Origin of the sequence: Sphingobium sp. S6 (genome assembly GCF_905120495.1) — a bacterium.
GTDB classification, from domain to species: Bacteria; Pseudomonadota; Alphaproteobacteria; order Sphingomonadales; family Sphingomonadaceae; genus Sphingobium; species Sphingobium agri.
Map to the genome: position 1 here is coordinate 646,875 of NZ_CAJHOG010000001.1, position 653,295 is coordinate 1,300,169.

676 protein-coding genes, 17 tRNA genes, 2 other RNA genes and 5 pseudogenes (1 of these 700 cut by a window edge) are annotated in these 653,295 nt (G+C 62.6%); 329 read left to right on the plus strand and 371 right to left on the minus strand.

The genetic code is table 11. From position 1 onward, the window contains the following. Positions 1-784 carry the 5' portion of a two-component system sensor histidine kinase NtrB gene (locus SPHS8_RS03245; protein ID WP_201513993.1) on the minus strand. It extends 329 nt beyond the left edge of the window, so only the first 784 of its 1,113 coding nucleotides appear in the window; it begins with the start codon at positions 782-784; its stop codon lies beyond the left edge, outside the window. Beyond that, complete coding sequence (gene dusB / locus SPHS8_RS03250; protein WP_201514850.1) at positions 781-1,800, minus strand: tRNA dihydrouridine synthase DusB; 1,020 nt, start codon at positions 1,798-1,800, stop codon at positions 781-783. Before dusB ends, SPHS8_RS03245 begins: the two co-directional genes overlap by 4 nt. Before the next feature lie 102 nt (positions 1,801-1,902). On the opposite strand from dusB, the gene SPHS8_RS03255 reads away from it, so the two are divergent. Both SPHS8_RS03255 and SPHS8_RS03260 read left to right on the plus strand, forming a co-directional pair. Beyond that, a complete protein-coding gene (locus SPHS8_RS03255) occupies positions 1,903-3,078 on the plus strand; it encodes a bifunctional 2-C-methyl-D-erythritol 4-phosphate cytidylyltransferase/2-C-methyl-D-erythritol 2,4-cyclodiphosphate synthase (protein ID WP_201513995.1) in 1,176 nt (391 codons plus the stop codon). Positions 3,079-3,081: 3 nt separating this feature from the next. Beyond that, positions 3,082-3,594 carry a CinA family protein gene (locus SPHS8_RS03260; protein ID WP_097091567.1) on the plus strand — a complete coding sequence of 171 codons (513 nt, stop codon included), beginning with the start codon at positions 3,082-3,084 and terminating at the stop codon, positions 3,592-3,594. On the opposite strand, the gene SPHS8_RS03265 is transcribed toward SPHS8_RS03260, so the two are convergent. Both SPHS8_RS03265 and lipA read right to left on the minus strand, forming a co-directional pair. Continuing rightward, positions 3,546-4,016, minus strand: a complete 471-nt coding sequence (locus SPHS8_RS03265) for a type II toxin-antitoxin system RatA family toxin (protein WP_097091568.1) — start codon at positions 4,014-4,016, stop codon at positions 3,546-3,548. The genes SPHS8_RS03260 and SPHS8_RS03265 overlap by 49 nt on opposite strands. A gap of 4 nt (positions 4,017-4,020) precedes the next feature. Continuing rightward, a pseudogene (lipA, locus tag SPHS8_RS03270) lies at positions 4,021-4,978 on the minus strand (lipoyl synthase). Between the two features lie 44 nt (positions 4,979-5,022). Here lipA and SPHS8_RS03275 point away from each other — a divergent pair. Genes SPHS8_RS03275 through SPHS8_RS03285 form a run of 3 tightly spaced genes read left to right on the plus strand, consistent with a single transcriptional unit; the run spans position 5,023 to position 6,727 of the window. Beyond that, complete coding sequence (locus SPHS8_RS03275) at positions 5,023-5,676, plus strand: carbonic anhydrase (RefSeq protein ID WP_097092774.1); 654 nt, start codon at positions 5,023-5,025, stop codon at positions 5,674-5,676. Next, the gene (locus SPHS8_RS03280) at positions 5,676-6,446 is read left to right on the plus strand and encodes an NYN domain-containing protein (protein WP_201513996.1); all 771 of its coding nucleotides are present in this window, start codon (positions 5,676-5,678) and stop codon (positions 6,444-6,446) included. Before SPHS8_RS03275 ends, SPHS8_RS03280 begins: the two co-directional genes overlap by 1 nt. Continuing rightward, a complete protein-coding gene (locus SPHS8_RS03285; RefSeq protein ID WP_201513998.1) occupies positions 6,446-6,727 on the plus strand; it encodes an acylphosphatase in 282 nt (93 codons plus the stop codon). Before SPHS8_RS03280 ends, SPHS8_RS03285 begins: the two co-directional genes overlap by 1 nt. Before the next feature lie 355 nt (positions 6,728-7,082). Here the strand turns inward: SPHS8_RS03285 and ettA are convergent, their stop codons facing one another. Then, positions 7,083-8,768 (minus strand): energy-dependent translational throttle protein EttA, encoded by a 1,686-nt coding sequence (ettA, locus tag SPHS8_RS03290; RefSeq protein WP_097091572.1) that lies wholly within the window; start codon positions 8,766-8,768, stop codon positions 7,083-7,085. A gap of 101 nt (positions 8,769-8,869) precedes the next feature. Here ettA and SPHS8_RS03295 point away from each other — a divergent pair, with 101 nt between their 5' ends. Beyond that, positions 8,870-10,243 (plus strand): M28 family peptidase, encoded by a 1,374-nt coding sequence (locus SPHS8_RS03295; RefSeq protein WP_201514000.1) that lies wholly within the window; start codon positions 8,870-8,872, stop codon positions 10,241-10,243. 155 nt (positions 10,244-10,398) lie between these two features. Next, the gene (locus tag SPHS8_RS03300) at positions 10,399-10,611 is read left to right on the plus strand and encodes a hypothetical protein (RefSeq protein ID WP_066523849.1); all 213 of its coding nucleotides are present in this window, start codon (positions 10,399-10,401) and stop codon (positions 10,609-10,611) included. A gap of 132 nt (positions 10,612-10,743) precedes the next feature. On the opposite strand, the gene SPHS8_RS03305 is transcribed toward SPHS8_RS03300, so the two are convergent. From SPHS8_RS03305 to SPHS8_RS03320, 4 genes are all read right to left on the minus strand, one after another. After that, positions 10,744-10,820: transfer RNA gene (locus SPHS8_RS03305), tRNA-Pro, on the minus strand. A gap of 95 nt (positions 10,821-10,915) precedes the next feature. Further along, positions 10,916-10,991: transfer RNA gene (locus tag SPHS8_RS03310), tRNA-Ile, on the minus strand. Between the two features lie 25 nt (positions 10,992-11,016). Continuing rightward, complete coding sequence (locus SPHS8_RS03315; RefSeq protein ID WP_201514002.1) at positions 11,017-12,054, minus strand: polysaccharide deacetylase family protein; 1,038 nt, start codon at positions 12,052-12,054, stop codon at positions 11,017-11,019. 49 nt (positions 12,055-12,103) lie between these two features. Further along, entirely contained in the window at positions 12,104-13,861 is a 1,758-nt protein-coding gene (locus SPHS8_RS03320; protein WP_236574942.1) for a sensor histidine kinase, read from the minus strand. Positions 13,862-14,061: 200 nt separating this feature from the next. Here SPHS8_RS03320 and SPHS8_RS03325 point away from each other — a divergent pair, with 200 nt between their 5' ends. After that, positions 14,062-14,535 (plus strand): Lrp/AsnC family transcriptional regulator, encoded by a 474-nt coding sequence (locus tag SPHS8_RS03325; protein WP_097091581.1) that lies wholly within the window; start codon positions 14,062-14,064, stop codon positions 14,533-14,535. 76 nt (positions 14,536-14,611) lie between these two features. On the opposite strand, the gene SPHS8_RS03330 is transcribed toward SPHS8_RS03325, so the two are convergent. Both SPHS8_RS03330 and SPHS8_RS03335 read right to left on the minus strand, forming a co-directional pair. Beyond that, on the minus strand, positions 14,612-15,865 hold the full coding sequence (locus SPHS8_RS03330; protein ID WP_443018563.1) for a tetratricopeptide repeat protein: 1,254 nt from the start codon (positions 15,863-15,865) through the stop codon (positions 14,612-14,614). A 128-nt stretch (positions 15,866-15,993) separates the two neighbouring features. Then, positions 15,994-17,268 (minus strand): hypothetical protein, encoded by a 1,275-nt coding sequence (locus SPHS8_RS03335; protein ID WP_236574943.1) that lies wholly within the window; start codon positions 17,266-17,268, stop codon positions 15,994-15,996. A gap of 232 nt (positions 17,269-17,500) precedes the next feature. On the opposite strand from SPHS8_RS03335, the gene gyrA reads away from it, so the two are divergent. From gyrA to SPHS8_RS03350, 3 genes are all read left to right on the plus strand, one after another. After that, the gene (gyrA, locus tag SPHS8_RS03340; protein WP_201514010.1) at positions 17,501-20,233 is read left to right on the plus strand and encodes a DNA gyrase subunit A; all 2,733 of its coding nucleotides are present in this window, start codon (positions 17,501-17,503) and stop codon (positions 20,231-20,233) included. Beyond that, on the plus strand, positions 20,230-20,577 hold the full coding sequence (locus SPHS8_RS03345; RefSeq protein WP_201514012.1) for a DUF952 domain-containing protein: 348 nt from the start codon (positions 20,230-20,232) through the stop codon (positions 20,575-20,577). Before gyrA ends, SPHS8_RS03345 begins: the two co-directional genes overlap by 4 nt. Before the next feature lie 283 nt (positions 20,578-20,860). Beyond that, on the plus strand, positions 20,861-22,060 hold the full coding sequence (locus SPHS8_RS03350) for a family 43 glycosylhydrolase (protein ID WP_201514014.1): 1,200 nt from the start codon (positions 20,861-20,863) through the stop codon (positions 22,058-22,060). A gap of 30 nt (positions 22,061-22,090) precedes the next feature. Here SPHS8_RS03350 and SPHS8_RS03355 read toward each other — a convergent pair whose 3' ends face one another. Beyond that, the gene (locus SPHS8_RS03355) at positions 22,091-23,209 is read right to left on the minus strand and encodes a glycosyltransferase (RefSeq protein WP_201514025.1); all 1,119 of its coding nucleotides are present in this window, start codon (positions 23,207-23,209) and stop codon (positions 22,091-22,093) included. A gap of 53 nt (positions 23,210-23,262) precedes the next feature. Here SPHS8_RS03355 and SPHS8_RS03360 point away from each other — a divergent pair, with 53 nt between their 5' ends. The 7 genes from SPHS8_RS03360 to SPHS8_RS03390 all read left to right on the plus strand — a co-directional run bounded on the left by SPHS8_RS03360 (position 23,263) and on the right by SPHS8_RS03390 (position 29,693). Then, a complete protein-coding gene (locus SPHS8_RS03360; RefSeq protein WP_201514852.1) occupies positions 23,263-24,108 on the plus strand; it encodes a lysophospholipid acyltransferase family protein in 846 nt (281 codons plus the stop codon). A gap of 73 nt (positions 24,109-24,181) precedes the next feature. Continuing rightward, complete coding sequence (locus SPHS8_RS03365) at positions 24,182-24,826, plus strand: phosphoribosylanthranilate isomerase (RefSeq protein ID WP_201514028.1); 645 nt, start codon at positions 24,182-24,184, stop codon at positions 24,824-24,826. After that, the gene (trpB, locus tag SPHS8_RS03370; RefSeq protein WP_201514030.1) at positions 24,823-26,052 is read left to right on the plus strand and encodes a tryptophan synthase subunit beta; all 1,230 of its coding nucleotides are present in this window, start codon (positions 24,823-24,825) and stop codon (positions 26,050-26,052) included. Before SPHS8_RS03365 ends, trpB begins: the two co-directional genes overlap by 4 nt. 103 nt (positions 26,053-26,155) lie before the next feature. Then, a complete protein-coding gene (trpA, locus tag SPHS8_RS03375; protein ID WP_201514031.1) occupies positions 26,156-26,983 on the plus strand; it encodes a tryptophan synthase subunit alpha in 828 nt (275 codons plus the stop codon). Continuing rightward, positions 26,980-27,831: an acetyl-CoA carboxylase, carboxyltransferase subunit beta gene (gene accD / locus SPHS8_RS03380; protein ID WP_097091588.1), complete on the plus strand. Its 852-nt coding sequence runs from the start codon at positions 26,980-26,982 to the stop codon at positions 27,829-27,831. The genes trpA and accD overlap by 4 nt, the downstream gene beginning before the upstream one ends. 26 nt (positions 27,832-27,857) lie before the next feature. Next, on the plus strand, positions 27,858-29,183 hold the full coding sequence (locus tag SPHS8_RS03385; RefSeq protein ID WP_201514034.1) for a bifunctional folylpolyglutamate synthase/dihydrofolate synthase: 1,326 nt from the start codon (positions 27,858-27,860) through the stop codon (positions 29,181-29,183). A gap of 69 nt (positions 29,184-29,252) precedes the next feature. Next, complete coding sequence (locus tag SPHS8_RS03390; RefSeq protein ID WP_201514036.1) at positions 29,253-29,693, plus strand: DUF6628 family protein; 441 nt, start codon at positions 29,253-29,255, stop codon at positions 29,691-29,693. Here SPHS8_RS03390 and SPHS8_RS03395 read toward each other — a convergent pair. Next, positions 29,678-31,003, minus strand: a complete 1,326-nt coding sequence (locus SPHS8_RS03395) for an AmpG family muropeptide MFS transporter (protein ID WP_201514038.1) — start codon at positions 31,001-31,003, stop codon at positions 29,678-29,680. The genes SPHS8_RS03390 and SPHS8_RS03395 overlap by 16 nt on opposite strands. 161 nt (positions 31,004-31,164) lie before the next feature. Next, positions 31,165-31,542, minus strand: a complete 378-nt coding sequence (locus SPHS8_RS03400; RefSeq protein ID WP_201514039.1) for a YkvA family protein — start codon at positions 31,540-31,542, stop codon at positions 31,165-31,167. Between the two features lie 230 nt (positions 31,543-31,772). On the opposite strand from SPHS8_RS03400, the gene SPHS8_RS20320 reads away from it, so the two are divergent. Further along, positions 31,773-31,976 (plus strand): hypothetical protein, encoded by a 204-nt coding sequence (locus SPHS8_RS20320; RefSeq protein WP_236574944.1) that lies wholly within the window; start codon positions 31,773-31,775, stop codon positions 31,974-31,976. A gap of 142 nt (positions 31,977-32,118) precedes the next feature. On the opposite strand, the gene SPHS8_RS03405 is transcribed toward SPHS8_RS20320, so the two are convergent. Both SPHS8_RS03405 and SPHS8_RS20580 read right to left on the minus strand, forming a co-directional pair. Continuing rightward, entirely contained in the window at positions 32,119-32,577 is a 459-nt protein-coding gene (locus SPHS8_RS03405) for a response regulator (protein WP_201514042.1), read from the minus strand. Then, positions 32,562-32,684, minus strand: coding sequence for a hypothetical protein (locus tag SPHS8_RS20580; protein ID WP_268933187.1), 123 nt, complete (start codon positions 32,682-32,684; stop codon positions 32,562-32,564). The genes SPHS8_RS03405 and SPHS8_RS20580 overlap by 16 nt, the downstream gene beginning before the upstream one ends. Positions 32,685-32,737: 53 nt before the next feature. Here SPHS8_RS20580 and SPHS8_RS03410 point away from each other — a divergent pair, with 53 nt between their 5' ends. Together SPHS8_RS03410 and rsmD are read left to right on the plus strand one after the other, a co-directional pair. Then, positions 32,738-33,652 (plus strand): pseudouridine synthase, encoded by a 915-nt coding sequence (locus SPHS8_RS03410; RefSeq protein ID WP_201514044.1) that lies wholly within the window; start codon positions 32,738-32,740, stop codon positions 33,650-33,652. 57 nt (positions 33,653-33,709) lie between these two features. Continuing rightward, the gene (gene rsmD / locus SPHS8_RS03415; protein ID WP_201514048.1) at positions 33,710-34,246 is read left to right on the plus strand and encodes a 16S rRNA (guanine(966)-N(2))-methyltransferase RsmD; all 537 of its coding nucleotides are present in this window, start codon (positions 33,710-33,712) and stop codon (positions 34,244-34,246) included. Between the two features lie 93 nt (positions 34,247-34,339). On the opposite strand, the gene SPHS8_RS03420 is transcribed toward rsmD, so the two are convergent. Continuing rightward, a complete protein-coding gene (locus SPHS8_RS03420; protein ID WP_443018545.1) occupies positions 34,340-34,789 on the minus strand; it encodes a globin domain-containing protein in 450 nt (149 codons plus the stop codon). Positions 34,790-34,899: 110 nt separating this feature from the next. Between SPHS8_RS03420 and SPHS8_RS03425 the strand changes: the two genes are divergently transcribed. Then, complete coding sequence (locus tag SPHS8_RS03425; RefSeq protein WP_201514049.1) at positions 34,900-35,361, plus strand: RrF2 family transcriptional regulator; 462 nt, start codon at positions 34,900-34,902, stop codon at positions 35,359-35,361. A gap of 498 nt (positions 35,362-35,859) precedes the next feature. Here SPHS8_RS03425 and SPHS8_RS03430 read toward each other — a convergent pair whose 3' ends face one another. Then, on the minus strand, positions 35,860-36,255 hold the full coding sequence (locus SPHS8_RS03430) for a GFA family protein (RefSeq protein ID WP_201514050.1): 396 nt from the start codon (positions 36,253-36,255) through the stop codon (positions 35,860-35,862). A gap of 101 nt (positions 36,256-36,356) precedes the next feature. On the opposite strand from SPHS8_RS03430, the gene SPHS8_RS03435 reads away from it, so the two are divergent. Continuing rightward, positions 36,357-38,633, plus strand: coding sequence for an ATP-dependent helicase (locus SPHS8_RS03435; RefSeq protein WP_201514051.1), 2,277 nt, complete (start codon positions 36,357-36,359; stop codon positions 38,631-38,633). A gap of 93 nt (positions 38,634-38,726) precedes the next feature. Here the strand turns inward: SPHS8_RS03435 and SPHS8_RS03440 are convergent. The 3 genes from SPHS8_RS03440 to SPHS8_RS03450 form a co-directional block, all read right to left on the minus strand. Continuing rightward, positions 38,727-38,802: transfer RNA gene (locus tag SPHS8_RS03440), tRNA-Ala, on the minus strand. A gap of 128 nt (positions 38,803-38,930) precedes the next feature. Continuing rightward, positions 38,931-39,006: transfer RNA gene (locus SPHS8_RS03445), tRNA-Ala, on the minus strand. Positions 39,007-39,093: 87 nt separating this feature from the next. After that, a complete protein-coding gene (locus SPHS8_RS03450; protein WP_201514052.1) occupies positions 39,094-39,429 on the minus strand; it encodes a TIGR02300 family protein in 336 nt (111 codons plus the stop codon). A gap of 179 nt (positions 39,430-39,608) precedes the next feature. Between SPHS8_RS03450 and aroA the strand changes: the two genes are divergently transcribed. The 7 genes from aroA (at position 39,609) to SPHS8_RS03485 (ending at position 46,127) form a co-directional block, all read left to right on the plus strand. Continuing rightward, entirely contained in the window at positions 39,609-40,919 is a 1,311-nt protein-coding gene (aroA, locus tag SPHS8_RS03455) for a 3-phosphoshikimate 1-carboxyvinyltransferase (RefSeq protein ID WP_201514854.1), read from the plus strand. Continuing rightward, positions 40,916-41,167 carry a CBU_0592 family membrane protein gene (locus tag SPHS8_RS03460; RefSeq protein WP_201514053.1) on the plus strand — a complete coding sequence of 84 codons (252 nt, stop codon included), beginning with the start codon at positions 40,916-40,918 and terminating at the stop codon, positions 41,165-41,167. The genes aroA and SPHS8_RS03460 overlap by 4 nt, the downstream gene beginning before the upstream one ends. Further along, positions 41,164-41,799 carry a (d)CMP kinase gene (cmk, locus tag SPHS8_RS03465; protein WP_201514054.1) on the plus strand — a complete coding sequence of 212 codons (636 nt, stop codon included), beginning with the start codon at positions 41,164-41,166 and terminating at the stop codon, positions 41,797-41,799. Before SPHS8_RS03460 ends, cmk begins: the two co-directional genes overlap by 4 nt. A 170-nt stretch (positions 41,800-41,969) precedes the next feature. Further along, positions 41,970-43,682: a 30S ribosomal protein S1 gene (rpsA, locus tag SPHS8_RS03470; RefSeq protein WP_097091605.1), complete on the plus strand. Its 1,713-nt coding sequence runs from the start codon at positions 41,970-41,972 to the stop codon at positions 43,680-43,682. A gap of 161 nt (positions 43,683-43,843) precedes the next feature. Then, positions 43,844-44,131: an integration host factor subunit beta gene (locus tag SPHS8_RS03475; protein WP_097091606.1), complete on the plus strand. Its 288-nt coding sequence runs from the start codon at positions 43,844-43,846 to the stop codon at positions 44,129-44,131. Between the two features lie 51 nt (positions 44,132-44,182). After that, positions 44,183-44,268: transfer RNA gene (locus SPHS8_RS03480), tRNA-Leu, on the plus strand. A gap of 74 nt (positions 44,269-44,342) precedes the next feature. Further along, positions 44,343-46,127 carry a cation:proton antiporter domain-containing protein gene (locus SPHS8_RS03485; protein WP_201514057.1) on the plus strand — a complete coding sequence of 595 codons (1,785 nt, stop codon included), beginning with the start codon at positions 44,343-44,345 and terminating at the stop codon, positions 46,125-46,127. On the opposite strand, the gene SPHS8_RS03490 is transcribed toward SPHS8_RS03485, so the two are convergent. Beyond that, the gene (locus tag SPHS8_RS03490; protein ID WP_201514058.1) at positions 46,124-47,653 is read right to left on the minus strand and encodes a hypothetical protein; all 1,530 of its coding nucleotides are present in this window, start codon (positions 47,651-47,653) and stop codon (positions 46,124-46,126) included. The two genes, SPHS8_RS03485 and SPHS8_RS03490, sit on opposite strands and share 4 nt — an antisense overlap. Before the next feature lie 111 nt (positions 47,654-47,764). Beyond that, positions 47,765-50,419, minus strand: coding sequence for an alanine--tRNA ligase (gene alaS / locus SPHS8_RS03495; protein WP_201514059.1), 2,655 nt, complete (start codon positions 50,417-50,419; stop codon positions 47,765-47,767). A gap of 152 nt (positions 50,420-50,571) precedes the next feature. Here alaS and SPHS8_RS03500 point away from each other — a divergent pair, with 152 nt between their 5' ends. Both SPHS8_RS03500 and SPHS8_RS03505 read left to right on the plus strand, forming a co-directional pair. Next, positions 50,572-52,839, plus strand: coding sequence for an NADP-dependent malic enzyme (locus SPHS8_RS03500; RefSeq protein WP_201514060.1), 2,268 nt, complete (start codon positions 50,572-50,574; stop codon positions 52,837-52,839). 30 nt (positions 52,840-52,869) lie between these two features. Beyond that, positions 52,870-53,547 (plus strand): L,D-transpeptidase family protein, encoded by a 678-nt coding sequence (locus tag SPHS8_RS03505; protein ID WP_201514061.1) that lies wholly within the window; start codon positions 52,870-52,872, stop codon positions 53,545-53,547. 6 nt (positions 53,548-53,553) lie between these two features. Here SPHS8_RS03505 and SPHS8_RS20325 read toward each other — a convergent pair whose 3' ends face one another. The 12 genes from SPHS8_RS20325 to SPHS8_RS03560 form a co-directional block, all read right to left on the minus strand. After that, entirely contained in the window at positions 53,554-54,000 is a 447-nt protein-coding gene (locus SPHS8_RS20325) for a hypothetical protein (RefSeq protein WP_236574945.1), read from the minus strand. Between the two features lie 70 nt (positions 54,001-54,070). After that, positions 54,071-54,442 carry a phosphoribosyl-AMP cyclohydrolase gene (gene hisI / locus SPHS8_RS03510; protein ID WP_201514062.1) on the minus strand — a complete coding sequence of 124 codons (372 nt, stop codon included), beginning with the start codon at positions 54,440-54,442 and terminating at the stop codon, positions 54,071-54,073. Positions 54,443-54,505: 63 nt separating this feature from the next. Continuing rightward, a tRNA-His gene (locus SPHS8_RS03515) sits at positions 54,506-54,582 on the minus strand. Between the two features lie 256 nt (positions 54,583-54,838). Then, complete coding sequence (locus tag SPHS8_RS03520) at positions 54,839-55,111, minus strand: HU family DNA-binding protein (RefSeq protein ID WP_201514063.1); 273 nt, start codon at positions 55,109-55,111, stop codon at positions 54,839-54,841. Between the two features lie 182 nt (positions 55,112-55,293). Next, positions 55,294-57,690, minus strand: coding sequence for an endopeptidase La (lon, locus tag SPHS8_RS03525; protein WP_201514064.1), 2,397 nt, complete (start codon positions 57,688-57,690; stop codon positions 55,294-55,296). Positions 57,691-57,823: 133 nt separating this feature from the next. Next, positions 57,824-58,147 (minus strand): YbaB/EbfC family nucleoid-associated protein, encoded by a 324-nt coding sequence (locus SPHS8_RS03530; protein ID WP_201514855.1) that lies wholly within the window; start codon positions 58,145-58,147, stop codon positions 57,824-57,826. Next, positions 58,144-59,745, minus strand: coding sequence for a DNA polymerase III subunit gamma/tau (locus SPHS8_RS03535; protein WP_201514066.1), 1,602 nt, complete (start codon positions 59,743-59,745; stop codon positions 58,144-58,146). Before SPHS8_RS03535 ends, SPHS8_RS03530 begins: the two co-directional genes overlap by 4 nt. A 50-nt stretch (positions 59,746-59,795) precedes the next feature. Continuing rightward, an RNA gene (ffs, locus tag SPHS8_RS03540) (signal recognition particle sRNA small type) lies at positions 59,796-59,893 on the minus strand. A 41-nt stretch (positions 59,894-59,934) separates the two neighbouring features. Beyond that, entirely contained in the window at positions 59,935-60,873 is a 939-nt protein-coding gene (gene blaSGM, locus SPHS8_RS03545) for an SGM family class A beta-lactamase (protein WP_201514067.1), read from the minus strand. A gap of 3 nt (positions 60,874-60,876) precedes the next feature. Then, the gene (locus SPHS8_RS03550) at positions 60,877-61,212 is read right to left on the minus strand and encodes a 2Fe-2S iron-sulfur cluster-binding protein (protein ID WP_097091619.1); all 336 of its coding nucleotides are present in this window, start codon (positions 61,210-61,212) and stop codon (positions 60,877-60,879) included. 18 nt (positions 61,213-61,230) lie between these two features. Further along, positions 61,231-62,322: a cysteine desulfurase family protein gene (locus SPHS8_RS03555; protein WP_201514856.1), complete on the minus strand. Its 1,092-nt coding sequence runs from the start codon at positions 62,320-62,322 to the stop codon at positions 61,231-61,233. Continuing rightward, positions 62,319-63,356, minus strand: a complete 1,038-nt coding sequence (locus SPHS8_RS03560; RefSeq protein ID WP_201514068.1) for a cysteine desulfurase family protein — start codon at positions 63,354-63,356, stop codon at positions 62,319-62,321. The genes SPHS8_RS03555 and SPHS8_RS03560 overlap by 4 nt, the downstream gene beginning before the upstream one ends. Before the next feature lie 146 nt (positions 63,357-63,502). On the opposite strand from SPHS8_RS03560, the gene SPHS8_RS03565 reads away from it, so the two are divergent. Next, the gene (locus tag SPHS8_RS03565; RefSeq protein WP_037463024.1) at positions 63,503-64,159 is read left to right on the plus strand and encodes an alpha/beta hydrolase; all 657 of its coding nucleotides are present in this window, start codon (positions 63,503-63,505) and stop codon (positions 64,157-64,159) included. A 138-nt stretch (positions 64,160-64,297) separates the two neighbouring features. After that, positions 64,298-65,389: an HPP family protein gene (locus SPHS8_RS03570; RefSeq protein WP_201514069.1), complete on the plus strand. Its 1,092-nt coding sequence runs from the start codon at positions 64,298-64,300 to the stop codon at positions 65,387-65,389. On the opposite strand, the gene SPHS8_RS03575 is transcribed toward SPHS8_RS03570, so the two are convergent. After that, positions 65,390-65,587, minus strand: a complete 198-nt coding sequence (locus tag SPHS8_RS03575; protein ID WP_201514070.1) for a hypothetical protein — start codon at positions 65,585-65,587, stop codon at positions 65,390-65,392. It lies immediately after the preceding gene. Positions 65,588-65,690: 103 nt separating this feature from the next. Here SPHS8_RS03575 and rpiB point away from each other — a divergent pair, with 103 nt between their 5' ends. The 4 genes from rpiB (at position 65,691) to SPHS8_RS03595 (ending at position 68,767) form a co-directional block, all read left to right on the plus strand. Further along, the gene (gene rpiB / locus SPHS8_RS03580) at positions 65,691-66,128 is read left to right on the plus strand and encodes a ribose 5-phosphate isomerase B (protein ID WP_201514071.1); all 438 of its coding nucleotides are present in this window, start codon (positions 65,691-65,693) and stop codon (positions 66,126-66,128) included. Positions 66,129-66,140: 12 nt separating this feature from the next. After that, on the plus strand, positions 66,141-67,460 hold the full coding sequence (gene glyA, locus SPHS8_RS03585) for a serine hydroxymethyltransferase (RefSeq protein ID WP_097091623.1): 1,320 nt from the start codon (positions 66,141-66,143) through the stop codon (positions 67,458-67,460). A 92-nt stretch (positions 67,461-67,552) separates the two neighbouring features. Beyond that, positions 67,553-68,014, plus strand: a complete 462-nt coding sequence (nrdR, locus tag SPHS8_RS03590) for a transcriptional regulator NrdR (protein ID WP_097091624.1) — start codon at positions 67,553-67,555, stop codon at positions 68,012-68,014. 21 nt (positions 68,015-68,035) lie between these two features. Next, positions 68,036-68,767 (plus strand): RNA methyltransferase, encoded by a 732-nt coding sequence (locus tag SPHS8_RS03595; RefSeq protein WP_201514072.1) that lies wholly within the window; start codon positions 68,036-68,038, stop codon positions 68,765-68,767. Here the strand turns inward: SPHS8_RS03595 and SPHS8_RS03600 are convergent. Then, complete coding sequence (locus tag SPHS8_RS03600) at positions 68,764-69,060, minus strand: chorismate mutase (RefSeq protein ID WP_201514857.1); 297 nt, start codon at positions 69,058-69,060, stop codon at positions 68,764-68,766. The two genes, SPHS8_RS03595 and SPHS8_RS03600, sit on opposite strands and share 4 nt — an antisense overlap. Before the next feature lie 177 nt (positions 69,061-69,237). On the opposite strand from SPHS8_RS03600, the gene rpsD reads away from it, so the two are divergent. The 6 genes from rpsD to SPHS8_RS03630 all read left to right on the plus strand — a co-directional run bounded on the left by rpsD (position 69,238) and on the right by SPHS8_RS03630 (position 74,707). Beyond that, positions 69,238-69,852, plus strand: coding sequence for a 30S ribosomal protein S4 (rpsD, locus tag SPHS8_RS03605; RefSeq protein WP_097091626.1), 615 nt, complete (start codon positions 69,238-69,240; stop codon positions 69,850-69,852). A gap of 130 nt (positions 69,853-69,982) precedes the next feature. Next, positions 69,983-71,629, plus strand: a complete 1,647-nt coding sequence (locus SPHS8_RS03610) for a M28 family peptidase (RefSeq protein WP_201514074.1) — start codon at positions 69,983-69,985, stop codon at positions 71,627-71,629. Positions 71,630-71,853: 224 nt separating this feature from the next. Beyond that, entirely contained in the window at positions 71,854-72,366 is a 513-nt protein-coding gene (locus tag SPHS8_RS03615) for a PilZ domain-containing protein (protein WP_201530842.1), read from the plus strand. An 82-nt stretch (positions 72,367-72,448) separates the two neighbouring features. Beyond that, positions 72,449-73,438 carry an agmatine deiminase family protein gene (locus SPHS8_RS03620; RefSeq protein WP_201514076.1) on the plus strand — a complete coding sequence of 330 codons (990 nt, stop codon included), beginning with the start codon at positions 72,449-72,451 and terminating at the stop codon, positions 73,436-73,438. Positions 73,439-73,549: 111 nt separating this feature from the next. Continuing rightward, positions 73,550-74,398, plus strand: a complete 849-nt coding sequence (aguB, locus tag SPHS8_RS03625) for an N-carbamoylputrescine amidase (protein WP_201514077.1) — start codon at positions 73,550-73,552, stop codon at positions 74,396-74,398. An 18-nt stretch (positions 74,399-74,416) separates the two neighbouring features. After that, positions 74,417-74,707, plus strand: a complete 291-nt coding sequence (locus SPHS8_RS03630; protein WP_201514078.1) for a putative quinol monooxygenase — start codon at positions 74,417-74,419, stop codon at positions 74,705-74,707. Positions 74,708-74,718: 11 nt separating this feature from the next. Here the strand turns inward: SPHS8_RS03630 and SPHS8_RS03635 are convergent, their stop codons facing one another. Next, on the minus strand, positions 74,719-75,375 hold the full coding sequence (locus SPHS8_RS03635) for a uracil-DNA glycosylase (RefSeq protein ID WP_201514079.1): 657 nt from the start codon (positions 75,373-75,375) through the stop codon (positions 74,719-74,721). A gap of 23 nt (positions 75,376-75,398) precedes the next feature. Here SPHS8_RS03635 and folK point away from each other — a divergent pair, with 23 nt between their 5' ends. Together folK and SPHS8_RS03645 are read left to right on the plus strand one after the other, a co-directional pair. After that, positions 75,399-75,911 (plus strand): 2-amino-4-hydroxy-6-hydroxymethyldihydropteridine diphosphokinase, encoded by a 513-nt coding sequence (folK, locus tag SPHS8_RS03640; RefSeq protein ID WP_201514080.1) that lies wholly within the window; start codon positions 75,399-75,401, stop codon positions 75,909-75,911. Positions 75,912-75,955: 44 nt separating this feature from the next. Beyond that, positions 75,956-76,031 (plus strand) — tRNA-Lys (locus SPHS8_RS03645). Between the two features lie 65 nt (positions 76,032-76,096). Here the strand turns inward: SPHS8_RS03645 and npdG are convergent. The 7 genes from npdG to gatC form a co-directional block, all read right to left on the minus strand. Beyond that, the gene (gene npdG / locus SPHS8_RS03650) at positions 76,097-76,762 is read right to left on the minus strand and encodes an NADPH-dependent F420 reductase (protein WP_201514081.1); all 666 of its coding nucleotides are present in this window, start codon (positions 76,760-76,762) and stop codon (positions 76,097-76,099) included. Positions 76,763-76,920: 158 nt separating this feature from the next. Continuing rightward, entirely contained in the window at positions 76,921-77,634 is a 714-nt protein-coding gene (locus SPHS8_RS03655; protein ID WP_201514082.1) for a TetR/AcrR family transcriptional regulator, read from the minus strand. 103 nt (positions 77,635-77,737) lie between these two features. Then, a complete protein-coding gene (locus SPHS8_RS03660; protein WP_201514084.1) occupies positions 77,738-78,937 on the minus strand; it encodes a serine hydrolase domain-containing protein in 1,200 nt (399 codons plus the stop codon). Between the two features lie 75 nt (positions 78,938-79,012). Continuing rightward, the gene (locus tag SPHS8_RS03665) at positions 79,013-79,885 is read right to left on the minus strand and encodes a hypothetical protein (protein WP_201514085.1); all 873 of its coding nucleotides are present in this window, start codon (positions 79,883-79,885) and stop codon (positions 79,013-79,015) included. A gap of 73 nt (positions 79,886-79,958) precedes the next feature. Next, positions 79,959-81,461, minus strand: coding sequence for an Asp-tRNA(Asn)/Glu-tRNA(Gln) amidotransferase subunit GatB (gene gatB / locus SPHS8_RS03670; RefSeq protein WP_201514087.1), 1,503 nt, complete (start codon positions 81,459-81,461; stop codon positions 79,959-79,961). 123 nt (positions 81,462-81,584) lie between these two features. Next, positions 81,585-83,069 carry an Asp-tRNA(Asn)/Glu-tRNA(Gln) amidotransferase subunit GatA gene (gene gatA / locus SPHS8_RS03675; protein WP_201514089.1) on the minus strand — a complete coding sequence of 495 codons (1,485 nt, stop codon included), beginning with the start codon at positions 83,067-83,069 and terminating at the stop codon, positions 81,585-81,587. Then, positions 83,069-83,356, minus strand: coding sequence for an Asp-tRNA(Asn)/Glu-tRNA(Gln) amidotransferase subunit GatC (gene gatC, locus SPHS8_RS03680; RefSeq protein WP_201514091.1), 288 nt, complete (start codon positions 83,354-83,356; stop codon positions 83,069-83,071). The genes gatA and gatC overlap by 1 nt, the downstream gene beginning before the upstream one ends. Positions 83,357-83,482: 126 nt before the next feature. On the opposite strand from gatC, the gene SPHS8_RS03685 reads away from it, so the two are divergent. Beyond that, positions 83,483-84,601 (plus strand): DUF3089 domain-containing protein, encoded by a 1,119-nt coding sequence (locus SPHS8_RS03685; protein ID WP_201514093.1) that lies wholly within the window; start codon positions 83,483-83,485, stop codon positions 84,599-84,601. A 5-nt stretch (positions 84,602-84,606) separates the two neighbouring features. Further along, positions 84,607-85,071 carry a Holliday junction resolvase RuvX gene (gene ruvX, locus SPHS8_RS03690; protein ID WP_097092785.1) on the plus strand — a complete coding sequence of 155 codons (465 nt, stop codon included), beginning with the start codon at positions 84,607-84,609 and terminating at the stop codon, positions 85,069-85,071. Here the strand turns inward: ruvX and SPHS8_RS03695 are convergent. Then, complete coding sequence (locus SPHS8_RS03695; RefSeq protein WP_201514095.1) at positions 85,068-85,472, minus strand: MerR family transcriptional regulator; 405 nt, start codon at positions 85,470-85,472, stop codon at positions 85,068-85,070. The two genes, ruvX and SPHS8_RS03695, sit on opposite strands and share 4 nt — an antisense overlap. Positions 85,473-85,543: 71 nt before the next feature. Between SPHS8_RS03695 and SPHS8_RS03700 the strand changes: the two genes are divergently transcribed. Continuing rightward, positions 85,544-86,305, plus strand: coding sequence for a MauE/DoxX family redox-associated membrane protein (locus tag SPHS8_RS03700; protein ID WP_201514097.1), 762 nt, complete (start codon positions 85,544-85,546; stop codon positions 86,303-86,305). Positions 86,306-86,332: 27 nt separating this feature from the next. Here SPHS8_RS03700 and serB read toward each other — a convergent pair whose 3' ends face one another. Further along, positions 86,333-87,211: a phosphoserine phosphatase SerB gene (gene serB / locus SPHS8_RS03705; protein ID WP_201514098.1), complete on the minus strand. Its 879-nt coding sequence runs from the start codon at positions 87,209-87,211 to the stop codon at positions 86,333-86,335. Here serB and miaA point away from each other — a divergent pair. The 6 genes from miaA (at position 87,210) to SPHS8_RS03735 (ending at position 92,912) form a co-directional block, all read left to right on the plus strand. After that, the gene (gene miaA / locus SPHS8_RS03710; protein WP_201514099.1) at positions 87,210-88,154 is read left to right on the plus strand and encodes a tRNA (adenosine(37)-N6)-dimethylallyltransferase MiaA; all 945 of its coding nucleotides are present in this window, start codon (positions 87,210-87,212) and stop codon (positions 88,152-88,154) included. The two genes, serB and miaA, sit on opposite strands and share 2 nt — an antisense overlap. A 101-nt stretch (positions 88,155-88,255) precedes the next feature. After that, positions 88,256-90,004 carry an acetolactate synthase 3 large subunit gene (locus tag SPHS8_RS03715; RefSeq protein WP_201514100.1) on the plus strand — a complete coding sequence of 583 codons (1,749 nt, stop codon included), beginning with the start codon at positions 88,256-88,258 and terminating at the stop codon, positions 90,002-90,004. Continuing rightward, a complete protein-coding gene (locus SPHS8_RS03720; protein ID WP_201514101.1) occupies positions 90,001-90,351 on the plus strand; it encodes a hypothetical protein in 351 nt (116 codons plus the stop codon). The genes SPHS8_RS03715 and SPHS8_RS03720 overlap by 4 nt, the downstream gene beginning before the upstream one ends. Continuing rightward, positions 90,351-90,866: an acetolactate synthase small subunit gene (gene ilvN / locus SPHS8_RS03725; RefSeq protein ID WP_066523989.1), complete on the plus strand. Its 516-nt coding sequence runs from the start codon at positions 90,351-90,353 to the stop codon at positions 90,864-90,866. Before SPHS8_RS03720 ends, ilvN begins: the two co-directional genes overlap by 1 nt. Before the next feature lie 208 nt (positions 90,867-91,074). Next, a complete protein-coding gene (gene ilvC, locus SPHS8_RS03730; protein ID WP_201514102.1) occupies positions 91,075-92,094 on the plus strand; it encodes a ketol-acid reductoisomerase in 1,020 nt (339 codons plus the stop codon). 194 nt (positions 92,095-92,288) lie between these two features. After that, a complete protein-coding gene (locus SPHS8_RS03735; protein ID WP_201514104.1) occupies positions 92,289-92,912 on the plus strand; it encodes a YceI family protein in 624 nt (207 codons plus the stop codon). A gap of 77 nt (positions 92,913-92,989) precedes the next feature. Here the strand turns inward: SPHS8_RS03735 and SPHS8_RS03740 are convergent, their stop codons facing one another. Continuing rightward, the gene (locus SPHS8_RS03740) at positions 92,990-93,553 is read right to left on the minus strand and encodes a DUF1993 domain-containing protein (protein ID WP_201514105.1); all 564 of its coding nucleotides are present in this window, start codon (positions 93,551-93,553) and stop codon (positions 92,990-92,992) included. Between the two features lie 265 nt (positions 93,554-93,818). On the opposite strand from SPHS8_RS03740, the gene leuA reads away from it, so the two are divergent. Further along, entirely contained in the window at positions 93,819-95,489 is a 1,671-nt protein-coding gene (leuA, locus tag SPHS8_RS03745; protein ID WP_201514106.1) for a 2-isopropylmalate synthase, read from the plus strand. A gap of 39 nt (positions 95,490-95,528) precedes the next feature. On the opposite strand, the gene SPHS8_RS03750 is transcribed toward leuA, so the two are convergent. Then, positions 95,529-95,945, minus strand: coding sequence for a VOC family protein (locus SPHS8_RS03750; protein WP_201514107.1), 417 nt, complete (start codon positions 95,943-95,945; stop codon positions 95,529-95,531). 62 nt (positions 95,946-96,007) lie between these two features. On the opposite strand from SPHS8_RS03750, the gene trmFO reads away from it, so the two are divergent. Then, positions 96,008-97,360, plus strand: a complete 1,353-nt coding sequence (gene trmFO, locus SPHS8_RS03755) for a methylenetetrahydrofolate--tRNA-(uracil(54)-C(5))-methyltransferase (FADH(2)-oxidizing) TrmFO (protein ID WP_201514108.1) — start codon at positions 96,008-96,010, stop codon at positions 97,358-97,360. 11 nt (positions 97,361-97,371) lie between these two features. On the opposite strand, the gene SPHS8_RS03760 is transcribed toward trmFO, so the two are convergent. Beyond that, positions 97,372-97,836, minus strand: coding sequence for an EF-hand domain-containing protein (locus tag SPHS8_RS03760; RefSeq protein ID WP_201514109.1), 465 nt, complete (start codon positions 97,834-97,836; stop codon positions 97,372-97,374). A gap of 791 nt (positions 97,837-98,627) precedes the next feature. On the opposite strand from SPHS8_RS03760, the gene SPHS8_RS03765 reads away from it, so the two are divergent. From SPHS8_RS03765 to SPHS8_RS03775, 3 genes are read left to right on the plus strand one after another with little or no spacing between them, the layout of a single operon-like run. Next, positions 98,628-100,715, plus strand: a complete 2,088-nt coding sequence (locus SPHS8_RS03765; protein WP_201514110.1) for a pilus assembly protein — start codon at positions 98,628-98,630, stop codon at positions 100,713-100,715. Beyond that, positions 100,712-101,332: a TadE/TadG family type IV pilus assembly protein gene (locus SPHS8_RS03770; protein ID WP_201514111.1), complete on the plus strand. Its 621-nt coding sequence runs from the start codon at positions 100,712-100,714 to the stop codon at positions 101,330-101,332. Before SPHS8_RS03765 ends, SPHS8_RS03770 begins: the two co-directional genes overlap by 4 nt. 10 nt (positions 101,333-101,342) lie before the next feature. Continuing rightward, positions 101,343-102,023 (plus strand): TadE/TadG family type IV pilus assembly protein, encoded by a 681-nt coding sequence (locus SPHS8_RS03775; RefSeq protein ID WP_236574948.1) that lies wholly within the window; start codon positions 101,343-101,345, stop codon positions 102,021-102,023. 57 nt (positions 102,024-102,080) lie between these two features. Here the strand turns inward: SPHS8_RS03775 and SPHS8_RS03780 are convergent, their stop codons facing one another. The 4 genes from SPHS8_RS03780 to eno form a co-directional block, all read right to left on the minus strand. Then, positions 102,081-103,466, minus strand: coding sequence for a pyruvate dehydrogenase complex E1 component subunit beta (locus SPHS8_RS03780; RefSeq protein WP_201514113.1), 1,386 nt, complete (start codon positions 103,464-103,466; stop codon positions 102,081-102,083). Continuing rightward, entirely contained in the window at positions 103,466-104,539 is a 1,074-nt protein-coding gene (gene pdhA / locus SPHS8_RS03785) for a pyruvate dehydrogenase (acetyl-transferring) E1 component subunit alpha (protein WP_201514115.1), read from the minus strand. The genes SPHS8_RS03780 and pdhA overlap by 1 nt, the downstream gene beginning before the upstream one ends. Positions 104,540-104,649: 110 nt before the next feature. Continuing rightward, entirely contained in the window at positions 104,650-104,961 is a 312-nt protein-coding gene (locus tag SPHS8_RS03790) for an FtsB family cell division protein (protein WP_097091656.1), read from the minus strand. Between the two features lie 76 nt (positions 104,962-105,037). Continuing rightward, a complete protein-coding gene (eno, locus tag SPHS8_RS03795; RefSeq protein ID WP_201514117.1) occupies positions 105,038-106,312 on the minus strand; it encodes a phosphopyruvate hydratase in 1,275 nt (424 codons plus the stop codon). A gap of 207 nt (positions 106,313-106,519) precedes the next feature. Here eno and SPHS8_RS03800 point away from each other — a divergent pair, with 207 nt between their 5' ends. From SPHS8_RS03800 to SPHS8_RS03820, 5 genes are all read left to right on the plus strand, one after another. Further along, entirely contained in the window at positions 106,520-107,110 is a 591-nt protein-coding gene (locus tag SPHS8_RS03800; RefSeq protein ID WP_201514119.1) for a hypothetical protein, read from the plus strand. A 53-nt stretch (positions 107,111-107,163) separates the two neighbouring features. Further along, a complete protein-coding gene (locus SPHS8_RS03805) occupies positions 107,164-107,544 on the plus strand; it encodes a phage holin family protein (protein ID WP_201514121.1) in 381 nt (126 codons plus the stop codon). Continuing rightward, on the plus strand, positions 107,541-107,864 hold the full coding sequence (locus SPHS8_RS03810) for a hypothetical protein (RefSeq protein ID WP_201514123.1): 324 nt from the start codon (positions 107,541-107,543) through the stop codon (positions 107,862-107,864). The genes SPHS8_RS03805 and SPHS8_RS03810 overlap by 4 nt, the downstream gene beginning before the upstream one ends. Further along, on the plus strand, positions 107,857-108,444 hold the full coding sequence (locus tag SPHS8_RS03815; RefSeq protein WP_201514125.1) for a DUF883 family protein: 588 nt from the start codon (positions 107,857-107,859) through the stop codon (positions 108,442-108,444). Before SPHS8_RS03810 ends, SPHS8_RS03815 begins: the two co-directional genes overlap by 8 nt. Before the next feature lie 102 nt (positions 108,445-108,546). Beyond that, on the plus strand, positions 108,547-108,768 hold the full coding sequence (locus SPHS8_RS03820) for a DUF4170 domain-containing protein (protein WP_097091661.1): 222 nt from the start codon (positions 108,547-108,549) through the stop codon (positions 108,766-108,768). A gap of 4 nt (positions 108,769-108,772) precedes the next feature. On the opposite strand, the gene SPHS8_RS03825 is transcribed toward SPHS8_RS03820, so the two are convergent. The 6 genes from SPHS8_RS03825 to carA all read right to left on the minus strand — a co-directional run bounded on the left by SPHS8_RS03825 (position 108,773) and on the right by carA (position 115,172). Beyond that, positions 108,773-109,414, minus strand: a complete 642-nt coding sequence (locus SPHS8_RS03825; protein ID WP_201514127.1) for a rhomboid family intramembrane serine protease — start codon at positions 109,412-109,414, stop codon at positions 108,773-108,775. Positions 109,415-109,440: 26 nt separating this feature from the next. Further along, positions 109,441-109,917: a transcription elongation factor GreA gene (greA, locus tag SPHS8_RS03830; protein ID WP_097091663.1), complete on the minus strand. Its 477-nt coding sequence runs from the start codon at positions 109,915-109,917 to the stop codon at positions 109,441-109,443. 80 nt (positions 109,918-109,997) lie between these two features. Continuing rightward, complete coding sequence (gene carB, locus SPHS8_RS03835) at positions 109,998-113,333, minus strand: carbamoyl-phosphate synthase large subunit (protein ID WP_201514129.1); 3,336 nt, start codon at positions 113,331-113,333, stop codon at positions 109,998-110,000. Further along, positions 113,333-113,644, minus strand: a complete 312-nt coding sequence (locus tag SPHS8_RS03840; RefSeq protein ID WP_201514130.1) for a hypothetical protein — start codon at positions 113,642-113,644, stop codon at positions 113,333-113,335. Before SPHS8_RS03840 ends, carB begins: the two co-directional genes overlap by 1 nt. Then, on the minus strand, positions 113,644-114,012 hold the full coding sequence (locus SPHS8_RS03845) for a ribonuclease E inhibitor RraB (RefSeq protein ID WP_201514131.1): 369 nt from the start codon (positions 114,010-114,012) through the stop codon (positions 113,644-113,646). The genes SPHS8_RS03840 and SPHS8_RS03845 overlap by 1 nt, the downstream gene beginning before the upstream one ends. After that, the gene (gene carA, locus SPHS8_RS03850; RefSeq protein WP_201514133.1) at positions 114,009-115,172 is read right to left on the minus strand and encodes a glutamine-hydrolyzing carbamoyl-phosphate synthase small subunit; all 1,164 of its coding nucleotides are present in this window, start codon (positions 115,170-115,172) and stop codon (positions 114,009-114,011) included. Before carA ends, SPHS8_RS03845 begins: the two co-directional genes overlap by 4 nt. 155 nt (positions 115,173-115,327) lie before the next feature. Here carA and SPHS8_RS03855 point away from each other — a divergent pair, with 155 nt between their 5' ends. From SPHS8_RS03855 to SPHS8_RS03885, 7 genes are all read left to right on the plus strand, one after another. Further along, positions 115,328-115,780, plus strand: coding sequence for a GatB/YqeY domain-containing protein (locus SPHS8_RS03855; RefSeq protein ID WP_201514134.1), 453 nt, complete (start codon positions 115,328-115,330; stop codon positions 115,778-115,780). 12 nt (positions 115,781-115,792) lie between these two features. Then, positions 115,793-117,670: a DNA primase gene (gene dnaG / locus SPHS8_RS03860; protein WP_201514135.1), complete on the plus strand. Its 1,878-nt coding sequence runs from the start codon at positions 115,793-115,795 to the stop codon at positions 117,668-117,670. Between the two features lie 41 nt (positions 117,671-117,711). Beyond that, positions 117,712-119,760, plus strand: coding sequence for an RNA polymerase sigma factor RpoD (gene rpoD, locus SPHS8_RS03865; RefSeq protein ID WP_201514136.1), 2,049 nt, complete (start codon positions 117,712-117,714; stop codon positions 119,758-119,760). 137 nt (positions 119,761-119,897) lie between these two features. Then, positions 119,898-120,578, plus strand: coding sequence for a DUF6975 family protein (locus SPHS8_RS03870; protein ID WP_201514137.1), 681 nt, complete (start codon positions 119,898-119,900; stop codon positions 120,576-120,578). A gap of 60 nt (positions 120,579-120,638) precedes the next feature. Beyond that, positions 120,639-121,484, plus strand: coding sequence for an AAA family ATPase (locus tag SPHS8_RS03875; RefSeq protein WP_201514139.1), 846 nt, complete (start codon positions 120,639-120,641; stop codon positions 121,482-121,484). A 62-nt stretch (positions 121,485-121,546) separates the two neighbouring features. After that, positions 121,547-121,960, plus strand: a complete 414-nt coding sequence (locus SPHS8_RS03880; RefSeq protein WP_201514140.1) for a GFA family protein — start codon at positions 121,547-121,549, stop codon at positions 121,958-121,960. A gap of 92 nt (positions 121,961-122,052) precedes the next feature. Continuing rightward, positions 122,053-123,075: a hypothetical protein gene (locus SPHS8_RS03885; RefSeq protein WP_201514141.1), complete on the plus strand. Its 1,023-nt coding sequence runs from the start codon at positions 122,053-122,055 to the stop codon at positions 123,073-123,075. 5 nt (positions 123,076-123,080) lie between these two features. Here SPHS8_RS03885 and SPHS8_RS03890 read toward each other — a convergent pair whose 3' ends face one another. Beyond that, positions 123,081-124,460: a methyl-accepting chemotaxis protein gene (locus tag SPHS8_RS03890; RefSeq protein WP_201514142.1), complete on the minus strand. Its 1,380-nt coding sequence runs from the start codon at positions 124,458-124,460 to the stop codon at positions 123,081-123,083. 127 nt (positions 124,461-124,587) lie between these two features. On the opposite strand from SPHS8_RS03890, the gene SPHS8_RS03895 reads away from it, so the two are divergent. After that, positions 124,588-125,763, plus strand: coding sequence for a vWA domain-containing protein (locus SPHS8_RS03895; protein WP_097091673.1), 1,176 nt, complete (start codon positions 124,588-124,590; stop codon positions 125,761-125,763). A 6-nt stretch (positions 125,764-125,769) separates the two neighbouring features. Here the strand turns inward: SPHS8_RS03895 and SPHS8_RS03900 are convergent, their stop codons facing one another. Continuing rightward, the gene (locus tag SPHS8_RS03900; protein WP_268933188.1) at positions 125,770-126,876 is read right to left on the minus strand and encodes an anhydro-N-acetylmuramic acid kinase; all 1,107 of its coding nucleotides are present in this window, start codon (positions 126,874-126,876) and stop codon (positions 125,770-125,772) included. Positions 126,877-126,988: 112 nt separating this feature from the next. On the opposite strand from SPHS8_RS03900, the gene tyrS reads away from it, so the two are divergent. Then, positions 126,989-128,206: a tyrosine--tRNA ligase gene (gene tyrS, locus SPHS8_RS03905; protein ID WP_201514144.1), complete on the plus strand. Its 1,218-nt coding sequence runs from the start codon at positions 126,989-126,991 to the stop codon at positions 128,204-128,206. A 75-nt stretch (positions 128,207-128,281) separates the two neighbouring features. After that, positions 128,282-128,635, plus strand: a complete 354-nt coding sequence (locus SPHS8_RS03910; RefSeq protein ID WP_097091676.1) for a PilZ domain-containing protein — start codon at positions 128,282-128,284, stop codon at positions 128,633-128,635. Here SPHS8_RS03910 and SPHS8_RS03915 read toward each other — a convergent pair. Then, positions 128,607-129,698: a mechanosensitive ion channel family protein gene (locus SPHS8_RS03915; protein ID WP_201514145.1), complete on the minus strand. Its 1,092-nt coding sequence runs from the start codon at positions 129,696-129,698 to the stop codon at positions 128,607-128,609. The genes SPHS8_RS03910 and SPHS8_RS03915 overlap by 29 nt on opposite strands. Before the next feature lie 61 nt (positions 129,699-129,759). After that, a complete protein-coding gene (gene recG, locus SPHS8_RS03920; RefSeq protein WP_201514146.1) occupies positions 129,760-131,823 on the minus strand; it encodes an ATP-dependent DNA helicase RecG in 2,064 nt (687 codons plus the stop codon). A gap of 100 nt (positions 131,824-131,923) precedes the next feature. On the opposite strand from recG, the gene SPHS8_RS03925 reads away from it, so the two are divergent. The 4 genes from SPHS8_RS03925 to SPHS8_RS03940 all read left to right on the plus strand — a co-directional run bounded on the left by SPHS8_RS03925 (position 131,924) and on the right by SPHS8_RS03940 (position 137,061). Further along, positions 131,924-132,193, plus strand: coding sequence for an FAD assembly factor SdhE (locus SPHS8_RS03925; protein ID WP_097092794.1), 270 nt, complete (start codon positions 131,924-131,926; stop codon positions 132,191-132,193). A 148-nt stretch (positions 132,194-132,341) separates the two neighbouring features. After that, on the plus strand, positions 132,342-135,803 hold the full coding sequence (mfd, locus tag SPHS8_RS03930) for a transcription-repair coupling factor (protein ID WP_201514148.1): 3,462 nt from the start codon (positions 132,342-132,344) through the stop codon (positions 135,801-135,803). A 135-nt stretch (positions 135,804-135,938) separates the two neighbouring features. Further along, positions 135,939-136,349 carry a hypothetical protein gene (locus SPHS8_RS03935; RefSeq protein WP_201514150.1) on the plus strand — a complete coding sequence of 137 codons (411 nt, stop codon included), beginning with the start codon at positions 135,939-135,941 and terminating at the stop codon, positions 136,347-136,349. A gap of 1 nt (position 136,350) precedes the next feature. Beyond that, entirely contained in the window at positions 136,351-137,061 is a 711-nt protein-coding gene (locus SPHS8_RS03940) for a TorF family putative porin (protein WP_236574949.1), read from the plus strand. 7 nt (positions 137,062-137,068) lie between these two features. On the opposite strand, the gene SPHS8_RS03945 is transcribed toward SPHS8_RS03940, so the two are convergent. Further along, positions 137,069-139,087 (minus strand): putative bifunctional diguanylate cyclase/phosphodiesterase, encoded by a 2,019-nt coding sequence (locus SPHS8_RS03945; RefSeq protein WP_201514154.1) that lies wholly within the window; start codon positions 139,085-139,087, stop codon positions 137,069-137,071. Positions 139,088-139,209: 122 nt separating this feature from the next. Between SPHS8_RS03945 and moaA the strand changes: the two genes are divergently transcribed. The 5 genes from moaA (at position 139,210) to SPHS8_RS03970 (ending at position 143,262) form a co-directional block, all read left to right on the plus strand. Then, positions 139,210-140,223: a GTP 3',8-cyclase MoaA gene (gene moaA, locus SPHS8_RS03950; RefSeq protein WP_201514156.1), complete on the plus strand. Its 1,014-nt coding sequence runs from the start codon at positions 139,210-139,212 to the stop codon at positions 140,221-140,223. Continuing rightward, positions 140,220-140,996, plus strand: coding sequence for an NAD kinase (locus SPHS8_RS03955; RefSeq protein WP_201514157.1), 777 nt, complete (start codon positions 140,220-140,222; stop codon positions 140,994-140,996). The genes moaA and SPHS8_RS03955 overlap by 4 nt, the downstream gene beginning before the upstream one ends. 79 nt (positions 140,997-141,075) lie before the next feature. After that, a tRNA-Asn gene (locus SPHS8_RS03960) sits at positions 141,076-141,150 on the plus strand. A 146-nt stretch (positions 141,151-141,296) separates the two neighbouring features. Then, entirely contained in the window at positions 141,297-142,547 is a 1,251-nt protein-coding gene (locus SPHS8_RS03965) for a tyrosine-type recombinase/integrase (RefSeq protein WP_201514158.1), read from the plus strand. A 25-nt stretch (positions 142,548-142,572) separates the two neighbouring features. Further along, positions 142,573-143,262 carry a hypothetical protein gene (locus tag SPHS8_RS03970; protein ID WP_201514159.1) on the plus strand — a complete coding sequence of 230 codons (690 nt, stop codon included), beginning with the start codon at positions 142,573-142,575 and terminating at the stop codon, positions 143,260-143,262. A gap of 244 nt (positions 143,263-143,506) precedes the next feature. Here SPHS8_RS03970 and SPHS8_RS03975 read toward each other — a convergent pair whose 3' ends face one another. The 3 genes from SPHS8_RS03975 to SPHS8_RS03985 all read right to left on the minus strand — a co-directional run bounded on the left by SPHS8_RS03975 (position 143,507) and on the right by SPHS8_RS03985 (position 146,338). Then, positions 143,507-144,322, minus strand: coding sequence for a DNA adenine methylase (locus SPHS8_RS03975; RefSeq protein WP_201514160.1), 816 nt, complete (start codon positions 144,320-144,322; stop codon positions 143,507-143,509). Continuing rightward, a complete protein-coding gene (locus SPHS8_RS20645) occupies positions 144,213-144,512 on the minus strand; it encodes a Com family DNA-binding transcriptional regulator (protein ID WP_201514161.1) in 300 nt (99 codons plus the stop codon). The genes SPHS8_RS03975 and SPHS8_RS20645 overlap by 110 nt, the downstream gene beginning before the upstream one ends. 626 nt (positions 144,513-145,138) lie before the next feature. Further along, complete coding sequence (locus SPHS8_RS03985; protein ID WP_201514162.1) at positions 145,139-146,338, minus strand: tyrosine-type recombinase/integrase; 1,200 nt, start codon at positions 146,336-146,338, stop codon at positions 145,139-145,141. Positions 146,339-146,434: 96 nt separating this feature from the next. Between SPHS8_RS03985 and SPHS8_RS03990 the strand changes: the two genes are divergently transcribed. Together SPHS8_RS03990 and SPHS8_RS03995 are read left to right on the plus strand one after the other, a co-directional pair. Further along, complete coding sequence (locus tag SPHS8_RS03990; protein ID WP_201514163.1) at positions 146,435-146,746, plus strand: PadR family transcriptional regulator; 312 nt, start codon at positions 146,435-146,437, stop codon at positions 146,744-146,746. After that, complete coding sequence (locus SPHS8_RS03995) at positions 146,739-147,248, plus strand: hypothetical protein (RefSeq protein ID WP_201514165.1); 510 nt, start codon at positions 146,739-146,741, stop codon at positions 147,246-147,248. The genes SPHS8_RS03990 and SPHS8_RS03995 overlap by 8 nt, the downstream gene beginning before the upstream one ends. Before the next feature lie 116 nt (positions 147,249-147,364). On the opposite strand, the gene SPHS8_RS20585 is transcribed toward SPHS8_RS03995, so the two are convergent. The 36 genes from SPHS8_RS20585 to SPHS8_RS04170 form a co-directional block, all read right to left on the minus strand. Next, positions 147,365-147,493: a hypothetical protein gene (locus SPHS8_RS20585; protein WP_268933189.1), complete on the minus strand. Its 129-nt coding sequence runs from the start codon at positions 147,491-147,493 to the stop codon at positions 147,365-147,367. After that, positions 147,490-148,065: a glycoside hydrolase family 108 protein gene (locus SPHS8_RS04000; protein WP_201514166.1), complete on the minus strand. Its 576-nt coding sequence runs from the start codon at positions 148,063-148,065 to the stop codon at positions 147,490-147,492. Before SPHS8_RS04000 ends, SPHS8_RS20585 begins: the two co-directional genes overlap by 4 nt. 6 nt (positions 148,066-148,071) lie before the next feature. Further along, a complete protein-coding gene (locus SPHS8_RS04005; protein ID WP_201514903.1) occupies positions 148,072-148,251 on the minus strand; it encodes a hypothetical protein in 180 nt (59 codons plus the stop codon). A gap of 171 nt (positions 148,252-148,422) precedes the next feature. Further along, on the minus strand, positions 148,423-149,118 hold the full coding sequence (locus SPHS8_RS04010) for a DUF4376 domain-containing protein (protein ID WP_201514167.1): 696 nt from the start codon (positions 149,116-149,118) through the stop codon (positions 148,423-148,425). 15 nt (positions 149,119-149,133) lie between these two features. Beyond that, positions 149,134-149,847: a hypothetical protein gene (locus SPHS8_RS04015; RefSeq protein WP_201514168.1), complete on the minus strand. Its 714-nt coding sequence runs from the start codon at positions 149,845-149,847 to the stop codon at positions 149,134-149,136. Positions 149,848-150,146: 299 nt separating this feature from the next. Then, positions 150,147-154,178, minus strand: coding sequence for a phage tail protein (locus SPHS8_RS04020; RefSeq protein ID WP_201514169.1), 4,032 nt, complete (start codon positions 154,176-154,178; stop codon positions 150,147-150,149). After that, entirely contained in the window at positions 154,175-154,594 is a 420-nt protein-coding gene (locus SPHS8_RS04025; RefSeq protein WP_201514170.1) for a DUF6950 family protein, read from the minus strand. Before SPHS8_RS04025 ends, SPHS8_RS04020 begins: the two co-directional genes overlap by 4 nt. Further along, the gene (locus SPHS8_RS04030) at positions 154,591-155,238 is read right to left on the minus strand and encodes a hypothetical protein (protein WP_201514171.1); all 648 of its coding nucleotides are present in this window, start codon (positions 155,236-155,238) and stop codon (positions 154,591-154,593) included. Before SPHS8_RS04030 ends, SPHS8_RS04025 begins: the two co-directional genes overlap by 4 nt. Before the next feature lie 9 nt (positions 155,239-155,247). Then, positions 155,248-155,841, minus strand: coding sequence for a hypothetical protein (locus tag SPHS8_RS04035; RefSeq protein WP_201514172.1), 594 nt, complete (start codon positions 155,839-155,841; stop codon positions 155,248-155,250). Continuing rightward, positions 155,838-158,573 (minus strand): D-Ala-D-Ala carboxypeptidase family metallohydrolase, encoded by a 2,736-nt coding sequence (locus SPHS8_RS04040; RefSeq protein ID WP_201514174.1) that lies wholly within the window; start codon positions 158,571-158,573, stop codon positions 155,838-155,840. The genes SPHS8_RS04035 and SPHS8_RS04040 overlap by 4 nt, the downstream gene beginning before the upstream one ends. Positions 158,574-158,926: 353 nt before the next feature. Next, positions 158,927-159,040 (minus strand): phage tail assembly chaperone, encoded by a 114-nt coding sequence (locus SPHS8_RS04045; RefSeq protein ID WP_201514176.1) that lies wholly within the window; start codon positions 159,038-159,040, stop codon positions 158,927-158,929. Next, a complete protein-coding gene (locus SPHS8_RS04050; protein WP_201514178.1) occupies positions 159,040-159,468 on the minus strand; it encodes a GTA-gp10 family protein in 429 nt (142 codons plus the stop codon). Before SPHS8_RS04050 ends, SPHS8_RS04045 begins: the two co-directional genes overlap by 1 nt. Then, positions 159,468-159,893 carry a phage tail tube protein gene (locus tag SPHS8_RS04055; protein WP_201514180.1) on the minus strand — a complete coding sequence of 142 codons (426 nt, stop codon included), beginning with the start codon at positions 159,891-159,893 and terminating at the stop codon, positions 159,468-159,470. The genes SPHS8_RS04050 and SPHS8_RS04055 overlap by 1 nt, the downstream gene beginning before the upstream one ends. A gap of 18 nt (positions 159,894-159,911) precedes the next feature. After that, positions 159,912-160,316: a tail completion protein gp17 gene (gene gp17 / locus SPHS8_RS04060; protein WP_201514182.1), complete on the minus strand. Its 405-nt coding sequence runs from the start codon at positions 160,314-160,316 to the stop codon at positions 159,912-159,914. A 3-nt stretch (positions 160,317-160,319) separates the two neighbouring features. Next, complete coding sequence (locus tag SPHS8_RS04065) at positions 160,320-160,883, minus strand: hypothetical protein (RefSeq protein WP_201514184.1); 564 nt, start codon at positions 160,881-160,883, stop codon at positions 160,320-160,322. Next, entirely contained in the window at positions 160,880-161,233 is a 354-nt protein-coding gene (locus SPHS8_RS04070; protein WP_201514186.1) for a phage head closure protein, read from the minus strand. The genes SPHS8_RS04065 and SPHS8_RS04070 overlap by 4 nt, the downstream gene beginning before the upstream one ends. After that, the gene (locus tag SPHS8_RS04075; RefSeq protein ID WP_201514188.1) at positions 161,230-161,766 is read right to left on the minus strand and encodes a head-tail connector protein; all 537 of its coding nucleotides are present in this window, start codon (positions 161,764-161,766) and stop codon (positions 161,230-161,232) included. The genes SPHS8_RS04070 and SPHS8_RS04075 overlap by 4 nt, the downstream gene beginning before the upstream one ends. 3 nt (positions 161,767-161,769) lie before the next feature. After that, positions 161,770-162,189, minus strand: a complete 420-nt coding sequence (locus tag SPHS8_RS04080) for a hypothetical protein (protein WP_236574951.1) — start codon at positions 162,187-162,189, stop codon at positions 161,770-161,772. Positions 162,190-162,259: 70 nt separating this feature from the next. Continuing rightward, a complete protein-coding gene (locus SPHS8_RS04085; protein ID WP_030540562.1) occupies positions 162,260-163,537 on the minus strand; it encodes a phage major capsid protein in 1,278 nt (425 codons plus the stop codon). A 92-nt stretch (positions 163,538-163,629) separates the two neighbouring features. Next, entirely contained in the window at positions 163,630-164,250 is a 621-nt protein-coding gene (locus tag SPHS8_RS04090) for an HK97 family phage prohead protease (RefSeq protein WP_201514192.1), read from the minus strand. Next, positions 164,225-165,514: a phage portal protein gene (locus SPHS8_RS04095; RefSeq protein WP_201514194.1), complete on the minus strand. Its 1,290-nt coding sequence runs from the start codon at positions 165,512-165,514 to the stop codon at positions 164,225-164,227. The genes SPHS8_RS04090 and SPHS8_RS04095 overlap by 26 nt, the downstream gene beginning before the upstream one ends. Next, a complete protein-coding gene (locus SPHS8_RS04100) occupies positions 165,514-167,295 on the minus strand; it encodes a terminase large subunit (protein ID WP_201514195.1) in 1,782 nt (593 codons plus the stop codon). The genes SPHS8_RS04095 and SPHS8_RS04100 overlap by 1 nt, the downstream gene beginning before the upstream one ends. 1 nt (position 167,296) lies before the next feature. Further along, positions 167,297-167,740, minus strand: a complete 444-nt coding sequence (locus SPHS8_RS04105; RefSeq protein WP_236575007.1) for a P27 family phage terminase small subunit — start codon at positions 167,738-167,740, stop codon at positions 167,297-167,299. Between the two features lie 226 nt (positions 167,741-167,966). Further along, entirely contained in the window at positions 167,967-168,293 is a 327-nt protein-coding gene (locus tag SPHS8_RS04110) for an HNH endonuclease (protein ID WP_201514197.1), read from the minus strand. Next, entirely contained in the window at positions 168,294-168,605 is a 312-nt protein-coding gene (locus SPHS8_RS04115) for a hypothetical protein (RefSeq protein WP_201514198.1), read from the minus strand. After that, positions 168,602-169,258, minus strand: a complete 657-nt coding sequence (locus SPHS8_RS04120) for a DUF3164 family protein (RefSeq protein ID WP_201514199.1) — start codon at positions 169,256-169,258, stop codon at positions 168,602-168,604. The genes SPHS8_RS04115 and SPHS8_RS04120 overlap by 4 nt, the downstream gene beginning before the upstream one ends. 79 nt (positions 169,259-169,337) lie before the next feature. Further along, the gene (locus SPHS8_RS04125) at positions 169,338-169,499 is read right to left on the minus strand and encodes a hypothetical protein (protein ID WP_201514200.1); all 162 of its coding nucleotides are present in this window, start codon (positions 169,497-169,499) and stop codon (positions 169,338-169,340) included. Positions 169,500-169,512: 13 nt separating this feature from the next. Then, entirely contained in the window at positions 169,513-169,749 is a 237-nt protein-coding gene (locus tag SPHS8_RS04130) for a hypothetical protein (RefSeq protein WP_201514202.1), read from the minus strand. 527 nt (positions 169,750-170,276) lie between these two features. Continuing rightward, positions 170,277-170,912, minus strand: coding sequence for a hypothetical protein (locus tag SPHS8_RS04135; RefSeq protein WP_236574952.1), 636 nt, complete (start codon positions 170,910-170,912; stop codon positions 170,277-170,279). A 72-nt stretch (positions 170,913-170,984) separates the two neighbouring features. Beyond that, complete coding sequence (locus tag SPHS8_RS04140) at positions 170,985-171,491, minus strand: hypothetical protein (RefSeq protein WP_201514204.1); 507 nt, start codon at positions 171,489-171,491, stop codon at positions 170,985-170,987. Further along, positions 171,478-171,879, minus strand: coding sequence for a LexA family protein (locus SPHS8_RS04145; RefSeq protein WP_201514206.1), 402 nt, complete (start codon positions 171,877-171,879; stop codon positions 171,478-171,480). Before SPHS8_RS04145 ends, SPHS8_RS04140 begins: the two co-directional genes overlap by 14 nt. Positions 171,880-171,941: 62 nt before the next feature. Next, positions 171,942-172,820 (minus strand): hypothetical protein, encoded by an 879-nt coding sequence (locus SPHS8_RS04150; RefSeq protein ID WP_201514208.1) that lies wholly within the window; start codon positions 172,818-172,820, stop codon positions 171,942-171,944. A gap of 5 nt (positions 172,821-172,825) precedes the next feature. Next, positions 172,826-173,740 carry a hypothetical protein gene (locus SPHS8_RS04155; RefSeq protein WP_236574953.1) on the minus strand — a complete coding sequence of 305 codons (915 nt, stop codon included), beginning with the start codon at positions 173,738-173,740 and terminating at the stop codon, positions 172,826-172,828. Positions 173,741-173,751: 11 nt separating this feature from the next. Then, the gene (locus SPHS8_RS04160; protein WP_201514210.1) at positions 173,752-174,255 is read right to left on the minus strand and encodes a hypothetical protein; all 504 of its coding nucleotides are present in this window, start codon (positions 174,253-174,255) and stop codon (positions 173,752-173,754) included. Further along, positions 174,252-174,986 (minus strand): tellurite resistance TerB family protein, encoded by a 735-nt coding sequence (locus tag SPHS8_RS04165; protein WP_201514211.1) that lies wholly within the window; start codon positions 174,984-174,986, stop codon positions 174,252-174,254. Before SPHS8_RS04165 ends, SPHS8_RS04160 begins: the two co-directional genes overlap by 4 nt. Before the next feature lie 84 nt (positions 174,987-175,070). Then, the gene (locus SPHS8_RS04170; protein WP_201514212.1) at positions 175,071-175,502 is read right to left on the minus strand and encodes a helix-turn-helix domain-containing protein; all 432 of its coding nucleotides are present in this window, start codon (positions 175,500-175,502) and stop codon (positions 175,071-175,073) included. Here SPHS8_RS04170 and SPHS8_RS04175 point away from each other — a divergent pair. The 12 genes from SPHS8_RS04175 (at position 175,501) to SPHS8_RS20650 (ending at position 181,780) form a co-directional block, all read left to right on the plus strand. Next, on the plus strand, positions 175,501-175,773 hold the full coding sequence (locus tag SPHS8_RS04175) for a DNA-binding protein (protein WP_201514214.1): 273 nt from the start codon (positions 175,501-175,503) through the stop codon (positions 175,771-175,773). The genes SPHS8_RS04170 and SPHS8_RS04175 overlap by 2 nt on opposite strands. 265 nt (positions 175,774-176,038) lie before the next feature. Next, positions 176,039-176,497, plus strand: a complete 459-nt coding sequence (locus SPHS8_RS04180) for a hypothetical protein (RefSeq protein ID WP_201514216.1) — start codon at positions 176,039-176,041, stop codon at positions 176,495-176,497. Between the two features lie 109 nt (positions 176,498-176,606). Continuing rightward, on the plus strand, positions 176,607-177,002 hold the full coding sequence (locus SPHS8_RS04185; RefSeq protein ID WP_236574954.1) for a helix-turn-helix domain-containing protein: 396 nt from the start codon (positions 176,607-176,609) through the stop codon (positions 177,000-177,002). Beyond that, positions 176,992-177,201 (plus strand): hypothetical protein, encoded by a 210-nt coding sequence (locus SPHS8_RS04190; RefSeq protein ID WP_201514219.1) that lies wholly within the window; start codon positions 176,992-176,994, stop codon positions 177,199-177,201. The genes SPHS8_RS04185 and SPHS8_RS04190 overlap by 11 nt, the downstream gene beginning before the upstream one ends. Further along, complete coding sequence (locus SPHS8_RS04195) at positions 177,198-177,482, plus strand: hypothetical protein (RefSeq protein ID WP_201514221.1); 285 nt, start codon at positions 177,198-177,200, stop codon at positions 177,480-177,482. Before SPHS8_RS04190 ends, SPHS8_RS04195 begins: the two co-directional genes overlap by 4 nt. A 115-nt stretch (positions 177,483-177,597) precedes the next feature. Beyond that, positions 177,598-177,810: a hypothetical protein gene (locus tag SPHS8_RS20335; RefSeq protein ID WP_236574955.1), complete on the plus strand. Its 213-nt coding sequence runs from the start codon at positions 177,598-177,600 to the stop codon at positions 177,808-177,810. Further along, positions 177,810-178,205 carry a hypothetical protein gene (locus tag SPHS8_RS04205; RefSeq protein WP_201514225.1) on the plus strand — a complete coding sequence of 132 codons (396 nt, stop codon included), beginning with the start codon at positions 177,810-177,812 and terminating at the stop codon, positions 178,203-178,205. The genes SPHS8_RS20335 and SPHS8_RS04205 overlap by 1 nt, the downstream gene beginning before the upstream one ends. Next, on the plus strand, positions 178,199-178,369 hold the full coding sequence (locus SPHS8_RS04210; RefSeq protein WP_201514226.1) for a hypothetical protein: 171 nt from the start codon (positions 178,199-178,201) through the stop codon (positions 178,367-178,369). The genes SPHS8_RS04205 and SPHS8_RS04210 overlap by 7 nt, the downstream gene beginning before the upstream one ends. Continuing rightward, positions 178,362-178,625 carry a hypothetical protein gene (locus SPHS8_RS04215; protein ID WP_201514227.1) on the plus strand — a complete coding sequence of 88 codons (264 nt, stop codon included), beginning with the start codon at positions 178,362-178,364 and terminating at the stop codon, positions 178,623-178,625. The genes SPHS8_RS04210 and SPHS8_RS04215 overlap by 8 nt, the downstream gene beginning before the upstream one ends. A gap of 260 nt (positions 178,626-178,885) precedes the next feature. Then, positions 178,886-180,985, plus strand: a complete 2,100-nt coding sequence (locus SPHS8_RS04220) for a ParB/RepB/Spo0J family partition protein (RefSeq protein WP_201514228.1) — start codon at positions 178,886-178,888, stop codon at positions 180,983-180,985. Beyond that, positions 180,985-181,302 carry a hypothetical protein gene (locus tag SPHS8_RS04225; RefSeq protein WP_201514230.1) on the plus strand — a complete coding sequence of 106 codons (318 nt, stop codon included), beginning with the start codon at positions 180,985-180,987 and terminating at the stop codon, positions 181,300-181,302. Before SPHS8_RS04220 ends, SPHS8_RS04225 begins: the two co-directional genes overlap by 1 nt. A 259-nt stretch (positions 181,303-181,561) precedes the next feature. Further along, entirely contained in the window at positions 181,562-181,780 is a 219-nt protein-coding gene (locus tag SPHS8_RS20650; protein WP_201514231.1) for a helix-turn-helix transcriptional regulator, read from the plus strand. A gap of 287 nt (positions 181,781-182,067) precedes the next feature. On the opposite strand, the gene SPHS8_RS04235 is transcribed toward SPHS8_RS20650, so the two are convergent. Genes SPHS8_RS04235 through SPHS8_RS04245 form a run of 3 tightly spaced genes read right to left on the minus strand, consistent with a single transcriptional unit; the run spans position 182,068 to position 184,634 of the window. Next, positions 182,068-183,369: an SPOR domain-containing protein gene (locus tag SPHS8_RS04235; protein ID WP_201514235.1), complete on the minus strand. Its 1,302-nt coding sequence runs from the start codon at positions 183,367-183,369 to the stop codon at positions 182,068-182,070. A 10-nt stretch (positions 183,370-183,379) separates the two neighbouring features. Next, positions 183,380-183,898, minus strand: a complete 519-nt coding sequence (locus tag SPHS8_RS04240) for a hypothetical protein (RefSeq protein ID WP_201514238.1) — start codon at positions 183,896-183,898, stop codon at positions 183,380-183,382. 13 nt (positions 183,899-183,911) lie between these two features. Continuing rightward, positions 183,912-184,634, minus strand: coding sequence for a ParA family protein (locus SPHS8_RS04245; protein ID WP_097092796.1), 723 nt, complete (start codon positions 184,632-184,634; stop codon positions 183,912-183,914). 191 nt (positions 184,635-184,825) lie between these two features. Between SPHS8_RS04245 and SPHS8_RS04250 the strand changes: the two genes are divergently transcribed. Beyond that, on the plus strand, positions 184,826-185,836 hold the full coding sequence (locus SPHS8_RS04250; protein ID WP_201514241.1) for an SPOR domain-containing protein: 1,011 nt from the start codon (positions 184,826-184,828) through the stop codon (positions 185,834-185,836). 122 nt (positions 185,837-185,958) lie between these two features. Next, on the plus strand, positions 185,959-186,798 hold the full coding sequence (purU, locus tag SPHS8_RS04255) for a formyltetrahydrofolate deformylase (protein WP_380800659.1): 840 nt from the start codon (positions 185,959-185,961) through the stop codon (positions 186,796-186,798). Positions 186,799-187,337: 539 nt separating this feature from the next. Here the strand turns inward: purU and SPHS8_RS04260 are convergent. The 4 genes from SPHS8_RS04260 to SPHS8_RS04275 all read right to left on the minus strand — a co-directional run bounded on the left by SPHS8_RS04260 (position 187,338) and on the right by SPHS8_RS04275 (position 191,048). Next, positions 187,338-187,550: a DUF2093 domain-containing protein gene (locus SPHS8_RS04260; RefSeq protein WP_201514253.1), complete on the minus strand. Its 213-nt coding sequence runs from the start codon at positions 187,548-187,550 to the stop codon at positions 187,338-187,340. Beyond that, the gene (locus SPHS8_RS04265) at positions 187,550-188,953 is read right to left on the minus strand and encodes an NAD(P)H-dependent flavin oxidoreductase (protein ID WP_201514254.1); all 1,404 of its coding nucleotides are present in this window, start codon (positions 188,951-188,953) and stop codon (positions 187,550-187,552) included. Before SPHS8_RS04265 ends, SPHS8_RS04260 begins: the two co-directional genes overlap by 1 nt. Positions 188,954-189,046: 93 nt before the next feature. Next, a complete protein-coding gene (locus tag SPHS8_RS04270; RefSeq protein ID WP_201514255.1) occupies positions 189,047-190,186 on the minus strand; it encodes a glycosyltransferase in 1,140 nt (379 codons plus the stop codon). Beyond that, a complete protein-coding gene (locus tag SPHS8_RS04275; protein WP_201514256.1) occupies positions 190,179-191,048 on the minus strand; it encodes an alpha/beta fold hydrolase in 870 nt (289 codons plus the stop codon). Before SPHS8_RS04275 ends, SPHS8_RS04270 begins: the two co-directional genes overlap by 8 nt. 67 nt (positions 191,049-191,115) lie before the next feature. Between SPHS8_RS04275 and SPHS8_RS04280 the strand changes: the two genes are divergently transcribed. From SPHS8_RS04280 to SPHS8_RS04290, 3 genes are read left to right on the plus strand one after another with little or no spacing between them, the layout of a single operon-like run. Next, positions 191,116-192,510, plus strand: a complete 1,395-nt coding sequence (locus tag SPHS8_RS04280) for a protein adenylyltransferase SelO (protein WP_201514861.1) — start codon at positions 191,116-191,118, stop codon at positions 192,508-192,510. Next, positions 192,507-193,034, plus strand: a complete 528-nt coding sequence (locus SPHS8_RS04285) for a DNA-deoxyinosine glycosylase (RefSeq protein WP_201514259.1) — start codon at positions 192,507-192,509, stop codon at positions 193,032-193,034. The genes SPHS8_RS04280 and SPHS8_RS04285 overlap by 4 nt, the downstream gene beginning before the upstream one ends. Before the next feature lie 50 nt (positions 193,035-193,084). After that, positions 193,085-193,546 carry a MaoC family dehydratase gene (locus SPHS8_RS04290; protein ID WP_201514261.1) on the plus strand — a complete coding sequence of 154 codons (462 nt, stop codon included), beginning with the start codon at positions 193,085-193,087 and terminating at the stop codon, positions 193,544-193,546. Positions 193,547-193,558: 12 nt separating this feature from the next. On the opposite strand, the gene SPHS8_RS04295 is transcribed toward SPHS8_RS04290, so the two are convergent. Both SPHS8_RS04295 and mutL read right to left on the minus strand, forming a co-directional pair. Continuing rightward, complete coding sequence (locus SPHS8_RS04295) at positions 193,559-194,083, minus strand: hypothetical protein (RefSeq protein WP_201514262.1); 525 nt, start codon at positions 194,081-194,083, stop codon at positions 193,559-193,561. Positions 194,084-194,085: 2 nt separating this feature from the next. Then, positions 194,086-195,864: a DNA mismatch repair endonuclease MutL gene (gene mutL, locus SPHS8_RS04300; protein ID WP_201514265.1), complete on the minus strand. Its 1,779-nt coding sequence runs from the start codon at positions 195,862-195,864 to the stop codon at positions 194,086-194,088. Positions 195,865-196,023: 159 nt separating this feature from the next. Between mutL and SPHS8_RS04305 the strand changes: the two genes are divergently transcribed. From SPHS8_RS04305 to SPHS8_RS04330, 6 genes are all read left to right on the plus strand, one after another. Then, positions 196,024-197,070, plus strand: coding sequence for a rod shape-determining protein (locus SPHS8_RS04305; protein WP_007685698.1), 1,047 nt, complete (start codon positions 196,024-196,026; stop codon positions 197,068-197,070). Between the two features lie 18 nt (positions 197,071-197,088). Beyond that, entirely contained in the window at positions 197,089-198,003 is a 915-nt protein-coding gene (gene mreC, locus SPHS8_RS04310; RefSeq protein ID WP_201514267.1) for a rod shape-determining protein MreC, read from the plus strand. Further along, on the plus strand, positions 198,000-198,527 hold the full coding sequence (gene mreD, locus SPHS8_RS04315) for a rod shape-determining protein MreD (RefSeq protein ID WP_201514268.1): 528 nt from the start codon (positions 198,000-198,002) through the stop codon (positions 198,525-198,527). Before mreC ends, mreD begins: the two co-directional genes overlap by 4 nt. Then, positions 198,524-200,557 carry a penicillin-binding protein 2 gene (mrdA, locus tag SPHS8_RS04320; RefSeq protein ID WP_201514270.1) on the plus strand — a complete coding sequence of 678 codons (2,034 nt, stop codon included), beginning with the start codon at positions 198,524-198,526 and terminating at the stop codon, positions 200,555-200,557. Before mreD ends, mrdA begins: the two co-directional genes overlap by 4 nt. After that, positions 200,554-201,669 (plus strand): rod shape-determining protein RodA, encoded by a 1,116-nt coding sequence (gene rodA / locus SPHS8_RS04325; protein ID WP_201514271.1) that lies wholly within the window; start codon positions 200,554-200,556, stop codon positions 201,667-201,669. The genes mrdA and rodA overlap by 4 nt, the downstream gene beginning before the upstream one ends. Before the next feature lie 124 nt (positions 201,670-201,793). Continuing rightward, positions 201,794-201,869: transfer RNA gene (locus tag SPHS8_RS04330), tRNA-Lys, on the plus strand. Positions 201,870-201,956: 87 nt separating this feature from the next. Here SPHS8_RS04330 and SPHS8_RS04335 read toward each other — a convergent pair. Genes SPHS8_RS04335 through SPHS8_RS04365 form a run of 7 tightly spaced genes read right to left on the minus strand, consistent with a single transcriptional unit; the run spans position 201,957 to position 209,602 of the window. Beyond that, on the minus strand, positions 201,957-203,003 hold the full coding sequence (locus tag SPHS8_RS04335) for a UDP-glucuronic acid decarboxylase family protein (RefSeq protein WP_201514274.1): 1,047 nt from the start codon (positions 203,001-203,003) through the stop codon (positions 201,957-201,959). 31 nt (positions 203,004-203,034) lie between these two features. After that, positions 203,035-204,114: a CgeB family protein gene (locus tag SPHS8_RS04340; RefSeq protein ID WP_201514275.1), complete on the minus strand. Its 1,080-nt coding sequence runs from the start codon at positions 204,112-204,114 to the stop codon at positions 203,035-203,037. After that, positions 204,111-205,214, minus strand: a complete 1,104-nt coding sequence (locus tag SPHS8_RS04345; RefSeq protein WP_201514276.1) for a CgeB family protein — start codon at positions 205,212-205,214, stop codon at positions 204,111-204,113. Before SPHS8_RS04345 ends, SPHS8_RS04340 begins: the two co-directional genes overlap by 4 nt. Beyond that, positions 205,211-206,335, minus strand: a complete 1,125-nt coding sequence (locus SPHS8_RS04350; protein WP_201514277.1) for a CgeB family protein — start codon at positions 206,333-206,335, stop codon at positions 205,211-205,213. The genes SPHS8_RS04345 and SPHS8_RS04350 overlap by 4 nt, the downstream gene beginning before the upstream one ends. After that, a complete protein-coding gene (locus SPHS8_RS04355; RefSeq protein WP_236574956.1) occupies positions 206,332-207,414 on the minus strand; it encodes a glycosyltransferase family 4 protein in 1,083 nt (360 codons plus the stop codon). The genes SPHS8_RS04350 and SPHS8_RS04355 overlap by 4 nt, the downstream gene beginning before the upstream one ends. Continuing rightward, on the minus strand, positions 207,414-208,493 hold the full coding sequence (locus tag SPHS8_RS04360; RefSeq protein WP_201514281.1) for an SDR family NAD(P)-dependent oxidoreductase: 1,080 nt from the start codon (positions 208,491-208,493) through the stop codon (positions 207,414-207,416). The genes SPHS8_RS04355 and SPHS8_RS04360 overlap by 1 nt, the downstream gene beginning before the upstream one ends. Further along, positions 208,490-209,602, minus strand: coding sequence for an SDR family NAD(P)-dependent oxidoreductase (locus SPHS8_RS04365; RefSeq protein WP_201514863.1), 1,113 nt, complete (start codon positions 209,600-209,602; stop codon positions 208,490-208,492). Before SPHS8_RS04365 ends, SPHS8_RS04360 begins: the two co-directional genes overlap by 4 nt. Positions 209,603-209,875: 273 nt before the next feature. On the opposite strand from SPHS8_RS04365, the gene SPHS8_RS04370 reads away from it, so the two are divergent. Genes SPHS8_RS04370 through SPHS8_RS04395 form a run of 6 tightly spaced genes read left to right on the plus strand, consistent with a single transcriptional unit; the run spans position 209,876 to position 215,457 of the window. Further along, positions 209,876-210,496 (plus strand): histidine phosphatase family protein, encoded by a 621-nt coding sequence (locus SPHS8_RS04370; protein ID WP_236575008.1) that lies wholly within the window; start codon positions 209,876-209,878, stop codon positions 210,494-210,496. Next, positions 210,493-211,320, plus strand: coding sequence for a TIGR04290 family methyltransferase (locus SPHS8_RS04375; RefSeq protein WP_201514284.1), 828 nt, complete (start codon positions 210,493-210,495; stop codon positions 211,318-211,320). Before SPHS8_RS04370 ends, SPHS8_RS04375 begins: the two co-directional genes overlap by 4 nt. Continuing rightward, positions 211,317-212,240, plus strand: a complete 924-nt coding sequence (locus SPHS8_RS04380) for a glycosyl hydrolase (RefSeq protein WP_201514287.1) — start codon at positions 211,317-211,319, stop codon at positions 212,238-212,240. The genes SPHS8_RS04375 and SPHS8_RS04380 overlap by 4 nt, the downstream gene beginning before the upstream one ends. A gap of 12 nt (positions 212,241-212,252) precedes the next feature. Beyond that, the gene (locus tag SPHS8_RS04385) at positions 212,253-213,398 is read left to right on the plus strand and encodes an inositol-3-phosphate synthase (protein WP_201514289.1); all 1,146 of its coding nucleotides are present in this window, start codon (positions 212,253-212,255) and stop codon (positions 213,396-213,398) included. Next, positions 213,395-214,423, plus strand: coding sequence for an MDR/zinc-dependent alcohol dehydrogenase-like family protein (locus SPHS8_RS04390; RefSeq protein ID WP_236574958.1), 1,029 nt, complete (start codon positions 213,395-213,397; stop codon positions 214,421-214,423). Before SPHS8_RS04385 ends, SPHS8_RS04390 begins: the two co-directional genes overlap by 4 nt. After that, positions 214,420-215,457 (plus strand): Gfo/Idh/MocA family protein, encoded by a 1,038-nt coding sequence (locus SPHS8_RS04395; RefSeq protein WP_201514294.1) that lies wholly within the window; start codon positions 214,420-214,422, stop codon positions 215,455-215,457. Before SPHS8_RS04390 ends, SPHS8_RS04395 begins: the two co-directional genes overlap by 4 nt. Here SPHS8_RS04395 and SPHS8_RS04400 read toward each other — a convergent pair. The 5 genes from SPHS8_RS04400 to SPHS8_RS04420 all read right to left on the minus strand — a co-directional run bounded on the left by SPHS8_RS04400 (position 215,454) and on the right by SPHS8_RS04420 (position 220,767). Next, entirely contained in the window at positions 215,454-216,740 is a 1,287-nt protein-coding gene (locus SPHS8_RS04400) for a Coenzyme F420 hydrogenase/dehydrogenase, beta subunit C-terminal domain (protein ID WP_236574959.1), read from the minus strand. The genes SPHS8_RS04395 and SPHS8_RS04400 overlap by 4 nt on opposite strands. A gap of 106 nt (positions 216,741-216,846) precedes the next feature. Beyond that, the gene (locus tag SPHS8_RS04405; RefSeq protein WP_201514300.1) at positions 216,847-217,932 is read right to left on the minus strand and encodes a polysaccharide pyruvyl transferase family protein; all 1,086 of its coding nucleotides are present in this window, start codon (positions 217,930-217,932) and stop codon (positions 216,847-216,849) included. Continuing rightward, positions 217,933-218,394: a DUF6165 family protein gene (locus SPHS8_RS04410; protein WP_236574960.1), complete on the minus strand. Its 462-nt coding sequence runs from the start codon at positions 218,392-218,394 to the stop codon at positions 217,933-217,935. It abuts the gene before it with no gap. A 4-nt stretch (positions 218,395-218,398) separates the two neighbouring features. Further along, complete coding sequence (locus SPHS8_RS04415; protein ID WP_201514301.1) at positions 218,399-219,304, minus strand: glycosyltransferase family 9 protein; 906 nt, start codon at positions 219,302-219,304, stop codon at positions 218,399-218,401. A gap of 425 nt (positions 219,305-219,729) precedes the next feature. Beyond that, positions 219,730-220,767, minus strand: coding sequence for a rod shape-determining protein (locus SPHS8_RS04420; RefSeq protein ID WP_097091709.1), 1,038 nt, complete (start codon positions 220,765-220,767; stop codon positions 219,730-219,732). Positions 220,768-221,425: 658 nt separating this feature from the next. On the opposite strand from SPHS8_RS04420, the gene SPHS8_RS04425 reads away from it, so the two are divergent. The 16 genes from SPHS8_RS04425 (at position 221,426) to SPHS8_RS04500 (ending at position 239,201) form a co-directional block, all read left to right on the plus strand. After that, the gene (locus tag SPHS8_RS04425) at positions 221,426-221,650 is read left to right on the plus strand and encodes a hypothetical protein (RefSeq protein WP_201514302.1); all 225 of its coding nucleotides are present in this window, start codon (positions 221,426-221,428) and stop codon (positions 221,648-221,650) included. A gap of 290 nt (positions 221,651-221,940) precedes the next feature. Beyond that, a complete protein-coding gene (locus SPHS8_RS04430) occupies positions 221,941-223,332 on the plus strand; it encodes a sugar transferase (protein WP_201514305.1) in 1,392 nt (463 codons plus the stop codon). A 753-nt stretch (positions 223,333-224,085) separates the two neighbouring features. Next, positions 224,086-225,159 carry a hypothetical protein gene (locus SPHS8_RS04435; protein WP_236574961.1) on the plus strand — a complete coding sequence of 358 codons (1,074 nt, stop codon included), beginning with the start codon at positions 224,086-224,088 and terminating at the stop codon, positions 225,157-225,159. Positions 225,160-225,185: 26 nt separating this feature from the next. Then, entirely contained in the window at positions 225,186-226,004 is an 819-nt protein-coding gene (locus SPHS8_RS04440) for a polysaccharide biosynthesis/export family protein (protein ID WP_201514309.1), read from the plus strand. Beyond that, positions 226,001-227,428: an ATP-binding protein gene (locus tag SPHS8_RS04445; RefSeq protein ID WP_236574962.1), complete on the plus strand. Its 1,428-nt coding sequence runs from the start codon at positions 226,001-226,003 to the stop codon at positions 227,426-227,428. The genes SPHS8_RS04440 and SPHS8_RS04445 overlap by 4 nt, the downstream gene beginning before the upstream one ends. Next, entirely contained in the window at positions 227,425-228,783 is a 1,359-nt protein-coding gene (locus SPHS8_RS04450; RefSeq protein WP_201514312.1) for a GNVR domain-containing protein, read from the plus strand. Before SPHS8_RS04445 ends, SPHS8_RS04450 begins: the two co-directional genes overlap by 4 nt. Further along, complete coding sequence (locus tag SPHS8_RS04455) at positions 228,780-229,688, plus strand: capsular biosynthesis protein (RefSeq protein ID WP_097091714.1); 909 nt, start codon at positions 228,780-228,782, stop codon at positions 229,686-229,688. The genes SPHS8_RS04450 and SPHS8_RS04455 overlap by 4 nt, the downstream gene beginning before the upstream one ends. After that, positions 229,685-230,485: a WecB/TagA/CpsF family glycosyltransferase gene (locus tag SPHS8_RS04460; protein ID WP_201514314.1), complete on the plus strand. Its 801-nt coding sequence runs from the start codon at positions 229,685-229,687 to the stop codon at positions 230,483-230,485. Before SPHS8_RS04455 ends, SPHS8_RS04460 begins: the two co-directional genes overlap by 4 nt. Before the next feature lie 136 nt (positions 230,486-230,621). Next, positions 230,622-231,869 (plus strand): polysaccharide biosynthesis protein, encoded by a 1,248-nt coding sequence (locus tag SPHS8_RS04465; RefSeq protein ID WP_236574964.1) that lies wholly within the window; start codon positions 230,622-230,624, stop codon positions 231,867-231,869. 4 nt (positions 231,870-231,873) lie between these two features. Continuing rightward, entirely contained in the window at positions 231,874-233,238 is a 1,365-nt protein-coding gene (locus SPHS8_RS04470; protein ID WP_201514315.1) for an O-antigen ligase family protein, read from the plus strand. Continuing rightward, a complete protein-coding gene (locus SPHS8_RS04475; RefSeq protein ID WP_201514316.1) occupies positions 233,231-234,160 on the plus strand; it encodes a glycosyltransferase family 2 protein in 930 nt (309 codons plus the stop codon). Before SPHS8_RS04470 ends, SPHS8_RS04475 begins: the two co-directional genes overlap by 8 nt. After that, on the plus strand, positions 234,157-235,101 hold the full coding sequence (locus SPHS8_RS04480; protein WP_201514317.1) for a glycosyltransferase family 2 protein: 945 nt from the start codon (positions 234,157-234,159) through the stop codon (positions 235,099-235,101). Before SPHS8_RS04475 ends, SPHS8_RS04480 begins: the two co-directional genes overlap by 4 nt. Beyond that, on the plus strand, positions 235,101-236,069 hold the full coding sequence (locus SPHS8_RS04485; RefSeq protein WP_201514868.1) for a glycosyltransferase family 2 protein: 969 nt from the start codon (positions 235,101-235,103) through the stop codon (positions 236,067-236,069). The genes SPHS8_RS04480 and SPHS8_RS04485 overlap by 1 nt, the downstream gene beginning before the upstream one ends. Next, positions 236,069-237,196: an endo-1,4-beta-xylanase gene (locus SPHS8_RS04490; protein ID WP_236574965.1), complete on the plus strand. Its 1,128-nt coding sequence runs from the start codon at positions 236,069-236,071 to the stop codon at positions 237,194-237,196. The genes SPHS8_RS04485 and SPHS8_RS04490 overlap by 1 nt, the downstream gene beginning before the upstream one ends. After that, entirely contained in the window at positions 237,193-238,278 is a 1,086-nt protein-coding gene (locus SPHS8_RS04495) for an acyltransferase family protein (RefSeq protein ID WP_201514322.1), read from the plus strand. The genes SPHS8_RS04490 and SPHS8_RS04495 overlap by 4 nt, the downstream gene beginning before the upstream one ends. Beyond that, positions 238,275-239,201, plus strand: a complete 927-nt coding sequence (locus tag SPHS8_RS04500) for a glycosyltransferase family 2 protein (RefSeq protein WP_201514325.1) — start codon at positions 238,275-238,277, stop codon at positions 239,199-239,201. The genes SPHS8_RS04495 and SPHS8_RS04500 overlap by 4 nt, the downstream gene beginning before the upstream one ends. On the opposite strand, the gene SPHS8_RS04505 is transcribed toward SPHS8_RS04500, so the two are convergent. After that, positions 239,186-240,376, minus strand: a complete 1,191-nt coding sequence (locus SPHS8_RS04505) for a family 16 glycosylhydrolase (protein ID WP_236574966.1) — start codon at positions 240,374-240,376, stop codon at positions 239,186-239,188. The two genes, SPHS8_RS04500 and SPHS8_RS04505, sit on opposite strands and share 16 nt — an antisense overlap. On the opposite strand from SPHS8_RS04505, the gene SPHS8_RS20340 reads away from it, so the two are divergent. Beyond that, positions 240,357-240,596, plus strand: coding sequence for a hypothetical protein (locus SPHS8_RS20340; RefSeq protein ID WP_097091722.1), 240 nt, complete (start codon positions 240,357-240,359; stop codon positions 240,594-240,596). The two genes, SPHS8_RS04505 and SPHS8_RS20340, sit on opposite strands and share 20 nt — an antisense overlap. A gap of 91 nt (positions 240,597-240,687) precedes the next feature. Here SPHS8_RS20340 and SPHS8_RS04510 read toward each other — a convergent pair whose 3' ends face one another. Both SPHS8_RS04510 and SPHS8_RS04515 read right to left on the minus strand, forming a co-directional pair. Then, on the minus strand, positions 240,688-242,031 hold the full coding sequence (locus SPHS8_RS04510; RefSeq protein ID WP_097092810.1) for a UDP-glucose dehydrogenase family protein: 1,344 nt from the start codon (positions 242,029-242,031) through the stop codon (positions 240,688-240,690). 271 nt (positions 242,032-242,302) lie between these two features. Then, a complete protein-coding gene (locus SPHS8_RS04515) occupies positions 242,303-243,064 on the minus strand; it encodes a competence/damage-inducible protein A (protein ID WP_097092811.1) in 762 nt (253 codons plus the stop codon). Between the two features lie 90 nt (positions 243,065-243,154). On the opposite strand from SPHS8_RS04515, the gene map reads away from it, so the two are divergent. Then, complete coding sequence (map, locus tag SPHS8_RS04520; protein ID WP_097091723.1) at positions 243,155-243,985, plus strand: type I methionyl aminopeptidase; 831 nt, start codon at positions 243,155-243,157, stop codon at positions 243,983-243,985. A gap of 29 nt (positions 243,986-244,014) precedes the next feature. Here the strand turns inward: map and SPHS8_RS04525 are convergent, their stop codons facing one another. Then, positions 244,015-244,194, minus strand: a complete 180-nt coding sequence (locus tag SPHS8_RS04525; RefSeq protein WP_141397822.1) for a hypothetical protein — start codon at positions 244,192-244,194, stop codon at positions 244,015-244,017. Positions 244,195-244,224: 30 nt separating this feature from the next. On the opposite strand from SPHS8_RS04525, the gene SPHS8_RS04530 reads away from it, so the two are divergent. Both SPHS8_RS04530 and glnA read left to right on the plus strand, forming a co-directional pair. Continuing rightward, positions 244,225-244,563, plus strand: coding sequence for a P-II family nitrogen regulator (locus SPHS8_RS04530; protein WP_097091724.1), 339 nt, complete (start codon positions 244,225-244,227; stop codon positions 244,561-244,563). Positions 244,564-244,666: 103 nt separating this feature from the next. After that, positions 244,667-246,079: a type I glutamate--ammonia ligase gene (glnA, locus tag SPHS8_RS04535; protein WP_097091725.1), complete on the plus strand. Its 1,413-nt coding sequence runs from the start codon at positions 244,667-244,669 to the stop codon at positions 246,077-246,079. Between the two features lie 230 nt (positions 246,080-246,309). Here glnA and SPHS8_RS04540 read toward each other — a convergent pair whose 3' ends face one another. Together SPHS8_RS04540 and SPHS8_RS04545 are read right to left on the minus strand one after the other, a co-directional pair. After that, positions 246,310-246,963 carry a histidine phosphotransferase family protein gene (locus SPHS8_RS04540; protein WP_201514328.1) on the minus strand — a complete coding sequence of 218 codons (654 nt, stop codon included), beginning with the start codon at positions 246,961-246,963 and terminating at the stop codon, positions 246,310-246,312. A gap of 90 nt (positions 246,964-247,053) precedes the next feature. Beyond that, positions 247,054-247,455, minus strand: coding sequence for a Mov34/MPN/PAD-1 family protein (locus SPHS8_RS04545; RefSeq protein ID WP_201514330.1), 402 nt, complete (start codon positions 247,453-247,455; stop codon positions 247,054-247,056). Between the two features lie 17 nt (positions 247,456-247,472). On the opposite strand from SPHS8_RS04545, the gene SPHS8_RS04550 reads away from it, so the two are divergent. Beyond that, complete coding sequence (locus SPHS8_RS04550) at positions 247,473-248,423, plus strand: RluA family pseudouridine synthase (RefSeq protein WP_201514340.1); 951 nt, start codon at positions 247,473-247,475, stop codon at positions 248,421-248,423. 77 nt (positions 248,424-248,500) lie between these two features. Beyond that, positions 248,501-249,412 carry an RNA polymerase sigma factor RpoH gene (gene rpoH, locus SPHS8_RS04555; protein ID WP_097091729.1) on the plus strand — a complete coding sequence of 304 codons (912 nt, stop codon included), beginning with the start codon at positions 248,501-248,503 and terminating at the stop codon, positions 249,410-249,412. A 55-nt stretch (positions 249,413-249,467) separates the two neighbouring features. Here rpoH and SPHS8_RS04560 read toward each other — a convergent pair whose 3' ends face one another. Beyond that, the gene (locus SPHS8_RS04560) at positions 249,468-250,493 is read right to left on the minus strand and encodes an acetylserotonin O-methyltransferase (RefSeq protein WP_236574967.1); all 1,026 of its coding nucleotides are present in this window, start codon (positions 250,491-250,493) and stop codon (positions 249,468-249,470) included. Positions 250,494-250,650: 157 nt separating this feature from the next. On the opposite strand from SPHS8_RS04560, the gene mtgA reads away from it, so the two are divergent. Continuing rightward, the gene (gene mtgA, locus SPHS8_RS04565) at positions 250,651-251,349 is read left to right on the plus strand and encodes a monofunctional biosynthetic peptidoglycan transglycosylase (protein ID WP_201514350.1); all 699 of its coding nucleotides are present in this window, start codon (positions 250,651-250,653) and stop codon (positions 251,347-251,349) included. A gap of 47 nt (positions 251,350-251,396) precedes the next feature. Here mtgA and SPHS8_RS04570 read toward each other — a convergent pair whose 3' ends face one another. From SPHS8_RS04570 to SPHS8_RS04595, 6 genes are all read right to left on the minus strand, one after another. Next, positions 251,397-251,894 (minus strand): GNAT family N-acetyltransferase, encoded by a 498-nt coding sequence (locus SPHS8_RS04570; RefSeq protein ID WP_201514353.1) that lies wholly within the window; start codon positions 251,892-251,894, stop codon positions 251,397-251,399. A gap of 185 nt (positions 251,895-252,079) precedes the next feature. Beyond that, positions 252,080-253,348 (minus strand): ATP-dependent Clp protease ATP-binding subunit ClpX, encoded by a 1,269-nt coding sequence (gene clpX / locus SPHS8_RS04575; protein WP_201514356.1) that lies wholly within the window; start codon positions 253,346-253,348, stop codon positions 252,080-252,082. 132 nt (positions 253,349-253,480) lie between these two features. Then, complete coding sequence (gene clpP / locus SPHS8_RS04580; protein WP_097091734.1) at positions 253,481-254,116, minus strand: ATP-dependent Clp endopeptidase proteolytic subunit ClpP; 636 nt, start codon at positions 254,114-254,116, stop codon at positions 253,481-253,483. Positions 254,117-254,205: 89 nt separating this feature from the next. After that, positions 254,206-255,183, minus strand: a complete 978-nt coding sequence (locus tag SPHS8_RS04585; RefSeq protein ID WP_201514359.1) for a glycosyltransferase family 2 protein — start codon at positions 255,181-255,183, stop codon at positions 254,206-254,208. A 134-nt stretch (positions 255,184-255,317) separates the two neighbouring features. Then, positions 255,318-256,919, minus strand: coding sequence for a trigger factor (gene tig / locus SPHS8_RS04590; RefSeq protein WP_201514363.1), 1,602 nt, complete (start codon positions 256,917-256,919; stop codon positions 255,318-255,320). Positions 256,920-256,986: 67 nt separating this feature from the next. After that, a tRNA-Leu gene (locus SPHS8_RS04595) sits at positions 256,987-257,071 on the minus strand. 117 nt (positions 257,072-257,188) lie between these two features. Here SPHS8_RS04595 and SPHS8_RS04600 point away from each other — a divergent pair. The 3 genes from SPHS8_RS04600 to SPHS8_RS04610 all read left to right on the plus strand — a co-directional run bounded on the left by SPHS8_RS04600 (position 257,189) and on the right by SPHS8_RS04610 (position 259,072). Further along, positions 257,189-257,380 (plus strand): hypothetical protein, encoded by a 192-nt coding sequence (locus SPHS8_RS04600; RefSeq protein ID WP_097092813.1) that lies wholly within the window; start codon positions 257,189-257,191, stop codon positions 257,378-257,380. Positions 257,381-257,535: 155 nt separating this feature from the next. Continuing rightward, a complete protein-coding gene (locus tag SPHS8_RS04605) occupies positions 257,536-258,135 on the plus strand; it encodes an RNA polymerase sigma factor (protein ID WP_201514364.1) in 600 nt (199 codons plus the stop codon). Next, a complete protein-coding gene (locus SPHS8_RS04610) occupies positions 258,059-259,072 on the plus strand; it encodes a FecR family protein (RefSeq protein ID WP_201514367.1) in 1,014 nt (337 codons plus the stop codon). Before SPHS8_RS04605 ends, SPHS8_RS04610 begins: the two co-directional genes overlap by 77 nt. On the opposite strand, the gene SPHS8_RS04615 is transcribed toward SPHS8_RS04610, so the two are convergent. Beyond that, positions 259,069-259,767, minus strand: coding sequence for an NAD-dependent deacylase (locus SPHS8_RS04615; protein WP_201514368.1), 699 nt, complete (start codon positions 259,765-259,767; stop codon positions 259,069-259,071). The genes SPHS8_RS04610 and SPHS8_RS04615 overlap by 4 nt on opposite strands. Positions 259,768-259,872: 105 nt before the next feature. Here SPHS8_RS04615 and dapB point away from each other — a divergent pair, with 105 nt between their 5' ends. The 4 genes from dapB to SPHS8_RS04635 all read left to right on the plus strand — a co-directional run bounded on the left by dapB (position 259,873) and on the right by SPHS8_RS04635 (position 261,944). Then, positions 259,873-260,637, plus strand: a complete 765-nt coding sequence (gene dapB / locus SPHS8_RS04620) for a 4-hydroxy-tetrahydrodipicolinate reductase (RefSeq protein ID WP_201514369.1) — start codon at positions 259,873-259,875, stop codon at positions 260,635-260,637. 7 nt (positions 260,638-260,644) lie between these two features. Continuing rightward, positions 260,645-261,304, plus strand: coding sequence for an endonuclease III (nth, locus tag SPHS8_RS04625; protein WP_201514370.1), 660 nt, complete (start codon positions 260,645-260,647; stop codon positions 261,302-261,304). Positions 261,305-261,407: 103 nt separating this feature from the next. Next, positions 261,408-261,794, plus strand: a complete 387-nt coding sequence (locus SPHS8_RS04630; RefSeq protein ID WP_097091739.1) for a hypothetical protein — start codon at positions 261,408-261,410, stop codon at positions 261,792-261,794. A 73-nt stretch (positions 261,795-261,867) separates the two neighbouring features. After that, a tRNA-Arg gene (locus SPHS8_RS04635) sits at positions 261,868-261,944 on the plus strand. A gap of 24 nt (positions 261,945-261,968) precedes the next feature. On the opposite strand, the pseudogene SPHS8_RS04640 reads toward SPHS8_RS04635, so the two are convergent. The 4 genes and pseudogenes from SPHS8_RS04640 to SPHS8_RS04655 form a co-directional block, all read right to left on the minus strand. Continuing rightward, positions 261,969-262,442 (minus strand): annotated as a pseudogene (locus SPHS8_RS04640) (methylated-DNA--[protein]-cysteine S-methyltransferase); the annotation flags it as partial. Positions 262,443-262,534: 92 nt separating this feature from the next. Beyond that, the gene (locus SPHS8_RS04645; RefSeq protein WP_201514371.1) at positions 262,535-265,432 is read right to left on the minus strand and encodes a M16 family metallopeptidase; all 2,898 of its coding nucleotides are present in this window, start codon (positions 265,430-265,432) and stop codon (positions 262,535-262,537) included. Positions 265,433-265,536: 104 nt separating this feature from the next. Continuing rightward, positions 265,537-266,916 carry a DEAD/DEAH box helicase gene (locus SPHS8_RS04650; protein ID WP_201514373.1) on the minus strand — a complete coding sequence of 460 codons (1,380 nt, stop codon included), beginning with the start codon at positions 266,914-266,916 and terminating at the stop codon, positions 265,537-265,539. Between the two features lie 293 nt (positions 266,917-267,209). Continuing rightward, entirely contained in the window at positions 267,210-267,680 is a 471-nt protein-coding gene (locus SPHS8_RS04655; RefSeq protein WP_201514380.1) for a pyridoxamine 5'-phosphate oxidase family protein, read from the minus strand. 113 nt (positions 267,681-267,793) lie between these two features. Here SPHS8_RS04655 and SPHS8_RS04660 point away from each other — a divergent pair, with 113 nt between their 5' ends. The 11 genes from SPHS8_RS04660 to SPHS8_RS04710 all read left to right on the plus strand — a co-directional run bounded on the left by SPHS8_RS04660 (position 267,794) and on the right by SPHS8_RS04710 (position 277,102). Beyond that, complete coding sequence (locus tag SPHS8_RS04660) at positions 267,794-268,369, plus strand: NifU family protein (RefSeq protein ID WP_097091812.1); 576 nt, start codon at positions 267,794-267,796, stop codon at positions 268,367-268,369. A 94-nt stretch (positions 268,370-268,463) separates the two neighbouring features. Then, positions 268,464-269,096: a tRNA (adenosine(37)-N6)-threonylcarbamoyltransferase complex dimerization subunit type 1 TsaB gene (tsaB, locus tag SPHS8_RS04665; RefSeq protein WP_201514382.1), complete on the plus strand. Its 633-nt coding sequence runs from the start codon at positions 268,464-268,466 to the stop codon at positions 269,094-269,096. Next, a complete protein-coding gene (gene rimI / locus SPHS8_RS04670; protein WP_201514386.1) occupies positions 269,093-269,572 on the plus strand; it encodes a ribosomal protein S18-alanine N-acetyltransferase in 480 nt (159 codons plus the stop codon). The genes tsaB and rimI overlap by 4 nt, the downstream gene beginning before the upstream one ends. A 111-nt stretch (positions 269,573-269,683) precedes the next feature. Beyond that, positions 269,684-270,106, plus strand: a complete 423-nt coding sequence (locus SPHS8_RS04675) for a MucR family transcriptional regulator (RefSeq protein WP_097091816.1) — start codon at positions 269,684-269,686, stop codon at positions 270,104-270,106. Positions 270,107-270,226: 120 nt separating this feature from the next. Further along, positions 270,227-270,649 carry a Fur family transcriptional regulator gene (locus SPHS8_RS04680; RefSeq protein ID WP_097091818.1) on the plus strand — a complete coding sequence of 141 codons (423 nt, stop codon included), beginning with the start codon at positions 270,227-270,229 and terminating at the stop codon, positions 270,647-270,649. A 131-nt stretch (positions 270,650-270,780) separates the two neighbouring features. Continuing rightward, the gene (locus SPHS8_RS04685) at positions 270,781-271,413 is read left to right on the plus strand and encodes a lysophospholipid acyltransferase family protein (RefSeq protein ID WP_443018564.1); all 633 of its coding nucleotides are present in this window, start codon (positions 270,781-270,783) and stop codon (positions 271,411-271,413) included. Between the two features lie 9 nt (positions 271,414-271,422). Continuing rightward, positions 271,423-272,772 carry a tRNA (N6-isopentenyl adenosine(37)-C2)-methylthiotransferase MiaB gene (gene miaB, locus SPHS8_RS04690; protein ID WP_201514388.1) on the plus strand — a complete coding sequence of 450 codons (1,350 nt, stop codon included), beginning with the start codon at positions 271,423-271,425 and terminating at the stop codon, positions 272,770-272,772. A 122-nt stretch (positions 272,773-272,894) separates the two neighbouring features. Continuing rightward, on the plus strand, positions 272,895-273,899 hold the full coding sequence (locus SPHS8_RS04695) for a PhoH family protein (protein WP_201514391.1): 1,005 nt from the start codon (positions 272,895-272,897) through the stop codon (positions 273,897-273,899). Positions 273,900-273,948: 49 nt separating this feature from the next. Beyond that, a complete protein-coding gene (ybeY, locus tag SPHS8_RS04700; protein ID WP_201514400.1) occupies positions 273,949-274,458 on the plus strand; it encodes an rRNA maturation RNase YbeY in 510 nt (169 codons plus the stop codon). An 11-nt stretch (positions 274,459-274,469) separates the two neighbouring features. Continuing rightward, positions 274,470-275,417: a hemolysin family protein gene (locus SPHS8_RS04705; protein ID WP_201514403.1), complete on the plus strand. Its 948-nt coding sequence runs from the start codon at positions 274,470-274,472 to the stop codon at positions 275,415-275,417. Between the two features lie 254 nt (positions 275,418-275,671). Further along, entirely contained in the window at positions 275,672-277,102 is a 1,431-nt protein-coding gene (locus tag SPHS8_RS04710) for a DUF2142 domain-containing protein (protein ID WP_201514870.1), read from the plus strand. Here the strand turns inward: SPHS8_RS04710 and SPHS8_RS04715 are convergent. From SPHS8_RS04715 to SPHS8_RS04730, 4 genes are read right to left on the minus strand one after another with little or no spacing between them, the layout of a single operon-like run. After that, a complete protein-coding gene (locus SPHS8_RS04715; protein WP_201514406.1) occupies positions 277,064-277,804 on the minus strand; it encodes a phosphatase PAP2 family protein in 741 nt (246 codons plus the stop codon). The genes SPHS8_RS04710 and SPHS8_RS04715 overlap by 39 nt on opposite strands. Beyond that, positions 277,782-279,191: a dihydrolipoyl dehydrogenase gene (gene lpdA, locus SPHS8_RS04720; RefSeq protein ID WP_201514409.1), complete on the minus strand. Its 1,410-nt coding sequence runs from the start codon at positions 279,189-279,191 to the stop codon at positions 277,782-277,784. The genes SPHS8_RS04715 and lpdA overlap by 23 nt, the downstream gene beginning before the upstream one ends. A gap of 17 nt (positions 279,192-279,208) precedes the next feature. Continuing rightward, a complete protein-coding gene (locus SPHS8_RS04725; RefSeq protein WP_097091838.1) occupies positions 279,209-279,610 on the minus strand; it encodes an acyl-CoA thioesterase in 402 nt (133 codons plus the stop codon). Next, positions 279,610-280,902, minus strand: coding sequence for a pyruvate dehydrogenase complex dihydrolipoamide acetyltransferase (locus SPHS8_RS04730; RefSeq protein WP_201514412.1), 1,293 nt, complete (start codon positions 280,900-280,902; stop codon positions 279,610-279,612). Before SPHS8_RS04730 ends, SPHS8_RS04725 begins: the two co-directional genes overlap by 1 nt. 206 nt (positions 280,903-281,108) lie before the next feature. Between SPHS8_RS04730 and SPHS8_RS04735 the strand changes: the two genes are divergently transcribed. Next, the gene (locus tag SPHS8_RS04735; protein ID WP_097092817.1) at positions 281,109-281,564 is read left to right on the plus strand and encodes a universal stress protein; all 456 of its coding nucleotides are present in this window, start codon (positions 281,109-281,111) and stop codon (positions 281,562-281,564) included. A gap of 119 nt (positions 281,565-281,683) precedes the next feature. Here the strand turns inward: SPHS8_RS04735 and rnr are convergent, their stop codons facing one another. The 3 genes from rnr to SPHS8_RS04750 form a co-directional block, all read right to left on the minus strand. Next, positions 281,684-284,035: a ribonuclease R gene (gene rnr, locus SPHS8_RS04740; RefSeq protein WP_201514416.1), complete on the minus strand. Its 2,352-nt coding sequence runs from the start codon at positions 284,033-284,035 to the stop codon at positions 281,684-281,686. Positions 284,036-284,213: 178 nt separating this feature from the next. Beyond that, complete coding sequence (locus tag SPHS8_RS04745; protein WP_201514419.1) at positions 284,214-284,864, minus strand: MOSC domain-containing protein; 651 nt, start codon at positions 284,862-284,864, stop codon at positions 284,214-284,216. Positions 284,865-284,906: 42 nt separating this feature from the next. Beyond that, positions 284,907-285,125, minus strand: a complete 219-nt coding sequence (locus SPHS8_RS04750) for a DUF2945 domain-containing protein (RefSeq protein ID WP_097091841.1) — start codon at positions 285,123-285,125, stop codon at positions 284,907-284,909. A gap of 119 nt (positions 285,126-285,244) precedes the next feature. Between SPHS8_RS04750 and SPHS8_RS04755 the strand changes: the two genes are divergently transcribed. The 4 genes from SPHS8_RS04755 (at position 285,245) to SPHS8_RS04770 (ending at position 288,753) form a co-directional block, all read left to right on the plus strand. Further along, positions 285,245-286,423 carry a glycosyltransferase family 4 protein gene (locus tag SPHS8_RS04755; RefSeq protein ID WP_201514871.1) on the plus strand — a complete coding sequence of 393 codons (1,179 nt, stop codon included), beginning with the start codon at positions 285,245-285,247 and terminating at the stop codon, positions 286,421-286,423. A gap of 27 nt (positions 286,424-286,450) precedes the next feature. Continuing rightward, entirely contained in the window at positions 286,451-287,770 is a 1,320-nt protein-coding gene (locus SPHS8_RS04760) for a replication-associated recombination protein A (protein WP_201514421.1), read from the plus strand. 16 nt (positions 287,771-287,786) lie between these two features. Beyond that, positions 287,787-288,647: a hypothetical protein gene (locus SPHS8_RS04765; RefSeq protein WP_201514425.1), complete on the plus strand. Its 861-nt coding sequence runs from the start codon at positions 287,787-287,789 to the stop codon at positions 288,645-288,647. 30 nt (positions 288,648-288,677) lie between these two features. Then, a tRNA-Thr gene (locus SPHS8_RS04770) sits at positions 288,678-288,753 on the plus strand. Between the two features lie 47 nt (positions 288,754-288,800). On the opposite strand, the gene SPHS8_RS04775 is transcribed toward SPHS8_RS04770, so the two are convergent. Continuing rightward, complete coding sequence (locus SPHS8_RS04775) at positions 288,801-289,097, minus strand: hypothetical protein (RefSeq protein ID WP_236574968.1); 297 nt, start codon at positions 289,095-289,097, stop codon at positions 288,801-288,803. Between the two features lie 93 nt (positions 289,098-289,190). Between SPHS8_RS04775 and SPHS8_RS04780 the strand changes: the two genes are divergently transcribed. Next, positions 289,191-289,460, plus strand: a complete 270-nt coding sequence (locus SPHS8_RS04780) for a hypothetical protein (protein WP_201514428.1) — start codon at positions 289,191-289,193, stop codon at positions 289,458-289,460. 186 nt (positions 289,461-289,646) lie between these two features. Here SPHS8_RS04780 and SPHS8_RS04785 read toward each other — a convergent pair whose 3' ends face one another. Genes SPHS8_RS04785 through folE form a run of 3 tightly spaced genes read right to left on the minus strand, consistent with a single transcriptional unit; the run spans position 289,647 to position 291,916 of the window. Continuing rightward, a complete protein-coding gene (locus SPHS8_RS04785; protein ID WP_201514430.1) occupies positions 289,647-290,423 on the minus strand; it encodes an enoyl-CoA hydratase-related protein in 777 nt (258 codons plus the stop codon). A 51-nt stretch (positions 290,424-290,474) separates the two neighbouring features. Next, positions 290,475-291,311 carry an SDR family oxidoreductase gene (locus tag SPHS8_RS04790; RefSeq protein ID WP_097091845.1) on the minus strand — a complete coding sequence of 279 codons (837 nt, stop codon included), beginning with the start codon at positions 291,309-291,311 and terminating at the stop codon, positions 290,475-290,477. After that, positions 291,308-291,916: a GTP cyclohydrolase I FolE gene (folE, locus tag SPHS8_RS04795; protein ID WP_097091846.1), complete on the minus strand. Its 609-nt coding sequence runs from the start codon at positions 291,914-291,916 to the stop codon at positions 291,308-291,310. The genes SPHS8_RS04790 and folE overlap by 4 nt, the downstream gene beginning before the upstream one ends. A gap of 197 nt (positions 291,917-292,113) precedes the next feature. Between folE and SPHS8_RS04800 the strand changes: the two genes are divergently transcribed. After that, positions 292,114-292,695 (plus strand): nucleotidyltransferase family protein, encoded by a 582-nt coding sequence (locus SPHS8_RS04800; RefSeq protein WP_201514433.1) that lies wholly within the window; start codon positions 292,114-292,116, stop codon positions 292,693-292,695. Here the strand turns inward: SPHS8_RS04800 and SPHS8_RS04805 are convergent. After that, positions 292,692-294,353, minus strand: a complete 1,662-nt coding sequence (locus tag SPHS8_RS04805; protein ID WP_201514436.1) for an MFS transporter — start codon at positions 294,351-294,353, stop codon at positions 292,692-292,694. The genes SPHS8_RS04800 and SPHS8_RS04805 overlap by 4 nt on opposite strands. Positions 294,354-294,535: 182 nt before the next feature. Between SPHS8_RS04805 and SPHS8_RS04810 the strand changes: the two genes are divergently transcribed. From SPHS8_RS04810 to SPHS8_RS04830, 5 genes are all read left to right on the plus strand, one after another. After that, positions 294,536-295,744, plus strand: a complete 1,209-nt coding sequence (locus SPHS8_RS04810) for an acetyl-CoA C-acetyltransferase (protein ID WP_201514438.1) — start codon at positions 294,536-294,538, stop codon at positions 295,742-295,744. Positions 295,745-295,843: 99 nt separating this feature from the next. Further along, positions 295,844-298,018, plus strand: coding sequence for a 3-hydroxyacyl-CoA dehydrogenase NAD-binding domain-containing protein (locus SPHS8_RS04815; RefSeq protein WP_201514448.1), 2,175 nt, complete (start codon positions 295,844-295,846; stop codon positions 298,016-298,018). Positions 298,019-298,416: 398 nt separating this feature from the next. Continuing rightward, positions 298,417-299,433 carry a UDP-glucose 4-epimerase GalE gene (gene galE, locus SPHS8_RS04820; RefSeq protein ID WP_201514450.1) on the plus strand — a complete coding sequence of 339 codons (1,017 nt, stop codon included), beginning with the start codon at positions 298,417-298,419 and terminating at the stop codon, positions 299,431-299,433. Then, complete coding sequence (pgl, locus tag SPHS8_RS04825) at positions 299,423-300,112, plus strand: 6-phosphogluconolactonase (RefSeq protein WP_201514453.1); 690 nt, start codon at positions 299,423-299,425, stop codon at positions 300,110-300,112. Before galE ends, pgl begins: the two co-directional genes overlap by 11 nt. A gap of 8 nt (positions 300,113-300,120) precedes the next feature. Continuing rightward, complete coding sequence (locus SPHS8_RS04830; protein WP_201514872.1) at positions 300,121-301,260, plus strand: aminotransferase class I/II-fold pyridoxal phosphate-dependent enzyme; 1,140 nt, start codon at positions 300,121-300,123, stop codon at positions 301,258-301,260. 348 nt (positions 301,261-301,608) lie between these two features. Here the strand turns inward: SPHS8_RS04830 and SPHS8_RS04835 are convergent. Further along, a tRNA-Leu gene (locus SPHS8_RS04835) sits at positions 301,609-301,693 on the minus strand. A 197-nt stretch (positions 301,694-301,890) separates the two neighbouring features. Here SPHS8_RS04835 and zwf point away from each other — a divergent pair. The 5 genes from zwf (at position 301,891) to SPHS8_RS04860 (ending at position 307,419) form a co-directional block, all read left to right on the plus strand. Then, complete coding sequence (zwf, locus tag SPHS8_RS04840) at positions 301,891-303,345, plus strand: glucose-6-phosphate dehydrogenase (protein WP_097091854.1); 1,455 nt, start codon at positions 301,891-301,893, stop codon at positions 303,343-303,345. Continuing rightward, positions 303,338-305,164, plus strand: a complete 1,827-nt coding sequence (gene edd / locus SPHS8_RS04845; RefSeq protein WP_201514456.1) for a phosphogluconate dehydratase — start codon at positions 303,338-303,340, stop codon at positions 305,162-305,164. The genes zwf and edd overlap by 8 nt, the downstream gene beginning before the upstream one ends. Positions 305,165-305,270: 106 nt before the next feature. Then, a complete protein-coding gene (glk, locus tag SPHS8_RS04850) occupies positions 305,271-306,236 on the plus strand; it encodes a glucokinase (RefSeq protein ID WP_097091856.1) in 966 nt (321 codons plus the stop codon). Continuing rightward, positions 306,236-306,853: a bifunctional 4-hydroxy-2-oxoglutarate aldolase/2-dehydro-3-deoxy-phosphogluconate aldolase gene (gene eda / locus SPHS8_RS04855; RefSeq protein ID WP_097091857.1), complete on the plus strand. Its 618-nt coding sequence runs from the start codon at positions 306,236-306,238 to the stop codon at positions 306,851-306,853. The genes glk and eda overlap by 1 nt, the downstream gene beginning before the upstream one ends. A 53-nt stretch (positions 306,854-306,906) precedes the next feature. Continuing rightward, on the plus strand, positions 306,907-307,419 hold the full coding sequence (locus SPHS8_RS04860) for a hypothetical protein (RefSeq protein ID WP_201514459.1): 513 nt from the start codon (positions 306,907-306,909) through the stop codon (positions 307,417-307,419). Between the two features lie 22 nt (positions 307,420-307,441). Here SPHS8_RS04860 and SPHS8_RS04865 read toward each other — a convergent pair whose 3' ends face one another. Together SPHS8_RS04865 and hemB are read right to left on the minus strand one after the other, a co-directional pair. Continuing rightward, complete coding sequence (locus SPHS8_RS04865) at positions 307,442-308,029, minus strand: gamma carbonic anhydrase family protein (RefSeq protein ID WP_201514461.1); 588 nt, start codon at positions 308,027-308,029, stop codon at positions 307,442-307,444. 4 nt (positions 308,030-308,033) lie between these two features. Then, positions 308,034-309,029, minus strand: a complete 996-nt coding sequence (hemB, locus tag SPHS8_RS04870) for a porphobilinogen synthase (RefSeq protein WP_201514463.1) — start codon at positions 309,027-309,029, stop codon at positions 308,034-308,036. 73 nt (positions 309,030-309,102) lie between these two features. Between hemB and gloA2 the strand changes: the two genes are divergently transcribed. After that, complete coding sequence (gloA2, locus tag SPHS8_RS04875) at positions 309,103-309,486, plus strand: SMU1112c/YaeR family gloxylase I-like metalloprotein (RefSeq protein ID WP_201514466.1); 384 nt, start codon at positions 309,103-309,105, stop codon at positions 309,484-309,486. On the opposite strand, the gene SPHS8_RS04880 is transcribed toward gloA2, so the two are convergent. Together SPHS8_RS04880 and SPHS8_RS04885 are read right to left on the minus strand one after the other, a co-directional pair. Further along, positions 309,466-309,957 (minus strand): 2'-5' RNA ligase family protein, encoded by a 492-nt coding sequence (locus tag SPHS8_RS04880; RefSeq protein ID WP_201514873.1) that lies wholly within the window; start codon positions 309,955-309,957, stop codon positions 309,466-309,468. The two genes, gloA2 and SPHS8_RS04880, sit on opposite strands and share 21 nt — an antisense overlap. Positions 309,958-309,994: 37 nt before the next feature. Beyond that, positions 309,995-310,534: a peroxiredoxin gene (locus SPHS8_RS04885; protein ID WP_201514468.1), complete on the minus strand. Its 540-nt coding sequence runs from the start codon at positions 310,532-310,534 to the stop codon at positions 309,995-309,997. A gap of 95 nt (positions 310,535-310,629) precedes the next feature. Between SPHS8_RS04885 and SPHS8_RS04890 the strand changes: the two genes are divergently transcribed. After that, positions 310,630-311,049, plus strand: coding sequence for a sugar transporter (locus tag SPHS8_RS04890; RefSeq protein ID WP_201514470.1), 420 nt, complete (start codon positions 310,630-310,632; stop codon positions 311,047-311,049). A 127-nt stretch (positions 311,050-311,176) separates the two neighbouring features. Here SPHS8_RS04890 and mltG read toward each other — a convergent pair whose 3' ends face one another. From mltG to fabD, 6 genes are all read right to left on the minus strand, one after another. Further along, complete coding sequence (gene mltG / locus SPHS8_RS04895) at positions 311,177-312,148, minus strand: endolytic transglycosylase MltG (RefSeq protein WP_201514472.1); 972 nt, start codon at positions 312,146-312,148, stop codon at positions 311,177-311,179. 9 nt (positions 312,149-312,157) lie between these two features. After that, complete coding sequence (gene fabF / locus SPHS8_RS04900) at positions 312,158-313,417, minus strand: beta-ketoacyl-ACP synthase II (protein WP_097091865.1); 1,260 nt, start codon at positions 313,415-313,417, stop codon at positions 312,158-312,160. A gap of 176 nt (positions 313,418-313,593) precedes the next feature. Beyond that, on the minus strand, positions 313,594-313,827 hold the full coding sequence (locus SPHS8_RS04905) for an acyl carrier protein (protein ID WP_006950224.1): 234 nt from the start codon (positions 313,825-313,827) through the stop codon (positions 313,594-313,596). Positions 313,828-314,021: 194 nt separating this feature from the next. Further along, a complete protein-coding gene (gene fabG / locus SPHS8_RS04910; RefSeq protein WP_097092821.1) occupies positions 314,022-314,762 on the minus strand; it encodes a 3-oxoacyl-[acyl-carrier-protein] reductase in 741 nt (246 codons plus the stop codon). Position 314,763: 1 nt separating this feature from the next. Then, positions 314,764-315,189 carry a GxxExxY protein gene (locus SPHS8_RS04915; RefSeq protein ID WP_201514473.1) on the minus strand — a complete coding sequence of 142 codons (426 nt, stop codon included), beginning with the start codon at positions 315,187-315,189 and terminating at the stop codon, positions 314,764-314,766. Between the two features lie 32 nt (positions 315,190-315,221). Continuing rightward, entirely contained in the window at positions 315,222-316,157 is a 936-nt protein-coding gene (gene fabD / locus SPHS8_RS04920; RefSeq protein WP_201514874.1) for an ACP S-malonyltransferase, read from the minus strand. A 171-nt stretch (positions 316,158-316,328) separates the two neighbouring features. Here fabD and SPHS8_RS04925 point away from each other — a divergent pair, with 171 nt between their 5' ends. The 9 genes from SPHS8_RS04925 (at position 316,329) to rplI (ending at position 323,728) form a co-directional block, all read left to right on the plus strand. After that, a complete protein-coding gene (locus SPHS8_RS04925) occupies positions 316,329-317,777 on the plus strand; it encodes an efflux transporter outer membrane subunit (RefSeq protein WP_201514474.1) in 1,449 nt (482 codons plus the stop codon). Further along, the gene (locus SPHS8_RS04930; protein ID WP_201514476.1) at positions 317,770-319,203 is read left to right on the plus strand and encodes an efflux RND transporter periplasmic adaptor subunit; all 1,434 of its coding nucleotides are present in this window, start codon (positions 317,770-317,772) and stop codon (positions 319,201-319,203) included. The genes SPHS8_RS04925 and SPHS8_RS04930 overlap by 8 nt, the downstream gene beginning before the upstream one ends. Next, positions 319,193-319,906, plus strand: a complete 714-nt coding sequence (locus SPHS8_RS04935) for an ABC transporter ATP-binding protein (protein WP_097091868.1) — start codon at positions 319,193-319,195, stop codon at positions 319,904-319,906. The genes SPHS8_RS04930 and SPHS8_RS04935 overlap by 11 nt, the downstream gene beginning before the upstream one ends. A gap of 181 nt (positions 319,907-320,087) precedes the next feature. Next, on the plus strand, positions 320,088-321,293 hold the full coding sequence (locus SPHS8_RS04940) for an ABC transporter permease (RefSeq protein WP_097091869.1): 1,206 nt from the start codon (positions 320,088-320,090) through the stop codon (positions 321,291-321,293). A gap of 117 nt (positions 321,294-321,410) precedes the next feature. Then, a complete protein-coding gene (locus tag SPHS8_RS04945; RefSeq protein WP_201514477.1) occupies positions 321,411-321,773 on the plus strand; it encodes an RcnB family protein in 363 nt (120 codons plus the stop codon). 138 nt (positions 321,774-321,911) lie between these two features. Then, positions 321,912-322,313 (plus strand): BLUF domain-containing protein, encoded by a 402-nt coding sequence (locus SPHS8_RS04950; protein ID WP_236574969.1) that lies wholly within the window; start codon positions 321,912-321,914, stop codon positions 322,311-322,313. Between the two features lie 162 nt (positions 322,314-322,475). Then, positions 322,476-322,880, plus strand: a complete 405-nt coding sequence (gene rpsF, locus SPHS8_RS04955) for a 30S ribosomal protein S6 (RefSeq protein ID WP_097091872.1) — start codon at positions 322,476-322,478, stop codon at positions 322,878-322,880. Positions 322,881-322,893: 13 nt separating this feature from the next. Then, complete coding sequence (gene rpsR / locus SPHS8_RS04960) at positions 322,894-323,118, plus strand: 30S ribosomal protein S18 (protein ID WP_004212076.1); 225 nt, start codon at positions 322,894-322,896, stop codon at positions 323,116-323,118. A 13-nt stretch (positions 323,119-323,131) separates the two neighbouring features. Next, positions 323,132-323,728 carry a 50S ribosomal protein L9 gene (gene rplI / locus SPHS8_RS04965; RefSeq protein WP_201514480.1) on the plus strand — a complete coding sequence of 199 codons (597 nt, stop codon included), beginning with the start codon at positions 323,132-323,134 and terminating at the stop codon, positions 323,726-323,728. Between the two features lie 438 nt (positions 323,729-324,166). Here the strand turns inward: rplI and SPHS8_RS04970 are convergent, their stop codons facing one another. Continuing rightward, entirely contained in the window at positions 324,167-324,877 is a 711-nt protein-coding gene (locus tag SPHS8_RS04970; RefSeq protein ID WP_201514483.1) for a PilZ domain-containing protein, read from the minus strand. A 159-nt stretch (positions 324,878-325,036) separates the two neighbouring features. On the opposite strand from SPHS8_RS04970, the gene lgt reads away from it, so the two are divergent. Both lgt and SPHS8_RS04980 read left to right on the plus strand, forming a co-directional pair. Then, positions 325,037-325,939: a prolipoprotein diacylglyceryl transferase gene (lgt, locus tag SPHS8_RS04975; protein ID WP_201514484.1), complete on the plus strand. Its 903-nt coding sequence runs from the start codon at positions 325,037-325,039 to the stop codon at positions 325,937-325,939. After that, the gene (locus SPHS8_RS04980; protein ID WP_201514488.1) at positions 325,929-326,999 is read left to right on the plus strand and encodes a class I SAM-dependent methyltransferase; all 1,071 of its coding nucleotides are present in this window, start codon (positions 325,929-325,931) and stop codon (positions 326,997-326,999) included. The genes lgt and SPHS8_RS04980 overlap by 11 nt, the downstream gene beginning before the upstream one ends. A gap of 48 nt (positions 327,000-327,047) precedes the next feature. On the opposite strand, the gene gmk is transcribed toward SPHS8_RS04980, so the two are convergent. Continuing rightward, the gene (gene gmk / locus SPHS8_RS04985) at positions 327,048-327,713 is read right to left on the minus strand and encodes a guanylate kinase (protein WP_097091875.1); all 666 of its coding nucleotides are present in this window, start codon (positions 327,711-327,713) and stop codon (positions 327,048-327,050) included. Positions 327,714-327,772: 59 nt separating this feature from the next. Here gmk and SPHS8_RS04990 point away from each other — a divergent pair, with 59 nt between their 5' ends. Further along, a complete protein-coding gene (locus SPHS8_RS04990) occupies positions 327,773-328,342 on the plus strand; it encodes a DUF2585 domain-containing protein (RefSeq protein ID WP_201514491.1) in 570 nt (189 codons plus the stop codon). On the opposite strand, the gene SPHS8_RS04995 is transcribed toward SPHS8_RS04990, so the two are convergent. The 3 genes from SPHS8_RS04995 to SPHS8_RS05005 form a co-directional block, all read right to left on the minus strand. Next, complete coding sequence (locus tag SPHS8_RS04995) at positions 328,339-328,686, minus strand: hypothetical protein (protein WP_097091877.1); 348 nt, start codon at positions 328,684-328,686, stop codon at positions 328,339-328,341. The two genes, SPHS8_RS04990 and SPHS8_RS04995, sit on opposite strands and share 4 nt — an antisense overlap. Before the next feature lie 40 nt (positions 328,687-328,726). Then, complete coding sequence (fumC, locus tag SPHS8_RS05000; protein WP_201514499.1) at positions 328,727-330,109, minus strand: class II fumarate hydratase; 1,383 nt, start codon at positions 330,107-330,109, stop codon at positions 328,727-328,729. Positions 330,110-330,175: 66 nt separating this feature from the next. Further along, positions 330,176-330,652: an SspB family protein gene (locus tag SPHS8_RS05005; protein ID WP_201514502.1), complete on the minus strand. Its 477-nt coding sequence runs from the start codon at positions 330,650-330,652 to the stop codon at positions 330,176-330,178. Between the two features lie 98 nt (positions 330,653-330,750). Here SPHS8_RS05005 and hisB point away from each other — a divergent pair, with 98 nt between their 5' ends. The 6 genes from hisB to SPHS8_RS05035 all read left to right on the plus strand — a co-directional run bounded on the left by hisB (position 330,751) and on the right by SPHS8_RS05035 (position 334,489). Next, positions 330,751-331,338, plus strand: coding sequence for an imidazoleglycerol-phosphate dehydratase HisB (hisB, locus tag SPHS8_RS05010; RefSeq protein ID WP_201514503.1), 588 nt, complete (start codon positions 330,751-330,753; stop codon positions 331,336-331,338). Next, complete coding sequence (gene hisH, locus SPHS8_RS05015; protein WP_201514504.1) at positions 331,335-331,952, plus strand: imidazole glycerol phosphate synthase subunit HisH; 618 nt, start codon at positions 331,335-331,337, stop codon at positions 331,950-331,952. Before hisB ends, hisH begins: the two co-directional genes overlap by 4 nt. A gap of 27 nt (positions 331,953-331,979) precedes the next feature. Further along, complete coding sequence (hisA, locus tag SPHS8_RS05020) at positions 331,980-332,717, plus strand: 1-(5-phosphoribosyl)-5-[(5-phosphoribosylamino)methylideneamino]imidazole-4-carboxamide isomerase (protein WP_201514509.1); 738 nt, start codon at positions 331,980-331,982, stop codon at positions 332,715-332,717. Next, complete coding sequence (gene hisF / locus SPHS8_RS05025) at positions 332,714-333,478, plus strand: imidazole glycerol phosphate synthase subunit HisF (protein WP_201514515.1); 765 nt, start codon at positions 332,714-332,716, stop codon at positions 333,476-333,478. The genes hisA and hisF overlap by 4 nt, the downstream gene beginning before the upstream one ends. Before the next feature lie 46 nt (positions 333,479-333,524). Next, positions 333,525-333,845, plus strand: a complete 321-nt coding sequence (locus tag SPHS8_RS05030) for a phosphoribosyl-ATP diphosphatase (RefSeq protein WP_201514875.1) — start codon at positions 333,525-333,527, stop codon at positions 333,843-333,845. Between the two features lie 71 nt (positions 333,846-333,916). Then, positions 333,917-334,489: a hypothetical protein gene (locus tag SPHS8_RS05035; RefSeq protein WP_201514516.1), complete on the plus strand. Its 573-nt coding sequence runs from the start codon at positions 333,917-333,919 to the stop codon at positions 334,487-334,489. Here the strand turns inward: SPHS8_RS05035 and SPHS8_RS05040 are convergent. Then, positions 334,473-335,390: a histone deacetylase family protein gene (locus SPHS8_RS05040; RefSeq protein WP_201514876.1), complete on the minus strand. Its 918-nt coding sequence runs from the start codon at positions 335,388-335,390 to the stop codon at positions 334,473-334,475. The genes SPHS8_RS05035 and SPHS8_RS05040 overlap by 17 nt on opposite strands. A gap of 59 nt (positions 335,391-335,449) precedes the next feature. Between SPHS8_RS05040 and SPHS8_RS05045 the strand changes: the two genes are divergently transcribed. The 3 genes from SPHS8_RS05045 (at position 335,450) to SPHS8_RS05055 (ending at position 337,969) form a co-directional block, all read left to right on the plus strand. Further along, positions 335,450-336,901, plus strand: coding sequence for a L,D-transpeptidase family protein (locus tag SPHS8_RS05045; protein WP_201514519.1), 1,452 nt, complete (start codon positions 335,450-335,452; stop codon positions 336,899-336,901). 6 nt (positions 336,902-336,907) lie between these two features. Beyond that, positions 336,908-337,198: a hypothetical protein gene (locus SPHS8_RS05050; RefSeq protein ID WP_097091886.1), complete on the plus strand. Its 291-nt coding sequence runs from the start codon at positions 336,908-336,910 to the stop codon at positions 337,196-337,198. A 90-nt stretch (positions 337,199-337,288) separates the two neighbouring features. Further along, entirely contained in the window at positions 337,289-337,969 is a 681-nt protein-coding gene (locus SPHS8_RS05055; protein ID WP_201514520.1) for a murein L,D-transpeptidase catalytic domain-containing protein, read from the plus strand. Positions 337,970-338,096: 127 nt separating this feature from the next. On the opposite strand, the gene SPHS8_RS05060 is transcribed toward SPHS8_RS05055, so the two are convergent. From SPHS8_RS05060 to SPHS8_RS05085, 6 genes are all read right to left on the minus strand, one after another. Continuing rightward, positions 338,097-338,792: an ATP12 family chaperone protein gene (locus tag SPHS8_RS05060; protein ID WP_201514521.1), complete on the minus strand. Its 696-nt coding sequence runs from the start codon at positions 338,790-338,792 to the stop codon at positions 338,097-338,099. Continuing rightward, positions 338,789-339,043 carry a hypothetical protein gene (locus SPHS8_RS05065; RefSeq protein ID WP_201514522.1) on the minus strand — a complete coding sequence of 85 codons (255 nt, stop codon included), beginning with the start codon at positions 339,041-339,043 and terminating at the stop codon, positions 338,789-338,791. The genes SPHS8_RS05060 and SPHS8_RS05065 overlap by 4 nt, the downstream gene beginning before the upstream one ends. Further along, complete coding sequence (locus SPHS8_RS05070; RefSeq protein WP_201514523.1) at positions 339,040-339,699, minus strand: HAD-IA family hydrolase; 660 nt, start codon at positions 339,697-339,699, stop codon at positions 339,040-339,042. Before SPHS8_RS05070 ends, SPHS8_RS05065 begins: the two co-directional genes overlap by 4 nt. Continuing rightward, positions 339,696-341,015: an RluA family pseudouridine synthase gene (locus SPHS8_RS05075; RefSeq protein WP_201514524.1), complete on the minus strand. Its 1,320-nt coding sequence runs from the start codon at positions 341,013-341,015 to the stop codon at positions 339,696-339,698. The genes SPHS8_RS05070 and SPHS8_RS05075 overlap by 4 nt, the downstream gene beginning before the upstream one ends. Continuing rightward, positions 341,012-341,395 (minus strand): fluoride efflux transporter CrcB, encoded by a 384-nt coding sequence (crcB, locus tag SPHS8_RS05080; RefSeq protein WP_201514526.1) that lies wholly within the window; start codon positions 341,393-341,395, stop codon positions 341,012-341,014. The genes SPHS8_RS05075 and crcB overlap by 4 nt, the downstream gene beginning before the upstream one ends. Before the next feature lie 61 nt (positions 341,396-341,456). Further along, complete coding sequence (locus SPHS8_RS05085) at positions 341,457-342,179, minus strand: hypothetical protein (RefSeq protein ID WP_097091893.1); 723 nt, start codon at positions 342,177-342,179, stop codon at positions 341,457-341,459. A 152-nt stretch (positions 342,180-342,331) separates the two neighbouring features. Between SPHS8_RS05085 and SPHS8_RS20345 the strand changes: the two genes are divergently transcribed. Further along, on the plus strand, positions 342,332-342,553 hold the full coding sequence (locus SPHS8_RS20345; RefSeq protein WP_236574970.1) for a hypothetical protein: 222 nt from the start codon (positions 342,332-342,334) through the stop codon (positions 342,551-342,553). After that, positions 342,550-343,452, plus strand: coding sequence for an EamA family transporter RarD (gene rarD, locus SPHS8_RS05090; protein WP_236575010.1), 903 nt, complete (start codon positions 342,550-342,552; stop codon positions 343,450-343,452). Before SPHS8_RS20345 ends, rarD begins: the two co-directional genes overlap by 4 nt. Positions 343,453-343,463: 11 nt before the next feature. Here the strand turns inward: rarD and SPHS8_RS05095 are convergent, their stop codons facing one another. Beyond that, a complete protein-coding gene (locus SPHS8_RS05095) occupies positions 343,464-344,795 on the minus strand; it encodes a dihydroorotase (protein ID WP_201514529.1) in 1,332 nt (443 codons plus the stop codon). A gap of 48 nt (positions 344,796-344,843) precedes the next feature. Here SPHS8_RS05095 and ygfZ point away from each other — a divergent pair, with 48 nt between their 5' ends. Both ygfZ and SPHS8_RS05105 read left to right on the plus strand, forming a co-directional pair. Then, positions 344,844-345,581, plus strand: coding sequence for a CAF17-like 4Fe-4S cluster assembly/insertion protein YgfZ (ygfZ, locus tag SPHS8_RS05100; protein ID WP_201514530.1), 738 nt, complete (start codon positions 344,844-344,846; stop codon positions 345,579-345,581). After that, positions 345,578-346,348: a glutaminyl-peptide cyclotransferase gene (locus SPHS8_RS05105; protein WP_201514531.1), complete on the plus strand. Its 771-nt coding sequence runs from the start codon at positions 345,578-345,580 to the stop codon at positions 346,346-346,348. Before ygfZ ends, SPHS8_RS05105 begins: the two co-directional genes overlap by 4 nt. 12 nt (positions 346,349-346,360) lie before the next feature. Here the strand turns inward: SPHS8_RS05105 and SPHS8_RS05110 are convergent, their stop codons facing one another. Beyond that, the gene (locus SPHS8_RS05110; RefSeq protein WP_201514533.1) at positions 346,361-346,666 is read right to left on the minus strand and encodes a plasmid stabilization protein; all 306 of its coding nucleotides are present in this window, start codon (positions 346,664-346,666) and stop codon (positions 346,361-346,363) included. 113 nt (positions 346,667-346,779) lie between these two features. On the opposite strand from SPHS8_RS05110, the gene SPHS8_RS05115 reads away from it, so the two are divergent. The 5 genes from SPHS8_RS05115 (at position 346,780) to SPHS8_RS05135 (ending at position 350,290) form a co-directional block, all read left to right on the plus strand. Then, positions 346,780-347,112 carry a hypothetical protein gene (locus SPHS8_RS05115; RefSeq protein ID WP_097092829.1) on the plus strand — a complete coding sequence of 111 codons (333 nt, stop codon included), beginning with the start codon at positions 346,780-346,782 and terminating at the stop codon, positions 347,110-347,112. Next, positions 347,109-347,342, plus strand: a complete 234-nt coding sequence (locus SPHS8_RS05120) for a hypothetical protein (RefSeq protein ID WP_097091899.1) — start codon at positions 347,109-347,111, stop codon at positions 347,340-347,342. Before SPHS8_RS05115 ends, SPHS8_RS05120 begins: the two co-directional genes overlap by 4 nt. 120 nt (positions 347,343-347,462) lie before the next feature. Then, positions 347,463-348,392: a DUF808 domain-containing protein gene (locus SPHS8_RS05125; RefSeq protein ID WP_201514535.1), complete on the plus strand. Its 930-nt coding sequence runs from the start codon at positions 347,463-347,465 to the stop codon at positions 348,390-348,392. 117 nt (positions 348,393-348,509) lie between these two features. Continuing rightward, positions 348,510-349,886: an MATE family efflux transporter gene (locus SPHS8_RS05130; protein WP_201514877.1), complete on the plus strand. Its 1,377-nt coding sequence runs from the start codon at positions 348,510-348,512 to the stop codon at positions 349,884-349,886. An 83-nt stretch (positions 349,887-349,969) separates the two neighbouring features. Further along, a complete protein-coding gene (locus SPHS8_RS05135; protein ID WP_097092831.1) occupies positions 349,970-350,290 on the plus strand; it encodes a hypothetical protein in 321 nt (106 codons plus the stop codon). A 34-nt stretch (positions 350,291-350,324) separates the two neighbouring features. Here SPHS8_RS05135 and SPHS8_RS05140 read toward each other — a convergent pair whose 3' ends face one another. The 3 genes from SPHS8_RS05140 to SPHS8_RS05150 all read right to left on the minus strand — a co-directional run bounded on the left by SPHS8_RS05140 (position 350,325) and on the right by SPHS8_RS05150 (position 352,718). After that, entirely contained in the window at positions 350,325-351,095 is a 771-nt protein-coding gene (locus tag SPHS8_RS05140; RefSeq protein WP_097091901.1) for an ABC transporter permease, read from the minus strand. After that, a complete protein-coding gene (locus SPHS8_RS05145) occupies positions 351,092-352,024 on the minus strand; it encodes an ABC transporter ATP-binding protein (protein ID WP_201514537.1) in 933 nt (310 codons plus the stop codon). The genes SPHS8_RS05140 and SPHS8_RS05145 overlap by 4 nt, the downstream gene beginning before the upstream one ends. A gap of 64 nt (positions 352,025-352,088) precedes the next feature. Further along, positions 352,089-352,718 (minus strand): class I SAM-dependent methyltransferase, encoded by a 630-nt coding sequence (locus SPHS8_RS05150; RefSeq protein WP_201514538.1) that lies wholly within the window; start codon positions 352,716-352,718, stop codon positions 352,089-352,091. Between the two features lie 360 nt (positions 352,719-353,078). Between SPHS8_RS05150 and SPHS8_RS05155 the strand changes: the two genes are divergently transcribed. Beyond that, complete coding sequence (locus SPHS8_RS05155; RefSeq protein ID WP_097091904.1) at positions 353,079-353,381, plus strand: glycine zipper 2TM domain-containing protein; 303 nt, start codon at positions 353,079-353,081, stop codon at positions 353,379-353,381. A gap of 72 nt (positions 353,382-353,453) precedes the next feature. Here the strand turns inward: SPHS8_RS05155 and SPHS8_RS05160 are convergent, their stop codons facing one another. Together SPHS8_RS05160 and SPHS8_RS05165 are read right to left on the minus strand one after the other, a co-directional pair. Continuing rightward, positions 353,454-353,738: a hypothetical protein gene (locus SPHS8_RS05160; RefSeq protein WP_236574971.1), complete on the minus strand. Its 285-nt coding sequence runs from the start codon at positions 353,736-353,738 to the stop codon at positions 353,454-353,456. Between the two features lie 136 nt (positions 353,739-353,874). After that, entirely contained in the window at positions 353,875-354,282 is a 408-nt protein-coding gene (locus SPHS8_RS05165) for an EVE domain-containing protein (RefSeq protein WP_201514539.1), read from the minus strand. Positions 354,283-354,391: 109 nt separating this feature from the next. Between SPHS8_RS05165 and SPHS8_RS05170 the strand changes: the two genes are divergently transcribed. Continuing rightward, entirely contained in the window at positions 354,392-355,297 is a 906-nt protein-coding gene (locus tag SPHS8_RS05170) for an isopenicillin N synthase family dioxygenase (protein ID WP_443018566.1), read from the plus strand. Between the two features lie 12 nt (positions 355,298-355,309). Here the strand turns inward: SPHS8_RS05170 and SPHS8_RS05175 are convergent, their stop codons facing one another. Next, positions 355,310-355,693, minus strand: a complete 384-nt coding sequence (locus tag SPHS8_RS05175; protein WP_201514541.1) for a dihydroneopterin aldolase — start codon at positions 355,691-355,693, stop codon at positions 355,310-355,312. A gap of 93 nt (positions 355,694-355,786) precedes the next feature. On the opposite strand from SPHS8_RS05175, the gene SPHS8_RS05180 reads away from it, so the two are divergent. The 4 genes from SPHS8_RS05180 to SPHS8_RS05195 are packed head-to-tail and all read left to right on the plus strand — an operon-like array spanning position 355,787 to position 358,733. Further along, the gene (locus SPHS8_RS05180) at positions 355,787-356,323 is read left to right on the plus strand and encodes a GNAT family N-acetyltransferase (RefSeq protein ID WP_201514542.1); all 537 of its coding nucleotides are present in this window, start codon (positions 355,787-355,789) and stop codon (positions 356,321-356,323) included. 43 nt (positions 356,324-356,366) lie between these two features. Further along, the gene (locus SPHS8_RS05185) at positions 356,367-356,933 is read left to right on the plus strand and encodes a DUF1285 domain-containing protein (protein WP_097091908.1); all 567 of its coding nucleotides are present in this window, start codon (positions 356,367-356,369) and stop codon (positions 356,931-356,933) included. Then, entirely contained in the window at positions 356,930-357,541 is a 612-nt protein-coding gene (locus SPHS8_RS05190; RefSeq protein ID WP_201514543.1) for a CoA pyrophosphatase, read from the plus strand. Before SPHS8_RS05185 ends, SPHS8_RS05190 begins: the two co-directional genes overlap by 4 nt. Then, the gene (locus SPHS8_RS05195) at positions 357,522-358,733 is read left to right on the plus strand and encodes a CCA tRNA nucleotidyltransferase (protein WP_201514544.1); all 1,212 of its coding nucleotides are present in this window, start codon (positions 357,522-357,524) and stop codon (positions 358,731-358,733) included. Before SPHS8_RS05190 ends, SPHS8_RS05195 begins: the two co-directional genes overlap by 20 nt. Here SPHS8_RS05195 and SPHS8_RS05200 read toward each other — a convergent pair. Then, positions 358,697-360,448, minus strand: a complete 1,752-nt coding sequence (locus SPHS8_RS05200) for a putative bifunctional diguanylate cyclase/phosphodiesterase (protein ID WP_201514552.1) — start codon at positions 360,446-360,448, stop codon at positions 358,697-358,699. The two genes, SPHS8_RS05195 and SPHS8_RS05200, sit on opposite strands and share 37 nt — an antisense overlap. An 84-nt stretch (positions 360,449-360,532) precedes the next feature. Then, the gene (gene parC, locus SPHS8_RS05205) at positions 360,533-362,821 is read right to left on the minus strand and encodes a DNA topoisomerase IV subunit A (protein ID WP_201514555.1); all 2,289 of its coding nucleotides are present in this window, start codon (positions 362,819-362,821) and stop codon (positions 360,533-360,535) included. A gap of 144 nt (positions 362,822-362,965) precedes the next feature. Between parC and otsB the strand changes: the two genes are divergently transcribed. From otsB to purC, 4 genes are all read left to right on the plus strand, one after another. Next, on the plus strand, positions 362,966-363,727 hold the full coding sequence (gene otsB / locus SPHS8_RS05210) for a trehalose-phosphatase (protein ID WP_201514556.1): 762 nt from the start codon (positions 362,966-362,968) through the stop codon (positions 363,725-363,727). 105 nt (positions 363,728-363,832) lie between these two features. Further along, complete coding sequence (locus SPHS8_RS05215) at positions 363,833-365,602, plus strand: glycoside hydrolase family 15 protein (protein ID WP_268933194.1); 1,770 nt, start codon at positions 363,833-363,835, stop codon at positions 365,600-365,602. Beyond that, positions 365,599-367,059, plus strand: a complete 1,461-nt coding sequence (gene otsA, locus SPHS8_RS05220; protein WP_201514558.1) for an alpha,alpha-trehalose-phosphate synthase (UDP-forming) — start codon at positions 365,599-365,601, stop codon at positions 367,057-367,059. Before SPHS8_RS05215 ends, otsA begins: the two co-directional genes overlap by 4 nt. Positions 367,060-367,174: 115 nt before the next feature. Further along, positions 367,175-367,957 (plus strand): phosphoribosylaminoimidazolesuccinocarboxamide synthase, encoded by a 783-nt coding sequence (gene purC, locus SPHS8_RS05225; protein ID WP_097091915.1) that lies wholly within the window; start codon positions 367,175-367,177, stop codon positions 367,955-367,957. Positions 367,958-367,987: 30 nt separating this feature from the next. Here purC and SPHS8_RS05230 read toward each other — a convergent pair whose 3' ends face one another. Next, entirely contained in the window at positions 367,988-368,740 is a 753-nt protein-coding gene (locus tag SPHS8_RS05230) for a sulfite exporter TauE/SafE family protein (RefSeq protein WP_201514559.1), read from the minus strand. 55 nt (positions 368,741-368,795) lie between these two features. After that, positions 368,796-368,945, minus strand: a complete 150-nt coding sequence (locus SPHS8_RS05235; RefSeq protein ID WP_176502204.1) for a hypothetical protein — start codon at positions 368,943-368,945, stop codon at positions 368,796-368,798. A 124-nt stretch (positions 368,946-369,069) separates the two neighbouring features. On the opposite strand from SPHS8_RS05235, the gene purS reads away from it, so the two are divergent. From purS to SPHS8_RS05250, 3 genes are all read left to right on the plus strand, one after another. Continuing rightward, entirely contained in the window at positions 369,070-369,303 is a 234-nt protein-coding gene (purS, locus tag SPHS8_RS05240; RefSeq protein WP_097091917.1) for a phosphoribosylformylglycinamidine synthase subunit PurS, read from the plus strand. Between the two features lie 3 nt (positions 369,304-369,306). Next, complete coding sequence (gene purQ, locus SPHS8_RS05245; protein WP_201514560.1) at positions 369,307-369,981, plus strand: phosphoribosylformylglycinamidine synthase subunit PurQ; 675 nt, start codon at positions 369,307-369,309, stop codon at positions 369,979-369,981. Positions 369,982-370,184: 203 nt separating this feature from the next. Next, positions 370,185-370,607 carry a YunG family protein gene (locus SPHS8_RS05250; RefSeq protein ID WP_201514561.1) on the plus strand — a complete coding sequence of 141 codons (423 nt, stop codon included), beginning with the start codon at positions 370,185-370,187 and terminating at the stop codon, positions 370,605-370,607. 33 nt (positions 370,608-370,640) lie between these two features. On the opposite strand, the gene SPHS8_RS05255 is transcribed toward SPHS8_RS05250, so the two are convergent. The 18 genes from SPHS8_RS05255 to uvrC all read right to left on the minus strand — a co-directional run bounded on the left by SPHS8_RS05255 (position 370,641) and on the right by uvrC (position 388,912). Beyond that, entirely contained in the window at positions 370,641-371,165 is a 525-nt protein-coding gene (locus SPHS8_RS05255; protein WP_201514562.1) for an A24 family peptidase, read from the minus strand. Beyond that, positions 371,162-371,992, minus strand: a complete 831-nt coding sequence (locus SPHS8_RS05260) for a hypothetical protein (RefSeq protein ID WP_201514563.1) — start codon at positions 371,990-371,992, stop codon at positions 371,162-371,164. Before SPHS8_RS05260 ends, SPHS8_RS05255 begins: the two co-directional genes overlap by 4 nt. After that, positions 371,989-372,792: a tetratricopeptide repeat protein gene (locus SPHS8_RS05265; protein ID WP_201514564.1), complete on the minus strand. Its 804-nt coding sequence runs from the start codon at positions 372,790-372,792 to the stop codon at positions 371,989-371,991. The genes SPHS8_RS05260 and SPHS8_RS05265 overlap by 4 nt, the downstream gene beginning before the upstream one ends. Positions 372,793-372,812: 20 nt before the next feature. Continuing rightward, positions 372,813-373,784: a type II secretion system F family protein gene (locus tag SPHS8_RS05270; protein WP_201514565.1), complete on the minus strand. Its 972-nt coding sequence runs from the start codon at positions 373,782-373,784 to the stop codon at positions 372,813-372,815. Positions 373,785-373,788: 4 nt separating this feature from the next. Then, positions 373,789-374,793: a type II secretion system F family protein gene (locus SPHS8_RS05275; protein WP_236574972.1), complete on the minus strand. Its 1,005-nt coding sequence runs from the start codon at positions 374,791-374,793 to the stop codon at positions 373,789-373,791. Then, positions 374,790-376,148, minus strand: coding sequence for a CpaF family protein (locus SPHS8_RS05280; RefSeq protein ID WP_201514566.1), 1,359 nt, complete (start codon positions 376,146-376,148; stop codon positions 374,790-374,792). Before SPHS8_RS05280 ends, SPHS8_RS05275 begins: the two co-directional genes overlap by 4 nt. Then, positions 376,148-377,380 carry an AAA family ATPase gene (locus SPHS8_RS05285; protein ID WP_201514567.1) on the minus strand — a complete coding sequence of 411 codons (1,233 nt, stop codon included), beginning with the start codon at positions 377,378-377,380 and terminating at the stop codon, positions 376,148-376,150. The genes SPHS8_RS05280 and SPHS8_RS05285 overlap by 1 nt, the downstream gene beginning before the upstream one ends. Next, the gene (locus SPHS8_RS05290; protein WP_201514568.1) at positions 377,377-378,015 is read right to left on the minus strand and encodes a TadE/TadG family type IV pilus assembly protein; all 639 of its coding nucleotides are present in this window, start codon (positions 378,013-378,015) and stop codon (positions 377,377-377,379) included. Before SPHS8_RS05290 ends, SPHS8_RS05285 begins: the two co-directional genes overlap by 4 nt. Continuing rightward, a complete protein-coding gene (locus SPHS8_RS05295; RefSeq protein WP_201514569.1) occupies positions 378,012-378,533 on the minus strand; it encodes a TadE/TadG family type IV pilus assembly protein in 522 nt (173 codons plus the stop codon). The genes SPHS8_RS05290 and SPHS8_RS05295 overlap by 4 nt, the downstream gene beginning before the upstream one ends. Next, positions 378,530-380,167, minus strand: coding sequence for a pilus assembly protein TadG-related protein (locus SPHS8_RS05300; RefSeq protein ID WP_201514570.1), 1,638 nt, complete (start codon positions 380,165-380,167; stop codon positions 378,530-378,532). The genes SPHS8_RS05295 and SPHS8_RS05300 overlap by 4 nt, the downstream gene beginning before the upstream one ends. A 14-nt stretch (positions 380,168-380,181) precedes the next feature. Then, positions 380,182-380,463 (minus strand): hypothetical protein, encoded by a 282-nt coding sequence (locus SPHS8_RS05305; RefSeq protein WP_201514571.1) that lies wholly within the window; start codon positions 380,461-380,463, stop codon positions 380,182-380,184. 14 nt (positions 380,464-380,477) lie between these two features. Beyond that, positions 380,478-381,974 (minus strand): type II and III secretion system protein family protein, encoded by a 1,497-nt coding sequence (locus tag SPHS8_RS05310; RefSeq protein ID WP_201514572.1) that lies wholly within the window; start codon positions 381,972-381,974, stop codon positions 380,478-380,480. Beyond that, on the minus strand, positions 381,961-382,890 hold the full coding sequence (cpaB, locus tag SPHS8_RS05315) for a Flp pilus assembly protein CpaB (RefSeq protein ID WP_201514573.1): 930 nt from the start codon (positions 382,888-382,890) through the stop codon (positions 381,961-381,963). The genes SPHS8_RS05310 and cpaB overlap by 14 nt, the downstream gene beginning before the upstream one ends. A gap of 66 nt (positions 382,891-382,956) precedes the next feature. Further along, positions 382,957-383,142, minus strand: a complete 186-nt coding sequence (locus SPHS8_RS05320) for a Flp family type IVb pilin (protein WP_201514574.1) — start codon at positions 383,140-383,142, stop codon at positions 382,957-382,959. 22 nt (positions 383,143-383,164) lie between these two features. Further along, a complete protein-coding gene (locus SPHS8_RS05325) occupies positions 383,165-383,356 on the minus strand; it encodes a Flp family type IVb pilin (protein WP_201514575.1) in 192 nt (63 codons plus the stop codon). 652 nt (positions 383,357-384,008) lie between these two features. Further along, positions 384,009-384,752 carry a DUF2569 domain-containing protein gene (locus SPHS8_RS05330; RefSeq protein WP_236574973.1) on the minus strand — a complete coding sequence of 248 codons (744 nt, stop codon included), beginning with the start codon at positions 384,750-384,752 and terminating at the stop codon, positions 384,009-384,011. 212 nt (positions 384,753-384,964) lie between these two features. Then, a complete protein-coding gene (locus tag SPHS8_RS05335) occupies positions 384,965-386,623 on the minus strand; it encodes a sensor histidine kinase (RefSeq protein WP_201514577.1) in 1,659 nt (552 codons plus the stop codon). A gap of 372 nt (positions 386,624-386,995) precedes the next feature. Continuing rightward, positions 386,996-388,912 carry an excinuclease ABC subunit UvrC gene (uvrC, locus tag SPHS8_RS05340; RefSeq protein WP_201514578.1) on the minus strand — a complete coding sequence of 639 codons (1,917 nt, stop codon included), beginning with the start codon at positions 388,910-388,912 and terminating at the stop codon, positions 386,996-386,998. Positions 388,913-389,079: 167 nt separating this feature from the next. Here uvrC and SPHS8_RS05345 point away from each other — a divergent pair, with 167 nt between their 5' ends. After that, positions 389,080-390,132: an NAD(P)-dependent alcohol dehydrogenase gene (locus tag SPHS8_RS05345; protein ID WP_201514880.1), complete on the plus strand. Its 1,053-nt coding sequence runs from the start codon at positions 389,080-389,082 to the stop codon at positions 390,130-390,132. 116 nt (positions 390,133-390,248) lie between these two features. Here the strand turns inward: SPHS8_RS05345 and SPHS8_RS05350 are convergent, their stop codons facing one another. The 8 genes from SPHS8_RS05350 to SPHS8_RS05385 form a co-directional block, all read right to left on the minus strand. Beyond that, positions 390,249-390,863 (minus strand): F0F1 ATP synthase subunit B family protein, encoded by a 615-nt coding sequence (locus SPHS8_RS05350; RefSeq protein ID WP_097091936.1) that lies wholly within the window; start codon positions 390,861-390,863, stop codon positions 390,249-390,251. Then, positions 390,856-391,350, minus strand: a complete 495-nt coding sequence (locus SPHS8_RS05355) for a F0F1 ATP synthase subunit B family protein (protein ID WP_201514579.1) — start codon at positions 391,348-391,350, stop codon at positions 390,856-390,858. The genes SPHS8_RS05350 and SPHS8_RS05355 overlap by 8 nt, the downstream gene beginning before the upstream one ends. Positions 391,351-391,436: 86 nt before the next feature. Beyond that, a complete protein-coding gene (locus tag SPHS8_RS05360; RefSeq protein ID WP_021240110.1) occupies positions 391,437-391,664 on the minus strand; it encodes a F0F1 ATP synthase subunit C in 228 nt (75 codons plus the stop codon). Between the two features lie 54 nt (positions 391,665-391,718). Continuing rightward, on the minus strand, positions 391,719-392,504 hold the full coding sequence (locus SPHS8_RS05365; protein ID WP_201514580.1) for a F0F1 ATP synthase subunit A: 786 nt from the start codon (positions 392,502-392,504) through the stop codon (positions 391,719-391,721). Between the two features lie 46 nt (positions 392,505-392,550). Further along, on the minus strand, positions 392,551-392,874 hold the full coding sequence (locus SPHS8_RS05370; protein WP_097092837.1) for an AtpZ/AtpI family protein: 324 nt from the start codon (positions 392,872-392,874) through the stop codon (positions 392,551-392,553). Positions 392,875-393,049: 175 nt separating this feature from the next. Then, positions 393,050-393,451, minus strand: a complete 402-nt coding sequence (locus SPHS8_RS05375; protein WP_097091939.1) for a DUF1318 domain-containing protein — start codon at positions 393,449-393,451, stop codon at positions 393,050-393,052. After that, positions 393,448-393,636, minus strand: a complete 189-nt coding sequence (locus SPHS8_RS05380; protein WP_097091940.1) for a YnbE family lipoprotein — start codon at positions 393,634-393,636, stop codon at positions 393,448-393,450. Before SPHS8_RS05380 ends, SPHS8_RS05375 begins: the two co-directional genes overlap by 4 nt. Continuing rightward, complete coding sequence (locus tag SPHS8_RS05385) at positions 393,633-396,854, minus strand: intermembrane phospholipid transport protein YdbH family protein (RefSeq protein WP_201514881.1); 3,222 nt, start codon at positions 396,852-396,854, stop codon at positions 393,633-393,635. Before SPHS8_RS05385 ends, SPHS8_RS05380 begins: the two co-directional genes overlap by 4 nt. Before the next feature lie 131 nt (positions 396,855-396,985). Here SPHS8_RS05385 and radC point away from each other — a divergent pair, with 131 nt between their 5' ends. Beyond that, complete coding sequence (gene radC, locus SPHS8_RS05390; protein WP_201514581.1) at positions 396,986-397,681, plus strand: RadC family protein; 696 nt, start codon at positions 396,986-396,988, stop codon at positions 397,679-397,681. Positions 397,682-397,690: 9 nt separating this feature from the next. On the opposite strand, the gene SPHS8_RS05395 is transcribed toward radC, so the two are convergent. After that, positions 397,691-399,031, minus strand: a complete 1,341-nt coding sequence (locus tag SPHS8_RS05395; protein ID WP_201514582.1) for a DEAD/DEAH box helicase — start codon at positions 399,029-399,031, stop codon at positions 397,691-397,693. Positions 399,032-399,153: 122 nt separating this feature from the next. Further along, entirely contained in the window at positions 399,154-399,588 is a 435-nt protein-coding gene (locus SPHS8_RS05400) for a hypothetical protein (protein WP_201514583.1), read from the minus strand. Between the two features lie 77 nt (positions 399,589-399,665). Here SPHS8_RS05400 and SPHS8_RS05405 point away from each other — a divergent pair, with 77 nt between their 5' ends. The 5 genes from SPHS8_RS05405 (at position 399,666) to SPHS8_RS05425 (ending at position 403,656) form a co-directional block, all read left to right on the plus strand. Next, the gene (locus SPHS8_RS05405) at positions 399,666-401,105 is read left to right on the plus strand and encodes an FAD-binding oxidoreductase (protein WP_201514584.1); all 1,440 of its coding nucleotides are present in this window, start codon (positions 399,666-399,668) and stop codon (positions 401,103-401,105) included. Between the two features lie 117 nt (positions 401,106-401,222). Next, positions 401,223-402,011 carry a SapC family protein gene (locus SPHS8_RS05410; RefSeq protein WP_201514585.1) on the plus strand — a complete coding sequence of 263 codons (789 nt, stop codon included), beginning with the start codon at positions 401,223-401,225 and terminating at the stop codon, positions 402,009-402,011. A 304-nt stretch (positions 402,012-402,315) separates the two neighbouring features. Beyond that, positions 402,316-402,390, plus strand: a tRNA-Glu gene (locus SPHS8_RS05415). Positions 402,391-402,575: 185 nt separating this feature from the next. After that, the gene (locus SPHS8_RS05420) at positions 402,576-402,866 is read left to right on the plus strand and encodes a hypothetical protein (protein WP_141397829.1); all 291 of its coding nucleotides are present in this window, start codon (positions 402,576-402,578) and stop codon (positions 402,864-402,866) included. Positions 402,867-402,906: 40 nt separating this feature from the next. Beyond that, positions 402,907-403,656, plus strand: coding sequence for an energy transducer TonB (locus SPHS8_RS05425; protein ID WP_201514586.1), 750 nt, complete (start codon positions 402,907-402,909; stop codon positions 403,654-403,656). 12 nt (positions 403,657-403,668) lie between these two features. On the opposite strand, the gene SPHS8_RS05430 is transcribed toward SPHS8_RS05425, so the two are convergent. From SPHS8_RS05430 to SPHS8_RS05490, 13 genes and pseudogenes are all read right to left on the minus strand, one after another. Continuing rightward, a complete protein-coding gene (locus SPHS8_RS05430; RefSeq protein ID WP_201514587.1) occupies positions 403,669-404,418 on the minus strand; it encodes a prepilin peptidase in 750 nt (249 codons plus the stop codon). Beyond that, on the minus strand, positions 404,415-405,137 hold the full coding sequence (gene gspN / locus SPHS8_RS05435; RefSeq protein WP_201514588.1) for a type II secretion system protein N: 723 nt from the start codon (positions 405,135-405,137) through the stop codon (positions 404,415-404,417). Before gspN ends, SPHS8_RS05430 begins: the two co-directional genes overlap by 4 nt. Next, the gene (gene gspM, locus SPHS8_RS05440; protein ID WP_201514589.1) at positions 405,134-405,622 is read right to left on the minus strand and encodes a type II secretion system protein GspM; all 489 of its coding nucleotides are present in this window, start codon (positions 405,620-405,622) and stop codon (positions 405,134-405,136) included. Before gspM ends, gspN begins: the two co-directional genes overlap by 4 nt. Further along, on the minus strand, positions 405,619-406,728 hold the full coding sequence (gspL, locus tag SPHS8_RS05445) for a type II secretion system protein GspL (protein WP_201514590.1): 1,110 nt from the start codon (positions 406,726-406,728) through the stop codon (positions 405,619-405,621). Before gspL ends, gspM begins: the two co-directional genes overlap by 4 nt. Beyond that, positions 406,725-407,714, minus strand: a complete 990-nt coding sequence (gene gspK, locus SPHS8_RS05450; protein WP_201514591.1) for a type II secretion system minor pseudopilin GspK — start codon at positions 407,712-407,714, stop codon at positions 406,725-406,727. The genes gspL and gspK overlap by 4 nt, the downstream gene beginning before the upstream one ends. Next, a complete protein-coding gene (gene gspJ, locus SPHS8_RS05455; protein WP_201514592.1) occupies positions 407,707-408,408 on the minus strand; it encodes a type II secretion system minor pseudopilin GspJ in 702 nt (233 codons plus the stop codon). The genes gspK and gspJ overlap by 8 nt, the downstream gene beginning before the upstream one ends. Next, positions 408,408-408,761: pseudogene (gene gspI / locus SPHS8_RS05460) on the minus strand (type II secretion system minor pseudopilin GspI); the annotation flags it as partial. The pseudogene gspI and the gene gspJ, both read right to left, overlap by 1 nt. 145 nt (positions 408,762-408,906) lie before the next feature. Continuing rightward, the gene (locus tag SPHS8_RS05465) at positions 408,907-409,392 is read right to left on the minus strand and encodes a GspH/FimT family pseudopilin (protein ID WP_201514594.1); all 486 of its coding nucleotides are present in this window, start codon (positions 409,390-409,392) and stop codon (positions 408,907-408,909) included. Continuing rightward, complete coding sequence (gene gspG / locus SPHS8_RS05470) at positions 409,364-409,879, minus strand: type II secretion system major pseudopilin GspG (protein WP_441339499.1); 516 nt, start codon at positions 409,877-409,879, stop codon at positions 409,364-409,366. Before gspG ends, SPHS8_RS05465 begins: the two co-directional genes overlap by 29 nt. 27 nt (positions 409,880-409,906) lie before the next feature. Continuing rightward, positions 409,907-411,124: a type II secretion system inner membrane protein GspF gene (gene gspF, locus SPHS8_RS05475; RefSeq protein ID WP_097091954.1), complete on the minus strand. Its 1,218-nt coding sequence runs from the start codon at positions 411,122-411,124 to the stop codon at positions 409,907-409,909. Next, complete coding sequence (gspE, locus tag SPHS8_RS05480; RefSeq protein WP_315862419.1) at positions 411,117-412,658, minus strand: type II secretion system ATPase GspE; 1,542 nt, start codon at positions 412,656-412,658, stop codon at positions 411,117-411,119. The genes gspF and gspE overlap by 8 nt, the downstream gene beginning before the upstream one ends. Continuing rightward, positions 412,655-414,859 (minus strand): type II secretion system secretin GspD, encoded by a 2,205-nt coding sequence (gene gspD, locus SPHS8_RS05485; RefSeq protein ID WP_201514595.1) that lies wholly within the window; start codon positions 414,857-414,859, stop codon positions 412,655-412,657. The genes gspE and gspD overlap by 4 nt, the downstream gene beginning before the upstream one ends. Then, complete coding sequence (locus SPHS8_RS05490; RefSeq protein WP_201514596.1) at positions 414,856-415,680, minus strand: type II secretion system protein N; 825 nt, start codon at positions 415,678-415,680, stop codon at positions 414,856-414,858. Before SPHS8_RS05490 ends, gspD begins: the two co-directional genes overlap by 4 nt. A gap of 170 nt (positions 415,681-415,850) precedes the next feature. Between SPHS8_RS05490 and SPHS8_RS05495 the strand changes: the two genes are divergently transcribed. After that, entirely contained in the window at positions 415,851-416,504 is a 654-nt protein-coding gene (locus SPHS8_RS05495; protein WP_236574974.1) for a prolyl hydroxylase family protein, read from the plus strand. Here the strand turns inward: SPHS8_RS05495 and SPHS8_RS05500 are convergent. The 7 genes from SPHS8_RS05500 to SPHS8_RS05530 all read right to left on the minus strand — a co-directional run bounded on the left by SPHS8_RS05500 (position 416,501) and on the right by SPHS8_RS05530 (position 424,716). Further along, on the minus strand, positions 416,501-417,937 hold the full coding sequence (locus SPHS8_RS05500; protein WP_201514598.1) for a CYTH and CHAD domain-containing protein: 1,437 nt from the start codon (positions 417,935-417,937) through the stop codon (positions 416,501-416,503). The genes SPHS8_RS05495 and SPHS8_RS05500 overlap by 4 nt on opposite strands. A gap of 123 nt (positions 417,938-418,060) precedes the next feature. Further along, positions 418,061-420,763, minus strand: coding sequence for a TonB-dependent receptor domain-containing protein (locus SPHS8_RS05505; RefSeq protein WP_201514599.1), 2,703 nt, complete (start codon positions 420,761-420,763; stop codon positions 418,061-418,063). Between the two features lie 91 nt (positions 420,764-420,854). Continuing rightward, positions 420,855-422,441: a hypothetical protein gene (locus SPHS8_RS05510; protein WP_201514600.1), complete on the minus strand. Its 1,587-nt coding sequence runs from the start codon at positions 422,439-422,441 to the stop codon at positions 420,855-420,857. Between the two features lie 258 nt (positions 422,442-422,699). Further along, the gene (locus SPHS8_RS05515) at positions 422,700-423,074 is read right to left on the minus strand and encodes a tetratricopeptide repeat protein (RefSeq protein ID WP_443018554.1); all 375 of its coding nucleotides are present in this window, start codon (positions 423,072-423,074) and stop codon (positions 422,700-422,702) included. A gap of 313 nt (positions 423,075-423,387) precedes the next feature. Then, positions 423,388-423,731: a transfer-messenger RNA gene (gene ssrA, locus SPHS8_RS05520) on the minus strand. A gap of 4 nt (positions 423,732-423,735) precedes the next feature. Next, positions 423,736-424,248, minus strand: a complete 513-nt coding sequence (locus SPHS8_RS05525; RefSeq protein WP_201514602.1) for a hemerythrin domain-containing protein — start codon at positions 424,246-424,248, stop codon at positions 423,736-423,738. 66 nt (positions 424,249-424,314) lie between these two features. After that, positions 424,315-424,716 (minus strand): DUF6766 family protein, encoded by a 402-nt coding sequence (locus SPHS8_RS05530; protein ID WP_201514603.1) that lies wholly within the window; start codon positions 424,714-424,716, stop codon positions 424,315-424,317. 119 nt (positions 424,717-424,835) lie between these two features. Between SPHS8_RS05530 and SPHS8_RS05535 the strand changes: the two genes are divergently transcribed. The 5 genes from SPHS8_RS05535 to SPHS8_RS05555 all read left to right on the plus strand — a co-directional run bounded on the left by SPHS8_RS05535 (position 424,836) and on the right by SPHS8_RS05555 (position 428,935). Next, positions 424,836-425,426 (plus strand): anthranilate synthase component II, encoded by a 591-nt coding sequence (locus tag SPHS8_RS05535; protein WP_201514604.1) that lies wholly within the window; start codon positions 424,836-424,838, stop codon positions 425,424-425,426. A gap of 86 nt (positions 425,427-425,512) precedes the next feature. Beyond that, the gene (trpD, locus tag SPHS8_RS05540; protein ID WP_201514605.1) at positions 425,513-426,505 is read left to right on the plus strand and encodes an anthranilate phosphoribosyltransferase; all 993 of its coding nucleotides are present in this window, start codon (positions 425,513-425,515) and stop codon (positions 426,503-426,505) included. Further along, positions 426,502-427,293 (plus strand): indole-3-glycerol phosphate synthase TrpC, encoded by a 792-nt coding sequence (trpC, locus tag SPHS8_RS05545; protein ID WP_201514606.1) that lies wholly within the window; start codon positions 426,502-426,504, stop codon positions 427,291-427,293. Before trpD ends, trpC begins: the two co-directional genes overlap by 4 nt. Then, positions 427,290-427,760, plus strand: a complete 471-nt coding sequence (moaC, locus tag SPHS8_RS05550) for a cyclic pyranopterin monophosphate synthase MoaC (RefSeq protein WP_201514607.1) — start codon at positions 427,290-427,292, stop codon at positions 427,758-427,760. The genes trpC and moaC overlap by 4 nt, the downstream gene beginning before the upstream one ends. Further along, entirely contained in the window at positions 427,757-428,935 is a 1,179-nt protein-coding gene (locus tag SPHS8_RS05555; protein ID WP_201514608.1) for a molybdopterin molybdotransferase MoeA, read from the plus strand. Before moaC ends, SPHS8_RS05555 begins: the two co-directional genes overlap by 4 nt. Before the next feature lie 55 nt (positions 428,936-428,990). On the opposite strand, the gene SPHS8_RS05560 is transcribed toward SPHS8_RS05555, so the two are convergent. Next, complete coding sequence (locus tag SPHS8_RS05560; protein ID WP_201530892.1) at positions 428,991-429,149, minus strand: hypothetical protein; 159 nt, start codon at positions 429,147-429,149, stop codon at positions 428,991-428,993. A gap of 148 nt (positions 429,150-429,297) precedes the next feature. Here SPHS8_RS05560 and lexA point away from each other — a divergent pair, with 148 nt between their 5' ends. Then, a complete protein-coding gene (gene lexA / locus SPHS8_RS05565) occupies positions 429,298-429,969 on the plus strand; it encodes a transcriptional repressor LexA (RefSeq protein WP_097091969.1) in 672 nt (223 codons plus the stop codon). On the opposite strand, the gene SPHS8_RS05570 is transcribed toward lexA, so the two are convergent. Further along, the gene (locus SPHS8_RS05570; protein ID WP_236574975.1) at positions 429,930-432,065 is read right to left on the minus strand and encodes a ComEC/Rec2 family competence protein; all 2,136 of its coding nucleotides are present in this window, start codon (positions 432,063-432,065) and stop codon (positions 429,930-429,932) included. The genes lexA and SPHS8_RS05570 overlap by 40 nt on opposite strands. 75 nt (positions 432,066-432,140) lie before the next feature. Here SPHS8_RS05570 and gltX point away from each other — a divergent pair, with 75 nt between their 5' ends. Both gltX and SPHS8_RS05580 read left to right on the plus strand, forming a co-directional pair. Further along, the gene (gene gltX, locus SPHS8_RS05575; protein ID WP_201514610.1) at positions 432,141-433,604 is read left to right on the plus strand and encodes a glutamate--tRNA ligase; all 1,464 of its coding nucleotides are present in this window, start codon (positions 432,141-432,143) and stop codon (positions 433,602-433,604) included. Positions 433,605-433,614: 10 nt separating this feature from the next. Further along, positions 433,615-434,901: a citrate synthase gene (locus tag SPHS8_RS05580; protein WP_097092843.1), complete on the plus strand. Its 1,287-nt coding sequence runs from the start codon at positions 433,615-433,617 to the stop codon at positions 434,899-434,901. Positions 434,902-434,962: 61 nt separating this feature from the next. Here SPHS8_RS05580 and SPHS8_RS05585 read toward each other — a convergent pair whose 3' ends face one another. From SPHS8_RS05585 to SPHS8_RS05600, 4 genes are all read right to left on the minus strand, one after another. Continuing rightward, positions 434,963-436,345 (minus strand): sensor histidine kinase, encoded by a 1,383-nt coding sequence (locus tag SPHS8_RS05585; protein ID WP_201514611.1) that lies wholly within the window; start codon positions 436,343-436,345, stop codon positions 434,963-434,965. Further along, positions 436,345-437,436 (minus strand): DUF2336 domain-containing protein, encoded by a 1,092-nt coding sequence (locus SPHS8_RS05590; RefSeq protein ID WP_201514612.1) that lies wholly within the window; start codon positions 437,434-437,436, stop codon positions 436,345-436,347. The genes SPHS8_RS05585 and SPHS8_RS05590 overlap by 1 nt, the downstream gene beginning before the upstream one ends. Positions 437,437-437,482: 46 nt before the next feature. Continuing rightward, on the minus strand, positions 437,483-438,649 hold the full coding sequence (locus SPHS8_RS05595; RefSeq protein WP_201514613.1) for a hypothetical protein: 1,167 nt from the start codon (positions 438,647-438,649) through the stop codon (positions 437,483-437,485). A 78-nt stretch (positions 438,650-438,727) separates the two neighbouring features. Next, positions 438,728-439,030 (minus strand): Hpt domain-containing protein, encoded by a 303-nt coding sequence (locus SPHS8_RS05600; RefSeq protein ID WP_201514614.1) that lies wholly within the window; start codon positions 439,028-439,030, stop codon positions 438,728-438,730. 79 nt (positions 439,031-439,109) lie between these two features. Between SPHS8_RS05600 and SPHS8_RS05605 the strand changes: the two genes are divergently transcribed. After that, positions 439,110-441,782: a hypothetical protein gene (locus tag SPHS8_RS05605; protein ID WP_201514615.1), complete on the plus strand. Its 2,673-nt coding sequence runs from the start codon at positions 439,110-439,112 to the stop codon at positions 441,780-441,782. A 239-nt stretch (positions 441,783-442,021) separates the two neighbouring features. On the opposite strand, the gene SPHS8_RS05610 is transcribed toward SPHS8_RS05605, so the two are convergent. The 9 genes from SPHS8_RS05610 to SPHS8_RS05650 all read right to left on the minus strand — a co-directional run bounded on the left by SPHS8_RS05610 (position 442,022) and on the right by SPHS8_RS05650 (position 452,354). Continuing rightward, positions 442,022-444,133, minus strand: coding sequence for a GumC family protein (locus SPHS8_RS05610; RefSeq protein WP_201514616.1), 2,112 nt, complete (start codon positions 444,131-444,133; stop codon positions 442,022-442,024). Next, positions 444,133-444,843 (minus strand): polysaccharide biosynthesis/export family protein, encoded by a 711-nt coding sequence (locus SPHS8_RS05615; protein ID WP_201514617.1) that lies wholly within the window; start codon positions 444,841-444,843, stop codon positions 444,133-444,135. The genes SPHS8_RS05610 and SPHS8_RS05615 overlap by 1 nt, the downstream gene beginning before the upstream one ends. Positions 444,844-444,966: 123 nt before the next feature. Next, complete coding sequence (gene wecC, locus SPHS8_RS05620; RefSeq protein ID WP_201514618.1) at positions 444,967-446,262, minus strand: UDP-N-acetyl-D-mannosamine dehydrogenase; 1,296 nt, start codon at positions 446,260-446,262, stop codon at positions 444,967-444,969. A 90-nt stretch (positions 446,263-446,352) separates the two neighbouring features. After that, entirely contained in the window at positions 446,353-447,126 is a 774-nt protein-coding gene (gene xth / locus SPHS8_RS05625; RefSeq protein WP_201514619.1) for an exodeoxyribonuclease III, read from the minus strand. Positions 447,127-447,192: 66 nt separating this feature from the next. Continuing rightward, positions 447,193-447,519, minus strand: coding sequence for an iron-sulfur cluster insertion protein ErpA (gene erpA / locus SPHS8_RS05630; protein ID WP_097092845.1), 327 nt, complete (start codon positions 447,517-447,519; stop codon positions 447,193-447,195). Between the two features lie 76 nt (positions 447,520-447,595). Next, entirely contained in the window at positions 447,596-448,321 is a 726-nt protein-coding gene (locus tag SPHS8_RS05635; protein WP_201514620.1) for a M23 family metallopeptidase, read from the minus strand. 109 nt (positions 448,322-448,430) lie between these two features. Beyond that, positions 448,431-449,186, minus strand: coding sequence for a ferritin-like domain-containing protein (locus tag SPHS8_RS05640; protein WP_236574977.1), 756 nt, complete (start codon positions 449,184-449,186; stop codon positions 448,431-448,433). Between the two features lie 50 nt (positions 449,187-449,236). After that, positions 449,237-449,698, minus strand: a complete 462-nt coding sequence (gene bcp / locus SPHS8_RS05645) for a thioredoxin-dependent thiol peroxidase (RefSeq protein ID WP_201514622.1) — start codon at positions 449,696-449,698, stop codon at positions 449,237-449,239. Then, positions 449,682-452,354 (minus strand): bifunctional [glutamine synthetase] adenylyltransferase/[glutamine synthetase]-adenylyl-L-tyrosine phosphorylase, encoded by a 2,673-nt coding sequence (locus SPHS8_RS05650; protein ID WP_201514883.1) that lies wholly within the window; start codon positions 452,352-452,354, stop codon positions 449,682-449,684. Before SPHS8_RS05650 ends, bcp begins: the two co-directional genes overlap by 17 nt. A 121-nt stretch (positions 452,355-452,475) precedes the next feature. Between SPHS8_RS05650 and SPHS8_RS05655 the strand changes: the two genes are divergently transcribed. Both SPHS8_RS05655 and SPHS8_RS20350 read left to right on the plus strand, forming a co-directional pair. Next, positions 452,476-452,661 carry a hypothetical protein gene (locus SPHS8_RS05655; protein ID WP_328805322.1) on the plus strand — a complete coding sequence of 62 codons (186 nt, stop codon included), beginning with the start codon at positions 452,476-452,478 and terminating at the stop codon, positions 452,659-452,661. Between the two features lie 70 nt (positions 452,662-452,731). Then, a complete protein-coding gene (locus SPHS8_RS20350; protein ID WP_236574978.1) occupies positions 452,732-453,061 on the plus strand; it encodes a hypothetical protein in 330 nt (109 codons plus the stop codon). 16 nt (positions 453,062-453,077) lie between these two features. On the opposite strand, the gene ypfJ is transcribed toward SPHS8_RS20350, so the two are convergent. Beyond that, positions 453,078-453,953: a KPN_02809 family neutral zinc metallopeptidase gene (ypfJ, locus tag SPHS8_RS05660; RefSeq protein ID WP_201514623.1), complete on the minus strand. Its 876-nt coding sequence runs from the start codon at positions 453,951-453,953 to the stop codon at positions 453,078-453,080. 144 nt (positions 453,954-454,097) lie between these two features. On the opposite strand from ypfJ, the gene SPHS8_RS05665 reads away from it, so the two are divergent. From SPHS8_RS05665 to SPHS8_RS05685, 5 genes are all read left to right on the plus strand, one after another. Then, on the plus strand, positions 454,098-455,276 hold the full coding sequence (locus tag SPHS8_RS05665) for a DUF3734 domain-containing protein (RefSeq protein WP_201514624.1): 1,179 nt from the start codon (positions 454,098-454,100) through the stop codon (positions 455,274-455,276). Continuing rightward, positions 455,273-456,064 carry a 3-hydroxybutyrate dehydrogenase gene (locus tag SPHS8_RS05670; RefSeq protein WP_201514625.1) on the plus strand — a complete coding sequence of 264 codons (792 nt, stop codon included), beginning with the start codon at positions 455,273-455,275 and terminating at the stop codon, positions 456,062-456,064. Before SPHS8_RS05665 ends, SPHS8_RS05670 begins: the two co-directional genes overlap by 4 nt. 117 nt (positions 456,065-456,181) lie before the next feature. Next, complete coding sequence (locus SPHS8_RS05675; RefSeq protein WP_097091987.1) at positions 456,182-456,736, plus strand: opacity protein; 555 nt, start codon at positions 456,182-456,184, stop codon at positions 456,734-456,736. 122 nt (positions 456,737-456,858) lie between these two features. After that, positions 456,859-458,214, plus strand: coding sequence for an amidohydrolase (locus tag SPHS8_RS05680; protein WP_201514626.1), 1,356 nt, complete (start codon positions 456,859-456,861; stop codon positions 458,212-458,214). Positions 458,215-458,239: 25 nt separating this feature from the next. After that, positions 458,240-458,827 carry an arsinothricin resistance N-acetyltransferase ArsN1 family B gene (locus tag SPHS8_RS05685; RefSeq protein WP_201514627.1) on the plus strand — a complete coding sequence of 196 codons (588 nt, stop codon included), beginning with the start codon at positions 458,240-458,242 and terminating at the stop codon, positions 458,825-458,827. On the opposite strand, the gene SPHS8_RS05690 is transcribed toward SPHS8_RS05685, so the two are convergent. From SPHS8_RS05690 to SPHS8_RS05705, 4 genes are read right to left on the minus strand one after another with little or no spacing between them, the layout of a single operon-like run. Then, complete coding sequence (locus SPHS8_RS05690; protein ID WP_201514628.1) at positions 458,824-459,855, minus strand: nucleotidyltransferase domain-containing protein; 1,032 nt, start codon at positions 459,853-459,855, stop codon at positions 458,824-458,826. The two genes, SPHS8_RS05685 and SPHS8_RS05690, sit on opposite strands and share 4 nt — an antisense overlap. Then, positions 459,852-460,715 carry an HprK-related kinase A gene (locus SPHS8_RS05695; protein WP_201514629.1) on the minus strand — a complete coding sequence of 288 codons (864 nt, stop codon included), beginning with the start codon at positions 460,713-460,715 and terminating at the stop codon, positions 459,852-459,854. The genes SPHS8_RS05690 and SPHS8_RS05695 overlap by 4 nt, the downstream gene beginning before the upstream one ends. Next, the gene (locus tag SPHS8_RS05700) at positions 460,712-460,993 is read right to left on the minus strand and encodes an HPr-rel-A system PqqD family peptide chaperone (protein ID WP_201514630.1); all 282 of its coding nucleotides are present in this window, start codon (positions 460,991-460,993) and stop codon (positions 460,712-460,714) included. The genes SPHS8_RS05695 and SPHS8_RS05700 overlap by 4 nt, the downstream gene beginning before the upstream one ends. 58 nt (positions 460,994-461,051) lie before the next feature. Continuing rightward, positions 461,052-461,417, minus strand: coding sequence for a hypothetical protein (locus SPHS8_RS05705; protein WP_236575014.1), 366 nt, complete (start codon positions 461,415-461,417; stop codon positions 461,052-461,054). A 173-nt stretch (positions 461,418-461,590) separates the two neighbouring features. Here SPHS8_RS05705 and SPHS8_RS05710 point away from each other — a divergent pair, with 173 nt between their 5' ends. From SPHS8_RS05710 to phoB, 7 genes are all read left to right on the plus strand, one after another. After that, a complete protein-coding gene (locus SPHS8_RS05710) occupies positions 461,591-462,844 on the plus strand; it encodes an ATP-binding protein (protein WP_201514632.1) in 1,254 nt (417 codons plus the stop codon). A 145-nt stretch (positions 462,845-462,989) separates the two neighbouring features. Then, positions 462,990-464,042, plus strand: a complete 1,053-nt coding sequence (locus SPHS8_RS05715; RefSeq protein WP_201514633.1) for a substrate-binding domain-containing protein — start codon at positions 462,990-462,992, stop codon at positions 464,040-464,042. A gap of 9 nt (positions 464,043-464,051) precedes the next feature. Then, positions 464,052-465,446, plus strand: a complete 1,395-nt coding sequence (gene pstC / locus SPHS8_RS05720; RefSeq protein ID WP_201514634.1) for a phosphate ABC transporter permease subunit PstC — start codon at positions 464,052-464,054, stop codon at positions 465,444-465,446. Between the two features lie 106 nt (positions 465,447-465,552). After that, positions 465,553-466,797 (plus strand): phosphate ABC transporter permease PstA, encoded by a 1,245-nt coding sequence (gene pstA / locus SPHS8_RS05725; protein ID WP_097091995.1) that lies wholly within the window; start codon positions 465,553-465,555, stop codon positions 466,795-466,797. 5 nt (positions 466,798-466,802) lie between these two features. After that, positions 466,803-467,591 (plus strand): phosphate ABC transporter ATP-binding protein PstB, encoded by a 789-nt coding sequence (gene pstB, locus SPHS8_RS05730; RefSeq protein ID WP_028055672.1) that lies wholly within the window; start codon positions 466,803-466,805, stop codon positions 467,589-467,591. Positions 467,592-467,608: 17 nt separating this feature from the next. Continuing rightward, entirely contained in the window at positions 467,609-468,304 is a 696-nt protein-coding gene (gene phoU / locus SPHS8_RS05735; RefSeq protein WP_201514635.1) for a phosphate signaling complex protein PhoU, read from the plus strand. Positions 468,305-468,306: 2 nt separating this feature from the next. Then, on the plus strand, positions 468,307-469,008 hold the full coding sequence (phoB, locus tag SPHS8_RS05740; protein WP_097091997.1) for a phosphate regulon transcriptional regulator PhoB: 702 nt from the start codon (positions 468,307-468,309) through the stop codon (positions 469,006-469,008). Between the two features lie 247 nt (positions 469,009-469,255). On the opposite strand, the gene def is transcribed toward phoB, so the two are convergent. After that, on the minus strand, positions 469,256-469,786 hold the full coding sequence (def, locus tag SPHS8_RS05745) for a peptide deformylase (RefSeq protein ID WP_097091998.1): 531 nt from the start codon (positions 469,784-469,786) through the stop codon (positions 469,256-469,258). A 48-nt stretch (positions 469,787-469,834) separates the two neighbouring features. Beyond that, the gene (recR, locus tag SPHS8_RS05750; protein WP_201514636.1) at positions 469,835-470,431 is read right to left on the minus strand and encodes a recombination mediator RecR; all 597 of its coding nucleotides are present in this window, start codon (positions 470,429-470,431) and stop codon (positions 469,835-469,837) included. A gap of 53 nt (positions 470,432-470,484) precedes the next feature. Between recR and fmt the strand changes: the two genes are divergently transcribed. Further along, on the plus strand, positions 470,485-471,393 hold the full coding sequence (fmt, locus tag SPHS8_RS05755) for a methionyl-tRNA formyltransferase (RefSeq protein WP_201514637.1): 909 nt from the start codon (positions 470,485-470,487) through the stop codon (positions 471,391-471,393). Between the two features lie 129 nt (positions 471,394-471,522). Beyond that, positions 471,523-472,260, plus strand: coding sequence for a tRNA pseudouridine(38-40) synthase TruA (gene truA / locus SPHS8_RS05760; protein WP_201514638.1), 738 nt, complete (start codon positions 471,523-471,525; stop codon positions 472,258-472,260). Positions 472,261-472,299: 39 nt separating this feature from the next. Here truA and SPHS8_RS05765 read toward each other — a convergent pair whose 3' ends face one another. Beyond that, entirely contained in the window at positions 472,300-473,019 is a 720-nt protein-coding gene (locus SPHS8_RS05765) for a queuosine precursor transporter (protein ID WP_201514639.1), read from the minus strand. Between the two features lie 88 nt (positions 473,020-473,107). Between SPHS8_RS05765 and SPHS8_RS05770 the strand changes: the two genes are divergently transcribed. Next, positions 473,108-473,184, plus strand: a tRNA-Arg gene (locus SPHS8_RS05770). 93 nt (positions 473,185-473,277) lie between these two features. On the opposite strand, the gene SPHS8_RS05775 is transcribed toward SPHS8_RS05770, so the two are convergent. Then, on the minus strand, positions 473,278-473,628 hold the full coding sequence (locus SPHS8_RS05775; protein ID WP_201514640.1) for an antibiotic biosynthesis monooxygenase family protein: 351 nt from the start codon (positions 473,626-473,628) through the stop codon (positions 473,278-473,280). A gap of 69 nt (positions 473,629-473,697) precedes the next feature. Next, positions 473,698-474,351: a fructose-6-phosphate aldolase gene (gene fsa, locus SPHS8_RS05780; protein ID WP_097092004.1), complete on the minus strand. Its 654-nt coding sequence runs from the start codon at positions 474,349-474,351 to the stop codon at positions 473,698-473,700. A gap of 152 nt (positions 474,352-474,503) precedes the next feature. On the opposite strand from fsa, the pseudogene SPHS8_RS05785 reads away from it, so the two are divergent. The 4 genes and pseudogenes from SPHS8_RS05785 to SPHS8_RS05800 all read left to right on the plus strand — a co-directional run bounded on the left by SPHS8_RS05785 (position 474,504) and on the right by SPHS8_RS05800 (position 478,115). Further along, positions 474,504-475,157: pseudogene (locus SPHS8_RS05785) on the plus strand (DUF2490 domain-containing protein). A 45-nt stretch (positions 475,158-475,202) separates the two neighbouring features. Then, complete coding sequence (locus SPHS8_RS05790; protein ID WP_201514641.1) at positions 475,203-477,374, plus strand: primosomal protein N'; 2,172 nt, start codon at positions 475,203-475,205, stop codon at positions 477,372-477,374. Continuing rightward, entirely contained in the window at positions 477,374-477,544 is a 171-nt protein-coding gene (locus tag SPHS8_RS05795) for a DUF1289 domain-containing protein (protein ID WP_201514885.1), read from the plus strand. Before SPHS8_RS05790 ends, SPHS8_RS05795 begins: the two co-directional genes overlap by 1 nt. 118 nt (positions 477,545-477,662) lie before the next feature. Further along, on the plus strand, positions 477,663-478,115 hold the full coding sequence (locus SPHS8_RS05800) for a hypothetical protein (RefSeq protein ID WP_201514642.1): 453 nt from the start codon (positions 477,663-477,665) through the stop codon (positions 478,113-478,115). 83 nt (positions 478,116-478,198) lie between these two features. Here the strand turns inward: SPHS8_RS05800 and ada are convergent, their stop codons facing one another. Beyond that, a complete protein-coding gene (ada, locus tag SPHS8_RS05805) occupies positions 478,199-479,263 on the minus strand; it encodes a bifunctional DNA-binding transcriptional regulator/O6-methylguanine-DNA methyltransferase Ada (RefSeq protein WP_201514643.1) in 1,065 nt (354 codons plus the stop codon). A 105-nt stretch (positions 479,264-479,368) separates the two neighbouring features. Between ada and SPHS8_RS05810 the strand changes: the two genes are divergently transcribed. The 8 genes from SPHS8_RS05810 (at position 479,369) to SPHS8_RS05845 (ending at position 488,831) form a co-directional block, all read left to right on the plus strand. Next, a complete protein-coding gene (locus SPHS8_RS05810; RefSeq protein ID WP_201514644.1) occupies positions 479,369-480,916 on the plus strand; it encodes a S1C family serine protease in 1,548 nt (515 codons plus the stop codon). A gap of 185 nt (positions 480,917-481,101) precedes the next feature. Next, on the plus strand, positions 481,102-481,656 hold the full coding sequence (locus tag SPHS8_RS05815) for a F0F1 ATP synthase subunit delta (RefSeq protein WP_097092851.1): 555 nt from the start codon (positions 481,102-481,104) through the stop codon (positions 481,654-481,656). A gap of 2 nt (positions 481,657-481,658) precedes the next feature. After that, positions 481,659-483,188, plus strand: coding sequence for a F0F1 ATP synthase subunit alpha (gene atpA, locus SPHS8_RS05820; protein ID WP_201514645.1), 1,530 nt, complete (start codon positions 481,659-481,661; stop codon positions 483,186-483,188). Positions 483,189-483,294: 106 nt separating this feature from the next. After that, positions 483,295-484,179, plus strand: coding sequence for a F0F1 ATP synthase subunit gamma (locus tag SPHS8_RS05825; protein WP_097092010.1), 885 nt, complete (start codon positions 483,295-483,297; stop codon positions 484,177-484,179). 24 nt (positions 484,180-484,203) lie between these two features. Then, positions 484,204-485,649 carry a F0F1 ATP synthase subunit beta gene (atpD, locus tag SPHS8_RS05830; RefSeq protein WP_097092011.1) on the plus strand — a complete coding sequence of 482 codons (1,446 nt, stop codon included), beginning with the start codon at positions 484,204-484,206 and terminating at the stop codon, positions 485,647-485,649. A gap of 152 nt (positions 485,650-485,801) precedes the next feature. After that, positions 485,802-486,056: an ATP synthase F1 subunit epsilon gene (locus SPHS8_RS05835; protein ID WP_066524624.1), complete on the plus strand. Its 255-nt coding sequence runs from the start codon at positions 485,802-485,804 to the stop codon at positions 486,054-486,056. Between the two features lie 202 nt (positions 486,057-486,258). Next, a complete protein-coding gene (locus SPHS8_RS05840; protein ID WP_201514646.1) occupies positions 486,259-487,788 on the plus strand; it encodes a CpaF family protein in 1,530 nt (509 codons plus the stop codon). A gap of 206 nt (positions 487,789-487,994) precedes the next feature. After that, positions 487,995-488,831, plus strand: a complete 837-nt coding sequence (locus SPHS8_RS05845; RefSeq protein ID WP_201514886.1) for a DMT family transporter — start codon at positions 487,995-487,997, stop codon at positions 488,829-488,831. On the opposite strand, the gene SPHS8_RS05850 is transcribed toward SPHS8_RS05845, so the two are convergent. After that, positions 488,823-489,254, minus strand: a complete 432-nt coding sequence (locus SPHS8_RS05850; protein ID WP_201514647.1) for an OsmC family protein — start codon at positions 489,252-489,254, stop codon at positions 488,823-488,825. The genes SPHS8_RS05845 and SPHS8_RS05850 overlap by 9 nt on opposite strands. A gap of 86 nt (positions 489,255-489,340) precedes the next feature. Between SPHS8_RS05850 and SPHS8_RS05855 the strand changes: the two genes are divergently transcribed. From SPHS8_RS05855 to SPHS8_RS05905, 11 genes are all read left to right on the plus strand, one after another. Further along, positions 489,341-489,706, plus strand: a complete 366-nt coding sequence (locus tag SPHS8_RS05855) for a PRC-barrel domain-containing protein (RefSeq protein WP_201514648.1) — start codon at positions 489,341-489,343, stop codon at positions 489,704-489,706. A 148-nt stretch (positions 489,707-489,854) separates the two neighbouring features. After that, positions 489,855-490,523 carry an RBBP9/YdeN family alpha/beta hydrolase gene (locus SPHS8_RS05860; protein ID WP_201514649.1) on the plus strand — a complete coding sequence of 223 codons (669 nt, stop codon included), beginning with the start codon at positions 489,855-489,857 and terminating at the stop codon, positions 490,521-490,523. A gap of 98 nt (positions 490,524-490,621) precedes the next feature. Further along, positions 490,622-490,813 (plus strand): YezD family protein, encoded by a 192-nt coding sequence (locus tag SPHS8_RS05865; RefSeq protein ID WP_097092016.1) that lies wholly within the window; start codon positions 490,622-490,624, stop codon positions 490,811-490,813. Between the two features lie 174 nt (positions 490,814-490,987). Next, on the plus strand, positions 490,988-493,456 hold the full coding sequence (locus SPHS8_RS05870) for a TonB-dependent receptor (protein WP_201514650.1): 2,469 nt from the start codon (positions 490,988-490,990) through the stop codon (positions 493,454-493,456). Positions 493,457-493,606: 150 nt separating this feature from the next. After that, the gene (panB, locus tag SPHS8_RS05875; protein ID WP_201514651.1) at positions 493,607-494,479 is read left to right on the plus strand and encodes a 3-methyl-2-oxobutanoate hydroxymethyltransferase; all 873 of its coding nucleotides are present in this window, start codon (positions 493,607-493,609) and stop codon (positions 494,477-494,479) included. Positions 494,480-494,553: 74 nt separating this feature from the next. Further along, entirely contained in the window at positions 494,554-495,252 is a 699-nt protein-coding gene (locus tag SPHS8_RS05880) for a tetratricopeptide repeat protein (RefSeq protein WP_201514652.1), read from the plus strand. Between the two features lie 10 nt (positions 495,253-495,262). Beyond that, positions 495,263-496,612: a PQQ-like beta-propeller repeat protein gene (locus tag SPHS8_RS05885; protein WP_201514653.1), complete on the plus strand. Its 1,350-nt coding sequence runs from the start codon at positions 495,263-495,265 to the stop codon at positions 496,610-496,612. A 33-nt stretch (positions 496,613-496,645) separates the two neighbouring features. Then, positions 496,646-498,028 (plus strand): ribosome biogenesis GTPase Der, encoded by a 1,383-nt coding sequence (der, locus tag SPHS8_RS05890; RefSeq protein ID WP_097092021.1) that lies wholly within the window; start codon positions 496,646-496,648, stop codon positions 498,026-498,028. Further along, positions 498,015-498,230: a sulfurtransferase TusA family protein gene (locus SPHS8_RS05895; protein ID WP_201514654.1), complete on the plus strand. Its 216-nt coding sequence runs from the start codon at positions 498,015-498,017 to the stop codon at positions 498,228-498,230. Before der ends, SPHS8_RS05895 begins: the two co-directional genes overlap by 14 nt. A gap of 82 nt (positions 498,231-498,312) precedes the next feature. Further along, on the plus strand, positions 498,313-498,753 hold the full coding sequence (locus SPHS8_RS05900) for an Hpt domain-containing protein (protein WP_201514655.1): 441 nt from the start codon (positions 498,313-498,315) through the stop codon (positions 498,751-498,753). Between the two features lie 54 nt (positions 498,754-498,807). After that, positions 498,808-499,797 carry an LLM class flavin-dependent oxidoreductase gene (locus tag SPHS8_RS05905; RefSeq protein ID WP_201514887.1) on the plus strand — a complete coding sequence of 330 codons (990 nt, stop codon included), beginning with the start codon at positions 498,808-498,810 and terminating at the stop codon, positions 499,795-499,797. On the opposite strand, the gene SPHS8_RS05910 is transcribed toward SPHS8_RS05905, so the two are convergent. Then, the gene (locus SPHS8_RS05910) at positions 499,790-500,869 is read right to left on the minus strand and encodes an acyltransferase family protein (RefSeq protein ID WP_201514888.1); all 1,080 of its coding nucleotides are present in this window, start codon (positions 500,867-500,869) and stop codon (positions 499,790-499,792) included. The two genes, SPHS8_RS05905 and SPHS8_RS05910, sit on opposite strands and share 8 nt — an antisense overlap. A gap of 239 nt (positions 500,870-501,108) precedes the next feature. On the opposite strand from SPHS8_RS05910, the gene SPHS8_RS05915 reads away from it, so the two are divergent. Then, on the plus strand, positions 501,109-502,761 hold the full coding sequence (locus tag SPHS8_RS05915; protein WP_201514656.1) for an ATP-binding protein: 1,653 nt from the start codon (positions 501,109-501,111) through the stop codon (positions 502,759-502,761). Positions 502,762-502,764: 3 nt separating this feature from the next. Here SPHS8_RS05915 and SPHS8_RS05920 read toward each other — a convergent pair whose 3' ends face one another. From SPHS8_RS05920 to SPHS8_RS05940, 5 genes are all read right to left on the minus strand, one after another. Next, entirely contained in the window at positions 502,765-504,216 is a 1,452-nt protein-coding gene (locus SPHS8_RS05920) for an MATE family efflux transporter (RefSeq protein WP_201514657.1), read from the minus strand. 39 nt (positions 504,217-504,255) lie between these two features. Continuing rightward, positions 504,256-506,955, minus strand: coding sequence for a valine--tRNA ligase (locus SPHS8_RS05925; RefSeq protein WP_201514658.1), 2,700 nt, complete (start codon positions 506,953-506,955; stop codon positions 504,256-504,258). 108 nt (positions 506,956-507,063) lie between these two features. Further along, complete coding sequence (locus SPHS8_RS05930) at positions 507,064-507,540, minus strand: DUF2497 domain-containing protein (protein WP_201514659.1); 477 nt, start codon at positions 507,538-507,540, stop codon at positions 507,064-507,066. Positions 507,541-507,557: 17 nt separating this feature from the next. Continuing rightward, positions 507,558-509,027: a TolC family outer membrane protein gene (locus SPHS8_RS05935; protein ID WP_201514660.1), complete on the minus strand. Its 1,470-nt coding sequence runs from the start codon at positions 509,025-509,027 to the stop codon at positions 507,558-507,560. 16 nt (positions 509,028-509,043) lie between these two features. After that, entirely contained in the window at positions 509,044-509,676 is a 633-nt protein-coding gene (locus SPHS8_RS05940) for a protein-L-isoaspartate O-methyltransferase family protein (protein ID WP_097092030.1), read from the minus strand. Between the two features lie 189 nt (positions 509,677-509,865). On the opposite strand from SPHS8_RS05940, the gene SPHS8_RS05945 reads away from it, so the two are divergent. Then, a tRNA-Cys gene (locus tag SPHS8_RS05945) sits at positions 509,866-509,939 on the plus strand. A 17-nt stretch (positions 509,940-509,956) separates the two neighbouring features. On the opposite strand, the gene SPHS8_RS05950 is transcribed toward SPHS8_RS05945, so the two are convergent. Beyond that, the gene (locus tag SPHS8_RS05950; RefSeq protein ID WP_097092031.1) at positions 509,957-510,748 is read right to left on the minus strand and encodes a sulfite exporter TauE/SafE family protein; all 792 of its coding nucleotides are present in this window, start codon (positions 510,746-510,748) and stop codon (positions 509,957-509,959) included. A gap of 164 nt (positions 510,749-510,912) precedes the next feature. On the opposite strand from SPHS8_RS05950, the gene SPHS8_RS05955 reads away from it, so the two are divergent. Continuing rightward, the gene (locus SPHS8_RS05955) at positions 510,913-511,587 is read left to right on the plus strand and encodes a glutathione S-transferase family protein (protein ID WP_097092032.1); all 675 of its coding nucleotides are present in this window, start codon (positions 510,913-510,915) and stop codon (positions 511,585-511,587) included. Positions 511,588-511,670: 83 nt separating this feature from the next. On the opposite strand, the gene ndk is transcribed toward SPHS8_RS05955, so the two are convergent. The 3 genes from ndk to SPHS8_RS05970 all read right to left on the minus strand — a co-directional run bounded on the left by ndk (position 511,671) and on the right by SPHS8_RS05970 (position 514,067). Further along, complete coding sequence (ndk, locus tag SPHS8_RS05960) at positions 511,671-512,093, minus strand: nucleoside-diphosphate kinase (protein WP_037461517.1); 423 nt, start codon at positions 512,091-512,093, stop codon at positions 511,671-511,673. Between the two features lie 91 nt (positions 512,094-512,184). Then, positions 512,185-512,622: a DNA polymerase III subunit chi gene (locus SPHS8_RS05965; RefSeq protein ID WP_201514661.1), complete on the minus strand. Its 438-nt coding sequence runs from the start codon at positions 512,620-512,622 to the stop codon at positions 512,185-512,187. After that, on the minus strand, positions 512,622-514,067 hold the full coding sequence (locus SPHS8_RS05970; protein WP_201514662.1) for a leucyl aminopeptidase: 1,446 nt from the start codon (positions 514,065-514,067) through the stop codon (positions 512,622-512,624). Before SPHS8_RS05970 ends, SPHS8_RS05965 begins: the two co-directional genes overlap by 1 nt. A gap of 226 nt (positions 514,068-514,293) precedes the next feature. Here SPHS8_RS05970 and SPHS8_RS05975 point away from each other — a divergent pair, with 226 nt between their 5' ends. The 4 genes from SPHS8_RS05975 to rsmA all read left to right on the plus strand — a co-directional run bounded on the left by SPHS8_RS05975 (position 514,294) and on the right by rsmA (position 519,853). Continuing rightward, positions 514,294-516,528, plus strand: coding sequence for an LPS-assembly protein LptD (locus SPHS8_RS05975; RefSeq protein WP_201514889.1), 2,235 nt, complete (start codon positions 514,294-514,296; stop codon positions 516,526-516,528). An 86-nt stretch (positions 516,529-516,614) separates the two neighbouring features. Continuing rightward, positions 516,615-518,003, plus strand: coding sequence for a peptidylprolyl isomerase (locus SPHS8_RS05980; protein ID WP_201514663.1), 1,389 nt, complete (start codon positions 516,615-516,617; stop codon positions 518,001-518,003). Continuing rightward, positions 517,981-519,018 carry a 4-hydroxythreonine-4-phosphate dehydrogenase PdxA gene (gene pdxA / locus SPHS8_RS05985; RefSeq protein WP_201514890.1) on the plus strand — a complete coding sequence of 346 codons (1,038 nt, stop codon included), beginning with the start codon at positions 517,981-517,983 and terminating at the stop codon, positions 519,016-519,018. Before SPHS8_RS05980 ends, pdxA begins: the two co-directional genes overlap by 23 nt. Continuing rightward, on the plus strand, positions 519,008-519,853 hold the full coding sequence (gene rsmA, locus SPHS8_RS05990) for a 16S rRNA (adenine(1518)-N(6)/adenine(1519)-N(6))-dimethyltransferase RsmA (RefSeq protein ID WP_201514664.1): 846 nt from the start codon (positions 519,008-519,010) through the stop codon (positions 519,851-519,853). The genes pdxA and rsmA overlap by 11 nt, the downstream gene beginning before the upstream one ends. 86 nt (positions 519,854-519,939) lie before the next feature. Here the strand turns inward: rsmA and SPHS8_RS05995 are convergent, their stop codons facing one another. The 10 genes from SPHS8_RS05995 to ptsP all read right to left on the minus strand — a co-directional run bounded on the left by SPHS8_RS05995 (position 519,940) and on the right by ptsP (position 531,561). Beyond that, positions 519,940-520,461 (minus strand): tetratricopeptide repeat protein, encoded by a 522-nt coding sequence (locus SPHS8_RS05995; RefSeq protein ID WP_097092855.1) that lies wholly within the window; start codon positions 520,459-520,461, stop codon positions 519,940-519,942. A gap of 77 nt (positions 520,462-520,538) precedes the next feature. Continuing rightward, complete coding sequence (locus tag SPHS8_RS06000) at positions 520,539-521,714, minus strand: RsmB/NOP family class I SAM-dependent RNA methyltransferase (RefSeq protein ID WP_201514665.1); 1,176 nt, start codon at positions 521,712-521,714, stop codon at positions 520,539-520,541. 137 nt (positions 521,715-521,851) lie between these two features. Continuing rightward, the gene (gene guaB, locus SPHS8_RS06005; RefSeq protein ID WP_201514666.1) at positions 521,852-523,309 is read right to left on the minus strand and encodes an IMP dehydrogenase; all 1,458 of its coding nucleotides are present in this window, start codon (positions 523,307-523,309) and stop codon (positions 521,852-521,854) included. Between the two features lie 152 nt (positions 523,310-523,461). Then, on the minus strand, positions 523,462-523,812 hold the full coding sequence (locus SPHS8_RS06010; protein WP_201514667.1) for a hypothetical protein: 351 nt from the start codon (positions 523,810-523,812) through the stop codon (positions 523,462-523,464). 88 nt (positions 523,813-523,900) lie between these two features. Next, complete coding sequence (ftsH, locus tag SPHS8_RS06015; RefSeq protein ID WP_097092856.1) at positions 523,901-525,850, minus strand: ATP-dependent zinc metalloprotease FtsH; 1,950 nt, start codon at positions 525,848-525,850, stop codon at positions 523,901-523,903. A gap of 74 nt (positions 525,851-525,924) precedes the next feature. After that, the gene (locus SPHS8_RS06020; protein ID WP_097092041.1) at positions 525,925-526,116 is read right to left on the minus strand and encodes a hypothetical protein; all 192 of its coding nucleotides are present in this window, start codon (positions 526,114-526,116) and stop codon (positions 525,925-525,927) included. A gap of 151 nt (positions 526,117-526,267) precedes the next feature. Then, complete coding sequence (tilS, locus tag SPHS8_RS06025; protein ID WP_201514668.1) at positions 526,268-527,218, minus strand: tRNA lysidine(34) synthetase TilS; 951 nt, start codon at positions 527,216-527,218, stop codon at positions 526,268-526,270. 9 nt (positions 527,219-527,227) lie between these two features. Then, entirely contained in the window at positions 527,228-528,139 is a 912-nt protein-coding gene (locus SPHS8_RS06030) for a hypothetical protein (RefSeq protein WP_097092043.1), read from the minus strand. Between the two features lie 130 nt (positions 528,140-528,269). Then, the gene (locus SPHS8_RS06035) at positions 528,270-529,193 is read right to left on the minus strand and encodes a helix-turn-helix domain-containing protein (protein ID WP_201514669.1); all 924 of its coding nucleotides are present in this window, start codon (positions 529,191-529,193) and stop codon (positions 528,270-528,272) included. A gap of 91 nt (positions 529,194-529,284) precedes the next feature. Continuing rightward, positions 529,285-531,561: a phosphoenolpyruvate--protein phosphotransferase gene (gene ptsP, locus SPHS8_RS06040; protein ID WP_201514670.1), complete on the minus strand. Its 2,277-nt coding sequence runs from the start codon at positions 531,559-531,561 to the stop codon at positions 529,285-529,287. 173 nt (positions 531,562-531,734) lie between these two features. Between ptsP and SPHS8_RS06045 the strand changes: the two genes are divergently transcribed. Further along, positions 531,735-532,901: a pyridoxal phosphate-dependent aminotransferase gene (locus SPHS8_RS06045; RefSeq protein WP_201514671.1), complete on the plus strand. Its 1,167-nt coding sequence runs from the start codon at positions 531,735-531,737 to the stop codon at positions 532,899-532,901. Between the two features lie 40 nt (positions 532,902-532,941). On the opposite strand, the gene SPHS8_RS06050 is transcribed toward SPHS8_RS06045, so the two are convergent. From SPHS8_RS06050 to SPHS8_RS06070, 5 genes are read right to left on the minus strand one after another with little or no spacing between them, the layout of a single operon-like run. After that, positions 532,942-533,409 carry an SRPBCC family protein gene (locus SPHS8_RS06050; protein ID WP_201514672.1) on the minus strand — a complete coding sequence of 156 codons (468 nt, stop codon included), beginning with the start codon at positions 533,407-533,409 and terminating at the stop codon, positions 532,942-532,944. Next, entirely contained in the window at positions 533,406-533,894 is a 489-nt protein-coding gene (locus SPHS8_RS06055; RefSeq protein WP_097092048.1) for a VOC family protein, read from the minus strand. Before SPHS8_RS06055 ends, SPHS8_RS06050 begins: the two co-directional genes overlap by 4 nt. A 13-nt stretch (positions 533,895-533,907) precedes the next feature. Continuing rightward, complete coding sequence (locus SPHS8_RS06060; protein WP_201514673.1) at positions 533,908-534,711, minus strand: VOC family protein; 804 nt, start codon at positions 534,709-534,711, stop codon at positions 533,908-533,910. Positions 534,712-534,739: 28 nt separating this feature from the next. Next, entirely contained in the window at positions 534,740-535,096 is a 357-nt protein-coding gene (locus tag SPHS8_RS06065; protein ID WP_201514674.1) for a DUF1428 domain-containing protein, read from the minus strand. A 24-nt stretch (positions 535,097-535,120) separates the two neighbouring features. Then, the gene (locus tag SPHS8_RS06070; RefSeq protein ID WP_201514675.1) at positions 535,121-535,564 is read right to left on the minus strand and encodes a VOC family protein; all 444 of its coding nucleotides are present in this window, start codon (positions 535,562-535,564) and stop codon (positions 535,121-535,123) included. 112 nt (positions 535,565-535,676) lie between these two features. Here SPHS8_RS06070 and SPHS8_RS06075 point away from each other — a divergent pair, with 112 nt between their 5' ends. Further along, a complete protein-coding gene (locus SPHS8_RS06075) occupies positions 535,677-536,363 on the plus strand; it encodes a winged helix-turn-helix transcriptional regulator (protein WP_201514676.1) in 687 nt (228 codons plus the stop codon). Positions 536,364-536,370: 7 nt separating this feature from the next. Here SPHS8_RS06075 and SPHS8_RS06080 read toward each other — a convergent pair whose 3' ends face one another. The 3 genes from SPHS8_RS06080 to SPHS8_RS06090 all read right to left on the minus strand — a co-directional run bounded on the left by SPHS8_RS06080 (position 536,371) and on the right by SPHS8_RS06090 (position 539,746). After that, positions 536,371-537,153 carry a hypothetical protein gene (locus SPHS8_RS06080; protein ID WP_236574979.1) on the minus strand — a complete coding sequence of 261 codons (783 nt, stop codon included), beginning with the start codon at positions 537,151-537,153 and terminating at the stop codon, positions 536,371-536,373. A gap of 184 nt (positions 537,154-537,337) precedes the next feature. After that, positions 537,338-538,351: an NAD(P)H-dependent flavin oxidoreductase gene (locus tag SPHS8_RS06085; protein ID WP_201514678.1), complete on the minus strand. Its 1,014-nt coding sequence runs from the start codon at positions 538,349-538,351 to the stop codon at positions 537,338-537,340. 129 nt (positions 538,352-538,480) lie between these two features. Beyond that, positions 538,481-539,746, minus strand: a complete 1,266-nt coding sequence (locus tag SPHS8_RS06090) for an aspartate kinase (protein WP_097092053.1) — start codon at positions 539,744-539,746, stop codon at positions 538,481-538,483. Positions 539,747-539,905: 159 nt separating this feature from the next. Between SPHS8_RS06090 and SPHS8_RS06095 the strand changes: the two genes are divergently transcribed. The 3 genes from SPHS8_RS06095 (at position 539,906) to SPHS8_RS06105 (ending at position 542,002) form a co-directional block, all read left to right on the plus strand. Further along, positions 539,906-540,112 carry a hypothetical protein gene (locus SPHS8_RS06095; RefSeq protein ID WP_097092054.1) on the plus strand — a complete coding sequence of 69 codons (207 nt, stop codon included), beginning with the start codon at positions 539,906-539,908 and terminating at the stop codon, positions 540,110-540,112. A gap of 42 nt (positions 540,113-540,154) precedes the next feature. Further along, complete coding sequence (ubiG, locus tag SPHS8_RS06100; RefSeq protein WP_201514679.1) at positions 540,155-540,892, plus strand: bifunctional 2-polyprenyl-6-hydroxyphenol methylase/3-demethylubiquinol 3-O-methyltransferase UbiG; 738 nt, start codon at positions 540,155-540,157, stop codon at positions 540,890-540,892. Between the two features lie 198 nt (positions 540,893-541,090). Further along, the gene (locus tag SPHS8_RS06105; RefSeq protein WP_236574980.1) at positions 541,091-542,002 is read left to right on the plus strand and encodes an alpha/beta hydrolase; all 912 of its coding nucleotides are present in this window, start codon (positions 541,091-541,093) and stop codon (positions 542,000-542,002) included. A gap of 67 nt (positions 542,003-542,069) precedes the next feature. Here SPHS8_RS06105 and ahpF read toward each other — a convergent pair whose 3' ends face one another. The 4 genes from ahpF to SPHS8_RS06125 form a co-directional block, all read right to left on the minus strand. Then, positions 542,070-543,650: an alkyl hydroperoxide reductase subunit F gene (ahpF, locus tag SPHS8_RS06110; RefSeq protein WP_201514681.1), complete on the minus strand. Its 1,581-nt coding sequence runs from the start codon at positions 543,648-543,650 to the stop codon at positions 542,070-542,072. A gap of 163 nt (positions 543,651-543,813) precedes the next feature. Continuing rightward, a complete protein-coding gene (gene ahpC, locus SPHS8_RS06115) occupies positions 543,814-544,377 on the minus strand; it encodes an alkyl hydroperoxide reductase subunit C (protein ID WP_097092057.1) in 564 nt (187 codons plus the stop codon). Between the two features lie 118 nt (positions 544,378-544,495). Next, complete coding sequence (gene betI / locus SPHS8_RS06120) at positions 544,496-545,158, minus strand: transcriptional regulator BetI (protein ID WP_443018567.1); 663 nt, start codon at positions 545,156-545,158, stop codon at positions 544,496-544,498. 133 nt (positions 545,159-545,291) lie between these two features. After that, positions 545,292-545,636, minus strand: coding sequence for an ArsR/SmtB family transcription factor (locus SPHS8_RS06125; RefSeq protein ID WP_201514683.1), 345 nt, complete (start codon positions 545,634-545,636; stop codon positions 545,292-545,294). A gap of 287 nt (positions 545,637-545,923) precedes the next feature. Here SPHS8_RS06125 and SPHS8_RS06130 point away from each other — a divergent pair, with 287 nt between their 5' ends. Together SPHS8_RS06130 and folP are read left to right on the plus strand one after the other, a co-directional pair. Beyond that, a complete protein-coding gene (locus tag SPHS8_RS06130; RefSeq protein ID WP_281494301.1) occupies positions 545,924-547,063 on the plus strand; it encodes a site-specific DNA-methyltransferase in 1,140 nt (379 codons plus the stop codon). 102 nt (positions 547,064-547,165) lie between these two features. Then, complete coding sequence (gene folP / locus SPHS8_RS06135; RefSeq protein ID WP_097092060.1) at positions 547,166-548,290, plus strand: dihydropteroate synthase; 1,125 nt, start codon at positions 547,166-547,168, stop codon at positions 548,288-548,290. Positions 548,291-548,579: 289 nt separating this feature from the next. Here the strand turns inward: folP and SPHS8_RS06140 are convergent, their stop codons facing one another. The 5 genes from SPHS8_RS06140 to glmM form a co-directional block, all read right to left on the minus strand. Further along, a complete protein-coding gene (locus SPHS8_RS06140) occupies positions 548,580-549,242 on the minus strand; it encodes a L,D-transpeptidase family protein (protein ID WP_201514892.1) in 663 nt (220 codons plus the stop codon). 586 nt (positions 549,243-549,828) lie between these two features. Continuing rightward, entirely contained in the window at positions 549,829-550,428 is a 600-nt protein-coding gene (locus tag SPHS8_RS06145) for a ribonuclease HII (RefSeq protein WP_097092061.1), read from the minus strand. Further along, on the minus strand, positions 550,421-551,182 hold the full coding sequence (thiD, locus tag SPHS8_RS06150) for a bifunctional hydroxymethylpyrimidine kinase/phosphomethylpyrimidine kinase (protein WP_201514684.1): 762 nt from the start codon (positions 551,180-551,182) through the stop codon (positions 550,421-550,423). Before thiD ends, SPHS8_RS06145 begins: the two co-directional genes overlap by 8 nt. Continuing rightward, on the minus strand, positions 551,179-551,403 hold the full coding sequence (locus tag SPHS8_RS06155; protein WP_201514685.1) for a DUF1272 domain-containing protein: 225 nt from the start codon (positions 551,401-551,403) through the stop codon (positions 551,179-551,181). The genes thiD and SPHS8_RS06155 overlap by 4 nt, the downstream gene beginning before the upstream one ends. Next, on the minus strand, positions 551,403-552,743 hold the full coding sequence (glmM, locus tag SPHS8_RS06160; protein ID WP_201514686.1) for a phosphoglucosamine mutase: 1,341 nt from the start codon (positions 552,741-552,743) through the stop codon (positions 551,403-551,405). Before glmM ends, SPHS8_RS06155 begins: the two co-directional genes overlap by 1 nt. Positions 552,744-552,830: 87 nt before the next feature. Here glmM and SPHS8_RS06165 point away from each other — a divergent pair, with 87 nt between their 5' ends. Next, on the plus strand, positions 552,831-554,228 hold the full coding sequence (locus tag SPHS8_RS06165; RefSeq protein ID WP_201514687.1) for an alanine/glycine:cation symporter family protein: 1,398 nt from the start codon (positions 552,831-552,833) through the stop codon (positions 554,226-554,228). 51 nt (positions 554,229-554,279) lie between these two features. Here SPHS8_RS06165 and SPHS8_RS06170 read toward each other — a convergent pair whose 3' ends face one another. The 5 genes from SPHS8_RS06170 to SPHS8_RS06190 form a co-directional block, all read right to left on the minus strand. Further along, positions 554,280-554,462 (minus strand): CsbD family protein, encoded by a 183-nt coding sequence (locus tag SPHS8_RS06170; RefSeq protein ID WP_097092066.1) that lies wholly within the window; start codon positions 554,460-554,462, stop codon positions 554,280-554,282. A gap of 140 nt (positions 554,463-554,602) precedes the next feature. Beyond that, on the minus strand, positions 554,603-555,145 hold the full coding sequence (rpsI, locus tag SPHS8_RS06175; RefSeq protein ID WP_097092067.1) for a 30S ribosomal protein S9: 543 nt from the start codon (positions 555,143-555,145) through the stop codon (positions 554,603-554,605). Next, positions 555,145-555,624, minus strand: coding sequence for a 50S ribosomal protein L13 (gene rplM / locus SPHS8_RS06180; protein WP_097092068.1), 480 nt, complete (start codon positions 555,622-555,624; stop codon positions 555,145-555,147). The genes rpsI and rplM overlap by 1 nt, the downstream gene beginning before the upstream one ends. Positions 555,625-555,754: 130 nt before the next feature. Then, positions 555,755-556,075: a divalent-cation tolerance protein CutA gene (gene cutA / locus SPHS8_RS06185; protein ID WP_201514688.1), complete on the minus strand. Its 321-nt coding sequence runs from the start codon at positions 556,073-556,075 to the stop codon at positions 555,755-555,757. Further along, positions 556,072-557,115 carry a COX15/CtaA family protein gene (locus SPHS8_RS06190; protein ID WP_201514689.1) on the minus strand — a complete coding sequence of 348 codons (1,044 nt, stop codon included), beginning with the start codon at positions 557,113-557,115 and terminating at the stop codon, positions 556,072-556,074. The genes cutA and SPHS8_RS06190 overlap by 4 nt, the downstream gene beginning before the upstream one ends. Before the next feature lie 140 nt (positions 557,116-557,255). Here SPHS8_RS06190 and SPHS8_RS06195 point away from each other — a divergent pair, with 140 nt between their 5' ends. After that, entirely contained in the window at positions 557,256-559,292 is a 2,037-nt protein-coding gene (locus tag SPHS8_RS06195) for a hybrid sensor histidine kinase/response regulator (RefSeq protein ID WP_201514690.1), read from the plus strand. A 200-nt stretch (positions 559,293-559,492) separates the two neighbouring features. Here the strand turns inward: SPHS8_RS06195 and SPHS8_RS06200 are convergent, their stop codons facing one another. Next, positions 559,493-560,122 carry a 2-dehydro-3-deoxy-6-phosphogalactonate aldolase gene (locus SPHS8_RS06200; RefSeq protein WP_201514691.1) on the minus strand — a complete coding sequence of 210 codons (630 nt, stop codon included), beginning with the start codon at positions 560,120-560,122 and terminating at the stop codon, positions 559,493-559,495. Further along, positions 560,119-561,021 carry a 2-dehydro-3-deoxygalactonokinase gene (locus tag SPHS8_RS06205; protein ID WP_201514692.1) on the minus strand — a complete coding sequence of 301 codons (903 nt, stop codon included), beginning with the start codon at positions 561,019-561,021 and terminating at the stop codon, positions 560,119-560,121. Before SPHS8_RS06205 ends, SPHS8_RS06200 begins: the two co-directional genes overlap by 4 nt. Positions 561,022-561,120: 99 nt before the next feature. Here SPHS8_RS06205 and SPHS8_RS06210 point away from each other — a divergent pair, with 99 nt between their 5' ends. The 5 genes from SPHS8_RS06210 (at position 561,121) to SPHS8_RS06230 (ending at position 567,073) form a co-directional block, all read left to right on the plus strand. Continuing rightward, a complete protein-coding gene (locus SPHS8_RS06210; RefSeq protein WP_201514693.1) occupies positions 561,121-562,923 on the plus strand; it encodes an IlvD/Edd family dehydratase in 1,803 nt (600 codons plus the stop codon). Between the two features lie 16 nt (positions 562,924-562,939). Then, a complete protein-coding gene (locus SPHS8_RS06215) occupies positions 562,940-563,869 on the plus strand; it encodes a Gfo/Idh/MocA family protein (protein ID WP_201514694.1) in 930 nt (309 codons plus the stop codon). A gap of 17 nt (positions 563,870-563,886) precedes the next feature. Beyond that, a complete protein-coding gene (locus SPHS8_RS06220) occupies positions 563,887-564,645 on the plus strand; it encodes a FadR/GntR family transcriptional regulator (RefSeq protein WP_201514695.1) in 759 nt (252 codons plus the stop codon). Positions 564,646-565,178: 533 nt separating this feature from the next. Continuing rightward, complete coding sequence (locus tag SPHS8_RS06225; protein ID WP_236574981.1) at positions 565,179-565,841, plus strand: protein-L-isoaspartate(D-aspartate) O-methyltransferase; 663 nt, start codon at positions 565,179-565,181, stop codon at positions 565,839-565,841. Positions 565,842-566,083: 242 nt separating this feature from the next. After that, entirely contained in the window at positions 566,084-567,073 is a 990-nt protein-coding gene (locus SPHS8_RS06230) for a LacI family DNA-binding transcriptional regulator (protein WP_201514696.1), read from the plus strand. Here the strand turns inward: SPHS8_RS06230 and SPHS8_RS06235 are convergent. Together SPHS8_RS06235 and SPHS8_RS06240 are read right to left on the minus strand one after the other, a co-directional pair. After that, positions 567,070-567,927 (minus strand): SMP-30/gluconolactonase/LRE family protein, encoded by an 858-nt coding sequence (locus SPHS8_RS06235; protein WP_201514697.1) that lies wholly within the window; start codon positions 567,925-567,927, stop codon positions 567,070-567,072. The two genes, SPHS8_RS06230 and SPHS8_RS06235, sit on opposite strands and share 4 nt — an antisense overlap. Positions 567,928-567,930: 3 nt before the next feature. Further along, the gene (locus SPHS8_RS06240) at positions 567,931-569,025 is read right to left on the minus strand and encodes an aldose epimerase family protein (RefSeq protein WP_201514698.1); all 1,095 of its coding nucleotides are present in this window, start codon (positions 569,023-569,025) and stop codon (positions 567,931-567,933) included. 165 nt (positions 569,026-569,190) lie between these two features. Here SPHS8_RS06240 and SPHS8_RS06245 point away from each other — a divergent pair, with 165 nt between their 5' ends. Beyond that, on the plus strand, positions 569,191-570,495 hold the full coding sequence (locus tag SPHS8_RS06245) for a sugar MFS transporter (protein WP_097092081.1): 1,305 nt from the start codon (positions 569,191-569,193) through the stop codon (positions 570,493-570,495). A gap of 70 nt (positions 570,496-570,565) precedes the next feature. Here the strand turns inward: SPHS8_RS06245 and SPHS8_RS06250 are convergent, their stop codons facing one another. After that, entirely contained in the window at positions 570,566-571,459 is an 894-nt protein-coding gene (locus SPHS8_RS06250; RefSeq protein ID WP_201514699.1) for an N-formylglutamate amidohydrolase, read from the minus strand. A 147-nt stretch (positions 571,460-571,606) separates the two neighbouring features. On the opposite strand from SPHS8_RS06250, the gene cpdR reads away from it, so the two are divergent. Further along, complete coding sequence (gene cpdR, locus SPHS8_RS06255) at positions 571,607-571,984, plus strand: cell cycle two-component system response regulator CpdR (RefSeq protein WP_097092082.1); 378 nt, start codon at positions 571,607-571,609, stop codon at positions 571,982-571,984. Positions 571,985-571,991: 7 nt separating this feature from the next. Here cpdR and SPHS8_RS06260 read toward each other — a convergent pair whose 3' ends face one another. Next, the gene (locus tag SPHS8_RS06260) at positions 571,992-573,326 is read right to left on the minus strand and encodes a dicarboxylate/amino acid:cation symporter (RefSeq protein ID WP_201514700.1); all 1,335 of its coding nucleotides are present in this window, start codon (positions 573,324-573,326) and stop codon (positions 571,992-571,994) included. Positions 573,327-573,453: 127 nt separating this feature from the next. Here SPHS8_RS06260 and SPHS8_RS06265 point away from each other — a divergent pair. After that, positions 573,454-573,528 (plus strand) — tRNA-Val (locus tag SPHS8_RS06265). A 60-nt stretch (positions 573,529-573,588) separates the two neighbouring features. Here SPHS8_RS06265 and SPHS8_RS06270 read toward each other — a convergent pair. Both SPHS8_RS06270 and SPHS8_RS06275 read right to left on the minus strand, forming a co-directional pair. After that, positions 573,589-574,080 (minus strand): DUF1003 domain-containing protein, encoded by a 492-nt coding sequence (locus tag SPHS8_RS06270; RefSeq protein WP_236574983.1) that lies wholly within the window; start codon positions 574,078-574,080, stop codon positions 573,589-573,591. A gap of 111 nt (positions 574,081-574,191) precedes the next feature. Continuing rightward, complete coding sequence (locus SPHS8_RS06275; protein ID WP_097092122.1) at positions 574,192-575,310, minus strand: DNA topoisomerase IB; 1,119 nt, start codon at positions 575,308-575,310, stop codon at positions 574,192-574,194. Positions 575,311-575,428: 118 nt separating this feature from the next. On the opposite strand from SPHS8_RS06275, the gene SPHS8_RS06280 reads away from it, so the two are divergent. Continuing rightward, complete coding sequence (locus SPHS8_RS06280) at positions 575,429-575,998, plus strand: type 1 glutamine amidotransferase domain-containing protein (protein WP_201514702.1); 570 nt, start codon at positions 575,429-575,431, stop codon at positions 575,996-575,998. A gap of 94 nt (positions 575,999-576,092) precedes the next feature. Here SPHS8_RS06280 and SPHS8_RS06285 read toward each other — a convergent pair whose 3' ends face one another. The 3 genes from SPHS8_RS06285 to SPHS8_RS06295 all read right to left on the minus strand — a co-directional run bounded on the left by SPHS8_RS06285 (position 576,093) and on the right by SPHS8_RS06295 (position 579,881). After that, positions 576,093-576,863 (minus strand): SDR family NAD(P)-dependent oxidoreductase, encoded by a 771-nt coding sequence (locus SPHS8_RS06285; protein WP_201514703.1) that lies wholly within the window; start codon positions 576,861-576,863, stop codon positions 576,093-576,095. Positions 576,864-577,047: 184 nt separating this feature from the next. Then, positions 577,048-577,797 carry an energy transducer TonB gene (locus tag SPHS8_RS06290; protein ID WP_236574985.1) on the minus strand — a complete coding sequence of 250 codons (750 nt, stop codon included), beginning with the start codon at positions 577,795-577,797 and terminating at the stop codon, positions 577,048-577,050. Between the two features lie 2 nt (positions 577,798-577,799). Next, the gene (locus tag SPHS8_RS06295; protein WP_201514704.1) at positions 577,800-579,881 is read right to left on the minus strand and encodes a TonB-dependent receptor domain-containing protein; all 2,082 of its coding nucleotides are present in this window, start codon (positions 579,879-579,881) and stop codon (positions 577,800-577,802) included. Between the two features lie 194 nt (positions 579,882-580,075). On the opposite strand from SPHS8_RS06295, the gene SPHS8_RS06300 reads away from it, so the two are divergent. Both SPHS8_RS06300 and SPHS8_RS06305 read left to right on the plus strand, forming a co-directional pair. Continuing rightward, positions 580,076-580,792 carry a DUF4198 domain-containing protein gene (locus SPHS8_RS06300; RefSeq protein WP_236574986.1) on the plus strand — a complete coding sequence of 239 codons (717 nt, stop codon included), beginning with the start codon at positions 580,076-580,078 and terminating at the stop codon, positions 580,790-580,792. Between the two features lie 25 nt (positions 580,793-580,817). Next, complete coding sequence (locus SPHS8_RS06305) at positions 580,818-581,300, plus strand: hypothetical protein (protein WP_201514705.1); 483 nt, start codon at positions 580,818-580,820, stop codon at positions 581,298-581,300. Between the two features lie 72 nt (positions 581,301-581,372). Here the strand turns inward: SPHS8_RS06305 and SPHS8_RS06310 are convergent, their stop codons facing one another. From SPHS8_RS06310 to petA, 5 genes are all read right to left on the minus strand, one after another. After that, positions 581,373-582,023, minus strand: a complete 651-nt coding sequence (locus SPHS8_RS06310) for a 5'-methylthioadenosine/S-adenosylhomocysteine nucleosidase (protein WP_201514706.1) — start codon at positions 582,021-582,023, stop codon at positions 581,373-581,375. 11 nt (positions 582,024-582,034) lie between these two features. Further along, complete coding sequence (locus SPHS8_RS06315; protein ID WP_201514707.1) at positions 582,035-582,571, minus strand: adenine phosphoribosyltransferase; 537 nt, start codon at positions 582,569-582,571, stop codon at positions 582,035-582,037. 80 nt (positions 582,572-582,651) lie between these two features. Next, complete coding sequence (locus tag SPHS8_RS06320; protein WP_201514708.1) at positions 582,652-583,500, minus strand: cytochrome c1; 849 nt, start codon at positions 583,498-583,500, stop codon at positions 582,652-582,654. A 17-nt stretch (positions 583,501-583,517) separates the two neighbouring features. Then, the gene (locus SPHS8_RS06325) at positions 583,518-584,837 is read right to left on the minus strand and encodes a cytochrome b (RefSeq protein WP_097092130.1); all 1,320 of its coding nucleotides are present in this window, start codon (positions 584,835-584,837) and stop codon (positions 583,518-583,520) included. Positions 584,838-584,848: 11 nt separating this feature from the next. Beyond that, a complete protein-coding gene (gene petA, locus SPHS8_RS06330; RefSeq protein ID WP_201514709.1) occupies positions 584,849-585,415 on the minus strand; it encodes a ubiquinol-cytochrome c reductase iron-sulfur subunit in 567 nt (188 codons plus the stop codon). Positions 585,416-585,626: 211 nt separating this feature from the next. Between petA and SPHS8_RS06335 the strand changes: the two genes are divergently transcribed. From SPHS8_RS06335 to SPHS8_RS06345, 3 genes are read left to right on the plus strand one after another with little or no spacing between them, the layout of a single operon-like run. Further along, positions 585,627-586,085: a tRNA (cytidine(34)-2'-O)-methyltransferase gene (locus tag SPHS8_RS06335; RefSeq protein ID WP_201514710.1), complete on the plus strand. Its 459-nt coding sequence runs from the start codon at positions 585,627-585,629 to the stop codon at positions 586,083-586,085. A 13-nt stretch (positions 586,086-586,098) separates the two neighbouring features. After that, positions 586,099-586,962 carry an oxygen-dependent coproporphyrinogen oxidase gene (gene hemF, locus SPHS8_RS06340; RefSeq protein WP_201514711.1) on the plus strand — a complete coding sequence of 288 codons (864 nt, stop codon included), beginning with the start codon at positions 586,099-586,101 and terminating at the stop codon, positions 586,960-586,962. A 5-nt stretch (positions 586,963-586,967) separates the two neighbouring features. Continuing rightward, positions 586,968-587,567 (plus strand): GNAT family N-acetyltransferase, encoded by a 600-nt coding sequence (locus SPHS8_RS06345; protein WP_201514712.1) that lies wholly within the window; start codon positions 586,968-586,970, stop codon positions 587,565-587,567. Here the strand turns inward: SPHS8_RS06345 and SPHS8_RS06350 are convergent. Next, entirely contained in the window at positions 587,549-588,337 is a 789-nt protein-coding gene (locus SPHS8_RS06350; protein ID WP_201514713.1) for a glycerophosphoryl diester phosphodiesterase membrane domain-containing protein, read from the minus strand. The two genes, SPHS8_RS06345 and SPHS8_RS06350, sit on opposite strands and share 19 nt — an antisense overlap. 73 nt (positions 588,338-588,410) lie before the next feature. Here SPHS8_RS06350 and lipB point away from each other — a divergent pair, with 73 nt between their 5' ends. The 3 genes from lipB (at position 588,411) to SPHS8_RS06365 (ending at position 590,278) form a co-directional block, all read left to right on the plus strand. Further along, on the plus strand, positions 588,411-589,115 hold the full coding sequence (gene lipB / locus SPHS8_RS06355; RefSeq protein ID WP_201514714.1) for a lipoyl(octanoyl) transferase LipB: 705 nt from the start codon (positions 588,411-588,413) through the stop codon (positions 589,113-589,115). Positions 589,116-589,189: 74 nt separating this feature from the next. Further along, positions 589,190-589,465 carry a hypothetical protein gene (locus SPHS8_RS06360; RefSeq protein ID WP_236574989.1) on the plus strand — a complete coding sequence of 92 codons (276 nt, stop codon included), beginning with the start codon at positions 589,190-589,192 and terminating at the stop codon, positions 589,463-589,465. A 123-nt stretch (positions 589,466-589,588) separates the two neighbouring features. After that, positions 589,589-590,278 (plus strand): hypothetical protein, encoded by a 690-nt coding sequence (locus SPHS8_RS06365; RefSeq protein ID WP_097092138.1) that lies wholly within the window; start codon positions 589,589-589,591, stop codon positions 590,276-590,278. Between the two features lie 191 nt (positions 590,279-590,469). On the opposite strand, the gene queE is transcribed toward SPHS8_RS06365, so the two are convergent. The 25 genes from queE to SPHS8_RS06490 form a co-directional block, all read right to left on the minus strand. Beyond that, on the minus strand, positions 590,470-591,117 hold the full coding sequence (gene queE, locus SPHS8_RS06370; RefSeq protein ID WP_201514716.1) for a 7-carboxy-7-deazaguanine synthase: 648 nt from the start codon (positions 591,115-591,117) through the stop codon (positions 590,470-590,472). Positions 591,118-591,128: 11 nt separating this feature from the next. Continuing rightward, positions 591,129-591,821, minus strand: a complete 693-nt coding sequence (queC, locus tag SPHS8_RS06375; RefSeq protein ID WP_201514717.1) for a 7-cyano-7-deazaguanine synthase QueC — start codon at positions 591,819-591,821, stop codon at positions 591,129-591,131. Positions 591,822-591,865: 44 nt separating this feature from the next. Beyond that, positions 591,866-592,276, minus strand: a complete 411-nt coding sequence (locus SPHS8_RS06380) for a DUF3617 domain-containing protein (protein WP_201514718.1) — start codon at positions 592,274-592,276, stop codon at positions 591,866-591,868. A 149-nt stretch (positions 592,277-592,425) separates the two neighbouring features. After that, the gene (gene hslO, locus SPHS8_RS06385) at positions 592,426-593,382 is read right to left on the minus strand and encodes an Hsp33 family molecular chaperone HslO (RefSeq protein ID WP_097092141.1); all 957 of its coding nucleotides are present in this window, start codon (positions 593,380-593,382) and stop codon (positions 592,426-592,428) included. Between the two features lie 140 nt (positions 593,383-593,522). Beyond that, positions 593,523-594,452 carry an ornithine carbamoyltransferase gene (gene argF, locus SPHS8_RS06390; RefSeq protein WP_201514719.1) on the minus strand — a complete coding sequence of 310 codons (930 nt, stop codon included), beginning with the start codon at positions 594,450-594,452 and terminating at the stop codon, positions 593,523-593,525. Positions 594,453-594,552: 100 nt separating this feature from the next. Further along, positions 594,553-595,746: an aspartate aminotransferase family protein gene (locus SPHS8_RS06395; RefSeq protein WP_201514720.1), complete on the minus strand. Its 1,194-nt coding sequence runs from the start codon at positions 595,744-595,746 to the stop codon at positions 594,553-594,555. A gap of 158 nt (positions 595,747-595,904) precedes the next feature. Beyond that, the gene (locus tag SPHS8_RS06400) at positions 595,905-596,300 is read right to left on the minus strand and encodes a flagellar export chaperone FliS (RefSeq protein ID WP_201514721.1); all 396 of its coding nucleotides are present in this window, start codon (positions 596,298-596,300) and stop codon (positions 595,905-595,907) included. A gap of 18 nt (positions 596,301-596,318) precedes the next feature. Next, positions 596,319-597,725, minus strand: a complete 1,407-nt coding sequence (gene fliD, locus SPHS8_RS06405; protein WP_201514722.1) for a flagellar filament capping protein FliD — start codon at positions 597,723-597,725, stop codon at positions 596,319-596,321. A gap of 95 nt (positions 597,726-597,820) precedes the next feature. Next, complete coding sequence (locus SPHS8_RS06410; RefSeq protein ID WP_201514723.1) at positions 597,821-598,276, minus strand: hypothetical protein; 456 nt, start codon at positions 598,274-598,276, stop codon at positions 597,821-597,823. A 78-nt stretch (positions 598,277-598,354) separates the two neighbouring features. Next, positions 598,355-599,491 carry a flagellar type III secretion system protein FlhB gene (flhB, locus tag SPHS8_RS06415; RefSeq protein WP_201514724.1) on the minus strand — a complete coding sequence of 379 codons (1,137 nt, stop codon included), beginning with the start codon at positions 599,489-599,491 and terminating at the stop codon, positions 598,355-598,357. Position 599,492: 1 nt separating this feature from the next. Then, complete coding sequence (gene fliR, locus SPHS8_RS06420) at positions 599,493-600,275, minus strand: flagellar biosynthetic protein FliR (protein ID WP_201514725.1); 783 nt, start codon at positions 600,273-600,275, stop codon at positions 599,493-599,495. Beyond that, positions 600,272-600,544: a flagellar biosynthesis protein FliQ gene (fliQ, locus tag SPHS8_RS06425; RefSeq protein WP_097092149.1), complete on the minus strand. Its 273-nt coding sequence runs from the start codon at positions 600,542-600,544 to the stop codon at positions 600,272-600,274. Before fliQ ends, fliR begins: the two co-directional genes overlap by 4 nt. A gap of 39 nt (positions 600,545-600,583) precedes the next feature. Continuing rightward, the gene (gene fliP / locus SPHS8_RS06430) at positions 600,584-601,378 is read right to left on the minus strand and encodes a flagellar type III secretion system pore protein FliP (protein WP_201514726.1); all 795 of its coding nucleotides are present in this window, start codon (positions 601,376-601,378) and stop codon (positions 600,584-600,586) included. Then, positions 601,368-601,631 (minus strand): FliO/MopB family protein, encoded by a 264-nt coding sequence (locus SPHS8_RS06435; RefSeq protein WP_097092151.1) that lies wholly within the window; start codon positions 601,629-601,631, stop codon positions 601,368-601,370. The genes fliP and SPHS8_RS06435 overlap by 11 nt, the downstream gene beginning before the upstream one ends. Before the next feature lie 84 nt (positions 601,632-601,715). Next, the gene (fliN, locus tag SPHS8_RS06440; RefSeq protein WP_097092152.1) at positions 601,716-602,054 is read right to left on the minus strand and encodes a flagellar motor switch protein FliN; all 339 of its coding nucleotides are present in this window, start codon (positions 602,052-602,054) and stop codon (positions 601,716-601,718) included. Continuing rightward, positions 602,051-602,935: a flagellar motor switch protein FliM gene (locus SPHS8_RS06445; RefSeq protein ID WP_201514727.1), complete on the minus strand. Its 885-nt coding sequence runs from the start codon at positions 602,933-602,935 to the stop codon at positions 602,051-602,053. Before SPHS8_RS06445 ends, fliN begins: the two co-directional genes overlap by 4 nt. A gap of 52 nt (positions 602,936-602,987) precedes the next feature. Further along, on the minus strand, positions 602,988-603,623 hold the full coding sequence (locus tag SPHS8_RS06450; RefSeq protein WP_097092153.1) for a flagellar basal body-associated FliL family protein: 636 nt from the start codon (positions 603,621-603,623) through the stop codon (positions 602,988-602,990). Positions 603,624-603,650: 27 nt separating this feature from the next. Then, on the minus strand, positions 603,651-605,528 hold the full coding sequence (locus SPHS8_RS06455; protein WP_236574992.1) for a flagellar hook-length control protein FliK: 1,878 nt from the start codon (positions 605,526-605,528) through the stop codon (positions 603,651-603,653). Position 605,529: 1 nt separating this feature from the next. Continuing rightward, entirely contained in the window at positions 605,530-605,955 is a 426-nt protein-coding gene (locus SPHS8_RS06460) for a flagellar FliJ family protein (protein ID WP_201514728.1), read from the minus strand. After that, complete coding sequence (locus SPHS8_RS06465; RefSeq protein WP_097092155.1) at positions 605,952-607,280, minus strand: FliI/YscN family ATPase; 1,329 nt, start codon at positions 607,278-607,280, stop codon at positions 605,952-605,954. Before SPHS8_RS06465 ends, SPHS8_RS06460 begins: the two co-directional genes overlap by 4 nt. Positions 607,281-607,293: 13 nt before the next feature. Beyond that, positions 607,294-607,872, minus strand: a complete 579-nt coding sequence (locus SPHS8_RS06470; protein WP_097092871.1) for a FliH/SctL family protein — start codon at positions 607,870-607,872, stop codon at positions 607,294-607,296. Positions 607,873-607,924: 52 nt separating this feature from the next. Continuing rightward, the gene (fliG, locus tag SPHS8_RS06475; RefSeq protein ID WP_097092156.1) at positions 607,925-608,941 is read right to left on the minus strand and encodes a flagellar motor switch protein FliG; all 1,017 of its coding nucleotides are present in this window, start codon (positions 608,939-608,941) and stop codon (positions 607,925-607,927) included. Beyond that, on the minus strand, positions 608,934-610,670 hold the full coding sequence (gene fliF, locus SPHS8_RS06480) for a flagellar basal-body MS-ring/collar protein FliF (protein WP_201514729.1): 1,737 nt from the start codon (positions 610,668-610,670) through the stop codon (positions 608,934-608,936). Before fliF ends, fliG begins: the two co-directional genes overlap by 8 nt. Before the next feature lie 3 nt (positions 610,671-610,673). Beyond that, positions 610,674-611,030, minus strand: coding sequence for a flagellar hook-basal body complex protein FliE (gene fliE, locus SPHS8_RS06485; RefSeq protein WP_201514730.1), 357 nt, complete (start codon positions 611,028-611,030; stop codon positions 610,674-610,676). A gap of 12 nt (positions 611,031-611,042) precedes the next feature. Then, the gene (locus tag SPHS8_RS06490; RefSeq protein WP_201514731.1) at positions 611,043-612,284 is read right to left on the minus strand and encodes a sigma-54 interaction domain-containing protein; all 1,242 of its coding nucleotides are present in this window, start codon (positions 612,282-612,284) and stop codon (positions 611,043-611,045) included. A gap of 178 nt (positions 612,285-612,462) precedes the next feature. Here SPHS8_RS06490 and SPHS8_RS20590 point away from each other — a divergent pair, with 178 nt between their 5' ends. From SPHS8_RS20590 to SPHS8_RS06510, 5 genes are all read left to right on the plus strand, one after another. Then, entirely contained in the window at positions 612,463-612,591 is a 129-nt protein-coding gene (locus SPHS8_RS20590; protein WP_268933191.1) for a hypothetical protein, read from the plus strand. A gap of 22 nt (positions 612,592-612,613) precedes the next feature. Then, entirely contained in the window at positions 612,614-613,450 is an 837-nt protein-coding gene (locus SPHS8_RS06495) for a flagellin N-terminal helical domain-containing protein (protein WP_201514732.1), read from the plus strand. A 213-nt stretch (positions 613,451-613,663) separates the two neighbouring features. After that, entirely contained in the window at positions 613,664-615,148 is a 1,485-nt protein-coding gene (locus tag SPHS8_RS06500) for a glucan biosynthesis protein (protein WP_201514733.1), read from the plus strand. A gap of 71 nt (positions 615,149-615,219) precedes the next feature. Continuing rightward, complete coding sequence (gene mdoH, locus SPHS8_RS06505) at positions 615,220-617,100, plus strand: glucans biosynthesis glucosyltransferase MdoH (protein ID WP_201514897.1); 1,881 nt, start codon at positions 615,220-615,222, stop codon at positions 617,098-617,100. A gap of 86 nt (positions 617,101-617,186) precedes the next feature. Next, entirely contained in the window at positions 617,187-617,480 is a 294-nt protein-coding gene (locus SPHS8_RS06510) for a GIY-YIG nuclease family protein (RefSeq protein ID WP_201514734.1), read from the plus strand. 83 nt (positions 617,481-617,563) lie between these two features. On the opposite strand, the gene SPHS8_RS06515 is transcribed toward SPHS8_RS06510, so the two are convergent. The 8 genes from SPHS8_RS06515 to SPHS8_RS06550 all read right to left on the minus strand — a co-directional run bounded on the left by SPHS8_RS06515 (position 617,564) and on the right by SPHS8_RS06550 (position 623,855). Continuing rightward, entirely contained in the window at positions 617,564-618,295 is a 732-nt protein-coding gene (locus SPHS8_RS06515; RefSeq protein ID WP_201514735.1) for a sigma-70 family RNA polymerase sigma factor, read from the minus strand. Between the two features lie 13 nt (positions 618,296-618,308). Beyond that, positions 618,309-620,429, minus strand: a complete 2,121-nt coding sequence (flhA, locus tag SPHS8_RS06520) for a flagellar biosynthesis protein FlhA (RefSeq protein ID WP_201514736.1) — start codon at positions 620,427-620,429, stop codon at positions 618,309-618,311. Positions 620,430-620,438: 9 nt separating this feature from the next. Then, positions 620,439-621,260: a lytic transglycosylase domain-containing protein gene (locus tag SPHS8_RS06525; RefSeq protein ID WP_201514737.1), complete on the minus strand. Its 822-nt coding sequence runs from the start codon at positions 621,258-621,260 to the stop codon at positions 620,439-620,441. 182 nt (positions 621,261-621,442) lie between these two features. Next, positions 621,443-621,751 carry a hypothetical protein gene (locus SPHS8_RS06530; RefSeq protein WP_097092164.1) on the minus strand — a complete coding sequence of 103 codons (309 nt, stop codon included), beginning with the start codon at positions 621,749-621,751 and terminating at the stop codon, positions 621,443-621,445. Between the two features lie 8 nt (positions 621,752-621,759). Continuing rightward, the gene (gene flgM, locus SPHS8_RS06535; protein WP_201514738.1) at positions 621,760-622,038 is read right to left on the minus strand and encodes a flagellar biosynthesis anti-sigma factor FlgM; all 279 of its coding nucleotides are present in this window, start codon (positions 622,036-622,038) and stop codon (positions 621,760-621,762) included. A 46-nt stretch (positions 622,039-622,084) separates the two neighbouring features. Then, positions 622,085-622,603 (minus strand): flagella basal body P-ring formation protein FlgA, encoded by a 519-nt coding sequence (locus SPHS8_RS06540; protein ID WP_201514898.1) that lies wholly within the window; start codon positions 622,601-622,603, stop codon positions 622,085-622,087. Between the two features lie 92 nt (positions 622,604-622,695). Then, positions 622,696-623,187: a flagellar motor protein MotB gene (locus SPHS8_RS06545; protein ID WP_201514739.1), complete on the minus strand. Its 492-nt coding sequence runs from the start codon at positions 623,185-623,187 to the stop codon at positions 622,696-622,698. Beyond that, positions 623,187-623,855, minus strand: coding sequence for a MotA/TolQ/ExbB proton channel family protein (locus SPHS8_RS06550; protein WP_201514740.1), 669 nt, complete (start codon positions 623,853-623,855; stop codon positions 623,187-623,189). The genes SPHS8_RS06545 and SPHS8_RS06550 overlap by 1 nt, the downstream gene beginning before the upstream one ends. A 262-nt stretch (positions 623,856-624,117) precedes the next feature. Between SPHS8_RS06550 and flgB the strand changes: the two genes are divergently transcribed. The 13 genes from flgB (at position 624,118) to SPHS8_RS06615 (ending at position 634,644) form a co-directional block, all read left to right on the plus strand. After that, on the plus strand, positions 624,118-624,489 hold the full coding sequence (gene flgB, locus SPHS8_RS06555) for a flagellar basal body rod protein FlgB (protein ID WP_097092167.1): 372 nt from the start codon (positions 624,118-624,120) through the stop codon (positions 624,487-624,489). Between the two features lie 2 nt (positions 624,490-624,491). Further along, positions 624,492-624,902 carry a flagellar basal body rod protein FlgC gene (gene flgC / locus SPHS8_RS06560; RefSeq protein WP_097092168.1) on the plus strand — a complete coding sequence of 137 codons (411 nt, stop codon included), beginning with the start codon at positions 624,492-624,494 and terminating at the stop codon, positions 624,900-624,902. Further along, a complete protein-coding gene (locus SPHS8_RS06565; RefSeq protein ID WP_201514741.1) occupies positions 624,899-625,558 on the plus strand; it encodes a flagellar hook assembly protein FlgD in 660 nt (219 codons plus the stop codon). Before flgC ends, SPHS8_RS06565 begins: the two co-directional genes overlap by 4 nt. A 50-nt stretch (positions 625,559-625,608) precedes the next feature. Further along, positions 625,609-626,472, plus strand: coding sequence for a flagellar hook-basal body complex protein (locus tag SPHS8_RS06570; RefSeq protein ID WP_097092170.1), 864 nt, complete (start codon positions 625,609-625,611; stop codon positions 626,470-626,472). A 117-nt stretch (positions 626,473-626,589) separates the two neighbouring features. Beyond that, positions 626,590-627,333 (plus strand): flagellar basal body rod protein FlgF, encoded by a 744-nt coding sequence (locus tag SPHS8_RS06575; protein WP_097092171.1) that lies wholly within the window; start codon positions 626,590-626,592, stop codon positions 627,331-627,333. Positions 627,334-627,394: 61 nt separating this feature from the next. Beyond that, positions 627,395-628,183, plus strand: coding sequence for a flagellar basal-body rod protein FlgG (gene flgG / locus SPHS8_RS06580; RefSeq protein ID WP_097092172.1), 789 nt, complete (start codon positions 627,395-627,397; stop codon positions 628,181-628,183). A gap of 8 nt (positions 628,184-628,191) precedes the next feature. Continuing rightward, on the plus strand, positions 628,192-628,869 hold the full coding sequence (locus tag SPHS8_RS06585) for a flagellar basal body L-ring protein FlgH (RefSeq protein ID WP_201514899.1): 678 nt from the start codon (positions 628,192-628,194) through the stop codon (positions 628,867-628,869). Positions 628,870-628,883: 14 nt separating this feature from the next. Then, positions 628,884-629,984 carry a flagellar basal body P-ring protein FlgI gene (locus SPHS8_RS06590; protein ID WP_201514742.1) on the plus strand — a complete coding sequence of 367 codons (1,101 nt, stop codon included), beginning with the start codon at positions 628,884-628,886 and terminating at the stop codon, positions 629,982-629,984. Next, positions 629,984-630,295, plus strand: coding sequence for a rod-binding protein (locus SPHS8_RS06595; RefSeq protein WP_097092174.1), 312 nt, complete (start codon positions 629,984-629,986; stop codon positions 630,293-630,295). The genes SPHS8_RS06590 and SPHS8_RS06595 overlap by 1 nt, the downstream gene beginning before the upstream one ends. Then, positions 630,292-631,626 (plus strand): flagellar hook-associated protein FlgK, encoded by a 1,335-nt coding sequence (gene flgK / locus SPHS8_RS06600; protein ID WP_201514743.1) that lies wholly within the window; start codon positions 630,292-630,294, stop codon positions 631,624-631,626. Before SPHS8_RS06595 ends, flgK begins: the two co-directional genes overlap by 4 nt. A 12-nt stretch (positions 631,627-631,638) precedes the next feature. Further along, a complete protein-coding gene (locus SPHS8_RS06605) occupies positions 631,639-632,484 on the plus strand; it encodes a flagellin (protein ID WP_201514744.1) in 846 nt (281 codons plus the stop codon). 234 nt (positions 632,485-632,718) lie between these two features. Next, on the plus strand, positions 632,719-633,582 hold the full coding sequence (motA, locus tag SPHS8_RS06610; RefSeq protein ID WP_201514745.1) for a flagellar motor stator protein MotA: 864 nt from the start codon (positions 632,719-632,721) through the stop codon (positions 633,580-633,582). 3 nt (positions 633,583-633,585) lie between these two features. After that, positions 633,586-634,644: a flagellar motor protein MotB gene (locus tag SPHS8_RS06615; protein WP_201514746.1), complete on the plus strand. Its 1,059-nt coding sequence runs from the start codon at positions 633,586-633,588 to the stop codon at positions 634,642-634,644. 204 nt (positions 634,645-634,848) lie between these two features. Here SPHS8_RS06615 and SPHS8_RS06620 read toward each other — a convergent pair whose 3' ends face one another. From SPHS8_RS06620 to SPHS8_RS06655, 8 genes are all read right to left on the minus strand, one after another. Further along, a complete protein-coding gene (locus tag SPHS8_RS06620) occupies positions 634,849-636,195 on the minus strand; it encodes a sensor histidine kinase (protein WP_201514747.1) in 1,347 nt (448 codons plus the stop codon). After that, positions 636,192-636,911, minus strand: coding sequence for a response regulator (locus SPHS8_RS06625; RefSeq protein WP_201514748.1), 720 nt, complete (start codon positions 636,909-636,911; stop codon positions 636,192-636,194). Before SPHS8_RS06625 ends, SPHS8_RS06620 begins: the two co-directional genes overlap by 4 nt. Positions 636,912-636,982: 71 nt before the next feature. Continuing rightward, a complete protein-coding gene (locus SPHS8_RS06630) occupies positions 636,983-637,621 on the minus strand; it encodes an EF-hand domain-containing protein (RefSeq protein ID WP_201514749.1) in 639 nt (212 codons plus the stop codon). Between the two features lie 139 nt (positions 637,622-637,760). Beyond that, a complete protein-coding gene (locus SPHS8_RS20620) occupies positions 637,761-638,414 on the minus strand; it encodes a methyl-accepting chemotaxis protein (RefSeq protein WP_328805323.1) in 654 nt (217 codons plus the stop codon). Positions 638,415-638,489: 75 nt separating this feature from the next. Beyond that, positions 638,490-639,707, minus strand: a complete 1,218-nt coding sequence (locus SPHS8_RS06640) for an argininosuccinate synthase (RefSeq protein ID WP_097092182.1) — start codon at positions 639,705-639,707, stop codon at positions 638,490-638,492. 165 nt (positions 639,708-639,872) lie between these two features. Beyond that, positions 639,873-640,811, minus strand: a complete 939-nt coding sequence (locus SPHS8_RS06645; protein WP_201514750.1) for a hypothetical protein — start codon at positions 640,809-640,811, stop codon at positions 639,873-639,875. A 167-nt stretch (positions 640,812-640,978) separates the two neighbouring features. Further along, positions 640,979-641,173, minus strand: a complete 195-nt coding sequence (locus tag SPHS8_RS06650; protein WP_097092184.1) for a DUF4169 family protein — start codon at positions 641,171-641,173, stop codon at positions 640,979-640,981. Positions 641,174-641,199: 26 nt separating this feature from the next. Then, on the minus strand, positions 641,200-642,321 hold the full coding sequence (locus SPHS8_RS06655) for an acyltransferase family protein (protein ID WP_201530876.1): 1,122 nt from the start codon (positions 642,319-642,321) through the stop codon (positions 641,200-641,202). Positions 642,322-642,558: 237 nt separating this feature from the next. Here SPHS8_RS06655 and SPHS8_RS06660 point away from each other — a divergent pair, with 237 nt between their 5' ends. Beyond that, positions 642,559-643,776 carry a hypothetical protein gene (locus SPHS8_RS06660; RefSeq protein WP_201514752.1) on the plus strand — a complete coding sequence of 406 codons (1,218 nt, stop codon included), beginning with the start codon at positions 642,559-642,561 and terminating at the stop codon, positions 643,774-643,776. Here the strand turns inward: SPHS8_RS06660 and SPHS8_RS06665 are convergent. The 4 genes from SPHS8_RS06665 to SPHS8_RS06680 are packed head-to-tail and all read right to left on the minus strand — an operon-like array spanning position 643,749 to position 648,959. Beyond that, positions 643,749-645,440 carry a hypothetical protein gene (locus tag SPHS8_RS06665; RefSeq protein WP_201514753.1) on the minus strand — a complete coding sequence of 564 codons (1,692 nt, stop codon included), beginning with the start codon at positions 645,438-645,440 and terminating at the stop codon, positions 643,749-643,751. The two genes, SPHS8_RS06660 and SPHS8_RS06665, sit on opposite strands and share 28 nt — an antisense overlap. Then, positions 645,437-646,378, minus strand: a complete 942-nt coding sequence (locus SPHS8_RS06670; protein ID WP_201514754.1) for a lysylphosphatidylglycerol synthase transmembrane domain-containing protein — start codon at positions 646,376-646,378, stop codon at positions 645,437-645,439. Before SPHS8_RS06670 ends, SPHS8_RS06665 begins: the two co-directional genes overlap by 4 nt. Further along, positions 646,378-647,994 carry a hypothetical protein gene (locus SPHS8_RS06675; protein ID WP_201514755.1) on the minus strand — a complete coding sequence of 539 codons (1,617 nt, stop codon included), beginning with the start codon at positions 647,992-647,994 and terminating at the stop codon, positions 646,378-646,380. Before SPHS8_RS06675 ends, SPHS8_RS06670 begins: the two co-directional genes overlap by 1 nt. Then, complete coding sequence (locus SPHS8_RS06680) at positions 647,991-648,959, minus strand: glycosyltransferase family 2 protein (protein WP_201514756.1); 969 nt, start codon at positions 648,957-648,959, stop codon at positions 647,991-647,993. Before SPHS8_RS06680 ends, SPHS8_RS06675 begins: the two co-directional genes overlap by 4 nt. Positions 648,960-649,102: 143 nt before the next feature. On the opposite strand from SPHS8_RS06680, the gene SPHS8_RS06685 reads away from it, so the two are divergent. Continuing rightward, positions 649,103-650,221 carry a glycosyltransferase gene (locus SPHS8_RS06685; RefSeq protein WP_201514757.1) on the plus strand — a complete coding sequence of 373 codons (1,119 nt, stop codon included), beginning with the start codon at positions 649,103-649,105 and terminating at the stop codon, positions 650,219-650,221. Positions 650,222-650,352: 131 nt separating this feature from the next. On the opposite strand, the gene SPHS8_RS06690 is transcribed toward SPHS8_RS06685, so the two are convergent. Then, positions 650,353-651,651 carry a lipopolysaccharide biosynthesis protein gene (locus SPHS8_RS06690; protein WP_201514758.1) on the minus strand — a complete coding sequence of 433 codons (1,299 nt, stop codon included), beginning with the start codon at positions 651,649-651,651 and terminating at the stop codon, positions 650,353-650,355. A gap of 184 nt (positions 651,652-651,835) precedes the next feature. On the opposite strand from SPHS8_RS06690, the gene SPHS8_RS06695 reads away from it, so the two are divergent. Beyond that, positions 651,836-652,780 (plus strand): LysR family transcriptional regulator, encoded by a 945-nt coding sequence (locus tag SPHS8_RS06695; protein ID WP_201514759.1) that lies wholly within the window; start codon positions 651,836-651,838, stop codon positions 652,778-652,780. A 70-nt stretch (positions 652,781-652,850) separates the two neighbouring features. Here SPHS8_RS06695 and SPHS8_RS20365 read toward each other — a convergent pair. Further along, positions 652,851-653,070 (minus strand): annotated as a pseudogene (locus tag SPHS8_RS20365) (hypothetical protein); the annotation flags it as partial. Positions 653,071-653,295: the final 225 nt, after the last annotated feature.

The window sequence follows — 653,295 nt, forward strand, 5'->3', positions numbered from 1 at the left end:
CCGCATTTTTGAGGAGGTTGATCATGACCTGCACAAGCGCATCGTCATTGATCACTGCAAATGGCAGAGACGGATCGTAACGTTTTATAATCCTGATATTTCTTGCAAAACCGGCCACTGCAATGTTGGCCGCTTGGTCGATCATCGGGTAGATGTTGCCGGGGCGGCATTCCAGCCTGCGATCGGTCGTGAAATCCTGCATCCGGTCGATCAAGGCAGCTATCCGGTCCACCTCATTGCAGATCAACTGCGTCAACACGGTATCACGCCCGCCGTTGCCGGACTCCAGCAGCTGCGCCGCGCCCCGTATGCCGGAGAGCGGGTTCTTGATCTCGTGGGCCAGGATCGCCGCTGCGCCCATGGCTGATCGAGCGCCGCCCGCAGTGCCGCGATGACCGATCTTGCGCGCGTGACTTTGGGCGTGAATGGAAACCACCCGCCACCCTTCATGGTCGATCACGGGGGCGATCATCAGATCGACCTCCATCTCGGCCGTCCGTCCCGCGTGAACCTTGACGTCATAGACGGCGATTGGCTTGTTGCTATGCCAGATGTCGAAACGCCCGCCCATCTCCGCCATGCGGATCGTGCGCGTGACGTCGCTGCCCACGATCGCCGATCGCGCCATGTTGAGCAATGTTTCCGCCCGCACGTTGGCGTCCGAGATGCTGTTGTCCGGAGCAATGACCAGCGTAGCGACCGGCAGCGCCGTCATCAGTTCCGGAAGCGATGGCCCGTCCTGCTGCATTCTAGGCGGCGGGACGGTCGTCAACGGCATCGTCATGCAGCCTTGCGCGTCTCGACCGCCTCATCCTGTGCAATCAGCGGCTCGTAGAAGCGCGCGAGCATATCCAGAACGACGTCGCCGTCGGGCTCCTGATTGACGGCGTTGCGAAACTCCGCCGATCCGGTGAGGCCTTTGGTGTACCAACCGATGTGCTTGCGGGCCATGTTGACGCCGGTCAAGCCATCATAATGATCCAGCATCGCCCGATAATGTTCTGTAATCAGGCGATATTGCTCTTCCAGGGACGGATCGGCAAGCCGCGTCCCCGTCCGGAACCAATGCATCACCTGCCCAATAAGCCAAGGCCTGCCATAAGCACCCCGGCCGATCATGACGCCATCCGCCCCACTTTGCTCCAGCGCAGTCTCCGCGTCCTCGATCGAGCAAATGTCGCCATTCACGATCACTGGAAGCGACACGGCTTCCTTCACGCTGCGCACGAATGCCCAATCGGCACTACCCTTGTACATCTGACAGCGAGTGCGCCCATGGACCGTGATCAGTTTCGCGCCGAGATCCTCGGCAATCCTCGCAAGTTCCGGCGCGTTCAGGCTGGAATGGTCCCATCCCATGCGCATCTTTACGGTCACGGGCACATCGACCGCCTTCACCGTCGCTTCGATAAGCGCGGCGGCCAAGGGAAGATCACGCATGAGCGCGCTGCCCGCGTCACCATTGACCACTTTCTTGACCGGGCAGCCCATATTGATATCGATGATGGCCGCACCACGATCGGCGTTCAGCTTCGCCGCTTCACCCATCTCCTGCGGCGAACAGCCCGCAAGCTGCATCGAAACCGGCTCTTCCACCGGGTGCCATGCCGCTTTCTGCAACGACTGCCGGGTCTCGCGGATCATCGCTGCGGTCGCGATCATCTCCGTCACGTTCAATCCTGACCCATAGCGGCGGACCAGAGTACGGAACGGCATGTCCGTGACGCCAGTCATTGGCGCCAGGATCACCGGCATGTCGATCGTCACCGGACCAACGGAAATGGGAGATAAAGTGCGCATCACCAGCTTTGCCTAAAAAACAGGCAGCCCTTAGCTGAAAAGCGATCGCGCGGCAAGCAAGTGGTCTGGCGGAGCGATCCGCCGTTCGCTACACGCGCTGCGATGACAGGGCATAATCACAAGGTCGCAGCACTGGTCCTCGCCGCAGGCCAGGGAAGCCGCGCGGGCGGCGATACGCCCAAGCAGTTCCGCCAAGTCGGCGGCAAGGCAGTCATCGCACATGCCGTCGGCGCTTTTGCAGCACATCCGGCCATTGAATCGGTTTACCTTGTCATAGGCGCTGGGCAGGAGGACGCGGTGCGAGCATTGATCGACGGCGGCCAGGTGACCTCGATCATCGAAGGCGCGGATAGCAGGCGAGGCTCCGTTCGCGCGGGATTGGAAGCCATCGCCGCAGGCGGTGGCGCCGACCGGGTGCTCATCCATGATGCCGCACGGCCCTTTCTCTCGTCCGCGATGATCGGCCAGTTGCTGAGCGCCCTTGATCGAGCGCCCGGAGCCTTTCCCGCTCTCCCCGTCGCGGACACGTTGGTAAGGTCGGCGGATGATTTCGCTGGCGATACCGTCGACCGATCCGGGCTCTACCGGGTGCAAACACCGCAAGCCTTTCACTTCGACGCTATCCTCAGCGCACATCGCAACTGGGACAGCAGCCGTGAAGCTACGGACGACGCGCAGATGCTGCGCCTTGCGGGCCATGACGTCATATTGGTGCCCGGAGATGAGAGGTTGGAGAAGTTGACCTATCCGCAGGATTTCGCCCGAGCTGAAGCCCTGCTTGCGTCGCGACGCACGACTCGGGTAGGCATGGGATATGACGTCCACCGCCTTGCTGCTGACGAGGAGCTTTGGCTTTGCGGCGTGCAGGTGCCTCATGACAGGGGGCTTGCGGGCCACAGCGATGCGGACGTGGCGATTCACGCCCTTGTCGACGCCTTGCTCGGCGCTCTTTCCGAAGGCGACATCGGCAGCCACTTCCCTCCGTCCGACCCGCAATGGCGCGGCGCTGCGTCCTCGCGCTTTCTGGAATATGCCGGGGCGCGCGTCATCGCCCGCGGTGGGCGCATCGACCATGTTGACGTCACGATTATCTGCGAAGCGCCGAAAATCGGACCGCATAGGGACGCCATGCGACAGCGGATCAGTGAAATACTCGCCATCCCGCTCGACAGCGTGAGTATCAAAGCGACGACGACGGAAAAACTGGGCTTCGCCGGACGCCGCGAAGGCATCGCTGCGCAAGCCGTTGCAACCATCTCCCTCCCCGCGCTATTCTAAGCCATGCCTGATCGCATTCTCCCCGCGCCGCTGGTAGACCTTGCCGAACGCGTCATCATCGCCAATCGCCGCGCTGGCCGCACTATCGCCGTTGCGGAAAGCTGCACGGGCGGCCTCGTCTCTGCAGCGCTAACCGAGATCGCCGGATCCTCCGAGGTCTTCGAAGCTGGATTTATCACTTATTCCAACGACATGAAGAATGAGTTGCTGAAGGTATCGCAAGACGTGCTGGAAACCTTCGGCGCCGTCTCCATTGCGACCGCATGGGCGATGGCCCAAGGGGCCCTGATAAAAAGCCACGCCAATGTCGCGGTAGCGATTACCGGGATCGCCGGCCCCGGCGGCGGGTCCGAGCAAAAGCCGGTCGGCACCGTCGTTTTCGCGCGCGCCGAACGTGGCGGCAATCCGGACAAGGTCGTCGCGGACATGCGTTATTTCGAGGATAGTGGCCGGGGCGGCGTCCGCCTTCAGGCGGCGCTCTGCGCACTCGAACTGTTGCTGCCCGAATCACCATAGAGTTCCGCCGCGCGCGTTTCGAACGCACCGATCATCTTGCGCAGCGCCTTGTCGAACATCTGGCCAGCCAGCATCTCGAAAAGCCGGTTCTTGAACTCGAACTCGACTTCAAAATCGACCAGCACCCCGCCCTTGCCGTCATCGCGGAAGCGCCATTCATTGTGGAGATGCTTCAGCGGTCCTTCCAGATAATCGACCCGTACATAATCCGGCCGATGCTTGTGAACGCGCGAGGTGAAGCTTTCCTTGATCCCTTTGAAGCCGACGATCATGTCAGCCACCATCTCTGAATCGCTGTCCTGGCGCACGCGAATGGCGCTTACCCAAGGCAGGAATTCAGGATAGGCAGCGACGTTGGAAACCAGATTGAACATCTGGTCCGGCGTATAGGGAAGCGGCCTTGTTTCATGATGCTTGGGCATGTGTTCAGCGTACCGCCCGTGCCAATTGAGCTTCACGCGCGGCCCGCATCTCAGCGAAATCCTTCCCCGCATGATAGCTGGAACGTGTCAGCGGGCTCGATGCCACCTGCAAAAAGCCCTTGGCCCGCGCGATGGCCGCATAAGCGTTAAAGGCAGCAGGCGTGACAAACTCCATCACCTTGGCATGCTTCGGCGTGGGTTGCAGATATTGCCCCATCGTCAGGAAGTCGATGTCGGCCGAACGCATGTCGTCCATCACCTGGTGCACCTCCAGGCGCTCTTCACCCAGGCCAAGCATGATTCCGGATTTCGTAAAGATTGACGGGTCTAGCTTCTTCACCGACTCCAGCAGTCGCAACGATGCATAATAGCGCGCGCCGGGCCGGATAGTCGGGTACAGGCGGGGTACTGTCTCCAGGTTATGATTATAGACGTCCGGCCGCGCGGCCACGATCATCTGCACGGCGCGTTCATGCTTGTTCCGGAAATCCGGCGTCAATATCTCGATCGTCGTATCGGGCGTCGTGCGGCGCAGCGCTTCGATCACCTTCACGAATTGCGAAGCCCCGCCGTCCGGCAAGTCATCGCGATCCACCGATGTGATGACGATGTGCTCCAGCCCCATCTCCGCACAGGCATCGGCCAAATTCTGCGGTTCATTGGTATCGACCTTGCGCGGCATGCCGGTCTTGACGTTGCAGAAGGCACAGGCCCGGGTGCACACGTCGCCCAGGATCATCACCGTCGCATGCTTCTTCGTCCAGCATTCGCCGATGTTGGGACAAGCCGCTTCTTCGCAAACGGTGGCCAGTCCCTTTTCGCGCATCAGCTTTCGGGTTTCATGATAGCCGGGGCTCGTCGGCGCCTTCACCCTGATCCAGTCGGGCTTGCGTGTGCGCTGGGGCGTGGCCTGCACAGGTAGCGGAGCGGTGTCTGTCATGCGCCCTCAAATAGCGATGCATGCCCGCTCTTGCCAGCCCCCAGATTGTTGGGCAGAGACATGGCCATGACCGACTTTTCCGACATGCTCGAAGGCTATCGCCGCTTCCGCAACACTGGCTGGACGCAACAGCGTGAACGATGGGATGAACTGAGTGAAGGGCAAAGCCCTCGCGTCATGGTCATCGCCTGCTCCGACAGCCGGGTCGATCCTGCCCAGATATTCGACACCAGCCCGGGCGAGATCTTCGTGGTCCGTAACGTGGCGGCACTGGTGCCTCCCTTCGAAACCAATCCCGGTCACCACGGTGTTTCAGCAGCGCTCGAGTTCGCCGTTCAGGTACTCAAGGTGGGGGAGATCGTCGTCATGGGTCATGGCAAGTGCGGCGGCTGCAAGGCGGCGCTGAGCCAGGAACTGAAAGACGCCCCTCCCGGCGAAGGTGGCTTCATTCATAACTGGATCGACATGCTTGATGACGCCCGCGACAAGGTCGTTGCACGCTTTGGCGATGATCGCGGCCGTGACGCGCACCGCGCGATGGAGCAGGAGGGCGTCAAGGTCAGCCTCGCCAATTTACGGACCTTCCCCTGCGTCCGCACAAAGGAAAGGGATGGCGAGTTGAAACTGGTGGGTGCCTTCTTCGCGATTGCCGATGGCCAGCTTCATCTGCTTGACGAAGCGAGTGGCGAATTCCATCCTGCGTCGCTGGAAACGGCCTGATGGCGTCGGCGATCCCCAGCGGCAATGTCGCCCTGCTGATCGACGCTGATAACGCCTCCGCCGACCATTTTGACCCCGTATTGACCGTTCTGGCCGAGCTTGGAACGGTCAACATCCGCCGCGCCTATGGCAATTGGAGCAAGCCTTCGCTCAAGGGCTGGGCGCGGCAGGCCGTGACGCAAGCCATCGAAACGCAGCAGCAATTCGACCTCACCAAGGGGAAGAATGCGACCGACATGAAGATGACGATCGACGCCATGGACCTGATGGCTGGCGGCCGCGTCACCGGTTTTGGGCTCATGTCCAGCGATAGCGACTTCACGCCCCTGGTAACCCGCCTCCGCCAGGAAGGCATAGACGTTTATGGATTTGGCTCCGACAAGACGCCGGAGGGATTTCGCCGCGCATGCACGCGCTTCATCGACGTGGCGGCGCTGGCGGCATCGCTTGCACCAGCAAGCCCCGAGCCTGGTGTCGCTGTCGCAGCGCCGGACGAAGCCGCCGCAAAGTCTGCGGACCCAACCAAAGCCGATATAAACAAAGTCGATGATGAGGTCGTCCGCCTGCTCATAGAAGCCTATGATGCGGCAAAGCGCGATCAGAATGGTTTCGCTGCCTTAGGCCCGGTCGGTCAGCGCGTCGCAAACCGTTCGAGCTTCGACGTCCGCAACTATGGCTTTAAACGCCTCTCGGATCTGGTGCAGGCGATCCCCAACTTCATCACGGAAACGCGTGAAAACGGGCAGACCTGGATCAAGCGGGTGCGTTGATGCCTGTTGTCGCCCGCCGCCTCATGATCTTTGGCCGGGTACAGGGCGTCTTCTATCGTAATTGGACAATGCAAACGGCGCGTAATCTAGGATTGGCGGGATGGGTTCGCAATCGGCTCGACGGCAGTGTTGAGGCGCTGATCGAGGGGTCCGAAGACGCGGTGAAACGCTTCATAGCCTTGGCTCATGAGGGACCACCAGCAGCGCAGGTCGCGCGCATTGAAGTGACGGAGCAGGCCGTGCAAGACCTGACTTCTTTCGAGAAACGATCGACCGGCTAGAGCAAACTATGCCCAGCTCGAACGTTCAGGCCGTGGCTGAGCTTGTCAAAGCTTCTTGTTCGTAAAATATTGCCCTTAAACGGGCGGAGCGCAAACAGCATTAGCAGCCGACCTAGCCTCGCAGCCCGACCCGGATCGTACCAGCCTACTTAGAGCTTCACCTGCATCAGTCCAGCCACCAATCGCCAGCCCAAAAAAATGGCCGACCCAAATGGGCCGGCCTGAAAGTTTTAGGAGAGGATGCCTGAAAGGCCCCTCCGATATGTGATCAAGCGACCTATTGTGCAAGTGCGAAGGGCGCCGTGCTGGTTGCGCTGATTGCAACCACTTGCACATCCTGCCCCTCAACACCTCATCAGCGCGTCAGCTTCTTGTAAGCGAGGCTGGTCGGCCGGTCAGCGGCATCACCCAACCGACGGCGCTTATCCTCTTCATACATTTCGAAGTTGCCCTCGAACCATTCGACATGGCTGTTGCCTTCGAAGGCGAGGATGTGCGTGGCAAGGCGATCAAGGAAGAAGCGGTCGTGGCTGATAACCACCGCGCAACCGGCGAAGTTCTCGATCGCCTCTTCCAGCGCGGCCAGCGTCTCGACGTCAAGATCGTTTGTCGGTTCGTCGAGCAGCAGGACGTTGCCGCCCTTCTTCAGCATCTTGGCCATGTGGACGCGATTGCGTTCACCGCCGGACAGCTTGCCGACATTCTTCTGCTGGTCCTGCCCCTTGAAGTTAAAGGCGCCGACATAGGCCCGCGTGGACATGTCATGGCCGTTGACCTTCACATAATCGAGGCCATCCGATACCTCTTCCCAGACATTCTTTGACGGGTCGAGGTGGTCGCGGCTCTGGTCGACATAGCCGAGGCGTACGGTGGAGCCGAAATCCACTTCGCCGGAGTCAGGTGTCTCCTGGCCAGTGATGATGCGGAACAGCGTCGACTTGCCCGCGCCGTTCGGCCCGATCACGCCGACGATGCCGCCTGGCGGCAGCGTGAAAGACAGATTCTCGAACAGCAGCTTGTCGCCATAGGCCTTCGAAATATTCTTCGCTTCGATGACCTTGCCGCCCAGCCGTTCCGGCACCTGGATGACGATTTGCGCCTTGCCCGGCGTACGGTTTTCCTGGCTGGCGACCAGCTGCTCGAACTTGGCGATACGCGCCTTCGATTTGGTCTGGCGTCCCTTCGGCCCCTGCCGGATCCACTCCAACTCGTCCTTGATCGCCTTCTGGCGGCCCGACTCTTCGCGCGACTCCTGCTCCAGGCGCTTCGACTTCTTCTCGAGATAGGTAGAATAATTGCCTTCGTAGGGGAAATATTTACCGCGATCGAGCTCCAGGATCCAACCCACCACATTGTCGAGGAAGTAGCGATCGTGGGTGATCATCAGCACCGCGCCCGCATATTCCTTCAAGTGGTTTTCCAGCCACTCCACGCTCTCAGCGTCGAGGTGGTTGGTCGGTTCGTCGAGCAGCAGGATGTCCGGCTTCTGGATGAGCAGTCGGGTCAGCGCGATACGGCGCTTCTCACCACCCGACAGGCTTTCAACCGACCAGTCCGACGGCGGGCAGCGCAGGGCCTCCATCGCGATCTCAAGCTGATTATCGAGCGTCCAGCCATCGACAGCGTCGATCTGCTCCTGCAACTCGCCCATCTCGGTCATCAGGGCGTCGAAGTCGGCATCTTCCGGCGGATCGGCCATGATCATGCTGATCTCGTTGAACCGGTCCAGCTTGTCCGCGATTTCCCGCGCGCCGTCTTTCACGTTTTCCAGGACATTCTTGGCCGGATCGAGCTGCGGCTCCTGCGCCAGATAGCCGACGCTGACATTCTCGCCAGGCCAGGCTTCACCGCTATAATCTGTATCGATGCCCGCCATGATCTTGATCAGCGTCGATTTACCGACGCCGTTCGGGCCGACGATGCCGATCTTGGCGCCGCGATAAAATTGCAGGTTGATACCATTGAGCACCGGCTTTGGGGCGCCGGGGAAGCTCTTGGTCATGTTCTTCATGACGAAGGCATATTGCGATGACGCGGACATGGCTTGAAACAGCTCCGAAAGACGAATGACTAAATTTGGGCCGGAGTTAGCGAAGCCCGGCGCCATTGGCAAATGCCGGATCGCTGGCTAAGCCTTCATTCATGCAGAAAATCCGATCGGGCACCATCGCCGCGCTCCTTCTCGGCAGCATCGGCTCTCCCCTCCCCGTCGCAGCTGCTCCTCCAGTCGCCGCCGCGATTCGAGAAGCGGCCTTGCAGGACAGCATTGCCTGGGATTTCACCGAAAGCCTTACGACGGAGGTCGGCCCTCGTCCGGCTGGCACACCTCAGGAAGCGCGGGCGCGCGATTGGGCGGTTGCGAAGCTCAAGTCACTCGGCTTTTCCAATGTCCGCGCGGAACCATATAGCATGCCAGTCTGGGTACGCGGCCATGACGAAGCACGGATCGTATCGCCCTTCCCTCAGCACCTGGCATTGGCCGCGCTCGGGAACAGCGCATCGACGCCCGCGAAGGGGATTGAGGGCGAAGTCGTCTATTTCCCTACGCTGGCTGATCTTCAGGCGGCGCCCGACGGCAGCTTGAAGGGCAAGATCGCCTTCGTCAGTCATGCCATGACAGCGACTCAAGATGGCAGCTCCTACAGCCATTTCGGCGCGACCCGGCGCCAGGGGCCAAGTGTCGCATCACGCAAAGGCGCAGCGGCGATTCTGATACGGTCGATCGGCACCGATCAGCACCGTCTGCCGCATAGCGGCGTTCAGATGTGGGCCGATGGCGTGAAGCCGATCCCGGCAGCCGCACTCAGTACCGTGGATGCCGACCAGCTGATCCGCGTAATGTCACGGGGCCAGCCCGTCCGCCTTCACCTGACCCTTACGTCCAAGATGCTCAAGGATCAGCCTTCGGGCAACGTCATCGCGGAATTGCCCGGCGCTGATCCGGCCGCGGGCATCGTCCTTGCCGCCTGCCACCTCGATAGTTGGGACCAGGGCACCGGTGCCATAGACGATGCCTCAGGGTGCGGGATCATCACGGCTGCTGCGCTCCACGCTGCCAAGGCAGGCCCCCTCCGCCGCACCATCCGCATCCTTATGGCGGGGGCGGAGGAGGTCGGCGGCGATGGAGGGCGCGCCTACTTCGCCACGCATGGCAGCGAACGTCATGTCGTTGCTATGGAATCGGACTTCGGCGCAGACCGCGTCTGGCGCGTCGACTTCAAGCTGCCCGCAAGCTACGCAGCGGTATCCAACCGAATTTCGAACGCCCTCGCTCCACTTGGCATCGCGCCCAGCCGCACCGCTGCCGGAGGCGGATCGGATATCGAGCCGCTGGTGAAGGCAGGGGTGCCGGTAGTCGATCTGCAGCAGGACGGCACCCGCTATTTCGACATCCACCACACAGCGGACGACACCCTGGACAAGGTGGATCGCGCGCAACTGCAACAGAATGTGGCAGCCTGGGCCGTCACCCTGCATGAATTCGCCACCACCATAGAATCGCTGGCGAATAAGTGAACTTTTGTAGTAGACAACGTTCCGTCGCGTGATTCCGTCGCTTCACCGACGCAGAAAAGCATTGATTTGTGCAGCGCACACGTTAATGCGGGTCGCTCGCGTCGGGCGTGTTAACAATATGCCGACGCGGCAATATGCTATGGGAGCCGTACACAATGAAGAAGATCGCTGTTGTTTTCGCTTCGGCCGGCCTGATGGCCCTCGCCGCTTGCGGTGAGAAGCCGGCCAACGAGACCGCGAACGCTTCGAACGCTGTTGTCGAAAACGTTGTCGAAAACGCTGCTAACGCTGCCGACAACGCTGCGAATGCTGCTAACGCCGCCGACAACGCTGCGAACGCTGCTTCGAACGCTGCGAACGCCGAATAATCTTCGCGTCAGCAAGATTTTTAAGAGGGCGGGCCGTGTCACGGTCCGCCCTTTTTCTATATGCGCGAGATACGCGCCGCAGCTGTGCAAGAAGCTCCTGCTTGAGCAGCGCCGATCATCGATGTTTGAAGGTGGTCGGGGAGACAGGATTCGAACCTGCGACCCTCTGCTCCCAAAGCAGATGCGCTACCAGGCTGCGCTACTCCCCGACGTAAGGCGCCTTAGCGGCGAAGAATGCGTCCCGTCAATGAGCCATCGCGGAACAGTGGCATTCTATTCTCTTTAGATTGGCCGATGCGGGAAATGGTGGGCCCGGCAGGACTCGAACCCGCAACCTAGCCGTTATGAGCGGCCAGCTCTAACCATTGAGCTACAGGCCCCACCTGATCGACCGGATAGGAGGCATCAGGCCGCTTGGCAAGCCTGTCTCCGCACCGGCACTGCTTCCAGAAACTGATCCAGCGAAGCCGCTTTGACATCCCGCTTGGCGAGGTGGTCGAAAATCTTGTCCCACCACATGAAAAAGGCCGCTTGGTCCTTCGCGCTGCGCACATAGGGCGTGTGCCCCGGCTCCAGCGTCGGCGAGTGGAAGCTGAAGTTCAGGACTGCGGCGCCTTCTTCGACCAACGCATCGATCGCGCTTATAGCATCACGGACCGGCACGCCCTCCGGCGTCAATGGCACCCGGCTGAACAAACCGGTACGCGCCAAGCCCCCCGCGATCCTGCTAACCGACTGCGCCTTTTGATAAAGCCGCTCGCCCCCGCTTCGCAGCATTCCTACAAAGGCCGTCGAAAGCGGCAGTTCGACCAGAGCACGCTCCGGCCCCGCCCAATAGGGATTGAATGGCAAGCCCCGGAAGTCTGGTCCGTGCTGCGCGCTATAATCGAACCTGCTGCGTACCGAACTGTCGAGCCGAAACCCTGCCTCCTCCAGCAAGCGCGCGCTATTATGCCCAACGCCATAGCGCCCAGCGCGATAGGCGGCCGGGCGTCGGCCGAACCGCTCCGTGATCCGGTGACATAATGCTTCCAGCTTCGCGCGCTCAACCGCCTCGGGAAGAAACCCTGCATAGCTGTTCGCCTCAGTCACCTCTTCAACGTGCGGAGGATTGACCCAGGGGTGAAGGTGCGCGCCGACATCCGCCGTGCCGTCAGCCACCCACTGCGCCATCATCCCGGCGGCGGCGTCATCGTCTACCACTGGATAATCAGCAACATAAATGGGCTTCACGCCCGCTGACGTGAAATAGGCCTGACCGCGCGCCATGCCATCCAGTGCCGTCACGCCATGGCCATGGCGGTTGAATGGAGCGCTCCAGTCGAACTCTTCCTCGGTATCGACGAACAGCATGAACCGCGTCCCGAAATCGGGGGCAAGCGTGACCATGTCCTGCGCCAAGGGCCTGCGCAGCAGACTGCCGTCATGATCAGATGAATTCATAGCCCCGCTCTACCGCCGCAAAGGTTGCGATAGAGTTTCCCTCAAAGTGTCAGAAGCTGCCTGCGGCATCCTCAGCCAAGGTGATCGCTGGCATCGACAGCAGGAAGCGATCCGGCTCGATCTGCAAGGCGCCGCCGCAACCGGCCGCAAGGCTCCGTATCAGGCGCAGCGAAAAGCCGAGGCCCAGCAACGGGCCATCCGCCCAATCGCCATCGGCTGTATAGCCCGGGTCGAGCAGCCGCTCCTCGTCCATCCCCTCCAGGCTTGCAGGCCTGTCGACCGCCAGCATCACCGATCCATGTCCGCCATCCGGCTGATACCAGCAAGCGCCGCTCAGCGCCTCGCCCGGCGTCGCGATTGAAACGACCGTACGGATCAGATGCTGTACCATGCGTTCGCCCTGAACCGGATCGATCCGCACCATCGGCAGCGATCGCGCCAGATTGATGTCGATCTGAGCGCCATTGCCCTCACCCTGCTCCCGGAACCGAGCGGACACTTGCGCGATCAGCAACGCCGGGTCGATCGCAACCGGAGCCTCTGCCCCTTCTCCGCGCGACACGCGGGCCGCAAGGTCAAGGTCATCGAAAGCAGCCAGCAGATGCCGGGCGTCCAGAGCAATCTTTCCCGCCATCTCCCGATATTCGGGGCCGCTGGGACCGAACAGCTCCTGCTCGATGATATCGGCGAACCCCAAGATAGCGTTCAGCGGCGTGCGCAGCTCATGCACCAATTGCCGCAGCGAGTCGGCGGAAAGTCCGGCGACTGACACAGGTTCAGCCTGCGGCGGAGCCGCGACCTCATGCAGATAGGGGCGGCGGGCCTGGCCGCGATATCCCTGAAACCTGCCCGATCGCGGATCGAAGAAGGGCGTTGCCGATAGCCGCCATTCGCCGGCCATCGCTCCGCCGACGATAGTGTAGCGTCCATTCTGGAATCCGCTGCGCCGCATGAAAGCGCCCGCAACGCTGCCGTCGGGGCCGCTCGCACCGGCAACAGCCACCTCACCAAGCGACAGTCCGATCAGCGCGGCGCGCGGGCCCTGATCGACCCAGACCATCATGCCCGTGGCATCCGTTTCGAATGCGAAGGAACCGACGGCGCCAGACTGCCCAACGTCGGCACGGGGCGTGACCACATCGGGTATCCGCCGCCCGCTCGTAAAGCGTTCGATCCTGTCGACGAGGTTCCGGATCTGGTCGTCGCCTGCCGGAACGTCATCCGCCGGCTCGGCCGAAGCGTCTTCGACCAGTGCTTCCTGCACATCCGCAGATGGCTCCGCGCTGTCATCTGGCGCCATCATGGCGGGCGTCAGCAGCATGTCGCTCATATCGTCGACAGGTTCCGCCGCACGGTCGCTTGTCAGGACGAGGTCGGCCGCGCCGAACGCCTCCAGCGCCTGCTGTGTCGCCGCGCCCAGATCCCGCCGTCCCCGCAGAACGCCACGCGCTGTTGGCGTGAGGCTAGGTAGCAGGGCAACCCAGGCGTCATCAGGCAGGCGCGCGCGCGACATGGCGGCGGCTACAATCGCGGGCCTGTCATTGGCGAAAAACTCGACGAGCGCAGGCGACCGCAAACGTCCGCCGAGCTCGACCACCGACGCAATCCGCTGGGTTTCCGACAATTGAGGTTGCAGTCCCGCGAGCCGGTCCAGCAACACGGCGCGTTCTTCATCCGGCAAGGTGCGCCGGTCCGCACGATCATTCTGCGCCAGCAGATCGACGCACTGACGCCACAGCGTCACCGCGCCCAGGCCGCTCCTGTTTTCTGCGGCGAGAACCGTCTGCATCAAATCGTTGAAGCGCACCTTATTCCCCTTGAGGACTTCCGCCGACGTGCAGAACTTCGCCGCGAAAGGAAATCATGACGCACGAATAGGCCTTCCTGTGCCTGAGGAAAAGAGCCAGCGGATGGCAATTCGGAGAGCGTCGCATAGTGGGACAATTGCATTGCCCTGAAATATTATTATGATATGGCGTAAGGATTAGAAAGGAAATAAGCAGAAGAATGGCTGGGCCCGCTATTGATGACATCGATCTCCACATCCTGGGCGAGTTGCAGCAGGATGGCCGGATGACCAATGTGGAGCTCGCGCGAAAGGTCGGCTTGACCGCTCCTCCTTGCCTGCGCCGCGTGCGCGCCTTGGAAGAAAGCGGCGCGATCACTTCCTATCATGCTGTCGTCAACCCGGCCATGCTGGGCTACACCATCACCGTATTCGCGATGGTCAGCCTGAAGAGCCAGGCGGAATCCGACCTAAAGGCTTTCGAGGATCATGTCGCGACGCTGCCGGAGGTTCGCGAATGCTATATGCTGAACGGAGAGATTGATTTCATCCTGAAGGTCGTGGCCAAGGATCTTCAGAGCTTCCAGCAGTTCCTCACGTCGAAGCTGACGCCTGCCCCCAATGTGGTGAGCGTAAAGACGTCCCTCACCATCCGCATGTCGAAAAATCTGCCGGGTGTACCCCTGCCACTCTGACCGGAACCCAGCGGCGCGCGGTTTTTGCCAAAGGGCCAGCGCACAACCAACCTGCGCGCTGGCCCTTCCCTAACACTTAGCTTGCAGGCGGCACTGCTACGGGCTGGAACGCCGTCTTGCGGCTTTGCTGGTCAACCCACACGCTCCAGAAACCGGCGACGTTCGCCCAACTGCCCGTAACCTGGGCAAGCGCCGTCTTCGCCGACGCCAGATCGCCTGACCGCGCCAGCGCTATGCCAAGGCGCGCATTAGCCTTCCCTTGGTCAACGCCGCCCTTCGACAAGGCGAGCCGGTACATCTCGACCGCCTGCGGGAACTGGCTGAGCGAGAAATAACTGTCTGCCACAGACATCGCCGCCGACCCGTCCTTCGCGGCCGCAGCCTTCTTTGCGGCCGCTGGCAAAGCGGCGATCTCCTTCGCCGCCTTGGGCGTCACGCTCTTCATCAGGCTTGCCGTCACCGCCTGCGTCGGCGTCAGCTTGCCTGCAGAGCGGCCAGCCTCGATGATGGCCTTGGCCTCCGCATAATTGCCAGCCTTCTCAGCAAGCTGCGCATAGGCCTGATAGTCACGCTCGCTCGCCATCGCTCCATTGGCCGCCTGCAAGCGGTAAAGGTCAAGCTGCGGCTGCGCGTCGGTCCCCGGCGCCGTCATGTAATTGGAAAGCGCGGATCGCCATTCCCCGGCCGATCCATAACGGGCCAGGCGCTCGCGATAGAGCGATCCCACCTCGGCCCAGTCACCCGCTGCATAAGCGAGCGAGATGGCACGGTCATACCAGGCAGCCGGGATCGCCTGCCCCGACGCGCGCTGCCGCGCCAGCGCTTCCTGTACGAAGGGCCGCGCGTCCTTAACCTTGTTCTTGCGCAGGTAGATGTCCGCACGCAGCATCGTCGCGTCGATGCCGTCATACCCCAGCGTCTTGGCATAATCGAGCTGCGCCAGCGCGTCGTCATAATTGCCCACCACATAGGACAGGTAGCCGGCGGTGTAGCGCAGGCGCGGCGCATCCTTCTTGGGCACGGAATTCGTCTTGAACATGTCGGTCAATGCCACGCGCTGGCCCTGGAAATTGCGCTTGAGCACCGCCAGTTCGAACCGCAAGGCTGCGGCAACATAGGCCTCATAGTCGCTGACCGGCATCAACCCGCTGATCTGCGCCTGGGCATTGTTCGTGTCTCCTGCCTTGATCGCGCTGTCCGCCGCCTGTGCAGCTGCCCGGAACCCTTCGGACATGGTGATAACCGGCCCGCTGGTTGACGCCTTTTTGGCTGTCGCCGGCACCGATACGGCCGTAAGAGCCGTGATCGCAAGAAGCCCAGATTTCAGCATGGATTGTCGCAGCCCGATCATGTCGGCCGTCCCCTTTTATGTCAGGCGCCCGATTTCAGGCGCCGGTCCCTGTTCATGTCGATATGAAGAAGGTGCGCCACCCGGATGAGCAGCGCACCTTCCTGAGCTTAGGCCTTGGTCGCGAGATAGCTCAGCCAGAGGTCGGCGATCTTCTTGCGCGTGCCGGTCTGCACCGACTGCAACGCCGCCTTCGCCGATGCCACATCACCGCCCAGGGCCTTGGCGATGCCGAGACGCGTATTCACCTCGTCCGCATCGACGCCGCCCTTCTGCTTGGCGAGTTCGAACATGGCCGCCGCCTTGGCATAGTCGCCATAGCCGAGATAAGCGTCAGCGGTGGCCGCTGCGATCTTGCCATTGGCCGCCTTGCGGGCATCGGCTTCGGCCGAAGCGAGCGAGGCCCTGTCGCCGGCGATCTTCGGTGCCGCCGTCTGATAGAGATCGGCACCTGAAGTGCCCTTCAGCACACCCTTGGCCCGGCCCTGGTCGATCGCGGATTTCACCTCGCCATAGATGCCGGTCTTGGACGCCATTTCCCCATATTCAAGGAAGTCGCCAGCAACCACCAGGCCGCCCGAGGCCGCCATCAGACGCAGAACGTCCAGATTTTCGCGGTTGGTGATATTCGGGTTCGCCTGCTGGAAGAGGCGGACGAGGGTGCGGAGGTTTTCCCCGTTGGGAGCCGCCTGATATGCCAATGTCGCCCATTCGGTCACTTCGGGCAGGCGCGATGCGGCCGCCCGGCTCACACCGATCTGATACCACTGCGCGGGCACCTGGCCGCCAGCAGCCTTCGTCGCGTCGGCAGCAGCTTTCAGCGCGGCAAGGCCCTTCTGATTGAGGCCGCGCGCAGGTTCAGCTCCGGCATTGGCCGTTCCCGCCTTACCGAAATAGGCCTGCGCCAGCGTCGCATTGATGGACTCGGGCTTGTAGTTTGCCTGGATGGCCGCCTGCGCCCGCTGAATCGCCAGATCGTAATTCTTTGCCTGAAGCGCCTGATCGGCGGCAACCGCGTTGAACTGGCCGACCTGTTCTGCTGGGGTAAGGCCGCTGTCGAGCATCTGTGCCAGCGCCTCGCCCTGCATCGCGCTGTCCTTGGCCGCGATCGAGGTGTTCAGCTTGATGGCGCCGATCTGATATTTGTCGTCGTTCGACTTGGCCTTGCTGTCCGCATCCGCCAGCGCCGCCTTGGCTCCTGCGAAGTCGTTCTTCTGCGCTGCGGCCTGCGCCGTCTGCAGAGCCTTGATGACGTCGGGAGAAACATTCAGCTTGGGCGCGCCGCCCTTCTTGTCTTCCTTCTTCGCGGCCATCGCGGGCGCGGAAATGGCGCCTCCGGTCACCGCAAGGGCCAGCGCGAGCGCCACGGGGGATACAAAACGCATGATCATCTTCTCCTCTGTGCGCCTGGGGGAAAGGCGCCGCTTGATTGAGCGCCGTTTAGGGGACGGCGCGTGAATGACGTTTGAACATCGTATATGCAGCAGTTTTCCGCCTGTCAGCCCTTTCTTGCAGCTTGATCTGACGCGAGCGCGCGTGCGCGCGAGGGGTGACAGATTTGTTTCGCTCCGCTAGTGCATGAGCAACGAAACAGTTCCATCCAAAAAGAGAATCGCATTGACCGACGAGACTGCCCTCGCCGACCCTTCGGACATCAGCCCCATCTCCATCGTGGAGGAGATGAAGGCAAGCTATCTCGACTATGCCATGTCGGTCATCGTCGCCCGCGCCCTGCCGGACGTGCGCGACGGGTTGAAGCCGGTGCACCGCCGCATCCTCTTTTCGGCCCATGAATCGGGATTCACCTACAACAAGCCCTATCGCAAGTCGGCGCGCATCGTCGGTGACGTGATCGGTAAATATCACCCCCATGGCGACAGCCCGATTTACGACGCCTTGGCGCGCATGACCCAGGATTGGGCGATGCGGGTCCCTTTGATCGATGGTCAAGGGAACTTCGGTTCAATGGATCCCGATCCGCCGGCGGCGATGCGCTACACCGAAGCGCGCCTGGCCAAGGTCACCAACGCTCTGCTGGAGGATCTCGACAAGGACACCGTCGATTTCCAACCCAACTATGACGCTTCGGAAAGCGAGCCGCAGGTTCTGCCCGCGCGCTTTCCCAACCTGCTGGTCAACGGCTCGGGCGGCATCGCGGTCGGCATGGCGACCAATATCCCGCCGCACAATCTGGGCGAAGTGGTCCGCGCCTGCCTTGCCTATATCGACAACCCCGCGATCACCATCGACGAACTGATCCAGATCGTCCCCGGCCCCGATTTCCCGACCGCGCCGCTGATCCTCGGCCAGTCGGGTGCCCGCAGCGCCTATCACACCGGGCGCGGATCCATCATGATGCGCTCGCGCCATGTGATCGAGGAAGGACGCGGCGACCGGCGCTCCATCGTCCTTACCGCCATCCCTTACCAGGTCGGCAAGAATGGCCTGGTTGAAAAGATCGCCGAAGCCGCCAAGGACAAGCGGATCGAGGGTATCAGCGACATTCGCGATGAATCCAACCGCGAAGGCGTGCGCATCGTCATGGATCTGAAGCGGGATGCGACGCCAGAGGTCGTGCTCAACCAGCTGTGGCGCAACACTCCCGCGCAGTCGAGCTTCCCGGCCAACATGCTCGCCATTCGCGGCGGCCGTCCCGAACTTCTCAACATCCGCGATATCATCGAAGCCTTCGTCAAGTTTCGCGAAGAGGTCATCACCCGCCGCACCAAATACGAACTCAACAAGGCCCGCGACCGCGCGCATATCTTGTTGGGCCTCGTCATCGCGGTCACCAATCTCGATGAAGTCGTTCGCACCATCCGTGGCTCGGCCAGTCCGGCCGAGGCGCGCGAAACGCTGCTGGCCCGCGAATGGCCCGTCGCTGAAATCGCGCCCTATCTGCGCCTCGTCGAAGCGATCGAGACAGAGGCGACCGGCGACACCTACCGACTGTCCGACGTTCAGGTCCGTGCCATCCTGGATCTGCGCCTCCACCGCCTGACCGCGCTTGGCCGCGACGAGATCGGCAACGAACTGGCCGAACTGGCCGCTGCCATCGCTGAATATCTCGAAATCCTGGGCAACCGGCAGAAACTCTACGCGGTTATGCGCGAGGAGTTCGAGGCGATCGAGCGCGACTTCGCCACGCCCCGCATCTCCGAAATCACCGCCGCTGCCGACGGCATCGAGGATGAAGACCTGATCGAGCGCGAGGAGATGGTCGTCACCGTCACCGTGCAGGGCTATATCAAGCGCACCCCGCTCGAAAGCTTCCGCGCCCAGGCGCGCGGCGGCAAGGGCCGGTCCGGCATGGCGACCAAGGATGAGGACGCGATCACCGAACTGTTCGTGACCTCAACGCACACACCGGTCCTCTTCTTCTCCACCGCAGGCAAGGTCTATCGCCTCAAGGTCTGGCGCCTTCCAGAAGGTGGCCCCGCGACGCGCGGCCGGCCGATGGTGAACCTCCTGCCGCTCGGTCCGGGCGAAACGATCCAGACCGTGCTGCCGCTGCCCGAGGATGAGGATAGCTGGAAGGACCTGCACGTCATGTTCGCCACCGCGAACGGCACGGTCCGCCGCAACAGCATGGACGCCTTCGCCAACGTGCCGAGCAACGGCAAGATCGCGATGCGCTTCGATGAGGGCAGCGACGATTGCCTGATCGGCGTCGCCCTGCTGAGCGAAGAGGATGACGTCTTGCTCGCCACCCGCCAGGGCAAGGCGATCCGCTTCAAGGCGACCGATGTGCGCGAGTTCCAGAGCCGTACGTCCACCGGCGTACGCGGCATGACGCTGAAGGGCGATGATGAAGTCATCTCGCTCTCCATCCTCCACCGCGCCGGGACGACGCAGGAGGAGCGCGAAGACTATCTGCGTTTTGCCCCGTGGAAGCCGGAGAAGGAAGGCTCCCCCCAGATGAGCGAGGAGCGCTTTGCCGAGCTACAGGGCAAGGAGCAGTTCATCCTCACCGTCTGCTCCAACGGCTACGGCAAGCTGTCGTCGGCCTATGACTATCGTCGCACCGGACGTGGCGGCCAGGGCATCACAAACATCGACAATATCGGCCGCAACGGCCCGGTGGTGGCGAGCTTCCCCGCGCGTCATGGCGATCATCTGATGCTGGTAACCGACCAGGCCAAGCTGATTCGCATGGGCCTCGACACCCTGCGCGTCATCGGCCGCAATTCGGCAGGCGTGCGCCTCTTCAACGTCTCGGACGACGAACATGTCGTCAGCGCCGCGAAGATCGAGGAAAGCGACGAGGAAACGGAAATCAGCACCCCGGCTGGCATGGAAGTCTCACCCGAAGTCAGCCCCGAAGCCGACCCGGACCTCACCGAAGAGTGACGGAGCTCTTCGCCTACAAGATCCTGACCAGGGATCAGTATGACCAGCTAAAGACCGACGGCGTGTTCAAGGGCGCGCCCGTCGATCTCGCTGACGGCTACATCCACCTGTCCACCCGCGAACAGGCGGCTGAAACCGCCGCCAAGCATTTCGCGGGCCAGGATCATCTGGTGATGCTGATGATTGACCTCGCCCCCTTCGGCGATGCGCTCAACTGGGAAGAATCACGCGGCGGCGCGCTCTTCCCCCACCTCTACGCCGACCTGCCCGTCAGCGCGGTCGCGGGAAAGGTCGTCCTGCGCCTGGATGAACAGGGCAAGCATCTCTTTCCTGCAGGGTTCTGATCGCCGTTTTTCCTCATCATCCTGTCCATACGGAGCCCGTTCCGTAAAAGGGCAATGGGCGCAAAATTAGAAGGCGGCCTTACGCGTTCGAGCGCAAGGCCAAGTTGGGATGCTTGGGTGTTCATCCAACAACATCAAGTGGAACGCACGGGTGCGCGTGGGCAAATCAGGCAGTGCCAACAATCAAACGATTGCGTTCTTTTAAAACTCAGCTAAATTTCCATTCCTGTAGCGGAAAGACGGGGAAGACATTGGCCGACCACCGCCAGCGGGGAGAGATTGGGTGACATTATCGAGACGGAAGCTCGTCGCGGGCAGCCTATCGGGTCTTGCGCTGACTTGGGTCGCGGCAAACTCACTGGTCGCAAAAACAAGGGGCAAAGCTCCGCGTCGCAAAAGTTTCAGGCCCGGCGAGCTATGGACTGATACGGCGGGCAAGCCCATCCAGGCGCACGCTGGCGGCGTCATTCATGTCGACGGCGTATTCTACTGGTATGGCGAGAACAAGGAGTTCACCACCGGCAATGGCAAGCCCGAAAGCTGGGGCATCCGCCTATATCGTTCCACGGACCTATACAATTGGGACGACGCCGGTATCCTGATTCCACCCGACACCTCAGGCGCGAAAACGGCGCTCAGCCCTAGCGTCTTGCCGGAACGACCGCACATTCTCCATAATCCCAGGACCGGCAAGTTCGTCTGCTGGATCAAAGTGCGCGGCTTGGGCCCGGAACATCGTATCGTGCTGACGGCCGACAAGATCACTGGTCCCTATGCCATGGTCAACGACCACCTGATGCCTGCGGGGATGATGGCGGGCGATTTCGACATGGTCGCCGATCCGGATACCGGGCGCGCCTACATGTATTTCGAGCATGAGCATAAGGAACTTGTCTGCATCGAACTCACAGATGATTGGTGCGGAGTGACGGACCGTTTATCGCGCCACTTCCCGTCTGCGGCGCCAGATACCAAGGAAGGGATCGCCTGCTTCCGGCGTAACGGCAAGCTGTATCTGACCGCTTCGGGGATGACGGGCTATTTCCCCAACCCTTCAACCGTCGTCGTCGCGCGCGATTATCATGGTCCTTTTGAAAATCTCGGCGACTTGCACCCCACTGACCGCAGCCGCACCTCCTTCAACTCTCAGATAAGCTGCATCTTCAAGCATCCGCACAAGAAGGATCTCTACATCGCCATGGCGGATCGCTGGTTTCCGCACCTTGGCGAGCTTGGCGGGGAAGAGTTCGACAATGGTAATATTTCGGAAAATCTCAGGTCGGCAATCCGGAAGATCACGTCAAAGCCATCGTCCCCGCCCACCCCTGCGGAGGTAAAGGCGCTGCAATTCTTCACCAAAAGTGGCGGGTCCGCGCTGACCGCCGTGAACACCTCCATCTCAAGCTATGTCTGGCTGCCAATCCGTTTCTTGGGCGATCGGCCCACCATCGAATGGCAAGACGAGTGGCGGCTCAACGACTAGAGGTCGAAAGCCGCGCGAGGCGGGAGGTGGTCACTCGACCCTCTTCATGCGCATCACCTTCCCGCCGCTCACCCAATAATCAAATCCGCCCCACCTGATCCGCCGTGATCCAGCCGCCGCGAGTTGCATCCCCCAATGCGCCCAGCACACGGCAAAAGGCGCCAGCACATCCCACCAGAGTGAACGCCGCGCCGCCCGCGCCTGGTCCGGCTCCAATACTCCCGCGATGATCCGCCGCCGCCCCAGCGCGCGACTAAAAGCCGCCGCATAGCCAATGGCCAGAGCGCCCCAACCACCCCAGCACATCGCCCAAACCCAGCCCAAAGCTTGCGCGCCGACCACCAGAGCAGCGATGCCCCACATCCCCACGCTGTTTGTCACGATATGCCGGTACTGCCGCACGCCGAACGCAATCCCCCCGCCCCCCTCCAGCGGCGATGCCACCAGCAAATCCCGCACCGGCCGCAACCGCAGCTTCGCGCGCCATCCCGCAAGGCCGATCGCCATATCATCCGACAACCGCCCCGCCAGCGCCGCGTCTAGGTCGAGCCGCTCCGCCACCTCACGCGTCAACGCCATCGCTCCGCCCCAGGGCATGGTCGCACTCGCAGCCCGTGGCAATGTCGCCAACTGCATCTCCACAGCCCCAACCAGCGCCGCCACAGGCCGCGCCTCAGGCAACAGCAGCCGATAGCCGGTCACGATGTCCGCCTTCCCCCGCACCAAGGGAAAGAGCAGCCGCCCCACCAACCGGGCAGGCGGCTCGATATCCGCATCCACGAACACCAAATAGCGGTCCTCCGGCCGCAAAGCCCGCAAAGCCGCCCGCAATTTATGAACCTTCTGCCCCTCATCGATTGCCATGCCCGCGTGGACAAGCTGCACCCAATCCCCCTCCCGCGCTGCCAAAGCTTCCGCCGCTGGGCACCCTCCGCTTGAGGCAATCACCAGCCGGAACCGCGCCGTCTGCGCCTTCAACCGGGCGATTAGTTCCGCCCCGCCATCCCAATCATCGCGAACCGACAGCAGGACAACCACGCCCTCAGGCGCTTCCTCCCTCCGGTCCACTGGAAGATGCCGCCAATAGTTCAGCACGCCCAGCAGCGTCAGCCCCTGCAGCACCGCCCACGCCCAAAAGGCCCAACCCATCGTAAATCCAAGCCCTTTACCGCCCTGATTGCTGCTGTATGACGCTTGGCAAGATGCTCTCCAACCCTTTTCTCTTCACCCTCCTGCGCATTCTCCCGGCGTCGGTCGCCTCATGGCTCGGCGGCTGGCTGTCCGCGAATGTCGCGCGGAGGAACATGAAGCTGCGCGATCAGCGCGCCCGCGCCAACCTCGCTATCCTGCGCCTCGATCTGAATGAAGCCACGCGTGAGGAAATGCTCACCCGCCGCTGGATCAATCTCGGCCGCACCATGGCCGAACTCACCAACATCGACCGGCTGATCGAAAACGATCATATCACGGTCGAAGACGCCAAAGGCTATGAAGAGGTCCTCGCCGGTCCCGGCCCCATGATCGCGCTCGCGGTGCACATCGGCAATTGGGACCTGCTCGCCGCCCATATCAAGGCGTCGACCGACCGCCCCGGTCTCGGCGTCTATGACCCGCCGCAAGATCCGGGGCAGGCCGCCATGCTGAAACGCGCCCGCAGCTCCTATATGGGGGAGGCGATCACCGGCGACGGCGCGGCTCGCGGTATCCTGAAGCATTTGACGACCAAGGACCGCGCCACCCTCTACATCCTGCTGGACGAGCGCCGCGATCGTCAGGTCTGGTTCCCCCGCTTCGGCCGCGACTTGCCGCCGTCCGGCAATCTTTCCGTCGCGCTGCGCCTCGGCCGCAAAGTCGGCGCGAAGTTCCTCCCCTTCTACCTGATCCGAACCACCGGGCCCGATTTCCGCGTCCACTGGCACCCGCCGCTCGACCCCGCGCAACTCACCGACGACCAGATCATGGATCAGGTCGACGCGTTCCTCGGCAAAGCCTGTATCGACCATGCCGACCAATGGCTGGCGCTCCACGATATGGATTTGACGGTCTGATCCTCCCGTTCGGGCTGATCGCATGAGGATCAAACCGGTTCTCTCCCAACCCAACAGCCGCTAAAGCCCCCAAATGCCCCGACTCGCCATCAAGATTTGCGGCCTTTCCACGCCCGACACGATCGGCGCAGCCGTTCGGGCAGGCGCGACCCATCTGGGCTTCGTCCATTTCGCCAAGAGCCCCCGCCATGTCGAGGCCGACCAGTTGCGCGCTTTGGCCTCAACCATCCCCGCCCATGTCGAGCGCGTAGCTGTCCTGGTCGATCCTACAGACGAAACGCTTGCTGAACTCGCCGCAACCAAAACGCTCACCACCCTGCAACTCCATGGCAAGGAAAGCCCGGAACGCGCCGCCGCCATCGCCAAGCGCTTCGAACTCCCCGTCTGGAAAGCCATTTCCGTCAAGACCCGCGCGGACATCGACGCAGCGAGAGCCTATGCCGGTGCGGCCGACTTCCTCCTGTTTGATGCGAAAACGCCCGACGGCGCGGCGCTCCCAGGTGGAATGGGGCTGCGCTTCGATTGGACCCTGCTGCGCGGCGTCCCCATATCCATGCCCTGGGGCCTTTCAGGAGGTCTCGGCATCGACAATGTCGCCGAAGCGATCCGCATCACCGGCGCACCGATGATCGACGTTTCTTCGGGCGTGGAAAGCGCGCCAGGCATCAAGAGTGTGGACAAGATCATGGCCTTCTGCAAAGCGGCACAGCAATCATGACCATCAGCAACTCCCTCCGCTCGCAACCGGACGCATCCGGTCATTTCGGGTCTTTCGGCGGCCGCTATGTCGCCGAAACGCTGATGCCGCTCATTCTGGAGCTGGAAAAGGTCTACAAGGAAGCAAAGCAGGACCCGACTTTCGAAGCCGAGTTCGAAGAGTTGCTGCGAAGCTATGTCGGCCGGCCCAACCCGCTTTACTATGCAGGCCGCCTCACCGAAGCGCTACGCGCCGATGCCCCAGATGGTAAGGGCGCAAAAATCTATCTGAAGCGCGAGGAATTGAACCACACCGGCGCGCACAAGATCAACAATTGCATCGGCCAGGCGCTGCTTGCCCGCCGCATGGGCAAGAAGAAGGTCATCGCCGAAACGGGCGCGGGCCAGCATGGCGTCGCTACCGCCACCGTCGCCGCCTTGTTCGGCATGGAATGCAAAATCTTCATGGGCGCGAAGGATGTCGAGCGGCAAAAGCCCAACGTCTTCCGCATGAAGCTGCTGGGCGCGGAAGTCATTCCCGTCGTGTCAGGCTCGCAAACGCTGAAAGATGCGATGAACGACGCCTTGCGTCATTGGGTTTCAAACGTCCACGACACCTTCTACATCATCGGCACTGCTGCCGGGCCGCACCCCTATCCGGAACTGGTTCGCGACTTTCAGTCGGTGATCGGCAAGGAAGCGCGCCAGCAGATCGTCGAAATCGAAGGCCGCCTGCCTGACCTGCTGATCGCCCCGGTCGGCGGCGGCTCCAACGCCATTGGTCTTTTCCACCCCTTCCTTGACGATGTGGACGTCAAGATGATCGGCGTGGAAGCAGCGGGCGAGGGCCTCACCGGCAAGCATGCTGCCTCGCTCGCGGGCGGCGCGTCCGGCATCCTCCACGGCAACCGGACCTATCTGCTTCAGGACGAAGACGGCCAGATCACTGAAGCACACAGCATTTCGGCCGGGCTCGACTATCCCGGCATCGGCCCTGAACATAGCTGGCTGCATGAGATCGGCCGCGTTCAATATATGCCGATCACCGATGACGAAGCGCTCGCCAGCTTCCAGAAGCTTGCGGCTCTGGAAGGCATCATCCCGGCGCTGGAATCCGCCCACGCCATCGCCAGCGCGGAAAAGGTTGCCCCCACGATGGACGCGGACCAGATCATCGTCGTCAATCTCTCCGGACGGGGCGACAAGGACATCTTCACCGTCGCCGACGCGCTGGGAGTGGAGATGTGATGCCCTTCCGCGCACTCCGTGCTCCTGCGAAGGCAGGAGCCCAGTCCCGCCGTCCGATCTGGATTCCTGCCTGCGCAGGAACACGCCCGCGCAGGGATTACTGATGACTGACCGCCTCGCCACCCGCTTCGCCGCCTGCAAGGAAGCAGGGCGCGCCGCCCTCGTCACCTTCGTGACCGCGGGCGACCCGACGGTTACTGCCACTCCGGCGATCCTCGACGCCCTTGTCGCTGGCGGCGCCGACATCATCGAACTCGGCATGCCCTTCACCGATCCGATGGCGGACGGCCCCGCGATCGAATTGGCAAATCTGCGCAGCCTTGGCTCGGGTACGAAGACCAAGGACATCTTCCATCTCGCCACCACCTTCCGCGCGCGGCACCCCCATACCCCGCTGGTGCTGATGGGCTATGCCAATCCGATGCTGATCCGTGGCTCCGAATGGTTTGCGAACCAGTGCCGTGAAGCAGGCGTCGATGGCGTCATCTGTGTCGATACGCCCCCCGAAGAGGACGCCGAAATCGGCCCTGCTCTGCGCGCGGCAGGCGTTCACCTCATACGCCTCGCGACACCCACGACCGATGCCGCGCGCCTTCCGACCGTGCTCGATGGCGCCAGCGGCTTCCTCTACCATGTCGCCGTTGCGGGCGTGACCGGCAAACAGCAGGCAGCCCAAACCGCCGTCGAACAGGCCGTGGAAAAGCTGAAGGCCGCGACGGACCTTCCCATCGCCGTCGGCTTCGGCGTCCGCTCCGCCGAGCAGGCCGCCGCGATCGGCCGTGTCGCTGACGGCGTGGTCGTCGGATCGGCCATTGTGGACATCATCGGCTCGCATGGCGACGCCGCCGCCCCCTTCGTTCAGGAGTTAGTCGCCACCTTGAGCGGCGCTCTCAAAGCCAACAGCCCCCATTTTCGGGAGACCGCCGCATGAGTTGGATCAACCGCGTCCGCAACGCCGTCCCCTTCCTTGCTAAAAAGGAAAGCACGGCCGAGACGCTGTGGCACAAATGCCCGTCCTGCACGGAAATGATCTTCATCAAGGAGTGGGAAGACAATCTGTCCGTCTGCCCGCGCTGCGACCATCATGGCCGCATCGGCCCGTCCGAGCGGTTCGAGCAAATCCTAGACGCGGGCTTCATCCTGCTACCGACCCCGCCGGTTCAGGAAGACCCGCTCAAGTTCCGCGATTCCAAGCGCTATCCCGACCGCATGAAGGCCGCCCGTGCCCAGACCGGGGATCAGGACGCCCTCATCAACGCGCGCGGCGCGATCGACGACGTTCCGCTGGTCATGGGTGTGCAGAATTTCGCCTTCATGGGTGGCTCCATGGGCATGGGCGTGGGCGCGGCATTCATCCAGGGCGTGAACGAAGCCATTGGCCATAAATGCCCTTATGTCATCTTCACCGCAGCAGGCGGCGCGCGCATGCAGGAAGGGATACTATCCCTCATGCAGATGCCGCGATCGACCGTCGCGATCCAGAAACTGCACGCGGCGGGCCTCCCCTATATCGTCGTCCTCACCGATCCGACGACGGGTGGCGTCACCGCCAGCTATGCGATGCTGGGCGATGTCCAGATCGCCGAGCCTAACGCCCTTATCGGCTTCGCAGGCCAGCGCGTCATCGAAAGCACGATCCGCGAAAAGCTGCCCGATGGCTTCCAACGCGCTGAATATCTTCTGGAACATGGCATGCTCGACATGGTTGTTCACCGTAGCGAATTGCGCGACACGCTCGCACGGGTGATCGGCTACCTCGCTCCCCGCGCGGCTGCCTGACGCCACCGCGCGAGGGATTTAGGGCCATGCCCGACCACGCCATTTCCGATGATCCGGGCGTTCAGGCTCAACTGGACCGGCTAGCCACGCTCTCGCCCGGCGCCGACACGCTTGGCCTCGACCGCATCACTCGCTTGCTTGACCGCCTGCGCGATCCGCATCGGGCGCTGCCGCCGGTGTTCCATGTCGCGGGAACCAACGGCAAAGGCTCGACCTGTGCTTTTCTGCGCGCGGCTCTGGAAGCGGACGGCAGGAGCGTCCACGTCTTCACCTCGCCCCACCTGGTCCGCTTCAACGAACGCATCCGGCTCAATGGCCAGCTGATCAGCGACGAAGCGCTCGCCCACTATCTTTCTCGCGTGCTGGACGTTGCGGAGGGTATCAACGCGAGCTTCTTCGAAGTCACGACCGCTGCCGCCTTCCTCGCCTTCGCCGAACATCCCGCCGATGCCTGCATCATCGAAGTGGGGCTTGGCGGACGGCTCGACGCCACCAACATCATCGAGAATCCCGCCGTCTGCGGCATCGCCCAGCTCGGCCTCGATCATCAGGCCTTCCTCGGCGACAATCTTCGCGCGATCGCCACGGAAAAGGCAGGCATCGCCAAGCCCCGCGCGCCCCTAGTCACGCAGCGCTACCCCGAATCGCTCGCTTCCGTAATGCGCGAAGCCGCCAACCGCGCCCGCACCGTTTGGCTCCCCATGGGCCAAAGCTGGGACGCCGCAAGCTACCGCGACCGGCTCCATTACCGCGACGAGCAGGGCCGCCTCGACACCCCGCTCCCCCGCCTCCCCGGCGCGCATCAGGTACAGAACGCCGCGCTCGCCTTCGCCATGCTCCGCCATCAAAGCGCCCTGCCCGTCAGCGAGGCCGCCCTGAAGGCCGCGCCCCTCTGGGCGCATTGGCCCGCGCGCCTCCAGCGCCTGGACCACGGACCCCTGCTCGCCCCCCTCCCGCCTGGCAGCGAAGCCTGGCTCGACGGCGGCCATAACGCCGGAGCAGGCGAAGCAATCAGCGCCTTCTTCACCGCCGACAGGCTTGGCGGCCGCCAACTGCATCTCGTCATCGGCATGCTCGCCAACAAGGATGTGGACGCCTTCCTCGCTCCCTTCGCCGGGCGCATCGCGCACATCCACGCGTTGCCCGTACCGGGCCATGATCATCACCCCGCAAGCCGCTTCGCCGCGATCGCGGAGCAATGGGGCATAGGCTGCACGGCCCATGCAAGCCCCGCCGAAGCGATCCAGGCCGTCGCCACCACCAGCGGAGATCAAGCCCCGCTCCTCCTCATCGCCGGGTCGCTTTACCTAGCAGGCGAAATTTTGCGCCTGAACGAGCAGTTTCCTGACTGAATAGACTTGAGATTGACTCGCAATAGCGTAACCTGCAGTCCGTCACACAACGGATAAAGGTGCTCGCACATGGCCCATGGAGAGATCAGCCCTCTAGACCTGCCCCGCTCGATGCCGCACGGCTACGGCAACCGCCTCTTCCTCTACACCATGCGCCGCATGGCCAGCGCCGGGGTCAACGACGCTCATGCCGCGAACGCCATGCTCGGCGCTTTCGGGCGCAGCTATCGCCGTCCGCTCGTCCTGATGCGCGCCATGATGCTGGAGGTCGCCCGCTGCGCCACCCGCCGGATATTGGTCGCGCCCTGTTGCTGCGCCCGGATGACCGCCGACGAAGCAACGCTCATGCACGCGATCAGCACGGCGCTGCAGGACCCTCCTTCATCCTACGACCAGCTCGCCACGCTGCTCGGAACCGACGATGTGCTGGGCGCGCTCACCTGCCTGCAAGCCGTCGCCCAGGCGCACGGCGATCTCGGCCGCCCGCTGGACCTTTACGCAGGCGCCTGAGCGCCCTCCTCCGTCGCCGCGCTGCCGACGCTCGCATCCACCAGCCCGCTGCGCATCATCAACCAAAAAAGGATGATGCCCGGCAGCGCCAGCACGGTCGTTAACAGGTAGAAGTCCACATAGCCAAACCGCTCGATCAGCGCCCCCGCCGTCGTCCCGGTCAGGAAGCGCCCAACGATGCTCGCCGCTGCCGAAATCATCGCATATTGGGCAGCGGTGAAGCGCAGGTCGCACAGCGCTGAGAAGTAAGCGACCACCGCCACGCCGCCGATCCCGCTCGCGAAATTCTCGAAGCCGATCGCGCCCGCCATGCCCAGATTGCTCTTGCCGGTCCCCGCCAGCAGCGCAAAGCTGAAGTTCGACACCGCCATAAGCACCAGGCTGATCAGCACCGACCGCTTCAACCCCAGCCGCGCATATAGCACGCCACCCACGAAAATCCCCGCCAGCAACGCCCAGAAGCCCACGCCCACATCGTAGATCGCGATCTCCTCATTGCTGTAGCCCAGATCGTTGAACAGCAGCCGGAACGTCAGGTTCGCCAGCGTGTCCCCGATCTTGTGCACGATGATGAAGAGCAGGACGAGCAGCGCGCCCTTGCGCTTGAAGAAGTCGACGAAAGGCCCGACGATCGCCTGCACCAGCTCCCCGCCCGTCTTGCGCGAAGCAATCTCCCGATGCCGCTCGGGCTCGCCGACGACCAGCGCCGCCAGCATCGCGGGCAGCGCGAACAGGGAACAGACCAGATAAGCCAGCGTCCAGTCCCAATATTGCGCCACCACCAGCGCCAGCGCACCCGCCGCTGCCGCGCCGATCCGCCAGCCATATTGCGACATGCCCGCACCGATGCCCAATTGCTCGGGCCGCAATATCTCGATCCGATAGCCATCGATGATGATGTCGAACGTCGCCCCCGCAATCCCCAACAGGATCGCCGCCCGCACCGTGCCCATCAGGTCGTTCGCCGGATCGACAAAGGCGAGATTGACCACCGCTGCCATCACCAGCAGCCCGGCCACCAGCATCCAGGATACGCGCTGCCCCAGCCGATGCAGCAGGGGCAGCTTCACCCCTTCGATCACCCAGGCCCATAGCCATTTGAGGTTATAGGCGAGCAGCACCAGGCTGAACGCCGTGACGCTTTTCTTATCGATCCCGTCCTGCGCCAACCGTGACGCCAGGTTTGCGCCGATCATCGCAAAGGGAAAGCCCGACGAAATTCCCAGGAAAAGCGCAGCGAGCGGCGCCTTCTCCACATAGGGCTTCACAGCATCCAGCCAACTTCTGGTGCCCACGGCAATGTCATTCATGAAAAGCTGCGCCCCCGAAGATGCCTATTCCGCCACCATATGACCAATCATCGAAGAAACAAGCACAACGGCCCTCCCTATCTCCCCTCCCGCAGGCGGGAGGGCTGGGGGTGGGCCAGCGCAACGTCGATCGCGTGCGAAAAGTTGCCGCTTCAACGCAATTAACCCACCAACATCCACCCCACAAACCCGACCGCCACAATCCACACCATCACAACGAAGATCAAACCTGCCACAGACACGGGCTTGCGCCGCTCCACGGCCTTCATCCGAAGCTCAGCCATCACATCCGGAGGAACGAGCCTGACCGCAGCCATGATGCCCAACGGCACGATCACCAGATCATCAAGATAGCCAAGGACAGGAATGAAATCCGGAATGAGGTCGACCGGCGACAGGGCGTAAGCCGCGACAGCAGCCGCCAAAGCCTTCGCATACCAGGCAACCCGCGGATCGCGCGCAGCGAGCCAGAGGGCGATGATATCACGCTTGGTATTCCTCGCCCACGCCTTGAGCCTTGTCATCGCTGTCCGGGTCATCAGTGTAGAATGAGATAGCGTCACGATGCCCGCAACTGATCATTGCTCTAGTATCTATCCGTCATGCCAGCGAACGCTGGCATCTTTCGGGCGAGAGCCGAACCTAGCGTCACAAAAATCTCAACACACGCCCATACATAAAGGGTGGATTGGGGACGGTCTGCTAAACCCGACGGCGTTGATGATAGCTGACATTGCCGACCTGCCCAGCAACCCACTAAGCTGAGCGCATGAACCTATTCTTTGCTGCTGTAGCCATCGCTCAAATCTTCGTCGTGGCAGCTATGCTGTTGCGCGGTCAGACTATCCGCGTGCCCATTGCGGGAGGAAAGGCGACGCAAATCAGTAGATCAGAAAGCGTCCTCGGTTTCTATGCTTTGGTGCTAGTCTGGGTAGCCCTATTTGCCTTTGTGGACTTTCTTATCTGGGCATAAGGCGCGGACGGCAGAATGTCCAAAAGTGGTCGTTAGCCGCCGTTGACACGCTGTTATGCGAGCGAAAGCTAGCATCTCCCTCAACAGCACTTACTCAGCCGCCGATCCCGAGCACAACGAAACCCGCTGCCCCACCCCCAACTCACCCCACATCATCAAACAAATGCAACCTCCGAGGCACCCGGGGACGATCCGCCCCTACCATCAACGCCTCGATCACGCCGATGGAAGCCAGCAGTTCGCGCGGCAAATAGGGCTTGGCCAAGCATCCGACCGCCATCTCATGCGCGTCCACCGGGCAACTTCCACTGACGAACAGTACCGCCAAACCCTTGGCATAGGCATGCCGAGCGACGTCGATGCCGGTCTTGTCCCCGTGCAGGGTGATGTCGGCGATGACCAGATCGACCTCATCCTGCTCGATCACGCGGATGGCATGATCATAATCATCGACGGTCGCTGCAACGCGATATCCCGCTTGCTCCAGCACATGCTCATTGTCGAACGCGACCAGCGGCTCGTCTTCAACGACCAGCACGCTGCGGATCGCCTGTCCCTGCTGCCGTGGCTTTGAGTCCCCTTTGACTAGCCCGAAAAACATTTGCCGATCCGCCCCATATGCGCCATGCAACCGATCAAACGCGCAGCATCCCAAGGGAGTTGCGGCCGTTCCTCCGCATTGGGCGATGGCACGGCACCTTTCGTCATTTTCCGGTGCTTTCCATATGGGAAGTGCCGCCGCTTCGTTAAAGGAACCGAGCGTGGAGCCGCCGAAAAAATCAGGACCGCCGCGCAGGGCAGGACCGGGCGGACCCCGGCGCCCTTCGCAGGACAAGCCAGCTGGTACGCGTCCGGCTCGCCCCCCTTTCCGCAAGGCAAAGGCCGCTCCGGCCAAGCCTGCCAATCCTCATCCGGCTCGCACGGCTGCGGCCGCCAGCGGCAAGAATGAACCGCAACGCATCGCCAAGCTGCTTGCCCGCGCCGGCATAGCCTCGCGCCGCGAAGTCGAACGGATGATCGAGGAAGGCCGCGTCACCTTGGACGGCGAAGCGGTATCTACGCCTGCGACCTTGCTGACCTCGCTCAACGGAGTCGCGGTGGACGGAACGCCAGTCGCTCAGCCTGCTCCGGCACGTCTCTTCCTCTTTCACAAACCTTCAGGCTATCTGACCACGGAACGTGATCCCCGCGGCCGCCCGACCATTTACGACCGCTTGCCCGCCGATCTGCCGCGCGTGATGCCGATCGGCCGCCTCGACATGACGACCGAAGGGCTGCTGCTCCTCACCACCGATGGCGAATTCAAGCGGCAGATGGAATTGCCCGCAACGGGCGTTCCCCGCACCTACCGCGCCCGCGCCTTCGGCGACATCAGCCAGGCCCAGCTTGAAGATCTGTTCGAAGGCATAGAAATTGACGGCATCCGCTACGGACAGATCGAGGCCAATCTGGAACGCCGCACCGGGCGCAACCAGTGGATTGAAATGACGCTGACGGAGGGCAAGAACCGCGAAGTCCGCCGCGTTCTGGAACATCTCGGGCTTCAGGTAAGCCGCCTCATCCGCACCAGCTATGGCCCCTTCCACCTAGGCGAACTGGCTTCCGGCGCGGTAGAGGAGGTACGGCAGCATGACCTCATCGTCTTCCGCAAAAGCCTGAAGACGCCCAAATCCTGATTTTCATCCCTTCGGGCTGAATTTGCCGAAGCCCGCCCTTCTTCTGGAACGCCACCCATGAGAATCATCGCAGGCCGATGGAGAGGCCGCCCCCTCACCGCTCCCAAGGGCGATGCCACCCGCCCCACCGCCGATCGCACCCGCGAAACGCTCTTCTCCATGCTGCTGAGCCGGATCGGCTCCTTCGAAGGCCTGAATGTCGGTGATTTCTTCGCAGGCTCGGGAGCCCTGGGCTTTGAAGCCATGTCGCGGGGCGCAGCCACTTGTCTCTTCGTCGAACAGGATCGTGCAGCCTTGGAGGCGATCCGCGCCAATGGCGAACGGCTCGGCGTCCGGCCGGATATCCGCCAGAGCAGCGTCCTGTCCCTCGGCCCAGCCCCCAAGCCGCTCGACCTCATCTTCATGGACCCGCCCTACAATAGCGGCGCGGGCGCGGTAGCGCTCGACAAGCTCAGCCGTCTCGGATGGACCGGCCCCGCAACCTGGGTCAGCATCGAAACCGACCGTCGCGAGGATGTGGAAGTGAAGGGCTTCGTCGCGGACGCAATAAGGGACGTAGGGAAGGCGCGCCTGACCCTGTTAAGAGCAGCCTGAGTCCTTCTCCCCTTCAGGGGTCGATGAGAGGCAGGTGACTCTCATCGAGGTTAGGGAGAGGGGAACGCCCCAAGCGCCCCCCGCTCCTCTCAATCAAGCAGCCTCAGCATCCTCATAAGCCTGCGCTTCCTTCCCAATCAGAATATCCGCCAGGAACCAGTAAGCCTTACCCCAAGCTTCCAGGACCGCGTCGGTGGCTACCTCAGCCCCCAGCACATCACGGATCGCGGGCAGCAGCGCCTCGGCGACCTTCGGATAATGCTCGGCCTTCACGCCGGTTTCGACATGCCGCTGCACCATGCGCTCCACCGCGCCGGTCAGTGCCTGCAACTTGTCGATATTCTCCGCATATCCCAGGATAGCGGCTGCCAAACGCTTCGGCTGCTCGCCACTTTCCTGCGCCGCCTGGTCGAACATGTCCTTGATCGACGCATCCTGAAACAGCCGCTTATACATGGCTGTGGTGATCTCCACGCCATGGCTCCGAAGCGCGGGAGCGGTTGCCTTGACGATCGCGATGGTTTCAGCGCTGAGCTGGTTCATGATGCACCCCTTTATGAGACTCGATAAAGGTGCATTTACGTGACATGTTTAAACATGTAAACTAGCTACATGTTTGATCCCCAAATCTCTTTCAATTAACGCATTCCCTCATGCAATTGACTCGCCACACCGACTACGCCCTGCGCGTCCTCATCCATCTGGCAGTCACGCCCACCGGCCGCGCGACAATCCCCGAAGTCGCCGACGCCTACGCGTTGTCACGCAATCATTTGATGAAAGTCGTCCATCATCTCGGCCTCGGCGGCTTCATCATCACCCAGAGAGGAAGAGGCGGCGGCTTCACGCTCGCCCGCCCTCCCGAATTGATCAGTTTAGGCGAAGTCATCCGCCATACCGAAACCGACATGAATCTAGCGGACTGTGCCGGTTGCGGGCTGCGCTCCGCCTGCGGCCTCTCCGGCATATTAAAGGCCGCGACAGCCGCCTTCCTCGCCGTGCTCGATCAGCACAGCTTGGCCGACGCCGCTAAAGACAAGGCCGGGCTGGCGGCGCTCATTGCCGCCCTGCCCGCGCCCCTGTCCCAAGTCAGCGATTCCTGCGCGCCTTCTTAGAACGCGGCGCTTCACCTGGATTGATGCAGCTATCCTGTACGGTTCGGCTGCACAGCGGATAGTCCTTACCGCCAGCAGGCGGCGGCGTCATGTTCCCGCCCACCGTCACGGGATTTGCTGAGCTTCCTACAGGAGCCGCGGGATCTCTAGGCACTGCGGGCGAAGCTGGCGCCATACCTGTAGCAGGCGGAACCTCTCCGGTAGGCTGACCCGCGTTCGGATCGGCAGTCGTTGCGGGTGTCGCCGGATCCGCCGGCATTGTGTCAGTTGCTGGAGGCTGAGCCGTATTGTCCGGCGCACCCTGGGCGATCGCAATGCCATTAGCGCCGGTTGAAAAAGCCAGCAATGCCGCACCTGCAAGCATGATCGATTTCATCGGGTCATCCTTTCCTGTTCTTCACCCCATTCTGCCTCTTGGCTGATGAAAAACCAGATCGGTGACGCCAGCGTTCCATATCCGCGACGAACTGTTGTCCTGCTGCCACCAAATGAATGTAATCAATCCTCCGGGTAGCGCTCAACATGGGGAAGTTCATGTGCAGCGCCCATCCACGGCAATGCCTCTGCCCATTGCACGTGGATGACGGGAGGAAATAGAGAGGGGTCATCCAAAGTCGAAGTTTGGATATCGACCATCCCGGGAAAATTTTTCGAATTCCGGTAGAAAAGGCCGGTGCCGCAACTGGCGCAGAAGTGCCGTGTCGCGTCTTCAGAAGATCGGTACAGCCTCGGCTCGCCCACAACCTTCAGATTTGCCTCTGCAAAGAGCGCCCAACCAACCATGGGCGCTCCGGCACTGCGGCGGCAGTCGCTGCAATGGCAAATAGCGCTGTAGAATGGTTCTCCCTCTACCTCGTAATGGATCGATCCACACCGGCATCGTCCCCTGGCCACGGCATTTCCCCTTGCATGATTCGCCTTTTGTTCTCATAGATCGATGGCCGCTGCAAGGGGCTGCCCTTGCTCACCCTTCCCATGCTCCCTAGTTGTTGAACATGACCGTCCCCGCTCCCTCGCCCGATGATCCATCTTATCTTCAGGGCCTCAATGAACCTCAGCGGGAGGCTGTGCTTACGACCGAGGGGCCGGTCCTCGTGCTGGCAGGTGCAGGAACGGGCAAGACCGCCGCACTGACCGCGCGGCTTGCTCATCTTGTCGCTACGCGTCGTGCTTACCCGTCCGAGATTCTGGCGGTGACGTTCACCAACAAGGCCGCGAGAGAGATGCGCGAGCGCGTCGGACGCATGATAGGTCCTGCGGTCGAGGGGATGCCGTGGCTCGGGACCTTCCATGCAATCGCGGCGAAGATGCTGCGCCGGCGTGCGGAATTGGTGGGGCTTCAGTCCAATTTCACCATCCTTGATACCGACGATCAACTCCGCCTGATGAAGCAATTGATCCAAGCAGAAGGCGTCGATGAAAAGCGATGGCCCGCGCGGCAGTTGGGCGGCCTGATCGACCAATGGAAGAATAAGGGACTAACGCCGGAAGAAATTGGTGCCAGCGATAGCGAAACTTATGCGAATGGACGCGGCCAGAAGCTTTACGCAGCTTACCAGGCCCGGCTTCGTGAGGTGAATGCCTGCGATTTCGGCGACCTGCTGCTCCACGTGCTGACGATTCTGAAGCGCCATCGTGATGTGCTGGAAAGCTATCAGCAACGGTTCCGCTACATCATGGTCGATGAATATCAGGACACTAACAGCAGCCAATATCTGTGGCTCCGCCTGCTCGCTCAACAGCGCAAGAATATTTGCTGCGTGGGCGACGACGACCAGTCCATCTATTCGTGGCGAGGTGCCGAAGTCGCCAACATCCTGCGGTTCGAGAAAGATTTTCCCGGCGCCAAGATCGTTCGTCTGGAGCAGAATTACCGATCGACGCCTCATATTCTCGGCGCCGCTTCCGGAGTGATTGCCGAAAATGGCAACCGGTTGGGGAAGACGCTTTGGACCGATATCGACGTCGGAGAAAAGGTCCGTGTCATCGGCGTCTGGGACGGCCCAGAGGAAGCTCGCCGCGTAGGCGACGAGATCGAATCGCTGGAGCGTTCCGGGCAGTCGCTCGATGATGTGGCTATCCTGGTTCGCGCACAGCATCAGACTCGCGAGTTTGAAGACCGCTTCATCCAGATCGGCCTCGCCTATCGTATCGTGGGCGGATTCCGTTTCTACGAGCGTGCCGAAATCCGGGATGCGCTTGCCTATCTGCGTCTTGTTAATCAACCGGCTGACGATTTGGCATTCGAGCGGATCGTCAACGTTCCCAAAAGAGGCCTTGGCGACAAGGCGGTGGAGAAGCTTCACCGACTGGCAAGGGCGGAAGGCATTCCTTTGGCGCTAGCGGCTGCGCGCATCCTAGACACCGATGAATTGACACCTCAGGCGCGCCGAGGCCTGGGATCGTTCATAGGAGACCTTGCACGTTGGCGTGACAGGGCGGCTCAGCTGCCCCATGCCGAACTGGCGCGCCAGATACTCGATGAAAGCGGCTATACCGCGATGCTTCAAGCGGAGCGTACAGCCGAAAGTGCGGGCCGCCTTGAAAACCTGAACGAGCTTACCCGCGCGATGGAGGAGTATGAAACGCTTGGCGCGTTTCTAGAGCACGTATCACTGGTCATGGACAATGATGCGCAAGCCGAAGAACGCAAGGTCACGATCATGACCATACACGCGGCAAAGGGGCTCGAGTTCGACACCGTATTTCTGGCAGGCTGGGAAGAAGGAATTTTCCCGTCCCAGCGCGCGCTCGACGAAGGCGGGCTCAACAGCCTCGAAGAGGAACGCCGGCTCGCCTATGTCGCGATCACGCGCTCTCGAAAGATGTGCATCATTCTGCATGCTGCCAACCGGCGTATATATGGCCAGTGGACCAGTTCTATCCCGTCCCGCTTTGTCGGCGAACTGCCGCCTGAGCATGTCGAGGAAGAAAGCAGCATGACTGGCGGAGCGTCATTATGGCGCGCCAACTGGTCTGAGCGTGCCGACCCCTTCTCCAATGTCCAACGTGGCAACGGCCGCGGCCCGGGTTGGCAACGTGCGCAACAAGGCGGTCAATTCAATCGCGAACCTGTTCGGATCGTGGAAGCCCGAGCATCTGCCATCTCACTCGGCAACAAGGGTCGGGATGACATGCAGCTGGGTTTACGCGTTTTTCATCAGAAATTCGGTTACGGAACCGTTGCCGAAATCGAGGGCAATAAGCTGGAAATCGACTTTGAGACAGCGGGCCGCAAGCGCGTCATGGACAGCTTTGTACAGCCCGCCTGACGTTGAGGGTTAGAGGCCCGGCACAGCAAATGCGGCCGCACGCACAGTCAATCGCCTGATCCCTGCCATCGGCTTACGAAATAGATGGGGATTTGGTGGAGCCTAGCGGGATCGAACCGCTGACCTCCTGCATGCCATGCAGGCGCTCTCCCAGCTGAGCTAAGGCCCCATCTCAATGCAGAATAGGCTGCATCCGTGAAAAAGGCTATGCCGCTTTCCGGACAGCCATCATTCTTCGACCCCAAACCCAAGCTTCAGCATATCAAACTAGGCCGATAAACGCCGCTGCTCGGAAATTGGTGGAGCCTAGCGGGATCGAACCGCTGACCTCCTGCATGCCATGCAGGCGCTCTCCCAGCTGAGCTAAGGCCCCTTTCCAATGTCGGCGCTGTTTGGGTCCAGCGCCTCGGAGGTCGCTGCCATTAGGAGGCAGCAACTTCCTTGGCAAGCAGAAAATTACTTAATTGTCGTCGTCGCCGTCGTCACCCGCGGCATCGACACCGAGGTCGTCGTCACCGCCGAGATCAACGTCATTGTCCGGTGAGTCGCCGTCATCATCGACGTCGAGATCCAGATCCAGATCGTCATCCGCCGACTCCAGTTCGCCATCGGCAGTCTCGATGACCTTCTTGGGTGCTTCCTCATAAGGCAGCGGCTGCTTCGACTTAAGAACGGGCTCGGGTTCCCAGGCAGTGTTACAGTTGATGCAGATGACCGGGTCGTCCTTGCCCAGGTCATAGAAGCGCGTGGCGCATTTCGGGCAGATACGCTTCGTGCCCCATTCAGCCTTGACCATGTCCGGCCTTGTCCTTCTTACGAGTGCTTCAACGAATATCACGCGGCACGACCATGTCGCCCGCGAAGCGACGGGCGCCTTGCCATAGCAGAACCGCGCTGTCAAAAGCCGGGCGCGATTTTTCAGTTCCCTGCCAAACGGATTGACCCTTGACCTCTTCTTCCGATGATCCGCTCCCGATGACCTTCAATGGCGCGCCGCCCCTCTCCGGAAGCGTGACCGTACCGGGTGACAAGAGCATCTCGCATCGCTCGCTCATGCTTTCCGCCTTGTCGGTTGGAGAAAGCCGGGTCGAGGGACTGTTGGAGGGTGAAGATGTACTGGCCACCGCTGCCGCAATGCGTGCCATGGGTGCGCAGATCAACCGGGATAGCGATGGCATCTGGCACATCAAGGGCGTAGGGGTCGGCGGGTTGCTGCAACCCCAGACAGCCCTGGACATGGGCAACAGCGGCACATCGACCCGGCTGCTGATGGGCTTGATAGCAAGTCATGCCATCACCGCGACCTTCACAGGTGATGCATCGCTCAGCAAGCGTCCGATGGGGCGTGTAACTGAACCTCTGTCCCGCATGGGTGCCAGCTTCACGTCAAGCCCCGGAGACCGGCTGCCTCTGACGATGCGCGGCGCCTGCCCGGCCGTCCCGCTGGACTATCGCCTTCCGGTCGCATCCGCGCAGGTCAAGTCTGCCATCCTGCTCGCGGGCTTGAACACCCCCGGCGTGACGCGCGTGATCGAGCCGATCCCGACTCGCGATCACAGCGAACGCATGCTGAGAGGCTTTGGCGCGGAGCTGGAGGTCGAGGTCGAGGCCGATGGCACGCGTATCATCACCTTGAGGGGCGAAGCTGAACTGCGCCCGCAGACGATCGCCGTGCCGGGCGACCCCTCTTCTGCAGCCTTCCCGATCGTTGCCGCCTTACTCGTCCCCGGCTCAAAGGTCACGATCGGCAATGTGGGCCTCAATGCCACACGGGCAGGATTGATCGATCTGCTGCGGGAGATGGGCGGCAATATCGTCATCGACAATCCACGAGAGGTCGGCGGCGAACCTGTCGGCGATGTCGTCGTGACAGCGTCTGACCTGAAAGGCGTTGAGCCGGATCCAGCTCGCGCGCCTTCCATGATCGATGAATATCCCGTTGCCTTTATCGCAGCAGCCTTTGCCGAGGGACGCAGCATATTCCGCGGCCTTGAAGAACTCCGCGTCAAGGAGTCCGATCGCATCACCACCATGGCCGAGGGCCTTCGCGCCATCGGCGTGACCGTTGAAGAGCTGGAAGATGGCATCATCATCGAAGGCACGGGTGGCGCACTCCTTCCCGGCGGCGGTCCGATCGCCACCAAGCTCGATCACCGTATCGCGATGAGCTTTGCCGTTGCGGGACTGATATCGAAAAGCGGCGTCACCATTGACGACATGCGGCCTGTCGCCACTAGCTTTCCCGATTTCACCGCACTACTGCAAAAGCTGGGCGCGATGCCATGACCTTTGATCTCGCCAATGTCATCGGATTGATCGGCAGTGCACTGATGGTCATCGCCTATGCTTATAGCAACATGGCGAAGATATTGAATTTTATCCTGTTCAACCTGCTCAATCTGATCGGATCGCTGCTGCTGCTTTATTCGCTGACGGTGCATTTCAACATGGCCTCGTTGGCGTTGGAGGTCGTATGGGCGCTCATCGCACTCATCGGCCTCGCCAAGGCATTGCGGAAAGGCGAAACATCATGATCATCGCCGTCGACGGCCCGGCAGCTTCGGGCAAGGGCACCATCGCCAAGGCGCTCGGGCGCCATTATCGCTTGCCGGTACTGGATACTGGCCTGTTGTATCGAGCTGTAGGCCTTGCCGTGGTAAAGACCGGCGGGGACCCCGACCATGAAGCCGATGCGCTGGCGGCCTGCTCGTTCAATGATGGCGTTCTCGCTGATCCAGCATTGCGTAGCGAAGCGATCGGCTCCCTTGCATCCCGTGTATCCGTCCATCAGAGCGTCCGCCAGGCGCTAGTGAAGCGCCAGCGTGATTTCGCTACCCAGCCCGGCGGCGCGATCCTCGACGGCCGCGACATCGGGACGGTCATTGCACCAGACGCCGATGCCAAGATCTTTGTAACAGCCAGCGTCCATGTTCGCGCGCAGCGGCGCTATGATGACGCGCTGTCGCACGGCGGGCGGCCGGACATGGACAGCCTGATTGCGGACATTCAGGCACGCGACACGCGCGACATGAGCAGGGACCATGCTCCGCTGCGAATGGCCGATGGAGCGGACTTGCTCGACACCAGCAATTTGACTATAGACGCCGCCGTCCAGCAAGCCATTGCACTGGTGGACGCCCAGTTGGAACGTCGGCGAAAGGCCTGACGCGATGACGGGTGCTTGGGAATCCCAGGCGCCCTTTTCGCTTATCTACGGGGCGTCACTTGTCATGGCCGAATGGATGTTCACGCGGCAATCCGGCTGCGCGGGCTGTTTGGCCTGAAAGACCACCGGACACAACCGGTAGGCCAGCAATGACGAGTGAAGGAACTACCATGGCCTCTACGGCACTCCCCTCGCGCGACGATTTCGCCGCGCTTCTCAATGAATCACTTGGCGGTGAAGACGGCGGCTTCGAAGGCCGCGTCGTCAAGGGCACCGTGACCGGCATCGAAAACGACATGGCGCTGATCGACGTCGGCCTGAAGTCGGAAGGCCGCGTGCCGCTGCGCGAATTCGCCGCGCCCGGTCAGAAGGCTGACCTGAAGGTCGGCGACGAAGTCGAAGTCTATGTCGACCGCGTCGAAAACGCTCATGGCGAAGCCATGCTGTCCCGCGACCGCGCTCGCCGCGAAGCCGCCTGGGACAAGCTGGAATCCGAGTTCACCGAAAATGCCCGCGTCGAAGGCGTCATCTTCGGCCGCGTCAAGGGTGGCTTCACCGTCGACCTCGACGGCGCCGTGGCGTTCCTGCCCGGCTCGCAGGTCGATATCCGTCCCGTCCGCGACGTCACCCCGCTGATGGACATTCCGCAGCCCTTCCAAATCCTGAAGATGGATCGCCGCCGCGGCAACATCGTCGTATCGCGTCGCGCCATCCTGGAAGAAACCCGCGCCGAACAGCGCTCGGGCCTCATCCAGACGCTGGCCGAAGGTCAGATCATCGAGGGCGTTGTCAAGAACATCACCGACTATGGTGCGTTCGTTGACCTTGGCGGCATCGACGGTCTGCTGCACGTCACCGACCTGTCGTACAAGCGCATCAACCACCCGAACGAGATGATCAACATCGGCGACACCGTCCGTGTCCAGATCATCCGCATCAACCGCGACACCCAGCGCATCAGCCTTGGCATGAAGCAGCTGGAAAGCGATCCGTGGGAAGGCGCAGCCGCCAAGTATCCGGTCGGTGCGAAGCTGTCGGGCCGCGTCACGAACATCACCGAATATGGTGCGTTCGTCGAACTGGAGCCGGGCATCGAAGGCCTCGTCCACGTGTCGGAAATGTCCTGGACCAAGAAGAACGTCCACCCCGGCAAGATCGTTTCGACCAGCCAGGAAGTCGATGTCATCGTCCTGGAAGTCGATCCCGAGAAGCGCCGCATCTCGCTCGGTCTCAAGCAGGCCCAGAACAACCCTTGGGACAGCTTTGCCGAACGTCACCCGATCGGTTCGACGGTCGAAGGCGAAGTCAAGAATGCAACCGAGTTCGGCCTGTTCATCGGCCTGGACGGCGACGTCGACGGCATGGTCCACATGTCGGATATCGCCTGGGGCATTTCGGGCGAAGACGCGCTGGCTCTGCACCGCAAGGGCGAGACGGTTCAGGCCGTCGTTCTCGACATCGACGTCGAGAAGGAGCGCATCAGCCTCGGCATGAAGCAGCTTGAACGTGGCGGCCCGGCCGCTGGCGGTACGACTGCTGCTGCTGCTGGTCTCAACAAGAACCAGACGGTTACCGTCACGGTTCTGGAAGTCCGCGACGGCGGCCTGGAAGTCCAGGCTGGCGAAGATGGCGCCACCGGCTTCATCAAGCGCAGCGACCTTGGCCGTGATCGCGATGAGCAGCGCTCGGAGCGTTTCCAGATCGGTCAGAAGTTCGACGCCCTGGTGACCGGTTTTGATCGCGCCAAGAAGCCAACCTTCTCGATCAAGGCGCTGCAGATCGCAGAAGAGAAGCAGGCCGTTGCTCAATATGGTTCGTCCGACAGCGGTGCATCGCTCGGCGACATCTTGGGTGAGGCACTCAAGGCCAAGAACGAAGGCTAATCCCTTCGGCATCTAACTAAAGTAATAGGCCCGCCGGAAACTGCTTCCGGCGGGCTTTTCTATCCCAAAATGAGAAAACAACTACCGACATTGGATAATTGCATGTGAGAGGGGACTCACTATAACTAAACTGGGAACCAGAAGGGGGAGCTGGAGGACCAATGATACGTTCGGAATTAATTCAGACGCTGGCAGAAGAAAATCCAGATCTTGGCCTTCAGGAGGTCGAGAGGATTGTCGATCTCTTCTTCAAAGAGATTGTTGATCGCCTCTCCAGTGGAGGGCGGGTAGAGTTGCGAGGCTTTGGCGCCTTCACCACCCGTGCGCGCGACGCGCGGACCGGGCGCAATCCCCGTACCGGAGAGCAGGTGCCGGTCTCGGCCAAACGTGTACCCTATTTCAAACCTGGCAAGGAAATGCGCGAGCGGCTCAACAGCAAAGCTCAGTGATCATCAGCACATCTTGACCTGCGCGTCTGGACCGGTCAGGGAAAGCGCCATGCGGACGTGGCGAAATCGGTAGACGCAGCGGACTTAAAATCCGCCTCCCCCTGGGAATGCGGGTTCAAGTCCCGCCGTCCGCACCAAGGACATCATCCGGCAGCATGTGAATTTTGCCGCAAGGCTGGATATTCTGCCGCGCATCCCGCAATGATAGAGCATGGCCGGCGCGATCAATCCTCAAAGTTTCAGCGACTCCCTTGTCGTTTTGGGGGCGGCGGGACTGGTAATCCCCGGCTTTGCTCGCTTCAGGATCAGTCCCGTCATTGGGTTTATTCTGGTCGGCCTGGCAGTGGGGCCGTCTGGCCTCGGCGCGTTAGTCGCCGAATATCCATGGCTATATCATGTCACCATATCGAACAGGGAGGCCATAGAGCCGTTCGCGGAACTCGGCGTCATATTATTGCTCTTCTCGATAGGTCTGGAACTGAGTTTTCGCCGTCTCTGGACCATGCGAGCTCAAGTCTTTGGCGTGGGCGCAGCTGAACTTATCGGTGGCGCATCGCTGATAGCGATGGGACTTTACTTGCTCGGCCAGCCTCCCGCAGGCGCGATCGGGCTTGGCCTTGCGCTCGCGCTTTCCTCGACTGCCGTGGTGCTGCCGATGGTCGGTACACAAAGTGCGGTAGGGCGCGCGGCCTTTGCGATGCTCCTCTTTGAAGATCTGGCACTTGTTCCCATCATCTTCATGCTGGGCGCTCTTGCTCCCTCGGCAGCGGCAAGCGTGGACGGAGCTTGGGGCGAACTGGCGAATACACTTTTGAAGGGCGGCATCACGATCGCAGTGATGCTCATTCTCGGCCGCATCGTCCTCCCACATATTTTCAGTCAGGCTGCACGGACGAAAAGTCCCGAGGTGTTCCTCGCCGCGAGCCTGCTGGTGGTCATCGTTTCCAGCATCGCCACTTCTCTCGCAGGTCTATCACCGATTGTGGGTGCGTTACTTGCAGGCCTGTTGATCGCTGAGACCGAATATCATGGCGAAGTCGAAGTGATGACGGCACCGTTCAAGGGGCTCGCGCTTGGCGTGTTCCTGATCACCGTTGGCATGAGCCTGGATGTCAGGGTGATACTCGCGAACTGGCCCAGCCTGATTCTGGCGGTGGTCGGGGTGGTCATCACCAAGACGTTGGTCACGGCAGCTCTGCTCTATTTCTCGGGTGCTCGAAAGGGCGTTTCCCTGGAAGTAGGGCTGCTGATGGCCAGCCCTTCCGAAACTACTCTTATCGTCCTCTCGACCGCGGCTGCAGCCAAGCTGATTTTGCCCTCCACCGCTGCTTTTTGGCAGATCGTTACGGCGATCGGCTTGACTATCACGCCGCTCCTCGCCCGTATCGGCCATGACATCGCGCGCAGGCTCGAAATGGCATTAGGCGAAGATACGCCTGAATTGCAGCAGGAAAGCACGGAGGCGGCGGCCGTCGTTATCGGCTTTGGCCGTGTGGGACGGATGGTGTGCGACCTCCTGCGGGTTCACAATCAGCGTTTTACAGTCGTGGAATCGGACCCTGACGTAGTCGCTGAAGGGCGACGGGGCGGATATCCGATCCTTTTTGGCGACGTGGCGCGTGCCGAAATGTTGGACAAACTTCGTCTTGGTCACGCTCGAGCACTGATCCTCACCATGGACGATCCGGTGCTATCGGTACGAGTGACGAAGAGGGTCCGGGGATGGGTGCCGGATTTGCCCATCATCGCTCGAGCGCGCGATACAGATCATGCCGCGCAACTTTATCAAGCGGGCGCCAGCGATGCTGTGCCTGAAACGCTGGAAAGCTCGCTTCAGCTGGCTGAAACTGCGCTGGTCGACCTGGGCGTGGCGATGGGGCCTGTTATCGCGTCCATTCATCAGACACGGGAAGATCTACGCATGGGCATCAAAGATGCGGCGCAACTGGAGACGCCCCCCAAATTGAGGCGGCTCCGTTCTGACGAGGTTGCCTAAGGCCCAGCTGCTATGGCGTTATCGGATGCGGGAACGGGCATGCCACTCCCGTCCCAGTTCGGCTCCTTGTCCATCCGCTCCAACGTCTTGCTGGCGAACTCTGCCATGTTGCCGCCGTGCGGGTTGTAAGCCACCGGCAGTAAATTACGCCGCGCCTGTTTGCGATCACCGACACGCAGTTGCTGCATTGCCAAGGTCATGCGCAGCCCAAGGTCGAACGGTGCCAGTTCCGACGCCCGTTCCAGCGCTTGAATTGCCAAGGAAGATGGCGTTTTCCCCTGACGGACAAAGCTGTCATAATAATAGAAGAGCGGCAGCGGGTGGTCATTTTCGATGCGATTGAGCGCCGTGAAAGGAGCGCGTGCTTCCTTATAGCTCTCGTCGCGATCCGGTGCATCTTGCGCGATGCGATAGAGGGAAAGCCCCTTCTGGACATAGGCGTTGACCTGCCTCGGGTCCACGGCAAGGGCAGCATCGGCGGCGGCGACCGCTTCCTTATCGTTGCCAGCGTCATGCTCTGCCTCCGCCAACGCAGAGAGGACTGCGGCATCCTTCGGGAAGCGCGAAGCTATGGCGCGCGCGTCGGCCAGAACGGCCTTGGCCATTTCACGATCGACACCGCGCCTCGAACGAATGATGACCGGCATCACGGCGCTTGCCCCTGCCGTCATCCCTTGCACGACGACGGGGCCGGTTTTGATCATGCCGGCGGGCAGCTTGATCATCGTCATCCGAGATTTGAGCAGATAGCGATCCAGCTCATGTTCGAGCTGGCCGAAATCTCCAAATGCTTCGATAGCAGCAGACCGCGGGTCTTTACCCTGAGACATAAGGGTGAGGTAGCGTGTAAGCTGGCCTTTCCTTTCGGCGCTGAAGGTCAGATAATGATAAAGCAGCCAGCTCTTGCCATAGAAAGCGTCGTACCTCTTGCTGCGGCGCTTTTCATAGGCGGCAGGGTCAAGCAAATCACCCGCAGTCACATCGGCTGCCATGTAGAGCTCATAGGCGCGATGCTGCGCCGGCCGTCCGAGTTCGACGCCGCCGTCCTTCGGAAATGCGGCTGACGAAAAAAACTCCGCAGCACCTTCCGACATCCAGCGGGGCAAAGGAAAGCTGCTCGATCCAATCAGAAAATGATGCGCATATTCATGGAGCAGCGTGATCATTGACGTGTCGATTTGACCGCGCGTAGCCCTGACCTGCGGAACGATTGCGACCGATCCACCAGCGCGGGGCACATAAAATCCGCCTATATATTGCGAATTGGCCCCATACAGCTTTCGAACCTGCGCTTCACTACTCACAACATAAATAGTGAGGCGGTTGGACGGACTGGGACGCAGGTTCGGCGATCCCGTGACCGCTGCCATGGCCGCATGGTAGCTTTCGAGCTGCTGCGAGAATAGGCGAGCCTCTGTCGCCCGGGTTTCCGCATAGACCACAAAATGGTCGCTCGAGGCTTCCAACCATTCGGCACGTGCAGCAGCGGGCGTCAGCAACAGACCGAGAGCAATAAGAAGCCGCATGATCCCCCCGAACCGGTTAGCTTGCCAGATTAGCGATGACTTGGACAGAAACAAGGTGGCGAAAGCTGAGCCAGAGCTTCGCCGTTGTTTGAGCTTCCGAAGGTCCGTGCGTTACGCTTGGCAGTTAGTCAGAGCCGCCTTTACTGCCTCGACTGCCGCAACAGCCTTGTCACCGTCGGGGCCGCCACCCTGCGCCATGTCCGGGCGGCCGCCGCCGCCTTTCCCGCCAAGTGCTTCAACGCCTGCGCGAACGAGGTCGACGGCGTTGATGGAGCCGACCAGATCGTCCGTGACTCCTACAGCGATGCTGGCGCGGCCATCCATCACAGCAAGAACTGCGGAGACGCCGCTGCCGAGTGTCGCCTTGTTCTGATCGACTATGCCGCGGAGTTCCTTGGGATCGAGCCCCTCAATCACCTGACCGATGAAATTCACGCCGCCGACCTTTTCCGGCCCTGCCGCCTGCGCGCCGCTACCGCCGCCCAGAGCAAGCGCCTTCTTCGCTTCCGCCAGTTCGCGTTCCAGCTTGCGGCTCTGTTCCACGAGCGCCGCTATGCGCGCCGGAACCTCTTCGGGGGTGGTCTTGAGCGCGGCGGCCGATTGGCGCAGGCGATCTTCGCGGTCGGTGAGCCACAAGCGCGCGGCCTCACCAGTCAGGGCTTCGATACGGCGGACGCCAGAGGAAACAGCGCTTTCCGAAATGATCTTGAAGATCGCGATGTCACCGGTCGCATTGACGTGCGTGCCGCCGCAGAGCTCGACCGAATAGCTGTTCGCATCACCCTTCCCCATCGAAAGGACGCGGACTTCGTCTCCATATTTTTCGCCAAACAGAGCCATCGCTCCCGCCGATATGGCGTCATCGGGCGTCATCAGGCGTGTGGTCACCGCTTCATTGTGACGCACCTGCTCGTTCACCAGGCTTTCGATCGCGGCGATCTGGCTGTGCGTCAGCGCTTCCGGATGCGAATAGTCGAAGCGCAGGCGATCGGGCGCAACCAGGCTGCCCTTCTGCGTCACGTGCGCGCCCAGCGTGTTACGCAGCGCGGCGTGGAGCAAATGGGTGGCGCTATGATTAGCGCGGATACGATCGCGGCGGTTCACGTCGACCGAGAGGTGAACGGTATCGCCTACCTTGATGCTGCCTTGGCCGATCTTGGCCCGGTGAGCATGCAGGCGCCCCAATGGCTTGGCAGTATCTTCGACATCGGCAACCAGGCCCGACAAGGACGTGATCGTGCCCGCGTCGCCCATTTGACCGCCGCTTTCACCATAAAAAGGCGTCTGGTTGGTGACGATCGTGACCGTCTCGCCAGCGGTTGCGCTGTCGAAGTTCACACCGTCCTTCACGATCGCCAGCACCTCGCCCTCACCCTCGGTGGAGCTGTAGCCGATGAACTCGGTATTCCCCGCTTTTTCGGCGATATCGAACCAGATTTCGTCGGAGGCTTTTTCGCCCGAGCCCTTCCAGGCAGCGCGAGCCGCGGCCTTTTGTTCGGCCATGGCGGCGTCAAAACCTTCGCGATCGACGGTCAGGCCGCGCGAACGCAGCGCGTCTTCGGTCAGGTCATAGGGGAAGCCATAGGTGTCATAGAGCTTGAACGCAGTTTCGCCCGGCAGCGTGCCGCCTTCGGACAGGTCCAGGGTCGCTTCGTCCAGCAGCTTCAGGCCCTTTTCCAGGGTCTGGCGGAAGCGGGTTTCCTCACGCAGCAGCGTTTCCTCGATCAAGGGCTGCGCGCGAACCAGTTCCTGATAAGCGCCACCCATTTCGGACACGAGGCTGCCCACAAGGCGATGCATCAACGGCTCTTTGGCGCCGATGATGTGCGCATGGCGCATGGCGCGGCGCATGATGCGACGCAGGACATAGCCTCGGCCCTCATTGGCTGGCAGCACGCCGTCTGCGACCAGGAAGCTGGTCGAGCGGAGATGGTCCGCAATGACGCGATGGCTGGCCTTGAACTCGCCATCGATCGCGGTCTTGGTCAGCGCGCCCGATTCTTCGATCAACGCCTTGAAGGTGTCCGTATCATAATTGTCGTGGACGCCCTGCAAAACAGCCGCGATACGCTCCAGCCCCATGCCGGTGTCGATGCTGGGCTTGGGCAGTTCGCCGACGATCTCGTTTGCTTCCTGCTCATATTGCATGAAGACGAGGTTCCAGACTTCGACGAAACGGTCGCCATCTTCTTCCGGTGATCCGGGAGGACCGCCCCAGATATGCTCGCCATGGTCGTAGAAAATTTCCGAGCAGGGGCCGCAAGGTCCGCTGTCACCCATGGCCCAGAAGTTATCCTTGGTCGGAATGCGGATGATGCGGTCTTCCGGCAGGCCCGCAATCTTCTTCCAGAGGTCAAAGGCTTCATCGTCGGTGTGATAGACGGTGGCGGTGAGCTTTTCCGCCGGAAGCCCCCACTCCTTCGTCAGCAGGGTCCAGGCATGGGTGATCGCCTGTTCCTTGAAATAGTCGCCGAAGCTGAAATTCCCCAGCATTTCGAAGAAGGTGTGATGCCGCGCCGTGTAGCCGACATTGTCCAGATCGTTGTGCTTGCCCCCTGCACGAACCGATTTCTGGCTGCTGGTCGCGGTCGTATAAGGCCGGGTTTCCAGGCCCGTGAAGACATTCTTGAACGGCACCATCCCCGCATTGACGAACATCAGTGTGGGGTCGTTGTGCGGCACCAGAGGCGCTGAAGGAACGATGGTGTGGCCGTTCGCCCCGAAATAGTCGAGGAAGGAGCGGCGAATGTCGTTGGTCGATGTCATGCGCGCGATTTAGTGGGAAGCGCCCCGGCGCACAAGCGGGGCTTTTCATCGCAGCGGTCAAGCGGGGTCTCTTATCCGACAAGACACGCGAATCCGCCGTTTAGCGGCCCAGCGGCATTGCCCCTATCCTCAATCAAGAATAAGGCCGCGTCATGGATGACAATACCCGCCGCGCAGCTTTGGATTATCATCGGCTTCCTCAGCCTGGAAAGCTGAGGATTGAACCTACCAAGCGCATGGTCAATCAGCGCGACTTGGCGCTGGCCTATTCACCGGGCGTAGCGGCTCCCTGCCTTGAGATCGCCGAAGATGCCGACAAGGCGATGGACTATACCGCGCGTGGCAATCTGGTCGCGGTAATCTCCAATGGCACCGCCGTATTGGGGCTAGGTTCGATCGGTGCCCTTGCGTCCAAGCCGGTGATGGAGGGAAAGGCGGTCCTTTTCAAGAAATTCGCCGACATCGACGTGTTCGACATAGAAGTGGACACGACCGATCCGGAGAAGTTCATCGAGGCGGTCGCGCTGCTGGAGCCGACCTTCGGCGGCATCAATCTGGAGGATATCAAGGCGCCGGAATGTTTCGCCATCGAGGCGGAACTGAAGAAGCGGATGAATATTCCCGTCTTCCATGACGACCAGCATGGCACGGCGATCGTCGTGGCCGCCGCCGTGCGCAACGCGCTGGTGCTGCAGGGCAAGTCTTTGGCAGAAGCGCGATTGGTGACGTCCGGTGCGGGCGCAGCGGCGCTGGCTTGTGTCGATTTGTTGGTTTCGATGGGCCTGCCAGTCGAGCATGTGACGCTGACCGACAAGGACGGGGTCATCCATGCGGGACGCGAGGGCATGCTGCCCAACATGGCACGCTATGCGCGGACCACGAATGCGCGGACTTTGCCCGAGGTGCTACCGGGCGCGAACATATTCCTGGGCCTGTCCGCGCCCGGCGTGCTGAAGCCTGAATGGCTTCCCCTGCTCGCTCCCAATCCGCTGATCTTCGCATTGGCGAATCCGGAGCCCGAGATCAGGCCTGAGGTCGCGCGCGAGGCGCGGCCCGACGCAATCGTTGCCACGGGCCGCTCGGATTATCCCAATCAGGTCAATAACGTCCTTTGCTTCCCCTATATGTTCCGGGGCGCGCTCGACGCGCGCGCGACCGAGATAAACGAGGCCATGAAGGCTGCCGCCGCCGAAGCGATCGCAGCGCTGGCCCGCCTTCCGGCGCATGACAGTGTTGCGCAGGCCTATGGCGGGCGGCGGCTGGTTTTCGGGCCGGACTATATCATCCCGACGCCCTTTGACCCCAGACTGATTGCCGAGATCGCGCCTGCGGTCGCCAAGGCTGCGATGGAGAGCGGAGTCGCGAAACGTTCGCTCGACATCGAAGCCTATCGCCGGTCATTGGCGCAGCAGAACACGCGTTCGGCGCAGCTGATGTTGCCGGTGTTCGAAGCCGCGCGAGGAACCTGCCGCCGTATCGCCTATGGCGAGGGCGAGGATGAACGCGTGCTGCGCGCGATCCAGGACGGGCTGGATGAGGGGATCGTCCGTCCGGTCATCATCGCCCGGCGGCGAATATTGGAGCAGAAGCTGCCAGGCCTTGGTTTGCGCTTCGAACTTGACCGCGATGTGGAGGTTGTGGACCCCGAAACCGACCACGAACTGCTGGCAGAGTTGGTCGAGGCATATCGTGCCATCGCTGCGCGCAAGGGTGTCCCGACGGCCGAGCTGCTGCGCCATGTCTATCGGCGACCCACCGTCACAGCCGCGATGTTGCTTCGCACCGGGCGTGTGGATGCGGCGCTGGTCGGCGGTAACAGCGAATATTGGGGCCAGGTCGAGCATGTGCTGCGGATCATCGATCGCCGGGCGGGACATAGCCGGGTCTACGCCCTGTCAGGACTGATCCTGGACGCCGGCGCGTTGTTCATTTCCGACACCCATATGGTGCCCGATCCTACGCCTGAACAGGTTGCCGAAATGGCCATCGCCGGGGCGACCGAGCTTCGGCATTTTGGCCTGACGCCCCGCGTCGCCCTGCTCTCGCACTCCAACTTCGGAGCGTCGCACAGTCCCAGCGCGCGGAAGATGCGGACGGCGCTACAACTGGTGCGCTCGCAGGCACCCGACCTGCTGGTGGATGGCGAAATGCATGCCGATGCCGCGCTCAGTCAGTCTTTGCGAGAGCGGCTGGTTCCCGATGCGCGGTTCGAAGGCCCGGCCAATCTGCTGATCATGCCCAACCTAGATTCGGCGAACATCACGCTGACGGCGCTGTCAGCTTCCTCCAGTTCGCCTACGGTCGGGCCGATGTTGATGGGGCTGGCGCAGCCGATTCATGTACTGACACCTGGCGTAACCGCGCGCGGCATCCTGAACCTCACTGCGATTGCAGCGGCGGAGGTAGATCGGGAAGGCTGAGCTTAACCTTTTTCGTCCAACAAGGCGAACATGGCAGGATTGTTCAGGAACGTTGCGAAGCTGGCTGGGCCGAAGCTGTTGATCGGCGGCGCGCTCGGCGCTGTTGGGTTGCTGGTGGGAAGCTATGTGGATCGCGGGCGCGATCTGCAATCGCCGCGGCAGGATGCTCCCGCCCAGAAGAGGGTCGCTAGCCCGGCGCTGGTAGAGCGTAGCCGCTCGCAACCGTTGCCGGTCGATCCCCATGCTCTGGTGGTCAAGAGCGTGTTGCCGATAGAGACACCGTTTCGCCACGGCGACTATGTCTGGGATGAGAGCCGTGCCCCGGCAGCGGGTCCAGTCATCATCACAGTGGACCTGAAGGCGCAGACCTTGTCCGCTTTCCGGGACGGTCATGAGATCGGCGCGGCGGTGATCATCTATGGTGCGGACGACAAGCCAAGCCCGCTTGGAGCGTTCCCGATCACGCAGAAGGACGCAGACCATGTATCCAATCTCTACGACGCGCCCATGCCCTACATGCTGCGGCTGACGAATGACGGCGTCGCGATCCATGGCAGCGATGTCCAATGGGGCAATGCCACCCATGGCTGCATCGGCGTGCCGACAGCCTTTGCCCGCAAGCTGTTCGCGGCAGTCAAGCTGGGCGATCTGGTAATCATCACGCAGGGCAAAATGCTGGATACCGGCCATGTCGGCAAAGCGGGCTGAACGCGCCTAACCCTGTCGACAGAGCGCGTTCCCGTTACGATCTTCCGCGCGTAGGGCAGCACCGGCTTCGCTGGCTGATCGAGGAAAGCTGACGCCCTCCAACGATCCACGGCCTTCGCACAAGGCGGTGCATTTCATGTCGAGGACCCCGGGGAAAGCGATCTGATCGCCATCATATTGGGCCACGATGATACAGCGACTGCCACGGTCCAAACTGAAGATCAGCTTGTCCCCGGCGCGTCTTGCACTTCCCTGCCCTCGGCAGCTCTGATCTTCTCCGAATACCGCTTCTACGCCGAAGCGGAACTCACCGGCTTGAGCGGGGATGATGCAGAGACTGTCGCTGCCCGCCTCATGGCGCCTGCGGAAAAGGCCGACGGGAGACGATCTGGAGTTATCTGCGATGACGCCGCTTTCGATCGCTGCGCGCTCCAGCCCCGATGCGGAAGCCATGTTGCCCGAAACGGTGCCTGAACGCTCGCCACTACCTTGGCAGGCAGCGAGCAGTGGCAGGAGGGCGAGGCTATTCCACCGTGTCGACAGCCGACAGTCCTTCCGCGCCAACGCGCCGGAAAAAGCAGGAACGCGCACCAGTATGACAGGTGGGACCCGCCGGAACTGCCTTCACCCACACCGCGTCCTGATCGCAGTCGATCCGAATGTCGCGCACCTCCAGCATGTTGCCGGAAGTTTCGCCCTTTTTCCACAAGGACTGGCGGCTGCGTGACCAGAAATGGGCCAAACCCGTCTCTATCGTCAGTGCCAGCGCCTGATCATTCATATGGGCGAGCATCAACACCTCGCCGGTGGCAGCGTCAGTGACGACCGCTGTGATCAGCCCGTCGCGGTCATATTTCGGATTGAGGGTCAGCCCCTTGTCGCGTGGTTCGTCCATAGCCCGGCTATAAGACGGTCGAAGGCCGATGCGAAGCCTATGCAATGAGAAAAAGGGAGAAGATGGGGCGATCGACGGGATCCGAACCCGCGACCTCTGGTACCACAAACCAGCGCTCTAACCAACTGAGCTACGATCGCCACAGGGCCGTTTGGCCCAGGAGAGATGCGGCACATATGCGGCCATTGGATGGCCGTCAAGCTGACAAATGCGACTATGAGACTGAAAAAGAAACGGGGCGCGAAACCGACGGTCCGCGCCCCTCTTCCCTCTGTTCAGTACATCAGCGCAACGGAGCGTTTTCCCCCTGCTGCAGCTACTCTCCCAACCATCTGGCCGCGATGCCAAACGGTCCTATTATGCAAGTGGGCGCCGATGACGACGCCAGTTCCGATCTTAGTTGACCGAGTCTTTAAGGCCCTTGCCAGCCTTGAACTTAGGCTGAGCAGACGCCTTGATCGTCATGGTTTCGCCAGTGCGCGGATTACGGCCCGTCGATGCCTTGCGCTGGGAAACGGAAAATGTGCCGAAGCCGACGAGGCGAACTTCATCGCCCTTCTTGAGCGCGGAGGAGATAGAATCGAACACGCTTTCAACAGCCTTGGTCGCGTCGCTCTTGCTGAGGCCGCTGCTTTCAGCAACAGCACTGATCAAATCCTGCTTGTTCATACCTTTGGAACCCCCTTCTAACTGTGTGAATACCTAAGGAATCGCGGCATAGGCGGCGCAATAAGGCGCAGCTTTGAACGGCTGTCAAAGGGAAAGCGACGAAGCCGCCACCTCCAATGAGATTTTCAGCCATGGGCTGAAATCTCACTGAACGTAGCGGTTAATCAGTGTCGCACTTGCAATCAGTGACGAAGCGTTGCGTCACCATCCCGCCCGGCGGCCGGACTCGGCTGAGCGGCGAGGTCGTCCTCTTCCGTCCAGGCGATCGCTTCGGGCACGGACACCAGTGCGCGGGCAAGCACCTCGTCGACATGGGATACGGGTACGATCTCCAGCCCTTCCCGGATATTAGCGGGGATCTCTGCCAGATCCTTCTCATTCTCCGCCGGGATCAGCACGGTCTTTATGCCACCACGTAGGGCCGCCAGCAGCTTTTCCTTGAGGCCGCCGATCGGGAGCACCCGGCCACGCAGCGTGACTTCGCCCGTCATCGCCACATCCTTGTGGACTGGGATGCCGGTCAGCGTCGAAACGATGCTGGTCACCATGCCTATGCCCGCCGACGGTCCGTCCTTCGGCACCGCGCCTTCGGGCAAGTGGATATGGATATCTTTGCGCGTGAAGATGCTGGGCTTGATGCCGTAGCCGGGCGAGCGCGCCTTCACATAAGAGAAGGCCGCCTGAACGGATTCGTTCATCACCTCGCCAAGCTTACCCGTCGTGCGGATCGCGCCCTTGCCCGGCACAGTGACCGCTTCGATGGTCAGAAGCTCGCCGCCGACTTCGGTCCAGGCCAAGCCAGTCACGGCGCCGATCTGGTTCTCTTCTTCACCCACGCCATGGCGGAACTTCCGGACGCCAGCATATTCGGCAAGATTTTCAGGCGTGATCGTGACCTTGTCATAGACGCCTTCCAGTATCTTGCGGAGCGCCTTACGGGCCAGCCTTGCCACCTCACGTTCGAGCGTGCGGACGCCCGCTTCGCGCGTATAATGGCGGATCAGGTCGCGGATGGCCGCTTCGGTGACTTCCAGCTCACCTTCCTTGAGGCCATGCGCGTCGATCTGCTTTTGCAGCAGGTGGCGTTGCGCGATCTCGACCTTCTCATCCTCGGTATATCCTTCGAGCCGGATGATCTCCATCCGGTCCAGCAGCGGCTGCGGCAGGTTCAGTGAGTTGGCAGTTGTCACGAACATTACGTCCGACAGATCGACGTCGATCTCCAGATAATGATCCTGGAACTTGCTGTTCTGTTCGGGATCAAGCACCTCCAGCAGCGCCGAGGCCGGATCGCCGCGGAAATCCTGACCCAGCTTGTCGATCTCATCAAGAAGGAATAGCGGGTTCATCGTCCCGGCCTTCTTGAGGTTAGTCACGATCTTGCCGGGCAGCGACCCGATATAGGTACGGCGGTGGCCGCGAATCTCGGCTTCGTCACGGACGCCGCCCAATGATTGGCGCACGAATTCCCGCCCCGTCGCCTTCGCGATCGAGCGGCCAAGCGAAGTCTTGCCGACGCCCGGAGGGCCGACGAGGCAGAGGATCGGCCCCTTAAGCTTGTTGGTACGCGCCTGAACGGCGAGATATTCGATGATCCGGTCCTTGACCTTCTCCAGCGCGAAATGATCCTCATCCAGGATCCCCTGCGCGCGCTTGAGGTCAGTCTTAACCTTGCCCTTCTTGCCCCAAGGCAAGCCGAGCAGGACGTCAAGATAATTGCGCACGACGGTCGCTTCCGCCGACATGGGCTGCATGCCCTTCAGCTTCTTGAACTCGGCGGTAGCCTTTGCCCGGGCTTCCTTGCTCAGCTTCGTCTTGGCGATCTTGTCCGCGAGTTCGGCGAGCTCGTCGCCCTCCTCGCCTTCGCCATTACCTAGCTCCCGCTGGATCGCCTTCAGCTGCTCGTTCAAATAATATTCGCGCTGGGTCTTTTCCATTTGCCGCTTTACGCGGCCCCGGATCTTCTTTTCGACCTGCAGTACGCCAAGCTCGCCCTCCATGAAGGCGAAGACCATCTCGAGGCGCTTGACCGGATCAGCTTCGACCAGCAGAGACTGCTTGTCGGACACCTTAACATTGATGTTGGCTGCGACCGCGTCGGCGAGCCGGCCTGCATCCTCAATCTCGCGCAGCTGCACCGGCGTTTCGGCGGGCAGCTTCTTGTTGAGCTTCGCGTAATTTTCGAACTGCTCCGCGACAGAGCGCATCAGCGCGGAAGCCTCTGGCCCTTCAGCCGCAATCTCATCGATCGGATCGACTTCTGCCACAAGATGGCTGTCCGTGGTGCTGATTGATTGCAATTGCGCGCGGCTTTTCCCTTCAACCAGTACCCGAACGGTGCCGTCAGGCAGTTTCAGGAGCTGGAGCACGACAGCGATCACGCCCGTATCATAAAGCGCGTCCCGATTGGGATCGTCTTCAGCCGGGTCGAGCTGGGAAACGAGAAAGATTTCCTTGTCGCCCTCCATCGCGGATTCAAGAGCGGCGACGCTCTTGTCGCGGCCAACGAAGAGGGGAACGATCATCTGCGGAAACACCACAATGTCGCGCAGCGGAAGAAGAGGATATTGCGTAGTCATTCAATCTCCGGAGGGCCGCTCCATGCTTGGCTCTGCCATGCGGTTCACCGCTTTATGGGGGCAGTCAGGGCCTCATTCAATTGGGGCCGTTCTTTTAACGTATAGCAGGAACGGTCTGCTTCCTGCCCTTGGCTCAGAAGGGCAGCTTGAATCCGGGAGGCAAAGGCAGGCCGCTCGTCATCTTGGACATTTCGCTTGAGCTGGCCTCATCAGCCTTTTTGCGGGCATCATTGAAGGCCGCGGTGACCAAATCTTCCAGCATTTGCTTTTCGCTGGGTGCAAGCAGACTGTCTTCGATCGACACGCCCAGGATCCGGCCTTTGGCCGACGCGCGAACCTTTACCAGGCCGCCCCCGGCAGAACCCTCGACCTCGATCTTGTCCAGATTCTCCTGGGCACGCTGCAACTCTTCTTGCACGCGGCTGGCCATGCCCAATATTTCGTTTAGATCTTTCATCGCTCTGCGCTCCATGGTTCGGTCCGATCGAGATCGGCATCGGGGAAAGCTGCAAGCACGGCTTTCACCACTGGGGTATCGAATATCTCGGCGCGTTCCCGCACCTCCGTCTGCTGCTGCTCCTCCAATAAGGAGGGAGCAGCACTGCCTTCGCTTCGCCTGATCTGCCATGGCGAGCCTGTCGCCTTCTGCAACTCGATGGCGAGAGTCCGGCAGAAATCTCCGTCAGTCCAATCCTGCGTCAGCTGCAATTCCATCTCTGGCGGATCGAAGCGGACGATGCGCACACAATCATGAAGGAAGTCAGCGAGCCGCCCCTTTTTTTGTTCCCAAAGAAGGTCCACGACAGCCTTTACGTCGGTGGGCAGTGATGCGGCGGACGTGGTTGATGGGGTCGCTGCCGCTCCCTGGACCGACGGAACCCCGCCGTCACGCAGGAGCCGGGCGATCTCCCCCGGATCAGGCATGGTCGCGGCGTGCATGACGCGGAGCAAAGCCATTTCGCAGGATTCAATCGGGAATGCGGCGCTCGAGACTTCATCATGACCCTTGAGCAGCAACTGCCACAGACGATGGAGCGGCGCGAAGCCGATTTGCGACGCCCAATCAGCAAGCGCCTCACGTTCCTCCGCTGATTGTCCGGGTGTCGCGAGGTCACGGCCGGCCTTCATCAATGTGACGGCGTGCACCAGTTCAAGGAGGCCGCGAAGAAGAGCAAGAGGCTCGACCCCCAAAGCATATTGCTCACGCACGGCGGAGAGAAGCGCGCCGGTATCTCCCTCCAGCAGAAGCCCGAGCAGGCGACGAACAGCGCCGCGATCCGACAGGCCGAGCATCTCGCGCACCTGAGCGGCGGTGACGAGCGGGGCACCCTCCCCCATCTCGGCATGGGCGATCGCCTGGTCGAGAATCGACAGGCCGTCACGAGCGGAGCCTTCGGCTGCCTGGGCTATGAGCGCCAGGGCATCTTCTTCGGCGGCAACCTGCTCCGCCTCAACCACATGCGCGAAGTGGGCGGCGAGCAGTTCGGCCGGGATGCGGCGGAGATCGAAGCGCTGGCAGCGGGAAAGGACGGTGATCGGAACCTTGTTCACCTCTGTCGTGGCGAACAGGAATTTCACGTGGGCGGGCGGCTCTTCCAGTGTCTTGAGGAGCGCGTTGAACGCGTTCTTCGAGAGCATGTGGACTTCGTCGATGATGTAGATCTTGTAGCGGGCTGACACGGCGGCATAGCGCACCGCCTCGATGATCTCGCGCACATCGTCGACGCCGGTATGGCTTGCCGCGTCCATTTCGACCACGTCGATGTGACGGCCTTCCGCAATCGCCAGACAGGGTTCGCAGACGCCGCAAGGGTCGATAGTCGGGCCGCCCTGCCCATCGGCGCCGACGCAATTCAGCGCCTTGGCAATGAGGCGGGCGGTCGATGTCTTACCGACGCCTCGTACCCCGGTCATGAGGAAGGCATGCGCCAGCCTGCCTCGCCGGATCGCATTACCCAGCGTCTGAACCATGGCATCCTGCCCGATCAGTTCGCGAAAGCTGCGCGGCCGGTATTTGCGCGCGAGCACGCGATAGGGCTGAGGTGAATCGGACATGGTAACAATCTAGCGGCTTGAGGAGCGGCTGTCGAAGCCGGAAGCCGAATAAAGGTGGGAGCCGGAACGACCCGCGGCGAAATCGTTGTGGCTGCTTCCGTCAGGACCTGACCAGGTTGGCGACGACCACGTCCGCCCGACTCCCGGCGCGGCATATGGCGAAAGCCCATCGCGATGGCAAGGGCTGGGTTATTCCAACCCGGTCCGCTGTGCCTTTGATACGAATTCCAGTGCGGCGCGGGCCGTTTCCGCAATGGCCGCATCTGCCGCCTTGCCGTCCACCTTCGGACGATCGAGATAGATGGCGAGCAGATATTCCTCACCGGATGGGGTCTTCACCAACGCCACGTCATTATAGGCTGTGCCGCAACTTCCCGTCTTGCTGCCCGAAGTCCAGCCCTTGGGCAGACCGGCCTTGATCCGCTTGTCGCCAGTCGTGCTGCCGTTCAGCCAGGTTCGAAGACGCTCCGCGCTTTCGGGCTTCATGTCCCGGAAGATCAGACGCGCGATCAAACCAGCCATAGCGGCTGGACTTGTAGTGTCGCGAACGTCACCCTCCATATTCTCGTTGAGCAAGGGCTCTGTACGATCCAGACGCGTGACCGTGTCTCCATGTGCGTGGACGAAGGCGGTGAGGCCTTCCGGCCCGCCGATCATCGGCAGCAGCAGATTCGCCGCGCTGTTGTCGCTGACTTCCACCGCGGCTTTGGCCAGCTCCGCCATGGAGAGGCGACCGCGCTTGCGGTTGGCTTTCACGACTGGCGCGTGATCCAGGATGTCCGCGTCGGTGAAGGCGACTTGTCCCTCCAGCCCAAACCGTCCAGCATCGGCGCCCATCAACACGGCCGCTGCCAGTGGCGCCTTGAACGTCGAACACATGGCGAAGCGTTCATCCCGGTTGAAGCCGAGGAGCAGGGCGCCCTTGCTATCGACCAGCGCTACACCGAGACGCCCCCCGGTCTCCTTTTCGATCTCTCGCGGGTTGCGCACGGACTTCACGACCGATTCGCTGACCGTGTAGCGCGGAGCGGCAGGGAGCAGCGACTGGCGAGCGCCATCCTGTTGCGCGCTGGCTGATCCGGAGAGCGAGATGACCGCCAATATGGCGGCACTGACGCAGCCGCGCATCCGTTACATGCCCTGCATATTGTAGGATTCGCCTGGAATGCGGACAGTCAGCCCATCGAGCTTGTCCTCCAATATGATCTGGCAAGACAGACGGCTGGTCCGCGTGGCGGCGGCTGCGAGATCCAGCATATCTTCTTCCGCTTCGCTTGCAGGGGTCAGCTTGGGAAAGTCTGCCGCCTCCACGATCACATGGCAGGTTGAGCAGGCCATCTGCCCTTCGCAGGTTCCTTCCAGCGGCTGGCCTGCCGCCTGGGCCACTTCCAGCAAAACCGAACCGGCGGCGGCATCAACCTCCCGCCGATCTTCACCGTCCGCGCTGACGAATGTGACCCTGACCATGATTGCGGCTTCCCTTGTCTACGGCGCCGCTTGTACGGCTACCGCCTCGTTCATCATCTTTGCGGCACTCTCCAGCTCGGCCAGCGTCGTGTATCGGCCAAAACCGATCCGCACCGATCCGCGCGCCTCCCGGTCCGACAATCCGATGGCGCGCAAGACATGGCTTGGCCGTCCGGAGCCGCTCGCGCAAGCACTTCCCAATGAAAATGCGACATTGCGGCAGTCCGACAACAGGCGCGCGCCATCGATGCCATCGCGGCGGATGTTGAGGTTGCCGTGATAGCGGGCTTCAGCGCTGCCGTTCAGGGTCCAGTCGTCGAACAGCACGCGCGCTTTATCCCAAAGCGCGTCGATATGAACTCGGTCTTGCGCGGCTCTTTCGCGCATCAGCCCGGCAGCGACGCCAAACCCGGCGCATAGGGCAGGCGACAGCGTACCGGAGCGCAAGCCCGCTTCTTGCCCACCGCCATATATTATGGGGTCCAGCCTGATGCCTTCCCGCAACCAGAGCGCTCCCACGCCCTTGGGCCCGTGGATCTTGTGCGCGCTGATGGCGACCATGTCGCAATTGCCGGGGATGGGAACGCGGCCATAGCCTTGCACGGCATCGCACAGGAAAAGCGCGCCCGCGCGATGGGCAAGATCGGCCAGCTGTTCGACGGGCTGCACCACGCCGATTTCATTGTTCACCAGCATGGCGGCTACCAGGGACACGCCGGGCCTGATGGCGGCCCGCGCGGCATCCAGGTCTACAAGGCCGTCGCTGCCAACCGGTAGCAGCTTGATAGAGCGGCCCTTCGCCCCGAGGGCAGCAACCGTGTCGAGAACCGCAGCATGTTCCGTGGCCAAGGTCACGATCTCCCCAGACGATATGCCGGAGATCGCGATGTTGAGCGCTTCTGTAGCACCCGACGTGAAGATCAGTCTTCCACCTTCGGGCAACAGGCTGACGATCTGCTCGCGGGCGAGTTCCACTTGCGCCGCCGCAGCCCTGCCTAGACGATGAGCGCTGTGCGGATTGGCGAACTGGTCCCGCAGAAGCGGCACCATGGCATCGAAGACCTCGGGTGCCAGAGGCGTAGTCGCCTGATAGTCGAGATAGATGGTCACGCCCGCCTGCTCGCGGTCTTCAGCCACTGCTCCAGGAAGCGATCGATATCGGAGTCGCTTGTGGCCGGGCCGAAGCTAACCCTTATGACTTCACCGGCCGCGCCCTCATCCCAGCCCATGGCATCGAGGACGTGGCTGGTTTTAAGCGATCCGGAAGAGCAAGCGCTGCCCGCCGAGACGGAGATTCCGGCGAGGTCGAACTGGATGAGTTGAGCGCGAGCGGACACGCCGGGCATGCGGTAACTGGCGATCGCCGGACTGCGCCGAGCGGCTCGCGCGACGATTTCGCCGCCTGCTTCTTCGATCGCATGGTCCAGTCGCTGCCGGAGTGAGGCAGCAGCAGGAAGCCAGTTCGGCTGATGCTCCAAAGCCGCCGTCATGGCGAGGACAGCGGGAACGTTCTCCGTACCCGCCCGGTAGCCCTGCTCCTGCCCTCCGCTGGGTTGAAGGAGCGCCAAGTCACGCACTAGCAGCGCGCCTATGCCCGGAGGCCCACCGAATTTATGCGCACTGATGGCCATCATGTCGGCGTTGGGGAGCGGAAGCTTGCCCGCACTTTGCGCGCAGTCGGCGAACAGGATTGCTCCATCGCGGTTTAATTCATCGAGCGGCTGGACGACGCCTGTTTCGTTGTTGACGTGCTGGATGGCAAGGATCGTGTCCTTTCCATGAGATGCCGAAGCCAAAGCAATCAAGCCGTCTGGCTCAACTTTCAGCCGTTCCGCGCCAGATGTGGTGCGTAGAACCGAATCATGTTCTACCGGCGACGTGATGATGTGGGACGCCTTCGACCTCTTCAGGCCTATGGCGATCGCCTCGCTCGCTCCGGAAGTGAACAAAATGTGGCCATTCCAGTCCAGAGCGGCAGCGATACGCGACCTGGCCCCCTCAAGCGCCGCGCGGGCTGCGCGTCCTTCGGCATGGGGGCTGGACGGATTGGCCCATCGCTCCATCGCCTCGGCCATGGCGGCTTTCGCCTGCGGCAACATGGGCGTCGTCGCTGCGTGGTCCAGATAAAGGCGAGCGAGGGCCACGAGGCGATGATACTCATTGATTGCGGAAATGGCGACGACTTCTATATAGGCGGTCTGCCGCGCAACGCCAGCATTGGCTGTCGCGCGCCCGCATCCAACCGCCGGCCTCCTTCATTCGGGTGGCGGCCAGAACCATAACAGGTGCCATGCCCGACGTTATTTTCCCCGGACCCGAAGGCCGTCTCGAAGGCCGTTTCAGCCCCCCGCCGCGCCCGCGCGCACCGGTCGCGATGATCCTGCATCCGCATCCGCAGGGTGGCGGCACGATGAACGACCGCATTACGCAAGCTCTTTACAAGACGTTCGTGAAGCGCGGATTCGCGGTGCTCCGCTTCAATTTCCGTGGCGTCGGCCGAAGCCAGGGGACGTTTGACAATGGGATCGGTGAACTGAGCGACGCCGCCGCAGCGCTTGATTGGGTACAGAGCTTCCACCCCGAAGCGCAGACGACCTGGATCGCCGGCTTCTCCTTCGGCGCATGGATCGGCATGCAGCTGTTGATGCGCCGTCCGGAAATCCGGGGCTTCATCTCAGTCGCTCCGCCCGCGAACATGTATGACTTCTCGTTCCTTGCTCCCTGCCCCGCTTCGGGCATCATCGTGCAGGGAACGGCGGATGAGGTGGTGACGGCAAGCGCCGTGCAAAAGCTGGTCGACAAGCTGCGCACGCAAAAGGGCATCACCATCCATCATGACGAAATCCGTGGCGCAAACCACTTTTTCGAGCATGAGCTGGATCAGCTGATGAAGTCCGTTGACAATTATCTCGACATGCGGCTGGCGCCCGACTCGCCGATCCGCTGAGCCAGCTATGATGTTTGTGAAGGGCCGCGGTTGTAACGCGGCCCTTTGCTGATTCTGGAGACGGTCGACATCGATCGATGTGGCATCAAGAAAATATGTCTTGGCCTGCATCCCGGCCGCGACTAGCGGCGGCGGGCGATGAGTGAAGCGAAGAACAACGACGTTCGTCTGATCTGGAGCCGCTATTACAGCGCCTTCATCCCTGCGCCCGCAGGCCCCGGGTTCTTCGACCGGTTGAAGGCTGCGAGCGGAGCGATCGGGGGGATCGCGATTACAGGCTTGTTGTGCGGCTTGATGCTGGGCAACGGCATCGCCCATCCCTTGCTAGTGGCGCCCATGGGCGCATCGGCGGTGTTGCTGTTTGCAGTTCCGGCCAGCCCTCTTGCCCAGCCATGGTCAGTGTTTGGCGGCAACGTCATATCCGCGCTGGTTGGCATTACGGTGGCAAAGTTGATCCCCGACCCAACCGTCGCCGCCGCTCTCGCAGTCGGTTGCGCCATTGGTGGCATGTCCCTGCTCCGCTGCCTCCATCCCCCGGGCGGCGCCGTGGCGCTCTCGGCCGTATTGGGCGCGGTGAATGGCGCCCCAAGCTATATGTTTGCTGTCGTGCCGGTGGGGCTGAACACCGCCTTGCTCGTGGCGATCGCAATCCTCTTCCACCGTGTCGCGGGTCACAGCTACCCCCATGTTCCGCCCAAGGCTCCGAGCGCACATGGAACCAGTGACCCGGCGCCTTTGCTGAGAACGCCGCCTTCCGAGCAGGATGTCGAGGAAGCATTGCAAGCCTATGGCGATGTGCTCGACGTCGATGCAGCTGACTTGCAGGTCGTTCTGCACGATGCGGAGGTCCGGGCAGCTGAACGCAGCCATGCCTCGCTGACTTGCGGCGAGATCATGTCGCGGGACATTGTTTCGGTTCGTGCTGGGCAGCCCATCGCCGAAGCGGCCGCACTGCTCCAGGAGCGGCGGCTACTGTCCATGCCCGTGCTGGACGACGAGGCGCGCGTTCAAGGCGTGCTTGGTCTGCTTGATCTGGCGCGCGCAGGACAAACCGCTGGCGACATAGCATCCGATCCATTGCTGGTGTCAGAGCAGACGCCCATATCGCAATTGCTCCGTCCGCTGACGAGCGGATTGACGCATGAAGCCATTGTTGTCGGCCATGACGGCGAGCTGCGCGGGATGGTGACCCAAACGGACCTTCTCGCCGCAATGGCGCTCCGCGCCTGATCAGTTGGCCTGACGTTTCAGCATTGGCACGTCAGGCCCCGGAATTGCAGAGATGGCGACATTGGCGAACATCACCAGCCCGGCTATGATCATCAGAATTCCGCGCTTGCGGTCGCCCTTCTTCACCACGGCGTAGATGCCGCCGCCCGTGAGGAGCAATCCCGCGAGCATGAGTATGGATAATATCGTCGCTGCCATGAAGCAGGCCATAAGCGGCCAGCTGGACTGTGGCAATTGGGCGGCTCTGCCCCTAAGAGGCGCGGGAAACGAATCACCCTTTGCGTGACAGGACCAGTTGACCGTGAAAATCGCTCTCGCTTCCGATCATGCCGCCGTTGATCTGAAGGCGGAACTTGCCGATTGGCTGCGCGCTGAGGGTCATGAGGTTGACGACCTGGGCCCCGCGACGGCCGACCGGGTCGACTATCCCGACTTCGGCTACAAGCTCGCCAATGCTGTTGCATCCGGCGCGGCAGAGCGGGGTATTGCGCTGTGTGGCTCCGGCATCGGCATTTCGATCGCGGTGAATCGTAATCCTGCCTGCCGCTGCGCGCTGGTGTCCGAACCGCTGTCCGCTGCCTTGTCGCGTGAACATAATGACGCGAACGTCCTTGCATTGGGCGCTCGCCTGACCGGCGTCGATATGGCCAAAGCCTGCGTCACGGCCTTTCTTTCCACCGAATTCGGCGGTGGCCGCCATAGTGGCCGTGTCGAAAAACTCTCCCAGCCCGCGCTTTAAGGAGCCAGCCCTATGAGCACCGCCCCCCTCGCCCAGCCCGACCTGTCCGACATCCGTGCGGAAGGCTATTTCACGCGCAGCCTGGCCGATGCCGATCCAGCGGTTTTTGCTGGCGTCACCAGCGAACTGAAGCGCGAGCAGAACCAGATCGAGCTGATCGCTTCGGAAAACATCGTTTCGAAGGCGGTGCTGGAAGCGCAGGGTTCGGTCTTCACCAACAAGTACGCCGAAGGCTATCCGGGCAAGCGCTATTATCAAGGCTGCGCGCCGTCCGACGAAGTCGAGCAGCTGGCAATCGATCGTGCAAAGCAGATCTTCAACTGCGGCTTCGTCAATGTGCAACCCCATTCGGGCGCGCAGGCGAACGGCGCGGTGATGCTGGCGCTGACCAAGCCGGGTGACACGATCATGGGCCTGTCGCTCGACGCCGGCGGTCACCTGACCCATGGAGCGAAGCCCGCGCTGTCGGGCAAATGGTATAACGCCGTGCAGTACGGCGTGCGCGAAGACACGCACCTCATCGATTATGACGCGCTCGAAGCGCAGGCGATCGAGGCCAAGCCGACACTGATCATCGCAGGCGGATCGGCCTATCCGCGTCACCTGGACTTCGCGCGCTTTCGTGCGATTGCTGACAAGGTCGGCGCGCTGCTGATGGTCGACATGGCGCACTTTGCGGGCCTCGTCGCCGGTGGCGCGCACCCGACGCCCTTCGGTTTCGCCGACGTCGTAACCACCACCACGCACAAGACCCTGCGTGGTCCGCGCGGCGGCATGATCCTGACCAATGACGAAGCCATTGCGAAGAAGATCAACTCGGCGGTTTTCCCAGGCCTGCAGGGTGGGCCGCTGATGCATGTCATCGCGGCGAAGGCGGTCGCTTTCGGCGAAGCGCTGCGCCCCGAGTTCAAGACCTATGCGCAGGCGATCGTCACAAATGCGAAGGCGCTCGCTGCCAAGCTGGAACAGCGCGGGCTCGCCGTCATTTCGGGCGGCACCGACACGCACCTCGCGCTCATTGACCTGCGCCCCTATGGCATTTCGGGCAAGGATGCCGATGAGGCGCTGGAGCGCAGCTTCATCACCTGCAACAAGAATGGCGTGCCGGGCGACCCCCTGCCGCCGACCAAGACCAGCGGCATTCGCGTGGGTTCGCCAGCGGGCACGACGCGCGGCTTTGGCGTTGCCGAGTTCGAGGCGATCGGCGACATGATCGCCGATGTTCTGGAAGGGCTGCGCGACCATGGCGAGCATGGCGACGCGGCGGTGGAAGCCAATGTGCGGGATCGCGTCTCGGCGCTCTGCGCACGCTTCCCGATCTACGAAGGCTGATAGCTTCCGTCGCTATCAGGGGTGGTCGAGGCGCAGCGGCTGTGCCATCTCGTGTCTCGACTCATCCGGAAACGAACGGAGCTTATTGCTGAATGCGTTGCCCCTTCTGTGCTCATGACGACAGTCAGGTAAAGGACAGCCGCCCCACCGAAGATGGCGCAGCCATTCGCCGCAGACGACAGTGCGAAACTTGTGGAGCCCGTTTCACCACGTTCGAACGCATCCAGTTGCGCGACATCTGGGTGGTGAAGAGCGAAGGCCGCAAGGAAGCGTTCGATCGCGACAAGCTGGCGCGGTCGATCGATATCGCTTGCCGCAAACGGCAAATCGATCCGAGCAGGCTGGAAAAACTGATCTCCGGTATTCAGCGGCAGCTGGAAACCAGCGGGGAAGGCGAAGTCCCCGCGCGCGCGATTGGCGAGATGGTGATGGAAGGCCTCAAGCGGCTCGACAGCGTTGCCTATATCCGCTTCGCCAGCGTGTATAAGGATTTCACCGACGCGCGGGATTTCGAAGATTTTGCGGGGTCGGTGAAGGAGGTTGGCAGTGAGTGAGGACCGTCTAGGGCAACCGGAATGAATGCTGCTCCTCCCTCCACACGCCCGATCATAGTCCTTGTCCGTCCGCAGCTAGGCGAGAATATCGGCAAGGCCGCGCGGGCCATGCTCAATTTCGGGCTGACCGACATGCGTCTGGTCAGCCCCCGCGATGGCTGGCCCAATCCGGATGCTGGCCCCTCGGCTGCGGGCGCGGATGTCGTGCTCGACAAGGCGGAAGTGTTTGAGACGCTTGCCGATGCGGTGGCTGATTGCGCGCATGTCTATGCAACAACTGTGCGCAAGCGCGGCGTGACCAAGCCGGTCGTCACGCCGGAAGAAGCAGCGCGCGAAGTGCATCAGGCGAGCGGACGATGCGCCTTCGTCTTTGGGCCGGAGCGGTCTGGCCTGGAAACGGAGGATGTTGCGCTTGCTCGCAAGATCCTGACGGTGCCCATTAATCCCGAATTCGGGTCGCTGAACCTTGCCCAGGCAGTGATATTATGCGCCTATGAATGGTCGAAGCAGGCCGCGCTGGAGCAGCCGACTGTGACCGATCTGGGCGAACCTGCTCCGCAGGTAGAGCTTGAAGGCATGATCGGGCAGTTCGAAACCTTGCTGGAGAATGCGGGCTATTTCTTCCCGCCAGATCGCGCTCCTGCGACCAAGCGTACTCTTCGCAATCTGTTGACCAAGCCGGGCTGGAACCATCTGGAGGTACGGACGCTGCGTGGCGTGCTGTCGGCACTGGCCAACCCGCGCGCGCGTTAGGCCTTGATGCGGTCGAATTCTTCCATTTCGTACGCGATCGACGCTTCGACCAAGTGATCCCAAAAATTGGCGATCATCTCGCCGGGCAGGCCCAGCTGTTCTGCCTCCTCCCTGGCGTTGGCGATAACCTCGGCCTTGCGCGCTTCGTCACGGACGGCCCCTCGATCCTGTTTGATGCGGGCGGCGGCGCGCATGTGGGCGAAGCGTTGGGCAAGCAGTGCGACGATCTGGCGGTCGAGATTGTCGACGCCCGCGCGAACCTGCTCCATGGTCGAATAGCTTTCCGGGTTCATGGCGCTACCGATTAGGCCGCCGTCCCGCCCCTGTCGAGGGTTGACATGATCCCGCCCCTTCTCCATAGGCGCGCCTTCGCGATTGGCCCTGCATCCCGGTGAAGCAGTGGCCCTGCCCCTTCATGGCAAGCAGGCGAGGACCGGGAATAACGTTGTTAGCAGTTGTAAGGAATTATCATGTCGAAGCGTTCCAGCGCGAAGTATAAACTCGACCGCCGCATGGGCGAGAACATCTGGGGCCGGCCGAAGAGCCCGGTCAACAAGCGCGAATATGGTCCCGGCCAGCACGGTCAGCGCCGCAAGGGCAAGATGTCCGATTATGGCATCCAGCTCAAGGCGAAGCAGAAGCTGAAGGGCTATTATGGCGACATCACGGAAAAGCAGTTCAAGAAGAACTATACCGAAGCCGCACGGATGAAGGGTGACACCGGCCAGAACCTGATCGGTCTGCTGGAACGTCGCCTGGACGCAGTGGTTTATCGCGCAAAGTTCACGCCCACCATCTGGTCGGCCCGTCAGCTGGTGTCGCACGGTCACGTTTATGTGAACGGCGTCAAGTGCAACATCGCGAGCCGTCTGGTGAAGCCGGGCGACGAAATCACCCTGGGCAAGAAGGCGCAGGAAATGGCGCTGGTTCTGGAAGCGCAGAGCCTGCCCGAGCGCGACATCCCTGACTATGTGTCGCCCGATGGCGCTGCCAAGGTCACCTATGTCCGCGTTCCGACGCTGGACGAAGTGCCCTATCCGGTGAAGATGGAACCCAATCTGGTTGTCGAATTCTATTCGCGCTGATCAGTCTACGAGCTTTTCGTACGGAAAGGCGGTCCTTCGGGGCCGCCTTTTTTGTTTGTCCAACAAGCCTTGCCGGACTGAGGGGGTACTGGCAGAACCACGGCATTCCTTATCCTTCAAGGCTATTGCCATGCGCCTGCTTCCCTCGACTTTGCTGATCGCTCTCCTCACCAGCAGTGCTGCGATGGCAGCACCTTCCGGCATCAGCCCGTCGATCGAAACCATGAAGGAGGTGGTGAAAGAAATTTCCTCGGACGCTTATGAAGGGCGCGCGCCCGGGACGGTGGGTGAGGAGAAGACGCTCTCCTATCTGGTGCAGCGCTTTGCGGCGTTGGGACTGAAGCCCGGCAATAAAGGCAGCTGGTTCCAGGACGTCCCCCTGGTAGAGATCGCCGCCAAGGATGTTTCGCCTTTGCGCTTCACGGGCGGCAAGGTGCCGGTATCCGCCGAATATGGCTCCCAGATGGTGATCGCGACCTACCGCACCGCTCAGCCACATATCGAGGTGAAGGATAGTCCGGTTGTCTTCGTGGGCTATGGGATCAACGCGCCCGAGAAGAAGTGGAATGATTATGCCGGCGTGGACGTGCGCGGCAAGACGGTCATCATCCTGGTCAATGATCCCGATTACCAGACCCCTGGCCTGAGCGGCCCATTCAACGGGCGCGCCATGACCTATTATGGCCGCTGGACTTACAAGTTCGAAGAAGCCGCGCGCCAGGGTGCGGCGGCGGCGATCATCGTCCATGACACGGTGCCCGCCGCCTATGGCTGGAACGTGGTTCAGTCGAGCTGGACCGGCGCACAGCATGTGGCCGACAATGGGGATGGCAATGCGAAGCAATCGGCCGCCATCGGATGGATGCAGAAAGACACGGCTGCGGCGCTGCTGGCAAGCGCGGGCCTTAACCTGAATAGCCTGAGCGCGGCGGCGAAGAAGCGCGGGTTCAAGGCGGTGCCGCTGAAAGGCGTCAAGGCGAATGTCTCGTTCGACAACATCGTCCGCAAACATCAGTCGAAGAATGTCGTCGCGTTGCTGCCCGGCAAAACGAGGCCGGACGAATATGTGCTTTACGCGGCGCACTGGGACCATCTGGGCCGCTGCGAAGCCGCGCCGGATGGAGACGATATCTGCAACGGCGCGATCGACAATGCCACTGGCACGGCGGCCCTGGTCGCGCTGGCGGAAGCCAATGTGAAAGCGGGCCCGGCGGCACGCAGCCAGGTGTTCCTTGCGGTAACAGCAGAAGAGTCCGGGCTTTTGGGATCAGCCTATTATGGCAATCATCCGGTCTTCCCGCTTGGCCAAACCGTTGGCGGCGTCAACATGGACGCCTTGGGCATGGCAGGGCGGGCGAAGAACGTCGTCGTGATCGGCAAGGGCAAGTCGCAGCTGGACGCATATCTGGATCGCGCCTTGGCCGCGCAGAAGCGCGTTGCGAGCCTGGAGCCCACGCCGGAAAAAGGCTTTTATTACCGATCAGACCATTTCAGCTTCGCGAAACATGGCGTGCCCATGCTCTATTTCGAAGGCGGGCAGGATCTGGTGAGGGGCGGCCCCGCGGCCGGGGCGGCAGCCGCGAGGGAATATGAAGAACATCGATACCATGGCCCGAAGGACGAATATGATCCCAAATGGGATTGGAGCGGCGTGAAGGACGACCTGAAGCTCTATTATGACGTCGGCAGAGCGCTGGCCGACACGACCGCCTGGCCGAACTGGACGCCCGGTGATGAATTCCGCGCGATCCGCGACAAGAGCCGGGCGGGCCGGTAGAAACCCTTCGTACCTGTTGCGCAGAAGCATGCCATGAGGACCGTCATGGCATGCTCGACGCCGTCCCATCATTGGACAGGCGTCCGTTAAGTTAATCATTTCCCTTACGGAAACTTGGCCTCTATCCCTGACCTGCCGACGATTCGGCAACGTAACGATAATAAGATTGGGGATGGGTCGTGGAAGTTAACAAGGCTGTTACAATCTTGCATGTTGGCAAGTTGGTGACGGCGCGGAGAGAATGCCTCTGCGTCGTCCATTCTCTGTCGCCGCGTGAGGCACTGGTGCGGACCAGTGTGCCAATGACGGCGGGCGAGAGCGTCACCCTTGGCCTGCGCAACGGATTTTCCGTTCCGGCGGTCGTGGGCATGAATATAGGTGAACATGTTTCGCTGCTGTTCGAAGAGCATATCGCCATTTCGACCATAATCGCGGAACAGAGGAACGGCCGTAGCGAACGCGAAGCTGTCCGGCTGAACATCTTCACCCCTGTCACGGTTGCTACGGGAACCGGCATGCAGGCATGCATGATGCAGGACATATCCCTGTTCGGCGTAAAGCTATTGGACGAGTCCGGCGAACTGCGCGAAAATATGCAGGTCCAATTGATCATCGAAGGTCTGGGCAAGCGGGACGCCACGGTGCGCTGGCGTGAGGACGCTTATGCCGGATTGAGTTTCGAAGTGGCGCTGGGATTCAAGTTGCTCGACGAGTGGACGGCGCAGATAACGACCTGAGGGTGCGGCGAATTGGCGCTGTAACGCAAGCCGCAATGCTGTAGAGCGCGGCAAGCAACGCCGTACCAGCAGGAGAAAGCCGATGACATTCCAGATGCCTGCCGAATGGGCGCCGCATGAATGGACCTGGATCGGCTTTCCCACCTTTCCCGAAGAGTGGCCTGGCGCGTTCGACGCGGCACGCGAGCAGGTCGCCGCCTTTGCCAAGGCGCTCCGCGCGGAGGGGAAAGGTGAAGAGGTCCGGCTGGTCTGCGCCAATGATGGTGATGCGGAGATAGCGCGCTCGCTCGCTGGCCCGGACGTGACCATCGTCACGCAGAAGCTGGGTGACGTCTGGCTGCGGGATACCGCCCCGATCGCGGTCATGCGTGGGCATGAACGCGCCTTGGTGGATTTCGGGTTCAATGGCTGGGGCGGTAAATATCAGATGCCGGGCGATGAGGATATCGGGGCGCGATTGGCCGCGACGACGGGATTGCCGACCTCCTCGCAACATTGGATTTTCGAAGGCGGCGCGATCGATACCGATGGCACCGGATTATTCGTCACGACCGAGCAATGCCTGCTCAATCCCAACCGCAATCCGGATCTTGATCGTGGCAAGATCGAAACGCTGCTGGCTGGGTCATTGGGTCTGTCCGAAATGCTGTGGCTGGGCGATGGTCTGCTCAACGACCATACGGACGGCCATGTGGATAATCTTGCGCGCTTTGTTGCGCCAGGCCTGCTGGCGCTGCCGGAAGCAAGCACGGATGATGACCCCAATGCGGCCATCTATGCAGACGCGCGCGCAAGGGCCAAGGCGTTCGGCCTGGAAGTGGCTTCAATCCCCTCCCCCGGCCGTGTACTGGTGGATGGCGAGGTGATCCCTGCAAGCTACATGAACTTCTACATCGGCAACGCTGCGGTCATCGTGCCCATCTATGGCCAGCCCAATGACCAGGCGGCGCTCGATGCGCTCAAGCCCTTTTTCCCGGGGCGCGAGATAATAGGTCTCCGGAGCGATGCGATATTGTCGGGCGGCGGCAGTTTCCATTGTTGCAGCCAGCAAATGCCCTTGCCGGGACAATAAAATCGAAGGGAGCTTCCTTGACCGGTGCGGAGGTTGCACTCCGCCAATCCTGCTCTATCTCCCAACCTCATACCGCCCGGTTGGGCATTCGCCTCTAGGACTTTCGAGGATATGACCAAAGTCACCGTTGCCGCGCTTCAGCTCGCCTTTTCAGACGATGTGGACGACAATGTCGCCATGGTGGCCGACCATGTGGTGAAGGCGGCGGCTCGAGGCGCCAAGATCGTCCTGCCGCCCGAACTGTTCGAAGGTCACTATTTCTGCAGGGTCGAGGACGAGGCTCTGTTCGCCAACGCCAGGACGATCGACGAACATCCCGCCGTTTCCGAGATGCGCAAGGTGGCGAAGGCGGAGCGCGTCTACATTCCCACCAGTTTTTTCGAGAGGGATGGCCAGCATCATTACAATTCCCTCGCCATGATCGATGATGAGGGAGAGATCATGGGCCTGTATCGCAAGAGCCATATTCCGGATGGGCCGGGATATGAGGAAAAATATTATTTCCGTCCCGGCAATAGCGGGTTCAAGGTCTGGGAGACGCGTTACGGCACGATCGGCGTGGGCATCTGCTGGGACCAATGGTATCCGGAGGCAGCCCGGGTAATGGCACTGATGGGAGCGGAACTGCTCTTCTATCCTACCGCGATCGGATCGGAACCCTATGACGCGGATCTCGATACGAGCCGCATGTGGCGCCGCGCTATGATCGGCCATGCGGTGAGCAATTGCATGCCGGTGATCGCCGCCAACCGGATCGGCGAGGAAGACGGCCAGAAATTCTATGGCCACAGCTTCATCAGCGATGAATGGGGCGATTTCGCAGCCGAGGCCGATGCGCGCGACAATGGCGCGCTGGTGGCCACGCTTGACCTGGCGCAGGCGCGGAAGCATCGCGCGGGCATGGGCTTCTTCCGGGACCGGCGGCCGGAATTATACGGCCGGATCGCGCAGGATATCTAAGCTAGGGAGAATGATGCCATGACGGTCGCGCGCCATTATCTGATGCATGCCAGAGAAGGATCGGAGGCAGCATTGGAGAGCGCCCTTCGCGCACTGGCAGCAGCGGTCCAGCCGCTGCCCGGATGTGAGGGCGTCGAGATGCTTCGCGACCTTGGCAATGAGCGCCGCTTTGTCTTCATCGAGCGCTGGGCTGATGTCGATGCGCACAAGGCCGCTGGTCCGATGCTGGACAAGCGGCTGTTCGAACCGATGATGGCGGCGCTGGATGGGCCGCCGGAGGGGGCATATCTCGACTATCTGATAGGCTGAGGTCTGCGGCGTCAGGTTGAAAGTAACGCGATAGCCTTTTCGAAGACCGCTTCGAACATCTCGCTTGTCAGGCGGCCAGTCATGACGTTTCTCTTGGAACAATGATAGCTGTCGATGACTATCTTGCCGCTCGGCATGCGGTGTTCCGCCATGTGAGCAAAGCGCGCCTTGGGAAGTTTGCCGCCCAGCACTTTCACGACGGACTGATGTGCGACCTCACCCAGCGCGATGAATATCCGCGCATTGGGTGAGGCGTCGGCAGCCGACTTCAAGAATAGGCGGCAGTTATGTGCCTCTTGCGGCAGGGGTTTGTTCTGCGGCGGAAGGCATTTTACGGCATTGAGGATGATGACGTCGCGCAGCGTCAGCTGATCATCGGGCCGGGCCTCATAAGACCCTTCGGCAAGACCCGTTTTCAGCAATATGTTGAAAAGAAGGTCGCCCGCAAAATCGCCGGTAAATGCCCGCCCGGTTCTGTTAGCCCCCTGCTTGCCCGGCGCCAGTCCCACCACTGCGATGCGGCCAAGCGGATCGCCAAATGCAGGGACAGGCGCATTCCACCAGTCGGGATGCTCGGCCCGGCATTCCTGACGCAAGGCGGCCAGGCGGGGGCAGAGCGGACAATCCAGCGGCGCTTCCGCATCGGCTATGGGGCTTTGCAGCGTCATGTGCAGCGGTTAGGCGCAGTCACATGGTCAAGACAAGCACTCTTCATCGCTATGCGCTTGCGCTCGGTTCGAACCGGCCATTGTCGGCAAAGCGGACACCAAGAGCGATCGTGCAGGAGGCGGCCGGCAGATTGGGCGAGATCGGCCGAATTGTGGCGACGGGACCGATATTGACGACCGAGCCGATCGGCCCCTCCTTACGGGAATATGCGAACAGCGCGCTGCTGATCGAAAGCAGGCTGACCCCGCCAGAAATGTTGCGGGCACTCAAGGCGATCGAAGCTGACCTGGGCAGGCGGAGGCACCGCCGCTGGGGCGCCCGCACCATCGATATCGACATCATCCTCTGGTCAGGGGGACGCTGGTCGAACAGGTGGCTTCACATTCCGCACCGGGCTTTCCGCACGCGCGATTTCGTATTGTCGCCGCTCATGGCCATCGCGCCGCAATGGTCCGATCCGCTTTCGGGCCTTTCCATCCGGCATCTTCATGCACGCTTGCGAAAAGCTGCGCCTTTGCCGCGTCCTAGAGGTTGACCAGCCGCATCACCGCCTCTAGTGCGTGCGGACCTCGTGACGGAGGGCCCTTAGCTCAGTCGGTAGAGCAACTGACTTTTAATCAGTAGGTCGCTGGTTCGAATCCAGCAGGGCTCACCACCTTCCACCGGCAGCTGAATGCTACATGGTCGGTGGAAAGCAGTGAACCGCGCATATCCGCTGTTTCAGACGCCCGTGATGCGTATGCCCGAGCCCGGCACCTTATATTTGCGATTGAGTGCGATGAGGACGGAGGTAAGCCCCTCCGCGACCACCGAATTGCAGAGCGGGCCAGCGTTCCAGGCGCGCAGGCCGATTTCCTGCGCCAATGCCACCACCTGATCGGCAGCGTCCGTGTCGTCGGCGCAAACCAGGACGTCGCATTCGACATCTTCGTCCAGCTTGGTCAGGTGATGGGCACTGATATTCTGGAAGGCAGATACGACGCGAACGCCCTCGCCCAGCATCTTCTGCACCGCTTCCACAGCTGATCCACCATTGGGAAGCTGGACCCGGCTGACCTTTGGCGGCACGAGTGGCACGGTCACGTCGATCAGGATCTTGCCTTCAAGCGCGCCAGCGACTTCTTGCACGGTGGACTGCTGCGCGGCGTAGGGTACGGCGAGGACGATGATCTCACCCTGTGCAGCGGCTTCGGCGTTGGCTGCGCCTGTCACGCTGTTGCCCCCGAGCAGTTCGTTCATTTGCGCGGCGGCTTCCCTGGCACGTTCGGCTGTACGGCTGCCGATAACGACCTTGTGTCCCTTATGCGCCCAGCGGAGCGCGAGCCCGCCACCTTCCTTGCCCGTTCCGCCTAGGACGGCGATCGTCGCCGGTTGCTCATTCTGCATCAGCTATACTCTCCTGTTCATAACGATGCGGGGGTGCATCTTGTGATCTTCGCCGGCGCTCGCCTGCGGTCGGTTTGGAGTTGCCGTAGCGTGGAGAAGGTGCAGAGAAAAGCCTGGTTAGGGCTAGGCGCGCTGCGAACGGCAGGTCGGTCAAGCGCTTACGCCGCCATAGCCTTGTCCGCATGAGGCACGGGTATCGCCTGAGCGCCGCGCTCGGCAATCGCCTTGAGCAACGCCTCAACTTCCTTGCGCGCATTGCCTTTCAGGGCACCGGCGACGCAGCCCAGATAGCTGCTGACGAGCCGGACCGTCACCTCATCATCGGCGATGCGGGCTTGGGCCCATTCGTTGATCGTCGCGAACTCGAACCGCACCAGATCATCGACCAGCTGATCCACATCGACCCATGGCTGGAGCTGCTTTTTCGCGGCGAGAAGCTCGATCCACCGGCGATTATGGTGGACGGCAGGCGCATGGATGGCGCTCCATATGTCCGGATCGACGTCGGAGCTGAAATAGAGCGACATGACGGCCTTGACGTAATTCCGCAGTTTACGGTTACGCTGAAGGATGGAGATCATGCGCTCGATATTATGTTCCATCGTGCCGGGCGGGCTGATGTAGGAGAGCTTGCTGACATATTCGTCAAAATATTCCTGGATCGCCGCCGCGATCATCCGTTCGCGGGTCTGAAAAGCATTGTAGAGGGTCCGTTTGGCGACCCCGGCGCGGTGGCCGATCTCATTCATGCTGAAGGCCGTGATGCCCTGCTCAGCGATCAGCTTTCGCGTCTCCGCCAAGATCCGCTTGCGTCGTTCGATGATGGCTGGGCTCGAATAAATTTGTGGCCGGTCGCCTACATCATTCAACATCGGCTCTCCTTGCCGCTCAACAGCTTGTCGGTTCTGCACCTTAGCCGCAATGCATGCGAGTGCAAATTTCAAACTGGGACTAAAGTTGATTTTGAGATTTGTATCAGCCGAAAGGAGTGACGATCGTCCCCCGCACTGCGTCACGCAACTGTCGGCGGATCGGATAGACGTTGGAAGGCAAATGCTGCGTCATGAGCAATCCGATGATCTTCTCGCGCGGATCGATGAAGAAGAAGGTCGAGAACACCCCGCCCCAGAAATATTCTCCGGTGGTGAGATCAGTGGCGAAGCCAAGCCCGAAACCTATCCCCGCATAGTCCGCCTCGCTGAACATGGAAGAAGAGTGGTGAGCGAGATCGCCTGCGCCCGGAAGATGATTGGCGTGCATGGCAGCGACCGTCTCAGCCTTTAGCAAGCGGACTCCGTCCAACTCACCACCGCGCAAAAGCATGCGTGCAAACCGGTGATAATCATGCGCGGTCGAGATCAGACCTCCGCCGCCGGATCGGAACCTCAGATTTCGCCGCCATCCGCTTCGAGCGCCTCTATCATAGAGCGACAACCGCTCATCTGGTCCCAACTGCCAGGCGTCGGTCATCCGACCCACCTTGTCTTCGGGCAATTCGAAGAATGTGTCGCTCATCCCCAGCGGTCGGAAGATGTGCCGATCGAAGAAACTGGCCAGGTCGAGACTGCTCAACCTTTCGACGATCACGCCCAAGACGTCCGTTGCCACCGAATAATTCCAGCGTTCACCCGGAGAAAATTCCAGTGGCAGCTGCGAGAGGGCGGCGACGAAGTCTGCGGAACTCCGCTTCTGCTGAAATTCGTCCAGGCCAAGCCGGCGATATTCCGCATCGATCGCCGTCTGCCGTTGGAGGCCATAGGTAAGCCCCGAGGTATGACGCAGCAGATCGATCATGCGCATCGGCTGTTTCAGCGCCTGCCGATCCAAGCCGACGGAGAGATTTTCAAATTCGGGGAGGATATCGGTTACCGGATCGTCCAGCGCGACCAATCCCTGCTCCACCAACATCATGAAGGCGACCGAAGTGACAGGCTTCGTCATCGATGCGATGCGGAACAGCGAGTCGGGCTGGAGGGGTTCTCCACCGGCGCGGGCGATGCCGCTGATGTGGGACAGCAAAACCCGTTCTTCACGCGACACAAGCAGGCGCAAGTGCGGCAGCTTGCCCGTGGTCACATATTGAAGGTGCAGCGAGTTGGCGAGCTGTTCCAATCGGCTGGGGTCCATGCCCGCCGCTTTTGCTGCCGCCGCGTCAATCTGCGTCGTCGCCTGCATTCCGCCTCCAATGTCCTGCCCCCTCCTGCCGCTAAAGCAGCTACAGGCCCAGGACAATGGCGGGAACCCTGTTCGTCAGGGATGGATGGCGAAGTCGAAAATGCGCGCAGAGCCCGTGCCGTTACCCCACATGCCAGGGCCAGCACCCGCGCTGACCGAATAGATGAAGCCATATTCGCCCGTGGGAAGATCGGCCGACGGCGTTACCTTGAACACGCCCGGCGTCACTTGTTCATAGTCGAACGGGATGCGGTCCTTGTCCATCACCCCTGCCTTTGCTCCGGCCAGGTTCATGCTGCCAACACGTGTCTCGCGCCGATCCTTCTTCACATCGAAGCGGATGAGGCTGAATTCATTGGGAGAGGTGATGGCGCTGGCAGGGCCCGATAGCCATAGTGACGCGCCACCGGCCTGAGACAGACCGCGGGTCGCCTCATCGAAATAGAAATAGAAGGTCGGCCGCGCTCGGCCCGTGCGGACCCGCGCCGTAATGTTCGGAATGACTGCCTTGATGCTGAGAGAAGCGATACCGCCGGTGAAGGCGTAGCCCAATATACCGCCGGTCTTGCTCTGATTCGAGGTGGTCGGATCGATCCGCACCAAGCGGGCATCATTCGCCAGGTAAACGCCGGACGGATGCGGCACCAGGGGATCGGGTGAGTCCGCCGAGAATGCCGCCTTGGAAGATACCGCGCCTTGCGAGCCTGCGTCGATCATCGCCGCGATGACCGGACCGGACACGCCACGCTTTTTCAATGTGATCAGATCGTCCGTAGATAAGGCGTAATGGGCAGCCGATGCCTTGATCTTCGCGATCACGGCATCATCACCCAACCCCGCCTGGACAAGGGACACGACCATGTCATTGGTCAATGTTTCCGCCCGAACGGCCGACGGCGCGCCAGCGGCGAGCAGCACCAATCCCGCGAGGAAGCCGCCAGTCTTCATATGTCACCCCCTGTGGAGGGAAAGCGCCCCCGCTTTCACCTACCAGCAAGAGGTTTAGACAGCGGGCACCGCTTTAGGCAAGCGCCTTGCGGACCAGTTCATTGACGACCTGAGGATTTGCCTTGCCCTGCATGGCCTTCATCGTCTGGCCGACGAAGAAGCCGAACAGCGCTTCCTTGCCCGCCCTGTACTGCTCGACCTTGTCACCATTATCAGCCAGCACCTTGGCGACCGCTGCTTCGATCGCGCCGGTGTCGCTGGTCTGCTTCAGGCCCTTTTCCTCGACGATCCGGGGCGCACGCTCGCCGGTTTCGAGCATGATTTCGAACACCTGCTTGGCGATTGTTCCGCTGATCGTACCGTCGGCGACGAGGGCGAGCAGCTCCGCGCCCTCTTCCGGGCCGACGGGGCTATCTTCGAGGCTCTTGCCCAGACGATTGAGCGCACCATAAAGCTCCGACAGCAGCCAGTTGGCGGAAGCCTTGGCGACTTCGCCCTCGCTCTTCTTCTGGATGCGCGCGCCTTCGGCCAGCAGTGCTTCGAACCAGCGCGCCGTGTCGGCGTCAGCGGTCAGGGTTGCGGCATTATAGGCGGAAAGGCCCAGTTGCTCCTCATAGCGGCGGCGCTTCGCGTCGGGCAGTTCGGGTAGCGACTGGCGGCATTCCTCCAGGAAGGCGTCGTCCAGCTCCAGCGGCAGCAAGTCGGGGTCCGGGAAATAGCGATAGTCATGCGCGTCTTCCTTCGACCGCATGGACCGCGTTTCATTCTTGTCCGGATCGTAGAGGCGCGTTTCCTGCACCACCTTGCCACCGGCCTCCAGCACATCGACCTGACGATTGGCCTCATGCTCAACCACCGCCATGACAAAGCGGACCGAGTTCACATTCTTCGTCTCGGTACGGGTGCCGAATTCATGCCCCGGCTTGCGTACGGAGACATTGACGTCCGCACGCATCGAACCCTGATCCATATTGCCATCACAGGACCCGACATAGCGCAGGATCGTCCGCAGCTTCGACAGATAGGCTCCAGCCTCGGCAGGCGAGCGCATGTCGGGTTTCGACACGATCTCCATCAGCGCCACGCCTGAGCGGTTGAGGTCGACATAGGAGCGGGTCGGATGCTGATCATGCATCAACTTGCCCGCATCCTGCTCGACATGGATGCGTTCGATGCCGATCGTCTTCGTGCTGCTGTCGGGGTTCTTCTCGTCCAGCGTGATCTCGATCTGCCCCTCACCTACCAGCGGGTGATAAAGCTGGCTGATCTGATAGCCCTGCGGCAAGTCGGCGTAGAAATAGTTCTTGCGGTCGAAGCGCGACCATTTGTTGATTTTCGCGTCAATGGCCATGCCGGTGCGTACCGCCTGACGGATACACTCCCGATTGGGTACGGGAAGCATGCCCGGCATCGCCGCGTCGACCAGGCTTACCTGCGTATTCGGTTCCGCACCGAAAGCGGTCGCCGCGCCGGAAAAGAGCTTCGCCTGGCTCGTCACCTGCGCATGGACTTCGAGGCCGATCACGACCTCCCACTCGCCGGTTGCGCCCTGAATGCGATAGGTTGATTCAGTCATTTTCTACACCGCCATCCCAGCGAATTTTTCATGTCGTCGTCCCAGCGGAGGCTGGGATCTTTCCAACTGTCGTGCCACGCCGCCTGAGATCCCAGCTTGCGCTGGGATGACGACGACATGAGCTTACCACCATTTCTCCGGCCGGGCGGTGAAGCCCGCGCGCTCTTCGATAGCCAGGCCTGCGTTCAGCACGGTTTGTTCGTCGAGCGCTTTGCCGATGATCTGGAGCCCAAGCGGCAGCCCCTGCGCGTCCAGCCCGCCCGGAACTGCCATCGCCGGCAGCCCGGCCAAAGAAGCCGGCACGGTGAAGACGTCGTTCAAATACATGGCCAGCGGATCAGCCTGCTTCTCACCCAAGGCGAAGGAGGCGCTCGGTGCGGTCGGCGTCAGCAGCAGATCGCACTTTTCAAAAGCCTGCTCGAAGTCGCGCGCGATCAGCGCCCGAACCTTCTGCGCCTGCGTGTAATAGGCATCGTAGAAGCCCGCCGACAGCACATAGGTGCCGATCATGATGCGGCGCTTAACCTCTGGACCGAACCCGGCAGCGCGAGTGGCCGCATACATGTCCTGCAGCCCCGCGCCATCGGGCAGGTCGCGCTGGCCATAACGCACGCCGTCATAGCGGGCGAGGTTGGAGGAAGCCTCGGCAGGCGCGATGATATAGTAAGTCGGCAGCGCATATTTGCTATGCGGCAGCGACACTTCCACTATCTCGGCGCCCGCGTCCTTCAGCCATTCGATGCCGCGATCCCAAAGCGCCGCGATCTCTTCATTCAGGCCATCGGGGCGATATTCCTTGGGGATGCCGACCTTCTTGCCCTTGAGATCGCTCGAAAGATTAGCCTCCCACTGCGGCACGGCCAGATCGAGCGAGGTCGAATCCTTAGGATCGAAGCCCGCCATCGTTTCGAGCAGGATCGCATTGTCGCGCACCGTCCGCGCCATCGGCCCGGCCTGATCGAGCGAGCTTGCGAATGCCACGATGCCCCAGCGAGAGCAGCGGCCATAGGTCGGCTTGATGCCGCTGATGCCGGTGAAGGCGGCAGGCTGACGGATCGAGCCGCCCGTATCGGTGCCCGTCGCCGCGGGGCAAAGCCGGGCCGCGACGGCGGAAGACGAGCCGCCCGAAGAGCCACCTGGCGCCAGCGCGGCATTGTCGCCGCCGCCGCGCCGCCAGGGCGAGATCACATTGCCGAAATAGCTGGTTTCGTTGGACGATCCCATCGCGAACTGGTCAAGGTTGAGCTTGCCCAGCATGCCCGCGCCCGCATCCCACAGCTTCTTCGAAACGGTGGACTCATAGGTCGGCTTGAAGCCTTCAAGCATGTGGCTCGCGGCCGTCGTCTGCACGCCTTCGGTGCAGAACAGGTCCTTCATGCCGATCGGTACGCCTGACAGCGGCTTCAGCGCCTCGCCCGCCGCTTTAGCCTTGTCGGCCACGTCGGCTGCTTCCAGTGCCTTTTCCGGGGTTTCCACGATGAAGGCATTCAGCGCCTTCGCGGCGGCGACATTGGCGTTGAATGCTACCGCGACTTCACGCGCGGAAAAGTCACCAGAGCGAAAGCCGTCGCGGATTTCGGCCACTGTAAGATCAGTGAGATTGCTCATTATTCAATCACCTTCGGCACCGCGAAAAAGCCATGTTCAGCCTGTGGCGCGTTCGCCAGCACCCTGTCACGAACATCGCCATCGGTAACGGCATCGTCCCGCAGGCGCAGCTTGTTGGGGATGACGGCAGTCATCGGCTCCACGCCGGTCACGTCCACCTCGCCCAATTGCTCCACCCAGCCGAGGATGTTGTTGAGTTCAGGCACCATGGCTTCGGCTTCGGCGTCAGTCACCGAAATGCGCGACAGGCTGGCGATCTTCTTTACGGTCTGAAGGTCTATCGACATGGCGCCGCCGCTACCACCCGCTCACGTCCGCTTCAAGTCCGCACTTGCGCGTGAGGATCGGCTGCGCCAGACAGGCGCCGCCCGACGCAGCCTATGGAGCCCTGCCGGCCGAAGGAGAGCAAAGCATTGGCCCGCAAGTTCCTCTATGTCGTCGCCAGCCTGATCGTGCTGGTTCTCGCGGCGCTGCTGGTCTATCGCATCTGGGGCATGGAGCTGATCCGCGCGGTGATGGTGCCGCGCGAGGCCTTCACTCCCATCGCTCCGCTACCGGCGAACGCCTATGACGATGCGAAGATGTGGATATCCCGCCCGGATATCCGGCATGACAATCCCGCGTTGTGGAAACCGGCCGGGCAAAAGGATGAACCGGTGCCGCAAAAGGCGGCGGTCTTTTTCATTCACCCCACGTCCTACATAACTGCTTTTGGTAGCGCGCACTGGAACATGCGGCTGGACGACAAGGATGCGTTGGCGACCGCCCGCCGGTTCGTGCAAGCGCAGGCGAGCGCCTTCAATGCGGTCGGCAATGTCTGGGTGCCGCGCTACCGGCAGGCGAATTACGGCGCATTCCTCACCGGCAAGCCCGCAGGTGAGCAGGCTTTGGCCGCCGCATACAGGGATGTTTCCCAAGCTTTTGCCGCTTTCCTGAAGGCAAATCCGGCTGGTCCGATCATCCTCGCCGGACATAGCCAGGGTTCGCGCCATTTGCTCCAGCTGCTCCATGACCAAGTGGCAGGCAAGCCGGTGGCTTCCCGTGTCGCTGCGGTCTACGCAGTGGGCTGGCCCGTCTCTGTGGAGGCTGACTTGCCCGCCCTCGGTCTGCCCGCATGTGCGCGGAGCGATCAGGCGCGCTGCATCCTCAGCTGGCAAAGCTATGCGGAGCCCGCTGATCCTTCGCCGATGATCGAGAGTTTCGAGGGCAAGGCGGGGTTCAATGGAAGGCCGCGCAAGGACACCCATATGCTCTGCACCAATCCGATAACAGGCACCTTCAACGGGGCTGCCCCGGCCAGCGCCAATCAGGGAACGCTAGACAGCCGAGAAGAAGGAAAGCCAGCCCGCTTGCTCAAGGGCGTCGTACCGGCGCGGTGCGAGAGCAGCGGCATATTGATGATCGGTGAGCCGATCGACATGGGGCCTTTCACCCTTCCGGGCAATAATTACCATGTCTACGACTATAGCCTCTTCTGGGGCGACGTGCGCGAAGACGCCCGCCGCCGCCTGGCGAATTTCGCAAAGTCGTGAGTGTGCTGCTTACCACCGATCGCGCGGCATTTCGTGAGGCCCTGCCCCAAGGCGGGCGATTGCTCGGCATGGATGTCGGCACGAAGACGATCGGCCTCGCGCTTTGCGACGCTGGCTGGTCGATCGCCAGTCCGGCACACACCGTTTCGCGCGGCAAATTCAGCAAGGACAAGATAGCGCTGGCTGCGTTCATCGACCAGCAGCAGGTGAAGGGTGTCGTCATCGGCCTTCCCCTCAACCTCGACGGCAGCGAAAGCCCGCGCAGTCAGGCCAGCCGCGCCTTTGCGCGCAACATCGCCGACTTGAGGCTGCCGATACTGCTGTGGGACGAGCGATGGTCGACCCAGGCCGTCACCCGGACGCTGCTGGAGGCAGATGCAAGCCGGGCGCGGCGCGGCGAACTGGTCGACAAGCTGGCTGCAAGCTACATCCTGCAAGGCGCGATCGATGGATTGATGGCGGGCTTTTAACCGGGTCCGTCAAACACGGAGATGATCGGGCATGGCCCATGGTCAGAGGCGTTGCATGCGCTCGACAGCCTGCGGAGCGAGTCTCGTGCAGCTTGAAGTTCGGCTATCTTGCGGTCAAGCGCCGCCAGCCTCTCGGCCGCCAATTCCCTCGCCCGCTTTCGGTCCTGCCCCGCATCCAGCTGCAAAAGCTCGCCGATCTGCTCCAATGTGAAGCCTGCCGCCTGCGCTGACCTGATGAACTTCAATCGGCGCACATCCTCATCTTCATAGCGCCTTATGCCGGACGTCGGACCGCGCGCGCCGCGCTCCGGCATCTCCAGCAAACCGCGCCGTTGGTAAAAGCGCACCGTCTCGACGCCAACGCCGCCTGCGCGCGCCAGACCAGAAATCGTCATCGACATGCTTGACTCCGGACCATGGTACGGAACCCATATGGGGTGGAGAGTAAAACTCTCCAAGTGAAAGAGATGTCATGAGCCCCAATGCCGCCACGGCCACCCACCCCCGAAAAGCAGTCCTCTATCGCATGGTGATGCCGGGCCACACCTGTCCCTACGGCCTGAAGGCGCGTTGGCTGCTGCGGCACAAGGGATATGAGGTGGAGGATCACTGGCTCACGAGCCGGGAGCAGACCGACGCCTTCAAACGCGAGCATGACGTCAAGACGACGCCCCAGATCTTCATCGAAGGCAAGCGGATTGGCGGCCATGACGACCTCCGGCGCTTTTTCGGCATGAAAGTCGCCAACCCGTCAGATACCAGCTATGTGCCCGTGATCGCCGTCTTTGCTGTGGGCGCCTTGCTGGCGCTCGCGGTAAGTTGGTTAACCGCGATGCCGCTGGTCAGCGTCATGACGGTGGAGAGCTTCATCGCAATCACCATGATGCTTCTCGCCATGCTGAAGCTTCAGGATGTCGACCGGTTCGCGACCATGTTCTTGAACTACGACCTGCTGGCCCGCCGCTATGTGCCATATGGCAAGGCCTATCCCTTCCTGGAGCTGGGTGCGGGCGTGCTGATGTTGACCGGCCTGTTCCATTGGCTTTCGATACCGGTAGCGCTGTTCATCGGCGGCATCGGCACGGTATCGGTTTTCAAGGCCGTCTATATCGACAAGCGCGAATTGAAATGCGCCTGCGTCGGCGGCAGCAGCAATGTCCCATTGGGTTTCGTGTCGCTCACCGAAAATCTGATGATGGTGGCGATGGCGTTGTGGATGCTGGCGCGCCTTTGAAGCTGGCGGCAAGCGGCGCGCGGATGGTCAGGCTTCCACCCAATGGGCTGACGCAATGCCCTGAGCATAGAGCAGCACGGACAGGTCCCCATGGACGATTTCGGCATGCGCCGCCTCGCGGGTCTTGGGCTTGGCATGATAGGCGACGCCCAGTCCTGCTCCCTGGATCATCGGTATGTCGTTAGCACCATCACCTACCGCGAGCGTCAGCGTCCGGTCGATGCCTGCTGCTATCGCCGCCTCCAGTTCCTGCAGCTTCCGGGAAGCGTCGACGATCGGCAACGTCACCGTTCCGGCCAACGCGCCGTCGGCGATCTCGAGAACATTGGCTACCGCGCGATCAAAGCCGATTTCCTCGGCAACGGGACCCGTGAAGCGGGTGAAGCCGCCAGAAACAAGCAGGGTTTCAGCCCCCCTCGCCTTCATGGTGCGGACAAGGGCGCGCGCGCCGGGCATGATCTTGACCCGCTCCGCACGGCATCGATCGATCGCCTCATCCGCCAGCCCCTTTAGAAGCGCGACGCGCTCATGCAACGCGCCAGCAAAGTCCAGTTCGCCCCGCATCGCACGTTCGGTGATTTCGGCGATCTGCGGCTTGATCCCGGCATAGTCTGCGAGTTCATCGATACATTCCACAGTGATCATGGTGGAATCCATGTCGGCGATCAGCAGCTTCTTCTCACGCCCTTCGGCAGGCTGAACGATCACGTCCACCTTGTCGCCAATTCCGGTCAAGGCCGCGCGCGCGGCCACGGGATCGCTGCCGAAGAAGATGTCGGCAGCCTTGTCCTCGTCCAGCCACTTGCTATCCACCGGCGCGCAACCCGCCGTGGCGAGCCGGGCGACGGCTTCCGCAATATCCTCCTGACTCAAGGCAGCACTTGCCACTAAGGTCGCGACGAACATGGACACTCCTGAAACATCGAAGGGCGAATCCCGCCCGCGCGTCGCGCTTATTGCCGGACCCACCGCCAGCGGCAAGAGCGCGCTGGCGGTTCGGCTGGCTCAATCCGCCAATGGGATCGTCATCAATGCCGACGCCAGCCAGGTCTACGCCGATCTGCACATCCTGTCGGCGAGGCCAAGCGCCGAAGACATAGGGGGTGTGCCGCATCGCCTTTTTGGGCATATCGACGGAGCGGAAGCGTGCACCGCGGCCCGCTGGGCGGCTGAAGCCAGCACCGAGATTGACAAAGCGCATGCGGGAGGGCGCCTGCCGATCCTTGTGGGCGGCACCGGTCTTTATCTGCGCACGTTGCTCGACGGGATTGCGCCGGTCCCGGAAATCGATCCGGACATTCGCTCCTTCGTTCGCTCCATGGCCGTCGCCGATGCTCACGCCGCGCTCACGATCGAAGATCCGGTGGCCGCCGCACGGCTGGCACCGGCGGACAGCACAAGGATCGCCCGGGCACTGGAAGTAGTGCGTTCGACGGGGAAACCGCTTGGCTTCTGGCAGCAGCACAAGAGAGGAGGAATTGGGGAGCGCATTGATCTTGCCCCCCTTATCCTGCTGCCCCCGCGCGACTGGCTGATCGCGCGCTGCGACCGCAGGTTCGAGCAGATGGTGCATATGGGCGCGGTGCAGGAAGTCGAGGCCCTGCTTGCCCGCGACCTGTCCCCCGACCTGCCGGTGATGCGCGCCATCGGAGTTCCTGAGATCAGGGGCTGGTTGCAGGGCGAGATGGACCGCGAGACCATGCTGGAGAAGGGGCGTATCGCCACTCGCCAATACGCCAAACGCCAATATACCTGGTTTTCTCGCCAACCTCCGCCGACTTGGGCGATCGAACAGCGGAAGATTGATGATAAGATCGCCAAAGAAATTGTAATAAAGTTGCTGATATAGGTATTGACTTGCCATTTTATGTCGAATAGAGGCACCCACCTTGCCAATGCTCCTCTTGCAGGGCAGAGGGCGCAACCTGCATCCAGTGGAAGGATTTCATCGTGGCCGAAAAGAGCGGCGCGGACATTTTGGTTGAGTGCCTGATCGACCTGGGGGTCGAAGTCGTGTTCGGTTATCCGGGCGGCGCGGTGCTGCCCATTTATGACGCACTTTTTGACCATCCCAAGATCCGCCACGTCCTTGTTCGCCATGAACAGGGCGCGACGCATATGGCGGAAGGTTACGCCCGTTCCACCGGCAAGCCCGGCGTCGTGCTCGTCACCTCCGGCCCCGGCGCGACCAATGCCGTCACCGGCATCACCGACGCGCTGATGGACTCCATCCCGATGATCGTCATCACCGGGCAGGTGCCGACTCAGTTGATCGGCACCGATGCGTTCCAGGAAGCGGATACGGTCGGCATCACGCGCCATTGTTCCAAGCACAATTATCTGGTCAAGGACCCGGCCAAGCTGGCCAGCGTCGTCCATGAGGCGTTCCATATCGCCACCACCGGTCGACCCGGCCCTGTCGTCGTGGACATCCCCAAGAACGTCCAGATCGCGACCGCGCCCTATGCCAAGCCGCTGGGTTTCGAACATGCGAGCTACAAGCCGCAGACGCAGGCTGATCCTTCGGCGATCGCACAAGCTGTCGAGATGCTGGCGAGGGCCGAGCGCCCGATCTTCTACACCGGCGGCGGCGTCATCAACTCCGGCACCAAAGCGTCCGCCCTGCTTCGTGAACTGGCGGAACTGACCGGCGCGCCGGTTACCTCGACCCTCATGGGCCTGGGCGCTTTCCCTGCTTCCTCGCCCCAATGGTTGGGGATGCTGGGCATGCACGGCACCTATGAAGCCAATTGGGCGATGAACAAGGCGGACCTGATCGTCTGCGTCGGCGCGCGCTTTGACGATCGCGTGACGGGCCGCCTCGACGCCTTCGCGCCGAACAGCAAGAAAATCCACATCGACATCGATCGCAGTTCGATCAACAAGACGGTCGAGGTCGATCTGCCCATCGTCGCGGATGTGGGCAATGCGCTGACGGACATGATCACCGGCTGGAAGACGCATGGCCACAAGGCGGCGGACCTTTCCGAATGGTGGGCCCGGATCGAAGGGTGGCGCGCCCGCAACAGTCTGGCCTATCCCGAAAGCCGCGAAGAGATCATGCCGCAGGAGGCGATCGCCGAACTCTACCGCGCTTCCAAGTCGGCCAAGGACGTCATCATCACGACCGAAGTCGGCCAGCACCAGATGTGGGCGGCCCAGCATTTCGGCTTTGAAGCGCCCAACAAGTGGCTGACCTCTGGCGGCCTTGGCACCATGGGTTACGGCTTCCCGGCCGCCATCGGCGCGCAGGTTGGCAATCCCGACAGCCTGGTGGTCTGCGTGGCGGGCGATGCCTCGATCCAGATGAACATTCAGGAAATGGGGACAGCCAGCCAGTATCGCCTGCCGGTCAAGATCTTCATCCTAAACAATGAATATATGGGCATGGTCCGCCAGTGGCAGGAACTGACCTATGAAAGCCGCTATTCCAACAGCTATTCGGACAGCCTGCCCGACTTCGTGAAGCTGGCCGAAGCCTATGGCTGGACCGGCATCCGCATCGAGGGGCCGCAGGAACTGGCGGCGGGCATCCGTCAGATGATCGACACGCCCGGCCCGGTGATCGTGGATTGCCGCGTGGCGAAGCTTTCCAACTGCTTCCCGATGATTCCGTCGGGCGCGGCGCATACCGACATGCTGCTCGATCCCAACCAGATCGCGGGCATCATGTCGGACGAGGCAAAGGCGCTGGTGTGACGCAGCATCTGAAGCTCCGCATCCATGTGAGCGAACCCTTCGACTTTGAACGAATCAGCGGCACGGCTGAGCTGAAAGGCTGGACCGTGGATCACGCAGATCCGGAAAATGAATCGTGGGAAGTGCATCTGGACGAGGGCTTCGATTTTCACGAACGCCATATCGGTCGCCTGTTGGTCAGTCCTCGCTATGTCGGTGAGCATCTGACTCGCATGTTCGACGCGATCGCGGGCTTCCCCGTCCGCCTCGCCCATCGGGATGACGGCAGCTGGCACTATGCCTTCACGGGAATGATCTCCCAGCGCCACGAGCGCAAAGAAGAACCGGATAACGGAACGAGCATCTGATGCACATTCAGGAAGAATATAGCGAACGGCACGTCCTGTCGCTCACGGTCACCAACGAAGCGGGCATCCTCGCGCGCATCGCCGGGCTGTTCACCGCGCGCGGCTATAATATCGACAGCCTGACCGTGGCGGACATCACGCCCGATCATGCGATCAGCCGCATCACGATCGTCACCAACGGCCCGCCCAAGGTGATCGACCAGATCATCGCGCAGCTCGACCGGCTGGTGCCGGTTCACAAGGTGACGGACCTTACCGCCAACGGCCCCTTCGTCGAGCGCGAACTGGCGCTGGTCAAGGTTTCGGGCACTGGCGAAGACCGGATCGAAGCGCTGCGCCTGGCCGATGTCTTCCGCGCCAAGGTGGTGGACACGACGATCGAAAGCTTCATCTTCGAGATCACCGGAACGACCGACAAGATCGACAATTTCGTCGGCCTGATGCGCCAGATCGGCCTTGTTGAAGTCGGTCGCACCGGCGTAGTCGGCCTGATCCGCGGCAAGGAGCCGAACTGACCGAATTTCCCTCTCCCCTGCAGGGGAGAGGGCAGCGAGACTTGGCGGCCCGCCGCCTAGTCGCAGCGGGAGAGGGGCCAGCGCCCTCACGGGAGCAAGGCCCCCTCTCCAACTCTATCTAGGCCCGGCTGCGCCGAGCCAAGATTTCGTATCCTCTCCCCGTGCCGGAGAGAGGAAAAGTGGCGACGGTATTGAGGGAATAGGAAACATGAAGGTTTATTACGATCGCGACGCCGACATCGGCCTCATCAAGGGCAAGAAGGTCGCCATCCTGGGCTACGGCTCGCAGGGCCACGCCCACGCCCAGAACCTGCGCGACAGCGGCGTGGCGGAAGTCGCCATCGCTCTGCGCCCCGGCTCGGCATCGGCCAAGAAGGCCGAAGGCGCAGGCTTCAAGGTCCTGCCCAACGCCGAAGCCGCCGCATGGGCCGACGTCCTCATGATCCTCGCCCCCGACGAGCATCAGGCCGCGATCTATGCCGACGACATTCACGAGAACCTGAAGCCCGGCGCGGCGCTCGCCTTCGCCCATGGTCTGAACGTCCATTTCGGCCTGATCGAACCGCGCAAGGACGTGGACGTGATCATGATCGCGCCCAAGGGCCCCGGTCACACCGTCCGCAGTGAATATCAGCGCGGCGGCGGCGTCCCCTGCCTGATCGCCATCGCGCAGGATGCGACCGGCAATGCGCATGACATCGCCCTGTCCTACGCTTCAGGCGTCGGCGGCGGCCGCTCGGGCATCATCGAAACCAACTTCCGCGAGGAATGCGAAACCGACCTGTTCGGTGAGCAGGCCGTGCTGTGCGGTGGCGCGACCGCGCTCGTCCAGGCTGGTTTCGAAACGCTGGTCGAGGCTGGCTACGCGCCGGAAATGGCCTATTTCGAATGCCTCCACGAACTGAAGCTGATCGTCGACCTGATGTATGAAGGCGGCATCGCCAACATGCGCTACTCGATCTCGAACACCGCCGAATATGGCGACATCAAGACCGGCCCACGCATCATCACCGAAGAAACGAAGAAGGAAATGAAGCGCGTCCTCGCCGACATCCAGTCGGGCCGCTTCGTCAAGGACTTCGTGCTCGACAACCGCGCTGGCCAGCCCGAACTGAAGGCGAGCCGCATCGCCGCCCAGCGTCACCAGATCGAGGAAACCGGCGCCAAGCTGCGCGCGATGATGCCCTGGATCGGCGCGAACAAGCTGGTCGACAAGGAAAAGAACTAAGCTTTTCAGCTTCTTCACGGCGCAAGCTGGGATCTCTGAGCTATTTTGGAGATTTCAGCCTGCGCTGGAATGAAGGAAGAAGCAGACAGCGCGGAATTCATATCGGTAACGCTCCGTTTCCGATTACGGCTCTGGAACAATCAAGGGACGCCGCTATGGTAGTGCGTCCCTTGAACGCTTCTGGAGACCTGTCCATGCGCAAGTTCGTGATTTCAGCCGTTGCCCTGGCCGCCCTGACCGGCACGGCCCTCATCGCCCAGCAGATGCCCCCGGCCCCTGGCGCCAAAGACCCGTCTCGCGTCAGCGGAGGCACCTATCAGGTTGATCCAGGCCACACTCAGGTGGCGTTCGCCTATGACCATATGGGCTTTTCGAACAATTTCGGTCTGATCGCGCAGCCGACCGGTACGCTGACGCTAGATCCGAAAAATGTCGCGGCATCGAAGGTGTCGATCGACGTGCCCATCGCCAATCTGCGCACGGGCGTGGCCGCGTTGGACGAGCATTTGATGAAGGCGGACTTTTTCGACGCCGCTAGATTTCCAAAAGCGACCTTCGTTTCGACGAGCGTGAAGCCGGACGGCACCACCAGTGCCGAGATCACCGGCAACCTTACCATCAAGGGCGTGACGAAGCCTGTGACGCTGAACGCCGACTTCTACGGGGCAGGCAAAGCCCCAGCCATGGCTGGCGGTAAGGAAAATGTCGGCTTTGTGGCGACGACCACCGTCAAGCGCAGTGATTTCAACATGGGGTATGGCGTTCCCATGGTCGGCGACAGCGTCGAACTGAAGATCGTCGCAGCGTTCCAGAAATAGTAGCTGATCGGGGTGTCGAGTTGCCACACTCGCCACCCCGATCGCTTGCCGAAAGGTGCGAGGATTGTCGCCGGGTTTCAATCCGTAGGCAGCGTACCCGGCCGCGCATAAGCGAACATGTGGGTGACATAATCCGCTTTGCCGATGTCGACGCCCTGATTGCGCAGGATCGCATAGGCAATCACCAAGTGAAAGTAGAATTGAGGCAAGGCCCAGTCGCGGGCATATTGCTCCGCCGTCAGGCCGAAGGTCAGCCCTATCGGCAGGGCATGTTCGATCGGCCTCTGCTCATCGCCGTCAAGGGCCCCTGCCGGCAAAGCTTCAAGCAGCGCGATCGTCTCATCGATCCTCGCCTTTGCATCCGCGATCGAGCCAGGGTTGTCCCCGGCATTGCGGCCCTCGTCCAACAAAGCTTGTAGTGATGGAGTAAACTGCTCGCCCATGAGGCGGCAGACCCCTTCCCGTGCCTGCACGCAGGCAAAGCGGACTTGCGTGGACAATGGAAACATGTCGGACGCCAGCTTGGCAGACAGCAGCCGTTCCGCCTCCTCCCCCATCTGCTCCTGGGCCTTGGAAAGCCAAGCGGACAAAGTGGCAAGCATCTGTTTATAGGTAGGAACGAGTAAGCTGTTGAGTGACATGGCGATCCCTTGATTGCATTCGAGGCGTGTTACAGGATCTCATACGACAACAAAAGCTGGACGAGCGCCATCGAAAAGGGTTAAGGCCGACCCATCATGCAGCGCGCGCTTCTTCCCCTGCTACGACTTACACGCCCTTAGGCGTGGTTTTTGTGCTGCTCTTCGCTTGAATGACGCAGCGATACGCCTAAGGGCATAATCAAGCAGATAGTCGTTTCACCGGGCCCGCATCGCGCCGCCCGTTTGCATAAAGAAGTAGCTTCCCATGATGCTGACCGACCCTTCGCAGAAATACCGCCCCTTCCCTCAGGTGGATCTGCCCAACCGCCAGTGGCCCAGCGCCGTCATCACCTCACCGCCGCGCTGGCTGTCGACCGACATGCGCGACGGCAACCAGTCGCTGATCGACCCCATGAACGCGGAGAAGAAGCGCCGTTTCTTCGACCTTCTGATCAAGGTCGGCGTCAAGGAGATCGAGGTCGGTTTCCCCAGCGCGGGCGCGACCGAGTTCGACTTCATTTCCGGCCTGGTCCGCGAAGGCGCTATCCCGGACGATGTGTTCCCGCAGGTTCTGACCCAAGCGCGCGAAGACCTGATCGCCACCACTTTTGAAAGCCTGCGCGGCGCGAAGAAGGCGATCGTACACGTCTATAACGCCGTGTCTCCGGCGTGGCGCAACATCGTATTCCAGATGGACCGTCCGCAGATCAAGGACATCGCGATCAACGCGGCCAAGCTGCTGCGCGACAATGCGGCCAAGCAACCGGACACAGATTGGCATTTCGAATATTCGCCGGAAACCTTTTCCACCGCCGAACTGGATTTCAGCCTGGAATGCTGTGAAGCGGTGATGGAAATCCTGCAGCCGACGCCGGAGCGTCCGCTGATCCTGAACTTGCCCGCGACGGTTGAGGCCGCGACGCCCAACATCTATGCCGACCAGATCGAATGGATGTGCCGAAACATTTCCAAGCGCGACAGCGTCGTCATTTCGCTCCACACCCATAATGACCGGGGAACCGGCGTCGCTGCGGCCGAGCTCGGCCTGATGGCGGGCGCGGACCGTGTTGAAGGCTGTCTGTTCGGCAATGGCGAGCGCACCGGCAATTGCGACCTGGTGACGGTCGCGCTCAACATGTACACGCAGGGTGTCAACCCGGGGCTGGACTTCTCCGACATCGATGAGGTCATCCAGACCGTCGAATATTGCAACCAGCTGCCGGTCCACCCGCGTCACCCCTATGCGGGCGAGTTGGTCTTCACCGCCTTCTCCGGCTCTCACCAGGACGCGATCAAGAAGGGCTTTGCCGTTCAGGAAACGCGCAACGACCAGATTTGGGACGTGCCCTATCTGCCCATCGACCCCAAGGATCTGGGCCGCGACTATGAAGCCGTGATCCGCGTCAACTCGCAGTCCGGCAAGGGCGGCGTCGCCTGGGTGCTGCAGCAGGACAAGGGACTGAAGCTGCCCAAGCGCATGCAGGCGGATTTCTCGAAGGTCGTGCAAGCGCTGGCCGACCAGAGCAGCCGCGAACTGAACGCGTCCGACATCTGGACCGCGTTCGAGGATCATTACCGCCTCTCCGGCGACCAGCCCTACAGGCTGATCGACTATAATGAGACCGGCCATGCGGGCGACCGCATCTTTACCGGCAAGATCGCGCACAAAGGCGGCGAACGGTCCATTTCCGGGCGCGGGAATGGCCTGATCTCTTCGGTGCTGGCGGCTCTGCGTGACGATCTGGGCGTCGATCTGGAGGTCGCAGATTACAGCGAACATGCGATCGGCGCGGGAACGGACGTTGCCGCGGCAGCCTATGTCGAATGCCGCACGCCGGATGGCCGCACGATATTCGGCATCGGCACCGATACCGACGTGGCGACCGCATCGGTTCAGGCGGTGCTTTCCGCCGCGAACAGCGTGGCTGCGTACTGATACACAAGGGCAGGCAGCAGCTGATAAGCGCTGCCTGCCTTAGGACAGTTCGCCGGACGCGCTGAGATCGACCTCAGCATGACATATGGCTTCCACATTGATGCCGTCTGGATCGAGAATGAAAGCCGCATAATAGCTCGGGCCATAATGGGGCCTGAGGCCGGGGCCGCCATGATCTCGCCCGCCGGCCCTGAGCCCCGCTGCGTGGAAGGCGTGCACCTGCGCCCGGTTTTCGACGCGGAACGCGATGTGCGTACCCTCCCCCACCGCCTCGTTGTCGCCGATCCAGAAGAAGGGATCATCGTCCCGGCCGTAGCCATGCGCCTCGCCGCCGCTCGGATTGTCCGCAGCCGGGATGGCCATCAAATGCTGCAAGCCTATCGCCCCAAGAAGTTGGTCGTAAAACTCGCGGGATCGTCCAGCGTCACTGACCGCGATACCGATATGATCGATCATTTTACGCTCTCCTTTTGTTGCTGATTGACCTACAGGCCGTGCATCAACGCATGGACGGGAAAATGGACGAAGCGACGGGCCATCAAGTACATATTATCGGCGGCGGATTGGCGGGGTCGGAAGCGGCCTGGCAACTGGCGCGGGCGGGCGTGAAGGTGCGCCTGTCCGAAATGCGAGGCACTGGCGACATGACCCCGGCGCATCAGACCGATGGCCTTGCGGAGCTGGTCTGCTCCAACAGCTTCCGTTCCGACGATGCGGACAAGAATGCGGTAGGCCTGTTGCATCAGGAAATGCGGCGGCTTGGCTCCCTCATCATGGCGCAGGCGGAACCCGCGAAGGTCCCCGCCGGGTCGGCTCTGGCCGTCGACAGGCATGTCTTTTCCGAAGGCGTGACTCGCGCGCTTGCCGACCATCCCAATGTCGAAATCGTGCGTGAACGGATCGACAAGCTGCCAATCGAGGGCATGACGATCGTCGCGACAGGGCCGCTCACCGCCCCGACGCTGGCCGCCAGTATCGGCGAGGCGGCAGGCATGGATCATCTCGCCTTTTTCGATGCGATTGCGCCGGTGGTGCATTTCGACAGCATCGACATGGATAAATGCTGGATGGCGAACCGCTGGGACAAGATCGGCCCCGGCGGTGGAGAGGGCAAGGACTATATCAACTGCCCAATGAACAAGGATCAATATCAGGCCTTCGTCCAGGGACTGCTCGACGGGGAGAAGACCGAGTTCAAGGAGTGGGAGACGAACACGCCCTATTTCGAAGGCTGCATGCCTATCGAGGTCATGGCGTCCCGTGGCCCGGAGACTTTGCGACACGGCCCGATGAAGCCAATGGGGTTGGACGATCCACGTACAGGCCGCTGGCCCTATGCTGTCGTTCAACTGCGGCAGGACAACGCGTCCGGCACGTTGTGGAACATGGTCGGCTTTCAGACGAAGCTCAAACATGGTGCCCAGGTTGAATTGTTCCGCACAATTCCGGGGCTGGAAAAGGCGGAATTCGCTCGGCTTGGAGGTCTGCACCGCAATACTTTCATCCAGAGTCCCAAGCTGCTCGACACGACCCTGCGATTGAAAAGTGCGCCGCACATCCGGTTTGCTGGACAGATGACCGGGTGTGAAGGCTATGTCGAAAGCGCCGCGATCGGGCTGCTTGCCGGACGCTTCGCTGCCGCTGAATTACTGAACCAGCGCATCGCACCGCCGCCTGCCGACACGGCGCTCGGCGCGCTGCTGGGGCATGTCACCGGCAATGTGGCGACGGCCGATTATCAGCCGATGAACGTGAATTTCGGCCTGTTCCCGCCGCTTGAGGACGTGAAGAAGAAGCAGCGCAAGGAGGCTTATACCGCCCGCGCGCGATCGTCCTTATCGCAATGGGTCGACGCGTTTGAGATGAACTGACGCCGCGCCGATCAGCATCGGCACTTTGTTGGCGCCTTCCGCTTGGGCGCCGTCGTCGCGAACTCTGCTGGCGTCAGCTTGCCGTCCGCATTCGCATCCGCTCCGGCAAAGCGATCTGACGTGGCGACGGCCCATTCCTCGAAGGAAAGCAGGTTATCCTTGTCCTTGTCGAGCGCTTTGAAGGCTTTGACCCGGCTGCCCAGCATCTCGCCGCGAGTGATAAAGCCGTCCCGGTTGCGGTCATACCGGGCAAAACGCTTCTGCTCCCGGCTCTGCGGGCTCGCCTCTCCCGGCGAAGGGAGCGCCTTGCCCACGGCATCGGGATCCCCTTCCGGCAATGCTTCCAATGCAGGAGGAGGCGGTGGCGCCATCACGGCTTCCGGGACAGGCCGAGTGGTTGCGCGCCCCTGCCACCAAAAAAGTCCCCCCGCCACCAGGAGCAACGCCGCCGCAGCGCCCGCCATTATACGTGCCACGCAAAATCCCCCTCAACGCACGCCAAGTGCAGTCCGCAATAGCCGGAAATAGAGGCGGGGTGTCAATCGGTTAGGGGCAGCCTTCCCTCGCACAATGTCCGTACGAGCCAATTCATATGCGATCCTCATCGGCCGCCAGGCAGCAGGCCAAACTCGATCTCCAATCAGAAGCATATCCCGTGCGATATCGAGTGCCTGGGTTCCAAGTTCCGAGTCCTTCACATGACCCGTGAAATCCCAAAGCGCCCAGACCGCACCCGCCTGCTGCAACCAGGCAGGCACCTTGGCTTCGCCTGCAAGAGAGTGGAACAGCCCCCCTCCTCTTCCGGTTGCGTAGTTTTCAAGGTCAGCATCAGCTATGATAGCCTCCCAACCATCGAGCCACGCCGTCAAGCCCGCCGGAGGAGCCTCGCCAGCAGCGCGCAAGGCGTCAACGAGAGGGTCGCCCCTACCCATGACGCCCGCGGCATCGCTCAAAGCTTCCTGCCACCATGCCAATCGCAGTTGGCCAATCATCGGTTCGGTCGTCGTGGCCACCACCCGGGCAAGACGCGCATCCAAAGTCCAAAGCAGACGATGGCGGGAAATTTCGCGACCAGCATAAGCGCTAAGTACGGCCGCTAACATTGTGGGCCGATCGCCGACTTGATCATTCATGAGTCATATAACTGCAGCCATGGAATTATCGCTATCTTAATCAGTTCGCGGATATTGATCCTGCCAACTGCATCATATCAGCAGTGCGTCACCCTGGTTTGACGGGGGCGGGATGAGCACGGGTGAGAGCAAATATGAGCGACAGGATCAAGCGCGCGCTGTTCATTTTAATGCGGCTTTACCACAATCAGGCGGGCAATACGCTAGCGATCGTGGCTGCATCAATTTTCCCACTCGTTGCCATGATTGGCGGCGGGGTCGATATGAGCCGTCTCTACATCACCAAAACCCGTCTTCAGCAAGCATGTGACGCTGGCGCACTCGCTGGGCGGCGCGCGATGACTGGACTCACTTGGACGACAGACGGCGACACGAGCTCGCGGAGTACCGCCGAAAAGTTTTTCAATATCAACTTTCCGGCGAACAAATATGGGACGAATTCCGCAGGCGTAGCGTATTCTGCGAGCAATACAGGAGCGGTGACCGGAAATGCTTCTGCTGTCGTCCCGATGACTCTGATGTCGCTGTTCAACATGCCGAACAGAACGGTAACTGCGATCTGTACTGCGGACCTTCAGCTTCCAAACACGGACATCATGTTCGTTTTGGATACGACATTGTCGATGAACGACATCAATCCAGGCGACAGCACAAGCAAGATCGTGGCACTCAAGAACGCGGTTACAAGCTTCTACAATGAACTTCAGCGCGTGAAGCCCGAAGGCGCGCATATACGCTATGGCTTCGTCCCTTATTCGGGAACTGTGAACGTCGGAACGCTGCTGAAGCCTTCATGGCTTCAGGACAATCCCAGTTACGACTCCCGTGAGGGAGATGGCACATCGACCCAAACAATCACCAAAACATCGGGAGGGGGGGTAGAGCCTGACACGCTGCAGTACTACACGGATTGGGAACGTGTTAGCGGATCATATGGTGCTGGTACTTCCTATCCAGGATCATCGGAAAATTGCGTCGCTCCAGCCAACAACATTTCAGATAACACAGTTCCGTCGGCCTGGACTTCCCCGCCCCCTGCCGTACCGCGCTCTCGCGATCATATCCGGACAAGACATGGCACGACTTACGGCACAAGCTTTATAGGAGGCGTGTGCACGATCACGTCGACCGTATATAATAATTTCGTGGAAAAGCGGACGGAAAATATTGTCAAGAACGACAAAGCCGGACAGCCGATCCCAATAACGGAAACGACCACCATCAACACATATTATCACTGGATTTATAGACCGATCAACTATGACATCTCCGACTTGAAAGTCACTGACAGCTACGGATACGTCAAGGGCGGCTTTATTAATGCGCTGGTTGAGAATGCGAACGCAAGCGCCACCCCTAGTCACCCTAGGACGCGCAAGATAACCTGGAACTCTTCTAATGCATGCATTGAGGAGCGTGGAAGCCCTCATGACATGAACATCGATCTAATTCCGGATCCCACGCGACCCGAAACACAGTGGAAGCCTTATCTTCCAGGCTTAGTCTATGGCCGCGACCAGACGACTACAGGATATCAGAAGCCAGCGCTAAATGGTCAGCGATACCCCACGGCCTGGCTCAACAGATGGGCGTTCAGCGGCTCCCCTCTTCAAACCAAAACGCGCGATTTTAACATTAATGCCACCACGAACTTTTTCACCCCCTCTAGCGACACAACACAGGCCGCAGCTTGCCCCTCGCCTGCCCGCAAAATGTCCGAAATTGACGCCACCACCTTTGGCACATATCTCAGCAACCTCAAGCCTGCGGGCTTTACCTATCACGACATTGGGATGTTGTGGGGATTGCGCCTGATGTCGCGGGAAGGGCTGTTTGCGACCGAACACGCAGCAGCCGAAGCGTCGGGCCGCTACGCCCGCAATCTGATATTCATGACCGATGGGCAGACTGACACACGCATCGGAGCATATGATGCATGGGGTTTGTCCGCCATGACGCGACGGCGCACGCCAACCAATCGGATGCCTACTGATGAAGAACAGAACGCCGCGACAGAAACGCGGCTCACGCAGCTTTGCAATATAGCGAAGAACGAAAAAAACATTACGGTGTGGGTGATCGCCTTCGGTACCGATCTTACTTCGCTATTGTCGAACTGTGCCTCACCTGGTCGCGCTTATCAAGCTGACAACGCTGATCAGTTGACTGCGACTTTCTCGCAGATTGCATCGCAAATCGCGCAGTTGCGGGTGACGCGGTGAGGAGAACTCTTGCCCTGCGCTGGACACCTCGGTGTATCCAAGCATTACGTGGAAACACTCGCGGCGCAACTATAGTAGAGTTCGCCATAGTCGCTCCTGTCCTCGTCCTCATTCTCATGTTCCTGTTCGACACAGGTTATTACTTCTATGCTCGAGCTATTTTGGGCGGAGAGGTTCAGGCGGCGGGGCGTTCATCGGCGCTGGAGACGGCGACGGACGCTAATCGTGCGCTTCTCGACGCATCGGTCGAAACAGCGGTAAAGCGGCTTGTCAGCGGCGGTACGTTCACTTTTGATCGACTGTCCTTCAAGTCCTACGGTCGGGCGCAATCGCGTGCAGAGGCTTTCGTCGATTCCAATGGCGATAACATCTGTAACAACAATGAAAGCTTTGACGACGCAAATCGAAATGGAGTCAGAGACACAGATTCTGGAGTTGCCGGCCAAGGCGGCGCCAAGGACGTGACGATCTACTCAGTTACGCTGCGATATAACCGGCTTTTCCCCATGGCATCTCTTTTGGGCTGGAGCCAACAGGTGACCATGACCGCACACACGATCCTGCGCAACCAGCCGTTCGACAAACAGGCTGAGGCTTTGATCGGCAAATGCAGTTGAGGACTGACTGATGAGCGACTCTTCCATCACCTCTGCCAACCCGACCGTTCCTGCTTATGTAAGGTATGGGCGCGGCACGCTCCAATGCCAAAGCGGCGTCGCCTTGATCGAGTTCGCTTTATCCCTTCCTATTCTGTTGATCCTGGCGTCCTCCGGAATAGAGCTTATCAACTATGCGCTAACTGTAAAAAGAGTTGGTGAACTTGCCGCGATGGTGGCGGATAATGCTTCACGCATGGGTGCCCAGAGCGTCATCAACAACAAGCCTATTAGCGAAGCGGAAATCAATGACGTTTTCATAGGCGCAGATCTTCAGGGGGCCGGATTAAACTTAAGCCAAAACGGAAAGATCGTTCTTTCCAGTTTGCAGCAGAATGGCAGTGGCGGGCAGATGATCAAATGGCAGCGCTGCTATGGGGGGAATGCCTATCATTCGGCTTACGGTCCGGAAAATACCGGCTCGACCGGGAACAGTTTCGCAGGGATGGGGCCGACCGGGCAAGAGATCAAAGCTGCTTCAGGCACAGCGGTGATGGTTGTCGAAATCAACTATACCTATAAACGCCTGATGCCCATCATTTCTTTGCCGCTGAGAGATATCACTGATTTTTCCGCATTTAACGTGAGAGACAGCCGCGATCTCGGCAATCCGCAAAACACCGAAAATGTCACGCGCTCGATCTGTACTTAAATTGCAGTGAGAAGAACAAGAAGAGGGAGGTAACCACCCTCCCCCCCTTATAGACTTTCACCGATAACACACTTTCTTAACCGCAGTGACGACGCGCGCGGCATCAATCAGCGCGGCTTTTTCCAGATTGGCGGCATAGGGCAGCGGTACGTCTTCGTTGGTGACGCGCAGCACTGGAGCATCGAGATCGTCGAAGCCTTTTTCCATCACGACCGCAGCAATCTCCGACGCGATTGAGCAGACCGGCCAGCCTTCTTCGACCACCACGAGGCGATTTGTCTTTTTCAAGCTTTCGAGCACAGTCGCCGTGTCGAGCGGCCGGAGGGTGCGCAGGTCGATGACCTCCGCTTCGATGCCCTCTCCTGCAAGTTGCTCGGCTGCTTCGAGCGCGACACCGACGCCGATCGAATAGCTGACCAGCGTTACATCCTTGCCCTCGCGCATGATGCGGGCCTTGCCGATGGGGAGGACATAGTCGTCCACCTTGGGCACGTCGAAGCTGCGCCCGTAGACCAACTCGTTTTCGAGGAAAACTACCGGGTCCTCCGAGCGGATCGCCGCCTTCAGCAATCCCTTGGCGTCAGCAGCGTCATAAGGGGCAATCACGATCAGGCCGGGGACTGACGCGTACCAGGGACCGTAATTCTGACTATGCTGGGCCGCTACGCGGCTGGCGGCGCCGTTGGGACCGCGAAACACGATCGGACAACGCATCTGCCCGCCGGACATGTAATTGGTCTTTGCCGCCGAGTTGATGATATGGTCGATGGCCTGCATGGCGAAGTTGAACGTCATGAACTCGATCACGGGACGCAGGCCGCCCATGGCTGCGCCGGTGCCGACGCCTGCAAAGCCATATTCCGTGATCGGCGTATCGATGACGCGCCTGTCGCCGAATTCCTCGAGAAGGCCTTGAGTGACTTTATATGCGCCCTGATATTCGGCGACTTCCTCACCCATGACGAACACGCGGTCATCGCGGCGCATTTCTTCGGCCATGGCATCGCGGAGCGCTTCGCGAACAGTCGTCTTCACAAATTCCGTGCCTTCGGGAAGGTCGGGATCAGCAACACTGGCCTTCGCTTCCGACGCGAGCTTGGAAGTTCCGCTCTCAGCCTTTTTCGGGGCTTCGGGAGCCACTTCCGGTTTTGCCGGAGGGGCGCTTTCTTCTGCCCTGGGTGCCGCTGTGACACTATCGCCACCCTCGCCGGCCATCGTCGCGATGACGGTGCCTACCTTCACGCCTTCCGTCCCTTCAGGAATGACGATCGCGCCGATCTTTCCTTCATCGACCGCTTCAAATTCCATCGTCGCCTTGTCCGTTTCAATCTCGGCAAGAATGTCGCCGGAACGGACTTCGTCGCCTTCCTTGACGAGCCACTTGGCCAGCGTGCCTTCCTCCATGGTGGGGGACAGTGCCGGCATCTTGATTTCAATACCCATCAATATTGCTCCACCAGCACGTCGGTATAGAGTTCGGCCATGTCCGGCTCGGGCGAGGTTTCAGCGAAGTCCGCCGCCTCGCTCACGACCTTCCGAATGTCCTGATCGATCTTCTTGAGTTCGTCTTCACTCACACCGGCGTCGGCCAGATATTTCTTCACGCCCTCGATCGGGTCCGATTTGTCACGCATCGCCTGCACTTCCTCGCGCGAGCGGTACTTGGCAGGATCGGACATGGAATGGCCGCGATAGCGATAGGTTTTCATCTCGAGCAGGATCGGGCCATTGCCGCCCTGCACCCACTTAAGCGCTTCCTCCGTGGCGCCGCGGACCGCCAGCACATCCATGCCGTTGACCTGAATGCCCGGAATGCGGAAACTCTCACCGCGACGATAGAGCTGATCTTCGGCCGAAGAGCGATTGACGCTCGTGCCCATGGCGTACTGGTTGTTCTCGATCACGAAGATGATCGGCAGCTTCCATAGCTCGGCCATGTTGAAGCTTTCGTAGACCTGGCCCTGGTTGGCGGCGCCGTCGCCGAAATAGGCGACGCAGACGCCGCCATCTCCATTATATTTATGCGCAAAGCCAAGGCCTGCGCCGAGCGAAACCTGAGCGCCGACGATGCCGTGGCCGCCAAAGAATTTATGTTCGACGCTGAACATGTGCATCGAACCGCCCTTGCCCCGGGAAATGCCAGCTTCCCGACCCGTCAATTCAGCCATGATGACATTGGGATCAATCCCATAGGCGAGCATATGGCCATGATCGCGATAGCCGGTGATAACGCTGTCTTTGCCAGGCTGAAGCGCGGATTGGATGCCCACCGCGACAGCTTCCTGACCGATATAGAGGTGGCAAAAACCGCCAATCAGGCCGAGACCATAGAGTTGGCCTGCCTTTTCCTCGAAACGGCGAATGAGGACCATCTGCCGATAGAATTCCAGCAACTCTTCCTTCGTGGCCTTGTAATCCGAAGGAGTTTCGGGGCGAGGCCGGTTGTGATCCGCGCTGGCAGGGCTTTGCGCCTTTGCGTTTGCGCGCGAAGGACGCGGCGTCGTTGGTTTCGCCAAGGCTCTTATCCTTTTGCCTGGTGATGGATGGAAGGAAGCCCGATATAGCGACAGACATGCCCGGATTGCAACGCCGCAGCCCGCCTAATAACGCCCTGAAGCGGCGCGAATCAGTTGAGCGGCACGATCACTTCGTCATGGTGGATCACGCCGAGCTGCCGACGGATCAATTCATCGCTAAGATCAGGATCTACACGGCGCGGGTTGAGCAGGTCGACGCGGTTGCGAAGCTCATGCCGCTGCGCTTCGACAGATCGAAGTTCGCCTTGGGCGCGATGAAGCTGCCGGGAGTAATCGCCCCAGGCAAGAACACCGTTTGAACCAAGCACGACATATCCGGCAAAGAAAAGCAGCAGCAGGACAGCGATAGCAGGCCCGAACGCCGAAAATAACAACATGCGGAGCTTCGCGATGTGCGCCATGGAACAGTTGAATCACAGGCCGGAGCCGGCCGCAAGAAAAAACTCGTTAACTTGCGGCCGGGAGTTGAAATAAAGGTCAGCGAAAGATGGAGCGCCCGGCGTAAACCGCGACGTCGCCCAGTTCCTCTTCGATGCGGATCAGCTGATTATATTTGGCGAGCCGGTCCGACCGGGCGAGCGATCCCGTCTTGATCTGACCACAGTTGGTGGCAACAGCGAGGTCGGCGATGGTGGCATCCTCGGTTTCGCCGGAGCGGTGTGACATGACGGCGGTGTAGCGCGCGCGATGCGCCATATCGACCGCTGCCAGGGTTTCGGTAAGCGAACCGATCTGGTTCACCTTCACCAGAAGCGAGTTCGCAAGACCCTTGCCGATACCCATTTCCAGGCGCTTGGGATTGGTCACGAAGAGGTCGTCACCGACCAGCTGAACCTTGCCGCCGATCTTGTCGGTCAGCGCCTTCCAGCCTTCGAAATCATCCTCGCTCATGCCGTCTTCGATCGACTTGATCGGATAGTCAGCGCAGAGCGCTGCCAGATAATCCGCCATTTCGACGGGGCTCAGCGACAAGCCTTCGCCGGAAATTTCATATCTGCCGTTCTTGAAGAACTCCGTCGCAGCGCAGTCCAGGGCAAGGACGACGTCATCACCCGGCTTGTAACCGGCCTTCTCGACCGACAGCATGATGAAATCGAGCGCGTCACGCGTCGAGGCGATGTTGGGAGCAAAGCCACCTTCGTCGCCTACCGAAGTGGCAAGGCCTTTGTCGTGAAGCCCCTTCTTCAGCGTGTGGAAGATTTCCGCGCCGATGCGAACCGCGTCGGCGATGCTTTCCGCGCCGACTGGCATGATCATGAATTCCTGGAAGTCGATCGGATTGTCGGCATGCTCGCCGCCGTTGATGATGTTCATCATCGGCACCGGCAGGACATGGGCCGATACGCCGCCGACATAGCGGTAGAGGGGCAGACCCCGAGCATCCGCAGCAGCCTTGGCCGTCGCAAGGCTGACGCCCAGGATAGCGTTCGCGCCCAAGCGGCCCTTATTTTCAGTGCCGTCGAGCGCGATCATGGCTGCGTCGACTTCCGCCTGGTCTTCCGCATCGAGGCCGATCAACTGCTCGGCAATCTCGTCATTGACCGCGGCCACCGCCGCCAGAACGCCCTTGCCGAGATATTTGCTTTGGTCGCCGTCGCGTTTTTCCACCGCTTCATAGGCGCCCGTCGAAGCGCCAGAGGGAACGGCCGCGCGCCCGAAGCTGCCATCTTCCAGCATGACATCGACTTCGACCGTGGGATTGCCCCGGCTGTCGAGTATCTGACGAGCGTGGATATCGAGAATGGCGGTCATGGTCGCTCCCTGAATGCTGCAATGCGCCTGAAATCGCGCTCCGCTTAGCCAGCGCCTTCCACCTTGGCAATGCGGGGCTTGCATGGACTCGAAAAATGCCGATGCTCAAATTAGTAACGGCAACGGAACTGTGTGCCGCCGCGAGCATTGAGGACGCATATCCGATCGCCCGCAACGCGACCCATAATATCTGAGGAGACTAGGACGATGGCCGACACCCCGGAAACCCCGCCCACCAAGCGTACGAAGAAGGCCGCACCTGCCGAGCCGGCCAAGGGCGCACCGGTCGCGACCCGTGAAGTGACACCGACCGCGCCGATCAAAACGGCAGCCACGAAGCCGGGAAATGGCGCTGCGTCCCAGGGCTGGTCCGCGCAGATCGCTCCGCTGAAGGAGCAGGCGGAAAAGGCCGCTCGTACAGCAGCCGACAAACTTAACAGCGTCGATTGGAAAACGCATATCGACCCGTTGAAAGACCAGGCCACGAAGACTGCGCTCTCGGCGGCGGGCGTTGCCAAGGACAAGACCGGCACGGCTATGCAAAGCCTGGCGAAGCTGATCACGGACACTGCCGGGACCGTCGATGCCAAGCTTGGCCCCCAATATGGCGACTATGCCCGACAGGCGGCCGAAGCGGTGGCTGGGGCAGCCGACACGCTGGATAGCAAGGACGTCGACCAGCTGATGGCCGAAGCCAAGGATTTCGTGCGCAAGAGCCCTGCGGTTGCGATCGGCGCGGCGGCAGTCGTCGGCTTTGTGTTGATGCGGCTCGCCAAAGGGTCTGACGACAAGGCTTGAGCATAGCATATCGACAATCACGCCAGAGCCCCGACGCTGGGGCGGAGGGGCTTTTGACTGAAGAACCAAGCCTGGTAGCCGCGCCTCCCGACGCCGAATATGAGCAGCAGCAGGACAGCGTCCGCGCGGCTTTCACCAAATTATACGCCGACGGGCGCGCTTATGCCGACGCGGAAATCGAGCGGCAAAAGCTGCGGGCGGGCATCGCGGGGGCTGGCATCCGCGACGCCACGATCTTTGCGGTAGCCGGTTTCATGCTCAGCTTTGCAGGATTGATCGCCTTTCTGGTGGGGATGGTTCTGATGTTGAGCCCCCGTCTTGGCCCCGGCTGGGCGGCAGTGGTAGTGCTGGGATCAACCTTGCTCTTGACGCTCCTGCTGCTGCTGCTTGCCAAAGCCCGGATTTCGCGCATGCGGAGGGCCATCAAGCCATGAATGGAACGGAACAATATCGCCTGGCTACCGCGAGAGCCGAGCAGAAAAAGGCGCGGTTCCTGGCCAGCGTTTCAGCGGCGAAGGAACGCGTGAAACCTCGCCGGCTGAAGCGGGATATCAAGGAGAAGGCTGTAAGCGGCATCCACAATGGACGCGCTTATGTCACCGACAAGGTGAAGCAGCAGCCGGTTGCAGTTGGAGCGACGGCCACTGCTATTCTGATTTACCTCTTCCGCCGCCCCATTTCGGCACTTTTCAAACGGACATACGTTCGGATTACTAATCGTAACCCGGAGAGAGCGGAGACTGACGATGGCTGACATTCAAGCTCAGATTGCGCGCGTGCGCGACGCAGCGAACGACATTGCCGGAACGGCGACTGACAAGTTCCGGGACACGACAGGAAAGGCGAGAGACAATGCTGCGGAGTTGATCCAGACCGGCCGTGATCGCGCTGGCGACGCCTACAGTGACGTGCGCGACCGGACTCAACGCGTCGCAGCTCGTGCAAATGAGATCGTTCAGGAACATCCTGTTGCGGCGGTCGCTGGCGCGGTAGCCGCCGGGGCAATCGTCGCATGGATGTTCCCGAAGAGCCGCACGGTCATGAAGGCGCTTCCGGGCCTTGCTGTTACGGCGGGAAGCCGTGTCGTGGAAGCAGCTCTTGCTGCGAGCGCCGCAGCTGCACAAGGTGCGGAGAACATCAAATCGAGTGCGAGCGAAGCGCTTCACAGCGCGCAAGACAGCGCGAGCAAGGCCGCCGCATCGGCTCGCGATGCCGCTGCTTCAGCCGACATCAGCGGCACGGCATCTCGGGTGGCCGATGACTTCGTGGCGCTGGTTACCAGCAAGATCGATGCGGTCAGCGACGCATTGAAGGCGCGCTTGCCGAAACGGTAATTGCCTGGCCCTAGAAAGCACGCCGACCTATGTGACGAAGCCTTGGACAGGAGTGGCGCCGTTGCTAAAGTGCCGCTCCTTCCTTGGGAGACACGAAACATCATGAGCAAACTCCACCTCGTTATGGGCGGGCGCGTCAAAGATCCTCAGACGCTGGAATTTGAAGATTTAGGCTCGATCGACGTAGTTGGAGTCTTCCCGGATTATGCATCGGCTGAAAATGCATGGCGTGGCGCCGCGCAGCGCACGGTGGATGACGCAGAGATGCGTTATGTGATCGTTCACCTGCACCGGCTGCTCGAACCGGAACTGCCGCAGGCCTGAGCGTTCAAATCAGAGGCTTGGGGCCCTTGCGAAATCGCCAGAGGAGCAAGGGCCGCGTCAGAACGAGGCCTGCGAGGAACCCCCCGATATGAGCGGCGATCGCGATCTGTCCCAGATCGCCCAATCCGCCACGCGCGGACGCTAGGCCAATCATAAGCTGGAGAATGATCCAGCCTGCGGCGAGCCACATGATGCGCAGGAAATTGGCGGAAAATGGACCGATGCGCCGAACAGCGCGCTGGCCGTAGAGCAGTGCATAGGTTGCGAGAATTGCCGATATGGCGCCGCTCGCCCCCACCATAGGGTTGGGAGAAGCAGGACCGAAGACCCATTGCAGCAAAGCCGCGCCATAGGCTCCTGCAACATAGAGGATCAGAACCGCTCTCTTTTGCAACACCTGCTCAACCTGCCGCCCGCAAAAGACCAGCATCAGCAAATTGAAACCGATGTGCAGCCAACCGGCATGTATCAGAGTGCAACTGAGTGGCGTCAGCCAAGCGGGCACCGCATCCGCGCCTGCAAGAAGCTGAGGATCACCGATGCGAGCGGGAATGAATCCCCCAAGGATGGCGGCCGTGTCTACCTGACCTGTGAACAGCAGCAACAGAAACGCGGCGAACGTTATCGCCGCGATCCCATCAGTCATACGGCCAGATGGCAGCTTCACTGGCTTTAGATGAATTCGATCTTGTCGATGAGGTAGAATTTGTCGCCGGAGGGAACCGACACTTCAACCTCTTCGCCGACCTGGCGGCTGATGAGCGCGCGGCCAAGCGGGCTGTTATAGCTGATCATGCCAAGCTTTGCGTCTGCCTCCGCCTGGCCGACGATCTGATATTTGACCGGCTTGTCGTCCTCATCAAGCAGCGTCACGGTGGCACCGAACACGACCTTGTCCCCGGACAGCGTCTTGGGATCGATGATCTGGGCACGCGACAGCTTGTCCTCTAGGTCCGCGATCGTCGCTTCGACCTGACCCTGCCGCTCCTTCGCCGCGTGATATTCGGCGTTTTCGGACAAATCGCCATGCGCGCGAGCTTCCTCGATGGCGTCCACGATCAAAGGCCGCTCGGCCTTAAGTTCGCGGAGCTGCTCATTGAGCTTGTCATAGCCCATCTGCAGCATCGGCATCTTCTCGACGGTCGCCATTCTTGCAAATCCTTCGTCAAAACTTCCCTTTGGCGGCTCCAACTCGGAGCCACCCGCAGCGTGCTTCCTTGTGCAGGGGATCAGGCTTGCGACATGGGATAATAGGACTGGAGCGATCGCACTTCAAGGGCATGGCCCCGAAGCGCCTCGATCGCATCCGCTGCCGCGAGGCTTGCGGCGGCCGTGGTGAAGCTTGCTACCTTGGCGCGGAGAGCGCTGGTGCGGATCGCCTTGCTGTCCTTCAGAGACTGCCAGCCTTCGGTCGTGTTGAAGATCAGGTCGATGTCGCCATCGGTGATCTTGTCGACGATGTGTGGACGGCCCTCCGCCACCTTGTTGACCGGCTGAACGGCGATGCCCTGCTCTTCCAGATAGCGCGCTGTGCCGCCAGTTGCGACGATGGTGAAGCCCAGGTTTGAGAGCTTCTGCACGGCAGGCAGGATGACGGGTTTGTCGCTGTCCTTCACCGACACGAAAGCCGTGCCGTTTTTCGGCAGGACAGTGCCCGCGCCGAGCTGGGCCTTGGCGAAGGCGGTCGCGAAATTGCTGTCGATGCCCATGACTTCGCCGGTGCTCTTCATTTCTGGCGAGAGGACCGGATCTACGCCGGGGAAGCGAGCGAAGGGGAAGACGGCTTCCTTAACTGCAATATGATTTATAGAATTGCGGTCGATTTTTGGGAGGGCCTTGAGCTTCTCTCCGGCCATGACGCGGCTGGCGATCTTGGCGATGGGGGTGCCGATTGCCTTGGCGACGAAGGGGACGGTGCGGCTGGCGCGGGGGTTTACCTCAATTAGGTAAACAATGTTGTCCTTTACGGCATATTGTATGTTCATGAGGCCGCGGACCGACAAAGCGCGCGCGAGAACGTCGGTTTGACGCTCAATTTCAGCGATAACGTCGCTGGAAAGGCTGTAGGGCGGCAAGGAACAAGCGGAATCGCCCGAATGGACGCCCGCTTCCTCGATATGCTGGAGGACGCCCGCGACCACCACATCTTCGCCGTCGCAGAGCGCGTCGACGTCCACTTCGGTCGCGTCGCGCAGATATTGGTCGATCAACACCGGAGAGTCGCCCGACACCTGAACGGCGGTGGCGATATATTCCTCAAGCTGGGCCTGGCCGTCGACGATCTCCATGGCGCGACCACCGAGGACGTAGGACGGACGCATCAGGACCGGGTAGCCGATGCGGTTGGCGACCGCGATCGCCTCCTCGCGGCTGCGGGCGATGCCGTTGGCGGGCTGCTTCAGCTTCAGCTTGTCGATGAGGGCGGCGAAACGCTCGCGGTCTTCGGCAAGGTCAATGGCGTCCGGCGAGGTGCCGAGGATGGGAACCCCTGCGTCCTCCAGAGCCTGCGCCAGCTTGAGCGGAGTCTGGCCGCCGAACTGGACGATGACGCCCGCAAGCGTGCCGTTCGACATCTCGACGCTCATGATTTCGAGCACATCCTCGGCCGTCAGCGGCTCGAAATAGAGACGGTCGGATGTGTCATAGTCGGTCGACACGGTTTCCGGGTTGCAGTTGACCATGATCGTCTCATAGCCCGCATCCGCCAGCGCAAAGCAGGCGTGGACGCAGCAATAATCGAACTCGATCCCCTGCCCGATCCGGTTTGGACCGCCGCCAAGGATTACGACCTTCTTACGATCGCTGGGCTGCGCCTCATTCTCCGCCTCACCGAACAGCGGCGCTTCATAGGTCGAGTACATGTAGGGCGTCTTGGCCTCGAACTCGGCGGCGCAAGTGTCGATGCGCTTGAAGACGGGACGCACGCCGAGCTTGTGGCGGAGGCTCCGCACTTCCGCTTCGGTGACGCCGCCGGTCATGGCCTTGACCGCTTCGTGGATCAGGCCCGAACCGCGCGCGATGCCGCGTTCCATGCCGCGCAGATTGGCGGACTTGAGCGCCAGATGAGCAAGACGCTGGTCGGAAAAGCCCATCGCCTTCAGGCGGCGCATGCCGTCCGCATCCTGCGGCAGGCCGTTTGCCAGCACTTCCGCTTCTGCGTCGATGATTTCCTTGATCCGCTCCAGGAACCAGGGATCGAACTTGGCGATGCTGTGGATTTCGGCGACGCTGAGCCCTTCGCGGAGGGCCTGGGCAGCGACCAGCAGACGGTCGGGCGTCGGCTGCGCGAGAGCGGCGACGATGTCGTCCTTGGGCGCGCCTACCAGATGCGCCACCTCGTCGAAGCCGCAGAGGCCGGTTTCGAGGCCGCGCAGCGCCTTCTGCATCGATTCATGGATGTTGCGGCCGATCGCCATCACCTCACCCACCGACTTCATGGCGGTGCCGAGCAGCGGCTCGCTGCCCTTGAACTTTTCGAAGGCGAAGCGCGGGATCTTGGTTACGACATAGTCGATGGTCGGTTCGAACGAAGCCGGGGTCGCACCGGTAATGTCGTTCTCGATCTCATCGAGCGTATAGCCGACAGCGAGCTTTGCCGCGACCTTGGCGATTGGGAAGCCGGTTGCCTTCGACGCGAGCGCCGAAGAGCGGCTGACGCGCGGGTTCATTTCGATGACGATCAGGCGGCCGTCCTTCGGATTGACCGCGAACTGTACGTTGGAACCACCTGTTTCCACACCGATTTCACGCAGCACCGCGATGCTCGCGTTGCGCATGATCTGATATTCCTTGTCAGTCAGCGTCAGCGCTGGCGCGACGGTGATGGAGTCACCGGTGTGGACGCCCATCGGATCGACATTTTCGATCGAGCAGATGATGATGGCGTTGTCGTTGCGATCGCGCACGACCTCCATCTCATATTCTTTCCAGCCGAGCAGCGATTCCTCGATCAGCACCTCGGTTGTGGGGGACGCGTCGAGACCTTCGGCGACGATCCGCTTGAACTCTTCCTTGTTATAGGCAACGCCGCCGCCGGTGCCGCCGAGCGTGAAGCTGGGGCGGATGATGGACGGCAGGCCAGTGAATTCCAGCGCCTCCATCGCCTCTTCCATCGTGTGGGCGATGCGCGAGCGGGCGGATTCCAGACCGATCTTGTCCATCGCGTCGCGGAATTTCAGGCGATCTTCTGCCTTGTCGATAGCTTGCGCGTCGGCGCCGATCATCTTGACGCCGAACTTGTCCAGCGTGCCGTCATTAAAGAGCGCGAGCGCGGTGTTGAGCGCCGTTTGGCCGCCCATGGTCGGCAGCACAGCGTCCGGGCGTTCCTTCTCGATGATCTTCGCCACGATTTCGGGCGTGATCGGCTCGACATAGGTCGCGTCGGCAAATTCCGGGTCGGTCATGATGGTGGCCGGGTTGGAATTCACCAGGATGATGCGATAGCCCTCCTCCTTAAGCGCCTTCACCGCCTGCGTGCCCGAATAGTCGAACTCGCAAGCCTGGCCGATGATGATCGGGCCAGCGCCGATGATGAGGATGGAGGAGATGTCGGTGCGTTTGGGCATTAGTTTATAATCACCGTGATAGGATAATCGATTTCAATACCTTCGGCTTTCGCCCGAGGTATCAGGCAACCGTGGATACGCGACTGCCGCGCAACAAGTTTTCCATGGCCGGGCGGCTCAGCGCCAAAATAAAGCCCTGTCTCATGGTATTCTCGCAAACGAATGGCGGCTAACCAGTGACTGCTTGTGAAGCGTAGATTTTTGATCCCGCACTGCTCAGCAATCTCAACAATACGTTCTGAAGAGGGCTGACAAGCCGCGAGGCATCCTACGGCAGCCAATGAAACGGGCTTGTAGATTTTCCGTCCCATCAATGCACGCCCCCCGTCCGGGCCTCGCAACCCCAGCCGTCATATTCGACGCCGCATAGGATTTCGATCTGGAGGCATTTCTTGGTCAGGGCGCGGATCGACTGCTCATCGACCGGCTGCTCGCATTCGAGGAAGAGGAACAGGTCGCCATCCTCATCCTCTTCGCGGTCCAGTTCGACAAAGCCGAACTGGCTGGCGATGGTGAGAACACGCTCGAAATCCTTTTCGCTGCCCTTGAAGCTGACATCGACCGGACGCGACAAACGCGCCACGTCGCCATTCGCGGCGAGATTGGCGAGGACTTGACTATCCGCCTCCCACTCTGCCGCGAGGCGGGCTTCGTCAACAGGGGGCAGGTTTTGGCTCACTTAAGCCCCTCAACGAAGCGCTGGAACAGGTAGAAGCTGTCCTGTGGGCCGGGCGAGGCTTCGGGGTGATACTGGACCGAGAAAGCTTTCTTGTCGGTCAGTTCGATGCCGCAATTGCTGCCGTCGAAGAGCGACACATGGGTCGGCTTGACGTTCGCGGGCAGCGTGTCGCTATCGACTGCAAAGCCGTGGTTCATCGAGGTGATCTCGACCAGCCCATCCCCAAGGCGCTTGACGGGGTGGTTCGCGCCACGATGGCCCTGGTGCATCTTGACCGTCTTGGCACCAGCCGCGAGCGCCAGCATCTGGTGGCCGAGGCAGATGCCGAAGACCGGCTTGTCGGCTTCCAGCACTTGTCTGATGACAGGCACGGCATATTCGCCAGTCGCGGCCGGATCGCCGGGGCCGTTGGAGAGGAACACGCCGTCGGGCTTCTGCTCCATCACCTGCTCGTAAGTGGCGGTGGCGGGGAGAACGGTGACACGGGCGCCGGCCTTTACCAGGTTGCGGAAGATGTTGTTCTTCGCGCCATAGTCGATGGCTACGACATGGGGGCGATCGTCCGCCGCCTCATCCTTGCCGTAGCCATGCCCAAGTTTCCACACGCCGTCTTTCCAGAGGCGGCTTTCCTTGCCAGTGACTTCGATGGCGAGGTCCATGCCTTCAAGGCCGGGCCAGTTAGCGGCCTTTTCCGCGAGGGCAGCGAGGTCGAAAGTGCCTTCCGGGTCATGGGCGATGACGACGTTGGGCGCGCCCTTCAGGCGGATCATGCGGGTGAGCGCGCGGGTGTCCACGCCGGAAAGACCGATGCGGCCATTTTCACGCATCCACTGGTCGAAGGGTTCGACGTTGCGGAAATTGCTGGGCTCCGTCACGTCCTGGCGCACGACGCAGCCGAGGGCGAAGGGGTTGTCCGCTTCGACGTCATCCAGGTTCGTGCCGACGTTGCCGATATGCGGGAAGGTGAAGGTGACGATCTGCCCGGCATAGCTGGGGTCGGTCATCACTTCCTGATAGCCGGTCATGGCGGTGTTGAAGCAGAGTTCGCCCACCGCTTCGCCGACCGCGCCGAAGCCGCGGCCGAAAACCGCGCTGCCATCGGCGAAAACCAATACCCCTGTCGCTCCTTTGGGCACGGTGAGGGTCTTGGCATCAGCCATGGTCTTAGCGTCCTTCATGCTTTTTGCGGGAACCCGTCTGCAGCGGGTTAAACGGCCGGTCACCTATGCTTGTGAGGCCCCGCGGTCAACCACTGTAAAAAATCTCTTTTGGCGTTATATCTGGTCTTTTCCAGCAGAACAGGATTCGTATCGCCATGATTCGCGAGCAGGTTAAGAGCGCCCAGGTCGAAGCCATGAAGGCGGGGGACAAGGAACGCCTGGCCGCTGTGCGTTTGATCCTGGCGAAGCTGAAGGATCGGGATATCGAGCTGCGGACGGCTTCGAGCGTGCCGGATGACGATACGGTCGTCGTCGAGGTGCTGCAGAAGATGGTGAAGCAGCGGCGCGAATCGATCGAGATGTTCAAGAATGGCGGGCGCGATGAGCTGGCGGCGAAGGAGCAGGCCGAGCTGGGCGTGATCGAGAGCTTCCTGCCGCAGCAACTGAGCGAGGATGAGACGCGCGCTGCGATCGAAGGGATCAAGGCGGAAGTGGGCGCGGAAAGCGTCAAGGACATGGGAAAGGTCATGGCCGTACTGAAGGAGCGGCATGGGGCGGTGATCGATATGAGCAAGGCCAGTGGGCTGGTGAAGGCGGCGCTTAGCTGACATTTAGAGGCCATGAGCCTCTCCCCTGCCTTCCTTGACGAACTGCGCATGCGGACTTCGCTGTCGACGCTGATCGGGCGGACTGTGAAGGTGCAGAAGGCTGGGCGCGAGTATAAGGCGTGCTGTCCTTTTCATAATGAGAAGACGCCGAGCTTCACCATCAATGATGAGAAGGGCTTTTACCACTGCTTTGGCTGTGGGGCGCATGGGGACGCGATCCGGTGGATGACGGATCAGCGCGGCCTGCCCTTCATGGAGGCGGTGAAGGAGCTGGCAGCGGCGGCGGGCATGGATGTGCCTGCGCCCGACCCTCGCGCGGCGAAGCGGGCCGAGCAGGCAAAGGGGCTGCATGACGTCATGGCGGCGGCGCAGGCTTTGTTCGAGGAGCAGCTTGGCGGGATCGAAGGGGCCGAGGCTCGGGAGTATCTGAAGCGGCGCGGGATTAGCGAGGCGACGCGGCGGGCTTTTGGTTTTGGCTTTTCGGCGGATTCGAAGGGGAAGCTGAAGGGCGCGCTGAACGAGTTTGGCGAGCCTATGCTGATCGAGGCGGGGTTGCTGATCGATCCGGATGGTGAGCGCGACTCTTACGACCGGTTCCGGGGGCGGCTGATGTTGCCGATCCGGGACATTCGCGGGCGAGTGATTGCCTTTGGCGGGCGGATTTTGGGTGCGGGTGAACCCAAATATCTGAACTCTCCCGATACGCCGCTCTTCGACAAGGGGCGGACGCTCTACAATATCGATCGGGCTTCTCCGGCGAGCCGCCAGAGTGGGCGGGTGATCGTGGTCGAAGGCTATATGGACGTGATCGCGCTGGCGCAGGCGGGCTTTGGCGAGGCGGTGGCGCCACTGGGCACGGCGTTGACCGAACATCAGATCGAGCGGCTGTGGAAGATGGTCGATGTGCCGCTGCTTTGCTTCGATGGCGATGCGGCGGGGCAGAAGGCGGCGATCCGGGCGGCTACGCGGGCTTTGCCACTGTTGAGGCCGGGGATGAGCCTGGCCTTTGCTACGTTGCCATCGGGGCAGGATCCTGACGACCTGATCCGGGCGGAGGGACCGGGCGCGATGGAGCGGGTGCTGGAGGCGGCGGAACCGCTGGTGGAGCGGCTCTGGGCTTATGAGCAGAGGGCGGCGCCCCTTGATACGCCGGAGCAGCGGGCGGCGCTGAAGCAACGGCTGCGGGCGATCACCGACGCGATCGCGCATCCGGACGTACGGGCGCATTACGTGCAGATATTCCGCGAGCGTTACGACACGATGTTCTTCGCGCGGGCGGCGCAGGCTGGCGCACCCCGGCATCAGCGTGGGACAGGTACGCGGCAAGGGTGGCAGCGCGATCGGCGCGGGAACTGGAAGCCTCCCCTGCCCCCGGTCGGGAACGAAGCGCGGGCTATCGGCGTCAGCGGCATGGAGCAGCGGCTGCTGCGCGCGGTTCTGGCGAGTTTGCTTCGGCACCCCGAGCAAATCGTGCTGCACCGGGAGATGCTTTCCGCGCTCCATATCGGCGATTCGGCACTGGGCGAACTGATGCGCGCAATGATTGCCGCATCGTTCCGGCAAGAAACAGTTGAAACAGAGGGCCTCCTTACCATATTGGGCCAAGGTGAAGTGTATAATATGGCGAAGGGGATGCTCCGGGCCGACACGTTCACATTCACCCCCAGCAGGATGAAGACCGATCCCGGTCGCGTTTCGCGCGACCTGGAGGAAGCTATTCGGGTGATGGCGCAAGGACCGGAGTTGGAGACGGCGCTGGCGGAAGCCACGAGGCGGGCGAAGGAAGACCTTAATGAGGAAACCTTTGCCGAGCAGCAGCGGATCCAACGGTTGAAAATGGATCATGACCAGCGCCTGGCGGAACTGGCGCAGTCCGAAGATATTGTTTGATAGATCGTCCCCGGGCGGGACGATGGAGCTAAGGCGAATAAATGGCGAGCAAGGCGACAGGCAAGGGTGCGGGCGAGGATGTGGATAGCGGCGATGCGCCGCTCCTTGATCTGAACGAGGCTTCGGTCAAGAAGCTGATCGCGCGTGCCAAGAAGCGCGGCTACATCACCTATGACGAACTGAACGATGCCCTGCCGCAGGACCAGATGTCCTCCGAGCAGATCGAGGACATCATGGCCGCGCTCAACGAAATGGGCGTGAACATCGTCGAGAACGAAGAAGCCAGCGAAGACGGCGACGAGCAGCGCGAACGCGAGGATGCCGAAGACGCCGAGGATGATTCGGGCGATGACGATGGCGCGCCCAAGCTCGTCACCGAAAAGAAGAAGGAGACGGTCGATCGCACCGACGACCCGGTGCGCATGTATCTGCGCGAAATGGGTGCCGTCGAGTTGCTCAGCCGCGAGGGCGAAATCGCCATCGCGAAGCGTATCGAGGCTGGCCGGGATACGATGATCCTGGGGTTGTGCGAAAGCCCGACGACCTTCAACGCGATCATCGAATGGTCGACCGCCCTCAACAATGGCGAGATGCAGCTGCGCGAGATTCTGGACCTCGATGCGATGCTTTCGAAGGACCCTGCTCCGGAAAATCTGGAGGAAGGCGCCGAGGATGATGATGGCGAGATCAGCGAGAAGACCGCTGGCCCGAGCTTCAAGGAAGAAGAAGAGCCCGAGGAGGAATCGGCCGATTCGGACGAGGACGAAGACGGCCTGACCGAACGCCGCGCCCGCCGGGTGGAAGAGGAAGAGGAGGAAGACAACACCCTCTCCCTAGCCCAGATGGAAGAGACGCTGAAGCCGATGGCGCTGGAGAAATTCGCGACCATCACCGAAATCTTCCGCGCCTTCTCCAAGGCACAGGAATCGCGCATGGCTGCCATGGCCAATGGCGAGACACTGAGCCAGAAGGCGGAGGACGATTATCAGGAATTGCGCGAGCAGCTGACCGCCGAGGTCGAAAGCGTCCAGTTCCACCAGCAGAAGATCGAATATCTGGTCGATCAGCTTTATGCCTATAACCGGCGCCTGACCGCGCTCGGCGGGCAGATGCTGCGCCTCGCCGAACGGCACAAGGTGAGCCGCAAGGACTTCCTCGATCGCTATGTGAACCATGAACTGGATGATGCCTGGCTCGACAAGGTGCAGGGCCTCGACAAGAAGTGGGCGGCCTTCGCTGCGGCGGAGGGCCGTGCGGTCGAGCGCATCCGTAACGAGGTGAGCGAAATCGCGCAGGCGACCGGCATGTCGCTGGGCGAGTTCCGCCGCATCGTCAACATGGTCCAGAAGGGCGAACGCGAAGCACGTATTGCGAAGAAGGAAATGGTGGAGGCGAACCTGCGCCTCGTCATCTCCATCGCTAAAAAATATACGAACCGTGGCCTGCAATTCCTTGATCTCATTCAGGAAGGCAATATCGGCCTGATGAAGGCGGTCGACAAGTTCGAGTATCGGCGCGGCTACAAGTTCAGCACCTATGCGACCTGGTGGATTCGTCAGGCTATCACCCGGTCGATCGCGGATCAGGCGCGGACCATCCGTATTCCGGTCCACATGATCGAGACGATCAACAAGCTGGTGCGTACGTCCCGCCAGTTCCTGCACGAGCAGGGCCGCGAGCCGACTCCGGAGGAAATGGCCGAGCGCCTATCCATGCCGCTGGAGAAGGTGCGCAAGGTGATGAAGATCGCCAAGGAGCCGATCTCCCTCGAAACGCCGATCGGCGACGAGGAGGATTCGCACCTCGGCGATTTCATCGAGGACAAGAACGCCATCATTCCGGTGGATGCCGCGATCCAGGCGAACCTCAAGGAAACGGTGACGCGCGTTCTGGCTTCGCTGACGCCGCGTGAGGAGCGCGTGCTGCGCATGCGCTTTGGCATCGGCATGAATACCGATCATACGCTGGAAGAAGTGGGCCAGCAGTTCAGCGTGACCCGCGAACGTATTCGCCAGATCGAGGCAAAGGCGCTGCGCAAGCTCAAGCATCCGAGCCGCAGCCGCAAGATGCGCAGCTTCCTCGACCAATAGAGGTCGTTGCACGGCGAAACGAACAGAAAGGGCGGCTTCGGGCCGCCCTTTTTTTCGTCCCATAAACCCCTCTTTTACCTGAGCTTCCTATGGTGGCGGCTGACGGACATACTGGCGCGGCGGTCGCAGGGGTTATCATGAACGAAGCAGCAGTACGCCTGGTGACAGGCGACATTTCCCAGGTGATCGAAGCGCTGGTGGCGGCTGACGGCACGGCCGGTCATGCGCATGCGAGCAGCGCCCGCGCTGCGACGGGACGGGACGCGGCATTGAGCCTGCCAGACCTTGCGGATGCCGCACATTATCTCTGCCTGCTGCACGGGCGTCATCCTGGAGTGATCGATCATGCGGCAAATCGGTCTGCGGACGGCGCAGCGCGGAACTGGCTGGTCCAGGCTGGCGCGGCCTTTGCGCGGGAGCGGGCCTACCTGACGCAGGTGGCGGTCGCCCTGGGGCCGGTTCCCAGCACGGCGGGCCAGAGCGATTGCGAGGCGATCGTGAGCCAGCAGCGCCATGCGCTTGATATGCTGGCTCAGTCGGACAGGCGCGGCTGTGCCATGGGCGCGGCGATGGCGCTCGTGCTGGATTGGCAGGCGGTTCGCGGCGTGCTCGACATGGCTGCTATCCGCGTCGGGCTGGAACCCTATCCGACCGATTTGCCGAGCCGGGCCGAGACTTTCGCGATGGCGCGCGCGATCGGCGGAGACAGCGCGGCAGACCGCGCGATCCAGTTCGGCGCGCGGCAACTTCTCAGCCAGCAGCGCGGCCTTTGGCACTTGTTGAAAGCTCGGGCCGAGGTCCGGCGGCAGAAACAATAAGCGATTGCGGCCTGTGATCGCTTTCCCTACTCGGGTGCCAGTAGAGGAAAGCGAAGATTCATGCGGTTTGAAGGTACGGAAGATTATGTCGCCACCGACGACCTGAAGGTGGCGGTGAACGCAGCGGTGCTACTGCGCCGCCCCCTGCTGGTGAAGGGTGAGCCGGGTACTGGCAAGACGGTGCTGGCGCAGGAAATCGCCAAGGCGCTGGACGCGCCACTGATCGAATGGAACGTCAAATCGACAACCAAAGCCCATCAGGGCCTGTATGAATATGATGCGGTGGCTCGCCTTCGCGACGGCCAGCTGGGCGATCCACGCGTCCATGACATCAGCAATTATATCCGCAAGGGGAAGCTGTGGGAGGCGTTCACCTCCCCCACCCTGCCCGTCCTGCTGATCGACGAGATCGACAAGGCCGACATCGAATTTCCCAACGATCTGTTGCAGGAACTCGATCGCATGGCTTTCCACGTCTATGAGACGGGAGAGACGGTCGCCGCGAAAGAGCGGCCGGTGGTGGTCATTACCTCCAACAATGAGAAGGAGTTACCCGACGCTTTCCTGCGGCGCTGCTTCTTCCATTATATCAAGTTCCCCGACCGCGAGACGATGCAGGCCATTGTCGACGTGCACTTTCCCGGCATTCAGAAGATCCTGGTCAGCCGGGCGCTCGACCTCTTCTACGAAATTCGGGAGGTGCCGGGCCTGAAGAAGAAGCCTTCGACCAGCGAGTTGCTCGACTGGTTGAAGCTGCTGCTGAACGAGGACATGCCGCTGGACGTGTTGCAGGATCGCGACCCGACGAAGGCCATTCCGCCGCTCCATGGCGCGCTGCTCAAGAATGAGCAGGATATCATGATGTTCGAGCGTCTGGCATTCATGGCGAGGCGGCAGGGACGCTAAGGGCTAATTCGCGTTCCTATGACCCCTACCGCTTTCGGGAAGGGGCAATGAGGGAGAGGCGTATGACACATGAAGCCGGGTGCCTGTGCGGGACGGTTCGCGTCGAGATCGATGCGGAACCTCTGGCGGCGCGTATGTGCTGGTGCAGGCTGTGCCAATATCTTGGCGGTGGGACCGCAACGGTCAATGTCTGCTTTCCGGCCGAGAAGGTGCAGATCAAGGGCGAGGTCCGTTGGCATGAGAGCATCGCCGACAGCGGCAACAGGATGCGCCGCGGCTTTTGCCCTCAATGCGGCACGCCCTTGTTCAGCATGGCCGAATCGCGGCCCCATCTGATCTTCATCAGGGCTGGCGCCCTGGATGATCCAGGCCTGTTGGCACCACAGGCGGTCATCTGGACGGAGGCGGCACCACATTGGGCGCATCTGGACCCAGAACTGCCACATTATCCGGCGCAGATTCCACCGGTCGCATAAAAGGGCGCTTGCCTTCGCCCTGCGGTTCGGCTCAACCTTCCTTTCTGTATTTCATAGCCGCGATAAGACGGCGTGAAACGGGAAGGATGCCTATGCCGAAGCTCGCCCTGTCGCTGTTGCCACTCCTCCTGCTTCTGCCGGCGCCCGCATTGTCGCAGGATGCCGATGTGCAGGAGGCCTGGGCCACCAGCGATGGCAGCCTTCGCGCACGGGCTGCGGGGATTAGCCTGCCTCAGACGGTCGCCGGACTGTCCTTGTCCAAGAGTGGCGAGGTCACCAACGGCGGCAAGGGAATCGACAATTACGCCCAATATCTGTCGGATGATGGCGCGGTTCAGGCGACCTTGTACGTTTATCTGCCAAGCTATGCGGACGCGTCGATCGCCGCTTACATGACTGATCGCGCGGTGACGGATCGTTTTGGGCCAAAGACCCGCCGTACTGCTTATGAAGGCGTTGCGCTTCACGTCAAAGCCGGGCGTGCCATCCGGGCGGTTTATGATGATGCGGCGAACGGGGCGCTGACCACGGCAGCGGCTTTCGTCCAGTCTGGCCGCTGGCTGGTGAAGCTGCGTGTCACTGGTCCGAGCGAACGGCGCAGGGAGGTGCTGGCGGGCCTGGATGGGATGCTGGGCGGATTGCGCTTTGATGATGCTTCTGCCGTCCGGTCAATCTCTCCCGCGCCATTTGTGGACTGTCCGAAGGAAGACGACGGGGACGCGCGGCTTACCGCTTCGGGTGCTGCCACGGGGGCTGACGTGCAGCCTGTTTGGGAGGGCGCTGCGTCCTTCTGCATTCGTGGCCATGTGCAGACCAGTGAGGGCAGCTATGATGTTCTGGAGCAGCAGCGAGCGCACGGGGCTTCCGTGATCGTGCCGATCGACGATGCGGGCACGGTGATGGCCTTTGATCCAGCGAGAGGCGGACGCGGCTATCAGCTGTCGATGCATTCGGTGGGCGAGACGAAGCTTTACGGCGTTTATGACCGGGTCCCGAGTGCCCGGCAGATCGCCCAAATCCTCGACGGCAAGGACCCTCAAACGGCTGAGGCGCGGGCGACTGCGGCCTATGCTGCCAGTGGCCAAGTCATAGTGCGCGAGGGCGCGACGAACTGAGGAAATCAGATGAGGTAGCCGACCTCGTACAGGCCCCAGCGGCGGCCTTCGAACGTCAGCGGCACGAACACGCTGCGAAGCGCGCGGTAGCGGCCTTCTCCAAGGTCCTGACGGTAAGTGAAGAGGAAGAAGTCGCCGTCGCCATCGAGCGCACGGCGGGTCTGGCTGTCCATGAAAATCTGCCGGTTGCGCGCATATTCCATGTTCCACGCTGCCTGCCCCGGCCGCTGGGGCTGGCTGCGCGATGAGATGTGCGTCGGCAGATAGCCGTTCATGTCGATCAGGCAGCAGCCGACGATCGCTTTATCCTGCGCTGTATGGCGGTCCAGAACTGGCCGGATGATGCTGTCTGTAAAGGCGGTGAAGCCATTTTCATATTGCGGCGGATCCGATCCCAGGATCGGACGGTAATTCTCGTCGAATAGAGCAGATGGGGTGAGCTCACCCGAAGCCAGGACCTGCTCGATCATGCGCGACACCTCCGCCGCGCCATCTTCGGCATAGGCGATGTAGCGGCTGTCGCGGGTCCGGTGCCCGCCATGGGCGGCGGTGTTGAGCATGCCGTTCGCCATGCCCTCAAGCTGCTCAAGCTGGACCCTCGCCATTTCGACGCGCTGGGCGCTTTCGGCAGCGGACTCGCTGAAGTTGGTGAGGCCCTGACGCAGCGCGCCCACGTCAGCGTCGGCTTCATTGGTGCAGGTCACGATGGCGTGAGAGCGTTCGCCGAACTGCGTCACGAGCGAGGCTATCTCCGCCATGGTGACGCTCAGCGTGTCGATATGCGCGCTGACGTCCCGGCCACGGCCGATATTTGCCTCGACGCCGCTGATCAGGTGTCGCGCGTCACGGTCCAACTGGCCGAGCTTGTCGCCGACCGATGCCGCGGACTCGCCTGCCTGTCCGGCGAGGCGGCGGATTTCATCTGCCACGACGGCAAAGCCTTGGGTCGCTTCGCCGCCACGTGCGGCTTCAATGGCGGCGTTGACGCCAAGGAGCCGGGTCTGGCGAGCGATCGCGCCGAGTTGGTCAGATATACCGCCGACCGTTTCAATCACTCCGAGGAACTGGCGCAGGCGTCCTTCCAAACCAGTGACATGATCAACGAGGCTGGCGACCTGGGCCAGGGATTGGGTGATCGCCTCGTGACCCTCCGCGATGATGCGGGCAGCGCGGCGCGAGGTGAGGCTGAGTTCCTCCGCCGCGACAACGCTTTCATTCTGGCTCCCGGCCAGAGCCTCCATGTTCGATTGCAGCTGCGTGAGCCGCTGCGAGTCGGCCTGAATGCGACGGGTAAGTTCGCCGAGGAAACCCGCCGTCTCGCTGCATTGCAGCGCAACGTCGCCTGACCGCTCGCCAAGGTCCGTCAATAAATGCTCATTTTCCAATGAGTGTCACCCCAACCGCCCGCTCTTGGATACTGCCCAGTTAACGATGCGATGCAACACTTAACATTTTCCCAACCATGCGCTGCCCCTTGCATCCGTAACGTGGGTGAAGGACAAGGCCACCATCATGATGCTGAATTTTCTCGACGCGCTCAGGGCCGCGGGCATTCCTGCCGGCATCAAGGAGCATCTGCTTCTGCTGGAGGCGCTGGATCGTGATGTGATCGGGCAGAGGCCGGAGGAATTCTATTATCTCGCGCGGGCGACTTATGTGAAGGACGAGGGGCTGATCGACCGGTTCGATCAGGTCTTTGCCAAGGTCTTCAAGGGCGTGTTGGACGCGAGCGGCGTCGAGGCGGACATTCCCGAGGAGTGGCTGCGCCTGGTCGCGGAGAAATATCTGAGCGCCGAGGAAATGGAGAAGATCAAGTCGCTGGGCAGCTGGGACGAGATCATGGAGACGCTGAAGAAGCGGCTGGAGGAGCAGAAGGGACGCCATCAGGGCGGCAACAAATGGATCGGCACGGGCGGAACATCGCCTTTCGGCCATGGCGGCTATAATCCCGAAGGCATCCGGATCGGCGGAGAAAGCAGGCACAAGCGCGCGATCAAGGTGTGGGAAAAACGCGAGTTTCAAAATCTCGATAGCAGCAAGGAACTGGGCACGCGCAACATCAAGGTGGCGCTGCGACGGCTGAGGCGCTTTGCGCGTGAGGGTGCGGCGAGCGAACTCGACTTGGAAGGAACCATCCGGGGGACGGCCCGGCAGGGATGGCTGGACATAAGGATGCGGCCCGAGCGGCATAATGCGGTCAAGCTGCTGCTGTTCCTGGACGTTGGCGGATCGATGGACCCGTTCATCCGGCTTTGCGAGGAACTGTTTTCCGCCGCGACGACCGAGTTCAAGAACATGGAGTTCTTCTACTTTCACAACTGCCTTTATGAGGGCGTGTGGAAGGACAATCGCCGCCGCTTTTCAGAACGTATCCCGACCTGGGATATCCTGCACAAATATGGCCATGACTATAAGGTCATCTTTGTCGGCGATGCAGCGATGAGCCCTTATGAGATCAGCTATCCCGGCGGTTCGGTAGAACATATGAACGAAGAACCGGGCGCGGTGTGGATGAGCCGATTGCTGCATACCTATCCGGCCGCCGTGTGGCTGAACCCGACGCCTCGCGACCATTGGGACTATAGCCAATCGACGCGGATGATCCGGGAGATCATGAGCCAGCGCATGTATCCGCTGACGCTGGAGGGCATCGATGAAGGCATGCGGGAGCTGACCCGCAAGCGGTGAACGGCCTCACGCCGGATCGAAGAGAACGCCGCCCGTCATCGGGACAGGCACGCCGGTGGTGCCGGGAAAGCTGATCGGCAGGGATTTGAGACGGCGCACAGCCATGTAGGCAAAGCCCTGCGCTTCAAGGGCGTCGCCGTCCCAGCCGAGATCATCGACCGGGCGCACATCTGCCTGGGTAAATGCCGACAGCATTGCCATCAGCGTCGCATTATGGCGGCCGCCTCCCCCGACATAGATGGCGGAAGGCGGGGATGGGAGGTGATCAAGCGCGCGTGCGACCGCTTTAGCAGTGAAGGCTGTGAGCGTTGCGGCTCCATCCTCGAGTGAAAGGCCGCGCACCGTGTCGAGGGTGAAAGCTTCCCGGTCGATGCTCTTGGGAGGTGGCAGATCGAACCAGGAGTCGGCCATCAAGCTGGCAAGCCGGGGCTCATCGATCTGCCCCTTGGCCGCCGTGACGCCATTTTCGTCGAAGGGCTTGCCGCTATGGGTCTGCATCCAATTGTCGATCAGGCCACTTGCCATGCCAGTGTCGAACGCGAGGAGGCCGCCTGCCTCTCCGATCGCGGTGATGTTGGCCACGCCGCCAAGGTTCAGGATTGCCACAGGCTTGGGGAGGCCGCTTGCCAAGGCGCGGTGATAGACGGGCATCAGCGGTGCCCCCTGCCCTCCCGCTGCAACATCGGCGCTGCGGAGGTCGCCAACGACGGGGATGCCAAAAGCGCCTGCCAAGGCGGCGCCATCGCCGATTTGCCACGTCCAGCGCCATTCCGGCCTATGGGCGACCGTGTGGCCATGAAAACCGATAACGGCGATATCCTGAGCGACATGACCGCTGCGCGCGAGAAGGTCCGAAACGGCCTCCACATGAAGCTCGGTGAGTTCTCCTTCCACGGACTGGATGAGAGGCTCGAAACCCGGCTTGTCCATCGCCATGGCGCGCTGGCACGCTTCGGCGAGGCGGATGCGGAAGCCATCGAGGTAGGGCATGGCGTGGAACGCGACAGGTTTGCTGACACCCTCTCCGTCGGTTTCGATGAGCGCGGCGTCGATGCCGTCGCGCGACGTGCCCGACATGAGGCCAATCGCCAGCGTGGGTTGGGTCTGGGTCACTGCTTCCTTCCTTCCGCTCTCTCCTGCTCTGTGTAGCCGAATGGATCGGGACACAAGATCAGGATGACGGGGGATGACGTTGTTGTGTCGCGATGCTAGAGGGCGGCGCATTATGACCAGCTACTCGTCCGATCTGCTCCGCCTCCTGGAGGCACGTGGTTACATCCATCAGCTGACCGATGCGGAAGGGCTCGATGCCCTTGCCGCCAAGCAGATTGTTCCGGGCTATATCGGCTTCGACCCGACCGCACCGTCCCTGCATGTCGGGCACCTCGTTTCGATCATGATGCTGCGGCAATTGCAGAAGGCGGGGCACAAGCCCATCGTCCTGATGGGCGGCGGCACGGGCAAGATCGGGGACCCGAGCTTCAAGGACGAAGCGCGCAAGCTGCTAACCACCGACACGATCGCGGAGAATGTCGCGAGCATCAAGCGCGTGTTCGAACGCTTCCTGACCTTTGGTGACGGGCCAAGCGACGCAATCATGCTCGACAATGCCGAATGGCTCGATCGGCTGGAATATATCCCCTTCCTGCGGGAAATCGGCCAGCATTTCTCCATCAACCGCATGCTGAGCTTTGATTCGGTGAAGCTGCGGCTGGACCGTGAGCAGTCGCTGTCCTTCCTCGAATTCAACTATATGATCCTCCAGGCCTATGACTTTCTGGAGCTTTCGCGGCGGTCGGGATGCCGGTTGCAGATGGGCGGATCGGACCAGTGGGGGAACATCGTCAACGGCGTCGAACTCGCGCGCCGGGTCGATGGTACGCAGGTGTTCGGGCTGACGACACCGCTGCTCACCAACGCCGATGGCACGAAGATGGGCAAGACGGTCGGCGGCGCCGTGTGGTTGAACGAAGATCAGCTTTCGACCTATGATTATTGGCAGTTCTGGCGCAACACGGCCGACGCGGACGTGGCCAACCGGCTGCGGCTGTTCACCGATCTGCCGATGGACGAGGTAGCGCGCCTGGCAGCGCTTCAGGGCTCCGAAATCAACGAAGCGAAGAAGATCCTGGCCAATGAGGCGACCGCGCTTTGCCGAGGTTTCGACGCAGCGGCGGCGGCGGCGGAGACGGCGCGCAAGACGTTCGAGGAAGGCACTTCGGACGCCAACCTGCCGACGATCAGCGTCGGCGCGGAAGGGCTGACAATCGTACAGGGCACCGCTGCGCTAGGCTTTGCCACCTCCAACAAGGAGGTGCGGCGCAAGCTGGCTGAAGGCGCGATCCGTGTGAATGGCGAAGTCGTGAGCGACCCGATGCTGACGTTGAAGCCCGGCGACAAGGTCAGCTTCGGTGCTAAGAAACATGGGTTAGTAACTGCTTGAAACTTTAGAGAGTTAAAGGCGGATTAAGTAAAGCTGGTAAGGAAAGGGCGAGGTTCGTCGCCTTAAGCTTTCCTCATGTCTTCGGTGCTCGCCAGCCTCGCTCAGGTCGCCCGTTCACGGGACCCTTCGGTTAATCAGCGCCGCACGCCCCGCGTGCTGGTGGATATGGTCAGCCATATCGCCGCACGGGGGCGAACGCATGGCGTCCGGGTCATCAATATCTCCGAACTCGGGTTGATGTGCCGCACCGATGCGGAGGTCACGATTGGCGAGCGGATTTCAGTCTGGCTGCCGGTCGTCAAGGATGTGCAGGCCGATGTTCGGTGGGCCGAGGACGGCCGGGTCGGGGTTGAGTTTTGCCAAGCCATCGACCCGCAGGTCTATGAGGCGATGCTGTCGCTCATCCCGCCACGGCAGACGGCTTGGTAAAGAGCTGTTCAAAGCTCTGATCGGCTTCGACCCGCTGACGTGATCGGACAAGCGCCTCCGGCATTTCGGTGCGCAGGAAGGTCATCATCGCCTCTCGCACTTCGCAGCGCAGGTCGAAGGCGATCCCGGCATTGCGCGCGCTGAGCAGGCCCCGCAGTTCCAGCGCATCGGCCTTGTGATCGGTGACCTGAAGGATGGCGACGCGCCCATCCCAGCGGCTGTTGGCCTTCACCGCTTCGATGAAACGCGCGCGGATGCGTTCGACATCGGCCGCAGGGTCGACATAGAGGAAGACGGTGCCAAGCAGGTCGGAGGTCTTGGTCGTCCAGTTCTGGAACGGCTTTTCGAGGAAATAGGATACTGGCACGACCATCCGCCGGTCGTCCCAGATGCGCACCACGACATAGGTGAGCTTTATATCTTCGATGCGGCCCCATTCTCCTTCGATGATCACCACATCGTCCAGCCGGATCGGTTCGGAAAAGGCCATCTGGATGCCCGCGATCAGGTTCTTTAGCGCTGGCTGCGCCGCTGCGCCGACTGCAAGGCCCGCCAGACCGGCCGAGGCCATCAAGGTGACGCCGACGGTGCGAACACCGGGAATCATGATCAGCATCAGGGATATGATCAGGAAGCCGATGATGAACTGCGCCACGCGGTAAAGGATGCGGATGCGGGTGTGCTGGCGGCGAGCCTTCAGATTATCTTCGACGGTGATGTCGCTGCGCCGCTCAAGAATGGTGCGGAAGGCCCGCATGGACGCGAAGATCAGCCAGCCGACGAGCAAGGTGAAGAGCATCTTTGATCCGATCGCCCACATGGCCTCTATGCGGTCACTGAAGGTCAGTGGCTGAATGCCTGCCGCGAGTGCCATCAAGACCACGATCCAGCGGGTGGGATGATAGATGGCGGGCAGGATGACGGGGTCGAGCTTCATCCGGCGCGCGATGCGGTTGGCTATCCAATAGGCGAGCCAGTGGAGCAGAAAGGCGACAGCCACGGAAATCGCGATGAAGATCGCTGCGATCGGCGTGACGTGATGCAGGCTGATGTCGGATTGCATGCTCTTGGCAACGACAGCGGGCGCGGGATGGTTTCGCTGTCGCAGCATTTCGTCGCGCGGATCAGCCGCTTCGGAGCAATCCCACCGCGGCGTCCCGTTCGAACAGGTAAAGACAGGTTCTGGCTGCCTGGCCGCGCGCCTCGTTCAGCCCCCCGTCCCGATCGATGAGGAGATGGGCGTCGTCGCGGGCGCTGTCGAGGAGCGCGGACAGATGTTCGGGAGTGGCGATCTTCAGCTGCGCCTCGCCCGACTGGCGCGTGCCGAGGATTTCGCCTGCACCACGGAGGCGGAGGTCTTCTTCGGCAATGCGGAAGCCGTCATTGGTTTCACGCATGAGCGCCAACCGCGCGCGGCTGGTTTCACTGAGGGTACCGCCGCGCAGGAGGATGCAGACGCTGTGGTTCTGGCCCCGGCCTACCCGGCCCCGGAGCTGGTGGAGTTGTGCAAGGCCGAAGCGATCCGCGCCCTCGATGATGATGAGGTTCGAGTTGGGGACATCGACGCCGACTTCGATGACGGTGGTGGCGACGAGGATCTTTGTGCGGGCGGAGGCGAAAGCCTCCATCGCCGCGTCCTTTTCTGGCCCTTTCATCCGGCCATGAACCAAACCGACGAGGTCGCCGAATCGTGTCTTCAGTAGTTCCGCGCGGGCTTCGGCGGCGGCCTGATCGCTGGTTTCGCTTTCTTCGACCAGGGGGCAGACCCAATAGGCTTGGCCGCCGCCTTCGACATGGCGGGCGAGCGCTTCGACCACTTCATCGAGGCGGTTGGGGGCCATTACGACGGTCTGGATCGGTTGGCGGCCGGGCGGCATTTCATCCAGCCGGGAAACGTCCATTTCGCCATAATAGGTGAGCGTCAGCGTGCGAGGGATCGGCGTGGCGGTCATCACCAGCAGATGCGGCGTGCGCTCTGCCTTGGCGGCGAGCATCATGCGCTGGGCGACGCCGAAGCGATGCTGTTCGTCGATCACCGCGAGGGCGAGATTCTTGTAGCGGACGGCTTCCTGGAAGATGGCGTGGGTGCCGACGAGGACGTCGATGCTGCCGTCGGCGAGGCCTATGAGGGTGGATTCGCGCACCCTCCCCTTTTCGCGGCCAGTGAGGATCGCAATGGTGACGGGGAGGCCCGACGCCATCTTGCGCAGCGTTTCATGATGCTGGCGAGCGAGGATTTCCGTCGGGGCGAGGAGCGCGCCCTGCGCACCGGCCTCCACGGTGTTGAGGAGGGCCATGAGAGCGACGAGGGTCTTGCCCGAGCCGACATCGCCCTGAAGGAGGCGGAGCATGGGCACGGGTTGGGCCATGTCGCCGTCAATTTCCCCCATCGCGCGGCGCTGAGCACCTGTTGGGGCGAACGGCAGCTTGAGCATGGCGCGCAGGCGTCCGTCGCCTTCGATCGGCACGCCCCGGCGTTTGCGGGAAGATTGACGGACCAGCATCAGGGCGAGCTGGCCAGCGAAGATTTCGTCATAGGCGAGCCGCTCGCGAGCCTTGGCGTCGCTGGGGTCCGCGTGGATTCGGGCCAAGGCCTCGCGCCATGTTGGCCAATCCTTGCGCGCAAGCAAGCTGGGTTCGATCCATTCAGGAAGGTCCGGGGCGCGGCTGAGCGACTGGGCAACAAGGTCACGCAGACGGTTGTTGGTGAGGCCTTCGGACAGGCCATAGACCGGCTCCCGCGCGGGGATGGTGGCGGCTTCCTCTGGCGGGAGGACATAATCAGGATGAACGATCTGGAGGTTGTCCCCGTACGCCTCCAGCTTGCCGGAAATGAATTTGGGTTCGTTCAAGGGCAGCAGCTTGCGGGGCCACGCGCTGTTGCGGCCGAAATAGACGAGCGCGACCGTGTTGCCGTGCTTGTCCTGCGCGATCACACGAAAAGGTGCGCGGGCACTGCCGGATGCGCGGTAGTCGGTTGGCGTGAGCGTGATACCGATCACCCGGCCCGAGTCGGACAGGATCAGCTCATCCACCATATGGCGATCAATGAAGCTGACCGGCAGGTGAAACGCCACGTCCACCACGCGGGCCAGCCCCAGACGCTCAAGCGGCTTGGCGAGCGCAGGGCCGACGCCCTTCAAGGCTTCGATCTCAGCGAAGAGTGGGTTGAGGATATCCGGGCGCATGTCTATCTGACGCCATCTAGCCCAGCCGGGACGATGCGCAAACATCCGTCAGGCATTTTGGCGATCGGTAATGTCGCCGTGCTCGCGCAAGGAACAAATTGTGAACGAAGATCCCCGCATCCGCCGCCTGCAGTTCCGGGCCTGGCACCGTGGCATCAAGGAAGCGGACCTGGCGGTCGGCGGTTTCTTCGACCGCTATCATGCCGAGTGGGGCGCGGAGGAGATCGACTGGTTCGAGCGGTTTATCGAGGAACAGGATGCCGACATCATGGCTTGGGCCTTGGGCACCTTGCCGCTGCCGGAGCAATGGCGCGGACCGATGTGGGACAAGTTCGTGAAGATGGATTTTGTCGAGATTGGGAAGAAGTGACGAGATACTCCCCTCCCGCAAGCGGGAGGGGCAGCGAGACTTGCCGAGCCGGAGGCGAGGCTAGTCGCAGCGGGGTGGGCCTGCACCACCTCTGCTGGAATGCCCACCCCTATCCCCTCCCGCCAGCGGGAGGGGGACCGAGTAGCGAATGACCGACCTTCTCAAGATTCTCAAAGCCCCCTCCCCCATAACGCTGGCGGGAGTGCCAGCCGGCTTTCAACCCTGGCTGCTGGCGGACATCGCGCGAGCGGCGCCTTCACGCGCCTTGTTTGTCGCACCCGACGAGCAACTGATGCGGGCGGTGGCGGATACGGCCCATTATTTCGCGCCAGAAATCGAGATCGTGGAGATTCCGGCATGGGACTGTCTGCCCTACGACCGGGCCAGTCCGTCGCTGCGCTCGGCTTCGGCGCGGCTGGCGGGGCTTTATGCATTGCAGGGCAAGCCCAAGGGGCCGCAGCTGGTGCTGACGACGCTGAATGCCCTGACGCAACGCACGTTGACGCCTTTCCGCGTACGGCAACTGGTGGCCAAGCTTGCGCCCAAGGAGCGCATCGCGATTTCCCGGCTGGCCGAGATGTTGCAGGCCAATGGCTATGTGCGCACCGACACCGTGCACGACCGGGGCGAGTTCGCCATTCGCGGCGGCATTGTCGACCTGTTCCCCGGGGGTGAGGAACAGCCGCTGCGGCTCGATTTCTTTGGCGATGAGATCGAGACGGTGCGGCGGTTCGACCCTGCCGATCAGCGGACGAGCGGAAGCGTGGAGGGCTTTACCCTCCTCCCCGCCTCCGAAGCTCTGCTGGACGAGGAGACGATCAAGCGCTTTCGTGGACGCTATCGCGAAACGTTCGGCGCGACTGCGACAGGCGATCCGCTCTATCAGGCGGTGAGCGACGGGCGGCGGCTGGCGGGGATGGAGCATTGGCTGCCGCTGTTCGAAGAACGGCTGGTGCCGATGACCGAGCATCTGGGCGATGACACATTGGTCGTGCTGGACCATGGCGTGGCGGGCGCGGCGGAGGCTCGCTTCGAAGCGATCCGGGATTATCATGCCAATCGCGTGCAGGCGAAATCATCCGACCCGGGGGCGTACAGGCCTTTGGAACCGAAGGCGCTTTATCTGGACGCGGATGAGTGGGACGGCATCGTCAGGGAATGGCCGATGCATGCGACGACGCCCTTCCATGAGCCGGAAAGCGCGACCGTCCTCGACTTCGAAGTCGATGGGCCGCGCGACTTTGCTCCGGAGCGGGCACAGAACGCCAACGTCTATGAAGCCGTGGGCAAACATATCGCTTCGCTGCAACAGGCGAAGAAGAAGGTTGTCATCGCCAGCTATTCCGGCGGCGCGCGGGAGCGGCTTTCAGGGTTGTTGGTCGATCATGGACTGAAGCGGGTCGCGGCGGCGGACAGTTGGCAGGAGGCGCTGGGGATCGCTGCTGGTGGGAGCACGGTGCTGACCGTATTGCCCTTGGATCATGGCTTCACCGCGCCTGATGTAGCGGTGCTGACCGAGCAGGACATGCTGGGCGACCGGCTGGTGCGGCGGGCCAAGCGGAAGAAGAATGCCGACGCCTTCTTGCAGGAATTGGCGACGCTCTCGCCGGGCGATCTGGTGGTGCATATGGACCATGGGATCGGGCGCTATGAGGGCCTGACGCAAATCCCGGTCGCCAAGGCGGCGCATGATTGCGTGGCGTTGGAATATGCGGGCGGCGACAAGCTCTATGTGCCGGTGGAGAATCTGGAGGTTCTTTCCCGCTACGGGTCCGACAGCGAGGGCGTGAGCCTCGACAGGCTGGGCGGCGAGGCCTGGCAGCGGCGCAAGGCCAAGATGAAGGAGCGCATCCGCGAGATTGCGGGTGAGTTGCTCAAGACAGCGGCGGAGCGCGCGCTGCGGGCGGCGACGGTGGCCGAGCCGGACAGCGCCGGTTATCCCGCGTTCGTCGATCGCTTCCCCTATCAGGAGACCGAGGATCAGGATCGCGCCATCATGGACGTGGTCGAGGACCTGGGCGCGGGACGGCCGATGGATCGGCTGGTGTGCGGCGACGTGGGTTTCGGCAAGACCGAGGTCGCCTTGCGCGCCGCGTTCGTGGCGGCCATGGCGGGCATGCAGGTGGTGGTGATCTGTCCGACGACCCTGCTTGCCCGGCAGCATCATATGAATTTCGAAGAGCGGTTCCGGGGCTTTCCGGTGAATATCGGGCGGCTGTCGCGGCTGGTGCCGGACAAGGAGGCCAAGGCCGTGAAGGCTGGGCTGGCGGACGGGACGATCGACATCGTTGTCGGCACCCATGCGCTGCTGGCCAAGGGGCTGGAGTTCAAGCGGCTGGGATTGGTGATCGTCGACGAGGAACAGCGATTCGGCGTCACCCACAAGGAGCGGCTGAAGTCGCTCAAAACTGATGTCCATGTGCTGACGCTGACTGCGACTCCCATCCCGCGCACCTTGCAGATGGCGATGTCGGGCCTGCGCGAACTATCGGTGATCCAGACTCCGCCAGTCGATCGCCTGGCGGTGCGGACCTACATCATGCCATGGGATGGCGTAGTGATACGGGAGGCGCTGCTGCGTGAACATTATCGCGGCGGTCAGAGCTTCTTCGTGGTGCCGCGCATTTCGGACCTGACCGAGGTGGAGGAGTATCTGCGGACCGAAGTGCCGGAGGTTAAGCCGATCGTCGCCCATGGGCAAATGGCGGCGGGCGAAGTCGAGGAGCGGATGTCGGCCTTTTACGACAAGCGATATGACGTGCTGCTGTCGACCACGATCGTGGAAAGCGGCCTGGATATCCCTTCCGCCAATACCTTGATCATCCATCGCGCAGACCGCTTCGGGCTGGCACAGCTGTACCAGCTTCGGGGGCGCGTCGGACGGTCGAAGACGCGGGCCTATGCCTATTTCACGACGCCTGCCAACCGCGTGATCACCGAGACGGCGGAGAAGCGGCTGAAGGTGCTGTCCGATCTGGATACGCTCGGGGCCGGGTTCCAGCTGGCGAGCCATGACCTCGACATTCGTGGTGCAGGGAATCTGGTGGGTGACGAGCAATCGGGCCACATCAAGGAGGTCGGGTTCGAGCTGTACCAGTCGATGCTGGAGGACGCGATCCTGGAGGCCAAGGCTGGCGGCGCAGGGATCGAGAAGCGGGAGAGCTTCTCGCCGCAGATCACCGTCGATGCACCGATCCTGATACCCGAGGACTATGTGCCAGACCTGGACCTGCGCATGGGTCTGTATCGCCGCCTGAATGAGGTGGAGGACCGGCAGGGGCTGGAGGCTTTCGCGGCGGAATTGATCGACCGTTTCGGCAAGCTGCCTGCGCCCACGCAGAACCTGTTCAAGATCATCGAGATCAAACAGAATTGCGTGACGGCCAATATCTCGAAGATCGATGTGGGTCCGAAGGGCGCGCTGGTCAGCTTTTTCGAGGATCGCTTCCCCAAGCCGGAGGGCTTGGTTGCCTATATTCAGCGCCTGAACGGCGTGGCGCGGCTGCGGCCGGATAGCAAGGTCGTCGTCAACCGGGCATGGGCCGACCCGGCGGCCCGGCTGAACGGCGCGTTGCAATTGTCGAAAGGGTTGGCGAAGGCGGCTTCCTGATGGTGGAGAGCGCCGCCGTCGAGCCTCTTGCCAGCACCGCTTTGTCGTGCCCCAGCAAAGTATCAGCAACATGGTCCAACTAAATCCCGCTTCGATGACTGGGCAGCAAAGTCCGGCGTCAAGCAGGAGATTGACATGATTTCGACACTCGTAGCGATGGCGGCGGCTGCTGCCACGCACAGCGTACAGATCGACCATGGCGGAACGCCGGTGCAAGCGACCTATTCCGCACGCGTTGATATTTCGACGAAGACCGTTGGGGCTAAGACGCCCAATCGCATGGACATGCAGCGGTGCCAGTGGACCGCAACTGTCGTGGTTGACCGCGCGCTTAACCACGGCCCGGCGCTTACGCGCACCGTTTCTGCCGACAAGCGAATTTCCGGAAGCGAGCATGGCGCCTGCACGCCTGATCGTAAGTCCGGTGAACGCAACCTGGCCCGGCATGAAGCGGCCATTCGCGAACATCTGATATCAGTTGCCGAACGGGATCGTGCGCCGCTAATGGCTGAGCTCGATGCTGTCCGTAACCTTGCTTCAAACTGACATGCGCGTGACGTTGGCGGCTGGGCTTTTGCTGGCCGCCAGCGCCTCGCCCGCTCTAGCACAATATGCCGACACGATTTCGGGAACCGTCGAGGTTGCAAGCGATGAGCGTAGACGAGGCCTCAGTTGGAGCGACGGCGAGCCCGTCGTTCGCGGTGCCGTCGCCCTGCAGGCGACCGACGAACTGAGTTTCGACGCTGCGGCAACATCCTTATGGGGCAGCGATCGCCATGGCGGCGCTGACGCTGTGGTGGATCTCGGCGCGTCCTATGCGCGGCAGTTGGACGGATGGCGGCTTTCGGCCAGGGGCACATATCATCTTTTCCCGGGCGCATCGGGGCAAGGATATGGGGAATTTGGCGCGGGCGCGGCTTTTATGATCGGCCCCGCCAATATCGATCTCAACGCCAGCTACGCGCCGAGGCAAGGATCAATTGGTGGCGACAATCTCTATCTGTCGGCAGCAGCCTCGACGGGCATTCCAGGAACGCCGCTTACCGTTTCAGCCCATGTCGGGCGTTCAAGCGGCAGCGTGCGCGACGAGGGCAATGCGGCCCGTTTGCGGCCCGGCGGCACTTATTGGGATCATGGGATCAGCGTGGATTACCTGCAACGGCGATGGTTTGCAGGCGTGCGCTATGCCAACAGCAGCATCGATGATGCACGCCACTCAGGTGCAACGCTGATCGGCCGGGCGGGGATTACCTTTTAGGCTAGGTTCAACCCTTCAGGGCCATGGCAGCCAACTCGGCGGATGATACGCCCGCTGACCGCAAAAAGCCTTGGTAGAAGTCGCATCCTTCGCGCGCGAGAAGATCGAGTTGCTGTTGCGTTTCGACGCCCTCCGCAATGACGGACAGCCCCAGTGACTTGGCCATGTGGATGACGCCCCGGACCACGATCCTGTCCCGCGCCGTGCCAGCGATATCCTGAGCCAATCCACTGTCGATCTTGAGATAGTCGAGCGGCAGGCTCTTGAGATAGGCGAGGCTTGAGTAGCCGGTGCCGAAGTCATCGACCGCCACGGCAAGGCCCTCTGCACGAAGAGCCGTCAGCAGCGCCGATGCGGCAGCGACATTCTCGATAAGGCCGCTTTCGGTAATCTCGACCGTTAGCCGCGAACGCGGGAAGCCGCTGCCGTCAACCAGGCCAAGGAACTGCGGCATGAAGCCAGGCTGTGCGATGTCGGCGGCGGTCACGTTGATCGACAACCGCAAATGCGAAAGCGCCTGTGGCCAGGCAGCCGCCTGACGCAGGGCTTCCGCCTGAATGTGGGCGGACAGCGGCAGCATATAGTCCGATCGTTCGGCAGTGGCGAACAACATGCCCGCGCCGAGCGAGCCATATTGTGGATGGTTCCACCGCGCGAGCGCCTCCACGCCCGTCATATGATCACCACCGATCGGATATTGCGGCTGGAACACGATGCCGATCTCTTCCCGATCAAGGGCGAGGCGCAGGTCGGTTTCAAGTTGGTCGGCATCAACCTGGCGGCTGCGCTTTTCGGCTGAGAAAATGCGAATGCCCTCCCCGCCGCCCGCCCGCGCGTCGGCCAGCGCCGTACCCGCGCGGCGGAGCAGGCGTGTGGCATCATCGTCGGCGCGTGACTGCGCGATGCCGCACCGGGCGGTGAGGCGGATAAGGTGATCGCCTGCACTGAACGGGCGGCCGACCGCGCCGATCAGCTGGCGCGCGAGGAAGGTGGCGCGCTCGCTCGCGGCGGCGGCACCGGTAAGGCCGACGAGGAACTCCGTTCCGGCGATGCGGGCCACGACGGCACCGGGCGCTGCGTCAGCCGCCATGCGCTCGATACGCCGGGCGATGCGGCCAAGCAAGGCATCGCCGACTAGCTGACCATAAGCGGCGTTCATCCGATCGAACTGGCTGATGGAAAGGAGGAGGATGGTCGTGGCGAGACCCGATCGCTTCTCCAGCCATTCAAGGGCTGCTTGCCGGGAGCGAAGGCCGGTCAGGTCATCGCGGCCGGTTGCGTCGTCGCCATGCGTGTCAGAGAGCCATTCGACGTCGGCGGCGACCACCCCATCAATAAGGCGGAGGTGATGAACGAGACGATCGCCCGGCCGCCCAGGGGCAGCGTGCGCGAAGGATTCGGTCCGGCCCGACCGCATCATGCCGCGCAGGCCCGCAATCACCGACCGGCGTTCCGCACGGGGCAAGCAGCGGGCAAAACGCCCGGGGCTGATAACCTGCCGATCAAGGTTAAGATGTCGCGCAAGATTGTCGCTCAGTCGGACGACACGTCCACCCTTGTCCAATTCCCAAAATAGGGCATCGCCCCGCCTTATCCGCTGAGCGCGCTGGCTGGATGCCGTGCCGCCCCCCAGGCGATCGATCAGGCGCTGCGCCGACGCGAGTGTCGCGCGCATCTGGTCAGGCGCGTAGGGAGCCGTGAGGAAATGAGTGGCCCCCGCGTCCAGCAAAGCTGTGACAGACCCGAGCGCGCTTTCATCGATCAGCACGATAATCGCGCCGCCACCAGCCTCGACAGCGGGCGCCAGTGCTTCAATCAACGTTTCACCATCTTCTGCGGAGCCACGGGCATCAATGAGGGCAATCTGCGCGTCGCTGTGCAGGAAACGCTGGGCTGCGTCCTTCAATCGCCGCGCCGCAATGGCGCGCCAACCCGCCAGCGCCGCCGCGCGAGACAATCCGTCCCTGTCGCCTGGCGACAGGATGAAAAGGCTGCGCTGGCCATGCAGTGCGGTTTCACCGCTCACATCGAAACTCCCGGACTACAGCGCATGTCGAGGCATGTAGCAGACAGGCGTTAGCGACCTGTTCATGACCCTGCAACCGGCAGTGCTTGCACCGGACTTTGCCATGGCTTAGCTAGTTGAGCATGAACAAGCCCGATCTTCGGCGCACGGGCCTGACCGATGCGTTGGGCCGCCGGATCAGCTATTTGCGGATTTCGGTCACGGATAGATGCGACCTGCGCTGCCGATATTGCATGGCGGAGCGCATGACCTTCCTGCCCAAGGACCAGGTGCTGACGCTGGAAGAGATCGCGCTGCTTGCCGACCTCTTCATAGCGCGCGGCGTGCGCAAGATAAGGCTGACCGGCGGCGAGCCGCTGGTACGGCGGGACATTGTCGATCTGGTGCGGCGGATTGGCCGCCACCTTGGCGAAGACCTGGACGAACTGACGCTGACGACCAACGGCACACGGCTGGCGCAGCATGCCGAAGCGCTTTTCGATGCGGGCGTCCGGCGGATCAACGTCAGCCTCGACAGCCGCGATCCGGAGCGGTTCGCTCATGTCACCCGCAATGGCGACATTCGGCCGGTGATCGAGGGGCTGGCCGCGGCGAAGGCGGCGGGTCTCGCGGTCAAGATCAACATGGTCGCCTTGAAGGGCATCAACGAAGACGAAATCCTGCCGATGCTCCAATGGTGCGATCGCGAGGGGTTCGACCTGACATTGATCGAGACGATGCCGTTGGGCGAAACAGGCGAGGATCGCACGGATCATTACCTGCCCCTGACCCAAGTGGTCGAGCAATTGAGACTGCATCATGAACTGGTGCCGATCGCGCATCGCACGGGCGGGCCTTCCCGTTATCACGCGGTCGAAGGGATGGGCGTGAGACTGGGGCTGATAACGCCGCTCACCAACAACTTTTGTGCGGATTGCAACCGCATGCGCATGACCTGCGAAGGAAAGATATTCATGTGCCTGGGGCATGAGGATCATGTGGATCTCAAGACCGCATTCCGCGAGGGCGGCGTCGATGCGGTTCAGCCGCTGATCGACCGCGCCCTGCGGCTGAAGCCTGCCAGCCATGATTTCCGGATCGGCGGCAACGCGCCTGCCGCCGCAGTCAATCGCCATATGAGTGTGACCGGCGGATGAGCGAGGAGCCACGGCGCGCTCTGCTCGCCTCCCCTACCCAGTCCGCCAAGGCAGCCGAGGAGCGGCTTCGCGCAGCGTATGACTTCGTGCCTGTCGAGCAAGCGAATATGATCATCGCGCTGGGTGGCGACGGGTTCATGCTGCAAACCCTGCACTCCATGTTGGAAAGCCGCCGGATCATGCCCGTGTTCGGGATGAATTTGGGAACAGTCGGATTCCTGATGAACGAGTGGCGGCTGGAACGGCTGGAGCAGCGGATCGAGGCGGCCAAGCTCTTCAAGGTGAACCCGCTACGCATGACTGTCGATACGGTCGATGGAGAGCGTTTTTCGATCCCCGCCATCAACGAAGTGTCTCTGCTGCGCGAGACGCGCCAGACGGCGAAGCTGGAAGTCCATGTGAATGGGCGGACGGCGCTTACCGAACTGGTGTGCGATGGTGTGCTGGTGGCGACGCCCGCCGGATCGACGGCCTATAATCTCTCTGCCCATGGCCCTATCCTTCCGTTGGGATCGGGTCTGGTGGCATTGACGCCGATCAGCCCCTTTCGTCCCCGCCGCTGGCGTGGCGCCATCCTGCCGGAAAGCACGGCAATCCGCTTTACGGTGCTTGATCCGGTCAAGCGTCCAGTGAGCGCCGTGGCGGATCAGCGGGAAGTCCGTGACGTTGCGGAGGTCGAGGTGCAGATCGATCGGGGCACGCCGCTGACCCTGCTTTTCGACCCTGAACATACGCTGGATGACCGGATCGCGGCAGAACAATTCATTGCCTGAAAAAATTCGCAAATCTGCCCTTGCCATCTCAAGAATCTCGCTGCTATAGGCGCGGCCTGCCCAGCGAGAGCCGGGCTGCTCCCCGATAGCTCAGCGGTAGAGCATTCGACTGTTAATCGAATGGCCGTAGGTTCGAATCCTACTCGGGGAGCCAACTCTTCCTCTCTGGCAAGATCAGCCAGGATCAAAACCCTTGCAATCACTGGCCTTTCTGCTCACGCATCGTCTCATGCGAGATCAAAGAAGGTCATCTAAGCGCCCCCATTTCGGGGGCACCTGCGGGGGCAGCGGGGGCATCGGGTGTTAACGGACGTTCGCTGTCGCACAGCCAAGCCAAAGGAGAAGCCCTACAAGCTCTCCGACGCTCATGGTCTCTATCTCTACGTCATGCCATCGGGCGCGCGCTCCTGGCGACTGAAATATCGATTCGGGGGCAAGGAGCATCGGCTCACCTTCGGAACGTATCCGGACATGACGCTGGTCGAAGCGCGCGAGGCACGCGAGGCTGCGCGCAAGCTGCTGCGCGACGGAACCAATCCCAAGGTCGATCGAAAGCAGAAGGCTGCCGTAGCAGCGATCGCGAATGGCAACACCTTCGAGGCGATCGCGCGGGAATGGCACGCGCAGCAGGAGAAGATCCGCGCGCAACGCTATGCCGGGCAGATCCTCGACAGGTTGGAGGCGGACGTGTTCCCGGCGATCGGGACGCTTCCCATCACGGCGATCACGCCGGCGCTGGTGTTGACGGTCATTCGGGCCGTGGAAGCGCGGGGCGCGATCGAAATGGCGCACCGAGTGCGGCAGCACATTTCCTCGATCTTCGTCTTCGCGATCGGAGCGGGCTGGGCGGAAACCAATCCAGCCGGCACCATCCAGCCGGTGCTGGAGCCGCGGCGCAAGACACTTCGGCCCGCAGTCCTCAAGATAGATCCGGCGCGGAAGGTGTTGAGGGACGTGGAGGCGCAGGAAGAAGCCTACGTCGTGACGAAGCTGGCATCGCGGCTCCTCGCCCTCACCGTCGTTCGGCCTGGCGTGCTGCGCGTCGCGGCGCCGAAGGAATTCGAGGACTTGGATGGCAAAAACCCGGTCTGGCGGATACCGGCCGCGAAGATGAAGCTGACGCGGGAGCGGAAGCAGGACGCCAGCTACGAGTTCGTCGTTCCGCTCAGCTCGCAGGCCGTGGACACGGTCAAAGCGGCTATGAAACTGGCCGGTGCGAAACCCCTGCTCTTCCCGAGCGTACGATATGTCGATCGGCCGATCACGGACAGCACACTGAGCAAGCTCTATCGAGCAGCCGGCTATGCAGGTCGACACGTTCCGCATGGCTGGCGCGCCACCTTCTCGACGGTCATGAACGAACTGGCTGGTCGAGAGAATCGTGTTGGCGATCGCGAGATCATCGACCTCATGCTCGCGCACATCCAGGACGGGGTGGAAGCAGCCTACAATCGCGCCGCCTACATGCCGCGCCGGCGCGAGCTGGCGCAGGAATGGGCGGACATGCTCATGAAGGGAATGCCTCCCGCCGAAGCGCTGCTAGCCGACTAGCCGCCCTCACGCGGGAGGTGCGCGCATGACGGCTCGCAGCTTTGGCACGATCGCCGGCAACTTCGCATCCCGCCGCGACCCCGACCGCAAGCGGACGCCACGCCGCAATAGCTACGACATCGACGACCAACGGTCGCAGGTGTTCAAGCCGGTCCGCGATGGCTGGGATTGGGTCGGGTCCGTCATGCAGGCGTTCGACGAGCTGCTGCATCACCAGCGTACGACACGGTACAAAGAGAACGATCGGCTCCAGGACGGCGATCGCCGCATCCTCTGGAATTTCCTGAAGCTGATCGATTTCAGGACCGGGCAGCTGGATCCCAGCTACCAGGAGATCGCAGACAGATCCGGCTGCCATCGTGCGACGGCCGTCGAGGCGTGCAAGCGCTTCGCCAAGTGGCTGGGCCTCCGCTGGGTCCGGCGCACCATCAAAGCAGAGACCGCCGGCCGGGCCGGACCGCAGCGCGAGCAGATCAGCAATGCCTTCTACTTCGACCTCGCCTCTGCGCCCCGTAAGGTGTGGCAGGCGTTCAAGGCCGCAGTGAAGCGACGCGCCGTCAAAAAGCACGGCAAGGCGCCCCAACAGCTTCAGAAGGCCCGCAAAAGGCCCGATTCCCCTGAACTTCTAGCCAGTCTCGACGCTCTCGAAGAGGGGGTGTCTCGAAGGGAGAGCGCTAGTCGGAAGTCCCGACACTATCCCGGTGTAGAAGTTTAAGAGGGAAAGGACTGGCTACGCCAGGCGTCGATTAGCGGGACATTTCACCAACATAGCGGCCGCATGGCACCGTCACTCTCCCGACGCACCGTCGGGGGCCGGAGCCGCTTGCGCGTCTCCGGGGGCTTCCCAGGCGGAGCCCCAGGTGAGGATCGCCCTCCCCTCCCAGCTGGTGCGTGGGGATATGCAGCAGGGCGGCGTTTTATGCATAGAGCGCCCGCGATAATGCGGGCGCTCCATCCGATCAGGCGAGCGGCACGTTGCTGATGATAAGTTCGCCCGCCTTCTTCCCCCGGCCGCGCGCGGCCGTCGCCACCGAATAGGTGGTCTCCACTTCAGACATGGCGAAGCCCGCAAAACATTCGCGTACCCCCGGCGTGTCATTGATCGAGAGAATGAATTTCCCCGCGAGCCCTTGCAGCTGGGCGGCCAGGCGGTCGAAATCCTCCCGGCAAAAAACGCCGCGGCCGTAATCCTCTTCGCAGTCCCAATAAGGCGGGTCGAGATAGAAGAGCATGCCCGGGCGATCGTAGCGCCGAAGGAAATCACCGTACGGCAGTCGCTCGATGACGACCGGCTGAAGCCGGTCGCGGATCGCCATCAGCGTGGCGCGGAGCTGCGCCAGATTGAACCGCGCCGATGTGCTGGTGCTCACGCCGAAATTACGGCCGACGATCTTGCCGCCGAACGCCAGGCGCTGGAGATAGAGGAAGCGGGCCGCGCGCTCGATGTCGGTCAGCGTCGCCGGATCCACCGCGCGCAACCGCTCGAACTCTTCGCGGCCGGCCAGCAGCCATTCCATCTCATCGACGAAAGCCTGGTAGTGCCGGCGCACGACCCGGAACAGCGTGGTCACATCGCCCGAGATGTCGTTGATCGCCTCAAACCTCGGCCGGGCGGCGCGCCGGAAGAATATGCCGCCCATGCCGACGAATGGCTCGCCATAGCCGTCATGCTCGGTCGCTTCGATGATGGCGCAGATCCGGCGCGCCAGGTTGCGCTTGCCGCCCAGGTAGCCGGCTGCCGGAGAAACAGGAGAAACTTTGTCGAGGGACATCATGCTTGCCTTCTTCAGCCGCTCGATCGGCGGTCGGGTTCGGGCTCGCTGGCCTCAGACAATTGAAGGTGCCGCATCGGCGGCACTTGATCTCGATGATGCCGGCGATCGCTGCCGGCTCGGCCTTGAAAAGGAGGGCGCTGCAGGACGCGCAGCAAATCGAAACGGGGACAGAATGAGTTGACGAACGCACGAAATTTCGCTCCTAGACCCCCGCCCGTTGCGCGGGTGCGGGGCGGCCAGTCGGCCAGCTGTGTCGTGGCGAGGTAGTGCTCGTCGGTTTCCCGGGTGGCAGCCCGGTAACCCCCGCTCCCGGCGCTGTACGAGGAGGAGCGAAGCAGTTCGAATGTGTATGATAGATTGGTGTGGATTTACTTGGCAGGCGTTTGCCACTCTGAGTACCGGTGCAATGGCCGTCGGATCAGCGATCTACGTAGGGATGAGGCAGATCAAGATCGCACGAACTCAGGCTGAAACTGCTCAGATGACGTTGAGAGAGAAGCTCTTCGATAGGCGGTTCGAACTGTATGCCGATATGGACAAGGCGTTTTCGGCTGAGTTGAAGGGTGAGGCTAACGCATTTGCTGTCACACCTGAACGGAGCAGGATCGTGCTGTCGTCGAAATTCTTGTTTCCGTTTAGCGTACGCACCACGCTGGGGCCGGCATTGGATCAGGTCAGGGCCCTCCGTGCCGCAAGGAACGAAACAATACCTGGCGAGACAGATCAGGCTCGCCAGGAGCGCATAACGGCGGCGAGAGACATATTGAGCGAACGCTATGAGACATTCGCGTCAAGGATGGGCGAGTATATGAAGCTCTACGATGCGGCTGCCGATGAAGAGGCCGATAGCAGCCCCGCCCAGTCCAAGAATATCTGGCGTCGTTTGTGGAGCAAAGTGGCTCGGTTATAGGCGCTCTCGCTGTCGCTTTCGCCCTTCAGCGTGTGCGCTAAAGCCATGTCGATTATTGCCCGTTGCTCGGGGAATCTCTCGTTAAGGATTGTCGAGAAGGTGGCGCGCCATCCATGCGGAACATGGCGACCGGCATAGCCGGCGCGAGAGTAGAGCGCGCCGATCGCCGCGGGCCGGATCGGAAACACCGTGGAAGAACGGGTATTATTCCCGATCTCGCGCACCTGGCGCAGGACGGCCACCGCCTCGGCCGAGAGCGGCACAATGTGATCGTTGGCCGCATCCGCCTTGCGGGCCTTCTTCAGCTTCATGCGGGCGGCCGGGATCCGCCAGAGCGGCGCGCTGCCGTCCAGCTGCTCGAACTCGTCCCAGGTCGCGCCGATTAGCGCCCCCATCCGGACAGCCGTCAGCGCCAGGAAGCGCGACGCCAGGCGCACGATCGGCGGACCGCCCGCGCGGTCGCAAGCGGCCAGCAGCTCGCGCGCCTCGGCAAGGTCGATCAGCGCCGGTTGTCGGCGTGCCGGCGGCGCGGGCCGCAAGGCCTTCCCGACGATCGCGGCTGGATCCTGATCAACGATTCCCTCTGCGATCGCAAAGGCGAACACCGCAGAGATCCGCTGCCGGATCCGGCGCGCGGTTTCCATTGAGCCGCGGCGCTCCACATCCCGGAGCACCTGAAGGACTGCCGGCGCAGTGATCGCGCCGATCGGCAGCGGACCGATATCCGAAAACACGTCGCGCACCAGGCTGTCCAGGACGTCGGCGGCGTGCCGCTCGGTCCAGCGCTCCAGCTGGAGGGCGTGCCACTGCCGGGCGACCGCTTCGAAGGTGTGCACCTGGCGCGCCGTGCGCGCCGTTCCCGAAGGATCGAAGCCTTGTGAAATCAGCGCTCTAGCCTCTTCCGCTCGATCGCGTGCCTCGAGCAGCTGCAGATCGGGCCACTGGCCCAGGCAGAGCAGCTTTTCCCTTCCTTCGATCCGATATTTCAGGCGCCAGCTGCGCAATCCACCTGGAGTGACGAACAGGAAGAGGCCCCGCTCGTCGAACATCTTATAGGCACGCGATCGCGGCCGCGCGGCTTTCACCGCAGCGTTGCTGAGAGGCATAACTCATCCTTGGATTATCGAAGAAATTGTCTGCGGCTGATCACTTTGACATCTACAATGTAGACGTCTACATCGTATAGTGATAGGAGCACTGGCATGATTGGCAAATTCGAGGAATCCGTGCTGCTCGCTGTGATGCAGGCGGGAGAGCAAGCTCTTCCGAGCGAAATTCATGCCCGGCTCGAAGGGGTAAGTGGCGGTAAGCCGCCGGCGTTCGGTGCAGTTTATACCACCTTGGGAAGAATGGCTGCGAAGGGGTTGGTGGAAGAGGCGACTAAGCTTGACGAAGCACAGCGCAAGCGCCGGTGCTTCACCATCAGCGGTGCGGGTCGCCGCGCACTGACAGAGTCGATGCAGCAGATTCGCGCTTTGGGAGGCTTTGCATTGGCGGGAGGTGGATATGCCTGATGATGCGGAAAAGCTGGCCCGCTCCCATCAGGCGCCAGGAGACGGTACTTCATGGGCGCAGGCTAGGTCATTCGCCAGCCGCCAGATTCATGTTGAAGTTTCTGAGTTTGCTCGCTTCCAGGACTTTGTCAGTGAGACCCATACCGAGATCGAACAGGCACTGGAACGAAGCCTGGGCGAGATGAATGCGAAACAGCTGCGGGTCATCTACCGCGAGGCACTTCTCAAAGCCTGGTATCTTAACCGGGGTGTGACGCAAAATCCGCCCGTTCAGTACCGGGCGTCCCTTTTGCTAGATATGCTTGTTCCGGCGAACCGGGCAGAGGACATGCAAGCAAATCTCTCCGAACTATTCCCCCGCTGGGTGGAGAGGCATGGCACCAGGCGGGCTCGCTGGATCTGCAGGATTCAGGTTGTGCTCCTGATCGGCGGGACGTGGTGGGAGAAAGCAATCGTGACTGCAGAAAGATTGCTGAAGGTTTTCCGTCTGATCGGGTCATAACCACCGGGCTTGGGGATAGGTGACGGACAACCCCTCCGTTGCGCGCGTCTAACAAATGGCGGTTTCGCGCCATTTTCCCGGTGTCGGGAAAATGGGCGATACCCCACCCGATACCCCTACTCTGCGGGCCCTGCGGATGCCTTTTCGGGCTTCCCCTTAGTCAGCCTCTCCACAGCCTTTTGGGCAAGGGCAGCGCCGATGACACGGCCCAGCCAGGACGCGATTTTGCCGATGCGGATCTTCATAGACACTTCTCCTTTGAAACATTGCTAATGCGGTGATTGACCCAGCCCCGGTGGAAGACCTTCAGCTTGGGATTGACGCGGACCAGACGGTCATATTCTGCTCGCTGGAGGCCATCCATGCGGGGCAGCATCGCCTGACACAGCAGCGTCCGCTGGCACCGGGCGTAGCCCGCCACAGTGGCTGGGCCGACCTGCCCATCCACCTTCAGCTTCAGCGCAGGGCAAAGCTCGTTGAGCGACTGCTGCAACCACCGGGACGGTCGCGCTGGCCCCATGTTGACCGTCGTATCGAAGAGCTCCTCGGTGACGGCCGCATCGAGCGAGATCAGCGGTTCGTAGCCAGGCTTCACCAGATAGCTCTGGTAGTAGATGTTCTCCGCCACATTGCGCGGCAGGGCCCGCATGTGTCCTGTATAGCCATTCTCCACAGCGACGCGCTTGGTGATCCCCATATTGGTCTCGCCACCCGGGTCGTTGGGATGGTTGACGTAGCCGCCTTCCACCTGGATCACGGCCGCAATCATCCCCAGCGCCGCGCTGCCGAGCGCGGCAACGATCTTGCCCTTGCTCATGATGTGTCAGTCCTTCCGGCCGGTCAGACGCTTGCAGGTTTCCGTTTCCCAGATCCGGATCAGCGTCCAGATGATGGTCATCAGCGCCGCGATCGACGGCAGCACATTGGCAAGGGTGCCGACCATCACGCCGATGGAGAGCCCATCGGCCGCATGCTTCAGCCCTTCATTTTCGATGATGTTCATGGGATCTCCGTTCCCGCTCCACAGCCCGGCGGATGGGCAAAGAAAAAGCGGCCCTGGAGCCGCTGTAGTGTCGCTGTCGAACCTGCCGTCCGACGTCAGGTCATGGTCAAAAAGCGGGTTAGGACTTCATCCCCTGGCGCTCTGTTGTACGATTGGCGCGCAGAGCATGGATTATGCCTGAATTTCTTCCGCGGCTTCTGGTCCGCCCACGGCGGGCCACTCCTCATCGACAGGAATCACGGCAAGATCGGCGAGCGTCGATGCCGCCATCACCATGGCGTCCAAGTCGTTCTTACGTCGCTGGCAGGCATCCACTCGGGCGACGATAGCCATGCCCACCGCGATCATCTGCGCAGCGTTGAGCGTAGCAATGCTGTTGTCTGCAAGCCGCCAATCCACGGAGAAATCTTCGCCCTGCACGAAGGCGGCCATCGCCGCCCCAGCTATCAGTCGCTGGCTGTCAGGCCCGCTATCGAAAAAGCCGATACCGTCGACATACTGCCCAGCATTCTGCGCTCGATCCCGCGCCGCCTTGATCAGCATCGATGTGACCGCCGACGACACCTGAAGCTCCGTCTGCGCGGGCGTCAGCACGGTCCCGCCGGCAAAGGGACCACCTTCCGCGACAAGGGCGCTTGCCGCCGCCTGCATCGGGTCCGCCGGGTCGAAGATCGCGCCGGTCGGGATCGGATAGCGGTCCTGCCAGTGGATCGCCTTGCTGGTCGGATCGCGGTAGCTGTTGATCAGCATGACCGGGCCTCCCGCCTTGTCCACCTCGATCGCCATGATGGAGTGGAAGGTCAGCGCCGCGCCGTTCGGAGCGGTGACCTCAGACAGGATTGAATAGGGGGTGGATGGGAAATCCATTTGGAGCGACCTTTTTCAGAAGTTGGTGACGTCACAAACGATCAGATTATATTCTCGCCGGTCTATGTGCGCGGTGGTGATGTAGTTTGATCCATAGCCCGAGCTATGCAGCAGGTTCGCGCTGCTAAGGACATTGCTGGCGATGTTGACGCCCATGCAGAACAATTCATATCCCTGTCCGGAACCTTCGTTCCAAACATAATTGGCCGTCATTGAGCAGAGGACGCAATATGCCCTTCCCGATGTCAGGGTTGCGCCAGGAAGGTTAGCGTTGCCGTAGCTTGCGCCACCCGGATCGCCGGGGCCGATAGTCGGTGTCCCATACTTTCCGGCGAGAACGGAGGCGACCTTGAGGTATTTGTTGCCGCCCGCAAATGTCAGGCCCGAAGATGCGTTAAGAACCTTGATCCCGTAACCGCTCGCACCCGTGGTCGCCCTGCCGAAAACGTATATCGTGATGCTGCGGTTCGCGCCTCCGATCACCCCGACACGGAAAGTCCATGTGGAGCCGCTCTTTGAAACCCCGTCGAAATAGGCGAAGTCTGAGCTGCACGAAAAGCCCACCACAGGCGTATCGCTGGACGTTACATCGAATGTTGCAACGCGCTGCCCGAAGCCGTTGTCGGCAGTCGTTACCGTCTGCTTGGATATAAGGACGAGATTGTAATAGGTTTCGTCGATCTGGGTCGATCCGGTCGCGCTGTTGAGCGCCTTGAGGCCAAAGGCCATTCACTTGACCCCATACATGATCGTGACGGACATTCGGTTTCCGGACAAAATTCCAGATTCGAATGACCATGACAGGGTATTGCCCGACCTTGTAACGATCGGCGGGGCCAATGAGCTGAATTGATACGCCAGAGGGACGATTTCGAAGAACGGCGCGCCCTGGTCGCTCCAACCGCTTACATTCGTGCTGCCATTGCTCGTCCCGGTCGTCACCTGACCGAGATAGCGCCCCGCGTTGTCCGTGCTGTCCAACTGCAAAGCGCCCGAGGCGTCCCATACTCTGGTTCCGAATGCCATAGCTACAGGTCCAGATTGCCGACTTGCGTCCGCAGCACGTTGCTCGTGTCAAACACCTTTATGGCGTTATCCCGTATCTCCATCCGCGCGCCTGTCGTCGCCGTGCGCAGAACGCCAATGGTCGCCGTGATCGCCGAAAGCTGGGTGACACTGACCTTCGCTGCTGTGACGGCGCCTGCACCCAGCTTGTCGGTTATGACCGAACCTGCTCCGAGGTGCTGGGCAAGAACATTGCCATCAATGATCAGCTCGCCAGCCGCCATGCGGGTGACAGACATATTGGAGACGATGACATTGCCGCCAGCGCTGTCGGCGTGAGAGCCGTAGTAAATCTGGAACTGGATGCCGACCGCATTGGCTGGGATCGTGTAGGTTCCGCTAACGTCATAGGCTATAGCCTGTGCCGGGTTGGCTACGATGCCTCCGATCTGGGTGCCGGCCGAAGTGCCGTCCTGAAGCAGAATGCGGCCATACAGGCCAACATTGCCTGCTGGATTGCCTGCGGACCGCCAAACGGTGCATTTGACGCGGTATGTTTCACCCGGATTGACCGGCAGATAATATTTAGAGTCTGCGGATCCCCAGCCCGCCATCCGCACGCCAGCTTCGCCGGTTCCACTGCCTTTGATGATCCTGATGCCGTAACCTACGGAACCGCGATACAGCTGGACGGAGTAACCTGTGGGCCCGTAGTCGCCCCATCCGTCCAGCGTATCGAAGTTGCTGTTCGGGATTATGTTCGACCCGGAGCCGATCGCGAGCTTCTCGATCGTGGCGGCCTTCGCCACAAGCTCGCGCGTACCGATCGCTGCGGCGGCGACTTTGCCAGCGATCACGCTGTCCGCGCCCAAATGCTCCGCAAGCACCGCGCCCTCTACGATCAGGCTTGCGTCCGCCGCCTTCTGCAAACGAATTGCGGAGATCGACAGGTTTCCGGTCGCAGCCCAAGCGTCGCCGTTATAGATCGCGATGCGATAATAGATGCAATTGGCCGGGAAGGTGAACTTGGTAGATTTTATCTCGCCAGCATTGGGCGTGCCCGGTGCAAAATCGACCTGAGCTTGGCCGATAATCGTCAGGGGATCGCCGCCATAAAACCAGACGGCGCATCTGAGGATCGTTCCCGTGCCGTTCGTCGGCGTGGAGTTCCGACCATGAGCGCGAAGCCAGAAGGTCTCACCCTGGCTGTCGCATTTCTGAAGGCTCGTGCCTATGTGGATGCGTTCGGTCTGCGGCCCCGCCATGTTGATCGACCGGGGAACTGACATCGCAACAGACGCCCAACCTGTCTCATTCAGGTAGGCCCACGCGCTCTGCTGATCGACCCGGTAATTCCAATAGGACAAGTCCTCGAAAAACGGGTCAGCACACATGTTGTTGGGAATGATCGACATCTTCGATGCGATGACCGCGCCGGCAGCCAGATGCGGCGTCTGGATCGAGTTGTCGTCGATCTGCGTGCTGGTGATTTTGCCCGTGACTTCATCGGCTTGAACGGTCGCGACATAGGCCGAGCCGTTCCACCGATAGAGCTTGCCGGAATAGAAGATCGTGTTTGTGGATTTGGTGATCGGTAGGCTGCCGCCCGTCACGATGGTGACAGGTTCAATGCCAGCGGCGAACTTCGCGGTCGTCAGCGTCGCATTGTCGATGTCCGCGCCGCTGATCGCTGCCGTCCAAGCGCCGCCCTTGTAGCGGTAGAGCTTCCCATCGCTTTCCCGATAGACCAACCGGCCTTCGAACAGATCGATCGTTGGCAGGGTTGAGGCGACAATCTGGTAGCCCGCCCTGATCTTTGTCAGCTGAAACTCGGCCGTCACTGTCTTGCCGCCATAGACGGCCGTCAGCGTCAGTTTCGCCGTGTCCCCGGGCATGGCGGTGACGCGGTAATAGCCCTTGGGCTGACCGGCGACGGGGCTGGCTGTTGTGGTGTTGACCGTGCCAGTGCAGCCCGTTGCCGTGGCCGATAATGCGGCCGATGCAGTGACGTCGACACCGCCTGACACAACCTTGACCATGCCGCTAGCATTGGAGAAGTCGGTGACGACGCCGTTCTCATAAGCCCAGAGAGTCACGGTGGGACGCGATAGGGTAATGCCAGGGGCAGCGGCTCCGGCTGCCACGTCGCCTAGCTGATCTTCGAGTTCAGTGATCTTACCTGCGCCCGTCGAGACGTTTGCAAAGATCGTGAAGTTGCCGAGTGTGGGTCCTACCCGATAGCCGATACGGACATCATAGGCCGTCGCGCTTTCAAGCGGTGCGATCGTATGGCTGACGGGCCCAACGGCGGACAAGATGGCCGAGCTGACCCATGGCTCTGTCCCAGATTTGCGGTAGTCGATGACGACCGCATCGGCAGAAGGCATCTCGCTCGCGCCGGTCACCAGCAGGGCCGGCAAACCTTCACCCGAGGTTGCGCCCGACACGTTCCAGTTCAACGCCAGTGGCGCGGCAGGCTTCAGGTCCGGCGCGGTCAGGCTGAACGGTGCTGGCGGTGTGGTGGTCTGCCCCAGCGCATAGGCATGCTTGGAATAGGTTTCCGTCTCGCCTGCGAACGACACCTTGCCGGTCGCCGGATCTGGCGCGCGCCGGGTGATGAGCACCGGCTGATTGACCAGTCCTTCCTCGGGCACATTGAGATAGACGACATCGCCCGTCTTCAGCCCAATCCATTCGGGCCCGGTCGTCCAGGTGAAGGGTCCAGCCTCACGGCTGTTGACGATCGCATAGGCGGCGAGCTGGCCGGGCTGCGTAGCTTCCTCTCCGGAGAACACCTGCACCAGCGGGAAGTCGATTTCTTTGGTCCGCTGGCCACCGTCAGCCGTGACATAGACTGGCTCGCTAACTGCGGTACCGCTGATGACGGCCCAATCGCTATCCTCATCGACGAAACGCGGAATGACGGTGTTGTATCGATCGCGACGGCTCTTGGTCGCAGAGATGCTCAGACCGTCCAGCAGGTGTCTGCTCTCGATCGTCGCGATAGCGGTCCGGGGCGTTGATACCAGGCAACCGATCATCGCGCCGGTTTGCGTCGGGATGGCGCCGCCAGCCTGAAGGATGCGCTTCAGCGTGTTCCATTTGGTGTCGGTGGTCCATTCGACGCCGCCGACCTTCCAGCCGTTCGCATCGCAGACATTGGCGCACTCGACGAATTCCGCCACCCGGATGTTGGCGATCGGCGCACCGACGCCGCAGATGCGCTTGCCGTTCTGCCAGCGGCCGAGGGCCCAGGTAAGCGCGTGCAGGCCGGGATTGTCGGACCACTCATAGGTAGCCTCGTTCAGCGCCCGGTGAGAACCGGAACCGCCGGGATAGGTGCTGTCCTTGCGTGGGTCGTAGACTTTGACCCATTTCCCCGTCCAGGCCGGTTCCGGGGCGCCAGCGCCATACAGCTCGCCGTCCGTATCAAAACGCAGCGCCCATTGCGCATGCGCGATACCGCTCAGCTTGTGGTTCGCGCCCCATTCCGGGAAAGGCTTGCCGCCAAATTGCAGCGCCAGCGCCGTACTGGGCGAATTGCCGAGCGAAAGATCCTGCGCCATGTAGCGGTAGAAGCGACCATTGGCGTCGCCATTCGGAGCGAACGTCACAAGCTCGTTGTCGGCCGTGAACTTCTCGATCGAATGGATCGGGCCGGCGATCGATAGCAGCGCGACGAACGCGAGGATGTCATCCTTCGACTGCTGCTTGAACCCGTCATAGGTGCGCGCATAGGCACGAAGGCCAGACATGCGCGTGCGACCAATTGCGTAAGGCAGGCCGCTCTGCGGATTGGTCTGAAAGGTTGTGGGGCTCCCCTCGGCGGAGAAGCCGGGAGCTGTCGCCTGCGCTGCGACGGACAGCACCCCTGCGGCAAGGCTGCCATAGGTGCCGATCGCCGTCAGGGTGGCCGCTGAAATGCCCGCGATGCCGCCGGCGCTGGCTGCTGTCGTTGCCGTTGCCGCCACAGCAGGTGCCGCCATGCCAGCAGTGGCAGCGATCAGCGCGACCGCACCCACAACCATACCAACGGTACGGAGCGCCTTGCTCATAGGACACTCCAGGCGCGCAGGATCTTGTTCGGTGCCATCGTCACCAGGCCTGGGTGATCCTCATGGAAGCAAAAGATGTTGCCGTTGCCCGCGTAGAGGCCGATCGCGCCGATCGCGCTGTCGCCCTCGATCTCCGCGAGATCGCCTAGCAGCATGCGAGAATAGGGAATCGGGGTGAGGCCAATGCCGTCCGCCATTTCCGAAAGCGCGGAATAACCCAGGCGCTTCAGCGCTCGAGTAGCGCCGAGTGGCGTTGAGTACGCCCCCGCCTTGCTGATGCTGATCTTGTGCCCCAGCTTCTTCAGGTGGAACGCTGCGACCTTTGCGCAGTCCACCTTGCCCCATTGGAACGGCTTGTCGCGGTAGCGAGCCATGGTCGCCTCGATCGCGGTGTGGCGGCGCTCGAGCGGGGTCATATGCGAAGCCCCGATTGTGCCTTCTGCGCGGCACCAAACCATCCAGCAAGGCCGCTCTTCTGACCGTTCCCCTGTGGCGGCCGCGCGCCCCAGTAGAGGTTCACGTCCGTTCCGTTCATGTGCTCGAGCCCAAGATCGCCAGGCCAAATTGACTGATGCCAGCCGTTGCTGGCGCGCTGGCCCTCCTCCACCTCGAACATGCGCTCGAAGACGCTGACGATAGTATATTCGACCTTCCGCGCGCCCTGCTGATCCAGGACGATCGTCGGCACGTCGATCTCGCCCAGGAACAGGATCTCGGGGATGCCGATCACAAGTCCGGAGATTGGATCGACCGCGCCCACCATCAGCGTGGCGCGGCTGCCCTGCATGTTGGGATGCGACAGCGTAGCGGCGGCGGTCACGTCCGGCGGATACAATCCCACTGTGACTTCGGGCGCGCTATCCCCGATCTCTTCGCCCAGCTCGGACATTTCGGCGATCGTGCCGAACGTCGGATCCTTGCCGACATAGGTCTCGCCGCCGATGACGAGGTTGGCCGAGCCATCAACCAGGCGCAGCGTGTAGCCGGGCAGTTCGATCTTGAGCGCGCCAAAGAGCAGCACCGCCGGCTGCGCCAGCGCTGCTTTTAATGCTGGATCCACGGAATGTTCCTATGCGGCTTCGCTGATGGTGAAGTCTGGGAGTTGCACCCAGGGGCCGAGCAGGACGTCCCACTCGAAACTGGCATCGAGCCAGCCTTCGATTTTGGGTGCGGCGATCTCAACCACGTCATCGGTCGCCAGGGCTACACGCAGCATGGGCCAGATCGCGGCGGTCATCGTGCCAGAGCCGCTTGCGACCGCGTCGGCCGAGAAAATGTGGACATGCCGGCGTCCGCCTCGGATGATCGAGAGGAACTGGCCTGCCCTGACAGCATACGCGGCGGTCAGCCCCTTTAGCGGCAACGCTGTGCCCGCGCTCACAGCCGCCGAAACCTTGGGCGCTCCGGGATTGCCGATCGCTATGTCCTGCGGGATCGGCATGATGACGCCGTCTTCCGAACCGCGCGACAGCGCGCTCGTCCAGGTTCGCGCCACTTCCGCGCGCATCAGGGGCATTGAAACCTGCAAGGCCCACCGCGTGCCGAGGCGGTTGATGCGCTGGCTTGGGCCACCCAGGAAGGGCCGCAATATGGATCCAAAGGATTGCACCATCGGCCGCGCACTGCGCACGGCGGGGCTGCTTGGCAGGAGGATGGAGCTCATCGCAGTTGCCGCCTTGCCCGCTGGCTCATGGTAGAAGTGGCTTTGCCGGTGGCGAGGCCGACGATCGCCGGTGCCGAGCTGGCGGCAACCTGCGCAGCCACATTGCCGGAGATCTGCGTCACGATCGCCTGGAACATCTCATTGCTGGCCACCTCGACCCGGACGATGCCGGGCTGGGCAGCAGCTGCGCGCTCCGCGGAAAGCACGCTCGGTACGCTGGCTGCAGCAGCCGATGTCAGCCTGCCCGCACGAAGTGCTTCCAGCGTATCGACGCCGATCCGGGCGGTCGCGTCCGCATCGAACACGAACTCATTTCCGTGAACGAAACCGGCAATCGACTTGCGTCCAATGTTGCCTGTCCAGCCACCGCTCGAGAAGCCCCTAAGGTTCTGATAGTCGATCTGGGATTCGAGAGCGGCGACGTTGTTGCTGGCGGTGGTCAGCGAACTGGACAGCGGATTGCCGAATGCGACGCCCGCGAAACGCAGGACCGATCCCAGGATGCCACCAGAGCCGCCACCTAACATGGCCTGCTTGATCTGCAGGCGGATCATGTCCGCAATCATCTGATTAAAGAAGTCTCCGGCGACCCCCTTCAGCTTGATGAAGCGGGTGGCGCTTTCCGCGAGTTCGTCGTTCATGTTCTCAAAGAACCGGACCTGCGCGCTCTGGAGCTCATCGTCGAAGTCGAAGTCGGCGAGCTCCTGCCGGTATCGGTCCATCGGACTGGCGTTCTGCTGCTCGACCAGCTGGCGCTTGATCGCCGTGTTGCGATCCTGGCGGCTGAGTTCGTCGGCAAGCATGGCCCGCCTCGATGGATCCTGTTCGCCGGCAAGTTGCCGCTCCAGCGCTACTCTGGCCTGTCGGCTCTCGATCTCCAACAGCTCGAGCGCAATGCGCCGGCGCTCCTTTGTGGTGCCGGCAAGCTGGCCCTGCAGTTGCAGCAGCTCGGCCTGGCCGTCCAGCTGCGCGAGCTCCGCGTCCATCGCCTGCTGTCGGAGCGCGATCTGCTCCTTTTCGGTGATCGCCGCCTTCTCGGCGTCGGCATTCTGCTGCGCCTGCAGCTTGACCGCGTCCGCCAGCTCCTGCGACCACTTGCCGAGCGCGACACCCTTCTCGGCCGCGCGCACGATATCGGCCTGCGCCAGGTCAACCTGCTGCCGCTCGTTGGCAGCGATATCGCTGATTGTGACGAGGCGGCGCTGTTCGATGTTGAGCCGGTCATTCTGGACGCGGCTCAGCAGCGACGCATATTCGTCCTGATTCCGGGTTTGGGTGTTCTCGGCGCTCTGCTGCGACCGAGCAATTTGCTCAGAATTTCGACGGGTTTTGCTGAAGCCGACGTGGAAATGGTTGTCGTGCTTCTTGTCGCCTGGACCGAGCAGCTCCTCGATCCTGATGCCCTGCTCTGCAAGGTATGCGCGGATTTCGTCTTTCGAAACCGCTCCCATGCCGCCCGCAGGCACAAAGTCCACCGCCTGGTCACGAAGGTGGCGGGAATTGGCGACACCGCCCACTTTTGCGTTGCGGGCAGCCGATCGACTGCCGCTGTACGAGCCGCCGAAACGGCGCTGCAGCATTTCACCCACCTCAGTGGGCGTAACGCGGCCATTGCGTACGTCAGTTTCGCTGCGCCGCTCAGCTGCCTGCCGGTCCTGCTCGGATTTGAAGGCACTGGTGCGTTGACGCTCGATCCCAGCAAGGGTTTTGCCGATGCTGGCAGTCAGTTCGTCATTGCCGCGGGCTGCGGCGCGCGCCGCATCAGCCATCTTGTCGTACTGAAGGTTTATGGCGGCGATAGGATCGACCGCAGCCTTGGCTTCGTCGTTAGCGATGGTGATGCGGGCATCACGCACGCCCTGTTGAGCTTCCGACACGGATCGCTTGAGATTGGCAACCTTCGCCTCGGCAGCGCGAACGCGGTCCTCTGCCACCTGGGCCGCCACGACATTCGCTTGCGCGCCTTCGGGCGTGTCCAGGGCGCTGGGCTTGAGCACGCGCTCCTGCGCCTTTGCTGCGGCAGTGCGCGCGTTCGCCAGCTCCCGCTCAGCTTTCGTCAGATCCTGGAGGCGTTTCGCTTGGTTATCGAGTGACGTCTGGAGATTGTTCTGATTGATCTGGCGCTGGCTCTGCAGGCCGCGCTCCATCTCCTCGTTCAGCTTGCGCTGCGCTTCGATCTGGCCTTCCAACGTCCGGGTGAACGCGTCATGGGCTTGGCGCGCGAGCTCCGCTTCCGAAGCGTCCTTCTTGAGCTTTTCGATCGCGTCGCCAAGAGCGTCATTGCCCTCGAGCAATTTGGCAACCCACGGGGTGAGCGCGACCAGGCCAGCGGTGAAGGCGATGCCCCAGGGGCCGCCCAGCAAACCGATCAGGCCCTTGGACTCGCCGCTGATCATGCTGATGGCCTGGATGACCTGACCGGACTGCTGCGCAAAGATGATGGAGGCGGAAGTGCCCGCCGCATATTGCGTTGCCACGTCGCCAAGCTGGAAAGACAGCTGCTGATACCCGGCCCTCGCCTCGCCGCTGACGGCGACGGTCCGGCGCTGGGCAGCGCCTGCAGTGCCGAGCTGGCGCTCGACCAGGCCGAGAACCTGCGCCTGCTCGCGCAAGGCCGAAGCCTCTTTCTCGGCATTGACTGCGGCGGTAGCGGCGGCGACGGCATAGGCGCGCGTCGCGGCGGTACCGCCTTCGGTCGACGCGTCCGCGCGCTGAGCCGCCTCGGCGAGCAACCGAAGCGATGTAGCCTTTGCGGTCGCTGCAGCAGCTGCATCCCGCGTGGCGTTCGCATCGAGGATCTGTGCGGCCGCTGCGCCGGTCGGCGCGTTGGCAACTTCCCGGGCAGCGTCGGCGATGCGGCGGAATGTATCCTGATAGGCACGCTCCGCCTGCTTCAGCGCCGGAAGACCGGAACTGCCGAGCTTGGCCATCTCCTTCTCGACTTCTTCGATCACATTGATCGCCGCGCCGCTGAAGTCGTTGATGATGGTCTTGCCGGCGGTCATGGCGGTGCGCAGGCCACCAACGTCGCCCGACACCTGGAGATAGAGGTCGCGCCGGTTTCCCCTTGCCATCCGCTATCCCCTTATTGTTGCTGGTTGGCCGCGATGCGCGCGTCCACCATCGACCAGAATTCATGCGGTGTGGCCGACCAGAACTGGTCGGCGCTCCACCCGAAGCCATTGAGCGCGACGCCCATCAGGCGGCGCCAGCGGTCCTTTTCGATTCCGCTGGAGCCGCCTTCGCTTCCCCCGACGCCTTGCGCCCGCCCGACGCCGCATCAATGAGGCAGAGCGTTAAACGCGCCATCGCGCGATGGACGCCCTCCTCGTAGATCAGTTCGCCGATTCGGTCGTCATCGACCTGGGCGGTAAGTTCGTCGCCGTCAGGCGCGCCGGTGCGGATCAACTCCCCGGCGATCATGCCCATCTGCTGAAGAGAAAGGCTGCCGGTGTTCCCCGCACGAAACAGGTCCATGATGCTGAGGCCTGTCGTCCGCTCGATCGCGACGATCGCGCTGTGCGATGGGCGCATGCGATAGGCAACGCCGGCGAGCACAAGCTCATGCTCGCCTCGTTCCGGATTGGCCGGCGACCGGGTCGCCGCGCCCTGCTTCGGTGCCGCCATTAGACGGTGGCCGTCAGATCATCGATGATCGGCGCGCCAATGTTGGCCATGTCACAGCTGAAGGTGACGGCTCCGGTCTGCGGATGTTCGGACGAGAAGTTGCCGACGCCCACCAGGCCGTGGAACTTGATTACGCTGCCCTTCTTGATCTGGACGTTAATCTCCGGCGGCGAAGCCTTCGAGGCAGCGAACAGGGCGCTGAACGCAGCGTCCGGAAGCTTCAGGTTGCCCGACACGCTGATCGTCAGCTTCTGCTGACCGTAGCCGGTGCTGCCATAAGAGCCGGAGCTCTTGTCGGACAGGTCGATTTCGGCCGATGCGCGGCGGAAGCTGAAGCCGGTTTCACCGCCCAGTGCCGTGAAAACTTCCGGATCCTCGCCGTCGCCCATGCAGACGCGCCAGTCCTTGCCATACTCATTTGCCATAAGGTCTCCTTCCGGCGATCAGGCCGGCTCTGCGTAAAATTCGAAGGTGCTGATGCCCGCGTAAGTGACGCCGTCGGGCCCGGCGTTGCTGACGGTCGAGCCCATGAAATTGGGCGTTTCGAACTGGACCCCGTCTGCTTCCAGTTCACGTCCTTCCAGCGCGGCGCGAGCGGCATGCATCAGCGCCAGCAACGGCGCGCGGCTCGACCCGCGGGTCACGAAGTGCAGTTCGACGCTGACCAGTTCGGTCTGGCTGCCCTTGCTGCCCTCGTTGGAAATGTCGATTGAGCCGACCATCACGAATGGCGGCGAGGTGTCCTGCTTCACATGCTGGTGCACGCTGCCCAGCTCGGGCGATACGTCCGCCTTCAGCCGCGCGACCACCGCGTCCTGCGACGGAGTGACCAGGTCGATGATGTCCATGAACTATGCTCCGGCCCGGGCCAGCGTATCGCTCCAGAAATTCGCCAACCTTTGGGTGGCGATCTCTTGAGCGTTGGGAATGAAGATGAAGGGATGCGCCGGTAGCGCTTTCACCTTCATCGAATAGGTACTCGCTATGTCGGCCGCGAGCTTCCGCCCCCGCGACGTGCGCAGGATCCTTTTCTTGTTGCCATCGCCAATGTCGGCCAGGACGCGCCTGCGCCGCTGAACGATGACCGTCTGCGCCTTGCGGCCGAATTCAATGATGCGCCCGTAGAACAAATCGCCGTAGTTCCGGCCGTTCACCTTCTTGCGCCGGCGCTTGGACTGCCCGCTTCGCTGCCCCATCAGGCCGACACGCACGCGCAACTGCTCGAGCATCAGCCACACGGACAGGCCGGCGCGCAGCGCGCCAGTGTCTTCCGGCGCGGCTGCGCGCTGCTGGTCACGATATTCCCGACCGATGATCGCCAGCTCGACGCCCAGCTGCTCGCGCGCAGCTTCCGTGAGCGTGTCGAAGCGGCGAAGGATTACCTCGGTCCCCTCGAGCCGGGAATATTGCATCATACGACGTCGCTCCGCGCTCCTGCGGTATCGGCAATGATGACCAGGTCACGGCGGAGGCCGTCTGGATCCTGGGCGGAGGTGATGTTGAGGTTGATCGAGCCGAATTTGACCTGATCAGCCGTCAGGATGTCCCCCCGCCAGCGGATCCGAAACCGATAGACGGCGATTCCCTGGTGCACCTTGTCCAGCGTGGCTTCACGGCCAGAAAGCCCCTCCGCCTCTGCCCACGGATTGGCGATCGTCGCCCACTCGCTGGTGTATGCGCCCTTGCCGTCGTCAACCTCGACCAGGCGCCGGATCGTGATCTTGTGCCGCCGGCGCGGGTAGTTGACGTAGCTGCGCCTGGTCACAGCCAGATCCGGTCGTTGGTGGTCGCTGCGAACAGATCGAACGGCACGCCATCAAAGCGGGCGCGTACATCCATTTTCAGCGCCAGAGAGATGGATGGAGGAATGGCGTCGCCGTATCCTACATTGAGGCGGAGGCCGATCGCGCCGGAAGCTCTCTGCGCGGCACCGCGCGGCCAGCTGCGCCCCGGCTTGGGTCGGATGCCCTTCTCAAGCCCGGCGCCGAACAACTCATAGTCGGCCTGGTCGATCGTCACATCGCTGCCGGCGGCGTCACGATAGGTGATTTCCGCCACGGCGTTGACCGGGCCGATCGTGAGATGCTCCAGATCGTCGAAATGGTCGGCGCGGAGCTCGACCAACTGCTCGCTAATCCGGGTGGACGTAAGGCGCTCAATCTCACCGATCGACGCGTTGACGTAGGCGCGAATCTCTTCGTCCAGATCATCGCCATCGATGCGAAGAAAGGTTTTTACCGGCGCGAGCTCGACGACGTCGCCCTCGGGCCCGGTGATGACGATCGGCGCGCTCAGCATCGGTCAGCCTTCAACCGGCGGATCGCAATCAACTGCGAAGCCTGCATTGACCAAGCGCTGCGCTTCCGACGGCGCGTCATCATCGCCGGGAACGTCGCAGAACGGGTGCTTGTCGCCGGGAGCAAGGCTGATGGCAGGGCCGGAAATACCGGTGATCATGCGCAGCCAGCGGATCTCGCCTGACTTCGCGGGGGCTGCAGCAGGCGTCTTCGCCTCGGCAGGTTCAAGTGCGGGCACAGGCGGCGCAGGCGGTGTTTCATCGTCGAGAGGCGGACCGCCATTGTGACCGATGCCCGCGAGCGGTGTGGATGCCTCCTCGATGGGAGCAGCCTGCGCGGGAGATGCGGCAGCGGCGGGCGCGGCGGACGAAGTCGACGCGGCGGCAGTGCGGCGCGACGCGCCTCGGGGGGCTTTCGCCATCATGTTGTCTCCCGATGGAGTGAGAAAAGCGGGGTGACCATCGGCCACCCCGCCAGCTCATGCTCTGCCTAGATCAGGCGAGCTTCAGGTGCTTGACCGCGTTCGAGTCCAGAAGGTCGCCGTCGTAGCGGATGAGACCCGCCATCCCGACCTTCGGCCAGAAGCGCTCGCGGACCGTCCCGATCAGCGGCGAGCCGACCTTGCGAACGGTGTAGCGGCTGAAGTCGCCGAAGATGATGGCGCGGTTGCCGGTGGCGATCGCGGGCACATCGTCGTTGACCGAATAGGGCTTGCCCAGGATCAAGTCGGGCGCGCCGACGCGCACGTCGCCCATCTGCCAGAGGAAATTGCCCTGGCCGTCCTTCAGCTTGCGGATCGATCCCAGCGTGGTGTCTGCGAACATCCAGCGGCAGAAGGGGCTGCGACGATAAGCAGCGTTCACCGAATGCTGCAGGTCGATCAGCTCGTCGGCTGCGATCGCGGTCGCCGAGACCGCCGTCTTGCCTAGCGCCGAGGCAACGACGACGCCGCGAGCCTCATCGACACCGGTGCCGACCGTCAGCTTGGCGTTCGCGCCACGGCCGAGGCGTTCACCGAGCTTGCGCGCTACGAACTGCTCGATGTTGAAAGCGGAGTCCTGGAGCAGCTCGAAGCTGATCTTCAGCCAAGGGGTTGCATAGACGAAGGCAGCCAACGACGCCTGGCCGAACACCAGATCTCCGCTGTTGTCATCCGTCAGATCGTCGCCCTCTTCGAGAAGCGCCGACGACTTGCCCGTGTCATCGTTGGTGGGAATGTCGAACGGGTTGCCCGAACTGGTGATCATCTCATCGGTGATGGTGCCGTCATACATCGGACCCCAGTCCTTCATGACTTCCACGATGCGGTTCGCCAGCGTGGTCGGGACGGTATAGCCCCCGCCCGCGGCAGTGCCCGCGGTCTGCGTCCGATTTTCCACATAGCCGCGGCGCAGCAGCGATCGCTGCTCCGTATCCAAGGCGCTGATGTCGCCGCCTTCGCTCAGCATGGCATAGAAGGCGTCCCGATATTCAGCCTGCAGCTGCTCGGCGTCCTTCTCCTCATCGCCGCCTTCCTGGCCGCGATGCTCGACGTCACGGCCGCGCGGGCGATTGCGCGAGCGGCGTTCTTCCTCCGCGCGCTCGGCGGCGGCGGTGCGCTCTTCGCGGGCGATCTTCTGATCGAGGGCGTCCACCTTCGACATGACCTGGTCGTGGCGCTGTTCGAGCTCCGCAGCCTTCGTGGTGTCGGTTTCCTTCTCGGCCTGCGTCAGCAGGTCGCGGGCCTCGGTAACGAGCTGGCCCCGCTCCTCATAATACTGGGTGAGAATCATCTCATGCTCCTGGTAAAGAAAAACCCCGCACGAGCGGGGCGATCAGGGCGAGAAGCGGGCTGCTTTCGCCACCTCCGGCTTTCGCCGGGAACTCAGATTTTCCGCTCTGACTGAGCGAGCCGCATGCGCTTGGCGGCAATGCGGCCGAGTGCACCGGTTTTGTTGTGGCTGCGCCGCTCCTGGCGAGCACCTTCCAGCGATCGGAGCCCTACCTCCGTCTGATGCCACACCGGCATGGGCGTGTAGGTGATCTCATAGAGCTCGCCCTCCAGGATGGTTCGCCGGGGCGGCTCCGTGGTGTCGTCCCATTCCTGCTTCGTCGCTCGAAACCCGAAAGACATGCCAGCGATGTCGCCGCGCTCGATCTGCACAGCAAGATCGCGGCCGTCAGACGTGTCGGGCAGCGGGTTTTCAAACGACAGGCCCTTGGCATCGGACCGGAGTGTCAGCGTGCCAGCATTCTTCCGGCCGACCACACGCCCGGTGTCGTGGCTGTGAACAGCGAGGACGTCCCGCTCCTGGAGCGACTTGTCAAACGCACCAGGTGCAATCGTCTCGATCCAAAGATCGTGGACGTTGGCCTCCTGGTCATAAAGCACGGCATAGCCGCTGGCTCTCCGGGCATCTTTGGCGCCATCAGCCGCGCGGATTTCCAGGCCCTCGGTGAGCGCGCGAAACTCACGCTGATCAGTCGTCGGTTTGGGTGCCGGCATCGTCGCCGTCCTCCTTGTTGTCGTTGATGGGCGGCTCGCCGTTGTTACCGACCGGCGGTGTCGTCCCGAGCGGCACCGTCGCGCCCTGAATGTAGAGCTTGGATCCGGCGCCGCTGGGATCGGCCGGTCGATCCTCGAGCGCCCTGCCCTCGTCCGGCGTCATCTGGCCCGTCATGATAGCGCGCGCGATGCCCTCGATCCGATCCTTGAACGCGCCACGCTGCATGCCGTCCAGATTGTGCTTCACCTTGCGGCTGCGCCGGCGCTGCCCGAACAGTTTGAGGTTGAGCTCGTCCTCGAACGCCTTGGCCCATTGGCCGAGCGTGTGCTTCACCAGCTGCAAATCCTGCTGCTCGGTGTTGGAAAAGGTGCCTTTGGACAGATCCTGCACAAAGACCGGGGGCAGGCCCCATATCCGGGCGACTTCCTGGATCTGGAAGAGCCGCGCTTCCGTCATCTGACCTTTGGCCGGCTCGATGCCAATCGGATTCAACTTATGGCCCGGGGGCATGCCGAAAAATGGCGCTCCTGCCTTTTTCGCCAGATCGATCGCGCGATTGATGTCCGCCTGCGCGCGCTTGAACGCCTCCGCGCCTTGGGGAAGTGGACCCTCCAGCGCGAGCGGCGGGACGCCGCCACTGGCGAAGAAGCTGCCGGCGAAGTCGTTCATGGCCAACGCAAGCGCGATCGCCTTTCGGCCGAGGAAAATCGGGCTGTAATGGCCGACCAGATCCGACTTCGGCATGAACGTGACGTCGATCACGTCCCGCGCCGGATATTCACGCCCGCCGTTGCGGTAATATTTCCGGCCATCACGGCGGATGATCGTCGTTTCGCGCGGATCGAGCGGCCAGAGCGCGACTGGCTTCACGCCCGCGCGTTCAATCCAACTCATCCCGCGGCCGCCAGTGAACACCTGCTGCCATTTGTGCCGCCGCCACTCGAAGCTGGAAACCTCCTCATTGGGCGCTTCGTTCAGCAACATGGCAAGATTGCCGTCGATCTTCTCCCCGCCCTCTCCACCGCGGAACGCCTGCAGGGGCAAGCTGGCAAGCGCGCGGGACAGGAAGCCGACCGCGCACATAACGGCGGGAACGCCCAGCGCCGCGTCGATCGAAACTGGCGGCAGAGCGCCGCGGCTGTCGAGCACGCCGAGCATGGCCAGCAGGGCCTCGGGGTTTTCGCTCAGACGATACGTGGGATCTTCGATCGACCGCGCCTCGATGCGAGCGCGGGACTGGCGGACATAATCATCGGGCGACATCAGGCTTCGTCCGCTCCGCTCATGCTGAATTCTGGGTCATCCCAGGGCGATGCAGGCATTTCTTCCTTCTCCTCGCCCATGTGGACGCCAAGCGCGCTCATCAGCGCGACCGGGTTGTCGATCTTGAGATGCGCCTGTCCCTCTGGTTTGTTGGGATAGACGTTGTCCTTTTTGTCGGGTGCGCCCACGACGTTGGAGATTTCCCACTCCATTACCGGGTCACCGCCGTGGATGATCCGACGCGATCGCATCAGCGCGTCCAATTCCTTCATCGGCTCGCTGAAGTTCAGTACCGTTGGACGATATTCGATCACGGGCACGCCGGTCTTTGCCAGGCGGGTGGATAGCTGCGTTGCCTGGAAAGGATCGTAAGGTACGTGCTCTACCTGGAACCGCTCGGCCGCTTCACTGATCGCGGCTTCAATCTCATCATAGTCGACGATGTTGCCGGTTGTGACGTCAAGAAGCCCGAGCGCGTCCCACCCCAGATAAGCGGGAACATCAGCTACCGTGTCCGCAGGGAGGAAATACCGCCCTATGCGGATGAATGGGTCCTCCTGTGTCGCTCTCTCACCCAAAGGCAAGAACAGATATTCCAGCGCAGCGATGTCGATCTTCGACGCCAGGTCGAGGCCGAGAATGACGCGTCGGCCGCGCAGCCAATCAAGAGCCAGTGCTTCCTGCGGGTTGGCAGGGATCTCCGGGTCCTTGCATTTGCGCCATGCTTCGACGTCGTAATAGGCAGCCTTCGCGGACACCCATAGATTGAGGTGCTTCGTCTTTGTGACGCCGGCCTTGCGGGGCGTCGCGACTGCATCGCGGATCCGCGCACGGAGGAAATCTCCCGAGACAGAAACGTCGATGTTAGGATTGGCCTTGCGAACCGCGAGCTCGGACTTCCAATCGTCGCTGTCGTCGATCGTATATTCGACGAACAGCGTTTCATGATCGAGCGGCACTCCGTCAGCCTGCCCGACCCCGGCCAGGATTTTCCGCTCCTCCTGGATCAGCGCGTAACAGGGGCCAGCCAGGTTATCGCCCGCCGTCGTGATCAGCAGCTGCAGGGGCTGGTCGCGTGCCCCCATGCCGGTGATCATCGTGTCGACCTGCCCGTCGTCGGCATGCTCATGATATTCGTCGTGGATCGAGCAGCTGGGGCTCTGTCCGTCGCCGGGGTCGCCGACGATCGTCTCGAACTTTGATCCGTCCGCGATCCTGACGATCGACTTCGCCGGCACCTCGAGGCCAAAATGCTTCTTCAGCGCTGGCGTTCGCTCGACCATCAGCCGGGCAGGCTTGAAGACTTCCCACGCCTGCTTTTCGTTGGTGGCACCGGAGTAAACTTCGGCGCCGAATTCTCCATCGGCACAGAGCATGTACAGCCCAATGCCCGCCGCGATCGCGGACTTGCCGTTCTTCCGAGGGACAACCAGGAAGAGGCGGCGGAATCGCCGGAGCCCCTTTCGCTCGCCTGCCCTGTAGATCCACCCGAATGTGAGGCAGATGATCCAGACCTGCCAAGGCTGCAGAACCAGGCGCTCCTTCGATCGCGCCCACTTCCCCTTGCTGTGCGGCAGCTTCTCGATGAAGCGACACGGCCGCGCCGCCTTCTCCTCGTCGAAGGCGAAGGGAAATTTGCTCCCCCTGATCTTGCTGAGCTTCAGCTCGTCCAGGAAGCGGCGGCATTGCAGCCGGATTTGCAACCCTGCCGGGATCTTCCCGGAACAGACATCTGCGGCATATTTCCGGGCTATCGCCGGATGATCACGCTCTCCCTGCACATTAGAAGCCGTTGAACTCGTTGTCCTGCTGCTGCTTGTGGCCGGTAGCCAGCTTCAGCGCGGCGGACGGATTGAGCATCAACTCGCCAAGAAGCGATTGAGCGTGGCGCAGTGCCTCTGACAGCATGGCCACTTCTGGTCGGGCGCGGATCATCTCAAAGACGACCTCCTTACCCTCGATCTTCTTGCTGGTTTTGCTCTTGAAGGTGTCGCCTTCCACCTCGAGCACAGCCTGATAGCGGGCGATCTGAGACAGGCGCAGCGCCAGCAGCCCGACATGATCCGCGTAGTGCGGACTTGCGCGCTTCTGCGCTTCAAGAATTTGCGCGATCGCTGCGAAATGCTGCCGCTCGATATCCGAAAGATGCAGTGGTGCGATCATTGGACCGAGCGGCACGTCCTCATTGACTTTCGCGTCGCGATCGGCGCGATATGTGCCCTGCACTTCCTTCAACGCAGGATCTTTACGCTTGCGACCGGCACCGGACCGGGATCCACCTCTTGCCATCCCGGGCCCTCACTTTTTACCCTTTGATTTTGACCGCGTAAGAAAATGCCTGACGTGCGGTCCTGGCAGGGGGTTTGCCCCCAAAACCATCCCTCCCCCTCCCCGGCCGGGCCTCGCCGCCCTCGGCGGGCGACCCGCAGGCACCACCCCGGGCTGGCGGGGGTCAGCCGCCGCGCCGCCTGCCTCGCGCAGATTCGCGCGCGGTCTTGGCCTTGCTGTGCGGCCAGCACAGGCCCTGATAGTTCGACCGCACCGTCTTGCCGCCTTCCGCCTGGTTGGCGATGTGATCGGCGACGGCAGTCGGCCGAGGAGGCACCACGCCGTCAGCGACGCACTGCCTGCAGTAAGGCTCTTCGATCAGCACCTGCTTGCGGATGGCGTCGTGCTCGGCGCCATAGCCGCGCTGCTGCCGGCTCTTGCCCTTGCTGGTCGCCCAAGGTTCCGGCGGACGCCAACCAGCTGGGCGGAAGCGCGGCGCTTGCGTCGGCATTCAAGCCTCGCGAACTGTCGTCACAGAGAGATCAGCGATCACGCCGCTGCCAGACGCCTCGATATTGTAGACGTCCAGGTCGACCAGAACGAAGCCTGGAACATAGAGAGCATCATCGTCCAGCGTATCCAGCCAAGCATTATTGGCCGGGCCTTCGACCTGCATGGAGAAACTGTGGTCGACCCGGTCATAGCGTGGATGATTGACCGGGCCGGAGCCCTCGCCAATGAAGTCGATCGTGCAACCAGCCGCCTCGGCCGAGCGCTCCAACTCGCGCTTCAGTCGATCGACGGCCATATCGACGAAACTCATGCCGCCGACACGTCAATAGCGATGGGTTGCCACACCGCCTGCGCGTTGGGGCGCTGATACATGCGGATGTATCGCTTCGATCCAACGATCCTGATGCTGTCGCGGATGGCGGTCATCGCCTTCTCCCAGCGCGGGTCGGAGATCTCGAGGCGGAGCAGCGAGAACAGCGCGGAGCGGTTGATGCGCCCTTGGCTGTCCACGTCAAAGGCGCGGGTGATCAGCGTGCGGATCTCGGCGCGGCTTTCGGCGGACCATTCGCGCAGACATTCGTCCACGATGCCCTTCGCCACCTGCAGCTCCGGACCGAACAGGATCGCATCAGCGACGGCGACCTTGATCATCATCAGGCCGTCATAGGAGGTGAAGGTCAGGTTGCCCTTCGATCCGCCGCGCTTCGCCTGATATTCCTGTTCGAGGAGGGCGACGAAGCCGTCAACGTCATCAAAGCTGTGCTGCCGGAAGCGCGCCACCTGCGCCGATAGCGGAAGGGCGAAGCCGACGATCTTGCGGACCAGCTCATCCTGGAGCTTGTCGATCGACTTCACGGCGACGTCGGGGATCAGCCCGCCATCGGCGTTGGTCCAGTAGACCGAGCCATCAATCTCGCGACGACCGGCGGGCGGCGTTGCCGAGCCTTCAGCACCGGTGCTCATGCGCGCACCAGACTGATTTGACACAGCGCCGTCGCCTGGTCGCTCTGGGGCGCTCGCTGTGTCGCCCTTGTAACGCGCTTCATCGTGTCGGGCGCCCCGACATGATGGACGGATCGACGTCCAGAACGACTTTCGCGTCGAGCTGATTGACCAGCGCGGCAAGGAACCGGCGAGTGACAAGCACCCGCTCTTCTCCTGGCCCGCCCGCCTCGCGGCGGAGCGCATCCAAATTTACCGTCATGGCACGTCTCCGATCAGAACAGGGCACTGGACTTGTCACCGCGCGTCTCGATCCAAAGCGGCGGCGCTGATGGCGCCCAGCTTCCGCGAAACGGTGCGACGATGGAGGCGGCGATGGCTTGGGCCCGCTCCTCCAGCGCGTCATAGTCACGCGCATGGCGAATGTTGCGGGCATCGCGGATCAGCAGGTCGAACTCAAAGCTGGCTCGCTCGAGCTGATCAGGGATCGACGGCCGGGTAGGCTTGGCCATGGCAGCGCCTCCATCGACGCAGAAAAGCCCACCGACCGGGGTCGACGGGCTCAAGACGCAATTCATGCGGGGTCGGATTTGCCGCTAACATGACCGTTTGGGGAGGCTCGATTTTGTAACGGTCCCAATCTTTCTTCCAGAGAGGGATAGGTAGTCAGCCCTCGCGCCCTACGCAGTGCGTCGTGGAACGCCACTGTCGGCTCAAAGCCGACCGAACGAGCAATGCTGGAGAAACTGGCTCGCACCTCATTGAACCGCGCTATGTCTTCAACATGATCGCTGCGTCCGCCTCGTTCCTTTCCCACCGCAGACCGCCAGAAGCTCACGAAACTGCGCTGATCGGAAGAGCGGCTGACTGACCAGAGATATGCCAGGGCAAATCGAAGGCCCGGGGCGGGCTGGACCGGCGCCTGCTGCGCCTGGTCCACCGCGTCATCCAGAACGCAGAGCGCTTTGAAGATGAGATGTTCCTGAGCGAGTCGCATAATGTGAACATAAAGAGAACGACTAGCGAGATGACAAGCCGTTTAGAGGATCCCGGCCTGTGCGGCGGCAAGCGTGGCTGCGTCGATCTCCTTGTATGCCTGCTGGATCAGCCGCCCCCAAAGGCCGAGCGCCTCCTCCAGAAACGCACCCGCCTTCCTCGCCGAAACCCGGTACCGCCGGGCGACGTCGGTCACCGCGGCATCGGCCACAATAATGTCCAGCGCGATCGCGGCGCGGCCGCCCAGCTGCGCCCGCCACCGGGAGTAGGCGACCTCGGCGCGCACCGCGCCGAGCGCCTCCCAGAACACGTCGCCATGTCGGCTTGTATCGACGCGGGTTTCGAGGCTTGCGGTGCTCACCGCCACGTCGGCGCCGATGCGCTCCGCCACCGTGCGGATCTCCTGCGCCCAGGCAACCTCTTCGATCGCCAGTCTGCCGCTGTTGTAGAGTCGCGCGATCGCGCCCTGGCGAACCTTGCTGGCATGATGGTGCGTTTCGGGCGTGCCGTGGCGCTTGTGCGCAAAGTCGCGTTGCAGATCAGCCCGCTCCTTCCGCAAGGCGCGCTCTTCCGCTGCTTTGCGTGGGTGGCGTTGCGCCCAGGCCGTCCGACGTTGCGTCTGCGCCCGGCTGCGTTGCGCTTCAATGCTGTTGGACTTCGCGCCCCTGGCCTTCGCCATGTCCGATATCTCCCTGCTCGCGCGCATCATGCGCGTGCGCGGGGATCAGCGGCAGGCTCGCATTTGTAACGGCTAGCGCGGGAGCAACCCGAACAAGGCCGATCCGCACCCGACGACGAAGAAGAGGATGCTGAAGAAGGCAAGTCCGAGCCCGGTCATATAGTGTCGGCCGCCACTCCGGTTATGCGCCTCCTCCTTAGAGCGATCCGCCTCAGGCTCGTCAGTCATAAGCCCACGCTCAAACCGCTCAGCCTCGGCGATCGCCTGATAGTAGAACATCTGCTGCGACAGGAACGCGAACAGGTGCGCGGCCAGCGTCAAGCCAAGGCCCAGCACGAACAAGGCGAACGCCACCCATAGCGGCGTGACGGAGAAGACGATCGGCGACCCCTTCTTCCCGACCAGGTTGCCGATGAAGGTGAACAGCCCGACGATCGCCCCGCCATTGGCAACCATCAGCGCATTGAGCATCTTCTCCGCAAAGCTGGCCTGGAAGCGCACGCGTTGCTCGGCGTCGGCATAGGCATTGTCGCGCGCCTTCGCCATGTTCGCACGGCGAACGTCCTTAATGTCGTGCACCGATTGCCCCTCTCGTTTCCGGTTCGCTTGCCCCCTCCGCATTCTCCTCAATGTCGAGGAGCGGCAGCGCATCCGGATGGATAATCTCCAACCGGCCGGGATTGACGACATAGCCCAGCGCCTGCAGCTGGCGCAGCGCTTCCTCATGGCTGCCGATCGGCGTCACGCCGCGGGTCTTCCCTGGAACGCGATGGAGCCGCTGCTCTCGCTCGAGCTTGCGGATCGCATCCTGGACGCGCGACCGGTTCGTGCCCACGGCAGCTGCGATTTCGCTTAGGGATGGGCCGACGCCATGCTCTTCATGATATCGACGGATGAACGCCAGCACTTGCAGCTTCCTGCTCGCCATAACCGGCGACAGGCGGGGTATGTCTTCCATGATCCCCATTGAGGGTGCCTCCCTGTGAGGGAAGAACATATGGGGAAAAGCATTAAAAATCCAGAAGATGCCTATGTGGCGTCGTTTCCGAACGGCGCCAGAGCCCAAGCCATCGGCCGCGGCTCCCCAGGGCTTTTTGCGGCCGCTGCTTCTCCTCGCTTGAACTCGTCGGCATCGAGCACATAGCAGAACTTCGTCCTCCGCTTCGTTCGGAATGTGTCGCGGTAAAGAATGACGCCGAAGATGTAGAGCTCGGCCTGGCCGCTGCGAAGCGCCTTCAGCTGATCCGTCGTGATCGCGTTGGGAGGATCGATCTCGCCTTCAGCTTCCTCTCCACCATGCACGACCATTGCGTTGGGTCGCCCGATCTTTGGCAAGTCTTCCCAAGAACGTGTGGCATGCTGCTCCGCTTCGGCCTCGGTCAGGACAGCGCCCGACCCCATGTGCACCAGTCCATATGCCGGTGTGGATCCGCCGTTGCGCAGCATGAAGGTGAAGCGGACGCGCTCGCTCCCGTCAGGAAATCGGAAATGCTGCAGCGTCCCCGGCTTGGCGGAGACATAGGCGCGCAGCTCTCGGCGACTAGTGAGACGGGTCTCCAACAATGTCCACACCAGCAGAAGGGTGCTAATGAAGCCAACGGCAGCCGCGATGATGTTGGAGAGAAACGCGTAATGCAGACTTTCGCGAGCGGCATCGACAGCCTTCCACTGAGCGCACAGCTCACTGCGGCGATCGTCGTTCTTCTCGTCGCAATTCACCTTCTCGGGAACGCCTACTGTACGATCGGGGACCGGAGCGACAGCCGCTGGGACATGGCTCGCCTTTGGGGCGTGAGCATCCTTCTGCTGTGGCTGGGCATTCACCTGCTGGTGACGACGATCGCCGATCTGTTGCCCAGCCGCTACTAGGCTGAATGCGAAGATCAGCAGAGTGACAAGACGTACCATGCTGATCAGGTCATCCTAATGGTGTCGCGGCATTGCGGCACGAGCTCAACCTTTCCGGCGATGAAGTCATCGTATGAAAACGGTTGAAGCGATCCCAGGAAGATCCTTTGACCGAAATGCCACAGTTGGGCGAGCTGATGCTCCTCCTCCCGCTCCGGCGAACGGTAGCGAAGGAGAAACCCGGCTGCGATGAGGCCGCTCTTCCTCTCAACCATTTGATCGATGTCCTGGAACACGATGATCCGCACGCTCTTAACCTCTCCGGGCGCGAAATCCCCGGTTCTTTGGCGACCCGCCCCGCCTTCTTCACCGCGAAGAAACTGGATCACAGTTGGCTGATCCGAGAGCCTGGCAGTTTTGCAATCTAGGCAGCCGCTGAGGACGGGCGTGGTGCCATAATTTGTCAGTTGAACGTCCATCAGGAGAACGCACTGACCATTCACGAAGTTGATGACATCGAATTTGATGTCAGTGATCTTTAGCCAGGGACGCCGATCAGCATAAGCATTATCCCGAGCGATATCGTTCGCTTCTCTGGCTGCAATCAACGCCCCCTGAGTATCCCTCATCGCTCGTCGAGTTAGATAGAGCTGGTAGGCAAGAAATATCGTTGCGACGAAGGTGATCAGCAGACCGAACGCAGCTATGATCATGGAGCCGAACGCCCATTTTGCGGACTCCTGTTGTGACTGGACTTCTGTCCGCCGCCGCTCATCCTCCCTGGCCTTGTCTGCCTTGGTGGTGGCATCGTTGAGAAGCGTGAAATCCGCCGCCTCGTTTCCTCCATGGCCGCGTTCGCTCGGGGCACCCGCTATGGGCCCGCTGGCACCATGGCGAATACCCTTCCCCGGCCGACCTGACGAGGCCGCGCCGTTCGCGGCTGCCATTAGACCCAGCGCAACGACAGGCAGGAACGACAAGCGAAGATTGTTCACTTCGGCCCGTACAGTTGCGTCAAGCCGAACACGAGCATGCTAACGACGAGGATCGTGCCAAAGACCCAGGCCATCATTTCCTTGTTGCGCAGCGCTTCCGCCTCGAGTGCCTCGTCGGATATCGGCGGCAGAACAGCCGGCGATGAGCTCGGCCGCGCCATTGGAACTGGATCTTCCGACGTGCTGGAACTGTCACCTGACACTTCCGCAAGTGGGCGCATCCCAGTTCCGACCGCCGTCTTGAACAGCTCCTCCAGCGCGCCTCCGACGAACAGTAGAACGCCCGCGAGGAACACGAAGCCGCCGCTATGGAAGACGAGCTCTCGCAACTGCGCGCGCGGCATGTTGTACGTTTCGGTGTAGCGACCTGAACCGATGACCGATCCCGTGTACGGCAAGGTGGTCATTTCTTCGGTGCTCACAGTCGAAGGCATCAAGGTAAGCGCCACCAGCGCAACGATCGCGCCCAGGGCGATCAACGAAATTCCCCAGATCTTCACGACTGCACCTGCGCCTTTAGCGCGTCACTCAACTCCAACGCCCAACCGATTTCGCTGCTGTGATGCTGACCATCAGCGTCCATGATGAGGCTGCTATGATCTAGGATCAGCCGCGAAACCTGCTTGCCGATCGGCGACGACTTTAGCCGCTTCACTGCCAGCAATACGTCACGGCCGTCTGGGGCGATCGCCCGGCTGCGACGTAATGTGGTTTCGATCATGGCATCGTCGCCGCCGAACCGCATGACGTACGCGGTTATCGCCGCTTCGAAGGCATCGGCTTCCATTGGATGAAAGCTCCCGTCGCACTTGGCCATGAACAGCGCGATCTGCGTGAAGGCAGTGAAGCCTTTGTCCTCGAATGGCAGGACGCCGGTAGCGGCAAGCATGTCGAAATGGCTCAACGCATCTACGACTTCGCCGGTGGACAGGTCCATCAACTCGCGAATGCTGGCGATCTTGAAGGTTCGGGGCCGCTCCCGCGAATGGCAGTAAGCTCGGATGTGTGTGGCTGCACCATACCCGTCCAGCTTGCTGCAAGTGATCTGGCGCTCGCTTTCAACACCTTTCGTGTCGACATAGACGATCTGGCACGCCCAAGAAGAGACCTCATCGCGGTCGGACAGATCGGCAGCGTCTAACTCATCATCATCGTCATTGATGATGGATATGGTGCGGAAAGCCATCGGCTGCGGCGTTACCCGCAGCTGCAGAAACTCGTTCGTGAACATCTATTCCCCCCTGTATTCGCTCTCTGCCCTTAACAGCAGCGCCCTCCCCGCCCGTATGTGTGCGTGTTGGTCAGCACGTGCCCCTCACACGTAAGAACGGTACTGTCCTGGCGGAAAAGGCGGACGTTCAGCGATGGTCTCGATCAACCGAACGACTGAGGCACGCGCTTCCGGCGTCATCCGCGCTAAGAGCGCAGCGACCGAGGCAATGTCAGGCGGAAGTGATTCGGCGGAACGCTCACCTGTGAGCACAAAAGAGATGTCCACTCCGGCCTCCGCCAACTGCGCAAAATAAGCTGCACTCGGCTCGGTTTCGCCTTTTTCGTAACGACTCTGTGTTTGCAAGCCTACGCCCCCCAACGCACCAAAATCAGCCTGATTAAGGCCGCGCGCCTTCCGTTCGCTTCTGAGCCGCTTCGTCATTTCCTCAAGGTTGAACAATTTGCGCTTGACCTTTGCACACTTCTGTTGAATTTTTGCACCGTAATTCCACAGTTCAGGTGCATCGCACATCATGACCGAGTCTCCAACAGGCTCCGCAACGCGGAGCGATAGCGGGCGCGGGTTCTCCGCGGAGGCTGTCGCGCAGGCCAAAGCGCGTCTCATCGCGCAGGGGACAACCTATGCAGAATGGGCGGACCAGCACGGCTTCAGCCGCAGGCTCGTCTACGAAATCCTCGCTGGCCGCAGGGCCTGCCGCCGGGGAATTTCTCATCGCGTCGCCGTAGCCTTGGGCCTGAAAAATCCCCCGATTTCGATCGAGAAGCTGCACGGGGTACGCGGATGATCGGGGCACTCTTCGCCGCTATTGGTCCTGCGGCCGCTCGTCGCGCCCAATCAGCCTATAGTTTTGGGGACAACCAAACCCCGACCCCTGGCTCCCATTGCCATCTGCACAAAGGGGTCTTCACTGCCACCGTCAGCCCTTCCCTAGTCAGGCTGGCGGTGGCCCTTCTATTCGGGCGCGCCGGCCGCTCGGGATCTGCCGCTGCCTGGCCGGGCGCGAGGTCCAACTCATCCCTTTGGGTCGCACCGGGGAAGGGAGCCGGCAAATGACAAAGCGCCGCGCCCCACTCTCGATCGACACCGCCCTTGCGCGCATCGCTGGTCAGCTTGCTGGTGGCTGGGCCGAAATGGCGGAGGTCGCCGGTTATGCCGAGCGCACCGTCCGCGCGTGGGGCGATGTCGATCGAGAGGAGCAGATCAACCTGCCCTCGGCAATCAAGCTCGACGTGGCCTTCCAAGCCGCTGGCGGCATCGGCGCGCCGATCTACGAAGCCTATGGCGACATGGTCGAAGAAGCACATGCCAAGGCCTTTGGCGATCGCCAGGAGCTGCAGCGCGCCACGATCGAGTTCATGCGCGAAAATAACGAGGCCGAGCTGGCCTTGCTCGAGGCATCCCAGCCCGACGCCGGTCCCATCGAGGAGGCGAAGGCGCAGAAGGAATTGCTCGATGTCCGTACCAAGGCGGACGAGCTGCTGCTCCGCATGGGGCGCAAGCCTCCATGAGGGGCCGGTCATCCCCCGACCCTGATTTCTTGACCCGCTCTTGATCCACCCGCCCGCCCGTTGGCGCCGATGCGCTTCCGGGAAGGCTTTTGTGCTGCCCGGAAACCTGATGATGATGAGCCCCGGCACATATCTCACCAAACGCCGCCAGGCCGCTGGCCTGTCGGTTGACGACGTTGCTGCATTGGTGAGCACGTCGCCTCGCCTGGGCGAGGTCGATCGACGCGCATGGATCGAACGCATCGAAAAGGACATCGCGGCGATCAGCCCCGATGTTGCCGCCACGCTGGCGGATGTATTCCCGATTTCCCGCCTGGTGCTGCAGCAGCTGATCGACCTGCGCAGCTACGGCGTCTGCTCTCAGCCTGCACCGCGCCTTTGCGTCACTTGCGGCTGCTCCGATCGCGACCCCTGCATCGACCCCGCCAGCCATGATGGCTGCGCCTGGGCGTCAGAGGATCTCTGCACCTCCTGCACAGGAAAGGACTCGCCCCATGCGGCATGAAGTCATCCCTACCAAACTTCACCCGCTCGACTGTCGGTGCCATCTGCACCGTACTTCGTTGGGTCACCGCTTTGCCCGCGCCGCTGATCCGGGCGACATTGACGCTATTCGCAAAGGCCTCATCGCAGGCACTTGGGCCGCCGGGGTACTGGCTGGTGCGAAATATGCGCCCACCGTCATCGATTGGCTCTGCTCATGACGCCGCTGCAGCTGACCGAGCAGGACAAAGCGTCGATCGCCTATGTCGCCGACACGCTCGGCATGGCTTTCATCACCTCAGGCAATGCCGTCCTGACGCCGATCTGTTCCAATCCGGCAATCAGCCCGATCGCGCTGTCGCTTGGCCTCATCCAGGCGCACACGAACGGCCTCGCCTCTGCTCTTGCGCAGCTCGACGATCCACCCCGCAACCGGCTCATAGCGGGCGTCCCTGCCCAGCTCGAACGCATCATCGCGGGGACGGTCGATGTCCGTGGGTGAGCTGACTTATCGCTTCGGCAACGGCGAATTCGCGAACCGATCGGAGCCATCCGCTCCTTTCGCAGGCCCCATCCTGATTGACGATTTTGGCAACGGCTACTTCCCACATGCCTTCATGCCAGGAACCGCGACGGCGCTGCCTATTTGCCGTGGCTTGGCCAAAGGCTGGGCGCCAGCACCAGAGGTCGGCGGCGTTCTGCTTGCGATTTTCGCGGGCAACCCGGACGAGCCGACTGACGAGGCGGTCGCCACGCTCCTGTCCCGCGACGGGTTGCGCGCCCTGATCGCCGATCTCCAGTCCATCGACCAGCAGCTGGGCAAGGATTGATGGGCGGGCGTCGCATCCTCTCTGACGAGCAGCTGGCTGAGATGGCCGAGCTGCGCGAGCGCGGTTGGGGCCTCGGCCGCATAGCCGAGCACTTCACGAAGGCGGGAACGCCCATCAGTAAATCGTCCATCAACTGGCAGTGCATGCGCGTTGGCGCCGACGCCCCTCCCCACTTGCGTGGGCATCAGCGCGCGCCGCGCGAGATCTACTGGCGCAACGGCACGCCCTGCCGCCCCTGGACCGAGGCCGACGATCGCCAGCTGCTCGAGCTCGAAATGACCGGCATCAGCGTCATGGAAATCACCCGCCGCCTCGGCCGCTCCAACAGCAGCGTGCGCGGTCGTCTCCTCACTCTCTCACGCCACGATGCGCGCCGGGAGGAGGCAACATGCTGAAGCGCGAGCGCGGCACCGCCCCCTACACGGCCGACGAACTGCGCGCGATGTTTGCCCAAGGCGACAGCGTCGCCAGCATCCATGCGCGCGCGTACCGCATCGACCGCTCGGTCACGAAGGCTCAGGTCCGCGCCATCCTGTTCCAGGAGGCCGCCCATGGCTGATGCGATCGCTTATCGCCCGTCGAACGGCTCAGAAGGCGCCGACTTCATGGCGCGCTGGTGTAGCCGCTGCACGCACGATGATGGTGGCCGCTGCTGGATCGCTCTCGACACGATGATCTACCAGGTCACAGACCCGGAATATCCGGCAGAGTGGCGCACCGATCACATTCACGGCCCGCGCTGCACGGCTTTCGATGCGACGGACGCCTACGAGCAGCCCTTCGATCCCGGCGCGGCGATCGGGCTTCTGCTGTGAGCCGCGTCGGCCGCAACTTCCCGGCAATCGCCAGCCCTTGCAGCTGCGCCGAATGCCATCGCCTCGATCGTGAATTTCCGAATGAGGGCCGCCAGCTCGCGCTGGTCGCGTCCGAACCCTTCGCCAGTCTGCCGGCATCCCCCCTTAATATCGTCCGGCAGACGAAGCGGCCCCGCGCCGGTGCCATGCCCTGTGCCGGCGCGGGGAAAGCCCCTTCCCAAAACCTCCCTGCCAAGGAGTCGAGATCCAGGAGAAGCTCCATGTCCGTTACCACGATGACGATCGGCGATCTATGCGTGTCGCCTTACAACTGCCGCACCAATGAGCACGACGCCAACGCCGTGGTTGGTATGGCGGAATCGCTGCTGAAACGCGGCCAGCTTTATCCGCTGGTGGTTCACCCCATGCCGAGCAGCAAGGGGAAGAAGCGGCAGTACGGCGCGCTTGCTGGTGGACGCCGCCTGCGCGCCTTCACCATGCTTGTGACCGAAGGCAAGTTGCCCGCCGACCATTCGATTGACGTCATCGTGCGCGACATCACCGATGAAGGCGAACTTCGCGAACTGAGCCTAGCGGAGAACCTCGTCCGCGTCGATCTGCGGCCGTACGAAGTCTATGCCGCCGTGGCGCGCGCCCACACGAAGGGGCGCTCGCTTCAGGAGATCGCCGAAACGAACGGCCAGACGATCGAGACGGTGCGGGGCTGGGCGCGGCTCGGAGGCTTGCACCCGACGATCTTCGCCGCGCTCGAGGCCGGACAGATCAGCCAGGAACAGGCGCGCGCCTTTGGCGCGACGGAGCATCAGGATCTTCAGCTGAAGGTGTTTGAGCAGCTGTCATCGACGACGAGCAGCTCGCCGACGATGATCCGCAAGCTCCTGAAGGTCGGCGACAGCGAATTGACCAAGCTGCTCCGCTTCGTGGGCGAGAAAGCCTATGCCGATGCGGGCGGCCGATACGAGCTCGATCTGTTCGCCGACCAGGCCGACGAGCGCGGTCGGGTTGAGGACGAGGCTCTGCTGATGCAGCTGGCCGAAGCGAAACTGGAAAAGACCCGCACACTGCTGCGCAACCAGGTCGCCAATCACACACCCGGTCGGGTGCTGCGCTTCGAGGCGCGCCCGCCACGCGACGCGGAGTTCGGCGGATCCGCACGCAGCCTGGAAATCAGCGTCGAGCCCGCCGTCGTCTCGGCCGAGGATGCCGAGCGCGCAGACTACATCCAGAACGAAATCCGCGAGCTGGTCAGCCGGGCCGAGCATCTGCTGGCAGATGAGACGCTCGATCAGGCCGCGAAGGCCGACGGCATCGCCGCGCTCGATTGCGTGTTCGAGCCGCTCGAGGCCGAAGAAGCGGCGATCGACTTGCGCCGTTCGCTCGCGCTACCAGCCGGCGACATTTTCGCCACCTTGGAGATCGAGCAGGACGGCTCGCTCGAGCAGCGCTTCTGGTGGGCAAGCCGTAAAGCGAAGCGCGAGGCGGAGAAACCGGCCGTGCCCGCCAAGCCGGTGTCAGCCGGTCCGATCGCGAAGCCGGAGGCGAATGCAGCCGCCCGCGCACTGATGCCGAAGCCTGGGCCAGGTGGCCTGGCTCTGGACAATAGCTATGGCTACGGCGAGCGACAAAAGGCCGACGCCGCGATCAAGGATCAGTACGGCCTCACGGCCGACGGTGTCCAGGTCATGCGCACGCTACGCCGGGAGGTGCTGCGCTGCGGCCTCCTCGATGACGCGGAACAGGGTGGCACCTTTGGGCGGGACTATGCCGTTTGGTGCCTGCTGCGGTTCGAACTCACAGATGGCTACGGCTTTCAGCTGGGGGCCCGGCGTCTGGCCGGCGGCTATGATGCTCAAGTAGGGCCGTTGGCCGAGCCGTATGTAAAGCGCTCGATCGCCGGCATGCGTTGGGAGAAGGAGCGCACCCAGCTGCGCGACCACACCAGCATGATCCTCAAGGATCTGCCGGTCGCCTTCACCGCCTTCCACAACGAGACATCCGTGTGGAAGGACAAGGCCGCTGCTTTCCTCGCCGGGCTCATGCTCGAGCGCAGCCTCAATGCGCCCGGCTACCAAGTGCCGCTGCACGATCTCCTCGCCGCCGGCGTCCAGCTGCGGGACGCGGATCTCCGCACCTATGCTGAGCCCACTGAAGAGCTGATCGACCTGCTGCCGAAAGCGCAGCGCTTGGCGCTGGCCGAGCCACATGTCGACGAGATGGCGTTCGGCACCTGGAGCAAGCTGAAGGCCAGCGAACTGACGGCTCCGGTCACCCGTGCCCTGCGCAAGGCGAAGCATTGGGTCCACCCGCTGATGCGGTTCGAGCCCCGCCAGAAAACACCGGCAAAAGAAGAGGTTGCTTGATGAGCTTGGGCAATTTTCTCGCCGCGATCATCCTCTCGGCGCTCGCGCGATCTGACGAGGATTGGAAACACGGTGATCTGGCCGTCTGCGTAAAAGCGGACGGCTCTATGCCAGATAGCATCTCGCCGAAGGAAGGCGACTATCTGCGCGTCACCAATGTCTGCGGCGGTGGCCTGTTCCTGCACTTCGAGGGCAAGCCCGGCGATCGTCACTGGCTGGCGGCTCACTTCCGCAAAGTGAAGCCAGACGCTGATCCCGCTGCCGACGAGGAATGGGTCGAACAGATCAAGCGCATGCGGCCGAAGGTGCACGCCTGATGCCTTGCGACGTCGTCAACTTGCCGTCGGGCGGCAGAGCGATCGTCTGCTCTTCAAGCCGGCGCGCGCGCTGTTCATGTGGCCAGCGCGCTCCGTTCCTCTGCGATTGGAAGGTGCCGGGTAAGAAGAGCGGAACGTGCGACGCGCCGATCTGCGGAGGCTGCGCCAGCTCTCCAGCTCCCGAGAAGCATCTGTGCGTCTCGCACCAGGTCGAGTTTGAGCGGTGGAAAGCAGAACGAGCACCGAGGGGGGCAATTCAGTGACCCGAGCCGATACCATTACGCCTACGCGCGATACCTATCTGCGGCTGCCCGACGTGATCGCGGCCACCGGCCTGAGCCGGCCGACAATCTACCGGCGAATCAGATCCGGGGAATTCCCGCCGAACTATTCGCTTGGGGGGCACAGCGTCGCCTGGAAGCGGTCCGAAATTGAAGACTGGATCGATAGCCGACCGCAAAGAAGTGCCCCCAGCTGACATGAAGATTGGGGGCACTAGCGGGGGCACCAACTCTCCCACGACTTCACAGAAACGCAGCAATTACAGGTCGCAAACGATGTCGAATAAGTCCTACTCGGGGAGCCACTTTCGCCTACTAGGGCGGCTCCGGAAATCAGCAACAATCTAGGGTGTACGCGCTCTGAGCTTGCGCCTTCATCGCGCTTGATCCGGCTGCTTCAGTCTACCGCTGCCAGCAGAGCCGGTGATACAAAAAACCTCGCCCCCTAGGGGAGGCGAGGTGATCCGATCAGAAAGGTGTTTGTTCAGCGCGAAGCGAACTGGCGTGGCTTGGATGCGAGCGCCCAACGCTGCGGTGCTGCGCCGGGCGCCTTTTCCCGCACGAAACATTGACCCCGGCGAGTGCGGATGGCGCGGCAGAGTGCGTCCGCCTCCACGCGATCATCGAAGCCGCTGACGGCAAGGCGAGCATAGCTGACGCCATTGACGGTAATCTGGCTGGTCAGCACCGGCAAAGCGGAGATCGCGCTGTTGCGGCGCGCCATCTCATACCATTTTTCCTTCGCGATCGCGGTATTTGCATAAGCACCGAGTTGGACCACCCACGCGCTGTTGCCCTTTCCGTCGAAACGGACCGACTGACGAACCGCCTGCGCCGCGCGAATGGGTGTAGAGAGGCTGGCCGAGGCGCTCTTCTCCCCTAGTCGTGACGCTTTATTGACCGGCGCGGGAGCCGCATAAGGCGTGAAATCAACCGGCTGTCGGACGGCTTCCGCTTGGGCCATTTCGGTAGCGGTAGCCTGCTCGGCAACGGGAGCGGCAGGCATTTCCGGCGAAGCTGCCTCAGCTATTTGAGCAGGCGCAGCCTCGGGCGCGAGAGCCAGAGCGACGGGCTGGCCGGCATCATTGCCGTCGAAAGTGACGCCCATCAGGCCAGCGATCCGTTGCTGTGCGAAGTCAGGAGCCGCCGTCTGCGCCCACTGGGCGATGCGCTGATTGGCGGCGAGCGGATCGAGATCGAGGCCCGCCATGACGCGCGCATCTTTCCAACGGCCCGCCAGCGCATAGGCATAGGCGAGGTTCTGGCGTGTCCGCGCTGTCGCCGACGGATCATGAATGGCTTCAGACAGGATGCGGACGCCTTCTCCCGGATCCCCCGCCATCGCCATGGCGAGACCATAGTCACTGGCAGGTACGACGTCCGCGTTTGTCGCGAGCAGTTCGCGAGCCGCGTCATTCTTGCCCAACGCCACCTTGACCAATGCCAGGCTGATGATGGTGCGCGGGTCCCGGTTGCCGAGCGTCATTGCGTCGCTGAGGGCAGCTTCCGCCGAGACGAAGCGGCCGCTCGCGATATAGGCTCGGCCAAGCAATTGCCGATAGTTCGCATCCTGGGGAGCAGCCTGGACCGCTAGTTCGGCCGCTGCGACAGCGCGCGCCCCGTCCCGGCCGGCGAGCGCTTTTTCGATCGCAGCGGTGGCGCGAACCGGATCCTGCTTAGGCGCGGCAATAGCGGAGGGACGGAACGCTGCCCCCGTGCAGCCGACCATGGTTGTTCCGACGATCAGCGACGAAAGTGCCGCCTTGGAGAGAGCGCTGCGCTTCATGGCTGATCCTTTACTTCGCTTCGTCGCGCGGCAACTGCTGCGCGAGCTTGTCGATTTCGGGCAAAGCGGCGAGAAAATTGTCCAAAGCCTCGGTCACCATCTGCTGGGCGGAACGGCCGACGACCGCGCTTGCAAGGCGAAGCTTCAGATGACGGTCCGCGTCCAGACGGAGGGTGAAGGCGGCTTTGCGGCCTTTTGCGACTGCGCGCTTGGCAGGAGCGATCGTCTTGACCGCTGCTTCCATGCGCTCCGCCAGTTCTTCCCGTTCGACCATCACCGTGGGCACCGGCGCTGCGGCGGGCGGCTGCGTCATCGGGGTCAAGCCGACTACGGCGCGAGGCTCGGCAGGAACAGGCTCGGGCTCGGTAACGTCGAAGCCCATGTCATTCCAGCCAAGATCGTCCTGCAACAGCGCCGCTGTCGCCTGTTGGCCGAAGCCCATGACGGGGCGGCGCATGGCAGGCTGGGCAGCGCCCTTCCGGGCGAGCAGTCCGGAAGTCAGCGAAGCGAGAGGCTTGGGTTCGGCCATTGTCATCCCTCCCTTACTGGCCCACGACGCGGCGGCCGAAGCCACCCGTCGCCGGACGAACTGCGCCGCTGGTGCCCGCGGTCCCATTGGGGACCGAGAAGACCGTTCGGCGGAAATTCTTTTCAAGGCGATCGGAGACATAGCTCCACAATTGCGTGACTTCGCCAGCCGATCGACCGTTTGGATCGACCTCCATGACTGTACGGCCGTCGATCATCGATGCGGCAAAGTCCGTGCGATGGTGCAGCGTCACGGGCGCGACGGTGCCATGCTGGGAAAGCGCAACGGCGGCTTCCGACGTGATGCGCGCCTTGGGCGTGGCAGCGTTGACAACGAAAATCAGGGGCTTGCCCGCCCGATCGCACAGGTCGACCGTGGCACCGACGGCGCGGAGGTCATGAGGACTGGGACGGGTCGGCACCACGATCAGTTCGGCGACGGAAATGACGCTCTGGATCGCCATGGTAATGGCGGGAGGCGTGTCGATGACGGCAAGCTTGAAACCCTGCTGCCGCAGGATTTCAAGATCGGCCGCGAGACGGGCGACCGTCGTCTGAGCAAATGCAGGAAACTCGGCTTCGCGCTCGTTCCACCAGTCGGCCAGCGAACCCTGGGGATCGATGTCGATAAGAACCACCGGACCAGCGCCGGCCCTCTGCGCCTGTACAGCCAGATGACCAGACAAGGTGGTCTTCCCCGATCCGCCCTTTTGCGATGCCAATGCGAGTATGCGCACGCGCGTTTCCCCCAGAAAATCCAATTGCGCATTGGACTGCCATGGCTGCGCCTAAAATTTGGTTAAGATGCCCGCATCCTTCGACATCGGTGGCAGCGGGAGCCTACTATCAAGAATGGCATCCTCAATGCTAAGTGTGCATTAACCTTGTTCAATCATAGGCTGCGGTGACGCTGTTGTTTCAGGAGCATATGGACATGAAGCACATCTGGGGCACCTTGGCCGCAGCAACCATGCTGAGCTTGGCGCCGCCCGCCCTTGCCGATGTGAAGGCTGGCGTCGATGCCTGGCAGCAAGGCGACTATGACAAGGCAGTGAGCCTCTGGCGGCCACTCGCCCAGGCAGGCGATCCCGATGCGCAGTTCAACATGGGTCAGGCAAGCAAACTCGGCCGGGGTGTCAAAGTTGATATGGCGGCGGCCCTCGATTGGTATCGCAAAGCCGCAGCGCAGGGCCATGTACGGGCCGAGGATAATCTGGGGCTGCTGATGTTCCAGCAGGGAGAGCGGGCGAGCGCCCTGCCCTATCTTGAGCGATCAGCGATGCGGGGAGAACCGCGCGCCCAATATATAGTGGGCACAGCGCTGTTCAACGGCGACCTGACGGCGAAGAACTGGCCGCGCGCCTATGCGCTGATGAGCCGCGCATCCGCAGCAGGGCTGGCGCAGGCGACGTCGAGCCTCAAACAGATGGACAAATATATCCCCGTTGAACAGCGGCAGCAGGGGCTCGCCATGGCGCGGGACATGGGGCAAAAGGAAGTGGCGGCGCTGTCGGAGGCCAATGGCCGCCAATCGAGCGCGCCGATTCCGCGTGAGGAAACGCCTTCTCTTGCAAGCGCTACCTTGCCGCCTGTCCGGGATGCCAAGAAGCCCTCACCAGCCAAGACGAAAGCTGAGCCTTCCAAACTCAGCACAGCAGTTCCGCCGCCCAAGCCTGTCGTCGAGAAGGAAGCGAAGGTGGCCGCTAGCGGACCTTGGCGAGTGCAACTGGGTGCCTTCAGCGAGGAAGGACGCGCCCGGGCACTTTGGAGCAGTCTGCGCGGCAAGGTAGCCGGTCTTTCCGTCTATCAGCTGTATCTGGTCAAGGGTGGCGCCATGACGCGATTGCAGGCCGGGCCTTTGGCGAGCAATGCCGAAGCGGCAAAGCTATGCGGCGCGATAAAGGCTGCGGGGGCGGATTGCATGCCGAGGAAGATGTAGTCTGCGCTGTCGCGGCTAGGTCTTGTGGCTTTAACCGCTTGATCATGGGTGCGGCATAAGGCAACGGCGTTGCCGACCATTTGCGGAGGCCCCTTTTGAACAATTCGGTTGTCCCTTCCTGGGTGCTGACGCTGGTGTGCGCCGACCGCGTCGGCATTGTTGCAGCCGTCAGCCAGTTCCTGGCGGAACGGGGCGGCTTTATCACAGATAGCCAGCAATATGCCGACAGGGAGGCTGGACGCTTCTTCATGCGCGTGGCGTTCGAAGCGACGGATGCCCGCATGTCGGACACGCAAGAGCTACAGGCCGCATTCGCTGCCACAGGCGCCGAATTCGACATGGACTGGCGGATCAGTGGAGCGCAGGAAAAGCCGCGCATGCTGCTTGCGGTTTCGAAAGGCTCGCACTGCCTCGCCGATCTGCTGCACCGGTGGCAGACGGGAACATTGGCCGTCGATATCATGGGCGTGGTATCGAACCATCCCGACATGCGCCGCATCACCGAATGGCACGGCATCCCCTATCATGAATTGCCTGCCAATGGGGATAAGGCCGGGCAGGAAGCGGCGATCCTGGATGTCTTTGGACGAACGCGATCGGACTATCTGATCCTCGCGCGCTACATGCAGGTCCTGTCAGAAGATCTGGTCGGGCGGCTGGAAGGGCGATGCGTCAATATCCACCACAGCTTCCTGCCGGGTTTCAAGGGTGCCCGCCCCTATCACCGCGCCCATGAGCGAGGCGTGAAATTGATCGGCGCGACGGCACATTTCGTGACCGCCGATCTGGATGAGGGGCCGATCATCGAGCAGGCCGTGGAACGGGTCGATCATCGCGCCACCGCAGAGGATATGATCCGCATCGGCCGCGATATAGAGGCGCAGGTGCTGGCCCGGGCGGTCGGATGGATCGCCGACCGCCGGGTGCTGCTGAACGGCAGCAAGACCGTCGTTTTCCGCTGATCAGAGCCCGAGGCGCGCCCAAAAATCTTCAGGCGCGAGTGCTGCGCTGGCTGCGGCTCGTGGCTGGCGGGACCAGGAAGAGTGCGGGATATAGACATCCCTGGCTGTTTCGTGCTGCCGCTTACGACGTGCAATAAGGGTACGGGGTTTCATCGTCTTCTCCTTGTCCGGAGGAACACGAAACCTTGCGTAGTCGCATAGGGCCGTGCGCTTTAGCCGTTGTTGACGCGGAGCAAGCTGTCATCCTTCAAAAGCCGCGGAGCGTTAAGCTCCACACCTCTCTACAGATAAGGTTGAGAAAGGGAACATAGCTTTGCTTTAGCAGACGCGAAGTGCGCTTTGTGCAAAAGCCTCAGCCGAAGAAAATATCGTAGATGAACCAACCTACGATGAGGAAACTGGTGACGACGCAAACCCGATCGCCATAGACATCCAAACGCGACATCCTAGACATCCTTCCAAATGCGGCGATCTTTGTCGCCTGCATGAAGAGGATAACGCACCGCGCCGTCAAAAGGAACAAAAAGTGCGGGCGCCGTTCAGGCCGACGCTATACCGCGATGACGGAGGAAGGACTGTGTCGCCTCAAGCGGGCCGCGATATGCTTCCTGGAACTCGGCGCTCCAATATTTGAGGTCGTCCAAATCGATCCGTGCACCCGAAACCGCACAAAAAACGAACTGTCCCGGGCGCACTATGTCGAAATAGGGCGTGTGGTATTCCAGCACCGCCAATCCCTGGATTTCCGCCATCAGTCGCCCGTCAATATGCGGTCTACAAGCTGCTTCACCGTCGGCACGAAACCGTTGGAATAGAAGGGGTCCTGCTTGAACTTGTACGCGCCATGGCCCGCGAAGAGGAGGTTCTTGTCCAGATCACCACCATGCACCGCCTCTTGCAGGGACTTCTGAATGCAGAAGCTCCGAGGATCGGCAAGACGGCCAGTCGAGTTCGTCTCACTGTCCATCCAGCTTGAAAAGGCGCACTGGCTGAGGCAGCCCATGCAGTCGGTCTGATCCTTGCGGATTTCCGCCTTTTCTTCTTCGGTGACGAATACAAGCGTGTTGTCAGGCGTCTTGAGCGCGGACGTGAAACCCTGTCCCACCCATTCGCGCGCGCGCAGCAGGTCGCCGCGGGTCACCCAGAAATTCTTGCCCTTGACCCCCGCATCCAGCTGGTGCGTGTGATCGCCCGCCTGTTCCGTGCTGAACGGTATCTGGCGTTCCGAGCGCGCTTCCAGCTGACGCAGGAAGGGATTGCGGACAGCCGAGCTGTAGAAACCCGTCGGTGAGAAGCGATGCAGCAGCACGTCGCCGGGTTCCAGCTGAGTGAGGCGCTGCTTCCACTCATCGGGAATGGGGCTTTCCTGCGTCAATAGCGGACGGGTGCCGAACTGGAAGGCGATCGCGCCTAGCTCCGGATTGTCGATCCAGTCGTTCCAATCCTTTAGGTGCCATACGCCGCCCGCCATGACGATCGGCACATCGTCGGAAATGCCCCCTTCACGCATCGTCGAGCGCAGATCGCGAACGCGGGGATAGGGGTCCTGCGGCTGGCGCGGGTCTTCCGCGTTGGAAAGGCCGTTATGGCCGCCCGCCAGCCACGGATCTTCATAGACCACCGCTGCCAGCCATTCCGAGGCCTTGGAATAGGCACGTTTCCACAGCGCGCGGAAGGCGCGGCCGGAGCTGACGATGGGAAGATAGCTGACGCCATAGGACGCGGCGATTTCGCTCAGCTTATACGGCATTCCCGCGCCGCAGGTGACACCGGCGACCATGCCCTTGGTCTTTTCCAGGACGCCGTGCAGCACCCGCTGAGCGCCGCCCATTTCCCAAAGCACGTTAATGTTGATCGCGCCCTTGCCCCCGGCAATTTCGAAGGCGCGCTTTACCTGTTCGACGGCGCCATCGATAGCGTAGGCGACCAGTTCTTCATGACGGTCGCGGCGGGTGCGGCCGTGATAGATTTGCGGGATGATGTTGCCCATGCTGTCATAGCTGTCGGCATTGACGGCGGACACGGTGCCGATCCCCCCTGCCGCAGCCCATGCGCCGGAGCTTGCGTGATTGGACACAGCCACGCCCTTCCCGCCTTCGACCAGCGGCCAGACTTCACGACCACCATAGATGATGGGCTTCAAACCCTTGAACAACATAATCTCCCGCGCAACAGCTGCTGGGTCATCCGTCGACTGAACGCCGCTCTATAGCAGCTTTCGCGACCGATGACGAATAACGGGCGCGCCCTACCGCAAAATATGAGGGCTGGATAGTGCCTGTCCATAAAGCCCCGCATAGGCATCGACCATCGCAGCTTCTTCGAAGTCGCGCTGCGCCCGGCGCAGATTTGCCTCGCCAAGACGGATGCGAAGATCGGCACTGGCGGCCAGTTGACCGAGCGCCGCCGAAAGTCCAGCCTCGTCCTGCGCGATAAATGGCTGATTTTCCGGGGCAACCATTTGCGCCACGTCCCCTACGTCGGTGGACGCGACAGGCAGCCGCGCGGCCATGGCCTCCACCAGCGAAATCGGGAACTGTTCGCTATTGGACGACAGCGCGAAAATATCGAACAGCCCGAGAAAACGCGCGGGGTCGGGAAGGAAGCCGGGCAGGCAGATATCGTCGATGCCATGCTTGGCTGCCTCTGCGAGGATCGCCGCCCGCTCAGGGCCTTCGCCCACGATCACCAGTTGCAACTTATCACGATGCGGCGCGACTGCCCGTACCAGGCGAGGAATATTCTTGACCGGGCGCAATCCGGCTAATGTCCCGACGAGCAGCTTGCTAGGCGAGCGAACGAGGCCGGGAATGGCGCCGGGAGCGGCGCCAGCATAGCGCGCCACATCAATCCCGTTGCGGATCAGATGAACCTTTGACGCGGGCTGACGCCATGTTCTTCGCGCAATCTCGTCCAGGCGGATGGACGGCACGACTATGGCCTGGGCGCGTTGGAGCGCCAGTCGGCGATAGAGGTTGCGCTTCGTTTTGAGCCGCTCTGCCTCCTCAATATTGAAGCCGTCCTCATGATGGATGAGCGGCGGCAGGCGCAGGAAAGGCGCGCAGACGCGATGCGCCATGACGGCGTCCATAGCTCCCCAATTATAGGTGAGTACAAGATCAAAGCCCGACAGGAAGCGTCCCAACGCCCGAAAGCGGCTTGCGCCGGGGCGGCCGGTCAACGGTGGCGCGTCGGGGAAGCTGACCTCTACCCCCGGCGCGATCGCGGACCGGGCGCCCATGGCGTCAGGAGCGGCGCTGACAATCGTATGGCTGGCGCGATCGCCCCACAGGTTCATAAGACGGACAGCGCGTGCTTCCTTGCCGCCGAGGGAAAAGCTGCCGTGAACATGCAGCAGGCGCAGCGGCCCGCTTCGGGTGTCAGCCATGCAGGACTCGTGCGAGCAGGCGGTCGATCCCGGCAGCGGCTTCCGGTTCGTCGAGCAGCGGAGCGTGGCCGACATCGGGAACTGTCACAAGCTCCGCACTGGGCCCCATTTCCGAAAGCATGCGCTGCGCAGTGGCCGCGCTGAGCAGATCCGATCTTTCGCCCCGTAGGATGAGAGAGGGGATGCCATTAAAAGACGCCATGACAGGCCAGAGATCGACCCCCGCCTCGCCTCCGGACAGGCGGAGGGGTTCGGCGACGCGCATGTCATAGTCCAACACGACGCGTCCGCCGCTGTTGAGCCGGTAGAGGCGCTTCGCCATGGCAAGCCATTGTTCAAGATCGTAGCGGGGGTAGATGTCGCGATTGGCTTCTTCCAGCGCGCGGGCGGCCTGAACCCAGCTTTGATGCGACTGGCCGACCCCGACATAGGTCCGGATGCGGTCGAGCCCCGCCTGTTCGAGCTTTGGCCCCACGTCGTTCAACAGCGCGCCTGCTAGCCATTCGCGGTGAGTCGCGGCAATCAACATGGTGATCAAGCCGCCGAGCGAGGTGCCGATCGCGACGAAACGGGTAATGGCGAGATCGGCTAAAAGGCGGCTGATGTCCTGCAAGTAGGTTAGCGGGACATAGGTCATCGGGTCCTTCGCCTGCGCGCTTTCGGAACGGCCGCGCATGTCGGGACAGATGATGCGCCATTCGCCCGCGAGGCGATCGGCCAAGGGTTCGAAATCGCGGGCATTACGCGTCAGACCGGGAAGGCACAGCAGCGGCGGGCGGCCGTCCTCACCGCCAGCATAGTCACGATAGTGGAGCCTGAGGCCGTCGGGAGACCACCAATAGCCGTCAGTGAAGCTGGTCAACGGTCATACGTCCTCAAATTACAGCGAAGCGGTTGTAACTGCCCGCCTTGTCCCCCCATATCGCCGCATGGACAAATCCTCGCAAGCCAGCAGATACAATCCGGCAAAGGAAATCTTCGCGTTGCAGCCCGACTTCGCCGATGAAGTCGCAGCGGCGAACTTCCCGCAGACAATATTGCGATATCGGAACGATAGGGCCGCAGCGAGCGTGGGGCTGGACCGGCTGAGCGATGAGGAGTGGCTTCGTCACTTCGGCCGATTCGAACCATTGTCAGGTAGCCTGCCGCAGCCGCTCGCATTGCGTTATCATGGCCATCAGTTCCGGGTCTATAATCCTGACATTGGCGATGGCCGGGGATTCCTGTTCGCGCAGTTGCGCGACGAAGCCGGACGGTTGCTGGACCTTGGGACGAAAGGGTCGGGCCAGACGCCCTACAGCCGCTTCGGCGATGGGCGGTTGACGCTGAAAGGCGGGGTGCGCGAGATATTGGCGACCGAGATGCTGGAGGCGCTGGGCGTCAACACGTCGAAAACCTTTTCATTGATCGAGACGGGCGAGGCGCTGGAGCGGCATGACGAGCCCTCCCCCACCCGCTCTGCGGTCATGGTGCGATTGAGCCATTCCCATATCCGCATCGGGTCCTTCCAGCGCGCCGCCTATTTCGATGACAAGCCTCTGCTGGAGCGGCTCACCGATTATGTGCTGCGCAACCTCTACAATGAAGAGCCGGGAAATAATGCGCCCGCGCAGTTGCTGGGCCGCGTCGTCGAGCGGACGGCTGACCTGGCGGCGAGCTATATGGTCGCGGGTTTCGTGCATGGCGTGCTGAACAGCGACAACATCAATGTGACTGGCGAAAGCTTCGATTATGGCCCATGGCGGTTTACACCTTGTTGGGAGCCGGGTTTCACAGCCGCCTATTTCGACCATGCCGGGCTTTATGCCTTCGGACGGCAGGCTGAAGCGATTCACTGGGATGTGGCGCAATTGGCTGTTTCGCTGAGATCCTTGGTCGAAGCCGAACCGCTGATCGAGCAACTGGAGCGGTTTCCCGAATTGTTCGGAGGGGCAATGACGCGGCGCTTTTGCTGGCGGCTAGGCGTCGTCCCCTCGGGAGATGTGAACGCAATGATCGAGGCAGCCGTCAAGGGAATGGCCGCGAGCACGACACAGATCGATCGTTTCTTTCATGATTGGCGAGGCGGCGAACCGCGCGAGGGAACGGACTATTCGGGCGAGGTTTGGGCACAGTTCCGCGAAGCTGTTGCCGGGATAGAACCAAGCGGCAGGAAAGAGCATGCTTATTGGAGCGATGCCGCGCCCTGTTCGATGCATATAGACGAAGTCGAGTCCATCTGGAGCGCGATCGCCGAACGGGATGATTGGTCACCGTTGCAGGAGAAAGTCGCGGCGATCCGGCGGATGGGTGAGGCTTTGGGGCGTGGGCCGGAAGTGCCTTGAAAACCGGCCAGACCCCGGCCCAGCGCAAGGCCGCCTTTCCGCCCAGCGCGGACGAACGCACGACACTGCTGATCCTTGGCAGCCTGCCGGGCGATGCCTCTATCAGGCAGGGTGAATATTATGCTCATCGCGGGAACGCTTTCTGGTCGCTGATGAGCGATGTGCTGGGTGATGATCTGCGCGCACTGCCCTATGCCATGCGGCTGAAGCGATTGCGCACGCGGGGCGTCGGCTTGTGGGACGTGATCGAGAGTGCGGACCGCGAAGGCAGTCTCGACAGCGCTATCCGGGGTGCGGAGTTTCGGGATTTGAGGGCCTTTATCGCGCGGCTGCCTGCGCTGCGGGCGATCGCGTTCAACGGCAAGACAGCGTCAGTGCAGGGCCGACGTCAGATCGGTACTGCCACGGAGTTGACGATGATCGATTTGCCATCCAGCAGCGGCGCCTATGCCATGCTTTCCAGAGACAAGAAGGCAGAGGCGTGGCGGACGTTGCGTCAATGGATTGCACCGTCCCAACATTGACGTAAGCGTAAGGCGGACTTAGACCATCTGCAACAAGAGGGTGCCGGCCGGTGAGCAAGAGTGTCTATTTCGAGGATTTGGAAATCGGCGACAGGCTGGATTTCGGTCCGGTAAGTGTCAGCCGCGACGAAATCATGGCCTTTGCCGCAGAATTCGATGCCCAGCCTTTCCACCTGTCGGATGAAGCGGCCGCAGGGACGCATTTCGGGAGCCTGTCGGCGAGCGGCTGGCACACAACTGCGCTGTTCATGAAGATGTTCGTCGCGAAGATGCAGGCCGCCGGGCATCAGGATGCGAGCCTGGGCGCCATGGGCATCGATGAACTGCGATGGCTGCGGCCGGTGAGGCCTGGCGATACGCTGAGGGGCACATCCGAGGTCGTAGAAAAGAAGGCGTCCCGGAGCAGACCGGAGATGGGCATCGTCAAGAGCAGGGTCACTGTGCTGAACCAGCGGGATGAGCCGGTATTGACGATGATGCCGATCACGATGTTCCGCACCCGTCCGAACTGACGCGGAAAATCTTTATCGGTCCTGGACTGGCGGCAGCGGCTGATTGGCGCGCGCGTCCGCAGCCATGATGCGGACTTGGCTGGATGCCGCACCCGACAGTTGAATGAGATGCACGCCTGGCGTCAGGTCGAACCAGACGATCTTCCGGATGCCCGAACATCCCGGGCCATGACTGTGCGCGGTGGACGCGATAGGGCTATTCCTGAAGACGATATCGACCCAGGCGGGACCCGACAGGCCTATCCCTATCCGTGCCGGCGTTTTGACGGCCAGGCTGAAGAGGCCGCCATAGCTTTTAGGCGCCTGATGGTGAGGTTTGACGGCATATTGAACTTGAGGCGAAGGGCGCAGCGTCGCCACAAGGGGCTTACCCAGGATGAGCCGTGGCGCAGAAGCCGCTTCGCCCGCGGCGGACTCCGTTCCGCTCTGGTTCCAACTGGTCCAGGGTTCAGGGGGCAGCGGAGCGTCAAGGCATGGGTCGGCGGCAAGTGCGGGCGCGGAAAGGCTCAGGGCAGCGAGGCAAGCGATCAGGCGCATCGTCATTTCCTTCCGAACAGCTTTTCTATGTCTCCATGGCCGAGCTTCACCCAGGTCGGACGACCGTGATTGCACTGACCGCTGCGTGGCGTGATCTCCATCTCGCGCAGGAGCGCGTTCATTTCCGCCACGCTCAGCACCCGGCCCGCGCGGACCGAGCCGTGGCACGCCATCGTTGCCGCGACCAGATCGAGCCGCTCCTTCAGGGATAGCGTTTCGTCGTAAGCAGCGAGATCGTCAGCGAGGTCGGTGACGATCCCCTGCACGTCCCCTTGGCCGAGCATCGCGGGCACCGCGCGCACAAGCATGGCGGAGGGGCCGAACCGCTCCAGCTCAAGGCCGAAGTCGCGCAACTCATCGATGCGCGTTTCCAGGCGATCGCAAGCGGGCTCATCCAGTTCGACCACTTCGGGCAGCAGCAGCGCCTGCGCGGCGACGCCCTGCCCTTCCATGGCGCGGCGCATGCGTTCGAGCGTCAGGCGCTCGTGGGCGGCATGCTGATCGACGATCACCAGCCCATCCTCCGCCTCCGCGACGATATAGGTGCGCGCCACCTGTCCGCGCGCGACGCCGAGCGGGAAGCTGGTCCCTTCCGGCGCGGGTGCGGCGGCGGGCTCGGCGCGCGCCAGTGGCGGGGGCGCGGTGAAGGAGGGGCGACGATCAGCGAATGTGGCGGCTGGCGGCGCATAGTTTAGCGAGCCAGCTTCGAAGATGGGAAGCGCGCTGATCGGCGTGGGCGTAACCGGCTCGGTTTTCCAGGCGGAAAGGCTCGCCGGATCGGCCTGCTGCACGGATCGGAAGCCCTCTGCGTCGAGCGCGCGACGGACGCCGGACACGATCATGCCCCGGATCATCGCAGGGTCCCGAAAACGCACTTCCGTCTTCGCCGGGTGGACGTTGACGTCCACCTCCAGCGGCGGAACGTCCAGGAACAGGGCCACCACCGGGTGCCTGTCCCGCGCGAGCATGTCGGCATAAGCGCCACGCACCGCACCGATCAGCAATCGGTCGCGAACAGGGCGGCCGTTGACGAACAGGAACTGATGATCGCCGACGCCGCGATTATAGGTCGGTAGCGACGCCACGCCCGACAGGCGCACGCCTTCGCGTTCCAGCGAGACGATGACATGGTTTTCCGCGAGCGCCCGGTCGGTGAGAGCAGCGACGCGATCCTCCCGCGCCTCTCCCCCCTGAACGGCGATCGCCCGGCGGCCGTCATGCTCCAGCGTGAAAGCGACCGAAGGGTGCGCCATTGCGAGCCTTCGCACGACATCGAGGCAGGCTGCATATTCCGCCTTGGCAGAACGCAGGAATTTGCGGCGAGCGGGCACCCTTGCGAACAGCTGTTCCACGGTGATCCGCGTGCCCGGCGGCAAGGCAGCAGGGCCTTCGGACAGCAGCACGCCATTGTCGACCGTGCGGTTCCAGCCATCCTGCCCTTTGGGTCTGCTGTCGATCGACAAGCGCGCAACGCTGGCGATGGATGGGAGCGCTTCACCACGGAAGCCCAGGGTGGACACATTCTCGATCGCATCGTCAGGCAGCTTCGACGTCGCATGCCGCTCCAGCGCCAGCGCGATTTCGTGCGCGGCCATGCCGCAGCCGTCGTCGCTCACTTCGATCCGGTCCAGCCCGCCGCCGCTCAACCTGATGGAAATCCGGGTTGATTTAGCATCCAGCGCGTTTTCAATGACTTCCTTGAGCGCGCTGGCGGGTCTTTCGACCACTTCACCGGCAGCGATACGGTTGACCAGATGTTCGGGCAGGCGGCGTATTGACATTGATTAGTGACTAGCCCAAGCGAGCGCTTTCCGCGAGCCGTTGCCCCCGAAAATTTTGCCTCATCACAGGGAATGATGACAGGGACGGCGGAACGTGGCAGGGACCTCCGAACGCCCCGGTTCGCGTCGCCGGGACGGGCGGGCTGAACAGGAACAAGCATGTCGATCTTTTCGCGACTTTTCAAACTCTCCTCCCAGGATATGGCTATCGATCTCGGCACGGCGAATACCGTCGTCTATGTGCGGGGCCGCGGGATCGTGTTGAATGAGCCATCGGTCGTGGCGGTGGAGACGCTGAACGGCGTGAAACGGGTCAAGGCCGTGGGCGACGACGCCAAGCTGATGATGGGCAAGACGCCCGATTCGATCGAGGCGATCCGACCGCTGCGCGACGGCGTTATCGCGGACATCGATGTCGCCGAGCAGATGATCAAGCACTTCATCACGAAGGTGCATGGCGGCAAGTCGCGTCCGTGGCGCTTTCCCGAGATCGTGATCTGCGTTCCGTCGGGCTCCACCAGTGTCGAACGCCGCGCGATTCGCGACGCGGCCAGCAATGCGGGTGCTTCTCAGGTGTTCCTGATCGAAGAACCGATGGCAGCGGCGATCGGCGCCGACATGCCCGTGACCGAGCCGATCGGTTCGATGGTCGTGGACATCGGGGGCGGCACCACTGAAGTCGCGGTGCTCTCGCTGCGTGGGCTCGCTTACACCACCTCGGTTCGCGTCGGCGGTGACAAGATGGACGAAGCGATCGTTTCTTTCGTGCGGCGCCACCATAACCTCCTCATCGGTGAAGCGACCGCCGAGCGCATCAAGAAGCAGTTCGGCGTGGCCCAGCCTCCCGAAGACGGCGTGGGGGAAACCATCCATATCAAGGGCCGTGACCTGGTGAACGGCGTGCCCAAGGAAATCTCGATCAATCAGGGGCAGATTGCCGATGCGTTGGCGGAACCCATCAGCACCATCGTCGAAGGTGTCCGGATCGCCCTGGAAAATACCGCGCCGGAGCTGGCGGCGGACATTGTCGACCAGGGCATCGTGCTGACCGGCGGCGGCGCCCTGCTGAAGGGGCTGGACGATGAACTACGCGACGAGACCGGGCTGCCCGTCACGATCGCCGAGGATCCGCTGACATGCGTCGCCATCGGTACTGGCCGCGCGATGGAGGATCCGATCTTCCGAGGCGTGCTGCAGACCGCTTAAGGTCAGGGGGACCACTGCATGGCGCGGCCATCCAGCCGACGTCCCGGCCATAACCGCAAGGCGCAGTACAGCCTGTTTGCCAGCTATGTTGTGGCGATAACGGGTGCGGCTGTCGGCTTGCTGCTGGTCGCTGTGGCGATATTCGATCCCACCGGGTTCGCCGCGATCCGTGCGGCTACCGCGGAACTTTCGCGCCCTGCGTCGCTTGGCCTGCGCAACATGGTCAGTGGCGCAAGTTCGCTGGACGATGTGCTGACCGCATATTGGCGCGCAGGGTCGCAGAATATCTCGCTTCGCCGCCAAGTGGAGGCTGACCGTAACCGCATCATCGAGGCGAAGGCGGTCGCGCAGGAAAATCAGCGCCTCAAGCGGCTGTTGAAGCTGGTCGACGAGGATCATAGCGATCTGCTGACGGCTCGGCTCATTTCCTCCTCTTCGTCCAGCGCCCGCCGTTTTGCGCGATTGAATGCGGGCCGCTGGCAGGGCGTCCGGACCGGCATGCCGGTCCGTGCTTCGGAAGGCCTTGTCGGCCGCATTCACAGTGTCACCCCCAACACCGCCGAAGTCCTGCTACTGACCGACAGCAGCAACATCGTGCCGGTTCGCCGCGCGACCGACAGTGTTCCGGCCATCTCGACGGGACTAGGCGACGGGACTGTCGAAATCCGATCACTTGCTGCTGGCCGCAATCCTTTCAACGCCGGTGACATTCTCGTCACATCCGGCGTCGGCGGCATCTATCAGCCCAATATACCGGTGGCTGTGGTCGTTCGGATCGCGGGCGAGATCGCCTATGGAGTGCCACTGGCCAACCCGTCGAAAGTCGATGCGGTGGTGGTCGAACGCTCATTTGAGGAAGCAGTTACGCGCAACGAACCTGCTTCGCCCGACAGCGCGCAGCCAGAGACGGCAGCCAACGCCAGCGTTCCATGATCGACCCGCATCTTCAGCATGTGCCCCGGCTCGGCCGCCATCCTTCCCGTTTTCGCCTGGCCGGGACGCCGGTCATCACGGTCATGCTGGGATCATCCGTCACGATCCTGCCGATTGTCGCCCAAGCCCCTGTCATGCCGCCCTTTGGCTTGTTGTTGCTGCTGTCCTGGCGCTTGCTGCGGCCGGAGCTTTGGCGCGCCTGGATCGGTGTGCCCCTTGGTCTGTTCGACGACATGATGAGCGGGCAACCCATTGGTTCGGCAATGTTCCTGTGGACCGTGATGCTGATCGGCATCGATGCGGTGGAACATCGCATGGTGTGGCGCAGCTACCGGCAGGACTGGTTAATCGCTGCTGCCGCGATTATCTTCTGCATCGCCGGTGGGCTATTCCTTGCGCGGATAACCGGCGGAGGAGACATCAAGCTGGAACTGGTCGCGCCGCAAATGCTCTGGACAATCTTGCTTTTTCCCTTCGTCGTGCGGCAATGCGCGCGGATCGATCGCTGGCGCGTGATGGCATGAAGCTGCCCAGGCTCAAGCGGAAGACCGTTACCGAAGCATCGCTGTCCTTCACCTTCACCCGCCGGGCAATGGTGGTCGGCGGATTGCAGGCCGGGATCGGCGCGATGCTGATCGGCCGGATGGCGTGGATCAGCGTTGCCGAAAATGAGAAATATAATCTTCTTTCGGAAAGCAACCGCGTCAACCTGACGCTCATTCCTCCACGTCGCGGATGGATATTGGACAGGAACGGGCGTGCGCTGGCTAACAACCGCACGGACTTCCGCGTCGACCTGATCCCCGAGCGTGTCACTGATCCCGAAGGGACGTTGCGCAGCCTGGCTCATCTTCTGGCACTGGCTCCGGACGAGGTAGAGCGGATCAGGACGGAACTGGACAAGGCGCCCGGTTTCCGGCCGGTCCAGGTTGCTGAAAAGCTGACCTATGATCAGTTCGCGGCTGTCAGCGTTCGCTTGCCCGACCTTCCCGGCGTCGCCCCTAGCCAGGGGTTTTCACGATACTATCCCACGGGATCAACGGTCGGGCATTTGCTGGGCTATGTCGGCGCCGCCTCGGCGAAAGACTATGAGAAGCGGAAGGACCCCCTACTGATTACCCCCGGCTTCAAGGTAGGCAAAGAGGGGCTGGAGAAATGGTTCGACCTTGAACTGACGGGGAAGCCCGGGGCCAAGCGCGTCGAGGTGACGGCGCGCGGCAAGATCGTGCGCGAACTGACGACGCGGCCGGACGCGCCCGGAAATGCAGTGAAGCTGACCATCGACGCAGGGCTTCAGGATTATGCAGGGCGCAGGCTCGGTGCTGAATCCGGTTCCTGCATCGTGCTCGATTGCCTGACAGGAGAAATCCTCTGCATGGCGTCGATGCCCTCCTATGATCCAAACAACTTTTCCGACGGCATCAGCCATGATGAATGGGACATGTTGTCGAGCGACGAGCGCCATCCGCTGATCAACAAGTCACTGAACGCCCTTTATCCGCCGGGATCGACCTTCAAGCCGATGGTTGCGATGGCGTTGCAAAGCGCCGGGATTGACCCGAAGGAGCGCGTGCATTGTCCCGGTGGGTATCGGCTGGGGAACCGCTTCTTCCGATGCCTCGGCCGTCATGGTTCGGTCGACATGCACCGTGCTCTCGCCAAAAGCTGCAACACCTATTTCTACACCATGGGCAACCGCGTGGGCATCGACGTCATAGCGCGGATGGGCCATGCCATGGGGTTCGGTGAAAAGTTCGACCTCCCTGTCAGTTCGCAAAGTTACGGCACCATGCCCGACACCGCGTGGAAGATGCGGCGCTATGACCAGAAATGGACCGCATCGGACACGCTCAACGCATCCATCGGCCAGGGCTACGTCGTCGTAAATCCATTACAGCTCGCCGTCATGGCGGGGCGGATCGCGTCAGGCCGCAACATTCAGCCCCGTCTGGTGAAAGGCCGCTATCCCGAGGCGCCGTTCATGCCTTTTCCCAAGGAACATTTCGACGCTGTGCGGGGAGGCATGTGGGAAGTGGTGAACGGTGACGGCACTGCAGGACGTAGCCGCCTGGACCTGCCCGGGATACAGATGGGCGGAAAGACCGGCACGGCGCAGGTGCGAAAAATCGCGGGCAGCCAGCGCGGGCAGAGCGGCGCATGGAAATATCGCGACCATGGCCTGTTCGTCTGCTTCGCGCCCACGAGCAATCCCCGTTATGCGGCATCCGTCGTGATTGAACATGGCATGGGGGGCTCCCGCGCTGCCGCCCCGGTGGCGAAGGATGTGCTGACATATTTGTTCGATCCAGCAAAGGCGATGGCCAGGTTGGAAGAATTGGAGAAAGGCTGGGGCGGTCCTCCCGCTGAGCGGATGGAACGTCAAATGGCGGCCTACCGTCTCGCCAAGGCGATCAAAAAGGGGGAAGTCGTTCCCAAGCCAGCCGATCCTTCAGAGGCGGAGAATAGCGCCAACGCCGCTGCGTCGGCCAATGTGTCTGAGACTGCGGATAACCGTCCGCCTCAGCGAGATCCGAACAGGGAAGCAGATCGATGAGCATCATTCCCCAGCCGCTCGCTGAATTTCCCTGGAGGGTATTGGGCATTCTGCTCGCGATCGCGGGCTTTGGAACGCTCGTACTTTATAGCGCCGCCAGCGGCAGCATCACGCCCTGGGCCATCAACCAGGCCGTCAGGTTCGTCATCTTTACGGGAATGGCGTTCGTCATCAGCCGGGTGCCGCTAGAACTTTTCGCGCGGTTCGCTTTCCCTGCCTATGGGGCCGTTCTCATATCGCTGGTGCTTGTGGAACTGATCGGCGGCGTCGCGGGCGGTAGTCAGAGGTGGATCAACCTCGGCTTCATGCAATTGCAGCCATCGGAATTCATGAAGCCGATCATCGTACTGGCGGTGGCCCGCTTCTACGCCTTGCTGCCGGTGGGAGAGATTCGACGGTGGACGGCCATATGGCCCGCGCTGGTCCTGATCGGTGTACCATGGGCGCTGGTGCTGGTGCAGCCGGACCTTGGCACGGCGACGATGATTGCTGCGGGTGGCGTAACTGTAATGTTCCTTGCCGGATTGCCGCTGCGGTTGTTCGTCGGGTCGGGACTGGCGATCGCAGCCATTATCCCCATCGCCTTCAGCTTCCTGCATGATTATCAGCAGAAACGGGTCCTGATCTTTATGGACCCGGAAAGCGATCCGCTGGGGGCCGGATACCATATCAGCCAATCGAAGATCGCAATCGGCTCCGGCGGTATCTGGGGCAAAGGATTCCTCAAGGGCACCCAGAGCCACCTCGACTATCTTCCCGAAGGACATACCGACTTCGTTTTCGCCACCATGGCTGAGGAATGGGGACTGGTTGGGGGGGTATTTCTGATCGGCGCCTTCCTGTTGCTGTTCCGCTGGGGGATCGGCGTATCGCTGCGTACACAAGATAAATACGCGCGGCTGGTCGCGTCGGGGCTGACGACGACCATCTTCTTTTATGTGGCGATCAACCTCATGATGGTCATGGGATTAGCCCCGGTCGTCGGTATCCCCCTACCCTTCATGTCCTATGGTGGCTCGTCCATGCTGACCGTCATGCTGTGCATCGGCATCATAATGGCCATCGAGCGTTCGACCCGCCGCAGTGGACGCAAGCCGGGAAATTGGGGCTGAAACCGGCACTGGCGCAAAATTTTTTGCAGCGCCGCGATTTACTGTTTGCAAAGCCGAAGGATAATGCTAACCGCCCGGCCACGCCAAGGCGAGGCTCCGAACGGAGCAATCCGAAAGCGAGTGTGGACGCATAGCTCAGTTGGTAGAGCAGCTGACTCTTAATCAGCGGGTCCTAGGTTCGAGCCCTAGTGCGTCCACCACCTTCCCTCTATCTTCAAATAGTTAGCAACGGAAACTCGCAAAATCCGAGAGTTACGGAGATCACCTGAATTGGTGGACCGCCTCCACTACTCCGCTGCGAGACCGGCGCTGGCTGTCGAGGCCGCTCCCGCGATGGCGCCATCAAAGGCGTAGTCGGGCATCTGCGAAAACAGCTCCTTCTCGAAGAAGGCGCAGGTAATCGCGAGCCCCTCGGCCAACGAGACGCGGGGTTCCCAGTCCAACAGTGTCCGCGCGCGCTTGATATCGGGGCGGCGGCGCCGGGGATCGTCGATGGGCAAGGGCTTGCGGACGACACGTGACCTGGTGCCGGTCTGCGCCCTGACCAGTTCCAGCACCTCCATCATGCTATATTCTTCCGGATTGCCCAAGTTGATGGGTTGGAGGTCGGCCACGTCCGATTCCATCAGACGCATGAGCCCATCGACCATGTCAGACACATAGCAGAAGCTGCGCGTCTGCGATCCGTCGCCGTAGATGGTGATGTCTTTCCCCGACAACGCCTGGCAGACGAAGTTGGAGATGACCCGTCCATCGTCCGGATGCATGTTGGGGCCATAGGTATTGAAGATGCGCGCGACCCTGACGTCAGCGCGGCCCAGGCGGGCGAAGTCGAAGGCAATGGCTTCGGCGGCTCGCTTGCCCTCGTCATAGCATGCACGGGGGCCGGTGCAGTTCACCCAGCCACGATAATCCTCACGCTGGGGATGTGCTTCCGGATCGCCATAAACCTCACTGGTGGAGGTGAGGAGGAAACGGGCGCCATTCTGTTCCGCGAGCCTCAGCAGCCGATCCGTGCCCACGACGCTGGTCAGCATCGTATGTTCAGGGTCTGCCTGATATTGCGGAGGCGACGCTGCGCAGGCGAGATTGTAGATGCGCGTGATATCCCGGCGGCGTGTCACGGCATCGGGCAACGGATCGACGATGTCGGCACGGATGAAGCTGAAGGCGCGATGGCCCTCCAGCATTTCAACATTCACTTCGCGCGCAGTCTGGAGATTGTCGAGGCAGATGACGTCATGCCCCTGCTCCAGAAGAGCGCGGCAAAGATGGGAACCGATAAAGCCAGCTCCGCCTGCGACCAGCGACACATTTTTCTTCATGCTTATCATCCGTTGTTATCCTTCTCCCTTTGCCGGGACGTCATCCTGCGAGTGCGACCTTATGCTGCGCCTGCATCGCCGAAGCTTCGTGGAGGTAGGTTTCGAGCTGCTGCGCTCGATGGTCGGCGGTATGTTCGGCGAGGATGCGGGCGCGCCCCGCTTCGCCGACAGCCGCGCGCTCCTCATCCAGCGCGACGATCACCTGCTCGGCATTCCAGGCGAACAATATCTCCTTGTTTGGTGTCAGCAGGTCGCCAAGGCCTGGCCAAACGTCCGAGATGATCGTGGTCCCGCAAGCCCCCGCCTCGAACAGCCGGACGGAGGGTGACCATCCCGCCTCAATCATGTCGGCGCGCGTCACGTTGAGGGTGAAGCGTGAGGCCGAATAGAATTCGGCATGGTCTTGCGGGGGCAGATGCTCGATCCGCTCCACATTGGCTGGCCAATCGATGTCCGCCGGATATTGCGGACCGGCCACGACGAAGCGCCGATCAGGCATCAGCCGCGCGGGTTCGATCAGCAACCGTTCCAAGGTGGGCTGGCGATCTGGACTATAAGTGCCGAGATAGGACAGTTCCCAGCGGTTCGGCACATCTATCGGCCGGTAGGCGGCCGGATCGACCGAACAATAAAGTGCCCTCGCCATGGGCGAGCCATATTCACGCTCCAGCAGATCAAGCGTCGGGCCGCCAGTGAAAGAGCAATAAATGTCATATCCAGAGATGAGGTCCGGCGACAGATAATCACATTTTCCCGCACGCACATTGGCCAAGGTGATCGGCGTGTCGATGTCGTAGAAAAGCGTGGTGCCGCGGGCATGGCGCTGCACATATTGGCCGACCGCGATACCTTCCGGCACATAAGAACCGACCATGACCGCGTCGGCACTTTCGATTTCCCCGCGCCAGTGATCGAGCGAGGGAAGATCATCGTAGAACGCCAGACGGCAATAATCTGGATCCACTAGGTCTCGCTGGCTGGCATACCAGGGGACATCACGCTCAAGGAACAGAATGTCATGCCCCCGCTTGGCAAAAGCCGACAGCAGGGCTCGGAAGGTGGTGGCATGGCCATTGCCCCAGGAGGATGAGAGGCTGAGGCCGAGGACGACGAGTTTCATGCTCTTTCCATCTCCTGTTGCGGTGTCTTGGCGGCGCGCCGTTCACGCAGAATGGCATCCACCTGCTCTCCACGCAGGGCATAGCTGTGTTCGGCGCGGACGCGGGCCAGGGCGGCACGACCGATCTTCCGCGCGCGTTCGGGGGTGAGCGTAGCGAGGTGGTCGGCGACATCCTGCCCGTCACGGGCGACCAGCACTTCCTCATCAGGCTTCAGGAACAGCTCAATGCCTTCCCAAGCGTCGGTGATGAGGCAGGCTCCTGCTCCCGCTGCTTCGAATACGCGGGTGGCAGGAGAGAAACCGATATGCGCCATGCTGTCGCGCGCGACGTTGAGCACCGCGAGCGGCGTACAGTTGAAGGCATTATGTTCCGCCGTGTACACATGGCCGCGATGGCGAACATTGGAGGGCATCGCCTTGCTTTCCCATCCATTGCCACCGATGAGAAAGCTGCGTTCTGAAAGCAACGTAGCGGGCTTGAGGAAGAATTCCTCGACCCGGGCTTCACGGTCCGGCAGGCGATTGCCTAGAAACGCCAGGTCGCAGGCGAAGCGCGGGTCCGGTTCGACCGGGAAGTGGCTCTGCGGATCGAGGGCGTTGTAAACGGGAATGCAGTCGCGCGCGCCCATTTCCCGATAAGCGCTCACCACCGGATCGCCGCCGCCATAGGTCAGCACGAGGTCCAGCCCCGGCAGCGCCCGCCGGACAGCATGATCGGGCGCGGCCCGCATTTCATCCAGGGTAGCCGCCGCATCCACGTCCCAGAAGATGCGCAGCGCGTCAGGGCGAGCGCGCTCCATCACGCCCTGCAATAGCTCGTCATCGAATACGCCAACGCCGCTCGCCTTCACCACGACATCAGCGTTCGCCGCCTGATCCATCACCTCGTTCAGCGCTTCGGTCGTTGCAGGATAGACCACCACGCACGCCCATTCAGGCGGATCGATGTCGCGATGCTGCTGGCGATCGAAGGCGTCGGGCTCAAAGAATGTGACGTCATGGCCGCGCCCAGCCAGTTCGCTCAGGATGCCGCGATAATAGGTCGCCGCCCCATTCCAGTAGGAGGAAAGCAGGCTGGAACCGTAGAAGGCAATTCTCATGCGACATTCCTTGCAAGCGAGATCGGTGTGGCGGAGGCATCGAGCGACGCGATGATCCCCAGAAGCTGCTCTGCGCGATGCGCACAGCTATGGCGGCTGCGTATCGTTTCCAGTCCGCTGCGGATCAGCGACGCGCGCAGGTCCGGATCGGATGCAACTGCGCGAAGACGATCCGCCATTTCCTTCCCATCGCTAGCGAATAGGAAGTCCTGCCCAGGACGGAAGAGATGCTCGCTATCCTCCCATGGCGCCGACAGCAGCGGAATGCCGCAGGCCAGCGCTTCAAACACGCGTATGGTCGGGATGCCGGGCAGCAGCTGCGTGTAGTAGCGGCGCGGCACATGAACCGTGGCGAGATGCTGCGCGAAGATGGCGGGCGCGCGAGCATTGGCTGCCCAGCCATGATAATCTACGCCATAGCGCTTCAGTGTGGCGAGGGCCTCGTCAGGATAGCGTACCCCGTAGATGTCGAGGGGCAAGTGAGCCTGTGACGCGGGGCGAAAAAGGAAATCTTCCAATTCGGCTGTTCGCTCGCCATCGCCCCAGTTTCCAATCCAAACGACGCCTTGGCGATCCTTCTCCACCTGAGGCGGACGAAAATGCTTGAGGTCTGCTGCTTCGTGCCAGGTCCAGACGCGGTCGCCCCAGCCCCAACGGCGATAAACCTCGGACAAGGTCTCACCGAACGCCAGCACCCCGTCATAGGCCGACAGGTTGAAAGCGCGGATTGCCTGGGGATCTGAGACGGCACGGTGGTGCGTGTCGTGGAAGAGGAGCGTGCATGTTGCGCCTCTTGCACGGAGGCTGCCAAGAGTGGCTACCAGCGTGGGATCATTCCACTCATGCACGATGACGACCTCGGCACCATCAATTAGCGCTTCCGGTTCACTATCGGGCCCATAGCTGAAGGTTTTGAGTTCAGGGTAGGCGGCATGGAAGGCGGAGAGGCCTGCTTCGCCATGATCCGAAATAAGGTTGGAGAGGCTCCAATTGCCTTGCGGCTCCAGCGCCAGCACATCATGCCCCAGAGCGGCCAGTTCGCGCAGCACGCCGCGAAGGAAATGCGCGTTGCCATGGTTCCAGCATGATAGCAGCGAGTGGGTGAAGTAGCGGATCTTCATGCGGCGACCCTTTGTTCGGCCATGGCATAGTGGTGAGCCATCGCTCCCGCCATGGCAGCGGGGATGTAGCGGTGGGCGCGTTCCTGTGCCCTCTGCCCGGCGTCCAGGCGGGCAGCGCGGCTGCTCAGCATATGCTCGATCGCGCGGGCATAGCCTTTGGCATCGTGCGCATCGACGAAGGTGGCAGCGCCTTCCCACAACTCACGGAATGTCGGGATATCTGATAATATGAGGGCGCACCCGGCTGATGCCGCTTCGAGGACGGCAAGCCCGAACGGCTCGTAAAGCGCTGACGAAGCGAAGACTGGCCGCTCGCTTAGCCTCTCGGCGAGCCCAAACTCATCGAGCGTGCCGATCGCCTGAAGCGATTCTATGGCAAGCGCACCGCCATGTGGTGCGATGACCGGACCTGCGGCGAGAAAGGGAGCGCTGATCCGGGCAGCAGCCTCATCCAGCACGCGGACATTCTTGCCGTCATCCCATAGACGCCCGGCCGTGAAGACATAATCGCGCATTGGTTTTCGCGCCGGGACTGGCAGAGCCCGGCCATTATGCACTGTAAAGGGCATGACGCCATAGACCCGCCGAACCGCCTCTGCGAAGGCTGTGCTGGGGGCGATCGCAACCGCGGCATGCTGAAGGCCGCGCGCCACCATCTCTGTCCGCCAGACGAAGTCCTCGGGCATGTCTCCGCCGTGGACCGCCGCCCACCAGGTCGCGACGCAGCTATGCTGGACCGCGATGACAGGGCAGGGATAGCGCCCCATGCTGACGAGGGCGGGAGTGTGAAGTTGAACAAGGTCGGCGCCGAGATCGCCCGCCATCTCGGCCAGCCGCCGCTCGGCGTCGATCACCGGCGCGGGATCGGCCGCGAGCCAGTCAAGCTCAAGTCCGCTATCGACCAAGCTGATATTGGCCGACCCGGCGATACTGTCGCGGGCTGCTTCATTGGGAGACGGTCCCATGACCGCAAGCGTGACCTGGTAGCCAAGCGGTTCGAGGGCGCGGGCAAGGTCGGTGGAATATTGCCAGACGCCGCCGACGGCATCGCATGTGAGCAATAGATGACGCATCGCCATCAAAGCGCCCTCGCCGCCATCTCGGGGGCCGCGACGGCCTTACCCTCCGGCCGTTCAGCAAGCAGCCATTCCGCCAGGTCGGCGACGCCCTTTTGCCATGGCGTTCGGGGTTTGAGATCCACCGCCTTTTGAAGCTTGCGCGTATCCGCCACGAAATAGCGCTGATCGCCCGCCCGCCAGTCCGCCATGTCGATAAGTGGCTGGCGGCCGACATAGTCGCCAATGAACTTCAAAATCTGGTGCAGGCTGACGGCATTGTCCGGCCCGCCTCCCAGGTTGAAGGCCTGGCCGCTGAGCCTGTCGATGTCGCGCCATACCGAAAGATAGGCCCCGACCGCGTCCCGCACGTCGAGAATGTCGCGAACCTGACAGCCATCACCATAGAGGATGATGCGCCGCCCTTCGATCGCGCTGATCAGGAAGTGAGCGACCCAGCCCTGGTCCTCGGTCCCCATCTGCCGCTGACCATAGATGCAGCTCATACGCAGCACGGCCGTGGGCACGCCGAAGCTGCGCCCATAGTCGAGCACATATTGATCCGCCGCCCCTTTTGAGCAGCCATAGGGGGTGTGGAAGTCGAGCGGGCGGCTTTCGTCTATGCCATGCTCGCGCAAGGTGCTTTCGGCCGGATGATAGGCGCCGCCCTCAAGCCGGAACTCTACATCCTCAAGACCACCATAGACCTTGTTCGTCGATGCGAAGATCACCGGCGGCGGAGAAACGCAGCGCCGTGCGGCCTCCAGCACGTTGAACGTGCCGAGCATATTGACCTCAAGGTCTGCGCGCGGGTCGGAAAAGCTGGTGGTGACGGCGACCTGCGCCGCCATGTGGAACACAGCCTTGGCCTTGGCTACAGCCTCCTCCACCTGCCCCCCATTCCGGACATCAGCGATGATGGGGACGATGCTGGCCCCATGGCGCTGTTCCAACCATCTGAGGTTCCGCTCGACCCCTGGACGGGCAAGGCTGTCGTAGACGATGACCTCCTCGCCTTCCCCAGCCAGCCGGTCAGCGATGTTGCTGCCGATGAAGCCAGCGCCACCGGTAACAAGAACGGGTCTGCGATCGGGCCGCGTCATGCGACCAGCCCTCTTGCTTCGAGTTCGGCGCGCGCCTGATCGACACGATCGTCGGCGGTCTGCTGCGCCACCCATTCGGCCAGTTCGGCAAGACCTTCCTGAAAGTCCTGCTTTGCCCGGAAGCCGAGTTTCTCCTCCGCCAGGCTGGTGTCGCAGAAACAATGACGTATGTCGCCTGTGCGCGCCTTGCCGACGATCTCGGGCTCGATGCTGTTACGACCCATCGCCTGCGCCAGCTTCTCCGCCACTTCCGTAACAGATCGATCATGGCCAGAACCGATATTGAATGTGCCGCCGGCCGCTTGCGGCAGTTCAAGCGCGTCGGCGAATGCGCGGGCGACGTCACTCACATGTACGAAGTCGCGGCGTTGCTCGCCATCTTCGAAGATCATCGGCTTCTGACCGTTCAGCAGCCGGGATGCGAAGATCGCCAGCACGCCAGTGTAGGGATTGGAAAGCGCCTGCCCCGGCCCGTAGACATTGAACAGTCGCAGGCAGACGCCCTCCATCCCATAGGGCGCCGTCATGATATGGGTCGTGCGTTCCTGCACATATTTGTTGAGCGCATAGATGGACGCGAGATTGGGCCGCTTCCATTCCGGCGTGGCGATGGGCGTGAGCGGGCGCCCGGCTTCGTCAAGAGGTTCCCAAATCTTTTGATTGTCGCGAATGGCACCGCGCTCTGCATCCTGAACGACCTGGCCATCCGCGTCGCGATAGAGCCCCTCGCCATAGATGCTCATCGAGGACGCGGTAACAACGCGCCGGACGGGGTTGCCGATCAGCCGTTCAAAGAGAACAGCCGTCCCCACATCATTGACGGATGTGTAACGTTCCACCTCATACATGGACTGTCCCACGCCTACCTCGGCGGCGAGATGGATAACGCTGTCCACGCCTTTGAGGGCATGCTCGACCACATCGCCGTTGCGCACGTCCCCGCGGATCAGTTCTACCTCGCTATCCAGATCCTCGGGCCGCTCACCATCGCCGTGGACTTGTTCGATTAGATTATCGAGTACGCAAACTCTGTTCCCGCGCGCCAGCAACTCCTTGCAAACCGCCCGGCCGATAAAGCCCGCTCCGCCAGTGACGAGTATATTCTCCACGGCCAATCCCCTCATGATGGTGAAACAGCCGCGGGAAAGGCGGCTCATTGCAGTAGGGCAACAACAGGTAATGGCAGCAGCAACATCTTCTTCTACCGGCTAGTTCCCTGAATTTTCGCCCAACATTGACGATAGAGCCAACAGAATATCCCTGATTACTAACTTATATTATCTATTATAATTTATGTTTATCACTAGCTTTTACTTGCCTACGAAACTCGGATCGGATATGGAACTTTCCTTACTTCGATATTGTTAGCAGCATCTATGTTGATGCTTGCGACACCCCAGAAAACACATCAAACTTGTTTTCACCTCATTCGCCATGGCGCGCATGATGAGTTGGGACGAGTTCTGAGCGGACGCGCGGGAAGCATTCCTTTGAATGAGGAAGGCGGCTGTCAGGCGAAAGCTTTGTCGCGCTGGGCGACCCAAGAACATGTCAGCGCTGTTTACTCCAGCCCCCGCCCGCGCACCGTGGAAACGGCTTCGATAATCGCAGGCGCGGCCAAATTGGAAGTGCAGATCGCGCCGGATTTGGATGAGCTCGATTTCGGCGCTTGGAACGGCAAGGCATTTGACGAGCTGAGTGCAGATCCCCTCTGGCAGCGCTGGAATGACAGCAGAGCCACCGCCGCCACCCCCGGTGGCGAAACGATGGCGGCCGCGATCGATCGAGGGGTCGCGTTTCTGAACTCCTTGGCCGAAGCTCAGCCCGGCGGCACGTTCCTTTGCGTCACCCATTGCGACATCATCCGGGGCATGGTCGCCCATTTTCTGGGTTTAAGCTTCGACAACATCCTCAAATTCGACGTTCAGCCTGGGTCGGTCAGCACGGTGCTGCTCGGCCCGTCCGGCGGTCGCGTCTCTCGCCTGAATGAGGTGCCAGCATGAAGACAGTGAAGATCGCCGCTGACCACAAGGATGATGGCGACCTTCGTCGTCGGATTGCAGAACTGGGTCCTTGGTTTCACAATCTGCACATCGGCGGGATAGAGACCGCGCCTGATCATTTCCTGGGCGATTATCCCGCGTTCAAGTTCGCCAGGTTCGCAGACGCCCTGCCTGAAGACCTTACTGGCAAGTCGGTCCTCGACATTGGCTGCAACGCTGGCTTCTATTCCATTGAAATGAAACGCCGTGGCGCGGCGGAGGTCATAGGGATCGATTCAGACGATCGGTATCTGGCGCAGGCACGCTTTGCAGCCGGCGCGCTAGGCTATGATGATATCAGCTTCCACAATCTTTCGGTCTATGACGTGGCAAAGCTTGGTAGGCGGTTCGATGTCGTCATCTTCATGGGAGTGCTCTATCACCTGCGGCACCCGCTGCTCGCGCTGGATCTGATCCGCGAACATGTCGCGGGCGACTTGCTGCTGTTCCAGACAATGCAACAGGGGTCGGCCGATGTCCTGCTGGTGCCGGAAGACCACCCCTTCCACGTTCCCGGCACCAACCGGCCTCCCACCTTTTTCGACAATCCCGCCTTTCCGCGCATGCACTTTATCGAACGCAAGTTCGCGCATGACTGGACCAACTGGTGGGCGCCCAACAAGGCAGGCAGTCAAGCGCTGTTGCGTGCCGCCGGGTTCACCATCGAGGCCGAACCCGAAGAGGAAGTCTATCTCTGCCGCGTTGCTCCCGTCCCCTATGCGGACCTGATGGGCAGCGCGGCGGTCTATCCAGCACAATCACCGCAGGAGGGAACGCAGGCATGATCGAAGCCGCGATGATCTGGAACGAGCCCAACAACAAATCGCATTGGGACCTGGAGATCGATCCCGACTGGTCCCGCTATGCAGACATGGTGGTCCGGGCCGGATCAGCCATTCAAGACGTTAATCCGGCGGTGACTCGCGTATTGGGCGGCATGTCTCCGATCGATCCCCACTGGGTCAACCGCATGCGTGATCATGGCGCGCTGGATGCTGTGGATGTCGTGGCAGTCCATGGCTTCCCGCTCGACTGGAATTTGTGGCCGATCCATGACTGGCCAGACAAGATTGCGGAGATCGAAGCGGTCGTTCCAGACAAGCCGATCTGGGTGACGGAGGTCGGCGTCGGCTCCTTTGGGGCTGAGGAAGTGCAGGTGTTCGGCGTCAACCGCACGGCGGAACTGCTTGTCGGCCGCGTGCCCCGCATCTTCTGGTACAGCCTTTATGATTTGCCCCAGGAATGGGGGGCAACCACCCGGCACCGCGAGGCCGAAGGGTCGAGCTATTACCGCCATTTCTACATGGGACTCATCCGGGCGGATGGCACGCCCAAGCCTGCGCTGCAGGATTATGCCAAGGTGGCTGGCGACATGGGGTTGATGCAATGGTTTCATTTCGAAGACCCGCGCCTGGATGATGCCGTGGCCTGGATGAAGCGTCTCGGCGTCCGCCACCTTCGTACTGGCCTGTCCTGGGCCGACAGCTTCCGGCCCAATGCAATCGACTGGTTCGACCGGCAGATGGAGGCATTGGCGGACTTCGACGTGACGGTGACCTTCTGCTTCACGCCCGAGCATCTGGGCATCGCGCCCCATCATAGCAGCGCGGTTCACGAGCCCGATGCTTTCGCTGATTTCTGCGCCTGGATGATCGATCGCTACGCCCCCGCATCGGCAACCATGCCAGCGGTTCGCACCGCCTGAAGGAGAAGGAGCATGACGTCATCACCGCATAGCCTGGCGAGGCAGCCGATCAACATCGCCATCATCGGCGTGGGCAATTGCGCCAGCTCGCTAGTTCAGGGGCTGTCCCACTACAGGGCTGAAAGCAATGATCATCTGGGGCTGATGCATTGGGATCTTGGCGGCTACCGCCCTTGCGACATTCAGGTGGTCGCAGCCTGGGACATCGACCGGCGCAAGGTCGGGCAAGATGTCGCGCAGGCCATCTTTGCGAAGCCCAACTGCACCCAGATCTTCTGCCGCGAGGTGCCCGAACAGGGTGTGAAGGTGGAGATGGGCCACATTCTCGACGGCTATGCAGAGCATATGGCGGATTATCCGGACGATCGGACCTTCCTCCTAGCAGAAGAGGAAGCTCAGCCGAGCCGCAGCGATATCGTCAAACGCTTGCGAGAAGCGAAGGTGGACGTGCTTCTGAATTATTTGCCCGTTGGATCGCAGGAGGCGACCGAATTCTATGCGCAGTGCGCGCTGGACGCGGGCGTGGCATTTGTGAACAACATCCCGGTCTTCATCGCCAGCGATCCCAAATGGGCGGCGCGTTTTGAAAGCGCAGGCGTTCCAATCATCGGTGATGACATCAAGGCACAGTTGGGCGCGACCATCGTCCATCGAGTGCTGACCGACCTGTTCGCCAAGCGCGGCGTGAAGCTGGACCGCACCTATCAACTCAACACCGGCGGCAACACCGACTTCCTCAACATGTCGAACCGTACCCGGCTGAAGTCCAAGAAGATTTCGAAAACGGAGGCAGTGCAATCGGTCGCTGAAACCCGGCTGGAGGATGAGAATATCCATATCGGCCCGTCGGATTATGTCGCCTGGCAGAATGACAACAAGGTCTGTTTCCTTCGTATGGAAGGGCAGCTGTTCGGGGGCGTTCCGATGAACCTTGAACTGCGCCTGTCGGTGGAGGACAGCCCCAATTCGGCTGGAGTGGCGATCGACATGATCCGCTGCGCCAAGGTCGCGTCGGACCGCGGCATTGGCGGGCCCGTCCATCCTGCCGCTGCCTATTTCTGCAAGCACCCTCCGGACCAAACGACTGACGACCGAGCATATGAGGCGCTTGAAGCCTTCATCAATGGAGAGGGCGCGGTGGCGCTGGCGGCGGAATGATGGATCAGATGATGCCCCTCACCATAGATGACGGCCGCGGAGATCATACTGGTTATGCGCATGCCGCCACGATGCGGGTAGCGACCGTCACGGCACCAGGCGCAGTGCGGATCGACCATGCGCAACTTCCTGAGCCAGGTCCGGGGCAGGTCCGGTTGAAGCTGGAAGGATGCGGAGTCTGCGCATCCAATCTGACGCCATGGGCCGGGCCGGAATGGCAGCAATATCCGCTGGAACCCGGGTCTCTGGGGCATGAAGGATGGGGTGTTATCGACGCCGTGGGTGAAGCTGTTACCAGCGTGAAGCCGGGCGATCGGGTCACGGCCCTCTCTTATGCCAGCTATGCTGAATATGATCTGGCGGAGGAGTCGGCGATCGTTCCCTTGCCTCCTGCCCTTGACGGCATCCCTTTCCCCGGAGAGCCGCTGGGCTGCACGTTCAACATCTTCCGCCGGGCCGACATTCACGCTGGTCAAACCGTCGCCATAATCGGCGCCGGTTTTCTGGGCGCTATATTGACGCAGCTCGCAACCGAATCTGGCGCTCGCGTGATCGCCATATCGCGTCGGCAGTGTTCGCTTGATCTCGCTCGCAGCTACGGTGCCGCCGAAACGATCATGATGGACGACCATCACGCCATCATCAATCGGGTGAGCGACCTCACCGGCGGCCGCTTTTGCGATCGGGTCATCGAGGCCGTGGGCAAACAATGGCCGCTCGACCTGGCAGCCGAACTCACCGCAGAGCGCGGCAAGCTGATCATCGCAGGCTATCATCAGGATGGCCCGCGCCAAGTCAATATGTGGCTCTGGAACTGGCGTGGGATTGACGTCATCAATGCGCATGAGCGCGATCCCGCCACCTATGTGGAAGGCATCAGGGAAGCCGTCGAAGCTGTCGCGTCAGGCCGACTGGACCCGGCGCCGCTCTATACGCATCGCTATCCGCTTGAGCAGCTGGGCGAAGCACTAGACGCCACCCGCGACAAACCGGACAATTTTGTGAAGGCGCTGGTGATCCTATGAACCTTTCCTCAAGCGAAGCCCTCGCCTCCGCAATTACTCTCCCTCGCCCCCGGCTGGGGTTCCTTGGCGTCGGCTGGATCGGCCGCAACCGGATGGAAGCGATGCTCGCGACCGGCGGCATCGAAGCTGCGGCAATCGCCGACGCGCTCCCCGGCAATACAGCGGACGCTGCGCTGCTTGCACCGGGTGCTGCACAGCTGGACTCGTTCGACGCCTTGCTGGAGCAGGATTTGGACGGCATCGTCATCGCCACGCCCAGTGCGCTGCATGCCGAACAGTCGATCCGCGCGTTGGAACGCGGTATTCCTGTCTTCTGCCAGAAGCCGCTGGGGCGGAACAGCGCCGAAGTGGAGGCCGTGATCGCAGCCGCCAAGGCGTCCGACCGCCTGCTGGGCGTTGATCTCTCCTATCGCGGGACCGAGGGCATACGCGCGATCAAGCAGCAAGTCGACGGCGGGGAGTTAGGCCCGATCCATGCAATCGATCTGACCTTCCACAATGCTTATGGTCCCGACAAACCCTGGTTCTATGATCCTAAGCTGTCGGGAGGCGGTTGCATGATGGACCTGGGGGTTCATCTCATCGATCTCGCTCTCTGGACGCTAGGGTTCCCGCAAGTGGACCATATCGGCGCCGACCTGTTCAGTAAGGGTCACCCACTGACCGACAGGGATAGCCAGGTCGAGGACTTCGGCATTGCCACGCTCCGCCTTGCCGACGGATGCGTTGTGCGCATCGCCTGCTCCTGGCACCTTCCTGCGGGGCAGGACGCCGTCATCACCGCAGACTTCTTCGGGAGCAAGGCAGGTGCAGCCTTCCGCAACGTCAACGGCTCCTTCTATGACTTCAAGGCGGAGCTTTTCCAGGGCACCGCGCGGCAGACGCTGGCGGAGCCAGGCGACGCTTGGGGCGGGCAAATGGCGAGTGCCTGGGCAACGCAACTCGCCCGATCTCCCCGCTTCGATCCGCAATGCGAAAGCTTCGCCGCCGTCGCGGCCGTCATGGACGGTATTTACGCCGCGAGCCTGCGTTAGCCAAGCCGCCGTTCCGCCCAGTCGAATGCTGCGCCCAATCGCCCACGTGAATAGGTGACGCCATGATAGAGCTTTAGCATCAGGCGCCCCCAAACCATGAAGATGCCTGGTCGTCCCAGCCTTTTCGCCAGCTGGAATGCATCGCTGCTCCCTCGGCTGATCATGTAGCGCAAACGGTATATCAGCTTACGACGCCATCCAAGATGGTGATGCCCGGAGTGTACACGTTTACGCGGCTTTACGCCTCGCCGGGCCCATTCCAGGCGATAGGCGAGCCCTTCCCGCCGCTGCCGGAAGCCCGCTGCCTGAGTCTCCCGCACAAAGCCGGCATCGACGGCGCTGAGCGCGACGCGGCCTTGCTCCATCCCGTTTTGCAAAAGCGCGTGGATCTCAGGGGACCGTACGACCACGACGTTGGTCCCGCGGCCATCCGAAGAATAGGGTTCTACCCACGCATCACCGAAGCTGATGTCGGCCGTCTCCGCCACTACATCATCACAAAAATCGCACGCGCTGTTCTGGAAGAAGCCAGATCCCCAGTCGCCATCGACGAGGTGCCACCAATCCTGTTCCCGCTCCTCACCATCCCGGCAAGAAAGCTGAGCCCTGTACCAGTTTGCCGGACGGCTCGCGTCCTTCAGCCGATACTCCACCCGTGCCACATCGCGCACATCGACGCCCATCTGCCAGCCGAAGCTCTCTACCATGTTCCGGCTCTTCATATGGCCGCACACCAGACCCAGCGTGAAAACGATGCGCTCACGCAGCACCGTATCCTGCGCGCAGGCCAAGTGGACCGATTTGATAAAGCAAGGAATGCCGACGATGGCATAACGGCCCGGAACGGCACGAATTTCCTCCAATATCCCTGCCATATCGACCGGATAATAGCGGGACTTCGCGCCCCGGTTCAGCGCATCGAGATCACGCGAGATGCTGTAGCGAAAGAAGCGCCCGCCTGCGTCGGGATCGGCGGGTGCCACATGAGCGACGCCATCGACCAAGCCGCGCTGCAGCAGTTCTGCCGCGACCCAACTGACCATGCCGCCTGAACTGCCCCGATCACGGTAGCTGTCCTCCAAAGCGTGCCCAACATAGGCTCCCTCGAACCGGCCAATCCACTGATCCGATCCTGCCGCCCTGGGGAAAAGACGGGCCGCAATGCTATCCTCATCTTCCGACTGAGGCGAGAATGGGCAGAGAGTTGAGAAAGCACGGGATCGCGAGCGCATCCATTCGCGCGGTCCATCCGGCTTCAACTGCCCTTCGCGATCCCAATCCATCCGCGCGCCGCTGCAAGCCGCCTCGGCCGCACATGCCCCGCATCCGATGCAAAGGCCGGATCGTACCATGTCCCGTGGACTGACAGGCTCATCCCGACCCATGATTTCAGGGCACCAGCGCGGTAAGAAGATAATCGGTTGAATGTTGCCGCAACCGCGACAGCCGATCGCTCACTCGATCGTCAAGCGGGTCGGTAAGTAGAGAGGCATAAAGTCCCGCGCCCGATCCCTGCCGGGCCAGTCGGCGCTCCAATCCCAAACGCCGTATCAAATCATGAACCTTGTTGGCGCGATAGGAAGATGGCACCGTCACGAACGGCTTCTGGTTTAAAATCGCAAAAACGCAGCCGTGGAAGAAGCTGGTCACGACGGCATCCGCGCTCGCCATGAAACGCGCAAATTCATGCGGTCCGCAGGCGAGGCGCTGCTCATCGGCCCAATCATTGCGGTAGCCGATGCTGACGATCCGGCGACCGCTTTTCATGGCCCATGCCCGGACATGATCCGACAACCAGCTGGGGAAATTATGTCCGTAAACGGCTACCATCCCCTCCCCTTCTCTCTCTTCGCCAGCGAATTGCGGCGTGAACTGAAGACAAGGGTCCAGCACCAGGGCCGGATCAACATCCAGCGCTGAACGAACCATGCTCCGGCTATTCTCATCCCGCACCGAAAGCGAAGCAAAGCCGCGCAACTGATCCGCCCAATAGGGCGGAAGTCCGTCGGCAGCATCCTGATTGCCGAAGCTGGCGGCATAGGAAATCACCCGCCCGCGAAGGCCGGTTCCATAGAATGTCGCGCATCCCCCGTACCAAGGGTGGCGAAGGTTCCACACCTCGTCACTGCCTACGATGATAGCGTCATATTCCTCCAGCTTTTCCGGGCGGTGGAGAGGAAAAGCGGCTGACAGGGGCAACTGAGCGAACGCCTCTAAAAATTTCCGGGTCTTGCGCCCGTAGGCTGCAAAGTCCGACCTCGGCGTCGGTTGAGGCAAGGTGGGACGAAAGGCGCATCTGATCTCGGCCCTTGCCGCAGCTGCGCATTCGTGATCCAGCAGCACCGCGTCCGCGCCCAACGCTCTCAGGCCGTCTACCAGGCACCGAGCCTGCCAATAGGAACCATAGTTGATGCAGCGGTGAAAGGTCAGGATGCCAAGGCGCCTGCCCAGAAGAGGCTGATGCCTGCCGTGCATCTAACGGGTCCGGTCCGCCAACGACGCGCCTTCTCGCAAGGGCCGCTGGAATGCCGCCGAATTCGCGCCCTCGGTGGCATAGCTTTTTTCCTCCACCAATTCCGATTCCAGCACGCGGTTGATCTCACGCTTTATGGCCGCCCGCCGATCGTTCATCTGGTAGACTGAGCGAGCCAAAGCGACGAAACTCGTCCCGAAATCGACGGCAGCCTCTCGTTCGCGGATCGCATCTTCGATATCCCACAATGCTTCATTCACCTGCTTCAGGCTGTGACGCAACGGCTCGACTTCGGGCACCTTCAACGCCTCCGCGCCGATGACGCTCAGCAGCCGATATTCCCTGCTGACATTCCTATGGGCAGAGATCGCTTCGATGCGCGCACGCTTGATCTCCAGTATCGTCAACTTGTCGATCAACTCGCCCCAGGACACGGGCACCGAAGGCGTAGGCATCTGTCCCATCGCACTAACCTTTCGCTGACCCGGTATAGCGCATCGCCAGATCGCGCCGAACCTGTTCCACCACTGGTTCCCAGCCGCCGCCATCCTGATCGGCATAGATGCGCATCGACGGATACCAAGGCGTCCGGATGCCAGCCGCGGGCCAGCGCCAATCCGGATTTGCGTTAAGCAGCAACCAGACCGGCTTGCCCATGGCCCCAGCCAGATGAGCGATCATCGTATCGACCGTGATTACGAGGTCCGTGGCCGCGACCAAAGCCGCCGTCGCCTCCATGTCAAAGGGACAGCCCTCCCGATTGATGACCGGAAGCGTGGTCGGCTCAGGCATCAGACTGAGGCAGCGCGCTTCTTTGCACAGCGGGGCCAACAGTTCAGGGGCGATCGATCGGGACGGGTCCCACTCCCCCGCCCCATAACAAAGTCCAACCGTGCCGCGCGGCAGCACTCCAGGACTAGCAGTAAGGTAAGGAACGGATGTGTCTTCAGGCCTCGCTTTCAACGCGAAGCCCAGCTCGGTTATCTCCATGTCGCATTCCGATGGCGGGAGCGGCCGTGCCTCGTCGAAAGGAAGAAAGCGGATGGACGTTTCGCCCGCTCGCGTTGCTGATCGCTGCAAAACAGGCAGCAACCGTGGCTGCACCTCCACGGTCAGCGATCGCGTCCTTGCTCGCAACAGCGGAAGAAAACGGACGAACTGGATCGTATCGCCCAGTCCATGGTAACAGCGTATCAGGCAGTGCTTACCGCGATAGGAGCGGCCGTCCCAAACCCAACGCATATGATAGGGAAGCGTCGGATCGTCCCGCCTGGCTGGATCACGCTCTGCCAACTCCTGTTCGGCCAGCGCCCAAGCGGCGGCATATTCCCCTGCTCGCATGGACGCTATCCAATGTGACATGCGGTCAGCCATGTGCTTCAAAATCCGCGCCTACGACGCAAGTTCATGTTGGTTGCCGATATCCCAGGTTAGCGGCGTGAACCCGGCGCCCAGCGGCCTGGTTCACCCTGGCGAGGACAAGGGGCGTAGAATATCCGCGAAACGTTGGAGCGCCTTCGCTCGACCGGACAGGCTCGCGCGGATTGTTGAAGATGATGAGCACGGGGATCGTCACTGGCGCTGCGGATGACGCCCCTCCACGATCGGCACCTCTGCCAGCGTTGGCGCCAGATATGGCCTTGGCTTCCTCTGGATAGCCCTATCCTGCTGCCGATGATGTAGCCCATCAGTCGTAGGCGCGCGCAAAGGGCAGGTGGACCAATCTGTTGGGCTGGCTGACTACAGGCGTCACTTTCCTTTGCACGATGGCGCTCGTGGGCAGTTGCTTGCTCTAACGATCAGGAAATGGCGAGGACGCCCTGATAAGCATTATCTTCCAGAGCCTTCCCCGCACCCATCGCAACGCACATCAGCGGCGTCTCGGCGATCTTCACCGGCAGGCCTGTTTCCTCCATGAGAGCTTCGTCGAGCCGCCGCAGCAGCGCACCGCCACCGGTCAGGGTGATGCCTTCCTCGATAATGTCCGCCGCGAGTTCGGGAGCGGTCTGCTCCAGCGCGGTTCGCACCGCCATCTTGATCTGGCCGACCGGTTCAGCAAGCGCTTCGACGATCTCCGCTTCGCTGATCGTCATTTCGGCCGGGCGTCCATTGACCAGGTCCCTCCCTTTGACGATGATCCGCCGCCCCTCACCATCAGGCAGGGTCGCCGCGCCGATTTCACACTTCACCCGCTCCGAAGTTGCTTCGCCGATCAGCAGATTGTGGTTGCGCCTGATGTGGGAAGCGATGGCATCATCCATACGGTCGCCGCCCACGCGAGCGGAATTGCTATAGGCGATCCCCCGCAGCGACAGGACAGCGACTTCCGTCGTCCCGCCGCCAATGTCGACTACCATTGCGCCGCGCGGCTCCGTCACCGGCAAGCCCGCGCCTATCGCTGCCGCCATCGGCTCCTCGATCAACTGCACATGGGCCGCCCCCGCATTGGCGGCAGCGTCACGCAGAGCCCGCCGTTCTACCATGGTTGATCCCGAAGGCACGCAGACCACCACCTCATGACGGCGTCCAAACCGGCTGCCGTTCAGCGCCTTGTCGATGAAGTGTTTGATCATCTGCTCAGCCACGTCGATGTCTGCGATGACGCCATCGCGAAGCGGCCGGATTGCCTGAATATTGGCGGGCGTCTTTCCCATCATCAGCTTGGCTTCATTGCCTACGACCTTCACGCGGCGGAAACCTTGCTGTGTCTCGATGGCTATGACCGACGGCTCATTGAGGACGATCCCGCGATCGCGGACATGGATGACTGTGTTCACCGTGCCCAGGTCGATGGCCATGTCAAACGCGGAGGACGAAAGGAACCGTGGTAATTTCATTGAAGAATGGCGATCTTTTCGGAAGGGACGGCTGGGCTCGCCCCTGCCTACACGCCCGCGCGAGCAGAAGAGGGCTGCGACGACCCGTCCGGTTACTGGGGCCAGCCGAATTGCTTTAGCTCGGTGCCCCATCAAAAAACCCCGCTCTCAAAGCTGAGTAGCGGGGCCAGTTTGGGTCGCAATGCGGGCATATGCCTGCGCTGAACAATAGGTCATGCCGCTGAACTGATTTCAAGATGCACAAATTTGATCCAGATGAAGAGGTCCATTACTGAAACGGATTCAAATGGTTGTTCAAAGGCATAGACGGGCATCTGACGACTACAAATAACCTAATTTATCGAATTTTTAATGGCAGGCGGGCCGCCATTTTCTGCTCCCCGCCTCAATGGCATCTGATCCTGCTATCCATCTTGTGAGATGCGGCCGATTAGCCGCCACAAGCGACGATGCGTCAATTCGCTGTCTTCCAAACTGAACATGATGGATTTCAGACCACAGCATGTCCCGCTCCATTTTTCGGAGATCTTTCGCGGCCACCAAGATCATGTCTGGGGCGTTGCTCCTTAAGAAGCCTAGGAAAATCCTGACAGACCACTTCTTTTTTGAGCCAGTTTTCCTATGTGATATAGGCGCATATTGCTCGGGGCCTTTGCAGATGATCGACTTGTCACCTCAACCTCAGGATAAGACAGCCGATACAACGGAATTGTCCGCCGCGCCCCGGCACGATCCTGCGATCAAGACGTCTTCTTCAAAGAAGCACTTTCAGCTCTTCACATATGAGAATGCCGAAACCGGCATCCAGTTCTGCTCGCGCTGGGCCGGTCCCATCGTCTTACTTGCGACACTGGGCCTGCTCGGCTGGTGGCTGTTCAGCTGATTCGCCAATTGCCTAAGATGATTCGGGCAAGCTGCTCCGTTCAGTGGTAAATTTTCGCTTGCACAATTCCGCCATTGAATTTCAGGTCGTCGTGGAAGTCGGGCGTCACAGCCGCTGAGCCGAACGGATCATCGGAAAAGAGCTTCCGGGCGTCCCATGCATGATTGTCAGCCTCTCACATTTATGTCCTGCTGCTCCGCAACATAATCTCAAGGCAGCGGATGTCTGATGCATGCAAGTTGTCTTTCGGGACGGCTGGCGATTGACGTCAGGACAAAAAAGGGTTGCAGATGTCGAAAATCGATCTGGCGATCGAGGGTTTCCCTAGTCGTCAGCCCACAACAGCCGCCATTCAGCGGAATGTGAGGCTTTGGCTGTGCCTGTTGCTGGCAGCGGCCGATATGGCAGCGCTGGCGATCGGCTTTGTTCTTGGTCTCCGCGCATCTGGTGTGCCATTGGTCTTCGCCGATCTATGGCAACCACTTGGCGGCGGAATGGTCGTCTATGGCATTGTGGCCTTTCACAATCAGGCCTTCAATCCTGTTTGCCTTACCCAGTTGACGCCAAGCTTGCGCAACGCGGCGCTCGCACTTGCCGGGACATTGTTGATCTTTCTGCTGACGCTGTTCTCTCTGAAGGCAACAGGCCAACTCTCACGTCTTGGCATATCGTCCGGCATCATCTGCAGCGTAACACTGCTTGTCGTGCAGAGACTTTTCATCGTGCGCGCCGTGCAACGGAATTTCAGCGACAATTTGTTTGCGCAATTGATGATCATTGATGGCGGCGTCATTCCCGATGATGTCAGCGGCATGGTGATTGTCGATGCAGAAGCGGCGGGCATCAAGGCTGATCTTGACGACCCATATATGTTGCATCGCCTCGGCACATTGCTGCGCGACTTTGATCGTGTGGTGATATCCTGCCCTGGAGATCGCAAGACCGATTGGGCGCAAATGCTTAAGGGTGGCAACATCCTGGGCGAAATTATCGTGCCCGAGCTGGACTCGATGGCGCCTTTGGCGGTGCAGAACCACCGTGGCGTTTCAACGCTCGTTGTAGCACGCGGCCCGCTGAACCTTGCCAATCGCGCGCAGAAGCGGCTTCTGGACATTGCCATCACCGTTCCGCTGTTGATTGCATTGGCGCCGTTGATGATCGCTGTGGCGATCGCTATCCGGCTGGACTCGGCCGGCCCCGTCTTTTTCAAGCAAGAGCGCATCGGCCGCGGAAACCGGCTGTTCCACATCTTGAAGTTCCGCAGCATGCGTGTGGAGCAATGCGATGCTGCGGGAGCGTCATCCACGCGCCGCGACGACAATCGCATAACGCGGGTGGGCGCATTCATCCGGAAGACGAGCATTGATGAACTGCCGCAGTTGATCAATGTGCTGCTCGGCGAAATGAGTCTGGTCGGACCACGTCCCCATGCTTTGGGATCGACGGCGGAAGAACAGCTGTTCTGGCAGGTCGACCGCCAATATTGGCATCGACATGCGCTAAAGCCCGGGATTACGGGACTGGCTCAAATACGCGGATTTCGCGGAGCGACCGAGACTCGCCGCGACATACTCAACCGCGTCGAGGCAGACCTGGAATACCTCCATGGCTGGAGCCTGACGCGCGATATCGCCATCCTGATCGGGACCTTCAGCGTGCTGGTGCATCGCAACGCCTATTGAGGCGATCAGTTACAGACGCATCGCGTGGGATTTTTGCACCACCTCCTTGATTTTGCGATAGAATGAGGCGCACCTGATCTTCGCGCCAACTATTTGTTAACCGTAAAATAGGATATGTCCGTCATCTGAAACAGGGCGGATTTATCAAGTGGCAGACGATCTTGCGCCGGTCGCAGTTGCGCGACCTTCTTCCACAGGCGGCTCAACCGCTCGTCCCATTCCTTCCCAGCCATCATTGGCGCAGCGGCCATTTGCCGACCGCGCTGATCGCGGCGTCGAGATTCTCTCTCGCTGGGCGGGGATTTTCAGCTTCGCAGCTGCGGTAGGCGCGATAGGCTGGCTGCTCATCTCCTGAAACGCATATCCCTCGTTTCTACAAAGTTGTGAATCCCTCTTCTCTTTTCCTTGCTGCCAGATGAACAGTTGTCAGCAGGCGACATGCGCTGCTGATCAGTCGTTTTTGCGATGAAACGAAGCGTGGTTTAGTTACGACAAGCTGCGCCTGCAGAGGTTCGTTTTGTCTGCAAACGCGACTAGCATGCCCTCATTGCTGCAATGCAATAAAGGGTTGCACATTTGGCTATTGCTTACACTCCGCGTTTTTGGAGGCGCCTCAGCGCGCCTGCCATACAAAATTTCTTCATTGTTCACAGAGCAGCAGCGGTAGCGGTCAGCTGCGCTGCCGTTGCCGCTACCCCTTCTGCCGTCACCGCCCAGTCAGCAAAGGTTGATGAGGGCGCCCGACTGAAAACATTGGGGCTGCACGCGACGGCGGGCATCGATCTTCTTTATGATGACAACGTCTATCGCGTCGATGATCAGATAGAGAACCCGACAAAAGACATCATTGTCACGCCTTGGGCCGAGCTGACCTATGGCAAACCAATAGGGCGTCACGATCTTCTGCTGCGTGGTCGTGTCGGATATGACCAGTTTATCTCCGAAGGTCAGCGGAGCAAGTTGCGGCTCGATACCGAAGCGAAGGCGGTGATACGATTTGGGGCGACCTGCTCTGTGACGCCACTTCTATCCTATCGGCAGCAGCGCGCCGATTATGGGGATATCAACCAGCAGACCGAAAATCTCCAGCGGTTCGCCACATTCGGCGCGGACCTGAGCTGCGAACGTCCAGGCCTTTTCCCCGTCGCATCCTATCGCCGCGACCTGACCCGCAATGATGACGCCTTTGATTTCGCGGATCAGACCAGCGACACTTACATGGCGGGGATCGGCTATAATATGCCGAGCCTGGGCACGCTGACGGCATTTTACGAGCGCGTGAACAGCGATCGTAAAAAGCTGGGGATCGAGAACCGCACCAACAGCTATGGACTACGGTTCAAGCGCGAAGTTTCTCCGATCACGCAGTTGGACGCCGAGCTTCGCTGGCTGGACGTAGATAGCGACTCTCCCGCGGTCGGCAGTTATAATGGCCTGGGTTGGGACATCAGTGTTTCCACCGGCATCGTACCGCGTCTCAAGCTTACGGCCACGACCGAGCGCAGCATCGTCAACGACAGCCTGATCGCCAGTGGCTTCGCAATCCGCACCCGGCACAGATTGGCGGGCGAGTTCGCGATCTCGGAACTGACATCAGCTGGCTTTTATGGCGAATTGGAAAAGCGGAAGTTTCGGCAGGATGCCGCCTTGCGTCCATTCTCCATCACGGCCGACCGCAACCAGCGCTTTGGCGCGATGCTGAAGCGCAAGCTGTCGGATCGCTTCGATCTCTCCCTTGATGCGCAGCGCTACAAGCGGCGCACTGATACGGATGTCGCCGAATTTAGTGGAACCCAGGTGACGCTGGGCGCGGCGATCAGATTTTGACCCTCGAACATGAAGGAGCATGAGCTGTGAAAGCAGAGACCCTCCTGACCAGCTTCTCGATCTTCCTCACGGCTGCCGCGGTGTTTCCAGCGTCGGCGCAAACAGCTGTCGCGAACGCCCCGGCGGCGACTGCTCCAGCCCAGCCGGTAGCCGACGCAGGATATCTGCTTGGTCCCGACGATGAAGTGAAGATTTCGATCTTCGGCCAACCGGACCTGTCGTCAACTACGCGGATAAAGGAAGATGGCTCGGTCACGCTCGCCCTGATCGGACCCGTTCAGGCGCGAGGAAAAACGACATCTCAACTGGCGCAGACCATAGCTGCCAACTACGCAAGCGGCGGGTTCCTCACCAATCCATCGGTCAATGTAGAGGTGAGCAACTATGTCAGTCGCTTCGTGACTGTTCTGGGCAATGTGCCGCAAGCGGGCAATTACCCGCTCGACCGCAACTATACGGTCGCGTCCATGCTGGCGAAGGCTGGCGGTTCGACGAAGGACGGCGCCAACGCCGTAATCCTGACACCAGCTGATGGGAGCGGCGCTGTTCGCATATCGCTTGCCGATATGGCGGTGGGGGGTAGCCGCCAGTTGAAGCCGGGCGACATACTGTTCGTTCCTCCGGCCGAGAAGGTCTATGTTTACGGGCAGGTCCAGCAGCCGGGCGCCTTCTCCTTCGTGCCGGGCCAGAGCTTCCGCCAAGCCCTTGCATTGGCAGGAGGACCGACGCTCGCGGGTTCCACCAAGCGCATAAAAGTACGCCGGGGAGGCAAGGAAATACAGGCGAACCTGGATGATCCGGTTCAGCCTGAAGATGTCCTCATCATCCGGGAGAAGCTGTTTTGACTACGATCGATCATGGCTTCGCGCAGGATCGGCCCAGCGGTATGCTGGACTGGCTCATGTCCTTTCGCCGCAACATGGCGTCTGCCCATACGCGTTCTGGCGAGCCTCGCATGAGGGCGGCCGAGCCCTTGTTGCTCGACACACCTGTGGCGCCGGGCTTCCGGCCAATTCAGCAGGAGGATGAGGTAGCTGAAGCGCCACGGGCTCTTTCCATGGGTGCGATGGCGGCGCCTTTGAAGCCGATCAGCTTGCGACGGGATTCCATTTATAGCGCTTTCAGTACGGCGATGCCGGTGACGGATCGGCACGGGCTGGCCGGACGGAACAGCGAGCTTGAGAAGCTGGTCGAGGCGATCGTCGTTCAGCGGAAACATGCGGTGATCTTCGGAACGCGGGGATCAGGCAAGACTTCGCTGGCGCGAGTTTTCGGCGATCTGGCGGATGAGGCGGGATGCGTCGCGCTTTATGGATCGGCGAGTGGGGACGCGGATTTCGACGCGTTGTTCCGGCCTTTTCTGAGCGAACTGCCGATGAGTGGGGCGGGCCAGGAAAAAGCGCGCAAATTAATGAATGAAACCATTGATGGAACGCGTTTGGCGAACCTGCTGGTCGAAGACGTACGGCAGCGTACGATTTTGATCCTGGACGAGTATGACCGGGTCCGATCGGATGAGGCGAAGTCGGACGTGGCGACGCTGCTGAAGCTGCTCACCGACATTCACTCGCCGGTCCAGGTGGTACTGGTCGGCATCGCGGGAGACGTGGATGGGCTGATCGCGGCGCATCCGTCGTTGCGGCGACATATCGCGCCTCAGCGGGTCGCGCCGATCCCGAAGCCGGAGTTGGAGCGGCTGCTGATGAGCTGCGCGGACAATGCGCGGTTGAGGCTTGATCCGGACGCGCTCGACGCGCTGGCGGGCGCGGCGATGGGGTCGCCCTATCATGCGCGGCTGTTCGGCATGCAGGCGGCGCTCGTCGCCGAAGCGGCGGGCCGCGAGCGCATGACCCTGGCCGACGTGGAGCAGGGACTGGCGTCCGCGCTGGAAGACTGGGCGGAGATGAGCGGAGCGACGCACGCGCTGTTCCGCCGCATCTTGTGGGACGCGGGCGCGAACCGGCGGATGATCGCGCTGGCAGGGGTCGCAGCGTCCCAGATGTCGGTCATTTCTTATGACCGCCTCGTGCGCCTGAGCCATGAAGTATTGGGCGGCGGATCGATCAACGAAGGTCAGGCCGCCGACACGCTGCGGCGGCTGGAGCCGATCCTGACACCGATGCCCGGCGGCGAACTGTTCATGTTCGAAGATACGCTGGCGCCGCAGTTCCTGTTGCTGATGGCAAAGCAGCCGGTGCCCGCGACGCCCCCTGCCCCGACGCCTGCCGAAGAAATGCGCGCCATGCTGCGAGGAGTTGACGGGCTATGACCATGAACCCGATCGATCTGCTGTCCGCCGTCCAGGCCCGGTGGCGGACGGCGGCGCTGCTGGGCGGCACGCTGTTCCTGATCGTCGCCATATTGGCGTTCCTACAGCCCCGCCAATATGCGGCCACATCTTCACTGCTGCTGGACCTGTCGCAGACAGACCCAACCGATGCCAATAATCAACCGGGCGCGCGCGTGGAAGTGGACAGCATATTGGGCACGCAGACGGACGTCATCCGATCCGCCAAGGTCATCAATGCGGTGGCGAAGGAAGCCGGGTTCGTCGATGAACTGCCGAAGGATATCCCGCTCGATGCGCGCGTGCAGCAAGCGGCCGACCGCGTGCGGGCCAGCCTAACCGTGACGACCGGGCGGCAGAGCAATGTGCTGCAATTGCAATATATGGATGCCGATCCGGCCGTCGCGGCGAAGGTCGCGAACCTGGCCGCACAAGTCTACATGCGCGAGCAGGTCGAACTGCGCGCCTCCCCTGCGCGAGGATCGGCCAAATGGTTCGACGAGCAGACGCAGGAAGTACGCCGCCGGTACGAGCTCGCGCAGAAGCGCCTGTCCGATTTCCAGCGCGCGCATGACATTATCGGCATCAACCGCATGGACCTTGAGGCCGAAAAGCTGAAGAACCTGTCCTATCAGCTTACCCAGGCGCAAGCCGAGGCGGCGGCTGCACGGTCGAAAGCCGGCGCGGGATCGGTGTCCGACATCGAAGGGTCGCTGATCGTCCAGAATTTGCAGGAGCAGGTGGCGACGCAATCAGGGCGTGTTTCGGAATTGTCGAAGACCCTTGGCCCGAACCATCCGAGCATGGTCGCCGCCAACGCCCAATTGTCGGAGCTTCAGTCGAAGCTGGCAGCGGCACGCGCCAGCCAGGCAGGCGCGGTGAACGCCAACAGCCGGGCGGCAAGCAGGCGCGAAGGGGACCTCAAGTCCAACATGGCGGGCCAGGAAGATCGCATGATCCGCATGTCGGACGTGCAGGACCAGTTGATGGTCATGCAGCGGGACGTGGATGCCGCGCGCCAGACCTATGACACGGTGCGCCAGCGCTTCAACGAAGCGACGCTGAAGAGCCAGATTTCGCAGCCCAATGCCAGCTTGCTGGACGAGGCGGCGGTGCCGTTGCTGCCAGCCAAGCCGAACATCATGCTGTGGCTGATCGCGGGGGTTGCGCTGGGCCTGATCGGCGGGGTGGCGGCAGTCGTCATCGCCGAGATCCTGAAGCCCCGCGTCCGTTCCGCAACCGGTGTCGCCAAGGCGACCGAAGTTGAAGTCATCACCGAACTGTTGCCGGTCCCCACACGGGGCGGCTGGTTCCTCAATCGGCAGGAGGCCGCATGAGACTGCGTTCCACGGCAGGCGCCCCACCCCAGTTGATGCCCGGCGGCGGGACCGCCGCGCTCCGGCCCAGAGGACGGGACAAGCAGAGCTTTGCGAAGCTGGCGGTCGATCACGGGTTCCTGGCGGAATCCGACGTCACCCGGGTCGACATGCATGCGCGCGAACATGGGCTTCCCTTTCACGAGGCAGCGGTGGAGATCGGCGCGCTAGATGCCGAGGCGGCCAATCTGCTGGCGGCACTGGCGGGCGGATTTTCGCTGCTGCCGACCGGAGATGAACGGATAGACCCGGCGGTGGTCGCGGCCTTTGATCCTGCAAGCCCCTATGCCGCCAAGATCAGGACGGTCCGGGCCAAGATGCGGGCAGCGGCGAAGGCGGGCGATCCGTCCGCGCTGCGGCTGGCGGTGCTGTCGGTGGATGCCGGAAACGAGGCTGCGGTGATGGCCGCGAACCTGGCGGTCGTGCTGGCGCAGATGGACGGTCAGACGATGTTGATCGACGTCGACATGGGCAATCCGTCGCTCGACCGGTTGTTCCGCGTCGCGAACAAGGCGGGATTGGCGGAACAGTTGATGGGCAGTGCGGCGTTGCTGCCAGCGGCCAAGACCGCGATCGAGGGATTGTGGCTGATGACCGCGGGACGCGCTTCGGGCAGCGCGTCGAGCCTGATCACGCGCGGCCCGCTGGCGGACACAGCCAATGGATGGGGCTTGAAGGAAACATCGATGCTGTTCTACCTTGCCGAGCGCAAGGGCGAGCAGACGCCGGTCGGCAGCATCCTGGCAGGGTTCGACGCCGTGGTCATCGTCGCCCGGCGCGGCGATACCGCGATCGCCGACCTGCGCCGCATCATCGACGATCTTGACCGGCAAGGCGTGCCGATCGCCGGGACGGTCATCGCATGAGTGCTGAGCGGGCCCTGCCTCAACCTTTTCCTGCCGCAGAAATGCAGGAAAAGAACGTCGTGGTGGGCGGCGTTCCGGTTTCCACCCTGTCCCTCGACGCCCTGATCACGAAGATGGTGCGAGAAGCCCCGCTCCGCCGGATGCAGCAGGAAACGCCATTGCTGGTGTTCGACTGCAACGGACAGGGCCTGTCGATGAATGCCATCGACCCGCAGTTCCGGGCCGATCTGGCTCAGGCGGACCTGATCCACGCCGATGGGCAGATCATCGTCAAGGCGTCACGCTGGTTCAGCAAGACGCCGATCGCGGACCGGTCGAGCACCACGGACATGTTCATCGACAGCCTGCCGCGCGCAGCCGCACAGGACGTGCGCTATTATCTGCTCGGCGGCGAGGAGAAGGTGAATGCCGAGTGCGCCCGGCGGATCACCGAACAGACGCCGGGCCTCAAGCTGGCGGGCCGCCGCAACGGCTTCTGGAAAGCGGAAGACGAGGACGCGCTGATAGAGGAGATCAACGCGGCGGCGCCTGACGTGCTTTGGGTAGGAACGGGAAAGCCGCGCGAGCAGGCATTTTGCGTACGTAACCGACATCGCATCAAAGCGGGGTGGATCGTCACTTGTGGCGGCCTCTTCAACTATGTGACCGGCGATTACCCACGCGCGCCGATGTGGATGCAGAATGCGGGGCTTGAGTGGCTGCACCGGATGGCGACACGGCCACGGCAGCTGGCCTGGCGCTACATCACCACCAATCCCCATGCGCTTTGGCTGATCTGGAAGCATCGCCATGGCTGATGGGACAGCGGTTGCGCAAGCCCACCCCCTAACCCCCTCCCGCTTGCGGGAGGGGGAACTGGAGAAAGACTTGCCCAACCCGCAGCGAGAGGGGCAGCTGATAGGGCGCGCGACCTCCTGCTCTCCGGAGACGCGCGTGAGGAAATTGGGAAGCGTCTTTGGCCGATTTGGCCTTGCCAGCCTGTCGTCCGCCATCGTGTCGGTCAGCCATCTGGCCGTGCAGCTTTTTTCGATCCATCATCTGGGCACAGCGGCGATCGGTACGCTGGCCTTCCTGCTGGTGATCATCCAGTTCGGCTATGGCCTGTCCAACGCGCTGGTGTCGACGCCCTACACGATCGCGGTCAATCAGGATGACCGAGCCGATCGCACGTCATTCGACTTCTTCTTTCCGGTGAACCTGCTTCTGGCGGCGAGTCAGGGACTGATCTGCGCGGGAATAGCCTGGGCCACGGCATCCCCGGCAGCGGCGGCGATGTTCGGGCTTGCGGGCACCTTGTCGCTCATCCGCTGGTTCGGCCGATCCAATGCCTATGCGCATCACCGGCCCGCGCGCGCGGCGCGATCGGACCTCGTCTATGCAGGGACGATCGTTGCTGGCCTGCTTGTGGCCACGCGGACAGGCGCTGACCTGGCGAGCATCGGCGCGATGCTGGTCGTTGCGAGCCTTGCCGGGCTGCTGCCATTTGGAATTTCCTATGTGCGGCGGCACTTCATCATGCGGCCCACGACGGCGTTGAGCGCCTATCGCCCGGTGTGGCGCGAGCAGTCCAGCTGGACATTGGTGGGGGTGCTTTCGACCGAGGCGACGTCGAACGCGCACAGCTATATCGTGACCCTGCTTGCCGGGCCTGCCGCCTTTGCGCCTGTTGCGGTGGGCATGCTGTTCTTCCGGCCGGTCAATGTGTGCATCACCGCGCTTACCCAGCTGGAGCGGCCCCGCATGACCCGTGCGGTGGCGCGCGGGGATCATGACGGCGCGATCAAGTCCGAGCGGATATTCATGGGCGCGCTGGTATTCCTGTGGGCGGGGACATGCGTGCTTGCGGCGCTGGTGCTGTTTGCCTTTCCGCAGTTGATCCTGAAACCGACGCTGGATTGGCAGCTGGTCGCGATCGCGGTGGGACTGTGCGCGCTGCTGTCGCTGGTCCAGTGCGTGCAGACGCCGATGAGCGTGATGACTCAGGCGCGCAAGGCGTTCCGGCCGCTCGCCCATCAGAGCCTGCGCAGTTGCGGCGTCGGCATAGCGGCGGTGACGCTGCTGACGCTGGCGGTTGCGCCGATCTTTTCGATTGCGGGCGTGGTGTTGTCACAGCTGGTGATGATGCTGGGCATCTGGCAGCTCGACCGCAAGTGGCGGACGAGCCAGCGGGCTGAGGGCTGAAACCATGGCGTCGGCATGGCACCGCATGGGCACTGCGCCCTCCCTCCCCTCTCCTGCGGCTTCGCAGGACAGCCGGATGGTCGTGGTCGCGCAGATCTTCTACTTCGTGTTCCTGATGATGGTCTTCATCGGCCAGCAGCCTTTTGCCTCGCGCACGCAGGATGAGCTGGTGGCGATGGCGGCGGACAATGACGGGTCGGACCTGTTCAAGCAGGCGCTGTTCATCGGCTTTGCGCTGCTGCTGACGGTGGTGCAGCTGTTGCGGCAGCACCCGCTGAAATACCGTTTCACCTTCTGGCCGCTGGCGATCATGCTTGTGTGGTTCCTGATCACTTGCAGCTGGGGCGTCGATCCGTTCGTGTCCTTCAAGCGAGTGATGCAGCAGTTCATCGTGATCTACATCACCTTCTGCGCTTTGGCGCTGATCGGGCCGGAACGGTTGCTGACGGCGCTGCGATGGGCGCTGATCTCCTCGCTGCTGATATGCTGGGTATCGATGCCGCTGACCTCAGCGGCGGTGCATCCGCCGACCGAGAGCGACAAGGCGCTGATCGGCGCGTGGCGCGGGTTCTTCTTCCACAAGAATATCGCGGGCGCGGTGATGGCGCTGTGCTTCATCGTGTGCGGCAATGCGTGGATCGACCGGCGCAAATGGTATTATGCGTTGTTTGCCGTCATGGCGTTCGTCTTCGTCATCGGGACGAAGAGCAAGACGTCGCTGGCGCTGTGCGTGGGGATGCTGGCGATCAGCAACATCTACCGCGCGCTGAGCGATAATACGCAAAAGCGGGCGATCCTGCTCATCATGCTTGGCTTTGGGATGGTCGGGTTCCTGGGGCTATACATCGCCTACCAGCCGACGATCGAGCGGCTGTTCGCTGATCCGACGAGCTTTACCGGGCGCGTGTCGATCTGGCGTGTGGTGTTCGATTATCTGGCGGATCACCCGTTCCTGGGGGCGGGCTTTGGCGGCTTCTGGCAGGTGGGGGCGAACTCACCGGCGCATGACTATCTCAACCAGCAGTTCCAGATGCTCACGGCGCATTCGCATGACGGCTATCTGGAGATCTGGGTGACGACCGGGCCGCTGGGGCTGGCGCTGCTGCTGCTGAGCTTCCTCGCGCTGCCAACCTATTGGTTCCTGACGGGATCGACCAGGGAGAACCAGCATCTGATGGTTCCAGCCTTCGCGATCTGGGTGTTCGTCATGTACCAGAATCTGCTGGAAACCTCCTTCTTCGACAAGGACCGGCAGGTCTGGGTGATCTTCCTCGCGGCCATCGCGACCGCGCACGCAACCTTCAAGGCCAAGCCGCGCCCGCAGTGGCAGCGGCGGCGCATTTCTTCCCGGGAGGCCTTCCATGGCTAGGATCATCGTCTGCATTGCCACATGCAACCGGCCGCAGGGGTTGCGGCGGACGCTGGAGTCGATCGCCGCGCTGGAGACGGCGCATCAGATCGAGGTGCTGGTCGCCGATAATGACGCGGCGCGGGCCGAAGGCATGGGCGTGGTCGAACGGCTCGCGGCGCAAGGCTATCGCTGGCCGATCAAGGCGCTGCTGGTGGCGGAGCGGGGCATTCCGGTGGTGCGCAACAGGCTGGTGGAGGAAGCGCTCGCGCGGCCCGGCGCGACGCATGTGGCGATGCTGGACGATGATGAGGCTGCCTCGCCCGGCTGGATCGATGCGCTGGTGGACACGGCCATGCGGTGGAATGCCGATGTCGTGGGCGGAGCGGTGGCGCGGGAGATGGACGCGCGGGTGGCGCGCTGGGCCGCGCGGCATCCCTTGTTACAGGCGAAGCGGCGCGGGAATTCGGGGCCGGTAGCTTTGGTCGATAGTACCGCCAATGTGCTGATGGCCGCGCAGGCGCTGCACCAGATGGGCGAGCGGCCTTTCGACGAACGCATGGCGCTGACCGGCGGGTCGGACAAGCAGCTGTTCAGCCGCATGGCGCGCAAGGGGTTCCGCTTTGCCTGGTCGGAAGAGGCGCTGGTGACGGAACTTATTCCGGCGAGCCGTGTGACGGCCAAATGGCTACTGATGCGCGGCTATCGGCTGGGCATGACCGACATGATGGTCGAGCGCTTCCACAAGGGGCGGCTGCGTACCCTGCTGATCGAAGCGCCGCGCATCGCCGCCGGGTTCCTCGTCGGCACGCTGGGCGCTGCCGCAACATTCGACCGGGGCAAGCGCGTGGTGCGGCTGGGCAAGCTATACCGCGCCATCGGCAAGATCGCCGGGATCGCCGGTTTCCGTTATGAAGAATATCGAAAGGTGCACGGCGCATGAGCGATGCCGCCCCCTTCTTTTCCGTGGTCATCCCCCTCTACAACCGCGCGGCGATCGTCGGTGACACGATCCGATCCGTGCTATCGCAGGATTGGCAGGATTTCGAGATCGTCGTGATAGACGATGGATCGCGAGACAATCCCCGGCCTGCGATCGAAGCCATCGGCGACAAGCGGGTGCGCTATATCAGGCAGGACAATGCCGGAGGCGGGGCGGCGCGCAACCATGGGATCGAAACCGCGCGGGGACGCTATATCGCTTTCCTCGATTCCGACGATCTTTTCCTGCCGGGAAAGCTATCCATCATGGCCCGCGCGCTGAAGGATGATGACGGCCGCACGGTCCTCTATTCGCGGATGAAGGTAGACCGGGGTGTCGACCGTTACTGGATAAGGCCCGATCGGGGCATCCGGGACGGCGAGGATGTCGGCGAATATCTGTTCTGCGCCAACCAGTTCATGCAGACGTCGACCATGGTCGTGCCAAGCGACATGGCGCGCAAGGTGCTGTTCGATCCGGCGCTGAAGAAGGGACAGGATCTGGACTTCTGCGTCCGGTTGCAGGGCGCCGGGGCGCGGTTCAAGATGGTCGAGGAGCCGCTGACGGTGTGGCTCGATGCGACCGAAGCAGGCCGTACATCCTATGTCCGGGGCTATGAAACCTCGCTCGATTGGCTCGACCGCTGCGGTCATATGCTGACTGGCCGGGCACGGCGCGGCTATCGCGCGACCGTGCTCGCCTATCATATGGCGCCGGTGCGGCCCCTCGCCGCTCTCCGGGATCTGGTGGTCGGCCTGTTTGCGGGCGGCGTACCGCCAAGGGTGGTGGCACGGCAGCTGCTCAGGTCGTTTCTGCCAAAGCCGCTCTACCGGTCGCTGGTGAACCGTTTCGTGCTGCGGTTCGGCAAAGGCGAACCGGCCCATGGCGGGGCGCGGTCGTGATGACGGCGTGGCAATCGCCATCGCAGCTGCAGGCTGCCGTCGCCGAACCCGTTTTCTCGGTCGTCATCCCCACCTATCAGCGGCGCGACGCTGTCGTGGCCGCAGTGCTGTCCGCGCTGGAGCAGAGCATCGCGGTCATCGAGGTGATCGTCGTCATCGATGGGTCGACCGACGGCACCGAATTGGCGCTTCAGGCCATCAAGGACCCGCGCCTGTCCGTTATCGTGCAGCAGAACCGGGGCGCATCGGCAGCACGTAACGCGGGCATCGATCAGGCACGGGGGCGATATATCGCATTCCTGGATTGCGATGACCGTTTCCTGCCGCATCATCTGGCCGACCTGCTGCCGCTGCTGGAGGAGAATGAGAATATCGTTGCCTATGGCCAGGTGCTGGCAGACCGGGGCGGCGGGCGTAATTTCCTGAAGCCCCCGCGCGCGATACAGCGCAACGAGCCGGTGGACCGCTACCTGATGTGCGATCGGGGCTTCATCCAGACGAGCAGCGTGGCGCTCAGCCGTTCGCTGGCGGAGAAGGTGCGGTATCGCGAAGATGTGAAGTTCGGCGATGATACCGATTTTGCGCTGCGCCTGTCACTGGCAGGGGCAGTCTTCGTGATGGCGAGCCGCCCCGGCACCATATGGACTGACAGGCAGGCGCAGGACCGCTTGTCGCAGGTTCGCGGCAATGTTGGCAGTCTGGCGTGGCTGGCCGACCTGCGCCCGCATATCTCCACGCGTGCCTTTTCGGGCTATATGGGCTGGCATGCCGCAAAGAGTATCTGGCCGACCGAGCGGCTGCGCGCCATCCGCTATTATCTGACGGCCTTGCTGCACGGCGCTTATGGCCCACGTCTGGCGGGTGCCGTGCTGATGCAGATCGTCCTGCCTGACGGTGTTTATCGAAGCCTTTGCGACCGGTGGATCGATGTCTCCCGCCTCTTCACCGGACGGAGGCAGAGCCTGTGATGCGGCGCGAATTCCTGACAGGCGCAGCGACATTGGCCGCCTGCTCCCCCATACCGCCTGGCGCGGCGCGCGCGGTGTCGCGCGAAGGGCTGGCCGATCACGCCAGACAATCCGGCCGCTATTTTGGCGCGGCCGTGAAGTCGCGGCTGCTGCGCGAGGACAGGGCCTACCGCGCGGCGGCCGCGCGGGAATGCAATATATTGGTGCAGGAATATGAACTGAAGCGCAAAACCGCCGAACCCAAGCCCGGCAAATATGATTTCAAAGGCGCGGACGAGATCATCGATTTCGCGCAGCAGCATGGGATGCGGGCGCGTGGGCACACGCTGGTCTGGTACACGGCCAATCCCACATGGCTGGAACCAGCGGTGGAACGGGCGGGGAAAGCGGAACAGCGACGCTTGATGACCAGCTATATCGACGTCGCCATGCGCCGCTATGCCGGCCGGATCAGCGAATGGGACGTGGTCAACGAGACGCTGGAACCCAATCAGGGCCGAGCAGACGGCATGCGTGCGGAAAACCTTTGGATGAAAGCCATGGGCGAACATTATATCGACCTTGCCTTCCACCGCGCCCGAGAAGTCGATGGCGACGCTACGCTGTTCCTTGGCGATTATGGGCTGGAGCATGATTCCCCGCGGTGCGAACGGCGGCGGACGGCGATGCTGAAGCTGCTCGATCGCTTGCTTGGGCGCGGCGTGCCGATCGATGCTGTCGGAGTTCAGGGGCACTTGAAGCCCTATAGGGAGCCCTTCAAGCAACGGCAGTTCGCCGACTTTCTGGATAGGCTGAGCGGGTACGGGCTGAAGCTCGCTATCACCGAACTGGACATTGCCGATCGTGGCGGTCCGCCCAATCCGGAAAAACGAGACCGCGAGGTCGCGGCGTTCGGCAAGGCTTTCCTAGACGTCGCTCTGGACAATCCGGCGGTGGAATCGGTGCTCTGCTGGGGTGTTTCCGACCGATACTCATGGCTGTCCGCCTATCCTGAATATAAGTGGCCGGACGGGCAATTGTCCCGCGGCCTGCCTCTTGATGGCAAAATGACGCGCAAGCCATTTTGGGACGCGATCGCAGGCGCATTCGACGCGGCGCCGCCTGTTGGCAGGAGGACTCGGGCATGAGGGTCGCCTCCCTCACAGGACTTCGCGGGGTCGCGGCGGTTTCCGTCCTGCTCTACCATATCCCGCATCAACCCGCCTTTTCGCAATTTGCGATTCCGCTGTTTTCCCGCGCCTATCTCGCCGTCGATCTGTTCTTTATCCTGAGCGGCTTCGTCATTTCCTACGGTTATCATGACCGGGTCGTGACGCATCTGAGCCGGGCAAGCTATGCCGATTTCCTGATCAATCGCATGGCCCGGGTGTGGCCGCTGCACCTGATCGTGACATTGGTGTTCGGGCTTCGCATCCTGCTGAACGTTTCCGGCAACCAGTCGATCGACTTGAACGCGGGCAACGTGATCAGCAATCTATTCATGGTGCAAAGCTGGGGATGGGGTACGGAGCCGATCGCTGGCAATAGCTGGTCGGTCAGTACCGAAGTTGCCGCCTACCTGATCTATCCCCTGATAGCGATGCTGGCCTTTTCGCGCTTGGCCTGGGCGCAGGCGGCGCTTTGCATCGGGGTGCTGATGTTCGTGGCATCGTCAGGCCTTGGATCGAGCGGGCCGCTGGACGTCAATGATAGCGACAGTGTGTTGACGCTGTTGCGCTGCCTTGCGGGCTTCTCGCTGGGCGTACTGACATATCGGGTTGCGGACCATCCTGTATGCAAGGCGGTGATCGATCGCAGGGGCGGCTTTGCAGGGGTCTGCGCCCTGATCGCGCTGGCGCTGCTGTTGCCGGGAGCCGATGTGCTGGTCGTGTGCCTGATGCCTGCGCTGGTGCTGAGCTGCTATTATGATGGGCCTGCCGCGCGCGCTGTGATGGCCAACCGATTGAGCTTTCACCTCGGCCTCATCAGCTATTCCATCTATCTTTGGCATCCGCTGGTGCGTGACGTCGCGGCGCGTACGATGGGTGTGGCGCAGCGGCACGGGATTGCCGGGATGGATTGGCTGTTCGTGCTGGGGATGCTGGTCGTCACCTGGCTGATTTGCTGGGCCAGCTACCTGTTGATCGAGGTGCGCGGGCATCAGCTGATCAAGTGGATGCAAAAGGGACGCCCGCAGCGTCCGGCCGCACTGGAACCGGCGGCGCCATGATGGGCAAGCCGATCTGGATCGCCATCCCGACATTCAAGCGGCCAGCCGAATTGCGGCACTTGCTGGAAACGCTGACGCGGCTGGCGCGGCGGCAGGATGTCATGGTGCTGGTCGCGGACAATGACGGGGAGGCAGCGGATGGCGCTGCTGTGGTGGAAGCTTTGCGAGGGGACGGCTATCCCCTCCCCCTTAGGCTGCTGCGGGTGGCGGAGCCGGGGCTTTGCTCTGTCCGCAACGCGATATGTGAAACGGCGATGGCTGATCCGGCCATGCGGTTCATCGCCATGATAGATGATGACGAGTGGCCTCAGCCGGGCTGGCTGGACGCCCTGCTCGCCTGTCAGGCGCAAGTGGGCGCGGATGTGGTGGCGGGACCTGTCGACTTTCACTTTACGGGGAAACCCCCGCGATGGGCCGGGCAGACGCTGGTGTTCCGGCCCGAACGGCGCGCCTGGGGAGCGACGGGGATGCTGTGGGCCAGCAATAACCTGCTGGTGAGCCGGAGGGCGCTGGAGATGGTGACGCGGCCGTGGTTCGATCCGCGCTTCAACCGCAGCGGGGGCGAGGATCTGGATTTCCTGGCGCGGCTGCGGGAAGCAGGCGCGCGGTTCGCCTGGGCGCCCGAGGCGCGTGTCAGCGAATGGGTTCCGCCGGAGCGGGCGAAGCTGAACTGGGTGCTCAAGCGGATGTGGCGGATCGGCTTTACCGAAACGCTGGCGCGGCGAAAGCGGCGGCCGGGGCGCCTGGCCCGGCTTGCGCTGCTCGGCCGGACGCTGGGCATATTGGCGTTGCGCACCATTGGCCTTGCGGGGCTGATCCTGCCCGGCACGCGCCGCGTGGACGTTGCCGGGCAGTGGGTGAAATGCTGGGGACGCCTCTATGCCCTCTCGGGCGGCGCCCACAGCCATTATGGCGCGTTGTAGATACGGAAGCTCTTGATGATCATGTCGCCCGAGCCGTCATCATAGGCCCCGCTGGTTTTCACCGCGACGTCCATGATCGGATACCAGCGGTGCCCCTGGAAGGGATTGACCGACTGATAGGTTTCGACCCCGTCCACGAACCAGGTGATATAGTCGCGCTGAATATCCACCGCGAAGCTGTGGAAACCCTGGGAGAAGCCGTTCAGGCCGTAAGCCTGCTCCGCCTGGATCGTGACGCCCCGCTGAAAGCTGCGCACGCCGCCGCTGCCGCCATGGATGGTCTGGCCGATGTGGCGGTCGAAGTCCCAATAGCTCTGATAGCCAAAGCCTTCATAGATATCGATTTCGGGCGGCCAGCCGCTGGTGGAGATCAGCCAGAATGCAGGCCATGATCCGCGGCGGCTGGGCATCTTCGCTACCCATTCATATTGGCCGTAGCCGATCTGCGAGGCGATGAAGTTGCGGCCGTCCAGTACGGTGGCGCCATAATACCAGTTCTGGCCTTCATACCAGATGGGCGTCTTGAGCTTCTGGCTGTGCAGGACGAGCCCCTGCGTACCCCAGTAGACGGGCCCCTCCACGCCGGGGAAGACGGATGAATCGAGGTAGAGGCCGGCTTCGCCATTGGCGATCTGGGTGCGGCCATGCGAGAGCGAGGTGGCCCAGCGGTCCCAGCCGCCGTCAGGGGAGCGCTTGTGCGTCTCCTTCTTAAGCTCGAACTGAAGCGTGCCCGTCGCCGCGAAGGCGCGAGGTTGGCGGAAGGTGCCGCTTGCCTTGAGCGTCGGCGCGGCGGCGCTGGTAGCGGTGATGGTCGCGAGCGATTGCCCCTGCAGGCCGCCCCAGGGTGCTTCGCGCAGCTTCACCTGGAACTGCTGTCCTTCGGCGAGGCTGGTGATCGGCACCTCGACCGTCTGGACGAGCGGATCGCCGGGGCGGAAGATGACGACCGTGTCGACGGTCTGGTAATTATATCCCGACAACGCTCGCAGCGTGCCTGATCCGTTAATCGTGATGACCCGCGCGATGACCGTGTTGGGCGTCGGCCGGTCCAGCGTCACCGGCACATAAGCAGTGCCGCTGCCCGGAAGAACCGTGGCATTGCCCAGCGACAGTGTCGCCTTGTCCGGCAGCTTTGTACCGCTGGCGAAATCGAAAGTGGAAAAGCTCGACGTCATGGTCGAGCTCGGACCAGTCGTGGACGAAGTCGTCGAAGATGTGGTCAACGCTGGTGCGCTGCCCAGCAGAGTGGTTGTCGATCCAGTCGATGAGGTGGGTGACGATCCGCCCGATATGATTGTCGCGGCCCCCGCCGCCATGACGCACAAAAGCGATAATCCGGCTCCAACCATGGAGCCGGTCAGCCTGATATTCATGTTTGCAACCCCCGCTTATTAGCCCCCTTAGGGTCCTATACGAAGGTTAACAAAAACTTCCGGTCAAGCACGGCTCATCGCAAAGGAGAGATCTTTGCGACGAGCCGAGGAACTTATTCAGCTGCCTGGATGAGCGGCTCTGGTTCGGGCTCCGCGCCCCTGCCCACGCTGACATAGGTAAAGCCGGCGGCTTCGGCGTCCGCCGGGCGGTAGATGTTGCGCAGGTCGACAAGGCCGTCCCCGTTCATCACCGACCGGAGGCGTGGCAGGTCCAGAGCCCGCAAGGCGTCCCATTCGGTGACGATCACCACGGCCGAGGCTCCCTTTGCCGCGTCATAAGGGCTGGTGCAAAAGTCCACATTCTGGAGCATCGAACGCGCGGCATCCATGCCTTCAGGGTCATAGGCGCGGACCTGCGCGCCCGCATCCTGCAGTGCCTGGATGATGGAGAGCGAGGGCGCATCCCGCATGTCGTCGGTGTTGGGCTTGAAGGTAAGGCCCAGCACGCCGATCGTCTTGCTCCGTACCGATCCATTGCACACGGCGACCACCTTGCGAGCCATGGCGCGCTTGCGGCTTTCGTTGATCGCCACCGTCGTTTCGATCAGGCGGATGGGCGCGCCCGCATCCTCGGCGGTCTTCACGAGAGCCAGCGTGTCCTTCGGGAAGCAGGACCCGCCATAGCCGGGACCAGCGTGGAGGAACTTGCTGCCGATGCGGTTGTCCAGGCCGATGCCGCGCGCGACCTGCTGCACGTCCGCGCCGACATGTTCGCACAGTTCCGCGATTTCGTTGATATAGGTGATCTTCATCGCAAGGAAGGCATTGGCCGCATATTTGATCAGCTCGCTGGTGCGCCTGCCGGTGAACTGAATGGGAGCCTGGTTGAGGTAAAGCGGACGGTAGACTTCTTCCATCACCGGGCGCGCGCGATCATCCTCTATGCCGATGACGATGCGGTCAGGCCGCTTGAAATCCTGGATCGCCGCCCCTTCCCGAAGGAATTCAGGGTTGGAGGCGACAGCAAATTCCGCGGCCGGATTGGTTTCCCGGATGATCCGGTCGACTTCGTCACCGGTGCCGACCGGAACGGTGGATTTGGTGACGATGACGGTGAAGCCGCGCAAGGAGGATGCGATTTCCCGCGCGGCGTCATAGACGTAGCTGAGGTCCGCATGGCCATCGCCCCGCCGAGCAGGCGTGCCGACCGCGATGAACACGACATCGGCCTCTGCGACAGAGGCAGCAAGGTCCGTCGTGAAGGTCAGCCGTCCCGCCTTCACATTGCGCGCGATCAGGTCGGCAAGACCCGGCTCATAGATGGGAACGCCGCCTCCGCGCAGCACCTCGACCTTTGACACATCCTTGTCGACGCAAATGACGTCATGGCCAAAGTCCGCCAAGCATGCGCCCGAAACCAACCCGACATAGCCCGATCCGGTCATAACGATCCGCATCACCATTCTCCCTTCGAAAGAGCTTCGCGCCTGGCATCCGTTCCGCGAAGAAGGGCGCAAGAAACCAACCCCGCAAAACGCAGGATGACGGGCTCAGCCATTCACCATGAACCGGACGCACAGGCGCTAAAGCCCGACATCCAAAAGCTGGAACCAGCCAGCTATTGATGCGGCGCAGCATAGCGTTCGAGGCCAAGTGGATGCAACGCAGCCCGCCGCTCGGCAGACACATATGAGCGTGGAAGCAGCGCTTACTTACCGGAAAATATGGTCAGATGCCGCCGGTCACGACGGGCCAGCCGCCACTTTCCAGGCGATTGGTGAGATCGGCGACGCACTGTTCCAGGGTTGCCGCGTCCGTTGACCGGATGACGAAGTTCGCGCCTGTCCTTCCTTCGCGGAAGAAGGGATAGCTGCCGATCTGACAGCCTTCATGGCTACGCTCCGTCTTGGCGAGGATATCGGCAATCTCGCTTTCCGCGACCCAGCAGCCGATCTGCGCAGACATCAGCGGGCGACCACCTTCCAGCGTGCCGGTCAACATGTCCAGCATGCCTGCGGTGATATGGGGCACACCGGCCATGATGAAGATGTTGCCGTGACGGATACCGGGCGCGCCCGACATGCGGTTTTCGATGAGGTCGGAGCCTGCCGGCACTCTCGCCATCCGTAACCGCGCGTCGGTGAGGCCGCCGCGCGTTTCATAATAGCCCTGCAGCATGGCGCGCGCCTCAGGGTGAATTTCGACGTTCACCTCAAGCGCCCGCGCAATCGCATCGACGGTGATGTCATCATGCGTCGGCCCGATGCCGCCGGTCGTGAACAGATAGTCATTGCGGGCGCGAAGCGTGTTCACCGCCTCGACAATGGAGTCGCTGTCGTCGGCGATCACGCGGACCTCCCGCAACCTGATCCCCTGCACATTCAGCCAGGACGCGATCTGCGCGATATTCTTGTCCTGGGTTCGGCCGGACAGAATCTCGTCTCCGATCACGATCAGCGCGGCGGTCCAGATGCGTTCGGTTACGGGCATGGGGCTGGCCATAGCCCTTGATCGGTCTGCTGCCTAGCCCGGCGCGAACGGGGCCTCGCAATATCACCTTGTTCCGCCTATAATCGCATCATGACCGAATATATGACGATGACGGCCGATGCGCCGATTTCCCGATCGACCGCGATCAAATTGTACGACGCGACAGGCTTTGACGGCATGCGCAAGGCGGGCCGGTTGGCGGCGGAGATCCTCGACGCATTGGTGCCGCATGTCGTGCCGGGCGTCACCACCGGCGAGTTGGACGACATCGTCCGTCGCATGACGCTGGATGGCGGCGGCGTACCCGCGACCCTTGGCTATCGCGGCTACACGCACAGCTGCTGCATCTCACTCAACAATGTCATCTGCCATGGCATACCTGGCGACCTGAAGCTGAAAGAAGGCGATATCCTGAATATCGACGTGACGCCGCTCGTCGATGGCTGGCACGGCGACACCAGCCGCATGTTCATCGTCGGCGAAACGAGCATCAAGGCCAAGCGGCTCATCGAAGTAACCTATGAGTGCCTGATGCTGGGCATCGAACAGGCAAAGCCCGGCAATCATCTCGGCGACATCGGCTATGCCATTCAGCGGCATGCGGAGAAGCATCGCTACGGCGTGGTCCGCGATTTCTGCGGCCATGGCCTTGGCCGGGTGTTCCATGACAGCCCGGAAGTGGTCCATATCGGCCGTCCGGGAACGGGCCCGGAACTTCGTCCCGGCATGTTCTTCACGATCGAGCCGATGATCAACATCGGGAAGCCTGGCGTGAAGATGCTGGAGGATGGCTGGACGGCAGTGACGCGCGACCGGACGCTTTCGGCACAATTCGAACACAGCATCGGCATCACCGAGACAGGCTGCGAAATCTTCACGAAGAGCCCGGCCGGACTGGATGCGCCGCCCTATCTGGGATGAACTTCCGGCTGCCTAAAATTTAGGCAGGACTAATCGCAGCTGCCCAGAAACCGGGCGATATGGACAAAGATTGCTGCATCTACGAAAGCGTGGCTAAGCGATTCGCCAATTGGCACGGTAATTGATTGTTCAAAGGCGCGGCTCATGTCTTTGGGGGGCATGAAGATCGTTGCTTTTGAAGATGGGTGGATGGAGAGCGTCTCCATCATCAAGCGCGGGTTTGGGTTGGGAATAGAGTGATGAAAAAGATCGAAGCGATCATCAAGCCGTTCAAGCTCGACGAGGTGAAGGAAGCGCTTCACGAAGTTGGCGTGTCCGGCATCACGGTTACCGAAGCCAAGGGTTTCGGCCGCCAGAAGGGACATACCGAACTCTATCGCGGCGCTGAATATGTCGTCGATTTCCTGCCCAAGGTGAAGCTGGAGGTCGTGGTCGACGATTCTCTGGCGGACCGCGTGGTGGAGGCGATTTCCACCGCTGCTCAGACCGGCCGCATCGGCGACGGCAAGATCTTCATCACCGCAATCGAAGGTGCCGTTCGCATTCGTACCGGCGAGCGGGACAGCGACGCCATCTAAACCGCATCAAATCCGATTTCGCGCCAGCTTCGTGGAGGGGCTGGCGAACTGCAACATCCAAGACCCCTTCGGGGGGGCAAATATGAAAGAAGGGCAAGCGCACATGGCCAACACGCCAAAAGACATCCTGAAGATGATCGAAGAAAAGGAGATCGAGTGGGTCGATCTGCGCTTCACCGATCCCAAGGGCAAGTGGCAGCACCTGACCATGGTGTCTTCCGTGCTGGGCGAAGATGAGCTGAACGAAGGCCTGATGTTCGACGGTTCGTCGATCGAAGGCTGGAAGGCGATCAACGAGTCCGACATGATCCTGAAGCCCGACCTGGACGCCGTCTATGTCGATCCCTTCAGCGCGACCCCGATGCTGATCCTGTTCTGCGATATCGTCGAACCCGACACTGGCGAACTCTATGCCCGTGACCCGCGTTCGACCGCCAAGCGCGCAGAAGCCTTCGTCAAGTCGGCTGGTTTCGGCGACACAGTCTATGTCGGCCCCGAAGCCGAATTCTTCATGTTCGACGACGTCCGCTTCAACAACGACTATAACGAGTCCTTCTACAAGATCGACGACATCGAACTGCCGACCAACACCGGCCGCGAATATGAGGGCGGCAACCTTGCCCACCGTCCGCGCGCCAAGGGCGGCTACTTCCCCGTCGCTCCGGTCGATCCGGCCACCGACATCCGCGCCGAGATGGTCACCACCATGCTCGAAATGGGCCTGCCCTGCGACAAGCACCACCATGAGGTGGCTGCGGCCCAGCATGAACTCGGCCTGACCTTCGGTACGCTGGTGCAGACCGCCGACCGCATGCAGATCTACAAGTATGTCGTGCAGATGGTCGCCCAGGCCTATGGCAAGACCGCAACCTTCATGCCGAAGCCGATCGCAGCCGACAACGGTTCGGGCATGCACACGCACATGTCGATCTGGGACGGCGGCAAGCCGCTCTTCGCGGGCGAAGGCTATGCCGGCCTCAGCGATATGTGCCTCTACTTCATCGGCGGCGTCATCAAGCACGCCAAGGCGCTGAACGCCTTCACCAATCCGACCACCAACAGCTACAAGCGTCTGGTGCCGGGCTTTGAAGCGCCGGTTCTGCTGGCCTATTCGGCGCGCAACCGCTCGGCTTCCTGCCGTATTCCCTATGGCGCGGGTTCGAAGGCCAAGCGCGTGGAATTCCGCTTCCCCGACGCGATGGCCAACCCCTATCTGTGCTACGCAGCGCTGCTGATGGCTGGCCTCGACGGCATCGAGAACAAGATCCATCCGGGTTCCGCGATGGACAAGAACCTCTATGACCTGCCGCCGGAAGAACTGAGCCAGGTGCCGACCGTTTGCGGTTCGCTCCGTGAAGCGCTGAACAGCCTGGAAGCCGATTATGAGTTCCTGCTGAAGGGCGACGTGTTCACCAAGGACCAGATCGAAGCTTATATCGAGCTGAAGTGGCCCGAAGTGTACCGCTGGGAAATGGCTCCCTCGCCGGTCGAATTCGACATGTATTACAGCGCCTGATTCGATCAGACTGTAGGTTATTGAAAGGCTCGGCAGCGAAAGCTGCCGGGCCTTTTCGCTTTGTTGGGCGAACGCGTCAGCGCGGCGTTGTTGAGTGGAGGGCCTGGATGTGGGCGGTCACCATGAGAACGCACGGGCCGGCACTGGCGTGATCGGGGCGCGACAAAAGGAGCAGCCCGACCGTTCGGCTGTCTGCTACACTCGTATCTTTTGATAATCTCGTAGGCGGGTCAGCTCTGATCAGGGATCGATGCGCCGAACAGCAACACCGGCTCTCCCGCAGGAGACAGCGCGATCTCGCCGCCTGCGCTCGTGACGAGGCTGCGCACCATCCAGGCGGCAGCGGTTCGAGAGGCGAGGCCTTCGTCCGGCAGCGTGCCTGCAAGCGCGGAACGCAGATCAGGGTCCAGCACAAGCTTGGGTCCTTCGGCGCGCACCACGATTTCGGTGACACCGGGCCGCCGTTCCGCACCGATATCGAGTTGTCCGCCACGCACCAGGGCGTCGCCTGCGATCAGGGCGAGATTGAGCAGCACCTTGACCGGCAGCTTGTCGAGCATGTCGTCATCGACCAGCCAGCCGATCTTAACACGTCCAGCACCCGCAAACATGCCCTCGATCGCAACGCGCGCCTCATGCGTCGGGACTGCATCGCCGAAGCCGCCCGCCGAGCCAAAGGCCAGGCGGAAGAATTTGAGCTTGTTCGCCGATGTCTTCGCGCTGTCCGCCAGCAAATCCAGGCAGCGCTGGCGCATTTCCGGATCCGTTTCGTCAGCCATCAGTTCCAGCCCATTGTTCAGGGCACCAACCGGGCTCAGCAGGTCATGGCACAGGCGCGAACAAAGCAGGCTGGCGAATTCGATGCTGTCGGTCGGATTGGTCATGAAGGATGTGCCGCCGGAAATGACTGGAAGGAATGACAGGCTAATGCGCTGCCGGGGCACAGGATGCAACCCCGGCCTGCCGCCTTTGCCTCACATGATATCGAGCATTGCGCTGGTGAAGGTCACTTCCCCACCCTCCCCCGGTCCGGCAATCCACAGCCTTGCCTCGTCATCACCGACGATCAGCCACAGGCTTCCGTCCGGCCGGGCGCTGGCGGCGTCGGTCGCCGATGGAATGGCCGCGCCGCTCGGATGCGAGTGATAGTGACCCAATATGGCCGGCCCCCCGGCGCGCGCTGCCTTGTGCGCCTTGAGCAACGTAGCCGGACTGAGTTCGAAATAGCGATAGGGATCAGGCGCCACATTCTCCGCCGGGAGAATATCGCTGACATGGCCAGGCCGTCCGAGCAGCAGGCCGCAGACTTCCTGCTCGCTGGCGGCCGCCAAGGACATGATTTGTTCCAGTGTCGACCTTGAAATCCGGACCATCATTCCTACATGCTTAGCCAATGGGTTCGGGGGTTTCCATCATCGAAGCAACGATCGGTGAAGCGCAACATGGGCTTCGCCTGGACAAGGCGCTTGCCGAGTTGCTGCCGGACCTGTCGCGCGAACGGTTGAAGAGCCTGATCGTCGAAGGTGACGTGACTACCGAGGGACGGACGCTCAATCCGTCGATGAAGGTCGCCGTTGGCCAGCTTTTCGCGATCTCTATCCCCGCTCCTGCCGAAGCTGAAGCGATCGCGCAGGATATCCCGCTGACCATCGTGCATGAAGATGCCGACCTGATCGTCGTGGACAAGCCCGCAGGTCTGGTGGTGCACCCCGCAGCGGGCAATCTGGACGGGACCCTGGTCAACGCCCTGCTGCATCATTGCCGGGGAGAGCTTTCCGGCATCGGCGGCGTGGCGCGGCCGGGGATCGTGCATCGGATCGACAAGGATACGTCCGGGCTTCTGGTGGTCGCCAAGTCGGACCGCGCGCATGACGGGCTGGCGCAGCAGTTCAAGGCTCACAGCATCGACCGCCTCTACGCCGCGATCGTCTATGGCTTGCCGCAGCCGCCTGCCGGAACGGTAGATACCTGGATCGGTCGATCCGATTCCGATCGCAAGAAAATGGCGGTGCATCGCGAAGGGCGCGGCAAGCATGCCGTCACCCATTACCGGCTGATCGAACGGCTTGCAGGGGCTGCCCTGGTCGAATGCAGGCTGGAAACGGGACGGACGCATCAGGTTCGCGTCCATATGGCGCATCTCGGCCACCCCTTGATCGGCGATCCAGTTTACAGTAGAGACAGAAAAGGTTTCAAAACGATACTGGAAACGCTGCGTTTCAAAAGGCAGGCATTGCACGCCAAACGGCTGGGGTTCATACATCCCTTAACGGGGCAAAAACTCAGCTTCGACAGTGCACTGCCTACCGACATGCAGGAACTGTTAAGCGAGCTCCACGTATAGGTTTTGACAAGTTTGCGACGGCGCACTGGACGCCTCTTCTGGGTCCCGCCGCGCATGAAAGGGAAAGGTGAAGCGACATGGCTGATAAAAGCAATGTCCCCGCGGTTCCAGCGCTGGGCGGTGAAGCCAGCCTCAACCGCTATCTGTCGGAAATCCGCAAGTTTCCGATTCTGACCCCTGAGCAGGAATATATGCTCGCCAAGCGTTATGCCGAGCATCAGGATCCTGAAGCGGCAGCGCAGCTGGTCACGTCGCACCTGCGCCTGGTGGCGAAGATCGCCATGGGCTATCGCGGCTATGGCCTGCCGGTCAGCGAGCTGATCAGCGAGGGCAATATCGGCCTGATGCAGGGTGTGAAGAAGTTCGAGCCGGAGCGTGGCTTCCGCTTGGCGACCTACGCCATGTGGTGGATCCGTGCCTCGATCCAGGAATTCATCCTCCGCAGCTGGTCGCTCGTCAAGATGGGCACCACCGCGGCGCAGAAGAAGCTGTTCTTCAACCTTCGCCGGATGAAGAACAATATCGAAGCGTTCGAGGATGGCGACCTGCATCCCGATGACGTTCGCAAGATCGCGACCGACCTTGGCGTGACCGAGGAAGATGTTATCTCCATGAACCGCCGTATGGCGATGGGCGGCGATACGTCGCTGAACGTCCCGATGCGCGAGGATGGCGAAGGGCAGTGGCAGGACTGGCTGGCTGACACCGACCCATTGCAGGACGAGCGCGTTGCCGACGAGCAGGAAAAGACGCTGCGTCACGACATGCTTGTCGAGGCGATGGACGACCTGAATGATCGCGAAAAGCACATTCTGGCAGAGCGCCGCCTGGCCGAAGAGCCCAAGACGCTCGAGGAATTGAGCCAGGTCTATGGCGTATCCCGCGAGCGGGTGCGGCAGATCGAGGTGCGCGCTTTTGAAAAGCTGCAGAAGGCGATGATGCGCATCGCTGGCGACAGGATCGGCAAAATGCGGTTGGCGCTGGCCTGACACCGTTCACCGTGAACATGGAAAAGCCCCGGAGTGATCCGGGGCTTTTTCTTGGCTATTTATACGCGATCGCGGCGCTGGCGGGGCCAGCCAGAGGCAATATTTCGCAGCGGGCAAATCCGGCTTCCAAGCACCATTGGCGGAAGTCGGCCCCCGTGAAGTCGAAGGCTTCGCCAAATTCGATGAGCATGTTGAGCGACATCAGCAGCCCGAAGATATTCTGCCGGCGTTCGTCATCGATGATGTTTTCGATGGCGACGAATGCTCCGCCCGGCGGAAGCGCTTGATACGCCTTGCCGATCAGCATCTTTTTTGCGTCCAGGTTCCAGTCGTGGAGGATCATGCCCATGGTGATCACATCCGCGCGCGGAAAGTCGTCCTCGAAAAAGTCGATCGATCCCGCTGTCACGCGGCCGCGTAACCCCGCTTCCCTGATGCGGCATTCCGCGATCGGTTGCACGACGGGCAAGTCATAGGACGCGCAGCGCATATGCGGCTGATGCCCGGCCACGAAGCAGGACAGTTGGCCGGTGGCTCCCCCGATGTCCACCAGCGTGCGGTAACGGCTGAAATCAAAGCTCCGGGCAAAAGCTTCGAAATTCGCCATCGACACGCCGCTCATGGCATCCATGAACTGCTCCAGCCGTGCCGGATCAGCATAGAGACTATCGAACATCGAACGGCCGGAAATCTTCACCTCATTCTGCGGCTTCCCGGTTTTGAGCGCAGGCGTCAGATCTGCCCAGAAGCGGAACAGCCGGGCACCAGCCATTTCCAGTATGCCGCCGATATATTGAGGGCTATGGCGGTCGAGATAGAGTGCGGTCGCTGGAGTATTGGAATAGCGCCCGTCCGCGCCCGCGCCTTCCCTTTCCAGCAAGCGGAGTGAAACCAGCGCGTCGAGAAAGTCATAGGTCGCGCGCGGATGCAGCTCCAAGGCTTTCTCCAGTTCAGGCCCGGTCATCGGTCGGTCGGCCAGTTGCGTGAAGAGGCCGAGTTCAACGGCGCTGAGCAGCGTCTTTGATGCCCAGAAGCCCATGCCGATCTGAAGGATATGGTCGGGTGGAATATCGGGTCGCATAGTCACTCCTCTCCCTTCACAGACATCTGGCGAGACAGCAGCGACCCTTTTGAAGCAGCATAACACGGAACAGGGCAGAGGTGCAGCCCGATAGCCGGGCGCATTTTCGATGCGGTGCAATCTTGAACGCACTGGCGTTCCCGCTACGAGAAACGAAATGAGCCCTACAGCTTCCCCTCCTCGACGCCGCCGGTTCCGCTGGGTCCGCGCCTTCTTCAAGCTTATCGGCGCGTTCGTTGTCCTGTCTCTGCTGCTGGTATTGATCTATCGCTTCGTGCCGCCGCCCGTGACGCTCACGATGCTGATGGACCCCAATGGGATCACCAAGGATTGGACCAGCCTGGACGAGATCGACCCGAATATGGCGCGGGCTGCGATCGCCGGAGAAGACAGCCGTTTTTGCAGCCATCATGGTTTCGATGCGGTCGCGATCACGCAGGCGCTGCGGCACAATGCCAGTGGCGGACGGATAAGAGGCGGATCGACCATCAGCCAGCAGACCGCGAAGAACGTGTTTCTGTTCCAGGGCGGCGGCTTCATCCGCAAGGGCTTTGAAGCTTGGTTCACCGTCCTGATCGAGGCGATCTGGGGAAAGCGGCGGATCATGGAAGTCTATCTGAACGTCGCCGAAACCGGGATCGGGACTTATGGGGTGCAGGCAGGCGCGATGCGCTATTTCAATCATGGCGCGGCCAAGCTGACGCGAGCGGAGGCCGCCAGGATCGCAGCCGTGCTGCCTCTGCCCAAGAAGCGCGCGGCGATCACCCCACGCGGCTTCACCCGACGCTATGGCAACAGCATCACGGCGCGGATTGGGGTGGTGCAACGGGATGGATTGGATAGCTGCGTGCGGTGAAACTCAATCTGCTACAAGCGTGAGGCAGGCATATCATTCCCAGTAAATCACCCCGTAAATCCAGGCGCGTAGGTGACGCTACCTGAGGGCACGTGCTGAGCATTGAGCGTCAAGCGCATGAAATATTCAGGGGGCGCGCCTTCATAGCGTAAGCGATCATCCTGTTCGAAGCCGAAGCGGCGATAATAAGCCGGATCACCCAACACGACGCACCCGCCGGCTTCCAACGAGCTAAGCTGCGCCAGCCCTGCCCTGATCAAGGCCGAACCGATCCCTTGACCGTGACGGTCTGGCCGCACCGACACGGGGCCAAGTCCATACCAATTGCAATGCTGCCTGTTGATCATGATCGGCGAGAACGCCACATGGCCCAACAGATGGTCGCCATCGATCGCGACCAGCGAGACCAGGAGATCGCCTGCTTCACGCAATCTCTTGATGATGTCGGGCTCTGTATGATCACTGTGCGTCACATTGGCAAATGCCTGCGCCGTAACCTCAGCTATGGCTGAGCAGTCGCTTTCCCGTTCTTGTCGAATATGCATCCGCAGACCATAGCCGACATATAAGGGTGCCGACCAGTTCGCGCTGCTCGCGCCTAACCCTGCCCCTGCTGCGTGCGGGAGGGAAAGAAAGCTCTACCCCGCTCGAGGCGATCCGACATGCCACAAAAATAGGCTCCGCTGGTGCGATCCAGCGGAGCCTTTTTGCCGCGTCGAAGCTAGTGCCCTCAGGCTGCGTCTTCGGCGCGCTTATCCTTGTCGCTGAAAACGCGGATAGGTTCCTTCGTCCCGGCTACGACATCCTTGTCCACGACCACCTCGCCGACGCCTTCCATAGAAGGAAGGTCGAACATGGTGTCGAGCAGGATCGATTCCAGGATGGACCGCAGGCCGCGTGCCCCCGTCTTGCGCTCGATCGCCTTCCGGGCGATCGCCGTCAGAGCGTCGTCGGTGAAGCTGAGTTCGACATTTTCCATGTCGAACAGCTTGCCATATTGCTTCACCAGCGCGTTCTTGGGCTCGACCAGAATTTTGACCAGCGCGGCGACGTCCAGATCTTCCAGCGTCGCGATCACGGGCAGACGTCCGACGAACTCGGGAATGAGGCCGAACTTCAGCAGATCTTCCGGTTCGCTCTGGCGCAGCAATTCGCCAGTCCTGCGCTCCTCCGGGGCTGCCACATGGGCGCCGAAGCCGATCGACTTGGCTTCCAGACGGTCACCGATGATCTTTTCCAGGCCCGCGAACGCGCCGCCGCAGATGAAGAGGATGTTGGTCGTGTCGACCTGCAGGAACTCCTGCTGCGGATGCTTGCGGCCGCCCTGCGGCGGAACCGAAGCGGTCGTACCTTCCATCAGCTTCAGCAGCGCCTGCTGCACGCCCTCGCCAGACACGTCGCGTGTGATCGAGGGATTCTCGGCCTTGCGGCTGATCTTGTCGATCTCGTCGATGTAGACGATGCCGCGCTGCGCCTTTTCGACATTATAGTCGGAGGCCTGGAGCAGCTTGAGGATGATGTTCTCGACATCCTCGCCCACATAGCCCGCCTCGGTCAGGGTCGTGGCGTCGGCCATGGTGAAGGGCACGTCGAACGTCTTGGCCAGCGTCTGCGCGAGCAGCGTCTTGCCGCAGCCGGTGGGGCCGACGAGCAGGATGTTCGATTTGGCCAGTTCCACCTCGCCCGGCTTGGTGCCGTGGTTCAGGCGCTTATAGTGGTTGTGGACCGCGACCGACAGGACGCGCTTCGCCCGGTTCTGGCCGATCACATAATCGTCCAGCACATCGCAGATTTCCTGCGGGGTCGGCACGCCGCCATCCTTCTTGCCGACGAGACCGCCCTTGGTCTCTTCGCGGATGATGTCGTTGCACAGTTCCACGCACTCGTCGCAGATGAAGACGGTCGGCCCCGCGATCAGCTTACGCACCTCATGCTGCGACTTGCCGCAGAAGGAGCAGTAAAGCGTGCTTTTGGAATCGGAGCCTGTAAGCTTAGTCATTCGCCAATCTTTCCTCCCTGCCCCAAGCGAAAAACCGCGACGGCGAGGGATATTCTGGTCCTAGGATCATCCTAGACCGCGTCGCGCTGGTTTCACAAGGGGAGAAAACAGCGCGCGCGATTAAGATCCATGTCAGCTGTCAGTCGTTTCGGGAGCGGCCGGACGGCGGTCAAATACCTCGTCCACAAGGCCGAAAGCCTTCGCCTCTTCCGCTTCGAGGAAGGTATCGCGGTCCATAGCCCGCTCTACCTCTTCCAGCGACTTGCCGGTATATTTGACATAAAGGTCGTTCAGGCGGCGGCGAATCCTCAGGATTTCCTTCGCCTGAATCTCGATGTCCGACGCCATGCCCTGAGCGCCGCCCGACGGCTGGTGCACCATGATGCGCGCGTTGGACAGCGCGATGCGCTTGCCCGGCTCACCGGCGGCAAGCAGGAAGCTGCCCATCGAAGCGGCCTGACCGATGCAGACGGTGCCGACCTGCGGGCGGATATATTTCATGGTATCGTGGATCGCCATGCCCGCCGTAACGACACCGCCCGGCGAGTTGATGTACATCCAGATGTCCTTCTTCGGATTTTCCGACTCGAGGAACAGGAGCTGGGCGACGATCAGCGAGGCCATATGATCCTCGACCTGACCGGTCACGAAGATGATCCGTTCACGCAGCAGGCGGGAATAAATGTCGAAACTGCGCTCGCCGCGATTGGATTGTTCGATGACGATAGGAACAAGCGCAGCCATCGGATCAGACATGATATCGGTCATTTTGCTCTTTCAGGGTGATTTTTGCCCGCTCTCTACATCGGCACAAAAGCGGGCAGGTTCAAGGGGTACTGTGAGGAGCTGTCGCAGCTTCAATCGCGTGGTCCGAAATCCGACGGCGCGCGGAAGGTGAGATAGGCCAGGCGGCGGACTTCCCGCCGCCCGCGCACGACGGTGTCCAGGATTAGCCCGCACATTCCCGACAGCGTCGCGAGGATCATCAAACCAGTGACGAGGATCGCGGTGGGGAAGCGGGGAACAAGCCCGGTCTCAAGATAGGTGATGATCAGCGGCGTTGCGAGGATGATCCCCGTCAGCGCCAGCAACACCGCGAAGATGCCGAAGAAAAGTATCGGCTTTTCGATGCGGTAGAGTGTGAAGATCGTACGCAGGATGCGCCAGCCATCGCGGTAGGTCGACAGCTTGCTGGCCGAGCCTTCCGGCCGCGCACCATAAGCGGTCATGATTTCAGACACGGGCATGGCCAGTTCGAGCGCGTGGACACTGATTTCCGTTTCGATCTCGAAGCCAGCCGAAAGCACTGGAAAACTCTTCACGAACCGGCGTGAGAAGACGCGGTAGCCCGTCAATATGTCGGTGAAGCTCCGCCCGAACAGCTGCTTCAACAGGCTGGTAAGCGCCCAGTTGCCGAAGCGATGGCCCCGCCGATAAGCTTCCTCAACCTCGCTCCGCCGTGCGCCGACGACCATGTCGAGATTATCTTCCAACATCGCGGCGATAAGCCGGGGCGCGGCGGCCGCTTCGTAGGTCGCGTCCCCATCCGCCATGACATAGATGTCCGCGTCCACATCGGCGAACATGCGCCGGACGACATGGCCCTTTCCCTGCTGGGTCACTCGCCGGACGATAGCGCCCGCATTGGCGGCCAGTTCGTAGCTGCCGTCAGTGCTGTTATTGTCGAAGACATAGATGTCGGCTGCCGGGAGCGCACGGCGGAAGTCCTGCACCGTCTTCACGATGGCGCCGGCTTCATTATAGCAGGGCAGGATCACGGCAATGCGAGGACCCGTCGCCCCCTGCCCGCTTGCCACTGCCGGAAATTCCTTCATCTGCCCCATGCCTTCCGCCGAACGCCCCCTCGCTAGGACGGCCAAGATTAATATTTCGTCTGCCCCTCGCCAAAGGAAAAGCGCCCGCGCTTCCTGTCGAAGCCGGGCGCTCGTCCGTTCAGGCGTTGAGAGCCTTATTCAGCCTTGGCGGCAGCCTTCTTCGGAGCAGCCTTCTTCGCCTTGGGCTTTTCCTCAGCGGCGGCTTCTTCAGCTACGGCCTCATCCTTCTTGGCAGCAGCCTTCTTCGCGGGAGCCTTCTTGGCAGGGGCTTCTTCCGCCGCGGGCGCTGCTTCCTCAGCTTCGGCCGCCTTCTTCTTGGGCGCAGCCTTCTTGGCCTTGGGCTTTTCGTCATGATCATGGTGATCATGGCCGCAGCCGGGGCCGTGTACGTGGGGCTTCAGATCGCCATCTTCCGCTTCGATCGCAGCTTCCAGCTCTTCGCGGCTGACGGCACGATCGGTGACTTCGGCCTTGTCGAACAGGAAGTCGACGACCTTGTCCTCGTAAAGCGGCGCGCGCAGCTGGGCGGCCGCCATCGGATCCTGGCGGACATATTGAACGAAGCGCTCACGATCCTGCGGGCTGTACTGCTGAGCAGCCTGCATGATCAGACGGTTCATTTCCTGGTCGGAAACGGTCACCCCATTGGCCTGGCCGATTTCCGAGAGCAGAAGACCGAGGCGCACGCGACGAACGGCGATGGCGCGATAATCTTCCTTCTCCGCTTCCATTTCCTTCAGAGCGGCTTCCGGATCAGCCTCATGGCTGGCTTCATGCTGAAGCTGGGCCCAGATCTGGTTGAATTCGGCTTCCACCATGCTCGGCGGCACGTCGAAATCATGCGCAGCAGCCAGCTGATCGAGCAGCTTGCGCTTCATATAGGTGCGGGTCAGGCCGTTATGCTCCTGCTCGATCTGGCCCTTCAGAAGCTCCTTGAGCTTATCCAGACCTTCAAGACCGAGCGACTTGGCGAAATCATCGTCCAGCTTGGGCTTGTCGGCATCCAGGATGGCTTTCACCGTCACATCGAAGGTAGCTTCCTTGCCAGCCAGATGCGCCGCGCCATAATCTTCGGGGAAGGTGACGCTGATGGTCTTTTCTTCGCCCTTCTTGACGCCGGTCAGCTGCTCTTCGAAGCCCGGGATGAACTGGCCCGAACCGATCTTGAGCTTCACATCTTCGGCCGAACCGCCTTCAAAGGCTTCGCCGTCGACCTTACCGACGAAATCGATGGTCAGCGTGTCGCCATCCTTCGCCTTGTGCGAAGCGGCATGTTCTTCCAGCGCGCCCTGCTGGGTCGCGATGCGGCCAGCAGCCTCATCGACCTGCGAATCGGCGACTTCGACCGTCAGGCGCTCCAGCTTCAAACCTTCGATGCTGGGCGCGGCGATTTCAGGCAGCACTTCCAGCTCGACCTTCACCTCGGCGTCGTTGCCGAACTCAAAGCCTTCGTCCAGCTCGACGGACGGCTGCATCGCGGGGCGCAGCTTGTTGTCAGCGATCAGCTTCTGAATGCTTTCCTGGATCGAATTGTTGAGCGCGTCGCGCTGCAGCGATTCCCCATGCATCTTCTTGACGAGGTTGGCGGGAACCTTGCCAGGGCGGAAACCGGGCATGCGGACCTGCGGCGCAATCGTGGCCACTTCCTTTTCCACGCGGGCGTCGATGTCCTTCGACGTGATGGTCACGGTGTAGGCGCGCTTCAGGCCCTCGTTCAACGTCTCGACAGTCTGCATCTCTTCTCTCAAACGCTTTCTTCAGCTGAATTCAGGTGGCGCCTGACATGATCCAAGCCGGGCGCACTGGTGCGGGCGAAGGGACTCGAACCCCCACATCTTGCGATACCAGAACCTAAATCTGGCGCGTCTACCAGTTTCGCCACGCCCGCATCGGCCGCCGGTCGGCGCGGCATAGAGAAAAGCATCCGGGGAGGCAAGCAAATGTGGATAACTTGCCTGGAACTTGCGCAAGCCCCCGCGCGTAGCCTTCAACGAAGGAGAAAAGCATGGCCACTCAGCCCGACCCCGAGCCGATCGGCGTCCCCCCGCCCGATACGATCCAGCCGCAGTCTCCACCAGAGTCGCCCCCGCCTTCGACCCCGGATGAAACCCCAGCGGGCGAGCCGCCGGAAGTCGTGCCCACGCAGCCAGATTATGATCAGCCGGACCGCTCGGTCCCGGAGCTTCCACCGGACTGATCCTGATTCCGTGCGAAATTTACACGGGCGGCGAAAATTTTTCGCCGCTTTATCCAGATCGACCTTCCGGCGCTGGACAGGCCCCTGCAAGCATGATTGAACTGTGACAGATAAAAGAAAGCGGGAGAGGCGCGGCTGACATCAAGGGGGTCAACGTGCATCGTGTTCGCGCCAAGTTAGACTGGTTCAAGACCGTAATTCTTCCTCAAGAAGCCGCCCTTCGCGGTCGGCTCCGGAGGATACTCCCTTCCACCCATGAGCTTGACGACATGGTGGCAGAGGTCATGGCCCGCGCCTTCGCCACCGAAAATTGGGAAAATGTCACCACAGGACGCGCATACCTGTTCACCATCGCCCGCAACCTGGTGATCGACAATGCCCGGCGCAACAAGGTGGTGAGTTTCGAAACCATCGCAGACCTTGAGCTGTTGCAAGGCAACAGCAATGTCGAAGCTCAACTGCACGCACGCGAGGCGCTGCGCCAGATCGAAGCCATCGTGGAATCCCTGCCGCCGCAATGCCGTAGGGTTTTTATCCTTCGACGGATTCACGAAAGGTCGATGCTCGAAATAGCGGCGGAGATGTCCCTATCCGTTTCTACAGTTGAAAAACATCTGGCCAAAGCCATCGCTATAGTTATGCGGGCTTGGTCAGAACGCGAGGAAACGGATTTCGAACGTGCAAGCGTCGGGGCCAGGATCACAAAGCAGGGAAGAGGTCGAGGCGGAAGCCGCGCGCCTGCTGGCAAAGCTTAACAGCAATCCGACTGCCCAAGACGAAGCCGACATTTGCGCCTGGATCGAAGCAGATCCGCGCCACGCAATCGCTTATGCGCGCGCGGAGGCTGCCTGGGAAGCTGCGGAACGACTGAAAAGCGCGGCGGCTGAGGTCAATCTGCCCCCCGTCAGCGAGGTCGTTACTGAAGAGCAGCAGCGCCGCCTGTCGCGCAATATAATGATCGTCGCTGGCATTGCGGTGATCCTGTTCATCCTTGCCGCGATCGTCACGGTCCGCACCTTTAACGATGTCGATCATCACGAAACGCGAATCGGCGAAATCCGCACGATCATTTTGCCTGATGGTTCCCGCCTTCACCTCAACAGCGACAGCGCGGTCGATGTCCGCTTCACGAGCAACGGCCGCAAGGTTAGGCTGTTGAAGGGAGAAGCCGCTATCGAGGTTGCCCCGGACGCGCAGCGCGAATTCGATGTGGAGGCACGGTCTGCAATCGTGCGCGCGCGGGATACGGCGCTGAACCTGCGCCTTCGGCCATCCCTGATCGAACTGACGGTTACAAAGGGCACCGCCATCGTGAGTTGCGGCAATCGCCCGCCGCGCCAGGTCGCTGCGGGTAATGGCGCGGTGCTGCAGCCACGAAGCTTCGTGCTGACCCGGCTCGACCCAAATGTCGTCCGGCAACGCACGGCATGGCGTAAGCAATTGGTGCACCTGGAGGGGGAAACCATCGAACAGGCGGCCGGGGAGTTTAATCGCTACCGGGACGCGCCGATCCTGATCGGAGATGCCCGCGTATCCGCGCTGCGCATCGGCGGTGAATTCCACATAGGCGACAGCGGCAAGTTCCTGTCGCTACTTCAATCTCGCTTGCCCGTACGGGCGGTGAGCGGAGACGACGGGTCGATCATGCTTCTTTACCGCGACGCCCCCATCACAGGAGACAGCGGGATCTAGGCCAGCAGTCGCCGGACGAGATCCGGTACAAGTTCGCTGGCCGGGCCGATGCGGCTCTCTTCAAAATAGAAGCTGCCTGCAGAGGGTTCCAGATTCAATTCCAACGTGCGTGCCCCTGCGTGGCGTGCCGTTTGGACGAAACCTGCGGCTGGATATACCGCTCCGGACGTGCCTATGGATAGAAACAGGTCTGCCCGTCGCAGTGCCGTATCGATGAAGTCCATCTGATAGGGCATTTCACCGAAGAAGACGATGTCGGGACGCAGGCTTTTCCTGCTGCAGGCCGGGCATTGCGAGCCGGGCGGCAGCGGGTCGGACCAGGGCAATGACTCGCCGCAGGCAGTGCAGAGTGCGGACCGAAGCTCCCCATGCATATGGATCAGGCGCCGGGCGCCGGCTCGTTCATGAAGATCATCGACATTCTGGGTGACGATGAGCAGATCGCCGGGCCATCGAGCGTCCAGTTCCGCCAAGGCGTGATGAGCGGCATTAGGTTGAACTTCGTTCAATTTCGCGCGCCGCTCGTCATAGAAGCGATGCACCAGCGCAGCATTGCGCTCCAGCGCCTCTGGCGTGCAGACATCTTCGACCCGATGCCCTTCCCACAAACCGTCGGGCCCACGAAAAGTCGCGAGGCCGCTCTCGGCCGAAATGCCCGCGCCGGTCAGGATCACGATATTGCGGATGTCTTCCATCGTGCCATCATGTCTCCTGTTCCGGCCGAAAGCTACAGCTTCGCAGATGACAAGCCAGAACCATTCTGGCATCGGGCGAGCAGATTTCCAGGGATGAGCGGCATCATGACGAAGATCGGATTATTCGGCGCAGCAGGCCGCATGGGGCGCGCGATCGCCCAAGTCGCCGTTGAAGCGGGGCTGACCATCAGCGGCGGGACGGATCGCGACGGCGGCGGTGATCTGCTGCCGGGTATGCCCATCACGGCCGATCCGCTCGCACTCGCCCATAAGAGCGACGTGCTGATCGACTTTTCCGTTCCTGGCGCCCTTGCCGCCCATCTCGATGCCTGCCTCGACGCAGGTAAGCCCGTGCTGATCGGCACTACTGGACTTGAGCAGGCGCACCATCAGCTGATCGACAGCGCCGCGCAGCACATTCCGGTTCTGCAGACGGGAAACACGTCACTCGGCGTAAACCTGCTGGCGGCGCTGGTCGACCAGGCCGCTGCGCGCCTGGGCGATGACTGGGACATCGAGATTGTCGAAATGCACCACCGGCACAAGGTCGATGCGCCGTCCGGTACTGCCCTCCTCTTGGGGAACGCGGCAGCCCATGGGCGAGGCATCGATCTAGCCGCCAACAGCGAAAGCGGGCGTGACGGGATCACGGGCGCGCGCAAGCAAGGTACGATCGGCTTCGCCGCCTTGCGTGGCGGATCGGTAGCGGGCGACCATCAAGTGATCTTCGCGGCCGATGGCGAACGGATCGAACTTGGCCATCGCGCCGAAAGCCGGGTCATCTTCGCACGTGGCGCTGTAAAGGGTGCGAACTGGCTGATCGGCCAGCCTGCCGGACGCTATGACATGAAGGCGGTGCTTGGCCTTTGATCCGGCGATGAACAAGGATCAAATCTTCGATTTTTTCAGCCGCCTTGCGGAAGCCAATCCGGCGCCCCGCACCGAGCTGGAATATGGCAACGACTATCAGCTTCTGGTCGCGGTCGTCCTGTCCGCACAGGCGACGGACGTGGGCGTCAACAAGGCGACGCGTGCGCTTTTCCAGCAGGTGGAGACGCCTGCCGAGATGGTAGCGCTGGGCGAGGAAGGGCTGAAGCAGCACATCAAGACGATCGGCCTGTTCAATGCCAAGGCAAAGAATGTCATCGCCCTTTCGGAAATCTTGGAGCGCGATTTCGGCGGAGAGGTGCCGCAGGACCGCGATGTGCTGACCACGCTGCCGGGGGTCGGGCGGAAAACCGCCAATGTGGTGATGAACACGGCTTTCGGGCACGAAACCTTCGCGGTCGACACACATATTTTCCGCGTCGGCAATCGCACCGGCCTTGCCCCCGGGAAGACGCCCCTCGCTGTCGAACTCAAGCTGGAGAAGCGGGTCCCTGGCCCTTTTCGCCGGGATGCGCACCATTGGCTCATCCTTCACGGCCGATATGTATGCAAGGCACGGCGGCCGGAATGCTGGCGCTGCATCGTGGCAGATTTTTGCCGCTACAAGCCCAAGACCCCTCCTCCCAAAGCCGCATCGAAAACCGGCTGACCCTTCGCCATTATCCTGCGGTTCAGACAAGCTATGCTATGAAACAGTCGGTACGCGTCTGTTGGCGACGTGTGCCCCTTAACGATAATGAGGAGAGACAAGCATGTCCGTCCCTGTTTCCCCAGCGCTGCGGCTGGGCGTCGCCGTGGCCCTCATGTCCCTGGTCGCCCCAGCGACCGCCAAGACGCGGCCTGACAATCTGGTTGCGAATGGCAAGCCCGTTGACTGCGTGCAGATAAATTCGATCCGGCAGACCGATGTCCGCGACGACCGGACGATCGACTTTATTCTGAACGGCAACAAGGTATACCGCAACATCCTGCCAAACAGCTGCCCCAGCCTCGGCTTCGAGCGCCGTTTCATGTACAAGACGAGCCTTTCGCAGCTCTGCTCGGTGGACATAATCACGGTGTTGTACAGCTCGCCCAACCTGATGCGAGGCGCGAGCTGCGGGCTCGGCAAGTTCCAACCGATGAAGAAGATCAAATAGTCGGCGCGTCGCTATTTTGGTGCTGGCGTCAGCAGTTGTGCTTTGCTAAGCGGCGCTTCGCACCAAGCGACACGCACCCATAGCTCAGCTGGATAGAGCGTTGCCCTCCGAAGGCAAAGGCCAGAGGTTCGAATCCTCTTGGGTGCGCCACTTTCCTCCATTTTTAAGCACCGCCTGCTCATGATCCAGCAGGTATCGCTTGGCCTCGAGGCCACCAGCAAAGCCGGTCAGCGCTCCCGCCGATCCGATCACCCTGTGGCATGGCGCGATGATGGAGATCGGATTGCGCCCGTTCGCCGCCCCGACCGCACGCGATGCCGTAGGGCGGCCGATGTCCGCTGCTATCGCGCCGTAACTGCGCACTTCTCCGAACGGGATGCGAAGCAGAGCCGCCCAGACCTGTTTCTGAAAGGCGGTGCCCTGGAAATCGAGCGGCAGATCAAAGCTGGTCAGGTGGCCTGAAAAATAGGCGCCCAGTTGCCTCGAAGTTTCGCCGAGCAGCGGATGGCCTGGCACCCTCTCTCCGCGGTCTATCCGCACACGGCGCGGGTCATCATTTTCCCATAGAAGCGCGGCAAGGCCCATGTCGCTGACGATCATGGTGAGATCGCCGACCGGCGACGGAAATATGTCAAAGGCGGATGTCATGGCGCGGCCCTTCTGCTGATGGATGGGCCGCAGCATAATCCGCTTGGTGCGGCATTGGCTTCCTGCTTCTTGCCGTCAAAGCAGCTGCCCTTTCAGCGCGCTTCCACGCCCTCGGGCAGGACGACGGCTGACCAGCTCTTGCCAGCGATCAAATATTTGGCGGCAAGCGCCTGGAGCTGGGCGGGCGTTACCGACAGCATGTCCTTGGCCATGGTCTGCATGGCCTGGACATATTGCGGGTTCTGGGTCGCGCCTTCCATCTGGTTCATCCAGAAGGCGTTGCCAGTGCTCGCCCGCATCAAAAGCTGGCGCATCGGCGCGACGGCACGCTGCAATTCATCATCGCTTACCGGATTTTTGGCGAGGTCGGCCGCCGTGTCCTTAACAACGCCGTAGAAATAGTTGACGCGGTCGGGCCGAACCTGGCTGGTCACCAGAATGTAGCCGCCACTTTCATACGAGAAAGGCCAGTTATTCTGCACGCTCGGCGAGTAGGCGGCACCTTCCGTCGATCTCAACCGGTCGAACAGACGATCGTTGAAAATCTGGGTCAATATTTCGAGCTGCCGCGCTTCCTTCGTGAGCGTGAAGCCGCCCGCCGTCGGCCACGCCATGACGGCGGCTGCCTGTTCCTTGTCGCCCTTGTGACGCAGGACCACAGGCGTTGAGACAGGAGCGGGGAAACGCATCTGCTTGTTCACGGCAGGAACGGGGACATCCGCCCGGGCCGGCAGGGCGCCGAAAGTTGCTGCCACTGCCTGTATCGCCTCATCCGGCTTCACCTGGCCGAATATCTGCACCTCGATCGGTCCGGACGCGAGCAGCGGTTCCCAGGTTGCGCGGAACGCCTGCGGGGTCAGCGCATCGATTTCCTCGCGCGATGGCGTGCGGAAGCGCACATCCTTGTCGTGCAGCAGCCAATTGAGATCGCGCGCCAGCACCGAATCCGGGGCGCGGCCCATGGCGTCATAGGCAACGGCGGTGCCCGTCTTGACCCGCGCGATCGGCGCCGGGTCCCAACCAGGCGCGGCCAATTTGGTCGCGAACAATTGTAGCTGGTCCCGATAATCGGCGGGGCGTGTCACGGCCTGCATTTCGAAGGCGTCGTCGTCGATGGAGAAATCCATCCCCATGCGGCGGCCGTTCGTGAGGTCGTCCAATTCACGCTGGCCAAGCTTGCCGATGCCGCTCGCCACCAGAGCATAGTTGGCCGCCCAACCCGGAACCGGCTTGGTTGGGGAAAAGGCCTGCTGACCATGCCCAAAACGGACATTGATCCGCACCTTTTCCGTTTCCGCATCATTGGCGAACAAGGTGAGCTTCACACCGTTGGCAAAAGTGATGCTCTCCATGCCGGGGAGCCCGACCTGTGTCCTGGAGACCACTTTCCCCGGCGCTCCGAGCTTTGGCAGATCCGCCATGGTGACCGCCTTGTCCGCCAGCCGGGCGTTGGTGGCCGCCTTGACGGGCGCAGCTACGGCTGCGGCGAGTTTGGCGTCGGCTCCGGGTACAAGCTTGCCTGTGATCAAAAGCGCCCGGAACACGCCAGCCGAGAATAGGCGGCGGGTCGAATCCAGTATCTTCTGGGGCGTCATCGCCGGTTTGCCGGAGCGGAATATGTCGAGCGCGGCTTGAGGACTGACTGTCGTTTCCCGAATGTCCACTGCACTGACCAGATCGCTGGCCTGCTTGGCGCCAGCTTCCGTATCGGCATTTTCGACCTGGATAGCCAGTGCGGTGTCGATCTGCGCATATTCGCGGTCGATTTCGAGCTGGCTGGGCGGGCTGGCCTTTGCGTCCTCGATAATGGCCCGCACGTCACCGAGCGCCTTTTCCCAATTGTCGCCCGACGGGACGATCGTCACGAAAGTGCCGTCTGCCGATCGGCTGACATCCTGCTGATCGACGCTTGCCTGAATGAAGCTGCCACCGCTGCGGGCAACCTGTTCAAGGCGGCGGCTGATGATCTGCAGCGCGAGCATGTCTGTCAGCTTGTCCTGATTATAGACGATCGTGTCCGCATGCGGCTTCCATGGGCGCAGCCACGCCATGGTCAGGCCCGTGGGCGCACCGGGTTCGACGGCGACGCTGGTCGCGGGAGCCTTGGGATTCGGCTCGCCGAAGTCTGGCAGCGCAGCGCCTTTCCCTGGGACGGACCAGGACGCGAAATTGTCCTTGATCATCTGCTCCGCAACAGCGGGATCGATATCGCCAGCGATCGAGATCACCGCATTTTCCGGACGATACCAACGCTGATGGAAAGCTTCCATCCGGGCTGCGGTGGCGGCATTCAGCGTTGCGACCGTTCCGATCGGGCTGCGATCGGCAAGGGGCTGACCGGCGAAGAAATGGCGGCGGCTCGCGTCGGAGATGCGCATTTGCGGCCCATCGCCTTCGCGGCGTTCGGCGAGCACGACCGCGCGCTCCGCCGCCACAGCGCTGTCGATGATGTTGGGGTCGGCCATCATACCGGCAAGGATCTTCATGCTCTCGCCAAGACTTGCTGGCGTCGCTTGCGGCAGGTCCAACGCATAGGTGGTGCCGGTGGGGGTCGTCTGCGCGTTGCTGTCGCTGCCGAAGGTCACGCCGAGCCGCTGCCATATCCGCTTGGATTCGCCGTCGGGCACGTGGCGCGATCCGCGAAAGGTCAGATGCTCCATGAAATGCGCGTAGCCCTGCTCATCCGGCCGCTCCATCAAGGAGCCGACGTCCATGCGAAGGCGCACCGAAACCTGGCCGGGCGGAACGCCGTTACGGCGGACGGCATAGCGCAGGCCGTTGGGCAACGTGCCGAACCGCCAGGCCGGGTCGATGGGCACGTCGCTATTTTCGTAGAGCCATGGCCTGACCTGCGCCTGCGCACTACCGGCAACAGGGGCCGCTTTCGTGGTCGTCGGATCAGTTCGAGCCGAAAGGGACGCAGGCGAGCCCGACAGCAGCAGTGCGATGACGGACAGCGAAACGGCAGGACGCCGGAAAGAAAAGCTCATGGCGTCATAGCCTAGAGCCAAAATTCTGAATGGCTACTGACAAAGAGCATCCCGGCTCTCCGCAGGATTCAGGACGGCGCCGCGCAGCGCCATCCTGTCGAACTTCAGCGGCCCCCGGTTTTCTGCACGGCACCCTTGTGCGCGCCGACGCCGCCCCGGTTGCGGCGGAAGTTCTTCTTTGCGGGCTTGGCATCGCCATCGGGACGATGGGCGCGTTCGGCGGTGCCGCGCGGCTGCTGCTTCTGCTGATCCTGATAGCGGCGCTGGCCATCGGCGCGGCGTGCCTTCTGCTCCGGCGTCTGCTCGCGGCCCTTGCGCTGCGGCGCTGCCTTGGGAAGATTGCGGACAGCTTCGACGAAGTTCTCCGGCAGGGGCACGATATCGAGCTTCACCTTGGTGGTCCGTTCGATCGCTTTCAGATAGGGCCGCTCATCATCGGCCACGAAGCTGATGGCGACGCCTTCCGCCCCTGCCCGTGCCGTGCGGCCGATGCGGTGGACATATTGCTCGGGCACATTGGGAAGCTCGAAATTGATGACATGGCTGACGCCGGACACGTCGATGCCGCGCGCGGCGATGTCGGTGGCGACGAGCAGCTTCACATGACCATGACGGAATGCCTGGAGAGCCGTGGTGCGCTGCGCCTGGCTCTTGTTGCCATGAATAGCCACGGCCTGAATGCCAGCACCTTCGAGGAAGCGGACGACGCGATCGGCGCCGTGCTTGGTCCGGGTGAAGATCAGCGCACGGTCGATCGGCTCGTTCCGGATGGTGAGGTTCAGCAGCGCCTGCTTTTCCGCCTGGTTGACGAAGGTCGCCTGCTGGCGGACGCGTTCGGCAGTGGTGGATTGCGGGGCGACGCTGACCTTGACCGGATCATGCAGGAACTGCGCGGCAAGTGCCTCGATCTCTCCGGGCATGGTGGCGGAGAAGAAGAGGTTCTGCCGGTCCTTGGGCAGCAGCTTGGCGATACGCTTCAGCGGATGGATGAAGCCCATGTCCATCATCTGGTCGGCCTCATCGAGGACGAAGATTTCCGTGTCCTTGATGGTGAATGCGCGCTGGTCGATCAGGTCGAGGAGACGGCCGGGCGTGGCAACGACGATGTCGACGCCGCGGCCTAGTGCGCGGATCTGCTTGTTGATTGGCACGCCGCCGAAGACGACTTCGACCGACAGCTTCATGAAGCGGCCATAGTCGCGGAAGCTCTGCGCGATTTGGGCGGCGAGTTCGCGAGTTGGGGAAAGGACGAGCATCCGGCAACCCTGCAGCGGAGTCGGCTTGGGATTGCGGGCGAAATAGTCGAGGCTCGGAAGCGCGAAGGCAGCGGTTTTGCCGGTGCCGGTTTGCGCGATGCCGCACAGGTCCTTGCCCTGAAGCAGAACGGGGATCGCCTGCGTCTGGATGGGGGTGGGATTGGCGTATTTCTTGGCGGCGAGCGCCTTCAGGATGGGCTCGGCGAGACCAAGGTCGGTGAAATGCATGAATGAACTCTCGAAATAAAAAGGCTCAGGCGCCAACGAGTTGCATATCGCAACTGGACGCAAGGCGGGTTGCGAAACGACCCGCGTGAATAGGGAAGCCTCAAAAGCTTGGCGCAGACTTTCATTGGCCGGCCCCGCAACCCTTTATGTTCAAAGGGCCGGAACGATCACGCTGCCAATCGCTAATGGGCCATGAAGGCCGCCCGCTGCGCTGCGCCGCATATGCATTCATTCATGCAAAAAAGCAAGGGCCCCGCGCGAACGGAGCCCTTCGACCGCAGATTGAAGACAGATTAGAGCGACACTTCCACATGCTTGCCGCGCATTTCGTCACGCACATCGCCGCCGAACAGCTGCTTGAAGACGCCGCCGAGCGACATGTCGGCGCGCCAGATTTCCGCATGGCCAAGGTCGAAGCGGAGCATGAGCAGATTTGGATCCTGCCGCCCGCCCGGATACCAGGCCGCGACTTCGTGGGTCCAATAGCGGTCGATCACCGCCGGATCGGTTTCCTCCACAAGGGTGCCGTCGATGCACGCGAAGAGATAATGGCCCTTGCCCGAAAACTGCGCCATCGCGGGGCCACCGGCAGCGAGACGATTTTCCTTCGTCGTGTAGAACCAGAAGCAGTGGTTCGCGCCAGGATCAAGCTGCGCGGTCATCGGGAGGCTATGTTCATGCGATCCCTGCAATCCAATCATCAGAAAGGGGCTTTCCGACAATTCGGTCCAGAAACGATGGCGGATATCGGACTCGTTGCTCATCCTCATTCTCCTGTTCATCCAAACATGGGTTTAATCGACAGCAACTGGCGAAGTTCCCCCAAAAGCCCGTCTGGACGCTTGATCTTGCGCCCCCTTCTCTCCACATAGCGGCCATGCTGATCGAGACCGAACCAACGCCCAATCCGGCGACCGTCAAGTTCATCCCCGGCCGGGTGGTCATGGGCATGGGCACGCGCGATTTCGCGACGCCCGAGGAAGCCGAAGCTTCCCCCCTCGCCTCTGCGCTATTCGGCCTGGGCGACGTGACCGGCGTCTTTTTCGGCGGCGACTTCATTTCGGTCACGATCGCGCCCGGCGCGCAGTGGAGCGACGTGAAACCGGATATCCTGTCGATCCTGCTGGAGCATTTTTCGGCGAACATGCCGCTGTTCACGCCTGGATCGGCGGGCGAGATCTTCATCCCCGAGGAAGAAGAGCAATTTGCCGACGACCCGGCCGATGCGGAGATCGTCGCGCAGATCCGCGACCTGATCGACACGCGCGTGCGGCCCGCCGTCGCCAATGACGGCGGCGACATCGTCTATCGTGGCTTCGATCGCGGGACGGTCTATCTGCGGATGCAGGGCGCCTGTTCCGGCTGCCCGTCATCGAGTGCCACGTTGAAGAACGGCATCGAGCAACTGCTGAAACATTATGTTCCCGAGGTGACGGAAGTACGCGCCGTCTGAAACAGGAGCGGCGGCGTTTGGCAAATCGATCCGGATCGACTAACCGCGTCGCATAACCCATCACGCCCGTCCGCTTTTCTCATAGGGGATTTTCTTGCGCACTCTCGTCATCGACACCGCTACGCAGGCGCTGTCCGTGGCGCTGCTCGATGACGGCAAGACGATCGGTCATTTCCACGAAGTCGTCGGCCGAGGCCATGCCGAAGCGCTGGTGCCAGCCATCGCCGCCCTGCCCGATGGCGGCCGGGCCGACGCGATCGCCGTGGACCTTGGCCCCGGAAGCTTCACGGGGGTTCGCATCGGGATCGCAGCTGCGCGGGCACTTGCCCTGGCCTGGTCCCTGCCGCTCCATGGATATTGCGCGCTGTCGCTGATTGCGGCCAAGGCGGCGCAAAGTCAGGATCAGGATGGAGGGCCGATCGCGGTCACCATCACCGGAGGGCATGGCGAATTGTTTTGGCAATGTTTCGACGCCGACGGCCTGACCGCTGTCACGCATCCAGCGTCGACACCGATCGCGACGCTCGCCACGATGCTGGATCAGCCCATGATTTACGGGACCGGCGCCGAAGTTTTGGTGACGGCGCGCGGCCATGGCACCGCCGTCAGCCTTTATCCCAACTCCGCCGACTTCCCGCTCATCGCAGGTCTCGCGCCGCTGCCGCCTTCCCCCATTTATTGTCGTGAAGCGGACGCGCTGCCCATGCCGCAGCAGGCCCGTTCATGATCCCCGGCCTGGTTCTGGACATGTATGAGGATGGCGAGCGCAATGCGCTGGCCGACGCGATGGACGTCATGGGCCAAGCGTTCGACCCTGCTTATGGAGAGGCGTGGACATTGCCGCAACTGTCGGGCGTCATGATGATGCCGGGCACCTGGCTCACCATCGCCCGGGTCGATGCGGCGGCGCTGGGCTTTGCCCTCGTCCGATCGGTGCTCGACGAATGTGAATTGCTGCTGCTGGCCGTCCATCCGGCATGGCGCGGCAAAGGCATTGGCCGCGAACTGTTGATCGACAGCCTGAAGACAGCGCGACGCCGTGGTATAAAATCCATGAACCTTGAAGTCCGTTCGTCAAATACAGCCGTCAAGCTGTATGAAAAAACGGGATTTGAATATGTGCATAGGCGCCCTGGTTATTACCGGGGAGCGGACGGTCAACTTCATGACGCCCTCAGCTTTCGTATAGAAATGCTGGGATAGACTGATCGCCCTTGCTAAAGGGAAGATCAGGGTATAACGCAGACATACCGCTCCTGAAACGAATTTACTTGGGCGGGTCGCATTACATTCAGCATTCGCGGGATAAAAGAAATGGAAATCGAATCAGCCCAGAGCGAGCTGCTCATTACTTTGACTTCGGATATTGTTGCAGCACATGTTTCCAACAACAGTGTCGCCGTATCTGACGTTTCGACGCTTATCCAGAACGTACACGCAGCCCTTTCCGGGCTGGCCAAGCCTGCTGCTGCGCCGGAAGTGAAGCCGGAACCGGCCGTGTCGGTGCGTTCTTCGATCAAGCCCGACTATATTATCTGCCTGGAAGACGGCAAGAAGCTGAAGATGCTGAAGCGGCACCTGATGACTCATTATCAGATGACGCCGGAAGATTATCGCGCGAAGTGGGGCCTGCCCGCCGACTATCCGATGGTCGCGCCCAACTATGCCGAACAGCGCCGGTCGCTGGCGAAGAAGATCGGCCTTGGCACGAAGCGCCGCCGCACGCGCGCGAAATAAGCAGCGGCACGGACGATCCGTCATGAGAAGGGGCGCATTTGCCGTGCGCCCCTTTTATAATGGCGTCGATGCCGCTAGATTCCGGCTGATTATTTGACACACCCCAATGAGCGAGCCCGCATGAACCGCAAGATCGATGTAGAAGCCCTTTGCCATGAGAAGGGCCTGCGCATCACCGAACAGCGCCGCGTGATCGCTCAAGTGCTGAGCGATGCGTCCGACCATCCGGACGTTGAGGAACTGCACAAGCGGTCGTCCGCCATCGACCCCGGCATTTCGATCGCGACCGTTTACCGCACCGTCCGCTTGTTTGAGGAAGCAGGCATATTGGACCGGCATGATTTCGGCGATGGCCGTGCCCGTTATGAGGCCGCACCCGAAGCGCATCACGACCATCTGATCGATGTCGAAACCGGCAACGTGATCGAGTTCGTCGATCCGGAATTGGAACAGTTGCAGAAGCAGATCGCCGAGAAGCTGGGTTTCCGCCTGGTCGATCACCGCATGGAATTGTACGGCGTGTCACTGGAACGCAAGAACTGACAGCCTTGCGGCGGCTGCGCTATTTCTACCGGCTGAGCGCGCTGGCGGCGTCGCTGCTGCTTTGCCTGATCCCGCATCTGCTGTGGCGGGCCGTGGGCGCCCGGTCACCCTGGCCCCGCCGCTTCCTGGGAATGGCGGCGCGCGGGGTGGGTGCGCGGGTTCGGGTGGACGGGCATCCCTTTCACGGCGACAGCTTCATCATCGCCAATCATGTCAGCTGGGTCGATATATTGGCGCTGGGCGGCGCGACCGGCGCTGCCTTCGTCGCGCATGACGGGATTGCCGGGTGGCCGGTGATCGGCTGGCTGGCGGCGCAGAATAATACGCTGTTCGTGGCGCGGAACCGGCGCGGTGCGCTGGGCGGGCAGATCGAGGCGTTGCGCGCCGCACTGGCGGGGCATCAGCCGGTCGCCCTTTTCCCGGAGGGTACGACGAGCGATGGGCAGGCTTTGCTCCCGTTCAAGCCGTCCTTGCTGGCGGTGCTGCTGCCCCCGCCGCGCGCGGTTATGATCCAGCCTGTGCATATCGATTATGGGGCAGCGACGGATGAGATCGCCTGGCATAGCGATGAACCGGCGGGCAGCAATGCCAAGCGGCTGCTGGAGCGGCCCGGCCGGATCGAGGTGACGCTGCGTTTTTTGGAGCCGTTTGATCCGGCGCTCTACCCGGATCGCAAGCAATTGGCGGCGGTGGCGCGGGAGCGGATCGCCACGAGCATGGCCATGCACCTGCCGCCTTTCGCTCCGCTGTCGCCGCCTGTATAGCTGGACCACATGAATCGTAACGACGCCCCCAAGACTCCAGCGACATTCCACGTCAAATCCTTCGGCTGCCAGATGAACGTCTATGATGGCGAGCGCATGGCCGAGATGCTGGGCGAGCGGGGCATGACCGCTGCGGCCGACGGGGCGGAGGCTGATCTGGTCATCCTCAACACTTGCCACATCCGAGAAAAGGCGGTGGACAAGGTCTATTCCGACATCGGCCGGTTGAACCGAGAAGATGGCACGCGGCCGATGATCGCGGTCGCCGGTTGCGTAGCTCAGGCGGAAGGGAGCGAGATCAGCCGCCGCGCGAAAAGCGTCGATATCGTGGTGGGTCCACAGGCTTATCACCGGCTGCCCGACCTGATCGAAAAAGCCGGGCGCGGCGAGGAAGCGGTGGATACCGACATGCCGCTGGCGTCGAAGTTCGGCGCGCTGCCAGCGCGGACCAAGCAGGCGCGGCCCACGGCTTTCCTGACGATCATGGAAGGGTGCGACAAATTCTGCACCTATTGCGTGGTGCCTTATACGCGCGGGGCGGAGATCAGCCGGACCTGGGGCGCGATACTGGACGAGGCAAAGGCGCTGGTTGACGGCGGCGTGCGCGAGATCACGCTGCTTGGGCAGAATGTGAATGCCTGGGCGGGCGAAGATGACAAGGGGCGCATGCAGGGCATGGACGGCCTGGTGCGTGAACTGGCGAAGATCGGCGGGCTGGAGCGCATCCGTTACACGACCAGCCATCCCAACGACATGAGCGACGGGCTGATCGCGGCGCATGGCGACGAGCCCAAGCTGATGCCTTTCCTGCATCTGCCGGTGCAGTCGGGGAACAACCGCATCTTGAAGGCGATGAACCGCAGTCATGATGCGGAAAGCTATTTGCGGATCATCGAGCGGGTGCGGGAGGCGCGGCCGGACATCGCGCTGTCGGGCGACTTCATCGTCGGCTTCCCCGGCGAGACGGATGCGGAGTTCGAGGATACGCTGAAGATCGTCGAGCAAGTGCGCTATGCGCAATGCTATTCGTTCAAATACAGCCCCCGCCCCGGCACGCCCGCGGCGGACATGGACGGGCAGATCCCGGCGGCGGTTATGGACGAGCGGCTGGCGCGGCTACAGGCGCTGATCAACCGGCATCAGGTCGAGTTCAACGCGGCGACCGTCGGGCGGCAGACGCAGATTCTGCTGGAGCGCAAGGGACGTCATCCCGGCCAGCTCATCGGAAAAACGCCATGGCTGCAATCTGTCCATGTCACGGCGCCGGAACTTTTCATCGGCGACATGGTCGAAGTGGATATCATCAGTGCCGGTCCGAACAGTCTGGCCGGCGAACTCAGCAGGAGGAAAGCCGCTTGAACCCATTCCAAGTCGTTCCCGGCGCAACGGGAGCTCATCTCCGGACCTGGCTGGCAGGATCAAGGCCCGAGAGATGGATATCCGCCCTTGCGGATAGGACGACAGGAAAGGGAGGCTGCTGAATGTCGAAGAAACCGAACCAGAACCAGCGCAGCGACATGGCGGAACGCGCCCGGTTGGAAGTGACCTTCGAAAAGCCACACTTGTTGGGCGCGCTGTTCGGGCAATATGACCAGAATCTGGTGGCGATAGAGAACCGGCTGGGCGTCTATATCGCGGCGCGGGGCAACAAGCTGCAGATCGAGGGCGAGGCGGAAGCGGCTGCGCGGGCGCGGGACGTGATGACGGGCCTCTACAACCGGATCGCGGCGGGGCAGGAAATCGACAGCGGCGCGGTGGAGGCGGTGATCGCCATGTCCGCCGAACCGACGCTGGACGGCATCATCCGACATGACGTCGCCGAGCCGCCCAAGGTGATGATCCGCACGCGCAAGAAGACGATCGTGCCGCGATCCGCGACGCAGGTCACCTATATGGAGGCGCTGACCCGCAACGACATCATCTTTGCGCTGGGGCCGGCGGGTACGGGCAAGACCTACCTGGCCGTCGCGCAGGCGGTGAGCCAGCTGATCACGGGCAGCGTCGACCGGCTGATCCTCTCACGCCCGGCGGTCGAGGCGGGCGAGCGGCTGGGCTTCCTGCCCGGCGACATGAAGGAGAAGGTCGATCCCTATCTGCGGCCGATCTATGACGCGCTGTACGACACGCTGCCCGCCGAGCAGGTGGAGCGGCGGATCGCGAGCGGAGAGATCGAGATCGCGCCGATCGCCTTCATGCGCGGGCGGACGCTGTCCAACGCCTTCATCGTGCTGGACGAGGCGCAGAATACGACGATCGCGCAGATGAAGATGTTCCTCACCCGTTTCGGCGAGGGGAGCCGGATGGTGATCTGCGGCGACCCGAGGCAGGTGGACTTGCCGCAGCCGGGCATATCCGGCCTTGCCGATGCCGTGGCGCGGCTGGAGGGCGTCGAAGGCATATCGGTGGTGCCGTTCGGGATCGGCGACGTCGTGCGCCACCCGGTCGTCGGGCGGATCGTGCAGGCCTATGAGGGGCCGGATGCTTGAGCGGGACGCTGTTTCTCGACTTCGCCCGAAACGAACGGAGCTTATTTGAATGATTGAAGTTGCGGTCCTTCAGGAAGAAGGCTGGCCGAAGGAAGATTGGGAACTGCTGGCGCAGCGGGCGGTCGTGGCGGCTATCACCCATAGCCCCTATGCCGCCTTTGCAGCGGATGAGGCGCTGTATGAGGTCGCGGTCAAGCTGACCAGCGACGAGGAAGTGCACGGCCTCAACCGTGCCTATCGCGACAAGGACAAGCCGACCAACGTCCTGTCATTCCCGATGGTGCAGCATGACCTGTTGGAGGCGACCGGCAACACCGACGATGGCGAGGTGCTGCTGGGTGATATCGTGCTGGCCGAGGGGGTTTGCGCGCAGGAAGCGGCGGAAAAAGGCATCTCCGTCGCCGACCACGCCACGCACCTCATCATTCATGGCACTTTCCATTTGCTGGGATATGATCATATGGAGGACGCCGAGGCGGAAGCGATGGAAGCGTTGGAGACGCAATCGCTGCTGAGCCTTGGCATTTCCGATCCCTATGGGGATCGCCTGACAGGATAATAGGAAGAACGATGGCTGAAGGCAGTCCGAAGGACGGCAACGGTTCAAAGGAACCGGACAGTAGTAGTCAAGAAGGCGGTTTATGGAGCGGCCTGAAGTCGCTGCTGTTCGGCGAGGAAGAGAGCCCCAGCCTGCGGCGCGAGCTGGAAGAGGCGCTCGACGAATATGATGAGGATGAGCAGGAGGACGGCGCTCCTGCTCCCGCCAAGGGGGACCTGTCCGCGATCGAGCGGCAGATGGTCCGCAATCTCCTGCATTTTTCCGAGCATACGGTCGATGACGTGGCGGTGCCGCGCGCCGACATCATCGCGATCGAGGAACGGGCGAGCTTTGCCGAATTGGCCGCACTGTTCGCCGAAGCCGGGCATAGCCGCATCCCGGTCTATCGCGAGACGCTGGATACCATCGTGGGCATGGTCCACATTCGCGACGCATTCGCCATCCTTGCGGGCAAATCGCCCGTGCCGGACAGCCTGGAGCCGCTGATCCGCCAGCCGCTCTATGTGCCCGAAAGCATGGGCGCGCTGGACCTGCTGGCCGAGATGCGCGCCAAGCGGACCCATCTGGCGATCGTGCTGGACGAATATTCGGGCACCGAAGGGCTGCTGACATTCGAGGATCTGGTCGAGGAAATCGTCGGCGAGGTCGAGGATGAACATGATGACGCGCCCGAAGCGCTGATGGTGCCGCTGGAAGGCGGGCTGTGGGAGGCCGATGCGCGCGCCGAGTTGGAAGACGTCGCGAAAGAAATCGATCCGCGCCTTGCCGATGTGGAGGAAGATGTCGACACGCTGGGAGGGCTTGCCTTCGTCATTGCCGGCCGGGTGCCGGATGCGGGCGAGATACTCGATCATGAGGAAAGCGGCTGGAAGCTGGAGATTATCGGCAGCGACGGGCGGCGGGTGACGCGGTTGCGCCTGCATCCGCCTGTCGAAAAAGAAGAACAGGAAGTCGAATGAAAGCAGACGCCCGCCGCAATGATCGGGACGCGTGGGCAATGCTGGGGAAATGTTAATAGCTGATCGTTAGGGTTCTGCTGCCTCAATGCTTTCGGTTGGAAGCGGCGTGAGGGTGCGAGGCTAACGATTGTTGCGCTGCCCCCCTCACCCTGCCCTCTCCCCGGAGGGGAGAGGGTTTCTGGGGGTGGAGCGGCGTTTTGCGGCACGAACGATTATCGATTTCTACGGGGCGCGCGGCCCTGTCACCCATTGCCGTGCCGGTGAAGGGATTGGACCGCTGGCTGCTGGCGCTGCTGTGCGCCGTCACATTGGCGTTCGCGATCATCACGCCGCCCTTTCAGGCACCCGACGAAAACCAGCATTATATGAAGGCGCTGCTGCTGGCGGACGGCCGGGTCATGACGGAGCAGCGGGGTCCGGAAATCGGGGCCGAGCTGCCGCGATCCGCGCTGGAATTGCATGGGGTGGATTTTCCAACGGAGGTCACCGGCAAGGCGCGGCGCTTTGATCCCGCGATGGTGGAACGTGCCTGGAGCGCGGACGCGGGGCGGCCCGGCACTGCCTTTGCCGACTTTCCCAATGTCGCCAACTATGCGCCGACGCTCTATGCGCCTTCTGCCGCTGGATTGATGATCGGTGATGCGTTGGGCCTGCCGCGTATGGGGAGCTTCTATGTGGGGCGGTTGGTCAACGCTGCGGGCGGGCTGATCTTGCTGACCGTGGCGTTCGGCCTGATGCCATTTGGGCGCGCGGCCCTGCTGGCGACCGCATTGCTGCCGACATTTTGTTATCAAACGGGTTCGCTTTCGCCTGACGCAGTCATCAACGGCATGGGTTTTGCCGGTCTCGCGCTGTCGCTGCGACTTGCCGCGATGGGGAGCAGTCCGGCCCGAAACGCCGGGCTGATGCTCGCCGCGCCGCTGCTTGCGCTGGCGAAGGGTGTTTATCTGCCGCTGATGGCAGCGGGGCTGCAATGGCCGCAGCATCGGCGGGACATGCGGCCATGGCTGCTGATCGGCGCGATGGCCGTTGGAGCGGCCGCGTTCATCCTGTGGATGAAGATGTCGGGCGGCAGCCAGGCGCTTTATCATATCGTGTCGCGCAAGACCGGTGAGGATGTCATGACCGCGCCGCTTGCCGCGCAGCTTGGCGTCATCCTGGGCGACCCCGCCGCCTATGTTCGTGCGCTGGGGACCAGCATCGTCGAGCGGTCGCCGGTTTATGCGTTGCAGATCGTCGGGCGGTTCGGGTGGAACGCGATTCTGCTGCCGCTGCTCGCTTACCCGGTGGCGGCTGTCATGTTGGCGGCGGCGGTGGCGAGCGGATCAGGTGTGCGGGTCAGCCTGGGGCAAAGGCTGTGGTGGCTCGCCGTGGTGGCCGGCACTGGTCTGCTGATCGAAACGGCCATGTATCTGACGGGAACGCCGCTGGGGGCGGATTATGTGCAGGGGACGCAGGGGCGCTATTTCCTGCCGTTGCTGCCCTTGGCATTGTTGGCCCTGATGCCGGAAACGGGGTTGCGCGGGGCTCGCGGCGTCTTTGCGGGATCGGCGCTGCTGTTGCTGATGATCGCGCTCGCCAGCGCTTATGACAGCTTCTGGGTGCACGGCTTCGTTACGGCGGACGGGATGCCGCCGCATGAACGGCTAAGCGACGCGCTGCTCCTGCCCTCGCCCCGCTGGTAGCCAGTGGCGCCAGAGGCATAGCCAGCCCAGGCCTTCTACCCAACCGGCAAGGACATCGCTCGGCCAGTGCACGCCCAGCCAGACGCGGCTGGTGCCGATGAGGGCGATGATGAGCGCTGCGGCGATATAGGGTGAGGCGTAAAGCCCCTTACCCCGACCCTTGAGCTCCGTTCGGGCTGAGTCCTTCGACAAACTCAGGGCGAACGGGGTTGGGCGGCTATGACGAGTGAGCGCACGATGCATCAGCATGGCAAGCGCGCCGAACAGGATCATGGTGCCGGCGGAATGGCCGCTGGGAAAACTGTAGCTGTGCACGATGTCGATGTGCGGCAGCAGATCGGGGCGCGGCGCGGCGAAAATCTGCTTGAGGCCGGTGTTGAGCAAGGTGCCACCGACTACGACCAGCGCGAGCCATTGGGCGGCGTGACGCTGACGCCGGTAGAGCAAGCCCAACGCCACGGCCGCCATGATGAGCAGGCGTCCCACCGTATCGCCCACAGCGGACGCTGCGACCATGACCGTGGTGATCCATGGGGCAGCAACCCTGCCCGCTCCCGCCGCGTTCATTGCCGCGATGTTGAGCGGATCGAACCAGCCGGACCGCTGAAGCAGCGCGATGGCCAGCACGCCGAGAAGCGCGAGGACGAATATCCCCGCGCCCCTTTGCCATGAGCGGCGATCAGATATGGAGCGCACGCCCATAAGCGGCGAGTACGCTTTCGTGCATCGATTCCGAGATGGTCGGATGCGGGAAGACGGTGTGCATCAGTTCCGCTTCGGTGGTTTCCATCGTCTTGCCGATGGTGAAGCCCTGGATCATCTCCGTGACTTCAGCGCCGACCATGTGCGCGCCCAGCAGTTCGCCGGTTTTCGCGTCGAACACGGTCTTGGTGAAGCCTTCCGCTTCGCCGAGCGCGATCGCCTTGCCGTTGCCGATGAAGGGGAACATGCCGACCTTCACCTCATAGCCTGCCTCCCTGGCCTTGGCTTCGGTGAGGCCGACTGAGGCGATCTGCGGATGGCAATAGGTGCAGCCTGGTATGTTGCGCGGATCCATGGCGTGGGGATGCTTGCCCGCGATCGCTTCGGCCGCGATGACGCCTTCATGGCTGGCCTTGTGCGCGAGCCATGGCGGGGCGGTGATGTCGCCGATCGCCCACAGGCCGTCGACATTGGTGCGGCACATCTCGTCGGTTTTGAGGAAGCCGCGATCGTCCATGGCGACGCCCAGTTCCTTCAGGCCGATATTTTCGGTGTTGGGCACGATGCCGATGGCGACGATCATGTGGCTGAACTCGGCGGCGCTTTCCTTGCCCGCCTTGTCCTTCAGCTTCGCCTTGATGCCGTTGGCGCCGACCTGAATATCGCTGACGCCAGCGCCGGTCAGGATAGTCATGCCCTGCTTCTTCAGCGCCTTTTCGAGGAAGGCGGAGACGTCCGCATCCTCGACCGGCACGACGCGGTCCATCATTTCGACCACGGTCACATCAGCGCCCATGTCGTTGTAGAAGCTCGCAAATTCGATGCCGATCGCGCCGGAGCCGATGACGAGCAGCTTTGTCGGCATTTCCGGCGGGGTCATGGCGTGGCGGTAGGTCCAGACGCGCTTGCCGTCGGCGGCTGCGCCCGGCAGGTCGCGTGCGCGGGCGCCGGTGGCCAGGATGATGTTCTTTGCGGTGAGTTCTTCGGTCTTGCCGTCCTTGGTGACGGAGAGCTTGCCCCCAGACTTGCCAGCCCCGGTCAGCTTGCCCTCGCCCATGTGAACGGCGATCTTGTTCTTCTTCATCAGGTGCGTGACACCCTGATTGAGCTGCTTGGCGACGCCGCGCGAGCGTTTGACCACGGCGGCGATGTCCGCACTGATCTTTTCGGCGGCCAGGCCATAGTCCCCGGCATGCTGCATATAGTGGAAGATTTCCGCCGAGCGCAGCAGCGCCTTGGTCGGGATGCAGCCCCAGTTGAGGCAGATGCCGCCGAGATTTTCACGCTCGACAATGGCGGTCTTGAGGCCCAGCTGCGCCGCGCGGATCGCGGCCACATAGCCGCCGGGGCCGGAGCCCAGAACGATCAGATCGTAATTCTCAGCCATTATCCTGGTCTCTCTTCTTATGCCGCGGTCATGGGCGGCACGGTGCGGGGCTGGCGATCCTCACCGATCGCCACGAAGGTGAAGGTGGCGCGGGTCACGCGATAGGATCGGTCGTCATGACGGGTGCGCCGCCATGCCTCGACATCGATCTTCATCGATGTGCGGCCGACCGAGACGAGCTTTGCGAAGACCGACACTTCGTCGCCAACGACGACCGGGCGGAGGAAGGTCATGCCTTCGACGGCGATGGTCACGGCGCGGCCCTTGCTGTGGCGCGCGGCGACGGAACCGGCCGCCGAGTCCATCAGGCTCATCAGCCAGCCGCCGAAAATATCCCCATAAGGATTGGTGTCGGCGGGCATGGCGATGACGCGGACGGCGGGGCTTTCCTCCGGCGGCAGCTCGTCGGCGGCGCGCATCAGGCGAGCATGCCGATCGGGTTTTCGACCAGTTCGCGGAAGACCTGCATCAGGCGCGCACCATCCGCGCCGTCAATGGCGCGATGGTCGAAGCTGCCGGTGGCGGACATGACGGTCGCGATCTGGAGCGAGTCATCGACGACGAAGGGCCGCTTTTCGCCCGCGCCGATCGCCATGATCATGGCCTGGGGCGGGTTGATGACGGCTTCGAACTGCTTGATACCGAACATGCCCATGTTGGAAAGCGACGCGGTGCCGCCCTGATATTCTTCCGGCTTGAGCTTGCCGTCCTTCGCGCGGGCGGCAAGGTCCTTCATGGCGGTGGAAATGGCGGCGACGCCCTTGCTGTCAGCGCCGGTCACGATCGGAGTGATGAGGCCGCCGGGGATGGATACGGCCACGCTGATGTCGGCGCGGCTGAATTGCAGCATCTGGTCGCCCGCGAACTGCACGTTGCATTCGGGCACCTGGATGAGGGCGACGCCCAGCGCCTTTATGAGGAGGTCGTTGACGGACAGCTTGACGTTGCGGCTGGCGAGACCGGCGTTGAGTTCGGCGCGCAGCTTCAACAGCTTGTCGAGCTGAACGTCGACGGTGAGATAGATGTGCGGCACCTGCTGCTTGGACTCGGTCAGGCGGCGGGCGATCGTCTTGCGCATGCCGCTTAATTTGATGACTTCGTGGGGGATGCCGAAGTCCTGCGCGGCATGGGTCGCGGCGGGCGCGGGGGCCGGGGCTGCGGCGGCGGGAGTCGCGGCGGCAGCGGGGGCCTTGGCCGAAGCGCCTTCCAGATCGGCCTTCACGATGCGGCCATTAGGGCCGGAGCCGGAGAGGCTGGCGAGGTCGATGCCCTTTTCCTCGGCTATGCGGCGCGCGAGCGGGCTGGCTTTTACGCGGTCGCCAGATTGGGCGGGTGCGGCCTCTGCCTTGGGTGCGGGAGCGTCTGCCTTCGGCGCGGGTGCTTCTGCCTTGGCGGGGACTGGGTCGGCCTTCGGCGCTGCCTTGGGCGCCGGAGCGGAGCCGCCTTCTGCTGCTTGCGCGAGGTCTTCGCCTTCTTCGGCGATGATGGCGATGACGGTGCCGACCTTCACGCCTTCGGAGCCTTCGGAGACGAGGATCTTGGCGATCTTGCCCTCGTCCACGGCTTCGAATTCCATGGTGGCCTTGTCCGTCTCGATCTCAGCGAGCAGATCACCCGACGACACGGTATCGCCTTCCTTCACCAGCCATTTAGCCAACGTCCCTTCTTCCATCGTGGGAGACAAGGCGGGCATCTGGATTTTCTTGCTCATGCGTGAAGGCCTCTCTTCTTTTCCCGGCCGAGCGGGTAAGCGTTGGATGCCGTTTTGACCCTTTGGGCGGGAGGGTCAAGGCGCGCCTTGCGCCTTTGGCGATAATCCGCCACATTTCACCAGACTGGTTCACAATTTACCAGATGGGTTCGAACAATAGGGCGGCGAAGGCGTTGGCTGCCATTTTGGCGTGGGGTGCGACAGCGATGCGGACTTATCTGGTTGTAGTGGACGAATCGCCGGAGGCAGAGACGGCGCTGCGGTTCGCGGCCCGGCGCGCGGCCAAGACGGCGGGGTCTATTCGCATTCTTGCGCTCGTACCGCCCGCCGAGTTCGTGCAGTGGGGCGGCGTTCAGGCGACGATGGAGGATGAGGCGCGGCAGCGCGCCGAAGCGCTCGTCACCAGCGCGGCGGGCACGCTGACGGAGGAATCCGGCATCCGTCCGAGCATCACCGTGCGGCAGGGTGACGCGGTGGCGGTGGTGCGCGAAACGCTGGACGAGATGCCTGATGTTGCGGCGCTGGTGCTGGGGGCTGCGGCGAGCGGGCATCCCGGTGCGCTGGTGTCGCACTTTGCTGGGGCGGATGCGGGCAAGCTGCCCTGCCCGATCATGGTCATTCCGGGCGGGTTGAGCGCGGAGGCGATTGATCGGTTGAGTTGAGGAGCGGTTGTGGTTCATCCAGGAGGGCTGCGGGGTTTACCGATCGAGCTCTGGCCTGTGAGGCATGATAGATCCTGAAACAAGTTCAGGATGACGAGTTGGAGGACGGAAGCGACGGCTTATCGCTTATGCCGTCCCCGCTTTGAGCCGATGTGGCGGATGTTTGCGGGGCGGCCGCGTTTCGCTCCGGGGCGTACGCGGTCCTTCTTGAAGCTTGGCCGCTGCGGCGGGGCGTCGGGTAGCTCGAAGCGCAGGGAGCCGTTGATAGGATCGGCCTCTGCCAGGCGCAGTTGGAGATGCTGGCCGACGGTGTAGCGGTCGCCGCTTTCCACGCCTTCCAGGGCGCGGCCCGCTTCATCGAAGAAGAAGCGCTCGTCGCCCATGGTGGAAACCGGGACGAGGCCATCGCCGCCGAGCCCTGCGACCGTCGCGAAGAAGCCGAAATTCTGGACGCCGGTAATCCGCGCATCGACCAGTTCGCCGACATGGGCGGCGAGATAGGCGGCGACATAGCGGTCGATCGTCTCCCGCTCCGCCTCCATCGCGCGGCGTTCATGCTGGCTGATCATCTCGCCAACGCGGGCCATATTTTCATAGTCATCGGCGCTGAGCGAAGTCCGATCGGGCAGAACGCCGCCCTTCGGCGCGGGCAATTCGAGCTTGTAGGCACCGACCAGCGCGCGGTGGACCAGCAAATCTGCGTAGCGGCGGATGGGCGATGTGAAATGCGCGTAGGAACCGAGCGCGAGGCCGAAATGCCCCATGTTGGCGGGGCTATAATAGGCCTGGGTCTGGCTGCGCAGGATTTGCTCCATGATCTGCGGCTTTTCCTCCGCTTCGCCGATCCGGTCGATCAGGCGATTGAAGGTCGAAGGCTTGATGACCTGCCCCAGCGCGAAGTCGATGTCGAAGGTAGCGAGATATTCCTTCAGCGCGACCAGCTTTTCACGGCTCGGCGGTTCGTGGACGCGGTACATGACCGGCGCTTTCTTGCCTTCGAGCGCCTTGGCGGCGGCGACATTGGCGGCGATCATATAATCTTCGATCAGCATATGCGCGTCGAGGCGTTCGCGGACGGCGACGCTGACGATCTTGCCATTTTCGTCGAGGACGACCCGGCGTTCCGGGAGATCCAGGGCGAGAGGGTCTCGCTTGTCGCGGGCCTTGCGGAGGAGTTTCCAGCAAGCCCAGAGGGGTTTGAGGGCGGTTTCGAGGAGGTCGAGTTGGTTCGGCGGGGTTTCGCCTTGCCCACCCCCGGCCCCTCCCGCCTGCGGGAGGGGAGATGTGCCGTCGATTGCCGCCTGGGCGTCTTCATAGGCGAGGACGGCGGCGACGCGGATGATGGCGCGGGTGAAGCGCCAGTTGGTGACTTTGCCGGAGGCGTCGACGGTAAGGTGGCAGGCCATCGCGGCGCGATCCTGCCCGGCGCGGAGCGAGCACATGTCCGATGACAGCTGGTGCGGCAGCATGGGGACGACGAGGTCAGGGAAATAGACGCTGTTGCCGCGCTTGCGTGCTTCCTTGTCGAGCGCGCTGCCTGGGCGGACATAATAGCTGACATCGGCGATGGCGACGATGGCGTGATAGCCGCCGGGGTTGGCGGGGTCTTCATCAGGCGTGGCCCAGACGGCGTCGTCATGATCGCGCGCATCGACGGGATCGATCGCGACGATGGGCAGGTGGCGCAGGTCCTCGCGCTTGTCCTCATTAAGGGCGATGCCGGATGCCGCCACCGCCTCATCCTCCACCTGTTCGGGGAAGACGTGCGGGATGCCATGTTTGTGGATCGCGATGAGGCTGAAGCTGCGGGGCGCGAAGGGATCGCCCAAAATGTCGGTAACGCGCGCGCTGATGCGCGGCGGGCGGCCCACGGGCTCGGCCAGCACGAGGTCGCCGGGTTGAGCATTGCCCGCGTCGCTGATCGGTGTGTCCTTGCGGATGCGCTTGTCGACGGGACGAAGCCAGAGCTTGCCGCCCTCACCCGCTTCGACCACACCCAGCAGCTCCTCGCTCGCCTTGGCGAGTTTCTTCATCGGGTGGGCGACCCAGCCGCGCCCTGCCTCTTCCGTGCGAGCTAGGATGCGGTCACCGATGGTCAGTGCGCCCCTTTTGCCGCGCTCCAGAACGCGCAGGCGAGGCGCGGGCTGGCCCTCGGCTTCCCACCGTTCCGGCGTGGCGATGAGGGTGGTGTCGTCCACATCGACGATGCGCAGCACGGTCACCTTCGGCACGCCGCCCATCTTGTGGAAGGCGCGGGCCGGGCCGATGTCCAGCAGACCTTCGTCGGCCATGTCCTTCAGCAGCGCCTTAAGAGCGATCTTTTCCTGACCCTTGAGGCCGAATGCCTTTGCGATCTCCCTCTTGCCGGCGGGCTGATCGGAGGAGGTGATGAACTCCATCACCTGATCGCGGGTGGGGAAGCCGGCGGGCCGGACTTTGGCGGGTTTTTTCTGCTTTTGGGTCGATGCCATGGTTTAGCTATAGGGATGGGTTGCACGGCATGCCAGATGGCGGGGTAAATTTGGGTGGCGCGCGAGGTCGCTTCTGGTGAAGGGACGGATTAAGGGGCGGGTCCTTGAGTTACACTGGAATCACGCCCTGCCCACCCCCGGCCCCTCCCTCTGTCGGGACTGGAGAGGACGGGTGCCGTTATTCGACCAGCTTGCGCGCGCGGTCGCGCCAGACCTCGGCCAGGACCGGCATGTTTGCAAGCGCACGAACGGCATCCGGTTCCACCTTATGCCGGCCGCCGATCAGCAAGCGAAAAACGCGGGCGATCGGCCAGTCGGGAAATGGGCGGTCGAGTAGTTCCATGCGCCCTTTCGCTTCCGCCCCCCCTTCCTGTAGGACGCGGAAATAGAGGCCTGCGCGGCCTGTCTTTACGATGGTGGCAAGCACGTCGCGCGTGCCGAAGCGGTGATCGAGCTTCCAGCAGGGTTGGCGTCCATGGCTCACCTCCACCAGCGCGCTGCCGAACGAGAAGCGGTCGCCGAGACAGATTTCCTCCTCGGTCATGCCGAAGGAAGCGATGTTTTCGCCAAAGGCACCGGGAGCCTGAAGCAGCGGGTGGCCGGGCTTGCGTTCGCGCCACCAGTCATAATGGTCCTGCGGGTAGAGGTGGATCGCCTTGTCCCAGCCGCCATGATGGATGGGGTCGGCTACCGCGTCGCCCTCCAGCCCCTGCCATCTTACGCGGACGACGCCGTCCACCGGCCGCTTTGCGATAGCGCTATAATCGCCGTCGCGAAAGGGCATGGGCGTGCCGGTCAGCAATGCGGCGATGGTCAGATGTTCAGCCATGCCGCCCCTATGGCAGTGGCGCGAAGCCTTGGCGAGAGGGCCTCAGGCGCGGCTGAGTTCCGATGCGAGCTTCAACACCTCGCTGCCGCTATCGGTCTGGACCAGATAAGCGGGGTTCCGTGCCGAGCCGTTGCGGCGGATCAACGCGCCTTCGATCATCTTTTCCACCTGGGCGTCGAAGCGCTCCGCGACACGGCCACGTCCCACGCCCTGGCCCCAGTTCCATTTGACCCGCATGCCTTTGCGGAAGCCTTCGACCATTCTCTACCCTCTCCTGCCGCACGCGCATGGCGGCGTTTCATGAAATCGCGATGACAAAAATCCCGGCTGCGGGCGGGGTTCCCTTGGGTTTTTCGTTCGCCTGGGTTAAGGGGCGGCAGATGGACGTCACTGGCCTTCGCGTTGCGCTATTCAGCGGCAATTACAATTATGTGCGCGATGGCGCGAACCAGGCGCTCAACCGCTTCGTGGGCTATTTGCTGCGTCAGGGCGCGGCGGTGCGCGTCTATTCGCCCACGATCGCGACACCCGCGTTCGAGCCGACCGGCGATCTGGTGAGCGCTCCGTCCCTGGCGATACCGGGGCGGAAGGAATATCGCGTCCCCTATCGCATGTGCGGGCGCGTCAGGCGCGACCTGAAGCGGTTCCAGCCCAACCTGGTCCATGTGTCGAGCCCAGACCCGTTGGGACATCGCGCGGTCACATGGGCGCGGGGCAACGGGCTTCCGGCGGTGGCTTCGGTCCATACGCGGTTCGAGACTTATCCCCGCTATTATGGGCTGGCATTTCTGGAGCCGGTCATCGAATCGATGCTGCGGCGCTTTTACCGGCGTTGCGATGCGATCGTCGCGCCTTCGGAGTCCATGGCGCAACTGCTGCGCGAACAGCGGATGAGCTATGATGTGGGCATTTGGACGCGTGGGATCGACCGGGAGATCTTCAACCCGGGGCGCCGCGACATGGATTGGCGGCGGTCGCTGGGGATAGAGGATGACGAGCCGGTGATCGGCTTCATCGGCCGGCTGGTGATGGAAAAGGGCTTGGATGTCTTTTCCGACGCGATCGACCAGTTGAAGATGCGCCATGTGCGGCACAAGGTGCTGATCATCGGCGAAGGCCCGGCGCGGGAGTGGTTCCAGAACCGGTTGCCGGATGCGGTCTTCACGGGATTTCAGAAGGGCGACGAGCTGGGCCGTGCCGTCGCCAGCATGGACATGCTGTTCAACCCCTCGATCACCGAGACGTTCGGGAATGTGACGCTGGAGGCGATGGCCTGCGCCCTCCCCACAGTGGCGGCGCGGGCGACGGGGAGCGAGAGCCTTGTCACCGAGGGCGTGACCGGGCGCCTGATCCGTCCGGGAGCGATCGGGGCTTTTGCGGATGCGCTGACGAGCTACTGCACTGATCCCGCTGCGCGAGCCGCTGCGGGAGCAGCCGCCATGGGGGAAGCGGAGCGATATGGATGGGATCAGGTGAACCAGGCGCTGGTCGACACCTATCTCCGTGTGATCCGCCAGCGGGCGCAGGGTGCGCGGCTGCGCTCCAGCCCGGTTCCTTAAAGCGCCCGCCTTCCCTATATCGGGACGATGGCCGATCTTTTTGCTTCCGATGCCGTGAACATGCCCGGTGATGCCGGGGAGAATGCGCCGCTGGCCGACCGGCTGCGGCCACGGACCCTGGCCGATGTCGTTGGACAAGAGCATCTGACCGGGGCGGAGGGCGCGATCGGGCGGATGGTGGCGGCGGGGCGGCTTTCCTCCATCATCCTGTGGGGGCCTCCGGGGACAGGCAAGACGACGATCGCGCGGCTGCTGGCCGATGCGGTGGATATGCGGTTCGAGCCGATATCGGCGGTTTTTTCCGGGGTGGCCGACCTCAAGAAGGTCTTTGCCGCGGCCAAGGAGCATGCACGGCGCGGGGACAAGACGCTGCTGTTCGTGGACGAGATCCACCGGTTCAACCGGGCGCAGCAGGACAGCTTTCTGCCCTTTGTCGAGGATGGGACGGTGACCCTGGTCGGCGCGACCACGGAAAATCCCAGTTTCGAGCTGAACGCGGCGCTGCTGTCGCGGGCGCAGGTGCTGATCCTGCACCGGCTGGATGCGTCGGCGCTGGAGCTGTTGCTGGAGCGGGCGGAGGCGATCACGCAGCGTCCCTTGCCACTCACCCCGGCTGCACGGGACGCCTTGCTGGCGAGCGCGGATGGCGATGGGCGTTTCCTGCTCAATCAGGTCGAGACGCTCTATTCGATCGATATCGGCGAGCCGCTGGATCCGGCCGGGCTGTCGGCGCTGCTGCATCGGCGCATGGCGGTCTATGACAAGGATCGGGAGGGGCATTACAACCTCATTTCGGCGTTGCATAAGTCGCTGCGCGGATCGGACCCGCAGGCGGCGCTCTATTATCTGGCGCGGATGCTGACGGCGGGGGAGCAGCCGCTCTATGTGCTGCGGAGGCTGGTGCGGTTTGCGAGCGAGGATATCGGCCTTGCCGACCCGCAGGCGCTCGTTCAGTGCCTGGCCGCCAAGGAGAGTTACGATTTCCTGGGAAGCCCGGAGGGGGAACTGGCGATCGTGCAGGCGTGCCTTTATTGCGCGACCGCGCCCAAGTCGAACGCGGCTTATGCTGCGATGAAGACGGCGTGGAAGTCGGCGCGAGATACAGGGTCGTTGATGCCGCCCAAGAATATCCTCAACGCCCCTACCCGGCTGATGAAAACCATCGGCTATGGCAAGGGCTATCAATATGATCATGACGATGCGGAGGGTTTTTCGGGCGACAATTACTGGCCCGAGGAAATGGAGCCGCAGACCTTCTTCGCCCCGACCGATCGCGGGTTCGAAGCGCGGATAGCCGAGCGCATGGCCTATTGGGACCGGCTGCGGGCCGAGCGCGACGGCGATTAAGGAAGCGGTTGCGTCTATGACTCCGCGTTTTGCCCGTTATGCCGCGATCGATTGGTCGGGCGCGAAGGGCGTGCGGCACAAGGGGATAGCGGTTGCGCTGTGCGATCGTGGTGACGCCGTGCCCCGGCTCGTCCATCCGGACGGTGGAGGCTTCTGGTCACGTTCGGCGGTGGCGGAATGGCTGATCGATGCCGCTGCGGAGGCGCCGACGCTGTTCGGATTCGATTTCAGCTTCGCGCCACCCTTCGTGGCGCGGGAAGCTTATCTGCCGGGCGACGATGTGCCGGCGACGGGGCCTGACTTCTGGGCCTATGTCGATCGCGTCTGCGATGACCCCGATCTGGGCGCGGCGAGCCTGCTGCACGTCACCCACCGCCGCCATTTCTACTTCGGCAAGGCGGACGGGGCGAAGGCCGACTTCATGCATAACCGGGTGTGCGAAGCCCATTATAATGCGGGCGGCGGGGGGAAGCCGTCCACCGTCTATGACGCGATCGGCGCGGCGCAGGTCGCCAAGGCGAGCTTTGCGGGAATGCGCCTGCTCCATCATGTGCGGGATCATGTTCCGGTCTGGCCGTTCGATCCGGCACCTAGCAGTGGGTCATTGGTGGTGGAGATCTACACCAGCATTGCGGCCCGCGCGGCCGGACGGCCGAAGGGGCGGACGAAGATGCGAGACCTCGCCGCGCTCGACGATGCGCTCTGCGCGTTGGGCTCTGAGCCCTATGAAGGATTGCCACCGGATGATCATGGCGCCGACGCCATCGTGACCGCTGCGTGGATGCGCAACGTCGCGCCGAGGCCGAGCCTCTGGACCCCATCTGCGCTCAATCCACATATTGCCGCAACGGAGGGCTGGACGTTCGGTATCATCTGATAGTAAGGCGCTTCACCGTCCAACGGACGCGCCGGCTTAGCTCAGTTGGTAGAGCACCTGATTTGTAATCAGGGGGTCAGGGGTTCGAGCCCTCTAGCCGGCACCATATCCCCTTGTGGCGCGCGCCTTCTTCAGATCGCCGGACGCGTTGTCCTAATTGCCCAGTTTCGGCCGCGTGACTTCCACCGTCTTTATGCCGGTGTCGAGCGAACCAGTTCTGGGCTGAGCGTCAGGGCCGCCTTTTATGCCCGTGTCCCTGGGCGCGCCGCCGCCGCCGCCGCCACTGGATGCGGCGATCGCTTCGGAACTCAGCGAAGTGGACAAGAGGATGGTCATCGCGGGCGGCACCGTTGCCGCGAACCTGCCGCAAGTCTTAAGGAAATTGCGCCTGTCTTCGGTTGCCGGCGAATTCAACTGATCGTCCATGATGCCATCCTTCTCTATTCGCATCGTAGATTAACAGGTGAAGCATCCGGAAGATTTGGCAAAAAAGAGCTATAGACTTTAGTATAGGGCCAAAGAAAAAGGCAAACCAAACGCAAAATGGGGGCCGGCATCTCTGCCGGTCCCCACTTCCGTCGTGTCCCGGATCCGCTTCCCGTTCAGGATGCGATCATCGGACTCGGCGCGCGATGCTTTCGCCAGAAAGGCTTGGCATCGTGTTTGCTCCGGCTTTCCGGCTATGAGGCCATGTTCCGCAGCGTGCCTTCAAACTACAATATCCGACGTCCGCTTTCGCGCGTGCATGATATCGCCTTTGAAGACCATCAGTTTCCGTTCGAACCGGGTGGTTCCAACGTCAGCCTGATGTGATCGAAACTTCACTCAAATCTTTGATATTATCGCCGATTTGATGATCCGGATTTCTCCGTTTCGTCGTCCGTTTCGATAGGAGGATGGTCTCACCAAAAGCGAGTCGCTCAAAGCGGAATCTGGCATGCTGGTGACAGACTCCGCCTAAAGCTGTGGATAATTGTGGAAATTTTTCGCCTGTCGCTTTTAGCGCCCTTTCCACACGCCGGGACGCTTTTCAACGAAGGCATTCATGCCTTCGACGCGATCCTCGGTCGCGGTCAGAAGCTGGAACAAACGCCGCTCGGTCGTCAGCCCCTGCCCCAACATGGTTTCGAAGGCGAGATCCACCATTTCCTTGTTCACCATCGCAGCCATCGGGGGCATGGCGGCGATGGCTGCAGCGGTCTTCAGCGCATCGTCCAGCAGTTCAGCCGCCGGTACGATCCGCGAGACAAGGCCTGAACGTTCGGCTTCTTCCGCGCCCATCATACGCCCCGTCAGACACATTTCCATGGCCTTGGCCTTGCCAACGGCCTTGGTCAGGCGCTGCGATCCACCCATGCCGGGCGCAACGCCAAGCTTGATTTCCGGCTGCCCGAACTTGGCGGTGTCCGCTGCGATGATGAAGTCTGCCATCATGGCGAGCTCGCAACCGCCGCCCAGTGCAAAGCCTGCGACAGCCGCGATCCAGGGCTTCCGGGTGGCGACAAGATTTCTCTGCCAGCCGGAGAAGAAGTCCTCCAGGAAGAAGTCGGCAGCGGCCTTGCTGGCCATTTCCTTGATGTCAGCGCCTGCCGCGAACGCCTTTTCGCTGCCGGTCAGCACCAGGCATAATTGCGATGGATCGGCATCATAAGCGGCAAAGGCGGCGCTGAGGTCAGCCAGCACCTTAGTATTGAGGGCGTTCAGCGCCTGTGGCCGGTTCAGCGTGACCAGCGTGACGGCATCGCGCTGTTCGACCAGGATCGTTTCGAAGCTCATCGTCATCTTCCTTCAAATCTGCGGTGCGGCAGGCGCAAGCGACGCCCCCGGTCACCGTCCCATATGCATGAAATCGCGGTCGTAGCTGCGCATATGCGCGCCGCCGTCGACATAGAGCGTCTGCCCGGTGACGGCGCTCGCTTGCGCAAGATAGAGCACAGCTTCCGCAATCTGCTCCGCCAAGGGCAGGCGCCCGAGGGGCATTGCCGATTGCAGCCTTTCCATCTGCGCCTCGTCATAATCGGGCGTTGCGATGGTGAGGCCGGGCGCAACTGCGTTAACCCGAATGTTCGGCGCAAGGCTGGAGGCGGACAGGCGGGTAAGCCCAGCCAGTGCCGATTTCGACAAGGTATAGGCCAACTGGTCGGCATGCGGATGATCTATCCGCTGATCGAGAATATTGATGATGCACCGATCCGCTACCCCGGCAGGGATTGTCGCGAACGCCTTCGTCAGCAGGGCGGGCGCGGCGCAGTTTACGGCATAATGCCGCATAAGGTCTTCGGCGGACACATTGTCGAGCCGGTCCTGGCCGAAGATCGCGGCGCTGTTTACCAATATGTCGGGCGGTCGGCCGAACCTCTCCGCGACCTTGGCCACCAATTCCTCGGCACTTTCGGGATCGGCGAAGTCGGCCGTGAAACCATCCCATTCCGTGCCGTTCTCGTCGAGCGTCAAGGCGAGAGCGGAATCCAGCCGAGTGTCGTGGCTGCCGTGAATTGCGAGCGAATAGCCCGCGCGGGCGAACCCGGCGGCAATGACACCTCCAAGCCGTCGGTGACCGCCCGTGATGAGCGCCAGGCGCTTGTTCGCCAGCGGCAGCGGGCCCTCGCTCCGCTCTCGCGCGCCGCCTATAGGCCGGTAGGCAGGTGCGTCTTCCCCGTTCACGATTCGATGAGCTTCAGCACTTCCTCGCGACTTTTTTCATCGTCGCGAAACACGCCGAGCATGCGGCTGGTCTTCATCAGGACGTTGGGCGTGCGGACACCCCGACCCGTCATGCAACCGTGCGTCGCTTCGATCACCACGGCCACGCCCTGGGGCTTCAGATGTTCCCAGATGCAGTTGGCGACTTCGGCGGTCAGCCGTTCCTGGACCTGAAGCCGGTTGGCGAAGGCGTGCAGCACGCGAGCGAGTTTCGAGATGCCGACAACATATTTGCCTGGCAAATAGGCGATGTGCCCGCGCCCGATGATCGGCGCCATATGATGTTCGCAGTGCGACTGGAACGGGATGTCCTTGAGCAGCACGATATCATCATAGCCGCCCACTTCATGGAAGATGCGCGAGAGGTGATAGGCCGGATCGTCGCCATAGCCGCGGCAATATTCCCGCCATGCGCGCGCGACGCGTTGGGGCGTTTCAAGCAAGCCTTCGCGGTCGGGATTGTCGCCAGACCAACGGATCAACGTGCGGATGGCGTCCGCCACATTCGCGGGCACAGCTTCCTTGATCGCTTCGCCTACGGCCTCGGCATCGGGATCATAGTCCATGGATGGCACTACTCCTCTTTATCTTTGTTCAGGGCGCATATGACCGCTCTGTCAGCGGAATGCCAGCCCTTTACCTATGCTATGGACAGGGGTGGTGCCGGGTGGCACATCAACGCCCAACATATAAAGCCGATCCGAAAAGCATGGCTGTCCCGTCGCTCGCCCACTCCCCATATCCTTCCGCCCGGGATTAAAGCGTGCGGACTGAACAGATCGCCGCCGTGCTGCTGGCCGCTGGCACATCATCCCGTTTCGGGGAGGATGACAAGTTGATCGCTGACCTCAATGGCAAGCCGGTGATCGCTCATACGCTTGAGGCCGTTGCATCGCTCGCCTTTGGCGAACTGGTGGCGGTGACGCGGCCAATCGCCGATGCTCCCGACATTCATCGAAGGCTGGAGCGGCGCGGCTTTAGCATATTGGTCAATGATCGGCCGGAAGAAGGCTTGGCGAGCAGCATCGTCCGCGCAGTTCTCCACGTCATGCCGATCAAACGGTGCAGGGGCATTCTGATCTGCCTGGGCGACATGCCGTTTGTGCCGCAGTCGCATTATAATCGCATATGCCTGGCGGCCGAAGATGTGCGTTCGGTCGTGGCGAGTACGGACGGCTTCTCTTCATCCCCGCCTGCCTTCATCGGGCGGAAACACTTTCCTGAACTGCTGACATTGCGCGGTGATCAGGGCGCACGGGCGCTGCTGAGCCGGGGCGTTCAGGTGGAGGCGATGGGCAGTTCGCTGATCGATATCGATACGCCGGAAGATCTGGCGAGGGATTAGCTCGACCGGGTGGGATCGGTCATGGGATCGTCCATTTCCCGCACATCGGGCATGCGGCTTATCGGCAGCGACCCCGTCTGCCTTTCCAGCATGCGATGGACGACCGGCGGATGGGGGCCGCTGTGCAGCGCGGCGAGTGTGTCGAAATTCACCGTGTCAGCGATGGTGCGCCGCCTGTTGTGGCGGACATAGTCGAGCCAGGTGGAGACATGGTAGCGCTCGATCCATAGCTCAGGATCGGCGAGGTCGCGCATCAGGGACCAGCCATGCGCGCCGTCGCGGCGGCGGATGCGGCGCCGCTCGCTCATCGCGGCGAGGAAAGGCACGACCGAGCCCGCCGGGATGCGGTATTCGATGGTGATGACCACAGGCCCGCTGCGGGGTTCGATCGGCACAGCCGTTTGGGGCTCCTGCCAACGGTCTAGGAGGTCTAGATTTTCATCTCCCGTCTGGGGCAGCGGGCGGAAAAGGCCTATCATCGCTGCTGCCAATTGCACGCCGGCGGCTACGTGGAGCGACGTCACGACGCCCATATGCTCCGCCAGCCAGCCGAACAACCATGCGCCGAGCGCCATGCCGCCAAACGCCATCATCTGGTAGAGGGCGACGGCGCGCGCCAGCACCCAGCGGGGGGCGGACATCTGGACCGAGACGTTGAAGGTCGACAGCGCGATGACCCATCCTGCGCCGCAGAGCAGCAAGCCGATGATCGCGACGACGAGCCAGCCTGTGGACGCCGTGATCGCCGTACCCACGGCAAGGGCAAGGGCGGCGCAGCGGACGATGGTTTCGATGGGGAAGCGGCGGCGGAGCCTGCCTGACGACAGGGCGCCGAGGACCGCGCCGATGCCGAACGCCCCGCTCAAGATACCGAAGGTCAGCGCGCTACCCTTCAATATGTCGCGCGCGACCAGCGGCATGAGCGCGGAGACGGCGCTCGCGCCAACGCCGAAGGCGGCGCCGCGAATGAGCACGAGCTGGATCTTCGGCGACATGGTGACATAGCGGACCCCTGCCCTCATGGCGTGACCGAGGCGTTCGCGCGGCAGGAGCTTGGGCACGCGCTCCGGCTGCCAGCGCAGCAGGACGAGGGAGAGGCCGATGTAGCTGAGCGCATTGGTGAGGAAGGCGGCGGCGGCTCCGGCGGCGGCGACGATGATGCCGCCAAGCGCCGGGCCTACACTGCGCGCGAGGTTGAAGCCCATGCTGTTGAGGGCGACGGCGCTGGGGAGTTGGGATCGCGGCACCATGTCGCCGACCGACGCCTGCCAGGCTGGGCCGTTGATCGCGGTCGCGCAGCCGACGAGGAAGGTGAAGGCGAGCAGGGACCAGGGGGTCAGCAGATCCAACCAGGCGAACAGGGCAAGGAGAGCGGACACCAGCAGCATCGACAATTGGCAGGCGAGCATGACGAGGCGGCGGTCGAGATTGTCGGCGACCGCACCTGCCCAGAGCGAGAGCAGCATGATCGGCAAGGTCGTCGAGGCCGGGACCAGCGCGACGAGCATGGGAGAGCCAGACAGCGACGTCATCATCCATGCAGCGCCGACGGACTGGATCAACCCACCGAAGTTCGACGCGAGGCTGGCGAACCATATCGCGCGGAAGATGGGTATGGCGAAGGGCGTTGGCGCTGGAGGGGAATCTGCCTCTGACACTGAAAATGCATGAACCTGAAATCGACTGGAGCGTCAAACCCGGAAGGGAGGAAAGGAGTTCAATTCAATGAAGGAAATAGCGGGAAAAGCGCGATCCGCATTGCCTTTGCGCTTGCACTTTACGTAAACGTAAATACATTTGCGGCGCGCCTGACGCCAATGCCGAGAGGAATGACCGAGCGATGGAAGCCTTTATCTACGATGCCGTAAGGACGCCCCGTGGCCGGGGCAAGCCGGACGGGTCGTTGCATGAAATCACCCCTGTCCAGCTGGCGACGCAGGTGCTGGAGGCGGTGCGGGATCGCAACGCGATCGACACGGCGGATGTGGACGATGTCGTGCTTGGCTGCGTGACGCCGATCGGCGAGCAAGGCGGCGACATTGCCCGCGCCGCCGTGCTGAACGCCGATTATGAGCAGACGGTGCCGGGCGTCCAGATCAACCGCTTCTGCGCTTCCGGGCTGGAAGCGGTGAACATGGCCGCCGCGAAAATCTATTCGGGCGAAGCGGGACTGGCGATCGGCGGCGGCGTCGAATCCATGAGCCGCGTGCCGATGTCTTCGGATGGTGGCGCCATCGCCATGGACCCGGCGGTCGCCTACAAGACCTATTTCGCGCCGCAGGGGATCGGCGCCGATGTGATCGCGACCAAGTTCGGCATCAGCCGCGATGATGCGGATGCCTATGCGGTCGAAAGCCAGCGGCGCGCGAAGGCGGCCTGGGACGAAGGGCGCTTTGCCAAGTCGATCCTTCCCGTGCGCGACGTGATCGGCGAAGTGGTTCTGGACCATGACGAACATATGCGCCCCGACGCGACGATGCAGTCGCTTGGCAGCCTGAAGCCAAGCTTTGCCGCGCTGGGCGAGGAAATGCCCGGTTTCGACGCTATTGCGCTGCTTAAATATCCGGAGCTGGAACGCGTGAACCATGTCCATCATGCGGGCAACAGCAGCGGCATCGTCGATGGCGCGGCCGCGGTGCTGCTCGGCAACAAGGAAATGGGCGAGAAATATGGGCTGAAAGCCCGCGCCCGGATCAAGGCGATGGCGTCGATCGGCTCCGAGCCGCTGATCATGCTGACTGGGCCGGAGTTCGTTGCGGGCAAGCTGCTCAATCGAGCGGGCATGAGCAGCCATGACATCGACCTTTGGGAACTGAACGAAGCCTTTGCGAGCGTGGTGTTGCGTTACATGCAGGCGATGGATTTGGACCATGACAGGATCAATGTGAATGGCGGCGCGATAGCCATGGGCCATCCGCTGGGCGCGACGGGGGCGATGGTGTTGGGGACGGCGCTGGATGAGCTGGAGCGATCGGGCAAGGGCACGGCGCTGGTGAACCTGTGCGTGGGTGCGGGCATGGGGACCGGGATTATTATTGAGCGAGTTTGAAAACGGGTTGGTAGTGGGCTGATCCGAGCGCGGCTCTGGAGGATGGCCCCCACCCCAACCCCTCCCCTGAAGGGGAGGGGCTAAAAGGAGAGCAGGATCGTGCAGACCATTAATTTTGACATCGACGCTGACGGCATCGTGACGCTGACCATCGATGTGCCGGGCCAGTCGATGAATGTCATCGGCCCCGATTTCCTCGCCGATCTGGATGAGGCGATTACGCGCATCGGGTCGGAGGAAGCGATCAAGGGCGCGGTGATTGCTTCGGGCAAGGATAGCGGGTTCATGGCTGGCATGGACCTTAAATATTTCGGGTCGATGCTGGCGAGCGGCGCGGGAAAGCGCCCTGCCCCGGCCGAGATTTTCGAGCAGGTTTTCGTGCTGAACCAGTTGTTCCGGCGGCTGGAAACATGCGGCAAGCCGGTGGCCTGCGCTATCGAGGGCACGTGCGTCGGTGGCGGGTTCGAACTGGCGCTGGCCTGCCATCGGCGGGTGGTGGGCGACAGTCCCAAGACGCAGCTTGGCCTGCCGGAAATCCTGATCGGCCTTTTCCCCGGCGGTGGCGGATCGCAGCGTCTGCCGCGCCTGATCGGGGTGCAGGCGGCGCTGATGTACATGTTGCAGGGCAAGCTGTTCCGCCCGGCCGAAGCGGCGATGCTGAAGGCCGTCGATGAAGTCGTGCCGCAGGGCACTGCGGTCGAGAAGGCGAAAGAGTGGGTGAAGGCGAACCCGTCCGCCATCGCGCAGCCGTGGGACGTGAAGGGGTTCAAATTCCCCGGTGGTGCGGGTGCGTTCAACCCGGCTTTCGTCCAGACGATGGTCGGCGCGGTGCCGATGACGCTGAAGCAGACGCAGCGGAACATGAATGCGCCCACCGCTTTGCTGTCGGCGGTCTATGAAGGCGCGCTGCTGCCGTTCGACCGGGCGATCCGGGTGGAGAGCAAATATTTCGCGAAGGTTGCGGCCGATCCGCAGGCGGCGAACATGATCCGCAGCCTGTTCGTGAACAAGAATGCCGCCGAACGTGGTGCGCGGCGGCCGAAGGACCAGCCCAAGGCGCCCACGAAGAAGCTTGCCATGCTGGGCGCTGGCATGATGGGCGCAGGGATTGCGACAGTGGCGGCGCAGGCCGGCATGGAGGTCATGCTGTTCGACCGTGACCTTGCTTATGCGGAAAAGGGCAAGGCGCATGTCGAGGATGTACTGAAGAAGCGGCTGGGCCGTGGCATGACGCCGGAGAAGATGGCCGAGACGCTGGCGCGCGTGACGCCGACGACCGACTATGCGGCGCTTGCCGGAGCCGACTTCGTGATCGAGGCGGTGTTCGAGGATGTCGCGATCAAGGCGGAGGTGACGAAGAAGGTCGAGGAGGTGCTCGGCCCCGATGTGATCTTTGGGTCCAACACATCGACCTTGCCGATCACGAAGCTCGCCAAGGCGTGGAGCAAGCCTGCCAATTTCATCGGCATCCACTTTTTCTCGCCGGTTGAGAAGATGCCGCTGGTCGAGATCATTCTGGGCAAGGAAACCGGCCCGGCCGCAATCGCCAAGGCGCTGGATTTCGTTAGCCAGATCAAGAAGACGCCGATCGTCGTCAATGATTCGCGCGGTTTCTATACCTCGCGCTGTTTTGGCACCTATGTGCAGGAAGGCGTGGAGATGGTGGCCGAGGGGATCAATCCGGCGCTCATCGAAAATGCCGGGCGGCAATTGGGGATGCCGGTGGGGCCGCTGGCGGTGGGTGACGAAGTGTCGATCGAGCTTGGCCACAAGATCGTCGTCGCGGCTCAGAAGGAATTGGGCGATTCCTATGTGGCGCAGCCGTCCGATGCGGTGATGGCGCGCATGGTTGAGCTGGGGCGGCTGGGCCGTAAGAGCGCGAAGGGCTGGTATGATTATCCCGAGGGTGGGAAGAAGCATCTTTGGCCGGGGCTGGAAGAGATGTTCCCGCGCGCGGCGGTGCAGCCCGATGTGGAGGAAGTGAAGGAGCGACTGCTTTATCGTCAACTGGTGGAATGTGCGCGCTGCTACGAGGAAGGCGTGCTGGAAACAGTGGAGGATGGCGATCTGGGCGCGATCTTCGGCTGGGGCTTTGCGCCTTGGACCGGGGGGCCGTTCAGCCATATGGATACGGTTGGTATCGGGCATGTGGTGGCGGTGCTGGAACGGCTGGCGGCGCGGCATGGGGAGCGGTTCGCGCCGACGGTGCAGTTGCAGGATATGGCGGCTAGTGGGGCGACTTTTTATGATGAAGGGGTGAAGGCTGCCGCTTGAGGTTTTTTGGGGGCGGTGGAAAACTAAACTGCCGTCATCCTGAACTTGATTCAGGATCCATCTCGCCTCCGGCAGGAGTTGAGTGTGGGGCACGATGGATCCTGGGCCGAAGGCCAGCGCAACTAAACGAGGTCAGGATGACAAGGTTTTAGGGACACACGCAGCGTGTCCCTCTCTAACCCCTTTTCGTCTCGCGGTGCAGCATGAACGGGGTGGGCATTGTAGCTTCAGTGCGTTAGTCGTCGGGCAGCGGCTATCCCCACGCTCGTCATCCTGAACTCGTTTCAGGATCCATCTCGCCTTCGGCTCCGCCTGAGTGTGGAGGCACCATGGATCCTGAAACAAGTTCAGGATGACGGAGGATGAACGCCCGATTCTGTCAGAGGAAATCCTATTCTATGAGCGAAAAGCCCACGGTTCTGGTCACGGGTGGTGCCGGTTATATTGGAAGCCATGCGGTGCTGGCCCTACGCGATGCGGGGTATGACGTCGTGGTGATCGACAATCTGGTGACGGGTTTTCGCTGGGCGGTGCCTGACGATGTGGCTTTCGTCGAAGGCGATATCGCGGACCAGCCGCTGGTGCAGAAGGCTCTGCGCGATCATGACGTCAAGGCGATCATGCACTTTGCCGGGTCGGTGGTGGTGCCGGAATCGGTGGAGAACCCGCTCAAATATTATCACAACAACAGCGCCAAGACCCGCGACCTGATCGAAAGCGCGGTGACGGTCGGCGTGCCGCATTTCATCTTTTCCTCCACCGCCGCGACCTATGGCATTCCAGAGGAGAGTCCGGTCAAGGAGACGACGCCGCAGCGGCCGATCAATCCTTATGGCATGTCCAAGCTGATGACCGAATATATGCTGCGCGATGTGAGCGCAGCGCATCCGATGAATTTCTGCGCGCTGCGTTATTTCAATGTCGCTGGCGCCGATCCGCAGGGGCGGACGGGGCAGTCGACGGCCGGCGCGACGCACCTTATCAAGGTGGCGGTCGAGGCCGCGCTGGGGAAGCGGGAGTTTGTGTCGGTGTTCGGGACGGATTTCGATACGCCTGATGGCACGGGCGTGCGCGACTATATCCATGTCACTGATCTGGCGGCGGCGCATGTGCTGGCGCTGGACGCGCTGATGGCTAAGCCGGAACAGAATTATCTGCTGAATTGCGGCTATGGGCGCGGTTTTTCGGTGCTGGAAGTGCTGGATGCGGTCGATCGGGTGACGAACATCAAAATCGAGCGGCGGATGGAAGGACGGCGCGCGGGCGATCCGGACTCGCTGATCTCCGACAATCGCGCGATCATGGCGGAGTTTCCTTGGCAGCCGCGCCATGCCGATCTGGACCAGATCGTCGCGCATGCGCTGGCATGGGAGCGTAAGTTGACCGACATACGGGGCGACCGCGATGCCCACTGAGCATCTTTTCGTTGATGGCGCGCTTGCCGCTGCCGACATGGCGCGGCGGATCGCCGTGGTGCTGGGCGATGCAATCGCGGCGCGGGGCGTGGCGACGATCGCGCTGTCGGGCGGGCGGTCGCCCCGGCCAGTGCTGGAGGCGCTGTCGGACGCTGCGCTGGAGTGGGACAAAGTCGTCGTGACGCTGGTCGATGAACGATGGGTGGCGGCGGATCATGCGGACAGTAATGAGCGGCTGGTGCGTGGGACGCTGTTGCAGGGCGCGGCGGCGAAGGCGCGGTTTGTTGGCATGAAGAATGACGCGGCGGATGCCTATGCCGGGCAGGCAGCTTGCGAGGCGGCGCTGGCGGAATTGCCCTGGCCGCTGGACATCGTGTTGCTTGGCATGGGCGAGGATGGGCATACGGCTTCGCTGTTTCCCGAGGCTAAGGAATTGGCGGAGGGTCTTTCCACCCATGCGCTGACGGTTGCGGTGACGCCGCCTGCCGCGCCGCATCAGCGCATGTCTTTGAGCGCCAGGGCGATCCTGAAGAGCCGACATATTTTCTTGCAGATTGGCGGTGCGGCGAAGAAGGCGGTCTATGACCGGGCGCTGGCTGGTGGGCCGGTCGAGGAGCTGCCGATCCGGGTGGCGCTGTGCCAGCATGGTGTGTCGGTCGAGGTCTGGATTTCGGAGTGAGCCAGCGCATGATTGCGCAGATCGATCCTTTTCATGCCATCGCGATCGGGGTGGAGGCGCATCGGCTGGAGGCCGAGGGGCGCTCGATCCTGCATATGGAATTCGGGCAGCCTTCTACCGGCGCACCTGCCGCTGCGATAGCGGAGGCGCATCGGGTGCTGGACAGCGACCCGATGGGCTATTGGGAGAGCCCGGCGCTGAAAGAGCGGATCGCGCTGCTGTATCGGGAACGCTATGGCGTTGCGGTGGCGGCGGAGCAGGTCCTGCTGACTTGTGGCGCTTCTCCGGGGCTGGTGCTGGCGCTCAATTGTCTGTTCGCGCCGGGCGCGCGGGTGGCGACAGCGCGGCCGGGCTATGTGGCTTATCGCAATACGTTGAAGGCGCTCTATCTGGAGCCGGTCGAGGTGGATTGCGGGCCTGCCGAGCGATACCAGATCAGCGCAGCGGCGCTGGAGGCGATGGAGCCCGCGCCCGATGGCGTGATTATCGCAAGCCCGGCCAATCCTACGGGCACGATCATCCCTGCCGACGAGATGGCGCGAATCGCGGAGGTCTGCGCGCGGCGCGGGATCAGGATCGTGTCGGACGAGATTTATCACGGCCTTTCCTATGGCGAGGCGGCGCATTCTATGCTGGAATTCGCGCCCGATACGGTGGTGGTGAACAGCTTTTCCAAATATTTTTCGATGGCCGGGTGGCGGCTTGGCTGGGTCGTGTTTCCAAAGACGCTGGTCGAAGCGGCACGGGCGCGGATGGGGAATTTGTTCCTGACGCCCCCTTCCCTCGCGCAGCATGCGGGGTTGAAGGCGTTCGACTGCCTTGACGAGCTGGAGGGGCATGTCGCGAACTACCGGCGGAACCGGGAATTGCTGCTGGCGGCGTTGCCAGCGCTGGGCCTCAAGGAAATCGCGCCGCCGGATGGGGCCTTCTACATCTATGCGGATGTGGGGCATTTGACGGATGACAGCCTGGGCTTTTGCCAGAAGTTGCTGGAGGAGACCGGCGTGGCGACGGCGCCGGGGATCGATTTCGATCCGGTGGATGGGCACCGGCATATCCGGATCAGCTTTGCCGTGTCGACAGACCGGGTGGAGGAAGCGATCCGGCGGCTGGTTCCTTGGTTTGGGGCGCAGCGGCGGGTGGTTTAGAATTCACGCGGAGGCGCGGAGACGCGGAGGAAATTGAGAGAGATTCATGTCGTCCGAGCGAAGGCTGGGATCTCGTGAGGTTAGGCCGTTCCCTATCGCCTGAGATGCCAGCTTTCGCTGGCATGACGTGGAGTTTTTTTTGGTTCTGCTCGGAAAACGGCAATGTGAATGTTGACCGGCCATCCGACGCTGTTTGATCCATTACGGATCGACCGCCGCCGATTAACTGGAATTGTCATCTTTTTACGGTAGGGAAGCCGCGCGACCCGAGGCTTTTACCTGGTAAAAGCCCCCCTTGGCCCGGCGGCTTCATGCTGCCGGGTCTTTCTTTTTCCACTATATGGAGGATGGTGCGGGCGGTCGGAATCGAACCGACACTCCTTTCGGAACCGGATTTTGAGTCCGGCGCGTCTACCAGTTTCACCACGCCCGCATGCATGGCCTGCCCGCGCCAAATGGCAAAATCAGTTGCCAGCGTCCAGACAAAAATCAGACCAGGTGCAGGATAAGTCTGCCGGCGGTTGCAGGGGCGGCTGTGCGCCGATAGCCTGCTTGCGTAACGAAACCGGACCGCTATAGGACCGTTTCGTGCAGACCTGAACAATTCCTCCAAACGGAAAAGGGCATCCTTTGACCGATCCGTCTGCCACATTCCTGCTTTTCGGTGCCACAGGCGATCTGGCGCACCGCATGATCTTTCCCTCGCTCTACAATCTGCTGAGCGACGGCTTGCTGCCCGATGACTTCATGATCGTGGCGTCAGGCCGCACGGAGATGGATGATGAGGCGTTCCGGGCTGACATCGACAAGGCGCTGCAAAAGTTTGTCGGCGCTGATCGCTATGACGCGGAAGTCGCGGCGCGGCTGAAGGCGATGATCGGCTACCAGCCGGTCGAGGCGGGGAAGCCGGAGCAATTCAGGAAGCTGGCGGAGCGGCTGGATGGACGGGCGGAGCGCGGGCTGTCGGTCTATCTGTCGACGCCCCCTTCCCTCTTCGCGCCCACCGCGCAGGGGCTGGCCGAAGCGGGGCTGATCACGCCGACGACGCGGATCGCGATGGAAAAGCCGATCGGCAAGGATTTGGCCTCTTCCAAGGAAGTCAATGACGGCATCGGTGCGCTGTTCGACGAGAGCCAGATTTTCCGGGTCGACCATTATCTGGGCAAGGAAACGGTGCAGAATTTGCTCGCCCTGCGATTTGGCAATGTGATGTTCGAGCCGCTGTGGAACGCGACGGCGATCGACCATGTGCAGATCACCGTGGGCGAAACGGTGGGACTGGAAGGTCGGGTTTCCTATTATGACGGCGTGGGCGCGCTGCGTGACATGGTGCAGAACCATGTGCTGCAAATCCTGTCGATTATCGCGATGGAGCCCCCTGCCCGCATGGACCCGACCGCCGTGCGCGACGAGAAGGTGAAGGTGCTGCGGTCGCTGCGCCCAATGACGGCGGAGACGGTGAAGACCAACAGCGTGCGCGGGCAATATTCGCCGGGCGCGGTCGGCGGCGAGATCGTGACCGGATATAGTGACGAATTGGGGCAGCCGTCCGACACCGAAACCTTTGTGGCGCTGAAAGCTCATATCGACAATTGGCGCTGGCAGGGCGTGCCCTTCTATCTGCGCACAGGCAAGCGGATGCCTGCGCGCCAGTCGGAAATCCAAATCCAGTTCAAGCCGGTGCGCCATTCGATCTTTGGCCGCGCTGGCGGACTGGAGCCCAATACGTTGATCATCCGCCTTCAGCCCGAGGAATATATCCGCCTGCTGATCATGAGCAAAAGGCCGGGGCTGGAGCGCGAAGTGCATCTGGAGGAGGTTACGCTGGACGTGTCGCTGACCGCTGCCTTTGCCGGACAGCGGCGGCGTATCGCCTATGAGCGTCTGATCCTGGACCTGCTGGCGGGAGACCAGACGCTGTTCGTGCGCCGGGACGAGGTCGAAGCGCAGTGGACATGGATCGATTCCATCATCGACGGCTGGAAGGAAGCAGGGGTGAAGCCATCGCCCTATGCTTCGGGGAACTGGGGGCCGTCTTCGGCCATTGCCCTGATTGAACGAGACGGAGCCAGCTGGCATGACTGACCTTCATCCGGTGATCGCCAAGGTCACCGAACGCATCGTGAAGCGGAGCGCGCCGCGCCGCCGCCAATATCTTGACCTGATCGAACGTGGCCGTGACGCCGGGACCAACCGCGCGCAACTGTCATGCGGCAACCTTGCCCATGGCTTTGCGGCGAGCGGCGAGGACAAGCCGGTGATCCGCACGGGCGCGGCGATGAACATCGGCATCGTCACCGCTTACAATGACATGCTGTCGGCGCATCAGCCCTATGGCCGCTATCCCGAAGCGATCAAGATCGCGGCGCGCGAGGTCGGCGCGACGGCGCAGGTAGCAGGTGGCGTCCCCGCCATGTGCGACGGCGTGACGCAGGGTCAGGCAGGCATGGACCTGTCGCTATTTTCCCGCGACACGATCGCGCTGGCAACGGCGGTGTCGCTGAGCCACGCGATGTTCGAGGGCGCGGCGCTGCTGGGCATATGCGACAAGATCGTGCCGGGCCTGCTGATCGGGGCGCTGCGTTTCGGGCATCTGCCGACGATCCTGATCCCCGCCGGGCCCATGCCATCGGGCCTTGCCAACAAGGAAAAGGTGCGCATCCGCCAGCTTTATGCCGAGGGCAAGGTCGGCAAGGAGGAGCTGCTGGAATCGGAAAGCGCCAGCTATCATGGCGCGGGCACCTGCACATTCTACGGCACGGCCAACAGCAACCAGATGATGATGGAAGTGATGGGGCTGCACATGCCTTGCGCATCCTTCGTCAATCCGGGCACCAAGCTGCGCAGTGAATTGACGCGGGCGGCGGTGCATCGGCTTGCCAGCATCGGATGGGATGGCGATGATTACCGGCCGCTTGGCCATTGCGTCGATGAGAAGGCGATCGTCAATGCCATCATCGGCCTGATGGCGACGGGCGGATCGACCAACCATGCCATCCACCTACCCGCGATCGCGCGCGCGGCGGGGATCAGCATCGACTGGACCGATTTCGCGGAGATTTCCGATGTGGTGCCGCTGCTGGCGCGGGTCTATCCCAATGGCGCGGGCGACGTGAACAATTTCCATACCGCTGGCGGCATGTCTTTCATCATCCGCGAGTTGTTGGATAATGGACTGCTGCACCGGGACATCATGACGGTGGCGCGTGCAGACCTCACCGATTATGGCAAGGAGCCGGTGCTGGAGGACGAGGCGCTGCAGTGGCGCGACGTGCCGGTGTCGCGCGATGAATCGATCCTGCGGCCGGTATCCAGCGCGTTCAATCCCGATGGCGGCATGCGCCTGCTGGCGGGCAACCTCGGCCGCTGCGTCATGAAGGTGAGCGCGGTGGACAAGGAACGTTGGACCATCGAGGCTCCGGCGGCCGTCTTCCATGATCAGGATGATGTGCTGCGCGCGTTTAAGGCGGGAGAGCTGGAGCGGGATGTCGTCGTGGTGGTCCGTTTCCAGGGGCCGCGCGCGAATGGCATGCCGGAATTGCACAAGCTGACCCCGGCGCTCGGCGTGTTGCAGGATCGGGGTTTTCGCGTCGCGCTGGTGACCGACGGGCGCATGTCGGGGGCTTCGGGCAAGGTGCCTGCGGCCATCCATTTTTCGCCTGAAGCGCTGGGCGGCGGGCCGATCGCCAAGCTGCGCGATGGGGACATGGTGCGGGTGTGCGCGGACAAGGGTGTGATCGAAGCGCTGGTCGATGCGGCGGAGTGGGATGCGCGGGACATGCCCGTGCCGCCGCCCCCGCCCTATGACACAGGCCGCGAGCTGTTCGCGCTGTTCCGCCATCATAGCGATCTGGCGGAAAGTGGCGCTTCGCCCATCCTGGCGGCGATGGAAACTGAACTTTGACTAGCCGTCATCCCGGCGAAAGCTGGGATCTCGTGAGGCTGGGCCGCGCCCCCTCGCCTGAGATGCCAGCCTTCGCTGGCATGACGTAGAATATGGGATGCCTCGAATGACCGACATCATCGCTGCCGATATCGGCGGCACAAATGCCCGTTTCGCCCGTGCGAAGCTCGATGCGCGCAACGTGCCTACATTGGGCAAGGTGCGGAAGTACAAGGTCGCCGACTTTCAAAGCCTGCAGGCCTGCTGGGCCGCATTCGTGCGGGACGAGGGCGGCGACCTGCCCAAGGCGGCTTCCATCGCCTTTGCCACCGCGATCGGGCGCGACGTCATCAAGCTGACCAACAGCAGCTGGATGATCAGGCCCGAGACGCTGGACGAAGAACTGGGCCTCAAGCAGATGCGGCTCGTCAATGATTTCGAGGCCGTGGCCCATGCCGTCGCGCGCCTGCCCGACGACAATCTGCCGCTGCTCTTCGGGCAGGACCGGCCTTTCCCGCGCGACGGCGGCGTGACGGTGGTGGGTCCGGGCACGGGCCTGGGCGTCGCGATGATCGCGTTCGATGATGGCGAGCCGCATGTGATCGCGACCGAGGGCGGCCATCTCGACTTCGCGCCGCTCGACACGCTGGAGGAAAAGATCCTCGCCTATCTGCGCGACAAGTTCCTGCGCGTGTCGACTGAGCGGGTGGTGTCGGGGCCGGGGCTCAACAATATCTACAAGGCGATGGCGACCATCGGCCATGAACGCGTGATGCTGATGGAAGATGCCGAATTGTGGCAGGCGGCGATCGACGGGACGGACGAGTTCGCCCGCGCGGCGTTCGACCGCTTCTGCCTTTGCTATGGATCGGTCGTCGGCGACCTGGCGTTGGCGCAGGGGCCGAACGCGGTCGTGCTGGCCGGGGGCCTGACGCAGCGGATGCGCGCATTGCTGCCCCAGAGCGGCTTTCACCGGCGCTTTACCGCCAAGGGGCGGTTCGAAAGCCTGATGGCGACGGTGCCCATTCGTCTCGCCGTGCATGAAGAGATCGGGCTGTATGGCGCTGCCGCCGCCTTTCGGGAGAAGAAATGATGTCGCTCAGCGTTGAACAAGTGATGGAGCTGGCGCCGGTCATCCCGGTGCTGGTGGTGGAGCGGGTGGAGGATGCGCTGCCGATCGCGCAGGCTTTGGTGAAGGGCGGGCTGCCAGCGCTGGAAGTGACGCTGCGCACACCCGCCGCGCTGGATGTGATTCGCGAGATGGCGAAGGTCGAGGGTGCGGTCGTCGGTGCTGGAACGGTGCTGAACCCGTCGCAGCTGGACGCGGCGATGGAGGCAGGCGCGCGCTTCATCGTCAGCCCGGGCCTTACCGAGCCGCTGGGCAAGGCGGCGGTGGCGGCGCGCGTGCCTTTCCTTCCGGGAACGGCCACGGCGGGCGACATCATGCGCGGGCTGGAATTGGGCCTTACGCACTTCAAATTTTTCCCGGCGGAGACTTCGGGCGGGCTGCCTGCGTTGAAGGCACTGGCGGCGCCGCTGCATGTGGCGCGCTTCTGCCCGACCGGCGGAATCACGGCGGAAAATGCGCCGAAGTGGCTGGCCGAACCCTTTGTGAAATGCGTCGGCGGCAGCTGGGTCGTGCCCAAGGGGCCGGTCGATGGGGCGAAGATCGAGGCGCTGGCGCGCGAGGCGGCGGCGCTGGCCCGCTGACGAGGATGGTTGACGCCATTGCGCAGCGGGATTTCGCGTCCTAGATCAACGCCATGATCCTGCGCCGGCTGCTGCCCTCCCTTGCCCTGTTCCTCTCCGGCTGTGCGGAGACGCTGACGGGCTATCCTTCGCTCGCCAAGCGGGCGGTGGAGAATGCGCCGGTTGCGGAGCCCGTGGCTGCTCCCGCTCCGGTCGAGGCCGATCCGGCGTTGCAGGCGCAGGTCGATCGGCTTGCTGCGCAGGCGCAGACGGGAAGCGCGGCTTTCGATAGGGCCTGGCCTGCGGCGGACCGCGCGACAAGGTCGGCTGCGGGCGCGGCGGTATCGAGCGAGGCGTGGGTTGCGGCGCAACTTGCGATCAGTGCATTGGAGGCGGCGCGGAACGATAGCGTGTCGGCGCTGGCCAGCCTCGACACGCTCTATGTCGAGCGAAGCAATGCGGTGGCCGAGGGCAAGGCTCGGGGCGGCGTGGAGCAGATCGACGTGGCGCGCAAGGCGGCGCTGGAGATCGTGGATTCGCAGAATGACCGGATCGACGCAGTGAAGGCGCGCCTGGCGCAGCCTTGATATCAGCCCCGCCCGGCAGGAGTTAGCCGTCGGCCTTCAGCGCGCCCTTGTGGGCTTTTGCATTGTGGACATAGCGGTCAACGCCCTCCCGCATGCGGATGAGCGCTTCGTCGGTGAGATCGCGGACATATTTGGCGGGGCGGCCGGTCCAGAGCTGGCGGTGAGGCACCGTGCGATTGGGGGATAGCAGCGCCCCGGCGGCCAGCATGGCGTCACTCTCGATAACGCAGCCGTTCATCACCACGGCGCCAAGGCCGACAAAGGCGCGGTCCTTGAGGTCGCAACCGTGGATCATCGCCATATGGCCGATCAGGACATCGTCGCCGATGATGGTGGGCCAGCCTTCCGGCTTTGCGGGATCGGGGCCGTCGCAGTGGATGACGCTGCCATCCTGAATGTTCGTGCGAGCGCCGATTCGGATCGCGTTCACGTCGCCGCGCACGACGCAATTATACCAGATGCTGCTGTCCGGCCCGATCTCAACATCGCCGATAATCCGCGCGCCCGGCGCGATGAAGGCGCTGGGATGGATGACCGGGGTCTTGCCGCCAAAGGTCAGGATGGTGGCACCCGGATGATCGGCATGCGCGGCGTGCGGATGATCGGGCATGGCGTCAGGCTCCCAGCAGGCGCGCGGCGTGGAGTGCATGATAGGTGAGGACGCCCGAGCAACCGGCACGCTTGAACGCAAGCAGCGTTTCCAGCACCAGCGCGTCGCGATTCCCAACTCCCGCTGCGACGGCGGCTTCGATCATCGCATATTCGCCCGACACCTGATAGGCGAATACGGGGACCTCGAACCGGTCCTTCACCCGGGCGATGATGTCGAGATAGGGGAGACCCGGCTTCACCATGACGCTGTCCGCGCCCTCGGCCAAGTCGAGCGCGACCTCGCGCAGGGCTTCCTCGCTATTGGCGGGGTCCATCTGATAGCTTTTCTTGTCGCCCTTCAGCAGGCCGCTTGACCCTACCGCGTCGCGGAAGGGGCCGTAGAAGGCGCTCGCATATTTGGCGGCATAGGCCATGATCTGGACATTGGCGTGGCCCTCTTCCTCAAGCGCCTCGCGGATCGCGCCGACGCGGCCGTCCATCATGTCGCTGGGCGCGATGATGTCCGCGCCCGCCGCTGCCTGATTGAGGGACTGGCCGATCAGCACGTCGATGGTGGCGTCGTTGATGACATAGCCTTGCTCGTCGAGCAGGCCGTCCTGCCCATGGGCGGTATAGGGATCGAGCGCCACGTCGGTGAGGATGCCGATGTCCGGCACGGCGTCCTTGATCGCGCGGATGGCGCGGCACATGAGATTGTCGGGGTTGAGGGCCTCTTCCCCATCATCGCTGCGACGGTCGGCCTGAGTATTGGGGAAGAGGGCAAGGCAGGGAATGCCCGCATCGCGCGCTTCCCGGGCGCGGGCGACGATGCCGTCTACCGACCAGCGCGAGACGCCGGGAAGCGACGAGATCGGTTCCTCCTCCCCCTGCCCTTCGGTGACGAAGAGCGGCCAGATGAGGTCGCTCGGGTGCAGGCGATTTTCGGCGTGGAGCGCGCGGGTCCAGGCGGCGGCGCGGGTGCGGCGCAGACGGAGCGCCGGATAGGAAGCATGGGTCATGGACGGGGTTTAGGCCGCAGAGCCGAGGGGATCAAGGTTCCGGCGGCCGGTGCAACATGCTAGTGCACGCGCCATGCGAGGCATCCACCATATCGCCATCATCTGTTCCGACTATCAGAGATCGCGGCGCTTTTACACGGAGATTCTGGGCTTTCCTGCCGTGCGTGAAGTGTGGCGCGAAGACCGGCAATCGTGGAAATGCGACCTGGACGCGGAAAATGCGCAGATAGAGCTTTTCTCTTTTCCTGACCCTCCCCGCCGTCCGACGCGTCCAGAGGCATGCGGGCTGCGGCACCTGGCCTTTTGCGTGCAGGACCTGGACGGTGAAGTCGCGCGGCTCAAAGCGGCAGGGATCGAGTGCGAGCCTGTCAGGATCGATCCTTATACGGAACGGCGCTTTACCTTCTTCGCTGATCCCGATGCGCTGCCGTTGGAACTATATGAGGACGCGGGCTGACCGGAAGCTGGCCTTTTTGGCAAGGCTCCATTGACCGTCATCGCGATAATGCCACGCCGCAAGACCCGCTATTCGGAGCGGGCGGGGCCGAAACCCGGCCTTCAACTGATCGGCGAGGGCACGGGCGAGAGGTGGTTCAACCTTGTTCTGGACGGTGATGTGCAGGCGGGGGCGCGCTTGATCCTGTGGGGTGAGCAGCCCTCTAAAAGCATCGGCCAGTTCGTCGCGGATGGCGAGCAGGCCGTCACTGCGCACGTCGAAGGCGACGCCACGGCCCAGCAGCCTGATCCCGGTTATCAGGCCAAGCGGCGGTGGACCGGCGCATGAGGCTTTGAAGCGGTCGCTGAGTTCAGGCAGCAGCGACGGCGGCAGATGGTGGAAGAGCGAAATATGCGCCGGGACCTTGTTGCGTTCCGGCGGGAAATGGGCGCGGCGGAGGCCATCCGCCCAAGCGAAGTCCTCCGCCCCCATGAGCGCCGTCACGACGATCGGCGCGCCGCCTGCGGCATCAGGCAGCCGGATGTTCCTTCAGCCATTCCAGCACCGGTTCCGGGCTTGATTGGCCGTAGGGATCATCGTCCTCGCCAATATCGTTGATGCCGGGTTCTTCGAACCAGGCGACCACCTGACCATCATCGACGACCATGGCATAGCGCCAGCTGCGATCGCCAAAGCCGAGATGATCCTTCTTCACCAGCATGCCCATGCGCCGCGTGAAGTCACCCGAACCATCTGGCAGCAGCTTCACATTCTTGACGCCAAGATGCTTGCCCCATTGGTACATGACGAAAGCGTCATTGACCGAGATGCAGTAGACATCGTCCACTCCCAGTGCTTTGAAGTCATCATAGAAGCGTTCGAAGGCCGGGCATTGTTCGGTGGAACAGGTGGGCGTGAAAGCGCCGGGCAGCGAGAAGACGACCACGCGCTTCCCCTTGAACAGTTCGCCGGTCTGGATGTCCTGCCAGCGGAAAGGATTGGGGCCGCCGACGCTTTCATCGCGCACACGCGTTTTCAGCGTCACATCAGGTACGGAACGTCCGAGCATCTCTTCGTCTCCCGGTCAGCATGCTTTCCCACGGTCGGGTGCATCTATAAGGTCGCTCTGCCGCGTGGCAAAGATTTGAGAGAGGGGAAACTCCTATGGGCGCGTCGCGATCCTTCAAAATCATCGCAATCGGCCTGCTGATCTGGAATCTGATCGGCGTGGCGGCCTTTGCGATGCAATATGGAGCCGACCTGGCGCATCTGGCGAAAAGCGATCCTTATACGGCGCGCATCTTTGCAGAAATGCCGGGATGGGCCTGGGCTGCTTACGCGGTCGCAGTGGGTGCGGGGACGGTCGGCGCGCTGCTGTTGTTGCTGAGGAAGGCGGCGGCGGTGGCGTTGTTCGCGCTGTCGCTGGCCGCCGTCGTGGTGCAGTTCGGCTACAGCTTTTTGGGAACGGATTTATGGGCGGTCAAGGGCGCGGGCGCGGCGGTGTTTCCGGCGGTGATCATCGCCATTGCAGTGGGGCAGCTGCTCTATGCCGCGCGGTTGCGTGCCAAGGGCGTTTTGCGGTGAAGTGAGTGTAGTAGGCTTGATTTGCCGTCATGCGAGCGGAGGCTGGCATCCTTCTCGACTGCACTCAGCCTGGCGGACGAGATCTCAGCTTTCGCTGGGATGACGAGAGTTTCGGGTTGGGAGGGCCTTAGAGTTCTCCGCGCGCGCGGCGGATTTCGAACCATTTGCGGACATTCTCATTATGCTGCTGGAGCGTGTCGGCAAAGATATGGCCGCCCTTCCCGTCAGCGACGAAATAGAGCGCCTTCGTTTCGGCGGGATGCAGAACAGCGAGGATCGACAGTCTGCCAGGGTTGGCGATCGGGCCCTTGGGCAGGCCGGTCATGGCATAGGTGTTATAGTCGTTGACCGCAGCGATCTCCGACTTCTTGATGCGGCGGCCGAGCGGTTTGCCCTTGGTGATGGGGTAGATGATCGTCGGGTCGGCCTGAAGCATCATCCCGGCTTTCAGGCGGTTGCCATAGACCCCCGCGACCGTGGGCCGTTCAGCGGGCACGGCGGTTTCCTTTTCGACGATGCTGGCGAGGATGATGGCTTCTCTTGGCGACTTCGCCACGCTGTTGGGCGCGCGTTCGGCCCATAGCTTGGCGAGAGCGCGGGTCATGGCGTCCTGCATGCGCTTCAGCACAGCGGCGCGGCTTTCGCCTTTGTCGAATGCATAGCTGTCCGGCAGTACGCTGCCCTCGGCAGGGACTGGGACATCACCGGTCAACTCTTCATTCGCCATCAGCCGTTCGTGGACCATGATGGAAGGCATGCCTTCGGGTATGGTCACCAGCCGGGTCAGCGTCTTTCCGCCCTGAAGGATCGAGAAAATGTCGGCGTTGCTCGCGCCTTTGGGAATCAGGAACTCGCCCGCCTTGATCGACTTTCCACGCCCGAAAACCTTGGTGCGGGTGAGGAATGCGTCTGCGGAACGCACCGCGCCCGCCTGTTTCAGGAGGACGGCGGCATCGGCAACGGTGGCGCCATCTGGCACGACGACGCTTACGTCGCGTGGTGCAGGCCCCGCTTCGGTCCAGCCATAGACGAAGCGAAACGCCACGAAGGCGGCGACGGCCAGGCCGATCGCTAGGATAACCAGCCCGAACCGCCGCATGGCCTGTCCTCAGATCGCCTTCATGATGAGCGAGGCGTTGGTGCCGCCGAAGCCGAAGCTGTTGTTGAGGACGGCACGCACCTTCCGCTCCTTCGCCACATGCGGGACGAGATCGACGCCCGCACAGCTTTCGCTCGGTTCGTCGAGGTTGAGCGTCGGCGGCACGATCTGGTCACGGATGGCGAGGATGCAGAAGATGCTTTCCACAGCGCCCGCGCCGCCCAACAAGTGGCCGATGGCGGACTTGGTGCTGCTCATCGACATGGTCGAGATATTGTCGCCGAACAGCCGCTTGACCGCGCCCAGCTCCAGCTCGTCGCCGAGCGGGGTCGAGGTGCCATGCGCGTTCACATAGTCGATGTCAGCAAGGCTGAGGCCCGACTTCTTGAGCGCCATTTCCATCGAACGGTATCCGCCATTGCCCTCCGGATGGGGCGCGGTGACGTGGTAAGCGTCGCCCGAGAGGCCGTAGCCGATGACCTCTGCATAGATATGCGCGCCGCGCTTCTTGGCATGCTCATATTCTTCGAGCACGACCACGCCTGCGCCTTCGCCCATGACGAAACCGTCACGGTTGACGTCATAGGGGCGGCTCGCCTTTTCCGGCGTGTCGTTGAAGGCGGTCGAAAGAGCGCGCGCCTGGGCAAAACCGGCGATGCCGATCGGGCAGATCGCGCTTTCCGCGCCGCCCGCCAGCATGACGTCGGCGTCATCCATCGCGATCATGCGCGCGGCGTCTCCGATCGAGTGCGCGCCGGTCGAGCAGGCGGTGACGACGGCGTGGTTCGGACCCATGAGGCCGTATTTGATCGAAACCTGACCCGAAATTAGGTTGATGAGGCGTCCATGGACGAAATGGGGCGACACGCGGCCGGGGCCTTTGTTCGCCAGCACCAGCGATTCGCTTTCAATGCCTGGCAGGCCGCCGATGCCCGAACCGATGGAGCAACCGGCGCGCAGACGCTCTTCCTCGCTCATATTGTCGAGGCCCGCGTCGCGCAGCGCCTGACTGGCGGCGGAAATGCCGTAGACGATGAAAGGATCGACCTGACGCTGAATCTTGTGATCGACGTCCAGGTTCGGATCATAGCCATATTCGTGATCGGCGGGCTTCACTTCGCAGGCGATGCGGCACTTATATTCGCTGGCGTCGAAGCGCGCGATCGTCGCCGCGCCGGACTTCGACGCGAGGATGTTCTTCCAGGTGGTTTCGACATCCCCGCCAAGCGGGCTCACCATGCCGAGGCCGGTTACGACTACGCGACGCATATATCTGCTCCGAAAATCTTCATAGGTTTGGGCCGCTCCTTAGCTGCTTCGAGAGCGCTTGTGAACGGTAGGCCAGATACGAAAAGGCTCCCCAAGACCGGATTCGCCGGACAGGAGGAGCCATTTCCTTCAAAAAACGTCAGGCAGCCAACCCCCCGGTCAGCCGCGCGACATTCTTACTGCTTGCTGTCGATATAATCGATCGCGTCCTTGACGGTGCCGATCTTCTCAGCCGCGTCGTCGGGAATTTCCACGCCGAATTCTTCTTCGAACGCCATCACCAGCTCAACGATGTCGAGGCTGTCTGCGCCCAGATCATCGATGAAGCTTGCATCCTCGGTCACCTTTTCGGCTTCGACGCCCAGATGTTCGACGACGATTTTCTTAACGCGATCCGCGGTCTCACTCATGAGTGGTCCTTTTTTACTGGGTATCGTTGAGGTTGTGAATATTTGTTAAGGCATGCCCTAGAGGCAAGGCCCGGCAGAGGCAAGAGGCAAGAAAAGATCGAAACGCATGATTTACGCCCTTCCTTGCGCCTGAATGGTACAAGACCGTCCAATTGCGACGGATGAGCGTCCGCTTCCAGGCCCCCTTGCAAGGTTCAGATCATCGCCATGCCGCCATTGACATGCAGCGTCTGGCCGGTGACGTACCCCGCCTCGCGGCTGGCGAGATAGACGACGGCGGCGCCGATATCTTCGCCGTTGCCGAGGTCGCCTGCGGGGATCTTCTGCAGGATGGCGCCCTTCTGCGCGTCATTGAGCGCGTCCGTCATAGCCGAACGGATGAAGCCGGGCGCGACGCAGTTGACGGTGATGCCCCGGCTCGCCAGTTCCTGGCCAAGAGACTTGGACATGCCGATAATGCCTGCCTTCGACGCAGCATAATTGGCTTGCCCCGGATTGCCGGTGACGCCGACGACTGACGTGATCGAGATGATGCGGCCGAAGCGTGCCTTCATCATCGGCTTGGCGGCGGCGCGGGCAAGCCGGAATGCCGCTTCCAGATTGACCGAGATGACATCGGACCATTCGTCATCCTTCATCCGCATGATGAGGTTGTCGCGGGTGATGCCCGCATTGTTGACGAGAATGTCGATCTTGCCGCCCAGCGCTTCCACCGCCTGCGCTACGAGGCCGTCCACTGCCGCGGGATCGGACAGGTTGCAGACCAGTGTCTTATGATCCCCGCCCAGCTCCGCCGCGAAAGCCTTAAGCTTTTCCTCATTGCTGCCGGAAAGCGCGAGCGTCGCGCCCTGAGCCGCCAGCGACCGGGCGATCGCGGACCCGATGCCACCCGAAGCGCCCGTCACCAGCGCGGTCATGCCTGTCAGATCGAACATGTCATTCTCCATTTTGGTTCACGCGGAGGCGCGGAGACGCGGAGGGGCGATAGTCATTGACTACACGCTTCACTCCCTCCTTTAGCGTGGCGCCGCCAAAATTGATAAGCAGCCCGACAGGCTGCCGCGTCAGACGCAGATAAGTTAGCAACTGCTTGCCATGGGCGGGGCTCAACCGTTCCGTTGATTTAATTTCCACCAGCAAACGCCCACCGACGAGCAGATCGATCCGGAACGCCGCTTCGAATTTCAAACCGTCATATTCAATGTCGATCGCACGCTGCCGTTCGACCTGATACCCAATTGCGGCCAGTTTAGCCGCCATGATCATTTCATAGACACTTTCGAGCAGGCCTGGTCCAAGTTCGCGATGCACCCGCAGCGCGATGTCCAGGACATCGCCACTGATGCTATCGATCTCAATCAAGGCCACTCCGCGTCTCCGCGCCTCCGCGTGATTCAAAAACCAGCGAGCGCGGCTTCGATGTCGTCCATGGTGACGACGCTGCGCACGGTGGCGTCGGGGGCGATGCGCTTGACCATCGGGCCGAGGACCTTGCCGCCCAGTTCGACGAAATCGGTGACGCCTGCTTCCCACATGGCGGCGACGGATTCGCGCCAGCGGACGCGGCCGGTCACCTGTTCGACCAGGCGGCGCTTGATCTCTTCGGGATCTGCGATGGGAGCAGCGAGGACATTGGCATAGACCGGAAGCAGCGGCGTATTGATCGCTGCCTTGGCCAGCGCCTCTTCCATCGCTTCGGCGGCCGGCTGCATCAGTGGGCAGTGGAACGGGGCGGAGACGGGCAGCAGCACGCCGCGCTTGATGCCATGGTCCTTTACCAAAGCGACTGCGCGCTCGATCGCGCCGCGATGTCCGGAAATCACCACCTGGGTCGGATCATTATCGTTCGCGACGGTGCAAACTTGACCTTCCGCGGCTGCATCGGCCAAGGCTTGCGCCTTTTCGATGTCGGCGCCGAGCAAGGCCGCCATCGCACCCTCCCCCACGGGAACCGCAGCCTGCATTGCCTGGCCGCGTAGCTTGAGGAGGCGCGCGGTCGTGCCGATGTCGAACGCTTCGACGGCACACAGCGCGCTATATTCGCCAAGGCTGTGGCCAGCCACGAAATCGCCCTTTTCCGCCAGCGAGAAGCCGCCTTCCTTCTGCATCACGCGCAGCGTCGCCAAGGCATTTGCCATGATCGCGGGCTGCGCGTTTTCCGTGAGGGTGAGGTCGCTTTCCGGACCTTCCACCATGATGCGGAACAAATGTTGCGACAGGGCGTCATCGACCTCCTGAAACAGTTCCTTCGCCGCCGGGCTCGCTTCGGCCAACGCCTTGCCCATGCCAACCGACTGGCTACCCTGCCCCGGAAACAGAAATGCCCTCATCATTCACCTTCTGACGCAAGGACGCCCACAAAAGCGCCGTTTTTCAACATCGTTACACTTTGAGACACAAATGCCGTTGAGACATCCGGTCCCTTTCGGCAGTTTCCCCGACCGGACCGCCTCAACCCCCAAGGTGGCGTCCCTTTAACGACGACGGAGTGCAAGGAAAAGGTGCGATATCGCATTGGCTGGATCAGCGGGACGGCGTTGACGCTCTCGGCTTGCGCGGCGGGGCCTGACTATCGGGCGCCGCAACCGGCTGCATTGGGGGTGCCGGGCAGCTATTATACGGCAACGTCGAGTGGCGCGTTGAGCGAGGCGGAGCTTGCGCGTTGGTGGACGCGCCTCAACGATCCAGCGCTTACAGGACTGATCGACCAGGCGGTGGCCAGCAATCTAGACATCGTGCAGGCGCAGGCGCGACTGCGGCAGGCGCGGGAGTCGCTGGTGCAGGCGCGGGCGGCGTTCCTGCCACAGGTCAATGCGTCGGGTTCGGGCGGGCGCAACTATTCCAATCGGGGCGGCGGCACGCGCGTCATCGACGGCAATGTCGTGTCCACCGGATCGGACAGCTGGAGCAGCAGCTATTCGCTGGGCGCCAATGCAAGCTGGCAGATCGACCTTTTCGGCGAACTTTCCCGATCCGCCGAGGCGGCGCGCGCGGACCTGGCCGCATCCGGCTATGACCTTGCCAATGTGCGCATGACCATCATCGCCGAGCTGGTCACCAACTATGTTCAGGCCCGGCAGGCGCAGGAGCAGTTGCGCATCGCCCGCGAAACACAGGCGATCCAGCAGGATAATTACAATATCGCCAACTGGCGGCTTCAGGCGGGGCTGGTTTCATCGCTCGACGAGCAGCAGGCGCGTGCCCAGTTGGCCCAGACGAATGCGGCAATCCCGCAGTTAGAGGCGAGCCTGCGCGGCAGCCTGAACCGCATTGCCGTGCTGACCGGGCAAGCGCCGGGCGAAGCCACCCGCGCGCTGGAGGCCCCTGCTCCGATACCGGCCGCTTCGACGACGATCGCTGCCGGGATTCCCGCCGACACTCTGCGTCAGCGGCCCGACGTACGGGCGGCGGAGCGGGCTCTGGCTGCGGCAACGGCGCGGATTGGCGTTGCGCAGGCTCAGCTTTACCCTTCGCTCGGGATCAGCGGCAATATCGGCACCAACGCCACCAGCATCAAAAGCCTGTTCGACATTATTACAGGCGGCGTCTTCGCCAATGTCGCGCAGGTCATCTTCGATGGCGGACGGCTCGCGTCGCAGGTGCGATCGCAAAGGGCGGCGACGGATGCCGCCTTTGCCGCATACAAGCAGAGCGTGCTGACCGCGCTGGAAGATGTGGAAAATGCGATGGCGTCCCTGAACAGCGCCCGCCAGCGCAAGGCCGAGTTCGCCACCGCCTTCGATGCGTCTAACAATGCCGCCCTGCTGGCGCGCAGCCAGTATCAGTCGGGGCTCATAGATTTCCAGACGCTTTCCAACACCGAAACCACGCTGTTGAACGCGCGCAACAGCCTTGCCTCCGCGCAAGCCGATGAGGTCCTCGCCATCGCCCAGCTCTACAATGCGCTGGGTGGCGGCTGGCAGAACATGGACAACCGCCCCAATGAGTGAAGATGTGAGCACGGATAAGGACCTGGACGAATTTCTCGGCGCGCGCCCTGAACGCCCGTGGCGCAAATGGGTGGTGCGGGGCGCCATCGGGCTGGCGCTGCTGATCCTGATCCTGCTGCTCGCGCGTTGTTTTTCTGGCGAGGACAAGCCGAACTTCGCCACGCGTGAGGTGCGGCGCGGCGACCTGACGGTGACGGTATCGGCAACCGGCAATCTGAAACCGATCAATCAGGTGGATGTGGGGTCCGAGCAGTCGGGCAAGATCACGCGCGTCTATGTCGATGTGAACGATCGCGTGACGAAAGGGCAGCGGCTGGCGGAACTCGACACGCGGCGCTTGGTGGATTCGGTGACGCAGAACCGGGCGCAGGTAGCGGCCTCTCAGGCCAGCGTCACACAGGCGCAGGCGCAAGTTGCGCTGGCCAAGGCGACGCTCGACCGGCAACTGAACGTCTTCCGTCTGTCGGGCGGCCGCGTCCCTGCCAAGACGGAGCTGGACGCGGCCCGTGCCGATTATCAGTCCGCGGTTGGCAATTTGCGGGCGCAGCAGGCGCAGGTCAGCGTGTCGCGGGCTCAGCTTGCGACGGCGCAGACCAACCTGTCGATTGCTCAGATCGTGTCGCCGGTGACCGGCGTCGTCCTTTCGCGCGATATCGAGCCCGGGCAGACGGTGGCGGCTTCCTTCAATGCCCCGGTACTGTTCACCATCGCCGAAGACCTGACCAAGATGGAGGTGGAGGTCGCGGTGGACGAGGCCGATGTCGGCCAGGTGAAGGAAGGCCAAGCGGCGACTTTCGCTGTCGATGCCTTTCCGGGCCGCAGCTTCCCCGCTCGGGTGACGCGGGTCAATGTCGGCTCCAATGCTTCGAGCAGTTCCTCCTCATCCTCCTCTTCGGGCAGCAGCACGGCCGCCAGCACCACTGGAACCGTGGTGGCGTACACGGCGGTGCTTGCCGTCGATAACAAGGGGGAGACGCTGCGCCCCGGCATGACCGCGACCGCCGATATCGTGACGCAGCAGCTGAGCAACGTCCTGCTGGTGCCTAACGCGGCGCTCCGGTTCAAGCCGAACACAGGCGCTGGTCAGGGCGGTGGCATCACCAGCCAGATCGTGCCCGGCCCTCGCCGCTTCCGCCGTGGCGGCGCCAACCGGCAGGTCAGCTTCGGCATCGGCAGCAGCCAGACCGTCTATGTCGTGGGCGAAGACGGCAACCCCAAGCCTTTGCAGGTGACCGTCGGCGCCAGTGACGGCGCGCGCACGGCGATCACGGGCGGCGCGTTGAAGCCCGGCATGCGGGTCATCACGGGCCAACTGGCAGCCGGGCAGGAACAGCCTGCCGAGGACAGCACAAATGGCGGGGGTCAGCGGCGCGACCGCTCCGGCGGCGGTGAGCCGCGCGGCACCGGGCGGCAGAATGGAACCTGACGCAGTGGCTGATCCGATCATTTCCCTGCGCGGCGTGACCAAGATCTATGGTTCGGGCGCTACCGCCTTTCAGGCGCTGAAGGGCATCGACCTCGACATCGAGGAAGGGGATTTCGTCGCGGTCATGGGGCCTTCGGGGTCGGGCAAGTCGACGACGATGAACATCCTTGGTTGCCTTGATGTACCGAGCGGCGGCGAGTTCCTGTTCAAGGGGCGCCATGTCGAAAGGCTGGATCGTGATCAGCGGGCCCTGCTTCGCCGCCGCTATCTTGGCTTCGTGTTTCAGGGCTTCAACCTCTTGTCCCGAACAAGCGCGCTGGAGAATGTGGAACTGCCGCTGCTCTATCGGGGCGAGGACAAGAAGAGCCGTTATGATGCGGGGATGGCGGCGCTCGACAAGGTGGGGCTCAAGCAATGGTGGGACCATACGCCTGCTGAATTGTCCGGCGGGCAGCAGCAGCGCGTCGCCATCGCGCGGGCGATCGTGACGCAGCCTGCCGTGCTGCTGGCCGACGAACCGACCGGCAATCTCGATTCGGAACGGTCGGTGGAGATCATGGAGTTGCTGACCGATCTCAACAAGAACAGCGGCATCACCGTGCTGATGGTGACGCATGAGCCCGACATGGCCGCCTATGCGCGGACGGTGGTGCACTTCAAGGATGGGCTGGTGGAACGGATCGACGCGGGGGCGGAGGCGTGAGAGGGGCCTCTTTCAAACCTTCGCCCCTCCGGGGAGAAGGATACGCAGCCTTGGCGACGAAGGCGCCTAGGCGGAGTTGGATGAGGGGGTGTTGCGCATCCCCTCCCCCTCTCCAAGTCCGCCTAGCTGCTGAAGCAGCAAGGCTGCCTATCCTCTCCCCTGAAGGGGCGAGGAGACTGGGATGCTAGGCACCACTGTCATCCTCGCGTTCCGGGCGATCAACCGGCACAAGCTGCGCAGCTTCCTCACCACGCTGGGCATCATCATCGGCGTGGCGGCGGTGGTCACCATGGTGACGCTGGGCAATGGAGCGACGGCGGCCGTGCGCGAGCAGATCAGCTCGTTGGGCGCCAATGTGCTGCAGCTGCGGCCGGGCCAAGGCTTTGGCCGGGGCGGCGGCGGGCCAAGGCCGCCCGACTTCAAGCCAGCGGATGTGACGGCCATCGAGAACCAACTGACGGGCGTGCGCGCCGTCGCGCCGCTGGTCCAGTCGAGCGGGACGGCCATCTATGAGGGCAGTAACTGGTCGACGACCGTCTATGGCACGACCGCTGCCTATTTTGAGGTGCAAAGCTGGAAGGCAGATGCCGGCCGCCTCTTCATGCCGGAGGAGGAAGAGGCCGGAAAAGCCGTCTGCATCATCGGCAATACGGTGCGCACGAACCTCTTCCAGGGAGCTGATCCGACTGGCAAGCGACTGCGCATCAAAGGTGTTTCCTGTCAGGTGATCGGCGCACTCGCGACGCGCGGCCAAGGCGGCTTTGGCGATCAGGATGACGTCGTCGTCATGCCGATCAAGTTCGTGCAACGCCGCTTCACCGGGGATCGCGACATAAGCCAGATCATGGTCGCGGTGGACGATGCATATGACACCTCGACGGTGCAGGCGAGCCTGGAAGAATTGATGCGCGAGCGGCGCAAGGTAAAGCCGGGGGCGGACGATAATTTCAACGTCTTCGATACGAAGCAGATCAGCGACACGCTGACCGGGACGACCACCATCCTGACGCAGATCGTGGCGGCGGTCGCGGCCATTTCTCTGCTGGTGGGCGGGATCGGCATCATGAACATCATGCTTGTGTCGGTGACGGAGCGTACCCGCGAGATCGGCATCCGCCTTGCCATCGGGGCGGTCGCGCGTGAGGTGCTGATGCAATTCCTGGTCGAGGCGATCGTTTTGTCCTGTCTGGGCGGGCTGATCGGGCTGGTCCTGGCGTTGATTGCGTCGGTAGCGATAGCGCCGTTGATGCAGGTGCCCTTCATCTTCGACGTGAAGGTGAACATGATCGCCTTCCTCTTTTCCGCGGCGATCGGGGTGGTGTTCGGCTATTTCCCGGCGCGGCGGGCGGCAGCGCTCAATCCCATCGACGCGCTGCGGCACGAATAGAGGCTATTACAATTTCGGACAGTTGACCCGTCTTATCGGCACAAGCTTGCGACAAGTCCGCCCTAAATCTGTCTTCAACGCCGAAGCAAAGGCGCGACAGATAAAGGAGCAAGTGAGATGATCAAGAAACTGCTGATGAGCCTGGCCGCAACGACGATGGTCGCAAGCCCGATGGTCGCCGCGCAGGCGCAGGCCGCCCCGCATCGCGAAGTCACCCGCGTCGTGCATCAGGGCCCGCATGGCCGCACCGTGGTCAAGCAGAAGACGGTCGTGCGCAAGAACGACTATCGCCGCTGGGGCAAGGGTCAGCGCTTCGACCGCCGCTATGCCCGCGATTATCGCGTGATCAACAATTATCGCGACTATCGCCTGAACGCCCCGCCGCGCGGCTATCACTGGGTGCGCTCGGGAAATGACGCGGTGCTGGTCGCGATAACAAGCGGGATCATCGGCGCGGTGATCGGCAGCGTGATACGCTAATATCCCACTTCTTGCAGAACAGAATTGCCCCGGCGGAGCATCGCTCTTCCGGGGCTTTCCATGATCCATGTCAAATACGATATATAAAGTGTTGGACGTTAAAATGGCTGGTTGGGGGTCAGTCATCCAGGAAGCACCATGTCCTTGTACCAGATCATGTATATCAGCAGCGCGACGGGCGACGTTTCGTACAGCCAGTGCGCAACGATCGCGCAGACCGCAGCGCAGAAGAACAGCAGCGAGGACGTCACTGGCCTGCTGCTCTACAATGGCAAGCGTTTCCTCCAGGTCCTCGAAGGACCCAGGGAAAATGTCGAGCGGGTCTATGAGCGGATAGGTCGGGACGGCAGGCACCGCGCGTTGGTCATGCTGCGCAAGCAGGAAATCGACGCCCGCGAGTTCGGCAATTGGGGCATGGCCTATGATGATCCGGCACGGCCATCATCGAATCTGAAGAGCAAGGTGGCAGCCCTGCTGGAACAGGCGGGACCTTCCACGCGGGCGCACTTTATCGGCACGGCCGAGATGCACCGCAACTGAAGAAGTCTTCCTTGCCAAGCTGGCGCATTTCCGCCATAGGCGCCGCTTCGCGTGGGCCGGGGTGACTCGGCGGCCGCGCGGATGAATGCTTGAGACGACAGCCGGAGGGGCGTTCCACATGGGGTGGACGTCAGCGATCGGCCAACAGATGAGGCAATACCCATGGCTCTTTACGAGCATGTGTTCCTTGCGCGCCAGGACCTGGCACAGGCGCAGGTGGACGCGCTGGCGGAAACCGCCACCAAGATCGTCGAGGATAATGCTGGCAAGGTGACCAAGGTGGAAACCTGGGGCCTGCGCAGCCTCGCCTACAAGATCGCCAAGAACCGCAAGGCTCACTATGTGATGCTGAACATCGACGCCCCTGCTGGTGTCGTCGCGGAACTGGAGCGCCAGACGCAGATCAACGAAGACATCATCCGCTACATGACCGTCAAGGTTGACGAGCTGGAAACCGGCCCGTCGGTGATGATGCGCAAGCAGGAACGCGCCGAGCGTGGTCCGCGCGGTGATCGTGGCGACCGTGGCCCGCGCCGCGAGCGCGAAGAAGCCCCGGCTGGCGAATAAGGAGATCTGAACAATGGCACGCCCGTTTTTCCGCCGCCGCAAGAGCTGCCCCTTCGCCGCCAAGGATGCGCCGAAGATCGATTACAAGGACGTCCGTCTGCTGCAGGGCTTCGTGTCCGAACGCGGCAAGATCGTCCCCAGCCGCATCACGGCTGTGTCCGCCAAGAAGCAGCGTGAGCTGGCCCAGGCCATCAAGCGCGCCCGTCACCTGGGCCTGCTGCCCTACATCGTGAAGTAAGGGAGAAAGACCCATGGAAATCATTCTCCTTGAGCGCATCGAAAAGCTGGGCGCCATCGGTGACGTCGTCACCGTGAAGGACGGTTACGCCCGTAACTTCCTGCTGCCCAACAAGAAGGCGCTGCGTTCGAACGCCGCCAACAAGAAGGTCTTCGAGGCCAACCGCGCGAAGATCGAGGCCGACAACGCCGCCCGCCGTGGCGACGCTGAAAAGTCTGCCGAAGGCGTCAACGGCAAGCAGATCGTCCTGATCCGCCAGTCGTCCAACGCCGGCCACCTTTATGGTTCGGTCGCCGTCCGTGACGTCGTCGAAGCGCTGCAGGCCGAAGGCATCACCAACGTCACCAAGGCGATGGTCGTGCTGGAACGCCCGATCAAGACGCTCGGCCTGTTCGACGTCAAGGTTGCGCTGCACCCCGAAGTCGCTGTCACCATCCAGGTGAACGTCGCCCGTTCGCCTGAAGAGGCCGAACTGCAGGCGCAAGGCGTGGACGTGATGGCCGACCTGTTCGAAAAGGACGAGAGCGGCTTCACCGAAGATTATGATCCGAACGCTGAACCCGGCGAAATCGCCGCTGAAGCAGAAGAAGCTCCGGCTGAAGAAGCCTGAGTTTCCGCTCCGGACAAAACAAGAAAGCCGCCCCTCACCGGGCGGCTTTTTGTTGGCGTAGTTATGATTGCTGGCACCTTGGTTTGGCATGAACTACTTGCCCTCATCTACATCCATAATGGGCGTTCGGGCCTAGCCTTAATTGAGAGGTTCGCGGTGTGTATCGACACCACCGCCCACGCCGTTCGTCCTGAACCTGTCGAAGCCTGTCTTGAGCGCCTGCCCGCAAGCAGCAGTTGAACCAGGCTCTTTTCAGAGACATGGGCTTCGACAAGCTCAGCCCGAACGCGTTGAGGTTCTAAGATCAAGGCGCGTCGCTATGAAGAGAGATAAGGGTCGGGGAATGGTCTCCTGCCTCACAAAGGCAGAACTCATGTCATCACGCCAGAGAAGCTCATCACATAGGTGGAGATTAAAACTGTACCCACGCGCGATGCTTCAATAATCGATGCGGATTTGCACCTGCGAGACATCGACGCCTGCATGTTTGGCGATTTCGCGCTTGGCCGAGTCGATCACGTCATGAAGCTGCTGCCCCGGACGAGCCGTGCCTGTCATTGCGGGATCATGTGACGCAACCGGCGGCTCACCAACCAGCAACTGCTGCTCTGTCAGGCCGAAAGCCTGTGCAAGCGCAACCAGGCTTCTGCGCCGAGGCATGGTCTTGCCCACTTCCCACGCCCAGAGCGACGGTTTGCTGAAACCGGTGAGCTGAGACAGTGCCTCTCGGCTAAGGCCGCGTTCACGGCGCAACCGGCGGAGGCGCGCCGGGAGCATCTCCGGTTCCTTCGCATCGGCCACATGATCGACCGGCCTGCCATCGCCGCGCATCGTGCTGCGAAGGCGGGTCGCACTGACGGCGGCTTGAGGCAGCGGCTCGTCAAAGCGGCATCCAAAGAGCGGCTCATCCTGCCACACCACATGAGCGGAAACGGAGCCAGCTTCAGGCAGGGACAGCAGCAGCGCCTGCCCAAGTTTCAGCTGCGAGCCGGTTTCTATCAGCATCCCCGCCGTGGAGATATCGTGGACCACAACGTCAGTGGCACCTTCGCCAACCGACCCGGGCGCCTCAAGACGGATGGGCCAGCGGACATCGGCGCGCTTGTCGCCACGTTCCGGAGTTTGCTCCAAAATTGGTTCGATAGCCATGGCACCATACTCGCATTGAGGGGTTTCCAGCGCGTTAATAGCAACAGGTGAGATCAGCCAATCCAGCTCATTCCCACCCTGAACCCCATTTTGTTCAGCCATCATCCAAAACCTGCGCCAAAATGATAGCCCCCTTTCCTCCTTACCCTATCCTGCTCTATGGCGAAGGCCATATTTCCGAAGGGGAGCTACAATTTGATCCTTGACCTTGCCGCCGCGGCTGCGGGCGCAATTCGCTTCGATCAGCTGGGGCTCAGCCCGGTCGCGCTCGACCTCGGCTTCTTCACGCTCAAATGGTACAGCCTCGCCTATCTCGCGGGCATTTTAATCGGCTACTGGTATCTGCTGAAGCTGATCGCCCAGCCCGGTTCACCGATGGCGCGGCGGCATGCCGACGACATGATCTTCTACGCGACGCTTGGCATCATCATCGGCGGGCGGCTGGCCTATGTCTTCTTCTACCAGCCGGAAATCCTGCGCAATCCGCTCGACATCTTCAAGCTGTGGAACGGCGGCATGTCCTTCCATGGCGGAGCGATCGGCGTGTCGCTCGGCATCCTCTACATGGCGCGCAAGGAAAGGCTGTCCTGGCTGCGCATCCATGACTTCGTCGCCTGCTGCGTACCCTTTGGCCTGTTCTTCGGCCGCCTCGCCAATTTCGTGAATGGGGAACTGTGGGGCAAGGAAACGGACGTGCCCTGGGGGATCATCTTCCCGACCGGCGGCCCCTTCCCACGCCATCCAAGTCAGCTTTACGAAGCCTTTTTCGAAGGCATCATCCTGTTTCTGATCCTGGCCTTCGCCTTCTGGAAGACACGGGCGCGCTACAAGCCCGGCATGCTCGTGGGCCTGTTCCTGTTCTTCTACGGCATCTTCCGTTTCGGCATCGAATATTATCGCGAGGCGGACGCGCAGCTGATGGAATTCGCCGCGCGCACCGGCCTGCACATGGGCCAGTGGCTATGCATTCCGATGATCCTGGGCGGGCTTTACCTGATCCTGACCGCCAAGGGCCGCAGAGTGCGGGTGGAGCCGATCGCGGGCAGCGCGAGTGTCAGCTGAACCACTGACCCTCGCCCAGCGCCTCGCGCGGCAGATCGATGCCGGTGGCCCGATTTCGGTCGCCCATTATATGGCCGAGGCGAACCAGCATTATTATGGCACGCGCGATCCGCTGGGCGCGGCAGGCGATTTCACGACAGCGCCCGAGATCAGCCAGATGTTCGGCGAATTGATCGGCCTTTGCCTGGCTGACGTGTGGATACGATCGGGTAGTCGGCAAAATGCCGTTTATGCAGAGTTGGGGCCGGGGCGCGGCACGCTGGCTTCAGACGCGTTGCGGGCGATGGGGAGCACAGGCTTTGCGCCCCAATCCTATTTCGTGGAAACCAGCCCGACGCTGCAGGAGCGGCAGCGCGCGCTCATCCCCAATGTCTTCCACCGCGACAGTGTCGGCGGGCTGCCGGACAATGCGCCGTTGCTGGTGGTCGCCAACGAGTTCTTCGACGCCCTGCCCGTTCGCCAGATCGTCCGTTCTGGCGATGAATGGCGTGAGCGTGTGGTGATCTGCCCCGACGAAGATCAGCCGGACCGGTTCGAAGCCTTGCCCGGATACCGGCGGGTCGAATCGGGCATCCCGCCCATCGCCGCCGACGCGCCCGAGGGTGCAATCCTTGAAATACCGCTGGCGGGCACGGCCATCGCGCTCGACCTGGCGCAGCGCATTGCTCGACAGGGCGGCGCTGCGATCATTATTGACTATGGCTATGAGGGTCCCGCGATCGGCGACACGTTGCAGGCCGTGCGCGAGCATCGATTTGCCGATCCCTTCCTGGAGCCGGGGGAAAGCGACCTGACTACCCATGTCGATTTCACGATGATCGGCAATATGGCGCGGCAGGCTGGGCTGCGGGTGATGGGCCCGATAGGCCAGGGCGAATTTCTCCGGCAACTGGGCATCGATGCGCGGGCGGATCAGCTGGCCCGCACCACTCCCGCGCGCGCTGCGGAGGTGGAGGCGGCGCGGCTGCGGCTGACCGATGCCGATGCCATGGGGACGCTGTTCAAGGCGATGGCCTGGGTGCATCCGGACTGGGCAGAACCGGCGGGATTTGAGAGATAGGCTAAACCTCTCTAGAACAACCCTGAGATTGAGAAGACAGCGGCTTCTTCAATCTTCCTGATAATAGCGGCTCAACCGGCGGATGAAACCGATGAGGCCAGTCTGGCGGCTGCGTTTCATGCGTTCGGCATGCAGGATCGTCTGGACTCGCTGGAAACAATCCTCGGCATCGACATTGCAGAGCACATAATCATAGCCGTCCCAATGCGCGATTTCATTGGCGGCGCGGGACATGCGGCCCTGAATGACTTCCTCGCTGTCGGTCGCCCTGCCACGCAGGCGGCGCTCCAGCTCCTCCATCGAGGGTGGCAGGATGAACACGCGCACGACATCGCCCCCTGCGATCTGGTGCAGCTGCTGCGCGCCCTGCCAGTCGATGTCGAACAGGACATCGCGTCCGCTCTTCAGCATCGCTTCCACAGGCGCGCGCGGCGTGCCGTAGCGTTGGCCGAAGACATGCGCCCATTCGAGGAATTCATGGTCCGCCGTCATCCGGCGAAACTCCTCCAGATCGACGAAATGATAATCCTTGCCCTCTACCTCACCGGGACGCATCGGCCGCGTGGTTGCGGACACCGACATGGCAAGGTCCGGCTCTGCGGCCAGAAGTTTGCGCGCAATGGTGGATTTGCCCGCGCCCGATGGCGAGGAGAGAACGAAGAGCACGCCACGCCGCTTGAAATCGGGCGTCTCAATGGGGATGCTGTCGGCCATGGCCGCTAGTGACGCCGTGGAACGCGTTTGGCAAGAGGGGTGACAAGGGGGGACGATAGTTGAGACGCAAGGCATTACGCAATCGCCGGGGCTTCGTGGCCGCCGGGATCATCGTGCTGCTGACCTGCGCGCTGCTGTTCCTGATGGCGCGGCCGCCGATCTGCACGTGCGGCCATGTCGATCTGTGGCATGGGGCGCTGGACAGCGGCAACAGCCAGCATATCGCCGACTGGTACAGCCTCAGCCATGTGATCCACGGCTTCATCTTCTATGCGGGCGCCTTGGCGCTGATGCGGCGGCAACCGCTTGGGCCACGCTTCGCACTTGCCGTGCTGGTCGAGTCTATCTGGGAAATATTAGAGAATTCGCCGATCATCATAGACCGCTATCGGGCCGCGACCATTGCCTTGGGCTATAGCGGCGACAGCATCCTCAACTCCATGAGCGACATCGGGATGATGGCGCTGGGCTTCCTGATCGCTGCCCGTGCTCCGGTGGCGGTGACGGTTTGCCTTGGCCTGGCACTCGAACTCATCGCGCTCATGGCGATACGCGACAACCTGACGCTTAACGTGTTGATGCTTGCCTGGCCGATCGAGGCGGTAAAAAGCTGGCAGTCGGCCGTTTAAACCTTTTTGGCGCGCGCTTCGCGGGCTTCAGTGATGGGCACAGGTTCGTTGCTGAGGTCGGGGAGCGCCTTCACCGCGCGCTTGCGGTCCACCTCCCGCTTGGTCTCATAGGCCTTGCCCGCGAGATAAGCGCCAGTGACGAACAGCGCTCCCAGCGGATAGCGCATGATCAACCGCTTTGCGCCCAAGCCGGCGACGAGGCCGACGGCACCTTTCTTACCCGTAGCCGCAGCGACACGAGCGGCCACCACGGCCGCGCCCAGACGCGCCGTCTTTCGCAACAGCCCCGCCTTGCGCGGCGGGCGGATGGTCACGAGCGGCTGATTGGAAGTGATCTTCTTCATGAAGGCCTTAATGTATCGCAAGAGCGGCGGTTCCGCCAGTTCACACCATATTTTCAGGCCGAACGAGCCGGTCGAAGCTTTCTTCATCGACAAGGCCAAGAGCGAGCCCCGCTTCCTTGAGCGTCAGCCCGTCGGCATGCGCATGTTTCGCGATCTTGGCGGCATTGTCATAGCCGATTTCGGGCGCAAGAGCAGTGACCAGCATCAATGACCTGTCGACCAGTTCGGCGATGCGTTTTTCATTCGCTTCCAGCCCCTCGACACAGCGCTCGGCGAAGCTTTGCATGCCGACGCTGAGCAGGTGGATCGAGCGCAGCACGGCCGCACCGATCATCGGTTTGAAGACGTTCAGCTCCAGATGACCCTGAAGACCGCCGACGCTCACCGCCTGATGATTGCCGATCACCTGGGCCGCGACCATGGTCAGCATCTCGCACTGGGTTGGGTTGACCTTACCCGGCATGATGGAACTGCCCGGTTCGTTGGCGGGAAGGTCCAACTCGCCAAGTCCCGAACGCGGCCCGCTGCCCAGCAGGCGGATATCGTTGGCGATCTTGGTCAGTGCCACCGCCAGTGTGGCGAGGGTCGAAGAAAGATGGACGAGCGGATCGTTGGAGGCGAGCGCTTCGAATTTATTATCGGCGGTCCGGAACGGCAGGCCGGTAATGGCCGCGATCTCCCTTGCCATGGCGATGCCGAAGCCCTCCGGCGCGTTGAGCCCCGTCCCCACCGCCGTTCCACCCTGAGCCAGCGCCATCATGCCGTGCATCACGGCTGGCTCTATCCGATGACGGCAGCGGTAGAGCTGGTGCGCATAGCCGGAAAATTCCTGACCCAACGTCAGCGGCGTTGCGTCCTGTAGATGCGTGCGGCCGATCTTCACGATATCGCCCCAGGCCTGCGCCTTGTCATCCAGCGCCTTGTGCAGGCGATCGAGCGCCGGGAAGAGCTGCTCCGTCGCGGCACGCGCGGCGGCGATGTGGAGGGCGGTCGGGAAGCTGTCGTTGGACGACTGGCCCATATTCACATGATCATTGGGATGGACGGACGACTTGCCTCCCCGCTTGCCCGTCAACGCTTCGTTGGCGATGCCCGCGATCACCTCATTGACGTTCATGTTGGACTGGGTGCCGCTGCCCGTCTGCCAGATGACGAGGGGGAACTGGTCGTCATGGTCGCCAGCGATCACTTGACCGGCGGCTGCCTCGATCGCTTCGGCGAGTTCCGGCGCCAGTCCCTCCGTGCGATTGACCCGAGCCGCAGCCTGTTTGACGACAGCGAGCGCGTGAACGATGCCGATCGGCATGCGCTCCATCGCACCGAACGGGAAATTTTCGATACTGCGCTGGGTCTGCGCGCCCCAATAGGCGCTGGCGGGCACCTCTATGGCGCCGATGCTGTCGGTTTCGGTGCGGCTTTCCATGCGAAGGCTCCCAGGACATGAGGTCCGGGAGCCAATCTGGTAATAGCGGCGGCTATCCGCCAGCCATTATTTCTTCTTGCCGAAATCCACGGTGACGACGTTAGAGCCATCTTCGGTCGTTACCTGAGGCGCGTCATTCTCCGCTTCCTCATGTGGTTCGGGCGGAACGTCCGACTGTACCTGGAACTGGAGCGCGAAATTCACGGCCGGATCGACAAAGGCGGTGATTGCCGCGAAGGGAATCGAAAGATGCGCTGCAACCTGGTTGAAGGTCAGGCTGACGCCAAAGCCATCGTCCCTCACCTTCAGGTCCCAGAATTTATTCTGGAGAACGATGGTCATCTCATCAGGGAAACGCTCGACAAGCTGCTTTGGGATCTCGACACCCGGCGCCTGCGTCTTGAAGGTGATGTAGAAATGATGCGTGCCCGGCAGGCCGCCTGAATGCTCCACTTCACCCAGCACCCGGCCGACCACCGCGCGCAGGGCCTCCTGCACGATTTCGTCGTAGGGAATCAGGCTGTCAGGCAAGTCATCGCTCATCCCCCACTGTCCTAACGGCGCGGCGCGGCTGGTCAAGAGCAGGCCACACATGCAACGCCACATTGCAAGGTGCCCCCACTTCGGTATAGGGCGCAGCCATGCGCACGGGCGAAATTCACCGCAACACTGCGGAAACGCAGATCGACGTGACCGTCAACCTCGACGGCACGGGCATTTATACCGTCTCCACCGGAATCGGCTTCCTCGATCACATGATCGAGCAGCTGTCGCGGCACTCGCTGATCGACATGGAAGTGAAGACGGTCGGCGACCTGCATGTCGACCAGCATCACACGACCGAAGACACCGCGATCGCCATCGGCGAGGCTGTGGCAAAGGCGCTAGGCGACAAGCGCGGCATCACCCGCTACGGCAGCGTCTATTCGCCGATGGACGAGACGCTCACCCGCGTGTCGCTCGACATTTCCGGCCGCCCCTGGTTGGTGTTCAAGGCGCCCTTCACCGTGCAGCGGCTCGGCGAATGGGATACCGAGATGATCGAGCACTGGTTCCACAGCTTCGCACAGGCTGCCGGGATTACGCTGCATGTCGAAAATCTCTATGGCAGCAACAATCACCATATCGTCGAAAGCTGCTTCAAGGGGCTTGCCCGCGCGCTGCGCCAGGCGGTGGAGATCGACCCGCGCAAGGCGGATGCGATTCCGTCGACCAAGGGGATGTTGTGACCACCCTCGCCCTCATCGATTACGGCGCAGGCAACCTTCATTCCGTTCATAACGCCCTGCGCAAGGCTGGAGCGGAGGATGCCGTCATCACCGCTGATCCTGCGCTGGTGGCGAAGGCCGATCGCATCGTCCTGCCGGGCGTCGGAGCTTTTCGCGCCTGCATGGATGCGCTTTCCGCCATCCCCGGCATGATCGACGCGATGAACGAAGCTGTGGGCGAGCGCGGCACGCCCTTCCTGGGCGTGTGCGTCGGCATGCAGTTACTCGCGGACGTGGGCGAGGAATTCGGCCGGCATGAGGGTCTGGGGTGGGTGCCCGGCACAGTAAGGCGTATCGAGCCGAATGATCCCGCGATCAAAGTGCCGCACATGGGCTGGAACAAGGTGACGCTGAATGGAGCGCCGCCGCTGCTGGAAACGGGCGAGGCCTATTTCCTTCACAGCTATCATTTCGAAGCCCATGATCCTGCTCATGTCGCTGCGGTCACCGATCATGGCGGCCCGCTGGTGGCAGCGGTTGCCCGTGACACGATCATCGGTTGCCAATTCCATCCGGAAAAGAGCCAGACCTATGGTCTTTCCTTCCTCTCCCGTTTCCTGAAGTGGCGTCCGTGACCCCTCTTCGCTCGTTCGGATATTGATATGAGCCTGATCGTTTTCCCTGCAATCGACCTTAAAGGTGGACAGGTCGTCCGCCTGGCCGAAGGCGACATGAACCGCGCCACCGTCTATGGCGACGATCCCGCCGCGCAGGCGCTGATCTTCGCTGAAGCGGGCGCGGAGCATCTGCATGTGGTTGATCTGGACGGCAGCTTTGCGGGCCGTGCGGTCAATGCCGAGGCGGTCGAGCGCATTGTCGAGGCCTTCCCCGGCCACGTCCAACTTGGCGGCGGTATCCGCAATCGCGAAGCGGTCGAGCGCTGGTTCGACCTTGGCGTGTCGCGCATCGTCATCGGCACGGCTGCATTGAAGGACCCGGCTTTCGTGAAGGCGGCGGCGCGTGATTTCCCAGGCGGGATCGTCGTTGCCGTCGATGCGCGGGACGGGTTCGTCGCGACTGACGGCTGGGCCGAAAAGTCCGACATGCCGGTCGCGGACCTCGCCCGCCGGTTCGAGGATGCGGGCGTCGCCAGCTTGCTCTTCACGGATGTCGGCCGCGACGGCCTGCTCAAGGGTTGCAATATCGACGCAACCGTCGAGTTGGCGCGCAGCACGGACATTCCGGTGATCGCCAGCGGCGGCGTGGCAGGGATCGCGGACATTCGCGTGCTCAGCCTGCATGCCGATGAAGGCATCGAGGGCGTCATCACGGGACGCGCGCTTTACGACGGGCGGCTGGATTTGAAGGCAGCGCTGGCGATTGCAAAGGCGGCGGCGTGACCGTCTGCACCCGCGTCATCCCTTGCCTGGATGTCGCCAATGGCCGCGTGGTCAAGGGCGTGAACTTCGTCGATCTGCGTGACGCGGGCGATCCTGTCGAACAGGCCCGGGTCTATGACGCGGCTGGCGCGGACGAGCTGTGCTTCCTTGACATCACCGCGACCCATGAGGCGCGCGGCACCATATTGGACGTGGTGCGCCGCACGGCCGAGGTCTGCTTCATGCCTGTAACTGTCGGCGGCGGCGTGCGCAGCCCGAAAGATGCGCGGGCGCTGTTGCTCGCAGGGGCCGACAAGGTGGCCGTCAATAGTGCCGCAGTGGCGCGCCCCGAGGTCGTGGCCGATATTGCCGATCGCTTCGGCAGCCAGTGCATCGTTGGATCGGTCGATGCCCGGCGCGTCGGGGACAAGCGCTGGGAGATCTTCACTCATGGCGGCCGCAAGCCCACCGGCATCGACGCGGTCGAACATGCTGTGAGGCTGGCCGAACTTGGGGCGGGCGAATTGCTGGTCACTTCAATGGATGGCGATGGCACGAAGCAGGGGTACGACCTAGCCCTGACCCGGACGATCGCGGATGCGGTATCCGTACCCGTCATCGCGAGCGGCGGCGTGGGCACCTTGCAGCATCTGGTCGAAGGCGTGATTGAAGGCCATGCGAGCGCCGTGCTGGCCGCGTCCATCTTCCACTTTGGCCAGCATACTGTCGCCGAGGCGCACCAGGCGTTGGCCGCTGCCGGCGTGCCGGTGCGTTCGCGGTGAGCAACTTTTCATTGACGGGCCGTGCGGTGAAGGCTTGATGGACCCCATGCGCTCGACCTTCCACGATCTTGAAAAGACCATCCGGCGGCGGCGGACGGCTGACCCCTCGCAATCCTATGTGGCCAAGCTGACGGCTCGGGGCCGGGGAAAGATCGCGCAGAAAGTGGGCGAGGAAGCGGTGGAAACCGTGATCGCCGCCATGGCCTCCGACCGGGAAGGTGTAGTTGGCGAGAGCGCTGATCTGATCTTCCACCTGATGGTCTTACTCGCGGATCTCGACATCCCGCTCGACGCCGTGCTGGATGAGTTGGACCGCCGGGAGGGTGTGTCGGGCATCGCCGAAAAGGCGGCCCGGCCAAAGGACTGACCGGCTGCCGGAAAGAAATCTGCCCATCCGCGTTTCCTGATCTGCTTTAAGCCGAACAGGGAGACCACGGCATGGTAAGAACGATCGCGGGCGGCATATTGGGCGGCTTCGCTCTTTTCGTGATCCGCTTCCTATTCTGGCAGACGCCGCTGAGCGCCCTTGCCCTCCATCGCGCGGGTGAAGCGCCCGGCGCCAACCTCCAGGCAGCGCTGGCCCAATCACTGACGCAGACCGGAACGGGCGTCTACATCGTCCCTGACCCGGCCACCGCGCAAGGCACGATCCTGTACGGAAAGGGTCCGATCGCGACCATCTTCTACAACAATAGCGGCTTTCCAGTGACCGACAGCGCCGCGCTGATCGGTGGCCTGGTCCTCGCCCTGATCGCAGGCGTCGTCATTGCACTGGCGCTGAGGTTCGCGGCGGTGGACTTTGGCAGCCGCGCGCGCATCGCCCTGCTTTCGGCACTGGCCGCGGTGTTATGGCTGGACATCGGGCAGGCCGTGTTCAACCACGCGCATTGGGGCTACATCCTCTACCTCGCCTTCAGCGATTTTATCGCGCTGGCCGCAGCCGGGCTTATCGCCGCCCGGCTGATCGCTACGGCTCCAGTTGCTGGGTCCAACGCTACGACAATGCACTGAGGCCGCTACCCGCCTCCTCAGCAAGCCGGATCATGCAGGCGGCATGACGCTCCGCCACCGCCATCCTGTCCTCGCCATAACCGCCGCCCATGGTGCTGGCGAGCGGGATGCCGCGGCGGCGGGCTTCCCGCATGACGGCGCGGTCGCGCGCATCCAGCCCCGCATCGCTGAGCGCCAACCTTCCCAGCCGGTCGTCGGCATGGGAGTCGACCCCGGCCTGGTACAGGATCAGGTCGGGGCCAAAGCTATCCAGCGCCTGCGGCAACACCTCCATCAGCGTCGCGAGATAATCCGCGTCACCCACGCCGTCAGGCAATGCGACATCGAGCGAGGAACGCATCTTGCGTGCGGGGAAGTTCTTCTCCGCGTGGATCGAGAGGGTGAAGACTTCATCCCGCCCAGCCATCAACTGCGCGGTGCCGTCCCCCTGATGAACGTCAAGATCAAGGATGAGCACGCGCTGCGCGTCCCCTTCCCTGATCAAACGATTCGCAGCGATGGCGAGATCGTTGAACACGCAATAGCCCGCGCCGCTGTCATAAAGCGCATGATGGCTGCCGCCCGCGGCATTGGCGGCATAGCCATGCACCATCGCCAGCTTCGCCGCCGTCCAGGTTCCGCCAGGCGAAAGCATCGACCGCCGCATGGTCCGTTCATTGACGGCAAAGCCGATCCGCCGCTGCTTGTCGGGCGGAACCGTCAGGGTCGCGACCTCTGCGACATAGGCGGGGTCGTGCACCGCCTCTATCCAGAGACGGGGCATGGGCGCGGGTTCATGGAGCGTAAAGGCAGCGCCGCTTAGCGTAAGTGCTTCCATAACCAGCCCATATTTATCAAAACGAAAGCGGCTGCCTGCTGTTGCAGGAGAAACATAGGCAGGATGGTGAACAACGTGGAGCATCATCTTTTTTCCGCGATGATAAGTTTGAACGATGAGGGCTTTGCGCTATCTGGTCCAGCATGAACCGTCCCGATTTGATCCGTTTTTGCCTCAGCCCCCTCATCGGCCTCGCCGCCGCGCCAGCGATTGCGCAGCCGCCTGCGGTTGTGCCGACGCTGCCACCGTCCGCGCCGCCGGTCGTCGCACCGCCCGCTGTGGTGACGCCGCCAGTCCCCATCCCGCCGCTGTCGGCCGCGCAACAGGCCTGGCTCAACAACTGGCTGAAGGGCGGCGCCGAGCAGGGCCTGATGGCCCGCAGCAAGGCGACGGCGTCGCTTTCCGGCGATGCTCTGGTGTCCGCTGTACTTGACCGCGCGAAGGCGCTCAGCACGGGAAGGGTCGATACCTCAGATTTTCTCGACATCTGGGCGCTCCGCCCGGCCGCTTTCGATCCGCGCCCGGGACTCGCGCGCGCCATTGCCGAAGACCGCCTGCCCCAATGGGCGTCCAGCCTGACGCCGCCTTATTCCGGCTATGATGGCTTGCGCCGTGGGCTTGCCGCCTATGAGCGAATTCGCGATGCGGGCGGCTGGCCTGTCCTGAATGCCAAGTCCGCGCCCGACGCGGTGCGCAAGCGTCTCGCGATCGAGGACAAGAGCGTGCAGCCGGGCGAAGCGCTGACCGATGTGCTGCAACGGGCGCAGCGCCGCTATGGGTTGAACCCGACCGGCCTGCTCGATGCGCGCACGCTCAAGGAACTTAATGTTCCCGTCGAAGACCGTATTGCCGCCATCATGGCGAACATGGAACGCTGGCGCTGGATGCCGCGCCAACTGCCGGTCAATCGCGTTCAGGTGAACATCGCCGCTGCCGTGCTCACCGTCTTCGAAGGCGATCAGCCGGTCACCTCCATGCGCGCCGTAACCGGGTCGCCCGACAATGCGACGCCGATGCTGACGTCCAGCATCCATTCCATCGTCGTCAATCCGCCATGGAATGTCCCGTCTTCCATCGCCAAGAAGGAATTGTGGCCAAAGGGGCGCGCGGCGTTGCTGCGGCAGGGCTACAAGATCGTGGGCACTCCGGAAAGCGGGGAGCGGATCGTTCAGCCCGCAGGGCCCAGTAGCGCGCTTGGCCGGTTGAAGTTCGACTTCAACAATCCCTTCGCCGTCTACCTGCACGACACGCCCGCCCGCGCGAAATTCTCCAGTTATGACCGGCTCGCCAGCCATGGCTGCATCCGGCTCGAAAAGCCGGTGCCGCTCGCGGAACTGATGGTGCAGAGCGATCCCAAGCTGGCGGGCAAGGTCCAGTCGCTGATCGACACCGGCAAGACGCAGCGCGTGCAGTTGCCCAAGGAAGTGGCGGTCTATCTGCTTTACTGGACCGCCTTCGCCAGCAGCAACGGCACCATGAATTTCCGGTCCGATCCCTATGGCTGGGACAAGCTTCTCGCCCGGAAGATCGAAGCATCCAGCCGCCGCCTTGATCCCACCGCCGCACCTGCGCCAACCATCGCATCGAAGGACTAAGACCCCATGCGCAAGATTGCCCTCGCCGCCCTTGCTGGCGCGCTCGCCCTGTCCGCTTGCGGGAAGAAGGAAGAGCAGGCGCCCGCGACCAACAACATGGTCGAACCCCCGGTTGAAAATGTGATCATCGAGGAACCGGAAGCGCCGCTGCCGCCAGCCAATAATGCCGTGGCCGCGCCGGAACCTGCGCCGCCGCCAAGCATTTCCGAGCAGCAGCAAATCCAGGATGACGCCGAAGCGACCGGCATGACCGCACGGTTAGATCAGTCGTCCGAGGCGAGCAACTCGACCGATTGAGCCGAAGGATGGCCGCCTTCGGACGAGTGGCGGCCGCCTGTCTTACCCCCGCCCTTTAAGCGAGCGCGGAGCTTTGCTATATTGCGATTCATGGATCGCCGCAGTTTTACGAAGGCCGCTTTGAGCGGACTTGCCTTTTCTTTTCTAGCAGATAGCGCGGGTCGCGCGGCTTTGACGGCCAACCCACAGCCCGCCGCGCCTGTGCCGCCACCCGTTACGCCTCACCCGGTAACGCCATTGGCGCGGCAGCCTTATGCACGGCTGCTCGATCGGGCGAAGGCTGCACTGGACGAGCATGCGCATATGTTCGAACTGCGAGACCGTATCGCGCTGGCCGATTTCAACGCCCCCTCGCGCGAGTTGCGCTTCCACATCGTCGATCTGCTGGGCGGGCACGCCAGTTCCTACCTTGTGTCCCATGGCCGGGGATCCGATCCGGGTCATTCTGGTTGGCTGCAAACATTTTCCAACGAACCGAATTCGCTCGCCAGTTCGGCGGGCGCGTACAAGACGGGCCAGATTTACGAGGGTCAGCATGGCCGGGCCATGCGGCTCGCGGGTCTGGACGCGCAGAACAACAATGCCGAAATGCGGGCGATCGTGATCCACGGCGCGGATTATGTGAGCGAAGACCATATCGCGACATGGGGCAAGATCGGCCGGAGCGAAGGCTGTTTTGCCGTTGCTCGGCATATGCTGCCGCAGTTGCTGGGCCTGCTCGGGCCGGGCCGCATGATCTATGCGAACAAGCTTACCGCCATGGGGGCTTGAGGTCGGGCGTACCCGCCAAGCGCCATTACCGCTCTTCTCAAGCAAAATGTGCTTAATCCTACCCATTCGACCGCTCGGGCGAACGGGGTCAGGGGTTGTGCCGGTTTAGGGTGATCCAGCTCTAAACCTATTGCGTCACCAACTCGCAGAATCGCCGCGCCATCGCGAACTCTTCTCTCCGCCGTGCCGCCCGGGCGGCAGCTTCGGCGTCCTCGCCCCATTGTTCGACTTCCCAAGCCTCGTCGATTTCCGAAGCGGTCCAGATCGCGTCGGCGTCATGCCCGCCTTCGACAATCGCCAGACCGCAGACCAGCGATCCCGACAGCGTCACCAAAGTCGACAAGCCTGCCAGCGTGAACGGATCATAGGCTTTCACCGCTGCGTCCAGCCGCTCCAGAGTCTCTGGCGGCTGATCGACGGGAATAATCCCCTGCGTCACCCGGAAAGTGACGTCATAACGCTGCCGCGCCCAATCCAGCAGCGGGTCCCAGGCCGCCGCTTCCCGCGAAACCAGTTCCGCCGGTCCTTCGGCGCGGTAGCAGAGGAGATCGCTTGTCGCATAATTGGCGATGCCCGCCGCGAAGCTTTCGCGATGGGGCGCGATCTGATCGATCGCACCGTTGGCGAGCCCGGTAAAAGGCATGGAACGCGGATCGACGGTATCACCCTGCCGCCGCCATTCATCCGCCACAGCCTCCGCCAGCCGCGCCGTCGGCAATGCCAGGGCAGCGCGCGCGGGCGTGCGCACCGGGCGGCCATCAAGCTGGATCTCATGCCCGGCGCCGCCGGAAATCACCGCCACATCCTTGTAAAAGCGTTTCATTGCGGCGGTCTCCGGAACAGGCTCAGCAGCAGGCGCGGCACGATGACGAACTGGAACAGGCCGACCAGCACGAAGATCATGCCCATCGCCTTCGCCTTGCCGCCTTGAACCCAGCTGAAACGCTCCATCAGGATCAGGAAGCCGAACATCACGAGCAAGGCGCCCGAGAGGCGGAATATGCCGAGCGCGAAGTGACGCTGGCGTGCGACCTTTTCAGGATCGATCGGAGGCGGTGGAGGAAAGTCGGTCATGCTGCGCGGATATGGGCATTGAGTTCGTCGCTGTCCATCGCCACGCCATGGGCGCCTGCCGCGATCAGGTCAGCGGGCGGATGATAGCCCCAGCCAACGCCCAGCGCCCTTGTGCCAGCGTTAAGCGCCATGTCGATGTCATAGCTGGTGTCGCCGATCATCACCGTCGTCTCCGGAACCGCCCCCGCGTCCGCCATCGCAGTCAGCAGCATCGAAGGATGCGGTTTCGACGGATGCCGATCAGCGGTTTGCAACGTCACGAAATGCGCATGAATGCCATGATGCGACAGGCAGAGGTTCAGCCCGCGATCCGACTTGCCAGTCGCTACCCCCAGCAGCCATCCATCCGCATCCAGTTGCCGGATCAACTCCGCGATGCCGGGATAGAGCGGTTCCGACACGGCATTGTCCCTGCGCATCTGCTGAAACGCGCGCTTGTAGCTTTCCGAAAGATGGTCGTGGAAATCCGCCTCCGCTTCCGGCAGCAGGCGCGCGATCGCCAGCGGTAGCGACAGCCCGACTACGGACAGGATGGTGGCCCTGTCCGGCACCGCCAGCTTCTCGCCCTCGAACGCCAGCGTCATGGCGGTGCAGATGCTGTGCTGGCTGTCGACCAGAGTGCCGTCGCAATCGAAGACGGCCAGGCGATTGCTCATTTCTTGCGTGGCCCGCCCGCCCCTCTGGACCGCCGCTCGCCCCGCCGCCCCTTTCGCAGCTGCTTGGCATGGGCGCGCGCGGCCTTCTTCTCATCCTCGCGGGTGGGCGCGCGCGCGATTTCCTCGTCCAGCGGCAGGTCGCCTGCGTTGATGTCGAAACCGAGCGAGACGAGGCTCGTCGCGAAATGCTCGGGTAGTTCGGCGCGCACGTCGACCCGGCCGCCATCGGGATGATCAACCCGAATGCGGCGCGCGTGCAGATGCATCTTCCGGCTGATCGTGCCCGACAGAAAGGCTTCCTTGCCGCCATATTTGCCATCGCCGACGATCGGATGGCCGATCGCCGCCATATGCACACGCAACTGATGCGTGCGGCCGGTATGGGGTTGCAGCTCTACCCAGGCGGCGCGGTTGCCCGCGCGTTCGATGAGGCGATAACGCGAGCGGGCGGGCAAGCCCTCCTCCTCATCGACATGCATCTTCTCGCCACCCGTGCCCGGCTGCTTGGCGATCGGCAGTTCGATCATGCCGTCCTCGATCGACGGCACGCCCATGACGATCGCCCAATAGACCTTGCGCGCGGTGCGGCTGGAAAAGGCCTTCGCAAAATAGGCGGCTGACCGGGCCGTGCGGGCGATCAGCAGCGCGCCGGACGTATCCTTGTCCAGCCGGTGGACAAGCTTCGGGCGCTGGTCCAGTTCGAACTCCAGAGCGTCGAGCAAGCCGTCGACATGGTCATCGGTCTTGGTGCCGCCCTGCGTCGCGAGGCCCGGCGGTTTGTTGATGACGATCGCCTGCGCGTCGCGATGGATCACCATATTCTGTGCGAAGCTGATCTGGTCTTCGCTAAGCTCCGGCCTTACCCGGCGGGGCTTGGCCGTCTCGGCAGCTTTAGGCTCGGCGGGGGGAACGCGGATCAGCTGGCCTTCAGTCACGCGGTCGCCCGGCGCAGCGCGTGCGCCATCGACCCGCAACTGGCCGGTGCGTGCCCACCGCGAGACGCTGTTGAAGCCGATGTCGGGCAGGTGGCGCTGGAACCAGCGATCCAGCCGAATGCCGTCGTCATCCGCCCCAACACGGAATTGACGCACGTCCAGCGAGACGCCCTTGGGCGCAGCAGTCTTGGGCGTCGCGGTCTTTGGAGCAGCGGTTTTGGCGACAGTAGGCTTGGAAGCAGGCTTCGCTGGTGACTTGGGCGAGTCCGGCTTACGCGCGCGCGCCGCCTTCGCACCACCACGGGCGCGACCGGGCGCGCCGCCACCGGGCTTGCCCCCGCGCGACGTACCGGAAGGCTTGCCGGGAGGACGACCCTTCATGCCACGCTCCGCATCATGCCAAGGCCAAGGACCAGCGCGCCGACGGCCGCGATGACCGACAGGACGGCATAGCTCATGGCCATGACCAACTGCCCGCGCTCGATCATCAGCACGGTTTCGAGGCTGAAGGAAGAAAAGGTGGTGAAGCCGCCAAGCAGACCAACGGCCAGCAACAGGCGCAGGGCCTCGCCCGACGCGCTGCCGAACCGCGCCAGCCATCCGGCGAGCAGTCCCATGGCAAAGCCGCCGAGCACATTGGCGGCAAAGGTTCCCCAGGGCCACAGCGCACCCGGCAGCATGTGACCGGCAAAGCGGCCCAGCTGATAGCGCGCCAGCGCGCCCACCGCGCCGCCGCCCATGACTAGGAGGATATTGTTCATCCCGCCCGCCCTAGAGGCAAATCGCGGTAAAGAAAATGGCAGCGCGTGCCTTTCTGCGCGCTTACTGCCCCTTGTCGGCGATTATATCGACGTTCGTGCGTCCGCCAGGCGCTGCGGTGAAGATCATGAGGTAGGCTGCGCCATCATCCTTGCGCGTGCCGCCCAGCACATGATCACCACCCATGATCCGATATTCTGCGTCGAAGCCGGAACGGCGCGCCTGGGTGTAATAATAGTCCATGACGTTCTGGCGCGGCACTGGCGTGACGAAAGTCGCAGCCCGGAGCGTACAGCCATTCTTGTCCGCGCCCGCAGCTTCCTTCAACTGAGCGCCGGGATAGACGCCGAAAGGATCGGGCATGCGGCTTGCCCATTGCATGCCGTAGGCCAGTTGCTTGCGGCAGAAGATGTTGCCGCCGGGCTTATCCTGATCCTTCGCCATCGCAGCGAGCATGGCGGGGTTTTCCTTCCCGGGACCTTCCACAGCAGCAGGCGTCGCGAGCAGCTTGCCGCCCGCGAGCTTCACCGATTCGGCAAACGCCTTGGCCGCCTCGCCGCTCAGTTTCGGCGCATTCGCGCTGGCGGGCTGCCCGGACTGATCGGCATATTTGGGATCAACCCTGATCTTCCCATCCAATGCCTCCTGAAGGCCCGGATCGATGGCATTGTTGGTCAGCTGAGCGTCAAGCGCGTTCAGATCAGCGTCCTTGTCCCCTTTCCCACAGGCCGCGAGCGGCAGCGCGAGCAATAGGGCAGCGGCATAAACTGAACGGAAAGGCGGCATGACTTCACTCCTTCGTAAACAAGGGGTGAATGTCAGGAGTTAATTTTTCGTTAGGGATTGTGGTAAATCGCTAAATATTCCCATGCCATTCAGACGCGAATGGCATCCGCCGCCATCTTGCGCCAAGCGGCTACAAGGTCCATTTCAAGGCGATGCTGAACGTCCTCTCGGTCCTTATCGGCCTCTTCGCCTTCCTGCTGATGATCCCGGCATTCCTGCCGCTTTTGGGGATCGCCAACTGGCTTTTGGTGCCGATCGCCCTGTTTGGCGCCCTGATCGGCATCTTATCCACCCGCAACAGCGGCCGCAACCTGTGCCTGATCGTTGCGGCGATCGGCACATTCCGACTGTTTCTGGGCGGAGGCATTTTCTGAATTCGCATGATCAGCAGGTCAGGGCCGGACTGTTCGCCGCGCTCGGCGCCTATGGCGTCTGGGGCCTGCTGCCTATTTTCTTCAAGCTACTCCACAGCGTCAATGCCGTGGAGGTCGTATCTCAGCGCGTCCTATGGTCGCTGGCGCTGATCCTTGGCGTACTTGCCGCACGGCGCAGCCTTGGGCAGCTGGCGGCGGCGTTGCGCGACAGGCGGATCGTCCTGCCTCTCATGGCCTCGGCGGCCTTCATTGCGGTCAACTGGCTGGTCTATGTGTGGGCGGTGAATGATGGCCATGTCATCGCCGCCAGCCTCGGCTACTTCCTCAATCCGCTGGTCAACGTCGCGCTCGGCGTGCTGGTGTTGAAGGAAAGGCTGCGGCGGGGGCAGGCCATCGCTATCGCGATCGCAGCCGTCGGCGTGGCGATCATGGCAGCGGCCGCCTTCACCACCTTGTGGATCAGCGTGGGCCTCGCAGTCAGCTTCGCACTCTATGGCCTCATCCGCAAATTGACGCCGGTAGCACCCATGGTCGGATTGGGCGCGGAAACGCTGCTGCTCGCTCCCCTCGCCCTTGCCTCGCTGCTATGGCTGTGGGGGCATGGCGCCCTGAGCTTTGGACAGGATGGCTATATAAACAGCCTGCTCATCCTCTCGGGCGGGTTGACCACCATTCCGCTGATCCTGTTCGCCATGGCGGCACAGCGCCTGCCGCTAACGGTGCTGGGCCTGATCCAATATATCGCGCCCACGCTGCAATTCCTGTGTGGCGTGCTGCTCTATGGCGAGAAGCTGACGCAGGGCCAGATGATCAGCTTCGCCTTCATCTGGCTTGGTCTTGTCCTGTTCGCGACCGACAGCCTCGCCGCCGCGCGCAAGAACAGGCTTGCGGCGGCGTAAGGCTTAAGGCGTCAGGCGAACTCGGTCGCTTCGAAGCGCACCGCCTCACCCACGGCGTCATTGGCAAGTGCGTCTTCCCACATGACCCTGTTGCCGCGCACGATGGTGCCCACCGCCTTGCCGGTCAGTTCCATGCCCTCGAACGGCGACCAGTTGCAGCGCGACGCCAGCCAGTCGCTGCCCACCGTCCACCGCTTCTTGAGGTCGACGACAGTGAAGTCCGCATCATAGCCGAGCGCGATCCGGCCCTTGCCCACCAAGCCGAACACGCGCTGCGGCCCGGATGATGTCAGTTCGATGAACCGGCGCAGCGACAAACGCCCCTCCGCTACATGGTTGAGCAGCAACGGCACCAGCGTCTGGACGCCGGGCATCCCGCTGGGCGACGCCGGATAGACCTTCGCCTTCTCCTCCAACGTGTGCGGCGCATGGTCGCTGCCCAGCACATCGGGCACGTCCTGATTGAGCCAGTGCCAGAGCCCGTCGCGATGCGCAGCCGACCGGATCGGCGGGTTCATCTGCGCATAGGTGCCAAGCCGGGGATAGGCATCCTCGGCGGCGAGCGTCAGATGCTGCGGCGTCACTTCGCAGGTCGCGATATCCTTGTGTCCCGCAATATATTCCAGTTCCGCCGGGGTTGTGACGTGCAGGATATGGATGCGCCGCCGCGCCTGCCGGGCAAGGCCAATGATGCGCTTCGTGGCGATCATCGCGCTTTCATCGTCGCGCCAGACGGGATGAGACGAAGGGTCGCCCTCGACCCGCAAATCCTTGCGCGCATTCATCCGCGCTTCGTCCTCGGCATGGATGGCAACGCGCCGCGTCCCGCTCGCCAGCACGCGGGAGAGCGCCGCGTCATCGTCCACCAGCAGGCTGCCGGTCGACGCGCCCATGAAGATCTTCACGCCCGCCGTACCGGGAATACGCTCCAGTTCCTTCAGCGCTTGGGCATTGTCTGCCGTCGCGCCGACATAGAAGGCATGGTCGCACCACATGCGGTGATGGGCGCGGGCAAGCTTGTCATGGACACGCTCGGCACTGTCCGTATTCGGGTTGGTGTTCGGCATCTCGAACACGGCCGTGATACCGCCTAGCACGGCGGCGCGGCTTCCGGATTCAAGATCTTCCTTATGCTCAAGGCCCGGCTCGCGGAAATGCACCTGGCTATCGATGCAGCCGGGCAGCACGTCCAGCCCCGTACAGTCGATGACCTCGCCCGCATCGCCCAGCGATGATCCGATCGCCACGACCTTGCCGCCGCGCACACCGACATCGGTCTGCTCAGCGCCTCCAGGCGTGTGGACGGTGCCGTTCTTCAGGATCAGGTCGAAATTCTGGGACATGATTGCTCGCCGCTTGGATATGATCGGCGTCTGTCCTACCTAAAGCCGATGACCGGCACCACCCTAACCGACCGCGCGCTCATCAGAATTTCAGGCGAAGAAGCGCGGCCCTTCCTCCAGGGCCTCCTGACCCGCGACGTCCTGACGCTCAGGACGGACGAGCCGCGCTGGACGGGCCTGCTCACACCGCAAGGCAAGGCACTCTACGACTTCATCCTCTGGGCGGATGGCGACGATGTGCTGATCGATTGCGAGGCGGCACAGGCCGAAGCGCTGGCCAAGCGGCTCACCCTCTACCGCCTCCGCCGCAAGGTGGTGATCGAACGGGAAGAGATGCTGGCGGTTCATTGGTCGCTTGAAGCCCCCGACAAGCCCGCCGATCCCCGCCTCGCCGCCCTCGGCCATCGCTGGCTCGCTCCGCCAGCATCCGGCGACGCCGCTGCTGCCTTCCGCGCGCACCGCCTGTCGCTCGGCATCTTCGAAGGGGCGGGCGAGCTCGGTCAGGACCAGACACTATGGCTGGAGACCAATGCGGGCGAACTGCACGGCGTGGACTTCGACAAGGGTTGCTATGTCGGTCAGGAAAACACGGCCCGCATGCATTATCGCAGCAAGGTGAACCGCCGCCTCGTCGCTGTGCCCTTGACGCAAGCCGACGAGAAGCGCCAGCGCGCCGCCCTTCCCGACCTCGGTCTGTCGATCGAACTGCGCCGGGTCGAGGACATTGATCCCGCAACGCTGCCCCCATGGCTCGCTGCGGCGATCGCGGAGCATGCCGCCGGATGAAGGGCCTACTGCTTGCCCTGCTCGGGGCCCTCAGCATTGCCGCCCCCGCATGGGCTGACACCCCCTGGACGCTGGTCAAAGCCTATCCCCATGACCCGACAGCCTTCACCGAAGGCCTCTTCTTCCATGACGGCGTGCTTTACGAGAGCACCGGCCTTGAGGGCCGGTCCGACATCCGCAAGGTCTCGCTGGAAGACGGCAAGGTGCTCGAAAGCCGTACCCTCGCTCCGCAATATTTCGGCGAGGGAATCGTCAACTGGAAGGATCGCCTGATCAGCCTCACCTGGCGTCATCGTCAAGGTTTCGTCTGGAAGCTCAACGGCTTCAAGCCGCTGTCGCAGTTCCGCTATGAAGGCGAGGGCTGGGGCCTGACCCAGGATGGCCGCAACCTCATCATGAGCGACGGCACATCGCAGCTGCGCTTCCTCGACCCCGACACGCTGCGCGAAGCCCGCCGCATCACCGTGACCTTCAACGGCCGCCCGGTCGATCGCCTGAACGAGCTGGAATATGTGAAGGGAGAGCTGTGGGCGAACATCTGGTACGACACACGCATTGCCCGCATTGACCCTGCGACCGGCAAGGTCATCGACTGGATCAATATCGCCCCATTGATGCGCGAAAGCGGCGTCACGGATAGTGAAGGCGTGCCCAACGGCATCGCCTATGACCAGAAACGCGACCGCATTTTCATCACCGGCAAATATTGGCCCAAGCTGTTCGAGATCCGCCTGAACCCCAAGGGGAGCGCGTCGACGGGGAAGTAAGAGCCTGGGGGCTCAGATCGCCGCCCTTTTGCGCCGCGTTTCCCATCCCTTCTTCGCCGCAGCGGACCGATCAGCGGCAGACCGCCGCGCCGACGCCGCACCACCTTTCCGGCCACCCTTGCGCGAAGACACATGCGTGTCGGGCTTCCCGCGCCCAGACCCCGACTTGTTGCCGCCGCCCGACTCCTTGTTCACCGTCGCCCAGGCGCGCCGTTCGGCCTCCTTGCGCGAAACGCCACGCTCCTCATAGCCTTCCTCGATATGTTCGGCCTTGCGCTTCTGCTTGTCGGTATAGCTGCTCTTGTCGCCACGCGGCATGATTGATCTCCTGTCAGCATCTTCTCCTGCTACACCAACGATCGCCAACCGATCCCGTTCACTGCCGCATGAGTTCGGCGGAACGGAAGGCAAGCAGCACGCGTTCCCCGGCCATGGAAGAGCGCACCCTTATCGAACGGCTCGCCCGCCACCTCGCCGTCGACGATCCGGATCAGTGGCACGCACGGGTCGCCGACGCTGCCAGCATCCTTGCCATCATGAAGGATCCTGACCCAGCAATGCGGGAGGCCGGCGATCAGGCGCAATGGCGCGCCATGATCAACGCAGCGCTGCGGGAGCGATGGGTCGTCGCGACGCATCCCGGCGGCGACCATGCCGAACCCGGCACCGACGAAGAAGGCGAATTTTCGCTTCACCCGCACGAAGTGACCCGTGACCGTGCCGACTGGTATCATGTGCATGACAGGCAGGAGAAATCATCATGAAGGGGTTGTTGAAGCTCGCATTCATCGGCGGGCTTAGCGCCGTGGCATGGCGCGCCTGGCAGGACCGGCATGCTCCAGCGCCCGCGGATGACCGCGGCCCCGTCGGATCGTCGGGGATCGTCAGGGATGCAGGGCCCGAGGAACAGCATATCGACGCCAGCGACTGGGACATGGTCGATGAGCAGGTCGATGAGTCCTTCCCCGCAAGCGATCCGCCGGGCAACTATTGAGGCGTCAGCTGATCGATCCTGACGTGCGGGTCATTGCCCCTGCCCCGCCCCGTCTCTATGAGCCTGGGCGGTAACGGCTCGCGCTTGTGCCTGGGGCCTGAAACAGGGGAAATCTAGCCAATGCCTTCGGGTCTCATCGCGCTGCTCGACGATGTAGCGGGAATAGCCAAGCTCACTGCCACCTCGCTGGACGATGTTGCCGCCGCCGCGGGCAGGGCTGGCTCAAAGGCAGCCGGTGTCGTGATCGATGACGCGGCAGTTACCCCGCGCTATGTCGTGGGACTGACGCCCGATCGCGAACTGCCCATCATCTGGAAGATCGCGCGCGGTTCGCTGCGCAACAAGCTGCTTTTCCTGTTGCCCGCCGCACTGCTGATGAGTGCCTTTGCGCCGTGGCTTCTCCCGCCGCTGCTGATGCTGGGCGGTGCATTCCTCTGCTTCGAAGCGGTCGAAAAGCTGCTGGAAGCGGTGCAAGGCGGCCATGACGTGGCGGAGGAAGCCCTGGCCACGCACAGTTCGCAGGAATTGGAGGATCAGAAGGTGTCCGGCGCCATCCGCACCGACTTCATCCTTTCCGGTGAGATCATGGCGATCGCGCTCGGCACCGTTGCGGCGGAACCGCTCTGGGAACAGGCGCTGATTCTGGTCGTCGTGGCGGTCCTCATTACGGCGGGCGTCTATGGGGTCGTCGGCTTCATCGTGAAAATGGACGATATCGGCTTGCACCTGGCGGAACGTTCTTCATCGGCGGCGCGCGCCGTGGGACGCGGGCTGGTCCATGCCATGCCCGTCCTGATGAAGATCCTCTCGGTGGTGGGCACCGCGGCCATGCTGTGGGTCGGCGGCGGCCTGATCGTCCATGGCCTGCATGAATTTCACTGGGACTTGATCCCCGGCGCCATCCACCACGCTGCCGAGAGCGTGGCAGCGGCCGCGCCTGCGATCGGGCACTTCCTTGATTGGACCGTGAATGCAATCGGCGGGGCCATCGTCGGCCTGGTGATCGGCGGGATCATCGTCGCGGTGCTGCACTTGTTCAAAAGACATTAAGCACGCGACTGCGTTCGAAGCTTGGTTGCCTGCCAGGCAAACCTTACCTCAGTTTGGTTCGCCGAACTCCGGGCGAACGGCGCAAAGCCTGCCGGGTAAGGCGAACTGAAGATGGAAATGCTCCAAACTCCGTCCCCTTGGCGCGTCGAAGCGAGCGCCCTGCTCGCGCTTGCTCTACCTATGATCGCGGGCAACGTAGCGTGGGCAGGAATTGCCGCAACCGACCTTCTGCTGATCGGCCGCCTGGGCGCAAAGGGTGTGGCGGCGGGCGCGCTTGCCATCAACCTCTTCCATGCCTTGCTCATCTTCGGCATGGGCCTTGTCACAGCCGCCGCGCCGCTCATCGCCAACGAACGAGGCCGCCGCCGCCATTCCGTTCGCGATGTTCGCCGCACGGTTCAGCAAACCCTGCGGGCCGCCTTTTTCTTTGTCCTCCCCGCCTGGCTCCTGCTCTGGCAGAGCGAGGCCATCCTGCTCGCCATGGGCCAGCAGCCGGACCTCGCACATCAGGCAGGCCTGATGATGCGCGGCCTGCAATGGGCGCTGCTCCCGTTCCTGGCTTTCACCACGTTGCGCAATTTCATATCCGCGCTGGAACGGCCGATCTGGGCCGTTGTCATCATGCTGCTCGCCATCCCGTTCAACGTCCTCGCGGGCTGGGCACTCATCTTCGGCAATCTCGGGCTGCCAGCGCTTGGGCTTCTGGGCGCGGGACTAGCCAGCACCCTTTCCTCCTGCTTTCTGTTCCTCAGCCTGCTTGGCGTCATACTGATCGACCGCCGCTTTCGTCGTTATCGGGTGATGGGCCGCTTCTGGACCCGCGACCGCGAGCGGCATCGTGCCGTCTGGGCCTTAGGCCTGCCGATCGCCATCACCGTTGGGTTTGAAACCACCGTGTTCAACGCCTCGGCCTTGCTCATGGGCCTCATCGGTCAGGCTTCCCTCGCTGCCCATGCTGTCGCCATCCAGATCGCCGCGCTGCTGTTCATGGTGCCGATGGGCATCGGGCAGGCAGCGACCGTGCGCGTCGGCCTTGCCCACGGGCGCGGCGATTCAGCGGCGATCGGACGCGCGGGGTGGCTCGCGCTTCTTCTCGGCTTCGGCTTCGCACTGGGTGCCGCCATCCTGCTCATCACTGTTCCCCGCCTGCTGATCGGCGCTTTTCTCGACCTGACCGATCCTGCCAACAACCAGACCGCAGCGCTTGCAGTGAGCTTCCTCGCGGTCGCTGCGCTGTTCCAGCTCGTCGACGCCACCCAGGCCGTGGCTGCAGGCGTCTTGCGCGGCCTGCACGACACCAAAGTGCCCATGATCTTTGCGCTCGTCGGCTATTGGATCATCGGCGTCGGCGTGGGGACCATCCTTGCCTTCCCGCTCGGCATGAAGGGCCTGGGCATCTGGTTCGGGCTAGCGAGCGGCCTTGGAGTGGTAGCGGTGCTGCTGCTCGCGCGATGGATGATGCGCTACCGGCTGGGCCTCGTCGGCTCACCCTGAAAAGCGCCCGGATGCACTTTAGGAGCATGCTGCGGCGCACAAAGCAATTGAAGACAGCCTGCGAATCGGTAATGACGACAATCATGACTGCCCCAACGACCATTTTCGAAGCCATCGCGCTCCAGAAATGCCTGAAGGCGACCTATAACAAGATGGTCGTCAAGCTGGCGCCCCACATCCTCTACACGCGCCATGATGAGATGTTCATCGACGCTGTCACCGTGGAGCGTGAAGGCGGCCCCCCGCGCGAATTGAAGCTCGGCACGTTCAAGCTCGCGGGCCTCAACGACGTCTCCATCCTCGATGAGACGTTCGAGGCCATGTACGGCCTCTACAATGAGGATGACGACAAATATAAAGGGGTGACCCTGTTCGCCGTCGCGCCCGAAAGCGCGGCCGCCTGACAATTTTGGGAGCGGCCACGCGGCGCCGCTCCGGTCATTTCTTCAGCCGGTAACCTGTCCGGAAAACCCATCCGATGGCGGTCAGGCACACTGCTAGCATCGCCGCGATGAAGAGCAGGCTGAACTCGATCCCCACATCGCCCCGACCGAAGAAGGTCCAGCGGAAACCCGACACCAGATAGACGATCGGGTTGAACAAGGTGATCGTACGCCAGGGCTCGGCCAGCATATGCACCGAGTAAAAGGCGCCGCCGAGGAACGTCATCGGCATGATCAGCAGCATCGGAATGACCTGCAACTGCTCGAAGCTTTGCGCCCAAATGCCCAGGATAAATCCGAACAGGCAGAAACTGACCGCTATCAGCACCATGAACGCCGCCATGGCGACAGGATGTTCGACATGGACGTCTACAAACAGATGGGCCGTCACGAAGATGATCGTTCCGACGCTCAATGACTTGGTGGCCGCCGCGCCTACATAAGCGATGACGGTCTCGGTCGCCGACACGGGCGCGGAAAGCAACTCATAGATGGTGCCCGCGAATTTCGGCATGTAGATGCCGAAGCTCGCATTGAAGATGCTCTCGGTGAACATCGACATCATGATCAGACCAGGCACGATGAAGGCGGCATAGTCGATGCCGTCGATCTGCGTCATCCGCGATCCGATCGCCCCGCCGAACACGACGAAATAGAGCGATGTGGTGATCACCGGCACAAGCAAGCCGGTCAGCAGGGTACGGCTGAACCTGTGCAACTCGAACTTGTAGATCGACCAGATGGCCCGATAGTTGAACCCGCTCATGCCGCCTTCTCCTGATGGACCAGGCTGACGAAGATATCTTCCAGGCTGCTCTGCTGCGTGTTGAGATCCTTGTAGCCAATGCCAAGGTCGCCAAGCCTGCGCAGCAGCGACGATACGCCAGTCCGCTCCGCCCGAGTATCGAACACATATTCGATCTCGCTTCCATCGGACTTGAGCGCCAAATCCCACTCGCCAAGTTCCGGCGGGATCTGCGTCAGCGGCTGGGCCAGCGTCACCGTCAGGCTCTTCTTCCCCAGCTTCTTCATCAGGGCGGTCTTCTCTTCGACCAGGATCAGCTCACCCTTGTTGATCACGCCCACACGGTCGGCCATTTCCTCGGCCTCCTCGATATAGTGGGTCGTGAGAATGATGGTGACGCCGGTTTGCCGCAATTCACCGATCAGCTTCCACATGTCGCGGCGCAGTTCGACGTCGACGCCAGCCGTCGGCTCATCCAGGAACAGCACGCGCGGCTCATGGCTGAGCGCCTTGGCGATCATCACGCGCCGTTTCATGCCACCCGACAATTCAAGCATCTTGTTGTTGCGCTTGTCCCACAAGGACAGGTCGCGCAGCACCTTCTCGATATAGGCGTCGTCGCGCGGCTTGCCGAACAGCCCCCGGGAAAAACGCACGGTGTCGATCACCCGTTCGAACGCATCGGTGTGCAGTTCCTGCGGCACCAGCCCAATAGCGGAGCGCGAGCCGCGATAGCTGCGCACGATGTCATGCCCGGCGACCGTCACCGTGCCTCCGGTTGGCCGCACATTGCCGCAGATGATGGAGATCATCGTCGTCTTGCCCGCGCCATTAGGGCCCAGCAGGGCGAATATCTCGCCCTCCTCAATCTCCAGCTCGATGCCCTTGAGTGCCTGATATCCCGAAGCGTAGCTTTTCTTCAGCCCGGACACGGTAATGATGGACGCCATGCGCGCGAATGCCCCTCTTTATCTGCACGCCTAGATAAGGTCGCACGGCCTGTGCGCAACCGGACTATTCGCCGCGGCGGTGAAAGCGGAAGACGGTGGCGGGCGGAAAGTTGCGCACGGTCTGTCCCACGCGCGCGACTTCCAGGTCCAGCGCGTGCAGCACGTCGCGGCTGACAGGCGGGCGTGTCGAATAGGTGAACTGGATGAAATTGCCGCCCGGGCGCAGCATGCGGAACGCTTCGGACAAAATATCAGCGTGCATGTGCCGGTCCATCGCCAGCAAGGGCAAGCCGCTCACCACCGTCTGATATTGGCCCGGTTCACCGGCCGCCGCCGTCGAGACGATCTGGGCGGGCGTTTCCAGCACCGACACATGAGGAAAGTGCCGCCGCAGGCCGCGCGCAAAGGCCGGATTGATCTCCACCACTTCAAGCTTCTCAGCCGCCAGGCCCGTTTGCAGGATCGCGCGGGTAAACACGCCAGTGCCGCCGCCCAGTTCCATCACCCGGCCATCTGACGGATCGATATGGGCCACCATCAAACGCGCTAGGTAGCGGCTGCTCGGCACCACGGACGCGGTCTGTCGCGGCTTCTTAACCCAGGCCGCGAGGAAATCGAGATACTCCGTCGCCCGCGCGCGAAATTCGCTTCGGGGCATGGTGATGGCCCGGCCACGTTTGGACTTGTCATGCATGAGCGATAGTTGACCGGGAACATGTCATCGCGACTCCCCTTAGCGAGCCCGGCGGGCGCCGTCGATTGGCTTTAACATGTCTGTAGATCGCAAATTTTTCACTTGCGCGGCACCCGTCGCATTTTTCGTGAAAGTCGTCGGGTAAACGCCCTTAATAAGAGCATCGGACCAGACACGCAGGCGCTGAACTCCACTATCCAGCCGATTTATGGCTCCCGATCGCCGCATTGCGCTCAACCAGCCACATTTATCCGAAAAGTTTCATTTCTATTTCAGCAGTTTAGCTCGTTGCCGCAGGTTCATGCAACCTCGTCCACTATCAGCGGGTTCAACAGCAAATCATTGTTTCGGAGGAGAATTATGCGCAAAGCCATTATCGCCCTGTCGGCCCTTTCGATGGCCATCCCCGTGTCCATGGCTATCCCCACGGATGGCGCCAGCGCCCGCGACGGTTACCGCTATCGCGAATGGCGTGGCCGTGACGGACGCATGTATTGCCGCAAGTCGAACGGCACGACCGGCTTGATCGTCGGCGGCGTGGGCGGCGCGCTGCTCGGCCGCGCCATCGATACCCGTGGCGATCGTGCGACCGGCACGATCCTCGGCGCTGCCGGTGGCGCGCTGCTGGGCAAGGAAATCGACAGCAAGCGCCGCTGCCGCTAATCTATTAATGCACAGCAAAGGGCGGTTCCCCGACCGGGAGCCGCCCTTTTCATATATGGTAAGGATGGGCGCTTATTTTGAAGCGGCGCCGCGGGCTTCTTCAACCTTGAAGGCAACCGGCTGGCCGCCCGACACGCCAGACACCTTGCCCTTGCGAACCGCTAGGTTGAACGCCACGGCATCGGGATAGCGACGGCCGGAAATCTGCTGCCCGGTCTTGGTATCCTTCACCTCATACACATAAGTGTAGCCTTCATGGGTGAAGCGCTGCTTGCCTTCTTCAGCTTGAGCGGGTGCCAGAGCGGCAGCGATGGTGGCAACTGCACCGGTAAGAATGAATTTCGACAGCATTCGCATAGGTTTTCTCCTTGTGAATGCCGATCAAACACCTCTGCATCTTCTTGTTCTGTTGGCCGCCAGCCTATGCGCAAGCCACAGGCCTGCAATCGCAAAAAACGGATCACCAGTTGCGGTTGACGCAACCGGCGGAACTTCACGCCTCGGACAGGGAAAGGATGTGACGGAACTGAGCTTCGGTGAGGGGAGCAACCGACAGACGTGATTGGCGTAGCATTACCATATCGGCCAGCGCCGGGTCGGCCTTCATCGTCTTCAACGTCACGGGCTTTTTGAGCTTCCGCTCCGGCGCGACATGAACAGCGATCCACTTGCCGCTTTCATCGGTACTGTCGGGAGCCGCTTCCTCGACGATCTTCATGATGCCGACCGCTTCGACACCGATATTGCTGTGGTAAAAGATCGACAGATCGCCCTTGCGCATCGCCTTCATGTTCAGCTGCGCCGCATGGTTGCGCACGCCATCCCACTCGGCCTTTCCTTTCTCGACCAGGTCGTCATAGGAAAAGACATCGGGTTCAGATTTCATGAGCCAGTAGTTCATGACCGCCTCCTTGCCTCAGCCGAAGGGGACGATCAAGGATCGGACCGTCATTTGAAGGGAAAGTCGAAACTTGCCGCACGCAACCCTGGACCAGGTCCCGCTGCTGTCGATGACAGCGATGACGAAGCAGGATTTTGCGGCGGCGCTCGGCGATTCGTTTCGGGAGTTCGGCTTTGCCATGGTGAAGGACCATGGCATGGACGCCGCCCTGATCGAGGATGGCTGGCGGATCGCCCGCGCCTTCTTCGCTCTGCCAGATGATGTGAAGCGCCGCTATGACGCCAGCGGCAATGGCGGCCAGCGGGGCTACACGGCGTTCGGACGAGAAATCGCCAAGGGCGCGAGCGAAAATGACCTGAAGGAATTCTGGCATGTCGGCCGCGATCTGCCCACAACACATCGGCTGACTGCCTCCATGCCTCCCAACATCTGGCCGAAGGAAATTCCATATTTCCAACAGCTTTTCAGCCGCCTCTATGATGAGTTCGATCGTACCGGCGCTGAACTGCTGGCTGCGATCGCCCTTGATCTCGGGCTGCCGGAACGCTGGTTCGACGACGCTATCGAAGACGGCAATTCGATCCTGCGCCTGCTGCACTATCCACCTGTTTCGGCAGAAGCTCCGGGCATTCGTGCTGCCCCGCATGAGGACATCAACCTCATCACCCTGCTGCTCGGCGCAGAAGAAGGCGGGCTTGAAATCCAGGACCGCCAAGGCAACTGGCTGCCCGTCATACCCCCGCCCGGCGCGCTGGCGATCAACGTCGGCGACATGCTCCAGCGGCTTACCAACCACCGCCTGCGATCAACCAGCCACCGCGTCGTCAACCCTCCTCCGGAAAGACGCGGCATGGCTCGCTATTCCATGCCCTTCTTCCTGCACCTGCGCCCGGATTTCCTGATCGATCCGCTGCCGCAATGCGTCGATGCCGACCACCCCCGCCGCGATCCGCCCATCACCGCGCACGACTATCTGGTCGAGCGGCTGCGCGAGATCGGATTGGTGAAAGGCTGAACGCCTGCCAGCCTATTTGCGCCACCGGCCCAAGGTGATGCCGATTTCTTCGCCCTTCTCGCTCAGCGCTAGTTTTATGATCTTAACTTCGACCTGCAACACCTTGTCATCCTGAAGAAAAATGGTGTCGATGATATGATCCGCCACCGCTTCGATCAGCGTGAAATGCTGCCCCTCCGGCAACGCAGCCGTAGCCGCATGCTTCAGGTCCATGTAATTTTTCGAGCGGGATAGGGGCGTATCCAGCTCATAATGATCGGCGACCTTCAACCGCGCGCGGATGGATATGCGCAGCGGCTGCGGCAAGTGGGTTTCTTCCGAATAGATGCCCGTCAGGACATCGACGTCCAGATGATTGACCTCCAGCGTCAGAAAATCGTCAAATCCGCTGTTCATGGCTTTCCTGCTGCTGGCGATGGCCAGAATAGACTTTAATTTTGTGGAGCAGGCGCTAATCCCGCCGCTCCCGGCGCGGTCCATGCGCCATTGATGGCGGATCGGCAAGACGTGTCTCATATTGTGCCCCTCAACATCGTGGCGGAAGAGGCGATCGAGCGGCTGCTCGACGCAGCCTTCGGCCCCGACCGGCACGGCCGCACCGCCTATCTGATCCGGCAAGGCATGCCGTGGGTGCCGGAGCTTTCCTTCGGCATGATGGACGAACATGGGGAACTGGTAGGATCGCTGCAAAGCTGGCCGGTCGCCCTCACCCATGCCGACGGAACGCAGACGCCCCTCATCATGGTGGGTCCCGTCGCCGTGTCACCGGCACTTCAGCGGACCGGCCATGGCCGTGCTTTGATGGACGCGGTCGTCAATGCAGCCCGCGCCCATCATAGCGAGCCGCTGATGATGATCGGCGATCCGGAATATTATGGCCGCTTCTGGGGCTTTTCCGCCGCGGCCACTGGCGGCTGGACATGTCCTGGCCCGTATGAAGCGCGCCGCCTGCTCGCCCTTTCGGCCGATGGCGCGGCGATCGGGGGAGTAGGCATGCTTGGACCGCGAATCACCGCGCCGGTTTGATTTCCCTTTTGCCTTCCCCGCCGCGTGATCCTATCTCGGCGGCATGCCGATGGACCCACTGCCCGATCTCGCAAGCCTGTCTCTCGCCGACATAGTTCGCCTGGCGGAGGAAAAGCGGCTGCCGCCGGTCGACAAGTGGAACCCCGATCATTGCGGCGACAGCGAAATGCGCATCGCCCGCGACGGCACATGGTTCCATCAAGGCTCGCCGATCGGCCGCGAGACGATGGTGCGGCTCTTTTCCACCATCCTGCGACGTGAGAGCGATGGCTCCTATGTTCTTGTAACACCGGTTGAAAAGCTTTCCATTGAGGTGGAGGATGCGCCTTTCCTCGCCGTCGAGCTCAAAAGCGAGGGCGAAGGCCGCAGCCGCGCTCTGGCCTTTCGCCTCAACACCGGTGACCTCATTCCCGCAGGGCCCGAACACCCTCTGGTCATCCGGGAAACACCGGACGGCCCGCACCCCTATCTTCATGTGCGCGGCGGACTTGAGGCGTTGGTCAATCGCAGCGTCTATTATGAGTTGATGAACCTCGCCCTTGATGAAGCGAACGATCCGGTCGGCCTGTGGAGCAACGGCGCCTTCTATCGGCTGGACGGTTGCGCATGAGCCTGGCCGACCAGCTGCGATCCGCGCTGGCGCAAGGACATGCGCGTGAAGTCGGGCTCACGACATCGGACACCCGCGATCCCCGCATCGATGGGGAGCTTGTGCTCGCGCCTGCCGCCGTGCTCGTCGCCATCACCGACCGGCCGGAGCCCGGCCTCATCCTCACGGAGCGCGCGGCGTCCCTGCGCAAGCATGCGGGGCAGATCGCCTTCCCCGGCGGCCGCGTGGATCAGGAAGACGCCAGCGAGATCGCCGGTGCGCTGAGAGAGGCGCAGGAGGAAATAGCGCTCGCTCCAGAAGTGGTGGATGTGATCGGCACGACGGACCGCTATCATACCTTCACCGGCTTCGACATTGTCCCCGTGCTGGGCGTGATCCCCCCGGACCTGCCGCTGACGCCTCAGGCGGACGAGGTTGCCGATTGGTTTGAACTGCCCCTCTCTTTCGCTCTCGACCCCGCAAATCGTATCAAGCATGCCGTTCAGTTTCAGGGGGTTGAGCGGCATTATTATGAAATCATGTGGAACGGTCGCCGCATCTGGGGCATCACCGCCGCCATCCTTGCCAATCTGTCGCGGAGGCTCGACCTTGACCGCCTTGTTGCCTGACGCCGACTGGCGCCACCGGCCCGGCCTCGATGGCCTGCTCGCCGCGCTTGGGGCCGATCAGGGCCTTGCCCGCTATGTCGGGGGAGCGGTGCGCGACGGGCTGCTGGGGCTTCCCGTCAACGACCTCGACATCGCCACCGCGCTGGAACCGCAGCAAGTGGTGAAGCGGCTCAAGGCCGCCGGGATCAAAGCGGTGCCCACCGGCATCGACCATGGCACCGTCACCGCCGTGATCGCGGGATGGCCTGTTGAAATCACCACCTTGCGCCGCGACGTCAGCACGGACGGACGCCGTGCGACTATCGCCTATACCGCGGACTGGCGCGAGGATGCCGCCCGACGTGACTTCACGATCAACGCCCTTTACGCCGATCCCTACACCCATGAAGTGACCGATTTTTTCGGCGGCGTCGATGATCTGCGCGCAGGCCGCGTCCGCTTCATAGGCAGCGCCGCTGAACGCATCGCGGAGGATCATCTGCGCATCATGCGCTACTTCCGCTTCCTCGCCCGCTTCGGACGCGGCACGCTGGACGAAGACGCCTATGAGGCCTGCCGCGCCGCCGCCAACAGCCTCATGGCTCTGTCGCGCGAGCGGATTGCCGACGAACTGCTGAAGCTGCTTGCCCTTCCCGACCCGCTCGCTTCGCTCCACCTGATGGTCGAAGGCGGCATTTTTCGTCCCGTACTCCCCGAAATCGGCACGGATGGGCTTGCGCGGGTAGAACAGCTTGTGGCGCGCGAGATCGAGGCGGCTGTCCCGCCCGCCGCCCTGCGGCGCTTAGCCGCCCTGCTGCCTCCCGACGCGCGAACGGCCGATGCGGTAGGCGCACGGCTGAAACTGTCCAACAAGGCCCGCAAGCGTCTCAGCGTGGCTCTTGAAGCGATGGCTCCCACAGTTCCGGCCAGGGCACTTGCCTTCCATGTCGGTGTGGAAGGCGCGATTGATCGACTCCTGCTCGACCCCTCATCACCGATCGACAGCATTGCCCAAATCGAAGGCTGGACCCCGCCTCAACTGCCGATCGGCGGGGGCGCCCTCATCACGCGCGGCCTGACGCCCGGTCCTGACGTGGCCAAAGCCTTGGGGGAAGTCCAACGCATCTGGGTAGAGGAAGACTTCCCGGAGGAAGGCCGTGTCGACCAGATCGCGGATCAGATCGTTTCGAAATTCCAGCGCGCCCGCCAATAATCGAACGCCTCATTTTCCGGCATCGGGCGCGCAAAATAAAAGCCCTGTCCATGGCCGCAGCCCATGGATTGCAGCGCGTGGGCCAGTTCCTGCGTCTCGATACCCTCGGCCGTGACATGCAGGTTCAGTGATTCGGCCAGCGAGAGAATCGTACGGACGATCGCCTGCTTGTCCTTGTCTTCCAGCATGGTGGACACGAAGCTGCGGTCGATCTTCAAAATATCGATCGGCAGGCTGTGCAAGCTGGCAAGGTTCGAATAGCCCGTGCCGAAATCGTCCATCGCGATCGGCATCTGGAGGTCTTTCAGCGCCACCAGCAGCTTGCGCGCCTTGTCCGGGTCGGCGATGATCGCGCTTTCCGTCAGTTCGACGGTCAGGCGCTTGCCCGACACGCCAGAATAGCGCAGCGCTTCCTCGAACATCGACGCCACATCGTCGCGCGCCATCTGGATCGGGGACAGGTTCACATTGATTCCGACCGGCAGAGCCTGCCCGAACTTGGCATCCCACCGGCTAAGCGCCTGCGCGGCCTCATAGGCCGCCCATCGCCCAAGCGGCGTGATCAGGCCGCTTTCCTCTGCCACCGCTATGAACTCGCAAGGCGACACATTGCCTAGGTCAGGATCATTCCAGCGAGCAAGTGCCTCGAACCCCGTGATCTCGCCCGTCTGCAACTGGATCAACGGCTGATAGGCCAGCGTCAGATCGCCCTGCGCCAAGGCCGTCCGGAGACGGCTTTCGATCGAAAAACGCCGCTGCGCTTCCTTGAGCACCCCGTTACGGTAGATTTCCACCTTGCCGCTACGCTTGGCGATCTTCACCGCCGCCTGCGCCTTGCGCACCACATCATCGGGATCATCATCAAGGCTGGTCGAAAGCGCACAGCCGATCGCGCAATCCACCCGAATCTGCAAATCACTCAGGCGGATCGGCGAGTTCAGCGCATCCTTGACCCTCTGAACGATATGAAGGCAGTCCGACAAGCCATTGTTCAGGCGCGCGAATATGGCGAAATCGTTGCCGCCGATCCGGGCCAGCACATCGCCCTGCCGCAGGTTGGACTTCAACCGTTTGGCGACCGTGATCAGCAGCTCGTCGCCAGCCATGGGACCTAGGGATTCGTTGACGCGGCTGAACCGGCTGAGGTCGATCGCGATGATCCCGAACTGCGAATTGCCCGCCCAAGGGGTATTGCGCAGCCGGTCGTCAATCTCTTCGCCGAAACCTGTCCGGTTGGGCAACGCTGTCAGCCCGTCCGACAATAATTCCCGCCGCAGGTTGCGTTCGGTGACGCGGTCGCTCGTCCGGTCCATCGCCGTGAACAGGATGAGGTTCACCCCCTCCTCATTCGAAGGCAGCAGGCCAGCCGTACAGGAGAAATATTCCGGCCCCAACGGCCCATCACGCCGCAGTTCAAATGATGAAGAGACATTCTCGGCGAGCGCAACCTCAAGGATCCGCTCTCGCCAATCCTGGCAATAGGGCATTTCCGCGTCGGGATCGCTGCTTTCCAGGAAGCTGCTGTAGAAAGTCTTGTTGACAGAAACGAGCTGCAAGTCACTGTCTTTGAAGCACAACATGGCCGCTGCATGCGGCACGGCCTCCAGCCAATGCTCCATTTCAGCCCGGCACCGCAGATGCGTGCGTTCGAACCTCGCAAGGAGGTTGTCGTCCAGCCTTTGACTTGGCCGAATACGCACAGGGACCGATTTCATACCCCCGGATTACGCACCAGTGGTAAATTTTCAGGAAACGACGGGATGTCATTTCAAGCAGATAAGCGGATTGTTACGCGATCGTCAAAAGCGGTTGTCCCGCGGAAAGCCGACCGGCGGCATCCGGCCTGCCGCGCCGCGCGCCACCCGCCACGGCGTCATATCCGCTTCGGTGCGCGTCCGGCCGCTTTCACCACCCATCGTCCAGCTCAAACCATCGCTCATGCGAAAAGCGACTGCATCCGATAGCCCGCCGTCACGATAGCGCTGCATCTGAACCCCCTGCCCACGTGCCATGCGCGGCATCTCCACCAGCGGGAATACCAGCAGCTTGCGATTTTCGCCCACCACGGCAACGCTGTCCGCTTCGGCCGCTATGACATGCACGACCGTCAGCCGGGCTCCGGCCCGCACATTCACCACCTGCTTGCCCTTGCGCGTTTCGGCGATGACGTCCGCCACCGCCGCGACGAAGCCCCTGCCGTCCGACGCCGCCAGCAGCAACTCGCTTCCCGCGCGGGCAGGGAACAGTGCCACAATGTCCCCCTGATCATCCATGTCGACCAGCGACCGCACCGGATCACCAAAGCCGCGTCCGCCCGGCAGCTTGTCCGCACCCAGCGTGAAGACGCGCCCGCTCGCCGTCGCCAGCAGCAGCTTGTCCGTGGTCTGCGCATGGAAGGCGATCTTGGGCCCGTCGCCTTCCTTGAACTTCAGCGTGTCGGCCGAAGCCAGGTCGCGATGACCGCTCATCGCCCTGATCCAGCCCCGCTCCGACAGAATGACCGTGATCGGCTCACGTTCGATCATCGCCTCGAGCGGGATTTCGCGCGCAGGCGCTGCTTCCTCGACCAAGGTACGCCGCTTGCCCATTTCCGTTTCCGGCGAGTAGCGCTTGCGCAGTTCCGCCAGATCCTTCTTCAACCGGTTGCGCTGGCGCGTCGGGCTCTCGACCAGCTTCGTCAGTTCGTCGCGTTCCTTCAGCAGTTGCGAATGCTCGCGCCGCAGCTCCATCTCCTCCAGCTTGCGCAGCGACCGCAGCCGCATGTTGAGGATGGCTTCGGCCTGCCGGTCGTTGAGCCCGAATTCCTCCATCATCACGGCCTTGGGCTCATCCTCGGTCCGGATGATCTCGATCACGCGGTCGAGGTTCAGATAGGCGATGATATAGCCGTCGAGCAGCTCCAGCCGGGCCGAGATCTTGTCCAGCCGATGGCGCGCACGCCGCACCAGCACGTCGATCTGATGCTTCAGCCACTCGATCAGCACCGGCTTCAAGCCCAGGACGCGCGGCGTACGCGTGGCGTCCAGCACGTTGAGGTTCAGCGGAAAGCGATTCTCCAGGTCCGTCAGCCGGAACAGGCTGTCCATCAGCACATCGGGATCGACCGTGCGTGCGCGCGGCTCGATGACGATCCGTATCTCCGCGTCGCTTTCATCGCGGACGTCCGCCAATATCGGCAGCTTCTTGTCATTGATCAGCGCGGCGATCTGCTCGATCAGCTTGGATTTCTGCACCTGGAACGGGATCTGAGTAACGATCGCCACCCACGTCCCACGCCCGCCATCCTCCTTGTGCCAGCGCGCCCGCGTGCGAAAGCTACCTCGGCCGGTCGCATAGGCTTCCGAGATGATCGAGGGACTATCCACCAGCACGCCGCCGGTCGGGAAATCGGGCCCACGCACGATCTGCATCAAATCGGCATGCTCAGCGTCGGGATTGTCGATCAGCAGGCTTGCCGCATCGATCAGCTCGGACACATTATGCGGCGGAATGCTGGTCGCCATGCCGACCGCGATCCCGCTCGCGCCATTGGCCAGCAAGTTGGGGAAAAGGCCCGGAAACACCTCCGGTTCTTCATCCTCGCCATTATAGGTCGGCCGGAACTCGACCGTTCCTTCGTCCAGCCCGGCCATCAGGTCGGCCGCCGCCTGGGTCAGCCGCGCTTCTGTATAGCGCATCGCCGCCGCATAATCGCCGTCGATATTGCCGAAATTGCCCTGCCCATCGACCAGCGGCGTACGGAGCGAAAAGTCCTGCGCCAACCGCACCATGGCGTCATAGACGGAGGTGTCGCCATGCGGGTGATATTTGCCGATGACGTCGCCCACCACGCGCGCGCATTTCTTGTAGGAAGTCGTATTGCGCGCAGGATTGGCGACCAGCACGTCCGGCGGAGCGCCACCCGGCTCCATCCGCAGCAGCCGCATGGCCCAGAGCAGGCGCCGATGCACCGGCTTCAACCCGTCGCGCAGGTCCGGCAGCGACCGTGCGGTGATGGTGGAGAGGGCGTAGACGAGGTAACGCTGCGACAGCGCCTCATCGAACGGGTGATCCTTGATAGCGTCGAACGGGTCGCGAAAATCGGTCATCGCGATCGGAATAGCAGCGCAACGACAAAACGGAAACGGGGATTGCGGGGTTCTCCCCACGTACGCAATCGGCTGTTCAAGGGAAAATACCTCACGGCTCCCTTGGGGACTTGCACATTTGCTGCGACGCGCCAATTTGCGCCCGTGTCCGATTCCATCCCCTCTCTCACCACCCTTTCCGCGCCGCCAGCTTCCCTGCTGACGGGCGCATCGCTCTTCCTTGATTTCGACGGCACCCTCGCGCCGATCGCCCCGACGCCCGACGGCGTCATCGTCGATGAAGAGTTGCTCGCCATGCTCGGGGATTTACGCGATGCGCTGGAAGGCCGTCTGGCGATCGTCAGCGGCCGGTCGATCGCGACATTGCGCGATCTTGGCTTTGGCGGCTTCCTGCTTGCCGGAACCCACGGGCTGGAGTTCGCCCAGCCCGGCGAACAGGTCGAAGCCCCTCCCCGCCGTCCAGCGGTGGACGATGCCGAAGCCGCTTTTCACCAGTTCGCCAAGGACAAGCCTGGCGTGCTTGTCGAACGCAAATCGATCAGCGTCGGCCTGCACTTTCGCGGCGCGCCTCAATGGGGGGAGCAGGCAGGCGAACTGGCCACCGACCTGGCCGAACGGCTTGGCCTCGCCGTCCAGCCGGGCAAGATGCTGTTCGAACTGCGCCCCGGCGGCGCGGACAAAGGCAGCGCGGTTCACGCCCTGATGGCCCGTTCTCCCATGGCTGGCGGCCGTCCGCTCTTCATCGGCGATGACGTCACGGATGAAGAAGGCTTCGCCGCCGCCGCCGAATTGGGTGGCGCGGGCATTCTGGTCGGCCCGCCGCGCGCAACGCTTGCCGCATTCTCTTTGGAACAGGTTGCCGCCGTCAGGCATTATCTTGAAAAGGGGGTCGTCAGGCCGGGCTGAGCCGTGGCTGGCGCCCCTTGTTCGAACGAACCAGGGGGCAGAACGATAGTCAGGAACAGTCAAACGCACTTCGCCGGGAACGAACGCAATCTCGATCTCTGGCCGATCGGCAATTGCCAGGCATCCGCGCTGATCGATCGCGCGGGTCGGATGATATGGGCGTGTGTGCCTCGTGTGGACGGAGACCCCGTCTTTTCCGCGCTTCTCGATGACAAGGGTTGGGATCAGCCCGACGCGCGCGGCTTCTGGGCGATCGAGCTCGAAAACTGCGTCACCGTCGAACAACATTATATCCGCAACACGCCGATCCTCGTCACGCGGCAGACCGATGATCATGGCAACGCCATCGAACTTTATGATTTTTGCCCGCGCCACCGGCACCTTGGCCGTATGTACCGCCCTGTCGCCTTTTGCCGGATCGTGCGGCCCGTGGCAGGCAGCCCCCGCGTCCGCGTCCGGCTGCGCCCCACGACGTCATGGCATTCGGAGCAGGTGCCGATCAGCTATGGCTCCAACCATATCCGTCTGGTCTTGTCCTACATGGCGATGCGCATGTCGACCAATGCGCCCATTGGCCTCATCAGCCAGGAAAGCTGGTTCCGGTTGGAACATGACATGCACTTCTTCCTCGGGCCGGACGAGAGTTTTTCCGACGCGCTACGCCCCGCAGTCGAGCGCATGCTGGATGACACGATCCTCGAATGGCAGGTCTGGGTGCGCGGCCTCGCCATCCCGGCGGAGTGGCAAGAAGCCGTCATCCGCTCCGCCATCACCCTGAAACTCTGCCAGCATGAGGAAACCGGCGCAATCGTCGCGGCGCTGACCACCAGCATCCCGGAGCATGCCGACTCAGGGCGCAACTGGGACTATCGCTACTGCTGGATACGCGACGCCTATTACACCGTGGAGGCGCTCAACCGTTTGGGCGCGCTGGATGTGTTGGAAAGCTACCTCGTCTATCTCCGCAACATCGTCGACGGCGCGAAGGGCGGCCATATCCAGCCGCTCTACGACGTGCGCGGCAATGCGACGCTGGAGGAACGGGAGGCGGAAAATCTGCCGGGCTATCGCGGCATGGGCCCGGTACGAGTCGGCAACGCCGCCTATTCGCAGATTCAGCATGACGCCTATGGTCAAATCGTCCTGTCATCGGTTCAGGGCTTCATCGACCAGCGCCTGCTGCGCATGGCGGGCATGTCCGACTTCGAAGCACTCGAAGCGGTCGGCGAACGAGCATGGTCTGTCTATGACCAGCCTGACGCCGGCCTCTGGGAACTACGTACCCGCGCCCATGTCCACAGCTACAGCGCCGTCATGTGCTGGGCCGCCTGCGACCGCCTCGCCCATGCCGCCGCCGCGCTCGATCTGTCCGACCGCGAAAGCCATTGGCGCGAGCGGGCCGAAATCATGAAGGCGCGCATCCTTCAGTCATCCTGGCGGACGGACAGCAACGCCATTTCCGCCAATTTCGAAGATGACGCCCGCGACGCTTCGCTGCTCCAACTGTTGGACTTGCGCTTCCTCACCGCCGACAATCCGATGTTCATCGGCACGCTGAAGGCGCTGGAAAAGGATCTGCGGCGCGGCAACAACATGCTCCGCTACAGCGCGCCTGACGATTTCGGTGAGCCGGTCACGGCGTTCAACGTCTGCACCTTCTGGCTGATCGAGGCGCTGCATCGCACCGGCCGCACCGAAGAAGCGCGGCTGCTGTTCGAAGAAATGCTGTCCCGCCGCACCGCTGCGGGGCTCTTGTCGGAGGATATCGATCCGGTAACCGGCGAATTGTGGGGCAATTATCCCCAAACCTACTCATTGGTCGGCATCATCAACTGCGCCGTTCTGCTGAGCAAGCCGTGGAGCGTGATGCGATGAGCCGCCTGATAGTCATTTCCAACAGGGTGAGCAGGCCCAACAAGTCCGGCAATCAGGGCGGGCTGGCCGTCGCGCTGGCCCAGGCCCTGCGGGAAAGCCGGGGCATCTGGGTCGGCTGGTCGGGCGAAGTCACCGAAAATTTCACCGGCCATATCGGCTTTTCCGAGGACGAAGGGGTCAAGACCGCTACGATCGACCTCGAAGAGCAGGACGTCGACGAATATTATAACGGCTATGCCAACAAGACGCTCTGGCCGCTGTTCCACTTCCGCATCGACCTTGCCGAATATGCGCGCGATTTCGAAGGCGGCTACAACCGCGTCAACAAGCGTTTCGCGGACACGACCAGCCCGCTGATCGAGCCCGAAGACATCATCTGGGTGCAGGATTACCATATGATCCCGCTCGGTCAGATGTTGCGGGACAAGGGGCACCAGAACCGGATGGGCTTCTTCCTCCACATCCCCTGGCCGCCCACGCGCCTGCTCGTCTCGCTGCCCCATCATACCAAGCTGGTGCAGACCCTGTTCGCCTATGACGTCATCGGCTTCCACACCGAGGAGTGGCTGGAGTCATTCCGCCATTATGTGGAGCGGGAGATGAACGGCACCGTCGATGGCGACTTCGTCACATTGGGCGATCGCACGATTCAGGCGATTGCCTGCCCGATCGGCATCAACGCGCAGGAATTCTCCAACGCGGCCGTCAGCGATCCCGCCAAGGAGATGTTCGAGAAGGTCCGCCGATCCTTGCAGGACCGGTCGATGATCGTGGGTGTGGACCGGCTCGACTACAGCAAAGGCCTGGAGGAGCGGTTCAGCGGCTATTCCCGCTTCCTCAAGGACCATCCGGAACATCATCGCAAGGTGGTCCTGACGCAGATCGCGCCGCCCTCACGCGGGGAGGTGGAAAGCTACCAGCATATCCGCTCCACCCTCGACGCCATCGCCGGGCGCATCAACGGCGAATATAGCGACGTGGACTGGACCCCCATCCGCTACGTGAATCAGGGCTATCCCCGCGACAAGCTGGCCGGGATCTATCGCGCGGCCCGCATCGGCCTCGTCACGCCCTTGCGCGACGGCATGAACCTGGTCGCCAAGGAATATGTCGCCGCGCAGGACCCTGATGATCCCGGCGTCCTCATCCTCTCCCGTTTCGCGGGCGCCGCAACGCAGCTCAAGGACGCGCTCCTCATCAACCCCTACAGCCCGGAGGAAATGTCCGACGCCATCACCCGGGCGCTTGCCATGCCGCTCGACGAACGCCAGCGCCGCTGGCGTTCGATGATGGACTGCGTCGAGGAACAGGATATCAGCTGGTGGCGCCGCTGCTTCACCGAACGCCTGATCGCGGCGCGGCAGGAAGACAGCACGGCCAGGGAGCAAATCGAAACCGCGCATCAGAAGGGCAAGGGTCCGAACGCCGCTGGCGTCAGCCCCCGCTCAGCCGCCTAATTGCACCCCCGCCAGCTTTGGTCTATGGGCCGTGCCCAGCAGCCCCGGCACCCGCTTATCCTCCTTGATTCGCGTTGCCGGGGCACATTCTTTTCTCGGGAAGACAGGAACGCGCATGGCCCGTCGCCGCCAGATCTACGAAGGCAAGGCAAAGATCCTTTACGAAGGCCCTGAGCCCGGCACGATCATCCAATATTTCAAGGACGACGCGACCGCCTTCAACGCGCAGAAGAAAGGCACGATTTCCGGGAAGGGCGTGCTCAACAACCGCATTTCCGAGCATATCTTCACCCTACTCGGCCAGATCGGCGTCCCCACCCATTTCATCCGCCGCCTCAACATGCGCGAACAACTCGTTCGCCAGGTCGAAATCGTGCCGATCGAAGTCGTGGTCCGCAATGTCGCCGCCGGATCACTCAGCAAGAAGCTGGGGATCGAGGAAGGCACGCAGCTGCCCCGTACCCTGATCGAATATTGCTACAAGGATGACGCGCTGGGCGACCCGCTCGTGTCCGAAGAACATATCGCCTGCTTCGGCTGGGCCAGCCAGGAAGAGATGCACGACATCGCCGACATGGCGATCCGCATCAACGACTTCATGTGCGGCCTCTTCGCCGCCATCGGCATCCGCCTGATCGACTTCAAGCTGGAGTTCGGCCGCTTGTGGGACGGCGACTATAGCCGCATCATCCTGGCGGACGAAATCAGCCCGGACGGCTGCCGACTGTGGGACATGAACACCGGCGAAAAGCTGGACAAGGACCGGTTCCGCCGCGACCTTGGCGGCGAAGTCGAAGCCTATCAGGAAGTCGCCCGCCGCCTGGGCCTGCTGCCCGAAGGCGCGGACACGACCGTCCTAGACCTCGACACCCACCGCAAGAAGCGCAGCAAGGACTGATTGGCCAAGCGCGTGGTGGGGTGAACCTCCTCACCCCACCACCGCATCCACCATCAGCTTGATCCCCAACAGCACCATCAACACGTAGATCAGCGTGTAGAATCGCGCCGGATCGACCCTGCGCACCAACAAAACGCCCGCATAGGTCGCCCCGATCGCCAACGGCGCCAGCATCGCCGTCGCCATCAGATTGGCGCGCGTAAACTGCCCCAGCGCCGCATAAGCGGGCACCTTGATCCAGTTCATCACGGCAAAGGCGATCGCGGTCGTGCCCACCAGCACGTCGCGCGCGAGCCGCTTGGGCAGTACCCACATCTGGAATGGCGGCGCGCCCGCGTGCGCGATCTGGCTCGTAAAACCGCTCGCGACCCCCAGCAAGGTCCCGACCCAGTCAGGCGAACTGGACGGCAGCACCACCTTCCCGCCCCGCTCGATCCAAAGCCGCTGCGCCCCGAACAGCGTCGAGATGAAGCCGAGCGCTCCCAGCACAGCCGTTTCCGACACCTGCGCAGCGAACAGATAGCCCAGCCCCACGCCGACAACCATGCCGGGCATCATCACCTTCAATATATGCCGGTCCCAGCTGCGCCGGAAGGACCAGACGCTCACCGCATCCTGCAGGATGAGGATAGGCAGCATGATCGCCGCCGCCCGCACCGGATCGATGCCCAGCGCCATGATCGGCATCGCCAGCGCTCCCGCCCCGGCAAAGCCGCCCTTGGCAAGGCCGGACAGGATAACCGCCAGAACCGCGCATGTGTAATAGAGATAGTCACCGCTCATGACCCCGCCCTAAAGGAAGGCGGGCCCCTGAGCGAACAGCATTTTTCGCAAAGGTTCAGGCGCTTGCCCGATATCCGATCAGAACCCCGAAAGCGAATGTGGCAAGCAGGGCCAACTGCACGCGGCCATGCGGATCGTCATAGCCGACGATCTGCTGCCCAAAGGCGAAAAGCCCCACAAACATCGCCAGTGCCAGACCAGCCATCTTGAAAACCCTCTATCCCTTGCCCAACCATAGCGGCCACTCGCTAAGAAAGGGATAATGCCTTGCTTGTCCCGCCCCACGCGACTAGGGGGTGCGCCATAGCAATCCACGGAGTTTTGGCCCCATGAAAGCCCGCATCTTCGTCACCCTCAAGGGCGGGGTTCTCGACCCGCAGGGTAAGGCGATCCACCACGCGCTCGACGGCCTCGGCTTTTCCGGCGTCAATGACGTGCGCGCGGGCAAGCTCATTGAGCTCGACCTTGCCGATGGCACCAGCGATGACGATATCGATGCCATGTGCCGCAAGCTGCTCGCCAATACCGTCATCGAAAACTACCGCATCGAAAAGGTGGCCTGAGCCATGAAGAGCGCCGTCATCGTCTTCCCCGGCAGCAATTGCGACCGCGACCTCGCCGTGGCTTTCGAGGCGGTGAGCGGTGAAAAGCCGGTCATGGTCTGGCACCGCGACACCGAACTGCCCGAAGGCATCGACCTGATCGGCGTACCCGGCGGCTTTTCCTATGGCGACTATCTGCGTTCCGGCGCGATGGCGGCGCGCTCGCCCGTGATGCAGGCGGTGGCCAAGGCGGCCGAGCGCGGCACCTATGTGCTGGGCATCTGCAACGGCTTCCAGGTGCTGACCGAAAGCGGCCTTCTGCCCGGCGCACTGCTGCGCAACGCAGGCGGCCATTTCGTCTGCCGCGACGCTTCCCTGACCGTAGAAAACGCCCAGAGCGCCTTCACCAGCCGCTATGCCGCTGGCGAACAGGTGACCTTCCCCGTCGCCCACCATGACGGTAATTATTTCGCCGACAGCGCAACGCTCGACCGCCTCGAAGGCGAAGGCCGCGTCGCCCTGCGCTACGCCGACAGCATCAACGGCTCCGCCCGCAACATCGCCGGCATCCTCAACGAAGCAGGCAATGTCCTGGGCATGATGCCCCACCCCGAACGCGTGATCGAACCAGCCCACGGCAAAACGGATGGCCGCCGCCTGTTCGAAGGTCTGGTAGAGGGACTATTGGCGAACGCCTGACGCCGGCGCGCGCTACCTTTCGTCTCACCCTTCACGCTCCCGCTCCACCCCACCACACCCGTCGTCCCAGCGGACGCTAGGATCTCAGGATGCTGCGCCGTGCCGTCGCATGAGATGCCAACTTGCGCTGGCATGACGAAGTCTAGGGTGTAGCCTAAGGGACCACTTGCGGCCATGCCGACGAGTCGTCATGTTGCGCTATCATGGTGACCGTGTCGGAATTTTCAGAAAAAATACCGCGCTGTTGGTCGACGCGGACTTCCGGAAAATACACTGAACATAATCCGGCGCGGGGCCAGTGCAGTGTCACCGCTCTTGTAGCTCAGGATTGTCTTGGCGGCGACATTGTAAAAACCGATGTCAACGGTGATTGGCACTTCTATAATCTGATCGGCGGCGATCGGTACGACTTCACTGCCAAGCAGTTTGACGGTCCTATAGATTATCAAGACAAAAAAAGCAGTCGAGAAGATGCCTTTAGTGACACGACGATCGCCCAATATGAGGCTCTGTCTCGTAATTTCTCCAACGTCTGCTATCCACCCATCCAACACCTCCCCCTCCCGCAGGCGGGAGGGGCTAGGGGTGGGCGCGAGCGAAGCGAGCTTCCTCGGCAGATTACATAACCAGGGCAGGTCCACACAGCCCCAACCCTTGCCCTACCTCAACCCCCGCACAAACTCCGGCAGATGCGCCACGCCGCTAGGATTAGGCCCCACCATATACAGCGCCATCACCGTCCCGGCAGCAATCGCGACGCCATAAGGAATAGGTCCCCCCGCTGCAAAGATCGCCAGCGAGGAGCCCTCCCGCACCGCTTTGGGCACCATCCGCCGCCCCACCATGATCAGCAAGGCAAGCAGGCCGCCGCCCACCGTCACATAGACGAACCAAGGCAGCGCCGCGCCCCAATCGAACCACAGCGCGCACGCCGCCAGCAGCTTGACGTCACCCCCGCCCATCCACCGCATCGCGAACAGCAGGCATCCAAGGGCAAAGACGGCCACGAACAGCGTTCCATTCTGCCAGATGTCATTCTCCCACCCGGTCACGGCGACCCAAGGCACGAACAGTCCCAGAATCAGGAGCGGGAAGATGTTGGAAATCCTCAACCGCGCAATATCCTCGATCGCAGCCGCCAGAAGGACCCCGGATACCGCCAGCAGGATGAGGTCCCTCATCATGGCCTCGCCCCCATCGCCGCCAGGGCGGCCGCCGCTTTGGGCTGATAGCTTTCTGCTTCCGTCATCGCGCGGCTCAGATAAGCGCGCGCCTTCACCGCATCCCCCATGCGCAGCGCCACCTGACCGGCATCGCCCAGCCGCTTGGCCCAACTGTCGGCATCATCCTCGGCACGCCTTTCTATGTCACGTCCTGCCATGATCTGCGCCGCATCCCCGTTCGAGATGATCCGCCCATCATCAGGCGCCATCCGGCGCGCCTGGTCGAATATCACGGCCGCCTTATCCGCCTCACCCTGCGCCATCAGGGACAGCCCATAATTGTTGAGCACCTGAACGGGTCTGCCGGTAAGCTGAAAGGCACGCTCATAGGCCGCTGCGCTCAGCGGCCACGACTTGCCCGCATCATAAGCGACGGCCAGTGCATTCCATGTCCGCCAGCTCCGATCGCAATGGTCGGCGGCGCGGCGCAGAAGCTCTGCCGCCTGCTGGGGCCGTCCAAGCCGCAACCGCGCGATGCCCAGCCCTTCATCAATCCGGCAATCCGTCATGCCGGCTTGAGCCAGCGCGGCAAATTGCGCCTCCGCCTCCGCATCCTGTCCCTTGGCCAGCGCCAGGCGCGCCTCGGCGATCGCGATACCGGCCTTGTCACCCGGCGCGGGGTCGGCCCGCCACTGTGCCAGCATCGTGTCGGCCTGGATGATCCGGTTCCCGTCGATCGCATTGTCGATCAACCGGCCATAATCCATAGGCGCACCAGCTGTCGCTCCAGACGCCTCCGCAACTGGCGCATTCGCCGCCGCCGCCAGCAACAGGAGCAGCAGGCTCATCCCTGCCCTCCGCTCCACTTCCACAGTTTCTCAAACAGCCGGTCCGGCTCATCACGGCCCGCCATCGCCGGACAACTGCCTCCGCTGCAGGAGGGCGCGTCCACAGGCGCGGCAGACGTGACGATTGGCGCCTTCAGCTCGCGCGAGAGCGAGACAGCGGGGGAAACTGCCGCCGCATTCGCCACGGTGACGATCGCGGTATTCAGCTGCGCCGTGCGCCGCCCCGGCAGCACTGGCTGGCCGTTGCTCGCGGCTGTCGTGCGCAGCCGCACCTCGCCCATGGAAATGCGCTCCAGTTCCAGCCCGCCGGTCTGCACGGCGGCCGCAGGCTTCCCCGCTCCCGTTGCCGCCAACTGCGCCAGCGTGAGCCGCCGCGCCCCGGCCAAGCCAGCCCCCTGCCCAATCTCCGCCAGCAGAGCATCGGCGTCATCCCGCAACCCTTGCGCCATCAGGCTCCGTGCAAAGTTGCGATGGACCCGCTCGTCCAGCGGCGCGCGGGCCAGAGCCAGCTCGAAATATTGTCGCGCCAGGTCATGCCGCCCCATCGCGGCATAGCTGATCGCCACGCCATTCAGCGCAGTGGCGTTACCCGGCTCCTGCCGCACAGCCCGTCTGAATGCGTCCAGCGCCAGCGCATGCTCGCCACGGGAAAACAGCAATTGTCCGCGCGCCAGTGCCTCCGTCGCCGTTGCCACCGCCGCAGCATCGGCGTTCACCGGCCGGATCGCCACATCCCGGTTTCCCGAACTGCATGCCCCGCTCGCGAAGATGAGCGCGATCGCCACTATCCGTCTCATCATGCCTGTCCCCCTCGTTCCCTCTACCGTGTCATGACCGGCAATATATCCCGCACCACGCGCACCACTGCGGGCAACATCAGCACGCCGATCATCACCGGCAGCATGCACGCGACCAGCGGCACGGACAGCAGCACCGGCAACCGATGCGCCTTCTCCTCCGCCCGCATCCGCCGCTTCTCCCGCATTTCCGCCGCATAGACGCGCAGCGTCTGCCCGACGCTCGAACCCAGCTGGTCCGACTGAATCAGCAGCGTTGCGAAGGAGCGGATCTCGTCCACATCGACATCGTCCGCCATCCGCCGCAGCGCATCCGCCCGGCTCCGCCCCGCGCGCAGTTCCAGCACCACCTTGCCCAGAGTCTGCGACACCAGCGGATGCGATATGGCAAGCTCCCGCCCCACCCGGTCCATCGCCGCTTCCAGGCCAAGCCCCGCCTCGACGCACACGAGCATCAGGTCCAGCGCATCGGGAAAGCCATGGACGATCGCCTCCTGCCGCCGCGCCGCCCTGGCGGAGATGAACAGGTTCGGCAGATACAGCCCCATCACCGCGACGCCCATCGCCATGAAATAGAGCTTCATCGGGCTCGGCGGCTCAGGCTTATTGAGCGACATCAGCACCAGCACCGCGGGCAGCGCGAGCGTCAGCACCAATCGGACGAATGTGAATATCTTCGGCGCCTCGGGCGAAGGATAGCCCGCCGCGATCAACCGCTTGCGCAAGGCATCATTCTTCGTGTCCGCCAGCGAAATGCCAAGCTTCTCGATCCGGTCGACCAGCTTCTTCCATTCACTGTTGTTGCGCTCATTGCGCAGCGACTGCCCGCCGCCCTGCACGGCGCTGCCCGCCTCGCTCACGATGTCGAGCCGGCTGCGCACCCGCGACGTGCGCGCGATCATCTCCGTCACGCCATAGACGATCGCCACGATCGCGACGAACAGCAGGACCAGCAGCACCGGCCGCAATTGCGAAATCAGGGCGAAATCCAGCATCAGGTCACACTTTCAAATCAACCATGCGGCGTATCGTGACAAAGCCGATGATGTAGAGGATGATGAGCCCGGAAAAGCCGAAGATGAACATCGGGTCCTGCGCGATATCCAGGTAAAAGGCGGGATTGAGCAGGACCAGCGCGACGAACGCCAGGATCGGCAGCGCCGTCAGCATGACCGCCGTCATCCGCCCTTCGGAACTCAGCGCCCGCACCTTCATGAACAGGCTCGCCCGTTCACGGATCACCAGCGACAGATTTTCCAATATCTCGGCCAGGTTGCCGCCCGTCTCCGCCTGCACCGACAGCGACGTCACGAACATGTGCATCTCGTTCATGTCCCACCGTTCCGCCATGCGCTGCAACGCGTCGCGCAGGTCGGACCCATAGGTCACCTCATCAACGACGATGCCGAACTCGCTGCCGATCGGGTCCTTCATCTCCTTGGTCAGCAGGTCCAGCGCCGCCGCGATCGGGTGCCCGGCGCGCAGGCCACGCACGAACGTATCGAGCGCCACGGGAAACTGCTCCTCCATCTTCTTGCGCCGCCGCTGGCTCAACCGGCTGAGCACCATCACCGGCAGCAGCACGCCCAGCGACACGGCAAAAGCCCCCGCCATCACGATCATGCCCACCGTCATGCCATATCCCGCCGCCAGCGCGCCGATCACCACGATCAGGAACAGCACGCCCGTGCCCATGCCCATGAACGTCAGCACCGTGCGCGCGGGCACGCTCAAGCCAGCCCCATGCAGCGATCGCACGACGCCCAGAGCCATTCGCCCAAAGACGCTGTCATGGTTGAAGTTCATGCTGTCGTCATTGCGCCGCAACCGCGACAGCACCGTGCTCCGCTCAAAGCCCTGCGCGATCATCTTCAGCCGCTTGTTGACCACCCGCTCCTTGCCAGCGCGTGCCCGGAACCAGCCATGGACGCCCTCGATCGTCAGGATCACCGCCGCGAACAGCAGGACCAGCACGAATGCGCGGATGTAAAGCGGATTGATCATTGCACCACCGCATCGGGACGGAACAGGTCGGCGGGCAGATGAATGCCCCGGTCGGCCAGTTCGCTCATGAATTTGGGCCGGATGCCCGTTGCCTCGAAATGGCCGCGCACCATGTCATTCTCGTCCCGGCCGGTCATCTTGAAGCGGAAGATTTCCTGCATGGTGATGACCTCGCCTTCCATGCCGGTAATCTCCGAAATGCTCAGCAAGCGCCGCCGCCCGTCCGACAAGCGCCCGACCTGCACGATGACGTTCAGCGCCGAAGCAATCTGCGCCCGCGCCGATCGCGGCGAAATGTCGATGCCACTCATGCCGATCATCTGTTCGACACGGGACAGCGCATCGCGCGGCGTATTGGCGTGAACCGTGGTCATCGACCCATCATGGCCCGTATTCATCGCCTGCAGCATGTCGAACGCCTCCCCGGCGCGCACTTCGCCCACGATGATGCGATCGGGCCGCATACGCAGTGCGTTCTTCACCAGATCCCGCTGCGTAACCTCACCCCGCCCCTCGATATTCGGAGGCCGCGTCTCCAGCCGCACCACATGCCGCTGCTGCAACTGAAGCTCGGCCGAATCCTCGATCGTCACGATCCGCTCGGCCTCATCGATGCTCGCCGACATGGCGTTGAGCAGCGTCGTCTTGCCCGACCCCGTGCCGCCGGAAATCAACACATTGCGCCGGGCAGCAACCACCGCCGCCAGCACCTGCGCCATCGGCCCCGGCACGCTGCCCAGCTCGGACAGTCGCGCCATGCTGATCGGCACCTTGGCGAACTTGCGGATCGACAGCAGCGACCCATCGACCGCCAGCGGCGGCACCACCGCATTGACGCGCGACCCATCCGCCAGACGCGCATCGACAAAGGGCGAAGCTTCGTCCACGCGCCGTCCTACTGCCGCCACGATCTTCTGGATGATGCGCAGCAGATGCTTCTCATCCTTGAAGCGCGCCGCCGTTTCCACCAGCCGCCCGCCGCGCTCGACAAAGACGATCTTGTGCCCGTTCACCAATATGTCGGTGACGCTCTGATCCTTCAGCAGCGGCTCCAACGGCCCCAGGCCCAGCAACTCGTCCAATATGTCGGACACCAGCCGCTTGCGCTCTTCCAGGTTCAGCGCATGCTTCTGCAACGCCAGCTGCTCATGGACGATTTCGCCCACTTCCGCTTCCACCTGCGCTCGCGACATATTTTCCAGCGCGGACAGGTTAATGAGGTCGATCAGCTTCTGGTGCAGCGCGACCTTCAACTCGGTATGCCGGTCCTCTTCCCAATGAACCAGCTCGGTATCGGTCGGTCCTACCTCGTCCCGCGTTTCAAACCGGCTGTCGCCCTTTCGGATCTGCCACATCAGCCCTTCTCCGCCGTCCGCCGCGCCTCTGCCGCCTGCACGGTGCAATCGACAATGTCGGCCATGTCCTTGCAGATGCGGCTCCGCGCCTTCAATTCCTGGATCAGCACGCCTTGATCCAGCGCAGAGCTGACCAGCGGAAAGTCGTTCGCGATGCTCAGGGTCACGGGATGATCCAGCGCTGCTGCCGCATCCTCCAGCCCGATCGCCCGGAACAGCTTCTTTTCCACCCGGTTGGCGATCACATGGATGCGCGCCGGATCGATATCCTGATCGCGCAGCAATGCGATCTGCCGCCGCGCCTGACGCAGGCTGGCGATGGTCAGTTCGCACACCAGGAATATGACTTCCGACCGGGCCACCAGCGACATCGACCAGTTGGTCCAATTGCCCGGCAAGTCCAGATAGATCGTGTCGAAGTTCCGTTGCGCCAGTTCGACCACACGAAACACCTGATCGGCATTGATCGCTTCCAGCGGCATGATCTCCGTGGGTGCGGTGACGACGTGCAGCCCGGTCGGCGTTTCCACCGTGACGGAACCGAGCAACTCGGCATCGACCCGGTTCCCGCCCTGCAACAAATCCGCCAGCGTCAGCGGCGAACTGATGTTCAGGAACGTCCCGGCATTGCCGAACTGCACATCGAAGTCGAACAGGCACACCCGCTCGCCAGCCTGCTTCACCGTCCGCGCATGCAGGCTGGCCGCCTGCGTGGCGATCGTCGTCGCACCTACACCGCCGACGCTCTTGATGATCGACACCAGAGCGCCCGTCTTGACGTCGCGCCCGCCCTTGGCGGCGATCTCCGCACGCAGATGATCGATGGTCGCCGACAATTCACTCGCTTGCAGAGGCAGCGCGACGACATCGTTGATCCCGCTCCGCAACAGCGCGCGCACCAGAGGGATCTCCGCATTGCGCACAGCCGCCACCACCAGCAAGGCCGGATTGGCCGTCCGCAAGGCGGACAGCCGCCGCATGGACGCCTCGTCATCCGGCTGCACCTCCAGGATGACAGCCTTCGCCTCTGCAACCAGTTGCGACGGCAAAGCCGCCCCGGCCGGCAGCATGGAAAGCGTCAACGACAGCCCCCCCAACCGATCGCCCAGAATATCCGAAGCCGCGACCTCCTGCTCCGAAAGGATCAGATAGATGCCCTCATCCCCCACATTGAGGGTCCAACTCTCGGCCGCTTCCGTTGTGTTCACGATGCCCAAGATCTTGTTCCTCAATTTGATACCGTGCCCTGGCCGTCTTCGAAAGTCAGGGACGACTGGAATGGCGGCAGCGTAATTGCCTGCTGGGAAAGAAGAAAAAATGGCTTGAAGCGGACGTTTTGGAGACTGACGGTTACCAAGGGAGCTACCGCCGCACCGTTGGGATCGCCCACATAGCCGAGGCCTGAGTTAGAAAAGGTCACGAGGACCTTTGTTCTGCCCGTTGGATCGATGCTATCAACCATGCCGGGAAAAAACTTTTTCATGTGATCTACGAGAGAAGAAAAAGCGGCGCTGTCATAATCTTTAGCTTTGGTGCCTGAGCAAAATGAACCAACACATGTACCGCAGCTATCTGACCAGCTACAGGTTACTTTGCCAAAGAAAGTAGTGGGGACCGGTTCTCCAGGAACGAGATTACCTGTGGCCACGAAGTCATAATTCTTCATCCCCGCCCAGATCGGGTTGGTCACAATCGCGTAACGGACCCCCATCTGTGTCGCTTTTTCAGCTTGGTTCCACGTCCACATCAATCGGCCAACATCGATGAGGCCCAGCAGAAAAATTAGGAGCAAGGGCAACACTAGCGCGAACTCGGCGGCCGAACTGGCCTGCTCCTGGCGCAGCAGATCGCCGAAACGCTGCCTCATATCCCCACCACCGCAGCTTCTGATTCAGCGTTCAGGCTGAGCGACGCATTGGCCAGCCCCACGCGTGCGAATAGGGAAGGATAATTAATTGCAGCCCGAACAGTAACCACCGGAATATCGCCCGGCATGCCGCTCGAATAGATGCCGGTATAGGTGCTTGGAGAAACGCACTTCACCGTCACGAAAACTGTGTTCGTGTTGCTTGTCCAATATGACAAGCGCGGAGAAGCACTCGCATCGATACTGCCGGTCCGGGTGACATTCTTAATTTCGGTTTCTCCACCCGTGATGCTGCCGCTCGCCGATCCGGAAGGGCAGCTATAGTTTGTAACGGGAATTCTGGTGGCGTAGCGTGCTCCATCGCGTACCGCTTTCGCGAGAGCATGCTCGCTAAGAAAATAATTGCCCAGTTCAAACGATCCGAACATCAAGGTGATAAGCATCGGTGCGACCAGTGCCATTTCGGCCGCGGCAGCACCACGCTGCTCTCTGCGCATCAAGGTGAGAAGCTGTTTCATTTCAATAAATACGGCTTGTTGCGTGAGTAATATTGAAATGCGTTGCCGCCGCCGGGCTTTGTCGCAGGGCCGATAATCTCGACATAGATTTGATCAGCACTGGTACGGCCACGGGCGAGCGATGGCTCGACGAGGAACAAATCGATCCAGCTCTTTACTTTGATCGCCGTCGACCCTTTGACCCCTCCTGCAAGGCAGTCGACAACTGCTGCAGTAATCACGCGACGGTCCTTCTGAGTGGTAGATTCGCCAACGCCGGCCGCGCACTGCGGTGATCCATAGGAATAATGGCTACCTGATCCGATGGACCGCGCGTTCAGCATCCCTGCTGTTGCAATTTCCCAACGATAGACATCATAACGCGTCAGCCGCGCACTATTCGTTCTCCCGGTCCAGGCCTGCGCAACGCTTAATGAGCCCGGATGGTTAACCTGAAAATACAAGTCGTGGGCCCAGTTTCCGTCTCCAAAACGGGCAGACTGCCCACCGTTGTAGCTGGTGCAATCGCCCGTGCTGCTCACCGCATGGCAAATATCGCGGGGAAAGCCCATATTGTCCGGATTGCCGCCGACCTGCGCTCTCGTGCTCGCTGACGGCAAATACTGAACCGACGGCAATACCCAAGGATCGGTGCCGTTGGCGAAACCACAATTTGGCCCACTGCCGCCGCCGCCGCCATTGCTACCGCTGTTGCCATTGCCGTTTCCGCCGGCATTGCCGTTGCTCCCACCATTGCCATTTCCGTTGCCGGTCCCGGTCGAAAAAGGAACATGGATGACGTCCTTGCGCACATTGAGCGCCGGACTGCAGTTACCAGTGGATGCGCTGCAATAGTTTGTCAGGCCGTTCCCGTAGATGTCGAACCGCGTGTTGATAGCATCTGGTACGGACGCCGTGTTGCCAGGCTTGGTCGCTATGCTGTCGCTGCTTAGGCAGTTCTCGATATCGTTGTTTGCACCAAGCGCCTGTTCCAGCGAACTCGCCCCGCTACCAAAGTCCAGATAACCGTAATTCCCCGGCGTCCAGGTCGTGCCGCCGCCTGCCTCCAACAGCAATCCTTTTCCGTTGTCCGCAGCGGTCGGGAAAGTGCCGCCTCCGGTCTCTGCGGGATTGCAGATCATCACAGGCGGTACTTTGCAGATAGCGCTGCCCATTCCAGCAACAGCCTGAGCACTCAAGCCCCCGGACCTGAATGCCCTGACCACCGGCGTCAGTGCGTACACTGCCTCCCGCGAGCCGACAGCAACCTGGACGAACTTTGCCTTGGCGTCGTCAGTTGTCACCGTGCCCGACACGTCTGTCGATGAATTGTAGCTTTCGTAAAATGTCAGCGTCGGAACATTGATGCTCATTCCGTTCGCATTACCGTCGTTAGCGAACCGGGTTTTGTTCAGCACCATATTCTGTGCGGCACTCGTCGCACGGGAAATTGCCCCACTTTTCCCATCCAACTGCGTCGCGGCTGCTAACGCAGCCTGATCCGCAGCTGTCTGCAGCTCCGTATCCAGCCCCGCCAACCGCGCATAATCGAACGCGATGCCGCCCGCCGCTATCAAACCGAAAAGCGACAGGGCCACCGTTGGTGCCACCGCACCGCTGGTTGACCTCAGGAGGCTGTTCCGACGGGCAGACATGGATGAAGCCCCCCTTACCGGCCGCCCGAGCCGCCGCCACCAGCCCCGCCGCCTGTGCCGGAGGTCGTGCTGATGGTCGCGGGCTTCTTCACCTTGTCGGTGCGGTAGCGTTCGATCGCGGCCGCGCTGCGGGCGCCGTCACCGCCTTCGGCCAGCGCGCTTTCATAGCGCGGCTCGGGGTTGATCACCTGCACCGCATAGTTGCTGCGCACCGCCCCGCCAAAGGTCGGGTCGTTGGCGGTACATCCCGCCAAAGCCGGACCAACCAGCATCGCCGCGACGATCAACCGGCCCATGGTCATCCTCTCCCTCATAGCTCATATCCACTCTGCGCCGCGCCCGCCGGAGCCGGATCAGCCGGAGCCGGAGCCGGAGCCGCAGGCCGCTTCGAAGACGGAGGCATCGCGTCGGGGTTCAGCGGATTGATCCCCACCGCCTTGTCCGTGCGCCCCATCAGGAACAGGTCCAGCTCATGCGGATTGCCCACGCGATCGGTCGGCAGGCGCACATCCTCCGCCCGCATCGGCTTCACAAGGCGCGGCGTCACGATCATGACCAGTTCGGTCTGCTGCTTCTGGAAGCCGGTCGAGCGGAACAGCGCCCCGATGATCGGGATCGATCCCAGCACCGGCAGCTGCCGCACCGTATCCTGGAAGTCGTTGCGCAGCAGCCCCGCGATGGCAAAGGACTGCCCATCGCGCAACTCCACCACCGTCTTCGCCCGCCGCGTCAGCAATCCCGGCACCACCAGCCCGTTGATCGTCACCGACGCCGAAGGATCGATCGAGCTGACCTCCGGCTCCACCACCAGGTTGATGATGCCATCGCTCAGTACCGTGGGCGTAAAGCCCAGGCTGACGCCAAACGGCTTGAACTCGACCGTGATGCCATTATTGCCGTTGCCGCCCCCGCCGCCGCCATTCTGCACGACCGGGATCGGGAACTCGCCGCCCGCCAGGAACGACGCCGTCTCGCCCGAAAGCGCCACCAGCGTCGGTTCGGCGAGCGTCTTCACCAGCCCCTTGCGCTCCAGCGCGTCCAGCGCCGAGAAGATGTTGAGGCTGCCGATCTTGTAGGCCCATGTCCCCACGCCGAAAGCATCGGACAGTCCATCCAGCTTGATCGTAGGCGTACGACCGTTGTTCGTCGGCACGATCGAGTCAGCCGACAGGTCGCCGATGCTGCCCGCCGTCCGGTTGCCGACAAAGCTGTGGTTCAGCCCGATATCCTTTGCCGCCGACCGGTTCACCTCCGAAAAGCGCACCTCCAGCATCACCTGCTGCGAGGCACCCACCGACAGCATGTTGACGACCTTCTCGTCGCCACCCGCATAGGTCCGGGCGATCTGCACCGCGCGGTCCACCGCCGAAGCACTCGACACCGTCCCGGTCAGCACCACCGCATCATTGGAGATGCGCGCACCGATCTGTTCGCCGGGGATCAGCTCAGCCAACTGCCGCTTCAGCGTCACGACATCCGGCCCCACCGCCACATCGACCACCGCGATCAACATGTTGCGGCTGTCATAGAGGGTGAGGCTCGTCGTCCCCACCTTCTTGCCAAGCACATAGAGCGAGCGATTGGTCATCGGCAGGATATCAGCGACCTCCTGATTGCCGACCAGCGCTTTTGAAAATGGCCGGTCGACCGTCAGCACCTGGCTCTTGTTGAGCGGGACGTCGAGTTGGCCCGCATGATCCACATTGCTGGCGGTCAGCGAAGCAATCTGGGCCGAAGCGGATGCCGCTCCCCCGATGGCCAGCGCCGTCCCCAGCGCCAGCATGGACAAGGACTTAGCGTGAACCATAGCGCTTCACCTCATAGCTGGTGCCGGTCGTGCCGCGCACGATCTCGACCGATGCGGTCGCGGGCAGAGCGGAAACATTCCTGGGAACAGCACGGCGCGGCGCACGCATCACGGGCACCGGAGCAGGCAGATAGGCCGCTTCGGCGATCCGGCCACGCGGAGCCGAAAAACCGCCGACATAAGCCCCGTCGCGCAGGTCCTCCGTCCCCACCGTCTGTACCGCCGGGTTGGGCTCATCGGTCACGTTGCGCAGAACCAATGTCAGCTGGCCGACCTGCTGGCCCAGAACCAGCTTCTGCGCATCGACCTGATTGACCTCCAGCGTGGCGGTCTTGCCGATTGCCGGATCTTTCGAACTGTCATTAGCATTCTGGTCGATCGCGATCACGCGGATATTCTGAAGCAGCACATCGGTGATCTGCTGACCGCCGCCGCCCATGCCGTCCTGCGCGGTCCGTGTGACGAAGACATCCACGGTGTCGCCCGGCAGCACAAAGCCGCCCGCCGCCGCCACGTCGCTCACGCGAACCGCCACAGCACGCATTTCGGGCCGCAGCACACCGGACATGGTGGCGCGGCCGCCTTCTGCGGACAGTTTGGAAGTCAGGATCGGCTCACCCGGCTCGATCTGCCGCAGCACCACGCGCTGCTTGCCGAGAGACGTGAGCTGGACCGGATCACGAAAAGCACCGGGAGGCACGGAAGCCGCAGGCCAATCGACCACCCTGATCTTTTCCGGCGTCACCGCCGTCCCAAAAGCCAGCGGCATCGACGCGACGACGACCTTGGCCATACCGCCTTGCGGAGTGGCCTGTGCCTGCTCCGCCTTGCTCAAATAGCTATTGGCGACGAATACCGCCGCCAGACCAAGCAAGATTGCGAAGCCAAGGATGATAAGAGATCTGCGCTGCCCCACGACTTCCCCCCGGAGTTGAAAGCGATAAACCGGCTGGAAATCTCCAACCGGTTTATAATCAGCTATTTAAGAACAGGTCGCCAGCTGCGCATTAGCAACGCAATTCGTGGCCCGGCCCATGGAGTTCTTGATCGCGCCACCAAGGTTGAAGGCGGCGAGTGCAATGCCAGTCCCCACAATTGCCAAAATCAGAGCGTATTCAGCTGCGGCAGCTCCGCTCTCGTCGTTCCACAATTTGCTAAAAAAGGTCATGTCTATACCCCTATTACTAGACTTAACAGGTGCCCGAGGCGGACGGCGGATTTGTGGCGATGCAGTTGGTGGCAGTACCCATGGAGTTTTTGATCGCGCCACCGAGATTAAAGGCCGCCAACGCAATGCCAGTCCCCACAATTGCAAGGATCAGCGCATATTCGGCCGCCGAAGCGCCGCTCTGGTCGCACCAGAGTGTCTTGAAAAAAGTCATGTCTCTTCACCCCTACTGCGCCGAAAGCATTTCGGCTGCTCTTGCACAGTTCTGCGGAGGGGCCTTTGCCACCTGGCGACCCTAGCGTTGGTGTTCCCCTTCGCCAGGCAGTTGGGCAGTTCCCGTAGAACTTGCGTTCAAAATGAACCAATGAAGGGGCAAGTCAACATAGTAAAAAATATGTCTATTTATCAGGTGGTTAAGTCGTTTTTCTGTTAACCATTTTCGTTTTCCCTACTTTCCGCAGCAAGTAACCCGTCAGTATTATATAATATAACTTTGGTTATATATCGGTCGAAAAATAGAGAAATACTTTTATTTTCTTTTGGTTTATAAACGGAGTCAGACAAATATAACTGCCTCACTATATTTAAATGACCAATTTACTGACTCTATATTACAGTATTAATTCTAGTATAATCGCATAATTAACGATATATATCTATGCCCCCTCATGCAGGATCCTCTCCTAATTCAGATCAGATACACAGCCTGGGAGTTCGCCCTTCCCCTCTGGTCAGACGCACCGCTTTGCGGCTGAACAATCGGCCAGGGTCACGCTCCGGCGCGAATCAGCAACAGCTCGACGTATCGGAAAACCGAATCATCTGCATGGATTTGCGCGCCGCAGAAGGAGCGCCGGCGTATTCCGTCAGGCGCTAACCCTGTTACGGAATGTGATGTTCACCCGCTCGGACAACAACAGGTACGGCAACCACAACGCCGCGCTGATCAACACCTTCTTCACATTGCCGCTCAGCAGATCGGCCAACGCCAGCTCAACGGTATGGGGCACATCTCCGACCCGAGCGACGAATTGCGCGATCCCCACTTGCGCCATCAGGTCCACGGCCCACACCATCGCCAAAAAGCGGGGAAAGAGCGGCACCATCCGCAACGCCGTCGCAAATGCGAACATGTACAGGCATGACAGCAGCACGACGTCCGCCAGCATCACCGCATAAAGGCTGATGAACCAGGTCGGTGCATAGCTGCCCAATGCAGGCACCGCGCTTAAGAACTCAAGCGTGCGCACCGGAACATTGAGCGCAATGCCCAGCAGCAACGACGCCATCACGCCATATAGGCCGAACTGCGACATCTCGCGCGCTTCCAGGCAATCGACCTTGCGCCACCGCCCCACTTGCGCCAGCCGCAAACCAGGCTGTGCGTGCAACCGGCCCGCCGGAAATAACTTAAGACCCAATAGCAGCGTACCCACCGGCGCACCGACGACGAGCATATAGGGCAGCAGGCCCAATCCACTTGCCCAGGGCGCATCGGCATAGGGCGTGGCCGGAAATGCCAGCCGCAGGCCGCAGGCAAAAGCGGCGATCAGGATCCACGTGCCGACGATGCGCTGCAAATTCAGCTGCAATGACAGCACCAGCGCCACGCTTTTGCGGTAAAGATGATCCTGAACCAATCGCACCATGGAAACCGGACCTCCGCTCGCCGCATCATCGGAAGGGTCATCTATCAACCATTCTGGTTAACCCGGGGTAAAACGCCCCCACCGCCTCAAAAGTTCTGCGAAACCCCATGCGAGGACAACCGAACGGCGCGGCACAGCAGGGCCCCTTCCTTAACGCTTGCAGTCAGCCCTTCTCACTTCCGGGGCACGGTGATCTGGATCATCGTCCGCCCGCCGATATTCCGCAGATATACTTCGCCGCCCAGCGCCTGCACCCGCCGCATCAACGACCGGGATTGCACCGCGCCCGTAGACCCCAGCCTCGCAAGATTGGGCACGCCATCATCGGTTACATGCAACGCAATCCGGTTGCCCGCCGGTTGCAGCGAAAACTCCACCGCATGGGCGCCCGCGTGGCGGACTGCATTGGCGACGATCTCACGCACCGCGAAACTCAGTTCGCGTCCGATCATCGCGCTGGTCGCGCAATTGCCGTCCTCCACCCGCAGCTCGCATCTTATGCCCCATTGCTCCGCCAGCGACCGCACGACCATCGACAGCGTCTCCGGCAGATAGGCGAAATCCTCATCGTCCTCGACCGGGTTGATGATCCATCTGATGGTGCCGATCTGATCCTTGGCGATCCGATCCACATTCGCCAGCACTGGAAAGGGATCGTCGATCGTTCCGTTCAGCACCGGCGCGACCTGATAGCGGATACTCGCCAGCGCCTGCAGCACGCTGTCATGCAGTTCCCGCTGCAACCGCTCGCGCTCACGCGCCCCGGCGATGACATGGGCAAGGTCCAGGCTGTTGCGGACCATCATCTCGTCGCAGGCGCTTTCAAATACGCGCTGCGCGATCGCCGCTGCATCTTCATGCGTCGGATCATCCAGCTCGACGGCGCCCACGGCATCGAACGTGCCCAACGACACCCGCAGCGTCATCAGCGTTTCCGCGTCCAGCATGGCTGCCCAGGCCCGCCCTCCGGGGCTCAACGGAGCCAGATGGCTTATACCGTCCTGTGACAGGCCGATCGACGCGCCACGGCGGCAGTCATGCCAGCCCGTCTCCACCGCCAGCAATCCATTGCTGCCCTCGGGCCTGGTTTCGCCGAACCGGCTTGACGCAAATCGGTAGGCTTCGGTGCTCGCCGTACGGAACAGCACCGCCCCATTCTCGCTCCCCGTGGCGATCTTCAACGCCTGCAGCAGAAAGGGCTCGGACCCGCCCTTCACAAGCGGCAAACTGCCTTCCGTCAGCCGCCTTGCCTTTTCCTCCTGCAACAACTTCTCACGGCGCGGGCCAAGCAACATGCCCGTCACCACTATCACCACGGCAAGATAGAGCACGCGCAGCGCCACGCGTTCCGGGTCCGGCTCGGACGGCACCTCAACGATCTTGTCCATCCAGACCGTCAGCAAAGCTGTCATGGCGGCGAAAGCGGCGACCAGAAGGTGGAAGCGGCGGCGCACGATCAGCGCGATCTCGATGGCGACGAACAGGCTGCCGACAAAATAGGGGCTGTCCGACGCGTTCGTCACCACCAGCAGCGACAGAAACAGCAGCGCGTCCAGAAAAACCACCGGCTTTCGGATACGCATCTCCGTCACCCACGACCGCGCCGACAGGATCAGTGCGCCCAGCGCGAGCAGCAGCATGGCGAAGATGATGCCGTTCTCCGCAATCTCGGCCCAGGATCGCGGCGAAGCGAATGCAAAGCTCACCACCGTATAGACGAGGGCGAGTACAAGGCGTGTGACGTCCAGCATGCGCCACGGCCGAAGCGCGGAAAGGCCAGCCCGTGGCCGCCTTCTGAAAGCCCGCAACATGTCCGCATGTCCATTGGTCATGCTGTCACAACTCCGCCTTATTGGCAGTTATATTTTCAGATATATGCCTTTTGATAAGTATTCATTCACTTTACGCAGTGAAGGTAAAGTGAACGCAGATTGCATCTGCTAAAAAGGATGATCATCAAATGACGTTGATGATATATGCCGATGGCATATCTCCACGACATTGAACAAGCTCAAAGGCTTTTCCACGACCCTTCTCCTCCGACCCGCGCCATAATTGTCAGCGTCTGGAAAGATCATTGCAGGAGTGCAACCACAAGGCAAGAGCGGGAGGAAGAATCACGCCGAAATCAGGCACATATCTCCACGCCCGCATCATTTCGATACCGTAACAACATCACGGAAAAACCGCGTTTTCCCGCTATTTCATTCATGAAAATAATCATAAATCTGCCGCGCCACAGCTTTCGAAACCCCCGGTGCCTTCAGCAAATCTTCCAACGCCGCGCTCTTCACCGCCTTCGCCGTTCCGAAATGCATCAGCAGCGCTTTCTTCCGCGAAGGCCCGATGCCAGGCACCTCGTCCAGCGAGCTGGTGGAAATGGCCTTGCTCCGCTTCTGCCGATGCGCCCCGATCGCAAAGCGATGCGCCTCGTCCCGCAAACGCTGGAGGTAGAACAGCACGGGATGGTTGATCGGAAAGCTGATCTCCCGCCCGTCGGGCATATGGAATATCTCCCGCCCCTCCCGTCCATGATGCGGCCCCTTGGCAATGCCGATCATGCACACATCCTCGATGCCCAAGTCTTCCAGGATCGCGCGCGCCGAAGACAATTGCCCCTTGCCGCCGTCGATCAGCACCAGGTCGGGCCACTCACCACTGTCCCGATCAGGATCCTCCCGCGCCGCTCGCCCAAAACGCCGCTCGAACATTTCGCGCATCATGGCGAAATCGTCATTCGAGATTTCCGGGTTCTTCATGTTGAACTTGCGATAGGCATTTTTGCGGAACCCCTCCGGCCCCGCGACCACCATGGCGCCCAGGGCGTGGCTGCCCTGGATATGGCTGTTGTCATAAATCTCGATCCGGTCAGGCACTCCGTCCAGTCCGAATGTCTCGACCATCTCCTCAAGAACCTTCGCCTGGGTCGTCGTTTCCGCCAACCGTCGGTCCAGTGCCTCAACCGCATTGCGCTGCGCCTGCCGGATCAGCCGCGTCCGCGTGCCTCGTTGCGGCACCTCGATACGCACTTTCGCACCAGCCCGTTCGCCGAGCGCCTGCGCGATCAGTTCACATTCCATAGGCGTGCGATCGGACAGGATCAGGCGGGGCGGCGGAACTTCCTCATAAAATTGCGCCATGAAGCTCGCCAGCACCTCATCCTCCGCCACTTCGGCCGTATGGACCGGAAAGAAGCTGCGGTGCCCCCAATTCTGTCCGCCGCGAATGAAGAAGGCCTGGATGCACATTGCCCCGCCCTTGGTTGCCAGCGCGAAAATATCGGCGTCACCCAGCCCTTCCGCATTGATCGCCTGGCTACCCTGGATGAAGGTCAAGGCCTTCAGCCGGTCGCGCAGAACCGCGGCCTGTTCGAAATCCATGGCTTCTGAAGCGGCCTGCATCGCCTCGCCCAGCTTCTTCTGCACGGCAGTCGACTTGCCGCCCAGGAAGTCCTGCGCATCCTTGACCAGCTCGGCATAACCAGCCTCGTCGATCCGCTGAACGCAGGGCGCGGAACAGCGCTTGATCTGGAACAGCAGGCATGGCCGGGACCGGTTCGCGAAAAAGCTGTCGGTGCAACTGCGCAAAAGGAACAGCTTTTGCAGCGCATTGATGGTCCGCGTCACCGACCCGGCGCTGGCGAAGGGACCATAATAGCGCCCCTTATATTTCCGCGCGCCACGATGCTTCTGAACGCGCGGGAAGGAATGATCCTCCCGCAGCAGGATGAACGGAAAGCTTTTATCATCCCGCAGCAGGACATTATAGGGCGGCCGAAACCGCTTGATCAGCTGCGCCTCCAACAGCAGCGCCTCAGCCTCGCTGTTGGTCGTCACGATCGTCATGGACCGGGTTTGCGCCACCATCCGCTGCAACCGCTTCGGCAACCGATCGACCTGCGTGTAATTGGCCACCCTATTACGCAGCGCGCGAGCCTTGCCCACGTAAAGCACATCGCCGCGCGCGTCCTGCATGCGGTAAACACCGGGCCGCGCCGGCAGGGTCTTCAATGTGGTGCGAATGGCTTCGACGCCCGCCTCGATGTCCGGCGTGCCTGCGCCGCGTACAGTGAAGCTGGCTTTATCTTCGTGAAAACGGTCGGGCGATTGGGGATGCGACATGGTTGCAGAGATAGCGGGGGCAGAGCCAAGCGCAATGGCCGAGCGCCCTCCTGATGCCTTGGGGGCATTGAAACAGCCGGGCGATTTCCCACCTAGCGCTCGCCACTCCACTCTCCTCGCGGTCAAAGATGCAGCCAAGCCTCGGGGACCAGCAGAAAGTCATGAATATGGTGACAAAGGCCTATGGCGCTTATGCCGCTGACAAACCCGTGGAACCGATCGACATCGAACGCAGGGCGGTAGGTCCTCATGATGTCCAGATCGCGATAGCCTATTGCGGCATCTGCCATTCAGACCTGCACCAGATCCGTTCGGAGTGGGCGGGCACTCTCTATCCCTGCGTTCCTGGACATGAAATTGTCGGCCGGGTAACCGCCGTGGGTGAACATGTCACCAGCTTCAAGCCGGGCGATACCGTGGGCGTGGGCTGCATGGTGGACAGCTGCCAGCACTGCGCATCGTGCGCGGAAGGGCTGGAGCAATATTGCGAAACCGGCTTCGTCGGCACCTATAATGGCGCGACGCAGGATCCACCCGGCCACACGCTTGGCGGATATTCTCAGGACATCGTGGTGAAGGACAAGTTCGTCCTGAAGATTCGACACCCCGTCGACCAACTCGCTGCGGTTGCGCCGCTGCTATGCGCGGGCATCACGACCTACTCGCCTCTCCGACATTGGCAGGTAGGGCCGGGCAAGAAGGTCGGGATTGTGGGGATTGGTGGCCTCGGTCACATGGGCGTTAAGCTGGCCCACGCGATGGGCGCGCATGTTGTGGCGTTCACCACGTCTGAAGCAAAGCGGCAGGATGCGCTGGACCTGGGCGCTCAGGAAGTCGCCGTCTCGCGCAACGCTGACGAAATGGCCGTTCACGCAGGCAGCTTCGATTTCATCCTGAATACCGTTGCAGCTAGTCATAATCTGGATCAGTTCACCGCTCTTCTGAAGCGGGAGGGGACGATGACGCTGGTCGGGGTGCCGGAACATCCGCACCCTTCGCCCAATATCGGCATGTTGATCTTCGGCCGCAAATCGATCGCCGGGTCTCTGATAGGCGGAATCGCGGAGACCCAAGAGATGCTGGATTTCTGTGCTGACAAGGGCATTGTCGCCGACATCGAGATGGTAGCGGCGCGCGATATTGAGACCGCTTATGAGCGAATGCAAAGAAGCGATGTCAAATACCGTTTCGTTATCGACAATGCGACGCTTGCTGGCTGACACCGGCTTGCCGGGCGCGTCTGATCATCAGGCGCACCCAACCGAAGAGTTTCCAACAAGAAAAAAGGCCGGTGCAGCAATCCGCACCGGCCCTTTTCAAGCAACATGGCTAGGGCTCAGACGGTTGGGCTCAGCCCCTTGATAGCGCTGTCCACCAGCTGACGATCGGCGCCAGCATCATGATTCTGTGCGATCAGCGTCGCGGCCGCGCTGGTGGCGGCGTTGACGGCCTTGGTGCGAATACCCGCAATGGCCGCGCGTTCGGCTGCTCCGATCTTGTCCTCCGCCATCTTCTGGCGGCGGGCAACCAGCGCCACTGCATTTGCCTTGGCATCTTCCAGCAGCGTTGCCGCTTCGCTTTCAGCCGACTTGCGCATCGCTTCAGCTTCACCGGCCGCATTGGCCAGCTTCGCTTCATACTCCGCCTTCAGCGCGTCGGCTTCAGCGCGCAGCTTTGCCGCTTCCGCCAGCTGTTCCTTGATCTGGGCAATTCGGCCGTCGAGCACATTGCCGATCAGCGCAGGCACCTTCTTGATCAGGAGGATGAGGATGAAGACTGCCATCGCCAGGCTGACCCAGGCAGTCGCGTCCATGCCAACGGCTTTTGGATCCGTATGCGGCACCACGCCTTCATGCGCGACGGTGCCGACCGGCTCCATCCCCTCGGCGTGAATTGCCTCTTCGATATGCGGAGGCGAACCTTCGCTATGCTGTGCTGCTGCCTCAGCCATGGGCCAGTGCCGCCTTTACTGCGTTGCGGGCCGCTTCGTCCGACGCGTTCACGCCGGAAATACGGGCCACCATGTCGCGCGCCGCTTCGGCGGCGACGGTTTCAATCTCTGCCATAGCTGCCTGGCTGGCCGCCCGGATGCGGGCTTCGGCAGCGCCGATCCGCGTGGCGATTTCAGCGTCGGCGGCGGCAAGCTGTCCTTCGGAAGCCTTGGCAGCTTCCGCTTTCGCACGGGCGAGCGTCGCCTGGGCAGCAGCCCTGCTTTCCGCGTCACGGGTGCGATAATCGGCCTCTGCCTCATCGGCGCGGGCGAAGGCAGCCTTGGCGGCGTCCAGATCACCAGTGATCTTCGCGTCGCGCGCGTCGGCCGTCGCCTGAACCTTGGGGACCATGCCCCGGCCGATGACGAAGAAGACAAAGCCGAACGTCAGCAGCATCCAGAAGATCTGCGACGCATAAGTTTCGGCGATTTGCGCGATTTGAGGCATTTTGGGTCCGTCCGATCAGGGCACCGTCAATTCATAGCGAGCGAACGGGACAGCGAAGGCCGCCCTGCCCGCTCGCCAAGCGGTTGTCAGGCCACGAACACCAGGATCATGGCGATAACGAACGCCAGCAGACCCAGAAGTTCGGCTGCGGCGAAACCGATGAAGAGGCGGCCCTGCTGGCCGTCAGCGGCGCCCGGATTGCGCAGCGCGCCTTCCAGGAACGATGCGAACACGTTGCCCACACCGAGCGAAGCGAGACCCGCACCAATGGCGGCCAGGCCAGCACCGAGCAGCTTTGCGGCTTCTGCGTCCATGTCGTAAACTCCCTTTTCTAAACTCGAACAAATGGTTGGAAAAATAGCGGAAACTTAGTGAAGGTTCTCAGCGTCGTTCAGATAGACCGAAGTCAGCAGGGCGAACACATAGGCCTGGATCACCGCGACCAGCACTTCCAAGGCGCTGATGCCGATCATCAGGATGAAGCTCGCCGACCCGACGGTCAGGCCATAGCCGACGCCAGCGTTCGAGCTGTTGATCACGAACCCGGCCAACACCTTGAGCAGAACGTGTCCGGCGGTCATCGCAACGAACAGTCGCAGGCCAAGGCTGAATGGCCGCACCATGAAGGACACCAGCTCGATGGGGAAGATAACCGGGATCATCGGCAGCGGCGTGCCATGCGGCACGAACAGCGAGAAGAAGTGCAGCCCATGCTTCCAGAAGCCGACGATCAACACGATCGAGAAGCTCAGGATCGCGAGTACGCCCGTGGCTGTGAAGTGGCTGGTGAAGGTGAACGGGTGCAGGCCGATCAGGCCGAGCGGCAGCAGGCCAAGCAGGTTCGCCAGCAGGATGAACATGAACAGCGAGAAGACATAAGGAATATACTTCTTGCCGCCCTCGCCCACATTGGCGATCAACAGGCTCTTGATGAAGCCGGTCATATATTCGACCGCCATCTGCCAGCGACCGGGCACCAGCTCGCGCTTCATGCCACCAATCACGAAGATCCACAGCAGCACGGCAGCAGCCACCATGTAAAGCGCGCTGTTGGTGAAGGCGATGTTATAGCCGCCGAGCGACAAGTGATCCGTACCGAACAGCGGTTCGATCGCAAACTGGTGCATCGGATCGATTTTGCCGGATTCTGCCACGTTGACCCCTGTAACGTCTGGTATTCGGACTAAGATAAAAGCGCCCCTATTCGCCGGGACGCTTCGTCGTCGTCAATCTGATGATGTTCCTGAAAGCCACCACGATCCCAAGACCGAGGAAAGCCAGCAGGAGCCATGGAGATGTCCGCAGAAAGTAGTCCAACGTCCCACCAACCACGGCACCACCGGCAAGACCACCGATCAGTTCTGCAAGAACCCTGTTGCCCAGGCGCGATCCATCGTCGGCCTGCTGCTTCGTGGTCCCCTGCCTGACCTTTTCGGCTCGTTCGGCCTTTGCGATCCGCTCCTCAAGAGAAGTGATGCGCGCGTCCTCATCCGCCGGGTCTTGCCCGGGTACATCCTCCGCCATGACCATTCCTTTCCGTTCAGGCAGATAAGCCCGCGTCAGGCGGCATGGCGCGTGCGGCTGCACCCGTCAAGGCGCGGCCCGTTTAGAAAGGGCTTTCGGGATAGTCAACCGTAGTTGGGCAGGAGAATCGTGCTTCGCCCGAACGCAGCAAAGAAACTCCCACGCGCCGCAGGAATTACCCCGCGGTCGCGCAATAGCTGGGCAGCGCAATCGGCCCGGCGCCCTTGGTTTGCCAAGGCCCCGCGCCCACGCGATACACCTGTCCCTGCTTCACTCGGTTGCTCAGCGTCTGACAGCCAGTGGCAGCCGCCACGTCCTGAACCGTCACACCGCGCTTGCTTGCAAGGTCGGTATAGGCCGCCCGCCGCTTTATGTTGATCGATTCGACTTCCGATCGCACAGCCCCGCTGACCGACCCGGCGATGCCCAGATAGCCATCCGCCTGTTCGCCCACGGCGCCCTCCGCCATCGCTGCCGCAACCGCGCCCGACTGCGCGCGCGCAGGCGCGCTGGCGACAAAGCCGGTGGCCAGCACGACGGCGGCACCTGCGGCGATCATCAAAAGCTTGCGTGTCATTGCGGGAACAACTCCGGGTTATTCTGGATAAGATCCTGTGCATCGCGCTGAAGGCGAACGACCACCTCCTGCTGCACCTTTACGTTCAGGTTGATTTCGATCGGCTTGTCAGGTGCCTTCACCTGAATGCAGCCCGCCAAGGCCAAACCGGCGAAACCCGCCGCAAATATCGCTCGTTTTTTCATCGCTGTTCCCTGTTTCTCACAGTGTCGCTTTCCGCAGGCTTAACTGCAATGCCTTCGCGAATCTTCTCCTGCATCTGATCGCCTATGCTGTTCTGAATGAGCGTGGTGGGATCGATGAAGGATTTGGCGGTGCCCAGCAGGCCGCGGAACGGCGCGGCGATGCGCACATTGAAGATGAAGGGCAAGCCGGTCAGGCTGCGCGCCATGCCGTCTGGCACGTCCCCGAGCTTGCCCCGGTTGACGCCGTTGAACACCACATTCGTCACCATCTCGCCATCCAACGCGCCGTCCATCAGGATGGTGAGACACTTATATTGCAGGTTCTTGAGCGCATCGAAGGCGAGCTTGCCCATCACGCCAAGCTGCTCGTTGGAGACTGGCCCGACATAGGACAAAGTTCCGGATTGGCGCTGGGGATCGCACGGAACCGTCGGCAATACGCCTTCGGGCATGATAAGCGGCGGCATGCCCTGCTGCCGCGCGGCCAGCACGCCACCGGCGACGCGGCCGCCCTGCGAATTGAAGATCAGCGGCATCAGTCCATCGAACGTGCCGGTGGCCGAGATATTGTCCAGCTCCATCGCCTGGATGAAGGCTCCTGCGTCGATGCCGATCACACGGAACGTCAGATAACGGTCCACATCCGCACTGAAATCCATGGTCGTGGGCAATAGAACCAGCTGTCCTCCGGAGAAGGGCCACCCCCCGCCCTCGATATGCACCTTCTGCCCCGGTTCCAGCCTGTAGCGAACGGTGCCGTCGCGCACCTCGATGCCTGGATTGACCATCCTGATCCGCAGCACCTGCCCCGGCGCGCTCACCAATCCGAGCAGATCGGTAAAGCGCAACTCGCCCGACAATCCTTCGACCGGGCCGAAAGCTGCCGCCAGCTTGGCATTGTCTGTGCGGAACAGCCCATCGCTGGTCACCGCATTGCCATTCCACCGGATATGCCCTTCCCCCGTCACCGTCGCCTCGACATTGGCAACGACTCCCAGCGCCAGGCGCGTGACTTCTTCAGGCTGCAAAGTGGGACCAAATACCAGCCCCGGCACGTTCAGGTCGGCCTTGCCCCGCCCGGAACCCAGATCATGCGCGATGTCGGCACGCGCCACCAACGCATCGTTGCGCGGCACCCGCAGCGTTCCGGTCGCCGCAATCCTGCCGTCCCGCAATGTGAGGGCGAAGTCCGGCACCTTGAGCGGTTCGAACCGTCCCGGCGTCTGGGCATCGCGCACCATCATTGCAGCGGCGAGCCTCAGCGTGCCTTGCGCGAAGCTCCATTCGCCCGTGCCGTCTTCCACGATCAGCGGCACAGAACCGATCCGCGCATTCGCTCCGGCGAGCCTTCCCTTCAGCCCCTGGGCCGCAGCCTGGCCGGTCAGCGTTTCCGCCACCAGCCGTACCGGGGATGCCTGCGGCCCGATGGCGAACTCCGCGCGGGAAAGCGCAAAGCCCTTCTGCCCCAAAGCAACCCTCGCCCGCTCGGCCGACAGCCGCATTGGGCTCTGGCCGCTGCGGCCGCGCAGGTCGAGATTGCGGATCTCGGCACCCGCGCGCACTCCGCCTGGCCCCGTCGCCAGCAGCGCGCCGCCGCCGATCGGGCATAGCGTCTGCCGGGTCCGGCCGATGGCGAAACTCCCGTAACGCGCCTCCTCCAGCGCCAATGGCACGCAGCGGCGGTTGATCGCGATGGCCCCGTTCGCGCTCAATTCTCCCGTCACCGGCATCGCCAGTCCGCGCAGCCGTCCGCCCGGAAGCGGCCCGTCGAGCTTCACCACCGTAGAGAAGAAGGTATCCCCGCGAGGTCCCGCCGTGAAACGAACCGGCTCCAGCGCAAGCTTCGCATCCTCGGCAGCATAGGGGTCGATGAACAGCTGCCCGCCCAATCCGCCGCCCGGCCGCCGCGCCAGTCTCAGCGCAGCCTTGGGCAGCCCGCCTCCATCAGTGGTGATGGCGCCATCCAGCGCCCAATCAATCGCCGCGCCACCTTTTCCGGGCCAGCTGATCATTATCTCGCCGTCTCCCGGAACGGCGATCCGGGCTCCACTACGCGCGTTAAACCCGGTGCCCGTCAGTACGACGCTGCCACCCTTGCCGCTTTGAGCGAAGGCAAGGTTGGTCCGCAGCACATTATTCTCACCCGCATGGGCCACCGCATCCGCCAGTCGCGCAGCCAAAGGCGCCAGAGGCGTGCCGGCGGCAGATCGCTTCAACCCGGCCAGCGGGTCACGACCGGCCAGGCTCAGTTGATGTGCCGACAGCCGCCCGCTGGCTTGTGACGTGCCGCGACCGACGCGCCAGGCACCGATAATCTCCGTCTCACCAGCCTTGATGCTTGCCAATCCAAGCGCCGCCACGCCGATCCGCGCCCGGCCAGCGGTCTCCGACGCGTTGCCGTTGAAATCGATCCGCCCTGCCGGTTTGGCCAGCACCATGCCAGAGGATTTCAGCGCCTCTGCCCCCAGGGTGACATGCCCGTTCCACCGGTCGAGCGCCTTGCCCAGCCACACATCGATCTCAGCGCGCGGCGCCGCAGCCGCCGTCCCGCTTCCCCGGCAGCCAAGAGCCGCCGCCTGCACTGGTCCGATCAGATGGGGCCGCTCATCCCTGATCGCCACGTCCAGCAAGGCGGTCATGCGGGTTGCGCTGCATCCGGCGATTGCCGCACGAGGCATGGCGGCGGCGAGACGGCCGTCAAAGCCCGACTTCAACTTACCCTTGCCTTCGATCTGCATGCCGACCGTCCCAGCGTCGGTATCGAGCCGGATGCGCGCATCCCGCAGCGCCAATGCTATGTCGGGCAAGCTGAATGGCGCCTTCGAGGTGGGGTCGCCGAATTTGTCGAGTTCCCCCAGCCGGAGCACGCCGCCGCGGTAAGATCCCCGCAACCGCACACCTCCCGCCCTGACCTCCGCCACATGCGGGGAAAGACCGGTAAAGGCGAGGTCCACCTCCACCCAGCGAGCGGTCAGGTCCGGATTTTTAGGATCACCAAGAACGATATTCTCGATGCGCTGGGTACGCAGGCCGATGTCTTTCAGGTCATAACTCGCCTGAACGCCCCTGCGGTTCATTTCCCGCCCGATGAAGTTTTCGGCGATGGGCGCCCGCTGGGTCCACAAAGCAACAAGGATCAGCGCCAGGGATCCTGTCCCGACACCCAGCCAGCGTAACCAGCCACGGCGAGATTCCTCTTCGCCGTCCTCATCTTCGATGCTTATGGCCAACCCCGGCTCTCAACCCTTATCCGTAACGCCTGCATAACGTCTGAGCTGCCTTAAAATATCCTTGCCCCGCATTTACGCAACGCATAGGTCCATTTCCCTGAACAGGGGATTATAAGGCATTGGCGGACAGGGATGTTGCGGTCAGCCATGATGGCGTGGGTCATCGCGCCCGGCTGCGGCAGAAGTTGGCGGAAAGCGGCGGCGAAGCGCTGCACGACCATGAACTGATCGAATATCTGCTCGCTCTCGCCATACCGCGGCGCGATACCAAGCCGCTCGCAAAGGCGCTGCTGCGGGAATTTGGCGGGATTGGGGGGCTGATGACGGCGGACTGGCAGGCGATCGCGCGGGTGCCCGGCATGGGCGACACCAGCATCGCAGCCGTCAAGATCGTGCATGCCACGCTGCTGCGCATGCTCCGCAGCGAAGTGGCCCAGCGGCCGGTTCTGGCAAGCTGGCAAGCGCTGCTCGATTATCTGCGCGCAGACATGGCCTATCTGCCGGTGGAGCGCGTCCGCGTGCTTCATCTCAACAGCCGCAACATGTTGATCCGTGACGAACATATGGGTGACGGGTCGATCGACCAAGCCGCCATCTACACGCGGGAAGTCATCCGACGTGCAATCGACCTCGGCTCATCCGCGCTCATTCTCGTCCACAATCATCCGAGCGGCTCTCCCGAACCGAGCCGTCAGGATATCGAGATCACCCGCCAAATCGCTGAGGCGGGCAAGCGCCTCAATATCGCGGTCCACGATCACATCATCATCGGATCTCAGGGCCACAGCAGCTTGCGTGCAATGGGGCTGCTGTAGAGTTTTCCCTTAGGCGTTGAATCCTACCGAAAGGAATTCAGGAACAGGACCGTTCCAGCCCTCGTCCGGACCATCGTCCTTGACCTCGGCCCGGCGCGGGCGCGCACCATTGCCTTGGCTTCTGGAGGCGCGCGGTTCTTCGCGGCGATCGTCGCGCCGCTTGCTGGAGCTGCGCTCCGCCTTCCGCTCACCCTCGCGGCGGGGCTCTTCCGCCTTTTCCGCTTTTGCAGCACCGGCAGGCGCATCGATCGTCTCGATCTTCTGCCCGATCAGCTTCTGGATATTGTCGATCGCTTCCGCGTCATCAGCCGTCACGAAGGTGAAGGCTGCCCCCTTCGCGCCCGCACGGCCCGTCCGCCCGATGCGGTGGACATAATCGTCGGGATGCCAGGGCGCGTCGAAATTGAAGACGTGGCTAACACCCTTGATATCGAGCCCGCGCGCCGCGACGTCCGACGCGACCAAGATATTCACCGTACCCGCACGGAACCGCTCCAGCTCGGCGATGCGCGCCGACTGGTCGATATCGCCATGGATCTCGCCGGACTTGAAACCGTGGCGCTGCAGGCTCTTGTTGAGTTCGCGCACCGTCGTCTTGCGGTTGCAGAAGATCACCGCGCTCTGCACGTCCTCGCCTTCGAGCATCGCGCGCAAGGCCTCGCGCTTCTTGCGCGAATCGACCTTGACCAGCCGCTGGGTGATGTTGGTGGACGCCGTTGCCGGACGCGCCACCTCGATCGACTTGGGGTTGCTCAGGAACCGATCCGCCAGCTTCTTGATCGGCGCGGGCATGGTCGCTGAAAAGAGCAGCGTCTGCCGTTGCGACGGCAGCTTCGTGCAGATTTCCTCGATATCCGGGATGAACCCCATATCGAGCATCCGGTCAGCCTCGTCGATCACCAGCATCGAACAGCCGTTCAGCAATATCTTGCCGCGCTGGAACAGGTCCATCAGCCGGCCTGGCGTGGCGATCAGCACATCGACGCCCTTTTCCAGCGCCTTGAGCTGATCCCCCATCTGAACGCCGCCGATCAGCAGCGCCATGTTGAGCTTGTGATATTTGCCGTATTTCTCGAAATTCTCGGCAACCTGCGCCGCCAGTTCGCGCGTCGGCTCCAGGATCAGCGAGCGGGGCATCAGCGCGCGGGCGCGGCCATGCGCCAATATGTCGATCATCGGCAGCACGAAGCTGGCGGTCTTGCCCGTCCCCGTCTGCGCGATGCCGATGATGTCCTTCATCATCAGGACAGGCGGGATCGCCTGCGCCTGAATAGGCGTGGGCGTGTCATATCCGGCCTCGTTAACGGCCTTCAAAAGTTCATCGGATAGGCCGAGATCGGCAAAAGTCATTCAATTGTCCGGGACAGAGGCTCTCCGCAACGCGCTCCTGCACCACGGAAATCGCGCGCGCCTTGCTGAAATATCGGCGTCTTGTCAAGAAATTCGCGCATTGCGGCCAGCTTAAACTCGGGTCAATCGTCGTGTTCCGCGTCTTCCAATCGCCTGAAACTGTCGATCACACAGCTCAGGCCACTGCGTGCCTGCAATTCGTCCCTACCTGAACAAAGCGACCCGTCATCATCAGGCTCGACATAGAAACCCGAATAAAAGCCGGTAGAGCTGCACCCCCGCTCCAACCTCGCGCGGTAGCGGTGGTTGTCCGCCAGCAGCAGATCGACTCCATGCCCCACCACGACGCTGGCCGACCGGATCGACCGCAGCGCGATACAGCGCGGCCCTTTCCTTTCCTTCCACTCACGTCCCGCCTGGGGAGCAATGCGCGCGGGCGCACGACCCTTTTTCGCCATCGGCACGCGGATGATGACCCGTTGCTCGATCGACATCTGAGCCATCTGCACAGGCCCGGCAGTGGGTGCGACAAGGAGCAGCAGGACGGAATGAAGCAAATCGAACCCCTTTTGGGGCGGCACGCTATGGGCCGGTGGTTGAACCGTCGATGAATTCCGGGGCATAGCATCGTGTCATGATAGGACAAGAGATCATCGGCAGGTTCGCAGCGCTGCTGGGGCCAAAGGGCGTCATAACCGATCCGGAGGATATCGCGCCGTGGCTGACGGACTGGCGCGGCCGGTTTCATGGCGCCGCAGCGGCCATCATCCAGCCCTCCAGCACGCAGGAAGTCGCCGCGATCGTCTCACTTGCTGCCGAACTCCGCGTGCCGTTGGTGCCTCAAGGAGGAAACACGTCGATGGTCGGGGGCGCGACTCCACCGCAAGACGGGTCAGCGCTGATCCTCTCGCTGCGCCGGATGAACCGCATCCGATCGCTATCGCCGGAAGACAACCTCGCCATATGTGAGGCGGGCGTCATCCTCTCGACCCTGCACGATGCTGCCGAGGAAGTCGGGCGCCGCTTCCCTCTCAGCCTTGGCGCGAAAGGTTCAGCAACCATCGGCGGCCTCATCTCGACCAACGCCGGGGGCACCCAAGTGCTGCGCCATGGCACGATGCGCGCCCTGGTGGAAGGGCTGGAGGCGGTGCTCCCGGACGGAAGCATCTTGAACGGCCTGGAAGCGCTCAAGAAGGACAATCGGGGCTATGACCTCAAGCAATTGCTGATCGGCGCCGAAGGGACGCTCGGCATCATCACCGCCGCCTCGCTCCGGCTCGTCCCCGCGATCGCTGCCCGCGCGGTTGCATGGGTGGGCGTCGCCTCACCGGCCGACGCCCTCGCCCTCCTCCGCCTCACCGAAGCGCGGCTGGGTGACAGTGTCGAAGGTTTTGAGATCATCGCCGACGATGGTCTCGGCCATGTCCTCGCCCACATTCCCGGCACCCGCTGCCCGATCGAAACGCGTACGCCCTGGCACGTCCTGATCGAAGTCGATCATGCCGACCTGTCGCCACCCTCCCCCGAGGAGCGCCTGGAAACAGCACTGGCGGAAGCTCTGACCCAAGGCATCGCGATCGATGCCGCCATCGCCGTCAACGAAGCGCAGGCCGCTACATTCTGGCGCCTGCGCGAATCGCTCTCCGAAGCCGAACGCGCACAGGGCCCGGCGCTGCAATTCGACATCAGCGTTCCCGTCGCGCGCATGCCTGCTTTCATGATCGACACTGCTGCCGCTGCGGAACGAACATTCCCGGGCACCACCGCCTCCTCCTTCGGCCATCTGGGCGACGGGAATGTCCATTTCCATGTCCGTGCGCCGAAGGGCACGACAGACGGTCCAGCCTGGATCGCTGCGGACGGAAAAGCGATCAACGCCTTCGTCCACGATGCGGTCGCCGCCGCAGGCGGCTCCATCTCGGCGGAACATGGCATCGGCCAGATGAAGCGGGCGGAACTCGGCCGCCTCGCCAGCCCCGCACGGCTGCATGCCTTGCGCGCGATCAAGGCCGCCTTTGACCCGCTCGGCCTCATGAACCCCGACAAGCTGATCCCGCGCCCCGAAGAGGGCTGAACGCCACGGGCAAGACAAAGCAATTGCCTCCCATCGCCAAGGTCTTTATCGCCCTCTCCCAGTTTTTAGGAAAGGTGGCGCTTCCGCACGCGCTGCTTCGATAGAATGGAACAGATCATGGCTAGTGCGCCCGCCAATAACCTCCCCGTTTTCTACAACGACCTGCTGCCGCTCAGCAGCGTTGATCATGCGAGCTATCGCAGCCGGTCGGTGGAATCCGCTCCCTTCCTGACGAAGCAGCATGCCGTGCCGCTGACCGTCGACGAATTCGTCGCGGCCCAGCGTTTCGTGCCGATCATTTTTTCGGCAGGCGACGAAGCAGTGCCGCTGGCGCTGATGGGCCTGAACGAAGGCATCAACACCTTCCTGGACGATGAAGGCAAGCTGCGCGGCCCCGCCTATGTTCCTGCCTATGTCCGCCGCTATCCCTGGATGCTGGCGAAGCTGCGCCCGGACACTGACGAACTGTCGCTCTGCTTCGATCCCACCAGCGAAGCGATCGGCGAGTTCGAAGAGGGCCAGCCGCTGTTCGAAGATGGCAAGCCGAGCGAACTCACGCAGGGCGTGCTCAAATTCTGCGAGGATTTCGAACAGGCGGCCGCGCGCACGGGCCAGTTCATGAAGGACCTCAAGGAACTCGACCTGCTGATGGACGGCGAAGTCGCCATCCAGGTGCCCGGTAACGATCAACCCTTCGTCTATCGCGGCTTCCGCATGGTGAATGAGGAAAAGCTGCGCGACATGCGTGGCGATCAGCTGCGCAAGATCAGCCAGAACGGCATGCTTCCCCTCATCTACGCCCATCTCTTTTCACTCCAGCTGATCCGGGAAGTGTTCGAGTCGCAGGTTGCGCAGGGCAAAGGACCGATTTCCATCCCGCAAGCGCCTCAGCCCGCCGAAGCCTGAGGAAGAAAAACAACCTGGATCAAGCATGTTAAGGAAAAGCTTTTCGCTCGCCTCTTGAAAGTGAGCGGGGCCTTCTTTATCTTTCGAACATACGGCGCACCTGCCCCCCTTTCGGGTGTGTCGTATGGGCGCCTCCCCCTTTTGGAGGCGTCTCCTCCCTGAACCTTGGCCACCCCATGTATGACATGGGGTGGTTTTTTATGGGTCGAAGGACAATGGCGAAAGGCCGGGCGAAAGCGGTTTCGCTTGACGGCAAGCCCCTTCTCCCCCTAAACGCCACCGCCTGCCAGCCGCATGCGGCCAAGGCCCCTTCGTCTAGCGGTCAGGACGCGGCCCTCTCACGGCTGAAACACGGGTTCGATTCCCGTAGGGGTCACCACCTTCTTCCCACCGGAAATTTGCCAGCCTCAGCCGCTCACCTGCAAATGGCCGCCTAGATTTAACCATCGGCCTGGCGAACGCGCATTTATATGTGTTTTCTGAAGCCTGCGCATCTTTGTCGCGCTTCGATCGAACAAACTGGCGTCTCTGTCGTTTCACACCTGTCGAAACTGGAGACCAACCATGCGTAACACAATTTTATTGATCGCCGGACTGGCAGCCGCAGCCAGCGTGGGCGGCTGCTCGCGTGAAACGACGCGCGATGGCTTGCGCGGCGCTGGCATCGGTGCGGTTGGCGGCGCAGTGGCGGGCGCGATCGTGCCTGGCCTTGGCGTTGCCGAAGGTGCAGCCATCGGCGCAGCAGGTGGTGCTGTCGTAGGCGCAGCGACTTCGGATGGCGATCGCCGGTGGGAACGCGATCGTCGCGGCCGGGAATATTATATCGATCGCAACGGCCGCCGCGTCTACCGCTAAGCTGTGAGGCTGCCGCGCAACAGGCGCGGCGACAGGTAACATGGCCACAACTCAGGCGCAGCGATGGCAGGGTCGGGACAGGATCGTCCCTGCTGTCGCGGCGCTGTTGGTCAATGCCCTTATTGGCTATGCCTTGATCATCGGCCTGCGCGGACCGTCACTATGGCGCGCCGCCGTTGATCGTTCGCCACTCGCGCTGTTCGACCTGCAACCTTCCGCGCCGGAACGTCCAGAACCTCCGCGCGAGGCTAAGCGCGAGGGCGGAAGCCCCTCCGCTTCCCCGGCAGCTCCCATGCAAAAGCAACCAGCGCCGCCGAAACCCGCCGCCATCACTGCGCCCAAGCCAGTCATCGTAACGCCTCAACCCGCTCTACCCGCCGCCCCGTCATCCTCTATGACCAGCGGCGCAGGCAGCGCAGGCGGCGGCAATGGCTTTGGCATGGGCCAGGGAAGCGGAACCGGCGGCACCGGAACCGGTTCGGGCTCCGGCGAGGGAGACGGCGAAGGAGCCTTTTCTAGAGCCCGCCAGACCGCCGGCCGCTTCCGCAATTCGGATTTCCCCGACTCCCTGCGCGGCGTAGGCAGGGTGAAGATCGGCGTCCGCTACGCGATCGGTCCGTCCGGGCAAGTGGACAAGTGCGAGGTGATCGAAGGAAGCGGCTATCCCGAACTCGACGCGATGACCTGCCGCATCATCATGGAACGCTATCGTTTCCGCCCCGCCCGCGACCCTGACGGCTATGCCGTGACGGAGGTGCGGGAGGAAGATTATCGCTGGCGGGTCCGCTGAGCGCCACGTCCATCAGAGGATCAACGCCAACACCCACCAGCCCGGCAGCGCAGCGACCGCAAGCAATGTCCCCAGCGGCACCCGCGTGGCAGCCGTTATCCTGCGCCCCCCGACCATGCCGGAAAGCACCACCAACAACCCAAGGCTCGCCGCCATGAGCAATATGAACGGCAGCGCCTGCCAACCGAACCATCCGCCCAGCGCGCCCATCAGCTTGGCATCCCCGAGTCCCAGCCCCTCACGTCGCCGCGTCGCACGATAGCTGACCGCCACAAGCAGCAGCACGGCATATCCCCCCGCTGCGCCTATCAGCCGGTCTGCCAGCGTCACATCGGTCACCCACAGTCCCAGCGTCAGACCCAGAAAGGCGAGCGGCAAGGTCAGCGCATCGGGTAGCCAGAAGTGCCGCCAATCCAGCACAGCGAGCGTCAGGAGTAGCCATCCGAACAAAGCCCAACCCGCGCCCGCCAGCCCCGGCGCCGCCCCGCACGCCAGCGCTCCGATAACCGCGCAGCCCGCCTCCATCCACCCATGCAGCGGGTCGATCTTCGCGCCACATGTTCGGCATCGTCCCCGCAAAGCCAGGGCGCTGATCACCGGCACTAGGTCGATCGCGCCCAGCACTCGCCCGCACCCGTCGCAGGCCGACCGTCCGCCTGCGACGCCTCGCCCTTCCGGCCAGCGCAGCACCAGCGTTCCCAAAAAGCTGCCTGCGATCGCGCCCGCGGCCGCGCCCAGCACCGCCCACAGCGGATCGATCACAGCGTCCCTTCGACCGTCAAAACCCGGACGCCGCCTGTCCCGGCAAAGCCAGCCTTCGCCAGCGCATCGCCAAGCGCCGCGTCTGCCGTCTCCACCCGCATCTCGGCGACATAGCGGCCGGACCGCCATATCCGCAGGTTGATCTTCTCCAGTCCCGATTGGCTCACCAGCGGCAGCAGCAACGCCTCGCCATCGCAACTCGCCACGCCTGACAGCCCTTGCGTCAGGTTGAGGCCCGGAAACTGCCCCGCCATCTGCGCCCGCACCCGACCCTCGGCATGACCGCAGCGGTCGCCGGTAAAATAAGCCGTCACATCCTCCATCGCCAAACTCGCGATCGGGAGCGGCGCGAAGCTTCGGCCGAGCGGCACCGTCCCCGTCACATCATCGATGCCCAAGCGACCAAACCCCACCGTGAGCGCGCCGCTCAGATCATCCGCCGCGCCCTGCCGCCGCCAAATATCGAATCGCGCCCGTCCCATCAGCAACTGCACCGGCGACAAGGCGGCGTTGACCGTTCCGACCGGCATCGTGCCGAGCATGAGCTCGTCCATCCGCCCGCTCCAAAGCGTACCCCGCACCTCCCGCGCGGCGACGCCCAGCCGCTCAAGGCCGGACAGCCCCAGCGCGATCCGCATTGGCATGAACAGGATCAGCCCAAAGACGAACAGCAGCACGATCCCAATCCGCGTCCGCCGCGACCAGCCGAGCCGGCTCATCGCCCCGCCCCCCGCACCAGCACCGCCTGCACCGAAACGCTACCCGCCGTCGGCGAAGGTCGCGCGCTCATCGTCTCCACCCGCACGCCCTGCGCCTCCAGCGCCGCCAGCCAGGAAAACAGCGCCACCGGCCGCACCGACGCCATCGCAATCTCGATGCGCGCGCCGCCCTGCGCCTCAGCCCGCTCCAGCGTCAGTCCCGCCTCGCCCGCGCTCTGGCTCACCAACTGATCGATCCCCACCGTGGCAGAAGCACCCGCCACCCCACGCGGTAGCGTCTTGAGCAGCTTGACCTTCGCCCGCATCGCCGCATTGCGGTCGGTCGCCTCGATCAGCGCCTCTCGCGCCGACCGCTGCGCCGCCGCCAGCGGGTACAGCACGCCCAGCCACAGCACCACCACCGCCAGCAGCGCGAACATCACGCCCAGCATCCATTGCTCGCGCCGCGATCTTTCGCCCCACATGGTTTTCACCGCGTCCATCATGATCGCACCGTTATGTCAGCGAGCGCGCGCCCGCCCGGGTCCTGCGAAGGCGTCGCCGTGATGGTGAAGCCCGCGCCTTGCAACGCCAGCAGCACCGCGTTGATTTCCTCCACCTTCGCCGCCGCCAGCGTCGCACGGATCATCCCGTCCGGATCACGCGACAGCGCCGTCATCGACACGCCGGGCGCCTCCTGCAGTGCGTTCAGCAATCCCGCCACCGGCGCGGTAAAGGCATAAGCTCCCGCTCCGCGCGCCGCCAGTTGCCGCTCGATCTCCGCCTCGGCCTGGGCCAGGTCGCCCGCGCCCGGCACCACCTGCCGCGCCAGCGCCAGGCTTTCCGCATTCAGCCCACGCGCCGCCACATGCTGCCGCACGAGCACCGTCAGCGAAATAAGCAGGCTGACGAGCAGGATCAGCCCGCTCCACAGCACAATTCGCCGAAGCACGGCCTTGTCCGCGACCCGCCGCACCCGCTTGGCAAAGTCGCCCTGCCGCAGGTCGAGCGGCGGCCGCTCCAGCGCCTCGACCGCCCGCGCCTCCACCACATCGACGGGCACATCCTCGATCGGCGCGCCAGCCGCCAATATAGGCGCCAGGTCGCCACCAAATGCGATGCCCCTTCCCCTCAGCATCACCTCGCCACCCAGCGAACCACGCGCAAAGCCCTCGTCCGGCTCAGGCAGCAGCAGCGGCGCAGGCACGATGATGTCGGGGTCCAGCCCATGATGCTGCGCCCAGAGCAGCCAATGCTGCATGTCGCTGCGCGCCGCGACCGCAACGACATGCGGCCGGGCCGGAACGTCATTCTCATCGGCCGCCGCGAAAAGCTGATCGGCAGGCACGATCCCGCCCGCCAGCGCCGCCAGTCGCGCCGCCGCCCGACCCTGCCGGGGTGCGAGCTCGGGATATTCGGCCCAATGCAAAGTCACCATCGCAGCAGGCGGCACCAACATCACCACCGCGTCGGCAGGCAAGGCCGTCAGGCCGCACGCTGCCAGCCAGTTCGCCCCCTCGCCACGTTGCGTCACCGCACCATCGACGACCCGCATCCACAGCGGCTCGCCGTCTTCAGGCAGCGCGATGATCAATCCCTCCGCCACGCTCATGCGCCGGTTCCCCAGCTGCGGCGGATCAACCTCGCCGGGCTCTCCCGGGCATCGATCAGCGCCCGCTCAACCACTTGCGTACCCCCAACGTCCACCGTCACGTCCACCCCGAAAAATCCTGTGGTCAGCTTGACCTGATTGGCCGCTTCCTCAAGCGGATTGATGCCTTGGGCGGCGATTGGCGCCCAGAACTGCACTGTGCTGCCATAGCCCTCGGCGGGCCGCTGCACCAAATATTGCCGCGCCTGGGCGACGCTCACCTGTCCTTGGAGCAGCATCGCGAACAGCACCGCCTGTCCCGGCAGCAGCGTATTGACGTTGATCGGCGACAGATCCGATGTCGGCAATGCGCACACCCATGGCCGCGCCAGATCATAAATGGCGGGCGTTACGCCATGCACAGCCCGCAACTCGCTCGCATCCACCATGAAGCGATTGGCCGTGCGATAGGGCCGCGCCGCCTGCGCATAGACCTCATCTTCCGCGCTGCCCGGCTGCGGCACGCTGTCGCTGTCGATCCAGTCGGCCAGCGACGCCGCCGCCACCTGCGCCTGACGCGCATCGACGCCCAGCGCCTGCAACAATGCCTGGAATTGCGACACGCCGACCGGCCGCACCTTCAGATTGGACTCATTCTCGCCAGCCACCACGCTGTTGAGGTTGAAGCAATTGCCCGCGTCGCTCACTCGTGCACTCGCCGCTCCGCCCGGAACAGCAACCGGCTGCGGCGTCCCCATCCAATTCCCGGCCAGTGTCGTCTTGCCCGGACTGGCGGCGACCAGATCGCCGATCCGCAGCCGCGCCATCTCCACGCCCGCGTCGGCAAAGGCGCGCGCCTGATCCACCGCGCCGCCATTTCCCGTCATCCGCGTCGCAAGCGCCAGCCGCTCCAACGCCGTTGAAGCAACCACCGCCATCACCGCGACCAGCAGCAACACCGTCAGCAGCGCCGCGCCGCGCTCGCCTTTCTTCCCGGGATCAGGCACCGGCCATCTCCCCTTCCAGCTTCTCCGCAGGCCCGGGTCCCACCAGAAAGCGCAGGGTAACGGGCGGCTCGCCCGTGCGCGTCACCGTCATTTCGACAGCGCGCGGCATCAGGTCGGGTTGCGTCGGGATCCACTCATTGCGCCACTCGCCCTGCCCATCGCGAAAGCGCAGGGCGACATCATCGACATGATCCAGCAGCGTGGCCGGATCATCCCCGGCCGCGCCATCGACCTGCGCATAGGTGCGCCGCTCCAACCGACCCTGCCGCACCCAATATTCGACCTTTTGCAGCGAAGGGCGTGGCAGATCGCCCAGATTGTCCCATCCGCCCCGCACGAACTGCATCACCGGCACGGCCTCGCCCTCCCGGTGCGACCAGAATGCAGGGGCGAGCGTCCCTGCCTCTGTCCGGCTAATGCGCGGCACCGCCTGCCCAAGATCGGCCGCGAGCGCTCCGCCTGCCCGCTGAACGGCGGCCATGTCATCCAGCCGCGCCTTCACCTGCGCCTGTGCCGACACGCTGTTGCCGAGCAGCAGCACGCCCGCCGCCGCCAGCATCGCGAAGATCATCAGCGCCACCAGCAACTCGATCAAGGTAAAGCCCGCCTGCGCCCGGCCTCCCCCCCGATCGGTCCGATCGGAACGGAGAAGGCCGGTATTCGACCTCGATCCCTGCTGATCCCGGCGCCTCATCACTGCACCGCTCGCACAAAGCTCAACACGACCGGCGACGTCCCCGCCTGCCCACTTACCGTCAAATCGACCTGCAACAGCCGCTTGTCGCTCGTCGCCTTCACCATCCGCACCCAATGCCAGCGCTGCCCGCCATTCTCGACATCACCTTCTTCGCTCCCGATCGAAGGCGGCGCGGCATCGGTCTGCACCTCCACCATCAGGTTGCGCGCGACGATCTGTCCCAGGGCCTTGCTGTCGAGGTCCGCAGCCGTTCGCAACGTCACCCCCTGCAATCGCACCAGCGCCAGCGCCGCCAGGCTGAACACGGCAAGCGCCACCAGCATCTCCAGCAGCGTGAAGCCCCCCTCGCTCGCTGGAGCCGCTCTTCCACCAGCTAGAGCCGCCCCCTCACCCGTTCGGGCTGAGCTTGTCGAAGCCTGTCCTGAGCGCCTGCTGCAAGTAGGCAATCGAAGGGCCTCTTCCTTCCTTTCAGAGAGAAGCTTGAGAACCCAGCGCCTACCCACCGACCATGACCTTTCCAGCCATATCGACGGTGACGGACACCCGCTCCGCCTCCCGCGCCAAGGTCACGGTCATCGGATCGGTCGGCAACCCCGTCCCATCAAAACCAATCTGCTGCCGCCCGTCCTTGCCAAGCAGCGCCCGTGTCCCCGACGTCCAGTTCGCCGTCACGAACGGCTTCTCCTCCACCGGCACCCATTGCCCGCCATCGCGGCGCTGAAATCCATAGCCTGATGCGGACACCCACACCCCCATTGGCCGCGCAGTCACGACCGCTTCGTCGCGCGCGGCGGCAACGCGCGCGGCAAAGCGATCGGCATCCTCGACAACCCGTCCGCGCGGATCAGGCATGGCAAGCACCACAGCAGCCGAAATGAAGCCGATGATCGTCAACACGACCATCAGCTCGATCAAGGTGAAGCCGCACTCGTCGGAAGGCGAGCTCTCGGCCTCAAAGCTCGCTGGAATAAATATCCGCATTCTCGCTCTCGCCGCCCGGCTGGCCGTCCGCGCCCAGCGAACTGATGTCGAACGCGCCCTTCCGCCCTGGCACCGCATAAGTGTAGGCGCGGCCCCACGGGTCCTGCGGCAGCTTCTTGATATAGCCGCCCCGGCGATACCGTTGCGGCTGCGCCAGCGAAGCGGGCGGATTGATCAGCGCCTGCAATCCATCCGTCTGCGAAGGATAGCTCAGATTATCAAGCCGATACTGCTCCAGCGCCTGCTCGATCGTCGCAATATCCGCCTTCGCCTTCTCCACCCGCGCCGTGTCGGTCGCCGGAATGACGTTGATCGCCACGATCGTCGCCAGCAACCCGATGATGACGATCACCACCATGAGTTCGACCAGCGTAAAGCCGTGTTCGGCGGAACGCCTCGAAAAGGTGAAGCCATCCTCGCCTGCGTTCCGGCCTCCGTTCGCACCGGGCTTATCGAAGTGCCCTTCCTCTTTCTGGAAAAAGCGCATGGCTCTGGAAATAGACATAATCACTCCTCAAGCCCCCGTAAGGCTCTGCAATTGCAGGATAGGCAGCAGGATCGACAAGATGATCACCGCCACGATCCCGCCCATCAATATGATGATCACCGGCTCCAGCATGGCGAGCGCGGCGGAGGTGAAGCTGTCAAACTCCCGCTCCAGATAATCGGCTGCCCGCTCCAGCATCGTGTCCAGCCGCCCCGCGCTCTCCCCGCTCGCCGCCAGATAGACCAGCAGCGGCGGAAATACGCCCGCGCGCCGCAATGCCGCCGACAGACTGCCGCCACCGCGAATGGCCTCGACAATCTCTTCCGAAGCCTGCCGCAACACACGATTATGCACCGTCTGCGTGGTAAGCGACAAACCCTCCATCAATGGCAGGCGGCTTGCCACCATGGTCGACAAGGTCCGCGCCATGCGCGCCGCATGCAAGTCGCGGATCAACCGCCCCAGCAGCGGCAGCCGCAACAACGTCGCGTCAAATCGATAGCGGAAGGCTTCGACCTTCAAGGCGCGCCAGAAGGCAAAAGCGCCCACCGCGATCAGGATCGCCAGCAGCCACCAATAGCCCGCCAGAAAAGCCGAAATCCCCATCACCATGCGCGTCAGCAGCGGCAGGTCCTGCCCCACCGTGTCGAATTGCTCCACGACTTTTGGCACAACGAAGATCATCAGCGCCGCGACCACGCACACGGCAAAGGCAGCCAGCACGCTTGGATAGGCAATCGCCGTCAGCACCTTGGACCGGATCACCGCCTGTCGTTCCATCAGGTCGGACAGGCGCTCCATGATCGTCGGCAGGCTGCCGGAGCTTTCACCCGCAGAGATCATCGCCCGATACAGCGCCGGGAAGCTCCTTGGCTCCGCGCCCAGGGCATCCGCCAGCCGCCGCCCTTCCAGCACGCCTGAATGCACCTTGCTGACGATCGCGCGCACATGCTCCTGCTCGCTCTGCCGGCCGATCGTCCGCAGCGATTCCTCCAGCGGGCTCACCTGGATCAACGTCGAAAGCTGCCGCGTGAACAGCGTCAATTCCTTGGCCGACAGCCGCGGCGCGCGCAGGGAAAAGGCCGCGCGCCTGGCCGCCTTCTCCACCACGCCCGGCTCGATCCGCACGATGAACAGTTTGCGCGCGTCCAGCTTCGCCCGCGCATCCTCGACCGTCTCGGCCTTCACCTTGCCGGTGCGTTCCTTGCCCGCCGGATCGATGACCAGATAATCGAACTCAGCCATCGGCGATGGTTTCCACCTCCGCCGCGTCGCGCCGCGACACGCGAATGGCTTCTTCCGCCGTGGTCTGCCCGTCGCGCACCAATGCCCGCGCCGCAGACCCCAGATTGGGTGCGTTCAGGAAAGCGTGCCGCGCGATCAGGGATTCATCGCCGCCATCGTTGATCAGGCGGCGGATCGTGTCGTCCACCCGGATCGCTTCGAACACCCCGATCCGGCCCTTGTATCCGGTTCCGTTGCACTGCTCGCAACCCCGCGCCCGATAGATGATCGTTCCGGGATCGAAACCAAGGAGTGCGCTCGCCGATTTGTCCGCCTGCACCGGCTCGCGGCAATGCTGGCACAGCCGCCGCACCAGCCGCTGCGCAATCACCGCGCGCAATGTCGATGCGAGCAGGAAAGGCTCCACCCGCATGTCCCGCATCCGCGTGATCGCGCCGACCGCATCATTGGTATGCACGGTCGACAGCACCAGATGCCCCGTCAGCGATGCCTGAACGGCAATCTCCGCCGTCTCCCGGTCGCGAATTTCGCCGACCATCACCACATCAGGGTCCTGCCGCAGGATCGCCCGCAACCCGGCCGCGAAGGTCAGGCCCACCTTCGCATTCACCTGCGTCTGCCCGACCCCCTCGACCGCATATTCGACCGGGTCCTCCACGGTCAGGATATTGCGCGTCCCGTCGTTCAACTGCCTCAGCCCCGCGTAAAGCGTCGTCGTCTTGCCCGACCCTGTAGGACCCGTGACCAGGATAATCCCGTTCGGTTCATGCAATCCTTCACGAAAAATCCGGTCCGCCGCCCCCGCCATGCCCAGCAGGTCAAGGTTCATGCCCGCATTCTCCTTGTCGAGAATACGCAGCACAACCCGTTCCCCCGCCCGGCTCGGCAGCGTCGAAACGCGCACGTCCAGCAACTTGCCGCCCAGCGTCAGCCCGATGCGCCCATCCTGCGGCACCCGCCGCTCCGCTATGTCCAGACGCGCCATCACCTTGATACGGCTCACGACGACCGGCGCGACATGCGGCGGCATCCGCAAGGTTTCGCGCAGCACCCCGTCGATCCGCATCCTCACGATCAGCCCCGTTTCATAAGGCTCAATATGAATGTCCGAAACGCCCTGTCGAGCAGCCTCCGCAATGATGCCGTTGATCAAGCGGATCGCTGGAGCGTCATCCGCGCTGTCGAGCAGATCGTCAGCGGTTGGAATGTCGGCGGCCAATATGTCCAGCTCGTCCGCCCCGACTTCCAGCGAACCCGCCATGGCGGCCGCGCTGCCCTCCATCGCATAATGGTCGGACAAATGCCGATCGAACTGCGGCCCATCCACGAAGCGCACGTCGAAGCTGCGCGCCAGATGCCGCCGCACCTCCAGCAGTACGCGCGGATCGCTCCCCTCGCGCACGGCGATGATCAGCCGCTCGCCGTCCAGCGGCAGCATGACGACGCCATGCTTGCGCGCGAAGACATAGGGAATATCGACGGCACGCGGTGCAAGGTGCAGGGGCTCGCTCCCTTGCGGGCCTGCGTCCGTCACCGTCGTTCTCCACTTGCCGGAACGTCCACTGGCCGCACCACGCCGCTCGATTGCCGCATCGTCGGCTCGATCACCTGTGCTTGAGGCGGAGCCTCGGCTCCCGGCTGCACCACCGCATCGCCAGCCTGCATAGGCGCAGGCGGCGTCGCGCCCATATAGTCGCGCACCAGTTCATCGATGCTGGGTTCGGCATCGGGATTGCGCGCCATCTGCATGTTCCGCACATAGCCATAGCGTTGCTGCGTCAGCCGCTGCGCATCTTCCTTCGACCTCAGGATCGTCGGGCGGATGAAGACCATGAGGTTCGTCTTGCTCCGACTCTTGCTGCGCGATTTGAACAGCTCACCAAGGCCCGGAATATCGGACAGTAGCGGAATACGCTCGATCGTCTTGCGCTCATTGTCGTCGAGCAGTCCGCCCAGTGCCAATATCTCGCCATCATCGACCGTAACCGTTGTTTCGATTTCGCGCTTGTTGATGATGAGGTCGCTGTTGTTGTTCGACACCGGCCCCGCGACGCTCGACACTTCCTGCTTCAGGAACAGCTTGATCGCGCCGCCCGTGTTGATCTGCGGCTTCACCTCCAGCTTGATGCCGACATCCTGCCGCTGCACCGTACGGAACTGATTGTCGAAATTCTGGCTCAGCGCTTCGCCGGTAGTGATCGGCACCTGCTGCCCGACCAGGATCGACGCCTTCTGGTTGTCCAGGGTCATGACAGAGGGCGTCGACAGGATGTTGCTGTCCGTGTCGGATCGAACGGCGTTGATGATTGCGCCGAAGATGCCGTTGCGTCCGATCTGTGTCGCCACCCCGCCAAAGCCGCCGGTCGCGTTCATCAGACTATCGACTGCCGCCTGCTGCAATGTGTTGGCTAGGTCGCCATTCTGACGGGTCTCAGTTGTCGTTCTGGTTCCATCAGGCGCCACTACCGTTGTCGTGGTCGTGCCAAGATCATTGGCAGCAACAGCCCCCGCCAGAGTCAGCAGATTGGGCGAAGCGTTGGAATAGTTGGTCGCCGCGAAGCCCGTCTTCGTGCTGCCGATCAGGAACTGCACGCCCAGCTTCTTGGCGGCGGCGTCGCTAATCTCGACGATGATCGCCTCCACCAGAACCTGCTCGCGCCGCGTGTCCAGTTGCCGGATGGTTTCGCCCAGCATGCGCTGCACATCACTGTTGGCCGCGACGATGATCGCATTCGCCCCTTCATAGCGAGTGACGATCGCTGGGCCGCGCGTCGAAATGCCGCTGCCTGATGATCCGCCAGCGTTCATCACCGCAGGCGCGGCCGATGCTGGAGGCACGGCCGATGGAGCCCCCGCCGCCGCTGGGACCGACGATGTCACAGCAGAGCCGGTCGATTGCCCCACCAGTTGCTGCAATACCGGTAGCAGCTTTTCGGCGTCCGCATGTTCCAGCCAGTAGACACGGATTTCCGTGCCGCTCGCCGCTTGCCGGTCAAGGTCGCGCGCCATTTGCGCCAGCCGCGCCACCGTCCCGGCATCGCCACGAATCGCGACCGAATTGCTGCTGTCGATCGGCACGATCGTCGCCGCTCGTTGTGCGCCTTCGCCACTGCTTTGTACGAGCGCCTGAAGCGATGTCGCGATTTCCCGCGCGCCCGCATTGCGCAGAGTGACGGTCAGCGTGGCCGCCGTGTCGCGGTCGATCCGAGCCAGCACTTGGCGAATGCGGCCGATATTGTCGGCATAATCCGCCACCACCACGCTGTTGCCCGCGCGATTGGCGGTCACTGACCCATCCTTGCTGACCAGCGGCCGCAAGGTTTCCAGCGCGCTTGCCGCATCGATCGATCGCAGGCGAAAGACCTCCGTCACGAACTGGTTGCGATTAGCCCCACGGCCCACCACGCTGGGCTGCCCCGCCGCGCCATCGGCTGGCTGGATGCGATAAGCCCCACCCGGCGCCGGCACGGCCACAAGGCCGTTGGCGCGCAGGGTCGACAGGAAGATCTCGAAATATTCCGATCGCGACAACGGCCGGTCGGTGACGACCGACACCTTCCCCTGCACCCGATTGTCGATGATGAAGGTACGCCCTGTCACTCGCGCGGCGTCCTGGATGAAGGCACGGATGTCAGCGTCACGGACGTTGAGCGTCTGCTGGGCCAGGACCGGCGCGCCCATGGGCGACGCGAGCGCGAGGGCAGTAGCAGCGGAAAGAAGGAGTTTTCTGGTCATTGGCCTTGCAGGGTCAGGTTGATCGTCGAAAGGCCAGCGCCCCTCTCGACGGCCAGGGAAATGCGCGCCCCGGGCATGATTTTGCCCTGCAGCGCCTGAAGGTCGCTGGGCGAGCCGACCGGCTGTCCATCGACCTGGGTGATGACATCGCCGGGCTGGAAACCGGCGTTCTGGAAAGTGGGTCCCCTGGCCGTCAGGAAGAGGCCCGTGATACGCCCATTCTGCATGCGGGGCGCAAAGCCGATGTCGCGCTTCAGCCCGTCCGCCGTGGGATTGTCGATGCCGCCCGCCGGTGCCGGAACGGCGCCGCCTTCGCCCGGCGCAGCAGCGGGCGCGGGCTGGGATTGATCAAGGAATATCTGCTCTTCCGCGCCGCCGCGATCGATAGTGACATGATCGAACGCCACGGCCTTCAACAGGACGCCAGGCAATATCTCGTCACCCACCGCAAAACTGTTCTGCACGCCGTCAGGTCCAGCGATGATCGCCGACCCAAGGCCAGACCCCTCGTTCAACCGAATGCCATAGACGGTCAGCGCAAGCGAAGTGACCACGCCGCCGTTGGCCAGTTGTTGCGGACCAGCGCGATAAAAGGGGTCGAAGCTTGAGAAGAGCGCCTGACGCGCAGCGAAATTCGGAAACTGCGCCTGCCGCCCTTCCCACGGACCAAAGCTGCCGACCGGCGTCAGCAGCGGCCAGATCAGCCTCGCGCACTGCACCGTCAGCAGCCCCAGCAACAGCTTCTCGACCACCCGCAGCCAATCGATGGGTGCCAGGCGGCTGCTAAGGCCCTGAAAGTTACTGCGAAACGGCACGCGCATGGAACTTGGTGATCCCCCTTGACACCCCGCGCTGCTAGGCAATTGTTTTTACTGCTGGATGACAAAAATGTGACCTATCCATGACAGGCGCAATCCGCAAGCGACGGCGCTTGCATTTAGAGCGCCAGACGGTAGCAAAAATGTCATATCACTCGCCCAGTGCAGCGCTCATGCGGAGCCCATCCATCCCTGTAGCTGCCGATGCCGACCCGAAATGGATCGCTTCACATCCACGCGTGCAGCGGGTGCCTAGCCGCGACCTCACGCTGTTTATCCAGCGCGACTTCCTGACGGCGGAGGAGTGCACCGGGCTGATCGAGCGGATAGAAGCGCGCCGTCGCCCCTCCACCATCGCCGATGCCAATGGTGACACGGCCTTCCGCACCAGCGAGACCTGCGATCTTGACACAGCGGACCCGTTTGTTGCCGCAATCGACGAAAAGCTCGCAGCCTTTGCGGGCATCGATCCGGCGTTCGGAGAACCAATCCAGGGACAGCGCTATGCCGTGGGTCAGGAATTCAAGCCCCATACCGACTATTTCGATCCCGCCGGGCTGGACTTCGTGCGCTACTGCTCCCTTTCCGGCAACCGCACCTGGACGCTGATGGTCTATCTCAATCAACCTTCGGCGGGCGGCGCGACCCGTTTCGTGAAGATCGGCAAAATGGTGCAACCGGAAAGCGGAAAGCTGTTGGCCTGGAACAATCGTCTGGAAACAGGCCGATGTAATGACGCCAGCCTGCACCATGGGATGAAGGTGCGCAGCGGCGTCAAATACATCATCACCAAATGGTATCGGGAAAAGATTTGGGTGGAGTCTTAGCGCCAAAAGCCCTTCATGTCCGCCAGCGCCTCATAAGCGTCCTCAGCCGCAGCCAACAGTTTCTTCTTGCTGCGCGCGCTGCCTAACAGTTCAGCATCGATCGGCAGCCCATGCCGCGCCAATATCGTGCCTGTGCTGGCAAGGTCATTGAGCGCGCCCAACTCATCCTGCAAATTTTCCAGCGCTTCGATATAGCGGCCATAACGCCGCTGCTGCTTCTTGCCAGCGAAGAGGCTTGCGAAGAATTCTGCCGCGTAGCGCAGCTTCTTTGCCTTCTTGCGTACTTCATGACGATGTTCATCGTCCAGCTTGGCCAGGCGGGCCGCATGTTTGACCACGCAATGATGGAAATGCTGCAAGCGGTCGGCGGCAAATGCTTCCGCGCCCTCATCGTCATTACCGTCAGCCCCACAGAGTGTTAGCCACTCCACGATATCCAACATCAGCGTACGCGCGCGAAGGGAATGGAGCGTTTCGATCACTCGTCCATGGACGACTGCCCGGGCCTCGCTGATCTGCTCATGCAGACCGCCGGGATTGATCCGCTCGATCAGCACATCCAGGTCGCGCGCTTCGCCCAGCAACTTGGCCAACCATCGCAAATCTTCCTGGAATCGCGTGACATCCTGATCCGCCAACTTCGCCTTGAACAGCGTGAAGGCGGAACGGAGCCGCCGAACGGCCACGCGCGCCTGGTGCAATGCCGTGGGGTCATACTGATCCAGCAGCAGATCTTCATTCAGCCGATATTGCCGCACACAAGCCCGGACGATGGTGGCGAACGCCTCTTGCGCACTGACGCCAGCGTTCAGCGTCAGCGGTTCAGCCTTGAAGCAGGAAGGCGCCGACGCAAGCAGCCGATACCCCCTCTCGGATTTCGCCACGACCCCCAGCCGCACCGGCACGGTTGCCTCAATATGGCGCGCCAGGGAGAATAACGCGGCGGGCTCCCCGGTCTTTATCTCCAGCTCGGCCTCACAGATCGGCGCCTGCCGCTCGCCTGCGCGCACCCATCCACGGTCGAGCACAAGCTCGATCTCGGCCGCGCCTTCCTTCACAATCCATGTTCGCCGCTCGACCTCGACTTCGAAGGCAGGCTCGACCATTTCCGCCGCATCGCCTAGGATAGCGGCAAGCGGCGTACGGCTATCGATCACCGGCTCATCAGAGGCGACAGGCATTTCCCATTCGGCGCGCGCAAAAATGCCGCCGCCCTGGCCGCCGTCATCGGCCTTGACCGTCTGGACGCGCTTCTTTCCCGACTTGCGGACCCGCAACGTATATCCCGACTTTTGAAGCTGCCGATCGCGAGTGTCGAAATAGATGGCGCGAAGTTCAGCCCGCTGGACGTCCTCCGGCAGCAGGGGCAGTTGCTGAAACGCATCCGCCGCTTCGCGCGAAAGTTCCAGTTTCAGTTCGACTTCCTGATCCACCGCAGCCTCCGATTGCCTTGATCGGCTATCACAGATCGGGAGAACGCACGAACCCTGTAAACGGCAAAGCGGCCGACCCACGCCATGCGAATCGGCCGCTTTGCTTAGACATTGCCGATGAGATCAGAAGGCTACGGTGAGCGAAGCCGCGATGGTGGTCCCAATCTTGTAGCGGTTGTAGAACACCTTGTTGCCGCCAAGCTGTTGGAACTCCTGGAACTTGCGGCCGGTGATGTTACGGGCTTCAAACTTGAACTCGCTCTTCACCCCACCCGGCAGGGTCACGCCCTGACGCGCGACGAAGTCCAGCGTCAGGCCCGGCTTTTCCTTGATGTCAGGCTGAAGATTGGGCCCACGGCTTGTGACGCGGGGGCTGGCATAGGTGAGCAACAGCGTCTGCTGCGACAGCCTGTCCGTATCCTCTAGCCCGATCTGGAAGTTCACCAGATGGTCCGACTGACCGGTCAGCGGAGCGCCATCTTGGAAATAGTCCGACGCGGCAGGCAAAGGGCCCGTCGTGTAGCTATAAGGGATGGTCGTATCCCCCTCACTCACCTTCAGTTTCGACTGGGTATAGGTGTAATTGCCGATCAGGACGATCCGACGCGTCTGAAAAAACGGCGAGTTCGACCAGCCATCGAGCGGCAGATATTTCTGCGCCTCGAACTCCGCGCCGTACAGCTGCGCTTCGGGTGCGTTGGCGAAGCTGGTCGTCACCGCATAGGTGTCGGTGATCGTCGTGAAGGTTTCGATGGGGTTCTTGATCTTCTTGTAGAAGGCAGCGGCTGTCAGCCGTTCTTCACGCCCAATATACCATTCTGCACGGATATCGCCGTTCCACAACTCGCTGTCTTGCAGGAAAGGATTGCCGCGGAAGAAGCGGTTGGACTCGGTGTCCAGATAGGGTTGGGCGATCAATTCGCGGAACTGCGGCCGAGCGATGGTCTTCGATCCACTCACCCGGAATTGCAGGTCCTTCGCCGCTTCAAGGGTGACGGTAACAGCGGGCAACCAATAGTCTTTTCGGATCTGGTTGAACGGCGTCACGCCGGTGCTGTAAACATCGACGCCGGTCACGGACTGCCGCCCCTTTTCATAGCGGACACCAGCGTCGAACGACAGACCCGGCAGCACCGACGCCTTCACCTGGGCATAGCCTGCATGGGTACGCAGCGCCGCGTCATAGACGGGATAATTGCCCGAAAATTCCAGCAGGCTGATGTCGAACAGCTGGATCGACGCGTCCGACAGCAGATAGTCAGGGCGCAACTGCTGCACCGGCACCGGCAGGTTGGTGGCGTCGAAATGCAGCTCATAGCGCGATGAGCGGCGCTTCGTGTCGCTGAACGCATAACCGACCGTCGCCGACACATCGCGCGAGAATTTGTAGCTGAGATCCCAACCAGCCGACCACAGATTTTCATTCAAGTCGCTGAAGGTGATCGAAGCGTCGCCGCGCTGGCGATTGAGCGCGTTGACGAAGCGGTCTCCAACAGGATCGACTGCCAGATCGCGGTTGGTGCGGACATATTCGAACTCGCGCTCATAGGGCGCTTCCCGTTGCGAGTTGGCATAGCCGCCGCGCACATCCAGGCTCAGCGCGTCGCTCAGCTTGAATTCGCCAACCAGCTGCGTGTCGATCAGCTGCCGCTCATACCAGCCGGTCTGCTGGTTGAGATAATCCGCACCCTGAATCTGGCCGTCATTCTGGCCGATCGCCAGAGCGCTGCGTTTCAGCGTGTCGCGGATATAGACGTTGGTCCAGCGGAGCTTCTGATTGCCGAGTTCAAGGCCAAAGCCCAGCAGGCCATTGACCGTTACATCATTTTCAGTGCTGATCTGGTTGTAATTGCGGCCCGCGCCTGCGGCGACATCCAGCGACGCCTGCTGCAGGTTTTCACGCGTCCGCCACTTGTTGCTATAGGATGCGGTGACAAGAACGCCAAAGCGGCCATCACTGCCGACATCGAAAGCGGTGCCGCCGTTGATCGAAGCGGAAAAGTTGAACGGCAAGCTGTTCGTGCGCTGCACGACAGAGGTGTTGCTGTTCTGGAACTGGGTCGCAATCGCGCGCAGGTCCGCGCGTGGAATGTTGGAGAATGGCGTGCCGCTGTTGATGGCGTTGACAAGGAGCCCCGGCACGTCGCGGGTGCCGTCATCAAAGCCGGTCCAGTCGGACTTGCTGCCATAATGGGTGTAGCCAAGCTGACCCGATGTTTCCGTGTTCGCCGAGCTGCCGACGCCGATTTCCAGGAAACTTTCGACCGGAATGGCCTTAGTCGTCAGGTTGATGACGCCGCCACCGAACTCGCCGGGGAAGTTCGCGGAAAAGCTCTTCTGAACCAATGTCGAAGCGATCACACTCGTCGGGAAGATGTCGAGCGGGACGACGCGCTTGAGCGGTTCGGGGCTGGGCAGCGGAGAACCGTTCAGCAGCGCCAGCGAATAGCGGTCACCAAGGCCGCGCACATAGACATAGCCGCCCGACACGACCGACAGGCCGGTGACGCGCTGCAAGGAACCCGCAATGTCGCCTTCGCCGGTGCGCTTGATGTCTGCGGCCGACAGGACGTTCACGACCTGCGGCGCTGCCCGCGACACATTGGTTGTCCGGCGGCCGGTCACTACGATATCGGAACCAGGGATCGAGACGTCGACATTGCCGGACTGCGCGTCGGCTTCTTCCGAAGCGCTCGGAACGCCGGACGTCGGAGCGGAATCGCTTGCCGAGGGCGTCGAACCGGTTGAGGTCTGCGCCATCACCGACGGAGCGGACAGCGCGGATGTAATGAGCAGCAGGCGAGCCAGGCTGAGCGGCTTCGACATGGCTTAGGTCCCCCTTGGGATGAAATTCTTTGCAAAGAGGGCGGGGAAGCGCCGTTGCACGCTCCCCCGCCCCTGTTGAGGTCAGGTCAGATCAGGTCGTCGGAATGGCCGTGCAATTGCCGCTGGCGCTGCCGAAGCTCGCCGTCACGGAGTTGCAGGTCCAACCGGCATACCAGGTGTCATTGCTGTCCTTGACCGCGCCGACATAGTTGGTCGTGGTGAAGGCGGCATCGATCGTCTTGGGATCGGTCGCCGGACGCGCCGTTTCGGTCGCACCGTTGATGAACAGGCTGGTCAGCGACGGGGTGTAGCTGATCGTGCTGTTTGGGCCGGCTTCGAAGATCGACTGGACCACTGCTGCGGTCACGCCGTTGTTACCCTTGTAGGGGGTTGCGGGCAGGCACTGCATCGAAACGGAGATGTAGCGCGGCTTGCCTGCATCCTGCAGAGCCGTGTCAGCATCGCGAACCGTCGTCGCGCTGTCGATGCGCAGGCAGGTCTGGGTGGGGCTGACGATCAGGCCGTTTACCAGCGTCAAGTCAGCACCGCCGCGCAGCAGCATCGCCGAGCCGTTCGAGCCAGTGGTCGAACGATTAATGGCCGTGAAGTTTGCGACCTTCAGATACTGGCGCGGCAGCACGTCTTCGCCGTTGTTCGATGCCGACCCGCCGTTGGAGTCGGTCTCAAGGAAGCTGTCGCCGATGTTATTGCCTTCGCGCTGGACGCTCAGCAGATACTGAACCGTGCCGCGGAAACCGACGTCAGTGTCCAGATTGTCGTCTTCGTTGCCGGTTAGCACCAAGTAGCGAGGATGGGCGCTGCCGCCAAAGATTTCGATGCCATCGTCGGAGCTGTTGTGGACCTGGATGTGGTCAAGCTGTGTACCGGTGCCGACGCCCGAAGGGGTCAGGCCCTGAAGCTCGCTCGAACCCGACAGGACGAAGCCGGAATAGCGGATCTGGACATAGCTCATGCGGCCCGAGCTGTCGGCGTCGTTCGCGCCGCCATACAGGGCGTTGCTCGCGCCTTCCGTGTCGCGTTCACAGGCGGTGGTGCCTGCAGCAGCGGCGGGAGCCAAGCAGTCCGTGATCTTCGCGCGGCCAAGCAGCACGACGCCGCCCCATTGACCCGACGACTGGTCGGTGACGGTGCCCAGAACGTTTTCACGGCTGGTGAAGATGATCGGCTGCGAAGCGGTGCCAACGGCATTGATCTTGTTGCCGCGATTGACCGCCAGGAAGGTGTTGCCAGTGCCAGCGAAGATGACGACGCCCGGATCGATGCTGAGCGTCACGGCGGTGTTGGTGCTCGCCGCGCCCTGATCGGTGCCGACATCGACGCGACCCGGCATAGAATAGACGACGCCCGCAACCTTCGCGATCGCGGTTGAGCTGTTGAAGCGCGCCGGGAAGCCGCAATTGCGCCAGGTGCTCGTACCGTTGGAAATGGTGCCGAGATCCGTCAGCTGGTCAGATCCTGCGATGCTTGGACAGTTCGCGGCCGGAGTTACGACGCCCGGCGTGGGCGTAGGCGTACCCGGCGTGGGAGTCGGTGTCGGCGCAGGCAGGACGATGGTTCCTTCGCCCGGCGATGCGATGTCGTCGGCGCCGCAAGCGCTCAGCGCGGCGCAGGCGCAGCCCGCCATCAGAATGCTAGTGATGCGATTAGTCTTGACCATGTCGTCTCCGCTCCGGCGTTGCCGGTTTGTGATTGAATGCGGAGCGAAGGGGATTTTCGAATCGGACAACGCCCCCTGCCGCCCTCAATCGCGGCAGCTAAGGGCGGCAGATGACAGGCGCATTTTGCTTCAGTGACGGAAGCGTGACTTTAAAATGACATTTCGAAGACTATTGTTGCAATTTAGCGAAGAGGCCCGCGTAAAAGAAAAGCGTCACCCTTGCGGACGACGCTTTCTCCCTCAGCAGAGACCCAAGCCTCAGCGCATCGCGTAGCTCGCTTCCAGGCGACCGAGCGCGCGGCGCGCAACGTCGCGCGACGATGCCGCTTCACCGTTGGCGAGCAGCAGAGGGGACTCGGGGGCAAAGCGCGCCGAACGATATGCCTCGCGCGCATCCTTCATTCTACCAAGCCCTGCATAGGCGTTGCCCAGGTTAATGAGGCGAGCAGGATCATTTGCGCCCTCCGGCCACATAGGCCTCAATCGGCGGGCCGCTTTTTCATAATCTCTCGCTATCAGCGCGGGAGCGGCCAATCGGCCGTCCGGCACGCCGACGACCACGACTTCATCAGACGCTGCCGCAGCAGCGTTGGACATGCTTGCCGCCAGCGCCAGCCCAACTATCGCCGCCATTCTCACCATCCGATTTCTCCCGAAAAAACCTTCTACAATAGCCGGGATTATTTCATCTTGATGACAGGACTACAACTGACTGAAAGGACATGATAAAGGAATTTTATTCCCGCTATTTCAGCATGTTATAAGATTTTCGCACAACTGTCATAAAAGTGTAATCGCAATGTCTCCGTTGCGCCGCCCCGATTCGGGCATATGCGGTGAACAGCATTTCGCACGACAATGCCGTCCGCTCATTGGCGAGATGATGAAGGTCAGACGATCAGGGAAGGTCCGGAGGATTCTGTTGCCCGGCTCCTCCGGAAGCCGCTGAATTCCCTTCTGTTGCCCGGTGGGTTCAACCGCGTTCTTTTTGAGTAATGTCTGGCCGCGAGGCCATCAATTACGCAGCAAGAGCAAGAGCCTCGTTATCGTTGGCACTTACGTGTTTTGAACATTTTTACGGCTTACTCAGGCCGGGTGAAAACATCGCTTTTCAACACACGTCGATCCTAGTTCGGCCCCGTCAGACACCCCGGAATGCGGGACATGTGGTGGAGCCGCCGGGTACTGCCCCCGGGTCCGCTGCGCCTATTGCACGACACAATTTATCACCATAGCCGGGCGAACCCGGCACCGACGCATATGGGATAATGCGCCGGCTTTTTCAACTGCCGGATCAGGCGGCGACCAAGTGCACGGCCTTGGGCTTAGCTACAGGCAAACCGCTCGCCTTCGCCTGCGCCATCAATTCCTGCTTGCGGGCCATCATCTGGTCACGCAACGCCACCAGATCTACATCCGTCTTGCGGCACTGCGCGAACATGCCGTCGGACTGTCGCTCCTCTTCCTTCACATGATGTTTGATCTCTTCGGACAGCACCGTGACCTTGGCGTCGTAGAAATCGTCTTCGGGCGATCCGGCCTCGATGTCGTTGACCAGCACCTTGGCCCCGTCATGCTCGACATAGGCTTCATCCAGCGTGTCGTCCTCGATCTTCCCGCGGAAAGCAGGGTAGAATATTTCCTCCTCGATCATCGTGTGGATCTTCAGTTCCGTGCAGATTTGACGCGCGATTTCCTGCTTACGGTTCGCAGTCTTCGCCTTTTCAAACTGCTCGAACAATTCCTCGACCTTGCGGTGATCGGCTTTCAACAGGGCGATCGCGTCGGTAAACTCAGCTTTGGCCATCTCTGTCCTCCTCACGAACGATATTGCGAGAAAGCGGCTGAGGTGCGGCCCGGTTCCCGTTGCAAGTCATTCTCGCCCCACATCATGGCCGTGCGGCTTCGCATGCCCGCCGGCACGCAGATAACGATCATCGATTTCGCGGATCAGCTGCTCGGCATCCTTGCCACCAGCCATCTTCAGCAACTCGTCCACCTTGGCTTCCAGCCGATCGTCATTTTCTTTCGAGGCAGGCGATCCCACATAAAGAAAATAGGCAAGGCCAACGACCTGCCAGATCAACTGCAGAAATTCTGATTGCCAATTCTCGAACGTATCCCGCCCCATCTCGACGGCATAGGACGCCAACTCAGGCACCTGCCCATGCGATCGAGCCTCATCGACATAGGCCCACCAGCCAAACAGCCAGTGCCCCGCGATCGACACCAGGAAAAACAGGGCCGTGATCCAACCATAGGCATAGCGTTTCATACGACCTTCCCTCATTTTCGTTTCGGAAGGACAACGCAAAAGCCGCACACGGGTTCAACGCGCTGCGGGGACTGATTCCGATTGGCCCAGCGCACTTCAATCTTTATAGCCCTCATCCCATGATCCTCGTCATCGACAATTACGACAGCTTCACCTGGAACCTGGTCCATTACCTCATGGAGCTGGGCGCCGAGGTTGAGGTCGTTCGCAACGACGCCATCTCCGCAGGCCAGGCGCTGTCCAGCGGCGCCAGCGCATTCCTGCTTTCGCCCGGTCCCTGCACACCAAATGAAGCAGGGGTCAGCCTCGACCTGGTAGCTGCTTGCGCTGATGCAGGCTCACCGCTGCTCGGCGTATGCCTTGGCCATCAGGCGATTGGGCAGCATTTCGGCGGCCAAGTCGTTCGCGGCGGCCTGATGCATGGCAAAACGTCGCCCGTCACCCATGACGGCAGCGGCCTCTTCGCTGGCATCCCCTCCCCCTTCACCGCCACCCGCTACCACTCGCTTATCGTGGAAGACATTCCGGGAAACCTCGTCGTCAATGCGACTAGCGAGGATGGCTCCGTCATGGGCTTCCGTCACCAGAGCCTCCCCATCCACTCGGTCCAATTCCACCCGGAAAGCATCGCGACGGAATATGGGCATGACATGCTGGCCAACTTCATGCGGATCGCCGGCATTCCGGTCCGGGAACGCGCTGCCGCCTGAATTTTGCGGCCCACAGCGGCCCGGACAGCGACTTTCCCATACCCCGCCCTCGACTCCTGCCAGCCATCGTGATTAAGGCAGGCGCGATGACCCGCCTGCCTGATCCCGCTACGCCGTTAAGCACAACCGAGGCTGCACGCGCCTTTGATCTTCTGTTCGACGGTGCCCTGCCCGAAGAGGACATCGCAGCCTTTCTCGTCACCATGGCGAAGCGCGGCGAGAGCGCCACGGAAATCGCCGCCGCTGCGCGCGCCATGCGCGCCCGCATGATCCCGGTCACTGCCCCCCCCGGCGCAATCGACGTCTGCGGCACTGGCGGTGACGGGCATCATACGCTCAACGTCTCCACTGCCGTCAGCCTCGTCGTCGCCGCCGCTGGCGTTCCTGTCGCCAAGCATGGCAATCGCGCAGCCTCTTCGAAAGCCGGAGCCGCCGACACGCTCGAAGCGCTTGGCCTCGACCTTGATCGCGCCGCCGACACAGCGGAAGCCACGCTTGGCGATCTCGGCATCTGCTTCCTCTTTGCGCAAAAACATCATCCCGCGCTCAAACGCTTTGGCCCAATCCGCAAAGCGATCGGCCAGCGCACCATCTTCAACCTGATGGGGCCGCTCGCCAATCCGGCAGCGGTCCGCCGACAACTCGTCGGCATTGCCCGTCCCGCCTATGTGCCCATCTACGCCGAGGCGCTGGCCGAATTGGGCGTCGATCACGCCATGATCGTGTCGGGTGACGAGGGTCTGGACGAACTGTCGCTCGCGGGCGGCAATGACGTCGCGGAAGTCACCACGCAGGGACTCGTCGCCATGCGCCGGCTGACCGCTGCCGACGCTGGGCTTCCCACGCATCCTGTGGAAGCCATTCGCGGCGGCGACCCGGCGCACAACGCCGCTGCCCTCCGCGCCCTTCTTCTGGGCGAGCAAGGCCCCTATCGCGATGCGGTCCTTCTCAACGCCGCCGCAGCGCTGCTTGTCGCGGACGCCGTTGCGGACCTGCGCGAAGGCGTCGAGGAAGCGGCCGAAACCATCGATCGCGGCCTTGCCAATGCGCTGCTCAACTGCTGGATTGCCTATAAATGACGAACAAGCTGATCGAAATCTGCGACACGAAGCGTGAGGAAGTCGCCCGCCGCAAGGCTGCCACAACAGTCTCGGCGCTTCACGCCCGCGCCTCCGAACAAACGCCTCCGCGTGGTTTCCGGCAAGCTCTCGACAGCGCCGCACGTTCGGGCTTCGGCCTCATTGCCGAGATAAAGAAGGCCAGTCCCTCCAAGGGTCTCATCCGCGAAGATTTCGACCCGCCTGCCCATGCACAGGCCTATGCCGCCGCAGGCGCCGCCTGCCTCTCCGTCCTGACGGACGAGCCCTATTTCCAGGGCCATGACGACTATCTCATGGCCGCTCGCTCCGCCTGCCCGCTGCCGGTTCTGCGCAAGGACTTCATGGTCGATCCCTGGCAAGTGCTGGAAAGCCGCTCGCTTGGCGCCGACGCCATCCTCATCATCGCCGCCGCGCTTGATGACGGCCAAATGGCAGAGATCGAGGACGCGGCACTCGGCCTCGGCATGGACGCGCTGGTAGAGGTGCACGACGCGCATGAACTGGAGCGCGCACTCAAGCTTCGTTCACGGCTGATCGGCGTCAACAATCGTGACCTGCGTGACTTCAGCGTAGACTTCGCTCGTACCTACGAACTGGTCGGCCAAGCGCCGGAAGGTTGCACCTTCGTTGCAGAGAGCGGCTTGGGCAGCCATGCGGATCTCGTCGCCATGTCCGAACATGGCGTCCGCTGCTTCCTGGTGGGTGAGAGCCTGATGCGCCAAGCCGATGTAGAAGCGGCGACCCATGCGCTGCTGACCGGCGTATGAGCAAGCTCACCCATCTTGATGAAGATGGATCGGCCCATATGGTCGATGTCTCGGCAAAGGAAATAACCTCCCGCGAAGCGATTGCTACGGGTCATATCGCCATGAGCGCCGAAGCAGCGGCCGCCATCGCCCAGGGCCTCGTCAAGAAAGGCGACGTGCTCGCAGTAGCTCGCGTCGCAGGCATCATGGCGGCAAAACGGACCGCAGACCTCATTCCCCTGTGTCACCCTATAGCGCTGACGTCCGTCTCCATCGATTTCGAGCTTGAGCCACAGGGCGTCACGGTGACGGCCACCGCGAGAAGCGCTGGGCAGACAGGCGTCGAGATGGAAGCACTCACCGCCACCTCCGCAACGCTGCTCACCATCTACGACATGGCAAAGGCCCTGGATAAAGCCATGGTTATCGGCAACGTTCGCTTGCTTGCCAAATCGGGCGGTAAGTCGGGCGACTGGCGGGCCCCATGAGCCTGCTCCCTGTCGCGGAGGCCCAAGCTCGCCTGCTCGCGCTGGGCAGCCGGTTGCCAGAGGAGGAGGTAGCGGCATCTGCCTGTGCAGGCCGGTGGCTGGCGCGCGACATATTTGCCCTGCGCAATCAGCCCTGGGCCGATCTCTCCGCGATGGACGGCTACGCGATCAGGGCAGCAGAATGGCCCGGCCCCTGGCGGATCGCCATCGAAAGCACGGCGGGAGCAGCCCTCCCCCCGGCACTGACGGCCGGGGAGAGCTGCCGCATTTTCACCGGCGCGCCACTTCCACCCGGAGCGGACGCCATCCTGATCCAGGAAGATGCCGAGCTTCGCGATGGGCTCCTATATCCGCGCGGCGCCTCGCTTAAGGCAGGGCGGCATGTTCGTGCCACCGCGACGGATTTCGCCGTCGACCAACGGCTCCTGTCAGCCGGAGCAGCGCTCGGCCCCGCCCAGATCGCGCTCGCCGTCCTGGGCGGACATGGAAGCCTTCCGGTCGGCGCGCGTCCCCGCGTCGCCCTGATCTCCACCGGAAATGAACTTGTCCCCCCCGGAGCGCCCACCCCGCCCGGCTGCCTCCCTTGCTCAAACGCGCCGATGCTTGCTGCGATGCTCGGCGCCATAGGGGCGGAGGTGATCGACATCGGCATCATCCCCGACGACCTAGAAGCATTGACCAAGGCGCTGGAAAACTCCGCCAAGGCCGACATCATCCTTTCGACCGGCGGGGCGTCGGTTGGCGATCATGATCTGGTTCGCCCCGCCTTTGCAGCAGCGGGCGGCAGTCTCGATTTCTGGAAGATCCGCATGCGCCCCGGCAAGCCCCTGATGGCCGGAAAGCTCGGGCACAGCATCTTCCTTGGCCTGCCCGGAAACCCCGTATCCGCTTTCGTGACCGCCACGCTGTTCCTGCTGCCGCTCGTCCGTCACCTGGCCGGTGCGGCGGATCCCCTCCCTGGGTCCGCACTTGCGTCACTTGCCACGCCACTTCCAGCGACGGGCGAGCGCGATGATTATCTCCGCGCCTTCCACACTGCCGATGGGCTGGTGTCGGTCACCTCGCAGGACAGCGCTGCGACCGCTGCGCTCGCCCAAGCGGAATGCCTTATCGTGCGGCCCGCAGGTTCGCCCTCGGCCACCGCCGGAGAGCAAGTCACCATCCTGCCGCTTTAGCAAAGAGAAAGGGGCCGCGACGCGACCCCTTCCCATGCTTCAACCAATAGGTCGATCAGCGCTGCTGCTTGCCTTGTCCACCTTTGTCCTTGTGGCTTTCGCCCATCTGACCCTGGCGGTTTTCCTGCTGCTGCTGACGGCCGCCCTGGCTCGAACGGTCGCCACCCTGCTGGCGGCGCTGATTGCTGTCCTGGTTGTTCTGGTTCGCCATCATTCTCTCCTATTCACCCTCTTTAGGAAGGCGGCTATTGAACGGCTGTGACGCACGTCCGTTCCTTTCGTTACGCTTGGCGCAAGCCGCTTGACTCGCCCCCTTCCGTTTCCTATGCGTTCTCCATCCGTTCCATGGAGGACAAGCGGGCATGCTGACGCCTAAGCAACAGGAATTGCTGAGCTTCATTCAAAACCGGCTCGAGGAAGGCGGTGTTTCGCCTTCTTTTGAGGAGATGAAGGAAGCTTTGGACCTGCGATCAAAATCCGGGATACACCGGTTGATCAATGCGCTGGAAGAGCGCGGATTCATCCGCCGCCTCCCAAATCGCGCACGCGCACTCGAAGTGCTGAAGCTGCCTGAGGCGATGAACCGCGCGCCCAAGGCCGTCTCTCCGCCCAAGCCTCAACTGGCTGCAAAGCCTCCGATCGCCGCGAATGACGTGATCGAAATTCCGCTGCACGGCAGGATCGCGGCGGGTGTTCCGATCGAAGCCATGGAAGGACAGAATATGCTGTCCGTTCCAGCGGCACTGCTGGGTGCTGGGGACCATTATGCTCTGGAGGTCTCCGGTGACTCTATGGTCGACGCAGGCATTCTCGATGGCGATTTCGCGCTGATCCAGCGGACCGAAGTGGCTCGCGAAGGCCAGATCGTCGTTGCCTTGATCGAGGAAAGCGAAGCGACGCTCAAATATTTCCATCGGCAAGGACCTAAGGTCAGGCTTGACCCGGCGAACAGCGCCTATGAGGCGCAGATCTACGATCCGAAGCAGGTGCGCATTCAGGGCAAGCTCGCGGGATTGCTGCGGCGATATAATTGATAGGACTTATGGCGGGACGGTAAGTAGGATGGCTGCACAACCCACGGATGTGCGTCACCCGCCTTCTTGGCGGTCCGAACCGTCCCTCCATCAAGATCGATTGCCAGCCCTCCCGTGCGCGCCAACATCCGCCGGTCCGCTTTCAGCCAGCGCGGACGGCACCAGGCCGGCAGGCGGCGATCCGCAATAACTATGTCCGCGCGCGCACAGTCCCGTTGCAGGCTTTCCCTCGGAACGACGACGCCTGTCCTCGTTACCAGCAACTGCCACAGGCGCCCTCCTCCCCTGACGGCGACCATGCAGAGGTCAATCGAACAGCGCGCTTCGGGCAATTGCGCGATCGGGTTCAAAGTCCCCTCATAGCCTGCGCTCTCGGCGATCATGTCTCGGACATAATCGCCTGCGCGCGCTCGCAGGATCGCCATGCCGCCATCCTGCTCCCGCACCGCCACATGCCGTCCATCAGCCGTGACGAGAATGTCCGGAGGAGAACTCAGCACAATGACAGCGACGCCTGCGGCAACGGGCACTAAACCACACCAGCGCCCGGCGCTCCGCCAAAGCAAGCACCAAAGCCCGCCCAGCACCATCATCCCAAAAACAAAGTTCGGAACGACCGGCGCGGTAACGACCGCCCACGGACTTGCCGCCACCCCATGGGCGATCATCAACAGCAGCTCGAGCGCTCGGCCGGTGAGCCACCAGGCCGGAGCGCCCAGACCCGCGACGTCCAGCAGCAAGGCGATCGCTTCAAGCGGCATCACGACAAAGGTGGTCAGGGGAATAGCGATGAGATTGGCGAAAGCGCCCAGCATCCCCGCCTTGTGGAAATGCGCCAGCGCGATCGGTGCGAGAACCAGTTCCACCGCGAAACCGGAAAGAAGGAGTATGGCCAGGTGCCGCATCAATCGCCGAAACCCTGTCTCCTCCCGGGCCGCCGCAAAGGCGCGGAAGCGAGGATGCTCACTCAAGGCCACGAGCGCGATCACCGCTCCGAAGCTCATCTGAAAGCTGGGGCCTACCAAAGCTTCTGGCCACAGCAGCAGAACAACTAACGCTCCGGCAGCTATCAATCGCAGCGTGATTGCTTCGCGGCCAAGCGCAAGCCCGCCGAGCACGAGCAGCGCGGCAACACAGGACCGAACCGTCGGAACCTCGGCCCCGGTGAGCAGGGTATATCCAATCCCCGCCAACGCCCCGCCCGCCGCCGCGACCAGCATCAACGGCCAGTTCAATGCTGCACGCGGGCTAAGCGCCATGATACGCATCAGCAGGAAAATGACCGCACCGATCAGGGCGGTGACGTGCAAGCCACTGATGGAAAGTAGATGGGCAAGGCCGCTGCGCCGCATCGCTTCAGCGTCCGCCTCGCTGATTGCGCCCTGGTCGCCCGTAGCCAGCGCTGCGGCGATGCCGGTCCCGTCGCCGTCGGCCTTCTCCAATATGTGCGCGAACAGGCGGTTGCGCAGAGGCGGGCCATCGGTAGATGGACGCAGCACCGTTATGGGCCTCAACGCTCTTCCCGTAGCTCCAATCCCCTGAAAATAGGCGCGGCGCGAAAAATCATATGCGCCTGGTAGACTTGCTTCGGCAGGAGGCATCAACCGGGTGCGGAATCGGATGATGGCACCTCTGCCAAGCCCGTCAGGCACATCCGCCGCGGCCATGTTCACCCGGATCAGCGGGGGCAGTCCAGCCGTGCCGATCGGTCTTATCTTCACACGACTCATCTGCTCGGCAGGAACGGCATCAACCGTCCTGACTTCCCCGGTCACCTCCATAAAGATCGCGCGGGGCAATGGCGCTGATCCGATAGCCACAGCTTTGCACCAAATCAGCACACAGCCAAAGGCGGCGAGCAAGCCCCCCAATATCATCGATTGGCGCAAGCGACCGCCCGCCGGCAGCATCATCCCGCCACAGGCGATAGCTAGTGCGCAGCAGCAGAAGCCCAACCATTCCAATGGATTAGGGAGAGAGAACCAAGCGCCGATGCCTAGTCCCAAGCCGACCGGTATCCATAGCGGAAGCTGTTCGCGCTCCGACTCCAGCCAGCCTTCGACAGCCATGAAAAATCGATGTCCGCCGCCTGTCATAATCCGGGCAACGGACGTTTGTCGTGGCTCAAAAGCCATGCTAGGGGGCGTCGCGTTCATGATTGAGCAAGGCGGATGTCGAGGAATAAAGCGGTGAGTGCAACGGGTTTGAACAAGCAGGTGGTAACCCGTTTCGCGCCATCGCCCACGGGATTTCTGCATATCGGCGGCGCGCGTACAGCGTTGTTCAACTGGTTATTCGCCCGGCATCATGGCGGCAAGTTCCTGTTGCGCATTGAAGATACGGATCGCGCCCGCTCCACCGAAGAAGCGGTCGCCGCGATTTTCGACGGCCTGGAATGGCTTGGCCTCTCCGGCGACGAGCCCGCTGTTTTCCAGTTCGAACGTTCGCAACGTCATGCGGAGGTCGCCAACCAATTGCTGGCCGCCGGGTACGCCTATCGTTGCTATGCGACTCCGGAAGAGTTGGCGGAACTGCGCGAGCAGCAGCGCGCCGCGAAGCAACCGATGCGCTATGACGGCCGCTGGCGCGATCGGGATTCTTCCGAAGCTCCGGCAGACGCGCCCTTCGTCATCCGTTTGAAAGCGCCGCGTGAGGGCGAGACGGTTATCGACGATGCCGTGCAGGGTCGCGTGGTGGTACAGAATGCGGAGTTGGATGACATGATCCTGCTCCGTTCGGACGGCACGCCCACATACATGCTCGCGGTGGTCGTCGATGATAACGACATGGGCGTCACGCACGTGATCCGCGGTGACGACCATCTGAACAACGCCTTCCGCCAACTTGGAATCATCAAGGCGATGGGTTGGAAAGAGCCTGTTTACGCTCATATCCCCCTCATCCACGGCTCGGACGGCGCGAAGCTTTCAAAGCGGCACGGCGCTCTTGGTGTCGACGCCTATCGCGATGAGATGGGGATGCTGCCTGAGGCGGTGCTCAACTATCTCCTGCGTCTGGGCTGGGGCTATGGCGACGAAGAAACCATCTCGCGGGAACGCGCGATCGAGTTGTTCGACATTGACGGCGTAGGCCGGTCTCCTTCCCGTTTCGACATCAAGAAGCTGGAAAATCTTAACGCATTCTACCTGCGCGAGGCGGACGATCAGCGCCTCGCGGAACTGGTCTTGCCTCGCGTCGCACACCGTCTCGGCACAACGCTGGGGGCAGAAGCCCAGACGCTGCTTGCGCAAGCCATGCCTTCGCTCAAGCCCCGCGCCAAGACCCTGAACGAAATCGCCGAGGGTGCCGAGTTTCTGTTCAAGAGCCGTCCTCTGGATTTTGACGACAAGGCAATGGCTCTGCTAGACGACTCGGCGCGCGAGCTGCTTGGGAAGACAGCCGACGCTCTTGATTCCGTCCAGTCCTGGACGATCGAAGCGATCGAGGAAGCGATCCGCCGCGTGGCAGAGGAAGCCGGATTGGGGTTGGGCAAAGTGGCCCAGCCGCTACGCGCGGCGCTGACCGGTCGCACGGTTTCGCCGGGGATATTTGATGTTCTTTTCCTTCTTGGAAAAGACGGGAGCTTGGAGCGGCTCGCGGATGCCAGGCAGGCATCGTCGGCTGTTGGCAATTAAGGAGAACGAGATGTCGGACAATAATGCCACTTTGACGGTCGGCGGTGATGCCAAGGAATATGGCATCCTGAGCGGCTCTGTCGGCCCGAAGGTCATCGACGTTCGCAAGCTCTACGCCAATACCGGCATGTTCACCTATGATCCGGGCTTCACGTCCACGGCCAGCTGCGATTCGGGCCTGACCTATATCGATGGCGACGCTGGCATTCTGTTGCATCGCGGATACCCGATCGATCAGCTTGCTGAACAGTCGAGCTTTATGGAAGTCAGCTATCTGCTGCTGAACGGCGAGCTGCCTTCGAAGAAGGATCTGGAAGACTTCACCCGCACCATCACCCGCCACACCATGGTGCACGAACAGCTGACCACCTTCTATCGCGGTTTCCGCCGCGACGCGCACCCGATGGCGATCATGTGCGGCGTCGTTGGCGCCCTCTCCGCTTTCTATCATGATTCGACGGACATCAACGATCCGGAGCAGCGCAAGATCGCGAGCCACCGCCTGATCGCGAAGATGCCGACGATCGCAGCGATGGCCTATAAATATTCGGTGGGTCAGCCCTTCGTCTATCCGCGCAACGACCTCAGCTACACCGCCAATTTCCTGCGCATGACCTTCTCGGTCCCGGCCGAGGAATATGAGCCCGATCCGGTCATCGTCGATGCGATGGACAAGATCTTCATCCTTCATGCCGACCATGAGCAGAACGCGTCGACCTCGACGGTTCGCCTCGCTGGTTCGTCCGGTGCCAATCCCTTCGCATGCATCGCGGCCGGCATCGCTTGCCTCTGGGGTCCTGCCCATGGCGGCGCGAACGAAGCCGCGCTCAACATGTTGCGTGAGATCGGCACCGTCGACCGCATCCCCGAATATATCGCTCGCGCGAAGAACAAGGATGACCCGTTCCGTCTGATGGGCTTTGGCCATCGCGTGTACAAGAATTACGATCCGCGCGCGACCGTCATGCAGAAGACGGCGAAGGATGTTCTGGAAAAGCTTGGCGTCAACGATCCGGTGTTCGACGTCGCCAAGGAACTGGAGCAGATCGCGCTCAATGATCCCTATTTCATCGAAAAGAAGCTCTATCCCAATGTGGACTTCTATTCGGGCGTGATCCTGTCCGCGATCGGCTTCCCGACCGAGATGTTCACGGTTCTTTTCGCCCTCGCCCGCACCGTTGGCTGGGTGGCGCAGTGGAACGAAATGATCTCCGACCCCGCGCAGAAGATCGGCCGCCCGCGCCAGCTGTACACGGGCCCCGCACAGCGCGACTATGTGCCGGTCAGCCAGCGCTGATCATCGCAGCTTTGGTGAAAATGGAAACGGCGCCCAACAGGGCGCCGTTTTTGTTTGCGGCTTATTCGCTGGCCGGCAGGGTCAGCATGAAGCGCGCCCCTCCATCAGGGGCATCACCGATGTGAATATCCCCGCCCATGGCAAGCGCCAGCCGCCGCGAAATATAGAGGCCAAGGCCACTACCGCCAGGATCGCTGCGGCCAAGCCGCTCGAACTTATGGAAAATCCGCTCCCGCATATCCTCGGGAACACCGGCGCCCTGGTCCATCACGGCAATCCAGGCCCGCCCTTCATCGACGCCGGTCTCGATCCTGACTTCACTATCTTCTGGCCCATAGCGCACCGCATTGCCGACGAGGTTCATGAGGATCTGTAAAGCCCGCCGGAACTCGCCTGTCGCGATGGCTTTCTGATCGGGCTCTGGCGAGATGATCCGGATCTTGCGGCTCATAGCCTTGACGAGAAACAGGCCCGCCGCCCGCCGCCCGATGTCGGCAAGGTCCACATCCTCGGTAGCAACGGTAAAATCCAGCCTGTCGATCGCCTGCAAGTCAGCCAGATCGTCGATCAAAGCCATCAGATGGCGCCCGGCCGCTGCGATATCGGACGCGTAACCCGCATAATCCGGCCGCAAGGGACCGTCGAACTGGGCGTTGATGGAATCGGCATTGGCGATGATCCGGCCCAGCGGCTGGCGCAGGGACCTGTCAAGGCGACGTCCGAATTCCGCCGGATATATGACGACGGCCGGTGCAGGCGGCACATGCGGCGCAAGGATGGCCCGATCCAAGGGGAAGGCCTTGCCCCGATAACCCAGCAGCTGCCCAGCCAGATCGAACATCGGAAAACCGGACAGGCGGAAACATTGTTCGGGTTCTGCGATCAAGGTGGCGATCTGGTCGCGAAAGGCTCGCCGCTGCGCAAAGCCGCGCAAAATGGCAAGGTCGCCTTCCTCGTCAGGGCGCAATTCAAAATAGCTGGTCAGACGGCTGCCCGGCAAAGGCGGTGTCCGTGGCAGAGCGCTTTCCGGCCCAGCGCCCTCCAGCACCATCTGAAACCGCAACTGCGTATCGACTTGCCAGGTCCACCCTTCCGAGACCGCCGCAATGTCTGCTTCCCGGCGTATCATGTCCGTGGGCGCCGCTGCCGCGGCCCGCTCGTTCCACTCAATGACGGAAAGCTGCACTCCGTCAGCTTCCGGTTTGGCGCGCACCCACATGTCCACGTCACCCCGCTCGGTGGCGGCGGTGACAGTACGGGACACGGCAATGGAGAGCCGCGACGCCAGCCGCGCCAGCGCCGCGAGTTGAGGAATGGCAAGGACCGCCCCGACATCCGACCCCGCCTCCCGCTGCAAAGCCAGCAACGGTGCATCTGCGCTCAGCAGCAATCCGTTCGCCGCCACGGTAGCGCGGATGATGGCAGGATGCGCCGGCATGTTCATCAGGTGGTGATCCGCCGCAGATGATCGATTTTCGCGCGGAGCGAACGAGGCGCGCGCAAGGCATTTACCAAAGCGTCCGCCTGCCCCTCTGTCAACGACTGATACCGTTCTGCCTCGACGATGATGGCAGCGTCTGTCAGTGAAGGTCGTACGGGACGCAGCGCCAGCAACAAGTGCCGGTAGTCCGCATCCGAACCGCCGAGCGACCGGCAGAGCGCCGCCAGTTCACTGATAGGCCCCATCACCAATATGTCCGCCACATGCGCGCCATCCATGCGGAGCCGTCGGGCTGCAAGGGACGCGAACAGCAGGAAGCGCCTCTGGCTGAGGGCTGCCCCCAGCAACTCAGGCATGTCGGCTCGTGATCCCAGGCGCCGCACCAGCCTGTCCGCCGCAGCAATCGGCCCGCGCGTTTCGTCATGTTCGGCCAGCAGCGCCCAGCCTGCCTTTTCGAAAGCAGGCAATATCTCTCCGGCGTCTACAAGCGAGGCGCGCTGAACGACTGCCATCAAACATGCCGCCGCAGTCCACATGAGCTCGGCATAATGTTCCGCCGGAAGGTCCGGCTGCATTGCGTCGTCCTCTCCGCTCAGCGCCAGCCAGCGCCCTTCCGCCATGGCAAGCGCAACGAGCGATTCGGTCACGGCAGGATCATCGGCCGGAAAGAGGATTTCCGCCTCTGTTTCATCCAGCCGGTCGTCCGGCTGGCCAAATTGCCTTAGCAGGAGCGTTACGCCAGCGCGCATCTGCATATGGGACAGCAATGCCGGTCCCAGCAATGTCGGTTGGGCGCAGATGGTGGGCCAACAAACAGGTTCAGGATGCTGCGCCAGGATGCTCGTCAAGTCGGGCCGTTCCAGCGCGAATCGCAGCGAATGCTCGATGCCAGCGACGCAGCCACCCAGATGGCGGCGTGTTTCCGCCATCAGTGCGTCATGCCGCTCCCGTCCCTCATTGGGAAAGAAAAAGGCCAGATCAATGGCATGACCTACAGGAACGGCGGACATGCCGGCCAGGACGGGAGCCGCAGGCCAACTGTCCGCCGCAGTCGGTCCGGTAAGGAACGAAAAGGCGCTCATGACGGGCAACATAGCTGCACGTCCTTAAAATGCACTAAACCCTATCGCCGAAATAAATTCAGGTCGCTTTGCGTAAGATGATCGCGCCTGCGGAAGCGATCGCGGCCAGCATCGCGACTTCATAACCCATCATCGTCGCTCCTAGCAGCGTCGTCAGCAACAACAGAACGACGGCGCTTGCAGGCGTGAAGATCATCCACGCCCTGACGCTCCCGGTCCGTTGCCAGCGATCGGCCAACTGGATGATTGCTAGCAGCAGCGCGAGGCATGTCGCCAACACACTGCCACCGGCCAGCGATATTCCTCCGACGGCGAAGAAGGGAACGACAAAGCCTACCCACCCGGCCGGGGGAGCGCGAAGAGCGAGCTCGTCCAGCCTATCCGCAATTTCGGCGAGCGCCAGTGCCACAAGCAACAACAGAAACCCTGTCGCGGGCCAGAGCAATTCGATCGGCACCAGCGCGATAGCCCCCAGCGCCATGGCGGCAACGCGCACCTGCGTCGCGGGAACCTGCGTGCGCATCAAAGCCGGGCTGAACAACCGGGCAGCGGGGCACAGGAGATAATGTTCAGCCAGGCCGCGCACCCTCTTCGCCAAGGATCCGGCGGACATCACCGCCTGGGCGACAAGGTCCGCCTGTGCCTGCCCATCGACCAGCGCGACACGGCCGGTCAACAGGTCATCCTGCGGCACCGTGATCCGCCGTGCGCCATTCTGCACCGCCGCCCGCACAAGCGTCAGCGACAGGTCCCAATCGCCGATCATGTCGAGCGTACCGAAAAGCAGGTCCGGACTTATCCGGGCAAGGCCTGCCCAGCGCTGCCCCGCGTCGATCCGCTCGAACGGAGCGCTGGCGCGGCTGTCGTCGGTGACCAGAAGGGCATTGCCATCCCGCTCCGCGATCGCATCGAAATGCCCCTGCGCGATGACGACGCCGTCAGCGACAAGGACGACATCGGCGTCGCGCGGCGCGTCCCGCACCATGGAGACCATATCGCGGATCAAGGCGACAGCGATGCCATCGGCGCTCAACCGATCGACGGCCTGCGACAGGGCGGGCGTGATGACGCTCACCAGGATCATTATCCGGTCTGCCCCGGCCCGAGCGGCCTGCCGCGCTTGATATTCCACCAGCGTCTGGCCCGCAAAGTGCAGGCTGGCGCGAAGTGCGCCCGAAGAATCGCTGGACGCCCGGCTGGCGCTGAGAATGGCGGCAAAAGTCATGCTGAGATGGAACTGACCCGTTCTTGTGTGACCCCGCCTTTTCGCAAGGCTGTTGCCATCACGCAAGCTTGCTGCGGTTCAGCTCTGCTGAAGCCGGTCTATCGCCATCCGCAATTGACGCAAAATGCGCGGATCTCCGGGCGTACAATCCGCCGCCTCATCAGCCAGCGCCATCAGATGGGTGAGGCCAAAACTCGCCGCCAAACCCTTCAGCCGCCATGATGCGACTTCCCAGCCGACATCATTCTGCGCGTTGCGCAGAAGATCGAGTTGCCTTTCGGCACTCTCCATGAAGGCCACACGCAGATCCGCGATCAGCGCGAAATCTTCGCCGACAGCGGCAGCAAGAGCAGCATTCAGGGCGCCAGGATCATAGGACATGGGCCGAACGCTATCGGGCTTGCGTTAAGTTTTGGTAACAGGGCATTTTGTTGCGCTGAAAAGATGATAGGATGGGGTCATGAACGGGGGCAGCACCATCGTCGAATTCTGGCGAGACAAGAGCATTGCGACTACTGGCGAGTCGCAAAAGGACGAAGCACTGCTGTTGGAGCAGGTCGTCGAGGACGCAGACACCGATGACGAAGCCGTGGAGCGGCGCGATCCCTTTGATCGACGAACGCAGGCTATCTTCGGGCTGGCCGCGCTGCTGTGGCTGGGCTTTGCCGGTTGGGCCACCATATCCACGCATCAATGGCAGGCGGGACCTGCTGCCTGGCCCGGCCTTGTCACGACCATGCTCCTGCCGGTGGTGGGCCTCGGGGTCTGCTATCTGTTGCTCGCTCGCACCAGCAGGGCCGAATCGCGCCGCTATCTGGACGCCGCGCGCGTGCTGCATACGGAAGCAGAGCAGCTCGAAGCCCGGCTGAGCCGCATCAACCGCCAACTCGCTACCGCCCGCGATGCGATGCAGGATCAGGCGGAATTGCTCGATAGCTACGGCGCAGCCGCGAGCAGCAATATGGAAGCATCGGCCGAGCTGATCGCCAGCCGCGCGCACAGCACGACGGAAAAGGCCGAAGCAGCCGAGCGTGCAGGCACTGCCTTGGTCGGCCGCATGGACGCGTTGATAGCAGCCATGCCGGAACTGGAAGACCGCGCCACCCGCATGGCCGCCCAGATCATCGACAATGGCCATGCCTTGGCCGAACGTATCGACACTCTGGAAGCCCGGCTTCATGCTTTGGGCGAGTTGTCCGACGACGCGCGGGCGCGCACCCTCACCGCCACGAAGAGCCTGTCGAGCCAGCTCACCCAGCTGCAGGAAGCCACGCGCTCCGCGACGGAAGAAGTGAACGGAATGGCGGACATAGCTGCCGGGCGGATAGACGCCACGGCGCAAAGTGCCCGCCTCACGATGCAGGAGGGCGCCGCCGAAATCGATCGCCAGGCAAGCACCCTTGCCAGCCTTCTGGAAAGAGCGCGCGCGGGCATCACCAACAGTGCCGAAGCCACGATCGAATTGCTGACGCAAAATCTCGACCGGGTTGAAGGCGATGTGCGGCAGCGCTTGGAAAATGCCGTTGATCACGCACAACAAAGCATGTCGGCGGCCGATCGCGATCTCACCGCGCAGGCGGAGTCACTCCGCGCCCTTGTCGAGACCGCGCAAGCAGGAATCGCCGCGACCAGCCAGAATGCCCTTGCCGCTCTGTCTCGCGACGCCGAAGAGATCGAGCTTCAGCTTCGCGCACGCGCAGAAGCTGCCTTCGCTCGCGCCCACGAAGGCGTGACGATCACTGAGGAAGGTCTCGCCCGGCAGGCTGAGGCGCTTGACGCATTGGTCGCCCGCTCTCGCGGCAATATCGCCAGCATCGGCGATGAGACCCTCTCCGCCATTTCAGACCATATGACGGAAGTGGAGAGCCGCCTGCATCAGATCAATGATCTGGTCGAGGGACAGCGCACACTGGTGGCTGGGCTGCACACGACGCTTGGCGATGCCATCGACAACGCGCAGTCGCGCTTCGCCGCGCTGGAAGAAAACGCCCTGTCGCGCAATGACCGCCTCACTGACGCGCTTTCGCGTCTTACGGTCGAGACACAGCGTATCGATGATGCGCTCGCAGTCGGCGGGGTCACGGCAGAAAAGCTCATCAGCTGCGCCGAAACCCTGCTTGTGGCGCTCGATTCAAGCGTGCGCGAACTGGACGAAACCTTCCCGGCCGCGCTTCAGCGTTTCGATGCCCGCATTTCCACCAGCCGCGAGCTGCTCGACAGCGCGGCCCCCGAAATGGAGCGTTTGGAGGCAATTTCCGAAGCGTTGGTCGGCCGCACGCAGGAAGCCGAAGAGCTGCTGCGCGGCCAAGGCCGTCGGCTCACCGAATGGCTGGAAAGCACGCAAAGCGGGGTCGAGGCCAATCGCGAGCTGGTTGAAAAGCTGCGCACGGCACTCGACCATGCCCATGAAGATGCAACGCGGATCACCGAGGGCGCTGGCCCGTTGCTGGTGACCGCCTTGCTGCGCGTCAAGGACACGGCTGATCAGGCCGCCGAACGCGCGCGCCAGGCATTGGGCCGCGCAATTCCAGATGCGGCGCAGTCGCTCGCCGAAGCAAGCGAAGTCGCGCTGCAGCAGGCTGTCAATGACAAGGTCACAGCGCAGATCGAAAAGCTCGCTCAAGTCGCGGAGGAAGCCGTTCGGGCGGCGCACCAAGCGTCCGATCGCCTTACGCGGCAGCTACTCACCATCGCCGATACGAGCGCCAGCGTTCAATCGCGGATCGAGGAAGCAGAACGAGCCGCAGAAGACCGCGACCGGGATCATTTCGCCCGCCGCTCTGCCCTGCTCATAGAATCGCTCAACAGCACCTCGATCGATGTCGCCAAGATCCTGTCGAACGATGTGACGGATTCCGCTTGGGCTTCTTATCTAAAGGGAGATCGCGGCGTCTTCACCCGCCGCGCCGTCAAGCTGCTGGATGCAGGCGAATCGCGCGAGATCGCGTTGCATTATGACAATGACGCCGAGTTCCAGGAGCATGTGAACCGGTACATTCATGATTTCGAATCCCTGCTGCGGATCATCCTGTCGGCACGGGACGGCAACGCGCTCGGGGTTGCCGTGCTTTCGTCGGACATGGGCAAGCTCTATGTCGCCCTCGCCCAGGCTATCGAGCGGCTTCGCCAATAAACGCGTGGCCGTGGGTTCATCCCGGCTACGCGTTTCCATTCCATGGTACAGCCATTCTTCAGCGGCCAATACCACCTGCTGGGTGAGGGATACGTCCATAAATCATGCGGACGGGGCTGTGACTAACGCCATCACCCGGCACCAATGGAAAATCCGATCAGACTGGATCGGACCATGCTCCATCAGCTTTGGTCTTCCGCATTTCTTACGCCAGCAGATACGTCTGCTTCGAAAATGCACTAACCGTTTCTGTGATACTCATATTCGAAGGCGCGCCCCTGCTGCTTTGTCAGCACCGCACCGATGATCGCACCGCCCGCTCGGCGCAGACGGTCCACTGCCACGCGCAATCCGCCATGATGATTGCGGCCCCATTCCACGATCAGCACCGCCGCCTCTGCCTTTGCTGCCAGCAGCGACGTATCGGGAACCCCCAGGATAGGGGGCGCGTCGATCAGAACCGTATCATAGCCGCCCTGGACGTTCGCCAGCAGCACATCCAGAGCGGAGGTTGACAATAGCTCTGCCGGATTAGGCGGTATGGCGCCGCTGGGCAGCAGCGATACGCCGGGAATTCCACTCTGCACGGTTACGTTCTCCGGCTTCGCCTGCCCCGTCATGACCTCGCTGAGGCCCCGGTCAGGCGTGATGCCGAACAGGCCATGCTGGCGCGGTCTGCGCATATCGGCGTCGATCACCAGCACCTTGCGGTCGAGCTTGGCCAGCGCCAAGGCCAAGGCGTGGACGGTCGAAGACTTCCCCTCTCCTTCCTGAGCGCTGCTGACCAGGATCGACTTCGGCAATCCTGCGGAGGAGGCAAGCAACAGCGAAGATGCAATGGGGACGTAGGTTTCCGCAGCCGGCTTGTCGGTCACGGGGACCGTACCCAGCAATGGCATGTTAGCGCGCTCCGCCAATGTGTCGGCAGACGTCACGGCGTCATCGAACACATGCCGTCCCGCAACCATCAGCAAACCCAAAAGCAGACCTCCCAGCGAGGCCATCAGCATGGTGGTGCCAATATTGGGAGAAGATGGTCGTGAAGGAACGGCGGCACGGTCCAGCGGCTGGATGCGCCCTGCTTGAAACCCCGCCTGCGACGCCATGTCGCGATAGCGCTGGAGCAGGCTGTCATGCAGCAATCGATACGTATCGACCGACCGTTCCAAAATGCTCATCTGCACGCCGCGCCCACGTTCCGCCTGCGCTTGGCGCTCCACACCCGCGATCTCGGCTTCGATCTGTTTTTCGCCATGGACGGCAACGTCAAACTGCTCCCGAAGGGACGCGCGGATGCTGTTTGCCATCGCCGCAGCCTGATCGTCGAGCGCCGCCAACCGGGCGCGCGCCTCCCGCATTTCCGGATGGGCATCCTTGCGGAACTGCCGTTCCTCCACGACTGATGCCCGGGCTTGCGCCCGCTGCGCCATCAACTGTTGCATGGCGCCATTGTTCAGCACTTCAGGCAGCGTCTCGACGCTCGACAGACGCGCGCTTTCCCAGCGCTTCTGCGCCGCGATCCGGTCTGCCATGGCTTGGGCGCGAAAGGCATTGAGTTGCGCGAGCCGGGTCGCGGTCGTGCCCGCGGAGTTCTCAGGCGGACCATCCCTGGTGCCAGCGGCTTGGGAAGGCGACCCATTCCTCGCGGCATAGGTTGCAAGATCTCGCTCGGCGCGCTCCAGATCGCGGCGAGCGGCATCCAGTTCACCCAACAGGAAGCGCCGCGCCTGAACCCCGGATTCGAAGCCCCGCTTCAGGTCCGCCCGGATCAGACTGTCGGCATAGCTGTTCGCCACCCGCGCCGATAGCGTCGGGTCCGCGCTCGTGAAACTGATGCGGATGACACGGCTTTTGCCGGGCAGCTGCACGTCCAGATTTTCGCGGAGAAGGTTGATCACCGCCTCTGTTTCCACCTGCCGCTGGCTGAGCGATCCCGATCCCTGCTCGGGGCGCCGTTCATCCATGCCGTCGAAGAAGGTGCGGCTGCCCACCAGCGCCAACTCGCGCGCGACATCTTCCGCAAGCGCGCGGCTGCGCAGCACTTCCTGCTCGGTTTGCATCAGCGCTTCATTGTCTGCGGGCGCGACCGGCCGCTGGGTCGCCCCTGCCCCCGCCGCTCCTGCGGGCACATCCTCGACCTCCACCGACGCAGTCGCGCGATAATCGGGGGTGGAGAGAAGGATGAAGATGATGCCCGCCAATACGCAAAGCGCCATGGTGACCAACAGGATGATGCGGTGCCGCCATATCGCTGTCCATGCGGAACGAGCTATCGTCACCATGCGAGCGCTACGCCCTTCCGGCATCGCGGAGGCGCGGTCATTGTCGATGCGGATGATACGTCCCGCCATCAACGATCTCCGTCCAGCGCTATGAAGGCCGCTCCCAGCGCCGGGAGAGCCAGCAGCGTACCGCCCAGGATCGCTTTCGCCCGTGACAGGCCGACAATGATTGTATCACCGGGTAGGACCTCAGGATCAGCCGCCTCACCCTTGCGGATCGCGTCCAGGTCGAACTTGGCTGCTTGCCGCTGGCCCTGCACCTGACGGACAATGACGATCTGCTTCAGGCTCGCAAGGCGGCTGGGACCCTTCGCCAGGGCGACGGCTTGCAGCAGCCCGGTGCGCCCTTCGATGGGATAGAGCCCAGGCTCCCTCACCTCTCCATCCACCGTGATGCGGCGGCCTACGGCCTTTTTGACGAAGACGGTGACTTGCGGCGAGACCAGATAACGCTCGCCCAGCCTGCCCGCGATCACGTCGGACGCCTCGCCCGCCGACAGCCCGGCGACCGGCACGTCTCCGATCAACGGCATTCGGACCATGCCTGCCGCCGTCACCTCGGCATCTTCCAGCGAAAGTCCGGGCTCATGATAAATCTGCACGCGCAGCACATCGTCGGGCGCGATGCGATAATCCATGCCCACCGCCGGGGCGGCAGGCATCAACGCATAGGCCGCAGCCTCACGCGCGGCATCTTCGGCCGTCGCACATCCGCAAAGCAGGGCGCAGCCGAAGAGGATGCCCAAAGTCTGATGCGTCCTGTCGGTCGGCCTGCCCATCGATGACAAATTCCCCACATATTTCAGGCATTCCGCCAGACGGCGGATGCCTGCGGTGGGGTTAGCGAGGCGAAATGGTCATGGCAACCACGGCCACGCGCTCGCGCAACGGTCCGCAGTCGGTCAGACCGCGATACGCCCCGGCTGATCGTGCGGCAGGCGGCGAGGCTGGTCAGGCCATACCCCGCGCGTGTCGTAGACCGCCTTGCCAAGACGCTCGTCCACCGGAACTGATTTGAACATGTCATGATCAACCAGAATGACGAATACGCCACATTGTTCCAGTGCCGTATCGAGATCGATCAGTTCCGCCCCAGTGCCTGCAAATTCCATCGGCAAGGCGTCGGCATAGGGCTCGACCAGTTTGATCCTGCGGCCATAGCGGCGGGCGAGGCGGCTCGCCACTTTCACCGCCGGACTTTCCCGGAAGTCATCGATGTTCGCCTTGAACGCAAGGCCAAGGCAAGCAACATCCTCGCCCGCAAAGTCATCGATCAGGTCCGATACCTTTGCAACGACATGGTCGGTCTTGGCATCATTCACTTCCCGTGCCGCCCGGATAAGGCGGCTGTTTTCGGGATCCCCATGAACGATGAACCAGGGATCGACGGCGATACAATGTCCCCCAACGCCCGGTCCGGGCTGAAGGATGTTCACGCGTGGATGGCGATTGGCCAGGCGGATCACTTCCCACACATCAATGTCCATACCCTCGGCAATGACGGACAATTCGTTGGCGAAAGCGATGTTGACGTCACGGAAGCTGTTTTCGACCAGCTTCACCATTTCGGCAGCACGCGCGCTGGTGGTGATGCATGCGCCGCGCACGAACTGGCGGTAAAAGGCCAGCGCTTTGCGGGCGCATCGCGGCGTGATGCCGCCAATGCAACGGTCATTGTCGATAAGTTCGACAAGGATGCGGCCCGGCAGAACGCGCTCTGGGCAGTAGGCAATCGCCACGTCTCCTGCAGTGCCGGGGCCCGGCATCTTCAGGTCAGGGCGAAGTTGCGCGAACAGGTCCCGCATCGCTTCGGTCGTGCCAACGGGCGAGGTTGACTCCAGGATCACCGTGTCGCCCGTCTTCAACACCTCGGCAACGGTCCGTGCGGCGTTCAGCACATAGGAAATATCGGGAGCGCGATCCTCCGCCACCGGAGTGGGCACTGCGATGATGAAGACATCGCTCGGTTCGACGGTCAGGCTGGCCCGCAAATTTCCGCGCGCAACAACGCCCTGGACAAGGCCGTCGAGATCAACTTCCTCGATATGGACACGGCCCGAATTGACCGTCTCCACAACATGAGCGCTGACATCCACGCCGACGACCTGAGCTCCGCCGCGCGCAATCAGGGCCGCAGTCGGCAACCCGATATAGCCAAGGCCAATGACGGAAACCTTCTGCTGCTTGTCGATGGGCATGCTTCAATCCTGGAAATCGATCAGTTGCCGCTGTTTTTGAAGGCAAAAGCTGAAGATTCCGGTAATGACGCCTGATCGAGCAGGCCCTGATTACTCGCGCAGTTCGACCCAGGTCGGCGCGTGGTCGCTTGCTTTTTCCCGCCCGCGAAAATCCTTGTCCACTTGTGCGTCCACCAGGCGATCGGCCGCCGCAGGGCTCAGCAGCAGATGGTCGATGCGGAAACCGGCGTCGCGTGGCCAGGCGTTCATCTGATAATCCCAATAGGTCCACACCCCGCCTGCCGGGTGGCGGCTCGCAATCGCGTCGGTCCACCCGTCGCCCAGCAATCGGCGGTAAGCGGCGCGGCTCTCCGGCTGCATCAGCGCGTCGTCCGCCATCGCCTTGACCGAATAGACGTCCCGGTCCCGTGGGATGACATTATAGTCGCCAGCAAGGATGGCGGGCACTTCCTCCGCCCAGATTTCGGTTGCACGGTCGCGCAGGCGCTTCATCCAGCGCAACTTGTAATCGAACTTCGGCCCCGGCTGCGGATTGCCATTGGGCAGGTAGATGCTGGCGACGCGAACGCCCTTCACATCGGCTTCGATATAGCGGCTATGCTCATCCTCGGGCTCGCCCTCCAGACCCCGGCGTATCTCGGTCGGCGTCTCACCACGCGCCAATATGGCAACGCCGTTGAAGCCCTTCTGCCCGTGCCAGATCGCGCCATAGCCGACATCCTCGATGTCCTTCAGCGGGAAGGTCTCGTCCGAAGTCTTGATTTCCTGAAGGCAGGCGACATCGGGCTGCGTTTCGTTCAGCCATTCCAGCAGCCGTGGCAAGCGCGCCTTGATGCCGTTGATGTTGAATGTCGCGATGCGCATGGGGCTTTTCTCCTCCCGCGCATCCCTAAAGAGAACAGCAGCCCTTAGACAAGGGAGCCCCCAAGATTAAATGGAAAAGCTCGATCCGCAGCCGCAGCCAGCGGTGGCATTGGGGTTCGTCACCTTGAACGCCGATCCGCCAAGGTCAGACACAAAGTCCACCGCCGCGCCGCGCACCAGGTCCAGGCTGACATCATCGACGACCAGCGTCACGCCATCCCGCTCCACGGCCAGGTCGTCCGCCTCCACCGCATCGGCCAAACCGAACCGGTACTGAAAGCCCGAACATCCGCCACCCTCGACGGCAAGCCGCAGGATCGCTGGCTTGCCCTGCTTGGCGGCGATCGCGGCCACACGGGCAGCGGCGGAAGGGGTAAGGTCGATGTCAGACATGCGCATTAGATAAGGTCAAGCAAAAGGCCCGGCAACCCATCGGCGCCGAGCCTTGCACGCAAAAGCGGCTTGGCCGTTAATCGGCTTCCTTTTCCTGCGCCTTGGTCGGGCCACCCATCGCGATCGGCGGCTTCGTGTTCATCGCCACCAGGACGTCGGGGCCGGTGACGAAAGGCATGGGGTTGATCGCCTGACCATCCACGCGGACTTCATAGTGAAGATGGCTGCCGGTCGAGCGGCCCGTCGATCCCATCAGGCCGATCAGCTGGCCACGACGGACAAAGCTGTTGGGGGCTGCGACCAGCTTGGACATGTGGCCGTAACGGGTCTCAAGACCGCCACCATGGGTGATCTGGACCAGATTGCCATAGCCGCTCGCCCAACCGGCGCGGCTCACGATGCCATCTGCGGTAGCGTAGATCGGGGTGCCGACGGGACCGGGAATATCGATGCCCTTGTGCATCCGGGCGCCGCCATTGAAAGGATCGGAGCGAACGCCGAAGTTCGACGTCAGCGACAGCTTCAGCACCGGGCGTCCGGTCGGGATATTGTTGTTGGCGGCCTTCACGCCACCATCAAGCCGCTGCATGCTGGAAAAGAGATTGGAAAAACCGATGTCGGCCGGGCCGAGCGCGCTGTTGTTGATTTCCGACGCCTCACCATAAGGATCGTCACCGACCGCCTTCGCCTGGGCTGGAACGGCGGCGCACAACACACCCGCCACACTCATCACACCAACAGACTTGCACGCAGACAGGAACCATCGCGCGCCACGCGCATTCATAGAACGAAGAAACAACATGCCGACCCCGACTTATCCTCCGGAGGCTCTTTAAGCCTCTCGGCGCTCCCCGTGTTGACCAAATGCGACCTAGATCGCCACCCGCATCATCAAAAGGACATTTCCCGTCTCATTGTGCAAGCGCGCCGTAAAAATCCAGCGTTAAACCGGCTTGTCGACGCGCCGAGTCGTTGAACGGAGGTTTGAGCGACCCGCGAAAATGGCGTTTTACAAGGATTTGGTAATGATTTGCGGGGGTCAGCCCCTCTCGCTTCGCCGCATGTTCGAACCACCTTGTCCCCGCCGCCACATGGCGAATCTCATCTGTCATAATGCGGCGCAACATGCGTGCCGATATAATGTCCCCGACGCTTTCGAACCGCGCGATCGTGGACGGCGTGATATCCAGCGCACGCGCTTCCAGCACCATCGGAACGATCGCCAGCCGTGCCATTGCATCCTGCGCGGTTTCGGACGCCGCCTGCCACAATCCATCATGCGCGGGCAATTGACCGTAAAAGCTCCCCAACTGCCGCAAGCGCCGGTCCAGCAAGGCGAAATGCATCGCTTCCTCCGCGCCCACCTGCATCCAGTCATCGACAAAACCTTGCGGAAACGCGCTTCCAAACCGTCCGATCAGGTCAAACGCGAGGTCGATTGCCACGAACTCGATATGGGCAAGCGCATGCAGCATCGCGATCCGCGACCGATCGGAACCGATCTTGCCGCGCTTGGGCATCTGGTTGGCGGGCAACAGCAACGGAGCATCCGGCCGCGCAGGCGTATCCGGCATCGCGGCATCAAAGCGATGCGCCAACCGGCCCTGCCGCCAGCACCGGGAGGCGGCGCGCGCCGCCATCAGCTTGGCTCGCGGCTCCGGCGTCATCAGTACATGCGCGCAGGCCTGGCCTACGCCTTCAACCTCGCGCGGCAAAATCAAAGCGCTTTCGCGGCCTCCAGCACCTCGGCTGCATGGCCCTTCACCTTCACCTTGGGCCACACGCGCAGGATCTTGCCCGATGCGTCCGCCAGGAACGTGGCCCGCTCGATCCCCATATATTTGCGGCCGTAGAGGGATTTTTCGACCCAGGTGCCGAACGCTTCGCACGCGTCACCAGGCTCGTCGGAAGCAAGCGTGACGTTCAGGCCGTATTTGTCAGCGAACTTCTTGAGCTTGGCGGGCTTGTCCTTGGAAATGCCCACCACCGGCACGCCCAGCGCGGCGAACTCGCTCGATAGATCCGTAAAGTCCTTCGCCTCGTTCGTGCAGCCCGGCGTATCCGCCTTGGGATAGAAATAGACCACGACCGGCCTGCCCCTGAACCGCTCCAAGCTGAAGTCGGCGCCGTCCGCATCCTTCAACGTCACGTTCGGCAGGCTATCACCGGCTTCCAGCATCTTCTTCCTCCGAATAGGGCGCCGACAGCGCGGCCCAGGCATCGCCCACCCTTTGCCGGGCCTGCGCATAGCTTTCAAGCAGCGCGTCCCAGCTTTCGACGCCGCATGCCCGCGCGACGAGCGGACGGGTAGCTTCCGGCGGCTCCGTCGATTTGGGCGAAACCAGCCGCGACACAATCAGGAAGCGCGTGATCAGGTCGTGCGCATCGATCAGCTCGGCTGGCAGATGGCCCGCCCCGACCAGTTCATCCAACGCCGCGCGAAGGTCGGGATTGAACGCCATCTCATGCTTGAACTGCGACACATGGATCAGGAATTCCAGATCGACCAGCCCTCCCGGCACCAGCTTCACGTCCAGTTCGCTGGCAGGCGGCTTGTGTTTGGCAATGTCGCTCCGCATCTTGACCGCCTGCCGCGCCAGTTCCGGAAAATCGCGCGGGCGCTCCAATGTCTCGGCAAGTATGGCGCTCAACGCAGCCCGACCGCTTGCGGACCCGAACACCGGCCGCGCCCGCGTCAGCGCCAGATGCTCCCAGGTCCAGGCTTCCTCCCGCTGATATTTGGCGAAACTGTCAAGACTGACCGCCAGCAGCCCCTGCGCGCCCGATGGCCTAAGCCGCGTATCCACCTCATATAGCGGCCCGGCGGCAGTCTGAACCGATAACGCATTGGTTATGCGTTGCCCCAAGCGGTTGAAATATTGCGTCGCCCCCAACGGCTTTTTTCCATCGGATTCCTTCATGAAATCGCCGGAAAAAAGATAGACCAGATCCAGATCAGAAGCATGCGTCAACACGCCCCCGCCCAATCGGCCCAGCGCCAGGATCAGCATCTCGCCCCCCGGCACCCGCCCATGCACCGCTTCAAATTCCTGGATGGTCGCCCGCGTCAGCGCCTCGATCGCGGCTTCCGCCACCCGCGAATAGCCGCGCCCCGCCTCCAGCGGATCGCTTCCACGAATGATCTGGGCCCCCAGCGCGAACCGCCGGTCATTGACGCGCTGCCGCACCCGATCCAGCAGCGCCTGATAATCCTCGCCCTGTTCCAATTGCGCGAACTGTTCCGCAAGCTGATCCACCGCAGGCGGCGGATCGAAGGCCGATGTATCGATAAGACCATCGAGCAATTCGGCCCGCCGCCCCAACGCATCCGCCAAAGTCGGCGCGTGACTCAGCAGCTCCGCCATCAACTCCGCCAGACCCGGCCGCGCAGCCAGCAGCTTGAAAAAGTTGATCGCGCTCGGCAACCGCCCGATCAGGTCGTCCAAGCGGTTAAGCGCCCGCACTGGGTCCGGAGCGGCGGCGAGCGTCCGCATCAGGTTCGGCAACAAATCTTCCAGCGCTTCCCTGGAGGCCGTGCTACGCAACGCCCTGACCGTCCCTGTACGCCAACGCCCGATCCGCGCAACCGGCGCTTCCGGATCAGCAAAGCCCATCTCGGCCAGCTGGTCCGCGAGCCGCTCTTCATCATGCGACAGCGACTCCGCTTTCTGGGCTGGTGTCAGCTGGTCATAATTGGCTCCGACCCATTCCACCTTGGGCCGCAGCAGCTCGATCAGATCCCCACCGGTCTCCAGCCCATGCAGCCGCGCCACATTGTCCATCGCTTCAGCGGTCTTGGGCAGCTCATGCGTTTGCCGATCCTCCACCATCTGCAGCCTGTGCTCGATAGTGCGGAACAGAACATAGGCCTCGTCCAGCTTCCGGGACACTTCGGCATCGAACACCCCCGCCGCCGCCAGGGCTTGCAGCGCCTCCCGCGTATTTCCCGACCGCAGCGCCGGATCGCGCCCGCCATGGATCAGCTGGTGAGTCTGGGCAAAAAACTCTACCTCACGGATGCCGCCGCGTCCCCGTTTCAGGTCATAGCCGGGCCCGAAAGCCTGACCCTGCGCATAATGGTCGCGTATCCGCCGCGAAATATCCGTGATGGCATCGATCGCGCCGAAATCCAGGCTCCGCCGCCATACGAATGGGCGGATCTGCTGCATGAAATAGTCACCCAGCGCCATGTCCCCGGCTGCCGGGCGAGCGCGGATGAAGGCCGACTGCTCCCATCCCATCGCCATCGACTCATAATAGCCGATCGCCGCCTCCACCGGCAGCGCAATGGGGGTAGCTTCAGGCGATGGCCGCAACCGCAAGTCCACGCGGAACACATAGCCATCGCCATCGCGCGCGTTCAGGAGTTCGCTGACCCGCCTGCCGATCCGCACAGCCGCATCCGCCGGGTCCTCCCGCTCGCCATGTGGCAAGGTAGCCGGATCGTAGAGCAGGATCGGATCGATGTCGGACGAGTAGTTGAGTTCGCGGCTGCCATGTTTGCCCAATGCGAGAACGACGAACCCTTTAGGTTCCGCGTCCGGATAGCGTTCGGCAAAGGTCGCGAGCAGCGCTTCTTCCAGGGCTTGGTCGGCAAAGGCGGACAGGGTACGCGTAACGCGGTTCAGGTCCCACGCACATGACAGGTCAGCAGCAGCCGTCACCAGCGACAATGCGCCCTTGCGCCGTCTCAACGACCTGGCGATGCCGTCATCGGGACCAGACACGTCACGCGCCGCATTGAGTGCCGCGTCGACATCACCCGCAGCCAGCAAGCCCGTCACATCCGGAAACCGGTCCATCTGCCTGGCAAGAAACGGCGAATGCGCCCGCATCCGCTCCAATGCCGCCGCCCAATCCGTCACGCAACTTCTCCGATCATGGCGGAGCTATCGCCCGAGGCTGCACTGAAAGCCAGAAACTTTTCCCGCCTATGCCCGTTGTATGAACATGGAAATGCAGCGCAAATCAGCAGGCCGATCAGGCAATGGGCGAGCGAGCGCTGACCGCAGCTTTATGACCGTGGGCGTGCCTCAGCCATATGAAGGCGTTGGCAATGCGCTTCGTTCCACCTTTCGCGCAGGGCGCGAGAGCTTGCCTTGGGACATGCTGGATTTGCTGGACAAGCTCGACCGGCACTAAGGCTGGCGGCAGGACTTTATTTACCGCAAACCGTTAAGACGAGCGCCTCTTTGATCCAGGATGCGCTTGCATGCTCTACAAGGCTTTTGCTGTCATTACGCTGGTGGCGGCACCCCTGATCGTCCTGATGGTTCAGGGGCTCGCGCCTCACGTGCCTGCGCAGAACATGTCCGCACCCATGCGGCCCGTCGCTGAGCAAGCCGTCCCGTCGCCGCAACCTATCGCAACGCCTGCCGCGGAGCAGCCCGCGTCGTCGCCAATGTCGTTCGGCCAACCGATGCCGGAAGCTGGAAAACCCTTTCTCTCACCCGGAAACGGGCTTCCCGGCACATCATCTGCTCCGGAAAGCGGAGCGGCAGACAATGATGCGGATGCAAGTTCGGACGCTCCTCAATTCTGATCCCTGAAAAGAGCACTCATCGCGCCGCCGACGCGAAAGTATCGCATTGAGCAGGATCGCCGCTGTCCAGTCCCTTCCGCAGCCAGGTCATCCGCTGCTCGCTGGACCCATGGGTAAAGCTTTCCGGTACGGGACGGCGTCCGGCTGCCTTCTGCAATGTGTCATCGCCGATCGATTGCGCGGCTGTCATCCCTTCCTCCAGGTCGCCCGCTTCCATCAGCCCCGTGCGCTTCGCCCAGACGCCCGCATAGCAGTCCGCCTGCAATTCCACGCGCACTTGCAAGGCATTGCCTTCTTCCTCGCCAACGCTCCGCTGGCGCTGCTGCACCTGGCCCAAAGTGCCTTCGAGGTCCTGCACATGATGCCCGACCTCATGCGCGATCACGTAGGCCTGGGCAAAGTCCCCGGGCGCGCCAAAGCGTTGGCGAAGCTCTGTGAAGAAATCGGTGTCCAGATAAACCTTCTTGTCGTTCGGGCAGTAGAAAGGTCCCATCGCGCTTTGCGCGGCGCCGCAGCCCGACGCCCCAGCCTGCGAGTAGAAGGACAAGACAGTCGGCTGATATTGCTGGCCGGACTGCTGGAAAATCTGGCCCCAGACCCGTTCCGTCGATCCCAGCACCTTGAGCGACCAATGCTGGATTTCCGATAATTTCTGGGGATCGCGGCTGACCGAGACATTCTGCTGAACGCCACCCCCGCCCCCTATCAGGCTGAGCGGATTGACCCCCATGACCGCCAGGATGATGAGCACGACCACGATCCCGCCGCAGCCGAATCGGCTGCCGATGAATGGCAACAGCATGCCAAGGCCGCCACCTAGCCCGCCTCCGAAGCCGCCACGGCCGCTCTGAACCTCGAAATTCGAGCTTTCCCGTTCATCGTCCAGCCGCATGACGCCCTCTCTTTCCTCACCTGCCTAGCTGATTGCTGCGAGGGTTGGAACGGCTGCGATATGGAGTTGGTTGCTTCAGCTGATCGGATTGTTACAGCACATTAAGTTGGAACCTCCGCGCTTGTCGTTATATTGCACTGCGACATGGCCGACATAGATCCCCAAATCCCGCGCCGGGCAGGCACGCCGCTCCCTCTGCCGCAAGAAGTCGCGCTGCTGCTGCAGGGTGGCGGAGCGCTCGGCTCCTTCCAGGCCGGGGTTTACCAACGCCTGGACGAACTGGGCATCGACGTAAGTTGGGTCGCAGGCATCTCGATCGGAGCAGTCAACGCGGCAATCATCGCAGGCAATCCACCGCATCGCCGCATCAGCCGCTTGAAGAAATTCTGGCTGACGGTGTCCGGCGGACTTCCCAATATCGTCCTCCCCGAAATAGATCATATTCGCGAGGCGGCTCATCTGATGGCGGCTGGCGCGGTCGCGACCTTTGGCGTGCCCGGCATGTTCCGCCCGCGCCTATGGCCTTCCGTGCTGATGCCGGAAGGCACGTCGGGGGCAATCAGCTTCTATGACAGCGCGCCTCTTAAAGAAACGCTGGATGCCTGCGTCGATTGGGAGCTGCTGAACGATGGGCCGGTTCGCCTTTCGGTCGGCGCGGTGGACGTGGAAAGCGGCAACTTCGCCTATTGGGACACGCGGGGACCCCATGGACGCACGCGGATCGACGCGCGGCATATCATGGCTTCAGGCGCCCTTCCTCCGGGCTTGCCGCCGGTCGAAATAGACGGGCGACATTATTGGGACGGCGGCATCGTGTCCAACACGCCCCTCGCCCATGTGCTGGAACATCAAAATGACGACATGCTCGTCTTTCAGGTCGACCTGTTCCCTGCCGAAGGTCCGATGCCGCGCCAGATGACGGACGTCTATTCCCGCGCCAAGGACATTCAATATTCCAGCCGCACCCGTCAGGTGACCGATCAATATCTGCGCCTGCGCCGCGAACACAAGGCGATCAAGGCATTGCTGGACAAGTTGCCGCCGGACCTGAGGGACGATGCCGACGCCCTGCGCCTCAGACAATATCTCGACCGTGGATCTGTCAACATCGTCCACCTCATCTATCGCAGCCGCGCCTGGGAAAGCGGCGCGCGCGACTTTGAATTTTCCCGTTCCACCATGCTGGATCATTGGAGTCAGGGCCGCGACGCCGTGGAAGAGGTGATGCACAAGGGCGACCTGATCGCGCGCAACATCATCAACGGCAAAAGCGCCACCTTCGATCTTCAGGCCCCCGACACTCTCAAGGAGAAGAACGCATGACCAAGTCCCTCGCCGGAAAGACAGCGCTTATCACAGGCTCCACCTCCGGCATCGGCCTTGCTTATGCCAAGACCCTCGCGGCCGAGGGTGCGAACATCATCATCAACGGTTTCGGCGACAGCGCCGCGATCGAGCAGGAACGGCAGGCGCTGGAGCAGGCCAGCGGAGCAAAGGCGCTCTACAGCGGGCACGACCTCACCAAGGCCTCTGAGATCGAAGCCATGATGCAGGAGACGGCAAGTGCCTTCGGCGGCGTCGACATCCTGATCAACAATGCGGGCATGCAGCATGTCGCTCCGGTCGAAGAATTCCCGGTCGATAAATGGGACCTCATCATCGCGCTCAACCTGACCAGCGCCTTCCACACCTCACGGCTCGCCATCCCCTATATGAAGTCCAAAAAATGGGGGCGCATCATCCAGACGGCCAGCGCCCATTCATTGAGGGCATCGCCCTTCAAAAGCGCCTATGTAACCGCCAAGCACGGCCTTGCGGGGTTCACCAAGACGCTGGCGCTGGAACTCGCCACCTTCGGCGTCACCGCCAATTGCATCTCGCCGGGTTACGTCTGGACTCCCCTGGTGGAGAACCAGATTCCCGACACGATGAAGGCGCGGAACATGACGCGCGAGCAGGTGATGAACGATGTCCTTCTGGCAGGACAACCGACCAAGCAATTCGTGACGTTGGACCAGGTCGCCGCCATGGCCCTGTTCCTGTGCAGCGACGCGGCAGCCAACATCACAGGCGCGAATATGACCATAGATGGCGGCTGGACGGCACAGTGACAGCCGTGGCATTTTTGCCACGCTGCTGAAGCAATTGTTTTTGGCGGGGAAACCATAAGGGGCTGCTCCCGTTACCCTCGGGCATCTGATGATCAAGGCTCAAGGGAGTAGCCACATATGAAGAAGTATCTTTTCGCAGCCGCCATGCTGGCGGCGCTGCCTTCGCTCGCTCATGCGCAGGAAGAAGCTGCACCTGACGGCACCGAAGCCTTCGGCATCGAACCCTATGTCGGTATTCTGGGCGGCTATCACACCTTCGATCGCCGTTCCGAATTCGGCAGCGTACCCGGTGAAACGATCATGAACGGCGCGATCATCAGCGGCGTTGCAGGCGTCAACGTTCCCCTCGGCCCCGTCTTCGTGGGTGTCGAAGGTAACGCCACCAAGGGCTTTTCGGACATCGACTGGGAATATGGAGTGAAGGGCCGCTTCGGCGCGCGCGCTGGTGAAAGCGGCATGATCTTCGCTTCGGCCGGTTACCAGTGGGTGAACGGCAAGCAGGGCTGGCCGAACCGCAAGGACTGGATGTACGGCGTCGGCGTTGAAGTCGGCCCGAAGGATATCGGCCTTGGCGGCATCACCGGCAACAGCGGCATTCGCCTGCGCTTCCAGACCGAAACCTATGATTTCGACAGCTTCCGTCCGACCGCAGGTGTGATCTTCCACTTCTGATCCCGTCGCGGCAGAATAGGATCAGGCGCTCGTCCTCCCAAGGACGGGCGCCTTTTCATGTCAGCCACTTTCCTTGTGCCGCGAAATCTTCCTATGCTCCCATCGCACAGGGAGAATAGCCGATGCGTCACGCGTTCAATCTCATCATGGCCGCCGCCACCTTTTCGTCTGCCGCGACTGCACAGACCGGTGCCGCGCCTGTTGACACGTCTCCCGTTCCGCAACTGAACGAGATAAATGCTGAGATCAGCCGCGACATGAGCGGCCTCATGACGCTTTACCGCGACCTTCATGCCCATCCTGAACTGTCGGAACAGGAAACAGCGACCGCTGCAAAGCTTGCGCGCCGCCTTAAGGCGATGAAGTTCGATGTGACTGAGAAGGTAGGTGGCACCGGCGTAGTCGCGGTTATGAAAAATGGGGAGGGACCCGTTCTCCTCATCCGCGCGGACATGGACGGCTTGCCGGTCACGGAACAGACCGGCCTTCCTTTCGCATCGAAAGTGCGCACCAAGACGCCGGATGGGATCGAAACCGGCGTTATGCATGCCTGCGGCCATGACACGCATATGACCGCCTTCATCGAAACCGCGCATCTGCTCTCGTCAAGGAAGGATCGTTGGCTGGGGACACTGGTCATGATCCTTCAGCCAGCAGAAGAGGTCGGACGCGGCGCACGCGCGATGTTGGACGATGGGCTTTACACCCGCTTCCCCCATCCGACCCATGCCATCGCCTTTCACGACGCGGCCAACCTGCCAGCGGGCGTCATCGGCTACACGCCGGGCTATACGCTCGCCAATGTCGACAGCGTGGACATAGTGGTGCGCGGCACCGGCGGCCACGGCGCCTATCCCCAAACTGCGAAGGACCCCATCGTGCTCGGCGCACGGATCGTGGGGGCGCTGCAAACCCTGGTCAGCCGCGAGCAGGACCCTCTCGACCCCGCTGTCGTCACGGTCGGCAGCTTCGTGGGCGGCGCCAAGCATAATATCATCCCTGACGAGGCAAAGCTGCTCCTCACCGTCCGCAGCTATTCCGACGAAACGCGCGAACGCCTCATCCAGGGCATCAAGCGCATCGCGCGCGGCGAAGCCATTGCGGCAGGCGTGCCTGACGATCGAATGCCGATCGTGTCCGTGAAAGATGAATTTACGCCAGCCGCCTATAATCCGCCCGCCTTCGCCAATGAAATGGCGGGGCTGCTCAAGGCGCACTTCCCCGACGGCCGGGTGATCGAGACAAAGCCATCAATGGGGGGCGAAGATTTCGGCCGCTATTACCGGGCTGACAAGAACCTCAACAGCTTCATCTTCTGGGTCGGCGGCGTTCCCGCGGACCAGATGGCAAAGGCAGCAGCCGGTCAACTCACCCTACCCTCCCTCCACAGCCCCTTCTGGGCGCCAGAGGCCGACAAGGTCATCGCCACCGCAAGCGAGGCCATGACCGTGCTCGCCCTCAACATCCTCAAGCGATAAGTCGCGGCATCGGGGGGCCTAGAACATGACGGCAAGGATAAGGATCGCGGTAGAGGATGACGCGCCTTGCGTGGCAGCAATCTACGCTCCCTATGTGCTGAACAGCGTGATCTCCTTTGAAAGCGTGCCGCCGGACGCAGCAGAGTTCAGGGCCAGGATAGCTGCCTGCCTACCCGACTATCCCTGGTTGATCGCAGAGGTGGAAGGCCAAGTCGCCGGCTATGCTTATGCCGGACCCCATAGCGCGCGAGCCGCTTATGACTGGTCCGCCAACATCTCCGTCTATCTTGCCGCCGATCATCACAGGCAGGGGATAGGAAAGCGCCTTTACGACATGTTGGTCACTCTGCTGCGCCATCAGGGTTATCACAGTCTATTTGCAGGCATCACCCTGCCGAACCCGGCCAGCGTAGCTATCCATACCGCTCTGGGCATGAAAGACGTCGGCATCTACAAGGAAGTCGGTTTCAAATTCGGTGCGTGGCATGATGTCATGTGGATGGGCATGGCGATCTCGCCCGCCACAGCCCCGCCAGCACGGCCGACACCTTTCGCGGCGCTTCAAGATCTTGCGCAGATCGTCCCAGGTCTTGGCGCGGAGGCGCATCGCTAGGCGGGCCGGTGCCCCTTGCGCCACTTGGTCAGCAAATGCCGCGCCAGCATGAGCGGCGGCATGCGCAGCCAGTGGGAACGGACGTAAAATGCGAAGCGGAGCAGCTTGCGCGTTTCGCGGCCCCACCCATCACGCGCGAGCAAGCGAGCAATGAAAATGCGGTCACTCCATCTGAGGCAATAATCGGCCTGAATGGGCGCGCGAAGCTGGCGAACAGGAGAGCCGAACAAGCCATGCGCCAGCCTGAGCGCACGCAACACCACTGCATATAACTGATGTTCCGCAGCCCTTTTGAGCAGAGCCAGGTCGAAATCCGGTGTCCGTTCCCGAAACTGGCAGCACAGGCAATGAATATCCCACAGGTTGCGGAGCCCACCCGCCAGGTCGCCGTCTGCGAAGAGATGTGCGGCCGAATGACAGATCATATCCTCGGGCGCCAGCACCGACAGACGATCAGTCACCGGCACCGCATCCGCCAGCATCACCTCCACATCGGGTGTCGGACGCGCCGTCAGCGGCAGGATCGTATGATGCACATCGATCATCCTGTCGCGCTCACGGTGGATCATAGGCGGCAATTCATGCATCCATTGCCGGTAATAGGCGTCGTCATAGGCGTCTTCCTTGACCCACTCCCAACCGGCCGCGATCAGCCGGTCTTCGGCTTGGCTCAACTCATTCTGAGGAAGCAGGATGTCGAGATCGCCGATGAACCGCCCTCCCCCGGCCTTCAGCCCAGCGGCGGCATAGGCGGTGCCCTTCAGCAGCAACACTGGCTCCCCAAGCGCCTCCGCCGCCCTGTTCGCCTCCCACAGGGCCTGCCGCGCCTCCCGCGCAGCGTCCAGCCGGGCATCGGCCAGGATCGGCCGGACGCTCTCCGGCACGCATCGCTCATCGACGGCCAGCGCCAATGTTCCGATCAGCCGCTCCGCCCTCGCAGCCGCGATCAGCGCGTTCCATCCAGCGCTATCCAGCGCGCTGACCGAATCCGGATTCCGCAGGACCGACACCAGCAACGCCGCGCTCATATGAGCTCTTCCCACAGACGCTCGACCATGGCGATCGCGTCTTCTCCCGATGGAAAGTCGATGGCCCGCGCAGGGACATGCTTCACGAATCGGGCCAGGGCACCGAAGCCCGCTTCTCCCAAGGCGACATAGTTGGTGGAAGCCTGGGTCAGGCGCATGAAAACCTCGCCCTGACCGACCGGCCGGACATCGACGGCATGTCCGAAGCGAGGGAAAAGCAACAGCGCGGGCCGTGCCCCTTTCCCCATCCGCGCAACGGCGTCACCCTGGGGGACGAGGTGCCGGATGTCCCCCTTCGCCGTATTCCCCAACAATGGCCCCATGCGATCGGCGGAGACTTCAGCGGCGATCACGTCGATGGCGCCGTTCTTGAGCGAAACGAGCCGAGGAAACGGCAGCAACTCCCCTGTAACCAGGTCCAGCAACGCGAATTCATCACCCATAAGACGCCAGCCGCGTTCGCCAAGCTGGGCTGCAAGCGTCGATTTGCCGGACCCGGACTCGCCGGTCATGACAAGGGCACGCCCGTCCTTCTCCACGCTCGACGCATGGAGCAACAGATGCCGCCGCCAACCCAGCGCCATCTGTAGGTTCATCCCCATTTCGGCGGCGAGCAGCCCGTGACTGAGACTCATCGGCGCCGCATCCGCCAGCCCATGGTCGCCCGTTATGAAGATGGACGGGCGGAACCACTTACGCAGCAGAGCCGTCGGCTCCAGCCTGACGGTGAAATCGGCTGTCTCTCCGCTCGGCCGGGGATAGCCCTCATAGAGCTCCGCCAGCTGATGCAGCGGCTGGCGCCATGCGGAACCGATGCGAAAGGACGCAGGGCCGATCGTCAGGGAAAGCTTGTGCCTCACGACCGGCACACCAGGCCGAGCGCAGTCAATGATTCCAGATGCGCTTCGATCTCAGCGATGGCCTGTTCCGTCTCGCCCAGATCATAATGACGTTCCAGCAGGGCATGCAGTTGCGCCGCCGTCGAATCAGCTTCCTCGTCCAGGGCGTCCAATATCTCCGGAACGGGGCTGATCATCATATGCGTCTGTCCCGACGCGCGATGATAAAGGAGCGTGATGTCCTCCAGCACGCATGCAACAGCGTCCTTGTCTCGATGATAACGACGCTCTGCGGTCACGATCTGCTTTCAACTCCCCGGCGGCGCTCCTCTGTAGCGGACAGGAGTAAGCAGTTGCCTAACGCGGCATTTGCAATGATGCGTAGCAGGTAAAGCCGCTGGTCCCGGATTGAAGACGGCGGATATAGTTCAGATAGGCCTGATTCTGCTCATAGCTGGTGCCGGGCAGCCGTCCGCCGCGCAGGGCCCGCCGGACCTCCTCACCGCTATAGCTGCGTCCCTGCGTGGGCACGGCCCCCCCCGTCCCAGCCGGAACGACCTGACCATTGGGGGCGATATATTTGCCAGCCCGCGCCTGATCGGGAACGGGGATCGTGCAGTTCAGCACCGATGCAGCCGTGTTAGCCAGCGCCGGACGAATGGACACGATCGCAGACGCCGCCGCCGCGCCGCCCATCAAGATCTGGCGGCGCGAAGGCACCATGGAATCAACGTCCCGCTCCGTACCTTCTGCAGGTGCGGAATCGGAAAGATGCTGTCCGGACGATGGCTCTGTCATATCATCCTGATCCGCTATCGCGCTTGCCAAAGCGTAAAGAATCCACGTTATTGCGCCAGCCATTGCAGCAAAGCAGCCAATAATCCAGCACGGTAACCATGAATCGACTGAGCATTTCCCAGATCATCGCCTCGCTGGCCATGCTGTTCCTGGCTACCGGATCGACATTGCTGATGGGCGCGCCCCTGTGGGCCATAGCTCTCCCGGTACTTGCGGGTATCGCCGTCCTCCTTATCACGGCGCAGGGAACGCCGCTTGAACCGGTCCCGCCTTCTTCGGCCGAACAAGCGGCCAATATCGCCGACCACCCGGACTTTGCCGACCTCATGGAGGCGATCACCGACCCGCTGATGCTGATCGAGCGCGGCCGGATCGTCCGCGCCAATCGCGCCGCCCAACGCTTGCTGGGCGCGCATATCGAAGGTGAGGATGCCCGCATAGCCATCCGCCATCCCGCCGCGGCCGAACGGCTTGCGAGCCTCGCTCCCATGTCGGAGGCCATGATGCTCGACCTCGTCGGCCTTGGGACACGCGATCAGCGCTGGCAGATGCGCATCGCGCCGCTCGGCGCTGAAGGTGATATCCGTCGGCTCGTCCATCTTGCAGACCATAGCGGAGCCTATGCAGCGGAAAAGATGCGGGTCGATTTCGTGGCCAATGCCAGCCACGAACTGCGCACCCCGCTCGCGGGCATATTGGGCTTTATCGAGACGCTCGGCGACCCCGACCTTGGCCGCGACAATGATACCCGGCAGCGCTTCCTGAAGATCATGGATGGCGAAGCGCGCCGGATGCAGCGGCTGATCGACGATCTCATTTCCCTCTCCCGGATCGAAGCGGAAAAATATCGGGCGCCTGACAGCCCGATCGATCTGGGGTCATTGGCGGCTGAAGTAGTGGGGGTCTTCCGAACGAGCCATGGCGAGCGGGGCCGGGAGGTGGAACTGGACGTCACCCCCGGCCTGCCGAAAGTCGCCGGAGACCGGCCGCAGTTGTCGCAGCTTCTGCACAACCTGATCGGCAACTCGGTCAAATATGGGAAAGCGGGCACGCCGATCCGCGTGAGCCTGGCCGCAGGACCAAGCGGCATGACCCGCCTGATGGTCGCGGACGAAGGCGAAGGCATCGGCCCCGATCACCTCCCCCGGCTCACCGAACGCTTCTACCGCGTGGACTCGGGCCGCAGCCGCGCCGTGGGCGGCACGGGCCTGGGCCTCGCCATCGTCAAACATATCGTGGAACGACACCGTGGCAGGCTCGACATCACGAGCACGCCCGGCAAAGGGACGACGATCACCGTGCTGCTGCCTCCAATGCCCCTCGAAGAGAAGATATCCGCGTCCAGGCTTTGAAAGAAAATCTGCGATCCGGTGGGCAGACCGGTGGCTATGTCATAAAAGTGCAATTGGATTGTCACAAAGGCGCGACTTACCGCGGCTAAGGCGCCCGCAGGGGGGCGGCGATTGCGAATCGCGGCCTTGATCAAGGAGACTATCCGTGAAGCATTTCGCTCTGATGGCTGCTACCGCAGCAGCCGCTCTTACCCTCGCCGGTTGCGGCGAATCTGGCGGCGGCGCCAGCGCAACGCGCGACCAGATCCGCGCGGTTGGCTCATCCACCGTCTACCCCTTCGCAACGGCCGTCGCCGAGATGTTCGTGCAGGGCAATTCCGGCATGAAGTCGCCCATCATCGAATCGACGGGCACCGGGGGCGGCGTGAAGCTGTTCTGCGCTGGCGTCGGTGCACAATATCCTGACATCGCCAACGCCTCGCGCCGCCTGAAGAAGGCTGAGTTCGAGGATTGCCAGAAGAATGGCGTCAAGGACATCATCGAAATCCAGGTCGGCGTCGACGGCCTCGCCTTCGCTGAATCGAAGGCCGGTCCCGGCTTCAGGCTGACGCCCAAGATCGTCTATGAAGCGCTTGCCGCGAACCCCTATGGCAGGGGCCCGAACAAGGCGGAAACCTGGAAGGACGTCGATCCGAGCCTTCCGGCGACCGCCATCAGCGTCTTCGGCCCGCCATCGACCAGTGGCACGCGCGACTCGCTCGCCGAACTGGTGCTGACCAAGGGCTGCGAAACGGATCCTGCCATGAAGACGCTCAAGGAAAAGAGCGAGGACGAGTTCAAGGCGACCTGCACCCGCGTCCGTGAAGACGGCAAATACGTGGATTCGGGCGAAAACGACAATCTGATCGTCCAGAAGCTCGCCGCCAATCCCAATGCGCTTGGCGTGTTCGGCTTCAGCTATCTTGAAGAAAACAAGGACAAGCTAAAGGACGTGCCGCTCAACGGTGTCGAAGCCACCTATGAAACCGTATCCACCGGCAAATATCCCGGCGCGCGTCCTCTCTACATCTATGTGAAGAAAGCGCACATGACCGCTATCCCAGGTCTTCAGGCTTTCCTCAACAGCTTCGCCGCCAACTGGGGTCCGGGCGGCGCGCTGACGAAGCGTGGCATGGTCGCCGCGCCTGATGATGTGCGCAAGGCGAGCGCGGAAGCGGTCAAGTCGCTGACTGTTCTCGACGGTTCGCAGCTCAAGTAAGCGGAAGACATGACAGGTCCTGCAATCCTCCTGCTGCTGGCGGGCCTTGGCGCGATCGCCTGGGTCAGCGCCCGGGCGCGCGCACTGCGGCTGCAAACCGCAGCGCGCGCCTCGGGCCGCCGCGATGCCGTGCATAGCCTGCCGGGTTATCATGGCTGGTATGTCGCGCTGTGGACGCTAGTCCCGGCGGCGATATTCCTCACCATCTGGGCGAACATCGCGCCTGGGCTCATTACCCAGGATGTGTTGCACAGCCCAGCCGCGCAGGGCCTGCCAGCCGATGATTTCTCGCGCTCGGCGATATTGGGCGAAGCGCGGGCAATCGCGGTGGGATCGCAAGCGGGAGCGTTCAACCCGCTCTCGCAGGGCCTTGTCCAACCCTATAGTGACGCGCTCGACAAATATGGCATGGCTGGCGCGGCGCTGGCCCTGGTGCTGGCCTTTGCCGGGGCCGCCTACGCCTTCACCCGCGTGCGGCCTGATTTCCGGGCACGCACGCGGGTTGAAAGGCTCGTGATGGCCGTATTGCTCATCGCCTCCCTTCTGGCGATCGTCACCACCCTTGGCATCGTCGTATCGCTGCTGTGGCAGAGCCTTCGCTTCTTCTCGATGGTGAACCCGTTCGATTTCCTCTTCGGCACCAAATGGAGCCCGCAGTCCGCGGCGATGGGCTATGGCAATGACGATGCGTTCGGCGCCGTCCCGCTATTCTGGGGCACCATCTTCATCGGCGCGATCATCGCCATGGTCGTCGCTATCCCGCTCGGTCTGATGAGCGCCGTCTATCTCACCCAATATGCCAGCCCCACCGTCCGCAAATGGATGAAGCCCATCCTTGAAGTGCTCGCGGGCGTTCCGACTGTCGTCTACGGCTATTTCGCGGCGCTGACGGTCGCCCCCGCATTGCGCGACCTCGCCGTGGCGATCGGCATTCAGGGTGCCTCTTCGGAAAGCGCGCTTGCCGCTGGCCTCGTCATGGGCGTGATGATCATCCCGTTCGTGTCCTCCATGGCGGACGACAGCATCGCCGCCGTGCCGCAATCCATGCGCGACGGCAGCCTTGCCATGGGCGCGACCACTAGCGAGACGATCCGCCGCGTGCTGATCCCCGCCGCCCTTCCCGGGGTCGTCGGCGGCGTGCTGCTCGCCGTCAGCCGCGCGATCGGCGAGACGATGATCGTTGTCATGGCTGCAGGCCTGGCGGCAAACCTAACCTTGAACCCCTTCGCGAGCGTGACCACCGTCACGACCCAGATCGTGCAGCTGCTGACCGGGGACCAGGAATTCGACAGCGCCAAGACTCTGGCGGCCTTCGCCCTTGGCCTTGTCCTCTTCGTCGTGACCCTGCTGCTCAACATCGTGGCCCTGCGGGTCGTGAAGAAATATCGCGAGGCTTACGAATGAGCCTTCATATCCGTCATCCGTTCGGGCTGAGCTTGTCGAAGCCCTTCACTTCTCGTCCAGAACTGAAGAGCCCTTCGACAGGCTCAGGGCGAACGGGGTCAATATTGTGAACAGCGAACGCCTCCCCACCGACTGGAAGTCGGACGCAATGCGCAAGCGGATCGCCCGCCGCTATGCGTCGGAACGCCGCTTCAAGGCTGCCGGCCTTCTCGCCGTGGCGCTGTCAGCCGCCTTCCTCGCCTTCCTGCTCTTCAGCATGCTCGGCAATGGATTGCGCGGCTTCAGCCAGACGGAAATCGCCGTGAAGATCGACTTCCCGGCCTCTCCCATCCTGCTTGATCCCTCCGCGATCACGGACGAAGCGCTTGCCAACGCCAATCTGCCGATGGTGACGGGGGAGGCTGTGAAGAAGGCGCTGGGCCCGGATGCCGAAGAATGGGTGTCGCCTGCCGCATGGACGGTCGTTCGCGATGCGATCAAGGCCGACCCCGATATTCTCGGCCGCACGGAGACCCTGCGCCTGCCCGCTTCCACCGGAATCGATCTCGCCGCCAAGAGTGACGGCACGGCGGAAGCGGAAGCCGCAGTGGACCGCCTGGAAAAGGCCGGGCTGCTTTCGACCAGCTTCAACAGCGGCTTCCTGACCGGCAGCGACGGTACGGACCCGACGCGTGTCGGCATCTGGGGCGCGTTCAAGGGATCGCTGCTCACCATGCTGGTGACGCTGGTGCTGAGCTTCCCGATCGGCGTTGCGACCGCCGTCTATCTTGAGGAATATGCGCGCAAGAACTGGCTGACCGACATTATCGAAGTGTCGATCAACAATCTCGCGGCCGTCCCCTCGATCATCTTCGGCTTGCTTGGCCTCTCGATCTTCCTCAACTTCCTGCACCTGCCGCGCTCGGCTGCACTGGTCGGCGGCATGACGCTGGCGCTGATGACCATGCCCGTCATCGTCATAGCGGGCCGTAACGCCATCAAGTCGGTGCCGCCCAGCATCCGCGACGCGGCGCTCGGCATCGGCGCAAGCCCGGTCCAGGTGGTCTTCCACCACGTCCTGCCGCTCGCCCTGCCCGGCATCCTCACCGGCACGATCATCGGCATGGCCCGCGCGCTTGGCGAAACCGCGCCGCTGCTGATGATCGGCATGCGCGCCTTCATCGCGACGCCGCCGGGCGGGATCACCGACCCTGCAACGGTTCTCCCGGTGCAGATCTTCCTCTGGTCGGACGAAGTCTCGAAAGGCTTTGTCGAAAAGACCTCCGCCGCCATCATCGTTCTGCTGGTCTTCCTGCTCGCGATGAACGGCCTCGCCATCTACCTGCGCAACAAGTTCGAAAAACGGTGGTAACGATGATGCACGAACCGCAAACACTGGTGCCCGCCACCGAAACCAAGATGACCGCGCGCGACGTGAAGGTCTTCTACGGCGAAAAGCAAGCGATCAAGGGCGTCTCCATCGACGTCGACATGGACAATGTGACGGCTTTCATCGGCCCGTCGGGCTGCGGCAAGTCGACCTTCCTGCGCACGCTCAACCGCATGAACGACACCGTCGCTTCGGCGCGGGTCGAAGGCACGATCACGCTTGATGGCGAAGATATCTACGCCCCGTCGATGGACGTGGTGCAGCTGCGCGCCCGTGTCGGCATGGTCTTTCAGAAGCCCAACCCATTCCCCAAGTCGATCTATGAAAACATTGCCTACGGCCCCCGCATCCATGGCCTGGCGCATGGCAAGGCGGACCTCGACGTCATCGTCGAAAAGTCGCTGCGCCGCGCGGGCCTGTGGGACGAGGTGAAGGACCGCCTGCACGACAGCGGCACCGCGCTTTCGGGCGGCCAGCAGCAGCGCCTGTGCATCGGCCGCGCCATCGCGGTCGAGCCCGAAGTCATCCTGATGGACGAGCCCTGCTCGGCACTCGACCCGATCGCCACCGCCAAGATCGAGGAACTGATCCACGAACTGCGCGGCCGATACGCGATCGTCATCGTCACCCACAACATGCAGCAGGCCGCCCGCGTTTCACAGCGCACCGCCTTCTTCCACCTGGGCGAACTGGTCGAATATGGCGTGACATCGGACATCTTCACCAATCCGCGTCAGGAGCGGACCAAGGACTATATCACCGGACGCTACGGCTGAACCGGGGGAGACGAGACATGGCTGAACATACGATCAAGGCTTTCGACGAGGAAATCGACAAGCTGCGCGGCCTCATCGCCGAAATGGGCGGACGCGCGGAAGCCGCCATCGAGAACGCAATGTTGGCGCTCCAGCGTCAGGACAAGTCGCTCGCCGCGCAAGTCGTCGCCGACGACAAGCGCATCGACGCGATCGAGGCCGAAGTCGAAAAGCTGGTGATTCAGGTCATCGCCCTGCGCGCGCCCATGGCAAACGACCTGCGCGACGTGATCGCCGCGCTCAAGATTGTCGGCGTGGTCGAGCGGATCGGCGACTATGCCAAGAATATCGCCAAGCGCGTACCGCTGATTGCCGCCAACCAGCGCACGCTGGAGCCCGTCTCGCTCCTCCCCTCCATGGGTCAGGTCGCGGCTGAAATGGTGCATGACGCCCTCAATGCCTTCGCCGCGCGTGACGCAGATCTCGCGCTCGCTGTCATCGAGCGCGATACGGTGGTGGACGACTTCTACAACAGCGTCTTCCGCACGCTCGTCACCTTCATGGTCGAAAATCCCAAGACGATCAGCGAGTGCGCGCACCTGCTGTTCGTCGCCAAGAATATCGAACGGATCGGCGACCACGCGACCAATGTCGCCGAGATGGTCTACTACGCCGCGACCGGCCAGACCCTGCCGGATCGCGAGCGCGGCGGCACCCAGCCCCTGGAGGACTGAATATGGCGAGAGCCAAGATGCTTCTGGTTGAAGATGACGCGGCCCTCGCAGAACTTCTGATCTGGCATTTCAAGCGCGAGGATTTCGACGTCGCGCACACCGTCGATGGCGAGGAAGCGCTGCTGCTCGCGCAGGAGAATGTGCCCGACATCGTCCTGCTCGACTGGATGGTCGAAAGCCTGTCAGGCATCGAAGTCTGCCGCCGCCTGCGCCGCATGAACGGGACCGCCAATGTCCCCATCATCATGCTCACCGCGCGCGGCGAGGAAGAAGACCGTGTGCGCGGCCTCGAAACCGGCGCGGACGACTATGTCACCAAGCCTTTCTCTCCCCGCGAACTGGTCGCCCGCGTCGGCGCCGTCCTTCGCCGCGTCCGCCCGGCGCTTGCGGGCGAGACGCTGACTTTCGCGGACGTGGAAATGGACACGGTCGGTCACAAGGTCCGGCGCGGTGGCCAGGTGATCCCGCTCGGCCCCACCGAATTCCGCCTGCTCAAGCATTTCCTGGAGCATCCCGGCTGGGTCTTCTCCCGCGAACGCCTGCTAGATAGCGTATGGGGTCAGGACAGCGATATCGAACTGCGCACCGTCGACGTCCACATCCGCCGCCTGCGCAAGGCGATCAACGCTGATGGCAAATATCGCGACATCATCCGCACGGTCCGATCGGCGGGCTATGCGCTGGATACGGATGGCGTAGGGTAAAAAAGTCAGTTTACTTGTTGGTTCGCACATGTCCCCCCTCCCGCAAGCGGGAGGGGGTCAGGGGGTGGGCCAGCGCGACGTTCGAGTTCGTCGCCAACGGCCAGCCCGGAAGCTCGCTGCGCTCGCGCCCACCCCTAGCCCCTCCCGCTTGCGGGAGGGGCTAGTGAGCTGAAGGTCATCAATATATCAACAGAAAAAGCGCTCCAGCCGTAGAGCCAGAGCGTTTCCGCAACCTTTTAAGGACGCATCAAGCCGCCTTGCGCGCCTTCGTCAGCTTCTTCAGCAGCATGTCGCGCTTCAGCCGCGACAGATGATCTATGAACAGCACGCCCTGCAAATGATCCATCTCATGTTGCAGGCAGGTTGCCAGCAGACCCTCAAGCTGTTCCTCATGGATGCGCCCGTCCCGGTCCATCCAGCTCGCCCGGATCGTCGCGGGGCGCTCGACCTCGGCATATTGGTCAGGCACCGACAGGCAGCCCTCATTGTAAACCGACAGGTCCGCCGAGCCTTCCAGAATCTCGGGATTGATGAACACCATCGGCTTTTTCACCGAGGGTGCCCCCTCCTCGTCCGATTCGGGCTCCTGCAAATCGATCACCAGCACGCGCTTGGGTACGCCGACCTGGATCGCAGCCAGGCCGATGCCGGGGGCGTCGTACATGGTCTCGAACATGTCGTCGATCAGGCGCTGCAGATCGTCATCGATCGCCTCCACCGGAGACGAAATGGTACGCAGGCGCGGATCGGGCGCCTCAAGGATCGGAAGAATGGCCATGTGGTTAAAATAGCCGCAATGGCGGGCTTTTTCAAGCGACCGCCAAGCTCACGAAACGGGACGCCGTGCCCGCAGCGCCTGTGCCAAAGTCCCCTCGTCCAGATAATCAAGCTCGCCGCCCACCGGCACCCCATGGGCCAGCTGCGTCAGCCGCACCGGAAAGCGCTCCAGCCGCTCTGCCAGATAATGCGCCGTCGTCTGCCCCTCCAGCGTCGCGTTCATGGCCAGTACCACCTCGTCGATGCCGCCCGCCTCCACCCGCGCGATCAGGGCGTCGATGGAAAGGTCCTCCGGCCGCACTCCCTCCAGCGCCGATAATCGACCGCCCAGCACATGGAATCGGCCCGGAAACAGCCGCGACTTGTCCAGCGCCCACAGGTCCGCGACATCCTCCACCACGCACATCGCCCGCGCGTCCCGGCGCGGGTCCGCGCAAATGCCGCAAGGGTCTACCGTGTCGACATTGCCGCAAATGCCGCAGGTCACGAGCCGATCGTTCACCGCATCGAGCGCGCGCAGCAGCGGTTCGAGCGCGCTTTCCCGCTTCTTCAGCAAATGCAGCACAGCGCGCCGTGCCGAACGCGGGCCAAGGCCTGGCAGGCGGGACAGCGCCTGCGTCAGCGCATCGATCTCTGGAGAAGCCATGGAACCGAGATAGGGGCTTGCAAGTCCGGGGTCAAAAGAGTTGAGAGGCCACTATGCGCATCATCTACATGGGAACCCCGGATTTCGCCGTCCCCGCCCTCGTCGCGCTGGCCAAGGCTGGGCACGAGGTCGTTGCGGTCTACAGCCAGCCGCCCCGTCCCGCCGGGCGCGGAAAGGCGTTGCGTCCCTCCCCGGTCCAGGCCCGGGCAGAGCAGATGGGCATAGAGGTGCGCACGCCCGTCTCGCTCAAGGACCCGGAGGTGCAATCCGCCTTCGCCGCGTTGAACGCCGATGTCGCTGTGGTGGCCGCCTATGGCCTGATCCTGCCGCGCGCCGTGCTGAATGCGCCCCGCTTTGGTTGCCTCAACATCCACGCGTCGCTCTTGCCCCGCTGGCGCGGCGCAGCTCCCATCCAGCGGGCAATCCTCTCAGGCGACAATGTAACCGGCGTCACGATCATGGACATGGAGGCTGGCCTCGACACCGGCCCGATGCGCGCAAAACATGTGACCCCGATCGAGGACAAGACGGCGGGCACCCTCACTGCCGAACTGGCGCAGGCAGGCGCGGAATTGATGGTGGAGGTACTGGACGACCTCCCCGCACACCCCCCTGTCCCCCAACCGGATGATGGCGTCACCTATGCGGCGAAGATCGACAAGAGCGAGGCGCGCATCGACTTCTCTCGCGACGCCCATCAGGTTGAACGGCAGATCCGCGCCTTCAACCCCATGCCCGGAGCCTTCCTGGAGTATCGCGGAGAACGCTTCCGCATCCTCGCCGCCCATGTCGAGGAGCATGACGGCCAGCCAGGCGAACTCCTCGACAACAGCCTGCTCATCGGCTGCGGTCACGGCGCGATCCGTCCCGCCCTCATCCAGCGCGCAGGCAAGGGCGCCATGTCTCCGGGCGAACTGCTCCGTGGATATGACATGCCCGCTGGGTCGCGCGTCGATGGCTAACGTCGCCTCACCCCCACCCCGTCATCTCAGCGAAAGCTGGGATCTCAGGCCATGTGGCGCTCCCTCTGCCGAGATCCCAGCTTCCGCTGGGATGACGTATGAGAGGATTGAGATCGCGCCACCCCGCTCATGACCCGCTTCGCCTTCACCGTGGAATTTGACGGCCGCCCCTTCATGGGTTGGCAACGGCAATCACATGGCCCCAGCGTCCAGCAGGCGTTGGAGGATGCCATCCACGCAATCACCGGCGAGCGCGCAGTCATTCACGCCGCCGGGCGCACCGATGCAGGCGTCCATGGCCTCGCCATGCGCACCCATGCCGACATCGACAAGCCGATCGCCCCCTTCCGCCTGATGGAAGCGATGAACGCACGCCTGCGGCCGAATCCGGTCGCGATCCTCGCCTGCGAAGTGGTGCCCGATGATTGGCACGCCCGCTTTTCCTGCGTCGGCCGCGCCTATGTCTATCGCATAGCCAACCGCCGCGCGCCGCTGACCTTCGAGGATGGCCTGTGCTGGCGCGTCATCCAGCCGCTCGACGCGAACGCAATGCAGGAAGCCGCCCAGCTCCTCGTCGGCCGCCACGACTTCACCACCTTCCGCTCCGCTCATTGCCAGGCCGAAAGCCCGCTCAAATCGCTCGATCGCCTCGACGTGGCACGGACAGGCGACCGGATCGCCATCCATGCCGAAGCGCGCTCCTTCCTCCACCATCAGGTCCGCTCGATGGTGGGCTGTCTCGCGCTGGTCGGCATGGGCCGCTGGACGATCGACGACATGCGCGCCGCCCGGGATGCGAAGGACCGCGCGGCTCTAGGCCTCAACGCGCCGCCCGATGGCCTGTATTTTGTGCGGGCGGCCTACTAAAATCTCGTCATCCCAGCGAAAGCTGGGATCTCCAGCCCCCTAAAGCTTCGTCCGAAACGGCGTGAAATCCGTCCCCTCATCATAGACGTCCAGCCCCTCGGCGCGCTTCAGGCTGTTCACCACAACATAGGTCAAAGGCGTCAGCACCGCTTCCCATGTCACCTTCATCAGCCAGTTGGTGACCATCACGGTCAGCACCTGCGCATTGCTCCATTCCCCGAAAAAGGCGAGCGGATAGAAGAGCAGGCTGTCCACCCCCTGCCCGACGATCGTCGATCCGATCGTCCGCATCCACAAATGCCTGCCCTGTGTCAGCAGCTTCATCTTGGCAAGTACGAAGCTGTTCGCCAACTCCCCTGCCCAGAATGCCGCAAGCGACGCAAAGACGATGCGCCAGGTATTGCCGAACACCGCCTCATAAGCTGCTTGGTCCGGCCAGCCTTCCGCAGGCGGCAGCTTCACCACCACCCAGCTCATCAGCGCCATGAACAGCATCGCGCCAAAACCCGCCCACACGCATCGCCGCGCACGGGCATAGCCATAGACTTCCGTCAGCACGTCGCCCAGCACATAGCCGAGCGGAAAGAAAAGGATGCCAGCACCGAATGTAAAGCCGCCCACGGTAGACAGCTTGGCCGCTCCGATCAGGTTCGACAGCAGCAATATGGCGACGAACGCCGCGATGAAGAAATCGAAATAGCGCATCGGCCGCTCGCGAAGCGCCTGCGCATCGATTTTCCGAACCCCCAAATCGGTCATGGGGCCCCTGCATATCGGCCTGCCGCGCAATTGCAATGGCAGGCATGATTGCGCGCGGGCACAAGCCCCGCTATCGAAGCGCCGGTGCGGCCCCGTAGCTCAGCTGGATAGAGCATTCGCCTTCTAAGCGAATGGTCACAGGTTCGAATCCTGTCGGGGTCGCCATCCGCTTACAAGCGCCAGCCAAACAGCAGCATCAGCAGCCCGGCGATCAGGATCGCCGCCGCCAGGAACCCCCATCCGAAATCAAGGCCGTTCCTATTCGCCATCGAGCGGACTGTCGTCCGGCCGCGCCCGCATCAGCAGGTCGTCGGTCACCATCATGGTGAAGATCGGGTCGGCGTCCGCTGGCACTTCAGCGATCGCATCGACAAAGGCGGCGCGGGTTTCCGGCTCGTCATAGACCATCTTCCGGTCGAACGCCGCCCGCCAGGTCTCTTCGTCCGGCCATTCCGCATAGCCGACGAAGCGCCCATCCGCGTCGCGATGGAGCCGCGATCCGTAGCTGCCATATTTCTCCCGGATCAGGTCAGTTCCCCGCCGCCATGCCGCGCGGAACTGATCTTCCTTTCCGGGATGCACCCGCCACCAATAAACCGCGACGAACATCGCACCTCTCCTTCAGGGAGAGAATGACGCAGCGGGTCAGAGGTTGCGAGGGGATGCCCCCCGTTGGACTTAAAGAACCGACTGCCCGGTCTTCTCCCAGTCCGCCAGGAACCCCGCGATGCCCTTGTCGGTCAGCACATGGTTGAACAGCGCCTTGATGACCGAAGGCGGCGCCGTCATTACGTCCGCGCCGATCTTCGCGCTTTCCAGCACATGGATCGGGTGGCGCACGCTTGCCACCAAAATTTCCGTGTCGAACGCATAATTGTCGTAGATGAGGCGAATGTCCTCGATCAGCTTCATGCCGTCGAAGCCATTGTCATCATGCCGCCCGACAAAGGGGGAAATGAAGGTCGCGCCCGCCTTCGCCGCCAGCAGCGCCTGGTTGGCGGAGAAACACAGCGTCACGTTCACTTGTACGCCCTCGCTGGTCAGCGCCTTGCAGGTCTTGAGGCCGTCGATCGTCAGCGGCACCTTGATGCAGACATTGTCCGCGATCTTCCGCAGCACGGCGGCTTCCTTCATCATCGTCTCATGGTCGAGAGCGACGACTTCGGCGGAGACGGGGCCGTCGACGATGGCGCAGATTTCCTCGACCACTTCCACGAACTTGCGGCCCGACTTGTGGATCAGCGACGGGTTGGTGGTGACACCGTCCAGCAGGCCAGTGGCGGCCAGGTCGCGGATTTCGTTGGTGTCGGCGGTATCGACGAAGAACTTCATGGGGTCTGCTCCGGGCGGGATGTGCGAATCGGCTCCCCTTTAGCGGCTGATCCCGCCTTTAGCCATTATTGCCAGCGGCAGGCTTTACGGAAACAGCTCCGTAACATTATGACGGCGGCACCTTTCCAAAGGACCGATCGATGCACCGCCATATGCGCCCGCACCACATCAAGGGCGCGCTTCTCCCGTTGGCTGCAGCCTGCGCCACGCCCGCCGCTGCTGCCACCGAAGAGTCGCAAGCCTGGATCACCGAATCATTGGTCGTTACAGCCACCCCAGCCGACACGATCACGCTCGACCTCAGTCAGCGTTTCCGCCGCGACAGCTCCAATGGAGAGCAGCAGACGGCCCGCATCCTCATCGACCATCGCATAGCCAAGGGCGTCCAGATCGGCGGCGGCATCGCCTTCTTCCACTCCGAACCGGAGCAGGAGCTGCGCTTTTTCCAGCAGGCCACCTTTACGCGCGGCATCTTCCTCGCCCGCACCCGGATGGAGCAACGCTTCTTCGACACGGCCGACCGGCCAAGCTGACGGCTTCGTCAGAGGGTTCAGGCGTCCATTCCCCTCGGCTCATCAAAGGCCCCTACCCTCATCGCCGCGACGGAATTCTTCTTCCACCTCAACCGCGCGAAGCCCAGCGACAAGACCGGCCTTGCCGTCATGCGCCAGCAGGTCGGCATGCGCCAGCCGCTCGGCAGATCGCTGGACGCGCAGCTGCTCTACATGCGGCAACAGACCTTCCGCGACAACGCACCCGACGCCGTCGCCCATATCCCCTGGCTCACCCTCAGCTGGAAAATCTGAACGCGCCGCCTTGCCTCCCGCCCTTGAGGCGATAGGGAGAGGCGGATGAGTTCGCGCGCCCGTGTCATCTTGCTGAACGCCGCCCTTGGGCCGCTCGACTATCGCGTGCCGCACGGCATGACCGTGCAGCCCGGCAGCATCATCGTCGCCCCGCTCGGCCCCCGTCAGCTTATCGGCGTGGTGTGGGAAGAGGATAGCTTCCCCGATGTCGAAAGCGTCGGCGACAACCGCCTGCGCAACATCGTGGGGCCAGTCGACGCGCCTCCGATCCCCGAAACCCTCCGCCGCCTGATCGAGTGGACGGCGGACTATTATCTCGCGCCCATCGCATCGGTGCTGCGCATGACGCTGGCGTCCATGTCGGCGCTGGAGGGCGCGCGCACCGTCATCGAATATCGCGCCACTGGCGACCTGCCCGACCGCATGACTGATCAGCGCACCCAGGCGATGGACCGGATCGGCGAGCGGCAGGGCCTGATCCGCGAACTGGCGCTGATCGGCGGCGTCAGCGACGCCGTCATCCGTGGACTGGTAAAAGCAGGCGCGTTTGAAGCGGTCGAAGTCAGCATCGACACCCCCTTCCCCCGCCCGGACCCGGATCATGCGCCGCCGCAGCTATCCGACGGACAGGCCAGCGCCGCAACCGAGTTCGTGAACGCGGTACGCCAACGCGGCTTCGCCCCTTTCCTGCTCGACGGCGTCACCGGCTCGGGCAAGACCGAAGTCTATTTCGAAGCCATCGCCGCCGCCATTCGCGAAGGCCGTCAGGTCCTCGTCCTCCTGCCCGAGATCGCGTTGACCGAGCCTTTCCTCGAACGGTTCGAAAAGCGCTTCGGCACGGTGCCCATCAGCTGGCACAGCGGCCTGCGCCAATCCGAACGCCGCCGCGCATGGCGCGCCATCGCTTCGGGTGAAGCGGCAGTCGTCGTCGGTGCCCGCTCCGCCCTGTTCCTGCCCTATCCCAATCTCGGCCTCATCGTCGTCGATGAAGCGCATGAGGCCAGCTTCAAGCAGGAAGACGGCGTCCATTACCACGCCCGGGACGTCGCAGTGATGCGCGGGCTCATGGAAAAATTCCCGGTCATCCTCGCGTCGGCCACCCCCGCCATCGAAACGCGGCATCAGGTCGAACTTGGCCGCTATCGCGAAATCAAGCTGCCCGCCCGTTTCGGCGGCGCGGAAATGCCTGGCATAGAGGGCATCAACCTCCTCACCGACCCGCCGGAACGCGGCCGCTGGATCGCCCCGCCCCTCATCAAGGCGATCGACGAGACGATGGAGAAGGGCGAACAGAGCCTCCTCTTCCTCAATCGCCGGGGCTATGCGCCGCTGACGCTGTGCCGCCATTGCGGTTATCGCTTCCAGTGCCCCAATTGCACCGCCTGGATGGTCGAACATCGCCTGACCAAGCGCCTCGCCTGCCATCATTGCGGCCATGTCATCCCCTCGCCCCGCTTCTGCCCGGAGTGCAAGGAAGAGGACAGCCTGGTCGCCTGCGGCCCCGGCGTCGAACGCATCGCGGACGAGGTGAAGGCGCTCTGGCCACAGGCGCGCACCGCCATCGTCACATCGGACACGCTCTGGTCGCCAGCCAAGGCCGCCGAGTTCGTGAAGTCGGTGGAGGCGGGCGCGGTCGACATCATCATCGGCACGCAACTGGTGACGAAGGGCTATCATTTCCCCAACCTCACCTTCGTAGGCGTTATCGACGCAGACCTTGGCCTTGAAGGCGGCGACCTGCGCGCATCCGAGCGCACTTTTCAACAGATCGTCCAGGTCGCTGGCCGCGCGGGCCGTGGACAAAAGCCCGGCCGCGTCTTCATCCAGACCCGCATGCCCGAAGCCGAAGTCATCAAGGCGCTGATCGCGGGCGATTCGGAACGCTTCTACGAAGTGGAGACGGAGAACCGCCGCCGCGCCAACGCCCCGCCCTTCGGCCGCTTCGCCGCCATCATCATCTCCAGCGAGGATGCCGATGAAGCCGCCCAGGTCGCCCGCCTGATCGGCAAGTCCGCCCCGCCGATCGACGGCATGCGCGTCTACGGCCCCGCGCCCGCGCCCCTCTCCGTCCTGCGCGGCCGCCACCGCCACCGCCTGCTGATCCACGCCAGCCGCCAGATCGACGTGCAGGCGGCAATCCGTGAGTGGCTGGACAACATCACTTGGAAATCAGGAACGCGCGTCGCCGTGGATGTCGATCCCTACAGCTTCATGTGATGGAGACCCCCTGCGTCAACATCTGCAAGCTGGACAAAGCAGGCCGCTTCTGCACCGGCTGCGGCCGCACAACCGAAGAAATCGCGCGCTGGCGCGGCATGAGCAAGGCGCAGCGGCAGGCGATCATGGAGCGGCTGAAACGATCGCGTGACGAACGCAATGAGCGATGACTTTTCATGACCATTTGCGGACGCCAAAGAGATTATTATCTGATCGCTAAAGCTGCCGTTAGTCAATCATGGTTAGCTTATTGCGATGAGATTCGCCCTCCCCTTGCTAGCTATATCAATGTCTATTGCGGGCACCGCTTGCTCCGACCACACTGGCCAAGCCAATGATGTTGATAGTTCTACCCAGAAGGCCGTCATCCTATATTATCATCGCGCCGACGGCGTGGTGGCTCGGTACGGAACTCCCGGTATTCTGAATTGCGACCCGCAAATCGCCTCGATCCATCTGTCTCGACATTTGGAGATGCGAAGGCATGAACCCATAGATTGGCGTCGCCCTTTACCTCAAAAAGAAGAGCGTGAGCAGGAAGAAGAGGAATTACGCTCCTTACTTAAATCAACGTTCTTACCGTTGCACGATGCCGACTGGCGCGAAGGCGAATACTACACAGCCCAAGAAATCCAGCGATCAAATTCAGCTATTCGCTTTGCGAAGCAGCACAATCAGGCTGCGTTCCAAACCGGCAGGAAACAAATCCTTCGACTGTGTCCCCGTGCTCAAGCGAATTGATCAGTAAGCCTCGCCAGCGATGGTCCGGTTTCTTGCTGATTTGCCTGATAACGGACAGTCGCAAAGCCACCCAAAAGCGCCCCTCACTCGACTCCTCTTTCCCGCTCCAGCAGCACCTTCTTCCGCTCCACGCCATAGGCATAGCCACCCAAGCTCCCATCGCCGCGCAACACGCGATGGCAGGGGACCAACACCGCCAGCCCATTATCCCCGCAAGCAGTCCCAGCCGCACGTACTGCGCCCGGCCTCCCGATGGCAGCGGCAATCTCCCCATAGCTGCGCGTCTCACCCGCCGGGATCGCCCGCAGCGCGCTCCACACCGCCTGCTGAAAGGCGGTGCCGCGCACGTCCATGGGCACATCAACCGGCCGCCCCGGCTCCTCAATCAATTGCACCACCTGCCCCGCCAGCGCGCTCAACGCCCCATCGCCCGGCAAGATCTCCGCCTTGGGAAAGCGTCGCCGCAAATCGTCCTCGCCTTCATCGAAACTGACCCGACAAAGCCCTTTGGTCGTGGCCGCGACCAACACAGGCCCCAAACTGGATCCCATCACCACATAACGGATCGTGACGCCCCGCCCGCCATCCTTCCAGGCGCTTGGGCTCATACCCAGATGCCGCTCCGCATCGGCATAGGCGCGGCTGGGCGCATTATATCCCGCCTCATAAATCGCACTGGTGACGCTGCCCTCTTCTTCCAGCGCCGCCTTCAGCCGTTCCGCACGCAGAGATCGAGCGTAGGCGGCCGGTGTCAGCCCCGTCTCCCGCTTGAACAGCCGGTGGAAATGATGCGGCGCATAGCCCGCATGCGCGGCGACCTGTTCCAGCGAGGGCGCTATCTCTGAAGCCGCGATGAAGGCTTTCGCCGCCTCCACGGCGACCCTGTCCCGCCCGACCTCATCCGGCAGACAGCGCAGGCATGCCCGAAATCCAGCCTGCCGCGCCGCAGCCGGATCGGGCAGGAAGATCATATTTTCCCGCCGCGGATGCCGCGCCGCGCAGCTCGGCTTGCAATAGATGCCGGTGGTCAGCACCGCGCCCACGAAGCGCCCATCCATGGCCCGGTCCCGCCGCAGGAACGCGTCCCAGCAGGCATCATCATCCAGCGCCAATGGCGTCGAGGCGGAAAGGTCGGTCATCTGGTTCATCCATATGGGATAGCAGGCGCGATCGGGCCAGCCTTCCCACGCCTTGCGCTCAAAGCAATTCTGCCATTGCCTCCGCCGGGCTTTACCATATGAATGCGCCGCATCATGGTCGCATTTCTTCGCCGCCTCTGCCTCCTGCTAGCCCTTGCCTCGCCTGTCGCCGCGCAGGCGGAACAGCAGGACATCGCCGCCGCCGCGCGCGGCGTCGTCCGCATCGCCATCGTGGCGACCGATGGCAGCGATGCCTATTTCGTCGGCCATGGCAGCGGCTTTGCGGTCGCGCCGGACAAAGTGCTGACCAACGCCCATGTCGTTGAACTGACGCGCGAGGAAAAGAACCTCGTCATCGGCGTCATCCCTTCGGAAGGGCGCAAAAGCTATGGCGGCCGCGTCATCGCCTATTCGCCCGGCAACGACCTCGCGCTCATCCAGCTGGAGGAAGGCCGCCTGCCGGTGAGCACCTTCTACGGCGGCGCCGTCAGCGACGGGCAGCATGTGACGGCGATCGGCTATCCCGGCAATGTCGACCGCGCGCAGGGCCTTGGTCTCAAGCAGATGATCGAACCGCTCGGCACCGTAAAGACCAGCGGCAATGTGTCCTCCGGCCGCTCCAGCCAGAGCTTCGACACGATCCTCCATACCGCACCCCTTGCTGCCGGGAACAGCGGCGGGCCTTTGGTGGATGATTGCGGCCGGGTGCTCGGCGTCAACAGCTTCGGATCGATCTCGGACGGCAATGACGCGGAGTTCGGATTTGCCGTGTCCTGGCGCGAAGTGGCATCCTTCCTGCGTCAGGCGGGCGTGTCCTCGCTCCATACCGTCGTCCCCTGCCGCTCCATGGCGGAGGCGGACGCTGCCGAAGCCATGCTGACGCAGCGAGAGGCGCAGCGCAGCGAACAATCCGAGCGCGCCAAGGCCGATGCCCGCGAAGCTGAACTCGACAAGGCCCGCGACGCCGCCGAGCGCGACGTCATCTCCGGCCGTGAAAATGCGATGGCGGGCGCGGCTGTCCTGCTGGCGCTGGCAGTGCTTGGCCTTGGCGCAGGCGGGCTTTTCTATAGCCAGGGCCGCGAACGCCGCGCCACATGGCTCCTCGCGGGCGGAGGCGTGCTGCTGTTCGGCGCGCTCGCGCTGTTTTTCCTGAAGCCCAGCTTTTCCAGCATCGATGACCGGGTAAAGCTCGCCGCCAGCAACCAGGTCACGGGCAACAGCGCCTATGCGTGGGAAGGCGAAAATATCTGCGCGATTGATCTCGATCGCAGCCGCGTCACCATATCGCAGGCGAACGACATACCCTTCAACTGGACCGCGTCCGGCTGCGCCAATGGCAACAGCCAATATGTGACCGCCGGAAATGACTGGGAACGCGCCACCATCCCAGAAAGCGGCAACTTCATCGCGCTGAGCCGCTTCGACCCCGCAACCGGCACATTGCGCGTCCAGCGCTGGCTGCCCGATGGCGACACGATGGACAAGGCACGCGCGCTGCTGAAGGATGGGCCGATCAAGGAATGCGGCAACAATCCCGATCTCCTCGCCCGCATAGCCTCGCTGCGCAGCGACCTTGGCGCACTCCTGCCCGCCCAGCCCAACGAGCGCCTGGTCTACCGCTGCCGCAAGGGACGGCTCGCCCCGGCCGACCCGGCGAACTGAAGCGATCCGCGCGGTAAAGCGCGCCGCTCATTCGCTTCGATTCCATCCTTGTGACGGAATCGCGTTCCATGGCTTGCATAGTCATAATCCCGCTGCTAACCGGCCCGGCAACAGGGGATCGGGACGGATAGACCGCGCCCCTCTTTTTTGCATGACCGGCAAATCAATTGGAGGACGGTAAGCGCGTGGAGACTACCGGCGGCATTCAGGCCAGCCTCAGCGGACGCTACGCGGTTGCGCTGTTCGATCTGGCTCGCGACGGCAACGCCCTCGACACCGTGGCGGCCAGCCTCGGCGCGATCAAGGCGGCGATTGCCGAATCGGCTGATTTCAAGAGCCTGATCAACAATCCCGTGCTCAGCCGCGACGCGGCGGGCAAGACGATCGCGGCGGTCGCATCCTCCATGGGGATCGACGCGCTGACGACCAAGTTCCTGGGCGTTCTGGCGGCTAACCGTCGCCTCTCGCAGCTGCCCGCGGTTATCCGCGCCTATGAAACGCTGCTATCGAATCACAAGGGCGAAGTCCGCGCGGAAGTCACCAGCGCGCATCCGCTCGATTCGAACCAAGTTACCGCCCTGCAGCAGAATCTGCGGGCGCGCGTCGGCCGCGAAGTCGCGCTCGATGCAAAGGTCGATCCCGCGATCCTGGGCGGGCTGGTCGTCAAGATCGGCAGCCAGATGATCGATTCCTCCATCCGCACCCGTTTGAATAGTCTCGCCCAGGCGATGAAAGGCTGAACATGGATATCAACGCCGCAGAAATTTCGAAGGTCATCAAGGACCAGATCGCCAATTTCGGCACCGAAGCGCAGGTGAGCGAAGTCGGTTCCGTGCTGACCGTGGGTGACGGCATTGCCCGCGTCCATGGCCTCGACAACGTCCAGGCGGGCGAAATGGTCGAGTTCGCCAATGGCGTGCAGGGCATGGCGCTCAACCTCGAAGCCGACAATGTCGGCGTCGTGATCTTCGGCTCGGACGCCGAGATCAAGGAAGGCGACACCGTCAAGCGTACCGGCACCATCGTCGACGTGCCCGTCGGCAAGGGTCTGCTCGGTCGCGTGGTCGATGGCCTCGGCAACCCGATCGATGGCAAGGGCCCGATCCAGTACACCGAGCGCAAGCGCGTCGAAGTCAAGGCTCCGGGCATCATCCCCCGCAAGTCGGTGCACGAACCCGTGCAGACCGGCCTCAAGGCGATCGACGCCCTCGTCCCCGTCGGCCGTGGCCAGCGCGAGCTGATCATCGGTGACCGTCAGACCGGCAAGACCGCCGTCGCGATCGACACCTTCATCAACCAGAAGGGCGTCAACGCTTCCGGCGATGAAAGCAAGAAGCTCTACTGCATCTACGTCGCGATCGGCCAGAAGCGCTCGACCGTCGCGCAGATCGTCAAGCAACTCGAAGAAAATGGCGCGATGGAATATTCGATCGTCGTCGCCGCGACCGCTTCGGAGCCCGCTCCGCTTCAGTATCTGGCGCCCTACACCGGCGTTACCATGGGCGAATTCTTCCGCGACAACGGCATGCATGCCGTGATCGTCTATGACGACCTTTCCAAGCAGGCCGTCGCCTATCGTCAGATGTCGCTGCTGCTGCGTCGTCCTCCGGGCCGCGAAGCTTATCCCGGCGACGTGTTCTATCTCCACAGCCGCCTGCTGGAACGCGCTGCCAAGATGAACGACGTCAATGGCGCTGGCTCGCTGACCGCGCTGCCGATCATCGAAACGCAGGCAGGCGACGTGTCGGCCTACATTCCGACCAACGTGATTTCGATCACCGACGGCCAGATCTTCCTCGAAACCAACCTCTTCTACCAGGGCATCCGTCCGGCCATTAACGTCGGTCTGTCGGTGTCGCGCGTCGGTTCCGCCGCGCAGACCAAGGCGATGAAGAAGGTTTCGGGCTCGATCAAGCTGGAACTGGCCCAGTACCGCGAAATGGCGGCGTTCGCCCAGTTCGGTTCGGACCTCGACGCTTCGACCCAGAAGCTGCTGAACCGTGGCGCGCGCCTCACTGAACTGCTGAAGCAGGCTCAGTTCTCGCCGCTGCCCTTCGAAGAGCAGACCGCGTCGATCTTCGCCGGCACCAACGGCTATCTCGACAACGTCGCCGTCAAGGACGTGACCCGCTACGAAGAGCTGATGCTCGCCTATCTGCGTCACGACCATGCCGACGTTCTCGCCGCGATCCGCGACAGCAAGGATCTGGGCGACGACGCCAAGAGCAAGCTGAAGGCCGCGCTCGACAGCTTCGGCAAGACGTTTGCGTAAAGGATAATCCGTCATCCCAGCGAAGGCTGGGATCTCAGGCCTCGAAGGTTCAACCTGGAGGCCAGAGGTCCTGACCTTCGTCAGGATGACGAACAGAAGGTTCGTCATGGCCAGCCTCAAGGAACTGAAGATCCGCATCGGGTCGGTGAAATCGACCCAGAAGATCACCAAGGCGAAGCAGATGGTCGCCGCGGCCAAGCTGCGCAAGGCGCAGGCTGCCGCCGAAGCAGCGCGTCCCTATTCCAGCCGTCTGGAAGCCGTCGTCGCCAGCCTCGCGTCGAAGATCGCAGGCGGTTCGGGCGAAGGCGCGTCGCCGCTGCTCGCCGGCACGGGCAAGGATGACGTCCATCTGCTGGTCGTTGCCAACTCCGACCGTGGCCTTGCTGGCGCGTTCAACGCCAACATCGTCAAGGCTGCGCGCGCCAAGGCGGACGAGCTGATCGCGCAGGGCAAGACCGTTCGTTTCTACCTGATCGGCCGCAAGGGCCGTCCGGTGATCAACCGCACCTTCCCCGGCATGATCGTCGCGCAGTTCGACACCACCGGTGTCAAGGAACCCGGCTTCAACCAGGCGTCCGAAATCGCGCATGAACTGACCGACATGTATCTGAACGGCAAGTTCGATGTCGCGCATCTCTTCTACTCGCAGTTCAAGTCCGCGCTCGCGCAGATTCCGACCGAACAGCAGATCATCCCGGTGAAGATCCCTGCCGATGCCGACCGCAACGCCATCGGCGCTACGGTGGAATATGAACCGAGCGAGGAAGCGATCCTCGACGACCTGTTGCCGCGCAACGTCACGGTACAGATCTTCAAGGCGCTGCTGGAAAACAACGCGTCCGAACAGGGCGCATCGATGACCGCCATGGACAATGCGACCCGCAACGCCGGCGACCTCATCAACAAGCTGACCATCCAGTATAACCGCAGCCGTCAGGCCGCGATCACCACCGAACTGGTCGAAATCATCTCGGGCGCGGAAGCCCTTTAAGATCACGCACGCAAGGAAGCAGTCATGGCAACCACCAACAATGTAGGCCGCATTTCGCAGGTCATCGGCGCCGTCGTCGACGTGACCTTCCCCGATGCGCTCCCCGCTATTCTCTCGGCGCTGGAAACCAGCAACAACGGCAACCGCCTTGTTCTGGAAGTCGCCCAGCATCTGGGTGAAAACACCGTCCGCACCATCGCGATGGACTCGACCGACGGTCTGACCCGCGGTCAGGAAGTCACCGACACCGGCGCGCAGATCAGCGTTCCCGTCGGCCCGGCGACGCTCGGCCGCATCCTGAACGTCGTCGGTGAGCCGATCGACGAGCGTGGCCCTGTCGCCACCACCGTCACCGCCCCGATCCACGCCAAGGCGCCGGAGTTCGTCGATCAGTCGACCGACGCGTCGATCCTCGTCACCGGCATCAAGGTCATCGACCTTCTCGCCCCTTACGCAAAGGGCGGCAAGATCGGCCTGTTCGGCGGCGCGGGCGTCGGCAAGACCGTGCTCATCCAGGAACTGATCAACAACATCGCTAAGGGCCATGGCGGCACCTCCGTGTTCGCGGGCGTTGGTGAGCGCACCCGCGAAGGTAACGACCTTTATCACGAATTCCTCGACGCAGGCGTTATCGCCAAGGACGCCGACGGCAACGCGATCAGCGAAGGTTCGAAGGTGGCGCTGGTTTATGGCCAGATGAACGAGCCCCCGGGCGCCCGCGCTCGCGTCGCTCTGTCGGGCCTCACGATCGCGGAATATTTCCGCGACCAGGAAGGGCAGGACGTGCTCTTCTTCGTCGACAACATCTTCCGCTTCACCCAGGCGGGCGCGGAAGTGTCGGCTCTGCTCGGCCGTATTCCTTCGGCCGTGGGCTACCAGCCGACCCTGTCGACGGACATGGGCGCGCTGCAGGAGCGCATCACCTCGACCAACAAGGGTTCGATCACCTCGGTTCAGGCCGTGTACGTCCCCGCAGACGACTTGACCGACCCGGCGCCTGCGACCTCCTTCGCGCACTTGGACGCCACCACCGTTCTCAACCGCGCCATTTCGGAACTGGGCATCTATCCGGCGGTCGACCCGCTGGACTCGACCAGCCGCGTTCTGGAACCCCGCGTCGTTGGCCAGGAGCATTATGAGACCGCCCGTGCGGTTCAGGCGATCCTGCAGAAGTACAAGTCGCTTCAGGACATCATCGCGATCCTGGGCATGGACGAGCTTTCGGAAGAAGATAAGCTCACCGTCGCCCGCGCGCGCAAGATCCAGAAGTTCCTGTCGCAGCCCTTCCACGTCGCCGAAGTCTTCACCGGCATCTCGGGCAAGTTCGTCCAGATCGAAGACACGGTGAAGTCGTTCAAGGCCGTGGTCGAAGGCGAATATGACCATCTGCCCGAAAACGCCTTCTACATGGTCGGCGGCATCGACGAAGCCATCGAAAAGGCAAAGAAGCTGGCTGCCGAAGCGGCTTAAGCTCCACAATGTCCCCCTCCCGCAAGCGGGAGGGGTTAGGGGTGGGCCGCGAGCGGCGCGAGCTTCGACCTATCCCGAAAAGTTGCAACGATTGCTTCGCAATCGACCCACCCCAACCCCTCCCTTGAAAGGGAGGGGCTAAGGAAGCGAAAATGGCACTGCATTTCGAACTCGTGACCCCGGAAAAGCTCGTCCGCTCGGAAGAGGTCTATCAGGTCGTCGTCCCCGGCACCGATGGCGACTTCGGCGTGTTGGAGGGCCATGCGCCTTTCATGTCCACCGTTCGCGACGGCGCGATCCAGATTTTCGCCTCGGCCGGTTCGGCTCCCGAAGTCATCCCCGTCCAGGGCGGCTTCGCTGAAGTCAATGAAAAGGGCCTCACCGTCCTTGCGGAGCATGCTGGCTAAGCCAAAGCGCACCTCCTGATCCGTTTGCCCAAGAAGGCCGCGTTCGCCAAGGAACGCGGCCTTCTTGCATTGCGGCACGGAGCACGCTCGCCTCGGCCATTAGCCATTTGTCAAAGTTTCCGGCCTATTCACCATCTCCAGCCATATTTGATCGGTCTCTTTGTGGTTGGCTCGATCGATCGGAACATGCCGGCGGAGAATTATGAGCGCGTTTGGACGGAAAAATGGACCTGCGGGTATCAAGCCGGGTTTTGGCGTCGCCCGGCCCATGCAGGGCGGCGCACCGCGTGAAGAAGCGCGCGGCGGCGACCAGTTTCCTCCGCTCGACATGGCGCCCTTGCCCGCCAGCGAAAGCCCGGCCGATCCGCTGTCCGCTCCCACGACCCAGATGCAGCGCAACGCCGACGCCTTGCAACGCCTGTCGGACCGCGCCAACGCCGAACATGTAGCCGATGCAGGGCCGCAAGGCTTCGAAGCCTCCGTCCACAAGATCAAGGAACAGGTCCTCCCCCGCCTGCTGGAACGCGTCGATCCGGAAGCCGCCGCCACCCTCAGCAAGGATGAACTGGCCGAGGAATTCCGCCCCATCATCATGGAGGTGCTGGCCGAGCTCAAACTCACCCTCAACCGCCGCGAACAATTCGCGCTGGAAAAGGTGCTGGTCGACGAACTGCTCGGCCTCGGCCCGCTGGAGGAACTGCTCGCCGATCCCGACGTCAGCGACATCATGGTCAACGGCCCGGAACAGACCTATATCGAAAAGAAGGGCAAGCTCCAGATCGCGCCGATCAAGTTCCGCGATGAGGAGCATCTGTTCCAGATCGCGCAGCGCATCGTGAACAAGGTCGGCCGCCGCGTTGATCAGACCACGCCGCTCGCCGATGCCCGCCTGCCCGACGGCAGCCGCGTCAACGTGATCGTGCCGCCGCTCTCGCTGCGCGGCACCGCCATCTCGATCCGTAAATTTTCCGCCAAGCCGATCACCATCGACATGCTCGCCCAATGGGGCGCGATGAGCCCGAAGATGGCGACCGCGCTCAAGATCGCGGGCGCATCGCGCATGAACATCGTCATCTCGGGCGGCACCGGCTCGGGCAAGACCACCATGCTCAACGCCCTGTCGAAGATGATCGACCCGGGCGAGCGCGTCCTCACCATCGAGGATGCGGCCGAACTGCGCCTGCAACAGCCGCACTGGCTCCCGCTCGAAACCCGGCCCCCGAACCTGGAGGGCCAAGGCGCCATCACCATCGGCGATCTCGTCAAGAACGCCCTGCGTATGCGCCCCGACCGCATCATCCTGGGCGAAATTCGTGGCGCGGAATGCTTCGACCTGCTCGCGGCGATGAACACCGGCCATGACGGCTCCATGTGCACGCTCCACTCCAACTCGCCCCGCGAATGCCTCGGCCGTATGGAGAACATGATCCTGATGGGCGACATCAAGATTCCGAAGGAGGCCATCTCGAAACAGATCGCCGACTCCGTCGACCTCATCGTGCAGGTGAAGCGCCTGCGCGACGGTTCGCGCCGCGTCACCAACATCACCGAAGTCATCGGCATGGAGGGCGACGTCATCGTCACCCAGGAACTGTTCAAGTTCGAATATCATGACGAGGATGACAGCGGTAAGATTGTCGGCGAATATCGATCGATGGGCCTGCGCCCTTACACGCTGGACAAGGCCCGGCAGTTCGGTTTCGACCAACCCTTCCTGGAAGCCTGCCTCTGATCCTGCACCCGAGATAGCGGCAACCCAGCCGCTATCCACCGCATAAATCGTAATTTATCCGCCCGGTGGTTGCGTGACCGTGTCCGCCGGTTAAAGCGAACCGCGTGCAACCGCCCGCCCCTATCAGCCCGCCCGAAGAGCTTCCGCCACCGCCGCCGGTCCGCGAAGAGCATCCGCTCAAGGGCATAGGCCTGCGCCTGCTGGCCATGATGTTCATGGCCGTCATGTTCGCGCTGGGCAAAGTCGTCGGCACGCGCGGCGTCAGCCTGATCGAACTCATCTTCTACCGCCAGGCGCTGGCTCTGCCGCTGATCGTCACCTGGGTCGCCATGACGGACGGTCTCGCCTCGGTTCGCACGAACCGCCTCGGCGCGCATGTCAGCCGCACCGTGCTCGGTCTCACCGGCATGGTCCTCAACTTCGGCTCATACCTGCTGCTGCCCCTGACCGAGGCAACGGCGATCGGCTTCACCATGCCGATCTTCGCCACCCTGCTCTCTGCGCTCCTGCTGCGGGAGGCAACCGGCCCGCATCGCTGGGCCGCCATCCTGCTGGGCTTCATCGGGATCATCATCATGGTCCGCCCGGACGGCATGCACTTCCCGCCAATGGGCCTCGCCGTCGCGCTTTCCGCCGCCGTTATCACCGCCTGCATCGGCCTGCTGCTCCGCGACCTCGGCCGGACGGAAAGGACGGGCGGCATCGTCTTCTGGTTCACGATCCTCTCGATCCCGCCCCTCGGCATCCTGATGCTTTTCGTCGGGAAAGCACATGATCCCATCACTTGGGCCATGTTGATGGGCGTCGGCATCACCGGGGGCGTGGCGCAACTGTGCATGACCGGGGCGCTGCGCCATGCGCCCGTGTCGGTCGTGCTGCCGATGGATTACAGCACGATCATCTGGTCGACCATGCTCGGCCTGCTGATCTGGGGCGAATGGCCGATGTACACGACCTGGATCGGCGCAGCGCTCATCATCCTGAGCGGCCTCTACATCGCGTGGCGGGAACATATACGCTCCCGCCGACCCGCCTCAGCCTAGCAGTTCCGCGTCCAGGCTAATCTCAGCCTTCAGCAGCTTCGACACGGGACAATTTTCCTTCGCCTTCGCCGCCAGTTCCTGAAACTGGGCGTCATCGGCGCCCGGGATCGTGGCCTTCAGCGTCAGCTTGCTGGCCGTGATCGCAAAGCCACCCTCCTGCTGCTCCAGCGTGACGACGGCATTGGTTTCCATCTTCTCCGCCGTCAGCCCGGCTTCGCCAAGGATCATCGACAGCGCCATGGTGAAGCAGGACGCATGCGCCGCTGCGATCAACTCTTCCGGGTTGGAGCCCGGCACGCCCTCGAACCGCATTGCAAAGCCATAAGGGTGCGCGTCCAGAGCGCCGCTCTGCGTCGAAATCGCGCCCTTGCCGTCCTTCAGGCCGCCGCTCCATACCGCCGATCCGCTGCGATTGATCTTCATCTCGTCCTCCTGTTTCGAAGAGTGGGAACCCCGCTGATCCTCCCCGGTTTCATGAGTCTAGCGCATTATGATGCAGGAGGGTGACGATGACTGATCCCGCAATCCAAAATTCCAGTGACCTCATCGCCTCCGACCGTGTGGAAGGAACCGCCGTCTACAACCGGCAAGGAGAAAGGCTCGGCCATATCTCCAACTTCATGGTGGAAAAGCGCAGCGGGCAGGTCCGCTATGCCCTGCTTTCCTTCGGCGGCTTCCTCGGCCTTGGCAACGATCATTACCCCATCCCCTGGTCGATGCTGAGCTATGACACCGATAAGGGCGGCTATGTCGTGGATCTCAGCAAGGACGTGCTGGAAAGCGCACCCCGTCACACGCCCGACACGCCGCCGGATTATGACGACACATATGGCCGCACCGTCTTCTCCTATTATGGCCTCATATATCCTTGGTAATGGGCTCCCGGCCCGACGCGGAGCCCGCCGCCTGACCTGAACGCCAGATGAATCCGATCGCCCAAATTTGGACACAATTGGTCGCTCAAGCATTGTCTACTTAAAGAATAGAATTATGTTCAACCTGTAATTGGACGAGGATCAGACAATGGACCGATTCGGACATCTGGGCGACACGCGCAATCCGGTCGTGCTGACCATTCCCGGTCTGAACAACAGCGGCCCCGGCCACTGGCAGACGCTTTGGGAAGAGGTCAGAGGAGATTGCCAGCGCGTCGACCTGGGCAGTTGGGCCAGTCCCAATCGCAATGCGTGGGTCACGCGCCTGGACGCCGCGATTCGGGAAGCTGACGGGCCGATCATCCTGGCCGCGCACAGCCTTGGCTGCCTTGCGGTCGCTTGGTGGGGTGCCCTGCAGAGCCAGGCCTATGGCTGGCCAGTGACCGGCGCTTTGCTGGTCGCCCCTCCCGATTGCGACAGAATGGAAACGCCGGAGACGATCGGCGGCTTTGGCCCCACTCCCCGCGCTCAATTGCCCTTCCCTTCGCTGGTCGTCGCCAGCCGCAACGATCCTTATATTTTCTTCGAACGGGCGCACAGCATCGCGAAGAATTGGGGCAGCACCTTCGTCGATGCGGGCTTCAGCGGCCACATCAATGCTGACTCCGATCTTGGCAATTGGGAATTTGGCCAATCCCTGTTGGAACAGCTGATCGACAATGCGCATGAACAGGCCTCTGTGATGCGCCAGATGCGGCCCGCCATCCCCATGGCTCATAAGGAAAGGAAGCTGGCAGCAATGCGGATGATCGGCTGAAAAAAGGACGGGCGCTACAAGTCAAACTTGGGCGCCCTATATATTTGCTTTTTTGTCTATTGAATTAGTTGAGATAAAAGCGGGGCCAAGAGGTGCTTATGAGTGACAGCCGAACAGTTGAATTTGCCCGCAATGGCCGCGCAGACGGCCAAAGGGCGGACATAGCCGTCAGCATCGACAAGGTTCGTGGCGTGCTGGAAGCATTACGCTTCGGGTCGATCACCTTGACCGTGCATGACGCGCGCGTCGTCCAGATCGATGTGACGGAAAAGACTCGCCTTACCGCTTGACTAAGATCGGGGGGCAATAGGGTCGCAAGGCCAAGCCGCCGGACAGGCGGTTAATAACAGGCGGCAGGGGGTGGGCCGCTGACTGTCCAATACCATTCCCAGACCATCGGCGTTGACCGGCCAACCGGAAATGCCGCGATCAACATTCACCGGACCTCCGGAAGGGGAATTACTATGATTGCGCGTTCTCTGTTGCTCGCCGGCGTGGCGAGCGCATCCATCTTTGCGTCCAGCGTCCATGCTGAGGAAGCGCCTGCACCAGCTGCCGATCCGGCTGCACAGGTCGATCAGGCAGCCAATCCCCGCGGCGACGTGATCATCGTCACCGCGCGCCGCCGTGCTGAAACGGCGCAGGAAGTGCCGCTGGCGATCTCCGTCATTCGCGGCGACAGCATCGAAGCGACCGGCAACTTCAACGTCGTGAAGCTCCAGCAGCTTGCGCCGACATTGCAGGTCTACACCACCAATCCCCGCAACACCTCGGTCAATATCCGTGGCCTTGGCGTGCCGTTCGGCCTCACCAGCGACGGTTTCGAGCAGGGCGTCGGCATCTATGTCGATGACGTCTACAATTCGCGCGTCGCTGCCGCCACGTTCGACTTCCTGGACGTGAACCAGGTCGAAGTGCTGCGCGGCCCCCAAGGCACGCTCTACGGCAAGAACACGACGGCCGGCGCGATCAACATCACGACCAACCAGCCAACCTTCGACTTCGAAGGCCGCGCCGAACTGAGCGTCGGCAATCTGAACTATCGCCAGGCAAAGGCCGCGATCTCCGGGCCGCTGTCCGACACCGTCGCCGCGCGCCTTGCCGTGGCGGCGACCAGCCGCCGGGGCACGCTGTACAATGTCACGTCGCAGCGTTGGATCAACGAACAGGACAATCTCGGCATTCGCGGCCAGTTGCTGTTCCGGCCCAATGACGATCTCGATATCACGCTGTCGGGTGACTACAGCAGGCAAGACCCGGAATGCTGCGGCACCACCTTCGTCCGCGTAGGCCGCACGCAGCGTCCGCTGAACCGTCAATATGACGCGCTTGCGGCAGCGCAGGGCTATGTCGTGCCAAGTCGCAATCCCTATGACCGGTTGACTGATCTCGACAGCAACCTGAACGCGGGCAACAAGATCGGCGGCGTGTCGGCGCGTATCAAGTGGGACATCGGCCCAGGCACGCTGACGTCCGTCACCGCTTGGCGCTTCTGGGACTGGAAACCGGAAAATGATCGCGATTTCACTGGCCTGTCGATCGTGTCGCGCTCGCAAAATCCTTCGCAGCAGGATCAGTATAGCCAGGAATTCCGCTATAATTACGAAAGCCAGAAGATCGACTTCGTGGTCGGCCTCTTTGGCTTCAAGCAGCGGATCGACACCCAGGGCACCGAACAGCAAGGCGTCAACGCTGCCCAATGGAGCCTTGCGCCCTCGACCAATCCGTTGAACCCGGCCAACAACCCCGCAACCCTTGCGGGCCTGACGGCCAGCAATACCCAGTATCTGAAGGCCGAGAGCGCCGCCCTGTTCGGTCAGCTCAGCTGGAAAGTCACCGATGCGCTGACGCTGCAGCCTGGCCTTCGCCTCAACTATGACAAGAAGTCCGGCTTCTATCAGCGTGTCGTGACCAACGCACAGGGCCAGGCGATCAGCTGCACGCCCACTCCTGCGCCCGGCACGATCGCGGGCACGTCGCAGCAATGCGGCGTCTACCAGCCGCAGGTCAGCGCGCCGTCCGACAGCGCGTGGAACTTCACCTATGACTTCAACGTCAACTATAAGGTTGCGCGCGACATTCTGGCCTATGCGACCTACGCCAAGAGCTTCAAGACGCTCGGCATCAACCAGAACGGCTTGCCGCTCAACATCGACAATACGGTCAATTACGATGCCGCGACGGTGAAGCCGGAATCGGTCCATCATTTCGAAGTCGGCCTGAAGACCCAGCTTTGGGATCGCCGCGCGACCTTCAATATTTCGGCCTTCCGTACCACCATCAAGGACTTCCAGGCGACGGTGAACGGCGGCCAGTTCGGCACTGTGCGCGGCTATCTTGCCAACGCTGAAAAGGTCCGGTCGCAGGGCATCGAAGCGGACTTCAAGGTGGTCGCAAGCGACCGCTTCACCGCTTATGCGAACGCGGCCTATACCGACGCCAAGTACAAGAAGTTCACCAACGCGCCCTGCCCGCCTGAACTGTCCGGAGGCCCCTCGCAGCCTTCCGGCGTCCCGGCCGACTATTCGCAGCCAGGCGTTCCGGGCGCTCCCAGCCCCCGCCAGTGCGACATCTCCGGCCAGGACCTGCCCGGCGTGTCCAAATGGGCTTTCTCCTACGGCGCGGAATATAACATCCCGGTCACGCTGCTGGCGAAGGAAGGTCAGGTCTATCTGGGCGTCGACGGCAACTACCGTTCGCACTGGAACTCGAACGCGTCGCCTTCACGCTATACGGACGTGAAGGGCTATGCCCTCACCAACTTCCGCGCTGGCTTCCGTGGCGAAGGTTTCGACATCTTCGGCTGGGTCCGCAACGCCTTCGACGTGAACTATATCGAAAATCTCCAGGTTGCGCCCGGCAACACCGGCCTGATCGCGGGCCAAGTCGGCGACCCGCGCACTTGGGGCGGAACACTCAAATTCTCGTTCTGATAACGTAACGAATTCACCCCCTGCGGGAGCGGCACAGGCCTGCCGCTCCCGTTCTTTTTTATTTCGCTATTTCCTTATTGAATTCCAATCCGGGAAAACCGGACCGCCGCCCGATTTGCGCCCCCGGCCCCGCTGGAGTAGAGCGGCCTCATGTCCACCACCTTCACGCTCGACACATCCACCAGCCGCGCCAATCCCACGCCCGCGCCGATGAAGCGCCTGACCGTTCCCGCGATCCAGCGCCGGAAAGTGGAGGGCAAGACGGACGAACCGCTGGTGATGCTGACCGCCTACACCGCCCGGCAGGCGCAGCTGCTCGATCCCCATTGCGACATGCTGCTGGTGGGCGACTCACTCGGCCAGGTGATTTACGGCCTGCCCTCCACCCTTCCCGTCACCCTCGACATGATGATCGCCCATGGCGCCGCCGTGGTCCGGGGCAGCTATCACAGCCTCGTCCTCGTCGACATGCCCTTCGGCAGCTACGAAGCCTCCCCCGCCCAGGCCTTCGCCAGCGCCAGCCGCGTCATGGCCGAAACCGGCTGTGCCGCCGTCAAGCTGGAAGGCGGCCGGGCCATGGCCGACACCATCGCCTTCCTCACCCAGCGCGGTATCCCCGTCATGGCGCATGTCGGCCTCACGCCTCAGGCCGTCAATGCGCTCGGCGGCTATGGCGCGCGCGGCAAGAGCCAGGAAGAACATGCCAAGATCATGGACGACGCCCGCGCCGTCGCGAGCGCCGGAGCATTCGCGGTAGTTCTCGAAGGCGTCTTGGAGGACCTGGCTGTCGCCATCACCGACAGCCTAGACATACCCGTCATCGGCATCGGCGCATCGGCGCATTGCGATGGTCAGGTGCTGGTTGCCGAGGATATGCTCGGCATGTTCGAACGCGTGCCCCGCTTCGTGAAACGATACGAAAACATAGCCGAAACCATCAGCAATGCAGCCGAACGCTATGCCGCCGAAGTGCGCGATCGCAGCTTCCCCACGGCAGATCAGGTGTACCGGCCCAAAAAGTGATTTGCGCTAAGCGCCGCCGCCGCTATTGATCGCGCCTTCCGCCAGCTTTTTCTGACGCATATCTGGAGACCCAAGTGGCCCTGACGCCGCAAAACAGCGAAGCCTTCATGCGCGAGGTCGATGAGGCCGTTCGCCAGGACCAGCTGCTGACCTTCTGGCAGCGTTTCGGCCGCTGGATTCTCGCGGCTGTCGTGATCGGCCTCCTGGCCTTTGCGGGCTGGCTCTATTGGCAGCACCACAGCACTACCCAGTCCCAGGCCGTGTCAGAGGAAATGGACAAGGTGCTCGCGGCCGCCGCAGGCGGTGGAACGCCTGATGCCAAGCAGCTTGACGCGCTGACCAATGCCAGCCAGCCCGGCTTCCGCGCATCGGCCCTGCTGGTGAAAGCTGGCGTTGCCGCGCGCAAGGGCGACGACAAGGGTGCAATCACCGCCTACAAGGCGATGGCAGCGGACAGCTCGCTTGATCAGCCCTATCGTGACCTGGCGCTCATCCGCCAGACCGTATTGGAATTCGAAGCGCTTCAGCCGCAACAAATTGTCGATCGGCTCAAGCCGCTGGCCGTGGAGGGCGCTCCCTGGTTCGGCAGCGCCGGTGAACTGGTCGCGATCGCCTATATGAAGATGGGCAAACGTGAACTCGCCGGACCCTTGTTCGCCGCGATGGCAAAGGATGCCACTGTGCCGCAGTCGATCCGTTCACGTGCGCGACAGATGGCAGGTTTATTGGGCATAGACGCGGTCGAAACGCCAGCCGCACCGGGACAGGGATGAAGATAAGCGCATGGGGATGCACAGCATGACGAAATTCGCAGTCACCCGCCGGGCCGTGACCGCTGCCGCGATGGTCGCGCTGTTGGCGGGCTGTGGCATCGTGGGGGGCAAGAAGGGCGGCCCCAAGACTCCCGTGGTCGGCAACCGCGTATCGATCCTGACCAATGAGCAGGGGGTGGAAGTCGATCCGACGCTGGCGGACGTGCCGGTCACGCTTCCCGAAGCCTATGCCAATGATCAATGGTCGCAGCCGGGTGGCGGCCCCTCCAAGGCGATGGGCCATCTTGCGCTGAGCGCCTCGCCGGCTACCGCCTGGACCAGCTCAATCGAAGGCAGCACGCCGCGCGCGCGCCTCGCCTCCTCGCCCGTCATCGCCAACGGCAAGCTCTACGTCATCGACGCTGGCGCGCGTGTCATCGCGTTCGATGCCGCAAGTGGCGCCAAACTCTGGCAGACCGCCCTTCCCGCCGAAGGTAGCGGCCGGGCCCTGTTCGGTGGCGGCGTCAGCATCGTCGATGACAAGATTTACGCAAGCACGGGCGTCGGCGACGTGGCCGCACTTAGTGCGGCGAACGGCTCCATCTTGTGGAAGAAGCGTCCTGGCGGCCCGCTGCGGGGGGCGCCCACGCTCGCCAATGGCCATGTCTATGTCATGGGCCAGGACAACCAGATTTTCGCGCTGAACCAGAGCGACGGCGAAGTGCAGTGGACCGACAGCGGCACATTGCAGGTCACGGGTGTGTTCGGTGTGGCGGCGCCCGCCGCCGCGCAGGGGACGGTGATCGCAGGCTATAGCTCGGGCGAACTCACTGCCTATCGCTATGAAAATGGCCGCACCCTCTGGGGCGACGCCCTGTCGCGCACCAGCATTTCGACCGCCGTTGCGTCGCTCACCGACATCGACGCCAATCCTGTTGTCGACCGCGGCCGCGTCTTTGCCATCGGACAGGGCGGCCGCATGGCCTCCTACGAACTGGTGAGCGGCCAGCGACTGTGGGAAATCAACATCGCCGGCATCTCAACCCCTTGGGTGGCGGGCGAATGGGTGTTTGTCGTGACCAGCGACGCCAAGCTGCTCTGCGTCGCCCGCGCGACCGGCAAGATCCGCTGGATCAGCCAGCTTCGCCGGTGGGAAAAGGAAAAGAAGAAGGCGAACGCCATTCGCTGGACAGGGCCGGTACTCGCTGGAGGACACCTGATCCTTGTATCCACGCATGGCGATCTCAACTATGTCGATCCGGCGACCGGAGCGATCCAGTCTGAGGTGGACATGGACAGGTCCATGTCGCTTTCTCCCGTTGTCGCGAACAACATGCTCTATATTCTTGCTGACGACGGCAAGCTGACGGCGCTGCGCTAAGGCGGCGCCATAGAAAGGAAACGGGCCCTCATCATGCTGCCCACAGTTGCCATTGTCGGGCGGCCCAATGTGGGCAAGTCCACCCTTTTCAACCGGCTCGTCGGCAAGAAGCTGGCGCTGGTCGATGACCAGCCCGGCGTCACGCGCGACCGGCGTGAAGGGCAGGCAAACCTGCTCGGTGTCGATTTCACCATCATCGACACGGCAGGCTATGAGGATGAAGATCCCCAGACCTTGCCCGGCCGCATGCGCATGCAGACGCAGGCTGCCGTTGAAAGCGCCGACGTCGCGCTGTTCCTCATGGACGCGCGCGCAGGCGTGACCCCGCTCGATGAGGAAATCGCCCGCTGGCTGCGCGAAGGTGACGCGCCTGTCGTGCTGGTCGCCAACAAGGCGGAAGGCAGAACGGGTGCCGACGGCGTCATGGAAGCCTTCAGCCTGGGCCTTGGCGAGCCTGTCCCGCTGTCGGCCGAACATGGCCAGGGCATGGCCGACCTCTTCCAGGCGCTCCTCCCGTATATCGACCGCGAGGAAGAGGAAGAAGACGAGGAGGCCGAACCGAGCGAGGCAGACCTTGAGGCCGCCCCCCTCAAGCTCGCGATCGTGGGCCGCCCCAACGCCGGCAAATCGACCCTCATCAACCGCTTGCTGGGTGAAAATCGTCTGTTGACCGGCCCTGAAGCAGGCATCACCCGAGACAGCATCGCGGTCGACTGGGCCTGGACCGATCCTCGCGATGAGGATGCCGACCCGCGCCCTGTCCGCCTGATCGACACCGCCGGTATGCGCAAGCGCGCCAAGGTGCAGGACAAGCTTGAAAAGCTCGCTGTTTCGGACGGTCTGAACGCTGTGAACTTCGCCGAAGTCGTCGTGCTTCTGCTCGATTCCACGCGTGGTCTTGAGGCGCAGGACCTGCGCATCGCTGACAAAGTGCTTGAGGAAGGCCGCGCCCTCGTCGTCGCGCTCAATAAGTGGGACACGGTGGAAAATGGCTCGGCCCTCTATCAGGGCATCAAGCAGGCGCTTTCTGACGGACTCGCGCAAATTCGCGGCGTTCCTATCATGACCGTCTCCGGCGCGACCGGAAAAGGCCTGGATGATCTCATCCGCGTCGCCTTCGAAACGCGCACCGCCTGGTCGCAACGTGTGTCCACCGGCATTCTCAACCGCTGGTTCGAACGCGCGCTGGAAGCCAATCCTCCTCCGGCCCCTGGCGGCAAGCGGATCAAGCTGCGCTACATCACGCAGAACAAGACTCGCCCTCCTACGTTCGTGCTGTTCGGCACGCGTCTGGACGAACTGCCGGAAAGCTACCGGCGCTATCTCGTCAACGGCATCCGGAAGGAGCTGGGCTTCGGCGCCGTTCCGGTGCGCCTGACGTTGCGTAGCGCGCGCAATCCTTATGCCAACAAATGATCCGGTGCATGTGAATGCCAGGGGAATGAAATGCCCCTGGCCTGCCCTGCGTGCCGCCCGGGCCATGCGGTCAGCCGATTTGGTGACGGTAGAAGCGGACGATCCCAACGCCGCCCGCGAACTGGAGGCGTTGACCCGGCAGCATGGTTGGGGCTTTGCCGAAACCGCTCCGGACCGGTTCGAATTGTCGCGCAATTCCTGAAGCTTGCCCGGTTCTGACGCTACGGCTTAACCTGCTGTTTACGCACCCCTTCTATCGTGAAGGTGAAAGAGGGAGTGACACCGTGTCATATCAAGAGGCAGAACTGGTCAACCAGCCCGATCTGGCCAAGTCCAGAGCGGAACTGGGCAGCGCATTTGTTCGTATCCTGAGCTACTTTCGCGAAGATGGCGAAAAAGCCATCAGCGCCATCGAGCAGGCCATACGCGAACGCAACGCCATCGCTCTTGTCACTCCGGCTCACACGCTGAAGGGCGAATCAGCCCAATTCGGCGCCCATCGGCTGAGCGGCATGGCCGAACGGATCGAAATGGTCGCGCGGCGCTGTGTCGAGAGCCACGAAGGACCTGACGAATTGATCGAAGTCGTCGTCGCTCTGCGGCCTTGCTTTACCGAAACCATGTCCATCCTCGATCGTGACTCCAATCCGCTGGTAGCCCGTCGCCCCGCCACTTTCGGCCGTCGCGCCGATAGCCCATCGGCAGGTTTTGGCCGCATGGCCTGATCGGCTGCATATCGCGTATTGAAATAAAACGGATCAGCGCCCCATATGCAGGCGATGATCCGTTTTTCCGTTCTGGACCTTGTCCCCGTCATTGAAGGAAGCAGCGTTGGCGAGGCTCTCTCCAACGCAGCCGCTTTCGCCGCACACGCCGAAAATCTCGGCTTTCATCGCTATTGGGTGGCCGAACATCATGGCATGCCCGGCATCGCCTCTGCTGCAACCTCGGTTGTGCTGGCCCATATCGGACAGGCGACATCCACGATCCGCATAGGCTCCGGCGGCATCATGCTGCCCAACCATGCGCCTTTGCTGATAGCCGAGCAGTTCGGCACGCTTGCGGCCCTTTTCCCCGGCCGTGTCGATCTTGGACTGGGCCGCGCGCCGGGGTCCGACCAGCGGGTGGCTCAAGCCATGCGGCGCACACTTACCGGCGGTCCGGATGAGTTCCCCCGCGATGTGATGGAATTACAGGCCTATTTTGCGGGCGACGCACGGCTTGGTTTTCAAGCGACGCCGGGCTCTGGCGAAAATGTGCCGCTCTGGATCCTGGGCTCCAGCCTGTATGGCGCTCAACTCGCTGCCGCGCTGGGCCTGCCCTACGCCTTCGCTTCTCATTTCGCTCCGGGGGCGCTTGATGAAGCGATCGCTGTTTACCGGCGGGACTTCAGGCCCTCGGCCCAACTCGACCGTCCCTATGTGATGGCAGGCTATAATGTCTTCGCAGCCGACAGCATGGAAGAGGCGCGGCTGCTCGCCACGTCCATGCAGCAGGGGTTCGTGCGTCTGCGCACCGGCCAACCTGGCAAGCTGCAACCGCCTGTGCCCGGCTATTTCGAAAGCCTGCCGCCCGGTGCGCAGGCCATGTTGTCGGACGTCCTCAGCGCCACGACGATCGGGACGCAGGACAAGGTGGAGCAGGATCTCGCCGCCTTCATCGATCGTACCGGCGTGGACGAGTTGATCCTTGGCGGCCAAATCCATGATTTTGAAGCACGCAAACGCAGCCTGGAGATCGCCATGGCCGCCGCCAAGGCAATCAACTGAGTGCTGGCGCCCCTTGCAACCGCCCGCCGCTCAACAGCTTGGCAAGACCCGGCCAGGCCCGGCTGAGCAGCGATCCCAGCAACAGCACGGCCACCAGCACCAATAGCGGCTGGATCAACAGGTAAGCCGGATAGAAGGGCGATCCAAGCTTTCCGAACAATGCGCCCAGCACGGGACCCCCTAGCCAGATCAGGATGAGATGTGAGCAGAAGATGAGGAAGGCGAACGGCTCGACCCTCAACAATATGCCACGTAGAGGGCTCGCGGCCAGCGCCCAGGACAGCCGCCAGAAGCAGGTAGCAGCCGCGACACGCACCGCCAGGTCGAGCATCGCAACGCCGATGGCGGCTCCCTGCACGGGTTTCAGGGAGAAATGAAGCTGCACCGTCATGAGGAGGAGAAAGGGCGTCGCCGCCGCGATCCAACCTAGTGCAGCAACCCGTTCGGCAAGGCCCGCACGACGCGCGATCATACCGATGACGAAGAAGAACAGGATTGCCGGGCGCATCAGGATCGGCGGCCCCCAGCCCGCAATCTGAGCAACCGCAGCCAACATGGCCACGCCCATCAGCAAGCGGCTAGGAAGGCGGATCAGCAGCGGCGCGAGGACCATGCACAGAAACAGGTCCCGCAGGAAAGGCATCTGCACATTGATGTCGGGATTGCGGCTGACGATGAACAGTTCCTGGAACAGCCAGTCGAACGAAACCGGCACGGGAGCCGACAGCCCGAGAGACCAGGCCGCGCCGGACACCAGCAGGATGCCCAGGCCATTCCACAAGATCATCGGTAGCAGGATCGTTCGCGACTTTTGCAGGACATGGCGAAACCAGTTCTGCGTTCGGGATGATCCGCCCACCAACCAGCCCGAAATGACGCCCAGCAACGGCACGGCGCTGCGGCCGAATATCTCCATCAGCAGCCACCTGAGATTTTCTTGGGGCGTACCCCGGGCAATCTCCAGATCATGCCCGTTAAGGCCCGTCCAGGCATGAACATAGACCACACCCAAGATGCAAATCACGCGCGCTATGGCAATCGCATCGGATCGACGCCCCGCGTCGGCCGTCATCAATTGGGTCAAAGGCAAATCCTGAACATACGGCAATTGCGAACCCGATACGCATAGCCAACGATTCGGACCAGAGCGGAAGGCATCCTCTCACGGCAGAAGGTGGCGATAGCGGGGCCGAAGGGTAGCAAAGACCGCTCTTCAAGCCTTTTGGATAAGCCATTTCTTTACCTCTCCATGGCTAAAACGGCGCACCAAATTCCGGCCGCTTGCGCCGGGCACAAATTTCAGGGGGGCGTATGAGCCACATGCCAGGAGCTGCCGAATTCACGCATGGCCATACGCAGCCTACGTCTGGTGCTGCTATCGGAGCGGTGTTCCAGATCGCCGGTTCCAGTTCCAAGGTGCTGATCGACGCAGCTTCCATGGCAGCGCTGGCGCATGACCATGATCCTTGCACGGCGATGGCGGGGCAGGTCGGCAGTCAGGTCAAGATGCGCGTAGGCAATGCATGGTTGATCGCCAGCGTACGCTCGATGACGCTCGACCGGCAGGACAATGGTCTCATCATCGCCGATATCGACTTCCTTGGAGAAGGGGATGAGGACGATGTCACCGGGCAGATCCACCATTTCCGCCGTGGCGTAACCCGCTATCCGGCGCCAGGCACGGAAATATTCGCCGTCTCGAGCGCCGACATGCAGCAGATCTACGCCGCTGATGACCGGCCACATGTGCAGATCGGCACGGTCTATCCCACCACCGATACGCGCGCCGCGCTGTATGTAGACTCCATGCTGGGCAAGCATTTCGCGCTGCTGGGATCGACCGGCACCGGCAAATCGACAAGCGCCGCCCTCATCCTCCACAGGATTTGCGACCTGTCGCCCGAAGGCCATATCGTGATGGTCGATCCGCACGGCGAATATGGCGCAGCCTTTGCCCAGAATGGCGCGGTATTCGACGTTGGCAATCTTGCGCTGCCCTATTGGCTGATGAATTTCGAAGAGCATTGCGAGGTGTTCGTCACCTCCGAGGGGTCTGACCGCACGGTCGATTGCGACATCCTGGCCAAATGCCTGCTCGCCGCGCGGCAGAAGAACCGGTTGGCGGAAAGCCTTGGCCGCCTGACGGTAGACTCGCCCATTCCCTATCTTCTGTCCGATCTCACCAACATTCTGCAGAACGAGATGGGGAAGCTCGACAAGGGCACGGGCGCCCTCCCCTATATGCGGCTCAAAACCAAGGTCGACGAGATCAAGGCCGACCCGCGATACAGCTTCATGTTCTCCGGAATGCTCGTCGCGGACACGATGCAGGAATTTCTGGCGAAGATCTTTCGTCTGCCATCCGGCGGGAAACCCATCTCGATCATCGACGTATCCGCCATGCCTTCCGACATCACATCCGTGGTCGTGTCGGTGCTGTCGCGGCTGGTGTTCGACTATGCGATCTGGGCGCGTGACGAGGCCCAGAGGCCTATCCTTCTCGTGTGTGAAGAGGCGCACCGCTACATTCCCAGCACCACGACGGGTAACGGCCAGGCGGTCCGCCGCATCCTGGAACGCATCGCAAAGGAAGGCCGCAAATACGGCGTGTCGCTAGGCCTTATCACGCAGCGTCCCTCCGACCTTGCCGAAGGCGTGCTGTCGCAATGCGGCACGATCATCTCCATGCGCCTCAACAATGATCGAGATCAGGCATTTGTGAGGGCCGCAATGCCCGAAGGCGCGCGCGGCTTCCTTGATTCCATCCCGGCCTTGCGCAATCGGGAAGCAATCATATGCGGCGAAGGCGTCGCCGTGCCGATCCGCGTTGCGCTCGACAATCTGGAAGAAGAACGGCGCCCTGCGTCGGGCGACCCGAGCTTCACAAACCTGTGGCGCCAGTCTGGCGGGGAAGCCGACATCCTCGACCGCACCATCACCCGCTGGCGCAGCCAGGGCCGCTGATCGTCAACCGGCAGGTGCGAACCGGCCTGCAGGCTCACTCTCGGCATTGACGCTTTCCCGGCATTCTTCCTCATGCACCGGGACGAGCAGCTTCGCCTTGCGCCAGCCGCCAAGCAGATAAGTGATCCCGGCGATCAGGAAAGACGATCCCGAACTCACCGGGAAGCTCAACCATAATGCATCAGCGCCCAGATAGGGGTAGGCGAAGTAATAGAAGCCAAGCCTCACGCCAAAAAGCGTGATGACGAGGATGATCAGCGGCCTCCCGACCACGCCATTGGCCCGCATGACGCCGAACAGGATCATGGTCGAACCGAATAGCAGGAAGCTCCACGTCGCCAGCAACTGCATGTTCCAGGCGGCATCGATGGCTGCCCTGTTGTCACCAAGGAAAAGCGACAGCAAAGGCGCATGGAACAGGAGGATGATGCCGATCATCGCGCCGGTGATCAGCAGCAGATAGCCAAGGCCATAAGCTGTGATCCGGCCAATCCTGTCCCAGCGGTTCGCACCGATGTTCTGAGCCGCCATTGCGCTGACCGCTGCGCCCATCGCCATCGCTGGCATCTGCAAATAGGTCCATATCTGCTGCGCAGCGCCATAGGCGGCCGTCACGATAAAACCTTCGCGATTGACGAGGCCGATGATCATCAGGCCGACCGCCGACATGACGATCATCTGCAAACCCATGGGCAGTCCCTTGCCCAGCAGGATGCGCAACTGGTCCGGAGCGGGCACCAGATAGCCAAGCTCCCGTCCCCGCAGCCGGAGCGGCAAATCCTTGACATAGACATAGACGACCAGGCCCAGCAGGCTGACGATCCCCGCCACCGCGGTCGCCGCAGCCGATCCGCCGATCCCCATCGCCGGAATTGGTCCCAGCCCCAGAATGAACAGCGGATTGAGCACCAGATCGATGATCACGCTCACGAACATGAAGATGAGTGGCGTGCGCGCGTCGCCAGCCCCCCTTAACCCCATCATCATCATGACGCTGATCAGCGTTGCCGGCATGGCGATGAAAATCACGCGCAGATAGACCAGCGCCATGTCGAACGCTTCTACCGGCGTTCCCAACAAGCGCAGCATCGCGGGCGAGAAAGCCCACCCAGCCGCAGCCACGACAATGCCCAATATGGTGCAGAAACCAGTAGCCGAGCCGAACGACCGGCGTGCGGCATCCATGTCACCGCGCCCCGCCGCTTGCGCAATCACCACCGTGGACGCCATGCCGAAGCCAAACACGATGGAAAACATCAGGAACATCGTGATGTTTGCATTGGCCGTGGCAGCAAGAGCCTGCGCCCCCAGAAACCGGCCAACCCAGATGGCGTTGATCGATCCGTTCAGCGACTGGAGCACATTGGACGCCAGGGTAGGTATGGCGAACAACAGCAAAGACGACGCGATAGGTCCGTTTACCAGGTCTCTCGCTTCGCGCTTTCCTGCCGCCATTCTCCGCCCCTCCCATGATGTCGCCACATCAGTAACAGATCAGGCGAGGCGATCCAGCGCAGCCGCCAGCCTTTCCGCTTCTGCGGCTTTTTCCGCATGATCCTCCCGCGCTTTCGCAACGGCTTCGGGCTTCGCTTTTTCCACGAAGCTCGGATTGGCAAGACGCCCCGACAGCGAATCCCGTTCCTTTTCCGCTGCGGCCAATGCCTTGGCGAGGCGTGACTTTTCCGCTTCGATGTCGATCACGCCTTCCAGCGGCAGGATGAATGTCGCTTCGTCCACAACGATCTGCGCCGCGCCGCCGGTGACGGCATTGCCGAAGGAAAGGCTTTCGACGCGCCCCAGCCGGGCCAGCGCAGCGCCCTGCCTGTCGATGCGGCGGCGCGTCTCATCCGATGCATCGTGAACGACCACAGCCAGCTTGGCGCCCGGTGGTACGTTCAATTCGGTGCGCGCGGTGCGCATCGCGCTGATCAGGCGGATGAGCCAGTCAATCTCCGCCTGCGCCTCGCTATCGACGGCGTAGAGCGCCTGCGGCCAACGGGCGACGATCAGTTCGGTCTCGCGCGTGCCTGTTAGGTTCCACAGCTCTTCCGTGATGAAGGGCATGAAGGGATGCAGCATGACCAGGATCTGGTCGAATGCCCAGCCTGCGACCGCTTTCGTCTCCGCATCCATCGATCCCTTGGTGAGTTCGATATACCAGTCGCAAAACTGGTCCCACACGAAGTGATAGATGGCGTTCGCCGCCGCATCGAAGCGCAACTCATTCATCGCGGTATCGATCGCTTGGACCGTCGCCACGGTTTCGGCGATGATCCACCGATTGACAGGCGCTTGCGGCTGGGGCGCCTCATGCGAGGCCGATGCGGTGACGCCATTGGACTGAAGGAAGCGCGCTGCGTTCCACAGCTTCGTCGCGAAGTTGCGATAGCCCTCGACCCGCTTCTCATCCATCTTCACGTCACGGCCCTGGCTTTCCATGGCTGCCATGAAGAAGCGAAGCGCGTCCGCGCCGAACTTGTCGATCAAGCCGAGCGGATCGACGACATTGCCCTTGGACTTGGACATTTTCTGCCCGTCCGCCGCGCGCACCAGTCCGTGAAGGTAGAGCTTGCGCCACGGCACATCGCCCATGAACTCCATTCCCTGCATTGCCATGCGCGCATCCCAGAAGAACAGGATGTCGAACCCGGAAATGAGCAGGTCGTTTGGATAATGGCGGGCCAGCGTCTCGCTCTGCTCAGGCCAGCCCAGCGTGCCGAACGGCCAAAGCGCGGAGGAGAACCATGTATCCAGCACGTCGGGATCGCGGGTCAGCGCCTTGTTGCCGGCGAGGGCCTGCGCCTCCTCCTCGCTCTCGGCGACATAGGGATTGCCATCCTCATCATACCATGCCGGAATCTGATGCCCCCACCAAAGCTGGCGCGAGACGCACCAGGGCTGGATATTCTCCATCCAGTTGAAGAAGGTTTTTTCCCAGCTTTTGGGCACGATCTCGATCCGCCCGTCGCGCACGGCCTGCATGGGCGCCTGCGCCAGCTTTTCGGCATCGACATACCATTGGTCGGTCAGCCAAGGTTCGATCACTACGCCCGACCGGTCGCCGAACGGCGTCTGGATGGTGCGTGGCTCAGCGTCGGAAAGGACTTCCTCGCTTTCCCTGTTCTTGGAAACATGCGGGACCAGCAGGCCCAGCGCCTTCATTTCAGCGACGACCAATTCGCGCGCGCCATCCACCCCATCGCGGCGGAAGCGATGCTGGCCAAGGAACCGCTCAGGGATCAGGCCATCCGCCGTCTGCACGACATTGGCGTCGGCATCGAACATGTTCAGCATCTCGGCCGCACGGAAGCCCGCCCGCTTGCCGACTTCGAAGTCATTGAAATCATGTCCCGGCGTGATCTTGACCGCGCCTGATCCCAGTTCGGGATCCGCATGCTCATCGCCCACGATCTTGAAGCGGCGCCCGGTAATCGGCTGGAGGATATCCCTGCCGATCACGTCCTTGTAGCGCGGGTCCTCGGGATGCACAGCGACCGCCATATCCGCCAGCATCGTCTCAGGCCGCGTCGTCGCGACGACGATATGATCCGCGCCATCGGCGAGCTTCACGCCGTCAGCCAGCGGATAGCGGAAATGCCAGAAGCCGCCCTTCACTTCCTGCGTCTCGACCTCAAGGTCGGAGATTGCCGAGCGAAAGCGCGGGTCCCAGTTTACCAGCCGCTTGTCGCGATACAGCAGCCCGCGCTTGTGCAGTTCCACGAACACCTTGACGACAGCCTTCGAAAAGCCCTCATCCATGGTGAAGCGCTCATTGGCCCAGTCCATCGAGCAGCCCAGGCGTCGAAGCTGGCGGGTGATCGCCCCGCCGCTCTCGGCCTTCCACTCCCAGACCTTGTCGATGAACTGCTCGCGCGTGTAATTGGTGCGCTTGTCCTGCCGCGCCTCCATCTGCCGCTCGACCACCATCTGGGTTGCGATGCCCGCATGATCGGTGCCCACGACCCACAGTGCATCCTTGCCCCGCAACCGCTCGTAGCGGATGACGATGTCCTGCAACGTATTGTCGAGCGCATGGCCGATGTGCAGGCTACCTGTCACGTTCGGCGGCGGGTTGACGATGGTGAAGGGCTCGGCGGTAGGCCGCTCGGGGCGGAACAGCCCCTTCTGCTCCCAATGGGCGTACCAGCGGGATTCGATTTCAGCGGAGTCGAAGGTCTTGGGCAGTTCGGTCATGGGATGGCGCCTTAATGCCCCTTCCCCGACCATTCCAGCGCTTTTACCAGATCGCCCCAGCCAGCGCCGGAGCGGATGTGGCGATGAGGAAGCAGCGGTGCTTCCGGTTCAGCGGCCCGTGATCCGCGCGATTTCCTTCGCCACCATTTCCTCAACCAGCGCCGGAAGACGGGCGTCCAGCCATTCCTTCAGCATCGGCTTCAGCATCGACCGCACCAGGCCATCCAGCGTATTGTCTTCGCCTTCCTTTGGCGTCACCAACATGGACGACAGGGTCGAGAGGGAATGGCGCGCCGCCACCTCGCTTTCGACGGAAAGGATGGAATTGTCATCCCCAGCCAGTTCGACTCGCGGGGCGTCAGCAGTCTTGTGGGCAGGCATCGGCTCCTCCGCTCCAAGCTCGTCAGTCAATTCCAGCACTTCTTCGACAGCCGGGTCGGCGGTTTGGGCGGCCTGCTTGGATGACGTGTCGGACTTGCCACGGCGCGACACCGCCTGCGCGGCCTCCTCGCCTTCCTCCGCAATGATGCGCTTGATGGACGAGAGGATGTCCTCCATCGAGGGTTCCTTGCTCATGTCACCCATCAAAAGCCCCTGTTAACCTAAGGTTGCTGCGCCAACCCAGCAGGCACATTGGCATTTTGTGCAGGCGTGTCAACGGTTCTAGTCGCTTGGGAACGGGGCGCGGGGTCGAAATCCCAATCGAACCACTTGCCCTTGACGCGCTCATAATTAACCATGGGGTTGTAGAGCGCGCCGGTTTCCAGGTTCAGGTCATCCGCTTCCGCATGCCCCATCGCTGCGAGCAGGCTGAAGCCTGCCACATAAGCGTTGCGGCGCGCCGACACGAGCTGGACCCGGGCATTGAGCGCTTCCTGTTCGGCATTCAATATGTCCAGGATGGTCCGGCTGCCCACGGAATTTTCTGCCCGCACACCTTCCAGCGACAGGTTGGCTGCTTCCACGGCCTTCTGGTTGGACTCGATGCTCTGCACTGAAGCTTGCCAGCTTGCGTAAGCGGACCGGGTCTGCGCGATGACGTTCCGCTCCACCTCGATCTCTTGCTCGATCGACTGAGATTGCAGCGCCTGGCTTTGCCGCACCTGTGCTCCGGGGCGGCCGCCCTGATAGAGAGGAAGACGCAAGGTCGCGCCCGCTACTGCCTGTTTGTTGACCTGCGATACATCAGGCTGCCCTTGGACACTGCTCAACGATCCCAGATAATGCGTGTAGCTGCCCTGCGCAAAGCCTGAGAGTGTCGGAAGCACAGCCGCCTTCGCCACCCGCACGTCATATCCGGCCGCTTCGCGTGCCTTACGCGCGGCGGCGAGATCAGGATTGTCGGCCAGCGCTACCTGCACCGCTGTCTCGGGTGCATTGGGAAGACCGGGGAGCGGCGGCGGCGGCTCCAGATTGTCCGGAACAGCACCCACCAGCGCTATGTAATTTTCGCGGCTGTTGATCAGGTTAGCTTGCGCCGTCTGCAAATCGGCCCTTGCCAACGCCAGCCGCGATTCCGATTGGGCGACGTCCGTCCGCGTAAGGTCGCCCACCTCGAACCGATCGCTCGTCGCCTGCAGATTGACGCCGAGCGCGCTTACATTAGCCAAGTTGAGCGAAACGATGGCGCTGTCGCGGATGACATTCATATAAGCACCGACAACCTGCGAAAAGATCGATGCTTCCGTTCCGCGCAGATTGGCTTGTCCAGCCTGCACGCGAACCTTGGCCGCCTTCACCCCGTTCCGAACCGCCCCACCCTGATAGATTGGCACGTTGATGGTCGCTGTGCCCGCGAGCGATCGGTCCGGCGCAAGAAAAGCCTGGGCAGGCTTGACCAGCAGTTCCTGGAATTCGGCGGTCGTGGCGAGATCAGGCCGTCCATCCGCTTTTCGGATCGGCACATTCTCATCGGTCGCGCGCTGCTGGGCCCGCGCCCCGGTGAGCGTCGGATTATATTGGTATGCCTTCGCCAACGCGCCCTGCAGCGTCTCGGCCTGTGCACTGCCAGCATTCAGGAGCAGCAGACCCGTGGCAGCGGAGCACCGAAGAATCACCTGCTTTGCGGTCATGACGCCCCCAGGTCGGTTAAAAGACAAATCGCTCCGGCGCAGCAAAACCGGGCAGAACTACCATCTCCAGGTCGGTCAGGCTGACAAGACCGAGGACGCCGGATACCACGCGGCCGCTGCACAGGCGCGTGACACCGCGCTCAACCAGACCCGTCACGACGCGCGCGCCATCGGCTAGTTGCGCGATCAGCGCAGCGGGCACTTCCTGCACCGCCCCGTCGATGAACAGGATGTCGTACGGCGCACCGTCGGGCGCTCCCGCTGCCAGCGGACCACGGACGATGGTAGCGCCCTCCGCCGCCAATTGCGGACCATCTTCAGCCTCTACCGCTGTCACCTTCGCACCCAGGGCGGCAAGCAGCGCTGCGCTATATCCCGTCGCAGCGCCGATCAGAAGGACGCGGTCGCCCTGCTCCACCTGTGCTTCCTTCAGCAAGCGGCCGGTAGCGAGCGGCGGATTGAGGGCGCGCCCGTTAGCCAGGGGAATCGAACGATCAACATAAGCCATCGCGCGTCGTTCCGAAGGCACGAAGTCTTCCCGTGGCACACGGGCCATTGCGGCAATCACGCGCTGATCATCGACATCGCTGGTGCGAAGCTGGCTTTCGACCATTGCGGCCCGCATCGATGAAAAATTCTGCTCGGTCACGATACTACCTCGATTGGCACAACTGTATTGGCATGACAATACAGCGCTGACATTATCGGGACCTCTAGATCACGGGACAAGCCACGCCAAGCGGCTTTCAGTGCGCGGAGATGATAATCTTGGTCTCGGCGGTCACCCGCCCGCTTGACTTTGGATCAAAAGCCGCACATTTGCGGCCACCCACGCCGAGGCCCGATGGCGGAGTGGTTACGCAGAGGACTGCAAATCCTTGCACGCCGGTTCGATTCCGGCTCGGGCCTCCAAAGCGCTCAGCTTTTGCTCAGGCGATGAGTCGCCAGCCCACCAGGACCAGGATGATTGCCAACAGCGGCTGAAGCACGCGATCCGACGCGCGCGTGGCAAGCAATGACCCGATGATGATGCCGGGGACCGATCCGATCAGCAGGTTGAAGAGCAGCGTGCCGTTCACATTGCCGATCCACAAATGGCCCAGCCCCGCTGCCAGGGTAAGCGGCACGGCATGGACGATGTCCGTCGCCACCAATCGCTGCAGCCGCATGCGAAGGGGATAAAGCGCGAGAAGCAACGTCGCGCCGATCGCTCCGGCACCGACCGATGTCAGTGTCACCATTGCACCCAGCAGCGCGCCCGCGGCGACGGTCAGCGCGGGCTGCCAGCGCATGAAGCGGTCCGCCGTACCGACGCGACGGGCCAGCGCCCAGCGGTGAAAACGCCCACGCAGCAGGGTCGCTATCGCCGTCGCGATCAGCACCCCGCCCAAGGCGTTCGTGACGATACCGCTCTTGATCTGCTGAACATGGGTCTGGGAAAGGATGAGCAGCGTTATGAGCGCGGCGGGAAGGCTGCCGAAACAAAGGCGCTTCACCACTTCATAATCGGGCCCGCCATCCGGTCCGCCATGACGGTGATGGATCGCGCCGCCCACCGATTTGGTTATCGCCGCAAACCAGAGGTCGGTGCCCACCGCCGTGGCAGGAGCGACGCCGAACAGCAGGATGAGGATCGGCGCCATCAGCGATCCTCCGCCGACGCCAGTCATGCCGACCATGATTCCCACGAACAGGCCCGCTACACCATGCAGCCAGTCCATAATCCCCCTACTCCGGCATTCAACTCGCCTCGCGCCATACGACGAGCCCCATGATGCAGCCAAGCCCCGCACGTGGGATTTTCTACCAATAATATAGAAAGTGAGTCAGATGCGCCGCCCGGTAGCTCTCGACTTCCCTTCCTTCGGCCGTCTAAAGAAGGGCGATGATGAAGCTATTCATAGGCAATAAGGCATATTCCAGTTGGTCCCTGCGCGGCTGGCTCGCCTGTAAGCTCAGCGGATTGCCGTTCGAGGAAGTCGTGGTTCCGCTTTACGACGAAGCTTGGGAAAAACGGCGCGAGGGCGACGAATTCGCCCCCTCCTCGGGCAAGGTCCCCATTTTGTGGGACGGTGACGACACGGTCGTCTGGGATAGCATGGCAATCATCGAATATCTGAACGAGAAAACGGGCGGAGACAAATTCTGGCCGACGGATACCGCCGCTCGCGCGATGGCCCGGTCGATGGCGGCGGAGATGCATTCCAGCTTTGCCGCGCTGCGCCGCGAGCACAGCATGAACATCCGGCAGATCTATGACGCCGTTCAGCCCTCTGAAGCAGTCGCGCAGGATATTGCGCGCATCATGCAGCTGTGGGCGCAAGCGCGCGCCCGCTATGGCGGCACGGGCGATTTCCTCTTCGGCGAATTCAGCGCCGCAGACGTGATGTTCGCGCCGGTCGTCACGCGCTTTATCACGTACCAACTCCCGGTCGCGCGCTTCGCCGAAGCCTATATGCAGGCGGTTATCGCACATCCCTGGATGCAGGAATGGATCGGTGGCGCGCAGGCTGAGGAATGGGTGATCGACCGATTCGAAGCGCCGCCGCTCTCAAACTGACCGCCCGTCGCCAAGCTCAGTCCAAAAAGAAAAGGGCCGGCAAGCACGCGCTACCGGCCCTTTTTCATAAATGATCTGGCAGATCAGCCGACGATTTCTTCCGGCTTGAAGAAATAGGCGATCTCGATCGCGGCATTTTCCTCGCTGTCCGAACCATGGACAGAGTTCGCTTCGATCGACTCGGCATATTCCTTGCGGATCGTGCCTTCGTCGGCGTTAGCCGGATTGGTGGCGCCCATGATATCGCGGTTGCGCTTCACGGCGTCTTCGCCTTCCAGAACCTGGACGACGACCGGGCCGGAAATCATGAAGGCGACCAGATCGGCGAAGAAAGGGCGTTCCTTGTGAACGGCATAGAAGCCTTCAGCCTGTTCGCGGCTCATGCGGATGCGCTTGGATGCGACGACGCGCAGGCCCGCTTCTTCCAGCTTCTTGGTCACGGCCCCGGTCAGGTTGCGGCGCGTGGCGTCAGGCTTGATGATCGAAAAGGTGCGGGTTACGGCCATGAGGCTCAAAAGCTCCGGATGGTTGGAATTGGCGCGCCCTTTAGACCGCGCCGCCCCGCACCGCAAGGGGGCGTCGACGAGCCCTTCCTGCCTAGGGTCCTTGCACCCATTTCCCCTGATCCTGCCGCCAGAAGCGAGGCGTCACCCCTTCCCGCTTCGACAAGGCACGCCAGCTTTGCCGCGCGCCTTCAACAGTCAGCGAATCGAAGAAGTAGAAGGCGCGCTCGAACTCCAACGCTTCTTCACGCCAGAGCCCATCGGCAATCGCGATATGCCGGGCGCCATTGGCGGCGCTGCAATCCTGACCTAAGAGAACGGGCTGAACGGCCTCCGCCCGCTCTCCTGCGCGGCCGTGGGCCAGAAAGCTTTCAGGCGGACCGTTCCACAGGCCCGCCGAGATTCGGTCCAGCGCCGCCTCATCCTGCGCAACTACCAGCAGCCGTTCACCAAGGCCGAGCACGCGTGCCGCTATGGCAGGCAGCACCCGGTCCACGGGATCGCGGCTGAGCTGGTAGAAATCGACCTGCATCAGCCTTCGTACTTGTCCGCCACCAGCTGGTCGATCAGGCGCACTCCATAGCCGGTCGCGCCCTTGTCCCAGGTGGCACCCGGCTTGTCGGCCCAGACCATGCCCGCAATGTCCAGATGCGCCCACTTCACCCCATCATCGACGAAACGCTTGATGAATTGAGCCGCCGTGATCGAACCGGCATAGCGCGCGCCCATATTTTTCATGTCGGCGATCGGGCTGTCGATCAGCTTGTTGTAAGCATCGCCAAGCGGGAAACGCCACAACTGGTCGCCCGCCGCCTTGCCCGCAGCGATCAGATCTTCAGCCAGCCCTTCATCATTGGCGAACAGCCCCGCATATTGATCGCCAAGCGCGACGATCATTGCGCCGGTCAGCGTCGCCAGATCAATGATGACCTCAGGCGCATAGGTCTTCTGTGCCCAGGTGATGACGTCGCACAGCACCAGGCGGCCTTCCGCATCGGTGTTGATGACCTCGATCGTCTGCCCGGACATGGAGGTGACGATGTCGCCCGGCCTCTGCGCATTGCCGTCAGGCATATTCTCGACAAGGCCGCAGATGCCGACGACGCGCGCCTTCGCCTTGCGCCCCGCCAGCGCCTTCATCGCGCCCGCGACGGCGCCAGCGCCGCCCATATCCCATTTCATGTCTTCCATGCCCGCGCCGGGCTTCAATGAAATGCCGCCAGTGTCGAACGTAACGCCCTTGCCCACGAACACGACAGGCTTGCCGCCCGCGCCATTCGTGCCATCCCACTCCATCGCGAGCAGACGCGGTTCACGCACCGACCCCTGCGCCACGCCGAGCAGCGCACCCATGCCGAGTTCCGCCATCGCGGCCTTGTCGAGCACGCTGATCTTGACGCCCAATTGCTCCAGATGGCGGCAGCGTTCGACGAAGCTTTCCGGATAGAGGATATTGGCGGGCTCGGACACGAGTTCGCGGGCGAAGGCCACGCCGTCGGCAATCGCCGAAAGCCGCTGCCACTCCGCATCCGCGCCGTCCGCGACGATCGACAATTTCGTCAATGTCGGCTTCGCCTTTTCCGGCTGCCGTGTGCGGTAGGTGTCAATCCGCCAGCCCCGCAGCAGGGCGCCCAATGCGAAATGAGCGGCCTTGTCGCCACTTGCGCCGCCGAAGAACTCCACCGCCGCATGGCTCGCGCCGCTTGTGAGCAGGCGCGCCGTCAACGCGGCTCCCGCGCGTTCGAAGTCGGTCTCGCTTCCGCCGCCAGTGCCCACCAGAACGATACGCAGCACCTTGCCGCCTTCTTCAGCGAAACTTTCAAAGCTGCCGCCTGCCTCACCAGTGAAGCGCGCCGCCGCCGCGCCCGCCGCCAAAGTCGCTGCCGCAGAGATCGGCAACGCATCGAAGCCGCCCTTGGGAACGGCAAAGACCAGGGTGTCGGCGTCCGGACGCACCGGGGCGAATGCGATTTCCATCAAGGGTCCTTCTATGTGCTTTGTGATCGTGGGGCGCTACTAAGCGCTCCATGCCAGATAATGTCGCTTCCTCCATCTGGCAAAGCCGTTCGACCGATTTCCCGTAAAAGAAGCGTGACGAAAGATTGCGGCGCGCGCAAAGCAGTGCGATAGGCGGGCAACGAAGCGCCCCTGAAGAGGCACGATCCCCTTGCAGAATTTCTCCCATACCTCGCGTCTGAAACATATGCTGGCGGCAAGCGCGGCCACGGCCTGCCTGGCTGTGATCCCCCATGCTCTCGCGCAGGACCTGCAAACTCCGCAGGCGACCATCGGCGCGCCGGATGCCCCCGTGCCAACCAGCGACGAACAGATCGGCTTTTCCGCCGACGCGCTTGAATATGACAGCAATACGGAGATTGTGACGGCCAGCGGCAATGTGCAATTGCTGCGGCAGGGCAACCGGCTGCGCGCGGACACCGTGGTGTGGAACCGCACGACCGGCCAGGTGGAAGCGCGCGGCAATGTCTCGGCGACCGATCCCGAAGGCAACATCGCTTACGGCGATCGCTTTCAGGTCACAGACACGCTGAAGGACGGAACCGTCGAGAATATGCTGCTCGTCCTCCAGTCAGGCGGCAGGCTTGCGGCCGTGCAGGGCGTTCGGGTGAACGGCGTCTACACGCTGCACAAGGCCGCTTATACCGGTTGCAGCGTGGAGGACAGCGATGGCTGTCCCAAGGAACCCACCTGGCAGATCAAGGCGGTGAAGGTCGTATATGACCCGGTCGCCGCGCGGGTGCGATATCGTAATGCCAGCGTGGAAATATTCGGCCTGCCGCTCATCCCTCTGCCCGGCTTTTCGCACCCCGTCGGCGGCACGGGAGGCACGGGGCTGCTGGTGCCGAACCTCCGCTATGACCGGAACAATGGCATCGAAGTCGCCCTGCCCTATTATATCAAGCTGGCGCCAAACCGCGATCTGACGATCACGCCGCATATCTATTCCAAGACGCTGCCGATGCTGGAGGCGAATTTCCGCCACCGCTGGGACCGGGGCGCTTATCAGATCACCGGCTACGCGACCCACGCGCGGCGCATCGACGCCAGTAGTTCCCTTCCCACGGCGACGGGCCCTGTCGGATCCGAAAGGGACTTCCGCGGCTATCTGGATGCCAGCGGCGCCATGCAGCTGACGCCGGAATGGAGCGTAAATGGATCGCTTCGCGTAGCAAGCGACCGCACCTTCCTCCGCCGCTATGACATCAGCCGCGACGACCGGCTGCGTTCGACCCTCGGCGCACAACGCATCGGCGAGAACAGCTATTTCTCGATCGCCGGCTGGGCCGTCCAGACCTTGCGCCTTGGCGATTCTCAAGGGCAGACGCCGATCGCCCTGCCCGTCATCGACTATCGCCTGCGCCTTCTCGATCCGCTGCTTGGCGGCCGCATTCAGCTTCAGGCGAACAGCCTTGCCATTACCCGCACGCATGGCGAGGATACCCAGCGCGCCTTTGCCGCCTTCGAATGGAACCTGCGCAAGCTGACGGGCATGGGGCAGGAGGTGAATTTCACCACCTATCTGCGCGGCGACGTCTACCACAGCAGCGACAATGACCTGAACAGCATTGCGCGCTATGCCGGCGATCCAGGCTGGCAGGCACGCGGCATCGCAGCGGCTGCGATCGATGTCCGCTGGCCCTTCATGGGTGAAGCCTTTGGCGGCGTGCAGCGTATCGCTCCCCGCGTGCAGATCGTCGCCGCACCGAAGCTGGCGAACCTGTCCGTCCCCAACGAAGATGCGCGCGCCATCGACCTGGAAGACAGCAACCTGTTCGCGCTCAACCGCTTCGCCGGATATGACCGGTTCGAAGATTCGACCCGGATCACCTATGGGCTGGAATACAGCCTTTCGCTCCCCGGCTTTTCATTGGAAAGTGTGGTCGGCCAAAGCTATCGGCTCAACAATCGCGAAAGCATCCTGCCCGACGGCACCGGACTTTCCGACCGCATGTCCGATATCGTCGGCCGCACCACCGTCCGCTTCCGTGATTTCGTCAGCCTCATCCATCGCTTTCGCCTGGATAAGGACGAGTTGGCCGTCCGCCGCAACGAAATCGATGCCACCGTGGGAAGCCGCAAGACCTACGTGATGGTCGGCTATCTCCGGCTCAACCGCAACGCCGCGCCGGGCCTTGAGGATCTTCAGGACCGTGAGGAACTGCGCTTTGGCGGGCGCGTGCAGTTCGCGCGCTTCTGGTCGGTGTTCGGCTCCACGGTCGTCAACCTGACCGACAGAAAGGAAGATCCGCTGAGCGCGTCCGACGGCTACGAACCCGTCCGCCATCGCCTCGGCGTCGCCTATGAGGACGACTGTCTGACGCTCGGGCTGACCTGGCGGCGGGATTATCTGGCCGCTGGCGACGCGCGAAAGGGCAACAGCTTCCAACTACGGCTGGCTTTTCGGAATATCGGCATATAAGGATCAGCCTCCGCCCCTCCGCTCAGGACCGGTTAAGGCGGACCGTCGCATCAGGCGACGGACCGTAATGGAGAGTTTTCCCGACGATGCAGCCTGTCGTTCCCATGCCTTCCCGCCTTGGACAATCCCTTCGGGCCAGCGCGCGCGCCCTGCTCCTGTCCTCGATCCTCATGGGGTCGTTCGCCAACACCCTCACCGCGCAGACCGTCAACGACGATGATAGCGGCGTCGCGGCACAACAGCTGAAGCTGCCCAAGGACGTGACCGTCTTCGGCAAGAATGACCCCAATGTCCGCAAGGCGACGGCCATCGTCAACGGCCGCATCATCACCGGCACGGACGTGGACCAGCGCCTCGCGCTCATCATCGCCGCCAATGGTGGCAAGGTTTCGCCCGAAGAGCGGGAGCGTCTGCGGGTACAGGTGCTGCGCAACCTGATCGACGAAACGCTTCAGATTCAGGAAGCGGCCGCCCACGACATCAGGATCGACAAGGCGGAGGTCGACCAGAGCTATGAAAGGGTCGCGGCCAATTTCCGCCAGTCACCCGCCCAGTTCGACCAATATCTGCGGGCTCAGGGCAGCGCGCCCGCCAGCATCAGGCGCCAGATCGAAGGCGAACTGGCATGGAGCCGCCTGCTCCGCCGCAACATCCAGCCTTTCGTCAATGTCTCGGCCGATGAGGTGAAATCCGTCGTCGATCGCATGAACGCGGCCAAGGGCAGCGATGAATATCGGATCGGTGAGATCTACCTGTCCGCGACGCCGGAAAATCAGGCCCAGATCGTCTCCAACGCCCGCAACATCATCGAACAGATCAAGCAGGGCGGCAGCTTCGCCGCCTATGCGCGGCAATTTTCGGAGGCATCGACCGCAGCGGTCGGTGGCGACCTTGGCTGGGTCCGCCCCGCGCAGCTGCCCGACGAACTCGCCAAGGCTGCCAATGAAATGCAGGTGGGGCAGCTTGCCGGGCCGATCCCCGTTCCGGGCGGCGTCTCCGTCATCTATGTCATGGACAAGCGCAAGGTGCTGACCGCCGATCCGCGCGATTCCCTGCTCAGCCTCAAGCAGCTGTCGATCAGTTTCCCCGCAGGCACCACCAAGGAGCAAGCCAGCGCCCGGGCCGCGAGCTTCGCCGCGCAGACCAAGGCGCTCAAAGGATGCGGCCAGGCCAATGAACTGGGCGGCAAGATCGGTGCCGATGTCGTCGACAATGACAATGTGAAAGTCCGTGACCTTCCCCCGCAGTTGCAGGACATCCTTCTTGGCCTGCAGGTCGGTGAAGCCACGCCGCCCTTCGGTTCGGTCAACGACGGCGTGCGCGTGCTGGTCGTCTGCGGCCGCGACGAAGCAAGCGGCGCCGCAGCACCGAATGCGGAACAGATCATGGCACAGCTGGAGGAAGAACGGGTCAACAAGCGCGCCCGCATCTATCTGCGTGACCTTCGCCGCGATGCCGTCATCGACTATAACTGATCCAGCCCCGGCTCGTTCGGAGCTTGCGCCCTTTGCCGTACCGCTGGGCGACCCGGCGGGCATAGGTCCTGAAATCGTCGCAAAAAGCTGGGTGATGCGCAAAGCACGCGGATTGCCCAGCTTCTTCGCGGTGGGCGATGCCGCTTCCTTGCGCCGGGTCTGGGCTGGCCCTGTCGCCCCCATCGCTACGCCTCAGGAAGCCGTGGCACTGTTTGACTCCGCTCTGCCGTGCCTCCAGGTCGCTGACGCTGGCGACATCGTGCCAGGTTCCCCCAGCGTCGATGGCGCGCGCACCGCATTCCAGGCGCTGGAGGCGGCCGTGGGTCTCGCCCGCACCGGATCCGCCGCCGGGATCGTCACCGCTCCGGTCGGCAAGGAACAGCTTTACGGTGTCGGCTTCACCCATCCCGGCCAGACCGAATTCGTCGCGGAACGCTGTGGCGTCGCACCTCACAATGCCGTGATGATGCTCGCCGGGCCGTCGCTGAAGGTCGTGCCCGTCACCATCCACATTCCGCTTGCCGACGTGCCTTCCGTCCTCACGATCGACCTGATCCGCGCCCGCGCGACCACCACGGTCAAGGGACTGCAACGCAACTTCGGCATTCCCCGCCCCCGCATTGTCGTCGCTGGCCTCAACCCCCATGCTGGCGAAGGTGGGGCGCTAGGCCGGGAAGAAATAGAGATCATTAGCCCCGCAATCGACTCCCTTCGTGAGGAAGGCATGGATATAGTCGGCCCCCTCTCCGCCGACGGCCTTTTCCATGCGCGTGCCCGTGAGACCTACGATGCGGTGCTGTGCATGTATCATGACCAAGCGCTGATCCCGCTCAAAACGCTGCATTTCGATGAAGGCGTCAACATCACGCTGGGTCTCCCGATCGTGCGCACCTCCCCCGATCATGGAACGGCCTTCGGCATCGCAGGGAAGGACAGCGCAAACCCCGGCGCGATGATGGCTGCGTTGAAGATGGCGGCGGAAGCGGCCCGGTCGCGACTTTCCCATGGCCTCTGACCCACGGCCTGTCCTGCCGCCGCTGCGCGAAGTCATCGCCGCGCACGGCCTGCAAGCGAGCAAGGCGCTCGGACAGAATTTCCTGCTCGACGAACAACTGCTCGACCGCATTGCGGCCATTCCAGGCCCGCTAAAGGATCAACCGGCGTTCGAAGTGGGTCCAGGCCCCGGCGGCCTCACGCGCGCGATCCTGCGGGCAGGCGCGCGGCTGGTGGCGGTGGAGCGCGACGATCGATGCCTCCCTGCGCTCGCGGAACTGTCGGACAGCTTCCCTGGCCAATTGCGGATCATTTCCGGCGACGCCATGCAGGTGGATGCACAGGCCGAAGCTGGCACTGGCGCCCACATCATCGCGAACCTCCCCTATAATGTCGGCACGGCCCTGCTGGTCGGCTGGCTCTCGGCGCCTTGGGAGCCGCTCCCCTGGTGGTCATCACTTACGCTCATGTTCCAGATGGAGGTGGCCGAACGCATCGTCGCGAAGCCGGGCGGCGACCATTATGGCCGCTTGGCCGTTCTGTCGCAGTGGCGTAGCGAGGCCCGCATCGCCATGAAGGTCCACCGCAGCGCCTTCACGCCGCCGCCCAAGGTCATGTCAGCCGTCGTTCACATCACCCCCAAGCCCTCGCCGGAGGGCGTGGAGCTGAAGCAACTCGAACGCCTCACCGCCGCCGCATTCGGCCAACGCCGCAAGATGCTCCGCCAAAGCCTGAAGAGCGTGCCCGGCGCGCTGGATGCGCTTGGACAGATCGGCATAGACTCACAAAGACGCGCCGAAACTGTGAGCGTCGAGGAGTTCGTGGCTCTAGCCCGTCTGATGAGCGAGCGATCCTAGAGCTTCGTTTTTCTCGAACTCAACGAACATGGAGGCCAAATGAGGTGAGCGGCTTACCTAAAGACGCTCAAACCGGCCTAAAAACTTCAAGGTGTCTCCGTCTCGGGAGCCTTCGGCACTACCGTCACGCCTTCCTTCGCGCTTAGCACGGTCGCGGGCGGCCCCTTCTGAATCGCCGCAGCAAGCTTGCCAACGGCCGCACAATCGCTCTTGCATGCACTCTGCGCCTGGGCGAGATTTTCCCTGGCCTTGGCAATGGCACCCTTTTCGACCATTGCCTCGCCCTGACCGACCAAGGCATTAACATCATTTGGATCGAGCAGCAGCGCTTCGCGATAAAGCCGGATCGCCTTGCCCTGAAGGCCCTGCGCACGCGCCACTTCGGCCATTTCGATATAGGCAGAGCGATTGCGCGGATCGACGGCCAGCGCCGTTTCCAGCGCATCATTCGCCGCCGCGTAATTCCCCGCCTGGCGCGCCGCGACGCCCGCCTGCTGCCATTCGACCGACAAGGGCGATATCTGCGCGTCCGGCCGCTGTGTCAGCCCCGCGCTCGACACGGTGGTCAACAGAACGGCCAAGGCGATCGAAGCAGGGGTAAAACGCATGCACAACTCCAGCCATGTTTCAGGCGATGATTCCGCCCGAGTGTCGTCATTTTGCCCAGGCTTGTCCATCGCCTCTTTCATGCAACAGCGCGCAGCCGGGCGAAATAGAAACCATCCATCGCATCATGTCCGGGCGTCAACAGCCGCCCCTGCCCATGGGCTCGCCCCGCACCCATCGACACATCTTCGGCCGCCCACCCGTCGTGACGATCAAGGAACGCCTGAACTTGCCCGGCGCCTTCCCGATCGGTGAGCGCGCATGTAGCATAGACAAGCACCCCGCCTGGAGCGACGAGCGGCGCGGCGAAGTCCAATATTCGCGCCTGCTCTCCAACCAGCCGGTCCAGTCGCGCAGGCGTTAGCCGCCAGCGCGCCTCAGGATTGCGCCGCCACGTTCCCGTGCCGGAACATGGCGCGTCGACAAGCACCACGTCGGCGCGCCCGCCCAGCCTCTCCAGCGCACGCTCCTCATGACCCTGATCGAGCAGCAGCGTTTCGATGAAGGTCGCCCCCGCCCGTTCCGCCCGTGGGTTTAGCCGGGCAAGGCGGGAACGGATCGTATCCGCCGCGATCAGCCTTCCTTGCCCCTGCATCGCTGCAGCAAGGGCCAGCGTCTTACCCCCCGCCCCGGCACACAGATCGACGACAGTCATGCCCGGTGCGACCCCGCACGCTGCCGAGATCAGCTGGCTTCCAGCATCTTGCACCTCGACAAGACCCTGCTTCCACGCCTCACTCTGCTCGACCGGCCAGCCCTCGGGCAGCCGCAGCGCATCGGGAAGTCCCTCGACCGGCTCCGCCTCAGGAAAAAACGGCGCAACCTCTGCCGCCGCGGCTTTCAGGCGATTGGCCCGCAAGTCGACAGGCGCGCGGCCGAGCAATTTTTCCTGCTCGACCGGAGCTGCGAACAATGGCTTGAGCCAGCCCGGCACAACGCCAGCCTCGGCCCCCTGCTCATCGCTGCTGATCGGCGCAGGCGCATGTGCCGATCCGTCGAACAGAGCCGCAAGCTCCGGCCGCTCCCGCGCCAGCCCAACCATCGCCGCCCGCCCGTTGTCCGGCCGCTCGGCCACCCGCCTTACCGCGTCATACACATGATCGCGCACGGCCCGCCGATCGCGCGACCCGGCATAGCGCCGTTCCTTGAAATAGCGCGCGATCAACGTGTCCGCCGCCGGTCCGCCATCGCGCGCAGCCGCGATAATAGCGTCCAGCAATTCGATCGCAGCCTGAACACGCGCAGCAGGTGTCATATCATACTCCCCCCTCCCGCAAGCGGGAGGGGCCGGGGGTGGGCCTGCCGCACCAGCGGCACTTTCAAGGACTCGACCGAAGCTGGCTACGCTTTCACCACCCGACCTCTCCATTGGGTGGAGGGATATAGGCGACCTTACCGCGTCGGATAATTGGGCGCTTCCCGGGTGATGGTCACGTCATGAACATGGCTTTCGGACAGACCCGCATTGGTGATCTGGACGAAACGGGCGCGCTCCTGAAGGTCCTTGATCGTGCGGCTGCCGGTATAGCCCATCGCCGCCTTCACCCCGCCGACCAGCTGATGAATGACGTCCTTGGCCGGGCCCTTGAAGGGCACCTGCCCCTCGATGCCTTCGGGCACCAGCTTCATCTGGTCCTTGATATCCGCCTGGAAATAGCGGTCGGCCGAGCCCCGCGCCATCGCGCCGACGCTGCCCATGCCGCGATAGCTCTTATAGGCACGGCCCTGGTAAAGGAAGGTTTCGCCCGGCGCTTCGGCCGTGCCAGCCAGCAGCGACCCGACCATGACGCAGCCCGCACCAGCCGCCAACGCCTTGGCGACGTCGCCCGAGGTGCGAAGGCCGCCGTCCGCGATCACCGGAATGCCTTGCTTGGCCGCTTCATTTGCCGAGTCCATGACGGCGGTAAGCTGCGGCACGCCCACGCCCGCAACGACGCGCGTCGTGCAGATCGAGCCAGGCCCGATGCCGACCTTCACGCAATCCGCGCCCGCGTCGATCAGCGCCTTCGTCGCTTCTGCCGTTGCCACATTGCCCGCCACGACCTGAACATGGTTGGACAGGCGCTTCACCGCCTCGACCGCAACCGCGACCTGCTTGCTGTGGCCATGCGCCGTGTCGATGACGATCAGGTCGCATTCCGCGTCGATCAACGCTTCGCTACGCTCCAGCCCCTTGTCCCCGACCGTAGTCGCCGCAGCCACACGCAAGCGGCCAGACCCATCCTTCGTCGCCTGCGGATAGGTGACTGCCTTTTCGATGTCCTTGACCGTGATCAGGCCGACGCAATGATAGTCGTCGTCGACCACCAGCAGCTTTTCGATCCGCCGCTGGTGGAGCAGGCGCTGAGCCTCTTCCTGGCCAACGCCCACCTTCACGGTGGCGAGATTATCCTTGGTCATCAATTCGCTGACCGGCTGCTGCGGATTTTCAGCGAAGCGTACGTCGCGATGGGTCAGGATGCCAACCAGCTTGCCCGAATCCTCGACCACGGGGATGCCGCTGATCTTATGCCGCTCCATCAGCATCTGCGCGTCAGCCAGCGTGGCGCGCGGGGTGATGGTGATAGGGTTCACCACCATGCCGCTTTCGAAGCGCTTCACCGCACGCACCGCGTCTGCCTGCTCTTCGATCGACAAGTTGCGATGGAGGACGCCGATGCCGCCCAATTGCGCCATGACGATGGCCATGTCCGCCTCCGTCACGGTATCCATGGCGGACGAGAGGATCGGAATGTTTAGCTTGATCTGCTTCGTTACATGGGTGCCGGTGTCGGCCTGGCTCGGCAGCACATCAGACTCGCCGGGCTGCAGCAGCACGTCGTCAAAGGTGAGGCCGAGGCGGATATCCATGTAAGAGCCACTTTCTATTGCGCGATCAGCCGAGGGGCATAGCGTGATCGCTGGGGATTCGTGGCGGCCCATGTAACCATTAACCAGCGAAACGACCAGACCTTAGGCGCATTTTGTTGCTGGGCGCCTCACCGTACAGAGAAAATGCACTTTCAGGATTTGCCGATTGCAGGCACGAGCCGATCGAGCCATGCCTGCGCCTGCTTCGGTTCTCCCACGGCCTGCGAACTAACAGGGCCGCGTGATGCCAGAAAGTCCTGTTGCAACGCGAACGGCGGCATCAATAGCTGCTCCCGCGCCTTGTCTACGGCTTCCCCAATTTCAGCCAGTCCTTCGATTACGGGCGCTATCGCGGCGCGACTGGCCCGATCATCCTTATGGCCGAACAAGCCCCATTTCCCTGAAGCCGTGACACGTAAGGCGTCCACCAGCTTCTCCGTATATTCCGCCTCCAGTTCCAGGCGGCGGGCATCCAGACGTTCCAATCGATCAGCTTTTGCCATGCGCGCCCTATCTCACCATGATTGAGGAGCGGCAAAGGAAAAGGGGCGCCGCCCCATGGCAGCGCCCCTTTAAAACCTTGACCGCCGCTCAAATCCCCGCAGGCGAAGGCTCCCCAAAGGGGCCCTTGCGCTTGCGCGTCTTGGGGATGGACGATCCTGCCGCAGGCACCGTCGAAGGCTTGATGGTCGTGCCATCGTCGCGAGTGATCTCGCCCTTGTCGAGCAGCGTCTTGATCTCTTCGCCGGTCAGCGTCTCATATTCGAGCAAGGCATTGGCCAGCAGGTGCAGCTGATCCTCATGTCCCGTCAGAACATCCTTGGCCCGATCATAGCCACCTTCCACGATCGTGCGGATTTCAAGATCGATCGCCTTCGCGGTCTCGTTCGACATATGGACGCGCTGGCTCTGCGAATAGCCGAGGAAGGTCTCTCCCTGCTGCTCTTCATACTGCAGCGGACCCAGCTTGTCCGACATGCCCCACTGGGTAACCATGTCGCGCGCCAGCTTGGTTGCGTACTGAATGTCGCCCGAAGCACCCGAGGACACCTTGTCATGGCCGAAGATGATCTCTTCCGCCACGCGCCCGCCCATGGCGACCGCCAGGTTCGCATGCATCTTGTCGCGATGATAGCTGTAGCTGTCCCGCTCCGGCAAACGCATCACCATGCCCAGCGCACGGCCGCGCGGGATGATCGTCGCCTTGTGGATCGGGTCCGACGCCGGTTCATGGACCGCAACGATGGCATGTCCCGCCTCATGATAGGCGGTCATCTTCTTCTCATCGTCGGTCATGACCATGGAACGGCGCTCGCTACCCATCATGACCTTGTCCTTGGCCGCCTCGAACTCGTCCATAGCGACCAGGCGCTTGCCCCGCCGCGCCGCCATCAGCGCGGCTTCGTTGACGAGGTTGGCGAGATCGGCACCCGAAAAGCCCGGCGTGCCGCGCGCGATGGTGCGCGGATTGACGTCGGGCGCCAGCGGCACCTTCTTCATGTGCACTGCGAGGATCTTCTCGCGGCCCTCGATATCCGGGCGCGGGACCACCACCTGACGGTCGAAGCGGCCCGGACGCAGCAGAGCGGGGTCGAGAACGTCGGGGCGGTTGGTCGCCGCGACGATGATGATGCCCTCGTTCGCCTCGAAACCGTCCATCTCGACCAGCAGCTGGTTCAGCGTCTGCTCGCGCTCGTCATTGCCGTTGCCGAGGCCTGCGCCACGATGACGGCCGACCGCGTCGATTTCGTCGATGAAGACGATGCAGGGCGCGTTCTTCTTGGCCTGCTCGAACATGTCGCGCACACGGCTGGCACCGACGCCGACGAACATCTCCACGAAGTCGGAACCGGAGATGGTGAAGAAAGGAACGCCCGCCTCGCCCGCAATCGCGCGAGCCAGCAGCGTCTTGCCGGTGCCGGGCGAACCAACGAGCAGAGCGCCCTTGGGGATCTTACCGCCCAGCCGCGCGAACTTGCTCGGGTCCTTCAGAAACTCGACGATTTCCTGCAATTCCTCGCGAGCCTCATCGATGCCCGCGACATCGTCGAACGTCACCTTGCCGTGCTTTTCGGTCAACAGCTTGGCCTTGGACTTGCCAAAGCCCATCGCCCCGCCCGCGCCGCCACCCTTCTGCATCTGGCGCAGCACAAAGAAGGCGATGCCCAGGATCAGCAGGAACGGCAGCGACTGGTAGAGCATGATCTGCCAGAAGCTCGGCTGCTCTTCGCTTTGGCCAGAATATTTGACGTTATAGTCGTCAAGCAGACCGGTCAGAGCCGGATCATTGACGGGAACGGTGTTGAACCGCTGCCCGCTGGTCAGCGTGCCGGTGATCTTGTCGGTGGCGATCGCGACGTCCTTGACCTGCCCTTCCTGAACCTTCGAACGGAATTCGGAATAGGCGATGCCGCTGCCTGCTTGGCTTGCGGAGCGGCTGTCGAACATCGAAACGAAAAGCAGCAGGGCGATAATCACCCCCGCCCAAATCATCGCGCTCTTGATCCAGGGATTGCCCTGCGGGTCCTTCTCGTCGTTCATCATCACTCTCTTTCACCGGGCAAGATAGGGTGCTCCGGCAAAATCGCAAGTTGGGCGATTTGCCCGCCGGACGTTCAGCCCCCGGCGAATTGCGACAGGGCGATATAGGCCAGGATCACCGCCACGCCCGCCGACAGCCCGCACAGCAGATAGCCGACATATAGCAGCATCGGCGGATGCGGACGCGCCAGTTTCCGGTTACGTTGCGCTGCCGAAAGGATGATGCTGGCGAGCACGCCATAGGTCAGCGCCGCAAATTCGAACATAATCAGCTTTCCATGCTTTGAGGGGCAGGCTCATTAAGCATGAAGGCTATTAAGGAAAGGTCATTGCGCCGCAACATTTCGACGGGCCGAGCCGCAGACACGTTGGCCCGTGGAACCTTTCCGTAACGACCAACGAACACGATCCTGTTTATCATCTTCGGGCGGGCGCAACGTTGATTTTCCAGACAGCGCCGCCTTTGATCAAGAGCGCCCCCAGACTCGTCTGCCCGCCTTTAGCAGCGACAAGAATCGCGCGATCAATCCCGTCTCCACGCGGCAGCGCACCCGGCTGCGCCTCCGCGACAATGCGCATTAGGAGCCGCCGCAGCAGTTCGCGGGGCAGATCGGTCCTGGTCAGCAGCCAGGCGCCGCCCTCCCGCCGAACATGTGCCGCTGCAAGATCGTCGACCATCCAATCCAGCGCTTCGGCACATTCCGCCAGCGCAGCTGCGCTGCGTGCAGCCGCCCGCGCATCGAGCCAGCTGACATTTTCCAGATGTTGGCGGATCGCCGCGCGATCGAAACGCGGATCGGCATTGGAAGGATCATTGACGAACGGCAGGCCTGCCGAGCGGACATGGCCCAGAAGATCCGCGCGTCTCGCATTCAGCAAAGGCCGAAGCACATGTCCTTGCCGAGCACGGATGCCCGAAAGCCCATTCACCCCCGAACCACGGTTGAGCCGCATCAGCACCGTCTCAAGCTGGTCATCGGCATGGTGCGCGGTACACAGCCAGTCGATCCGCCGTTCGACCCTCCAGTCCTCAAGCGCGGCATAGCGTTGGGCGCGGGCCCATTGCTGAACGTTACCGGTCAAAGGAGCCGCAGGGTGAAGCACCGCATGGGGGATGCCGCGCCCGCTGCACCACTGCGCCACCATCGCCGCCTCGTCCGCGGATCCGGGTCTTAGACCATGATCAACAGTCGCAGCCTCGACCCGGCCAGCGAAACAGCGGTGGGCAAGGTCAAGCAGCGTCATGCTGTCGGGGCCGCCCGACACTGCCACGCCAAAGCGCAGGCCTACTGCCTCGCCCACCAGATTGCCGACCGCTTGGATCAGCAAGGCTTCCAGGTCAGATTGTGCCGAAGAGGGTTCGGCCATGGTTTTGCCTTAGCTGCACTTCGCCCGGGTGCGGCCCTTCTCCATCATGCCGCGCAAGCTGGCCGACATGCTGGAGCCATAGACCTGCTCCAGCTCTGCATAAACCTTGCACGCATCGGCCGGCTTTTTAAGCTGGATCAATGCCTCGCCCAGATAGGCAAGACTATCGGCGGCCCGGTCGCCCTTGGGCCGCTTCTGATAATTGTCGTAGAATGTCACCGACGCAAGAGCGGGCTTGCCATCGTCCAGATAGGCCCGGCCCAACAGGTTGGCGGAGCGGCTCGCGACCGGCGACGCACCATATTTTTCGACGGTCGCTTTCAGCTGAGCCTGCGCTTCGGGATAGAATTTTGCGTCCCACAGCCGAAAACCATAGCTATAGGCATCCGCCGCAGCATCTCCCGTCGATGGCCGCTCGATGGCAGCCACCGCAAGTTTGCGTGCTTCCGTCGCGCCACCATTGGTCCCTGGCTGAGGCTTCGCCTCGGCCGGAGCCGCATCGGTGGACGGCACCGCCGGACGTACCGGCGGCGGCGTGACGACTTCGGCGCGGCTCTGTGCTTCGGCCTTATATTTGTTGAACGCCTCCTCCAGTTGGCGAATCTTGAAGCTGTTCTCTTCGACCTGCCCCGTCATCGACGCAAGCTGGGACTCCAGCGCAGCCACCCGCGCGGTCAGATCGGCAACGGGCGACGAGGACGGTGTGCCGGGCGGCACTGCGGGTGTAGATGGGCGGGTGATCTCCGCCTCCAGCGGAGTGCCTGCGGGAAAAACCTTCCGCTGAACCGCCCGCATTTCCTTTTCCAGCCGGTCGATGCGCACATCGATCGCCACATTCTGGGCAGCCGCCGCTGGCACAAGCGCAACCATGGCGGGCGCTCCCAACAACAGGGCGGTTGTCGCAAATAAGGCGTAACGCATGATGATCCCCGACTAAACTATCTAACCGACGACACGGCTAAAAAGCCGCATTCCCCGCTTTTAACCATAAGGCCATATTCGCCGCCGTAAAGCGCGACGTGCGGCTGCTCAAGCGAGGATGCGCGCGATCTTAGTTCGCTGCTGGCGGGGCAACCGGTGCTGGCGCAGGTGCCGCCGGTATCGCAGGCGCGACACTTCCGGTGACGGGCCGAACCGGCGGCAGCTGCGCTGCCGAGGGGGCGGAGGATGGAGCCGCACCCGCTGAAGCAGGCGCCGCCCGCGCCAGCAAGGCGGCCGCCGATACAGGCACGTCGGAAATGGTCCGATCCGGCGCGCCCAGCGGCGCGATCGGCTTGCCACCGACCGTCACCGACAAGGCTTGCGGGCGGCCGGTGAGGATCATGGGATTGCGAGCATTGGCGGGCAGAGTGAAACTCTCCCCCTTCTTCATCAGCCCGTCCTTCAACCGCTCGCCAGCCTCGTCATAGATGCGCAACCACACATCGTCATTCGCGGTGAACACCACCGTCTGCACGACCGGCGCTGCGGGACGAGCGCCAGCGGCTGGCTTGGCAGCAGTGACGGGCTTGGCCTGCTCGGCAGCGATCTCCTGCCCTGTAGGGGGCGTCAACATCTGCGTGCGCCAGATCGTGAAACCGGCGACGAGCAGGATCACGATAGCCGCAGCTGTCCATGCAAGGACGCGCGACGGCACCCGCGCCGGGTCGGCCGGTTCGAACGCTTCGTACCGGTTCGTCCCAAGTTCCGAATTATGAACGGCATGGCGTACATCAGCGGCAATCGCCACTTCGTCCAGATCCACCGCCCGGGCGTAGGCACGGGCGAAACCCACGGCATAGGGAATGCCGGGCAGTGCGGAATAGTCGTCGCGTTCGATCGCCTCCAACTGGCGCTGGGCGATACGGGTGCGCGTCGCCACGTCCTGCATCGACAGGCCTTGCGCCTCGCGCGCGGCGCGCAGCTTAGCGCCGGGAGTGCTGGATTGCACGTCCGGCGATGTTGCGCCGTTTTCCAGTTCGGGTTGTTCTGCCATGCTGCTCCGCGATCTTAGAGGCTGGTCTTGTCTCATTCCGGTACAGGGATTGTCAACGCCGGGCCGGGCATGACCGACCCATTTTCCCTGTTCAATTCAGTTCGATGCCGCGCTCTGTCGCCCACTCGGTCAACGCCCCGCGAACGTCCACGACGCCATCATTCAGCAGCATGCGCATCATAGCCTGCAATTCGGCCGCGTCGATCGCGCGGATCATCGCCTTGACCGGCCCCACCGATGCAGGCGTGATCGACAGACGCCGCACGCCCAGGCCCACCAGCGCCATTGCCTCCAGCGTCCGCCCGCCCATCTCTCCGCAAACGCCGACGGGCACCTGATATTCACCGCAGGTACGCACTACCCGGTCCAGGAAGCGCAGGATAGCGATGCTCAGCCAATCGTAGCGCTCGGCGAGCTTGGGATGCGCCCGGTCGGCCGCGAATAGGAACTGCGTCAGGTCATTGGTGCCGATCGACAGGAAATCGAGCTTGGGCAACAGCAGGTCCAGCACTTCGGCCAGCGCAGGCACCTCCAGCATCGCGCCATAGCGTACCGCCGTCGGCACCTTCTTGCGCTGGGACAGCAGCCATTCGCGCTGATGCTCGACAAGAGCGCGTGCCTTCTCATATTCCCACGGCTCCGACACCATCGGGAACATGATGTTCAGCACCTTGCCCGCGGACGCTTCCAGCAGCGCCCGCGCCTGCGCCTTCATCAGCCCGTCTCGGTCGAGCGCCAGCCGCAGCGCGCGCCAGCCCATCGCCGGATTGTCCTCCAGCTCCTCGTCCTCGTCGCGCTGCATGTACGGCAGCGCCTTGTCACCGCCGATATCGACCGTGCGGAAGATCACCGGGCGGTCCCCGGCCGCGTCCAGCACGTCCTTGTAAAGGCGTTGCTGCTTCTCCCGTTGCGGCAGCGTAGCGGATACGAGAAACTGGAACTCCGTGCGGAACAAGCCGATGCCGTCCGCGCCGACCAGATCCAGAGCCTGCGCATCCTCCCGCAGGCCCGCATTCACCATCAGCTCGATCCGCTGCCCGTCCGCCGTCACCGACGGCAGATCACGCATCGCGGCGAACTCCGCCCGCCGCTTCTGCGTAACGTGCAGCCTGTTCTCGAACGCTTCGTCCATGTCCGGCGTCGGACGGACCAGCAGGCTGTTCGACACGACATCCATGAGGATCAGGTCGCCCTCATTCACCTTTTGCCGGATCTCGCGGACGCGCCCCAGCACCGGCACACCCATGGCGCGCGCGACGATGGTAACGTGCGCCGTGAGCGAACCTTCTTCCAGGATCACGCCCTTCAGTCGCCGCCGGTCATATTCCAGCAATTCCGCCGGGCCCAGGTTACGCGCGATCAGGATGGCATCCTGCCTCAGCCCCAATTGCGCCGCCGTGCCCAACTGCCCCGACACGATCCGCAACAGCCGATTGGCCATGTCCTCCAGATCATGCATCCGGTCCTGCAACAGGGCATCGTCGATTTGCCGCATACGCATCCGCGTGCGCTGCTGTACGCGCTCGATCGCCGCTTCGGCGGTCAGGCCGCTATCAATCGCCTCATTGATCCGCCGAATCCAGCCTTCGTCATAGGCGAACATCTTGTAGGTTTCGAGCACCTCCTGATGCTCGCCCTCCATCCCGAACTCGACCGCCCCGGTCATCCGGTCGATCTGCTCGCGCATCTTGGTGAAGGCGGAAATGACGCGCTGCCGCTCGGCCTCGGTATCCTCGGCCACCGTATGTTCGACATGGACGCGCGGCTGGTGAAACACCGCATGCCCCCGCGCCATGCCCATCACCAGCTGCAATCCCTGCAGCATGATCGTGCCCGTATCCTGCACCCGCAGATCTGCCGGGCCATCATCCGCCAGCTCGGCGTTGGCGATCAGCTCCGACAGCACCATCGCCACGGTCTGCAGCGCCTCGATCTCGACCTCTTCATAGCGGCGCGGCTCGACATGCTGGACGCACAGCACCCCGATCGCCCGTTCCCGCCGCACGATCGGCACCCCCGCGAAGCTGTGGAACAGCTCTTCGCCCGTTTCCGGCCGATAGCTATAGTCGGGATGCGCCGCCGCCTCGTCCAGGTTCAGCGTCTCGACATTGGTCGCGATCAGGCCGACCAGACCTTCGCCCATCGCCATCCGCGTGACATGGACGGCCTCCTGCTTGAGGCCCCGCGTCGCGAACAGTTCCAGCAGCCCTTCGCGCACCAGATAGATGGAGCAAACCTCGCTCGACAGCGCCTGCCCGATAATATCCACGACCTTGTTGAGCTTCGCCTGCGCACTCGTCCGCGCGGCCATCACCTCCTGCAAGCTGGTGAGGATCTGGCGGGCGGCGGCGGCGGGCGTCGTGGGCATGTCAATGCGCTAACAGATCGCGGGGCCCCTTTCCAAGGGGAAGTCAATTCAATCGGCAGGGAAACCGATCAAAATCGTCAAAAAACTTGGGCGACATATTGCGGAAACAAGCGACCGCTTCGTCTCCTCGATCGGAACACCATGCGGTTGGTTCGAACAAGGGGACAGATGACATGACCTTGATACTGGAAAAGGATGCCCGCGAAGACCTGCTGGATCGCGGCTATTCCCGTCGCAACATCGGCAAGATTGCCGCCCTGCTCGGTGCAGGCGCTGCGGCAAATTCCCTGCTGATCCAACCCGCCCATGCGCAGCAGCAGGCCGCGCGCGGGATCAAGGGCGCGGTGCGCATCGGGTCGAACGAATGCTGGGCAGGCCCCTTCCCTTCCGGCGTGGAAGCGGCGGCAAGGGCGTCATCTTTCGGCAACTGGTATGATCCCGACAACTACCGGGGCGACCTTATCTCCACTGTGGCGAAGGTAGAGGGGCTAACGGAGTCGCAAGTCATGCTGTGGCCGGGCTCCGGCGGGCCGCTGGTCAGCATCGTCGCTGCCTATTGTTCGCCCACCAAAGGGCTTGTGAGCGCCGATCCGACATTCGAATCCGCCTGGCGCACCGCCGATTATATGAAAGCCCCGATCGCCAAGGCGCCCCAGGCGCCCGGCAAGGGCCATGACGTCAAAGCGATGCTCGCCGCCAATCCCAATGCCGGCCTTTATTATATCTGCACGCCCAACAATCCCACGGGCACTATCACGCCGCTTTCAGACATCAAATGGCTGCTGGACAACAAGCCCGCCGACGCGATGCTGCTGGTAGACGAAGCCTATATCCACTTCTCCGAAGCGCCGAGCGCCGTCAGCCTTATCGCGGGCCGCAAGGACATCATCGTCATGCGGACCTTCTCGAAGCTGTTCGGCATGGCAGGCATGCGCCTCGGCCTCACCTTCGCCGATCCTGAGGTGCAGAAGCGCATCATGCTATTCGGCCCCAGCGCCGGTGGCCTGTCGATCACCGCCATGGCGTGCGGCAATGCCGTCTACACCGAAAGCGGCCTCATCAAGGCCCGGCGCGAGGAATGCGCCGCCAACCGGGCCGAAACCATCGCCTGGCTCACGAAGAAGGGCGTCGCCGTGCATCCCGGCAGCCAGGCGAACATGTTCATGATGGACTGGAAGAAACCAGCCAAGGACATGCAGGCAGCCCTGCTTGCAACACCCGAAAAAGTTCAGATCGGCCGCAACTGGCCCATCTGGCCCACAGTCTCCCGCGTCACTGTCGGTTCGGCCGAGGATATGGCGAAGTTCCGCTCGGCTGTGGAACGAGTGCTGAAAGCCTGACCCCAAATTCCTCCCCATCACCTGATGGGGAGGAATTATCTCATGCGATCGCCGCCGAAGTCTCGCACAAATCCTTGAACTGCTGCGCCATCTGGTCCCATCCGGGATGGAATCCCATCGCCTCATGCCGCTTCAGCGCCTCCTCGCTCCAATGCCGGGCCGTCGCGGTAAAGCGCGTTCCCTCGCCTTCTTCGACGAAACTCCAGATCGAGGTCAGGAACGGCTCCTGCGGTATCCACCCTGAAGCGTAGGCGTCGGTCGATACCACTCGCTCGCCGGGGACCACCTCAAGAAAGATGCCCTCCATCGGCCCGGTATCTTCGCCATCGGGGCCGAACATGCGCACGGCGCTACGGCCGCCGGGGCGCAAATCTTCCTCGACTACCTCGGCTCGCCACGGTTTGGGGCAGAACCATTGGTCCTTCAGGTCAGTCCAAACCTTCCACACGATCTCGCGTGGAGCGGCGATGTGACAACTGACCGACAGCTCATGTTGCGCGCTGCTCATACCGTCGCTCCCTCATAGGCTGCCTTCATGCGGGCAAGGTCCAGTTTCTGCATCGTCATCATCTCGGCCATCATCGGCTGAATGCCGGGGCCGCCCTTGCGGTGCATCTCCATGACCTCTTCCGGCACGATCTGCCAGGACAGGCCGAATTTGTCCTTCACCCAGCCACAGGGGCCAGGCGCGCCGCCGTCGGCCGTCAGCGCATCGAAATAGCGGTCAACTTCAGCCTGGTCCTTGCATGAGATCGACAAGGACACCGCTTCGGTAAAGCCAAATTCCGGTCCCCCGTTCAGCCCCTGATAGCTCTGGCCGAACAGCGTGAATTCCACCAGCAGCACGTCGCCTTCCTTGAACGGCGCGGGGCCGGGAACATCATGGGGATAACGGCTGATCGAATCGACCGACCCGCCAAAGACAGAGACATAGAAGCGCGCAGCTTCCTCTGCCTGTCCGTTGAACCACAGACAGGGTGAAATCTTCGACATCCTTCCTCTCCTCTTATGCTGCGGTCGAACGCATGCCGACCAGCGCGAACATCGCGCCTTGCGGGTCCGTCGCCTGGATGATCCATGCACCGCCCGGCACTTCGGCGGGGCCATTCAGCACGGTGCCGCCGCCTGCCTTCACCTTCTCCACGCCCTCATCGATGTCCGGCACCACGAAGTAGAACAGCCATTGCGGCTCCGGCATCTGCTCGGGCTTGGGCATCATGCCGCCTTCCATGCTGTTGAAGTCGGTCCCGCCGGACATGGAGAAAAGCTGGTAGCTGCCCATTGGCCCCATATCCATCGCCTCGCCCTTCCCCCAGCCAAACTGGGACGTGTAGAAGGCGAGGTCCGCGTCGAAACTGCCGCTGTAAAGCTCGTGCCAGCCGACATGGCCTGTCGCCATCGGCGGCGCGGCCTCCATGCCGTCCGGGCTCGATCCCTTGAGCAGCATGAAGATCGCGCCACCCGGATCGCTCATCACGGCAAAGCGCCCGACGCCCGGAATATCTTCCGGCGGCCGCTTCACGCTCGCTCCCGCGCCGCTCAGTCGCTCGGCATCGGCATCGACATCGGCCGATCCGACATAGCCGCCCCACCAGGGCGACATGCCGCAATCCTTCGCTTCCGCCGGAATGCGCATGATGCCGCCCAGCGGCCCCGCGCTTCCAGACACGACATGATAGGGATCCTCCGTCCGCTCGCCGCCAAAGGGCTGCGCCGTCCATCCCACCACATCGCCATAGAAGGCGATCGCGCCCTCCGGATCGCTGGTCATCAGTTCATACCAGAAGAATTTGCCGGTCAGGTCGCTCATCATCCGCCTCCTTGTCGCATGCTGTTGGTCAGGCCTTCTGATCGATCATTACGTCGAACCCGCCATAAATCATTCGCTTGCCTGAAAAGGGTATCTCGCCATCTTCCTGCATGCGGGGATCGTTCATCACCTTCTCTTGCCCCGTGTCGCGCGTTGCCTTGTCGGGCCATTCGATCCAGGAAAAGACGACATCCTCGCCTTCTTCGGCGATTACGGAGGTGCGGAAGTCATTGACCTTCCCGACAGGAACATCACTGCCCCAGCATTCCACCATGCGCAGTGCGCCATGCTCCAGGAAGATCGGAGCGGCCCGGGTCGCGAACTCCTTATACCGCTCCTTGTTGCCCTTCGGCACGGGAACCACGAAACCGTCGATATAGCTCATTATCTCTCTCCTTGTTCGGATAGATCAGGCGGCAAATTCCCGCTGATGGGTCGCCAGCGCCGCTTCAACGTCCATCCAGGTGACTTCCCAGATATGACCGTCCAGATCAGCAAAGCTGCGACCATACATGAAACCATGATCCTGTTGCGGATTGGGCTCCGTCCCGCCCGCGGCGAGTGCCTTTTCCGTAGTCACATCCACCGCGGCCCGGCTTTCCTCGCTGATTGCCAGCAACACCTGCGCGGTTTCATGCGCGTTCGGGATGCGGCGCGGCGTGAAGCTCGCGAAGCGTTCGTGCGTCAACAGCATCACATGAATAGCGTCGGACAGGCTCATCATCTGGCTGTCCTCGCCGCAAAAATCCTTGTTCCGCACCGCGCCAACTGCCTCATAGAAGGCGATTGCGGCGGACAGGTCCTTCACCGGCAGGTTGACGAAAATCATCTTGGGAGTGGGGGCATCAGGCATCACGCATCTCCTTGAACATTGCGGCAAGGAGCTATGGAACTCGACTCACCGCCTTGAACTTTTTGGACCCAATGATTATGTTATGCAACATCAAAGTTAGAAAAGATAACCAATGACTCGCAGTTCCAAAAAGCGCGCCTATCTGGATGGCTGTGCAACGGCCCATGCGCTCGACCTCATCGGCGACCGCTGGGCCATGCCGATCATGCGGGAATTGATGCTGGGTCCCAAGCGTTTCACCGATCTGCGCGCCAGCCTGCCCGGAATCAGCGCCAATGTGCTGACGCAGCGTCTGGAGGAACTGGAAGCCGCGAGCGTCCTCATCCGCCGCCGCCTCCCCCCGCCCGCCGCCAGCCAGATCTACGAACTGACCGAATGGGGCCGCGAGGCGGAAATCCTGTTCCAGGTGCTCGGCCGCTGGGCCTGCCGCTCGCCCACGATGCAGCCCGGCCAGCCGATGAGCAATGTGTCGGTCGTCCTGTCCATGCGCACCATGATCGACCGCAGCCGCATCGCTGACTTAGACGCGGTGATAGGCTTCCGTTTCGGCGAAGAAGAATTTCGCGCGCAGTTCAAGGACGGCGCCTTCACCATGGATCGCGGGCCTGTCGAGGGCGCGGACGCGGTGATCAGCGGTGATCAGAATGCGCTCGCCGCCGTGGTATATGGCGGGGCAAGCTTCGAAGATGTCGGCGGCGGGCTGAAGATCGAGGGGAACCGCGAACTAGCAGAACGCTTCGTCCGCCTCTTCCCGCTGCCGTCAAAAGCTCCGGTCACTTTCATACCGGCAGGCGACTGAAGTCCTCTTACCGCCTGATCGGGAAAGTCGGCACGTTCACGCGCGGCGCCGACGTCGCGCCGGGCACCAGCGCCTGTCCGCTCTCCTCCCGCAGCGGCGGCAGCGCAGGCGGCGGCACGAAGCCAGGGCTGATCTCGGCCGGTGGCTTGGGCGGCGGCGGCAGGGGCGTGGGCGACACGATCACCGTCACCGTGCCGCCAAAGCGGGACTGCCACTCCGCCAGCCGCCGCAGATAGTCGGCATAGGCTTCGTAAAATTCCTGAAACGGCTTCTCCAGCGCCGTCAGTGCTTCGGGCGCATAGGCCAGCAACTGGCTGGAAGGCATGGCAAGTATCTTCGCGCCCACATCCACCGCCACGGGACAGAAGCTCTTGGTCACAGGCGGAAGCGAAAAGAAATTATAAACGACCGTGTTCAGCAACTCGCGCGACTGAAGCCCCGCGCTGCCATAAGCGGCGGTATAGTTGCGATCGACCGCCGCGTTGGCTTCCCGCAATATGTCCTTATGGACATGCAGCATCTTGTTGTACTGAATCCGCGCAGGCTCGCCCGCGCCATGGCAGGAGAGCGCCGCAACGTTCAGCGCCATGCGGACATGCCACAACGCCGTGTTGGCCGTGACCCCGCGATTGGGCGTCAGATATTTCCCTTCGGCATCAACCTCCGGAATGCTCATATCCTCGACCGCACCCATCGGCGGCAGCGGCTTGATCGTGCGGACGACCGGCGGCGGAGGGGTCGGCGCCTGTTTGGGTGTGGAACAGCCTGCAACCAGCGCCAATGCGGCCACCGAAGCGATTGTCCAGACGCGACATGAAGCAGCACGCAACGGCAACCCATTATCCCCTATGATCAATTTTCAGCGCCAAACCTTATGGCCCAAACTCATGGCAAAGCTGCGCGTTCCTGGCGATGATCGCCCGGATCGCTTCGTCCCTTCAGGGATTCGGTTCGTCTCTATAATCAGGACGGCCTCAGGCGCTACGCCGCTCCAGCGCGACAACCGCCTCGTCCATCAACTGCGTGATAATGTCGGTGACCGGCTCTTCCTTCGTCACCATGCCGACCGACTGCCCCGCCATCACCGATCCGCCCTCGACATCGCCATCGATCACGGCCCGGCGGAGCGCTCCCGCCCAATAATGCTCGATCTGCAACTGCGCTTCCATCATGTCGACAGAGCCGCCATCGAGCAGATTCGCGACTTCCCGTTGCTTGGCGGTAAAGGCTTCGGTCCCGGCGTTTTTCAGCGCCCGCACCGGAATGACCGGCAAACGCGGGTCGATCTGCACGCTGGCGATCGCGTCGCGCGCCGAAGCACGGAAGAAAGCCTTCTTGAAGTTCGGATGCGCGATGCTCTCGCTCGCACAGGCAAAGCGGGTGCCAAGCTGCACGCCCGCCGCGCCCATTTCCAGATAGCCCGCGATCAACTCGCCCCGCCCGATCCCGCCAGCGACGAACACCGGCAGCTGCGACGCCATTTCCGGCAGGATTTCCTGCGCCAGCACGCTGGTCGACACCGGTCCGATATGGCCGCCCGCTTCCATCCCCTCGATCACCAGCGCATCGACGCCAGAGCGCGCCAGCTTCTTGGCCAGGCTCAGCGCCGGAGCGAAGCAGATGAGCTTGGCGCCCTTTTCCTTGATCGCCTCGATGCTGCCCTTGGGCGGCAAACCGCCTGCCAGCACCACATGGCCGACCTCATGACGCGCACAGACCTCGATCAGATCGAAAAGTTGCGGATGCATGGTGATCAGGTTGACGCCGAAGGGCTTGGACGTCAGCACCTTCGTCGCGGCGATTTCCTTGTCGAGCAGTTCCGGCGTCATCGCGCCGCAGGCGATCACGCCAAAGCCGCCCGCGTTGGAAATGGCCGCGACCAGGTTCCGCTCCGACACCCAACTCATCGCCCCGCACATGATCGCGACGTCGCAGCCAAGAAATTCGGTGCCGCGAGCCATCAGGGAAGTGAGTTTGGCGTTGGTCATCAGTCTAATCCTAGAAGCACAAAGCCCCTCCCCTTCAGGGGAGAGGTTGGGGTGGGGGCCCTCCCCACGCGCTGTTCAGTGGGGCCAGGCCCCGGCCCCTCCCCCCAAGGGGAGGGGTAATCATTTGAATTATGCGACCGGCGCGTCCAGCCCATAGGCCGTGTGCAGCACACGCACCGCCAGTTCCGTCTCATCCTCGTCGATCAGCACCGAAACCTTGATCTCGCTGGTCGAGATGGCGAGGATGTTGATCCCGCGATCGGCCAGGCTCTTGAACATGGTCGAAGCAACCCCGGCATGGCTTTTCATGCCGACGCCGACGACCGACACCTTCGCGACCTTCGTGTCCGGGATCACGCGGTTGAAGCCGATCTCTTCCTTCTGGCTTTCCAGCACGTCCAGCGCGCGGGCAAGGTCGGCGCCCGGCACGGTGAAGGTCACGTCCGTCTCGCCCTTGTCGCGGCCGACATTCTGGATGATCATGTCGACGTTGATCGCGGCATCGGCCAGCGGGCCAAAGATGTGCGCCACGGCGCCCGGACGATCGGGCACGCGGGTGACGGTGATCTTCGCCTCATTCTTGTCATGGGCGATGCCGGTGATGAGCTGACGTTCCATCTTGTCTTCCTTGAGCTTGGCTTCCAGTTCCTCCTCGCTGACGATCAGCGTGCCGGGGAGGTCGGTCTGGGTGGGATCATCGAAGGAGGAAAGCACCTGCACGACCACGCCTTCCTTCATGGCGAGGCCGACGGAGCGGGTCTGGAGCACCTTGGCCCCGACCGAGGCCAGTTCCAGCATTTCCTCATAGGTGACGAGGTCGAGCTTGCGCGCGCGCGCCACGATGCGCGGGTCGGTAGTGTAGACGCCATCGACGTCCGTATAGATGTCGCAGCGGTCTGCCTTCACCGCCGCCGCGACGGCGACCGCCGACGTATCCGAGCCGCCACGGCCCAGGGTCGAAATGCGGCCGTCTTCCATCATGCCTTGGAATCCGGGGATCACCGCGACGGTGCCCGACCGCATCGATGCAAGCAGATCGATCGTATCGATGTCGCCGATGCGCGCCTTTGCATGGGCTTCGTTGGTGCGGATCGGCAGCTGCCAGCCAAGCCAGCTGCGCGCGTCCACGCCCATGGCTTTGAGCGTCATGGCGAGCAGGCCGCTCGTCACCTGTTCGCCGCTGGCGACCACCACGTCATATTCCGCCGGATCGTAAAGCGCGGACGCTTCCTTGCAGAAGCCGACCAGCCGGTCCGTCTCGCCTGCCATGGCGGATACGACGACGGCGACCTCATGCCCCTGCTCGACAACATGTTTGACGCGCGCGGCCACGTTGCGAATTCGCTCCATCCCCGCCATCGAGGTGCCGCCGAATTTCATCACGATGCGCGCCATTTTCTTGTCGAACCTGTCTGCTGATCTGGAAAGATGATCCCCCTCCGGGGAAAAACGGCGCCGCTATAGCAGCAGCGGCAGATATGGCAAGCAAGGCCATATGGAACCCCATGGCGTCATCGCTCATTCCTTGAGTGGAAGATTTAGAAGGAGGAAGCCATGGACGGAGTCCTTTACGGGCTTTTCACGATCGGAGGGCCGATCCTGCTCGCGGCGGTGCTCATTTATGTGATCATGAGCAACCGGCGGCACAGGAGTCCCGAAGAATTGGCGCGAACGGAAGCGGCCACGCGCGAACTGCATCGGCAGTTGGATGCGGAGGATAAATATCTCGACGGCGATGGGCCGCCCCCGCGCAAGAAATAAATGCCCGTGGCGCACCATCGCGGAGCTTGATAGGCAGGGTGCATGGCCAACTCAGTTCCCAGCACCATAGACCCCCGCGAAGCCGCGCATTTCGGCGCGATGGCAGCTGACTGGTGGGATCCTTCCGGCAGCAGCGCCATGCTGCACAAGCTCAATCCTGTAAGACTGCGCTATATTCGCAGCGCGATCGATGGGCACTGGCGGGGTGAGGAAAGCAGCTTCCGTCCCTTGACGGGCAAGCGCGCCTTGGACGTTGGCTGCGGTGCGGGCCTTCTATCAGAACCCTTGGCACGCCTCGGCGCCACGGTGACAGCCCTCGACGCCGCGCAGGAAAATATCGCCATCGCCCGCGCCCATGCCGAAGGCCAGGGCCTGTTGATCGACTATCGCGCCACACCGGTCGAGCAACTGGACAGCGAAGGGTTCGACCTCGTCACGTCGATGGAAGTCATCGAGCATGTCAGCGATCCTGCCGCCTTCATAGGCGCGCTGGCGGCGAAACTGGCCCCCGGCGGCTTGCTCATCCTGTCCACTCCCAACCGCACGCCCCTGTCACGCCTCGCCATGATCAGCATCGGCGAAAGCATCGGCGGCATTCCCAAAGGCACGCATGATTGGGACAAGTTCCTGACACCAGAGGAACTGACCGACATGCTGGTGAAGGCCGGACTGGAGGTCACCGATGTCACCGGCCTTTCTTTCGACCCGCGCAAGGGCTTCACGCTCTCTTCGAACAAGGCAATCAACTATCTGCTGACCGCTCGCCATCCTCATCGCTGAATAACTGAGAGGCAAGTCCCTATGCGCCGGTTTGGAACCCGCCGCCGACAAGCTTGATCAGTGCGCGCTTGCTCCTCATCATGCCAGGAATGAGGAGGGACATGAGCAATGGATGATCCAACAGGCGTGAGAATAAGCGGCAGAACCGTGCCCTTCCCTCAATCGGTAAGTTTACAGGCTCGCGCCTTCCTCGCAACCATGACTGGGCCCGACGGCCTGCCACTGAACGCCATGCCGCAGCCAGCGCCTGACGACCTGGAAGGCTGGACCCGCTCCAAGGAGGCAGTCGGCAAGTTCATGGCCGATTTCTCCTCCGCCCTGTCGCCTAGCCTGAAATCGACCGTCGAAACCATCGAGATGGCAGGCGTCCGCGTGCACCTCGCGACGCCGGCAGATCACGTTCCAGACGGCCGCGCCTATCTCGACTTCCACGGCGGCGGGCTGGTCCATGGCGAAGGCGAATTTTGCCGAACAGGCGCGCGCCGCATCGCCGACCAGCACGGCGCGTCATGCTATTCGGTGGACTATCGCATGCCACCCGAACATCCCTATCCGGCTGCGCTCGATGATTGCGTCGCTGTCTACCGCGCTCTTTTGGACAGCCATGCGCCTGAAAAGATCATCATCGGCGGCGCTTCTGCGGGCGGTAATCTGGCGGCCGCGACGGTGCTGCGCGGCCGTGACGAGGGCATGCCCTTGCCCGCTGCCTTGATCCTTTTGACGCCAGAGCTAGACCTTACCGAATCCGGCGACAGCTTCGAAACAAACCAGCTGGTGGACGTGATGCTCCCGCGACCGCTGATGAACGCTAATCTGCTTTACGCTGGGGGGCACGACCTCGCGCACCCTTATCTTTCACCTTTGTTCGGTGACTTTTCAGCAGGCTTTCCGCCTGCCTTCATTCAGGCAGGAACGCGAGACTTGTTCCTTTCCAATGCGGTGAGGATGCATCGGGCACTGCGCCGGGCAGCCTTGTCTGTCGAACTCCACATATTTGAAGGCATGCCGCATGGCGGGTTTGGCGGCAACGCGCCTGAAGATATCGAACTTCTGATCGAGCTTCAGCGGTTTGCACGGCAGCATTGGGGGCTCCCGCAACACGGTGGCTAAATCAAGAAGCGGCCGCCACCGGGCCTGGGGGCGACCGCTTCCCAACCCCCCGCTCGGGGTTGTCTCTTCAGGCTGCTTCGGCTGTTTCCGCGGAAGCGGGCAGACGAATGAGATAGTCGAAGGCAGAAAGCGCCGCAGTCGATCCTGCCCCCATGGCGATCACGATCTGCTTGTAAGGCACGGTCGTGCAGTCGCCCGCAGCGAATATACCTGGCTGACTCGTTTCGCCCCTGGCGTCAATCTCGATTTCGCCGCGTGGCGAGAGCGCGATCGCGTCCTTCAGCCATTCCGTGTTCGGGACCAACCCGATCTGGACGAAGATACCTTCCAGCTCGACATCATGCTCGGTTCCATGGTTGCGGTCCTTGTAGCTAAGGCCCGTGACCCTGGTCCCGTCACCCTCGACCTTGGTCGTAAGCGCCGAGGTGATGATCCGCACATTAGGCAGGCTGGCGAGCTTGCGCTGCAACACCGCGTCGGCGCGCAGCTGGCTGTCGAACTCGATCAGCGTCACATGAGCAACGATGCCGGCCAGATCGATGGCCGCTTCGACGCCGCTGTTGCCGCCGCCGATCACCGCCACGCGCTTGCCCTTGAACAGGGGACCATCGCAGTGCGGGCAATAAGCCACGCCCTTGTTGCGATATTCCTCTTCGCCCGGCACACCCATCTGCCGCCACCTGGCGCCAGTAGACAGGATGACGGTGCGACCTTTCAGCGATGCACCATTTTCCAGCACGACTTCATGATATCCGCCCTCGGTCTTCGCCGGGATCAGCTTGGCCGCCTTTTGCAGGTTCATGATCTCGACATCATAATCTTTCACATGCGCTTCCAGCTGCGCGGCGAGCTTGGGGCCCTCCGTCCGGCTGACCGAAATGAAGTTCTCGATGTCCATCGTGTCGAGCACTTGCCCACCGAAGCGTTCCGCCGCGACACCCGTGCGGATGCCCTTGCGCGCTGCATAGATCGCCGCCGCCGCGCCAGCAGGACCGCCGCCGACCACCAGCACTTCGAACGGGTCCTGCTTCTTGATCTTCTCCGCCGCGCGGGTTTCCGCGCCGCTGTCGATCTTCGCGACGATCTGTTCCAGCTCCATGCGGCCCGACGCGAACGGCTCACCGTTCAGGAACACGGTCGGCACAGCCATTACCTGGCGCGCATCCACCTCTTCCTTGAACAGCGCGCCATCGATGGCGACATGCTTGATCCGGGGATTGAGCACGCTCATCAGGTTCAGCGCCTGCACTACATCCGGGCAGTTTTGGCATGACAGCGAGAAATAGGTTTCGAAGCTGAAGTCGCCGTCCAACTCCTTGATCTGCTCGATCAACTCCTGCGCCGCCTTGGACGGATGGCCGCCCACCTGCAGCAGGGCAAGCACCAGCGAGGTGAACTCATGCCCCATCGGAATACCCGCGAAGGTCACGCCGATATCGGTGCCCGCGCGCCGGATCATGAAGCTCGGCTTGCGCTTGTCATTGCCAGAGGTGACAGTCACCTTGTCCGACAGCTCGGCGATCTCGCTCAGCAGCCCTTCCAGTTCGCGCGATTTCGCGCTCTCGTCCAGCGACGCCACCAGCTCGATCGGCTGCGTGATGTTCGCCATATAGGCCTTCAGCTGGCCTTTCAGATTTGCGTCCAACATCTTCGTAGCTCCATTGAATTGGCGCACCGCCCGTGGGCGCGCAGGTCCGCTTGCCGGGAGGTGCGACCCAAAGGCCCGGCATGACAGCGTTCAAAATGTCTTGGTAAACCCCCGCCGGGCCGGGGAGTTGCTCGACCCGACCCGGCGAAAGGGCAGGTGTTGCTTAGATCTTGCCGACGAGGTCGAGCGAGGGAGCCAGGGTTTCTTCACCCTCTTCCCACTTGGCCGGGCACACTTCGCCGGGGTGAGCGGCGACATATTGCGCAGCCTTGACCTTGCGAAGCAATTCGGTCGCGTTGCGGCCGACGCCTTCCGAAGTGATTTCCATGAACTGGATCACGCCTTCGGGATCGACCAGGAAGGTCGCACGGTCGGCCAGGCCCACGCCCGGACGCATCACGTCGAAATTGTTGGTGATCTGGCCCGACTGGTCGCCCAGCATATAATAGTTGATCTTGCCGATCGCGGGCGACGTGTCGTGCCAGGCCTTGTGGCTGAAGTGCGTGTCGGTCGAAACCGAATAGACTTCGACGTTCAGCGACTGCAGCGTCGGGTAGATGCCGGCCAGGTCTTCCAGTTCGGTCGGACACACGAAGGTGAAGTCGGCGGGATAGAAGAAGAAGATCGCCCACTTGCCCTTCACGTCCTCGTCAGTGACGTCGACGAACTTGCCTTCCTTGAACGCGGTGGCCTTGAACGGCTTGATGCTGGTGTTGATGAGAGCCATGGGCTTTCCAGTTCCTTCTTAGGGTTGCTGTTTGCCCGGCCTATGTAGGGAGGGAGCAGGGTCGGGGGAAATTGCTTTTATTCACACCTGTCATTGAGAAAAGCGATCAACGGACCGATCATTGATCGACCGGCTCATCCCTTGGTTTCTGGATCACATAGGTCATGGCTTCCTTGGCCATCTCCAGCGCCTCTTCGATCGTGAAGGTCGAGGAATCGAGGCACAGCTCCAACCACAAGCCGTCCAGCATGGCGGTCAAGCCAATCGCAGCGATCCGCGCCGCCGGACGCGGAATCTGCGGCGCGGCTTCCCTCAGCAGCACCTCCAGCCGTTCGCGCGATCCGCCATAGGTCTCCGCATGCGTGGCGGCGATTTCCGGACTGGTCTTCACCAGGCTCCAAAAGGAAATCCAGGTCGCCAGCAAATTGGGGTCCAGCACAGGCGGCTGCAAATTCGCCCTGATATAAGCCCATAGCCGGTCAAGCGGATCAGGCCCCGCTTCGGCAACGGCCTGCTCCAGCGCCGCCGCCACCTTCTCCCCAACATCGCGATAGGTGGCGAGGATCAGCGCGTCGACCCCATCGAAATAATGGGTGAGCAATCCCGCAGAGACCCCCGCCCGCGCGCAAATGGCCCGAACGGATGTCGCCGCCACCCCCTTCTCGGCAAGACATTGCGCCGTCGCTTCGATCAGAGCCTGGCGCCTGACATCGGGTGACTCTCTGACAAAGCGCGCCCGCCCCTGTCTCCCGTCAAGGCGGCCTGCAATCTTCTGCTCCACGTCTTTTTTCCCGTCACCATGCCGCACCCCTTCAGGGCGGCCCACCCCGCCCCCTTCCCGCAACATGGATCACGGCGCTTTCGATCATCATTTAGGCCCGCAATGCAAGGAGAAAAGATCGGCGAAAACCGCGTCAGGCCGGTTCGTTCAATTCTTCCAACGCGGTAAAGCGCTGTGACCAGAGCGCACCGTAAATAGCCATCCACTGCACCACCGGCGCCAGCCCCTTCACGCGGGCTGCATAATAGGTCTCCCGGCCTGCCCGGCGAGCCGTCACGAGTCGAGCCCGCTTCAACTTCCCCAGATGCCGCGACACCATCGGCTGCGACACGTCCGACACCGCCGTCAGGGCATGCACGCTCTGCTCCCCTTCCTTCACCAGATATTCCAGGAGGGCGCGCCGCGTCCCGTCGGACAGCGCCTTGAAAAGTTCGTCACATGCCGCCGAGCGGTCGCCGCTTGAAAGAGGATCATTCATTGCGAAGTCATAACCAAATGATTATGAGAAGATCAAGCGAAGACCGTTTTTGAAGGGTCGAAGCGACGTTAACCAAAAAAAGTTGGCGGGGTCCAGCAGCTGAGTCTTTTGAGTCACACCACCTGATATTGAGTCCCATGGCGACATCCGGACTCAACATGTCGTGTCTACCTCTTTCGTTCTCCTGCTGTTAACTTTTGTCTGAGGCTCAGCGGCTAAGCCGTTGATCTTGACGCCGGACTCCCGACGACTCAACGCTGGTCCTCGAAACGAATGGGGGTCACATAATGGGTGTCATGGAACGCGTCGCGCCGCGGCGTAAAAGGGCGGTTGCGCCGGTTGAAAGAGAGGCCGTCGCTATCCCGGCGAACAGCCTCCTGCGCGGCGACTGCATCGCCGAAATGGCGAAGCTCCCCGACGCCTGCATCGACATGATCTTCGCCGATCCGCCCTATAATCTCCAGCTCGGCGGCGACCTCTTCCGTCCCGAAGGCGGGCGTGTCGATGCCGTCGACAATGACTGGGACAAATTCGATACGCTCAGCAGCTATGACCGCTTTACCAAGGCATGGCTGGCGCAGGCCCGCCGCATCCTGAAGCCCAACGGCACCATCTGGGTCATCGGCAGCTACCACAATATCTTCCGCGTCGGCACGGCCCTTCAGGACGAAGGCTTCTGGATCCTCAACGACATCATCTGGCGCAAGTCCAACCCCATGCCCAATTTCAAGGGCACCCGCTTCACCAACGCGCATGAAACGCTGATCTGGGCCAGCCAGGGCGAAGACGCCAAATATACCTTCAACTACAAAGCGATGAAGACGCTCAATGACGAGCTTCAGATGCGCTCCGACTGGGTGCTGCCAATCTGCGGCGGGCAGGAACGGCTCAAGCGCAACGGGACGAAGGCGCATCCGACGCAAAAGCCCGAATCCCTGCTCTATCGCGTGCTGCTGGCCTGCACGAAGCCCGGCGATGTCGTGCTCGATCCCTTTTTCGGCACCGGCACCACCGGCGCAGTCGCCAAGCGGCTTGGCCGCCAGTGGATCGGCATCGAACGCGAAGACAGCTATATCGAAGTCGCGATGGAGCGCATCGAAGCCGCCCTGCCGCTGGACGAATCCGCACTCACCATCATGCAAAGCGCGAAGAGCCAGCCCAAGGTCGCCTTCGGCACGCTTGTCGAAACCGGCTATCTCCAGCCCGGCTCGATCCTGACCGACGCCAAGCGCCGCTGGCAGGCCACCGTGCGCGCCGATGGCTCACTTTGCATCGGCACGGATACGGGATCGATCCACAAGATCGGCGCAACCCTGCAAAATGCGCCCAGCTGCAATGGCTGGACCTTCTGGCACCATGAAGTCGACGGCGCCCTTAAGCCCATCGACACGCTGCGCCAGACTTATCTGCTCGCAAACGAGCCCTGACGCCCTCACCTGCATTTCCGTTCGGGCTGAGCCTGTCGAAGCCCCTTCTTTTTCTTTAACAAGGAAAAGCTTTCGACAGGCGCAGCGTGAACGAGACCAGCAATGATCCTATCCACCCTCCCCCACGACGCTCGGCTTTACCTGAAGCCCACATGGTTCGTCCCCTCCCCCATCGGCCTGCCCGATGGGTCAGCGGCACGCATGGCCAATGGCCTGATCTGGTTCCAGGCCTATGAGCTGACCGCACTACAGGGCGCGCACCGCCTGACGCGGATCACGATCCCGGTGGCGCAGTTCGACGAAACCATCGCCTCGCTTCCCGCCCCGCTCGCGGAACGCGCCACGCGTCTCGCAGCCAATATCTCGGCGCAGCGCCATCCGCTGGCGCTGGGCGATCGCACCATCCGCTTCGATGCGCCGCAAGTCATGGCGATCCTCAACGTCACGCCCGACAGCTTCTCCGACGGCGGGAAGCATATGGGCGACCCCCAGGCGGCGGCGGACGCTGGCTTCGCCATGGCGGCGGCCGGCGCGGCCCTTATCGACATCGGCGGCGAATCCACGCGCCCCAAAGCTCCCAAAGTGTGGGAAGGCGACGAAATCGCCCGCGTCGTGCCGGTCATCGAAAGTCTCGCCGCCGCAGGCGTCCCGGTATCGATCGACACGCGCAAGGCGGCCGTCATGGAAGCGGCGCTCGCGGCAGGAGCAAAGGTCATCAACGATGTCAGCGCCCTTGCCCATGATCCCCGCGCGCTGGAAGTCGCGGCGCGCGCGTCCTGCCCCGTCATCCTGATGCATGCGCCGTCCTCCGGCGATGACCCACATGACAATCCGGGCGGCTATGGCGATGTCGTCGCCGATGTGTTCGACATGCTCGAAAGCCGCATCGAAAGCTGCGTCAGTGCAGGCATTGCGCGCGACCGGATCATGGTCGATCCAGGCCTTGGCTTCGGCAAGTCGCTCGCCGACAATCTGGCGCTGGTCAATGGCCTTGCCACTTTCCAGGGCCTCGGCGTGCCATTGCTCTTTGCCGGAAGCCGCAAGCGCTTGATCGGCGCCCTCTCCAACGAAGCCCCCGCCGCCGACCGCCTCGGCGGCTCCATCGCCCTCGCCTTTCGCGCTGCCCAATCGGGCGCGCAAATGGTCCGCGTCCATGATGTGAAGGAAAGCGTCCAGGCCCTGCACCTGTGGCGCGGCCTGGCCGACGCAGGGCTCAGCGCGGTTTAGAGCATGTTCATGTTTGAGTGATCGTCACCCCGGACTTGATCCGGGGTCCCGCTTCTTATCTGACGCTACCGAGGCAGCGGGACCCCGGGTCGAGCCCAGGGTGACGGAAAATCAGCCTTAATGCCGATGCTTCCGTGTAAGACGATCACCTTCTAAGGATCGCAAGCACTCTTAACCCGGTCGCCCTGAGCCTCAGGCCAACAACCCACACCCGTTCGGGCTGAGCTTGTCGAATCCCTCATCTGTTCAAAACGAAGACGTCAGACCTCTGGAAAAACAGGCACCAACCCTACCACCGCCGCAACCTCGGCCGGAACACACTGGGATCGACGGCCAGCACAGGCACATCCCGCGATGCCAACTCAACCTTGGCCTGCTCCACCACCGGCGGCTTGGGACCCGGCGTGAATGTCACCACCGCCGTCCCCGGATCATTCATGACCAGTTGATCCAGCATCAAGGTCGGTCCCAACGCATCCGCATTGACCCGAACCAAAGTGCCAAGCTGCGTCATCCCGAACAATGTCCGCGCAAAGGCGGTAGGCAGCCTGATGCAGCCATGGCTCGCCGGATAACCGGGATTATGCCCCGCATGCAGCGCCACGCCATCCCAGGTAAGCCTTTGCATGAACGGCATGGGTGCATTGCTGTAGAGGTTGGACCGATGCCATTCCCGCTTCTGCAGGATCGTGAACTCGCCGGTCGGCGTCCGGTGCCCCGGCGTGCCCGTGGATACGCTCGCCATCCCCACCAGCCGGTCGCCATTATAGACATGCACCATCTGTCGCTGAAGGCTGATGATCAGGTAGAGCGGCCCGTCGAACGGCCCCTCCTCCAGCCAACGATAACCGCCCGGCTGCATGACCTGTCCTTCCGAGCCTGCGACCTCAGCGGCCGCTTGGCTCATCGATGACACAGGCGTTATGGCGGCAAGCGCCAGCAGGAACGGCATCACGCGCATAAAGTCTTTCTTAACTATTGTGCACGGATTCGCCAGCCGGAAGCGGCTTTTGGCTCACTATTCTTAATCCCGCCATGGCACAGAGTAAGAAGCCTTTGTCGCATCCAGAGGCACGCGGCGAACTCCGCTCGGCGTGCTGATCCGCTGAGAAGTGACGGAGGGCTAGAGCTCGCCCCTTTCTCGATACGTAGTCGACAAGCTGGAACGCGTCTCGAAACTAGCCCGGTGGCTCCATCATCTCTCCCCTCCCGCAGGCGGGAGGGGCCGGGGGTGGGCAGGGAGCAACGTCCGACGAACGTGCAACCGCCGACGTACGCGAACACCCTCAGACCTGTGGACTGTTCAAACCTAAAAACTGATCTCGCACGGATTGACCCCCATCAGTCGGGAAATCAGTTACCGAAGTCTCTCACCCTGCGCGAATATGATGCGGATCAAGCAAGAGCGGCTCAGCTCAAACTCAATTGGCCTTGGCAAGGTCCAATCACACTGGATCGGGTCACGCTCCATTTATGTCGAGTTTTTCCGCCTTTCCTGCCAGCAGATGACGCCATCTGCTGCGAAAGCGCTCCAGTTTCTACAACAGCACCAACTGCGCGACCGGAGCAAAGCTGCGCCGGTGCAGCGGCGTTGGGCCATGTTCCCTGAGCGCCGCCAGATGCATCGGGCTGCCATAGCCCTTGTTGCTTTCCCAGCCATAATGGGGGTGCACCGCCGCCGCCTCTATCATCATGCGGTCGCGCGCCTCCTTGGCCAATATCGACGCGGCGGCGATCGACAGGCATTTGGCGTCGCCCTCGACCACGGCGGTCGAGGCCCACCGCCATTTGGGGCAGCGATTGCCGTCCACCAGCACATGTGCGCAATCTTTGCTGAGCGCCTCGACCGCTCGCGTCATCGCCAGCATCGTCGCCCAAAGGATGTTGATCTCGTCAATCTCCTCGACTGACGCCACCCCGATCCCCCAACACAGCGCCCGCGCCTTGATCTCGCCCTCCAGCACCGCGCGGCGGGCGGCGGTCAGTTGCTTGCTGTCATTCAGGCCATCCGGGCAATCCTCCTGCCGCAGGATGACGGCAGCAGCCACGACCGGCCCCGCCAGCGGCCCCCTGCCCGCTTCATCCACTCCAGCGACCAGCCCGGGATGATGCAATCGCTCATGCGCGAAATCAGGCATGTTGATGAAACCCGAACGGCGCCCCCATCGGCCCGTGCCCCTGCCCCAGACCCGGCGCCAACATCAGCGCTTCCCGAACATATTTCCTAGCAAATTCAATAGCTTCTATAAGCATTGACCCCTGCCCCAACCGAGCAGCAATAGCACTGGCCAAGGTACATCCCGTCCCATGCGTGTGAATCGTTTCAATTCGCGCATTGCTCCATGACTTTACCAACCCTCCCGGCCCGATCAGCCGGTCCGTCAGCATCGCCCCTTCGCCATGCCCACCCTTCGCCAGCACATGCGTATCGAAGCAGATCGCAATCTGTTCACCGCCCAGCGCCTCCAACTCCGGTATATTCGGCGTCACCAAAGTCGCCAACGCCATCAGCCGCTCAAATGCCGCGACCGTCGCCTGATCCGCCAGCACCGATCCGCTCGTCGCGACCATCACCGGATCGAATATGATCGGCACATTGGTCAACTGCGCCAGCCGGTCAGCGACCGCCTCCGCAGTCATAGCGGACCCAATCATCCCGATCTTGACAGCATCAACACCGATATCGCTGATGACGCTGTCCATCTGCTTGACCACCATATCCGCGGGCACCGCATGCACGGCCTGCACACCGATCGTATTCTGGGCCGTAATGGCAGTGATCGCGGTCATTGCATGACCGCCCAGCAGCGTAACAGTGCGGATGTCGGCCTGAATGCCAGCCCCTCCGCCGCTGTCCGAACCCGCGACGATCAAAATGCGCGCGGGTTTCATCCCTTGTACTGACGCAGGATAGAGGCTGGATGGCGGACGAGCGCATCACCTGTCCGCGTTGGGCGATCCATCAACTCCCCACCGCAATTGGGGCAACGGTCGTCCAGCGCCTCTGCGCAGCCAGCGCAAAAGGTGCATTCGAAAGAACAGATGAATGCCCCAGGGTCTGCCGCTGGCAAGTCCATGCCACACCGTTCGCAATCCGGACGCATGTCAAGCATCAGGCCGCGACCCTGGCGACAGCGTCGCAGATCCGCTCGACGACGTCCTTGACCTGATCCTCCCGATCCCCCTCCGCCATCACGCGGATCACCGGCTCAGTGCCGGACGGGCGAATGACCAATCTGCCACAGCCATTGAGTTCGCCCTCTGCCTGCGCGATCACCCGCTTGACCTCTTCATGCTCCAGTGGCTTGCCCCCGGAAAAGCGGACATTCTTGAGGAGTTGTGGCACGGGATCAAACCGATGCAAGACCTCGCTGGCAGGCTTGCCCGAGCGAACGAGCGCCGCGAGCACCTGCAGCGCCGCTACGGTGCCATCGCCAGTGGTCGCATAATCGGACAGGATCATGTGCCCGGACTGCTCTCCGCCAACATTGAAGCCGCCCTCTCGCATCCGCTCCAGAACATAGCGATCGCCGACCTTGGTACGCTCCAGGCTGATCCCGTGTCCGGCAAGATGCCGTTCCAGGCCAAGGTTGGACATCACCGTCGCTACCAGGCCGCCCCCGCGCAGCAATCCGTCACGTGCGAAATTGGTAGCGATCAGCGCCATGATCTGGTCACCGTCGACAATCTGGCCTTTCTCATCCACGACGATCAGCCTATCCGCGTCTCCGTCGAGGGCAATGCCGATGTCCGCCCCCGAAGACACGACCGTTTCCTGACACAAAAGTGGAGAGGTAGATCCACAGCCATCGTTGATATTGATGCCGTTCGGCGTCACGCCGATCGCGATCACCTCGGCTCCCAGTTCCCAGAACGCCGATGGCGCGACCTGGTAAGCTGCACCGTTCGCGCAATCGACGACGATCTTGAGGCCGTCCAAGCGAAGATCAGCAGGAAAGCTGGACTTCACCGCGTGGATATAGCGCCCTCTTGCGTCCTCAACCCGGCGCGCACGGCCGATTTCGGAGGGCGCTGCTAGCGGAATATCCTGCTCCAGCATCGCCTCTATCTTCAGCTCATCTTCGTCGGACAGCTTGTAGCCGTCAGGCCCGAACAGCTTGATGCCGTTGTCAGCATAGGGATTGTGACTGGCCGAAATCATGACGCCGAGATCAGCACGCATCGAATGGGCAAGCAGCGCAACTGCAGGCGTAGGGATGGGGCCGAACTGGACAACATCCATGCCCACCGCCGTGAAACCAGCCACCAGAGCATTTTCAACCATATAGCCGGATAGGCGCGTGTCCTTGCCGATCACGACCCGATGCCGGTGGCTGCCGCGCTGGAAATGCTTCCCCGCAGCCATGCCGACTTTCATCGCGAGTTCGGCTGTCATCGGCCATTGATTCGTCCGCCCCCTGATCCCGTCCGTGCCGAAATAACGCCTGCTCATAATTCCTGTCCTGCCACGAGGCTAACCTATGACCCCCATAGCAATCTTTGTTCGACTTTCCACCGCCGAGCCGTCATTCCCTAGCAGGTGGACGGCTTCAATGCAGCGGTAGACGCGCTCTCCAGCGCGGTCTTCTTCAAGGTTCCCTTGCTGGGCGCCGAGATCGAATTGATCGTCCTCTACCTCGCCGTGCCGATGTTGTTCTTCACCGTCTGGCTCGGGTTTCCCAATGTTCGGGCGGTTGGACGCGCAGTGCGCATCTTGCGGACACAGCCAGACGCGGATCAAGCCAAGGGTGATGTTAGCCAGTGGGGTGCCCTGACCACCGCCCTTGCCGGTACGATCGGCCTTGGCAACATCGCGGGTGTTGCAGTTGCGCTCACAATGGGCGGACCGGGCGCGATTTTCTGGATGTTCGTGATCGGCTGGCTCGCCATGACCGTGAAGATGGCCGAGGTGATGCTTGGCCTGAAATACCGGACCTTCGATCAGCGTGGTCATGTCCATGGCGGACCCATGTATGTGCTGAGAGCCATCGGCGCTGCGCGTGGCTGGCCGCGGCTGGGGCTGGTACTGGGTGGGCTTTACGCCTTCTTCGCGCTGTTCGGGGCGATCCCGATGGTGCAGGTCAACCAGAGCTTTGCGCAGGTCAGGGTGGTGACCGGCCTATCCAACGGCTGGGCCTATGGCGTGCTGTTGGCAGCCGCCGTCGCTTTGGTCACCCTAGGGGGTGCCGCATGGCTGGGTGAGGTTGCGAAGCGTCTTACCCCGCTCAAGGTCGCCGTCTACTTGGCGGGCGTTGCCGCCGTCCTTATCATCCATGCTACGGCAATCCCGGCTGCCCTGGCACAAATATGGCATGGCGCCTGGACCGGCAGTGCAGCTACCGGGGGCGCCGTTGGCGCCTTCGTCTCGGGCATGAGGCGTGCCGTTTTCGCCAGCGAGGCAGGCGTCGGCTCGGCTGTGATGGCGCATAGCCTGGCGCGGGTACGCCATCCTGTATCGGAGGGGCTGGTCGCGCTGCTTGAGCCGCTGCTCGGCACGATGATCGTTTGTTCCGTTGGCGGGTTGGCGCTCGTCGTTGCAGGTACGTGGACATCCGGGCTCGAAGGCGTGGCCATCACTTCGGCCGCGTTCGCGCAGGTGTCGCCCTGGTTTCCGTGGCTGCTGGCAGTGGTCGTCGTTCTGTTCGCCTACTCAACGCTCGTCGCCTGGGGATTTTATGGGCTTCAGGCCTGGGGATATCTTTTTGGCCATGGTCCAAAGGCGCAGTGGAGTTATAAAATCCTCTATATCCTGGCGCTGCCGCCTGCCGCGGCGATCGACCTGGGACGAGTGGTGGATATTGTCGACAGCAGCTTCTTCCTAATGGCTATTCCTAACGTCATCGCACTCTATCTGTGCGCTGGAGAACTGCGGCGGGACGTACGCGCCTATCTACGCCCGTCCAATGATGCCTCAGCCACTACAGAGCCGGGCCATTAAGAAAAAAGCCCCGCGTCATGCGAGGCTTTTCTCCTGATGCGATGAAGGCTATCAGATCTTGTCGCCAAGCGCGCCCTTCACAGAGCCCTTGACGTCCTGAGCAGTGCCCTTTGCCTTCTGCGCTTTTCCTTCTGCGGCTAGATCGGCGTTATTTTGATGTTGGCCTACCGCTTCCTTGACGGCCCCTGCAGCCTTGTTGCCTGCGGCCTTCAGCTTGTCAGTCGCTTCACCCATATTGTCCTCCTGTCGTGATCTACGGCAGGTCAACAACCTGGATTAGTGAAAGGTTGCCACTGATACGCGTCCGCAACGGACTGCCATAGAAAAAAGGGGCCGGAAAACCGGCCCCTTCCAAAATGCTTTGTACCTGACGCTTAGCGCTTCGAGAACTGGAAGCTGCGGCGGGCCTTGGCCTTACCGTACTTCTTACGCTCAACGGTGCGGCTGTCGCGGGTGAGGAAGCCCTCAGCCTTGACCGCGCTGCGCAGTGCCGGTTCGTACTTGGACAATGCCTGGGCAATGCCATGCTTCACGGCGCCAGCCTGACCCGACAGGCCGCCGCCCTTGACGGTGGCGATCACGTCATACTGACCTTCACGCTCGGTCACGCCGAAGGGCTGGTTAATGACGAGACGCAGGGTCGGACGAGCGAAATAGACTTCCTGATCGCGGCCGTTGACCGTGATCTTGCCGGTGCCGGGCTTCACCCAGACGCGGGCGACGGCATCCTTGCGGCGGCCGGTGGCATAGGCGCGGCCGAGGCTGTCGATTTCCTGCGCACGCAGGGGAGCCGAAGGCTGAACCGGCGCGATGGGCGCGTCGGCAGCGGTGGTCTCACCAGCAGCAGCGGGAGCAGCGGCGGGCGCATTGGCGGTCAGCGACGCGAGGTCGGACAGGGACTGGCGGTTATCGGACATTATGCACCCACCTTGTTCTTGCGGTTGCGCGACGCGAAATCGAGCACTTCGGGGTTCTGCGCTTCGTGCGGATGTTCAGCACCGGCGAAGATGCGCAGGTTGCGCATCTGCTGACGGCCGAGCGGGCCACGGGGGATCATACGCTCAACGGCCTTTTCGAGGACGCGCTCGGGGAAGCGGCCTTCCAGGATCTTGGCAGGCGTGGTTTCCTTGATGCCGCCAGCGTAACCGGTGTGCTTGTAGTACACCTTGTCGGTCAGCTTGCGGCCGGTGAACTTAACCTTGCCTGCGTTGATGATGATGACATTGTCACCACAATCGACGTGGGGCGTGAAGCTGGTCTTGTGCTTGCCGCGAAGGATGTTCGCGACGGTCGAGGCGAGGCGGCCGACGACGAGACCTTCCGCGTCGATCAGGATCCACTTCTTTTCGACCGTTGCCGGGGTTGCCGGCTTAGTGGTCTTCATCAGCGCCTTCATGGTGCCAATCTCCAGAATGAAATAGTGAACTGAAAGCGTTCTGGGCTTTCAGAAGATGGGGGCTAATGACGTTGAGGGGTTCAGAAGTCAAGAGATTCGGCGGGTTTCCTGACGGGTAAAATAATACCCGTCACTTCGCGATCTGCTCTGCGACCCATTTTGCGTAGGCTAAATCAGCCGATTCCACCGGCAAAGCGAGGATTGCGGGCACTTCATAGTCGTGAAGTTCGGCAATGCGCGCCATAAGGGCGTCGCGGCGGGAGGGCGTGGTCTTGAAGAGGACCGGCACCTCGGCGCTGCTTTCCATGACCCCGTTCCATTCATAGAGTGAGGTCGCGGCGCCTAGCATATTGGCGCAGGCGGCCAGCCTTTCCGCGATCAGCTGGCGCGCCACGCGATCAGCCGCCTCGGCCGAGCCGAAAAGCGTGTAGACAAGCGCGACGCCGCTCATGCCCGGCGTTCCCCAACGGCGTGCGCGCCCCAGGCTGCGGCAGCGACGACGACGGCGCCGACGGCTTGATGCAGCACGGCCAGCGACAGAGCGATGCCGCTGATAACGGTGGCGATGCCCAGAACGATCTGCGTGCCGACCGCAGCGTTGATCGCGATCGAGGCGCCGCGCCGCCCTGCCCCCTTCGCCTTGCGGGCAAGCAGGATCAGCATGGCGGCGGCAACCCAGGCCCACCAGCGGTGGATGAAATGGACGAGATAAGGATCGCTGGACAAGGTGGCCCAGAGCGATCCCAGCCAGGAAATCCCCTCTGGCACGAAATGGTCGTTCATGAGCGGCCAGGTGTTGGAGACATAGCCAGCGTCGAGCCCCGCGGTGAAGGCCCCGAACATCAGTTGGACCAGCAGTACCAGCAGGACGACAAGGGCAAAGGGACGCAGCGCGGCTGGACGGGCGGCTGGGTTCCGCGCAAGGGCAAGCAGATCAAGTGCGGTCCAGACGAGGCCCCCTATGATGAAGAGCGCGGTCAGCAGATGGACGGCCAGCCGGTAATGGCTGACATCGGTGCGCACCGAGAGGCCGGACGTGACCATCCACCAGCCGATCGCACCCTGAAGCCCGCCAAGCGCCAGCAGCGCGACCAGCCGCCACCCATAGCCGGACGGGATCGCGCGCCGCCAGGCGAACCAGATCAGCGGAAGGGCGAAGGCGACGCCAATCAACCGCCCAAGCAGCCGGTGCACCCATTCCCAGAAGAAGATGAACTGGAAGTCTGAGAGGGTCATGCCCTGCCGCAGCTGCTGATATTCGGGAATTTGCTGATAGAGCCGAAACGCGTCCTCCCACTGCGCATGGGTGAGCGGCGGAATCGCGCCGGTGATCGGCTTCCATTCCGTAATCGACAGCCCCGATTCGGTGAGGCGCGTGATACCGCCGACCACCACCATGCAGAAAACCAGCGCCGCCACGGCAAGCAGCCAGCGAGCGATCGAGAGCGGACGGGATGCAGCCGTAGCCGGGCCAAGGGCAAGTTCGGTCATGGCGGCGATCCATGCGCCGATGCCCTTATTGTTGCAAGAGGGCGACCATGGGACAAAAGGTCGCAACGTTCCGTAACGAGCGGATACAAATCATCGGACAGGCGTATCCCGCCTATGCACTTCTTAACAGAGGATAATCGATGATTGCGCCGGCGGACACTATCGCCGGAATGATCGCCACGCAGGGTCCCCTGGGGGATCTGACGGCGCACATCGGCGACGGGTCGCCGCTGGGCCCGGTTGAGCGATGGTCGCCCGCGCTGATCTCAACGGTTCGGCTGATGCTGTCATCCAAGGCGGAAATCGTGCTGTTCTGGGGGCCGGAACTCTGCGCGCTTTATAATGAAGCCTATGCACCGACGATCGGCGACAAGCATCCAGCCGCGCTTGGCCGCCCGGCGCGGGAGAATTGGGCTGAACTGTGGGACGATCTGGAGCCGCTGCTGCTGTCCGTGGTCCAGAAGGGCGAGACGGTGCATGCCAAAGACCGTCCCTTTTACATCGAACGGGACGGTGGACGGGGCGAGCAGGTTTATTTCGACATCAGCTATTCCCCCGTGTTCGAAGCGGACGGATCGATCGGCGGAGCATTGTGCATCGTCAACGAGACGACGCAGCGGGTCAAAGCCGAACGGGAGATGGTGGCTGACCGCAACCGCCTGTGGACGCTGGCCCGCGATCCGTTCCTGATTGCCGACATGGAGGGAAAATGGCTGTCGGCGAGTCCTGCATGGACGGACATATTGGGATGGAGCCAGGAGGAACTGATCGGCCGCACATCGGAATGGATGGAACATCCCGATGATAGCGCGCGCACCAGAGAGGAGGTTCAAACCCTGCAACAGGGGGTGTTGACGATCCGGTTCGAGAACAGGTTCCGGACCAAGGATGGCGATTATCGCAGTTTCAGCTGGACGGCGGTGCCCGACAATGGGCTGGTCTATTGCGTGGCGCGGGACGTCACGGAACAGCGCGCCCACGCCCGCGCCCTTGCCGAAACGGAAGCCGCGTTGCGGCAGGCGCAGAAGATGGAGACGCTGGGCCAGCTGACCGGCGGCGTCGCCCATGATTTCAACAATCTGTTGCAGGTCGTGACCGGCAACCTCGAACTGCTCCAGCGCGGCCTCAACGATAATGAGCGGATGCGCCGCGCGGCGGACAATGCGATGGCAGGTGCCGAGCGTGCGGCGATGCTGACGCAGCAGCTGCTCGCCTTTTCGCGCCGCCAGCCTTTGGCGCCCGAACGCGTCGATCCCAACCGGCTGGTGAGCCGCATGTCGGAACTGCTGAACCGCACCTTGGGCGAGAGGATCGAGGTGGAGACGATCCAGGCCGCGCGCGCATGGCCGATCGAGGTCGACCTCAACCAGATGGAAAACGCCCTGCTGAACCTGGCGGTCAATGCGCGGGACGCGATGCCGGACGGCGGCAAGTTGACCATCGAAGTCGCCAACACGCATATCGATGACCATTATGCGGCGCAGGAAGATGATGTGCAGCCCGGGCAATATGTGCTGATCTGCCTGTCCGACACAGGCCAAGGTATGGACGCGGAGACGCTGAGCCACGCGATCGAGCCATTTTTCACCACCAAGGAAGTGGGGCGCGGCACCGGGCTGGGGCTGTCCATGGTCTATGGCTTCATCAAGCAGTCAGGCGGGCATATCCGGGTTTATTCGGAGGTGGGTGAAGGGACGAGCGTCAAGATCTACCTGCCCCGCTATCATGGCCTGGTGCCTGCCAACGACCAGTTGGAGGAGGTCCCCCGCCCCGCCGTCAGCGGTGGCGACGAGACGGTGCTGGTGTGCGAGGATGACGAGAAGGTGCGCGCCTATGCGGTCGAGGTGCTGAACGAGCTGGGCTATCATGTGATCGAAGCGGGGAATGGACCGGCGGCGCTGGAAGCGCTGGAGCAGCCGGGCGAGCATATCGACCTGCTGTTCACCGATGTGGTTCTGCCCGGAGGGATGACGGGAGCGGACGTGGCGCGGGAGGCAGCGGCGCGCAGGCCCGACATCAAGATCCTGTTCGCGACCGGCTATGCGCGTAACGCCATTTTCCACCATGGGCGGTTGGACCCGGGAGTGGAATTGCTGACCAAGCCTTTCACCTATGCCGATCTGGCGGGCAAGGTGCGGGAGGTGTTGGACCGGCGGATCGAGCAGCGGGTGGGATAGTGTTCGGGGTTTGGGGTTGATGCACTTAGCTTGGCTTAGCCTGAACGGGATGGGAGGCCTTGCCTGTTCAACCTCTCGCCTTTCATACGGATCACTCTAACTCCGTTCGGGCTGAGCTTGTCGAAGCCCTTCCCTTCTAAAAGGAACTAGAGCCCTTCGACAGGCTCAGGGCGAACGGATGATGGGTAGCGTGGCGCTCTTTAGCGGAGCGCGCGCCACGCTTCGACCAAGGCTTTCGCCCGGCCCGCCACCGTCGCGGCCGTGTCGCCAGCGCGGTATAGGGCTCCACCGACGCCGATGCCTTCGCATCCTGCGCCGAGCCATTGGCCGATCGTGTCGGCGCCGGTGCCGCCCACTGCCCAAAGGCCGACATGGCGCGGCAGCACTTCCTTGATGGCCTTGATATAGGCGGGGCCGAGGCTGGCGGCGGGGAATAGTTTGAGGCGGCGGGCACCTGCGCGGACGGCGGCGAAGCCTTCGCTGGGGGTCATGAAGCCGGGCAGCATGTCGAAGCCATATTGCGCGCCCCGGGCGATGACGGCGGGGTCGGTATTGGGCGTCACCATGATGCGCCCACCGGTGCGGCGCAGATCGTCCACCGCTTCGACCGACAGCACGGTGCCGCCGCCGATCAGCGCGGTTGTGCCGAACGCCTGCTGGAGCGCGGTGATGCTTTCGAAGGGTTCGGGCGAGTTCAATGGCACTTCGATGATGCGGATGCCCGCGTCGATGAGGGCCGTGCCGATCTCCACCGCTTCTTCGGGACGAAGGCCACGGAGGATGGCGCAGACGGGCGGAGCGCCTGCGCCAAGAAGGGAATCTAGGGTCATGCGGCATTCTCCGGAAGAGTGAGGCCAGCGAGGACGCAATCGTCGCCGCTCAAGGATCGGGAAGAGAGGCCTTGGGCCTCCAGTGCCTCTGCATAGCGGGCGCACAGGCGCTGATCGCCAATGAGGGTGATGCCGCTGACGTCGCCGAGCAGGGCGCGCACCTCGGCGATTTCGCAGCCGATGAGAAGGCCGGAAAGATAGCCAGCGGCCCAATCTGGCGAGCGGCCGGCGCGCAGGCGCTTGGCGCGGGCGGCAAAGAGGTTGGTGAGGAGGCGGCCCTCCCCTGCCCGGCCAAGGCCTTCGGCAAAACCTTCCGCTTCCTGGGCGGCATCTGCGGGGGCGGCTTTGGGGCCGAGCGTGGACTGATCACGCAGCAGGGCGAAAAGCTCGCCAGTGGGGACGGTGCGGAAGCTGACGATGCGGCCATCCTCCACGAGCGACCATTTATTGTGCGTGCCGGGCAGGACGATCAGGTGGCGGCCCTGAGCCAGATCGGGATTCCGGTGCATCGCGCCGAAAATCTGCGTTTCCTCGCCGCGCATGACGTCGGGGACGCCATCCTCGTCCGTGCAGGCAAGGCCCGCCAGGATCGACAGCGGCGCGCCCTGCCAGTCAAAGCGGACGGCAGCGGTGCGCCAATCCTGCGCGGTGGCAGGGCAGTCCGCATAGGGCGCTTCCACCCAGCCGTCGCGCGCGCCCGCCATGCCGCACAGGCGGATGGTGCCGGGCGTGCCGTCTTCCAGCCAGGGGGCGATGGCTTGCGCGAAGGCTTGGGCGGCGTTCGCGCCCGCTTCGGCTATGCCTGGGCCTTCGCGGCGGGCGGTGACCTGCCCCTGCTCCATGCGGAAGAGGCGCAGGCGGCTGGTGCCCCAGTCGCCCACCACGTCATAGCTGCTCATGCCCACGTCATTTCCGTTCTTGTCTGCTTATTTGTATGAGTATATGGATCAGCCGATAGCGTCAATGCGTGGCGCGCCTCAATGCCTTTAGGATATCTCATGGCCGTTTCGTCTCAGCCCGACCGGAAATTGCGCAGCCGCGCCTGGTTCGACAATCCGGACGATATCGACATGACGGCGCTCTATGTGGAGCGATATCTGAACTTCGGGTTGAGCCTGGAGGAGTTGCGGAGCGGCAAGCCGATCATCGGCATCGCGCAGACCGGCAGCGACCTGTCGCCCTGCAACCGCCACCATCTGGTGCTGGCCGAGCGCATTCGCGAGGGCATCCGCGAGATGGGCGGCATAGCGCTCGAATTTCCGGTCCACCCGATCCAGGAAACGGGCAAGCGGCCGACGGCGGGGCTGGACCGGAACCTTGCCTATCTGGGGCTGGTCGAGGCCTTGTACGGCTATCCGATCGATGGCGTGGTGCTGACGACGGGCTGCGACAAGACGACGCCTGCGCTGCTGATGGCGGCGGCGACGGTGAACATTCCGGCGATTGCGCTCTCGGTCGGGCCGATGCTCAATGGCTGGTACAAGGGGCAGCGGACGGGGTCGGGCACGATCGTCTGGCATGCACGGCAGCTGCTGGCGGCGGGGAAGATCGATGATGAGGGCTTCATCAAGCTGGTGGCCTCGTCAGCGCCCTCGACCGGCTATTGCAACACGATGGGCACGGCGACGACCATGAACAGCCTGGCCGAGGCGCTGGGGATGATGTTGCCGGGATCGGCCGCGATCCCCGCGCCTTATCGCGACCGGCAGGAGGCCGCGTGGCGCACCGGCAAGCGGATCGTGGAGATGGTGGCGGAGGATCTGAAGCCCTCCGACATATTGACGCTGGATGCCTTTCATAATGCGATCATGGTCAATTCGGCGATCGGGGGATCGACCAACGCGCCGATCCATCTGGCGGCGATCGCTCGGCATGTCGGCGTCGAACTGCCGCTGAAGGATTGGGAGACGGTGGGGCATCATGTGCCGCTGCTGGTGAACCTGCAGCCGGCGGGCGAATATCTGGGCGAGGATTATTATCGCGCGGGCGGCGTGCCTGCGGTGGTGGGGCAGCTGATCGCGCAGGGCCTGATCCGCGAGGGCGCTATGACGGTGAACGGGCGAACGATGGGCGAGAATTGCCGGGCGGTGGAGATCGAGGATGAAAATGTCATCCGCCCCTTCGCCCAGCCGCTGAAGGAAGAAGCGGGCTTCCTGGTGCTGTCGGGCAATCTGTTCGACGCGGCGATCATGAAGACGAGCGTCATCAGCGAGGAATTCCGCCATCGCTACCTCTCCAACCCTGCCGATCCGAACGCCTTCGAAGGACCGGCGGTCGTGTTCGACGGGCCGGAGGATTATCATGCGCGGATCGACGATCCGGCGGTCGGCATCACGCCTGACACGCTGATGTTCATGCGCGGCGCCGGACCGATCGGCTATCCGGGCGCGGCGGAGGTGGTGAACATGCGCCCGCCCGCCTATCTGATCACGGAGGGCGTGTCCGCCCTGCCCTGCATCGGCGACGGGCGGCAGTCGGGCACGTCGGGAAGCCCATCCATCCTCAACGCCTCGCCAGAGGCGGCGGCGATGGGCGGGCTGGCGCTGCTGAAGACCGGGGACCGGGTGCGGATGGACCTGGAGGCGCGGACGGTGAACGTGCTGATCCCCGACGAGGAACTGGAAGCGCGGCGCGCGGCATTGCGGGCGGAGGGTGGCTATGCCTATCCGGCGTCGCAGACCCCGTGGCAGGAAATCCAGCGCGCTCTGGTGGGACAGCTGGACAAGGGGGCGATCCTGGAGGGCGCGGAGAAGTTCCAGCGGATCGCGCAGACCCAGGGTCTGCCGCGCGACAATCATTAAAGAGCAGAGGAACGGCATGAACGGCATCATCAAGGCGGGGCTGGTCGGGCTGGGCAAGATCGCGCGCGACCAGCATTTACCCGCGATCGAACAAACCGTCGGCATCGACCTGGTGGCGGTAGCCAGCCGCAATGCGCAGGCGGATGGCGTGAACAACTATCCCACGCTGGACGCGATGCTGGCGGGCGAACCCGACATGGATGCGGTGATACTGTGCCAACCGCCGCAGGTGCGCTACGAGGCCGCGCGCGAGGCGATCCTGGCGGGCAAGCATGTCTTCCTGGAAAAGCCGCCCGGCGCGACGGTGACGCAAGTCGAGGCGCTGATCACCCTGGCGCGCGCGCAGGGCGTGACGATCTATGCAAGCTGGCACAGCCGCCATGCCGCCGCCGTGGCAGATGCCAAGGCATGGATGGCGAAACGCAAGGTCACGCGCGTGTCGATCGAGTGGCGCGAAGATGTGCGGCATTGGCATCCCGGCCAGCCCTGGATCTGGGAAGCAGGTGGTTTTGGCGTGTTCGATCCGGGCATCAATGCGCTGTCGATCCTGACCGAGATCATGCCCGAACCGGTGACGATGCTGGCCGCGAGCCTGGAAGTGCCCGCCAACAAGCAGGCGCCGATCGCCGCCAGCCTGAAGATGGCGAGCGCGTCGGGCGCGCCCATCGAAGCAGCGTTCGATTGGCGGCAGACCGGCAAGCAGACATGGGACATTGCGGTCGAAACGCAGGATGGCAAGCTGCTGCTGTCCGAAGGCGGGAACCAGCTGACCGTGGACGGCGAAGTCATGGTGCAGGCGCCAGAAGGCGAATATCCGGAGATGTACCGGCAGTTCGTCCAGCTGGTGAAGGATCGGGCAATCGGCGCCGACACTATGCCGCTGCAACTGGTGGCTGACGCCTTCCTTTGCGGCAAGCATTGTCCTACGGCGGCGTTCGAGGATTAAAAGCGGGGGAATAGAGCTTGGGCAAGGAAGACCGGCATCCGGCGGAACGAAAGTTCGGCAGTGAGGAAGGCGGGCTTCGCATCCACCAGGCGATCGCCCGGCAGCTCGGCACCGCGATCGTGGCCGGAATCCACAAGCCGGGCGATGTCTTCGAAGGCGAGATAGAGGCGGCCGAACGGCTGCGCGTGTCCCGCACCGCCTATCGGGAGGCAGTGCGCATACTGGTGGCCAAGGGCATGCTGGAAAGCCGCCCCAAGGCGGGGACGCGCGTCCTGCCGCGCAGCCGCTGGAACGTGCTGGACCCCGAAATGCTTGCCTGGATGTTCGCCGGGGAGCCGGACGCGGCCTTCGTCCGGGACCTGTTCGAACTGCGCGGCGTCATAGAACCGGCAGCGGCGGAATTGGCGGCACGGCGGCGCACCGGTTCGCAGCTTTTGGCGATGGAGCAGGCGCTTGCGCAAATGCGCGGCCATGGACTGTCGACGGAAGAAGGACGCGCCGCCGACCAGCGTTTCCACCACGCCATCCTCGCCGCGACGCAAAATGACGCGCTGGCTGCGCTGGCAAGTTCGGTTGGGGCGGCGGTCAGTTGGACCACGACATTCAAGCAGCGCAGGAAGTCACCCCCGCGTGATCCCTTCGCCGATCATCGGGCGGTGTTCGACGCGATTGCGGCGGGCGATGCGGAGGGTGCGCGAGCGGCGATGAGTGAGCTGTTACGGCTGGCGCTGGCGGATATGGATATTGCGCTTTTGGAGCCGGTGGCGGGTTCTTAATTGGGCCGGTTGGAATAGCGGGCCGAATGTGGATGCAGTCCGAGTGTCCGTATCTACCGTCATCCTGGCGGAAGCTGGGATCTCAGGGGGTGTTGTGCCGTGTGGCCTGAGATCCCAGCTTTCGCTGGGATGACGGAATGAGGTGACGCTGTTTACAGTGTGATGTCGATGTGGATCTTATCAGCTTTGATCGATCAAGTCCCTAATGCGGCTTGCCCATTCCTGGAGCGTGAAGGGCTTTGCGAGCAGCGCGATGTTCGGGTCCAGCTTTCCGTCGCGCAGGAAAATTTCGCGGGTGTAACCGCTGGTGTAGAGGATCTTGAGCCCAGGCCGTGTCCGATACTTGGGGAAAATGCAGAGCCTATCATAGCGCCTTGTTTTTGAACGCCGACCACCCCGCCGCGTGGAAGTTGGCTAAACGAGGTTAAGGCGTTGGCGCACAATGGCGGGCGCTTGGAAGGTCATTAGAGGTTATGATCTTCGTCGAACGGCGGGCGTGAGTCGGCGGCTCGCAGGAGCGGTCAGGAGGCGGGATGGCGGATTGCGCGCGCCTGCGCCAGATGATGGTCGAGCAGCAGATCATCCGCCGGGGCGTGGGTGATCCCCGGCTGTGGGCTGCGATGCGGGCCGTGCCGCGCGAGCGCTTCGTTCCGGAAGATGTCCGAAGCCTGGCCTATGAGGACAGGCCCTTGCCGGTCGAGGCGGGCCAGACCATTTCGCAGCCCTATATCGTCGCGCGGATGATAGAGGCAGGGGCGATCAGTCCGGAGAATCGGGTGCTGGAGGTGGGTGCGGGCTCCGGCTATGCGGCGGCGGTCATGAGCCGCATTGCCGCGCATGTCTTCGCGGTCGAGCGTATCGCCGAACTGGCCGCGCTGGCGGAGGGCCGGATGAAGGCGCTTGGCTATGACAATGTGTCGATCGGCTTGGGCGACGGGACCGCAGGATGGGCGGAGAAGGCGCCCTTCGACGCCATATTGGTGGCGGCTGGAGGTCCGGGCGTGCCGCCGCCGCTGCGCGAACAGCTGGCGATCGGCGGACGGTTGGTGATGCCGGTCGGGGATGGCGGCGAACAGCAGCTTGTGCGCCTGATCCGCAAGGACGAGGAGGAGTTCGATCTGACGGTGCTGGAGGCCGTGCGGTTCGTGCCGCTGATCGGCGCGCATGGCTGGAAAGATGGGAATGCCGATCCCTGAGTGGGAAAGCGCATCCCGGACAACCACATGCTCGTGCAGTTAGCCTGCAGCTGTCCGGGATGACCTTATTGCCATCAGGTATGACAACGCTGTCTTCCTTAAAGCGTTGGGCGGATCGATCAAGTCCTTTTTCCTTTCGGCCCTTAAAAAGCCGCGGTCTTGTTTTGCGTGGGCTTTCCATGCCAATGCGGTGGCGATGACATGGGGTGTTCATATCAGAGCGGGCGCGGTCCGGGGTTTTCATGGCCAGCATCCATGACGTAGCCGCGCTGGCTGGCGTTTCCATCAAGACCGTGTCTCGGGTCGTCAACAAGGCGCCCAATGTCAGCGAACAGCTGCGCGAGCGGGTGGCGGCGGCGATACAGCAACTGGACTATCGGCCGAACCAGTCCGCGCGGCGGCTGGCAGGCGGGCGGTCGTTCATGATCGCCTTTCTCTACAACAATCCCGTCGCAAGCTATATCAGCGGCATCCAGGCGGGCGCGGTCAACCGGTGCCGCGAACTGGGCTATCATCTGGTGGTCGAGCTGATCCCGCTGGCGGGCGAGGAGCGGTTCGACATTCTTGAGGGGCTGGCGGCCGCGCTGCGCCCAGATGGCGTGTTCCTGGCGCCGCCGCTGTCCGACGATCCCGCCGTGCTGGAATGGCTGGCGGAGAAGAAGTTGCCCTGCGCGCGGATCGCGGGGCCGAACGGGGCGCAGAGCCTGAATATCGTGACCCCGGAATGGGAGGCGGGGCGGATGGTGGCCGATCATCTGCTAGGCCTTGGCCACCGCAGGATCGGCGTCATCACGCCGCCGCCTGCCCATGAGGCTGCGACGCACCGGGTCGACGGGTTTCGCGAAGGACTGGCCGCGGCAGGGCTGGCGGAGGAGGCGGAGTTGTTCGTTGAAGGCGGGTTCGACTATCCGTCTGGCATCGCTGCGGGCGAGACATTGCTGGGGCTGGCCGAGCCGCCGACCGCGATCTTCGCGACCAATGACGACATGGCACTGGGCGTTCTGCAACTGGCGCGGCAGCGGGGCTTGCGGGTCCCGCAAGACCTTTCCGTGGTCGGCTTCGACGACACGCCCGCTAGCCTCACCGCCTGGCCGCCGCTCACGACCGTGCGCCAGCCGTTGGCGCAGATGGGAGCAGCGGTCATCGACGCGCTGATCAACCGGCCCGCAAAGGCGCCCCAGTTCGATTTCGAGCTGGTGCCGCGGGAAAGTTCCGCGCCGCCTCCGGCTTAGCCTGCATAAAGCGGCGTCGGCATACCCTTCACACCGGCATCGACCTCGAACAAGCCGCCGTCATAGTCACTGTCCGGCAATCCGACAGCCGCCGAACTCACGAACATGCGATCCAGCCCGGCACCTGCAAAGCAGATGTTCGTCACCTGCTGCGCTGGCAAGGCGATGGCGCGGTCGAGCTTGCCGTCGGGCGTGAAACGGCTGATGCGGCTGCCGCCCCAATGCGCGATCCAGATATGCCCGTCGGTGTCCACCGTCATGCCGTCGGGATAACCGTCTCGGTCGCCAAACCGGATGAAGACCTCGCGCGCGGACAGGCCGCCGCCTTCGGTACGGGAGAAGCGGTAGACGGTGCGGCGCGCGCTGTCGGTATGATAAAGCCAGTTGCCGCAGGGCGAAAAGGCAGGCCCGTTGGGCACGCGATAGCCGCTGTCCATCTGCGTCCAGCGGCCGTCCGGGTCCAGCCGGTAGAAGGCGCCGCTGTCCTCCGCCTCCGCCATGTCCATCGTGCCGCACCAGATGCGCCCGTCCGCATCAGCCTTGCCGTCGTTCATGCGGTTGCCGGGCAGATGCTGTTCAGGATCGCCGAACGGCTCAAGCGTGAGCGGATCAAAGGAAAGCCGCGCAAAACCGCTTTGCAGGCCAGCAATGAAGCCGCCGCCCTGCCGCTCGGCAACCCAGCCGATCGGCTCCGGCATCGCCCAACGGTCGATGCTGCCATCGGTCAGGGAGAGGCGATTGAGCGCGGGGGCGATGATGTCGGTCCAATAGACCGCATTGTCGCGCGCGGACCAGAGCGTCCCCTCGCCCAGCTTGTCGCGAATGTCGCGCTTGATGAGTTGCCACTGCGCCATGGTTCAGCGCTTTACCGAAAGGCGATAGATCATGACGTGGCGATAGGGCTTGCCGGGATCGACCCGGGCCGAGGGAAAGCCCGGGTGATTGGGCGCGTCCGGAAAATTCTGCGGCTCAAGCGCGAAGCCGTCGCCCATGCGATAGAGATGATCATTTTTGCCAAGGAATGTCCCGTCGAGAAAATTGCCGGAATAGAATTGAAGTCCGGGCTCCGTGGTCAGCACCTCCAGCACACGGCCTGACGCGGGGTCCTCAAGACGCGCAGCCAGCTCCGGCGTTGCGGTCCGCCCCTTGTCCAGCACCCAATTATGATCATAGCCGCGCCCGAAACTGATCTGCCGATCGGCGCCGTCGCGCACGGCATCATCCACGCGGCGAGGCGAGCGGAAGTCGAACGGCGTTCCCGCGACCGGCCTGATCTCGCCAGTGGGGATAAGTCCCGCGTCGACGGGCGTATAAGCCTTGGCCGGTATCGTCAGCAGATGACCGAGGGCGCCGCCCGGTGCGCCTTCGCCCGCCAGGTTGAAGACGGCGTGGTTGGTGAGGTTGACGATGGTCGGCTTGCTCGCCTGCGCTTCGAAACTGATGGTCAGGCCGCCGCTTTCGTCCAGTGCATAGCTGATCCGGGTGTCGAGCTGGCCGGGATAGCCCGCCTCGCCATCCGGGCTGCTGTAGGACAGCACGACTTCCGCGCGCGGTTCGCTGCGGACCGACACGACCTTCCAGACCTGTTTGTCAAACCCTTTGCCGCCGCCGTGCAGCGTATTGCCCTTGTCATTCAGGGGCAGCTGGTAGCTTTGGCCGTCCAAAGAGAATTGGCCGCGTCCGATCCGGTTGGCATAGCGGCCGACCGTCACGCCGAAAAAGTCGGGTCGCGCCAGATAGCCCGCCAGATCGTCATAGCCGAGCAGCACGTCAGCCTGCTTGCCGTCCCGATCGGGGCCAGACAGCGACTGCAATGTCGCGCCGTAAGTGAGGATGCGGGCCGACACGCCGTGCCCGTTGGAAAGGGTGATCGCTTCTATGGCCGTGCCGTCAGGAAGCTGGCCTGCGGGAGCGCGGCTGGCTTCAGCCGCCAGTGCTGACGTGCTTGCCATCAGACACGCGAAACAATAGGACGATGATGTTCGAAAAGCATGGCTGATCCAGCCCCTCTGCATACGATCCCCCTGCCGCCGGGGTATATTGACGCCCGACGGGCAGCTATATACTCGGACAAATAGAAGCAGCACAAGCCTGTTGGCCCCTGTTGGAGAAGATGAATGCCTGCACCTCCCTCATCATCAGCCACTCTGACTGCGGGCGACCATCCCGCCACCCGGTACGGGCCTGCACTGACGCTGCTGGCGAGCCTGTTCTTCATGTGGGGCTTCATCACCGTCATCAACAACACGTTGTTGCCGCACCTGCGCAGCGTGTTCGAGCTGAACTATACGCAGACAACGTTGATCGAGTCCGTATGGTTCATCGCCTATTTCGTCGCGTCGATTCCTTCGGCCAAGCTGATCGAACGTGTCGGATACCAGAAGTCGCTGGTGATCGGCCTGCTGATCATGGCGGCGGGGGCGCTCGGCATGATGCTGGCGGCCAGCCTGCCATCCTATGGCGTCACATTGACCATGCTGTTCATCATCGCGAGCGGCATCACGCTGCTTCAGGTGGCGGCCAACCCCTATGTGGCGGTGGTCGGCAAGCCTGAAACCGCATCTTCGCGCCTTAATCTGGTGCAGGCGATGAATTCGGCCGGGACGATGCTGGCGCCGCTGTTCGGTGCCTATCTGATCCTTGGCCGTTCAAAGGGCGGCACGTCGAGCGCGGATGTCGTGCTGACTCCGGCAGAACGGCTGGCGGATGCTCAATCCGTGATCCTGCCCTATGGGTTGGTTGCCGTCGTGTTGGTGGTGCTGGCGATCGTCATTGCCCGCTTCCCCCTTCCCGCGATGGGATCATCGACCGCCCGGTTGGCCAAGGAGGAACGGAAGAAGCACTCACTCTGGTCGCATCGCAATCTGGTCTTCGGCATCCCTGCCATCTTCATCTACCTGATTGCGGAAATCGGCGTCGCCAACCTGTTCGTGAACTTCGTCAGCCAGCCGGACATCGCCAATCTGACTCATGAACAGGCTGGCCGCTACCTGAGCTTCCTGTGGGGCGGCATGATGGTTGGCCGGTTCGTAGGGTCGGCGATCATGCAGAAGGTGGACGCGGGCAAGGTGTTGGCAGCCTTTGCCACAGGGTCGTTCATCGTGATGCTTGTCGCGGTGTTCAGCCACGGACCCGTCGCAATGTGGGCGCTGATCCTGGTGGGCCTTGGCCATTCGATCATGTTCCCGACCATCTTCACCCTTGGCATTCGCGGCCTGGGGCCGTTGACCGAGGAAGGTTCCGGACTGCTGATCATGGCGATCGCTGGCGGCTCGCTGGTGGTCGTGCAGGGATGGCTTGCCGACAATTACGGTCTGCAGAACAGCTTCCTGCTGACGGCTGCCTGCGAACTGTACATCCTCTTCTACGCGCTTTGGGGTTCAAGGCCGACGCACGCGCTGCCTGACCAGCATCTGGAATGACGCGCGTTTAGAGAGCCAAGCAAAGGAGAGGCCGGGGTGCATATAACGCCCCGGCCTTTTGCATGGACGGCTATTCAGCGGCGAGCGGATAGGCGGCGCGTGGCGCTTCGCAGGCGATCGCATCGACCAACGAACCGATAGCCGTCTGAATCCCTGGCAGGCCGGGGCCGGGATTGTCCAAGGCGGCGTCCAGATAGAGGCTGCGGTCAATCTCCACCTGCATGGCGTAGAAGTCATGGCCCGGCTGTCCATGGCGTTCGATCATATGGTCGCCCGCATAGGGATGGTTCTGCGCCACCGTCAGCCCATGCCCTTCCAGCACGTCGGCCGCCAGCGTCATCAGCCGCGCTGATGCCGCACGGCCGAAGCGATCGCCCAGCACCGCGGTGGGCGCAGGTTGCCCGGCGGCAGCTGCGGGAAGCGGCGGCATGGAATGGAGATCGATCAGCACGGCATGGCCATGCGCCTCTCGCGCGGATCGCATCAAGCGGGTCAGGGTGGCGTGATATGGGCGGTGGATCGTGTCGATGCGGCGGCGCACCTCCTCCCACCCGACAGGCCGCTGCCACAATTCATATGCCCCCGGCAGCCGGCGGGGCAGCAGGCCCAGGCCGCCGCGCAGCTTCGCGCTGCCTTGAAGAGCAGCGTCACGGGGCAGGCCCGTTACCATCGCGGGATCGATTTCCCGCTCATGCCGATTAAGGTCGATCATCGCCCGAGGCGCGCGCGCCACCAGCACATGATAGCCGCGTTCGATCAAGGGATGGGCGAGCAAGTCCGCCCAGCGATCCTCCAGCCGCCGCAGCACGTCTGGCGCGACTCTGGCGCTGTTCAACAAGGCCGGGTCATAGGCTCGCCCGGCATGGGGCACCGAAATAACCACCGGGGCGATCGGCCGGTCCGGTCCGTAGAGATCATGCGAAGTCAAGGATTCGGCCGGAGCGCGCGGTGCGGAATAGCTCAAATCATCTCCTTCCACAGGGCGCGGCAAAAATGGTTACCCGGCTGGATATATATGTTGGTTGTCGCATATAATGACTGGCAGCGCCACCCGCGAGGGGTGCCGCACGAGATCGGCCGAGACCGGCCAGAGACGAGACTGACCCGAGCCATGGTTCGAATTCTGCTGGCCGAAGATGATGACAGCATGCGCACCTACCTCGCCCGCGCGCTTGAGCGGTCGGGATATGAGGTGGTGGCCGTCGAGACCGGCGCGCAGGCGGTGCCATATATCGAAACGGATCAGTTCGACCTGCTGCTGACCGATATCGTCATGCCCGAAATGGACGGGATCGAGCTTGCCCAGCATGCGGCCACGGTTGCGCCGGACATGCGGATCATGTTCATCACCGGCTTTGCCGCCGTGACGCTGAAGGCCGGGAAAGCGGTGCCGCAGGCCAAGGTGCTATCGAAGCCCTTCCACCTGCGCGACCTGGTGCTGGAGATCGACCGTATGTTCGGCAGCAGCAGCATGAGCGGGCTGAACTGAAAGCCATTTAGCCGGGGACGACTTCTTCCATATCGGGGGTCGGCGGCAGCGCTTCTCCTGCCATGGCAGCAGCGAACCGCTCCCGGTCAAGGCCCCTCTCCCATGCGGACACGACCACTGTGGCGACCGCATTGCCGATGAAATTGGTAAGGCTGCGGCATTCGCTCATGAACCGGTCGATGCCGAGGATCAGGGTCATGCCCGCGACCGGTACGGACGGGACGATGGAGAGCGTGGCGGCGAGCGTGATGAAGCCCGCGCCAGTGACGCCCGCCGCGCCCTTGCTGGACAGCATCGCGACCAGCAACAGCAGGATCTGGTCACCTATGCTCAGATCGACATTGGTCGCTTGCGCTATGAACAGCGCCGCCAGCGTCATGTAGATGTTCGTGCCGTCAAGGTTGAAGCTGTACCCTGTCGGGACCACCAGTCCGACGACCGACTTGCGGCACCCTGCCCGCTCCATCTTCTCGATAAGGCTGGGCAGCGCGGCTTCCGATGAAGAGGTGCCGAGCACGAGCAGCAGCTCCGCCTTCAGGTAGCGGATGAGGTGCAGGATATTGAAACCGACGAGCCTCGCCACCAGCCCGAGCACGACCAGAACGAACAAGAGTGAGGTGAGATAGAAGGTCGCGACCAGTTCCGCGAGGTTCGCAAGCGCGCCCACGCCATATTTGCCGATGGTGAAGGCCATCGCGCCGAGGGCGCCGATGGGGGCGGCCTTCATGAGGATCGACACCAGCTTGAAAATGGCGTGGCTGGCGGAGTCCAGCACCTGCATCAGCGGCTCCGCCTTATCGCCGATCAGGGTCAGGGCGATGCCGAACAATATGGCGACGAACAATACTTGCAGGATGTTGTGGCCATCCGCGACGGCCGAAATCAGCGTGGCAGGGATGATGTCCATCAGGAAACCGGTGAGCGTCCGGTCATGCGCCTGCTGCTGATATTCGGCGACCTTGCCCGCATCGAGGCTCGCCGGGTCGATATTGAGGCCAGCGCCCGGATGCACGACGTTCGCGACGATCAAGCCCAGGATCAGCGCGAGGGTGGAAAAGGTGAGGAAATAGGCGAAGGCCTTTGCCGCCACCCTGCCGATCGCGCCCAATTCCTTCATGCCCGCGATACCGGTCACGATGGTGAGGAAGATGACCGGGGCGATGATCATCTTCACCAGTTTGATGAAGGCATCGCCGAGTGGCTGGAGCGCGACGCCCGTCTGGGGCAGGAAATGCCCGATGAGGACTCCGGTCGCGATGGCGGCGAGCACCTGCACGTAAAGCTGGCGGTAAAAGGGCAGCGGCGTAGTCGCTCCGCCCGCTACGTTGTGGATGTCCTTCATGCGCGCCCGGCCGCCCCCTGTTTCCCCGCACAATATGGGCTGCACTCCCTCTGTCCAGAGAATTAGCTTTTAAGCGAATTTCCCGCTTGCACACCCCACCACCCGCCGCTATTGGCGCAACTCCCGTGGGCGTGTAGCTCAGTGGTAGAGCACTGTGTTGACATCGCAGGGGTCGCAAGTTCAATCCTTGCCACGCCCACCATCGAAAACCCCGTCAAATCAATGATTTGGCGGGGTTTTTGTTTGCCTGAGGGAGGCGGGACTAGGACTCTGACCTCCGGTCCTGCTGCTCAATCTCATCCAGGACGGCCTCCGGCGCTACGTCTCGAGCGATGTCGTCCAGCACCGGATCGCCGGCTTTTCTGATTCCCAGATGCTGTGCCACCTCTAAGTTCAGCTGCACGAGCTTGGTGATCTCATGCTCAGCCAACAGGCTGATCTGAAGGTCGAGGTCAGCTCGTTTGTCCGCCGCAGCTGCCGCTCGGTTCTGGCTGATCAATACAAATGTCGACAGGAATATGGCTTCGACCGATGCCCAGGTCGCGAGAATGACGAAGGTCGGGTCGAATGGCTTCACGCCAGGAATCACGCCAAGGTTGATCGCCACCCATGCGCCGAACAGCAGCATGTGGAGGTATACGAAGCGCATGCTGCCGGTGAATCGCGTTATCGCTTCAGCAGCCTTTTCCTGGATGCTTGCTCTTTGCTCTTCGCCGCGGCGGCGCGCTTCCAGGGCGGCGATGTTCCGCTTCAATGCTTCGGAAAGATTAGGTGGCTGAGGCGGCGGAACTGTCACCGCTGCTTCCGGCTCGCGCCCCGGAGGATTGCTCATAGTCACTACCTCCCAGGAGCGAGCCTGTTCACCTCAGGCTCTCCCCTCTCCATCCTTTGGTGAGAGTTTGCGCTGGAGAAACGAGAGAACCAGGGTCTCTTCGGGTGAAAGCTGTGTCAGGTCTCCGCGCAATTCTTTCTCTACCTCCTCCCGCGCCTCCAGGATCAGGGCGTCGTTCAGATAACTGTCGAATATCTCCGGATGGATGTAGCATTTTCGGCAGACCGTCGGCGTGTTGCCGAGCCGAGCCGCCACCGTCTCGATGGCGGCCCGAATGTTTCGCTTTGCCGCCGCCTGGCTGTCGACCTTCTCAAGTTCAGCAAGCGCCAGCGCTGCGAGCACCGTGCCGCTCCACGTCCGGAAATCCTTGGCGGTGACGTCGCGCCCGGAGATTTCCTTCAAATAGCCATTTATATCGCCGGAGGTCACCTCCCGCTGCTCGCCCGCATCATCGATATATTGAAAAAGGTGCTGACCTGGCAGGTCCTGGCTGTTCTTGACGATCTTCGCGATACGACGGTCGCGCAGGGTCAGCCGCCATTGCTTCCCACTCTTGCCCTTGAACCGGAAACGCATTTCAGATCCATTCACATCGACATGCCGATCGCGCAACGTCGTCAGTCCATAACTCTTGTTCTGTTTGGCATAATCAGCATTTCCTACGCGGATCATTGTTGTCTCAAGCAGGCGGACGACAGCGGCGAGGACTTTCTCGCGTGGCATGCCTCTCAAACTCAGATGCTCTTCCACCTTAGCTCTGATCCTGGGCAGGGCAGCGGCAAATTCCAGCAAATGCTCATATTTGGTGCTGTCACGAATTTCGCGGAATTTTTGATGATAGCGATATTGTTTACGGCCTTTAGCATCCCTGCCCGTCGCCTGAAGGTGACCATTGGCGTCCGCGCATATCCAGACGTCGGTGTAGGCTGGCGGAATAGCAAGCTTGCGAATGCGCGCGAGGGTTTCCGCATCGCGAACCGCACTTCCATCCGCCCGGCGATATTGGAACCCCTTCCCTCGTTTGATCCGCCTGACGCCCTCTTCTTCATCGCTTGTGTAAACGAGCCCAGCCACTTCCGCAGCTTCTCGCGCGTCCACAATCGCGCCATTTTCGTTGTCATCGGGGACGATCGGCGAGGTTTCAAGGTTCATGGACGGAAATCGCCTGGGATGAGGCGCCGGTTCCCGCAATCTGAAATAACCGCGGCACTAACCGAAAACTCAACCGTTCAAGAGCGCTGAAACGCGATCATATGAAGGGAATCCACCGATGACACTCGAAGGCAAGAAGATCGCCATTCTCATTGCGCCGCGCGGGACGGAAGAGCCGGAATTTATGCAGCCGAAGGCAGCGGTGGAGCAAGCGGGGGGCACAGTCACGGTGATCAGCCTGGAAGCGGGCGAGGCGCAGGCGGTCAACAATGATCTCGACCCCGGGGCAACCTTTCCTGTCGACAAGGCGATCGGCGAGGTTTCCGCCAAAGATTTCGACGCACTGGTCATTCCCGGCGGATCGGTAGGCGCTGACAAGCTGCGGGGGTCGAAGGAGGTCGTCGCGTTCGTGCGCGCATTCTTCGATCAATCCAAGCCTGTCGCCGCAATCTGCCACGCACCCTGGACACTGGTTGAGGCGGATGTCGTCAAGGGACGGACGCTTACCTCCTTCCCGACACTCCAGACCGATATCCGCAACGCCGGTGGAACATGGATCGATCAGGAGGTCGTCGTAGACAAGGGATTGGTGACGAGCCGCAATCCGAAAGACCTCCCCGCCTTCTGCGCGAAGCTAATCGAGGAGATCAGCGAGGGCAAGCATGCCGAAGGGGGAGAGAGCACTTAAGGTCTATCTAGTGTCAGCAGATATCTTTTGTCGCAGCATCAACATCGCGACGAGGTGCGAGCTTGATCCGCGAACCCCTTCAACGCTGGACGCGCTAATAATTCACGCGGGTGAACATCGAGCCGTCGATGACGAAGTTCGCGCCGGTGGTGAAGCTCGACCGGGGGCTGGACAGGAAGAGGGCCGTCGCGGCGACTTCGTCGGGTACTCCCATCCGGCCGGTGGGATGTAATGCCAGCATCGCGTTGAAATAGTCAGGCCGTTCCGCGCGCAGGCGGCCGACGCTGCCGTCTTCGTCATAGATCATGCCTGGGGAGATGGTGTTGAAGCGGACCTTCTTGGGCGCATATTGGCGTGCAAATCCCTTTGTCAGGTTGGTCAGTGCGGCCTTCATCGCCGAGTAGGCGTCAGGTCCTCCGACTTGGGTGGACGCCATCGAAGATATGGTCAGGAATGAGGCATCCCCCTTTGCGGCGGCCGCAGCCTCCAGATAGGGGATCACCACTTCGGCAGCGGCAATCGCGCCGATCACATCCGATTCGAACGCCAATCGCCATTCCGCTTCCCCATTGCCGGAAGCGATGCTGCTGGCGTTCGCGATATACATGTCGATACCGTCCAGCGCCTCGGCACCCTCATGGATAAATGCCCGCAGTGCCGAACCATCGGTAATATCGACCGGCGCTCCGAAGGCTGGAACGCCGTACGCCTCAAGCTTTTTGAGAGCGGCCGCAACATGATCGGCATTGCGCGCACAGATCCCGACCTTCGCTCCCTCGGCTGCAAATAGCTCGGCTGTCGCCCGGCCGATGCCACGGGTGCCGCCAGTAATGACGACTGTCTTTCCTTCAAGGTGCAGGTCCATGTCTTCCCCTTCCCGTTCGATTACGTTTGGCTGGGCATCCGTTTGCACCATATGAAAAGCAATGTGCACAAGGCACAACCGACTAAGATCGCGCCGACCTATGCCTCTAGCGCATAGCTGGGAGTGGAAATGCCAAGTGTCCGTTTTGGCAGCCGCCCTGCCCGTGGTGGCGCGGCAGGCGCCTTCATGCGGGCAGTATAAATTCGATCGGCGCGCTGAATTCGATACGCTCGCCAGGGAGCTCTGCCGGGGCGCGGGGATAGGGGGACGCACGCTGCAGCATCGCTCTGGCTTCCTCATCGAGAACCGGATTGCCCGAGCCCCTGATGATCGCGCCTTCCAGCAAGGTCCCGGCGCGATCCAGGATGAATCGAACCTGCACTTGCCCTTCCTCGCGTCGCATACGAGCGCGGCGGGGGTAAATTTTATGAGCGTAGAGCCAGGATCGAACCTTCGCGGCGTAGCTCCGGCTGGTGCCCGGCGGCGCCTTGATATCTGCGCCATCTGCCACGCCGCGCGGGGGAAGCGAAGATGTGGCAGGCAAGGCCGCAGCCCCCTCAGCCCCCGATGCATTCGGTGCAGTCATGACCTGGCTTGCGACTGACACGACATGTGCGATCGGCACGAGGGTAGACGGCGGTGGCTGATCAATCCTCAAGGGCTGCACCACAGGCGAGGAAATCGGCGGCCGAACTACCGGCCTCTGCTCAGCGGTTTGAGAGGAGCCTGCGGAAGCCGCCTCCCTTTCCTCCGCCCCTTGTTCAACCCCCTTCAGCTGCGCCAGCGAAAAGACCGTCAGCGCAGGCGATTCCTGCCGTCGCACCGCCTGCCCCATTCCCAGGTTCAGCAGCGCCGCGATCAGCAATCCGTTCACCAGCAGGGAAGCCGCTGGCGGACCGCTAATGCGGAAGGATGGAACCGCCCGCCCCATCATCGTCAGAATGTGTTCGCAACGCTGAACTTGAAGCTCTGTCCTTCGGCCGCCAAGGCGGACAAGTGGCGGCGATATTGCTTGTCGAACAGATTATCCACGGCGACGCGGAACTCGAATCCCTTCGCCGCGCCGCTCCGTGGCTTGAACGCGAAGAAGAGGTTGTGGACACTATAGCCTGGGGTCGGCAGGCCCGATCCGGCAGAAGAAAAGACGCCTGTCGTCACCTTGTCCTGCCGTTCGGCGAACTCGCCCGTCCAACCGCCCGAAAGGCCCGTTGCCGAATCGGCGTAGCCCAGCGTCAGGCGATAGTCATTGGCAGGAATGGTGTTGAGATAGTTTGCCGTCAGGCGATCCTTGCCGTCGATAAAGGAAGCATTGGCCCGCACGAAAAAGCCACCCGCGCCATATTCTGCCTCGACCTCCAGCCCCTTGAAACGCGATCGGTTGATATTCTGGAAATAGGGCGTTCCCGCCGGGGCGGCGATGTTGACGATCAGGTCCTTCACGTCGTTCTGGAACAGGGTGGTCTTCGCGCGGAACCGGTCTCCACGTCCCAACGCATCATCGAAGGACAGGGTGAAGCCGACCTCATAATTGTCGGACTTCTCAGGCCGCAGATTCGGGTTGTCGGGCCGCGTCGCGGACCGCGTGAAGACCTCATCCACATTGGGCATTCGTACCGTGCGTGCGGCAGACCCGAACAGCCCGAACCATGGGGTGACATTGTACAATGCGGCAAGCTTGGGCGAGACACCGCTGTCTTTCACTCGCCGCGTCAAAGTTGTGCCACCGACGACCGTGTCGCCAGGCTTAAGGTCTGTCCAGTCGATGCGAACGCCGGGCATGATGGTCAGCTTGTCGGACCAGACGATCTCCAGCTGGCCGAACAGCCCGTAACGGCTCATGTCACCTTCCGGATGGGTGCCCCCACCCGGCGTCACCGTACCGTTCAGGGCCACGCGCGGATTGCGCCGCTCCTGGATACTCCACTGGCCACCGGCAATGAGGAAGGCCGTCCAGTCGCCGCCCATGTCGAAACGGCTGCTGTTCTGCAGCTTTGCCTGCCAGCTTTCGTAGGAAAAGTCCGAATAGGCCAACGGTCCAAGGAATGCCGTTTCGGTCTGGTGCACCTTCGACAGCGAATAGGCGATCTGCGCCTCGACATTGAAGATCTTGCTGCCGTCGAAATCGTTCACATAGCCTAGCACCGCCGTCTTATCGTGAACGCGGCGCCGCATCAGGCTGTTTCCGGTAGCCGCCGAAACCTGGTCGTAGACCTGCGGCGCGTCACTGATCCAATCCTGGTAGCTGGCCCAGATGGCGTGGTTCCGGTTGCCGCCGATGGAAACGCGGCCCTTTGCCAGCCAACTGTCCGATAGCGTTGCGGATGCAGCGACGATGTCGCCATTGCCGCCCCGGTAATCATCGCTGCGGCGGTAATTATAGCTGCCCAGCAGTTCGACGCCCTCAACCGGCTGCGCGGCTACGATGCCCGACAGGGTATGCGCCTGCGCGTTGGTGTCGGTCGCGGCCTTCAGGCGGACGGCCAGCGAATCTCCGCCGGTCAGGAAATCGGACGCATCCTTTGTCGTGAAATTGACGACGCCCGCCAGCGCGCCAGCCCCGTAAAGGGTCGAGGAGGCCGGGCCGCGCAGGACTTCGACCCGCTTGTAAAGCTCGGGCTCGGTGAACAACGCGCCCATGCGATATTGCTCGTAGAATTTGGTGACGCCATCGACATTGAGCAATATCCGATTATCGGAGTCCCCCACGGCCGTGCCCATGCCGCGGATGTTGAAGCCCTGCCCCAGTTGGCCGACGCCGCCCTGCACGTTAACGCCCGGCATATCTTCCAGCAGATCGCCGATCGTCATCGCCTGGGCTTGATCAATATCGTCCTGATCGAGCGTGCTGACGGCTTGGGGCGTGTCGATGGCCACCTTTTCTGCCCCTGCGGATATGACCATGCGGTCCAGGGTCATGCGCGTTGTTTCAGGCGCATCGGCTGCCTGCTGCGCCCAAAGCTCGGCGGGCACGGCGATCAGCACGGCGCCCATCAGAAGCTTTGCCTTGGTCTTCATCATCTTACCCCCTTTTGCATCTCGATGGGACATCAAGGGCCCCGAACGGCGCTCGGCTAACCAACAATGAATGATATTGCAAGTGAGTCGCATTAGATATATCAGGAAATCGAAAGGGGATTTTGATGAAATTGTCGCGACTTCATTCTGCCGCATGGCTTCCGATCATCTTGGGTGCTTCCACTGCCCAGGCGCACATGCCTTACGTGCTGCCCACCCAGTTCGATCTGGGCAAGGCTGACCATGTTACCGTTCAGTCGGCGTTTGCTGAGGATGCCTTTTTGCCTGAAGTTGCCATGCGTGACGCGCCCTTCCACTTGATAGGACCGAATGGAAAGCAACTTGCGATCGGCCCCGTCGCGCATTTGCGCGACATCAGCATGTTCGAAGCGGCGATCCCTGCGGACGGGACTTACCGGGTGACGAGCGGCCTTCGCGCCGGACGCAAGGGCAAGATGTTCAAGGCCGGGAATGACTGGAAAATGCGCGGCGAGGGTAGCGAGCCGCCTGCTGGCGCTGCGGAGGTCGACGTGCAGAGCATGACGTTGGCCGAAGCCTATGTCACACGCGGCCAGCCTACCCAGGTGGCGCTGAAGCCGACTGGCAAGGCCCTCGAAATCCAGGCCATGTCTCATCCCAATGCGATCGTCGCTGGAACAGATGCGAGCTTCACGCTGCTCTTCGATGGCGAGCCGCTGGCTGGCGCGGACATCGCCCTGTTCCGCAGCGCTGGCCTGTATGATGGGCGCAAGGTGGCCGCTCAGGTGAAGAGCGAATTGGATGGCCGCTTCGTCCTGAGACCGCAAGATGCTGGGACCTATCTGATACTTGTACGCCATCGCGCCGCCGCTCCGGCGGGGTCAGAAACGCCCTATCGCAGCTACACCTACACTTTGGCCTTCGACGCGGCCTGACCCTTTTTCAGCTAGAGGATATGATATGAAAATTCGGATCTTCCTGACCGCCGCCCTGCTCGCAGCATCGGGCACGGCGTTCGCCGCTCCGCATGAAGGATCGGCCTTCATCCACGATTATGATGCCGATCATGACGGGCAGGTCACCCGCGCTGAGTTCGACGCCGTCCGGACTGCTCGCTTCAAGGCGACGGATGCAAATGGTGATGGGTGGTTGTCCGAAGACGAATATGTCGGGGAATATCAGACCCGTCTCGAGCAGCAACTCGCGGCATCGGACCGTAGCGAGGAGAAGAAGGCAGAAGAGCGGCAGCGGCAGATGCGTCAGGCCAAAGTTCGCTTCGGCGTGCTGGACAAGGACAAGGACACCAGGATGAGCCGGGCGGAATATGACGCCTCTGGCACCCGTGCTTTTGCCGAGCAGGATGATGACAAGGATGGTGTCGTGAATGCTGCCGATGCGGCTGCCACTCGCGCGAAGCAACTCGCCGCACAGCAGAAAAACTAGCGTTACCCATGGCGGACTGAGAAAGGAGCAGAGTTGCAAGTGCGGCTCTGCTTCGCCTGGCGTCGCTTCTATTCAGGGCGACAGGTTTCGAGAGTTCAAGTGGGCAACGAGCATATCGACGGCGTGGGATAATTTCTCATCGAGAAGCGCAAGGAGCTTCGTCCAGCCCAGCATGTCGTTCAGTTCGCCAGGTCCATCCGATATGCCGCGCAGGCCCATGAGCGGGACAGCGAAGCGCTGGCAGGCCCGGGCAATCGCGAAGCTTTCCATGTCGACCATTTCCGCGTCTATCAGCGCATATTCCTCGCCCCCAACGATATTTGCGCCGGTTGAAAGGCGCGCGGTGGGGAGGTCGAGGGGCGTGTGCAACGGCAGATCGACGGGGTGATCTATGAACGGCGTCACGCCCTTGGCAAAGCCGAGGCGGGAAGCGTCCATGTCTCGCCAGGACACGCTGGCGACTTGATAGATCTCTCCCAACTGGCAGGTGCGGGACCCGGCTGATCCGAGGGAGACGGCGAGGTGGGGCAGAGAGTCCTGCTGGTGGAGGTGCTGAAGCGCGAGGCTGGTCGTAACGGCAGCTTCGATCGGGCCGACACCGGTCATCAGCGGTGTGAAGCGGGAGCGCAGATGCGGGCCATATTCGTCCTCGATCGCCATGATGAAGAGGACGCGATTTCCGGCGATTATTTCGCAATTTGGCAGGCCGGAGGGAAAATGCATGAAGAAAACCGTTAATTGCCGGGAAATTTGAGGAGGGCGGCGGTGGCGACGCCGTCGGCTTCGAGGGCGGCGCGGCCGCCAAGGTCGGGGAGGTCGATCGCGAAGAGGGCGAGGAGCAGGGTGGCGCCTTGTTCGCGGAGGAGCTGGGCGGCGGCGAGAGCGGTGCCGCCGGTAGCGATCAGGTCATCGACCAGGAGGACCCGGGTGCCCTGCCCTATCTGTCCTTCATGCAATTCGAGACGGTCCGTCCCATATTCAAGCACATAGTCGATGCCGACCGTCTTGCCGGGGAGCTTGCCCGGCTTGCGGATGGGCACGAAGCCGAGGCCCAGCGCATGGGCGAGCGCTGCACCGAGGACGAAGCCGCGAGCCTCTATGCCGACGACGATGTCAGCGTTCAGCGGACGCGCGATCGCGGCAAGTCTGCTGACGAGCGCGGAGAAGCCTTGAGCATTGGCCAGCAGCGTCGTGATATCGCGAAACAGGATGCCCGGCTTGGGGAAGTCGGGAATGGTCCGGACCAGCGCGGCGAGTTCATCGATATCCATGGCTACTCCCAATGAAAAAGGGGCGCGGTGTCACTCGACGCCGCGCCCCTTCCCTATTCATTCCTTCGGCCGAGCGGCGCTCAGGCGGCCTTCTTCTTGTCGGCCCAGATATTCTGGTAGGACATATAGGCCAGAGCCGTCGCGATCAGCAGGAAGACGATGGTTGCCAGACCCGCGCGGCGGCGGTTTTCGAGCTTCGGTTCCGCCGTCCAGGTGAGGAACGCCGCGACGTCCTTGGCCATCTGGTCAACGCTCGCCTTGGTGCCGTCACCATAGGTCACCTGGCCATCAGCCGTCAGCGGCGGCGCCATGGCAAGGTTCAGGTTGGCGAAGTAGGGGTTGTAGTGCAGGCCCTCCGGCGTCTTGGCATCCGGGAAGTGCTTGAGCAGTTCAGCCGGTTGCTTCTGATAGCCGGTGATCAGCGAGTAGACATAGGCAGAGCCGTCGTGACGTGCCTTGGTCATGAGCGAGAGATCCGGCGGGATCGCATTGTTGTTCGCCGCCGCCGCCGCGACATTGTTCGCGAAGGGCTTGGGGAAATAATCCGCCGGAACGGGCTCACGCGTCGACATCTCACCCGTCTTGGGATCGACGTCAGGCGTCTTGATCGCCCACTGCTTGGCGATCGCCTTGATCTCCGCCTCGTTGTAGCCAATGCCCGCGAGATCGCGGAAGGCCACGAACTTCAGGCTGTGGCAGGCCGAGCAGACTTCCTTGTAGACCTGGAAGCCGCGCTGCAGCTGAGCCTGATCGAACTTGCCGAGCGGACCGTTGAAGGAGAAATCCACATGCTTGGGATGCTTGTGGAATTCATGCTCCACCGTCTTGGCAGGCGGTTCGGAGACATAGGCCACCGCGCCCACCAGGAAGGAGATCAGCAGCCAGCCAGCAAAGAAGAGGCCGACGAGAAATGCGCCGATGCGAACCATGTTGATCTTGTCCCCTCTTAGCCGGCGTTCGACGGCTGCGGATCTGCGCCCATGCCGGGAAGCGCGTCCTGTTCGCCCTTGATGTTATGACGGTTGAGCACCGATTCCGTGATCGAGCCCGGCAGCGGCAGCGGCCGTTCAAAGCGCGAGATCAGCGGCAGGATGATCAGGAAGTGAGCGAAATAGTAAGCGCCCGCAATCTGGGAGATCATCACATAGGGTTCTTCCGCCGGAGCACCGCCGCAATAGCCCAGGATCAGCACGTCGATGATCAGGATCCAGAAGAACTTCCTGAAGGTCGGGCGATAGTTGCCCGAACGCACCGGCGAGGTATCCAGCCAGGGCAGGAAGAAGAGCATAAGGATGGCGCTGAACATCGCCAGCACGCCCAGCAGCTTCGCGGGGACGAAGAAGAAGTCCACGGTGAAAGCGCGCAGGATCGCGTAGAAGGGCCAGAAATACCATTCAGGAACGATGTGCGCAGGCGTCGAGAGCGGGTTCGCTTCGATATAGTTGTCCGGGTGGCCGAGATAGTTCGGTGCGAAGAACAGCAGGATCGAGAAGAGGATCAGGAATACGCCGACCCCAAACCCGTCCTTCGCCGTGTAATAGGGATGGAAGGGAACGGTGTCCTGCGGACCCTTCACTTCCACGCCGGTCGGGTTCGATGAACCCGGAATGTGCAGCGCCCAGATGTGCAGGATGATGACACCCGCGATCACGAAGGGCAGCAGGAAGTGCAGCGAGAAGAAGCGGTTGAGCGACGCATTGCCAGGAGCAAAGCCGCCAAGCAGCCAGGTCTGGATCGGTTCGCCCACGACCGGGATCGCGCCGAACAGGCCGGTGATCACCTTTGCGCCCCAATAGGACATCTGCCCCCAGGGAAGCACATAGCCCATGAAGGCGGTCGCCATCATCAGGAGGAAGATGACGAGGCCGAGCAGCCAGACCATTTCGCGGGGCGCCTTGTAGGAGCCGTAGAAAAGGCCGCGGAAGATGTGGAGATAAACGACGATGAAGAAGAAGCTGGCGCCGTTGGCGTGGGCATAGCGCATCAGCCAGCCTGCATTGACGTCACGCATCGTCTGTTCAACGGTGCCGAAGGCGACCAGCGTGTTCGCGCCATAATGCATGGCCATGATCACGCCGGTGACGATCTGGATCACCAGCGCGAGGCCGGCGAGAACACCGAAGTTCCAGAAATAGTTGAGGTTGCGCGGAACCGGATAACCGGCGCCGATCGCGTTGTAGACGAGGCGCGGAAGCGGCAGCTTCTCGTCGATCCACTGCATCGCGGGATGCTTGGGAGTATAATGCTCAGCCCAGGGAAAGCTCATGGTTTCTTACCTCAGCCTACGAGAATGGCAGTGTCGGAAGTGAAGCTGAACTTCGGCACTTCCAGGTTCTTGGGCGCGGGGCCCTTACGGATGCGGGCCGCCGTATCGTAGGACGAGCCATGGCAGGGGCAGAAATAGCCGCCAAATTCACCCTTGTTCTCACCCTCGCCCGCGCCCAGCGGGACGCAGCCCAGATGGGTGCAGACGCCCATGGTGACGAGCCACTGCTTCTTGCCATCCACGGTACGCTCTTCCAGCGACTGCGGATCGCGCAGCGAGGAAACGTCGACCTTATCGGCTTCGGCAATTTCCTTGTCCGTCAGATGGCGCACGAAAAGCGGCTGCGAACGGAAGGTCGTCTTGATCGCCTGACCCGGCTGGATCGCGGAAAGATCGACCTCGGTCGATGCCAGCGCCAGCACGTCCGCGCTGGGGTTCATCTGATCGACGAGCGGAATGACGACGGCGACAGCCCCGACCCCCGCGAAGCTTACTGCGGCGATATTGATGAAGTCGCGACGACGCACCCCACCTTCGCCGGATAGACCTTGGCTGTCCGTATGTTCAACGCTCGCCATGCACCTCAACCCTTGCAAAGACGTCCCTGATACCCGCCGCATTGCCGTTTCCGGCCCTGATTATGGAAGAGAGCCACGGCGCCCACGGAATATGGGCCCCGCCTTTCCCCCTGGCGTGGTTCGCGGGCCTGATAGACCCACTGTAGCTTCTTTGCCAACAGCAATTTGGCCATGGCTATGACAATTTGCCCTGCTGCTTTATGCGCGGGGCATGCGTATTGCCCTTTACCAACCCGAGATCGCGGGGAATGTCGGCGCCATCCTGCGCCTTGCCGCCTGTTTTTCCGTGCCCGTGGACATCATCATGCCGATGGGATTCGCCTTTTCCGACGCCAAGCTGAAGCGCGCCGCGATGGATTATGGCGCGGCGGCGGACGTGACTCGCCATGCGAATTTCGAGGCGTTCGACGAATTCCGGCGCAGGGAAGGCCGCCGCCTGGTGCTGATGAGCAGCCATGCTTCGCAGCCCCTTCCCGAGGTGCATTTCCAAAGCAACGACATATTGCTGATGGGTTCGGAAAGCGCGGGCGTTCCGGACGCCGTGCGGGACATGGCCGACCTGCGCGTGCGAATCCCGATGGCGGCGGGCTTCCGGTCCTTGAACATCGCCGTTTCCACGGGCATCGCGGTTGCCGAAGCCCTTCGCCAGACTGGCCAGTTTCCACAATGATCGAGATTTCGCGATGACATTGCACCTCAACCCCCAGCAGCAGGCCGCCCGTAACTGGTTCGAATCGCTGCGCGACCGCATCTGCGCCGAGTTCGAAGCGGTCGAGCGGGAAGCGGGAAGCGATGCTTCTTTCGTCTACACGCCATGGGATCGCGAAGCGCCGGGGCTGGCCCCGGGCGAAGGCGGCGGCGGCGTTCGCGGCGTGATGAAGGGCAGGATATTCGAGAAGGTCGGCGTGAATGTGTCGACCGTCTCGGGCGAGTTCGCCCCCGATTTCGCCAAGACCATCCATGGCGCGGGGGAAAACCCGGCCTTTTTCGCGACCGGGATCAGCCTGGTTGCGCACATGGCCAATCCGCATGTCCCAGCGGTGCATATGAACACGCGCTATCTGATCACGTCCAAAAGCTGGTTTGGGGGCGGCGCGGACCTCAACCCCCCCCTGCCCCGGGATGAGGACACGGCAAGCTTCCACGCGGCGTTCAAAGACGCGTGCGACGCGCATGACGCGGACTATTATCCCCGCTTCAAGGCATGGGCCGACGAGTATTTCTTCATTCCCCATCGCGGCGTCCATCGTGGGGTCGGCGGCATCTTCTACGACCATCTGGAGTGCGAGGATGATGCCGGATTTGAAGCGAATTTCGCCTTTACCCGGTCGGTGGGCGAGGCGTTCCTGAACGCCTTTCCCCCGATCGTGCGGCGGCGGATGGGCGAAAGCTGGAGCGAGGAGGATTATGCCCAGATGCTGGAATGGCGTGGCCGCTACGCGGAGTTCAACCTGGTGCATGACCGGGGCACGCTGTTCGGGCTGAAGACCGGGGGCAATGTCGACGCGATCCTGATGAGCCTGCCGCCGATGGCGAGCTGGAGCTGACTTCCATGCCGCTGACGCCGGTCGCCAATGACCAGATTGCGACGATTGTGACCTATCTGGAGATGGTGGAGCGCCCCCGGCCAGCGCCGATCCCGCCCGCTCCATTGCGGCTGGTGCCGTGGAAGACCCCTGCGCCGGATGCCTATCGCGCGCTGTTCCGGCGTGTGGGGGAGCCGTGGCTCTGGTTTTCGCGCCTCGTCATGAGCGATGCGGAACTGACGGCGATCATCCATGATCCGGGGGTGCAGGTCTTTGCGATCACGGATCCGCGGGGCGTGGAGGTGGGCTTGCTGGAGCTTGATTTCCGCGCGCTGCCAGACTGCGAGTTGAGCTTCCTTGGCCTTGTTCCGGGGCTGACCGGCAAGGGGTACGGGGCTTGGGTAATGGCGCAGGCCAAGTCGCTGGCGTGGCGCAAGGATGTGAGCCGCTTTTGGGTGCATAGCTGCACGCTGGATAGCCCGGGGGCGCTCGGCTTTTATCAGCGGGCGGGATTTGTCCCCTATAAGCGCGAGATCGAGACCTTTGCCGATCCTCGGCTTACAGGGCTATTGAGCGCCGATGCCGCGCCGCACGTGTCGATGCTGGGTCAGCCCGCCTCTGCCTGACGATAGAGCCGGGCGATCATGACGAGCATATAGACCTGCACCACGGTCGAGACGACCGCCGCCGCGACGCCGCCAACGAGCCGCGCGCCTTCCGCTCCGGCGACCAGGCGGCCGACCAGACCGAAGATGACCTGCGCGGCCGACCCGACGATGGCGGAGAGCAGCGTCAGTACGAGAAGGAAGCCGAACAGACGCCAGAAATGGCCGCGTGTGAGCGCCCAGCTGTGTCGAAGCGAGGCCATGACGCCCTCATTGCCGTCGATCACCACCGGATTGAGCAGCAGAAGGCGGACGCTGGCAAAGAGCATGACAGCGCCGCCGCCAGCCAGCAGTAGCATGACGAGGGCAGCGGCGATGGGCTTCGCCACCATGGAGAAGGCGACGACGACCATCATGCCGACAATGGCTATGGCAAGCAGGACGCCGATCACGACCAGGGCCGTGCCGAGCAGCACGGGCAAGCGGGAGAAGCTGAGCCGCAGCGCTTCGCCGACGCTGATGCCGGGCCTGAGCGCCAGGGCGAAGAGGGCGAGCGAGCCGAACCAGATGATGATGACCCCGATCAGCGTCGAAAGCATGAAGCTGGCCGGGATGTCGGGCATCGCGCCCTTGTCCATGCGCCATGTCGCGAGTTCGGGCGGGGTCATCTCCTGAAGGATGAGGCCGGGCAGCGCGACGAACAGCAGGGCGACGGGGAAGAGCAGGCTGCGTTCGCGCGCGACGAAGGCGACCGCTTCTTCCCATGCCTTGCCGATCGACATCGCCGTCATATCTTCGCCTTTTCCCGTACTGAAAATCGGGAGGAGACTTGATCGCTCCCCTCGCCCAAGTCAAGGAAGTGCCATGTCATCCTCTCCCCCTTCGCCGGCCGGGGCCGAACAGATCGAATGGCGGGTCGATTCGGCGCCGGTCGACTATCCGCATGCGCTCGCCGACATGGAGGCGCGGGCGGCGGCGATCTTCGAGGGCGAGGCGCAAGAGCGGGTGTGGCTGCTCGAACATCCGCCGCTCTACACGGCGGGGACGAGCGCCGATCCGGCCGAGCTGATCGACCCGCGCTTTCCGGTGCATGATGCGGGGCGCGGCGGGCGCTATACCTATCATGGGCCGGGGCAGCGGATCGGCTATCTGAACATCGACCTCAGCGCGCGTGGCAAGGATGTGCGCAATTTCGTCCACCACCTGGAAGGATGGATGATCGATGCGTTGGCGGACCTGGACATAGCGGCGCGGCGGGCAGAGGGGCGGATCGGCATCTGGGCCGATGACCTGGGCGGGCGCGAGGCGAAGATCGGCGCGCTCGGCATCCGGGTGCGACGATGGGTGACGCTGCATGGCTTTTCGATCAACGTCGATCCCGACCTGTCGCATTTTGGCGGCATCGTGCCGTGTGGGCTTGCGGAATATCCTGTCACGAGCATCGCGGCGCTGGGCAAGAAGGCGTCGATGGCCGATCTCGACGCGGCGTTGAAAGCGCACTTTCCCGCTTTCCTCGGCCGGTTGCGGCGCTGCGGCGCGGGGGTTGAGCAATGCGGAGCGGGCCGCTAGGGTCCGCGCCTACGCCGGGTGGGGGCCGCCGGGCATCACATGTTTGGGAGACCCGGATGCGCTGTGAAGCGAGGATGATCTTTACTGCCCTGCTGCTGACGGCAAGCGCCACGCTGGGGGCCTGCGGCAAGGACGACAAGACGAGCAACACGGTCCAGATGAAGGATCTGGAGGTCGTCGACGGCACGACCACCGACGCCATGACGGACCTGGACGGCGTGCAGAGCGAGGCGCCGTCTGCCGCCCTGCCCTCCGCCGGAGGCAATAACAGCGCCGCTGCCGCATCTCAGTCGGAACCCGCCGCTGCCAACGCAACGCGGGGCGAGGCAGAAGTGCTTTCGGATCAATAGAAGGAGCAAGGCGTTCAGGCGCAATACAGGCGCCATCGGCAAGGCATATGACAAGGAAAGCCCTGCCCGACCGTCGTTCATAAAGGCCGCCCTTCACAAAGGGCCATCCATAAAGGGAAAGTCATGCGATCCAGTTCCACCCTGCGCCGGATCTGTTCCGGGTTGATGCTTGCCGCCGCGCCGCTGCTGGCGCAGCCTGCCGCAGCCCAGTTCTTCTGGTCGCCGCCCGATTTCTCCGCGCCGCCGCTGACCGATGCCGAAGCGGCCACCGCACTGGGCCTGCCGGGCGCGACGGCGGAGGAAATCCGCGCTGGACTGGTATGGAACCTGCGCGCCGCGCTCAATGTCGCCGCGCTCCAGTGCCAGTTCGAACCCACGCTGCTGTCGATCAGCAATTATAACGCGATGATCGCGCATCATGACGCCGAGATGGATTCGGCCCAGTCGGTGCTGCTCGGCTATTTCCAGCGCACCGTCGGCAAGGGCAAGCCGGGCCAGGCGGCGTCGGACCAATATGGCACACGCATCTATTCCGGCTATTCGACGGTGCAGGCGCAGCGGGGCTTCTGCCAGGCGGCGGCACAGGTCGGACGTCAGGCGATCTTCGCCAATCGCGGCAGCCTGCATGAGGTAGCGCGCACGGGCCTGGGATCGATCAAGAAGTCGCTGGTGCTGGCAGGCGAGCAATTTTACGGCGATCCGGGCCGGAGCTTTGCGCTGACCCTGCCTTCGTTCGACAAGAAATGCTGGAAGAAGGACAAGCTGCGGCCGAACTGCCAGGCGGATTATGAGCAGAAGGTGGCGGCCAGGTGATGATGTGAGGGGCGGGGCTGTTGGGGCTCCGCTCTTTTTTGGTCTTGTTCGCGAGGACAATTAACCCGTTCGGGCTGAGCCTGTCGAAGCCCCTAACTTCCTTCCAAGAAGTAGAGCCCTTCGACAGGCTCAGGGCGAACGGAGGAGGGGTAAGTTCGACTGGCGGGGGGGGGCAGTTCGACCGCGACCTTTTACCGCAGCCCCAGATATTTGTGCGACTGAAGGCTCAGCCGCCATTTCGGGCGGGCCATGACGAGATCGATCGCCGCCTGCATGTTCGCCGCCGCGTCGGCGCTGTCGAGGGGTTGGATCAGCAGGTTATCAAAGGCCCAGCCTTCCATCGCTTCCACATCGCCGATGCTGTGTCCCCTGCCCGGTTGCGGCCAGACCAGTTTCAGTTCGTTGCCGCTGCGCTGGACGACATCGCTGCCTGCCTTTGGGCTGATGCAGACCCAGTCTATGCCGGGATGGGCCGGAATCGTGCCGTTGCTTTCGATGGCGATGATGAAGCCACGGGCGTGCAGCGTGTCGATCAGGGCATCATCGACCTGCAACATGGGCTCGCCACCCGTCATGACGATGTAGCGGCCTTCTTCGCCAGTGCCCCAAAAGGCGAGCGCCGCGTCGGCAAGCGCCTGCGCATCGGCGAATTTGCCGCCGCCTTCCCCGTCCGTGCCGACGAAATCAGTGTCGCAGAACTGGCACACGGCTTTGCGCCGGTCCTCTTCACGGCCGGTCCAGAGATTGCATCCGGCAAAACGCATGAAGACGGCGCGACGGCCGCTATGCACGCCTTCGCCCTGCAGCGTCAGGAACATTTCCTTGACGGCATAGGTCATCGACGAACCCCTTATGGCCTGACGGCGTAACGGGTGGGATCGGGCAGGCCCGCTTCCTCAAAGCCCTTGGACCGCAGGCGGCAGCTGTCGCAGAGGCCGCAATGCTGGTCGCCCGGCGCAGGATCATAGCAGGACCAGCTCATCCCCGCATCCAGGCCCAGCCGGTTTGCTTCCCGCGCGATGTCGGCCTTGCTCATATGCTGCAGGGGCGCGTTGATGCGGACGGGATGGCCCTCGACACCCGCCTTGGTCGCGAGCGACGCCAGATGCTGGAAAGCATCGATGAATTCAGGGCGGCAGTCGGGATAGCCGGAATAATCCAGCGCGTTGACGCCGATGAAAACATCATTCGCGCCCGAAACTTCGGCAAGGCCAAGCGTCAGCGACAGGAAGATCGTGTTGCGCGCGGGCACATAGGTGTTGGGAATGCCCGGCCCCACCCCGTCCTTGGGCACGGGCATGTCCGCCGTCAGGGCCGAGCCGCCGAACGCGGTGAGGTCGAGGGGGAGGACGATGTGCCGCCGCGCGCCAAGAGCGGTGGCGATGCGCGCCGCCGCCTGCAATTCGACACGATGCCGCTGATTATAGTCGATGGTGAGCGCGACCAGTTCATAGCCCGCCTCACGCGCAAGTCCGCCCGCGACCATCGAATCCAGCCCGCCCGACAGCAGGACGACCGCAATTTTGGGATCATTGGAAAGCATCGCGTTGCGCTACCCCTGCCGGAGCGCTGGCGCAAGCCGCCCGGTCAACGGCACGCCCCGATCCGCCGTCCTTCCATGCTGAAGGAAAAAGGTGCGCCCCCGGCGATCCCTTGGGATTGGATCTGGACCAGACGCGGCGTTTCGATGCGCAGGTCCGTGCGGCCGCTGCCCGCCCCGCCACATTCGTAGCTTACCACCACCCGCTTCGCGCCTTCGTCAACCGTCAGCCGCTTGCAGCTGTCGCGGCCATGGCGGAGCTGGATCAACTGGCGAATGGCGGTGAGGCAGATGCGGCGCACGTCGCCCTTGCCGCCCTCTTCCGTCCGTTCGCGCAATTCCCATTCCCCCGGCTCAAGGCCCCGAAGTGGTTGTTGTGCAAGCGCCTGAGACGCGACTGGCAATGTCGCGATCAACATCGCAGCGGCCGCACCCATGGCGCGCAGACCTGACGTCATTCGATAGCCCCCGTATTTCATCGCGGACTCCGGAAAAATCGGCTTGCCGTGCACGGCGGCGTCACCTTCCATGCACCCAAATGCGGCCTGTTGATAGCGCCAGCCCCCGCTAGAGCATCAACCTCCCCCGAAATCGTAACGGATTCGTGTCAGCCTTGCGCGAAGCTGTCCAGCGAAACCGGAAAGAGGCGGGAGCAAAAGGCGCAGTCGACACCGATAACCCCCTGGTCATCAGCCATGTGCGCCCGTTCTTCCGCCGGGAATCGGCCGATCACGCTGCGGATATGCGCAAGGTCGCAGCGGCACCCCTTGCTCAAGGGCACCGGCTCTGTGACGCGGACGACCTCTTCCTCATGGAAAAGCCGCCAGACGATGTCGGTCAGCGGCAGCCCTTCGTCGGTCAGTTCCTTGTCGCTCAGCGTGACGGCCAGCGCCTTCACATGTTCCCATTCGGGATGATCATGGCGGGTATGCAGGCGTTCGCGGCCAACCTCTCCCTCGGGAAGATGCTGAAGCAGCATGCCCGCGGCGAGGCACCCCTGCCCCGCATCATGGCGCGTGGCGATGCGCACGATGCTGGGGATTTGTTCGGACTGGAAGAAATAATGTTCCGCCGCGTCCGCCAGCGAATCGCCGTCGAGCGGCACGATGCCCTGATAGCGCTCACCCGTGACCGCCTGGTCGAAGGTGATGGCGAGGAAGCCCTTGCCGAACAAGCCAAAGAGCGTCGGGTCGGGGCCAAGCTCCGCCAGCCTGTCAGCATCGAACTTGGCGTAGCCGCGCACTTCGCCGCCCTTGTAATCTGCGACAAGCAGGCTGACGACGCCATGTTCGTTATGCGCCTGCAATGTGAGCTGGCCGCCCGCATCCTTGAGCGTCGAACCAAGCAGTGCGGCAAGGACGAGCGCCGAGGCGAGCAGCCGTTCCACGGGCGGCGGATAGGCGTGGGCGGCCAGCACATCGTCCAGCACAGGGCCAAGGCGCAGGATGCGGCCGCGCGCATGACGCGACGGGATCGTGAAACCCTGGGCCTGGTCGATATCGGCGGGTGCGTTCAAGTCAGGCTCCAAAATGAGGTATAAGGCCGTCTTATGAAAAACCGTCATGCTGACCGTGTTTCAGCATCCATTTCTACCCGCGCGGAGAGGCCTGCGGGGCACGATGGACGCTGACAAGCCCGGCATGACGACTAGAAATAACGTCGCCTCTGCGTGTTTCGCCCTAGATAGGACGCGTCACCCGAATCTCAACCAAGGCGGCCCGCTGCCCAGAGCAGCACGGACTTTTGCGCGTGAATGCGGTTTTCCGCTTCGTCCCAGATCAGCGACTGTGGACCGTCGATCACTTCGGGCACCACCTCTTCGCCGCGATGGGCGGGAAGGCAGTGCAGGAATTTGGCGTCCGGCTTCGCCTTGGCCATCAGCTCTTGCGTGACCTGATAGGGCATCATGGCCTTGAGCTTTTCGTCGGCATGCGGCTGACCCATGGAAATCCAGGTGTCGGTGACGACCGCATCCACCCCCGCCACGGCCTCGACCGGGTCGCGGGTGAGCGTGATGCCGGCGCCGAGGTCTTGGGCTTGTCTGATAAAGGCGTGGTCGGGCTCATAGCCTTCGGGGACGGCAATGCGCAGGTCGAACTTGAACAGGCCCGCTGCTTCGATGATCGAGTGCAGGACATTGTTGCCATCGCCGAGCCATGCCCATTGGCTGCCCGGCAAGGCAACGCCATGTTCGACCAAAGTCAGCAGGTCCGCCATGATCTGGCAGGGGTGCGACAGGTCGGTCAGTCCGTTGATGACAGGGACGGTGGCGTGCCGAGTCATCTCCTCGATCTTGGCATGATCGTCGGTGCGGATCATGATCATGTCGACCATGCGGGAAAGGACCCGAGCGGTGTCCGCAATGCTTTCGCCACGACCCAGCTGGCTGGTCGCGCCATCTAGGATGAGCGAGGTGCCGCCGAGCTGGCGGATCGCCATGTCGAAGCTGACGCGGGTGCGGGTGCTGTTCTTTTCGAAGATCATCGCAAGCGTGTGCCCGGCGAGCGGCGCGTCGGCATCCGCCTGACCCTTGGGCAGGCCCTTGCGCGCGGCTTTCCGGTCGATGGCGTCGGCGATCATGGCAGCGAGCGCGTCGGCGCCCGCGTCGGAGAGATTCAGGAAATGTCTGGTCATAATCAAACCCCTCAACTCGTTCGGGCCAAGCCTGTCGAAGCGCACTTCTCTATTCAAAAGAAGAGTGCCCTTCGACACGCTCAGGGCGAACGGAAGTTGGCTATGCCGCTTGCGCCTCCGCGAAGCTGCGGGCACCGGCGGACAGCTTCTCGATGCATTCGGCGACATGTTCCTCGCCGATCACAAGTGGCGGCAGGATGCGGACGACGTTCTGCCCTGCCGACACCACCAGCAGCCCATGATTGTCGCGCAGATGCGCCACGAAGTTGCGGGCGTCGGCACTGTCCTTCAGCTTGACGCCGAGCATCAGGCCAAGGCCGCGCACATCCTCGAACATGTCGTGATTGGGAATGAGCTGCTCCAGCGCGGAACGCAGGCGCGCGCCGATGCTGTTCACATGGTCGAGAAAGCCCTCGCCCAGCACTTCGTCCAGCACGGCCATGCCCACCGCCATGGCGAGCGGATTGCCGCCATAGGTGGAGCCGTGGGTGCCGAACACCATGCCCTTGGCCGCTTCCTCCGTCGCAAGGCAGGCGCCAAGCGGAAAGCCCGCGCCGATGCCCTTGGCGACGGCCATGATGTCGGGCTGCACGCCATATTGCTCATGCGCGAAGAAGGTGCCGGTACGGGCATAGCCGCACTGCACTTCGTCGAGGATGAGGAGCATGCCCTTCTCGTCGCAGAGCTGGCGCAGGCCGGAGAGGAACTCCTGGGTCGCGGGCGTCACGCCGCCTTCGCCCTGCACGGTTTCGACGAGGAAACCGGCGGTGTTGTCATCGACGGCAGCCGCGGCCGCTTCCAGATCGTTGAACGGAACGACGGTGAAGCCGGGCAGCAGCGGTTCGAAGCCGTCGCGCATCTTGGGCTGGCTGGTGGCCGAGATGGTCCCGAGCGTCCGGCCGTGGAAGGCGTTGTCGAAGCTGATGATCTTGTGCCGGTGCGCCTCGCCATTGGCATAATGGTAGCGGCGCGCGGTCTTGATCGCGCATTCGACCGCTTCCGCGCCCGAATTGGTGAAGAAGACCGTATCGGCGAAAGTCGAATCGACCAGCCGCTGTGCGAGCTTTTCGCCAAGCGGCATGCCATAGAGGTTCGACGTGTGCATCAGCGTCGCGGCCTGATCCGCGATCGCCTTCACAAGCTTTGGATGACCATGGCCGAGCAGATTGACCGCGATGCCGCTGGCGAAGTCGAGATAACGCTCGCCACGCTCGCCGATCAGATAGCAGCCCTCGCCTCGCACCGGGCGGACATCGCACCGGGGGTAAACGGGCATGAGCGGCGTAATCGACATGGTGGCCCTCCCTTCGCTGGGCTGATGAAAAGTCTCAAAACGCAAAAAGGCGGCCCCCGCCGGGCCGCCCTTTGCGAGCGCTGCCTATACTAGCGGCGCTCAGGTGGTGCAAGCACCCTCTCGCCTGAGACCCCAGCGTCCGCCGGGATGACGGGGAATTACCCGATCTGGTTCCAGGCGTCGGCGATTTCCGCGATGATGTCGCGGGCCTGCTCGGCATGGTCGGGCGAGCGTTCCTTGGCGCTCAGCAGCAGCAGGCGGCGCGCTTCGCGGTAGATTTGGGCGAGGCCCATGGCGATGTCGCCGCCCTTGTCGAAGTCGAGGCTGGATTCGAGCGCGATCAGGATCGACATGGCGCGGGCCTGCTTGTCGGACACCTTCAGGCGGTCATTGTTGCGCTCGGCAAGCGCAGTGGCCTCAAGGGCGATCAGCAGCTCGTCGAACAGCACCTTGACGAGCGCATGGGGCGTCGCGCCTTCGATCCGGCTGCCCGAATGAACCGCTGCATAGCCGCGCGCCGCGCGATTGCCTGCATAGCCCTGAGAATAGAACATCTTATCTGACCCCTGTTATCAATTATCGCTTTTGGTCCACATGGCGACCTGCTGCTCAAGATAGGTCTGTGTCGCCTTGAACGCGGAAAGCCGCTTTTCCATGTTGGTGTAGATTTTGGAGAGCTGTGCCTGGTAGTCCGTCATCTGCTCGTTCAGCTTTTCCAGCTGCTCAGTGAGATTTTCGGCCAGCTTTTCATATTTGGTCTTGGCGGTGGCGAGCGGGCCGTCCTTCTGCTGGATCTTGTCGCGCACGCCGTCCATCAGCCCTGCGAGGCCGGGGGTGGTGTCCGACTTGACAGCCGGATTGAGCATCTGCGTGATCCCGGCCGCGTCGGCGGTCAGCGCCTTGTCGAGCGCGGCGGTGTCGAGCTTCAGCGTGCCGTCGCGATTGGTGCTGACGCCGATCGAAGACAGAGTCGTGTAGGCCCCGCTAGGCGCGAGCACCGCCGAGGTCATCTGGGACAGCTGCCGCTTCATGTCGCGAACAGACGCTTCGCCGTTCAGCGCGCCAGCGGTGGAGGGGTCCGATCCCTTTGCCGTGGCGGTGTTGAGCGCCTTCATCAGCGTGTTGTAGGCGTCGACGAACTCGACCATCAGGTCGCGCATCGTGGTGGTCGGCTGCGTCGTCGCCAGCGTCACGCTGGTGCCCTGCGCGGCCTTGTTGAGGTCGATGCGCAGATGGGCGATCGCGGTGTCGATGGTGTTGCTGCTGTAGCGCTGCTCTACCCCGTCAAGGCGAATGATCGAATCCTGCGCCTGCACCTGGCGCGTCATGCCGCCAGTCGTGCCGTCCCAGGTGAAGGCGTCGAGCGCGGCATTGGCAGGTGATGACGTATTCGTGAAGGTAAAGCTGTTCGCGGCCCCGGTCGCGCCCTTCATCACAAGGCGCGTGCCCTGATTGTCAGTTATGACGCTGGCCGTCACGCCTGCGCCGGACGCATTGATGGCGGCGGCAAGATCAGCATAGGTTGCGCCCGCAGCGAGCGTGATCGGAACGGCAGCGCCATTGCCCACCTTGAGCGAAAAGCTGCCTGCACCGATAGGGGTGGAGGCGGTTGCGTTCGCGGCGATAGCCGATGAGATGGTCTGCGCCGCGGCGAGTTGGCGCACTTCAAGCTGAGCAGGAAGCTTGGGCGTACCGCCGGGCAGCAGGCTGACCGCCGCGATGCTGGGATCGTTGGAGGCGGGGTTGCCCGCATAGCCGGTGCCCGCGAGCAGGCTATTGAGCGCGTCGGCAAATGTGTCGAGCGAACTGGAAGCAGAGGCAAGCGCGGAAATACGCGCATTATTGGCGCTCTGCCGGTCGGCGATCATCTTCTGCTTCGGGTCGCGCGCGGCGCTCACCAGGCTGGTGACCAGCGCCCCGGTATCAATGCCGGACCCGATGCCGAGCGCTGTCGAAATACTGCTGCTTACCGAAGTCATCGTCCGTCCTTTCGAGGATGAGAACGGCTCTAGGACGAAGACCTTTAGGAATGATTTTCATGAGGAAAGGAAAGACCGCGCTTGACGATCTTCCCTCAATGGTCGGTCGAAAGCAGTTGATCCACCGTTCCACGCTTGAGATGGGCCTGCGCAGCGTGCGCGTAGCTCGCCTGTTCCGCAATGCGCTTGCCCAGCGTCACGGCGCTTTCCACCGCTTCCTTCGAAGCGGGCGGCAAGGGCACGAGGATCATGGGCGCAGGCAGCAGCGTCTGGATTTCCGCTTCCGCGCCTTCCACGGTCGGCGTGGCCGAGGCCGATCGCAGTTCCGCCAGGATGTCGGCCACGCGCGCATGCACCTTGGCATATTCGGCCGCGCTGGCGAGATCATCTTCGGAAAGGCCCATATTCGTACCGCCGTCCTGCGGCTTGCCTGCTGGCGTATCCATGCCCTGCTGGGCAGCTACAGGCTGGACCGCGGGCACGGCCGAAGGCGTTCGGGAAGACACCCGATCAACCTGCGTTAAGTCGCTCCGCGAAGCATATTCGTTCATGACGCACCATCCTAATGCGTCCCCATGAATATATTACGGCCAGCAATGCCTAAGATTTAGTTCACCGTGAGGATTTTTCTAAAGCTTCTGTCCGTCAGCATCGAAGCGCAGGTCGTCGGGGACGCTGATGAAGGGCCGGTCGATCTCGCCGGCCATGCGGTTTTCGACGCGGAATACGAAGGCAAGGACGGTCGCGACAGCCATGTAGAGCCCTTCATTGACGATCTGCCCGGCGCGCGAAGTGAAGTAGATGGCGCGGGCAAGATCGGGATATTGAAGGACCGTCACGCCATTCTGGTCGGCAAGCTCGCGAATGGCGGCGGCGATCGCGTCGCAGCCCTTCGCCACCACGACTGGCGCGGCATCCTGCCCCGGCTTGTAGCGCAGGGCGACGGCAAAGTGGGTCGGGTTGGTGATGATCACGCTGGCTTCAGCCACCGCCTGGCGCGTCGATCCGCTCAGCACCTCGAACTGGCGGCGGCGGATATGGCCCTTGAGTTCCGGCGAGCCTTCGCTTTCCTTATGCTCGTCCTTGATGTCCTGCTTGCTCATGCCGAGGCGTTTCGAACGCTGCATGATTTGCGCGGGGACGTCGATACCAGCGATCAGGAACAAGCCGCCCGCCATGACGAGGCAGGTCATGATGAACATGTTGCCCAGTTCCGACATGGCGGGAGCAAGGCCCGACGAACCAAGGCCGATGATCGCGGTCAGCCGGTCCCAGATCAGCCAGACGCCGATGGAGCCGAGCAGCGCGACCTTGGCGATCGACTTCATCAGCTCGATAAGGCCCTGCATGCCGAAGATGCGCTTGAGGCCCGCTGCCGGATTGAGCTTAGACGCCTTGGGCGCGAAGGCGCCGGGGCGGAAGCCGAGCGAGCCCAGGATGGCGGGGCCTGCGATGGCGGCGAGCGTCGTTGCCAGCAATATGCCGCCGACCGGCAGGGCGATGCCGGTGAGCAGGCTCATGCCCCGCGCGGCGGGCGCGAAGTCCATGATGTCCTCACGCCGGAAGCGCAGCGCCTCTATCAGCATCTGCGAGAGGGATTCGACGACGGAAGGTCCCGTCACCGCTATCCAGCCGATCCCCGCCATCACGACCAGAGCGGTCGCCAGTTCCTTGGACTGAAGGATGTCGCCCTTCTTGGCGGCGTCCTGCAATTTCTTCTGTGTGGGCTTTTCGGTCTTTTCGCCGCCGCCATTGTCGCCAGCCATGTCAGCGGCCCTCCGCGATCGACTGGGCCTGGTCGAGCCCGGACTTGAGGGCGGCGGTCAGCCCCTCACCCATCACCGGCGCGGCGATGGCAAGCAGGATGAGGCCCGCCATGACGGCGACGGGCATGCCTACCGCGAAGAGGTTCAGCGACGGCGCGCTGCGGGCGAGCATGCCCATGATGATCTGCACCAGCACCAGCGCGAAGCCGACGGGGAGCGCAATGGTGAGGCCCGCGCCCAGGAGCGCGCCCCCGAACTGCACCAGATGCCACACCGCATCATTGCTGAGCATCGCGTCTCCGGGTGGCAGCGCCTTGTAGCTTTGCACCACGAAGCTGGCGAGCATCAGATGGCCGTCCATGCCGAGCAGCAGGAAGGTGGCGAGGATCGACAGGAATGTGCCGACCGCCTGGGTCGCCTGCCCTGAGGACGGATCGACCATGGCGGCGAAGTTCAGGCCCATGGTGTTGCCAATCGCCTCGCCCGCAACGAAGGCGGCGGCATAGCCGATCTGCACCGCAAAGCCCATGGCGAGCCCGGCCAGCACCTCGCCCATGACGAGCATCACGCCCGCGAAACTGGCAATGCCGTCCTGCGGCAGCTGGATTGTGACGCTGTTGAGGGCGGCGAGGCCAAGCGCAAGCGAGAGGATGAAGCGCAGCGGCAGCGGCACGGAGGGCGCGCCGAATACGGGCGCCGCGATGAAGGCCGCGCCCGGACGGATCATGGCGATCAGCCAGATCCAGAGCTGCGTCTCCACATTCGCGAAGCCCGGCGCGATCATTGGAGCAGGTCCGGGATGCGTTCGAATATCTCGCGGGTGAAGTCCGCGATGAGGACAAGGATCGACCCGCCAAACAGCACCAGCATGCCGCCCACGACAATGATCTTGGGGATGAAGCTCAGCGTCTGTTCGTTGATTGAGGTGGCGGCCTGCACCATGCCGATGAGGACGCCAGCGATCAGGGCCGGGATCAGGATGGGCGCGGCGGCGAGCGCCGTGATCCAGAGCGCCTGTTGAGCAAGGCCCATGAAGAAGTCGGCGTTTTCCATCGGCCTACCCCCTCATCTCCATCTGGAAAGTGGAACCGTTCATGTCGCGAACGACCCGGCCAGCGACCCCATGGTCAGGGCCCAGCCATCCACCAGCACGAACAGCAACAGCTTGAACGGCATGGAGATGATCGTCGGCGACAGCATCATCATGCCAAGCGCCATCAGCGTGGAGGCGACAACGAGGTCGATGATGAGAAACGGCAGGAAGATCATGAAGCCGATCTGGAACGCCGTCTTCAGTTCGCTCGTGACGAAGGCGGGGAGCAGGATCGAGAAGGGGATGTCGGCGGGCGAGCGAAAGGCGGGCGCTTCGGCGAGGTTGGCGAAGAGCTTCAGATCCGTCTCGCGCGTCTGCTTGGCCATGAAGCCGTGCAGCACCTTGCCCGATCGGCCGACCGCTTCCTCGATGCTGATCTGCCCCTTGCCATAGGGGTCGAAGGCCTGCGCGTTGATCTGGTCGATCGCGGGGCGCATCACGAAGAGGGAGAGGAAGAGCGAAAGGCCCACCAGCACCTGATTGGGCGGGGTCTGCTGCAATCCCAGCGCCTGGCGCAGGATCGACAGGACGATGATGATACGGGTGAAGCTGGTCATCATGAGCACAAGCGACGGCAGCACCGACAGCAGGCTCATCAGGACGAGGATCTGGAGCGACAGGGACAGCGGGCGGCCGTCGCCCGAAATCGCCCCCATCGCACGGGTCAGCGCGCCGCCATTGTCGACCGGCGCCGCGGGTGCGGCCTGCGCGGCTGCCTGGGCGAGCGCGGGTTCAGCCAGCAGCAGCCCAGCCGTCAGCGCAAGTCCGCCGATCAGCAGCGCGTTAGCGCGCACGATAGGGATCGCCTTCCGCGATCTTTTCGATCCGGCCGCGCGTGACGGACAGCAGTATCTTCTTGCCCTCGAACTCGACCACGGCGAGCTTGCCGAAGGTGCCGAGCGGGAGCGCTTCGAGCATCTTCAAGGATCGGCCGTCCTGCCCTGCGATCATGCCGGGCTGATATTTGCGCCAAAGCCACAGCGCGCCGAAGGCCATGCCGCCGACCAGCGGCAGGAGGATCAGCAGTTTGACGAAATACCAGAACATGAGGGCCGGTCCGCTATCATGGTTAACCGCCCTTCCGAATCAGAAAGATCGGCGCGCAGCAAGGGAAAAAGGATGGCGGCGCGATCAACCGCGCCGTTCGACCCCAGCCAGGCGGCTTTCGGCAGCTGCGATGTCGACGATGCGAATGCCGTAACGGCCATTCACCGTCACCACCTCGCCCTTCGCGATCAGCGCCCCGTTGACCATGATGTCGAGCAGATCATCGGCCTGACGGTCGAGTTCCACGATGCTGCCTTCGGCCAGATCCATGACCTCCGCCAGGCGCAGCGACGTGGAGCCGACCTCCACCGACATACGGACGGGAATGTCGGCCAGAAGGCGGAACTGGGGATTGCTGACCATCCGGCTCAATCCGTTGTCGGCAAAGCCGTCCATCCGCGGCGCTTCGCTCATGTCGCTCATTGTTCAGGTCCCTGTAAAAGCTTTTCAATCTGGAATGCGGCGCGGCCGTCCTGTTCGCCGATCGATCCATGAGCGACGATGCGGTCGCCCACGATCAACGGCAGGCTGCGGCTGATATTGACTGGAATGATGTCGCCGGTCTTCAACTGCATGAGGTCGGCGAGCGAGAGATTGGGGCGCGCCAGCACGGTGCGGGCGGGTAGGCGGATGTCGCGCATGCGATTGGCGATGCGCGCCTGCCACACTGGATCGACGCGCTCCTCGTCCACCGGAGCCTTCGTCCCCATGAGCGGCTCCACCGCGCGCAACGACGACAGCGGGTAGAGGAGGTCGATCGGCCATTCCTGATCACGCGCGATGCTGAGCATGAAGCGTTGCAGCACCATCTGCTCGCCGGGCTGCGCGGCGGATGCGAAGCCGATCCCGGTTTCGCGGATGACGAGGCCGATTTCCAGCGGCAGGATGTGGGTCCACCCTTCCGAAAGGCGCGCGATCACGCCTTCTGAAATGCGGCTGATCAGCCGGTCTTCGGTCGGGGTGAACTCGCCCCGCGCGGGCAGCGGGCGATTGCCGAGGCCGCCGTAGAAGCAATCGACCAGCGTGGAGATCATGGCTGCGTCCATGCGCAGCAGCATCTGACCCTTTAGCGGCGCGATGCGATAGACGCCGATGCTGGAAAAGGTGGGCACTTGCGCCGACCACTGGCCGAAATCCAGCACTTGCGCGTCGAGCATGGCGATATGCGGGCGCACGCCCGAGATTGGCTCGAACAAGGCGCGCAAACGCCGGCCGAGCTTTTCGCCCAGCCGGTCGAGCCCGGACAGCAGCTGTGGTGTCTGCGATTCCCCGCGCCCGAAAGCGTAGGTCTGAACGTCGTTCATCATAGTCCCCTGCCCTAGCGGGTCAGGGGACTTCCCGACCTTTCAGGCACCCCTATTGAATAACGAAATTGGTAAAATAAACGTTATCGATGCCGCCATAGCCCGTCTTTTGCTTCAAAACATCGTTGATAACGCCCTTGATCCGGCCCTGGAGCTGCCGCTTGCCTTCCGGCGTCGCTAGCATCGCTTCGGGCTGTTGGGCGAGCAACATCAGCACCTGACTGCGAATCGCCATCTCGTGCGTCTTGATCGCCTCGATCACGCGCAGGTCGTAATAGGTGGATACCGCCACCGAAATCTGGGCGAAGGCGTCGGTGTCCGACATGTTGGAGGTGAAGGGCGCCTGCAACTGGAAATAGGTCGCCTGATAGGCCGCCGGATTGGCGGGCGTGGGAAGGTCGATGCCCTTGCCCGGATGCGCGGGCGCATGGCCCCCGCCGCCGCCTTCACCATGCCCTTCGCCGCCCATGCCATGAGCCTTCGCGACTTCCTCGGCGCTCTCGCCCGCAAGGACGAGGACTGGCTTGTTGGGATCTTCCTTGGGGCCCTCTTCCTTGGCGCTGAAGAAACCGGCCGCGTAGAGCCCGCCAGCCGTGCCCGCACCACCCAGGACAAGCGCGGCGGCGGCCAGCAGGATCATCTTCATGCCCCCGCCCTTTTTCTTCTTCGCCTTTGCCTCGTCGCTCATCTGCCGGTCCCCCGAAAATCCTGAATCTTAAGCGTAACGCGCGCGCGCCCGGCCATGGGCGGCAGGCTGCGCGTCCGCATGGTTAAGAACGGCAGGATCGCCGGAGCCTTTAGGGCCAAAGCCGTTATTTTCGCGCCCCTGCCAGCGATTTTGCTGGCCTTGGGGCTGGCCCATATTCTGGCCGTTATTCTGCGCCCAGGCGGAGCTCTGAGAGCCTTGCTGCGACTGTTGTTGCTGCTGCTGAGACGATGACTGGCCGCCTGTTTCGGCGCGATGCGCTTCAGCCACCGCAGGCGCGCGTTCGACCTTCAACTCGGCGATGCGAACGGCAGCGAGGCCCGCGTCCAGCTTCAGCCGGTCGCTATCCTGCCGCAACGCCGCCTCCGCCGCCTCACTGGCAACGGTCAGGCTGACTGCGGCGCCGTCCGTGTCGTGGCGAATGTCCACCTGCACCGCGCCCAGATGCTGCGTATCGATCTGGAACCGTCCCTGCGCGCCGTTTGCCGACAGCCCTGCAATGTCACGAGCAAGCCCGTCGATCCACTGGCCGGAAACACCCATGTCGACGACCTGAGCGCCGAGGCTGGCAGACAAATCGGGCGATGGCGAAGCGGGAACTGCGCTTGGTACGGACAGGCTGGCGGTTTGCGGAGCCGTGACCGGAGGAGCAGCGGGAGCTGCATCAGGCGACGGCGGACCGACGGACGATTCCAATGCCGGTTCGGCTGAACGCACGGGCGTTTCGGCTTTCGCGTGCGCAGCGGCGGAAACCTGTTCGCCGACGCGAATGGGCGCGCCGGTCTGGCGCGCGGCCACCTGTTCACGCACGATTGCCAGGAGAGCGATCGCTTCCGCCTTCACCGGCTTGCCGTTGAGGACCGGCGCTGCGGGCGATACGCCTTCGGAGGCTGGGCTTTCGCCTGCAGTAGCCTTCAAAGGCGCGTCTGGAACCGCCGAGGATATCTTCCCCTCGCCGCGAGCGTGGCGCTGGTCTGGGGCGATCCTTTCAGGGTCGCTTTGGATTGGCGCAGGACGGGGCGTAGGCGCAGATGACATGGGAGCCGTGATAGTCGGTGCCACATTGGGTGCGGCAGCTACAGGTTCGGAGCCGTCTGCTGATGCATCGGTTACAGGTTCAGGATTGACCGGCGGAACGGCTTCAGCTGCCATGACGGGCTGCGGCACTGGAGCCGTAGGCGCAGGGTCCTGCTCCGTCCGTTCGACCTTTGCCTTATCCTTGGGCGAGGATTTGGTCTCCACCGGCTTGGTTTCGACCGGCGAGGCTTCCGCCATGACGGGAATGGAAGGCCCGGGCGCAGGCTCATCCTTGTGAGCGGCAGGATGGGCCTTGGGCGACTGGGCAGGCTTAGTCCCCTTATCCGGTACTGCGGCTTCCGGCTGGACGGGTGCTTCACCCAACGCATCTGGCGCAGGGATGGGTGCTTCGTCCGGCAAGCTTGTCTCGGACTGCGCCTGGGAAGGCGAAGGCTCAACCTGTGGCTGCTGCTCCACCGGAACATCTGCAGCCTGCTTGACGAGCCCGAGCGCTCGGCCGGGCGGCAATTGCGACGGCAAGGATTTGCCGGCGGCAACCGCTATGGCAAGCCCGTGCGGGACGTGGCCCTGCGCAGGCGTGGCCGCGGGCGGAGCCATGTTCATCGGAAGGCCGGAGGGAGCGGTAGCGGTGTCCTGCTGTTCAATGGGCGGGGCATCGGCCGCAACGGGCGGCACAGCTGGTCCCTCAATCTGCGGCAGGGCCGGAGCAAGGGCGGTCTCTTCCGCCATCGTGCCGTTGAAGAGCGCGGCGAAATCGGCCGTCTCGCCTGGCGTGGCAGGCTGAACCGCCGCTACGCCCGGCACGGCCGAGGAAAAGAGCAGTGCCTTCAGGCTGGAAAGCATGTTCATCTCATAGGTCTCCCGTCCGCTGCATCCGGCGGTAGCGCGGCAGGGCCGCCAGCTTGTTTTCCCGCCATTCCTCCAGGTCCGCGCGTGCGCGATCCTTGAGCTTTTCGGCGACCTCGCGATCCCGATTGGCCGCAAGGGTCAGGCCTTCCTTGGCCTCTACCTTGCGGCGCGCATCGTAGAGCGCGCCATCCAGCTGACGGCCAGCCTGCTCAAGCCGGCCAGCAAGTTCCTGCATCGCTGCAAAATTCGCGCCAGTTGCCATGCCGGGGTCGGAAAAAAGATCGTTCCGCACCTTGCGCAGCCGGTCGGCATTGCGTTCGATGCCGTCTGCCTCGTCACGGGCACGGGCCGTTTCAGCGACAGCCATGGCATGTTGCACATGGCGGACGCGCAGCACGCGGTGGCGCGTCTTGAGCGCGCCCTTCATGCGCCGAACTCAGCGATGAGAGCACCAGCGCTGGTGTCGAGGTCGATCCGGCTTTTCTGATCCTGCCGGATGAAATCGAGGATTTCCTGGCGGCGTTGCACGGCTTCGTCGATCACCGGGTCATTGCCCGGGCGGTAGGCGCCCATCAGGATCAGGTCGCGATTTTCTTCATAGGCGGCCCACAGGCGGCGGTAGGAGGCAGCGGCCATGCGATGATCGTCCGGCACCACGTCAGCCATGACGCGCGAGAGGGACTTGCCGATGTCGATGGCGGGGAAGATCGCCTGTTCCGACAGATGGCGCGAAAGGACGAAATGGCCATCCACGATCGCCCGGGCGGCGTCCACGATCGGATCGTCGGTGTCATCGCCGTCCGCCAGCACGGTGTAGAGCGCGGTGATCGAGCCGCCGGTGCGGGCATCCACCCCTGCCCGTTCCACCAGACGGGGGATCAGCGCAAGCGCGGAGGGCGGATAGCCCTTCATCGCGGGCGGTTCGCCGAGCGCAAGGCCGATCTCGCGCTGGGCATGGGCGCAGCGGGTCAGGCTGTCGATGAGGAGCAGCACCTTCTTGCCGCGCGCGCGGAAATATTCGGCGATGGCGGTGGCCCGCGCGGCGGCGCGCAGGCGCAGCACCGGGGGATGATCGGCGGGCACGGCGACGACGATGCTCTTGTGCATCGAATTTTTGAGCTTGGTTTCCAGGAAGTCGCTGACCTCGCGGCCGCGTTCGCCGATCAGGCCCGCGACGACGATGTCGGCTTCCGCGCCTGCGATCATCTGGCCCATCAGGACGGACTTGCCCACGCCCGATCCAGCGATGATGGCGATGCGCTGGCCGCGCCCGGCGGTGAGCAGCGCGTTGACCGCGCGCACGCCAAGGTCGAACGGTTCGGTCACGCGGCCCCGGTCGAGGACATTGCCCTTGACGCCGTTGAGCGGCCAGCTGCCGCCAGCGATAATCGGTCCCTTGCGGTCGAGCGGCTGGCCCATGGCGTCGATGACGCGGCCGATCAGCCCCTCGCCCACCTGCACCATGTTCGCCTGGCTGTCCGGTTCTACCCGTGCACCATTTTCCAGCGGTGCGTCGGCATCCAGCGGCACGAGCAGCGTCTTGTCGCCGCGAAAGCCGACCACCTCGGCGCGGCAGATGGTGCCGTCCGACGCGATCACCCGCGCGCCTGCGCCGATCGGCTTGCGAAAGCCCGTGACCTCCAGCATGCCCGCATCGTGGCTGACGAGACGGCCGACGTGACGGGGTGAACGGTTCTGGACCTGGAGATGGTCGAACAGGCTTTCCGCCTGGGCAAGCGATGCCTTGATCATGCCCAAACCCCCTTCATGAACGGCCTTCCATGTCGTCCATCAGCGCACGCAGGCGCGACAGGCGCACGTCCGGGCCATCCTCGATCCAGCCGTCTGCGGTTTCGAGCCGCACGCACCCGCGATGCATGGCGGGATCACCGACCAGCTTCACGCCGATCGTTTCGCCTTCCAGCATGGCGACATCGTCGGGATGCAAGTGCAGCGCGCTCTTGTCCTCATTATCCTCGATGAAAGCGGCGACCGTGTCGCAGCGCTGGACGAGCCGCTCCAGATCGATCTCGACCTCGCCGACAATCTGTTCGACCAGCCGGACGACCGTGGCCGACAACATGGTGGACAGCATGCCGCTGGGCGCGGGCGAAAGATTTTCCAGTGCTTCGGCGAGGCGAGCGCGTGCTTCGGCATCCGCGGCGGCGGCGTCGCCGACCACCCGGCATCCTTCATCGAAGCCGAGCGTGAAGGCCTCCATCCGGGCCTGCTCGATGATGTCCTCGTCGGTCATGGCGGGCGCGGCATCGTGCATCGTCCTGCCGGGCGCCGGGGCCGCGTCGGAATAAAGGCTGCGGAAGCTGCCGTTTTTTACCTGCCCCATGCCGCCCAAGGGGATGCTGGATGCGTCCCGGCTGCTGCTTGCGTCCCAGACCTTAAACAAAGTCGTTCCCCTTGCCGCCGAGCATGATGGTGCCAGCGTCGGCCATGCGACGCGCGGTGGCGATGATCAGCTTTTGCGCCTCCATCACCTCTGCCAGGCGAATGGGTCCGCGTTCCTCGATCTCGTCGGCGATCGCCTGCGCGGCGCGGGCGGACATGGCGCCGAAGATCTTGCCCTTCAGCATCTCGTTCGCGCCCTTCAGCGCCACGACCAGCACGCTGCTGTCGATGGTGCGCATCAGCGTGCCCATATTCTTGTCATCCATGTCGATCAGGTTATCGAACACGAACATCTCTTCTTCGATGGTCTGCGCGATCATCTTGTCGCGCTTGGCCACCGCCTTCATGATCCGCTGTTCATTTTCCTTGCGGACATTGTTCATGATCGCAGCCGCCTCGATCGTCCCGCCGCGCTGGGACGCCGCGCCCTGCTTCTTGGCCGTGGAGCCACGCAGCAACAGCTGTTCCAGGTCATCCAGCGCTTCGTTCGACACCGGACCCAGGGTTGCGATGCGATAGACGATCTCTTCCTGATATTCGGCCGGAAGCAGTTGCAGCACATCAGCGGCGACGGGCGCTTCCAGATGGGCGAGCACGATCGCCATGATCTGCGGATGCTCCGCCTCGATCAGGGAAGCCACTTCCTTGGCGTCCATCCACTTCAGCATTTCAAGCTGGGTGGAGCGGGTCGGCGGCGTGATGCGCGCCAGGATGGTTTCGGCGCGTTCCTCGCCCAGCGCCTTGGTCATCGCGCCCCGGATGTGACGGGTCGCGCCATAGCCGATGGTGGTGCGCTTCTTCGCCTTGGTGACGAAATGGTCGAGCGCCTCGTTGACTTCCTCGACCGCCACGTCGGCGACGTCGTACATCGCGTAGCCCAACTGGCGGACCTCGTCGGGTTCGAGGCGCGAGAGGATCTGCGCGGCCTCATCCTCGTCGAAGAGCATCAGCAGGACGGCGGCGGCGGCGCTGCCCTTGATGGCGGCGGGAGCGGTATCGACCTCAGCCATTGTCCTTCTTCCCTTCCTTCAGGAGGTCGCGGACGACAAGGGCGGCACGATCCGGGTCCTGCTTCACGAAGTTGCGGATAAGGTCGGCGCGCTGTGCATAGTCATAGGTGGACGAGATCATGTCGAGCGTCACTGCCTTGCTGCCGTCCGGCGCGATCGCGGCCTGTTTCGTGATCTCGGAGGAGATTTCACGACCGATCTTCTGACCCTGCGCAGCGGTCTGCTCGGCGGCGGCTTCCTGAGCAGCGGCGCGGCGCTTCAAGAGCGGGCGGCCGATGCCGAAGATCACCAGCAGCGCGACGGCCAGCGCCGACAGGTTGCGCACCAGCGGAGAGATCCAGTCCGCCTCATACCAGGGCGCTTTCACTTCCTCGGCCTTGACGAAGCTGCGCGACGAAAGCGCCACCACGTCGCCGCGCGCCTGATCGAAGCCGACCGCGCCCTTCACCAACGCTTCCAGAGCCGCGATTTCCTGTGCCGAGCGGGGCTTGCCGTCCGCGCCATTGTCGAGCGCCACGGCGACGGACAGCCGCTTGACGGTGCCGACCGCGTCCCTGGTCACAGAAACTTCGCGGCCCAGTTCGAAGCTGCGGTTGAAGGTTTCCTCGGTCTTCATCGGCGCGCTTGCCGGGGTCGCGGGCTGATTGGCCTGCGTTCCCTGGCTGACAGCCTGCCCGTTGGGATTGGTTTGCGTGACGGTCGGGTTGACCGGGGCCTGATTGCTAAGTGCGCCCGGTACGCCGCTTGCTTCGCCGCCAGCGCCCTGGCCGCGCGGGTCGGACGCCCAGCTGCCGGTTTCAGTGCGCAGCCGCGCTTCGTCCTGCGGATAGGTTTCGCGGGTCGCCTGACGCTCTGCGAAGTTGAGTTCGGCGCGGACTTCCGTCGAGAATTTGCCTTCGCCCAGAATTGGGGTCAGCAGCGCGATCACCGACTGGCGATAGCGGTCCTCGATCTTGCCCTGCACCGCAAGCTGGCGATCGTCGGCGGCATTGCCGTCATTGTTACTGAGCAGTCGGCCATTCTGATCCACCAGCGAGATCTGGTCGGGGCTGAGTTCCGGCACCGATGAGGCGACGAGGTGGACGATTGCGCTCACCTGCGCATCGGTCAGCGTGCGGCCCGAAGCGAGGCGCAGCATCACCGAAGCGGAGGGCTTGGCCCGTTCGCGCAGGAACACGCTTGGCGGTTCGACGGCGAGGTGAACCTTGGCGCTTTCGACGCTATCGATCGCCTCGATCGTGCGAGCCAGGTCCATTTCGCGGGCCGAACGGAGCTTTTCGCCTTCCACGGCGCGCGATGCACCCATGGGCAGGCTGTCGATCATGCTGTTGCCGTCGGGCGCGCTCTTGGGCAGGCCTTGGGCGGCGAGCATCATCTTTGCCTTGAAATAATCATCTTCGGCCACGGTCATCGCGCCCGAATTGTCGAAGTCGTAAGTCAGGCCATTCTGGTCCAGCACCTGTGCCACGGCCGACTTGTCGGCATCGGGCAGGCCACGGAACAGGTCACGCTGGGGCGGTTCGCGCAGCGCCAGCCAGGCAGCGCCAGCCGTGGCGACGACGCCCAGCAGGCCGAGCAGCGGCAGGCTCTTCGCCACCGCAGGCTGTTTGATGAAGCCGGTGAAGCGCGCTTTCAGCGCATCGGCGCCCTTCGCGCCGCCAAAGGCAGGGGCGCTGGTGGCGGGGAGAGCGGTCGCGCCGCCATCGAGGGTGAGTGCGTTCTCGCTCATGGATTATACCGGCATGCTCATGATGTCCTTGTAAGCGGACAGGAGTTTGTTACGGACCTGGAGGGTCGCTTCGAAGCTGACCGACGCCTGCTGCTTGGCGAGCATGACGGCGGCGATGTCGGTCGTTTCGCCCCGTTCGAAGGCGGAAGCCGCCTCGCCTGCCTGGGCTTGCAGGCCGTTGACCTGCTGGAGGGCGGAGTTGAGCGCCTCGGTAAAGCCGCCGGGCTTGGTGCCCTCGGCGCCGCCGATGCTGCCCCCGCCGACCGTACCGGTCTGGGCAACATCGCGGAGAGCCGCGTTCTTCTGGAGGATGGCGTTGCGGATCGCCATCACGCTGTCAGTCGGGGAAATGCCGGTCATGCCCTACCTCCCTCAAGCCGCTGCAAGTTCGCGCATTTCGGCGAGCCGGTAGCGCAGGGTGCGTTCGGAAATGCCGAGCTTGCGCGCGGCGGCGGCGCGGTGGCCGTCCGTCTCACGCAGCGCGGCGCGGATGGCGTCGAGCTTCGACTGGCGAGCGACGTCGCGCAGGCTGATCGTTCCGGCGGGCGCGGGCTGCGCATCGACGACGCGCAACTGCGGCGCACCCGCGATGTGCAGGTCTTCCGCGTCGATCCGGTCGCCTTCGCGCAGCACGATGGCGCGCTGGAGGACATTGCCAAGTTCGCGGGCATTGCCGGGCCACACATGGGCGGCGAGCTTTTCCAGTGCCGCAGCGGTCGGCCAGACGAATTCCTGATGGCGCAGCAGCATGGCGGCGGCGATGGCGGTCACGTCGCCAGCACGCTCGGCCAGCGGGCGCAGTTCCAGCGGCATGACATTGAGGCGCCAGTAAAGGTCTTCGCGGAAACGTCCGGCGGCTACTTCGGCGGCAAGGTCACGGTTGCAGGCAGCGATGATGCGAACATCGACCGGCACGGGATGGGTCGCGCCGACGGGCAGGATTTCCCCTTCCTGCAACGCACGAAGCAACTTCGCCTGAAGCGGCAACGGCAACTCGGCGATTTCATCCAGGAACAGCGTGCCGCCATCAGCGGCCAGGAAGAGACCATCCGAAGCGTTGGCCGCGCCGGTGAAGCTGCCCTTCTTATGCCCGAACAGCATCGCTTCCATCATGGTTTCGGGAAGCGCGGCGCAGTTGACGGCAATAAAGTCGCGGCTGATGCGGCCCGACTGGGCGTGGAGGAAGCGCGCCATGCCTTCCTTGCCGGTGCCGGTGTCACCCTGGATCAGGACCGTGGCGTCGCTGCGGGCAACACGGCCAGCCAGCGTCATCAGGCGAGTGCTGGCTGCGTCGCCCACTGCCGGGACGCTCGCGGGGCGGGCGAGCTCGGCGATGAGGGCGAAGGCAAAGCCCATATCTTCGATATTGAATGCCACGCGGGCAGGCAGGCCGTTGGCGGCAGGCGCCAGCGAAGGCTTTCCATCGACCAGATTGATCAGAATATCGCGATGGGTCGCATGGCCGATCTCCGTCGCCAGCAGCACGCGGCGCTCGTCACGCTCGCGCGGGCTCTGCGCATCGACGATGCGTACCATGTAAAAGGCATTTTCCAGCCAATGCTGCAGGCCCGGAACGAGCGCGCAGACACCTCGGCTCACGTCAAGCGACGACATGACAGTCCCATCCATTTTCGGCTGGCTTGTGCCCCCGCACGCCCCAACCCCCTTCGATGCTCTGACAAATGCCCTTCGCATGGTTATCATCTGGTTAATGCGGCAATAACCTTGCTGCCGGGCGGCAATTTTCTTCCGCTTTGTCGGGGCGGTGGACCGGCTTCCATATGGATCGGTTATGCAAGACCCGCTGATTTCGGGGCTTTTTGAACTTTCTCAGAAAAAAATGCGCCGAGCCCTAAAAGCTTTTTCCGCCGCGCCGTTATCCCCTTTCGAGGCCGCAAGCAGCCTGATGGCAGCGACCTGATAGGACATAGAAAGGGAATATCATGACTGTTATCGGAACCAACTCCTCCGCTCTGCGCGCCGCCAACGCTTCGGCTCTCGCAGGCAAGTCGCTGAGCACCGCCATGGAGCGTCTGTCGAGCGGCAAGCGCATCAACAGCGCCAAGGATGACGCAGCGGGCCTCGCGATCAGCTCGCAGATGACCTCGCAGATCAAGGGCATGACCCAGGGCATCCGTAACGCCAATGACGGCATCTCGCTCGCTCAGACGGCGGAAGGCGCGCTGGGTGAAGTCGCCAACATGCTGCAGCGCATCCGCGAACTGGCCGTCCAGTCGAAGTCGGAAACCTATTCGGATACCGACCGGACCAACCTGAACGCTGAAGCAACCGCACTGAAGACGCAGATCACGAGCGTCCTCGCCACGACCGAATTCAACGGCGTGCGTATCTTCAACAGCGATGCAGCGCCTGCCGCGACCTACACCGCCAAGGCCGGCAACATCAACATCCAGGCTGGCGCCAACTCCGGCGACGTTGTGAATATTGCTTTTACTGCACTCGCCAACCTGGCTGCGGGCACTGCAGTCGACACTGCCGCAAACGCAGCCACTGCCATGGGTAACGTCGACACCGCGCTGAAGGCAGTCGCAACGACCCGCGCTTCGCTCGGTGCAGCCCAGAACCAGTTGGAATCCACGGTTAACGGCCTGACCAACAACATCACCAACCTCTCTGACGCCCGCAGCCGCATCGAAGACGCCGACTTCTCGGCTGAAACGACTGCTCTCGCCAAGGCGCAGATCCTGAACCAGGCTTCGACGGCGATGCTCGCTCAGGCAAACCAGAGCCAGCAGAATGTCCTGAAGCTGATCCAGTAATCCGGTTCAGCCAACCAGATTGACCGGCTGAGGTATTGGTCACCTGACAGCCAGTCATGGGAACCCGGCGCATCAACAGTCCCCACCGCGCCGGGCAACTACCTTCGATCGAACGGCCAGCATTCGAAGCCTCCGTCCCCCCGGGCGGAGGCTTCACCGCATTTTGGGGCGCCAAGGCTTGCATTATGCGATCATGCGCCCATCATTACGGCCATGATGGATATCGACCGGCGCGCGCTGATCGGCGCATCAGGCGCTGCTCTCCTCTTCCCAGGGACCGTACTCGCCCAGCAGGAAGGCGAGCGTTTTTCCTGGGACATGGTGATTGCCCGCGCCAGGGGTCTTGCGCGGCAGCCCTACCGGGAAACGCCGCATCATCCGGGTGCCCGCAAGGTGGATTACGAGGCGCTCTACAAAGCGCGCTTTCGCGAGGACCGGACAATCTGGGGAAACCTGCCGGGGGATACCGGCGTACAGCTTTTCCCGTTAAGCGCCTCTGCTGAACAGCCGGTGGAGATTGCGCTGGTGGAGAATGGCCGGGCCACGCCGCTGCGCTATGATCCGACGATCTTTGACGCGCCTGCCGACAATGCGGTGCGGCACTTGGGTCCGGACGCTGGCTATGCGGGCTTTCGCGTTATGAACGCCGCGCGCGATGGCGATTGGCTGTCGTTCCTCGGCGCGAGCTATTTCCGCTCCCCCGGCGCGACCAAACAATTCGGGCTGTCCGCTCGCGCGATCGCGGTCAACACCAGCATACAGGGCAAGGAGGAATTCCCCCGCTTCACCCATTTCTGGCTGGAGCGCACGGGTCCGAGCAGCCTCACCATCTACGCCCTGCTGGACGGCGCTTCGATCACCGGGGCCTATCGCTTCGTGACTGAAAAGACGACGCAGGGCGTGCGGCAGGATGTCGATGCCGCACTGTTCGCGCGCCGCCCGATCGCGGAGTTGGGGCTGATGCCGATGACCAGCATGTTCTGGTATGATCAGGCGAGCCGCGCATCCCGCACCGACTGGCGGCCGGAAATCCATGATTCCGACCTGCTGGCAATCGGCAGCGCGGACGGCACGATCCATGCGCGTCCGCTCATCAATCCCGCCGCCCCGCGCGTCGATGCCTTTGCCGAACGCAACCCCAAGGGCTTTGGCCTGATGCAGCGGGACCGGAATTTCGACCATTATCAGGATGACGGTGTCTTCTATGAACGCCGCCCCTCGCTCTGGGCTTCGCCGCGCAAGCCCTTCGGTGCGGGGCAGGTCCGGCTCTACGCATTTCCCACGACCAGCGAATATGTCGACAATGTCTGCGCCTATTGGACGCCAGCGGCGGCGGTTCGGGCGGGCAGCCGGATCGATGCGAGCTACCGGCTCGACTGGTCGTCAGCGGGCGGACCTGCAACGGGCATCGCGGTGCTCAATAATGTGTGGACCGGTCAGGCGGGTGAAGCGGGCGTGGACCGTCTGATCCTGGATTTCTCTGGCGTGGCAAAGGACGCGCGGCCCGACATCTGGGTCGATCTGGCTGGCGCTACGCTGGTCAGGAAGGGCGGATATCCCGTCCTTCATCAACCCGGCCTTTTCCGCGTGGCGCTCGATCTGCGACGCGAGAGCGGCAAAGCAGCCGATGTCCGCGTCCAGCTTCGCTCCGGTAATGCGGCCATGAGCGAATATGTGCATTATCCGCTGGGCGCTTGACGGAACCGGCAGGGACCGGGCGCTTTGACGCGTGCGTCATGATTTTTGGAACGGACAGACGTGAAATGGCGATGATCAGCGGGCAAACGGGTAGCGGCAAGGAGCAAGCCTCCGCACGCGCGTTCGAGCATGTGCCCGCCGAAATGCCGCTCCCGATGCCGGAGCAGGATTTCAGCGAGCATCCGCGCGATTTTCCGCACCGTCCGCTGAACATCGATCAATGGGCCCGGCGCATGCTCGTCATATTGCTGGCCTTATTGCCTGCATCCATGGCTGCGCATGAAATGCGGCGCTCCATTGGCCTCGACGGCATTTCGCTGTGGGAAGGCGTCTATCTTGCCCTTTTCATCCCGCTATTCGCCTGGATCGCCTTCGGCTTTGCGACCAGCCTGATCGGGTTCCTGATCCTGACGATGGGAAAGGCGTCGGCCGCCCAGCCCTATCGAACCTCCTTTGCCACTCCGCTTCGGGGGAGGACGGCCATATTGCTGCCGGTCTGCAACGAGGATTTTCTGGGCGTGATGGGCCGCCTGTCGATCATGGAGCGCTCCCTTGCACAGGTCATGGGCAATGAACGCTTCGAATTCTTCATCCTGAGCGATTCCAACCCGGACAATGGCGAGATAGAGCGCAACACTTATCTGGAAATGCGCAAGGGCTTCTCGCGGCCGGTGCATTACCGCCGCCGCGCACTCAACATCGGCCGCAAGCCCGGCAATATCGCTGAATGGGTACAGCGGTTCGGCGGCGGCTATGACTATATGATCGTGCTGGACGCGGACAGCGTGATGAGCGGGCAGACCATGGCCCGGCTGGCGCTCGACATGGAACGGCATCCGCATGTCGGCCTGATCCAGACCGTGCCGACGATCGTGGGGGCATCCACCTTCTTCGCCCGGTGGCAGCAGTTCGCCAGCCGCCTGTTCGGCCCGATCTCGGCTGCGGGCATGATCTGGTGGGCGGGATCGGAAGGCATGTTCTGGGGGCATAATGCCATCCTGCGCACCAAGGCCTTCGCGCAGAGTTGCGGCCTTCCCGAACTGCCCGGCCGCGCCCCGTTCGGCGGCCATATCATGAGCCATGACATGATCGAGGCCGCGCTGCTTCGCCGCCGCGGCTGGGACGTGCACATGGTCATGGCCGACGACAGTTTCGAGGAGTTTCCCCCTTCCCTTCCCGACCTTGCCACCCGTGACCGCCGCTGGTGCCAGGGCAATATCCAGCATGTGCCGCTCATCCCCAAGATCAGGGGCTTGCATCTGGTCAGCCGGTTCCAGCTGCTGGTCGGCGCGTCGGCCTATTGTACGTCGCCGCTATGGCTGGCTCTCTTGCTCGTCGTGCTGGGCGGTGCGTTGGCGGGCGTGTGGCCGCCGAGCGCCATCCTGCCATCGGGCGGGCTGCTGGCGCTCACCGCAGTGCTGCTCTTCGGGCCGAAGCTGCTGGCGATGGGATGGGCGATGGCCGATCCGGCGCGGCGCATCGGCTTTGGCGGAGCGGCGCGCATGAGCCGGGGCGTCATGGCGGACATCGCGCTCTCGATCCTGATGGCGCCCGTCAGCATGCTCACGCAGACGATCAACCTGTTCGGCATATTGATGGGGCGCAAAAGCAGCTGGAGCGGGCAGGTTCGCGACCGGGACGGCATGTCGATCGGGGGCGCCGTCTGGCTGTTCAAATATCATATCATGCTGGGCGGCTTGCTGACTGCATTGGCGATCCAGGGCGGCACGTCGGTGGGATGGATCATACCCGTGGTCGCGGGGCTTGTGCTTGCTCCCGTCCTTGCTGCCGTCACGGCGCGTAAAGGTCTGGGTCAGAAGGCGGAACGCAGCGGACTTTTTCAGGTGGCAGAGCCCTGGTGGCGGACAAACAGCTATCGCGCGCCGCATTATCCTGAACAGGCTGCTGGGATGGCTCCGCTGCAGCAGGCAGTCGCAAACGATCGGCGATGAACTTTGTGCTCCTGCGGAGGCAGGAGCCCAGTCCACACGGCACAACTGGGTTCCTGCCTTCGCAGGAACACGGTAATGCGCAATGCATGAACAAAGCTGGCTATGTATATCTAATGGCTAGTGGCCGTAACGGCACGCTCTATCTCGGCTTGACCAGCGACCTCGTTCGCCGCAGCTGGCAGCATCGCAACGGGTTCGGCGGCGAGTTTTCCTTGAGATATCGCTGCCACTTTCTCGTCTGGTTTGAAGCCCATGATGATCTGCAGGAAGCTCGTCTGCGCGAACTGCAGATCAAAAAGTGGAAGCGCGCTTGGAAGCTGCGCCTGATTGAAGAGAGTAACGCCGATTGGCGTGACCTATTTCACGAGATAGCCACCTAAACACGGTGCTCCTGCGAAGGCAGGAGCCTAGTTGGGACCGCAGAACAGGGCTCCTGCCTTAGCAGGCACACGGCGCATAAAATTCAATCCCACTCGCGAAGCTTGTCGCGCAGCTTGTCCAGCGCCGCCTTCTTGATCTGGCACACGCGGGCTGCGCCGATGTCGAGCGCTTGGCCGATCTCCTCAAGGTTCAGTTCCTCGACGAAATAGAGCTGCAGCACCATGGCTTCGCGCTGCGGCAGTTCGCCGATGCACTTGGCAAGCGCAGCCTTGAGCGATTCGCGTTCCATGACATCGTCGGCGCGGTCTTCCACATCGGCGAACCACATGGACTGGTCGGAATAGACTTCATCCATGCTGCTGTGCTGCACCATCTCGCAACTGTCGGCGAGTTCGCGATAGTCGGCCGCTTCCATCCCCATTGCGCCCGCCATTTCCGCTTCGAGCGGCGCGCGGCGCAGTTGCTGCTCCAGCCGGTTGCGCACGGCGGCCAGCTGCTTGCGGTTGGCCATGGCCGACCGGGCGATCGTCGCCCCGCGCCGGAGGTGATCGATCATCGCGCCGCGCACGCGCATCTGTGCGTAAGAGGCGAAGCCAAGACCGCGATCTTCAAAACCGTTCGCTGCCTCGACCAGAGCCACCATGCCGATCTGGAGCAGATCCTCGACCTCAACGGCGCTCGATACGCGGCCATGCACATGCCATGCGATCTTGCGCACCAGCGGCATGTAGCGGCGGGCGAGCTGTTCCGGGCTGTTGTTCGACCGGCCGTAGGTATTGGCGTCGGAACCGGCGATGACCTTCTTCATGAACATGGGTCAGTTATCCTCAGGCGACGCGTTCGCGAGTGGGAAGCGGATCGTGACGGGGCGCAGGCCGCTGTTCGCCGCCGACGACGGCAACGACCTCCACGCCCTTGCCATCGGGGATTTCCAGAAAGGACAGCACCGGCGTTTCGGGCAGATGCGGCTTGAACAGGCGGGCGAGCGCACGGCGCGCCACAGGCGAAGTCACGATGGCGAAGTTGCGCGCCTGCCCCATGATCGGACGGGCAGCCTGCACCACCGCTTCGATGATGCGGTTGGCAAGCGCGGGTTCGATCGGATGCTTGGCGTCGCCAGCAACGCGCATCGCCTGCGCGAGCAGCGCTTCCAGATCGCCGTCCAGCGTGATGACCGGCAACGGCATCTTCACCGGGACCAGCCCCTGGATGATGAGCGCGCCGATCCGCTGGCGCACGGCTTCGACCAGTTGCTCGTGGCTCATGTCCGGCCGCGCGGCATCGACCATCGCTTCGCAGATGCGGCGGAAATCCTTGAGCGCGATGCCTTCGGAGAGCAGTGCGCGGCACAGCGCGGAAATCTGCGTGAGGCTGAGCGTGCCGGGGGTCAGGCCATCGACCAGCTGCGGCGCTGCGTCCTTCAGATTGTCGAGCAGCTTTCGCGCTTCGTCGAGGCCGAACATCTCGCTCGCATTCATGGCGATCAGCTGATTGAGATGCGTCGCGACCACCGTCGGCGGATCGACAACGGTATAGCCCGCGACCACCGCTTCGCTGCGCTTGGCTGGCGAAATCCAGACGGCGTCGAGGCCGAATGTCGGGTCCTTCGCCTCACGACCGGACACCACGCCTTCCAGCGCGCCGCTGTCGAGGGCCAGCAGATCGTCGGGGAAAATCTCGTCCTCGCCGACGACCACGCCAGCGATGGTGATGCGATATTGGTTCGGCTCCAGCGCCAGATTGTCCTTCACGCGCACCATCGGCACGACAAAGCCTAGTTCCTTGGACAGCTGGCGGCGAATGCCGGTGATGCGGGCCATTAGCGGCGCGCCCTTGCGCTCGTCGACCAGACCGATGAGGCCATAGCCGATCTCAAGGCCGAGGATCGCGCCGTCGGACACGTCATTCCATTCGATCAGCGCGGGATTGGCGGGCTCCGGCATCGGCGCGGGCTCGGCGGCCTTCACCTTGGCCTGCTTGCGCAGGTGCCACGCGATATAGCCCGCAACCGCTGCCGCGGGCAGGATGATCATGTGCGGCATGCCGGGCAGAATGCCGAGGAAGGTCAGGATCGCGGCCACAGGCGTCCAGGCCTTGCTCGATCCGAACTGGCCGGTGATCTGGTTGGACAGATCATCCTCGCTGCCAACGCGCGTCACGATCGCAGCGGCGGCGATGGAAAGCAGCAGCGCGGGAACCTGCGCCACCAGCGCGTCGCCGATGGCGAGGATGATATAGGTCTGCGCGGCCTCGCCCATGGACAGGCCATGGCTGACCACGCCCAGGATGATGCCGCCGACGATGTTGATCGCAAGGATCAGGATGCCCGCGACCGCGTCACCCTTCACGAACTTGGACGCACCGTCCATCGAACCGTAGAAGTCCGCTTCGGTCGCCACTTCGCGGCGGCGAACCTTCGCTTCTTCCGGGGTGAGCAGGCCAGCGTTGAGGTCGGCGTCGATCGCCATCTGCTTGCCTGGCAAGGCGTCCAGGGTGAAGCGCGCGCTGACTTCCGAGACGCGGCCCGCGCCCTTGGTGATCACGACGAGGTTGATGATCATCAGGATCGCGAAGACGAAGATGCCGACCACATAGTCGCCACCGATCAGGAAATGGCCAAAGGCTTCAATCACATGGCCCGCAGCGTCTGATCCTTCATGGCCCGACACCAGCACGACACGCGTTGATGCGACGTTGAGCGCCAAGCGAAGCAAGGTCGCGAACAGCAGCACCGTGGGAAAACTCGAAAAGTCCAGCGGCTTGGCGGCGTTCAGCGCCACCATCAGCACGGCCAGAGAAATCATGATGTTGGTGATGAAACCCAGGTCCAGCATGAACGCAGGCACCGGCACCATCATGAACAGCACGACCATCAGCGTCGCGATGGGCAGCACGGCCCCCTTGGCGGCGCTCATCCAGATCTTCGCTTTGACTTGGGCAGGAGTCATGAGTGGCCGTTACCTTCCGAGGGTGGCGAGCATGAGATAGGCGAGACGCGCAGTCTGCGGCTGCGGCTTGATGCTGACATCGGCCGCATTTGCGAGGCGCTGGGTTTCGATCCGCACATAATCTGCGGGCTGCACGGTCTTCGCGCCATCGGGCAGCGGAGCGGCAGCATATTGGATGGGGCCAGTGTTGATCGAATCGACGCCGCGCTGAAGCTTCGACGCGAAGCGATCACGGATTTCGGCGAAGCTGCGAGGACTGCCGGAGCGATCGTAGAAGATGGAGCGGTTGGCCCGCGCGGCGGCGGGGAACATGGACGCAGCGGTTGCGCCCGGCGCGCGATCATGGACCGACAGGAACTTGCTGGCCCCGCCGACGCCCAGGAAGTGGGCGAGGTAGAGATCGACCGGCTCAGCCTCACGGCCAAGCCGCTGTTCGAGATAGGCCTTGTTGTCGGCCGCATGCTGCGCGGCCATGACGGAGGCGGTTTCGGGGTGGTTGCGCAGATCCAGGATCTGCTGGCGCATTTCCGGGTTCGCGACATAATAGCGGCCGTTCTGGCCCCGGCTGATCATGTCGGCGGCCCAGCCAAGGCCATATTCGCTGCCATGCTTGTCGATGACGGCGAGCCAGCTCTGGTCGATAAACTGATACAGGCCCGTTGCCGACGAGGTGCTCGCGCGCGCCGTGGGATTAAGGCTGCTTTCGATCTTCGCCTGGCCCAGCAGATAGGCGAAGTCCACGCCCGTCCTGCGGCTCGCCATGGCGATCGCGTTCGTCACGCGGTTGCCGGTCGAAGCGCCTGTCGCTGCTATGTCTGCAAATGCCGACAATGAAATAATCCCCGTTGGTACCGGGGAGCATTAGAGCAAGGCTTATGCCAAGATTTGGTTAACGCGCGCTCCATAAATGTTGCTGGCGCGTTCAGCATGCAAAGAAAAAGGCGCCTCTGGGGCGCCTCGTCTCACAACATCAGAGTTTAACCTACCGTTCGGGGGAGCGGAGCCCCTGGCCTCTATCGCCCGTAAACCAGCGGAGCCTGGGTCGACCCATGCGCCGCCAGCAGCGACAGGCGCTGTCCCGCATGATCGGTCAGCACATTGATCCGCACGCGCGCCGCTTCGATCATCGGCAGCAGCGCTGTCACTCGTTCGCGAATCGCGTCATCCGCGCGCCATGCGCCGATCGCACGCACTGCGGCGGCGCTCCGGCTCACATGGGCGGCGGCAGCATCGATGGCCGCGACGTCGGTGCCGTCAAGCGCGACCCGCAGCTCGTCGAATGCCGAGAAGAGGTCGTCCAACGCTGCAAGGCCGAGCGGCATGATAAGCCTTAACCGTTGATCGGTAGGTCGAGCGCGAGCATCTTGTCGGCGATCGCAGCCGGATCGACCGGATAATTGCCCGAGGCGATGGCTGCCTTGATCGCCGCGACGCGGTCCATGTTGACCGGCGCGCCTTCCGCCGCCATGCGGGCTGCGGGACTGGCGGATGCCGAAAATGACGACACGCTCGGCCCACCCTTATCGGAAGCGCTCCGCGTCTTGCCGCTGTCCCGCAACCGGGAAGCCTCTATGGCGGCGCTCATATTCTGGCCGACAGATTTGATCATGGCTTACAATCCTTCACTCGTCCCGTTCACCCTATAACGGCAGGGTTCAAAAATCATTAAATCCCGGAATGCGAACGGTGCCCATTTCGACCACCTGCGCGAGGACAGGCGTGGACCGCTTGTCCTCGCGCACGCGAATGGTGTCGCCCACGGCGCCGTCTTCATCCGCGATCATCGCGCGCGAGACGCTGAAACTCGCATTGCCGGCGAGCAGCTGGACCGGGTCCCCCCGCTTCACCACCAAATCGCGCTGCGCAGGACGCGCAGCAACGCCATAGCGCGCAACCGGTGCCGCAGCAGCGCCGCCGCCGCCGTTCAAGGGCACGCGGATACGCCATCCCACGGAGTCGCACTTCACGATCGCCGCGCCGAAAGTCGGCCCTTCGACGGTCGGCGTCACAGGACAGGCCGCTAGCCGCAGTCGCCGGTCAACTGGCGCGATGGGCCCGCCAGGCTCGCCGATATTGGCGCCCACGGTCATCGCGACCAAGCCGTCCAGCCGATCCAGATTCTCGAATTTCTGTTGCGCCAGCGCAGGCTGACAAACTGCTGTGACCAGCACCATGGCGGCAATAAGGGGCAGCGTTTTCACAGCATATCTCCGGATGCGGACAGATTCATGCCACGCATTAAGCATCCGATATGGCTAACAAGTCGTTAACGCTGCCCGGCCGCCTCGCCGATGCGGATCAGCTGGCCCTTGCCCGTGCCGCCGTCCATCTGGTCGAGGCCGCGAATGCGCAGCCGATCACCGGCCAGCCCCTGCGCCTTCAACTCGCGCGCCACCGCGCCAAGCCGCGCCGCCGCGAGATCCCAAGGATCGAACCGCCGCCGCGCGGGATCGGTGCCAAGGCTGCTGATGTCGATCCTGCCGCTGCCCGATCGCAGGCCTGCTGCCACTCTTGCCAGCGCTGCCCTGCCCTGACCCGACAACAATGCCTCGTCCGGCAGGAACATCTCCGCTGCGCGCAGCTCCATGTCCTTGGCCACCGCGCGCCCGCCAAATTGCTGACGCACCTGCGCCAGCATGGCGTCGCGCTTCTGCCCGCTTGCCTGCAACAAAATGAAGAAGCCGAGCAGTAGCAACAGGAGGTCGGCGAAACTCACGGCCCAACGGTTGCGCCGGGCTTGCGAGGCAGCAGCGATCATCACGCCACCTCGCGGATGGCTGCCCGCAGCGTCGTCACATTCTCCCGCCGCGCGATGGCGACCAAGCGGCTGGCCGCTTCCTTCTGCCAGGCCAGTTCCCGCTCCGACAGGTCGGCAAGGCGGCTCGCGATGGGAGCGGCGATGACATTGGCGATCACCATGCCATAGAGCGTCGTCAGCAGCGCCAGCGCCATGGACGGCCCCAGAGCCGCCGGATCGTCCATCGCCGCGAACATGCCGATCAGGCCCAATATGGTGCCCGCCATGCCCAGCGCGGGAGCGGCATCGGCAATCGACAGCCAGACGTTGCGCGCGCCGGCATGGCGGCGCGCCCGGTCGGCCAGCGCCTGCGCTGCCCAAATCTCGAACTGCTCGGTCTTTTCGCTGTTGGCGAGGCGCCGTGCCGCTTCAGCGAGGAAGGGGTTGGCGGTCTTCACCCGATCGGTGCAGGCAAGCCCGCGCAGTTGCGCGACCTGGTCGATCTTCAGCAAGGCCGCGCGCGCCGTCGCCTGATCCTTGTCCGGATCGGCGCGCAGCAGCGGCACCAGCGCGGCGAAACCACGCCCGATCGCCGGACCGCCATTCTGGAACAGCGCCACCGCGCCCACCCCGCCGATCATGATCAGCAGCGTCAGGGGATCGAAAAGCTGCGCCAATAGTCCGATCATCAACCAGTCCCCCATTCACCCGGATCACCAGCGGCAAAGCCTTGCCCAGGACCGGCAAAATCTTGCCGCCCCTGCCGCCGCCTTCATCCGAACCCAAGGATTTCCGCCGTTTCCGCACATGCCGATGCGTCACCCACGCAAATTGGCACGGCTCTTGCGAAATAGCCGTTCGGATCACCAGCGGTTCACGCCATCAGGGCTCAGAACGGCGGAGGAACCACAAAGTTTAGGCCCTCAAGGGCAAAAAGACGGAAAGACGGAAATGTCGCTGGAAGACGGATTGTTCGGAGTACATGGAAAGGCGCTGGCGCTTCGCTCGCAACGCCTGTCCCTGCTCGCGTCCAACATCGCGAACGCCTCGACGCCGGGCTACAAGGCGCGGGACATCGATTTCGACGCTGCGCTGAAGGAAGCGACGACGCGCCAGCAGGGCAGCGGAATAGCGGATGTCAGCAAGGCCGTGGACGACAGCATGGGCTATCGCGTGCCGCTTCAGCCCAGCCTAGACGGCAACACCGTCGAACTCAGCACCGAACAGACGCTGTTTGCTGAAAACGCCGTCAAATACCGCACGACCCTCTCCTTCCTGGAAGGGCGCATCAACACCATCACGCGCGCGCTGAAGGGAGAATGAGCATGAGCGGTTCGGGTCCCATGAACGTCTTCGATATCGCCGGTCGCGCCATGAGCGCGCAGCTTGTGCGATTGAACGCCACGGCTTCCAACATGGCCAATGCGGGCAATGTCACCGGAAGCGAGGCGGACGCCTATCGCGCCATCAAGCCGGTTTTCCAATCGGTCACCGACAAGCCCGGCGTGTCCACCGTGAAGGTCGCCAACGTCCTCACCACCGACGCCAAGCCGACCAAGCGCCACGACCCCAACCACCCGCTCGCCGACCAGAACGGCGATGTGTGGGAAGCGGCTGTCGATAGCAGCGCTGAACTGGTCGACATGATCGAGACCGCTCGCATGTATCAAAACAACGTGCAGGTGTTGAACACCGCCAAATCCCTCATGCTCGAAACCATAAGGATCGGCAAATGAGCACGACCTCCACCGTCACCGACAGCGCGGGCCTTTCCGTCTATAATCCGTACAAGAATGTCGGCACGGGCAAGGCGGAGATGGGCCAGGCCGATTTCCTGCGTCTCCTCACCGCGCAGATGCAGACGCAGGACCCGTTCGCGCCGATGGATAACGCGCAGATGGTCGCCCAGATGGCCACCATCACCAACAGCAGCGGCATTGCGGAAATGAACCAGACGCTGAAAGGCCTTGCCTCGCAGCTTACGGGCTCGCGCCTTGGCGATGCGGCAAGCTGGATCGGCAAGTCGATGCTGGTTCAAAGCAACATCGTCGCCCCCGATGCGTCCGGTCAATATATCGGCCAGGTCAGCTTCAAGGACGCGACCAGCGGCGCGACCGTCGATCTGCTCGACGGGTCCGGCAACGTGCTCAAGACCATCGATCTCGGCAATCAGCCCGCAGGCGACGTCAATTTCTACTGGGACGGCAAGAATGAGGCGGGAGAGCGGGTCGCCACCGACGCGCTCAAGATTCGCGTCAACGGCGCTTCACCGTCGCGTGTCGCCAGTTGGGCCACCATCGCCGCCGTCCAGTCACCCGCCGACGGCAGCGCCTCCAAGCTCATCACCCCATTGGGCAGCTACAGCCCGTCGGACGCCATTTCACTCGCCTAACCTCGTGACCTAGAAATACTTCAAATCCTTTTCACCCAAGGAGCAACGCCATGTCCTTCTACATCTCGCTTTCCGGCCTCAAGGCCGCCCAGACCGATCTGGCGACCATCGCCAATAACGTCTCCAACGTGAACTCCACCGCCTTTAAGAAGAGCAAGGCCGTGTTCGGCGATATCTTCGCCGCCGCGCCGATGCAGACGACCACGCAGGTCGCTGGCCAGGGCGCGCGCGTGCAGGGGATCACCCAGCAGTTCACGCAGGGCACGATCGAGGGTACCGACAAGACGCTCGACCTCGCCATCACTGGCGAAGGCTTCTTCACCGTCAAGCGCACCGGCGACAGCCAGGTCAGCTTCACGCGTAACGGCGCCCTGTCGCTGACGGAGGACCGCTTCGTCGTCGACACGACCGGCGCCCGCGTGCAGGTGATCCCGGTCGATCCCACGACTGGCCAGCCCAGCGCTGCGATAGCCGCTGGCCTTGCCGCCGGCACGCTGACTTCCGCTGACCTTGCCGATCTTCAGGTTCCCACCAATTGGCCAGCCGGCGGCACCGGTAACCAGCTCAACAGCGTCGGCGTCGGCAAGGATGGACAGATCACGGGCGTCTATGCCGACGGTTCGACCGTTTATCTCGGCACCACCGCCATGGCGGCCTTCAACAGCCAGGACGGCCTGCGCCAGATGGGCGACGCACACTGGACTTCGACCTCGGCCAGCGGCGAGCCGCGCTTCGGCACAGGCAACAGCGGCCTTTACGGCTCGGTACGCTCGGGCGCTCTCGAACGCGCCAATGTCGATATCACCGAGGAACTGGTCGCCCTGATCTCGGCCCAGCGCAACTTCCAGGCGAACTCGAAGGCGATCGAGGCGGCGAACACGCTGTCGACCACCATCGTCAACATGCGCACTTAATAGCAAGGCGCAGGGATGCTCACGCATCCGCGCCTTGGCTACGCTCAGGCCCCGCGCGGGCTTCACCGGATTTCACGAAACCCGGTCAGCCCGCCGCGCTAGGAACAGGACAAAGTCATGGACCGGCTCGTCAACACGGCACTCACCGCAATGCGCGGCGCGATGGCGCGGCAAGCTGCGATTTCCAACAATCTCGCGAACGTCAACACTGTTGGCTTCCGCGCGGAGATCGCCAATGCAGAGACGCGCTGGATCAAGGGCGATGGTTTCGACACGCGGGCGCAGGCGTCCGAACAGGTGATCGCGTCCGACATGGCGCAAGGAGCGGTCATCGAAACCGGCAATCCGCTGGACGTGGCCATGAACGGCGATGCACTGCTCGCCGTTCAGGCTGCGGACGGCAGCGAAGCCTATACGCGCCGAGGCGACCTCAAACTCTCCGACAGCGGTCTCCTTACCACCGGCGACGGCCTGCCGGTTCTTGGCGAGGGCGGCCCGATCACCCTGCCGCAGATGGACAGCGTCTCCATCTCGCAGGACGGCAGCATCTGGGGCGTCCCCCAGGGCGGCGATCCGGCCAACCCACAGCGCGTCGATGGCCTGAAGCTCGTCCGCGCGGTCGGCTCCAGCATCGCCAAGGGCACGGATGGCCTCTTCCGCGAAACCAATGGCGGCGTCCTGCCGACCGATCCCCTCGCGACCGTCACCGGCGGCTCCGTCGAAGGCTCCAACGTCAACGCAACCTCGGCGCTCGTGCAGATGATCGAGGCGAGCCGCGCCTGGGAAACCCAGGTGAAGCTGATCGACACGGCCAAGCAGCTGGATGACGGCGGCGCGTCGCTCATGCGCCTAGATGGTTAATCTGGCACGAACCTTGCTTTTCATTCTGCAAGCCTGACCGGCAACACGGAGTTTCAAGACGATGAGCAACGCAGCCCTTCACGTCGCCCGCACCGGCCTTGACGCGCAGAACACGAAGATGCGCGTGATCGCCAACAACCTGGCGAACGTCAATACGACCGCCTTCAAGCGCGATCGCGCCGATTTCGAGACCCTCGCCTACCAGCAGATGGTCGCAGCGGGCGCTAACTCGGACGCTGAGAACAAGTTCGCCACCGGCCTCAATCTAGGCTCGGGCGTCGCGATGCAGGGCACCAGCAAGATCAACACGCAAGGCACGTTGCAGCAGACCGGCAACGCGCTCGACATGGCGATCGAAGGATCGGGCTTCTTCCAGGTCCAACGCCCGGACGGCTCCACAGCCTATACCCGCGCGGGCAATTTCAGCACCACGGCGGAAGGCGTGGTCGTGACCAGCGACGGCCTCCCCCTTGTGCCGCAGCTCACCGTGCCGCAGGGCGCGACCGGCATCACGATCGGCAATGACGGCACCGTCACCGCAACGCTTCAGGGCCAGACCGAACCGACCCAGCTCGGCCAGATCGAACTGGCAAGCTTCATGAACCCCGCCGGGCTTCAGCCGATCGGCGGCAACTTGCTCACCGAAAGCGCCGCCAGCGGCACGCCGCAGGTTGGTGTTGCTGGGCTCGAAGGCCGGGGCGTCATCCGCTCGGGCAATCTTGAAACCTCGAACGTCAACGTGGTCGAGGAACTGGTCGACATGATCGAAACGCAACGCGCCTATGAGGTGAACAGCAAGATGATCAAGGCGACCGACGAAATGCTGCAATATGTGAACCAGCAGCTGTGAGTGGGATGATGCGCTTCGCCTCCACCTCCCTCCTCGCACTTTCGCTGGTGGCCCTCGCTGCCACCCCGGCAATGGCCGGCAAAAAGCGCGATGCCGAGCGGCAATTTTATGCCCCCACCGTCGTTGCCGCCCCTGCCGCTCCTGTGGCGAACGGTTCGATCTTCCAGGCGTCGATGGGCTATACCCCGCTCACCAGCGGCGCGCGCGCGCAGAGCGTCGGCGACATCATCACCATCGTGCTGGTGGAACGCACCCAGGCGACGAAGACCAATTCGGCCGACACCAGCCGCAGCGGCAGCATCGGCCTGACGCCGCCGACCACCGGCCTCTTCTCGAAGCTCTTCTCACCGAGCGACATTGCGGCAAGCGGTGACCAGGGCTTCACCGGCAAGGGCAACGCCACCCAGTCGAACGCGCTGAACGGCGAAATCACCGTGACGATCGCGGCGGTCTATCCCAACGGCACCATGCTGGTGAAGGGCGAAAAGGCGCTGACGCTCAACCGCGGCGACGAATATATCCAGATCAGCGGCCTCGTCCGCCAGGCCGACATCAGCCCGGACAACCGCATCGCATCGACCCGCGTGGCCGACGCCAAGATCATCTATACCGGCAAGGGCGAGATCGCCCGCGCAAGCCGCCAGGGCTGGCTGCAGCGCTTCTTCTCTATGATCAGCCCCTTCTGATGGAGCGCGCCTTCATGACCCGCTTGGCTTCCCTGCTGCTCTCGATCCTCGCGCTCATCGCGGCGCCTGCCGCCCACGCCGAACGGATCAAGGACCTCGGCACGTTCCAGGGCGTCCGCCCCAACCAGCTGACCGGCTACGGCATCGTCGTGGGCCTCGCGGGCACGGGGGACGACAGCCTCGACTATGCGACGCAAGGCGTGAAGGGCGTCGTCTCGCGCTTCGGCCTTACCTTGCCGCAGGGCATCAACCCCGCGCTCAAGAACGCCGCCGCCGTGCTCGTCACCGCCGACCTCCCCGCCTTTTCCAAGCCCGGCCAGCGCCTCGACGTCACCGTCTCGGCGCTCGGCAAGGCCAAGTCGCTGCGTGGCGGCACGCTCATCATGACGCCTTTACGCGGCGCGGATAACGAGATCTACGCCATGGCACAGGGCAACCTCGCCGTCGGCGGGCTAGGCGTGTCTGGCGCGGACGGCAGCCAGGTTTCGGTGAACATTCCTTCGGCTGGCCGCATTCCCAGCGGTGCGACCGTGGAGCGCGCCGTCGCGACCGGCTTCGATACGGCCCCCACCCTCACATTCAACCTCGCCGAAGCCGACCTCACCACCGCCCTGCGGGTGGCGGACGGCATCAACCGCACCTTCGGCGACAACCGCGCCCGCGCGACCGACGCCGTCTCGGTAGACATCACCGCTGCCCCCGGCGCGACCGACCGCATCATGATGATGGGCATGATCGAAAATATCGAGATCAAGCCCGCCGACGCGCCTGCCAAGGTCATCGTCAACGCCCGCACTGGCACCGTCGTCATCAACGGCGCGGTCAGGATCCATCCGGCCGCCGTCGCGCACGGCAAATTGACCGTCAGCGTCAATGAAAGCCCGCGCATCGTCCAGCCTGCTCCCTTCTCGCAAGGGCGCACCGCCATGGAGCCTTCCAGCTCGATTTCGATCGATCAGGAAAAGAAACCAATGGTTAATTTTAAAGGTGGAGCATCGCTGGCCGATATAGTGAAGGCGGTAAATGCCATCGGAGCATCCCCCGCAGACATGGTCGCGATCCTCGAAGCCTTGAAGCAGGCAGGGGCGATGAAGGCTGAACTGGTGGTTTTGTGATGCAGATAAATGCGATTTCCAAAGGGGTTCAGCCCGCTGCCTCGCCCGAAAAGGCGCAGCTGGAAAAGGTTGCCAAGCAGTTCGAGGCAATCTTCCTGCGCCAGATGATCGGCACAATGCGCCAGTCTGGCGGCGGCGAAGGCATTTTCGATTCGAGCGCGACCGAACAGTTTCGCGACATGTCCGACGCGCGCACCGCCGACACGATGGCGGAAAAAGGCAGCCTTGGCATCGCCGAAATGCTGCTGCGCCAATATGAAGCCCGCCAGCCGATCGCGCCTGCCGCTACCGCGCAGGATAAGGGCGAATGAGCGACCTCTTCATCATCGGGGCTTCGGGCACCAAGGCCTATCGCCAGGCGATGGCCGCGATCTCGGAAAATATCGCGAACGCCAGCACCGAAGGCTATTCGCGCCGCTCGCTGACCACAATCGAATCGGGTTCCTCCACTGCCACGATGGCGACCTATATCGCCCGCGCCAATTTCGGCGGGACAGAGGTGCAGGGCGTCAACCGTGCGTCCGACCCCTATCTGGACGCGGCCGTGCGCTCCAGCGGGATGGCGCTCAGCAATTCCACGGCCCGGCTGCGCTGGATGACCGACCTGGAAGGCGCGCTCAACGATACGGAAACCGGCATCGGCAAGCTGATGACCGGCATGTACCAGAATATGGACAAGCTCGCCGCCAGCCCCAGCGACCGCTCGCTGCGCGTCACCACGCTGGACAGCATCAGCCGCGTTGCCGAAGCGTTTCAGCGTACCTCGGCTGACCTTTCACAGGTATCCAGCGGCATAGCCATCGAAGCCACGGCGTCCGTCGAAACCATCAACCGCTCGCTGTCGCAACTGGCCGGTATCAACAACAGCCTGCTGCGCGCGCAGCCCGGCACGTCGGCCTATGCGCAGCTTCTGGACAGCCGTGACGCGGCGCTGAACACGCTGTCGGCCAACTTGAATGTCGACATCAGCTTCGGCGCGCATGACGTGGCGACGATCAACTATAACGGCACGACGATCGTGCAGGGCGACGCTGCCACCACGCTGGCGTTGACGGTCAACGCGAATGGCACGCTGGCGCTCGCCACGGCTGGCGGAACCGCGCTGACAGCACCTGCAAATGGTACGCTTGGTGGCCTCTTTTCCTCGGCCGTCACGACATCGCAGCGCCGCACCAGCCTGGACACGCTGGCGCAGCAGTTCGTGACGGACATGAACAATTGGCACGCGCAGGCGCGTACCGATGCCAATGCGGTGGGCGGCGCGCTGCTGTCCGGGACGACCGCGGCGACTGTCACTGCTCTCATCACCGATCCCGCTGCGCTCGCGACCAAGTCGGCGGACGGAACGCTGAACGGCAACCTGCTTACCGTTTCGACGGTGCTGCGCGGCAATGGCAGCGTCGAGCAGGGCTGGACCTCGATCATCGCGACGCAGGCGAACCTGCTCGCGTCCATCAAGGCCGAGCAGACGACCGCGCAGGGCCGCAGCGACCAGGCTATCGCCGCGCGCGAAGCGGTGAGCGGCGTCGATCTCGATATGGAGGCGGCAGAGCTCCTGCGCCTGCAACAGGCCTATTCCGGCTCGGCGAAAATCCTTCAGATCGCGAAGGAAACCGTCGATGCCATCCTGCAGATCATCTGAAAGGGCTGACCCATGGTAGGCATCACCAACAAGACGCTGATCGCCGAAATCCGCCGTCAGCAGCAGCTGTCGCAGGGCATCATCGAAGGGCAGACCGCCATTTCGACCGGTATCACGCTGACCAAGCCGTCGGACAATGCGCTGGCCTGGGTCCAGGTGTCGGAAATCGGCAAGGCGCAGGCGCAGCAATCGTCCTGGCAGGCCAATGTCAGCTATGGCATGGGCCGCGCCGCCAATGCCGAAGCCAATCTGGAAGAGATCAACACCCTGCTCATCAGCGCGCAGGAACTGGTGACGTCCGCCCGTAACGGATCGCTGAATGACGCGCAGCGCACTGCGATCTTCGAAGATGTAAAAGGCATTCGCGAAGCGATTGGCGCCCTCCTCAATCAGGCTGACTATCAGGGCGTCCCGGTATTCGACGACACACAAAGCGTCCTCGTCCCGGTCAGCCGCGGGCTGAAGCTGGCCGTGGTCGGCACCCGACAGGAGGTTTCGGAAGGGATCGATGTCGGCGGGACGCCCATGACGCTGGACGGCATATTGGGCCAGGCGCTCACCGCCTTGCAGAGCGGCACCGATGCTGACCTCCAGTCGGCGCTGACCGCGATCAAGGCGGGGCAGAGCCACGTCACCATCGAACAGGCGAAGCAAGGCGTCCGCAGTGACCGGTTGGACGTGACCGGCAACCGGCTGACCAGCGTCGATCTTGACCTGAAGGAACGCCGCCAGGGGCTGGAGTCGACCGACCTCGCCGAAGTCATCTCTTCGGTGAAGAGCAAGCTGCTCCAACTGGAAGCCGCCCAATCCGCCTTCGCGCGCATCAACCAGCAGACGCTGTTCGACCTCATCCGCTAAGCGTCAACACCGCCCGCCCCCTGTTCGTCATCCCAGCGAAAGCTGGGATCTCGGCGGCGTGGCGCGCACTCTCCTGAGATCCCAGCTTTCGCTGGGATGACAATAAGAAATCAAAACGGCAGAAAAATCCGCCGTCCTAAACCTCCCGCTAACCATTCCGCATTAACCATCTGACGCAAGCGCATCTTGCGTCGCCGGACGACAGCCCGGCGGGCAGAATTTTCAGGGGTAATCATGTTCGCAATCATTGGCCTGGTCGTGCTGCTCGCCATGGTGTTCGGCGGCTTCATCTTCACGGGCGGCGACATCGGCCCGGTTCTGCATGCCCTGCCGCACGAAATGCTGATCATCGGCGGCGCCGCTGTCGGCGCGCTCATCATCGGCAACTCCGGCGCGGACCTGAAGGCGCTCGGCGGCGGCCTGGGCAAGGTGTTCAAGGGCCCCAAATACAAGAAGCAGGATTTTCTCGACTGCATCTTCCTCGTCTCCCGCTTGATGAAGACGCTGCGCGTCGAAGGCCCCGTGGCGCTGGAACCGCATATCGAAGATCCCGCGAGCTCCACCATCTTCTCCGAATATCCGCGCCTGATGGCGGACAAGACACTGATCCACCTGATCAGCGACACGCTGCGCCTCGTCGTCGTATCTTCGGGCACGCTTGATCCGCACGCGGTCGAAGAGGTCATGGATAATGCCCTCAAGACCCATCATCATGAAGCGTTGAAGCCCGCCGATAACCTTCAGGGCCTGGCGGACGCCCTCCCTGCGCTCGGCATCGTCGCGGCGGTGCTCGGCGTGGTGAAGACCATGGGCTCGATCGACCAGCCGCCTTCGGTGCTGGGCGGCATGATCGGTTCGGCGCTGGTCGGCACGTTCCTTGGCGTTCTGCTCGCTTATGGCATGGTCGGCCCCTTCGCCAACCGCTGCCGCGCGGTGATCGAAGCGGACGGCGCCATGTACCATGTCGTGAAGCAGATCATCATCGCATCGCTGCACGGCCACCCGCAGCCCTTGGTGATCGAGGCCGCACGCTCCAGCCTGACGCACGCCAACCAACCGGCCTTTGCTGAAGTCTTCGACGGCATGCGGGGCAAATAAGCCATGGCGGACAAGAAGCGCGGCGCGAACGAGCCCGAACCAAGGCCGATCATCGTCAAGAAGATCATCGTCGACGGCCATGGCGGCCATCATGGCGGCGCGTGGAAAGTCGCCTATGCGGACTTTGTGACGGCGATGATGGCCTTCTTCCTGCTCATGTGGCTGCTTGGCGCGACCACCGAAAAGCAGCGCAAGGGCCTGGCCGACTATTTCACCCCGACGCTGGTCGAACTCAAAATGGCCTCGGCCGGGTCGAGCGGCCTGTTCGGCGGCGATTCCATGGTCAGCAAGGAAAATTACCCGACCACGGGCGGCCAGGGCAATCTCGCCATCACCATCCCCCGCGACGCAAGCGGCACCAAGGATCAGGGCGGCAAGGCCACCCGCGCCGCCGACCGCATGAAGTTCGAAGCGGTGAAGAAGGAACTGGAAGCGCGCATGGCCCGCAAGAAGGGGCTCGACAAGCTGCGCCGCAACGTCCGCTTCACCGAAACGCGCGAAGGGCTGCGCATCGACCTGATCGACGAAGCCAATTTCGCGATGTTCGCCATGGGCACCGACCGGTTGCTGCCACAGGCGCGCGACCTGGTGAGCGAAGTGGCGGGCGTCGTGCGCGGCATGCCCAACCCGCTGATTGTGCGCGGCCATACCGACGGCCTGCCCTACAGCTCAGGGCAGAGCATGAACAACTGGATGCTTTCTTCCGCCCGCGCCGAAGCCACGCGCAAGACGCTGGCGGCGAGCGGCATCGGCAACGACCGCTTCGCCCGCATCGAAGGCGTCGCCGACCGCGAACCCTTCGCCAAGGGCAACATCTACGACCCCCGCAACCGCCGCATGTCGATCATCCTCGGCTGGAGCCAGGGCGGCGGCAGCAGCGGCAGCGACGATCAGGGGCAGGACGAGGAAACCAAGGCCGCGATCAAGGAACGCGACGAACCCGCCCGCGTCGCTCGCGAGGAAGCGACGAAGATCGACATGGGCGGCACGGGATTGCCCGCAGGGGTGCAGGTGATGAACCCAACCGCGCCGGGCACTTTGAGCAAGCCGGGGAAACATTGATTAGTTTTGGGCGGTGAGCGCACTGTATCCCTCTCCCCTTCAGGGGTCGACCAGAGGCACGCGACTCTGGCCGAGGTGCCGAGCGTATCGCAGGCGGGAGAGGGGAATATAAAGGCGGTCTCGGTGCCTCCCCCCTCTCCCCAGCCCTCTCCCCTGAAGGGGAGAGGGAGCAGGTCACTCAAAATCCCTTGAGCATTCCCATCCTCAAACCGGCAGCACCAAGCTCGCCTCCAGCCCGCCGCCAGCCCGGTTCGCAAGCTTCAGCGCACCGCCATGCTCCGCCATGATCGCGCGCACCAGCGCAAGGCCTAGCCCAGCACCCCCGGTCTCCCGGTTCCGGGATCCCTCAAGCCGGGTGAAGGGCTCCATCATCTCATCCATCCGGTCCTCGGCAATGCCCGGCCCATCGTCCGCCACGACCAACCGGATCGTTCCGCCCTCCCGCACCACGGACACATGGGCACGCTCGCCATAGACGATCGCATTTTCGATGAGGTTGCGCAGCGCCCGCCTGATCTGCTGCGGCCGCACGGAAGCCACCGCGCGCTCGCTCTCCGCCATCTCCGCCGGCGCGTCCAATTCCACGAAATCCTCCACCACAGCGTCGGCCAGCGCGGCGAGGTCGACCTTCTGCTCCGCCTCGCTGCTCCGGCCCGCCCGCGCGAGGGAGAGAATATCCTCCAGCATCCGGTTCATCTCGTCGATCGTCTGCGACATGCGCACGCGCTCACCTTCATCCTCCACCGACTCCGCCCGCACCCGCAGCGACGCGAGCGGCGTGCGCAGGTCATGGCCGATCGCGCCCAGCATCCGGTCCTTCTCGTCCAGCATCGCGAAGATGCGGCTGCGCATCGCGTTGAAAGCCATGGTCAACTCGCGCACGTCACCGGGCCCACGCTCCTCCACGGGATCGGCCGACCCCGTCCGCGCAAATTGCTGCGCCGACCGGGTCAATTGCCCCAAAGGCCGCGCCAGCCTGCGCCCGACCCACAGCAGCGGCGCCAGCACGATCACGTAAAGGATTAGCGTCTGCCAGGCGAGCCAGCCGCCAAAGCGCGGCGCCCGATTTCCAGCCCGCGTCTGCGTCACCACCCATTTCCCCGGCGCATATTCGGCTGCCATCGTCAGCCGGCCGCCACGCAGCTCGCCCCGCATGTCGCCCATGACGCGCATCCTGATGCTGTCCGTGCGGCGCATCGGCGGCGGTCGATCTTCTTCAAACACCTGCACCGAACGCATGGGGAAGCCCACCTCGGCGAACATGGCCAGCGCGCGCCGCTCGATCTCTGGCCGCGCCTCGCCCATCGGTATGGGAGGCGCGCGAAAGAAGCGCGCGCGCCCCGGACGAAGACGCGCAGGGGGCTCACCCCGGCTGTCGAGCGCATCGACGATGCGATAGACGCCGGGCGCCGTCTGCGCCGTCAGCGTCATCCGGTTCCGCTCCCGCAGCAGCAGCCCGAAATTGATCGCCTGCGCGACGAACAAGGCAATCGCGACCAGAATGATGATCTGGCCCACCAGGCTCTGCGGCCACAGGCGAAGGCGCTTCACAGTTTCCTCACATCGGCCGACAGCGTATAGCCCCCGCCCCACACGGTCTTGATCAGCGTCGGGTTTTTGGGATCAGGCTCGATCTTCTTGCGGAGCCGGCTGATCTGATTGTCGATCGCCCGGTCGAAGGCATTGGCTTCACGCCCCTGGGTGATGTCGAGCAACTGGTCCCGGCTCAGCACCTGATTGGGCCGGGTGGCAAAGGCCAGCATCAGATTATATTCCGCGGTGGACAGCGGTAACGAAACGCCCTCCTGATCCACCAGCACCCGTTCCTGCGTCTTCAAAAGCCAGCCCGCAAAGGCATAGGTTGCGCCGTCGGGAGCCGTAACCCGCTGGCCGCCCGTCGCCACGCGGCGAAAAATCACCTTGATCCGCGCCACCAGTTCGCGCGGGGAAAAGGGCTTCAGCACATAGTCGTCCGCGCCCATCTCCAGCCCGACGATTCGGTCCGTCTCCTCCGACTTCGCCGTCAGCAGGATGACCGGGATTTCGCTCGTCTCGCGTATGTGGCGGCAGAGCGACAGCCCGTCCTCGCCCGGCATCATGATGTCCAGGATCACCAGGTCGATGGCGTTGGCGTTCAGCCGCAGCCGCGCCTCCGCCGCGCTTTCGACGGCGGTCACGCGAAATCCGTTGCGGGAAAGATATTGCGCCAGCGGCTCTCGGATCGAACGCTCGTCATCGACGAGCAGCAGATGGGGTTTTTCGTTCATGGGGGATATCTGTCACGACTATCTGCGGCTTGGAAGGGTGAAGGACACGCGCCTTCACCCTTCCCTGAAGATCAGTTGCGGGGAGCGGCGTCCGCCCCGCGCTTCGCCTGCCATGCCTGTCGCATGGCCTGCCGCGCGGCCTTCATCTCGTCCGCCGTCACGAAGCCGTCCTTGTTGACGTCCGCCTTGTCGAACATCGCAAGCGGCTTGGCCATGAACTCGGCGCGCGTGATGACGCCGTCCTTCATCGCCTCGCCACGGGCGCCGCCGCCATGGAACATCCTGCCGCCGCCAAAGCCACGATGGCCGCGCTTGCCCCAATCACCCTCTCGGCCCTTGCCGTCTTCACCGCGTCCAAAACGGGCCTGATGCCCGGCCGCGAACTCCGCCTTGCTGATCTGGCTGTTGCGGTCGGTGTCCAGAGCGGCAAAACGCTGGTCGAGCCGCGCCTGACGGCGGATTTCGCGATCTTCCTTGGTCAGCTTGCTATCGCGGTTGGCGTCCATCTTCGCAAAGCGCGCGTCGAGCGCTGCGGTCAGTTCAGCCTTGCTGATCTTGCCGTCCTTATTCGCATCGGCCTTCGCCATCATGCCGCCATGGCGGCCACCGGGCCCACCATCGCCCGGCTGCGCGAGCGCGATCTGCGTGCCCGCGAGCCCGCCAACGAACAAGGCGCCGACAGCAGCAGTGCCCAGAAATTTGCGGATCATCTCTTCTCTTCCTTCCAAAGGGGTGCCGAACGGCCATCGCCGTCCTTGAAACCCCTTATGAGGAAGACTTGTCCCGCAAACTTGTCACGTCACGGGCTAAATTGTCGCAATATGTATCGCAGCGCCGGGCGCCGCGCCTTTAGCCCGCGATGATCGCTCGCGCGCGCCCGGTCGCTTCCTGCGTATCGATCGCCAGCTTCTTGACCTCTGCCGCGACCACGGAAAATCCCCTGCCCGCCTCCCCCGCGCGCGCCGCTTCGATCGATGCGTTCAGCGCCAGCAAATTGGTCTGGCGCGCGATGCCAGCGATCGATCCGACGATGCTGTTCACTTCGCTGAGTACCCGCTCGACATCGGCGCGGCGTTCGCTTTCCTGCATGCGCAACCGATGCTCGGCGTCTTCACGCGCGGCGACGGCGCGATATTGATCGCTGATGTCATGCGCGAACTTGATGACGCCGGTCTGCATACCGTCAGGCCCGAATGTCGGGTTGTAGCTGCCCCGGATCCACACCTGCTGCCTTTGCTTGTCCAGACGCCGATAGGACCCGGTGTCGAACTGGCCGGACTGGAGCCGGTCCCAGAATTCGGCATAGTCGCGCGACGCGGCATAGTCCGCTTCGCAGAACATGCGGTGATGACGCCCCTCTACATCGGCAAAGCGATAGCCGAACAGGTCGAGAAAATTATCGTTCGCCCCTGTGACGCGGCATTCGCGATCGAAGGTGACGATAGCCGTCGACCGCTCGATCGCCCGCCAGATCGACGCAGGCTCGATTTCAATACCTTGCACGGCAAATCTCCATCATGGGGATATGCCGTGCAGATGGTTAATTCGACGCTAAATTATATAGCGAAAGTGATATCATCAGCCGTCGCGGCGACCCAAGAGACGAAGCCGCAACGCATTGAGCTTGATGAAGCCCGCAGCATCCCGCTGGTCATAAGCGCCCGCATCATCCTCGAACGTCACCACCTTTTCGCTGTAGAGCGAATAGGGCGACTTGCGCCCGACGACATAGACGCCGCCCTTGTACAGCTTCAGGCGAACCGTGCCCGTCACCTTTTCCTGGCTGTAGTCGATCGCGGCCTGCAACATCTCGCGCTCTGGCGAGAACCAGAAGCCGTTGTAGATGAGTTCAGCATATTTGGGCGCCAGCTCATCCTTCAGATGTGCCGCGCCCCGGTCGAGCGTCAGCTGCTCAATACCCCGGTGGGCGAGATAATAAATGGCGCCGCCCGGCGTTTCATACATCCCGCGCGACTTCATACCCACGAAGCGGTTTTCGACCAGGTCGAGGCGGCCGATGCCATGCTTGCGGCCATATTCGTTCAGCGTTTCGAGCAGCGTCGCGGGGCTCATGCCCACGCCGTTGATCGCCACGCCATCGCCGCGTTCGAAATCGATGGTGATATATTCCGGCGCGTCGGGCGCATCTTCCGGGTTCACCGTGCGCGAATAGACATAGTCGGGCACTTCTTCCCACGGATCTTCCAGCACCTTACCCTCGGACGAGGTGTGCAACATGTTCGCGTCGGTCGAAAACGGGCTTTCGCCACGCTTGTCCCGAGGGATCGGGATTTGGTGCTGCTCGGCGAATTCGATCAGGCGCGTGCGGCTGGTCAGGTCCCATTCCCGCCACGGCGCGATCACCTTGATATCGGGTGACAGCGCATAATAGCCCAGTTCGAAGCGGACCTGGTCATTACCCTTGCCAGTCGCGCCGTGCGAAACCGCGTCCGCGCCGACCTGCCGCGCAATCTCGATCTGCCGCTTGGCGATCAGCGGGCGGGCGATCGACGTGCCCAGCAGATAGAGTCCCTCATAAAGCGCGTTGCCGCGCATCATCGGGAACACATAGTCCTTCACAAATTCTTCGCGCAGGTCGTCGATGAAGATATGCTCGTCGCGCACCCCCATCAGCTTGGCCTTCTGGCGCGCGGGCTCCAGCTCCTCGCCCTGCCCCAGATCGGCCGTGAAGGTCACGACTTCGCATTGGTAGGTCTGCTGCAACCATTTCAGGATCACGCTTGTGTCGAGCCCTCCTGAGAAGGCAAGGACAATGCGGTTGATCTTATCGGACATGGGTGGAGCGACCTTCCTTAAAAACTTGGCCTGGTGCTGGCGCGAAATTACCGGCGCGCCGGTATCAGGGGTCGGCCCCAAGTGCAACCGAATCGACATGGATCAAGCAAGCAAAGGGGGCGGCACCTTGCGATGCCGCCCCCGTCTGCTGGTCGTTCGGTGGCTTTAGCGCGTTTGCGGCTTGAAGCTCATCCGGCGATTGCGATCCGCGCCCATCCGATAGACGGTCTGCATCTGCGGTTCGGCATGGATCGTCTGCGGCGGCACGGTTGCTCGCGCATCGCCATAAGGCGCCTGCTCCCGCTTCTCCTGCTGTGCGAGCAGGAACCGCGCCCGCGCGAGGCGCTTGCGCTGCGTCCGGAAGGGATTGTCCGCGCTCGGCGGTGCGGCGACCATCGCCTCCAGGCTGGAGCCATAAGCAGCCCCGGCAGCAAGCGGTGCGGGCGCGCGCGCGCCAGCGGGTTCAGCTATCGGCGCGGCAGCAGCAGGCTCCTCGACGATCGGGGTCGCCGACGTGGCGAAGACCTCGTCCTCCGCTTCCACACGACTGCGGCGGCGACGAACGGCTGCCGCCCCGCCGATTCCGGCGAGCAGCAATGCGCCACCGCCCAGAGCCCACAGCAGCGATTCGTTTGTACCAGCATCGGCAGCACTAGCTTCCCGCACCTCAGCCGTAGCAGCGGCAGCAGGTGCAGCTTCGCTCGGCGCAGGCACCGGAGCAAAGGCAGCCTCACGCTGCGGAGCCGCCGCTACTGGTTGCGCCTCCGTCCGCTCCACCGATCGCGCAGATTCAGCGCGGGGAGCGGACCTTACCGGCGCAGTCGCCGTGCGCGCACGCGGCCGGGCAGCGACAGGAGCCGCCGCCGTTTCGGCTTCCGAAGCGGCCACCGCAGCATTCAGCCGCTCTTCAACCGAGCTTGTCGGCTGGACCATCGCTTGAGGAGCCGGTGCGGAAGGCGTCACAACCGGTGGCGGCACGACGACAGTTGGCGAAGCCGCGTCCGGAGCAACGGCTTCCTGCGCGAAAGAATAGGTTGAACCAAGGGCCAGAACAGCGGCAATCGCGGCGCCAGCCGGGCGAGCAGAATGAATATATCCTCTCATAGCCCAAACTAAACCAACGAGCTTTTCAATTGACTGCAGACGTGGTCACGGATTCACGACGAGTTGATTTTCACGAAGGACGAGTTGTTTTATCTCACCCTAAGATGAATATCCATTCATCTTGTGTGACCTACACCGCTCCCTCTGACTGCTTACCATCCCGACCGCTATTCAACCGGATCGACGTCGCCATCACGTCTGCTACCATCCAGCAGCCGCTCCACCCGCGCCTCTTCGGCCCGCCGCACCTCGCGCTCGGCCTTCGTCTGGCCGAACTTCGCCCGATTGGCAGAAGCCACCCGCTCCTTGTCCCTCCGCGCCTTGACCTTGCGCGCCTGCCGCAGATTGATGATGTCGGCCATTCTTCACCTCCGATCAGCCACAGCGTTCAGGTCAGAGCCCGTCCAGCGCGCGATTCCCGCTTTCTGAACGGTTTCCCGTTGAACAGGAAGGACATGAGCGGCCATGGCGCGATCAGATAGCGGTGCGCCAGATAGGGAATGACGAAACCAGCGGCGACGATAATCCCATATTCCGCGAATATGTTCATGTTGATGCCAAGGAATGCGATGCCCGCCACCATCACGATCGGATGATGCAGCAGATAAAGCGAGTAGCTGGGCTCCGACAAATGCTTCGTCAGCATATTCGGCCCCCGCAGGAACTTGTAAGCCAAGGCGATCAAGGTCTGGGAAATGCAGATGGCCGCGATCGGCAGGGAGATGTCGCGGATGGGCTTGCCCGGAAACCCGTCGGAATGCTGGAAAATCGTGACCAGAGCGTAGGTGACGAGTGCCGTGCCCATCGACCATTTGCTAAGGCGCAGAAAGGCGTCGCGAAATCCCCGGTCCCAGAACAGCTTGGCCCCCAGAAGAAACGGCACCAGGTAGAAGATGTTCTTTTGCAGATCGATCAGGCCCCACATCAGGAACAGGTCGGTCTTGAGCAGTTTGGGCAGGTTCCGGGCCAACACGAAGAGCAGCAGGTTGGCCGCCACCAGCAACAGGATCGATCGGCGATAGGTGCCGTTCCACACAAATGGCCTGGTGCCAAACCGTGCCACGATCAATCCCAGCACCAATGACTGGAAGATCAGGCATGGAATGAACCACAGGTGGAATATGTTGATCCTGCCTCTTTCCGCCAGATAGCTTTCCCAGAACGGCCAAAAGGCGCCATTTCCTTCCAGGTTGGCAGCGATGACCATCTGCCAGATCTGAACCGTGAGCAAGGATACCACCAACGGCACCAGCAGGCGCGATATCCGGCTGCTGCTCCAGTCCCGCAGACCCCGGTTTTCGATAACCAGCGCAGAAAAAAAGCCCGCCACGATGAAGAAGGCGCTCATGCAAAAGCTTCGTTGCAGCGTGATGATGAGGTCAAACAGCCAGCTATTCTGGGGTGAATGAACCCACCAATCCTTTTCCGTCTCATAAATATGGGCGGCGTGGTACGGGATGATGAGCAACATGCACAATGTGCGGACGCTGTCGAGGAAGTAGAGCCTCATAGGCTCAGGTGCGGCGGGTACATCAGCAGCTTGCATGCATTTGGTCCAACTGCCCGGGACCAGCAGCATAGGGACGATCGCGGTCTCGCACCGTCATCCCGCTTGCTTGCCCGAGGCGTCGTGCTGCTATTGGCAAGCGGGCCGCCGATCAAGATATCATGTCATCGCTTCGTCGGGGCGATCCAACAGCTACGCCCATCTTTGACGCAAGGCTGCTTGCCCGATACTGGCGTCTTCATGCGAGCGTCACCGCCAGAGAATCGGATACCGCCCGGATCCCTGCTGTTCCTGTTCAACCATGACGCGACCCACCAGCTTGCGCATACCGCTGGCATATTGAAGGTGCTGGCGCTGAGGGACGTGGATCGGCCCATCGTCTGCGCCTACGGCACCAGCGCGATCGCGCAACGCCTACGATCGATGCTGGGGGAAGAGGCTGCGGAGCGCATCGGCTGGTTCGACCTCAGCCTGCCCCGCCCAGGCCTGTTGACCCGGTTGATCAACCGGATCGCGCCTGCCGAAAGGCTGAAGCGGCTTACCCATCATGCAGGCGAACTGCGAAACGCCGCTCTGATCGTCAGCCCGGAACGTACCTGCCTTCATCTCAAGCGCCAATGGAAAGAGGACGGCCCACAATTCATCTTCGTACCGCACGGCGCGGGCGACCGCTCCGTCACCTATCATCCCGACATGAGCGGCTTCGACGCCATGCTCGTTTCGGGGCGCAAGGTCGCGGACGAAATGATTCGCCACGGCCTGGCTTCACCTGAAACGGTCGCCATCATCGGCTACCCTAAATTCGACCTCATCGACAGCCAGGCCACCCGAAAATTCTTTGAGAACGACCGCCCGACCTTCCTCTACAACCCGCATTTCGATCCACATCTGTCCAGCTGGTATGATCATGGCCCGGCGCTGATCGACTGGTTCGCCTTTGGCCCCGGGCAGGCCTATAATCTCGTCTTCGCGCCCCACATCATGCTGTTTCGGAAGAAACTGCATATCTCGCCGGAATATCGCGTGGCGCGGCGGCGGCCAGACCTTAACCCGCAGTGGCGGCAATCGGCCAACATCCGCATCGACATCGACAGCGAAGCGCTGACCGACATGAGCTACACGCTGTCGGCGGACGCATATATCGGGGATGTCAGCAGCCAGATTTACGAATTTCTCATCCGGCCCCGCCCTGCCTTCTTCATCGACACGCATAGCCGGGCAGATGAAGGGGCGCTGCCTTACCTCTCGTGGAGCGCGGGCGATGTGGTTCGCTCGGCAGCGCCCCTATTCCCCCTGCTCCCCCATTTTGAAGAGCGGGGCCGTCTCTACCAGGCGCGGCAGGAGGAAATCTTCGACTACACCATGTCGCGCAGCACCCGCCCCTCATCAGTGCGAGGCGCAGACGCGATCCTGTCATGGTTGGCGAACGGCTATTTCGCCCCGGATGAAGCGGCCTGAGCCAGCTGTCGGAAGCAGCCTGTGAAGATCAGGACGGAATATCTGGTCTCCACAATGCGGCAGGACGCTGCGCGAAGCGCGGCGAGCTGACCTTCCGACGGACGAATCCTATGCGGCGGTGCCATGGTCCGAAGATACCGGCCTGGGACCACGCCGGTCTCCAGGAACTCGCGGTCGAACACCAGCAGGTCGATCCTGTAGCGCCGGATCGCCGCAATCGCCGCAGGACTGGTCAGTTCGCCCATCTGCAATGATGCGCGCAGCCCGTCGCTGTTCTTCCAATCATATTGCCGGTGATAGGGAATGTCATGTTCCGTCGTGGCAAGCACGCCGCGCCCGGTCGCTGCCGGTACGAAGTCGAGATCGCTTTCTATTCCTGCGATGCGTGTAGATGGTGGCGTGCGGCCGATGAGGCCGATCAAGGCGGCGTCACGCGGCCGGGCCAAGGTCGTCTTTGGGGTCACATAGGCCACAAGCGCCAACATCAGGCACAATGCGGCGACCAGCTTGGGAATGACCCCACCTGATTTTCTCAAATGCTCCCAACCCTTGCCTGCCATGATGCCGAAGGCGAGGCTACCCATGATCAGCAGCACAGGTTGGCTATAGCGGGCGGGGAGGTGGACCTTGAAGGCGATGACGGCCGCAATCAGGTAGCAGATGATGGCAGACACAAGGCTGTAGGGAAAGAGGCGCCACAGCGCCGCATTCTTGCCAGTACCCATCTCCGACACACCCTTGGCCCGCGCCTGCCAGAACCATAGCAGCAGCATCGGCACGATCGTCAGGCAAAGATTGATCAACAGGCGGGGATCAGTGTTGCCTCGGCAATTCACGACACTCGGCAAGAAGCCGATACGGCGGGAACATAGCCAGGCGATGTCGCCATTGGGTCCGGTTATGCTGCTCCGGCCGTCATAGAGCATCATGCTGAAGACCCCGCGTGCTTCGCTCATCGTCAGCGTCGGACCCCATTGATCCAAACCCGATTTGAATATGAGAGCAGGCAGCACGACACAGGCCGCCGCCAGAGCAAGCAAGGCGATCTTGCCGCCAGTCACGCGGAACCGGAGCGGCGGTTTCCATTGCAACAGGTGCAGCGTGAACAGGCCCAGGCAGGTTACGGCAGGCGCAGGATAGACGACGCCGAGCATCAGCAGGCCAAGGACCGCGATGCCGTTCCTGCCCGCCGCCATGCCATGGATGGCGACCAGCATCAGCGGCAATGCAAAGGCGCGAGGCGTGCCTGAAAAGATGGAGTCGGTGTGCAACGCCGTTGCGATGATGCACAATGCGCCGGCGAATTGGACGACCCGCTCGCGCGCGAACACGCCGCTGACCTTCCATGCCAGTACCGCGCTGATCGGCAGCAGCAGGAGCGGCAGCAGCTTGGACAGCAGGATGGGCGGCATGCCGACCGCGACGGCAGCGTAGAGCAACGCCCGGTAGAAAGGCGGCGCCGTCTGCTGCCAATAATCGGCCATGAAGTTGCCGGGCATGGCTTGCGGATCGGCGATACGCGACGTCCAGGCCAGGAACTGGCGCGCGTCGTCGGCGATGACCCACTGCGCATCGGTCAGGAACGCAGCCCGGGCGTAGATCAGCATGGCCAGCGTGACCAGCAGCGCGAATATCGCTGCCAGGGGATTGATCCTGCTCGTCATTTGGTAGCCAATGATCCTTGCCGGGTCCAATAGTCGCGCACGAATGGCGCACCGGCGATAGCGGGCAGAAGGTAGCGCGACGTCGCAAGGACGCCTACCGCCGCCCCGGCCGCCGGTGAAAGCCATTGCGCATAGAAATGAATGATCGCCGCGTCCCGGCTGCCGATCCCCGCCATGGTGAGCGGCAACAGCCCCGCGAGGATCGACAAGGTCGCGAACGCCAGATTGTCGAGCAACGGAACATCCGCATGCACCGCTTTCGTGAACAGCCAGAACTGCCCCAGATGCCCGGCCCAGATCGCGATCGAAAACAGGACGGTGCTCCAGGCACGCGTGCGACGGGACCAGAACCAGTCCGCCATCACCGACCATTCCTGCATGAAGCCATCCAGCCGCGTCCCGATCTTGCCGGGCATGAAGCCGATCGCCCACAAGAGCGGCCGACGCGCTGTGCTGAACGGCGCCATCAGCAGCGAGAGGAGGAGAAACAGCCCCGCGACGGCTAGCGTGAACAGCCAGAGCAGCCAGTCCGAACCCGCCGTCCAGATGAGGGCGAACGTTCCCCACAGGAGCAGCGCGGCCATGTCCATCATCTTCTCGAACACGACGAGCGACACCGCCCGCTCGGCCGGAAAGGCATATTTCTGCGCCAGCACCCATCCCTTCGCGATGTCGCCCATCTTGGACGGCAGCACCGCATTCAATGTGGATGCCGACAATATCAACCGTAGGCACGCGCCGAAGGGGATCGGCGACCGGCTCAGCATCGCAAAGCGCAGCGCTGTCGCCAGGGTAAGCGGCACTGCGGCCAACAGGCTCATTGCCAGCCAGAAGCGATCCGAATGGCGGAACACGTCGATCACCCGGCCCGCATCGACGCTGGCCCAGATCACCGCCAGGATGATGAGGCTGACGGCAACGCTCAACAGCTTGCGCATCAGCCAGTGGTCCCCTCGCGCGGGACCCGGCGCTCGATCACCAGCGGCTCGCCCGCGCCAAGGCCTCGGACCAGATGCGTCAGGTCGCGCCAGGGCTGCAAATGATTCGCCTGCCAGACCCGCGCCATGATCGTGGTCGATGAGGTCTGGAAGCCCCCGATGCCTACCGAAGTGACATCCTGCCAACCCTCCTCCGCCACGATCTCGTCGCGGATGACGACCCCTTCGCCGTCCCAGCGCAGGCTCCGCCGGAAACGGAAGGGCGCGTCCTTGCGCCCGGTCACCAGGATCTTCTGGAGCAAGCGCCGGACAAGATCCGGGAAGAAGCGGCCAAGGCTCACCATCATGCAGCGCAGGATCACCGACTTGACCGGCGTCAGCAGCGTCGATTTCGCCCACGCCATCCTGCCCGCGACCTCGAACCCGTCTGCATCCCGGCGCCCGTCATAATCGCCCGGCAGATGCTGCACCGCCGCCCGGCCAGCCCGGGTCGCGATCGCAATCCCGCTGTCGGCGAGGCTCAGGCGATCGCCCGCGAACAACTGAAAAGCGCCCCCCTGCCGCAACCCGGCATAAAGCGCCTGCTGCCCACGTTGCTCCACGACCAACCCTGCCCCCGGAAACCAGGCCGATGCGCGCGCATCCGGCAAAGCCTCGACCCGCTCCTCCCGCCATTCGGACCAGCAGAGCAGCCAACTCCACACATGATGCCCGATGATATGGTCGTCGGAATAGCAAGGCGGCCCGTCCCGCTCGAACAGCGCCAACGCCCGGTCATTGACCAGCGTCGCCTCCGGCATCCACGCGCCCGCGATCTCGAAGCCATGCGGGAAGAAATTCTGCGTGCCACGGCTGGTATAAGCGCCGCCCACGGTGCCGTCGGGATGCACGAAATGCGCAAAGAAGCTGATCGCCCGGCGGCAAGCCTCGCGCAGGCCAAGCTCAGGCCTGCGCCGGTCACTGTCGGCCAGCAGCCCGATGGTCAGGCTCAAATAACCCGGATCGGCCCCGCCATATTCGTCGAACCAGCCTTCCTCATGCTGCCATGACAAAAGCCGCGCCACCCGCGCGCGCAGCGGCTCTTCCCATTCGGGCCCGTCCAGCGCCGACATGCGGATCAGGTTGGCGACGATCAGCGCCTCATGGTTGGACAGCCGACCCGATTCCTGATGGGTCGCCAGCCACCCCGCCCGCTTGCGGAAGAAAGCCCTTATCTCCGCGTCGCCATCGACGCGGATGATCCGCGCCGCCTCGATGCAGGCGAGCAGCGAAAAAGCCGCCGCCCCCGCCGCCCTCTCGAACGGGTAATAGTCATCGCACGACCCATCGGCATGGGCGGATCGCGCCGCGAACCTGATCCCCGCTTCCACGAACTCCCGGATCGCAGGCGCCTGGAAATAGGCGTTGCCCGGCGCATCGAGCGACCAGGCCAGCGCCAGCGGATAGACGAATTCCTGGCTCATCCCGCACGGGAAATCGATCATGCGGTAATGCCAGTACAGCCGATCGAAACAGCCATAGGTGCGGCTGACCGGCGTTCGGTCCAGGAGCGTCAGGATCTTGGGTATTTCGCCCAGAGCCTGCCGCGCAAGCAGGTCGCGCCGCGCAAGGCTCATAACGCGCTGCCGTCCTTCAACACGTCATAGGACGAAGGCATGTCGCGCATGCGCAGTTGCAGATCGTGGATCATGCGCCGGGTGACGAGCAACTGCTCGCCCAGCAGCCCCGCGATCCACATCAACGCTGCCAGCACCAGCAGGCATGACGCCGCCACCAGGCTGGGGACATGGGCGCGCTCCGTTCCGCCAGCGAACAACAGCATCCAGCGGATCACCAGCGCCGCGCCGATCGCCAAGGGCGGCAGGCTCAGGTAAAAGAAGGTCATGAGCGGCTTGTAGATGAAGAAGGTCCGCGTGATCGACTTCATCGATCGCCACACATAATTGTGCATCGACCGCAGCAGGCGCGACGGCCGCGTCTCGCCATTGACGCGGATCGGGACCGAAGTGATCGGAATTTTCGACAGCCCGGCCTGGATGATCGATTCCAGCGTATAGGTGTAAGTGTCGAAGACGTTGATCTCCAACGCCGCCGTACGGGCGATCGCCCGGAAACCACTGGGCGCATCATGAATGTCGGCCTGCGACGCCATGCGCACGACCTTGGTGCCCAGCCATTGCAGCTTGCGCTTGATCCAGGAAAAATGGGCGATGGTGGAAATCGGCCGGTCGCCGATCACCATCTGCGCGCGCCGCTCCAATATCGGCTGGATCAGCCGCGGAATGTCATCGGCATTATATTGATTGTCGGCGTCCGTGTTGACGATGATGTCCGCACCTTCCGCCAGGCACCGCTTCAACCCCGCCATGAAGGCATAGGCAAGGCCGCGATTGACCGGCAGGTCGACGACATGGTCCACCCCATGCGCCCGCGCGACTTCGACCGTGCGATCGGTGCTGCCGTCATTGATGATCAGCCATTCGACCTTGTCCACGCCGGGGATTTCCCGGGGCAAAGCCGCCAGTGCCTCGGGCAGGGATTCTTCTTCATTGAGGCACGGAATCTGGATAATTAACTTCATGAGCCCTGCTCTTTTGCCGATTGAACCGCGGGCGCGGGTCCGATAACGCGCAAGCGGCATTTCGCTTCATTTGTCAATCGCCGGGCGGGACCATGGGCAGCGGCCAACCTCATTCCTTGCACGGCCCCTTGCACGCGGAGGCCATGCTCGATCACACTCATCGCATAGCCATCTATCTCTATGAGCCGAGCGACGGCGGGCTGGACCGCGTGGCCATCTTGCTCGCCAACCATCTGGCGGCACAGGGAACAGGCGCGGAACTGTGGATGGCCCGGACCGATGGCCCCCTCGCCTCGCTGATTGCGCCCGATGTTACCGTGCGCCAGGTGCCTGCGGCCAAGCTTCCGCGCGGCCTCTCGATGCTTACCCAACTGCCCGCGCTTCGCCGCATGATCGGGCGCCATCGGCCGCATATCCTCTATTCGGCCGGCAATCAGAGCAATCTGCTCGTCGCTCTCGCCGTGCTGGGCACGCCGACCCAGGCGGTCGGCCGCATCTCCAACCCCATCGTCCGCCCCGGCAAGCGCGGCATCCTTGCGTGGCTCCGGCGCAAGCGATTCCAACTGACCGCCTGGCTCAGCGGCCGCACCATCGTCATGGGCAGCAGCGATGCCGATCTGCTGGGCCACGGCTGCCCCTCGGTCCATGCAAAGGTCGCCTTTCTGCCGCGTCCCACCGTAACCCCGCTGCTGGAGCAAGTGGGCCGCGAACGCCGCCCGACCTCACCTAGCGCAGTGCGGGAACTTCTCGCGGTCGGCCGCCTCGTCCCGCAAAAGGACCATCGCACGATGTTCGCCGCGCTCGCGCAGGTGAAGAGCCATGACTGGCGCCTGCGCATCGCCGGGCAGGGACCATTGCTCGACTACCTCAAGCAGCAGGCCGCCGACCTCGGCATAGCCGACCGCATCGACTTTCTCGGCTTCGTCTCCGACCCTCAGGCCTTGGCCGAGCTCTATGCAAACGCAGAAGTCCTGTTGCAGTCCTCCCGCTGGGAGGGCCTCACCGCCACCGCGATCGAAGCGCTCGCTTGCGGGTGCCGGCTCGTCATCACCGACTGCACCCCCAATCTGCGCGACATCATCGCCGATGCCGGGCAGCATCCGATGGTGCCGGTGGGCGACGCAGCCGCTTTCGCTCGGGCGATAGACTGGACCCTCTCCCGTCCCGCCGACCCCGATCGCGCGCGGGAAGCAGTGCGCAGTTACGGCGTGGAGGCCGCGCTTTCCCAATATCAGGCCCTGTTCGCGGAGATGCTGCGCTAGCGCGTCGTCACCTACCTGTCACCGTTCGCGCTGAGCTTGTCGAAGCCTGTCCTGAGCGCCTGCTGCAAGCAGGCGGCCGAAGCGGCTTCACTTTTTTGGGGGAAGAGCAGGACGTTCTGAACGAACCACCCCTACCTCAAATGCCGCCGCACCGCCGCCGCCCGCATCACAAAACCGCCCATGGAAGCCACCAGCACCCCCAGCGCCGCCCCCTGCGCACCCAGCCGGGGCAACAACACCACCAGCAGCGCGCCCAAGATCGCGCATTCCACCAGCCGCACCATCACCGTCAGCCGCTGCCGGTCGATCGTCATCAGGATGGGATCGAAACTGACTCCCGCCATCTCGATCGCCGCCGCGCCCGCCAGCAACAGCAGCAACGGATAGGCAGGCAGGTATGCCGCGCCGGACATCTTGACCAGCACCCACTCCCCGACCAGCCAGAGCATCAGGATGATGAATATGGCGCTCAAGGCCGCAGCCGCGCTGATCTGCCGCGACAGCTTGCGCAGCGCGCTCATGTCGCCTTCCTGCCCGCCGCGCATATGATGGCGCGTGGACTCGGCAAAGATCGCGCGTGACATGAGCTGCGAGAAAGTCGTCATCGCATTGCCCAGCTGCGCCGCCAGCCGGTAATATCCAGCCCCCGTGGTGCCCGCGAACATGCCCACCAGGAAAATCGGCACATTGTTGATCAGCGCCAGCAGGCTGAGGTTGATGTTGCTCGCGACCGAAAAGTTGAGGATGCCGGGAAAGTGCCGCCGCGCCTCCCCTATCCCGACCGGCTTCACCGCGCCGATGTGACTGCGGCCATAGCGAAAGGCGAGGATCCAGTAGGTCGTGGACACCACCACTTCCGAACAGGCCCAGGCCGTCAGGAATCCGAGCGGCGTCGGATTGAACCACCAGGCGATCAGCGCGCCTGCCATGCGCGTGATCGGCATCATGCTTTCCGCCAAGGCCGCCGCTGCAAAGCGATCCAGCAGGCGCAATATGCCGACCGCCGTAGACCGCGTGGCCAGCAGCACCACGGATGCATAGCCTAGCCCCATCCACGCGACCTGCCGGTTCCATCCCAGCACCGGCCCCAGCAGCAGCGCAATGGCCGCAGCGAGCGCAATCCCCGCCACCGCGCTCAGCACATCGATCGTCAACGTCGCGCCCACCAGCCTCGCGAGCGAGGATTTCTGCTCATCCCGCAATGGCGCCTGCCCGAACTTCACCACCGCCTGCCAGCTGTCGAAGGTCACGATGCGCGCGATGAACTGGGCGATCGCGATGACCAGGCTGAACACGCCGAAGCCCGCCGGACCCATCGTTCTCGTCGCAATGGCGAGGTAGACCAGGCTCAGCACCGCGCCCAGCCCCTTGCCGCCGAGCAGCCAGCCCGTGTTGCGGACTATGTTCGCAAAGCCACGCTTCTCTCCCACGCCGCCTGCTATCGCCCGTCTGAACCGACTTATCATGGCGCCTGATTGCCGAACTCACCGCCGATGCCAAGGGGAATTGTCGAGGCGAAAGCTCAGGATGCAACCCAAATAGATGTCTAGCAAGTCGGCCCGTGCCAAAAATATCCCGCTTACCCCAGCCCCCCAATTGCACTATCACCCCCGCATGGCCACGCCTTCCCTGCGCCAACTCGATATCTTCGCGCAGATGGTGGCGGCGGGCAGCATGGCGCGCTGCGCCCGCGACCTTGGCGTTCCGGTGGAGGACATCGCCCGCGACATCGCCTCGCTGGAAATGCGCCTGGGCTACCGCCTTTTCGAAGGGCCCCTCGACCGTCAGCGGCTGACCCCCGCCGGGCGCAAGACTGCCGAGGCGATGACCCTCCTGTCGCAGGATCAGGAGGAAAATTGGGCGTCCGGAGACGTCGCTCCGCCTCCACCTCCTGCGCCTGCCCCGGCGGAAGCAGCGCCTCTACAGCCCTCCCGTCAAGCAGACCGGCAGTCCATCGTCCTCGCCGCGCCCGCGCCCGTTTTCGGTCATTTCCAGGAAGCGCTCGCCGCGTTCGAGGAAGCGAACGAGGATATCGCGATAACCCTCGACCTCTCCATTCACTTGGGCGAAGAGGCACGCGCGGCGCTGGAGCAGGGTCGCGTCGACATCGCCTATTTCTATGCGTTGGGCGAGCAGCCGGGGCTACCCTCTCGCTATGGCTGGTCAGAACAGATCAACCTCTATGCCGGAGCGGATCATCCCCTCGCCCGCCGCGACATCGTCACGCCCGACGATCTCATGATCAGCCCGACTCTGGCAATGGAGCCGCAGAACGGCCTCCGCCGCATCATCGACGAAGCCCTTGCCCGCGATGGCATCCGCATGGGCGCTCCGGTGCTCGAAACCGACAATATGTTCGACATCATGACGATATTGCGGGAAGGCGCGGGCTGTTTCGCCGCCTTCGGCCCCCTCGCGCGCGACCTCGGCCGCATGCAAGGCATCCGCCGCCTGCCCCTCGAACGCCCCCTCCCCTCTATAGAGGTCCGGCAAGCCCTGCACCCCCGCGCCGACCCGGATTCCCCTGCTCACGCCCTCGCAGAATTTCTCTTCCTGTAGCGAAGCGGGCCTCAAGCGCGCGCGCTTTCCAAGCCCCCCGGCCAGCGCCCTGAGGCCTCGCCGCGCTCCATCAGCCGCCAGGAGAAGTAGAACGCGCACCTCCGCTGGAAGAACGGCGGCTCGATCCTCCGAACACCGCGCGGCCGATTTCATGGGCGACTTGCCGTCCTACCGACGATGCGGCGGAACGCGTGGCGAACTGAACCGCCCGGTCCAGGGCAGACGGTTTGGCGGCCCCTCGCGCAGCTGCTGCCACGCTTCGCCTGCTCCTTGAGCTCGGCGTCGCGCTGCTCCCGCGATGCTGGACGGCAGACATTACGCGCTTTTCCCATCAGACCCGCGCCATCTCCTTCCATGAAGCCGTCAACTCACCGGCAGGGGTGATCGGTAACACCCCAGCTTACCCTCGCGGACGCCGACGCCCATCGCCTTGCGCTCGACGCCCGGATGTCGCGATGCCCGATGCCCGATGCCCGATGCCCGATGCCCGATGCCCGATGCCCGATGCCCGATGC

Coding starts and splice junctions, on each gene's coding strand:
- SPHS8_RS04760 (WP_201514421.1), top strand. CDS start 286,451: ATGGCCGATCTTTTTGCTTCCGATGCCGTGAACATGCCCGGTGATGCC.
- SPHS8_RS06090 (WP_097092053.1), bottom strand. CDS start 539,746: ATGGCGCGCATCGTGATGAAATTCGGCGGCACCTCGATGGCGGGGATG.
- SPHS8_RS20325 (WP_236574945.1), bottom strand. CDS start 54,000: ATGGCTTCCGCATCGGGGCTGGAGCGCGCAGCGATCGAAAGCGGCGTC.
- purS (WP_097091917.1), top strand. CDS start 369,070: ATGAAAGCCCGCATCTTCGTCACCCTCAAGGGCGGGGTTCTCGACCCG.
- SPHS8_RS03475 (WP_097091606.1), top strand. CDS start 43,844: ATGATACGTTCGGAATTAATTCAGACGCTGGCAGAAGAAAATCCAGAT.
- SPHS8_RS05840 (WP_201514646.1), top strand. CDS start 486,259: ATGAGCGCGTTTGGACGGAAAAATGGACCTGCGGGTATCAAGCCGGGT.
- SPHS8_RS04095 (WP_201514194.1), bottom strand. CDS start 165,514: ATGTCGCCCGATGATTATGTCCGCCAGTCCCGCGCTCGCATCGAGGCG.
- mdoH (WP_201514897.1), top strand. CDS start 615,220: ATGATCAGCGGGCAAACGGGTAGCGGCAAGGAGCAAGCCTCCGCACGC.
- SPHS8_RS04485 (WP_201514868.1), top strand. CDS start 235,101: ATGACGGCGTGGCAATCGCCATCGCAGCTGCAGGCTGCCGTCGCCGAA.
- SPHS8_RS05055 (WP_201514520.1), top strand. CDS start 337,289: ATGGATCGCCGCAGTTTTACGAAGGCCGCTTTGAGCGGACTTGCCTTT.
- SPHS8_RS05860 (WP_201514649.1), top strand. CDS start 489,855: ATGGACCGATTCGGACATCTGGGCGACACGCGCAATCCGGTCGTGCTG.
- trpA (WP_201514031.1), top strand. CDS start 26,156: ATGACTGACCGCCTCGCCACCCGCTTCGCCGCCTGCAAGGAAGCAGGG.
- SPHS8_RS05465 (WP_201514594.1), bottom strand. CDS start 409,392: ATGCGGATATTTATTCCAGCGAGCTTTGAGGCCGAGAGCTCGCCTTCC.
- SPHS8_RS03365 (WP_201514028.1), top strand. CDS start 24,182: ATGCCCCGACTCGCCATCAAGATTTGCGGCCTTTCCACGCCCGACACG.
- SPHS8_RS06315 (WP_201514707.1), bottom strand. CDS start 582,571: ATGGATATCGATGAACTCGCCGCGCTGGTCCGGACCATTCCCGACTTC.
- SPHS8_RS05295 (WP_201514569.1), bottom strand. CDS start 378,533: ATGAAACAGCTTCTCACCTTGATGCGCAGAGAGCAGCGTGGTGCTGCC.
- SPHS8_RS04890 (WP_201514470.1), top strand. CDS start 310,630: ATGGGCGCGTCGCGATCCTTCAAAATCATCGCAATCGGCCTGCTGATC.
- SPHS8_RS03840 (WP_201514130.1), bottom strand. CDS start 113,644: ATGGGACGGAAAATCTACAAGCCCGTTTCATTGGCTGCCGTAGGATGC.
- SPHS8_RS05635 (WP_201514620.1), bottom strand. CDS start 448,321: ATGTTGTTTCTTCGTTCTATGAATGCGCGTGGCGCGCGATGGTTCCTG.
- SPHS8_RS04120 (WP_201514199.1), bottom strand. CDS start 169,258: ATGAGCACCGGTGCTGAAGGCTCGGCAACGCCGCCCGCCGGTCGTCGC.
- ypfJ (WP_201514623.1), bottom strand. CDS start 453,953: ATGCGGCTGGACGATGAACGGGAAAGCTCGAATTTCGAGGTTCAGAGC.
- SPHS8_RS06035 (WP_201514669.1), bottom strand. CDS start 529,193: ATGGCAGAACAACCCGAACTGGAAAACGGCGCAACATCGCCGGACGTG.
- flgG (WP_097092172.1), top strand. CDS start 627,395: ATGAGCAACGCAGCCCTTCACGTCGCCCGCACCGGCCTTGACGCGCAG.
- SPHS8_RS04680 (WP_097091818.1), top strand. CDS start 270,227: ATGAACCGCAAGATCGATGTAGAAGCCCTTTGCCATGAGAAGGGCCTG.
- SPHS8_RS06470 (WP_097092871.1), bottom strand. CDS start 607,872: ATGGGGCAGGTAAAAAACGGCAGCTTCCGCAGCCTTTATTCCGACGCG.
- SPHS8_RS04905 (WP_006950224.1), bottom strand. CDS start 313,827: ATGAGTGAGACCGCGGATCGCGTTAAGAAAATCGTCGTCGAACATCTG.
- aroA (WP_201514854.1), top strand. CDS start 39,609: ATGACCTTCAATGGCGCGCCGCCCCTCTCCGGAAGCGTGACCGTACCG.
- SPHS8_RS05995 (WP_097092855.1), bottom strand. CDS start 520,461: ATGCGTTTTACCCCTGCTTCGATCGCCTTGGCCGTTCTGTTGACCACC.
- SPHS8_RS05980 (WP_201514663.1), top strand. CDS start 516,615: ATGCAGCCTGTCGTTCCCATGCCTTCCCGCCTTGGACAATCCCTTCGG.
- SPHS8_RS05600 (WP_201514614.1), bottom strand. CDS start 439,030: ATGTCCTATGATCCTGGCGCCCTGAATGCTGCTCTTGCTGCCGCTGTC.
- SPHS8_RS20345 (WP_236574970.1), top strand. CDS start 342,332: ATGCTGAACGTCCTCTCGGTCCTTATCGGCCTCTTCGCCTTCCTGCTG.
- SPHS8_RS06570 (WP_097092170.1), top strand. CDS start 625,609: ATGTCCTTCTACATCTCGCTTTCCGGCCTCAAGGCCGCCCAGACCGAT.
- SPHS8_RS05420 (WP_141397829.1), top strand. CDS start 402,576: ATGCGTAACACAATTTTATTGATCGCCGGACTGGCAGCCGCAGCCAGC.
- SPHS8_RS04165 (WP_201514211.1), bottom strand. CDS start 174,986: ATGTTCACGAACGAGTTTCTGCAGCTGCGGGTAACGCCGCAGCCGATG.
- SPHS8_RS05275 (WP_236574972.1), bottom strand. CDS start 374,793: ATGATCAATCCGCTTTACATCCGCGCATTCGTGCTGGTCCTGCTGTTC.
- SPHS8_RS06335 (WP_201514710.1), top strand. CDS start 585,627: ATGCGTATTGCCCTTTACCAACCCGAGATCGCGGGGAATGTCGGCGCC.
- SPHS8_RS04810 (WP_201514438.1), top strand. CDS start 294,536: ATGGAAGCCTTTATCTACGATGCCGTAAGGACGCCCCGTGGCCGGGGC.
- SPHS8_RS05135 (WP_097092831.1), top strand. CDS start 349,970: ATGACTGCCCCAACGACCATTTTCGAAGCCATCGCGCTCCAGAAATGC.
- SPHS8_RS06510 (WP_201514734.1), top strand. CDS start 617,187: ATGAACAAAGCTGGCTATGTATATCTAATGGCTAGTGGCCGTAACGGC.
- SPHS8_RS04475 (WP_201514316.1), top strand. CDS start 233,231: ATGGCTAGGATCATCGTCTGCATTGCCACATGCAACCGGCCGCAGGGG.
- ilvN (WP_066523989.1), top strand. CDS start 90,351: ATGCACATTCAGGAAGAATATAGCGAACGGCACGTCCTGTCGCTCACG.
- SPHS8_RS06360 (WP_236574989.1), top strand. CDS start 589,190: ATGATCTTTACTGCCCTGCTGCTGACGGCAAGCGCCACGCTGGGGGCC.
- SPHS8_RS06275 (WP_097092122.1), bottom strand. CDS start 575,310: ATGAACCTTGAAACCTCGCCGATCGTCCCCGATGACAACGAAAATGGC.
- SPHS8_RS06500 (WP_201514733.1), top strand. CDS start 613,664: ATGATGGATATCGACCGGCGCGCGCTGATCGGCGCATCAGGCGCTGCT.
- tilS (WP_201514668.1), bottom strand. CDS start 527,218: ATGGCCGAACCCTCTTCGGCACAATCTGACCTGGAAGCCTTGCTGATC.
- SPHS8_RS06530 (WP_097092164.1), bottom strand. CDS start 621,751: ATGCCGCTCGGCCTTGCAGCGTTGGACGACCTCTTCTCGGCATTCGAC.
- SPHS8_RS06515 (WP_201514735.1), bottom strand. CDS start 618,295: ATGTTCATGAAGAAGGTCATCGCCGGTTCCGACGCCAATACCTACGGC.
- carA (WP_201514133.1), bottom strand. CDS start 115,172: ATGGCTGATGCCAAGACCCTCACCGTGCCCAAAGGAGCGACAGGGGTA.
- SPHS8_RS05935 (WP_201514660.1), bottom strand. CDS start 509,027: ATGACCGCAAAGCAGGTGATTCTTCGGTGCTCCGCTGCCACGGGTCTG.
- SPHS8_RS06065 (WP_201514674.1), bottom strand. CDS start 535,096: ATGAGCTATATCGACGGTTTCGTGGTTCCCGTGCCGAAGGGCAACAAG.
- SPHS8_RS05050 (WP_097091886.1), top strand. CDS start 336,908: ATGCGCAAGATTGCCCTCGCCGCCCTTGCTGGCGCGCTCGCCCTGTCC.
- SPHS8_RS06325 (WP_097092130.1), bottom strand. CDS start 584,837: ATGAGCTTTCCCTGGGCTGAGCATTATACTCCCAAGCATCCCGCGATG.
- rnr (WP_201514416.1), bottom strand. CDS start 284,035: ATGGCATCGACCCAAAAGCAGAAAAAACCCGCCAAAGTCCGGCCCGCC.
- SPHS8_RS05835 (WP_066524624.1), top strand. CDS start 485,802: ATGGCACTGCATTTCGAACTCGTGACCCCGGAAAAGCTCGTCCGCTCG.
- SPHS8_RS04010 (WP_201514167.1), bottom strand. CDS start 149,118: ATGGATTTCCCATCCACCCCCTATTCAATCCTGTCTGAGGTCACCGCT.
- SPHS8_RS05300 (WP_201514570.1), bottom strand. CDS start 380,167: ATGTCTGCCCGTCGGAACAGCCTCCTGAGGTCAACCAGCGGTGCGGTG.
- SPHS8_RS03780 (WP_201514113.1), bottom strand. CDS start 103,466: ATGGGTATTGAAATCAAGATGCCGGCACTGTCCCCCACCATGGAGGAA.
- aguB (WP_201514077.1), top strand. CDS start 73,550: ATGACCAAAGTCACCGTTGCCGCGCTTCAGCTCGCCTTTTCAGACGAT.
- SPHS8_RS04050 (WP_201514178.1), bottom strand. CDS start 159,468: ATGGCGGCACCGAAGCAGGGCGCGGCGACCCGGTCGCCGGCCAATCCG.
- SPHS8_RS04205 (WP_201514225.1), top strand. CDS start 177,810: ATGGGCGGGCGTCGCATCCTCTCTGACGAGCAGCTGGCTGAGATGGCC.
- SPHS8_RS04280 (WP_201514861.1), top strand. CDS start 191,116: ATGGACAAATCCTCGCAAGCCAGCAGATACAATCCGGCAAAGGAAATC.
- SPHS8_RS03695 (WP_201514095.1), bottom strand. CDS start 85,472: ATGTCGATGACGATTTCTGGTCTGGCGCGCGCAGGCGGCGTTGGCGTC.
- SPHS8_RS03775 (WP_236574948.1), top strand. CDS start 101,343: ATGAGCGACTCTTCCATCACCTCTGCCAACCCGACCGTTCCTGCTTAT.
- der (WP_097092021.1), top strand. CDS start 496,646: ATGCTGCCCACAGTTGCCATTGTCGGGCGGCCCAATGTGGGCAAGTCC.
- SPHS8_RS06190 (WP_201514689.1), bottom strand. CDS start 557,115: ATGACCGAACTTGCCCTTGGCCCGGCTACGGCTGCATCCCGTCCGCTC.
- SPHS8_RS04655 (WP_201514380.1), bottom strand. CDS start 267,680: ATGAGCAACGAGTCCGATATCCGCCATCGTTTCTGGACCGAATTGTCG.
- SPHS8_RS03260 (WP_097091567.1), top strand. CDS start 3,082: ATGCCTGATCGCATTCTCCCCGCGCCGCTGGTAGACCTTGCCGAACGC.
- fliQ (WP_097092149.1), bottom strand. CDS start 600,544: ATGGAAAACGCCGACTTCTTCATGGGCCTTGCTCAACAGGCGCTCTGG.
- moaA (WP_201514156.1), top strand. CDS start 139,210: ATGAACAAGCCCGATCTTCGGCGCACGGGCCTGACCGATGCGTTGGGC.
- guaB (WP_201514666.1), bottom strand. CDS start 523,309: ATGGATATCCGCCTCGGCCTCACCTTTGACGACGTGCTGCTGCAGCCC.
- SPHS8_RS05680 (WP_201514626.1), top strand. CDS start 456,859: ATGCGTCACGCGTTCAATCTCATCATGGCCGCCGCCACCTTTTCGTCT.
- serB (WP_201514098.1), bottom strand. CDS start 87,211: ATGTTCGTCGCGACCTTAGTGGCAAGTGCTGCCTTGAGTCAGGAGGAT.
- SPHS8_RS06215 (WP_201514694.1), top strand. CDS start 562,940: ATGAACGGCATCATCAAGGCGGGGCTGGTCGGGCTGGGCAAGATCGCG.
- map (WP_097091723.1), top strand. CDS start 243,155: ATGACCGAATATATGACGATGACGGCCGATGCGCCGATTTCCCGATCG.
- fabG (WP_097092821.1), bottom strand. CDS start 314,762: ATGTTCGATCTGACAGGCATGACCGCGCTGGTGACGGGCGCTTCGGGT.
- SPHS8_RS05065 (WP_201514522.1), bottom strand. CDS start 339,043: ATGACCGACTTTCCTCCACCGCCTCCGATCGATCCTGAAAAGGTCGCA.
- SPHS8_RS05685 (WP_201514627.1), top strand. CDS start 458,240: ATGACGGCAAGGATAAGGATCGCGGTAGAGGATGACGCGCCTTGCGTG.
- miaA (WP_201514099.1), top strand. CDS start 87,210: ATGGACACTCCTGAAACATCGAAGGGCGAATCCCGCCCGCGCGTCGCG.
- SPHS8_RS05290 (WP_201514568.1), bottom strand. CDS start 378,015: ATGAGGCAGCGTTTCGGCGATCTGCTGCGCCAGGAGCAGGCCAGTTCG.
- SPHS8_RS05810 (WP_201514644.1), top strand. CDS start 479,369: ATGGTCGCATTTCTTCGCCGCCTCTGCCTCCTGCTAGCCCTTGCCTCG.
- SPHS8_RS04470 (WP_201514315.1), top strand. CDS start 231,874: ATGGCGTCGGCATGGCACCGCATGGGCACTGCGCCCTCCCTCCCCTCT.
- rsmD (WP_201514048.1), top strand. CDS start 33,710: ATGAGAATCATCGCAGGCCGATGGAGAGGCCGCCCCCTCACCGCTCCC.
- SPHS8_RS03790 (WP_097091656.1), bottom strand. CDS start 104,961: ATGGCGCACATCGCGAAGCTCCGCATGTTGTTATTTTCGGCGTTCGGG.
- SPHS8_RS03735 (WP_201514104.1), top strand. CDS start 92,289: ATGCGCAAGTTCGTGATTTCAGCCGTTGCCCTGGCCGCCCTGACCGGC.
- SPHS8_RS04415 (WP_201514301.1), bottom strand. CDS start 219,304: ATGGCTGACCGCATGTCACATTGGATAGCGTCCATGCGAGCAGGGGAA.
- SPHS8_RS06450 (WP_097092153.1), bottom strand. CDS start 603,623: ATGAGCGACGAGGCAAAGGCGAAGAAGAAAAAGGGCGGGGGCATGAAG.
- SPHS8_RS05955 (WP_097092032.1), top strand. CDS start 510,913: ATGATGAAGCTATTCATAGGCAATAAGGCATATTCCAGTTGGTCCCTG.
- SPHS8_RS06290 (WP_236574985.1), bottom strand. CDS start 577,797: ATGATGGGGCGGGCGGTTCCATCCTTCCGCATTAGCGGTCCGCCAGCG.
- gp17 (WP_201514182.1), bottom strand. CDS start 160,316: ATGGACATCATCGACCTGGTCACTCCGTCGCAGGACGCGGTGGTCGCG.
- SPHS8_RS05250 (WP_201514561.1), top strand. CDS start 370,185: ATGGTGACCGTGTCGGAATTTTCAGAAAAAATACCGCGCTGTTGGTCG.
- SPHS8_RS05665 (WP_201514624.1), top strand. CDS start 454,098: ATGGCCGACATAGATCCCCAAATCCCGCGCCGGGCAGGCACGCCGCTC.
- SPHS8_RS05115 (WP_097092829.1), top strand. CDS start 346,780: ATGGAAGAGCGCACCCTTATCGAACGGCTCGCCCGCCACCTCGCCGTC.
- mltG (WP_201514472.1), bottom strand. CDS start 312,148: ATGCGGCGGTTCGGGCTGGTTATCCTAGCGATCGGCCTGGCCGTCGCC.
- SPHS8_RS04600 (WP_097092813.1), top strand. CDS start 257,189: ATGGCCACTCAGCCCGACCCCGAGCCGATCGGCGTCCCCCCGCCCGAT.
- fliR (WP_201514725.1), bottom strand. CDS start 600,275: ATGATCGCGCCGGGCTTCGCGAATGTGGAGACGCAGCTCTGGATCTGG.
- SPHS8_RS03660 (WP_201514084.1), bottom strand. CDS start 78,937: ATGCAGGCGACGACGCAGATTGACGCGGCGGCAGCAAAAGCGGCGGGC.
- rplM (WP_097092068.1), bottom strand. CDS start 555,624: ATGAAGGCGCTGATGAAGACCACTAAGCCGGCAACCCCGGCAACGGTC.
- bcp (WP_201514622.1), bottom strand. CDS start 449,698: ATGCTGGAAGCCGGTGATAGCCTGCCGAACGTGACGTTGAAGGATGCG.
- SPHS8_RS05865 (WP_097092016.1), top strand. CDS start 490,622: ATGAGTGACAGCCGAACAGTTGAATTTGCCCGCAATGGCCGCGCAGAC.
- phoB (WP_097091997.1), top strand. CDS start 468,307: ATGGCGAGAGCCAAGATGCTTCTGGTTGAAGATGACGCGGCCCTCGCA.
- hisA (WP_201514509.1), top strand. CDS start 331,980: ATGAGCCTGATCGTTTTCCCTGCAATCGACCTTAAAGGTGGACAGGTC.
- SPHS8_RS04150 (WP_201514208.1), bottom strand. CDS start 172,820: ATGGTACGTCTTGTCACTCTGCTGATCTTCGCATTCAGCCTAGTAGCG.
- SPHS8_RS04305 (WP_007685698.1), top strand. CDS start 196,024: ATGTCGATCTTTTCGCGACTTTTCAAACTCTCCTCCCAGGATATGGCT.
- SPHS8_RS06460 (WP_201514728.1), bottom strand. CDS start 605,955: ATGAAGGGCGCGCTCAAGACGCGCCACCGCGTGCTGCGCGTCCGCCAT.
- SPHS8_RS04490 (WP_236574965.1), top strand. CDS start 236,069: ATGCGGCGCGAATTCCTGACAGGCGCAGCGACATTGGCCGCCTGCTCC.
- SPHS8_RS04725 (WP_097091838.1), bottom strand. CDS start 279,610: ATGCGCGCCGCCGACGAGCTGCCGCCGGAGGAAAGCCCCGCCGTCCGC.
- pdxA (WP_201514890.1), top strand. CDS start 517,981: ATGCCGTCATCGACTATAACTGATCCAGCCCCGGCTCGTTCGGAGCTT.
- SPHS8_RS03295 (WP_201514000.1), top strand. CDS start 8,870: ATGCAGAAAATCCGATCGGGCACCATCGCCGCGCTCCTTCTCGGCAGC.
- SPHS8_RS04505 (WP_236574966.1), bottom strand. CDS start 240,376: ATGACGTCGAGCTTTTCCACTTTCGATTTCGCCAGCGGTACAAAGCTG.
- accD (WP_097091588.1), top strand. CDS start 26,980: ATGAGTTGGATCAACCGCGTCCGCAACGCCGTCCCCTTCCTTGCTAAA.
- SPHS8_RS03460 (WP_201514053.1), top strand. CDS start 40,916: ATGACCTTTGATCTCGCCAATGTCATCGGATTGATCGGCAGTGCACTG.
- gspL (WP_201514590.1), bottom strand. CDS start 406,728: ATGAGCGTGGCGGAGGGATTGATCATCGCGCTGCCTGAAGACGGCGAG.
- SPHS8_RS04055 (WP_201514180.1), bottom strand. CDS start 159,893: ATGGCAAATGAGTATGGCAAGGACTGGCGCGTCTGCATGGGCGACGGC.
- SPHS8_RS04780 (WP_201514428.1), top strand. CDS start 289,191: ATGGGGGCCGGCATCTCTGCCGGTCCCCACTTCCGTCGTGTCCCGGAT.
- ahpC (WP_097092057.1), bottom strand. CDS start 544,377: ATGGCTCTCATCAACACCAGCATCAAGCCGTTCAAGGCCACCGCGTTC.
- SPHS8_RS06030 (WP_097092043.1), bottom strand. CDS start 528,139: ATGCGTTACGCCTTATTTGCGACAACCGCCCTGTTGTTGGGAGCGCCC.
- SPHS8_RS05260 (WP_201514563.1), bottom strand. CDS start 371,992: ATGAGCCTGCTGCTCCTGTTGCTGGCGGCGGCGGCGAATGCGCCAGTT.
- SPHS8_RS04735 (WP_097092817.1), top strand. CDS start 281,109: ATGCGGACTTATCTGGTTGTAGTGGACGAATCGCCGGAGGCAGAGACG.
- SPHS8_RS05515 (WP_443018554.1), bottom strand. CDS start 423,074: ATGGCGGCGATAGTTGGGCTGGCGCTGGCGGCAAGCATGTCCAACGCT.
- SPHS8_RS03425 (WP_201514049.1), top strand. CDS start 34,900: ATGCAATTGACTCGCCACACCGACTACGCCCTGCGCGTCCTCATCCAT.
- SPHS8_RS06640 (WP_097092182.1), bottom strand. CDS start 639,707: ATGTCCGATAAGATCAACCGCATTGTCCTTGCCTTCTCAGGAGGGCTC.
- SPHS8_RS06675 (WP_201514755.1), bottom strand. CDS start 647,994: ATGAGCCTTGCGCGGCGCGACCTGCTTGCGCGGCAGGCTCTGGGCGAA.
- SPHS8_RS04930 (WP_201514476.1), top strand. CDS start 317,770: ATGAGTGAAGATGTGAGCACGGATAAGGACCTGGACGAATTTCTCGGC.
- SPHS8_RS05950 (WP_097092031.1), bottom strand. CDS start 510,748: ATGGACTGGCTGCATGGTGTAGCGGGCCTGTTCGTGGGAATCATGGTC.
- SPHS8_RS06435 (WP_097092151.1), bottom strand. CDS start 601,631: ATGTTCTGGTATTTCGTCAAACTGCTGATCCTCCTGCCGCTGGTCGGC.
- fabD (WP_201514874.1), bottom strand. CDS start 316,157: ATGAGGGCATTTCTGTTTCCGGGGCAGGGTAGCCAGTCGGTTGGCATG.
- SPHS8_RS04940 (WP_097091869.1), top strand. CDS start 320,088: ATGCTAGGCACCACTGTCATCCTCGCGTTCCGGGCGATCAACCGGCAC.
- SPHS8_RS04240 (WP_201514238.1), bottom strand. CDS start 183,898: ATGGCCGAACCCAAGCCTCTCGCTTCGCTGACTTCCGGACTGCTCGCC.
- SPHS8_RS05825 (WP_097092010.1), top strand. CDS start 483,295: ATGGCCAGCCTCAAGGAACTGAAGATCCGCATCGGGTCGGTGAAATCG.
- SPHS8_RS05110 (WP_201514533.1), bottom strand. CDS start 346,666: ATGCCGCGTGGCGACAAGAGCAGCTATACCGACAAGCAGAAGCGCAAG.
- SPHS8_RS04400 (WP_236574959.1), bottom strand. CDS start 216,740: ATGGATTGGGATCGCGAAGGGCAGTTGAAGCCGGATGGACCGCGCGAA.
- SPHS8_RS04530 (WP_097091724.1), top strand. CDS start 244,225: ATGAAAAAGATCGAAGCGATCATCAAGCCGTTCAAGCTCGACGAGGTG.
- SPHS8_RS03635 (WP_201514079.1), bottom strand. CDS start 75,375: ATGACGCTGCAAAGCCCCATAGCCGATGCGGAAGCGCCGCTGGATTGT.
- SPHS8_RS04425 (WP_201514302.1), top strand. CDS start 221,426: ATGATCGACTTGTCACCTCAACCTCAGGATAAGACAGCCGATACAACG.
- mreD (WP_201514268.1), top strand. CDS start 198,000: ATGATCGACCCGCATCTTCAGCATGTGCCCCGGCTCGGCCGCCATCCT.
- SPHS8_RS06245 (WP_097092081.1), top strand. CDS start 569,191: ATGCCTGCACCTCCCTCATCATCAGCCACTCTGACTGCGGGCGACCAT.
- SPHS8_RS06645 (WP_201514750.1), bottom strand. CDS start 640,811: ATGAGAGGATATATTCATTCTGCTCGCCCGGCTGGCGCCGCGATTGCC.
- SPHS8_RS04350 (WP_201514277.1), bottom strand. CDS start 206,335: ATGAAGATCCGCTACTTCACCCACTCGCTGCTATCATGCTGGAACCAT.
- SPHS8_RS06650 (WP_097092184.1), bottom strand. CDS start 641,173: ATGGCCGACATCATCAATCTGCGGCAGGCGCGCAAGGTCAAGGCGCGG.
- carB (WP_201514129.1), bottom strand. CDS start 113,333: ATGCCCAAACGCACCGACATCTCCTCCATCCTCATCATCGGCGCTGGC.
- SPHS8_RS06630 (WP_201514749.1), bottom strand. CDS start 637,621: ATGATCCGCAAATTTCTGGGCACTGCTGCTGTCGGCGCCTTGTTCGTT.
- SPHS8_RS04170 (WP_201514212.1), bottom strand. CDS start 175,502: ATGATGTGCGATGCACCTGAACTGTGGAATTACGGTGCAAAAATTCAA.
- SPHS8_RS03620 (WP_201514076.1), top strand. CDS start 72,449: ATGACATTCCAGATGCCTGCCGAATGGGCGCCGCATGAATGGACCTGG.
- SPHS8_RS04015 (WP_201514168.1), bottom strand. CDS start 149,847: ATGGCCTTTGGCCTCAAGGCGCTCAACAGCGCGACCGGATCGACCCAG.
- SPHS8_RS06465 (WP_097092155.1), bottom strand. CDS start 607,280: ATGATCAAGGCATCGCTTGCCCAGGCGGAAAGCCTGTTCGACCATCTC.
- ptsP (WP_201514670.1), bottom strand. CDS start 531,561: ATGCCCACGACGCCCGCCGCCGCCGCCCGCCAGATCCTCACCAGCTTG.
- SPHS8_RS20580 (WP_268933187.1), bottom strand. CDS start 32,684: ATGACGAAAGGTGCCGTGCCATCGCCCAATGCGGAGGAACGGCCGCAA.
- SPHS8_RS04145 (WP_201514206.1), bottom strand. CDS start 171,879: ATGGGGATCATGGAAGACATACCCCGCCTGTCGCCGGTTATGGCGAGC.
- SPHS8_RS03885 (WP_201514141.1), top strand. CDS start 122,053: ATGCCGAAGCTCGCCCTGTCGCTGTTGCCACTCCTCCTGCTTCTGCCG.
- folP (WP_097092060.1), top strand. CDS start 547,166: ATGATCCTATCCACCCTCCCCCACGACGCTCGGCTTTACCTGAAGCCC.
- SPHS8_RS05675 (WP_097091987.1), top strand. CDS start 456,182: ATGAAGAAGTATCTTTTCGCAGCCGCCATGCTGGCGGCGCTGCCTTCG.
- recR (WP_201514636.1), bottom strand. CDS start 470,431: ATGGCTTCTCCAGAGATCGATGCGCTGACGCAGGCGCTGTCCCGCCTG.
- SPHS8_RS03355 (WP_201514025.1), bottom strand. CDS start 23,209: ATGGGTTGGGCCTTTTGGGCGTGGGCGGTGCTGCAGGGGCTGACGCTG.
- dusB (WP_201514850.1), bottom strand. CDS start 1,800: ATGCGCACTTTATCTCCCATTTCCGTTGGTCCGGTGACGATCGACATG.
- SPHS8_RS04570 (WP_201514353.1), bottom strand. CDS start 251,894: ATGCATATTCGACAAGAACGGGAAAGCGACTGCTCAGCCATAGCTGAG.
- gspM (WP_201514589.1), bottom strand. CDS start 405,622: ATGATGGACGCGGTGAAAACCATGTGGGGCGAAAGATCGCGGCGCGAG.
- SPHS8_RS03325 (WP_097091581.1), top strand. CDS start 14,062: ATGGCTGGGCCCGCTATTGATGACATCGATCTCCACATCCTGGGCGAG.
- SPHS8_RS03520 (WP_201514063.1), bottom strand. CDS start 55,111: ATGAACAAGCAGGATTTGATCAGTGCTGTTGCTGAAAGCAGCGGCCTC.
- SPHS8_RS04385 (WP_201514289.1), top strand. CDS start 212,253: ATGACGTCATCACCGCATAGCCTGGCGAGGCAGCCGATCAACATCGCC.
- SPHS8_RS03530 (WP_201514855.1), bottom strand. CDS start 58,147: ATGAAAGATCTAAACGAAATATTGGGCATGGCCAGCCGCGTGCAAGAA.
- cpdR (WP_097092082.1), top strand. CDS start 571,607: ATGGTTCGAATTCTGCTGGCCGAAGATGATGACAGCATGCGCACCTAC.
- SPHS8_RS04210 (WP_201514226.1), top strand. CDS start 178,199: ATGCTGAAGCGCGAGCGCGGCACCGCCCCCTACACGGCCGACGAACTG.
- rpsD (WP_097091626.1), top strand. CDS start 69,238: ATGTCGAAGCGTTCCAGCGCGAAGTATAAACTCGACCGCCGCATGGGC.
- SPHS8_RS03870 (WP_201514137.1), top strand. CDS start 119,898: ATGAACGAAGCAGCAGTACGCCTGGTGACAGGCGACATTTCCCAGGTG.
- eda (WP_097091857.1), top strand. CDS start 306,236: ATGTCGCTCAGCGTTGAACAAGTGATGGAGCTGGCGCCGGTCATCCCG.
- leuA (WP_201514106.1), top strand. CDS start 93,819: ATGATGCTGACCGACCCTTCGCAGAAATACCGCCCCTTCCCTCAGGTG.
- SPHS8_RS06550 (WP_201514740.1), bottom strand. CDS start 623,855: ATGATCGGACTATTGGCGCAGCTTTTCGATCCCCTGACGCTGCTGATC.
- xth (WP_201514619.1), bottom strand. CDS start 447,126: ATGCGCATCGCGACATTCAACATCAACGGCATCAAGGCGCGCTTGCCA.
- argF (WP_201514719.1), bottom strand. CDS start 594,452: ATGACCAGACATTTCCTGAATCTCTCCGACGCGGGCGCCGACGCGCTC.
- SPHS8_RS05845 (WP_201514886.1), top strand. CDS start 487,995: ATGATGTTCATGGCCGTCATGTTCGCGCTGGGCAAAGTCGTCGGCACG.
- SPHS8_RS04455 (WP_097091714.1), top strand. CDS start 228,780: ATGAGACTGCGTTCCACGGCAGGCGCCCCACCCCAGTTGATGCCCGGC.
- SPHS8_RS03300 (WP_066523849.1), top strand. CDS start 10,399: ATGAAGAAGATCGCTGTTGTTTTCGCTTCGGCCGGCCTGATGGCCCTC.
- SPHS8_RS04345 (WP_201514276.1), bottom strand. CDS start 205,214: ATGAGAATTGCCTTCTACGGTTCCAGCCTGCTTTCCTCCTACTGGAAT.
- SPHS8_RS05670 (WP_201514625.1), top strand. CDS start 455,273: ATGACCAAGTCCCTCGCCGGAAAGACAGCGCTTATCACAGGCTCCACC.
- SPHS8_RS06145 (WP_097092061.1), bottom strand. CDS start 550,428: ATGCCTGATTTCGCGCATGAGCGATTGCATCATCCCGGGCTGGTCGCT.
- SPHS8_RS05175 (WP_201514541.1), bottom strand. CDS start 355,693: ATGAACAGCGGATTTGACGATTTTCTGACGCTGGAGGTCAATCATCTG.
- SPHS8_RS06125 (WP_201514683.1), bottom strand. CDS start 545,636: ATGAATGATCCTCTTTCAAGCGGCGACCGCTCGGCGGCATGTGACGAA.
- SPHS8_RS06200 (WP_201514691.1), bottom strand. CDS start 560,122: ATGACCCTAGATTCCCTTCTTGGCGCAGGCGCTCCGCCCGTCTGCGCC.
- rpoH (WP_097091729.1), top strand. CDS start 248,501: ATGGCTGATAAAAGCAATGTCCCCGCGGTTCCAGCGCTGGGCGGTGAA.
- SPHS8_RS05895 (WP_201514654.1), top strand. CDS start 498,015: ATGCCAACAAATGATCCGGTGCATGTGAATGCCAGGGGAATGAAATGC.
- SPHS8_RS05075 (WP_201514524.1), bottom strand. CDS start 341,015: ATGAAGGGTCGTCCTCCCGGCAAGCCTTCCGGTACGTCGCGCGGGGGC.
- SPHS8_RS04075 (WP_201514188.1), bottom strand. CDS start 161,766: ATGCTGAGCGCGCCGATCGTCATCACCGGGCCCGAGGGCGACGTCGTC.
- SPHS8_RS20350 (WP_236574978.1), top strand. CDS start 452,732: ATGCTCTACAAGGCTTTTGCTGTCATTACGCTGGTGGCGGCACCCCTG.
- SPHS8_RS05965 (WP_201514661.1), bottom strand. CDS start 512,622: ATGCAGGTCGATTTCTACCAGCTCAGCCGCGATCCCGTGGACCGGGTG.
- SPHS8_RS06445 (WP_201514727.1), bottom strand. CDS start 602,935: ATGAACGACGTTCAGACCTACGCTTTCGGGCGCGGGGAATCGCAGACA.
- thiD (WP_201514684.1), bottom strand. CDS start 551,182: ATGAAACCCGCGCGCATTTTGATCGTCGCGGGTTCGGACAGCGGCGGA.
- SPHS8_RS04510 (WP_097092810.1), bottom strand. CDS start 242,031: ATGCGGATCGTTATGACCGGATCGGGCTATGTCGGGTTGGTTTCGGGC.
- SPHS8_RS06060 (WP_201514673.1), bottom strand. CDS start 534,711: ATGAGCGACCTGACCGGCAAATTCTTCTGGTATGAACTGATGACCAGC.
- SPHS8_RS04585 (WP_201514359.1), bottom strand. CDS start 255,183: ATGAAGGAATTTCCGGCAGTGGCAAGCGGGCAGGGGGCGACGGGTCCT.
- SPHS8_RS05395 (WP_201514582.1), bottom strand. CDS start 399,031: ATGACTTTTGCCGATCTCGGCCTATCCGATGAACTTTTGAAGGCCGTT.
- rimI (WP_201514386.1), top strand. CDS start 269,093: ATGATCCCCGGCCTGGTTCTGGACATGTATGAGGATGGCGAGCGCAAT.
- SPHS8_RS03665 (WP_201514085.1), bottom strand. CDS start 79,885: ATGAAGACTGGCGGCTTCCTCGCGGGATTGGTGCTGCTCGCCGCTGGC.
- ilvC (WP_201514102.1), top strand. CDS start 91,075: ATGAAGGTTTATTACGATCGCGACGCCGACATCGGCCTCATCAAGGGC.
- SPHS8_RS04765 (WP_201514425.1), top strand. CDS start 287,787: ATGACTCCGCGTTTTGCCCGTTATGCCGCGATCGATTGGTCGGGCGCG.
- ahpF (WP_201514681.1), bottom strand. CDS start 543,650: ATGTTGGACGCAAATCTGAAAGGCCAGCTGAAGGCCTATATGGCGAAC.
- gspN (WP_201514588.1), bottom strand. CDS start 405,137: ATGAGCCGGCTCGGCTGGTCGCGGCGGACGCGGATTGGGATCGTGCTG.
- SPHS8_RS05870 (WP_201514650.1), top strand. CDS start 490,988: ATGATTGCGCGTTCTCTGTTGCTCGCCGGCGTGGCGAGCGCATCCATC.
- SPHS8_RS05765 (WP_201514639.1), bottom strand. CDS start 473,019: ATGACCGATTTGGGGGTTCGGAAAATCGATGCGCAGGCGCTTCGCGAG.
- rpsA (WP_097091605.1), top strand. CDS start 41,970: ATGGCCTCTACGGCACTCCCCTCGCGCGACGATTTCGCCGCGCTTCTC.
- trpC (WP_201514606.1), top strand. CDS start 426,502: ATGACGAACAAGCTGATCGAAATCTGCGACACGAAGCGTGAGGAAGTC.
- hslO (WP_097092141.1), bottom strand. CDS start 593,382: ATGACGGTTTTTCATAAGACGGCCTTATACCTCATTTTGGAGCCTGAC.
- SPHS8_RS04130 (WP_201514202.1), bottom strand. CDS start 169,749: ATGGCCAAGCCTACCCGGCCGTCGATCCCTGATCAGCTCGAGCGAGCC.
- SPHS8_RS04430 (WP_201514305.1), top strand. CDS start 221,941: ATGTCGAAAATCGATCTGGCGATCGAGGGTTTCCCTAGTCGTCAGCCC.
- SPHS8_RS04715 (WP_201514406.1), bottom strand. CDS start 277,804: ATGGGCGTGCGCTCCATATCTGATCGCCGCTCATGGCAAAGGGGCGCG.
- SPHS8_RS05640 (WP_236574977.1), bottom strand. CDS start 449,186: ATGACGCCGGAGCCGCGAGCCAAGCTGATGGCGGCGCGCGCCGCCTCC.
- SPHS8_RS06400 (WP_201514721.1), bottom strand. CDS start 596,300: ATGTTCTATTCTCAGGGCTATGCAGGCAATCGCGCGGCGCGCGGCTAT.
- SPHS8_RS04065 (WP_201514184.1), bottom strand. CDS start 160,883: ATGATGCAATATTCCCGGCTCGAGGGGACCGAGGTAATCCTTCGCCGC.
- SPHS8_RS04380 (WP_201514287.1), top strand. CDS start 211,317: ATGATCGAAGCCGCGATGATCTGGAACGAGCCCAACAACAAATCGCAT.
- SPHS8_RS06225 (WP_236574981.1), top strand. CDS start 565,179: ATGGCGGATTGCGCGCGCCTGCGCCAGATGATGGTCGAGCAGCAGATC.
- fabF (WP_097091865.1), bottom strand. CDS start 313,417: ATGCGTCGCGTAGTCGTAACCGGCCTCGGCATGGTGAGCCCGCTTGGC.
- ygfZ (WP_201514530.1), top strand. CDS start 344,844: ATGACCGGCACCACCCTAACCGACCGCGCGCTCATCAGAATTTCAGGC.
- folK (WP_201514080.1), top strand. CDS start 75,399: ATGGTCAAGACAAGCACTCTTCATCGCTATGCGCTTGCGCTCGGTTCG.
- SPHS8_RS05795 (WP_201514885.1), top strand. CDS start 477,374: ATGGAGACCCCCTGCGTCAACATCTGCAAGCTGGACAAAGCAGGCCGC.
- fliG (WP_097092156.1), bottom strand. CDS start 608,941: ATGGCTGAGGTCGATACCGCTCCCGCCGCCATCAAGGGCAGCGCCGCC.
- trpB (WP_201514030.1), top strand. CDS start 24,823: ATGACCATCAGCAACTCCCTCCGCTCGCAACCGGACGCATCCGGTCAT.
- SPHS8_RS03450 (WP_201514052.1), bottom strand. CDS start 39,429: ATGGTCAAGGCTGAATGGGGCACGAAGCGTATCTGCCCGAAATGCGCC.
- SPHS8_RS04775 (WP_236574968.1), bottom strand. CDS start 289,097: ATGCGAATAGAGAAGGATGGCATCATGGACGATCAGTTGAATTCGCCG.
- fsa (WP_097092004.1), bottom strand. CDS start 474,351: ATGAAGTTCTTCGTCGATACCGCCGACACCAACGAAATCCGCGACCTG.
- crcB (WP_201514526.1), bottom strand. CDS start 341,395: ATGAACAATATCCTCCTAGTCATGGGCGGCGGCGCGGTGGGCGCGCTG.
- SPHS8_RS04175 (WP_201514214.1), top strand. CDS start 175,501: ATGACCGAGTCTCCAACAGGCTCCGCAACGCGGAGCGATAGCGGGCGC.
- SPHS8_RS05095 (WP_201514529.1), bottom strand. CDS start 344,795: ATGTCCCAGAATTTCGACCTGATCCTGAAGAACGGCACCGTCCACACG.
- SPHS8_RS05800 (WP_201514642.1), top strand. CDS start 477,663: ATGTCTATTGCGGGCACCGCTTGCTCCGACCACACTGGCCAAGCCAAT.
- SPHS8_RS06350 (WP_201514713.1), bottom strand. CDS start 588,337: ATGACGGCGATGTCGATCGGCAAGGCATGGGAAGAAGCGGTCGCCTTC.
- SPHS8_RS03800 (WP_201514119.1), top strand. CDS start 106,520: ATGGCCGACACCCCGGAAACCCCGCCCACCAAGCGTACGAAGAAGGCC.
- SPHS8_RS03985 (WP_201514162.1), bottom strand. CDS start 146,338: ATGCCTCTCAGCAACGCTGCGGTGAAAGCCGCGCGGCCGCGATCGCGT.
- uvrC (WP_201514578.1), bottom strand. CDS start 388,912: ATGTCGCATCCCCAATCGCCCGACCGTTTTCACGAAGATAAAGCCAGC.
- SPHS8_RS04235 (WP_201514235.1), bottom strand. CDS start 183,369: ATGAAGCGCAGCGCTCTCTCCAAGGCGGCACTTTCGTCGCTGATCGTC.
- SPHS8_RS04375 (WP_201514284.1), top strand. CDS start 210,493: ATGAAGACAGTGAAGATCGCCGCTGACCACAAGGATGATGGCGACCTT.
- SPHS8_RS04080 (WP_236574951.1), bottom strand. CDS start 162,189: ATGATGGCGAAAGCCCCCCGAGGCGCGTCGCGCCGCACTGCCGCCGCG.
- SPHS8_RS06210 (WP_201514693.1), top strand. CDS start 561,121: ATGGCCGTTTCGTCTCAGCCCGACCGGAAATTGCGCAGCCGCGCCTGG.
- SPHS8_RS04970 (WP_201514483.1), bottom strand. CDS start 324,877: ATGGCTATCGAACCAATTTTGGAGCAAACTCCGGAACGTGGCGACAAG.
- glnA (WP_097091725.1), top strand. CDS start 244,667: ATGGCCAACACGCCAAAAGACATCCTGAAGATGATCGAAGAAAAGGAG.
- SPHS8_RS06665 (WP_201514753.1), bottom strand. CDS start 645,440: ATGACGAGCAGGATCAATCCCCTGGCAGCGATATTCGCGCTGCTGGTC.
- miaB (WP_201514388.1), top strand. CDS start 271,423: ATGAATCGTAACGACGCCCCCAAGACTCCAGCGACATTCCACGTCAAA.
- SPHS8_RS05350 (WP_097091936.1), bottom strand. CDS start 390,863: ATGGCTGAGGCAGCAGCACAGCATAGCGAAGGTTCGCCTCCGCATATC.
- glyA (WP_097091623.1), top strand. CDS start 66,141: ATGAGCACCGCCCCCCTCGCCCAGCCCGACCTGTCCGACATCCGTGCG.
- SPHS8_RS05325 (WP_201514575.1), bottom strand. CDS start 383,356: ATGACTTTTTTCAAGACACTCTGGTGCGACCAGAGCGGCGCTTCGGCG.
- SPHS8_RS05425 (WP_201514586.1), top strand. CDS start 402,907: ATGGCCACAACTCAGGCGCAGCGATGGCAGGGTCGGGACAGGATCGTC.
- SPHS8_RS05045 (WP_201514519.1), top strand. CDS start 335,450: ATGAACCGTCCCGATTTGATCCGTTTTTGCCTCAGCCCCCTCATCGGC.
- SPHS8_RS04420 (WP_097091709.1), bottom strand. CDS start 220,767: ATGAAATTACCACGGTTCCTTTCGTCCTCCGCGTTTGACATGGCCATC.
- flhA (WP_201514736.1), bottom strand. CDS start 620,429: ATGACTCCTGCCCAAGTCAAAGCGAAGATCTGGATGAGCGCCGCCAAG.
- SPHS8_RS03810 (WP_201514123.1), top strand. CDS start 107,541: ATGAATGGAACGGAACAATATCGCCTGGCTACCGCGAGAGCCGAGCAG.
- SPHS8_RS04370 (WP_236575008.1), top strand. CDS start 209,876: ATGCTTGCGACACCCCAGAAAACACATCAAACTTGTTTTCACCTCATT.
- gloA2 (WP_201514466.1), top strand. CDS start 309,103: ATGCGAGGCATCCACCATATCGCCATCATCTGTTCCGACTATCAGAGA.
- SPHS8_RS06680 (WP_201514756.1), bottom strand. CDS start 648,959: ATGAAGTTAATTATCCAGATTCCGTGCCTCAATGAAGAAGAATCCCTG.
- otsA (WP_201514558.1), top strand. CDS start 365,599: ATGAGCCGCCTGATAGTCATTTCCAACAGGGTGAGCAGGCCCAACAAG.
- SPHS8_RS05230 (WP_201514559.1), bottom strand. CDS start 368,740: ATGAGCGGTGACTATCTCTATTACACATGCGCGGTTCTGGCGGTTATC.
- rpoD (WP_201514136.1), top strand. CDS start 117,712: ATGGCGAGCAAGGCGACAGGCAAGGGTGCGGGCGAGGATGTGGATAGC.
- SPHS8_RS06070 (WP_201514675.1), bottom strand. CDS start 535,564: ATGCCTGATGCCCCCACTCCCAAGATGATTTTCGTCAACCTGCCGGTG.
- SPHS8_RS03275 (WP_097092774.1), top strand. CDS start 5,023: ATGACCGACTTTTCCGACATGCTCGAAGGCTATCGCCGCTTCCGCAAC.
- SPHS8_RS05885 (WP_201514653.1), top strand. CDS start 495,263: ATGGGGATGCACAGCATGACGAAATTCGCAGTCACCCGCCGGGCCGTG.
- rsmA (WP_201514664.1), top strand. CDS start 519,008: ATGGCCTCTGACCCACGGCCTGTCCTGCCGCCGCTGCGCGAAGTCATC.
- SPHS8_RS04410 (WP_236574960.1), bottom strand. CDS start 218,394: ATGGGACAGATGCCTACGCCTTCGGTGCCCGTGTCCTGGGGCGAGTTG.
- SPHS8_RS03750 (WP_201514107.1), bottom strand. CDS start 95,945: ATGATCGATCATATCGGTATCGCGGTCAGTGACGCTGGACGATCCCGC.
- SPHS8_RS05705 (WP_236575014.1), bottom strand. CDS start 461,417: ATGGTGCCTTCGCGCCGCCAGATCTTGATGGGCGGCGCGGCGGCGGCG.
- SPHS8_RS05345 (WP_201514880.1), top strand. CDS start 389,080: ATGGTGACAAAGGCCTATGGCGCTTATGCCGCTGACAAACCCGTGGAA.
- ubiG (WP_201514679.1), top strand. CDS start 540,155: ATGGCCAACTCAGTTCCCAGCACCATAGACCCCCGCGAAGCCGCGCAT.
- SPHS8_RS03595 (WP_201514072.1), top strand. CDS start 68,036: ATGAATGCTGCTCCTCCCTCCACACGCCCGATCATAGTCCTTGTCCGT.
- SPHS8_RS05555 (WP_201514608.1), top strand. CDS start 427,757: ATGAGCCTGCTCCCTGTCGCGGAGGCCCAAGCTCGCCTGCTCGCGCTG.
- SPHS8_RS05320 (WP_201514574.1), bottom strand. CDS start 383,142: ATGACCTTTTTTAGCAAATTGTGGAACGACGAGAGCGGAGCTGCCGCA.
- SPHS8_RS06130 (WP_281494301.1), top strand. CDS start 545,924: ATGGGTGTCATGGAACGCGTCGCGCCGCGGCGTAAAAGGGCGGTTGCG.
- SPHS8_RS03550 (WP_097091619.1), bottom strand. CDS start 61,212: ATGGTCAGGGTCACATTCGTCAGCGCGGACGGTGAAGATCGGCGGGAG.
- glk (WP_097091856.1), top strand. CDS start 305,271: ATGACCGACATCATCGCTGCCGATATCGGCGGCACAAATGCCCGTTTC.
- SPHS8_RS05155 (WP_097091904.1), top strand. CDS start 353,079: ATGCGCAAAGCCATTATCGCCCTGTCGGCCCTTTCGATGGCCATCCCC.
- SPHS8_RS06295 (WP_201514704.1), bottom strand. CDS start 579,881: ATGATGAAGACCAAGGCAAAGCTTCTGATGGGCGCCGTGCTGATCGCC.
- SPHS8_RS03535 (WP_201514066.1), bottom strand. CDS start 59,745: ATGTCCGATTCACCTCAGCCCTATCGCGTGCTCGCGCGCAAATACCGG.
- eno (WP_201514117.1), bottom strand. CDS start 106,312: ATGACCGCCATTCTCGATATCCACGCTCGTCAGATACTCGACAGCCGG.
- gspD (WP_201514595.1), bottom strand. CDS start 414,859: ATGACCAGAAAACTCCTTCTTTCCGCTGCTACTGCCCTCGCGCTCGCG.
- gspJ (WP_201514592.1), bottom strand. CDS start 408,408: ATGAGGCGCCGGGATCAGCAGGGATCGAGGTCGAATACCGGCCTTCTC.
- SPHS8_RS06230 (WP_201514696.1), top strand. CDS start 566,084: ATGGCCAGCATCCATGACGTAGCCGCGCTGGCTGGCGTTTCCATCAAG.
- SPHS8_RS05970 (WP_201514662.1), bottom strand. CDS start 514,067: ATGGAAATCGCATTCGCCCCGGTGCGTCCGGACGCCGACACCCTGGTC.
- SPHS8_RS03990 (WP_201514163.1), top strand. CDS start 146,435: ATGATTGGCAAATTCGAGGAATCCGTGCTGCTCGCTGTGATGCAGGCG.
- lexA (WP_097091969.1), top strand. CDS start 429,298: ATGCTGACGCCTAAGCAACAGGAATTGCTGAGCTTCATTCAAAACCGG.
- flgK (WP_201514743.1), top strand. CDS start 630,292: ATGAGCGACCTCTTCATCATCGGGGCTTCGGGCACCAAGGCCTATCGC.
- SPHS8_RS04355 (WP_236574956.1), bottom strand. CDS start 207,414: ATGGCGATGCGTCATCTATTGCTCACATGCGATGCCGTCGGCGGCGTC.
- SPHS8_RS04945 (WP_201514477.1), top strand. CDS start 321,411: ATGATCAAGAAACTGCTGATGAGCCTGGCCGCAACGACGATGGTCGCA.
- wecC (WP_201514618.1), bottom strand. CDS start 446,262: ATGCCCATCGACAAGCAGCAGAAGGTTTCCGTCATTGGCCTTGGCTAT.
- lipB (WP_201514714.1), top strand. CDS start 588,411: ATGTCATCCTCTCCCCCTTCGCCGGCCGGGGCCGAACAGATCGAATGG.
- queE (WP_201514716.1), bottom strand. CDS start 591,117: ATGACCTATGCCGTCAAGGAAATGTTCCTGACGCTGCAGGGCGAAGGC.
- SPHS8_RS06410 (WP_201514723.1), bottom strand. CDS start 598,276: ATGAACGAATATGCTTCGCGGAGCGACTTAACGCAGGTTGATCGGGTG.
- SPHS8_RS04730 (WP_201514412.1), bottom strand. CDS start 280,902: ATGAGCAAGAAAATCCAGATGCCCGCCTTGTCTCCCACGATGGAAGAA.
- SPHS8_RS06655 (WP_201530876.1), bottom strand. CDS start 642,321: ATGAGGCTCTACTTCCTCGACAGCGTCCGCACATTGTGCATGTTGCTC.
- SPHS8_RS04295 (WP_201514262.1), bottom strand. CDS start 194,083: ATGCGCCTGATCGCTTGCCTCGCTGCCCTGAGCCTTTCCGCGCCCGCA.
- SPHS8_RS05120 (WP_097091899.1), top strand. CDS start 347,109: ATGAAGGGGTTGTTGAAGCTCGCATTCATCGGCGGGCTTAGCGCCGTG.
- SPHS8_RS06010 (WP_201514667.1), bottom strand. CDS start 523,812: ATGGCAAAAGCTGATCGATTGGAACGTCTGGATGCCCGCCGCCTGGAA.
- SPHS8_RS05070 (WP_201514523.1), bottom strand. CDS start 339,699: ATGAGCAATCGCCTGGCCGTCTTCGATTGCGACGGCACTCTGGTCGAC.
- SPHS8_RS03955 (WP_201514157.1), top strand. CDS start 140,220: ATGAGCGAGGAGCCACGGCGCGCTCTGCTCGCCTCCCCTACCCAGTCC.
- SPHS8_RS04360 (WP_201514281.1), bottom strand. CDS start 208,493: ATGACGCGGCCCGATCGCAGACCCGTTCTTGTTACCGGTGGCGCTGGC.
- ndk (WP_037461517.1), bottom strand. CDS start 512,093: ATGGCCGTAACCCGCACCTTTTCGATCATCAAGCCTGACGCCACGCGC.
- SPHS8_RS06545 (WP_201514739.1), bottom strand. CDS start 623,187: ATGATCGCTGCTGCCTCGCAAGCCCGGCGCAACCGTTGGGCCGTGAGT.
- SPHS8_RS04785 (WP_201514430.1), bottom strand. CDS start 290,423: ATGAGCTTCGAAACGATCCTGGTCGAACAGCGCGATGCCGTCACGCTG.
- SPHS8_RS03315 (WP_201514002.1), bottom strand. CDS start 12,054: ATGAATTCATCTGATCATGACGGCAGTCTGCTGCGCAGGCCCTTGGCG.
- SPHS8_RS06565 (WP_201514741.1), top strand. CDS start 624,899: ATGAGCACGACCTCCACCGTCACCGACAGCGCGGGCCTTTCCGTCTAT.
- SPHS8_RS06045 (WP_201514671.1), top strand. CDS start 531,735: ATGACCTTGATACTGGAAAAGGATGCCCGCGAAGACCTGCTGGATCGC.
- SPHS8_RS03360 (WP_201514852.1), top strand. CDS start 23,263: ATGCTCTCCAACCCTTTTCTCTTCACCCTCCTGCGCATTCTCCCGGCG.
- SPHS8_RS04480 (WP_201514317.1), top strand. CDS start 234,157: ATGAGCGATGCCGCCCCCTTCTTTTCCGTGGTCATCCCCCTCTACAAC.
- SPHS8_RS05535 (WP_201514604.1), top strand. CDS start 424,836: ATGATCCTCGTCATCGACAATTACGACAGCTTCACCTGGAACCTGGTC.
- SPHS8_RS04860 (WP_201514459.1), top strand. CDS start 306,907: ATGATCCTGCGCCGGCTGCTGCCCTCCCTTGCCCTGTTCCTCTCCGGC.
- SPHS8_RS04615 (WP_201514368.1), bottom strand. CDS start 259,767: ATGGAAGACATCCGCAATATCGTGATCCTGACCGGCGCGGGCATTTCG.
- SPHS8_RS04135 (WP_236574952.1), bottom strand. CDS start 170,912: ATGGCGAAGGCCAGGGGCGCGAAGTCCAACAGCATTGAAGCGCAACGC.
- SPHS8_RS06695 (WP_201514759.1), top strand. CDS start 651,836: ATGGCCACGCCTTCCCTGCGCCAACTCGATATCTTCGCGCAGATGGTG.
- SPHS8_RS04215 (WP_201514227.1), top strand. CDS start 178,362: ATGGCTGATGCGATCGCTTATCGCCCGTCGAACGGCTCAGAAGGCGCC.
- SPHS8_RS06365 (WP_097092138.1), top strand. CDS start 589,589: ATGCGATCCAGTTCCACCCTGCGCCGGATCTGTTCCGGGTTGATGCTT.
- SPHS8_RS05655 (WP_328805322.1), top strand. CDS start 452,476: ATGCAGCGCAAATCAGCAGGCCGATCAGGCAATGGGCGAGCGAGCGCT.
- SPHS8_RS04395 (WP_201514294.1), top strand. CDS start 214,420: ATGAACCTTTCCTCAAGCGAAGCCCTCGCCTCCGCAATTACTCTCCCT.
- hisB (WP_201514503.1), top strand. CDS start 330,751: ATGCGCACGGGCGAAATTCACCGCAACACTGCGGAAACGCAGATCGAC.
- SPHS8_RS03820 (WP_097091661.1), top strand. CDS start 108,547: ATGAGCAAACTCCACCTCGTTATGGGCGGGCGCGTCAAAGATCCTCAG.
- SPHS8_RS06260 (WP_201514700.1), bottom strand. CDS start 573,326: ATGAAGGACATCCACAACGTAGCGGGCGGAGCGACTACGCCGCTGCCC.
- hemF (WP_201514711.1), top strand. CDS start 586,099: ATGACATTGCACCTCAACCCCCAGCAGCAGGCCGCCCGTAACTGGTTC.
- SPHS8_RS05605 (WP_201514615.1), top strand. CDS start 439,110: ATGAACGGGGGCAGCACCATCGTCGAATTCTGGCGAGACAAGAGCATT.
- blaSGM (WP_201514067.1), bottom strand. CDS start 60,873: ATGCGCGGCTGCGTCAGTGCCGCCATATTGGCGGTCATCTCGCTCTCC.
- SPHS8_RS05905 (WP_201514887.1), top strand. CDS start 498,808: ATGATCCGTTTTTCCGTTCTGGACCTTGTCCCCGTCATTGAAGGAAGC.
- clpP (WP_097091734.1), bottom strand. CDS start 254,116: ATGACCGATATCATGTCTGATCCGATGGCTGCGCTTGTTCCTATCGTC.
- SPHS8_RS05930 (WP_201514659.1), bottom strand. CDS start 507,540: ATGGGTGACATGAGCAAGGAACCCTCGATGGAGGACATCCTCTCGTCC.
- SPHS8_RS04500 (WP_201514325.1), top strand. CDS start 238,275: ATGATGGGCAAGCCGATCTGGATCGCCATCCCGACATTCAAGCGGCCA.
- tig (WP_201514363.1), bottom strand. CDS start 256,919: ATGCAGACTGTCGAGACGTTGAACGAGGGCCTGAAGCGCGCCTACACC.
- SPHS8_RS06195 (WP_201514690.1), top strand. CDS start 557,256: ATGATTGCGCCGGCGGACACTATCGCCGGAATGATCGCCACGCAGGGT.
- SPHS8_RS06240 (WP_201514698.1), bottom strand. CDS start 569,025: ATGGCAAGCACGTCAGCACTGGCGGCTGAAGCCAGCCGCGCTCCCGCA.
- SPHS8_RS05615 (WP_201514617.1), bottom strand. CDS start 444,843: ATGGGCAGGCCGACCGACAGGACGCATCAGACTTTGGGCATCCTCTTC.
- SPHS8_RS04950 (WP_236574969.1), top strand. CDS start 321,912: ATGTCCTTGTACCAGATCATGTATATCAGCAGCGCGACGGGCGACGTT.
- flgM (WP_201514738.1), bottom strand. CDS start 622,038: ATGATCAAATCTGTCGGCCAGAATATGAGCGCCGCCATAGAGGCTTCC.
- SPHS8_RS06575 (WP_097092171.1), top strand. CDS start 626,590: ATGGACCGGCTCGTCAACACGGCACTCACCGCAATGCGCGGCGCGATG.
- SPHS8_RS05305 (WP_201514571.1), bottom strand. CDS start 380,463: ATGGGCCGGTTGATCGTCGCGGCGATGCTGGTTGGTCCGGCTTTGGCG.
- SPHS8_RS05180 (WP_201514542.1), top strand. CDS start 355,787: ATGGCGGATCGGCAAGACGTGTCTCATATTGTGCCCCTCAACATCGTG.
- mfd (WP_201514148.1), top strand. CDS start 132,342: ATGACCGACCTTCTCAAGATTCTCAAAGCCCCCTCCCCCATAACGCTG.
- SPHS8_RS04035 (WP_201514172.1), bottom strand. CDS start 155,841: ATGAGCTCCATCCTCCTGCCAAGCAGCCCCGCCGTGCGCAGTGCGCGG.
- SPHS8_RS04650 (WP_201514373.1), bottom strand. CDS start 266,916: ATGCATTTCACCGACCTTGGTCTCGCCGAGCCCATCCTGAAGGCGCTC.
- SPHS8_RS06105 (WP_236574980.1), top strand. CDS start 541,091: ATGACTGGGCCCGACGGCCTGCCACTGAACGCCATGCCGCAGCCAGCG.
- SPHS8_RS06095 (WP_097092054.1), top strand. CDS start 539,906: ATGGACGGAGTCCTTTACGGGCTTTTCACGATCGGAGGGCCGATCCTG.
- SPHS8_RS06055 (WP_097092048.1), bottom strand. CDS start 533,894: ATGTCGAAGATTTCACCCTGTCTGTGGTTCAACGGACAGGCAGAGGAA.
- SPHS8_RS04830 (WP_201514872.1), top strand. CDS start 300,121: ATGATTGCGCAGATCGATCCTTTTCATGCCATCGCGATCGGGGTGGAG.
- gatB (WP_201514087.1), bottom strand. CDS start 81,461: ATGACTGAATCAACCTATCGCATTCAGGGCGCAACCGGCGAGTGGGAG.
- SPHS8_RS04180 (WP_201514216.1), top strand. CDS start 176,039: ATGACAAAGCGCCGCGCCCCACTCTCGATCGACACCGCCCTTGCGCGC.
- SPHS8_RS04660 (WP_097091812.1), top strand. CDS start 267,794: ATGCTGATCGAGACCGAACCAACGCCCAATCCGGCGACCGTCAAGTTC.
- SPHS8_RS03570 (WP_201514069.1), top strand. CDS start 64,298: ATGAGTGAAGCGAAGAACAACGACGTTCGTCTGATCTGGAGCCGCTAT.
- SPHS8_RS06205 (WP_201514692.1), bottom strand. CDS start 561,021: ATGAGCAGCTATGACGTGGTGGGCGACTGGGGCACCAGCCGCCTGCGC.
- ftsH (WP_097092856.1), bottom strand. CDS start 525,850: ATGAACGACGAGAAGGACCCGCAGGGCAATCCCTGGATCAAGAGCGCG.
- SPHS8_RS03335 (WP_236574943.1), bottom strand. CDS start 17,268: ATGCGTTTTGTATCCCCCGTGGCGCTCGCGCTGGCCCTTGCGGTGACC.
- SPHS8_RS06490 (WP_201514731.1), bottom strand. CDS start 612,284: ATGTCGTCGCTTGACGTGAGCCGAGGTGTCTGCGCGCTCGTTCCGGGC.
- SPHS8_RS04675 (WP_097091816.1), top strand. CDS start 269,684: ATGGAAATCGAATCAGCCCAGAGCGAGCTGCTCATTACTTTGACTTCG.
- SPHS8_RS03875 (WP_201514139.1), top strand. CDS start 120,639: ATGCGGTTTGAAGGTACGGAAGATTATGTCGCCACCGACGACCTGAAG.
- SPHS8_RS05585 (WP_201514611.1), bottom strand. CDS start 436,345: ATGAACATGCCGGCGCATCCTGCCATCATCCGCGCTACCGTGGCGGCG.
- SPHS8_RS06320 (WP_201514708.1), bottom strand. CDS start 583,500: ATGGTTCGCATCGGCGCATTTCTCGTCGGCCTCTTCTTTGCTGGCTGG.
- SPHS8_RS04005 (WP_201514903.1), bottom strand. CDS start 148,251: ATGAACATCATCGAAAATGAAGGGCTGAAGCATGCGGCCGATGGGCTC.
- rplI (WP_201514480.1), top strand. CDS start 323,132: ATGGAAATCATTCTCCTTGAGCGCATCGAAAAGCTGGGCGCCATCGGT.
- SPHS8_RS05160 (WP_236574971.1), bottom strand. CDS start 353,738: ATGCGAATGCTGTCGAAATTCATTCTTACCGGTGCAGTTGCCACCATC.
- SPHS8_RS05410 (WP_201514585.1), top strand. CDS start 401,223: ATGGCTAGTGCGCCCGCCAATAACCTCCCCGTTTTCTACAACGACCTG.
- SPHS8_RS03395 (WP_201514038.1), bottom strand. CDS start 31,003: ATGAATGACATTGCCGTGGGCACCAGAAGTTGGCTGGATGCTGTGAAG.
- SPHS8_RS04025 (WP_201514170.1), bottom strand. CDS start 154,594: ATGACCCCGCTCGAGCGCCGCCACACCGCGATCGAGGCGACCATGGCT.
- SPHS8_RS05595 (WP_201514613.1), bottom strand. CDS start 438,649: ATGACTTTTGCCGCCATTCTCAGCGCCAGCCGGGCGTCCAGCGATTCT.
- rpsF (WP_097091872.1), top strand. CDS start 322,476: ATGGCTCTTTACGAGCATGTGTTCCTTGCGCGCCAGGACCTGGCACAG.
- recG (WP_201514146.1), bottom strand. CDS start 131,823: ATGCGCCCGGATATCCTCAACCCACTCTTCGCTGAGATCGAAGCCTTG.
- SPHS8_RS03490 (WP_201514058.1), bottom strand. CDS start 47,653: ATGCGGCTTCTTATTGCTCTCGGTCTGTTGCTGACGCCCGCTGCTGCA.
- SPHS8_RS05360 (WP_021240110.1), bottom strand. CDS start 391,664: ATGGACGCAGAAGCCGCAAAGCTGCTCGGTGCTGGCCTGGCCGCCATT.
- pstB (WP_028055672.1), top strand. CDS start 466,803: ATGCACGAACCGCAAACACTGGTGCCCGCCACCGAAACCAAGATGACC.
- SPHS8_RS06345 (WP_201514712.1), top strand. CDS start 586,968: ATGCCGCTGACGCCGGTCGCCAATGACCAGATTGCGACGATTGTGACC.
- SPHS8_RS05590 (WP_201514612.1), bottom strand. CDS start 437,436: ATGTTGCCCGTCATGAGCGCCTTTTCGTTCCTTACCGGACCGACTGCG.
- SPHS8_RS04020 (WP_201514169.1), bottom strand. CDS start 154,178: ATGAGCAAGGCGCTCCGTACCGTTGGTATGGTTGTGGGTGCGGTCGCG.
- SPHS8_RS04260 (WP_201514253.1), bottom strand. CDS start 187,550: ATGGCGGAAATCCAGGGATTGGCGGTGCTGGAATACCACACGCCCTAT.
- SPHS8_RS04630 (WP_097091739.1), top strand. CDS start 261,408: ATGTCCGTCCCTGTTTCCCCAGCGCTGCGGCTGGGCGTCGCCGTGGCC.
- SPHS8_RS05380 (WP_097091940.1), bottom strand. CDS start 393,636: ATGAAAAAACGAGCGATATTTGCGGCGGGTTTCGCCGGTTTGGCCTTG.
- SPHS8_RS06605 (WP_201514744.1), top strand. CDS start 631,639: ATGGTAGGCATCACCAACAAGACGCTGATCGCCGAAATCCGCCGTCAG.
- alaS (WP_201514059.1), bottom strand. CDS start 50,419: ATGACATCGACCAACGACATTCGCCGCTCCTTCCTCGACTATTTCGGG.
- ada (WP_201514643.1), bottom strand. CDS start 479,263: ATGAACCAGATGACCGACCTTTCCGCCTCGACGCCATTGGCGCTGGAT.
- SPHS8_RS04190 (WP_201514219.1), top strand. CDS start 176,992: ATGCGGCATGAAGTCATCCCTACCAAACTTCACCCGCTCGACTGTCGG.
- SPHS8_RS06670 (WP_201514754.1), bottom strand. CDS start 646,378: ATGCGCAAGCTGTTGAGCGTTGCCGTCAGCCTCATCATCCTGGCGGTG.
- SPHS8_RS05200 (WP_201514552.1), bottom strand. CDS start 360,448: ATGAAATCGGTCCCTGTGCGTATTCGGCCAAGTCAAAGGCTGGACGAC.
- mtgA (WP_201514350.1), top strand. CDS start 250,651: ATGAGCCCTACAGCTTCCCCTCCTCGACGCCGCCGGTTCCGCTGGGTC.
- SPHS8_RS05975 (WP_201514889.1), top strand. CDS start 514,294: ATGCTGGCGGCAAGCGCGGCCACGGCCTGCCTGGCTGTGATCCCCCAT.
- trmFO (WP_201514108.1), top strand. CDS start 96,008: ATGGACGAAGCGACGGGCCATCAAGTACATATTATCGGCGGCGGATTG.
- SPHS8_RS03390 (WP_201514036.1), top strand. CDS start 29,253: ATGGCCCATGGAGAGATCAGCCCTCTAGACCTGCCCCGCTCGATGCCG.
- gspG (WP_441339499.1), bottom strand. CDS start 409,879: ATGCGCTTTTTCCAGAAAGAGGAAGGGCACTTCGATAAGCCCGGTGCG.
- SPHS8_RS03765 (WP_201514110.1), top strand. CDS start 98,628: ATGAGCGACAGGATCAAGCGCGCGCTGTTCATTTTAATGCGGCTTTAC.
- fmt (WP_201514637.1), top strand. CDS start 470,485: ATGCGCATCATCTACATGGGAACCCCGGATTTCGCCGTCCCCGCCCTC.
- SPHS8_RS05560 (WP_201530892.1), bottom strand. CDS start 429,149: ATGATGGCGAACCAGAACAACCAGGACAGCAATCAGCGCCGCCAGCAG.
- SPHS8_RS04545 (WP_201514330.1), bottom strand. CDS start 247,455: ATGATGGTCCGGATTTCAAGGTCGACACTGGAACAAATCATGTCCTTG.
- SPHS8_RS03910 (WP_097091676.1), top strand. CDS start 128,282: ATGTCTTCGGTGCTCGCCAGCCTCGCTCAGGTCGCCCGTTCACGGGAC.
- SPHS8_RS03655 (WP_201514082.1), bottom strand. CDS start 77,634: ATGTTGAATGATGTAGGCGACCGGCCACAAATTTATTCGAGCCCAGCC.
- SPHS8_RS06285 (WP_201514703.1), bottom strand. CDS start 576,863: ATGGACCTGCACCTTGAAGGAAAGACAGTCGTCATTACTGGCGGCACC.
- SPHS8_RS03940 (WP_236574949.1), top strand. CDS start 136,351: ATGCGCGTGACGTTGGCGGCTGGGCTTTTGCTGGCCGCCAGCGCCTCG.
- petA (WP_201514709.1), bottom strand. CDS start 585,415: ATGGCGAGCGTTGAACATACGGACAGCCAAGGTCTATCCGGCGAAGGT.
- SPHS8_RS20590 (WP_268933191.1), top strand. CDS start 612,463: ATGCAAGACCCGCTGATTTCGGGGCTTTTTGAACTTTCTCAGAAAAAA.
- SPHS8_RS05125 (WP_201514535.1), top strand. CDS start 347,463: ATGCCTTCGGGTCTCATCGCGCTGCTCGACGATGTAGCGGGAATAGCC.
- SPHS8_RS04515 (WP_097092811.1), bottom strand. CDS start 243,064: ATGCCCGTAACCGAACGCATCTGGACCGCCGCGCTGATCGTGATCGGA.
- SPHS8_RS05610 (WP_201514616.1), bottom strand. CDS start 444,133: ATGGCGGGACGTATCATCCGCATCGACAATGACCGCGCCTCCGCGATG.
- SPHS8_RS05790 (WP_201514641.1), top strand. CDS start 475,203: ATGAGTTCGCGCGCCCGTGTCATCTTGCTGAACGCCGCCCTTGGGCCG.
- SPHS8_RS04685 (WP_443018564.1), top strand. CDS start 270,781: ATGGCGGCGCGCGGGGTGGGTGCGCGGGTTCGGGTGGACGGGCATCCC.
- fliN (WP_097092152.1), bottom strand. CDS start 602,054: ATGAGCGACATGAGCGAAGCGCCGCGGATGGACGGCTTTGCCGACAAC.
- SPHS8_RS05140 (WP_097091901.1), bottom strand. CDS start 351,095: ATGAGCGGGTTCAACTATCGGGCCATCTGGTCGATCTACAAGTTCGAG.
- rodA (WP_201514271.1), top strand. CDS start 200,554: ATGAGCATCATTCCCCAGCCGCTCGCTGAATTTCCCTGGAGGGTATTG.
- SPHS8_RS03600 (WP_201514857.1), bottom strand. CDS start 69,060: ATGAACCCGGAAAGCTATTCGACCATGGAGCAGGTTCGCGCGGGCGTC.
- SPHS8_RS04705 (WP_201514403.1), top strand. CDS start 274,470: ATGGCTGAAGGCAGTCCGAAGGACGGCAACGGTTCAAAGGAACCGGAC.
- SPHS8_RS06590 (WP_201514742.1), top strand. CDS start 628,884: ATGACCCGCTTGGCTTCCCTGCTGCTCTCGATCCTCGCGCTCATCGCG.
- SPHS8_RS04525 (WP_141397822.1), bottom strand. CDS start 244,194: ATGATGGAGACGCTCTCCATCCACCCATCTTCAAAAGCAACGATCTTC.
- SPHS8_RS03915 (WP_201514145.1), bottom strand. CDS start 129,698: ATGCAATCCGACATCAGCCTGCATCACGTCACGCCGATCGCAGCGATC.
- SPHS8_RS04110 (WP_201514197.1), bottom strand. CDS start 168,293: ATGCCGACGCAAGCGCCGCGCTTCCGCCCAGCTGGTTGGCGTCCGCCG.
- SPHS8_RS05570 (WP_236574975.1), bottom strand. CDS start 432,065: ATGACAGGCGGCGGACATCGATTTTTCATGGCTGTCGAAGGCTGGCTG.
- SPHS8_RS06595 (WP_097092174.1), top strand. CDS start 629,984: ATGCAGATAAATGCGATTTCCAAAGGGGTTCAGCCCGCTGCCTCGCCC.
- SPHS8_RS04335 (WP_201514274.1), bottom strand. CDS start 203,003: ATGATAAGCATGAAGAAAAATGTGTCGCTGGTCGCAGGCGGAGCTGGC.
- SPHS8_RS04995 (WP_097091877.1), bottom strand. CDS start 328,686: ATGAAGAAGATCACTTCCAATCAGCCGCTCGTGACCATCCGCCCGCCG.
- SPHS8_RS03405 (WP_201514042.1), bottom strand. CDS start 32,577: ATGTTTTTCGGGCTAGTCAAAGGGGACTCAAAGCCACGGCAGCAGGGA.
- ybeY (WP_201514400.1), top strand. CDS start 273,949: ATGATTGAAGTTGCGGTCCTTCAGGAAGAAGGCTGGCCGAAGGAAGAT.
- SPHS8_RS04460 (WP_201514314.1), top strand. CDS start 229,685: ATGAGTGCTGAGCGGGCCCTGCCTCAACCTTTTCCTGCCGCAGAAATG.
- SPHS8_RS04390 (WP_236574958.1), top strand. CDS start 213,395: ATGATGGATCAGATGATGCCCCTCACCATAGATGACGGCCGCGGAGAT.
- dnaG (WP_201514135.1), top strand. CDS start 115,793: ATGAGCCTCTCCCCTGCCTTCCTTGACGAACTGCGCATGCGGACTTCG.
- lpdA (WP_201514409.1), bottom strand. CDS start 279,191: ATGGCTGAGAATTACGATCTGATCGTTCTGGGCTCCGGCCCCGGCGGC.
- SPHS8_RS03505 (WP_201514061.1), top strand. CDS start 52,870: ATGGCAGGATTGTTCAGGAACGTTGCGAAGCTGGCTGGGCCGAAGCTG.
- SPHS8_RS03385 (WP_201514034.1), top strand. CDS start 27,858: ATGCCCGACCACGCCATTTCCGATGATCCGGGCGTTCAGGCTCAACTG.
- pgl (WP_201514453.1), top strand. CDS start 299,423: ATGCCCACTGAGCATCTTTTCGTTGATGGCGCGCTTGCCGCTGCCGAC.
- gatC (WP_201514091.1), bottom strand. CDS start 83,356: ATGTCGATAGACCTTCAGACCGTAAAGAAGATCGCCAGCCTGTCGCGC.
- SPHS8_RS20585 (WP_268933189.1), bottom strand. CDS start 147,493: ATGAAGATCCGCATCGGCAAAATCGCGTCCTGGCTGGGCCGTGTCATC.
- SPHS8_RS03485 (WP_201514057.1), top strand. CDS start 44,343: ATGGCCGGCGCGATCAATCCTCAAAGTTTCAGCGACTCCCTTGTCGTT.
- SPHS8_RS05580 (WP_097092843.1), top strand. CDS start 433,615: ATGTCGGACAATAATGCCACTTTGACGGTCGGCGGTGATGCCAAGGAA.
- SPHS8_RS06305 (WP_201514705.1), top strand. CDS start 580,818: ATGAAAATTCGGATCTTCCTGACCGCCGCCCTGCTCGCAGCATCGGGC.
- SPHS8_RS06380 (WP_201514718.1), bottom strand. CDS start 592,276: ATGACGTCAGGTCTGCGCGCCATGGGTGCGGCCGCTGCGATGTTGATC.
- SPHS8_RS05525 (WP_201514602.1), bottom strand. CDS start 424,248: ATGGCCAAAGCTGAGTTTACCGACGCGATCGCCCTGTTGAAAGCCGAT.
- SPHS8_RS05335 (WP_201514577.1), bottom strand. CDS start 386,623: ATGACCAATGGACATGCGGACATGTTGCGGGCTTTCAGAAGGCGGCCA.
- trpD (WP_201514605.1), top strand. CDS start 425,513: ATGACCCGCCTGCCTGATCCCGCTACGCCGTTAAGCACAACCGAGGCT.
- SPHS8_RS04880 (WP_201514873.1), bottom strand. CDS start 309,957: ATGGGGGCGGAGGACTTCGCTTGGGCGGATGGCCTCCGCCGCGCCCAT.
- SPHS8_RS03975 (WP_201514160.1), bottom strand. CDS start 144,322: ATGATGTCCCTCGACAAAGTTTCTCCTGTTTCTCCGGCAGCCGGCTAC.
- hisI (WP_201514062.1), bottom strand. CDS start 54,442: ATGGACGAACCACGCGACAAGGGGCTGACCCTCAATCCGAAATATGAC.
- SPHS8_RS05265 (WP_201514564.1), bottom strand. CDS start 372,792: ATGATGAGACGGATAGTGGCGATCGCGCTCATCTTCGCGAGCGGGGCA.
- def (WP_097091998.1), bottom strand. CDS start 469,786: ATGGCCATTCTTCCGATCCTTGAGGCGCCCGATCCGCGCCTGCGTACC.
- mrdA (WP_201514270.1), top strand. CDS start 198,524: ATGAAGCTGCCCAGGCTCAAGCGGAAGACCGTTACCGAAGCATCGCTG.
- SPHS8_RS05270 (WP_201514565.1), bottom strand. CDS start 373,784: ATGCTGGATTTCGCCCTGATTTCGCAATTGCGGCCGGTGCTGCTGGTC.
- nth (WP_201514370.1), top strand. CDS start 260,645: ATGAACAAGGATCAAATCTTCGATTTTTTCAGCCGCCTTGCGGAAGCC.
- SPHS8_RS05085 (WP_097091893.1), bottom strand. CDS start 342,179: ATGCCGCCTTTCCGTTCAGTTTATGCCGCTGCCCTATTGCTCGCGCTG.
- SPHS8_RS03280 (WP_201513996.1), top strand. CDS start 5,676: ATGGCGTCGGCGATCCCCAGCGGCAATGTCGCCCTGCTGATCGACGCT.
- atpA (WP_201514645.1), top strand. CDS start 481,659: ATGGATATCAACGCCGCAGAAATTTCGAAGGTCATCAAGGACCAGATC.
- SPHS8_RS03740 (WP_201514105.1), bottom strand. CDS start 93,553: ATGTCACTCAACAGCTTACTCGTTCCTACCTATAAACAGATGCTTGCC.
- cmk (WP_201514054.1), top strand. CDS start 41,164: ATGATCATCGCCGTCGACGGCCCGGCAGCTTCGGGCAAGGGCACCATC.
- gspF (WP_097091954.1), bottom strand. CDS start 411,124: ATGGCTGAGTTCGATTATCTGGTCATCGATCCGGCGGGCAAGGAACGC.
- SPHS8_RS06050 (WP_201514672.1), bottom strand. CDS start 533,409: ATGAGCAGCGCGCAACATGAGCTGTCGGTCAGTTGTCACATCGCCGCT.
- fliF (WP_201514729.1), bottom strand. CDS start 610,670: ATGAGCGAGAACGCACTCACCCTCGATGGCGGCGCGACCGCTCTCCCC.
- parC (WP_201514555.1), bottom strand. CDS start 362,821: ATGACCGATTTTCGCGACCCGTTCGACGCTATCAAGGATCACCCGTTC.
- SPHS8_RS05530 (WP_201514603.1), bottom strand. CDS start 424,716: ATGAAACGCTATGCCTATGGTTGGATCACGGCCCTGTTTTTCCTGGTG.
- SPHS8_RS05280 (WP_201514566.1), bottom strand. CDS start 376,148: ATGTGGCAGATCCGAAAGGGCGACAGCCGGTTTGAAACGCGGGACGAG.
- truA (WP_201514638.1), top strand. CDS start 471,523: ATGACCCGCTTCGCCTTCACCGTGGAATTTGACGGCCGCCCCTTCATG.
- SPHS8_RS05165 (WP_201514539.1), bottom strand. CDS start 354,282: ATGAACTACTGGCTCATGAAATCTGAACCCGATGTCTTTTCCTATGAC.
- SPHS8_RS05150 (WP_201514538.1), bottom strand. CDS start 352,718: ATGCATGACAAGTCCAAACGTGGCCGGGCCATCACCATGCCCCGAAGC.
- SPHS8_RS04745 (WP_201514419.1), bottom strand. CDS start 284,864: ATGGCTGAACATCTGACCATCGCCGCATTGCTGACCGGCACGCCCATG.
- flgB (WP_097092167.1), top strand. CDS start 624,118: ATGTCGCTGGAAGACGGATTGTTCGGAGTACATGGAAAGGCGCTGGCG.
- SPHS8_RS04195 (WP_201514221.1), top strand. CDS start 177,198: ATGACGCCGCTGCAGCTGACCGAGCAGGACAAAGCGTCGATCGCCTAT.
- SPHS8_RS04045 (WP_201514176.1), bottom strand. CDS start 159,040: ATGGGCGTCGCGCTCAATGGCTTCGGGTGGAGCGCCGACCAGTTCTGG.
- hemB (WP_201514463.1), bottom strand. CDS start 309,029: ATGACCCATGCTTCCTATCCGGCGCTCCGTCTGCGCCGCACCCGCGCC.
- pstC (WP_201514634.1), top strand. CDS start 464,052: ATGACAGGTCCTGCAATCCTCCTGCTGCTGGCGGGCCTTGGCGCGATC.
- SPHS8_RS05190 (WP_201514543.1), top strand. CDS start 356,930: ATGAGCCTGGCCGACCAGCTGCGATCCGCGCTGGCGCAAGGACATGCG.
- SPHS8_RS05850 (WP_201514647.1), bottom strand. CDS start 489,254: ATGAAGATCAATCGCAGCGGATCGGCGGTATGGAGCGGCGGCCTGAAG.
- SPHS8_RS05235 (WP_176502204.1), bottom strand. CDS start 368,945: ATGGCTGGTCTGGCACTGGCGATGTTTGTGGGGCTTTTCGCCTTTGGG.
- SPHS8_RS05255 (WP_201514562.1), bottom strand. CDS start 371,165: ATGATGAGGGACCTCATCCTGCTGGCGGTATCCGGGGTCCTTCTGGCG.
- SPHS8_RS03630 (WP_201514078.1), top strand. CDS start 74,417: ATGACGGTCGCGCGCCATTATCTGATGCATGCCAGAGAAGGATCGGAG.
- mutL (WP_201514265.1), bottom strand. CDS start 195,864: ATGTCAATACGCCGCCTGCCCGAACATCTGGTCAACCGTATCGCTGCC.
- flgC (WP_097092168.1), top strand. CDS start 624,492: ATGAGCGGTTCGGGTCCCATGAACGTCTTCGATATCGCCGGTCGCGCC.
- SPHS8_RS05170 (WP_443018566.1), top strand. CDS start 354,392: ATGACAGCGATGACGAAGCAGGATTTTGCGGCGGCGCTCGGCGATTCG.
- SPHS8_RS05490 (WP_201514596.1), bottom strand. CDS start 415,680: ATGCGCGTGCCGTTTCGCAGTAACTTTCAGGGCCTTAGCAGCCGCCTG.
- SPHS8_RS05495 (WP_236574974.1), top strand. CDS start 415,851: ATGCGGAGCCCATCCATCCCTGTAGCTGCCGATGCCGACCCGAAATGG.
- SPHS8_RS03895 (WP_097091673.1), top strand. CDS start 124,588: ATGATGCTGAATTTTCTCGACGCGCTCAGGGCCGCGGGCATTCCTGCC.
- SPHS8_RS06000 (WP_201514665.1), bottom strand. CDS start 521,714: ATGACACCTGCTGCGCGTGTTCAGGCTGCGATCGAATTGCTGGACGCT.
- ettA (WP_097091572.1), bottom strand. CDS start 8,768: ATGTCCGCGTCATCGCAATATGCCTTCGTCATGAAGAACATGACCAAG.
- SPHS8_RS06395 (WP_201514720.1), bottom strand. CDS start 595,746: ATGTCGATTACGCCGCTCATGCCCGTTTACCCCCGGTGCGATGTCCGC.
- SPHS8_RS05035 (WP_201514516.1), top strand. CDS start 333,917: ATGGTAAGAACGATCGCGGGCGGCATATTGGGCGGCTTCGCTCTTTTC.
- SPHS8_RS05355 (WP_201514579.1), bottom strand. CDS start 391,350: ATGCCTCAAATCGCGCAAATCGCCGAAACTTATGCGTCGCAGATCTTC.
- SPHS8_RS05505 (WP_201514599.1), bottom strand. CDS start 420,763: ATGTCGAAGCCGCTCAGCCTGGCTCGCCTGCTGCTCATTACATCCGCG.
- SPHS8_RS04755 (WP_201514871.1), top strand. CDS start 285,245: ATGGACGTCACTGGCCTTCGCGTTGCGCTATTCAGCGGCAATTACAAT.
- mreC (WP_201514267.1), top strand. CDS start 197,089: ATGGCGCGGCCATCCAGCCGACGTCCCGGCCATAACCGCAAGGCGCAG.
- erpA (WP_097092845.1), bottom strand. CDS start 447,519: ATGTCTGACATCGACCTTACCCCTTCCGCCGCTGCCCGTGTGGCCGCG.
- SPHS8_RS04645 (WP_201514371.1), bottom strand. CDS start 265,432: ATGAGCTTTTCTTTCCGGCGTCCTGCCGTTTCGCTGTCCGTCATCGCA.
- edd (WP_201514456.1), top strand. CDS start 303,338: ATGACTGACCTTCATCCGGTGATCGCCAAGGTCACCGAACGCATCGTG.
- SPHS8_RS06140 (WP_201514892.1), bottom strand. CDS start 549,242: ATGCCGTTCCTGCTGGCGCTTGCCGCCATAACGCCTGTGTCATCGATG.
- SPHS8_RS05920 (WP_201514657.1), bottom strand. CDS start 504,216: ATGGCGGCAGGAAAGCGCGAAGCGAGAGACCTGGTAAACGGACCTATC.
- SPHS8_RS03255 (WP_201513995.1), top strand. CDS start 1,903: ATGACAGGGCATAATCACAAGGTCGCAGCACTGGTCCTCGCCGCAGGC.
- SPHS8_RS06585 (WP_201514899.1), top strand. CDS start 628,192: ATGCGCTTCGCCTCCACCTCCCTCCTCGCACTTTCGCTGGTGGCCCTC.
- panB (WP_201514651.1), top strand. CDS start 493,607: ATGTCCACCACCTTCACGCTCGACACATCCACCAGCCGCGCCAATCCC.
- SPHS8_RS05405 (WP_201514584.1), top strand. CDS start 399,666: ATGATAGGACAAGAGATCATCGGCAGGTTCGCAGCGCTGCTGGGGCCA.
- gatA (WP_201514089.1), bottom strand. CDS start 83,069: ATGAGCAATCTCACTGATCTTACAGTGGCCGAAATCCGCGACGGCTTT.
- purC (WP_097091915.1), top strand. CDS start 367,175: ATGGCCCGTCGCCGCCAGATCTACGAAGGCAAGGCAAAGATCCTTTAC.
- SPHS8_RS06455 (WP_236574992.1), bottom strand. CDS start 605,528: ATGAACATGCTTTCCAGCCTGAAGGCACTGCTCTTTTCCTCGGCCGTG.
- SPHS8_RS06085 (WP_201514678.1), bottom strand. CDS start 538,351: ATGACCAACGCCAAACTCACTTCCCTGATGGCTCGCGGCACCGAATTT.
- SPHS8_RS03825 (WP_201514127.1), bottom strand. CDS start 109,414: ATGACTGATGGGATCGCGGCGATAACGTTCGCCGCGTTTCTGTTGCTG.
- SPHS8_RS05145 (WP_201514537.1), bottom strand. CDS start 352,024: ATGGCGTCCATCATTACCGTGTCCGGGCTGAAGAAAAGCTACGCTTCG.
- SPHS8_RS05690 (WP_201514628.1), bottom strand. CDS start 459,855: ATGAGCGCGGCGTTGCTGGTGTCGGTCCTGCGGAATCCGGATTCGGTC.
- SPHS8_RS04495 (WP_201514322.1), top strand. CDS start 237,193: ATGAGGGTCGCCTCCCTCACAGGACTTCGCGGGGTCGCGGCGGTTTCC.
- SPHS8_RS03420 (WP_443018545.1), bottom strand. CDS start 34,789: ATGAACCAGCTCAGCGCTGAAACCATCGCGATCGTCAAGGCAACCGCT.
- SPHS8_RS06075 (WP_201514676.1), top strand. CDS start 535,677: ATGACTCGCAGTTCCAAAAAGCGCGCCTATCTGGATGGCTGTGCAACG.
- SPHS8_RS20320 (WP_236574944.1), top strand. CDS start 31,773: ATGAACCTATTCTTTGCTGCTGTAGCCATCGCTCAAATCTTCGTCGTG.
- SPHS8_RS04340 (WP_201514275.1), bottom strand. CDS start 204,114: ATGAAACTCGTCGTCCTCGGCCTCAGCCTCTCATCCTCCTGGGGCAAT.
- SPHS8_RS20335 (WP_236574955.1), top strand. CDS start 177,598: ATGCCAGGAACCGCGACGGCGCTGCCTATTTGCCGTGGCTTGGCCAAA.
- fliD (WP_201514722.1), bottom strand. CDS start 597,725: ATGACTTCGGTAAGCAGCAGTATTTCGACAGCGCTCGGCATCGGGTCC.
- SPHS8_RS06310 (WP_201514706.1), bottom strand. CDS start 582,023: ATGCATTTTCCCTCCGGCCTGCCAAATTGCGAAATAATCGCCGGAAAT.
- SPHS8_RS05040 (WP_201514876.1), bottom strand. CDS start 335,390: ATGCTCCACGTTGTTCACCATCCTGCCTATGTTTCTCCTGCAACAGCA.
- SPHS8_RS04935 (WP_097091868.1), top strand. CDS start 319,193: ATGGAACCTGACGCAGTGGCTGATCCGATCATTTCCCTGCGCGGCGTG.
- flhB (WP_201514724.1), bottom strand. CDS start 599,491: ATGGCTGGCGACAATGGCGGCGGCGAAAAGACCGAAAAGCCCACACAG.
- SPHS8_RS05910 (WP_201514888.1), bottom strand. CDS start 500,869: ATGACGGCCGACGCGGGGCGTCGATCCGATGCGATTGCCATAGCGCGC.
- queC (WP_201514717.1), bottom strand. CDS start 591,821: ATGCTTTCCAATGATCCCAAAATTGCGGTCGTCCTGCTGTCGGGCGGG.
- fliE (WP_201514730.1), bottom strand. CDS start 611,030: ATGACCGGCATTTCCCCGACTGACAGCGTGATGGCGATCCGCAACGCC.
- SPHS8_RS06170 (WP_097092066.1), bottom strand. CDS start 554,462: ATGGGTGAAGCGACTGACAAGCTGAAGGCCGCAGGCAACAAGGCTGCA.
- SPHS8_RS03285 (WP_201513998.1), top strand. CDS start 6,446: ATGCCTGTTGTCGCCCGCCGCCTCATGATCTTTGGCCGGGTACAGGGC.
- SPHS8_RS05310 (WP_201514572.1), bottom strand. CDS start 381,974: ATGGTTCACGCTAAGTCCTTGTCCATGCTGGCGCTGGGGACGGCGCTG.
- SPHS8_RS03565 (WP_037463024.1), top strand. CDS start 63,503: ATGCCCGACGTTATTTTCCCCGGACCCGAAGGCCGTCTCGAAGGCCGT.
- SPHS8_RS05710 (WP_201514632.1), top strand. CDS start 461,591: ATGAATCGACTGAGCATTTCCCAGATCATCGCCTCGCTGGCCATGCTG.
- SPHS8_RS03400 (WP_201514039.1), bottom strand. CDS start 31,542: ATGACCCGGACAGCGATGACAAGGCTCAAGGCGTGGGCGAGGAATACC.
- SPHS8_RS06495 (WP_201514732.1), top strand. CDS start 612,614: ATGACTGTTATCGGAACCAACTCCTCCGCTCTGCGCGCCGCCAACGCT.
- SPHS8_RS03970 (WP_201514159.1), top strand. CDS start 142,573: ATGACGGCTCGCAGCTTTGGCACGATCGCCGGCAACTTCGCATCCCGC.
- SPHS8_RS03995 (WP_201514165.1), top strand. CDS start 146,739: ATGCCTGATGATGCGGAAAAGCTGGCCCGCTCCCATCAGGCGCCAGGA.
- lon (WP_201514064.1), bottom strand. CDS start 57,690: ATGACTACGCAATATCCTCTTCTTCCGCTGCGCGACATTGTGGTGTTT.
- SPHS8_RS04405 (WP_201514300.1), bottom strand. CDS start 217,932: ATGCACGGCAGGCATCAGCCTCTTCTGGGCAGGCGCCTTGGCATCCTG.
- atpD (WP_097092011.1), top strand. CDS start 484,204: ATGGCAACCACCAACAATGTAGGCCGCATTTCGCAGGTCATCGGCGCC.
- SPHS8_RS03575 (WP_201514070.1), bottom strand. CDS start 65,587: ATGGCAGCGACGATATTATCCATACTCATGCTCGCGGGATTGCTCCTC.
- SPHS8_RS05915 (WP_201514656.1), top strand. CDS start 501,109: ATGAGCCACATGCCAGGAGCTGCCGAATTCACGCATGGCCATACGCAG.
- SPHS8_RS06020 (WP_097092041.1), bottom strand. CDS start 526,116: ATGTTCGAATTTGCGGCGCTGACCTATGGCGTGCTCGCCAGCATCATC.
- SPHS8_RS04115 (WP_201514198.1), bottom strand. CDS start 168,605: ATGAGTTTCGTCGATATGGCCGTCGATCGACTGAAGCGCGAGTTGGAG.
- phoU (WP_201514635.1), top strand. CDS start 467,609: ATGGCTGAACATACGATCAAGGCTTTCGACGAGGAAATCGACAAGCTG.
- SPHS8_RS03815 (WP_201514125.1), top strand. CDS start 107,857: ATGGCTGACATTCAAGCTCAGATTGCGCGCGTGCGCGACGCAGCGAAC.
- SPHS8_RS06540 (WP_201514898.1), bottom strand. CDS start 622,603: ATGGTGCTGGTCACAGCAGTTTGTCAGCCTGCGCTGGCGCAACAGAAA.
- SPHS8_RS05375 (WP_097091939.1), bottom strand. CDS start 393,451: ATGACACGCAAGCTTTTGATGATCGCCGCAGGTGCCGCCGTCGTGCTG.
- SPHS8_RS04695 (WP_201514391.1), top strand. CDS start 272,895: ATGTCGAAGAAACCGAACCAGAACCAGCGCAGCGACATGGCGGAACGC.
- cutA (WP_201514688.1), bottom strand. CDS start 556,075: ATGAGCGGCGTCGCGCTTGTCTACACGCTTTTCGGCTCGGCCGAGGCG.
- SPHS8_RS04270 (WP_201514255.1), bottom strand. CDS start 190,186: ATGGCTGACACCCGAAGCGGGCCGCTGCGCCTGCTGCATGTTCACGGC.
- SPHS8_RS05650 (WP_201514883.1), bottom strand. CDS start 452,354: ATGCGGGCGCATTCGCCGTTTCTTGCCAGGCAGATGGACCGGTTTCCG.
- SPHS8_RS03610 (WP_201514074.1), top strand. CDS start 69,983: ATGCGCCTGCTTCCCTCGACTTTGCTGATCGCTCTCCTCACCAGCAGT.
- SPHS8_RS05510 (WP_201514600.1), bottom strand. CDS start 422,441: ATGGTCAAGACTAATCGCATCACTAGCATTCTGATGGCGGGCTGCGCC.
- fumC (WP_201514499.1), bottom strand. CDS start 330,109: ATGGAAAGCCGCACCGAAACCGACAGCATCGGCGCCATAGAGGTGCCC.
- purQ (WP_201514560.1), top strand. CDS start 369,307: ATGAAGAGCGCCGTCATCGTCTTCCCCGGCAGCAATTGCGACCGCGAC.
- SPHS8_RS06625 (WP_201514748.1), bottom strand. CDS start 636,911: ATGAACGAAAAACCCCATCTGCTGCTCGTCGATGACGAGCGTTCGATC.
- SPHS8_RS03855 (WP_201514134.1), top strand. CDS start 115,328: ATGATTCGCGAGCAGGTTAAGAGCGCCCAGGTCGAAGCCATGAAGGCG.
- SPHS8_RS04185 (WP_236574954.1), top strand. CDS start 176,607: ATGATGATGAGCCCCGGCACATATCTCACCAAACGCCGCCAGGCCGCT.
- SPHS8_RS03700 (WP_201514097.1), top strand. CDS start 85,544: ATGAGCCCCAATGCCGCCACGGCCACCCACCCCCGAAAAGCAGTCCTC.
- SPHS8_RS06280 (WP_201514702.1), top strand. CDS start 575,429: ATGACACTCGAAGGCAAGAAGATCGCCATTCTCATTGCGCCGCGCGGG.
- SPHS8_RS05855 (WP_201514648.1), top strand. CDS start 489,341: ATGACTGATCCCGCAATCCAAAATTCCAGTGACCTCATCGCCTCCGAC.
- SPHS8_RS06235 (WP_201514697.1), bottom strand. CDS start 567,927: ATGGCGCAGTGGCAACTCATCAAGCGCGACATTCGCGACAAGCTGGGC.
- gmk (WP_097091875.1), bottom strand. CDS start 327,713: ATGGCCGACAGCATCCCCATTGAGACGCCCGATTTCAAGCGGCGTGGC.
- SPHS8_RS05030 (WP_201514875.1), top strand. CDS start 333,525: ATGCGCTCGACCTTCCACGATCTTGAAAAGACCATCCGGCGGCGGCGG.
- SPHS8_RS05130 (WP_201514877.1), top strand. CDS start 348,510: ATGCTCCAAACTCCGTCCCCTTGGCGCGTCGAAGCGAGCGCCCTGCTC.
- galE (WP_201514450.1), top strand. CDS start 298,417: ATGAGCGAAAAGCCCACGGTTCTGGTCACGGGTGGTGCCGGTTATATT.
- motA (WP_201514745.1), top strand. CDS start 632,719: ATGTTCGCAATCATTGGCCTGGTCGTGCTGCTCGCCATGGTGTTCGGC.
- glmM (WP_201514686.1), bottom strand. CDS start 552,743: ATGAGCAGGCGTTATTTCGGCACGGACGGGATCAGGGGGCGGACGAAT.
- rpsI (WP_097092067.1), bottom strand. CDS start 555,145: ATGTCCGATAACCGCCAGTCCCTGTCCGACCTCGCGTCGCTGACCGCC.
- SPHS8_RS06615 (WP_201514746.1), top strand. CDS start 633,586: ATGGCGGACAAGAAGCGCGGCGCGAACGAGCCCGAACCAAGGCCGATC.
- folE (WP_097091846.1), bottom strand. CDS start 291,916: ATGGACTATGATCCCGATGCCGAGGCCGTAGGCGAAGCGATCAAGGAA.
- SPHS8_RS06300 (WP_236574986.1), top strand. CDS start 580,076: ATGCCTTACGTGCTGCCCACCCAGTTCGATCTGGGCAAGGCTGACCAT.
- clpX (WP_201514356.1), bottom strand. CDS start 253,348: ATGACTAAGCTTACAGGCTCCGATTCCAAAAGCACGCTTTACTGCTCC.
- SPHS8_RS04250 (WP_201514241.1), top strand. CDS start 184,826: ATGGACATGAAGCACATCTGGGGCACCTTGGCCGCAGCAACCATGCTG.
- SPHS8_RS03435 (WP_201514051.1), top strand. CDS start 36,357: ATGACCGTCCCCGCTCCCTCGCCCGATGATCCATCTTATCTTCAGGGC.
- lgt (WP_201514484.1), top strand. CDS start 325,037: ATGGCGAAGGCCATATTTCCGAAGGGGAGCTACAATTTGATCCTTGAC.
- SPHS8_RS06155 (WP_201514685.1), bottom strand. CDS start 551,403: ATGCTTGACATGCGTCCGGATTGCGAACGGTGTGGCATGGACTTGCCA.
- SPHS8_RS04000 (WP_201514166.1), bottom strand. CDS start 148,065: ATGAGCAAGGGCAAGATCGTTGCCGCGCTCGGCAGCGCGGCGCTGGGG.
- SPHS8_RS04090 (WP_201514192.1), bottom strand. CDS start 164,250: ATGCCGGCACCCAAACCGACGACTGATCAGCGTGAGTTTCGCGCGCTC.
- SPHS8_RS04560 (WP_236574967.1), bottom strand. CDS start 250,493: ATGCGACCCGATATTCCACCCGACCATATCCTTCAGATCGGCATGGGC.
- SPHS8_RS05185 (WP_097091908.1), top strand. CDS start 356,367: ATGCCGATGGACCCACTGCCCGATCTCGCAAGCCTGTCTCTCGCCGAC.
- SPHS8_RS05370 (WP_097092837.1), bottom strand. CDS start 392,874: ATGGCGGAGGATGTACCCGGGCAAGACCCGGCGGATGAGGACGCGCGC.
- tyrS (WP_201514144.1), top strand. CDS start 126,989: ATGACCAGCTACTCGTCCGATCTGCTCCGCCTCCTGGAGGCACGTGGT.
- SPHS8_RS04085 (WP_030540562.1), bottom strand. CDS start 163,537: ATGATTCTCACCCAGTATTATGAGGAGCGGGGCCAGCTCGTTACCGAG.
- SPHS8_RS05105 (WP_201514531.1), top strand. CDS start 345,578: ATGAAGGGCCTACTGCTTGCCCTGCTCGGGGCCCTCAGCATTGCCGCC.
- dapB (WP_201514369.1), top strand. CDS start 259,873: ATGACGAAGATCGGATTATTCGGCGCAGCAGGCCGCATGGGGCGCGCG.
- SPHS8_RS03880 (WP_201514140.1), top strand. CDS start 121,547: ATGACACATGAAGCCGGGTGCCTGTGCGGGACGGTTCGCGTCGAGATC.
- SPHS8_RS03265 (WP_097091568.1), bottom strand. CDS start 4,016: ATGCCCAAGCATCATGAAACAAGGCCGCTTCCCTATACGCCGGACCAG.
- SPHS8_RS03500 (WP_201514060.1), top strand. CDS start 50,572: ATGGATGACAATACCCGCCGCGCAGCTTTGGATTATCATCGGCTTCCT.
- SPHS8_RS04225 (WP_201514230.1), top strand. CDS start 180,985: ATGAGCTTGGGCAATTTTCTCGCCGCGATCATCCTCTCGGCGCTCGCG.
- SPHS8_RS04450 (WP_201514312.1), top strand. CDS start 227,425: ATGACCATGAACCCGATCGATCTGCTGTCCGCCGTCCAGGCCCGGTGG.
- SPHS8_RS06660 (WP_201514752.1), top strand. CDS start 642,559: ATGCGAGCGTCACCGCCAGAGAATCGGATACCGCCCGGATCCCTGCTG.
- SPHS8_RS06685 (WP_201514757.1), top strand. CDS start 649,103: ATGCTCGATCACACTCATCGCATAGCCATCTATCTCTATGAGCCGAGC.
- SPHS8_RS05005 (WP_201514502.1), bottom strand. CDS start 330,652: ATGAGCGATGACTTGCCTGACAGCCTGATTCCCTACGACGAAATCGTG.
- SPHS8_RS04220 (WP_201514228.1), top strand. CDS start 178,886: ATGTCCGTTACCACGATGACGATCGGCGATCTATGCGTGTCGCCTTAC.
- SPHS8_RS05925 (WP_201514658.1), bottom strand. CDS start 506,955: ATGACCGAACTGCCCAAGACCTTCGACTCCGCTGAAATCGAATCCCGC.
- gltX (WP_201514610.1), top strand. CDS start 432,141: ATGTCGAGGAATAAAGCGGTGAGTGCAACGGGTTTGAACAAGCAGGTG.
- SPHS8_RS03330 (WP_443018563.1), bottom strand. CDS start 15,865: ATGCTGAAATCTGGGCTTCTTGCGATCACGGCTCTTACGGCCGTATCG.
- SPHS8_RS04750 (WP_097091841.1), bottom strand. CDS start 285,125: ATGGTCGAAGGCTTCCGCAAAGGCATGCGGGTCAAATGGAACTGGGGC.
- SPHS8_RS04550 (WP_201514340.1), top strand. CDS start 247,473: ATGGGTTCGGGGGTTTCCATCATCGAAGCAACGATCGGTGAAGCGCAA.
- SPHS8_RS04540 (WP_201514328.1), bottom strand. CDS start 246,963: ATGACCAATCCGACCGACAGCATCGAATTCGCCAGCCTGCTTTGTTCG.
- rpsR (WP_004212076.1), top strand. CDS start 322,894: ATGGCACGCCCGTTTTTCCGCCGCCGCAAGAGCTGCCCCTTCGCCGCC.
- SPHS8_RS03935 (WP_201514150.1), top strand. CDS start 135,939: ATGATTTCGACACTCGTAGCGATGGCGGCGGCTGCTGCCACGCACAGC.
- SPHS8_RS04865 (WP_201514461.1), bottom strand. CDS start 308,029: ATGCCCGATCATCCGCACGCCGCGCATGCCGATCATCCGGGTGCCACC.
- moaC (WP_201514607.1), top strand. CDS start 427,290: ATGAGCAAGCTCACCCATCTTGATGAAGATGGATCGGCCCATATGGTC.
- greA (WP_097091663.1), bottom strand. CDS start 109,917: ATGGCGACCGTCGAGAAGATGCCGATGCTGCAGATGGGCTATGACAAG.
- nrdR (WP_097091624.1), top strand. CDS start 67,553: ATGCGTTGCCCCTTCTGTGCTCATGACGACAGTCAGGTAAAGGACAGC.
- SPHS8_RS04125 (WP_201514200.1), bottom strand. CDS start 169,499: ATGACGGTAAATTTGGATGCGCTCCGCCGCGAGGCGGGCGGGCCAGGA.
- SPHS8_RS05060 (WP_201514521.1), bottom strand. CDS start 338,792: ATGAAACGCTTTTACAAGGATGTGGCGGTGATTTCCGGCGGCGCCGGG.
- SPHS8_RS05775 (WP_201514640.1), bottom strand. CDS start 473,628: ATGTTCGTCGCGGTTTATTGGTGGCGGGTGCATCCCGGAAAGGAAGAT.
- SPHS8_RS04885 (WP_201514468.1), bottom strand. CDS start 310,534: ATGCTCGGACGTTCCGTACCTGATGTGACGCTGAAAACGCGTGTGCGC.
- npdG (WP_201514081.1), bottom strand. CDS start 76,762: ATGCAGAATGAGCAACCGGCGACGATCGCCGTCCTAGGCGGAACGGGC.